Here is a 662676-nt window from a genome sequence, read left to right as displayed (position 1 = left end):
GCCCAGCCCCGTGCGCGACTCAACGCAGCACAGCTAAGCCGCGACGCTCTACTAGTCCATTCGGGTGAAACTGGGCTGCCGTTCGGCTCTCGCGCGCCCGCACGAGGCCCCCTAGCGTGCGGGCGTGGCTACTCACGACAAAGGCTCGGCGAGTTCGAGCGCTTTCTCCGACGACTCGTTCTACTCGAGCAGCGGAGGGGGAGTGCACCACTTCGACGACGGCACCACCAGAGCCGGGTCGGACGTCCTGTCGCCGTACGACTCCACCACGAAGTCGTTCGACACGACGGCCTACACGCCGCTGGAGACGTCCACAGAGGACTCGCGGGACGCGGACCCGTTCGACGACGACCGCAGGAAGTTCGGCTGGACCGCCGGCCCGGACATCGGCCTGCTCGGGCTGCGCGCGGTGCTCGGCGGCATCTTCGTGCTGCACGGCCTGCAGAAGGTCTTCGGGCTCTTCGGCGGCCCCGGCATCAACGGCTTCGCGCAGTCGCTCGAGAAGATGGGCTACCGCGAGTCGGTCGTCCTCGCGTGGGTCACCGGCATCACCGAACTCGCCGGCGGCGGTCTGCTCGTGCTGGGCCTCTTCACGCCGCTCGCGGCGGCGGGCCTGCTCGCCGTGATGGCCAACGTCATCGCGCTGCAGTACAGGGGCGGCTTCTTCGGCCCCAACGGCGTGGAGCTGGAGCTCGCGCTCGCCGGTATGGCGTTCGCGGCGCTGTTCGCCGGGCCCGGCCGGGCCGCCCTGGACTACAACCGCAGCTGGTTCCGCCACCCGCTGGCGGCCGGGTTCATCGCACTGCTGATCGGTGCCGGTGGCGCGGCGGTCACCTACTTCGTGTTCCGGTAAGAATCCCGCATGCGGAAGAACCTGACGGGAGCGGTGCTCCAGCTCGCCCTGCTGGTGATCGGGATCCCGGTCGTCTACCTGGTGGCGTTCCCGTTCGGGCTCACCGCGAAGTCCCTGCTGCCGCCGCTCGGCCTGCTCGCGGGCCTGATCGTCGCCGGCGTCATGGTCAAGAAGACGGAGCAGCCCGTCAGCGGACCGCTGACGGGCTGGCTCGTGTTCGGCGCCGCCATGGCGCTCGCTTTCGCTCTTTAACGGCTCGGGTCGCGCACCGCGCCCGTGGACGCGTCCGTCGCCATCCGCGCGTACGCCCGCAACGCCGCCGTCACCGGACGAATCCGGTCCACCGGCTGCCACGGCCGCTCCGACGCCTCCATCTTGGCGCGACGCTCGGCCAGCACGTCGGCGTCGACCAGCAGCTCCAGCCGCCGCTCGTGCACGTCGATCAGGATCCGGTCGCCGTTCTCGACGAGGCCGATCGTGCCGCCGCCCGCCGCCTCCGGCGAGATGTGGCCGATCGACAGGCCCGACGAACCGCCGGAGAACCGGCCGTCCGTGATCAGCGCGCACTTCTTGCCGAGGCCGGAGCCTTTGAGGAACGCCGTCGGGTGCAGCATCTCCTGCATGCCGGGGCCACCGGACGGGCCCTCGTAGCGCACGACCAGCACCTCGCCCGCCTGGATCTCCTTGTTCAGGATCGCCGAGACGGCCTGCTCCTGGGACTCGACGACGCGCGCCGGGCCCTCGAAGTGCCACAGCTCCTCGTCGATGCCCGCGGCCTTGATGATCGCGCCGCGCTCGGCCAGGTTGCCGCGCAGCACGGCCAGGCCGCCGTCCTTGGTGTAGGCGTGCTCGATGTCGCGGATGCAGCCGCCGGCCGCGTCGGTGTCCAAAGAGGACCAGCGGTTCGACGTCGAGAACGCCTCGGTCGTCCGCACACCGCCGGGAGCGGCGTGGAACAGCTCGATCGCCTCCGGCGACGGGTTCTCCGCGCGGATGTCCCACTTGCCGAGCCACTCCGCCATCGTCGGCGTGTGCACCGACGTGACGTCGTCGTGCAGCAGGCCACCGCGGTAGAGCTCGCCCAGCAGGGCGGGGATTCCGCCGGCCCGGTGGACGTCCTCCATGTGGTAGTCGGAGTTCGGCGACACCTTGGACAGGCACGGCACGCGGCGGGACAGGTCGTCGATGTCCTGCAGCGTGAAGTCGATCTCGCCCTCCTGCGCGGCGGCGAGGATGTGCAGCACGGTGTTCGTCGAGCCGCCCATGGCCATGTCGAGCGCCATCGCGTTCTCGAACGCCTTGCGGTTCGCGATCGACCGCGGCAGCACCGACTCGTCGTCCTCGCCGTACCAGCGCCTGCACAGCTCCACGACCACACGGCCTGCCTCGGAGAACAGCTCGCGGCGCGCGGCGTGCGTGGCCAGCGTCGAGCCGTTGCCCGGCAGCGAGAGCCCGAGGGCCTCGGTGAGGCAGTTCATGGAGTTCGCGGTGAACATGCCGGAACAGGACCCGCACGTCGGGCACGCGGAGCGCTCGACCTCGGAGAGCCCGTCCTCGCTCACGGCGGGGGAGGCCGAGGCGGAGATCGCGGTGATCAGGTCGGTCGGCGCGACGGCGACACCCTCGACGACGACGGCCTTGCCGGCCTCCATCGGGCCGCCGGACACGAACACGACGGGGATGTTGAGCCGCATCGCCGCGTTCAGCATGCCGGGCGTGATCTTGTCGCAGTTCGAGATGCACACGATCGCGTCGGCCTGGTGCGCGTTGACCATGTACTCGACGGAGTCGGCGATGATCTCGCGGCTGGGCAGCGAGTAGAGCATTCCGCTGTGGCCCATGGCGATGCCGTCGTCGACCGCGATGGTGTGGAACTCGCGTGCGACACCGCCCGCCTCGCGCACCGCCTCGGCCACGATGTCCCCGAGATCGCGCAGGTGCACGTGGCCGGGCACGAACTGCGTGTAGGAGTTGGCGATCGCGATGATGGGCTTGCCGAAGTCGCTGTCGGTCATGCCGGTCGCGCGCCAGAGGGCGCGGGCACCCGCTGCGTTGCGGCCGTGAGTGGTGGTGCGAGAGCGGAGCTGAGGCACTGCTCCTCCAGATTCAGTTCAAGAAAAAAGCGCGCGGGACGCGGGGGTGCGGCGTCCACCAGTCTGGGAGCGGTGACTCAAAGGTTACTTGTGCGCAGACTCGCTCGGACCAGCAGACAGGCCAGTGCGAGCGTGATCACGTGCACGACGGTGCACCACAGGCAGATCTTGCCGATGATCAGGAACTCGGCCGCCACCAGGTAGACGACCATCAGGACGCCGACGCCGACGGCCGCGAGACGCACCCACTTCAGGGCGTCGATCCGCCACGCGAACGGGAGGCAGATCACGGTCAGGAACGCGAAGAAGGCCAGTCCGAGGAACGCGACGGGGATGCCCAGCAACTCCGACTGCTCGCTCGTGGTCACCGTCTCGCAGTCGATGACGGCGTCCGCCGAGCACAGCAGCGCACTCGCGTTGAAGTGCGTGTACGTCAGATAAGCCGAGGTCAGCAGGCCTGCGATGGACAGCAGCAGGCTCAGCAGCGGAACTCGTTCGATCACTTCTCCGACTCTACGACCTCTTCCGCGGCGTCCTTCGCGGGCTCCTCCGCGACAGGTTCTTCCTCGACCGTCGGGTCGGGCACGCGGCCGCCGCTGACCAACGACAACGCCGGCAGGTGCATGAACCGCACCGCGGGCAGCGTCACCTCGGAGTCGTCGTCCTTCACGGCCTTGAGCCAGCCCTTGTGGGCCAGCCGGATCGACTTCACCTCGGACCACTTGAGCGTGGTCGTGCCGAACACGCCGCGGGCGACGAGCTCGTCCTCGGTGACGGTCGTGCGGTTGCGGATCACCCAGTACGCGTAGCCGAGCGGGAGGACGTAGAGCGCTTGCAGTCCCGGAGCGAGCCACGCCACAGGGGTGACGCAGATGGCGATCAAACCCGCTGCGAGCAGGGCTGTTGCCGGGATGCGAAAGACCAGCTTCTTCACTCGAAGGATTGTTCCACGTCCACGATCCGGGAATTCCATCCCGCAGAGTTGACGCACTCTTGCGCGAGGCGATAACGTCCGCTTCATGCAGCGCACGCTCGTTCTCGTACTTCTCAGGCGCGTCGACGCCTGAGCCGAACAGCCTGCGTCGACGCGCGACCCTCGCACGACCCAACTTCGGGTTGTCGAGGGTTTTTTCGTGTCCGGACCCCGATACCCACGAGGCAAACCAATGACCAGCGCACCATCGCGACAGGCTTCCGAGCCCTCGTCGCCACGTCCAGGTCCGCGGCCCAAACCGGCTCCGCCCACTGGCGCGCCGATCCGAGTGACCGGGGCGCAGTCCCTCGTCCGCTCGCTTGAGGCGGTCGGGTGTGAAGTGGTGTTCGGCATTCCGGGCGGGACGATCCTTCCCGCGTACGACCCGCTGCTGGACTCCACGAAGGTCCGGCACATCCTCGTCCGCCACGAGCAGGGCGCGGGACACGCGGCGACCGGTTACGCGCAGGCCACCGGCAAGGTCGGGGTCTGCATGGCGACCTCGGGACCGGGTGCGACCAACCTCGTCACCCCGATCGCGGACGCGAACATGGACTCCGTGCCCATCGTCGCGATCACCGGCCAGCAGTCGCGGCCGCTGATCGGCACGGACGCCTTCCAGGAGGCGGACATCTGCGGCATCACGATGCCGATCACCAAGCACAACGTGCTCGTGACCGACCCGGCGGACATCCCGCGGGCGATCGCGGAGGCGTTCCACATCGCGTCGACCGGCCGACCCGGCCCGGTCCTCGTCGACATCCCCAAGGACGTGCTGCAGGAGCAGACCAGCTTCTCGTGGCCGCCCGAGATGCGCCTGCCCGGTTACCGGCCGACGACCCGGCCGCACGGCAAACAGGTGCGCGAGGCCGCCAAGCTGATCGTGGCCGCGAGCAAGCCCGTCCTGTACGTCGGTGGCGGCGTCATCAAGGCCGACGCGCACGCCGAACTGCTGCGCCTGGCGGAGGACACCGGCATCCCGGTCGTCACCACGCTGATGGCGCGCGGCGCGTTCCCCGACTCGCACGAGCAGCACATGGGCATGCCCGGCATGCACGGCACCGTCGCCGCTGTCGCGGCGATGCAGAAGTCGGACCTGCTGATCGCCCTGGGTGCACGGTTCGACGACCGCGTGACCGGTCAGCTGAACTCGTTCGCGCCGGACGCGCAGATCATCCACGCGGACATCGACCCGGCCGAGATCTCCAAGAACCGCCGCGCGGACGTCCCGATCGTGGGCGACTGCAAGGAGATCATCACCGAGCTGATCGACGCCGTGCGCTCCGAGCGCGAGACGGCCAAGGCCGTCGACCTCGCGCCGTGGTGGGAGACGCTGAACTCGATCCGCGAGACGTTCCCGCTGGGCTACGACTGGCCCGAGGACGGCACGCTGTCCCCGCAGTACGTCATTGAACGGATCGGCGTGCTGTCGCCGGCCGACACGATCTACACGGCGGGCGTCGGCCAGCACCAGATGTGGGCAGCGCAGTTCGTCAAGTACGAGCACCCGCGCACGTGGATCAACTCCGGCGGCCTCGGCACGATGGGCTTCGCCGTTCCCGCCGCGATGGGCATCAAGGCCGGTGAGCCCGGCCGCACGGTGTGGGCCATCGACGGCGACGGCTGCTTCCAGATGACCAACCAGGAGCTCGCCACCTGCGCCATCGAGGGCCTGCCGGTGAAGATCGCCGTGATCAACAACGGCAACCTGGGCATGGTCCGCCAGTGGCAGACGCTGTTCTACGGCGAGCGGTACTCCAACACGGATCTGGGGACGCACAAGCACCGCATCCCAGACTTCAAGCTCCTGGCGGAAGCCCTCGGATGCGCGGGCCTGCGGGCCGAGTCGCGCGAGGAGGTGGACGAGGTGATCGGAAAGGCGTTGGAGATCAACGACCGCCCGGTCGTCGTCGACTTCGTCGTCGGCAAGGACGCCCAGGTGTGGCCCATGGTCGCCGCGGGCACCGGCAACTCCGAGATCATGGCCGCCCGCGGCATCCGCCCCCTGTTCGATGAGGACCTGTGATGACCAGGCACACGCTGAGCGTTTTGGTCGAGGACAAGCCCGGTGTGCTCGCACGCGTCGCCGGCCTGTTCTCCCGCCGCGGCTTCAACATCGAGTCGCTCGCGGTCGGCCGCACCGAGTACCCCGACATCTCGCGCATGACCATCGTGGTGTCGGTCGACGAGCTGCCGCTGGAGCAGGTGACCAAGCAGCTCAACAAGCTCATCAACGTCATCAAGATCGTGGAGCTGGAGCCGAGTGCTTCCGTTCAGCGGCAACTGGTGCTGATCAAGGTTCGTGCGGACGCGACGGTGCGGTCGCAGGTCCTCGAAACCGTCCAGCTCTTCCGCGCGAAGGTCGTCGACGTGTCACCGGAAGCGGTCACGATCGAGGCCACCGGCACGTCTGAAAAACTCGACGCGTTGCTGCGCATGCTGGAGCCCTACGGGCTTCGCGAAATCGTCCAGTCCGGCATGGTCGCCATCGGCCGTGGCGCTCGTTCCATCACCGCCACCGCGGTCCGCTAGAAACGACAGGCTTCCCGACGACCTCGCCGCCGTCTGCGGAGCAGCGGCAATCAAACACAGAAGGAAATACAGTGAGCGTTGAGATCTTCTACGACGACGATGCCGACCTGAGCATCATCCAGGGCCGCAAGGTGGCCGTGATCGGCTACGGCAGCCAGGGCCACGCCCACGCGCTGTCCCTGCGCGACTCGGGCGTCGAGGTCCGCATCGGCCTGCAGGAGGGCTCCAAGTCCCGCGCCAAGGCCGAGGAAGAGGGCCTGGAGGTCGGCACGCCGGCTGAGGTCTCCGCGTGGGCCGACGTGATCATGATCCTGGCGCCGGACACCGCGCAGCGCCACATCTACGCGAACGAGATCGCCGCGAACCTCAACGAGGGTGACGCGATCTTCTTCGGCCACGGCTTCAACATCCGCTACGGCCTCATCACGGTCCCGTCCGGCGTGGACGTCGCCATGGTCGCGCCGAAGGGCCCGGGCCACCTCGTGCGCCGCCAGTTCGTCGACGGCAAGGGCGTCCCGGCGCTCATCGCGGTCGAGCAGGACGCATCGGGCAACGCGCAGGCCCTCGCCCTGTCGTACGCGAAGGGCATCGGCGGCACGCGCGCCGGCGTCATCAAGACGACGTTCAAGGAAGAGACCGAGACCGACCTCTTCGGCGAGCAGGCCGTCCTGTGCGGTGGCGCCTCGGCTCTCGTCCAGGCGGGCTTCGAGGTCCTCACCGAGGCGGGCTACGCCCCCGAGGTCGCGTACTTCGAGTGCCTGCACGAGCTCAAGCTGATCGTCGACCTCATGTACGAGGGCGGCATCGCCCGCATGCGCTACTCGATCTCCGACACCGCCGAGTTCGGTGACCTGACCCGCGGCCCGCGCGTCATCACCCCCGCGGTCAAGGAGGAGATGAAGAAGATCCTGGGCGAGATCCAGGACGGCACCTTCGCGAACGAGTGGGTGGCCGAGGACGACAACGGCCGCGCGAACTACAAGAAGCTGCAGCAGGAGGGTGAGAACCACCCGATCGAGGCAACCGGCAAGAAGCTCCGCGACATGATGTCGTGGGTGGACCGGCCGATCACCGAGACCGCCTGAGGCTTTTCCCAAGGGAGGCCCGTGGAGCGTGTGTGACGCTCCGCGGGCCTTTCCGCTTTTCGTTCGCGTCCATCCGCTAGCGTCTTTCGCATGACCGAGAGCGCGCCGATCTACGACGACAAGGCCCACGTGCGCGGCAAGCTGGACCTCCGCAACGCGCAGTGGAAGCGCCCGCCGGAGCCGGAACCGGAAGACGGCCACGTCGAGATCGCCTTCATCGAGCACACCGACGGCGCCACGTACGTCGCCATGCGCAACTCCAAGCAGCTCGAACCCGTCCTGACCTTCACGATGGCCGAGTGGGACGCGTTCGTGCTGGGTGCGAAGGACGGCGAGTTCGACGAGCCGTGGTGAGGCCTAAGGCTGGGCCGACCAGATCCCGTGGCCGCGGTCCTCGATGACGGGGAACTCCTGCTCCGCCGCCTCGATCCAGGCGTCGATCCGGTCGTGGGAGGTCCTGACGGCCTCGATCAGAGCTTCGACGGCGGCGAGCTTCTCCGCTCCGACGTGAGCCCGCAGTTCCTCCACGCAGACCTCGCGGTACGACATGCGCAGCTGCCATGCGAACCTGATCAGATACCGGCATTCTTCCTGCTCGCGGTCATCAGCCAGCCGGTCCACGACCACGTCCCGCGCACGCGAGAGCTGCTCGTCGTCGCGGAAGCCACCGTGCAGGTCCGTCAGACACCCCCATCGGGGCAAGCTAACAAGAGTGCTACCCCGGAGCCCGGCCATTTCCCAGCACGTGGGCGGCACGAAGCCAGATGAACCGGTGTACAGGCGGGATTCGTCCCATACCGCAGGACGCAACCAGTGACCTGAGCCACCCGCTCGAAAGCTTCGCGAGTCCCCCTGTCTATGCTCGTTAACAGTCCGGACACATTGCGGTGCTCCGGTCGGCGCGGGCCAGCCGCCCCCGACCACGCCCGCGCCCCACGATCCGACCCTTCCTGGGAGCGATGTCCGTGAGCAACACGAGCCGACCTGTTGTCCTCATCGCCGAGAAGCTCGCGCCGTCCGTCCTGGACGCTCTCGGCGACGGCGTCGAAGTGCGCCACGTAGACGGCACCGACCGAGAAGCCCTCCTCAGCGCGGTCGCCGACGCGGACGCCCTGCTCGTCCGCTCCGCCACCCAGGTGAACGCCGAGGTCTTCGCGGCCACGCGCAAGCTGAAGGTCGTGGCCCGCGCGGGTGTCGGCCTGGACAACGTCGAGGTGCCGGCCGCCACGCAGAACGGCGTGATGGTCGTCAACGCGCCGACGTCCAACATCGTCAGTGCCGCCGAGCACGCCGTCGCGCTGCTGCTCTCCGTCGCGCGCCAGATCCCGGCCGCGCACGAGACGCTGCAGAACCACGAGTGGAAGCGCTCCAAGTTCAACGGCGTCGAGCTCAACGGCAAGACGGTCGGCGTGGTCGGCCTCGGCAAGATCGGCCAGCTGTTCGCGCAGCGCATCGCCGCGTTCGGTGTCGAGCTCATCGCCTACGACCCGTACGTGTCCGCGGCCCGCGCCGCCCAGCTCGGAATCGAGCTCGTCAGCCTCGAAGAGCTGCTCGAGCGCGCCGACGCGATCTCCATCCACCTGCCCAAGACGCCGGAGACCAAGGGTCTCATCGGCGCGGAGCAGCTGGCGAAGGCCAAGCGCGGCGTCATCATCGTCAACGCGGCCCGCGGTGGCCTCATCGACGAGGAGGCCCTCGCGGAGGCCGTGAAGGAAGGCCAGGTCGGCGGCGCCGGCATCGACGTCTTCTCCACCGAGCCCACGACCGAGAGCCCGCTGTTCAACGTGCCGGGCATCGTCGTCACCCCGCACCTCGGCGCGTCCACGGCCGAGGCGCAGGACCGGGCGGGCACCGACGTCGCGAAGAGCACCATCCTCGCGCTCGCCGGCGAGTTCGTGCCGGACGCCGTCAACGTCCAGGGCGGTGCGGTCGGCGAGGAGGTCCGCCCGTACCTGCCGCTGGTCCAGAAGCTGGGCACCGTCCTCAGTGCACTGTCGCCCAAGGCCCCGACCAGCGTCACCGTCGAGGTCCGCGGCGAACTGTCCAATGAGGACGTCGACATCCTGCCGCTCGCCGCGCTGCGCGGGGTGTTCTCCAAGGTCGTCGAGTCGCAGGTGACGTTCGTGAACGCGCCGAGCCTCGCGGCCGACCTGGGTGTGAGCGTCGAGCTCGTCAAGGAGACCGAGAGCCCGAACCACCGCAGCCTCGTCACGGTGAAGTCCGTGCACGCGGACGGCAGCACCTTCAGCGTCTCCGGCACGGTCAGCGGCATCGCGCAGGTCGAGAAGCTGGTGAACATCAACGGCCGCAACTTCGACCTGAGGGCCGAAGGCACCGTACTGCTGCTGGAGTACCCGGATCGTCCGGGCGTCATGGGCACGGTCGGCACGCTGCTCGGCGAGGCCGGCGTGAACATCGAGGCCGCGCAGATCAGCCAGACCGGCAGCGACGCCGTCATGGTGCTGCGCGTCGACCGCCCGGTCGACACCCAGGTGCTCGACCCGATCGGTGCCGCCGTCGGCGCGCGCACCGTTCGCTCTGTCGACTTCGGATAGTCACGACAAACCGGGAAGGGGACGGCAAAGTCCCCTTCCCGTGTCCATCTTCGTTCACAACGAAGTCGTAACAGGCAACTATCCGTAGACCACATTCATACTTTCGGGGCAGTCGCAGAGACACGATCAGCGATTAGCGTCCCCACGAGGTTGACCCGGTGCCGTAGAGGGCACGGCACTGTTACTTCGGGTCGAAGGCACACACCTCGGTTGGGGCAACGTTGTGAAGAGACGATCGAGTCTGGTGGTGTTCTCTGCCATCACCACACTGCTGATCGCACCTGCCACGGCACAGGCGCAGAGCGAACCGCTCGCGCAGCCGGTGAAGGGTGCGCACGGGTTGGACGCGAAAGCGTTGCACCTCAAGGTTTCCCCCAGGCTGAACGCCGCGGGCTCGGTCACCGCGTTCGTCGCGCTGGACCGCAAGCCGGCCGTCGACGCGTTCGACGAGAAGAAGAGCCAGGGCAAGGAGGTCGCGAAGCAGGCCGCGAAGCAGGCCAAGAGCGACGTGTCCGCCACCGCGGACCAGGTCGTCGGCCAGCTCAAGAGCGCTGACACGCAGACCAAGGAGCTCTACCGCACCTCCAACGGCGTCCCCGGCGTCGTCGTGAAGGCCGACGCGCAGAAGGTCCGCGAACTCGCGCAGCGCGCGGACGTCCTCGCGGTCTACCCGGTCGTGCCGAAGAAGCGCCAGAACTCGAACGCCGTCCAGCTCACCAGGACGCTCAACGTCTGGCAGCAGTACGGCAAGCTCGGCGACGACATCCGCGTCGGCATCATCGACACCGGCGTGGACTACACGCACGCGAACTTCGGCGGTCCCGGCACGGTCGAGGCGTTCAAGGCCGTCGACCCGCGCGCGAAGGACCCGAACTTCCCGACCGCGAAGGTCGTCGGCGGTTACGACTTCGTCGGTGAGGACTACGACGGGGAGAGCGCCGACCCGGCGATCAACACGCCGAAGCCGGACCCGAACCCCATCGACTGCAACGGTCACGGCTCGCACGTCGCGGGCACCACGGCCGGCTTCGGCGAGAACGCCGACGGCAGCACGTTCAAGGGTGACTACACGAAGCTCGACGCGGCGAAGCTCAACGAGATGAAGATCGGCCCCGGCACCGCGCCGAAGGCCCAGATCTTCGCGCTCAAGGTCTTCGGCTGCGAGGGCTCGACCAACGTCACCTCGCAGGCGCTCGACTGGTCGCTCGACCCCGACGGCGACGGCGACTTCTCCGACCACCTCGACGTGGTCAACCTGTCGCTCGGCTCCGACTACGGCGCCCCGGACGACCCCGACAGCCTCTTCGTGAAGAAGCTGTACAAGGCCGGCGTCATGCCGGTGTTCTCCGCGGGCAACGGCGGCGACCTCTACGACATCGGCGGCTCGCCGGGCAACACGCCCGAGGCGCTGACCGTCGCCTCCACGCGCGACTCGTTCGTGCTGCGGGATGGCGCCGAGGCGAACGGCCAGGCGAAGCCCGGCCAGTACAGCCAGAACTTCACCGGCTACCTGGGCTACGACAAGACCCTGCCGGTCGTGAAGCTGACCCAGGCCGGCAACCTCGACGGCTGCCAGCCGATCACCGAGGCCCTCGCGGGCAAGTTCGTGTGGCTCGAGTGGGACGACAACGACGCGACGCGCCGTTGTGGTTCCGGTGGCCGCACCAACAACGCGCAGGCCGCCGGTGCCGCGGGTGTGGTGCTTTCGTCCACCTTGAACAACTTCAACGCGGGCATCGCGGGCAACGCGACCATCCCGGTCTTCCAGTTCACGGGTGACACCACCAACCAGGTGCGCCCACTGTTGGACGCGGGCACGCTGACCGTTCGCCTGGCAGGCGTCCTGCGCACCACGGTGGCGACGTACGACCAGTCCATTTCGGACACTCCGAGCGCGTTCACCAGCCGTGGCACCCGCGGTCAGTCCATCAAGCCGGACGTCGCGGCCCCCGGTGACACGATCTCGTCGGCCGCCGTCGGTTCCGGTGACGACCGCATGGTCATCTCCGGCACGTCGATGGCGTCGCCGCACGTCGCGGGTATCGCCGCCCTGGTCCGCCAGGCGCACCCGGACTGGACGCTCGAGGAGGTCAAGGCCTCGATCATGAACACCGCCGGTGCGGACGTGAAGGAGAACGGCAAGACCTTCGCCCCCAACCGGGTCGGCACCGGCCGCGTGGACGGCAAGTCCGCGATCGACAACCAGGTCCTCGCCTACGTCGAGGAGGACAACGGTTACGTCAGCGCGAACTTCGGCGTCGTCGAGGTCTCCAAGCCGGTCTCGAAGTCCAAGACCATCAAGCTGGTCAACAAGTCCACGAAGCCCGTGGAGTACCAGGTCGGCTACACCGCGGCCACGACGATCCCCGGCGTGAGCTACGTGCTCTCGCAGGACAAGGTGAAGCTGAGCCCGCGCGGCATCGCGAAGGTCAGGGTCACCCTGAAGATCGACGACCCGAAGGCGCTGCGCAAGACGGTCGACCCGACGGTCGAGCCCAACCAGCTCGACGTGCCGCGCCAGTTCCTCGCGGACGCCTCCGGTCGCGTGACCTTCACGCCGACCTCCGGTGCCACGGTGCCGCTGCGCCTGTCGGTCTACTCGGCGCCGAAGCCGGTCGCGGACATCAAGACCGCGTCCAGCCTCAAGTTCCGCGGCAACGACAAGCAGGCCGTGCTGAACGTGTCCGGCAAGGGCATCGACCAGGGCACCGGTTCGCAGGCCTACCGCTCGCTGATCAGCGTCCTCGAGCTGCAGGCCCAGTCGCCGAAGCTGCGCGACTGCAAGCGCAACGTCACCGAGAACTGCGCGCTCAACGACACCGCCAAGGGCGGCGACCTCCGCTACGTCGGCGCTGCCTCCACGGCCCCGCTGGCCAAGGCGCAGGGCAAGCCCGAGGAGGCGCTGCTCGCGTTCGGTGTCGCGACCTGGGGCAACTGGTACAACCTGGGCAAGAACACCATTCCGTTCGTCGACATCGACACCAACGGTGACGGCACGGCGGACTTCGAGGTGTTCGCGACCCGCCTGACCGACACCGACCTGCTGGTCGCGTCCACCGTGGACCTGAAGACGGGCGAGACCGTCGACATCCAGGGCGTGAACGGCCTGTTCGGCGACGTCGACGCGAACGTCCAGGACACCAACGTCGTCGTCCTGCCGGTGCTGCTGAGCGCGCTGGGCATCGACGCGTCGAAGGACACGGCCCGCATCTCGTACGTCGTGGGCACCGGCGGCTACTACCCGGCGCCGGGCAACGCGAACAAGCTGATCGACGTGATCGACCGCAACCTGTCCTACGACCCGCTCAAGCCGGGCCTGTGGGTGCAGGGTGGCGGCGACGCGGCGCTCTCGTACCTCGCGAAGCCGGGCACCGCGCTCGTCGTCAACAAGGACGAGGCCTCGCTGAAGGCCGACAAGTCCGACGGCCTGCTGGTGCTCAACCACCACAACGCCAACGGTGACCGCGCGTCGGTCGTCCTGGTGAAGTCGGGTGGACGCGGCGCCTACTAGCGCCAGATCGGATGTTTCACGGGAGGCCCGGTTCCGTTGGGAACCGGGCCTCCCGGCACGTCACGGCCTGGAACTGCCTGCCGTCACCCCTTGACGCGACCCCGTTCCTGCGGTCGAGTGACACTCGAAAGTGGGATATGGGCCGTGTGGGTGTCCCGCAGTACGGGAGATAACACCCCGATGGGGTGTCCGGCATGCGGCGAGCACCCGCGATGCCGGTAGCCTTTCGCGAAGGAAAGTAGTCCCACCAATTGGGGACTGACACCTGGGAGGTGTGTGGATGCGGCTCGCAGTGATCCCAGGAGACGGGATCGGGCCCGAGGTCATCGCTGAGGCCCTGAAGGTCCTCGGTGAGGTCGTTCCGGCGGCCGAGATCACTCGCTACGACCTCGGCGCGGCGCGCTGGCACGCCACGGGAGAGTTGTTGCCCGAGTCGGTGCTGGGAGAGCTTCGCCAGCACGACGCGATCCTGCTCGGCGCGGTGGGCGACCCGTCGGTGCCGAGCGGAATTCTGGAGCGGGGCCTGCTTCTGAGGCTGCGCTTCGAACTCGACCACCACGTGAACCTCCGCCCGGCTCGTCTCTACCCCGGTGTCCGCAGCCCGCTCGCGGACCCGCCGGAGATCGACATGGTGGTGGTGCGCGAGGGCACCGAGGGCCCGTACGCGGGCAACGGCGGCCTGCTCCGCAAGGACACGCCGCACGAGATCGCCACCGAGGTCTCGCTGAACACCTCGTTCGGCGTCGAGCGCGTGGTCAGGGACGCCTTCGCGCGTGCCTCGAACCGGCAGCGCCGGCACCTGACCTTGGTGCACAAGACGAACGTCCTCACGCACGCCGGCTCGTTGTGGTCGCGCGTCGTGGAGGAGGTCTCGCTGCAGCACCCGGACGTCACCGTGGCCTACCAGCACGTGGACGCGGCGACCATTCACATGGTCACCGACCCGGGCCGTTACGACGTGATCGTCACCGACAACCTGTTCGGCGACATCCTGACCGACCTCGCCGCCGCCGTCACGGGTGGCATCGGCCTGGCCGCGTCGGGGAACATGGACGTGACCCGTCGCAACCCGTCGATGTTCGAGCCGGTGCACGGTTCGGCGCCGGACATCGCGGGCCAGGGCATCGCCGACCCGACGGCCGCCGTGCTGTCGGTCGCGTTGCTGCTCGATCACCTCGGCGAGCACGAGTCGGCGCGCCGGATCGAGGCCTCCGTGGCGTTCGATCTGGCCACGCGTGATCACCAGTCGCCGGGTCAGACCTACGCGATCGGTGACAGGCTCGCGGCTCTCGTGTCGTCGAACGTGCGCACGGGCTGAGTTCTGCCAGACGTTTTGAAGCCCCGGCCGGAATCCTCCGGCCGGGGCTTCGGCGTTCCGCGCGCTGCTCAGAGCTGGCCGTTGGCCTCACGCCACGCGCGTTCCTTCTGGATCCACTCGTTGTCCTGCGGGAACTCGTCGATGGACGGCACCCGGCGGATCTCGGTCTTGAACCCGGCACCCGTCATCGGCATGCGCTTGGCCCACTCGACCGCCTCCTCCTTCGAGGAGACGTTGAGCAGGTAGAAGCCGTTGAACAGCTCCTTGGTCTCGCCGTACGGGCCGTCCGTGACGACCGGGGGTTCGGCGGAGTAGTCGACGACGACGCCCTCGGACGCCTCGGAGAGGCCTTCCGCGGCCAGCAGGACACCGGCGCGGATCAGCTCCTCGTTGAACGCGCCGACCGTCTCCAGCATCTTGTCGAAGTCGAACTCGCCCATGTTCGCGTAGGCCTCGTCGGTGGCGCGCATGATCAGCATGTACTTCACGGTGTGGCTCCTCGCTCGGTGTCTTCCTCGCTGACGTCCACAGGTCGAACGGGCCCCGCACTGGATCGACATCACACCCGCAAAATTTCCGAACTTCCTGTTTCCGCAGGTAGGGTCGCCTCAGTCGTGCGTGGGGGAAGTCCGGTCGAAGTCCGGCGCTGACCCGCAACGGTAGGCCTCCTCGTGAGGACGAGCCCGAATACCCGCACACGGCCGGCCTGTGTTTCCGATTCCGCCGTGGACTGCGGGAAGGACCAAGTGATCTCCAAGATCAGCGCGCTCGTCGGCGTGCTCGCCGTCAGCCTCGTCGCGGGCGTCGCGCTCGGCCCCGTCTCCGTTCCGTTCGACCTCACGATCGACCTCCTGTGGGCGGCGCTGACCGGCGGCACGATCCCCGCCGACCTCGCCGGGCAGTACCACATCGTCTGGAACATCCGGCTTCCCCGCGTCCTGCTGGCCGCGGTCGTGGGCGCGGGTCTGAGCACGGTCGGCGTGGCGATCCAGGCGATGGTCCGCAACGCGCTCGCCGACCCTTACGTGCTCGGCATCTCGTCGGGCGCGAGCGTGGGCGCGACGGCCGTGGCGACCCTCGGCGTCCTGTCCGGTCTCGGCGTCTACGCGCTGTCGGTGGGGGCGTTCCTGACCGGCCTCGGCGCCACCGCACTGGTCTACATCACCGCACGCACGAGCCGAGGGCTCACACCGTTGCGGCTGGTGCTGACTGGAACGGCGCTGGCGTACGGGTTCTCCGCCGTGGCGATGCTGCTGGTGTTCCAGGCACCGCGCGGTGAGGCGGCGCGGGCCGCGATGTTCTGGCTGCTCGGCAGCCTCGGCGGGGCGAACTGGCAGTCGCTGCCCGTCGCCGCCGTGGTGACCGCGGCCGGCATCGTCTACCTGGCGACCAAGGCGCGGCAGCTCAACGCGATGGCGATGGGCGACGAGACCGCGACCACGCTCGGCGTGGCGGTGAACCGGTTCCGCACGCACCTGTTCATCGTCACCGCCGCTATGACCGGAGTGCTGGTGGCGGTCAGCGGGGCCGTCGGGTTCGTCGGGCTGATGCTGCCGCACCTGACGCGCATGGTCGTGGGCGCCGACCACCGCAAGGTGCTCGCCCTCGCACCGCTGGCCGGAGCCTCGTTCCTGGTCTGGGTCGACGTGGCCGCGCGGATGCTCGCGGCGCCCGAGGAACTGCCGCTCGGCGTCATCACCGCCGCACTCGGCGTGCCGTGCTTCATCTTCCTGATGCGCCGCAGGTCCTACGTCTTCGGAGGCCGCTGATGCGGGTCGAGCTCACCGGCGTCACCGTCCGGGACATCGTCTCCGGCATCACGCTGCAGGCCTCCGGTGAGGTCGTCGGCATCGTCGGCCCCAACGGCAGTGGCAAGTCCACGACGTTGCGCTGCGTGTACCGGGCGTTGAAGCCGGACGCGGGCACCGTCCTGCTCGACGGCGAGAACGTCCACAAGCGACACGGCGTCGCCCGCGACCTGGCCGCGCTCACGCAGGAGTCGCAGGTCGAGTTCGACTTCACGGTCGCCGAGGTCGTGGAGATGGGCCGCCTGCCGCACGACCGCGATCCCGCCCGTGACGCACGGGTCGTTTCCGAAGCGCTGGCGACGGTGGACGTCTCGCATCTCGCCTCGCGGAGCTTCCTCAGCCTCTCCGGCGGCGAACGCCAGCGCGTGCTCATCGCCCGCGCGCTGGCCCAGGAACCGCGCGTCCTCGTGCTGGACGAGCCGACGAACCACCTCGACATCCGCCACCAGCTCGACGTCCTGGGGCTCGCGCGCGGGCTGGGCGTCACCGTGCTGACGGTCCTGCACGACCTGAACCTCGCCGCCTCCTACTGCGACCGCCTGTACGTCCTCGACGAGGGCCGCGTGGTCGCGTCCGGCACACCGGCCGAAGTGCTGGTCCCCGAACTGATCGCCAAGGTCTTCCACGTCACCGCGCACGTCGTCACCCACCCCACATCGGGAGTTCCCCAGCTCCTGTTCGACCAGGAGGTCACCCCTTGAGAACCGTCGTCTGCGCCGTCCTGCTGCTGGTCTCCGGCTGCGGTGCCACGGTGGCCCAGGACACCTCCGCGTCCGACCCCGTGACGATCACGAACTGCGGCGAGCAGGTCACGTTCGACAAGATCCCGTCCAAAGTGGTCACGAACGACACCGGCATCACCGAGCTGATGTTCGCGCTGGGCCTGAAGGACCGGATGGCGGGCTACGTCGTGTCCGGTACCGACACCGTCGACGTGCGCACCTCGCCCTGGAAGGCCGACTTCGAGAGCGTGAAGCACCTGTCCGACAAGGTCTCCAAGGAGGTCGTGCAGGGCGCGAACGCGGACCTGGTCTTCGCCGGCTGGAACTACGGGTTCAGCGAGAGCACCGGCTTCACCCCGGACGCGTTGAAGGCGCTGGGGATCGGGACGTACCAGCTGACCGAGGCCTGCCGCAACGGTGTCGGGCAGCAGCGGGGGATCATGCCCGCGTTGGACGCGTTGTACACGGACCTGCGCAACCTCGGGAAGATCTTCCGGGTCGAGGCCAAGGCCGAGGAGCTCGTGAAGACCTATCAGGAGCAGATCGCGAACGCGGGCCGGCTGATGGCCGGGAAGCCGCGGCCGAAGGTGTTCCTCTACGACAGCGGGCAGGACCAGCCGTTCACGTCCGGCAAGAACGCGGCGCCGCAGGACATCATCTCGAAGGCCGGTGGCGACAACATCTTCGGCGACCTGAACGACAGCTGGACCACGGTCAACTGGGAGACCGTGGTCCAGCGCAATCCCGAGGTCGTGCTCATCGTGGACTACGCGGACGGGCAGGCGAACACCCCGGAGCAGAAGCAGGCGTTTCTGGAGGGGTTCGCGCCTTTGTCCAACTCGCCCGCGGTCAAGGGGAAGCGGTTCTTCTCGCTGCCGTACGCGGCGTTGGTCGAGTCTCCGCGCAACGCGGCTTCGATCGAGGCGTTCGCGAAGTTCCTGGCCGGGGTCTGAGTCGCGGGCCGGGCTGGTGGTCGAGTTGCTGGAGAGTGGTCGCGTTCCAGCTGTCGCGTTGCGAGAGTGGTCCGTCAGGTCGTGACGAAGTGCGGGGGTGCACCGCTACCCAGCGCCCTAGGTTCGAACGGCTCGCTCCGCATCGCCACGCCAGGACTCGTACGTGCTTGCCTTGAGTTGGGGGGCGGCGGTTGGCACCGCGCGGGTTGACTTGCGGTGGCGGGCACCGGTTCCAGCCGAAGGGGCCGCCTGCCGTGCGTGCCGTCACCTTGCGAAGGTGGCGTCACAGGGGTGAACCCGTGACCAGATAGTGGGAGATTTCCTCCCGTCGCTTGGTACGCCGTGCCGAGCTGTGGCAGCATCCGGGACATGGCTCAGCACACCGCCATCATTATCGACGAGCGCGTCGGGTAGTTGCCGCCCCTGGCACCCGACGCGCAGACCTCTCGCATCCGCGGGGGGTCTTTTTGTTTGCCCGGATGAGGAGATGACCCCGATGGCCGGCCCGACCGACGCATTCCACGTCTACGACACGACGCTGCGCGATGGCGCACAACGTGAGGGCATTTCGTACTCCGTCACGGACAAGCTCGCGGTCGCGCGGCTGCTGGACGGGCTCGGCGTCGGGTTCATCGAGGGCGGCTGGCCCGGCGCCATGCCCAAGGACACGGAGTTCTTCGCTCGTGCGGCGGCCGGTGATCTGGAGTTGAAGCACGCCAAGCTGGTCGCGTTCGGGGCGACGCGCAAGGCCGGGGTCAAGGTCGAGGAAGACCCGCAGGTCAAGGCACTCCTCGATTCCCAGGCGCCGGTGGTGACGCTGGTGGCCAAGTCGGACCTGCGGCACATTGAACGGGCGCTGCGCACGGACTCCGGAGAGAACCTGAAGATGGTGCGCGACACCGTCCGGTTCCTGAAGGACCACGGAAGGCGCGTTTTTCTCGACGCCGAGCACTTCTTCGACGGCTACGCGTTCTCGCCGGACACGAGTCTGCGCGTGCTGGAGTCCGCTGTGGAGGGTGGCGCGGACGTCGTCGTGCTGTGCGACACGAACGGCGGGCAGTTGCCGCTGGGGCTTGCGGAGACGGTCGCGGAGGTCGTCGCGAAGACCGGTTTCCGAGTAGGAATCCACTGCCAGGACGACACGTCCTGCGCGGTGGCGAACACCCTCGCGGCCGTTCAGGCGGGCGCGACGCACGTTCAGTGCACCGCCAATGGTTATGGCGAGCGAGCAGGCAATGCGGACCTGTTCGCCGTCGTGGGAAACCTCGTGACCAAGCTCGGCATGGAGGTGCTCCCGATCGGGGCACTGGCCGAGCTCACCCGTGTCTCCCATGCGTTGGCCGAGATCGCGAACATCGCACCCGACACCCACCAGGCCTATGTCGGGTCGTCAGCATTCGCTCACAAGGCGGGTCTGCACGCGAGCGCGATCAAGGTGGATCCGGAGCTGTACAACCACATCGATCCGGACACCGTCGGCAACGACATGCGGGTGCTGGTCACCGAGATGGCCGGTCGGGCGAGCATCGAACTCAAGGGACGTGAGTTCGGGCTCGACCTGGCCGGCCGGGGGACCGAGGTCGGCAGCGCGTTGAAGCGCGTCAAGGAACTGGAGGCGAAGGGCTGGTCGTTCGAGGCCGCCGACGCCTCCATGGAGCTCCTGCTGCGCTCCGAGCTGTCCGAACTGGACACTCCTCCGTTCACGCTGGAGTCCTACCGGGTCGTGCTCGATCACCGGTCGGACGGCGAGATCGTGTCCGAAGCCACGGTCAAGGTGCACGTGGCGGGGGAGCGGGTCATCGCGACCGCCGAGGGCATCGGGCCCGTGCACGCCCTGGACGCGGCGCTGCGCAAGGCGTTGTTGCCGCACCTGTCCTGGTTGGACACAGTGGAACTGGCCGACTACAAGGTGCGCATCCTCACCGAGCATCCCGGTACGGACGCCGTGACACGCGTGCTGGTGGAGTCCACGGACGGCGAGCGCGAGTGGACGACAGTGGGTGTGCACGGGAACATCGTCGAGGCCTCCTGGCTGGCGCTGTGCGACGCGCTGGTGCACAAGTCCATGAGGTCAGGCTGACCTCGTAAACTGGGGCTGTGCGCATCGCCCGAATTGCTCATCCCGCAGGCGTGGCCTTCGTCGCCGTCCAAGGCGACGAGGCCGCGGAAATCGCCGAACACCCCTTCGGCACGCCCACGTTCACCGGCCGGAAGTGGCCGTTGGCGGACGTGAGGCTGCTCGCCCCCATCCTGCCCACCAAGATCATTGGTGTGGGCCGGAACTACGCCGACCACGCGAAGGAACTCGGCAACGAGGTTCCCGCGGAGCCGTTGCTGTTCTTCAAGCCCAACACCTCGGTGGTCGGCCCGAACGTCGAGATCAAGTTGCCGGCCGTGTCCGAGCGCGTCGACTTCGAGGGCGAGCTGGCGGTCATCATCGGCCAGCCGTGCCGCGACGTGCCGAAGGCCAAGGCCGCCGGTGTGATCATGGGCTACACGATCGCCAACGACGTCACGGCTCGCGACCTGCAGAAGAAGGACGTGCAGTTCACGCGTGCCAAGGGTTTTGACACGTTCTGCCCGTTGGGTCCGTTCATCGAGACCGAGTTCGACCCCTCCGACGTCCGCGTCGTCACCGAAGTTGACGGGGAAGTCAAACAAGACGGACGTACTTCGTTGATGGTGCACGACATTCCGTCACTCGTGGAGTACGTCTCCGGCATCATGACGCTGCTGCCGGGCGACCTGATCCTGACCGGCACCCCGGCCGGCGTCGGGCCGATCAGGGCCGGACAGACGGTCTCCGTGACTGTGGACGGCCTTGGCACGCTCACCAATCCGGTCGCAAATAGGTAGCCGTACGGAGCAATCCGGCGTCCGGCAGGTTACGCATCGCGGTACCCGCGAGTAACTTCCCGGTGTCATGACGGACCAGGCGTCCACCCGAGTGTTGCTGGTCGACGGATCGCAGCTCATCACCGAAGGGCTGCGGCTCTCGCTGCATCGCACGCACTGCTTCCGCGTTGTGGGCATCGCCCACACCGTGGCCGAGGCTGCGCGCAGCCTGCGCGGCACGCTGGTGGACCTGGTCGTCACGGACTTCGACGTACCGGGCGCCGGACCGCTGCGCACCGTGCGGGACACCGCGCAGTACCGGCCGAGCGCCCGCGTCGTCGTTCTGTCCAATGCGGACAGTCCGAGCTGGGCCCGCGCGGCGCTCGACGCCGGCGCGGTGGCCTACCTGCTGAAGACCTCGCCCGTGGCCGAGCTGTTGCCGCTGATCGCGGCCGCGGTGCGGGGCGCTCCCGCCACGATCGACGCGCGGGTGGGATCGCTCGCGCGCCTACCGGCGCGGATGCCGCCCCCCGCGTCGCTCGGCCGGCTGTCGGCGCGGGAGTTCGACGTGCTGGCCGAGATGGCGAAGGGCATGGACAACGCCCGCATCGCCCAGCGGCTCTTCATCAGCAACGACACCGTGAAGACCCACGTGAAGGCGATCCTGCGCAAGCTGGGCGCCCGTGACCGCGCCCACGCCGTGGCGATGGTGCTCGGCGAGAGCTCCGAGGCGTTCGTCACGACCTGACGATGGTCTGCGGATCCCTCCTCGCGAAGTCGGGCGCGTGCTCGGGACGTGGGCCGATCGCGACCACGTAGGCCGGGACCACCTGGAGGAACGGCAGCTTCTGCACGATCTTGAGCGGCAACGGCATGCCCGTGCGGGAGACCGTCGCGGTGCTGTTGAGCTTGCGGCCGAGGAACACCCGGTGGATCACCCGCTGCATGGTCTGGATCACCACGGTCGGGAAGAGCCTGCGCCCGCGCACCTTCGCGAGCGTCGCGCTCGTGACCCGGCCCTCCCGCAACGGCTTGGCGAGCAGGGTCGCCGCCGCCACCGCGTCCTGCACGGCCAGGTTGATGCCCACGCCGCCGACCGGCGACATCGCGTGCGCAGCGTCACCGATGCACAGCAGTCCGTCGACGTGCCACTGGCGCAACCGGTCCAGCTTCACGTCCAGCAGCTTGACCTCGTCGACGCCGGTGATGTGGTCCACCCGGTCCGCGAGCCACGGGACCAGCGTGACGACGCGTTCGCGGAACTTCTCGACGCCCTCGGCGCGCACCGCCTGGTCCGTTCCCTTGCGGATCAGGAAAGCGCACTGGAAGTACTCGCCGCGTGGAATGAGGACGAGGCCGCTGCCGGCGCTGAACCTCCCGGCGCCACCCTTGACGGAGTCGCTTTCGTTGCGGGGCAAACGGAACCACCACACGTCCATCGGCGCGCCGAAGCTGTAGACCGGGAGCTCCACGGCCGCGCGCAGGATCGAGCTCCGTCCATCGGCCGCGACCACGAGGTCGGCGGCGTACTCGCCCTCGTGCCCGTCGACGCGATCCCGGTACTTCACGCCCGTGACCTTGTTGCCGCTCTTGGTGATCGCGGTGACCTCGGTGTTCATCCGCAGCGTGAACGTCGGTTCGAGCCTGCCCGCGTCCGCCAGCAGGTCCAGGAAGTCCCACTGCGGCACCATCGCGATGCGCTTGTTCGGGCCGGGCAGCCGGGACAGGTCGGCGATCGTGGCCTTGACGCCGCCGTCGAGCAGCGCCTCCATCTTGTCGACGTCCTGGTGCGGCACCTGCTCGAACGCGGGACCGAGCCCCAGCTCGTCCAGCAGCGTGAGCGTCGACGCGTGCACCGTGTCGCCGCGGAAGTCGCGCAGGAAGTCGCCGTGCTTCTCGAGCACCGTGACCTCGACGCCACCGCGGGCCAGGAGCAGTCCCAGCACCATTCCGGCAGGCCCGCCGCCGACGACGAGGCAGGTTGTCCTCTCCATGTCGATCCCCTCTTTTCAACCAGCGTTGAATAAACTCAGCATGCTCGCGATCGCGGTGCGCGTCAAGCCGGTTCCGGGTGGCGCGGCTCTCGTCCAGGCAAGTCCACTGTGGACTGTCTGGTGGGTCAGGCCTCGAAAAGGTTGCGACTGGTGCGGAATGTCGTTGCGGGAGCTATGGTGTCGCGCTCGCCGGACGGCCGGCTCGGCTGGGGATCGTCATGTCGCCGAACAACACTCGACCGGGCGATTGCTTTCGGCGCTCGGAGGAGTGTGACTAGTTCGTTCGGGGCCTCAAGGTCCGCTTGATCGTGCAAGGACCTAGAGGAATCACCTCGTTAGCCGAATCGGACGAGGCCCCCTCGCACCTAACCTTCCGGAGTGACAACTGCGTCCCCGACTTTCACGCGTAAGAGAACCGGCGAGATCCGCGCTGTGTGCCTGGACGTCGACGACACACTTGTCGACTACAGCGCTTCTTCGCGAGCCGCGTTGGCCTCGATGGTCGGTAACGCCGACGCCTGGTCGTTGTGGCAGAGGATCACCGACGACCACGTCTCCCGCCAGCTCGCCGGTGAACTCCAGTACGAGCAGATGCGCAACATCCGCACGCAGGCCTTCTTCGCCGCACTCGGCGAGGAGCTGACACTGGAGGAAGCGACCCGCCGCGAACTCGGCCGCCAGGAGGTCCTCTCCGCCGGCTGGTGCCTGTTCCCGGACGCGATCCCGATGCTCGACTGGCTCCGCGCGACAGGCCTCCCGATCGCCGCGATCAGCAACGCCTCGGGCCGCCACCAGCGCGTGAAGATCGCCCAGCTCGGTCTCGCCGAGTACTTCGACGCCGTCCTGATCGCGGGCGAGGTGGGCTGTGCCAAGCCGGACCGCGTGATCTTCCACACCGCGTGCCTGGCCCTGGGCGTCCCGCCCGGCGACACCGTCCACGTGGGAGACCGCCTGCACGCCGACGCCATCGGCGCACGGGACGCCGGAATGCACGGCGTCTGGATCAACCGCATCGGCCCGACCGGCGGCACACTGCCCGCGGGCCTGTCGTCCATCACGACCCTCGCGGAACTGCCGGAGCTCCTCGTGTGCGAGCTCTCCGCCGCCAGCGCCTGAGTTCACCTTCGAGACCGGCCCTCACCTGCGCGGATGCGTTCAGGTGGGGGCCGATTTCACTTCTGCCGGGGGCGTGGTCTAGTATTTCTCTCGGCAGCAACGAGGACCTCGGAACTCCCGCGGGACAACGAAGTCGATCGTCAAAGCCAATGGGGTATGGTGTAATTGGCAGCACGACTGATTCTGGTTCAGTTAGTCTAGGTTCGAGTCCTGGTACCCCAGCTGCGAAGGAAGAACTGCCCTCGGGTAAGCTTCTGGAGCTGCTGAAAATGTAAGACCCAAAGCAAGACCCAGCAGTAAGAAGAACTGAATAGCCGGATTTGGACCGGACAGAATGATCTGATAAGGTTCAAACCAGCAAGAAGTTCTAGGGCCCCGTCGTCTAGCGGCCTAGGACGCCGCCCTCTCAAGGCGGTAGCGAGGGTTCGAATCCCTTCGGGGCTACAGAGGTGTCAGAGGCCTGTCTGCGGAGTGCGCAGACAGGCCTCTTTCGCATGTGTCCTCCGGGGGCCGAGCCCCCAGACCCCCAGCCGGCGGGCTCCGCCCCCGGACCCCCGGCGTGAGTGTTGCCATGACCTTTCGGTTAGCGCTTCGCTTCGCTCGCGAATGGGTGGGGGCCTCGCTTCGCATCGGGGGGGTGGGTGCGTGATGGCGATCACCTGATTAGCTGGGTGTGCATTCTTCGCTGGCATGCGGGCTCTTATCCCGCTGATGCCAAGCAATCTCGCGTCGCTTGCGACATAGCCATCTAGCCAGCAGGCTGCCGCATTCGCGTCTGCCTGCTGGCTCTCCGGTCTTCCTTCCTGTCGGGTTGCGCTCTTCGTGTGCGTTGGGCCGTCTGGGGCTGTGCCTGTTGAGACGGCTTGTTCCGCGTGTCGTTTGGGATGGGCGGCGTGTCGGGGCGGGGAAAGCAGCGGCCGCCCTCCCTGGGGAGAGCGGCCGGGGGTGTGCGTTGGTGCTTTAGAGGCGGCTTTGGAGGGCTTCGGCTGCTGCCAGTAGGTCTGCTGCCCAGCGGGCTCCTGGGCGGCGGCCCATGCGGTCGATGGGGCCTGAGACTGAGACTGCTGCCACTACGGCGCCTGCGGAGTCTCGTACTGGCGCTGAGACCGAGGCCACGCCTGGTTCTCGTTCTGCCACGCTTTGGGCCCAGCCTCGGCGGCGGACTTCCAGGAGGGTGCGTTCGCCGTAGACGGCGTCGGCCAGGACGGCGCGTTGGGTGCCCGGGTCCGACCACGCCGCCAGGACCTTGGCGCCTGAGCCCGCTGTCATCGGGAGCCTGGCGCCGATCGGGACTGTGTCTCGCAAGCCCGATGGAGGCTCTGCCGAGGAGACGCAGACCCGTTGCATGCCGTCGCGGCGGTAGAGCTGCACGCTTTCGCCTGTGATGTCGCGCAGGCGTGGCAGTACTGAGGAAGCGGCGTCCAGCAACGGGTCCGTTGCGCCGCCTGCCAGTTCGGCCAGAGCCGCGCCTGGGCGCCAGCGGCCGTCGGAGCCTCGGCGCAGCAACCGGTGCACCTCGAGGCCCACGGCCAGGCGGTGTGCGGTCGCTCGCGGGAGGCCGGTGCGGTTGCACAACTCGGCCAGGCCACAAGGATCTTTTGCTACGGCGTTCAACACGGCCACTGCCTTGTCCAGCACGCCGATCCCGCTATGCTGTCCCACAAGCCGATACTAACTTCCCAGACAGTGAGAAGTCCAGATCTGTCGGCGCGTCCATGATGTGGGAGATGTCGCGATGAGCCGCACGCTCGCGGAGAAGGTGTGGGAGGCACACGTTGTGCGCCACGGAAGTGGCGCGGAGCCGGACCTGCTTTACATCGACCTCCACCTGCTGCACGAAGTCACCAGCCCCCAGGCGTTCGACGGGCTTCGCCTTGCCAACCGCAAGCTGCGCAGGGCCGATCTCACGATCGCCACCGAGGATCACAACGTTCCGACCGTCGACATCGACAAGCCGATCGCGGATCTCGTGTCGCGCACGCAGGTTGAGACGCTCCGGCGCAACTGCGCGGAGTTCGGGGTGCGGCTGCACCCGATGGGGGACTTCGAGCAGGGCATCGTCCACGTGGTCGGGCCGCAGCTCGGTCTCACGCAGCCGGGCATGACGGTGGTGTGCGGCGACAGTCACACGAGCACCCACGGTGCGTTCGGTGCGCTCGCGTTCGGCATCGGCACGTCCGAGGTGGAGCACGTGATGGCGACGCAGACGTTGCCGCTGCGTCCGTTCAAGACGATGGCCATCAACGTCAACGGCGCGCTCGGCGAGGGCGTCACGGCGAAGGACATCATCCTCGCCGTCATCGCGAAGATCGGAACCGGTGGCGGACAGGGCTATGTGCTCGAGTACCGCGGTGACGCCATCGAGGCGCTGTCGATGGAAGCGCGCATGACGGTCTGCAACATGTCGATCGAGGCGGGCGCCCGCGCCGGCATGATCGCACCGGACGACACGACTTTCGACTACATCAAGGGGCGTCCGCACGCGCCGTCCGGCGCGGACTGGGACGCGGCCGTCGAGTACTGGAAGACGCTGCGCACCGACGACGACGCGACTTTCGACGCGGAGGTGCACCTCGACGCGGCGGACCTCACCCCGTTCGTCACGTGGGGCACGAACCCCGGCCAGGGCCTGCCTCTGAGCGCGAACATCCCCGACCCCGAGAAGATCGCGGACGAGAACGAGCGCGTGGCCGCCGAGAAGGCGCTGACGTACATGGGCCTCGAGCCCGGCACGCCGCTGCGCGACATCCGCGTGGACACGGTGTTCCTCGGCTCCTGCACCAACGGGCGCATCGAGGACCTGCGCGCCGCGGCGGACGTCATCAAGGGGAAGCACGTCGCTTCAGGAGTACGGATGCTGGTCGTCCCCGGTTCGATGCGGGTGCGCAAGCAGGCGGAGGACGAGGGCCTGGACAAGGTGTTCCTCGACGCGGGCGCCGAGTGGCGGCAGGCCGGCTGCTCGATGTGCCTTGGCATGAACCCGGATCAGCTCGCGCCCGGCGAGCGCAGCGCCTCGACCTCCAACCGCAACTTCGAGGGCAGGCAGGGCAAGGGCGGCCGGACGCACCTCGTCTCACCGCTCGTCGCCGCCGCCACGGCCGTGCGCGGCACCCTGTCGGCCCCCGCAGACCTGGAGAACTGACCATGGATGCCTTCACCACCCACACGGGCGTCGGTGTGCCGCTGCGCAGGTCCAACGTGGACACCGACCAGATCATCCCGGCCGTCTACCTCAAGCGCGTGACCCGCACCGGGTTCGAGGACGGGCTCTTCGCCGCCTGGCGCGGTGACGAGAACTTCATCCTCAACCAGGAGCCCTTCAAGGCGGGCAGCGTCCTCGTCGCGGGCCCCGACTTCGGCACCGGGTCCTCTCGGGAACACGCCGTCTGGGCGTTGATGGACTACGGCTTCCGCGTCGTCGTCTCCTCCCGGTTCGCGGACATCTTCCGGGGCAACTCCGGCAAGCAGGGTCTCGTGGCGGCGCAGTGCAGCCAGTCCGATGTCGAGCTGCTGTGGAAGTTGCTGGAGTCCGAACCCGGCACGCCGGTCACGGTGGACCTCACCGACAAGACCGTTCGCGCCAAGGACTTGGTAGCCCCCTTCGAGATCGACGACTACACCCGCTGGCGCCTTCTCGAAGGCCTCGACGACATCGCTTTGACGCTGCGCCACGAGCCCGAGATCAGCGCATTCGAGGGCAATCGCCAGACTTGGCTGCCCACAACGGATCCGCTTCCGGCGGTCTGAGAGGGGGCCGGATTCCCCCTTCTCCAGGGGTGAATCCGGCACCTCCTGTCCCTCGAAGGGGCGCAATTAGCCACGCCACAACGAAAAATCTGGCGTGGCGATTGGTATTTCTCGCGTTTTGGGCCTACCGTTGCGTTCTAGTCGGCCCGTCTCTTAGGGCCGTGAGCGTCCTGGGAGGGACTGACGGTGAATAAGGCCCAGCTCATCGAGGCGCTCGCCGAGCGCCTTGGAGACAAGAAGACCGCCGGTGCTGCTGTTGACGGCCTCGTGGACGTGATCGTCCGCAGCGTCAACAAGGGCGAGAAGGTCAACATCACGGGCTTCGGCGTCTTCGAGAAGCGCGCCCGTGCGGCTCGCACCGCGCGCAACCCGCGCACGGGCGAGACCGTGAAGGTCAAGAAGACCAACGTGCCCGCGTTCCGCCCCGGTTCGACGTTCAAGGACGTCATCAGCGGTGCGAAGAAGCTGCCGAAGGCCGTTGCTGCCAAGGCCGCCGCGAAGCCCGCCGCCGCTGCTGCCGCGAAGCCCGCGGCTGCCAAGGCTCCGGCGACCAAGGCCGCGACGACCCGCGCGACGACCACGACGCGTACCCGCACGGCCGCGGCCGCCACCAAGGCGCCCGCGACCCGTCGCACCACCACGGCTGCGGCGAAGCCCGCTGCTGCCGCCAAGGCGCCCGCGAAGGCGACCGCCACGAAGGCCGCCGCCACCAAGACGGCCGCTGCCAAGGCTCCGGCCAAGCGCGCCACGGCCGCTGCCAAGCCGGCTGCTGCCAAGACGACCGCCGCTGCCAAGCCCGCCGCGAAGACCGCGGCTGCGAAGCCGGCTGCTCGCAAGACGGCTGCCAAGAAGAAGTGAGACGGGCCTCCTCCGGGAGGCTGCGTCACTTCGGTGATACACGCGGAAGGGCCCGGTGTGCGCACACCGGGCCCTTCGTGTTTTTTGGCCGCTGCTCCGCAGACGGCGGCGAGTTCGCCGGGAAGCTGGCCATCCGCCCGCCGCTTCGCCGTGATTGGGCTTCGCCGAATCACGACGAAGAGGCGAACGGACGACCAGCGCGAACTCGCGGATCCGACGCGGGCTGAGAACGCCTGACGCTCCAATAGAAATAACGCTTCACGCCTGCGAGTTCGCGTCGGTCGTCCAGTCGCCTCTTCGGGTCAACCGCCGAAGGCGATTCGGGCCGAAGCGGCGGCTGGACGGCCGACTTCCCGGCGAACTCGCCGCCGTCTGCGGAGCAGCGGCCGATAAACACAGCGGCCAAAATTAGGGTCGGGCCAGCGCGGAGGCCAGGTAGTGCGCCGACACCAGGGTTGGCCAGCGCGAAGGCGAGTCCGAAGTGGACCAGGTGCCGAACGGCCTGGTGAAGGCCAGCACCCACGTGCTGCCCTTCTTGCAGGGGATCTCCTCGAGCCGCAGCCCGCCCAGTTCGGCCAGCGACTGCACGACGGACGGGATCACACCGCCCTGCGAGGAGAGGACGGCGCGGCCCTCGTCAGCGGCGACCTCCAGCAGTCGCACGAGGCCGGCGTCCGGATCGGGCCAGTAGCCCTCCTCGGACAGGCGCGCCTCCTCGACCATCTCCACGTCCAGGTCCTCGGCCACGCCTCGCACGGTGTCCACGCAACGCACCCTGGGCGCCGTGTGGACGCGCACCGGTGCCCACAGGGGCAACAAGGTGCGCAGTGCCGCCGCCTGGCGCCAGCCCGCGTCTGAGAGCGGGCGGAGGTCGTCGTCGCCGTTCCACTCCGACCGCTTCCCGGCCTTCGCGTGCCGCACCAGCAGAACGACCAGCAGGTCCGCGGGCAGGCGGGCGAACTCGGCCAGCACGTCCCGGTCCGGTTCGTAGGTCAGCAGTTCCGACGCCTCGGCGATCGGCAGCCACCGCAGCAGATCGACCTCTTCATTGGAGACGAACGAACCGGAAACGGTCTGAGCGGCGTAGTAGTCGACCGTCTTCGGCACGCCCTTCACCGAATACGACACCTGCCGGAGATGGCGGCCGAGGACACAGGAGAAACCCGTCTCCTCCTCTATCTCCCGCACCGCGCAGGCCGGAATCGTCTCTCCGTGGTCGAGTTTGCCTTTCGGCAGCGACCAGTCGTCATAACGCTGGCGGTGCACCACCGCGACTTCGACGTCACCGTCGGCATCGCGCCAGAGCACCGCCCCAGCAGCTTTGATCACCCAAGAGCTCCGTGCCTGTGCAGCAGTTCCATCTGGTGGTCCCGCACGGACGAGCCGTCCGAAGGCGAGGCGTCCCATTCTCCGTCAGGGCGCAGCACCCAGCAGCGCGTGTGGGGGTCGAGCGCGGACTCGAACATGTCGGCCAGCTGCTTGGTCAGGCGCGGGTCGGCCACGCGCAGGGCCACCTCGACGCGGCGGTCCAGGTTGCGGTGCATCATGTCCGCGCTGCCGATCCAGTACTCGTCGCAGGCGACGAAGTGGAAGACGCGCGAGTGCTCCAGGAACCGGCCCAGGATCGACCGCACCTGGATGTTCTCCGACAGTCCCTTGATGCCCGGCTTCAGGCCGCAGATGCCGCGCACCACCACGTCGACGGGCACGCCGGCCTGCGACGCCCGGTACAGCGCGTCGATGACCTGCTCGTCCACGAGCGAGTTCACCTTGATGCGCACACCGGAAGGCTCACCGGCCTGCGCGCGCTCGATCTCCAGGTTGATCCGGTCGACGATGCCCTTGCGGACGCCGTAGGGCGCGACGAGGAGCGAGCGGTACTCGTCCTGGCGGGCGTAGCCGGTCAGCACGTTGAAGAGGTCGGTGAGGTCGGCGCCGATCGTCGGTTCGGCGGTCAGGATGCCGACGTCCTCGTACAACCGCGCGGTCTTCGGGTTGTAGTTGCCGGTGCCGATGTGGCAGTAGCGGCGGATCGTCGAGCCCTCCTGGCGCACCACGAGCGACGTCTTGCAGTGCGTCTTCAGGCCCACCAGGCCGTAGACGACGTGCACGCCCGCCTTCTCCAGCGCCCGCGCCCACTTGATGTTCGCCTGCTCGTCGAAGCGCGCCTTCAGCTCCACCAGCGCCACGACCTGCTTGCCCGCCTCGGCCGCGTCGATCAGCGCGTCCACGATGGGCGAGTCGCCGGAGGTGCGGTACAGCGTCTGCTTGATGGCGAGCACGTGCGGGTCGGCCGCGGCCTGCTCGATGAAGCGTTGCACCGACGTGGAGAACGAGTCGTACGGGTGGTGCACGAGGACGTCGCCCTCGCGCAGGGTCGCGAAAACGCTCTTGGGCGTCTCGCGCTCACCGAACGCCGGGTGCGTCGCCGGCACGAACGCCGGGTCCTTCAAGGTCTTGCGGTCGATGCCGTAGAGCTGCCACAGGCACGACAGGTCGAGCAGGCCGGGCACGGTCACGACGTCGTGCGGGTCGACCTCCATCTCGCGCAACAACAGCTCGAGCATGTGCTCGGTCATGTCGTCGGCGACCTCCAGGCGCACCGGCGGACCGAACCGGCGCCGCGCGAGCTCGCGTTCCAGCGCCTGCAACAGGTCCTCGTCGCGGTCTTCCTCGACCTCGAGGTCCGCGTTGCGCGTCACGCGGAAAGCGTGGCACTCGATGACCTCCATGCCGGTGAACAGCTCGCCCAGATGCGCGGCGATGAGTTCCTCCAGCGGCAGGAAGGTCGCGGAAGACGACGACCGGTCCCCTTCCACCCGAACCAGGCGCGGCACGTTGTCCGGCACCTTCACGCGGGCGAACCGCTCACCGCCGCCCTCGGGATCGCGGACGGTCACGGCGAGGTTCAGCGACAGCCCCGAGATGTAGGGGAACGGGTGCGCCGGGTCGACCGCGAGCGGAGTCAGGACCGGGAACACCTGCTCGCTGAAGTAGTTGGAGAGCCTCAACCGGTCGTAGTCCGTGAGGTCGCCCCACGTCACGATGCTGATCCGGTGCTCTTCCAGGCCTGGCCGGATGTGGTCGAGGAACGTGCGGGCGTGCTGCTCCACGAGTTCCTGGGTGCGCTTGGAGATCGACACGAGCTGCTCTTGCGGCGTGAGCCCGTCCGCGCTGCGCACCGACAGACCGGTCTCCGCGCGCCGCTTCAGGCCCGCGACCCGGACCATGTAGAACTCGTCCAGGTTCGAGGCGAAGATCGCGAGGAACTTCGCGCGCTCCAGCAACGGCTGCGAGGAGTCCTCGGCCAGTGCGAGCACGCGGGCGTTGAAGTCCAACCAGGACAGTTCACGGTTGAAGTACCGGTCGTCCGGGAGGTCGGTCGGTATGGCGCTGGACGTCACCGCGGGCGGTGCGGAAGGCACGCCGCGCAACGGAGCGGCGGCCGTGGGACCGCGTTCGACCTTCGCCCGGGTCGTCGAAACTCGCCGGGTCGCCGCGCGCGGCTGTTTGCGCGGGGTCGCCGCTTCCGCTTTCGCACGCGGGGTGCGGCGTCGGGAGGGTGTCGCCTTACCGTCGTTGTCGTCCTTGCTCACGTCACGCATTGTGGCGCACTATCGCCGTGAGCGCCCCTAACCAGAACGTCCGTTCGGTGAACTCCTCGTCACAGAACAGGCATGCGAAGAGCGGTGACGGCCCCGTCGGGGCTACGTTCGAGGGTCACCCGCTGCCCCGGACGCAGCATTCGCCAGCCACCCGCCGTGACGGCTTCGGCGCTCACGTCGACGAGAACGCCGTCATCTCGCAGAACGACGGCAGAGCCGTCACTGTTAAAAGTAGACACGGTCGCCTGCACGGACCAGAACCCTAGTGCTGTGCCCGCAATCCTCACCGGCCGCATCCGGCGCCCAGCAGGGCACGGGATGCACCCGTCTGGACGTCGAATGCGGACGGCAAGGGTTAGCGGGCACAGCACCAGACGTTCGTCGGTACACGGCTCATTCGCGCCGCTGCCAGGGTCGATGCATGAAGGTTATTGCCACGATCACCGCGGCGACCCTGTTGGCCTTCACCACGGCAGGCCTGGCTTCGGCGGCTTCCGCCGAACCGAAGACCCCCGAGGTGGACAAACCACGACTGCAGGCGGCGGCCAAGAACGTCCGCCTGAAAGCCTCACTTCCCGGCACCGAACGAGCCATCTCGATCGCGTTCGCCCAGTACGGCAAGCGCGACGTGGCGTTCGTGAGCATGGAGACCGGGCTCAAGACGTTCGACGTCACCGACCTCGGCAAGCCCAAGCTCCTCGACCACCTCACGAAGGAGGAGATGGCGCTGCCGGGCGACGACCCGGCGAAGCGCTTCTGGGAGAACGAGGACATCAACGTCGATCCCAAGCGCAAGCTCGCGTTCCTGGCGCGTGAGGTCAACTCGTTCGGGCGCGCGCTGCCCGGCGACCGCCCGACCGGCAACTACATCGTGTCCGCAGTGGACCCGGCCGACCTCAAGATCCTCAGCTTTCACCGGCAGAACACCGGTCACACGAGCACCTGCATCAACGACTGCTCCTTCCTCTGGACGGCCGGGCTGGACAGGTCGGACGCCAAGACCGGGCGGATCTTCGTCACGGACATCCGCGATCCGAAGACGCCGAAGGAACTTCCGGTCTCCGTCGACGTCCGCGGCAAGGCGGGCGAAGGGAAGATCACGCACGACGTGCAGGTCGACGCCCAGGGCATCGCGTGGGTGGCGGGCGACGACGGCACCCGCGGCTACTACACGCAGGGCTGGCACCGCGACCCGCTGACCGGCAGGTACCGCGAGGCGAAGGCGTGGGATCCCGTTCCGTACGCGGGTGGCGCCGTGCCGAAGGCGGACATGCCGACCTCGTTCACGCACAACTCGTTCCGCCCGGCCGGCCGGACGCTCCTCGACGGTCCGCTGCCCACGCGGGAGAACCCGCCGGGCTCGCTGCTGCTGCACACCGAGGAGGCGTTCGGTTCGCCCACCTGCAAGACCGAGGGCCGGTTCGTCATCTCCTCCCTGCAAGGCACGCACAACGGGGAGGGCTGGGGCGAGGCGCCGAAGGAGATGAAGACCGTCGGCATCTGGAGCCCGGACGACCAGGAGGGCACGATCCCCGGCAACGTCACGTGCTCCGCGCACTACTTCGACGTGCAGAAGAGGATCGTGGCCTACTCCTGGTACAACCAGGGCACCCGGTTCCTGGACATCTCCAACCCGGCCAGGCCGATCCAGATCGGGTACTGGCGGCCGGACACCGCGACGTCCTGGGCGCCGTACTGGCACCGCGGCACCGTGTTCGTGGCGGACATCTCGCGCGGCGTCGAGATCCTGCAGCTGGAGAAGGGCGCCTACGAGGCGCAGGCGAGCGGCACTCCCGTGACGCTGACCGCGCACCACGCCAGGGAACTGGCCAGGGAGAGCGACAGGAAACCCGTGCCGCTCGCCCCGAACCCGTTCTACGGCTGGGCCTGCCCGATGGTCGCCAGCCGCGACGACTCGGCGGACTGCGGCGCGGGAGCCTGCGGCGCGCCCTGCTGAGCCACCCCGGACCTGACAGCGGCCTTCGCGCGCTGGCGGGTGATCACACGCCGGCCGAGGTTGATCATCGGGATCTCCACGGTCGCGTAGAGGACACTCGCCAGCGCCAACCCCAGCGCCGTGACCACGACGGCCTGCCCGAGACCGGACAGAGCGGGCCAGAAGAACGCGATGACGGTCGCGGCGATCGTCTGCACCAGATAAAGGGAGTACGAGCGCTCGCCGACGAACTGCATCGGTTTCACGGACAGGAACGTCGTGGCCGGTCCGGGCGCGATCATCGCGGTCAGCAGCACCGCCGTCGCGAGCGCGTACACCGGAATGACCAGCACGTGACCAGGGATTCCGTTGATCCCGTCGAGGAATCCGGCGATCGGTTTCACGCTCAGGTGCACCGCGACGAATCCGATCGAGACGATGACCTGTGCGACGCGGTTCGTGAGGGGGCGCAGCAGGGCGAATCCGCGCGGGCTGTGCAGGGCGACCGCGAGCAGCACGCCCGTCAGGATCGAGAAGTAGTGCAACGGCCAGCCGGGGTTGCTGTGCGACGCGGTGAAGTTCACGACCACGAGCGCGAGCAGCATGCCGAGGGCGGCGGCACCGGCGCGGCGGCGCAGCACGACGGTGCCCAGTGCGATCGCCACCAGCGGCCAGACCAGGTAGAACTTCTGCTCGATGCCCAGCGACCAGGACTGCCCGTACGGGCTGGCGGCGGCGAACTCGTTGGTGAACGAGAGGAAGTACGGCAGCGCGGGGCCGATGCCGTTGCTCAGGAACGTGCCGGCCAGCGCGGACGCCACGACTGTCACGAGCAGGATCACGAAGTAGACGGGGAGGATCCGGAACCCTCGCCGCAGGTAGAACTCACTGAGCGAGATCCGGCCGGTCCGCCGCTCTTCGCGCAGCATCAGCGTGGTGATCAGGAATCCGCTGAGTACGAAGAACATCTGGACACCGGCCCAGCCCTGGAGCCGATCCGGTCCGCCGTAGTGGAAGAAGACGACCAGCACCGCGGCAATCGCACGCAGGCCGTCCAGAGCGGGAAAGCGGCGCAACGCCAGGTAGTCGGCGTGCGTCAGTGAACTCATGCAGGAAACACCTCAGGGCAATGCGTCGGGGAGACGACGGGGGGAACGTCGCCGGCACAGGGGGATACGGATGTAAAGGTGCCGGGGTTCCCTGTTGCGTTGCCCAAACCAACATTTTCGTGTTGTTCGTCACGGAGTCGGCGGGCAGGCAGGGGGAACGCCCGCTCGTATCAGCAGCGGGAGAGCGGTGAAAGCTTCTCCAACGGGGCGGCGGCCGCGACACGCCACCCCTGCTGTGTCAGCGCTCCGCCGTGGACTTCGAGCCAGTACCCGCCCTCGGTCGTGTGCACGGTCGCCCCGCTGCGGATGTCCGTGACGTACGACGACTCCGACTGCCACGACACGAAGTCGCCGCTGACCCGCGGGAACACGATGCCCTCGGTCTTCGGCGCCGACCTGATCCCGGCCAGCTCCCGCGGCTCGGCCCAGCCCTCGCGCCAGCCGATCAGCTTCTCGTCCCGCGTCCACACCACCGTGCGGCCGTCGGATACCACGCTGCCACCGGGTTCGGCGTTCTTCAGCTGTTCGGGCAACGCACCCTCGGCGCGGAACTTCCCGTCCTGCAGCCAGATGACCGCGTCACCGAGGAAAGCGGGCAGCTTACCGGGGCCGACGACCCTGTCCTTCTTCTTGGCCAGGTCGTAGAGGTGCACGCCTGAACTGTCGGACCAGGCGGCTTTGCCGTTGTGCACCACAGCGCCGTTGCTGCCTATGCGCACGGGCGCGCCGTCGTTGCGCGAGTCCCACGCGTAGGTCGTGGTCGCGTGGTTCTCCGGGTTCGGTGTCGTGGAGAACGTCACCCAGCGGCCGTCGAACTCGACGCCGAAGAGCTGCCCGTCGTCCTGCACCGCCATCACCTGCTGGCGCTTGCCGTGGTCGTGCAGCACGAGCTCGGTCGTCCTGTTGCGCGTGGTCTTCACCAGTGTCGTGCCGGCGTCCTCGTTCGCCGCGACGACGATGACCTTCTCGTGCGGGCCCGCTTCCGTCCTGTCGAGGGACAGCAGGTCCTTCCAGCTCTGGGGCAGGTCCACCCGGCAGGTGCTGAGCTTGCTCTCCGCCGTGTAGTCGGACGGCCGGTCGATCGGATAGGCGGCGACACAGCCCGCGATGGCCGTGACACCCGCCAGCGCGATGAGCGCTCGCATCAGTCTCCCAAATCGTGATCACCCCAGTGACCCGGAAGACGTGTGGCGGGTGTTCAGGTTGTCCAGGCGGGCAAGGCGTTCGCGGTGCGCGTCCCGAGGCCGAGTGCGAGCGCGAGCCGCAGATCTTCTTCGGTGTCCACGTCACAGCGCAGCGACGGCCACGCCCCGATCAGCGCGACCGCGCCGGAAAGCCGGTGGAGCCCGGCCGATCCGATGCCGAACCGGGGGTCGAGCTCTCCGCCGGGCGCGGCGAGGAGCAACGTCGTGCCGGTGCCCTGGCGGTCGGGTACGAACGCGCGGCGGCCGCGAGCCGCTTCGAGCGCGGCCTGCAGCTCGTCGGGCTTGAGTGCCGGCAGGTCTGCTTGGAGCGCGCCGATGCGGGACGAGCGCAGCGTGCGGGCCCCGTGTTCCAACGCCGCGTTGAGTCCGGGCTGCGCCGGCTCCGGTAGCGACTCGACACCCAGCGCGGCCATTTCGGCCGCGACCGCCGGGTCCGATGTGATGGTGACCACGCGCCGGACGCCCGGAGTGGCCACGGCCGCACTCACCGTGTCCAGGGCGAGCGCGAGCGCCAGCGCCGCGTGTGACACCGGATCTCCGCCGGTCGCGCTGGTCAGCCTGGTCTTGGCCCGGTCCAGCGTCTTCACCGGAACCACGAGGTCAACTTCATCCCGCACCTCGCCATAGTCCACGATTCGCGGGCCTGCCCGTCGACCACCAACCCTCGTCGTTCGATTTCGCCGTCCAGACGGGTGCATCGTGGTGCCGACCCCCGCCCCTCATATTGGACATATGGGGGGCGGGGGTCGGTGCCGCGAGGCGCCCTGCTGGGCGCCGGAAGCGAGCGATGAGGATTGTGGTCGACGGGCTAGTGTGCTCTCGGGCGCAGATCTACGCAGGTTAGGAGAGGCCTCGTGGCCAAAAGGGAGAAGGGCGGCTTCTGGGTCGGGGTCGCCGCGGCGATCGTGTACCCCATGTCGTTCGTGCTGGGCAGGCACCGGATCCTGCACAAGGAGCGCATCCCGCGCCAGGGGGCGGCACTGCTCGTCATGAACCACATCTCGCACCTCGACCCGTGCTACGACGCCGTGTTCGTGCACCGCAGCTACCGCGTGCCGCACTTCCTCGCGAAGCACAGCCTGTGGAACGTGCCGATCATGGGCAGCATCCTGAAGGGCGCGAAGCAGATCCCCGTCTACCGGGGCACCACGGACGCCCAGCAGAGCCTGCGCGAGGCGCACAACGCGCTGGAGACCGGTCAGGTCGTGGTGATCTACCCGGAGGGCACTATCACCAGGGACCCCGACGGCTGGCCCGCGAACTCGCGCACCGGCGTGGCCCGGCTGGCGCTGCAGCACGACGGTCCGGTCATCCCCGTCGCCCGCTGGGGCACGCTCGACCTCTACAACCACTACCAGAAGAAGTTCCGGCCGTTCCCGCGCAAGACGATCACGCACTTCGTCGGTGAACCGGTCGACCTCTCCGCGTACCGCGGCAAGGAGGAGACGCTCCCGTTGCTGCGCGAGGTCACGGACCTGCTGATGGGCGCGGTCAAGGAGCACCTGGCCGAGGTGCGCCAGGAGCAGGCGCCCGAAGGTTTCTACGGACCGAGGAAGGCCTGAACACATGGCGATCGAACGTGTTGCGGTGCTCGGCTCCGGTTCGTGGGGCACGGCCTTCGCGAAGGTCATCGCGGACTCCGGTCCCGAGGTCGTGCTGTGGGCGCGGCGTCAGGGGGTCGCCTCCGAGATCACCGAGACCCGCGTGAACTCCGGCTACCTGCCCGGCATCTCGCTGCCCGCCAACCTCACGGCCACCTCCGACCCGGCGAAGGCGCTGGACGGGGCGGACGCGGTGGTGCTGGCCGTGCCGTCGCAGACGTTGCGGGTGAACCTGTCGGCGTGGAGGGAACTGCTGCCGCCGGACGCGACGCTGGTGTCGCTGTCCAAGGGCGTCGAGCTCGGCACGCTGAAGCGGATGAGCGAGGTGATCCGCGAGGTCGCCGGAGTCGACGAGTCGCAGGTGGCCGTGGTGTCCGGGCCCAACCTGGCCAAGGAGATCGCGGTAGAGCAGCCGACCGCCACCGTCATCGCGTGCACGGACCACGACCGGGCGGTCGACCTGCAGCACGCGTGCTCGAACTCGTACTTCCGCCCGTACACCAACACCGACGTGGTCGGCTGCGAGCTGGGCGGGGCGTGCAAGAACGTCATCGCGCTGGCGTGCGGCATGGCGGCGGGCATGGGCTACGGCGACAACACGATGGCGTCGATCATCACCCGCGGCCTGGCCGAGACGGCGCGGCTGGGTGCGGCGCTGGGCGCCGACCCGCTGACGTTCGCGGGCCTCGCCGGGCTGGGCGACCTGGTGGCGACCTGCGCGTCGCCGTTGTCGCGCAACCGGTCCTTCGGCGAACGGCTCGGGCGTGGCGACACCCTCGCGCAGGCGCAGGAGGCCGCGCACGGGCAGGTCGCCGAAGGCGTGAAGTCCTGCTCGTCGATCCGCGAGCTCGCCCACGCGCACGGGGTCGACATGCCGATCACCGAAGGCGTCCACCAGGTCTGCCACGACGGGCTGAGCGTGCGTGAGCTCGGTGCCGCGCTGCTGGGCCGCGACCGGAAGCACGAGCGCCAGTGAACCCCGAACTCGGAGACGGCACGCGGGTCGTGCACGTGGTTTCAGGTGAGCCGGGCGAGCCGTTCGGCGCGCAGCCGGTGTTCGCGTCGGCGTACCACCTGGGCGGCCAGGACTACTACGGCCGCGCGAGCAACCCGACCTGGCGTGTTCTCGAAACGGCGCTGGGCTCGCTCGAAGGCGGGGAGTGCGTCGTCTTCCCGTCCGGGATGGCGGCGATCTCGACGTTGCTGCGGACGGTTCTGTCCACTGGGGACACCCTCGTCGTCCCGTCGGACGGCTACTTCCTGACCAGGAAGTTCGTGTCCGAAATGGACGTGAACGTGGTCGAGGTGCCCACTGCCGGGCCGTACCCGTCGTTCGAGGGCGTGCGGCTGGTGTTGCTGGAGACGCCGTCGAACCCCGGTCTGGACGTCTGCGACATCGCCGCGCTGGCGGACCAGGCGCACGCCGCGGGCGCGTTGCTGGCCGTGGACAACACGACCGCGACGCCGCTCGGGCAGCGGCCGCTGGAGCTGGGCGCGGACATCGTGGTCGCCTCGGACACCAAGGCGGTCGCCGGGCACAGCGATGTCCTCTTCGGACACGTCACGGTGGCGAGCGCCGAGCTGGCGGTTCGGATCCGCGACGCGCGGACGTTGAACGGCGCGATCCCCGGGCCGTTCGAGACGTGGCTCGCGTTGCGCGGCCTCGGGACCCTGGACCTGCGGCTCGCGCGGCAGGCGGAGAACGCGGCGGCGATCCACGCGTTGCTGAAGGGCCGCGTGGCGAACCTGCGGTGGCCGGGAGCGTCGGACGACCCCTCGTTCCTCGTGGCGGCACAGCAGATGCGGCGCTTCAACGGTGTGCTGACGTTCGAGCTCGAGTCGGTCGAAGCGGTGAACGAGTTCCTGGCGCGCTCGAAGCTGGTGTCGGCGGCGACGTCGTTCGGCGGCCTGCACTCGACCGCCGACCGGCGCGCGCAGTTCGGCGACCCGGTGCCGGAAGGCCTGGTGCGCTTCTCGGCCGGCTGTGAGGACACTCGCGACCTGGTCGCGGACGTGTCCCACGCTTTGGGACTGGATTGACGGAGGGTCCCGGTTCCGGGACCCTCTGCTCCATGTCCTTCAACGCATGTTGCTGTTGTACCTGGCGATAGTCCCGCGTCCTCTTTTCGCGCATTCGCCTGGTTAGGACCTTTTCTCCGATGTTCGCCGTTCCTGAGAACAGCGTCGTGCTGTCTGAGAACTCCGCGTTGCTGCACCCCGTTCGAGTGGCTCTGTCGTGGGCTGCCGACCGCGACCGCTGGAAGCATCTGCTCCGGTACGACCCGGAGGAGCGCTTCTCGGCGTTGGTCGACAAGACCGCCGACCAGGAGATCTGGCTGATGAGCTGGCTCCCCGGTCAGACCGCGTCGCTGCACGACCACGACCACACCTCGGGTGCGTTCACCGTGGTCAGCGGCCTGCTGACCGAGGTCGTCACCACCAAGATCCAGGTCGTGCACTCACTGCACGCCGGTCAGTCGCGCGTGTGGGGGCCCGGTTACGTGCACCAGGTGCGCAACGACGGTGTGGATCCGGCCGTGTCGATCCACGTCTACCGCCACGGCACCCGCGCGATGACCTCGTACCGCTACGACCCGGTCAACGGCCCCGTTCGGTGACGTGCGGCGGGATGGCCTTGTCCGTCTCGTGCGGCACAGGCGCACCCCACGTCGTGACGAGCGGCATGTGCCCGGCCCACACGAGGTTCGCTTCGAGGTCCGACGGCTCCTCGCCCGGCCCGCCCTCGCGCACCTTCACACTCGCCTCGGTCAGGTCGATCTCCAGCGCGGCCGTCTGCGCGAGCTCCTTCTTGGACGGCTGGCGCGCGTAGTCCCAGCTGCCCGGCGTGACGTGCTCGACGATCGTGCGCAGGGCGTGCGCGGGGTCCTCGGCGATCTTCGCGGTGCCGTGGACGATCGCGGACCGGTAGTTCATCGAGTGGTGGAACACCGACCGCGAGTAGACGACGCCGTCCACGAGCGTGACCGCGACGCAAACCTGCTTGCCCTCCAGCATGCTCCTGATGGACCGTGAGCCCGTCGAGCCGTGCAGGAAGATGCGGTTGCCGTCCCGTCCGTACGCGGTGGGGATGAGGAACGGCGCCCCGTCGACCTCCACCGCGAGGTGGCACACGAGGCCCGCGTCGAGGATGTCGTAGAGCACCTGACGGTCCTCGACGGCTCGCTTCTTGCCGCGGACTACGGTGCTGCGCGGGGTGGGGGAGAGCTGCACGTCAGTGGTCATGGTTTCCACTGTGCGCCGGGAAGTGGCATCATTGAAGCGCCATTTTCCGTCGATTTGAGAAGGCCACTTTGGCAGAGACCGCGCTTCCCGTGGCGCTGGACCGCGAGTCCGCCGAACCGCTCGCCGTCCAGCTGGCCGACGCACTGCGTTCCGCCGCGTCGGAGGGCCGTCTGCGTGCGGGTGACCGGTTGCCGTCCACACGCGCGTTGGCCGACTCGCTCGGAGTGTCCCGCACGGTCACCGCCGCCGCCTACGAACAGCTGCACGCGGAGGGCTGGATCGCCGGTCGGCACGGCTCCGGCACCTACGTCACCACGACGCCGCCCGGCCCGTTGCGCAAACGTTCGCGCAAGCCCGTCGCGCCCGTCATCACCGACTTCGTGGACCTCGGCACCGGCGCGCCCTGGGCCGGTGGCCTCGACCGCGCGGCCTGGCGCCGGGCCTGGCGTGCGGGTGCGGACGCGCCGCCGCTGTCCCGCCCCGAACGCGCGGGCCTGCCCGAGTACCGCGAGGCCATCGCCGAACACCTGCTGCGCCACCGAGGCCTGGCCGTCAACGCCGACCCCGTGCTCGCGACCGGCGGCACCACCGCCGTGCTGACCGAGATCGCCGTCGCGGTGCTGAAGCGCGGCGACGCGGTGGCCGTCGAGGAACCCGGCTACCAACGGGCGGTGGGCGTCTTCCGCGCCAACGGTCTGAAGGTCGTCCAGGCCGCCGTCGACGCCGAGGGCCTGCTCCCGGAGGCAGTACCGGCGGGCGTGAAGGCCGTCTACTGCTCGCCCGCCCACCAGTACCCGCTGGGCGGCCGCATGTCGGCGGCACGGAGGGTCGCGCTGGTCGAAAGGGCCCGGCGCGACGGCTGGCTCGTCATCGAGGACGACTACGACGGCGAACTCAGGTACGACGTGGCGCCGCTGCCGTCGCTGGCCGCGCTGGCCCCCGACGTCGTGGTCCACCTCGGCACCACGAGCAAGATCCTCACGCCGACCTTGGGCGCGGGCTGGATGGTCGCCCCCGAGCACATCGCCACGACCGTCCTCGAACACCGCGACCTGACCGGCACCAGCCCGGCGGCCGCGGGACAGCGGGTCGTCGTCGAACTGGCGCGCATGGGCGACCTCGGCCGGCACCTGCGCAAGCTCCGCCGAGAGCTGTCCGAACGACGTGCGCTCATCACCGACACGTTCGCCGACGCCGGCATCGACGTGCTCGGCGACGACGCGGGCGCGCACGTCGTGGTACTGCTGTCCAGCGCCGAGCAGGAGCGCGAGCTGATGCGGCAGGCACTCGAACGCGGCCTGCGGGTCGACGGCCTGGCCAGGCACTACGTGAACCGGCCCAAGCTGCACGGGCTCGTCATCGGGTACAGCGCGTGCTCACGGGAGCAGCTGGTGAGCGCTCTGCCGGTGCTGACGGAGCTGCTCAGAAGGACCGGCTGACCACGACCACCTCGCGGTCGGTGACGAAGCCGAGCTGCTCGTTCACCCTGATCATGTGGGAGTTCGACGCGTCCGTGCCGGTGTCGACGCGTTCGAGCGCGGGCCGGTCCGCGACCAGCCACCGCAGCATGTGCGCCTTGACCACGCGGCTCAACATCCGGTCGCGCGGCGATGGGCCCGTGGCCCCGGTGCGCGGGCGTGACCATCGTGCTTCCCCAGCGCGTGTGGGCCGAGTCGCCGGGGTGCAGCGGCACGTCGGTCAGCGCGATCACGAGACCGGTGGCTTCCTCGACCGCGACGACGACGCGTTGCTCGACACCGTCGGCGCGTGCCTCGGCCTCCTCGGCCCGCACCACCTCCGGCGTCCACTCCGGTGCCCGCACCGCGGATTCCGTGGCCGGCGCGTCGTGGATCGACTGCCGGGTCGCGGCCACCGACGCCAGCAGGTGCTCCGGCGTTGCACCGATCCACTGCTCCAGCCGGTATCCGCGTGGTGCGTCCAGCTCCCAGGAAGCCGGATCGGCGACGGCGACCGTCAGCAGCTGGATCACCCTGGACGCGGCCACGTGGAACCCGCGTGCCACCGCCCAGTGCTCGCCCGCGCTGCCCTTGACCACACCCCAGCTCTCGAACGTGTCCCGGCCACGATCGCGCAACTCCGGCAGCAACCGCTCCAGCAGCGCGGTGCCGATGCCCTGCCTGCGGTGATCCGGGCGCACCGTGATCGGGCCGATCGCCAGCCGTGCGTTCACGCCACCGAGCAGACCCACGGAGGTGATGCCGACGCCCTCGCCGTCGCGGCGGGCGATCAGGCGGATCACCTCACCGAAGTCCGGGTTCGCCTCCCGCAGTGACGCGATGATCCGCTCCCTGCTCGACCCGGGATGAGCCGCGATCCGCACGTCGGCGTAGGCGCGGAGTTCGGCGGCGTCCTCCAGGTCGAGCGGTTTGATCTCCAGCACGCGGCCGAGGCTAACTGGCGGGTAGGCACAATCGCCCAAACGGGTAGGGTCGCCCGCATGACGCAGCGCAAGACAAGGGTGGCCGTGGTCTTCGGTGGCCGCAGCTCCGAGCACGAGGTCTCCTGCCAGTCCGCCAAGAGCGTCCTGCCCCACCTGGACGCGGACCGGTTCGAGGTGGTGCCGATCGGCATCACGCCGCAGGGACAGTGGGCACTCGGCACGGACCCGAGCGCGCTGGAGCCGGGCGCAGGCAACCTCCCGACGCTGCGCAACCAGACCGTGGTCGCGATCGAGCCCGGCCACGCCCTGAAGGACGTCGACGTCGTCTTCCCGCTGCTGCACGGTGCGTGGGGTGAGGACGGCACGATCCAGGGCCTGCTCGAACTCGGCGGCCTTCCTTACGTCGGGCCCGGTGTGTTCGCGAGCGCCGCCATCATGGACAAGGTCTTCGCCAAGAAGATCCTCCAGGCCGAGGGCATCAACGTCGGCAAGTTCGTCGCCCTCGACCGCGCCGCCACGACGCTGACGCTCGACGAGCGCGAGCACCTCGGTCTGCCGGTGTTCGTGAAGCCGTCACGCGCGGGGTCGTCCGTCGGCATCTCCAAGGTGAGCGACTGGGACGACCTCGACGCCGCCATCTTCGAGGCGCGCCAGCACGACCCCAAGGTCATCATCGAGGCCGCCGTGGTGAACCCCCGCGAGATCGAGCTCGCGGTGCTGGAGTTCCCGGACGGCCGGATCGAGGCCTCGCTGCCCGCCGAGCTGCGCCCGGTCGGTGACGGCGCCGACTGGTACGACTTCGAGGCCAAGTACGTCAACGACTCCTACGAGGCCGACATCCCGGCGAAGCTCGACGACGACATCACCGCGCAGCTGCGCGAGCTGGCCGTCACCGCGTTCAAGGCGCTCGACTGCCAGGGTCTGTCCAGGGTGGACTTCTTCCTCACCGAGCAGAACGAGCTGATCGTCAACGAGCTCAACACCATGCCCGGCTTCACGCCGATCTCCATGTACCCCAAGGCGTGGGACGCGACGGGCATCGACTTCACGACGCTGCTGACCACGCTGATCGAGACGGCGATCGCCCGCGGAAGCGGCCTGCGCTAGTTAGGGCGAGGTCTTGACCGGCTGCTTCGGCAGGAGGTCGCGCACGGTGGTGGAGATGTCCTGCAACGGTCCGGTGCCCGCGTCGGCGGGCACCGTCAGCGCCACGTACACGCCGCGGTCCACGATCACCCAGGTGGAGCTGTCCGAGCCGGGCAGCTCCAGCCACTGCACGTCGGAGATCACCCGCAGCTGCGAGGTCGCCGACAGCTCGGTCGGCCGCGGCAGGCCGCACCGCAGCACCACCGGATCGTGTTTGGCGTCACCCCACGCGACCGTGGCGGGGGGAGCGGGCGCGGCGATCTCCCGGCGCGACAGCATGTCCTTCCCGGACGGCAGCCCCACCGGCAGCTTCTCGACCAGGGAAGCGCATTCCGGACTGCCGGCGGACGGAGCGTCGATCGAGACCAGCGCGAGGGGGCCCGTGCGACCGGGCACGTCCTCCGTCTGGTTTCCCGTGCCCAGCACTAGACCGAGCCCGGCGACACCGATGGCGAGCAGCACAGCGAGCCCGACCGCCGCGAGCAGCGGCCGGGACAGCGCCGACGTGGATTCCTGCTGAGTCACCCGGTTATGACAACACGGGCTAGAGATGCACCACCGGGCAGGTCAACGTCCGGGTGATGCCTTCGACGTTCTGGATGCGCGCGACCACGAGCTGGCCGAGCTGGTCGACGGTCTCCGCTTCGGCGCGCACGATGACGTCGTAAGGACCGGTGACGTCTTCTGCGGTGGCTACCCCGGCGATCCCGGAGATCTCGGAGGCGACTGCGGCGGCCTTGCCGACCTCGGTCTGGATGAGGATGTATGCATGCACCACGGCGTGCCCCTTCGTCGCGACAGGTTGGGTCGAGGTAGGAACGTGTCACGCAACGTACCCCAGTTGGGGTTCCGAATGCTCAGATTGGGAGGCAACTTTGCGTCCGGAGCCGCCGCGCGACGCGGAGACGGTCGCCGATGTGGGTGAGTTCAACCTCATCCACCGGGTGACGACCGGTCGGGCGCAGCCGGAGACGACCATCCTCGGTCCGGGTGACGACGCGGCCGTCGTCGCCGTCCCGGACGGACGGGTCGTGGCCTCGATGGACGTCCTCGTCGAGGGTGTCCACTTCAGACTGGACTGGTCCAGTCCCGAGCAGGTGGGCCGAAAAGCGGCCGCCGTGAACCTCGCCGACGTCGTCGCGATGGGAGCACTGCCGTCCGCTCTGCTCGTCGGTTTCGCCTGTCCCGCGGACACGCCCGCGTCGGTCGTCGAGGGGATCATGGCGGGGCTGTGGGACGAGGCGGCGAAGGCCGGGGCGGGCATCGTCGGAGGCGACATGGTCAGCTCCGCCACGCTCGTGATCTCGATCACCGCCATGGGCGACATGAACGGACTCGAGCCGATCACGAGGTCTGGAGCACTCGTGGGGGACGTGGTGGCGGTCACCGGAAGGCTCGGCTGGGCCGCCGCGGGACTCGCCGTGCTCGGCCGCGGATTCCGTTCCCCGGTCGGCATCGTGAACGCCCAGCGCACCCCGGAGCCGCCGTACGAGGAGGGACCCAGGGCCGCCGAGGCCGGCGCCACGTCGATGATCGACGTCTCGGACGGACTGCTGCAGGACCTGGGGCACATCGCGGACTCCTCGGGCGTGGCGATCGACATCCGCACCGAACTGCTGCCGTTGCACCCGCGCCTGCTCGACGTCGCGTCGGCGCTCGGCGGGGACGCGCGGCACTGGGCGCTGACCGGAGGCGAGGACCACGCCCTCGCGGCGACGTTCCCCGGCCCCAAGGCGGTGCCGCCCGGCTGGACGACCATCGGCACGGTCCGCGCCGGCGAAGGTGTGACGGTCGACGGCAGGAACTACGAAAAACCTCCTGGCTGGGAGCATTGGCGTGCGTAGAATTCAATCCGTGGAACTATGCACGCGGCCGTATGACCATCCGGACTCGGTCAAGATGATCGCCGACCTCCAGCAGGTCTACGTCGAGCGCTACGGCGACGTCGACGTCACGCCCGTCGATCCGGCGCAGTTCGCCGCGCCGCTCGGCTACTTCGTCATCGGCTACCTGGACGACGTGCCCGTCGCCTGCGGCGGCTGGCGCGTGAACGACGAGCTGGAGGGCGCCGCCGAGATCAAGCGGATGTACGTCGTCGACTCCGCACGTGGCCAGGGCTTCTCACGGCTCGTGCTCGCCAATCTGGAAGTCACCGCGCGCGAGGCGGGCCTGCGCCGCATGGTGCTGGAGACCGGGTTGCGCCAGCCCGAGGCGATCGCCCTGTACACGTCCAGCGGATACGAGCGGATCGACAACTTCGGCGTGTACCGCGACCACCCGGAGAGCCGCTGCTTCGGGAAGTCGTTGTAGGTTCGGGCGCATGGCCATCTATGCACTGGGGGACTACACGCCGCAGATCCACCCGGAGGCGTACGTGCACCCGGACGCGACGGTGATCGGCGACGTGCGCATCGGCGCGTTCTCCTCGGTGTGGCCACAAGCCGTGCTGCGCGGCGACTACGGGCGCATCGTCGTGGACGAGCGCACCTCGATCCAGGACGGCACGGTCATCCACTGCACCGAGGTCCACCCGGTGCACATCGGATCATCGTGCGTCATCGGCCACAACGTGCACATCGAGGGCGCGACGGTCGCGGACGACTGCCTGATCGCCTCGGGTTCGGTGGTGCTCAACGGCTCCATCGTGGAGAAGGGCGCGATCGTCGGCGCCGGCGCGGTGGTCTCGTTCGACGGCCACGTCCGCGAACGCACGATGGTGCTGGGAGTTCCTGCTCGCGAACGTGCCGGACACGTTGTGCCGGAACAGGCCTGGGCGTTCATCGTCGAGAAGTACGTGCAGAACATCGCTTTGTACCGGGAGAAGCTCCGTCGGCTCGATTGAGTGAGATAGGGTTCACAGCCGTGGCTCGTCCCCTCAACGAAGTTGTCGAAGCCGGTTGGGCTGAAGCTCTCGCCCCCGTTGCTGACCAGATCGCCGCCATGGGTGAGTTCCTGCGCGAGGAGGTCGCCGCCGGTCGCACCTACCTGCCCGCGGGCGAGAACGTGCTGCGTGCTTTCCAGCAGCCGTTCCACCAGGTGAAGGTGCTGATCGTCGGCCAGGACCCGTACCCGACGCCCGGCCACGCGGTCGGCCTGTCGTTCTCGGTGGCCCCCGACGTGCGGCCCATCCCCAAGTCGCTCATCAACATCTACAAGGAGTACGCCGAGGACCTCGGGTACCCGCTGCCGTCCAACGGCGACCTGACGCCGTGGTCCGAGCGCGGTGTCCTGCTGCTCAACAGGGCGCTGACCGTGCAGCCCGGCAAGGCGAACTCCCACCAGGGCAAGGGCTGGGAGAAGGTGACGGAGCAGGCGATCAAGGCGCTCGCCGCCCGTGACGCACCTCTTGTCTCGATCCTGTGGGGCCGCAACGCGCGCAACCTGCGCCCGTTGCTCGAACCGTTGCCCGCCATCGAGTCCGCGCACCCGTCGCCGTTGTCGGCGCACTCCGGGTTCTTCGGGTCGAAGCCGTTCAGCCGCGCCAACGAACTGCTCGAGAAGCAGGGCGCCGACCCGATCGACTGGAAGCTCCCGTAGTTCCGCAGGCAAGACGTGATCTGAGGTTGACGGCCGCGGGAGCGGCCGTCTCCGAATTCGGCAACTCGTTGTCGTTGCTCGTGTTGCTGTTCTGGGCGACACCGATCAGCCCGTTGCTGGTCGCCGCCGTCCTGGTCGCCGAACTGCTTCCGCTCGTCCTGGGTGCGCCGCTGGCCGGCGCGCTCGTCGACCGGCTGCCCAACCGCCGTCTGCTGATCGCAGCACTGCTCGTCCAGGGTGCCGCGATCGCCGCCATCGCACCGTTGATGAGCGACCCGGTGCTCGTGGTTGCGCTGGTGTTCGCGTCCGGCTGCGGCCGGGGGATCGCCCAGCCCGCGATCTCCGCTCTCGTGCCTCACATCGCGGGCGAGGAGCAGGCCACCCGTGGCTACGCGCTGCTCGGCACCGCCCGCAGTGTCGGCAACATCGCCGGGCTCACCGGTGGCGCGCTGCTGGCCGGCTTCTTCGGTCATCCCGCCGCGATGCTGATCGACGGCATGACCTTCCTGCTCTACGCGGCACTGCTGGTGTTCGTGCGGTCGGAACGCAGGCCCTCCGGTGAGCGCAGCACGCGTCCCAGCGCGTCCGCCGGCATCCGGCACGTCCGGCGTGATCCCGTCCTGTTCGCGGCGATCATCGGGCTGGCGTTCGTCGCCGGCACGGTCGTGGTGATCAACGTGGCCGATCCCGCGTTCGTGCGTTACGTGCTGCACGGCGACGAGTTCGTGCTGGGCGCGATGCACGCGTGCTGGATGGCCGGGATCCTGCTCGGAAACCGGCTGACGGCGCGGCTTCGGACCGTGTCCGAGGTCGCCTACGCGCTCGCGGCCTCCGGGATCGTCACCGGCGTCGCGGTGCTGATCCCGGCGACGTTCCCGGTCGTCGCGGCCGCCGGCGTCGGCTGGCTCATCGGCGGTGTCATGAACGGCGTCGGCAACGTGACGATGAACGCCATCGTGCGGTTGCGCACTCCTGAGGAGATCCGTGGGCGTGCGTTCGCCGCGGTCTTGTCGATGGTGATCGGGGCGAACCTGCTCGGGACGGCCGCCGCAGGCGGGTTGTTGCTGTTCATCGGGCCTCGGGCGGTGTTCGCGCTAGGCGGCATCGGGGCGTTGCTCAGTGGCGTCGCCTGCCTGGTGTTCGTGCGCCGTGCCCTGAAACGCGAAGAGAGCCCGGCCGTGGCCGAGCTCTCTTCGAACTGAAAACGATCTGTGGCGGTGATCAGCCGCGCACGACCTTGCCGGCCTTCAGGCAAGACGTGCACACGTTGATCCGCTGGCGCTGCGAGGCCGAGACCTTCGCGCGCACAGACTGGATGTTCGGGTTCCAGCGGCGGTTCGTCTTCCGCTGGGAGTGCGAAACCGAATGGCCGAAGCCCGGCCCCTTGCCACAGACGTCGCACACGGCAGCCACGTCAGCCACTCCTTCAGGTTCCTCAAGCGGTAAGTCTCGCGTCCCGGTGGGCGCGCAAGCGTGCACAAGCCTCAACCGGGCACGGCAACTCAATGAGGGTAGCCGGTGGCCTCACCCGCGACCAAACCGGGTGGATACTCTCGCCGCCATGCAGGTCATGGATGCGGTCGCGGTGCGCAGATGGGCAGACGCCTGCGTGCGGTCGTTGGACGCCAATCGGGAGTCGATCGACCAGATCAACGTCTTCCCCGTCCCGGATGGTGACACAGGCACGAACCTGCTGCACACGATGCAGTCGGCGCTCGACGCGCTGCTGCGCTCGCCCATGTCGACGGTGGGGGACGCGCTGTCGGCGCTCGCCCGCGGCGCGCTGGCCGGGGCGCGCGGGAACTCCGGCGTGATCCTGTCCCAGGTGCTCAGGGGACTGGCGGAGACCGTGCAGGAGGTGTCGCTGGTCACCGGCACCGCCCTGCGCAAGGGGCTGCATCGGGCCGATGAGCTGGCCACCGCCGCTGTGTCCAAGCCAGTCGCCGGCACCGTTCTGACGGTGCTGCACGCGGCGTCCGAGGCCGCCCGTGACTGCGAGTCGGACGAACTGGACGACGTGGTGATGGCGGCGTCGCGCGCGGGTGCCGTCGCACTGGCCGACACGCCCCGTCAGCTCGCCGTGCTGGCCAAGGCCGGGGTGGTCGACGCGGGCGGGCGAGGGCTCGTTGTGTTGTTGGACACACTGGCTGCGGTGATCACCGGCCAGACCGTGGAAACACCGGTGGACGCGCCCTTGCTGCCGCGCACGCCGGAGTCGCTGACGACCGAACGCGAGAGCGGGTCGTCGGAGTTCGAGTACGAGGTCATGTACCTGCTCGACGGCACCTCGGAGGAGTCGGTCGCCGAGCTGCGCGCCACGTTGAACGGGCTGGGCGACTGCGTGTCGGTGGTGGGCGACGGCGTCTCGCTGTGGACCGTGCACGTGCACTGCAACGACATCGGTGCTGCGGTCGAGGCAGGTGTGCGCGCGGGGCGTCCGCACCGCATCACCGTGGCGCGGTTCGCCGATCAGATCGCCGCGCAGGCTTCACGGTTCGTGCGTGACCGGGCCATCGTGGTGGTGGTGAGCGGTGCCGTGGACCTGTTCCGCGCGGAGGGTGCCACGGTGTTCGACCTCGCTTCTTCCTCGGCGACGCCCACGGACCTGTTGTCGGCCATCGTGTCGACGCGCGCGCGTCACGTCGCGGTGCTGCCGGGTGATCCGGACCTCCGCGAGGCCTTGGACGAGGCCGTGGCGTACGCACAAGCCGCAGGGCAGGACGTAGTGGTGGTGCCGACGTTCTCGCCCGTGCAGGCACTCGCGGCGCTGGCAGTGCACGACTCTTCTAGGCGCGCGGGTGACGACGTTGTCGCCATGGCCGAGGCCGCCGCCGCCACGCGTCGAGGCGAACTCTCGATCGCCGCCGACGAGGCCCTCACGTGGGTGGGCCGCTGCCAGCCGGGCGATCTGCTGGGCATGCTGGACGGCGAGGTCGTGCTGATCGAACCGGGCCCCGCGGCCCCGGAGTCGTTGATGGACCTGTCCTGCCGGCTGGTCGACCGCATGCTGGCGGGCGGCGGCGAGCTCGTGACGGTGATCCTGGGCGCGGACGCACCCGAAGGCCTGGCCGAAGTGCTGGAGGACCACGTGCGGGTCACCCATCCGGAGGTCGAGGTGATGGCGTATCCGGGCGGACAGCCGGACGCGGTCATTTTTGTCGGTGTCGAGTAGTTCAATAGGGCGCGATGATCTCCTTCGACGACAAGCTGCAGCCGTTGCTCGGCAAGAAGTCCGCCGACGCACTGGAGACCGGCCTCGGCCTCACGACGGTCGGCGACCTGCTGCGCCACTACCCGCGCCGGTACGACGAGCGCGGGAAGCTGACCGACATCAGGTCGCTCGAAATCGACGAGCACGTCACGGTGCAGGCCGAGGTCCGCAAGTGCCAGAAGCGCCAGATGAAGGCGCGTCGCGGCCAGATGACGGAGGCCGTGATCACCGACGGCACCTCCGAACTGCACCTGGTGTTCTTCGGCAAGCCGGCGTTCGTCGCCGAGCAGGAACTGCTGCCGGGCACGCGCGCGCTGTTCGCCGGCAAGGTGGGCCGCTACCGGCAGAACCTGCAGCTGGTGCACCCGGCGTTCGAGGTCCTCACCGCGGAGCAGGACGGGTCGTCGTTCCTGCAGGCGTTCCTGCCCGTCTACCCGGCGTCGCAGCACATCAACACGTGGAACATCGCGAACTGCGTGAAACAGCTCCTGGAGATCTGGGACGGCGTGCCGGAGGACCCGCTGCCCGCCGACTTCCGCTCCGAGCAGGGCCTGATCGGCCTGGAGGACGCGCTGCGGGCGATCCACCGGCCGGACAGCTGGGCGCAGATCGCGGTGGCGCAGCAACGCCTGAAGTGGGACGAGGCGCTGGCGGTGCAGCTCGCCCTCGCCCAGCGCCGCAAGGCTTCCACCGCCCGCCCGGCGCCTGCCTGCGCGCGCCGGTCCGGCGGCATTCTCGACGCGTTCGACGCCCGGCTGCCGTTCACGCTGACGGCGGGCCAGGTGGAGGTCGGCGAGCAGGTCGCGTCCGACCTGGAGTCCACCGTGCCGATGAACCGGCTCCTGCAGGGAGAGGTCGGTAGCGGTAAGGCACAACCGCTCGACTCGCTCGTCCTCACGCCGACCGGCTTCATCAAGATGGGCGACGTTCGGGTCGATGACGAGGTGATCGCGCCCAGCGGCGAGATCACCGTTGTGACCGGGGTCTTTCCCCAAGGCGAGCGAGATGTCTACCGCGTAACGCTTTCTGATGGGCGCAGCGTGGAGTCTGATCTCGAGCACTTGTGGGCAGTGAACACGACTGTGCGCCGGCACCGGGGAAACCCGCTCAAGGTGTTGACGTTGCGTGAGATCCGCGACGACCTGACAACGGCCAACGGGGCGTCGAAGTGGCACCTGCCCGTGGTGGAAGCACCTGAGCTGGACTGTCTGACTGAACGGCCGCTGGACCCGTACGCGCTGGGACTCCTGATCGGAGACGGTTCTCTGCTCAACGGCAGGGTCATGTTCACCAGCGCTGATCCAGAACTGCTCGTGGAGCTGATGGCGGCACTTCCGAAGGGCGCACACCTCGTCAAGCCTGATTGGGCGAACAAGTACGACTGGTTCGTGAACGGATGTCGCAAGGGTACGAACCCGGTTCTCAACGCGCTGCGGACTCTCGGGGTCTACGGCCACCGCGCCAGGGACAAGTTCCTGCCGGAGAACTATCTGGTCGCACCGGTGAAGGTCCGGCATGCGCTGTTGCAGGGGCTGCTGGACACCGATGGCACGCTCGATCACGCCAATGGTTCCAACGTGACCTTCCTGTCGGCGTCGCCACGGCTCGCTGATCAGGTGTCCTGGCTGGCGGAGTCACTGGGTGGCACAGGCAGAGTCCGCCCTGTCGAGAAGATGGGAAACACCTATCACCTGGTCAGCCTTCGTCTTCCCAACGAGTTCCCGCCGTTCCGGCTCACTCGAAAAGCGGAACTCGTCAAGGAGCGCATCAAGTACGAGAAGCCGGTGCGGGCGATTCGTGCGGTCGAGTTCGTCGGCCGTAAGCCCGTGCAGTGCATTTCTGTTGCACACCCTGATCAGCTCTACGTCACCGACCACTTCGTCGTCACTCACAACACGATGGTCGCGTTGCGAGCGATGCTCCAGACCGTCGACGCGGGCCGTCAGGCGGCGATGCTCGCGCCCACGGAAGTCCTTGCGGCACAACACGCTCGCTCGCTGACCGAGATGCTCGGCGACCTCGCCCAGGCGGGCCAGCTGGGCGGTGCGGAGGACGCGACCCGCGTGACGCTGCTGACGGGTTCGATGAACACGGCCCAGCGGCGTCAGGCGTTGCTCGACATCGTGACCGGCGAGGCGGGCATCGTCGTCGGCACGCACGCGATCATCCAGGAGAAGGTGGAGTTCCACTCCCTGGGCCTCGTCGTGGTCGACGAACAGCACCGCTTCGGCGTCGAGCAACGAGCCGCCCTCTCGGCGCGCGGCGAACGCGAGAACCCGCACGTGCTGGTCATGACCGCGACCCCGATCCCGCGCACGGTGGCCATGACGGTCTACGGCGACCTGGAGGTCTCGGCCCTGCGCGAGCTGCCAGGAGGCCGCTCGCCGATCAAGACCTCGGTCGTGCCCGTCCGCGAGAAGCCCGCCTGGCTCGACCGGGCGTTCGCCCGCGTGCGCGAGGAGGTGGCGAAGGGCCACCAGGCGTACTTCGTCTGCCCGCGCATCGGCGACGAGGAGCCGGCGAAGTCCGAGGACGAGGACAAGCGCCCGGCCCTGTCCGTGATCGACGTGGCGACCATGCTCGCGGCAGGCCCGTTGCGCGGCCTGCGAATCGAGATCCTGCACGGCCGCATGCCCCCGGACGAGAAGGACGCGGTGATGCGGGCCTTCTCGGCCAACGAGGTCCACGTCCTGGTGGCCACCACCGTCATCGAGGTGGGCGTCAACGTCCCGAACGCCACCGTCATGGCCATCATGGACGCGGACCGCTTCGGCGTCTCCCAGCTCCACCAGCTCCGCGGCCGAGTGGGCCGAGGCAGCGCGCCGGGCCTCTGCCTGCTCGTCACCGAGATGCCGGAGATGACCGCGACGATGGAGCGCCTCCGCGCCGTCGAGTCCACTCTGGACGGCTTCGAACTGGCCCAGCTCGACCTCGAACTGCGCCGCGAGGGCGACATCCTCGGCGCCGCCCAGTCAGGCCGCCGCTCGGGCCTGAAGATGCTGTCCCTGCTGCGCGACGAGGACATCATCGCGGACGCCCGCACGGCCGCGCAGCAGGTCGTGGACGCGGACCCGGACCTGGAGGAGCACCCCGGCCTCGCGGCGATGGTGGCGACGTTGCTGACGGAGGAGCGCGCCGAGTTCCTGGAGAAGACCTAGCCGGGCCTGCGCGCTTCGGGTTGGCGCCTGGGGTTGGTGGCGTGAGTGGGTGCGGTGGGCTTCGCGACTTGAGTGGGCAGGGCGGGCCCGAGGGCGCGCGGGGTGAGGTGACCTCGGAGGCGAGGCTGAGTGGCCGACGGCGCCCGGTGGTTGCCTGCTCAGCTGCTGCGTTGCCGGCTCACGGTTCTTGCCGGGTGACGCCGCTGTTCGCGCGCCGTGGCGGGCCGATCGGTTGGTTGGTCGACAGACGAGGGGGCCGACTGCGATAGCTGAGCGGGGAGTGGCTGGCCAAGGCGCCAGGCCACGCGAGCAGCGCCAGCGACGCGGCCCGCCAGCCCGCAGGTCTGCCGGCCCGCGCCCCACTGGCCCGCCACTCCACTGGTCTGCCAACCCGCAGGTCTGCAGGCCTGCGGCCCCACTGGCCCACCACTCCACTGGTCTGCCAACCCGCAGGTCTGCAGGCCTGCGGCCCCACTGGGCCGCCACCCCACCGGTTTGCCAAGCCGCCGGTCTGCCGAGCCGCCGGTCTGCTGGTCCACGGCCCGCCAACCACCGGTCTGCTGGTCCCCGACCCCATGCCCCCAGCCCGCCACCCCGCCGGCCCGCTCGCCGCCCCCGTCCACCGGCGCCGCAGCGGCCTGAGCACTTCCACGCCCATTTCGCCACCGGCGTCACCTGAACGTGTGCGCGTGCCAGCACCGTATCTGCCCAAACGTCTAGGTACGTTCCCACGCGTGCGTCGCCTGATCATCACCGCGCTGGTAGCCACCCTCACCGTTCTCACCACTCCGAGCCCAGCCCTGGCCGCCCAGGTCCTGCTCACCGGCGTGGAGTCCCGCCACCCGCACGCCATCCGGCTGGAGCACGGGACGCACCGCGGCTCGATCCTCGTCGCGCTGCACGGGTTTCACGTCGTCAACGTCCTGCGCGCCACCAGGGCCGGCAAGAAGTTCCGGCAGATCGGCACCTTCACCGACGAGGTGAGCGCCCACGCGACGTGCTGCGGTCACCTCTACGAGCTGCCGCGCCAGGTCGGCGAGATGCCTGCCGGGACGGTGCTGTGGGCGGGGTCGGTGGGGCTGCGGCACGAGGGGCTGAAGGCGCGGATCTGGCGCAGCGACAACGCCGGCGAGACGTGGCAGCACCTGTCCGAGTGCGCGCGGGCGATGCCTGGTGGCGGGCTCTGGGAGCCGGACCTGTCCGTTGATGCTCGGGGGCGGCTGAACTGCTACTTCGCCGACGAGACGCACGAGCAGCACAGCCAGTACATCGGGCGGTCGGTGTCGGCCGACGGCGTGCTCTGGTCGGGCAAGGAGAAGGTCGTCGCCCTGTCGGCGGGCTGGCTGCGGCCGGGGATGCCGCAGGTCAAGAGGCTGCCGACCGGCGATTTCTACATGATGTACGAGATCTGCTCGCAGCCGGACCAGTACTTCTGCGAGGCGTACCACCGAAGTTCGCCCGATGGCGTCAACTGGGGTGACCCGACGTGGCACGGCACCAGGCCGACGACGAAGGACGGCAGGTACTTCGCACACACGCCGTCGATCACTCTCGCGCCCAATGGCACATCACGGGGCCGTGTGATCCTCATGGGACAGATGTTGATGTCCGCCGACGGCAAGGTCGACCCCGGCAACGGCAGGACGGTCTTCGTCTCCGAGAACGGCGGCAGGGACGGCTGGTACGCGGTTCCCGCGCCGGTCGCGGTGCCGGGTGCGCGGGACGACAACTGCCCGAACTACCACCCCAGCGGGGTCGCGTCGCTCGACGGCGGCGAGCTCATCGGGTTCGCGAGCGACTTCGCGGCGAACGGCGGCTGCCACACGAGCTGGGCCACGAGCAGCCTGCCGCCGTTCCCCGGATAGAACTCAGTCCTTCTGCCTCGGTTTCGGCAGCTGCTCGGTCTTCTGCTCACCAGCAGGCGCCGCGGGTTCCTCGTCGCCGTTGCCCTCCTCCAGCGGCTTGAGCACCGACATCGCCGCCTCCACCGCTGCCTGCGCGGCGTGGAACTGCGTCGCGAGGTTGTCGTGCGCCGACCGCAGCGACGACTCCTTCTCGGCCGCGGCGGCCGCGCGCTGGTCCGCCTCGGCGACGGCCGCTGCCGTCTTCTCCTCGGCTTCGCGCACCAGCGCCGACGTGCGGGTCTCTGCGTCGCGGACGAGCGTGACGGCCTTCTCGTTGGCCTCGCGCACGGTGGTCTCAGCCTTGTCCTCGGACTCGCGCAGGGTCGTCGCCGCCTTCTCCTCCGCGGCACTGACCAGGGCGACGGCCTTCGCGGACGCGTCGGCGGTCGTCTTCTCGGCGCGAGCGATCGTCTCGGCCTCGAGCTCGGAGAGGACCTTCGCGGCCTCCTCCTGCTTGGCCTGGAGTTCGGCTTCGAGCTTCTGCAGCGCCGCGGTCCGCTTGGCCTCCGCGTCGGCGGTGATCCGCTCGGCCTCGGCCCGCGCGTCCGCCATCAGCTTCTGGTGCTCCGCGGTCAGCTTCGCCTTGAGGCCGTCGTACTCCTTGTCCAGCTCGTCGTGGTACGCCTTGTACTTCGCGTCCAGTTCGACGCGGTGGGCGTCCAGGTCGGCCGACTTCTTCTCGAACTCGGCGGCGAGCTGCGCCTGCAACGCCGCGTGCTCCGACTCCAGCTCCGACCTGCGGCCGGCGGTCTGCTGGTCGAGCTCGGCGTGGCGCTGCTGGTAGTTCATCTCGAGCTGCTTGCGGCGCGCCTCGGTCTCGGCGAGCAGGCGCTGGTGGGCCTCGCGCTGGCCGGCCGCCCACTTCTCGGCCTCACCCCGCGTCGCGGCGGCCTTGTCGAGGGCGTCCTTGCGGATGTCCGCGATCTCTTCCTCGGCCAGGCTCATCATCACGCGCACACGCTCGGTGACGTTCGACGCGCTGACGGGAGCGTTGGCGAGGTTCTGGAGCTGGATCTTGGTCTTGTCGAGGTCGGCGCGCATCGAGTTGAGGAGTTTGGTGAGCTCGCCCACCTGCGCGGCGGCCGCGTCACGGGAGCGGTTCGAGTTCTTGAGGTCGAACTCCAAGCGGGTGACTCGTTCGTTCACCTGTCGCTGGTTGTAACCACGAAGGACAACGTCGAAATGCGGTGTGCGGGCAGTAGGCTGCCCGGCTCCATCAGCCCCGGCCATATGGCTCACCCTACCGAGATAGTCGCGAAGATCGTCACTCGATCTGGTTAAACCCACTACCGGCCGCAGTCTGACCGGGTGGTGGGTATCCACTTTGCTCTCACCACGCGAGAATCCGTGTGAACAAGACCGATCAGGATGACACCCATCACGTGGGACGGTGCTCCCAACAGGCAAGAGTCGCACGGTAACGTGCCACGACTGATGACTGCCGAGTAACACCGGGAGGGCACGGATGTTCCGCAAGGTTCTTGTCGCCAACCGCGGCGAGATCGCGATTCGCGCGTTCCGCGCCGCCTACGAACTAGGCGCGGGAACGGTCGCCGTCTTCCCTCACGAGGACCGAAACTCGCTGCACCGGTTGAAGGCGGACGAGTCCTACGAGATCGGCGATCCCGGACATCCCGTCCGCGCCTACCTCTCCGTCGAGGAGATCATCAAGGCCGCCCGCAAGGCCGGTGCCGATGCGATCTACCCCGGGTACGGCTTCCTGTCCGAGAACCCGGAACTCGCCATGGCGTGCCGTGAGGCAGGTCTCACCTTCATCGGCCCTGTCGCCGAGGTGCTGGAGCTGACGGGCAACAAGGCGCGCGCCATCGCCGCCGCCCGCGAGGCCGGGCTGCCGGTGCTGGAGTCGAGCGAGCCGTCGTCCGACATCGACGAGCTGCTCGAAGCGTCGAAGACCATGCGCTTCCCCGTCTTCGTGAAGGCCGTCGCCGGTGGTGGTGGCCGCGGTATGCGCAAGGTCGACGACCCTGCCGCGCTGCGCGAGGCGCTGGAAGCGGCCTCACGAGAGGCGGAGTCGGCGTTCGGCGACCCGACCGTGTTCCTCGAACAGGCCGTGGTCGAACCGCGTCACATCGAGGTGCAGATCCTCGCCGACGGCCAGGGCAACGTGATCCACCTCTTCGAGCGCGACTGCTCCGTGCAGCGGCGCCACCAGAAGGTCATCGAGATCGCGCCCGCGCCGAACCTCGCGCCCGAGCTGCGCGACCGCATCTGCGCCGACGCGGTGAAGTTCGCGCGGCACATCGGCTACCGCAACGCCGGCACCGTGGAGTTCCTGCTCGACCCGCAGGGCCACTACGTCTTCATCGAGATGAACCCGCGCATCCAGGTCGAGCACACGGTCACGGAAGAGGTGACCGACGTCGACCTGGTGCAGTCGCAGATGCGCATCGCGTCCGGCGAGACGCTGGAGGACCTGGGCCTGTCCCAGGAGACCGTCCAGCTGCGCGGCGCGGCACTGCAGTGCCGCATCACCACGGAGGACCCCGCCAACGGGTTCCGCCCGGACACCGGCACGATCAGCGCCTACCGCTCGCCCGGTGGTTCCGGCATCCGCCTCGACGGCGGCACGGCGGGCGCCGGCATGGCCATCAGCCCGCACTTCGACTCGATGCTCGTGAAGCTCACCTGCCGCGGCCGCACCTTCGAACTCGCCGTCGCCCGTGCGCGCCGTGCGATCGCGGAGTTCCGCATCCGCGGTGTGTCCACGAACATCCCGTTCATCCAGGCCGTGCTGGACGACCCGGACTTCTACGAGGGCCGCGTCACCACGTCGTTCATCGAGAAGCGCCCGCACCTGCTGACGGCGCGCCACTCGGCCGACCGCGGCACGCGCCTGCTGACCTACCTCGCCGACGTCACGGTCAACCACCCGAACGGCACCCGCCCGACCGCGGTCGACCCGCGCGAGAAGCTGCCGGTCATCGACCTCAACGCGGAACCGCTCGCCGGGTCCAAGCAGAAGCTGGTCGAGCTCGGCCCCGAGGGCTTCGCGCGCTGGATGCGGGAGAGCAAGGCCGTCGGCGTCACGGACACGACGTTCCGCGACGCCCACCAGTCGCTGCTCGCGACCCGAGTGCGCACCAAGGACCTGCTCGCCGTCGCGCCGCACGTCGCGCGCATGACGCCGCAGCTGCTGTCCCTGGAGTGCTGGGGCGGCGCGACCTACGACGTGGCGCTGCGGTTCCTCGCGGAGGACCCGTGGGAGCGGCTCGCCGCGCTGCGCGAGGCCGTGCCGAACATCAACCTGCAGATGCTGCTGCGCGGCCGCAACACGGTCGGCTACACGCCGTACCCCGAGGCGGTCACCAAGGCGTTCGTGCAGGAGGCGACGAACACCGGCATCGACATCTTCCGGATCTTCGACGCGCTGAACGACGTCGAGCAGATGCGCCCGGCGATCGAGGCCGTGCGCGAGACCGGAACGGCGGTCGCCGAGGTCGCCCTGTGCTACACGAGCGACCTGTCCGACCCGGACGAGCGTCTGTACACACTGGACTACTACCTCAAGCTGGCGGAGCAGATCGTCGGCGCCGGCGCGCACGTGCTGTGCGTCAAGGACATGGCCGGCCTCCTGCGGGCTCCGGCCGCGTCGCGCCTGATCACCGCGCTGCGCAAGGAGTTCGACCTCCCGGTCCACCTCCACACGCACGACACCGCGGGTGGCCAGCTGGCGACGTACCTCGCGGCGATCCAGGCGGGCGTGGACGCGATCGACGGCGCGACCGCGTCGATGGCGGGCACGACGTCGCAGCCGCCGCTGTCGTCGATCGTCGCGCTGACCGACCACACCGAGCACTCCACCGGCCTCGACCTGCAGAACGTCTGCGACCTGGAGCCGTACTGGGAGTCGGTGCGCAAGATCTACGCGCCGTTCGAGTCCGGCATCCCCGGCCCGACCGGCCGCGTCTACCACCACGAGATCCCCGGTGGTCAGCTCTCGAATCTGCGCACGCAGGCCGTCGCCCTCGGCCTCGGTGAGAAGTTCGAGGAGATCGAGTCGATGTACGCGGCCGCCGACCGGATGCTCGGCCACCTCGTGAAGGTGACGCCGTCGTCCAAGGTCGTCGGCGACCTCGCGCTGCACCTCGTGGGCGCGGGCGTCTCGCCGAAGGACTTCGAGGCGGACCCCGGCAAGTTCGACATCCCGGCGTCGGTGATCGGCTTCTTGCACGGCGAACTGGGCGACCCGCCCGGTGGCTGGCCGGAGCCGTTCCGCAGCAAGGCGCTGGCCGGCCGTCCCGCGCCGAAGCCGGTCGAGGAGCTCTCCGCCGAGGACGAGGCGGGCCTCGTCGACGACCGGCGGGCGACCTTGAACAGGCTGCTGTTCCCCGGGCCCACCAAGGAGTTCCGCACGCACCGCGACGCCTACGGTGACACGTCGGTGTTGCGCTCCAAGGACTTCTTCTACGGCCTGCGTCCGGGCGAGGAGTACTCCGTCGACCTGGAGCCGGGTGTCCGGCTGCTGATCGGCCTGGAGGCGATCTCCGAGGCCGACGCGCGAGGCATCCGCACGGTCATGGCGACCCTGAACGGCCAGCTGCGCCCGATCCAGGTCCGCGACCGTTCGGTGGCCGCCGACATCCCGGCCGCCGAGAAGGCCGACCGCACGAACCCGAACCACGTGGCGGCACCGTTCGCCGGCGTGGTGACGGCCACGGTGGCCGAGGGCGACCAGGTCGACGCCGGCCAGACCGTCGCGACGATCGAGGCCATGAAGATGGAGGCCGCGATCACCGCCCCGAAGGCCGGTGTCGTCGGACGCCTGGCGTTGCGCGGCGCCCAGCAGGTCGAAGGCGGCGACCTCCTGATCGTCCTGGAGTAGTCAGTCCCGCAGCGGAGGGCCCGGTCTCGTCGAGGCCGGGCCCTTTCGCTGTGCGCTCCGCGTGGAACTCCACGACGATTCCCTGCGTTGCACCGGTCACGGGGACAGGGAAGAGGGAAGCGCATCATGAAGAAGGCGTTGGCCGGCCTGCTCGGCCTGGCAGGGGTGGCGTGGGCGCTGAAGGACGTGCCGAAGCAGTTGGGCGGCAAGCCGGATCCGGTCCACATGTCGCGTTCACCGCGTTACCGCGACGGCAAGTTCCACAACGACAAGGAAGTGCGCACGGTCCCGGACCGCGACTCCTTCTCCATCCGCGACCTCATCTTCGGCAGCGAGGACCGCAAGCCGTCCGTCGCGGTCCCTCTCGTGGGACCCTCCACGCCGGTGTCCGACGGCCTGCACATCACCTGGTATGGCCATGCTTCCGCGCTGATCGAGATCGACGGCGCCGCGGTGCTCATCGATCCTGTGTGGAGCGATCGGGTCTCACCCTCCGTGCGTGTCGGCCCCAAGCGGTTGCACCCGGTTCCTCACCAGTTGTCTGATTTGCCCTCTGTCAGTGCTGTGGTGATCTCGCACGACCACTACGACCACCTCGACATGCAGACCGTGCAGGCGTTGACGTCCAGCACTTCCGCTGTGTTCGTGGTGCCGTTGGGGCTTGGTGCTCACTTGGCTCGGTGGGACGTGCCCGCTTCACGGATCGTTGAGCTGGACTGGGACGAGTCGCACTCCGTGGACGGGTTCACCCTCACCTGTACTGCTGCGCAGCACTTCTCCGGGCGGTCTGTGCAGCGCAACGTGACTTTGTGGGCGTCTTGGGTGATCAAGCGCGGTGAGCGGTCGGTGTTCTACAGCGGGGACACCGGGTATTTCGAGGGGTACAAGGCCATCGGCGCCACGCACGGGCCGTTCGACGCGGTGCTGATGCAGGTCGGTGCGTACGACAACGCCTGGCCTGACATCCACATGACGCCGGAGGAAGGCGTTCGGGCGTTCGACGATCTCGGTGGCGGGCTGCTGATCCCGGTGCATTGGGCGACGTTCAACCTCGGGTTTCACCCTTGGGGGGAGCCCATTGACCGGATTTGGCAGGAGGCCAAGGCGAGTGGGGCGAAGCTCGCCGTGCCCAGGCCCGGGGAGCGGGTTGATGTTGATTCGCCGGGTGAGGTTGATGGGTGGTGGCAGGCGCTCGCCTGACGCGGTTGTTGTGGGTGGTCGCCTTGCGGGCGGCGACCTTGTGTTGCGTGCTTCCCTTGGGGCTCTGCCCCAGACCCCGGCAATCTGATCAGGGGCCCCCACCGTCCTTGCCGTTTGGCAAGGACGGCTCGCCTTCGGCTTCGCGTGTGATCAGGCCGCGCTTGCCTCGGCCTTGGTGCGTAGGCGGCGGATTGCCCGCAGGACCTCGTCGCGGTGCTTCGCCGACTTCAGCCATGCCGGAAGCTTCGCGAGGATCGTCATCCGCCGCACCGACGACGGGTGGGGGTCCTCGCGCAGTGTCGCGCCGACGTACGACTCCAGCAGGTCGAGATGCTGCGCGTTCAGCGCCCACAGCGTGTGTCCGGCGCATGGCGTCGTCAGCCAGAGGTCCGCGACGAAGCGTGAGGTCTCCCAACACCACACACGCTTATAAGGGCGGGCGTGCGCGCACGTGGTGCACACGAGGCGGTCAGAGGTCACCACGGCCCTGGACCCGCACGACGGGCACGTCACCATGACCGGGGTGGTGGCCAGGTCGCAGAGGCAGGCGCCCGAGTCGCGGTGGCGGGTCATGCGGACAGGATGCACCTGGGACGATGGGGTCGTGACACGAATTGTTGCCGGGACCGCGGGAGGTCGCAGGCTCAAGGTTCCGCCCAAGGGCACGCGGCCCACGTCCGAGCGGGTCCGGGAGGCGCTGTTCAGCTCCCTGGAGTCGTTGGTCGACCTCGACGGGGCGCAGGTGCTCGACCTGTATGCCGGGTCTGGGGCGCTTGGTTTTGAGGCGTTGAGTCGGGGAGCGGCGCACGCCACGTTCGTCGAGTCGGACAAAAGGGCCGCTGACGTGCTCAAAGGCAACGCCAAGGAGCTCGGGTTCGCTCACACGACGATCGTCAACCGCGCGGCCGAGGCGTTCGTGCTGGGCGAAGGGGAGAAGTTCGACGTCGTGTTCGCCGATCCGCCGTACGCGGTGGGGGACGACGAGCTCGCCAAGGTGCTTCGGGGGATCGTGCCGAGGCTCACTGCGGACGCCGTCTTGATCGTGGAACGTGCTTCGCGAAGTGGCGAACCAGCGTGGCCTGAAGAGGTGGAATCCTTGCGTGCCAAGCGTTATGGGGACACTGCCGTCTATTGGGCCCAGGTGCGTGCTGGTGGGTGACGAGAACCACGGACACGCCTGGAGGCGTCCGATCGGGTGCTAACGTCCGGCTCATGACGCGTGCCGTGTACCCCGGCTCCTACGACCCGGTAACCAACGGTCACCTGGACATCATCGGGAGAGCCGCGCACCTCTTCGAAGAGGTCGTCGTCGCTGTGCTCATCAACAAGAACAAGCGCACCTTGTTCGACGTCGAGGAGCGGCAGGAGATGCTGCGCGAGGTCACATCGCAGTGGGACAACGTGCGCGTGGACTCCTGGCACGGCCTGTTGGTCGACTACTGCCGCGAGAACAACATCAAGGCCATCGTGAAGGGCCTGCGCGCGGTCAGCGACTACGACTACGAGCTGCAGATGGCGCAGATGAACCACCAGCTCACCGGCGTCGACACGCTGTTCATGCAGGCCAGCCCGCAGTACTCCTACCTGGCGTCCTCGCTGGTCAAGGAGGTTGCGACGTACGGTGGCGACGTCTCGACGCTGCTGCCCGCGTCCATCGAGCAGCGCCTGCAGCAGCGCCTCGCCGAGACCCGCTAGTCCAGGACGAGCTTCATCCCCACGTGCGATGCGGTGAATCCGAGCCGCTCGTAGAACCGGTGCGCGTCCGCGCGTGACGCGTCCGTCGTCAGCTGCACCATGCCGCAACCACGTGCGCGCGCCTCGTCGATCGCCCACCTGACCAGGCGCTCGCCCAGGCCGTTGCCGCGCTGGTCGGAACGCACCCGCACGGCCTCCACGGTCGCGCGGGTCGTGCCCAGGCGCGACAGGCCCGCCGTGAACGTCAGCTGCAGCGTGCCCACGACCTCGCCGCCGGCGTCGGCCACGGCCAGGTGCTGGTGCGGGTCGGCGTCGATCACCTCGAACGCCTTCAGGTAGGCCGGATCGCCCGGCTTCTCCCGCTGCGCGCCGAGGGGGTCGTCGGCCAGCATTGCCACGATCGGGTGGACATCGGCGGCCACCGCCCGCCTGATTGTGATCTTCACGTTTCTCCCCGGCTGGATGTGGGCAAATCCTGACACGCCCTGCCGATCTCCCTCTCCCGAAGAGATCGGCAGGGCACACTTGTGGGTGGGAGTCACAGGGGTTAGGGAGTGAGACGTGTACCGGGTGTTCGAGGCACTCGACGAGCTCGTCACGATCGTCGAGGAAGCGCGCGGAGTTCCGATGACCTCGGGTTGCGTCGTGCCGCGCGGCGATGTGCTCGAACTGCTCGACGACGTGCGCGACGCGATCCCCGCGGAGCTCGACGACGCGCAGGACGTGCTGGACCACCGTGACGAGGTCGTCGGCAAGGCCAAGCACGAGGCCGAGGCCGGCGTGTCCAAGGCACGCGCCGACGCGGACCGCATGCTCGCCGAGGCGCAGGCCGAGGCCGAGGCGATGCTGTCCGACGCGCGCGCCCGTGCCGAGCGGATGATCGCCGAGGCGGAAGACCAGGCCGAACGGACCGTGGCCGCCGGCCGCCAGGAGTACGACGACCTGGTGGGTCGCTCGCACGCCGAGGCCGAGCGCATGATCCAGGCGGGCCGCGCCAACTACGAGCGCGCCACCGAGGACGGCCGCGCCGAGCAGGCCAGGCTCATCAACGAGCAGGAGGTCGTCCGGGCTGCGCACGCCGAGGCGGCGCGCCTGCTCGACGCCGCCCAGAACGAGTCCATCCGGCTGCGGTCGGAGTGCGACGCGTACGTGGACGGCAAGCTCGCGGACTTCGAGGACCTCCTCGCGCACACGCTCAGGTCGGTCGGCAAGGGCCGTTCGCACCTGCGCGGGCCGGCCGTCGCGGGTGCCGCGGCGCCGTTCGACTACGGTTCCTGACGAACCAGCCCGGTCCGGGGTCGACTGAACGTGTGATTCACACTACGTCGGACAGGTGCGACCACCTGCGGATTTCACGCGCGGGGGCGTCGTCCCGTACCCTGGACCGGCTGGACGTGGTAGGTCCCCGCCGGCAAAACCCGAAATCATGACTGAGCATCGTCACGCGTCCACGCGTCCCACAGCATCCGGTCCCTGGGTCATCGACACCAGGGACATCGGCCGTCGCGCCGGACTGAGCCGACCCCTCGTGAGGTCGGTTCCCGGCGAAGGTGTGGGGCTGCTCGGGGTGATCGCGGTGCCCGAGGGCGGGGAAGTTGAGCTGGACCTCCTGATCGAATCGGTCGTGGAGGGCCTGCTCGTGTCGGGGACAGCGTTCGCCAAGGTCGAGGGTGAGTGCTCGAGGTGCCTCGAGCCGCTCACCGATGAGGTTGAAGTCCGGATCACGGAGCTCTACGCGTGGCCGGACAGCACCACGGACGAGACCACTGATGAAGACGAGGTCAGCCGGATCGTCAACGATCTGATCGACCTCGAGCCTGTGGTGCGGGACGCCATCGTTCTCGCGCTGCCGCAGGCACCGCTCTGCGAGCCGGACTGCAAGGGGCTTTGCTCCGAGTGTGGTGGCAGGTGGGCGGAGCTCGGGCCCGACCACGGGCATGAGACGATTGACCCTCGTTGGGCCGCGTTGCAAGAGCGGTTCAGCGATGACAACTCGGAGGAGAAGTAGTCGTGGCCGTCCCGAAGCGGAAGATGTCGCGTTCGAACACCCGTGCGCGCCGTTCCCAGTGGAAGACGTCTGCCGTGCACCTGGTGGCGTGCTCCAACAAGGCTTGCCGCCAGCCGAAGCCGCAGCACGTCGCCTGCCCGGCCTGTGGTCAGTACGCTGGCCGCCAGGTCGCTCAGCCGGCCTGATCTCCTCGGCGACGTAGTGGGGGGAAAGCCGCCGCGCGCACCGCAAGCGGACCGCGCGGACCTGCTCGAAGCGCTCGGCGTCCACCTGGACGCCGAGCTGCTCGTGCTGTCGCTCACCCACCGGTCTTACGCGTACGAGAACGGCGGCTTGCCGCCGAACGAGCGTCTCGAGTTCTTGGGAGACGCGGTGTTGGGGCTGGTCGTCACCGACCACCTCTACCGCACCCATCCCGACCTTCCCGAAGGTCAGCTCGCGAAGCTCCGTGCCAGCGTGGTCAACATGCACGCACTGGCCGGCGTGGCGCGTGATCTCGGTGACGGTGGGCTCGGTGCACACCTGTTGCTCGGTCGTGGCGAGGAGCTGACCGGCGGCAGGGACAAGGCAAGCATTCTCGCTGACGGCCTCGAAGCCGTCATCGGTGCGGTGTACCTGCAGTTCGGTATCGATACCGCACGAACGTTCGTTCACCGGCTGTTCGATCCGCTCTTGGCCAAAGCTCCGCTTTTGGGTGCTGGACTGGACTGGAAGACAAGCCTGCAGGAGCTCACCGCTCAAGCCAGCCTCGGCGTCCCGGAGTACCGCGTGGACGACCAGGGGCCGGACCACCGCAAGGAGTTCACCGCAACGGTGCTCGTCGGTGGCCAGCCTTACGGCAAGGGTGATGGGCGCACCAAGAAGGAAGCCGAGCAGAAAGCCGCCGAAGCGGCTTATCATGTTCTGTCGGAACGGGCCAAGGCCGAGCAGGAGTCGGCCAAGGCCAAGAACGGACAGAATGGCGCCTCGGTGACGCCAGGGATCTCCCCAACCGAGGAAGACTGAGACCGCAATGTATGCGACCAGGAACCGCACGAACCGCCGCACGCGCACCGCTCGCGGCCCGGTGAACACCTCCCGCAGCGGAGGAATCCAGGGACTTGTGCTGGTCAGGGACACGAGCCGCGCGGGGGTATGGGTGCTCAAGCCCACCAAGCCGCAGGCCGCCGTGATCGACGCACAGCCCGTCGACGAGGGCAAGTCCGAAGCCTGACGTGCCCGAGCTCCCAGAGGTCGAGGTAGTACGCCTCGGCCTTGAAGCCCACGTCGCCGGCCGGGTCATCTCCTCGGTAGAGGTGTTGCACCCACGCGCCATCCGCCGGCACGACATGGGCTCCGCGGACTTCTGCGCGCGCCTGGCAGGCCAGCCAATGGCCGCTGCCAGGCGCCGCGGCAAGTACCTCTGGGTGGAACTGGCTGACAAGGCCGCCATGCTCGCTCACCTGGGCATGAGCGGCCAAATGCTCGTCCAGCCCTCGTCGGCCCCCGACGAGAAGCATCTGCGCGTCCGTTTTCAGTTCGACGACGGCGGACCAGAGCTTCGTTTCGTCGACCAACGCACCTTCGGCGGCCTCGCGCTGGCCGAGCTGGTCGAGGTCGACGGCACCCTGGTTCCCGACTCGGTCGCGCACATCGCTCGCGACCCCATGGACCCTTTGTTCTCCCGTGATGCTGCCGTGCGCGCGTTGCGCCTGCGTCACACGGAGATCAAGCGTGCCCTGCTGGACCAGACCCTCGTGTCCGGCATCGGCAACATCTACGCCGACGAGGCCCTGTGGCGCGCGAAGCTGCACGGCACCCGCATGACGGACAAGCTCACGAAACCCAAGGCCGCCGAGCTGCTGGACCACGCCACCGACGTGATGCGTGAAGCGCTCGGGCAGGGCGGGACGTCGTTCGACGCTCTCTACGTCAACGTCAACGGGCAGTCCGGGTACTTCGACAGATCGCTGAGCGCGTACGGCCAGGAGAACAGGCCGTGCAAGCGGTGCGGTGCCGCGATCGTGCGTGAGCCGTTCATGAACAGGTCCTCGTACTCCTGCCCGCGTTGCCAGCCGCGCCCCAGGTTCTGACCGCACCGCGCGAGCGTTAGGCCGTCCTGTGCACGATGCGCTGCATTTTGCTGCGCGCGCAGGGATTTCAGGCCACGGTGGAGAACCGATGAGCGGAGGCCACCGCATGAAGATCGCCATCGCCCTTCTCACCGTCGTCCTCGCCGGTTGCACCGGTGGTGAACCGGGCGGTCCCACCGGTGCGCGAGCAACGACCACCGCCACCTCCGCGTCCTCTGCACAGAACGGGCAGAAGATGCCGAAGGTCGTGGAGATGCGGCTCGCCGAGGCGCGGGAGTTGCTGGAGCAGCAGGGATACCGAGTGGCGGAGGAGGATGAGACGGGCCGGCGCCGGGAGATCCTGGAGCCGATGAACTGGGTGGTCGTCTCCCAGTCGCCCGAGGCGGAGGCGGACGCGCCGAGCGGGACGCAGGTGTTGCTGAAGGTGCGCAAGCCGACCGACTCCTCCGCCGGGCAGGACCCTCCGGCCAAGGGGGTCGTGCCGAACGTGGTGTGCCTCGACCTGCAGAAGGCGCAGGACACCTTGCAGGCGGCGGGTTTCCCCCTGCTCGGCTCCGAGGACGCGACCGGGCAGGGCAGGCAGCAGTTGGCCGACCGGAACTGGGTCGTGGTGAGCCAGTCGGCGCCGGCGGGCAGCAGGCCCGACGTCAAGGTCAAGATCACGCTGGGCGCGGTGAAGTTCGGCGAGCCGACCGGTGGGTCCGGCTGCAAGAGCTGATTTCTGCCTGACAGCGGCCTCCCAGGTTCTGGCCTGGGAGGCCGTCTCATTAGCGGAATAGACAGTACTGCGCACTGCGTAGTACTGTCCACGGCGCAACAGTGACACTCCTTAAAGGCGGAGTTCGTTTGGTGATCAAAATGGGCTTCGCCGATTTCGACCACCAAGCCGAGGTGGGAGGGGCCATGGACACCAGTCAACTGCTCAAAGGGGTGCTGGACCTGGCCGTGCTTGCGGTTCTGCGCAAGGACGACGGGTACGGGTACGACGTGGTGCGCAGACTGCGCGCCGGGGGATTGGACGAAGTGGGCGACGCGTCGGTGTACGGCACGCTTCGGCGGCTCTACAACGCGGGGATGCTGACCTCGTACGTGGTGCCCAGTGAAGAGGGGCCGCACCGCAAGTACTACAGCATCAACGAGACCGGGCGGGCGCGCCTGGCTGAGTCGAGGGAGACGTGGAGGTCGTTCGCCAGCACGCTGGACGGCCTGCTCGAGGAGGTCGCAGCATGAACACGCAAGCGCTTGGTGTCGAGTACTACCTGACCGGGATGCGCGCCGCCCTCGACGACCTGCCGCCCAACGAGGTCGCCGAGATCATGGAGGACGTCGAGGCGCACATCGCCGAGCTGTCGTCCGAGATCGGTGAGAACGAGACCTTGGAGCAGCGCCTCGGGCCGCCCGAGCAGTACGCGCAGGAGCTCCGGCAGGCCGCCGGGTACCCGGCGCGGACCGAGCGGTTGCCGGTCACGACCAAGAACCAGCTGCTGACCCGGCCTCGGGTCGCGGCGTGGGGATTGGTGGCGGCCACCGGCATCACGTTGCTCGCGGGGGCGGCTGCGTTGCGGGAACCCGCGGTTCTGCTCCTGCCCGCGGTGATCCTCGTGTTGAGCCTGGCTCTCGTGAACGACCGCGGGCCCGTGCAGCAGCAGATCATGAACCTGCCGGAGACGGTCCGGCTCAAGAAGTGGCTGACGCCTGAGGCGGGCACGCCGGCCGAGCGGGCGATCACCTATCTCAAGTCGTTGCAGCCCGCCTGGTGGCTGGTGCGGGCCGGGTTGCTCGGTCTTGGTGCCGTGCTGCTCGCCGGTCGCGACATCCTCGGGTTCCTCGCGATCGCCGCCGTCGCGGTGGTGTCGGTGTTCGCCGGACCGCGCGCCAAGGTCGACCGGCGCTGGCTGTGGTTCAGCCTGCCGGCCTCGGCGCTGGCGGTGGGGCTGCTGTTCCAGGTGATCGACGTGACGGCGGGGCAGCTCGGGTACAACGCGTCGCGGTCTTCGTACTCGGGGCCTGTCCTCGAGACGTACGAGAACATCTACGCGTACGACGAGAACGGCAAGCTGCTCACGAACGTGCTGCTGTACGACCAGGACGGCAGGCCGATCAACGCGCGAGAGGGCTACACCGGCTGCTATGCGCCCGACAACGGTCCTGAGCCGGTCATTCCCGCTAACCGTTATCCGCGGCCGAAGGTCGGCTACGAAAACGGTCGCTGTTACACAGTGGAACCGAGCGTGACCGCTCCGTCATCAACGTCGAGCACGGCACCGCCGAGTTCTGGAAGCGCGACTCCGAGCTCGGTGTCACCTACTTCCGTGTCACCCAGCAAGTAATCGAAGGAGCGGGACCCGTCGGGGGGTCCCGCTCCTACTTGTTCTGCTGTGGCTCAGCCAGGTGGCGCAAAACCGGCATGGCCGAGCGCAGGTGTTCTCTGTCTTCTGGCGAAAGTTCGGACATTCTTTCACTCAATAGTTCGGCTTCGCCGTGAGCGAGCGACAGGATCGTCTCGCGGCCGACTTCGGTGAGCACGACTATCGTCGCTCTGCCGTCGGCCGCGTCAGGCTCTCTTCGGACGAGGCCGGTGGACTCCAAGCTGGTCACGACGGTTGTAGCGGTCGGCTGAGAACACAGCGCGCGCACGGCGATCTCGCCGATCCGCATCGGGCCGTGGGCGCTCAGTTCTGACAGCACCAATAACTGGGTGGGTTGCAAACGACGGGCCGGAGCGGCCTGCCGAAGACTTCGCACCAGCCGGTGCACGGCCACCACGAGTTGAAGTGCCTCGTGGTTGGTGACGGTGGTGGGCATCGTTTCTCCGCGCGCATGTGATTGTCCGAATTCGGACACGAACCCTGGCACTTTCCCTCATTCACGCTCCGCGCGCTATCCGCCAACTGCCGATAACCCATTCGGCCGTTGTGGTGACGCGGGGTGTCACGGCACGCGTCCGACACACTTAAATGTGCTGGTAAACGGCGTAAAAAGCGCAGCGAAGCTCACTCGAACGGGCGCCGGGCTGAAGCATGATTCAACGAGACAGATCTGCTGTCAGAACTGTGGGAAGGCGCACTCGTGTGACCGTGTGGCGCAGTGCGTACCCCCGAACGGTCCACCTCCGGCCAGGGCAGACTGGTCCGGTGAGTCCGAAATCCAGACGTGGCGAGCTCCGCATCCACCTCGGCGCCGCTCCCGGTGTCGGCAAGACGTTCGCCATGCTCGGTGAGGCGCACCGCCGGCGGGAACGCGGCACGGACGTGGTCATCGGATTCGTCGAGACCCATGGTCGTGCGAAGACCGCTGAGCTGGCCGAAGGCCTGGAAATCGTCGCGCGCAGGCACTCCGCGCACCGGGGCGCCGAACTCACCGAGATGGACGTCGACGCCGTGCTGGCCCGTGCGCCGCAGGTCGCCGTCGTCGACGAGTTGGCGCACACGAACGCACCTGGATCTCGTAACGCAAAACGGTGGCAGGACGTCGAGGAACTCCTCGAAGCCGGGATTGATGTGCTGTCCACGGTCAACATCCAGCACCTGGAATCGCTGAACGACGTCGTCCACCGCATAACGGGCGTACCGCAGAAGGAAACGGTGCCGGACGAGGTCGTGCGCAAAGCGAACCAGATTCAGCTCGTCGACCTCACTCCGGAGGCTCTGCGCCGCAGGCTCGCCCACGGTGACGTCTACGCGGCGAACAAGATCGACGCCGCGCTCGGCAACTACTTCCGCGTCGGAAACCTCACGGCGTTGCGCGAGCTCGCGTTGCTCTGGGTGGCCGATCAGGTCGACGTCGCGTTGCTGCGCTACCGGACCGAACAACAGATCACCGACACGTGGGAGACACGCGAACGGGTCGTCGTCGCCATCACTGGTGGCACGGAGAGCGAGACGCTCATCCGTCGCGCGCGTCGCATCGCCACGCGCGCGGGTGGCGACTTCCTCGTCGTGCACGTGCTTCGCGGCGATGGCCTCGCGGGCGCTGATCCGCACTCACTGCAGAAGTACCGCAAGCTCGCCGAAGACGTCGGTGCCACGTTCCACACCGTTGTCGGTGATGACGTGCCAACGGCGTTGCTGGAGTTCTCACGTGGCGTCAACGCCACACAGCTCGTGGTCGGCACCTCGCGCCGTTCGCGGTTCGCGCGCGTGTTCTCGGCGGGTATCGGCTCCACGGTGGTGCAGGAGTCCGGCCCGATCGACGTCCACATGGTCACGCATCCGGCGACGACCAGCGGCTGGCGGGCCCGGCTCACCGGTAGTCCGCTGAAGCCGAGCCGGCTCGCGTGGGGATGGGTCCTCGCAGCGGCCGGTCCCGCGCTGGTCACCGCGGCCGGGGCGTCATTGCGCGGCGGCCTGAACTTCTCCACGAACGTCATCGGCTACCTGCTGGTCACGCTCGTCGTGGCGATCGTCGGCGGGCTCGGTCCCGCGATCACCGCCGCGCTGATCAGCGCGTTACTGCTGAACTTCTTCTTCACCGAGCCCTTCTACACGTTCACCATCGACGCGCAGCAGAACGTGCTCACCTTCTTCGCGATGATCATCGTGGGCGTCTCCACGGCGTTGGTGGTGGACCACGCCGCGCGCCGTGCGACCCAGGCAGCACGCGCTCGCACCGAGGCCACGCTCCTCGCCTCGTACGCGCGCACCGTGCTGACGAACCCGCAACCACTCGCACGGCTGTTGGAGAAGGTGAAGGAGAACTTCGGCCTCACGTCCGTCGCGCTGCTGGAACGCGTCGACGGTTCCTGGGAACGCGTCGCGTGCGTCGGCATCGGCCCGTGCGATGAGCCCGACGACGCGGATGTCGACATTGCCGTGACCCCGGACGTGCACCTCGCACTGCGCGGCCGTTCGCTGCCCGCGTCCGACCGTCGAGTCCTGGAAGCGGCCGCGGGCCAGGCGTTGCTCGCGCTCAGGCAGCAGCGCATGGCCGAGCAGACCCTCGAAGCCCAGCGCCAGGCCTCCCGCACCGAACTGCGGACCGCGCTGCTCTCGGCCGTCGGCCACGACCTCCGCACGCCGCTGACCTCGATCAAGGCGTCCGTCGGCTCGTTGCGCGACCCGGAACTGACGCTGTCGGACACCGACACCGCCGAGCTGCTGGAGGCGGTCGAGGAGTCGGCGGACCGCCTGACCGGCCTCGTCGACAACCTGCTCGACTCCTCCCGCCTCGCCACCGGCGCCGTGGAGCCGCAGTTCCGCGCCGTCGACTACTACGAGGCCGTCGCACGAGCACTCGTCGGCCAGACCGGCGACATCGAGGTCGACGTCCCGGAGTCGCTGCCACCCGTGCGCGCCGACGTGGGCCTGCTCGAACGCGTGATCGCGAACGTCGTCGGCAACGCCCTGCGCTACGCCGGTGCCGTGGCGTTGCGCGCCTCCGCTCACGGCTCCGAGGTGGAGCTGCGCGTCGTCGACCACGGCCGCGGCCTGCCCAGCGGCACCGCGGACCAGGTCTTCGCGCCGTTCCAGCGCCTCGGCGACCGGACGCCGGGTGGCGTTGGTCTCGGTCTGAGCGTGGCGAAGGGCTTCACCGAGGCCATGGGAGGCACGATCACCATGGAGGACACACCCGGTGGCGGCCTCACCGTGGTGATCTCACTCCCCACCGAGGAGAGGGTCGCGTGACAAAAGTACTGGTGGTCGACGACGAGCCGCAGATCGTGCGCGCCCTGCGGATCAACCTCTCGGCCAGGGGCTACGAGGTCCTCACGGCCCCCGACGGCGCCACGGCCCTCCGCCTGGCGGCGGACGGCAAGCCGGACGTCGTGGTCCTCGACCTCGGCCTGCCCGACATGGACGGCACCGACGTCATCGCGGGCCTGCGCGGCTGGACCACCCTGCCGATCATCGTCCTGTCCGCCCGCACCGACTCGTCCGACAAGGTGGACGCCCTGGACGCCGGCGCCGACGACTACGTGACGAAGCCGTTCGGCATGGACGAGCTGCTGGCCCGGCTCAGGGCCGCCGTCCGCCGCTCGGCCGCAGCAGGCCCCGAGGACGAGCCGATCGTGCAGACCGCGTCGTTCACCGTCGACCTGGCGGCGAAGCGCGTGCTCAAGGACGGCGCCGAGGTGCACCTCACGCCGACCGAGTGGGGCCTGCTGGAGGTGCTGGCGCGCAACGCGGGCAAGCTCGTCGCGCAGAAGCAGCTGCTGCGGGACGTGTGGGGGCCCGCGTACGAGAAGGAGACGCATTACCTGCGGGTGTACCTGGCCCAGTTGCGGCGGAAGCTGGAGCCGGAGCCCGCTCGGCCGCGGCACCTGCTGACCGAGCCGGGCATGGGGTACCGGTTCGAGCTGTGACCGACGAACAAGCTCTCGCGGCTGGTTTCGCATGACCGGGTGCGCCGCTGCTCTCGCGTCCGAACGCGGCTGCCGTATGGGCCGCGTTCGGACGCGTCGGACTCCTGTGCGCGCGGCGTTGGCACACGAACCGGCCGCGGCGTTGCCCAGGGCGGTGCTGCTGACTTCTGGCCGTGTCTGTGCGAACGGACGAGGCCCTAACGCACGTGCTGTCTGCCGATGCCGCGAGCGTCGCGGTGGGTCTGCTGGTCAGGATCGTGAGTTGTCCACAGATCGCCCAGCGGTGGGTTGACAGGCGGTTTTCGCAGATAGGGTGGCTCTAGTTGGCCGGTCTGCCCCTTGGGAGGGCGGGGCCTTGCCACAGCGCGATTTCGAACGTCGGCTACCTGAGCCCGCTCGGGGGAGTCAGGGCTTCGGGTCCGGCGTGCCGGTGCTCGACGACGAGGACGACGGCGGTGCGGTGGGCGACTCCGAAGAAGGAGGAGTCGACGACGGCGGCTCCGTCTCGGACGGCGGCGTGCTCTGCGTCTCGGTCTGCGTCGGCTGGGCCGGGTCGGTCGTCAGCTGCGGCTGGTCCGGCGTGCCCGGCTTCGGCTGGTCCTGCGGGCGCGCGGCCTGCTTGCGGTCCGGTGCGGACGCCGGCTTCGGCGCGCCGGAGGACACGGTGACCACGACGGTGCTGGTGCTGCCGTCCGGCGCGACGCTCGTGATGGTCTGCACGACGTCTGCCGACGTGCGTTCCGGAGCCGCCTCGCGGCCGGAGGCGGCCAGCATGGACGCCACGGTGGCGAACAGCGTCGCCACGACCACGCCGCCCGCAGCCAGCATCACTGCCGTTCCCATGCGCTTCTTGGGCTGGGCCTGCTCGGTCGGTGACTGCGGATGATCTTCCTCGAACACCACTCGCTCCTCGGGGGAAACCCGGTCGGATGGACTTGTGTTCGAGTTATCGGCGGAAACACACCAAAGCCTCAGCAGAGCCACACCTTCGTGTAGCTCTGCGTTACGGAGCGGTGACTGGCGTAACCCTAAGGGGCCGTCGTCGTTGTCGTCGCACCCGTTGTGGTGGTGGTCGTCTTGTCCGGCGGCGTCGTCGTCGTGACCTCGGGGGGCGTGGTCGTCGTGGGGTTCGACGTGACCACCGGTGGCGGGTCGTCCGTCGTGACCGTCGTCGTGGTGCCGTCGGCGCGCGTGATGGTCGTGACCCGCGTCTGCTTCTTCGTCGTCGTGGTGGTCGCCGAGGTGGTGGTCACGGCTGCCGACGACGTCTGCTCGACGGTCGAGGTCGGTGCGGAGGTCGGCACGATGCTCAGGGCGTCGCGCACGGCCTCCTTGCGCGGCGGCTGGGTCGCCGGGGACTCGTTCGCGGTGTCGGAGCCCGCGGCGAGGGAGGCGACGGCGGCGAAGACGGTCGCCAGCACGACGCCTGAGGCGGCTAGGACGATCTGCGGTGCACCTCGGAAGAAGCGCGAGCGCGAGTCCGGTTCCGGGCTCTCGTACACGAAGTTTCCCCTGCTCGAAACGGTCAGCGGCCGAAGTTCTGGGTCCAGTAGTTGCCGCGGGTGTCCAGGCCCACGCCCATCGTGGTGAAGCTGCAGTTCTCGATGTTCTCGCGGTGGCCGGTGGACTTCATCCAGCCGTCGACGACGGCGGCGGCGTTGGGATAGCCCATCGCGATGTTCTCGCCGCCCGGCTTCGGGTAGCCGGCCTCGCGCATGCGGACGTCGAACGTCCTGCCGTCCTGCGAGGTGTGCGAGAAGTACTTCTTGGTCGCCATGTCCGTGCTGTGGGCCTGCGCGGCGGTCGTGATGCGGTCGTCGATCACGAGGGCCTTGCAACCTGCTGCGGCACGGGCGTCGTTCACGAGCGCGAGCACGGCCTGCTCCGGCGTCTGGCCGGTGGGCTGCTGCGTCTGGGCGGGCGGCTTCGGCGCCTCGGGGGGTGGCGTCGTGGTGGACGGGGCCGCCGGCGTCGAAGGTGTGGAAGAAGGCGTCTCGGTCGTCGCCGAGGTGGCGGGCACCGAGGAGGACGTCTGGGGTGCCGGGGCGCCGGTGTCGGCGTTACCGCCGTCGGACGGCTGTCTGTTGCCGTTGGGTGCGGCGGCGTTGCCCGTTCCGAACTGGTTCGCTGCGTCGGTGGTCTCCTGCTGTGCGGCGTTGGTGAAGCTGATGCCGAGAGGAGAAGTGCCGGTGACGGCGAGGCCGCCGATACCGGTTGCACCGATCAGCAGGCCGAGTAAGAGGCTGCGGGCACTCACGGGTCGGGACCGTACCACTAATGGGTGACAACCTCAGGGTGCGTCTTCAGTCACCTGGCGTGACTACGCAACCATTCGGCGGTGGACGTGCGACTAAACGCGTGGGTGCGTGGACGGGTTCAGGGCGTTGGTTTCCGCTGGTGGACGCGAGCCAGGGCGCTAGAACTGGGCCTGGTCGGAAGTGCTTCGAACAGGCCGGACGGCCGGGTCGAGGTCGTTGCCGAGGGTTCGCGCGAGAAGTGTGAACAACTGCTGAAAGCTCTCCGTTCGGGTGAAACCCCCGGACACGTCGAATCTGTGGGTGAGCAGTGGTCTGATGCCAGGGGCGACCTGACCGGGTTCGTCGAGCGCTGAACCGTTCCCCGAGAGCCGGCGTAGTAGGAGATCGTGGACTCCTCAGAAGACGTCCTCATCCAGCTGTACGACCGCTGGAGAGGCCCGCTGCTGCACTACGTGCTGCGGCTGGTCGACGGCGACTACCAGCAGGCAGAGGACGTCGTGCAGGAGACCCTGCTCCGCGCGTGGCGCAACCACGAGGACCTGAAACCGGACGACGCGGCACCGTGGCTCTACACGGTCGCCAAGAACCTGGTGATCTCCGGTTACCGCCGCCGCAACGCACGCGCGACCGAGGTGCCGCTCGAACCGGTGGACCTCCCGCCGGTCAGCGACCAGGTCGAACACGTGCTGCAGACGTGGCAGATCGCGTCGGCGCTGCGGGCGCTCACGCCCGAGCACCGGACGGTCGTCATAGAGCTGTACTACCGCCGCCGCACCGTCGCGGAGGCAGCCAAGACGCTCGGCATCCCGCCGGGCACCGTCAAGTCGCGCTGTTTCTACGCACTGCGGGCGCTGCGCGACGCACTGGAGGAGAGAGGGGTGACCGAGGCGTGAGCTGCCAGCACACCGTCGACGTCGGCGCCTACCTCTTCGGCTCGCTCGACCTCAAGGAACGAGCCGCGTTCGAACGTCATCTCGGCGACTGCGACTGCTGTCAGGCCGAGATGCTGCGGCTGGCCCCGTTGCCGGGGCTGCTCGGCCGCCTGACCCTGGAGGACGTCGAGAATCTCGACGAGATCCCCGTCTGCCCGCCCGAGCCGAAGCACGACCAGCGCCGCGTGCTGATCGCGTGCGCGGCCGTGCTGGTTCTGCTCGCGCTGGCCGGGGGCAGTTTCCTCCTGCGGCAGACACCGGCGCGGCCCTCCGCGGCGCCGACCTCGTCGAGCAGTCAACCGCCGACGCCGGTCTGGGCGGCCAAGGACGCTGCCACCGGCGTGAACGGCGAGGTCTCGATGGTGTCGAAGACCTGGGGCACCGAGATGTGGTTCAAGCTCGGCGAGGTCAGGCCGGGTGCGCGCTGCAAGGTCATCGTGTTCGACCGGCAGGGCCAGCGCGAGGTCGGCGGCTGGTGGGGTTCCGATCATGCGCCTGACGAGCGGATTCCCGGTTCCACGTCGTTCCGGGTCGACCAGATCGAACGCATGGAGGTCTCGGACGAGAAAGGGCTGCTGGTCACTCTGCGTCCCTAGCGCTGTGATCGCCGACCTCCGCCGCACCTTCCACTGCTCAGCCCGGCACCGCGAGGCGCCCGTCCGAACAGCGGAATGCGGGGCGAAGGCCGACGATCACAGCGCGTGGACGCGCAGGTCAACCCACGCCTCCCGCACCACCCGCAAGCGCTTGGGTACTCTGCCCCGCGTGCATCTCAAGAGCCTGACGCTGAAGGGCTTCAAGTCCTTCGCCTCGGCTACCACGCTGCGCTTCGAGCCCGGCATCACCTGCGTGGTCGGCCCCAACGGGTCCGGCAAGTCCAACGTGCTCGACGCGCTGCGCTGGGTGATGGGCACGCAGGGCGCCAAGGACCTGCGCGGCGGCAAGATGGAGGACGTCATCTTCGCCGGCACGTCCGGCCGCGCGCCGCTCGGCCGCGCCGAGGTGACGCTGACGATCGACAACGCCGACGGCATGCTGCCGATCGAGTACACCGAGGTGTCGATCACCCGCCGCATGTTCCGCGAGGGCGCCACCGAGTACGAGATCAACGGCAACTCGTGCCGCCTGATGGACATCCAGGAGTTGCTTTCGGACTCCGGCATCGGCCGCGAGATGCACGTGATCGTCGGTCAGGGTCAGCTCGCCGCGATCCTCGAGTCCAAACCGGAGGAACGGCGCGCGTTCATCGAAGAGGCCGCCGGCGTTCTGAAGCACCGCAAGCGCAAGGAAAAGGCGCTGCGCAAGCTGGAGGCGATGCAGGCGAACCTGACGCGCCTCACCGACCTCACAGCGGAACTGCGCCGCCAGCTCAAGCCGCTCGGCAAGCAGGCCGAGATCGCCCGCCGCGCGCAGGTCGTCCAGTCCGAGCTGCGGGACAGCAAGCTCCGCCTGCTCGCCGACGACCTGGTGACGCAGCGCGAGGCCATCGCGCAGGAGGAGCACGACGAGGCGAAGGCCCGCGCGCGCCGCGCCGAGGTCGAGAAGTCGTTGCAGGCGGCGCAGTACCAGCAGAACGAGCTGGAGGAGCGGGTCGCCGCCGACTCGCCGAAGCTGCAGGCCGCGCAGGACACCTGGTACCGGCTGTCCGCTTTGGAGGAACGCCTCCGCGGCACGGTCAGGCTCGCCGCCGAACGCGCCCGCCACCTGTCCGCCGACGTGGACGCGCCGTCGCGCGGACGTGACCCGGACGACCTCGACCGCGAGGCCGAGGAGACCGCCGAGATGGAGCTGGAGCTCCAGGAAGGCGTGACCGAGGCCCGCATCGCGCTGGCCGAGGCCGTCGAGACGCGCGCCGAGTTGGAGCGCATGGTCTCGCAGGCGGAGAAGGCGCACATCGCCGCCGTCCGCGCGATCGCCGACCGCCGCGAAGGCCTCGCCCGCCTGTCCGGTCAGGTGGAAGCGTTGCGCAGCAAGACGAGCGCGACCGCCGAAGAGATCGAACGTCTGTCCATCACGCTGTCCGAGGCGTCCGAACGCGTCGAGTACGCGTCGATGGAACTGGCCGAGGCACGCGAGATCACCGGCACCGAGGACGAGGACGACCACGGCCTCGACGAACGCCACCGCCAGGCCGCGCAGGCCAACGACGCGGCCAGGCAGCGCGTCGAGGAGCTGGTCAAGGCCGAACGCACCGCGGAACGCGACATCGCGTCGTGGCGCGCCCGCGTCGACGCTCTCTCGCTGGGCCTCACGCGCAAGGACGGTGCGGGCGCGCTGCTCGCGTCGGACGTGCCGGGCCTGCTGGGTTCCGTCGCCGCGTTGCTGACCGTCGAACCCGGCTACGAGGTCGCGCTGGCCGCCGCGCTCGGCCCGATCGCCGACGCCGTCGCGGTGTCGTCCGGTGCCGGCGCGCTCGCGGCCCTGAAGCTGTTGAAGGAGAAGGACGGCGGCCGCGCCGGCGTCCTGATCGGCTCCCACGGGTCCGCTGTGGACACCAGTCAGTGGGGCCACCTGCCGCACGGCGCGCGGTGGGCGATCGACGTCGTGCACGCGCCCGAGGCGTTGCGCCCGGCGCTGGCTCGCGCGCTGGATCGTCTTGCCGTGGTGGAAGACCTGGACACCGCGGCCGGGTTCCACGGCCGTGCGGTGACCCGCGAGGGCGACCTCTTCGGCACGGACTGGGCCGTCGGTGGCTCGGGCGCCCAGGGCCAGAGCGTCATCGAGGTGCAGGCCGCCGTCGACGAGGCGCAGGAGCAGCTCGCGACCGCGGAACGGGCGCTGGAGCACGCAACGGCTGCACTCGAAGGCGCTCGTGCCGAGCAGCAGGCCCGCCGCAAGGTGCTCGACGCGGTGAAGGAGGCCGTGCAGGAGGCCAAGGTCCGGCAGGCCCGCTCCGGCGAGCGGCTGAACCGGATGGCCACGGCCGTGCGGTCCGCGGAGGCCGAGGTCAGCCGCATCTCCGAGCAGCGCGCCAAGGTCGAGCGGTCGCGCGAGGAAGCCCTGATGAAGCTCGCCGAGCTCGAAGAGCGGCTGCTGATGGCCGAGGAGGAGCAGACCCTCGACGACGAGCCGGACACCGACCAGCGCGACGCGCTGGCCGCGGAGCTCGCTCAGGCCCGCCAGGCCGAGATGGACGCCCGCCTGGTGCAGCGCACCGCGGAAGAGCGCGCACGGGCGTTGCAGGGCAAAGCAGAGGGCCTGCGCCGTGCCGCCCGCGCCGAGCGCGAGGCCCGCGAACGCCACGCCCGCGCCACCCAGCACCGCGCCCGTGGCGCCGTGGTCGCGAAGGCCGTCGTCCGCGCCGGCGAGCAGGCGCTGGAACGCATCGAGATCTCGCTGGCCCGTGCCGCCCGTGAGCGCGACCAGGCCCAGGAGCGCCGTTCGCAGCACGAGCTCCTGCTGACCCAGGTGCGCAACCTGGTGCGCGAGATGTCCGGTGAGCTGGAGAAGCTCGTCGACGCCGTGCACCGCGACGAGGTGCTGCGCGCCGAGCAGCGCATGCGCATCGAGCAGCTGGAGACCAAGATCGCCGAGGACTTCGGCATCGGTCTCGAAGACCTGACCAACGAGTACGGCCCCGACGTCATGGTGCCCGCGTCGGCCGCCGAGATGGCCGAGTACCAGGCAGCCAAGGAACGCGGCGAGCAGGTCTCCGAGCCGCAGCCGATGCCGTACGACCGCGACACCCAGGTCCGCCGCGCCAAGCGCGCCGAGCGCGACATGTCGTTGCTGGGCAAGGTGAACCCGCTCGCGCTGGAGGAGTTCGCCGCGCTGGAGGAGCGCTACAAGTTCCTCTCCACGCAGCTCGAGGACATCAAGGACACCCGCCGCGACCTGCTCACGGTCGTGAAGGAGGTCGACGACAAGATCCTCGAGGTCTTCTCGCTGGCCTACGAGGACGTGGCGCGCGAGTTCGAGATCGTCTTCAAGGTCCTGTTCCCCGGCGGCGAGGGCCGCCTGGTGCTGACCGAGCCCGGCGACATGCTGACGACCGGCATCGAGCTGGAGGCCCGCCCGCCCGGCAAGAAGGTCAAGCGCCTGTCGCTGCTCTCCGGTGGCGAGAAGTCGCTGGCCGCGGTCGCGATGCTGGTCGCGATCTTCCGCGCCCGCCCCTCACCGTTCTACGTGATGGACGAGGTCGAGGCCGCGCTGGACGACACGAACCTGCACCGGCTGATCGGCCTGTTCGAGCAGCTGCGGGAACGGTCGCAGCTGCTGATCATCACGCACCAGAAGCCGACCATGGAGATCGCGGACGCGCTGTACGGCGTCTCGATGCGCGGTGACGGCATCTCGCAGGTGATCTCGCAGCGGCTGCGCACGACCGGCGACGAGCCCGCGCGTGCGGCGGCGCCCGCCGCGCAGCCCGTGGAGCCCGCTGAGGCCGTGGAACCGTCGCCCGAACCTGCGGAGGCAGAGGCCTGAGAGGGCGGCCGGAGCGGTGCCTGGGGGGCTTGAACCAGCCCCGGCCGCGGCCTCTGCGCGAGCTGCGCCAGCGCGGCGACCTTCCTCTGGACGAGGAGAGGTCCCCCTAGCGCCGTGCGGACGCAGCCCGGCGCCTGAAGGGGTGAGATCCCCCGGTTCCCACCTCACCACTCCAGGTGCGCAGCGCAACTCTGCCCGACGAACCTTGTGGAAACCTTGTATCGCCAGGTCAGGCACTCGTTTCGGCAGCGTTCGCCTGGGTCCGGGCGGTAGTCGCTCAGGCGCCGCGGGAGTCCAGCCTGGCGGCCTGTTCCGGAGTGGGCGCGGTGCCGCCGAGGTGCGCCGGCGTCCACCAGGTACCGGGCTCGTTCGGGTAGGAGGCCTGCGCGGTGTCCAGCAGGTCCTGCATCCGCTTGCGCAGCACGTCGTCGCCCGAGTCGCCGGGGGAGGGCTCGAACGGCTCGCCGATGAGGATGGTGACGGGGATGTGCCGCTGGGTCAGGTCCTTGGGACGGCCCTTGGTCCACAGGCGCTGGGTGCCCCACAGCGCGACGGGGATGATCGGAACGCCGGCCTCGTGCGCCAGGCGGTTCGCGCCGGACTTGATGTCCTTGACCGTGAACGAACGGCTGATCGTGGCCTCGGGGAAGATCCCGACGACCTCGCCGGTGCGGAGCGCGGACAGGGCCTGCTGGTAGGAGGCCTGGCCCGCGCTCCGGTCGACGGGGATGTGGTGCATGCCGCGCATGAGCGGGCCTGCGATCTTGTTGGCGAAGATCTCGTGCTTCGCCATGAATCGCGTGAGGCGCCCCGAGGGATGCGCGCCATAGCCCGCGAAGATGAAGTCGAGGTAGCTGACGTGGTTCGACGCCAGCACCGCCCCACCCGTGCGGGGAACGTGGTGCGCCCCCTCGACGGTGAGCCGCAGATCGAGCACCTTGAACATGAGCTTCGCTGCGGCGATCACCGGGGGATATACGCGATCCGACATACTTCCGAACGGTAGCCGTTAAGAGCTACTGACCGGTAGCGGCCCCTTCGTGTTCTCGCATGATCTTTGGCACGCCCGCCAGATCCTCGTCGTTGCACAGCAGCTTGAGGTCGTAGTACGGGTTGCCGTGGGTGTCGTCGTAGTCGAGATGCACTGCGATCACGTCCACGGGTTCGCCCAGCCAGTCCTGGGTCTGCCGCAACCAGGCGGCAGCGCGTTCCAGAGCTGACGGAAGATCATCGTCTCGGAATTCGACCGGCCGATACGGAACACCCTGGACACCGTCCCGGTTGTTCGGCGGCAAGGGCAGGTCGACGGCCACCCCGGATTCGTTGAGATCGAGTTGGATCGTTTCCTCACTCACTGTAGAAGAGTCCCCCACCCTCACCTGCCCTGCAAGCCCGAATCTGCGTGTCGCGCCTACGACGTGGGTGTTCGTGACACGGCATACCAGCGCCGCGGAGCCCACCGGTGTGAGTGATGTCTCGTGCTTCATGTACCGCGCTTCAAGAACGCGATGTCGCGCTTGACCTTGGTGATCCGGTCGTGCGTGGGCATGAGCACCCGCGACAGCGCCGTCAGCAGCTGCTCCAGGTCCTCGGCCGCTCCCGCGGCGTCACCGGCCGAATAGCGCAGGCCGGCCAGCAGCTGCCGGGTCTCCAGGACGTCGTCGTGCTCGGGACCCAGCACCCGGACCTGGTCGCGCAGCAGGGGCTCGCAGACCTCGACGGCCTTGCCGAACTGCTTCGCCGTGCCCAGCACCCGCGCCAGGTTCAGCCGGACGGTGAGGGTCCGGGGGTCGTCCGCACCCGCCGTCCGGGTGTAGTCCCGCGCGAGCGCCCTGAACTCGGCGGCCGCTCCCCTGAAGTCGCCCGCGTGGGCCCTGGCCTGCGCCTGAGCGTCCCTGGCGGTCAGCTCTCCGAGTTCTCCGACGGACGACATCCGCGCGATTTTACAGAGCAACGCGTTCGTGACCTGGCACCGGTGAAAACTCCCTCGCTTCGAACGGCCGTGCGAGTGACCATTCCTCCTATGTACGACATCCGTTTCGCCGAACCTGGCGACCTCGGCGCCACGATGGCGCTGCTGGTCCGGCTCCAGGCCGACAAGGCGCACCACATCGGGTACCTCGGTGAGACAGTCGAAGAGCTCCGCGCGGAGCTCGGCGAGTTCGAGCCCAGCTGGGCGGACTGCACGGTGGTGGCCGTCGACGCCGACGACAACATCACCGGCATGCTCAGCGTGGAGATCGATGCCGAGCTCGGCCGCGCGTGGCTGCACGGCCCGTTCGTCGACGTACCGGTCAACCACCCCGCGGGCAGCCGCATCTGGGACCAGACCGCCGACGCGATGTTCCGGCGCGCCACCGAGCTCCTCACCGGCATCACCGACCTCGAGCTCTACGGGCACACCGCCCACCGGCGATTGGCGGCGTTCGCCGAACGGCACGCCTTCAGCGCCGGCAAGGCGAGTGCCATCCACGTCCTCGACAACGGGGATCTGCGCACGTTGCTGCTCAGGGACGCCAAGTGTCCCAGCGAACGTGAGATGCGCGTCCTCCCGACAGACCGGTTCGTGCACGAGGCCGTCGCGGTCCTGCACGAACGATGTTTTCCGCACACGTACCTGTCCGGCAAACAACTCGTCGAGTCCGATCCGGCCAAACGCACGGTCGTCGTCGCCATGGACGGTCAACGCGTGCTCGGCTACGCCGCGGGCAAAGCCCAGCCCGAGGAGTACTACGTCGACTTCGTGGCCGTCGAGCCCGACGTCCGCGGTCAGGGCGTGGGCGCCGCCCTCGTCACCGAACTGCTGTGGAAGCTCGCGGCGGAACACGGCGCCAGGCCGCAGGCCGCCGCGTCCATCTACGCGGGCAACGAGTCGTCGCAGAACATGTTCGCCCGCCTAGGATTCCGCCTTCACATCGAGCTCGTCTCGTACCGCCACCCGGCGTGATTTGCCCCAAGAAGAATGACGGAGTGACAGCAACCCACCCACGAGCAAGGTGACCGCCACCCCCAGGGGCGTGTTCCACCAGCCGGTCAGGGACTTCAGGTCGGCCGTCGCCTTCCCGAAGTTGATCGTCGGCGTGCTGCCGGCGAACTTGACCCCGAGAATCACGAAACCGACGACCAGCACCGTCGACACGAACGCGATGATCGCGTCCGCCTGCGTGACGCGCTTGAAGATCAGGCCGAGGAGGAAGGCCCCGAGCAGCGCGCCGTAGGTGTAGCCGGCGATGCCGAGCGCCTGCACCACGATCGGATCCGCCGTGGTCTTGTTCGAGGAGGCGAACATGCCCGCGCAGACGATCAGCAGACCCGCCCACGCGAGGGTCCAGATCCGGCCGTGGCGCAGGCGTTCCTCGTCGGTCATCGGGGTCTTGCGGATGCGTTCGTAGACGTCGGTGACCGTGCTGGAGGCCAGGGCGCCCAGCGACGAGGACAGCGCGGCGGCGAGGATGCCGGCGATCACGAAGCCGGACAGGCCCGACGGCAGCGAGTTGACGATGAAGTACCCGAAGAGCTCGTCCTTGTTGCCGAGCTTCAGGTCCTTCACCGGGTCCACGCCGTTGTAGAACGCCCACAGCATCACGCCGATGAACAAGAAGAACGCGAACTGCAGGAACACCACGAAACCGGAGGCGATCAACGCCTTCTGCGCGGACTTCACGTCCTTGGTGGACATGAGCCGCTGCACGATCAGCTGGTCCGCGCCGTGCGAGGCCATCGACAGCAGCGCACCGCCGAAGAACGCGGCGATGAACGGGTACGCGCCCGTCAGCGGGGACGACGTGAAGTCGAAGATCTGGAACTTGTTGACGTCGACGGCCTTGGAGAACCAGCCGTCGGGCAGCTGACCGGACAGCCACCAGATCACCACGAGGCCGCCGAGGACGTACCAGAGCATCTGGATGGCGTCGACCCAGACGACCGCCCGCACGCCGCCGAAGAAGCTGTAGAACACCATCGCGATGCCGAGCGCCAGGATGATCGCCCAGTAGTTCGCGTTGATGCCGTACTGGCTGAGCACCAGCTTGATCGGGATGGCCGTCGCGAAGAGCCGGATGCCGTCCGCGAGCAGGCGGGTGAACAGGAACGTCACGGACGCCGTGGCGCGCATGCCGTTGCCGTAGCGCTTGCCCAGGAACGCGTACGCCGTCACGAGGTCACCGGCGATGTAGCGCGGCAGCAGCACGAAGCTGACGATGATGCGGCCGACGATGTAGCCGAGCGCGAGCGTCAGGTACGTCATGCCGCCCTGTGCGGGCGTCGCCATGTACGCGATCACCGGCACGCTCAGCACCGTGAGCGTCGACGTCTCCGCGGACACGACCGAGAGGCAGACGACCCACCACGAGATGCGTTTCTCGCTGACGAAGTAGTCGGTGGACGACTTCTGCCTGCCGCCGATCCACATGCCGAGCAACGGCATTCCGACGAGGAACAGGACGATGATCGCGAGATCTAGTCCACGCACTTCGGGTCCCCCACATTCAGCTTGGTCACTGGACCGGTGACGGGTTCTGGCAGTCGCAGCGGCCCGTCTCCGGGCGTGATGCTGCCGAGCAGCCGCGGCCCGGACGCGCCGGTCGCGGACGGCGTGTTGCCCGCGACCCCGTGCCACGTCAGGAATCCGAGCAGCGCGGCGAGGTAGGCCTCCTTGCCGTCGCGCGGCAGGCCCAGCGAGTCGCTGATCTTCAACGGGATGGGGTCGAGCGCCTTGGTCAGGGCTTCGACCAGCACCGGGTTGCGCATCCCGCCGCCGGACGCGACGACGGTGCTCGCGTCGTGCGCGCGGCAGGCGTCCGCGATGGTGCGGGCGGTGAGTTCGGCGAGCGTGCGGAGCATGTCCTCGGCCTGGACCGTCGGGAAGCCCTGGAGGTACTCGGCGTTGAAGTGCTCCTTGCCGGTCGACTTCGGCCACGGCTTGGCGTAGTACGGGTCGGTGAGGAGCTTCTTGAGCACGTCCTCGCGGACGGTGCCCCGCCTGGCGAACTCGCCGTTGGTGTCCTGGCGCCGTTCGCCGTTGGAGAGCACCTCCATGACGGCGTCCATCAGCGCGTTGCCGGGCCCGGTGTCGTAGGCGATGGGCTGGCTTCCGGGTCGCACGACGGTGATGTTCGCGATGCCGCCGATGTTCAGCGCGATCGCGGGCGCGTTCTCGACCATGCCGGCGAGCCACAGCGCGTCGAGCGTCGACGCCAGAGGTGCGCCCTGGCCTCCCGCGGCCACGTCGCGGACCCTGAGGTCGGCCACGACGGGGACACCGGTCCGTTCGGCGATCCAGGCGGGCTGGCCGAGCTGCAGGGTGCCGAGGCAGTCGCCGTCCTGCACCTCGTGGTGCACGGTCTGCCCGAGCGAGGAGATCAGGTCCGCCGGCAGATATCCGGCGGCGACTTCGCCGAAAGCCTGCCCGAGCGACGTGTCGAAGGCGCACACTTCAGCGAGGTCCCGTGGTTTCTCCAGCAGGTCCTTCGGGAACGGGTGCTCGGCGCACTGCACCGGCACGAGCTCGACGGCGTCACCGTTGATCGACAGGTCGGCGACGGCGACGTCGATGCCGTCCATCGACGTGCCGGAAATCAGTCCGATCACCCTCACGACGTGTGGTCTATTCCACAGTGTGGCGGGACGCAAGAGCTTTGGTGAAATCTTCGCCTAATTGAGCAACACATGGTTGACAGGTCACATGAGGGTCTGTGAAACCATGAGCTCGTGTCGACGTCCTCCCTTGTCCTGATCCTCGTCGTCGTTGCGGTCGTGCTGATCGCCGCGCTGGTGACCGGTGTGGTGCTGACGCGTCGCCGTCGCATCAGCCTGACGCAGAAGGAGGAGACGCCGAGGCCTGGCGGATACCAGGCGTCGTCCGGGATCTCGCTGACCCCGGCGGCCCCCGAAGCCACCACCGCCGAGGCGGTGGCCGTGCCTCAGGTCCCGGTGCCCGTCGAGCACCCGGTGGCCGACCGGACCGAGGTCGACGGCCAGCCGGGCGTCGGCGACGACGCCTCCGTGCCGCGCGACTCCGCGAAGCGCGGCTTCGTCGAGGTCGACCTGCCGGAAGAGGCGTCCGAGGTCGAGGAGATCGAGCCCACGGCCGGTCGCCTGGAACGTCTGCGCGGCAAGCTCTCCAAGTCGCGCAACGCGTTCGGCACCTCGCTGCTGGGGCTTCTGGGTGCTGGAGACCTCGACGAGGACTCGTGGCAGGACGTCGAGGACACGCTGCTGATCGCCGACCTGGGCGCGGCCACGACCAACGAGATCGTGGGGACCCTGCGTTCGAAGATCGCCGGATCCGCTGTGCGGACCGAGGCCGAAGCGCAGGCACTGCTGCGCGGGGTCCTGATCGACGCCCTCGGGCCGAAGATGGACCGTTCGCTGAAGGCGCTGCCGCACGCCGGCAAGCCCGCTGTGCTGCTCGTCGTCGGGGTCAACGGCGTTGGCAAGACCACCACCACCGGCAAGCTGGCGCGCGTTCTTGTGGCTGACGGTCGCACTGTGCTGCTGGGTGCCGCTGACACGTTCCGCGCTGCCGCTGCCGACCAGCTGGAGACCTGGGGCAAGCGGGTCGGGGCCGAGACCGTGCGCGGGCCTGAGGGTGGGGACCCCGCCTCCGTGGCGTTCGAGTCCGTGAAGCGCGGTATGGACACCGGGGTCGACACGGTGCTGATCGACACCGCTGGGCGGCTGCACACCAAGAAGGGCCTGATGGACGAGCTTGGCAAGGTCAAGCGCGTGGTCGAGAAGCAGGCCGTGGTGGATGAGGTTCTGCTGGTCCTGGATGCGACCACTGGGCAGAACGGGCTGACGCAGGCTCGGGTGTTCGCGGAGCAGGTGGACATCACCGGCATCGTGCTGACCAAGCTGGACGGCACGGCCAAGGGCGGCATCGTGTTCCAGGTGCAGCGTGAGCTCGGCGTGCCGGTCAAGCTCGTCGGCCTCGGCGAGGGTGCCGATCACCTGGCGCCGTTCGAGCCGGGCGCCTTCGTGGACGCCCTGCTCGGCTGACGTTCAGGCTGTCGCGGCCTGGTCCGCCAGCCTCTTCGCCACTGCCAGCACCTCCGGAAGGATGCGGTTCACCGCGTCCTTCGTCAGCCTGCCTTCCGGTCCCGACACCGACACGGCGGCCAGTGTTGGTCCGCCCACAACCGGCACCGCGATGCACCGCACACCGAGTTCCTGCTCGGACTCGTCCAACGCGAACCCGCGCTCTGAGATCTCGTCCAGCGAGTCGAGGAGCTCGGACGCGTCGGTGATCGTGTTCGACGTGTACGCGGGCAGGCCCGTGCGTTCCAGCAGTGCCTTCACGTCCGCGCGGGGGAGCTGCGAGAGCATCGCCTTGCCCACGCCGGTGCCGTGCGGCAGCAGCCGTCGGCCCACCTCCGTGAACATGCGCATCGAGTGCTTCGACGGCACCTGCGCCACGTAGACGACCTCGTCGCCGTCCAGGACGGCGAGGTTCGCCGTCTCCTCCACCGAGTCGACCAGCTGGGAGAGCAGCGGCCTTGCCCACGTGCCGTACTGGCGGGAGGCGGTCTCGCCCAGGCGGATCAGGCGGGAGCCGAGGGTGTAGCGCCGGTTGCTGTTCTGGCGCACATAGCCCAGCGTGACAAGGGTGCGGATCAGGCGGTGGATCGTGGGCAGGGGTAGGCCCGACGTTGCCGCAAGCTCGGAGAGCGAGGCTTCGCCGCCTGCGTCCGCTAGGCGTTCTAGCAGGTCGAAGGCTCTTTGCAGGGACTGCACGCCACCTGTGGACACGGTGCGGCTCCTCTCGTTGCAGTTCCGCAATGCAAAAACTATAGTCCACACAGCAAAACCGAGAGAGGTGGATCCAGGTGCAGGTCCTGACCGAAGAGGCTCTTGAGTTCGTCGCGAAGCTGCATGAGGCGCACGCCGCCCGCAGGGACGAGTTGCTCGCCCTTCGCAAGGAGCGCCGGCCCCTCGGGTTCCTCCCCGAGACGCAGCACGTGCGTGACGGGGAGTGGCAGGTCGCCGAAGCGCCTGAGGCGCTGCGCGATCGGCGCGTCGAGATCACCGGGCCCACCGAGCGCAAGATGACGATCAACGCGCTCAACTCCGGTGCCAAGGTGTGGCTCGCGGACCTGGAGGACGCGAACACGCCGCATTGGGACAACGTCGTGCAGGGACAGGTGAACCTGTACGAGGCGGCGCGGGAGACGATCGAGTTCACCTCGCCGGAGGGCAAGGAGTACAAGCTCAAGGGCGGGCCGTACCCGACGATCGTCGTGCGGCCGCGCGGGTGGCACCTCGACGAGCGGAACCTGCAGTTCGGCGGGAAGAACGCTGTCGGCGCGCTCGTGGACTTCGGGCTGCACTTCTTCCACAACGCCGAACTCGGCAAGCCGTACTACTACCTGCCGAAGATGGAGTCGCACCTCGAGGCGCGGCTGTGGAACGACGTCTTCACGACGGCGCAGAAGCTCAAGGGCGTTCCGCACGGCACCATCAGGGCGACGGTGCTCATCGAGACGATTCCCGCCGCGTTCCAGATGGAGGAGATCCTCTACGAACTGCGGGACCACGCGTCGGGCCTCAACGCCGGTCGGTGGGACTACCTCTTCAGCGTCATCAAGTACTTCCGTGACGCGGGTGCGGACTACGTGCTGCCGGACCGCAACAGCGTCACGATGACGGCGCCGTTCATGCGCGCGTACACCGAGCTTCTGGTGAAGACGTGCCACAAGCGCGGGGCGTTCGCCATGGGTGGCATGGCCGCGTTCATCCCGAACCGGCGTGATCCCGAGGTCACCGAGAACGCGCTGCGCAAGGTTCGCGAGGACAAGACGCGCGAGGCGAACGATGGTTTCGACGGGTCTTGGGTGGCGCATCCTGACCTCGTGCCGATTTGCCGCGAGATCTTCGACGGGGTGCTGGGCGACCGGCCGAACCAGATCGACAAGCAGCGTCCGGAGGTCAGCGTCACGGCGGAGCAGTTGCTCGACTTCAAGTCGGCCGGTGGTTCGGCGACGCGTGCGGGACTTGAGGCCGCCGTCGACGTCGGCGTGCGGTACATCGCGTCCTGGCTGGGCGGCAACGGCGCCGCGGCGATCCACAACCTGATGGAGGACGCGGCCACCGCGGAGATCAGCAGGTCGCAGATCTGGCAGTGGATCAACAACAAGGTCGTGCTCGACGACGGCACGGAGGTCACGGCCGACGCCGTGCGCGAAGTGCTGGCGCGCGTGGGCGACGAGTTGGAAGGGCCGCACGTCGCGGCGGCCGTCGAGCTGTTCGAGCAGGTCGCGTTGTCCGAGGACTTCGTGGACTTCCTGACGCTGCCGGCGTACGAGCGCATCTGATGTACGAGACATCGCTGTCTCCCGAGGACGTCGCGCGGGTGACCGCGCGGCTGTCCACTGTGGAACGCAGCTGGCCGGTGGGGCGTCAGCCCGTGCACACGTGCTACGTGCCCGCCGGTCGCATCATCGGGACCACGGTCGCCGACTGGGGCCGCGAGGCGCTGGAGTCGATCGAACCGGAACTGCTCCCGGAACTGCCCGAGGGCGTGCTGGAACGCGTCGAGGCCAAGCTCCGCCGCGAGCCGATCGAGGACCTGCGGATCGACTTCGAGGACGGCTACGGCGCGCCCGAAGACGATGTCGAGGACATGGACGCCGAGAGCACGGCGATCCTGTTGTCGCGCTGGGTCGCCGACGGCACCGCGCCGCCCTCGTTCGGGCTGCGCATCAAGTCGTTCGACACGGCCGAACTGCGCGAACGCGGCCTGCGCACGCTGGACATCTTCCTGACAGCGCTGGGAGAGGTCCCGCCGGGCTTCGTCATCACCTTCCCGAAGGTGACCTCGGCCGACCAGGTCGAGGTCTTCGGCGAGGTGCTCGACCTCTTCGGCAAGGACCTGAAGTTCGAGATCCAGGTCGAGACCACGCAGTCCGTCGTGGACGGTGAGGGCCGTCTCGCGATACCCCGGTTCATCGCGGCCGGTCGTGGCCGGGTGACCGGTCTGCACTTCGGCACCTACGACTACACGGCGGGCTGCGGGCTGTCCGCCGCGCAGCAGCACCTGGCCCACGGCGCGTGCGACTTCGCCCGCCATGTGATGCAGGTTTCCGCCGCTGGCACCGGTGTCCGGCTGTCGGACGGCTCGACCAACGTGCTTCCCGTCGGTGATCAGAAGAAGCACGGCTGGGACACCCACTACCGGCTGACGCGACGGTCGCTGGAGCACGGTTTCTACCAGGGCTGGGACCTGCACCCGGCACAACTGGTGACACGATATGCGGCTGTTTACGGTTTCTACCGCGAAGGTCTGGAGGCGGACGCGGCACGGCTGAAGGCGTACGTGCAGAACGTCTCCGGAGGCGTTCTGGACGAGCCGGCGACCGCTCAGGCGTTGTCGTCGTTCTTCCTCCGAGCGGTGGACTGCGGTGCGCTCGATCCGGTGGAGGTGCAGGTCGCGACAGGCCTGGACGAGTCAGCACTGCGGGGGCTCGCCACCCGTTCGAGCTGATCGGGCCATCACCCGTTCGTGTGGTTCTGTCAATGGGTGTCGAATAGTGCGGGTAATGGGTGCAGGGTGGCTCGCATGAGCATGCGTGCGGGCCTCTGGACCGGCCTACCCGACCTCGAGACGGCCGAACACAAGTACCAGGTCGTCGCGTGTGAGGCGGATGTGGACACGCTGATCCGGCTGCTCGACAGGCCCGAGTGCAACGACGGATCGCTCGACCACTTCGGCCGCGACCTCACCGCCGACGGCGAACCGGACCACAACGTGGTGCTCGCCGTGCGCGGCGAGTGGGGCTACATGTACTACGTCGACAACGCCTTCATGGGCTGGCCGAAAGGGTCACCGGAAGCGCCGTACGTCAACGAGAAGTACACGGACTTCCCACCCGGCGTCGGTGTACCGCTCGACCAGTTCCGGCAGTTGCTGATCGAGTTCATGGTCTCCGGCGAACGGCCGACCGGCGTCGACTGGTACTGCGAGGCCGACCTGTTCCACTCGTGGCGTGATCAGCAGATGTCGTTGCGCACGAGCGAGAACCGCTGACTCCCAGCTGATCGCTGGTTGAATGGCCGCATGAGGGCCGTGGTGACGGGTGGGGGAATCGCCGGCTTGCTCGCTGCTCGGGTGCTGACCGAGACGTGCGACGAGGTGGTGGTCCTGGAGCGGGACGAGCTGTCGGAGGAGCCCGAGTACCGGGCCGGAGTGCCGCAGGGCAGACACACGCACGGACTGCTGGTGCGGGGCGGCGAACTCCTGGAGGAGCTGTTCCCCGGACTGCGCGACGAACTCGTGGCGGAGGGGGCGGTGCTCGCCGACGCGGGGGACATGCGGATCCTCAACCCGCTCGGCTGGCTCGCCAAGACGCCCCTCGGCCTGCCGCTGCTGTCGTTGAGCCGCCCGTTGCTGGAGACCTGCATCAGGCGGCGGGTCACCGCCGAGATCGTGGAGGGCGTGCACGTCACCGGCCTGTCGTTCCGCGACGGCGTCGTCGACGGCGTGCTCACCCGCGACGGCAGGGTCGATGCCGATCTCGTCGTGGACGCGACGGGCAGGTCGTCGAAGCTGCCGGTCTGGCTCGCGGCCGCGGGGATCACCACGCCGGAACCCGAGGTGGTCGACTCCGGCACGGGGTACGCGACCCGGATCTACACCGCGCCGGAGGACTTTCCGGTGGTGTACGCGGAAAGCCTGTCCGCGCCGGACCTCCCGCGGGGCGTCGCGGCGATGCGCGTCGAGGGCGACCGGCTCATGGTCACCGCGCAGGGTGCCATCGGTGACCACCCGCCGCGTGACCTCGACGGCTACCAGGAGTTCCTGGACTCGTTGCGAGTGCCGATCTCGAAGATGCTCGCCGACGCCGAACCGCTCACGCCGGTCTACCTGTTCGCCCGCACGGCCAGTCGCCGCAACGCTTTCGAGGACGTGGCGAACTGGCCGGGCGGGCTGGTGGCAGTGGGAGACGCGGTGTGCGCGTTCAACCCCGTGTACGGGCAGGGGATCACCGTGGCGGCGATGGAGGCGCTGTTGTTCCGGCAGCACGGGGACTTCAGCGCCAAGGGGTGCCGGGCGTTCCAGCGGAAGATCGCGAAGACCTCGAAGGGGTCGTGGGCGATGTCCAGCAACGCCGACCGCAGCTGGGTGGGGCCCAGGCGCGGTGGCCTGCTCGGCTGGTACCTCAAGAAGTGGCAGGCCGGGATCGTGCACGACCCCGACCTGTTCAGCCGCTTCGTCCGGGTCGTGCACATGGTCGCCTCGCCGGCGAGCCTGCTCAACCCGGTCGTGTTCAGAAGGCTGGCAAAGTACTCCAGGCAAGACCAGCCTCGGGGGCGTCGTCCCGCAGGATCGAGCCCTCGATGAGCCCGTACGGGCGGTCCGCGGCGTAGAAGACCTCGTTGTCGTTCTCCAGGCCGAACGCGCTCAGGTCCACCAGGAAGTGGTGCTTGTTCGGCATGGAGAGCCGTACCTCGGCGACCTCGGAGCGGGCGTTCAGCACGGCCTCGCCCATCGCGTACAGCGTCTGCTGCAACGACAGGGAATGCTTGTCCGCGAACGTCTTCAGCATGATCGACCGGATCTCCGCGAACGACTTCGCCCAGTCGGCGTCGGTGCCGATGTAGCGCCACCGGGCCGTCACCGACGTCGCCAGGATGCGGTCGTCGGTCTCCTTCAGCGTCGTGTACGGGTCCTTCGGGTAGCCGTGGAACTCCGACCCCGTCGACTTCAGCACCACCATGTCGCGCACGCCCGACACGACCCATGCCTGGGAGCCGTCGACCGTCACGGCGGTGGTGCGCTTCTCGTTCGAGCCCTGGACGAACGAGTGGTCGTGACCGTCGATGCGGTCCCACGAGTGCTCGTCGATCAGGATGCGGGCGCCCGTGATCGGCTCCTGCGAGCCGACGAAGTGCCGGCCCAGCCGCAGCGCGAAGTCCTCGATCTCACCTACCGGGGCCTGCTTGGCGAAGGCGTAGACGGTGTTCTTCTGCGTGTCGGTCGCGAGCACCTTGGCGTTGTCGCCGGTCAGGTGCGTGTCCGCGAGGTCTCCGCGCAGCGAGGTGCTGACGGTCAGGTCTTTGACGGTGTGCACGGAACCGTTGCGCGACACCGTGACGAGGCGGTTCTCCGCCTTCCCGTACTGGTTGGGGCCCAGGACGATGGCCATGTTCAGCTCCCGATCAGCTTCTGCAGCCGCAACGCGGCGATCTTCGCGAGTTCGTCGTTGACGACGCGGAGCTCGACATCCGGCGGGTTGTCCATCCGCGAGGACAGGTTGTCGAGCATCTCCGCACCGCTCAGGCCGGTCGCGCACACCAGGTAGATGTGCCCGAACCGATCCTCGTACGCGGCGTTGGCGGCCGCCAGGCGATCAGCCTGTGAGGCGTCCACACCGGACTGTTCGGACCGCGACCACCTCGCCGACACCCCACCTGTCTTCTGCCGTTCGCCGATGCGCGGGTGCCCGGCGATGGCGCCGAGCACCTCCTCGTCGGAAAGTCCAAGTGCTGCAACCGAAGAAGCCGCGAGGAGTGCATCCACCGACGCGTAGGGCCTGCCCGCCACCATCGCGTCGATCCAGCGGGGTACCGCGAGGCACTCGGTGAGCAGGGGGCGCAGTTCGGCCTCCGGGGCGCTGTTGAAGCTGTCCACGGCTCTCCAAGTTTCTGTATCGCGGAATCTAACTTCCACATTCTTGACCTGGGTCGAGCGAGATGTCTAGTGTCTCCATAGAGCGAAATCCAACTTCCGCAGAGTGGAATCTTCTCTGGGTGGGAAGGAACGACCCAAGATGTTCGACGCAAACCTGTCCATGCTCTTCACCGAGCTGTCGCTGCTGGAACGCCCCCAGGCGGCGCGGGCCGCCGGGTTCGACGCGGTCGAGATCTGGTGGCCGTTCGCGGACGCCGTACCCGAGACGCGGGAGATCGAGGCGTTCGAAGGCGCCATCGTCGACGCGCAGGTGCGTCTCGTGGGCCTCAACCTCTACGCGGGCGACATGCCGGCGGGAGACCGCGGCCTCGCGAGCTGGCCCGGCCGCGAGACGGAGTTCCGCGCGAACGTCGAGATCACCGCGGCCATCGCGGCCCGCCTCGGCTGCCGCACGCTCAACGCGCTGCACGGCAACTTCGAGACCACCGCGCAGACCGTCTCCAACTACCGCTTCGCCGCCGACGTCGCGGCGCAGGCAGGCGCCCAGCTCGTGATCGAACCGCTGAGCGGCGCGCCGAAGTACCCGATCAAGACCGCCCACCAGGCGTTCGAGCTCATGGACGAGATCGACCGCGGCAACGTGAAGCTGCTCGCGGACCTCTACCACCTCGCCACGAACGGCGACGACCTCGACCTCCTCGCCGACCACGTCGACCGCATCGGTCACGTGCAGATCGCCGACGCTCCCGGACGTGGTGAGCCCGGCACCGGCGAGCTCGACCTCTTCGGGCATCTCGCGAAGCTCCGCGCCAACGGCTACACGGGCTTCGTCGGCGCCGAGTACAAGCCCGTCACCCACTCCTTCGCTTGGAGGGATCAAGCATGACCCGCATCGGTTTCATCGGCCTCGGCATCATGGGCAGCCCGATGGCGGCCCACCTCGTAGCCGCCGGGCACGACGTGACGGGCTTCGACCTCAGCCCGGCCTCGCTCGACAAGCTCGTCGCCGACGGTGGCAAGGCCGCTTCGAGCGCGCAGGACGCCGTGAGCGGCGCCGAGGTCGTCATCACGATGCTGCCGAACCACCCGCAGGTCGAGGCCGTGATCGACGAGGTCGCGTTCGACGACGGCACGTTGCTGATCGACATGAGCACGATCCGGCCGTCCACGTCGATCGAGATCGCGAAGAAGCTGGCGAACGTCCGCGTGCTCGACGCGCCGGTGAGCGGCGGCCAGACCGGTGCGGTCCAGGCGTCGCTGAGCATCATGGTCGGTGGCGACGAGGCCGACTTCGCCGCCGCCAGGCCGTTCCTGGAGGTCGTCGGCAAGACGATCGTCCACGTCGGACCGCACGGCGCGGGTCAGGTCGTGAAGGCCGCGAACCAGCTGATGGTGGGCGGCATCTACGCCCTCGTTGCGGAGTCGATCGTGCTGCTGGAGGCGTCCGGCGTCGACCCGAAGGCGGGCCTGGACGTGCTCGCGGGTGGTCTCGCCGCGAACCGGATCCTCGACCTCAAGCGCGAGTCCATGATCGCGCGCGAGTTCCAGCCGGGCTTCCGGATCGACCTGCACCACAAGGACATGGGCATCGCACTGGACGCGGCACGCGCCGCCGACGTCGCGCTGCCGGTCACCAACCAGATCGCCGCTCTCGTCGCGGCGGCACGCGCGCAGGGTTACGGGTCGCTCGACCACTCCGCGCTGCTCAAGGTCATCGAGAACTTCGCGGGAAGGTCGTAGAACATGCCGAAGATCCCAGTCATGCAGGCGGTCGTCGAGGTCCTGAAGTCCGAGGGCATCGACACCGTGTTCGGCTGCCCCGGCGCCGCGATCCTCCCGCTGTACAAGGCGATGGAGCAGGACGGCTCGATCGAGCACCTCATCGTCCGGCACGAGGAGGGCGCCACGCACATGGCCGACGGCTGGTCGCGCACGACCGGCAACGTCGGCGTCGCGATCGGCACCTCGGGACCGGCCGGCACGAACATGATCACCGGTCTCTACACCGCGCAGGCCGATTCCGTGCCGATCCTGTGCATCACCGGCCAGGCCGCGGTGTCGAAGCTGCACCAGGAGGCGTTCCAGGCCGTCGACATCGTCTCGATCGCCGCTCCCGTCACGAAGTGGGCGGTGCAGGTCAAGGAAGCCGCGCAGATGCCGTGGATCTTCCGCGAGGCGTTCCGGATCGCCCGCTCCGGCCGTCCCGGCCCGGTCCTGATCGACCTGCCGATCGACGTGCAGAAGCAGGAGATCGAGTGGGACTCCACGATCGACGAACCGTTGCCGGTGCCGAAAAGCGTGCCGTCCGACGCACGGGTCGAGCGCGCGCTGGAGATGCTGCTGGCCGCCGAACGCCCACTGCTGCTCGCCGGTGGCGGTGTCATCCTCGGCGAGGCGTCCGCCGAGCTGCTGGACCTGGCTGAGTTCCTGCAGATCCCGATCCAGGCCACGCTGATGGGCAAGGGCGCGATCGACGAGGACCACCCGCTCTACGCGGGCATGACCGGCATCCAGACCTCGCAGCGCTACGGCAACGCGTCGTTCCTGGAGTCGGACCTGGTGCTGGCGCTGGGCGCGCGGTTCGGCGACCGGCACACCGGCGACCTCGCGACCTACCGCGGCGACCGGAAGTTCATCCACGTCGACGTCGAGCCGACGCAGATCGGCAAGGTCTTCGGGCCCGACCTCGGGATCGTGGCCGACACCAAGCTGTTCCTGCAGGCGTTGCTGGAGAAGGCGAAAGCGCGTGGTCCACGTGCGGCCGGCGAGTGGGTCGACCGCTGCCAGGAGCTCAAGCGGACGTTGCTGCGGCGCGAGGACTTCGACACCGTGCCGGTCAAGGCACCGCGGGTCTTCAAGGAGATCAACGAGTTCTACGGCCCCGACACGTACTTCGTCACGGCCATCGGGCTCTACCAGATCTGGTCCGGCCAGCACCAGAAGGCGCACAAGCCGCGGCACTACCAGGTCTGCGGCCAGGCAGGCCCGCTCGGCTGGGAGATCCCGGCGGCGATCGGTGTGAAGAAGGCGCTGAAAAATTCCCTTGGGCGTGACGCCGAGGTCGTCGGCATCGTCGGCGACTACTCGTTCCAGTTCCTGGTGGAGGAACTCGCGGTCGGCGCCCAGTACGACGTGCCGTTCGTGCTGATCATGCTGAACAACGAGTACCTCGGCCTGATCCGGATGGCCGAGGACCACGGTGGCTACGACATGAAGTACGAGGTCGACATCCACTACGACACGAGCGGCTCGGACAACGTGAAGATCATGGAGGCCTACGGCTGCTCCGGCGTCCGGGTCGCCGATCCGAGCGAGATCCGCGCCTCGCTGGAGTGGGCGCGCAAGGAGGCCGACAGGACGTCGCGGCCGGTGCTCGTGGAGATCATGATCGAGCGCGAGGGCAACACCGCGAACGGCACGTCGATCGCCGCGATGAAGGAATTCGAGCCGCTGCCGTGACACGAGTGATCGTCGCGCCGGACAAGTTCAAGGGATCGCTCACCGCCCCGCAGGTCGCTGCCGCCGTCGCGCGCGGCCTGCGGGAGGCGGTCCCGGACGTGGACGTGCGCCTCCTCCCGGTGGCCGACGGCGGCGACGGCACCGTCGACGCCGCTGTCGCCGCCGGGTTCGTGAAGGTCGGGCGCTGGGTCACCGGGCCGGTGGGCAAGCCGGTGCCCGCGTCGTTCGCGGTCAGGGGCACGACCGCCGTGGTCGAGGTGGCTTCGGCGGCCGGACTGACGTTGCTGGAGCGGCCCGCGCCGCTCGACGCCACCAGCTACGGCGTCGGTGAGCTGCTGAAAGCCGCGCTGGACGTCGGCTGCACCACGATCGTGCTCGGGCTGGGCGGCAGCGCGTGCACGGACGGCGGCGCGGGGATGCTGGAGGCGTTGGGCAAGACGTCGTTCGAAGGCGTCGACCTGGTGCTGGCCTCGGACGTGGACAACCCGCTCCTCGGTCCTTCCGGCGCGGCGGCGGTCTACGGGCCGCAGAAGGGAGCTTCACCCGAGCAGGTGGAGATCCTCGAAGCGCGGCTCGCCGAGTTCGCCCGGCGCATCGGACCGGAGCACGCCTCACTGCCCGGCGCGGGTGCGGCGGGCGGGATCGGGTTCGCCGCTCTCGCGGTGCTGGGTGCGCGGTTCCGGCCGGGCATCGAGGTCGTGCTGGAACTGGCCGGGTTCGCCGAGGCCGTCGCCGGCGCGTCGCTGGTGATCACGGGCGAGGGGTCGCTCGACGAGCAGACCCGGCACGGCAAGGCGCCGTACGGGGTGGTCAGGGCCTCGGGTGCCGTGCCGGTGGTCGCGGTGGCGGGCCAGTGCTCGGTCGAGCCAGGCGACCTGGGGCTGAAGGCCGCCTACGCGCTGCTGGACGTCGAACCGGACGTCACGCGGTGCATGGCCCAGGCCGATTCACTGCTGGGCGTTCTCGGCGGTCGCATCGCCCGCGAGTGGGTGTCAGAGTGAGTGCCATGGACCTGGTCTTCCGCGCCCGCAGGGTCGTGACCCCGCAGGGCGAGATCGCGTGCGACGTCGGTGTCGTCGACGGCCGGATCGTCGCGGTCGAGCCCCGGATCGACTCGCCCAACGTGGTGCACCTCGCGGACGACGAGGTGCTGCTGCCGGGGCTGGTAGACACCCACGTGCACGTCAACGATCCCGGCCGCAGCGAGTGGGAGGGCTTCGAGACCGCCACGCGGGCCGCCGCCGCAGGCGGTGTCACGACGATCATCGACATGCCGCTCAACAGCATCCCGCCCACGGTCGAGGTGGCGGCGCTGGAGATCAAGCGCAAGGCCGCGGCGAACGTCTCGGTGGACGTCGGGTTCTGGGGCGGCATCGTCCCCGGCAACCTCGCGGACCTGAAGCCGTTGCACGAGGCCGGTGTCTTCGGTTTCAAGTGCTTCCTGCTGCACTCGGGCGTGGACGAGTTCCCGGCCGTCACGACCGACGAACTCGAAGTGGCACTCAGGCAGTTGGCCACGCTCGACGCGTTGACGATCGTGCACGCCGAAGACGCGCACACGGTTCGTGACTCCGAGCCGGACTACGCGGGCTTCCTGGCGTCTCGGCCCCGCGAGGCCGAGAACAAGGCGATCAGGGACGTCGTGGCGCTGACCCGCAGGACCGGCGCGCGGACGCACATCCTGCACCTCTCGTCGTCGGACGCGCTCTCGATCCTGGAGGCCGCCAAGCGCGAGAGTCTGCGGATCACCGCCGAAACGTGCCCGCACTACCTGACCTTCACCGCCGAGGAGATCCACGACGGGCAGACGGAGTTCAAGTGCTGCCCGCCGATCCGTGAGGCGGAGAACCGCGAGGCGTTGTGGCAGGGCCTGCGCGACGGCGTGATCGACCTGGTCGTCAGCGACCACTCGCCGAGCACGGTGGAGCTGAAGGAAGGCGACTTCGCGACGGCGTGGGGCGGCATCGCGTCGCTGCAACTCGGTCTGCCCGCGGTGTGGACGGGCGCACGGGAGCGCGGTTTCCACCTCACCGACGTCGTCCGCTGGATGGCGACGCACCCGGCACGCCAGGTCGGGCTGGAGACCAAGGGCGCCATCGAAGCAGGCAAGGACGCGGACCTCGTGGTGTTCGCGCCGGACGAGACCTTCGTGGTGGACAGGAACAAGCTCCACCACCGCAACCCCGTCACGCCGTACCACGGCCGTGAGCTGCACGGGGTCGTGCGTCAGACCTGGTTGCGCGGCAAGGAGATCAGCCAGGCACAGGGCAAGTTGCTACGCAGAGGAGAAGCATGACCGAGTGGACCCGGCTGCCCGATCTCGCCTCGCGCGCGGTCGGTGGTGGTGTGGTGTGGGCGAACGACGAGCTGTTCGCCGAGCGGGAGAACCTGATCAAGCCCGCCGAGCCGGTCTACCAGACCTACACCTTCGGTCACAAAGGCCAGGTGTACGACGGCTGGGAGACCCGCCGCCGTCGTGAGGCCGGCGTGGACCAGGCGGTGGTCCGGCTGGGCATGCCCGGCGTCGTGCGCGGGATCGTCGTGGACACGGCGTTCTTCAAGGGCAACTACCCGCCGTTCTGCTGGGTCGAGGGTGCGCAGGTCGACGGCTACCCGTCGGCCGACGAGATCACCGAGTGGTTCCCGCTCGTCGAGCGCACCGCGCTGAAGGGCGACGAGAAGCACTTCTTCGACGTCACCGAAGGACACCGCGTCACGCACGTACGGCTGACCATCGACCCGGACGGCGGTGTGGCCCGGTTGCGCGTGCACGGCGAACCGCTCGCCGACCCACGTCTGCTCGTGGGCGGCATCGACCTCGCCGCGCTGGAGAACGGCGCTGTCGTCACCGGCTGCAGCAACATGTTCTACAGCTCGCCCAACAACCTCATCGCCCCTGGTCAGGCCACGGTCATGGGTGAGGGCTGGGAGACCGCGCGCCGCCGTGACGACGGCAACGACTGGGTGTCGCTCCGGCTCGCCGCTCCCGGCGTCGTGCAGCTCGTCGAGCTCGACACCAGCCACTTCAAGGGCAACGCGCCGGGCTGGGCGTCCGTCCGCGGCTGCGACGAGCGCAAGGACCCCGACGCGTGGTTCGACCTGCTCCCGCGCACCCGGCTTCAGCCCGACACGCGGCACCGGTTCGTCGTGGACGCGACCGAGGCGACGGCCGTCCGTCTGGACATCTATCCGGACGGCGGCATGGCACGCCTCCGAATCCTCGGCACCCTTACGAGCGATGGCGTATCACACCTTCAGACGATGTGGGCCAAAACGACTAACTGACTGTGGTTGTACGACCACGGTCTGATTCGTGTCCCTACCTAGGATGGTTGTCTGCGTCACACGATCGGTGGAAGCGTTCCTCTCGCAAGATCGGGGATCTAGGGAGGACATCCATGCAACCGATGGTGCGCGCCTTTGGCGCCGCGATCGCCAGTTCTGCATTGGTTCTAGGTGCGAGTCAGGTCGCGGTCGCGGCTCCGGAAGGGCAGCCGGAGTACCAGGTCGGCGCGATCGACTGGAAGCCGTGCGAGGAGAAGCCGACGGTCGACTGCGGCTTCCTCGAGTTGCCGATCGACTACTCCAAGCCGAACGGTGAGAAGTTCAAGCTGGCCGTGTCGCGCCTCAAGGCGGCCGACCCGTCCCAGCGCATCGGCGCGATGGTGATCAACCCGGGCGGACCGGGCGGGTCGGGCGTGAACTTCTCGTTCGGCGCCGACGGGTACTTCAGCAAGGAGATCATCGACAAGTTCGACGTCATCGGGTTCGACCCGCGTGGTGTCGCGCGCAGCGCGCCGATCAAGTGCTCGGCGGAGATGCTGCAGAAGCAGCCGTCGGTCTACCCGAAGACGAGGGCCGAGTTCGACGCGCTGGTCACGTACAACAAGGCGCTGCGCGAGGACTGCCGCACGCAGTCCGGCGCGATCTTCGACAACGCCTCCACCGCGGAGGTGGCGCAGGACATCGACTCCATCCGGCGCGCGCTGGGTGAGAAGAAGATCAACTACTACGGCATCTCGTACGGCACGATCATGGGCCAGCACTACGCGGAGAAGTTCGGCCGCAACATCCGCGCCATGATCATCGACTCCAACATGGACCACAGCCTCGGCACGAAGCAGTTCCTCGACTCCGAGGCGCGCACCGCCGAGGACTCGTTCAACGAGTGGGTCAAGTGGAACGACCGCACGCCGACCTCGCCGTTCTACGGCCAGGACCTCCGCAAGATCTGGAAGGACCTGCTGGCGAAGGCGGAGCGCGGTGAGGTGCCCGCACCGTGGGACCCGAACGCCAAGCTGACGCCGGAGGACCTCGGCGGCGGAGTGGTCAGCATGGCCTACGGGCCGGCCTGGAAGGGCTTCGCCGACCAGATCAAGCAGATCATCGACGGCACGCAGGCTCCGAAGTCGGCCTTCTCGGCCTTCGCGGCCGAGGAGACGTTCCCGAACCCGTTCCCGGGCATCTTCTGCAACGACTACAACCTCCGCGTCAGCTCGTGGGGCGAGTACCAGTCGCTGGTGAAGTCGGAGAACAGGATCGCGCCGAACACGCGTGGTTCCTCGCTCGGCCACGGCGCCATGATGGGCTGCGTCGGGTTCCCGAAGGCCACGAACCCGCAGCGCACGCTGAAGATCAAGAACGCGCCGAAGATCCTGCTCACCAACGCCAAGCACGACCCGGCGACGGCGTACGAGTGGGCGGTCAACGCGCACCGTCAGTCCCGTGACACCACCGTCTTCCTGACCTACGAAGGCTGGGGCCACGGTGTCTACGACCGCAGCGAGTGCACGCTGAAGATCAACAACGAGTACCTGGTCTCGCTGAAGCTGCCGCGCAACGGCACCTCGTGTGCCGCTGTCGAGCCGCCGGCCGAGGCGTCGATCATGTCCGCGAAGCCGCGGATCCCGGCGGGCCCGTTCTCGGTCCGCTAGCACTTGTCGGTCGCGATGCCCCCGGTGTTCGTGCCGGGGGCATCGTGGTGTCACGAGCGACCTCCATCGACGTGGCCCGCATCCCCGGAAAGAAGGAGCCGAGCGCTACTTCTCGTGACCACATCGCCGCCGTGAGGTGGCCGAATCGAGTCCGTGAACGGCGCGAAACGCGGACGTAACAACGTCGGCCCCACAGTTCACCTCCGCGAAACGTTGCGCGTAAGTGCGTGAAACAGGACATCTCGATGCTCCCTGCAACCGACGTGCAGTGGAGGTCGAAGTGGATACAGGGGACACCGCCTGGGTGCTCACCAGCGCCGCATTGGTGCTGCTGATGACGCCGGGCCTTGCCTTCTTCTACGGAGGCATGGTCCGTTCGAAGAGCGTGCTCAACATGATGATGATGAGCCTGGGCGCCATGGCCGTGGTCGGTGTCCTCTGGGTGCTGTTCGGCTACTCGGCGGCATTCGGAGCGGACGTCGGCGGAGGCCTGCTGGGCAAGCCGTTCGAGTTCTTCGGCCTCGACGGGCTGCTCGCCGCCGACTCGCTGGTCGGCAAGCTCCCGAGCACCGTGTTCGTCGCGTTCCAGGCGATGTTCGCGATCATCACGGTCGCGCTGATCTCCGGTGCGATCGCCGACCGCGCCCGCTTCGGCCCGTGGCTGCTGTTCGCGGGCCTGTGGGCCACGATCGTCTACTTCCCGGTCGCGCACTGGGTGTTCGACTTCGACGGCAAGGACGAGGCCGGCAACGTCGTCGACCCCGGCGGCTGGATCGCCAACAAGCTCCTCGCGATCGACTTCGCCGGTGGTACGGCGGTGCACATCAACGCCGGTGCCGCGGGTCTGGCTCTCGCGATCGTGCTCGGCAAGCGCGTCGGCTGGCCCAAGGAGCCGATGAAGCCGCACAGCCTGCCGCTGGTCGTGCTCGGCGCCGGTCTGCTGTGGTTCGGCTGGTTCGGGTTCAACGCCGGTTCGGCCCTGGGCGCGAACGGCACCGCCGGTGTCACCTTCATCAACACCCTCGTCGCCACCTGCGCCGCGATGCTCGGCTGGATGCTGACCGAGCGCATCCGCGACGGCAAGGCCACCACGCTCGGTGCCGCGTCGGGTGTCATCGCCGGTCTGGTCGCCATCACCCCCGCCTGTTCCGCGGTCACCCCGGTCGGCGCCATCGCGATCGGCGCGATCACCGGTGTCCTCTGCGCCCTGGCGGTGTCGCTCAAGTACCGCTTCGGCTTCGACGACTCGCTCGACGTCGTCGGCGTGCACCTCGTCGGTGGTCTGTCCGGCACGATCCTGATCGGTCTGTTCGCCAGCGAGGCGGCCCCGGCCAAGATCAACGGTCTGTTCTACGGCGGTGGCGTCGACCAGCTCTGGCGTCAGGCAGTCGGTGCGTTCGCGGTGCTCGGGTACTCGTTCGTGCTGAGCCTCGCGCTCGGTTACCTGGTGAAGTTCACCGTCGGGTTCCGCGCGTCGGAGGAGGCCGAGGTCGCCAGCATCGACGAGGCTGAGCACGCTGAGCGCGCCTACGAGTACGGCAGCCTCACCAGTGCGCGTGGTACCGGCAAGCCGAGCGTGGCCGCGGGCGCGACCGCGGTTCTCGAGGGGAGCAACAAGAAATGAAGCTGGTCACCGCGATCATCAAGCCGTTCACCCTGGACGACGTGAAGGGCGCCCTCGAACAGCTCGGGGTGCTGGGCATGACGGTCAGTGAAGTGCAGGGCTACGGGCGCCAGAAGGGCCACACCGAGGTCTACCGCGGTGCGGAGTACTCGGTGGACTTCGTGCCCAAGATCAAGATTGAGGTCGTCATCGACGACACGGCCGTCGAGAAGGTGCTGGAAGCGGTGGTCGAGGCCGCCCGCACCGGCAAGATCGGTGACGGCAAGGTGTGGGTGACTCCGGTCGAAACCGTCGTCCGTGTGCGCACGGGCGAACGTGGATCGGACGCGCTCTAACAACATAGGAGACGGCCCGTGGAGAACAACGAAACGGCCGTCGTCACGGCTGACGACCTGGTGCGAGCCCGCGAAAGGCTGCTCGCACCAGGTCGTCGTCGCTTGGCCGCAGAACCGCTGCGCGAGGCACTCGTGGACCTGCACGAGTTCTGGCTGACCAAACATGCGGGGGGAGCGGGGGTATCCGGACCGGGTATCGCGCTCGTGGCGGTCGGCGGGCTGGGGCGGCGTGAGCTCGTGCCCTATTCCGACCTGGATCTGGTCCTGGTGCACAACGGCGTCAAGAACGTCGACGAGATCGCCGAGAAGCTCTGGTATCCACTGTGGAACTCCGGCATCGGGCTCGACCACTCGGTGCGCACCGTGGGGGAAGCTCTGAGGGTCGCCGCCGGTGACCTGAGAACCGCGTTGGGACTGCTGGACATCCGGCACATCGCGGGTGATCCCGAGATCACCCAGAAGCTCGCCGAAGGCGCGAAGCAGGCGTGGCGCGGCAACGTCCGCAACCGGCTGGACGAGATGGCCGAGTCGTCGCAGAAGCGCTGGGCGCGCGGCGGCGAGATCGCGCACCGCGTCGAACCCAACCTGAAGCACGGCCGCGGGGGACTGCGGGACCTCACGCTCCTGGACGCGCTGTCGCTCGCGCAGCTGGTCGACCGGCCGTCCGCCGACGTCGACGAGGCACGCCGGTTGCTGCTGGACGTGCGCACCGAACTTCGCCGGGTGGCGCGGAAACCTCGTGACGTGCTGCGGGCGCAGGACGGTGACGAGGTGGCCTCGGCCCTGGGGCTGGCGGACCGGTTCGCTTTGGCCCGTTCCCTTTCTTCTGCCGCACGCACGGTCGTCTACGCGTTCGACGTGGCCATGCGGGCCGCTCGTGCCGCCGCGCCGAAACGCGGGCTCGGAGCGTTCCTCCGCGGGCAACCGCCGCGCAGGCCGCTGGACGAAGGCGTTGTGCTGCACGGTTCTGAGGTCTCGCTCGCTCGTGACGCGATTCCCAGCCGTGATCCGGCGTTGTTGTTGCGAGTCGCGACGGCGGCGGCTCGCAGCAAGCACCCGATCGCGGCTGGAACGCTGACGCGGCTCGCGGACACGGCGCCGGAGTTGCGCCAGCCGTGGCCGCGCGAGGCCCGCGAGGAACTGCTGGCGTTGCTGGGCAGCGGAAGCGGGCTCGTCGACGTCGTGGAGGCGTTGGACCGCACGGGGTTGTGGGGGCGGCTGTTCCCCGAGTGGGGTGCGGTGCGGGACCTGCCACCGCGCGACGCAGCGCACATGTGGACGGTCGACCGGCATCTCGTGCAGACGGTCGCCCACGCGGCCCGGCTGGCGACGACGGTGGCGAGGCCCGACCTGTTGTTGCTGGGTGCGTTGATCCACGACATCGGGAAGGGCCGGCAGCAGGACCACTCCGAGGTCGGGGCCGCGCTGGCGACCCAGATCGGGGAGCGCATCGGGCTGTGGCCGCAGGACGTCGAGACGTTGTCCGCGATGGTCCGGCACCACCTGTTGCTGCCGCACACCGCGACCCGCCGTGACGTCGAGGACGAGGCGACCGTGCACCGGGTGGTGGAAACCCTCGGCGGCGACGCGATCCTGCTGGAACTGCTGCACGCGCTGGCGGAGTCGGACTCCATCGCGACCGGTCCGGGCGTCTGGACGGACTGGAAGGCCGCGCTGATGGCCGACCTGGTCTCCCGCTGCCGCAAGGCGATGGCGGGGGAGGCGCTGCCCAAGCCGGAACCGCTCGACCCCGTGCACGTGGCGATGGCGGAACGCGTTGCGGCGTCGGGAAAACCGGACGTGCTGCTGGAGAAGCAGGACCACGTGGCGGTCGTGACGGTGATCGCGCCGGACCGGCCGGGTCTGCTGTCCAAAGCCGCCGGTGTGCTCGCGTTGAACTCGCTGGAGGTTCACGCGGCGACGTTGCGCGCGCACGGCGGTGCGACGGTGGACGCGTTCACGGTGTCGCCGCGGTTCGGCTCGCTGCCCGACGCCACCCTGTTGCGCGAACAGCTCTCCAGGGCGATCGAGGGTTCGTTGTCGCTGGCCGACAAGCTCACCGCGAAGGAACGCGACTACGGTGGCCCGCCGCTCGACCCGCCGCCCGCGAAGGTGCTGTGGTTCGACGACGAGGCGACCGGCGCGGTGGTGCTGGAACTGCGCGCCGCCGACCGGATCGGGCTGCTGCACCACGTGGCCGGGGCGCTGGAGCAGTGCGGCGCCGACGTGCAGTGGGCGCGTGTGTCCACGCTGGGAGCGACGGTCGTCGACTCGTTCAGCATCGCGGGTGCGGACCTCGACCGGCGCCGGATCGAACGGGCGGTGCTCGACGCCGCCAGGTAGAGGTTGAGTAGCTCTACGCACAACCTCTCCGGGTGCTCACGCTCCTGCGGGCAGCCGAAACCGGGCAGTGTTCGTGGTGTCCGGAAAGCGTCCTCGAGGGGTGGATCGCTTCCCGGACAGGTAGAGGCGGTGGTGCGCGGTGACGGCGCCGGGGGAGGTACCGGGCACCCGCACCACCGCCGATTCCCTTGTCTGACAACGAGACAGGTTCCTGGACAACCTCCGTCCGGCCTGGGCATGGTCGAGTTCTCGTTGTTCTGACTGGGGAGGAAGAACTTGAGAATCGCCATGGTGGCCGCCGTCGTCGCGGCCCTGACCGTTCCCGCCACCGCACACGCTGCTCCACTTGCCGTGGAGGACCTCGGCACGTTGCCGGGTGATCTGCGCAGCGCCGCGGCCGACATCAACGACTCCGGCACGATCGCCGGTGTCTCCTACGGCGCCGGCACCGCGCAGCACGCCGTGCGGTGGGACCGGTGGGACGGCATCAAGGAGCTCGCCGACCTCGGGTCCGACTCGTGGGCGGCGGCCGTCAACCGGGACAACGTCGTCGTCGGCTACGCGGTGAACGCCGCCGGTCAGGCGCAGGCCGTGAAGTGGCTGCCCTCCGGTTCGCTCGTGCAGCTCGCGGTGGCGGGGGCGACGAGTTCCGTCGCGTACGACGTCAACGACTCGGGCACCGTCACGGGTGCCGCGACGATCAACGGCGTGAGCCAGGCGGTGCTGTGGACCTCGTTCGGCGAGGTGACGGTCCTCGGCGCGGGCAGCGGACTCCACGTCACCAACGGCAACTGGGTGGTCGGGAAGACCGGCGGCGACGTGGTCCGGTGGAATGCTTCGGGCGTGCGGACCGTGCTGGACGCGGGCACGTTCGCCGGCGGCAACCAGCTCGGCGACGCGGTCGGCACCGCGAGCACCGGCGGCGTGCTGTGGCTGCGCGGCGGCAAGACCCAGCTGGGTGCGAGCGCACGGCCGTCCGACATCAACGACAACGGCTTCGCCGTCGGGGACCTCTCGTCGCAGGCGACCCGGTGGGACTACTTCACCGGCGGAGCCGAGACGCTGGCGCCCGCACCGTCGAGCGCTGCCGAGGTGAACAACTCCGGCGTCGTCGCGGGCACGGTCGGCCCTTCGGCCGCCACCTGGGACATGGGCGGCACGCGAACGGTGCTGCCGTCGCTGTCCGGTGCCGCACGTCACTCCGTGACAGGGTTGAGCGAGGTCGGGCAGGTCATCGGCGTCGCGACGTTCGCCGACGGCACCTACCGCGCCGTGGTCTGGCGGTAGAACCCCGTGCATTTCGGCGGAAACGGGACCAAACTGAACGAGAGGGATGGTCGGAACGTCTTCTAGGACATGACCGCCGTGTTGAACACGCAGACCGCAGTCGTCCGAGTGCAGCCGCGCTCGCTCGTAGTCCTCGCCGGAATCCCCGGCGCGGGCAAGACGACCCTGCTCACCCGTCTCGACGCGGACGAGCCGGTCACCGTGCTCGACTCCGACCAAGTGCGCTCGTGGCTGGAGCCGCGCGTACCGCTGCCGTACAAGTACTGGCGCGTGTTCGTGCACCTCACACACCGGATGCGCGTCTTCTGGGCGGCACTGTTCTGCACGGGCCTGCTGGTGGTGCACGAGCCGTCCACCCGGCCCGGCACGCGGTTCATGCTCGTGCTCGCCGGCGTGCTGTCGGGGCGTTCCCGTCACTTCCTGTGGCTGGACGCCTCGGCGGCCCAGGCCCTCGACGGCCAGATCGCCCGCAAGCGCGTCGTGCGCACCCACGCGTTCGAACGCCACGTCCGCCGCGGCTCGTCGATGCGCGCGCAGTTCGAGGCGGGCTGGGTGCCGTTCGGATTCAGCAGCGTGACGCTCCTCACCCGTGCGGGGACCTCAGGTGGTCTGCGCATCATGGTGTCGTGATCAAGGCTGTCCTCTTCGACTTCGCGGGCACCCTCTTCGGGCGTCCTGCCTACCGATGGCTCTCGCCGCCGCACCTCTCGGTGCTGCGCGCACCGGCGCCGTACGTGGCGCGGATGAACGCCGCCGAGCGCGCGGTGTGGGACGCACGCGACCTGACCGCGCTGGCGAACCGGTCGGCCCACTGGATCCTGTTCCGGCTGGCCGGGCTGAGTTTCGACGACCAGCTGTTCCAGCGCCTGCACAACCCGGCGTTCTGGCTGCCCTACGCCGACACGGCCGCCGCACTGGAGGCCGCGCGGCCGCTGAAGGTCGGGGTGCTGAGCAACATCTCGTGGGACATCCGGCGGGTGTTCGCGCGCGAGTCGCTGTCCGTGGACGCCTTCGCGTTGTCCTACGAGCTCGGCGTCTCGAAGCCGTCCGCCCGAGCGTTCGACGCCGCCTGCGTCCGCCTGGACGTGGAGCCGTCCGAGTGCCTGTACGTCGGTGACGACCCGGTCGCGGATGGAGCAGCGGTGGCGGCGGGCCTGCGGTTCGCGCAGATCTCCACTGCTCCGGTCGGCCGCCGCGAGCCGGTGCTCCTGCGGGCCCTGGCGAGCCACGGGATCGGGTGAACGTTCGGTTAGCTAGTCTGGACGACGTGTTCTCCACGCTTTCCGACCGGCTGACCACGGTTCTCCAGGGCCTTCGCGGCAAGGGCCGGCTCAGCGACGCCGACATCGACGCGACCGCCCGCGAGATCAGGGTCGCCCTGCTCGAGGCCGACGTCGCGCTGCCCGTTGTGCGCAACTTCATCGCGAAGGTGAAGGAGCGCGCCAAGGGCGCCGAGGTCCACCAGGCGCTGAACCCGGCGCAGCAGGTCGTGAAGATCGTCAACGAGGAGCTCGTCAACGTCCTCGGTGGCGAGACCCGCAGGCTGAACCTCGCCAAGAACCCGCCCTCGGTGATCATGCTGGCGGGTCTGCAGGGTGCCGGTAAGACGACGCTCGCGGGCAAGCTGGCCAAGTGGCTCAAGGGCCAGGGCCACACGCCGCTGCTCGTCGCCGCCGACCTGCAGCGCCCGAACGCGGTGACGCAGCTCCAGGTCGTCGGTGAGCGCGCGGGCGTGCCCGTCTTCGCTCCCGAGCCCGGCAACGGCGTGGGCAACCCCGTCGAGGTCTCGCGCCGCGGCATCGAGGAGGCCAAGGCCAAGCAGCACGACATCGTCCTCGTCGACACGGCCGGCCGGCTCGGTGTCGACGAAGAGATGATGCAGCAGGCCATCGACATCCGGGCCGCGGTGAACCCGGACGAGATCCTGTTCGTGGTCGACGCGATGGTCGGTCAGGACGCGATCAACACCGCCACGGCGTTCCGCGACGGCGTCGGTTTCACCGGTGTCGTGCTCACCAAGCTCGACGGCGACGCCCGCGGTGGTGCCGCGCTGTCGGTCCGCGAGGTCACCGGCCAGCCGATCCTCTTCGCGTCCAACGGTGAGAAGCTCGAGGACTTCGACGTCTTCCACCCGGACCGGATGGCGTCGCGCATCCTCGGCATGGGTGACGTCCTCACCCTGATCGAGCAGGCCGAGCAGCACTTCGACCAGGACCAGGCCGAGAAGGCCGCGGCGAAGCTGCACTCCGGCCAGTTGACGCTGGAGGACTTCCTCGAGCAGATGCTCGCGATCCGCAAGATGGGCCCGATCGCGAACCTGCTCGGCATGCTGCCCGGCGCCGGGCAGATGAAGGACCAGCTCGGCATGCTGGACGAGAAGCACCTCGACCGCATCCAGGCGATCATCCGCGGCATGACCCCGGCCGAGCGCGACGACCCCAAGATCATCAACGGGTCCCGCCGGCTGCGCATCGCGAACGGCTCCGGCGTCAAGGTCAGCGACGTCAACGACCTGGTCAACCGCTTCTTCGAGGCCCGCAAGATGATGGCGTCGATGGCCGGCCGGATGGGCTTCGGCGGCGGTGGCGGCAGCAAGACCCGCAAGGGCAAGAAGGGGAAGAAGGGCAAGGGCGGACGCGGCCCGACGCCTCCCAAGGTCAAGGGCGGCTTCCCGCCCGGGATGTTCCCCGGTGGCATGCCCGGCATGCCTCCCGGCGGGATCCCCGGCATGCCGCCCGGCGGCCTGCCGAACCTGGGCGGCCTGAACGAGCTTCCTCCCGGCTTCGACCCGTCGAAGTTCAAGTTCGACGGGGACGACAAGAAGAAGTGACCATGCACCTGCGCGGTGTCGTCCTGCCGGACGGAGAGCCGCGAGACCTGTGGGTCGTCAACGGCCGGGTCCGCACCCGGCCGGTGCCGGGCGCGCAGACCGTCGTCGACGGCGGGTTCCTCGTGCCGGGCCTGGTCGACGCGCACTGCCACGTCGGCCTGGGCCCGCAGGGCGGTGTCGAGCTGCCCGAGGCCGTCGAGCAGGCGATCACCGACCGCGACGCGGGCACGTTGCTGATCCGCGACTGCGGCTCACCGATCGACACGACGCCGTTGCAGGAGCGCCTGGACCTGCCGCGGATCATCCGCGCGGGCAAGCACATCTCCCGGCCGAAGCGCTACATCCCGCACATCAGCGTGGAGGTCGAGTCCGACCTGGCGACGGCGGTCGCCGAGCAGGCCGCGTACGGCGACGGCTGGGTCAAGCTCGTCGGCGACTGGATCGACCGCGGCGAGGGCGACCTCGCTCCACTGTGGACGGACGACGAGCTGGCCCAGGCCATCAAGGTCGCCCACGACGCCGGTGCGAAGGTCACGGCCCACGTCTTCGGCGAGGACGCGCTGCCGGGCCTGATCAACGCGGGCATCGACTGCATCGAGCACGGCACCGGCCTGACCGACGACACGATCTCGCTGATGGCCGCGCGCGGCACCGCGCTGGTGCCCACGCTGATCAACATCGAGACGTTCCCCGGCATCGCGGAGAAGGCCGGCAAGTACCCGAAGTACGCGAACCACATGCGTGACCTGCACGCCCGCGTCTCCACCACGGTGGCGTCCGCGATCGAGGCGGGCGTCCCGGTCTACGCGGGCACCGACGCGGGCGGTGGCATCCGGCACGGCCGCATCGTCGACGAGATCGTCGCGCTGCACGGCGTGGGGATGAGCGCTGTGGACGCCATCGGCGCCGCGTCGTGGGGTGCCCGCGAGTGGCTCGGCTTCCCGTCGCTGACCGAGGGCGCGGCCGCGGACATCGTCGTCTACGACGAGGACCCGCGGGAGAACCTGGAGACCCTCCGGTCGCCGCGCATGGTCATGCTCCGGGGCCGCATCCACTAGGCGTGCTGGGCCAGCGCGCCCACCTGGTACGAGCCGCCCTTCTGGCGCGTGATGACGGCCATCCGGTTGGCGGCGTTGATCAGCCCGAGCAGGCAGACCAGCGCCGCGACCTGCTCGTCGTCGAAGTGCTTGCGCACGTTGTCCCAGGTCTCGTCGCTCACGCCCTCCCGGGTGAGCACGGTGCCCTCCTCGGTGAACGCCAGCGCGGCCTGCTCGGCCTCGGTGAACACCGTGGTCTCGCGCCAGCCGGCCACCAGGTGCAGCCGCAGCGGGTCCTCGCCGGCCGCGATGGCCTCCTTGACGTGCATGTCGAGGCAGAAGCCGCAGCCGTTCAGCTGGCTCGCCCGCAGGCTGACCAGTTCCGCGGTGGTGGCGGGCAGCGACGTCTGGTGCACGGCCTGCCCGAGGCCCGCGAACCGCTTCGCGATCTTGCTGCCGGTCTCGGTGCCGAAGAGGTTGAAGCGCGGTTCCATGATCTTTCCTCCCTCGTGGACTTGCTTGACGACCACGAGATGCCGACCACTCGCTCCGTGTGACTGTGATCCAGCCCACTGTCACAAAGTCCGGCGGGCTGGTGTCTTGTGACCATGGATGCCGCCACCGACGCGTTCGTCAGCCACCGCAACCTGCTCTTCACGATCGCCTACGAGATGCTCGGGTCCGCCGCCGACGCGGAGGACGTGCTGCAGGAGACGTGGCTGCGGTGGGCGGGCGTCGACCACGGCACCGTCGAGAACCACCGCGCGTACCTGGTCCGGATCGTCACCCGCCAGGCCCTCGGCCGCCTGCGCACCCTGGGCCGCCGCAAGGAGTCCTACGTGGGTTCCTGGCTCCCGGAGCCGTTGCTCACCACCCCGGACGTCGCCGAGGACGTCGAACTCGCCGACAGCGTCTCGATGGCGATGATGCTGGTCCTCGAAACCCTCACCCCGACCGAACGGGCGGTCTTCGTCCTGCGCGAGGTCTTCGACGTGGACTACGACGAGATCGCGACGGCGCTCGACAAGAACCCGGCCGCGGTCCGCCAGATCGCCCACCGCGCCCGTTCCCACGTCGCCGCCCGCCGCCCGCGCGAGGTCGTGACGCAGGCGGCGTCCCGCGAGGCCCTGGCCGCGTTCCGGCGCGCCACCGAGACGGGAGACCTCCAGGCCCTGCTCGACCTCCTCGCGCCGGACGTCGTGTTCCTCGGCGACGGCGGCGGCGTGAAGCAGGCCGTCCCGCGTCCCGTCGTGGGCTCCTCGAAGGTCGCGCGCATGCTGCTCGGCGGCATGCTGAAGGTGACCGGCTGGACGATGGAGCCGGCCCAGGTCAACGGCTACCCGGCGTTGATCGTGCGGTTCGGCGGCGAACTCGACACGGTGCTCGCGGTGCGGGTGGAGGACGGGCTGATCAGCGGCCTGTACGCGGTGCGCAACCCGGCCAAGCTCTCGCACATGACCGAGGAGACGACCCTGCGCCGGTGATCGGCGGGTCAGGTCAGCCGCGCGGGGTTTAGTCGCAGCGTTCGTGCGCCGATCCAACCACCAGGAGTAGGACACCCGGCGGGGACCCGATCTGACCATTTTTTGACCACGCGCTCGACCGGGTTTCCGTCGGTGCCGCACAGTAGCCTCGGCTTCTGGGCCGGCGTCGATCGCGAGGTGGGCTGATCATGAGGGTGGCATTGCCTGCTGTTCCACCGCTGGTAGCCGCGGTGTGACTAAATTGCAGAGCGTGAGTGAGCCGGAATCCCTGAAGCCGAAGCGCGGCTTCATCGAGAGCGTGCGGGACATCAGCCGCAACCCGGAGCCCGAGCGGGTCGGCCAGCGTTGGGGATTCGGCGCGTTCCTGCTGGTGGAAGCGGTTTTCATCCTGAGCGCCGTGTTCATCACGGCCGTGGGCGCGAGCTTCGGCGCGACGCTGGAGACCTCGACCTCGCTCGTGCTGGTCGGCTCGCTGGTGCCGATCATGCTCGCGGCCGCGGTGGCCATCCTGATCACGTACGTGCGCGGCAACGGTCCCGTCATCGACCTGCGGCTGAGCCTGACCAAGGCGGACGTCGTCTTCGGTCTCAAGATCGGCGTCATCGGCCTGGTGTTCACCTACGTCGCCGCGACCGTGTGGGCGAAGATCGTCGGCAAGGACAACGCCACGAGCGCCATCGGCGAGCTCTTCAGCAACGCGAACCTGCCGCTCGCCGCCGCCATCACGATGTTCCTCTACATGAGCTTCATCGGCCCGATCTGCGAGGAGATCATCTTCCGCGGGCTGCTCTGGGGCGCGGTCGAGCGGCAGGGCTGGAGCAGGTGGGCCGCGTTCGTGCTGACCACGGTGATCTTCGCGCTCAGCCACCTCGAACCGCAGCGCACCTGGCTGCTCCTCGTGATCGCCATCCCCATCGGCGTCGCCCGCCTGATCACCCGCAGCCTCGGGGCGAGCATGGTGGCGCACGTGCTGAACAACTTCCTGCCCGGACTGTCCCTCCTGCTCCTGTCGGTCGGTGTCATCTGATGGACCTGAACAGCGACCTCGGCGAGGGCTTCGGCATCTGGAAGCTCGGCGACGACACCGCGCTGCTGGGCGTCATCACCAGCGCGAACGTCGCGTGCGGCTTCCACGCCGGTGATCCGTCCACGATGCGCAAGGTCTGCGAGGAAGCCGCGAAGAACGGCGTGAAGATCGGCGCCCAGGTGAGCTACCGCGACCTGGCCGGGTTCGGCCGGCGGTTCATCGACGCCGACCCGATCGAGCTCGCGGACGAGGTGCTCTACCAGATCGGTGCGCTCGATGCGTGCGCACGAGCAGCAGGCACCGAGGTCGTGTACGTGAAGCCGCACGGCGCGCTCTACAACGCCACGGTGCAGCACGAGAAGCAGGCCGAGGCGGTCGTGAACGGCACCAAGGCGTTCAAGGACCTGCCGATCCTCGGCCTGCCCGGCTCCCAGTTGCTGGAGAAGGCCTCGCGAGCGGGCTTGAGGCCCGTCCAGGAGGCGTTCGCCGACCGCGGCTACACGCCGGAGGGCACGCTGGTCCCGCGCAGCCGGCCGGACGCACTGCTCACCGGCACCGCGCAGATCGTCGAACGGGCCACCCGGCTGCTCGAGGGCGAACTCGTCGCGGTCGACGGCACCGTCATCAAGACGCAGGCGGAGTCGTTGTGCGTGCACGGCGACACGCCAGGAGCGGTCGCGCACGCGCGTGCGGTTCGGGAAGCGCTCGGCACCGTGACACCGTTCGCGTAGGACCCGATTCGGATCCGCCGGTCCCCATCTGGCACAATTGCCCGCTGTCCGTCGTGGTCGGCCCCTCTGCCCGGGCCACGGCTGTGCGAACCACCAACACAGAGTTCGAGGAGTACAAGGCCAATGGCCGTCAAGATCAAGCTTCAGCGTCTCGGCAAGATCCGCCAGCCGTACTACCGCATCGTGGTCGCCGACGCGCGCACCCGTCGCGACGGCAAGGCCATCGAGACGATCGGCAAGTACCACCCGAAGGACGAGCCGTCGTTCATCGCGGTCGACTCCGAGCGTGCGCAGTACTGGCTGGGTGTCGGCGCGCAGCCGACCGAGTCGGTCCAGCGGATCCTCGAGATCACCGGTGACTGGCAGAAGTTCAAGGGCCTGCCGGGCGCCGAGGGCACCCTGAAGGTCAAGGAGCCGAAGACGTCGAAGGCCGACCTGTTCGCCGCCGCTCTGGCCGCCGCGAACTCGGAGCCGATGACCGACGCCACCACGCCGAAGGCGAAGAAGGCCAAGAAGGCCGACGACGCCCCCAAGGCTGAGGCCGAGGCGCCCAAGGACGAGGCGTGAGTTTGTTGGCTGACGCCCTCGAACACCTCGTTCGCGGCATCGTCGACCACCCGGACGAAGTCCGGGTGAACCTCGTCACGACCCGCCGCGGCCGCACCCTCGAGGTCCACGTCCACCCGGACGACCTCGGCAAGGTGATCGGTCGTGGCGGTCGCACCGCGACGGCTCTGCGTACCGTGATGGCCGGTATCGGCGGTCGTGGTGTGCGGGTCGACGTCGTCGACACCGACCGCTGAACGAAGCTGCAAAGGGCAAATGGACGTCGTCGTCGGCCGCGTGGCCAAGGCGCACGGGATCACCGGTGAACTTTCCGTTGACGTGCGCACTGATTCACCCGAAATGCGGTTCGCGCTAGGAGCCACGCTCCAGGCGAAGCTGCGTGACGGCACGTCCCGAAGCCTCACCGTGTCAGCCGCCCGGCCTCATGCCGGGCGGCTGCTCGTGCGTTTCGAGGAAGTCGTGACACGGGACGTCGCGGAGTCGTTGCGCGGCACGTTGCTGCTGGGCAGCACCGACGACCTGCCGGCGATCGACGACCCGGACGAGTTCTACGACCACGAGCTCGAAGGGCTCGCGGCCGAACTCGTCGACGGCACGAAGATCGGCACGGTCAAGGAGATCCTGCACGGTCCCGGTGGCGAGCTGCTCGTGGTCATCCGTGACCAGGGCGAGGCGCTCATCCCGTTCGTGCGCGAGATCGTGCCCACCGTGGACGTGCGCGGCGGCCGTGTCGTGATCGACCCGCCAGAGGGCCTGCTCGATGCAGATTGACGTCGTCACGATCTTTCCCGAGTACCTCGCGCCGCTGCGCGCGGCGCTGCTCGGGAAGGCGATCGACAAGGGCCTGATCAGCGTCGGCGTGCACGACCTCCGCGACTGGACCCAGGACGTGCACAAGGCTGTCGACGACAGTCCGTACGGCGGTGGGCCCGGCATGGTCATGAAGGCCGACATCTGGGGTCCCGCCCTGGACGACGTGTGCACGGACGAGACGCGTCTCATCGTGCCGACGCCGGCCGGACGTCCGTTCACGCAGGCGGTCGCACACGAGTACGCGAACGAGTCGCACCTCGTGTTCGCGTGCGGTCGCTACGAGGGCATTGACCAGCGTGTGGTCGATGACGCCGCACGGCGCGTCCGCGTCGATGAGGTGTCCATCGGCGACTACGTGCTGGTCGGCGGTGAGGTGGCGGTGCTCGCGATCGTGGAAGCGGTCGCGCGGTTGCTGCCCGGGGTGCTCGGCAACCCGAAGTCGCACGCCGAGGACTCGTTCCAGGACGGGCTGCTCGAAGGGCCGAGCTACACGCGGCCCGAGGTGTGGCGCGACCTGGCGGTGCCGGACGTGCTGCGTTCCGGCAACCACAGGCTGATCAACCGCTGGCGTCGTGACCAGTCACTCGTCAGAACCTTCGAAAGGCGCCCTGACCTGCTGGAATCGCTGCCGGCGGACGCGTTCGACAAGCACGACCGAGCCCTGCTCGCGCGCCTGCGCGAGTGTGGGGACTAGCCCGATTTCATTCCGGAGTGCCTGGTCTGGCACACTGGAACAGTTGCCGAAGCCGGTGTGATACCGGCGTGCGCACACAAGCCGACCCCCATCATGTCGTGCACAGCCATGGAGCATGCTCTGGGGAGTTCAAAACACGTGAGGAACCACCGATGAACATCCTGGACGCGCTTGACGCCCAGTCGCTGCGCACTGACATCCCGGCCTTCCGCGCCGGTGACACGCTGAAGGTTCACGTCCGCGTCATCGAGGGCTCGCGCGAGCGCGTCCAGGTGTTCCAGGGCGTCGTGATCCGTCGTCAGAACGGCGGCATCCGCGAGACCTTCACCGTCCGCAAGGTCTCGTTCGGTGTCGGTGTCGAGCGCACCTTCCCGCTGCACTCCCCGAACATCGCCGAGATCGAGGTCGTCACCCGCGGTGACGTGCGTCGCGCCAAGCTGTACTACCTGCGCGACCTGCGCGGCAAGGCTGCCAAGATCAAGGAGAAGCGCGAGGCCCGTCCGGTCTCCTGATCGGTGGCTTCGAGCCCAGAAGACTTCGAGGACGCCTCCGCACCGGATGAACCGGAGCGGGGGCGTACTCCTGTCTGGAGAGAAGTCCTCTACGTCGTCGTGACCGCCGTCGTGCTGACGGTGCTGATCCAGGCGTTCGTGGCGCGGGTCTACGTGATCCCCTCGGCGTCGATGGAGAACACGCTGCACGGCTGCACCGGCTGCGAGAACGACCGCGTCCTGGTCGACAAGCTCACCTACGGCTTCAGCGACATCGAGCCCGGCGAGGTGGTCGTGTTCCGCGGCCCCGAGGCGTGGACGTCGACGGACTTCCGCAACACCCGGTCCACCAACCCCGTCGCGGGTTTCGTGCAGAACATCGGTTCGCTGCTGGGCATCGCCCCGGCGAACGAGCGCGACTTCGTGAAGCGCGTGATCGCGTTGCCCGGCCAGACGGTGATGTGCTGCGACGAGCAGCACCGTGTCGTTGTGGACGGCAAACCGCTCGATGAGCCGTACGTGCACTGGCAGGCCGGCACTTCGCCCGCCGACCACGAGCCGTTCGCGCCGATCCGCGTACCGGATGGACGGTTGTTCGTGATGGGGGACAACCGGATGAACTCCACCGACTCGCGCAAACAGGGCGGCGGGGGCGTAGCGGGCACCGTGCCGGTCGAGAACGTCATCGGGAAGGCCCGGTACGTCGTTTTCCCGAAAGATCGGTGGAGTGTTGTGTCGGATCACAACCCCCAGCCCCTAGGCTGATCTCGTGGTCGACGACGCTCCAGAGCAGAACCCTCCCGCCGACGAGCCCGGTTCGGACGCTTCGGACAAGCCCGCGAAGCAGAAGAAAAAGGGCAACTTCTGGAAGGAACTGCCTGTCCTCATCCTGGTCGCGTTCGGCCTCGCGATCGGCATCCAGATCTTCCTCGGCCGCGTCTACATGATCCCGTCCGAGTCGATGGAGACGACGTTGCACGGGTGCACCGACTGCTACGGCGACCGGGTGCTCGTCGACAAGGTCACCTACCGCTTCACCGATCCGGCGCCGGGCGACGTGATCGTGTTCCGCGGGCCGCCGTCGTGGCAGAACGACTTCGTCTCCGCCGAGCCGGGCAACCCGGTCTCGGAGGGCTTGTCGTGGCTCGGCTCGCTGGTCGGACTGCCCTCGGCGAACGAGGAGGACTTCGTCAAGCGCGTGATCGCCGTCGGCGGCCAGACCGTGAAGTGCTGCGACGAGCAGAACCGCGTGACGGTGGACGGCAAGCCGCTCGACGAGCCGTACAAGCACTTCGACGAGGGCACGCCGGCCGAGCAGGAGTCGTTCGAGGAGCTCAAGATCCCGGACGGGATGCTGTTCGTGCTCGGCGACAACCGCAACCACTCGTGCGACTCGCGCTGCCAGGGCCAGGGCGGTGTCAACGGGCTCGTGCCGGTGGACGACGTGATCGGCAAGGCGCGCGTGATCGTGCTGCCTCCGTCGAGGTGGGGCGGGGTGTCCGACCACAACCCGCAGGTCGTCTCGATGGGCGCGCCGGGCTGGCAGGAGAACGTGCCGCTGGGGCTCGGTATCGTCGGCGCGTGGCCGCTTCTGCTGCTCGGGCGTCGAGTGCGAGACCGATTCCGCCGATGACCATGCTGATGCCGCCCCGCGCGGTGGTGCGGGGCTCCGCGGGGAACTGGGCGCTGCAGAGCACGCTGGAGCGCCGGGGCCTCGGCCCTGTCGCCGGCGTGGACGAGGCGGGCCGTGGGCCGTGCGCAGGACCGTTGGTGATCGCCGCGTGTGTCCTTCGACCGGGTGATGCTTCGCGGTTCGAAGGGCTGACCGACTCGAAGCTGATGACGGCGGCGGCTCGCGATCGGATGTACGACCTGGTGCTCAAGCGTGCGCTCGATCACTCGGTGGTGGTGGTTCCGCCCGCCGACATCGACTGGCTCGGCATCCACGTCATGAACATCGAGGGCATGCGGCGTGCTGTGGCGCAGATGGAGACGCATCCCGGGTACGTGCTGACGGACGGCTTCAAGGTGCCGGGGATGCCCGCGCCGAGCGTCGCGGTGCTCAAGGGGGACCAGGCCGCGGCGTGCGTAGCCGCGGCATCGGTGCTGGCCAAGGTCACGCGGGACCGGATCATGGCGGATCTGCATGATCGTCATCCCGAGTACGGTTTCAACGTGCACAAGGGCTACTGCACACCCGACCACACGGCGGCGTTGATGGAACACGGGCCGTGTGCGGAGCATCGCTGGTCGTATGTAAATGTGGCAGCGGCAGCTGCCAAGCACGGTCTCGCCGCGCCGCACAGGGTGGCGCGCGGCACAACCGCGCAGGCCGTGGTCCAGAATGATGCAACCCCGGCTGACGCCGGGGAGCTCGCGACGAGTGAGGGCGCGGAGCAGATGACCCGCGCGGAGGCGTAATGAGTGCAGAGGATCTCGAGAAGTACGAGACCGAGATGGAGCTGTCGCTGTACAAGGAGTACCGCGACATAGTCAGCCAGTTCTCGTTCGTCGTGGAGACCGAACGGCGTTTCTACCTGGCCAACTCGGTGGACGTGCAGGTGCGCAACGCCGACGGCGAGGTGTACTTCGAGGTGCGCATGTCGGATGCATGGGTGTGGGACATGTACCGCCCTGCAAGGTTCGTCAAGAACGTTCGTGTCATCACGTTCAAGGACGTGAACGTGGAGGAGCTGGACAAGCCGGATCTCCGGCTGCCGGAAAGCGGCCCTTTCCCCAGCTGAACGAGGAGTGACCCGAAACGTTGGCGGTGCCGTCCGCGGTGCCGCGATGGGCCCGTGCGGCCGCGATTTCTCACGGCGGCGTTTCGGGCCACGCTCCTAGCACACCCCACCGACGATTCCGTCGGTTCAAGATCCACAACGGCTGACTTGTCCACAGCCACCGAGTTGTCCACAGATTCCCCGCGGCCCGGTCGCCCACCCCGTCCCGCCCTGCAAGGTCGTGTCCAACGACCCGCAGGGAGGCGAGGGCAGTGGTGGCACAGGCACTGGTCGAGACCAGGCAGCAGGAGATGGGGCGCCAGGGCGAGGATCTGGCGTGCAGGTACCTGGAGGGGCAGGGCCTGGTCGTCCTGTCGCGGAACTGGACGTGCCGCGACGGTGAGCTCGACGTCGTGGCCGTGGAGGGCGACCGCCTGGTCGTCTGCGAGGTCAAGACGAGGTCCGGTCCGGCCTGGGGCCGCCCGGACGAGGCCGTCGACCAACGCAAGCTCTCCCGCCTGCGCCGCACAGCGTTGCGCTGGCTCGCGTCGCACGGCGTCGGCTGGTGCAACGTCCGCGTCGACCTGATCTCGGTCACCTGGCCTTCCTCCGGCGAGCCGCGCCTGCAGCACCTGCGGGGAGCCTGAGATGGGCTTGGCGCAGGCCTGGTCCGTCGCCCTCCACGGCGTCGACGGCATCGCGGTCGAGATCGAGGCCGACGTGGGCGTGGGCCAGCCCCGCACGCACCTCCTCGGGCTGCCCGACGCGTCCTTGCACGAGTCGAAGGAGCGGGTGAAGGCCGCCGTCCGCAACAGCGAGGAGGAGTGGCCGAAGCAGCGCATCGTCCTGGGCCTGTCCCCGGCGAACCTGCCCAAGGGCGGCAGCAGCTACGACCTCGCCATCGCCTGCGCCACCCTCGCCGCCGCCGGCTCGATCCCGTGCGAGCGCCTGGCCACCACCGTCCTGCTGGGCGAACTGGCACTGGACGGCCGGGTCCGCGCGGTCCGCGGCGCGTTGCCCGCCCTGCTCGCAGCCCGCCGCGCAGGCCTCACGACAGCGATCGTCCCGGTGGACGTCCTGCAGGAGGCGGCCCTGGTCGACGGCATCGACCTCCACGGCGCCCAGACCCTCGCCGAGGTCCTGGCGTGGCTCCGCAGCGAGCCCGCACCACTGCACCCGCCACCACAGCCGGCCGACCCACCGCTCCTGGCCGTCCCGGACCTGGCCGACGTCGTGGGCCAGCCAGAGGCCCGCTGGGCCCTGGAGGTGGCCGCGGCAGGCGCCCACCACCTCCTCCTGACGGGCCCGCCGGGCACCGGCAAGACGATGCTGGCCGAACGCCTCCCAGGCCTCCTCCCACCGCTGACGCGCGAGGAGTCGCTGGCGGTGACAGCCGTCCACTCGGTAGCGGGCGTCCTGTCCTCCGACTACCCCCTCGTAGCCAGCCCGCCGTTCGTCAACGTCCACCACACGACGTCGATAGCGGCCCTGATGGGCGGCGGCAGCGGCATGGCGAAGCCAGGCGCCGCCTCCCGCGCCCACAAGGGCGTCCTGTTCCTGGACGAGGCCTGCGAGTTCGGCCAGAAGACCATCGACGCCCTCCGCACCGCACTGGAAGAGGGCGAGGTCCGCATCCCCCGCCGAGACGGCATAGCCCGCTACCCGGCCCGCTTCCAGCTGATCCTCGCCACCAACCCGTGCCCCTGCGCCCCACCGAAGGAAACGGACTGCATCTGCACCTCGACAGTCCGCCGCCGCTACCAGTCCCGCCTCTCCGGCCCACTGCTCGACCGCGTGGACCTGAGGGTCCGGATGAGGGCGACAACGGCCATGGCGAACGCAGACGCCACCCCACCAGAACCAACAGCGGTGGTAAGAGCCAGAGTCCTGAAAGCCAGAACAAGGGCCGCCACCCGCTGGTCGGCCCACGGCCACACCTGGTCGGCAAACGCCCTGGTACCAGGCCCAGCCCTGCGAAAAGAGTTCGCACTCCCGAGGCCAACAACGGCCCTCCTGGACCGAGCCCTGGCCCTAGGGGCTCTGACGGGCCGAGGAGCCGACCGCTGCCTACGCGTCGCCTGGACCCTCGCCGACCTGGCAGAGGCCGACCGCCCAACCCAGGACCACGTAGCCGCAGCCCTCCACTTCCGAGAACGCCGAGCCCCCTAACCCGGCCCAGCCCCAACCCCGGTGCCGGTCCCGGCCGCAGCCCCAACCCCGATCCAGCCCCGGCCCCAGCCCCAGTCCCGGCCCCAGCCCTTGTCCCGGCCCCAGTCCCGGCCGCAGCCCCGGTCCCAGGCCCAACCCCCGCCCCGGCCCCCGCCCCGGCCCCCGCCCCAGCCCCGGCCCCAGCCCCGGCCCCGGTCCCAGCCCTGGGCCCAGCGCGGTCTGGCCCCGGTCTCCGGCCAGCCAAGGCCGAGGCCCTTCCCGAACAGCTCCTTGACTTCCAGAACCCCTCAGCCCGCGTCCTGCAAGCCTTCCTCGAAAGCTCTGCCCTCCAGCGCCCGGCAGCCCTCGCTCCCCGGCTCTGCTGCCTGGAGCGCTTGGCCTCCGAAGCCCAAACGCCAGGCCCAAAACCCGGCCCCAAACCCAAGTCTCACCCCACAGCTCCGGACCCCAGAGGTCCTTGCAGCCGCACACCAGCACAAGACGCGGAGCTCAGCTCCCCACCCCAATACGCCGGTCGCGGAGCTTCAACGCCCCGACTCCGCGACCGGCCCCAGCCGAGCGGGCGCTCGCCCCCTGCGGGCGCCCGCTCACCTGACCTGCCCGCTCACCTGACCTGCCGCGCCCCAGCCGTCCCCACTACCTGCGTCTCCGTTCTCGTCGCCGTCTTCACCCCCGCCTCTCTCACCTCTCTGCCGCTTCGACCCCCGCTCCGCTTCGACCCCGCGGTCTCCCACCCCAGCGGCGCCGTCTCCACCCCGCCGCCGTCTCCACCCAGCGTCTCCATTCCCGTCATCTCAGACCTGCCGCGCTTCCGCTCTCTCCATCCCAGGCCGCCCCGCCGGCGTGAGCCACCCGAGCTCGGTCTGCCCTCAATGCCGCCGGGCGCGGAGCCCCACTCCCGCTCCACGCCCGGCACCCACCTCACCGAAACGTTCGGGCGCCTGTCCCAACCCAGGCGCCCGAACCCACCGGACACGAGCCCCGAGCCTCGCCTCGTGTCCGGTTCGGGCGGGTCGCCCGCCCTTCCCCAGCGGGCGACCCGCTCACCCTCGATCCCCTTCTCATCCCTCCCGAACCTCATGAACTCCGCCGAACAAGGAGCCCGACCATGACCCCACGCCTCGTTCCCGCCGCGACCTCCATCACCACTGCGGCCGCCGTGGTGCCGGCCCTGCTGCTGCAGCTGCAATGCACAGTCCGGAGACGCGCATCAGGTGCCAGCCCGCCGAATCCGTGGCGCCCTGAGCCCTGGCAGCGCTGGCTGCCCTGGTGGTGGTTCCGGTGACCACACCGCAGACCGCACCGGCCACCGATGCCGTTCGCCTGGCCAGGGCCTACCTGTCTCGCGTTGCGGAGCCCTATCCGGCGGCGCTCGCCACGCTGGTCGCCGAGGTCGGGCCCGTCGAGGCCGCGGAGCGGGTGAGGGCCGGCGAAGTGTCGCCGTCGGTGGCCAGCCAGACGTCGGCGCGGCGGGCTGAGGAACACGCCCGTGCCGACCTCGATCTCATCGCCCGGCGTGGTGGGCGGCTGGTCATTCCCGAGGACGAGGAGTGGCCTCGGTGGCCGTTGCTCGCGCTCGCCAACGTGGCTGCCCGGCGGTGCGGCGGTGAGCCGCTCGCGTTGTGGGTGCGGGGGCCGCACTTCCTGGCTGACGTGGTGGACAGGGCCGTTGCCGTGGTCGGGTCCCGGGCCGCCAGCGGGTACGGCGAGCACGTTGCCGGTGAGTTCGCCTACGGGCTGGCGTTGGCGGGGATGACCGTTGTCTCCGGGGCTGCGTACGGGATCGACGGTGCTGCTCATCGCGGTTCGCTCGGGGCCGGTGGGGTGACGATCGCGGTGCTGGCGTGCGGTGCGGACATCGCCTATCCCGGCGGCCATCAGGGATTGCTCGGCAGGGTTGCGCGCGAAGGACTGATCGTCAGCGAGTACCCGCCTGGTGTGACGCCTGCGCGGCATCGGTTCCTCACGCGCAACCGGCTCATCGCCGCGTTGGGTGGTGGCACCGTGGTCGTGGAGGCCGGGCGGCGCAGCGGGGCCAAGAACACGGCGGCGATCACGCTTGCGTTGGGGCGGCCGTTGATGGTGGTGCCGGGGCCCGTGACGTCGGTGAGTTCGGTCGGTTGTCACGAGTTGTTGCGGGACGGGCACGCGGAGTCAGTGAGTTCGGTGGCGGAGATCGTGGAATCGGTGGGGCGGTTCGGCGACGACCTCGCCACTCGGCCCGCCGAGAAGGAGAGCGACCTCGGTGCACCTCAGGGGGAGGCGATGAGGGTGTACGAGGCCCTGGGGAAGCGCAGCGGCGTCAGCGACGAGGCCGTGTCCGTCGAGTCCGGAGTGCCGTTGGACCGGGTGCGGGCGTTGCTGCCCGAACTGGAACTCGCCGGGCTCGCATTGCACGTGGATCAGGGCTGGCAGAAGCTGGAGGTGGGGTGACGTTCGTCCACTGTGGATAGTCAGCGGCGGCTGACCTGCGGCTTTGTCTCCGCTGGAGGGAGTTGCCGACGGCTTGGTGACTCGTCGCCAGGCTGGCGCAGGCGGTGTTTGGCCTGTTCGGGGCCTCTCCGGGTTCAGGGCGGCGGCGGTGTCGGGCGGTGGCGACCGCTCGGGCGCGATCTTGCGTGCTGCGCGGCGAGCGAATTCGTCGGCTGCTCGGGTGGTGTGGGCCGTTGTCGCTACTCCGAAAGGTGATCTGCAAGTGCCGCCGCACGCCTGCTCGTTACAGGGAGTTGGAACGTTATCGTCACGCTGATCATGAGAGCGCTCCCAAATGGCGCGGGGGTGTGGCGATACTTGACCAAACGCCCCGACTGGCGCAGCGTCTTGGCCTATGTTCCCGCCGCCGCATGGTCGGACACGTCGTGTCGACCTCGTTCGCCTGCGCGAAAAACTGCCGGCGAACGTGGAAGGCGTGTTGCGGCAGTACGAACGGCACCTGATGTTGGAGCGTGACCTGTCGCCGCACACGGTGCGCGCTTACGTCGGTGATGCGGTGGCACTGCTTGGTCACGTCGCGGGGAATATCCCGGAAAACGCTGATCTCGGGCGCATTGACCTGACGAATCTGCGGTCGTGGCTTGCCGCGCAACACGCCGCAGGTGCGAGTCGCACGACGCTTGCTAGGCGCGCCGCTGCTTCGCGCGCGTTCACCGCGTGGGCGCATCGAGCAGGGCATATGGCCTCGGATCCGGGGCCTCGGCTCGCTGCTCCGCGGCCGCACCGGACGCTGCCGTCGGTGCTGCGCGAAGACCAGGCCAAGGACGCGATGAGGGCCGTATCCTCTGGCGCGTCCCAAGGTGATCCGGTTGCGCTGCGTGATCAGGCCGTGGTGGAGTTGCTGTACGCCACAGGTATCCGCGTGGCCGAACTCTGTGGTCTTGATCTCGACGACGTGGACTACTCCCTAAGGGTGATTCGAGTTCTGGGCAAAGGTGGTCGCGAGCGCAGCGTTCCGTTCGGCGTGCCTGCCGAGCGTGCGGTGCGGCGATGGGTGGACGAGGGGCGAAACGCCCTGGTAGCACCGGATTCGCCGCCGGCGTTGTTCCTCGGCGCCCGCGGGGGCCGGCTGAACCAGCGGGCCGTCAGAACCCTGGTGCACGAGGTCGTCGCCGTGGTACCGGATGCACCGGACATCGGGCCGCACGGGTTGCGCCACTCCGCTGCGACCCATTTGCTGGAAGGAGGAGCGGACCTGCGCACCGTCCAAGAACTGCTTGGTCACGCTACGCTCGCAACGACTCAGCTTTACACACACGTCACTGTCGAACGGCTGAAGGCGATCCATGACCGAACCCACCCCCGTTCCTGACGCCGCAGGGGGAGGATCGCGTACGGCGACCGTGCCCCCTGAACCCGTCCTGCCCGCACCAGCGTCGAAGCAGGCGAGCAACGGGCACCGTCAGAACGGCGCGCCACGCACCGAGGCGACCCCTGAGCCCGGTGCCGACACGCATGTCAACGGCACGCCTGCGGCCGTTCCGACTGCGGTGACGCGCACGGACGTGCGTTCCGGTGACGACGTCGAAGCCGGCATCGTCGCCCTGTGGCGCAGCTACGGCGAGTCCCGCGAGCAGAGCCAGCGCGACCGCCTGGTGCTGCACTACGCGCCGCTGGTCAAGTACGTCGCCGGCCGCGTCGGCACAGGCCTGCCCGCCCACGTGGACGTGGCCGACCTGATCCAGTCCGGCATCTTCGGCCTGGTCGACGCGATCGAGAAGTTCGAGCCGGAACGCGGCCTCAAGTTCGAGACCTACGCCATGCAGCGCATCCGCGGTGCGATCCTCGACGACCTGCGCTCGCAGGACTGGGTGCCGCGCTCGGTCCGCAGCCGGGCCCGCGACGTCGAACGAGCCCTCGAACGCCTCGGCGCCAAGCTGCAGCGCACGCCCACCGACCGCGAGCTCGCCGCAGAGCTCAAGATCGGCCTGGCCGAACTCCGCGAGCTCTACGGCCAGCTGCAACTCACCAGCGTCGTCGCCCTCGACGAGCTGATCGCCCCGAACAAGGGCGGCTCCTCCCTGGCGGAGTCGCTGCCCGACGACGCCGCGGAAGACCCGGTGGCGAGCCTCGTCGACCAGGACGGCCGTCGTCAGCTGGCCGACGCGATCGCCCAGCTGGCAGAACGCGACCGCGTGGTCGTGACCCTCTACTACTTCGAGAACCTGACCCTCGCCGAGATCGGCAAGGTGCTCGGCGTGACCGAGTCCAGGGTCTGCCAGCTGCACACCCGCGCAGTCCTGCGCCTGCGCACGAAGCTCAACGAGCAGTCCGAGGCCTGACTGCACCTCGATCACCCAGCAGCCTGGCGAGCGCCGGGCTGCCGAACGCCCGTACCGGGAAGCTTCACAAGCCTCAAAAAGCCGCTTCAAACCTCCTTTTTGCCCGCCGCCAGGCCTAATTCACTCGAACGGGTGGCCTTGGACCTGCTCCAAGCACGCCCCGTGCCCACTCGGGCATCGCCGAACGCCCGAGCCGCGAATCGGGCGAGCGCCGCACCAGCCCACCGAGCGCCGCGCCGACACCGAACCCGGTGGGGTCGCCGTCGCGCGGTCGGCGACGGCCTGCATCGCAAGGTGCGGCAGTTCGCGAGCGGCCGGTCCGCAGGCGCCGAGTAGGCCAACGGCCACACCGGCAACCGGGCAGTCGGCGGACACGAGCGCAGGGAGTCGGGCGGCAGGTAGCCACATGGACCGGTGAGCGCTCCGTAGCCACGAACTTCGGGCATGCCTGGTTGGTGCCGTGGTGACCGCTGCGGACGGCATGGCGAGGTGTTGGCGACCGGGGTGGCGGACCGCGTCGGTGTGCAGTGTCAGGCGGATGGTTGCCGTGGCGATCACGTGGAGTCGTGCTTGCGGATGGCCTGGCCGCCAACGCTGACGGTTCGGTGCGGCGGTGCGGTCGGTGGCGAATGTGCCCTGAGCAGTGCCGGGACGATGAGCCGCGCTGCGGTCTGGGCTTGCGCGACGTCGTCCCGGACTGCTGTAGGCGGGCTTGGCGAGGCGTTGCCAGCTGCGGTTGTGGTCGGGGCGCGGGCTGTGGTGGGACCGATCCGGAGAGCCTGGCTGCGCAGGGTGCAGTGACCTTTGTAGCTGCTCGCGGCGGCCGCTGCGAGCGGGTTGACGTGAGCGGGTTGACGTGAGGCAGGCGGGCCGGGAGGCGGCCTGGGTCAGCGGGTGGCCGCCTCCCGGCGCCTGACGGGCGCTGCGGCGGGTGTCGGGGTGCGCCGCTGTCCTGCCGCCTGGGAAGTGGCGGGGAGCGCCCGTTGGAGGCGCCGCGCTGCGTGACGCGCGGCGCGGGCTGAACAGCCGGCTAGGGGGGAGCCGCCAGCGGTAGCAGGCGTACGCGACCTGAGCTGACCAGGCGGAGCGGGTCCAAGTAGGCGTCACCCCGGCGAGCGCCCCAGTGCAGGCACGGGGACGGGCAGTGGCCTGCTTGCAGGTGGCCGATGACCTCTCCTCGGCGGATGAGGCGACCTGCGGTGACGACGGGGGCGACCGGTTCGTAGGTGGTGCGCAGGCCGTTGCGGTGCTGGAGCGACACCAGGGTCCTGGCGGCCACCGCGCCTGCGAAGACGACGGTGGCGTCGCCTGCGGCGAGGACCGGCGTGCCGGCCGGCGCGGAGAGGTCGGCACCCCGGTGACCTGGGCCGAACGGTGAGACGGGGGCCTCGAAGGCGCGCACCACCGGGTGCGGTGGGGGCAGGGGCCAGGAGAAGCGGTCGGCCGGCGGGCTCAGGAGGGTGGTGAGCAGCAGGGCGGTGGGGAGGAGGGGCATGGGTCAACGGTCGGCCAGAGAGACCCTCGGGGACCAGCGGGTATGCGGAAACTGTGGACAACTCGCCGGTTGTGGACAACTACGCCGAGCGAGGTGGGGGCGATTCGAAGTTTGTCGGGGATGGGGAGTAGACTTTTGGGCGCGTCCCGTCTGTGCGCGGGACGACTTCGCGTGCCAACGCAGATCCGACCGGCTGATCCCAGCAGGGTCGAGTCACGACGTTCGACGGTCCTGACGGTGCAGAGATGCTCCGCGGGTGCGAACGGCGGCAATGGCACCAGGGCTGAAGGCCTACCGGCCGGAAGCGTCAACCGAACCGACGCGCAAAGGCGAGACCTCGCGCGTCCGACAGATGAGGTGCGAACCGGCCATGGCCGTCGTAACCATGAGGCAGCTGCTTGACAGCGGCGTGCACTTCGGGCATCAGACCCGGCGCTGGAACCCGAAGATGAAGCGTTACATCTTCACCGAGCGCAACGGCATCTACATCATCGACCTGCAGCAGACGCTGACCTACATCGACCGGGCTTTCGAGTTCGTCAAGGAGACGGTCGCGCACGGCGGGTCGATCCTGTTCATCGGCACGAAGAAGCAGGCGCAGGAGGCCATCGCCAACGAGGCGCTCCGCGTCGGCATGCCCTACGTGAACCAGCGCTGGCTGGGCGGCATGCTCACCAACTTCTCGACGGTCCACAAGAGGCTTCAGCGCCTCAAGGAGCTCGAGTCGATGGAGCAGACCGGCGGTTTCCAGGGTTTCACCAAGAAGGAAATCCTGATGATGAACCGCGAGAAGGACAAGCTGGAGCGCACGCTCGGCGGTATCCGCGACATGTCCAAGGTGCCCAGCGCCGTGTGGATCGTGGACACCAAGAAGGAGCACATCGCGGTCGGTGAGGCTCGCAAGCTGAACATCCCGATCGTCGCGATCCTCGACACCAACTGCGACCCGGACGAGGTCGACTACCCGATTCCGGGTAACGACGACGCGATCCGTTCCGCCGCACTGCTGACCAAGGTCGTGGCCGAGGCCGCCGCCGCCGGTCTCATGCAGCGTTCCGGCGCCCGTCGCGACGCCGCCGACGGCCAGGACAAGCCCGAGGTCGCAGGCGACGAGCCGCTGGCGGAGTGGGAGCAGGAGCTCCTCACCACCAACGCCGCCGTCGCGACTGAGGCCCCGGCCGAGGCTCCGGCCGAGCAGCCCGTCCAGTCCTGATTTCCCCCACGAGGTGCCCGCGACAAGCGGGCACCTCGTGACCTAAGCGCGTACATCGCAGAAGGAAAACGATGGCGAACTACACCACCGCGGACGTCAAGAAGCTCCGCGAGCTGACCGCCGCCGGCATGATGGACTGCAAGAAGGCGCTGGACGAGGCTGACGGCGACTTCGACAAGGCCGTCGAGATCCTGCGCATCAAGGGCGCCAAGGACGTCGGCAAGCGCGCCGAGCGCACCACGTCCAACGGCCTCGTCGCCGTCAAGGACGGCGCGATGGTCGAGCTGCGCTGCGAGACCGACTTCGTGGCCAAGAACGCCGACTTCATCGCCCTGGCCGACGACATCGTCGCGCTCGCCAAGGCGAACAAGGTCGCCGACGTCGAGGCCCTCAAGGCCGTCGAGGTCGACGGCAAGACCGTGGACGCGCTGGTCCAGGAGTTCTCCGCCAAGATCGGCGAGAAGCTCGAGCTGGCCAAGGCCGTCGACTTCGACGGCACCGTCTCGGTCTACCTGCACAAGCGCGCTGCCGACCTGCCGCCCGCCGTGGGCGTCCTGGTCGAGTACACCGGTGACAACGCCGAGGTCGCGAAGGGTGCGGCGATGCAGATCGCCGCGATGCGCCCGAAGTTCGTCACCCGTGACGAGGTCCCCGAGGAGCTCGTCGCCAACGAGCGTCGCATCGCCGAGGAGACCGCTCGCGAGGAGGGCAAGCCCGAGGGCGCGCTCCCCAAGATCGTCGAGGGTCGCGTCAACGGCTTCTTCAAGGACGTCGTGCTCACCGAGCAGGCTTCCGTGACGGACAGCAAGAAGACGGTCAAGGCTCTTCTGGACGAGGCCGGCGTGACGGTTACCCGTTTCGCTCGGTTCGAGGTCGGCCAGAGCTGATTCGCACGAGGGCGGGGTTGCGGGTACCAGCGACCCCGCCCTTGGCGTGTCTACAGAAGTTTCCCGGGGCCAAAGGAGAGGACCTGTGAGCGAAGAAGGTAGCCACGGCTACAGCCGGGTGATGCTCAAGCTCGGTGGCGAGATGTTCGGCGGTGGTGGCGTCGGTGTTGATCCCGACGTGGTCCAGACAGTCGCCCGGCAGATCGCGGCCATCCACAAGTCCGGCGTGCAGGTGGCCGTCGTGATCGGTGGCGGCAACTTCTTCCGGGGGTCCGAGCTCCAGCAGCGCGGCATGGACCGGTCGCGCGCCGACTACATGGGCATGCTCGGCACGGTCATGAACTGCCTGGCGCTGCAGGACTTCCTCGAGCGCGAGCACGGCATCGACACGCGCGTGCAGACCTCCATCCAGATGACGCAGGTCGCCGAGTCCTACATCCCGCGCCGCGCGATGCGCCACCTCGAGAAGAAGCGCGTCGTGATCTTCGGCGGTGGCGCCGGCCTGCCGTACTTCTCCACGGACACCACGGCCGCCCAGCGCGCGCTGGAGATCGGCTGCGAGATCGTCCTGATGGCCAAGGCCGTCGACGGCGTCTACACGGCCGACCCCAAGATCGACCCGGACGCGCTGATGTTCGACAACATCACCCATCGCGAGGTGCTGGAGCGCGGCCTCAACGTCGCCGACGCCACGGCGTTCAGCCTCTGCATGGACAACAACATGCCGATCCTCGTCTTCAACCTCCTCACCGAGGGGAACATCGCGCGAGCGGTGCGTGGTGAGAAGATCGGAACTCTGGTCAGCACCCCCGGTGGCCGCCCGGCCTTCTAGACCTGGTGGGATCTCTCCAGGACCGGGAATTGGGCACGAACACGCAGAGCAAGGAGCAGTCGTGATCGACGAGACCCTCCTCGACGCCGAGGAGAAGATGGAAAAGGCGGTTTCGGTCGCGAAGGAGAACCTCTCCTCCGTCCGAACCGGTCGTGCGACTCCCTCGATGTTCAACCGCATCCACATCGACTACTACGGCTCCATGACGCCGCTGAACCAGATGGCCAGCATCACGGTCCCCGAGGCGCGGATGGCTGTCGTGAAGCCGTACGACGCGGGCCAGCTGAACGCCATCGAGAAGGCGATCCGGGACTCCGATCTGGGCGTCAACCCGAGCAACGACGGTGCGATCATCCGCATCGTCATCCCGCAGCTCTCCGAGGAGCGCCGCCGGGACATGGTGAAGGTCGCCAAGCAGAAGGGCGAGGACGCCAAGGTCTCCCTCCGCGGTGTCCGTCGCAAGGCGAAGGAAGAGATCGACCGGCTCGTCAAGGACGGCGAGATCGGCGAGGACGACGGCGCCCGTGGTGAGAAGGAGCTCGAAGCTCTGACCCACCGCTACGTGACGCAGGTCGAAGAGCTCGTGAAGCACAAGGAAGCCGAGCTTCTCGAAGTCTGATTTCCCTGATGGTTCGCCCGGCCGAGTCGCGGCAGGCGTGATGGCCCTGGCCGGGCGGAGGTTGTGATGGGAGCACAGGTGGCAGGCGGTCCCGCGGACGTGCCCGCGTCGAAGCCGTCGCGCGCGGGACGTGACCTGCGGGCGGCGATCCTGGTCGGCGCGGGGCTCGGCGCCATGATCATCGTGTCGCTGCTGACCGTCAAGGAGACCTTCATCGGCATCGTCGCGGCCGCCGCGGCGGTGTCGACGTGGGAGATCGCGAACGCGTTCAAGAAGGCCGGCATCAACGTCGCCCTGTGGCCGGCGTTGATCGGCGGCCAGGCGATCATCTGGCTGTCGTGGCCGCTGGAACGCTCCGGCATGATGACCGCGTTCGTGGTCACCGCGCTGGTGTGCATGATCTGGCGGTTCCGCGGCGGTTCCGACGGCTACCTGCGCGATCTGAGCGCCTCGGTGTTCACCATCGCGTACATCCCGTTGTTCGCGGCGTTCGCGGCCATGCTCGTCGTTCCCGAGGACGGCGCGGGTCGTGCATTCGCGTTCATCATCGGTGTCGTGCTGTCGGACGTCGGCGGCTACGCGGCCGGTGTCTTCCTCGGCAAGCACCCGATGGCGCCGACGATCAGCCCGAAGAAGTCCTGGGAGGGCTTCGCCGGTTCGCTGACCGCGGGGGCGGTCGGTGGCGCGATCACGGTGACGACGCTGCTCGACGGCCAGTGGTGGCAGGGCGCGCTGTTCGGCATCGCGCTCGTCGTCACGGCCACGGCGGGCGACCTGGTCGAGTCGCTGATCAAGCGCGACCTCGGCATCAAGGACATGGGCACGCTGCTGCCCGGCCACGGCGGCCTGATGGACCGGATGGACTCGCTCCTCCCGTCCGCCGTCGCCTCCTGGCTGCTGCTGCACCTCTTCGTGCCACCGCCCCTGTGACGTTTTCCGCGCAACGCCGCAAGTAGTGGTTGTGAGAGACCACGAGGTACTGGCGGCGTTCGAGCGGATCTACCGCGCCGACGTCGGCGCGATCACCCGGTTCTTCGCGCGCAGATGCACCGAACCGCAGTTGGTCGCGGACCTGACCGCGGACACGTTCGTCCGCGCGATGACGTCGTTCGCCACCTTCGACGCCAGCAAGGGCACGGCGACCAGCTGGCTCTACGGCATCGCCCGCCGCACGTTCGCGGCTCACCTCGAACGCTCCGCGCGCACCCGCGACCTGGTGCGCAAAGCGGGCGGCCGACGTGAGCTCGACACCGATGAACTGGCCGAGCTCGAAGCCCGCATCGACGCCGAACGGCCGGGCCGCGCGCTGCTGGAACGGCTCGCGGAACTCCCCGCGCTGGAGCGGGAAGCCGTCGAACTCGTGCACCTCTGTGGCCTCGCACCCAAGGAGGCGGCCGATGCGCTCGGCGTGCCCAGGGGAGCGATGCGCACCAGGTTGTATCGCGCCATGGCACGCCTCCGCAGGGTCGTCGAGGACGAAGTGGAGGCACGATGAGCAAGTTCGAGGACAACCTCTGGGCCGAGTTGGAACGCGACCACGGCGCCGAACTGGTGAAGAACGCCAAGTCGCCACGCTTCAGGTCGGGCTGGTGGCTGGTCGCGGCAGCGGCAGCCGCAGTGGCGGTTCTGGGCACTGGCGCGCTGATGGCGCCCGCCTACTTCAGCGGCACCCCATCCACGTCCGCCGTGCTCGACAACCCGGACGACGACGCGGTGCCGCTCACCGCCCGGGATCTCGGCCGGTTCGAGGAGGCCACCGAGAAGCTGCGCGCGCACGGCATCCCGGCCGTGGTCGTGCCCGTGACGGAGGGCTGCACGGACATTCGGGTCCAGGTCGAACAGGGTTCGGTGTCGAAGATCCCGTTCAGGGACGTGAAGACGGGGAACGGCGAACGCGCGATCGCGATCGTTCCCGACGCCATCATGCCGAACGCCGTGCTGGCGATCGGCATGATCGGCGGAGGCGACGGCCTGATGGGCGGCCTCGCCATGGGCCAGTATCCCGTCGGCCAGGTGCCGACGTGTCTGCAGTACACCCCGCCGCCACCGGGACTGGTGCCCCCCACGTTCCCGAGCTAGTCGTCGAACGGGTCGTCCACCTCGGTGCGCGGCTCGGCCTCGATCACGCGGGACTGGTCGATCACGGAGAAGGCCATTCCCGCGTGGTCCTCGACCACGGTGATGCGTCCGAACGGGGTGTCGTAGGGCTCGACGGTCACCCGGCCGCCGAGCTCCAGCACCCGGTACGCCACCGAGTCGGTGCCGATCTCGGGCGCGGCGTTGAAGTACACCATCCAGTGCGAGCGCTCCCCGTACGGGAACTCGCGCCCCATCTTCTGGCGGCCGATCACCTCGGTGCCCTCGACGGACCAGGACGCGTAGTCCAGCCGGTGCCCGTCGCCGATCTGCGTGATGTCGTAGTGGCACAGCTCGCCGAAGAACTCGTCGGCCGCCGCACCGTCACGGGTGTTCAGCTCGGCCCACGCGTAGGCGCCGTGCCCGCCCGTGCCGAACCGCCAGTCCGGCGGCACGTGCCGGAACCCGACGACGGCGCCGGTCGGGTCGGCGATCACCGTGCTCTGCGTGTGGTCGGCGGCGTCCTCGGGGTTGCGCAGCACCGATCCGCCGAGGTGGAAAGCCTTCTCCGCGGTAGCCCGCGCATGGGGTGTGACCAGGTATAACCGCCACTCGTCCGGATCACCCTGCGGCAGCCCGGCGACGGGGACGCCGTCCACCATCGCCACCGTGTAGCCGGCGTCGTCGGCGTAGTGCCAGCCGAACAGGCCGGTGTAGAACTCGATCGCGCCCTTGAGGTCGTCGACGGTTCTCTCGACCCAGCACGGACTTCCGGACAGCAACGGCGCGAGCTGGGGCGTGTTGGGCGCGATCGACACTGCCGCCTCCTGCAGGGAAAGAGATGCCAACACGCTACGCCGTGATTGGACGAATTCGTACGGTCACAGGCAAATGGAGGTCCTACAGTGTCTGCGTGAGGGGATTCGTGCGGGCGGCGTTGAACGCGGTGCGTCCAGCAGACGTCGTGCCCAGTCCGAACATCTGGCACTGGCCCGACGTGTACGAGGTCGAGAACCGCGCGCAGGACGTCCACGGTGCGATTTGGACGGCGTTGAGCGAGGAATGTCCGTTTGCCGATCGGGACGTCGTGGACATCGGCTGCGGCGACGGATTCCACCTGCCGCTGTTCGCGCAGGCGGCGAAGTCCGTCACGGGCGTCGAACCCCACCCGCCCTTGGTCGTGCGCGCCAAGCACCGCGTGGCCTCACTGCCGAATGCCCGCGTGGTTTCCGGTCCCGCACAACGGCTCCCGCTCGACGACGCCTCCGCGGACCTGGTGCACGCCCGAACGGCGTACTTCTTCGGACCGGGCTGCGAACCGGGACTGCGCGAGGCGGACCGCGTGCTCCGGCCGGGCGGCGCGATCGCGATCGTCGACCTGGACGGCTCGGCTGATCCGTACGGACCATGGCTGCGCGCCGACGAACCGCGCTACGACCCGGCCCTGGTCGAGAAGTTCTTCGCGGACAACGGGTTCTCACTTCGGCGGGTCACCGCGGAGTGGCGTTTCGAGAAGCGCGAGGACCTGGAAGCCGTGCTGCGCATCGAGTTTTCCGCGAAAGTGGCCGAACGGGCGATCGCGTCCGTGAACGGACTGAGTTTCCCGGTCGGCTACCGGCTGCACGTCCGGCACAAGCCGAAAGGCCTGATCCTCTGAGAGAGCAGGGGAGTCTCGCTGGAGACTCCCCTACTACTGGTTCAGCGCTTTGGCTTTGGTGAGGGGCCGCCGACGAATCCGGTCCCGCTGTCCGGCGAGGCCGACCTGGCGGCCGTACCCGCGGCGGCAGAAGCCGTCTCGAACGAGAAGGTGACTTCGTCGGCCGTGCGGTACATCACCACAATCTTGCCGGTGCTCAGTGCCACCATCGACGGCTCGGTGTCCGACATCCACGCGTTTCCGGTGCGGGAGTCGGTGAGCTTCGTCCAGCCGGTGAACGGACCATCCACGACGGATTGGCCGTTGACGTAGATGAAGCCGTCCACACCGCGGACTGCAAGCTTGATCTTGCCTCCGCTAATGACCGCGGCCGGGGCGCCATTGGCGTTCACGCCGTCCACCGCGGTCCACGAGCTGCCGAAGCCGGTACCGGTGTCGCTGATCGTGTGGATCTTGCCGTCCGCGCGTCGGGCGAAGATCTGGACCTTGCCGTCGGCCTTGATGACGGCAGCGGGGCGACCGGTGATGCGGCCGGCGGTGTTGCTCACCGAGCGGACGCGGTCGTAGGTGCCGTTGCGGAACAGGAGACTGGTCAAGTTGCCTTGAGCATCGGTCACCAGCAGTTCGACGTCGTTGCCCGCAGGCATCGCGACGACCTCACCGGTCAGCGTGTTGAAGCCGATCGGCGTCCAGGGCGTCATCGGGCCGTCGACGAACGTCTGGCCACGGGTGAGCAGACGGCCGAGGCCGTCGGCGGCGAAGAGGCGCTTGCGGCTGTCGGAGTACGTGATGGCCTTGGCGGGGCCGACCGTCCAACCGCCGAACTGGTTCAGCGCAGGCCAGCTGACGCCGTTCTCGCCCCGCGAGCCCTCGTAGGTGTCTGTGCTGGTGCCGAGCGCGAACACGTTCGGCCGGTCTTTGTACATCACCGCGCTTGGCGTCGTGCTGACCGCGCCGGGTGTCTCGATCGGCTCGACAGCGAGGAAGTCGACGGCCGAACCCGCTGCCTGGGTGGCGACTTTGAGCGTGCCGTACGAGTCCACGTAGTAGCCCTGGATCAAGCCGTTCTGGGTCTCGATCAACTCGCTGCGCGCGAGGTCCTGAACCGGGCGCGGTTCCGGCCGCTGTCGGGTCGGAAGACCACTCAACGAGCATGCGTCCGTCATCGCGCCGACCTGCCAGTCCGAAGACCAGCCAATGCCGATGCTGGTCGGTGTGGCGAACGTGTTGGCGGAATACGACCAGCGGTACCACCACAACGTGCCATTCGGCTCGATCGCGTACAGCACGTCGCCGCCGGGAGAGAAGATCCTGCGGTGCATGTTCCAGCCGGCGTCGCCCACGAGTTTCAGCGCCTGCAGCCAAGACTGGGAGTCCGCGTGGTACTGGAATCGGTAGAGCGAGCCGTTGTTGCGCGATTTGTCCCGGACGTAGAACACGCCATTACCGGCGGCGACGATGTGGTCGAACCTGCCCCACTGGCTCGTCAGCGGCCTCTTGGTCCAGGTGCGCGCCTGCTCGTCGTACCGCGACCAGGTCAGCGTGCCGGTGCTGTCGATGGTGTAGAAGTCGCCGTTCGAGTCGACGGCGATGCGGTTCTGCTGAGCCGTGTCCCGGTACTGACCCCAACCCGTGTCGATGGTCGTGTACCAACCACCGCCTGGGCGTTCCCATTCGGTTCCGGTGTGCCGGAAGCGACGCAGCTCGCCATTGTTCGGAATCTGGTAGACGCGACCATCAGCGCCGGTCACGACGGTCATCTGTGACCATTCTTGACCGATTGAGCGCTGTGGCTTCCAATCGTAGCTGCCGGATTCTGGCGTGTTGTGGAAGTATTCCACCAATGTTCCGTCGCTGGTTGCCGCGTAAATCGATACGGACTCCCGGCAGCTGATCTGTTCAGCCGCTGCAGCCTGCTGAACAGGCATGATGAGCGAAGTCACAGTCGCGGCAACGGTCAAGACGACGCTGTTGCGCAGGCCGGGTCTACCGGATCTCTTCGGCCTCTGGTACACGGTGTTCCCCCCAAGTGATGGTTGTGCCTCGGCTTCGATCGCGCGAGGTGCGGCGAACGTTACCTCGTTCCCAGGTACTTGCGGAGAGGTCGCTGATGAAGCATTCTTTGGTCGCCGTGCGCCGGACGGGAGGCTGGTGTGCGGATCGGTAGGTCTTTCTTGGGGGGAAGCTGTGCCTAAAAGCAAGAGGATTGGTCTGTCGCGCACAAGAGCGGGCAGGCGCGCATCAGTCCTGTTGGCCGCAATTCTGGTGGCGATCGGCTTCTTCGGGCCGCACGCATCTCAATTGATGCCGCAGATGGCCGGCCTGCGCGAGCTCGCCGAGGCCAGGGCGCTGGCCCCGAAGCAGCAGTGGGGCTCGGCGGAGGGCCAGCCGCACGAGGTCAGCGACGGTCCCCCGAACCAGGACCAGCCTGTCTCCCTGCAGAGCAAGTACCCGCCCATCAAGGGCCAGAGCGCCGACGCCGTGCGCAACGACGTCGAGGTCAAACCCACTTCCTCCTCCGACGCGCGCGGCTTCGACAGCACGACCAGCAAGGAGTTGCCGGACCAGCGCGGCGAGCGGGAGCGCACGTACCGCAACGCCGACGGCACGCTGACCACCGAGTTCAGCCAGAGCGCCGTCAACTACCGCAAGCCCGACGGCACCTGGGCGCCGATCGACACCACGTTCGTGAGCACCGGTGACGGCTGGCGCAACGCCGCCGACCGCGTCGATCTGCGGCTTGCGAGCCGTGCGTCAGCGGACTCGTTGGTGCGCATGCGCTTCGACGACCAGCACGAGGTCGAGTTCGGTCTGCGCGGCACGGAGGCATCGGCTGGTGTCGCCGACGGCAGCACGGTCACCTACCCGCAGGTCATGCCCGGCGTCGACCTGAAGTTCGAGGCGCAGTCCGGCGGCGTCAAGGAAGTCATGGTGCTCGCGTCGGCCGACGCGCCGCACTCATGGACGTTCCCGTTGCGGCTCAAGGGCTTGACCGCGAAGGTCGTGGACGACCAGGTCGTGCTGCACGACCGCGACGGCAACGAGCGCGGCCGCTTCCCCCGCGGCTTCATGACCGACTCGAGCTTCGACCCGAACACCGGTGACCCCGCGCTGTCCTACGGCGTGAAGTACCAGATCGCCGATGGCGCGCTGAAGGTCGAGGTCGACTCCGCCTGGCTGCGCGACCCGGCGCGCAAGTTCCCGGTCCTGGTCGACCCGACCATCGAGACCCGCGAGCCCACGCGCGCTCGCTTCTACCAGGGCACCTGGAACACCGAGAGCACCGAGCTGAAGGTCGGCAACAGCGGTGGTCTGAACTCCGCCGCCTACCTGGAGTTCGGCGGCGTCGAGAACACCCTCGCCAACCACAAGATCCACGGTGCGGCGCTCGCCCTCACCAACTACTGGGCGTGGTCCTGCAGCCCGCGGCCCGTCACCGTGCACGCCGTCACCGCGCCGTGGGGAGCAGGAGGGTTTCCCGGCCCCGCCTACGGTGAAGAGCTCAGCTCGGCAAACTTCGCGCACGGCTACATCGCGCCCATGCAGACGCGGTCCAACTGCCCCACCGCGGTCGAGCAGATCAACCTCGGCGTCAAGGGCCGCGACCTGATCCAGCGATGGGTCACCGGCGCACAGGCGAACCACGGCCTGACCGTGCGCGCGTCCGAGTCCGATGTCTACGGCTGGAAGAAGTTCACCAGCAAGGGGACCGCGAACCCTCCGCGGCTCTACATCACGCACTCCCCGTACGACGCCGAGTACCGCATCGACCGCGGCGTTCCCGAGCCCGCTGTGCTCGCCAACCGGGGCGGCAAGGTCAAACTCACGGCGACCAACCGCGGCGCGCAGACCTGGACACCGTCGACCTTCGCCTTCGGCTACCGCGCGTTCACCGACGCGGGCAGCCCGGTCAGGACCGTCGAGACCGCCCTCCCGCACGACGTCCCGCGCGGCGGCTCGGCGACGATCGAGGTCCAGATCGACGCGCTCGACCACGGCACCTATCTGCTCGACTTCTCCATGTTGCGCAAGGGCGGGCCCTGGTTCACCGACGAGCACGTCCCGCCGGCGCGGTTGTCGTTCCGCGTGCCCAACATCCCGCCGCTGGTCAAGGCCCAGTACCCGCCGAACGGCTACTCCGCGGCGACCCTGACGCCCCAGCTGTGGGTCGACGCCGTCGACATCGACTCCCCGCCGAACCGCGCGCTCAAGTACCGCTTCCAGGTCTGCGAGGACTCGGGCGGCGGAACTCCTGTCGGCTGTTTCGACTCCGGCGACATCGGCGATCGCATGTGGACAGTTCCCAGGGACAAGATGTACTGGGGCAGGGTCTACATGTGGCGCGCTACCGCCATCGACGACAAGGGGCAGGAGAGCGAGGCGCTGCCGTGGAGCACACTGCTGACCTCGGTGCCGCAGCCCAGCATCACCACGCACCTGGCCAACGCCCCGTACAACGGCGCGAACAAGGCGTTCGACCCGAACAACGGCAACTACTTCTCCAGTGCGATCGACGCGTCGATCACCGGGTCCGGCCCGGAGCTCTCCGTCGCCCGCACGTACAACAGCCTCGATCCGCGCCGTGATCTCCTGTTCGGCGCCGGGTGGTCGACGCGCTGGGACATGAAGGTCGTGCCGGACGACGACGGTTCCGGCAACGTCGTCGTCACGCTGCCCGACGGCCAGCAGGTGCGGTTCGGCCGCAACCCCGGTGGAGGCTTCGCGCCCGCACCCGGCCGGCAGGCGGACCTGCACGCGGAACCCGCCGAGTTCAACGGCGGCTGGACCATGGTCGACACCTCGTCGACGTCGTACCGGTTCGGCGCGGACGGCAAGCTGACCAAGATCACCGATCAGACCGGTCAGCAGCTCGACGTCCGTTACGAGGCCGGCAAGCTGTCACAGGTCGTGAACCCGCGCAGCGGCCGCAAGCTGACCTTCGCGTGGTCTGGTGCACACGTGCAGTCGGTGACGACGGACGTCGTCAACGGCAAGGCGCTCGCCTGGACCTACAAGTACACGGGCGACAAGCTGACCGAGGTGTGCGACCCGGCGAACGGGTGCACCAAGTACGACTACGCCCAGGGATCGCACTACCGCAGTGCGGTGATCGACTCGATTCCCGGTTCCTACTGGCGTCTCGGCGACCCCGAGGGCACCCGGATCGAGAGCCAGGTCCGCACGAACCTGGGCAAGGACGACGGCACCGCCAAGGACACCTCCTGGACGTCCGGCGCGATCGCGGGATCCCCGGACGGCGCACGGACGTTCAACGGCAGCTCGTCGTTCGTGAAGCTGCCACCCGGCCTGATCAAGAAGAACCGCGACCTCGCCGTCGAGATGTGGTTCAAGACCACCGCCGGTGGCCCGCTGCTCGGCATGCAGCACTTCGAGCTCGGTTCGGCCACGGCGCCGTCCTCACCGCAACTGCCGGTGCTGTGGGTCGGCACGGACGGCAAGCTGCGCGGCAACTTCTGGAACGGCAAGACCGAGCCGATCACCACGAGCGGCGCGGTCAACGACAACAGCTGGCACCACGTCGTGCTGTCCGGCTCGCTGGGCACGCAGTCGCTGTTCCTGGACGGCAAGTTCGTCGCGTCGGCCCTCGGTGAGATCGACCACCTCACCATGACCCAGAACCAGATCGGCGCCGCGAGCTCCGACGGCTGGCCCGGCCTGCCCGCCGGAGTCCGGTACTTCTCCGGCGCCATCGACGAGGTCGCGTTCTACGAGCACCCCATCGGCACCACCGCCGCCAAGCAGCACTTCGAGTCGGCCGCGCCGTCCGACCAGCTGAGCAAGATCACGCTGCCCAGCGGCCGGGTCGCCGCGACGATGAGCTATGACGTCGTGAACGACCGCCTGCGCGAGTACGTCGACCGCAACGGCGGCCTGTGGCAGCTGGCGGCGCCGGCGGTGACCGGTACCGAACAGAACCTGGTGCGCACCACCATGGTTCGCGATCCGGGCAATCGGTTCCACTACGCCGACTACGACCCCGCCCGCGGCCGCGTCCTGCGCTCGCTCACCCCGCTCGGCCAAGGGGTGCGCCCGGAGGACCTGACTCCCGGTGCGTCGTTGCCACCCGGTGGCGACCAGGGCGGTCCCAACCAGGGCCAGGGTGTGCGCACGTTCGACTACGACGCGCGCGGCTTCCTGAGCAAGATCGTCGACGAGAACGGCAACAAGGTCGAGCTGACCAACGACTCGCGCGGTAACCCGATCTCGCGCAAGACGTGCCGAACCTCGGACACCGACTGCCAGACCTCGTACTCCAGCTACTACAACAACCCGAGCGACCTCACCGATCCCCGCAACGGCAAGCTGCTGACCGCGTCGGACGGCCGGTCGTCCGGTCCGGACGACACCAGATACCGCACGACCAACACCTACACCGGTGTCGGCGTGCGCGGCCTGATCGAGTCACAGGTCGCACCCGACGGCTCGACGGTGCGGCATACGTACACGACGTCGTCCTCGGTCGGCCCGGCCGGCCCGGCCGGCCTGGTGGAGACGACGATCGACGGCCGTGGTGCCAAGACGTCCTACTCGTACTACGCCTCAGGTGACCTGGAGAAGGTGACGAACGCGGCCGGCCTGGTCACGAAGTTCACCTACGACGCGCTCGGCCGCAAGATCACCCAGACGGAGATCTCGCAGGCGCATCCGCAGGGCCTTACGTCGACGTACACCTACGACGAGCTCTCGCGGCTGAAGACGGTCACCCGGCCGGCGACGACGAACAAGACCACCGGCGTCAAGCACACGCTGCAGACCACGTACGAGTACGACGCGGACGGCAACACCACCGCCACCCAGTCCGCCGACCTCACCGGAGGCGACCAGACCCGCCGCGTGGTGACCGAGTACGACGGCCACGGCCGGGCGGCAAGGGTCACCGATCCCGAAGGGAACGTCACCACCAGCGGTTACGACACCTTCGGCAACCTCGCGTGGACCGTCGACGCGGTCGGCACCAAGCAGGAGTTCGCCTACACCGCTCGCCAGAAGATCGCCGAGGTGCGCCTGCGGGCGTGGCACGGCGACCCGGTCGGGCCCGGTGGCCCTGGTGGTGACGGTGAAGGTCAAGGCGACACGACCGTGCGCGAGACGTTGGTCGTGCAGTCCTTCGCCTACGACCTCGCAGGCAGGCTCACGCGTGAGACCGACGCGATGGGACGCGCCAAGCGTTACGAGTACTACCGGGACGACTCGGTCCGCCGCGTAGTCGCTTCCAAGATCCGCGACCCGTTCGACCCGGTCGTCGCGCCCCGTGATCTGGTGCTGAAGGAGTACACCTACGACGGGGCAGGCAACGTCGTCCGTGAGGCGAGTGCCGGCGGGCTGGTCGTGGAGAACACCTACGACGCCCTCAACCGGGTCAAGAGCTCCAAGGCGGACCCGGCGGGCATCGGCCGTCTCACCACCTACGACTACGACGCCGGCGGCAACGTCACCAAGGTCGCCGTCACGGGCAAGCCGTCCAACAGCGTGCGCCAGGACGTCCAGCGCACCACGGTCGCCGAGTTCGGCTACGACGCCGCGGGCCGCCGCACCAGTGAGACCGCGTTCAACGGCACCGAGCGCTTGACCACGTCGAGCGTCGTGGACGACCGGGGCCTGCTGCGCTCGGTCACCGACCCGCGAGGCACGGCCGACGGTGCCGACAGGGCGGCGTTCACCACCGACTACGGCTACGACGAGGGCGGTAATCCCGTCTCCGTCACGGCGCCGCCCGTCCAGGTGGAGGCCAATGGCACGGTCGTCACCTCGCGGCCGTCCGTCCACACCGGACTCGATGCGTTCGGTGGCGCCGTCGAGTTCAAGGACGCCAACGGGAACATCAGCAAGCAGGCGTTCGACAAGCTCGGCCGCGTGGTGCGCACCGAGTCCGCCGAGTACACCAAGCCCGGGGCGAGCACCAGCGCGCGCTCGGTCACGCTGACCGAGTACACGCCGCTGGGCGACGTGCGCAAGGTGACCGATCCGCGCGGGGCCGTCACCGAGTACAGCTACGACCAGCTGCGGCGAGTGGTCGCCGCGTACCAGGCGGACGCCACCGTTCCGGGACGCACCAACGGGTCCTGGCTCTACAGCTACACCCGTGCCGGCGAACGCCTGTCGATCACCGACCCGACCGGTGCGCGGGTGGAAGCGACCTACGACGACCTCGGCCGTCAGGTCACCGCCACGCGCCTGGAACGGCGGCCCGCTGTCGCCGCACTGGTCACGAAGTCGGTCTACGACGACGCGAGCAACCTCAAGACGGTGACCTCACCGTCCAACGAGGTCACCACGTTCACGTACGACGCCCTGGGGCAGCGGATCTCTGCGAAGGACCCCGCCGGTGTCGTGACGAAGTACGGCTACGACAGCGCGGGCCGCCAGTCCCGCGTGTCCGACGGCTTGAACCGCACGTCGTTCCAGAGCTACGACACGGCCGGTCGCCCGTCGACCCGCTACGACCTCGACGCGAACGAGTCGCTGTTGCGGATGTCGCGCAACTTCTACGACCGCGCGAGCAACGTCGTGAAGACGACCGACCCGCTGAACCGGGCGACCACCTTCGCCTACGACGCGCTCGGGCGCATGGTGAGCCAGGTCGAGCCGGTGGCGGACGGCAAGTCGATCACCACGTCGTTCGGCTACGACGCCGCGGGCAACCGCAGCCGTTTCACCGACGGCCGCGGCAACGCGACGACCTACCGGACGAACAGCCTCGGCTTGCCCGAGTCGGTGGTCGAGCCCGCGACCGAGGCGCACCCGAACGCGGCCGACCGCACCTGGACGAGGTCGTACGACCTCGCCGGCAACCTGGAGCGCGTGGTCGAGCCGGGTGGGGTCACCCGCACGATGACGTACGACTACCTCAACCGCCTCACCGGGGAAACGGGTGAGGGTGCGGAGGCCTCGACGGCGTCGCGCTCCCTCGGCTACGACGCCGCGGGTCGCCTGACGAGCTTCAACGCTCCAGGAGGCACCAACACCCTTGAGTACAACGACCGCGGTGCGCTTCTCTCGGCCACCGGCCCGTCCGGCGACTCGCAGTTCACCTATGACGACTCGGGTCGCCTGACGCAGCAGGTCGACGCTTCGGGCACCGCTCGTTACACGTACCACCAGGGCAGGCTCTCCACCGTCCAGGACGGACTGACGGGCGCCGCGCAGGCGTTCGGCTACAACGAGGCCGGTCAGGTCAAGTCGGTCACGTTCGCCGGCAAGGTGCGGTCGTACGACTACGACGTCTACGGCAGGCAGATCTCCGACGTTCTGCGCGACGGCACCACCACGTTGTCGTCCATCGAGTACGGCTACGAGCTCAACGACCTGGTCAAGTCCAAGAAGACCTCGGGCCTCGCCGGTTCAGGTGAACACACCTACGGCTACGACTACGCGGGCCGGATGACCTCCTGGTCGTACGGCGGCAAGACGACGTCGTACGAGTGGGACGACGCGGGCAACCGCGTGAAGGCCGACGGAAAGACGTCCACCTACGACGCCCGCAACCGCCTGATGTCGGACGGCGACAAGTCGTACACCTGGTCCGCACGGGGAACTCTGCGGAGCTCCGGTTCCGACACCTACGAGTTCGACGCGTTCGGTCGCTCGGTGAAGCGTGGCGCGACCACGTTCGGCTATGACGCGTTGGACCGCATGGTCACCCGTGGCGCGAAGAAGTTCTCGTACGTCGGCGCGAGTCTTGGCCTGGCGTCGGACGGAACCGCGAAGTTCAGCCGGGGTCCTGACGGAGGGCTGCTCGCCACCGACCGCGGTCTTGCCATGACCGACATGCGCGGCGACGTGCTCGCGGAGTTCTCGACTTCGGGCCAGAACACCGGTGCCACCACGACCTACGACCCGTTCGGCAAGGTGGTGTCGGGGGCGCGGACCGGGCTCGGTTACCAGGGCGACTGGACGGATCCGGACTCCGGTGAAGTCGACATGGGTGCGCGGTGGTACTCGCCGTCGACCGGTGGGTTCACTGCACGGGACAGCATCTCGTTGCCGGCGAGCCCGTCGGGCCTCGCCAACCGCTACGCCTACGGCCGGGGCGCTCCCGCGACCTTCGTCGACCCGGACGGCCACCAGACGGACACGATCATCGCGCCGGGGTACGACGACTACGTCAAGTGGAAGCAAAAAGAGCACGAGGCTTACGCGACGAGACGCGGCATCACCACCGGAATGCAGGCGTCTGGCCGGGCCATTCCAATCATTGGCGTCCTAGGCACAGTTCTGAGCTTCTTGGGTGGCCCCCCGCCGAACCCAGCGCATTCCAACCAGTCATCGACGACGACGTCGAAGACCATCAACACGCCTACCACCATGTCTGGTTCATCGTCCTGGTTCACGAACCTGCTCCGCGGGTTGTACGGCCAACTCGTGAACCTCGGGCGATACCTGAAGGATCTGCTCGCCGGAATCAGGTGGCCCGGTGGGTACGGGAGCGTCAACGTCCCGCAGCCGGTGTGGGACCCGTCGGTGGCGGCAAGGGCTGAGGCGGAGAAGAGCGCCAAGGAGGTCGCGCTCGCGCCACCGGCCGCAGCGACGCAGCCGATCATCGAGGGCGGGGTCGTCTCCAGCAATCCGCTGACGCCCGCGTCGCGGGTCGCCGTGGAGATGGGCGACGTCCAGGACGCGAACGAGGTTGTGCGGCAGGTGCGGGAGGCGGTGCTGGGCACCGACAACCCGGTGATCCAGAACGCCATCGAAGACGACCCGTCCGAGCTGTCCGACTTCGACTGGGACGACGCCCGCTACTACACCGAGGACGGGATCTTCCACGTCGTTCGCAACGAGGATGGCACGACGTCGCACCACCAGACGGCGTGGAACGGCGCACACCCTGGCACCGCTTCTGGCTCCGACGATACGGAGCCCAAAGCCATCGCGTTGGGATTGACGAAGCTCGATGAATGGGATAAAGAGTTTCTCCTGCAGGACTTCGCCAAAAAGCACAACGCTCAGTTTTGGAAGCAGTGGCCAAACTTCGAAACTGTTGTCAGGGCTGCGTTGAAGCCTGAAAGTAAAACAATTATCTATTTCAATCTCGAAGGGATCAGGGATCCCGCTGAGTGGGCCGCTGAGGTGACGGATCTGTCTAGTCCGATCGGGTGGGATCTCACGGCTTGGGAGTTGGCTATGATCAAGGCTGCTCCGCCAGAAGTGCAGGCGCGCGTCCGGTGGAAGAACGGGCCGAACCCGTTCAAGTAACGATGGCAGAATGGAAGGTGCTCTGGAGATGCTGGACGGCAATGAGTCGCTACCGCTGCACCTAGAACATCCTTTTCAGGTGTGGTCGTACAGCCACTCTCACCGTACGCTCGTCCTGCGTGGCCGCCCAGGTGAGAATTATGATCACTATGTGGACGTCGTATTTGCCGATGTGCTCGGAATGAAGCTTGCATCCGCTTACCGCAGGCTTTCGGTGGAGGTCGCTGCCGACGCGTCGGAGATGGATGAGTTCATGCGATCGCCTGGGCGCTATGAACGCGGGTTCATGAACCTCGTGGTTTCGGACGGCGATCGCACAGGATTCGTCGTGTGTGGACGGGTTGACGTGCGTCGTGGGATCGGCTGGCAGAACCCGAGGCCGTAGGCCCCTGTCCGCCCAGCGGATTAGGCTCGGGTTCGTGGAGAAGCGAAACGCAGGCAGGTTGAACCGCCAGGTCGGCGTCGTGGGGCTGGGTTGCTGGCAGCTCGGCGCCGACTGGGGCGAGGTGGACGAGAGCGACGCTCTCGCGTTGCTGCACGCCGCGGCCGACACGGGTGTCGACTTCTTCGACACCGCGGACGTGTACGGCGACGGTCGCAGTGAGACGCTCGTCGGGCGGTTTTTGAAGGAGCGCAAGGACGACGGGATCTTCGTCGCCACGAAGATGGGGCGGCGGCTGCCGGCGCAGGTCGCTGAGGGGTACTCGCGGGAGAACTTCCTCGCGTGGAACGACCGGAGCCGCCGCAATCTGGGTGTCGACACGTTGGACCTCGTGCAGCTGCACTGTCCGCCTACCGCGGTCTACAGCCGTGACGAGGTGTACGACACCTTGGATGAGATGGTTGAGCAGCAACGGATTGCCGCTTATGGCGTGTCCGTGGAGAAGGTCGAGGAGGCGTTGGAGGCGATCCGGCGTCCGCACGTGGCCAGCGTGCAGATCATCCTGAACGCGTTCCGGCTCAAGCCTCTCGAAGAGGTGCTGCCCAAGGCGGCCGAGGCCGGGGTCGCGATCATCGCGCGGGTGCCGCTCGCTTCCGGGTTGTTGACCGGGAAGTACGACAAGGCGACGACCTTCGGTGCGGATGATCACCGCAACTACAACCGCAACGGTGAGGCCTTCGACGTTGGCGAGACCTTCTCCGGGGTGCCTTACGAGGTTGGCCTGGAGGCTGTCGAGCGGCTCCGGCCGTTGGTGCCGGAGGGTGCCACGATGGCGCAGTTCGCGCTCCGGTGGATCGTGGACCAGTCCGGCGTCACGGTGGTGATTCCCGGTGCTCGCAACGTGGAGCAGGCACGGGCCAACGCGCAGGCGGCGCAGCTTGAACCGGTGGACGGCAAGGCCGTTGCCGCGGTGTACGACGAGCTGATCCGGCCGCACGTGCACGAGCGGTGGTAGGTCACTCCTCGGCGAGGATGGCGTACAGCTTGCGCCGCAGTTCGTTGTAGAGCTCGGCCGCGCGGGTCTTCTGCTCGGGCGTGCCCGCGTGGGAGATCTGCTCCATCGCGGCGCCCAGCAGCCGGACCGACGTGCGCAGTTCGCCGTCTACCGGGTCGAGCTGGATCTCGATGTCGCGCCAGGGCGGGGCCGTGTGCTCCGTCCTGCCGTGTTCGGTGAGGGTGAACAGCTTCTTGCCTCCTTCTTCCAGTGCGGAGACGAGGCCTTCGTCGGCGAGCATCTGCAGCGTCGGGTAGACCGAGCCGGGGCTCGGGCTCCACGCGCCGCCGGTGCGCCTGGCGATCTCCTGGATGATCTCGTAGCCGTGCATCGGCCGTTCTGCCAGCAAGGACAGAACCGCCGCCCGGACGTTGCCGCGCCTCTGGCGGCCGCCCCTGCCGCCGCCCCCGAAGGGTCCGTGGCGGTGCCTGTGGTGGTGATCTCTGTGGTGTGGTTTCATCATCATGTCGTTAACGATATATCGGAACCTATCGCGATGCAACGGTCTTGTGTTGGTGAAGTTCGTGGGACACTAGATGTGCTATGACCTCGCTTCCCCTTGTCTTCGACGCGCCCAAGCGCGGCCTGCCGCCGCGCCACCTGGTCGACCTCTCGCCCGCCCAACGTGCGGAAGCCGTTGCGGCGCTTGGTGAGAAGCCGTTCCGGGCCAAGCAGCTGTCGAACCACTACTTCAGCCGCCTGACCGTCGACCCGGCCGAGATGACGGACATCCCGGCGACCACGCGCGACAAGCTGGTGGCCGACCTGATGCCGCCGTTGTTCACGGTCGTGCGCAAGGTCACTGCCGACGAAGGCACCACGTCGAAGACGCTGCTGCGCGCGCACGACGGCACGCTCATCGAGTCCGTCCTCATGCGCTACCCGGACCGCGCGACGCTGTGCATCTCGTCGCAGGCCGGCTGCGGCATGGCGTGCCCGTTCTGCGCGACCGGCCAGGGTGGCCTGCAGCGCAACCTGTCGACCGCGGAGATCGTGGACCAGGTGCGCCTCGGTGCCGCCGCCATGCGTGACGGCGACCTGCCCGGCGGTCCCGGCCGGCTGTCGAACATCGTCTTCATGGGCATGGGCGAGCCGCTCGCGAACTACAAGCGCATCCTCGAGGCCGTCCACCGCATCTGCGACCCGGCGCCGGACGGCCTGGGCATCTCGCAGCGCCACGTGACGGTGTCGACGGTCGGTCTCGTGCCCGCGATCAAGAAGCTGACCGAGGAGGACCTCCAGGTCCGCCTCGCGGTGTCGCTGCACACGCCGGACGACGAGCTGCGCGACACGCTGGTGCCGGTCAACACGAAGTGGAACGTCGCCGAGGTGCTGGAGGCGGCGCGCGGTTACGCGGACAAGACCGGCCGCCGCGTCAGCATCGAGTACGCGCTGATCCGCGACATCAACGACCAGGGCTGGCGCGCCGACCTGCTCGGCAAGAAGCTGCGCAAGCACCTCGGGCAGCTCGTGCACGTGAACCTGATCCCGCTGAACCCGACGCCGGGCAGCAAGTGGGACGCCTCGCCGAAGCCGGTGGAGCGGGAGTTCGTGCGGCGGGTTCGCGAGCAGGGTGTCGAGTGCACCGTGCGCGACACGCGCGGCCAGGAGATCGCCGCCGCCTGCGGTCAGCTCGCCGCCGAGGGCTGAATTCGGTAGCTCGAACCGTTGACCAGGCTTTACCGTCCCCCACGATGAAACTCGAGGGGGAACGCTGGCGCACGATCGTCAGCACGGTGCGGCTGGGGCGGGACGAGTACCGAGTGGTGCAGCCGTCCCGGCCGTTGCGTCATGCGCCGTTGTACGAGGGGTACATGGGCGTTGAGGCGTGCGTGACCAAGTCGTCGGCGCTAGACATCACCATGGCCTGGGCGTTCGCGATGCGGTCGCCGCGCACGTTGGTGTACCTGCCGCTGCGGCAGAGCGACTGCGAGTGCCGTAGCGCCGACGGGCCTGCGCTGGACCTGGTGCTGCTGCACCACAGTCTCGCGTTCCGGCTGTCGAAGTGGACGGACGTGCGCGCCAAGCTCCGGGGTGGCCGGCCGCACACCGTTGTCTGCCGGGGGGTGCCGGAGGAACGGCCCGCGCCCCGCTGGGACCGGGAGATGCTGCGCGGCGAGGTCGTGGGCAGCACCGTGTTCGTCGTTGGCAGCAGGTCGACGTTCCAGGCCGGCGGGCAGGCGTTCCGGCAGCTCGTCGAAGACTGCCCCAGGCACATGCACGAGGCTCCCGGTACGCATTGCTGCGCTGAGGTCACCGCCAAGGACCGGCACTGGAACTGGCTGCACGTCGTGTACTGCGACGAGCACCAGGTGAGCACGCGCCGATGAAGCTCGGAGGGGCACGGTGGCGGACGCTCATCAGCACGGTCCGGCTGGGGCGGGACGAGTACCGGGTGGTGCGGCCGGCCAAACCGTTGAAACACGCGCCGATGTACGACACGTACGACGCTTATCGCGGTGTGCAGGTGATCGTGGACAAAGCGGCGGCTCTTGAACTGGCGGTGGCCTGGGAGTTCGCCATGCGGTCGCCCAGGACGTTGGTGTACTTGCCGTTGCGCGAGACCGAGTGGGACTGCAGAGGGGTCGGGGACGGCGAGGAGCCGTTGCTGGATCTCGTCTTGATGCACCACAGCCTTGGTTTTCCGCCGTCACGGTGGAAAGAGGTGCGGGCTCGGCTCGGGCCCGGCAGACCGCACACCGTCCACAGCAGAGGGTTCCCTCCGCTCGACGACCTGCTGACGCCGGACCACCAGCCGCTGCGCCGCGCATACCGCGAAGTGGTGCGCCATCACTTCGCGGCGGACACGTTGTTCCTCACCGGGAGCTGGAAAGCGTTCGCGCTCAACGGGGACGAGTGGCGCCGGCTGGTCGAGGACGGGCCCCGGCACATGCACGAGAACCCCGGTGACCACTGCTGTGCGGAGATCAAGGTCGAGCGTGACTGGGACTGGCTGCACGTCGTCTACTGCGACGAGCACCGGGTCAGCGCGAACACTGACCGCTGGGTGTGCGTCTAGGGCTTCACCTCGGTCAGCACGCCGGTCGCCACGCCGAACAGCGCCCGAAAGGTGAGAATGGCCCCCGCTCAGACACATAAGCGAGGGCCGATGCGATCAGAGCGGCTACCATGCGGCCTCGTGGGGGAGAACGCGAGGCTTGTCGCGGGCAGATACGCGATGCTCAAAGAGCTTGGCCGGGGCGGCATGGGGGTCGTCTGGCTCGCCGAGGACAGGGTCATCGGACGGCAGGTCGCGCTCAAGGAGCTGCGGACCACCGAGACCGAGCGGGTGCTGCGGGAAGCCCGCACGGCAGGCCGCCTGAACAGTCCGAACGTCGTCGGCATCTACGACGTCATCGTCGAGCACGGTGTGACGTACCTGGTCATGGAACTCGTCGAGGCGCCCACGCTCTCCGAGGTCATGACGCGCAGAAGCCTCACCGAGGACGAGGTCGCGAACATCGGCCTGCAGACGCTCAACGCGCTGGAGGCGGCGCACACGGCGGGCATCGTGCATCGGGACGTCAAGCCCAGCAACATCATGGTGTTGCCCGACGGACGCGTGAAGCTCGCCGACTTCGGCATCGCCCGCGCGATGGACGACCCGGGACTGACCGCGACCGGCGGCATCATGGGCTCGCCTGGGTACATGGCGCCGGAGCTGTTCGCGGGTAAGCAGCCGTCACCGGCGAGCGACCTGTGGGCGTTGGGCGCCACCATGTTCCACGCCGTCGAGGGCCGTTCGCCGTTCCAGCGCGACACGACCGCGGCCACGATGCACGCGATCATGTACGAGGAGCCGGTCCTCCAGCGCACCAGGGGGCCGCTCACCGACACGATCATGGCGCTGCTCAGCCAGGACGACGCGCGCCGGCTCACGGCGGCGCAGCTGCGGGAGCGGCTCAGCGGCGCCACCACGGTGGTCAAGCCGCTGTCGCCGTCCGAGCAGACCGTCGTGATCGAACCCGTCACCGGTTACGTCACTCCGAACACCCCGACGCACGCGGACTGGGACGACGAACCCCGGTCCCGCAAGAAGATCGGGCTGTTCGCCGGGGCCGCGGCCGTGCTCGTGGTGATCGCGCTCGCCGCGGTGTTCGTCCTCAAACCCCAGGCCCGCCAAGGGGTTGCCGTCGCGCAGCAGAACATCGGCGCGGTGACGACCACGGTCCCGCCGTCCAGCGAGGAGCCGAGCAGCAGTTCCGCCGCGCCGAGCAGCAGCCAGGCGTCCAGTTCGGCGCCGTCGAGCACGCCGAAGTCGAGCCAGGCGCAGGCTCAGCCCCCGCAGCCGACGACGCAGCCGAAGCCGCCGCGGCAGACGGTCGCGCTCGTCCGGCACATCAAGCAGGGCACGCCCTTCCACTTCACCGGCACGTCGGCCTTCGGGCCTCCCGCCGGCTTCACCGCCGAGAACACCGGAGGGCTCGGAAAGCTCCTGGTGAACCAGGAACCGGGCACGAAACTGCTGGTCTCCTGCCGCGTGAAGAACTCGGGGGACCACATGACGTCGCCGTGGCCGGACTGCGAGGGGCAGGACAAGCTCGGGAACCTCGGCTACGTCTTCAACGACAGGCCGGCCGACGTCCCCGCCATGCAGCTCTACCGCTGCATCTACCAGGGCACCCACTTCGACTCGCTCGACCCCAAGTGCGAGGGCTACCAGCCGGAGTGGTCGTACGGCTGGGTCGTCACCGGGTGACGGCGGGCTCCAGGCCGACGGGTGCGGCGCTGTCGAACGTCTCACGGGCCTCGGCCACGGTCTCGTAGTTCTTCTGCGCCCACAACCGCAGCGCGGCCAGCGGCTCGGTGACGCTGCGCCCGAGTTCGGTCAGTTCGTACTCGACGCGCAACGGCACCGAGGGGTAGACCGTGCGCGTGATGAGCCCGTCGCGCTCCAACGTGCGCAACGTCTGTGTGAGCATCTTCTGGCTGACGCCCTCCAGCCGGCGTTTGAGCTCACCGAACCGCTTGGGCCCGTCCTCCAGGTCGCCGATCACCAGCGCCGTCCACTTCGACGCGACCATGTCCAGCAGGTCGCGGCACGGACACATCTTGAGGTAAACGTCCCTGATCACGGCTAGTTTCTACCAGGTACCTAGTGCACAAGATAGTGCCTGGTTGCCAGCGGAGACCTGCTCTCCCATGCTTGACGGCATGCGAGCGATCATCCAGAACGAGTTCGGCGGCCCCCTCACCCTCACCGATGTCCCCAAGCCGGCACCACTTCCGACGGAGGTGCTGGTCAGGGTGTACGCGGCCGGCGTCAACCCGGTCGACTGGAAGACCAGCGCGGGCAGCGGCATGGCGGGGATGCAGACGTTCCCGTTCATCAACGGCTGGGACGTCTCCGGTGTGGTCGAGGAGGTCGGCTTCGGCGTCACGACCCTCAAGCCCGGTGACGAGGTCTACGGCATGCCGTGGTTCCCGCGCGCCGCGGGCGCGTACGCCGAGCACGTCACGGCCCCGTCCCGTCACTTCGCGAAGAAGCCGAAGAGCCTCACCCACGTGGAGGCGGCCGCGCTGCCGCTCGCCGCGCTCACCGCCCACCAGATCCTGATCGACACCGCGGACCTGCGGAAAGGCCAGAAGGTGCTGATCACGGCCGCGGCGGGCGGCGTCGGCCACCTCGCGGTCCAGATCGCGAAGGCCCACGGCGCGTACGTCATCGGCACCGCGCGCGAGCCCAAGCACGCGTTCCTGAAGGACCTCGGCGCCGATGAGGTGATCGACTACACCAAGGGCGACTACGAAGGCACCGACGTCGACCTGTTCGTCGACCTGGTGGGTGGCGCGTCACCGGCGGCGGTGCGGCCCGGCGGGTTGTTCGTCGGCGTGCCGTCCGGAGTGGACAGGCCGCTGCGCGACGACATCAGGACCAGCCCGATCCTGGTCGAACCCGACCGCGCGGGCCTGGAGGCGATCGCGGCGCTGGTCGAGTCGGGCGAACTCAGGGTGCACGTCGACGCGACGTTCCCCCTGGAAGAGGCCGGAAAAGCACATGCCCTGGGCGGGACGGGCCGCACCCAGGGCAAGATCGTGCTGGAGACCTTCTAGCGGCGCCAGGGCTTCTTGCTGCGCGCGGCGTCCCACAGCAGGAAGGCGATGATCGAGACCCCGGTGGCGACGAGGAAGATGTCCTCGGTCTTGCCGTGGTGGTTGCCGATCAGCATCAGGAAGCAGAAGATCGCCGAGAGCCAGCCCGCGATGCGGGTGCCCTTGGGGAACGTGCCGTGCCAGCCCCACTCGTGCGACGGCTCCTCGTGAGGGTCGACGGCAGGACGCTTGTCCAGTTCCGAGGACGTAGCCACGGTTTCCTCCACTGCTCATCCGGATTACGAGGCCATCGTCGCACATGACGGTGAGCACGGAGGTGTGAGGTCGCGCGCGCACGACTGACGAGCGAGGTCGCACGGGTTTAGGCTCTTCGAGGCCTACCCGTTCGATCTTGCGAAGGCGCCGCGACTTGACCGGCTTCTCTCCCGCCGAGGGCTCCACCCCGGACACGTTCGCCCCCGTCGAGATCGGTCTCCACGGTGTGCGCAAGCGCTTCTCCGACCAGGTGGCGGTCGACGGCATCTCGCTCGACGTCCACGAGGGCGAGTTCTTCTCGGTGCTCGGCCCGTCCGGCTGCGGCAAGACCACGGTCCTGCGCATGATCGCCGGGTTCGTCGACCCCGACGAGGGCCGCATCGAGCTCGACGGCAACGACATGGTGGGCGTCCCTCCCCACCGGAGGGACGTCAACACCGTCTTCCAGTCGTACGCGTTGTTCCCGCACATGTCGGTGTGGGACAACGTCGCGTACGGCCTCAAGCGCAAGAAGATCCGCGGCGACGAGCTGAAGAAGCGCGTCGGCGAGCACCTCGAACTGGTGAGGCTGTCGCAGTTCGCCAAGCGCAGGCCCACGCAACTCTCCGGCGGCCAGCAGCAGCGCGTCGCCATCGCCCGTGCGCTCGCCGCCGGCCCGCAGTTGCTGCTGCTCGACGAACCGCTCGGCGCGCTCGACGCCAAGCTCCGCAAGGAACTGCAGATCGAGCTGATGCGCATCCAGCGCGAGGTCGGCACGACGTTCCTCTACGTCACGCACGACCAGGAAGAGGCGCTGGTCCTCTCGCACCGCATCGCCGTGATGAACGCGGGCAGGATCGAGCAGGTCGGCTACCCTGAGGACGTCTACGAACGGCCCGCGACCCGGTTCGTCGCCGGGTTCATCGGCACGTCCAACATCCTCGACGCCGAGGTGTCCGGTGTGGACGGTGGCCTGGTGTCGCTGACGGCTCCCGGCGCCACGAACCTGCGCGCCAAGTTCTCCGGCAGCGTCAGCCACGGCCGCGAGGTCGCCGCGACCGTGCGCCCGGAGAAGGTGCACCTGTTCAACGAGTCCGCCGAGCCGCCCGCCGGCTGGTGCGTGCTCCAGGGCGTCGTTCAGGACGTCGTCTACACGGGCGTGTCCACGCAGTTCGTGGTCGGCACGCCCGCGGGCGTGCTCACGGCGTTCGTGCAGAACGCCCAGCGCATCGACGACGCCGGCGCGCCCGGCCAGTCCGTGCGGATGGCCTGGGACCCCGAGCTCACCGTGCTGCTGGAGCCGGGCGATGGCTGAGCAGGTCCGGATCGCCCGGCTGTGGGACGTCGACAGCCCGCGGGTGACCCGGCGCACGATGCTGGGCTCGATGGCTTTCTTCGCTCTCGCCGCCTGCGCGGTCGGCCCGGCGCCCACTGACTCCGGCGGCACGAGCGCGGGCAAGGCCGCGAACCTGGCCGACGAGCCGAAGCTCAACTTCTACAACTGGACCGACTACATCGCTCCGGAGACGTTGCCGGGCTTCACGTCCGTGAGCGGCATCGAGGTCACGTACGACAACTTCTCGACCAACGACGAGATGGAAGCCAAGATCGCGTCCGGTCAGGCCGGCTACGACCTGGTGGTGCCGTCGGACAACTTCCTGCGCCGGTTCCTGCGGTCCGGCCTGCTCCAGCCGCTGGACCACGACGCCATCCCGAACCTGCGCAACCTGGAACAGCGGTTCGTGGAGGCCGAGTACGACCCCGGCAACCGGTACTCCGTGCCGTGGGCCTGGGGCACCACGGGGCTGGCGTACTCGAAGTCGCAGATCGGCGGCGAGGTCACCGGGTTCGACGCCTACGACCTGCCGGACGCCCTGGGCCGCAGCTCGATCCTCGACGAGGCCCGCGACGGCCTGGCCATCGGGCTGCTGAAGCTCGGCCACGACCCGAACACCACCGACGCGGGGCAGATCGACGACGCGGCGAACTTCCTGCTGTCGTTGAAGAAGAAGCTCGGCCAGATCACCTCCGACGTGATCGAGCCGCTGACCTCGGGCCAGGTGCGGCTCGCGCAGTCGTACTCCGGCGACGCGTTCCAGGCGCGCGCCACCAACGACGACATCGGGTACGCCATCCCCGTGGAGGGCGGACTGTCCTACGTGGACCTGCTCGTCATCCCGAAGGACGCGCCGCACGCCGCCAACGCGCACCGGTTCATCGACCACGTCCTGGGCGCGGAGGTGGGCGCGGCGCTGTCCAACGCCGTCCGGTACGGCAGCCCCAACGCCGCCGCGAAGCCGTTGATCGACGAGGAGCTGCTGAACGACCCGGTGGTCTACCCGCCCGACGACCAGCTGGCGAAGCTCCCGTTCACCAAGGACCTCGGCGGCGACGCCGAAGCGCTCTACGCGGACGCCTGGACGAAGGTCAAGACCGGCTGACCGGGAACGACCTCATCCCGCGGATCACCACCGAGTCGCGGAACGTCACCGGGCCGGCCTGCTTCAGCTCGGGCATCCGGCGGGCCAGCGCGCGGAACGCCACGTCGCCCTCCATGCGCGCGAGCGTCGCGCCCAGGCAGTAGTGGATGCCGCTGGAGAACGCCAGGTGCTCCGGCCTGTGCACGCGCATCACGTCGAACTTGTGCGCCTCCGGGTAGACCTCCGGATCGCGGTTCGCGGCGCCGATCAGCAGCGTCACCATCTCGTCCTTGCCGATCCGGTCGACCTGCTCGTGCGCGATCCGGCTGGTCAGCTGCACCGGTGGCGCCCACCGCAGCGTCTCCTCGACCACGGACGGCGCGAGGTCCGGATTGGCCTTGAAGAGCTTCCACTGCGAGGGGTGGCCGAGCAGGGCGCGGGTGCCGTTGCCGATCAGGTTCACCGTGGTCTCGAAGCCCGCGACCAGCAGCAACACCAGCGTGCCGAGCATCTCCTGTGCCGTCAGCTTCTGCTCGGCCTCGGCGGCGACCAGCGAGCTGATCACGTCGTCGCCGGGCGTCCGGCGGCGTTGTGCGATGAGCCGGTCGAACAGCGCGAGCACCTTGTCGTTGGCGTTGGCCATCTCCTGGGTCACCCCGGAGTCGAACGACGCCGCGACGAGCGCGCCGTAGTCGGCGAACTCCGCGGTGTCGGAGTCGGGGATGCCCAGCAGGTCGCTGATCACCGAGATCGGCAGCGGCGCCGCGAAGTCCGCGATCAGGTCGAACTCGTCGCGGTCCAGCAGCGAGTCGGCGACCTTCTCCACGCGCGCCCGGTACTCGTCGATCTTCTTCGGGCTGAACGCGGGCGTGGCGATCCGGCGCAGCCGCGTGTGGTCCGGCGGGTCGAGCTCCAGGAACGACTCCGGCAGGAGGCTCGCGTTGGTCGGATAGCTGCCATCGGCGAACCTGACGCCGAACCGCCGGTCGCGCAGGATCTTGCCGGCCAGCGGGTGGCTCGTCGTCAGCCACATGCCGCCGTCGTGCGTCAACGGCCCTTGCGCGCGTAGCCGTTCGTAGATCGGATGCGGGTCTTCATGTCCGGTCAGCTGTTCCAACATTCGCTACCCCCTCGAACACCGTGGTGAGCACGAACCGGGGAGCGTCCAACGGCGCGAGACGGCCGTAGTTGATCGCTTCCCAGGCGTTGAAGAGCCCGGCGTAGAGGGTGTGCAGGATCCACCACGCGGGCAGGTCACGGCGCAGCTTGGTGCCCTGCAGCCGGGTGATCAGGTCGAGCACGGGCTGGTCCATCGCCTCGATCCGCGTCCGCAGTTCCTCGTCGCGCTCCAGGCCGGGGAAGCGGAGCAGGAACTCCACCCGCGGGCCGAGCGCGACCAGGCGCGTGATGAGGTCCTCGATCGCGTCGTCGCTGCCGAAGTCCACCTGGCAGGACACCGAGTCGATCAGGTCCAGCGCGTCGTTCGCGACCGCGCGGACCAGCGCCGCACGGGTCGGAAAGCGCTTGTGGAGTGTGGTCCTGCCGACACCGGCCGCCCGCGCGACGTCGCCCAGGGACGCGGTCGGGTCCTTGAGCAGCACGGACGTCGCCGTCTGCAGCAGGTGAACACTCATGTTCACAACGGTACACCTATGTTCAGCTGGCAAGATGTGCTTCCGTGCTCCGACGCTGGCTGAAGGCCAACGCCCTCCTCGCCCCGACCGGCCTCTGGCTGGGGTTCTTCCTGATCGCGCCCCTGGTCGTGGTCGTCGAGTTCAGCTTCGCGACGCGGCACACGGGTGTCGCCCGCGCGGTGCTGCCGTGGACGGTCCAGGCCTACCGGACGGCGCTGGACCCGGCGTTCCTGCCGATCTTCGGCCGGACCCTGCTGTACGCCGGCGCGACCACCGCCGCGTGCCTGCTGCTCGGGTTCCCGCTGGCGTGGTTCATCGCGCGGTACGGCGGGCGCTACCGGACGGCGCTGCTCGCGGCGGTGCTGATCCCGTTCTGGTCGAGCTACCTCGCGCGGATCTACGCGTGGAAGGCGCTGCTGGACGGCGAAGGGCTCGTGAACACCGTGCTCGGGTGGGTCGGGCTGGACCGGGACGGCGGGTTCCTGCTGACCCACGGCGCGGTCGTGCTCGGTCTGACGTACGGTTTTCTGCCGTTCATGGTGTTGCCGTTGTACGTGGCGTGCGAGCGGTTCGACGTGCGGTTGATGGAGGCGTCGTACGACCTCGGGCACGGGCGGGTGTCGACGTTCTTCCGCGTGGTGCTGCCGGGTGTCATGAGCGGTGTGCTGGCCGGGTCGTTGCTGGTGCTGGTGCCCGCGGCCGGTGACTTCGTGACGCCGAAACTGCTCGGCGGGGTGGAGCAGTCGACGTTCGGGTCGGTGATCGACGACCAGTTCCGCGGCGGCAACAACTGGCCGCTGGGTTCGGCGATGGCGGTGTTGCTGCTCGTGCTGGTGGTGTTCGTGCTCGTGGTGCGCGGGCGGCGTGGGGAGGACGTGCTGTGAACCGTCGTCCGTGGGCGCTCGGCGCTGTGGTGGCGCTGGTCTTCCTGTTCTTGTACGCACCGATCGCGTGGCTCGCCATCGCGTCGTTCAACTCGTCTCGGTCGTTGTCGCGGATCAGCGGGTTCTCGCTGCAGTGGTACGCGGAACTGGCCGATGACACGCGCGTGTTCGCTTCGCTTCAGCTGACGTTGCAGCTGGCGTTGGCATCGGCGGCGATCTCCACGGTGATCGGGACGTTGGCGGCGTTCGGGCTGCGGCGCGCGTTTCCCGGTCGGGGGCTGTGGACCGTGTTGCTGTCGCTGCCTCTCGTGGTGCCCGAGGTCGTCATGGGTGTCGCGATGCTGGGGTTCTTCGTAAAGCTCGCCGGTGTGCCCCTGGGGTTCGGGGCCCTGCTGTTCGCGCACGTGGCGTTCTCGCTGAGCTTCGTGGTCGTGGTGGTGCGGTCGCGGGTGTCCGGAATGGACGCACGGATGGAGGAGGCCGCGGCCGATCTCGGGGCGTCGCCCTTCGTCGCGTTCCGGACCGTGACGCTGCCGTTGGTGGCGCCCGCTGTGGTGGCCGGCGCGGCGTTCGCGTTCCTGCTGTCGTTCGACGACGTGGTGATCTCGTCGTACCTGACCGGCGTCGGGTCGACGACGCTGCCGGTGTTCGTCTACGCGCAGGCGTCGAAGCGCGGTATCTCGCCGGAGATCGTGGCGTTGTCGACGCTGATGGTGGCGGCGACCGCGCTGTTGTTGATCATCGGCGTGGTGGTCGCGTCGTGGCGGGCGCGCAGGGCGGGATCCGTCACGCGGCTGGCCTAACTTCAAGCCGGGGTTGTATCTCCGCCCGTGTGCGGTCGACTTCTCCGGTGAAGGCCAACGCATTCCTTGGGGGAGGAAGACGTGCCGCAGCTGCGCATCCACTTCACTGATCGGGACATCGCGAACACGGGGTTGAAACTCGAAACCGATCTGATGTGGGAGACCGTCAGCAGCGCCCAGGTCCTGCGACAGGGGGAGGGGGACCTGTCCTTCGGTCCATGGCGCCGCCACGTGCGCCAGCTCGCCGCACACGACCCGGATCTGCGGATGGCGCTGCACATCGTGATGACTGCGGCGCCGCGCTGGCCGGACGACCTCGCCACCGCCGCGCTGCGCCAGGCTTTGCGCGTCTACCACCGGTGCGTGATCGAGCCCCACCTGCCGGTCATCGAGGACGGCCTGTGCACCGATGCGGCAGCGAGGATCCACCAGTACCTGCACGGCGGCCCGGAAGGACTGCTGAGCACGCTCGGGGCCGCGACCCGGTGGCATCCGCCCGTGCTGTCCGTCGACCATCCGGACGACCGGGACCTGCACCTCGGCGGGCGGGGTCTCACGGTGATCCCCTGTTACTTCGCCCCGCGCCACCTGGTCGCTCCGGCGGGCCCGGTGCTGGTGTGTCCGATCCGGACCGAGTCGCGCCTCCTGGCCGGCGGGCGCGCGGGCGGTGACCAGGTGACCGCACTGCTGGGTGCCACGAGGGCGTCGATCCTGCGGTCGGTGGTCGGCGGGAACACCACCACCAGGCTGGCGAAACTGGTGGGCGTCGCCCCCGCGACCGTGAGCCACCACACCGGCGTCCTGCGCGAGGCGGGCCTCATCGCCACCGAGCGCGAGGACAACTTCGCCCGGCACCTGATCACCCCGCTCGGACTGCGGGTGCTCGCCGCGGGGCGGTGAACGCGGCTGAGGGCCACCGCGACGGTGTCCACTGCGGACACTGCCGGGCGGCCCTCAGTCGTCAGCTGGTCACCAGCAGGTGTTTCCGGTGACCCACTTGTGGGAGCGGATCAGCACGTTCGGGAAGTTCGGTGCTTCCACGCCTCGCGGGATGTAGTAGGCGATGCTCCCGGAGTAGTTCGCGCCGGGGTACAGGCACACCCTGGTGTAGGACGTGCTGGCACCGGCGTTCTCGACCGCCCGCACCGCACGGCTGCCCGACCACGAGCACCTGACGTCCCCGCCCTGCCAGTCGGGGTCGGCGCTGCCCCAGCTGCAACGGCTGCTGCTGCCGTCGCTGACCGGCCACGCGCACATGTTGCCGCTGCCGCACGACAGGGCCTGGGCCGACACGTCCGGCTGCGCCGGCGCGCCCACCTCGGCAGGACCGCCCAGGTTGATCTCGACCGGCGTCGCCGCTGTCGCCGTCCCCAGCAACGACATCAGCGCCAAAGCGGCGGCGAACAGCACACACAACGCTTTTCTCATGTTTCCCCCTGAGATTGATGTGCAGGAGGCGGAGTATGCCGAGACGATCATGAGCGGAACGGGTCCTTCGAACCTCGTCGAAGGGGTTCCAAGCGACCTGGGTCAGCCTCGGCGTCAACTTTCGTCGCGGGGATTCGATACTCCAGCGTGCCGCGCGGACATGGGACGTCTCGTAGGTTGAAAACGTGATTACTGCTGTGCGGACCAGGGCCGAGGCGTTCCGCGCCGACACCCTGGCCCGGCTTCGGGCGCTGACCCCGGTGCGGCTCGTCGGCGACCTGCTCGTCATGGTCGGCGTGCTGCTGCTGGACCTGTGGCCGGGGCCGTGGGCGGAGACGAAGGCGTCGGGCTGGACGCTCGCCGCCTACTTCGCCGTCTACGTGGTGATGCTGCCCCTGCGGCACCTGCTGCCGGCGACGGTCATGATCGCGGGCGCGGCGATCCCGTTCTTCGGTCCCGCCATGATGGTCGTGCTGAGCTACACGGCGGGCCGCCGGATCGAGTCGTGGGTCAAGGCCGTCGTGTCGACCGCGATGACGTTCGTCGTCGTGGTGCTGCTGTGGGACTGGGACCAGCGGCCCCTCGACATCGAACCCGTCTACGGCATGCTGATCCTGGTCACGATCTTCGGCGTGGGCGTGGCGCTGCCGTTCCTCGTCGGCCGCTACCTGGCGCAACGCGAGGCGCTGGTGCAGGCCATGCAGGACCGCGAGGCGCGCATGCGCGGCGAGCACAAGATGCTGTCGCGGCAGGTCCGCCTCCGCGAACGCAGCCGCATCGCCCAGGACATGCACGACAGCCTCGGCCACCGCCTGTCGCTGATCTCGGTGCACGCCGGCGCGCTGGCGCTGGACCCGTCGCTGGGGGACAAGCAGCGCGAGGCCATCGGGGTGCTGCGCTCGGCGGCGTTGACCGGCATGGGGGAGCTGCGGGCGATCATCGGCGTGCTGCGCGCGGAGGACGGTCCCGACGACGACCCCGCGACACGGACCGCGGAGTCCATCGACTCGTTGGTGAGCGACGCGCGCAAGGCCGGTGTTCTGGTCAGTCTGGTGCGCGGCGGGCAAGCACACCCGTTGCCGTCGCGTGTCTCTCACGCGGCCTATCGGGTCGCTCAGGAAGGCCTGACCAACGCCGCTAAGCACGCACCGGGCGCCGCTGTGCAGGTGACGGTGAAGTACGAGCCGGACGCGCTGGTCGTCGAGGTGCGCAACAACCCGTCGCGCAACGGTTCGCCGGTCCAGGCGCCGGGCGTGGGCCTGATCGGGCTCACCGAACGCGTGCGCGTGGCCGGCGGCATCCTGCACGTCGGCGCGTTGCCCTCCGGAGGCTTCCGCATCGCCGCCGTGCTGCCGTACGAGGAGACGCCGCTCCCGGACGAGCCGGAGGACGAGCAGGACGAGACCGAATCCCCGCGCGGCATCCGCAAGTGGGCGGGCGTCGGCTCGATAGCGGGAGCCTCGCTCGTGCTGACGATCATCATCGGCGGCTTCACCTACCTCGGCGCGCAGCCCGTGACCGACGTCGTGTCGCAGGAGAGCCTCGACAGGATCCAGGAGGGGCAGGCGGAGGCCGACGTGCTCGCGTTGCTCCCGGCCGGTGACGAACCCCTGGTCGCCGACGGTGAACGCAAGTCCCAGGCCGACCCCGAACCGCCGGGCGCACGCTGCGTCTACCACATCACCGACGAGCAGTCGTACCTCGCGAAAGGCACCCGGGTGGTGCGTTTCTGCTTCCGGGACGGCAAGCTGGTCGAGAAGAAGATCCACGTGCAGAGGACAGGTCAATGATCCGGGTGCTCATCGCCGACGACGAGCCGCTGATGCGCGCCGGCATCAAGGCCATTCTCGGCACCGCCGACGACATCGAGCTCGTGGCGGAGGCAGGCGACGGCCGCGAGGCCCTGCAGATCGTGCGCGAGCGCCGGGTGGACGTGGCCGTGCTCGACATCCGCATGCCGCGCATGGACGGCCTGGCGTGCGCGAAGGAACTGCGGGTGGTGGCGCCGTCGGTCCGGGTCGTCATGCTGACGACGTTCGGCGAGGACGACAACATCGTGCGCGCGCTGTCCGACGGCGCGGCCGGCTTCCTGCTGAAGGACTCCGCGCCGGAGGAGCTGCTGAGGGCCGTGCGGGCGGTGAACAACGGCGAGGCGTACCTGTCGCCGATGGTCACGTCCCGCGTGGTCGGCATGGTGGCGACGTCGGGCCAGCCGAAGCGCCAGGAGGCGCAGAAGGCCGTCGAGGGCCTGACCGACCGCGAGGTGGAGGTCCTGGCGCTGCTGGGGCAGGGCATGTCGAACGCCGACGTAGGCGCCAAACTGCACATGTCCGAGGCGACGGTGAAGACCTACGTGTCGCGCTTGCTGGCCAAGCTGGGCCTGACGAACCGAGTGCAGGCAGCCCTGCTGGCCCGAGACGCAGGCATCGCAACCTGACCTGGTGCGCGAGTCGGCCCGGAGTCTGCGAGTCGGCCCTCGTCCGCGAGTCCGCCCGGAGTCTGCGAGCCCGCGCGGAGTCTGCGAGTCGGCCCTGGTCCGCGAGTCCGCCCGGAGTCCGCGAGTCCGCCCAGAGTCCGCGAGTCGGCCCGGGTTCTGCGAGTCGGCCCGGGGTCTGCGAGTCGGCCCGGAGTCTGCGAGTCCACTCTGGTTTTGCGAGTTCGCGCTGGTCGTCCGGTCGCCCCTTCGTCGCGATTCGGCGAAGCCCAATCGGGGCGAAGCGGCGGCCGGACGACCAGCTTCCCGGCGAACTCGCCCGGAGCCTGCGAAGCAGCGACCAAAAAGCACAAACCCCGCGCCTCCTGTGAGGAAGCGCGGGGCCCCTGCATGCCGTGCGGCGAACCCAATGGGCGTCACCCGAACGGCCTCAAACGTCTGTTGCGGCTAAGCGTGACTGCGCTTACCCGTTACCAGGCGGTAGATGCCCAGCAGGATCAGCGATCCGACGATGGCCAGCAGCCAGGTCCGAAGATCGAAGAACGAGCCCAGGTCGGTCGCGAACAGCGCGGACCCGATGAATCCACCGAGAATCGCACCCACGATGCCGAGCAGCATCGTGATGATGAAACCGCCGGGGTCGTTACCAGGCATGATTGCCTTGGCGATGGCCCCAGCCAGCAGACCGAGCACGATCCATCCGAGGATGCCCACGGAGAGTCTCCTTCCAACGACTTGACGCGGAAGGAATGCCCTCGATCTGGCGACTTCACACCTTCAAGACCACTCCGTTATCAAAGTAACGGGCTGTGCCGTGCTCTCAGGCACTCTCCGGAACAATGAGGGGCGATGAGTACTCCACGCACTGTCCTGATCCTGGGCTCGACCGGCTCCGTCGGCACCCAGGCGCTCGACGTCATCCGGCGCAACCGCGACCGCTTCCAGGTCGTCGGTCTCGGCGCGGGTGGACGTCAGCTCGACCTGCTGGCAGCACAGGCAGCGGAGTTCGACGTGAAGACGGTCGCCGTCGCCAACGGCGCCGAGGTGCCGGGCGTCCGGACGCTGACCAGCATGGTCGACCTGATCGAGGCGGCTCCTGCGGACGTCGTCCTCAACGGCATGGACGGGTCCAGGGGGCTGGAGCCGTCGCTCAAGGCGCTCGAGACGGGGGCGACGCTCGCCCTCGCGAACAAGGAGTCGCTCATCGCGGGCGGGCCGCTCGTGCTGAAGGCGGCGAAGCCCGACCAGATCGTGCCGGTCGACTCCGAGCACTCGGCACTCGCGCAGTGCCTCCGCGGTGGCACCGCGAACGAGGTGCACAAGCTGGTGCTCACGGCGTCCGGCGGGCCGTTCCGGGGCAAGACCCGGAAGGAGCTCGAGGCCGTCACCGTGGCGCAGGCGATGGCGCACCCGACGTGGTCGATGGGCCAGGTCGTCACGATCAACTCGGCGAACCTGGTCAACAAGGGCCTGGAGCTGATCGAGGCGCACCTGCTCTTCGGGGTCCCCTACGACCGCGTCGACGTCGTGGTGCACCCTCAGTCCATCATCCACTCCATGGTCACCTTCACGGACGGCTCGACGCTCGCGCAGGCGTCGCCTCCGGACATGCGGCTGCCGATCTCGTTGGGGCTGTCCTGGCCCGAGCGCGTCGCGGGTGCGGCGTCCGCCTGTACCTTTGACACCGCCACCTCGTGGACGTTCGAACCCCTGGACAGCGTCACCTTCCCGGCGGTCGAGCTCGCGCGGCAGGCAGGCACCGCCGGCGGTTGCCTACCTGCGATCTACAACGCCGCGAACGAGGAGGCACTCGCCTCCTTCGTCGCCGGCCACACGTCGTTCCTGTCGATCGTGGACACCATCGGCCAGGTTCTCGGCGAGGCGAACGACTGGCAGAAGGACCCCGCAGACGTCGCGGAGGTCCTGGCCGCCGAGGACTGGGCACGCGCACGTGCCCGCGAGCTGGTTGGAAGGAACTGAACTTTCCGTGAACACATTCATCAACATCCTCGGGGTGCTGCTGTTCGCGTTCGGCATCGCGGTGTCCATCGCGCTGCACGAGTTCGGGCACCTGCTGACCGCGAAGTACTACGGCATGAAGGTCACCCGCTACTTCATCGGCTTCGGCCCGAAGCTCTTCTCGTTCCGCAAGGGCGAGACCGAGTACGGCCTGAAGGCGATCCCGGCCGGCGGCTTCTGCGAGATCACGGGCATGACCGCGCTGGAGGAGGTGCACCCGGACGACCGCAAGCGCGCCTTCTACAACCAGAAGGTGTGGAAGCGCGTCGTGGTGCTGTCCGCCGGCTCGATCACGCACTTCATCCTCGGCTTCGTCATCCTGCTGATCCTCGCGATGTCGCTGGGCCTGCCGAACAACAAGGACCTGCCGGTTCTCGCCGAGATCACGCCGTGCGTGCAGGACCACACCGTCGGCCTCACCGCGCCGTGCCAGCCCGGTGCCCCGGCTCCGGCCAAGGACGCGGGCCTGCAGCCCGGCGACGAGGTCACCGCCATCGCCGGCAAGCCGATCTCGACGTGGTCCGACATGCTCAAGGTCACCCGCGACCTCAGCGGGCCGACCGAGTTCAAGGTGCTGCGCGACGGCAAGGAACTCGCTCTCACGGTGAACGTGCCGAAGGTCACCCGCGAGGTGGTCGACGGCAAGGGCAACCGCGAGGTCAAGGAGGTCGGCGCCATCGGCGTCACCTGGCAGCAGAACTTCGAGTACAGCCCGCTCGCGGCGGTCCCGGCCTCGATCGCGTTCACCGGCGACATGTTCGTGAACACCTGGAAGGGCCTCATGCGCTTTCCGGAGCGCATCCCGGCGGTCGTGAAGGCCATCGGCGGCGGCGAGCGCGACCTCGACACCCCGATCTCCGTCGTCGGTGCGTCCCGCCTCGGTGGCGACGCCGCGGAACGGGGCCTGTGGGCGTTCTTCATCCTCATGCTGGCGGGCCTGAACTTCTTCGTCGGTGTGTTCAACCTCCTGCCCCTGCTCCCGCTTGACGGTGGTCACATCGCCGTCAACCTCTACCAACGGGTGCGAGACTGGGTGAGGAAGCTGCGCGGGAAGCCCGCCGGCGCACCGGTCGACTACATGCGCCTGCTGCCCCTCACCTACGTGGTCATCTTCATCGGCGGCGCCATCACGCTGCTGACCGTGACCGCCGACATCGTCAACCCGATCAGGTTGCAATAAGTGAATTACGGAAAGGTGCACAACCCATGAGTGACGGCGTGATGCTCGGAATGCCGGCACTGCCGCCGCCGGTGCTGTCGGAACGCCGCAAGACCCGGCAGCTGATGGTCGGCAACGTCGGTGTCGGCAGCGAGTTCCCCGTCTCCGTCCAGTCGATGACGACCACGTTGACGTCCGACGTCAACGCGACTCTGCAGCAGATCGCGGAGCTGACGGCGTCCGGCTGTGACATCGTGCGCGTCGCCTGCCCGTCGCAGGACGACGCCGACGCTCTGCCCGCGATCGCCAAGAAGTCCCAGATCCCGGTGATCGCCGACATCCACTTCCAGCCGAAGTACGTCTTCGCCGCCATCGAGGCTGGTTGTGCCGCGGTCCGGGTCAACCCGGGCAACATCCGCAAGTTCGACGACCAGGTCAAGGAGATCGCGGCCGCCGCCAAGGACCACGGCACCCCGATCCGGATCGGCGTCAACGCCGGTTCGCTCGACCCCCGCCTGCTCAAGAAGTACGGCAAGGCCACGCCCGAGGCGCTGGCCGAGTCGGCGATGTGGGAGGCGTCCCTCTTCGCGGAGCACGACTTCCACGACATCAAGATCTCCGTCAAGCACAACGACCCCGTCGTCATGGTGCGCGCGTACGAACTGCTGGCCGAGCAGTGCGACTACCCGCTGCACCTGGGCGTCACGGAGGCCGGCCCCGCCTTCCAGGGCACCATCAAGTCGGCCGTGGCGTTCGGCGCGCTCCTGCGCCAGGGCATCGGCGACACCATCCGGGTGTCGTTGTCCGCCCCGCCGGTCGAGGAGATCAAGGTCGGCCACCAGATCCTCCAGTCGCTCAACCTGCGCCCGCGCAAGCTGGAGATCGTCTCCTGCCCGTCGTGCGGTCGCGCCCAGGTCGACGTGTACACGCTCGCCGAGCAGGTCACGGCCGGTCTGGAGGGCATGGAGGTGCCGCTGCGCGTCGCGGTCATGGGCTGCGTCGTGAACGGCCCCGGCGAGGCCCGCGAGGCCGACCTGGGCGTCGCCTCCGGCAACGGCAAGGGCCAGATCTTCGTCAAGGGCAAGGTCATCAAGACCGTGCCCGAGCACGCGATCGTGGAGACCCTCATCGAAGAGGCCATGCGCCTCGCCGAGGAGATGGAACCGGTCGAGGGCGAGTCCCCGGCCGTCACGGTCGGCTGACGTTCTTCGGCATCTGCAAGTACCGCCAACTCCGAGTTGGCGGTACTTGCAGATGCGTACCGTCACAGTCGGAGCGCACTGTTGGCTGATGCCACACACACGGTCCATCTGGCACGCTAGGTGACGTGCTGAGGCTTGCCGGAGCGCGCGTTCTCGACGAGCGCGACCTCATCGACGTGCGCGGGGTCTTCGACAACGACCCCGTGGCGGCGTGCATGGTCGCGGCACGGGTGGAAGTCGCGGGCCTGGACCCGTGGCGCCTGGGCGGCGAGATGTGGGGCTCCGACTCCAAGCCGATCAGGGGCAAGGTGGAGGGGCTCTGCTTCTCCGGCCCGAACCTGATCCCGCTCAAGGGCGGCGCGACGGCCATGCGCATGTTCGCCGACCGCGCCCGGCGCCGGGGCCGCATGTGCTCCAGCCTCGTCGGCCCCGCCGAGCAGGTCCTGACCCTCTGGGACGAGCTCCAGCCCGACTGGGGCCCGGCGAGGGAGGTCCGCGGGGACCAGCCGCTGATGGCCATCTCGACGGCTCCGAAGATCACCCCGGACCCGCAGGTCCGGCAGGTCCGCCCGAGCGAGCTGAACCGCTACCTGCCCGCCGCCATCTCGATGTTCATCGAAGAGGTGGGCATCGACCCGTGTGCCGAGGACGGTGGCGCCGGCTACCGGGCACGGGTGTCCGAGCTGATCGCCGCGGGCAGGGCCTTCGCGAGGTTCGAACACGGCGAGGTCGTCTTCAAGGCCGAGATCGGCGCCATGTCCAGCAAGGTCGGCCAGATCCAGGGCGTCTGGGTCCGCCCGGACCGCCGGGGCGAGGGCATCGGCACCGCGGGCACGGCGGCGGTGGCCGACCGGCTGACCAGGGTTCTCAACAGGACCGCGAGCCTCTACGTCAACGGCTACAACCACGTGGCGCAGGCCGCCTACCGGCGAATCGGATTCGAACAAGTCGGGCAGTACGCCACTGTCCTCTTCTGAACGGGCATACTCGCGCGAGTGCGCCTTCTCGCGACGATCACGGTGGTCCTGCTGACGGTGAGCGGCTGTGGGCTGTTCGAATCCGAACCAGGGGCCCCGGAGATCACCAACGACTTCCTGGCGAAGCTCGCGTCCGGTGACGTGCAGGGTGCCGCCGGGATGACAGACGACCCGAACGACGCCAAGGACACCCTCGAGAAGTTCCGGGGAGCGCTCAAGCCGGAGGGCCTGAGCAGCAAGGTCGACCAGATCCGCAAGAACGGCGAGCTGGCGTCCGAAGCGTCCGTCACGCTCGACTGGAACCTCGGCAAGAACCGCCACTGGACGTACCCGACCAAGTTCGAGGTGCGCCAGGACGGCGACACCTGGAAGGTGCACTGGGCGTCGTCGGTGGCGCATCCGAAGCTCGCACCGCAGCAGACGATCAAGCTCACCGAGCTCACGCCGGACCCGGCGCCGGTGCTCGACCGCGACGGCACGCCGTTGCTCGCCCCCGAACGCGTCGTCTCGGTGCTGCTCGTCGGCAAGGAGGCCGGTGACGTCGCGGCCGTCTCGAAGTCCCTCGCCGACGCGCTGAACCCGCTCGACAAGGCCATCACCCAGCAGACGATCACCGACGGCGTGGGCAAGACCCCGGAGGGCCAGGCCTACCAGGTCGCGGCGCTGCGGGACGCGGACTACCAGTCGGTGAAGCCGAAGATCTACGAACTGCCCGGCGTGCGGTTCAGCTCGCAGACGTCGTTGCTGGCGCCGAGCCGCAACTTCGGCTCCCAGGTGCTGCCGGCGGTGCGCAAACTCGTCGAGAACGACATCGCCGGCAACGCGGGGTTCCGCGTCAGCACGGTCGACGCGCAGGGCACCGAGGTCGAGGAACTGCACTCGAAGGCCCCCGAGCCCGCCAAGGCCGTGAACATCGCGTTGTCGCGGGCCGTCCAGGCCGCCGCGGAGGATGCCGTCGAGCCGCTCACGCAGCCCACGATCCTGGTGGCCATCCAGCCGTCCACCGGCGACATCCTGGCCGTCGCGCAGAACGACCCGGCCGATGCCCAGGGCGCGCTCGCGCTGACCGGCCGCTTCCCGCCCGGCTCCACGATGAAGGCGGTCTCGGCGCTGGCCGCGATCCAGTCCGGCAAGGTCACCGCCGACACCCCGGTGCCGTGCCCCGGCAAGACCACCATCGACGGGCGGCGGATCGTGCCGAACTCCAACGAGTTCGACAAGGGCACGATCCCGCTGCACTCGGCGTTCGCGTTCTCCTGCAACACGTCGTTCGCGCAGCTCGCCGTCGACATGCCGCCGGATCTGCTGCCGAGTGCCGCGCTGTCGCTGGGGCTCGGCGTCGACTTCGACATCGCGGGCCTCACCACGATCACCGGGTCCGTGCCGCCCGCGACCGACGTCGTGGAACGGGCCGAGGACGCGTTCGGCCAGGGCAAGGTGCTGGCCTCGCCGTTCGGCATGGCGCTCGTCTCGGCGTCGATCGTGAAGGGCTCGGTGCCGGTGCCGCAACTGGTGCGGGGCAAGGAGACCAAAGCGGACAAACAACCCGCCGCACCGCCCGTGGCCGCGCTGGACCCGGTGCGCGCCATGATGCGCGAGGTCGTCGAGTCGGGCACTGCACCGCAACTCAAGCCGTACGGAGACGTGCGGGGCAAGACTGGCACGGCGCAGTTCGGTGACGGCGTGCACTCACACGGGTGGTTCATGGGCTACCGGGGCGATCTCGCGTTCGCGACCCTGGTGCTCAGCGGGGAAACATCGACACCAGCCGTGGAGGTGGCGGCGAGTTTCCTCAAGGCGGTGCCGTGATGAGCAAGACCAAGGACCTGACCACGCGTGAACGCCTGATCCGGGCTGGCATCCTGCTGCCGGTGCCCGGGCTGCCCGAGCCGAGGGCGGAGGACCAGGTTCAGGGCGTGCGACGCGCACAAGGCTAATCTGGAGAGCATGTCTGTTCGTGCTCCGCTGCAACCCGGTGTGCAATCTCCGCGGCGTCAGGTCCCCTCGCGCATCGTGCGTCCCGAGTACGTGGGCAAGCCCGCGCCGACGCGCGGCACCGACCCGTGGGTGCAGACGCCGGAGATCATCGAAGCCATGCGGATCGCCGGGCGCCTCGCCGCCCAGGCGCTGCAGGAGGCCGGCAAGGTCGTCGTGCCCGGCGTGACGACGGACGAGATCGACGCCGTGGCGCACGAGTTCCTGTGCGACAACGGCGCGTACCCGTCGACGCTGGGCTACCGCGGCTTCCCGAAGTCGTGCTGCACCTCGCTCAACGAGGTCATCTGCCACGGCATCCCGGACAGCACCGTCGTCGAGGACGGCGACATCGTGAACATCGACGTCACCGCGTTCATCGGTGGCGTGCACGGCGACACGAACGCCACCTTCCTCGCGGGCAACGTGTCCGAGGAGGCCAAGCTCCTCGTCGAGCGCACGCACGAGGCGACGATGCGCGCCATCAAGGCCGTGAAGCCCGGCCGCGAGCTCAACGTCGTCGGCCGCGTCATCGAGGCGTACGCGAACCGGTTCGGCTACGGCGTCGTGCGCGACTTCACCGGCCACGGCATCGGCCGCACGTTCCACAGCGGGCTCGTGGTCCTGCACTACGACGAGCCGTCGGTGAAGACGGTGCTGGAGCCCGGCATGACGTTCACGATCGAGCCGATGATCACGCTCGGGAACTACGAGGGCGAGATGTGGGACGACGGCTGGACCGTCACCACGAAGGACAAGAGCTGGACCGCTCAGTTCGAGCACACGATCGTCGTGACCGAGACGGGCTCGGAGATCCTCACAATTTGCTGATCACGGCCTTCAGCGCGGCCGCGACAGCCGACGGCGACGTCGCGGCCGCCAGGTGGTGCGACTCCAGGCGTTCCACGGGCCAGCCGAGTTCGGCGGCGCGCGCTGCCGCGTCCTCGTAGAACGACGACAGCAGCACGTACCCGCACGCGCCGGACCACTCGACGGTCGGGCGCTGCTCCTTCAGGAACTCCCACGGCACCTCGGGTGCCTCGTCGCGCATCTCCTCGCTCAGGCCGGCGGGCACGAGCTTCAGCGGGTCCGAATCGAACCAGCGGTCCCAGCGCGGCAGCCTGCCGTCCCGCACGGACGCCTTGAGCTGGCTCACGAGGGCCGGATCGACGGTCTCGCGCCACGCCCTGCCCGGCGTCGGCAGGTCGGAGTCGAGGAACACCAGCCCGGCCACGTCCAGTTCGAGGGCGTCGGCGAAGGCCGGCAGCAACGGGCCCGCGCCGCTGTGGCCCACCAGCACCAGCGGGCCGCCGACGCCGGCGTCCTCCAGGGCGTCGGCGAATGCGCCGATCAGCCGCTGGTGCACGGGCGCCTCGTTGATCCTCATCTGCAGGTCGACCAGCAGGACGGCCACCCCGTCGGAGGCCAGTTCGTCGGCGAGCGGGCGCATGCTCGACGGGCCGAGGAACGGGCTGTGCATGAGCACGACGGTGAGCATGGGGGTGATGATGGCAGCATTGGCGTCCATGCGGGGCGCGATGTTGATCTGTGGGACGACCTCCGACGCGGGCAAGAGCGTCCTGGTGGCCGGTCTGTGCCGCTTTCTGGCACGCCAGGGCGTCGACGTCGTGCCGTTCAAGGCGCAGAACATGTCGAACAACTCGTTCGTCACACTCGACGGCGGGGAGATCGGGCGCGCCCAGGCGGTGCAGGCGCGGGCGGCGTTCAAGGAGCCCAGCGTCAGGTTCAACCCGGTGCTGCTCAAGCCCGGCAGCGACCGCACGTCCCAGGTCGTCGTGCTCGGCCAGGCTGTCGGCGAGGTCTCCGCGCTGAGCTACCGCGACCGGAAGCAACAGCTGCTCGGCACCGTGCTGTCCACTTTGGACGACCTGAGGCGGGACCACGAGGTCGTGATCTGCGAGGGCGCGGGCTCGCCGGCCGAGATCAACCTGCGTGCCAACGACATCGCGAACATGGGCCTGGCCGTCAACGCGAACCTGCCGGTGCTCGTCGTCGGCGACATCGACCGCGGTGGCGTGTTCGCGCACCTCTTCGGCACGGTCGCGGTGCTGGACGCCGCGGACCAGGCGTTGGTCTCCGGCTTCGTCGTCAACAAGTTCCGCGGCGACCCGCGCCTGCTCGAACCGGGCCTGAGGCAGCTGAAGCAGCTCACCGGCCGGCCGGTGCTCGGTGTGCTGCCGTGGAGCGAGGAGCTCTGGCTCGACGCCGAGGACTCGTTGTCCTACAACGCGGACGGCGTGATCGGCAGGCCGCGGCCGCCGAAGCACGACTGGCTGCGGGTCGCCGTGATCCGGTTGCCGCGCGTGTCGAACGCCACCGACGTCGAGGCGCTGGCCTGCGAGCCCGGCGTCTCGGTGCGGTTCGTGACGGAGCCGTCCCGGCTGGCCGACGCGGACCTGGTCGTGCTGCCCGGCTCGAAGGCGACCGTCTCCGACCTCGCCTGGCTGCGGGAAACCGGCCTGGCGCAGGCGATCCAGCGCTTCGAAGGCCCGGTGCTCGGCATCTGCGGCGGGTTCCAGATGTTGTCCAGGCGCATCGAGGACGACGTCGAGTCGGGACGCGGCACGGTCGACGGCCTCGGCCTGCTCGACGTCGACATCCGCTTCCAGCCGCGCAAGACGCTCGCCACGCCGTCGGGCACCGCGTGGGACGAGCCCGTCACCGGCTACGAGATCCACCACGGCCAGGTCGTCCGCAGCGGTGAGACCCCGCTCATCGGTGACGAAGGTGCCCAGACCGACCGCGTGCTCGGCACCCACTGGCACGGCCTGCTGGAGAACGACGCGTTCCGCCGCCGGTTCCTGCGCTGGGCGGCCGACCGCGCGGGCCGCGACTTCGAACCGGGCGAGGTGAGCTTCCAGGCCGCCCGCGAGGCCCAGCTGGACCTGCTGGGCGACCTGGTCGCCGACCACCTCGACACGAAGGCCGTCATCGACCTGCTGGAACGAGGGGCTCCGGCAGGACTGCCGTTCGTGCCGCCCGGCGCCCCATCAGCTGCGGAATAGCCAGCCCGACCAGCACCAGGCCACCGGCGACGGCCTGCAGCCCGCTCAGGTTCTCGCCGAGGAACGCCCACGCCGAGAACATCCCGAACACCGGCACCAGCAACGAGAACGGCGCCACGACGGACGACTCGTACTGGCGCAGCAGGAATCCCCAGATGCCGAACCCGAGCAACGTCGAGATCCACGCGACGTACCCGACCGCGCCCACGCCGGCCCAGTCGAGGCGGCCGAGCGCGCTCATGTCCTCCGTCAGCGCCGACAGGGCGAACAGCGGAAGCACCGCGACGGCACTCACCCACACCATGAACCGCAACGTGTCCGCCGGCCGTGCGTACCGCATCAGCACGTTCGACACCCCCCAGCAGACCGCCGCCGCGACGATCAGCACGAACCCGAGCAGCGGTGACGAGAGGCCGTAGTCCCACGCGATCACCCCGATCCCCGCGAGCGCCAGCGCGATGCCGGTGATCTGCACGGGCTTCGGCCGTTCGCGCAGCACGACCGCCGCGAACACCGCAGTGAAGATGACCTGGCTCTGCAGCACCAGGCTCGACAGCCCCGCCGGCATGCCCGCCTTGAGGCCGATGAACAGGAAGCTGAACTTCGCGACGCCCAGCACCAGCCCGACCGAGATGACCCAGCGCCACGCCACCGACGGCCGGCCGATGAAGAAGATCGCGGGCACCGCCGCCGCGAGGAACCGCAGCGCGGAGAACAGGATCGGCGGGAACTCGTCCAGGCCGACCTTGAGCACGACGAAGTTGAAGCCCCAGATGGCGGCAACCAGCACAGCGAGCAGGACGTGGCGGGGACTCATGCCCTCAAGCTTGCGCCCGCTAACTATTTAGCACTAGTTCCGATTTCTAAGGTGCTGAGTTTAGTATCGCTACATGCTCGATTTGGGAAGGCTGAAGGCACTGCACGCCATCGCCGTGCACGGCACGGTCGGCGCCGCCGCGGACGTGCTCGGCTACACGCCGTCCGCCGTCTCGCAGCAGATCGCGAAACTCGAACGCGAAACCCGCACCACGCTGCTGGAACGCAGCGGCCGCGGCGTCCGCCTCACCGACGCCGCCCGCCTGCTCGCCGACACCGCCGCCCAGGTCCTCAAGCTGGTCGAGGAGGCGGAGGTGGCGCTGGAGGAACAGCGCGGCGCCGCGATCGGCCGCCTGTGCATCGGCGCCTTCGCCACGGCCTCGCGCGGCCTGCTGCCCGACGTCCTGGTGAGCCTGGCCGAGCAGCACCCGGCCCTGGACGTGCGGCTCACGGAGATCGACCCGCCCTACGCCACCGAGGCCGTCGCACGCGGCGAGCTCGACCTCGCGATCGTGCACGACTGGGCGAACACGCCACTCCCGGTGCCGGAGTCGCTGTCCCGCGTCTTCATCGGCGACGACGTCGCCGAGGTGCTGATCCCGGACGCGAATCCGTTGTCGCGCAAGGAGTTCCTCGAACCCGTCGACCTCGCCGGCGAGCGGTGGATCTGCCAGACCGAGGGGTCGATCTGCTTCGACTGGCTGGAGCGGACGTTCCACGGCGCGGGCATCGAACCCGTGGTGGCGTACCGGATCAGCGAGTACCGGACGCAGATGGCGTTGCTGGCCAAGGGGATCGGCGTCGCACTGATCCCGCGGCTCGGCAGGGAGGAGGTGCCGGACGGCGTCAGGGCCGTGCCGTTGCGGCCCACGCCCACCCGGCGGCTGTACGCGGTGTGGCGGACGCAGGCCTCGCGCCGGCCCGCCATCACCGCGACTCTCGACGTGATCAAGCAGATGGCGCTCTAAGGGGCGACGATCACGTGCGGCTTCTTGGGCGCCATCACCTTCAGCACCGCCTTGGCCTCGCGGATCACGCCGGCCATGTCCTTCTTGGTGGTCTTGAAGTACGGCTCGATCGTCAGCGTCGCCGCGTCCTTGTTCTCCACCACGTTCCAGGTGCCGCGCAGAAAACCGTCCACCAGGAACGTCGGCGGGAACACGCCGTTGCGCACCGCGCCCCAGCGCGACCGCGCGTCCTCGCTCATGATCCGCTTGCGGTCCGCGTGCCCCAGCAACACGTTGTCGAAAGCGGGCAGCAGCCGTGCGGGTGCCGGCACGTCCTCGGAGACGATCACGCCGTCCGGCACGTCCAGCAGCACCTTGCCCTCCTCGTTCTCGTACTCCACCAGTTCGAGGTCCGCCGCGTGCGCCTTGAGCCCGATCAACCGCGACCAGGCCTGCATGTCCGCGAGCGTGGCCGGCCCGAACGCCCGCAGGTAGCGCTTGATCAGCTCCGGTACCGCCGCCCGCTCGGGAAGCTCGCGCCCGAGCCACGTCGCCATCGCGACGTTCTGCGGAACGCCGCCCACGCCCCAGATCCCGCGCGGCGGCACCTGGATCATCGGCACCAGCATCTGCGCCTGCGTGGACATCTCGCGGGCCTTGGCCTCGGGGAAGTGCTCCTCCAGGTGCGCGCCGATCTCCGCGACCGTGCGCGGCTCGGCGTCGATGTACTCGCGGGTGATCCGCGCCAGCTTCTCCAGGTCGATCTCGACGCGGGTGGCGGGCGGCATCACGATCTTCGCCCACTTGTTGAGCTCCGGCTGCAACGCGGTGCGCATCAGGTACACGTCGTCGGCCGAGATCAGGTGCAAAGTGCCGCGCCACAACGTCATCCGCACCAGCGACCGGTCGATGATGAGCTTGCTGAGCGCGTCGACCTTGTACGGCTTGAGCCGCGTCCACAGCGCGAGGTACGGCGGGATCGGTGCCTGGGCCTGAAGGCCGCCGAGGTGCTCGACGGCCTCGACGATCGGCATGGACGTCCGCTCCAGGAGCAGCTGCCGCGCCAGGAGGGTCCGGTTGAGGGTGCGGTTCGAGAGTGTTGTGCTCACAGCGATTCGAAGAACTTCCTGATGTCTTGGACCAGCAGGTCCGGCTCCTCCATCGCGGCGAAGTGACCGCCGCGGTCGAACTCGGTCCAGTGCACGATCGACGGGATCATCTTCTCCGCCAGCGACCGCACCGGCAGGCTCAGGTCGTGCGGGAAGATCGCGACGCCCGTCGGCACCGTCGAAGGCTGTTGCTGACCCCAGGACGCCGACTGCTCCTTGTACAGCGCCGCCGAGGAGCCCGCCGTGGCGGTGAACCAGTAGATGGACACGTTGGTCAGCATCTGGTCGCGGTCCACCGCGTCCTCGGGCACGCCCTCGTTGTCCGTCCAGTCGTGGAACTTCTCCGCGATCCACGCGAGCTGTCCGACGGCCGAGTCCGTCAGCGCGTACGACAGCGTGCGCGGCCGGCTGCGCTGCAGGTGCATGTAGCCGGAGAGTTCCTTCTGGTAGTGGTCGAGCGATTCCAGCGCGCGCAGCTCCTCGTCCGACAGGTCGTTGACGCCCTGCGGCCGGAAGGTCTGCAGCATGTTCACGTGCACGCCGATGACCTGCTCGGGGAACACCCGGCCGATCTCCTGCGCGATGCCCGAACCCCAGTCGCCGCCCTGCGTGCCGTAGCGGTCGTAGCCCAGGCCCTCCATCAGCTTCGCGAACGCCCACGAGACGCGCAGGACGTTCCAGCCGGGCTTGCGGACCGGGCCGGAGAAGCCGAAGCCGGGGATCGACGGGATGACGAGGTGGAAGTCCTCCGACAGCGGCTCGATCACGTTGAGGAACTCGACGAACGAGCCGGGCCAGCCGTGGACGAGCAGCAGCGGTGTCGCGTCCGGGTTCTGCGAGCGGACGTGCAGGAAGTGGATGCGCTGCCCGCTGATCTCGGTCGTGAACTGGGGGTACGAGTTGAGCCGCTCCTCCTGCGCGCGCCAGTCGAACCCGTCGCGCCAGTACTCGGCCAGCGGGCGCAGGTAGCTCAGCGGGATGCCGTAGGACCAGCCGACGCCCGGCAGGTCGTCCTCCGGCCAGCGCGTGCCGGCCAGGCGGGAGCGGAGGTCGTCGATCTCCGCCTGCGGGATCTCGATGCGGAACGGCGTGATCTCCATGGCCCCCACGCTATGAGCTCATGCGGACAGCCCTTGTCCGCGTTTCAGCAGAACTTCTCGATCAGCTCCTCGAAGAACCCGCCCGCCTCGATCGCCGCCTTCTCCTGGTCGCCGTCCCGGACCGCGTGCAGCAGCCCGGTGTGCGACACCTGGTCCTGGCCGGGCTGGCTGGTGTCGACAGAGGCCGCCACCGAAGCTTTGACCGCCTCGGTCAAGCCCTGGTAGAGCTCGGCTAGAAGCGTGTTGTGCGAGCACTGCACGAGCAGCACGTGGAACGCGGTGTCGTGCTCGATCACCTCGGCCCACTGCTCGCTCTCCATCGCCGCGTCGCGCTTGTGCAGCAACTCGGTGAGGCGCGCCAGTTCGGCGTCCGTGCGGTGCTTCGCGGCCAGGCGTGCGCCCTCCATCTCGAGGGTGCGGCGGACCTGGAGCACTTCTTTCAGCTCGGTCCCGCACATGCGGCGGACCGCGCCGGAGATCTCGCTGGTCGCGCGGACGAACGTGCCGTCGCCCTGCCGCACCTCCAGCAGTCCGGCGTGGGAGAGCGCGCGCACGGCCTCTCTGACCGTGTTCCGCCCCACCCCGAGCGCGGTGACCAGCTCGGGTTCGGGCGGGATGCGCTGCCCGACGGGCCATTCACCAGTCGTGATCGCGCCGCGCATCTGCTCGATCACCTGGTCGACGAGGCCCGCCCGTCGGGTAGTGGCCAACGGCACAGCGTCATCCTTTCATCCGAACATCCTACGTCTGCGATAGTGGCTCGCGTGACGATGAAGCAGACGACTCTTGCCGCACAGACTGCCACCGATCCAGGTCGCAGGGTGACGGTCGTCAAGAATCGTCACGTTCCGCTGGTCGGGTCCACGTTGCTCGCGATCGGGGTCGCCCTCGCTGCCGCGAATCTCCGCCCTGCGGTGACCAGTCTGGCCTCGGTCCTCGGTGATGTCCGCGCCGCCCTTGGGGTTTCGGCCGCATGGACCAGTGCGCTGACGGCCGTTCCGGCGCTTTGTTTCGGCTTCGCGGCCTTCGCGGCCCCTTGGCTGGGTCGCCGCCTCGGCATGGCTCGCGCGATCGGACTTTCACTGGGGGTGCTCACGCTCGGCCTGGTGCTGCGCGTGATCGACGGTCCGTGGGTCGTGCTGGGCGGCACCTTCATCGCGTGCGGGGGCATCGCGGTGTCCAACGTGCTGATCCCGGTGGTGGTGAAGTCGTCCTTCCCGGACAAGGTCGGCCTGCTCACCGGTGTGTACACGGGAACGCTCGCCGCGGGTGCGGCCCTGGCCGCCGCGTTGACGCCTCGGCTGGAGGACTGGCTCGGCTCGTGGCGCCTGGCCGTCGGCGCGTGGGCGCTGCTGTCGGCCGGTGCTCTGGTCGTGTGGTTCGCCGGTGCGCGGCACGGGGCCGCGTCGACCTTGGTGCGCTCGGTCGCGCCGGTGGAGAAGCGGTCGTTGTTGCGCAGCCCGCTGGCGTGGGTGATCACCGTGTTCTTCGGGCTGCAGTCGTTGTTCGCCTACACCGTCATGGGCTGGCTGCCCGCGATGCTCGTCGACTCCGGCGTCGACCGGAACACCGCCGGCATGCTGCTCGCGGTCTCGATGCTGCTGAGCGTTCCGGTGAGCCTGTTCGTGCCGCCGATCGCCGCCCGGTTCTCCAGTCAGGCGCCGATGGTCCTGGCGTTGGGCGTGCTGTCGTTCGCCGGGATCCTGGGCGTGCTGGTGGCGCCCGCGGCCGCACCCGGTCTCTGGGTGGTGCTGATCGGGTTCGGCATGGGCATGTTCCCGCTGGCGCTGCTGATGATGTCGCTGCGGACCAAGTCCACTTCGGACACCGCTCGGCTGTCGGCGATGGCGCAGAGCATCGGCTACCTGATCGCGGCTTCCGGGCCGTTCGCGTTCGGCGTGCTGCGCGAGGCCACCGGGACGTGGACCACGTCGTTGACGCTGCAGCTGGTGCTGCTGGCCGCACTGACCGTGCTCGGCATGATCGCCGGGCGTCCCCGCTACGTCTAGCCAGTCGGTCAGGAATCAAGAAGCTTCGCGTTCGCGCTGGTCCTAGCGTTGCCGGCATGGACATCACCATTCACGCCACGTTCCTCCCGCACACCGACCCAGAGGCCTCGCTCGCGTTCTACCGCGACCTGCTCGGCTGGGAGGTCCGGGCCGACGTCGGACAGGGCGCGATGCGCTGGATCACCGTCGCGCCTGCCGGTGGAGGCTCTGCCGTGGTCCTGGAACCGCCTGCCATGGCCGACGGGCTCACGGACGGTCAGCGCACTGCTATCGCCGAGATGATCGAGAACGGGTCGTACGCGTTCATCAACCTGGCCACGACGGATCTCGAAGGGGCGTTCGAGAAGCTTCAGACCGGTGGCGCGGACGTCGTGCAGGAGCCGGCCGATCAGCCGTGGGGAGTGCGGGACTGCGTGTTCCGCGATCCCGCCGGCAACACCGTCCGCATCCAGCAGGCCTAGCTAGTTGGAGACGAAACCGCGGTGCAGCACCGCGAGCTGGTCGGCGAGGTAGCGGGCCCAGGCCTGGGCGCGTTCCCAGTCCGGTGCCCCACCGCCGAAGCTGATCGGTCCGCCGGCACCCAGCCTGCGGACCATGCGCATGACGTCGTTCGGCACGGGAGCCGTGCCGCGGTGGAACAACCAGATCGGCGTGTGCTTGAGGGAAACCCTGTGCCGCTTCACGAACCGGTGCGCGTCACGGGTCGCCGCGTCACCCATGATCACGGCACCGAACCCGTAGAGCGACTCGGCCGCGGCGACCGGGAGCACGGTGACTCTCAGCCCGCAGCCCGCGAGTTCGGTGCCGATGATCTCGGCTATTTCGTCCGTGGCGGCGATTTTCGACGTGTGGGCGACGAGGACTTTGTCTGTCATCGCTGCATCGTCGTTGGCGCCGCTGCTTTTGGGCAGCGGCGGAAGTCCCTGTCTTTCAGGGCTTTTCAGTCCAAAGGCAGGTTGAGGAGCGCGTTCTCGACCAGTTCCGGCATCGCCGGATGGATCCAGTACTGGCCACGCGCCATGGACTTCGCGTCCAGACCGAAGCTCATCGCCTGGATCAGCGGCTGGATCACCGACGAGGCCTGCGGGCCGATGATGTGCGCGCCGAGGAGCTGGCCGGTGGCCGGGTCCGCGATCAGCTTCGCGAAGCCGGTCGTGTCCTCCATGGCCCAGCCGTACGCGATGGAGGCGTAGGCCTGGCTGGCGGTGACGTAGCGGATGCCCTTCTCCTTGGCCTGTTCCTCGGTCAGGCCGACGCTCGCGATCTGCGGGCTGGAGAAGACCGCGGCCGGCACGAACCGGTGGTCGCTCTTGATCTGGTCGTCGGGGTTCACCAGGTTGTGCTGGACGACCTTGGCCTCGTGGTTGGCCACGTGCTTGAGCTGGTAGTCGGAGCTGATGTCGCCCAGGGCGTAGATGTGCGGCTGGCTCGTGCGCTGGTGCTCGTCGACCTTGACGCGACCGTCCCGGTGCTGGTCGAGGCCGGCGTTCTGGACCTGCAGCAGATCGCTGTTGGGCTGCCTGCCGACCGCGACGAGGAGCTGTTGCGCCTCAACGGTTTCCTCGCCGTTGGGACCTTCGAGGTGGAGCTTCACACCGGTCGCGGTCTTCTCGGCGCGGGTGGTCTTGCGGTTGAGCAGGACGTTCCACTTGCCCTTGGCGACCTCGGTGAAGCGCTGGGCGATCTCCAGGTCCTCGTGCCGGAGCAGGAGGTTCGACCGGGCGATCAGCGTGACCTCGACGCCGAAGCTGCTGAAGACGTGCGCGAACTCCGAGGCGATGAAGCCGCTGCCGACGATGATCATGCTCTCGGGGAGTTCGTCGAGGCGCATGACGGTGTCGCTGGTGTGGAAGCCCGTGGTGTCCAGGTCCGCGATGTCCGGGATGGTCGGACGGCTGCCCGCGGCCACGACGATCCGGTCCGCGGTGATGGTCTCGCCGGTGCCGGTGTCGATCGTGTGCGCGTCGATGAAGTGCGCGGTGCCCTCGTAGACCGTCACGTTCGCGTTCTCGTTGGCGCGCCAGTTGCGGCCGCCCTCGGCGATCGGGTCGATCCTGTTGAAGATCCGGTCCCGGATCTCTGGCCAGTGGACTGCGTCCAGGGTGGCGTCCACGCCCAGTTTTTTGGCGTTGGCCGGGGCTGCGGCCTGGTCTGCGGTGTGGACGAACATTTTGGTGGGGATGCAGCCCACGTTGAGGCAGGTGCCGCCGAAGGTGCCCTTTTCCAGGATGGCGATCTGCCAGCCTGCCATGGCTTCCGTCGGGATGCTGTTGCCGGAGCCGGTGCCGATGATGACCAGGTCGAAGTGCCTCACGTGTGGATCCAACCATTTTTGGGTTTGGGGTGTTCCCTGGTTGGGGGTTACGGGGGGCTTACGCGGGGGTGGGCAGGGTTGATGGGTGGCTGGCGGGCGGCGGGCTGGCGGGTGGTCACCTTTGCTTGCCGCGGCCTGGCGGGTGGTCACCTTGCGGGCGGCGAGCTTGCGGTTGCGTGCTTTCCCCTGGGGGCTCTGCCCCCAGACCCCCGGCAATCTGATCGGGGGTGGCGCCGTGGGCGGGTTGATGGCTCTCTGTTGCGTTGGGCGGCTGCCGGTTGCGTAGCTGGGTTGCGTTGGCGGTGGGGTCCCGTCACGAGCCGCACCAAGAGCGGGACACCCCTTCTCTCATGCAGCAAGTGCTATGGCGCGACTCGTGACGGGACCCCACCGCCCGGCCCTTATGGAAAGACGGCTCGCCTTCGGCATCGCGTGGGAGGGCGGCTCGCCTTCGGCTTCGCGGTGGGTGGGGTGGGTGAGTGGTGTTAGTGCTGGTAGGTGGGGGTGATGATGGCCCTTGCCAGGGTGTGGAAGGCCAGGTTGAAGCTCACCACCGCTGGGGAGGCGTTCTCGTCCACGTCCAGCTTGTCCACGTCTACCGCGTGCACCACGAAGTAGTAGCGGTGCGGGTGGTCGCCCTTGGGTGGGGCCGCGCCGCCGAAGGCTCGGGTGCTGTAGTCGGAGCGGACGTGGAAGGCGTCACCCGGAAGTGTGGCGTCTTCGGCGCCTGCGCCGGTGTCCAGGTGGGTTGTCGTTGCCGGGATGTTCACGGCCACCCAGTGCCAGAAGCCCGACGGGGTCGGGGCGTCCGGGTCGAAGCAGGTGACCACGAAGCTGCGGGTCTCCTCGGGGAAGCCCGACCAGGCCAGGTGAGGGGAGGTGTTGCCGCCCTCGAAGACCTGGGCGTCGGGGAGTTGCTCGCCGTCGCGCACGTCCGTCGAGGTGACGGTGAAGGTGCCGACCTGCGGTAGCAGCTCGTAGGGGTCGGGAGCGACTGGGCGCTCGAGGCTCATGAGGGTCCTCCTTTTGTGATCACTTCGACCCTAGTCCCGTGCAACCATGAGGGCCTGCGCGACGTCTTTCGCGTGGAGGGGGATTTTGATGTCCGTGTTGCGGCTTTTCGCTGCCTTTTTGCTGGTTGTTGGGGTTGTGGCGTGTGGGGACGCGCCTGGGTCCCAGTCTGGTGGTCCGGTGTTGACGACGTCTTTGGCGCCTGTGACGACCAGTTCGTCGGAGCGGCCCAAGCGGATGTTCGAGCCGCCCTATCCGTACGGGACGGTGCAGGCGAAGGCGCCTGCTGTTGCGGACGGGATGGTGCCTGTCGTGACGCGGATTGAGACGGACAAGCCGTACGTGTTCATCACGATCGACGACGGGGCTGTGCAGCATCCGAAGGCTCGTGAGCTGATGATCGAGGCCGGGGTGTGGCCGTCGGTGTTTCTGAACACGAAGTACGCCGAGGGGCACAAGGACTACTTCAAGCAGTTGCCCGTGACGGTGCACAGTCACACGTCGAACCATCCGAACCTGCTGGGGAAGGGGTTCGAGTTCCAGAAGAACGAGATCTGCGGCAACGCGGACTTCCTCGCCGGGGACTACGGGAAGCGGCCCACGTTGTTCCGGCCGCCGTTCGGGAACTACGACGCGACTACTCGCCAGGCGGCGGCCAGTTGTGGGTTCAAGGCGTTGGTGAACTGGACCGCTGCGGTCAACGACGGACGGGTGCAGTTCCAGCAGGGGGACAAGCTCGTCCGTGGCGACATCGTGCTCATGCACTTCCGCACGACGTTCGTCGAGGACTTCACGGCCTTCCTGAACCGGGCGAAGCAGGACGGGCTGACGCCGGTGCCGCTGGAGGACTTCCTGGCGTAGCGGGCAACCCCGAGGGTTCGTTCGGCGTGTGAACGAGAGGACTTTCGGGAGGGGGAGAGATGAAGCGCATTGTTGTCGCGCTCGTCGCCTTGGGGATGGCGATGAGCGTGGTGCCGGCCGCGTCGGCGGCCGAGGGGACCGAGCTCACGAACATCCGGACCGGGCGGCACGCCGGGTTCGACCGGGTCGTGTTCGACTTCACCGGACCACGGCCCGAGGTGACGGCGGGGCGGTCGGCCGAGCCGTACCACTGCGGGTCCGGCAAACCGATCACGGCCAAGGGTGACGAGTTCCTGGACGTCACCATGCAGCCCGCCAACGCCCACCGCTACACCGGGCCGCGCTCGTTCGACACGCCTGGGCTCCTGAACGTCCGGAGCGTCACGAACACGTGCGACTTCGAGGCGCACCTGGGCTTCTCCATCGGGTACGCGGGTGCGGGACGGGCCTACCGGATCTCGTTCCTGGACAACCCGACCCGTGTCGTCGTCGACATCGACCACTGACGCCCGGAGGGGGAGACGGATGAAGAAGCGACTGGGTGCGGTGCTGCTCGCGGTGGCCGCGGTGTTCACGATCGTCCCGATGGCGTCGGCCAGTAGCCACGCCGAGCTGACGAACATCAGGACCGGCAAGCACGACGGGTTCGAGCGGGTCGTGCTGGACATGAACGGCCTGCCGGGCAACTACATCTCCAAGGAGACCGTGCCCGCCGAGATCTCCAACTGCAACACGGGTGACCTGGTGCCGTTGCAGGGCGCGGAGGTCCTCCACTCGACGATCCACGGCGCCGCGACGTACGACGAGAACTTCGACCCGACGTACTTCGGGCCGCGCAACTTCGTGCCGCAGGGGCTGACCAACGTGAAGGGCGTCGCCATCACGTGCGACTTCGAGGGGACGCTCGGCATCGCGGTCAGCTACGACGACCCGCAGTCGTGGCACAAGGTGTTCACGCTGGCCAACCCGGACCGGCTCGTCGTCGACGTCTATTCGTTCTGACGCAACTGTGGTCTGAGTCACACGTCCTGATAGACATCTAGTGAGCCCTGAGAGGGGGCCGAAGATGAACAGACGTCTTGTCGCGCTGATGGTGGCGGTACTGGCGGTCTTCACGTTCGTCCCGATGGCGTCGGCGCAGAGCACGCCCACGCTGTCGAACATCCGGACCGGGCAGCACGCCGGGTTCAGTCGCGTGGTGCTGGACCTGTCCGGGCTGCCGACGGAGCACCGGGTCAGTGAGGTCACCAGCGTGTCGCACTGCGCGTCCGGAAACCCGATCACCGTTGCGGGGCCTGGGATCAACGAGATCCTGTCGGTCACGTTGATCGGTGCGGCCGCGCACGACGACAACGGGAACCTGACGTACACGGGGTCGCAGAACTTCGCGACGCCTGGCCTGAGCCACATCCGCGGAGTCGCGCTCACGTGCGACTTCGAGGCCACGCTCGGGATCGCTGTCGGCTACAGCAATCCCTACTCGTGGCACCGGGTCTTCACGCTGACGAGCCCGAACCGGCTCGTCATCGACGTCGGCCTGTAGGCAGGAAAGGCAGAGCAAAGCCTCGTGGGGCAGCAGTCGCCGCTGCTGCCCCACGAGGGGTCTGTTCCGTTACGCCGCTGCGGTTGCGACGGTCTCATTCGAGAGTGCGTGCTCCAGCACCTGGGTCACGTCCGAGACGAAGTGCACCGTCAGCTGCTCACGCACCGACTCCGGCACGTCGTCCAGGTCCGGCTCGTTGCGCTGTGGCAGCAGCACGGTCGTGATGCCCGCACGGTGAGCGGCCAGCAGCTTCTGCTTCACGCCACCGATCGGCAACACCCGGCCGGTCAACGAGATCTCGCCCGTCATCGCCACGTCGGAGCGCACCGGGCGGCCCGAGAGCAGCGATGCCAGTGCCGTCGTCATCGTGACGCCCGCGGACGGACCGTCCTTCGGCACCGCACCCGCCGGGACGTGGATGTGCACTCCCCGGTCGGCCAGCGCCGCGGCCTTCTGGTCGTGCGAACGCAGGTACGACAACGCGATCTGCGCGGACTCCTTCATCACGTCGCCCAGCTGGCCGGTCAGCGTCACGCCGGACGCGCCGGTGTCCTTCGGGGCCAGCGAGGCCTCGATGAACAGCACGTCGCCACCGACACCCGTCACGGCCAGACCCGTTGCCACGCCGGGGACGGACGTGCGTTCCGCCGACTCGGGCGTGTTCTTCGGGCTGCCCAGGTACGACTTCAGCGACGGCTGGTCGACCGTGATCGGCAGTTCCTCCTCGCCCAGGGCGACCTTCGCGGTCACCTTGCGCAGGATGCGCGAGAGGGCCCGTTCCAGTTGCCGCACACCGGCTTCCCGCGTGTACTCGCTCGCGAGCTGGTGCAGCGCGGGCTTTTCGAACGTGACGTCCTCAGGCGTGAGGCCGGCGCGTTCGATCTGGCGCGGCAGCAGGTGACCGCTGGCGATCGTGACCTTCTCGTCCTCGGTGTAGCCGTCGAGCTGCACGAGTTCCATGCGGTCGAGCAACGGCGCCGGGATCGACTCCAGCACGTTCGCGGTCGCGAGGAACACCACGTCCGAGAGGTCGAGCTCGACCTCCAGGTAGTGGTCGCGGAACGTGTGGTTCTGCGCCGGGTCCAGCACCTCCAGCAACGCCGCCGTCGGGTCGCCGCGGTAGTCGGAGCCCACCTTGTCGATCTCGTCGAGCAGCACGACCGGGTTCATCGAACCGGCCTCGCTGATCGCGCGGACGATCCGGCCCGGCAACGCGCCGACGTACGTGCGGCGGTGGCCGCGGATCTCGGCCTCGTCGCGCACGCCGCCCAGGGCGACACGCACGAACTTGCGGCCCATCGCCCGTGCCACGGACTCACCGAGCGACGTCTTGCCGACGCCGGGAGGGCCCGTCAGCGCGAGCACGGCGCCCGACCGACGGCCGCCCACGACGCCCATGCCGCGGTCGGCACGGCGCTTGCGCACGGCGAGGTACTCGGTGATGCGCTGCTTCACGTCGTCGAGGCCCGCGTGATCGGCGTCGAGGATCTCGCGCGCCGCCTTGATGTCGTAGGAGTCCTCGGTCCGGGAGTTCCACGGCATTTCGAGGACGGTGTCGAGCCACGTCCGGATCCAGCCCACCTCGGGCGACTGCTCGGAGGTCCGCTCCAGCTTGTCGACCTCGGCCAGCGCGGCCTTCGCGACCTTCTCCGGCAGGTCCGCCGCCTCGACGCGGGCGCGGTAGTCCTCCTGCTCGGTCGCCGGCTTGCCGTCGAGCTCGGCCAGTTCCTTGCGGATCGCGGCCATCTGCTGGCGCAGCAGGAACTCCCGCTGCTGCTTCTCGACGCCTTCCTTGACGTCCTTCGCGATCGTCTCGTTGACGTCGAGCTCGGTCAGGTGCGCCTGACCCCACTCCACCAGCTTCTCCAGCCGGGTGGTGACATCGCTCGTCTCCAGCAGCCAGATCTTCTGCTGGTCGTCGAGGTAGGAGGCGTAGCCCGCGAGATCTGCCAGCGCGGACGGGTCGCTGATCTGCTGCACCGAGTCGACCATCTGCCACGCGCCACGCGTCTGCAGGATGTTCGTCACGAGAGCGCGGTACTGCTTCGCGAGCTCCCTGGTCCGGTCGGTGATCGGGGAGTCGTCCGCGATCGTCGCGTTGACCCACAGCGCCGCACCCGGCCCCGTGGTGCCCGTGCCGATGCGCACGCGCTTGGTGCCGCGCACGACGGCGGCGCGTTCGCCACCGGGCAGGCGGCCGACCTGTTCGATCTCGGCCAACGTGCCCACGGCTGCGTACTTCCCGTCCAGCCGGGGGACGAGGAGCACTTGATGATTTGCCGCGGTCGTAGCCGCGTCCACGGCCGCACGGGCCTCGGCGCTCGCGTCCGCACCGGAGATGCGGATCGGCACCACCATGCCGGGCAGCACCACGACGTCGTCCAGCGGCAGAACCGGCAGGGCCAGAGTCTCGCCCATCTCGTCACCCTCCAAAGTTGAGTCTGTACCGCTCAACCAAATGGAGTGGGTCGGTGTTCCCCTGCCGTGTTCGCTGTCAGCGAGCACCTGCCCGTAGGCGTCTGACCAGCGCGATCTCGCCGGTCACGCGGGCGAGCGCGGTGCTCGTGGGGCACGCGGCCAGCACGCCGACGGGCCTGCGGCGCAGGTCGAGGCGGTCGCCACCCGGAAATCTCACCGAACACCGGTTGGCCGCCGCGACGACCGGCACGAGCACCTCGCCTGCTTCGACCGTACGCCCGCTCAGCACGACCGGGCCGGGCGTCCGGCGGGCGGGAGCGACGGGGATCGGGGTGTCGAACCGCAGCAGCTCCTCGGCGGCGTCCCTGGCGAGTTCCGGGGTGGTCCTGAGTAGTTCGGCCTGATCAGGGTGGTCGCGCAGTGCGCGCAACGCGTTGACGAGAAACGTCTGGGTGGTGGCCAGGGTGCCGGCCGCGAACGCCTCCGCCCCGTGCGCGAGCGTGAACGCCTCCGCCGCCGTCGCCGCAACCGATTGCGCGAACTGGGTGTCGTCGGCGTCGAGCATTTCGAGGGCGCTCAGGGTGATCACCGGCCGGGCGAGCTTCACCGCGTGCGCGATCACCCGTTTGGGTAGCGGTTCCGGATCACCGGAATCGATGCCGAGCACTGTGAGCACGTCGTCGTAACGGGTGATGCACCACCCACCGATATCGGCGTCGAAGTGCACCGGCGAGCGTTCCCTGAGAAGGCGGAACCTCGCGTGGCGTTCAGCAGTGCTCGAGTGCATGGTTCTCCACACGTGACCGAAACCATCTCGGTTCGGAGGTGTGGCGGTGGACACCCGTGCGGAGACAACGGAGGATGCGCACGTGATGGAAGAGCTGAAGTGGGTCCCGTCCACGGTCGACGTCACGCGTCCGAGCGTGGCTCGGATGTACGACTACTACCTGGGCGGCTCGCACAACTTCGAAGCCGACCGCGCCGCCGCCAAGCAGGTGGAGCAGATCTTCCCCGGCGTCGCCCAGAGCGCGCAGGCGAACCGCTCGTTCCTGCGCCGGGTCGTCCGCCACCTGATGACGGAGGGCGTCGACCAGTTCCTCGACCTGGGTTCCGGCATCCCGACCGTGGGCAACGTCCACGAGATCGCCCAGCACGACAACCCGGACGCCCGCGTCGTCTACGTCGACTTCGAGCCGGTCGCCGTCTCGCACAGCAACGCCCTGCTGGCCGACAACCACAACGCCACCGCGATCCTCGCCGACCTCCGCGCGACCTCCACGGTCCTCGCCGCCGCCCGCGAGACGCTCGACTTCTCCCGCCCGGTCGGTGTGCTGGTCATCGCCGCGCTGCACTTCGTCCCGGACACCGACAGCCCGTACGAGGCCATCGCCCAGTACATGGCCGACCTGCCGTCCGGCTCGTACCTCGCCATCACCCACGCCACGTGGGACACCCTCAGCGACGAGGAGCTCGCCGAGGCCCGTGAGGTCGCCAAGATCTACAGCAACTCGGACAACAAGCTCACGATGCGCACGCACGCCGAGGTGATGCGGTTCTTCGAGGGCATGGAGATGCTGGAGCCGGGCGTGGTCGCGGTCAACGACTGGCGCCCGGACTCCTTCGACGAGGCCCACGTGGGCATCTACGGAGCTGTCGCCCGCAAGCCCTGAAGCAGCCTGTCCCTGATCTCGTTCGTTTCGCGGTCGGTGAGGGTGCGTTCCGGCGCCCTCATCGTCACGCGGATGAGCACGTTCTTCTGGCCCGGCCTCGCGTCCAGCCTCTGCTGAACGTGCTCCGGCAGTTGTTCCGACGGCGTCTCGCTGAGGATCTCGATCTCCTCGACGACGTCCTCGGGCACCAGCGCGCGGATCCGGTCGCCCAGCGTCTCGGCGTCGTCCTCGTTGCCCGCCATGATCGAGACGTCCCTGATCGCGGCCGGGTGCCGGGAGATCGGCCGGTACTCGGTGAGGTCCAGCATCTGCGCGCTGATGCGCGGGTCGGGGTTGCGCAGCAGGCGGATGTCCGGGATTCCCTTGCGCAGCATCAGGATCCGGTCCAGGCCGAGGCCCATCGCCAGGCCGTGCGGGTGGTGTTTCAGCACATGTCGCGCGGCTCGTCCGCATTCACCGACTTCGACCCACTGGCCGTCGTGCTCGACGTCGATCTGCTTGCCGTGCGTGGTGTACGGGTGTTCGGCGTCGATCGTGCGATAACGCCTTCCGGGCAACAGGGTGGTGACGACCGTGTGGATCAGGTCGTCGAGCGGTTCCGGGGCGGTGCTGATCCGCCAGACGTCGAGCTGGTGCGGTGTGCCGGTGTGCAGGCGGTCGACTGTGTCGCGGCGGTAGACGAGGCCGGGGCAGAGCAACGTCACGTCCGGGGACGCGGTCCTGAGCGCGGGCGGGATCATCGCCGTGGTGTGGCTGCGCAGCATGCAGGTCTCGCTGACGTACCTGGTGTACCGGGCGTCGCGGGTGATCGCGTCGCGCGGGTAGCCGAGGTGCTCGTAGTTGTGCTCGACCGGGACGAGCGGGTGGTGGCGGACCTCCCGCGGGTGGTCCAGCACGGCTTCGAGGCCGGCGATCAGGAGCTGCACGGCGTGCGGGCCCTGCGCGGGATCGGTGAGATCGCGGACGTTCAGGGCGTGCACGAGTTCTTCGGTGCGGTACATGGGTTTCCCGTTTCTTCTGGCCGAGTGGGTGCGGAGTCCCCCGACCGACGGGAATTTCAGGCGCGCGCCACCCACGCGGGTCGGGGGTGGCTAAATCGCGTCACGGGACCAGGCTAGCGCGCCTACTCGGGAGGCGTCAGCCGCAAATCCGGATCGACCGGCGGCACCCCGTCGAACGGCCCGTCGTCCTTGAGCCGCCCGACGTGGTCCAGCGCGACCTCGATCCCGGCCCGGAACGGATCACCGTCGGCCGGGGGAGTGCGGAACCAGTCGTGCAGTTCCTCGGGGATCTCGAACCGCTGCAACAGCTCCTCGTACTGCGCGTCGCGGTCGGCTGCCTGAGCACCGAGGTCCTGGTACTCGCGCAGCGCGATGCGCAGCCGGATCCAGCGGTAGCGGTCGGTGTTCTGCTGCTGCTGGAAGCGTTCGCGCAACAGGTCGCCGGCCCGCCGGCCGCGCAGCGCGAGCTTCCGGATCGTGGCCGGCGGCATGAACAGGTTCGAGCCGCCCTCGTCGGCCGACTGGCGCACGTGCGCGATGCGGCCCCGGTAGCCGGGCAGCGCCGACTGCATGGTGTCGCGCCAGTCCAGGAACGTGTTCAGGATGGACACGAGGAACCGCGGCACGGAACCGATCGACGAGTAGGGCGTGCCCGAGGCCGACGCGTCCTGTTCCGGCAGCCACACCTCGGTCGTGTCGCCGTTCGGGTAGGGCTGCAGGCTCAGGCCGAACGTGGGCCAGCGCGGCAGCAGCGCGTCGAAGAAGTGGATCGGGAAGTTGCTGGTGATGCCGCCGTCGGAGAACCAGTGCACGCGCCCGTCCCGGCACAGCGGCACGGCGGCGATCAGGCCGGGGAACGACAGCGACATCCGCACGGCGAGCACGACCGGCAGCTGGTCCCTGGAGGGCAGGTCCCGCAACGGCATGTGCTCGTGCAGCGGGCACCTGGTGGCCGTCTCGCGCCCGTTCAGCTGCTCGACCACCCGGCGCGGCAGCACGTAGCCGAGACACTCCTCGCAGTACTGCCACTCTTCCTTGAACGGCAACCGGTACGGCCGTCCCTCGGACAGGTCGGTCGTCATCAGGACGAGGTTGATGTCCTCGAGGTCGCCGAACGTCAACGCTTCGGACGTGCCCGCGATGTCGTCGAGCTGGTCGGCGATCCAGTCGGCCAGCGGCGGCACACCCGTCGACTTCGGCACGCCCGCCAGGCGGTCGAGCCACGAAGGCCTGAAGTCACCCGTGCCGGGCACGAGTCCGAAGTGGATGGACCGCGCGTTGTTCGCCAGGAACCGCTGCATCGCGTACCCGTACGTGACGATCAGCGCGCTGACGGCCGCCAGCGACAGCACCAGCCACACCAGCAGCACGATCGCCGCCGTCGCGTGGTGGCGGGAGAACGCCAGCCCCAGAACGAGTGGCACCACCACGAACACCCAGGCAGGCCAGGGCAGACTCGACCGCAACGGCCACAGCACGATCACCAGGCACGCCAACGCCACCACGACGACCACCGCTGCGAGCCAACCCGGATACACCGACGGCGCGAGCCACGCCGAGAACAGCACGGGCCCGCCCAGCCACAGCAACGCCATCAGCGCCAGCACGGACTTCGCCCGCAGCCCCACCGCACCGAGCAACGCGAAGAACAGGCACGAGATCGCGCTACGCCCCGTCGTCTCCCGCTTCTGCATGGACGCGACGACGATCCGGTACAGCGCACGGGTCTTCTCGCCGGGCTGGAACAACTGCGCCATCCGCCACCGCTCAGCGCCCGACCCGGACGTGAACCAGTCGATCAGCCCGGCCAGCTTCTCGAAGCCACCCGAGGCGCGCCCGCGTTCGGCGGCGGCCGTGAACCCCGCGGCGATCGCTCCGGCGGACGCGCCACCGATCTGCCTGAACTCGTAGTGGCGGGCCAGCGAGGCGACCGCGAGGGGGTACACGACTCCGCTGGTCGTGCCGCCCCGCATGGTCAGGTCGCAGTAGCGGTCGTACTCCATGTGCCGATGATCGCGCGATCAGCGTGATCTGGCGGAAAAATTCACTCGGACGCCACGGTCTGGCGATAGAGAAGCTCGTAGCGATGCGCGCCCTTGATGAGAACGGACGCCTCGACGGGGCGTCCCCCGTCGCTGTGGATGACCCGAAGCTGGCGGATCACCGGAGTTCCGTCCGGAAGGTCGAGAGCCTCGGTCTCCTCCACGGTCGGCGGGCGTGCCGAGATCCGGTCCACGAAGGACCTCTGTGGAAAGCCGAGTTCGGCGAGCACCTGAGGAGCACCACCGCGGATCTTCGCGGGTCTGGCGAGAGTGGTGCCGGCCGCGATCTCGGCCGGGTAGTACGACGAGGACAACTCCACTGGCTGGTCGTCGTGGAAGAGGATCCTGTTGCGGACGACGGTCGCCGTACCCGGATCGAGTCGCAGTCCGTCAACGACGTCGGCGGGCGGGACCGCGGTTGTGACGGCGAGCAGCTGATAACGGAAACTGCCTGGGGCGGGCGCGATGTATGCGGCGGCGTCGACCACAAGAGGCTGCCGGTCACGCACGTAGACACCCTTGCCGACACGGCTGTCGAGGAAGCCTTCGTCCTTCAAGGACTTCAGTGCGTGCTGGATGGTCGCGTTCGCCGCGCCGTACCGCGCGACGAGTTGGGAGGTCGACGGCAGCTGCGTACCCGGACCCAGGTCGCCACGCATGATGAGATCGCGCAAATCTGCCGCGATCTGCTGGTGTCGGGGCCGGAGGTCACGTGCGCGGGGCAAACCGGCTCCTCTTTGGTGCGATCGTCATGGCGGTCACGGTGTCAGCTCGTAGCGGAGCCGTCGCCCGTCTGCGGTCATCGTCATGACGCTGGCTTCGACGGGGAGATCATTCTCTGTGAACAAAGTGCGTGCGAGCAGCAACACGCAGGACTGGGCGTCGAGTCGCAGCGCGGCTTGTTCATCGAGGGTGGCCAGACGTGCGCTGACGTCCTCGCGGACATGACGAGGCGGGTGGCCGAGTTCGGTCAGGAGGGCGACTGCGCCGCCGGGGATCTTGCGCGCCTCTGCCAGCCGGGTGCCCTGGGCGATGGTCGCGGGGTAGTACGAGTCGGTGATTTCGACGGGATGATCGTCGAAGAGCATGAGACGGCGTCTCACGACCACCGGATCGTTCGAGGTCAAGCCGAGCATGCTGGCGATTTCCGCCGAAGCGGGCACGCGGTCCACGCTGATCAGCTTCTGGGTCCCGATGCCGCCTTGTGCTGTGGCTTCCGCAACCCAGACATCGCCAGGCCGACCGCTCACGTAAGGCATCGACACGCTGGTCCACGGGCCGGTGTTCGTCATCGTCCGACTCCCTCAGTCCGGTAGCTGGCTGTGGTCCCACCATTGACTTTAGTCGTAAGGCGGCAAGGTTCACTGCGGCTGTATGTTGCTGCCTTTCGAATATCGCAGTAAGGTTGCCCGAGGAAGGGGGCCGATCATGGCGAGCGTTGACGATGTGGTTCCCGTTGTCGTGCATCTGACTCGTTCGCAAGTCGTGGTGCTGGCCAGAGCTGTTGTGGTGGTCACGTCGGCGCTGGACTGCGAAGAGGCGAACGCTGCGGTGGAAGGTCTGCTCGTGTTCCGCCAAGCGGTTGCAAGGGCTCGATGAGATCGGGGAACTGGTCATGCCGAGGAGAGTCTCGACGGCGCGTGGTCGGGAGTTCGGTGCAGGACTGAGAGAAGCGCTCGCTTCAGCCGGCCTGACATCGCGCGAGGCCGCCGAAATCCTCGACTGGGACGAGGCCAAGATATCGAACCTCATGAACGGCAGAGGCGGTGCCGATCAACGCGAGGTCGCTCTGCTGCTCGGCGTTTGCCGGGCGAAGCCGGACGAGGTCACGCACCTGCTTTCGCTCTACCCCGAGAAGGATGTTCGGGGATGGTGGCAGCAGCACGGCGCGTGCTAGCCGATCAGACTTCGCACGGTCGTCGAGCATTTGAATGCGGCAGCGACGATGACTTGCTGGCACACCCACATGGTGCCGCTCTTCCTGCAGACGAGCGACTACATGCGAGCGGTCTTGCATGCGTCGTCCACCGCTTCGGGGGACGAACTGGAGGCGCGAGTGCAGGCACGGCTTGCGATGCAGGAGCTGCTTCAGAACGTCGTGAAAAGCACGTTCGTCATCCACGAGCTGGCACTGCGTCTCATGGTCGGCGGTGCTGAGGTGCAATCGGCGCAGGTGCTGCACCTGATGTTCATGGCCAACCGTCAGAACATCACTGTCCGGATCGTGCCTGCGGCTAACGGCGCTCATGCCGGGTTGGCTGGGCCTTTCACGCGGTTGACGTTCGCCAAGTATGAGCCGCTGATCTGGGTGGAAACCGAGAACTCCAGTCTCTTCGCTGAGGCAGACGCCGCGATCGAGGGCTACGAGAGGGTCATTCGTGCACTCGACGACGATGCCTTGGACGTGGACGCCTCCAAGGAATTGATGGTCCGCCTGTACGAGAACCTCTGTGTGAACTACTGAGGTTGAAACGCCAGGGTCCGGCTCGATACCGATTGGATCGTGGAGCGTGCGCCGCAGTTCGGACGTCCGCAGTTGGCGGTAGTCCAGGACAAACGCAAACGTTTGCTGATCACCCTACATGCAACCAACTCCGCCGCAATCAGGCATAACAGCGCTCTCACGCGCCCTGACCGGCTTCGGCGAACCGTCGCCGATGTTCGACCAACTGTGGATCAGGCCGAGACGACGAGCGAGACAGGTCTCGTCCCGGCCACCGGTTCGTCGCGACACCCTGATCCTTCAACCTCAGTAGCCGAACCGAGTCACGACCGTTCTGCGGCCAGCCACCACGAGATCACGTCCTGCGCCACCTCGGCCACCGGCTGGTCCGCGGAGACCACGAAGTCCTCGATCCAGGTGGCGCTGAAGAGCATCTCCAGCTCCTCGGCCCGGTTCAGGTGCCACCGCAGCCCGGTCTCGTCGTGGTGCCGCGCCGCCAGCCGCCGGTGGATGACGGACAGGTCCGCCTTCAGCCGGCAGACGTTGAGCTTCGCGCCGACGACCTCGGCGTACCGTTCGCGGTCGGCCCGGCTCTCCACCACTCCCGCGAGCACGATGCGGTGCACGCCTGCGTCGACGTAGTTGCGCACCACGGCTTGAAGGTTCCGCAGCTGCAGTTCGAGGTGGAACGGGTCGTCGGCCGGTGCGGGCCAGCACGCCGACAGCCGGTCGAGGTCGATGACGGCGTGCGGGACCTTCGCTTCGACGAGTCGTGCGCCGACGGCCCCCGCCACCGTCGTCTTGCCGACCCCGACCGGGCCCGTGATCAGCAGTGCCTTCACGGAGCGACCGCGGCGAGTTCGGCGGGCGTGCCGGCCATGATCACGCGAACGTGTTCCGTCACCTTCTCCACCGGCCAGTCCCACCACGCGATGCGTTCCAGCAGTGCGACGTCGGAGTCGCTGTAGCGCGTCTTCAGCAGCTTCGCGGGGTTGCCGCCGACGATGCCGTACGCGGGAACGTCCGACACCACCACGGAACCGGCGGCGACGATCGCGCCGTTGCCGATCCGCACGCCCGGCATGATCACCGCGTTGTAGCCGATCCAGACGTCGTTGCCCACCACAGTGTCGCCACGGCTCGGTGCTCCCAGCGCGATGTCCAGTGTCTTCTCGCCCCAGACGCCGCCGAAGATCGTGAACGGGAACGTCGACACGCCCGCCATGCTGTGGTTGGCGCCGGACATGATGAACCGGACGCCTTCCGCCAGCGCGCAGTAGCGCCCGATGACCAGCTTCTCCGCGCCGTAGTTGTAGAGCACGTTGCGCTGCTCGAACTCCGTGGCGTGGTGCGGATCGTCGTAGTAGGTGTACTCGCCGATCTCGATCTGCGGGTTCTTCACCAACGGCTTGAGCAGCACCGTGCGCGCGTAGTCCGGCAACGGGTAGAGGTTGTCGGGCGAGGGGATGGTCACGGTGCTCCGATCGGCTCTTCACTGAACTGAGTGCGGTACAGCTTGGCGTAGTGGCCTTCCAGGGCCAGCAACGCTTCATGCGTACCACGTTCGACGATCTGCCCCTTGTCCACGACCAGGATCTGGTTCGCCGCCCGGATGGTCGAGAGCCGGTGCGCGATCACCAGTGACGTCCGGCCGGCGAGCGCCTCGACCAGCGCCTCCTGCACGGCGGCCTCCGATCGCGAGTCCAGGTGCGCGGTCGCCTCGTCCAGGATCACCACGCGGGGCTTGGCCAGCAGCAACCGCGCGATGGTCAGCCGTTGCCGTTCGCCACCCGACAGACGGTAGCCGCGTTCGCCGACGACGGTGTCCAACTGATCCGGCAGCGACGACACCAGGTCCGCGAGCCGGGCACGGGTCAGCGCGTCCCAGATCTCCTCGTCCGTGGCCGTGGGGGCGGCGAGCCGCAGGTTCGCGCCGATCGACTCGTGGAACAGGTGCCCGTCCTGCGTCACCATGCCCACGGTCTCGCGGATCGAGTCGAACGACAGGTCGCGAACGTCCACACCGGACAGCCGCACGGCGCCGGAGTCCGCGTCGTAGAGACGGGGCACCAGCGAGGCGATCGTCGACTTGCCCGCACCCGACGCACCGACCAGCGCGATCAGCGAACCGGGCTCGGCGACGAACGACACCCCGCCCAGGATCTCCTCACCGCCGCGGGTGTCGAGCGACGCCACCTCCTCCAGCGACGCCAGCGACACCTTGTCCGCGGACGGGTAGGCGAACTTCACGTCCGAGAACTCGACGGACACCGGTCCCTCGGGCACGGCGACGGGCGAGGGCTTCTCCTTGATCAGCGGCGGCAGGTCCAGCACCTCGAAGACGCGCTCGAACGACACCAGCGCCGTCATCACGTCCACCCGTGCGCCGGCCAACGCCGTCAACGGCGCGTACAGCCTCGTCAGCAGCAGCGCGAGCGTCACGATCGTGCCCGGTGCCATCTCCCCGGCGAACACGAAGTACCCGCCCAGGCCGTAGACCAGCGCCAGCGCCAGTGACGACACCAGGGTCAACGCCACCAGGAACAGCCACTGCGCCACCGCGGTCCGCACACCGATGTCGCGCACCCGCCGTGCCCGCGACCCGAACTCGGCGCTCTCGATGGAAGGCCGGCCGAACAGCTTGATCAGCGTCGCGCCCGGCGCGGAGAACCGCTCGGTCATCTGGGTCGTCATCGCCGAGTCGAGGTTCGCGGCCTCTCGGTGCATGGACGCCAAGCGCTTGCCCATCCGGCGCGCCGGGATCAGGAAGATCGGCAGCAGCGCCATCGCGAGCACCGTGACCTGCCAGGACAGCGTCAGCATCACGATCAGGGTGAGAACGAGGGCGATGACGTTCGTGACGACGCCGGAGATCGTCTCGGAGAACGCCCGCTGCGCCGCGATCACGTCGTTGTTCAGCCGCGACACCAGCGCACCGGTGCGCGTGCGGGTGAAGAACGCGATCGGCATCCGTTGCACGTGGTCGAAGACGGCTTGGCGCAGCCGCAGGATCAGGTCCTCGCCCACCCGCGACGACTGCCACCGCTCGGCCAGCGAGAACCCGGCCTCCAGCACCGCCACGCCGGCGATCGCCAGCGCGAGCCACACGACCAGACCGAAGTCGCGGCCGCCGATGATGGTGTCGACGACCCGTCCGGCCAGCACCGGGGAGGCCACCGCGAGCACGGCCGCGACCGCGCTGGTGGCGAGCAACGCGTACACGGCACGGCGTTGCGGGTGGGCGAACCGGGCGACACGCTTCAACGTCGCCCGGCTCACGCGACGGTTCTTCTCGTCCTGCATCGCGCTTTCGAGCGCGTACCAGGCGTTGAAGTCGATGTTCATGACGACCAGTCTCGAACCTCGACCTACAACGAGGTCAAGCTGTTTTCAGGAACTCGTCGACCTCGGCGAGAGCCGCCGCACGCACTGGCTCAGGCGACAGGAAGAGGTCGTGCATGCCGGCCTTGATCTCCACGACCTTGACCGATGATCCGATCTTCGGGCCCCATTTGCGCATTCCCTCGACGTCGAGCACGGCGTCCGCCTTCGAGACGTCCTCGCTCCACTCGCGAGCGTTCAACATGCTCTTGTCGGAGTGCAGCACCAGCACCGGCACCCGCACGTCCAGTCCCTTGTGGACCTTCTCCTGCGCCACCAGCACCGCGCGGATCCACCCGGCCAGCACGGGGAAGCCCGCGAGCGGCTTCCACTTCAGGTCGAAGTCCCACTCGCCGTTGCGCGAGTTGTGGATCGCGGCCCCGTACGCCTCACCGAGGTTCGCGCGGATCTTCATCTTCGGCGCGATGCCGCCGATCAGCTTCACGACCTGCCGCATGAGCGGTGGCTCGACGACGTCCAGCCATGGACTGTTGAGCACCAACGCGTCGATGAGGTCGCTGGAGCGTCGTTCGTGTGCCCACAACGATGTGGTGAGGCCACCGGTCGAGTGACCCATGAGGACCACACGCGAGTGCTCTTCACGAATGACGGCGATCGCCGCGTCGATCTCCTCGAAGTACACGGCCATGTCGGTCGTGTAGTTCGGCACCTCGCCGTCCCGCAGCGACCGGCCGTATCCGCGCAGGTCGACGGCGTAGAAGTCGTAACCCTGGGCCGTGTAGTGCTCGGCCACGTGCTCCTGGAAGAAGTAGTCCGCGAAACCGTGCACGTAGAGGATCGCGCCGCGGTCGTTGGCCGCGGCCCGCCTGCGGACCAGGGTCGCTGAGGCTCCGCCGCGCAACGGCAGAACTGTGGTGTCTTCGTCGCTGCTCACCGGGCAAGTCTGCAACGGTCCAGCACCGATTCCGTGCAGCCTTGTCCGGATCGTGTCTAACCTGGGGGAGTGACGGGGGATATTGAGCAATCATCGAGGGTGCGGTTCCCGGGCATCAGCCCACGCGCCTATGAGCATCCTGCCGACCGAGGCGCCCTCGCGGTGCTGAGGGCGGTGCCCGCCGTGGCACCGATCCTCAAGGCGGTCGCCGGAGCCTTCACCGAGCGGGGTGAGCGCCTGCTTCAGGTGGCGTCCTCCGTCCGGGTGGGTCCGAAGCAGTACCCGCAGCTCGACCGCATCCGCAACGAGGTGGCGGCGACGTTCGACCTCGCCGAGGTGCCCGAGCTCTTCGTCGAGCGCAACGCCCAGGCGTACGGCTACACCTACGGCATCGACAAGCCGTTCATCGTGATCAGCACCGGCTCGGTCGACCTGCTCGACAACGAGTCGCTGCGCTTCCTGATCGGTCACGAGATGGGCCACGCGATGTCGGGCCACGCGCTGTACAACACGCTGCTGCGCCGGCTGATCGACCTGACCACGTCCTTCGCGTGGGTGCCCGCGGGCGCGATCGCGATGCGCGCGGTCATCGCGGCGTTGCGCGAGTGGCAGCGCAAGACCGAACTCTCCTGCGACCGGGCCGGCCTGCTCGCCTGCCAGGACCCGCAGGCCGCGCTGCGCACGCACCTCGCGCTGGCGGGCGACCTGGGTGGTCAGGTCGACATCGCGTCGTTCCTCGCCCAGGCCAGGGAGTACGAGGAGGTCGAGGACATCCGCGACAGCCTCCTGAAGCTCCTGCACACCGAGCACCGCACGCACCCGCTGGTCGTGGTGCGGGCCGCCGAGCTGCAGCGCTGGTCCGCGAGCGAGGACTACCGCGAGATCCTGACCGGCACGTACGCGCGCCGCGAGGACGATCGGCCGACGACCAACCTCACCGACGACATCAAGGGCGCCGCCCGGTCGTACAAGGAGTCCATGAACAACTCCGCCGACCCGCTGATCAAGACGATCAACGACATCGGCGAGTCGGTCATGGGCGCGGCCGGAAAGCTCTGGAGCAAGGTTGCTCCGAACGGCTCAGCGGAGTAGCTACCATCTGGAGTCATGAGACGACTCCTGGTGTTGGTTCTCTCCGCAATGCTCGCCGCAACGGGCACCGCCGCCGCCAACGAACAGGTCGTTGGCGGCGAGCGGGCTTCCATCCAGGCCAATCCGTGGGCCGTCTACCTGGTCGACGACCGCGGTGCCCAGTTCTGCGGCGGCACGATCGTCGCACCGTCGAAGGTGCTCACCGCCGCCCACTGCGCGCTCGGCCGTTCGCCGAAGGACCTGCAGGTCGTCGCCGGTCGCGAGGACAAGCAGGACCGCAGGGCCGGGGTGACGGCCACCGTCACGAAGATCTGGATCCACCAGCAGTACGTCTCCGCGGACGAGGGCGAGGACATCGCCGTCCTCACCCTGAAGGGCGCGCTGCCGTACGAGCCGCTGCCCTTCGCCGAACTGTCCGATCGGGCGCTTTACCAGCCCGGCACGATGCTGCGCGCGCTCGGCTGGGGGCGCACGTCCGAGAACGGCAAGACGTCCCGCTTCCTCATGCAGGCCAGCGTGCCGGTGCTGCCGGACGAGTTCTGCGTGGACACCTACCCGCAGTTCGTGAAGGCGGACATGTTCTGCGCCGGGTACGAGGGCGGCAAGGTCGACACCTGCCAGGGCGACTCGGGCGGCCCGATCGTGGTGGACGGCAAGCTCGTCGGCGTCACGTCGTGGGGCGAGGGCTGCGCGCGCAGGAACAAGCCGGGCGTGTACGTCCGGATCTCCCGCTACGCCAAGGAGCTTCACTCGGTCGTGGATGCTTCGGCGCCTGGGGTTGTCGACCCGTAGACCACCTGGGTTCAGTGGTGACATGCGACTGCCGGCGGCGGTTCTGGCCCTGCTCGTGCTCACGGTGATCCCGGCTCACGGTGCTCCCAGGATCGTCGGCGGCGTCGTGGTCGACGACCCGGACGAGGCGCCGTGGATGGTGGCCCTGACCACGTCGTCGGGCCGGCAGTTCTGCGGCGGGGCGCTCCTCGGCTCCCGGTGGGTCGTCACGGCGGCGCACTGCGTCCAAGGCCGCACGCCCGGCTCGATCACCGTCGTCGGTGGCCGGCTCGACCTGCTCACCGACGGCGGTTCCACCTCGGTCGCCGCGTCGTACCGGCTGGTCGACGGCTACTCGGCGCCCTCGCGCGGCAAGGACATCGCGGTGCTGACGCTCGTCGAGCCGATGCCGTACCGGTCGTTGCCGGTCGCCGCGCCCGGTGTGCACATGAGCGGCAGCGTCGGCACCGTGTACGGCTGGGGCAGGCAGGCGGAGAACGACACGAACAAGAGTCCGTTGCTGCACAAGGCGTACATCCCGATCGTGCCGGACGAGCAGTGCGCCGCGACGTATGCGCAGTTCGACGCCAGGGCCATGTTCTGCGCGGGATATCCCGACGGCGGCATCGGCTCGTGCATCGACGACTCCGGTGGCCCGTTCGTGATCGACGGCCGGTTGGCGGGCATCGTGTCGTGGGGCCTCGGCTGCGCTCGCCCGAACGCACCAGGCGTCTACACGCGCGTCACGACGTACTTGAGTTAGAGCACGAGCCCGACGGACATCGTCAGGAAGACGGCCGCGCACACGGCGTCCAGCGCCGTCGTCACGCCGGGTCGCTTGAGCTTCCCGGCCACCCGCGATGCCGCCAGCACGATCATCAGCTCCCACACCGCCGCGAGTCCGAGGAACACGACCGCGAGCATCGCGAGCTGCGGTGCCGGTTCACCCGATCCGATGAACTGTGGCAGGAACGCCAGCGAGAACAGGATCATCTTCGGGTTCGTGATGTTGGTCAGGAAGCCCTGCCGGAACGGCCGCGCGCTCATGACCTCCTCCGGGGTGTCCCCGGTGCGCTTGATGAGCCCGCGCGTGATGGAGATCGCCAGGTAGAGCAGGTAGCCGGCACCGATCCAGCGCAGTGCCGCGAGCACCATCGGGTACTGCGCGAGCACCACCCCGAGGCCCGAGATGACGAGTGCGACCTGGACCGCCGCGGCCGTGTGGATGCCGCCCAGCGCGAGCAGGCCGGCGCGGGTGCCGGACCGCAGTGACGTGCGCAGGAGCAGGAACGCGTCCACGCCGGGGGTCACGATGACGACCGCGCACGCGATGAGAAAGGCCGGAACCTGGCCGAAGTCGAACAACACCGTACATACCCCCGTGATCTACGCCACTGACCGCAAAATCTCCGGCCTAACGCGACACTAACACGAGAATCTCCGGTTTTGACGCCGTCCTAGCGCGATCGCTACCGTTGGTGACCGATCGTCCACCTGGCGCAACGAGGAGTGGTCCGTGAGGGGTAAGCGTTTTGCCGTGCTGGTGGCGGTGATCGCCCTGGTCAGCGGTGCGACGTCGGCCGATGCGATCGTTGGGGGGACACCCGCGCGGGTGGCCGACACCCCGTGGGTTGTGGCGATCACCACCACGGACGGTCAGCTGGTCTGCGGCGGCGCGCTCGTCGCGCCGGACAAGGTCATGACCGCCGCGCACTGCGTGACGCTCAAGGGCGTGCTCGGCAAGAACCAGCGTCCCGCCGAGCAGTTGCGCGTGGTCGCCGGCCGCACGGATCTCCGGAGCAAGGGCGAGGGCGTCGAGGCGGTGGTCGCGAGCGTGTGGCGGCACCCCGAGTACGTCGAGGTCACCAAGGGCGACGACGTGGCGGTCCTGACGCTGGCCCAGGCCCTGCCGTACCGGACGATCGCGCTCGGCGAGGTCGGTGACGACGGCGTGGTGCTCGGCTGGGGCCGCACCGCCGAGAACAGCCCGCCCGCCATGTCGCTGCGCAAGGTGACGGTGCCGATCCTGTCCGACTCCGAGTGCCTGCTGAAGGAACCGGACTACCGGCCGGGCGCGATGCTGTGCGCCGGGCGCGGTGGCCGGGACGCCTGCACCGGCGACTCGGGCGGGCCGCTCGTGGTGCGCGGCAGGCTCGCGGGCGTCGTGTCGTTCGGTCGCGGCTGCGCCCGGCCCGATGAACCTGGTGTCTACACCCGGCTCGCGAACTACCGGCAGACGCTGGGCTTCTGATATCCACGACCAGGTGCGAACCACACAGTTTCCCGCCACCCTGCGCCGGCAGTGGGGGCTCGACCTGAGCCCGGCCCAGCTCTACGCGATCCTGCGGCTGCGCCAGGACGTCTTCGTCGTGGAGCAGAACTGCGTCTACGCCGACGTGGACGGCCGTGATCTCGAACAGGGCACACGGCACTTCTGGCTGGAGACGGAGGGAACGCTCGAACCGCTCGCCTACCTGCGGCTGCTCGAAGAACCCGACGGCACGTTCCGAGTCGGACGTGTCGCCACGGCGCGCATGGCCCGCGGCCGCGGTTACAGCCGCCGGCTCATGCAGGCCGCGCTCGTGGACATCGGCACCACGCCGTCAGTGCTCGACGCGCAGACGTACGTCGCCGACTTCTACGCGTCGTTCGGGTTCGTCGCCGAGGGCACCGAGTTCATCGAGGACGGGATTCCACACCTGCGGATGCGGCGCTCTCCCTGATCACGCGCACCGCGCGCTCGATGTCGGCCTCGGTCAGATCGGCGCGCGCGGTGAGCCGCAGCCTGCTGATCTGGTCCGGCACCGACGGCGGCCGGAAGCAGCCGACGACGACACCGCTCGTGCGGCACGTCTCGGCCCACTGGAACGCCTGCTCCGGCGAGGGCGCCCGGACGCTCACGACGGCCGCGGTCGGCGTGCTGACCTGGAAACCGGCCTCCTTCAGGCGGTTGCTCAGGTCGTGCGCCACGGTCAGCGCCCGCTCGGGACGGTCCGGCTCCTCGCGCAGGATCTTGATCGCCGTCAGGGCCGCCGCCACGCTGCTCGGCGCGAGACCGGTGTCGAAGATGAACGGCCGCGCGGTGTCGATCAGGTGCCTGATCACCCGGCTCGGGCCGAGGATCGCACCGCCCTGCGCGCCCAGCGACTTGCTCAGCGTCAGCGTGGTGATCACGTCCGGCGCCTTGATGATGCCCGCCTCGGCGACCGCGCCCCGGCCACCCGGCCCGACGACACCGAGGCCGTGCGCGTCGTCGACGACCAGCGCGGCACCAGTCGCGCGGCACACCTCGTGCAGTTCGTTCAGCGGGGCGATGTCGCCGTCGACGCTGAACACCGAGTCCGTGACGACGATGGCGCGCCGCTTGCCGCGGGTCTCCAGCGCGTGCCGGACCTTGCCGACGTCGCAGTGGTCCGCGACCACGACATCGGCCTTGGACAGGCGCGTGCCGTCGATCAGGGAGGCGTGGATGTGCTGGTCGGCGACGATCGCCGTGCCGGGGCCCGTCAGTGCCGTGACCGCGGCGAGGTTCGCCATGTACCCGCTGCTGAACACCAGCGCCGACTGCGAGCCGCAGAAGTTCGCGAGCTCGAACTCCAGCTCGGCGTGCAGCTCCGTCGAGCCCGTGACCAGTCGCGATCCCGTCGAGCCTGAGCCCCACTTCAGCGTGGCGGCGGCTGCCGCACCCGCGACCCGCTTGTCCTTGGCGAGGCCCAGGTAGTCGTTGCTCGCGAGGTCGAGGTCCGTCGAGTCCGACGTGCGCGGCCGCAGCCGCCGGCTCAGACCGGCCTTGGCCCGCGCTTCAGAGCGGACGTCGATCCAGTCGAGCGTCGACTCACCACCGCTGGAAATCACCTCAGTTGTGCTCACGGTCACCGACCGAGTCTCCCATCCGCCCGCTAGCGTGCCGCTCGTGGACCTGTTCACCTTCACGCGCGCCGAACTCACCTCGCCGGTGCAGTTCATCGGCGGACGCTGGGTGGTGTCGGCCTACGACGACGTGCGCGCCGTGCTGGCCGATCCGGTCACCTTCCTGCCCGACAACGCGCTGACCGCCGTCACCCCGGTGGCTCCGGCCGCCCTGCGCGCCCTGGTGAGGGCCCGCTTCTCGTTGCCGCCGACGCTCGCGAACAACGGGTCCTCGTCGCACGCCGGCCTGCGGCGGCTCGTGGCCTCGTTCTTCACGCCGGCTCGTGTCGCCGCTGCGGAGCCTCGCATCCGGTCCCTGGTTTCGGAACGCCTGGGTGGCACGGATCTCGTGCGGTCGCTCGCGTGGGACCTGCCCGCGATCGTGCTGATGGATCTGCTGGGGCTGCCGAACGTCGACATCCCGACGCTGAAGCGCTGGAGCACCGGCTCGCTGGAGTTCTTCTGGGGCGACATCACCCGCGAACGGCAGATGGAACTGGTCGACGACGTCGGCGACTTCCACCAGTGGCTGATCAAGCGGTACCACGCGCGCGACGGCGAGCTGTTCTGCGCGCTGGCCGATGCCGGGGTGTCCGCCGAGGACTCCGCCGGCCTCTGCTACTTCCTGCTGATCGCGGGCCAGGAGACGACGACCCAGTTGCTGTCCACGGCGTTGCGCCGCGCGTTGCAGGACCGCTCGCTGTGGGCGCGACTGCCCGAACCCGGCGTGGCCGAGTCGTTCGTCGAGGACGTGCTGCGCACCGACACGCCCGTGGTGACGTGGCGGCGGCTGACCGCGCGTGAGGTCGTGCTGTCCGGTGTGCGCGTGCCAGCCGGTGCGGAGCTCGTGTTGTTGTTGAGCGGTAAGGAAACCGACCCTCGGCACCTCGCGTTCGGCTACGGCCGCCACTTCTGCCTCGGGGCGGGGCTGGCCCGGCTGGAGGCCGCCGTGACGTTGCGGACCGTCGCCGAGCGCGAGCCGTCGTTGCACCTGGTGGGTCCGGAGCCGGAGTGGCTCAACCTGCTGTCGTTCCGCGCGCCGAAGTCGGTCACGGTCGCGCGATGAGCTTGCCCGTCGTGGTGCGGGCTTCGAGTGCGCGGTGCGCCTCGGCGATCTCGTCGAACCGGTAGACGTCGCCGAGCACGGGCTTGAGGCCCGAACCGAGCGCCTCTTCGGGCGTGGTGCCCTGAGGAAGGCCCATGACCGCGACGCCCTTGCGGAAGATGTCGCTCGCGGTGACGTCCAGCGGCTCGCCACTGGCGTACCCGAACACGACCATCCGCCCGGCACCGTCCCTGAGCAGCTCGAACGCGCGTTTCCCGACAGCGCCGCCGATCGACTCGAACACGACGTCGACCGGCTCGAGGCCGTGCCAGTCGTAGCCGATGCCGCCCTTGCTGGACGCGGCGAGGACGGTCGCCCCCGCCCGTTCCGCGAGCTGGACCAGCAGGCTGCCGACACCCCCGGACGCCGCCTCGACCAGCACCCGGTCGCCGGGCTGGATCCGCGCTGCCCCGGCCGCCGCGACCGCGGTGGTTCCTTGCAGCAGGAGGGCGAGCGCCTCGTGGTCGCTCACGCCGTCGGGCACGTCGACCGGGTTCTCGATGACGGCCTTCGTGGCGTACGCGCCGTCGCGCGGGACGCCCATGACCCGGCGGCCGTCCTCGGTGGTGCCGACGACCTCCGACCCCAGCACGGACGGCAGGCTCGGTCCCGGGTACCACGGGAACAGCTCCCTGCCCTTGCCCCTGCGGATGACCGTCTCGCCGTAGTTGAGGCCGATCGCGGTGACGTCGACGAGCGTGTCTCCGACCGGGTCCGGCACCTCCTCGACCCTCAGCACCTCGGGCCCGCCGAACTCGTGGAACCGCACTGCCTTCATCGTCTTCCTCCCCGGATAAGCGGACCGTCGGTCCGCTTGTTAATATACGGACCGTCAGTCCGCTTGTGTCAAGGGAGAGTTCGTGGAACGTGCCGACGCCGCCCGCAACCGAGCCGCGATCCTGGCCGCGGCCACCCGGCTGATCAGCGAGCGCGGCATCGAGGCCGTGTCGGTGGAGGACGTGGCCACGGCGGCGGGGGTGGGCAAGGGCACGGTGTTCCGGCGGTTCGGCGACAAGGCGGGGCTGGTCCGGGCGGTGGTCGACGAGACGGCCGCCTCGTGGATCCAGGTCGCGTCGCTGGAGTGCCGCTCCGCCGGAGAGTTCGCCGGCACCCTGTTCGACCACGTGCTGGCGTCCTTGCCGCTGGTCATCGCCGTGGAGCGGACGACGGTGCGCAGCTGCGAGGGCAACTTCCGGATCACCGTCGAGCGGCTCGCGAAGCTGGTCGGCTCGACCTTCAAGGCGCACACCGTGCTGGCCGTGCTGCGCGGTGAGCACATCGAGTTCCTGCTGGCCCAGGGCATGACAGCCGGTGAGATCCGGGCAGGTGTCATTTCACTCGCCGACACGCTCGCGGCTGAGGTTTGATGCCCGGGTGATGAACCGTCAGCTCTCCGGAATCCGCAAGAAGACGCTCCTGGAGAGGCTCGGCCCGGTGCCGGACGTCGACCCCGACCGCTACGGCGACGGGGGCCCGGTGGGTGCACTGGAGACGCGGGTCGCGCAGCTCCTGGGCACCGAGGCCGCGCTGTTCGTGCCGACCGGGACCATGGCGCAGCAGATCGCCCTCAGGTGCTGGGCGGACCGCACGCACAACCCGATCGTGGCGATGCATCCGCAGGCCCACCCGCTCAACCACGAGGACGACGCGCTCACCGTGCTGTCCGGCCTGCGCCCGATCAAGGTGCCGAACTCACGGGTCGCGACCTGCCCGGAGCCGTACGGGACGCTGCTGCTGGAAGTGCCGGACCGCGAGGCCGGGTTCGTCCTGCCGGCCTGGGACGAGCTGACCTCGCTGGTCGACGCCGCTCGTGAGCGGGACGCGGTCGTGCACCTCGACGGCGCGCGGCTGTGGGAGAGCACCTTCGGCCTGGGCAAGCCGCTGCCGGAGATCGCGGGCCTGTTCGACTCGGTCTACGTGTCGTTCTACAAGTCCCTCGAAGGCATCTCCGGCGCGGCGCTCGCCGGCACCCAGGACTTCGTCGACCAGGCACGGGTGTGGCGGCACCGGTACGGCGGCATGCTGTTCCAGCAGTGGCCGGCGGCGTTGTCCGCGTTGCACGGCCTGGACACCGTGCTGCCGAGGCTCGGCACGTACGTCGAGCACGCCAAGGTCGTGGCCGCGGCCATGGGTCTGCCCGAGCCGCACACCCACCAGTTCGCGCTGCACCTGCCCGGCGATCCGCAGCGGCTGACCGAGGTGAGCGGCACGTTCCTCGGCGGCTTCTGGCGGGACGGGACGCTCGCGAAGACCGAGATCACAGTCGCCGAGCCCGCGCTGGAGTGGACGGCGGACGAGGTGCGACAGGCCTGGGAGGAGTTCCAGAGCCTGATCTAGGGCGACGTCGCTCACCTGGCTGTTGGACCTGGGGGTGCGAAATGCGACGATGCCGGGGCTGTGAGGGGAGTGCGAGGAAGCCGGTGCGAATCCGGCGCCGTCCCGCGACTGTGACCGGTAGTGAGAGAACCGGGAGTCAGGAACTCGTTCCCCTCTTGATCACCGACCGCGGGCGTGGACACCCGAGGAAGGACTTCGCCGAGCATGTTCCCCTTTTCGGCTGTCGTCGGACATGACGACCTCCGCCTGGCCCTGCTGCTGAACGCCGTGCACCCCGGCATCGGCGGCGTTCTCGTCCGAGGCGAGAAGGGGACCGCGAAGTCGACCATCGTGCGTGCCCTCGCCGCGCTGCTGCCCGACCTCGACGTCTCCCGGGGTTGCCGCTTCGGCTGCGCGCCCGGCACCACCGACTGCCCCGACGCGCCGCACGAGGGCGTCGAACGGCGGCCGGCCCGGCTCGTGGAACTGCCCGTCGGCGCCACCGAGGACCGGCTCGTCGGGTCGCTCGACCTGGAGAAGGCGCTGACCGAGGGCGTGCGGGCGTTCCAGCCCGGCCTGCTGGCCGCGGCGCACCGGGGCGTCCTCTACGTCGACGAGGTCAACCTGCTGCACGACCACCTGGTCGACCTGCTGCTGGACGCCGCCGCGATGGGCCGCGCGCACGTCGAGCGCGAGGGCGTCTCGGTCTCGCACCCGTCCCAGTTCCTGCTGGTCGGCACCATGAACCCCGAGGAGGGCGAGCTGCGGCCGCAGCTGCTCGACCGGTTCGGGCTGACCGTGGCGGTGAAGGCCGCGCGGGACGTCTCCGTGCGCACCGAGGTGATCCGGCGGCGGCTCGCCTACGAGGCAGACCCCGTCGCGTTCGCGGCGAAGTGGGCCGGGCAGGACGCCGAGCTCAAGCAGCAGATCACCGACGCCCGCGACAACCTGAAGCGGGTGTCCCTTCCGGACAGCGAGCTGCGCCGGATCGCCGCTGTCTGCGCCGCTTTCGAGGTCGACGGGATGCGCGCGGACCTCGTCGTGGCCCGTGCCGCCACCGCCCACGCGGCGTGGCGGGGCGTGACCGAGGTCGAGGAGACGGACGTCGAGACCGCGGTCCGGCTCGCGTTGCCGCACCGGCGCCGCCGCGACCCGTTCGACGAGCCCGGCATCGAGGAGCAGCAGCTCGAAGACGCGATGCGGCAGGCAGCCGAGCACGCGGAGGAGCCACCGGAGGGCCCGGACGACGACGGCCCCGGCGGCGGTGAGCTGCCCGAGCCGCAGGAAGGTCCCAAGGGCAACGGGAACGCGCCTCAGGACCGTCCGGCACCGGAGCCCGCGCCCGCGTTCAAGGCGCGGCTGCTGGAGGTCCCCGGAGTCGGCGAAGGCGCGCCCGGCAAGCGTTCCCGGGCCCGCGCCAGCACCGGCCGGATCGTCCGTTCGTCCAAAGTGGACGGCAGCGGCCTGCACCTGGTCGACACGCTCACGAACGCGGCACCGCACCAGGCGGCGCGGGGCCGCAGTGGTCCCGGGCTGCTGCTCACCGCGTCCGACCTGCGCAAGGCGGTACGGGAGGGCAAGGAGTCGAACCTCGTCCTCTTCGTCGTCGACGCCTCGGGCTCGATGGCCGCGCAGAAGCGGATGTCGGCCGTCAGCGGCGCGGTGATCTCGTTGCTGCGCGACGCCTACCAGCGCCGGGACAAGGTCGGCGTGGTGACGTTCCGCGGCAGCCAGGCCGAGCTCGCGCTGCCCCCGACGACGTCCGTCGACGCGGCGGCCACGCGCCTGAAGAAGATGCGCACCGGTGGCCGGACGCCGCTCGCCGACGGCCTGCTGAAGGCCCACCGCGTCCTGGAGATCGAACGGATGCGCGACCCGCGCAAGCGCCCGCTCGTGGTGCTGCTGACGGACGGCCGCGCCACGTCGTCCGGCCTGGGCGGCGACCCGACGAAGGACGCGTTGAAGGCCGCCGGACTACTCGAGAAGACCGCCGTGGTCGTCGTGGACTGCGAACAGGGCCACGTCCGCCTCGGCCTCGCCCAGAAGATCGCCGAAGCGCTGCAGGGCACCTGCGTCAAGCTCGACCAGCTCAGCGCCGACCACCTCGCCGGCGTCGTCCGGGCCGCGTGAGTTCGCGCTGGTCGTCCGGCCGCCCCTTCGTCGGGATTCGGCGAAGCCCAATCACGGCGAAGCGGCGGACGGACTACCAGCTTCCCGGCGAACTCACCGGAGTCTGCGGAGCAGCGACCAACGAGCAAGGAGAACCCAGTGCCTCAAGGACAACCCACCGAGGTGCCGAAGGACGGCCTGACCACGCGCCAGCGCCGGAACAGGCCGTTGCTGATGCTGCACACCGGTGAGATGAAGGGGAAGTCGACGTCGGCCTTCGGCATGGCGTTGCGCGGCTGGAACCAGGGCTGGGACATCGGCGTGTTCCAGTTCGTGAAGTCCGCCAAGTGGAAGGTGGGCGAGGAGTCCGCGTTCAAGGCGCTCGGCCGGCTGCACGACGAGACCGGCGAGGGCGGCGCCGTCGAGTGGCACAAGATGGGCGAGGGCTGGTCCTGGACCCGCAAGCAGGGCACCGAGGACGACCACGCCACGGCCGCGCTCGAAGGCTGGCACGAGATCCAGCGCAGGATCAACGCCGAACGCCACGGCTTCTACGTGCTCGACGAGTTCACCTACCCGCTGCACTGGGGCTGGATCGACGTCGACGAGGTGGTGGAGACGCTGACGAACCGGCCGGGCCACCAGCACGTCGTCATCACCGGCCGGTACGCGCCGCAGAAGCTGGTCGACGCCGCCGACCTCGTGGTGGAGATGACCAAGGTCAAGCACCCGATGGACGCCGGGCAGAAGGGCCAGCGGGGGATCGAGTGGTGAACAGGCTGGTCGTCGCGGCCCCGGCCTCGGGCAGCGGCAAGACCACCGTCGCGACGGGCCTGATGGCCGCGTTGCGCACGGCCGGGTCGAGGGTCGCGCCGTTCAAGGTGGGGCCCGACTACATCGACCCCGGCTACCACTCGCTGGCGACCGGCAGACCGGGCCGCAACCTCGACCCGGTCATGGTCGGCGAGCACCGGATCCCCGGTCTGTTCGCGCACGGCTCCAAGGGCTGCGACATCGCCGTGGTCGAGGGCGTGATGGGGCTGTTCGACGGCCGCATCGACACCGCGGGCATCGGCTCCACCGCGCACGTCGCCAAGCTGATCAACGCACCGGTGCTGTTCGTCGTGGACGCCCGCGGGCAGAGCCGGTCGCTCGCCGCGCTGCTGCACGGGTTCCGCGGCTACGACCCGACGGTCCGGCTCGGCGGCGTGATCCTCAACCAGGTCGGGTCGGAACGGCACGAGCAGGTGCTCCGGTCCGCGTGCGACGAGGTCGGCCTCGACGTGCTCGGCGTGCTGCCGCGCGATCCGCAGTTCTCCTTGCCCTCACGGCATCTCGGGCTCGTGACGGCGGCCGAGCACGGCCCGGAGGCAGTGGCGGCGGTGGACGCGATCGCCGCCGCGGTGGCCAAGCACGTCGATCTCGACGCGGTGCGCAGGCTGGCGTCGTCGGTGCCCACGATGGCGGTCTCCGCGTGGGAACCCCAGGTCGAGCGCGTCGCGGGCGAGCCGGTGATCGCGGTCGCCGGGGGAGCGGCCTTCACCTTCGGCTACGCCGAGCACGTGGAGGTGCTCAAGGCTGCGGGCGCGGCCGTGGCCGTGCTCGACCCGCTGCACGACGAGGACCTTCCGGAAGGCACGGCGGGACTCGTCCTCCCCGGCGGATTCCCCGAGCAGCACGCGGAAGCGCTGTCGGCCAACGTGAAGTTGCGGGACGCGGTGGCGCGGTTCGCTCGATCGGGTGCGCCGGTCCACGCCGAGTGCGGAGGGTTGCTCTACCTCGCGAGATCACTCGACGGGCACCCGATGTGCGGCGTGCTCGACGCCGAGGGGTTCATGACCCCGAAGCTGACGCTGGGGTATCGCGACGCGGTGGCGTCCACGGGTTCGCCGCTGCATCCGGCGGGCAGCCGCGTGACCGGCCACGAGTTCCACCGGACCCAGCTGTCCACACCGCACTCGGTCCCGCCCGCGTGGCACTGGCGCGGCGTCGACTCGCGGCCGGTCGCCGAGGGCTTCGTGGCGGGTGGCGTGCACGCGTCGTACCTCCACACGCACCCGGCCGGTGATCCGGAGGCCGTAGCCCGTTTCGTGCGGGCCTGCCACCCGTTCGTGGCCGGAGTGGCAGACGGTACGGTCATCGCCTAAGTCTCTCCCCAAACCCCCTGTGGAGCTGTCGTGACGACGACCGGTCGGGTCTCCTTCGTCGGCGCCGGTCCCGGTGCCGCCGACCTCATCACTCTCCGAGGCGCGCGCCGCATCGCGGAAGCCGACGTGGTCGTCTGGGCCCCCAGCGCGGTGGACGCCGAGTGCGTCCGCGAGCACGCCCGCGCCGGCGCCGAGCTGGTCGACTTCTCGCGCGTCACGCCCGAGGAGATCACCGACGTGTACCGCCGCGCCGCCGCCGCGCGCCAGGTCGTCGTGCGCCTGCACCCCGGTGACGCCGCGACCGGTGGTGGCGTTCAGGAGCAGCACGACCTGTGCGTGCGTCTCGGCCTCGAGGTCGAGGTCGTGCCGGGCGTGTCCGTCGTCGCCGCCGCGGCCGCCAAGATCGGCCGCGAGCTCACGCAGACCGAGGCGTCCTCCACGGTGCTGATCTCGCCGGAGAGCAGCGAGCTCGTGAGCGAGTTCGCCGCGCTGCAGACCACGATGGCCGCCACGGTCTCGGGCGCGCGCACCGGCCAGTTCGTGGAGAAGCTGCTGCAGGGCGGGTACTCCGAGGCCACGCCGGTCGTCGTCGCGTACAAGGTGAGCCAGGCCGACGAGCTGGTCGTGCACACCACGATCGGCGAGCTGGAGTCGGTGGTGAAGCAGCACAAGCTCTACCGCCCGACGTTGTTCCTCGTCGGTGCCGCGGTGAAGGCGTCCACGCGTCGTGTCTCGGCCACGACCTCGGTGGACGAGCCGCTACGCGCCGCCCGCCCGACCCGCTGGTCGCGCCGTGCCGCCTCGCGCATCGCGACGCGCACGGACGAGCCGATCCCCGCTCCCGCTCCCGCCGTTCCCACCGCCCCCGCGGCCGAGCCGAACCCGGCGTGGACGGCGGTGGAGGAAATACAGCAGTCCGTGCGCAAGCCCGCCGAGGAGCCCGCGCCGAAGCCCAAGCTGACGGTCGTCGCGGCGGAGATGCCGAAGCCGCCGACGGTCAACGCCTCGACGTCCACGCCGAGGAAGAAGCCGGTCCGCAAGCCCAAGCGGTCTGCTAACTGATGTCGCTGGAGAAGCTGCGGGAGGCAGCGGGCCGTCCCGTCGAGATCGTCGACGTCGAGGACGGCCTGCGCCCCGCGCTGAACGTGTGCCGCGCCCACTCCGCCGTGATCGTCAGGCTCGCCGAGGGCATCGGCCCCGCCGAGATCGGCGCGGGTCTCGCGGGCTGGCGCCGCACGCTGACGGTGCAGGACGCCGGCGAGCTGATCGCCGTCGACCCGCGCGACGCGGTGACGCGCCGCTGGACCGCCCCGGACGCCGTGTTGTGCCTGGCGGACAACGAGTTCCTCCGTTCGAACGACGGCTGGGCACTCCCGGACGACGCCTTCGCGAGCCGCGCCCACGTGCTCGGCGCCGAGGTGCGCGCGTTCGTGCTGGCCCGCCTCGCCCCGCGCCCCGGCGTGCTGGTGTGGGACGTGCTCGCGGGTTCCGGCGCGGTCGGCGTGGAGTGCGCCCGGCTGGGTGCCGCGGTGATCGCGGTCGAGCCGGACCCCGTCCAGTGCGTGCGGATCATCGCGAACGCCTCCGCGCACGGCGTCGACGTCCGGGTCGAGGAGGCCGAGCTGGACGCGCCTTCGTTGCCGCGCCCGGATTCGGTGTTCGTCGGCCGGGGAGAGCTGAGCGCGGTCAAGGCCTCGGCGGCGGTGTCGGCCCGCCGAGTCGTGGTCGTGACGGAGAGCGTCGACGAGATCGTGCCCGCGCGGGACGCGTTGCAGGCCGCCGGTTACGAGGTGGAGGGCGTGCACTGGACGGCCTCGCGCCTGCTGGACTCGGGATTCGCTCCGGCGGTCCCGGTGACCGTGTTGTGGGGAAGCAAGAAGTGATCGGAGTGTTCGCCGGCCCGGCGCAGCGCGGTGACGCCGCTGACCTCGCCGGGCTGCTCGGTGCCGACGCCGTCGTCCCCGACGGCCCGGTCAAGCCCGCCGTCCGCAGCCTCTGGCCCCGCCTGGGCGCCGTCGTGCTGTTCCTGGACGCGGGGTCCGCCGTGCGGCTGGTCGCGCCCCTGTTGCGGGACAGGCGATCCGATCCCGCCGTGGTGTGCGTGGACGAGCACTTCGTCGTCGCGCTGGCCGGTGACGCGGACGTGTTCACCCGCCACGTCGCCGACGTGCTGAACCGCACCGCCGTGGTGACGAGCGGTCCGCTGGTCGACTCGATGCTGGACGAGCTGGTCGAGCAGCTCGACGCCACCGCGGTCGGCGACGTCGAGGCCTGCACCGCCGCCATCGACGCGGGCGAGAAGGTCGTGCTGCGCAACCCGCTGAACTTCCCGCTGCCCGCGTTGCCGCCCAACGTCGTGGCGGGTGGTGAGGACGCGACGTGGGTGATCGTCGTGGACGACCGGGCCGCCGCGGCGAAGGAGAACGTGTTGCGGATCGTGCCGCGCACGCTCGTCGTCGGAGTGGGGTCGACGCGCGGTGCGTCGGCCACGAGTGTGGGTGCCGCACTGTCCGAGCTGGACGTTCAGGGTGGCCTGGACCTTCGTGCCATCAAGGCGTTCGCGACAGCGGACGTCAAGGCGGACGAACCCGGCATCGTGGACGCCGTGGAGGACTGGGGTTTCTGGCACGGTGACACGGCCGAGCTGCTGACGTTCCCGACCGGCGAGCTCGCCGAGATCGGGGTGCCGAACCCGAGTTCGGTGGTGCGCAACTCGATGGGCACCGCGAGCGTCGCGGAGGCGGCCGCGTTGCGTGGCGCGCGGAGCGTCGGGCACGGTGGCCCGATCGAGCTGGCGGCGGAGAAGTTCAAGCGCGACAACGTGACAGTGGCCGCGGCACGGGTGCTGCCGCGTGGCCGGCTCGCGTTGGTCGGACTCGGGCCGGGTCCTGCCGAGCAGCGCACGCCCCGTGCGGAGGCGGAGATCCGGCGCGCGGCGTTCGTGATCGGGTCGCCCGAGGCGATCGACTCCGTGCGCCCGCTTCTGCGCTCCGGCACCGAAGTCGGTCACGAGGGCGCGTTCGACTTGGCCGCTCGTGGTGCGGCGGTCGCGTTCGTCGCTTTCGGAACCGGACCAACGCTGGACATTCCGGTCGAAGCCGACGTGATTGTTGTTCCCGGAGTCTGGGAACGCTGATGTTCTTCCTTCTTTCGTAGGGTTTCCATCGAAGTTTTGCCGATTAGCGTCGCCATGCACACGGCCCACCCTGCTCGGGCCCGGAAGCACTGGAGACCGGCATGAGAGCCCGTCGTCTCGTCGCTGTCGCCTGCACCGCCGGCGTCGCCCTGTCCCTGCTGACGATCAGCGCCCAGGCCGCCGCGCCCGAGGAGGGCCTGCGGCTGCTGGCCGTGCGCGACTCGCTGACCGCCACGCACACCTGGTACGAACAGACCTACGACGGCAAACCGGTGCTGGGCGCGTACTACGTCGAGCACGTGGACAAGTCGACCGGCGTGAAGACCGTGGACGACGGCCGGCTGACCGTCGGCTCGGTCGACGTCACGCCCGCGGTGTCCGCCGAGGACGCCAAGGCGAAGTCCGCCGGTGCTCCCGAAGGCGCGAGCCTGAAGGTGCTGCCCGGCACCGGGCTCGTCTACGAGGTGATCTCCGACAACGGCAAGGGATCCGAGCGCACGCTGGTGCACGCGGAGTCCGGTGCCGTCGTCAGGACCGAGAGCCTGGTCAAGCACGCGGACGGCACCGGCAAGGTGTTCAGCCCGAACCCCGTGTCGTCGCAGCAGAACCAGAACCTGGTGGACGGCGACGACGCCGACTCGGCCGTGCCCGCCGCCGCGTACCGGTCGGTGACGTTGTCCGACTTGGACGGTTCCGGCTACCTCAAGGGCAACTACGCCCAGCTGACCGGCTCGAAGAGCAAGCTCGCGTACAGCAAGAGCAACAAGTTCGAGTACACGCGTGCCAACGACCTCTTCGAGCAGGTCAACGCCTACTGGGGCGTGACGGAGTCGCAGAAGTACATCCAGAGCCTCGGCTTCAAGAACGTCAACAACGAGTCGCAGAAGATCACCACGCTCGGCCTGAAAGAGGACAACTCGTTCTACGACCCGAACAAGGACCAGATCACGTTCGGCACGGGCGGCGTGGACGACGCCGAGGACGTCGAGGTGGTGTGGCACGAGCTCGGCCATGCCATCCAGGACGCCCAGGTTCCCGGTTTCGGCTCCACCGTCGAGGGCGGCTCGATCGGCGAGGGCTTCGGCGACTGGTGGGCGTTGATCATGTCCTCCGCGGATGCCAAGGACACCGCCACGGTGCCGTTGGCGTGCATCATGGACTGGGACGCCACGGCCTACACGACCGAGACGCCACACTGCCTGCGTCGCACCGACACCGACCTGAAGTACGCCGATCGCAAGGGCCAGGTGCACTTCGACGGTCAGATCTGGTCCCGGGCTCTGTGGGACATCTACCAGAAGTTCGGCCGGGACAAGTCCGCGAAGATCGTGCTGGAGGCTCAGTTCTCCTACTCGCCCTCGACGAACTTCGCACAGGCCGCCACCGCGACCGTGGAGACCGCCAGGAAACTTTACGGTGACACGGACGCAGCATTCGTCCGATCTGTTTTCGACGCCCGCGGAATCGAAAAGAACTAAGTCAAAAGTCAAACCGCCCGGAACAGACAAGTGGCGGTTGTGCTGCTGAATCTCCGCCCGTGACGCTGTGTGTGCTGTCGCTGTACACCCTGCACACACAGTGTCATCGGGAAGGACTGGCAACATGGCGAAAACCCTGCATCGCCTGATCGTGTCCGTCGTGGTGTCCGCTCTCGCGAGCATCTTCTTCAGCGCTCCCGCGGCCAACGCGGAGGACGTGTCGCCGATGATCGTCGGCGGTACGCGAGCGAGCACCTCGACCTATCCGTGGGTGGTCTACCTGGCCTCGACCTCCGGTTCGCAGTTCTGCGGTGGCACGCTGGTGAAGGCCAACAAGGTCGTCACCGCCGCACACTGCGTGAAGGGCCGTACTGCTGCCAGCACGCGCGTCGTGCACGGCCGTGACGACAAGCAGAGCACCGCGGGCACCGTCGCGAGCGTGACCAGGATCTGGGTGCACCCCAGCTACACCACCGCGACCGCCGGCTACGACGTCGCCGTGCTGACGCTGGACCGCAGCCTCAACTCGGCCACGCTGCCGCTGGCCACGCCGCAGGACACGGCGCTCTACGCGGCCGGCAACTCGGCGCTGATCCTCGGCTGGGGCACCACCTCCTCCGGTGGTTCCGCCTCGCGCTACCTGCTCAAGGCCAACGTGCCGCTGACCTCGGACGCGACCTGCAAGACCGCGTACTCGCAGTACAGCAACACCTCGATGGTGTGCGCGGGCTACCCGCAGGGTGGCACCGACACCTGCCAGGGCGACTCCGGTGGCCCGCTGGTGTTCGGCGGCAAGCTCATCGGTGACACCTCCTGGGGCCGCGGCTGTGCCAGCGCCGGCTACCCCGGCGTGTACGGCCGCATCGCGTCGTACTACTCCGTGATCACCGCTCAGCTCTGATCCGTCGCCTGTCTGTTGCAGGGTGCGTGCTCCGGCGCGCACCCTGCACGCATGGCTGATCTGGAAGCTGTGCCGGAAGACTGGTCGAGCGCGCTGGTCGTCGTCGCCCACCCTGATGACATGGAGTACGGCGGTGCGGGCGCCATCGCGCGTTGGACCGCGCAAGGCAAGAACATCAGGTACCTGCTCGCGTGCCGTGGTGAGAACGGCATCGACACAATGGAACCGGCTGTCTGCGCGCCGTTGCGGGTCGAGGAGCAGATCGCGTCCTGTGCGGCCGTCGGCGTGACCGAGGTCGAGTTCCTGGACCACCCGGACGGCACCATCGAGTACGGCCTTCCGCTGCGGCGCGACATCGCGGCCGCCATCCGCCGTCACCGGCCGGAGTTCGTGATCACCGGCAACTACCGCGAGACCTGGCCCGGCGGCGGCCTGAACATGGCGGACCACATCGCCGTCGGACGCGCTGCCGTCGATGCGGTGCGGGACGCGGGCAACCGGTGGATCTTCCCGGAGCTCGGGCTGGAGAAGTGGGAAGGCGTGAAGTACGTGGCGGCGGCGTCCTCGCCGTTGGCGACGCACGCCGTGGACATCACCGACTCGTTCGACGCCTCGGTGGCCTCTCTGCGCGCGCACAAGGCGTACCTGGAGGCGTTGAGCGGCGACATGGCGGACCCGGAGCCGTTCCTCCGTTCGATGGCAGAAGCGGTGGGCGAGCGCTTCGGAGGGGTGCTGGCCACTTCTTTCGAGCTGCTGTCCGTGTGACCATGTTCCCTTCGGCTGGACACGGCGTGTCCCGTGTGGATGCTTCTACGCATGCCCTTTGAACAGCACTACCTGGCCGGCCTCGACCTCCGGGGCCGGCGCGTCCTCGTGGTCGGCGGAGGCACGGTCGCGCAGCGCCGTCTACCTCGCCTGATCGCGTCCGGCGCCGTCGTCGAGCTCGTGTCGCCGTCCGTCACCCCCGCCGTGCAGGGCATGGTCGACGCGGGAGAGCTGACGTGGCACCAGAGGCACTACGAGACCGGTGACGTCGAGGGCGCGTGGTACGTGGTGGCGTGCACGTCCGACATCGAGGTGAACACGCAGATCGGTGAAGAAGCGCTCTCGCAGCGTGTGTTCTGCGTGCGCGCGGACATCGCCGTCGAGGGCACGGCCGTCACCCCGGCCACGGGCATGCACGACGGTATGTTGATCGGTGTGCTGGCGGGTGGCGAGCACCGCAGGTCGGCCTCGGTGCGGGACGGCCTCGTGGCGGCGTTGCGCGACGGTCGCATCGCGGACCAGTCCGCGCCACCCGTCGGTGTGGCCCTGGTCGGTGGCGGTCCCGGCGACCCCGAGCTGATCACCGTGCAGGGCAAGCGCTTGCTGGCTCACGCGGACGTGGTGGTCGCGGATCGGCTGGCGCCGCGCGAGCTGCTGGAGGAACTGCCCGCGCACGTCGAGGTCGTGGACGCGGCGAAGATCCCCTACGGCCGTGCGGCGACGCAGGAGTTCATCAACCAGACGCTGATCGACCGCGCCAAGGAGGGCAAGTTCGTCGTCCGGCTCAAGGGTGGCGACCCGTACGTCTTCGGGCGTGGTTTCGAGGAGCTGCTGGCGTGCGCGGAGGCCGGGATCCCGGTGACCGTGGTGCCAGGCGTGACGTCGGCGTTCGGTGTGCCCGCATTGGCCGGTGTGCCGGTGACGCACCGAGGCGTGGCGCACGAGGTCGTCGTCGTCTCCGGTCACGTTGCGCCGGACGACCCGCGCTCCCTCGTCGACTGGTCAGCGATCGCACGCCTTCGTGGCACCGTCGTGCTGATGATGGCGGTCGAACGGGCCGGTGCGTTCGCTACGGCGTTGATGGAGGGCCGTCCCGGCTCGACGCCCGTCGCCGTGATCCAGGAAGGCAGCACGGCGTCCCAGCGCGTTTACAGGTCTACTTTGGACACTTTGGGCGCGGACGTGAAGACCTGGGAAGTTCGTCCTCCGGCGATCATCGTGGTGGGCCCGGTCGCGGACATTGCTCCCGCAAATAGTTAGATAAGTTTCTTTACAAAAGCCGCGTCACCGGTGGACTCTGCATTCACGCCGCCTGAGTCCACCGGTTTGCGGAGGCCTGCATGAAACGCGTCCTGACTTCGGCGGCGGGCATTGTGCTCGCGATGTCCGGTTCCGTCGTTCCGGCAACAGCGAACGCCGCGCCCCAGCAGGTCTTCTGGACCTTCTACGGCTGGTACGACAACACGCCACCCGGCGGTGACATCGCCTACCCGCAGATCCACGACACGGCCGGCGGCAAGGGCACGTGGTCGGACCCGATCACGTTCGCGACGTCCAGCAAAGAGGCCAAGCCGGGAACGAAGATCTACTTCCCGCGCGTCAAGAAGTACTTCATCATGGAGGACTCCTGTTCCTCCTGCGAGCAGGACTGGAACGGCAACGGCCCCAACGGCGGCCCGAAGCTGTGGCACTTCGACGCGTGGGTCGGCGGCAGGGGCGGCAACGCCATGAACGTGATCGACTGCGAGGACGCGCTGACGAACTACCACGACGACGGCAAGCCGGTGCTGGAGGAGACCGTCATCAACCCGCCGTCGAACCTGCAGGTGGACCCGACGCCGATCTTCAACACCTCGACCGGCGAGTGCTACGGCGGCGCGAAGCCCAAGACCACCAACGGCGAGTACAAGAACGTCTCGACCGGCAAGTGCCTCCAGGGCGGCTCGGCGGGTGCCCAGCTGACCACGGCGACCTGCAACGGTTCCACGAAGCAGCAGTTCAAGTTCCACGGCGCGTTCATGGAGCAGGGTTCGCCCCAGCAGTGCACCACGCTGTCCTCGGGCAAGGTGCTGCTGAAGAAGTGCGACGGCGGACCGGCCCAGCAGTGGTCGATCAACCCGAACAAGACGATCTCGGACATGCAGCACAACACCAAGTGCTACCGGGACGCGTCCGGCAAGGTGACCGCGGCGTCCTGTTCCGGCTCCGCCGCCCAGTGGACGTTCAAGGCAGCAGCGCCGGCAGTGTGAAGTGCGTGCGCAGTGACTTCAGGCTGAGGAGTCCGACCGCGGTGCGGAGCGTCACCGCGACGTACCAGGGCGCCAGCAACCCGAAGTAGTCCGCAGTCAGCCCGCCCAGCAGCGCGCCGACCGGCTGAACACCCCACGTGATCAGCGTCTGCGCGCTGCTGACGCGGCCCAGCAGTTCCGTTGGCACCACACGCTGCCTGAAACTCGACGTGGCCACACCCCACACGGCCGTGCAGAACGAACTCACCACCGCGAACGCCGCGACCGTCACGAGGTTGTGGGCGACCGCGGCAATTCCCAGCCACATCAACGGAATCAGCACCACCGTGGCCGTGACCGCGTTGCGAAACCTCGCGAGCAAACGTTCGGCGAGCAGCCCGCCCGCGACACCCCCACACGCAAGCGTGGCCAGAAAGACGCCGAACCCGGCGCCGGTCACCCCGAGCCGTTGCTGAGCGAACAACACCAACGTCGCCATGGTCATCGCAATGCACAGGTTCGTAGTCGCCGACACGACCGTGATGGTCCTCAACGCCTTGTGCTGCACCAACCATCGCAAGCCCTCCCTGACCCTGGGCCTGGCCGTCGGCACCTTCCGTTCCGTACGCATCCTGCTGACCAACAACGCCGCGACGGCGAACGTCAGCGCGTTGACCCAGAACGGCGCAGGCACAGCGATCGCGAACAGCAGCCCACCCAACGGCGGCCCCACGAACTGCAGCGCCACAGCCTGCGACGCGAACAACCTGCCGTTCGCACGCTCCAGCAGATGGTTCTCCACAGTGGCCTTGATGAGTGGCTGCCCAACGGCCCGTGGCACGTTCTCGGCCGTGCCGATCAAAAAGGCCATGCCGTACAGAAACGCGATGTGCGCGCTGTGGAACGCAGCGAGCAGGCCCATGAGCAAGCACTGAACCCACAACGCCGCCAGGAGAAGGCGCCGGCCGTCGTACCGGTCCGCTGCCGCTCCGGCTGGAAGTGCGGCCAACAGCCAGGGGAGTGCGCCGAAGAAGCTCACACCGGCGATCAGCTTCGGATCCTGGGTGATGGTCGCGGCGAGCAACGGCAGCGCCGCCAGGAAGATGCCGTCCCCCAACGCCGAGATGGCGCTGCCGCTCCACAGCAGGTACCAGTTCCGCCCCATGGGGCACCTTACGTGCCGCAAGCAGAACCAACCGCCGCGCAGGCCCCGCCCACCCAAGGGGCTGAACCGGCGCGGAGGGCGATCTCAACCATCGAACAAAGAGGCACCGCTCACCTGTCCGCGGACAACTCGGCCTCAAACACGGCAAAGGCCGCCTCCCACAAGGGGAAGCGGCCTCCACCGTCGATCAGATCAAGCTCAGTGCTGCGGCGCTGCCCGGCGCGGACGACCCGCGCCGCGCTCGGTCCGCCCGAACGCGCGACCACCCTCGGACCGCTCCGAACGGCGCGGTCCACCGCGGAACTCGCCACCCTCGGTGCGACGACCGGAGCCACCGCGGGCGGCACCGGCGGCGGCCGGGGCACCGAAGCGACGGCCGGAGCCACCGCTGCGGCGGGCCGGCTTCTCGCGTTCGATGATCGGCTCGCCGGACGGCATGCGGGCGCCGGTGATGCGGGCCAGGTCTTCGTCGCCGGGGCGCACCTTCGTGCTCTCCGGACGGATGCCCGCTCGCGCGGCCATGCCCTGGACTGCGCGGCGCTGGTCGTGCGTGACCAGCGTGACGACCGTGCCGGACTGACCTGCGCGGGCCGTGCGGCCGGCGCGGTGCAGGTAGTCCTTCGGGTCGGCAGGCGGGTCGACGTGGACGACCAGCGAGACGTCGTCGACGTGGATGCCGCGAGCGGCGACGTCGGTGGCGATCAGGACCGGCATGGTGCCCTCGCGGAACTCGCCGAGCACGCGGGTGCGCGCGCTCTGCGCCTTGCCGCCGTGCAGCGCTCCGGCGTTGACGCCCATGGAACGCAGCTTCTTGGCCAGGCGGTCCACGTGGTGCTTGGTGCGCACGAACATGATCGTGCGGCCCTCGCGCGCGGCCACTTCGTTCACCACGTTCTGCTTGTCCTCTGCGGACACGAGCAGCAGGTGGTGCTCCATGGTCGTGACGCTCGCGGTGGCCGGGGCCACCGAATGCGTCACCGGGGAGTGCAGGTACTGGCGGACCAGCTTGTCCACGTCGCCGTCGAGCGTCGCGGAGAACAGCAGGCGCTGCCCGTCCTGCGGGGTCAGGTCGAGGATCGCGCGGACCTGGGGCATGAAGCCCATGTCGGCCATCTGGTCGGCCTCGTCCAGCGCGGTGATCTCGACGGAGCCGAGGTCGCACGTGCCCTGGCGGACGTGGTCGGACAGGCGGCCCGGCGTGGCGATCAGCAGGTCGACGCCGCGGCGCAGGTGCTCGATCTGGCGCGGGAACGACGTGCCGCCGACGACGACGCGGCACCACAGGCCCAGCGAGCGGGCGTGCGGCATGAGCGCCGTCTCCACCTGCATCGCGAGCTCGCGGGTCGGGACGAGGATCAGGCCACGCGGCTTGTGAGGCACGGAGCGGCCCTTTGCGAGGCGGGTCAGCATCGCGAGACCGAACGCCAGCGTCTTGCCGGAGCCGGTCTGGCCACGGCCGAGGATGTCGCGGCCGGCCATGGCGTCGGGAAGGGTGGCCGCCTGGATCGGGAACGGCTCGGTGATTTCGTTGGCGACGAGCGAGCGGATCAGCGCGTCGGCAAGGCCGAGTTCAGCGAACGAGGGCAGCGGGCCTTCCGGCAACGTGCTCTCGAACGGCTCGGCGACGATCGGTTCCTCGACCCGCTGCTGCGGACGCGAGGAATTGCCCTGGCGACCCGAGCGGCGCCGCGGTGACCTGCGGCTTTGCCCACGCTCGGAACGGCCTTCGGACATTGATGGCAAAACAAACCTCCGGGACATGGCACGTCTCGAGGCTGCCCCGCGAGCTACCGCGGTGCCGATCACAAGGACGGGCCCGGCGTGATGGTCACGCCGCTGATGAGTGGGTGGAAACACCGGTCAACGGCCGTCAAGCCTTCATCGGTGTACAGCACAGTCTAGCTGATCAATGGCGAAGCCTCGCGCGCCCGGCAGTGTCGTTGGACACGGCCGGGCGCGCGACGCCGGGTCAACCCATGCCCGCCACGTCCAGCAGCGTCGCCACCAGCGCGGACGGGTCGCCGATCTCCGACGGCAGGCCGCGCGAGGCGAACCAGCCGCAGATGTTGCGGACGTCCCGGTCGAGGAACTCCACGCCGCGCGGGTTCGCGACGAGGTCGACCACCTGCGGCAGGTCGATCACGACCAGCCTGCCGTCGTGCACCATCAGGTTGTACGCCGAGAGGTCGCCGTGCGTGATGCCCGCCTCGGCGAGCGTCATCAGCGTCGCGACCAGCTGACGCCACAGGTCGAGCAGCTCGTCCTCGTCGGGACGGGTCTGCGCGAGCCGCGGTGCCGCGTTGCCCTCGGCGTCCCCGATGAACTCCAGCAGCAGCTCGGTGCCGCTGCGCTGCACCGGGTACGGCACCGGAGCGCCGATCTGCCACAGCTTCGAGAGCGCGGCGAACTCCGCGACCGTCCACTGTTCCGCGATCAGGTTGCGCCCGAACGCGGTGCGGTTCGCGATCGCCCGGTTCTCACGGGACTTCTTCATGCGACGACCCTCGAGGTACCCCGCGTCGCGGTGGAACATCCGGTGGTCGTTGCTGCGGTAGCGCTTGGCGGCGAGCAGGCACGACCTGTCGCCCATCGCGCGTTCCAGCAGGAAGACGTCCGCCTCCTTGCCGGTCTTCACGATGCCGAGTTCGCGGTCGACCGCGGCCAGTTCGGTGATGAGCCAGTCCGGGTGCGGTTTCGGACCCTGATCGGCGTCGCCCCACGTGGACCAGCGGTCGCCGTCCTCGGGAGTGTCCGCCGAGCTGAGCTGGTCCTCGCGCACTCGTGCGACGCGCAGCTTCTCTTCTTCGGTCATGCGGCCGCGACGCGTGGGTTCCGCGTCGTCAGCGCTGCGGTTGGTGCGCTTTCCCTTGCGCCGCATGGTGTCGTCGGCGCCGTCGAAAGCAGATTCGTAACGTTCGAAAAGATCGTGCTCGCGCACGGTGGGGTCTCCCAAAAGATGAAGGTGACCGCCCCACTGGCGCTCTGCGATCAAACGGTGCTGATCAGGCGCGAGGGGCGGCTGGACGGGTCGCGAGTGCGGTGCCACGCCCAAAGACAGGCTCTGACATGTCGCACCTCCTCGATCCAGCTCCGTTGTCACGCTTCGGGGAGAAGCTTGCCGCGCGCTTTTCGTGCGCGCAACCGAATTAACCGGTGATCAGGTCCGCGGTCTTCGTGCCGGTCGGCACCATCGTGAGCCCGGCCTTCCGCGCGAGCTTGACCAGGCCTTTCAGGTCCGCGGGCTCCGCACTGGACTTCGCGATGGCCCGCGCGAGCAGACCCTTGTGGGCCTTGTTGAAGTGGCTGACGACCTTGCCCTCGCTCGTGACCACCCGGACGACGACGGCGTGCGGGATCCGAGCGAGGCTCGAATACGCGCCGGAACGCAGGTCGACGACGAACTCGTCGGCCTCCGCGAGCACCGGCTCCAGCGCGGGCTTCCACACCGTGCGCAGGCTGCCGTGGGACGGGAGCGTGCTGCCGCCGGACAACCGGTACGCGGGCACCGGGTCACCGCCGCGGAGCACCCCGAACAGCGCCGAAGCGACCGCGAGCCGCTCGTAGGCGCGTTCCTTCTCGGCCTTCTTGAGCGACGGGAAGTCCAGGTTGTCGTAGAGAACGCCGGTGTAGCGCAGCAGCGCGGGTGCGGTCTCCGACGTGCGCAGCGACGCGTTGCGGTGCACCTCGTCGACCTGGCGCTCGGAGATGTCGAGGGCCTTGAGGCTCGCCGGGACGTCCTTCGCGAGATCGGCCAGCGCGGACACCAGCTTGTCGCGCACCGGGTTGAGCTCGGGGAACGACAGCGCGTCGAGGTCGAGCGGCGCGCCCTCGCCGCCGATCGCCTTGGTCTCCGACGGGGGAAGCAGCACCAGCACGGTTGAAAAGCGTAGGGCAAAGCCGGAAAACAGCTGGACACGGCGTGGTGATCTGGAAGGCGTGGACGTACTCGACCGCCTGTACCGCTCGCTCGACGCCCGGATGCGCCCGGAGGACGTCGCCGCCCTCGTGCTGGAAGCGCTCCCCTCGCTCACGAGGCGCGAACGCAAGGTGATCAACGAGGTCGCGGCGCACGGATCGCGCTGGCACGGCTTCTCCGGGATGAGCGACGACTACGCCCGCCCGGTCGGAGCCGCGCGGCAGGTCGCCGCCACCCGCCGCATGTTCGAGGTGGACGACGTGGTCGACGCCGACGACCCGCTCTCGGTGCTGGAGTTCGCGGCACTGGCCGGTGCGGGCATCGGGTTCGACCCGTCGCACACGGACTTCCTGGCGGACAGGCTGAACCGCGACGCCCGCGCCGCGGCCGGCATCGAGCTGTCGAAGCGGCAGTACAACCGCCGCTTCCGCGTGCTGCGCAGGCTGTCCGCGAAGGCCGGGCGGCTCGGCCGCGCCCAGGAACTGCGCGGCGCGACGCTGCTCGCGGCGGCGGGTTTCGTGAGCGTGATCGACCGCGACCGCTTCCGCGCGGACCCCGCCGCGGCCTGCTTCGTCGCGTATTTCACGGCACGCCGCAAGCTGCGCCGCGAGTTCAGCCTGGCGGGTCGCGAGAACCCGTACGACCAGGTCGCCGACGTGCTCTTCGCACGCTGCCGGTCCGCGTCCGGCACCGACTGGGCGATGATCGCGCTCGCGCACCCGGCGTGGGAGGTCCTGCGGCACCTGTCCGCCGAGCAGCTCGGCGAGCTGCTCGGCAGGTGGTCCGCGGCGACGAGGTCGATCGCCTCCGTGCTGGGCGGCCTGTGGCGCACGTCCGACGTGGACCGCGCGACCATGATCGTGCACACCGGCGTCGACTCGTCCACCTGGAACGCCTTCGCCGGTGCCTACAACGCCGCCAGGACGGCGTGGATCGCCTGCCTGCACGCGGCGGGCCTCACGTCGTTGCTCGACGACACCTGGCCGGGCAAGGCGATGCGTGTGATGGCCGCTGACCTCGCCTGGTGGCACCAGGCGAGCGGCGGCGGTCTGCACCCGGACACCGCGGTGTGGGCGAGCCTGCCGTTGCCGTGGGAGGTGCTCGACGGCACTGCGACGTGCACGCGCCAGGACGTCGAGGCCGCGTGCCGCTCCGGCGGCGTCGACCCGGAACGCGCCGGATGGACCGCGCCGCGTCAGCACCCCCTGATCGCGCGCTTCCGGCCGACGCCGGAGCTCGTGCACGGGGTGGCCGTGTCGGATCCGTTGTGGGCCATGGCTTTGCGACGTGCACACGCGTTCAGCGGCAAGCCACTGCGCGCCGAAGTATTCGGTGGACAGGACCTTCCCGGCTGAGCAGGATGTAGCGCGTTCGGTGGTAGCTCAGTGGTGGAGCGCCCGGCTCTGGACCGGGTGGACGCCGGTTCGAGCCCGGCCCGCCGGACGCACTTGGAACACGTAGCTCAGTGGTAGAGCTCCGGCTCTTCTCCGGAGGGACGCCGGTTCGAGCCCGGCCGTGTTCCCCGACGGGGTGCGGCGCGCGCCGGCCTAGGGCGCCTGGAGAATCAGGTAGGCCAGGCCGAGCGTGCCGCGCCACCCCCGCAGCCGCCAGCCACGCTGGGTGTCCGCCTTCGCCCTGATCTCCGCGGCGTGCTCGGAGTCCGGGTTGTCGAGCAACCAGCGTTCCCAGGCGAGGCCGTGACCGTTCTCGAACACGTCCCACTCGTCGAGGCTCGCCTGTTCCGCGGCGAGCATGCGATAGCCGTGGTCGTGCGCCAGGTCCACGAGGTCGGCCAGCGAGAGGTACTGGTCCCGCGGGACCGGCATGGCGGCCAGCTGGGCCTCGGTGGGTTCGCGTTCCCAGAAGCCCTCGCCGAGCAGGAACCGGCCGCGCGGAGCGAGCAGTTTCCTGGCCTCGGTGAGTGCGTTCACCGTGTGCTGCAACGGGTCTCCGCCCCAGACCTGGGTCGCGCCGTTGACGATGACCACGTCGGCCGGCCTGGCCGGGCGCCATTCGGCGACGTCGGCCACCTGGAGGCTGACGCGACCGCTCAGGCCTCGGGCGTCGGCGTTGGCCTGGGCACGCGCGATGTCCGTCGCGTTGCGGTCCACGCCGGTGCCGCTGGCCGTGGGGGCGGCCTCCAGGGTGCGCAGGAGGAACTCCGCCCAGCCGCAGCCGAGGTCGAGCACGTGGGCGCCGTCCAGCGGCATGAGCGAACGGATGAGGCGGGCTGCTCGTTCCTCGGACAGGGGTCCGTGGAACGTCACGTCCTCGTACAGCGGTGTGATCTCTGGAGATGTCATCGCTCGCAGGATGGTGCTGGTGGCACGTCCCGGGCAACCCGTTATTCGGTTGTTCGGGCCATCTCCCTTCCGTAGCGTCGATCGACGTGGAACTCGTGTGGCGCCCGCTCACGACGGCGGACATCCCGGCGGTGGCCGCGCTCTACAACGCGGCCGAGGCGGCCGACGACACCGGCGAACTGTTGTCCGAAGAGGACTTCGCCCAGTCGTTCGGCGACACCGACCTGCCCGGTGGATCGCTCGCCGTGCTCGCGGACGGACGGCTCGCGGCTTACGGGCTGGTCGCCTTGCGCGACAACCCCGTGGGCACGCACCGCGTCCGGCTCGACGGGATGGTGCACCCCGAGCACCGGCGTGCGGGCATCGGGCTGCAGCTCCTGCCCCGCCTCGCCGCACTCGCGCGCGACCTGCACGTCGCACGGCACCCGGCTCTGCCGCTCGCGGTGTGCACCATGGTCGAGAGCCGGTCCGAGGGGCACGTCGCACTGGTCGAGAAGCTCGGGTTCCGCGCGGACCGCCACTTCTACGAGCTGGAGGTGGCACTGGGCGAGTCACTCGCCCAGGTCCCGATCCCGTCCGGCTACGAGATCGTGCCGTTCTCCGCGGCCCGTGACGAAGAGGTCCGCCTGGTCTGCAACGCGGCGTTCGCGCAGCACTGGGGTTCGGTCGAACGCAGCCCCGAGGAATGGGCGGCGTCGTTCACCGACAGCGTGCGGTTCGTTCCGGAATCCTCCTTCCTGGCGCTGTCGAAGGACAACGCGGTGGCCGGCTTCGTGCTCGCGCGGCACTACCCGGTCGTCGAGGAGATGACCGGCGTGCGCGAGCTGTGGATCGGTGACATCGGCACCCTGGAGGAGCACCGCGGGCGTGGCGTGGCCTCCGCCCTGCTGAGCTGGACGCTGGCCCAGGCCAGGGCGAAGGGCTACCACCGCGCGGGACTCTCCGTGGACTCGGCCAACTCGACCCGTGCGCTCGGCGTGTACGAGCGCGCCGGGTTCGAGGTGGCGCGGACCTGGATCGACTACGGGCGGCCGGAAGAGCTTTAGAGCTCCTCGCCCGCCTGGCCGACGCAGAACTGGTTGCCGTCCGGGTCGGCGAGCACCGACCACACGAGGCCGGGAACGCTGTGCACCGCGACCTCCGTGGCGCCCAGATCGACCAGGCGGGCGACCTCCGCCAGGCGGTCCGGCACGTGCGAGTCGAAGTGGATCCTGTTCTTGCCCGGCGTCGCGTCCGGAACCTGCTGGATGCCGAGCGCCGGACCGGACTCGGTCGACGGCGCGAGCACGATGAACTCACCCCAGTCGTTCTGGATCGTGGTGCCCAGGGCGGCCGTCCAGAACTCCGCGAGCTTGCGGGCGTCGCCCGTGTCGATGGTGATCATTTCAATGGTCAGCGGCATGGAACGGACGCTACTCAGGGGGTCTGACAATTCTGGTCACCGCAGGTCAGAGGCAGACCGGAGCACCGCGCGCGATTTCGGGAAACGTCCAACCAGTACGCTGCTACAACTGCCCGTGAACGAGGAGTACCCACCGTGATCACCAGGATGTCGTCGCTGTTCCTGCGCACCCTTCGCGAGGATCCGGCGGACGCCGAAGTGCCCAGCCACAAGCTGCTGGTGCGCGCCGGCTACGTCCGCCGCGTCGCGCCGGGCGGGTACACCTGGCTGCCGCTGGGCCTCAAGGTCCTGCGCAACATCGAGGCCGTCGTCCGCGAGGAGATGGACGCCTTCGGCGCGCAGGAGATCCAGTTCCCCGCGCTGCTGCCCAAGGAGCCCTACGAGGCGACGAACCGGTGGGAGGAGTACGGCCCCAACCTGTTCCGCCTCAAGGACCGCAAGGGCGCCGACTACCTCCTCGGCCCCACTCACGAGGAGATGTTCACCCTCACCGTGAAGGGTGAGTACAGCTCGTACAAGGACTACCCGGTCACGCTGTACCAGATCCAGACCAAGTACCGCGACGAGGCGCGTCCCCGCGCGGGCATCCTGCGCGGCCGCGAGTTCCTGATGAAGGACTCGTACTCGTTCGACCTCACCGACGAGGGCCTGAGCCAGTCGTACAAGGACCACCGCGACGCCTACATCCGCATCTTCGACCGGCTCGGCCTGGAGTACGTGATCGTCTCCGCCACGTCCGGCGCGATGGGCGGCTCGGCGTCCGAGGAGTTCCTCGCCGTCGCCGAGACGGGCGAGGACACGTTCGTGCGCAGCACCGAGTCGGGTTACGCGGCGAACGTCGAGGCCGTCGCGACGCCCGTGCCCCCCGCGCAGTCGATCGAGGACAAGCCCGCGGCTCAGGTGCACCACACGCCGAACACGCCCACCATCGAGACGCTGGTGGACTTCCTCAACGCGAACACCGACCGCAAGTTCACCGCGGCGGACACGCTGAAGAACGTCCTCGTGAAGGTCAAGCACCCCGGCAAGGACTGGGAGCTGCTCGCGATCGCCGTCCCCGGTGACCGCGAGGTCGACTTCAAGCGCCTCGAGGCAGCGCTCGAACCGGCTGAGGTCGCGATGCTGGAAGCGGCGGACTTCGCCAAGAACTCGTTCCTGGTCAAGGGTTACATCGGCCCGGGAGCGATCCAGGCCAACGGTGTCCGCTTCCTCGCCGACCCCCGCATCGTCACGGGCACCGCGTGGGTCACCGGCGCCGACAAGGCCGACCACCACGTCGTCGACCTGGTGGTGGGCCGCGACTTCACGCCCGACGGCGTCATCGACGTCGCCGAGGTCCGCGAGGGCGACGCCTCCCCGGACGGCAAGGGCGTGCTGGTCGCCGCGCGCGGCATCGAGATCGGCCACATCTTCCAGCTCGGCCGCAAGTACGCGGACGCGTTCTCGCTCGACGCCCTCGGGCCGGACTCCAAGCCCGTCCGCATCACCATGGGCTCGTACGGCGTCGGCGTCTCGCGTCTCGTGGCGGTCATCGCGGAGCAGTCGCACGACGACCGCGGCCTGATCTGGCCCCGCAACGTCGCGCCCGCCGACGTCCACGTCGTGGTCGCCGGCAAGGACGAGACGCTCATGGGCGCCGGTGAGGACTTCGCGAAGCAGCTCAGCGCCAAGGGCCTCAAGGTCCTGCTGGACGACCGCAAGGCGAGCCCCGGCGTGAAGTTCGCGGACGCCGAGCTCGTCGGCATCCCGACGATCCTGGTGATCGGCCGCGGCCTGAAGGACGGCACTGTCGAGGTCAAGGACCGTCGCTCCGGCGAGCGCGTCGAGGTGCCGGTCGCCGAGGCCGTCGAGCACCTGGTGCAGGTCGTCACCGGCTAGAACGAGGAGCTGAACGCCGGGCGGTGCGCTGGAAGTGGGCGCGCGGCCCGGCGTTCGGCGTTTCGCCGGGGAGAGGCCGGGACAGCGTTTTCGGCGAGGCGGAGCGCCTGCTGCGCCTCGTGATCCGCAGGTGCGAGGGAAACCTCGACCTGGTGGTGGCCGCGCAGATCCGGCTCGACATCACGCAGCCGGCGTCGCAGAGCGGGAAGCGTCCCACGCGATCACGTTGCCGCATCAGCCGTGCCGCAGGCTCGCCCGCCGCCGTCCACATCGGACGGCGGCGCGCGGCAGGTCCTACGAGGTCGGCACCAGCGACTCGACCATCTTCTGCAGGTCGGACTCCTTGGGCAGCGGAGGAGTGGCGCCGCCACCGCCACCCTCCAGGTCGCCGTTCACGGCGAACACGTGCAGCTTGTTGCTGCCGTTGAGCACCACGACCTTGACCATGCCCTTGCTCGCCAGGCACTTGTTGCCGGTCTGCGTGACGGTGGCGTCCACCTGCACGCCGTCGATGGTGACCTTCTTGCCGTCCTTCTGGGTGTGCTGGATCTTCACCGGCTTCGGCTGCGTCGTCGTGACCTTCGGGTCGCCGCCCGACGAGTAGTACTGCGTGGCGAGGGCTTTGGTGAAGTCGGTGGCCGTGGTGTTGATGTCGCTCTTCGGAAGCAGCGTGCCGCCGTTGGTGCCCTTGGTGAACGACTTGCCCTCGCAGGTGTAGTCGCCGTAGGTGGTGACGCCCGACAGCGAGATGCCCGCGAAGCCCTCCACCGGGATCTTGGCGTCGGCGATGATGTCCCAGTTCTTCGGGACCTCGTAGTTGAAGCCGAGCGCCGTCTCGACGCACTGCTGGCCCTCGTTCTTCGGGCAGGCGGCGTCGGTCGGCTGCGCGGAGGTGCTGGGCGACGGGGACGGGTCGTTCGTCGCCGTCGTGTTGTCCGAGCGCGAGAGCAGGAACCAGGTGAGGCCGCCGCCGACGAGCAGCACGAGGACCACGGTGCCGAGCACCAGCCAGAGCGTCTTCTTGCCCTTCTTCGGCGGCTCGTCGTCGAAGCCGCCGTACACGCCCAGGCCGCCGTACCCGCCGTAGCCCTGCTGCGGGAACTGGCCCTGGTCCGGGAAACCGCCCTGCTGCGGGAAACCGCCGGTCTGCGGGTACCCGCCGGTCTGGTAGCCGCCCGTCTGGTACCCGCCGCTCTGGTCACCCTGTTGCTGCTGGCCCCAGCCCTGCTGGTCGTTCCAGCCGCCCTGTCCGCCGCCACCTGGGTAAGTCACGGGGGAACGGTACCTGGTGGGTCTGACAGCGGGTTAATTCACCGTGCGTTGACTTCTGCGACGAGCGAGGCGTAGCGTGCCGACTAAATTCAACACTTGATGAACTAAGGGGCTCGATGATGCGCACCGTGCTGGTCACCGCCGTCGCAGGTGCTGTGGTGGCGTTCCTCCTGGGATTGCTGACGTTCGGCGTGCAGGCGACCGTGCACCCGCACGACGTCCCGCTCGCAGTGGTGGCGCCTCCGCCGATCGCGGAACGCGTCGCGAGAGCCGACTCCGCCGAGATCGACATCAGGGTCGTGTCCGCGGACGAGGCCCGGAACCTCCTGCGGGACAAGGAGGTCTACGGGGTGCTGGAGATCGCGCCCGGCCAGGCGACGATCCGGCTGAACCCGGCGGTCAACCCGTCCGGCACGCAGGTCGCCCAGCAGGTGCTGACCGGCGTCGCACAGGGTGCCGGGCTGCCGGTCGAGGTCGAGGCCACCACCCCCACCGCCGCCGAACGCACCGCGCCGCTCGCCGCGTCCGCGCTGCTGTGGGTCGGCGGGATGATCGCCGGACTGCTGTTCGTGGTGCTGAAGGGCGGAAAGCTGAGGTGGCTGTCGGCGGTGACCGCCGCCGTCCTCGTCACGGGCTCGACCGCGGGGCTGCTGGCGTGGTGGGGCGTCACGTTCACCGCGCAGGCGCTCGCGTTCATGCTCGCCGTCGCGGTGTCGTTCGCGCTGCTGCAGGCCGGACTGTTCAAGCACCTCGGCGTCCGCGCGATGGGCGTCCTCGGCATCCTCTACCTGATGGCGCCGGCGGTCGCGGGCCAGGTGCCCGAGCTGCTCAACCCGGCCTACAAGGCGGTCCTGTGGTCGTGGACGCCGTTCCGGTTCTCGGCGGAAGGCCTGCGCAGCCTCATGTACGAGGGCTCCATCAGCACCGAGTGGTGGGTGTTCGGCGGGATCGCGCTCGTCGGGCTGGTGCTGCTGCTAGCCGGCAAGAAAGCTCAGACGGACCGTGCGGACGGGATTGTCGACGTTGGTGTCGACCAGGCAGACGGACTGCCAAGTGCCGAGCGTCAGCACACCGCCTAGAACCGGGATCGTCGCGTAGGGCGGCACCAGTGCGGGCATCACGTGGTCACGGCCGTGGCCAGGGGTGCCGTGCCGGTGCCGCCACTTCACGTCGCGGGGCAGGATGCGCTCCAGGGCGGTCAGCAGGTCGTCGTCGCTGCCCGCGCCCGTCTCGATGATGGCGATGCCCGCCGTCGCGTGCGGCACCCACACGTGCAACAGGCCGTCGCCGTTCTCCTCGGAGAGGAACCGTTGGCACTCGGACGTCAGGTCGTGCACGACCTCGTCGGAACCGGTGCGGATCTGGATCTCCTCGCTGCGCATGACCTCAGATCTTACGAACCACCCGTGCCGGGTTGCCGACCGCAAGCACGTGAGCAGGCAGATCGCGCGTCACGACACTGCCCGCGCCGACCACCGTGTTGTTGCCGATGGTGACGCCGGGGCACACGATCACGCCGCCGCCGAACCACACCTTGTCCCCGATGACGATCGGCGCGGTCGTCTCCCAGCCCTCGATGCGCGCGTCGTGGTCCTCGACGGGGTGCAACGCCGTCAGCAGCTGCACGCGCGGGCCCATCATCACGTGATCGCCGATGGTCACCGGGCCGCAGTCGAGGATGATCCCGTCGTAGTTCATGAAGCTGTTCGCGCCGATGCGGGTGTTGTAGCCGTACTCGATCTGCAGGCGCTGCATGAACGTCGAGTTCTCGCCGATCTCCGCCACGAACCCCTTGAGGATGCCGTACATCCCGTCGAGGTCCTCGGGGTCGTGCGCGTTGAACCGGGCCATCTCGCGCCAGCCGCGACGCCGGTCCGCGTCCAGTTCGGGGTCCGCCGGGAGGTAGGGCTCGCCGTTGATCATCTTCTCGCGGTTGGTTCCCATGAGGACTCAGTATCGTCACGGCATGCGCGTGCTCTTCGCCAGCATGGCCACGGTCGGCCACACGTATCCGTTGATCCCGTTGGCGCAGGCACTGCGCAAAGCCGGGCACGAGGTGCACTACGCGGTCGGCGAGGAGATGCACCCGGTGCTCGGGAAGCTCGGGCTGCGGCCGTTCCGGCCGGGGCTGGTGTTCGGCGAGATCTACGCCGAGGACATCGCGCAGGAACTGGAACGGTTGCTGCCCGATCTCGTGATCGGCGAGTGGGCGGTGCCCGAGGTCGTCTCCGAGGCCCGCCGCCGCGGGTTTCCCGCGCTGTGGCACGGGTTCGGGCGGATGTTCCCCGACGGGATCGGCCTCGTGCGGCCCACCGGCGGCCGGCACCTCGACATCTGCCCACCGTCGTTGCAGGACGCGGGCTTCCTGAGGGAGGAGCGGATCCCGTTGCGGCCGGTGCCGTTCTCGCCGCCCGGTGACGTGCCGGTGCGCACCGCCGGGAAGCTGATCTACCTCACGCTCGGCACCGCGTTCGGCACGCGGGAGCTGCTCGCCGAGGCGGTCGTGGGACTCGGCAAGATCCGCGAGGCGCAGGTGGTCGTGGCCGCGCCGCACGTCGCGCTCGACCACCTGCCGCCGAACGTGACGGTCCACCCGTGGCTGCCGCAGGCGGAGGTGCTCCGGTACGCGGACGTCGCCGTGCACCACGGCGGCAGCGGCACGATGCTGGGCGCTCTCGCCGCCGGCGTGCCCCAGGTCGTCCTGCCGCAGGGGGCGGACCAGTTCGGCAACGCGGACGCGCTCGTCGCGGCCGGTGCGGCGCTGCGCCCGGCCGCGTTCAGTGCCGGGCCGATCGCGGACTGTGTGCGACGGCTGTTCGCCGACTCGTCCTACCGGGAAGCCGCTGGTCAGATAGCTCGGGAGATACGTCACACGCCCTCACCGGAGGAAGTTGCGGACAGTCTGGCGGGTGTTGTGTAACACTGTTTTTTATGAAGGCAAGCCGCCTGCGCTTCGGGATGAACCTGTGGCCGCCGTTCCTGTTCGCCGGCATCCGCGTCGTGGAGATCTCGCCGGACTACCGGTACGCGCGGGTGCGGATGCGCCTGCGCCCGTGGAACCGCAACTTCTTCGGCACCCACTTCGGCGGATCGCTCTTCGCGATGACCGACCCGTTCTGGGTGTTGCTGCTGTTCAACCAGCTCAAGGGCGAGCACGTCGTGTGGGACCGGGCCGGTGAGATCGAGTTCGTCGCGCCCGGCCGCGGCACGGTGTACGCCGAGTTCCGGCTGACCGACGAGCACGTCGCCGAGGTCCTGGACCTGACCAGGGACGGCGAGAAGGCTTTGATCTGGTTCGAGACGGACGTCGTCGGGCAGGATGGGGCCGTGATCGCACGGGTGAAGAAGCAGGTCTACGCGCGCCGCAAGCGCGACAAGCAGCTCGCACATGCGTGAGGCCTTCGGAGCGGTCTTCGACGTCGAGCCCGGTTACCTGAACACGGCGTCCATCGGTGTGCCGCCCCGGCACGTCGCCGACGCGGTGGCGGCCTCGCACGAACGGTGGCGGCGCGGCCAGGACACGTCGTCCACGTTCAACGAGGTCGTCGAGACCTCGCGCGAGGCGTTCGGGCGGCTGGTCGGGGTGCCCGCGACCTCGGTCGCCTGCGGTGCAACGGTTTCGCAGTTCGCGTCCCTGGTCGCGCAGTCCCTGCCGGCCGGCTCGAAGGTCTTCACCGACCCTGGCGAGTTCACCAGCGTCACGCTGCCGTTCGTCGCCGCCGGCCACCAGATCGTGTCCACAGTGGAGGACGCCGATCTCGTCGCCGTGAGCGTGGTCCAGTCGGCGGACGGGACGATCGCGGACCTCGAAGCGTTGCGCGCTTCAGGCAAACCCGTGCTGCTCGACGTGTCGCAGGCCGCCGGGTGGAGGCCGTTGTCGTTGGAGTGGGCCGATTTCGTCGTCGGCGTGGCCTACAAGTGGCTGATGGCACCGCGCGGCGCGGCCTGGATGGCGGTGCGCCCGGACCGGCTGGCGTCCCTCAAGCCGTTGGCGGCCAACTGGTACAGCACCGGCGAGAACTACGGCACCGAGCTCGTGCTCCGTTCGGACGCACGGCGATTCGACCTCTCGCCGACGTGGTTCTCACACGTCGGTGCGGCGGTGGCGCTGCCGTGGGTGGCTTCTTTGGACCTCGAAGCCGTGCGCGCGCACTGCGTGAGCCTGACGGATCGCCTTCTGGCCGGTCTGGGGCTGCCGTCCAGCGGCTCGGCGATCGTCTCAGTCGGCGGGCCACCCGTTCAGGGGGTCGTGTCTTCGGTTCGTGCAGGTCGCGCGCGGTATGCGTGTCACATGTACAACACGATCGAGGACGTTGACCGGGTGCTCGAAGCGCTCGCGTGACTGCCGTCCGTTACCGTGGGTCCTTGTGTCGGAACCACGCCAGTCACCTGAAGAGGTGACCCAGAACCTGCCTCGCTTCCCACCGAGGCCTACCGACACCGCGCCGTTGTACCCGGCCGACGAGCTCATGAAGCTGCAGTCGATCATGGACAACCGCCAGGGGCAGCTGCCCCCGCCACCGCCTCCGCCCCAGCGCAAGTCGACGTGGGTGGGCAAGGCGCTGGCGCTCGTCGGCGTCGCGGTGGTGTCAGGGTTCGTGTGGTGGGTGTTGCAGCCGTCGAACCCGGTCGACAAGCCGGTCGCTCAACCGCAGAAGACCGCGGGGGAGTACGAGTTCACCACCGTGCCGGAGTTGCCGGAACCGGTGAAGGACAGCGACTGCGCCGCCCATGCGACGAGCCAGACGCAGGCGTTCTTCAAGACCACGCCATGCCTGCAGCTGACGCGTGCCTTCTACACGGCCAAGCTGCCGGACGGCCGCACCGTGTACTCGTCGGTGTCGGTCGTGAAGATGAAGACGGCGGACGAGGCGCGGCAGCTGCGGGAGCTCACCCAGAAGGACGGCACCGGCAACGTCAAGGACCTGGTGCTGGACAAGGCCATCAGCGTGCCGCCGCTGACCACGCTGGCCAACGGCGGGTACGCCTCCGAGCAACGCGACCAGCTGGTCGTGATCGTCGAGTCCGACTCGCCGACCAGGGGAGCCGACGCGCTCGCGCACAACAAGGACATGAAGAAGGTCTCCAACGACGCGATCAGGCTCGCGTCGTCGTTCGGCAACTAGCTTTCCGGCATCTGCAAGTACCACCAACTCCGAGTTGGTGGTACTTGCAGATGCCGTCAGCCCGAGGCGACACCCGGCATCGTGATCGATGCCGGGGCCGACCCCGCGGCCTTGCGCCAGCGGGTCGCCCGCACCGCCGCCGTCGTCAGCGCCTCCAGCGCCGACGTCCGCAGCCCGGGATCGTCGGTCCGCTCCAGCACACCCCGCCACGCGGCACAGGTGTCCTGCTCGACCGCCACGAGCGCGGCCAGCGCGGAAGGCCCGTCCGACACCGGTGAGGGCGGCAGGTAGGCCGCGGCGGGCGGGTTCGGGGTCGCGCCGTGGTCGCGCAGCCACCGCTCGGTCGTGTCCCGGCGCGCGCGGTGCAGGTTCGAGCCCTCCGCGACGGCGGCGGCCTGGTCGTTCAGGAACGCCGACACCATGCCGTAGGTCCACAACGCCGCGTGCTCGGTCCCGAGGGCGGTCTGCACCGACTCCACGCTCATGCGAGCACCTCCCGCAGCGAGGCGCAGCCGGCGGCCACCGAACCGACGAGACCGGCGCGGTAGGAGGGCAGCGAGGCGACGGTGGCCGAGGCCTCGCGGACGGCCTCGTCGAGCGCGGTGCGCAACGCGGCCAGCGGGTCCGGCGGCGTGGGCGGCGCGGTGGGGGCGGGCGGCGCGGTGGACGACAGCGGCGGGCGTTCGCGGTCGACCTCGGCCTGCAGCAGCGAGGCGTGCGTCTCACGGGCCTTCGCGATCTCCGCGGCCGCGGGCACCGTCGTCAGCGACTGGGCCAGCTTGGCGTCCGCGCGGGCCTGCGCCGCGAGGGCCGAGAGCGGGTCCGGCGGCGGTGGCGGCGGCGGTTCTGCGGTGCACGCGACGGCGAGCGGCGCGGCGGCCACCGCGAACAGCACCCGGCGGCGGCTGACCGTTTCGGAGATCACACGACCCATGTTGCCAGCAGCCCTGCGGCGCGGTGGGAGCCGGGCGAACGAGATAGTCTGGTCGTCCACGGCCGCCGAAACACCGTCGGCCGGGGTTTTCATGCGTTCGAACTGAAGGAGACACCACGTGTCCAGCCCGCCGCGCGGAGAGCTTTCCGCGCAGCTAGCACCCGTTGTGCGGGAAGCTCTCGAAGCCGCCGGCTTCGACCTCGACGCGCTCGACGTGAATCAGGCTGGGCGCCGCCGTCTGGTCAAAGTGGTCGTGGACGGCGAGGACGGGATCGGGCTCGACGAGGTCGCCGAGGCGAGCCGCGTGGTCTCCGCCGCACTCGACGAGCACGACCACATCATCAACGGGCCGTACACCCTCGAGGTCACCTCGCCGGGTGTCGACCGTCCCCTGACGCGCCCGCGCCACTGGAAGCGCGCTCACCTGCGTCTCGTGAAGATCAAGCAGCCCGATCGGCCCGAGTGGTTCGGCCGCGTCGGCGAGTGCGACGAGACCGGGGTCGAGCTGCTGCACAAGGACGAGCTGCGACGCGTGGAGTACCGACACATCGAACGCGCGGTCATGGAGATCGAGTTCAAGCAGCCGCCGGTCGAGGAACTGGCTCGGCTCACTCGGAAAGCACCGAAGGAGGAGCCGAGGTGAACGTCGACATCGCCGCCCTGAGGGCGATCGAACGTGAAAAGGACATCCCCTTCGAGACGGTCCTGGAGGCGATCGAGTCAGCACTGCTGACCGCCTACAAGCACACCGAAGGGCATGCCACGCATTCGAAGGTGGAGATCGACCGCAAGACCGGTGTCGTGCGCGTGATCGCGCAGGACCTGGCGCCGGACGGTGCGGTTCGTGAGGAGTGGGACGACACTCCGGAAGGCTTCGGCCGCATCGCGGCCACGACGGCGCGTCAGGTCATCCTGCAGCGCCTGCGCGACGCCGAGCACGAGCGCACGTTCGGTGAGTTCGCCGCCAAGGAGGGCGAGATCATCGCGGGAGTCGTCCAGCGCGACGCCCGTGCGAACGCCCGCGGCATGGTCGTCGTGCAGGTGGGCGACACCGAGGGTGTGCTCCCGCCGGCCGAGCAGGTGCCGGGCGAGCAGTACAACCACGGCGAGCGCATCAAGTGCTACGTCGTGAGCGTGTCGCGCGGTGCCCGCGGGCCGCAGATCGCTCTCTCGCGCACCCACCCGAACCTCGTGCGGCGGCTGTTCGCCCTCGAGGTCCCGGAGATCGCGGACGGCACCGTGGAGATCCCCGCGGTGGCACGTGAGGCAGGTCACCGTTCGAAGATCGCGGTGAAATCAACCGTTGCCGGAGTGAACGCCAAGGGCGCCTGCATCGGCCCGATGGGTGCCCGTGTGCGCAACGTCATGCACGAGCTCGGTGGCGAGAAGATCGACATCATCGACCACTCGGACGACCCGGCAACGTTCGTCGGGAATGCCTTGTCCCCGGCCAAGGTTGTGTCCGTGCGGGTGCTCGACGAGCGTGCCAAGACGGCGCGCGTCGTGGTGCCGGACTTCCAGCTCTCGCTGGCGATCGGCAAGGAGGGCCAGAACGCCCGCCTGGCCGCCCGTCTGACGGGCTGGCGCATCGACATCCGCAGTGACGCCGAGGCTCCGGCCACCGATGCGGTCACATCCGGTTCGGCTGAATGAGCTCCAGGGGATAGAATTATCAACGGTTCAACGTCGGGAGTGGCTTCCCAGCACATCGGCCCTGTTCGTACGTGTATTGGGTGCCGCACACGGACGTTGCCCTCTGAGCTGCTGCGAGTGGTCGCGGTGGACGGTTCGGTGGTTCCGGACGTCCATCGGCGGCTTCCGGGTCGGGGTGCTTGGTTGCATTTCGATCTCGAATGTCTCCGCAACGCCGAGCGGCGACGGGCGTTCTCACGGGCCCTCAGGGTCCAGGGAGCACTCGACGTCGCTTCGCTGCGCGAGCACGTCGAGCAGCAAGGGAAACAGGTCTCGGGACAGCCCCGCGGCCAGCAGGAAACAAGGAAGCAGGTCGACCCGTCATGAGTCAGCCGTGAAGCTGAAGACATGAACGCGCGACGTTAAGACGAGGTCGATGGGACTTGCCCGCCGGCCTCACGACCTAGGAGACCAGTGGCAGGCAAGGCCCGCGTGCACGAGCTCGCAAAAGAGCTCGGTGTCACGAGCAAGGAAGTTCTCAACAAGCTCGCCGAACAAGGCGAATACGTGAAGTCCGCGTCCTCGACCGTCGAGGCCCCCGTGGCCCGGCGGCTTCGTGACGCCTACGAAGCCAAGTCCTCGAAGCCGGCTCCCAAGCCGTCCGCTCCGAAGCCGAAGGCACCCGCACCCGCTGCCGCCGCAGCACCCGCCGCACCGGCGGACGCCAAGCCGGCGGCCGACAACAGCAAGCCCGCTGCGCCCAAGGGCATGCCCGGACCTCGTCCGGCCGCCCCGCGCCCGCCGGCCCCGAAGCCCGCTCCGGCAGCTCCTGCCGCGCAGGCTCCGGCTCCCGCGGCGCCCGCACCGGCACCCGTGCAGTCCGAGGCTCCGGCCGCCGCTCCGGCACCCGCCGCGCAGGCTCCGGCCGCGCCCAAGGCTGCCCCGGCTCCCGGCTCCAAGCCTGGCAGCGGCCCGCGTCCGGGTCCGCGCCCGGCTCCGCAGCAGCAGCCCCAGCAGCCCGAGGCCCCGGCCGCGTCCGCTGGTGCACAGCCCCAGTCCGTGGTGCCGCCGCGCACGCAGGCTCCCAAGCCTGCGGGCCCGCGTGCCCCGCGTCCGGGCAACAACCCCTTCGGCGTCGGTGGCGGCAACGCTCCGTCGCCGCGTCCCGGACCTCGTCCCGGCCCGCGGCCCGAGCAGGGCGGCGACCGCCCCGCAGGTGGTGGCGCGAAGCCCGGCGACCCGCGTCCGGCGAACCCCCGTCCGAGCGGTGCGCCCGGTCAGGGTGGTCAGCGTCCGGCTGCCGCGCAGGGTGGCGGTCGTCCCGGCCCCGGCCAGGGCGGTCCTCGTCCCGGTGGCCCCGGTCAGGGCGGTCCTCGTCCGAACCCGGGCAACATGCCCCCGAGGCCGAACCCCGGCATGATGCCGGGCAACCGTCCGGCCGGTAACCGTCCTGGTCCCGGCGGTGGCGGCGGTGGCCGTCCCGGTGGTGGCGGCGGTGGCGGCGGTCGTCCCGGTGGTGGCGGCGGCGGTGGCGGCGGCGGCTTCCGCGGAGGCGGCGGTGGCGCTGGTGGCGGCGGCGGTGGCTTCCGTCCCGGCGGTGGCGGCGGCGGTGGCGGTGGCTTCCGTCCCGGTGGCGGCGGTGGCGGTGGCGGTGGCTTCCGTCCCGGCGGTGGCGGCGGCGCAGGTGGCGGTGCCCCTGCCGGCGGCGGCGGTTTCCGCGGTCGTCCCGGTGGTGGCGGCGGCGCTGGTCGCGGCGGTACCGCTGGTGCCTTCGGTCGTCCGGGTGGTCCGGCGCGCCGTGGACGCAAGTCCAAGCGGCAGAAGCGCCAGGAGTACATGGACAACATGCAGGCGCCTTCGGTCGGTGGCGTCCGCCTGCCCAAGGGCAGTGGCGAGACGATCCGCCTGCCGCGCGGTGCCTCGCTGACCGACTTCGCCGACAAGATCAACGCCAACCCGGCGTCGCTCGTGCAGGTGCTCTTCCACCTGGGCGAGATGGTCACGGCGACCCAGTCGGTGTCCGACGAGATCTTGGAGCTGCTCGGCACCGAGATGAACTACGTCGTGCAGGTCGTGTCCCCCGAGGAGGAGGACCGCGAGCTGCTCGAGACGTTCGACATCACCTACGGCGAGGACGCCGGTGACGAGGACGACCTGCAGGTTCGCCCGCCGGTCGTGACCGTCATGGGTCACGTCGACCACGGTAAGACGCGACTCCTCGACACCATCCGCAAGGCGAAGGTGGCCGAGGGCGAGGCCGGTGGCATCACGCAGCACATCGGTGCGTACCAGGTGCAGACCGAGCTCGAGGGCAACCCGCGGCTCATCACCTTCATCGACACCCCGGGTCACGAGGCGTTCACCGCCATGCGTGCTCGTGGTGCGAACGCGACCGACATCGCGGTCATCGTCGTCGCCGCTGACGACGGCGTGATGCCGCAGACCGTGGAAGCGATCAACCACGCGCAGGCCGCTCAGGCGCCGATCGTGGTCGCGGTCAACAAGATCGACAAGGAGGGTGCGAACCCCTCCAAGATCCGTCAGCAGCTGACCGAGTACGGACTGGTCGCCGAGGAGTACGGCGGCGACACGATGTTCGTCGACATCTCGGCGAAGCAGGGCATCAACATCGACAGCCTGCTCGATGCCATCCTGCTCACCGCCGACGCCTCGCTGGACCTCCGGGCCAACCCGGACATGGAGGCCCAGGGTGTCGCGATCGAGGCGCACCTCGACCGCGGTCGTGGTCCGGTCGCCACCGTGCTCGTCCAGCGCGGATCGCTCCGCGTCGGCTCCTCGATCGTCGCGGGTGACGCGTACGGTCGCGTCCGCCGCATGGTCGACGAGCACGGCGATGACGTCACCGTCGCGACCCCGTCGCGTCCGGTGCAGGTCATCGGTCTGACCTCGGTGCCGCGCGCCGGTGACTCGTTCCTCGTCGTCGACGAGGACCGCGTCGCCCGCCAGATCGCCGAGCGTCGTCAGGCCCGCACCCGCAACGCCGCCAACGCGGCGAAGCGCAAGCGCGTCAGCCTGGAAGACCTGGATGCGGCGCTCAAGGAAACCAGCGCTCTCACCTTGATCATCAAGGGTGACAACTCGGGTACCGTCGAGGCCCTCGAGGACGCGCTCATGAAGATCGAGGTCGGCGACGACGTCGAGCTGCGCGTGATCCACCGCGGTGTCGGTGGCATCACCGAAGGCGACATCAACCTCGCCGTGGCCGGTTCCGCCATCGTCCTGGGCTTCAACGTCCGGGCCGAGGGCAAGGCGACCGAGCTCGCGAACCGCGAAGGTGTGGACGTCCGGTACTACACGGTCATCTACCAGGCGATCGACGAGATCGAGGCGGCCCTCAAGGGTCTCCTCAAGCCGGAGTACGAAGAGGTCCAGCTCGGCCGCGCCGAGGTCCGCGACGTCTTCAAGTCCTCCAAGGTCGGCACGATCGCGGGTTGCATGGTCCTGTCGGGCGAGATCCGTCGCAACGCCAGGGCTCGCCTGCTCCGTGACGGCAAGGTGATCGCGGAGAACCTCCCGATCAGCTCGCTCAAGCGGTTCAAGGACGACGCCACCGAGGTCCGCGAAGGTTTCGAGTGTGGTCTCACGCTCGGCAACTACAGCGACCTCAAGCTGGAAGACATCATCGAGACCTTCGAGATGCGCGAGAAGCCGCGCGCCTAGTCGGTAGGTGAAGGGGTGCGGAGCCGTTTAACCGGTGGCTCCGCACCCTTTTCTTCTGGAGGATCTTGCCCATGTACGTGGGTGCTCTGGAATTGGACGTGCTTCTGGGCGACGTCCACTCGTTGAAGGAGAAGCGCTCGGTCGTCCGGCCCGTCGTGGCCGAACTGCGCAAGCGCTTCGAGGTCGCTGTCTCCGAGGCCGGTCACCTGGACCTGCATCGGCGCAGCTTGATCGGAGTCGCGGCCGTCGCCGCCGACTTGGAGCACGTCAGGGACGTTCTCGCCGGCTGTGAAAGGCTGGTCGCGGGACGGCCCGAACTGGAATTGCTCTCCGCCCGGACTCGATTCGTCGGGCCGGAGGACGACTAGGAAGGGGAGGCTCGTGGCCGACACGGCACGTGCCCGCAAGCTCGCCAAGCGGATCTCGCAGATCGTCGCTTCGGCTTTGGAGCACGAGGTAAAGGATCCGCGGCTGGCCCGGGTCACGATCACCGACACCAAGGTGACCGGGGACCTGCACGACGCGACTGTGTACTACACCGTTCTCGGTGAGCGGCTGGACGTCGAACCCGACTTCGCCGGGGCCGCACTGGCCCTGGAGAAGGCCAAGGGTGTCCTGCGGTCGATGGTCGGAGCTCAGACGGGGGTTCGTTTCACGCCCACGCTGACGTTCATGACCGACACCGTGCCGGACGAGGCACGGAAGATGGAAGAGCTGCTGGCCAAGGCTCAGGCTGCCGATGCCGAAGTGGCTCGGCGGTCCGTGGGGGCGACTCCCGCTGGGGAGGCCGACCCGTACAAGGCGCCTCGTGAGGACGACGACGAGGACTGAGTCCTCAACAGACTTCACTCATGACCAGGGCGGACACGGTGATCGTGTCCGCCCTTTGGTCTTCGCCGCCGAAACTGGATGGAAACTGTCTTGTCTGAGGGTGCCGCACAGCACATCGAGACGGTTAGCAGCTAACGTCTCCCTGTGGCAGACGACCTGAGCACGACCATTGCCGAGGCCGCGCGGTTACTGGCCGGCGCCCGCGATGTGACCTTGCTGAGTCACATCAACCCCGACGCTGACACGCTCGGGAGTGCCTTGGCGGTGGGGCTCGCGCTGCACCGGCGCGGTGTGGTGGTGCGCGTGGCGTTCGGTGACCCGGAGTCCGTGCCCGAGAGCCTGAAGGCGTTGGACACGGCCGGGCTGCTCGTGCATCGCGACGAGGTGCCCGAAGCGCCGGAGCTGCTGGTCGTCATGGACACGGGCAGCCTGGAACGGCTCGGGCCGCTGAAGAACCGCGTCGCGAACTGCCGTGGACCCGTCATCGTCGTCGACCACCACGTGTCGAACACGCGGTACGGGACGTTGCACTGCATCGATGATCGTGCGGAGGCCACGGCGCTCATCGCACTCAAACTGCTCGACGAGATGGACGTCGAGGTCGACGAGCCGATCGCGCGCTGCATCTACGCCGGGCTCGTGACCGACACCGGTGGTTTCCGGAAGGCGGGGCCGGAGGCGCACCACACGGCCGCACGGCTGCTGGAGACCGGAGTGGACGCGTATGCCGTTACGCGGCCGTTGATGGACGCACATCCGTTCGCGTACCTCGGCATGTTGTCGCGCGTGCTGGCCAAGGCGGAGCTTGACCAGAAGGCGGCGCACGGCATGGGGCTCGCGCACGCGATCGTGAGCATCGAGGACGCTCAAGGGGTGCGTAGCGAAGAGGTGGAGAGCGTGATCGACGTGGTGCGCTCCGCCGCCGAGGCCGAGGTCGCGGCCGTTTTGAAGGAACTCAGGCCCGGGTTCTGGTCCGTGTCGCTGCGGGCCGTGAGCAAGGTCGATGTTCGTGAGGTGGCGCAGGTCCTCGGAGGCGGCGGGCACCGGCTGGCGGCCGGGTTCACCTTCGAGGGGCCCGCGGAGCAGGTCGTTGCCGCGCTGAAGGGCGCGTTGGAACGGGTGGGGTCATGACACGGACAGGAAGCCCGCGGCTGCTGCGGGAGATCAACGACCGGGCCGCGATCGAGACGTTGCTGGCCAGCGGGGCGATGACGCGCGCCGAACTGGAAGAGGTCATCGGGCTGTCCAAGCCCGCCACGGCTCAGTTGCTGGCGCGGCTCGAAGAGGACGGCATGGTCGTCCGCACCGGGTTGCGTGGCGGTGGGCGCGGGCCTCGGGCGCAGATGTGGGCCGTCAACGGCGGTGTCGGGTACGTCGCGGCGGTGGCGCTGACGGCCGAGCTGATCGACGTGGCCATCGCGGACATCACCGGGTCGTTGCTGGCCGAGCACAGCGCGCCCATGCCGAAGGAGAACTCGCTCCAGGTCTTCCGGGAGACGGTGCAGAAGACGGCGGCGCTGGCAGGGTTGACGCTCGACGCGTTGTCGCACGTCGTCGTCGGCACGCCGGGCGCGGTCGACCCGGCCACCGGCCACCTCGGGTTCGCACCGCACCTGCCCGGCCTTTCCGCCGTCGACCTGCCGTCGACGCTGCGCGAGCTGCTCGGCACGTCGGTGTCGATCGAGAACGACATCAACCTCGCCGCCCTGGAGGAGATGAGCTCCGGCAAGGCGGTCGGCGTGCGGAACTTCGTGCTGTTCTGGCCCGCGGACGAGATCGGCTCGGCGGTCGTGGTCAACGGCGTGCTGCTGCGCGGCGTCACGGGCGGTGCGGGCGAGATCGACTCGATGCAGGTGCCCGGCGGGCGCTACGGCGACCAGGTCGACAGCGAGGCCATCGTGGCGCTGGCGGCCGAGCACGGCATCAACGAGTCGTCCGGGCTGGAAGCCGTGGCGCACGCGCTGAACGCCGGGACAGAGGGGCGTGCGTTCCTCACGGCACTGGCGCATCGGATAGCACTCGGGCTGGCGAACGTCGTGTGCGTGCTCGACCCCGAACTGGTGCTGCTGTCCGGTGGGGTGGCGCACGCGGGCGGCGAGACGTTGTGCGATCTGGTGGCGGCGGAGCTGCTGAAGCTCGTCGTGCCGAGGACGCCGGTGCACCTCGCGCAGATCACCGCGAACCCGGTGCGGGCGGGCGCGTTGCACTCGGCCCTGGCCGTGGCGCGCGAGCAGGTGTTCGGGCTGCCCCAACGGTCGTGAGTGGCCGCGATCACCGCACGGCGGCACCTGTGGGCGCATAAGTTCGTCTGGTGGAGGATCGGGTTCCCGCACGGCGGGTGATCGGGCTGGCGGTGCCCGCCCTGGGGGTGCTGGCGGCCGAGCCGTTGTACGTGCTCGTCGACACGGCGGTCGTGGGGCACCTGGGGGCGTTACCGCTCGCGGGGCTGGCTCTCGGCGGTGTGCTGCTCACGCAGGTGTCGACGCAGCTGACGTTCCTCTCGTACGGCACGACGGCGCGCACGGCGCGGTTGCACGGGGCTGGGCGGCGTCAGGAGGCCGTCGAGGAGGGTGTGCAGGCGACGTGGCTGGCGCTGGCCGCCGGCGTGCTCGTGGTGGTCCTGGGGCAGCTGTTCGCGCGGCCTCTGGCGGAGCTGCTCGCCGGACCCGGCGCGGTGGCGGACGCGGCGGTGGAGTGGGTGCGCATCGCGTTGCTCGGTGCGCCGTTCATCCTCGTCACGATGGCCGGCAACGGGTGGATGCGCGGTGTTCAGGACACCAAGCGGCCTCTGAAGTACATCCTGATCGGCAACGGCATCAGCGCGGTGCTGTGTCCCGCGCTCGTCTACGGCGCGGGCTGGGGGCTTGAGGGCTCGGCCATCGCGAACGTCGTGGCGCAGGTGCTCTCGGCCGGGCTCTTCTTCAAGGCGTTGTTCGCGGAGCAGGTGTCGTTGAAGCCGCATTGGGCGGCCATGCGCGCGCAGCTCGGTATGGGGCGCGATCTGGTGTTGCGGAGCTTGGCGTTCCAGGCTTGCTTCATCAGCGCGGCCTCTGTGGCGGCACGGACGTCCGTCGGGGCGTTGGGTGCGCATCAGGTCGTGTTGCAGCTGTGGACGTTCCTCGCGCTCGTGCTCGACTCGCTGGCGATCGCGGCGCAGTCGCTCGTCGGTTCGGCCTTGGGGGCGTCGAGGCGTCGGCAGGCGGAGAAGCTCGCCTGGCAGATCACGCGGTACGGGCTGGTGTTCGGCATCGGGCTCGGGCTCGTGTTCGCGGCGCTGTTCACCGTGCTGCCGCGGGCGTTCACGACGGACGCGGGCGTGCTGGCCGAGATCCCGAACGCGTGGTGGTTCTTCGTTGCGCTGCAACCGATCGCGGGTGTGGTGTTCGCGTTGGACGGCGTGCTGCTCGGCGCGGGCGACGTGAAGTTCATGAGGACGGCGACGCTCGGTTCCGCGGTGATCGGGTTCCTGCCGCTCGTGTGGGCCTCGTACGCGTTCGGGTGGGGGCTCGCCGGCATCTGGACGGGGTTGTCGGCGTTCATGGTGCTGCGGCTGCTGGCCGTGGTGTGGCGCACACGGTCGGGGGAGTGGGCGGTCGAGGGCGCGGTCCGTTAGGCCCTGTGTCGGACCTCACGGCATGAAATCGTTACCAAGAAGGTTGTTTAGGCGATGTAACTAATGTCTGCCTACCTCCAGCTTGGGAGAGTGCGCCTTGCCGCCGGTCGATCGCGCCACCCGAACCTCGTGGCTGATCTGGACCACCGCCGTCTTCGTCTACTTCGCCGCCCTCTTCCACCGCACCACGCTCGGCGTGGCCGGCTTGGAGGCGAGCGAACGCTTCGGGCTCGGACCCGCTCAGCTCGGTGTGTTCACCGTGCTGCAGATCGGTGTCTACGCCCTCATGCAGATCCCCACCGGCCTGCTCGTCGACCGCTACGGGCCACGCCGGGTGCTCACCGTCGCCGCCCTGCTCATGGGTACGGGGCAGGTGCTTTTCGCCATCGCCGACTCCTACGGGCTCGGGCTCGCCGCACGGGCCGTGCTGGGCATGGGCGACGCGATGACGTTCATCAGCGTGATCCGCCTCGTCGCGACGCACTTCCCGCCGCGCCAGTACTCGCTCGTCGTCGCGGTCACGGCCGCGATCGGCGGTGTCGGCAACCTCGTCGCCACGGTGCCGTTGACGCTCATGCTCGGCTCGATCGGGTGGACCTGGGCGTTCCTCATCGCGGGCGGCGTCACCGCGCTCTACTCGGTCGTGGCGTTCCTGCGGGTGCGCGACGTGCCGGCGGGATTCGTCGCGCCGAAGCCGGAAGCCGTGCCGTTGCGCAAGATCTGGCCGAAGGTGCGGCAGGCGTGGAGCGTGCCCGGCACCCGGCTCGGGTTCTGGGCGCACTTCAGCACCATGTCGACGCCCGCCGTCATCGGTCTGCTGTGGGGGTACCCGTACCTCGTGCAGGCGCAGGGGATGTCGCCGCGTGCCGCGTCCTCCACGCTCGGGCTGCTCGTCATCGGCGCGATCGTGGCGAGCCCGATCATCGGCGGGTTGTTCTCGCGCAACCCCGAGTGGCGCATGCCGATCTCGGTCGGGTTCCTGGCGTTCGCGTTCGCCGGCTGGGGCGTGCTGCTGCTGTGGCCGGGCGGACACGTGCCGGGGCCGGTCATCGCCGTGGTGTTCCTCGTGCTCACCGTGGGCGGGCCGATCTCGGGCGTGGCGTTCGCTCTGGCCCGTGACTACAACCCGTCGCATCGGCAGTCCACGGCCAGCGGCCTGGTCAACGTCGGCGGCTTCCTAGCGGTGACCGTGACCGCGCTGGGCGTCGGTGTGCTTCTAGACCTCCTCGAGGGCGTGCTCAGCCCGCAGACGGCGTTCCGCGTGGCGTTGAGCTTCTGCGTGCTGGTGCTGGTCCTGGGTGGCTGGCGGATGCTCGTGTGGTGGCGTCGCGCACGTGCCGCCGTGTTCGAGGCGGAGGAGCGCGGGGAGACGGTGCCGGTGCAGATCCGGCGTCGTCGTTGGGACGCTCTGCACGTCGCTTAGTGCGTTGACCGCATACGTTGTCGCGCGCGTTCGGTTCTCAGACGGGCGCATCACGGTGCCTGCCCCGCGCCCCCATATCGGGCATATGGGGGCGCGGGGCCGGTGCCGTGAGGTGTCCTGCTGAGAACCGAAGGCGACCGGCAACGGCTGTGGTCAGCGCACTAAGCTCTGTCGCCGTGAAACCCTCTGTTGCACCGGGCCTGGTCGTCGTCGACAAGCCGGACGGCATGACCTCGCACGACGTGGTGGCGCGTGTGCGCAGGATTCTCGGCACCCGCAAGGTCGGGCACGCCGGCACGCTGGACCCGATGGCGACCGGCGTGCTCGTGCTCGGCATCGAGCGGGCGACGAAGCTCCTCGGCCACCTCGCCCTCGACAGCAAGGCCTACCTCGCGACGATCGTGCTCGGCGCGTCCACGACCACGGACGACGCCGAGGGCGAGGTGCTGTCCACTGAGGACGCCTCCGGAGTCGCCGACGACGCCATCGCCGCCGAGATCGCGAAGCTGACCGGCCCGATCCAGCAGGTGCCGTCGTCCGTGTCCGCCGTGAAGATCGACGGCAAGCGCGCCTACGCCCGCGTGCGCGCCGGTGAGGCCGTCGAGATCCCCGCACGGCCGGTGACCGTGCATCGGTTCGACGTGCTGTTCTCGCGCCGTGAGGACAAGACGGTGATGCTCGACGTGATGGTCGAGTGCTCGTCCGGCACCTACGTGCGCGCGCTGGCCCGCGACCTGGGCGCCGCACTGGGCGTCGGCGGGCACCTGGGCGCGTTGCGGCGCACCAGGGTCGGACCGTTCGACCTCCGGGTGGCCAAGACCCTGGCGCAGCTGGAGGAGACGCCCGGCCTGTCGCTCGACCTGGACGCCGCGGTCGCCACGGCGTTCCCCCGCCGCGAGATCGACCCGAACGAGGCTTCGGCGTTGTCGCACGGGCAGCGGCTGCGCGCCGGTGGGATCGAGGGCACCTACGGGGTGTTCGGGCCGGACGGGCACGTCATCGCGCTCGTCAAGGACGAGGGTGCCGCCTGCAAACCGGTGGTGGTGCTGAGTCCCGCGGACTAGCTCGCGGTCCATGCCCGAACTCGGCCCCCGGCCAGCTGTGCCGGAAGGCTGCCGGCCACCGCTCCCGTGCGGGCTCCGGAGGGACGACGAGGAGGAGGACGGGGTCGTGGAAGTTCTCGATCTCCTCACCGGGTGGCGCTCCGGTGGCCAGGCGGTGTGGCGGCCCGTGCGGCCCGTCGTAGGCTGATCACGTGCAACGCTGGCGCGGACTAGACCACCTTCCCGGCGGCTGGGGCCGCTGCGTCGTGACCATCGGCGTGTTCGACGGTGTCCACAAAGGCCACCAGGCCCTGATCGGGCGCGCCGTCGGACTCGCGGAGCAGCGCGGCCTGCCGAGCGTGCTGATGACCTTCGACCCCCACCCGTCCGAGGTGGTGCGGCCCGGCAGCCACCCCGCGCAGCTCACCACGCTGCGGCGCAGGGCCGAGCTGGTCGAGGAGCTCGGCATCGACCACTTCGTGGTGGTGCCGTTCAGCCTCGAGACCAGCAGGATGCCCGCGGACGAGTTCGTCCACGAGGTGCTCGTCGAGAAGTTGCACGCCGCCGCCGTCGTGGTGGGTGAGAACTTCACCTTCGGGCACAAGGCGGCCGGTAACGTCGCGATGCTGCGTCAGCTGGGGCAGCGGTTCGGATTCGTGACCGAGGGGGCTGATCTGGTGTCCGCAGACGACTTGACGTACTCGTCCACCTACATCCGGGCGTGCATCGACGCCGGCGACGTGAAGGCGGCGGCCGAGGCGCTGGGCCGGCCGCACCGGCTCGAGGGGATCGTCGTCAAGGGCGACGGGCGGGGCAAGGACCTCGGGTTCCCGACCGCCAACCTGTCCACGCCCAAGTTCGCGGCGGTGCCGGCGGACGGCATCTACGCGTGCTGGTTCACCGACGCCAAGGGCAAGACGCTCAAGGCCGCCGTGTCGGTGGGGACCAACCCGACGTTCTCCGGCCGGGAGCGCCGCGTCGAGGCGTTCGTGCTCGACGTGGACGAGGACTACTACGGCCAGCGCGTCGCCGTGGACTTCGTCGAGAGGCTGCGCGAGATGGAGAAGTACGACTCCGTCGAAGCCCTGCTCGAACAAATGCATCGAGATGTAGACCGAACGAGGGAACTGCTGACGGAGTCGTGACCGTCAGATTGGGCGAAGCGGGCGTCCGTGCGTCCGCGGCCTGGCAGGATGCGGGTCGGAGTGAGGGCTACCGGAGAGGCCAAGGTGGAGGACCACAAGATCGTTCAGCGCAACCTCGCCCTGCAACGGGAGTGGTACGGGGAGCCGCTGGGTGACCGCGTGCGACGGTTGGTCGTGGCCTTCAACGTCTCCCAGGCGCAGCTCGCGGACGTGCTCGGGATCAGCGCGCCGATGCTCAGCCAGGTGATGAGCGGCCGTCGCGCCAAGATCGGCAACCCGTCCGTGCTCGCTCGGATGATCATGCTGGAGCGCAAGGTCCTCACGCCGGACGTCGCGACCGGCGCACCGGAGGCGTTGCAGCGCGCGCTCGACGACGTGCGCGAGTCCAAGCCGACGGTGTCGCGCGACTCGTTGCCGGTCAACGGGGACGAGAGCGTCGCGTACCCGGTGCTGCGCCGGGTCGCCGACCGGGTCGAGCTCCAGCAGGCCGCCGACCTCCTGCACGAGGACTTCCCGGCGATCGCCGAACTGTTCCGCCGGGCCATCCGGGCCGCGGGTTACCCGGTGAAGTGAAGTTCTTCACCGCGCTGTACCCGCCCCGGCACGTGGTCGACGAGCTCGACGCGGTGCTGGACCGAGGTCTCGACCTGGAGTGGACCAAGCCGGAGAAGTGGCACATCACGTTGTGCTTCCACGGCGGAACCGCAGATGAGGAACGCTTCAAAGCTCTTGAGGGCCACGAGGTGCCCGAACTGCGGCTGAGGAACTTCGGCGACTTCCGGGGCAAGGTGCTGTGGGCCGGAATAGACGGGGACTTAAATCGGTTGGCAAGAGCAGCGGGTGCGAACGACAATTGGTTCGCGCACCTGACGGTGGCGTACGGGTACAAGGGGCAGGCGATGCCGGAGTTCCTGAGCAGCCCGTGGCAGCCGTCCGAAGCAGTGCTCGTGAGCAGTGCAGACGGCGCGCACACACCCGTTGATCGGGTGGGGTTGCGCACGTCAGCGCGCCGCTGAGCAGTGTGCCTGATAGCCTTCGCAGTTGGGTCTGGCTGCGGTCCGTGGCGGCCAGTACCGGCTACCCCGGCCAGCAATTCGGCGGACGGGGCCGCACGGACCTGAACAAGTAGGAGAAGTACCTAGTGGCACTGTCCACGGATCAGAAGAAGTCCATCCTCGGTGAGTACGGTCTGCACGACTCGGACACGGGCTCGACCGAGGCGCAGGTCGCCCTGCTGAGCAAGCGCATCGCTGACCTCACGGAGCACCTGAAGCAGCACAAGCACGACCACCACTCCCGCCGTGGTCTCCTGCTGATGGTCGGCCGTCGCCGCCGTCTGCTGAACTACTTGACCAAGGTGGACATCAACCGCTACCGCGCGCTGATCCAGCGCCTCGGTCTGCGCAGGTGATACTTGCCGAGGGGGAGTGACCGGCCGGTCACTCCCCCTCGGCGTACAACCGGGTGTATACAGACCCCTGGTTGTAAAGAGGAACGAAACACAGGACCCGCGTCGCGCGAAGCAGTTTCCGCGCCGGTCCTCGGTAGTGGCCTCCTGGTGGAAACGCCCCAGGGGACTTCGATCGAAGACCGGCCTCGTCAAAATCGCGTGAGCGGCGTCCAAAAGACGAGGAGTAACAAGTAAATGACGGACATCGAGGTCCACGAGGCGACTGCCGTTATCGACAACGGCAAGTTCGGCTCGCGCTCCATCCGCTTCGAGACCGGGCGCCTCGCGCGTCAGGCCGCCGGCAGCGTGGTGGCGTACCTGGACGACGAGACCATGCTTCTGAGCGCCACGACGGCGTCGAAGCACCCCAAGGAGCACTTCGACTTCTTCCCCCTCACGGTGGACGTCGAGGAGCGCATGTACGCCGCGGGCCGCATCCCCGGTTCGTTCTTCCGGCGTGAGGGCCGTCCCAGCACGGACGCCATCCTCACCTGCCGCCTGATCGACCGTCCGCTGCGCCCGTCCTTCGTGGACGGCCTGCGCAACGAGATCCAGGTCGTCATCACGGTGATGAGCCTGAACCCGAAGGACCTGTACGACGTCGTGGCGATCAACGCCGCGTCCGCGTCGACGCAGCTCGCGGGTCTGCCGTTCTCCGGCCCGATCGGTGGCGTCCGCGTCGCTCTGATCGAGGGCCAGTGGGTGGCGTTCCCGACCTACGAGCAGCTCGAGAAGGCCGTGTTCGACATGGTCGTCGCGGGCCGCGTGGTCGACTCCGGTGACGTCGCGATCATGATGGTCGAGGCCGAGGCCACCGACAACGTGATCGACATGATCGCCGAGGGTGCCACCGCCCCGACCGAAGAGGTCGTGGCCGCGGGCCTCGAGGCCGCCAAGCCGTTCATCAAGGTCCTCTGCGAGGCCCAGGCGCAGCTCGCCCAGGTCGCCGCGAAGGCCACCGGCGAGTACCCGACGTACCCGGCCTACCAGGCCGACGCGTTCGAGTCCGTCGAGCAGTCCGCTTCGGCCGAGCTGGCCCAGGCGCTGACCATCGCGGGCAAGGCCGAGCGCGAGAACAAGCTCGACGAGATCAAGGCGGCGACGCTGGAGAAGCTCGCCGAGCAGTTCGAGGGCCGCGAGAAGGAGATCGGCGCGGCGTTCCGCTCGCTGACCAAGAAGCTCGTGCGCCAGCGCATCCTGCGCGACAAGGTCCGCATCGACGGCCGTGGCCTCACGGACATCCGTGACCTCGGTGCCGAGGTGGCCGTGATCCCGAGGACGCACGGTTCGGCGCTGTTCGAGCGCGGCGAGACCCAGATCCTGGGTGTCACCACGCTGAACATGCTGCGCATGGAGCAGCAGATCGACTCGCTCGCTCCCGAGACGCACAAGCGCTACCTGCACCACTACAACTTCCCGCCCTACTCGACCGGTGAGACCGGCCGCGTGGGTTCGCCGAAGCGCCGCGAGATCGGCCACGGCGCGCTGGCCGAGCGGGCGATCATGCCCGTGCTGCCCAAGCGCGAGGAGTTCCCCTACGCGATCCGCCAGGTGTCCGAGGCGCTGAGCTCCAACGGCTCGACGTCCATGGGCTCCGTCTGCGCCTCGACGCTGTCGCTGCTCAACGCGGGTGTCCCGCTGAAGGCGCCGGTCTCCGGCATCGCGATGGGTCTCGTCTCCGACGAGGTCGACGGTGAGACCCGCTACGTGGCGCTGACCGACATCCTCGGTGCCGAGGACGCGTTCGGCGACATGGACTTCAAGGTCGCGGGCACCAAGGAGTTCGTGACGGCGCTGCAGCTCGACACGAAGCTCGACGGCATCCCGTCCGAGGTGCTGGCGGCGGCGCTGGGCCAGGCCCGCGACGCGCGCTACACCATCCTGGAGGTCATGGCCGAGGCCATCTCCGACCCGGACGAGATGAGCGCCTTCGCTCCGCGCGTGACGTCGGTCAAGATCCCGACCGACAAGATCGGCGAGGTCATCGGCCCGAAGGGCAAGATGATCAACTCGATCACCGAGCAGACCGGTGCCGACATCTCCATCGAGGACGACGGCACGATCTACGTCGGCGCGGCGGACGGCCCCTCGGCCGAGGCCGCGATCGGCATGATCAACGCGATCGCGAACCCGCAGCTGCCGAAGGTCGGCGAGCGCTTCCTGGGCACCGTGGTGAAGACGGCCGCGTTCGGCGCGTTCGTCTCGCTGCTGCCCGGCAAGGACGGCCTCGTCCACATCTCGAAGCTGGGCAACGGCAAGCGCATCGCGAAGGTCGAGGACGTCGTCAAGGTCGGCGACAAGCTCCGCGTCGAGATCGCCGACATCGACCAGCGCGGCAAGATCAGCCTCGTCGTCGTGAACGAGGACGAGGCCGCGAAGCCGGCTGACGCCCCGGAGGCCGTCGAGGCCACCGAGGCCACTGAGGCGGCTCCCGCGCAGTGAGCACGACAGACAACAACGTGACGGCCGCGGGTGCATCCACCCGCGGCCGTCCGCGTACCGGAACTCCTGGGCACCTCCAGCGGCCGGGCAGCACGCGGGTGCTCGAGATGTCCACGGGGTCCGAGGTGCGGCGCAGCATGCTGCCCTCGGGCCTGCGGGTCATCACCGAGCGCATCCCCGGCGTGCGGTCCGCCTCGGTCGGGCTGTGGGTGCAGGTCGGGTCCCGTGACGAACGGCCCGAGGTCGCGGGTGCCGCGCACTACCTGGAACACCTGCTGTTCAAGGGAACCGCGCGGCGCACGGCGGCGGCCATCGCGGAGGAGATCGACGCGGTCGGCGGCGAGCTGAACGCGTTCACCGCGAAGGAGCACACCTGCTACTACGCGCACGTCCTGGACGAGGACCTGCCGCTGGCGGTGGACCTGGTGGCGGACGTGGTGTTCGAGGCCATCTGCGGTCCGCGTGACTTCGAGACCGAACGCGGTGTCGTGCTCGAAGAGATCGCGATGCGCGACGACGACCCCGAGGACCTGCTGCACGACGCGTTCATCGAGGCGTTGTTCGGCGGGCATGCGTTGGGGCGTCCCGTTCTCGGCACCGAGAAGTCCATTCAGGACATGGACCGGGACGCGCTCTACTCGTTCTACAAGAAGCGCTACACGCTGCCGCGCATGGTGTTCTCCGTCGCGGGCAACATCGAGCACACGCAGGTGATGCGCCTGGTGCGCAAGGCCGTCGGCGACCGGCTGTCGCGGGAGGGCAGCGCGGTGGCGCCACGAGCGGGTCGCGCGCGCATCGCCGACGCCCGCAAGCTGGTGCTGCACACCGACGACACCGAGCAGGCGCACATGATGCTCGGCATGCGCGGTCTCGACCGCCACGACGAGCGCCGCTTCGCGCTGAACGTGCTGAACGCGGCCATCGGTGGTGGCATGAGCTCCCGGCTGTTCCAGGAGGTGCGCGAGCGGCGAGGCCTGGCGTACCAGGTGTACTCGTCGGTCGGCCTCTACGCGGACACCGGCACGTTCGCCGTCTACGCGGGCTGCCAGCCGGACCGGCTGGGAGAGACCGCCGGCGTCATCCGCGAGGTGCTCGTGGACGTCGCCCGTGGTGGCCTGTCGGACGCGGAGGTGGCCCGCGGCAAGGGCCAGCTGCGCGGCGCGCTCGTCCTGGGCCTGGAGGACACCAGTTCCCGGATGTCGCGCATCGGCAAGTCCGAACTGAACTACGGCGACCACCTGAGCGTCGAGGCGACTCTGGCGCGCATCGACGCCGTCACGTCCGACGAAGTGGCGCTGCTCGCACGTGAGCTGCTGCGCAGGCCCGTCGCCGCTGCGGTGGTGGGCCCTTACGATCACGCCGACGATCTGCCGGACCAGGTACACGAGGTGATTGCATGATTCGCGTCGGAGTTCTCGGCGCGCGGGGCCGCATGGGTTCCGAGGTGGTCCGCGCGGTCGAGGCCGCGAAGGACATGGAGGTCGTGGCGGCGATCGACGCCGACGACCCGTTGTCCGCGCTCGTCGACGCCGGTGTCCAGGTCGTCGTCGACTTCACGCACCCCGACGTGGTGATGGGGAACCTGGAGTTCTGCATCGCCAACGGAATCCACTGCGTGGTCGGCACCTCCGGCTTCGACCAGCCCAAGCTGGACGCGGTCGCGGCGCTGCTCGCGGACCGTCCGGAGGTCGGTGTGCTGGTGGCGCCGAACTTCGGCATCGGTGCCGTCCTGCTGATGCGCTTCTCGGAGATCGCCGCCCGCTACTACGAGTCGGCCGAGATCATCGAGCTGCACCACCCGCGCAAGGCCGACGCCCCCTCGGGTACGGCCGCCCACACCGCGCGCCTGATCGCCGCCGCGCGTGAGGGCATGGACCCGATGCCCGACGCGACCACGCAGGAAGAGCCCGGTGCCCGTGGCGCCGTCGTCGACGGTGTGCGGGTCCACTCGCTGCGGATCTCCGGGATGATCGCGCACCAGGAGGTCGTGTTCGGTGGTGAGAGCGAGACCCTGACCATCCGTCAGGACTCGTTGCACCGCACCTCCTTCATGCCCGGCGTGGTTCTGGGTGTGCGGGAGATCGTCGGTCGCCCCGGTCTCGCCGTCGGCCTCGACAAGTACCTCGACCTGTGAAGGTCCGCATCACCGTCGGGCTGCTGATCGCGGCTCTCGCGGTCTACTTCGTCCTGCTCACCGGTCGTGCTCTCGCGCTGCTGCGGACCGGTGAGCCGGTCGGTGTGCTGCTCGGCGTCGGTGTGCTGATCCTGCCGGTGATCGGGGTCTGGCTCGTGTACTCCAACCTGCGGTTCGGCTGGGAGACCGAGAAGATGGCCCGCGAGCTCGACGCGGACGGCCTGCTGCCGGACGTCTCGCACCTGCCGCGCCGGCCGTCCGGCCGGGTGGACCGGGACGCCGCGGACTCGTGGTTCGAGGAGCGGCGGGCCGAGGTCGAGGCGTCGCCAGAGGACTGGCGGGCCTGGTTCCGGCTCGCTTACGCCTACGACGTCGCGGGGGACCGCGGGCGGGCGCGCGAGACGATGCGCAAGGCCATCGAGCTGCACGCGTGAACAAAACCCCGGGGCACTGCCCCGGGGTTTTCGCTATCCGTTGAGCACGGCCGCGATCAGCTCCGCCGCCAGATCGCCCTTCTGCACCACCAGCACGTCCTCCAGCCCGAGCCAGTCGGCCATGTGCCGCAGCTCCGCGGCGAGCTCGACCGCCACCCGAGGCCGGTCCACACCCTCCTCGGCCCACGCCGACTGCACCCGCAGCACCCCGGCGGCGCGATCGGCCTTGATGTCCACACGCGCCACGAGCGCACCGTCCAGCAGGAACGGGAACACGTAGTACCCGTGCACCCGGCGAGGCTCCGGAACGTAGATCTCGATGCGGTACCGGAAGCCGAAGATGCGCTCGGTTCGCGCCCGCTCCCAGATCAACGGGTCGAACGGGCACAGCAACGCGCGCCCGACCACCCGGCGCGGGGCCTTCGCCTCGACGTGCCGGTAGCCGACGGCCTTCCAGCCCTCGACCGCCACCGGCTCCAGGACACCGTCCTCCACCAGTGATGCCACTGCGGCCTGGGAGCGGCGCGGGTCGAGCCGGTAGTAGTCGCGCAGATCGGGCTCGGTCGCCACACCGAGAGCCACCGCGGAACGCAGGACCAGCTCGCGCGCGCCGGAGTCAGCGGTCCACCTCTGGGCCAGGACGTCGGGCGGGATGACCCGCTCGGTCAGGTCGTAGAGGCGCTCGAACGAACGGCGGGTGCCGGTCGTCAGGACGCCCACGCCGAAGAGGACCTCGCAGATGCGCTTGACCTCGGACCAGTCCCACCACGGGCCCTTCGCACGGCCCCGGTCGCCCATGAGGGCCTTCTCCAGGGCTCCGGCACCGATCGGGCCCAGCTCCTTCACGGCGGCGAGCACGTCGTCGACCAGCTGCGGCGAGCGTTCGAGGATCGTCTGGTAGTTCTGCCACCAGCCGCGCTTCTTGGCACCGGAGTGGAACAGCGGCCAGTCCGCCACCGGCACCAGGGAGGCCTCGTGCGCCCACGTCTCCACGAGCATGCGGGGCTTGCGCGCGGAGTGGGTCCAGGCCGCCTCGTCCAGCAGGGAGGGCTCGTAGGAGCCGAGGCGGGAGAACAGCGGCATGTAGTGCGCGCGCACGGCCACGTTCACCGAGTCGATCTGCAGCAGCTGCACGCGGGACAGGACGCGCTGCAGGTGCCTGCGGGTGGCCGCGGCCGGCCGCAGGTCGGTGAAGCCCTGGGCGCCCAGCGCGATTCGACGGGCCACGTCCGCACTCATCCTCTGCACGTCGCCGATGGTGCCACGCACCCCTGACAATTCCGCGACGCGGCGTCGATAAGCTGCGTTTATGGCCGACGCCGGCGTGCACACCGCCACCGCTGCTGATCTTTCGGAGATCGTCCGCATCCACCGGGAGACGTGGCGGCTCGCTTACGCCGAACTGCTGCCGCCCGAGGTCCTCGACGCGCTCGACACCGACGAGGCCTGGGCTCTGGCCGTCCGGAGCGGTGCGGTCCTCAAGGCGACCGAGGGCGAGTGGGTCGTGGGTTTCGTCGTCGCGAGCAAGGCCCCGGACGAGGAAGTCGCCAAAGCGGACGGCTCGCTGCCGGAGGACGCCGCCACCACCGCGCTGCTCAGCGTCCTCGTGGAGCCGCGCTGGGGCCGTCGCGGGCACGGCACGCGGCTCGTCGCGGAAGCGGTGAGGCGGCTCCGCGAGACGGGCGCCACGCGGGGGATCGCGTGGGTGCCCGAGGCCGACAAGGCGTCGCGGAACTTCTACGAGCGACTGGGCTGGACGGGTGACGGCACGGTGCGCACGCTGGACGCCGGTGGGCGTCCGTTGCGCGAGGTCCGGGTGTCCGGTCCGCTCGAGATCCGACTCGCCGACTGAGATCTGTGTAACCTCGGCCGGGTGCTCGCCCTGGTTGGCCTCACCTTCGGGGTCGCGTTCGGCTCAGCCATCGTTCCCCTGATCAGCATCGAGATGTTCGTCCTGGGACTTTGTGCGCGCTGGCCCGACACGTCGTTCTGGATCGTCGGCCTCTCGGTCGCCGTGGGCCAGGTGCTGGGCAAGCTGCTGTACTTCTACGCGGCGCGCGGCGACATCCGCCTGCCGAAGTTCCTGCACCGCAAGCCGAGCGACAAGCCGTCGAAGCTCAGGCGCTGGTTCGGTCCGGGTACGCGAATGCACCGCTGGGGCGACTGGATCCACGTGAAGTGCAAGGCGCACCCGAACTGGATGGCCGGAACGCATGGGGTGAGCGCGCTGGTCGGTGTGCCGCCGTTCATGGCGACGAGCGTGCTCGCCGGGCTCGCGGGCATGTCCACGCTGATGTTCGTCGCGACCGGCATGGTGGGGCGTTTCGCCAGGTTCAGCTTCCTCGCGGCGTCACCGGCCATGGTCATGGCGTGGCTCTAGTAATTGAACAAGATCGACGCCGTCACGGAGAAGGCGATCAGGACTGCGGCGACGGTGATTCGCGCTGACTCGAGCACGACCCCGAAGATATCGATCTTCCGCCGACGAAAACCAGGCGCAAACGGGTGAGAGCCGAATGATCTGGCTCTCACCTGTCTGTTTCACACCCGATCATTCGAGGACGAGAACTCCGTCGGGCACACCGGGGATGTCGTACGAGTGCCACATCGGGCGCCAGCCGGGCAGCTCCAGCATGCGCCGCAGGTCCGCGAACCCGCTGAGCCAGCCCATCCACGGCCCGTAGGGCGGCTTCGACGTGTCGAAGCCGCTCTGCACGAACGTCAGCCGCGTCTTGCCCTCCGAACCCTTGAGCTCCCAGGACGTCACCATCCCGCCGGGGAACTCCAGCGCGAGGTTCGACTCGTCGAGCGCGACGACCTTCGCGGGGTTCTCCTCCTCCGCAAGGCTTCCCATCGCCCACCGGCCGCCGACGTGCGGCTCGATCTCCATGCGGGCTCCGAACCACCGCGCGAACACGGCGGGATCGGTCAGCGCGTCGATGATGGCCGCCGGTGACGCCGCGATGTCGAACTCGAACCGCTGCTCAGGTGACGTGAAGTCGCAGAAACCCAGCACCGGCCGGCCCTCGACGTGCTCGACCAGGTTGCCCAGCACCAGCGGCCAGAACGTCAGCAGGATCTCCGACTCCTCCTTGCCGTCGCCCCACTCCGGGTAAGGGGACTGCGTCGCCGCGATGACCGTCTCGCCGTCGCGTTCCTCGACGCCGAGCTCGACCGAGTACTCGGTGCCGTACAGGAACCACGAGTAGCGCACCGACTTCTCGTCGAAGCCCAGCAGCTTCTGCCGGCCGCGTTCGCCCTCCGGAGTGTGGCGCCCCCAGAACTCGTACTCGCCGCGCTCCAGGTCCACGTGCGCGTGCTCGGCCAGCCACACGCGCAGGTCGTCGGCCGTCGTCAAAGCCCGGTAGATCCTCTCGGCGGGCGCGGACGTGCGGACGCGGACGGTTCCGGTGCTCATCGGTCTTCTCCTTTTGGGTAGCAGGCGAGCGCGATGCGGAACGCATCCCCTTCCGCGCCGCCATAACGGGTGAAGAGCTCTTGCAACGTCGTCTGCAGCTCGGCCAGGAACTGCTGGCGTTCCTCCGGCGGCACCCGGATCTCGCCGGACACGCCGACGGACGGCAGTTCGCTCGACCGGTCCAGTGCCGCCACGTCGACCTGGATCTGCTCGGCGAGGTCGACGAGATGGCCGAGCGCCAGCTCGTCACGCGATCCGATCCGGCCGACCAGGCGCGGTGACAGCCAGTACGACCGCGCCGCGGCCTGGTAGAGGCCTTCCTGGACGCCACGCACCCTGCGTTCGGACACCTGGGTCGCCAGACCGGCCTTGACCAGCTGTTTGACGTGGTAGTGCACGCGTTGCGGCGTCTGGTCGAGCACCTCGGCGACCTCGGTGCACGACCGCGGCGCGGCGAGCTGCCGCAGCACCTCCACGCGCTGCGGCTTGAGCAGGGTCTCGGCCTGCTCCATCCGGTCCAGATAGATCACGTCTCTCATCGCAAAAAAGACTTTGAACGTTCAAAACATTTTTGTCAATCGTGCGGACAACAATGGACTGACAGATATTGAAATCTGTCAGCTTGTCGGGCAGGCTGGAAGTCACCGAAGAGACGAAGGGGTTCGAAATGCAGAAGCGTCAGCTCGGAGCCACCGGCCCGGTCGTGTCCGCCATCGGTCTGGGCTGCATGGGCATGTCCGACGCCTACGGCCCGGCCGACCGGGACGAGAGCATCGCGACCGTCCACACCGCCCTCGACGCGGGCGTCACGCTGCTCGACACCGGTGACTTCTACGGCCAGGGCCACAACGAGATGCTCATCGCCGAGGCGATCAAGGGCCGTCGCGACGAGGTGCAGCTCAGCGTCAAGTTCGGTGGGATGCGGGACGCCGACGGCGTGTTCCTCGGGTTCGACACGAGGCCGATCGCGGTCGCCAACTCCCTCGCGTACTCGCTGCAACGCCTCGACACCGACCACGTCGACATCTACCGGCCGGCCCGGCTCGACCCGAACGTGCCGATCGAGGACACCGTCGGCGCCATCGCCGAGCAGATCGACAAGGGCCGCGTCCGGCACATCGGCCTGAGCGAGGTCGGGCCCGAGACCATCCGCCGCGCCCACGCCGTGCACCCGATCGCGGACCTGCAGATCGAGTACGGCCTGCTGGAGCGCGGTGTGGAGCGGGAGATCCTGCAGGTCACGCGTGAGCTCGGCATCGGCATCACCGCGTACGGCGTGCTGTCGCGCGGCCTGATCTCCTCCACTCCGCTCACCCTCGACGCCGGTGACTGGCGTGGCCACGCGCCCCGGTTCCAGGGCGACAACCTGGCCCGCAACGCCGCCCTCGTCGAGAAGCTCGGCGAGATCGCCGCGGACAAGGGCGTCACGGTCGCGCAGCTCGCGATCGCCTGGGTCGCGGCACGCGGTGAGGACGTGGTGCCTCTCGTCGGCACGACGAAGCGTGCGAGGCTGAACGAGGCGATCGGTGCCGTCGGCGTGACGTTCACCGAGCGGGAACTGCAGGAGATCGACGCTGTCGTTCCCGTCGGGGCCGCCGCGGGCACGCGCTACGCGGCCGCGCAGATGGCGATGCTGGACAGCGAGAGGTGAGATGACGTGGCGGAGGCGTTGACCGGCGAGGCGATCCTCGTGGCGACCGAAGAGGTGCTGCGCAGGTACGGCCCGGCCAAGGCGACGGTCGTCGACGTCGCCAAGGCGCTCGGGGTCAGCCACGGCAGCGTCTACCGCCACTTCCCGACGAAGGCCGCGTTGCGCGAGGCCGTGACGCGGCGCTGGCTCGACGCGATCCACGTCGAGATGGAGTCGGTCCTCGACACCGACGCGAGCGCGGCGGACAACCTGAGGGCCTGGCTGCAGCACCTGTTCGACCGCAAGCGGCTCTCGCACGTCGACGAACCCGAGCTGTTCGCGACGTTCAAGGTGCTGGTGAGCGAGAGTCGCGCCATCCCCGAGTACCACATCGGCCACCTCGTGGGGCAGATCGCGCGCATCATCTCGACCGGCGTGGAAACCCACGAGTTCGTGACCGACGACATCCAGAGGACGGCGCAGGCGGTCTGGGACGCGACGCAGGTGTTCCACCACCCGGCTCACGCCCAGGAGTGGGGGAATCCTCACATTCAGGACGCGTTCGACGCCGTCGTCTCACTTGTCGTCGCCGGACTGCGGTACAACCGAATCCCTAGTGCCACAGGCGATGCTTGAGGGTCACGGAGGTGAACGGTGCCGCCTGACGAGTGGATCGACCTGCTGGGAGCGCCCGAACGGCGTCCTGACCCCGTCGACTGGGACGCGGTCAAGGGACGGGTGGGCACAGCGCTGCCCAGCGATTTCGTGCATCTCGCCGAGGCTTATCCACCACTCATAGTCGGCGGTTACGTCCGCATCCTGCACCCGACGGCACGTGCCGGTTTCATGAACTGGATGTCGACGGCGCCCAAGATGCTGCGGGCACTGCGGCGCCAGCCGGGCCTGCGCGTGCACCCGGACTCGCCCGGCCTGCTGCCCTGGGGCATGACGGTGAACGGCGACCACTGCCTCTGGTACACCGGGGGCGAGCCGGACCGGTGGACCGTGATGATCACGGACCTGCGGCAGAAGTGGTCCTACGACGGCAGCTTCTCCAGTTTCATCAGGAAGTTCCTGACCGGCGAGCTGCGCTGCCCGCTCTTCCCGGACGACGTCCCCGGCGGCTCCAAACCGTTCCAGGAGCCCTGACCGGAGACGTCTCCTCCCGACCCCCCGGTCAGTTCGAAGCGGCGGTCACCAGTGCGTTGCCGCTGCCCGTGCGGCCCGTGACCGTCAGGGTGGCGTCACCCAGCGGCTCGGACGAGACGTCGAAGTCGCTGCGCGCGGTGCCGGACGTGGACACCAGGTCGACCCGCGCGAGCGTGCCCTGCCGGATGCCGACGCGGATGTGACCCGAGCCGGTACCGAGCTGGATCTCGCCGGAGGCCGCGTCGGCCACGGTCAGATCGCCGCTGCCGGTGCGGACCTGGACGTTGCCCTGCACCGCGCCCAGCCACACGTCGCCGGTCCCGGTGATCAGCGTGCTCGTGCCGCCGACCGACGACACCTCGACGTCGCCGCTGCCCGTCTTGGCCTTCAGCGACGAGAGCATCGTGCCCAGGCGCACGGTGCCGGCGCCGGAGTTCACCTTGGCCTCGCCGGTCGCGCGGTCCGCGGACACGCTGCCCGTGCCGGTGCTCAGGTCCAGACGGCCCGCACCGCCCGTCACGACGACGTCAGCCGCGCCGGTCCGTGACGACACGTGCGACCCCACGGGAGCCGTCACCACCACGGACAGCGGCATGGCGCGCAACGGCAGCGCCTTCGACGACTCGATGCGCAAACGGTTGCCCAGCAGTTCGACGCGTGCGTCGCGCACGGCCTCCTCCGGACCTGCCGGCGTCGCCGTCTTGTCCGGGCCGAACTGGCCGCTGACCCAGCTCAGCACGCTGGACAGGCCCTCGGTCCACGAGTTGCCCGCGTTCGGGTCGTGCCGCACCTCGACGTGCACGCCGGGGTCGTCGGCCAGCTGCACCTGCACCCGGCCGCTGAGCAGGGAGATGTCGATCTCGGCGATGCCCGCGAACTCGAAGCTCTGCTGACGCACCACGCCGGTCGGTTCGGAAGTCGGTTCGCTCATGCCGCTCACCCCTGCACCCATCCGCGGACGCGCGAGCCCGAGCCGGCGTTTCCGCTCCACCCCTTGTGCTGATGCTTGTGCTTGCCGTGCACCGCGCCACCCACGGCCTGCTGGATGAACGAGTTCAGCGACACGCCCTGAGCCGCCGCGGCGGCCTCGGCCTTCGACTTGAGCTCGTTGATCATGCGCAGCGTGATGCGGCTGATGTCACCCGTGGCGTCACCCGCGCCGAAGTTCGGCATCTCGTGACGCGGAGCGGGCTCCGGCTCCGGTTCCGCCGATCCCGTGACGACCACCTGGACGTCACGACCGGACAGGCGAACGTCCACGACCTGGCCGTCCAGGGAGGCGGTGACCTCCGCGGCCAGGTCGGACAGTGCGTTCATGATCGCCAGTCGCGCGGCTGGCTCGAGCGCTGCGGACAGTGCGGCGGCCGTTCGACGGGTGTTGTCGTCCCCCGCGGATGCGGCCGTCGCCAGGTCCTCGCGCAGTGACGCGATGTACGGCGACAGATCCATGACACCACTATGACGTCACTTGCGACATCGTGCAACCACCGCATGATGTCAGGGCTAATGTCGGCTCCATGCCGAGAGTGCGTTTGGTGGCTAAGACCGAGTTCATCGCGCCGGACGACGTGCCGTGGACGACCGACGCGGACGGCGGCGCGGCGCTCGTCGAGTTCGCCGGCCGGGCCTGCTACCAGTCGTGGGACCGCTCGAACCCCATGACGAACACCAACGCGACGTTCCTGCACCACCTGCTCGACGTCGGGCACCTCGCCGCGTTCGAGCACGGCAGCGCCTCGCTCTACCTGACCGAGCTGCCGCGCTCGCTCACCCACGAGCTGATCCGGCACCGGCACTTCTCGTACTCGCAGCTCTCCCAGCGCACCGACCCGACCGACGTCGTGGAACCGGACCTGATCGCGCAGGACCCCGAGCTGCACGCGCGGTTCGTCGCCGCGACCGAGGCGAGCCTCAAGGCCTATGAGGACCTGGTGCAGAGCCTGGAGAAGACCGTGAACGGCCGGCGCGCGCGGCAGATCGCACGGTCCGTGCTGCCCAACGCCACCGGCACCGAGATCGTCGTGACGGGCAACTACCGCTCGTGGCGCCACTTCATCGCGATGCGCGCGACCGAACACATCAACGTCGAACTGCGCGAGCTCGCCGTCGCGTGCCTGCGCGAGCTGACGAAGGCGGCGCCCAACGCGTTCGCGGACTTCGTCATCTCGACACTCCCGGACGGCACAGAAGTTGCCTCCAGCCCACTGGTGGTTGAAGGCTGACGCCATGAAGCGGCTCATCGTGGACGTCCGGCCCGGCGAATACGCGGTCACGCGCCTGGCGCCGGACGCTCCGGTTCCCAGCGGGCTGCTCGACCTCACCGACGTCCTGGTCTCCGTGACCAGGACCCCGGCCGAGCTGTCGATCATCGCGCCCGCATCGTTCGCAGTGGACGCTGACACGGCCGAGAAGGGCTGGCGGTTGCTGACCGTGCGCGGGCCCCTGGAGTTCACGCTCACCGGCATCATGGCTGCTCTGGCGGGCGAACTGGCGGCGGCGGGCGTCTCGTTGTTCGCGTTGTCCACATACGACACGGACCACCTGTTGGTGAAGCACACGGATCTCGAGCGCGCGGTGCGCGCCCTGCGTGCCGCAGGTCACGAACTGGTTGTAGCACCGGAAGCTTAGGAACCGATCCTCCAGTTGGCGGGTCTCAAGTACCGTCAACGCCCCCCGGTTCCGAGGTTCGTAGGAGCGCACGTTGCACGGACAGGCTGTCGAACCACGCATCATCGCGGGCAGGTACGCCCTGATCGCGGAGCTCGGTCGTGGCGGCATGGGCATCGTCTGGCGCGCCCAGGACCGTCACATCGGACGCTTCGTGGCGATCAAGGAACTGCACCTGCCGGACGGCATCGCGCACGAGGAACGCCGTGTGCTCGAAGAGCGCGCTCTGCGTGAGGCGCGCACCGCCGGCAAGCTCAACGACCCCGCCGTCGTGACGGTCTACGACGCGATCAACGAGAACGGCCTGACCTACATCATCATGGAGCTGGTCGACGCGGCGACGCTGTCGACGTTGATCAGCACGCACGGCCCGATGCCGCAGAACCAGGTCGTGTCGATCGCGCTGCAGGCGTTGTCGGCGCTCGAGACCGCGCACCAGGCCGGGATCGTGCACCGCGACGTGAAGCCCGGCAACCTGATGGTGCGCCCGGACGGCAAGCTCAAGCTCACCGACTTCGGCATCGCCCAGGCCGTCGACGACCCGCGCCTGACGACCAGCGGCAGCCTCATCGGCTCGCCCGCCTACATGGCGCCGGAACGCATCCACGGCCACGAGGCCGGTCCCGCGTCCGACCTGTGGGCGCTGGGCGCGACCCTCTGCTACGCCGTCGAGGGCTGGAGCCCGTTCGAGCGCGCTTCCACGGCCTCGACGCTGCACGCGATCATGAGCGAGACCCCGCGCCTGACCCGTGCCACGGGCGTGCTGGGTGCCGTCATCACCGGTCTGCTGATCGCCGACCCGAACGCCCGGCTGTCCGGCCCGCAGGCCCGCGCGATGCTCGCCAGCATCGGTAACCAGCCGACGCCGCCCACCGGGGTCGCGCCCGCGCAGACCCAGCAGTACCGGCAGGCTCCCGCCGCCGACCCGGCGAAGAAGAAGCGCAACCGCATCCTCGCGTTGGTCGGCGCCGTGGCCATCGCGGCGGCGGCGTTCACCGGCGGCATCTTCGCGCACAAGGCGTTCACGACGCCCGGAGCCAGCACCGGCAGCCAGGCGCTCACCTACGGCGAGGGTGCCGAGATCCCGGTGTTCGGCCTCTACGAGAACACGTGCGGCATCGGCGAGGTCGCACCGACCAAGCTCCTCAACTCGGACACCCGCGAGGAGTGCGACAAGCCGCACGACTTCGAGGTGTTCGACGCGATCGACACGTTGCCGCTCCAGTCGAACCTCCCCGACTCCGCGTACCCGGGCGTCGACTCGCTGAAGAGCCTCGGCGTCTCCCGCTGCGAGATGACGCTGAACTCGGGGTGGGTCAAGGACGGTGAGAAGCTCAAGCTGACGACCCTGATCCCGAGCGAGAGCGCGTGGGCCAAGGACAAGGACGGCAACGCGGAGCGCAAGATCTGGTGCCTCGCCGGCGCCAAGGACGGCAGCAAACTCGACGGCACCATCAGCGCGAAGAAGGACAACTGAACGTGAAGAGTCGGATCGTCCCCGCCCTCCTGGCACTCGGCTGCGCGGCGGCCCTGACGGCGTGCGGCAACAACGAGGACAAGTTCGTCTCCGAGCTCAAGGCCGCCGGGTTCAGCAACCCCGGCGAGCCCAGCACGGAGAAGGAGAAGAAGTCCAAGAAGATCGGCAAGCGCACGGTCAAGTCCTCGGAGAAGACCATCGAGGTCGTGGTGCGGGTGAAGGGCTGTGACCTGGAGTTCGCCAAGATCTCGGGACAGTCCGGCTACTGGCTCGACGAGCTGCACGTCAACGGGCAGGAACCGGACTGGCCCGGCTACCCGGAGAACCTGAACCGCGAGCAGGTGGTCAAGCTCCTCGCCGACAACTCGGCCAAGCCGGACGGCTTCAAGAGCTGTTACAAGCCGAACGAGGCCTGAGTTCCGGTTGTGGTGCAATGGGGGTGTGAGCCTCGCCCGTGACGAGCGCAAAGCGCTGGTCGAACTGATGACCGAGCTCGGCCCCGACGCGCCGACGTTGTGCGGCACCTGGCGGACCTTGGACCTGGCCGCGCACCTCGCGATCCGCGAGCGCCGCCCCGACACCGCGCCCGGCATCGTGCTGCCGGTCTTCGCGAAGTGGACGGAGAAGGTCCAGGAGGACTACACGCACAAGGCGTGGAGCGAACTCCTGGACCTGGTGCGCACGCCGCCGTTCTGGATCCAGCCGATCGACGAGCTCATGAACACCGGCGAGTACTTCGTGCACCACGAGGACGTGCGGCGCGCACAGGCCGGCTGGGAGCCACGCCCGTACGACGCCCGGCGCGAGGCGACGCTGTGGAAGTTGCTGCCGTTCACCGCGCGCATGACGTACAAGTCGTCGCCCGTGGGCGTGACGCTGGTGCGCCCCGACGGTGAGCACGTCGTCGCCAAGCAGAGCGCGAACGGAGTGGTGATCACCGGCGAGGTGGCCGAGCTCGTGATGCTGGCGTTCGGGCGCGACGAGGCCCGCGTGGAATACAGCGGTGACGCCGACGCGGTGCAACGGGTGCGGTCGTTGAACCGAAGCGTGTGAACTCGGGTAGTTTCTGCCCATGCCAGGAAGCCCCTACGCAGGGACGGACCGCCCGTTCGGCCGCGTACTCACCGCCATGGTCACGCCTTTCGACTCGCGCGGCGAGGTCGATCTCCCCAAGGCGCAGGAACTGGCGAAACACCTGGTGGACCTGGGCAACGACGGTCTGGTCGTGAACGGCACGACCGGCGAGAGCCCGACGACGACCGATCGCGAGAAGGCCGCGCTGATCACGGCCGTCGTCGAAGCCGTGGGCGACCGCGCGAGCGTGGTCGCCGGCGCGGGCACGTACGACACCGCGCACAGCATCCACCTGGTGGAGCAGGCTGCCAAGGCCGGTGCGCACGGCGTGCTGGTCGTGACGCCGTACTACTCGCGGCCGCCCCAGGAAGGCCTGCTCGCACACTTCACCGCCATCGCCGACGCCTCCGAACTGCCGGTGATGCTCTACGACATCCCGCCGCGCGCGGTCGTGCCGATCGAGGTCGACACGCTCCTGCGCCTGGCGGAACACCCGCGGATCCTGGCCGTGAAGGACGCCAAGGGCGACCTGCACGCGGGCAGCAGGGTGATAGCGAGCACCGACCTCGCCTACTACTCGGGTGACGACCCGCTGAACCTGCCGTGGCTGTCCGTGGGCGCCGTCGGGTTCGTGAGCGTCATCGGCCACCTCGCCGCGGACCGCCTCCGCGACATGGCCGACGCCTACGAGTCCGGTGACGTGGTGCGCGCGAAGGAGATCCACGAGTCGCTGCTGCCGCTGCTGCGACCCTTCCGCCGGGTTCCCGGCGTGACGTACACGAAGGCGGCGCTGCGCCTGCGCGGACTGGACGTGGGGGAACCCCGTCTGCCGCTGGTGCCTGCCGCCGCCGAGGACATCGAGGCCATCGCGGCCGAACTGGGAGTCAACGCGTGACCCAATCGACCGAATTGCCGCCCGCACTGCCGGAAGGCGGCCTCCGCGTCGTCGCTCTCGGCGGAATTGGCGAGATCGGCCGCAACATGACCGTCTTCGAGCACGCCGGCCGGCTGCTCGTGGTCGACTGCGGCGTTCTGTTCCCCGAAGACGACCAGCCGGGCGTCGACCTGATCCTGCCGGACTTCCGGGCCATCGAGGACCGGCTCGACGACATCGATGCCATCGTCCTGACGCACGGCCACGAGGACCACATCGGTGCGGTCCCGTTCCTGCTGAAGCTGCGCCCCGACGTGCAGGTCGTGGGCTCCCGCTTCACGCTGGCGCTGCTCGCCGCCAAGTGCCGCGAACACCGCCAGACCCCGCGCCTGGTGGAGGTGAAGGAGGGGGAGCGGCGCTCGTACGGGCCGTTCGAGCTCGAGTTCTTCGCCGTCAACCACTCCATCCCGGACGCGCTGGCCGTGGCCATCCGCACGTCCGCGGGGCTCGTCCTGCACACCGGCGACATCAAGCTCGACCAGCTGCCCCTCGACGGCCGGCTGACCGACCTGGCGGGCTTCTCGCGCCTCGGCGACGAGGGCGTCGACCTCTTCCTGGTCGACTCGACCAACGCCGAGGTGCCCGGCTTCGTGGTGCCCGAGCGCGAGATCGGCCCCGTGCTGGAGAACGTGATCCGCAAGGCCGACCAGCGCGTGATCGTCGCGTGCTTCGCCTCGCACGTGCACCGCGTCCAGCAGGTCCTCGACGTCGCCGTGCAGTACAAGCGCAAGATCGCGTTCGTCGGCCGGTCGATGGTCCGCAACATGGGCATCGCGTCCGACCTGGGCTTCCTGAACGTGCCCGACGGCCTGTTCGTCGACCTCGACGTCGCGATGCGCATGGAGGAGGACGAGGTCATCTTCGTCTCCACCGGGTCGCAGGGCGAACCGCTGTCGGCGCTGTCCCGCATGGCCCGCGGCGACCACCGCCAGATCTCGATCCGCGAGGGCGACACGGTGATCCTCGCGTCGTCGCTGATCCCCGGCAACGAGAACGCGGTCTTCAACGTCGTCAACGGCCTCGCCAAGCTCGGCGCGACCGTCGTGCACCAGGGCAACGCCAAGGTGCACGTCTCCGGCCACTCACCGGCCGGCGAGCTCCTGTTCCTCTACAACGCCGTGCGGCCGTCCAACGTGATGCCGGTGCACGGCGAGTGGAGGCACCTCCGTGCGAACGCGGCCCTCGCGGTCGCCACCGGTGTCGCCGAGGACCACGTCGTGATCGCCGAGGACGGCGTCGTCGTGGACCTCATCGACGGCAAGGCAGCAGTCTCCGGCCGCGTCGTCGTCGGCCACGTGTACGTCGACGGCCTGTCCGTGGGCGACGTGGGCGAGTCGACGCTGTCCGACCGCCTCGTGCTGGGCGAGGGCGGCTTCATCTCGATCTCGGTCGCCATCGACAGGGCGAGCGGACGCGCCGTGACGGCGCCGACGATCTCCGGCCGCGGCTTCTCCGACGACCCGAAGGCGCTGGAGGCCGTCGTTCCGCTCGTGGAGATGGAGCTGGCGCGCACCGAGGCCGAGGGCATCACCGACACGCACCGGGTCGCACAGGCCGTGCGGCGCGTTGTGGGGCGCTGGGTGGCGGAGACCTACCGCCGTCGGCCGATGATCGTCCCCACTGTCATCCCGGTGTGACCGTGACCCTGCTGTGATCTGCGTCCCTCTCGTCCGATAAGGTCTAGTCCCAGACCATGGACGAGGGGGTTCGCCCAATGGCCGGTAATGACGTTTTCAGCCCACCGGGCAAAGACGACATTCTTCTCCCACCGATTTTCACCTGGCACGAGCCGCTGGGCGTGCCGTTCGACTTCTCGGTGACCAAACCGCAGGCCCTGCTGGTGCTGTCGGTGGCGATCATCCTGACGTTCTTCCTGGTCACGACCAGGAGCATGAAGATCGTCCCGACCCGCTGGCAGTTCGCCGCCGAATCGGTCTACGACTTCGGCCGCAACACCATCGCGCGTGAGCAGATCGGCGCCAAGGAATTCGCGCCGTACGTGCCGCTGATCGTCAGCATCTTCTGCTTCGTGCTCGTGAACAACGTCTACGGACTGATTCCGTTCATCCAGTTCCCGACGTTCACGCACAGCGGGTTCCCGGCGGCCGTAGCGCTGCTGATCATCTTTCCGCTCTACCACTACGTGGGCATCCGCAAGTTCGGCCTTCGGGGCTACCTGCGCAACCAGTTCATCATCAAGGACGTGCCGAAGCCCGTGCTGTGGGGGCTGCTGATCCCGACCGAGGTCATCCTCAAGTTCTTCTTCGACCCGGTGAACCTCGCGATCCGGGTGTTCGCGGCGATGTTCGCCGGGCACCTGCTGATCCTGGTGTTCACGCTCGGCAGCGAGTTCCTGCTCTTCAACGCGCCGATCTACCTCAAGCCGGTGTCGCTGCTGGGCTTCGCGCTCGCCATCGCGCTGTTCTTCCTGGAGGCGTTGGTGCAGGTGCTGCAGGCGTACATCTTCGCCTTGCTGTCGGCGCACTTCATCGGCCGCGCACTGGCTGAGCAGCACTGATCGGTTGGGCCGCGGGCCACAACCGTTCGAGAGCGGAGGCCTGCGCTGCCCCAGGTCCGTTGCACCGCACCGAGAACTGGCCAGGTGGTCGACCGGCGAGCCGCGGCAAAGGTCGTCGACCACCTCGGACGCCGCGAGCAGAGCCTGGTTCGGCCACCTCTGGCCGCGGCTGGGCACGTCCGCGCGCTCGGTTCGGCGGGTGATGTCCGGCGTGATGGGCAGACTCGGAGCGCGCAGCCGCTTCCAGGTGACGCAGCAGCTGGCCGCGCGCCGGGGCCGGTTGCAGGACGCGACTCAGGGGCGCTGGCACACCAGGTGCAGCGACTCCTCGGGCATGGCGCCGGGGTAGGACGGGGTGAAGACCGGCCGGCTCCGGCGCACGACCCGCAGGCCGACCTCGGCCAGATGCGCCTCGAAGTTGTCCTCGGAGAACGACGACACCTCGATCTCCTGGCCCATCCACGGCAGGGTGACCTGTTCGACGTCGACGGCCACGGTGGCGAGGAAGAAGTGACCGCCGGGCCGCAGCCAGGTCGAGATCTGGCCGAGGGTCCGGATGATCTCGGCCTGGGTCATCTGCAACAGCGAGAACACGGCGCAGATGACGTCCCACGAGCCAGGGGGTGACTCGAAGTCGCGGATGTCGATCTTGTGGAAGTTGGCTTCGGGGACCTGGGCCGACGCGATGTCGACCATGACCGGGGAGACGTCGAGGCCGGTGACCTTCATGCCCGCCTTGGCCAGGGTGCGTGCCACGGGAACACCCGTGCCGCAGCCGATGTCCAGCACGCGAGAGCCCGAGGGCTGCGTCGCGGCGAACCAGGCGAGGGTCCCGTGCAGTGCCGGCTGGTGCGACCAAGCGCGTTGGTATTCCAGCCCGAGCGTGTCGAATACCTCGGCCGCGTTCATTTCCCCGCCCCTCATTTCGACCCAATCCACCTGAGTGAAGTGTGGAGAAGCTCTCTGCATGCCTTCTGGATGGCTTCTGGACGAAAACTGACGGTAGGTTGCTAGGTGAACGCGGACAGCGACGAAGTGAGAACACGGGTGCAGAACGAGTTGCGCGTCAGCTTGCTGGGCGCGCTCGCGGCCACGGTGGACGGCGAGGAGCTCACGCTCGGTCCGCCGCGGCAGAGAGCTGTGCTCGCGGTGCTCGCGTTGCGCGCCAACCACGTCGTGTCGCGCAGTGAACTCATCGACGCCGTGTGGGGCGATGATCCGCCCGCGAGTGCCGACAACGGCATCCACACCTACGTCGCCGGGCTGCGCAGGCTGTTCGAGCCGGACAGGGCGTCGCGCGCGCCGAGTTCCGTGCTGCTCTCCACGGACGCTGGATATCTGCTGAGGCTCCCGTCCGGCAGCTCCGACGCCGCCGTGTTCCGGTCCCATCTGGACGAGGCCGGACGGCTGCGGGACAAGCCGGTCGAGGCCGTCGCCGCCTTCGACGCCGCGCTGGGGCTGTGGCGGGGGATCGCCCTGGAGGGTGTGCCGGGCCCGTTCGCGGCGGTGGAGCGCGCGCGTCTGGCCGAGCTGCGGCTCACGGCCGTGGAGCAGCGTGCGGCGCTGATGCTGACGGTCGGGCGTGAGACCGAGGTGGCGGCGGAGCTGACGACGCTGGTCACCGCGCACCCGTTGCGCGAGAGGCTGCACGGTCTGCTGATGTCCGCGCTGTACCGCAGCGGCAGGCAGGCCGAGGCGCTGGCCGTCTACGCGGACCTGCGCCGGCTGCTGATCGAGGAGCTCGGCATCGAGCCCGGCCCCGAACTGCGCCAGCTGCACGAACAGCTGCTCGTCGGCCGGCCCGACCCGCAGCCGGAACCGGTGGCGCCCGCGCTGGTGCCCGTTCAGCTGCCGCACGAGATCCGCGACTTCACCGGCCGCGAGAAGGAACTGGCGAAGCTCGCCGAGGTCGTCCCGCACGACCACTCGCCGGTGCTCGTCGCGATCACCGGCACCGGCGGCGTCGGCAAGACGGCCCTGGCCGTGCGGTTCGCGCACCAGGTGGTCTCGCGGTTCCCGGACGGTCAGCTGCACGTCGACCTGCGCGGGTTCGACTCGTCGGCGCCGCCCGTGCAGCCCGGTGCCGCGTTGCACCAGCTGTTGCAGAGCCTCGGTGTGCCGTCCGAACGCATCCCGGAGGACCTGCCCGCGAAGTCCGCGCTGTACCGCAGCGTCCTCGCGGGCAAACGGGTTCTGGTGCTGCTCGACAACGCGAGGCTGGCCGAGCAGGTCCGTCCGCTGCTGCCGGGCCGGTCGACGTCGATGGTGCTCGTGACGTCCCGCAACCACCTCGGCGGGCTCGTCGCCCGCGACGGCGCGCACTCGATGACGTTGTCGACCCTCACACGGGACGAAGGCCTGGCGCTGCTGACGGCCGCGGTGGGCGCGGACCGGGTCGCCGCCGAACCCGACGCCGCCGCGAAGCTCGTCGAACTGTGCGGGCACCTGCCGCTGGCGGTGCGGATCGCGGCCGAACGCGTGGTGACGCGGCCGCACCTCACGCTGGCCGACCTCGCGAGCGACCTCGCCGACGAGCACGACCGGTTGAACGTGCTGGCCACGGGCGACGACGAGGACACGGCCGTGCGTGCCGCCTTCTCGTGGTCGTACCTGGCGCTGAAACCCGACGCCGCCAGGACGTTCCGGCTGATCGGCCTGCACCCCGGCGCCGAGATCAGCCTGAACGCCGTGGCCGCGCTCGCGGGCGTGCCGGTGTCGCGGGCCCGGACGTTGGTGGACGTGCTGGCGGGCGGGCACATGCTGGAGGAGGTCGCGCGCGGCCGGTTCCGGATGCACGACCTGCTTCGCCTGTACGCCACCGAACTCAGCGCCACCGAGGAGTCGTCGGACGGCCGCGCCGAGGCCGTGGCACGCCTGCTGGGCTGGTACTTCGACACCGCGAACGCCGCCGGCACCGTCATCGCGCCCCCGGACCACCCGGCGTTCCTGCTGCCGCCGCTGTCCACTCAGGACTTCACCTCGCACGACGACGCCTTCACCTGGTGCCGCACGGAGTCCTCGAACCTGCTGGCCGTGGCGAGACTCGCCGAGGAACAGCATTCGCCGGCGGCGTGGCAGATCCCGGTGGCGCTGTGGAACTACTTCATCGTGTCGAGCGCGCTGGACGAGTGGACGCGCACGTACCGCGTCGCCGAACGTGCCGCGACCCGTGACGGCAACCAGGCGGCCCGCGCGTGGGCGGTGCACGGCCAGGGTTTGTCGGCGTTCCGCGGGCAGCGTTTCGCGGACGCGCTGGAACTCTTCGACCGCGCGCTCGCCATCCGGCACGAGATCGGTGACGCCGTCGGTGCCGCGTGGAGCCTCACGGGCCTGGGCATGGCGTACGGCGGCCTGCGCCAGTTCGACCTCGCCGTCGACAGGTTCGGCGAGGCGCTGAGAAGGCACGCCGAGGCCGGTTCGTGGTTCGGCGAGGGCGGCACGAGGCTGTTCCTGAGCGACATCCTGCGTTCAGCGGGCCAGTTCGAGGCGTCGCTGGCGTCGGCGCGCACGGCGTTCGAGCTGATGGACTCGCACGACGCGGTGCACGGCAAGGCGATGGCGCTGGTCAGCATCGGCTGGGCGCAGTCGAAGCTCGGCAGCCGGGTCGAGGCGCGGGAGTCGTTCCGGCACGCGCTCGAGTTCCTGCGGGTGCTCGGTGACCGCAAGAGTCTCGCGGAGGCGTTGCACGGCCTGGGGGAGACGAGCGCGGGGCAGCCGGACGTGGCGCGGACGCACCTGCTGGAAGCGCTGACGATCTACGAGGACTACGACCACCCGCTGACTCCAGAAGTGCGCGCACGGCTGCACGAGCTGGGATAGAACGGCGTTGTGCATTTCGTAGAACTCGGCGCCGGCATCCCGGTGCTCGCCCTTCACGGCTGGACTCCCGACCACCGCCTGATGCTCGGCTGCCTGGAGCCGCTCTTCGCGACCAGGCCCGGCTACCGGCGCCTGTACCCCGACCTGCCGGCGATGGGGAAGTCGGCGGCGGACGGTGTGACTTCCAGCGACGACGTGCTTGCCGCTGTCGAGGAACTCGTCGACGCGGAGATCGGTGACGAACCGTTCCTGTTGGTAGGCGAGTCGTACGGCGGCTACCTCTCCCGCGCTCTCGCTCACCGCCGTCCGGACCAGGTGCACGGGCTCGCCCTGATCTGCCCGACCGGCACGAAGGTGCGCGCGGCCGATCGGACGGTGCCGCCGTTCGAGGTGCGCCGGTCGGACGGCGCTGAACTCGATCCCGTTCTGGCCGCGCGGTTCGACGGCATGGCCGTGGTGCGGACCGCCGAGACGGCGCGGCGGTTCGCGGACGAGATCCTTCCCGGTCTGGAGATCGCGGACCGCGACGCGATGGCGCGGATCGAGGTGAGGTGGGAACTGTCTGCGGTTCCGGAGCGTGGGAGGTATGAACGGCCGGCGCTGTTCCTGACCGGCCGTCAGGACAACATCACCGGGTACGAGGACGTGTACGCGTTGCTCCCGCACTACCCGTACGCGTCGTTCGTCGTTCTCGACACCGCCGGGCACAACCTGCAGATCGAGCAGCCGGTGTTGTTCGACGCGCTCATGGGGGAGTGGCTGGACCGGGTAGCTCAGTAGGGGAGATCCCTGATGTGCTCGCGCTGATGCGTAGGCAAGCTACATGTCATGCAGAAGCGCGCTCGGACCCTGTTGGTGTGGCTGCACGTCGTCACGTCCGTGGGCTGGCTCAGCCAGGCCGTGGCGTTGCTCGCCCTCGTGCTCTACGGCATGAAGACGGGCGACCTCAACGCGTTCAGGATGGCGCGCTACCTCGACCACGAGGTGCTGGCGATCATGGCCAACACCAGTGCGTTCAGCGGGTTCATGCTCAGCGCCACGACGCCGTGGGGTTACTTCCGGCACTGGTGGGTGCTCGCGAAGTTCGTGATCACGGTCAGCCAGCTCTACATCGGCGTCTTCATCCTGAGTGGCAACCTCCAGGAGGCCGTGAACGGGCACGTGACCGCGTGGATGCCCGTCGGCACGGGGCTCATGATCGGCGCGATCGCGTTCCAGGCGTGGCTCAGCGTCGCGAAGCCGTGGGGTCGCACACCGTGGGCGGACCCGAAGGTCAAGCTGCCCACGGCGAGCACGGCCACGTTCGTCGCGGCGCTGGTCATCCCGATGATCGACTTCGCGATCAGCCTGTGGCAGGGCAACCCGATGCCCCTGCTCATGCTGATCACGGTGATCGGCTACTCGATCAGGCGGGCCGCCAGGGCGAGACGCCGGTCGTCGGCCGCGTCGGGTCGTGGAAGCGCGGCAGGTCCGGCTCGTCGAGACGCAACGGCGCCAAGCCCTCGGTGATCGCGATCATGATCCGCTCGTGCGCGCGCCGGGCGTCGCCCATCGTCTCGGCCTTCAGGTCGGACAGCTCGACCGGCTTGCCGAAGTGGACCTTGAACGTCGGCCGCTTGCGCACCGCGCGCAGCCACGACGTCAGGTACGGCAGGAAGTCCTTCCAGCCGCTGACGTGCAGGTTGCCCCAGTACACGGCCTCATGCGCACCCCACTGACTGATGGGGATCACCGGAATACCGCCGCCCAAAGCCATGCGGGCGACACCGGTCTTGCCGCGCTCCGGCCACAGCCCGGGGTCGAGGCTGATCTTGCCCTCGGGGTAGACGGCGATCGGGTCGCCGCCCTTCTGCAACGCCGCGACGGCGCGGTGCATGGCCTCGCCCGCGTTCGCCGACCGCCGGTCGACGCGCAGGTGACCGCAGGCCTTCAGGGCCGGGCCCATGATCGGGGCGTCGAGCAGGCCGCCCGCGAGCATGAAGCGCGGGTTGACGCCGATCTTCCGGCAGGCCGCGATGAGCACCATCGGGTCGAGGTTGCCGATGTGGTTGGAGGCGAGCAGCAACGGCTTGCCGAGCAGCTCCGGCGGGATGTCGCCCGATACCTCGAGCTTGCCAGTCAGCGCGATCAGGCCCCGGTCGACCACCATGAGCATGCGCCAGAAAAGCGGTGTGGACACGCGGGGCAGCGTACGGCGTGTCGGAACGACTCCGTGCCCGATCGGGTGAACCATGAGGTTTCGCACGCGTCCTAGTTGCCAACGTGGCTGGTGAGGCGCGAGGGACTACCTTGTAGAAATGGCCGGGCGCACAGGGACTTCGAGAAAGACCACGTCACGCGGCAAAGCACCAGCCAAGCCGCGGGCGCGATCCAGCGCGTCCAGAAAACCCGCACCACGCAAGAAGAGCGGCGGCGCCATCAGTGCCGTGTGGGGCGCTTTGGGCCGTGGCGTCGGCAGTCTCGTGCGCACCGTCAGCCGTACCAAGGACCTTGATCCCGAACACCGCCGTGACGGCCTCGGACTGCTGTTGATCGCTCTCGCGGTCATCACCGGCGCCGGCGTGTGGTGGCAGGCCGGTGGACCGGTCGGGCAGTGGGTCGACGTCGCCGTGCGCAGCTCCGTCGGGTTCCCCGCGGTGATCGTGCCGGTCGTGCTGCTCGGCATCGGCGTCACGCTGATGCGCACCGACCCGAAGCCCGACGCGCGCCCGCGGCTGATCATCGGCTCGTTGCTGATGATGATCGGCGTGCTCGGCATGTTCCACCTCATCGGCGGCCTGCCGATGGACCCGCTGGAACGCCGCAGCGCCGGTGGTGCGCTGGGGTACCTGGCCGGAGGGTTCCTCGCCCAGGGCCTGACGCCGTGGGTCGCCGGGCCGTTGCTGTTCCTGATCTTCGGCTACGGCCTGCTGGTCGTGACGCACACGCCGATCCGCCAGGCACCCGAACGCATCCGCTCGTTGCTGCACCCCGGCACGTCGGCGACCGATGAGTCGCCGGAGGAAGAGCCGGTCGAGGAGCCGAAGCCGGTTCGCCTGCGCCGCCCGTCCCGCCGTCGCCAGGCCGTCGAACCCGTCGAGGACGAGCCGCAGGCCGAACTCCCGCTGGAGGAGCCCGCGGAGCCCGCCCCGAAGCCCGCGAAGGAGAAGAAGGCCCCCGCTCCCGCGATGGCCGTGCGCGCGGTCGAGGGCGAGTACCAGCTGCCGCCGCCGGACGTGCTCAAGGACGGCGACGCGCCGAAGACCCGCAGCAAGGCGAACGACCTCATGATCGAGGCGATCTCCGGCGTGCTGGACCAGTTCTCGATCGACGCCCAGGTCACCGGCTTCACCCGCGGCCCGACGGTGACGCGCTACGAGGTCGAGCTCGGCCCCGGCGTGAAGGTCGAGAAGATCACCGCGCTGACCAAGAACATCGCGTACGCCGTGGCGACCGACAACGTCCGCCTGCTGGCGCCGATCCCCGGCAAGTCCGCGGTCGGCATCGAGGTCCCGAACAGCGACCGCGAGATGGTGCGGCTGGGCGACGTGCTGCGCGCGCCGTCCACGGTCAAGGACACGCACCCGATGGTGATCGGCCTCGGCAAGGACATCGAGGGCCACATGGTCACCGCGAACCTGACGAAGATGCCGCACCTCCTGGTGGCGGGCTCCACGGGTTCCGGCAAGTCGTCGTTCGTGAACTCGATGCTGGTGTCGCTGCTGGCCCGCGCGACGCCCGACGAGGTCCGGATGATCCTCATCGACCCGAAGATGGTCGAGCTGACGCCGTACGAGGGCATCCCGCACCTGATCACGCCGATCATCACGCAGCCCAAGAAGGCGGCGGCGGCGCTGGCGTGGCTCGTCGAGGAGATGGAGCAGCGCTACCAGGACATGCAGGTCAACCGGGTGCGCCACGTCGACGACTTCAACCGCAAGGTGAAGTCCGGCGAGATCACCGCGCCGCCCGGTTCCGAGCGCGTCTACCGGCCCTACCCGTACATCATGGCGATCGTCGACGAGCTCGCCGACCTGATGATGACCGCACCACGCGACGTCGAGGACGCCATCGTCCGCATCACGCAGAAGGCCCGTGCGGCAGGCATCCACCTCGTGCTGGCGACGCAGCGCCCGTCCGTCGACGTCGTCACCGGCCTGATCAAGACGAACGTGCCGTCCCGCCTGGCGTTCGCGACGTCGTCCCTGACGGACTCGCGGGTCATCCTGGACCAGCCCGGCGCCGAGAAGCTGATCGGCATGGGCGACGCCCTGTACCTGCCGATGGGCGCCTCGAAGCCGGTGCGCATCCAGGGCGCGTTCGTGGGCGACGAGGAGATCTCGTCGATCGTCGAGTTCACCAAGAACCAGGCGCAGCCGGAGTACACCGACGGCGTCACGGCGCAGAAGGCCGGCGAGAAGAAGGAGATCGACGCCGACATCGGCGACGACCTGGAGCTGCTGGTGCAGGCGACCGAGCTGATCGTGACGTCGCAGTTCGGCTCGACGTCGATGCTGCAGCGCAAGCTGCGCGTCGGGTTCGCGAAGGCGGGGCGCCTCATGGACCTGCTGGAGACCCGCGGTGTGGTCGGGCCGTCCGAGGGCTCGAAGGCACGTGAGGTGCTGATCAAGCCGGACGAGCTGGAGTCCGTGATCTACCTGATGCGCGGAGGCGGCCCCGCCGACGAGGACTAGTCGGTACCGTCCGGGAACGGCTTGCTCACTCCAGCAGCAGCTGCACGGGATGATGAACGTCGTTCGGGCACGCCAGGAAGTTCAGCGCGCCGCCTCCCCCGAGGAGCTGCCAGCCCATGTGTGCGCTCTCCGGTCGGTCGCATTCGGTGCACTCGACCTCGTGCTCTGACAGCGCGAGAAGCTGGACGCGGAGGGTCCCGCACTCCGGGCACTCCGAGTCACCAGGACCCGCGGCGAACCACCGGGTCCAGCCGCCGATCTTGCTGGCGTCGCCGAAGGTCGGCCAACTGCGGTTGCCCGCGGGATCGACGCCGTCGTTGTTGAGAAATTCCAGCTCGTCCAACAGCTCGTGCGGCAGCTCGCACGTCCTCGGGTATTGGGTGGCACGGCACGGGTTGAACACGCACGGCCGGAACACGTACCTCGGGTCCACCAGGACCGGGGCGGGCTGGTCGTCCAGCGGATCGGTGACCTGGCTGGCCGCGCGCCACACGAGGCGGGCGTCCGGGCCGAAGATGTCCTCGTGCTCGATCGTGCACAGGAACACCTGCAGCAGGTCGGTGCCGTCCGGGAAGGGCAGTTCCGGGAAATCGGCCTGGTACAGCTGCGCACAGCCGGCGAACGGTGTGCGCAGGCCGCGGACCTGGTCGTCGGTGAGGTCGTAGTTGCCGACGTGGTCCGCGCCGTCGCAGTGCGGCCAGGGTTCGTCGTGCGGCCACAGCATCGGGCCGCCGAGGTGGCTCTCCGAGCGCTCGGCCTTGCCCGGTGAGGGGTGGAGGCGGACGACAGGGCGGGCCCAGGCGTCGATCCACGGTATTTCACGGCCGTTGTCAGTCGGTTTGATGCTCATTTATCTCGCTCCCCCAAGCTGACGCAGGGGTCCCCCTTGAGCGGGAACCCCTGCGTTTCAACGTACTCGGGAGGTCTGACAATCAGCGGCGCTCTACTTCAGGCCGGCGTTCTGGATGCTGGTCGCCGTGGAGCTCGCGGTGTTGCCGAACTCGCGCACCGCCGCGTAGTACAGGTCGGCGGTCCGCTTGCAGGCCCAGTTGGAGCCGCACTGCTGGTACATGTCGGACTTGAAGTTGTTGTCGATGCGCAGGCGGTTCGTCTCGTTCCACCGGCCCTGCCGCTTGTAGTTGCGGTAGCCGAAGTCGTGCCGGTGGCAGGTCGGCAGGAACTTGAAACCGAAGGGGTTGTCCGGCGAGTACGAACAGCCGTCGGACGACCAGTCGAGCTGACCGGCGTAGGGCTGTTGCGCGCGCAGTGTTGTGAACTGGCTGATGGTCTTCGAGTAGAGGTAGTCGTCGGTCACCGCGACGATGTCCACGGCGTGAGCCGGGGCGCCCGTGAAGATCAGGGCGATGGAGGCGGCGGCACCCACGAATGCCGAGCGCAGGGTCTTCGTCGACATGGCGAGCTCCTCGGAGTGTGAGCAGGGTCTCGCCAGTTGTAGCGGGTGATCGACTGTCCTCGGTAGACACGATCTGATGAACGTCAGGTGATCATGTGCCCGCACGCGATCGCGGTGGCCACGCGGAGTTCGCGGGGCAGGCCCAGCGCGTGCAGCATTTCGTTGTCCGCTACTCCGCCGAGCAGGTAGCCGCCGAGTTTCTGCTCCGCCAAACGGAGGCAGATGCTCTGCGCGGCGGCTCCTGCTTCGATCAGGCCGAAGCGGCCCGCGCGTTCGCCGTACTTCTCGAACGACTCCTTGTCCGTCAACACCAGGACGATCGTCAGCGGTGGCACCTCCGGCGTGCCGAGGATCTCGGCGAGGTTCGCCGGCGGCGGGCCGATGTCCTGCAGCGCGTGGCGGCGGATGTCGTAGCGGACCGCTCGGCCGTGCACGAACGCATAGCAGCGCAACGGGTTGAGGCCGCCCGCGGACGGACAGCTGTTGTCGGACAAGGCGCCCAGCACCGTGCCGAGTTGCTTGTCGGTCAGCGGCTTGTCCGAGAACTCCCGCGTGCTCCTGCGTGCCTGGAACAGCTTCTGCAGGCGGTCGTGCGGGCGGGGGAGGAGGACCGGTGCCGCGGGCAGCTCCAGCGGGTCGATCAGCTCCGGCTGAGGCCGGAAGTCCCGCAACCGGTCGCCGAGCCTGCGCTGGTGCAGTGGCGAGTACCGGCTCGCGGCCCAGAAGTCGTCGAACATCGGTGTCACCCCAGCGGATGCGGTGCGGGATTGGGGAACACGCCCGGTGAGGCGTGCGGGTAGCGCCGGCCGAGCTCGCGGGCGCGGCCGGCGAGGTGCGGCCAGCGGTGGTCCGAGTGCAGCGGCGCGAGGTCGGGGGACAGGACGCGGACGCAGTGCAGTCCGACGGCCGACAGTTCCGGCGTGGTGAGCTCGCGGTAGGCGAGCCGGACGTCCGCGCGGTCGAGGGCGTGCACGAGCTCGGTCAGTTCCGCTGCTGTGCCAAGGGATTCGGCGTCGCGCGGCGGGTCGGTCTCGAAGCCCGCGAACCACGGCAGCGCGTCCCACTCGTCCGGGTGTGTGGCGTAGTAGACGGCGTGCTCGTCGAAGTCGGTGACGTCCTCGACGGGCTGATCGCCGTTGCGCGCGAGCCACACCTCGATGAAGACGGTGCCCTGGACCCACTCCTCGTAGGCCTTCCGCACGGCCTCGGCGACCGTGGCGCGGCACGCCAGGCCGAGTGTGGGCCTCGGCTTGCCGGCGATCGGCAGCGAACCCGCGACGGCGACCACGGGGTGCGGGCTGTAGGCGGGCGTGAGGTCGAACGCCTGGGCGCCGTGCGGCAGGCCGGCGGCGAACCGCTGCGGTGCGATGGAGTGCAGCCACGTCGTGGTGAACGCGTCGCGCTCGACCAGTTCCTGGACGGCGCGCAGCAACGCGCTGGTCGTCGACGGACCGGCCGCCAGCCCCGACGAGGTCGCGGGCAGCCCGTGCGCGGCATCCAGCCCCACCAAACCGGCCGGCACGCGGATCGGTTCGTTGCCCGGCAAGGTCCACGCCCGCGTGTACGGGGTGTCGACGTATCCCTTGCGGTAGCGGTAACCCGGCGCCACCCGCTGCTCGACTGTGTGCAGGCTGAAGTGCTCCAACGGCCAGCACTCGCCGTCGGTGACGATCTCCAGCGATGCCCGTGCGGCGGCGTGCCGCTCCAGGGCCTCGGCGATCGCGGCGACCTTGCTGGTGCCGCCGGACGTACCGCCGGTGGCGAACGGCTCCGGCACCGCGGCCCAGCCCTCGACGTCCACATCGGACAGGCTGTGCGGCACGGGATGCAGCTGCGACACCACGCCCTGCCGCCAGCCGACCGCGCGCTCGATCAGCGCCTCCGCGACGGTCTTCACCGCTTGGCCCGGTAGTGCCGGAAGAGCCAGTACCCGAGCGCCAGCGCCCCGCCGACGTACAACACACCGACGACCCACGCGGCTGCCTCGCCGATGGTGGCGATCGGCCCCAGCGCGAACAGGACGACGAACGGCTCCAGGCACCACAGCACGGCCCAGCCGAGCAACCGGACCACGCTTCCCACCGGGTTCGGCGACTGGGCGATGAACCCCGCGGCGACGGCCCAGGCGAGCGCCGCCGCGAAGCCGCCGAGCCACCAGCCCCAGTGGACGTCGAAGACCGCGCCCATCGTGGCGAACGGCAGCACGACGACCAGCAACGGGAAGATCGCGGCGGGCAGGACGAGCAGGCTGCGAGGCCGGGAGAGCTCTTTCGTCTCCTCGTACAGCGCCGCCGGGATCTGCACGGCCGCGCCGACCGAGGAAACCGCACAGCAGCAACAACAACAGCAACAGGTGGGCGTCGCAGCGTTCGCGGCGGCCGCACCGGGTGAGAACTGGTCAGGTAACCGTACTGCCGTCGCGTTCAAGGTTCCCCCAAGGAAGTGACACGCGCCCGAACTCGACCGTCGGGCAGATCTCGCAGCCGGCCGCGGGCAGCACGCTCTCGCGCGTCGTCGTGAAGTCGTCGAGGTTGACGGTCACGACCGTGTCCAGCAGGGCGAGCGAACCGCTCTGGATGTTCTGAACCGCTTGCAGGGCAAGGGAGATCGGGAACTCGTGGGACATCGCCGCCGGTTGCGGAGGAGGCGGCGGATCCCCCCACCGCCTCCCCGCCCGCACCGCGAGGCACGCCAGGCACGCGCCGGCACCGGGCACCACGAAGGGCCCGACGGCGGCGGTGTGGTGGTACGCGAGGTCCAGCAACAGGTGCGGGACCGTCGTCTCGCGCGCCACCTCGATCAGGTCGACCAACGTGCCGGTCGTCCGCACGACGAGCAGGAGGTCCGGATCCTCGTTGTGCGGCAACAGCTCTACCAGCCCGGCGGGCGCATCCCCGACGACGCGCGTGCCGACCCCCATCGGCTTGACGTCCTCGGCGGGCAACCCTGCCGGGCGGAGAGCGCCCAGGGTCCTCAGCTGGGCCACGTGCCGGCGAACCGGTTCCCCCAACCGGCTCTCGTCGACCGTTCGAGCCACTCCCCTCGACACCGGCTCGAACAGGCCGGCCAGCGCCACGGCCACCGCCCTGGGCAGGTCTGGAATCAGGTACGCGAGATCGGCTCCCGCGTAGACGACAAGGCCTTCGTCACGAACTTGGGCGTGCCAGGCGGGATCAGCGACCAGGCTCATCCTCGTCCCCCCGTTTCAGGAAGTTCTCGATCTCCTGCTCGCTCGGCAGATCCCCCGCCGGGTCCATGAGGTTCTCGGCGATCGGCGGCAACGGCTGCTCGGCCCACGCGGGCTGGTAGTCGTCGCTGGGCAGCAACCCGTGCCGTGACGCGAACTCCTCGGCCGCGTCCCGGATCGACTCCCGCAGCGTCCCCACCACCGCGGTCTCCGCCGTGTACGTCAGCTCGACGAGCAACGCCCGCACGTTCTCCAGCTGGTTCTCGTCACCGGCCTTGCGTGCGAGCTCCGGCCAGAACTGCCGTTCGAACAACCGCACGAAGTCCGCCGCCACCGCGTCGGTCGCCGTGCGCAGGCGCGTGAAGCTGTCCATCACGTCATCGCTGGGCACCCTGAGGCCGGCAAGCCTGCCGCCCGCTTCGAGTGCCCAGCGACGCGTGTGCGGCCAGCCGTACTTCCACCGCACCAAGCCCAACCGCATAGCCCGGAGGAGGAGTCGCGGTTGGACGTCTCCCGTCGGAATCAGGTGCTTGATGTCGCGCACCTTGATCCGAACCCAGTCGTCGGGCCCCTCGGCCTCGCTGAAGCCGAGAACCGCGGCGACCGACTCGCCCTTTTCCCGTGCCGAGATCAGTTCCGCGATCGCGGGCAGCGAGAACCCCCGCTGCTGCAACCGCTGCACCAACGTCAACCGCTCGACGTGCGAGGCGTCGTAGTACGCCACGCGCCCCTGCCGTCTCGGCGCGTGCAGCACACCCTTCGTCTGGTACATGCGAATGGTGCTGCTGGGCAGGCCGGTCCGGGCGGCGAGCTCGTCGATGGTGAGCGATTCGGGCACGGTCAGAGCTTGGCCGCTCACAGTTAGTCGAGTCAAGACTCTTCGAGTGATTACTCGAAGAGTTACAACTCCAGGAGCATCCGGCTGTTGCCGAGCGTGTTCGGCTTCACGTAGCTCAGGTCGAGGAACTCGGCGACGCCCTCGTCCACCGACCGCATGATCTCCTCGTAGACCTCGGGGCTCACCGGTGTGCCCTCGATCTCGACGAAGCCGTGCTTGCTGAAGAACTTGGTCTCGAACGTCAGCACGAAGATCCGCCCGAGCTGCAGCTCCCTGGCGGTGGCGATGAGCTGCGCCACGATCCGGTGCCCCACGCCGCGGCCGAGCGCCATCGGCGACACGGCGACCGACCTGATCTCGGCCAGGTCCTCCCACATCACGTGCAGGGCGCCGCAGCCCAGCAGCTCGCCGTCCTGCTCGGCCACCCAGAACTCCTGGACCGCCTCGTACAGCGTGACCAGCGGTTTGGTCAGCAGAACCTTGCCGGCATACCCGTCGATCAGCGCCTTCATGGCGCGCACATCACTGGTGCGGGCACGCCGCACGACTACCCCACTGGTCACAACCGTCAAGTATGAGGTGGGCACGATTCCGGTCTGACAGCCCGACCCGGTTACTCTGAGCGCCGTGTCTTCTCCCACCACTCCGCGACGCGTGTCGCTGCTGACCCTGGGCTGTGCCCGCAACGAGGTCGACTCCGAAGAACTCGCCGGGCGCCTCGGCGAGGGCGGCTGGGAGCTGGTGGACGAGGGCGCGGACGTCGTCGTCGTCAACACGTGCGGCTTCGTCGAGCAGGCGAAGAAGGACTCGGTCGACACGCTGCTCGCCGCCTCCGACACCGGCGCCAAGGTCGTCGCGGTCGGGTGCATGGCGGAGCGCTACGGCAAGGAGCTCGCGGACAGCCTTCCCGAGGCGGCCGCGGTCCTGGGCTTCGACCAGTACAACGACCTGGCCGAGCGCCTGCAGGACGTGCTGCACGGCAAGCCGGTCGAGTCGCACGTGCCGGTGGACCGCCGCACGCTGCTGCCGATCACGCCGGTCAAGCGCCAGGAGGCCAAGGACGGCGTCCAGGTCCCCGGCCACGGCTGGGGGCCGACCAAGGTCCAGCGCAAGCGGCTCGACGACGCTCCCGTGGCGCCGTTGAAGATCGCGTCGGGCTGTGACCGGCGGTGCAGCTTCTGCGCCATCCCGAGCTTCCGCGGCGCGTTCGTGTCGCGGCTCCCGGACGAGATCGTCTCCGAGGCCATGTGGCTCGCCGAGAACGGCGTCAAGGAGCTGTTCCTCGTCAGCGAGAACTCCACGAGCTACGGCAAGGACCTGCCCCGCGACCAGGGCGCCCTCGAACAGCTCCTCCCGCGGCTGGCGTCCATCCCCGGCGTCGAGCGGGTGCGGGTCAGCTACCTGCAGCCGGCCGAGACGAAGCCGAGCCTCGTGGCCGCGATCGCGAAGACCGAGAAGGTCGCGAACTACTTCGACATGTCGTTCCAGCACTCCAGCGAGAACGTGCTGCGGCGCATGCGCCGGTTCGGCGACACGGACAGCTTCCTCAAGCTCGTGTGGCAGATCCGCGAGCACGCGCCCGAGGCCGGCATCCGCAGCAACTTCATCGTCGGCTTCCCCGGCGAGACCGAGGCCGACCTGCAGGAACTGGAGCGCTTCCTCACCGAGGCGCGCCTGGACGCGGTCGGCATCTTCGGGTACTCCGACGAGGACGGCACGGAGGCCGAGAACCTCGACGGCAAGCTCGACGCGGACACCATCGCGGAGCGCGTGCAGCGGATCGGCAACCTCGTCGAGGAGCTGACGAGCCAGCGCGCCGAGGACCGGGTCGGCACCGAGGTCGTCGTGCTGATCGAGCACGAGGAGGACGAGGAGAGCGACTGCGTCGGCCGGGCCGAGCACCAGGCGCCCGAGGTCGACGGCGAGTGCATCGTGCTCGAAGCCGAGGGCCTCAAGCGCGGCGACTTCGTGCGTTGCCGCGTGGTCGACTCCGAGGGCGTGGACCTGATCGTCGAGGTAGTCCCGACATGACGGAAGCCCGGAAGGTCCCGCTGCTCAACGTCGCGAACATCCTCACGATGGCGCGGCTGGCGCTCGTTCCGGTCTTCCTGTTCTCCCTGTTCGAAGCGGGCGGCTTCGACACGACGTGGCGCCTCATCGCGTTCGGGATCTTCGCCGTCGCGAGCTTCACCGACCACATCGACGGCACGCTCGCGCGCAAGCACGGGCTGATCACCGACTTCGGCAAGATCGCCGACCCGATCGCGGACAAGGCCCTGACCGGGTCCGCTCTGGTCGGCCTGAGCATCCTCGACGTGCTGCCGTGGTGGATCACGATCACCATCGCCGTGCGCGAGGTCGGCATCACGCTGCTGAGGTTCTGGGTGATCCGCTACGGCGTCATCCCGGCCAGTCGCGGCGGCAAGGCCAAGACGCTGGCGCAGGTCATCGCGATCGGGCTGTTCGTGCTCCCGCAGAACGACGTGCTGGAGGTCATCGCGTGGGCGATCATGGCCGTCGCGCTCGTGCTCACCATCGTCACGGGAATCGATTACGTCATCCGGGCGTTCAAGATGAAGGCAAGAGCAGGCCGGGCCGTGCTGTGACAGACGTCGTCGGACTGCTCAAAGCGAGGAACCAGACCGTCGCCACGGCCGAGTCGCTCACCGCGGGTCTGCTGTGCGCGACGATCGTCGACACACCGGGGGCGAGTGCCGTGGTCCGCGGTGGGTTGATCGTCTACGCCACCGAGCTCAAGCACGAGCTCGCGGGCGTGGATCAGCAGTTGCTCGACGAGCACGGTGCCGTGCACCCCGACGTCGCGGTCCAACTGGCCGAGGGTGCCCGGAAGCGGTGCCGTTCGGACTGGGGGATCGGGCTCACCGGAGTCGCCGGCCCCGATCCGCAGGACGGTGTCGCTCCGGGGACGGTCCACATCGGCTTGAGCGGGCCTGGAGTGTCCACAGTGCGGACAATCACGGTGAGTGGCGACCGCAGAGCGGTCCGTTCCGGTGCCGTGGAAAAAGCCCTGGTCCTGCTGTCGGATCACCTGCTGATGACCGAGGACGGGAACTAATGATGACTCCGCGTTCGTTCGCCCTTGGCGGACGTGTTCGGAAGTCAGTGCCCGTTGTCGGTGTCGATCGGTAACGTAGGGACACGGCCGGCCGGAAGGAGGCGCGCGATGACCGTGCTGCTACGCGAGGCGATCGGTGATCGACTTCGCCATGCCCGCACCAACCAACGCCGCACGCTGCGCGAGGTCTCTCGGACCGCCCGCGTGAGCCTGGGGTACCTGTCCGAGGTGGAGCGCGGCCGCAAAGAGGCGTCCAGCGAACTCCTCGCGGCCATCTGTGACGCGTTGGAACTGCCCCTGTCCGAGTTGCTGCACCACGTCGCCTCCGACATCGGCGCCGTCCAGCAGACGCCGGACACGGTGCCCGACACCGTCCCGGACGGGCGAACGGAGCGGGGCAAGCTGGAGGGTGGCCGTGTGCTGCCGTCCACGCTGTCGGACGACCTGTCCGACCTGCGGCTGCAGCCCATGCTCAGTCACAGGCTCACGAGCAAGATCGGCGAGACTCCCAAAGCAGTCGTCGCGGCATAACCCCGTGTACTCAGCCGACCCCGCTCGCCCGATGGCGAGCGGGGTCGCCTGCATTCGGGTGATCCCAGCCGTCTGTGGCCCCCGCCACGTGACGGTGTGCAACAAGATTGCGTCCTCGGACGTTCAACTGACAACGACGGCAGCGTGCTGGACGGCAGGCAACGGCTTGGCATCGGCACGCTGGGTCACCGCGTCTCCGGGCGCGGGTGCGGGCAGGATTGGCACGTCGTCAGGCGTGTACTCCTAAGTCCCGGGGTGGGTCAGGGTGTTCCCGGATATCTCCCCATGTCGGTGGATACGCCGACGAACAATTGAGACGATGGATCCAACACCGGCACCGAGAAGGCAGGCGTAGGAGATGGCCAGTCCGTTCGTTAAGTTCTGGAAGTACCTGATGGCGTCGTTCTCGTCGAAGATCGACGAGCACGCTGACCCGAAGGTGCAGATCCAGCAGGCCATCGAGGAGGCGCAGCGGCAGCACCAGGCCCTCTCGCAGCAGGCTGCGGCCGTCATCGGCAACCAGCGTCAGCTGGAGATGAAGCTGAACCGCCAGCTGGGCGATGTGGAGAAGCTGCAGGCCTCCGCGCGTCAGGCGCTCGTGCTCGCCGACGAGGCGCGCTCGAAGGGCGATGAGCAGAAGGCGACTCAGTTCGAGAACGCCGCGCAGGGTTTCGCCACCCAGCTCGTCACCGCCGAGCAGGGCATCGAGGACCTCAAGACGCTGCACGACCAGTCGTTGCAGGCCGCCGCGCAGGCCAAGCAGGCGGTCGAGCGCAACGCGATGATGCTGCAGCAGAGGCTGGCCGAGCGCACCAAGCTCCTCAGCCAGCTGGAGCAGGCCAAGATGCAGGAGCAGGTCTCCGCGTCGCTGAACCAGATGAGCGAACTCGCCGCGCCGGGCAACGTACCGTCGCTGGAAGAGGTTCGCGACAAGATCGAGAAGCGCTACTCGACGGCCCTCGGGTCCGCCGAGCTCGCCCAGAACTCCGTGCAGGGCCGGATGCTCGAGGTGCAGGCCTCGACCACCCAGCTGGCCGGCTCGTCGCGTCTGGAGCAGATCCGCGCCTCGATGCACGGCGGTCAGGCGAACACGCCGCAGCAGGTGACCGCGGGCAACAGCGCCGCCGCGCAGATCCAGGCCGAGATCGCGCAGCGCGTCCAGTCAGAGCAGAAGACCACGCAGCAGCAGGTCCCGCCCGCCCAGAACTGATGGGCGCAGGGGCAGGAGGAGTCAGCAGGTGATCATGGAGCCCTGGAGAAACCGTCCCAACAACGAGATCGTCCGCAAGGTCGTCAACGAGTTGGGTGCGTCGCTCCAGGGCCACCCGCTGGCCGAGCAGGCGCGCTACCGGATGCAGAAGTGGAACGACCCACGCGCGAAGCTCGAACGCAAGCGCAAGCGCACGAACGCCGTCCTCACGTTCTGGCTCATCGTGATCTCGATCCTCGGCACGCTCGCCGTGCTGGGCTTCACCGGTGTGCTCGGCACGTGGGCCGCCGTCACCGGGGCGATCGGCGCGGCGGTGCCTTCCGTCCTCGCCGTGCGCAGCGGCTTCAAGCTGCGTGAGCTCAAGGCGGACAAGGTGCGGCTGGAGCTCTCTCCGCCGCCACCGCCCAGGCCGCCGCTGCCCGCGCACGTGTCGTCCGCGCGCGTGCCGATGGAGAAGCTCCACGGTGCCGAGGACACGATGAACCAGCTGCTCGTGCAGCTCGACTCGCCCGCGCTCACGTCGATGCCGACCGAGTCCGTCCAGCACGCCCGGCAGACCGCCCAGGAGGCCTCGGCGGCCATCCGCGCGGTGTCGGCACAGCTCCAGGCCGTCGAACGGGCTCGCGACACCGCACCGCACCTGGAGCGCGCGGCGTTGGTCGAGGGCGTGCGGGTGCTCAGGATCCAACTGGCCGACGGCGTGGACCGCTACTGTGCGTTGGTGGCGGCCGCGGGCCATGCGCTGGCGGCGAGCACGCAGTTCCAGGACCCGCGCGAGGTGTTGGACGACGCCACGGACCACATGGCCGGTCTCGCGTCCGCGATGCGCGACGTCTCAGGCTATTCAGCGCACTAAAAAGTAACTTTCTGTAGTTGCCTGCGCCTATTCGGCGGTTCTCTCTGGAGATCCTTAGGGCAATCGTGTGATTATCGGACCGTTATCTAGCCGTAGCCGCTACATGGCGTGGCAGGATTCCGGGGCCGGTCTGCGGGAAGTCCGGCTGAATTGCCGGGAGGCAGTGCGTTGGCGTTGTGGACCGTGCACGGGGACGGTCGGATCACCGACAGTGAAACCGTCGCACCCCAGGAGAGGGTGAGCTGGCCGCTCACCATCGGGTTCGGAGTGCAGCACCTGGTCGCCATGTTCGGCGCGACGGTGATCGTTCCCACCGCCACCGGTCTTCCCGTCGCCACCACCCTGCTGTTCTCCGGCCTCGGCACACTGCTCTTCCTCGTCATCACCAAGAACCGCGTGCCGAGCTACCTCGGTTCGTCCTTCGCCTTCGTGGCCCCGCTGGTGGCCGCACGCGAACAGGGCATCGCGGCGCAGCTCGGCGGTGTCGTCGCCGCGGGCCTGCTGGTGATCGTCGTCGGCATCGCGGTCAAGGCGCTCGGTGTGCGGCTGCTGGAGTCGGTCATGCCGCCGGTCGTCACCGGTGCCGTCGTGATCCTCATCGGCCTGAACCTCTCGCGCCAGGCCACCTCGAACTTCAGCGAGCAGCCCCTGCTCGCCGGTCTGACCACGCTGGTGATCCTGCTGGCCGGCGTGCTGGGTCGCGGCCTGGTGTTCCGGTTCTCGATCCTGATCGGCTTCGTCGCGATCTGGATGGGCGGCCTGGCGTTCGGCGCCGTGTCGTCGGAACGGCTCGCCGCGCTGCGAGACGCGGCGTGGGTGGGCCTGCCGAAGCTCTACCAGCCCGAGCTGCGGCCGTCCGTGGTGCTGCTGATGCTGCCCGTCGTGATCGTGCTGGTGGCCGAGGTCGTCGGACACGTGAAGGCGGTCGCGGCCCTGACCGGCCGCAACCTCGACGGCAGCGCGGGCGACGCGATCATCGCGAACGGCCTGTCGACCGCGTTGTCCGGCCTCGGCGGAGGCGCCGGGACCACGACGTACTCCGAGAACATCGGCGTCATGGCCGTGACCCGCGTCTACACGACGGCGGCGTTCGCGTTCGCCGGTGTGTTCGCCACGCTGCTGGCGTTCTCCCCGAAGGCCATCGCGCTGTTCGGCACCATCCCGCCGGGCGTGCTCGGGGGCTGCACGCTCGTCCTCTACGGCCTGATCGTGCTGGTCGGCGTGCGGATCTGGATGGACCGCGGCGTCGACCTGGCGAACCCGGCGAACGCGATGGTCGGCGGTGCGGCGCTGGTGGCCGGCGTCGGCGACCTCACCATCGAGATCGGCGACCTGGAGATGGGCGGCATGGTGTGGGGTTCGCTGCTCGTCGTGATCCTGCACCCCGTGATGCGCTGGCTCAGGGCCGCGCGCCACACCTGAGTCACTTCAGCGCCCGGTTGATCCTCGACACGAGTCCAGGGCCTTCGTAGATGAACCCGGTGTAGATCTGCACGAGGCTCGCGCCGGCGTCGATCATGCGCTTGGCGTCGTCGGCGGACGCGATGCCGCCGACACCGATGACCGGCAGGTCGCTGTTCTTCGTGATGAACCGGACCACGTTGTTCGCGCGCTGGGTGAGCGGCTTGCCGCTGAGCCCGCCGGTCTCGCTCCTGTGCGCACTCGTGAGGCCCTCACGGCTGAGGGTGGTGTTCGTGGCGATGAGGCCCTTGATGCCGTTGTCGACGCACACCTGGATGACCTCGGCGATGGCGTCCTCGGTGAGGTCCGGCGCGATCTTGACCAGCATCGGCTTGTCCGTCGCCGCGGTCAGGGCCGCGACGAGTTCGGTGAGCGCGCCCTTGTCCTGCAGGCTGCGCAGACCGGGCGTGTTGGGCGAGCTCACGTTGATCGCGTAGTAGTCGCCATGGTTCTTCAGCGCGTTCAGCGAGTTCAGGTAGTCCTGCACGGCGTCCTCGACCGGCGTGATCTTGGACTTGCCGAGGCTGATGCCCAGCGGTGCCTTGAGCGGCGTCCTGTCGAGCTTCGCGGCAAGCGCTTGCGCACCCGCGTTGTTGAAGCCCATCCGGTTGATGATCGCCTCGTCCTCGCGGAGCCGGAACAGCCGGGGCTTGGGGTTGCCCGGCTGCGCGTGCCACGTGACGGTGCCGACCTCGACGAACCCGAAGCCGAGCGCACCCCACGCCGGCAGCGCCCGCCCGTCCTTGTCGAGGCCCGCCGCGAGCCCCACGGGGTTCGGGAAGCGGACGCCGAACACGGTGCGGGGGTTGTTCTGGTTGCGGGCGAACCTCGCCAGCGGGCTCAGCCGCGCCATGACGTCGAGCGTGGTCTCGTGGACCCGCTCCGCGTCGCCGCCGTGCATCCCGAACAACGCCCTGCGAACCACCTGCTTGTAAACCACGTGCTCACCCTATAACGCCAGCTCAGGGCGGGCGCACGCCCCTCTGGTACCTAGAGCGGCTTCGGCACCTTGATCGTCGCCTGCTCGTCCAGCGGCATCGTGGGCTTGGTCAGGAACGTCACCGGCAGTCCTCGCAGGCCGCGGCTCCCCAGCGACACGCGCCAGGACAGCGGCTGCGAGGTGTCCAGGGCCAGCCCGGCGCACCGCCCCAGCAGCGTCCGGAACGCCACCTCGCCCTCCAGCCGGGCCAGCGGCGCGCCCAGGCAGAAGTGGATGCCGTGCCCGAACGCGAGGTGCTGGCGGTCCGCCCGCTCGATGTTGAGCTGGTCGGCCCGCGGGTACCGGTTGCCGTCGTGCTCGGCGGAGGCCAGCGACAGCAGCACGACGTCGCCCGCCTGGATCTGCGCGCCGCCGATCGTCAGCGGCTGCGTCGCGAACCGCAGCAGGTGCGAGGTCGGCCCGTCGAACCGCAGGAACTCCTCGATGGCGCCCGGCAGCAGTGACGACGAGCGCTGCAGCAGTTCGAGCTGTTCGGGGTGGCGCAGCAACGCCAGCGCACCGTTGCCCACGAGGTCCACAGCGGTGGTGTAACCGGCCACGAGCAGCAGGAACGCCAGCGAGGCCAGTTCGCTGTCGGACAGCGCGGCCTCGCCGGTCGCGCGGGCCAGGCCGCCGATCAGGTCGTCGTCGCCGGAGGTCCGCTTGTGCGTGACGAGGTCGCGCAGGTAGCCGGAGGTCTCCTCGCGGGCCGAGGTCGCGTCACCGTCGGCGAGCCCGGTGACGACGTCCGCCCAGTAGCGGAAGTTCTCCTGGTCGACGGCGGGGACACCGAGCAGTTCCATGATCACGGTGATGGGCAGCGGCGCGGCGAAGTCCGCGATCAGGTCGCAGCGGCCGGAGTCCGCGAACCGCTCGGCCAGGGAGGCGGCGACCTGTTCGATCCGGGGACGCAGCGCGGCGATGCGGCGCGGCGTGAGCTGGCTCGACACCGCGCGGCGCAGCCTGGTGTGGTCGGGGCCGTCGCTGTTCATCATGTGGTCCGACAGGTCGCCGAACCACCACGACGCGAAGTGCGGATGGCCGCGCAGGGGTTCGGCGAGCGCGGAGCCGTGCGAGGACAGCAGCGGGTTGTCCAGCGCGGCGCGGACGTCGGGGTAGCGGGTCACGAGCCACATCGGCACGCCGAAGGTCTCGACCCGGTGCACGGGACCTGCGTCGCGCAGGCTCTTCAGCACCGCGTACGGGTCGTCGGTGAAGCCGGGGCGCAACGCATCCAGATTGACCGCCATATTGGGGCACACGGCTGGAAGAGCGTCTCGGTTCAATCTGATTGGCATTTTGGGCAGAAGTACACAAATCTGCCGTCGATCTCGTCCGATCGGACTCTTGTGCCGCAACGCAAACAGGGTTTGCCGGTCCGCTCGAAAACGTAGTGCTGCACGCGCAGGTCGCCGGTGGTGCTCTGTTCGGGCCGCCACTGGTTGGCCTGCAGCAGCTTGCGTGACAACGCAACCGCACGTGAGGCGTCCACAGATGACACCGGGGCGGTCGGCAGAGCGCGCAACAGGAAACAGACTTCCGCGCGGTAGAGATTGCCGACGCCGGCCATGACCCGCTGATCCAACAATGCGAGCCCGATCGCCCGGGAAGGATCGGCGGTCAACCGCTGAACGGCCTCAGCGGCGTCGAACTCGGCTGACAGAAGATCAGGTCCGAGGTGGGAGATGAGCCGATCCTCCTCGGTGGTCGGCAGGAACTCCAGGTCGTGCAAGGCGAATCCGATGGCCTGCCGGTCGTCCACCTCGAACACCGCGCGGGCCTGGTGCGCGGGACGGCGCCAGCGCTCGCCGGGCCGGTAGAGGTGCCACGAGCCGTCCATGCGGAAGTGGCTGCGCAGGCTGTTGCCGTCGGAGAACCGGGTGAACATGTGCTTGCCGTACGTGCGCACGCCGAGCACGTCCAGACCGGTCAGGTCCAGCGCGGCCAGCCGGGGATGACGCAGTTCCCCGCGTCGCAGCGTCTTCCCGGCCAGCGCCTCGTGCATGCGATGACCGGCCAGGAAGACCGTGTCCCCTTCAGGCATCCACCGCTTCCTGGATCTCGTCGTCGTCGAAGTCGTGGTGCACGGCCCGGCGCCGGCTCCGCGAGATGCGCTGGATGCGGGCGAGCAGCAGGTTGAACGCCAGCGCGACCTCACGTGCGCCGGGAGTACCCCACTCGTGGATCGGCATGCACGCGCCCTGTGCCTGCTGCACGGCGAGACGGTCCGGCAACGCCACCGGCATCACCAACGGGCCGAAGATGTCCCTCAGCTCTTCGATGCGGAACTGGTGCTCGTGCGAACGCGGCCGCACGCGGTTCACGACGACACCCAGCGGCTGCAGGTCGGCGTTGTTGCTCTCCCGCTCGTTCTGCACCGCCTCGAACGCCCGCTGCACACCCGCCACCGCGAACATCGTCGGCTCCGTGACCAGCAACGCGCGGTCGGCCGCCACCAGCGCCGAGCGGGTCAGCTGGCCCAGCGACGGCGGGCAGTCGAGCAGCACGAGGTGGTACGGGAACTCGTCGTACATGTCCCGCAACGTGCGCAGCGCGTCTTTCAGGCGGTGCAGCCGCGACTCGTTCGGATCGGGGTGGTTGAGCAGCTCGGCGTCCTCGGACCCGGACAGCACGTCGATGCCGTCACCCCACCTGCTCGGGCGGATGGCCTCTTCCAGGTTCTCCTCGGACGGGTCCTGCAGGACGTCGTAGATGCTGGCCTTGGACTCCTCTGGCTCGAGCGTCGACGTGGCGTTGCACTGGGGATCAAGATCGATCACCAGAGTGCGGACACCACGGCGGAGAGCGGCAGAGGCCAGGCCGAGCACCACCGTCGTCTTGCCGACGCCTCCCTTGAGGCTGAGCACGGACACCGTATGCACAGACCTACTCTAGGGTCTCCTACTCTGTTGGACATGCGACCGGACGCCGTACAGAGGGTGCTCGACGCCGAATTGGCCGCCGCACGCGAGCGCAGGGGTGGAGAACACCCCCGTGTGCTCGACGTTGGTGGTGGCAGCGGTGTCTGGGCCGTTCCCCTAGCCGCAGCGGGATGCGCGGTCACGGTCGTGGAGCCTTCGCCGAACGCACTGGCCACGCTGAACACCCGTGCGCGCGAAGCCGGTGTGACCATCAACGCAGTCCAGGGCGACACGGACTCGTTGGGCGTCCCCGCCGGTGAGGCCGATCTGGTGCTGGCGCACGGGCTGCTGGAGGTCGTGGACGACGCGCCCGCCGCGCTCGCCTCGCTGGCCGCCGCGGTGGCGCCCGGCGGCGCGGTGTCGGTGCTGGTCGCGAACCGGTTCGCGGCGATCCTGCACCGCGCGATCGCGGGTCGCATCGTCGACGCGCGGAGACTGCTGGACGACGACGCGGGGCAGCTCGCGGGCACGCGCGACCCGTTGCAGCGCCGGTTCGACGTCGCCGGACTCGAGAAACTCGTCCTCGAAGCCGGTCTGTCCGTGGAGATCCTGCAAGGCCACGGGGTAGTTTCTGATCTCGTGCCCGGCGTGGTGCTGGACGCGAATCCGGGTGCCGCCGACGCGCTCGCCGAGCTGGAACTGGCCGCCGCCACGCGGTCCCCGCTCCGGGACGTCGCCGCCCGCCTGCACGTGCTCGCCCGCCGCACGTCTTGAAACCCTTTGCAATCGGGACTTTTATGACACTGATGAGTGGTCCCAAACAACTCGGCGGCGAAAGATAATGTCTTCGCTGCCGACGTAGGGACCAACGCGATGGAAAGTTCCGACCTGCTGGCCTCATTGGTCAACGAGGCCGTTGCGGGTGACCGGCACGCCGTCGAACGGCTGCTGGCCTCCGTGCGCCCGCTCGTGGCGCGGTACTGCCGTGCGCGCGTCGGTCGCAACGAAAGGGCGTACGCGTCGGCGGACGACGTGGCGCAGGAGGTCTGCCTGGCGGTGCTCACGGCGCTGCCCACCTATCGCGAACAGGGGAGACCGTTCCTGGCGTTCGTCTACGGCATCGCCGCGCACAAGGTCGCGGACGCGCACCGGGTCTCGGCGCGCAACCGGTCCGAGCCCGTCGCCGAGGTGCCGGACGGTCCGTCGCCGGCCGTCGACCCCGAGGAGAACGCGCTGCTCGGTTCGCTCTCGGCGCGGCTCGGTCAGTTGCTGCGAGGCCTGCCGCACAAGCAGCGCGAGATCCTGCTGCTGCGCGTGGTGGTCGGGCTGACGGCGGAGGAGACGGCCGAAGCGATCGGTTCGACGCCTGGAGCCGTGAGGGTGGCTCAGCACCGTGCGCTGGCCAAGCTCCGCACGTCCGTGGGGGTCGAGGAGTTGATTTGACCGGTGCCTTCTACGACGACCTGTCCGGGACGTACGACCTGATGTTCCCGGACTGGGACGCGTCGATGGCCCGGCAGGCGTCGCAGCTCGCGGAGTTCATCCCGGCGGGCGCGCGCGTTCTCGACTGTGCGTGCGGCATCGGCACGCAGGCGATCGGTCTGGCTCTGCGCGGTTATGAGGTCGTGGGCGCCGATCTGAGTCCCAAGGCGGCTTCTCGGGCCGTTGTGGAGGCCTCTGCACGTGGGGTCACGTTGCCCGTGTTCGCTGCTGACATGCGTTCGCTGCCGTTCGCGGATGCCTCATTCGACGTCGTGCTCGCGGCGGACAACGCGTTACCCCATTTGCTGACTGCTCACGAAGTCCTGGCGGCGCTGCGGGAGATGCGGCGTGTGCTCCGTCCCGGAGGCCGGCTCATCCTCTCGACGCGCGACTACGACGCGATCCGGAACGAGCGGCCGTTGTCGACTCCTCCGTCCGTCGGGCCAGGCCGCGTCGTGTGGTTCCAGCTCTGGCATTGGGACGGCGATCGGTACGAACTGGAGATGTTCCGGCTCCACGAAACCGACTCGTGGCGCGTCGTGGTGGGCAAGGCACGGTATTGGGCGGTTACTCGTCATGAAATCACCGAATTGGCGGAACGCGCGGGTTTCGGTTACGTGGAGTGGTCGCTCCACGCCTATTACCAACCGCTGTTCGTTGCTGCAAACGGGTGACGTTTGAAGTTTCTCCCTACTTTCCGCATAAGGAGTGACGCGTCGCACGTCTCCTCCACGGGACGTCGACGAGGGGACGCTTCGAATGGAGAGTTCGGCTTTATCCGCAGAACTGGTCAGCCTGGCCGTGCAAGGCGAGCGCAGGGCCACTGACCAGCTACTTCGCTACCTGCGACCGCTGGTGGTGAAGTACTGTCGCGCGCGTGTCGGTCGCTCCGCGACAACTGCGGACGACGTCGCGCAGGAGGTCTGCCTGGCCGTGCTGACGGCCCTTCCGAAGTATCGGGAGCAAGGTAGACCGTTCCTCGCGTTCGTCTACGGCATCGCCGCGCACAAGGTCGCCGACGCTCATCGCGCGCTGGCTCGTAACCGAGCGGAGCCGGTGGCCGAGGTGCCGGATCAAGCCGTGCGGGGTGTCGGACCGGAGGAGTTCGTCCTCCAGGACGAGCTGAACGGCACACTCGGCCGGCTGCTGCACGTCCTGCCGGCCAAGCAGCGCGAGATTCTCGTGCTGCGCGTCGTGGTGGGTCTGTCCGCGGAGGAAACGGCGGAAGCCGTGGGGTCGACGCCGGGTGCGGTTCGTGTCGCACAGCACCGGGCGATCGGTCGCCTTCGCAAGGAGATCGCGTCATTGGCTGTCCCGATCGGGTGACAATCGTTTGCGTTTGTTACGAGTCGTGGCGAGTGCGTGGGGTGGACGCACCCAAACGACATACCTAGAGGGCAGGAAGACGCCGACATAGGGACCAGGGGGCATGGGAAGTTCGGACTCAGCGCTTGCCGCCGACCGGCTGCGCATCGACGGGGTGCTGGTCCAGCACTTTCGCGAGTCAGGGCTGTCCGGGCCTCGCTGGGACCAGTTCCACCGTCAGCTTCTCGGGCACGGACTCACGATCGTTACGAAGCTCGTGTGGTCCGGCGCCATCTTCTCCCGCTGCGGGCGGCAAGGCCGCTACCTGCGCCAGCAGGAAATCTCGCGGCAGGAGGCCGAGGAAATGGCGAGCGACGCGGTGTACGAGGGGTTCGTCTACTTCCGGGAGCGGGGTCTGCTCGGCCGGGAGTGGTCGGTCGAGCACGGGCAGCCGTTGAACGAGTACTTCGTCAACGCCTGCGTGCTCGCGTTCCCGAACGTGTACCGCCGCTGGCAGACGCATGCACACGGCTGGCAGGACGTACGGCTCGTGGAGACGCTGGCTTCGCTCGAAAATGTCGTGGCCGAGGGGACACCCGAGGACGCGGTCATCGAGCAGGCGGCGGCGAACGCCGCGTTCGCCACGCTGAGCGAGGACAGCAAGCGGTTGCTCTTCCTTCATGACCAGGGCTATTCGCATGCGGAGATCGGTGAGTTGATGCGACTCACCCCGCGCGCGGTCGAAGGACGGATCCGGCGGGCGCGACTCGCGGTGCGCCGGCGTCCAGAAGAGGAACGGTGATCTGCGTGGAGTTCACACCCGGCCTGCACCGCAAGGTGCCCGCGGAAGCCGTTCAGGGCTCGTCCGTGGGTGGGCCGGTCTCCGCTTCCAGGGGGACCCTCGACGCGTTGGTCGAGCGGACCGCCGGTGGCGCTCAGGAGCCGGTCGACCCGCCGGCGCCCTCCTACTACTCGAGCCGCCCGCAGACCGCGGACGAGCATGTCGCGCGCGCTGTCACCGGTGACCGTGCCGCCATCGAACGGCTGCTCGGCACCATCCGGCCGTTGATCGTGCGGTACTGCCGTGCGCGCGTTGGATCGTTCGCGTCGGCGGACGACGTGGCGCAGGACGTGTGCCTGGCCGTGCTGACCTCGTTGCCGTCGTATCGCGACCAGGGGCGTCCGTTCCTGGCGTTCGTCTACGGGATCGCGGCGCACAAGGTGGCGGACTCGTTCCGCAGCTTCTCGCGCAACCGCGCCGAGGCCGTGCCCGAACTCCCGGAGTCGATGGACACCGCGGCCGGGCCTGAGCAGCGCGCGATGCAAGGAGAGCTCTCGGATCAGATGGCGACGCTTCTGCGCGTGCTGCCCGAGAAGCAGCGCGAGATCGTCGTGCTGCGCGTGATGGTGGGGTTGTCGGCGGAGGAGACGGCCGAGGCGGTCGGATCGACGCCGGGTGCGGTCCGGGTGGCCCAGCACCGGGCGCTGTCGCGGTTGCGCAAGGAGCTCAATAGCGCCAGCGAGTGACGTTGGCGATGCCCTGCGGGCTCGCGTCCTTGTACCGCTCCATCTCGCCGCGCCGCACGTCGGCGATCGTGCCGGCGAGCTCCTGCCCGAACGCCGCGGTGAGCACGGCGTCCTTCTCGAACTCGTCGACGGCTTCCCGGAGCGACGTGGGCAGGCGCGGGACGTCGGCGAGCAGTGCCGGGTCGACGTTGAGACCTTCGGGCAGCGCGGCCTGCGTGGCGATGCCGTCCAGGCCGGCCGCGACCACACCCGCGACGACGAGGTACGGGTTCGCGGTCAGGTCGAAGCACTTGATCTCCAGGTTGTCCCGGATCAGGCGTAGCGCCGTTTCGCGGTTCTCCTCGCCCCACGCCACGAACGGTGCGGCCCACGTGTTCGGCACGAGCCTGAGGTAGCTCGCGAGAGAAGGTGCGCCGATCGCGCACAACGCGCGGAGGTGGTTGAGGATGCCCGCGCTGAACTGCTTCGCCTCGTCCTGGAAGCCGTCGAAGAGGTTCGTGCCGTCGCGCCAGAGGCTGAGGTGCAGGTGGCCGCCGTTGCCGACGCCGCCGTTGACGACCTTGGGGGAGAACGACGGGCGCATTCCGTGCCGGATCGTGACGGCGCGGATGGTCTCCTTGACGAGCACCGCGGTGTCCGCCGCGGCCACGAGGTCCTCCGGCGCGGTGGAGACCTCGAACTGGCCGGCGGCGTACTCGGGGTGGAACTGGAGGACCTCGACGTCCTGCTGGTCCAGGGCGTCGAGGAGGTCGACGCAGTAGTCGGACAGCTCGACCTGGCGGGCGTGGCCGTACGCGGATCCACTGGTCGCGGGGACCCAGTCGTCGGTCCCGGTCTTGCCCAGGCACCACTCGATCTCGAAGCCCGCCTGGGCGGTGAGGCCCGCGTCGGCGAGGTTCTGGACGGCCTTGCGGGCCTGCAGGCGCTGGTCCATCGGGTAGGGGACACCGCTCTGGAAGTGGCGGTCGGCGGGGGCCCAGGCCCAGCCCGGCTGGCCCGCGAGCACGGTGAGGCGATCGAGGTCTGGGTGCAGGCGCAGGTCACCGACCGGGCCGCCGGCGAACCGGCCCTGGATGATGAAGTCGTCGAACAGGAAGACGTCGAACACCGGTGACGCGCCCACGCCGTGCGCCGCCGCGTGGGCCAGTCTGCGCAGGGGAACGGACTTGGTGCGGAGGATGCCGCTGTTGTCGACCCAGGTGAGCGCCACGACGCTGACGTCTCGCGCGTTGAGCCCGTCGAAGAGTTCCGTCGCCCGATCGAACCGCTGGTCCCGTTCCGCAGAGTCCACGATCCTAAGGTTATGGGCATCTTGCCGTTCGTCGCCGAACTCGGGCTGATAGATCACCACTGCCATGGTGTGCTGCGCACCGACAGCGCTCGCCCGGAGTTCGAGTCGTTGTTGTTGGAGGCCGATGCGGTCTCCCCGCTGGGCGGGTCGTTCTTCGACTCGGCCCTCGGGTTCGCGGTGCGGCGCTGGTGTGCGCCGTTGCTGGACCTGCCTCGGCACGCGTCCGCCGACGAGTACCTCGAACGGCGGAACTCGTTGCACATCGCCGAGGTGTCGCGCACGTTCCTGATGGCGTCCGGGATCCACACGTTCCTGGTGGACGGCGGGTTCCAGCCCGACCGGCTGTTGTCGGCCGCCGAGCTGGCCGGGCTGGGCGGGGGTGTGGCGCACGAGATCGTGCGGCTGGAGGTGCTGGCGGAGACTTTGAGGCCTTCGGTTTCGCCCTCCGAGTTCGTTGATCTTGTTCGCTCGGGGCTCGCCTCGTCGTCGGCGGTGGGGGCGAAGTCCGTTGCGGCGTACCGGATCGGGCTCGGTCTTCCTGGCGTGCGGCCTGCTGACGCGGAGGTGGAGCGCGCGGTGGCGGCGTGGTCCGGCGGGCGGCTGGAGGACCCCGTGGTGATCACCTGGCTGGCTTGGGAGGCGTTGGACGCCGGGCTGCCGTTGCAGTTCCACGTGGGGTACGGCGACTCGGACCTCGATCTGCACCAGTGCGATCCGTCGTTGCTGACGCCGTTCCTGAGGGCGACCGCTGCTCTTGGTGTTCCGGTGCTGCTGCTGCACAGCTACCCGTTCCACCGGCAGGCCGGGTACCTCGCGCAGGTGTTCCCGCACGTGTTCTGCGACCTCGGGCTGGCGACGCACGGGCTGGGGCATCAGGCGTCGCGGGTGTTCGCTGAGGCGTTGGAGATCGTGCCGTACGGGAAGTTCCTGTTCTCCTCTGATGCCTTCGCTCTGCCCGAGTTGTACTACCTCGGCGCGTTGATGTTCCGGCGCGCGTTGTCGGACTTCCTGGCTGATGGGTTGCGCAGTGATGCGTTCGCGGACGACGACGCGCATCGCATCGCACGGCTCATCGCGTCGGAGAACGCCTCGCGAATCTACAAACTGTAGGATTTGCGTCGAACTGACGTTCGAAAGGGGTGTTCATGGGTCGCAGTGCGAACCTGCCACGCGGCCTGGTCGATCGGTTCCGTGCGCGTGATGGCGTCTGGCCTGACGACACGGGCTGCCGGATGCTGCACGTCGACATGGACGCCTTCTACGCGTCGGTGGAGATCCGCGAACGCCCTGAGCTCGAATCCGTGCCTGTCGTTGTCGGTGGCGTCGGCGGGCGGGGCGTCGTGAGTTCCGCGAACTACCTCGCGCGTGAGTACGGCGTGCGTTCCGCGATGCCCACCGCGCATGCCCGCCGTCTGGCGCCTCACGCCGTGTACCTGCCGCCGCAGTTCGATCTCTACCAGGAGGTCTCGCGCGGGGTCATGGCGATCTTCCGCGACATCACCCCGCTGGTGGAGCCCCTCTCGCTGGACGAGGCGTTTCTCGACGTCGGTGGCGCGCTCCGCCGGCTCGGCCTGACGCCCGGTGGCATCGGTGAGTTGATCAGGTCCCGCGTGCTGGCCGACCAGGGCGTGTCCTGTTCGGTCGGGGTGGCGTCGACGAAGTTCCTCGCGAAGCTCGCCTCGGGCATGTGCAAGCCCGACGGCATGATGGTCGTTCCTGCTGCTGCTTCTCTCGAGTTCCTGCACCCGCTGCCGGTCTCCGCTTTGTGGGGCGTGGGCGCGAAAACCGCGGCGAGGCTCGAGGGACTGGGGCTGGAGACCGTCGCCGACGTGGCCGCCATGCCTCTTCCCCGCCTGCGTCGCAAGATCGGCGTCGCCCTGGCGGAGCACCTGTACGCGCTGGCCTCCGGCGTGGACGACCGCGCGGTGGTTCCGGAGTCGCGGGAGAAGTCGATCGGCGCCGAGGAGACCTTCGAGGTCGACGTCGCCGACCGCGCGCTGCTGCGCCGCGAGTTGCTGCGGCTGTCGGAGCGCTCGACGGGTTCGTTGCGCGCCAAGGGTTTGCGCGGTCGGACGGTGTCGATCAAAGTCCGCTTCTCGGACTTCACGACGATCACCCGCTCCCGCACCCTGCCGGTGTCGACCGACGTGACCCAGGAGGTCTACCGGGTGGCCGCCGAGCTCCTGGACACCCAGGTCCCGCCCGGCGACGTCCGCCTGATCGGCGTCCGAATAGAGGGTCTTGACAACGCCGACTCCGCCCAGCAGCTGATCTTCGACGCCCCAGAACGAGGCTGGCGCGAAGCCGAACAAGCCGCCGACCAGGCCCGTTCCCGCTTCGGCTCGCTAGCCGTCCGCCCCGCCTCACTGCTCCGCGACAGTCCAGAAAGGACAGCGGACTTCGAACCGAAGCCCGAGTGATCGCGACTTGTCCACACCCCCCGACCTGTCCACAGATCCCGCCGCCCCCGGACTTCCCCGCCGCCCCCAGCCCCACCATTGACCCATGCGCCACCCCATCGACCTGGAAGCCCTGGGCACCCTCTTCGTCCACCGAGTGGCCCCAGTGGCAGCCCTGATCCACATCGGACTGTCCTCGTCCCTGATCGACCAGCGCTCCCGCCCGGGCGGCCCCTGGCAACGCCTGTTCCCGAGCATCTTCCTGCTGTCCAGAGCAGGCCCGTCCCGCGAACAGCTGGTGCAGGCGGCCCTCCTCTACGCAGGCGAGGGCGCGATGCTCACCGCGTTCGACGCCCTCTACCTGCACGGCATGAGATCAGTCCTGCCGACGGCGGACGCCATCCACGTCCTGGCCCCACGCCACTCCAGCGCCTGGGGCCACGGCACCCTGCGCCTGGAACGAACAGACCGCCTGCCCAAACCAGCCCTGCGCCGAGGCTTCCACGTGGCCCCTTTGGAACGCGCGGCGGTGGACGCGATCCGCCGAACCCGCTCGATCCCGGACACCAAGGCCATCCTCGACGAGGTGTCGCACTACGTGGGCATCCAGGCCCTCAGAGCCGAACTGGCAATGGCCCCGCGCAAGGGCACCACCCTGGCCCGCAAACTGCTCGGCGACTCCCCGGCCCGCCAGCTGGAACTGGCCGTGATGGACCACCGTCCACCGTCAGTCCCACAAGCCCGAACCCCACAACCAGTCGGCTGACCGCCCCCGCCCACAAGGCACCAGGCACAGCCGAACACCGCCTCGCACTCCCGGCGGGGCGAGTCCATCCCCGGCGAGGTTGCCGCACGCCAGCTCGTCGCCCACCCAACAGCCGCGCGGCGTCCGCGCCCTGGCAGCCTCGCCGCGCCCGGCCTACGGCATTGCCGCACACCAGTTCGGCAGCCGAGCCAACAATCTTGCTCAGCAGTCTTGTCCAACAGCGCTGCCGCTCACGGTCCGAGCCGAAGGCCTTGGCCTGCAACGCCCGACCCCGTGGCAGCGCCGCGCAGGAGTTCAGCAGCTTGGCCAACGCCTCAGCGGCTCGCCACGCCGGGTCTGCGGTGTTGCCGCACACCAGTACGGCAGCGTGGCCAGCGGCTCTGCCCAACAACCGTCTTTGGCAGAGCCGCCGCTCATGGGGCCGAGCTGCCGGATCGACGGCCTCGGCCTGCAACGCCTGACCCTGCGGCAGCGCCGCACAGGAGTTCAGCAGGGGGCCAAGACCCCAGCCACTCGCCGCGCCGGGCCTGCGGTGTTGCCGCACACCAGTACGGCAGCCGGGCCGACAGATCTGCCGAACAACCTTGCCCAGCAACCGTTTTCGGCATCGCCGCCGCTCACGGGCCGAGCCACCGACGGCCTCGGCCTGCAACGCCCCGATCCTGCGGTAGCGCTGCACAGGAGTTCAGCAGTTTGGCCAACGCCTCAGCGGCTCGCCGCGCCGGGCCTGCGGTGTTGCCGCACACCAGTACGGCAGCCCGGCCGACAGCTCGTCCCAACTACCTTGCCCAGCAACCGTGTTCGGCAGCGCCGCCGCTCGTAAGCCGAGCCGCCGGGCCGACGGCCTCAACCTGCAACGCCCGCCCCTGCGGCAGCGCCGCACCGAGTTCAGCGGCTGGGCCAATGCCCCAGCCCAGTGACCTCACCTGCCAACCGGCGCGCCCCGGCCGAACCCGCCCACCCCTAGCGGGAGCCAGCCAATCCCACCTGGCACCGCACCCGAACCACACCTGGCACCGCACCCGAACCCAGCGCGTGCGGCACCCGAACCCCAGCCACCACACCGAAAGGAGCCACTACCGAGCCGGAGCCTTGACCCCCTTGCCCTTGGCCGCAGCCTTGACCGCGATCCCTCGCAGGCTCAAGAACTTCAGCCGAGGCTCCTCGAAGTAGTCCCAAGGCCCAGCGTCCGCCAACGCCCCCAGAGCCCGGAACTGCCCCACAGCCTCCTCAAACCGTTGCAGCTCAACCAAAGCGTAGATCGCATACCCGCGGTCGTTCCGAAGCGCATAGGTGTCGGCACCCTCGTCCGCCAGCCGATCCAGCAGCGCGTCCAGGGCCCCGACAACCGCGGGCGACTTCCACACGTCAGGCGAGGTGCTCTCAGCCTCGTAGGCAGCCTGCAGCGGCAGGGACAGCAGCTTGGGCGACTTGGCGGCCGCTTCGACCGCGAACGCCAAGGCAAGCTCATCCGACCCGTGCCACTTGCGGCACCAGTACTGCAGGGCCTGCGCGTGTCCGTTGTGGTGCAAGGGATCGCGCGACATCAGCTCTGCCCAGATCGCGCGGAACTCGTCGTGCTCCACCTGCAGGCCGCGGGCGAGAGTCAGCATCGTGTTCCACGGCGTCGGGTCGTCCGGCAGCACGGCGGCGGCGACACCCGCTGCCTCGCGGGCCTCGAACAGGACGCGGTGGAAGCCCTCGAACTGTTCGCGGGTGGTCTGGGACGCGGTGGCGCTGCCGCGGATGTCCCAGGCCAGGGCGACCAGCGACATCGCGTGCACGACGATCCAGTGCGGGTCGCGCGGGCGGGCGGTCTGCCAGGCGTCCATCCAGGCGTCGTCCTTGGCGGCGAGGGCGGCCAGGGCCCCGACGACGCGCTGGCGGCGGTCCCAGTCGCCGTGGGTCGACGTGACGAGATCGGCCGCGTTCTCCCAGTTGCCGGCTCGGACGTCGTCCTTCACGGCGGCGAGGGCCAGGTCCTCGATCGGTGAGGTGGTGGTCACCTCGGCGTCGGGAACGAGGCCGTAGCGCTCCGGGTGGGTTTTCGGCAGGACGTACGACGCCACCACGTCCGAAGGGAGTTCGTCGATCTCCACGCCCAGCCGCTTCGCCTCGCGCATCAGGCGGATGACGGTGATGAGTTCCTTGGGCTTGAACAGAAGTGAGAGCACCACGGGGTTCCTCCTGAACGCTCAGCGCGCGGGGCGGTAGTCGGGGGCCACACCGGCGGTGGCGAGCGCGGCGCGCAGGCCTTCGGTGCTGCCGTGGTCGGCGACCGCGGCGTCCAGGTGTTCGGCCATGTCGAAGTCGTGAGAGGAGGTGACGAACGTGGTTCGTCCCAGCCAGTCCAGTTCCCAGTGGGCGAGGCCCGCGTCGGAGAACGCGAGTGCCACCAACGCGGACAGCTCGGGCAGCACCTCGCCGCGGGCCATCTCGCGGCGGGCTCGGGCACCGGCGTTCCTGTTGCCGGGCACGTGAGAGGCGAGATCCGCCAGGTGTCCCGCGTCCAAGGCGTCGAGCACGGTGGTCAGTGACGGCGGTTGGTTCATCGCCGCGGCGGACGCCTGCAGCAGGCGTTCGGTGCCGCGCACGACGCGGGCTCGGGCGCCGATGTGGCCGAGCGTGGCCCAGTCGACGCGTTCCTTCGAGGCGGCGTCGGAGACGAGCGTGTTGAGCACGGCGGCGTCGAGCAACGGCATCGGGTCGGTGAGCAGTTCCAGTGCCGGACGGTCGCCCCAGCCCGACTCGGGTTCGAGGGCCATGGCCTCGATCGCGGCGATGCGGTCCTGCAGCGGCGGGTGGGAGTCGTACGGGCCGCGGTCCGGGTCGTGCGGGTTCTGGCGGATCTCCTCCAGCTCCTCGTGAAGTTCGGGGGAGGTGCGCAGGCGGGCGAAGCCGTCGAAGAACGCCGTGGGGAGGTAGCCGAGTTCCCACGCGACGGTCAGGTGGCGGTTGGTGAAGAGGTCCCACGCGGCGTCGATCACCGGCAGCTCGCGCCAGGCGGACGCGGCGGCGGACGAGCCGGCCAGCGTGGCGGCGACGCGGTCGGCGGCGAACTCCTGCCGGCGGCTGATCGCCTGGGAGACGCAGAGGTACAGCTTGGCGTAGCCGCGGAACAGCTTGGCGATCATGCGCTGGAACCAGTGCTCGGCGTTCATGTGGGAACCGGCGCGCAGCATGGCCTCACGGCCGGAGACCACGACGCCGGCGAGGCGCGTGTCCTTGTTGGCGTAGTGCCCGAGTTCGTGGGCGAGCACGGCGATGAGTTGCTTCTCGGTCAAGGAGGTGAGCAGAGGTGCGCCGATGAACATCCTGCGCCTGAGGACGCGCAGCCCCAGCAAGCGGGTGTCCTCGGCGACTCCGGCGTTCACCGCGGCGAGGATCCGGATCTCGTCCGGCGGGCGGGTACCGACGTCGGCTGCCAGGCGGCGGACTAGGTCCCAGAGCGCGGGCTGCTGCTCGGGCGTGACGAGGCTGCCCGGCACCTCGTCACGCGTGCGGCGTTCCAGCGAGATCAGGCCCTTGACCAGCGCGTACACCACCGGCACGACGAACAGCGCCAGCTTCACGCCGACGAACGGGCGCTCGATCAGGGCGTAGGTCTCCAGCGCGAGCAGGCCAGCGATCAACCCGAAGGCGAGGACGTAGAAACCGACGAGCATCGACACCGAAATGGCAGCACGCAACGAAACACGCATGAGTAGAGCGACCTTCCCCCAAAGCCCCCAGCGCCGCCCCCAGATGACGACAGCACGAAGTGTGCACGAGAACCCGGTCCCGACTCAATCCCGAAAGACGGCCGGCCCGAGCAGGCCGGGGCGTGTCAACCAGCCGATCGGCCAGTGCGAGTACCTCTGCGGGATGACATCCACCTGCGCAGCTCCGGCCTTCAGGCGGAGGTGAGGTGACGCTCGGTGTCCCTACGGTCACTGACGCAACACCTCATCGAGCACTGGAGGTAAACCAGTGAGAGCAGGACAGCGAGGTGCCCGTCGGGGGATCACCGCGCTCGCGCTGTCGGCAGGCCTCGTCACCACAGGAACGATCACGGTGACGGCGGCTGTCGCGCATGCCGAGGAGCAGGCATCGGGACAGGGGGACCGGAGCGTCACGCTGATCACCGGTGACCGGGTGGAGCTGGCCGGCAACCGCGTCGTGCGGGTCGTGCCGGGACCGGGACGGGGCAGGATCCCGGTGCGCACCTTCACGCGGGACGGACATCAGCACGTGGTGCCCGCGGATGCGATCGCGTTGGTGGACAACGGAAAGTTCGACCCGCGGTTGTTCGACGTGACGTCGTTGGCCGAGTTCGGCTACGACGATTCGCGGCGCAGCACCGTTCCTGTGATCGTGCGGCCGGCGGCGGGCGCACGATCGGGCATCACGGCGTTGGCGGTGAAGGGGTCGGTCGACGACCTGGTGACCGGCGCGGTCGAGAAGTCGGGCAGCGCCTGGGAGTCGCTGCGCGGTGGTGCGGTGGAGAAGGTGTGGCTCGACGGCATTCGCAAGGTGTCGCTCGACCGCAGCACCAAGCAGATCGGTGCGCCGCAGGCGTGGCAGGCAGGTGTCACGGGCAAGGGCGTGAAGGTCGCGGTGCTCGACACGGGTGTCGACGAGAAGCACCCGGATCTGCAGGGCAGGCAGATCGCCGAGAAGAACTTCACCGACTCGCCGGACAACACCGACGAGGTCGGGCACGGCACGCACGTCGCGTCGACCATCGCGAGCAAGGGCGAGCAGTACCGCGGTGTCGCGCCGGACGCCGAGATCCTCGACGGCAAGGTCTGCCAGCCGGGCGGCTGCAGCGAGTCGGCGATCCTCGGCGGCATGCAGTGGGCGGCCGAACAGGGCGCGAGCGTCATCAACATGAGCCTGGGCGGCGGTGACACACCGGAGATCGACCCGCTCGAGGAGGCCGTCAACCGGATCTCCCAGGAGACCGGCGCGCTGTTCGTGATCGCGGCGGGCAACTCCGGGCGGCCGGAGACGATCGGCTCGCCCGGTAGCGCCGAGTCCGCCCTGACGGTCGGGGCGGTGGACCGCAACGACGGCATCGCGCCGTTCTCCAGCCGTGGCCCGGCCGCGGACGGCGCGGTGAAGCCGGACGTGACCGCGCCCGGCGTCGGCATCGTGGCGGCCGAGGCCGGCACGCAGGGCCACGTCGCGATGGACGGCACGTCGATGGCGACGCCGCACGTCGCGGGCGTTGTCGCGCTGCTCAAGCAGCAGCACCCGGACTGGACCGGCACACGGCTCAAGGCGACCATCATGGCGTCGGCCAAGGCGAACCCGGCCCTGACCGCGTTCGACCAGGGCGCAGGCCGGGTCGACGTGCCGAAGATGTTGGCGCAGCAGGTGATCGCGGAACCCGCGAACATCAACTTCGGGCTGCGGCAGTGGCCGCACGACGACGACCAGAAGGTCGTTCGCGAGGTCACCTACCGCAACCCCGGCAAGGAACCCGTCACGCTCGACCTGAGTGCGGACGTCAAGGGACCGGACGGCAGGCCCTCGCCCGCCGGTCTGTTCACCGTGTCCCCGGCGAAGATCACCGTCCCCGCCGGCGGCGAGGCGAAGGCCACGATCACCGCTGACACCAAGGTGAACGCGCCGGACGGCGCCTACAGCGGCGCGATCGTCGCGTCGAACGGCCTGCGCACGCTCGTCAGCGTCAACCGCGAGGTCGAGAGCTACGACACCGCCGTCGCGGTGCTCGGTGCCGATGGCAACCCGGCCGAGTCCCACAGCACGTCGTTCGTCAACACGACGACCGGCAAGTCCTATCCGGGCATGGCGAAGAACGTCCGGCTGCCCAAGGGCGAGTACCTCGTGGACAGCGGCGTCATCAGCCCGGACTTCAAGGTCGCGTTCCAGGTGCAGCCGAAGTTCCAGGTGACGGGCAAGGGGTCGATCACGATCGACGCGCGCAACGCCGGACCGGTCGCGCTCAAGACCCCCGACGCCGCGGCGAAGGGCGTCATCGGCACGGTCGGCTACTCCACCCAGGTCGCCGGAAGGAGTTTCGGCCACGGCTGGGCGTTCTTCGACGGACTGGCGGGACAGGTGTCCACCGCGCAGATCGGGCCGGACGTGCCAGGCTTCCTGACGACGATCGCCGAGCAGTTCCAGGGCACTCCACGCGACGAGAAGACACCGGTCAGCTACCGCCTGATGTACACCGAGAAGGGCATGCCGACCGGCTACGAGCGCACCGCCAAGGCGAACGAGCTCGCCGAGATGACGACGAGCTTCCGCAACGCCGGTGAGGGCCGCCAGCACGGCATCGCCGTCATGCCGAACCCGATCGACGGCAGCGGTGGCTTCGGCTGGTTCACGCAGGTGCCGGAAGGCGGCCGCGCGATCGACCACGTCTCGACCGTCACCGGCAAGTGGAGCTGGGTCTACGACCGAGTCGGCCCGGACAACAAGAACGAGTACACGACCGAGACGCCCACGCGTTCCTTCAAGGGCGGCAAGAAGTACTCGCAGACGTTCGGCGCCGCGATCCTCGGCCCGTCCGTCCCGTCGGCGCCCGGCTTCGGCCTCGCCAGGCTCGAAGACCAGATCGCCGTCAGGGTGCCGCTCTTCACCGACAGCAACGGCGGCGAGGGCAGGGTCAACGCCGGAACGGCGAAGACCTCGTTGTCCCACAACGGCACCAAGCTCGGCGAGTCGGACCGCCCCAGCGCGATCTTCGACGTCCCGGCCGGGGAAGGCACCTACCGGGCCGAGATGGAACACAGCCGCGACGCGGAGCTGTCGAAGAAGGTGAGCGGCGCCTGGACCTTCAAGGCCAAGCACACCACCGAGATCACGCACCTCCCGCTCACGGTCGTCCGCTTCCTGCCGAAGCTCGACGACAAGGACACCGCGCACGGCCGGGTGCAACTGGTCCCGCTGAAGGTCGAGCAGGCCCAGAACACGCCGAAGGTCAAGCGCCTCACCGTCGAGGTGTCCTACGACGACGGCGCGACCTGGAAGCAGGCGCAGGTCGCCGGCGACAGGGTGGTGCTGCACCACCCGAAGGGCGCGAAGTCCGCTTCGCTGCGCGCCAAGACGACGGACGCGGCGGGCAACACCGGCGAGGTCACGATCATCGGCGCCTACAAGATCGCAAGCTGAAGGCCGGAGGGCGCTGACCGGACCTGACCGTCAGAACTGACCGCCAGGTCCGGCCACGGCCAGGACGGCTGATCGGCTGGCACCGACGGCCAGTCTGGCGCTCAGACCTAGCGCTCAGAACTGGCGCTCAGCCTGTCGGTCAGCACTGACCGCCAAGCTGACCGGCCGGACCTGATGTCCACACCTGATGGCCAGAGCGGTGCGAGCGGAACTCAAGGGCAAGCCGATCGGCCAGAACTGACGGCCGGAACCGACCGGCCAGAAACTGTCAGACCCGCTGACTAGCATCGGATTCGGGGGCTCCACCCTCCGGCTCGCAGAGGCCCAGGACCCCCGAATCCGAGCGTACTCAGCGGGTCTGACAAGTTCAGGGACGCCGGTACTGCGCAGGCGACCCGGCCGTAGCCGGATCCTCGTAACTCCCGGCCTTCCCCCGATCGACGTGGAACGTGGTCAGCGTCGACACCGGCGAAGAGGCGTCCCGCCGGTCCCCGATCACCCTCATGTGCGTGGTGAACCGCCGGGACGTCACCTCGTACACGTCGTACCCGTACCTGTTGCCCTCGAAGTACTTCAGGTGCGGGTTCGCCGCTCCCATCACCGGCCCGTTCACCGCGTTCCACTCCGGCGAGTACGCGCCCGAGGTGACCGAGTGCGCGGTGAACTCCGTGCCGATGACCGGCGACGAGACGTCGTCGAAGTCCGGCCGGATGTCGTCCACGAACGCCGAGTGCCAGTCGCCGGTCAGCACGACGAGGTCCTTCATGCCCTCAGTGGCTACGTGGCCGAGCACCTCGCGGCGTTCGGCCAGGAAGCCGTCCCACTGGTCGGTGAAGTAGTAGCCGCCGCCGGTGCGGGCGAGCTGCGACAGCATGATCGAGTTGATCCACACCTGCCACGCCTCGCGGGCGCCGGAGATGCCGTCCAGGAGCCACTTCTTCTGCTCTGCGCCCAGGATCGTGCCGCCTGCCAGGTTCTGCGCGGACCGGTACTGGCGCAGGTCCAGCACGGTCAGGTCGACGAGGGAACCCCACTGGCGGCGTCGGTGGATCTGCGGTTCGAGAGCGCTCCCAGAGCGGATCGGCAGGTGCTCGTACCAGGCCTGGTAGGCGGCGGCTCGGCGCTTGACGAACGGTGCTGCGCCTTCGGTGCCGCTGTAGTCGTTGACGACCTCGTGGTCGTCCCAGGTGAGGTAGAAGGGGTGAGCCGCGTGGGCGTCGCGCAGTGACGGGTCGCCCTTGTACAGGGCGTGGCGGCGCCGGTAGTCCGCAAGGGACAGCACGGCGGGGCCTTCGTGATCGCGTACGTGTGCGCCGCCGACCTGGCCGTGTTCGTAGATGTAGTCGCCGAGGTGCACGACGAAGTCCAGGTTCTCGGCGGCGATGCCGCGGTGTGCGGCGTAGAAGCCGTCGTGGAACGCCTGGCAGTTCGCCGTCGCGAACCTGACGCGAGACACCGGGCCGACAGGGGCCGTGCGCGTGCGGCCGACCCGAGAACGCTTGCCCAGAGCCGAGAACTGGTAGTAGTAGGTGGAACCGGGGCGGAGACCTTGCACGGGCACGTGCACGCTGTGCCCCAACAGGTTCGAAGCAGAAACACTCCCGCTCGCGACCCGTGAACGCATGGTGCGGTCCAGTGCGATCGTCCACTCGACCTCGACGATCTCGGGCAGCGGCTGCTCGAACGCGAGCGGTTCGGGGGCCAGGCGCGTCCACAGGACCACGCTGTCCGGCAACGGGTCCCCTGATCCGACGCCCAGCGTGAACGGCGCGGGGTCCCACGACGCGCCGAGGTCGAGGGCGGCCGCATGAGCCTCGGCGGGGGACAGGCCTGCCGACAGCGGCCACACGGTGCCGAGAGCGCCGGCGGCGGCCGCGGCGCGCAGGAGATCACGTCGGTTCAGCATCAGCGGCCTCCGACCGTGAACGAGATGTTGTCCGCGTAGCCGTCGTTCGACGTACCACCACCGGATCGGGTCATCTGCAGCGTCACCACGGCGGTGCGGCTGCCCGGCGGCACGGTGCCGCGTGCCGACCGCTCCACCAGGCCGGTGCGGCCGGAGCGTTCCTCCGCCGTCACCGGGCCGAGCACCACCAGGCCGCGCGGAGTGCCGCCGGCGTCGAGGAACTCCACCGACAGCCGGGCGCCGTCCTGCTGCGAGGCGTAGCCGCCGAGCCACGCCGACACCGCGAACTGAGACGATCGGCGCGGCAGTGTCACGCTCTGTCGCAGCGTGCTCAGTGGCGTGTCGCCGCCGCCGAAGAACGACGCGCCGCGCTGCGCCGGACCGGGATCACCGGGCCCCGGATAGCCCTGGCCCGTGTCGTACCGCAGCGCGACGGGGGCGCCCGCGACGACGAGCCAGCCGGTCAGGCCCTGCTCGGCGGCGCCGTTGACGATGAGTTCGGTCATGCGACTGATCCGAGCAAGCGGGGCTGTCGCGGACGGGGCGCACGGCCGAACGAGGTGTGAACGGAAGGCCACAAGGGGCTGGAACGAGCCTCACGAAGGCCTCACCACTGCCCCAGGAGGATGATGGTGACAGAACAGACCGTATGAGAATGCCGACTGGCTAGTCGCCGGGGCGCGCGGATCGTATCCTGGAAGGTGACGTCCCCAGGGTGGGTCGTCCGCCGGGTTCGGCGGAAACCGAAAACACCCGGCGCCCGCGACCGCTGTGCCGGAGGAGGAACGATGCCACTCTCCGAGCACGAGCAGCGACTGCTCGACCAGATCGAGCGCGCGCTCTACGCCGAGGACCCGAAGTTCGCATCTACCGTACGGGGCGCCAAGTTGCGGCGGCCGTCCAAGCGACGCCGCGTGCAGGGCATCGTGTTGTTCGTGGTCGGCGTGGCCGCGCTCATCACCGGCGTGATGCTCCCGCAGCTCTCGATCGCCAGCATCCCCGTGGTGAGTGTCTTCGGCTTCCTGCTCATGTTCTTCGGTGCTCTCATCACCCTGACGACACTGCGTCGCGGTGACCAGGTCGCCGAAGGAGCGCAGGAGGACGGCAAGCCAGCGCGCAGCCGCAGCTCGTTCTCCGAACGGATGGAAGAGCGCTTCCGCCGTCGCTTCGACGAAGAGCAGTAACCCGACCAGAGCCTTGAAGCGAAAGGGCCCGCCACCCAATGGGAGCGGGCCCTTCGCCTTTGTCTCAGACCTACACCCCGACGGGCTCCCGCTCCGGCGTGCCGGCCACCGGCGCGGGCGACGGCTTGAGCACCGACTTCGGGAACAGCTTCGCCTTCACCGACAGCGGCGCGTTCTGTCGCAACGACTGTCGCACCGCGGCCACCGCCCCGGGCAACGACGGGTCGGCGGCCGGGTTCGGGCTGTACCAGGACCGCTCGATCGCCCCGATCACCGTCCGCAGGCCGTCCTTGCCCGCGTCGTCCAGGTTGTGCTCGCGCGCCAACCGGCGGGCGGCGATCCGGATCGTCTCGGCGGCCGGTACGGGCGCACCGCGGTCGATCGACTCGGCCACGAGCTCGTTCCAGGCGGCCGAGGCCGCGCCGGGACCGAGCGCCGTCACCGCGTGCAGGTTGTTGCGCCGTCGCACGGCACGGACCAGCATCGGCGTGAGCACCACCCCGGCGATCACCAGCAGCGCCGCGAGCCACCACGACAGCAACGCCGCCGCGAGCCCGACGCCCATCAGCCACAGCCCGGCCGCGGCCGGTATCAGCAGCTTGCGCGCCCACGACACGCCCAGCAGGCCCGCGCTGATCACCCCGAGCAACGCCAGCACCAGCAGGATCGACAGCAGCGCGGCGAGCAGCAGCACGATGCCCAACGCCCACAGGTGCCACGACGGAGGCCCTTGGGAACTCGCCGCCGGCAGCCCCTGGTCGCCGTCCGTGCCGTCGGCCGAGGTGGAGGCCTGGGCCGACCCGGTCGTGGAGGGTGAGGTCGACTCGGTCTGCGTGTTCGCGGTCGGCACCTCCTCCTGGCCCGGCGCGGTCTCGCGCAGGTACGGCGGCACGATCCCGCGGCCGTCGTTGACCGGCGTCGGGTCGAACGTCATCCAGCCGTAGTTCGGGAAGAAGATCTCGACCCACGCGTGGGCGTCCTCGGTGCTGATCACGCGGTAGGAGCCGTCCCCGGACGGAACGCCGGCGGTGAAGCCGATCGCGACGCGCGACGGCAGGCCCACCACGCGGGCCATCACGGCCATCGCGGACGCGAACTGCTCGCAGTAGCCGACCTTGCCCCGCAGCACGAAGTCCGTCAGCGCGTCCGTGGTGACGTCGCCGCCGGTCTTGAGGTCGTAGGTGAACCCGCTGGTGGGGCCGTTGAAGAAGGCCGTGAGCGCGGCCGCCTTGTCGAAGTCGTTCGTGGCGCCCTCGACGGCCTTCCTCGCGAGGTCCACGATCGGCTGCTCGACCCCGTCGAACTTGTAGTACTCACGGTCGACCGCGTTCGCCTGGGTGGGTGCCAGCCGCAGCGCCTGCTTCGACGGCGTCGCCATCACCGTGTCGATCTCGTAGGCCTCCGGCTCGCGCTCCCGCTGGGTGTAGATCACGCCCTTCTTCGGGTCGAACTGGTAGTCGTCGTCCGGGGTGTCGATGCGGCGGACGGCACCGTAGGTCGGCAGCCAGAAGCTCCGCCAGTCGCGCGGCTCGATGTTGATCCGGGTCGTCTTGCCCTCGCCGCGGTCGCCCGGCTGCGGCGGAAGCTCACCGCGCGCGGGCTGGCCGCCGGGAGGAGTGCCGCGTTCCCAGCCCTTGTTCGGCACGTACTGCGCGAGCGTGGACGCCCGCATGTACATCGGATCGGTCATGCCGCGCACGTAGAACACCTCGGCGCTGCGGCCGCGGTTCAGCATGCCGCGCAACGACGTCATCTCGCTCAGGCCGATGCCGCCCTTGCCACCGCCACCGCCGCCGCTGCCGGGCAGCCTGCCGACCGTGCCGACGAGCGTGAAGCCCGCGCCGACGACCAGCGCGATCACCATCGCGATCGCCGCCACCGAGGTCGCGGACCCGCCTGACCCGCTGGCCGATCCGGAACCGAGCCGGCCGCGCCACGCCTCGTGCCGGTGCTGGCCGTCGACCGCGAGCAGCATCGCGAACGCCGCCGCGCCCAGGACGAACGTCCAGAACGGCAGCATCTCGTCGGCCAGCGACGCGGGCACCGCGAACACGCACAGCAGCACCAGGCCGGACGCAGCCGGAGCCGCCGCGGCCACGGCCAGCGTGTCGACCAGCACCGCGACGAGGCCGATCGCCAGCACCACGAGCGCCTGGATCGCCGGTGACGCGTGCACCGGCGGCACCCCGGTCTGCACCTGCGTCACGGAGTCCGCGAGCACGTCGCCGAGTTCGCTCAGCGCGTCGGGACCGGGGATGAACAGGAAGATGCCCGACCGCGTGTGCAAGGCCGTGAGCAGGCACAACAGCACGAAGACCTGGGCGATCGCGACCAGCGGCGGGGTCAGCCGGGTCGCCCGCAGGAACGCGCCGGTCACGGTGATCGCGACGATCACCACGCCGATGCGCACCAGCCACAGGTCGCCCTCGATCACGCCGGACAGCGCGGTGGACGCGCAGAGCACGGCCAGCGCGGCGATCCACGGCGTCGCCGAGGTGAACCACTCGGGCTCAGTGCCCTTGGAAGAAGCGGAACGGGACCCCATCAGCCCACCTCCGAGCGAAACGACGGGCCCCGGGTTCCGGCCGAGGCGCACAGCTCCTGCCACACCTGCTGCATCGAGGCGGACGGCTTCGCGATCGCCACGCCCCAGCCCGCGCCGCTCAGCAACCGCCGGGCGTCCTCGGGTTCCGGAGCGGCGGCGTCGGTGCCGCCCGACCACGCGTTCACGTCCAGCAGCACGGCCAGGCTGCGGGTGCCGCGCGGCCGGTACCGGACCAGTTCCTCCGCCGACGCCGGCGAGAGACCGCCGAGCACCGCGATGACCTCCTGGCCCGCGCCGGGGTCCACGCCGCCGCTGAGCTCACGGCGGTGCGAGCCCTGCAGGGCCGCGAGCGAGTCCAGCACCACGTGGTCGCTGTGCCCGCCGTCGGACGACCCGCCCGCGAGCACCCGCCCGTCCTCGGAGACCAGGCGCACCTGGTGGCCGAAGTGGTGCAGGTGCAGGCAGATGGACGCCGCGAACGAGATGGCCCACTCCAGTGACGCCGTGGGCCCACTACCGCGGTGCGCGTACACCCGGTGGTCCAGCAACACCGTCGTGCCACCGCGCCACGGGCGTTCCTCGACGCGCACCATCAGCTCGTCGCGCCGGGCGGTGGACCGCCAGTGGACTTTCCGCAGGTCGTCGCCCTGGCGGTACGGCCGCACCACCGCGTCGTCCTCGCCCTGACCGGCCCGCAGCCGCACCGAGCCGTCGTCGCCCGCGCCCATGCCGGACCCGCCGGGCAGACCCGACAGCCGCACCACCCGCGGCACCACGACGAGCCGGGAACGGCCCGCGAGCTCGCGGTCGAACTCGGCGAGGCCGAACGGGTCGGTGATCCGCGCCATCAGCGGGCCGACCTGCTGGATGCCGCGCATCACCGGCTTGAGCGGGTAGCGCAACGACGTCGGCGTGTTGCGGGGCAACCGCTCCACGAGGAACCGCGGCCGCGCGCCCAGGGCGTACGGCACGGTGTCCTCCAGCATCAGCCCGCCCGTGGGCAGCCGGCCGGTGCTGCGCAGGTCGAGCTTCACCTCGGACGCAGCCCCCACCGGCACCCGGCTCGGGGCGAGGAACCGGGCGGCGTGCAACCCCACCCGAGCCCTCGTCGCGAGCCACGCGGCCAGCAGGGGCAGCGCGATCACGAACGCGGCGACCCGCAGCAGGTCGCGTTCGTTCAGCACCGCGGCGCACACTCCGGCGGCGAACCCCGCGGCCAGCAAGCATCTTCCGCGTGTGGTCAGACCGGAGAGTGCGGTGCGCATCGTTAGCGTGGCGTCCCTGCGTTGTTGTTGTTCATGCTGCGGACGAACGCCGCGCTCGGGTCGAGTGCCGCGGTCGGCACCGGCACCCGCTGCAGCAGCGCCCTGATCAGCTCGGCGGGGGACCGGCGAGCGGCCTGCGCCTCGGCGGTCATCACCAGCCGGTGGGCCAGCACCGGGATCGCCACCGCGTGGATGTCGTCCGGCACCACGAAGTCACGGCCGGCCAGCGCGGCCTGCGCGCGTGCGGCGCGGACGAGGTGCAGCGTGGAACGGGGCGAGGCACCGAGCCGCAGCTCCGGCAGGCGGCGCGTCGCCGAGACCAGCTCGACGGCGTACCTGCGGACCTCGGGGGACAGGTGCACCCGGCGCACGGCCTCGACCAGCCGCAGGATCTGCGCGGCGTCCGAGACGGGCCGCAGGTCGTCGAGCGGGTTGTGGCCCGCGTGCTCGTCGACCATCGCCAGCTCGGCCTGCGGGTCCGGGTACCCGATCGACACGCGCGCGGTGAACCTGTCGCGCTGTGCCTCCGGAAGGGCGTAGGTGCCCTCCATCTCGATCGGGTTCTGCGTCGCGATCACCATGAACGGCGAACCCAGCGGGTACGTGTTGCCGTCGACCGTGACCTGGTGCTCCTCCATGCACTCCAGCAGCGCGGACTGCGTCTTGGGGGAGGCGCGGTTGATCTCGTCGCCGACGACGATGTTCGCGAAGATCGGCCCAGGCCTGAACTCGAAGTCGTTCTCCTGCCGGTTGTAGATCGACGAGCCGGTGATGTCGCTCGGCAACAGGTCCGGCGTGAACTGCACGCGGCTCACGGTGCAGTCGATCGAGCGGGCAAGCGCTTTCGCCAGCGAGGTCTTGCCGACACCCGGCACGTCCTCGACCAGCAGGTGCCCTTCGGCGAGCAGCGTCACGAGGGCGAGGCGGACCACGTCGGGTTTGCCGACGAGCACGCGCTCGACGTTCGCGGCGATCCGCTGGACGGCGCCGTGCAACTCACCCAGAACCTGATCGACCGGCGCGTGACTGTTCGCGCTTGGGCTTCCCGGCGTCACTAAACCTCCAGCAGCCGTGTCCGGAACACGGACGTGTGAGCGTTTCACGCAGTGTGTCAAACCACGGCTAAGTGCCCTACACCTGCGGGCTACATCGGGTTCGCTCCATCAGTTTCCACCTTCCCCCACCATCTCGCCGTCACGCGCTGTTTCCGCCGAATTTTCTAGGCCGTTCGAGTGCTTATCCGGGGCTGAACACTCACCCGCGAAGGTGGTGACGCACCGGCTCCCCCACCGTCCCCCCACGCCGTCACACGGCGTCTACCTGCGCAAACAGGTCACGACATGCTGTGCGGACACCTGTTTCAACGTTGACTGTGGTGAAAAGTGGGGTACTGTGGCGGCCGGTGGGGCAGACGGGGGCTCCGCTGCCGGTCGCGTCGTCCGGCAAGGGAGGTGGTTGCCGTGTTCCTGGGCACTCACTACCCGCGCCTCGACGACAAAGGCCGGCTGACACTGCCTGCGAAGTTCCGGGACGAACTGGCGGGAGGTCTCATGGTCACCAAGGGCCAGGACCACTGCCTGTACGTGTTCCCCCGGGCGGAGTTCGAGCAGATGGCGAAGAAGGTCGCCGAGGCGCCGTTCACCAACGACGCCGTACGCGCCTATCAGCGCTATCTGTTCGCAGGAACGGACGAGCAGCGTCCGGACGGTCAGGGCCGTGTCCTGATCGCACCGGAACTGCGCCGGTATGCCGGGCTGACCAAGGAGTGCGTGGTCGTCGGCGCGTTCACCAGGATGGAGATCTGGGACGCGGCGGCCTGGCAGACCTATCTCGACGAGCACGAGGACGGCTACGCCACCGCTCGCGAGGAGGTCATTCCGGGCGTCTTCTGATGGCGGTCAGCCGAGCAACAGGCCGGATGTTCCACACGCGATTCGGGTGCCGTGAGGCCTCGGTCCGCTCGACTATCGGCCCTGGCGCACCTTCCCCGGCGCCAGGTTCGACGGGCGGGCGGGGACCTGACGTCACCCGAAACGCGCATCAGGGGAGTAGAGGGACGATGGATCAGCCGCGGCACGTTCCGGTGCTGCTGGACCGCGTCCTGGAACTCTTCGCTCCAGCGCTCTCCGGCAAGCCCGCCGTCGTCGTCGACACGACGCTCGGCATGGGCGGCCATTCCGACGCGCTGTTGAGCGCCCACCCCGAGCTCACGCTCATCGGGCTCGACCGCGACCCGCAGGCCATCGAGATGGCCGGCAAGCGGCTCGCGCACCACGGCGACCGCGTTCATCTCGTCAACGTCACCTACGACCACATCGACGAAGCCGTGGAAGACCTCGGCTACTCGCACGTCGACGGTGTGCTGATGGACCTCGGCGTGTCCTCGTTGCAGCTCGACGAGGCGGAGCGCGGGTTCGCGTACTCGAAGGACGCGCCGCTCGACATGCGGATGTCCAAGGGCACCGGCATGACGGCGGCGGACGTGCTGAACACGTACTCGCACGGCGACCTCGCGCGGGTCCTCTCCACCTACGGCGAGGAGCGGTTCGCGGGCAAGATCGCCTCCGCGGTGCTGCGGGAGCGCGAGAAGGAGCCGTTCACCAACAGCGGCCGTCTCGTCGAGCTGCTCTACGCCGTCGTGCCCGCGGCTTCGCGGCGCACCGGCGGACACCCGGCGAAGCGCACGTTCCAGGCGTTGCGGATCGAGGTCAACGGCGAGCTGGAGTCGTTGCGGCTCGCGCTGCCGGCCGCCCTGGGCGTGCTGGCCGTCGGCGGGCGGATCGTCGTGGAGTCGTACCAGTCCCTGGAGGACCGGATGGTGAAGCAGGCGCTCGCGGAGCTGGCGAAGTCCAAGACGCCGCCGGGACTGCCGGTCGAGCTGCCGGGCCACGGGCCTGAGATCAAGTTGCTCACGAGGGGCGCGGAAGTCGCGAACGAGCAGGAGATCGAGGACAACCCGCGTGCGGCGCCGGTGCGCCTGCGCGCGGCGGAGCGGATCGGAGCACCGAGGTGACGGCACCCGCACGGGTCGGTGGGCCGTCGCCCCGCGATCCCTCGAAGGACAAGACCGCGCAGAAGGACAAGGCCCGGCGGCGGACCGCCGGCGCCGAGCGCGCCTACGCGCGGCGGGCCCAGCGCGCGTCGAACCTGCGGGGCGGCTCCGCGAACCCGCAGCAGAAGGCCGCCTCCAAGGCGCCGTTCGTCGTGCTCGTGATGCTCGTGCTGGGCGCGGGCGTCGCCGCGATCATGTACTTCTCCACCCAGGCCGCCGCCGACACCTACCGGCTGCAGGAGGCGCGGGCGGAGGCCGAGAAGCTGACGTTGCAGATGGAGCAGCTGCGCCGTGAGGTGGCGCTGCTCGAGTCGCCGACCGACCTCGCGCGCCGCGCTGCCGAGATGGGCCTGGTCCAGCCGTCGAACCCGGCACGGCTGCGGCAGAACCCGGACGGTTCGATCGAGGAGTTCGGCAAGCCGAGCGCACCGACCAAGTCGACGCCTCCGCCACCGCCGTCGTCCGAGCCGCCCGCGTCCGGCCAGCCTCCCGCCGGTACGACCCCTCCGGCGGGTGGCTGATGCCTGGTCCGCAGCAGAGGGGGCCGCGCCGCCCGCTGTCGGTGCGCGGCTCCCGCCCGGCCGCGCGTCTGGGCGGCAACAGCAGGCTGCGGATCGGAATCGGCCGCGTCCTGCTGATCGGCGCACTGGTGATCGCGGGCGTCAAGCTCGTGCAGGTGCAGGGCCTGCAGGCGCAGGAGCTCTCGCTGCAGGCGCAGAAGCAGCGCACGACGCCCATCGACATCCCCGCCGAGCGCGGTTCGATCCTCGACCGCAACGGCAACCAGCTCGCGTTCTCGATCGAGGTGCGCGCGCTCTACATCCTTCCGCAGCGCGCGCGGAAGAACTGGGACGACGCCCACAAGAAGGACGAAAAGAAGTACCCGGGCACCTATGAGGACCGTGCGCGCGAGATGGCGAAGTTCATCTCGTCGACGCTGGGACCCGAGGTCAACGGGGAGAAGACCGACGAGGAGACCGTCTACCAGCAGCTGGTGAAGGACATCTCCTACGAGGTCCTGGTCAGCGAGGCCGAGCCGGCCAAGGCCGCGAAGATCGTCGCCAAGTACCCGGCGGAGATCGGTTCGGAGTACCGCTCCAAGCGCATCTACCCCAACGGCGACCTGGCGTCGAACATCATCGGCGCGGCGAACTGGCGCCAGGAGGAGAAGCCCCCGACTGTCCAGGGCATCCTCGGCCTGGAGAACGCCCAGGACAACGTGCTCGCGGGCCGGACGGGCCGCCGCGTGGTCGACACGATGTCGGGTGACGACACCCTCGTCATCCCGAACACCGAGCGCGAGCTCGTGAAGCCGCAGCCCGGCAAGAGTCTCGAGCTGACGATCGACATCGACACGCAGTACGCGGTCCAGAAGATGGTCAGCGACTACACCAAGAAGTCCGGCGCCAAGAACGGCTCCGCCGTCGTGCTGGACAGCCGCACCGGCGAGATCGTCGCGATGGCCAACGACAAGACGTACGACCCGACGGACTTCGGTCAGGCCTCCGAGGACCAGAAGCGCAACACCGCGGTCGCCTACAGCTTCGAGCCCGGCTCCGTGAACAAGATCGTCACGGCCGCCTCGGCCGTCGAGTACGGCCTGTTCAAGCCGGACGACGTCCTGTCGGTGCCGGGTTCGATCAAGGTCGCCGACCGGACGATCAAGGACGCGTGGAACCACGGGACCGTGCCGATGTCGTTCACCGGCGTCTTCGCGAAGTCCTCCAACGTCGGCACGCTGATCGCCGCCCAGGAGGTCGGCAAGGAGCGCTACGCCGAGATGCTCCAGAAGTTCGGTCTCGGCCGCCGCACCAACTCCGGCGTCCCCGCCGAGGAGGCGGGCCAGGTCCCGCCGCTCAACCAGTGGTCCGGCTCGACCTTCGGCAACCTGCCGATCGGCCAGGGCCTCTCGATGACGCTGCTGCAGATGACCGGCATGTACCAGGCCATCGCCAACGACGGCGTGCGCATCCCGCCGCGGCTGATCCGAGCCGAGATCGGTGAGGAGGGCGCGCGGTCGGAGAAGCAGCGTCCCGACGGCGTGCGCGTGGTGTCGCCGGAGACCGCGAAGACCGTCCGCGACATGTTCCGCTCGGTCACGCAGTCCGACCCGCGCGACGCGAACCAGAACGGCACCGGCAAGCAGGCCGCCCTGCCCGGCTACCAGATCGCGGGCAAGACCGGCACCGCGCAGCAGATCGACCAGAACTGCAAGTGCTACTCCCAGTCGCAGTACTGGATCACGTTCGCGGGCATCCTCCCCGCCGACAACCCGCGCTACGTCGTCGGCATCATGCTCGACGCGCCGACGGGCACCCCGTTCAGCGGGTCGGCCGCGCCGCTGTTCCACGACATCGCGACCTACCTGACCCAGCGGTTCCAGGTGCCGATGTCGGCCGAGCAGACGCCGTTCGTCCAGCTGCAGATGTAGCTCGGCGCGGCGGGCGCGCATTCTTATTCGGGCGCGCCCGTCGTGCAAGTGACCTGAACCACGCCCAGGCGTGACAGCACGACATTTCTTTTTGACAGTGAAAAACTCTTCGTAATGAGACGCAATCCATCACGTCTAATGCTCCGAAACCGGAGTGGCAAGGCGAGATGGGGTTCGGCGTGCGTTCATTCAGTATTTCGATCTTGGCGGGCGTCCTGGCGGTGACCATGGTTCCCGCAGGTCAAGCAAGTAAGAGTGAATCGACAACCGAGTCGTTTTGGCTCCACATGAACAGCACTCCCATCAATGATCAAATGATCGAATCCGAGGCGCGGCGCCGTTCGCACGTGGTGCTCAACGCCTGGGAAAGCGATCTTGCCGCGAAGTTCAAGAAGGCGAATCCGAAGATCCAGACCTTCGTCTACAAGGATCTCTCGTCGACGCGCAGCTATGCGTGTTCGAACGGTGTCGACGATTCCGATCTGCCCACCGGCGTCGGTTACTGCGAGGCCGACCCGTCGTGGTTCCTGCGCGACTCCGCCGGCAACCGCTTCGAGTACGACGGCTACGAGGGCCACTGGCAGATGGACGTCGGCAACACCGCCTACCAGAACGCCTGGGCCGACAACGTGATCGCGTCCTCGGCCAAGGTCTTCGACGGCGTCTTCATGGACAACGCGCTGTTCGCCTGCGACACCTACCACGACGGCGTCTGCCCGGCCGCCTACCCGACCGACGAGTCGATGCGCGAGGCCTACCGCTCGATGCTCGCCGGCACCAGGCAGAAGTTCGTGGACGCGGGCCTCAAGACCGTCGCGAACATGTCCAACGCCCGCCTGCACGACGGCGCCTGGGACTCCTACGTCGAGCACCTCGACGGCGGCTTCGACGAGTGGTGGCTGACCTTCGGCGACAAGGACCTGCTCTCCGAGTACCCGGAGGGCTGGAGCCGGCAGATCGCCGAGATCACCGCCAACGAGGCCAAGGGCAAGATCACCTGGGTCCAGCCGCACCACAGCGGCGCCGAGCAGCCGTTCCGCTACGCCTTCGCGAGCTACCTGCTGGCCAAGGGCGAGCACGCGGCGATCTCGGAGATCGAGGAGACCGACCGCTACGACAACCCCTCGCAGTGGCGCACCGAGTACGACTGGGACCTCGGCACCCCGCTCGGCGCCCACCACGAGATCGCGAAGAACGTGCACCAGCGCGACTTCGAGTGCGGCACGGTGATCGTCAACGCGAACAGGACCGGCAGCGCGCCCGTCACGGTCAGGCTCGGCGAGACCCAGACCAATGAGACGGGCGCCCCGATCACCTTCGTGGCCCTGCCGGGCACGACGGGAACGGTGCTGCGCAAAGCAGCTTGCTAAAGCGTCGCGCGGTCGTCCTGCAACGGCTCCGGCCGGGCCACCAGCACGGGACAGGACGAGTGGTAGAGCGCCGCCCGGGTGATCAGCCCGACGCCGTCGTTCTGTCCGCCGCGTCCCACGACCACCAGGTCGGAGTCCAGTTCGGCCAAGGCCTCGTGCGGATGCCGTGACTCCACGAGCACCTCGGGCGTCAGCTCGGGGGCGGTGGTGCGCAAGAACAACACGGCCCGGCGGACCGCTGCCTCGTTACGCGGCACGGTCGCGCCGTGCTGGGCCGGCGGGTGGATGTGCAGCAGACGCAACCGTGCTCGGCGGGTGCGACAGAGCTCGACCGCGCGCCGCAGCACGACCGGGTCCTCGCACCCGCCGACGGCAGCGGTGATCCAGCCGTGTTCGCCGCGGATCGCCTTGGGACGGCCGCGCACCACCACGACTCCGCACCGCGCGCGGCGCAACACCGGGAGGACGAGGGAACCCAGCCCCAGGCTGCGGTGCTGTTCGCCTTTGCACCCCAAGACCAAGGTCGCGCTGGAGTCCGACGCCCTCACCAGTGCGGCCACCGGGTCGTCTCCGCTCGGGCGGAAGTGGGCGGTGAGCATGGGGAGCCGTTCCAGGACTCGCTGGACCGTCGTGTCGCCGGGGTCCGCGAGGAACACCTGCAGATCCGTCCTGAGCGACCACGCGTGTCGCGCGGCCCACTCGAACGCGTGATAAGCGGTTTCGGAAGTGTCCACTCCGACCGTCACGGAACGACTGAAATCCGGTGCCCAGAACGAAAATCTCCTGGGTTCCACCGCCGAGCTGGTTCTCATCGCCGCCTCCTGCCGCTCTCTACCTCACCGCAGCCGCACCAGCGCTCACAGGGCACTAAGTCACGAAGCGGGCAGGAACTTGTTCGGCCGGACGGGCTCGCCCGCGAAGACCAGCGCGGCGGGCCACCCGAACGGCCCAGATCCGCCGATCATCACCCGAACGCCAACGCGCCGCTCGGCCACTCCGTGCACGCCGGTAGCCTCTTGCCCGTGCCTGCCAAGCTCGAGGGCAAGGTCGCGACCGCCCCGCCCCGCCCCAACGCCATCCGCCCTGCTTCCGTGGCTGCTCTCGCCGCGGTGGCCGACGTGCACCTGACCAGGCCAGCACATGCCGACGTCCAGGTGACGGGGGTGACTCTGCGTGCACAGCACGCGGTCCCCGGAGACCTGTACGCAGCGCTGCCGGGTGCCCACGTCCACGGTGCCGACTTCGCCGAGACGGCGATCGCGAACGGTGCCGTCGCCGTGCTGACGGACGAGGCCGGAGCCGCGCGCGACTCCCTCAAAGACGTGCCCGTGCTGATCCACCCGCGCCCCCGTGAGGTCGTGGGCCTGCTCGCCGCGCACGTCTACGGACGGCCGTCGACGAAGATCAAGCTGTGGGGGGTCACCGGCACGTCCGGCAAGACCACCACCACGTACATGATCGAGTCGGTGCTGCGCGCAGCCGGGAAGAACACCGGCCTGATCGGCACGGTCGGCACCCGCATCGGCACCGAGCAGCTCGGCAGTTCCCACACCACGCCCGAGGCGCCGGACCTGCAGGCGTTGTTCGCGGTCATGGCCGAGCGCGGTGTCACCGACGTGGCAATGGAGGTGTCGAGCCACGCGCTGCACATGGGCCGCGTCGCCGCCACCGAGTTCGAGATCGGCGCGTTCACGAACCTGAGCCAGGACCACCTCGACTTCCACGCCGACATGGAGGAGTACTTCCAGGTCAAGGCGCAGCTGTTCGACGGCCGCGCGCGCAAGGAGGTCGTCTGCGTCGACGGTGACTGGGGTGAGCGGCTGGTCAAGCCGGGCACCACCACCGTCGCCACGACCAAGCCCGCCACGTGGACCGCGAGCGACGTCGAGGTGAGCCCGACCGGTGAGCAGACGTTCACCGCGCACGGCCCCGACGGCGACATCCGCATCCACCTCCCGCTCGCGGGCAGCTTCAACATCGCGAACGCCCTGCTGGCCATCGCCTGCCTGCACCTGGAGGGCATCGGCCCGGAGGCGATCGCCGAGGGCCTGAAGACCGTCCAGGTGCCCGGCCGCATGCAGCGCGTCGACGAGGGCCAGGCCTTCACGGCCGTCGTCGACTACTCGCACAAGCCGGCCGCCGTCGCGCTCGCGCTCGACGCCGTGCGCGCCAAGACCGACGGCCGGGTGATCGTCGTGCTCGGCTGCGGCGGCGACCGCGACCGGGCCAAGCGGCCGCTGATGGGCGAGGCCGCCGCCGAACGCGCCGAGGTGTTGATCATCACCGATGACAACCCCAGGACCGAAGACGCGTCCTCCATTCGGGCCGCCATGCTCGAAGGGGCCCTCGCCACCGCGAACCGGGGCGAGGTGCTCGAGATCGGCGACCGGAAGCTCGCGATCGAAAAGGCCGTGGAGCTGGCCCGTCCGGGCGACGTCGTCGTCGTGGCGGGCAAGGGACACGAGACGGGACAGGAGATCGCCGGCGTGATCCATCCGTTCTCGGACGTCGAGACGCTGACCGCCGCGATCAGAGAGGCGCACCGTTGATCGCACTCACGCTCGCCGAGATCGCTGAGATCGTCGGCGGACGCCTGCACGCGACCGATGGCAGTCCGGTGGTCACCGGCACCATCGAGTTCGACACCCGCAAGGTCACCGAGGGGGGTCTCTTCCTGGCGCTGCCCGGCGAACGCGTGGACGGCCACGACTTCGCCGCGCAGGCCGTGGCGTCGGGCGCGGCCGGTGTGCTGGCGGGCCGCGAGGTCGACGCGCCCGCGGTCATCGCGCCGCCGGTGGAGACCAAGCACGCCAACGCCTACGTGCTCGCGGGAGACCGCGGCGGCGAGGGCGCGGCGGTGCTCGCGGCGCTGGCCAAGCTCGCCCGCCACGTCACGGACCGCCTGAAGGACCTGACGATCGTCGGGATCACCGGCTCGGCGGGCAAGACGTCCACCAAGGACCTGATCGCGCAGGTGCTGGCGCCGGCCGGCGAGACCATCGCGCCACCCGGCTCGTTCAACAACGAGCTGGGGCACCCGTGGACCGCGCTCCGGGCCACCGAGGACACGAAGTTCCTGGTGCTGGAACTGTCCGCACGCGGCGTCGGCCACATCGCACACCTCTGCGAGATCGCGCCGCCGCGCTTCGGTGCCGTGCTGAACGTCGGCACCGCGCACCTCAGCGAGTTCGGCTCGCGTGAGGGCATCGCACAGGGCAAGGGCGAGCTCGTCGAGTCGCTGCCGGAAGACGGCGTCGCGATCCTCAACGCCGACGACCCGCTGGTCGCGGGCATGGCGAGCCGCACGAAGGCCAAGGTCGTCCTGGTCGGCGAGAACCCGAACGCCGACGTCCGCGCCGAGAACATCGAGCTGGACGAGCAGGCCCGTGCGAGCTTCACGCTGAAGACCGCGCAGGGCGACGCACACGTCAAGCTCGCGCTCAACGGCACGCACCAGGTGGGCAACGCGCTGGTCGCCGCGGCGATCGCCCTCGAACTGGGCGCCACGCCCGCCGAGGTCGCGCAGCGACTGGGCGCGGCGGAACGGGTTTCCGCACACCGCATGGTCATCACCGACCGCGCGGACGGCGTGACGGTCATCGACGACGCCTACAACGCGAACCCCGACTCGGTGCGGGCGGCCTTGAAGGCGCTCGCGTCGATCTCGCGCGCCACCACGCCCGCGCGCCGCAGCTGGGCCGTCCTCGGCCCGATGGCGGAACTGGGCGACGACGCGGTGCGCGAGCACGACGAGATCGGCCGCCTGGTGGTGCGCCTCGACATCAGCAAGCTGGTCGTCGTGGGTGAGGCGGCCCGCGCGATGCACCAGGGCGCGCACCTGGAAGGATCTTGGGGAGACGAATCCGTCAGGGTGCCGGACGCGGACGCGGCGATCGAGTTGCTGCAGGGGGAAGTCCGGCCCGGTGACGTAGTGCTGGTCAAGGCATCCAACGCCTATCGCCTGTGGCGCATTGCCGAGGCCCTGCTGGAGGCAGGAACCAAGTGAAGAGCATCCTGATCGCCGCAGCGATCGCACTGGCAGTGTCGATCCTGCTGACGCCCTACCTGATCAAGATCTTCTCTCGCCAGGGCTTCGGCCAGGAGATCCGCGAGGACGGTCCGCAGCACCACAAGACCAAGCGCGGTACGCCGACCATGGGTGGCCTCGCCATCCTGGTCGCGATGTGGGCCGGTTACCTCGGCACGCACCTCGTGAACTCGATGTCGGCATCGGCGTCGGGGCAGACCCCGTCGGCGTCCGGCCTGCTCGTGCTGATGCTGACGACGTCGCTCGGCGTCGTCGGCTTCCTCGACGACTTCATCAAGATCCGCAAGGCCCGCAACCTGGGCCTGAACAAGACGGCGAAGCTGGTCGGCCAGTTCATCGCGACCATCACGTTCGCGATCCTGGTGCTGCAGTTCCCGAACAAGGACGGCCTGACGCCCGCGTCGGTCAACCTGTCGTTCGTCCGCGACATCACCGTGGTCTCGTTCGGCGTCGTCGGGTTCATCGTCTTCTGCTACGGCATGGTCGCCGCGTGGTCGAACGCCGTGAACCTCACCGACGGCCTCGACGGCCTGGCCGGTGGCTCGTCGGCGATGGTGTTCGGCACCTACGTGGTGATCTCGTTCTGGCAGTTCCGCTACAACTGCTCCAGCTATGCCGTCGCGGGCTGCTACGACGTGCGCGACCCGCTGGACCTGGCGGTGATCGCCGCGGCCGCGATGGCGGGCTGCATCGGCTTCCTCTGGTGGAACGCGGCTCCGGCCAAGATCTTCATGGGTGACACCGGCTCGCTCGCGCTCGGCGGCCTCGTCGCCGGTCTCGCGATCGCGACCCGCACCGAGCTGCTGATGATCGTCATCGGTGGTCTGTTCGTCGTCGAGGCCCTGTCGGTGGCGTTGCAGGTCGCGGTCTTCCGCACCTCACGACGGCGCCTGTTCCGCATGGCCCCGTTCCACCACCACTTCGAGCTCGCGGGCTGGGCGGAGACCACTGTCATCATCCGGTTCTGGTTGATGGCGGGCATCTGCTGCATGTTCGGGCTCGGCGTGTTCTACAGCGAGTGGCTGACGGGCGGTTTCTAGAGTTATGACCAAGCTGGCCGGAACACCGGTGGGGGCGGGCGAAGCTCTGGGGGTCGGCTGGGGCACCGTGCTGGTGGCCGGTGCTGGAGTGACCGGCCGGTCCGCCGCGGAGGCGTTGCTCGCGGCAGGCGCCGAGGTCGTGGTGACGGACTCGTCGCCGGAACGACTCGCGGCGTTGGAGACCCTGCTCGAAGGCGTGGAACTGGTGCCCGGCCTGACGGAACCGCCGGCCGGCACCTCCCTCGTGGTCACGAGCCCCGGTTGGCAGCCGTCGAGCCCGCTGCTCGCGGCCGCCGCCGCGGCCGGCATCGAGGTGATCGGCGAGGTCGAACTGGCCTGGCGGATGGGCACCGAGCTGGCCGACCCGCCGGTGTGGCTCGCGGTGACGGGCACGAACGGCAAGACCACGACGGTCGGCATGCTGGAGTCGATCCTGCACGCCGCCGGCGCGGACGCCGTGGCCTGCGGGAACGTCGGCCTGCCGGTCGTGGACGCGCTGCTGGCCGGGCGCCGGGTGCTCGCGGTGGAGCTGTCGAGCTTCCAGCTGTACTGGGCGCCTTCGGTGCGTCCTCAGGCAGGCGCGCTGCTCAACCTCGCCGAGGACCACCTCGACTGGCACGGCGGCATGGACGCCTACGCCCAGGCCAAGGCCCGGATCCTCACCGGCGACGTGGCGATCGGCTGGCTCGACGACGACCTCGTCGGCGACCTGCTGGAGGCGTCGCCCGCACGGGACCGGATCGGCTTCACCCTCGACGAACCCGAGGACGGCCAGCTCGGCGTGCGCGACGGCTGGCTGGTCGACCGCGCGTTCGCCGACGACGAGGCGCTGGTCGAGGTCGCGAAGATCCGTCCGGCAGGCCCTCCCGGCATCGCGGACGCACTGGCCGCCACAGCACTGGCGCGCGCGTACGGCGTGCCGTCCGAGGCCGTGCGCGAGGGCCTGGAGGCGTTCGAGCCGGCCGCGCACCGCGCCGTGCTCGTCACCGTCGACGCCACCGACATCAAGTACGTCAACGACTCGAAGGCGACGAACCCGCACGCGGCCGTGGCCTCCTTGCGGGCGTTCGACAACGTCGTCTGGATCGCCGGTGGGCTGCTCAAGGGCGCGTCGGTCGAGGAGATGGTGCGAACCGAGGCCCGCCGGCTGCGGGGCGCGGTGCTGATCGGCGCGGACCGGCAGGTCATCGCGGACGCGCTCGCGAAGCACGCGCCGGACGTGCCGGTGCGCTCGCTCGACCTCGCCGACGCCGACGATCCGATGCTCGACGTCGTTCGCGCCGCGCAGGAGCTCGCGCAGGCCGGTGACACGGTGCTGCTCGCCCCCGCGGCGGCGTCGATGGACATGTTCAACGACTACGCGCACCGGGGGCAGGCGTTCACGGACGCCGTCAAGCGCCTCACGGGTGGCCGGTAGGGTGATGGTGTCGTGACCGCCGGCCTTCACCGCGTCTTCCGGCGCTCAGCAGGGCGCCTCGCGGTACCGGCCCCGCGCCCCCGTACCACCAGTACGAGGACGCGGGGCCGGTACCACGATGCACCCGTCTGACCGTCGAAACACGGGGCAAAGGCCGGCGGTCACGACACCAAGGGCGGCCCGCTCCAGCGAAAGGGGCGACACGCCCCAGGAATCCCCGTTCGAGCGCTTGACACAGGAGACGATGACCCGGTGACCGTCGTCGCCGACAAGCCGAGGAGCAAGCGGAAGGTTCGTCCCGCGGGCCGTGTTGCCTCGTTGCGCAGCGGTATGACCTCGTGGCTCAGCCGCCCGCTCGCCGACTTCCACCTGTTGCTCGCGATCTTCGGCATGCTCACCGTGCTCGGCCTGGTGATGGTGCTGTCGGCTTCGGCACCGGGACAGGTCGCGTCGGGCGTGTCGGCGTACAGCGTGTTCCAGAAGCAGCTGATCTACGTCTGCATCGGCGCGGTGCTGTTCTGGGTGATGCTGCGGTTCCCGTTGCGCAAGCTGCGGCACTTCTCGACGGCCGCCATGGGCATCGGCGTGGTGTTGCTGGCGCTCGTGCTGACGCCGCTCGGTGACGTCCGCGGTGGCGCGCGCTCGTGGTTCACGCTCGGGCCCATCTCCTTCCAGCCGATCGAGGCCGTGAAGCTCGCGCTGGCGCTGTGGGGCGCGCACGTCCTGGTCACCAAGCGGGCGCTGCTGTCGCAGTACCGGCACCTGCTGGTGCCCGTCGTGCCGGTCGCGATGCTGGTGTTCGCGCTGGTCATGCTGCAGCCCGACCTCGGCGGCACGATCACGCTCGGCGTCGTGCTGATCAGCCTGCTGTGGTTCGTGGGCGCGCCGATGCGGTTGTTCGGCGTGATCGCCGGCGGCGCGGTGGCGGGTGCCGTCGTGCTCGCGATCGGTGCCACGTACCGCCTGCAGCGCGTGACGTCGTTCCTCAACCCCGACGCAGACCCCGACGGCGCCGGTCACCAGGCGAGGCAGGCGATGTTCGCGCTCGCCGACGGTGGCCTGTTCGGCAAGGGACTCGCGCGGGGCAGCTCGCAGTGGCGGTACCTGCCCAACGTCGAGTCGGACTTCATCTTCGCCGTCATCGGCGAGGAGCTCGGGTTCGTCGGGTGCGGGCTGGTGCTGGTGCTGTTCGGCGGGCTCGCGTGGGTCGGCCTGCGGATCGCGTCGCGCAACACCGACCCGTGGATCCGGATCGTGTCCGCGACGCTGACCGTGTGGCTCGTCGCGCAGGCCGCGATCAACATCGGCTACGTCGTGCAGCTGCTGCCCGTCACGGGCCTCACGCTGCCGATGATCTCCTCCGGCGGCACCTCGATCGTGACCACCATGATCGTGTTCGGCATCCTGGCGAACTGCGCCCGGCACGAGCCCGAGGCCGTGTCGGCGCTGCGGTCGCTCGGTCCCGGCCGCGTCGGCGGACTGCTCAGGCTGCCCGCTCCCGAGGCGTACCGGCCACCGGCCAAGCGCAAGCCGGTCCGTCCGTCCACGCCTCCCCGCGCACCAGGCCGTTCACGCACGCAGCAACTTCCGGTCATGGACGAACGTCGTATGGCTGGACGCTCCGCTCCGCCTTCGGAGTACCGTCGCCGCGACTCGCGGCGCACACAGGGCCGTTCCGAGCAAGGCCGGTCGACTCGCGGTCGCGGGCGATCCAACTGAATTGATCTTCAGCCAACACTATCTTCGGGAGAAGTCTTGACCGGGCACCCTGCCCCCAGTGGTCCGTGCATCGTGGTCGCCGGCGGTGGTACCGCCGGACACATCGAGCCGGCACTGGCGCTGGCCGACGCGGTCATGCGGCTGCGGCCGGACGCGCGTGTCGTCGCGCTCGGCACCGAACGCGGCCTGGAGAACAAGATCGTGCCGGCCCGCGGGTACCCGCTGGAGCTGATCCCGCCGGTGCCGATGCCGCGCAAGCCCACCCTGGACCTGCTGAAGCTGCCGCTGAACGTGCGCAGCGCCGTGAAGCAGACCCGCGAGGTGCTGGAGCGCGTCGGCGCGGACGTCGTCGTCGGGTTCGGCGGTTACGTGGCGCTGCCCGCCTACCTGGCCGCGCGTGGCCGCATCCCGATCGTGGTGCACGAGGCGAACGCCAAGGCCGGTCTCGCGAACAAGGTCGGCGCCAAGTTCGCAGCGCACGTCGCGGCGGCGGTGCCGGACTCCGGGCTGGTGGACGCGCAGATCATCGGCATCCCGCTGCGCCAGTCGATCACGTCGCTGGACCGCGCCGCGTTGCGTGAGGAGGCCCGCCGGTTCTTCGGCCTCGACCCGCACGCGCCGGTGCTGCTGGTGTTCGGCGGTTCGCAGGGCGCACGTTCGATCAACGAGGCCGTGGCGCCGGTCGCGGCGGAGTTCGCCCGTGCCGGCGTGGGCGTGCTGCACGCGTACGGGCCGAAGAACTCCGTTCAGGTGCCACAGTTTCCGGGGGCCCCGGCGTACGTGCCGGTGCCGTACCTGGAGCGGATGGACCTGGCGTACGCCGCCGCGGACGCCGTGCTGTGCCGTTCGGGTGCGATGACCGTCGCCGAGGTGTCGGCCGTCGGTCTGCCCGCGGTGTTCGTGCCGCTGCCCATCGGCAACGGTGAGCAGGCGCTGAACGCCGGCCCGGTCGTCTCCGCGGGTGGCGGCCTGCTGGTGCCGGACGCCGAGCTCACGCCGGAGAAGGTCGCCTCGCTGGTGGTGCCGCTCATGGCGGACCGCAACCGGCTCGCGCAGATGTCCCGCGCGACGCTCGGCACCGGCCGTCGTGAGGCGGACGAGATCCTGGCCCGCTCCGTTCTGGATGTGATCAAGAAATGACCCTCGAACGCGTTCACCTCGTCGGCATCGGTGGTGCCGGCATGAGCGGTATCGCCCGCATCCTGCTGGCGCGCGGTGTGCAGGTGTCCGGATCGGACGCCAAGGACTCGCGGACCGTGCTGGCCCTGCGCGCCCAGGGCGCGCGGATCGCCGTCGGTCACGCCGCCTCGAACCTGGACCAGCTCGTGGGCGGTCCTACCGAGGTCGTGGTGTCGACCGCGATCAAGGACACGAACCCCGAGTACGCGTCGGCCCGTGAGCGCGGCATCACCGTGCTGCGCCGTGCCGAGGCGCTCGCGGCGTTGATGGAAGACCACCGCGTCGTGTGCGTTGCCGGTACGCACGGCAAGACGTCGACCACGTCGATGCTCACCGTCGCGTTGCAGCACTGCCGGGTCGACCCGTCGTTCGCGATCGGTGGTGACCTGAACGAGTCCGGCGCCAACGCCCACCAGGGCACCGGTGGCGTGTTCGTGGCCGAGGCGGACGAGTCCGACGGCTCGTTCCTGTTCTTCTCGCCGTCCGTCGCCGTCGTGACGAACGTGGAGGCCGACCACCTCGACCACCACGGCACCGTCGAGGCCTACACGGCCGTGTTCGACTCGTTCCTGGAGCGGATCGTGCCGGGCGGCGTGCTGGTGTCCTGTGTGGACGATCCCGGCGCCGCGCGCCTGATCACGGAGGCTCGTGCGCGGGGCATCCGGGTGCGCGAATACGGACGTTCCGCGTCCGACGCGCGCCTCGTCGACTACAAGCCGCTGGAGTCCGGTGGCCTGGCGTCCGTCGAGATCGACGGCGTGGCCGTCGAGGTCCGGGTCGCGGTGCCGGGCGAGCACATGGCGTTGAACGCGATCGCCGCTCTGCTGGCCGGTCTGGAGCTCGGCGCGGACCAGGCCGGGTTGCTCGAAGGCCTCGCGGCGTTCGGTGGCGTGCGGCGGCGGTTCGAGTTCAAGGGCCGTGGCAAGGGTGTGTCGGTGTACGACGACTACGCGCACCACCCGACCGAGGTCGACGCACAGCTGCGTGCCGCGCGTCCGGTCGCCGGTGCGGGTCGTGTGATCGTGGTGTTCCAGCCGCACCTGTATTCGAGGACCCGTACGTTCGCCACGGAGTTCGCCGCCGCGTTGTCACTGGCGGACGAGGTCGTCGTGCTGGACGTCTACGGTGCCCGCGAGGAGCCGGAACCCGGCGTGACCGGCGGCCTGATCGCCGAGCAGGTCACGGCCTCCGTGCACTACGAGCCGTCGTTCGACCGCGTGCCCCGGCTGGTGGCCTCGCTGGCGCGGGAGGGCGACCTGGTGGTGACCATGGGCGCCGGTGACGTGACGATGCTCGGCCCCGAGATCGTCAGCGCGCTGTCATGAGCGCACCGGTTCGTGGCAGGTCCACGCGAGCTCGCTCCGCGAACCGGAGACCGAAGAGCGCCGAGTACCGGGCGCGGCGCAGGGTGATCCTGCGCCGCCGCCTGGTGGCGTTGCTGACAGTGCTTTCCGTGCTGGCCCTGGCCTACTGCGTCTTCTTCACCCCGTTGCTCGGCGTCCGCCAGGTCGACGTCCGCGGCAACGGCGTGCTGACCGAGGACGAGGTCCGCGCCGTCGCGGCGATCGAGGCCGGCTCCCCGCTGATCCGCCTGGACCTCAAGGAGATCCACGACCGCGTGGCCGGCATCCCGCGCGTCGCCGCAGTGGAGGTGGAACGCCAGCTCCCGGGCACGGTCCGGCTGCTGATCACCGAACGAGCCCCGATCGGCTCGGTGAAGCTGCCCGACGGCTTCCACCTCGTCGACGCGACCGGCAAGGACTACGCGGTCCTCCCGGCCGCCGCGCCGGGTGTGCCCGAACTGGTGCTGACGCTGCCGTCGTCCTCGGACCCGGCCACTCGCGCCGTGGTCGGGGTCGTGAACGGGCTGCCGGAGAAGCTGCGGCCCGACGTGGTGTCGGTGGCGGCGACGACCGGTGCCGACGTGAAGCTGACGCTGTCGGGCAACCGCGTGGTGAAGTGGGGCAACTCCGACGACACGGCACGCAAGGCGGCCGTGCTGCTCGTGCTGCTCTCGCGGCCAGGCACGACCTACGACGTGTCGTCGCCGGACCTGGCCACGGTGTCCTAGCGCTCAGCTTCTCGGCGCTCAGCCGAGCGTCAGGTGGAAGCCCTGGTGCTTCGCGTCCTGCTCGGAGTGCCAGATGACGCCGCGGTTCGCGTTGCCGATCTTCGCGCCGTAGAGCCGTTGCCCTTCGGGGATGCCGCTGATGGTGAACCTGAAGGAGCACGAGCCGGTACCGCCCTGCAGCGTGCCGACGCCGAGCACCTTGTTGTCCTGGTTCACGATCTCGACCTGCCCGCCGAGAGTGACGTCGGTGTAGCCACCCGCACCGCACCGGCCGTTGACGGTCATCGACCCGCTGATCGTGAACACGTTCGGCGAGGACGAGGCGGACGGCGATGCCGGGCTCGTGCCCGCGGAGCGCAGCAGGTCGGGGCCGGTGGCCCTGCCCAGTCCGAAGCCGAGCCCGCCCGCTGTCAGCGCCACCAGGGTGAAACCGATCGCGAGCCACGGCGGCCGGCGCTTCGGCGGTAACTCCGGTCCGATGGTCACTACTGGTGGAAGAGTTTCCACTGAGGTCCTTCAGTTCGAGGTCGTGCTCGTCATCGCCGTGGTGCCGGTGGCCGTGACGGCGTCGGGAACCGGCGGGACCGCCGGTGCGGGGACCGATGAATCGGTTGGGAGCACAAAGGATTCTCCTGCGTTTCGCGTTAGCCGTTCGGCCTCAGCCGCGCCATCGCGACCCGTACGACGAGGCTGCCCAGCCTGCTCGTGACGAGTTCCAGGACGATCGCTTCGACGACGAGCGAACGCACGGACGCGGGTGCGGGTGCCAAGACATGCCTCCTGGTGATGAACGACTACCGTGCTCATCGGACAGCCACTCGCGGTATTAGCCGGATCGGTCGTTGTCACCCGAAGGAAGTACTGCAGGTTCGCCTGACCATCCACAAGGGACGATCGGTGTCGGATAAATGCGGTGCGGTGACCTCACGCTCTCATGCAGGCTGCGCCGCATGACACGAGTTGTACCGCCCTTTGTCGCCGATGAGCGTGCGACGTACACGGCCCTGTTGGACTACTTGCGCGCCACGATCGAGCTGAAGGTCGAGGGCCTCTCGGACGCCGACGCGACGCGGGCGGTGCTGCCCTCGAAGCTGACGACCGCGGCCGGCGTGGTGAAGCACGTGCGGTGGACCGAACACCACTGGTTCGAGGTGGTGCTCGCCGGACGTGACTCGCGGGCCCCGTACACGATGGAGGACCCCGACGCGGACTGGCGCGTCGAGGAGGGCGAGACGCTCGCCGGGTTCCTGGCGGACTACCGCGCGCAGTGCGACATCAGCCGGGAGGTCCTCGCCGGCCTGGCGCTCGACGCCGAGGTGCCGTTCCGGGGCGACCGGACGGTCTCGGCTCGGTGGGTGCTCGCGCACCTCGTCGACGAGACCGCCCGGCACGCCGGCCATCTCGACGTGGTCCGGGAACTGCTGGACGGAACCGTCGGCGACTAGGCCGCCGGTGACTCCCACTTCTGCGCGAGCGTGAAGCCCCAGTACGGATGGGTCGCCAGCACGCCGGTGCTCGTGACCATGAGCACGCGGCCGGTCGCCGCGTTCGTGATCTTGAAGTGGCCGAGGTCGTCGGTCTCGGCCTTCCAGCGCTGGGCACGGGCGGTGGCCACGCACGGCACCGCTGTGACCTCGTCAAACCTCGGGTTGGCCACGCACCTCCCGCTGCCCGCGTTCTTCAGCCGGACGACGTTCGTGAGCACGGGTGGCGGCACGACACCGACCTCGCGGATCTCCCACTTCGCGAAGTCGCCCAGGTCCTCGTCGAGGAACAGCACTCCCATGTCGGTGTAGAGCACCCCGGCGGACCTGTCCTGGAGTCCGCAGGGGTGAAGTGGCCGGTCCCGTCCGGCAGCAGTTCGGCGCGCTGCGTGGCGGTCTCGACGTCGCAGGCCGCCGGCTGCAGCGAGATCGACTGGCCGTCCTCGACGCTGCGCAGGAACACCCCGCCGGCCGTCGCCGGGACGACCTCGTACCGCTGCGCGGCGCTTCCCGTGCAGGTGGCGACGTTGGGCCGGTACCTGTTCAGCGGCGTGTTGCCGACGCAGAGGTCGTGACCCGCGTTTGCGGATCTCGACGTCCTCGTTGGCCTCAGACGCCGCACTCGCCGGCGCCACCGTCACTGCCCCCAGCGCGATCGCCACGAGGGCGACGCACAGCTGTTTCATCCCCATGAGGGCAAGCTGGCGAGCAGCACCGACAGAAAATCGTCGATAGGACGGGCGAGACGATCTCCGATTCGAGGTCCGACTAGGCTTGGGGTGCGTCGTACTCAGGACCGTACGCGCTACTTGACGGCACGACCGGGGAGTAGTAGCGCACAGTGTTGGGACCCTACGGCGTGGCTGCTGGACCGACGCACCGCTGGTGCTTACCGTCCAGCAGGAACATATGGGGTTGACATAACTCTGGGCCTCGATGAGAGGTCGAGAGTTTCAATCCGGGTGCATCACACCCAGCACCACAGCGCGGACCACGATCAGGAAGGCGGATCCGATGACGCCCCCGCACAACTACCTCGCGGTGATCAAGGTCGTCGGCATCGGTGGTGGCGGTGTCAACGCCGTCAACCGCATGATCGAGGTCGGGCTGAAGGGCGTCGAGTTCATCGCGGTGAACACCGACGCCCAGGCCTTGCTGATGTCTGATGCCGACGTGAAGCTCGACATCGGGCGCGAGTTGACCCGCGGCCTCGGTGCCGGCGCGAACCCCGAGGTCGGGCACAGGGCCGCCGAAGACCACCGCGAGGAGATCGAGGAGGTCCTCAAGGGGGCCGACATGGTCTTCGTCACCGCGGGTGAGGGCGGTGGCACGGGCACCGGCGGTGCGCCGGTGGTGGCCTCGATCGCCCGCAAGCTCGGCGCACTGACCATCGGTGTCGTGACGCGCCCGTTCTCCTTCGAGGGCAAGCGCCGCGCCAAGCAGGCCGAAGACGGCATCCAGGCGCTGCGCAACGAGTGCGACACGCTCATCGTCATCCCGAACGACCGGCTGCTGCAGCTCGGCGACATCGGCGTGAGCCTGATGGACGCCTTCCGCTCCGCGGACGAGGTGCTCCTGTCCGGTGTCCAGGGCATCACCGACCTGATCACGACCCCCGGTCTGATCAACCTGGACTTCGCCGACGTCAAGTCGGTCATGTCCGGCGCGGGCTCGGCGTTGATGGGCATCGGCTCGGCACGAGGAGAGGGCCGAGCGGTGCAAGCCGCGCAGAAGGCCATCAACTCGCCCCTGCTGGAGGCCTCGATGGAGGGCGCGCACGGCGTCCTGCTGTCCATCGCCGGCGGCTCCGACCTGGGGTTGTTCGAGATCAACGAGTCGGCCTCGCTGGTCCAGGAGGCAGCGCACCCCGACGCGAACATCATCTTCGGTACGGTCATCGACGACTCCCTGGGCGACGAGGTCCGGGTCACGGTGATCGCGGCCGGCTTCGACAGCGGAGGCCCGACCCACAAGAAGCTGGAGCCGACGGCGTTGTCCTCGCCGCCTCGGACGGCCACCGGGCCGATCGCTTCCGCCACGGCCACGCCTACCCACGTGCAGCAGCCGGTGGCTCAGACTCCGCCGCCCGTGCAGGCTCCTGTCGTGCAGGCTCCGCCTCCGGTCCAGCCTCAGGTTCAGGCCGAGGTTCGGCAGGCTCCGCCTGTGCAGCAGCCTCCTACCACGGTGCCGCCTCAGCCTTCGCCGGCTCAGGGCAACGGGTACGCGTCGTCGGTGCCTCGGTCCTTGTCTCCCAACGGGTCGCTGCCTTCTCGGCCGGTGCCTGTTACTGAGGACCCTGACGATGAGGTGGATGTGCCGCCGTTCATGCGGCGGTGAGTTGCTGATCTTGTCGGACCCCCTGAGTAGCGTTTGGGCTCAGGGGGTCCTTCTTTTGGGGGGACGCCTGCGTCAGCTTGGGTGGGTGTGGGGCGTTGCCTCGCGGGTGGTGGGTTGCGGGTGGTGAGCGGGCGGGTGGTCGGCTTGTGGGCGGCGGGCTTGCGTGCCGCGGCCTGGCGGGTGGTCGGCTTGCGGGTGGCGACCTTGCGGGTGAGCGCCTTGCGGGCGTCGGCCTGGCGGGTGGTCGGCCTTGCGGTGGCGGCATTGCGGGTGGTCGGCTTGAGTGCCACGACCTCGCGGGTGGTCGGCTTGCGTACCGCGACCTGGCGGGTGGTCACCTTGCGGGCGGCGACCTTGCGTTGCGTGCTTCCCCTGGGGCTCTGCCCCAGACCCCGGCAATCTGATCAGGGGGCCCGCGCCGTGCGTGGGTAGATGGCACGCCTGTTGCGCTGGGCGGCCGCCGGTTGCTTAGAGAGTTGCGTTGGCGGTGGGGTCCCATCACGAGCCGCACCAAGAGCGGGCCACACCTGAGGGGTGAGGTCAAGTCGACGAAAAGCGTGTCGACTTGACCTCACCCCTCAGGTGCAGCAAGAGCTGTGGCGCGACTCGTGATGGGACCCCACCGCCCGGCCCGTATGGAAGGACGGCTCGCCTTCGGCATCGCGTGGGGGACGAGGCTCGCCTTTGGCATCGCGTGGGTGGGGGCTCGCCTTGGCTTGCGTTGTGCGCGGGGGAGGGCTGGGGTGCGTGTTCGTGCGAACTAGGGTGTAGGCGTGCGCATTCGTCGTGTTGTCACCACCCGTGCCGGTGGCGTGTCCAAGGCGCCCTACGAGTCGTTCAACCTCGGCGATCACGTTGGGGACGACCCTCAGGCGGTCGAGGCGAACCGGGGGAGGCTGGCCGAAGGGATCGGGCTTGCGGCCGATCGGTTGGTCTGGATGGAGCAGGTGCACGGGCGGACTGTTGCCACCGTTGACGGGCCGCAGGGGGAGCCGCTTGAGGCTACCGATGCTGTTGTGACGAAACGGGCTGGTCTCGGGCTTGTCGTGTTGACTGCCGACTGCGTGCCGGTGTTGCTCGGTGATCAAGAGGCCGGGGTTGTCGGGGCTGTGCACGCTGGGCGTGTCGGGGCTCGGGTCGGTGTGGTCGTCGAGGCTCTCAAGGCGATGATGGCGCTGGGGGCCGAGCTTGAGCGCGTTGAGGTGTTGCTGGGGCCTTCGGTGTGCGGTGACTGTTACGAGGTGCCTGCTGAGATGCAGAAGGACGTCGAGAAGCACTTGCCCGGTAGTGCTGCCAAGTCGCGGAAGGGTACGCCTGCCTTGGATTTGCGGGCCGGGTTGTGGAACCAGCTGGCCAGTGCCGGGGTCGGGAAGATCGGGGTCGATCCTCGGTGCACGTTCGAGGAGAAGGATCTGTTCAGCCATCGGCGGCAGGCGCCTACCGGGCGGCTTGCGTCGGTGATCTGGATTGAGCCGTGAACCGCGCCGAGGAGTTGAAGGAGAACCTCGCGGAGGTCGAGGAACGCATCGCCAAAGCGTGTGAGGTGGCGGGGCGTGGCCGGGACGAGGTTACCTTGCTCGCGGTGACGAAAACCTGGCCCGCCAGCGATGTGGAGATCCTTTACGGGCTCGGGCTCCGCAACTTCGCGGAGAACCGCGATCAGGAGGCCGGTGCGAAGGTCGACCAGTTGAGACACCTCAGCGAGGCGCGGTGGCACATGGTCGGGCGGTTGCAGCGGAACAAGGCGAAGTCCGTCGTCGAGTGGGCCGATCAGGTCGACTCGGTGGACAGCGTCCGGCTGGCCGAGGCGCTGGCGAAGGCTGCGCGGGCGAAAGAGCGGACGCTCGACGTGTTGCTGCAGGTCAGCATCGACGGGGACACGTCGCGCGGTGGGGTTGCTGTTGCGGATGTGGCGGAACTGGCTGGCGTGATCACTCGTTCGGGTGATCTTATTCTCCGAGGTGCGATGACTGTCGCGCCTCGGACGATGGAGCCGTCGCAGGCGTTTCAGGCGTTGGCTTCGGTGGTATCACGCCTACGTGATGATCATCCCACTGCCATCCAGGTGTCAGCGGGAATGAGTGGTGACCTGGAAGATGCCATCTCGCACGGATCGACCTGTGTGCGTGTCGGAACGGCGTTGCTCGGCAGCCGGCGACTAACCTCGCCGTAGGTTGTCGGGAACCTCGGGACCGTCCGCACCGTCCCTAAGAGTGGGGAACCGCCGAGGAGGGGCTGGAATGAGCGCTTTGCACAAGCTGAAGGCCTACTTCGGGATGGTCCCCGCCGAGTACGCAGACGACCCCGGCTACGACGACGACCGCGGCCGCTACGGCGACTACCGGTCCGAGTACGCGGCCGAGGCCGACGACTACGACCCGTACCCGCGGCGCAGCCGCGTGTTCACGCCGGGCCGGTCGGAGCTCCAGGGCTCCGGGTACCGGGCCGACATCGACGAGTCGGACGACTACGAGCCGGAGACGCGGCGCGGGGGCAACCCTCCGGGCACGCGACGCTGGAGCGCCGATGCACCCGTGCACGGCGCACTCGCTGTCGAGCCGCAGCGCGAGCCCGTGAGCAGGCTGCGTCCGGTTGCCGAGCCGGCAGGCAACCCGTTGGCGCGCATCACCACGCTTCACCCCCGTACCTACAGCGAGGCGCGCACGATCGGGGAGCACTACCGCGACGGCACCCCTGTGATCTTGAACCTGACCGACATGGACGACGCGGACGCGAAGCGTCTCGTCGACTTCTCGGCCGGACTGGCGTTCGCTCTGCGCGGGTCCATGGACAAGATCACGAGCAGGGTGTTCCTTCTCTCACCGCCGAACGTTGACGTCACGGCGGAGGATCGCAGGAAGCTGGCCGAGGGCGGGTTCGGGAACCACGGTTAGAGTTGAGCCGTGGACCCCATCCGTCTCGTCATCTTCTACGTCCTGTTCGCGTTCTCCCTGTTCCTGACCGCGCGTGTCGTGGTCGAGATGGTGCGGACGTTCGCGAGGGAATGGCGCCCAGCTGGCGGCGTAGCCGTGACGCTTGAGACCGTCTACACGGTCACCGACCCACCGGTCCGTTGGCTCCGCCGGGTGATCCCGACGGTGCGGATCGGGGGTGTCGGGCTGGACCTATCGATTATTGTGCTGTGGCTAGTCGTTATCATTCTGATGCGATTCGCAGATCCCAGGCCATGACGGGGAAGCCGGGGATGACCGCAGCCCAGGAGTGCGAGAGGTGATCCGATGCCGTTGACCCCCGCTGATGTGCACAACGTTGCATTCAGCAAGCCGCCGATTGGCAAGCGGGGCTACAACGAGGACGAGGTGGACGCGTTCCTCGACCTGGTTGAGGGCGAGCTCGCCCGCTTGATCGAGGAGAACAACGACCTCCGTCAGCAGGTCGAGCAGCTCGACCAGCAGCTCGAGACGTCGCGTGCCGACCTCGACGACGCGCGTGCGAAGGCTTCTTCCAGCCCCATGACGACCCGTATGCCGGTGGAGGAGCCGCGCCGCCTGGCGCCGGTCCCGCCGCCCTCGGTCATGGAGCAGACGTCCCCCGGTGGTGGCGGAGACCACCACGTGCAGGCCGCGAAGGTCCTGGGCCTTGCCCAGGAGATGGCGGACCGGCTGACGGGCGAGGCGAAGGCCGAAGCGGACGGCATGCTGTCCGAGGCGCGCACGAAGTCCGAGCAGCTGTTGTCCGAGGCCCGTGCCAAGGCCGACACGATGGTCAACGAGGCGCGCACGCGTGCCGAGACCATGCTCAACGACGCGCGGACGCGTTCCGAGACGCTGGAGCGGCAGGCCCGTGAGAAGGCCACCGCGCTGGACCGTGACGCGCAGCGCAAGCACGCTGAGGTGATGGGCAACATCACCCAGGAGAAGAACACGCTCGAGAAGCAGATCGACAAGCTGCAGACGTTCGAGCGCGAGTACCGCACGCGACTGAAGACGATGCTCGAGTCGTCCCTGCGCGACCTCCAGGACCGCGGCCCGGCCGCTCCGTCCGAGGGCCGTTCCCAGGGCTACTCCTTCGGCGCACGCGCCGAAGCGGGCTGAACTACTGTTCGCTAGGTGCTCTTCGTAGTTCTACTTCTGGTGCTGGCAGCCCTCGGGTTGCTCGTCCCTGCGCTGGCCACGTCCAACACGATCTGGGCGTGGTCGTCCGTGGGAGCGAGCGTGCTCGCCGCCCTGGTCCTTGCTTGGGACTGGTGGCGGAGACGGCCGGGGGACCCCGTTGCCGACACGCAGAGTGTAGATCAACTAGCTGCAGCAGATGATCAACGGGTGGTGGAGTCGGCGGTAGCCGACACGCCGTCCGCTGACGAGGAACCACCGGAAGAGGACACCGACGCGGCAGACCTGCTCGTCGTGGCCGATCTGGTGGACGAGGTGCGGGTGCTGGACGAACGGCCCCGGTACCACCTGAGTTCGTGCTCCTGGCTTGCCGGGAGGCCCACGCTGGGCCTCCCGGTGCAGGAGGCACGGCAGTTGCAGTTCACGCCGTGCGCGCTGTGCACCCCTGACGCGGTGCTCGTGCGCAGGAGTCGTTCCGCACAGTCCGGCTGATCGGTGAGCCCACACGCCAAGAGCTCGCGCGCAGGTAGCTGATCTTTGCCGGGCGTGATCGGGTGTGTTTCGTCGTGCCGCGAGAGGCCGACGACGTAGTAGGTCTTGGCCTGTGGGTTGTCGACGTCCACGTGCTTCTGCTCAGAGCACGATCGGACGCGCCCCGTGGGCGGTGACGAGGCCGGGCAGGCGTTCGCGGCTCGTCACGACGACACGACATCGCGGTGTGCCCGGTAGCAGCGGCACGACCTGTGCGGTGTCCGCGGCGTTGTCGAGCACGATCAGCATTCGCCGGTCGGCCAGCAACGTGCGGTAGAGCGCCGTCTGCGCGTGCGGCTCCGGCGGGATGCCGTCCGGACTGGTGCCCAAAGCCGTGATGAACTCGCGGACGACGTCGGCCGGGTCGGAGCCGTCGAGGTCCACGAACAGCTGGCCGTCGGGGTAGTCGGCGGCGTGCTCGTGCGCCCAGTGCAACGCGAGCCGCGTCTTGCCCGCGCCGGCCGGGCCGGTGATCGTGACGATCGGCCCGCCCAGGTCGAGGGCCGCGAGTTCGGCCGTCATGCCGGTGAAACCCGCGGGGCCGGGCGGAAGTTGCCGCGGGCTCCACTGTGGACGCTGGACCAGCGACGCGTGCAGGTCGCGCAACGCGGGACCGGGGTCGAGGCCCAGTTCGTCCGCGAGCCGATCTCGGAGCCGCGAGTAGTAGGCGACCGCATCGGCGCGTTGGCCGGCACCGATCAACGCACGCATCAGTTGCCCCGCTAGCCGTTCATCGAGTGGACGTTCGGACGTGCGCGCGGTCAGTTCGGCAACAAGCGACATGTGCTCGCCGCCGGCCAGACGTGCGTCGGTGTGGTCCAGTTCGGCCGCGGCGATCTCACCCGCCAGCGTTTCGCGCAGACCGTCGAACCACGCGCCGTGCAGCCCTTCGAACGGTTCGCCGCGCACGAGCGCCATGGCCTCGGCCGGCCGTCCGAGCGCCACGAGAGAGCGGAAGTGATGCAGGTCGATCGACGCGGGGTCGGCCTCCAGCACGTACCCGCCGGAGCGGCGCACGATCGGGATGCCGCCCAACGCCGCGCGCAACCGCGACACGTAGCTGTAGAGCGCGGCCTTCGCCTGCCGCGGCGGCGCATCGCCCCACACCCGTGCCAGCAGCTTGCCGACACCGACGACCTGGTTGACGTCCACCAGCAACACCGCGAGCACGCTCAGCTGACGTGCGTGACCCACGTCGACGAGGGCGGTGCCCCGCCGGACCTCGGGCGGGCCGAAGAGGTGGAACCTCACCGGTCCAGGAACAGGAGCATGATCAGCAACGCGAGCAGCGCGAGGTCCACGACGACACCCGTGGGCTTCGAGTCGTACCGCAACCGCGTGATCGTGGCGCCGACCATCAGCAACCCGAGGCCGACGGTGGCCGCGTGCGCCACCCATTCCCACGTGACCAGACCGACGACGAGACCCGCCGCGCCCGCCCACTCCAGCGCGCCGATGGTGCGCCACAGCGCCGGGTTCATCCGGAAGTGGTCGCGTGCCTCGAGTGACGCCTTCGCACCGAACAGCTTGCCCGCGCCTGTCGCCACGAACAGCAGGGCCAGCACGATCGACACCGCGATGGTCAACGTCATCGGCCGAGCATACGGTTTGCGCCTCCGGTTACCCTGTAACTCACAGGCACCGATCCGGCCATCACCGGGGAGCCTCCGGAAGAACGGATGCGCGAGCATCTCAGTAGAACCGGACGGGACCGGCCCGTCACAGCCGAAGAACGAGAGGCTCGCCGTCAGGCGGGCAAGCGGGGTGGTACCGCGGCGGGCCGAGCCACATCGGCGTGTCGTCCTCGCGTGTCGCATCTGACCGCGAGGAGCAGTGAAGATGGCCTACCCCAGGGCCGGAGCGAACGAGGTCCCGGCGCAGCCGTCCTTTCCGAACCTCGAGCAGGACGTGCTCGGGTACTGGAAGGACGACGAGACCTTCCAGGCGAGCATCGACCGCAACCCGGCCGGTGAGCACGGCGAGAACGAGTTCGTCTTCTACGACGGCCCGCCGTTCGCCAACGGCCTGCCGCACTACGGGCACCTGCTGACCGGCTACGTCAAGGACGTCGTGCCGCGCTACCAGACGATGCGCGGCAAGCACGTCGAGCGCCGGTTCGGCTGGGACACGCACGGCATGCCCGCCGAGTACGAGGCCGAGAAGCAGCTCGGGATCACGCAGAAGCACGAGATCGACGAGCTCGGCATCGAGAAGTTCAACGAGGCGTGCCGCACGTCCGTGCTGCAGTACACGGACCAGTGGCGCGACTACGTGACGCGGCAGGCGCGCTGGGTCGACTTCGACAACGACTACAAGACGCTCGACCTCGACTACATGGAAAGCGTCATGTGGGCGTTCAAGGCCTTGTGGGACAAGGGCTTGATCTACGAGGGCTTCCGGGTGCTCTGGTACTGCTGGCGTTGCCAGACGCCGTTGTCCAACACCGAGACCAAGATGGACGACGCCTACCGGGACCGGCAGGACCCCGCCGTCACGGTGGCGCTGCGCCTGGAGTCCGGCGAGAAGGCCCTGGTCTGGACGACGACGCCGTGGACGCTGCCGAGCAACCTCGCCGCCGCGGTGCACCCGGACGTCGACTACGTGACGGTCGTGGGCTCCGACGGTGACAAGTACCTGCTCGCCGAGGCCCGTGTCGCGGCGTACGCGCGTGAGCTGGGCGAGGAGCCCGAGGTCGTCGCGCGCTACAAGGGGTCGGACCTGGTCGGCAAGAAGTACCTGCCGCCGTTCGACTTCTTCGTGGGCCGCGAGAACGCGCACCAGGTCCTGACGGCCGACTACGTGACCACCGACGACGGCACGGGCATCGTCCACATCGCACCGGCGTTCGGTGAGGACGACAAGGTCGTGACGGACGCGGCGGGCATCGAGGTCGTCGTGCCGGTCGGGCCGGACGGCAAGTTCACCGCCGAGGTGGCGCCGTACCAGGGCGTGCACGTCTTCGAGGCGAACAAGCTGATCATCCGCGACCTCAAGGAAGCGGGTCTGCTGCTGCGGCACGAGACCTACGACCACCCGTACCCGCACTGCTGGCGGTGTGCGAACCCGCTGATCCAGCGAGCGCTGTCGGCGTGGTTCGTCGCGGTCACGCAGTTCAAGGACCGGATGGTCGAGCTCAACCAGCAGATCAACTGGGTGCCCGGCCACATCAAGGACGGCCAGTTCGGCAAGTGGCTCGAGAACGCGCGCGACTGGAACATCTCGCGCAACCGGTACTGGGGCTCGCCGCTGCCCGTGTGGACCTCGGACAACCCCGAGTTCCCGCGCACGGACGTGTACGGGTCGCTGGACGAGCTGGAGCGCGACTTCGGTGTGCGCCCGGACAACCTGCACCGGCCGTTCATCGACGAGCTGACGCGGCCGAACCCGGACGACCCGAGCGGTCAGTCGACGATGCGGCGCATCCCGGACGTGCTCGACTGCTGGTTCGAGTCGGGCTCGATGTCGTTCGCGCAGGTGCACTACCCGTTCGAGAACGCGGACTGGTTCGAGAACCACTACCCGGGCAACTTCATCGTCGAGTACAACGGGCAGACGCGTGGCTGGTTCTACACGCTGCACGTGCTCGCGACGGCGTTGTTCGACCGGCCCGCGTTCCGCGACTGCGTGGCGCACGGCATCGTGCTCGGTGACGACGGCCAGAAGATGTCCAAGTCGCTGAAGAACTACCCGGACGTCAACGAGGTCTTCGACCGCGACGGCTCCGACGCCATGCGCTGGTTCCTCATGGCGTCGCCGATCCTTCGTGGTGGCGACCTCGTGGTGACCGAGCGCGGCATCCGGGACGCGGTGCGCCAGGCGGTGCTGCCGTTGTGGAACTCCTGGTACTTCCTCGCGTTGTACTCCAACGCTTCCGGGAAGGAGGGCACGTGGCGCGTCGACTCGAAGAACGTGCTCGACCGGTACGCGCTGGCGAAGACGCACGACCTGGTGCGCGACGTCCAGGCGGCGATGGACGTCTACGACATCTCCGGTGCGTGCCAGCTGGTGCGTGAGTACCTGGAGGTGCTGACGAACTGGTACGTGCGCCGGTCGCGGCAGCGGTTCTGGGACGGCGAGCAGGACGCGATCGACACCCTGCACACCGTGCTGGAGGTCGTCACGCGCGTCACCGCGCCGTTGCTGCCCTACACCTCCGAGGTCGTGTGGCGCGGGCTGACCGGTGGCCGTTCGGTGCACCTGACGGACTTCCCGTCGGTGTCGGACCTGCCGGCGGACGACTCGCTGGTCGCGGCGATGGACGAGGTGCGCGACGTCTGCTCGACGGCGTTGTCGCTGCGCAAGGCGAACAAGCTGCGCGTGCGGCTTCCGCTGGCGCGCTTGACGGTGGCGTCGCCGGTGGCGGGCTCGCTGGAGGACTTCGCCGGGATCGTGCGCGACGAGGTCAACGTCAAGGAGGTGTCGCTGTCCACGGACGTCGACGCCTACGGGCAGTTCCAGCTGGTCGTGAACGCACGGGCGGCCGGGCCGCGGCTCGGGCCGAACGTGCAGAAGGTCATCAAGGCCGTCAAGGCCGGTGACTGGTCCGAGGTGGACGGCAGGATCGTCGCCGCCGGTGTCGAGCTGTTCGAGGGTGAGTACGAACAGCGCCTGGTGGCAACGGATCCCGCCGCCACGGCCGCGCTGCCGGGCGGCGCCGGTGTCGTCGTGCTCGACACGGTGGTGTCGCCGGAGCTGGAGGCCGAGGGTGTCGCGCGCGACCTGGTGCGCGTGGTGCAGCAGGCCCGCAAGGACGCCCAGCTCGACGTGTCCGACCGGATCACGCTGACGCTGGAGCTTCCGGACGCGGTGCGTGCCGCGGTGGAGCCGCACCTGGAGTTCGTCCAGGCGGAGACGCTGACGACGTCGGTGGTGTTCGGCGAGGGCACGTCCGAGGGCACCGTCGGTGACGGCGCCAAGGTGAAGGTCGCTGTCGCGAAGGCGTGATCGATATGTGAGCACTCGTCCCTAGCGTCGCCGTCGCCTGAGAGGGGGCGATGGTGAAGGTCAGAGGACTGGTGTTGGGCACGGCGTTCCTGGCGGCGTGTGTGGTGGGTTCGCCTGCCGCACACGCCGCCGTCGTGTGTGAATGGGAGACGACGGATCTGCCGGTGCCGGCCGGGGTCGCGTTCTACAGCGTGTACGCCGCGTCGGACAGCGGCGAATGGGTGCTCGGATACGGTGAGAACGCCTCGTACGAAAAGGGCACGTTCGTCTGGCGCAACGGAATGCCGACCGGTGAGTTCATCCCGCAGCTGGGAACGGTCGGCGATGTCAACGACTCCGGTGTCCTGTTGAGCAACGTCGGTGACGCCGGCTACCGGATCGAGAACGGTGTCCGGGAGCGCTTGGAACCGGCTCCCGGCACCTCCTGGTCGTGGGGCGAGCACATCAACAACGGGGGCGACGTCGCCGGTGTGTCTGGCTCTCGCGGCCCGCTCGTGGTGTGGCCGGCCGGATCCACGACACCCCGGGAGTTGCCGAACACCCGCAACGGGCCTGATCGCGTTGTGAAGGGCATCGACGACGACGGCAACGTGGTCGCGATGGAGTACGGACCGCCGGAGAAGTGGTCCAGCCACGTCTGGGACCGCGACGGGAACCGGACGACGCTGGAGCCGCTGGCGGGGGACCACCGGGCGGAGGTGGGGTTCATCCGCAACGGCCGGATCTTCGGCAGGTCGGCGCCCCACGACGGGCAGCAGCCCAGCACCGTCGTCGAGTGGGGGCTGGACGGCGAGATCGTGCGCACCTTCCCCGAGTTCTCCGGCCCGGTGGACGCGAACGCCTCCGGGCACGTTCTCGGCAAGGTCTCAGGAGCGAACGAGCACAACGCGGTGTGGCGGGCGCCGGGTCAGCTCGACACCCCGCCCAGCGTGTACGGATCCGTGCTGGCCGACAACGGTGACGTCTACGGCGCCGCGCGCAAGGACGGTGTCCTCCTGCCGCGTCACGCGCGCTGTGGCTGACGCTTCGGGGTGAACAGGCGCCGCACCTGGCGCACGTACCACGACCAGCGGGCCGGGGACTTCGGTTCCCGGCCCGCTGCTCGTTCGCAGGCGTCGAACAGGTCCTCCAGGCACGCGTCGTGCAGCCACCTGATCGCGAGCGCCCAGCGCAGCCGGTCCACGAGGCCGAACCGGCCGATCAGCTCGTGCCGCAGGACCGTGCCCGACGCCGAGAGCGTGTGGCTGCCCGACATGTCGGTGAACTCGAAGGTGATCGACTCGCCGGGGACGTACTCCGTGCAGCGGTAGCGGATCGGGCCGTGCCCGCCGTCCGCGCCGACGCCCAGCGGGCGGTCGAACTCCTGCTTGCCCCAGGCCGGCGGCCAGAGCTCCTGGACGCGCTCGACGAACGGGCCTGCGGGCACGCCGAGGTCGCGGGTGTGCACGTTCTTGATCATGCGAATCCCCTCCATACGCTTCCGTATGTTCCTGGAACGTACGCTAGCGTATGGAACCGTGGTGCGGCGAAATCGTGACGACTGGACTGAGATAGCGCTGAGAGCGCTGGCCGAAGGCGGGCTCCAGGCCGTCGCGATCGAGCCCCTGGCGGCGCGGGCCGGAGCCACGAAGGGGAGCGTCTACCACCACTTCCCGAACCGGGAGGCGTTGCTGAAGGCGACGGTCGAGCGGTGGGAGCGGGAGCACACCGAGAAGGTCATCGAGCTGGCCGAGTCCGGGAGGACCCCGCACGAGAAGCTCAGGACGCTGTTCACCGTGGTGCTCGACCAGACCCGCAAGGGGTCGGTGGAGATGGCACTGCAGGCGGGCGCCGGCCACGAGGTGATCGCTCCGGTCCTCCAGCGCGTCACCGTGAAGCGGATCGGCTACCTGACCGAGCTGTTCGAGCAACTCGGGTTCGACCACGAGCACGCGAAGAAGCGCGCGCTCATCGCGTTCAGCCTCTACCTGGGGCAGGTGCAGATGTGGGCGACCCTGCCCGGCCTCGTCGAACCGGTGCTCGACGAGGCCGTGCAGGTGCTCACGCAGAAATCAGATCAGGACGCGACGGCCCACAACGTGTGAGCGATGACGTCCGCGTTGCGGTCGAGCGCCGTGGCGTTGACGTTGGACGTGGTGTCGCAGGAGCGGTGGTAGCAGCGGTCGTAGGCCTGGCCGGCCGTACCGCCCCACTTCTGCGCCTGGGCCGAGGTCTTGATGCCCTCGGCGCCGGTGAAGGTGCCGCCGACCGGGATGCCCGAGCGGGCGAACGCCGCGTGGTCGGAGCGGCCGCCGACGCTGGTCAGCTCGGTCGCGACGCCCTTCGACTGGAAGCCCGCCTGCAACGACTGCTGCAGCGCCAGCGAACCGGAGGGCTGACCGGAGGCGCTGTAGACGAAGTAGCCGGGGTTCGGCGAGCCGGTCATGTCGAAGTTCAGGTACGACTTGATCTTCGACCGCTCGGTCGTGGACAGGGAGTTCACGTAGAACGTCGAGCCGCGCAGCCCGAGTTCCTCCGCGCCCCACCAGCCGAACCGCACGTGCTTGGTCGGCCGGAAGCCGGTGGCCGTCATCTGGAGGGCGACCTCCAGGATCGACGCGGAGCCCGTGCCGTTGTCGTTGATGCCGGGGCCCGCCGTGACGCTGTCGAGGTGGCCGCCCAGCATGACGACGTTGTTCAGGTCGCCGCCGGGGTAGTCCGCGATCAGGTTGTAGCCGGTGGCGCCGTTGTAGGTGAACGACTGCACGCGCGTCGCGAAGCCGGCCGCGTCGAGCTTGCTCTTCACCCAGTTGATCGAGGCCAGGTACCCCGGTCGTCCGTGTGCGCGGTTGCCGCCGTTGGCGTTGGAGATCGACTGGAACTGGTTGAGGTGTGCTTGGACGTTCGCGACGTTGATGTTCGGTGCGGCGAGAGCCGCGGGTGCCGCCGCTTGCGCAGTGGTCGCTCCGGTCACCATCAAGGCGGCCGCCAGCGCGATCAGGATCCTCATGGTTCAACTCCGTGCAGGGTTAGGGATTGAGCCACTGATCAACATGCTCCTCCGTGCATGAGCCCGGTAGAGGCGATAGTCGGATTCGTCGGAATCGGTGGTGATCAACCAGAATGGTCCAGGTGGGTGACGTCACGGTCGTTCTGGGCATCGGCGCTGCCGTACTGCTGATCTCCGTGATCGCGGTGCGGGTGTCGACTCGCCTCGGCCTGCCCTCACTCCTGCTGTACCTGGGCATCGGCGTGGTCCTCGGCGAGTCCGTCGTCGGCATCAGGTTCGACGACGCCGACCTCACCCAGTCCCTCGGCATCGCGGCGCTGGTGCTGATCCTGACCGAGGGCGGCATCACCACCCGCTGGAGCGCGGTGAGGTCCTCCCTGCGGCTGGGCGTCGCACTGTCCACAGTGGCCGTCGCGGTGAGCGTGGCGGTGACCGGAACGGCGTTGCACTTCCTGCTGGGCCTCGACTGGCGGATGGCGTTGCTGTGGGGCGCGGTCCTGTCGTCCACCGACGCCGCCGCCGTCTTCAGCGTCCTGCGCTCATTAGGCGTCGGCGCACGGCTCACGGGCGCACTAGAACTGGAGTCCGGCCTCAACGACGCGCCGGTCTACATCGCCGTGGTGCTGCTGGCCTCCTCGGACCAGATCTCCTGGACCGCGCCACTGCTGGTGATCTACGAACTGGGCGCGGGGGCGCTCATCGGCGTGGCCCTCGGGTACCTCGGCGGGGCCGGGCTCAGACGCGCGGCGCTGCCCTCCACCGGTCTGTACCCGCTCGCCACGGTGGCGGTGTGCGTCATGGCCTACACGGCCGGCGACCTCCTGCACGCCTCCGGATTCCTCGCCACGTACGTCGCCGCGCTGGTCCTCGGCAACGCCCGCCTGCCGCACCGCGCCGACACCCTCTCGTTCGCCGAGGGCCTCGGCTGGCTCGCCCAGATCGGGCTCTTCGTGCTGCTCGGCCTCTACGCCTCGCCGTCGCGCCTGCTCGACGTGCTGTTCCCCGCGCTGGTCGCGGGCGTGGTGCTGACGTTCGTGGCCCGGCCGCTGTCGGTGGTCCTCGCCTCGCTGCCGTTCAAGGTGCCCTGGCGGGAACAGGCGTTCCTCTCCTGGTCGGGGCTGCGCGGCGCGGTGCCGATCGTGTTCGCGCTGATCCCGCTGATCCAGGGCGTCGAGGGTGCCCGCGAGCTGGTCGACGTGGTGTTCCTGCTGGTCATCGTGCTGACGGTGGTGCAGGGCACGACGCTGCCGTTCCTCGCGCGGCGGCTCGGGCTGGTGAAGGCGGGGGAGGCGCAGGAGGTCCAGGTCGACGCCTCGCCGCTCGACGAGCTCGGGGCCGAACTGCTGCAGGTGCACATCCAGCGCGGGTCGAAGCTGCACGGCGTCTACATGTCCGAACTGCGGCTGCCGACCGGAGCCACGGTCAGCCTCGTGGTGCGCTCGGGGAAGAGTTTCACGCCACAACCGACGACCAGGCTGCAGACGGACGACCAGTTGCTCATCGTCACCACCGAAGAGGTGCGTGACGCTGCTGAGCGGCGCGTACGTGCCGTCGACAGGGCCGGCCGCTACGCCAGGTGGAAGGGCGAGACCGGCGACTAGTAGAGCGTCGCGGCTATCTCTTGGGATAGCGATGGCGGCAGGTTGCTGATTTTCGATCATGAAGATCGCGCTCTCATGGCTGTCACCTGCGCGGTTGGCGGTAGTTGGGGTGATCAGCAAACGTTTGCGCCGGCAGTTTTCTGCCGCCAACTCGGCGGCGACGTGCGTGAGCGCGCGACCATCCGGGCTTCGGTAACGACCGACCAGGCCGCCCAGCCCCGTGCGCGACTCAACGCAGCACAGCTAAGCCGCGACGCTCTACTAGTCGGTCTCCGAGGCTTCTCAGCATGTGAATCGGGTGTCGACGGGAGTGTCACCCTCCGCTAACGTCGTCGGCAGGTCATGAGAGCCAGCGTCAAGCCCAAGCTTGCTGGCCGGCAACCCTCCAACCGCGGTGGGGTGCCCTTGGTGAGGACCTGGTCCGGCGCGTGGGGCGCCGGTCAAGCGCGGGCCTTCGCTGGGCGGGGCCCCTGGCCTCGGAGGCAGCTCGATGACGCTCGCGATCACCCCTGGAACCACCACTTCCGTTCCGGCTGTCGTCGGCGCCGACCTGCGTGTTCCCCTGGTCACCGGAGAGCGCGTCACCTACGCCAACCTCGATCACGCGGCATCGGCGCCCTGTCTGCAGGAGGTCCGCGACGCCGTCGACGAGCTGCTGCCCTGGTACGCCAGCGTGCACCGCGGCGCCGGGTTCGCCTCGCAGGTCTCGACCCGCGTCTACGAGCAGGCCCGCGACCGCATCCGCAGGTTCGTCGGGGCGCACTCCTCCGACGCCGTCGTCTTCACGCGCAACACCACGGATTCGCTGAACCTGTTGGCGCGCAGCGTTCCCAAGAACACCGCCGTCGTGCTGTTCGACAGCGAGCACCACGCGGCGCTGCTGCCGTGGCGCGGTCCGAACGTTCAGCGTGTTCCCGCTCCGTCTTCGTCCGGTGCTGCAGTGGTTGCACTGGACCGGGCTTTGGCCGCCGCCCCGGTCGGCCCTCGGCTCGTGATCGTCACCGGGGCGTCCAACGTCACGGGGGAGCTGTGGCCGGTCGCCGAGCTCGCGAAGGTCGCCCGCCGCCACGGCGCGCGCATCGCGCTCGACGCCGCGCAGCTCGCCCCGCACCGTCCGATCAACGCCCGTGAGCTGGGCGTCGACTACATCGCGTTCTCCGGACACAAGATCTACGCGCCGTTCGGCGCGGGTGTGCTGGTCGGCCGCGCGGACTGGCTGCAGCAGGCCCAGCCGTACCTGGTCGGTGGCGGTGCCACGTCGAAGGTGACCGACCACGGCGACCGCCTCGGCGTGGCCTGGTCCGCGGTGCCCGAGCGGCACGAGGCCGGCAGCCCGAACGTCGTCGGCGTGCACGCGCTGGCCGCGGCCTGCGAGATCCTGTCGCGGCACTGGGAGCAGACCGTCGCGCACGAGCAGGAACTGCTGACCCGCCTGCAGAACGGCCTGCGCACCATCCCCGGCTTCCGCGAGCTGGCGATCCTGGCCGACGCGGACAAGGTCGGCGTCGTGAGCTTCACGATCTCGGGCTTCGACGCGGGCTTCCTCGCGGCGGCGCTGTCCGCCGAGTACGGCATCGGTGTGCGCGACGGAGCGTTCTGCGCGCACGTGATCGTGGGGCGTCTGGTCAAGCAGGCCGGATCGCACGAGGAACGTGCCGTGCGCGCGTCGATCGGACTCGGCACGACGGCCGAGCACGTCGATCGTCTGATCGCCGCGCTGCGCACCCTGGTCACCGAGGGTCCGAAGTGGACCTACGAGCAGCGCGACGGCCGCTGGGTGCCGCAGGACGACAACCGAACCCTGCCGCCGTTCCTCGCGTAGTCCCTGTAGTGGACAATGACCTGGTGAGTGACGAGTCCAAGGCCGAGGAGAAAGCCTCCGGGGAGGTCGCTGACAAGCCGGCGGAAGCGCAGGTCAGCGACCCGGAGACGGTCGCGACGCCCGCGATCGTGGTCGAGGAGCCGGACGCGGGGGAGAAACCCGCGGAGTCCCCCGCGAAGGCGGAGGACGACGACGAGTTCTCCATCGCCGGTTCGATCTCCGGTTCGCTGCCGGAACCGAGGACGAAGATCCTCGCGATCCTGGCGGCCGGCGTGCTGGCCCTCGACGTGCTCACCAAGGTCGTGTCCGTCGCGTTCCTCGAGGGCGCCGATCCGATCAAGCTGTTCGGTGGCGTGCTCTACCTGACGTTCGTCCGCAACCCCGGCGCCGCGTTCGGCATGGCGGAGAGCATGACGTGGATCCTCGCGCTGATCGCGTTCGGCGTCGCCGGGTTCATCGTCTGGATCTCGCGCAACCTCCGCTCGCAGGGCTGGGCCGTCGGCCTCGGCCTGGTGCTGGGTGGTGCCGTCGGCAACCTCGCCGACCGGCTCTTCCGCGAGCCGGGCCCGATGCGCGGCCACGTGGTCGACTTCCTGTCGCTGTTCGACCCGTACGGCCAGGTGTGGCCGGTGTTCAACGTCGCCGACATGGCGATCGTCGGCGGTGGTGTGACGATCATCGTTCTGGCGCTGCTGCAGCACGACTACGACGGCACCGTCCACAAGAACGCCGAGCCGCTCGTGGAGCAGGACGGTCTGCAGGAGTCGAAGTAGCCGCTCCTGGTAGTTTCAGCAGGTTCTGCAAGAAGAAGAAGGTCGAGGCCCCGCGTGAGCGGATACCGAACGCTGCCCATTCCCGACGGTCTGGACGGCATGCGCGTCGACGCCGGTCTCGCGAAGCTGCTCGGCTTGTCCCGCACCGTCATCGCGTCCATCGCCGACGCCGACGACGTGCTGGTCGACGGCCGGGTCGTCGGCAAGTCCGACCGGCTCACCGCCGGGTCGATGCTGGAGATCACGCTGCCGGCGCCGCCGCAGCCGATCACCGTCCAGGCGATCCCCGTCGAGGGTCTGAAGATCATCCACGAGGACGACGACATCATCGTCGTCGACAAGCCCGTCGGGGTCGCCGTACACCCGTCGCCGGGCTGGACCGGGCCGACCGTCGTCGGCGGGCTCCTCGCCGGTGGCCACCGCGTCGCCACGTCCGGAGCCGCCGAGCGCCAGGGCGTCGTGCACCGGCTCGACGTCGGCACGACCGGCGTGATGGTGGTCGCGAAGTCCGAGTCCGCGTACTCGGCTCTGAAGCACGCCTTCAAAGAGCGGACCGTCGACAAGGTCTACCACGCGATCGTGCAGGGCCACCCGGACCCGATCAAGGGCACCATCGACGCTCCGATCGACCGCCACCCCAAGCACGACTACAAGTTCGCCGTGATGCAGGACGGCAAGCCGTCCATCACCCACTACGAGGTGATCGAGGCGTTCCGCGCGGCGTCGTTCGTCGAGGTGCACCTGGAGACCGGGCGCACGCATCAGATCCGTGTGCACTTCTCGGCGCTGCACCACCCGTGCGTGGGCGACCTGACGTACGGGGCCGACCCGACGCTGGCCAAGCGGCTCGGCGTGACGAGGCAGTGGTTGCACGCGCGTCAGCTCGGGTTCCACCACCCGGCGGACGGGCAGTGGGTGTCGTACACGTCGGAGTACCCGGACGACCTGGCCATCTCGCTGGAGAAGCTGCGCGAAGAAGGCTGATTGCGTCTGGGTAAATCACCGGTTGACGAGGTTGCACTTGATGTTAACCGGTGTGCTCAATAGCGTTTTCTGCATGCACCTGACAATTCTCGCGGCCTCAGGCCGGACCGGTCACGCCCTCACCCGCCAGGCGGTGGAGCGCGGCCACACCGTCACCGCGATCGCCCGCGACCCGCGACGGATCGCCCTCGACCACCCGAACCTGCGCAAGGTCGCGGGCGACGTGAGCGATCCGGCCTCGATCGTCGTCGACCCGGACACCGTCGTCCTGTCCGGCCTGGGCACGGACCGCCCCGGTGTGCTCACGGACGGGGCCAAGGCGGTGATCGCCGCCGGGCCGCGCCGGATCATCTGGCTCGGCACCTACGGAACGGGCGCGTCGGCCGAGGCGGCGGGCGAGGGCGCCGCCGTGCTGTGGAAGTTCCTCGGCGACCGCATCCCGGACAAGGTCGAGGCCGACAACGCCGTCCTCGCCGCCGGTGGCACGGTCTTCCACGCCGGGGTGCTCACCGACGAACCGGCAGGCCCCGGCCGCACCGTCGGCCTGGACGCCGCGCCGCCGTTCGACCTCGGGGCCGAGGTCAGCCGGGAGACCGTCGCCGCCGCGATGCTCGACGAGGCCGAGGCCCCGCGCTTTTCCGGCGCGGTCGCCCTGCCACTAGCGGGCTAGAACGTCGGGAACGATCGTCCGCACCTGGTCGCGCAGCCACGCGTGGGCGAGGTCGGAGTCGTAGCGCTGGTGCCAGTTGCAGTTGATCGGCGCTTCCGGCGACTCGGTGGGCAGCGGCCGGGTGACCAGCCCGAACGCCTCGATCAACGGCCGGCACAAGATCGCCGTGGTGGTGACCAGGGCATCGCTCGCGGCCGCGATCTGCACCGCCGAGTGCACCGTCGCCACGGTCGCGATCACCTTGCGCCGCAACCCTTCCGCGGCCAGCAGGTCATCGATCGGAGCGGTCAGCCGGCCGCGTCGTGAGACCACCACGTGCGGATAGGCGGCGTACGCGCGCAGATCCAGTTCGGCACACGGATGTCCGGACCGCATGACCACCGCAAGCGCGTCGGTGCCGAGCGTCTCCGAGCGGAACTCGGGGAGTTCGGGTGTGCCCCCGCCGAGTTCCAGGTCGACCCGCCCGTGCCGCAGGTCGTCGGTGTCGGCGGAGTGCTCGGCGAGCACCCGCAGCCGCACGCCCGGTGCCTGCTCCGCGATCCGCCCGATCAGCGCGGGCACCACCGACGAGGCGAGGGCGTCGTGGCACTGGATCGTGAACGTGCGCTCCAGTTCGGCGAGGTCCAGCTCACGGCTCGGCGCCAGCACGGCGTTGGCCTGCCGCACCAGCCGATGCACCTCGTCGGCGATCCCGAGCGCGTACGGCGTGGGCGTCATGGAGTGGCCGGTCCGCACCAGGATGTCGTCGCCGGTCACCTTTCTGATCCGCCCGAGCGTCCGGCTGACCGCGGGGGACGACAGGTGCAGCCGTTCGGCCGCCCCCATCACGCTGCCCTCTTCGAGGAGGGCGTCCAGCACCGTCAGCAGGTTCAGGTCCGCTTGCATAACAGCCAATCTTGGAGGAAACCGTGCTCGCCGCCACCACCGCCGCCGTCCGCCGTGCCGGAGAGCGGATGCTGAAGCGCTACTCGAGCGAATCCCGCACGTCCTCTCTCACGGAACTCGTTGCAGCCGTCCAAGCCAACGACGCCGCCGTCGTCGACCTGCTGAGGGCGGAACTGGCCGAGATCCGCCCACAGGCGCGCTGGCTCGACGACGAACACGGCTCCGGCCCCCTGGACTCCGGGGAGTGGTGGCTCGTCGACCCGGTCGGCGGCAACATGAACGCGGTCCAGGGCATGACCGACTGGAACATCGGGGTGAGCCTGGTCCGCGACGGCCGCCCGGTGCTCGCGATCGTGTACTTCCCGCTGTTCGACGAGATGTTCACGGCCACCGAAGGCGGCGGCGCGTTCCTGAACGGCGTGCGGTTGACGGTCTCGGACAAGACGTCGCTGGACGGCGCACTGGCGGGCACCGGCCAGGCCCAGCCCGGTCAGGGACCGGAGATGGCCGACCGGGTCGGTGCCTCCTACAGCGCGATGGCGAAGCAGGCCCTCTACGTCCGGATCTCGGTGCCGGTCACGCACCAGCTCGCCCAGGTCGCCGCCGGACGGATGGACCTGCACTGGCAGTACGACAACGTGCGCGCGCACGCGTCAGGTGTGTTGCTCGTGCAGGAGGCGGGCGGTGTCGTCACCGATCTGGACGGCAAGCCGTGGGAGCTGACCAGCCGTGAGTACCTGGCGGCCGCGCCGGGCGTGCACGCGGCGGCCCTGGAGGTGCTCTAGTGGTGTGTCGCAGCTAACTCTTGGATTAGTGACGAGCGGGAGGGACGTCGGCAGGTGGCCGAGCTTCGATCATGAAGATCGCGCGCTCATGGCCGTCACCTGCACGGTTGGCGGTACTTAAGGTGATCAGCAAACGATTGCGCCGACAGTTTTCTACCGCCAACTCGGCGGCAAATGTGCGTGAGAGCGCGACCATACGAGGCTGTCGGTAACGAGCGACCACACCGCCCAGCCCTCTGCCCTGCTCAACGGAGCACAACTTAGCCGCGACGCTCTACTAGTCCTCGACGGTCCAGACCAAGGTGTTCAGGTCGACCTCGGGACGCACGCTCCAGCGGACCTGGATCACCTGGGTCTCGTCCGGCAGCACGAACACGCTGTGCCCGCCCGCCGTCTCGCCCGGTTGCACGCCGAGCTTGTGCGCGGGCCGGGAGGACAGCGAGACCGGCGCCTTCGTCACGGTCTCACCGGTCTTGGTCACGAGGACCAGGTACATGTCCGGCAGCGAGGTGTAGGGGACCTGCGAGGTGTTCGTCACCTCGGTGTGCACGACCACGGACCGTTCGCCCTCGGCGAGCTTGTAACCGGCCGCCGTGAACAGGAAGTCGGCCGGGTCGACGACCTCGACCAGCTGGATGGTGAGGCGGGCGCCTTCGAGGCTGTCCGCCTCCAGCACCGAGCCGATCTTGCCGGTCCGCGAGACGACGGGCTTGGGCTGCGGCTGGTCCGCGCGCACCCAGCCCGCGGACTGGGGCGGGCCCCACGTCGCCTGCGGCGGCTGCTGGGCGGGGAACGGCTGGCTGACCGGAGCCTGCGGGCCGTAGGGCTGCTGCTGGACCGGGTGGGGGCCGCTCTGGTGCACCGCGTACGGGCCGGACGGCGGGCCGCCCATGTAGTTGCCGTAGGCGGCGGCGTTCGCGAGGGCCCTGCGCACGCCGTTCGGGTCGCACTCCACCCCGACCAGCAACGGCAGTCCGCTGCCGGAGAGGGTGATCAGGCGCATGGCGGCCTCGCGCGGGTCCATGCCCAGGCGCTGGGCGATCTCGTGCACGGCGGCGCGACCTGACTCGGCGAGAACGGCGAGCAGGCGGGCGTCTACGGGATCGGGGGGCACCACGAAAGAAACGCTACCCGTCGCTCTGGATCTCCGTGTCACCGCGTACCCGATCGAGATCAAGACAACGTGCGCTGTCGTGCGCCATCCAGGGCCGCCGAAGGGCGTATGATGCGCCCTTTTTCGCTGTGGCGGGAGAACTTCGGTTCCCTGGCGGGTCGGCTTCTTGAGCCGGAACAAGTCGGCTAGTCTCGACGAGCGCCAGGGGCCTTCCCATTCCCCTCATTCGCGCTAAAACGCTTGCCATACAAGGGGGTTGCCGGTGGCGGACTCGTTTGTGCACCTGCACGTGCACACCGAGTACTCGATGCTCGACGGCGCGGCCAAGGTGGCCCCGCTGTTCGAGGAAGCCGAGCGGCTCGGCATGACGGCTGTGGGTATGAGTGACCACGGCAACATGTACGGGTCGGACGAGTTCTACCAAACGGCGATGAAGACCGGCATCAAGCCGATCATCGGCATCGAGGCCTACCTCGCCCCGCACAACCGCCTGCACAAGAAGCCGGTCGCCTGGGGCGATCCCGGTCAGCGCAGCGACGACATCTCCGGTGGTGGCGCCTACACCCACATGACGATGTGGGCGCGCAACGCGGACGGCCTGCGGAACCTCTTCCGGCTGCACACCGAGGCGAGCAAGACGGGCTACTACTACAAGCCCCGCATGGACCGCGAGCTCGTCTCGCAGCACGCCGACGGCATCATCGCGACGACCGGCTGCCCGTCCGGCGAGGTGCAGACCCGGCTGCGGCTCGGCCAGGTGAACGAGGCGTTCCAGGCCGCGTCCGACTACCGCGACATCTTCGGCAAGGAGAACTTCTTCCTGGAGTTGATGGACCACGGCCTGGAGATCGAGCGCCGTGTCCGCGACGGCCTGCTGGAGATCAGCAAGAAGCTCGGCATCCCGCCGCTCGCCACCAACGACAGCCACTACGTCACCAAGGACCAGGCGGACACGCACTCCGCGTTGCTCTGCGTGCAGTCCGGCAAGATGCTGACCGACCCGAACCGGTTCAAGTTCGACGGTGACGGCTACTACCTGAAGTCGTCCGAGGAGATGCGGGAGATCTGGAAGGACCTCCCGGAGGCGTGCGACAACACGCTGCTGGTCGCGTCGATGGTCGAGTCCTACGAGGACATCTGGACCGTCAAGGACCGCATCCCGAACTTCGAGGTCCCCGAGGGCGAGGACCAGGCCTCCTGGTTCCGCAAGGAGATCCGGCGCGGCCTCGAGTGGCGGTTCGCCGGCAAGGAAGTTCCCGAGGAGTACATCAAGCGCTGCGACTTCGAGGCCCAGGTCATCATCGACAAGGGCTTCCCGGCGTACTTCCTGATCGTCGCCGACCTGATCAGCTACGCCCGCAGCGTGGGCATCCGGGTCGGTCCCGGCCGTGGTTCGGCCGCGGGCGCCGCCGTGTCGTGGGCGATGGGCATCACGAACATCGACCCGATCCCGCACGGCCTGCTGTTCGAGCGGTTCCTGAACCCCGAGCGCACCGCCATGCCCGACATCGACATCGACTTCGACGACCGCCGTCGTGGCGAGATGATCCGCTACGCCAGCGAGAAGTACGGCGCGGACAAGGTCGCCCAGGTGATCACGTTCGGCACCATCAAAACGAAGGCCGCGCTGAAGGACTCGGCGCGCGTGCACCACGGCCAGCCGGGCTTCGCGATCGCCGACAAGATCTCGAAGGCGCTGCCGCCGCCGATCATGGCGAAGGACATCCCGCTCAACGGCATCGTCAACAAGAGCCACCCCCGCTACGGCGAGGCCGCCGAGGTCCGGTCGCTGCTGGAGACCGACGCGCAGGTGAAGGAGATCTTCGACACCGCGCTCGGTCTCGAGGGCCTGATCCGCAACGCCGGCGTGCACGCCTGCGCGGTGATCATGTCGAAGGACCCGCTCACGGAGTCCATCCCGCTCTGGTACCGCGACGACGGCTCGTTCATCACCGGCTGGGACTACCCGTCGTGCGAGAACATCGGCCTGCTGAAGATGGACTTCCTCGGGCTGCGCAACCTCACGGTGATGGGCGACGCGATCGAGAACATCGAGGCCAACCGCGGCAAGGACGCGGTCCCGGACTTCGACAAGCTCACGCTCGACGACCCGGAGACCTACGCGCTGCTCGGCCGCGGTGACACGCTCGGCGTGTTCCAGCTGGACGGCGGGCCGATGCGCGACCTGCTGCGCCGCATGCAGCCGACCACCTTCGAGGACATCGTCGCGGTCGGCGCGCTGTACCGCCCCGGTCCGATGGGTGTGAACGCGCACAACGACTACGCGGACCGCAAGAACGGCCGCCAGGAAGTCAAGCCGATCCACCCGCAGCTCGAGGAACCGCTCAAGGTGATCCTCGGCGAGACGCACGGTCTGATCGTCTACCAAGAGCAGATCATGTTCATCGCCCAGGAGGTCGCGGGCTACTCGATGGGTCGCGCGGACGTGCTCCGCAAGGCCATGGGCAAGAAGAAGGCCGAGGTTCTGGCCAAGGAGTTCGAGGGCTTCCGGGAGGGCATGCGCAACGACCCGCGCGGGTTCTCCGACGAGGCCATCCAGGCGCTGTGGGACACGATCCTCCCGTTCGCCGGCTACGCGTTCAACAAGTCGCACGCGGCCGCGTACGGCCTGATCTCGTACTGGACGGCGTACCTCAAGGCGAACTTCCGCGCCGAGTACATGGCCGCCCTGCTCACGTCGGTCGGCGACAACAAGGACAAGTCCGCGGTCTACCTCGCCGAGTGCCGCCGCCTGGGCATCAAGGTCCTCCCGCCGGACGTCAACGAGTCGGCGCTGCGCTTCAGCGCGGTCGGCACGGACATCCGCTTCGGCCTGGGCGCGATCCGCAACGTCGGCGCGAACGTCGTCGAGTCGATCATCAAGACCCGCCGGGAGAAGGGCGCCTACACGTCCTTCACGGACTTCATGGACAAGTCCGAGCTCGTCGCCTGCAACAAGCGCGTGATCGAGTCGCTGATCAAGGCCGGCGCGTTCGACGCGTTCGGCCACCCCAGGCTCTCGCTGATCCAGGTGCACGAGGACGCGGTCGACGCCGTCGTCCCGATCAAGCGCAAGGAGGCGGAGGGGCAGTTCGACCTGTTCGGTGGCGACAGCGCCGACGACCAGGACGACAGCACCTCACCGCTCGCGCACCTCAAGTTCGGCACCGACGAGTACCCGCGCAAGCAGATGCTCAGCCTCGAGAAGGAGATGCTGGGGCTGTACGTGTCCTCGCACCCCCTCGACGGCGCCGAGCGGATCCTGCGCAAGTACGCGCCGCGGCCGATCGCGGTCGTGCTCGACGATCCGCCCAAGGAGGGCGAGCTGATCGTCTCGGGCATGATCTCGTCGATCGAGCGGCGGGTGAACAAGAACGGCCTGCCGTGGGCGATCACGGTCATCGAGGACCTGGACGCGTCCATCGAGGTCCTGTTCTTCCCGAAGTCCTACGAGGTGCTGCGCGACGACCTGGAGCTCGACTCCGCCGTGTGCGTGAAGGGCCGGGTGAACTGGCGCGACGACAAGATGGCGATCTTCGGCGACGGGGTCGTCCCGCTCGACATCAGCGACGCGGAGGCGAACCCCGGCGCGGATCCGCCCCTCGTCCTCGGGCTGCAGACCAAGACGCTGACGCCGGAGCTGATCGAAGAGCTGAAGAGCGTCTTCAAGTCGCACGAGGGTCAGGTCGCCGTGCACCTGGAGGTGCAGAAGCGCGACAAGTCGAAGGAGATGATGGTGGTGGGCAACTTCCGGGTCAACACGACGCCGTCGCTCTTCGGTGACCTCAAGACCATCCGCGGCATCACCATCCACCGCTAGAGGCCCAGGACCGAAATAGTGGCGAGCAATGAGTGAACGGGGTTAACTGGGTGAGGTGACGACACTCACGCAGTTGCCCGACGACTACGTCCAGAACCCGCACGAAGCGCACGACATGTTGCGTTCCGAGGGGCCCGTGCAGGAAGTCCGCATGCCGCGTGGGCTCAAGGTCTGGCTCGTGACTCGGTACGACGAGGCGAAGATCGCCCTCACGGACCCCAGGGTCAGCAAGAACATCGCTGAGGGCGGCCACCTGATGGCCGTGCACTCTCCGGACACCGACCAGCGCCGCGAGATCGAACCCTCGCTGTCCGTGCACATGCTCAACATGGACCCGCCCGGCCACACCCGGCTGCGCAAGCTCGTGACCAAGGCGTTCACCGCCCGCCGCGTCGAGCTGATGCGCCCGCGCGTGCAGGAGATCACGGCCGAGCTGCTCGCCAAGCTGAACGACGGCGACGAGGTCGACCTGCTGGAGGCGTTGGCGTTCCCGCTGCCGATCACCGTCATCTGCGAGCTGCTCGGCATCCCGATCGACAACCGCGACGACTTCCGCGAGTGGTCGAACCAGCTGCTGGCCTTCGGCACGCCGGAGCAGGTCCAGGCCGCCGCGTCCGCGATGGCCGGCTTCCTGTTCCAGCACGTCACGGCCATCGCCCAGGCCGAGCCCGACGACACGTTCTTCTCCGCTCTCGTGCACGCCGACGACTCTGGTGACCGGCTGAACACCGAAGAGCTGATCTCGATGGCGTTCCTGCTGCTCGTGGCGGGCCACGAGACGACGGTGAACCTCATCGGCAACGCGGTGCTGTCGTTGCTGAGGAACCCGGACCAGCTGCAGATCCTCAAGGACCGTCCCGAGCTGATCCCGGCGAGCACCGAGGAGTTCCTGCGGCTGGAGGGCCCGATCAACGTCGCGACCTTCCGCTACACCAAGGAGGACATCGAGCTCGGCGGCGTCACGGTGCCCGCCGGCGAGATCCTGATGGTGTCGCTGATCGCGGCGAACCGGGACCCCGCGAAGTACGAGAACCCCGACCAGCTCGACGTGACGCGGTCCGCGCAGGGGCACGTGGCGTTCGGTCACGGCATCCACTTCTGCCTCGGCGCGCCGCTGGCCCGGCTGGAGTTCGACGTGGCGCTGACGCAGCTGCTCGACCGGTTCCCGAACCTGACGCTGGCCGCGGAGCCGGAGACGTTGGTGTGGCGCGACAGCACGCTGATCCGCGGTCTGCACACCCTGCCGGTGCGCCTCGCCTAATGTGCTGCGGGTGGACGACCTGCTGAAGCTCGACCAGGCGCACGTCTGGCACCCGTACGGCCCGATGCCGGGCACCCAGGAGCCGTTGCTCGTGTCAGGGGCCTCGGGTGTCCGGCTCGAGCTCGCGGACGGCCGTGAGCTCGTCGACGGCATGTCTTCGTGGTGGGCGGCCATCCACGGCTACCGCCACCCCGTGCTGGACGCGGCCGTCACCGAGCAGCTCGGCAGGATGAGCCACGTGATGTTCGGCGGGCTCACGCACGAGCCCGCCATCAGGCTCAGCGCGAAGCTCGTCGAGATCACCCCCGAGCCGTTGCAGCACGTGTTCCTCTGCGACTCCGGCTCGGTGTCGGTCGAGGTCGCGGTGAAGATGTGCCTGCAGTACTGGCGCTCGCAGAACCGGCCTGAGAAGCGCCGCCTGCTGACGTGGCGCGGCGGCTACCACGGCGACACGTTCAACCCGATGTCCGTCTGCGACCCCGAGGGCGGGATGCATTCGCTGTGGCGTGGAATCCTGCCGCAGCAGGTGTTCGCGGACGCGCCGCCGGCCGAGATGGACACCGCGTACGTCCAGCACCTCGCCGACCTGATCGAGGAACACGCCGGGGAGCTCGCCGCGATCATCGTCGAGCCGGTCGTGCAGGGCGCCGGGGGCATGCGCTTCCACGACCCGCGCTACCTGCACGTGCTGCGCGAGCTGGCGTACACGCACGACGTGCTGCTGGTGTTCGACGAGATCGCCACGGGCTTCGGCCGCACGGGCGAGCTGTTCGGTGCCGGCCACGCCGACGTCAGCCCGGACGTCATGTGCCTGGGCAAGTCGCTGACCGGCGGGTACCTGACGATGGCCGCCACCCTGTGCACCACGAGGGTGGCGGACGGGATCAGCAAGGGCGAGGTGCCGGTGCTCGCGCACGGGCCGACGTTCATGGGCAACCCGTTGGCCGCGGCGGTGTCGCTGGCGTCCATCGACCTGCTGCTGTCGCAGGACTGGAAGCGCGAGGTCGCCCGCATCTCCGCCGGCCTCGCCGAAGGACTCGCGCCCGCACGCGCGTTGCCCGGCGTTCGAGACGTGCGCGTGCTGGGCGCCATCGGCGTCGTGCAACTGCATGAGCCCGTCGACATGGCCCGAGCCACTCGCGCCGCCGTGGACGCGGGCGTCTGGCTGCGGCCTTTCCGCGACCTGATCTACACGATGCCGCCGTTCGTCAGCACGGACGCCGATGTTGCACAGATCGCGGCGGCCGTGGTCGCCGCTGCCCGCTAATGTGCCACGCCATGGGGAAATTCTCGGCTGCGCTGGGCGTGGCCATCCTGGGGGTAACGGGTCTCGCGGTGCCGGCACAGGCGGCGGACGAGCCCATCACGTTTCCCAAGATGTACGGCTCCGGGCGGGGCGGGACGATCAACCTGCCGGGAACGGGCGGCAAGTGCCTCGACGCGGCGCTGGAGGAGATCGACCGCGACGGCGGCAAGGTGCAGATGTGGACGTGCGGCCTCGGCGGCGCCGAACAGCGGTGGCGGTACGAGTACGTGGGTGATTCCAGCGGGCAGGCCTATGTCATCAACGAGGCGAACGGCAAGTGCCTCGACATCGCCTTGGAGGAGATCGACCAGGAGGGTGGCCGGGTGCAGATGTACCAGTGCACCGGCAGCGTCGAGCAGCGCTTCACGGTCGTCTACCACCAGGGCGACCTGTTCATCACGCCCGTCGCGACCAAGGGCTTCCTCGGCGCGCCCGGTATCTACGAGGGCGCGCCGATCGGCATCTACGCCAAGGGCTGAACGCTGATCGCGGCCGACAGCTGCGTGTCGGTCGGCTCGACCAGGACGTCCCCGTCCGGCAGCACCAGGACGGGGATGTTCTTGCGTCCGGAGAGTTCGATCGCCCGATCGCGTGCCTCGTCGTCGTGCTCCACGTCGACGTAGGTGAACGGCACGTTGTTGCGGGTCAGCCACGACTTGGCCCGGCGGCAGTCGCCACACCACTCGGCGCCGTACATCACGATCGGTTGCTCAATCATGCCGCGTATTTTGCCGCTCCTGCGGAGACGGCGCCGCGGTCGCCCGGCGCGACCGCGGGGTAGGTCACGCTCTAAGGTGAGGATTCGTGAGCGTGCTGGTGATCACCGGAACCGGGACAGAGGTCGGCAAGACCGCCGTCACCGCGGGCATCGCGGCGCTGGCCAGGGCAGAAGGCAGACGGGTCGCGGTGCTCAAGCCCGCGCAGACCGGCCTGCTGCCCGGCGAGCCGGGCGACGTGGCGGAGGTGGCGCGGCTGGCGGGCGACGTGACGACCCGTGAGCTGGCCAGATACCCAGACCCGCTGGCCCCCGCCACCGCGGCCAGACGCGCGGGCATGGCCACCATCCACCCCAAGGACGTCGCCGCCGAGGTCACCGCGCTCGACGAGACCCACGACCTGGTGCTGGTCGAGGGCGCGGGCGGGCTGCTGGTGCGGTTCGACGAGGGCGGTTCGACGCTGGCCGACATCGCGTGGGCGGTGAACGCGCCCGTCCTGATCGTGGCCCAGGCCGGGCTCGGCACGCTGAACACGACCGCGCTGACGGCCGAGGCGTTGCAGCGGCGCGGACTCGAGTCGATCGGTGTCGTGGTGGGCAGCTGGCCGCTGCACCCCGACCTCGCCTCGCTCACGAACCTGGCCGACCTGCCGGAGGCGGCGGGCGCCCCGCTGCTCGGCGCGCTGCCGCAGGGTGTGACGAAGCTCGGTCCCGTGGACTTCCTGGCCGTCGCCAAGAGATCGTTCTCACCCTGGTTCGGCGGGGAGTTCGACCCGGAGACGTTCGCGGCTCAATTCGCGGTCCAGTGACCTACATCGCTGCACGAGGAAGGATTCAGTGAGGCACACTGGCTCGCCAGGCCACAGAGGAGGAGAGACCGTGACCGCAGCACCAGAACAGATCGACGTGCTCGACGAAGCTCGTGAGCAGGTGCTCGAACGAGGCGTCGGGCTCACCGAGGCTCAGGTGCTGAAGGTGCTGGAGCTGCCCGAGGACCGGATCCCCGAGTTGCTGGCGCTGGCGCACGAGGTTCGTGAGCGCTGGTGCGGCCCCGAGGTCGAGGTCGAGGGCATCGTCTCGCTCAAGACCGGCGGCTGCCCCGAGGACTGCCACTTCTGCTCCCAGTCGGGCCAGTTCCCCTCGCCCGTGCGCTCGGCGTGGCTGGACATCCCCGGCCTGGTCCGCGCGGCGCGGCAGACCCGTGACACCGGCGCGACCGAGTTCTGCATCGTCGCGGCCGTGCGCGGCCCGGACAAGCGGCTGCTCTCGCAGGTGCGCGACGGCATCAAGGCCATCCGCGAGGACGGCAACGACATCCAGATCGCCTGCTCCCTCGGCATGCTCACGCAGGAGCAGGTCGACGAGCTCGTGGCGATGGGCGTGCACCGCTACAACCACAACCTCGAGACCGCCCGCTCGCACTTCCCCGAGGTCGTGACCACGCACTCCTGGGAGGAGCGCTGGGACACGCTGCGGATGATCCGCGACGCCGGCATGGAGGTCTGCTGCGGCGGCATCATCGGCATGGGGGAGACGCTGGCGCAGCGCGCGGAGTTCGCCGTGCAGCTCGCGGAGCTGGAGCCGGACGAGGTCCCGCTGAACTTCCTGATCCCGAACCCCGGCACGCCGTACGAGAACTACCCGGTCGTCGAGGGCGCCGAGGCGCTGCGCACGGTCGGCGCGTTCCGGCTCGCGCTGCCGCGCACGATCCTGCGCTTCGCCGGCGGCCGTGAGCTGACGTTCGGCGACCTGGGTGCGAAGCAGGGCATGCTCGGCGGCATCAACGCGATCATCGTCGGCAACTACCTGACGAACCTCGGCCGTCCCGCGCAGCAGGACCTCGACATGCTCGAAGAGCTGTCGATGCCCATCAAGGCGCTGAGCCAGACCCTGTGACGACGACTCAGATGACGTACTGCTCGTTCTGCGGCAAAGAGGAAGCTGACGGCGACCACGGGTTCTGCCGTCAGCGGCTGTCGATGATCGACCCGCCGCGGTACTGCTCGGAGTGCGCGCGCCGCATGGTCGTCCAGGTGACCCCGGACGGCTGGGCGGCGCGCTGCAGCCGCCACGGCGAGATCACCTCGGCTCGGTAGTAACCTCTCGCGAATGGACGACAAAGCAGCGCCGGTGCGCATCGAACCCGTGCCGGAGCCGCCGTACGTCTACCACTACTACCCCCGGCCACGGCCGAAGGTGGTGGTGAAGCGGGATCTGCTGCCGAGCCTCGTGGTGGCGCTGACGACGTTCATCGGTGCCTTCCCCGCCGGGTTCCTCTGGTCGCGGCTGGCGCCGGCGCAGCTCAAGATCGTGTCGCCGCAGGACAACAAGCTCTACCCGATCGGCCTGGAGAGCTACCACCGGCTCGACGCGCTGATGGTGTTCGTGCTGATCGGCCTCGGAGCGGGTGTGATCACGGGCATCGCGGTGTGGCTCATGCGGCAGCGGCGCGGTCCTGTGGTGATGCTGGCGATGACGGCGGGCTCGTTCGCCGCGGCGTGGTTCGCGCAGGACTTCGGCGGGGGCCTCGCCCGCGGCCTGTACCCGAGCCCGGCGGAGATCAAGCCTAACGACACGTTGCTCGTGGCGCCGGCTTTGGAGACGTGGTGGGGAGTTCTGGCGTGGCCGCTCGCCGCCGCGCTGGCCTACGGTTGCTGCGCGGCGTGGAACGGCCTCGACGACCTGGGGCGGCGCCTCGGCTGAGGCACCGCCCTCGTGGGCGCCTACCCGACCCGGTAGGCGAAGTCGGGCATGTCCGTCACGAACATCTGACCGGGTGCGTGGGTGATCGCGAACGGCGGCCTGGACTTCATCAGCACGGCCTGAGGAGTCACCCCGCACGCCCAGAACACCGGCACGTCACCAGGTTCGTGCTCGACGGCGTCCCCGAAGTCCGGTGCGTCGACGTCCTCGATCCCGAGCATCCGCGGGTCGCCCGCACCGACCGGGGCACCGTGCCCCGACGGCATGAGCGCGGTGACCTTGTGCGCCATGTCCACGAGGGACTCCGGAATCCAGCGCATCGACACGACCATCGGCCCGTGCAGCCGTCCGGCGGGCCTGCACTGGATGTCCGTGACGAACATCGAGACGTTCTTGCCCTGCTCCACGTGCCGCAGCGGCACCCCGGCGCTCTCCAGCGCCGTCTCGAACGTGAAGCTGCAGCCGATCAGGAACGTCACCAGGTCGTCGCGCCAGTACTCGGTCGCGTTCTCGGGTTCCGCTGTGAGCTCGCCGTTCTCCCAGATCCGGTAGCGCGGCGCGTGGGTGCGCACGTCGGCGTCCCGCTTGAGCGCGCTGACCGTCTCGCCCGCGTCCAGCACGTCGAGCACCGGGCACGGCTTGGGGTTGCGGTGGGTGAAGAGCAGGAAGTCGTACGCCCAGTCCCTGGGGATGGCGATCAGGTTGGCCTGCGCCTGTCCCGGCGCCTGTCCCGCGGTCGTCATTCGAGCTCCTTGTTGACCGTCTCCGGCAGCCAGATGAGTGCGATGACGGCGATTCCGTACGCGGCCGCCCCGAACAGCATCGCACCGCCGATGCCGAGCCGGTCCGCCATGAACCCGACCAGGCCGGGGAACACGGCACCGAACGCGCGCCCGAAGTTGTACGTGAAGCCCTGGCCCGTTCCGCGCAGCTGGGTGGGGTAGAGCTCCGACAGGTAGCTGCCGAACCCGCTGAAGATCGCGGACATGCAGAACCCGAGCGGGAAGCCGAGGAACATGACCAACGTGTTGGCGCCGTTGGGAATCTGCGTGTACGCGACGATCAGCAACGCGCTGGCGACCGCGAAGACCACGAAGGTCTTCTTACGCCCCAGGTAGTCCGTGAGGTAGCCGCCGCAGACGTACCCGATCCACGCGCCGGTGATGAGGAACGCGAGGTACCCGCCCGTGCCGATGATCGTGAGGCCGCGCCCGGTCTGCAGGAACGCCGGCAACCACGTCGCGAGCGTGTAGTACCCGCCCTGCACACCGGTTGCGAGCAGCGCGGCGAACAGCGTGGTCTTGAGGATCGGCCCCCGGAAGATCTTCGGGAACGTGCCGCGTTCCTTGGGCAGCGCCTTGGCCTCGGGCGCGTCGTCGACGTTGCGGCGCACGTAGAAGATGAGGATCGCGGGCAGCGCGCCCGTCCAGAACATGATCCGCCACGAGATCGCCGGGTCCGCCAGCGACGCGACCAGCGTGTTGACGATGACCGCGAGCCCCCAGCCCACGGCCCACGCGCTCTGGATGAACGCCACGGTCCGCCCGCGGTACTTGGGCTTGCAGTACTCGGCCACGAGGATCGCCCCGGCGGCCCACTCGCCACCGAAGCCCAGCCCCTGCAGCGCGCGGAAGACCAGCAGCGTCTCGTAGTTCGTGGCGAAGCCGCACAGCACCGTGAAGAACGCGTACGCCGCCACCGTGATGATCAGCGTCCTGGACCGGCCGAACCGGTCCGCCATGATGCCCGCCACCGCGCCGCCGATGGCGCTCATCAGCAGCGTGCTGGTGCCCAGCAGGCCGGCTTCCGCCTTCGTGAGGCCGAAGTAGCCGGTGATCGCGACCAGGCTCAGGGGGAGAACCCAGTAGTCGTAGGAGTCCAGCCCGTAACCGCCGAAGGCGCCGACGAACGCGCGCCTGCCCTTCTGGCCGAGACTGCGGAACCAGGCGAAACGGCCTGTGTCCTCGGTCGTGGACGTGCTCATGGGACACCTCGCAGCGTGGTGGAGGAGTGGTCGAGTGTGATGTGGGACTCAGGGTAAGGATTGTTCAACAATCCCACAAGGCCACAATTCAACGATCCGACGATCGGCGGGCGGGAGTGGGCTGGGTGGCGTCGGCGGGTGCGGCTCAACGGTCCGCGCTCGCGGCTCAACAACCCGCGAGACCCAGGCGTTCAGGTGGCACAGATCAGGGCGCCACGCCACGAGCATCGGGAGCAGGCATCGTCACCTCGGCCGACGGCACCACCATCACCCACACCACCACCGGCAGCGGACCTGGCCTCCTGGTCGTCCCCGGTCCGATGGAACAAGCCGCGGAACTCCAGGACCTGGCGAACGCGCTGGCGGCCAAGTCCACCGTGCACGTCCTCGACCGCCGGGGCAGCGGTGGCGGTGGTCCGCCTGCGCCTGGCCACGGCCTTGGCGTCGAGGTCGAAGACGCCCAGGCGGTCCTGGCGGCCACCGGCGCGGAACGAGTCCTGGGTCTCAGCTCAGGAGCCGTGATCGCGCTGCAGACGGCTCTCCGCACGCCTGGCATCACCCATGTCATCGCCTACGAGCCCCCGATCACCGTGGCCAGACGCAAAGCCGCGGTCGTCGCGAGGTTCGAGAAGGAGCTGAAGGCGGGCCAGAACGTGGAAGCCTTGATCACGTTGGTCAAGGGCCTGGAGTTCGGCCCACGCGCGCTGCGTTTCGTGCCGACCCGTTTCCTCGCGGCGGTTCTGCGCAAGGGCGAGGACGAGGAACGGGACCTGCTGGACCGCCTGCCGACCGTCTTGCAGGACATTCGGATCGCGGAGGAGGGCGCAAAAGACCTGCGGCGCTTCCAGGCTCTCGAAGCCCGGGTGTTGCTGGTCGGCGGCACCAGGTCACCGGACTACCTCACCGAAGGCTTGCACGCGCTCGCGGACCTGCTCCCGCACGCCGGAAAGGTCCTCGTGGCAGATGCCGACCACTTCACCCCGAGCGAGCACCCGGACCAGGTGTTGCCCGCGTTCCAGGGTTTTCTCGGCTAGTTCGGGCTCGGCACGTGCCCGAACTCGGTCAACGGCACCGGAACGGCCTTCAACGCCGAAAGAATCCCGGTCTCCCGATGCAGCATCCGCCGCACCAACCGCAACCGCCGAGCCGGCGACCTCTCCTCCAGCAACCGCTGCCGATCCTCGACCGGCAGCAGGCAGTCAGCGGCCAGCAGGTACGACAGGTCTCCCAGCGAGACGTCGTCCCCGGGCGCCGACCAGTCCTCGCGGTGCCAAGCGGCGCCGCAGTACCGCTCGTGGGCCGCACGGGCCCCGCGCTCCAGGATCGGCACGACCTCCTGCGCCGCCTCGGGCACGGGAGCGTCGTCCAGGTAGTCGACGTGGGCCAGCAGGTACGGCGCGGTCGTCGTGTCGACGTCCAGCAGCCGGAAACGGCGCACCCCGCGCGTCACGATGTCGAAGCGGCCCTCCGGCAGCGGGCGGGCGTCCAGCAGGTCGGCAGAACAGCCGATGTCCTGCAGTGAGTGGACGTTGTCGGCGCCCACCTCCCAGCCCTGCTTGATGCACACGACGCCGAACGTCCGGCCGAACAGGGAGCCGGTCATGAGGTCGACGACGAGCTGCCGGTAGCGCGGTTCGAAGATGTGCAACGGCAAGGACGCCCCAGGCAGCAGCACGGTGCCCAGCGGGAACAACGGAAGCGTCTCTGCCACGCGCCCAACGTTACGTGGTGCCACTCCCGCTCGCCGGACGGCCGGATCCGGGAGGCCTGAGCACGGCGAACGGATCGGTCACCTTGATTCCCTTGGCGCTGAACCGGAACAAAGCCGCCGGGCGGCCACCGGACGGGCCGGGGGGAGCGGTACCGCCCGTGGGCTCCAGCAACAACCGCCGTGACAGCACGCGTTGCAGGTTCGTCGCGGACACGCGGTAGCCCAGGGCCGCGGAGTAGTGGTCGCGCAGCAGGGAGATCGTGAACTCCGGTGGCGCCAGTGCGAAGCCGACGTTCGTGTACGACAGCTTCGAGCCGAGCCTGTGCCGCGCTCGATGCACGATCGAGGCGTGGTCGAACGCCATCGCGGGCAGCTTCTCCACGCAGTGCCACTCCGTGTCGGCCGGCCGCTCGGGATCGACGTCCGAGGGCACCAGTCCGAGGAACGCCGTCGCCACGACGCGGGGGCCGGGAACGCGGTCGGGCGCGCTGAACACGGCGAGCTGTTCGACGTGTGACAACTGTCGCACGTCGACTTTTTCCGCCAGCTGACGGCGGATGGAGGACTCGACGTCCTCGTCCACCCGCAGCTCCCCACCCGGCAACGACCAGCGGTGAGCGTGTGGTTCCCGAGCGCGCTCCCACAGCATGACCTGGAGTGACGCACCTCTCACCCGCAACACAGCGGCCAGAACTTCGTGCCCCACACCTGCCACCCGGCTGATACTATCGGCCACGTTTTCGACCAGTAGGCGAAAACCCCGGATCGAGGAGGCAGTGATGGTCGCTACCGCAACCGTGGAGCGAACCGCGTCGGGTGTGTACGGCGGAGTCGAGCCGAACGCCGCGTGGCGAGACGAGGTGCTGCGCCTCGCGAAGGAGCGCGACGCCGTCATCCTGGCGCACAACTACCAGCTGCCCGAGATCCAGGACATCGCCCACCACACCGGCGACTCCCTCGCGCTGAGCCGGATCGCCGCGCAGTCCGACGCGCAGACCATCATCTTCTGCGGCGTGCACTTCATGGCCGAGACCGCGAAGATCCTCGCTCCGCAGAAGACCGTGCTGATCCCGGACGAGCGCGCGGGCTGCTCGCTCGCCGACTCGATCACGGGCGCGCAGCTGCGCGAGTGGAAGGCGGAGCACCCCGGTGCGGTCGTCGTGTCGTACGTGAACACGACCGCCGAGGTGAAGGCCGAGACGGACATCTGCTGCACGTCCTCGAACGCCGTCGACGTCGTCAGGTCCATCCAGGCGGACCGCGAGGTGCTGTTCTGCCCGGACCAGTTCCTGGGCGCGCACGTCAAGCGCGAGACCGGCCGCGAGAACATGCACATCTGGGCGGGCGAGTGCCACGTCCACGCGGGCATCAACGGCCCCGAACTGGCTGAGCGCGCCGCCGCGAACCCGGAGGCGGACCTCTTCATCCACCCGGAGTGCGGCTGCGCGACGAGCGCGCTGTACCTGAGCGGCGAGGGCATCGTCCCGGCGGAGAAGGTCAAGATCCTCTCGACCGGCGACATGATCACCGCGGCCCGCTCGACGAAGGCGACCAAGGTGCTGGTCGCGACCGAGATCGGCATGCTGCACCAGCTGCGCAAGGCCGCCCCGGAGATCGACTTCCGCGCCGTGAACGACCGCGCGTCCTGCACGTACATGAAGATGATCACGCCGGCCGCGCTGCTGCGCTGCGTGCGTGAGGGCCTGGACGAGGTGCACGTCGACCTGGCGACCGCCCAGCGCGCCCAGGGTGCCGTGCAGCGGATGATCGAGATCGGCCAGCCCGGCGGCGGTGAGTGATGGCCGCGCGCTGGGAGGCGCGAGCCGACCTGATCGTGGTCGGCACCGGCGTGGCGGGTCTGACCGCCGCGCTGCGGGCTCGTGAGCTGGGACTGCGCGTCCTGGTCGTCACGAAGGCCGCGGGGGACGACGGCAACACCCGCTGGGCACAGGGTGGCGTCGCCGTCGTCATGGAAGACCAGCACGACGTCGGCGACTCGGTCGCGCGGCACATCGAGGACACGCTGACGGCGGGCGCGGGCCTCTGCGACGACGCGGCCGTCGCGGCGATCATCACCGACGGCCCCGCGGCCGTCGCCCGGCTGCGCGAGCGCGGTGCCGTGTTCGACGCGAAGCCGGACGGCCTGCTCGAACGCACCCGCGAAGGCGGCCACAGCGCGTTCCGCGTCGTGCACGCCGGTGGCGACGCGACCGGCGCCGAGGTCGAGCGCGCCCTGCTCAAGGCCACTGTGGACGGACGGGTTCCCCTGCTGGAGAACCACGTCGCGGTCGACGCGGTGAAGACGCCGCTCGGCGCCGTGGCCGGACTGCTCGTGCTCGACGGCAACGGCGTGCCCGGTGTGCTCACCGCGCCCGCCGTGCTGCTGGCGACCGGTGGCCTCGGTCAGATGTACCAGGCGACCTCGAACCCCTCGGTGGCGACGGGGGACGGGCTGGCGCTGGCGCTCAGGGCCGGTGCGCTGGCCGCGGACGTCGAGTTCATCCAGTTCCACCCGACCGTCCTCTACACGGGCCGTGGCGCCCGTGGCCGGTGCCCGCTCGTCACGGAGGCCGTGCGCGGCGAGGGTGCCGTGCTGGTCGACGCGACCGGCGCCCGCGTGATGAAGGGCGTGCACCCGCTCGAAGACCTGGCGCCGCGCGACGTCGTGGCGGCAGCGATCACCCGGCACATGGCGGCCGGTCCCGGCGGCGTCGACGACCACGTCTTCCTGGACGCGACGGCGCTGCACGACATGGCGACCCGCTTCCCGACCGTGTTCTCGGCCTGCGTCTCGGTCGGCATCGACCCGGCCGTGGACCCGATCCCGGTGGCCCCGGCGGCGCACTTCGCCTGTGGTGGCGTGGTGTCCACCGTCGACGGCCGCACCGGCGTGACGGGTCTCTACGCGGTCGGCGAGGTCGCCCGCACGGGCCTGCACGGCGCGAACCGCCTGGCCTCCAACAGCTTGCTCGAAGGCCTGGTCTGCGGCACCCGTGCCGCCGAGACCGTCGCCGCCGACCTCGCCATCGGCCTGATCGCGCCCGCGCGGTCGGTCGAGCCCTCGCTGCCCACGGCGCCGGTCGCGGACCGGGACCTGTTGCAGCGCGTGATGTCCCGCTACGCCGCGATCGGCCGCGACGCCGAGGGCCTGGCCGTCGTCGGCTCGGTGCTCGACGTGTCCACTGTGGACAAGCAGCTGGAGTCGCGCGAACTGGTCGAGGACGCGGCGCTGACCACGGCCGCCCGCGCCCTGATCGCGGCGGCGCAGCAACGCACCGAGTCACGCGGCTGCCACGTGCGCACGGACTTCACCGAGCGTTCCGAGGCCTGGCGGCGCAGCCAGCTCGTCCGGCTCACCCCGACCGGTCAGCCCGTGCTGGCCGATCCTGTTCTCGCAGAGGGTGTCGCATGACCATCGACGGCAGCATCGACTGGGACGACGCGAACCGGGTCATCCAGCTCGCGCTGGAAGAGGACCTCCGCTACGGCCTCGACGCCACGACGCTGGCGACCGTGCCCGAGAAGGCCGTCGCCACCGCCGAGATCACCCCTCGCGCGGCGGGCGTGCTGTGCGGCGTTTCCGTCGCCCGCACGGCTTTCCAGCGCTACCTGCCCGAGATCGAGGTGGTCTCCGAGGCCTCCGACGGCGACAAGGCCGTCCCCGGCGAGCCGGCGCTGGTGCTGACCGGCCCGACCCGCGGCCTGCTCACCGTCGAACGCACCGCGCTGAACCTGATCTGCCACCTGTCGGGCATCGCCACGCAGACCGCCCGCTGGGTGAGCGCGATCGAGGGCACCGGCGCGGCCGTCCGCGACTCGCGCAAGACGTTGCCCGGCCTGCGTTTGCTGCAGAAGTACGCGGTGCGGGCCGGCGGCGGCGTGAACCACCGCATGGGCCTCGGTGACGCGATCCTCATCAAGGACAACCACGTCGCCGCGGCCGGTTCGGTCGGCGCCGCGATCCGCGCGGCGCGTGCGCACGCGCCCGACCTGCTGATGGAGGTCGAGGTCGACAGCCTCGACCAGCTCGACGAGGCGCTGGCCGAAGGCGCGGAACTGGTGCTGCTGGACAACTTCACGCCCGAGCAGTGCGCTCAGGCGGTGCGGCGGCGTCCGGACGGTGTGAAGCTGGAGGCGTCCGGCGGGCTCACGCTCGACGTGGCCCGCCGGTACGCCGAGACCGGGGTGGACTACCTCGCGGTCGGCGGCCTCACGCACTCCAGCCCGTCACTCGACCTGGGCCTGGACCTGCGCTAGCGGCGGCTGGTACCGCTCGACCCCGACCCCGCGGGCGCCGGGGAAGTTCTGCACCCGGCGCCAGTCGGCGGTCTTCGAGCCGACCCCGTTGCCGTCGGACAGTGCGTCGATGTGGTCCTGCGCGCTGGCCCACTCCGCGTAGTTGATCACTTGCCTGCCGTCCTCCCGGATGTGGAAGGCGGCGGAGATGCCGCCGGGGTGCGGGTTCGGCTCGCTGGCGAGCGCCACGAACACCGAGTCGACCCACGCCCGTGCGGTGGCCTCGTCGTCGGTGTCGACCGTCACCAGGACGACGCACCCCACGGGCCTGCTCCCGGACGCCGTTCCCCCGGTGCGGTAGAGCTTGAAGCCGTCGAGTTCCTTGCGGTTGCGGACAAAAGCGGGCAGCTCGGGAAGTGTCATGTCCCCGATCCTGTGGTCTCGACCTAACTGGAGGTCAAGCGCCGGTTCGCCAGCACCGGCAGCACTTCGCGAGCCCGCGCCACCGCGTCGACGTCCAGGTCCACGATCGTGTCCGAGGGCTGGTCCGACAGCTGCACGACGATGTTCCCGAACGGATCGGCGACGGTCGAGTACCCGATCCCGGTGGGTGCCGACGACCCCAGATCTCCTGGATAAGCCTGCCCACAGGCCACGACGAACGACGTGCAGTCCAGCGCACGCGCCCGCACCAGCAGCTCCCACTGCTCCTTCTTCCCCGGCCCGGCACCCCACGAGGCGCCGACCAGCACGGCGGACGCACCCTTGTCGGCGAGAGCGCGGAAGAGCTCGGGAAAGCGGATGTCGTAGCAGGTGGCGACGCCCAGCGTGACGCCGTCGACCTCGAACGTCACCACGTCGGAGCCCGGCGCGACCGTCCGCGACTCCTGGAACCCGAACGCGTCGAACAGGTGGATCTTGTCGTAGCCGACGTGGATCTCCGGCCCGGTGACGAGAAGCGTGTTCGTCACCCGGTCACCGGACGGCGTGAACATGCCCGCCACCACCACGACGTCGTGCTGGACCGCGATCTCGTGGACCGCTGAAGCCCACGGCCCGTCCAGCGGCTCCGCGACCGGCCCGAGAGGCACGCCGAAGCGGCACATCGTCGCCTCGGGCAGCAGAACGACCCGTGCGCCCTCGGCCCTGCGCACCGCGTCGCGGACGAGCTCCAGGTTGGAGCGGGGATCGGTGGTCGAGCTGATCTGACTCACGGCGACGCGCATGGGGATCACTGTAGGGTCCGAACGTGCGTTCCCCACTGCTCCTAGTCGTGTTGCTGGCCGTCGCGGGCTGCACCGAGACCGCCCCGCCCCGCCCCGACGGTGGGTCCAACGGCACGTCGATCGTGCTGGCCGACCGCGACGAGCCGACGACGCTGAACCCGCTGCTCGGCTACGGCGCGCAGGGTGTGTCGAAGATCTACGACGGGCTCGTCGAGCACCGCCAGGACGGGTCCCTGACCCCGCAGCTCGCGGCCGATCTGCCGCAGCCGGCGGCGGACGGCCTGAGCTGGACGGTCAAGCTGCGCGGCGACGTGAAGTTCACCGACGGCAGCACGTTCGGCGCCGAGGACGTGGTCGCCACCTACACCGCGGCGCTGCAGAACCCGATCAAGGACAGGTTCAGCACGCTCAAGAGCGTCGAGCAGGTCGACCCGTCGACGGTCCGCTTCACCCTCACGCAGACGCAGGCGGCGTTCCCGCACCTGCTCGTGCTCGGCGTCCTGCCCAGCGAGCAGGCGAACCCGGACGGTCAGCCCGTCGGCACCGGCCCGTACAAGGTCGTCGAGTGGAAGAAGGGCGACCGGCTGCTGCTGGAGTCCAACGAGGGCTACTTCGACGGCGCGCCGAAGGTCAAGAAGGTGACGATCGTCTTCGTCGCCGACGACAACCAGCGCGCCGGCCGCATGCAGGAGGGCGAGTTCGACGGCACGGTGCTGCCGCCCAAGATCGCCACGCAGTTCGCCGCCAGGTCGGGCCTGCAGGTGAACTACCACCGCAGCGCCGACTACCGCGCCGTGCGGCTGCCCGCGGCCAACCCGGTCACCGGCAACGCCTCCGTCCGGCTCGCGCTGAACTTCGCCGCGAACCGCCAGGGCATGATCGACAGCCTGCTCGACGGCAAGGGCACCATCGCGTACACCCCGGTGCCGGACGCGCTGGCCGAGGAGTTCGACCCCACCGCGAAGTTCCGTTTCGACAAGACCGAGGCGACGCGGCTGCTCGACGTCGGCGGCTGGGTGCCCGGTGCGGACGGCATCCGGGTCCGCGAGGGCGTCGCGGCCCGCTTCACGCTGATGTACCCGCTGGGCGACGACCTGCGCGCGGACCTGGCCACGGCCTTCGCGGCCGACGCCAAGGCCGTGGGCGTCGACGTGCAGCTCGCCGGCCTGTCCTGGGAGGCGATCCGCCCGCGGATGGCCCAGGACGCGCTGCTGTACGGCGAGGGCTCGCCGTTCGACCCCGACCTGATGCTCTACGACCTGCGCGGCCAGGGCAGTCCCGCCGCCGACGCCGCGCTCGAGAACGGCCGCAGGCTGATCGACCCGGCGCAGCGCGCGGTGGCGTACAAGCTCTTCCAGCAGGCGTTCGTCGCGGCACCGTCGATGGCGGTGCTGGTCTTCCCCGAGCACGCGTACGTGATGCGCGACTCGTGGAACGGCTACCAGCCGGTGGTCGACCCGAACTCCTACGGCGCGCTGGCCTGGGGCCCGTGGTGGAACCTGGAGAAGTGGGAACCTAAGTAGTCCGGGCGTTGATCTCGCGGACGGCGTGTTCCGGGTCGTCCGCCCAGAACTCCACGCGCTCGACCGGCCGCACGCCCGTCTTGCCGAGGTCCACGAGCTGCGGCTCGTGGAACGGCACGGACACGTTCGTCCTGGTCAGCGACTGGATGACGAGCGCGTCGCCGATCACCTCGACGCTGCGCTGCCCCTTGTGGGTGCGCTCGGCGATCTGGGCGGAACCGAGGTCCGCGGTCGGGATGCGCCAGTCGAAGAACCCCAGCTGGCGCAGCCGCAGCTCATCGTCGGAGACGGTGTGCGGCTGCTTGGTCAGCACGTAGAGAGCACCCACGCAGACGACCGTGTTCAGCACGCCCAGGACGATCAGCGTGATGAGCAGCCACGGGATGTCCAGGGCGAACGCGACCAGCGCCACCCCGACCACCGTGATGATCAGGAACCGCACGTACCGCGGCTTCATGCGCTTGCCGTAGGGGATCTCCACCATGCGGGTGAGCCTATTTTCGCAGCGCGCGAACCATGCCGCCGGGGTCGTCGGTCCAGAACTCGACCTTCGTCACCTCGTGCGCGCCACGCCGGCCCAGGTCGATCTCCTGCGGTTCGCTCAGCCGCAGGGAGACGTTGGTGGAGCCGGAGATCTCGAGCACGAGCGTTCCGTCCACAACGGACCGGGTCCTGTGCAGCGTCCGGCTCGTCGTGCCCTGCGTCACGTTCTCGATGGCCGCCAACGGAATCCGGTACTCGAACTCACGCGCGTACCGCAGCCACAGGTACTCGTCGTCCACCGAGTGCTCGAACTTGGAGAGCATCCAGATCTGCCACCCCAGCAACAACGCGCCCAGCACACCGAACACGAGCAGCACGGCCCGCAGCCAGAACCACGGCACGATCAGTTCCACGAGCAGGATCTCCAGCGGTGTCACCACGATGAACACCCACAGGAACGGCTTCACCTGTGCGCTGTAACCGAAAGTCCGAGCCCCCATGACCCGATGGTGGCACAGTTGTGCGGGTGAGCGACCTGATCTTCCTGGACAGCGCCGGTTCCTCGATCCCGCCCGCCGAGGTGGTGGACGAGGTGATCGGGCACCTCCGCCGGGAGACCGAGATCGGCGGCTACCGGGCCGCCGCGGAACGGCGGGACGACGTCGAGGCGGGGTACGGCGTGCTGGCCGGGTTCTTCGGCTGTGAGCCGTCCGAGGTCGCGTTCACCGACAGCGCGACCCGGTCGTGGCTCACGGCCTTCGACGCCGTCCCGCTGGGGAGGGGCGACCGCGTCCTCGTCACCGAGGTCGAGTACGGCGGCAACGCGGTGCCGATGCTGCGCCGGGCCGAGGAGACCGGCGCGACGATCGAGGTCATGCCGTCCGACTCGCACGGGCGACTGGACGTCGGCGCCCTTGACCTGGACGAACGGGTCAAGCTGATCTCGCTCGTGCACGTGCCCACGAACGGCGGCCTGGTCAACCCGGTCAGCGAGGTCACGGCGAAGGCGCACGAGGTCGGCGCGCTCGTGCTGCTCGACGCCTGCCAGTCGACCGGCCAGATCGACCTGCGCGGCCTCGACTACGACATGCTCGTGTGCACCGGCCGCAAGTGGCTGCGCGGGCCACGGGGCACGGGCGCGCTGGTGGTGCGGGACGAGGTGCGCCGCAGGCTGAAGCCGCGGCTGATGGACCACAGCGCCGCCGAGTGGGTCGCGCCCGACCGCTACCAGCCGCGCGACGACGCGCGGGTGTTCGAGCTGTGGGAGTACAGCGTCGCGGACCGGCTGGGCCTCATCGCCGCCGTGAAGTACGCGCTGGCCAAGGGCCTGGACGTGATCGAGGCCGAGGTCCAGGACCGTGCCAAGCGTTTGCGTGAAGGCTTGGCGAACATCCCCGGCATCACCGTTCAGGACCTCGGCGAACGGCGGTCCGGCATCGTCACGTTCACGAGCGACCGGGTGCCGGCGATGGAGCTCAAAGATCGGCTGTGGCAGGAGAACGTCGCCGTCACGGTCTCCCAGAAGGGCTCGACGCTGATCGACATGACCCGGCGGGGCCTGGACGAAGTAGTGCGGGCCTCCCCGCACTACTTCGTCACGCCGGAGGAGATCGATCAGGCGCTGGAGAGGATCAGCAGGTCTGGTTGATGACCCGCTTCACGCAGTCCGAGTAGCTCATGAACAGGTCGACGGCGCGGTCGTTGCGCGACGTCTGCGCCGCGATGACCGTGTCGCGCGGGTAGAAGCCGTCGAGGCCGCCGCTGCTCGGGTACATCTCGAAGGTGTAGGCCCAGATCTTGTGCTGGCCCCACATCCAGTCGTCGCTGCTGCCGTCGGTGATGTACAGGTCGCTCGCCTGCTCCGGCGTGTAACCGTTGGTGGCGGCCATCTGCCGGCCGAGCGTCTGGAACGCGCGTGCCTCGTCCGCGTTGAGACCGGTGTCGGTGTCGGCGCGGGTGTAGCCGTACGGCCAGAGCACGAGCTCCGAGAACGAGTGGAAGTCGATGAACGTCTTGATCTGCTGGGTGCCACCGACCACGCGGGAGTTCACGAAGTCGCGGATGCGGGCGGTCTCCGGTGCGGAGAACGCCGACGTGCCGCGGTAGGTGTCCGACGTGCTGCTGCCGCTGGAACCGCCGCAGCAGCCCCACTTGTAGCCCCAGTTGCGGTTGAGGTCGGTGCCGTTGCCCTGGCGGTTCTTGCGCCAGCCGCGGAACGAGCCGGTGGCGATGTCGTACTCGGCACCGTCCGGGTTCATCATCGGGACGATCCAGACCTCGCGGCTGTCGACGAGGTTCTTGATCGCCGAGTTGGCGTAGTTGTCGGTGTAGCGCTTGATGATCTGCAGGCACTGCTCGACGGTCAGGTGCTCGCGGGCGTGCTGGCCGCAGACGAGCAGCACCTCCGGCTCGTTCTCGTCCGAGGCCACGTTGTCACTGACCTTGAGCGCCCAGATGTCCCGGTTCTGGTAGCTCTTGCCGATGCTGCGCAGGCTTGCGAGGCCTGGGTGGTCGCGGACCGTCTGCTGCAGCTCCGCGGTCGTCTCCGCGAAGTTGTGGTAGCCGGCGTAGCCGGACGGGAAGTCCTGCGTGCCGACCTGGCCGGGCACCGGGTCGGAGAAGTCGACCTTCCCCAGGCTCTTGAGCTGCTGCTCGAAGTCGCCCAGGTACTTGATCGGAAGTCCCGTCGCCTGCAGGGCGCGGTACTGGGACTTGTCCGCCACGACCGAAATCGTGGTGAGCTTCGTCGCGCCGAGCACGTCGACGCCGATCTGGGCGACCTGGGTGCGTTCGGCGGACGTGTTCGCCGTGACCTCCAGCAGATAGCGGCCGGAATCGGCCGTGCTGGGTGTCGCCATGCCCGCGACCAGCACGGGCAGGCAGATGGCGAGCACTGCGGCGATCTTGCCGCGGCTCTTGCTGAACATCGTTCCTCCATCATCAGCAGGGGTTTGCGACGGAGTGGTGCTCGACCGAGCGTGGCCGGGCCGTCACAGGCTGAGTAGCGCCGATAGCGGGCTGACCGTTGACAGATTTCTGCAGGAACTAGGCTGTAGGTCATGCTGAACCGCATCGACCTGCGAGGTCGCACCACGACCCCCGCTCAGTTGCGCGCCATCGTGCCGCGCGCCGAAGTGGACGTGGACGCGGTTCTGCATCACGTGCGGCCCATGGTGGACGCGATCGCCGAGCGCGGCGTCGAAGCGGCGCTGGAGTACACGGAGAAGTTCGACGGGGTTCGTCCCGGTTCCGTCCGCGTGCCCGCCGCTGAGATCTCGTCTGCTTTGTCCTCCCTGGACCCGGCCGTGCGCGAGGCGTTGGAAGAGGTCATCGACCGCACCCGCCGGGTGCACGCCGACCAGCGCCGCACGGACACGACCACCCAGGTCGTGCCCGGCGGCACCGTGACGGAGAAGTGGGTGCCGGTCGAGCGCGTCGGCCTGTACGCACCCGGCGGCCTCGCGGTCTACCCGTCCACGGTCGTGATGAACGTCGTGCCCGCGCAGATCGCCGGCGTGGCGTCCCTGGTGGTGTGCTCCCCGCCGCAGGCCGAGTTCGGTGGCCTGCCGCACCCGGCCATCCTGGCCGCCGCCGCGCTGCTCGGCGTCGACGAGGTGTGGGCCGTGGGCGGCGCCCAGGCCGTGGCGCTGCTGGCGCACGGCGGCGTGGACACCGACGGAGCCGAACTGGCCCCGGTCGACGTCGTCACCGGCCCCGGCAACATCTACGTGACGGCGGCCAAGCGGTTGCTGCGCGGCCTGATCGGCATCGACTCCGAGGCGGGACCGACGGAGATCGCGATCCTCGCCGACTCGTCCGCCGACCCCGTGCACGTCGCCGCGGACCTGATCAGCCAGGCCGAGCACGACCCGCTCGCGGCGTCGGTGCTGGTGACGGACTCCGCCGAGCTGGCGGACGCGGTGGACGCCGAGCTGGACCGCCAGATCGGTGCCACCAAGCACGTCGAGCGGATCCGCACGGCACTGGCCGGCAAGCAGTCCGGCACCGTCCTGGTGTCCTCTGTGGACGAAGGCGTGCGGGTCGTCAACGCCTACGCCGCCGAGCACCTGGAGATCCAGACGCGCGACTCGCGCGAGGTGGCGCAGCGCATCACGGCCGCCGGCGCGATCTTCGTCGGCGCGCACTCGCCGGTGTCGCTGGGCGACTACTGCGCGGGCTCCAACCACGTGCTGCCGACCGGTGGCTGCGCGCGGCACTCGTCCGGGCTGTCCGTGCAGACGTTCCTGCGCGGCATCCACGTGATCGACTACTCCGAGGAAGCACTGCGGGAGGTCGCCGGCAAGGTCGTCGCGCTGGCCAACGCGGAAGACCTGCCCGCGCACGGGCAGGCCGTCACAGCGAGGTTCACCCGATGAAGCCGGTGATCGGCGCGAGGGTGGAGCTGACCGACCTGCCCCTGCGCGAGGACCTGCGCGGCCGCACGCCCTACGGCGCGCCGCAGCTCGACGTCCCGTACCGCCTGAACACCAACGAGAACCCGTACGCGCCGACCGACGCCCTCGCGGCCGACGTCGTCGCCGCGGTCGCGGAGATCGCCGGTGAGCTGCACCGCTACCCGGACCGCGACGCGGTGGCGTTGCGCGAGGACCTGGCGGCGTACCTGTCGGACTCGACCTCGATCCCGCTGACGTCGGAGAACCTCTGGGCCGCCAACGGTTCCAACGAGATCCTCCAGCAGATCCTGCAGGCGTTCGGCGGTCCGGGCCGCGTCGCGCTGGGCTTCGAGCCGTCGTACTCGATGCACCCGATCATCGCGGCCGGCACCCGCACCGAGTGGTCGCCGACCCCGCGCCGTTCCGACTTCTCGCTCGACGTGGAGAAGGCCGCCGCGCTCATCGCCGAGACACGGCCCGACATCGTCTTCGTGACGTCGCCGAACAACCCGACCGGCCAGTCGATCCCGCTGTCCGACCTCCGCCTGCTGATCGCGTCCTCGACGGGGATGATCGTGGTGGACGAGGCGTACGCGGAGTTCTCCCCGCAGGAGAGCGCGATCAAGCTGCTGGACGAGTTCGGCTCGCGCCTGATCGTCTCGCGCACGATGTCGAAGGCCTTCGCGTTCGCCGGTGGCCGTCTGGGCTACCTGGCGGCCGCACCGGCCGTGGTCGACGCCCTGCAGCTGGTGCGCCTGCCGTACCACCTGTCGTCGTTGACGCAGGCAGCCGCGCGGGCGTCGTTGCGCCACGCTCCGGAGACGCTGGGCTCGGTGGCCCTGCTGGCCGCGGAACGCGACCGCGTCTCGGCCGAGCTGGCGGCGATGGGCTTCCAGGTGGTGCCCTCGGACGCGAACTTCGTGCTGTTCGGCTGGTTCGAGAACGCACGTGAGGTCTGGAAGTCCTATTTGGACCACGGCGTGCTCATCAGGGACGTCGGAATCGCGGGTCACCTGCGGGTGACCATCGGAACGCCCGAGGAGAACGACGCTTTCCTCGCGGCCAGCAAGGAGGTCAGCCGGTGAGTCGTGTCGGCAAGGTGGAGCGCACCACCAGGGAGTCGTCGGTCTACGTGGAGATCGACCTGGACGGCACCGGCCAGGTGGAGATCAACACGGGCGTGCCGTTCTACGACCACATGCTCACCGCGTTCGGTGTGCACGGCAGCTTCGACCTGATCGTCCGCGCCACGGGCGACACCCACATCGATGCCCACCACTCGGTCGAGGACATCGCGATCGTCCTGGGCCAGGCGCTGCGAGAAGCGCTGGGCGACAAGAAGGGCATCCGCCGCTTCGGCGACTGCTGGATCCCGATGGACGAGACCCTCGCGCACGCCGCGGTCGACGTCTCGGGCCGCCCGTACACCGTGCACAAGGGCGAGCCGGAGCAGTTCAACAGCTTCGTGATCGGCGGCAACTACCCGTTCGTGCTGAACCGGCACGTCTTCGAGTCGCTGGCCTTCCACGCCCAGATCGCACTGCACGTGCGCGTCGAATACGGCCGCGACCCGCACCACATCGCGGAGGCCGAGTACAAGGCCATCGCCCGCGCCCTGCGGGTGGCGACCGAGCCCGACCCGCGCGTCGGCGGCGTCCCGTCGACCAAGGGCGTCCTCTGATGCCGAAGGAAGTCGTCGTCATCGGCCTGCTGGCCCTCGCGGGCTTCCTGGCCGGTGGCGTCTACACCACCTGGAAGACCGCCAAGGTCCTGGCGATCATCCTGCTGGTGCTGACCGCGGTGGCGGTCGGCGGCGCCGTTCTCTGGCTGCTCTAGTAGAGCGTCGCGGCTAAGTTGTGCTCCGTTGAGCAGGGCAGAGGGCTGGGCGGTGTGGTCGCTCGTTACCGAAAGCCCCGGGTGGTCGCGCTCTCACGCACATTCGCCGCCGAGTTGGCGGTAGAAAACTGCCGGCGCAATCGCTTGCTGATCACCTCAAGTACCGCCAACCGTGCAGGTGACAGCCACGAGAGCGCGATCTTCATGATCGAAACTCGGACACACCTAGCCCTTGCGGGCGAGGACCCACTGGAACGTCGCCGGGTCCGGCTCGTGCATGGTCACCAGGTCGTCGACGACGATCTCCAGGTGTTGTGCGACGAGGGCGCGGTTCTCGGCGGGAGTGTTGCTGGCGAAGAACATCTCCACGCCGAGCCACTGCTCGGTGATGTCCGGCGTGCCGATGCCGAGCGAGGCCAGGAACAGGCCGCCGGGCTTCAGCCAGTGTGCGACCTCGGCGAAGAGTGCCGGCTGTTCGGCGCGCGGCACGTGCAGGATCGAGTAGAACGCGACGATGCCGTCGAACGTGCCTTCCGGGAAGTCGAGCGCCGTCATGTCGGCCTTCTCGAAGCGCGCCCGCGGCACGTTCGCCCGGGCCAGTTCGATCTGCTCACGAGACAGGTCGACGCCGAGCAGACCATGCCGTTCAGCGAGCTTCCGGCTGCACGGAACACCCGCGCCGCAACCGAGTTCGAGCACTTCCGCCCCATCGGGCAACCGCCCGTCGAGCTCGGCGAGGTAGTGCAGCCGCGGGTCGTCGGCGATCCGCGAGGACCAGTCGAGATACCGCTGCGCGATGGCGTCGCAGCCGTACTCGACCGTCCGCTTCACGCGGTGCTCAGGTAGCGCGCCGGCACGTGCTGCGCGAGCCACACCCCGTTCGCGCTGAGCCGGAACTCGTGCCCGTCCGCGTGCATCGCCCCGGCGTCGACGGTCAGGATCAGCGGCCGTCCACGCCGAGCCCCGACGCGCCGTGCGGTCTCGCGGTCGGGCGAGAGGTGCACGTCGTGCCGTGACATGGGACGCAAACCGTCACGCATGATGTCGTCGAGGTACTGCGCGACGGTGCCGTGGAACAGCTGGTCCGGCGGTACCGCGGTCGGCAGCCCGAGTTCGACCTCGACGCTGTGCCCCTGGTTCGCGCGGATGCGGTCGCCGTCGATCGTGAAGCGCTTCTTGTCGTTGCGGTCGACGACCTCGCGCAGGTCGGCCTCGGAGATGCCGAGCGCGTTCAGGAGGTCGGCCACCGGCACCCAGCCCGCGGGGTCGAGGGTGAGGCCGACGCGCTCGGGCTTGTGCCGGAGCGCCTTGGACATCCGCTTCGAGAGGCGGATCATTCTTTCGTCTTCCATTTCCTCAACAGGAAACCACAGCGCGTCCACCGGTTTTGCGGTTTCATGGGCCGGGTGTGGCGTGAGCGGCGGGTTCCTGGTGAGACCGAGATCTTCGTGGCCTGGCAGGAGTGGCCGGAGGACCGGGCGTTGCTCGTGGTCCACGGCGGCCCCGACTGGGACCACAGCTACCTGCGCGATCCGCTCGCACAGCTCGACTGCCAGCTCCTGCTGCCCGACCTGCGCGGCTGCGGCCGTTCGGGACGCGTGCCCGAGTACCACCCGGACGGCGTGATGGGCGACCTGGTGCGCGTGCTCGACGCGTTCGACGTCGAGCGCGCGGACGTGCTCGGGCATTCGTACGGCGGCATGGTCGCGCAGCGGTTCGCCATCACCCGTCCGGAGCGGGTGCGCAGCCTGATCGTGTCGGGCAGCAGCGTGTTGCCGGTGCCGCCGGACGCCTTCGAGGGATGGGCCGAGCGCGACGAGATCATGGCGCGCCAGGACGAACCGTGGCAGCGCGTCGGCCTGTCGCCGGAGGACGTGCGGGCCGAGGCGTTCGCCGCGGCACCCGCCAACATCTGGCGTGCCGAGGCGATGCCGGGCTACCTGCGGCGGCTGGAGGAAGTCCGGTTCGGCACCGAGTGGCTGCGCCAACTCCAGGCGGGAATCCTGGTCACCCCGAGGCTTCCCGATGCGGCCCAGCGCATCGCCGCACTAGACATCCCGGTGCTCCTGCTGCACGGCCGCTACGACATGACGTTCCCCGTCAGCCTGGTCCAGCCCACGCTCGACCTGATTCCGCGAGCGCGAGCCGTGGTGCTGGAGGACGCGGGCCACATGCTGCACGTCGACGATCCCGACGGCTACCTGCGCGCGGTGCGGGAGTTCCTAGACGGTGCCGCCCTCGACGGCGGGCTTGAGCTTGGGCGCGCCCGGCCCGTGTGAGGCCTGCTCGTCGTCGATGTTCTGCAGGGCGCAGCTGCGCAGTGACAGGCAGCCGCAGCCGATGCAGCCGGTGAGGCGGTCGCGCAGGCGGTACAGGGCGTCGATGCGGGCGTCGAGTTCCGACTTCCACGAGCGCGAGAGGCGTTCCCAGTCGGACTTCGTCGGCGTGCGGTTGTCCGGGAGTTGGGCGAGGGCGTCGCGGACGTCCTCCAGGGTGAGGCCCACGCGTTGCGCGGTGCGGATGAACGCCAGCCGGCGCAGCACCGAGCGCAGGTAGCGGCGCTGGTTGCCCGCGGTGCGGACCGAGGTGATCAGACCCCTGTCCTCGTAGAAGCGCAGGGCCGTGTGGGGGACGCCGCTGCGCTCGGCGACCTGGCCGATGGTCAGCATTTCCGGCAACTTGCTCACCAGATCATGGTAACCCGCTTGACCTCCAGTTTGGTCGAGGTTGAACAGTGGTTGCCATGCAACGGATACCAGAGCTCTTCGCGAGGATGACCGGGGACGAGAAGCACGAGTGGGCTGCGGCTTCCACGATCGACGTGCTCTGGGTCCTCTACGACAAGGTCCTCAACGTCACCCCCGCGACGGCCGACGACCCCGACCGCGACCGGTTCCTGCTGTCCAAGGGGCACGGGCCGATGGCGTACTACGCCGTGCTCGCGGAGAAGGGGTTCATCGACGAGTCCATTTTGGACGACTGGACGTCGTGGGACAGCCCGCTCGGCCAGCACCCCGACCGGGTGCTCGTGCGGGGCGCGGAGATCAGCAGCGGCTCGCTCGGCCACGGGCTGCCGATCGCGGTGGGCACGGCGATCGGGCAGCGGATCGCCGGCAGTCGCGGCCGCACGTTCGTGCTGGTCGGGGACGGTGAGCTGGACGAGGGCAGCAACCACGAGGCGATCGCGGTGGCGGCGCGGCTGAACGTCGCGAACCTCACCACGATCGTGATCGACAACCAGTCCGCGATGCACGGCTGGCCCGGTGGCATCGCGCGGCGGTTCGCCGTCGAGGGGTGGCAGACGGCCGAGATCGACGGCCGCGACCACGAGGCCGTCTTCACCGCACTGACCGCGCCGCACGACCGCCCTTACGCGGTGGTCGCCAAGATCGAGAAGAGCTGATGATGACCACCATGCGCCAGGCATTCGTCGAGACCGTCAACGACGAGATCGCCGCCGACCCGCGGATCACCGTGGTGACCGCGGTGATCTCCAGCAACGAGTTCCCGCAGGAGAACGAACGCGTCGTGGACGTGGGGATCCGCGAGCAGACCATGGTGGGCGTCGCGAGCGGCCTCGCGTTGGCGGGCCTGCGGCCGGTCGTGCACAGCTACGCGCCGTTCCTGGTCGAACGGCCGTACGAGCAGATCAAGCTCGACATCGGACATCAGGACGTCGGCGCGGTGTTCGTGAGCATCGGAGCGTCCTATGACGACCCGGTGTGGGGCCGCACGCACCAGTCACCGGGTGACGTCGCGTTGTTCGACACGCTTCCCGGCTGGACTGTGCACGTACCCGGACATCCGGACGAGGTCACGCCTTTGCTCCAGCAGGCGCTGAAGGACGACAACCGCGTCTACATGAGGCTTTCGCTGCACGAGAACACCCAGGCGCATCCGGTGGGCGAAGGATTCACGACGGTCCGCCACGGAAAACGCGGCGTCGTGCTCGCCGTCGGACCGATGCTCGACCGCGTGCTCAAGGCCGTCGACTCCGAGAACGCCGACGTCACGGTCCTGTACGCGGCCACGGTACGGCCGTTCGACGCGGACGGACTGCGCACGGCCGTGCAGAACACCGACCACGCCGACGTGATGGTGGTGGAGCCCTACTTGGAGGGAACCTCGTCTCATCTTGTGTCCGAGACACTGCAACAAATCCCGCACCGCGTGCGTTCAGCAGGTGTCAAACGACACGCAGAGCTCCGCAACTACGGCACGGCTGAAGATCATGACGCGGCACATGATCTCGACGTGGTGGGGCTGGGGAGTGCTGTGCGGAGTTTCTTCAGGGGGTGAAGAAATGTTCGCAGTCATGGGGGATGACTGGACCGGCGCGCCTTCTCGCGCCGTTTAGAGGTGAGGCGGTGTGCACGGTCAGGCAAGATCCTGATCGTGCACACCCCACGAGTGGTCATCTGGACCACCTCAGATCTGGAGACGACGCGAGCGGAGCTGGTCCGGCGCCCGACCCGCCCGCGGTTGCTGGTGCCCGTTGCGCACGGCACGTTCGTGCTCGGCCCCCACCCGTACACGTCCGAGTCGCTGATCGACGGCCTGCGCGTGGTGAAGGGCCGACGGATCGGTCTGGTGTGGACGGAGACGACGGCGTGGCTCGTCTACTTCGACGGGGTGATCCGCGGCTGGCGGTTCGGACCGGACGACTACTTCGAGCCGGAGCCGCCGAAGCGACTGCCGGAAGGGCTCAGCTGGCTCAACGAGGCCGTTGAGGCTGTACGGGAACGCGGCGTGCTCGACGGCGTGAGCGCGTTGCGAACCGCATTGGAGGCAGCTGGATTCTTCCTGGACGCCGCCGCGTTGGTCAGGATCGACGGCGGTGAGGTCGACGAAGCCGTGCCGCACCACGAGAAGAAGTGGTGGGAAGGGCTGGCCGGTGAACGTCAGGGGATGTCCGACCAGCCGTGGGTCAACCCGCTCCTGCCACTCGGCAGCACGGTCCTGCTGACCGCTTTCGTCTCCTTTCTCCTGACGGTGGTGGGAGTCCCGGTTCTGATCACGGCTCCGCTGTACCTCCTGATGGCGGCGGCACTGGTGATGCAGACGTGGATCAACGTGGTGGCGTGGAGCCGTAGCCGGCGCGTCGACGCGTTCCCGGTTCGCGACGTTCTTGGCATGTCCGCATGGGCGCGCGAGGCGGACCAGGAATGATGTTGAACGTGAGAATGCTGATCTGGACCCCGTTGAACGCCGCCGAGCTGCAGAAGTCCATGCACAGCGGCAACGCGGGCCCCGCGGCGCTGGTCCCGGTGCAGTCCGGCACGGTGCTGCTGCCTCCGCCCGGCACCAAGCTCAGCGAGGCCGCGTACATGACGAACAGGGTGCGCAAGCTGGGGCGCGGCGCCGCCCTGGCCGTGTGGAACGACGAGGCCGCGTTGCTCTACATGTTCACCACGTCGCTCGGCCGCGCCTCGATGTGGGGATCGCGCGAGGCGGTGCTGCGGCTGTCGGCGCAGGCCAAGCAGTCGGGGCCGGTCGGCCAGTCGTTCGACCGGGCCACCGCGGGCATGGTCGACCTGCGCGAGAAGGAGAAGTGGCAGCTCGACGCCATCGACAAGCTCACCGCGCTGTACCCGGCGGCCAGCCGCAAGGGCACGCTCGAACGCATCCGCGACTTCAGGAACGGCCGTGCGGCCATCCCGGACTTCTTCCGCGAGGCGGGGCTGCACGAGGTCGCGCAGGTCGCCGAACTCACCGAGCAGGGCAGGGCGGACGGCGTGCTGCGGACGCTCGAACCGCCGCGCGCGCAGTTGTGGCCGCTCTGGCTGATCTTCCCGCTGATCGTGTTGTCGGCGGCGGTGACGGTGATGTTCGACATCCCGGCGGTCGTGTACTACCTCGTCGTCGTGCTGCTCCTCGCGGTGCTCGCCGGGCTGCTGGTCGTGCTCAGGCGCCGGCTCGTGCGCACGAAACCGATCAACACCGTGTTGCCGGTCATACCGGTCACGCAGGGTGCGATCCCGACCGACTAACCTGGTGGGCGTGGCACGTGTCGTCGTACTTGACTATGGATCCGGCAACCTGCGCTCCGCCGAGCGCGCGCTCCAGCGGGTCGGCGCCCATGTCGAGGTGACGTCGGACCCCCGAGCCGCCCGTGAGGCGGACGGTCTGGTCGTGCCCGGCGTCGGTGCTTACGCGGCGTGCATGGAGGGCCTCAACTCTGTTCGGGGCGCCCGGCTCATCGGCGAGCGCCTCGCCGGAGGCCGTCCGGTGCTCGGCATCTGCGTGGGCATGCAGATCCTCTTCGAGCGCGGGATCGAGCACGGCGTGCTGACCGAGGGCTGCGGCGAGTGGCCCGGCACCGTCGAGCGGCTGGAAGCGCCGATCGTGCCGCACATGGGCTGGAACACCGTGCGCGCGCCCGAGGGTTCGAAGCTCTTCGCGGGCCTCGACAAGGACACGCGGTTCTACTTCGTGCACTCCTACGGCGTGCGCCGCTGGGAGCTGGAGCCGGCCGAGCACCTCAAGCCGCCGCTGGTGACGTGGGCGGACCACGCGGGCGACGAGTTCGTCGCGGCGGTCGAGAACGGCCCGCTGTGGGCGACCCAGTTCCACCCGGAGAAGTCCGGTGACGCCGGAGCGCACCTGCTGCGGAACTGGTTGACTACCTTGTCGTGATCACACGACTGCTGACGGTGGCCGCGCTCGTGGCCGCCGCCGTCGCCGTGCCTGGGGGCGCCCAAGCCGCACCGGCACCGTTCCACGACGACTTCGACGGCGCCGTGGCCGCGGATCCCACCTACGGCCTGAACGACAACCTCAAGCAGCGCCAGGGAACCGGCGCCGTCACGTACAGCCGGGTGTCCGGCAGGTGGAACACCGGTGACGTGCCACGTCCGTGGTACGCGCAGGTCAACCACCCGAACCACCGCGGCAAGCTGTCGATGCACCTCGGCACGACGGCCGTGCGGCTCGACGCGCCGTCCACCGGCTCCTGGATCTCGGCGACGCTGACGCCGGTGGCGGGCGACCGCACGTCCGGCGACTGGTCCTCGATCGCGCTGGGACGTTCGGCGAACAGCCGGGGTTATGTGTCCAATCAGGACATCGACCTCGGCTTCCTGTTGCGCGCCAACGGAGGCGTGCAGGTCTTCCAGGCCGGCAAGTCCGTCGCGGACCTGCCGTCGTTCGCCCCGGCCAAGGACGACGGCTCGTTCGACGTGACGCTGACGCCCGTTGGATCCAAACTCGACCTCTCGGTCAACGGCACGCGCAGGACTATCGACCTGAGCACGGCGGTGCCGACCGACCGGCTGTGGATCTACCTCGGCCGCTACTCCGACAACGACAGGACCGTCAGCCTCGTCGACGACCTGCGCGTGGAGCGGATGAACTCCGACGACCTGCGCAAGCTGCCCGGGTCCCGGCTGCGCTACTACGGCTACTTCGGCGCGCGGCTGAACGCCGCCGGTGGCAACCACCTGGCCGAGGTGCGCGGCCGCAGCAACCTGAACTGGGTGCAGATCAGCGACGTCGACGCCTACCGTCCCGAGGTGCTGCGGGACTGCGCTCCCGCGGGATGCGTCGTCCACACGGGCAACGAGTTCTTCGACTGCGACGCGGCCGGGTGCCCGCTGCACCCGAACGCCGCCGAGCGCTGGCAGGTCCTCGCCTCGAAGGTGCGGCCGCACCTCGACCGCGTGGCCGGGTTCGTGCTGCAGGACGAACCGTTCCACCACGGCGCGAGCTCCGCCGACGTCGAGTTCTCGGCTCAGCGGATCAAGAACACGTTCCCGGACAAGAAGGTCATGCTGATCGAGGCGGGCGTCCGGGTCGACGACACCTTCACCGTGCCCGCCGCCGTCGACTGGGTCGGCTTCGACGAGTACTGCTCCGGGTACGAGGCGCTGGACGCCCGCATGACCAAGCTGGCGGAGCGCGCGCCGGGCAAGGAGCTGTTCCTGCTGCCCGAGGCCGCGCCGCAGTCGTGGTGCGCGGACAAGACCGACGCGGACCTCGAAAGCACCCAGTACCTGTACATGGCGCTGGCGCGGCAACACCCCGCGTTCGCCGGGGTCATGGTCTTCGGGCCGTGGACGGGCGTCGGACCTGCCGCGACGGGCCCGGGCACGCCGGTCCCGTCGAAGTTCCCGCGGGCCACCGAAGCCCAGGAGCGCGTGGCCGCCCTCGTGCTGGGGGACGCTAGGCTGCTCGGGTGACGTTCACACTCCTCCCCGCTGTTGACGTGGCCGACGGTCGTGCCGTCCGGCTCGTGCAGGGCGAAGCCGGTACCGAGACGAACTACGGCGAGCCGCTCGACGCGGCCCTGCAGTGGCAGCGCGACGGGGCGGAGTGGATCCATCTCGTCGACCTCGACGCGGCGTTCGGCCGCGGCTCCAACCGCGAGCTGATCGCCCGCGTCGTCGGTGAGCTGGACGTGAAGGTGGAGCTGTCCGGCGGCATCCGCGACGACGCGTCGCTGGAGGCAGCCCTGGCCACCGGCTGCGCCCGCGTGAACCTGGGCACGGCCGCGCTGGAGGACCCGGCGTGGTGCGCGAAGGCGCTGGCGGCGTACGGCGAGAAGATCGCGGTGGGCCTCGACGTCCGCATCACCGAGCAGGGCCACCGGGTCAAGGGCCGCGGCTGGACGTCGGACGGTGGCGACCTCTGGGAGGTCCTCGACCGGCTCGACCGCGACGGCTGCACGCGTTACGTGGTCACCGACGTGTCGAAGGACGGCACGCTGACGGGCCCGAACCTGGAGCTGCTGAGCGAGGTCTGCGCCCGCACCGACGCCCCGGTGATCGCGTCCGGCGGCGTGTCCACTGTGGACGACCTGGTCGCGCTCTCGAAGCTGTCGCGCGACGGCGTGGAGGGCTCGATCATCGGCAAGGCCCTGTACGCCGGCGCCTTCACGCTCCCGGAAGCACTCGCTGCGGTCCGTTGACCACGGCTTCCACGTGAGCGGCCGCGGCCGCGTGCGTCACACCTGTGGTGTGCAGCACGTCGGCCGCGGTCCCCTCGGCCTCCAGCAGCACGCCGAGCAGGATGTGCTCGGTGCCGATGAACATGTGACCCATCCGGAGCGCCTCGCGCACGGCCAGTTCCAGCGCCTTCTTGCAGTGCGTCGTGTACGGCTGCTTCTCCGGCCGCTGCTTGGCCTCTGAGTCGAGCCGGTTGAGGGTCGCGATGCGCGTGCTGCCGTCGCCCGACTCCAGCTTCGCGATGGTCTTGGCCGCGAGCCCGGCCGACTCGTCGAGCAGCCCGAGCAGCAGGTGTTCGGTGCCGATCCGCTCGCTGAACCGCGCGTGGTGCCTCGCCAGCGCGATGACCCTTCTCGATCGCTGGGTGTAGCGCTCCGTGCTCGGCTTGCTGAGCTCCGGCGACTCCCTGGGCACGAACCGCTTCTGCGCGGCCTGCTTCGTGACGCCCAGGCTCTCGCCGATCTCGGCCCAGCTCGCCCCGCCCCGCCGCGCCTCGTCGACGAAGTGGCCGATCAGGTGGTCGCCGAGTTCGCTGAGCTGACCACTCATCTCGACGGCCTTGGCCAGGCGCACGAGAGCGTCGTCGGCCTCTTGAGCGACCGTGACGATGAGGTCGGTCAACTGGATCATGCGTCAACTCTAGGTTGACGCCGAGTCGCGGGTCAACCTCGGGTTGACGCCCAACCTGGGCTCAATCTTGACGGGTTCCGTCCATGTCGAGTCAAGATTGACGTGCGGAAACGACGTTGATCCGTCCCGTCAACATGCACAAAAGACAACGTTGTCATCGATGTGGACGACGTCAACTGTGCATTGATTTCGAGCTTGGTCGATGTTGATCCGGCGGCGATCAATGTTGAGTCAACGTGGATCGGCCGGTGTTGGGCGCCGGGTGTCGACCGTCAGCTCGCCGCCGTGATCCGGATGCCCACCGACCCGGTCCGCCCGCGCCGCAGCTTGCTGCCGAACACCGTGACCCACCCGAACAGCCCGTACTTCTTCGTGATCCGCGACCGCACGACGTCACTCGCGTCGTCGTCCAGCAACGTCGCGTGCGCCTTGACCGACTCGCCCTTCGGGTTGCCGCGGACGTCGCACGGCCCGATCTCCACATCACCGCTGCGGCGGATCCGCTTGACCTTGCCGGTGTCCCGCGCGCTCCAGGCGTAGACGACGTCGTCGCTCTCGCCCGTCACGACCCAGACCGGAGTGGGCACCGGGGTGCCGTCCTTGCGGAACGTCGTCAGCAGCAGGTACTTGCCCTCGCCCAACTCGGTGATCATGGCGCCGCAGCGTAGTCCTCATGGCTGCCTTGTAGGCTTTCCCGCATGTCAGTCGCGGTCCGTGTCATCCCCTGTCTCGACGTCGACCGGGGCCGGGTGGTGAAGGGCGTCAACTTCACGAACCTCGTCGACGCGGGCGATCCCGTCGAGCTCGCGAGGGCGTACGACGCCGAGGGCGCGGACGAGCTGACGTTCCTCGACGTGACGGCCAGCAGCGGCGACCGGGAGACGACGTTCGACGTGGTCCGCCGCACGGCCGAGCAGGTGTTCATCCCCCTCACGGTCGGTGGCGGCGTGCGCAGCCCCGAGGACGTCAACAAGCTGCTGCGCGCGGGCGCGGACAAGGTCAGCCTCAACACCGCCGCCATCGCGCGCCCGGAGCTGCTCAAGGAGTGCTCGGAGCGGTACGGCGCGCAGTGCATCGTGCTGTCGGTCGACGCGCGGCGAGTGCCCGGCGGCACCGGCTTCGAGGTCACCACGCACGGCGGCCGCAACGGCACCGGCATCGACGCGATCGCCTGGGCCGCGAAGGGCCAGGAGCTGGGCGTCGGCGAGATCCTGCTGAACTCGATGGACGCCGACGGCACCAAGGCCGGGTTCGACCTGGAGCTCCTCGAACTGGTGCGCCGCGAGGTCGACGTCCCGCTGATCGCGAGCGGTGGCGCGGGTGCGATCGAGCACTTCCCGCCGGCCGTCGCCGCGGGCGCCGACGCCGTGCTCGCCGCGAGCGTCTTCCACTTCGGCCAGCTCCGCATCAGCGAGGTCAAGGACGGCCTGCGCCAGGCGGGCGTCGTGGTGCGATGAAACCCGTCGAGGTGCGGGTCGCCTCGGCGGTCGCTTTCGGTGGCGCACTGGTGTTCTTCGTGATCGGCCTGGTCCTGTGGCGCTCGACCGGCGACGCGGACGTGCTGAAGCTCCCGTCGTTCATCGCGATCCTCGAACTGCCCGTCGCGGCGGCGCTGCTCCTGAGGCTCCGGTTCATGCACTACCCGGCGATGATCGTGTTCATCCTCGTCGCCCTGCTGCACCTCGTCATCGTGCTGGCCGAGGGACCGGCGTGGGCCCGCGTCGCGTCCGGAGTGCTGTCCGCTGTGCACATCTACGGAGTGGTCCTGCTCAACACCGGACCGGCTCGTGAACACCTGGGAGGTCCCCGTTGAGCAGCCCGCTCGATCCCGCCGTGTCCCAACGGCTCAAGCGCACCCCGGACGGCCTGGTGTGCGCGGTCGCCCAGCAGCGCGGCACCGGTGAGGTGCTCATGGTGGCGTGGATGGACGACGAGGCACTGCACCGCACCCTCACCACCCGCCGCGCGACGTACTACTCGCGCAGCCGCCAGCAGCTGTGGGTGAAGGGCGAGACCTCCGGTCACACCCAGTACGTGCACGAGGTCAGGCTCGACTGCGACGGCGACACGCTGCTGCTGACCGTCGACCAGGTCGGCGCCGCCTGCCACACGGGCGACCGCACGTGCTTCGACGCCACGGTGCTGCTCGCCGACGCGTGAGCGGTCAGTCCAGGTCGCCGGTCAGGTAGCGCTGGAGGTTCGGGCCGACCGTCCTGACCACGGTCTCCGCGTCGGTCGACGCCAGCGGCTCGAACTGCACGACGTACCGGACGATGCCGAGCCCGACCATCTGGGTCGCGCAGAGCGTGGCCCGCAGTTCGTGTTGTTCGGCGCCGATCTCCGCGAGCACGTTCTTGAAGATCGCGTTGATGAGGAAGGACTTCAGCGCGCCCGCCACCTCCGGCTGGCTGGTGACGCTGCGGATCAGGGCCGCGAACGTGCCGCCGCCGGTCGCGTCCCACACCGTCACGAAGGTGCGGACGATGCGTTCGCCCGCCTCTTCGACCGGGCCGTCGAGGACGCGCTTGAGGATCTCGGCCGGGTCGAACGGGAGCTGCAGCACCGACTGCGCGAACAGGCCTTCCTTGCCGCCGAACCAGTGGTTGACCATCGCGGCGTCCACGCCCGCCTTGGCGGCGATCGCGCGCACCGTGGCGCCGTCGTAGCCCTTCTCGACGAAGACCTCGCGGGCCGCGGCGACGAGCGCGGCCTTGGTGTCCTCGCCCGCGGCGCGGCGGCCTCGGCGTTTCTGGTTGACTTGCTCCACGTGGGCCATAGTTCAACAGATGTTGAATTTATGCAACAATTGTCGGCATGGTGAGCGTCATCGGGGCTGTGGCCGCCGCTGGTCTGGGGACCGTGAGTCCTACGCGTGAGGAGTTCCGCGAGCTCGCGGTGAACCGCCGGGTCATCCCGGTGGTCCGCAAGCTGCTCGCGGACGCGGAGACCCCGGTCGGCCTGTACCGCAAGCTCGGGGCCAATCAGGCCGGCACGTTCCTCTTCGAGTCGGCGGAGAACGGGCGCTCCTGGTCGCGCTGGTCGTTCATCGGCGTGCGGTCGACGGCGGCGCTCACGGCGACGGGCGGTGAGGCGTTCTGGACGGGCACGCGGCCCGTCGGCCTGCCCGACGGCGGCGACCCGCTGCAGGCGCTGCGCGAGACCATCGAGGTGCTGCGCACGGACCCCTTGCCCGGCATGCCCCCGCTGACCGGCGGCATGGTGGGCTACATCGGCTACGACGCGGTGCGGCGGCTGGAGCGGTTGCCCGTCATCGCCGAGGACGACCTGAAGATCCCCGAGCTGGTCATGCTGCTGGCGACCGACCTCGCCGCGCTCGACCACCACGAGGGCACCGTCACGTTGATCGCGAACGCGATCAACTGGGACGACTCGGCCGAGCGGGTCGACGCCGCGTACGACGACGCGGTGCGCCGCCTCGACGAGATGACGACGGCGCTGCACACGCCCGCGCCGCCGACGGCCGCCGTGTTCTCGCGGCCCAAGCCGGAGTTCCGGCGCCGGCGCTCGCAGGCCGAGCACTTCGCGGCCGTCGAGAAGGCCAAGGAGGCCATCCGCGCGGGCGAGGCGTTCCAGATCGTCGTGTCCCAGCGGTTCGAGATCGACACGGACGCCGACGCGCTCGACATCTACCGGGTGCTGCGCGCGACGAATCCCAGCCCGTACATGTACCTGCTGCGCCTCGACGGGTTCGACATCGTCGGGTCCAGCCCGGAGTCGCTGGTCACGGTGCGCGACGGCAAGGCGACCACGCACCCCATCGCGGGCACCCGCTGGCGCAGCGAGGACCCCGAGGAAGACGCCCTGCTGGAGAAGGACCTCCTCGCGGACCACAAGGAACGCGCCGAGCACCTGATGCTCGTCGACCTCGGCCGCAACGACCTGGGGCGCGTCTGCAAGCCGGGTTCGGTGCACGTCGTCGACTTCTTCAAGGTCGAGCGGTACAGCCACGTCATGCACATCGTGTCGACCGTGACCGGTGAGCTGGCCGAGGGCAAGACGGCCTACGACGCCGTCGCCGCCTGCTTCCCGGCGGGCACGCTGTCCGGTGCGCCCAAGCCGCGCGCGATGGAGCTCATCGAGGAACTGGAGCCCACGCGCCGCGGCCTCTACGGCGGCGTCGTCGGCTACTTCGACTTCGCCGGGGACGCGGACACCGCCATCGCCATCCGCACCGCCCTGGTGCGCGACGGGGTGGCGTACGTGCAGGCCGGTGGCGGCATCGTGGCCGACTCGGACCCGCTGGCCGAGGACAACGAGTGCCTGAACAAGGCGGGCGCGGTGCTGGCCGCGATCGCCACCGCGCAGACGATGGCGCCGGCAGTTGAAAGCTAGCTCGCCGCTGTGGATCGCCGCGCTCCTGCTCGTGGGCGCGGCGGGTGCCTTCTGGGGTGCCGGTTCGGTGCCGGTCGCGTTGCTGTGCCTCGCGGCCGTCGCGGCGGTCGTCGCGCTGAGCGGGGTGACGCGCAGGGTCCTGGGCGCGTTGCTGATCGTCGTCGGCATCGCCGGGGCGTTCTCCGGCCACTGGCTGGCGATCGCCGGGGGCGTGCTCGTGGTGGCCTCCGGCGCGCTTCAGGTGGCGCTCGGCGCCCGGATGCCGAAGGTCGGGGTGGGCGGGCAGAAGACCCGCGCGCACGACCCCGAGACGGACATGTGGCGCGCGCTGGAGCGCGGGGACGATCCGACTGACGACAGGACCCCTGGCGGGACGACCTCGAACGAGTGAAGATCATTCATCCACGTTCGTGCATGTGACACGTGTACGGCCTCGGTTAGCTGCGGGGACACTTGAACCCCGGTGGCTGGGGCGTTACTCCGGCGGGGTTAGCATCCCCATAGCGGGAAGGGGAACAACACTGTGACGGTTCTCGAGTCGATCCTCGAAGGTGTGCGTGAGGATCTCGCCGCTCGCGAGGCCAAGTTGCCCTTCGACGTCGTGAAGGAGCGGGCGACCAAGGCCGCCCCGCCGCTCGACGTGCTGTCGGTGCTGCGCGGGCCGAACGTGGGTGTCATCGCCGAGGTCAAGCGCCGCAGCCCCTCCAAGGGCGCGCTGGCGGAGATCCCGGAACCGGCCGAGCTCGCGTCCGCGTACGAGGCGGGCGGCGCGTCGGTGATCAGCGTGCTGACCGAGCAGCGCCGCTTCGGCGGGTCGCTGGCGGACTTCGACGCGGTGCGCCGGGCGGTGAAGATCCCGCTGCTGCGCAAGGACTTCATCGTGTCGCCGTACCAGGTGCACGAGGCGCGCATGCACGGCGCGGACGTGGTGCTGCTGATCGTGGCCGCGCTGGAGCAGAACGCGCTCGTGTCGCTGCTCGACCGCGTCGAGTCGCTCGGCATGACGGCGCTCGTCGAGGTGCACACGGCCGAGGAGGCCGACCGCGCGCTGGAGGCGGGTTCGTCGGTCATCGGAGTGAACGCGCGCAACCTCCACACGTTGGAGGTCGACAAAGACGTTTTCGGCAGGATCGCTCCGGGGCTACCCTCGGAGACGATCAAGATCGCCGAGTCGGGTGTGACCGGGCCCGGCGACCTGATGTCGTACGCCGGCGCGGGTGCCGACGCGGTGCTCGTCGGCGAAAGCCTGGTGACCAGCGGAGACCCCAAGGCCGCCGTGAACAAGCTCGTGACCGCGGGCTCACACCCCGCGTGCCCCCGGCCCAGCCGGTAGGGCACGGTTGATCCAAGCGCCAGAGGAGCTACCCGATGGGCCAGTTCACGCCCACACCGCATGATCCCGACGCACGCGGCCACTTCGGCCCGTGGGGCGGCCGGTTCGTCCCGGAGGCCCTGATCGCCGCGGTGGACGAGTTGGCCGCCGAGTACGACAAGGCGCGGCTCGACCCGGAGTTCGTGAACGAGTTCAAGCGCCTCCTGCGGGACTTCGCGGGCCGTCCGTCGCTGCTGACCGAGGCCCCGAAGTTCGCGGAGCACGCCGGTACGCGGGTGTGGCTCAAGCGCGAGGACCTCAACCACACGGGTTCCCACAAGATCAACAACGTGCTCGGCCAGGCGTTGCTGACCAAGCGCATGGGCAAGCAGCGCGTGATCGCGGAGACCGGCGCCGGCCAGCACGGCGTGGCGACGGCGACCGCGTGCGCGCTCCTCGGCCTCGACTGCGTCGTCTACATGGGCGAGGTCGACACCGAGCGCCAGGCGCTGAACGTCGCGCGCATGCGCCTGCTGGGCGCCGAGGTCATCCCGGTGAAGTCCGGGTCGCGCACCCTGAAGGACGCGATCAACGAGGCGTTGCGCGACTGGGTCACCAACGTCGACGACACGCACTACCTGCTCGGCACCGCCGCCGGCCCGCACCCGTTCCCGCTGCTGGTCCGCGACTTCCACCGGATCATCGGCATCGAGGCGCGCGAGCAGATCCTCGAGAAGGCCGGGCGACTGCCCGACGCCGTCGTCGCCTGCGTCGGTGGCGGCTCGAACGCGATCGGCATCTTCCACGGCTTCATCGACGACGCGGACGTCCGCCTGGTCGGTGTCGAGCCCGGTGGTTCCGGCCTCGACAGCGGCAGCCACGGCGCCACGCTGACGGCGGGCACGCCCGGTTCGCTGCACGGCGCGATGTCGTACGTCATGCAGGACGCGGACGGCCAGATCACCGAGGCGCACTCGATCTCCGCTGGTCTCGACTACCCCGGCGTGGGTCCCGAGCACTCGCACCTGAAGGACATCGGCCGCGCCGAGTACTTCCCGGTCACCGACGCCGAGGCCATGGAGGCGTTCGCCCTGCTCTCGCGCACCGAGGGCATCATCCCGGCGATCGAGTCCTCGCACGCGCTCGCGGGCGCGCTGAAGCTCGGGCCGTCGCTCGGGCCGGACGGACTCCTGGTCGTGAACCTCTCCGGCCGCGGTGACAAGGACATGGACACGGCCGTGAAGTACTTCGGCCTCGCTGACGGGGGACAGGCCTGATGTCGTTGACCGACGTGTTTTCCGCCGCGCGGGCCGAGTCGCGTGCCGCGCTGATCGGCTACCTGCCCGCGGGCTTCCCCACGATCGAGGGTTCCAAGGCCCACCTCCGTTCGATGATCGAGTCCGGGTGCGATCTGGTCGAGGTCGGCCTGCCGTTCTCCGACCCGGTGATGGACGGCCCGACGATCCAGGCCGCCGCCGAGCAGGCGCTGTCCGCGGGTTTCCGCGTGCGGGACCTGTTCGACGTGGTGGCTGCCGTGTCCGACGCCGGTGGGCGTGCGGTCGTGATGACGTACTGGAACCCGGTGCTGCGGTACGGCGTCGACGCGTTCGCGCGCGACCTCGCCGCAACCGGTGGCCTCGGCATCATCACGCCCGACCTCGTGCCGGACGAGGCCGAGGACTGGATGGCCGCATCCGAGGCACATGGCCTCGACCGCACGTTCCTGGTGGCGCCGTCGTCGACCGAGGAGCGCATCGCGATGACCGCGCGTGCCTCGTCCGGCTTCCTCTACGCCACCGCGGTCATGGGCGTCACTGGCGCCCGTGACGTCGTGTCGTCCGCCGCTCCCGCACTCGTCGCGCGGGTGCGCGAGCACACCACGCTGCCCATCGGTGTCGGGCTGGGTGTGCGCTCCGGTGCGCAGGCCGCCGAGATCGCCGGGTTCGCGGACGGCGTCATCGTCGGGTCGGCGTTCGTGTCGGCCGCGGGCGAGAGCGACGCCGCGGTGCGCGCGCTGGCCGCTGACCTCGCCAAGGGTGTGCGATCGGCTGTCGCTCCGGTCTGAACCTCCTTCGCTCCGTGAGACCGCTCGGCCTGCCGGCCGGGCGGTTTTGCTTTGTGTCGCTGGAGAAGCCGCCTCTGCAGCGACGGCCTCGCCTCTTGGTTGTCGGGTGGCGCGGAATTGCTTGAACGGGTTGGACACTGTGCTCGCCATCGAGTGGTTGTCGGGATGGCGGCTATGAAGTTGTCGGGAGCCCTGCCTCCTTTCGGAGCCTTTGACGTTCCTCCAAGAGCATGACACACATTCGAACACCTGATCGAGTGAATCCACGTCGGTTGGGGCCAAAACGCCGTTCGACTGTCGGCCTGAGCTGCGATCGTGGGCTCATGCACAGGCCAGCCATCCGCAGGGCGTGCCACACTGGTGGTGCGCAGGCGGTCAACGGAGGTGATGCCCAGTGGCGGCGCCAGCCGAAGTTCAGCCCGATTTCCTGCTGCCCAAGCACGAAGGGCCTTGGACGCTCAAAGACGTCCTCGCATTGCCGGAAGAGCACAGTCAGCGCATTGAACTCGTCGACGGGATGCTTCTCGTGAGCCCGCTGGGGAGTTACCGGCACCAGCGGCTGGTGGGCAAGGTATTCGTTGCGCTGGATCGCGCATGTCCGGCGCAGTACGAGGCAACTGTCGAACTCAACGTCGCGCTGTCGACCGGCCGCTTGTTGATCCCGGACTTCACAGTGGTGAAGCCGTGTGACGCGGACATCACGTTCCCGGTGTCGAACCTTCTGCTCGCAGGAGAGGTGCTCTCCAAGAGCACGCGAATGAACGACCTCGTGCTCAAACGCCACGTGTATGCGGAAGCCTCAGTTCCTTACTACTTGATCATCGATCCTTCGAAGAAGGTCGTCGAGGCGACGCTGCTCGAACTCGACGACGAGGGCGAGTACGTCGAGATCGCGCGTAGCAAGGCCGGCGTGCTGACGTTCGAGCGGCCGTTCCCGGTCACGATCGAACTGCCCTCCTAGACGTAGAGCCACTCCAGCCGTTCGTGCAGTTCGGCGACGGTCCACGAGGCGAACATCGCGTCACGGGCGTCCGCTGCCTCACCGGCTGGGTGGTAGACCTCCCGACCCATCCATCGTGAGGCGTGGTGGACGCGCGCGGCCCGTTCCGAGCGGAGCGCCACGTACCGCGCAAAAGAGCCGGCCACGTCCTGGGGGTCGAACACGGAGGAGAGGCAGACGGCGTCCTCCAACGCCTGACAGGCGCCCTGCGCGGCGTACTGCAGCACGGGATGGGCGGCGTCCCCGAGCAGCACGACGCGTGAGTCCTGCCAGTTCGTGATCGGCGTGCGGTCGCACAGCACCCACGCACGCCACTCGTCGGCGAGTTCCATGATCCGAGTCGCGTCGTCGCACAACGGCGTGAAGTGCTTCATCACCTCGGCGTGCTCGGCGGGCTTGCCGTTCATGGGCTCCGTGGCACCGTTGTCCGTGGTGGCCACGAGGTTCACGTACCGTCCACCGGCGATCACGTACCAGACGACGTGGTAGCGCGGCCCCGCCCACAGCGTGACCACGTTCTCCTTCAACGAATGCGGCACGTTCTGCGAGGGGATGACCGCGCGGAACGTCGTGTGCCCGGACACCTGCGGATCCCCGTCGCCCACGAGTTGCCGCCGCACCGCCGACCGCAGCCCGTCCGCGCCCACCAGCGCCTCCCCGTGCACGAGATCGCCCGACCGCAGCACCACCGCGACCCCGTCCGCGTCCTGCGTGTAGCCCTCGACACCGCTGCTCACCCGGAGGTCGATCCGCTCGTCGTGCTGGCAGGCGTCGAGCAACGGCGCGAGCACGTCGTTGCGGTGCACCACCGCATAGGTCCCGAACCGCGCCTGAAAACCCGCGTCGATCGGCAACCCGGCGATCTGCCGCCCGGACACCCCGCACCGCAATCGCAACTCGTCCACGTGCACGGCCCGAGCCCGCACCGCGGCACCCACGCCCAGCGAGTCGAGCATGCGGAACCCGTTGGGCCCGACCTGGATGCCGGCGCCGATCTCCTCGAACGCCGCCGCGGCCTCGAGCACCGTCACCCGCACACCGGCCCGCGCGAGCCCGAGCGCCGTCGCCAGCCCGCCGATACCGCCGCCGACCACCAGGACCGTCATGTCCGACCTTTCGCGAGTCCGCCCAGAACCGCGTCCGAGTATTTCGGTTCGTGCCCGGCGGTGGCGTGGCAGGAGGGACTCGCCTTGGGAAGGGGCCACGACTCGCGGACTGCCCGGCTCAGGTCTCCGCGATCATGAACCCCTGAGATCGCACGTTCGGCCCTCAGGCGGGCAGCGCTCCGCAGACGGGCAACGCTTCGCGGGCAGGGAGCGCTCCGCAGACAGACAGTCAGTGGATGAACAGGCACCGTTACGCCGTCCGGCGAGCGGATCACAGGCCTACGACCCGGCGTCCCGGAGTGCGAGCTCAACGCGCCTATGCGCAGCTACCACACACACGCGCCAGGCCGGGTACCCCCAATTTCTATTCTAGTGATCGGCACCGACAGGGTTCGGGCTCGATAACGATCGTGCGCCCCCACGAGACGCTCACAGGCCGACCGGTACGGTGGGCGCCGTGTTGGACGCCCTTCTGGCCACGATCCCGAGTCCCGACCGAGGTGTTTGGTACCTCGGTCCGCTCCCCATCAGGGCCTATGCGCTGTGCATCATCGCCGGCATCATCGTCGCGATCTGGTGGGGTGAGCGCCGCTGGATCGCACGCGGCGGCATCAAGGGCGAGGTCACGGACATCGCCGTGTGGGCGGTGCCGTTCGGCCTCGTCGGCGGGCGGCTCTACCACGTCATCACCGACAACCAGAAGTACTTCGGGCCGGGCAAGGACCCGCTCGCGGCGCTGGAGATCTGGAACGGTGGTCTCGGCATCTGGGGCGCCATCGCGCTCGGTGCCGTCGGTGCGTGGATCGCGTGCCGCCGCAGGGGCATCCCGCTGCCGGCGATGGCGGACGCGCTCGCGCCCGGCATCGTGGTCGCGCAGGCCATCGGGCGGCTCGGCAACTACTTCAACCAGGAGCTCTACGGCGGCGACACGACGTTGCCGTGGGGTCTGGAGATCTACCGTCGCGTCACGCCCGAGGGGCGTGAGGACGCGCTGGCGGGCATCGCCATCGACCACACGCCGATCCAGGTCGTGCACCCGACGTTCCTCTACGAACTGCTGTGGAACCTCGGTGTCGCGCTGCTGATCGTGTGGGCGGACCGGAAGTTCCGGCTGGGCCACGGCCGGGTCTTCGCGCTTTACGTCGCGGGCTACACGGCCGGCCGGTTCTGGATCGAGCTCATGCGCACCGACGAGGCGACGCTGGTCTTCGGCACGCGCGTGAACGTGTTCGTGTCGGCGCTCGTGTTCTTCGGAGCGGTCGCGTACTTCATCATCGCCAAGTCCCGCGGTGAGCGTGAGGACGTCGCCGCGCTGCGCGGCACCGGAGGAGATCCCGCCGAACCCGCGGCAGAAGCGGGGGATGCGGCGGACGTGACCGAAGCAGAAGCCGCGGAGGACAAGAGCGTCGTCGCCGAGGACAGCGACGACGACGCCGCCGAGAAGGACAAGAAGAACTCCCCGGAGTCCGTCAAACCGGAGTGATCTGTGCGCGTGCTCGTCGTCGAGGATGACGACCGGGTGGCCCGAGGCCTGCTGACCGCGCTGCGGCACGCGGGTTACGAGGTGCATCGGGTGGCCACGGCCGCCGACGCGCTGCGTGCCGCACCCGCCGACGTGGTGCTGCTCGACCTCGGCCTGCCCGACGGCGACGGCCTCGACGTGCTGCGCGAGTTGCGGCACCGGCCGGGCACCGCCGTCATCACGGTGACCGCGCGCGGCGAGGAGCGGGAACGCGTGCTCGGCCTGCGTGCCGGGGCCGACGACTACGTGGTGAAGCCGTTCGGGACGTCCGAGCTCCTCGCCCGGATCGAGGCCGTCCTCAGGAGGACGCGTACGCACCGCGCGGAGCCGGAGGCCGAGGGGCCGATCCAGATCGGTCCGCTGCGGATCATCGCTTCGACGCGGGTCGCCACATTGGACGGTGAGCCGCTCTCGCTGACCCGCAAGGAGTTCGACCTCCTCGCGCTCCTCGCGACCCGCAAGGGTGAGGTGGTGAGCCGCGACTTCATCGTGGACCAGGTGTGGCAGGCGCACTGGGAGGCGCCGTCGCGGACGCTCGACACGCACATCGCGGCGTTGCGCGGCAAGCTCGGCGGCCACGTCAAGATCGAGACGGTCAGGGGAGTGGGCTACCGGCTCGCCACGTGACGAGTGTCCGAGAGACATCCACAAGGTGTTGCGGAACAATCACAACCGATGCTCCGCCGACTGCTCGTCATCACCGTTCCGCTGCTCGTCGCCCTGGTCGCGGCGCTCGGCATCCCCTTGGCGTCCGCAGTCGTGCAGCGAGAGACCCAGACGACCTACCTCGACCGTCTCAGCGACGCGAGCAGGTTCGCGGCGCTCGGCGAGAGCGCGTTGCAGTCGGACCGGCTGGAGGCGCTGAGCCAGGAGATCCAGCGCTACGACACCCTCTACGACATCCCGGTCGCACTGGTCAGCGCCGACAAGCGGATCCTGCTGGCGTCACGGCAGGGGTTCGACCCCAGCAACGACCCCGAGGTCACGAAGTCGCTCAACACGGCGCTGAACGGCGGTGTGCGGCCCGAGCCCGAGTACACGGGCTGGCCGTGGCGCACCGGGCCGATGGTCGTCGTCGAGCCGGTGGGGCGCGACAGCGAGGTGGTGGCCGCGGTCGTCACGATCTCGCAGACGCGGGGCCTGCGGACCGAGGTGCTGCGGCAGTGGGGGCTGATGGCGCTGGCCGGGCTCGCGCCGATGCTGGCCGTGGTCGCCGCCGCCTGGCCCATGTCGCGGTGGGTGCTCAGGCCGGTCGGCAGGCTCGACGAGGCGACCGCCGCCGTGGCCGCGGGCAACCTGGACGTGCGGGCGGACGAGGTCGGCGGGCCGCAGGAGCTCCGCAGGCTCGCACGCAGTTTCAACACCATGGTCGACGTCGTCGGCAAGGCCCTGAACAGGCAGAAGGCGTTCGTGGCCGACGCGTCGCACCAGCTGCGGAACCCGCTCGCGAGTCTCCGGCTGGCCGTGGACAACCTCGAACCGCACGTGGACGGCGAGCTCGCGAGGGAAGCGCACCAGATCGCGGTCGAGGAGGCCGAGGAGATGGGGCGCGTGCTCGACACGCTGCTCGCCGCGACCCGGCTCGACAGCGCGCGGCAGACCGAGCCCGTCGAGATCGACCAGCTGCTCGCGACGCACCGGGCGGCCTGGCAGGCGCTCGCGAGCCGGTCCGGTGTCACGCTGAAGATCGACGTGCCGGCGGGCCTCACCATGCAGGAACCGCCCGGTGGCCTCGGCAGCGTGCTCGACGAGCTCGTCAGCAACGCCATCCGGCTCGCCAACGCCACCGAGGTCACGATCACCGGCGAGCACGGTGAGCTGCACGTCGTCGACAACGGTGACGGCCTGAGCGCCGAGGAGCGCGAGCTCGCGCTGCAGCGGTTCTGGCGAGCCACCAAGCACCAGAACATCGCGGGCACCGGGATGGGGCTCGCGATCTGCGCCGAGCTGATCGAGTCGGCCGGCGGCACGCTCACCCTGCACGACGCGGACCCTGGACTGGACGTGAAGGTCGCCCTCAGCGCTTCACGGAACGGAACCAGCGCATAGCGCCGTCGTGCAGCGGCACGAGTCCGGTCGCGATGCCGGTGCGGACGTTTATCCGCGACGCCTCCGGGTGGCCCTCGACGATCCGCGCGGTCTCGGTGAACACCGTGCGCGTCACGACCTCGACGACGTCCGCGCTCAGCGACTCGCGCGCCAGCAGCAGGTTCGGCACCGCGAACGTCTGGTTCGCCGCCACGTCCTCGTAGGTGGTGCTGGGGATCGTCGCCGGGATGTAGGGGCCCTTGTACTTCTCGGCGAGCCTGACCGCTTCCAGCGGGATGTTGACCAGCCGCACGTCGCCCTGCAGAGCGGTGATCGCGGGCGTCGGGATGCCGGTCAGCGCCAGCATCGCGTCCAGTGATCCGTCCGCGACGCGGCGGGACGCCTCGGCGTGCGCCATGCGTTCGTCCATTGCGGACAGGCCGAAGAACTCCAGCATCCGCTTGGCGGTGAACTCCGTGCCGGAACCGATGGGCCCCAACGAGATCCGCTTGCCCGCGAGATCACCGAAGGTGCGGATCGGCGACCCCGCCGGGACCGCGATCTGCATGAAGCTGTCGTAGAGCCGGCCGACCGCGCGGACGCTCTGCGGGTCGTCGATGGGGTCCAAAGAGGACAGCGCGAGCTGGGCTTCACCTGATCGCAACAACTGCAGATTCTCGACCGATGCGGCCGTCGGGATGGCGGTGACCTTCGTGCCGGGCAGCTGCTCGGCCAGCGCCGCCGCCAGGGCCCCTCCGACCTCGCGGAACACCGCGCCTTCCGGCCCGGTCGCGAGCACCAGTTCAGCGGGTGCCTCGACCCTGCGCGGGGTGCACCCGGCAAGAGCCAGTCCGGCCCCTAGCAGAAGCGTGCGACGGCTGAGCGACACCGGCGAAGCCTAGCTGTTACGTCAGGGCTGTCTGAAGTTTCCTCAGGTCGGCTTGTCGGGCCTGGTGGCGCGGCTCACTCTCTCTCCCAACACGTAGTTCAAGGAGGAACAAGTGGCGACCACCACAACAGGCCGCAAACCGATCTACAAGCACCTCTACTTCTGGGTCCTTGTCTCCATCGTGCTGGGCGCGGCCGTCGGCTTCCTGTTCCCCAAACAGGCGTCCGAGATGAAGTGGCTCGCCGACCTGTTCGTGAACCTCGTGAAGGTCGTCATCGCGCCGACCATCTTCGCGACGATCATCGTCGGCATCGCGGGCCTCGGGAACCTCGCCAAGGCGGGCGGGCTCGCGCTCAAGACGATCCTCTACTTCACCGCGATGACCACGGTGGCGCTTGCCATCGGCCTCATCGTCGTGAACATCGTGCAGCCGGGCCACCACGGCGGCGACATCGCGCTCAACGCGAGCCAGGCCGACGCGACGCTGAAGTCCGCCTCGACGGCGGAGACGGGCATCACCGGCTTCATCCTGAGCCTGGTGCCGAAGTCGTTCGTCAGCGCGTTCACCGACGGCCAGCTGATCCAGGTGCTCGTGGTCGCCATCCTCGTGGCCGTCGCGGTCGCCGGCATGGGTGAGCGCGGCGCCAAGGTCGTCTCCGCGATGGAGACGCTCTCCAAGGTGATGTTCGGCATCATCAAGATCGTCATGTACGTCGCGCCGATCGGTGCCTTCGGCGGCATCGCCTACACCGTCGGCAAGTTCGGCGGCAGCGTGCTCGGCAAGCTGCTGTGGCTGATGGGCTCGTTCTACGCCACCTGCATCCTGTTCGTCATCGTGGTGCTCGGCCTGGTCGCGAAGTTCGCGGGCTTCAGCCTCTTCAAGTTCCTGCGCTACATCAAGGACGAGCTCCTGATCGTGCTCGGCACCTCGTCGTCCGAGTCCGTGCTGCCGCGCATGATGGTCAAGCTGGAGGCGGCGGGCGCCCAGAAGTCGGTCGTCGGCCTCACCATCCCGACCGGGTACTCGTTCAACCTCGACGGCACCTGCATCTACCTGACCATGGGCGCGATCTTCATCGCCCAGGCGACCGGCAACGACGTGTCGATCGGCGTCCAGATCGGCCTGCTGCTGTTCATGCTGATCGCGTCGAAGGGCGCGGCGGGCGTCACCGGCGCCGGCCTCGTCACCCTGGCCGCGTCGCTGCAGGCCTTCGAGGCCCACTCGGCCATCCCCGCGGTCGGCATCGCGCTGATCGTCGGCATCGACCGCTTCATGTCCGAGGCCCGCGCCATCACGAACGTGATCGGCAACGGCGTCGGGTCGCTCGTGGTCGCCGCCTGGCAGAAGGGCCTCGACAAGGAGCGCCTGACCGAGGTGCTGAACAACCCCGACAGCGTCGACGTCGACGACCTGCTGGCTCAGCAGACCGGCGCCGAGGGCGACGACAGGAAGGAGCCGGTCGCGGCTCACTGACGACGTCCGTGGCTGGAGGCGACTCTTCCCGCCTCCAGCCACGAGACCCGGCCTCCATGTATGCCGAGGTCCCGCTCTCCCCGCATGCGGCGCGGGGTGAACGGGGCCTAGGTCTCGTTTGGTGGGGAACAATCCTGATCCGCCCGAAAGGACGGAGCCCGCTCGACTTCCGCTGGAGCAGGTGAGCGTCCGCTAACTGGGACGGCAAGCGGCTGAACAGCCAAAACGTCTGAGTACCCAGCTCATCCACTGGCAAATCGGGAATGTCGCGCAACTCTCATCGGACTGGCCGAAGTTGAACGTTCGGTTACGCTTACCCGGCTGTAACGAACGCCGACGTTGGCCGCAATGTCGTTCCGCAGCCGGGAATCGTTACAGTTTGATGACCTAGATCACCCATTGGAGGGTGTCCCTGGGTTTCGCGGCTGTTAAAGTCGCGTCAACACGCGGGCCATCGTCGTCCCGTGCTCCCACCTGTTGGTACGAGGTCTGAGCACGAGGACATTGTTCTTTAGCGAGGACGACGAAGGAGGTCTGCGCAGTGATCTTCTCCGCCATCCCCGGCCCCCAGGGTCTCTACGACCCGGCTGATGAGCGCGACGCGTGCGGCGTCGCCATGGTGGCCGACATCCAGGGCAGGCGTTCCCACGGCATCGTGAGCGATGCCTTGACAGCGCTGGCGAACCTGGAGCACCGAGGCGCCGCCGGCGCCGAGCCCACGTCGGGTGACGGTGCTGGCATCCTCTTGCAGCTGCCGGACGAGTTCCTGCGTGCTGTGGTCGAGTTCGAGCTCCCGGAACGCGACCGGTACGCGGCGGGAATCGCCTTCCTGCCGTTTGAACCCGAAGAACGCGCCGACGCGATGCAGGAGATCGAGCGCATCGCCGAGCAGGAGAACCTCGTCGTTCTCGGCTGGCGCGACGTCCCGGTCGACCCGGAGGGGGCGAACGTCGGCCCGACCGCGATGTCGGTGGCGCCGCACTTCGCGCAGCTGTTCGTGAAGGGCACGCGCGACGAGGCCGGCATCGCCCTCGACCGCCTCGCCTTCTGCCTGCGCAAGCGGGTCGAGCACGAGGGCAGCGTCTACTTCCCGTCGCTGTCGGCGCGCACGATCGTCTACAAGGGAATGCTGACGACCGAGCAGTTGCCGGCGTTCTTCCCCGACCTGCACGACGAGCGCCTCTGCTCGGCGATCGCGTTGGTGCACAGTCGTTTCTCCACGAACACCTTCCCCTCGTGGCCGCTCGCGCACCCGTTCCGGTTCGTCGCGCACAACGGTGAGATCAACACTGTCCGCGGCAACCGCAACCGCATGCGCGCCCGTGAGGCGTTGCTGGACAGCGACCTCATCCCGGGCGACCTCGCCCGGCTGTTCCCGATCTGCAACCCGGACGGCTCGGACTCGGCGTCGTTCGACGAGGTGCTGGAGCTGCTGCACCTCGGTGGCCGCAGCCTTCCGCACGCGGTGCTGATGATGATTCCCGAGGCGTGGGAGAACCACGCCACGATGGACCCGAAGCGCCGTGCGTTCTACCAGTTCCACGCGTCGCTGATGGAGCCGTGGGACGGTCCGGCCTGTGTCACCTTCACCGACGGTGAGCTCGTCGGCGCGGTGCTCGACCGCAACGGCCTGCGCCCGGCCCGCTGGTGGCAGACCGCCGACGGCCGCGTCGTGCTGGCGTCCGAGACCGGTGTGCTCGACGTGCCGTCCGACCAGGTCGTCGCGAAGGGCCGCCTGCAGCCCGGCCGCATGTTCCTCGTGGACACCACCCAGGGCCGCATCATCGACGACGAGGAGTTCAAGTCGTCGCTGGCCTCGGAGTCGCCCTACGACGAGTGGCTGCACGCCGGCCTGCTCGACCTGGCCGACCTGCAGGACCGCGAGCACGTGGTGCAGAGCCACGAGTCCGTCGTGCGCCGCCAGCTCACCTTCGGCTACACCGAGGAAGAGCTGCGGATCCTGCTCACGCCCATGTCGATCATGGGCATGGAGCCGCTGGCCTCGATGGGCACCGACACCCCGGTCGCCGCGCTCAGCCAGCGCTCCCGGCTGCTCTACGACTACTTCGTGCAGAACTTCGCGCAGGTCACGAACCCGCCGCTGGACGCGATCCGCGAAGAGATCGTCACGTCCGTCAAGCGCGTGATGGGCCCCGAGCAGAACCTGCTCGACCCCGGCCCCGTCTCGTGCCGCCACGTGACGCTCGACTACCCGGTCATCGACAACGACGAGCTCGCCAAGCTCATCCACATCAACGACGACGGCGACCTGCCGGGCTTCGCGTGCACGGTCCTTTCCGGACTGTACGAGGTCGACGGCGGGGGCGAGGCTCTCGCCGCCGCGATCGAGCGCGTGCGTCGCGAGGCGTCGGAGGCCATCGCGAACGGCGCTCGGACGCTGGTGCTGTCCGACCGCGACTCGGACCACCGCATGGCGCCGATCCCGTCGCTGCTGCTCGTCTCCTCGGTGCACCACCACCTGGTGCGCACCAAGGAACGCCTGCGCGTCGCGCTCGTCGTCGAGTCCGGTGACTGCCGCGAGGTCCACCACGTCGCCGCGCTGCTGAGCTACGGCGCCGCCGCGGTGAACCCGTACCTCGCGTTCGAGACCATCGAGGACCTGATCAGCCAGGGCGCCATCACCGGCGTGCCCGCGCACAAGGCCGTGCGCAACTACGTCAAGGCGCTCGTCAAGGGCGTCCTGAAGATCATGTCGAAGATGGGCATCTCGACCGTCGGCGCCTACACCGCGGCGCAGATCTTCGAGGCGGTCGGCCTGTCGAACGACCTGCTGGACGAGTACTTCACCGGCACGCAGTCGAAGCTCGGCGGCGCCGGTCTGGAGGTGCTCGCCGAGGAGGTCGCGCTGCGCCACCGCCGCGCGTACCCGGACAACCCGACCGACCGAGCGCACCGCAGGCTCGAGGTCGGCGGCGAGTACTCGTACCGCCGCGAGGGCGAGCTGCACCTGTTCACGCCGGAGACGGTGTTCCTGCTGCAGCACGCCACGAAGACGCGCAAGGAAGAGGTCTTCCGCCAGTACACGGCGGAGGTCGAGCGCATCTCCCGGCAGGGCGGCACGTTGCGCGGGCTGTTCAAGTTCCGCAACGAGGGCCGCACGCCGATCCCGATCGACGAGGTCGAGCCCGTCAGCTCGATCGTCAAGCGCTTCAACACCGGCGCCATGTCGTACGGCTCGATCTCGGCCGAGGCGCACGAGACCCTCGCCATCGCGATGAACCGCCTCGGCGGCCGGTCGAACAGCGGTGAGGGCGGCGAGGACCGCGAGCGCCTGTACGACCCGGAGCGGCGTTCCGCGGTCAAGCAGGTCGCGAGTGGACGGTTCGGTGTCACGAGCGAGTACCTCGTGAACGCCACGGACATCCAGATCAAGATGGCGCAGGGCGCGAAGCCCGGCGAGGGCGGGCAGCTGCCCGGCTTCAAGGTCTACCCGTGGGTCGCGCGCACCCGGCACTCCACGCCGGGTGTCGGCCTGATCTCGCCGCCGCCGCACCACGACATCTACTCGATCGAGGATCTGGCGCAACTCATCCACGATCTTAAAAACGCGAACGAGCAGGCACGGGTTCACGTGAAGCTCGTCTCGTCGATCGGCGTGGGCACGGTCGCGGCGGGTGTCGCCAAGGCGCACGCGGACGTCGTGCTGATCTCCGGCTACGACGGCGGCACCGGCGCCTCGCCGATGAACTCGCTGAAGCACGCCGGAACGCCGTGGGAGATCGGCCTCGCCGAGACCCAGCAGACGTTGCTGCTCAACGGCCTGCGCGACCGCATCACCGTCCAGGTCGACGGCGCGATGCGCACCGGTCGTGACGTCGTGGTCGCCGCGCTCCTCGGCGCCGAGGAGTTCGGCTTCGCCACCGCACCGCTGATCGTCGCGGGCTGCGTGATGATGCGCGTCTGCCACCTGGACACGTGCCCGGTCGGCGTCGCCACGCAGAACCCCGACCTGCGCGCCCGCTACACCGGCCAGGCCGACCACGTCGTGAACTTCTTCGAGTTCATCGCGCAGGAGGCCCGCGAGATCCTCGCCGAGCTGGGCTTCCGCACGATCGACGAGGCCGTCGGTCACGCGGAGCTGCTCGACAAGGACGAGGCGATCGAGCACTGGAAGACCGCGGGCCTGAACCTGGACCCGGTCTTCGAGGTGCCGGAGACCCCGTACCCGACGGCGAAGCGCAAGATCCGCGACCAGGACCACGGCCTCGACAAGGCCCTGGACCGCACGCTGATCCAGCTCGCCGAGGCGGCGCTGGAGGACGCGCACCAGGTCACCCTGGAACTGCCCGTCCGCAACGTCAACCGCACGGTCGGCACGCTGCTCGGCGCCGAGGTCACCCGCCGCTACGGCGGCGAGGGCCTGGAGGACGACACGATCCGGGTCAAGCTGACCGGGTCGGCCGGGCAGTCGCTCGGCGCGTTCCTGCCGCGCGGCATCACGCTGGAGATGGTCGGCGACGCGAACGACTACGTCGGCAAGGGCCTGTCCGGCGGGCGGATCATCGTCCGGCCGCACGACGACGCGCCGTTCCGCGCCGAGGACCAGGTGATCGCGGGCAACGTGATCGGCTACGGCGCCACGTCCGGTGAGATCTTCCTGCGCGGCCGGGTCGGCGAACGCTTCTGCGTCCGCAACTCCGGCGCGTTGCTGGTGGCGGAGGGCGTGGGCGACCACGCGTTCGAATACATGACCGGTGGCCGGGCCGTGGTGCTCGGGCCGACCGGGCGCAACGTCGCGGCCGGCATGTCCGGTGGCATCGCGTACGTGCTCGACCTGGATCCCCTGTCGGTGAACCAGGAGATGGTGAATCTGCAGCGCCTCAGCGCCGAGGACCTGCGTTGGCTCAAGGACGCCGTCACCAAGCACCACAACGCGACGGGCTCTGCCGTCGCCGCGTCGCTGCTCGGTGACTGGACCCGTCGGGCCGGTGCGTTCACGAAGGTCATGCCCGGTGACTACCAGCGCGTTCTCGAGGCCATGCGCCTCGCCCGCGCCGAGGGCCGGGACGTTGACGCGGCTGTCATGGAGGCGTCTCGTGGCTGATCCACAGGGATTCATGAAGTACACCCGCTCGGACGCGCCGAAGCGTCCGAAGCCGGAACGACTGCAGGACTGGAACGAGGTCTACCTCCACGAGGACCCCGTCGAGCGCAACAACGCCGTGCGCACGCAGGCCACGCGGTGCATGGACTGCGGCATTCCCTTCTGCCACAGCGGAACGGCGGGTTGTCCACTCGGGAACCTGATCCCCGAGTGGAACGACCTGGTGCGCCGCGGCGACTGGGAGCTCGCCTCGGACCGGTTGCACGCCACCAACAACTTCCCGGAGTTCACGGGTCGTCTGTGCCCGGCACCGTGTGAGGCCGCCTGCGTGCTGTCGATCTCGCACGACGCCGGTGGTGCCGTCGCGATCAAGCGGGTCGAGGAGACCATCGCGGACGTGTCGTGGGAGAACGGCTACGTGCAGCCGGCCCAGGCGACGGTGTCCTCCGGCAAGCGCGTCGCGATCGTCGGTTCCGGCCCCGCCGGACTCGCCGCCGCGCAGCAGCTGACCCGCGCGGGCCACGAGGTCGTGGTGTACGAACGGGACGACCGGCTCGGTGGCCTGCTGCGGTACGGCATCCCCGAGTTCAAGATGGAGAAGAAGGTCCTCGACCGGCGCCTGGCGCAGCTTCGCCGCGAGGGCACCAAGTTCGTCACCGGCTGCGAGGTCGGCGTCGACATCACCGTCGAGGAGCTGCGGGCCGAGTTCGACTCGGTCGTGCTCGCCGTCGGCGCGCTGCGGGGCCGTGACGACAAGACGACTCCGGGTCGCGAGCTCAAGGGCGTGCACCTCGCGATGGACCACCTGGTCCCCGCGAACCGCGCCGTCGAGGGCGACGGCCCGTCCGCGATCTCGGCCGAGGGCAAGCACGTCATCGTCATCGGCGGTGGCGACACGGGCGCCGACTGCTACGGCACCGCGACCCGCCAGGGCGCGCTGTCCGTGACGCAGCTCGACCAGTACCCGATGCCGCCGTCGGTCCGCGACGACGACCGTTCGCCGTGGCCGGTGTGGCCGCACATCCTGCGCACGTACCCCGCGCACGAGGAGGCGGGCGAGCGCCGCTTCACCGTGGCGGTCAAGCGTTTCGTGGGTGACGACGACGGTCACGTGCGCTTCATCGAGCTGCAGCAGGTGCGCGTCGAGAAGGACTCGTCCGGCCGCCGCAGGGTGGTGCCGTTGACCGACGAGATCGAGGTCCTGCCCGCGGACATGGTGCTGCTGGCGATCGGCTTCGAAGGCGTCGAGCACATGCGGCTGCTCGACGACCTGGGCATCTCCCTCACGCAACGCGGCACGATCTCGTGCGGCTCCGACTGGCAGACGACCGCGCCCGGCGTGTTCGTCTGCGGGGACGCCCACCGCGGCGCCTCCCTCGTGGTGTGGGCCATCGCGGAGGGGCGGTCCGTGGCGAACGCCGTGGACAGCTTCCTCACGGGTTCCTCGAACCTGCCTTCGCCGGTGATCCCGAACCAGCTTCCGCTCGCTGTGGTCTGACAACGGCGTCCGACCACCGGAGAGCAGCATGACGCCCCGCGCGACAACGACGTCGCGTGGGGCGTTCGCCTTTCTGACGGATGTCGGGGAGAAGATCGCCGACCCGCCGGCGCGGTAGCCCGCTACCGTGCGCTCGTGCGAGAAACCGGTGGGATGGGCTGTACCGCAACACCGGCGGATCGTCCCGGACCTGGACGTGGGACGAGGTCGGCACGACGTGGCGTACCGGCTTCTCGTGCTCACGGCCATGGACGACCTCGCGGTCGCTCCCGAGGCCGCGAAGCCCGGAGAGCGCGAGACGATCACGGTGATCTCGCCGGTGAGCTTCCCGGTGGTACCTGGGCACATGGGGCTTTCCTTCTGCAGTCCCCGCGGCCGGCGCCGCGAGTTCCGCCAGTACCTGGTCGAGGACGCCGTCGACGCGTTCTGGGACCTCGTGGAGGAGAAGTTCGGCATCACCCGCTAGTAGAGCGTCGCGGCTAAGTTGTGCTCCGTTGAGCAGGGCAGAGGGCTGGGCGGTGTGGTCGCTCGTTACCGAAAGCCCCGAATGGTCGCGCTCTCACGCACATTTGCCGCCGAGTTGGCGGCAGAAAACTGCCGGCGCAATCGTTTGCTGATCACCTCAAGTACCGCCAACCGTGCAGGTGACAGCCATGAGAGCGCGATCTTCATGATCGAAGCCCGGCCACCTGCCGGCGTCCCTCCCGCTCGTCACTAATCCAAGAGTTAGCCGCGACGCTCTACTAGCACCGCAGGTGTCGCGGTAGGCCAGTTCCGGCAGGTGCTTCCGCCACTCGAGCGGGCTGAGGCCGCCGTCCGCGACCTCGCAGGCACGGGCGAACAGGCCGCCGGACGACGCCTCCCCGAACGAACTGAGCAACGTGGTGGCCAGTTCGGCGTTCGTGTCCGGGCTCGGCGCCACCGCGTGCGCCGCCAAGCCGAGGCGCAGTGCCAGCCGCGGTGAGGAGGGGCGCGCGACCTGTGCCTGCGCGACGAGTGCGCGTGCTGTCGCCTTGTCGCGGTCGACGCCCGCGTTGTGCCACTGGACTGCCGCGAGTCCCGCCGCGCCGACCGCGGCCACGAGGAACACCGCCAGCCAGCTGACCGTGCGCCTGCGGTCGCGCCGGCGTTCGTGCCGCAGCGTGTGGATCCGGTCGCGGCTCATGGCGAGGAACCCCAGGGCGTCGGGGGAGAGGTCGTCGTCGGCCACCAGCGGCGAGATGGCGGCGAACGTGTCCTCGTTCAGCAGCAGGTGGTCGGCGCACTCGCCCTCGATCCACTGCGACGCGTCCAGCTCGACGGACTGGGCCGCGCGCAGGCCGATCTGGCGCTCGTCGATCGCGCTGCGCAGCGGCAGCCACTCGGTGAACAACGCCTCGTGCGCGACACCGATCCAGCGGCCCTGCTGGTCGCCGCTCGCGGTGAGCAGGCGGTGCCGGACGAACACCTCGAACGCGTCGCGGGTGTGGAAGTCCAGCTGGGCCAGGCTGACGCGCTTGCGGGTCGGACTGCCGGTGTGGTCGAGCGTGGCGAGGGACGCGAGCCGGGCGAGCAGTTCCTCCTTGCCCGTCCCGGTTTCCGCCACGGCGCTGTCGAGCACGTCGTCGGCGTGACGGGCGAGTGCGCCGTGCACGCCGCCGAGGTGCTCGTACCGTTCGCTGGACAGCGTGCCGCCGCGGGGCACGCCCATCGCCAGTTGCTGCAACGTGAACGCGAGCAACGGCAGCGCCTCTCCGTTCGCCGTGTCCTCGACCAGCCGCGCGACGAGTTCGGGGTGCACCTTGAGCCCGGCCACGCGGGCGGGGCCGGTGATCACGACGTTGAGCACTTCCCGCGCCAGCGGCGCCAGCACGTAACCGCCGAGGTGGACACCGCTCAGTTCGGGCAACGCCCGCAGATCGTCCAGGAACTCCGACCGCAGCGTGACGATCACCCGCACGTTGTCCGCGAGCGCCTCCCTGAGCAGGCTCGCGACGATCTGGCGGTCCTTCTCGCCGGCACGGGTGAAGAGCTCCTCGGCCTGGTCGATGGTGATCAGCAGCCTGCGGTCCTCGTCCACGAGCTCCTGGGCCACACCGCGCAGCCCGTCGAGGACGAGCCGGTCCTTGGCCTCCGTCAGCGTCCAGCGCAGGCCGACGCGTTCGGCGGTCTTGCGCACCGCTCGGGCGAGCGCGTCGAGCGGGTCGTTGCCCGGTAGCCACGGCGGCATGACGAGCCAGCGCGGGTCGTCCGCCAGCTGGGCCAGCAGGCCGGCCCTGACCAGTGACGACTTGCCGCAGCCGGACGGGCCGACGACGGCGAGCAGGCCGGGCGCACGGCGCACCCTGCGGGCGAGCGCGCGGGTCTCGGCGTCACGGCCGAAGAACACCGCGCTCAACGCCGTGGTGAACGCGTCCAGGCCGGGGAACGGCTCCTGGTCCTTCGCGAGCTTGCGGCCACCGGCGTCGAACTGCCGCAGCGCCTTCTCCAGGTGCTCGCGGGCGGTGGCGTGCGGGATGTGGTTGAGGTGCCTGATCAACGGGTGGATGACGCCGCCCAGCTGGACCGGCAGCAGGAGGCATCCCAGCGCGTCCGCGATGGCGACCTCGGCGGTGCACCAGCTCGACACGACCGATGCCTCGCTGACGACGCACACGACGGCGTCGGCCTTGCGCAGTTCGAGGTGCAAACGCTCGCGCCAGGCCTCACCCACCTGAATCCCGTCGTCGGGGTGAACTTCCAGGAAAGTTTCGTGGTCGTGGTCGAGCCAGTCCCGGATCTGTGTCGCGATCGCCACATTCTGCGTCGCGTGGCTGATGAAAACCCTCGCCACGACGGCCTCCTTTGGCATTCGGTCACCGATTGTGCAGATCTGGCAGGGATCGGTGGCCGGTTGTCCACTAAATGGCACATCTACAACGCACGAGGATCACTCTGTGCATACATACGTTTCCGTGAAACCGGAAACACTTTCGGGTGAAACTTCTGTGTGATGCGGGCGAAGTCAGTCTCGTATATCGCGAAGGTTGTCCAGTTCGGGCGAAACTGATAGCTGTAGATCAACTCGGTCGGGGGGTGAAGCATGCGCAGTGTTCTTCTCGCTGTCGTCGTCGCCCTGTGCGCCGTGCTCACCCCGGCCGTCTCGACCGTGTCGATCGGCGCGCCGCCGCCGAAGTCGAAGACCTCTGCCCCCAAGGAGGAAGCGCCCCGCGAGGAGCGCGAGCCGAGCCGCCTGCGCCTGCTGGTCGCGTCCGTCGACCGCACGTCCAAAGAGGCCGGTCCGACCTTCTTCAGGGTGTTCACCCCGCGCGCCGTTCCCGGTGTTCTCGTACTCGTGTCCAACGCCGAACCAATGGTGGTCTGGCGCACACCTCCTGCGCTGCAGGTGTTCCGCAACTGATCGGTCCCCACTACCCGATCACAAACCGAACACTTCCACTTGTGCAGTGAGGGACTCCATGGACTTCCATCGCTTTGTTCAGCATGCCCGCGCACACGCCGCATCGCGTTCCCGCGCGCTCGGCCGCAAGCTCGCCGCAGGTCAGCAACCCACCACGATGTTCATCACGTGTGCTGATTCGCGCATCGTGACGGCCGCGATCACGGGCGCCGAGCCCGGTTCGTTGTTCGAACTCCGGACCGCGGGCAACGTGATCCCGCCCTATTCGCTGACCGCGCCCACCAGTGAGATGGCCACGATCGAGTTCGCCGTGCTGCAACTCGGCGTCAGCGAGATCGTCGTCTGCGGCCACTCGCACTGCGGTGCGGTCGGCGCGTTGCACGGCGGCGGCATCGACCACCTGCCCGCCATGCGCGGCTGGCTGCGTCCCGGACGGCCGCGCAAGTCGTCGGACCCCGCGATGCGCGCGGAGGGGCAGGACCACGTGCGCGCCCAGCTGGAGGTCCTGCTGGCCTACCCGTTCGTGGCCGACAAGGTCGCCTCGGGTGAGCTGCGCGTCCACGGCTGGTTCTACGACATCGAGACCGGCCAGGTCTCCGCGTGTGCCGAGCACGCTTTCCTTCCGCTGTAGGGGTCTGACGTGATGAAGAAGAACTGGACCGATCTCGGCGCGTCGGTTGTCGTGTTCCTCGTGGCGCTGCCGCTGTGCGTGGGCGTGGCGGTGGCGTCCGGGGTGCCGGCCGAACTCGGCATCGTGACCGGCGTGGTCGGCGGCATCGTCGTCGGCCTGCTGCCCGGCAGCACGATGCAGGTGAGCGGGCCGGCCGCCGGTCTGACGGTGTTGGTGGCGGATGCCGTCTCCCGGCACGGGATCGCTGCGCTGGGCGTGATCGTGCTCGGCGCAGGCCTGTTGCAGGTGGTGCTGGGCTTAGCGAGGTGCGGACGCTGGTTCCGCGCGATCTCCCCGTCCGTGGTGCAGGGCATGCTCGCGGGCATCGGGCTGGTGCTGATCTTCGGTCAGCTCCGGCACCTGACCGTGTCCCCGGTCGCGCTGGCGCTCGGCCTGCTCACGGTGCTGATCATGCTGCTGTGGCAGCGGACTCCGTTGCGCGTCGTACCGGGAATCCTGGTCGGCGTGGTCGTCTGCACCGGGCTGGCGGCGGTCTTCGGGTCGCCGGTGGACCGGATCACCGTCGGTGAGTTGTCGACTGACGTGCACCTGCCCGACTTCTCGTTGCTGAACACCGGGGTCATCGGCACGGCGGTGGTCTTCGCCCTCGTCGCGTCCGCCGAGTCGATGTTCAGCGCCGCCGCCGTCGACCGCATGCACGACGGCCCGCGCACGCAGTACAACAAGGAGCTGGTCGCGCAGGGCGTGGGCAACACGGTCTGCGGCCTGCTCGGTGCGTTGCCCATGACGGCCGTGATCGTGCGCAGCGCGGCCAACGTGTCGGCCGGGGCCCGGACGAAGGCGTCCAGGGTGCTGCACGGCTTCTGGCTGCTGCTGTTCGTGGTGCTGCTGCCGGGGTTGCTGACGCTGATCCCGGTCGCCGTGCTGGCGGCGGTGCTGGTGCACGCCGGGTGGAAGCTGCTCGGGCTGCGCGAGGTGGTCGCGTCGTGGCGCACGGACAAGGCCGAGAGCTTCGTCTTCGTCCTGACCGCTGGTCTCATCGTGGGCACCGATCTGCTCACCGGCACCGTGGCGGGCCTGCTGGCCGCGGTGATCAAGACGGCGTGGGACGTGTCCAGGCTGTCGGTGGTCGTGACGCCGGAGGGGGTGGCGTTGCGCGGCAACGCGACGTTCCTGCGGCTGCCCGTGCTGCTGGACGAGCTCGACCGCGTGGACCGGGAGCACGTCCGGATGGACCTGAGCGGGGTCCGGCACCTCGACCAGGCCTGCGGGCAGGCGATCGACCAGTGGGTGGACCAGTCCCGGCGGGCGGGCAGGACCGTCGAACTGGTCGGCAGGTAGCGGAAGGCGCCGCGACCACGTGGTCGCGGCGCCTCCCGTTCAGCCGGTCACTTGTGGCTGGTGAACTGCCCGCGCACCGCACCACCGGGGAACGCCGCCGTGTGGATGTTGGAGTAGAAGCCCTGGGGCGACTGGCGAAGCGCGTCCAGCGTGGCCTTGTCGGCGGTGGCCGTGCCCGAGACCGCGAAGATGCCGTTCGGGACGGCGGTGCCGAAGAACGTGATCTTCACGGCGCCGTTCACGCCCTTCGCGCCCTGGTGGACGTGGCCGAGCGTCGCCGCGTCCACGTTCACCCAGGCCAGCGAGAAGTCGACGCCGGTGGCGGTGGGCCGCACGAGCGTGACGGCCTGACCGTCCGGGTCGCCGACCTTCGGGCCGCCCTGCACCGGGACCTCGTTGCGGCCGTTGGAGAACGCGCGGAGCTTGCCGCCCTTGAGGATGTCGAGCGGGTTGATCTGCCTGGCCAGCGGCGTGAGCTGGCCGCGGACGGCGCCGCCGGGCTTCTCGGTGCTGTGCAGGTTCACGTAGAAGCCTGCCGGGTTCTTCCGGATGTCCTCGGCGAGCTTCGGGTCGACGACGGTCTGGCCGGCGGCCGAGGACAGCGTCTCGGGCATCGCGGTGGTGAAGAGGTTGACCTTCACCGCGCCGTTCTGGCCCGCCGCGCCCTGGTGGATGTGGCCGAGGCTGAGCTGGGACGTCTTCTTCCACTCCAGCGCGAACGTCACACGGTCGCCGCGCACCTCGACCAGCGCCTTCGCCGAGGCGTCCTCGTCACCCACGGCCGGACCGCCGGGGGTGGGGACCTCCTGGCGGCCGTCCAGTTCGGCCGTGAAGAACACGGGCTTGCCGGTGGCGGGCTTCGTCGGCTGGTCCGGGGTCTGGCCGGGCGCAGGAGAGGGCGTGCCGTGCCCGTTGCCGTGGTCCTGCGCACCGGCCTTCGTGGCGGTCGGCTGCTGCGCGGAACCGCCCGCGTCGATGGTCAGTGCGGGGCCGTCGGCGGCGAAGGTCTCCAGTGCCGAGCCGCCGTTCTTCACGACCACGCGGACCTCGATCCGGCCGCGGCCGGGCTTCACCGTGAAGGTGCGCGTCTCGCCCTTCTTCGCGCTGTCGAGGCAACGGCCTTCCAGCTGGTCCGCGGCGCAGAGGCTGGCCTCGTACCCGGCGGTGTTCGTGATCTTCACGGTCACGGCGTCCTGGGCGGCGGACGCCGGCGTCACCACGGCGAGTCCGAGCGTGGCGCCCAGAAGGCATGCGGCGGCGACGGTTTTGTTGACAGACATGGGATTTGCTCCAAGGCTCCGCAGTGGGAGTCGGGGGGTCTGGCGGACCCGACATGACCAACACGGACGTCGATCGGATTCGGTTCAAGGATCTTTCCGATGAACCGAACGACGTCTCACCACGTGTCATCGTCGGAACAGGACACACCCGCTAGGAGACGAAGATGCGTGCACGTATGGGAATTCTGCTGGTGCTGGCCCTTCTCGCCGTGCTGGCCGCCTGCGGAAACGAGGCGCCACAACGAGGTGCGCCGCAGGAGGTTCCCGCGAAGGCCGAGGTGAAGATCGCGCAGTCCGAGCTGGGGCCGATCCTGGTCGACCAAATGGGACGCACGCTCTACGGCTTCACCAAGGACAAGGACAAGTCCAGCGCGTGCGACACCGACTGCGTGGCCGTCTGGCCGGCACTGACCGCGGAGTCCACAGTGGATGCGAAGGACGGCGCTGACAGCAAGCTCGTCGCCCTGATCGTCGAGAGCTCGCAGGCCGTGTACGGGGAGTGGCCGCTCTATTACTACGTGGGAGACCAGGTCGCGGGCGACGTGAACGGCCAGGGCGTCGACGACGAGTGGTTCGCGATCGCCGCGGACGGGAAACTCGTCAAGAAGAGCTGATGAACACTGGGCCGTTCGGGTGTATCCGGCTAACGGCCGTGTGGGAGATGTCGACCCTGCAGATGAACCAGTAGGGGGCGACACATGACCAGCGCAGGCTTCGACGCGAAGTTCCTCGGCACCGCTGCCGGGATCCCCGTCCTCACCGACTCGGGAGCGGCCGACGCGGTCGAGCTCGACGGTTCGACCACGATCGACTACACGCACTTCTCGCTCGCGATGAGCAAGTCCCGCAAGTTCGCGAGCTGGGTCGCGTGGAACATCGACGGTGGCGAGATGAAGGCGCTGAGCCGCAACAACATCCCGTTCGTCAAGGATCCGCGCATCCCGGCCGCGTTCCAGACCGGCGACGAGCTCTACCGCGACAACCGGCTCGACCGCGGCCACCTCGCCCGTCGCGCCGACCTGTGCTGGGGCCCGAAGGCCGAGGCGCAGAAGGCGAACAGGGACTCGTTCTTCTTCACGAACATCACGCCGCAGATGGACGACTTCAACCAGAGCACCAAGGAAGGGCTCTGGGGCAGGCTCGAGGACGCGGTGCTCGCGGACGTCGACGTCGACAACCTCAAGGTCAGCGTCTACGGCGGCCCGGTCTTCAACGCCGACGACAGGGTGTTCCGCGGCGTCGCGATCCCGCGCGAGTTCTACAAGGCGATCGCGTTCGTCGTGGACGGCGAGCTGCGCTGCAGCGCGTTCCTGCTCACCCAGAACATCGTGCTGGCCGAGGCCCTCGACCTGGACGAGTTCCGGGTGTTCCAGGTGTCGCTGACCGAGCTGGAGAAGCGCGTGAGCCTCACCTTCCCGGCCGAGCTGCACGCCGCCGACACCGCGTCCGTGCAGCTGCTGGACGAGACCGAGCGCAAGCCGCTGGACAGCCTCGCCGACATCAGGTGGTGATGATCAGACCGGGCAGGGCCTGACGCAGTTCTGCCAGGCGCGCGGGCGACTCCGCCTGGTGCACCACCAGGCGTTCCAACGCCGGCAGCGCACGCAGGTCGTCCACCGCCGGTGATCCGAACACCTCCAGCGTCGTGATGGTCGGCCACCGCTCCAGCCCCGCCAGCGGGTAGGGCGGGCGGTGGTCGATCGCCAGCTCCCGCAACGCGGGCAACGCCGGCAACGCGCCCAGCCCCTCGTCGGTGCCCGAGTCGCGGATCTGCAGCCGCCGCAGCGAACCGCCGTCCAGCGATGCGAGGTCGACGCGGCTGAAGTGCAGGTGCAGCTCGTCCAGGTCCTTCACCGGCGCCAGGTCGATCCGGCCGAGCGGACGGCACCGGCTCAGGTGCAGCTCCTTCAGCGACGCCGACGGGCCCAGCGGCGAGAGGTCGCGCATGACCTCGTTCTGCCACAACTCCAGCCGGTGCAGCGAGGGCATGGCGCCCAGCGGGTCGAGCGGGTTGATGTTGCCGATGCACCGCACGTACCGCAGCTTCTCCAGGTGCATGATGAACTGGATCCGGTGCCAGCCGCGGACGTCCACCCGCCGGTCGCCGAAGTCCACTTTGGACAGCACGGACCTGGCGTACTTCTCCGCGTCCGGTGTGTTCCGCCACGCCCGCAGCAGCTCGTCGATGACCATCGCGTGGTCCACGGCGACGAACTCCGCGATCCGCTCCCACGCGCCCTCGCCACCGATGTTGGCCAGCGTCCGCACGATGTACGCGGCCTCTTCGGACGCCTCGGGGCCCGGCAGGAGGTCGACCACGAACGACCCCGCCTCGGACAACGCGTCGGCGTGCGCGAAGCTCTTCGGCGGGATCAGCGAGGAGGCCGCGGCCGTCACCTGTGCCCGCGCGGTCTCCGGTTCGATCACGTCGGCCTGGTCGAGGCACGCCAGCGCGAGCAGCCGCAGCTTGTCCCGCCCGCGCTCGTCCTTGCGGGTGTCGTCGTTGCCCGCCAGCAGGTCCATCAGCACGCGGGCCCGTTCCCGCGGACGGGCGTGCGCGACCGCCATCACCACGACGTCGTGCCACTCGTCCAGATGTGCCCTGTCCACCAACAGGTTCAGGTCACCGGCGTCCACGACCTCCTTGGCCGCCAGGTAGTCCCGGAACGTCCGGTGCACGAACTGCACGCGCTCCGGGGACACCTCCCGCAGCAGCCCGGCCCGTTCGAGCAACCGCTGCATCGCCTCGTCCGGGTCGATGTCGTGCGACCGCAGCCCGCGCATCGCGTTCCCGAGCCGGTGCACGGCCTCCTCGCGCGGCACCATCAACTCCCGGTTGCGCACCAGCGAGTACGCGAAGCGTTGCAGCAGAACGAGTTGCTCCTCCTTGGAGAACGACGGCAGCGCGAGCCCGCGGTCCTCGTCCCACCGCACCAGCAGCAGGTCCAGCGCGGCCTCGTACAGCGACCGCCGATCGCGTGGCAGGTGCATGTTCCGGTCCTGGTGCAACGCGCACAACAGCCCCGCCAGCAACGGACTCGACGCGAGCCGGCGCAGGTCGGGCCGTTTCACGAGTGTCGCCACCAGCCGTGCCTCGCACTCGGTCAGCCACACCCGCGCGTCACGGGAGAGCCCCGGCTCGTCGCGGGCGGCGGTGTGCCAGGCCTCCACGAAGTCGCGCACACCCTTGTCGCTCAACGGCAACAGGTCGAACGCGGCGAAGTCCAGGTCCTCCAGCCAGTCCTCCGGCACCGCGGCCGGGCGGGTCGTGATCGCGTACCGGGCCTGCGGATAGGCGTTGACCAGCTTCTCCAGCCACAGCCGGGCCTCGGCCCGGCGTTCCCACACCAGCTCGTCCACGCCGTCGACCAGGACGAGCGCGCGTCCTTCCCTGAGCCGCGCGGTGACCCAGCCGGACGGCTTCTCCTCCTCGATCATCGAGGCCGTCGACGAGATGAACTCCTCCGGCTTCGGCAACGTCGTGTACTGCCGCAGCGGCACGAAGAACGGCACCAGTCCGAGCCACTCGTTGCCCGAGGTCCGCGTCTCGCCCAGGGCGTTCATCGCGAGCCAGCGCAGGAACGTCGTCTTGCCCGCGCCCGCACCGCCCCTGATCAGCACCCGAGGCGTGTCCGCGAGCGCCGCCGCCACCGGCAGCCCGGCCCCGGTCAGTTCGTCGGTGTCGCCGACCCGCGCGACCGCCAGCGACACGTACGAGGTGTCGAACGACTGCCTGCGCGGTGCCCGGCCACGCGACACCGCGAACAGCTCCAGCCCGCCCAGAGCGTGCGCGACCTGCTCGGCGTAGCGGTCCTCGAAGTCGCGGTGCGACGACGTGAGCGCCAGTTGCTGCTGGTCCGCGAGCCGCGCCACGGCATCCGCGGTCGCCCTGCCCATCCGGAACATCTCGACCGCGAGCCGCCGCGCGTACTCCGGCTGCGACCACACCAGCTCCACGATCGCGACGCACACCCGCAGCAGCAACGCGTCGTAGACCGCCGTCGCCTGGTCGGACAGCCCCGCCGCCCGCCGGATCGCCGCCGACCTCGCCATCACGTGGGCGCGCAGCGACTCGGGCGTCAGCATGATCCGCAGCGCCTCTTCCGGACGCAACGGCAGCGACGCCTCGATGGACTCCCGCACCGCGTCCACCGCGGCCCGCCACTCGTGTTCCTCGACCGTGCTCAGCTCACCGCGCGCGAGCTCCGCGCTGACCCGTTCGACCAACGGTCCCGGCCTGGTCAGCTCGCGCCGGCGCTTCTTGTCCTTGGCGCCCTTGTGCACGACTTCGAAGAGACCGAGCAGCACTCGCTCCAGCACGGTCTCGAGCACCATCAGCAGTCCGGCGGAGAACGGGTCGGCCACATTTCCAGTATCAGCACGTGATCACCGGAGCCGAGCGGACTTCACCAGCTGTTCACTCCGGCAGCGCGACCTTGCGGACGTGCCCGATGGCGAACTCCCGGCTCGTGCCGTCGTCGCAGTCCGCGGTCAGCACACCTTCGAGGTGCTTGGCCGGCACGATCACGTGCGTCTCGGTCCGGCGCGGCCCGCTCGCGTACTTGATCTCGACGCGGCTCCCGTCGACCAGCGCCGACGACAGCAGCACGACCTCCTCGTCGCGCAGGAAGACGTTCTGGTCGCGCAGCATCCGCGCGGCGTTGGCCCGCGGCGTGCCCCGGCCCGCGCTCGGCCGTTCCTGCTCGACCAGCCTGACCGCGAGCTGGGTCAGCTCCAGGTCGTCCATCTCGGTGCGCCACGACCGCTCCGGGCGGCGCTCGCCCCTGGCCGGCGCCCGCAGCCGTTCGACGGTCTCCACCACGGACCTCTCGCCCGCGTCCAGCCCCGTCGGCGCGTACCCGCACCGGCGTAACGCCGCGAGCGTCTGCGTCATCGGCCGGTCCGACGCCAGCACCGTCGGCGCGAGGAACCGCAGCTTCAGCGACCCGAGCCGCTTCGACTTCACGATCTCCTGCAGCAGCAGGGGATCCGAGGCCCGCACGCAGCTCGCCACGTCCGTCACGGTGAGCTGCCCGTGCCGTCGCGCCACGTCCCGCACCTGGTACTCGATCACCTGCGGCAGCGCGGCCTCCGACACGGCTTTCAGCCGTGCGAGCACCTCGTCGGCCGACAGACCCGAATCCAGCGCGCGCCGCACCGAACCGGCGGACAGCCGCCACACCCGTGCCGCGTCGTTGTCCTCCAGGTCCGCCACCAGGTTCAGCGTCGCGCTCAGCTCCGGCGACGGCAGTCCGTTCACGACCGCGGTCATGTCCGTCTGGAACGCGGCCTTCTCCGTCGCCGGTGGCATCAACGCGTCCGCGGCGGCGTCGACGTCACCGTCGTGCAGCACCGCCGCCCCCAGCGGCGTGAGCGCGCCACCGGCCACCAGGCCCAGCGACTCCATCTCGCCGATCACCGCCGCCGTCGCCCTGGGGTCGTGCACGGCAGGGCGTTCCCAGGCCAGGTCCTCGACCAGTTCGCCGATGTTCGTGAAGGCCTCCTGCGCCGAGAACCGCTCCAGCGCACCGCGGCGCAGCACCAGTCCGGCGGCACCGGTGTAGTCCCGCAACGCCGCCCGCGCCAGGTCCGGCTCCGGCCGCCAGTCCATCCGCCGCCAGGCCGCGACCAGCGCCGAGAGCCGTGCTCCCGGGTGCGAGCCGAGCCACGCGTCGCCCTGCTTGGTCGGCAGCAGCCGGGACCGTTCCACCCCGACCAGCTGGGCCTCGGTCGCGAGCTCCAGCCACAGCCGCAGCACGCCGTCCGCGACCCGCAGGGCTCTGGCGACCCGGCGGATCTCCACGGTCGCGACGCCACCGGTGTAGCGAGCGTCGAACGTGTCCTGCTCGCAGTGCGCCAGCAGCCGCGCGACTCCGTCCACAGTGGACATAGCGGCGACGATCGGTGAGATCTCGGACGCCCTGCGCCTGCCGGGAGTCCTCGGCCGCAACGTCAGCTGCCCCTGCGCCGCGCCGTTCGCCCGCACGGAGTTCACCGCGACGAGCCGCGGCCCCTCCGGCCAGGCCAGCGCCCGTTGCTTCAGCTCACCGAACGCCCGCTCGAAGTCGCCGGCCGAGCACCGCAGCTCGGCGCACACCGTGTCGACCGTTCCGGTGTTGTTCTGCGCCACGATCGCGCCGAGCACGTCGAGCGCGCCCTGGTCCAGCGTGTCCTCGGCCGCGTGCACCGACTCGGAGTCGGTCAGCTGCGTCGCCAGGTCCTTCAACGTCCGGATGTAGCGGTCGGCGATGTCACGACGGTGCACGAGTATCGCGGCCACCTCGTCCGGCCCGAGTTGGAGGAGCCAGGTCGCGAGCGCGTTGATACGGCGGGGCATTCACCGGATTATGGCCTGATTGTGTGTCCTCAAACGAATTTTCACGCTCATGGGCGATCCGCCTAGGCTGACTCGGTGACGTTCGACGGTTTCGGCGAGTACGCCATTGACTTCTACGACGGCCTGGTCCTCGACAACTCGAAGGCGTACTGGGACGACAACAAGGAGACCTACCTGCGCGACGTGCGCGCCCCGATGGAGGCGCTGATGCTCGCGCTCGAGAAGGAGTTCGGCGAGGGCAAGATCTTCCGCCCGTACCGCGACGTGCGGTTCGCCAAGGACAAGACGCCGTACAAGGACCACTGCGGCGCCGTGATCGAGAAGGGCCGCGGCGGTGGCGCGTACTACGTGCAGCTCAGCCCCGAGGGCCTGATGACCGGCGGTGGCTCGTTCCACATGCAGTCCGACCAGCTCGCCCGCTACCGCGCCTCAGTGGACGCGCACGGCGTCCTGCTGCGCAAGATCGTCGACAAGCTGCTCGAGCAGGACTGGCAGCTCGCCGGTGACGTGATGAAGTCGAAGCCGCGCGGGTTCGCCGACGACCACCCGCACCTCGACCTGCTCCGGCACCGGTCGATCTACGTGCGCAAGGTGTGGGAGCCGGACGACGTGCTGCACGAGCCTGGCTGCCTCGACCGGGTGCGCAAGTCGTGGAGGCAGCTCAAGGAGTTCAACGCGTGGTGCGAGGACCACGTCGGCGTGAGCGAACAGCCGAGGCGATAGCCCAGCCGAGACCGATCCCGAGCACGTCCACCAGGGCGTCCAGCACGTCGCCGCTGCGGTGCAGTGGCGTGATGACCTGCTGGAGCACTTCCGAAACGCCTGCGTAGGCCACTAGAGCGAGCAGAATGTGAGGAACCTTCGCGTACAGGCCGGTGAACGCGAGCAGGGCGAACAGCAGCGTGTGGACCACCTTGTCCGTACCGGGCGGAGAGCTCGGCACACCTGACTCGGGGGTGAACAACACGACGACGCTGAGCGACACCGCGATCACGAACGGAAGTACTCGACCCATTGTCAGAACATTACCGAGGAGTAGTTCGGGATCGGTCCAGGAACGGGGTCTACTCTCTCTACACGTGAGTCGACGCGCAAAGATCGTCTGTACCCTCGGTCCCGCCACTGGCACGCCGGAAAAGGTCCGTGACCTGGTAGCGGCCGGTATGGACGTGGCCAGGATGAACTTCAGCCACGGCAGCCATGCCGACCACAAGCAGGTTTACGACATGGTCCGCGCGGCAGCCGACGAGTCCGGCCGCGCCGTGGGCATCCTCGCCGACCTCCAGGGCCCCAAGATCCGCCTCGGCCGCTTCGCCGCGGGTCCGGTGGACTGGAACAACGGCGACGTCGTCCGCATCACCGTCGAGGACGTCGAGGGCACGCACGACCGCGTGTCGACGACGTACAAGGAGCTCGCGAAGGACGCCAAGGTCGGCGACCGCATGCTCGTGGACGACGGCAAGGTCGCACTCGTGGTCGTCGACGTCGAAGGTTCCGACGTCGTCTGCGAGGTGACCGAGGGCGGACCCGTCAGCAACAACAAGGGCCTCTCGCTGCCCGGCATGGACGTCTCCGTGCCGGCGCTGTCGGAGAAGGACATCGAGGACCTCGAGTTCGCGCTCTCGCTGGGCGTGGACTTCATCGCGCTGTCCTTCGTGCGCTCGCCCGCGGACATCGACCTGGTCCACCAGATCATGGACCGCTCGGGCAGCAAGCGCCTCCCGGTGATCGCGAAGATCGAGAAGCCGGAGGCCGTGGACAACCTCGAGGCCATCGTCCTCGCCTTCGACGGCGTCATGGTCGCCCGCGGTGACCTGGGCGTCGAGCTGCCGCTGGAGCACGTCCCGCTGGTGCAGAAGCGCGCGATCCAGATCGCCCGCGAGAACGCCAAGCCGGTCATCGTCGCGACCCAGATGCTCGACTCGATGATCACCAACTCCCGCCCGACCCGCGCCGAGACGTCCGACGTCGCGAACGCGGTGCTCGACGGCGCGGACGCCCTGATGCTGTCCGGCGAGACCTCGGTCGGCCGCTACGCCATCGAGTCCGTGCAGACCATGGGCCGCATCATCGAGGCCGTCGAGACCGAGTCGGTCGTCGTGCCGCCGCTGACCCACGTCCCGCGCACCAAGCGCGGCGTGATCTCGTACGCGGCCCGCGACATCGGCGAGCGCCTCAACGCGAAGGCCCTGGTCGCGTTCACGCAGTCCGGCGACACGGTCCGCCGTCTGGCCCGCCTGCACACGCACCTGCCGCTGCTGGCGTTCACGCCGGAGCCGGCCGTGCGCTCGCAGCTGTCGCTGACGTGGGGCACCGAGACGTTCCTGGTGCCGCGCGTCGAGTCCACCGACGAGATGGTCCGCCAGGTCGACGTCGCCATGATCGAGATCGGCCGCTACCAGGCCGGTGACCTCATGGTCGTCGTCGCCGGATCGCCTCCCGGCACCATCGGTTCGACCAACCTCATCCGGGTGCACCGCCTGGGCGAGGACGACCACGCCTGACGAGTGTTCCGGCTCTCAGCCGGGTACGTCGTGATGCCGGCCCCGCGCCCTCATACTGGTTGTGAGGGAGCGGGGCCGGTGCCTTGCTGAGACGCTAGGAGTTCTGCTGTGACTGAGGCCGCCCGTGCCGCTGCTACGAGCCCGTCGGGCCTGAGCGGACAATCCGCAGTGGACGACCTGGTCGCGTTGCTCGACCTGGAACGCATCGAGGAGAACATCTTCCGCGGTGTCTCTCCCGCGGAGTCACCCGTGCGCGTCTTCGGCGGCCAGGTGGCGGGCCAGGCCCTGGTGGCCGCCGGCCGCACCGTCCCGGTGGAACGCCGGGTGCACTCGCTGCACTCGTACTTCATCAGGCCAGGCGACCCGCGCGTGCCGATCGTGTACGAGGTGGACCGCATCCGCGACGGCCGCTCGTTCACCACCCGCCGCGTCGTGGCGGTGCAGCACGGCAAGGCGATCTTCGCCCTGTCCGCCTCGTTCCAGGTCGAGGAACAGGGCGTCGAGCACACCTCCGAGATGCCCGAGGTACCGGACCCCGAGTCGCTGCCGACGTGGACCGAGTCCGCCAAGAGCTACCCGCTGGTGAACCTGAAGTTCCCGCGCCCCATCGACGTCCGGTACGTGACCGAGCCGCCGTGGGAGTCCCGAGAGGACGGTCCGGGCGAGGCGGCGTCGCGGGTGTGGATGAAGGCGGACGGCAAGCTGCCGGACGACCCGATGCTGCAGCTCTGCATCATGACCTACGCCTCGGACATGACGCTTCTGGACGGCGTCCTGGCCAAGCACGGCGTTTATTGGGGACTGGACAAGGTGCTGGGGGCCTCTTTGGACCACGCCATGTGGTTCCACCGGCCTTTCCGGGCCGACGAATGGCTGTTGTACGACACGTCTTCGCCTTCCGCGTCCGGGAACCGAGGGCTGGCCACCGGGCGGTTCTTCACGCGGGACGGGCAGCTGGTGGCGACCGTGGTGCAGGAAGGGCTGATCCGGGTGATCAAGTCTTCACCCGACGGTGAGTGAGTTCGCACCCCTGGTCGAGGGATCAAGGACGACTCGCGGCGCGTCGATGATCCAGTGGTGATCACGACGCTGGCCGGTTACGACGCCCTGTCCGAGGACGACTGCAGGCGGCACGAGCTGGTTGACGGCGAACTGGTGGAGATGCCGCCGCGCACTCCAAAGCATCAGCGAGCACTGATGATGCTCACGAATCAGCTGTACGAGCAGCTACCGGCCGGGCTGGACGTCGTGCACTCGTTCGACGTTCTGCTCAAGGACGGCAGTTGGCCGTTGATGCGCAAGCCGGACGTTGTGGTGGCGTCGGTCCAGGCTTTCCGGGATGAGGTCACCCGGTTCGGCGCTGCGGACGTGACGCTCGTGGTCGAGATCATGTCGGAGGAGTCTGAGGACGTCGATCTCCGGATCAAGCTGCGCGAGTACGCGGCAGCCGGAATTCCGCACTACTGGATCGTCGCTCTCGACGGTTCGGCGACCATGGCCGCGTACTCCCTCGCGGATGGCCGGTACGAACTCGCGGAGGGTGGCACTGGAACGCTCGACGTCGCGAACCCGTCGCCTATGACGCTGAACCTGGACGAGTTGATCCGCTAAGCCTTGCGGCGCCTGTGCGTGGGCCGCAGGTTCGCCGGCGGCGTCAGCGCACGGGTCTCCACCCGCTCCAGCACCACCGAACTGGTCAGGTTCCGCACCTCCGTCCGCGAAGCGATCTTGTCCATCAGGAACGCCTGCAGGTGCGTGGAATCGGCGACGGCGATGTGGATCAGGAAATCGGCCTGCCCGGACACGTGGAAGATCGACCGCGTCTCCGGCTGAGCCATGACGAACGCCCGGAACCCGGCCACCACGGTCCGGGTGTGCGGCCGCACGTTCACCGAGATGACGGCTTCCAAAGGCAGTCCGGTGGTCGCGGGGTCGACCACGGCGTGGCACCCCGTGATCACACCCAGATCGCGCAGCCGCCGCACCCGTTGCAGACACGACGAAGGCGCCAGTCCGACGATCTCCGCCAGCGCGCGGTTCGGCAGGGTCGCGTCGTTCTGCAACTCCTCCAGGATGTGCCAGTCGACCGAATCGAGTTCGGCTTGTTCGCGCATAACCGAACATCGTACTGACCTGCTGGAACTCACACGAACGAACCGTCGACGATCTGCGCCATGCACATCGCGTGGACGTCGTTCCTGCTGGCACTCGTGGTGATCACGGTCGTGCCCGGTCCCGACTTCGTACTGGTCATGGGGAACGCGGTCCGGAGCTTCAAAAAGGGCGTCGAGGCGGCGCTCGGTGTGCTCACCGGGCTGCTGATCCACGGGACGCTCGCGACGGTCGGGTTGTCCGCGCTCGTGGCGGCGGCGCCGACGGCGTTGTTCGTCGTGAAGGCGGTCGGCGCGGTGTACCTCGCCTACGTCGGTTTCATGACGCTGAGGTCCGCGAGCAAGCCGATCGAGAGTCAGCCGCGGCAGAAGAACGTGTTCCTGCGCGGCATGTTGTGCGATCTGTTGAACCCCAAGGTGATGCTCACGTTCCTGAGCCTCATCCCGCAGGCGATGGACCCGAACGCCGCGCCCCTCCCGCAGGCGGCGATGCTGAGCGCGGTCACGGTCGGCGTGTTCGCGGTGTTCTGGGTCATCGTGGTGCCTTCCGCGCGTCAGCTGGGCAGGCTGCTGAGCCGGCCCAGGTCCCGCGCGGTGTTCGAGCGGGTCTGTGGGACCGCTCTCATCGGGTTGGCGGCGTCAGTTCTCGCTACCTGAGTCCCACGTGACGGACAGTTCGTCACGCGTTCCGAAGCGGACCAGGTGCCGTTCGACGACGTCGCGCAGGCGTGCCACGTCCTCCTCCGACGTGCACACCACGCGCATGATCAGCGCGTCGTCCGAGGCCTCGAACTCCGCGAGGCCGGCGGAGAAGCGGACGAAGCCGCGGGTGTCCTCCCAGGACCCTTCGAGGTCCTTGGCCGTGAAGTGCTTCACCAGCTGCGATCCGTACCTGGGGGCACGGTCGGTCGCCGAGCGTCCCACGCTCGTGAATTCCGTCATGAAGCCAACTTACGCCTAGCAATACGTACCGGCACGTGACGCGGTTCACCTGCCAAAACGAAGTCTGAGAACACCCTGTGACGTCTCGCGAAACCGGGGAGAACACGGCAGGCTGTCCGCTATGACGGAAGGCAAAGCACGTATCGCGGTCACCGGTCTCGCCACCATGGGAAGCAACCTCGCGCGCAACCTCGCGCGCCACGGCTTCAAGGTGGCCGTGCACAACCGGACGCCCGCGAAGATGAAGGCCCTGCTCGACGAGCACGGCCACGAGGGCGACTTCGTCGGCGCCGAGACGTTGCAGGACCTGGTGGACAGCCTGCAGACGCCGCGCCAGATCATCATCATGGTCAAGGCGGGTGGCCCGACCGACGCCGTCATCGACGAGCTGAGCGGGCTCCTGGAGCCCGGCGACATGGTCATCGACGGCGGCAACGCCCACTTCAACGACACGCGCCGCCGTGAGGCCGCCCTGAAGGAGAAGGGGCTGCTCTTCGTTGGCGCCGGCATCTCCGGTGGCGAGGAGGGCGCGCTCAACGGCCCCAGCATCATGCCGGGCGGTCCGGCCGAGTCGTACAAGCACGTCGGCCCGGTCTTCGAGGAGATCGCGGCCAAGGTGGACGGTCAGCCGTGCTGCGTGCACGTCGGGCCGGACGGCGCCGGGCACTTCGTGAAGATGGTCCACAACGGCATCGAGTACGCCGACATGCAGTTGATCGCCGAGGCGTACGACCTGCTGAGCCGCATCGGCGGGCAGACGCCGGCGGAGATCTCCGAGGTCTTCACGCAGTGGAACTCGGGCGACCTGGAGTCGTACCTGGTCGAGATCACCGCCGAGGTCCTCAAGCACGTCGACGCGAACGGCACGCCGCTCGTCCAGGTCATCGAGGACGCGGCGGAGCAGAAGGGCACCGGCCGCTGGACCGTGCAGGAGGCGCTGGAACTGGGCGTCCCGGTCACCGGCATCGCCGAGGCCGTCTTCGCCCGCAGCCTGAGCGGCCACACCGACCAGCGCAAGGCCGTGCGGGACGCGTTCGGTGCCAGCGAGGTCGTCGCGAAGCCGGACGCCGAACTGGTCGACGACGTGCGCCAGGCGCTCTACGCGTCGAAGGTCGTCGCGTACGCGCAGGGCTTCGACATGATGCGCGAGGCGTCGAAGAACTTCGACTGGAACATCGACCTCGGTGCGATGGCGACGATCTGGCGTGGCGGCTGCATCATCCGCGCGCAGTTCCTCAACCGCATCCGCGAGGCGTACGACGCGAACGCGAACATCGCGTCTCTTCTGGTGGACGAGTACTTCCGCGACGCGGTGCAGAACGCCGAGGCCGCCTGGCGCAGGGTCGTGGTCCGTGCGGTCGAATCCGGCGTGCCGACGCCGGGCTTCGTGTCCGCTTTGGCCTACTACGACGGACTTCGCTCCGAGCGACTGCCCGCCGCGCTCGTGCAGGGACAGAGGGACTTCTTCGGAGCGCACACGTACAGGCGCACCGACAGGCCCGGTAGCTTCCACACGTTGTGGTCGGGTGATCGATCAGAGGTGGAAGCGTGAGATTTCGAGTTCTGGGGGCGGTCGTCGCTGTGGCGGCAGGGGTGTCCCTGACGTCCAGCGGCGGCGCCGTGGCGGTCGGCAACGAGGCCCTCACGGCTGATCTCGACACGATCCTGGCCGACAACGCGCTCAAGGGCGCGGACGTCGGCCTGGTCGTGCGGGACGCCAACTCCGGCGAAGTGATCTACACCAGGCAGAGCGGCAGGCGTTCCCAGGTGGCGTCGAACATGAAGCTGCTCACCACGGCGACGGCGCTGGACCTGCTGGGCCCGGACTTCCGCTGGAAGACCGAGCTCGTGTCGAGCGGCACGAAGTCCGGGGCGGTGCTCAACGGCGACCTGGCGCTGCGCGGCGGTGGCGACCCGACGATGTCCCGGCTGCGCTACCAGCAGCTCGCGGACACGTTGAAGGCCAGTGGCGTCACCACCGTGAACGGCGCGCTGGTCATCGACGACACGAAGTTCGACGCGCAGCCGTACGGCACGGGCTGGGCGTGGGACGACGAGCCGTTCTCCTACAGCGCGGAGACGTCGGCACTCACGCTCTCGCCGGACGCGAAGTTCAGCGCGGGCACGGTGGTCGTGCGCGTCAAGCCGGGCGCCGCGGCGGGCGCCCCGGCCGTCGTCACGACCGAACCGGCGAACGACCACGTGCAGGTCGTGTCCACGGCGACGACCGGCAACGCCGGCCTCTTCGTGGAACGCGAGCACGGCACGAACCGGATCATCGTCAGCGGGTCGACCTCCGTCGAGACCACCAGGCTCTCGTCGGTCAAGGACCCGACCGGTCTCGTCACGTCGGTGTTCCAGAAGGCGTTGCAGGCCAGCGGGATCACCGTCACCGGCGGTGTGAAGCGGCAGAAGGCGCCGGCCGGTGCCACCGTCCTCGCGACCGACACGTCGATGACGCTTCGCGAGCTCAACGTGCCGTTGCTCAAGGACAGCAACAACATGCTGGCCGAGGTGCTGGTCAAGACCGCGGGTGGCTCGTTCACCAACGGCGTCAACCAGCTCAGCACCAAGTGGTCCGGCCTGGGCGTCGACCCGAACGCGGTCGAGGTCTTCGACGGCTCCGGCATGTCCCGGCTCGGCCAGTTCTCGCCGGACGACCTCACGTCGGTGCTGATCAAGGCGAAGACCAAGCCGTGGTTCTCCGCGTGGCAGGCCTCGCTGCCCGTCGCCGGTGTCGACGGCACGCTGGTCAACCGCATGAAGAACACCCCGGCCGCGGGCAACGTGAAGGCCAAGACCGGATCGCTCTCGGGCGTCTCCGGCCTGGCGGGCTACGTGAAGACCGCGGCGGGCCGTGACCTCGTGTTCTCGGTGGTGCAGAACAACGTCCTGCTCTTCAACAACCCGAAGAACATCGAGGACAGGATCGCCGTGCGCCTGGCCTCGGAGGGCGGCTCGGTGTCGCCGCAGATCCAGTCGGTGCCGCAGCAGCGCAAGGCCCCGGCGCAGGACCGCGCGAAGGTTCCCGCCCAGGAGCGCTTCGACGTGGAGTGCTCCTGGATCGGCACCTGCTAGCGGAACGTCCCAGGTGGAGCCGCCCCGAGCGTTTTCGGGGCGGCTCCTCGTTCTTCTACGCCGGCGCCGTGACGGGTTCGAGCCCGTTGCGGTCCGGGTCCACCAGGTACACGCGGGCGTTCGAGATGTCGAAGTACAGGCCCTTCAACGTGAGCGTGCCCGCCACGATCGCCTCCCGCACGCTCGGGTAGCCGAGCAGGTTGTCCAGCTGCTGGGCGACGTTCGCGACGGAGAGCCGGTCCGCCACCGGCAGTTCCGCGCAGCCGGGCGCCGTTGGCGCGTGGAACCTGATCAGCGACGGTTCGGCGTTGCGCAGCCACGAGTGCAGGTGCGATCCGCGTGGCGCGGACCCGTTGACCAACGCCTTCATCGCACCGCAGTCGGAGTGTCCACACACGACGATCGTGCTGACGTTGAGGATCTCCACGGCGTACTCGACCGCCGCCCCGACCGACTTGTCGCCGGAGGACGACATGGGCACCAGGTTGCCGATGTTGCGCACGCAGAAGAGGTCGCCCGGCCCGGACGTGGTGATCAGGTTCGGCACCACGCGGGAGTCCGCACACGTGATGAACAGCTGCTGGGGACGCTGTCCGCGCAACGCCAGTTCGTGCAGGAACGGTCGCACCAACGGCGCGGAACGGCGTTCGAACTCGTGCATCCCGCGCAGCATCGGGTCGCTTTCGACCAGAATCGACGTGGAGGAAGCCCGCTGGGCCGGCAACGTGACGGCGTCCGGTGTGCCCTGCCAGTGCGACCACGGCGCGAACCAGCGCGGCAACGGGCCGGGCAACGTCTTGAGCCGCCCCGGTTTGCCCTGGTTGGCCCGGTCGAACCAGGTGTCGTGCACCTCGTCGACCCGCACCCGTCCACCGAGCCGTTCGTAGCCCTCGCGCCAGTCGTTGATCGCCTCGTAGGACGCGTGGTCCAGGTAGTCGATGTGCAGTTCCAGCACGACGGTCTGGCCCTGCGGCATCCCGCGCAGCTCGCGCACGAGCCGTCCGACTCCCAGGAACACCAGCGATCCCCGCACGCAGACCCGGTTGCCCTCGACGCGCACCGAGCAGTGCGTCAACCGGTACAGCGCGCGCAGCAACGCTATGACGAGCCCGGCGACCACGCCTTCCAGCAGTCCGAAGAGGACGACGCCGAGGACGGTCGCGGCGTAGACCGCGAACTCCCCGTGCTGCAACAGGTTCCGCATCCTCTTGAGCGACACGAGCTTGAGCCCGACGACGAACAGCACACCCGCGAGCGCGGACAACGGGATCAGCTCCAGGGCGGGGGTGAACGCCAGCACCGCCACCGCGATCCACAGGCCCTGGAAGATCGCGGCGTACCGGGTCTTGGCGCCCGCCGCGACGTTCGTCGAGCTGCGTGCCAGGCCGCCGCTGATCGGGAACCCGCCCAGCGCGCCCGCCAGCACGTTGCCGGTGCCCTGCGCGACGAGTTCCTTGTCCAGCCGGGCGCGCGGCCCGTCGTGCAGCCGGTCCGTGGCGACGGCGGACAGCAACGACTCCATGCTCGCCACCAGCGCGACCGTGACGACGGCCATGACCACCGTGCCGGCGCTGCCCTGCGGCAGCTCCGGGAACGTCAGCGCGTGGCTGTCCGGCAGGTCGACGTGGGCGACGTCGAGGCGCAGCACGATCGCCAGCGAGGTCGCCAGAACCACGGCCACCAGCGGCGCGGGAACCAGCGAGGCACGCGGAACGCGCGGCCACAGCAGCAGGACGGCGATCGCCACCGCACCGGCGATCACCGAGCCCGAGGAGGCGCCGGCCAGTTCACCCGGCAGCAGGGCGAGGTTCGCGGGCACGGACGACGCCGCCGTGCCGCCCAGCACCACCACGAACTGCCCGGCGGCGATCGAGATGCCGATGCCCGCGAGCATGCCGTGCACGATGGCGGGGGACAGCGACATCACCACGCGGCTGATCCCGGTGAGCCCCAGCGCCACCTGCAGCACGCCCGCGGCCAGCGTGATCGCCGCGGTGGCCGCCCACCCGAACTGCGTCACCAGCCCGGCGACGATGACCACGAGCCCGGTGCCGGGCCCGCTGATCTGCAACGGGGCTCCGCTGATCGCGCCGACGACCACGCCGCCGATGACCGCGGAGATGATGCCCGCCATCAGCGGCGCGCCCGTGGCGTGCGCGATGCCGAGCGACAACGGGATCGAGATGAGGAACAGCACGAAGCTCGCGGGCAGGTCGTGCTTCAGGATCAGCGGAGGACCGTGCGGGGTGTGCTCGCCGGCGTTGGACCTGGTCAGATGGTTCACGGGTTTCCCTTTGCTGGACAACGGCACAGCCCTGTGCGACGGATGCACAGGGCCGGGGGGAGGGGAGCTGCGAAGGGTGCGCTCTAGAGGCGCTCTAAGGGCAGCAAGCGGCGCGGCCGGACGGCATCGAGCTCGTCGGCGCGGTCATGCGGGGTCGGCACGGGAACACCTCCGTGTCGGCACAGGCATCGAGGGCCGGATCAGGCTGCGTCGACGTCCATGATGAGGCCGGAATCGCTGTGGTGGCAGATCTTTCAGCCAACCGTGTTGATCTTGACCGGCATCGTCACGCGAGGTGATGACGTAGAAGGGCCGGCTCCGGTCGGGGGGTGCGGAGCCGGCCCAGGTCGGGACGGAACTGAAGAACTATCGAGTTCCGAAATTCAGCCTACCGAGCGCAGGTGCTTGCCGTGTGAAGTCTCCTGGCCGACGACGGTCAGGATCAGCTGCGCCGACAGATAAGCACGGCACGGTGCGGGCATCCGCCGTGAGAACCAGCCACGCTTGCAGGTCGCGCACCGGCCGTGCTCGTCGGGCTGGTGCTCGTCGAGCAACGCCTTCACCACCGCGACCACCCTCGGCAACTCAACCCTGGCGAGTACGAGAGCGGTCTGGTCGTCGCCGCGTTCGGCGAGATCGGTGAGTGTGGCCAGGTGGGAGTGCAGCGACTTGTCCAGTTGGCTGAACACCGTGACGGCCATCAGGCTCAGAGCTCCAGTCCTTACGTAAGCAGCCCATGCAGACTGTCGCGCCGAACCTGCGATCTGCAAGTTGCAGTACACGAATGGATGACGTCTCTTTGCGACGCGCTGGTTTGCTCTCAAACTGAGAGCGACCAGAAGGTGGATGGCACCCAGGAGGAGTCATGCGGGGCAGCAGCCCGACCCTGCGCAAGCGCCGGCTCGTGACAGAGCTCAGGCGACTGCGTGAAGTGGCCGGGCTGACGATCGAGGAGGTGGGCGAGCGCCTGGAGTGCTCGGCCTCCAAGATCAGCCGCATCGAGACGGGTCGTGTGGGGGTGAGCCCGCGTGACGTGCGGGACATGCTCAGCGCCTACGGTGCGGACGCCGCCACCCTCGATGAACTGGTCCAGCTGGCGAGGGAAGCCCGTCGCAAGGCGTGGTGGGACGAGTTCGGCGACATCGTGCCCGGTCGTTACGTGGGGTACGAGGCCGACGCGGACTCGATCAGGACCTACCAGGGGCTGATGATCCCGGGCCTGCTGCAGTGTGAGGCGTACACGAGGGCGTTGATCTCCCAGGTGCTGCCGGACGCGCGCGCCGCCGAGATCGACCGCCGCGTCCGGTTGCGCAAGGCCAGGCAGGCCCTGCTGAGTGAGGACGACCCGTTGCGCCTGCACGTCGTGATCGACGAGGCCGCCCTGCGCCGGCTCGTCGGCGGCGCCGAGGTGATGCGCGTGCAGATGGCGCGTCTTCTCGAAGTCGGTGCATTGCCGAACGTCACGATGCAGGTCGTGCCGTTCAGCGCCGGTGGTCATGCTGCGATGGACGGCCCGTTCGTCATCCTGAGCTTTCCCGAGCAGCTCGACTCCGACGTCGTGTACATCGAAAGCACCAGAAGCGGCGTCTACCTGGAACAACAGTCGGACGTCCATTCCTACGCCGAGATGTTCGAGCGTCTCGTGAGTTCCGCCCAGACCCCGCGGGAATCGGCAACCCTGATCACGGAGATCGCTCGCACTCTCGCGTGACTGCGATCGGGAGTGAACAGAGTGGAAAGCTTGCGTTGGCGCAAGAGCAGCCGATCCTCGGCCGGTGGGCCTGATTGCGTGGAGATCGCGCTCGTCTCCTCCGGCACTGCCATCCGTGACAGCAAGAACGCGGACGGAGCGCGGCTGGAGTTCGGTGGCGCGGGATGGGACACCTTCCTCACCGCCGCGAAGACCGGCTCTTTTGTCAGCTGATTGACAGACACAGCACAAGGCCCTGGCTGGATCATCCAGCCAGGGCCTTGTCGCGTAAGGGGACGTGGGTCGGCCGGCGTTCCGCCGCCGCGGGCTGGATGCCCCTTGCACGCCGGCCGACCCACGTCGATCATGGGGAGCAGCGGGTGTTCCGCTGTCCGGTCCAACCTGCTCCGACTCCGAGATCTCCGGTTTCCGTTGATCTCGCCGTCTGTGGTTGGTTGGACACGCTAAGCGTAAGAATGCCTTCTACAGCACGACTGGAGCCCGACTGAAGTGATCTTCAAGCTCCAGGTGGCCCACAGGCGAAGGACAGATCGGTGACGCACGGCGAGGAACCCCTTCGGTTCGAGGTTCTCGGCCTTCTCCGGGTCGTTCGCGCAGGTCAAGAGGTTGATCTCGGTGCGGCGAAGCAGCGTGCCGTCCTCGCGGTCCTGCTGCTGGCGCGCAACACGCCGGTCAGCCGCGGGCACATCATCGAGGCGGTCTGGGGTGACAACGTGCCCTCGAGCGCGGTCAACCTGGTCCAGACCTATGTCGCCGGGCTGCGCAGGGCACTCGAACCGACCCGTGCCCGGAGGGCTCCCGCCGAGCTGCTGACCTCGGTCGGCGACGGCTACCTGATGCGCGTCGAGCCCGGTGCCCTGGACCTCGACGTCTTCGAACGTCAAGTGCTGCTCGCGAACCGCATGCGCGCCGCCGGTGACCTGGCCGGAGCCGCGGTCGAGCTCGACGACGCGCTGGCGTTGTTCCGCGCCGAGCCGCTGGGCGGTGTGTCCGGTCTCTTCGCCGACGTCGAACGCGGCCGTCTCGTCGAACGCCGGCTGGCGGTGCTGGAAGAACGCGCCGAGCTCGGGCTCGCGATCGGGCAGGGCCCGGAACTGGTCTCCCAGCTGAGCTCGGTGGTCGTCGAGCACCCGTTGCGCGAACGCGGCCACGGGCTGCTGATGCGGGCACTGGTCCAGGCGGGCCGGCAGGCCGAGGCGCTGGCCGCCTACCGGGAGGCCCGCGCCGTGCTCATCGAGGAACTCGGCGTCGAGCCGGGTCCCGAACTGCGCCGCGTGCACCAGGCCGTGCTGGCGGGGGACAGCCCCGAGCCGGAACGCGCGCCGGTCCGCGTGCCGCAGCACGTGTCCACCCCCGAACCGGCGCCGGTGACGGTTCCCGCCCAGCTGCCCCGCGCGCCCGTCGCGTTGATCGGCCGGGACGCCGAGCTCGGCTACCTGGACGCGCTGCTGCGCGACCACGACGGCCCGGTGATGCTGGTGACGGGACCGGCGGGCGTGGGCAAGACCGCGCTGGCCCTGCACTGGGCGCATCGCGTGCGGGAGGAGTTCCCGGACGGCCAGCTCTACGTCGACGTGCACGGGTACGACCCGAACCGGGAGCCGCTGGAGATCGGCGAGGTGCTCAACCGGTTCCTGCGCGCCCTGGGCGTGCCGGCCGGTGACACCCCCGTCTCGGTCGACGAACGCTCCGCGTTGCTGCGCACGTTGCTGGCCGACCGGCGGATGCTCGTGATGCTCGACAACGTCCGCAGCTCGGCCGACCTGTTACCGCTGCTGCCGGGCGCGCCGTCGTGCGTCGTCGTGACGTCGCGGCGCCGGTTGGTGGGGCTCGTCGCGCAGGTCGAGGCGAAGCTGGTCGAGCTGGACATGCTCGACCCGGACGCCGCCGTCGACGTGCTGGGCCGCATCGCCGGCCGGTCCGACATCGAGGCCGATGCCCTGCGCGAACTGGCCGAGCTGTGCGACGGCCTGCCGCTGGCGCTGCGGATCGCCGCGGCCCGTCTCGCCGTGTCCCCCCGCCTGCGCGTCGCCGAACTGGTCGAGGAACTGCAGGACGAGCAGGGCCGTCTGGCCGCGCTCGGCCTGGAGGACGGTGAGGGCACCGTACGAGCGGCTCTGGACGCCTCGCGCCGTGCGTTGCCCGCGGAGCCGTCCCGGCTCCTGGCGATCGTCGGCCTGCACCCCGGCGCGGACCTCACCCCGCACGTGGTCGCGGCGATGGGCGACGTGCCGTTGCTGGAGGCCCAGCGCGCGCTGGACGCGTTGACGGCCGCGAACCTGCTGTCCGTCAGCGAACCCGGCCGGCACTTCGCGCACGACATCGTCCGCGTCTACACCAAGACGCTGGCCGGTGAGCTGTCCGAGCCGGAACGCCGTGCCGCGACGGGCCGGATGCTCGACTACTACCTGCACTGCGCGGACCTCGCGGACGGCCTGCTGCCGATCAACCGCGGCAGCGTCCTGGTCGCGCCGGAGCACCGGCCCGTGCACGTGCCCGCGATCTCCGGTGCCGCGGACGCGACGGCGTGGTTCGACGCCGAGCGCGCGAACCTGATCGCCGCCGCCGAGCTCGCGTCGGGCTCCGGCTGGCACGTGCACGCGTGGCAGCTGCCGTACACGTTGTCGCGGTACCTGTGGCTGCGGACCGAGCGCGAGACCTCGTTGCGCCTCACCGAGGCCGCGCTGCAGGCCGCCATCGCCCTGAACGACGACGACGCCCGGTTCGTCATGCAGTTCAACCTGGGCGTCGCGTTGCTGCAGTTCGAACGCTTCGAAGAGGCGTTGCAGGCCCAGCAGGGGGCACTGGAGGTGGCGCGCCGCAAGGAGGACGTGCACCAGCAGGCGCGGGCCCTGACGACGGTCGCCGGCACGTTGCACGACCTGGGCCGGCACGCCGAGGCCGAGGCGCACTACCGCGAGGCCATGGAGATCTCGCGGATCGCGGGCTCGAAGTGGGCCGAGGCCAACGCCCACCACCACCTCGGTCTGCTCTACCTGAGCACGCAGCGCTTCGACGACGCGATGCCGTGGCTGCGCGTGGCGTTGCGGATGTACCACGAGGTCGGCGAGCAGTGCGGGGAAGCGGCCTGCCACGTCGACATCTCCACGGCTCTGCTGGAGACCGGTGACACGGACGGCGCGCTGTCCGCGGCCCGTACCGCGTTGGCGGTGGCGTGCGATGCCGTGTCGCCGTACCACCAGGCGCTGGCGCACGACCGGCTCGCGGCGGTGTTCGAGCAGCTGGGCGCGGCCGGTGCGGCGGCGCACTGGCAGCGGGCGCTGGCGTTGTTCACCGAGCTCGGCGCGCCTGAGGCCGACGGCGTCCGCGCCCGTCTCGCCCGGACCCGCGCGGTGACGGTCGGGTAAGGGGTTCGGCGGGCAGGACTGCGCGTTCGCCCGATGCCTGAGGTGAGGCCTCAGGACGAACCTCAGGACCATGAACGAATGGACCCCTGAGGCGATCAAGGCAGAAATCGACTACCGGCGCGGTAACGCGGTGTGCAACTGGCGGCGGTCGAACGGCCGCGGGCCGTCGTGGCTGAGCCGGGTGATCCACCGCACCTCTGCAAAACACAGCAGCACCCGCTCATGACGTGTGACAGCATGCCACTTGTGGCGCGCCTTGGTTCCGGAATCCCGTTGGTCGCGCGCGATCGGGAGCTGGACCGGTTGCGTGCCGCGTTGGCGAAGGCCGGGGAGGGCACCGCGGGGGCGGTGCTGCTCGCGGGTGACGCCGGTGTCGGCAAGACGCGGCTGATCGACGAGCTGGCCGCCGGCGCCGACGACACCCTCGTCCTCATGGGACGGTGCCTCGACGCGGGCGAGACCGGTCTGCCGTACCTGCCGTTCGCGGAGGCGCTGGGCACGTTGAAGAGCGACGTGTCGCACCGGCCCGCGCTCGCGATGTTGCTGCCGCAGCTGACGTTGCCGGCCGCACGCGAGCCCGGCACCGAGGGCATGATCGCGCCGAGCCTGATCCCGGGACGCAGGCCGGAGCAGGACGTCGGCCAGCTTCAGCTGTTCGACGCCGTGCTCGGGCTCCTCGGTGATCTCTCCGAACAGCAGCGCGTGCTGCTCGTCGTCGAGGACCTGCACTGGGCCGACGCGTCCACCCGGTACCTGCTGTCGTTCCTGTTGTCCCGCCTGCGTTCCCAGCGCCTGCTGGTCGTCGGCACCTATCGCGCCGACGACCTGCACCGCAGCCATCCGTTGCGCCCCTTGCTGTCCGAGCTGGTCCGGCTGCCCGCCGTCGACCGCCTGGATCTCGCGCCGTTCAACGCCGCGGACGCCCGCCGGTTCGTCGAGGCCCTGTCCGACGACCTGCCGCAGGACGTCCTCCGGCAAGTGGCGGAACGCTCCGAGGGCAACGCCTTCTTCGCCGAGGAACTCATCGCGGTGGCCACCTGTGACGACGCCAGGTCGTTGCCGTCCGCGCTCGCCGACGTCCTGCTCAGCCGGGTCGAGAGCCTCAGCCCTGAGGCGCAGCACGTCGTCCGCGTCGCGTCCGTGCGGGGCCGCCGGGTCCGGCACTACCGGCTGCACGAGGTCTCGGGCATGTCCGACCTCGCGTTCGACGCGGCGCTGCGCGAGCTGGTCCAGCACCACCTGCTCGTCGTGCACGACGACGAGGTCTACGCCTTCCGCCACGCGCTGGTCAGGGAAGCCGTCTACGGTGACCTGCTGCCCGGTGAACGGGTCCGGCTGCACGCCGCCTACGCCCGCCACCTGGCCCAGCACCTGGAGGAGCGCGGTGCCGCGGCGGCGCTGGCCCACCACGCCTTCGAGAGCCACGACCTGCCGACGGCCCTGAACGCCTCGATCATGGCGTCCAAGGAGGCCGAACGCGCGGGTGCGCCCGCGGAGTCGTTGCGGTACCTGGAAAAAGCCCTCAACCTGTGGAACGCCGTCGCCGAGGCGGATCGTCCGTCCGATGTGGACGAGTCCGTGCTGCTGCGGCGCGCGTCCTGGGTCGCGGGCACGGCCGGGCAGCCGGAACGCGCGGTCGCGTTCGCCCGCAGCGCCACCAAGGCGATCAGCGCCGAGCAGACGCCGGAGGAGGCCGCCGAGATCTGGTTGCGGCTCTCGCAGGCGCTGTCGATCCTCGACGGCAACGAGGAAGAGCACTTCCTGGTCCTCGCGAAAGCGCTCCAGCTCGTGCGCGACCGCGAGCCCAGCCCCACGCGCGCCCGTGTGTTCGCGGGCAAGGCGTCTTCCCTGCGCCAGCAACGCAAGGACGACGAAGCGCGCGAAGCGGCCGAGCTGGCGATCGCGAACGGCGAGACGGCGAACGCGCCGGGTGCGATCGCGGACGGCCTGGGCACCCTGGCGATCCTCGACGACCACGCGAACCGGCCGGAGGAGGCCAAGGCCAGCTTCGAGCGCGCGATCCAGCACGCGCGCGAGGTCGGAGCGTTCAACAACGAGCTGAGGGCTTGGTACTACTACGGGATGATGCACTACGACCGCGGCGAACTGGCCGAGGCGGCGCGCGTCTACAACCTCGCGGGGGACAGGGCCAAGGAGACCGGCCTGACCTGGAGCATGTTCGGGCTGGAGATCCGCATCCTGCAGGTGCTGGTGCACTACTACATCGGCGACTGGGACTACGCGGCGTGGGCCAGCGAACCGCCCGGCATGTCGGTGTCGTCGACGGTGCTGGCGCGGCTCGCGTCGGCGAGCACGCACCTCACGGTCTCGCGCGGTGACCTGGCCGAGTCCGAGCGGATGATCACGAAGCTGCGCAGCGACTGGCACCGCGACATCCAGATCGCGCTGATCAACGGTGGTACGGGCGCGGAGCTCGCGTTGTGGCGCGGCCGTCCGGAGCTGGCCGTCGAACGCGTCACGGACGCGCTGGAGTGGGCGCGCAAGCTCGGCGGTCCGTGGATGCTCGCGGGCATCAGGATCGGCGCGATCGGCATCGCCGCGCACGCGGAGATCGCCGCGAAGGCACGCCGCAAGCGCGACGCCGAGGCCGAGAGGAACGCGGTCGCCGCCGGGCACGAGCTCGCCGAGCACGTGCGGCTGACCGCGCAGAACGGCAAGCCGCGCGCGGGCGTTCTCGGGCCGGAGGGACGTGCCTGGCTGGCCCGTGCCAACGCCGAGGAGTCACGGCTGGAGGGCTCGGGGGATCCCGAGCAGTGGCGCAGGGCCGTCGACGAGTTCGGCTACGGGGTCGCGTTCGAGCAGGCGCTGTGCCGGTGGCGGCTCGCGGAGGCGTTGCTCGGGGCGGAACGCCGCGACGAGGCCGCCGAGCAGCTGCGGCAGGCCGACGAGGTGGCGACGAGACTCAAGGCCGTGCCGCTCGCCGAGGCCGTCGCGTCGTGCGCCAAGCGGGCCCGCATCAGTCTCAGGGCCGACGAACCGGTGCGCGACCACGTCGACCTCTTCACCCCGCGGGAACGCGACGTGCTCGGCCTGGTGGCCGCGGGACGGACGAACCGCGAGGTCGGCGAGGAGCTCTACATCAGCGAGAAGACCGTTTCCGTGCACCTCTCCCGGATCATGGCCAAGCTGGGGGCGTCGCGGCGCGCGGAGGCCGTGGCCATCGCGTACGACCGGGGTCTGCTGGAATAGCGCCGGTTGTCATACCTCAGGCTGATGCGCAACGCGTCGCGGAGTTGATGTCCGCGTACTCAGCTTCCTCATAGCTTCTTCCTCAGCAAGGAACATCCCCTGTGAGGAAGGCGAGCCACATGTCTGCACTGGTGTCCGAGGTCGGCACCCGGACCGCCGCGGCGGCCCACAACCTGGTGAAGGTCTACGGCAAGGGTGACACCGCGGTGCGGGCGCTCGACGGCATCAACGTCGCCTTCCAGGCCGGGCGTTTCACCGCGATCATGGGTCCGTCGGGTTCCGGCAAGTCCACGCTGATGCACTGCCTCGCGGGACTGGACACGGTGGACAGCGGCGAGATCCACATCGGACAGACCGAGATCACCAAGCTGAACGACAAGGACCTGACCAAGCTGCGCCGCGACCGCGTCGGCTTCGTGTTCCAGGCCTTCAACCTGCTGCCGACGCTGACCGCCGAGCAGAACATCCTGCTGGGCCTGGAGCTCGCCGGCCGCAAGCCCGACCGGGAGTGGTTCGACACGATCGTCAACGTGCTCGGCCTGCGCGACCGCCTGACGCACCGCCCGACCGAGCTGTCCGGTGGCCAGCAGCAGCGCGTGGCCTGCGCCCGTGCGCTCGTCGCCCGTCCCGAGGTCATCTTCGCCGACGAGCCGACCGGCAACCTGGACTCCCGCAGCGGCGCCGAGGTACTCGACTTCCTGCGCATGTCGGTCCGCAAGCTGGGCCAGACCGTGATCATGGTGACGCACGACCCGGTGGCCGCGAGCTACGCGGACCGCGTGGTGCTGCTCGCCGACGGCCGGCTCGCGGGCGAGATCCACCAGCCCACCACCGAGTCCGTCGTCAACGCCCTCACGCACCTGGGGGCGTGAGCTACCGATGCTGAAGACGATCCTTGCGGGCCTTCGCGCCCGCACGGCGAGGCTGGTGCTGTCCAGCATCGCCATCGCGCTCGGCGTCGCGTTCGTGACGGGCACGCTCGTGCTCGGCGACGCGGTCGGGGAACAGACGAGGGACAACTTCGCCCGCAGCGCCCGCAACGTCGACGCGGCCGTGCACATGGGGGAGAACAGCCCCAACCGGGAGGACGGCATCCCGGCCGACTTCCTGCAGAAGATCCGCAACACGCCCGGTGTCGAGGGCGCGGACTCGCGTGAGTTCGGCAGCGCCGCGTTGCTCAGCGGGGAGGGCAAGGCGCGCAGTGCGCTGGTGCAGCCGCTGCCGACGACGGAGAAGCTGCGCGACTTCAACCTCAAGGACGGCAAGTTCCCGGTCAAGGCCGACGAGGCCGCGATCGACACCAAGACCGCCCAGGTCGCGAAGCTCAAGGTCGGCGACAAGCTCAAGCTGCTCGACGAGGAGAACGCGGAGCACGCGTTCACCATCGTCGGCACCTACCAGCAGGGCGCCAGCAGCATCTCGATGTCCGGCAGCGACCACGTCCTGGTCTCGCCGGAAGGCCTGCGCACGGTGATCCCGGACCAGCGGATCTACGAGATCGTCGCGGTCGCCAAGTCCGGTGTCTCGCAGCAGCAACTGGTCGCCGACATCACCAAGGCGATCGGCGCCGGCTACGAGGTGCAGACCGGCGAGCAGCTGACCCAGGCCACGCTGGCGCAGGTCGGTGACGCCGCGAGCGAGATCAAGACGTTCCTGCTCGCGTTCGCCGCGATCTCGCTCGTCGTCGCGGGCATGGTCATCTACAACACCTTCACGATCCTCGTCGCCCAGCGCACGAAGGAACTCGCGCTGCTGCGCTGCGTCGGAGCGAACCGCTCGCAGGTGTTCCGCAGCGTGCTCGCCGAAGCGCTCTTCATGGGTCTCGCGGCGTCCGTGCTCGGCCTCCTCGGCGGACTCGGCGTCTCGGCCGGCCTGCAGGCGTTCATCAGCACGGTGGGCGGCGGCGGCCCCGGTGGCGAGGACGCCCCGATCCGCCTGCCGATCTCGTGGGTGACCATCGCCGCCGGCTTCGGTGTCGGCGTGGTCGTGACCGTGCTGTCGGCCGTGCTGCCGGCCCGCCGTGCCACGAAGGTCGCCCCGGTGGCCGCCCTGCGATCGCAGCCGGACAGCTCCGACGACGTCGCCCGCACCGGCAAGGTCCGGATCGTCGTCGCGACGCTGATCGCGCTGATCGGTGGCGCCGCCGTCTACTTCGGACTGCAGCAGGAGAAGGAAGAGCCGGCGATGTTCATCACCGGTGGCGCCACGATGGTGCTCCTGCTCGCGGTGCTGCTGCTCGGCCCGCTGTACGTGCCGCTGGTGAACCGCCTGTTCGGCAAGGCGCTGCGCGGTGTCCCGGCGAAGCTGGCCTCGGCCAACGCGGGCCGCAACCCCAAGCGCACGGCCGCGACCACGGCGGCGCTGATGATCGGCGTGACCATCGTCGCCATGGTGACGGTCGTGGCCGGCAGTGGCCGCGCGACCATGAACGAGCAGGTGGACAAGCGGTTCCCGGCCGACTACGCGGTCAAGTCCAACGTGTACAGCCAGCCGCTCACGCAGAAGTTCGCCGACGAGCTCGCGAAGGTGCGCAACGTCGCGCAGGTCGCGCCCGAGCTCAGGGCGTACGGCGAGTCGCCCAAGCTGCAGTACGCCGACGTCACCGGATACCCGGCCGACGCGATCGGTTCCCTGGTGCGCCCGGACCTCGCCGGCGGCACGTTGACGGGGATCAAGGACGGCGAGCTCGCCATGCGGGAGAAGGAGGCGAAGGACGCCGGTGTCACCGTCGGCTCCACCGTCCCGATCAGCGGCAAGGACCTCAAGGTCGTCGCGCTGATCAAGGACAACAGCTACGGCACCGGCATCGTGACGCTCAAGACCGCCGAGTCCCTGCTCAAGGAGCCCGTGAAGGGCTACCAGAACGTGCTGGTCAAGCTCGCGCCCGGCACCGACATCACGGTGGCGCGCGCCGACCTGGAACGGTTCATCGCGACCTCGCCGGTGGCGGTGCTGGACTCCGCGGCCGAGACCAAGGCGGAGCTGAACGGCCAGATCGACCAGATCCTGATGTTCATCTGGGCCCTCGTCGGCCTGGCGCTGATCATCGCCCTGTTCGGCATCGCGAACACGCTGACGCTCTCGGTGCTGGAACGGACCCGCGAGTCCGCCCTGCTGCGGGCGCTGGGCCTGACCAGGGGCCAGCTGCGGCAGATGCTGGTGGTCGAGTCGATCCTGATGGCGCTGATCGGCGCGGTCGTGGGCGTGCTGCTCGGCGCCGGGTTCGGGTGGCTGCTGGTCGAGGCGATCTCGAACTCGGAGTTCCGGATCAGCTTCTCCATCCCGTTCGGCCAGATCGGCATCATGCTCGGCCTGGCCGTGGTCGCGGCGGTCATCGCGGCAGCCCTGCCGGCCCGCCGCGCGGCCAGGAACTCCGTGGTCGCGGGCATGGCGGAGGCGTAGGAGACACCCCGCCCGGCCTCGCTGTCGGGGGCCACGGCCGGGCGGGTTCGGGAGTGCGGAAACAGGGGCCGCACTACCGGGGGATCGGTGGAGGTCCGGTGCTGTCGGGGCACCGGGCCTCCGCTGCGTTCAGAGGCGCGAACGCGTTCGTCACCCGCCGAATCGGCAGGTGGACCGCCGCTTCGGAAAAAATCTTGGGGACCGCGCGTCACTTTTGGCCCGCGACCCCCTCTACCTGGGGTGAGGGACGACCGGAGCGAGGGCCCGGTCGTCCCTCTTCGTCGTTTCCGGGGTCCGTCCGCCGCTCAGCGCGAGACGCTCGGCGTTCCGGCAAATGTTTTTGTTGCCTGCCTCCACAAAGTTACGGAACGATGTCGACCGCTTGACACCCGCGCGTCTCCGGTTGAGTGTGAGAGCGCTCTCATCACAGTTAAGCGCCGCTCACGGCGTCGTCGAGGAGGACGGATGAGCACAAGACTGGTCGGCAGCGTTGCTGCGACCCTCGCGATGGTTCTGGTCGCTGGATGCGGCGGGAGTTCCGGGGCCGACGGCAAGATCGAGCTGTCGCTGGGTCTGTTCTCCGACTTCGGGTACGACAAGCTCATCGAGGAGTACCAGGCCTCGCACCCGAACATCAAGATCGAGCAGCGCAAGGTCAAGATGGAGCAGCACAACACGCAGCTCGCGACGCAGCTCGCGGGTGGCCGTGGTGCCGCGGACATCGTCGCTCTCGAGGAGGGCGTGGTCTCGCAGTTCCGCGCCTCCAAGGACAAGTTCGTGAACCTGGCGGAGTACGGCGCCAAGGATCTGAAGGACCAGTGGGCCGGGTGGAAGTGGAACCAGGGCACCGCCGACGGCGGTGAGTTCGTGCTGGGGCTGGGCACGGACATGGGCAGCCTCGGGCTCTGCTACCGCGCCGACCTGTTCGCGGCGGCGGGCCTGCCCACCGACCGCGCCGAGGTCGCCAAGCTGTGGCCGACCTGGGCCGACTACGCGAAGGTCGCCGACCAGTTCACGGCCAAGACGCCGAACGTGAAGTTCGTCGACACCGGCCGCAACGTCTACAAGGCGATCCTCGACCAGACCGAGGAGGGCTACTTCGCGAAGGACGACTCGTACATCGCGGAGAAGAACGACAAGGTCAAGACGGCGTTCGAGACGGCGGCGGCGCTCGGCACCAAGCAGCAGACCGGTGCCCTGGAGCCGTTCAGCCAGGACTGGAACGTCGCGCTGAAGCAGGGTTCGTTCGCCACGACCACGTGCCCGGCCTGGGCGCTCGCGCTGATCAAGGCGGGTGCCGGTGACGCGGCTGCCGGGAAGTGGGACGTGACGACGGCGCCCGGCGGTGGCGGCAACTGGGGCGGCTCGTTCCTCGCCGTCCCGAAGCAGGGCAAGCACCCGAAGGAGGCCTACGAGCTCGCCAAGTGGCTCACGGCCCCCGAGCAGCAGAAGCGGATCTTCAAGGAGACCGGCAACCTGCCGAGCCAGCCGAAGGTCTACCAGGACGCCGAGGTGCAGGCGACCGTCAACGAGTACTTCAACAAGGCACCGGTGGGCCAGATCTTCGCGACCTCGGCGGAGTCGCTGAAGCCGACCTACCGCGGCACGAAGGACTCGAAGGTCGGACCGGTGTTCGCCACCGCGCTGACCCGCGTGGAGCAGGGCAAGCAGTCCGCGGCTGAAGCGTGGACGCAGGCCCTGAAGGAAGCGACGGACGCCGCCAAGTGACGGTGACGCGTCAAGAGACCGAGGCGGCTCCGGCCGTCTCGGTTTCGCCTTCCAAGGAACCGAAGCGCTTCGGGCTGAGCAACTGGGACGCCAGGTACACGCCGTACCTGATCATTGCGCCGTTCTTCCTGGTGTTCGGCATCTTCGGGCTGTACCCGCTGGTGTACACGGCGTGGGTGTCGCTGCACGACTGGCAGCTGATCGACGGCAACCAGGGATTCGTCGGTCTCGCCAACTACGTCGAGCTCTTCGGCGACTCCAAGTTCTGGAACGCGCTGTTCAACACGCTGAGCCTGTTCGTGCTCTCGACGGTGCCGCAGCTGCTGGCCGCGCTCGGCCTCGCCGCGCTGCTGGACCGGGGTCTGCGCGGCAGCGCGTTCTGGCGGGCGGGCGTGCTGCTGCCCAACGTCATCTCGGTCGCCGCGGTGGCGCTGGTGTTCGCACAGTTCTTCGGCCGCGACTTCGGCATCGTGAACTTCCTGCTCGGCTTCGTCGGCATCGACCCGATCGACTGGCGCGCCGAGACGTGGGCGTCGCACCTCGCGGTGTCCACCATGGTCATGTGGCGCTGGACCGGGTACAACGCGCTGCTGTACCTGGCGGCGATGCAGTCCGTGCCCAAGGACATGTACGAGTCGGCCACGCTGGACGGCGCCGGTCGCTGGCGGATGTTCTGGTCGATCACCGTGCCGTCGATCCGTCCCACGATCCTGTTCACCGTCGTCACCTCGACGATCGGCGGTCTGCAGCTGTTCGCGGAACCGGCGCTGTTCGACCCGGGCTTCGCCGCCAACAACTCCACCGGCGGCTCCGACCGGCAGTTCCAGACGCTGGTGCTCTACATGTACGAGAAGGGCTTCCGGTTGTTCGACGCCGGCTACGCGGCCACCGTCGCGTGGATGTTGTTCGTGGTCGTCCTGGTGGTCGCGATGATCAACTTCACGCTGACCCGGCGCATCGCGGGCAAGGGGTGATCGAGTGAAGAACGCCAAGGCAGGGCCGCTGCTCTACGGGTTCCTGGTCGCCGTGCTCGCCGCGTCGATCTTCCCGCTGTACTACTCGTTCATCGTCGCGTCGAAGGACAACTCGGTCCTCGGCGAGAAGGTCCCGCCGCTGGTTCCGGGCGGCAACCTGGTCGAGAACATCACCCGCGTCTTCGACACCGTCGACTTCTGGCTCGCCATGCAGAACTCGTTCATCGTGGCGTCGAGCGTGGCGATCTCGAACGTCGTGCTGGGCACGCTGGCCGGGTTCGCGTTCTCGCGGCTGCGGTTCAGGGGCCGCGACTCGCTGTTCCTCGTCGTGCTCGGCACCGCGATGGTGCCGACGCAGCTCGGCGTGATCCCGCTGTACATGCTGATGTCCGACCTCGACTGGTACGGCACGCTGCAGGCGGTCATCGTGCCGGTGCTGATCGGCTCGTTCGCGGTGTTCTGGATGCGCCAGGCGTGCGAGGAGACCGTGCCGTACGAGCTGATCGAGGCCGCGCGCATGGACGGCTGCTCGGTGCTGCGGACGTTCTGGCACGTCGGGTTCCCGGCGGTGCGGCCCCAGGCCGCGGTGCTGGGCATGTTCACGTTCATGACGGCGTGGAACGACTTCTTCTGGCCGTTGATCGTGCTTGACCCCAACGACAGCCCGACGGTCCAGGTCGCCCTGTCGACGCTGGCCAGCGGGTACTACACCGACTACTCCCTGATGCTCGCCGGCGCCTCCATCGCGGTGCTGCCGGTGATCGCGATCTTCGTCCTGCTGTCGCGCCAGATCGTGGGCGGCATCATGCAGGGCGCGCTAAAGGGATGAACCTCAGCAGGGATCAAGCCACAAGGATGTGAATGTATGACGACCGACTCGGACGTCGAGGTCGGGCGGGAGGTGCTGACCTTCCCGCCGGACTTCCTCTGGGGAGCGGCGACCGCGGCGTTCCAGATCGAAGGCGCGACCACGGTGGACGGCCGTGGCGCCTCGATCTGGGACACGTTCGCCGCGACGCCCGGCAAGGTGCTGGCCGGTGACACGGGCGACCCCGCCTGCGATCACTACCACCGGTACCAGTCCGATGTGGACCTGATGAAGTCCCTCGGGCTGGCCTCGTACCGGTTCTCCGTCGCGTGGCCCCGGATCCAGCCCAGCGGCAGCGGCCAGGTCGAGGAGCGCGGGCTCGCGTTCTACGACCGGCTGGTGGACTCGTTGCTGGAGAAGGACATCCAGCCGCTCGCCACGCTGTACCACTGGGACCTGCCGCAGGTCCTGGAGGACTTCGGCGGCTGGCGCAACCGCGACACCGCCTACCGCTTCGCCGAGTACGCGGCCATCGTGCACGAACGGCTCGGTGACCGGGTGCAGGCCTGGACCACGCTGAACGAGCCGTGGGTCTCGGCGTTCCTGGGTTACGGCAACGGGATCCACGCGCCGGGCATCACCGACGCGGTGGCGTCCCTGGAGGCGGCGCACCACCTGCTGCTGGCCCACGGGCTCGCCACGCAGGCGTTGCGCGCGCAGGCACCGGAGTCGCACCGGCTGTCGATCGTGCTCAACTTCAGCACGATCTGGGGCGACGACGCGGAGGCCGTCCGCAAGGTCGACGGCCTGCAGAACCGCATCCTGCTCGACCCGGTCCTCGGCCGCGGCTACCCGCTCGACGTCCTGCAGGACACGACGTGGCTGGGCGACTGGACGAACGTGGTCCGCGACGGGGACATGGAGACCATCGCGACCCCGATCGACTGGATCGGCGTGAACTACTACAACCCGACCCGCGTCGCGCCGGCCGACCCGGACTTCGTGCCGGCCGGTCCGCACGCGGGCCTGCGCGGTGTGACCATCGAGCCGCCGCAGGGCGAGCTCACCGGGTTCGGGTGGGAGCAGAACGCCGACGCGTTCACCGAGCTGCTGGTGCGCCTGTCTCGCGACACCGCCGGGGTGCCGCTGGTGGTCACGGAGAACGGGTCCGCGTTCCCGGACGCCGTCGACCCGGCGGGTCGCGTGCACGACGTCAAGCGGACGAAGTACCTGGTGGACCACGTGCGCGCGGTGCACAGGGCGATCTCCGAGGGCGCCGACATCCGCGGCTACCTGGCGTGGTCGCTGCTCGACAACTTCGAGTGGGCGGCCGGGTACTCGCAGCGGTTCGGGATCGTGCACGTCGACTTCGAGACGCAGCAGCGCACGGTCAAGGAGAGCGCGGCCACGCTGGCCCGGATCATCGGGCAGAACGGGCTCCCCGCGCACGGTTACACCGTTTAGCCGACAGGACGGGCCGAGGGGGCCTTGGCGCTCTCACCTGCGGATACTTCTGTCCACAGGTGAGAGCGCTCTCTCGTTCAGCGCCTGCGCAGGACCCTCGGGTCGGCGTGCAGGTTGTCTCCGAGTTTGATGGTGATGAACTCGTTGTCGTCCGGCTTGCCCGGCGTGCGGCCCGACGACGACGGGAAGTTGTTGTCGTTGAGCACCGCGATCGTGCGGTCGTCGAGGATCGTGACGTCCTCGATCGTGACGAACGGGAACCTGAACGGATCCGCCTGCCCGCCGACGTGCTTCGGGTTGGCGAGGTTCAGCAGGTCGGCGACCAGCGTCTTGTCGAGCTTGCCGTCTTCGTTCCTGTCGCGCTTGTCGGCCAGGTAGACGCGCTTGACGATCGCGTCGGCGCCCTGGGCGCTGTCCCGCTCGATGATCAGCAGCCGGTTGTCGTCGACCGCGACGGCGTCGCCGATGGCGAAGTTCGGGTCTTCCAGCTGGTAGCGCCAGGTCCTGCCGGTGAAGCTGTTGCTCGCGATGTCGAACTCGTTGAGCCGCAGCGTGCCCGGTGCGTCACCGGCGACGGTGCCCTCCAGCAGCGCGTTGATCCTCTTGCCGTCCGGCGAGAGCGTGATGCCCTCGAAGCCCTTGCTGCCACCCAGGTTCGGGTTGCCGGCCGGATTCTCCGGGGCACGCACGCCCGGCAGCGGCGCCGGAGGTGCCATCAGGCGACCGGCCCGGTCGAAGTGCAGCAGGTACGGGCCGAACTCGTCGCCCATCCAGTACGTGCCGTCGGCGCCGCGCGTGACCGACTCGACGTCGATGTCGGCGCCGGTGATCACCCGGTCCTGCCTGGTCAGCGGGAACGGGATGTGGCCGTTCGGGTCGGTCAGCGTGACGCCGCCGAGCACGTCGACGGTGTTCCTCGCGAAGTCGGGCGCGATGCGGTGGATGCGCAGCAGGAAGTCCGCGCTGTTGGCCTTGGTGCCGTAGCCGTTGTCGGAGATGGCGTCGAACGTGCCGTCGCTGTTGCGGACGAGACCGCTGAAGCCCTGGATCGGCTGGTCCGCGAACGGCGGCGTGACCCCGTTGATCGGGGCCGTCCCCAGTGCCGCGCCGCTCGGTTCGCTGCCGGGCAGGTAGGTCTCCGCCGGGAGGGAGGCGAAGTTCGTCAGCGTGGCCTGCCTGGGAGCCTTCTGGCCGGGAGCGGCGGTGGTGGGCGTGGCCAGTGCCGTGACGGTGAGCAAAGTGAGGCCTACGGCCAGTGTTCTCCTCATGCGGCGACCCTATGACGAGCGTTTTACCCGTGGTTCGCCTCGCGGCAACAACTTCCATGAACTCTTGACGTCATGACGACGACCTGGCGCCTGCGCTTCGAACTCAGCGACAGCCCCGGCGCGCTCGCGCGCGTCACCGTCCGGCTGGCCTCGGCCGACTGCAACGTCCTCGCGCTGCACGTGATTCCCGTGCCCGGAGGGGTGCTGGACGAGATCGTCGTGCGGGCGGCTCCGGGCGTGCTGCCCGCGGACCTCGTCGAAGCGGTGCGCAGCGAGGGCGGCAAACGCGTCGGGATCACCCGCGCCGACCTGCGCGACCTCGTGGACCAGCCGACCGCCGTGCTGCGCGCCGCGCGGATGGCGCTCACCGACCCGGAACAGACCGCCGACGCACTCCGCCAGGTGCTGGCCGCCGACTCCGTGACGGTCGGCGAGGCAGCCGACGGCCAGGTCCAACTGGGGGAGTGGGCGGCCCGGCGCGGCTGGGCTCCCTTCACCCAGGTCGAACTCACGCGCGCCCAGGCGTTGCTCGACCTCGTGGACGCGCCGGCGCCGTCGATGCGGGCGGTGATCAGCGACGACGGCGCGGCGCTGGTCCTGCGCCCAGGGGCCGACGCGGACGAGGACGCCGTCGCCGCCCTGCACTCCCGCTGTTCCATGAGGACGATGTTCAACCGCTACCACTCGGGCATGCGCACCGTGCCCCGCCGCTGGCTGCACCGCCTGCTCAACCCGCCGCGCGGCACCACGGTCCTCGGTCAGTGCGGCGACCAGGTCGTGGCCCTGGGACAACTCATCCACACCGGCACACCGGACTGCGCCGAGGTCTCGTTGTTGGTCGAGGACGCCTGGCAACGCCGAGGCGTGGGCGCGGCACTGCTCGGTGCCCTCGCGTCGGACGCCCGCGCGGCCGGGTTCACGGAGCTCGTCGCGTGGTGCCTGCCCTCCGAAACCGCCCTGGTTCGCACGGCCGCGCGAGCTGGCCTCGCCACCACGACACGCCGTGAAGACGGACTGCTCCGTGTTTCGATCACGCCTCGCGGGCGTGCCCTGAAGACGCCGGAAGCCGTCGAGGTCGCCGAAAAAACACGATGAACAGCGCGGAAACCCTCCTCGGAGATCCTTTGGGGCTAAGCTGCTTAGCGGATCAAAGGTTTTCATCGAGGAGTGGTGGTGCTCGTGTCCAACCACGCGCGTCCGACGTTGGAAGACGTTGCCGCGAGGGCAGGGGTTTCCCGCGCGACAGCGTCAAGAGTGCTGAACGCGTCGCCGCGCGTCAGCCCGGAGGCGCTGGAAGCGGTCAACGCCGCAGTAACGGCGCTGGGCTACCAGCCGAACCGCGCCGCCCGCGCGTTGGTCACCCGTCGCACAGGCGCCGTGGCCGTGCTGTTCTCCGAGCCGGAGCCCAAGATCTTCGACGACCCGCACTTCGCGCGCCTGATCCGTGCGGGGGCACGGGCACTGGCCGACGTCGACGTGCAGATGGTCCTCATGCTGGTGCACTCGCTGGACGACCAGGCGCGTGCACACCGGTTCCTGGCCGGCGGTCACGTCGACGGTGCCCTGGTGTTCGCACCGCACCGCAACGACGAGCTGGTCTCGATCGTGAAGAAGCTGCCGCTGCCCGTGGTGTACGCAGGCAAGCCGTGGGGGTCGTTGCGGGGGATGCACCTCGTGGACAACGACAACGAGGGCGGCGCCGTGCTCGCCACCGAGCACCTCAAGTCGCTCGGCCGCAAGAAGATCGTCCACGTCTCCGGGCCTTTGGACGAACTGTCCGCCATAGACCGGTTGAACGGGTTCAAGTCGGCCATGTCGTTGGACGACAAGGGAGTCGCCCGCCTCACCGAGGACGGTGGGTTCACCCGGGAGGGTGGGCGCAAGGCCATGTCCGCGTTGCTGGCTCGGGTGCCTTCGCTTGATGCCGTCTTCGTGGCTTCCGACCTGATGGCGGCTGGGGCGCTGGAGACGTTGAACGAGGCTGGGCGGCGGGTTCCCGAGGATGTCGCCGTGGTCGGGTTCGACGATCATGTGGCCATTGCCGAGCACACTTCTCCGCCGTTGACTTCTGTGCGGCAGGATTCCGATGAGCAGGTCAAGGTGATGGTCGAGCACCTGGTGAAGCTGCTTCGGGATGAGACTGTGAAGAAGAAGCAGCAGATGTTGCCGACTGTGTTGGTTCGGCGCGAGTCTGCCTGACGCACGCTTAGGCGCGTCGGTTTCGTAGGTGGTCGCCTTGCGGGCGGCGGCTTGCGTTGCGTGCGTTTGCTGAGGGCTCTGCCCTCAGGCTCCCGGCACTCCCAAAGGAGCCGTCCCACGCCGCGCGCGGGTAGATGGCACGCCTGTTGCTTTGGGCGGCGTGCTGTTGCGTAGGTGGTTGCGTTGGGTGGTGGCTCCCCCGTCCAGCGCACCGGAGTCGGCGCGGCAAAAGCTCAGGAGCGCTAGACGAGGGAGCCACCACCGCTCCCTTGAGGATTGACTGCTCGCCTGCGGCAGCGCTTGGATCGGACTGCTCGCCTGCGGCATCGCGCGATTGTGTGTCCGTGCCAGCCCTGGCGGTCCGAGTCCCATCCAGCCTCATCGCTGCCGGCATCCGCCCGCGGTCTCAGCCTCGTCATCGCGGGACTGTCAGACCTCGCCGCTACCTTGGGACGCGGGGGAGCCGAAACGCGAGGGGACCCCTGCGCGAGCCTGCGCTCCGGCGGCTAGTTGCCCATGTTCTTGCAGGTGGGCGGCGGGAGTGGGTTCAGCGGGCTGCACGGCCAGCCCGACGACGAAGTCGGTGGCGTCGTCGTTTGCGCCGGAGGGGGTGGGGGCTGCGCCGGGTTCGTCGCCGCTGGGGGTGGCGTGGTGGTCTTTTGTGGTTGCTGCGTGTTCGGGGCCGAGCTGGTGGAGCTCGATGGTGCGCTGCTGCTCGGGGTCGAGCTCTCCGTCGAGCTCTGCGGGGTGCTGGGGGTGGACGAGATCCACGTGGATGCCGGGGTTCTGCTCAGCGGGTCTTCGCCGGCCGCTCCGTGGAGCGCCATGCCTACCAGCACGCCGAGCAACGCTGACCCGAGCACGGCGGAGCCGCCTGCGGCCCACAGTGCGCGCACAGCAGTCCTCCTCTAAATGCTCACGGTGTGAAGTCGGGCGGTCACTCTCTTCGGCAGATTACCGGCTGGGCCGGTCGCAGGAGAACGCTCACCTGGATGCCTTATCGGCTCCTTGACGGCCCCGGTTGAGTGATCGCTGTCACTGAACTGTGATGCGGGCGAGTACCAAACTGGCACCGGAAAGGCCTGCCACCAGCACGGTTCCGGTCAAATGCCACGTCGGAGCGTCACCCGTGCAGGTGAACACCTCGGTGAAGCGTTCCGTGGAGCAGGTGACGAACGGGACCGACGAGAGGGCGATCGAGGAGGCTGCCACGCCGCCCAGCAGTGCGGAGCCGAACGTGCGCATGACGGGGAACGCGGCGTTGGCCGTGCCCATCGCCGCGATGGCGAAGAGCAGTGGCACCGGTCTGGGGAACAGGCCTGTCAGCGCGCAGCCGATCATCAGGACGCCGAGCACGGCCTGGCCGATCCTCGCCTGTGTCGCCACGGCTTGGCACCCTAACAACTCCGTAAGCTCTTTTCGGTCCGGTTTGCGCCAGTATTTTCGGTATGCGCCATCGTCGATTCCTGATCCCTGTCTCAGTTTTCCTGGTCGTCGCTCTCGGGGTCGGGCTGTACCTGTTCCAGCCGTGGCGGCTGCTCACGGTTCGCGAAACGCGCGACGCGTTGCTCGTGCCCCCGGCAACTGTTCAGTCGACCGCTCCGTCCACGCCGCAGTCGACCGCTTCCAGTGCGCCCGCGCCCGTTGCGAAAACGCCCAAGGAGGTCGCGGCCGGCGAGTGGCGCTCACTTGAGCACGCGACCACCGGTAAGGCAAGCCTCATCGCACTGCCTGGTGGCGGGCATTCGGTCCAGTTCGCTTCGTTGGACACGAGCGATGGTCCTGACCTGTACGTTTACCTCTCGCCGCACGCGTCGAGCTCGTCGGAGAAGACGTTCGGTCAGGGATTCACGAGCCTGGGCAAGTTGAAGGGAAACCGCGGCGATCAGGTCTACGAAATTCCGTCGAGCGTCGACGTGTCCGCGATTCGGAGTGTCGTGATCTGGTGTCAGAGGTTCAGCGCGGGGTTCGCGGTAGCGCCGCTGGAACAAGCCTGAAACATCAAGACCGGACGGCTCTTTCACCATTGACTTTCCTGGTCTAGACCACATAGCGTCTGCGGACACCACATCGTCCCTTGCCGGCGGACGTGCGCAAGCCCCGTTGGCGAGGAGCACGGCTCACTGGTGGGCCCACTGCGGCGGTGACGCGGCTCGAACTCTCCCGGAGCCGCGCCACCGCCGGTGGCGTTTACTGTGGGTCGTGCACACCAGGACCGTGGCGATCCACTACGTGCGTGCGGCGCTCCGCGCGTGCCCGGAGCCGTCCGCCGTCCTGCTCGGTGCGGGCATCCCCCAGAGTCTTCTCGCGGACGACCGTGCGCGCGTCACGCCCGCGCAGTACACGAAGTTCATCCAGACGCTCTGGGAAGTCCTCGACGACGAGTTCATGGGCTTCGGGCCGCGGCCGTCCAAGCGCGGCACGTTCGCGATGATGTGCCTGCTCGCCGTGCACTGCCCGGACCTCGAATCGGCGCTCAAGCGCGGCCTGGCCTTCTACGCGCTCTTCGACGAGCCGCTGGAGCTGTCGCTCGACGGCGGCCGCTTCACGCTGCACGTTCCCGGCGACCCCGACCACTTCCTCACCGAGTCGCTTCTCGTGCTGTGGCACCGCTTCTCGTCGTGGCTCATCGGCCGCCGCATCCCGTTGCAGGGCGCGGAGTTCGGCTATCCGGAACCGGCGCACGCCGCCGAGTACCACCTGATCTTCGGGTGCCCGCTGCGGTTCGGCGCGCGCGTCACCACGATCGCCTTCGACCCGAAGTTCCTGCGCATGCCCGTGGTGCAGGACGAGGCGGCGCTGAAGCGGTTCCTGCGGCACTCGCCGGCGGATCTGCTGTCGCGGCGCGACCACGGCGCGGACACGTCGGGGCACGTGCGGCGGCTGCTCGGGCGCGGGGTGACCGGGCTGGAGGCCGTGGCGGCCCAGCTCGGGGTGTCGGCGCCCACGTTGCGCCGGAGGCTGGCGGCCGAGGGGACGTCGTTCCGCGAGGTGCGCGAGCAGCTGCTGCGCGACCAGGCGGTGGCCTCGCTGGTGCGGGGCGGGGAGTCGGTCGAGGAACTGGCGCTGCGCCTCGGGTTCTCCGAGGCGAGCGCCTTCCACCGGGCCTTCAAGCGCTGGACCGGGTCCTCGCCCGGCTCCTACCGCGCCTAGAACTTGTCGCGCTCCCGCAGTGAAGCCGGCGGGCGGAACCGCTCCCCGTACGTGTCGGCGAGGTAGTCCGCGCGTTCCACGAACGCCTGCACGCCGTAGGAGTTGATGAACTGCAGCGTGCCGCCGCTCCACGGCGCGAAACCGAACCCGAAGATCGAGCCGATGTTCGCGTCCGCCACCGACGTCAGCACGCCCTCGTCGAGGCACCGCACGGTTTCCAGCGACTGCACGAACAGCAACCGGTCACGCACGTCCTGTTCGGACACTCCGGCGTCGGCCTTCGCGTACCGGGTCGTCAGCTCGGGCCACAGGAACTTCCTGCCGCCCTCGGGGTACTCGTAGAAGCCGGCACCGGTCGACTTCCCGCTGCGGCCCAGCGACACCATCTCGCGGATCAGGTCGTAGGCCGGGCTCTCCGAGACCAGCGACGGGTCGTCGGCGAGCGTCTGGTCGTGGATCTTCAGCTGCAGCGACAGCGTCACCTCGTCCGACACCGCCAGCGGGCCGACGGCCATGCCGGACTTCTTCGCCACGTTCTCGATCAACGCCGGCGCCACGCCCTCGGCCAGCATCGTGATCGCCTCGATCACGTACGTGCCGAACGTCCGCGAGGTGTAGAAGCCGCGCGAGTCGTTGACCACGATCGGCGTCTTCCCGATCTGCCGCACGTAGTCGAGCGCGCGCTGCAGCGTCTCCTCGGACGTCTTCTCGCCGCGGATGATCTCCACGAGCCGCATCTTCGGCACGGGCGAGAAGAAGTGCAGGCCGATGAACCGCTCCGGCGCCGTCACCGCCGACGCGAGGCCGGTGATCGGCAGCGTCGAGGTGTTGGACGCGATCACCGCGTCCGGCAACGCCTTCTCCTCGGCCGCGGGCAGCACCTTGTTCTTCAGCTCGCGGTTCTCGAAGACGGCCTCGATGATCAGGTCGCAGCCCGCGAGGTCGTCGTCGGAGTCGGTCGGCGTGATCCCTTCCAGGCCCTGAGCGCCCTTCTGGGCACCTTCGAGGCTGACGTCCTTCAGGACCACCTCGATGCCCGCCTTCGCGGACACCTCGGCGATTCCGGCGCCCATCATGCCCGCGCCCAGCACACCGAGCTTGGCCACGCGACGACCCGTGGCGGACGCGCGGCCGTTGACCTCGTTGAGGTTGAACCAGAACGCCGTGATCATGTTCTTGGAGACCTGGCCGGAAGCCAGTTCCACGAAGTAGCGGCCCTCGATCTTCAGCGCCGTGTCGAAGTCGACGTAGGCACCTTCGACGGCCGTCGCCATGATCTTCTCCGGCGCCGGGTACACGCCGTGCGACTTCTTGCTCAGCACGGCCGGAGCCGCTGCGAGCAGGCCGTAGCTGTTGGGGTCGCCGAACTTCAGGTCCGGCACGCCCGCGCCCTGCACGTCCCACGGCTGCGTCGGCGCCGGGTTCGCCTTGATCCACGCGCGGGCCTCGGAGATCAGCTCCTCGCGCGTGTCCACGACCTGGTGCACGATTCCGGCCTGCAGCGCGCGTTCCGGCCGCAGCTGCTTGCCCTCCATGAGCAACGGCAACGCCTTCTGCACGCCCAGCAGGCGCACCATGCGCGTGACGCCACCGCCGCCGGGCAGCAGGCCCAGCGTCGCCTCGGGCAGGCCGACGCGGATGCTGTTGTCGTTCAGCAGGATCCGGCGGTGCGAGGCCAGCGCGATCTCGAAACCGCCGCCGAGCGCGGTCCCGTTGATCGCCGCCACGACCGGCTTGCCGAGCGTCTCCAGCCGTCGCAGCTGCGACTTGAGCTCCTCGACGCCTTCGAGCGCCTGCGAGGCGTTCTCCGGCGTGATCGCGATCAGGACGTTCAGGTCGCCGCCGGCGAAGAACGTCTTCTTGGCGGACGTGATGATCACACCGGTGATGTCGTCGCCTTCAAGACGGGAGACCGCGTCGCCCATCAGGCCCCGGTACTCGTCGTTCATCACGTTGGCGGAGCCGGACATGTCCATCGTCAGGGTGACGATGCCGTCGGCGTCCTTGTCGTAGTGGAACGGCATGCCTCAGACCCTCTCGATGATCGTCGCGATACCCATGCCGCCGCCCACGCACAGCGTGGCCAGGCCGCGGCGCAGGTCCCGGCGCTCCAGCTCGTCCAGCAGCGTGCCCAGGATCATGCAGCCGGTGGCGCCGAGCGGGTGGCCCAGCGCGATCGCGCCGCCGTTGACGTTGACCTTGTCCTCGGGGATGTCCATGTCGCGCAGGAACTTCAGCACCACCGACGAGAACGCCTCGTTGACCTCGAACAGGTCGATGTCCTCGACCGAGAGTCCCGCCTTGTCCAGCGCCTTGCGCGCGGACGGCGCCGGTCCGGTGAGCATGATCGTCGGCTCGGTGCCCACGACGGCGACGGACACGATCCGGGCGCGCGGCGTCAGGCCGAGGGCCTTGCCCGTCGCCGCCGAACCGATCAGCATCGCCGCGGCGCCGTCGACGATCTGCGACGAGTTGCCGGGCGTGTGCACGTGGCTGATGCGTTCGACGGTGGGGTAGCGGTCGATCGCGACGGTGTCGTAACCGAGGTCGCCGTGGAACTGGAAGCTCGGCTTCAACCGGCCCAGGGACTCCACAGTGGACTCGGGGCGGATCGTCTCGTCCTCCTTGAGCACCACCGTGCCGTTCTGGTCGACGACCGGCACGACGGACCGCTCGAACCGGCCGTCCTTCTGCGCCTCGAACGCGCGGGCGTGCGACCGGGCGGCCCACGCGTCGACGTCCGTGCGGGAGAAGCCCTCCAGCGTCGCGATCAGGTCGGCGGACACGCCCTGCGGGACGAACGACAGGTCGAAGTTCGTCTGCGGGTCGATCGCCCACGCGCCGCCGTCGGACCCCATCGGCACGCGCGACATCGACTCGACGCCGCCCGCCACCACCAGGTCCTCGAACCCGGACGCGACCTTGGCCGCGGCGAGGTTCACCGACTCGAGGCCCGACGCGCAGAACCGGTTGAGCTGCACACCGGCCGGGCGCTGGTCCCAGCCGGCGGCCAGCACCGCGGTCCGGGCGATGTCGCCGCCCTGCTCACCGAGCGGGGACACCACGCCGAACACGACGTCGTCCACCGCGGAGGTGTCGAGGGAGTTGCGTTCGGACAGCGCGCGCAGCACACCGGCAGCCAGATCGACGGGCTTCACGCTGTGCAGCGACCCGCGCTTTCCCTTGCCGCGCGGCGTGCGCACCGCGTCGAAGATCAAGGCTTCGCTCATGACACCACGCTAGGCCCGGCCTCGCGACCTGGCCATGACCGTGGAGGGTGACCGATTAGCTCAACAGGAACTCCATGTGCTCGGGTTCCTCGGCGTCCACGAACCCGAGCCGCTTGTACAGGCGTCGCGCCGGCAGGTTGTCGTCCCACACGCGCAGCCGCACCACCTTCCAGCCCTCCTCGGCCGCCCACGTCAGCACCGTCCTGACCAGGGCTTCCCCAACTCCTCGGCCGCGATGGCAGTCACGCACCCACATCGAGTAGAGGTAGAGGCCCTCGGGTTCCGCGGTGGCGGCGACCAGGGCGGCCGGACGGGGGTCGAGCACGACGAGCTTCAGGCCTTCCGCCGCGCGGGCACGCCACTCGGCCTCGCTGTACGTCTGCTCGCGGGCCAGCGTGGAGCCGAACTCCCCGGGGTCGCTGGCCAGTGCTTCCAGGCGGATATCGCGCCAGAGCTCCCAGTCGTCCGGCGTGACCTGGTGGATGTGCATACCCGGCAGTCTGTACGACCGGGGTGGGAATTTCGCTCAGTTTTTCCGGGCTGTGCAGGCGCGCCGGTCATGGCGTGGATCACCGCCCGGTGGTTTCGTGGACCTCATGGCAGAGCGTCGATCGCGGTGGATGGACAGTGACCTGGACCAGTTGCGCCAGCTCGCACGCACGTTCTTCGAAAAGGAGGTCACACCGCACGTCGAGCGCTTCGCCGAGCAGAAGCAGGTCGACCGCGAACTGTGGCGCAAGGCCGGTGAGCTCGGCCTGCTGTGCCTGAGCATCCCCGAGGAGTACGGGGGCGGTGGCGGCACCTTCGCGCACGAGGCCGTGTTGCTGGAGGAGCAGGCGCGCGCCGGCGACAGCGCGTGGGGCAACAGCGTCCACAGCGGCATCGTCGCCCACTACCTCAACTCCTACGGCTCCGAGGAGCAGAAGCAGCGCTGGCTGCCCAAGCTCGCGTCCGGCGAGTACGTCGGCGCGATCGCGATGACCGAACCCGGCGCGGGATCCGACCTGCAGGGCATCCGGACCAAGGCGATCAGGGACGGGGACGAGTACGTCATCAACGGCTCGAAGACGTTCATCACCAACGGCGTGCACGCCGACCTGGTGATCGTCGTGGCCAAGACCGACCCGGCGCAGGGTGCCCAGGGCATCTCACTGCTCGTCGTGGAGAACGACATCCGGCGCGGCCGTGTGCTCGACAAGGTCGGCATGAAGGGCCAGGACACCGCCGAGCTGTTCTTCGACGACGTCCGCGTGCCGGTCACGAACCTCCTCGGCGACCAGGAGGGCCTCGGGTTCATCCAGCTCATGCAGCAGCTGCCGCAGGAACGCCTGATCATCGGCGTCTGCTGCATCGCGGGCATCGAGGCGGCCGTCGACGTGACGCTGAAGTACGTGAAGGAGCGCACGGCGTTCGGCAAGGAGCTGATGAGGTTCCAGAACACCCGGTTCAAGCTCGCCGAGTGCGCCACCGAGGCGGCTGTGACCAGGGCCTTCATCGACGAGTGCGTCGAGAAGCACCTGAAGGGTGAGCTGGACGTCCCGGCCGCCGCGATGGCGAAGTGGTGGGCCAGCGACCGGTTGGGCAAGGTCGTCGACGAGTGCGTGCAGCTCTTCGGCGGCTACGGCTACATGAACGAGTACCCGATCGCGCGTGCCTGGTCCGACGCCCGCGTCCAGCGGATCTACGGCGGCACGAACGAGATCATGAAGGAAATCATCGCGAGGTCCCTGTGACCGGTCCCCTCGCAGGTCTTCGCGTCGTCGAACTCGCGGGCCTCGCGCCCGCGCCGTTCGGTGCCATGGTGCTCGCCGACCTCGGCGCGGACGTGATCCAGGTGCACAAGCCGGGGAGCGTGCCGACGATCCCCGGCGACTTCCTCGGCCGCAACCGGCGCTCGATCGCGATCGACACCCGCAGGCCCGAAGGCGCCGAGCTGGTGTTGCAGCTGGTCGAACGCTCGGACGTGCTGATCGAGGGCTTCCGGCCGGGCGTCACCGAACGGCTGGGCATCGGCCCGGCGCAGTGCCTCGCCCGCAATTCGCGCCTCGTATACGGACGTATGACCGGCTGGGGCCAGGACGGGCCCCTGGCCGACCGCGCCGGTCACGACATCAACTACATCGCCGTCGCGGGTGCCCTGGAGCCCCTCGGCCGGGCCGGCGGGCCGCCGTCGTTCCCGATCAACCTGCTCGGCGACTTCGGTGGGGGAGGGCTGCTGCTGGCCCTCGGCGTGCTCGCCGCGCTGTACGAACGCGAGCGCTCCGGACGTGGCCAGGTGGTGGACGCCGCCATGGTCGACGGGGCGGCGTTGCTGACCACGTTCCTGCACGGGATGCGGTCCGCGGGCATGTGGTCGGGCGGGCGCGGCGAGAACATGCTCGACGGTGGAGTGCCGTTCTACGACGTGTACGAGGCCGCGGACGGGAAGTACGTGGCGATCGGTGCGCTGGAGGAGAAGTTCTACGCGGATCTCGTGCGCGTGCTGGGGCTGGAGGACGCACCGTCGCGCAACGATCCGGCGAACTGGCCTGAGCTGCGAGAACGCATCGCGGCGGCGGTGAAGACCCGGCCGAGGGACGAGTGGGCCGACCTCGCGCGGGACACGGACGCGTGCCTGGCTCCGGTGCTGACCCCTGCCGAGGCGGCTCGGCATCCGTACAACGAGGCGCGCTCCACTTTCGTGGACGTGTCCGGTTCGCCGCATCCGGCGCCGGCGCCTCGCTTCGACCGCACTCCTGCGGCCGTTCCCACGGCCCCGGTTTCCGCCGGGGTGAACACCGGGGAAGTGCTTGCCGACATGGGTGTGGCGGACGCGCGCATTATGGAACTGCGGCGGTCTGGAGTAATTGGATGAATGTGCGGGTGTGCATTAATAACGCCACGAGGGCGTGACGGTGCGTGATGGGGGACGTTCGGCATCCGGGTGAGGGCCGGTGCAACAGTCTCTCTTCCAAGCTGTGGGATGCGAGGGGCTGCGTGTTCACCTCGTGCCCAGGACATCGGCGCTGCTGGCGCCCGTCTTTAGCCGCCATTCGGGTGACGTTGGCCGCTGTGCAGGCGTGCGCCGCTGGCAGAACCTCGGGGGAGTTTGGCGTGGTCGTTGTTCATCGCAAGGGTGAATGAGGGACCATGACGGGTGACACGGGCGGTCCGCCGCCCGACCTGTGAACCACACGGACGGAGAGGTACCTGTGAACCTCAAGAAGGTGCTAGTGCTGGCGGGCGTCGCGCTGGTGCTGTTCCTCCTGATCACCCAGCCCGAGCAGTCCGCCTCGGCGGTGCAGCAGGTGCTCGGCTGGCTGCGTCAGGGCGCGGAGTCGATCATCACCTTCATCAGGAGCCTCTTCGGCACGGCCACCCCGCTCAGCTAGTGACGGTCGGTGATCCTCGGCCGTCCGCGTTGAGCCGGATGGGTGGAATGAGGCCAATCACGCACTGGTAACGGGTGTTCTGGGGATTCAGGGTCTGGCGATTGTCAGACCTACCGAATACCTTCCGCTGCAATGGCCGATCCCCGACCGACGAGGAGGCACATATGGTCGAGGACTCCGGGGTCCACGAGCTGTTGCAGCAGTGGGCGGCTGAACGGTCTGATGACGCAGAGATGCAGGAGGTGAACCGGATCAAGAACGCATGGCTCGCGGAGGCTCCCCCCTCGGCGCCAGGCATCCCCGTGCAGCGGGGAGGCAGGAGCGGGTCGCGTGGCTTGGTCAAGGTCGACTCGGCGGATCCGGCCTACGTGGCCGCGATGCGCAAGCGGGCGCCGGAGGCACCCGAGGCACTGCTCGCCGCCGCGGCGAGCTACTGGCAGCTGGTGGGCGACGTCGCCGAGGCCGAGCAGTGGTGGGACGCGGGCATCAGCCCGTTGGACCAGCGCGCGCTCGACTACCGCGCGGCGGGCCTGTCTCCTGCCGACCTCGGTCGGCGCCTGGGACCGATGACGGTTCTCCAGCACCTTCGCCGCGGTTCTGCCGCAGCCTGGTGCGTCGCACGTCTGCAGAGGCAGCGCCGGGACGGCGTGGCGTAGTGGGGAACGGGGCTCCACGATTGGGGCCCCTATGTTCGCGGAACGCGCTCACGGAAATCGTTTCGCGTGTTCTATGGGGGCCAAGCCCCCACGCCCCAGCCGGGGGCGAGCCCCCGGACCCCCACAGGGTGGCCTCCGTGAGGAGGCCTCACCCAAGTAGTGTGGAAGTCGTGCGCGGCCTCCTTACTCCCCAGCGTGTGCTGATCGCGTTCGCCTGTCTGGCGGCGCTGGTCGCCTGTTGCGGGCTCGCGTGGTGGCAGTGGCAGCGCTTCGAGTCCGCCAGCGGCACGTTCCAGAACCTCGGTTACGTGCTCCAGTGGCCGCTCTTCGGCCTCTTCCCCCTCTTCATGGTGTGGCGTTTCCGCCGTTTGTCGCGCCAGAACCGTGACGCGGATCTCGCACCGGAGCCGGTTGCGCCCGCTCCCCGCCCGGTGGCTACCGTTGACGCCGTCAAACCCGCGCCTGTCGAGCACTTCGACGACGAAGAAGACGCGGAGCTCGCGGCCTACAACCGCATGCTCGCGGACCTCAACGCGCGGGACGGTCGTTGAGCGAAGGCGGGCAGATGAAGGGTGCGTTGACCCGGTTCAGGGTCATGGCTTACGTGGTCGGAGTCTTCCTGTTGCTCCTGGTCGTGGCCATGGTGCTCAAGTACGCCGCGGACATGGACGGCGCGATGAAGGTCGTCGGCCCGATCCACGGCTTCCTCTACGCCATCTACCTGGTGATTTCGGTCGACCTGGCGCTGAAGCTGCGCTGGTCGATCAAGGGCACCGCGCTGGTGCTGGTCGCCGGCACGATCCCGTTCCTGTCCTTCTGGGCGGAGCGCAAGGTGGTCGAGAAGACTGCGCAGGGCGTCCCGCTGTGACGTTTGGCCTGCTAGCGTCTGGGGCTGACAACTGAACACGGCCGTCGATGTCGCGCGGAAGAGACCCCTTTCGAAGGGGCGCCGAAGGAGCAATCCCTCCCCGGAATCTCTCAGGCACAGATACCGCACGACGAAGGCAACTCTGGAAAGCAGGCTCATCAGCAGCCTCGCCCACGGTGCAAGTCGCGCTCCGCGCGGCGAAGCTCTCAGGCTCATGACAGAGGGGGAGGCTCGCTCTAGTGAGGAGTCTCCGATGGACCGTGTCATTCTTCTGATGCCTCAGCCGGCCGCGTCCGGCTCTTCGGCGCACCCTGGAGGAGCGTTCTGATGTCCCGCCTCACGCCTCTGAACGCCGAGCACGAGCAGCTCGGCGCGATGTTCACCGACTTCGCGGGCTGGCGGATGCCGCTGCGCTACTCGTCCGAGCTCGCGGAGCACCACGCGGTGCGCACGACCGCGGGCCTGTTCGACCTCACGCACATGGGTGAGATCGTCCTGACCGGACCGCAGGCCGGTGAGGCCCTCGACTACGCGCTGGTCGGCCACATCTCGGCACTGGCCGTCGGCAAGGCGCGCTACACGATGATCACCCAGGCCGACGGCGGCGTGATCGACGACCTGATCGTGTACCGCCTGGGCGACCAGGAGTTCATGGTCGTCGCGAACGCCTCGAACGCTCTGGTCGTCGCCGAGGCCCTGGTCGAGCGTGCCGCCGGGTTCGACACCGTCGTCACGGACGCCTCGACCGACTACGCGCTGATCGCGATCCAGGGCCCGAAGTCGGTCGAGATCCTCTCCGGCCTGACCGAGACCGACCTGTCGACGGTCAAGTACTACGCCTCGTACCCGTCCACCGTGGCCGGTGTCGACGCGCTGCTCGCCCGCACCGGGTACACCGGTGAGGAGGGCTTCGAGCTCTTCGTCGCGCCCGCCGACGCGCCCGCGGTCTGGGCGGCGTTGCTGGCCGCGGGCGAGGCGCACGAGCTCAAGCCGTGCGGTCTCGGCTGCCGCGACACGTTGCGTCTCGAAGCCGGGATGCCCTTGTACGGCAACGAACTCACGACGTCGCTGACGCCCTACAACGCGAACCTGGGCCGCGTGGTGAAGCTCGACAAGCCCGGCGACTTCGTGGGCCGCGAGGCGCTGACCAAGGTCGCCGAGTCCGGGGTGGACTCGGTCCTCGTCGGACTGAAGACGCCCGAGCGCCGCGCCCCGCGCCACGGCTACGCGGTGCTCGACGGCGACGAGGTCGTGGGCGAGGTGACGTCGGGCGCGCTGTCCCCGACCCTCGGCTACTCCGTCGCCATGGCCTACGTGTCGAAGGCCAGTGCCGAGCCCGGCACCTCACTGCTGGTGGACGTCCGCGGCAAGAAGCAGCCGGTCGAGGTCGTCGCACTTCCGTTCTACAAGCGCGCCAAGTAGGGAGATCCTCCAGATGTCCGACCAGTTCAACGCCTCCCTCGCGGAGTACGACCCCGAGGTGGCCGAGGCCGTTGCGGCCGAGCTGGCACGCCAGCAGGGCACGCTCGAGATGATCGCCTCGGAGAACTTCACGCCCGTCTCGGTGCTGCAGGCCCAGGGCTCCGTCCTCACCAACAAGTACGCGGAGGGCTACCCCGGCCGCCGCTACTACGGCGGCTGCGAGCACGTGGACGTCGTCGAGCGTCTCGCCATCGAGCGCATCAAGTCGCTCTTCGGCGCCGGTTTCGCGAACGTCCAGCCGCACTCGGGTGCGCAGGCCAACGCGGCCGCGATGTTCGCTCTGCTCCAGCCCGGCGACACGATCCTGGGCCTGGACCTCGCGCACGGCGGCCACCTGACGCACGGCATGCGCATCAACTTCTCCGGCAAGCTCTACAACGTCGTGCCGTACCACGTCGCGGACTCCGACGGCCGCGTCGACATGGCCGAGGTCGAGCGCCTGGCGCAGGAGCACCGGCCGAAGCTGATCGTCGCCGGCTGGTCCGCCTACCCGCGCCAGCTGGACTTCGCCGAGTTCCGCCGCATCGCGGACTCGGTCGAGGCGTACCTGATGGTCGACATGGCGCACTTCGCCGGCCTCGTGGCCGCCGACCTGCACCCGTCGCCCGTGCCGCACGCGCACGTCACGACGACCACGACCCACAAGACCCTCGGCGGTCCCCGTGGCGGCGTGATCCTGTCGAACGACGCCGACATCGCCAAGAAGATCAACTCGGCGGTGTTCCCCGGCCAGCAGGGCGGCCCGCTGGAGCACGTGATCGCGGCCAAGGCGGTGGCGTTCAAGCACGCCGCCTCGCCGGAGTTCGCGGACCGCCAGCGCCGCACGCTCGAGGGCGCGCGGATCCTGGCCGAGCGCCTGTCGCAGGCGGACGTCGCGGCGGCCGGCGTGAAGGTGCTGACCGGGGGCACGGACGTGCACCTGGTCCTCGTCGACCTGGTCAACTCCGAGCTGGACGGCAAGCAGGCCGAGGACGTGCTGCACCAGATCGGCATCACGGTCAACCGCAACGCCGTGCCGAACGACCCGCGCCCGCCGATGGTGACGTCCGGCCTGCGGATCGGTACGCCGGCGCTCGCGACCCGCGGGTTCGGCGAGGTGGACTTCACCGAGGTCGCCGACGTGATCGCGGAGGCCCTGAAGCCGGGCGCGGCGATCGACGAGCTGCGTGCGCGCGTCGAGGTGCTGGCGGCGAAGCACCCGCTGTACTCCACGCTCTGACGCTGAACCACGAGGGGCGCCACCGGAAGATCCGGTGGCGCCCCTCGCGTTTGTGATCCGAGAGCGAAACGACGGGAACCCCGGCCCCTTCCCCAGGGCCGGGGTTTCACCATGTCAGGGTGATGTGTGTTTCAGGTGGACCGTCCTAATGGGATGCTGTGGGGTTAGGCGGCGGGTGCCGTGACGCCAGGGGGCAGGCATTCCACGTTGCGCTTGCCGTCAGGCTGGATCACGAACCAGGTACCGCCGACGCCCTGACCCTTCCAGGCACCCGGCTTCGGGTCCTGGGAGTAGGCGTACAGCGCCCAGCCGTCGATCGCGACCTGCTTCTTGCCGTCAGCGCGCGTGATCAGCGAGACCAGCTTCGAGTCGATGCCCTCGACCTGCGGGATCGTGTCCGCGAGGAGCGGAGGCCACGTCACTGCACACTGGTTGTTGCAGTTGGACTTGCCTTCCGGCTTCGGGGTGTCCTTGTCGAAGCGGTACATCGTGCGGCCGTCGCCGTCCTGGACCACGAGGCCCATCTTGTCGACGGGCTTGCCGACCAGCTTCAAGGAACTCACCGGAGCGGCGGCCGGGGGCTGCGCGGCGGGAGGCTGCGCGGCCGGGGTTTCCGGGGCCTGCTGCTGTACGGGGGCTTCGGGTGCCTGCGCGGGTTCCTGGAGTACCGGGGGCTGACCCACGTCGCCGTAGTCACCGAGGACGCCCAGGTCGGTTTCGGTTTGTGCCACCGGCTTGGAGTTCGTGCCACTGCCAGTGGCGCTCCAGACACCCAGACCCAGCACAACTGCCAGTCCCGCGGCGAGCCCGATGGCAATGCGGTTACGTCGGATCACACTCATGTCCTCCTCGTCCATCCGTTCGCTCTATCCAGGCCATACGGCCCGGGTTGCGTCTCGGTTCAGAAACGAACCGAACCTCGTCCCGTCTCGAACGTCTGGCGGAGCCAGGTCACGCAGGAGGTGCAGGGTGGTCGTCGCAGGTCAGCTGGCAGGAATGGCCGAACGAGTGCTGGGTGCACCGTTGCCGATCGGATTTCGGGCTTGGGACGGAAGTGTGGCCGGGCCGCAGGACGGCACGGTGCTCGTGATCCGCTCGCGTGACGCGTTGCGGCGGCTCGTCTGGAGTCCGAACGAACTGGGGCTCGCCCGCGCGTACGTGAGCGGGGAGCTCGACGTCGAGGGTGATCTCGCCACCGGTCTCTCGCAGATCTGGGGTCTCGTGCGGCGGGGTGTCACCCGGCGGCCGCGGCTCTCGGAGGTCGCGAAGCTCGCGTGGCGGTTGAAGGTGCTGGGACCCAACCCGGACGCGCCGAAGGAGGAAGCCCGGCTGCGAGGGGCGCTGCACACGAAGAGCCGTGACCGCGACGCCATTTCGCACCACTACGACCTGAGCAACGACTTCTACCGGCTCGTGCTCGATCCGAGCATGGCCTACTCGTGCGCGTACTTCACGTCCGAGGACGAGCCGCTCGCGCAGGCGCAGCACAACAAGCTGGACCTCGTGTGCCGCAAGCTCGGCCTGGAGCCGGGCATGCGCCTGCTCGACGTCGGCTGCGGGTGGGGTTCGATGATCATCCACGCCGCGAAGCACTACGGCGTGCGGGCGACCGGGGTGACGATCTCCGCCCAACAGCGCGCGCACGTCCTCGGGCGGATCGAGGCCGAAGGACTGACCGGCCGGGTCGAGGTGCGGCTGCAGGACTACCGCGAGGTGCGCGACGAGCCGTTCGACGCGATCTCCACGATCGAGATGGGCGAGCACGTCGGCGAGAGCAACTACCCCGAGTACGCCTCGACGCTGCACCGGCTGCTCAAGCCGGAGGGCCGCCTGCTGCTGCAGCAGATGTCGCGCGGACGCAACGCGCCGGGCGGTGGGGCGTTCATCGAGTCGTACGTCGCGCCGGACATGCACATGCGGCCGGTCAGTGCCACGACTGGTTTTCTCGAAGACGCCGGTCTGGAGATCCGTGACGTGCATGCGTTGCGCGAGCACTACGTGTGGACCGTACGGGCGTGGGCGGAGACTCTCGAAGAGCGCTGGGACGAGGTCGTCGCCCTGGTCGGCGAGGGCCAGGCGCGCGTGTGGCGGCTGTACCTCGCGGGCGGCGCGCTGACGTTCGAGGAGGGCCGGATGGGCGTCGACCAGATCCTGGCGGTGCGCAGGAGCGAGAGCGGCCGCAGCGGCATGCCACGCGTGCGTCGTGAGCTGGTGGCCCGATGAGCTTCCTGATCAGCTTCGTCGTGGTGCTGGCACTGCTCAGCGGCCTGTTCCTGTACGCGGACTCCCGCAAGCGCTACGACCTGATCGACTCGGTGTGGGGCCCTGGCTTCGCCGTGATCGCGGTGCTCACGTTGCTGTTCGCGGAAGGCGAACCAACTCGGCAGTGGGTGGTCACCGCTCTCACCGTGATGTGGGGCGTACGCCTGGGCGTGCACATCCACTCGCGCAACAGGGGCAAGGACGAAGATCCGCGCTACCAGGACATTTTGAGGCGTGCCAAGGGAAATCCGCGCCTGCGGATGTACCGCGTCTACCTGCTGCAGGCCGTGCTGATGTGGATCGTGTCGCTGCCGGTCCAGGCCGCGCAGCACCTTTCGGCCCCGTTCGGAGTGCTAGATTGGCTGGGCACTGGCGTGTGGATGGTCGGCTTCGTCTTCGAGGCCGTGGGTGACTGGCAGCTCTCCCGGTTCCGGGCGGACCCGGCGAACAAGGGCGCCGTGATGGACCGCGGATTGTGGCGCTACACAAGGCATCCGAACTACTTCGGTGACTCCGTCGTGTGGTGGGGCCTGTACCTGTTCGCGTTGCACTCGTGGCTCGCCGCGCTCACGATCATCGGTCCGGTGGTCATGACGTGGCTGCTCGCGAAGGGCAGTGGAAAGCCGTTGCTGGAGAAGGACATCGTGTCGCGTCGTCCCGGCTACGCCGAGTACGTGCGGCGCACCAGTGGCTTCTTCCCGCTGCCTCCGAAGAGCAAGGTGAGCTAGGCGGCAATCCGGGCGCGGCGTCCTTCCGTGCCGAACTTGGCATTCCGTTCAGCGCGGTCGGCGTCAGGTTCGCCGCCCGCTGCCGGCTCGCGGCGCACGCGACTCGTGTGCGCCGTGCCGCTGGTACGCCGCGCCTGCCCACGCCCCGCGTCTCGGACCACCCGTCCGCGACCTCACCACCGTGGCGCGAGCAGGAGGCCGCAGCGCACGCCCAGCCTTGCCGCCGACAACCCCCTGCCGGTCTGTATCGCGCCAGGCAGTGCACGTCACAGCGCCCGTGCGGCACGCGTGCGCGGGTTAATGTTGGAGCGTGGGCAACGACATCTCCTTCCCGCGCCAACAGGCGCGCACCCAGCGGTTCACCGTCGGCGCACCGAGGACCTTCGCGGTGTCGGCGGACGGCGCACGTGTCTTCTTCCTGCGCCCGGCCACGGCCACAAGCCGTGCGAACGGGCTCTGGGAGCTGAACACGACCACCGGCGTCGAACGGCTGCTCGTCGATCCGGCGACGCTGCTGTCCGATCCGGAGGACCTGCCGGCGGAGGAGAAGGCGCGCCGTGAGCGCACGCGTGAGTCCGGTGCGGGCATCGTCGGTTACGCACTCTCCCGCGACGCCTCGGTGGCCTCGTTCGCGCTGTCCGGCCGCCTGTTCGTGGCCGACCTGGTGAGCGGTACCGCTCGTGAGCTGCCGACCCGGGGTGGCGTGGTCGACCCGCGCGTCGACCCGACCGGGCGGCGGGTGGCGTACGTCACGAACGGCACCCTGCGCGTGGTCGAGCTGAGCTCCGGTGAGGACTACGCCGTCGCCGAGCCGGACGGCGAGGACGTGACGTTCGGTCTCGCCGAGTTCATCGCGGCCGAGGAGATGTCGCGCTACCGCGGCTACTGGTGGGAGCCGAACGGCAACCGCCTCATCGCCGCGCGCGTGAACAACGCTCCGGTGCAACGCTGGTACATCGCCGACCCGGCGAACCCCGGCACCGCCGCCACCGAGATCGCCTACCCGGCGGCGGGTACGGCCAACGCCACGGTGTCGCTGCACGTGGTGTCGCTCGACACCACCTTCGTCCCGGTGCTGCTGGAGTTCGACTACCTCAACGACGTGCACTGGTCGTCCGGCGGCGCCCCGCTGATCACGACGCAGACCCGCGACCAGCGCACCCGCCGGATCTACACGCTGTCCCCCGAGACCGGCGCCGTCACCGAGCTCGCGGTCGAGACCGATCCGACGTGGCTCGAGGTCAGCGACGGCGCTCCGGCGTGGACTCCGGACGGCCGTCTCGTGCGGATCGTGGGGGAGGGTGACGAGTACGCGCTCCGCGTGGGCGACGAGGTCCTGACCTCGGGCCTGCAGGTGCGCCGGGTGCTCGACATCGCCGACGACTCAATTCTCGTGGCCGCCTCCGAAGCCGACGACCCCACGCAGGTGCACGTCTACTCGGTCGGCGGCAGCATCGAGCGACTGTCCTCCGAGGATGGTGTGCACTCCGCGATTCGTGGCGGTGACACGGTTGTCCTCGTATCGGCCACTTTGGACTGGTTCGGCGCGCGGGTGCGGGTCGGTGACCACGTCATCGAGTCGTGGGCGGACACGCCGGTCCTCAAGGCGTCCCCGCGGATGCTGACCCTCGGCGAACGTTCCATCCGCGCCGCGCTCCTGCTGCCCACCGATCACGTCCCGGGCACCAAGCTCCCGGTGCTGATGGACCCGTACGGCGGCCCGCACGCCCAGCGCGTCGTGTCGGCCCAGAACGCCTTCCTGGCCTCGCAGTGGCTGGCGGACCAGGGCTTCGCGGTCCTCGTCGCCGACGGCCGCGGCACGCCGGGCCGGGGCCTCGCCTGGGAGCGCGCGATCGCGTTCGACTTCGCCGGCGCCACCCTGGAGGACCAGGTCGACGCCCTCCACGCGGCCGCCGCGCTCGAACCGGACCTCGACCTCACCCGAGTGGCGATCCGGGGCTGGTCCTACGGCGGCTACCTGAGCGCCCTGGCCGTCCTGCGCCGCCCGGACGTCTTCCACGCGGGCATCGCCGGCGCCCCGGTGACCGACTGGCGCCTCTACGACACCCACTACACCGAGCGCTACCTGGGCCACCCGGACGACAGGCCCGAGGTCTACGACTCGAACTCCCTCATCGCCGACGCGGACAAGCTCTCCCGCCCGCTGATGATCATCCACGGCCTGGCCGACGACAACGTGGTGGCCGCCCACACCCTGCGGCTGTCCAACGCCCTGCTCGCCGCCGGCCGCCCGCACACCGTGCTGCCGCTCTCGGGCGTCACGCACATGACGCCGCAGGAACAGGTGGCGGAGAACCTTCTCCTGCTGCAGGTCGAGTTCCTCAAGCAGTCACTCGTCTGAGTCAGGTCGGAACAGCGAAAGGGGCGCTTCCCGCAACGGGAAGCGCCCCTTTCTCCAAGCCTGCGATCAGGCCAGCGACTGCCGCACCCGGTAGGGCGGGATGCTGTTGCCCAGCAGCGCCAGGTCGTCGATCGACTCCGGCTGGTACCCGGCCGTCTTCAGCCGCTCGACCATGAGCGCGGTCGGGTCCTCGACGACGTCCGCGCGGCCGAACAGGTATGCCCACTCGTGCTCGTCCGAGCCGTAGTAGGCGACGGTCTCGAACACCTCGTTGAACCGCTGCCAGGAGCGGATCAGCGTGGTGTTGCGCCACATCGTCTGGCAACCGGACTGGTTGACGACGACGCCGCCGGGACGCAGCAGGGCCTTGCACATGCGCAGGAAGTCCGCGCCGTACAGGCGGTTGTGCTGCGCCTCCTCCTCGCGCTCGTCGGGCAGGTCCACCAGCACGATGTCGTACTTCTCCGACGTCGTGCGGATGTACTCGAACCCGTCGATGTACTGCACGCGGATGGGGCCGGAACCCTTCTCCGCCTCGGCCAGCTCCTCGGGCGTGTAGCCGTACGGCAGGTGCTCCGCGCACAGCTTGACGGCCTGCTCGTCGATGTCGATGTGGTCGACGACGGTCGCACCGTGCTGGACGGCCATCTGGCACACGACGCCCTCGGAGGAGCCGATGACCAGCACGCGCTCGACGGTGTCGGCCAGCAGCAGCGCCGGCACCATCAGGGCCTCGTGGTAGGTCAGCTGGCTGAACTCCGTCGACTGCCGGTCGTTGTCGCAGAACAGCGACACGCCCTGCGCCGTACGGGCGATCACCAGGTGCTGGAAGTCGGTCTTGGTGTCGACCAGCACCTCGTCCACCTGCCAGTGGCGGGTCATGCCATCGGCGAGCGGCTCGTTGATCGTGTTCACGCGACATGCTCCTTGACGCCACGAGTGACGAGGTCCGTGCTCACGTGAGCAGCGCCCAGAGCGTCAGCGAGTAGCTGGACGGCCAGCGCGGGTTTCGCACGAGTACCGCAGGTGAAGACGTCGACGAACACCGAACCCACCTCGGGGTAGGTGTGGATCGACGCATGGGACTCCGACAGCAGGGCGAGCACGGTGACTCCTTGAGGATCGAACTTCTTGGAGATCACCTCCAGAACGGTTGCGTCGGCCTGCGTGAGAACCTCACCGAGGGCGTGCTTGAGGAACTGCTCGTCGTCGAGCAGATCGGCACTCACGCCCGAAAGCTCTGCAAGTACGTGCTGTCCCGCGAACAAACCGACGGTCTCCTCGGTCTGACAGGGCGCTTCGGACATCAATCACTCCAAACTATGTGAATTGCAGACGGGCTTAGATGCAGTACGTGGCCAGCGGCGGGAAGCCGTTGAAGCACACGGACGAATAGGAGGAGGTGTAGGCGCCCGCGTGCAGGATGTCCACGTGGTCGCCCGCCTGCAGGTCGAGCGGCAGGTCGTAGCGGGTGTGCTGGTAGATGACGTCGTCCGCGTCGCACGTCGGGCCCGCCAGCACGACGGGGCCCACCGGACCACCGTCGCGCGAGGTCCGCAGCCGGTACGCGATCGCCTCGCCCTCGGTCTCGGCGAGGCCCTGGTAGCGGCCGATGTCGACGTACACCCAGCGGCGTTCGTCCGAATAGGACTTCCGTGAGACCAGCACGACGGAGGAGCGGATCATCCCCGCCTCGGCGGAGATCGCCCGGCCCGGCTCGATCATCACCCTCGGGCGTGCGGCGCCGAAGTGCCGCGCGACCGAAGCCTCGATGGCGGTGGCGAAGGCCTCCAGGGACGGCGTGGCCTCCTGGTAGACGGCCGGAAGCCCGCCGCCGAGGTTCACCGTCGACGTCTCGATGCCTTCCGCGCGCAGCTTCGCGGCGATCAGAGCCGCGTCGGCGATGCCGGAGTCCCAGCCCTCGACGGAGAGCTGCTGCGAGCCCGCGTGGAACGCGACGCCGAGAGGAACGAGTCCCAGTTCGTGCGCCAGCCGCAAGAGATCCGTCGCCATCTCCGGATCGCAACCGAACTTGTTGCCGAACGGGTAGGTGGAACCCTTGCTGTGGACGAGGATCCGCACCAGCACGGACGAACCGGGCGCGTGGGAAGCGACGAAACGGACGTCCTGCTCGCTGTCCGACACGAACATCCGCACGCCACGCGAGTACGCGTACGCGATGTCGGCGGCCTTCTTGATGGGGTTGCTGTAGGAGATCGACGACGGCTCGGCGCCGCGCGCCAGGCACAGGTCGATCTCCGCGGGCGACGCCACGTCGAAGTGCGAACCCTCCGCGACCAGCGTGCCGACCACGTCGGACTCCGGGTTCGACTTCACCGCGTAGAAGATGTCGATGGACGGCAGTGCCGCGCGAATCGCCTGGTAGCGCGCGCGAATCGTCTCGAGGTCGATCACCAGACATGGTGTCGACGGGTTCTCCTGGTCCAGGAAACGCCGAATACGAGCCTCTGCCTCGTTGCGCCGATCAACGGCGAAGCTCTCGGTCATTTCCCCAGGGGTCCCCCTTCATCCGCCTCGCGTTCCGTACGCGGGCACGGCCGTCCACTCTACGGCCTGGACACCGGAAGTGCGCAAGCCAGTCCAGGCGAGTGTGATTTACCCAGCAGAACGCAGCTCGATCATCGTGATGTCCGGAGGCGCGCCCACGCGCACCGGCGGACCCCAGAAACCCGCGCCACGACTGGTGTAGAGCCAGGTGCCGTCCACCTTCGACAGCCCGGCGGTGCTGGGTTGCTGCAGCGGCACGAGGAAGTTGAACGGGACCATCTGTCCGCCGTGTGTATGTCCGGACAACTGGAGGTCGACGCCGCGTGAAGACGCGTCGGCCACCTGCACGGGCTGGTGTGACAGCAGGACTACGGGGTTGTTGCGATCTCGTCCGGAGAGGGCGCGGTCGAAGTCCGGTCCGTCGTTGTAAGACTTGCCGGTGACGTCGTTCACACCCACGACCTCGATGCCGCCGGCGACCGTCAAACCCTCGTTGCGCAACGGGTTCACGCCGAGCCTGTCGAGCTCCGCGATCCACTGTTCGTGACCGGAGAAGTACTCGTGGTTGCCCGTGACGAAGAAGCTGCCGTGTTCGGACACCAGGTCCCGCAACGGTGCCGCGGCCTCGCCCAGCTCGGCCACGGTGCCGTCCACCAGGTCGCCGACGATCGCGACGACGTCCGCTTCCTGCTCGTTGATCATCCGTACGATCCGCTCGGTGTGCGAACGACCGAGCAGCGGTCCGAGGTGGATGTCGCTCACGACCGCGATCCGGAAGCCCGACAACGACGGCCGCAGCTTGTCCAGCGTCACCGGCACGTTCAGCAGCTGCGGGGCGCCCAGCGCCTGCGTCATGCCGTAGCCGACGACTCCGCCCGCCGCGATGCCGGACCCGATCGCCACCGAACGCGAGATGAACAGCCGCCGCGACGGGTCCGGCACGATCTCGACCGGCTCGGCGGGCGCGGGACCGGCGGCGACGGGCACCGGCGCGAGCGTGGCGCGCTTGAGCAGGATCCGCCGCGGCACCTCCGCGATGCCGAGCGCGATGGCCAGGTAGAACAGCACCGCGAGCCAGATGAACCCGGGCCAGGCGAAGAACTTCCCGTACTCCGGTGGCACCCTGCGCGTCACGACCAGCGCGCTCATCAGCATCAGGAACGCACCGACGACCGCGACCGCGCCGATGCGGCGCCCGAGCGTGCGGGGCCGCGTCGTGTCCACGACCAGCCGCCGCCACAGGTACAGATGGCCCAAGGCGACCGGGACGCCGAGGAGCAAAAGGAAAATCACCACATCAGTATGCGTTTCGAGAACTCGTGCAACCCGCCAGGCCCCACGTGGCGTGACTAACCCGGCACCGCAGACAGGGGGAGACCTGATGAGTGATCGGGACGCCGCGTTCCAGGAGTACTTCGCGGCCCGTTCCGACGCCATGCGCGGCACGGCATACCTGCTGTGCGGCGACTGGCATCGCGCGGAAGACCTCGTGCAGCAGGCCTTCACCAAGCTGTATTTGGCTTGGAGACGGATCGAGCGGCACGAGGCGCTGGACGCCTACACCAGGCAGATCCTGGTGCGGACGTTCCTGTCCGAGCGACGGCGCGGGTGGTTCCGGTTCGAGTCGGCGACGGACGACGTGGCGGACTCGGCCGCTCCGCCCGGCGTCCACCCCGAGGAACGGATGGTGCTGCTGGAGGCGCTGGCGAAGGTGCCTCCGAAGCAGCGTGCGTGCCTCGTCCTGCGGTACTGGGAGGACATGTCCGTCGAACAGACGGCCGTCGTCCTCAAGTGTTCGGAAGGAACCGTGAAGAGCCAGGCCGCGCGGGGGCTGCAGACGCTGCGCGGCCTGCTCTCGGAGCAGGAGAGGGTTCGATGAACGAACAGGACCTGAAGAGAGCTTTCCAGGACGTGGTGGTGGCGAGCAGCCCGCCGCCCTCGATGGATCCGGGCATCGCGCTCGACCGGGCGCACAAGGCCCGTTCCAAACGGCGTGCGTCCATCACGGGGGCCGCGGTCGCGGTGCTCGTGGTCGGTGTCGGGCTCGGGTCGGCGTTCGCGCTGAACCCGCAGGGCACGAAGGACCACATGATGGGGGCGGGGCAGAGCAGCAGCTCCAACCCCGGCCTGCCGGACACGCAGTGGGGCGAGAAGTGGCCGGTCGGGCAGTCCGACCGGACGGCCACCAACGGGCCGCAGGCCGACCGCGGCACGCAGTTGCTGGAGCTGGCCAAGGCGTCCGTGCCGGCCGGGTACGAGGCGCCCGATCTCAAGTACACGGATCCCGCCATGCACGGCGGCATGCTCCGCGCCCAGGCGCAGATCTCGAGCAACAAGGGCGAGTCGCCCGAGATCTGGCAGTACACGGCCTACGTGCCGGTGCGCAAGGACGGCAAGGTCGGCAGGCTGACCGTCACCGTGACCACGCCGAACCCGAAGGACCCGGTCGAACCGTGCGCGCTCGTCACGCGGTCCAAGGGCGGCGCCGACGCCGGCTGCAAGGTCCACGACGTCGGCGGGAAGCAGGTCGGGGTCGTTTCTTCCACGACCCCCGGCCAGAACGACGCCACCTGGGCGTCCTACCGGGCGGCCAACGGCTGGACGGTGACGGTCGCGCAGGAGGAGGAGTACCCCTACGCCGGGTACCCGGTGCTGGACAGGCAGCCGTTCTTCTCGCCGGAACTGGCGGCGCTCGCGGCTGACCCGAAGTTCCTGCTCGGCAGCTGAGTTCGCATCGCGGGTCGAGGGCGGTCACGATTTGTGGCCGCCCTCTCTCGTTGCTCTTTTCGGGTGTTTTGCCAGGTAGAGTGCCGTCCTGCAATGCGGACTCTGCTCATCGACAACTACGACTCGTTCACGTTCAACCTCTTCCAGCACCTGGCTGAGGTGAACGGCGCCGAGCCCGTGGTCGTCCACAACGACGACCCGCGCTTCCGGCTGGCCTCACTGCGGTCGTTCGACCACGTGGTGATCTCGCCCGGCCCCGGCCGGCCCGGCAATCCCGCCGACTTCGGCCTCTGCCGCGCGGTGATCGACCACGCCGAGATCCCGTTGCTGGGCGTGTGCCTCGGGCACCAGGGGCTGTGCCTGTCGTACGGCGCTGTCGTGGGGCCCGCGCCCGTGCCACGCCACGGGATCGTCTCTCCGGTCACGCACACGGGCGTCGACGTGTTCGCGGGCCTGCCCTCGCCTTTCGACGTCGTGCGCTACCACTCGCTGGCGGTCACGGATCTGCCTTCCTCGCTGGAGGCGATCGCGTGGAGCGACGACTCGGTGCTGATGGGTGTCCGCGCCCTCGACCGGCCGGCGTGGGGCGTGCAGTTCCACCCCGAGTCGATCTGCACGGACTTCGGCCGCGAGATGCTCGCGAACTTCGCCGCGCTCACCCCGACGAGGACCGCCGCCGTGCCGGAACCGGTGCTGGTTCGCCCGACGCCTCAGAAGCGCCCTGTGCACGTCCGGAAGCTCGCTGTGGCCGTGAACGCGGAGGAGGCCTTCGCGGCGCTCCACGGGGCCTCTGGGACCGCGTTCTGGCTGGACAGCGGGGTCGGCGGGCGGTTCTCCTTCATGGGAGACGCCTCGGGGCCTCTCGCGCGCGTCGCGCAGTACTCGGTGCAGGACCAGGTGCTCACGCTCGACGGCACACCGCGTCCCTGTCCTTCTTTCTTCTCCTGGCTGGACGACGATCTCGCGTCGTGGGGCGTCGAGCAGCCGGACGTCCCGTTCGATTTCGCCCTGGGCTGGGTCGGATACCTCGGCTACGAGCTGAAGGCGGAGTGCGGCGGCGACTTCGCCCACCGCGCGGAACAACCGGACGCGTCGTTCGTCTTCGCGGACCGCGCCGTGGTCATCGATCACGCCGACGATTGCGTCTATTTGCTGTCGCTGTCCGATGACGGCTGGTTCGGCGAGGTTTCGGCGGTTCTGACCCGGTCGACACCATTGGCCGAACCTTCACGGCCGGTCGTCTCCGACGTCACGTTGCGCCATCCGCGCGCGCACTACCTGAAGCTGATCAGCGCCTGCCAGGAAGCGATCACGGCCGGGGAGACGTACGAGGTGTGCCTGACGAACATGATGTCGTGGCGCGCGTCGCTCGACCCGTGGGACACATATCGGCTGCTTCGTGCCGATAATCCCGTTCCGTTCGGGGCGTTGCTGCGTTTCGGTGACCTCTCCGTGCTCAGCACGTCACCCGAACGATTTATCAAGGTGGACCGAGATGGCGTCGTGGAGTCATCGCCGATCAAGGGGACGCGGCCCAGAGGTGTTGATGCGCTCGACGACGAGATGTTGCGCACAACGTTGGCGCGATCTGTCAAGGACCGCGCGGAGAACCTGATGATCGTGGACCTCGTCCGCAACGATCTCGGCACGTGCGCGGAAGTGGGTTCCGTCGAGGTGACGCGGTTGTTCGAGGTCGAGACCTACGCGACCGTACACCAATTGGTGAGCACCGTGAGGGCTCGACTTCGGCCGGACAGTTCTGCCGTCCGATGTGTTCGAGCCGCGTTTCCCGGAGGTTCGATGACCGGTGCGCCGAAGATCCGGACCATGCAGATCCTTGATGGGTTGGAAGCCGGTCCACGTGGGGTGTACTCGGGAGCGCTCGGTTACTTCTCGCTCAACGGAGCAGCAGACTTCAGCATCGTCATCCGAACGCTGGTCGGCAACGGCGACCGGGTGAGTTTCGGTGTGGGTGGAGCGGTGATCTCGCTGTCCGACCCTGACGAGGAATTCGAGGAGACAGCGGTCAAGGCCACTGCCGTGTCACGGCTGTTCGGAGCGCACTTTCCAGGCCGTTGATCCCGCGTTCCGGGGATGGTGTGAACGAACCGGTATGTGCTGGGTCTTTCGGGTTAACACGTCGGCCGGCGAACCGGCCGACGTGTGGAAACCTCGCGTGTTCGCGCAGGTCAGGAGGCGTGCGCTTCCTGGAACTGCACGACCAGGTTCTGCGGAATGCGACCGCGGTCCGAGATCTGGTGCCCCTGCGCGCGAGCCCAGTCACGAATGCGCTGTGCCTCAGCCTTGTCGGTGGCCTTGACCGTGGACTTGCCGGTGCCCTTGCGCTGCTTGCGGCCACCCGCACGACGAGCCTTGCCGACGAAGTCCGCCAGCGACTCGCGAAGCCGCTCCGCATTTCCCTTCGACAGGTCGATGGCGTACTCGACACCGTCAAGTGCGAAGGTCACGGTCTCGTCGGCTTCTCCGCCGTCGAGGTCGTCGATGAGTTGGACGACGGTCTGCTGTGCCACTGTTCCTCCGTTGGGTACTCACATAGCACGCGGATCCTCGACGTAACCACGTGCTTCGACAACACCGTAGTACACACGACGAAAAACGGCGAACCTTTCGCCGCTAAAATGTGACCCCAACCCCCCGGTCGGGGCATTTACCCGGTAAACCACACGGGTGTTATGGGTCCAAAATGTGCTGCTAGTCGTCTCACTTCGACCCGTTGCTGGGCTTGCCGGACGCTTCGCCATTCCCGCTGACGGAGCAGCGCCGGACATAACGCACCCCCATCCGGTGCAGGTATCCTCGACATACCCGCCAGGGGTAGGGAAGGTCAGGGGCCGATGCACGGGTACACCGCGGACAAGGACGCATACCTCAAGCGACTGCGCCGCATCGAGGGACAGATCCGCGGTCTCCAGCGCATGGTCGAGAACGACGAATACTGCATCGACGTCCTCACCCAGATCTCCGCGGCCACGAAGGCGCTGCAAGCGGTGTCGCTGGGCCTGCTCGACGAGCACCTCAAGCATTGTGTCGCGCAGGCCGCGGCGGAAGGCGGTGCCGTGGCCGAGGAGAAGCTGGCAGAGGCCTCGGCGGCGATCGGCAGGCTCGTCAAGTCGTAGGGGTCCCCACAAGAAACTCGCTGGGGTGATCCGCTACAGTTCACCCTGCTACGCCCCCGTAGCCCAATCGGCAGAGGCAGCGGACTCAAAATCCGTCCAGTGTGCGTTCGAGTCGCACCGGGGGCACGACCTTCGGGCGAGGTATGTCTGCGGAAAGCGCGGACCGTACCTCGCCCGTGGTGTTTTCTGGGGGCCGAGCCCCCAGACCCCAGCCGGGGCGCTGCGCCCCCGGACCCCCGCTGGGTCTTCGCTTCGCTCGACCCATTCCAATGTGGAATGTTGTGGGGTTGACTAACGCAATGGGGAATTCGGCGGCTTCTGTGGCCTGGGCTTCCACTTGAGGTGATCAAGGCCGAACGGTGGATGTCAGTGGGGGTTCGGGGGGCTACGGTCGTGCTGGTTGCGTGAGCGTGTGCGGGAGTCCTTGGTGTTGCGGAAGTCCTTGTTCATTGTCTTGGTCTTTTTGACGTGCGCTTGCACGGTCGCTAGTCCGTCGCGTTCTGTGTCTGCTCCTGCTCAGGTGCGGCAGCCGACGTTGGTCAACGAGTCGCGCGGCGATGTGTCGGCCGTGGTGCGTGCGGTGGTCGACGGGCGGACGGTCGAGCTCGATACGGGTGAGCGCGTTGAGGTTTCGTTGTTGGCTCAGCCTGCGGAGTGCTGGGCTGGGGGTGCGCGTGCGTTCGCTGAGAAGTGGTTGCTGGGCAAGACTGTTCGCGTCACCGCGCTCACGCCTGGTGAGGTGAACCTTCGGCTTGAGGATGGCACCGACTACGCGTCGCTCGCTGTGCGGGAGGGTGTGTTGAGGGCCCAGACCGCGGCTGGGTCGCTCGCGGAGGCGGAACTCGGTGCCGCGCGTGAGGACCGTGGTCTGTGGGGAGCGCCGTGCAACGGCATGGACGCCACGCCGACTACGACCACCACCACTGCTACTACGGCCGCGCCTTCCGTCCAGCGCGTCGAGTCGGCGGGGCCCACGCCCACGAGCACGGTGCCGCCTCCCGTGGTCACCACCACTCCGCCTGCGCTGACCTGTGTGGTCGCCTATCGGATCGACGGTCAGTGGCAGGACGGGTTCCAGGGCAGGATCACGATCAGGAACGCCGGCGGGTCGGTGATCAACGGCTGGACGTTGCGGTGGTCGTTCGCCGACGGGCAGAGCGTGCGGCAGATGTGGAACGCCTCCGTGTCGCAGCGCGGTTCGGCCGTTGCCGCGACCGGTGTCGAGCACGCCCGGTCGATCTCGCCGCGCGGTGAGGTGGAGATCGGGTTCCTAGGGACGTTCCGCGACAGGAACACGGTGCCCGCGTCGTTCAGCCTCAACGGGACGGCCTGCGCGACCGGCTGACTGTTGGTCCTGGCGCCCGCGACAAGATAAATTAGTAATTAATTGATTTGATCTTGTCGAGGGTCGGGCCGTGCAGGTCACCAGGGTTGTGCCGCTGCACGCCGAGGTCGACCTCGGTCTCGGTGGTCGCTGGACCTCGCTGCGCACAGCCGACCGCGAGTGGCTGTGGCACCGGGCCGATCCCGCGCGTGCCGGGGTGACGCCGGGCTCGTCGTTCGTCGACGCGGGCGGCTGGAGGAGTGCGTCCCGACGATGCGCGGCCTGCCCGATCACGGCGACGCCTGGAGCAGGCCGTGGCACGAGACCGGTGTGGACTGTCCTGACTCCACGCTCGCGTCACCGTCGCCGACACCACCAGCGCGGGCGACGAGTTCGTGGCGGGTCATCTCTCCGGCCACCTCGATGGGCTGGACGAACGACGCGGTGGCCGATCCCGCCGGCCGTTTCTGGGTGACGACCATGGCCTATACGACACCGAGCCCGGCACCGGCGCCCTGCACCGCATGGGATGTCCTCAAAGGACTGACGATCCCGAACGGCCCGGCGTTCTCGCCGGACGGCACGCTCCTGTACTTCGCCGACAGCGGGCGGGGAGTGGTCCACCGCTTCGAGGTCGACCGCGACGGCGACCCGGCCGCCCGCCGCGTCTTCCTGCACACTCCGCACCACACGCCGGACGGCATGACCACCGACGTGGCGGGCAACCTCTGGATCGCGTTCTGGGGAGCGTCGGTCGTGCGCCGCTACCGCCCGGACGGCCGTCTGGGCCGGAGCAATCACGCTCCCCGCCCGCCAGCCGACGAGTTCGTGCCTGCTGTGAGCTGATCTGCCCTCAGCAGAGAAAGCAGCGGACGCGTTGTGGCGGCGGGCATCGTCGGTGCCATGACGAACAGCGAGAAGCTCTTCAGCCCAGGGCTGCGAGAACGGTTCTTCGGTCAGCGGGTGCTGATTCTCGACGGCGCGCTCGACGACGACAACGGCACGGTGCTGGCGACCCAGATGCTGTCGCTGGCGAGCGAGGACCCGCGGCAGGACATCGCGTTGTGGATCAACTCGCCGGGTGGTTCGGTGCCCTCGATGCTGGCCATCCGCGACGTGATGCGGCTCGTGCCGTGCGACGTGGCGACGCTCGCGCTCGGCCTCGCCTGCAGCGCCGGGCAGTTCCTGCTGTCGGCGGGAACGCCGGGCAAGCGGTTCGCGTTGCCGCACGCGCGAATCCTGATGCACCAGGGGAGTGCGGGCATCGGCGGTTCGGCCGTCGAGGTGGAGGTGCAGGCCGACGACCTGCGGCACACCAGGGACACCGTGCTCGGCCTGATCGCGCAGGACACCGGGCAGCCGTTCGACCGGATCTTCACCGACTCGTTGCACGACAGGTGGTTCACGACGGAGCAGGCCCGCGAGTACGGGTTCATCGACCACGTCGTGAGCGACCTCGGGCAGGTGGTCCCCGTCCGCATGCACAAGCTGGGACTGCACTCGGGAGCCGTGGCATGAGCACCTACACCATTCCCAACGTCATCACGCGGGACGCGCGCGGCGAGCGGGTCATGGACGTCTACTCGCACCTGCTGTCCGAGCGGATCGTCTACCTGGGCACCGGGATCGACTCCGGCGTCGCCAACGCGTTGATCGCGCAGCTCTTCCACCTCGAAGCGGACAACCCGGACCTGGAGATCAACCTCTACATCAACTGCGAGGGCGGCGACCCGTCGGCGATGCTCGCGCTGTACGACACCATGCGCTACATCAAGGCACCCGTCGCGACGACGTGCGTGGGGCAGGCGGTCGCGGCGGGAGCGGTGCTGCTGGCCGCGGGCGCGGAAGGATGCCGGTCCGTCCTGCCGCACTCCAGGGTCGTGCTGCACCAGCCCGCGGCGCAGGGACGCGGCACGATCCCGGACCTCATCCTCGCGGCGGACGAGGTGGTGCGGGTGCGCACGCAGCTGGAGGCGATCCTGGCCAGGCACACCGGCCGGACCGTGGCCGAACTGCGCCACGACACCGACCGGGACCGCGTGTTCGACGCGGCGGGCGCCGTCGAGTACGGGCTCGTGGACCAGGTGCTGGACCAGCGAGCGTGAGCTGGTGGAGCGCGCTCGTGAGTGGAAGGGCGCGGCGGCGGCCCTAGGCGGCCATCAACGCGCCCACCATCGCGACCGGGCCCGAGGGGCGGCCCGTCGGCCGTGAGGTGTGGAACTGGCTGCCCGTGCGCAGGTAGCCGGACGCGCGGAGATTCCGGACCTGGCCGGCGATGCCGATCAGCAGATCGGCCAGGTCGATGCCCAGGGCGCCGGCGACCGCCGCGATCATCTCGCTCGACGGCTCCTTGCGGCCGCGCTCGATCTCGGACAGGTACTGCACCGAGATGCCCGCGCGGTCGGCCACGTCGACCAGGCGGTCGCCGCGCTCCTCCCGCGTCTCGCGAAGCTTGCGGCCCAGGGCTTCACGCCACAGGGGTTCCGGGGTGCGCTTGAAGTCCAGGATCTCCGCCATGTCGTCATGGTGACAGCACGCCGACGACCGCAAAGGGCCGTTCTGCTAGCAGCAGAAAGCCGGCCGCCCCAGCCGCGTCAGATAGCGACAGATTGGCAGTGACTGTCGGGCTGGCGTACGGTGTCGGCATGGGAGTCGACTTCAGGAAGCAGACGGTGCTGGTCACCGGGGCGAGTTCGGGCATCGGCGCGGAGTTCGCGCGGCAACTGGCGGCGCGTGGATCGAGCCTCGTGCTCGTCGCACGCCGCAAGGGCAGGCTGGAGGAGCTGGCCGAGGAGTTGCGGGCGGCGCACCCCGTGACGGTGCACGTCGTGGCGGCGGACCTCGCCCAGCCGGGCATCGGCGAGCGACTGGCGGCGGAGGTCGACGGGTTCGGTGTCACCAGCCTCGTCAACAACGCCGGCTTCGCGAACTTCGGAGCGTTCCACGAGGAGGAGCCCGAGCGGTTGCGGCAGGAGGTCGCGGTCGACGTCAACGCCGTGGTCGAGATCAGCAGGGCGTTCATCGAGTCGTTGCGCGCCAACGGTCACGGCTTCCTCGTCAACGTGGCGAGCATGGCGGCGTACCAGGGGACGCCCTGGTCGTCGGTCTACGGCGCGACGAAGGCGTTCGTGGTGAGCTTCACCGAGGGCCTGTGGGTCGAGTCGCGCGGCACGGGCCTGCGCGTCATGGTGCTGTCGCCCGGTGCGACGCGCACCGAGTTCTTCGAGGTCTCCGGCAGCGAGGACATGGCGGCAGGGCTGCGGATGCAGACCGCCGGCGAGGTGGTCGCGACGGCGATGCGCGCGCTGGACCGCCGCGTCACGCCGGTGGGCGTCATCTCGGGCCGGATGAACCGGGTGCTGGCGTTCGCCGGACGGCATCTCACCTCGCGTGCCATGGGCGCCAGGATGATCGGGCGGATGGTGCGGCAGAGCTAGTGGCGCGACCGCAACGTTGGCGAGTAACCCACGCTCAGCAGGGCACCTCGCGGTGCCGCCCCCACGCCCCCGTACAACCAGTACGAGGACGTGGAGGCGACACCACGATGCACCCGTCTGACCGCGAATTCCCCCGGCAACGTTCCGGGCCACACCACTAGAGTGGGGTTCATGGAGAAGCCGTCGACGCTGTGGGACCGGTCGCGTCAGGCCGTGGTCGCCGAGATCGTCGACACGGCGCTGAAGTTGTTCGCGGAGCAGGGGTACGAGGCGACCACGATGGCTCAGGTCGCGTCGAGCGCGGGAGTGTCGCAGCGCTCGTTGTTCCGCTACTTCGGCACCAAGGAGGACCTGGTCTGCGGTGATCAGGAGGCGCTGGGCGACCTGCTGGTCGCCACCGTCGAGGCGCAGGCGCCCGAGGTGTCCACCTGGGACGCTCTGCGAGCCGGGTTCACCGCGATCCTCACGGCGTCGAACCACACCCCGCAACGGGTGCTGGAGATCTCCACGCTGATCTTCGAGAACCCGCCGCTGCGCTCGCGGTACTTCGAGAAGCGGCTGAGGTGGCAGCGGGCGCTGGCACCCGTCATCGAGAAGCGGATGGGCATCGAGTCCGGTGAGATCCCGGACGCCCGCGCGATGGGCGTCATCGCCACGGTGTTCGCGTGCGTCGACACCGCCTCGGAACTGTGGGTCCGCCACGGCGGCAAGGCTGATGCGTTCGAGCTGTACGAACAGGCGCTTGCCGCCGTGCGCGGTTAGACCGTCACCTCGGACTTCTTGCGGCGCAACCGAAGCGCGACCGCCACCACCAGCAGCACGACGAGAATGCCGTAGGCGACCGCCCCGAACGGACTGGTCACCAACGCGCTGAGGTCGCCCTCGCTGATCTGCAGGGTGCGCCGGACCTGCTCCTCCGCCATCGGCCCGAGGATCAGGCCGACGACCAGCGGCGCGACCGGATAACCGTGGCGTCGCATGAAGAAGCCGATCACACCGATCACCAGCAGCACGATCAGGTCGTCCACGACGAAGTTCACCGCGTAGGTGCCCAGCGCCGCGAACAGCAGGATGCCCGCGTAGAGGTACGGCCGCGGGATCTGCAGCACCTTCACCCAGATCTTCACCAGCGGCAGGTTCAGCACGAGCAGCATCACGTTGCCGATGTAGAGCGACGCGATCAGCGCCCACACCATCGGGCCGTTGTTGGTGAACAGCAACGGTCCCGGCTGGATGCCGTAGCTCTGGAACGCGGCCACGATCACCGCCGCCGTGGCGGTGGTGGGCAGCCCGAGCGTCAGCAACGGCACCAGAACGCCTGCCGCGGCGGCGTTGTTGGCCGCCTCCGGCCCAGCCACGCCCTCGATCGCGCCCTTGCCGAACTCCTCGGGCCGTTTCGAGAGCTTCTTCTCCGCCGCGTACGACAGGAACGTCGACACGTCCGCGCCACCGGCCGGCACGGTGCCGATCGGGAAGCCGATGAACGTGCCGCGCAGCCACGGCTTCCACGAGCGCGCCCAGAAACCGCGCGTCATCCACTTGCCGCCCACGGGGATGACGTCGATCGGCCCGTGCCGCAGCCGCGACGCCACGTACAGCGCCTCGCCGACCGCGAACACGCCGACCGCCACCACGACCACGTCGATGCCGTCGGACATCGTCGCCACCCCGAGGGTGAAGCGCTGCTGACCAGTCAGCGTGTCGGTGCCGACGAGCCCGATGAACAGGCCGAGCCCCAGCGACGCCAGACCGCGCACGGGAGAGGAGCCGAGCAGCGCGGCCACGGTCGTGAACGCCACGACCATCAGCGCCACGTAGTCGGCCGGACCCAGCTGCACCGCGAGGTCCGCGATGGTCGGTGCCAGCAACGTGAGCAGCACCGTGGCGATCGTGCCCGCCACGAACGAGCCGATGGCGGCCGTCGCGAGCGCGGCGGCACCGCGTCCGGCCTTGGCCATCTTGTTGCCCTCCAGGGCGGTCACGATGGACGCCGACTCGCCCGGTGTGTTGAGCAGGATCGACGTCGTCGAGCCGCCGTACATGCCGCCGTAGTAGATGCCGGCGAAGATGATCAGCGCCGCCGTCGGTTCCAGCGTGTACGTCAGCGGCAGCAGCAACGCCACCGTCATCGCCGGCCCGATGCCCGGCAGGACGCCGACGGCCGTGCCGAGCGTGACGCCCAGCAGCGCGTACAGCAGGTACTCGGGTTGCGCGGCGGTCGCGAAACCCTCCAGCAGCATGGTGATGCTATCCATCGAGGAACGGCACCCCTTCGAAGATCCCGGCGGGCAGCGACAGGCCCAGGCCGTACGCGAACACCACCTGCACGAGCAGCGCCAGCACCACCGCGATCGGCAGTGCCCGCCACCAGGTCGCGCCCAGCGTCCAGGCCGCGCCGAAGAACAGCAGTGCGGCCGCGACCGGCCAGCCGATCACGTCGATGAGCACCAGGTGCACGACCAGCACGGCCACCAGCTTGGCCACGGTGAGCCAGTCGGTGCGGACGTTCTCGTCGACGTCCTCGGCCTCCTCGGCCTGGCCGAGCTTCCCGCGGGCGGTCGCGATGATCGCCGCGATGCCCGTCACGACGAGCAGAATCCCCACGGCGTAAGGGAACGCGCGTGGTCCTACGACGTTGTCGTCGCGCCCGGCGATCGTGGTCGCGTCGACCAGGGTGAAGACCCCGACCGCCGCGACCAGACCGCCGAACGCGTACTCCTCGACTTTTGCAGCAATCACTTGACGAGCCCGATGTCCTGCAGCGCCGGCTTCACACGGCCGATCTCCTTGGCCAGGAACGTGGAGAACTCGCTGCCGGTCAGGAACGTGTCCGTCCAGCCCTTCTTGGTGAGCTCGTCCTTCCACTGCTGGCTCGCGTGCATGTCGGTGACCAGCTTGGTCAGCCGGGCCTTGGCGTCCGCGGAGATCGACGCGGGCGCCACGACGCCACGCCAGTTGATCAGCTCGACGCCCAGGTCCTTGAACGTGGGCACGTTGAGGTCGGGCACCGGGTTCGGGCCGGACGTGCCGAGCGCGCGCAGCTTGCCCGCCTTGATCTGCTCCTTGTACTCGCCGACGCCGGAGATGCCCGCGTCGACCTTCTTGCCCAGCAGCGCCGCCAGCGACTCACCGCCGCCGGAGTACGGCACGTAGTTCAGCTTCGTCGGCTCGATGTTCTTGGCCTTGAGCAGCATCCCGGCGAGGATGTGGTCGGTGCCGCCGGCCGAACCGCCGGTGATCGAGACGCCCTTGCCCTTCTCGGCGACCGCGGCCAGCAGGTCGTCGATCGTCTTGTGCGGCGAGTCGGCGGGCACCACGACGACCTCGTCCTCGGCCGTCAGCCGGGCGATCGGCGTGGTCTCCTCCAGCCGGGCCGGCGACGCGTTGGTCTCCACCGCGCCGACCATGACCAGGCCGGTGATCATCAGGAACGACTCGGAGCGTTCGTTGAGGAGCTTCTGCAGGCCGACCGTCCCGCCCGCGCCGCCGACGTTGGTGACCTGCACCGAGTTGGCGAGCTTGGCGCCGCTCACCGCCGACTGCATCGACCGCGCCGTCTGGTCCCAGCCACCACCGGGGTCCGCGGGCGCCATGATCTCCAGCTTCGCGATGGAGTCACCGCTGCTCGCGCTCTTGGCCCCCTGACCGCATCCGGCGAGCACCAGTCCGGCGGCGGCGACCGCCACCACTCGTCTCCATGCCGTACCCATCGAGTACTCCTCGCTTCGTTGCGAACGTTGGGCGGGGACGCTAGGTAACGGCCGAGTGGCCCGTAAGGGTTAGGTCGTAAGTTCCGTATTGGTCGTTTAGTTCGTGACCTGTTTCACAGCTGATGCGTCAGAATTCCATCCATGTTCCGTCGGTCTGTTTCGTTTGGAGCCCTGCTGCTCGCGTTGCAGGTGGTCATCGTGCTGATGACGACCTGTGCCGCCGGGCTGTTCGCCGCCAAACTGCAGAGCGACCGGATCCGCGACTCCTACAAGGACCGGATGTTGTCCGTCGCGGAAAGCGTGGCGCGGCTACCGACGGTGATCGAGGCGTTCGAATCCGTTGACCCGTCCGCGACGATCCAGCCGCTGGCCGAGCTGATCCGCAAGGCGTCCAACGTGACGTACGTGGTGGTCACCGACCACAACGGAGTCCGCTACGCCCACCCGGACCCGAAGCGCATCGGCGAGCGCGTGTCGACCGACCCGACCAGCGCGTTGTCCGGCGAGGTCTTCGTCGGCACGGAGACGGGCACGCTCGGCACGTCGCTCCGCGCGAAGGTGCCGGTGCGGACGGAGAACGGGCGCGTCATCGGCATGGCGTCGGTCGGCATCCTGGAGAGCCAGCTCTCGGCCGACCTCGCCGAGGACCTGCCGGAGCTGATCGGCTGGCTGGCGGCGGCCGCGCTGGTCGGCGTGCTCGGTGCCGCGCTGATCACGCAGCACGTGCGGCGGCGGACGTTCCGGCTCGAACCGGCTGAGATCGCGCAGTTGCTCGAGACCAGGGACGCGATGCTGCACGGCATCCGCGAAGGCGTGGTCGCCGTGGACGACCAGGAGCGGCTGGCGCTGGTCAACGACGAGGCGCTGCGGTTGCTGGGCCTGGCGGAGAACCCGAGTGGACGCCCGGCGGCGGAGGTGCTCGACGACGGCCTGCTGGACCTCGCCCGCGGTGACGACGACGTCGCGGACCGGCTCGTCCTCGCCGGGGAACGGGTTCTGGTCGCGAACCGGATGACGGCCAAGACGAACGAACGCGCGGTCGGCGTCGTGCTGACGTTGCGCGATCGGACGGAGCTGCACGACGCGTTGCGCGAGCTCGACGGCCAGCGCACCGTCACGGAAGCGTTGCGCGCGCAGGCCCACGAGTTCTCGAACCACCTGCACGTCATCGGCGGTCTGCTGGATCTGGACCGCGGCCCGGACGCCGTCGCCTACATCGAACGGGTCGGCGGCGCCGGCTCCGTCACGGCCGACATCATCGACGGAGCGAACGCCGACCCTGCCCTGGCGGCGTTGTTGCTGGCAAAATCCTCCACCGCGCACGAACGAGGTGTGGAGCTCCGGCTCGATCCCGGCAGCTCCGTCGACATTCGTGCGGGCGACGACGCGTTGACCGTGCTGGGAAACCTGGTCGACAACGCGGTCGACGCCGTGCAGACCGGTGGAACCGTGCGGGTGCTCGTGCGCTCGTCGGTCACCGGAGTGCGGGTGGTCGTGGACGACGACGGGCCGGGAGTGGCGGAGTCGCAACGCGGCCGCATCTTCGACCTGGGCGTGAGCTCCAAGGACGCCCAGGGCGCGCACGGCAGAGGAATAGGTCTTGCATTGGTGTCGAGGGTGGTGACCCGGCGCAGCGGCCGGGTCGCGATCACCGACTCGGAACTCGGCGGCGCGTCGTTCGACGTGTGGCTGCCGGAAACGGGGAACCGATGAGCGTGCGAACGCTCGTGGTCGACGACGACTTCGCCGTGGCGGCGATCCACCGCGGGTTCCTGGAGGCGATGCCCGAGTTCGAGGTCGTCGGTGAGGCGCACCGCGGCGGTGAGGCGTTGCGGGCCGTGGAGGCGCTGCGGCCCGACCTGGTGCTGCTCGACATCCACCTGCCGGACATGTCCGGGCTGGAGGTGCTGTCGCGGCTGCGCGCTCGCGGTGGGCCGCCCGTGGACGTGATCGCGGTGACGGCGGCACGCGAACGGGAGACCGTGCGGCAGGCCATGTCCCGCGGGGTCGACAACTACCTCGTCAAGCCGTTCACGCGCACGGCGTTCCTCGACCGGATGCGGGAGTACCTCGCGCAGCGGATCGAGGTGCAGCGGCTGGGCCAGGTGCTGGACCAGGACCAGGTCGACTCGCTGATGCACCACCGGCCGCGGACCCCGGCCATGCCCAAGGGACTGTCCGCCGTGACGTTGCGGCTGGTGACCGAGGCGTTGCGGGACAGCGAGAACGACCTGTCGGCCCAGGAGGTCGGGGACCGGGCGGGCCTGTCCCGCGTGAGTGCCCGCCGCTACCTGGAGCACCTGGTGACGATCGGCAAGGCGGAGGTGCAGCCGCGGTACGGCATGGCGAACCGCCCGGCGCACGGTTACCGGCTGACCTGAGCGTCCCAGTCGATGCGGTAGTTCTGGTCGTGCCGGGTCGATGATCGTGCGGACCGTCGAACGGATTCCGTCGGCGCCCAGGAGCAGGTCTGCCGATTCGGTGCTGCCGTCCGCGGACGTCGCTCCGCTTGTGAAGGTTTCGGCGGAAGATCCACGACCCGTGGCAGTATCGAGTGCATGAGATCTGGGGGCAGAATTCTCGTCATGATCGCCGTGCTCGCCGGCTTGGTCGCGGGCACAACGGTGTCGCAGGCGGAAGAACCGTCGTGCGAGACAGGTCTGCGGTTCACCGCGAACGGCACCGGCGCGGCGATGGGCCTGCGCATGATGTCGGTCGAGGTGACGAACTGCGGCAGCGAACCGTTGGAGCTCAACGGTTATCCGCAGGTGAAGGTGCTGGACGCGCAGCACGAGCAGTTGGACGTCGCGATCCTCGAAGGTTCCGGTGGCATCGCGGCGATCGAAGGCTTCGACGACGCGCCACAGCCGATCACGGTGGCGCCGGGGGAGAGCGCGAAGAGTGCGTTCCTGTGGCGGAACACCCACGCGTCGGTGGACCCGCCGCTGGTCGGCAAGCACGTCGACATCGCGGCGGCAGCGGGTGACACGTGGCAGCCGCTGGTGCCGACGTCGCAGCAGGGTTCCATTCTGATCGACCTGGGCAGCACCGGGCGGATCGGCGTCCAGGCCTGGCACCGCGAGTGATCGAGCTCCGGCGCGCGACCCCGGACGACGCCGCCGCGGTGGCCCGGATCTGGTATCCGGGCTGGTGCGACGCGCACCTCGGCAACGTGCCGCGGCGGCTCGTCGACGCACGGCCGGAGGAGTCCTTCGAGCCACGCGCGCTGGAGCACGCCGGCGAGACCACGGTCGCTACCGTGAACGGCGAGGTCGCCGGGTTCGTGATGGTCGTCGGTGACGAGGTCGAACAGGTCTACGTCTCGGCCGACCACCGCGGATCCGGTGTCGCGCAGGCACTTCTGGCCGCCGCCGAACAGGCGGTGGCGGCGAACGGGCATGCCCGTGCATGGCTCGCGGTGGTCGCGGGGAACGCCCGTGCCCGCCGTTTCCACGAGCGGCAGGGCTGGGCCGACGAGGGCCTGTTCGACCACCGGGCGCAGCACCCGGACGGGCTGATCCCGGTCCACCGCTACACCAAGCCCGTGCGGGAAAACCTGGTCTCCTGACCGGACGCCATCGTGTCAGGTGTGTTAATTCTTGTCGTGGCGCTGTTCTTCCGTGTTCTCATGGCGTCATGTCGACCACCGCCCTCCTGAGCTTCACGTTCGTCGCGCTGCTGACCGTCATCACGCCGGGCCTCGAGACGCTGCTCGTGCTGCGCACGGCCCTGCTGGTCGGCCGCCGCACGGCCATGGGCGTCGTGGTGGGCAGCACGCTGGGCTGCCTGGTGTGGGCGGTCGCGGGCCTGGTCGGCCTGACGGCGCTGCTGCAGGCGTCCGAACTGGCCTACGACGTCGTGCGCTGGCTGGGCGCGGGGTACCTGGTCTACCTCGGCGTCAAGGCGCTGTGGCAGTCGAGGCGTCCCGTCGAGGCCGACGAACCCGCGCCCGTGCCGTCGGCGCGCGCGGCCGTGCGGGTCGGCCTGCTGACGAACCTGCTCAACCCGAAGCCGGGCGTCTTCTACATCTCGCTGCTGCCCCAGTTCCTGCCGGTCGGTCAGCCCGCGTGGGGCGCGGTGCTCGTGGCCATCCACCTCGGCATCGGGCTGGTGTGGTTCCCGATCCTGATCACGGCGGCCGGCCGCGCACGTGCTTTCCTGCTGCGGCAACGGCTTCTGCTGGACCGGTTGTCCGCTTCAGCGCTGATCGCGTTCGGCTTGAAAACGGCGGCGGACGCGCGCTGACGTGTGATGTGATGTCCGCATGTCGACCGCCGCACTCCTGAGCTTCTCGCTCGTCGCGCTGCTGACCGTCCTGACGCCCGGTCTGGACACGGTGATGGTGTTGCGCACGGCGTTGCTGAACGGCAAGCGCGCGGCGATGGGCGTGGTCGTCGGCATCACACTCGGATGTCTGGTCTGGGCGGTGGCGAGCCTCGCGGGCCTCACCGCACTGCTGCAGGCGTCCGAACTGGCCTACGACGTCGTCCGCTGGCTCGGTGCCGCCTATCTGATCTACCTGGGCGCCAAGGCACTGTGGAACTCCCGGAAGTCCGTGTCGCTCGACGACTCCCGTCCGGTGCCGGGTGCGGGGGCGTCGTTGCGCGTCGGACTGCTGACGAACCTGCTCAACCCCAAGGTCGGCGTCTTCTACCTGTCGCTGCTGCCGCAGTTCATGCCCGCCGGTGAGCCCGCGTGGGGTGCCGTCCTCGTCGCCGTCCACCTCGGACTGGGCCTGGTGTGGCTGCCGATCCTGATCGTGGTGGCCGGTCGCGCTCGTGCGTTCCTGTTGCGCCAGCAGGCTTTGCTGGACCGCCTGACGGCGTCCGTGTTCGTCGCGCTGGGACTGAAGCTGGCGTTCGAGGCGCGCTAACGCTCTCCGGTGACCGAGCGGTGCCAGGCCGCGAGCGCGACCCTGCTCGGCAGGCCGAGCTTCGCCCGGATGTTGACCACGTGCCGGTCCGCGGTGCGCGGTGAGATGAACAGCCGTGTCCCGATCTGCTTCGACGTGAACCCGTCCGCGACCAGCCCGGCGATGGTGAACTCCTGCCGGGTCAGGCCACCCGGCAGCAGCGGCTTCGCCCGCCGGCGTTCGGAGTCCGGCACCGGTTCGAGCGCGAAGGCCATCGCCTGCTCCGGTCGCAGGTCGGCACCGAGCGTCGAGATCACCTGGTAGTCGTCGCCCAGCGAGCGGCGGACGGTCCGGTCGGCGCGGTCCAGCAGCCGGTGGAACGGGCTCATGCCACCGAACGAGATCCGCGAGACCCGTTCCTGCGACCGCAGTGCGCCGAGCAACCGTGCCGCGCGGTCGAAGGCCCCGAGTTCGGCGCACGTGCAGGCGAGCAGCCACAGACTGAACGGCGCACCCCACGTGTCGCCGAGCGTCAGCTGGATCCGCAACGCCTCGATCACCAGCGGATGCACCTGCGCCGGGTCGCCGTGCAGCAGTTCGTAGAGGCCGCGATGCCACAGGCCCCAGGCGTGCGACCAGTTCACGCCGTTGCTCTCGGCCTGCCTGGCTAGCGCTGTCGTGGCCTTGTCCGCGGCTTCGGCGTCCAGCAGGAAGCACACCGCCATCGCGTGCATCAGCTCGGTGACGTAGATGTCGCCCGGCGACGCGTACTGACGGCACAGTTCGACGACGTGCGCGTACAACGGCACGCAGTCCGGTGAACCCTCCACGAAGAAGAGATGCGTGGCCTCAGCGAGAACCAGATGCACGTCGGTGACCGGCTGCCGCGGCAACGCACGTGCCTCGGTCATCAACGGGAACGCCACCGCCGAATCGCCGCGCACCTGCGCCATGTACGCGCTGTGCGCCAGCAACGACGTCCGCAGCGGTGCCTCGGTGATCACCTCGCGGGCGGCCGCGAGCATGTCCCACGCCTGCCCGAGGATCCCCGCGAACGACGTGAAGCGCATCCGCTGCACGTTCATCGCCACAACCGCGCCGGCCGAGGCCAGGCCGGGTGTCCGGAGCGCGTGTCCGACGGCCGCGCGGATGTTCGGCCACTCCTCCCACATCCGGCCCGTCCACAACGCTTCGCCGGGCGAGAACCACGAGCGGGCGGCCTCGTCCACGAACTCGCTGTAGTGCAACGCATGGCGGCGCAACGGCCCGTCCGCATCCGTCAGCAGACGGGCACCGAACTGCGACACGGTGTTCGGTAATCGATAGCGGGTCTCACCGGTGACGGGGCTCGTCGTCGTCGCCACGACCGACCGGCGAACCAACGCGGACAACGGTTTCAGCACGTCCGCGCCCGCCACCGCCTCGGCGGCGGCGAGGTCGAAGTCCGCGGGGAACACCGACAACTGCGCCCACAACAGCCGTTCCTCGTCCGTGCACTGCCGCGCCACCCACTCGAGCACCCGCTCCAGAGTGGCAGGCTGGTGGGAGAGCACCGCTTCGGCCGGTGACGCGGCCAGGAGTTCGATCGCGAGCGGCAACCCTTCGACCGCCTGGCACAGCGTCGCGACGTCAGCTGAGCCGGGCGGCACCTCCGCCCGGTTCAGGTACAGCTCCACCGCGTCGTCCAGGCCCAGCGGCGGAACCCGCAGCAGCTGCTCGCCGTAGACGCCGAGCGGCTCCCGCGAGGTCGCGAGGACCGTCACCCCTTCGCAGTCGCGCAACAGGTGGTGCGCCAGGTGCCGGACCGCCTCCAGCAGGTGCTCGCAGCCGTCCAGGACCAACAACAAGTGCTTGTCGTACAGCGCCTCCACGAGCCTGCCGAGCCCGGCCTCCGGTGAGTTGTCGACGATCCGGAGCTCGGCCGCGACAGCGCGGGACAGCACCGCCGGGTCGTGGACGTCGGCGAGCCGCACCCGCCACACCCCGTGCTGGAACGCCCCCGCCCGAGCCAGCGCACGTCCCGTCTCCACGGCGATCCGGGTCTTGCCCGCACCACCCGCACCTGCCAGCGTGACCAGCCGGGACCGGCGCAGGAGTGCCTCGGTTTCGGCGAGCACCGCCCGGCGGCCGATGAACGTCGTCGTCTGGGGAGGGAGATCGCCCCGCACGGTCATCGGCGCATCTTCGCCTAGTGGCGCGCGAGTGTGATGACGAGCATCACCTCTCCACCCTTTTGGACTAGCGAGTTCGACCGGGCGTGGTCACGCGCTCCCGCGTACGAATGATCATCTTGGTCGCGAGCCGAAGTCCCTGCCGCGCGTTGAGGTGCGGGAGGTACGCCCGGCTCACGGCGTTCGCGATGCGCGGCAGTGCCGCCGAGTCCGGGTACGCCATGAACATCGGCTGGTAGGTCGGCTGGAACTTCGCCTTGAACGCGAACAGCGAGCGGAACCCGTACACCGGCTCCAGCACCTGCCCGGTGAAGTCCAGGACGCGCTGCAACGCCCGCGGCCGCTCACCGCGGTCCAGCCGCGCGAGCGGTGCCCCGGACAGGCTCAGGAACCGCGCTCCCTCGGCCTGGAGTTGTTGTGCCGCCGAGGCGATCAGGAACTCCATCGAGCCGCGGAAGCCGTGCGAGCGGCGGCGCATGAAGTCGAGCGTCCACCCGACGACCTCGCCGTCGGAGTACACCGGCAACCAGCTCGTGATGCCGTGCACCGTCCGGTCGCCGTCCACCGCCAGCAGGCAGCGGACCCCGTCACCGGCCAGCTCCTCCAGGCCTCCCAGCGTGAAGCCCATCTCCGGCAGGCCCTTGTCCGCCACCCACTCCGCCGAGATGGAGCGGATCTGGTCCGTGATCGCGTACGGCGCCTCGGCGTACGTGCACCACTCGGCGGTGATGCCCGCCTTGGCGGCCTTGTTCAGCGCCGTGCGCACGTCCTGCCACTTCTTGCCGGTGAAGCTCAGCTCGTCGAGCTCGATCATCGTGTCCTCGGCGACCTGCACCGTCGACCAGCCGAGCTCCTCCACCGCGGCCCGCGTCTCCGCGCCCACGCTGTAGAGGCACGGCGTCCAGCCGTTGCGCGCGCAGAACTCCGCGAACCCGCGCACGGCGTCCAACCGCGCCGGCCCGATCGGATCACCGACCGTCAGCGCGATGGTCGCCACCACGCGGTACGCGATGGCCGTCTCCCCATCGGGCGTGAACCAGTACTGGTTGCCGCGCCACGTCGTCATGTACGACAACGACGAGCCGCCGTGGCGCCGCATCAGCTGACGGGCGTGCGCCGCCGATTTCTCGCACGACGACGGCCACGTCCGCCACGACGCCATCAGCAGACCGGCCAGCACGATCAGCCAGAACACCACGCCGGTGTACTCGAACAGCAGCGTGCCGACGAACCCCTCGGCGGAGAACTGCAGCGGCACCAGGTCGAGGTAGCCGGGCGGCAGGAACCGCGTCGGCAGGTCCGCGAGCAGCGCACCGAACCCGGGCTCCGGCGTGAACTGGTCGCGGACCAGGTACCCGCCGAAGACGTACATCGCCGACAGCAACGCGACGCTGATCGCCGTGAACCGCCAGAACCGCACGACGGCATGCCGAGGAAGACGCACGTCGAAATGCCTGCGCGTCAACAACAACACCACGGTGATCGCGAGCGGTGCCAGCATCGGCACACCGAACGAGACCGCCAGCTCCAGCACGCTCGCGTCCGGGAACTGCGCGACGTGCACGACGTACGAACCGATGAACGCCGCGAACGCCACGTTGAACACGAGCGCCGTCCGCCATGCGAACCGCCGTCCGCGTCGCAGCCCTTCCGCCAGCACGAGCAGCAGCAACGCCGGCAGCAACGACATCACGAGCGCGGGGAACCGCCCGTACGACAGCTGGACCACCATCGTCCGGCACAGCTCGACCGCGTCCGAGGAGCACATCGCGTCGACGTCGTCCTGCGACGGCTGCGCGACCGCGACGACGTCCGCGAACCACCACAGCGGTCCGTTCGGGTACGGCGACATCATCGACACCACCGGCCCGAGCGCCGACGCCGCGAGCAGCAACGCCACCAGCACCCGTGTCTCCTGCAGCGAGCGCGCCTTGTGCACCGGCCCGCTCTTCAGGAACAACGCCCCGACCAGCAGCCCGGCCACGCCACCGGACAGTCGGAGCAGATCCTCGAGCCAACCTGAGTACAGCGTAAGGACCAGCACCGACAAGATCATCATTAGTCGGACGCGACGCCTCCACAGCGGTGGCAGCCGGAACGTCAGCGCGAGCGCGAGCCCGACCCCGCCGATCGACGGCCCCGCCGCCGACTCGCCCACGAGCGACTCGAGCCAGCCCCAGTGCAGGTCGCCGCCGACCAGCACCAGCCAGAGCCCCAGGAACGAGCCGAGCACGTGCGTGGCCAGGAAGATCGCCGCGGTCCGCAGCGCACCGAACTCGCGCTCCGCCAGCGGTCCGGTGACGGCCAGCAGCACGGTGGTCGCGACGTAGCCCAGCAGGTCCATCGACCACAGCGCCGAGGTGAGCACCGTCCACCACGGGCTCCCGGTGCCGAACCCGGTCCGCGTGAGCAGCTCTTCACTCGCGCCGCCGATCGCCCCGGTCAACGCCCCGACCGTCCAGAAGACGATGAGGAACGCGCACGTCAGGGGTGCGGTGCGGAACAGCCGGGCGATCATCTGACCAGCCCTGTCCGCTGCGCGAGCCACGGCAGTGACCCGAAGAGGCCCTCGCGGGCCATGTTCCAGTCGTGGTTGTTCGGCAGTTCTTTCCACTGCACGTCCATTCCGGCCTTCCGGCACGCCTCGAAGACCTCGGCGTCCGCCTTGCGGTACGTGACGTCGTCGCGTCCGGCGACGACCATGCCCGCGGTCTGCGGGAATCGCTGGCGCGCGAGGACGTCCATCGGGTTGACCCGGACGAACGCGGCCTCGTCGCCGCCGAACGCCGCCTTGACCGTCTCCTGCCGCGTGCCCAGGGAGGGCTCGGGCTGGGGAGCAAGGGCGACGAAGTTGCCGTACACGTCCGGCGCGCGCACGGCCAGCTGCACCGAACACGTCGCGCCTTGGGAGAAGCCCGCGACGGTCCACGACTCACGGCGCTCGTCGACCGTCAGCCGTTGCTTGATCCACGCGGGCACGTCACGCGCCAGGTACGTCTCCGACTGGCCCAGCTTGGAGTCCAGGCACAGCGGGTTCGCGGTCGACGTGCCGAGCTGGTCGACCACCACGACGATCGGCGCGAGCCCGTCGTGCTGACGCGCGTACGCGTCGAGGTTGTCGAGGATCCGGCCGCCGTCGAACCAGTCGCGGGGACTGCCCGGCTGGCCCGCCATCAGGACGATGACGGGCAGCCGCGGGCGCGGGGTCGTGTTGTAGGCGGGAGGCAGGTAGATCCACGCCGGCCGCGCCTTGAACGCGCCGGGGATCTCCGCCTCGGTGACGACGCCCTTGCCCGGCAGGTTCGCCGGCCGCTTCCAGACGTCGGCGAGCTTCTGGCCCGCGGGCACCTCGACGACACCCGTGGGCGGGGGAGCGGCGTCGTCCAGGTCGACCGTGTCGTTCCTGAAGACGTCCAGCACCGCGCGCGTGGTGGGGTACTGCCCGAAATGGGCGTTCGTCGCGACCACCGCGCTCGCCGTCACGCCCAGCGCCAGGAGGACGCCGAAGACCCGCCCGTACCATCGGCCGGAGCGCAGCCGCACCACTGCCAGCGTCAACGCGACGAGTGCCGCGCCCAGCCACACCGCCAGAACGGTCGGGAGCGGCTCCGGCCACGGTTTCCACACGTGGTCGACGACGAGGACCAGCCCGGTCACCACGAGTGCGCACGTCAGCACGACGATCGGCAGCACTCGGGCCCACCACGTCCGGTTCCTCCGGATCGCCAGGTACGTGAGGGCGAGCACGGCGGCGGCCGTGGCGAGCTTGGGGATCGGTCCGTTTATCAGAGACAGATCCAACGGGCTGAGCATGCCTTCGATGCTTCAGGAAGTCTTCAGGAAGCACATCGGGTATTGGTCTCGGTTCAGAGCTGTGAACATCAGCCTGAAGAATGACAACCGCTCAGCCCTTCGACGCGTCGCGCCAGGCGTTCGTCAGCACCCGCAGGGCGTCCGGATGCTCGGCGATCTCCGCGGCACGGGACAAATCGGACTCCGGCATTCCCAACTCCCGCAACGAGGTAGCGGCACCGAACCGCGTGGCCGTGTCGTGGACACGGGTGGCCAGATCGGACGGTGCCGTGTGGGGGAGCAGTGCCGTGTGGGTGGCGGCGTGCGGCAATCCGAACGTACCGCCCAGAACGTGCGCGAGCTTGTGGTGCAGTCCCATGGGGACGGACGCGAGGCACGTGCCCGCGAGCCACGCCGAGGACAGCAGCTCCGTCCGCGCATCCACAGTGGACGGATTTCCGCTCAAAGCGTGCAAAACGCCCTCGATCGCCCTGGTCGCGATGGCTTCGATCAGCGGGTTCTCGTTGCCTCGGGCGGCGACGGCGTGCGCGAGCGCGTTGAGCGCGCTCGTCACCGTGACGTCGAGCGGCAGATCCAGCGTGAGGTCGACGTCGTAGATCACCGTGCCCGGCTGGATCGCCGGATCGCGCCGTGTCTTCTTCAGCCCCGACGCCGTCTCGCCGAGCACTTGTGTGACCTCGGAGCCCGCGTAGGTCGTCGGGATGATGATCTGCGGTACGCCCGCACGCACCGAGAGCGCCTTCGACAGCCCGGTGCTCGACCCGCCGCCGACCGACACGACGCAGTCCGCGCGGTGTTCGCGCAACGACGCGAGCGCGCGCTCCGTGACCTCGACCGGCGTGTGCATGGCCGCACCGGTGAACCGGGTGACCAGCAGCGGGCCGAGTTCGGCGGCCACCTTGTCGCCACCGTGCCGGGCGATCAGCAGCACCCGCTGCGCGCCTAAGCGCTCGGCCTCGGCGCGCACGGAGGACACGGTGCCGCGGCCGAAGACGACGCGGGTGCGGCCGGGTTCGAAGGTGAAGCTCACGAGTGACGAATATTCGTGAGCGGAGTTCCCGGCGCAACAGCACAGGGTCAAGCCTTTCGGCTCTGACGAGGTGACTTCGTCACTCCTTAGCGTGAATCTTCATGAAGCGTGTTCGTGTTGTAGTGGCGTTAGCAGGGGCCATGGCCCTGACGCCAATCCCTGCCACAGCGGCGACACCAGCGTTCAGCCTGTCCGGAGGCGTGACCGCGCCGATCCACTCGATGGCCGACGCGGTCCGCGAGACGGTCTACGTCGACTCCGGGCTCGACCTCGACGGCAACGGCACCCGCGACCGGGTGGCGGCCGACATCATCAGGCCGTCCACGACCGGGCGCGTGCCCGTGATCATGGACGCCAGCCCCTACTACCAGAGCGCCGGGCGCGGCAACGAGAGCGAGGTCAAGACCTACGACTCCGCCGGGGTGCCGGTCAAGTTCCCGCTCTTCTACGACAACTACTTCGTGCCGCGCGGCTACGCCGTCGTGCTGGTCGACTTCCTCGGCACGAACCGGTCGCGCGGCTGCGTCGACGTCGGCGGTCAGTCGGAGATCGCCTCCGGCACGGCCGTCATCGACTGGCTGAACGGCCGGCGCACCGGCTACTCGTCCCTGACCGGCGCCACCACGAAGACCGCGTCCTGGTCGACCGGTGCCGTCGGCATGATCGGCAAGTCGTGGGACGGCTCGATCGCGAACGGCGTCGCGGCGACCGGCATCGACGGGCTGAAGACCATCGTGCCGATCGCGGCCATCAGCTCCTGGTACGACTGGTTCCGCTCGGACGGCGTCGCGTACCCCGGCTACAGCTCGCCGACCGGACTGGGCTCGCAGTTCGAGAACACCAACGCACGCTCACGGTGTGGTGCGGTGCGCACGCAGATGACGAACGGTTCCCCCGCCAACGGCGACTACACGGCGATGTGGCAGACGCGTGACTTCGTGCGCAAGGCGTCGAACGTGAAGGCGTCGATCTTCGCGATCCACGGGCTGAACGACCTCAACGTGAAGACGTTGCAGTACGGCCAGTTCTGGGACGCGGTGCCCGCCTCGGTGCCGAAGAAGCTGTGGTTCTCGCAGACGGCGCACGTCGACCCGTTCGACTTCCGGCGCAGCGAGTGGGTCCCGACGCTGCACCGGTGGTTCGACCGCTGGCTGCTGAACGTGCAGAACGGCATCGAGAACGAACCGCAGGTGTCGGCAGAACGTGCGCCCAACCAGTGGGCGGACGACCAGACGTGGCCTCCTGCGGGCACCGTCAGCACCGTGTTGCGTCCTTCTTCTTCGGGACTCGGCACGACGCCCGGCACGGGCACGTCGGCGTTCACCGACAACGGCAGCGGTACGCCGGCGAACTGGCTTTCCGGCTCGAACACCGGGAGGGCGATCTACTCGACGGCGCCGCTGACCTCTGACCTGCGCATCGCGGGCACCTCCTCGATCACGGTGGGGGTGTCGTCCTCGACACCGACCGCGCACCTCACGGCGTACCTCGTCGACTACGGGCCGGCGACGGTGCGGACCGGCGAGGGCATCCGGACCCTGACCACGGAGTCGTGCTGGGGAGAGAGCCGCACGGGCGATGACGCCTGTTATCGCGACACGGAGGCGACGACGGGCAACGTCGACGCGCAGATCATCGCGCGTGGCTGGGCGGACCTCGCGAACTACCAGTCTCTCTCGACTCCGAGCACGATCACGCCGGGAACCAAGTACCGCATGACGTTCCGACTGTCCACAACGGACCACCTGATCAAGGCGGGACACCGTCTGGGCCTGGTCGTCGGCGGTACCGACTCGACCGCGATCGTGCGGCCGAGCCAGCTGCCGAGGCTGACCGTCGACCTGGCGGACACGTCGGTGCGGATCCCGCTGAAGGGCTCGGTGCCGGCCGCCTCGTCCGCTCCGCTGGTCGCCGGCAGCGTTTCCGCTGGTACGAAGGGCGCATTGGGCTAGCGAATCGGACTGTCGGTGCTGCTCGCTAGCATCGGCGGCATGGTGTCAACCGACGGTGTCGTTCTCGGAGACGCGCTGCAGGTCCTGCAGCGCGTCTTCGGGTACCCCGAGTTCCGCGGCGACCAGGCCGCCATCGTCGAGCACGTGATCGCGGGTGGCGACGCGCTCGTGCTCATGCCGACCGGCGGCGGCAAGTCCCTGTGCTATCAGGTGCCCTCGCTGGTGCGGCCCGGCACGGGGGTGGTGATCTCGCCGCTCATCGCTCTGATGCAGGACCAGGTGGACGCGCTGCGTGCCCTCGGCGTGCGCGCGGGCTTCCTGAACTCGTCGCTGTCCTGGGACGAACGCCGGATGGTCGAGGCCGAGTTCGTCAAGGGCGAGCTCGACCTGCTCTACCTGGCGCCGGAGCGGCTGACGTCCGAGGCGACGCTGCGCCTGCTGGAGCAGGGTGAGATCGCGCTGTTCGCGATCGACGAGGCGCACTGCGTCTCCCAGTGGGGCCACGACTTCCGGCCCGACTACCTCTCGCTCACGCACCTGCACGAGCGCTGGCCGAAGGTGCCGCGGATCGCGCTCACCGCCACGGCCACGGAGGCGACGCGCAAGGAGATCCTCACGCGCCTGGAGCTGAACGAGGGGCGGCAGTTCGTCTCCAGCTTCGACCGGCCGAACATCCAGTACCGCATCGTCCCCAAGAAGGAGCCGAAGAAGCAGCTGCTGGACCTGCTGCGCGGCGAGCACCCAGGCGACGCGGGCATCGTCTACTGCCTGTCCCGCGCGTCGGTGGAGAAGACGGCGGAGTTCCTGGTGGCCAACGGGATTCCCGCACTGCCCTACCACGCGGGGCTCGACTCGTCGGTCCGCCAGCGCAACCAGGCCCGCTTCCTGCGGGAGGACGGCCTGGTCATGGTCGCCACCATCGCGTTCGGCATGGGCATCGACAAGCCGGACGTCCGCTTCGTCGCCCACCTCGACCTGCCGAAGTCGGTCGAGGGCTACTACCAGGAGACGGGCCGCGCCGGTCGCGACGGTCTCCCGTCCACCGCGTGGCTCGCCTACGGCCTGCAGGACGTGGTGCAGCAGCGCAAGATGATCGAGTCGTCGGAAGGCGATCTGGCGTTCCGCCGCCGCTCGCAGGCGCACCTCGACGCGATGCTCGCCCTCTGCGAGACGGTCACGTGCCGCCGCACCAGGCTCCTGGAGTACTTCAACGAGTCCGGTGTCCCGTGCGGCAACTGCGACACCTGCCTGATCCCGCCGGAGGCGTGGGACGGCACGGTCGCCGCGCAGAAGGTCCTGTCCACGGTCTACCGGCTGCGCAAGGAGCGCAACCAGAAGTTCGGCGCCGGTCAGGCCATCGACATCCTGCTGGGCCGCAAGACCGCCAAGGTCATCCAGTTCGACCACGACCAGCTCAGCACCTTCGGCATCGGCGAGGACCTGAGCGAGGGCGAGTGGCGCGGCGTGGTCCGCCAGCTCCTCGCGCAGGGGCTGCTGGCCGTCGAGGGCGAGTACTCGACGCTCGTCCTCACGGAGGGGAGCTCCGAGGTTCTCAGCCGCAAGCGCGAAGTCAAGATGCGCAAGGACCCGACGCCCACTCGCTCGACGACGCGCACGGCGTCCTCCTCGTCCGGCGCGGCCAAGGTGAAGATCGACCTCCCGGCCGACGCGGGCCCGCTCTTCGAGGCACTGCGCGAGTGGCGGGCCGGCCAGGCCCGCGAACAGGGCGTCCCGGCGTACGTGATCTTCCACGACGCCACGCTGAAGTCCATCGCGGCGTCGCGCCCCGGCTCCCTCACCGCCCTGGGCGCGGTGAGCGGCGTCGGCCAGGCGAAGCTCACGAAGTACGGCGAGCAGATCCTGGAGGTGGTGGCGGCCGGCGGTGCCGCACCGGAAGCCGCCGCACCTGCCGCGGTCCAAGCCCCCAAGTCCAAGCCGAAGACCACGAGCCCCGGCGGTGCAGCGTGGGGCTCGGGCGACGCCGTCGACGAGTGGCCGGAGCCGGAGGAGCCGGACGAGCCGATGGACTGGTGACCGGGTCAGGTCACCTTCTCGATCTGAACCCGCTTGATCACGCTCTTCCCCGACTCACCGACGAGGTCGAAGGCAGCGCTGTTCAGCACGACGCAGGCCGACCCGACGCCGATGACGCGGACGGTCGTCTGCTTTCCGTTGTCGAGATTGGTGACCCGCACCGAGGTTCCGACCGGAAGCTGAGCCGAGAACGCGCCAGGCGCCCCGCCGACGGCCGACAACCCGACGGTCGCGCCGTCGCAGACGACCGGCCCGACTGTTCCTGAAGCCCGCACCCGCGAGACGGGGGTGCGGGTGGTGGGGACCGGCGCCGGCGCGTTTCCGACGATCTCCACTCGAATGCGCCGGAGAACGCTTTCCCTTTCGCCGGTCTCGGCGGACGAGAGCGAATCGAATGCCGCTGTGTTCAACACAGCGCAGCCGGTCGACGGCCCGGTGACCGAGACGGTGATCACCCGCCCGTTGGCGGGATTCGTGACTCGCAACAAAGTGCCGACGGGGAACTTGTCCGACAGCACGGTCGCCGGCCCTTTGGCGCTCGTCGTCCTCACCGTCTGCCCGCCGCAGACCTCTTTGCCCGCCACGCCCGGCTGCGACGAGGAGGCACCGGATCCGGCGAGAGCGAAGGCCGTACCCCCGATGGCCGCGACGACCGAGAAGACCCCGGCTCCCACGATCCAGCCCTTCGACCAGTGCATGCACAACACCCGACCTTTCTTTCAGGCCGTACGGCCCGCAGATCGGGAAGGTTCAACGGCGCGTGGCTCGAACCAGCGCCGTCGGGTCGCACGACGCCAGGTGGTCGCGCAGGGCCACGTGCACGAAGCGGTACTCGCCATCGACGCGGGTGAGCAGTAGCCGGTCCTGTGCGAGGTGGAGCAAAGCCTTGCGGCGGAACGACAACTCGCCCAGCGACAGCGGTCGTGTGATGCCCTCGGCGGCGACTTCGGCGAGCGCGTCGAACGGCCAGACGTAGTCGCGGGCGGCGGTCGGGGTGACCAGCAACCCGAGTGCTACTCCCAGTGCGGTTCCCCAGGACCCCAGCGCGCCGATCCCGCCCAGCAGACCGACCGTGCCGAGCACTGGCACAGCCGGCTGAACCCACCACGGCCGCCCTTGCCGCATGCGTTGTTGTTGCACCGGGCGCACCGTGCGCCACACACGCCCCACGGCGGCAGCAAAAATCCCGCCCGCCACGCCTGCGGAGAAGCCGACCCCCATGCCCGCCAGCACCGCGTAGGGACCGGTCCAGAACATCGAGACACCCGGTGCGGCGGCGATCAGCAATGCCCACGGCACAGGTGCGTCACCCGGGATGAAACCCAACGCCAAGAAGAATGACGCCACCACCACGAACACGTACGCCACGAAGTAGGGCCACGGCGTTCCGACTGCCCCCAGCCAGAAACCGGCCAGGCCGACCAGCAATCCCCCGATCACACCGGCGAGAAATCCCAGCGCGGCAGTCACAATGCCGTGCGCGCGTCCGGGTGGGTGGAAGACGCGCGGCACTTTGTTCACGAGTACGAGCAACGAAGAAGCGGCGACAACGAAAACCAAGGCGGGCCACAATCCGAGGCGCAGCGCCGTCATGAACGACACGGCACACACACCACCGGCATAGACCGCAGGCACAGCGCGCACGAACAGCAACCACAACGGACGAGTGGGCAGCAGCGGAAGCCACGCACGGCGGTGAGGCATGTGCACCGGTGCGCCGAGGTCGGGCCGACCCAACCGCGCGAGGAACTTCAACGCCCGAATGGTGGGTCCCGCGCCCCGTTGGCCGGAAAGCCTTTCCACGACGAAGGACCCCACGAAGTCGTTGCCGATCGTGTCGACCTGCTTGTCCAGGTGCGTCAGCGCCAGCAGGTTCAACGCCAGTGGCGAGTCCAGCCGCTCCCAGATCTCCGGCGTCAGGGCCGACTCCAGGCTGTCGAGCCGGGGACTCACCGAAGCGATGTACTCGAGCACCTGACCGCGGGTCAACGGCTCGACGAACACCGAAGGCAGGTTGTCGATCGGACTCGTCGAGCTCACGACGGAGGCGAACGGAGCGAGTTCGGACTCGCAGAGCGCGCGGTCGACGCGCGGCACCTCGTCCAGTCCGTCGATGAGCACGGCGACCCGCTCGCGGCGCAGCCAGATCGTGCCGGCCGAGCGGCTGATGCCGTAACGGCGGTTCATCTCGCGCAACAGCCATGCGGTGAACTCGGTCGGCTTGCGCGCGCCGTACGCCCGCCACGTCGCCAGGTCCACGACGACCGGAATCGGCGCTTGTGGGTCGTTGCGCGCTCGTTCGACCAGAGTCAGGCACAGTTCACGCAGCAACGTCGACCGGCCGCTGCCCACCGGGCCGACCAGGACCATGGTGTGGCCGAGGCGGTCGTAAACGGCCTCCAGGTCTCGTGAGGAGACCTCTTCGCCGTCGACCCGCACGGAGATCGCGGGCTGCTTCAGGACACCGAGCTTGATCTGCGTCTGGGCGGCCAGCGAGGCGGCGAGCAGCGCTTTCACCCGTGACTCGACCCGTGCGAGGGCGGCGGTGCGGTTGCTGGTCTCGTGGCCGCGGCCGCGTTCCCAGAGAGCGAGGCCGACGGAGACGAGGATCATCACGCCGACCGCGGGCCACAACCACCGGCCGAACTCGCCGATGAACCCCGGGACGGCCCCACCGGTGCTCACGCTGATGGCCGCCGGTAACAGCAAAACGACGGTGACCAGGCACAATGCGGCCAACGCCGTCAGTCGTGCAGCTCTCGTCACCCCGCTTGGATCCACCTTCACCTCCGCGATCCCGGCGAACGACGGTAACCGGGCCGCCGGGATCGCGGAAGTGAATCCGATCAGGCTTAACTCACACGCGAACCAATCGCCTGCGCCGCCTCAGGGACCCACTCTGAGTGGGTCCCTTCACTGCTGTTGCTGGCCGCCGAAGTTCCGAAGGCCTTCCTTGAGCTTGTCCTCGCCCTTGTCGATGTGCTCGCTGTGCTTGCCGCCGGTCTTGTCGTCGGCGAACTGGCCCGCGCGCTCGACACCGTCGTCGACCTTGTCACCGTGCTGGCCGATGAGGTCCTTGGCCTTGTTCTTCAACTCGTCGAATCCCATGACTGCATTACCTCCCTATGCAGTTCGGGTACCCCGTCTCGGATCCGGCACACGTCACTGGATCGAGTGAAGCGCCGCAACCGGGCTCACCCGCGCGGCCCGGCGGGCAGGCAGCAGCCCCGCGCCCGCGGTGAGTGCGGCCAGGGCGAGCACCACCACGCCGACGGGCACGACGGGCACCTGCAAGGGCCACTCGATGCCGAGCGAGATGATCGCGAGCCACGCGTAGGGGATGCCGACGGCGAGTCCGATCACCGCACCGACGACCCCGTACAGGCAGGCCTCGGTCGTGACCATGCGGCCGAGTTCCCCGCGGGTCAGGCCGATCGCCCGCAGCAGACCGGATTCACGGGTCCGTTCGAGCACCGACAGCGCCGTGGTCGAACCCACTCCCACGACCGCGATCAGCACCGTGAGGAACAGCAGTCCGACCGCGATCGCCACCAACGAGGTGAACCAGTCCTCCTGGGCCAGCCGATGGTCGGCGAGCGACTCGACCTCCAGCCCCGCTGGCACCCGTTCCTCGGCGCCGTTGGCGAGGACGCCGACCGGCTCACCCTCCACATCGGACGAGTGCAGCAACGCGCTGCCGAGCGGGACTCCACCGAACAACGTCGCAGCCACGGTCATCTGCACGCCGTTCACCTCGGCGCGTGATCCCGCGGTCAAGCCGAGCCGGCTCGCGGTGGAGGTCGACAGGATGATCTTGCGCGGACCCATGTCCCCGAGAGCACCGGAGTCGACGCGGAAGTCCGCGAGATCGCGGAGCTTGGTCATGTCGAGGTCGGTGGCACGCATCGTGAGCGTGCCGTTGATGGTGATCTCGGTGCGGCGGTAGGGGAGCACGTCCGTGAGCCCGGCGGCTCTCAACGCCCCGGCGTCGACCGGACCGACGATCTCCAGGTCGGCCGGACAGGCACTCGCCATCTCCGCCTTCCCCAGACCCTGCAACGTGTTTGCACCAGTCAGCGTCGCGATGACGAGACTGACCCCCAGCGCCACCACCGCCGTGACCGAGGCGGCCCTCCGGGGCGCGCCACCGACACCGCTCACCGCGAGCGACGCGACGGTGCTGCGCCGCAACGGAAGCCCGATCAGCCTCAGCACCGGTGAGATCAACACGGGCCCGAGCGTGATCAACGCGCCGAACGCCAGCCCACCGCTGATGGTGGTGCGCAGCAGCAGGTCCTCGGTCATCCCGCTCAGCCGTTGTTCGGTGGCAAGGCCGTCGATCGCGACGTTGACCAACAGTGCGACCGCGCCTGCGGCCATCAGGAGTCCGAGCACCCAGCGCGGCCGGCCGATCCGGCTCTTCGCGTCCTGCACGGCCGAGGTGCGCAGTGCCTCCAGCGGTGAAACCTTGGCCGCGGACCACGCGGGGGCCAGCACGGCGAGCGTCGTCAGCACGAACGACCCGAACACCACGACCAACGCGGGTGTGAGCGGGAAGCCCGGCGCCACCAGGCCTGCCAGCGGCACGAGCTGCCCGGCGCCCGCCGCCAGCGCGACACCGGTGACCGAGGCGAGCAACCCGGTCAGCGCCCCTTCGGTGATCAGGCCACGAGCCAGCCGTGCGCGCGAAGCGCCGACCGCCCGCAAGAGCGCGAGCTCCCGCATCCGGTGCGCGAACACGATCCGGAACGTCGACGTGGAGACCAGGGCGGCCACGATCATGGCGACCGTGACGAACGCGCCGAGCAGCGCGAACACCTCGACCAGGCGGGCCGCCCTGACCGTCAGGGAACGTTCGGTGATGTCCTTGGCGAGCGCGGTCGAGTAGGCGAAGAACGCCGCGATCGTGATCGACAGGACGGGCAGGAACCTCCTCATGCGGCGACCGCCTGAACGACCCGTCCGTCGGCCATGTGCACCACCGCGTCGGCGTAAGAGGCGGCCCTGTCGTCGTGCGTGACGATCACGATCGTCTGACCGAACTCGCGCACGGCCTGACGGAGCAGGTTCAGCACGTCCGCGGACGACTGCGAGTCGAGGTTGCCGGTCGGTTCATCAGCGAAGACGACCTCGGGCCGGGTGACCAGCGCCCGAGCCAGCGCCACGCGCTGCTGCTGGCCGCCGGACATCTCCGAGGGCCGGTGCGACAGCCGTGACGACAGCCCGAGGGCCTCCACGAGCTGCGCGAACCAGGCCTTGTCGGCCTGCCGCCCGGCCAGGCTCAACGGCAGCAGGACGTTCTGCCGGGCGGTGAGCGTGGGCAGCAGGTTGAACGCCTGGAACACGAACCCGACGCGATCCCGGCGCACCTTGGTCAGCGCGTTGTCCGACAGCCGGGTCAGGTCCTTGCCGCCGAGCAGGGCCGCGCCGGACGTGGCCGTGTCGAGGCCCGCCAGGCAGTGCATGAGCGTCGACTTGCCGGAGCCGGACGGCCCCATGATCGCGCTGAAGGCAGCGGGCCGGAACCCGACGGTCACCCCGTCGAGTGCTCGAACCGCGGTGTCACCGGAGCCGTACACCTTCACGAGGTCGACCGCGGCGGAAGCGAAGTTGTTCACATGGTCAGCAAAGTCCGGAGTGGAGGCGAAGACCTCGGTCCCGAGCAGGGTTCGCCTCTGTCTTTCGGCCGATCTGCGGACAGGGCACAAGTGCATAAGGTCATGGCCATGCTCTGGAGGTTCGGCGCGATCGCCGTGCTGCTCGCCGCGGCGTTCGTGGACTTCTACTACGGCCTGTTCAGGTCGCCGGGCCTCTACCCGTGGACAGGCTGGGCCGCGCTCGGCTGCATCGTGCTGGCCGTGTCGGCCTGGCTGCGCCCCCATCGAGCCCTGGCCGCCGTCGCCGCCACCGCGAGCATCGCGTTCACCCTGGTCAACCCGCTCGACAAGGAGTTCGGCCTGGCCGAGACGCTGGCGCTGACCGGTGTCCTGGCCGTCACCGCCCATCGGGCCAGGTCGCGCCGGGACGCGCCGCTGATCGGCTGGATCGTGATCGCGCTGGTCACCCAGCCGCTGCGGTTCCCGCTCGGCCCCACCGAGCTGACCCTGGCGATGGCCCTGGTGGTCGTCGCCACGGGCGTGGTCGCGTGCGTCGGCTACCTGCGGCTGCTGGCCAATGCCAGGGAGAAGCAGGTGGCGGCCGTCAAAGCCGAGCAGAAGGCCGAGTTCGCACGCGACCTGCACGACTTCGTGGGTCACCACATCACCGGCATGGTCGTGCTCGCGCAGGGCGCCGGCCGGATCGTCGAACGCGACCCGGCGCAGGCCAGGCAGGCCCTCGACCGCATCGAGGAGGCCGGCGGTGAGGCCATGGCCGCCCTGCGCCGCATGATCGGCATGCTCCGCGACGACGCCCCCGTGGCACCGGTCGCGGGCATCGCCGACATCGAGCCGCTGGTCGCGGCCGAACCGCGGGCCACCCTCGAAATCCACGGCGACACCGCGGCGCTGCCGCTCGAAGTGGCCAGCTCGGTCCACCGCGTCGTCATGGAGTCGTTGACCAACATCAGGAAACACGCGCAGGAGGCGACCACAGTGGACGTCCAGATCCAGACCACACCGGACTGGGTGATGGTCAAGGTCTCCAACAACGGCAAGCCCGCGAGGCAGGGCAACGGTTTCGGGCTCGTCGGACTCACCGAACGCGTTCAGGCGCTCGGTGGCAGGATCAAGGCGGGGCCGGGCATCGACGGCGGATGGGTCGTCGACGCCGCGCTCCCGACAGGAAGGGCGACCGCGTGATCAGGGTTCTCGTCGCGGACGACCAGGCGATGGTGCGCACGGGGTTCGGCATGATTCTGGGGGCCGAGTCCGACATCGAGGTCGTGGCCGAAGCGCGGGACGGTGTGGAGGCCGTCGCCGAGGCACGGCGCACCAAGCCGGACGTCGCGTTGATGGACATCCGGATGCCGCGAATGGACGGACTCGAAGCGCTCAAACAGATCGCGAACGACGTCCACGTGGTGGTGTGCACGACGTTCGACCACGACGAGTACGTACACACAGCGCTGAAGAACGGTGCGTGCGGGTTCCTGCTGAAGGACGCCGGTCCGAACCTGTTGATCGAGGCGGTGCGTGCGGCCGTCACGGGCGATGCGCTCATCAGCCCGTCGATCACGGTCAGGCTGTTGCAGCACATGAACTCGCCGCCACAACAACAACCTCACACTCTCTCCGCGCGCGAGCTGGACGTGGTGAAGCTCGCCGCGATCGGCCGCACGAACGCCGAGATCGCGCAGGAGCTGTTCATCTCGATCGGCACGGTCAAGACGCACCTGGCGAGCGTTCAGACCAAACTGGACGCTCGCAACCGCGTCGAGATCGCCGCCTGGGCCTGGGAATCCCGGCTGGTCGGCCAGAAGTAGGACCCACAACCGGTCTGCGGACAGAAGCCGCGTGCCGCGTCCATCACCAGAATTCGAGTCATGAAGAAACTCCTCCTGCTGATTCCCGTGCTGGCGCTCACCGCGTGCGGCCCGAAGAGCTACACCTACGAGGCGTTCTACGACGTCGAGGGCACCGGCAAGGCGGAGCTGACGCTCACCGTCCCCGGTGGCGCGTCCCAGTCCGAGACCGTGGATCTGCCGGTGAAGAACCGCGCCGTGCTCGCCAACGCGCTCGGCAGGGTCACGCTGACGGTCAAGCCGCAGACCGGCCAGGCGACGTGCAAACTCCGCGTGGAGAAGGAGAAGGAGATCACGAACGCCGGCGCGGAAGCGAAGTGCGAGTATGAGATCACCGAGTCCACGGACAACTGAGTGATCCGTTAAACCTTGCCCGTTCACTCCGGCTCCACTAGGAAACGCGCATGAGGCGAATCGCAGCTGGACTGGCAGTGGCGGCGCTGGCCGTGGGTTTCATCACGACCGGCACCGCGTCCGCCGAGGTCCAGACGGCCCGGCCCGACTGCGGCTACACCGCGACCCCGGAGGAACCGGCCGCGCGTCCGGTGTCGATCCCGCACGACCCGTGGTTCACCAAGGGCAAGGTCCTGGTCAAGGTGAAGACGAACCAGGGCGACATCCCGTTGGTGCTCGACCGCTCCAAGGCCCCGTGCACCACGCACAGCTTCATTCACCTGGCGCACCGCGGGTTCTACAACCAGACCGAGTGCCACCGGCTCACCGCGTACCCGACGCTGAAGGTGCTGCAGTGCGGCGACCCGTCCAACACGGGTGAGGGTGGCCCGGGCTACAAGTACAAGGACGAGCTGCCGACCGACCTGCAGCCCGCGCCGAACGACCCGACCGGTCAGCGCCGCATCTACCCGCGCGGCACGCTCGCCATGGCGAACGCCGGCCCGGACACGAACGGCTCGCAGTTCTTCCTCGTGCAGTCGGACTCGATCCTGCGTCCCAACTACACCGTGTTCGGTCAGATCCTGCCCGAGGGCCTGAAGACCCTGGACAAGATCGCGGCCGGCGGCATCGCCGGGGAGAACCCGCTCGACGGCCGCCCGAACGTCAAGTCCGAGCTGAAGTGGGTGCTCCCGCTCGGCATCTAGTGCCCGGGAGCTAGTGCGAAGCCCAGCCCTTCAACGCGCCGTAGAACGCGTCCGAGAGCCGCCGGACCACCTGTTCGTCAGGTAGTCCGGCGGTTTTCGTCAGGTCGAGGATCTCCCGCGGGTCGAACAACGCGTGGTGCAGGAACCGCGCCACGTTCAGCATTCCGTCCGGCAGTGCCAGGTCGATCAGGACGCCGCGCAACGCCGGGTCCCACGCGCTGCACGTCAACGCCGCCACCTCCTCGGCGTTGTGCATCCGCTCCAGAATCCCGCGCTGCGACGAGAACCGCACTATCACCGGGCCGTGCAGGTTCTGCAGCTTCACCCACCGCGTTGCTTGGTGCTCGAACAGTTCTTTGCCTGTCTTGCGAGACCGTTCGCCGTGTTCGACCAACGACGCTATGACGTCTTCGTGATAGGCCACCACGAGCGCTTCCACGGACGGAAAGTGCCGATACGCCGTCGCTTGCGAAAGCGCGGCCTTGCGCGCGATCGACTGCATCGTCGCCGTTGCTGGTTCAGCCCGCAGGACGTGCGTCGCGGCGTCCAGCAATCGCTTGCGGTTGCGACGCGCGTCACTGCGGCTGTTTGTCTCCTCCGGCAGAACGTCCTCCCACCCGCGAACCCCGTTGCGGAGTGCAGGATAGGGCGAACGATCAACGGAATGCGGCGATTCCGGTCAACGCGTGGCCGATGGATAGCAGGTGGATGTCGGAAGTGCCCTCATAAGTCAGTACGGATTCCAGGTTGTTGGCGTGACGCAAGGGCGAGTACTCGAGCGAGATGCCGTTCGCGCCGAGGATGGTCCGGCTTTCCCGTGCGATCGCGATGGCCGACTCGACGTTGTTGTACTTGCCGACGCTGATCTGCTCGGGCTTGAGCGTGCCGGCCTCCTTGAGCCGCGCGAGGTGCAACGCCAGCAGCATCGCGTTGCTGACCTGGACCGTCATGCTCGCGAGCTTGCGCTGGGTGAGCTGGAACGAGGCGATCGGCTGGTCGAACTGGATGCGCGTGCCGGAGTAGTCGAGCGCCGCCTGCAACGAATCCCGCGCGGCACCGACAGCGCCGAACACGATCCCGAACCGCGCCTCGTTCAGACACGTCAGCGGTGCGCGCAAGGAAGTCGCGAGCGGCAGCCGGGCGCTTTCCGGCAGCCGCACGTCCTCCAGGACCAACTCGGAGGTGACGGATGCTCGCATCGACAGCTTCTGTTTGACGTCCCGCGTCGAGAATCCGGGCGTGCCACGGGGGACGAGGAATCCTCGAATTCCGTCCTCGGTTCGCGCCCACACCGTCGCCACGTCCGCGAGACCACCGTTGGTGATCCACATCTTGGTGCCGTTGAGCACCCAGTCCGCGCCGTCGCGCACGGCGCGCGTGCGCATGCCGGACGGGTTCGAGCCGAAGTCCGGCTCGGTCAGCCCGAAGCACCCGATCGCCTCACCGGCGGCCAGCCGCGGCAGCCACTCCTGCTTCTGCTCCTCCGACCCGTACTTCCAGATCGAGTACATCGACAGCGAGCCCTGCACGGACACGAAGCTGCGGATGCCGCTGTCGACGGCCTCCAACTCCAGGCACGCGAGCCCGTACGCGAGCGCGGACGTCCCCGCGCACCCGTACCCCTCCAGGTGCATGCCCAGCACGCCGAGCTTGCCCAGTTCCCGCGCCAGCTCGCGCGGCAGGATGCCCGCCTCGAACCACGACGCGATGTGCGGCCGGACGTGGTCGGACAGGTAGGCCGCGACGGTGGCCTGGATGTCGCGCTCCTCGTCGCCCAGCAACGACGGGATGTCCAGCAACTCCAACGGGTCCTGCACGTCACTGCTCCAGTTTCGGCGGGCGCAGCCGGTAGGTCACCGGCGTGCGCGACAGGCGGATGGGATTTGCGACGAGCGTCATGCCGTCGATCGTCGCGGTGGGGCCGAGATCCAGCGACTCCGCCAGCGCGAACGCACGCGCGACATCGTTGACGGGACCACACGGGACACCCAGCGGCGTCAGCGTCTCGAACCAGTGCTGCGCCGGGCGCGTCCGCAGCCTCGCCGCGAGCACCTCGAACAGCTCGTCCACGTTCTCCACCCGATCGGAGTTCGTGACGAACCGGGGATCCGTGGCCAGCTCGGGCACGTCCAGCACCGAGCACAACCGGCGGAACTGCCGGTCGTTGCCCACCGCGAGCACGATCGGCTGGTCGGCCGTCGGGAACACCTCGTACGGCGCGATCGACGGATGCCGGTTGCCCATCGGCTTCGGCACCGACCCGGCCAGCGTGAAGCCCGCGCTCTGGTTCACCATGCTCGACAACAACACCGTCAGCAGGTCGAGCTCGACGAGCTGGCCCAGCCCCGTCGCCTCCCGGTGCCGCAACGCAGCCAGGATGCCGACGCACGCGTGCAACCCGGTCAGCACGTCGACCAGCGCCACACCGGTCTTCACCGGCTGGTGCGGACCGGGCCCGGTCACGCTCATCAACCCGCCCACGGCCTGCACGAGCAGGTCGTAGCCGGGCAGGTCGGCGCCCTTGCCCGAACCGAACCCCGAGATCGAGCAGTAGACCAGATCGTCCCGCCCGAGCGACTCGTAGTCGAGCCCGAACTTCTTCATCGTGCCCGGCTTGAAGTTCTCGACCACGACGTCCGCCCGCGCGATCAGCTCGCGCGCCTGTTCCCGGCCGGCCTCGGTCGACAGGTCGATCTGCACCGACGTCTTGTTCCTGTTGACGGACAGGAAGTACGTCGCCTCGTCCTCGTAGTGCGGCGGACCCCAAGCGCGGGTCTCGTCGCCCCTGCCGGGCTGCTCGACCTTGACCACCTCGGCACCGAGGTCGCCCAGCACCATCGTCGCGTACGGCGCCGCCAGCACCCGGCTGAAGTCCGCGATCACCACGCCTTCGAGCGAGCTCATGCGACCCGCCCCCGCAGCTTCATCGCGGCCAGCACCCGTTCCTGCGCCAGATCGCGCGCCGCCACATGTGTCGTGGTGCCACGACTTCGCGCCTCGGCGATGATGTTCGCCGCGTTCGCCCTCAGCTTCGAGGACACGGCCTCCAGCACCGTCGCGGGATTCACCGGGAAGGGCGAGTACCGCGCGTCCATCCCGAACGCCGCCGCGACCACGCCGCCGGCGTTCGCGATGAAGTCCGGCACGACAGTGATCCCGCGTGCCGCGAGAACCTCCTGCGCCGCAGCGGAAGTCGGCAGGTTCGCGCCCTCGACCACCAGGGCGGTGTCGAGCTCACCCGCGAGTTCCGCGTCGATCACGTCCTGCAGGGCGGCCGGTACCAGCACGTCGCACGGCACCCGGAGCTCGGCTCCGAGCGTGCGGACGGCGCCGTACTCCTTCACCGCGAGGTCACCGAATTCGGCCCGCAGCTTCAGCAGTCGCGCGACGTCGAGGCCACTGGGATCCACCAGCGCCCCGTGCACCGACGACACGGCGACGACGACAGCGCCGAGTTCGGCGAACCGCTTCGCCGCCGCGGCACCCACCGCGCCGAAACCCTGAATCGCCACGCGTTTGCCGCGCAGCACCACCAACTCGTCCGCCACCTCGGCCACGCCGTACCCGGTGACGCCCAGCTCGTCGTACGGAAGACCGCCGAGTTGAGCCGGTGCGCCCATCATAGCGCCGCGGTCCGACAGTTCGTCCTGGACGATCGCGGCGTCCCGTTCCGTGAGGCCCATGTCGAGCCCGAGCACGTACTCGCGCGGCACCTCGTTGGAGAGCTTGCGCGCGAACGCCCGCAACGCCGATTCCTTGTCAGGAGAAGAAGGATCGAACACGATCCCCGCCTTCGCACCGCCGAAGAACAGGTCGACGCCGGCCCACTTCCACGTCATCACGCGCGCGAGGCGGGCGATCTCCGCGACCGTCACGTGCGGGCTCATCCGCGTGCCGCCCTTGCCCATGCCGCGTGCGGTGTTGTCGATGACGAGCACACCTTTCATGCCGGTGCGCCGGTCGGACACGCAGACGACCTTCTCCGGCCCCCACTCGTCCATGAGCTCGAGAACGTCCATCACATTCCTCACACGCAGTTGAGTTCCGGCCGTGCCTGGTCGGCGGCGAACCTGGAGGCGTCCAGACTGGACACGTCGACGAAGGGCTCGCGGCCGAGCACGAGGTCGCGCACGACCTCGCCGACCGCGGGCCCCTGCAGGAACCCGTGTCCCGAAAAGCCCGTGGCGTAGAAGAACCTGCCCACCGAGCCGATCAGCGCGTTGTGGTCCGGCGTCACCTCGTACAGCCCGGCCCACCCGTCGCGCACGCCCACGTCCAGCAGTCGCGGCGCCCGCCTGCCGATCGCCTCGGTGAGGCGGGGCAGCCACGCATCCGACATGTCCAGCTTGAAACCCGGTGTCTCGTCGGGATCGGACATGCCGAACAGCAACCCCCGGCCCTCGCGGTGGAAGTAGAAGGTGCTGCCGAAGTCGATGGTGAAGGGAGTCACCCGATCGTGTAGCTCTGGCATGGGTTCGGTGAACATGATCTGCCGTCGCAATGGAGAAACGGGCAGGTCAACGCCCACCATCTCGCCGATCTCCCGCGACCAGGCGCCCGCCGCGCAGACCAGAGTCCCCGCCGAAACCGTCCCGCGGTCGGTTTCGACGCGAAAACTGTCGGACCCCGTCCCTACGATCGATCTCACGGTTGTTCTGGTGTGGAAGCGGACACCGGATCGGCGGGCCGCGGTGGCGTAGCCCAGTACGACGGACTCAGGCGTGCAGTGTCCGTCGTCGGGCGAGAAGGTCGCCGCGAGCAGGCCGTCCGTTTCGATCAGCGGCGAGATCCGCCGGGCCTCCTCGACAGTCAGCATGCGACTGCGCACGCCGAGGGAGTTCTGGAGATCGACGTTGCGCTCGAACGCCGTGACGTGTTCCCGAGAGGAAAGGAGGAACAGGTAGCCGACCTGGTGCAGATCGATCTCCTGCCCGGGGCGCTGCGGAAAGCGCTGGAACAGTTCGATGGATCGAGCTCCGAGCCTGATGTTCAGTTCGTCGGAGAACTGGGCGCGCACTCCACCCGCTGCCTTGCAGGTGGAGCCGGACCCCAGGTCATCCCTCTCCACGACCACGACGTCCCGGACTCCTGCCTCGGCGAGGTGGAAGGCGATGGATGTGCCCATCACCCCGCCGCCGATGACGACGACCTCTGCTTGAGCGGGCAGCTCAGGCGAGGCGGAAGTCAAGGTTCGCCTCGATCGCGAGAGTGTCCATCTGCGCCTTCTGCAGCTTCCCGGAGTAGTCCCAGTTCATGGACTGCCAGCGGGTGAACTGGTCGAGCACCCACACGCCCGACTGCCGGGAGCCGTTGCCGCTCTTGCCGTTGCCGCCGAACGGCAGGTGCGCCTCGGCCCCGGACGTCGAGTTGTTGACGCTGACCATTCCGGCGGAGATGCCGGCGCGGAACCGGAAGGCCTTGTTCGGGTCCGTGGTGTAGATCGAGCAGGAGAGGCCGTAGCCCGGCTTGTTGCCGAGCTCGATCGCCTCGTCCAGGTCCGAGTACCTCATGACGCCGACGAGCGGGCCGAACGTCTCCTGCAGGAACAGTTCGTCGTCGTCGCGCACACCGGAAACGATTGCGGGGTGGTAGAAGAAGCCGTTCTCACCGGTGAACCCGTTGCGGGGACTGGTGGCCGAGATGCGGCCGGTCGGGCCGTGCACCGCGTGGTGCTCGCCGATCCAGCCGAGGTACTTCTCGTATGCCAGAGCGAACTTCTCGTCCAGCAACGGTCCATAGAGGACGTCGCCGGTCGGGTCGCCCACGGTGGCACCGGCGACGGCCTCGACGAACCGGGTCAGGAACTCGTCGTACACCGACTCGTGCACGATCGCCGTGCCGAGCGAGGTGCAGCGCTGGCCCGCGGAACCGAAGCCGGCGAACAACGCGCCCTGCACGGCCAGGTCGAGGTCCGCGTCCTCGGTGACGACCATCGGGTTCTTGCCGCCCAGCTCCAGGCACGGTGTCTGGAGGTGGCGTCCGCACAGTTCGCCGATGCGCACACCGACCTCGCTGGACCCGGTGAAGCCGACCTTGTCGACGAGACCTCGCCGCAGCGACTGTTCGAGTCCGTCGTACGTCTCCGAGCCCTCGGCGAAGACGATCTCGAACACGCCGTCCGGGATGCCGGCGGCCTGGAACACGTCGTAGAAGGCCTGGGCCGACGCGGCGGAGTACTCGGCGGGCTTCCAGACGACGGAGTTGCCGCACAGCAACGCCGGGATGATGTACCAGGACGGCACGGCGACCGGGAAGTTGCCGGCGGTGATGATCGCCGCGACGCCGACCGGGTTGCGGAACGTGAAGAGCTGCTTGTCCGCCATCTCCGAAGGCACCGTCTGCCCGTAGAGGCGCCTGCCTTCGCCGACGAAGAAGTTCGCGGTGTCGACGATCTCCTGGACCTCGCCGCGGGCCTCCGCTATCGGCTTGCCGATCTCGCGGGTCACGAGCTGGGAGAGGGGCTCGAAGTTCGCCTCGACCAGGCGGCCGATGTTGCCGATGACCTGGCCGCGCACGGGCGCGGGTACGCGTGCCCAGGCGCGCTGGGCGGCCTTGGCCCGCTGAGCGGCGTCGACGAAGTCGCGGCTGGTCCCGAGCTCGATCTCGGCGACCACGTCGGAGGTGTTCGACGGGTTCGTGGAGATGTAGGGCATGCATCCACCCTGGTAGGTGCGCCGTGGATGCGCCAGAGGTTGCAGAATGAAACCTCGCGACGTCGAGCATAAGCTGGCCTGGTGCTCAACCCGGTTCATCTCCGCACGCTCGTCGAGGTCGTGAAGACGGGTTCCTTCGCCGAGGCCGCCCGCCGTCTCGGCTACACGTCGTCGGCCGTGTCGCAGCAGATCTCGGCGTTCGAGCGGGCGGTCGGCGTGACGCTCTTCGAACGTGAGGCGCACTCGATCAGGCCGGCCGCCGCCGCCCTGCTGATCGCCGACCGCGGCGGCGAGTTGCTCGCGGCGTTCGACGGGTTCGAGCACGAGGTGAAGGCGATGGTGCAGGGCCTGCGCGGGCGCCTGCGGATCGGCACGTTCCCCACAGCGAGCGCGCGCGTCGTGCCGAAGGCGCTGGCGAAGCTGCAGGCGGAGCTGCCGGGCGCCGAGATCCGCCTGGACGAGGCGGAGCCGGACGACGTGCTGCCGCTCGTGCTGTCCGGCGAGCTCGACCTCGCGCTGGTCTACGCGTACGACCTCGTCCCGCGCACATGGCCGGAAGAACTGACCGTGCTGCCGTTGCTGGACGAATCCCTGCTGGTCATGGTTCCGTCCGCGCACCAGGCCGCGAAGAACAACGTCAGACTCGAAGATCTCAAGGACGAACGCTGGATCGCGTCACGCGACGGCACCTCCGGTGCCACCTGCCTCACGCGCCTGTGCGCGGCGGCGGGGTTCGCTCCCAAGATCGCTTTCAGGAGCAACGACTACGAGGTCGTGCAGTCGCTCGTGGCGGCCGGTGTCGGTGTCGCACTCGTGCCCGCGCTCGGGTACAGGGAGCTGCCCGGCACGCACGCGATGCCGTTGCGCCACAAGCCTTTGCGCAGGCACGTGCACGTCGTCCACCGCACGGCGAACACCAACCCGCTGCTGCGCGACGCGGTGAACGCACTCCAGGAGGTGTGCCGGAACGCTGTGGCGGGCCACCTGTACCAGCCGTGAAGGAGAAGATGCGGCCCGGCTCGCCCGCGGCCGGACTGGGGGATGTGATGAGTGCTGTCGAACGCTTCAAGAAGTTCTTCATGGAGCGTGTGCTGGTGTTCGTGATCTTGATGGCTTTCTGGTTGTTGTCGAGCCTGGTGCTGTGGTTGCGGACCACCTTCTGGCTGGCGTTCGCGTGGTTCGTGGGGCAGTTCGTGCTGTTGCTCATCGGCATCGCGTTCAGCGAACTGCGTGACTGGTGGCGGGCCCGCCGGGCCCGCCACCGGCTGATCTCTACTCGCCGGTCTGCCCGTCCGCGAGTTCCCGGAGAAGGTCCAGATGGCCCACGTGGCGCGCGGTTTCCTGTGCCACGTGGGACAGGATCCACCGCACGGTGCGTTCACCGTCCGCGGCCGTCGCGTCGGGGGCCAGCTTCTTCAGCGCCTCGGCGTTCGCCCATTCCTCGTAGTAGGCCTGGATGAGCGACGCCGGGGTGTCGTCGTCTTCGAGGTCCCAGGACGGGTCCGGGTCGCCCTTCCACAGCGACGGCAGGTCGAGGCCCGCGCCCGCGATGCACAGCCAGTACCGCTCGACGGCCGTCAGGTGCTTGAGCACGCCGAGCGCCGTCAGCTTCGGGGACGTGACGATCGGGGCCGCCGCGGCCTGGTCGCGGGTCAGGCCGTCGACCTTGAGCACGGCGGTCTTGCGGAGGAAGTCGAGGAACTCCCAGGCGAGCGCGCTTTCGTCGGTGGCGCGCTTCTCGGGCCAGGTCCGGGTCACCGGGCGAGTTTGTCAGCCTTCGCCGCCGCGAGGAACGCGGACCAGGCGTCCGTTCCGAGCGCGATGTGGGCAGCCGGAGCCTTGCTGTCCCGCAGCCCAATGCCGTGACCGACCTCCACGCAGTCCGTGCCGTTGACGCTGTAGGTGCTCTTTCGCCACTCGGTCATCTGATCTGCCCCTCATGAGGTCATGCGTTCGATCAACTCCTTCGATTGTTCCGCATCCAACGCGGCTTGGTCGAGCGAGCGCACGATGTTCTTGTACGCCTTGGCTGAGTCCTTGTCGTCCAAGAAGACGGCGTGGTTCTCGGCGTCGATGAACACGACCGGCTCCAGCTTGTCGAACGTCATGAGGGTGAAGGACCCCGCCAGACCCGCATGCGCTCCCAGCGACGTGGGCAAAACCCGATAGGTGATGTACGGGCGGATTCCCATGGTCATGATGTGGTGCAACTGGTCGGACATCACCTCGGGGCCGCCGACAGGTAGACGCAGCGCCTGTTCGTGTATGTAGAACGTCATGTCACAGCGGCGCCTGAACAGTTGCTGCTGACGATCGGCGCGAGCTGCGACGCGTTCGTCCGCCTCCGTCTGCAGTGTGTTCGGATTGCTATCGATCAGTGCACGGAAGTAGTCCGGTAGCTGGAGCGGGCCGGGAACGAGGTTCATGCTCCAGCAGATGATCTCGGTGGCCACCGCTTCGTGCTCGTTGAGCGTGCGAGGCAGGACTGGTTGCCTTTCGCCGTGCACTTGGAGCCAGCCTGAGCGATCAGCCTCGCGGAACATCGTCAGCAGGTGGTCGGACTCCTCGAGCGGAGTGCGGCACACGCCGAGCAGACGGATGAGGTCGTGCTCGCTGATGCCGCCCTTGCCGTTCATCAGGTCGGACAGCTTGGCGGGATCCCAGCCGGCGAGTTGGGAGGCGCCGCGTCCAGTTAGGCCTGCTTTGTCGATGGCCGCGCGTATGCCCGCGCCGAACTCGCGTCCCCGTACCGTGGAGTCTCTCTTTGGCATGAAATGAAGCTAGAGCCACACATCGTGTGATTCCAACAGGTTCGGCCGAATTCAGCCGAAGAGGGGTTCGTGTTGGAAGTTCTCCAACGTCCTAAGTGGTCGGTGTTGCTTCAGTAGTATTGGCGGAGCTTTGGCCAGAGCGTTTCCCATGGCTCCGTTGGTGCCGTGCACAGCTTTATCTCCGTGCCGTCTTCTTCGTTCTCCACAGGGTTGTGGTGCCGGGCGACGACCTTGCAGTCGTTGAACGGCGGCTCGCGGAACCCGACCAGCAGCACCTTCCCGCGGCCGGGCGGGGGAGGTCCCCAGTCGTAGAAGGACATGTGCCCGGACCAGACGTGCACCTCGGTGTAGGCCTCGATCGCGCCGGCCTGGCCGTAGTTGCGGGTGATGACGGTCGGGTAGTCGTTCGCGAAGAACGCTTCCTGGACGGTCAGGGCCAGCTCGCGCCAGCCGACCTGCTCGCCCTGTTCGGGGTTGATGGCGATGACCGGGGCCAGTGCGCTGGGCGGCAGGATCGGCAACGAGCCCAGCAAAGCCGGCACGACGCTCAGGGCGACCAGGACGCTGCCGGTGGTCTTGCGGCGCGACAGCCATTCTTGGGCCTGGCGTGCTCCTGCCGCCATCAGCACCAGGAGCAGCGGGACGGCGTAGTAGGGCTTGCCGCCGGTGATCAGGCAGAGGGCGCAGAGGATCGGGTAGGCGAGTGCGATCGAGCGGAAGGTCCTGTCGCGCCACAGGTTCCGGAAGCCGATCAGCCACACCGGGACCAGGAGTGGCGACAGCAGCACGATCTGCATGGGGACGAACATGATGCGGTTCTCGGTGCCGTCGTCCTCGCTGATGCCCTGGGCGACGGTGAGCAACGGGAAGTCGTGCAGCGCCTGCCAGATGACGGCAGGGGCGGCGAGGACCGCGCATGCCGCGAGGCCGCCGAGGAGCCACCAGGTGCGCAGGACGCTGCGCGGGCCCGCGGCGAGCAGGGCTATCATCATGGCCGCCAGCAACAGGAGCAGCAACCACTTGTTGGCCAGGCCCACGCCGGCCGTTGTGCCGAGGGCGAGCCACCAGCGGCCGTCGCCGGTCTTCAGGAGCTTGATCGCGAAGTAGCCGATGAGGACCCAGATCAGCAGGTCGACGGTGGCGGTGGAGAGCATGTGGCTCACCGCCAGGACGAACGTCGACGTCGCCGAGGCGGCCGCCGCGAAGACCGAGCCGCCGCCCAGTTCCTGTGCGATCAGGGCGACCACGGCCGTGATGGCCAGCGCCAGGAGGGTGGCCATCACGCGGAGGCCGACCGGGGTCTCGCCGAACACCTCCGTCGTGAGGCGGGTGAGGACCGGGGTGATCGGAGGCTGGTCCACGTAGCCCCAGTCGAGGCGCTTGCCCGCCGCGATGAAGTAGAGCTCGTCGCGGTGGAAGCCGTAGCGGCCCGACAACGCGGTCAGCACCACCGCCTGCACGGCGAGCACGATCCCCAGCCCACGTCCCATGGACGGACGGTACCCAGCGCGTTCCTGATCAGGAGGCGGTTTTGCGGTACCAGCGCGGGGAGGTGTTGATCGGGGGCTTGAGGCTCGCGTTCACCACGATCATGGTGGGGCCTTCGGCGTCGGCGAGGGTGGACTTGAGGTCGTCGAAGCCGTCGAGGGTGACGGCGGGGATGCCGAAGCTCTGAGCGAGCTTGGCGAAGTCCGGGCGGGTCAGGTCGACGCCGCTGATGGCGTGGTTCGCGATCTGCTGGTCGTAGCGGAGCATGCCGTAGCCGCCGTCGTCGACGAGCACGATGGTGAGCGGCAGGCCTTCTTGCTTCAGCGTCGCGAGGTCGCCGCACGCGAAGAGGAAGCCTCCGTCGCCGACGACCGCGATGGTGCGGTGTTCGACGGACGCGCCGATGGCCGCCGGGAAACCGAAGCCGAGCGTGCCCCAGCCGACCGGGTAGGCGAGGCCACGCGGCCTGGTGACGTGGTGGAAGCCGCCGATCCAGTAGCCGGGGATGCACATGTCGGCGACGATCGTGGCGTCGGTGTCTTCCAACGCCCGCAACAGTTTCATGGCTTCGGGGGAGTCGGCTTCGGCCAGTGCGCGCACCTCCGCGTTGACGGCTTCGACGTCGACGGAGGCCGGCTTGGCGGTCACTTGCGTGGCGAGAGCGGAGGTGACGGTGGCCGCGTCGCCTTCGAGCGTGACGTCGGCCGGGTAGTTCTTGGTCGCCTCGGCCTTGTCGATGTTGACGGCGAGCAGCGTGCGCGGCTTCGGCTGCAACCAGTTCTGGGTCATCATGCCGTCGAAGTCGGTGCCGATCGCGATCACGAGGTCGGCGTCGTCCCACAGCTTCCCGACGGGCGGTGCGTGTACCGGACCTCGCACGACGTAAGGGCTGTCCGTCAGGCCGCGGGCCCCGTACGTCGTGATGATCGGTGCCTGGAGCTTGGCGGCCAACGCACCGATCGCTGGTCCTGCGCCGGACCGTGCCGCACCGCCGCCGGCCCAGATCAGGGGCATCGAAGACCCGGCGATGAGTTTCTCGGCCTCGGTCAGGTCGACGACCGCGTGGGCGGGCTCGACCTTCGTCACGGTGTGGTGCGGGACGTCGGCGGCCAGGAAGTCCGTCGGGACGCCCAGGTACACCGGGCCGTGCGGGCTCAGCGTGGCCTGCTGGACGGCCTTGTCGGCGTACGCGCCGAGTTCCTGGGCGGACGGCACGTCGAACGACGCCTTGGTGACCGGCGCGAACATGGCCTTCTGATCGCGGGTCTCGTGCAGCACGCCGCGGTACACGCCGGGCCGCCGGAGCGTCGAGGGGATGTCCGTGGCGATCACGAGCACCGGGCTCCCGGACGCCCATGCCTCACCCGTGGCGCCCAGGGTGTTGGCCGCGCCGGGACCGGTGGTCACGACCGCCACACCGAGCTTGCCGGTGGCGCGCGCGTAGCCGTCTGCCGCGTAGACCGCAGTCTGCTCGTGGCGCACGCCGATCATGCGGATGCCAGGGTGCTTCCGCAGTGCCTCCCAGATGGCGAGGTTGTGCACACCGGGCAGTCCGAACACCACCTCGACGTCGTGCGCGGCCAGCACTGCCAGCAAGCTCTCGGCACCGTTCGGCATGGGCCCGACGCTAAGGCTCGCTTACTGCTGCGGCAACGGGTGCGCAGCAGGTCTGGTGCTCAGCGTCAGCTCCCCTCACGAACTCCAGTCCAGCCGGGACGGTGTGAACGTTCCGGTCCGCGAAACCTCGTTCGATTACGGTGAAACGCAATTCGGGCCTGTGCGGCGACGTGTCGATTTCGACTGCGCCGCCGCGCCTTTTCGTCCTGAAGGGCGATTTGGCTGGGCGGCTCGGCCGTCAGTGCCGGTGGACCTGACGGCCGAACGGCACGTGGTGCGCGCGAGGTTCGGTCTGGTACGGCCCTCGCGCCGCCGGACGGCATTTCCGGCCTTCCCGCGGCTTTTGTTTCGGCGGATTCACGGCTTCGTGAATTGGCCTCGAGATGATTGACAACTGAACTGTGTTCAGGGAGTGGCCCCTTGTGCCACCATGTGCGGCGACCGCGCGACCTGGGGGTGGAGATGCTGTACTTCGGTGGGCTGTTCGGAGTGCTGATGATAGGGCTGTTGATCTTCGCTGTCGTGGATGTGATCACGACCGACGAGGGCTCGGTTCGCAATCTGCCGAAGATGATGTGGCTTCTCCTGGTCCTGCTGTTCCCGTTGGTGGGTTCGATCGCGTGGCTCGTTGCGGGCCGACCGGTGGTGGGGACCGGACGCGCGCGATTCGGAACGCACGAACGAGGTACTCCCGCTTTTCCCGAGTACGACCGGCCGGGACGGTTCGCGGCCACCGATGCTGACGACGATCAGGAGTTCCTGCGCCGCTGCCGTGAGCGCGCGGAGGAACAACGACGCAAGGGACGCGAGAACCAGTGAGGATTGTCCTGCTGTTCTTGGTTTTACTGCTCGCCGGCTGTGGCGGAAACGCGCAAATGGCGGCACAACCCCCCACCTCTCCCTCGTCCACTTCGGACAAGCTGGCGCCGGCCGACTTCCAGGCGCGCTGGTGGACCTGGGCCTCCCAGCCCTCGGGCACGAATCCGGTGTCCGACACCTCCGGGCGTTTCTGCATGCGGGACCAGCCCGTCGAGGTCTGGCTGCTCGCCGGGACGCTCGATGAAGAGCCGGTCGAGCGGCAGTGCCGGGTCCCCGCCGACAAGCCGTTGCTCGCGCCGGTCGTGAACCTCGCGAGCGATGTCGCCTCCTGCGAGACGTTCATGAAGGGCGCGCAGGGCGAGGTGCTGCTGGACGGCTCGACGCAGGCGCTCACGAAGGTGTCCGCCACGCCGTTCACCTACGAAGCGCGCGCGGGCAACCCGTACGGCACCTCGGCCGGGCGGATCAACTCCGTCGGCTGTGGTCTCTACGCGTGGATCCCCGCGCCCGCGTCCGGTGAGCACGAGCTCGTGATCCGCGGCTCGTCGGGCGGCAACAACGTCGACGTGAGGTACAAGCTCATCGTGGGCGCCGACTAGAGCGGAAAACGGGATGCGCCGGTCCGGTACCGTGGTGGACGGCGTCCGAGCAGACGTGAGGCTGGAGCCGCTCCCCGGCAGTGAGCGGCACTCTCCGCCGCAGTGTTCAGCAACTCCTGCTCGCCGAAGCGAACTGACCACGTAGACGCGTGACACATGCGTCCTTGTCGGCCGAGCCGGGCGGCGGAAACGAGGACTGCTGTCATGGCACGTCTGTCCACCACGGACCAGCTCGCCGATCTGCGGCGCACCTACACGGGCGAGAACCTGTCCCAGGCGGTCCCGGCCGTCCGCGACGGGGATTCGGTGCTGTCCGACGCCACCACCGAGGCCCAGCGCCGGCTGGAGGCCGAGGTCCTGCTCGCGGGGTGCGCCGCCGCCGGCATGCTCCAGCTGATGCCGCCCGCGAGCATCATCAGGCCCGCCCACGCGTTCCGGACGGTGGAACCGGGGGAGACCCTGCGGTTGCACCTGAGCGACAGGGCTCTCGGCCCGCTGCTGTTCGAACTCCTGCCGCGCACCGAGGGCGGCTTCGGCATGGGCGTCGCCGGCCTCGAGCACCGGCAGTACCGCAGGTCGTCCGAGCTGACCACCGGTGACGCCGGCGTCGTGCTGGCCGGGGTCGACGAGCACGCGTGGGACCTCGGCATGCGCTACGTGCGCTGGATGCACGAGCACCGCGGCGTCGAGTACACCGACGGCGGCGGCAACGACGACGAGATCGCGGAATCGGCCACTGGGAGCGCTCTACTGCGCCGGGTACACCTGTGGCATGACGCCAGCTGGTTGCGAGCACTCCCGATGGGCGGGGCCTGGTTCGTCGAGTGGGCCGGTGGTCCGGCCGAGGACGAGATCCGGCAGAAGCTCGGCCACCCGGACTTCGGGACCACCCGCGTCGTCACGTTGCGCCGCATCGACGCACCGGCCGAGGACGTCGAGGAGGGCATGCGGTCCTATCCGTGGCCTGAGGAGTTCGTGTCTGCCGTCACGGCTGGTCAGCCCGATCAGCGGCCCGGCCGCCGGTAGACTGCGCTTTCGCCCGCAGGAACGATCGTCAGGAGGACCCCGGTGACCCAGCAGGCTGCCGAGGCCCAGTCCGATGCCACGCGCAAGGCCCCCCGCGTGCTCGTCGCCGAGGACGAGGCGTTGATCCGCCTCGACCTCGTGGAGATGTTGCGCGAAGAGGGCTACGACGTGGCGGGCGAGGCCGCAGATGGTGAAGAGGCCATCAAGCTCGCGACCGAACTCGACCCCGACCTGGTGATCCTGGACGTCAAGATGCCCAAGGTCGACGGGATCGAGGCGGCGCAGCACATCGCGGGCAATCGGATCGCGCCGGTCGTGATCCTCACCGCGTTCAGCCAGCGCGACCTGGTCGAGCGCGCCCGCGACGCGGGCGCGATGGCCTACCTGGTCAAGCCGTTCGCCAAGCGGGACCTCGTGCCCGCGATCGAGCTGGCGATGAGCCGGTTCAACGAACTGGCCGCGCTGGAGCAGGAGGTCGCCGGGCTCACCGAGCGCCTGGAGACCCGCAAGGTCGTGGAGCGGGCCAAGGGCATTCTCATGACCAAGCAGGGTCTGAGCGAGCCGGAGGCGTTCCGCTGGGTGCAGCGCACCGCCATGGACCGCCGCACGACGATGAAGGCCGTCGCAGAGGCCGTCATCGAGAACTTCGGCTGATCAGCGTCTGAGTTCGAGCAGCACGGAGTCCGTCTGCCGTCCCGGATCCTCGGGGCGCAGGCGGACTTCGACGTTGTGGCTGCCTTTCAGCGAGAACAGCAGCTCGTGTCTCCCACCTATGCCGCCGGGCATCGGCACGGTCGCCGCGAGAGAGCTGTCCACGTACACCTCGAAGCCCGCTATCGGCGCCACAGAGCGTGCGGACGAGGCGTCGAGGGTGATCACCAGTGTCGCGTCGTTCGGGTCCGTAGCGGCGAACTCAGCGGTCATGACGGGCAAAACGGGCGCCGGCTCGTCCGGGGCGTTCTCCAGCTTCACCGGCGACCGGCCCGGCACCTCCAGGTAGCTCTCCAGCACCTGGGCCTGCGACGCGCCGGGCATCCGCAGCACGAAGGGCGTCAGCGCGTCCGTCCCGGCCTCGCCGAGCAGCTCGGCGGGCACGTCGCCGACCAGCGTCAACTCGCTGTCCTGCGCGGCCGACCAGCCGCTCACCGCCGGCCGCAACGGCAGCTTCGCCGGCCCGAGCTGTGCGACCAGGCCGCTCGGGTCGCCGCCGTCGCCGAACCGCACCGTCGTCCGCAATCGCGCTGCAGGGGCCGCACGCAACGGTGCGCGCGCTATGCCTATGCCCGGCGCCTCTTCCTCGGGTTCGAGCACGCGCAGCGTCCCCGGCACCAGCGGTGTCTCGATCATCTCGTCCGCCGGGCCACGCGAGCCGGTGATGCCCACGGCGTCGATCTCCACACGTCCGGGATAGCCGGGCGGCGGGGTCACGCTGACCAGCACGCTCGCCTCACGCCACTTCGGCACGACCGGCACCGTCGCGATCTGGGCGCCATCTTGCACAACGCGCACATCGTTATCTGTCAGCACCGCTTCGAATCGATGCAGAACGCCCGCGCCGCGCGTTCCGGGGGCCACGAGGTCGTCCACGACCACGCGGATCGCATCGGCAGGAGGAATGGGTCCGAGGCGATCGGGGGTGCCAGGGACCAGGTCGAGCACTAGCTTCCCGCGCGGGCCGGCCGCGTCCGTCACCACGGCCACACGGCCCAGTTCGCCCGACTCGTTCAACCCCAGGAGCGTCCGTGCGCGCAACACGGCCGTGTCGTTCCCGCACGGAATGTCGAGCACCAGACGGCCGCCCGAGCCCGAGCCGGGGTTCACGCACCCCCGCCGCCCGCTCAGGTGGTAGCGGCGTTCCAGGAACGTGTCGTCGAAGTCGTCGATCCAGCCGTTGATCTTCTGGCGCCAGCTGTCGTCGCTCGGGCGTTCTTCGGCCCTGGCCGGTGGAGATCGCTGGCCGAAGGCGTCCACGGCGCGCACCTCGGGCCGCCCGGAGCCCGCGACCTCGGGCGACGTGACGAGCTTCCCGGAGACCTCGTAGCCGGCCGCGCCCTCCACGGGAGTCCATTGGACCCGTCCGTCGCTGCTCCAAACGGTGGACGGAGCGCCAGGCCTCGCGGGCGGCGACGAAACCTCGACGAAATCTGCTGTGTACTTAGTTAAGCGAATGGCCTCTGAACTGCGCTTCTTCGAGGCATCATCGGTAGCGCGCAGAACCAGCACCGAAGCCACCAGAACCGCGGCGACGCCGATCGCGGTGATCACCCGACGACGCGGAGTCATACGTCCACGTTATGGCAGCCGTCCAAAGAGTGAACGAAGGCTACGGTCTGTGACATTGCTTAAGTAAAACATAACGCCGCGTTGCGTTATGGTCACGAGCCCATTGGCTTTGATGACTGCGGTCACAGTCATCGCCTAGGTTCCGGCCATCCCTCAGGAGAGGGTGATGGAGCGGTGCGCGGAGATCTCGCGTAGCCGGGAGCAGGGATATAGGAGGGACATCACGTGCGTAAGCACTCTGTGAAGTCCGCAGCGATCGTCGGCGCCTCGCTGCTTGTTCTTGCAGCCTGTGGCTCGAACAAGACCGAGGGCGGCGGCACCACCGGGGGCAGCTGCGACACGTCGAAGGGCACTCTGACCGTCGGTGTTGTCGCCCCGTTGTCCGGGAACCTGTCCGCTCTCGGCGTCGGCATCAAGCAGTCCGCCGAGCTCGCCGTGGACGAGGCGAACAAGAAGTGCACGGTCCCGGGCTTCAAGCTGACCGTGTCCGCCCAGGACGACGAGGCCAACCCCGCCAAGGGTGCCCAGGCCGCCACGAAGCTGTCGACCGACCCGAACGTCGTGGGTGTCGTCGGCACGCTGAACTCGTCGGTCGCCCAGACCGTGCAGCCGATCCTGCGGGACAAGAAGATCCCCCAGGTGTCGCCCGCCAACACGAACCCGTCGCTGACCAGGGGCAATGACTTCCTGACGGCCCCGAAGCGTCAGTTCGACAACTACTTCCGCGTCTGCACCACCGACGACCTGCAGGGCCCGTACGCGGCCAACTACCTCGTCGAGAAGGCCGGCAAGAAGAAGATCGCCATCATCACCGACGGCAAGACCTACGGTGAGGGCCTCGCGGCGGAGCTGCAGAAGCAGGTCACCAAGAAGGGTGGCACGATCGTCGGCTCCGAGAAGGTCGGCGAGAAGGACACCGACTTCTCCGGCGTCATCGCCAAGATCAAGGCCCTCAGCCCGGAGGCCGTCTACTACGGCGGTGAGTACCCGGTCGCCGGCCCGCTGTCCAAGCAGATGAAGGACGCCGGTCTCGACGTTCCGCTGATGGGCGGCGACGGCATCTTCGACGGCAAGTACATCGAGCTCGGCGGCAAGGAGGGCGACCTCGCCACCTCCGTCGGTGCCCCGACCGAGTCCCTGGCCACGGCCAAGGCCTTCGTCGACGCGTACAAGGCGAAGTTCGGCAAGGAGGACTACGCCGCCTACGGTGCGTTCTCCTACGACGCCGCGAACGCGATCATCGGTGCCCTCGGCAAGACCCTCGAGGGTGGCGCTGCGTGGGACGAGTCGAAGCGTGACGCCATGCTGACCAACGTCGGTGCCTACTCCGGTTCCGGTGCCACTGGTGAGGTCAAGTTCGACCAGTACGGCGACAGCACGAACAAGGTGCTGACCGTCTACCAGGTCACCTCGGCCAAGTGGAAGGACGTTCAGACCGGCACCTTCACCGGCTGACGACTACCGAAAAACTGATTGAGCCACGGCGGGGGCGGGCGTTCTTTGCTCGCCCCCGCCGTCTACGGAGGTAGTCGTGTCAGTCCTGCTCCAACAGCTGGCCAACGGGGTCATTCAGGGTGCGTTGATCGCCCTGATCGCCCTCGGGTACACGATGGTGTACGGCATCATCCAGCTGATCAACTTCGCCCACGGCGAGGTTTTCATGGTGGCCTCGTACGGAGGCCTTGCCACGTTCACGCTTCTTCCTGACGACCTCAAGAAGTCGCCTGCCGTGGCCCTGCCGCTCATGTTCGTCGGCGGCATCGTGGTGGCGGTCGTCGTCGCCGTGATCATGGAACGGTTCGCCTACCGGCCGCTGCGCAACGCGCCCCGGCTGGCGCCGCTCATCACAGCGCTCGGCGTGTCCGTGTTCCTGCAGGAGGCCGTGCGCGTCTTCTACCCGAACGCCAAGTCCAACCTGCCCTACCCGAAGGTCTTCCCCGAGGGCAACCTCACGATCGGCTCGGTCAACATCTCGTGGACCGGTGTGCTGCTCGTCGTGCTCTCGGTCGGCCTCGCCGTCATCCTGCAGACCTACATCAACCGCTCCCGCATGGGACGCGCGATGCGGGCGACCGCGCAGGACCCCGACACCGCGAAGCTCATGGGTGTCAACCCCGACCGCGTGATCGTGCTGACGTTCATCATCGGCGCCGTCCTCGCCGGTGTCGCGGGCATCATGTTCGGCGGCTACCTGAACAACATCAACATCGACATGGGCTTCCAGAACGGCATCTTCGCCTTCACGGCGGCCGTCCTGGGCGGCGTCGGCAGCATCCGCGGCGCGGTCATCGGCGCGTTCATCATCGGTCTGATCAAGACCGTTGCCGGTCAGTACATGCCGGGCGGCACCCAGTACGACTACGTGTGGATCTTCGTTGTGCTGATCCTCGTGCTCGTCTTCCGCCCGCAGGGTCTGTTCGGTGAGCCGGAAAGGGTGCGCGCATGAGTACGGTCGACACTTCTGCGAAGCGTTCCGCGCTCGCACCCCTCGGCAAGCCGTTCGCGGCCGCCGGCGGCGTCCTCGGCATCGTCGCGGCGTTGCTGCCGTGGGTCACGTTCGGTCTCAACGACGGCAACTGGCCGGACAAGTCGACGCTGCAGTTCTTCGACGCCCCGTTCCTCGTCACCGGGTTCCGCTGGCACGTCCTGCTGCTGGGCGTCCTCATCCTGGTCGCCGCGTTCGCACCGGTTCCGTCCAAGGGCCGCGTCGTCCGGGCGCTCGGCTGGGGCCTCACCCTCGTGTCGTTCATCAACGCCGCGTACATCACGGTCAAGGGCGGTGGCCTCGGTGCCATCACGGCCCTCGACGGTGCCACCGCGTTCGGTGGCGTCGTCGGCCTCGTCGCCGGTGTGCTGACGATCCTCGCGGGCTACGGCATCGGCATCGAGCCGGTGGGCGAGTGGAAGTTCAAGGTCTCCACCCCGGTCGCGTACCTGGTGCTGCTGCTGTCGTTCGGTGCGGTGCTCTACGCCGTCGCCGCGATGCTGACCACCGGTGGCGTCGGTTCCGCCAACCCGTACGCGGGCGCGATCTTCCTGTCGTTCCTCGGGTTCGCCGCCGGTGTGCTCGGCGCGCTCAGCGGTATCGGTTACATCCGCTGGCTCTCGGCGCTGTCCGAGAAGCACCGCGTGTTCAGCGTGATCGTGCTGGCGGCGTGCGCGCTGCTGCTGCCGTTCACCGAGGCGGGCAACGAGTACTGGATGACCGTCGCGGCGAACATCGGCATCTACGCCGCCACCGCGATCGGCCTGAACATCGTCGTCGGCCTCGCGGGTCTGCTCGACCTCGGGTACGTGGCGTTCATGGGTATCGGTGCCCTCGTGGCAGCGAACTTCTCCGGTGCCGCCACCGCGTACTTCGGCTTCGACCTGCCGTTCCCCGTCGCCGCCGTGATCGCGGCCGTCGTGGCCGGCATCTTCGGCGCGATCGTCGGTTCGCCGACGCTGCGGGTCCGCGGTGACTACCTGGCGATCGTGACGCTGGCGTTCGGTGAGATCTTCACCCGCTCCGCGCAGAACGACATCGGTGGCTTCACCAACGGCTCCAACGCCATCCCGGGCATCCCGGCGCTGTCGTTGTTCGGGGCGGAGTTCAACAAGTCGTTCACGATCGGCGCGGTGAAGCTGCCCGCCGGTGTCCTCTACTACATCCTCATCGTGCTGCTCGTCGCGGCGACGATGGCGGTGTTCGCGAACCTCAAGTTCAGCCGCATCGGCCGTGCGTGGATCGCGATCCGCGAGGACGAGGACGCTGCCCGCGCGATGGGCATCCGCACCGGCAAGATGAAGATCCTCGCGTTCCTCATCGGTGCCATGCTCGCGGGTCTCGCGGGCGCGGTGTTCGCGCACAAGAACGGCACCGTCTCGTACGAGTCGTTCAAGTTCCTCGAGTCGGTCACGCTGCTCGCGGCGGTCATCCTCGGCGGCATGGGCTCGATCCCCGGTGCCGTTCTCGGTGCCGCGCTGCTGTTCGTGCTGCCCGAGAAGCTCCGCGACTTCGAGGACTACCGCCTCATGATCTTCGGCCTCGCGCTGATCCTGATCATGCGGTTCCGCCCGGTGGGGCTGATCCCCGATGCGCACAGGCGCGCTGAGATGGTCGAGCGCGCTGATGAGAACGCCGAAGAGGCGCATGTGGAGGCGAAGAAGGCATGAGCACGCCTGTACTGGAAGCGCGTGACGTCTCGATGGTCTTCGGTGGCCTCAAGGCGTTGAAGGGCGTCACACTGACGCTCGAAGAAGGCAAGATCGTCGGCCTGATCGGTCCGAACGGCGCGGGGAAGACGACGTTCTTCAACTGCCTGACGGGCCTGTACACGCCGACCACGGGTGAGGTGCTGCTCAAGGGCAACGTCCTGCCCGGCGACCCGGCGAAGGTGACGGACGCGGGCGTGGCCCGCACGTTCCAGAACATCCGCCTGTTCCCCAGCATGACCGTGCTGGAGAACGTCATGGTCGGCCGCCACGTGCGGATGAAGCAGGGCCCCCTGGCCTCGCTGTTCCACGGCCCGGCCTACCAGCGCGGCGAGAAGGCGGCCCGCGAGCGGTCGCGGGAGCTGCTCGCGTTCGTCGGCCTGAACGGCGTCGAGGACGAGCTCTCGCGCAACCTGCCGTACGGCGACCAGCGCCGTCTGGAGATCGCGCGCGCGTTGGCGACGGACCCGGCGGTGCTGCTGCTGGACGAGCCCACCGCGGGTATGAACCCGCAGGAGACGGAAGCGACGCAGCAGCTGATCTTCCGCATCCGCGACACGGGTGTGTCCGTCGTGGTCATCGAGCACGACATCAAGTTCATCTTCGGGCTGTGCGACTCGGTCTCCGTGCTCGTGCAGGGCGAACTGCTCGTCGAGGGCAGCCCCGAGGTCGTGCGGGCGGATCCGCGGGTGGTCGAGGCCTACCTCGGCAAGCCGCCGGAGGAAGTCCAGCACGACGTCGAGGCCGCTGCTGCAGCTGAGGAGGAGCAGGCATGACCGCGCTGCTCGAAGTCCGCAACCTCTCGGTCGCCTACGGCGCCATCGAGGCCGTCCGCGACATCTCGTTCACCGTCGAGGCCGGCCAGATCGTGTCGCTGATCGGCTCGAACGGTGCGGGCAAGACCACCACCCTGCGCACCATCTCGGGTCTGCTGCGGCCGAAGTCCGGCGAGATCCTGTTCCAGGGCAAGCCGATCCACAGCGAGCCGGCGCACGCGATCCTGGGCATGGGCATCTCGCACTCGCCGGAAGGCCGGCGTCTCTTCCCGCGGATGACCGTGGAGGAGAACCTGCAGCTCGGTGCCTACGTCCGCAAGGACGACGGCGTGCAGGCCGACATGCAGCGCGTGTACGACCTCTTCCCCGTGCTGGGGGAGCGGCGGCACAACAAGGCCGGGCTCTTCTCCGGTGGTGAGCAGCAGATGCTGGCCATCGGCCGCGCGATGATGTCCAAGCCCCGCCTGCTGATGCTCGACGAGCCCTCGATGGGTCTCTCGCCGATCATGACGCAGCGGATCTTCGACACCATCAAGGAGCTGCAGTCGCTGGGCACCACCATCCTTCTGGTGGAGCAGAACGCTCTGGCTGCGCTGGCGTTGTCGGACCACGGTTACGTGATCGACCTCGGCAAGACCACTTTGGACGGTCCGGGGCACTCGCTCCTGGCCGACCAGCGGGTGCGCGACGCGTACCTGGGTGAGGCTCACTGAGGTTCGGCTTGTGGAGCGGGGCGGAGGGACTTTCCCTCCGCCCCGCTTTCGTTCTACGAGCGGTCGAAGCCGGCCAGGATCCGGGGTAAGGCCAGCTTGGCGGCCCTGCCGTGGTTCACGTCCGCGCCCAGGTCGACGAGCGTGCTGCGGGCGTGGTGCCGCTTCAGGCGCTGGTCGCAGTAGGCGGAGGTCTCGAGCAGCGTGTCGCGGTCGCCCGCCGAGGAGTAGATCGTCACCGGGACCGCGGGACGCCAGTCGCAGTAGCCGTCGGCCTCGCGGAGCTTCGCGCGCAGGACGCCCGTGGGGTGCTTGACGCGCTCCAGGTAGGACTCGGTCAGCAGTTCGGCCATGGTCGCCGGCAGGTGCCGGAAGATGTCCTCGTTGCGGTGGTCGCCGTCGAAGAGCGCCTCGACCGAGGGGTCGCGGAAGGCCTCGGCGGGGTCGTCGTAGAGGTGGTGCAGGCGGTTCCAGGCCACGGTCCAGTACGCCATGTACGCCACGCCGTTGGAGATCTCGTCGTTCGTCGCCCTGGCCACGAGGAGGCTCGGCTTGAACGGGCCGCCGATGGGGGCGAGGGCGCCCACCTCCAGGCGCGGGTCGGCGCCGCGGTGCAGGGCCTGGCCCAGCGCCATGGCCGCGTGGCCGCCCTGCGAGTGACCGGTGATCATGACGCGCGGGTCGGGACGGAGACCTCGGCGGGCGGCGAACTCACGAGCCGCGCGCAAGGCGTCCACCGAGGCGGTGACGGTCGACGGGGCGTCGACGTACGGGTGGTGGCCGGGGCCGGTGCCCAGGCCCAGGTAGTCCGGAGCCGTGGTGAGGTAGCTGGCCGCGGCGAACAGGTAGGTGGCGGCTCTGTCGTTGCCGTCCGCCACCGAGGCCGCGGAGCCCCGGTAGCCGGTGGTGCCGTGCAGCCAGGTGGCCTGCCGGGGCGTTCGGTCCCCGTTGCGCGGCAAGGCGATCAGCGCGCTCGCCGTCGTCGGTTTCCCGAAGGCGTCGACGGTGCGGTAGGTGATGCGCTTCGCGTCCACGGCGAAGCGGACGCGCGAGGCGTCCAAGGCGTGGTCCCCCAGGTATGTGACCAGCTGGTTGGTGTCCATGGTGGACACCGGGACGACGTCGAGGAGGCTGCCGCGGGCCGGGCGGGCGGAGGCGGCGGCCGGGACCGAGGCCGCGACCACCGCGCCGCACAGGACTGCTGCTGTCAGTCGAGTCGTGAGGGTCATGCGGCCAACGATGTCGTGCTGATCTTGGTCGCACACTGGGGCTGACCGCAGAACAGGGGTGTGGTTCACCCCGGTACTAGGCGCCGGGAGGCTTCGGGCGGATGAGGCACGTGAGGCGGGCGGTGCAGGTGCGCTTGCCCTCGTCGTCGGTCACGACGATCTCGTACGTCGTCGTGCTGCGGCCCAGGTGGATCGGGCGCGCCACGCCGGTGACGGTGCCCTCGCGCGCCGCTCGATGATGGGTGCAGGACAGCTCGAGCCCGACGGCGATGCAGTCGAACTGGGAGGCGTGCATCGCGGACGCGACGGAGCCGAGCTGTTCGGCGAGGACCGCGTTCGCGCCGCCGTGCAGCAGGCCGAACGGCTGCCGGTTGCCCTTGACCGGCATCGTGCCGATCATCTCCTGCACATCCCATTGGGTGATTTCGATGCCCATGCGGACGTGCAGTTGCTCGTCGGCGAACTCGATAGGCAGGTCGGGGGTCACACGTGCTCCAAGGGCTCAAGCAAAACTGTCAGACCCCCACCCTAGACTCGGGCCCGTGACTACCTCAGACGTGAAGCGGCTCCTGCTCATCGACGGTCACTCGATGGCCTACCGAGCGTTCTACGCCCTGCCCGCCGAGAACTTCGTGACGAAGACGGGCCAGGTCACGAACGCCGTGTACGGGTTCACGTCCATGTTGATCAACATCCTGCGGGACGAGAAGCCGACGCACGTCGCGGTGGCGTTCGACGTGTCGCGCAAGACGTTCCGCTCCGAGCAGTACCCCGAGTACAAGGCCGGTCGCTCCAAGACGCCGGACGAGTTCCGCAGCCAGGTCTCCCTGATCCAGGACGTGCTGGCCACGCTCCGCATCCCCACCATGGAGAAGGAGAACTACGAGGCGGACGACATCATCGCGACGCTGACCACGCAGGCCGTGGCGCAGGGCGTCGAGGTGGAGATCGTCACCGGCGACCGGGACGCGTTCCAGCTGGTCAACGACAAGGTCACGGTGCTGTACCCGGTCAAGGGCGTCTCGGAGATGGGCCGCTTCACCCCGGCCTACGTCGAGGAGAAGCACGGCGTGCGCCCGGAGCAGTACGCGGACTACGCGGCGGTGCGCGGCGACTCCTCGGACAACCTGCCGAACACCCCCGGCGTCGGCCCGAAGACGATCATCAAGCTGCTCAACCAGTTCGGCGGCCTCAACGAGCTCGTCGACCGCATCGACGAGGTGCCGGGCAAGGTCGGCGAGGCGCTGCGCGGCAACCTGGCGAACATCATCATGAACCGCCAGCTCACCGAGCTGATCAAGGACGTCGAGCTGCCGTACACGATCGACGGCCTCGAGGTGCAGCAGTGGGACCGCGACGCGGTGCACCGCCTGTTCGACGAGCTGGAGTTCCGCGTCCTGCGCGACCGTCTGTTCCAGACGCTGACGACCGCCGAGCCCGAGGCCGAGGAGGGCTTCGAGGTCTCCGGCGGCGCGATCCCCGCGGGCACGCTCGCGAAGTGGCTCGACCAGAACGCGCGCAAGACGCGGGTCGGCGTCGCGCTGCGCATCACCACCGACCTGGAGGGCGTCGCGCTGTGCACCGCCACCGGTGAGGGCGGGTACGTCGCCGTCGAGGAGCTGAACGAGGCCGACGAGCAGGCGCTCGCCGCGTGGCTGGCCGACGAGTCGGTGTCCAAGGCCGGCCACGACCTGAAGCTGCCGTTGCGGCGCGTGCGCGCCCGCGGGTGGAAGCTGCGCGGCCTGTCCTCCGACACGGCGCTGGCCGCCTACCTGGTGCGTCCCGGCCAGCGTTCGTTCGCCCTCGACGACCTGGCGCTGCGCTACCTCAAGCGCGAGCTGCGGGCCGAGGAGTCCGGGGACGGTCAGCTGTCGCTGCTGTCCGACGAGTCCGAGGAGGCGCAGAAGGTCGCCACCAGCACGATCCTGCGCGCGCGTGCCGTCGCCGAGCTCGCCGACCGCCTGGACGAGGAGCTCGTGACCATCGGCGGCGCCGACCTGCTCGCGAACCTCGAACTGCCGCTGATGAACGTGCTCGACGAGGTGGAGGCGGTCGGCATCGCGATCGACGTCGACCACCTCTCTGAGCTGGAGGCGCACTTCGCGGCCGGTGTGAAGCAGGCGGCGCAGGACGCGTACTCGGTCATCGGCAAGGAGATCAACCTCGGCAGCCCGAAGCAGCTGCAGACGGTCCTCTTCGACGAGCTGAACATGCCGAAGACGAAGAAGACCAAGACCGGCTACACCACGGACGCGGACGCGCTGCAGAACCTGTTCGAGCAGACCGAGCACCCGTTCCTGCAGCATCTGCTCTCGCACCGCGACGTCACCCGCCTGAAGTCCACTGTGGACGGATTGCTGAAGTCGGTGGCCGACGACGGCCGCATCCACACGACGTTCCACCAGACGATCGCCGCCACCGGCCGGCTGTCCTCGACGGACCCGAACCTGCAGAACATCCCGATCCGCACGGACGAGGGCCGCCGCATCCGCCAGGCGTTCGTCGTCGGCCAGGGCTACGCGGAGCTGATGACCGCGGACTACAGCCAGATCGAGATGCGGATCATGGCGACGTTGTCTGGCGACGAGGGCCTGATCGCGGCGTTCAACAGCGGCGAGGACCTGCACACCTACGTGGCCTCGCAGGCGTTCTCGATCCCCACCGCCGAGGTGACGGGGGAGATGCGCCGCCGCATCAAGGCGATGTCGTACGGCCTCGCGTACGGCCTGTCGGTGTTCGGTCTGTCGCAGCAGCTGCGCATCCCGACCGAAGAGGCCCGCGAGCAGATGGAGGCGTACTTCTCCCGTTTCGGCGGCGTGCGCGACTACCTCAACGAGATCGTGGAGAAGGCCCGCAAGGACGGCTACACCGAGACGGTGCTCGGCCGCCGCCGCTACCTGCCGGACCTGACGTCGGACAACCGCCAGCGTCGCGAGATGGCCGAGCGCATGGCCCTCAACGCGCCGATCCAGGGCAGCGCCGCGGACATCATCAAGGTGGCCATGCTGGGCGTCTACCGCGCCCTGGAGTCGTCCGGCCTGCGCTCGCGGATGCTGCTGCAGGTCCACGACGAACTGGTGCTGGAGGTCGCCGAGGGCGAGCGCGAGGCCGTCGAGGCCCTCGTGCGCGACCAGATGGGCAACGCCTACCAGCTCGAGGTGCCGCTGGAGGTCTCGGTCGGCGTGGGTCATTCCTGGGACGACGCCGCCCACTAGGCCCACAACGCGAATCAGCCCGTCCGAGCCGAGTGCTCGGGCGGGCTGTTGCGGTGAAGACCGAAATCATCTCCCCCATGTGGTTTCTGCTGTCCACGATCGGGTCGTGAGGAGAAGCGCAGCCGATCACGGCGCTGGCCGTGCAGCTGAAAGCACTGGGCAACGACGTCGAGGTCGTCGCGCCGCCGGACTTCGAAGAACTCGTCACCGGCAACGACATCGCCTTCACACCGGTCGGTCCGATCCTGCGCAATGCCACGGCCATCAGCACCACACCCGACGACCTGCGCAGGCTGGCCGAGGAGTCGGTCAGGGAACAGTTCCGGGTCGTCACGAAGGCAGCCGCCGAGCCGAACGTCCTGGTGGCGGGCGGAGCGCTGCAGCACGCGACCCGTTCCGTGGCAGAGAGCGTCGGCGCGCACTACGTGTACGCGAGCTTCTGCGCGAACACACTGCCCTCACCGCACCACGCGCCGCCCGCGATGCTGGGCCGGGTTCCGGTGAACGGAACACCCGAGGAGAACCTCGTGCAGTGGGACCAGCACCGCCACTACTTCACGAGTTCGCGCGACGCCCTCAACGCCGAGCTGGGCCTCGACCCGGTCGACGCGGCAAACGCGTTGTCCTGCAACAAGGCTGGGCAAACCTGAAGCTCACCGACGCCCAGGACCGCATCGTGATCGACGAGGTGAACCAGCAGGCGCTGTTCCGCCGCACAGCCGCGATCGTGCACCACGGAGACGCGGGCACCACCACGACGGCCGCGGCGGCGGGCAGGCCGCAGACCCCAACTCTCCGAGCAGGCAGCCAAGATCGCGGAGCAGGTGCGTACGGACGGTGCGAGAGCTGCGGCGGAACGGCTGATGGCGCTCTAATTCGCCAGATGCAGGCGGTGGCCGCGTGGTATGTCAACGGCATGAAGATCCTCGCCGTGGTGCTGCTGCTGCTCCTCGCCGTCTCCGCCTGCACGGCCACCCAGCAGGGCGAGCCGAAGAAGGAAGCGTGGCTCACGGGCAAGCTGACCTTCCGCAAGGTCGAGAGCGTCACGCCGATGTCCGCCCCGTCGTCCGCCCTGTCGTCCGGTCGCCCCACGCCCCAGAACGAGGCCGGCGACCAGGCCGTCCAGACGGCGCGGGCCACCCGGCAGAGCAAGGACGCCACCATCCGCAAGCAGGTGCTCAGCACGTTGGACTGCGCCGCCCCGGACCCGCTCGTCGGCAACGACGACGAGGCCGCGCCGCTGGTGACCTGCGACTCCGGCGAGGCCAAGTACGACCTCGGCCCGGTCTTCCTCGACGGCGACCGCGTGGTCAAGGCCAAGGCCAGTCCCAGCGAGTACGGCAACGGGCACGTGGTGACGGTCGAGTTCGACGACCAGGGCGCACGCACCTGGAGCGACTTCACGACCGCCAACGTGGGGAACCAGGTCGCGATGCTGATCAACGGACGGGTGCTCAGCGCCCCCAGCATCGAGTCGCCGATCACCGGTGGCACCACGCAGATCACCGGCCAGTTCACCGCGGACCAGGCCGATCAGCTCGCGAGGCAACTGGTCGGCCGATGATCCAGGACTACGACTAGCGCAGACTCCGCCGAACGCCGTGCGGTGCCTTCACCGAACGGGACGGCCCACTCGTTCGTCACCGTCACGGCACGTACGTGACGATCCACCACGCCGACGCCATCACGGGTGATTTGAAGGCGTTGGTCGCACGCCAGACAACCATTGCGGCGGAACGGATCGAGCCCGCCGAGTGGCGGATCCACCAGCACCTCGCCGAGCACCTGACCGACGCGGGGTTCACCGAGGACGAGCCCACCCACGTCATGATCGCCGAACGCGATCGCGCGCTGTCGACGCACGAACTGCCGGAAAGCACTCGGCATGACCGGCGCGCACGCCGACTTCGGCCCGTTGCCGCAGGTCATGGCGCCGAATCGGACGCGAGCCCAGCTGTACCTGCTCGCCGAGGGAACCGGCGAGGTGCGTGATCTGCTGGCACGGAACGGGTTCAGCGAGCTGACGGCGATCCGCACGTTCCGCTGGGCTCCGGAGGCAGAGCCGCGCACGACGCGGCCGATCCGGCCGATCGGTGCCGTCGAGTACCAGGATCTGCTGGACCGTTTCCAGCAGAAGTTCGACGTCGAACCAGAGGACTCGTTGTGCGCCGGCCTCCTCGCCGAGGTGAGCGAGCAACTGGACGCGCTGATACCCCGCCTTCGCACCGGCGGCGAGAAAAACTGAACCGGGCGAGCTGAGACGACGTGTGGTGGGTGTCCGCAGTGAGGGGTGACCCGCAATGTCGTACCAGGTTGGGCTCGATCTCGGATCCGCAGGCACCACCGTCGCCACCAGCAGTGGCGTCACGACCAGCAGCCGCCGTCAGCAGGCGCAGGCCAGGGAAATCGCGTACGTACTCGACGATCTCGCGCATCGGCACGGGGAGCCGCCGAGCCGCGTTGCGATGACGCATCCGCTGTGCTGGCCGCACGAGCATCTCGAGCAGCTGCGCCAGGACCTCATCAACGAAGGGCGCGCGGACGTGTTGTTCGTGCCCGCGCCGCATGCCGCCGCCATCGCGTTCGACGCCGACGCGCAGATGCCCGAGCACAGCACGGTGGCGGTGTTCGACTTCGGTGCCACCGGATGCGATGTCACGGTGCTGCGCAAGCAGGGCGTGCTGTTGCTGGCCGGGCAGCCGGAACGGGTCGAGGTCGGCGGCTTCGACCTGGACGAGCTGGTGGCGGAGCACGTGATCGCGAAGATCGGCACGCACAGCCGGGAGCTCGTGCGGAGCTGCGTCGAGGCGAAGGAACTGCTCGGCAGCTATCCGGAGGTGCGGATTCCTTATGTCGCAACGAATGGCGAGGTGCGCGAGGTCAGGTTGAGCAGGCTGGAGTTCGAGGCGGTCATCCGGCCGTCGGTCGAGATGGCGATCGACGCGCTGGAACGCGGGGCGGGCGGTGCGGGGTTGTGCCTGCCCGACGTCATCCTGCTCGTGGGCGGGTCGTCGCGGATTCCCCTGGTGGCAAGGGAGATCACGGAACGGCTGCACATTCCGGTGATGAGGGCTCCGGACGGTGCGGCCGCGACGGGTGCCTACCTCGAAGCCAGGCAGCTGGAACCCGAACCCGCCGAGCAGGCCACCGTCGAGGTGCCCCTGCCGCGTCAGGAAGACCAGGAGAAGCGGATCCCGACCACGCCGTTCATCGCGGCGGGGCTGCTCGTGCTCGTTCTCGGAGGAGGGTGGTTCGCGCACGACGCGATGAACCAGCCACAGGTGAGGATGGAGAACACCAGCGTGCAGCTCGAACCGCCGGGAACGGCCGAGTTGCCCCGCATCAGCGAGCCAGGGCGCTGATCTCCCGCACCGTCCGGTCGATCTCCTCCGGTGTGTTGAGGATCGACGTGCCGACTCGCGCGTACGGGATCCGGTAGGACGCCGTGGTGATCTGGATCTGCTTGCGCGCCAGCAGTTCCACGACCTCGGGGCCGGTGTGGCCGGTGACGTCGAAGCACACCATGCCCGCGGACGTCGCCGGGTCGCGTGGTGTGTGCACGACGACGCCGGGGATCTCGGCCAGCCCGTCGGAGAACCGCCCGGACAGCTCGGCGATGCGGGACGCCACGCGGTCGCGGCCGAGGCGTTGGTGGAACCGCACCGCCGCCTGCACTCCGAAGTACTGCTCGAAGGCGTGGAAGCCGCCGGGGCCGAGCAACGCGGTCTCGCTGCGGTCGCTCAGGCTCGGCAGCATCGGCACGATCTCGCCGCGCACCTCGGGATTCACCCACACCATGCCGGTGCCACGCGGCCCGAACAGCCACTTGTGGGTGCCGGCGACGAACACGTCCGCACCCATGCGCGCCGCATCGTCGTGCACGGCCGCCAGTCCGTGCACGCCGTCTACGACGAGGAGACAGCGGTCTTCCTGTTTGCGGCCTTTGTTCGCCTCGGCCACGACCTGCGCGCAGGCTCGCACCGGCATGCGCAGGCCCGTGCTCGACTGCACCCACGTGATGCCGACGGCACGGGTCTGCGGCGTGATCGAGTTCCGCAGCCGGGTCGCGATCTCGTCCTCGGTGGCCTTCGCCGGGTTCTCGTAGAGCGTGCCGATCCTGACCCTCGCGCCCATCCGCCCCGCCGCGAGCCTGGCCGCCTGCTGGTGCCACGCGTGGTCCTGGTCGCTGAGCAGCACCTCCTGGTCCTGGCGCAGTTTCAGGCCGCCGTAGACGATCGAGAGCCCCATGGTCGTGTTGGGCACGAACGCGATGTCGTCCGCGGCGCCACCGACGTACTGCCCGAGCGCGATGGCGACCTCCTGCGCCTGCTCGGGCATCAGGTCGTGCGAGTTGGCGTCGAGTCTGCGCTTGAACTCCTCGACCGCGTCCCGCACCTCGCGCGGGTTCGACGCGAGGTAGAACAGCCCCAGGTTGGTCAGGCCCTGGTCCAGCCGGAACTCGCGGCGCACGGCGCCCCAGTCCACTCCCTGCGCGGCTGACGACGCGGTCGGTGCGACGGCGAGCAGCCCTGCCCCCACGAGGAAGTCACGACGTTCCATGCCTGCCATTGGACACCCGTTCCGGCGCGAACGGCAGGCCGGTGTGCAACGCCTTCGCGCCCACAGCGCACAGCTCGCCCAGCATGCTCACGCCGATGGAGAGTTGTGTCGGCGCGTGGTGGTCGAGCAGCATCGCGAAGCCGAAGCCGAAGCTCACGCCGATCGACGTCACCCACACGAGCAAGGTCCACGGCGTGTACCGCTGCCACAGGTGGCCGTCGCGCTCGAACAGCGTGATCGTCATCCCGCGGAACGCGCCGAACGCGAAACCCGCGGCGAGCGGGAGCAGGTAGACCAGGTGGAACTCGTCGACCGCGCGGATGCCGAAGAACAGCAGGAACGCGGGCGGCGCCAACAGGTCCCTGGCGTTGAGCGGTTCTCCTCTGAACCGGCGCACGAGCACGTACAGCACACCGGCCGTGATCAGCAGATATGTCATCGCTTCCCCCTAAGTAGCATGACCTTGCTACTTAAACTAGCAGGGCCATGCTACAAAAGGGAGGTGTCACCGAGAGTCGTGGATCCCGCCGCCCGCCGCCAAGCCGTCGCCGAGGCGGTGTTCCGCGTGGTCGTGCGTGACGGTGTCGAACAGGCCTCGCTGCGCAACGTGGCGGAGGAGGCGGGCCTCGCGATCGGTTCGATCCGCCACTACTTCGACAGCCACGACGACATGATCATCTTCGCCGTCGAGGCCCTCATCCACTCGACGGACCAGCGGGTCATCGCCCACGTGCAGGTCTTGCGGGACCGCACTGACCCGCGCCGGCCGGCCGAACGCGTGCTCTCCGAGGTGCTCCCGCTCGACGAGCGCCGCCGCGACGAAGCCGTGCTGTGGCTGGCCTTCGTCACCGCCGCGCGCACCCGGCCGTCGCTCGTGCCGCACGCCGAACGGCTCTACGACGGCCTTCGGATGCTCTGCCGCCGCGTGCTGACCGTGATGACCGAGGCCGGCACCGTCGCGGCCACGCACGACCTCGGCCTGGAGTCCGAACGGCTGGCGTCGTTGCTCAACGGCCTCACCGTCGACGGGGTGCTGCACCCGGACCGGATGACGCCGGAGCTCACGGTGTCGTTGCTGCGCAGGCACCTCGACTCGCTGCGGTAGCCTCCACGACCCACACCGGCAGCTCGGGCACGCCGTCGACGCCGGTCAGGATGATCACGTCCTGCTCGAACCGGGTGATCTCCCACCCGGCGCCGGTCAGCGCCGACCGCAGCTCCGCCTCGGTGACCGCGAACGGCCCGCCCTCGACCGCTAGCGACGTCAGGTTCAGCAACGCACCATCGGCCGCCACGTCCCGCAACGCCACCATGAGGCCGGGACGTTCGCCCGGCGGCAGGCAGTGGAACAACGCACTCGCCAGCACCGTGCCGAACTCACCCGTGAACGTGGAGCCGACGACCCACTCGACGCCTCCGCCTCGGCTGCGGGCGATCTCGATCGCGGTCGGCGCGATGTCGACACCTGTGACCTGATGCCCTTGCGAGGCAAGGAAGAGCGCGTTGTCGCCGGTGCCGCAGCCGGCGTCCAGCACGTGCCCGCGGAACCGGCCGGCGGCCTCCCACGCCACGACGACCGGTTGCGGCGCCCCGATGTCCCACGGCACCCCGTTGTTCGGCACGCCCTCGACCAGTTGCCCGCCGCGGTAGAAGCCTTCGAAATCAACCATGGGGTCAGCGTGGACAGCACGCCGAGAATCCGTCGCTCGTGGTTCACAATGTGGCGGAATCCGGCTCCAACTATCGTCGGCTCGGTGGAATCCATCGATCGGAAACTGGTCCACGCGCTGCAGATCGACGGGCGCGCGTCGTTCGCGAAGATCGCCGGTGTCCTCGGCGTCTCCGAATACACCGCCGCCCGCCGCTACCAACGGCTCAGGGAGCGCGGCATCAGGGTGCGGGGCGCGCTCAACCGGTTCCGCCTCGGCCACCACGCCTGGACGTTGCGACTGCGCTGCACCCCGGACGCCGGACCGGTGCTGGCCCAGGCCCTCGCCAAGCGCACCGACACGTTCTGGGTGCACCTGATGTCCGGCGGCACCGAGATCTCCTGCCTGCAACAGGTGGAGAGCGCCGACGAGTTGCTGCTCGACCGCCTTCCCAGGCGACTGGTCGACGTGAGCGCGCACAACATCCTGCGCGGCTTCGCATCGCCGGGAACGTGGCGTGGCATCGCGTGCCTCACCGAAGAAGAAGAGGCGGCGCTACGGCCGGAGTTCGCGTTGGAACCACCGACCGAACTCACACCTCTTGACGAGCAACTCCTCACCACTCTCGAAGCCGACGGCCGCGCGGGTTTCGCCGAACTCGCCGCCCGCGCCGGCACCTCCGAGTCGACCGCCCGCAGGCGTGTCGAGCACCTCAGGCGAACCGCGGTGCTGGAGCTGCAACTGGACGCCGATCCGGCCCAGTTCGGCTTCGCCATGCAGGCCAGGCTGTGGATGCGCGTCCAGCCGCGGCACCTCGCCGCGGCCGGAGCCGCCCTGGCCACCCACCCCGAGGTGTACTTCGCCGCCGCCACGACAGGTCCGGCGAACCTGGTCGCCAGCGTGACCTGTCGCGGCAGCGGCGATCTCTACCGGTACCAGACCGAGTGCGTCGGAGTCCTCGACGGAGTGGTGGAGCTGGAGACGGCTCCGGTCCTCCGCACCGTGAAACGTTCCTGACTAGGAGACGCGCGGGGCGTCGACGGCCCAGTACCAGTTGTTGCCGGCGTCGAAGAGGCGCCAGGAGACGCGCGCCGTGCGGGCGCCCGACGGGACGGTCACGGTCAGCGAGACCTGCTGGGCGAGGCCGTCCGAGTCGTGGGTGCGGACGACCTGCTCCGGGCCGCCGTCGAACGACACGCTGACCGTGCCGCGCTGCGTGCCCTCCTGAAGGTAGTGCGAGAAGTAGTCGAGCTTCACGCTCGGCTTGCCCGTCACGTCGTAGGCGGGCGAGGTCAGCGTCGAGTCGAACTTGCCACGCGCGGACGGCGAACCCTTGTCGTCCCACTCGTCGGGGTCGGCGACCGCGAAGACGCCACGTGCGCGCACGTTCGCCTCACGCGACTGAGAGGGTGCGGTGCGGGTCCAGAAGTCGTCGGTGGTGAACGACCAGCCCTGCCACTCCGCGACGCCCTGCGGCATCGACGAGGCGGTGGTCACGCTCCAGCCCGCCGGACCCTGGTGCGTCCAGCCGAGAACCGAGGCGGGCACACCGGTCTCGTCCTGCCGCGGCTTCAGCGTCACCGAGTCGAACGGGTCGACCGGCGCGGTGCCGAGCGCGTGGCCGTCGAGCGACGCCGGGACGTTGAGGTGCTGCAACGCGGACGCCGCCACGTCGACCAGCTTCGGTGCCACGGCGGGACGCGCCGGGCCCGTGGAGATCACGAACGTCATCCGCTCCTCGGGCGAGTCACCGCCGTGGCCTCCCGACGGCGTGTGGCCGTGGTCGGTGGTGATCATGATCAGCCAGTCCTCGGACGCGTACGACGGCCGCGACTCGATCGCCTTGACCAGACGGCCGATCTGCGCGTCGTTGGTGCGCATCGCCGTGGCGTACTGGGAGGAGTCGGCACCGCTGTTGTGGCCCGCGATGTCGATCTGGCCGAGGTAGACGAACGACGCGTCGGCGGCGTTGGTCCTCAGGTGCTGCTCGGCGTCGACGGTGATCTTCTCGTCCGAGCCGGTGTAGCCCGCCACGTCGCCGTCGAGCACGTACTTGCGGTCCTGGCCGCCGCGCAGGACCTGGTCGCTGATCGGCTTCCAGTCCACCGCCGCGTAGGTCGACAGGGCCGGGTTCGCGGTGTTCGCGCGCTCCAGCCAGCTCGGGTACGACGTGAGGGCGTTGCCGGCGAAGGAGTTGTCCTTGACCTTGTGCCTGTCCGGCCAGACACCGGTGAGAATCGTCGACCAACCTGGGCCGCTGGAGGTCTGGGCCATGCCCGACCCGTACAGCGCGCTGCGGGCGCCGTAGCCGCGGCTCAGCAGCGCCTTGACGTTGGGGTTGTCACCGCTGACCAGCTTGTCGTAGCGGGCTCCGTCGAGCCCGATCACGAGCACCTTCGGCGTCTTCGCCGGTGCCGCGACAGCGGCCGGGGTCACCAGCAGGAGGGGCAGCAGTACCGCAAGAGCAGCTCTTGTCGTGACAGGCAGACTCGCGGCCTGCAATCGTCTTCAGCAACGGTTGCGGTCCTGAGTTCACCTGAGCTTCGGCAGTTGTCAGTACAAGTTCACTGCTTGGCCACCTGCACGTCGCGCGCGGTCAGTTCGGCGGCGCACTCGGTGCACTCGACCTTCGCCCGCACGCCTCCGCCGCAGTCGCGGTGGTGCAGGTGGAACGACTCCTCTTCGTCCGGAGCCATCCACTTCTCGCCCCACGTCCGCAGTGCCATCAGCACGGGGTAGAGGTCGCGCCCCTTCTCCGTGAGGCGGTACTCGTGCCGTGTGCGGCCATCCTCGTGATAGGGCACGCGCTTGAGCACGTTCTCCTGCAGCAGCACGTTCAGGCGATCGGTCAGGACGCTTCGCGAGATGTCCATCGTCGCCTGGAAGTCCTCGAAGCGGCGGGTGCCCAGGAAGATCTGGCGGAGCAGCAGCAGCGTCCAGCGCTCGCCCAGCAACGCCGCGGGGCGGCTCAGCGTGCAGGGCATGCTCGCGAAACTCGAGTACGGCATGGACCAAGGATATCCCTTGCGTTCGATTTTCGAACTCAGCTACAGTTCGGATTCCGAACTCAGAGGGGTCGATCCTCATGCGCGTCACCGAGCTCAACCGCGACACCGCGCCGGAAGCTGTCGACGCGGTGTTCGAAGGACTGTCCGCGCGAAGCCGCTACCTGCGGTTCCACTCGCCAACGCCCCGGCTGACCGCGTCCGCGCGCCGGGTGCTGACCGACGTGGACGGCGAACGGCACGGGGCCGTGTGCGCGACGGTCGGCGGCGATCCGATCGGCATCGCGAGGGTCATCAAGACCGGCGAGTGCGGCGCGGAGATCGCGGTCGCCGTGATCGACCTGTGGCAGCGCCGCGGCGTCGGCCGTCTCCTGCTGGAGGAGCTGACGTCGATCGCAGCCCGGATGGGCGTCGCCGAACTGCACGGCAACGTCCTGCCCGACAACCGCGCGATGCTCGCCCTGGTGCGCAAGGTGCTCCCCGGCGTACGGCTGACCAGGGAGGTCGACACGATCGAACTGAGCTACCCGCTCGCCTGGGTCACCGCCGAGATCAGCGACGCCGACCTTGTAGAGAGTTTGCAGGGAATTTAGAGATCCGGTCCCGACCATGGCCGCGTGACCACCGCACGTGTCGCCGGCCGTCTGATCCGTCGTTCCGAGATCGTGGAGCGCGCGTGCTCGTGGCTGCGTGACTCGGTCCCGTACAGCCAGAAGAGATTCCACCAGAACGAGCACGGCATCTACCGCGCCGACTGCTCGGGCTTCGTGTCGATGGCGTGGGGGCTGCCCGGCAGACCGGAGGACCGGCACGGCGGGTACGACACCCCGGGCCTCGCCTTGGTGAGCGGCCTGATCCCCGCGCACGAACTGCGGGCGGGCGACGTCGTCATCCGCGCGGACGGCACGAACCTGACCCGGCACGTGGTGATCTTCGCGGCGTGGGCGGAGCCGGGACGGTACTGGGCCTACGAGCAGGCCGGTGGGTACAGCACGCGTCTGCGCGTTCTCGCCTATCCCTACGAGACCGCGGCAGAGCTCTACGTGCCGCGTCGGTATCTGAGCGTGCACGACGAAACGTGACGATCGTCCACACGGGTCACGTTCGGCCACCACTCGTTCACCGTTGACCGTCAAACGGCACCGACAAGCCATGAACGGCCGGAAGACAGGACGTTCGACCGGACCAAAACTTCACATCGTCTTGCTACGGTGACCGGCATGAGATCGTGGGGGATGTTGGCGGTCGCCGCGGCGGCCATCACGTTCGGTTCGACGCTGGCCATGCCCGACGTCGCGGTCGCCGCTGCCGAGGGCGGGGTGGTCTGCGGAACGTACGAGGCCAACTCCAAGATCACGCGCAGCGAGGTCCTGGCCCGCTCCCGGACGTGGATCAGCGCCCGTGTGCCCTACAGCCAGAGCGACTGCTTCGGCAACAAGTACGGCGCCTACCGCACCGACTGCTCCGGCTTCGTCTCGATGGCCTGGGGCCTGCGCATCTCCTACACCACGCACATCCTCGAGCAGGTCGCGCACCGCATCGACTGGGAGGACCTCCGTCCCGGCGACGCGCTCAACGACCGCGAGAACCACGTCGCGCTGTTCATCGGCTGGGCGGACGCGGCCAAGACGCGGCCCATCGTGCGCGAGCAGGCAGGGCCGGACGGCAGCAGGCCCGTGCAGCGCGTGTGGAGCGCCAGCACGGCTCGCAGGTACGTGCCCCTGCGCTACAACAACATCCTCGAAGCCGGTAGCGGTGGCAGCACAGCAGGCGAGACGCCGGTGACGGACAAGGTCGTCGCCAGCGCCGGCCCGCAGATCTCGAACACCGCCCAGCAGCAGCTCGAGATCTTCGCGCGCGCCACCGACGGCACGATCGTCACGAACTTCCACAAGACGAGCCGCTGGAACGGCTGGCAGCAGCTCGGTCCCGAGCTCTTCGCCGGCGACCCGGTCGCGCTGATGAACCCGCAGACGAAGATCGTCGAGGTGTTCGCGCGCGGCACGGACGACAAGATCTACCGCCGCGTCGACGGCAAGTGGCTCGCGCTCGGCGACACGGCCGTCGCGGGTGAGCCGACGCTGTTCTGGAACGACAAGACCAAGGCCGTCGAGGTCCTCGCCCGCGGCGCGGACGGCCTCCTGCTCCGCTTCACCGACAAGTGGGCGCCGGTCGGCGACCGCAAGATCGAGGGCAACCCGGCCGTCGCCGATAAGGACGTCTACGCGCGTTCCGCCGACGGCAAGCTCGTGAAGTGGGATGGCAGCGCCTGGGCGGACCAGGGCGACAAGAAGATCGTCAGCGACCCCAGCGTCGCCGTCGACCAGGTCTTCGTGCGCACCGAGTCCGGCAGTGTCGAGCAGTACGCGGCGGGCGTCTGGAAGTCGATGGGCGGCAAGGGCACCGGCGCGCCGTCGGCGGTCTTCAACTCCACGACCGGGTCCATCGACGTCGTGCAGCTCGGTGAGGGCGGCATCGTCGAGCACTCCCGCGCGACCGACAGCGGCTGGACCCCGTGGGCCAAGCTCGGCACCACCAAGGTCTCCGGGACGCCGACCGCGATGTACCACGCGCGGACGAAGACCGTCGAGGTCTTCGCCCGCACCGACGACGGCAAGCTGATCCGCCGCTTCTACAAGGAGAAGGCGGGCTGGAGCCAGTGGGCCCAGCTCAGCGACAAGTCCGTGTCCTGATCTGAACGAACGAACGGGGCGGCGACTCGGATGAGTCGCCGCCCCGTTTCGTCTCAACTCAGATCAGCACTCGACGAGCAGGCTCTTGATCGCCGCCTCGCCCTTCGTGTCGTCGTTGGCGACGAGCGCCGACTTGATCTCCTTCGCCGCGTCCTTGCACTTCTGCGAGCTCACCGCGTCGGCCTCGGCCTTCTTCTGCGCGGCCACCGCCCGGTCGGTGTCCTCCGCGCTGTTCTTGGCCTTCTTGGTGAGGTCCTCGATCTCGCGGTCCTTGCCCTCGACCTGCTTCGACAGGCCGGCGGAGCGGTCCTTCTCCTGGAAGAAGAGCACGCCGAACGCGGCGCCCGCGCCGAAGAGCAGCACGACGAACAACGACAACACGACGATGCCGGTCTTCTTCGGCTTCGGCGGCACGGGTGCCGGCGCGACGGGCTGCTGCTGCAGCGGCGGCGCGAACGCGGGAGGCGTGTACACCTCGAACTCCGGCCCGGCAGGCGCACTGTCCTGCTGCTGCACGGTGGTGTCCGCAGACTGCTGCGGATCGAAAACAGGATTGGTCATGATTTCCCCCAAGGAAGTCCCCCTGGGCCTATCATCGCCGGACCGTCAACGTTGTTACGTGAGCTGGGACACGGCATCGACGACCAGGCCGAAGAACCGGTCCACGTCCAGCCCGACGGCCACCCGCGCGTTCGGCTCCCGGCCGAGCCTGCCGTGCAGGTCCACGACCGTCGCACCGCGGGTGAACGTCCCCGTGGTCTCGATCCCCACGAACGCCTCGACGCAGGTCACCACCGTCGGATCGATCACCCGCGCCACCGCCACCGGGTCGTGCAGCGGCGGTGCCGCGAACCCGAACACGTCGCGGTAGGTCGCCGCGAAGAACGTCATCAGCTCCCCGCAGGTCCGCCCGAGCGGCCCGAGGGCGTTCAACTGAGTCACGATTTCCGGCGTCACCAACGCCTGGTGCGTCACGTTCAAGCCGATCATCGTGATCGGCACGCCGCTGCCGAAGACGATCGCGGCCGCCTCCGGGTCGACGTAGATGTTGAACTCCGCGTACGGCGTGGTGTTGCCGCGCTCGGTCGACCCGCCCATGAGCACGATCTCGCGCACCGCGGCAGGCCCGTACCGCCGCAGGTACATCGCCACGTTCGTCAACGCGCCGGTGGCCACCAGCGTCGCCGGCATGTGGGCGTGCATCACGTCGATCGCGTGCTCCTCGACCACGCCGACGGTCACCGGGCCGAACGCCGGACCGTCCATTCCGGACTCTCCGTGGATGTCCTCCGCCACGTGCAGCGGCCGCACCAACGGTTGGGTGCACCCGCGCGCGATCGGCACGGAGATGCCGGCGGCGGAGCAGATCCGCTGGGCGTTCGCGGTGACCTTGTCCAGCGTCTGGTTCGCGGCCACGGTGGTGATCGCGCGCAGGTCGATCTCGGGTGAGCCGGCCGCGAGCAGGATCGCGATCGCGTCGTCGTGGCCGGGGTCGCAGTCGAGCACCACAGGAGTCGGCATGACCTCATCTTGACGACGTCAGGGCCGGTGCGGCTAGCGTGGGGAGAACGTTTGCAGAGGAGGCCGGGGATGGCGCGCAGGCGGTACGCGGTGGTCGGCACGGGCTCGCGGGCGGAGCGGCACGTCCACGCCATCGCGGTCGAGCACGCCGGCACCTGCGAACTCGTGGCGTTCGCCGACGTGAACCGGACCAGGATGAACGTCCACAACGACCGCCTCGCGGAACTGGGGGTCGAGCCGGTCCCCACGTACGACGCCGAAGACTTCCTGAAGATGCTCGACGAGCAGCGGGTCGACGTGGTGGTGGTGACCACCGTCGACCGTTTTCACGACACGTACATCGTCGAGGCGTTGGACGCCGGTCGTGACGTCGTGACGGAGAAGCCGATGACGACGGACGTCCCGTCGGCCGGCAAGATCCTGGACGCGGTGCACCGCAACGAAGGCAGCGTCACGGTCACCTTCAACTACCGCTACAACCCGATCCACGAGAAGGTGCGCGCGCTGCTCGCGGACGGTGCTGTCGGCGAGATCGGGTCCGTCCACTTCGAATGGTTGCTGGACACCCGGCACGGCGCCGACTACTTCCGCCGCTGGCACCGGGACAAGGCCAACTCCGGCGGTCTCATGGTCCACAAGGCGACCCATCACTTCGACCTGCTCAACTGGTGGGTCGGCTCGGTTCCCGAAACCGTGTACGCACAAGGCCGGTTGTTCTTCTACGGCAACGAGAACGGCGAGCGCCACAATTACGCGCACGACGACAGGTTCGACATCGAGCTGGAGAAGAACGCCTGGCTCAAGAAGCTCTACGTCGACGCACGGCACGAGGACGGCTATCGCCGCGACCAAAGCCCGTTCGAGCCCGGTGTGTCCATTGAGGACGACATGTCGGTGCTCGTCCGCTACGCCAGCGGTGCGAACCTGACCTACCACCTCACGGCCTACTCGCCGTGGGAGGGCTACCGGCTGATGGTCAACGGCAGCAAGGGCCGTCTCGAACTGGAGGTCGTCGAGAACTCCTGGGTCTCGGGTCAGGACCCGTCGGTGCACGGCGTCAGCGCCAACCCGGAACAGGGATGGGCGAAGCTGTCGGTGCAACGGCTGTTCGCCGAACGCGAGGACATCCCGCTGGAGTACGACCGGGACGGGCACGGTGGCGCCGACCAGCGCATGGTGGACGCGCTGTACGGACCCCCTGGGCAAGAGGATCCGCTCGGACGCAAGGCGACGCACCACGACGGCGTGCTCTCCCTGCTGACCGGGTTCGCCGCGAACCGCAGCTTCGAGACGGGGCAGGCGGTCCACGTCGCCGACGTCATCGACCTCCGATAGCGGTCATCGTGCTCCCGGCGCCATTGCCCGTTCGGGTGGCTGTGTTGACGCTTTGGCGCCGCTTGGTGCCGGGATGCTGTCGCAAACGAGTCTTGGTTGGCGCGGCGCATTGAAATTACCGGCACCTCGGCTGATGCTGGTGGCCGCGTTGGTGGCGGAGTCCGCCCGAGAAGGGTGAGAGCGATGCGTGTTGCGCTGGTCGGTGCTCGGGGACATGGGGCGCGGCACGTGGAGAACCTGGTCCGGCTCGGCCACGACGGGCTCGCCACGTTCGTCGGGGTGGTCGACGTCGCGGACGTCGCGGACGTGCCGGTGCCGTCCTACCCCGACCTGCCGTCGCTGGCGGCCGAGCTCCACCCCGAGGTCGTCGTGGTCTCCTCGCCGCCCTCGACGCACCGCGATCTCGTGCTGACGGCGTTCGAGCTGGGCTGCGACGTGCTCGTCGAGAAGCCGGCCGTGCTGTCGGTGACCGACTTCGACGAGATCTCCGCGATGGCGCTGGACCGCGGCCTGGTGTGCCAGGTCGGTTTCCAGACGCAGGGCACGGGCTCGTACCGGCGGCTCTGCTCGTTGATCGGCTCCGGCGCGCTCGGCGACATCACGGGCATCGGCGCCGCCGGGCGCTGGGTGCGCTCCGACTCCTACTACGAGCGCTCCGAGTGGGCGGGACGGCAGGGTGAGGACGGGACGCTCGTCAACCCGTTCGCGCACGCGCTGCAGAACGCACTGCTGCTCGCCGATGTCGAGGAACGAGCCGACATCGCCGTCGAACTGGAGCTGTACCGGTGCCGCGACACGATCAGTGCGGACGACACGGCCTGTGTGCGTGTCACGGCTGATGGTGCGCCGCCGGTCGTGGTCGCCACCACGCTCTGTGCGACGACATCGTTGCCACCGGTCGTCCTGGTGCACGGAACCCTCGGGCAAGCAGTCTGGTGGTACGACGACGACAGGCTGACGGTCAACGACCACCGCATGGCCGTGGCACGGTCGGCCGATCTGCTGGAGAACCTCATCCGGCACCGGCAGACCGGCGAGCCCCTGGTCGCCCCACTGGCCGCCGCGCGGGCGTTCACGTCGATCGCCGAGCAGTGCGGCAAGGCCGACGTGCCGCTGCTGCCCGCCCGCCGCGTCGGGGAACGGGTGGTGCTCGACGGCATCGACGAGATCGTCGTGCGGGCCGCCGAGAAGATCGCGACCTTCACGGAGCTGGGCTGCGGATTCGGACGGTAGTCTGCCGCGCAGTTCGCCGCGTTCGGGGAGAGTTGCGTTGGACACCTACATCGACCTGAAGGACGTCCGGGTCACCGGTTACGTCACCATGGGCCTGATCGCGCTGGTCGTCGCCGAGTCGATCTGGGGCACGATCAACGACTGGCAGGGCGGCTCGTCGTCGTGGAGCTTCCTCGCCATCATGCTGGTGGTGCCCGCGGGCGTGGCGTCCGTCGTGTGGTTCCGCGGTGTGACCCACAACGCCGAGGCGATCGCGCTGCACGGCGTGCGGACGGTCTCGCAGGTGTGGAAGGCGAGCGACCCGGCGCAGCGCGAGGTGCCGTTCGCCCAGCGCGTGGCGAGCCCGTTGATCAAGCCCTGGCAGTACGCGTTCCTCGCCATGGTGCTGGGTGACGTGTTCGAGTCGCTGCTGCTCGACACCCCCTTCTACGTGGTGTTCTCCACACTGTCGACGTTGTGCGCGATCGGCGCGGGCGGGCTCGCGTGCTTCCTCGTCCTGCGCATCTCGCTCATGCAGCAACGGTTCGCGGTACCTCAGCGCAGACGCGGCTGAGTTGGGGTATAGTTCTTCGTTGGTTGCAGTTTCGTGTTCGTGTCTTTCACGCTCGCCAAACTTCAGTTGCGAGTGCTTCTCCTTCTTCACGGTTGGGGCAAGGCTCATGACCAACCACGGAGCGGCTGCACAGTGCGGCTCGCTCTTCAGTAATCAAGGAGAAGCAGTACATGGCAAACGGCACCGTCAAGTGGTTCAACGCTGAAAAGGGCTTCGGCTTCATCGCCCCCGAGGACGGCGGCGCTGACGTCTTCGTCCACTACTCGGCCCTCAACGGCGGCGGCTACCGCAGCCTCGAGGAGAACCAGAAGGTCTCGTTCGACATCACGCAGGGCCAGAAGGGCCCGCAGGCGACGAACGTCACCGCTCTCTGACGTTGTTTCACCCCGAAGGGCCTCCGGAGTTCCGGGGGCCCTTCGGGCTTTTCCGGGGCCGTTCCGCGCACGTGTTGTGATCATCGGGTTTTCGCTAGCCTGACCCGATGCCGTTGCTCGGACCAGCTGATCCGCTGCCGCACGTGCCCCGGCGCATCCTCGTCGCCGGCAACGCCGGATCCGGCAAGTCGACGCTGTGCCGGCGCATCGCCGAGCAGCACGAACTGCGCCGGGTCGAGCTGGACAGCCTCTACTGGGGTCCACAGTGGACGCCGCGGCCGGAGTTCTTCGCGGAGGTCGCCGCGTTCGCGCAGGAGGACCACTGGGTCACCGAGTACCAGTACAAGGCGGCGCGGCCCGCGTTGCTCGCGAGGGCGGACACGGTGGTGTGGCTCGACCACCGGTTCCCGGTCGTGATGGGACGGCTGGTGAGTCGCACGATCAGACGTCGCGCGACAGGCGTGGAGTTGTGGAACGGTAATCGGGAGTCGTCGCTGTGGTCGGCGTTCACCGACCCCGGGCACATCCTGCGATGGGGCTGGAAGAGCTTCCGGCGCAACCGGGCCAGGGTGCTCGCCCTGGTCGACGACGTGGTGGTCGTGCGGCTGCGCGGGCAGGGGCAGGTCGAGCGGTGGCTCTCGGGACCGCTCGCCTCGGTCGGGGAGGAGCGTGCTCGGTGAGAACGGCGCTGGTGCTCGGAGGCACAGGCATGCTGGCCGGCTGCGCGGGCCAACTCGTGGCACGCGGATGGCGGGTGGTACTGCCTTCGCGCACACAGCCGCTGATGGCCGACGACGGTCCCGGACGGGCGGCGCGGGCGTCGATCTCGCGCGGGCACCGGCCGACGTGGGTGAGGGCCGACTGGGCGGAGCCCTCCAAGCTCGCGGAAGAGGTCGAGTACGAGCTCGACGGCCACCTGGTGAACCTGCTGGTGGCGTGGGTGCACGACAGTTATCGCGTAAGCGTCCTCAACGCCGTGCGGCACCTTCTCGCAGAGGGAGCGCCTGTGGTGGAGGTGCACACGTCCGCGCCAGTGCCGGACCCAGTGCTCTCGCACCCGACACAGCAGGTGTTGCTCGGTCACTTCGCTCACGACGCCACACTGCGCACGAACCGTGCGGTGCTGCAGGCCGTCGAACGAGGGCTGGAGGGACGGGCGCCCTCGCTGCACCACGAGGACGCCCTCTGACGCTTACCGGACCTCGGTCTTCACGATCTTGGCCCGGCCGATCTCCGCCTGCACCTTCACGCCGACAGCCACGTTCACGAGCTGGCGGACGACCACGTCCTCGTTGCGGATGTCCGCGATCTTCTGCTTGGTCACCGTGACGAACTCGAACGCGCTGACCTCCGCCGCCTCGATCTCGGCCACCTCGTGGAAGTCCTTGCTGAAGTCCAGCACCACCTCCGCGCCGTCGAGGACCACCAGCTGGTAGTCCGACGGCAGGTCGGAGGCGAAGCCCTTCTTGAACTCGCCGGCGACCTTGATGCCGTCGGCTGTCTCCTCGAAATCGAGGACACCGGCGACAGGGGTGAACAGCGCTTCCTGGAAGTCGGCGGTGGCCTTCACCGGCTCGGCCTCGGCCAGCGCCGGGGAGGCCGTGAGGGCGATGGTCGCGAGCAGGGCGATGGCGATGTTCAGCAGTTTCGGCATGTCTTCGTTCGTACCGGCGGGCTTGTGGCCCTGCTCGGTCAAACGCGTCGCTCGATCGTGCATCGGAGCTGTACGGTCAGCGCCGACGTCGGGGGACGCGTCTTTCTGGGGGAAGTCAATGAGCGCTCACATCGATCTGAAGGACGTCCGGATCACCGGGCACGTGACTCAGGGCCTGATCGTGCTGGTCGCCGTGGCGAGCGTGCTCGGCACGGCGGTCGACCTGAGCACGGGCGAGGTGAGGTGGGACGCGATCGCGTCGCTGCTGGTGCTGCCGGCCGCGGTCGCGTTCGTGATCTGGGTCCGGCACGCCTCGGTCAACGCCACGGCCATCGGGCTGCGCGACGCCAGGCAGATGGCGGACGTGTGGCGGGCGTCCGACGTGGCGCAGCACGACAGGCCGTTCGAGGAACGGGTGCCCAGCCCGTGGATCAAGCCCTGGCAGTACGCGTTCCTCGCGATGATGCTCGCGAACGCGGCCGAGGGGCTCGTCGACGAAGGGCCCGCCTACCGGGCGGCGACGGTGCTGTCCGCGGTGCTCACCGTCGTGGCCGCCGCGCTGGCCGTCGTGGTGATCGCCCAGGTCTCCGCGCTGCAACGGCCGGAGCGGATCGCCCAGCTCTAACGCGCCGAGCGCATCCCGCGCACCAGCAGCATGACGGAGTCACGCACCTCCGCCCGTGACCGCTCCGGCTGGAACACCTGCCAGTCCAGGGCGATCACGAGCAACGTGCCGAACAACGCCGCCGACGCGGTGCCGACCTCGACCCCTGCGGGCAGGCGGCCCGCGTCGGCCAGGCGCTTCATCTGACCGCGCACGATCGAGACGATGTCGTCGCGCAGCAAGGAGAGAGTGCCGTGCCATTGGCCTGGCGTGCGCCACAGCTCCGAGACGAGGAGCTGGCCGAACGCCGGATACTCGGCCCAGAAGCCGAGCATCTCGTCGACCAGCGCCTCCAGCGAGTCCTCGGACCCCTCCGCGGACCGCAGCCGGCCCGCGAGGATCTCCACCCCGTGGTGCAGCAGCGCTTCGACCAGGGCGTCCTTCGAGGCGAAGTTGTAGTAGATCGTGCCCTTGGCGACGCCCGCCTCCGCGGCTATCTCGTCGACCGTCACCGAGGCCGCGCCCCGTTCGCCGACCAGCTTCAACGCCGCGTCGAAGAGCTTCTGCTTCGTCGCCGTCGTCCGCGCGCTCACAGCACGAGCTCCGGCTTCAGCTTGGACGCTGTCCACACGCGCTGCTTGTAGGCCGCCACGGACGTCAAGGCTAGGGCTCCGACCAGCCAGGCGAGAAGGATCAGCGCGTCCTTTCCGACGCTGCCCAGGTCACCGCCGTACATCAGGTGCCGCAGGCCGTCGACCGCGTACCCCATCGGCAGGCCGTAGTGCAGCGGGTACAGCGGCACCGGGATCGTCTGCCACGGGAACGTGCCACCCGCGCTGACCAGCTGGAGGATCAGCAGGATCAGGCCGAGGAACTTGCCGACGGCGCCGAACGCCGCGTTCAGCGCGTGCAGGATCGCCACGAACGTCAGCGACATCAGCGCGAGGAACCCGAACGTGCCGATGGGGTTCGACGGCTCGATGTCCACCACGAACCGCACGACCGTGAACATCACGAGCACCTGCACGATGCCGAGCAACGCACCCGGCAGCCAACCGCCCACCGCGACCCTCAGCGCTGACTGACCGGCCGCGAGCGCACGGCGTGAGAGTGGGCGCAGCAGCAGGAACAGCACGAACGCGCCGATCCACGTCGCCAGGCCCAGGAAGAACGGGGCCAGGCCGGCGCCGTACGTGGCGGCCTTCGTCTGGGACAGGCCGCGCACCGCCACCGGGTCGCCGATCGCCTGCGCGATGGCCGCCCGCGTCGGGTCGTCCTGGTTCGGGATCTTGTTCACGCCACCGGTCAGGCCGTCACGCAGCTGCGCCGATCCGTCGGCGAGCTTCGCGGCGCCGTCCTTGAGCTGCGGCGTGCCGGTGGCCGCCTTCTGCAGGCCGTCGCGGAGCTGGGCGTTGCCGTCGGCGAGCTTCGTCGCGCCGTCGTCGAGCCTGACGACGCCGGCGACCAGCCCTGGCATCTTGGACGAGAGCTGCTCGGCGCCGTCGGCCACCTGGTCCGCGCCGGTCGCGAGCTTGCGGAGATCACCCGCGGCGCCCTGGACCTTGCCGTTGGCGTCGTCGACCGGCTGGCGCACCTGACCGATCGTGGTCAGCACGCGCTGCACCTGTTCCTCGGTGAAACCCAAGGCGCGCAAGCGGTTCGCGATGTCGCCGTTGGCCTGGTCGAGCACGCCGACGAGTGCCTGCGCCTTCTTCGCGTACTCCTCGGCCTGCGTCGCGGCGGTCTCGTTGCCGGTGGCGACCTGGCGCGCGCCGTCGGCGATCTTCTTGGCACCGTCGGGCAGTTGTGCGGTCTGCGAGCGGAGCTCGTGCGTGCCGTCGCGGAGCTGCGCGGCGCCGCCGGCCGCCGTCACCGCACCCGTGGAGAGCTGCTGGACACCGCTGTCGAGCTCGCCGAGCTTGTCGCGCAGCGTCGTGCTGCCGTCCGCGAGCTGCGTGGCACCGTCGACGGCCTTGGTGGTCTCCTGGCGGATCGTGGAGAAGCCGAGCAGCAGCTTGTCGGCGGCTTCGGTGGAGACCTTCGCCGTGACGGCCCGGCGCACCTCGCTGACGACCTGGTTCGCGATCGTGCTGCCCAGGTAGTTGTTGGCGTCGTTGGTCGTCAAGGTCAGCACGCCCTGGCGCGGCTTGTTCTGCTCCGCGGACGTGAGTGCCTCGGAGAAGTCCTCCGGCAACGTGAGCGCGAAGATGTACTCGCCCTTGCGCACACCCTCGTCGGCGTCGTCGACGACCTTCCAGTTGAACTTCTTGCCGGTGAGCAGCTCGTCCGCGACGTCCTTGCCGGCGTTGAGTTCCTTGGCGCCCTTGTCCTTCACGACCAGCGCGGCGGGGACGTGGTTGAGGTTCGCGTACGGGTCCTTGTTGGCGTACAGGTAGAGCGACGCGTACAGCAGGGGCACGAGCGCCAGAGCCAGGACGGCGAGCTTGGGGAGCTTGCCGGACGTGACCCGGCGAAGCTCGTTGAAGGCCATGCGAAGGGCGCTCATGCGGTGATCTCCATCTTGGTGTCGTTGTCCTCACCAAGGCGCGCGTGCGGGATGTCGAGGATGTGGGCGGAGGAGTTCGAGCACAGGACGACGACGGACCGTTCGGGGGTCACGTGGTCGTTGGCCAGTGCGAGCCACTCGCGCGGGTCGGGGTGGTAGCGGTCGGGGCAGTCGAGGACGAGCGCCGTCACGCCGGGGCGTGACGCGGCCAGTTCGAGCAGCACCGCGCACCGCGTCCGCGCCGGCACGTGCTCGAAGCGCTTGTCCGCGTGCTCATCGGCGGCGTGCTCCACCAACCAGTCGTGCACCGCCTTCTTGCCGGACGGCATGCCGTTCATCGCGAGCTCCTCGCCGACGACGGCGGACAGGCTCAGCGCCTCCTCCGGTTCGTTCACCTCGGGGGCGTCGATCAGGACGACGCGCTTGCGCAACGTCTTCGCGTCCGGGGACACGGTGCCCGTCGAGGGCTTCATGCGGCCGGAGAGCAGCAGGCCGAACGCCGTGTGACCGGTGCCGGGCTCGCCCGCGACCAGGGTCAGCTCGCCGGGCTTCACGGTCAGCGAAGTCGGCCGGAGCAGGGGACCATGGCCCCCGTTGACGCCTGCACGACTTGCGTGGATCTCCACGGCTTTACCTTCCGTTTAAACTGACCGGTCAGTACAAATTCTCCCGCAGACGTCGGCGCCCTGCAACTCGGACATTGGTCACCTAAGGGCTGCGGCGGGGCGTACTTCCCAGACGGTCCACAGCGGCCGGTAGCCCTGACGAGGCCAGAAGACGCTGCTCAGCGGGTTCGGCGGGTTGTAGTAGAGGTACGTGCCGACCGTGCCCATCCGGTGAAGTTCCTGGTGGGCGTAGGCGAGGAGCTGCTGGCCGATGCCGGCGCCGCGGGCACCCGGCAGGACCGAGACGCAGTTCACATAGCCCCAGCGGCCGCGGGGGAGCCTCGCCGCCGCGGGCGTACCGGGCTCGGACGGCACGATCGCGCACTCGGCGAGCGCGACCGCGATGCCGTCGCGTTCGGCGAGCCAGATGGGGCTCGCGTTCTTGAGGCGCTCGATCAGCGCATGGCGTTTCACGTGGGCGGCGTTCGGGCGCACGATCGTCGAGCCGACGTAGGAGGAGTACTCCAGTTCGGCGAGCGACAGCTCCAGCACGGTCTCCAGGTCGTGCGGGGTCGCACGGCGCATCGTGAGCGTGCGGGAGATGTGCTGTGCCGGAGTCCGCAGGCGCACGGCGAGCACGGACAGCGGGACGAGCCCGTGGTCGAGGAACGCCCGTGCGGCCTTGGTGTCGCGGCTCGGCCAGTGCACGACGCACGCCGTGTCGTCGTGCACTTCCTGCGTGTCGAGGTACCGGCGGAACCGGGTGAGCAGCGCGTCCATGCCCTGGGACTCGCCGACGAGCGGCAGCATCTCCCACACCTCGGCGGCCGACCACAGCCGCGTGGTCGTGTGCGGCTCGAAGCTCTGGTGGCTGATGACCCCGGCCACGCGCGTGCCGTCCGCCAACGCCGCCGTGACGACGTGGCCGTCCGTGGGCGGTTCGGTGGCGGGCGGGAGCAACGGGTCCAGTGAGGCGAAACGGGCTGACTGGGCCGCCACTAGTCCGCGTGCCGAGGTCATGGCACGTGAGATTACGACGTCAGGCGGGTCCGGAAGATCGCGGTGCCGGGGAAGAGCTTGCCGCGCAGCGGGCTCCACTGGCCCCAGTTGCGGGTGTGGCCCTTCGGCCACTCGGGCTCGACCAGGTCTTCGAGCACGAAACCGGTGTTCGTGAGCGCACGGACGTAGTCGCCGAGCGTGCGGTGGTGCTCGACGTAGGTCGCCTTGCCCTCCTCGTCCACCTCTACATAGGGCGTGCGGTCGAAGTACGACTGCGTGACGGTGAGACCGAGCGGGCCGGGGTCGTCGGGGAAGATCCACCTCATCGGGTGGTTGACCGCGAACACCCAGGGCGCGCCGGGCCTGAGCACGCGGGCGACCTCGCTGAAGACCTCCTGCACGTCCGCCACGAACGGCACGGCGCCGAACGCGCTGCAGGCGGCGTCGAAGGAGTCGTCGCGGAACGGCAGCTGGTCGGCGCTGGCCTGGACGAGCGGCACGTCGATGCCGGTCTCGGCGTTGTTCCTGCGGGCGTGGCGGAGCATGCCCGCGGAGATGTCGAAGGCGGTGACGTCGGCCTTGTTGTCCTTGAGCCAGCGGGCGCACATCGCACTGCCGCAACCCACCTCCAGGATGCGCTGACCAGCGACTTCACCCAGGAACCCGGCGTCGGACTCGCGCAGGCCCTCCGGGCACCACACGAAGTCCGCCGCACCGAGGAACTCGCCGTGCGTCTCGTGGTAGTCGTCGGCGTCCGCGTCCCACCAGATCCGGTTCGCCACGCGCGACTCGGCGGCGTCCGCCCCGCGCTTGACGATGCCTGTGGTGCCGAGCGCTTGCTCCGCGCTCGCGTGCTGGTTGGACACACTGCTCCTTCACGTGGGGGCTGGTTTGCTTGCGCGTCTCGCGGCCGCGTACGATATCGCGTGCGTAGTGGGTTAGTGCTGCCCATGATCCAGACCCGCCGGATTCCAGGTCGCTGCGACGCTGCGCGCGCACCACTACCAGCCAATCAATGCCAATCCGTACCGGAGCCACCTACCTAATGTCCACCGACACCACCACCGCCCCCGTTGCCGCTGCTCCCAAGCAGGTCGCGATCAACGACATCGGGACGGAGGAGGACTTCCTCGCAGCTATCGACAAGACGATCAAGTACTTCAACGATGGCGACATCGTTGAGGGCACGATCGTCAAGGTCGACCGGGACGAGGTCCTGCTCGACATCGGCTACAAGACCGAGGGCGTCATCCCCTCGCGTGAACTGTCGATCAAGCACGACGTCGACCCCAACGAGGTCGTCAAGGTCGGTGACGAGGTCGAGGCGCTTGTTCTCCAGAAGGAGGACAAGGAAGGCCGTCTGATCCTCTCCAAGAAGCGCGCCCAGTACGAGCGCGCGTGGGGCACCATCGAGGCCCTCAAGGAGAAGGACGAGCCCGTCAAGGGCACGGTCATCGAGGTCGTCAAGGGTGGTCTCATCCTCGACATCGGCCTCCGCGGCTTCCTCCCCGCCTCGCTCGTCGAGATGCGTCGCGTCCGCGACCTCCAGCCGTACGTCGGCCGTGAGCTCGAGGCGAAGATCATCGAGCTGGACAAGAACCGCAACAACGTGGTCCTGTCCCGCCGCGCGTGGCTTGAGCAGACCCAGTCCGAGGTCCGCAGCGAGTTCCTCAACCAGCTGCAGAAGGGCCAGGTCCGCAAGGGCGTCGTGTCCTCGATCGTCAACTTCGGTGCCTTCGTGGACCTGGGTGGCGTCGACGGTCTCGTCCACGTCTCGGAGCTGTCCTGGAAGCACATCGACCACCCGTCCGAGGTTGTCGAGGTCGGCCAGGAAGTCACCGTCGAGGTCCTCGACGTCGACATGGAGCGCGAGCGCGTGTCGCTGTCGCTCAAGGCGACGCAGGAAGACCCGTGGCGTCAGTTCGCCCGCACCCACGCGATCGGTCAGATCGTGCCGGGCAAGGTCACGAAGCTGGTTCCGTTCGGTGCGTTCGTCCGCGTGGACGAGGGCATCGAGGGCCTGGTCCACATCTCCGAGCTGGCCGAGCGCCACGTGGAGATCCCGGAGCAGGTCGTCCAGGTCGGCGACGACGTCATGGTCAAGGTCATCGACATCGACCTCGACCGTCGCCGCATCTCGCTGTCGCTCAAGCAGGCCAACGAGGGCTTCACGGTCGACACCGAGTTCGACCCGACCCAGTACGGCATGGCCGCCGAGTACGACGACCAGGGCAACTACATCTACCCCGAGGGCTTCGACCCGGAGACCCAGGAGTGGCAGGACGGCTTCGACAAGCAGCGTGAGGAGTGGGAGCGCCAGTACGCCGAGGCGCACACTCGTTACGAGGCCCACATGAAGCAGATCCGCAAGGCCGCCGAGGCCGAGGAAGAGGCTTCGGCCGAGGGTGCGGGCAACTACACCTCCGGTGGCGACGCTCCTTCCACGTCCGTGGGTGCGCCGGCTCAGTCCGGTGGCACGCTCGCCTCCGACGAGCAGCTCGCGGCGCTCCGCGAGAAGCTGTCGGGCGGCATGTGAGTCGCTAGCTAGACCTTCGAAGGCCCCCGCACCCTTTGGGTGTGGGGGCCTTCGTCGTCGTACAGGTACCTGCAAGTACTACCAACTCAAGATCAAGCAGCAGTTTTCTGCTACCAACTGGTCGAGTTATCCACAGCTTGAAAACGTGTGACCGTGTCAGCTGGCTACATTGGCTCACTCTGAGTGCATGGACGAGTGGATTGATGAAGTCATCGAGTACGACGGCTTGATCCTGCGCGATCGTGCGCTGGGCCGAGGAGTCGATCCCGACCAGATCATGAAGGCTCTGCGGACTGGGCGAATCCGCCGTGTACAGCGTTGTGTGTACGTACGACGCGGGTTGGAACCAGCCCCGCTGGCCCTGGCGAGAGCTGCCGTGTTGAGTTCAGGAGTGACGGATGCCGTTGCCAGTCATCAGACCGCTGCACGTGTGCACGGCATGGTCGTACCTGGTGGGCTGCAGCCTGAGCACATAACGGTCGCCCGCGACATGCGGCGTATCCGGAGACGTGAGCTGGTCTGCCACGGACGTGCCCTCGCGCGCGGTGACGTCGAGGTTCGTGACGGAGTGCCCATCACCACGGCAGTGCGTTCGTTGCTGGACATGGTTGCCGAGGTTCCGCGACTGGACGGCGTGTGGGCGATCGACGACGCTGTACGTCGTGAGATCGTTTCTGAAGCTCAGATCACGGCGTCGTTGATCACTCGCCCTGGCGGAAGAGGCGACGGCGTGATCAAGCTGCGTGCGGCGGAGGCGGACGGACGAGCCGAGTCCATTTTGGAGACTGCCGGCAGACTCGCGCTGAAAGATGCCGGTGTCATGTTGCCGATCGCTCAGCATGAGGTCTTCGATGGCGGCGACCTCGTGGCTCGACTCGATGCGGCCTATCCAGAGCGCCGATTGGGCATCGAGTTCGACGGCGCCGCGGTGCACAACGCGCCGCGGGCGCTGTACCGCGACCGGCAACGCCAGAACCGTTTGCTGCATCTCGGCTGGTCGTTGCTTCGATTCACGTGGTGGGACGTCGTGCACGATCCGGTCGGGTACGTGGCTGCTGTGCGACGTGAGCTTGAGCGCCAGCGGAGTTGGTCGTAGTTACAGGCGATTTGATCATGAGTTGGTGGTACTTGCAGACGGCTTGACCGCAGCCCAGACACGGACAGCCGTTCACTCTGTGGTGGAGGCTCAACCTCGTTGTGTAGGTTGGCAAACCTATGCGTGGGAACAAATTCTTCGTGGCACTGGGCGTGGGTGTGCTGGCGGTCTGCGCCGCCTGCTCGACCCCCGCGCCGCAGACTCAGGCGCCGCCACCTCAGATTCCGAGGATCACGCCGTCCACGACTCCCTCGCGGGTGCCGTTGATGGTGGACCGGGCTTTGCCCGACGACTGTGAGCTCGTGGTGCCCGTCGACGTCATGAACGCGACGCTCGGGCAGGAGCTTCCCGGGGAGCCGCGGATCATCGTCGGCATCAAGGAGCCGGGGATCGGGCGGACCGGGAAGATCGATTGCTACTACGGGATTCCCGAGAAGAAGAACCTGCCGGACGCCAAGATCGTCATCGGGCTGTCCACCTACACCGACGACCTGACTGCTCGCACTCGCGTCAACGAGAGCATCGAGGCGGAGCGGGCCGAGGGGGCGAAGATCACCGAGGTCGACGTCGGCAAGCAGAAGGGGACGTTGGTCGAGGGCAAGGACGAGCAGTTGCTGATCGGGTCGCTCGGGAAGTCGACGTTCGTGGTGCGCAACCGTCACAACTTCATCCCGAAGGAGAAGCTCATCGCGATCCTGCCGGTGCTGGCCGTGCAGTCGATGACGCCGCCGGTGTGACTGTGCGGCTAACCTGGCCCGCATGCTCAGGGTGGGGTTGACCGGGGGAATCGGGTCCGGCAAGTCGACGGTCGCGCGGCTGCTGGCGGAGAACGGTGCCGTCGTCATCGACGCGGACAAGCTTGCGCGGGAGGTGCTCGAGCCGGGCACCGACGGGCTTGCCGAGGTCGTCAAGGCGTTCGGTGAGGACGTGCTGAATGCGGACGGCACGCTCGACCGGGCGGCGCTGGCGGCCAAGGCGTTCGCCACCGAGGAGGCTCGGCAGACGCTCAACGGGATCACGCATCCGCGCATCGGCGCGCTCACCGGGCAGCGGATGTCCGAGGCCGCCGAGGACGCCATCGTGGTGCACGACATCCCGTTGCTGGTGGAGCGGGACATGGCGGCCGTCTACCACCTGGTGATCGTTGTCTTCGCTGACTCGGCCACGCGGCTGGAGCGGCTGGTCACGAGCCGCGGGATGGACCGGCGGGACGCCGAGAACCGGATCGCCGCGCAGGCCACCGACGAGCAGCGCCGGGCCGTTGCGGACGTGTGGCTGGACAACAGCGGCGAGGTTCCGGACGTCACGGCGTTGTGGGATCGGCTGGTGGGCTTCGAGAAGAACGTGCGCACTGGCTCGTACGCGTCCGGGTCGCCGATCGTCGTGCCCTACGACGAGCGGTGGCCCGCGCAGGCCCGGCGGATCGCGCGCCGGATCAGCGTGGCGGCCGGTGGCCGGCGCGTCGAGCACATCGGGTCCACGGCGGTGCCGGGGCTCGCGGCCAAGGACGTGCTCGACTTCCAGCTCGCCGTCGAGGACATGGAGACCGCCGACGAGCTGCGGGAAACGCTGGCTCAGGCCGGTTTTCCGTACGTCGGGCCGTACGTGGACACCCCGCGTGGCGAGGGTGACTGGAGCAAGCGGCTGCACGCCGGGGCTGACCCCGGGCGGCGCGTGAACCTGCACCTGCGCGTCGAAGGTGCTCCGAACTGGCGGTGGGCGGTCGACTTCCGGGACTGGTTGCGGCACGACACCGCGGCGCGCGAGGAGTACGCGAATCTCAAGCTCGAGCTGTCACAACGGTTCGCGGCCGACGGCAACGGGTTCGCCTACGGTGAGGCCAAGGAACCGTGGATGGAGGCGGCCGTGGGGCGCGTCGAGGCCTACAGGGGCGGCCAGGAGTCGTAGATGCCGTGCCACGTCAACCACGACGTCAGGTTGTGGTTGACGTTGCTGAGCTCTTCGAGGGTGCGGTGGACCGTGCGCAGCGCCTGGTCGGCGTCGCCCGGTCGCAGCACGCGGCCCGCGACTGCGGCGGCGAAGTCCTCGCTGCGCACGATGCGGGCCGTGGTGCCGCCGGGGACGGCCAGGCCCAGCAGCAGGTCGGTGGTCTGCCAGTGGCGGTGGTCGCGTTCGACCCGCACAGCGGACAGCACGCTCGGGCTGGTGCGCGCGTGCCGCGAACGCGGGCGGTAGGTGGTCAGGCGCAGGCCCAGTTCGGGCATCAGCCAGGTGACCTCGGAGTCCGAGAACGGGTCCTCCGGAGTGGGATGCTCGATTCGCAGACCCCACCGTTCGGGATAGCACGAACTGAGAGTCCGCGAGCCGCCCGACGAATACGAGCGCACGCCCGAAATGGTGTCGACGACATCGACCAACTGAGGTGTAGTGACCGCTCCCACGCCGCCGAGGGTAGTCAAATATGTGCTCCCAGTTACACGCCGGGTCGATTTGTTACGTCACGGTCAGGTGACGAACACGCTCTGTGTATCAACGCCAGGTCGTGGGACAACCCGAATAGGTGAGCCACCTGACCACATCGTGACCGTGCGCTGAAATACCGGACACCGCCGAGTAGGTGGTTTCCAATGCCCATTGCGCGCGTTCCGCGGAGAGCAGGTTGTGCTGGACCGCGGAGATCAACTCGTCCGTGTCCAGAACAGTCACGCTGCGGCCCGTTCGGACTATCAGGTCGAGGTACAGGTCGGTCGTTTTCCAGACGCTGCCGATCGCGTTGATCTCCACGACGTCGACGTAGAAGTCGAAGTCGAGCTGGTGACCGGGGTGCCAGGACTGGCGCGTCACGCGGATGTTGAGCTTCGGCAGGAACCAGCTCTCGAAGTGGCTGATCTTCGGATGCCCCGCGAGCGGCCGGAACATGTAGAGGCCGGTCGGTGTGAGCCGGAACTCGTCGACCCTCCTCAGCTGCCCCTTGGGATCGGTGTTGCTCTTGGCGTCCAGGTCGAAGTACTCGATCTTCGGCGGATGGATGTGTGCCACGTCCGCGATACTGCCATCGTCGGGCGCCGCGGCCACTTAGGATGCCGCGCATGTTCGGGATCATCCGCCCCTGTCGCAACAGAATGGGCGCTGAGCTGCGGTCCGCGTGGCTCTCACACCTTTGTGGAATGTGCCTGTCGTTGCGCGACGAGCACGGTCATCTCTCGCGTCTCGTCACCAACTACGACGGGCTGATGATCTCGGCCGCGGTGGAGGCGCAGTCCAGCGTCTCGCGGCGGACCGCCGGGCCGTGTGCGTTGCGCGGCATGAAGTCCGCGGACGTGGCCATCGGCGACGGTGCGCGGCTGGCGGCCTCGGTGTCGCTCGTGCTCGCGTCGTTGAAGATCCAGGACCACGTGGACGACGGCGACGGCCTCGCGGGCCGCCTCGGGTGGGCGGGGCGCGTGGTCGCGCAGCGCTGGGCCTCCAAGGGCCTCGGAACGGCGTCCGACCTCGGGTTCGACGCGTCGGTGATGGTGGACGCGGTGCGGCGGCAGCCCGAGGTGGAGGCCGGGGCGGGGCTCGGCAGCTCGGTGCTCGTGGTCACCGAACCCACGGAGACCGCGACCGCGTTCGCCGTCGGGCAGACCGCGATCATCGCCGGCAGGCCCGGCAACGTGGAGCCGTTGCGCGAGGTGGGGCGGCTGTTCGGGCGGGTGGCGCACCTGATCGACGCCGTGGAGGACCTGGAGGAGGACCGCGCTTCCGGCGCGTGGAACCCGCTGCTCGCCACCGGGACGTCCGTCGAGGAGGCGCACCGGCTGTGCCTGGACGCGGTCGCGGGGATCAGGCTGGCGCTCGGCGACGTGGAGTTCACCGACGCGCGGCTCGTGCACAAGCTGCTGGTGCACGAGCTGGAAGAGTCGATCATCCGGGTGTTCGGCAAGCGCAAGAGGCACCAGTACCCACCGGGCAAGCCCCGCTGGTCGGATCCCGGCAGCGGGTTGTGGTCGTACCCCAGGCTCAACTGGCAGCGGCAGCCGCGCGGGTGCTTCGAGGGCTGCGGCGCGTTCCTCTACATGTGCGGGACCTGCCAGTTCTGCTGCCGCGACCCGTTCCCCGGGCCGTGGAGCGACAAGCGGCGTGACGGCTGCGACCCCGGCCCCGACTGCGGCCCGAACTGTGACTGCGACTGCAACTGCTGCCCCTGCGACTGAGGTCTTCGAGGGGGTCTGACCAGGCACAATCGGAAATTGTCAGACCCCCGGCGTAACGTGCTTCCCGTGGCTTTCGCAACCGAGCTCCCGCCAGAGGAAAGCACCGTCAAGGCGCACTCCGAACACCGTCCCGTCGGCGACATCGAACGGACCGACGGGAAGTTCCGCGTGGTCAGCGAGTACCAGCCGGCGGGCGACCAGCCGGCGGCCATCGCCGACCTGGAACGCCGCGTCCGCGCCGGTGAGCGCGACGTGGTGCTGCTCGGCGCCACTGGTACCGGCAAGTCGGCGACCACGGCGTGGCTGGTCGAGAAGCTGCAGCGCCCCACCCTGGTGATGGCGCCGAACAAGACCCTGGCCGCCCAGCTGGCGAACGAGCTGAAGGAGCTCTTCCCGCACAACGCGGTGGAGTACTTCGTCAGCTACTACGACTACTACCAGCCCGAGGCGTACATCCCGCAGACGGACACGTACATCGAGAAGGACTCCTCGATCAACGAGGACGTCGAGCGCCTGCGCCACTCGGCCACGATGTCGCTGCTGACCCGGCGCGACGTCATCGTGGTCGCGTCGGTGTCGTGCATCTACGGCCTGGGCACGCCCCAGTCGTACCTCGACCGCTCGATCCCGCTGGAGACGGGTGTGGAGGTCGACCGCGACGCGTTCCTGCGCCTGCTGGTCGACGTCCAGTACACCCGCAACGACATGTCGTTCACCCGCGGCTCGTTCCGCGTGCGGGGCGACACGGTCGAGATCATCCCGTCCTACGAGGAGCTCGCCGTCCGCGTCGAGTTCTTCGGCGACGAGATCGACAAGCTCTACTACCTCCACCCGCTCACCGGCGACGTGGTGAAGGAGGTCTCCGAGCTCCGGATCTTCCCCGCGACGCACTACGTGGCGGGCCCGGAGCGCATGGAGCGCGCGATCCGCGACATCGAGGCCGAACTGGAGACGACGCTCGCGCAGATGGAGCGCCAGGGCAAGCTGCTCGAGGCCCAGCGCCTGCGCATGCGCACCCAGTACGACCTGGAGATGATGAAGCAGGTCGGCTTCTGCAACGGCATCGAGAACTACTCGCGCCACATCGACGGTCGCGGGCCGGGAACGGCGCCGGCGACGCTGCTCGACTACTTCCCGGACGACTTCCTGATGGTCATCGACGAGTCGCACGTGACGGTGCCGCAGATCGGCGGCATGTACGAGGGCGACGCGTCCCGCAAGCGCAACCTCGTGGAGCACGGCTTCCGGCTGCCCTCTGCGCTGGACAACCGCCCGCTGACCTGGGAGGAGTTCGCCGACCGGATCGGCCAGGTCGTGTACCTGTCGGCCACCCCGGGCCCGTACGAGATGGGGCAGACCGGCGGCGAGTTCGTCGAACAGGTCATCCGGCCCACCGGCCTGATCGACCCCGAGGTCGTCGTCAAGCCGACCGAGGGCCAGATCGACGACCTGGTGCACTCGATCCGCGAGCGGGCCGAACGCGACGAGCGGGTCCTGGTCACGACGCTGACCAAGAAGATGGCCGAGGACCTGACGGACTACCTGCTGGAACTGGGGATCCGGGTCCGGTACCTGCACTCCGAGGTCGACACCCTGCGCCGGGTGGAGTTGCTGCGTCAGCTCCGCCTCGGCGAGTACGACGTGCTGATCGGCATCAACCTGCTGCGGGAGGGACTCGACCTTCCCGAGGTGTCGCTGGTGGCGATCCTCGACGCCGACAAGGAGGGGTTCCTGCGTTCCGGGACCTCTCTGGTGCAGACGATCGGCCGTGCCGCTCGAAACGTGTCGGGTGAGGTCCACATGTACGCGGACCGGATCACCGACTCGATGCGGCACGCGATCGAGGAGACCAACCGGCGGCGTGAGAAGCAGGTCGCCTACAACACTGAACGTGGGATCGACCCGCAGCCGCTGCGGAAGAAGATCACCGACATCCTGGAGGCGGTGTACTCCGAGATCGAGGACGAGGTTCCGGTTGGTGGGTCCGGGCGGAACCAGTCCCGGGGGAAGCGGGCCGCCGGGGAGAGTGGTCGGTCTTCCGGGGTGGTGGCTTCGGCTGAGCGGGCCGGGATGGCTCGGTCCGAGTTGGCTGATCTGGTGCAGTCTTTGAGCGATCAGATGATGAACGCTGCCCGGGATCTGCAGTTCGAGTTGGCTGCTCGGTTGCGGGATGAGATTCAGGACTTGAAGAAGGAGCTGCGGGGGATGGACGCGGCTGGGGTCAAGTGATCCTGGACGCTCCGGTTTCGTAGGTGGTCTCCCTGGTTCGTTGGCGGCTGCCTGTTTGTTGTTCGTAGGTGGTCGGGCTGCGGGCGTCGTGTTGCTGTTGCGTGCGTTTGCTGAGAGCTCTGCCCTCAGGCTCCCGGCACTCCCAAAGGAGCCGTCCCACGCCGCGCGCGGGTAGATGGCACGCCTGTTGCTTTGGGCGGCGTGCCGTTGCGTTGGTGGTTGCGTTGGGTGGTGGCTCCCCCGTCCAGCGCACCGGAGTCGGCGCGGCAAAAGCTCAGGAGCGCTAGACGGGGGAGCCACCACCGCTCCCTTGAGGAATGACTGCTCGCCTGCGGCATCGCTTGGGCTGGGTGGCTCGCCTTCGGCATTGCGTGTCCAATGTGGATGCGTGTTGCGTGCGGTGGGTTAGATCGCCGTGTCGGTGCGTAATCCTGTGCGCTTGTAACGATTTGCGTGCTTCCCGTAAATCGCCCTCTGGGGTGAGATGTTGGCGGACTGCTTTCGTCAGGGCCGTGGGCCGCCATGATCTCGGGGTGGATGTGGACTCCCACCTTGCCGCGGTGGAGCAGGCGCTGATCGCTGTGCGGCGTAGTCAGTCTCGTCGGGCCTTGGCCGAGTTGGCTGTGCCTGCCTTCGACGTGCTCGATGTTGTGGAGACGGCTGAGCGGACTGGGGCTCAGGCCACGGTTTCCAGTGTTGCCTTGGCTTTGCACGTTGATCAGCCTCGGGCCAGCAAGCTCGTCACCAGTGCCGTTGAGGCCGGGTTGGTGGCCCGTGTCGCCGACAAGGCCGATGGGCGGCGGGTGTTGCTCGTGCGGACGCCTCGGGGGCGGGCCACGTCCGCTGAGCTGCATCGGGCCCGGCAGAGTGCTTGTGCTGTCGCCATGGCCGACTGGAGTGAGGAGGAGCGGGTGGTGTTCGCCCGGTTGCTCACTCGTTTCGTTGCTGTGTTCGGCGCGCGATAATTCTGTTGTGACACTGGATGAGTTGATCGTCTACTGCGCCGGCAAGCCTGGCGCCGAGGAGACGTATCCGTGGGGCGAGGCCGAGTTGGTGTGCAAGGTCGGTGGTAAGGCGTTCGCCTTCATCGGGCTTGACGCGCACACCGTCGGGTTGAAGTGCGGTGCCGACGCCGAGGCTGCCTCGGTGTGGCGAGAGCGCTTTCCCGGTGACGTCACGGTGAGCGGGTACGTCGGCCGGTACGGGTGGAACACCATCGCGCTCAAGGGGTCTGTGCCCGACGACGACCTGTTGGAGCTGGTCGACGGCTCCTACGAGGCCGTCGTCGCGCGGTTGCCCAAGGGGAGGCGGCCTGCCGTCTAGCGTTCTTCCGGCTGGAGGATGCCGAAGATGTTGTTCTCGGTGTCCTTGTAGTACGCGAGCAGGCCGACGCCGGGCATCTTGTCCTTGGGCAGGGCCACGGTGCCGCCGTTGACCTCGATGGCGGCGATGGTGACGTCGATGTCGGGCACGCTGATCGTCATGACGTAGCCGTGGACCGGTGCGTCCGGGGCCGGGTCCGGGCCCCGGCGGGGAAGCAGGCCGCCGTTCACGCCGGGCTGGTCGTCGTCGCCGGTCACGATGGTCCAGTAGGGGATGTCGCCCCACTGTTCGATCTTCCAGCCGAAGACCGAGGAGTAGAAGTTCCGCGCTCGCTCGGGATCTGCGGCGTGGATCTCGAAGTGCACAGGACGTGACATGAGAGGGCACGCTACTCCGGACAGTGGTTGTCCGCATTGGTCTCTACGGTGGCCGCATGGCAACGGAAATGCAGATCTCGTTCGACGCCGGCGACCCGCCCAAGCTCGCCGACTTCTGGGCGCAGGCGCTCGGTTACGTCCAGCAGCCGCCGCCTCCCGGCTTCGCCACGTGGGAGGAGTTCGCGGTGAAGAACAACATCCCGTTCGACTCGGCGGACGACTACGCGGCGATCATCGACCCGGACGGCAAGGGGCCGCGGTTCCTGTTCCAGCGGGTGCCCGAGGGCAAGACCGCGAAGAACCGCGTCCACCTCGACATCCGGCCGGGTCTCGACGCAGTGGCCCGCCTGGTTTCGCTGGGCGCCACGCGGGTGCGTGAGCACAACGACCAGACGGGCCACTGGGTCGTGATGCTCGACCCGGAAGGCAACGAGTTCTGCGTGAGCTAGCTCGTGATGTCCTTCGTCTTGAACTGCCGTGCCGCGAGCAGCGTGAAGATGCCGCCGTAGGCGAGCGCGGAGAACGTGCCGCGTGCCATCTCCGACCAGTCGATGTCGGTCGAGAGCAGGTCGGCCCACGCCATCGCGTAGTGCGTCGGCAGGTAGTTGCGCAGGTCCCCGAGCGGCTCGATCTGGTCGAGGATCTGCGACACGATCGAGACGAGCACCGTGCCGCCGACGGCGCCGAGAGGCGCGTCGGTGGACACGGACAGGAACATCGCGAGGCCCGCGACCCAGAACAGGTTGATCGAGATGTAGATGACGGCAAACGCCATGGCGAGCACGCCGTCGCCGAACGGGGCCGCCTCGCCGGTCGGGCTCACCACCTCGCCCGTGCCGTACCAGGCGACGCCGACTCCCAGTGCCACCGCGGGGAGCAGGGCGAGGGCGAAGACGCTGAGGATGCCGCTGCTGATCGCCTTCTGTCGCAGCAGGCGGTGCCTCGGGATCGGTGCGGCGAGCAGGTACTTGAGGCTCGACCACGACGCTTCGGACGCGATCGTGTCACCGAAGAACAGCGCCACGATCATCGGCAGCAGGAAGCTGCTGCTCACGAACAGCGTGAGCACCACGAAGTTGATGCCGCTGGCGGTCGCGAGGTCCACGAAGCCGCCGGAGCGGCGGTTCGGGTCGGACTGCCCGATCTCGAAGCTCGCCGCGAGGATGAACGGCAGCAGCACCAGGAACCCCAGCACGAGCTGGGTCCTGCGGCGGCGGATCTGCCGTTGCAGCTCCACGTGGATGCGGAGGGTGCGGCGCGCCTTGTAGCCGACCGAGGAGCCGTCCGGAGCCACCTTGGTGTGCTGCTGGGCGGCTGCGTCGGTGAGGTCTTTGAGCGCGCCCGGATCGGTGTGGACGCTGTTCTCGTTCATCGGTCCACCTCCTGCGGGACTGGTGCCTTCGTGCGGTTCGGGTTCGCGGTCCGCACGGGGGCGAACGCGGGCGTCGCCGCGATCTCGTCCGCCACGTCGAGGCCGGCCTCGGCCAGCACCTCGACGGCGGCGGGGTTCGGGGCGTCCGCCGTGGCGGACGCCGCTGCCATCAGGAAGTCATTCACCGACCAGCTCCAAGAACGCGTCTTCCAGCCTGCGTCGCGGGCCCGCCTGGTCCACCGCCACGCCGGCTGCCACGAGGGCAGACAGGGCGGCGGCGCGCGGGACGCCGTTCATCGACGCGTGCACGGCACCCTCGTCCTCGTGCACGTCGTGCACGCCTTCGAGGCTCCGCAGGACATCGGCTGCCTTCGAGGGGGAGTCGACGCGGAACGTCGCCTCGCCGCCTCCCGCCGCGATGTCGGCCACTTCGCCGGCGGCGACGAGCTGGCCCTTGTGCATCACGACCACGTGCGAACAGGTCTGCTCGACCTCGGCCAGCAGGTGCGAGGACACGACCACCGTGCGGCCCGCCGCCGCGTACCGGCGCAGGACCTCGCGCATCTGGTGGATCTGGGGCGGGTCGAGCCCGTTGGCCGGCTCGTCCAGGATCAGCAGGTCCGGGAGGCCGAGCATCGCCTGGGCGATCGCCAGCCGCTGGCGCATGCCCTGGCTGTACGTGCGCACGCGGCGGTGCACCGCCTTGCCGAGGCCCGCGATCTCCAGCGCCTCCTCGACGTGCGCCTCGTCCAGCGGCCTGCCCGTCGCCGCCCAGTACAGGCGCAGGTTCGCGGCGCCGGAGAGGTGCGGCAGGAAGCCGGAGCCCTCGACGAACGAACCGATGCGCGACAGCACCGGAGCGCCCGGCGTGACCTTGTGGCCGAAGACCCGGATGTGGCCCTCGGACGGGTGAATCAGGCCCATCACCATGCGCAGCGTCGTGGTCTTGCCGGCGCCGTTGGGACCGAGCAGGCCGAGGACCATGCCGTGCTCGACCCGGAACGACAGGTCCTTCACGGCGGTCACGCCGCCGGGGTAGGCCTTCGTCAGGTTCGAGATGACCAGCGGCACCTCGGCGAGGTCGGGATCGGAGTCCTGCGCCATGCGGCGGCGGAACATCGCGACGATGCCGGAGCCGATCAGCACGAGCAGCGCGATCGCGATGCCCCACAGTGCTCCCGTGGGGAAGCCCTCGGTGACGTTGCGGCCGGGCACCACGGGCACGGAGATCTCGTCGGAGGCCAGCGAGATCCGGTACGCGGCGGGCTGCTCGGCGTTCGCGAACGCCTGGTCCGTCGTCGACACCACGAGAGCCAGCTTGTGCTCGCTCTCGACGGGGCGGACGGTGCCGGGCAGCGTCACGGTCACCTCGGCGGCGGAACCGTCCGGCGGCAGCGCCACGCGGAACGGCGCGACGATCGAGCCGGGCAGCGTGCGGGTGCCGTCCGCGGAGACGTCGTAGAGCTTCGCGAACAGGATCGCTTCGCCGGAGCTCTGGTCACCGCGCGCGACGCGCAGCTTCACCGTGGACGAACCGGTCAGCAGCACCTGCGAGTCCAGGGCGTCCGAGGTGAACACCGCGGCCTGGCCCGGCATGTCGAGCGACAGCCGCGACGAGATCGCCGACGACCGCGAGAGCGCCGAACCCAGGCCCGGCAGGTTGCTGATCGACGCCGGGTTGCCGCCCGCCGGGTTCACCACGACCTGCTCGCGTCCGCTGAGCTTCAGCGTCTTGCGCTCGGTCGAGGAGCCCTGGGCGAGACCGGGGTAAGACGGCGCCACGACCGTGCGCAGCGACGGCTGGCCGGACGAGCGGAACGCGCCCTGCACCGTGTACTCGAAGCCCGTGCCGGGATCGGCGCCCTTGCCGCGCAGGTGGAAGTCCATCCAGTCGGCGATCTCGCCGCGCAGCGCGGTACCGGGGTTGCCGCCGTCGTGGCCGCCCGCGTACCAGACCATCTTGACCTGGGCGCCGGCCGCGGCGATCTGACGCGCGGTGGCGTCGGACTGGTCGAGACCGAACAGGGTGTCCTGCTCGCCCTGCACCAGCATCGTCGGCTGCTTGATCTGGTCGGTCACGGCGACGGGGGACGACTTGCGCAGCAGGTCGAGCGTCTGCTGTGAGGCACGGCCCTTCGTCGCGACCTCGGTGTAGGCGGCGCAGACCTCGGGCGTGAAGCGGCCGCACGCGCCCAGTGACGGCGTGGGCGGCTGCTGGCCCTGGGCGCCTGAGCTGCCCCCGGGCTGCTGCTGAGGTGCCTGCACGGAGTTCTGGCTCGGCTCCCGCTGGCCCTGCTCGGGCGCGTCACCCGTGGGCGACGAGAGGTCGATCGACGTCATGCCCGCGGAGAAGAAGATGCCCGCCCACGAACGCTTGAAGACGCCGTCCTCACCGAACGCCGTGGCGGACGGGGTGGCGTCCGCGCGCGGAGTCGCCAGCGCCGAGTTCGGCAGCAGCGCCTGCGCGAGGTCGTTGTAGGTGATGACGGGGACGAGTGTGTCGACGCGCTTGTCGACGCCCGCGAGCAGCAGTGACAGCGCACCGCCGTACGACGCGCCTGTCACGCCCACGCGGGGGTCGCCGCCGCTGTCCTTCTCCACCTCGTCACGTGTGCCGAGGAAGTCGAGGAGCTTCTGCGCGTCGCGGACCTCGCGGTCGATGGAGTTCAGCGCGATCTGGCCCGTGCTGCGGCCGAAACCACGTGCGGACCACGTCAGAACGACGAATCCGCGTCGCGCGAACTCCTCGGCCTGCGTGTGCACGCTGCGCAAACTGCCGCCGAAGCCGTGCGCGAGCATGATCGCGGGCGCGGGCGTCTGCTGGGGGAGGTAGAGGCGCGTCTCGATCGTCACCGTCTGAGCGCTGTCAGCGCTCTCAGGTGCGTCGATGTTCGCTTCTTTGAAGGAAACGGCTACGGGGTCGTCTCCGGATCGAGTGAAGTACACGCCACCTGCGACGAGGGCCAGTACCACGATCAATGCGGGGATCGTCCACCTGCCGCGAAGGCGGGAGAGGCGGGACACGTCGATGACGATATGCGAGTTTTGCTGAGAACGTCCTGTCGGGATCCGCCCGCGGTCTCAGCATCAGTGGATCTTCAGCAGGCCTTCAGGTAGTGGTCGGTTCAACCCGAACGACACGCTGCGTATTCCCATCGCACCTGGTTGCGTGGGTCTGCTCACCCTGTGTGGCGCTAACCGCTCTTCGTAGAGCACAATATTGACGCAGCATGGAGGGGAGTACTCCCTAAGCAGCGGTGTCGTCAGTACGGAGCTCGGCGTGGAGCTCCCGGTGCCGTTGGTCGTTCGAGAGCTCGTCTCGGCGGCGGAGGAGACCTCCGGGTTTATCTGGCATGCGCTGAGAATCCCGGAGGTTGGGTTGTGAACGTCCCCGCATGGATGTGGATCGCGACGATCGGTGGTCTGCTCGTTCTGCTGGCCGTGGACCTGGTGATCGTCGATCGAAAGCCCCATGAGGTGACGATCGGTGAGGCCGCCCGCTGGGTGATCTTCTACGTGGCGATGGCCGCCGTCTTCGGTCTCGGCATCTGGTACTTCTCGGGTGGTCAGTACGCCACGGAGTTCTTCGCCGGGTACATCACCGAGTACTCGCTGAGCGTCGACAACCTCTTCATCTTCTTGATCATCATGACGACGTTCAAGGTGCCCGCGATCCACCAGCACAAGGTGCTGCTGATCGGCATCCTGCTCGCCCTCGTCATGCGCGGCATCTTCATCGCGGCCGGCGCGGCGCTCATCGCCAAGTTCAGCTGGGTCTTCTTCATCTTCGGCGCGTTCCTCATCTACACCGGCTGGCAGCTGGCACGGGAGAACCACGACGAGGAAGAGGAGTACAAGGAGAACCTGATGCTGCGCATGGTGCGCAAGGTTTTCCCGGTGACCAACGACTTCCACGGCTCCAAGTCGTTCATCAAGATCGACGGCAAGCGCTTCGTGACCCCGATGTTCATCGTGATGGTCGCGATCGGCTCCACCGACCTGCTCTTCGCGCTCGACTCGATCCCCGCGATCTTCGGCCTCACCAAGGAGCCGTTCCTGGTGTTCACGGCCAACGCGTTCGCGCTGATGGGCCTGCGCCAGCTGTACTTCCTGCTCGGCGGCCTGCTCGCGAAGCTCGTCTACCTGTCGATCGGCCTGTCGGTGATCCTCGGCTTCATCGGCGTCAAGCTGATCCTGGAAGCCCTGCACACCAACACCCTGCCGTTCCTCAACGGCGGCGAGCCCTTCCACGTGCCGACGATCGGCATCGAGGTCTCCCTGTCGGTGATCATCGGCGTGCTGGCGATCACGACGATCGCCAGCCTGCTGAAGGTGCGCCGCGACCCGGACTCCGCGAAGCACATCGGCGCCGACGCAAACCACTAGTCAGATCAGGGAAACGCCGTTCTGGTAGACGGCGCGGATGGCCTGCTTCAGGGTTCCGGCCTTCACGTGCTGTTCGGCGTCACCCTCCACGAGAACGAGATCGGCGAGCTTGCCCGGGGCGAGCTCGCCGAGTTCGTTTCCGAGGCGCATGAGCTCTGCGGCGGACGTGGTGGTCGCGTAGAGCGCCTCGGCCGGGGTCATGCCGTACTCGACCATCAGCGTCAGCTCGTTGAGGTTGTCGCCGTGCGGCCCGACGCCGGAGTCGGTGCCCATCGCGATCTTCACGCCCGCCTGGTACGCCTTCTGGAACGACTGGAAGTGTTGCGAGACAACGGCGTTGGCCTTGTCGAGGATGACGTCCGAGATCGCCATGCCGGCGGCGGCCTGGTCGAGCACCATGCGCGGTGCCATCAGCGTCGGCACGAGCCACGTGCCGTTCTTGAGCATCTCCTCGACGCCCTCGTCGGTGAGGAACACGCCGTGCTCGATGGAGCGGACGCCGTTGCGCACGGCCGTGAGGATGCCGTCGCCGCTCATGGCGTGCGACATCACCGCGATGCCCGCGGCGTTGGCCTCCTGCACGATCATCGCGATCTCCTCGTCGCGGAAGTGCGCGTGCCTGGGGTTGCTGCGCGGCGACATCACGCCGCCGCTCGACGCGATCTTGATGATGTCGGCGCCGTGGCGGACCAGCGTGCGGATGACCTTGCGCAGCTCCTCGGGACCGTCGGCGACGGTGTCCGGCAGGCCGGGGTGCAGCGGCGGGGAGATGTGGGCGCCGCACTGCATCCAGTCGTCGTTGTGGCCGCCGGTCTGCGAGACCATGTTGACCGCGATCTGCATGCGCGGGCCCTGGATCAGGCCGCGCCGGACCGCCTCCGCGACACCGAGGTCGGCACCGAGCGCGTCGCGGACCGTCGTGATGCCGCACTGCAGCGTCGCTTTCATGTTGCCGATCGCCTCGTAGAACGGCAGGGAGAACGGCGTGTTCAGCGACCGCACCAGGTCGGCGCCGCTGAACATGAAGTGCACGTGGCAGTCGAACAGTCCCGGCAGGATCGTGTGGCCGGTCGCGTCGACCAAGGTGTCGCCGTCGAGCCCGATGCCCACGTCGACGATGCGGTCGTTCTCGACCACCACGTCGCCGGGCTCGGTCGCCCGGCCGGTGAAGACCCTGCCCCCAGAGAACACGATGCGCGTCATACGCGGGAATCTATGCGCTGAGTCAATTTTTGTGATCGGTCAACAAATAACTCTGAGCGTTGCTAACAAGTTCTGTTAGCGTCCACGCCGTGCGCCCTGAAGACCTGCAGCTGCTCACCACGCCCGGCACCGTCGCCGTGTCCGGAGACCTGGTGCTGGTCAGCATCACCACGCCCGACCTCGACAAGAACACCTACCGGGGCGGTCTGCACCGGGTGTTCCCGGATGGCACGACAACACCGTGGACGCACGGTGATCGTGACAATGCGCAGCGCATTTCTCCCGACGGCAAGCTGGTCGCGTTCTTGCGCGTCAGCGGAAAGTCGAAGCCGCAGCTCTACGTCGTTCCGGTGGACGGCGGCGAGCCGCGCCGGCTGACAGATCTGCCGCTGGGCGCCGGTGCCCCGGTGTGGTCACCGGACTCGTCGCGACTCGTCTTCGTGGCCCGCGTGCCCGAAGCCGGCCGCTACGGGACCACGGACGACGGCCCCGAGTCCGAGCCGCCGCGCCGCATCACGCGCCTGGACTACCGCGTCGACGACGTCGGCTTCCTCGCCGACCGCCGCCCGCGCCTGCACGTCGTCGACCTGGACGGAGCCGTCTCCGAGGTCACCGACGGTGCGCACGACGTCTCCGACCCGGCCTGGCTCGACGACTCGACGCTGGTGTTCGTCGCCCCGCGCGACCTGGGCGTCTCCGAGACCCTGCACTCCGACCTGTACACGGTCCCCGCCGCAGGCGGCGAGGTCTCGCTGCTGGTGCGCGGCGCCGGTGAGGTCTCGATGCCGTTCGTGGCCAACGGGTCGCTCTACTGGCTGGGCACCGAGTTCACCGGGATCGACGCCGTGGCGCGCAACCACGGCCTGTGGAAGTCGCCGGTGGACGGTTCCGCTCCCGTCCGGCTCACCGACGTCGAAACCGTCGACGTGGAACGGTTTTCGGGCCAGCCCGTGGCCGACTCGTCGGGCGTGCTCCTGGTCGTGCGCAACCGCGGCGCGTTGGAGCTGCAGCGAATCCCCTTCGAGGGCGGGCCCGGCGAGGTGCTCGCGGGTTCCTCGGCAGCCGTCCGTTCGTTCGCGACCGACGGGTCCACTGTGGTCGCGGTCGTGTCCACTCCGGACGATGTCGGTCAGGTCGAGTTCGTCGGAACCGGTGTGCGCACGGCGTTCTCGTCGGTCTCCGCGCGCCGGGTCGTGGAGCTCTCCGGCTCCGCCTCCGACGGCTACCCGGTGCACGGCTGGCTCGTGCTGCCCGAAGGCGACGGTCCGCACCCGGTCGTCATGGCCGTGCACGGCGGCCCGTTCATGTACCACAGCTGGGGTTTCTTCGACGAGGCCCAGGTCTACGCGACCGCGGGCTACGCCGTCGTGCTGCCGAACCCGCGCGGCTCGGCGGGCTACGGCCAGGCCCACGGCCAGGCGGTGGTCGGCAGGTTCGGCACGGTAGACGTGGACGACGTCCTGTCCCTTTTGGACGTAGCGCTCGCGCGCGAGGACTGCGACGCCGACCGCGTCGGCGTGATGGGCGGCTCCTACGGCGGCTTCATGACGTCGTGGCTGTCCGCACACCACGGCGAACGCTTCAAGGCGGCCTGGAGCGAGCGGGCCGTGAACGCCTGGGACTCGTTCGGCGGTTCCTCGGACATCGGCTACTTCTTCGCCGACGCCTACTGCGGCACCGATCCCGAGGCGCAGCGCGCGATGTCGCCGCTGACCTACGCCGAGAAGATCAACCTGCCGTTCGCCGTCGTCCACTCCGAGCACGACTGGCGCTGCCCGCTGGAACAGGCGCAGCGCATGTTCGTGGCGTTGAAGCGGCGCGGTGTCGAGACGGAGATGCTGATCTTCCCAGGTGAGGGGCACGAGCTGACCCGGTCCGGGCAGCCGAGGCACCGCAAGCAGCGGTTCGACGCGGTGCTGGAGTGGTGGGACCGCTACCTCAAGGCCTGACGCGTTCGGAACAGCCAGCCGACCGGTGATTCCCGCACCGCGTCCGCCTTCAGCCACACGCGGACGCGGCGCGGGATCAGCTTGATCGAGCGAAGCTTGTCCTCCAGTTCGGTGAACCGGTCGCCGACGTGGGCGCGGAAGCGGTGGAACTCTTCGGGGAACGTCTCGCGCAGTTCGAGGATCTTCTCAACCGGCACGTCCGCGAGGACTTCCGGCACGACTGTCTGCACCGCTGCGGTGACGAACGCCTGGGCGTGTCTCGCGGCCGTGCTGGAGTGGTGGGGACCGCTACCTCAAGGCCTGAAGGCCTTGAACGGGGCCAGAAGTTCCTGCGCGGGCGGGGAATCGGCGTCGAACGCCACGAGGTGTTGCCGCCTCCCCCGCCTCCCGCGCGTCCACCCAGAAGCACCCGAATCAGAACTTCGGATCGAACAGCACCTCGCCTGCGGCGGCGTGCGCCCAGACCGTGTAGCCGGGGTTGAAGCACCGCATCGGTTCGCCGGTTGCAGCGGCTGCAGCAGAGCCGGTCGACCGCTCAGCCAGGCTCCCCCCGCGCGCTTCCTCCTGTCGCAACGCGCGAACCCCCGATCTGGTTCCCGCTCTGTCCACAGGCTAGTCCAGAACGGATCGCCGCAGGTCAGTGAGCTGCCTGCCTGTGGATAACTCGCGATCACCCCAGCAGCGTGTAGTTGAGTTCCTCGCACACGCGCGCCAACGGCAGGTCCAGTCCCGGATGGTCCAGCGGCAGCAACACGTCCGGCGCCGCCGGCAGCCCGGAAGCCCCGGGCGGGTCCCAAAGGCAGATCGCCGGGTCACCGGAGTCCATCGACGACCGGTACCAGAGCCCGTCCAGTTCCGGATAGGCCGCCCGGATCGCCCGCGACCACGCCTGCGTCACCAGCTTCGGCCCGGTGGAGATCTCCTGCGAGGCGCCGACGCGCGTGGGCCACAGCCCGCCCAGGTCCAGCAGCCTCAAGGTGCGACGAGGCCGGAGCACCACCAGGAACGGCGAGCGGGTGCGGCGGTCCACGATCGACGTGGCCTGGAAGACCTCGGCGATCGACGTGCGGACGGACAGGCCGAAGTACAGGACGCCGTTCTCGTGGTCCTGGACCGGGCTGCCGTCGTCTGCCGGTTGTTGCGCGTCGAAGCGTGCGTGGGGGAGTGGGCCCGTGTAGCGGAACGTGTTCCAGCGCTGGGGGTGGGAGCCCTTCGCGGTGAAGACGCGGACCAGGCGGGTCGCCCGGTGCACCGCCACCACGTCCTCGGTGCGGCGCAGGTGCGCTTGGAGCACGGCAGGGGCAGGCGGCTGCGGAAGCCGTGACATTCGGGTCCTGTCGGGTGTTCGGGAACGCTCAGGCAGGTGTGCCGAGCGTGGAGGCCAGGGTGGCGACTCGGCGCGGGTCCCCTCCGGCGAGGAGCCAGTCGCGCGGGGTCGCGGGCTTGCCGTCCACGAGCAGGTCCTCCTGGAGAGTGGTCATGAACGCGGCGACGACGAGTGCCGGTTGGTCCGGCGGGATGTCCGCCAGGACGGTTTCGAGGCCCGGCAGCACGCCGGTGCCCGCGAACTGCCACGCGGGCAGGCGCCAGCTGCCCCTGTCCTTCCAGCCCACCAGCCTGCCGACGCCGAGGCGGTGCCGGATGCGGCTGGTGTCCACCTGGAGCTGGCGCGCGGCCTCGTTCACGGTCAGCGCCGAGTCGCGCAGCACCGCGTGGGCCACGACCGTGCGGGTGCGTGGCTTGGCGTCGGCAGGACCGGCGGGCGAGAGGTCGAGGCCCACGTCGGTCAGCGCCGCCTGCTGGTCTGGCGTGAAGTAGGTGGCCGGTTCCGGGTGCGGTGGGGCGAGCCTCCGTGCCGCGTCGGCCACCAGGGCCAGGAACTCGTCGGGGCTCACCTGCAGGCCGGCCTTGGCCAGCACCGTCTCCAAGGCTGGACTCATGCGCACAGAATAGCCCGTGCGTGCGCATCTGTGCGCCCTACGAACGGTCTAAGCAGGAACGATCGACGTTGTGCGCTCACGCGACGACGCTACGTGAGAATTCCCGGTCCGGACCGGTGACGTGGGCCTCATGTGGCACATCGATACCATTCCCCGATGCAGCTCGACCGCACCGCCAAGCGGGTCGTGGTGGCGTGGTCCGCCGTCATGGTCGCCACAGTCACCTACGTCATGCTCCGCCCACCGGGGTGGTCGCTCGACCTGCGCGTCTACCGCAACGGCGGCGCGGCGTTCCTCAAGGACATCCCCCTCTACGCCGAGGGCTTCGCCAAACCGCTCGGCGGGCCCGACCTGCCGTTCACGTACCCGCCGATCGCCGCCGTGCTGTTCAGCCTGCTGGCGCTCGTGCCGCTCGGCGTCGCGATCTTCGCGGTGGCGGTGGCGAACCTCGCGATGCTCACGGGACTGTGCCTGATCGCGGCGGGACGAGTGGTCGGCTGGGGCCCGGACGCGGTGAAGTGGGGGCTGGGCGCGGCGGCGGTGTCGTCGATCTTCGACCCGCTGCGCGAGACGCTGTGGTTCGGGCAGATCAACCTGCTGCTGGGCCTGCTGGTGATGGCCGACTGCCTGCTCGAACGCACGCGCTGGTGGCCTCGGGGCGCGTTGATCGGGCTGGCCGCCGCGATCAAGCTGACGCCGGCGTTCTTCGCGTTGTTCTTCGTGGCGCGCAGGCAGTGGAAGCCCGTGTTCGTGTCCATCGGGTCGTTCTTCTTCTTCGTCCTGGTGGGGTTCCTCGTCTCGTTCGGCGACGCCAAGGAGTACTGGACGCACGCGCTGCTCGATCCAGGCCGCGTCGGTCGCCTCACCTACGCGTCGAACCAGGCCGTCCGCGGCACGCTCGCGCGCTTCGGCCTGGAGAACGGTGCTCAGGTCGGCGTGTGGCTCGTGCTGGCGCTGCTGGTCGTGGCCGCGGTGTGGTGGCTGGCCTCGCAGCTCGGGGAGATCGAGGCGTTCTTCGTCGTGGCGATCGGCGGCCTGCTGATCTCGCCCGTGTCGTGGGGCCACCACTGGGTGTGGATCGCGCCCGCGCTCGTGCTGCTCTCACGGCCTGCGCTGCGCCGTCACTGGGCGTCGTGGGCGATCGTGGCGGTGTTCGCCATCGGGCCGCACTGGCTGTTCCCGCGCGACAACGACGTCGAGCGGGACTGGTCGTGGTGGCAGCAGGTGATCGGCAACCTTTACGTGTTCGTCGGGGTCGCCGTGCTGGTCACGCTCGCGGTACGCGTGGTGCGAGACCGCCGTCGAGCTGCTTCAACCGCAGGCTGAACAGCACCAGCACCACACCCCACAGGATCGCGAACACGCCGATGGTGATCACGAACGCCAGCGCGCCCGCGGCCGGGTTCACGAGCAGGATGACGCCGAGCAGCACCGTCAGCGCGCCGGTGACGACGTAGAACCACTCGTTCGTCATCACCTTGCGCAGGCGGATCTCTAGAGTTTGACAACGCGTGCAGATGGCTGACCAGGAAGGACTACAGCCGTGGTGAGAGCCATCGTCGGATCTCGCGTCTCAGTCATGACGCTAGGCAAGACATCACCGCAGGAGCAGCAGGCCACAGGGCAACGGTACGTCCAGCAGCAAGACTGGGACCTGGTCGGGAGCTTTGAGGACCTTGACGTCTCTGCCATCACGTTCGGGCCGTGGCAGCGGCCTGACCTGGCTCCGTGGCTCACTGACAAGGTTCACGAGTGGGACGCAATCGTCTTCACCAAGATTGACCGTGCGTTCCGTTCCATCAAGGACTCAGTGATGTTCGCAGAGTGGATTAAGGAACAGCGGAAGATCCTGGTTTTTGTTGATGACGGGATCAAGCTTGACTATAGCCGGGTCAACAACACCAACATGTATGACCAAATGATGGGCGAGCTGTTCCTGTTCCTCGGTTCGTTCTTCGCGGCACTGGAGGGTCAGAGGTTCAAAAAGCGCGCTCTAGATGGTCATAGCGGAATCAAGTACACCAACCGATGGGCGGGAGGTCAGCCTCCTTACGGGTACAGGGTGATCCCGAATCCGACGGGCGGCAAGCTTCTTGCTATCGATCCGCAGTCAGCAGAGGGAGTTAAACAGGCTGGCAAGTGGGCACTTGACGGAAAGAGTCTGTGGGAAATCGCTGACATGATGACCCAGGCTGGGTTCCCGACTCCTGCCCGTCATGTTGCCAACAACCAAGGACCTGACTCCAGAAGTCGGCGAAAGACCGAGATTTCCGATGTGTGGAATCAGACGGCTATCTCGAAGATCCTGAGGTCTCCTGCCAGTATGGGACTTAAGGTAGAAGGTCGTAATCAGGGCACACCTCGACTTGTTCGAGGGCTTGACGGTCTCCCGATCCAAATGGCAAAAGAACTTTTCAGTCAGGAAGACTGGGATGCAATCCAGGTCAGGCTAGAAGGACGAACCCGTACTAGAGAACGTTCGCACGGTGCGGCACCATTGCTGGGTATCGCCTACTGCGGGGGTTGTCAGGATCGTCTATACCGATTGGTCAATGTAGCCAAGGGGCGAACCTACTCGTATTACCGTTGCTTGGCTAAGCCGGGTAAGCCTAGGTGTGAGGGATATTCGTTCAAAGAGTCCGACGTCATGACCAACTTTGAGCAGGCCGTGACCATTCACCTCAGGGACATCCCGGTCATGCGCCGTACGTTTGTTCCGGGTGAGGATCACACGGCAGAGCTTGAAGTAGTGGTCAAGGCAATGAACGAGGTTCGTCAGGAGAAAGACCAGGGTTTCTATGACTACCCCGGTGGTGATGACGAGTACAAAGAACGTATTGCCGCACTTGTGTCACAGCGCCAGATCCTTGCCGCACTTCCCCAAAGGGCAGCAACCTGGATTGAGGAAACAACCGGCGAGACGTACACGCAGGCTTACTTTCGGATGACCCCCGAGGAACGCCGGACACTGCTCATGGGTGCCGATGTCAGGTTCTATGTCAAACCCGAGTCCGATGACGACTGGACGTACGCCCTTATCACTACCGAGGAGTTCTCAGGCAAAATCCAGAAGACCGGACGGGTGATCGAGCCATCCGGAACGCAACAGGAAGTGCCAAACCCTAAGTACATCGTCGTCAACGCATCAGACTTCAAGAACAACCAACAACACAGAAAGGAGGGATCATCATGAATAAGACACTGTTTTGGATTGCCGTAGCGGCAGTCATCGTAGTTGCCGTGGTTGCTGGTGTTGTGTCTTACGACCACCTGCACACGGTCGCCGTTGCCGCCGGAGAGCAAAACTGGATTGCCAAGCTTGTGCCGCTCAGCGCCGATGGACTTCTGGTTTCCGCCAGTCTCTCCGCCTTCGTGGCCAAGTGGCAGGGCCGGAAAGTTCACGCAATGACCAAGTTGAGTCTTGCCGTTGGCCTTACCGCATCGATTGCCGCGAACATCGCATCACCGTTCGTCGGAAGCCTGACCGGAACTAGTCAAGACATCCTTGCCGCAATCGTTGGTGCGTGGCCTGCCATTGCCCTAGCCCTGTCGTTCGAGGAAGTACTCAGGCTCAGTTCCATGTGGAAAGCGGAAGCGAGCAACGAAGTTGCCACGGAAGTAGCAGCATTGCCGGAAGTCACTGCGGAAGTCTTGCCGGAAACGGTGGCAGTGGAAGTCATTGCCGAACCGGTGGTAGTACCGGAAGTCCCTGAGACTGCGGCAACGCCGGAAGCACTCCCATTGCCGATGGCAACCCCACCAGTACGGAAGTCGGCCATTGCCACGGCACCTAAGACCGGAAGCGTTAAGGCGGAAGCACTGAGGTACTTGGCAGACAAGCCGGAAACAACAGCCGCTCAGTTGGCACTCAGGTTCGACAGGTCCGACCGATGGGCACGGATGATCCGTAAGGACTTCCAAGAGGCTCAGCAGTCCACTCAGACGCGTGAACTAGTCGCTGTGTAGGCGGCACCCAGACGGGGCCTAGCCGCCTGGGTACCAACGGCACCATAAGCCACACCCCAGAACCCCCGGCCTCACCGCCGGGGGTTCCTCTATGCCTTGGGCTCGTCATCGTTCTGCCCAACCTTCTGATCATCCGCAGGCGGCAGCTCGGGCGCAGAGGCCTCGTCAGGAACCACCGGCTCAGGGTCTCTTTCTGGGCCACCGACGGTGATCTCGTAGCTAGCCCCAAGCCGACGCTGAACCTTGAGCGTGACCCGTCGATCGGGATGCTTGGCAGCGGCAGCAAACGTAAGGCGCGCAAGGAGATGCCGGGACACCCGGCTCATCAGCGGCAACAACAGAGGCACAAACCACGGTGCCGTCTGAGCAACAGCAGACCACGACACAAGCACACACCTGTCCGGCAACTAGCCCCGAAGTCCTAGCCACCCGACGTAGGTGGGTCTTGCTGCGCACTAAGGCGTCCTAGGTCAAACAAGCGCCCCAACTTCGGGTGACTGCCCGTCGCATGGACTTCCCTTTCCATGGACAGCCATTGGAGCACCGCAAGCAACGTAATCAGACGCGCCTCGCGGCCCGTCTCGCCCTCCCAGGACTTTGCTTGCAGTCGGCATCCTAGCACAACAAGCCCTCAGATCGCTTCTAAGCCCCCGATCAGGCTGGACCACCCGAGGACACCAGGCTCACCCCACAGAGACGTCTCCGTGGCTCTCAGGTGCCAAAATGGGGGGTTGTGCTCTGGTCTGGTCGAGGTGTACCGGCCTGAGACGACTCTGGCAGGTGTTCGGAAGGTCTCCGGTGACCAGCTCTGACCTGTGCGGACCACGCAAAACCGTTGGCACGCAACAACTTTCGATGACATCCCAAGTCCAAGTGCTCCAAGATCACTCAACCCGACCATCGATGACCAGTTCGAGTGATGCCGGTGCGTGGACCGACCCTGAGGGAGGTCTCTCCCCAGTTCGCGTGTCTCACGCGCTACTCAACTACCACTTACCTACTCAACTCACTTAATTGAGATCCCTTTAGGGGATCTCTTACTAGTACCTACATGTACTCAGTTGAGTAGTAGTTAAGTGAGTAGGTATGTGTGTGTCTCCCTGACGGGAGACACACACGCGTACGTGTGTAGGCGCGAGGCAGTTTGATCGGTCTGAGCTGCAAAAACATCACGCTTAGCGGGTGGTCGAGGCACGTGACGCTGCCAGCCGGACCAAGCTGGACCAATCACTCAGTTCACGAATGTCCGCAAATGTTGCAAAAACCCTCTTAGCTGCTTCAATATCCACGCCGGCGGTGCGACCGCAGAAGTACCAATCACTGACAGGCGACAACCTTGCAAATCACGAGCCACGGCGCAGATGCACTCAAATTAGCAGAAACTCTTAGGCGCTTTTCAGGCATTTCTGAGGGTATTCTCAGGAATGACGAGTAAACTTGACAGTACGCGGTCCGATCCCGCCAAAAAATACATATGCAACATAGCGCACGCGGGCCATGTGAACCACGACGAAGGAGACACAGGCACATGCCCCAGGAGTGACCCAGGCCCGTTGCATAACTGAATAGATCGCACGCCGGTGGAGCAGGTCCACACAGGACCCCGGCCTCAGATCCCAATGACTACCCGGATGGCACCACGCCATGCCGGGATTTTGCGCACTCAAATCAAGACGAAAGGACGTGACTATGAACAAGCGAGAGGAACTCGACTACCTACGACGGTACCGCAGCAAGCAAGAGTTTGGGTGGGACTTCCACACGTGGGAGACCAAGCAGGGATGCGTGTTGCAGCTAGGACAGATGAGGGTCTACTACGGCAGGTGTGTCGATTGCTCGTGCCTGGTGACCACGCGTCGCAGTATCGAGCACGGAACACGCGTAGGGCTGACCAGTGGCGCTAGGTGGCCCGATAGGTGCGATTTGTGCAGGCAGGCTAAGAAGCAAGCTCACGACGCCAAGGCAAAGGAACGGATGCAAGAGCTACGAGCCAAGCGAAAGGCATTCAGGGATGAGCAGTTTCGAAAGGTAGGCCTGCTGTGATTCGCGCCACTTTCACGGCATCAAAGCGACTAGAATCGTGTTCCGAACATCTACATCATCTATGCCACCACAGTTACACGGCACATCAACTTCCCCTAGTCCCCTCCTGGACTCAGGGGTTGCTTTATTTGTACCCAAGTATCACCACCACTACCACCACACGCGAGGAGAAACCATGAACGAAACGGAGCTTCTTGAGTACGAAGCACGACAGACGATGGCCCAAGGAATCCAGGCGGCAATTGCTCGCATCCCTGGAGGTAGCCGACTGGCTAAGTGCTCCCGTATCGGGGTAACGCCGTATGCCCTAGACAAGTGGATCACCGGTGTGTCGGTCCCGACTGAGTCCAATCTCGCTCGACTAGCGAGGCTAGCCAATGTAGAGCAGCAGTGGATTCGAGACGGCGGCAAGGACATTGCGGCTGAGGGGTAAGTACCCCTGGGCCAGAGATCGACACCACCACTACAACCACATACGCACGAACCTTTAGGCCAGGCACTTCGTCTGGTCTTTTTTGGTGTCCAAATATCGAGAGGAACCACTAATGACTATCGGCTCACCCGAAGCGCAGGCAGTACTAACCAGGGGCATTGTTCAGATGCTCCGAAACGCAGGAATCACCGTCCCTGCTGAGCTTGCCAACGAAGTAAAGCTAATCAACTCACTACAGATTCTCCGCGACAAGCGACAGACCAAGAAGCAAAACACCTTGGACAGCCTGCTGAGCATCAGTGCCTCTGACTTTGAGTCTGGCCTAGAGAAGGCATACGAGGTATGGACTGAGGAAAGCCCGGAGAGTGAGTTTGAGGGCAAGGTCAATACGGTCCTAAATCAGAGGATTGTCGGAGCCCTGTACTCGGCTCACGGCCGAATCCTTGGAGACATCACAGACAAGATGAACCAGGTTGTGACTGACTTCCAACTCAATGAGGTTCAGCTTCCGTCGTCATTGCTGGGCGATTTCAACTACATGCGAGCATCTAGGGCTGAGGTAGAAGCAATCAGCGCATTCAGGGATGCAGCCCCAGTTCTTGATTCTCTATGGCGTCCATACAAGGCGGTGGCAACCCCACTGGGACACGACTTGGCAGGTATCGAGTACAGCTCTGCTCTTGATCTCGTATTCATGCTGTCCGACGTTGACAACTTCTATGACGCTCAGGTTCTTGCGCAGGGATTCAACACGCTTCGTATGAATATGGATTCAATGAAGCACATTCAGGGATTGGGCCTGTGGGGTGTCATCCACCTGTCAGGGCACCGCATTGAGATCAGGTCCATTGCTGAGGCTCAGTTCCGCAGGGGAGAAATTCAGAACGCACCCGCACCTCAGCCTGTGGCAACTCACCGCGCAGCCGGTTTCATGCTGGCCTAACAACACAAATGTGAGAGATCCCCGATCTCAAGTCGGGGACCTTACCCCTACCAATGCAAGGGGAAGAGATGAGTACGAACAACATGGAAAGCCTAGAACAGACTGCGGTTCGAGAGTTAGACCGCATTAAACGCCCTCAGAAGCCCTGAAAGGTTCTGATCAGTGTCACCACCCTACAAACGAGAGAAAGTGGCTTAGCAGGCCACTCAGGGCCAGTAATCGGCATGTCAAATCAGAAGGAGAGATCTGATGTTCCAGACCACGGCTATTCGCCAGTGTGACCCAATCAACGAAAAGGAGGTGTTCTCTATGTCAGCACCAAAGCCGACGCCTGATAAGTGGGGTGGTTGGCAAACCCAGGTTGTCAGGGGGACCAAGGGAAAGAAGCTAGTCCCTCTAACCAGTAACGCACGTATCAGCAAGCAACTCCGCGCAGAAGAGGTATCAACAGATGAATGCAACCCAGACCGCTCCGACTGAACCGCACACCTTTGACGACCTACTAGAGATTCTTGACGGCAAGCCGCTAGGCGTCAGTATTGAAGATATCTACCGAGGACTATCCGGAGATACTGGGTATGAGCCTCCTGAGTTCGATCCATTCGGAGACAACCCAGTTGACCCGAAGCTAGACACGGTGCGGGAGCTGGTGGACGACGCGGTCAAGGCCCGGAAGGTAGAACGCAACGGCGCAAACCGCTATCTCCGAGTGCGTAGTCCCTTTGCCCCTGAGAAGCCTGCTGAGCCTCGAAAGGCTCAGGTACCTAGTCCTAGGACCCCCCGAGAGGTTTCGCAGCCTCAGGGGCAGTCACAGACGGATGTGAAGCCCGTCCGGTCAGAGAAGCAAACTCGCAAGGGTCAGAAGCATCCTGGTTCAGCGACCAAGAACAGGCCTACCCGAGATGTCTTCACTCAGAACGATCATCTAATGGCCATTCTCAGGATGGATATCCCCGCGCCTACAGCGCTGGTGGCGGTTCGCTTGGCGACTCTCTACTACGGCTCTGACAGTTATGGCGGTCGTGGGGCATTCAAGGCACCTTTGCCGACTGTCGCTGACATGTGCAACATGGGTCGTTCCACATTCAGCCGTCACCTAGCGGTTCTCCAAGAGGCTGGATTGTTCGTACGCCTGGACAACGCCAAGGGCGGTAGGGGACACAGGAACCCCCTCGTTCTCAAGACCTCCCTGCCCGCGTGGCACGGTAAGGATGAGGAACTATAAAGGTTCTCAGTTCTGAGAAGGTTTATCACCCAAACTGTCCGTTGACCTGCGAGAACCCGCTAAAGGTTCTCACTAAAGGTTCTCAGTATTGGGATACGATAATCTAATGATAGATCTAAAGATCCTTAGACCTAAGAGAAGACCGGTTTAGGCCGGTCTTACTCACTGACCTGTCAACGCAAGCAACCGCAGGTTGCGGCACGCGAAGCGTGATCATCCACTGGTCAACGGAACCAAGCTAAAGGGGTACAAAGGTTCTCACTTTTGAGAACCTTTATGGAGCCGTCCCCTCGTAAACCCTGTCAGATCTGACAGGGTTTCTCACCCAACCTGTAAGGAGCACCGTGCATAAGGACCCTTCCAACCCGAACCCACACATGACCATCTCAATGAAGGAGCTTGCCGAACTCAACGGCACCTCTGTTGAGGAAGCCACTCAGTCGATGACCAAGCTTGTAGAGGTCGGGCTATTCGCAATCACCGACTGCCATCCGGACGACTGGACTATTTGGGCCACGTTCATTCCGACTGTTCCTGTGGATGTCTCGTGAAGGCAATCAACATCGAGGTATTCACCCATCACCGCAAGGGTGACATGAAGGTTCACCCCGTCCTGATCGGCTCGTGTCCGTGGTGTTGTCGTCTACACAAGTTCTCTGTGTCCCTCAAGAGCCGCTCAGAGGCTCTGAGCCTTACGGGCAGGGTGATGACACCAGAACCACATCGTCTCCGCTGTGAGGCGTTCTCAGACGGCGTGAGCCTGGTGGTTCGAGACGAACCCATGAGTGAGTTCCGACGCTCCCTGACTGCTGAGACTCCAGACGACTGGAACAGGTGGATTCGCGTCACCTTTAAGACCGACGAACCCCCGTTCTAAACCAGGGCTCTCATTGGAGTTACTAAAGTTACTAAGCGAGGGTCGTTTCCCTAAACTTTTTCCTAGAGCACCCACACGAGGAGACTTTAGGAAATTGGGGTTCGTTCAGTAACTTGAGTAACTCTGCCTCTGGCAGCTCCCCCAACTCGACTAACAGGGGACCCTTCCGCGGAATGACTAAAGGGTCCTGGCCGGCATGGACGTTTCCGCAGGTCAGAGCATGTATGAGCCTCTGTTCTGTCGTGACGTAACCGTGCCGTCCGCAAGACGGCACTGAGTGGCTCAGCTTTGCTGAGATCACGTAACCCCCGACATACCTTGCTGGCAACCAGCCTTCCCCTCATCAACCGCTCTAAGGAGACCTATTGACCCCTACAGACATGCCGCAAACACGACCGCAATGGATGCTCGACTCATTCTCGTTCGGTGAACCCAAGACGGTTCGTCAAGCCCTTGAGCTAATCCACGATGTAAAGGTGCTCGACAAGGATGCACACCTCATCCGTATGAGCCTCAGGAAGGAGGCCTCATGTTCGATCTAGTGTCCACCCAAGAACTCGTAGAGCGAGAGGTGACAGACGCTCGAAAGCAAGTGACCCGATATCAGCACCGTATCGACAACGCAGAGGCTCTAGCCCGCGAGGAACAAACCCAGACTTACGGACCCCAGATTGAGAGCCTCAGGGCAGACGTAGAAGCCGTAAGGGACGAACGTGACAGGGCTCTAACCCGAATCGAAAAGCTAGCCGTAGCCATGGACGTAGGCGTGCCTCTGAAGAACGCATTTACCTTCGGGGACCTTCTCCAGGGAACAAACCCAGACGAGTACCGAGACCATGCACACAAGCTACTGACCCTATTCGAAAGGATCTCGAAGTGAAGCCAACAAAGAGCAAGAATTGCAAGCGGGGTGGATGCCCTCGTGAGGCAAGGGGTATGAGCCTGTACTGCTCTGCAATCTGCCACTCCTACCACAGGTCCCTAACTACAGGGCTGAGTGAGCCTTCGTTGATGCAGACGGAAAGTACGTACGTGCCCGTTGAGGGCCAGCGTTTTCCCATGCCCAATCCAAGGAGGAATGCCGAATGAACTCAAAGCCCTGTGCCCGTAAGACCTGCCCCGACACGACGGTTAACGGACACACGCACTGTTCTGCACTATGCAGGCAGGTGGACTTTCAATCCGAGAACGCCTTAGACAAGGGAGACACGGCCTCTATGGCTGAGCTATCCGCACTGCTGGGAGTGGTGGACTCTGTAAACCTGTGGAGGACTGCGCTTATGGCTAAGAGTGGAAAGGTGCGCACTAGCAATAGCACGTAGGCGCATTAGTAGCATTGGCCCCTGAGAGCCCTGCTGTGAGGCTGTGTGCGTGCGGGGTAAGCAGGGAGTAGGGAGAGGGCAGAACGTGGGTGTACGTGGCTTACAGAGGGCATTAGAGCGTGCCTCTGCATTAAGGCGTGGGGAGGTTACCCCTCCCCGCCTACTCTGCCTCGGTGCGTATAGCGGCTGCTCATTCGCGAGAAGTTTAAAGGCATTTCAAATTAACGAGAACAGTTAGGAGGCAAGGCGCGTGTACGCGAACGTAGAGGTGCCCGAAGCACCCGAGGGAATCAATGACAAGTCCGCGGAGTTTTGGAATCACGTCCACGAGGTGACTCCTGTCAGCGATCACGAGAGGACCATTCTCGTTCAGATCTGCAAGGCACTCACACGGATTGATGAGATGGAAGCAGAACTCAAGGCTGATGGTCGCTACACCATCAAGGGCGTTCAGGGCTCGACTGTGATTCATCCGCTGTTCACAGAAATCCGGATGCAGCAAAGCATGGTCAACACGCTGTATCGAACGCTCAAGCTTCACGACATCATCGGCGAGATGCCAACAGGCAAGGATTCATCTTCTGATGACCCTAACGTCATCGATATGATTGCTCGTGCTCAGAGCCGCAAGGCGAGTGGTGCGTAATGCCTAAGGAAAAGGGTCGTCTAGGTCATGCGGCAACCAGGGTTGACTCAGATATCGGGCAGAAGTATCAGAAGATTGCCAGTCTTGTCCCGGTGATTGAACATCTACGTCATGGGCTCGACTCACAGCCTGACTACGCCGGTATGAGCGGTGCACTCGATGAGGCTCAGGACGAGCTGGTTCTAGACATCTGGGAGTCACCCACTGAATCGCCGATCAGGCTATCTCTGTTGTTCTCAACAACCCTGGGTGCACCGGTTGAGGTTCATGAAATGTCTGTGCACCGCTACATGCCGTGGATTCCACCTGAGGTAGTAAAGATCAGGGTCTGCTCAATCTCGCTAAGTCGTGGCCTTGTGGCTTTGGTTGATGAGGATGACTACGCGGTTGTAGCTCAATTCAACTGGCAGGCATCCCTAGATCAATCACCAATGGCTAGTAGGCGCATCTACGGCGACGGCAGGAGCTACACGACTGAACTCATGCACAACGTAATCATGAATCCGCCCGCAGGGACTCGTGTTGAGCACGTCGACGGAGACCGCCTGAACAACACCAGGGCCAATCTACGGCTAGTCCAAATCGAGGTCCCGGTTACCCAAGAATTCGAGAGCACACCGTAAAGGCCTCTGAAATGAACGTAGACATGAGAAATCCCCTAGGGCATAGAAACCCTAGGGGACAGGACTTGAATGGCTTAGAATCGATCTGAGAGCCTCATCGGTTACAGGTTGCCACTCCCCCGGCAAACAGGGCATGTGCCTTCAACGGTCTCCCCGTCATCCTCGTAGGTCTTTCCTTCACCATTGCAGATCATGCACTGCGTCATTCGAGCCTGCCGCTAGTTAGAGCAATTCCCGTTGAAGCAAGTAGAACAGACGTCCTCTTGGTCGTTCATCGCGTCATTGTCACACCCACAAAGACAGACGCACTTGTCCGTCTTTCTGGCCATCCAACTGCCCACTATTGCCTACGCTTCCACATCCATACCCATAGTTGGTAGGCAAGACGGCTTTCTCTCACAACCGGCCACAGGACGTACCCGACCACGAACACCGCAGTGGTTCCGAGAATCCAGAACACAATGTCTTCGCCGCTCACGTGTCACCTCTAACGGTGACACTCACTCGTTCAACTCCGTTGAATGAGGTCATGACGTCATCAGCTCAAGATGAAAGAGCCAACAGCGGTAGGCGTCCGCACGTGCCTGGTGTCGTGCAGCATTCTCGGGGTACCGGGTTGCCCTTGCCTGATCCTCAAGTCGAGACACTCTGAACCGAACGATCCGGGTTATGCGCTCTACGTCTCTGACCTCTTGAGCAAGGTTCCGCATGGCATCAATGACCAGCATCGGGTTGACGCCCGGTTCTACTTCCGGCGTGAGCCGTACTGGATCAGTTCCGGCCTGCCTGAGCACCACGACCACCGACACGTGTCACCTCCCGCTATCGCTCACGTTGGGAGGCAGTCCGACACCGGTCGGGGGAGAACCTGACCTGTCGTCCGATCAGGTATCAGCAGTGCCGGACCGCCCTGCGGGTATGTCTATCCCGTGACCAGGTCGTTTATGCTGATCAAAGCGTTTACAAAGGTTGACAACGGGAGTCCGCGTGACGGAGCTGAGCGACGCTCTCAAGGCCGCTCGCACGGCGGCCGGACTCAGCCTGTCCCGGATGTCTCAGCTCACCCACTACAGCAAGCCGTACCTGAGCCTGATCGAGAACGGGAAGCGTCCGGCCCTGCCTGAGGTCATCACGGCCTATGAACAGGCCCTGTCGGTCCCCATCGGCAGTGACCCCGTACGCCGTGCCCATGAGTGGCTCGTTTCGGACTCTCCTGCGGCCATACAGAGCCGTTCGGGTCGCAGGGTGGGCGAGGACCTAGCCGAGAAGCTTGAAGCCCGTGTGATCGAGCTGAGGCACCTAGACGACGTTGTGGGTAGTTCTGACCTACTGCCAGCCATTCAGAAGGAACTGAGCGAGTCAGAGTCCTTGCTACACAACGGTTCCTACCCTGAGCACGTAGGCAGGCGACTGTTCACCACCAACGGAGAGCTAGCTCAACTCGCCGGGTGGGTGGCCAGTGATGCCGGTAGGTACGCAGAAGCACAGCGGGTCTACCTCTCTGGTGTGTCCGCAGCGCAGCAGGCAGCCAACGAACCCCTTGCAGCACAACTGTTCTCGACTCTGAGTTACCAGATCTCGAATGTCGGCAATCCTCGTGATGCCGCTCTGCTGGCACGTACCGCAGTCAAGGGGGCTCATGGTGCAACGCCCGTGGTTCGTGCGCTGCTCTTGGAACGTGTGGCTTGGGCTAGCGCTAAGGCCGGAGACACTGAGGGGACCAGGAGAGCGCTGGACCAGGTAGACGACGCCTACGAGCAACGGTCACCCGGCATCGACGAGCCTGAGTGGGTTTATTGGCTCAACAGAGCCGAAATCGACGTCATGGCGGGTAGGTGCCTGATCGAGATCGGCGACCCCGGCAAGGCAGAACCCTTGCTGTCTAAGGCAGTTGCGTCATACCCGGTGGAGCACTCGCGTGAAGTGGCGCTCTACCTCTCGTGGCTCGCAGAGAGCTACGCGCGGACCGGAAACGTAGATGCAGCAAGGCAAACCCTGAGCCGGGTAAAGGATTACGCGTCACGGATGCCCTCGACTCGAACCAACGATCGTCTACGCCTGGTTGAGGCCCTGGTCTAGTCAGCCTTGAGCGCTTTCTTAGGCAGCACAACAGGTTCAGCGGCCAGACGCGCCAACTCGGCCCGGTAAACCGTACGTAGGTTGTCGATGTCCAAAACGTGTACTGAGGCATCAATGCCTGCTTCGTTGTCGTCCCAGGCACGGTCGATGTTGTAAGACATCAACAACAACGAGGACACCGCGAGATCGGCCGCTCGGATCGCATCATCCGAACACAGAAGCTTCACTGAGGCCACTGCACTCATGGCCGCTTCTTCAAGTTCGGGAAGCAGTTGAGGACGACCCTTGCGTTCGTGCGGGTCGCTCATGTGCTCATTGGTCGTATGGAGCTGGTCAAACCACCGAGTGATCGCAGTCAGCGACTCAGCCAAGAGCGCTGTCTGTTGATCCAAGACACGCTGCTGACGCTCTTGCGCCCACTTGAGCTGATCACGCTGGAACTCACGCCGGTTGGTGAGGATCTGAGTCAGAACAGCCGCAGCCAACGTGCCAACGATGCCGAGGACAGCGACCCACACAGGAACCATGTCGGCAGGCTAGGGCTTGGGTCAGTCGAGCGTGTACGTCACGGGCGCATGATCACCATCGTTGCTGGTAGAAGCCTGTGTGCCCCACCTGCTACTGACCTGATCATCTGTGGGGTACGCTCGGTTGTGAAAACCGTAAACATCTGTAGGCGGATGGCGTCGACGATCTGCAGCACGCCGGCGACGAGCGCCCACACCGCGATGAGCAGCAGCAGCGCCGTCGCGGTGATCCCCGGCCAGAACAACGCGATCAAGCCCGTGACCAGGCCGAGCACGCCGATCAGACCGAGTGCCCAGCGTGCGGGCCACTCCTTGTGGGTCAGCGTCAGGTACAGCATCATCGCGCCGTCGAAGAGCGCGTAGGCGCCCCACAGGATGATCAGCGCGAGCAGGGTGAGGCCGGGCCAGACGAGGGCGGCCAGCCCGAACAGGACAGCGAACACTCCGCGCACCGTGAAGAGCCACCAGCGTTGCATGGTCTGAGATCGTCTCGGCTGTCGCCGGGGTCGGCAACCTGAGACCCTCGTCCGGTGCTGATCCGAGCGGCTGACTGGGAACGGATCCGGTCCGGCGAGATCACGCTGCAGTTCCGGCGGTGGAAACGGCCCACTGTGCGCGCCGGCGGGACGCTGCGGACGTCGCGGGGTGTCCTGGCGATCGACGCGGTGGACGTCGTGTCGCGGGTGTCGCGGGCTGAGGCGGTGGCTGCCGGGTTCCCGACCGTGACCGCGCTGAAGTCCTCAGTGGAGGGACGGGAAGGCTCGCTTTACCGGATCCGCCTGCGTTTCGTGGGCGAGGACCCGCGCATCGAGCTGCGTTCCTCGTCCGATGTGGACGGACTGGAGCTGAAGGCGGACGCTGTCGCGTTGCTGCGGCTGATCGCGGCCAACCCCGGCGTGAGGGCCGCGGACCTGGCCGCCTCGGCCGGCCGCGAGAAGCTGCCGTTCAAGGCGGACGTCCGCAAGCTCAAGGCCAAGGGGCTCACCGAGTCCCTCGAAGTGGGGTATCGCCTCTCCCCGCGGGGAGAGGCGTACCTGCGAACCCTCGACTAGCTCTGACCCGTGATGATCGAGACCGCCCGGTCCTGCGCCTGCTCGTTCACCTCGGCGACCTGGAAGCCGCGCGCCACCGCGTGCGCCACCAGCTCCGGCTCCGGCGGCAGGCCGTACTTGCGCAGGTAGTGCGGCACGGCGCCGGCCCAGATCCACGTGCCGTCGGTGCGGAAGTTGAGCGGCACGTCCTGCTCGCCGTTCTGCGAGAACTCGTCGAGGTCGTAGCTGCGCGCGGCCAGCACGACCGGCGCCGACTCGAGGTAGTTCAGCAGACCGTCGAGCAGCTGCGGGTCGACCGGCGGACGGTTCACAACGATGCGACCGTCGTCGTTCTTGCCGTCGTACACGCGTGCCGTGCGCAGCTCGCCCGGACCGGCCTGCGGCTGGGCCGCGGGGACCTGGTACTCCTGCTGCGGCTGCGGCGGCTGCTGGGGTTCCGGCTCGGGCGCCGGCAGCGGCGGCAGGCCGATGCGCTGACGCCACCAGTCCGGGATCTGCCGGTCCGGCCGCGGGAACGTCTGCAGCTCGTCGCGGAAACCGATCGGCGGCGGCGCGTTGCGCCAGCGCGGCTCGTCCTCGGCGTTGAAGTCCACCGTGAACGCCGCGGGCGCCTCGATCTCGTACGTCGCGCTCAGCCACGTGCCGCGCTCGGGGTGGTACATGCCCCCGCGCAGGTGCCCGAACATCTGCACGACGTCCATCGGTGGCCGCACCGGTCGCAGCTGGCCATCGGGCCCGGCGAACGCCAGGTCGACCTCGATGTGCCTGCCCGCCGCGCGGTACTCGGCCCGGATGCGCTGCCAGCCCTGCGGTACGGCCGGCAGCATGGCACGGCCGATCTGCCGCACCAACTGCTGCTGGTCCTGCTCGCTCAGCGGTGTAGCCGGCTGGCTCATGTGGTTCTCGCCCCTCTCCCCGTGAAAGCCCGCTGATCTTATCGGGCCACCGCGACGCGCGCGGGCCGGTCACTCACGCCGCGTCGTTCACCACACTCTGAGTGGGCGTCCGGGCCGGTGGTTCCAGTCGATGTCTCACTTGGTCCGGCACGGCAACTCGTCGAGGTCGGTGCTCACAGCTGCGACGAACGGAGGATCACGTGGGGAACTCGCCGACCCAGTTGCCGTCGAGCAGGGTCTTCGGCAGGTACTCCGACTCGACGTCGATCGTCATGCCCGCGTCCTTGGCGAGTGAGGCGATCGCCAGGAGCGGGAGCGAGACGAACCCGTTCGGGTCACCCCTGCGGTCCTCGTCCTTCGTCCAGAACCGCTTGTGCAGCTCGAGTGCGCGGACGAGGGAGTCGTTGAACTTCGTCTCGTCCCGTTGGGTGAAGAGGTAGAACAGCTCGATCGGCGGGTACAGCAGCTCCAGCACCAGCTCGGGAGCCGCCACCCGCAGCGTGTCGGGTTCGGTTCCCTGCATGGCGGCCAGGAGGGCGTCGACGAGACCGTCCTCGCCTCGCCAGTAGAGCTGCAGCGCCTTCACCCAGTCGTAGATGTAGTCGTCGTAGTCGGCGCTGGATCCGCGGAGCACCTCTTCCGGCACCGAGGCCAGGACGTCGACGCGCGGCTTCTCCCGGCAGATCATGGCCAGCCACAACGCCCTCAGCCAGTTGCCCGCGTCGGTGTCGATGGTCGGGCCGGTGCCCGGGATGCGCCAGTCCTTGTCGCGCAACCGGAACTGCGCCTCGCCGCCGTCCGCGAGCGCGGTGACGAAGATGGCCGAATTCGCCTGCATCGCCAGCACGACGCTTTCCCAGGTCGGCAACCACGTCGCCGTCGGGTCTCCCGCGGTGTGGTACTCGAACTCCATCACCGCGCGGTTGGTCACGCTGTCCAGCGCTCGCGGGTTCTTCGCGACCAGGTCGATGAAGACCTGCGTCCTCTTCGCCAGGCCGGCGGCCTGCTGGTCCGCCCATTGCTGGTCGATGTCGTGACGAGCGACGACTCGCACCGGAGGACTCCCTTATGCGCCGTAGTCGGAAAGGTCGAAGTGCCTGCGATCGTACCCACCGTACTTCGGCACCTTGGTCTTCTCCGGGGTGCCGTCGGCCCCCGGTACCTCGATCGTGTCGTGCGAGACCTTCGCCTTGACCACCAGGTAGTCGAGGTCGCCTCCGAGAGCGGCGGCGTCCAGTTCGTCGGCGAGGTCGCCGTCACCACGCCGGCGCATGTTCTCCAGAACGCTCTGGACGTACTTCGGGTGTCCCTGCTCGTAGTTCTTGCCGTCGAGACCTTGCCGGACACCGAGGTCGGCGTTCGGACCCTTCGCCTCGACGATGACGTACTTGACGGTGTTCCCGTCCGCGTCCTTGATCTCGTAGACCTGGTCGAAGCTGCCGGCACCGTCGTAGGCGGTCTGACGCGGTACGGGCGTGAGGTCCGTGTTCCGGTACATGTCCTCGATCGCATCGCTGGCCGCGTGCTCGCCGAGGTCCTCACCACGGTCCGTGCGGTCGCGGTGCGCATCGGTGCGCTCCTGCTTGAGCTCGTCGGTGAGCGTGCCGTCTTCCTTCGCCTTCTGGTACCTCGCCTCGACCTCGTTCGCGGTGCGGTTGGCCTCGGCGCGGCGCTCGATCAGATCCCGCGCGCGCTCGGCCTGCTCGGGCGTGGCCTTCCTGACACCGTCGTCCGGGATGTCCTTGCGGTAGTCCGATCCCGTGTAGTCGGTCGGCTTCGGCTCGATGTCACCGTTCTCGTTGCGGCGCAGAATCGGCACGTCCGCACCGTCGGCGTCCTGCTGGGTCGCGTTCTTGCGGCGGTAGCTGCCGTCGTCCAACGGACCGTCGTAGTACTTGTTCCGGTACTGCTCGCTCTGGACCTTGTCCTTCATCGGCATGACGGGGTCCTGCTTCTCCACACCCGGCACCGGTTCGCTGGAGATCGGCCTGCCTTCGCGCTCCTTCGCTTCGGTCGGGTCGAGGTCCTTGTCCTTGTCGTGTGTGCCGGGAGCGAAGCCGTCGTCGCCGGTCCTGGACCTGGAGCCGTCCGGGTGGTGGGTCTCCCACTCGCCGTTGGGCGGGATCTTGGGCTGGCGGGTGCCGTCGGGCCGGATCTCGGCGTCGCTGGTGAAGACGCGGCCGTGGCTGTCGGTCCAGGCCGGCTTGGTGGGGGCGAGGACCGGCGCGTCGAGGTGCCGGGAGAGTTGCTGCGCGAAGTCGTTGCTGCCGGCGTCGCAGCCGATCAGGCGGACGGGCCTGCTGCCGTCGTAGCCGGAGCGGCGGAGCATGTCGGCGTACTCGGCGGGCGTGTAGTCGTGGCCGCCGATGCGGGCCCTGCCGTCCGGGGTGATGTGGACGTCCGCGGTGAAGTAGCGCGGGTCGTTGGGCACGCGGTGCGGCAGGTCGCCCATGTCGCGGTCGCCGCCGTGGTGGGAGACACCGGCCGGGGTGCTTTCCGCGTGCCGGGCGTGCGCTTCCGCCGGGCTCGGGCGGTCTGCGGGCGGTGCGTCCGGGTCGCGGCTGTCGGGGTTGTTCGGGTCGCTGTCGTGCGGCTTGTTCGGGTCGTTGTCGCGCGGCTTGTCCGGGGTGTTGTCGCGCGGCTTGTCGGCGTCCGGGCCGTGGCCGGGTGCGTCCGGCTTGCGCGGGGCGTCGGCGTCGGGGCGGTGCGGGGGTGCTGCCGTGTCGGCGCCGCGGGAGCGGGGGGTGTCCGGGCTGTGCGGACGCGAGCCGTCTGGACGGGAGCCGTCTGGACGGGAGCCGTCCGGGCGGTTGCCAGGGCCGCTGCCGTCCGGGCGCGACGGGGCGTCGGGGCGGTGGGGAGCGTCCGGGCGCGATGGCGAGTTGGGGCCGCTGTGTGGTGCGTCCGGGCGTGACGGGGTGTTGGGGCCGTGCGGGGTGTTCGGGCCGTGGGGCGGGTTCGGGCCGCTGTGGGGAGCGTTCGGGCTGTGCGGCGCATTTGGTGCGTCAGGGCGCGACGGTGCGTGTGGCGCGTCGGGTCGCGACGACGGCGCCGTGGTGCCGCTGTGGGGAGCGTCGGGGCGCGAGGGGCCACCGTGTGGTGCGTCCGGACGGGATGGCGTGTTCGGGCCGTGGGGTGCGTCGGGGCGCGACGGCGAGTTGGGGCCGCCGTGCGGTGCGTTGGGGCTGTGCGGCGCATTCGGGCTGTGCGGTGCGCCGGGACCGCCATGCGGTGCGTTGGGGCTGTGCGGTGCGCCGGGACTGCTGTGCGGTGCGCCGGGACTGCTGTGCGGTGCGTTGGGGCTGTGCGGCGCGTTGGGGCCGCCGTGAGGGCCGGACGGGCCGGTTGGGCGGCCCTGCGGGGCGTCCGGGCGAGACGAAGGCGTGTTCGGGCTGTGGTGTGGCGCGTCCGGGCGGAACGGGGCGTTGGGGCCGCCGTGAGGACCGGACGGGCTGGTCGGGCGGGCCTGAGGTGCGTCCGGGCGCGCTGGAGGTGCCGACGGGGAGTGCGGTGCGTTCGGGGCCCCTGCCGAGGGAGCGTGCGGGGCGGCTGCGGACGGCGTGTGGGTCGGCGTGGACGGTCCCGCCGCCGAGGGTGAGGTGGCGCGGCTCGGAGGAGTCGCGTCGGGGCGGCCTGCGTTCGGGGCGCCGGTCGACGGGGCGTGCGGGGCGCCTGGGGAAGGTGCGTGCGGCATGCCGCCGGACGGGGCGCCGCTCGAAGGCATCGACGGCGACGAAGACCCGTGAGGCATCGAGGGCGACGACGGCATCGAGGGTGACGACGGGGTCGAGGGCATCGACGGGCGGGCCGGGGCGTCTGCGCGGGCCGCCGACGTCGACGCGTCGGGGGTGCGCGGGGCCGGGGCTCCCGAGCCCAGGTCGCCGCGGCTGCCCGGGGTGCCGGTCCAGCCCTGGCCACCGGCCGGGGGACGGCCCGCCGCCGGGGACGACGGGGCGTTGCCGCCCGCGTTCGGGGCGCCGCCCATCGGGCCCGCCTGGGACGGGGCCGATGGGGAGCTGTCCGGGGTGCGCGGTGCGGACGGGGCCTGCGGGACGTCCGCACGCGGCGGGGCCTCGGGCGGTGCCACGGACGACTGGACGGTCTGGCCCGTGTTGCGGGGCGGGGCGTCCGGCGTGGACGAGGGGGACGCGGCGTGCGGCGGTGCGCTGGGACCTGACGGCGCGGATGTGGAGCCGTGCGGCGGTGCGCTGGGACCCGACGGCGCGGACGAGGAACCGTCCGGCGTGCGCGGGGCCGACGGCGCGGCGGCGTTGTCGGGCGTCCGCGACGGTGAGGGCGAGTCGGGAGCGGAACCGTCCGGGGTGCGCGACGGCGACGGGGCGTCCGGCGCCGACGGACTGTCGGGCGTGCGGGACGGCGAAGGTGCGGAAGGGGGCGCCGCGGACGACGGCGACGAGCTGTCCGGAGCCCGCGAAGGCGCATCCGGCGTCGAGGAAGGAGACGAAGGTGAGGAGGGCGACGACGGCGAGGAGGGCGACGACGGCGAACTGTCCGGAGAGGACGGCGAGGACGGCGAGTTCGAAGAGGGCGAACTGTCCGGAGTGGACGAAGGAGAGCCGTCGGGGGACGAGGGCGTGCCGCGGCCACCGGAAGGGAGGTCCGGAGCGTCGGTGCGGTGGAACAGCCCACCGGGCTTGATGGACTTCGTGGAGATCACGTCCAGGCCGGTGACCTTGCCGACCAGCTTGCCGACGACCTTCATGATCTTCGTGAAGATCTCGACGATCTTGCCGAGCAGCGGCGAGACCTTCTTGATGGTCTTGATGAGCTTCTGGATGAGCTCGCCGATGCGGGTGGCCCACTTCGAGATCGCGGTCACGGCCTGCGCCACGATCACCGGCGTGCCGAAGCCCAGCGTGAACACGGCCTCGAGCACCCACGTGATCAGCTTGGCGACGAGGTCGGCGATCAGGTCGCGCACCATCTCGCGCACGAAGCCGACGACCATGCCCATCACGCCGACGACGGTGCCGACCGAACCCGCGGTGGAAGCCGCGCCGGACAACGCGTCCAGCTGCTCGGCCGCGGACTTGCGGTAGGCGTCGGCCGCGGCACCCGTCCACTCGCCGGTGCCGTCGACGGCGGCCTTGTAGTCGCCCGCGATCTTGCCGAGCTCCTGCGAGACGTTGCCCCACGTCGTCGAGTACGACTGGATCACCGGCGGGTCGCCCGCCAGCCAGTCCAGCGCCTCCTTCAGCGGCTGCATGTGTTCCATCAGGAACGAGGCCGCGGACGACAGCAGCGTGCCGAACGGATCGATCGCCATCGAGGCGGCGTCGGCGACCAGGCCGACGACGCCGAGGCCGCCCTCGATCCAGTTGCCCTCGGAGATGCCCTTGTACGCGTCCACCGCCGAGTCGGCGATGTGGAAACCGGTCGCCCAGCCGTTGTCACCGGTGCCGGCGTTGAAGAACCCGGACGGCTCGGCCGGAGCCTTCGCCACCAACGGGTTCGGCGACGACATCAGGCGCCGCCCTTGAGCGCGCGCGTGATCTGGTCCTCGACCTCCTGGTAGTGCTTGGCGGTCTCGGTGACCTTCCTGGCGGTGGCGTCCATGGCCTCCGCCGCGCCCTTCAGCGCGTCCAGGCCCCACTGTTCGACGGGGTCGAGCAGCATCCGGAACGGCTGGCAGATGATCCCGTACGCGTCAGTCGGCATCGACACGGTGTTCGCCGCGTCCACTGCCCCCTGCAAACGCCCCTGCAGACCCTGCAGGGCCTTGGCGTGCGCTTCCAGCACGTCCGAGGTGACGTTGAAACCACCGGCGGTCATCGAACCCCCTCAAGTTCGAGCAACGGACAGGAAGATCAGGAGAGCACGGACTGGCCGCCGAAGTCGTCGTCGTCATCCGACGGCGGGCGGCGGCGCGGGGGAGGTGGCGGCGGCGCCGGCCGCGACGGCGGCGGTGCGTCCTCCTCGACCCGGAAGTTGATCTCGTTGCGGTCGTACGGCGTGCGCGTCGGCTCCTCGGCGGGCGGCGCGGGGAAGTTCTTCTTGGCCTCGTTGAACAACACGTTGGCCGTCTCGTCCTGCGTGCCGATGGTCTCCGCCATGGCTTCCTGCAGCAGTTCGGGAATCCGGGACTGCGCGCGCTGCAGCAGCTTCATGATCTCGCCGCTCACCTCGGACATCCGCTTGCCGGAGGCGGACTCCTGGATCACCAGGTTCTGCAGGATCCCGTTGGACCCGACCAGGATCTCGATGGAACCGTCCGAGGACCGCTCGGAGACCGACATCCCCTGCACGCGCGTCGCCATCTCCTGATAGCGCGCGGCGCGTTCCTGGATCTTCTGGTTCCAGTTCGCGAGCATCTGCTCGGATCCGGCGATGTCCTCGGGCACCTGTGTTTCCCTCCTGAGGCGGCGGCGGACTCAAAGGATGACGCAGCCCGATCCGGTCCAGTTCCGCCCTGGGGCCAAATCGGCCGCGAAGACCAGCGGCGTTCCACCGAACGGACCAGTGGAACGCCGCTGGGTATCGAGCTAGTTCACGCCCAGCAGGTCGACGACGAAGATCAGCGTCTCGCCGGGCTTGATCACGCCACCGGCGCCGCGGTCGCCGTAGCCCAGGTGCGGCGGGATGACCAGCTTGCGGCGGCCACCGACCTTCATGCCCTGGACGCCCTTGTCCCAGCCGGCGATGACACGGCCGCCACCGAGCGGGAACTGGAACGCCTCGCCGCGGTCCCAGGACGCGTCGAACTGCTCACCGGACGAGTGCGACACACCGACGTAGTGCACGGAGACGAACTGACCGGCCGTGGCCTCCGCACCGTCGCCAACGGTGATGTCCTCGATCAGCAGGTCGGCGGGCGCCGGGCCGTCGTGCGGGTCGACCTCAGGCTTCGTGGGGGCCATCACAACTTCCTCTCGGAACGGGGTTGTTCGCGGTCGATCCAATCACGCGCGGGCGCGCGCGGCCGAATGGCCTACGCGGACCAGCCCTACCCGGTCCGGACGGAGTCATGTCTTTCTTGAATGACCACCGGCCCTGCAGCCGGGGGCACAACAGAAGAAGGAGACGATCATGGCGGCAACCCTGCACCGCCTCCGGTCACTGCTCGGCGCGGCACTGGCGGCGGCAACGCTGTCCATGGCCTGCGTCAGCGTGGCCGAAGCAGCTCCGACTCCCACGGCCGACGGCGAGGTCGGCACCCAGATCGTCGGTGGCACGCGCGCGAGCACGTCCACCTACCCCTGGGTCGTCTACCTGGCCACGAGCAGTGGTTTCCAGTACTGCGGCGGCACTCTCGTCGCCCCCAACAAGGTCGTCACCGCCGCGCACTGCACCGAGGGCGACTCCGCGTCCGCGGTCCGGGTCGTGGCGGGCCGCGACGACAAGAACTCCACCGCCGGCACCGTCGCCCGCGTCACGAGGATCTGGATCCACCCGAGCTACCGCGACGTGACCCTCGGCTACGACGTCTCGGTGCTCACGCTCGACCGCAACCTGTCGCAGACGCCGATCCCGTTCGCCACCTCGGCGGACAGCGCGCTCTACACCGCGGGCACCAGCTCGACGATCCTCGGCTGGGGCACCACGTCCTCCGGTGGCTCGGCGTCGCGCTACCTGCTGCGGGCCACCGTGCCGCTGACCAGCAACTCCAGCTGCGCCGGCTCGTACGGCAGCGACTTCAACGCCACGCACATGGTGTGCGCCGGCTACGCCCAGGGCGGCACCGACACGTGCCAGGGCGACTCCGGCGGCCCGCTCGTGGCCGGCGGCAAGCTGATCGGCATCACGTCGTGGGGCGAGGGGTGTGCGGCCGCCGGTTACCCCGGCGTCTACTCCCGCGTCTCCACCTACGCGGCGCAGATCCAGGCCCAGCTGTAGAGAAAGGCCGGGAAGGGCGGCAACCCTTCCCGGCCTCGCTTACGTCCTGAAGACATGAACGGCAAGAAGCTGTTGGCCGGTGCCGCCGTGCTGGCCGTCGCCGGAGTGTGCGTGAGCTCCGCGGTGCGGGACGAAACCCTCGCGCCACCACCGATCGTGGACTACGGGCCGGTGCGTCTCGTCGCGTTCGACTCGTGCGACAACGCGGTGGCCGAACTGCGCCGTGCCATGGCCCCGTACGTCAGCGCGTACGGCCTCGGAGGCCGCAACATCATGTTCGCCGAGGGCATGGCGGTGGACAACAACGCGGGGGCCGTGCAGAAGAGCACGCCCGACGCACCCACGGCCGCCACGCCGCCCGCGCAGCAGCAGGGCCACTCGACGACGAACGTCCACGAGCAGGGCGTCGACGAGCCGGACATCGTGAAGACGGACGGAAAACGCGTCGTCTCCATCGCCGACGGCAAGCTGCGCGTGATCGACGTCGCGAACCGGGCCGTCACCGGCACCGTCGACCTCGGCGAGCGCCGCGCGAGCCAGTTGCTGGTCTCCGGCGACCGCGCACTGGTCGTCACCGACAACCCCGTGCCGATCATGGAACCGACGTCGCCGCCGGACCGCCCGTCGTTCGCTCCTCAGCAGGGCACCGAGCTGGTCCTCGTGGACCTCAAGGGGCTCAAGGAGATCAGCAGCCTCAAGACCGACGGCTTCTACCTCGACGCCCGCCAGATCGGCGGCACCGCCCGCGTCGTCGTCCGCTCGCAGCCGCGCATGCCGTGGGTGTACCCGGACCAGACGACGAACGAAGCAGGGTCGTTGCGCCGCAACAAGGAGATCCTGCAGAGCGAGCCCATCACGTCGTGGCTGCCGCGCTACGAGCTCGACGAGAGCGGCGCCAAGTCCAGCGGAACCCTGGTCGACTGCGCGAACGTCAGCCACCCCGTAGCGCACTCGGGGACGTCGATGCTGACCGTGCTGACGTTCGAGCTCTCCGGCAAGCTCGGCACCGGTCAGCCGGTCTCGATCGTGGCCGACGGCGACACCGTCTACGGCACCGACCGCAGCCTCTACATCGCCGACGACCACCGCCTGCTGCCCGAACTCCCTTCCAGGCCACCGGTTCAGCGCCCGATCACGACGGCGATCCACCAGTTCGACATCAGCGCGCCCGGACCGCCGAAGCACGTCGCCTCCGGCGACGTCAACGGCACGCTGCTCAACCAGTACTCGTTGTCCGAGCACGAGGGCGTGCTGCGCGTCGCCACCACCACGGGCACCGAAACCCGGTGCTGCTGGCGGATGCCGACGGATCTCCGGCCGCAGCAGCAACCCGCCCCACCGCCGTCGGAGAGCTTCGTCACCACGCTTCGCCGTGACGGCAACCAGCTCACGAAGCTCGGCCAGGCAGGTGGACTGGGCAAGGGCGAGCGGATCTACAGCGTGCGGTTCATCGGCAAGATGGGCTACGTCGTCACGTTCCGCCAGACCGATCCGCTCTACACGCTCGACCTGAGCGATCCCCGGCAGCCCAGGGTGATGGGCGAGCTGAAGATCAACGGGTTCTCGGCCTACCTGCACCCGGCGGGGGACGGCAAGCTCATCGGCGTCGGCCAGGAGGCGACCGACCAGGGCCGGACGACGGGCACGCAGGTGTCGCTGTTCGACGTGGCCAACCCCGCGTCACCGCAGCGCATCGCGCAGTACCACCTGCCGGACACCAACTCCGAGGCCCAGTTCGACCCGCACGCGTTCCTCTTCTGGCCGCAGGACGGCACCCTGGTGATCCCCGTGGCGTCGTACAAGACGCACTACGAGGTCTCCTCGCTGGTGCTGCGCGTCGACGGCAACCAGTTGCGTGAAGGCGGGAAGATCGTCGAACCGTCCAGTCCGGACCACGTCGGCGGGCAGCGGCGCACGATCGTGATCGGCGACCAGCTGTGGTCGATCTCCCACGCGGGCGTGCAGGTCAACGCGCGCAACGGCCTGGCCCAGCAGGCCTGGCTGCCGTTCACGCGGTAGCGCGGTTCCCGTTGAGCAGGCGGTGCGACAACACCGTGCCGCCTGCCATCGCCGCCGGGATGACGACCAGCGCGGCGAGCGGGATCAGGCACAGCAGGTAGGTGGGCACGGCGAGCCCGAGCACCAGCCCGCGCCGCGTCGCGAGGATCTGCCTGCGCTGCTTGAACGTCCGGCCGCGGCGCGTGAACGGGATGCCGGTGAGCTCGATGCCGAGCAGGTAGCCGTTGATGCACACGGCCAGCACGGGCACGACCGTCTGCCCGATGACGGGGATGAACCCGCAGAGGAACAGCGGGATCGCGAACAGGATCGACGTGCCGACGAGCAGGATCGTGCTGCGCAGCCCCACCAGGAAGCCGCGCCACCAGCCGATCTGCTCCGCCTCCGGCACACCGCCGAGCTCGTCCTCGACCTCTTCGGAGATGTACTCGTAGAACGGGCCGCCGATCATGATCGTGATCGCGGTGAACAGCAGCACGCTCAGACCGAGCCCGGCCGCGATCACCGAAATTCCGACGGCGACCTCGGCGACGCCCTTCCAGGTGTCGCTCCAGGAGTCCGCGAAGCCCGTCAGCCAGCCGGCGATCGAGTCGATGTTCGTGAACAGGAACACCCACCCGGTGATCATGAGCACGGCCGTGATGACCGCGGGCAACGCGCCGACCAGCACGCGCTTGGGTGAGCTGAACACCAGGCTGAACCCACGCAGCAGCAGACCGACACCGGCACCGAAGTCCTTGATCACGCGCGCAGGATAGTCGGTTTCGTCCCCGTCGAGACGAGGTGGAGCGATTTCGCCGCGAGCGGCATGATGGCGGACCCGACTGTGGGAGGCGTTGAGGTTGGTCAACCCCGCTGTGAACGGTGTCGTCGTCCCGGACGGGCCGCTGCCGATGCTGCCGCCGTCCACCTGGGAGTCGCAGGCCGTGCGGGACGCGGTCGCCGCGGAGTCCCCCGGCGCCGTGATCGCGATCGCGCGCAAGGCCCACGGTCTGCGCCAGGACGAGCTGGGCACGCTGGCCGGGTTCTCCCAGTCGGCGATCTCGCGGCTCGAGTCCGGCAGCAACATCGCCTACGACCTGCGCGTCCTGCGCACGTTGCAACGGCTGCTCGGCGTCCCCGCCCACCTGCTCGGGCTGACCGACCGCACGGTGCCGGTGCGGTCGGGCGACCTGGTCGTCGGCATGGAGGGCAAGGCGCTCATGACGTTGTGCGCCTCCGCTGTCTTCAACGCGGACAACGACGACGACGCGGTGAGCCAGCTGCTCGTGCTGCGCCGGATCGTCAACGACGCGCACAACTGGCGTGCGACCGGCGCTCTCATGCCCGCCGTCCGCAGCATGTACGACGTCATCGACGCGTTGCGCCGCAACGCGCGTGGCGAGGTCCGCCGCCGGTTGCTCGGCACGGGCGCGATGTACGCGGAGTTCTACGGCTGGCTCCACGAAGAGGTCGGCGACATGCGCAACGCGACCGCGTGGACGTCGCGGGCGTTGGAGCAGGGGCAGGCCGCGGACGACAGGGACGTCGTCGCGTACTGCTACGTGCGGCTGAGCCAGCTCGCGGAGGCGGACGGCGACGACGACCGCGTCATCGGCCTGGCGCGCGCCGCCCAGCGCGAGACCGGTGTGAGCCCGGTCGTGCGCGCGATGGCGTTGCGGCAGGAGGCGCGCGGTCTCGCACGGGCGGGCCAGGACGCGTGCCTGGCGCGGTTCGACCTCGCGCAGGCGTTGGTGCTGGAGGTGCGTCCGCCGCAGTCCGACGAGTACTCGATCGGCTACTGCTTCACCGATCTGCACGTCCAACTGCAACGCGCCGCGAGCCTCGTCGACCTCGCCGACCACCGCCGCGCCATCGACGTCTACACGCAGCTCATGCCGCGGTGGGGCAGCGCCTGCCAGTGGGAACAGGGCGTGCACACGGCCACCCTGGCCTACGCGCACGCCGCCGGTGGTGACGTGGAGCGGGCCGTCGAGCTGGGGTTCGTCGCGCTGGACCTGGCCCGTGTGACGGGGTCGCAGCTGATCGTGAACGAGCTGGCCAGGCTCGGGCCGTGGGCCGCGACGCCGGCGATCGCCGAGCTCACGGCCCAGCTCCGGTAGCCGCCGTATGCGGGTTCCGCATACGGCACCCGCAAATCGTATAGAACCCTCCCCATTTCACCGGGCAACCCGCACGATCCAGGGGTGATCGACCTAGCAGAGCGAGCGCCGCGCTCGGACGAGGTCAGCTCCGAACTGTTCTGCGCGGCAGTGGCAGAGAAGAACTCGGGCCCTTACCGGCTGAAGTTCTACGCCACCACGCACGCCGTCGTGTGTGTGGTGGACGACGCCGAGGTGAAGACATGAGCATGCCTGTGTTGCTGGTCCGCAAGCGTGCGGGTGTCGTAGGAGAGACACAACGCACGTGTCACCTCGTACCGGTGCCCGACGACGACACACAGGTGGCGTTGACCGCGTACTGCGGCGAACTCATCCACCAGGGCGAGGCCGAACTGCTCGCCCAGCCCTCCGGGATGCCGTGCGTCGGCTGCCTGTTCCGCGTGCCCATGCCCCGGGCCTAGCCCACCGCCTGGACGAACAGCACGAGCTCGCCGTGTTTCCTCAACACGAGATCCCGGTCGGGGCACAGAGTCGTAAAGCTCTTCCAGAACACTCCGCACAGAAGATCACGCTAGCTACCTTTGGCGGTATGAAGCACGGCAATTCCCGCAGCGAACCGTCATGAGGGCCCTGGCGGCGCTCGTCGCCCTGCTCCTGGTCCTCACCGCCTGCGGCGGCGACGGCGAGGACCGGTTCGCGAGACCCGGCGCGCCCAAGCAGTCGCCGAGCGGGAAGTTCGTCGCGCACGCCGAGAGTTCGAGCGAGGTGCGGGTGACCGACCGCAACGGCGGCGAGGTGTTCCGCAAGTCCTACGAGTACGCGACGAGCTCGCGGGCGGACGGCATCGGCGTCGTGTGGCTGTCCCAGAAGGACCAGCTGTGGGTGCTGGTCCCCGGTGACACGAGCGAGCGCATCGAGGCCGGGCCCGACGGGGTGTGGACCGCGGTCGAGGCCGAGCTACCCGGGGAGATCACGCGGCTCGGGTGAGGGGTCCCTCTCGCCCTGCGCGAGCCTCCTGCCGCGCTCCAGCTCCGCGTCGAACTCGGCACCGAGCAGCACGGCGATGTTCGAGATCCACAGCCACACCAGGAAGACGATCACGCCACCGAGCGAGCCGTAGGTCTTGTTGTAGGACGCGAAGTTCGCCACGTAGATCGCGAAACCGATGGTCGCGAGCGCCCACAGCACGATCGCGAGCAGGCTGCCGGGGCTGACCCAGCGGAAGCCGGGCTGCCGCACGTTCGGCGCCGCCCAGTACAGGATGGCGAACGCCAGGCTCACGAGCAGCAGGATGACCGGCCACTTCGCGAGGTCCCAGACCGTGACCACGGTGTCGCCGAGCCCGATCGCGTTGCCGACCGCGTCCGCGACGCCACCGGTCAGCACGAGCGCGCCGAGCGTGAGCGACACCAGCACCACCGAGCCCAGCGTCAGCGCGAGCCGCAGCGGCACGGTCTTCCAGATCGGCCGGCCCTCCTCGACGTCGTAGACGGCGTTGCAGGCGCGCATGAACGCACCGAGGTAGCCCGACGCGGTCCAGAGCGCGGTCAGCAGAGCGATGATGCCCAGCAGGCTGGCGGCGTTCTGGCTCTTCTGCAGTTCCTCGATGGACGACTTGACCACGTCACCGGCCTGACCGGGCGCGACCTGGTCGACGTACTTCATCAGCTCCTGCGTCGTCGAGTCGCCCAGCAGCGCGAGCACGGACGTCAGGACGATGATGCCGGGGAACAACGACAGCACCGCGTAGTAGGTGAGCGCGGCCGCCCAGTCCGTGAGGTTGTCGTCGTTGAACTCTTTGACAGTCCGCTTGAGAACGCCCCACCAGGCGCCTTTCGGCAACCTGGTGGGGCTCTTGACGGTCTTACCTGCGGGCACGGCGCCATCCAAAGGAACGAGTGCCGGTGCCGACACCGGCGAGGTGCAACGCGAGCAGCAACAGTCCGAGCACGACCAGGGTGTTGACCGTGATCACTTCACCGAGCGCTGCTTTCGCCAGGTCCAGGATCAGGGCGAGGCCGAACGAGACTGCGGCGATGATGGCCAGCATGTGTTCACCTCCGTGTTGGTTGAGGTGCGGATACCCACTTCGTTGCGGGGGAACCGCGCCGTTCGGAGCAATGGACGTGCCATGATCGGTCCCGTGGACGTCCAGCGCTGGCAAGCAGCCGCGGTTCCGTGGTGGGTGACCAAGGTCGGGCTCGTCGGTGGGTGGATCGTCGCCTTCTACTTCGCCGTGAGCGCGAACGAGGCGCCGTGCACGGCCGCGGAGCCGTGTCTGCCGGACCCGCTGTTCTCTCTCGCGGTGGTGCCGTTGCTGGCGACGCCGTTGCTGTTGTTGTTCAACCGCGTGCTCACGGGCTGCGCGATGGGCGTCCTGTTCGGCACGCTGGACATCGTTCTCGACGGCAGTGCGGTGGCGAACCTGGCGTTCGGGCTGCACGCCGGTGCGTGTGCGTTGGTCGCGGTGTGGACGGTCAGGGCGCGTGCGGATCAGCACGACGCGGCCGGCACGACGATCGTCTCCCTGCCGGACTTCCCGCCGCCACGCGGAGTTCTGCGCGTGGTCGCCGTGCTGCTGGTCGTGTTCGGGTTCCTGACCTTCGTGCAGTACGGCCTCACCAACGACGCGATCGAGCAGCACATCGCGAACGCCAGCCGCGTCGACGCCGAGGTCGTCGAGATCAAGAACGCCCACGAGGTGTGGGTGGAGCTGCCGGACGGGCAGCGCGCCGCGTTCCAGCCGCTCGCGCCGGAGTCCTACCAGGTCGGCGACGAGGTGCCGGTGCTCGCGGACGGCACGTGGGTGCGGATGGAGAACGAGCCCGAGGACGTCACGTGGTGGCTGACCATCGGGGGCGCCGCCGTGTTCTTCGCGATCATGCTGGCCGCGCGGGAACGCCGCCGCCGCGCGTTGTGGTCGGGCCCGGTGAAGGCGGTCCGGGTGCAGGCGCGTCCGCTCGGGCCGCGCCGGGTCCTGCTGCGGTACGGCGAGGAGGACATCGCCACGGTCACCACGCTCGCCGACCTCGGGCTGGAGGAGCCGCTCTACCACGACACCGAGCAGTTCGGCCGGGTGTGGCGCGGCGAGGAGGACCCGCCGCCGCGGCTCGACCCGGCCGAGGTCCTCGTCGCGGGGGAGTGGCACCACGGCGGCCAGGTGGCGTTGCTGGTCGAGGGCGAGGTCGTGGCGACGAGCACGCTGAACCGCGTCCGCCCGCGCCACACCGTCCACAGTGCACACCTGCCGGGCGTGCCGGTCACCGCGGGCACGCCGGTCGACCTGCCGCACGCGATCTGGCCGGGCGACCGGCGGCGGATCGAGGGCGTGGCGCTGCTGCTCGGCGCCGCCGGCGCGTTGATCGCGCTGAAGTACTACCCGGAGCTGATCGTGCTCGGGCTGATCGGCGTGCAGTGCGTGCTGTCGGCGGTGACGCGGTTCCAGCCGATGCTGCGTCTCGACCACAACTCGGTCGTCCTCTACACCGGCATCTTCACCTACCGCGTGCCGTGGGCGCAGCTGCACGGCGTGCGGCGGTCCGGCCCTCAGCTCATGCTCGCGTTCGGCCCGCACGGCGACGTTCTCACGACACCGCACCTGCCGGACGAGAAAGCGGGCGAGAAGCTGATGTGGGCGCGCGCCCGGTCGCTGATCGCCGAGCACCCCGGCGAACGCGTGACGCGCAAGCTCAACGTCAGCGTGCTCGTCGGCGCGGCCTACGCGGCGCTGGTCCTGTTCATCTGAGCCTGGCCACGGCCTGGAGCAGACGATCCACATCGGACTCGTCGGTGTACGGCCCGATGCCCGCCCGCACCGCACCCTTGTCGCCCAGGCCGAGCCACCGCGAGCACTCGAGCGCGTAGAAGTGGCCGGCGGGCGCGTTCACGCCCTCAGCGCCGAGCCGGCGGTAGACCTCGGCCGGGTCCAGCCCGTCGACGGAGAACAGCACGGTCGGCGTGCGCGACGAGGCCTTGCTGTAGATGCGCACGCCGAGCTCCTGCAGCCCGGTCTCCAGCCGCTGGCGGAGATCGAGCTCGTACTCCTCCAGGCCTTCCAGCGACCGCATGAACTCCACCGCCGCGGTCGTCCCGGCGAGCAGCTCGTAGGGCAGCGTGCCCAGCTCGAACCGTTCCGGCACGGCGTTGGTCGACGGCAGCAGCTTGTCCGGCCGCAACGTCTCCAGCAGCTCCGGCGCCGCCGCCAGCACGCCGAGGTGCGGGCCGAGGAACTTGTACGGCGAGCACACGAAGAAGTCGGCGTCCAACGCCTCGACGTCGACCGGCACGTGCGGTGTGTAGTGCACGCCGTCCACGTAGACGAACGCCGCCGCCTCGTGCGCCGCCCGCGCGATCTCCGCGATGTCCGGACGCGTGCCGAGCAGGTTCGACGCCGCCGTGATCGCGACGACGCGGGTGCGGTCGGACAGCAGCTTCGTCACGGACTCGACGGGCAGCTCACCGGTCGTGCGGTCGAACGGCGCCCAGCGCACCGTGGCCCGTGCGGCCTCGGCGGCCTGCACCCACGGCCTGATGTTCGCGTCGTGGTCGATCCTGGTCACGATGATCTCGTCGCCCGGCCGCCAGTTCTTCGACAGCGTGCGGGCGAAGTCGTAGGTCAGCTGGGTCATGCTGCGCCCGAACACGATGCTGCCGGCGTTGAGGAACTCCGCCATCGTGTGCCGTGCGGTCCGCACGATCTCCTCGGCCCGGCGCTCGGCTGCCGTGACGCTGCCCCGGTTGGAGACGGCCGAGGTCAGGGTGTTCCTGACCGCCTCGGCCACGACGTCGGGCACCTGCGCGCCGCCGGGTCCGTCGAAGTGCGCGGCACCCTCGCGCAACGCGGGGAAGTGGGCGCGGACCGCAGCGACGTCATAAGCCATGCCCTCATGGTGCTTGAGCACCCACGAATCGGGAAAGGATCAACCGGAGGGTGCTCACCTGTTCGTTCGCGTCGAAGTCGGGGTCGATCAGCCTGCCGAACAGGCCGTCGACCAGACCCTGGGCCCAGCTCGCGGCCGTCAGCGCGCTCACCGGGAGGGCGATCTGGCCCGCGTCGTGCGCCTGTTGCAGCAGGGCGGCCAGCTCGTCGCGCACGACCTGCTCGTTGCGGCCGGCCAGCTCCCACAGCTCCGGATCGCGGCTGGCCTGCGTCACGACCTCCAGCACCAGCCCGGCGACGGACCGGTCCAGCGCGGGTGCGCACAGATGATCGACCATCAGCTGCACGCCGTCCCACGGGCTCAGCTCGCGGGCTCTGGCGACCATGGCCGCGTTGTCCTCGGCGTCCTGCACGAAGATCTCGCGGAAGATCGCCCGCTTGGTGGGGAAGTAGTGGAAGAGGCTGCCGGTGCTGATGTCCGCGGCCCTGCAGATCTCCGCGACGGTCGTGCGTTCGAAACCCTTCTGGGCGAACAACCCCGCCGCGGTGTCGGTGATGTGCCGCTTCTTCTCCGCGTGCTTGACCGGATCTACCGTTCGCACCTGTAGTACTGCCTCTTCTTCTCGTCCCGCACGGAGACGCCGCGTTTGCGGATCTCCCGCGCCAATTCTGCGGCCTCCGCGCTCTCGTACTTCGCGATGGCCTTCCTGCGGGCCGTGAACAGCGCGTTCACGTCCGCGGACAGTTCGGGCGCGTGCTCGACCCACATCCGGAACTCGCCCGCGAACGGGTCCGCGGCGCGCCACCGGTAGCCCTGCTCGGTGAAGGCCCGTTCGAGCCTCGCCGTGCTCAGGTCGGACTTCTCGCGGGCCAGTTCGGTGCCGCTCGGGGACAGCAGCACGAGCTGCTTGCCGTCCGCGAACACCGACTCGACCTCGTCACGGCCGAAGTCGAACGTCTTGTCGTCCTTGCGCAGCGTGATCCGGGTGTGCGAGACCTCGACCGACATCATCTCGCTCGCCCAGAACAGCGCGAACACGAAGCCCGCGACCGCGCCGACGGCGAGCCCCCCGATCGTCCGCCACGGCTGCTGGATGTCCGTGACCAGCTCGAACACGCCTTGGAACGGAAACCAGCCCAGGGTCGTGATCCACCCGGCTGCCAGCGTGAGCCCCCACGCCGCGGCGGCGCCGACGGCCGGGCACGCGACCCAGATGCCGTACCGGACCGCCGCGGTCTCCTGCACAGTCGTCATGCGCCCAATACTAGACCGAGCACTCGGTTTATTCTGCGTTACGGCAGGTAGAAGGTCAGCAAATCGCTCGTGACCGGCGGAAAAAGCCTGGTCATCAGGTCCTCCTTCGGGCCGGGGTAGACGTCGGAGAACCGGCGGCGCAGCCCGTCCATGCCGTGCGGGCCGAACAGCAACGGCGCCAGGAGGTCCGGGGCGATGCCGGCGCCGCCCTGCGAACCGGGGCCGAGCAGCGTGCCGCCCCACTCGTACGGGCCGATCTCCTCGCCGTCCCAGCGGAAGCGGACGTGCGTGCGGTAGAAGCCGAGCACCACCTCATCGGGACCATGGCCCCGCAGGCGTTGCGCGAAGACCGGCCGCAGGTGCTCCAGCAGCCTCGGGATGCTCGGGATGCGCACCATGTACTGGTCGAGGTCCGCTCGCCTGGCTCCCAGATGGTCCTCCAGCGCGGGATGTCGTTCTCCGACCTCAGCTGGATTCACCAGTGCCACCAAGGCTTTCACGGCGTCGTCGTCCATGCCGGCCACCTCGCCGAGGACGACGTCGCCCTCTTCCTCCGGCGTGCTGCGGCCCGTGGCGACCGGGATGCCGTCGCGCTCCACGATCCACGTGGTCGAGCCGGTGCGGTCGATGAGCCAGCGCCAGCACGGCGTGCTGTGGCCCAGGCACAGGTCCACGCCCCGCTGAGCTTCGTCCTGGAGCTGGTTCAGCACCGGGATGTCGGCTTCGGTCGCACGCCGGACGGTGTGTCCCGCAACGGCTTCGGGCTTCCTGACGAGCGGGCGGGTCTGCTTGATCGGGATCGAGTAGGTGTAGCCGAACTGGCGGTAGAAGTACGGGACGCCCATCACGAACTGGAGCAGGTGGCCGCGTTCGGCCGACCTGTCGTGCGCCCAGCTCATGAGCTGTCGCACCAGCCCTCTGCCCTCGTACTCGGTGTCGGTGGCGACCTGTTCGATCTGACCCGCCGGGATGTCCACGCCGGCGAGCGTCACCGTCTCGTCCATCAGGGTGACGGTCGAGACGATCCGGCCGTCGTCGTCGGCGACGCCGACCCAGTCGCAGCCCGCGTCCGGATCGGTCATCAGCAGGCGGGCGTCGACGCCGTCGCTGGGATCCATGCGCGAGACGAGGAGCTTCTCGATCTGAGGCAGGTCTTCCGGGCGCGAGGTGCGGATTTCCACGGGCGGAGTGTTTCCAGGGCGGTGGTTGTCCGCAAACGGTTTTACGGTCGGGGCATGGACTGGAACAAGCAGTTGACGGACCAGCTCGAGTTCCACTGGACCGTGCAGGCGCGGCCGCGGCTCGAAGGGCTGACCGACGAGGAGTACTTCTGGGAGCCCGTGCCCGGCGCGTGGAACGTCCGCGAGAACAACGTGATCGACTGGCAGTATCCGACACCCGAACCGGCGCCGGTCACCACGATCGCGTGGCGGATGGCGCACATCATCGTGGGAGTGCTCAACATGCGCACGGCCTCGCACTTCGGTGGCCCGCCGGCCGACTACACGACCTGGCAGTTCGCTCAGAGTGCCGACGAGGCGTTGAAGCAGCTGGACGACGCGTACGAAGCGTGGATGGCCGGCGCGCGCACGGCCGATCTGTCGAAGGCCGTCGGTCCGGCGGAAGGACCGTTCGCGGCGGAGCCCATGGCGACGCTGGTGCTGCACATCAACCGCGAGGTGATCCACCACCTCGCGGAGATCGCGCTGCTCCGCGACCTGTACCTGAGGGAGAGCTAGTCACCCGCAAGTGCCTACTTTCTACAAGTTGGCGCTAACTGCAAGATGGTGCTCATCGAGAACATCGAAGAGGGGACCATCATGCGAGTCATCACGCAGAAGACCGTGGGCGACGCGTCCGTGCTGGAGGTCGCAGAGGTGGCGACACCCGTGGCCGGACCGGGTGAGGTGCTGGTCAAGGTGGGGGTCGCAGGCGTGAACCCGGTCGACACCTACATCCGCGGCGGCGGGTTCCCAGCGCTCGGCGAGCCGCCGTTCACGCTGGGCTGGGACGTCGCGGGCACCGTCGAGCACGCCGGTGAGGGGTTCGCGGCCGGTGACGAGGTCTACGGGATGCTCGACTTCCCCGGCACGGGCGGCGGTTACGCCGAGTACGCCGTGGTGAAGGCCTCCAGCCTGGCGAAGCGTCCGTCGTGGCTGACCGTCGAGCAGGCGGGCGCGGTGCCGGTGGTGGCGCTGACGGCCTGGCAGGCCCTCGTTGGGCGGGGTGGCCTTTCCGCCGGCCAGCGGGTGCTGATCCACGCTGCCGCCGGAGGCGTCGGGCACGTCGCGGTGCAGATCGCCAAGGCGCGGGGTGCGTACGTGATCGGCACGGCGTCGGCGGCCAAGCACGACTTCCTGCGCTCGCTCGGCGTGGACGAGGTCGTCGACTACCGCCACCAGGACTTCACCGAGATCGAGCCGGTCGACGTCGTGCTGGACACGATCGGAGGCGAGTACGCCGAGCGGTCCGCGAAAGTGACCAAGCCGGGCGGCGTGCTCGTGTCGATCATCCCGAGCAACCCGGGTTTTGACGTTGACCGAGCTTCGGAGCTCGGCATCCGGTTCGAGCTGTTGCTGAGCGTCACCGCGTCCGGTGCCGATCTCGACGCGTTGCCGCAGCTCAAGGTGCAGATCGACCACGCGGTGCCGCTTGCCGACGTCACGAAGGCCCACGAACTGGTCGAGTCCGGCCGGACCACGGGCAAGATCATCCTGGTGCTGTGACCCCTCGTTAACCATTCGTTGACCATGTACACCGATCGTGTGCAAAACATCCACACGATCGGGGAGTGCACATGGCGCGGTGGAGTCCGCTTGTTCTAGTCGTCGGTTTGCTGGCGGCGGTCGGCCTGTACGGGTCGACCGCCGCTGTCGCAGCAGCCCCGCTCACTGTCGCGCAGGCGATCGCGACCCAGAACGGGTCGTCGGCGACTGTCCGCGGTTATGTCGTCGGTCAACCCACGGCCACGACGACCGTGATCCGTTCGGGTTATCCGAACGACTACGCGCTGGCGCTGGCCGACTCCGCGTCCACGACCAGCACCTCGAACATGGTCTACGTGCAGATCCCGTCGGCTTTCCGCACGTCCTGGGGCCTGCGCACGAACCCGTCGCTGCTGGGCAAGCAGATCGACGTGACGGGCTCCCTGAGCGCGTACTTCTCGCACGCCGGGCTGACCTCGCCCACGGCCTTCGCGCTCGCCGGCACGACCCCGACCACCAGCACGACCGCTCCGCCGACCACCAGCGCTCCGCCTGCGAACTGCATCGCCTACTACGCGACGGCCTGCGACAAGCAAGGTGCGGCGTTGAAGTCGGCGTTGAACTCGATCATCCGCAACCAGACCAAGCTCAGCTACGACCAGGTCTGGGAAGCGCTGAAGGCCACCGACCAGGATCCGGCGAACTCGAACAACGTGATCCTGCTGTACAGCGGCCGTTCGCAGGCGAAGTCGACCAACGGCGGCGGCGCCAACGACTGGAACCGCGAACACGTCTGGGCCAAGTCGCACGGTGACTTCGGCACGGCCACCGGCCCCGGCACCGACATCCACCACCTGCGTCCCGAGGACGTGTCCGTGAACGCCGCCCGCGGCAACCTGGACTTCGACAACGGCGGTTCCCCGGTCAGCGAAGCGCCGGGCAGCCTCGCTGACGGCGACTCGTTCGAGCCGCGCGCCTCCGTCAAGGGCGACGTCGCGCGGATGATCTTCTACATGGCCGTGCGCTACGAGGGCAACGACGGCTACGTGAACCTGGAGATGAACAACTCGGTGTCCAACGGCTCAGCGCCGTACATGGGCAAGCTGTCGGTCCTCAAGCAGTGGAGCGCAGGAGACCCGCCGGACGCGTTCGAGAAGCGCCGCAACGACGTGATCTTCAACAACTACCAGAAGAACCGCAACCCGTTCATCGACCACCCCGAGTGGGTCGACTTCATCTGGCCGTAAGACGTTCGAGGAAGGGGCGTTGCGCGGAGACGATCTTCGCGCTCGCCTCTTCCACGCTGAACCACTGGACGCGGTCGACCTCGGGGAACGTTTTCTTCTGACCCGACTTGGGCGGCCACTCCATCTCGAACGTGCCCGGCGTGACCGTCCCGGGGTCCAGGTCGCCTTCGAGCGCCCAGACCGTGATGACCTTGCCGGAGCCCTTGGCCTCGCCGAGCGCGATCAGCTCGCCGTCCGGCACCGGCAGCCCGAGTTCCTCCTCGAACTCCCTGCGCGCGGCGGCCTCGGGCGTCTCGTCCTCGGTGTACTCGCCCTTCGGCACGGACCACGCGCCGGCGTCCTTGCGGGCCCAGAACGGGCCGCCCATGTGCCCGAGGAGCACCTCCAGCTGCTCGTGCCGTCTGAAGAGCAGGATTCCGGCCGACCGTTTCATACTGTCCAGCATGGCGGACTGGGTCCTGCACGTGGACCTCGACCAGTTCATCGCGGCGGTCGAGGTGCTGCGCGATCCGTCGTTGCGCGGCAGGCCCGTGGTGGTGGGCGGCAACGGCGACCCGACCGAACGCGCTGTCGTGGCCACCGCGTCCTACGAGGCGCGCGAGTTCGGGGTGCGCTCGGGACTGCCGCTGCGGACCGCGTTCAAGAAGCTGCCCGACGCCGTCTACCTGCCTGTCGACCACGCTCTGTACGAGGCCGCGTCGGCGGACGTGATGGCCGTGCTGCGCTCGTTCCCCGTGGTCGTCGAGGTGCTGGGGTGGGACGAGGCGTTCGTCGGGACCTCGGTGGACGACCCGGCGGCGTTCGCGCGGTCGGTGCAGGCGGCGGTGCTGGAGAAGACCGGTCTGCACTGCTCGGTGGGCATCGGTGACAACAAGCTGCGGGCCAAGATCGCGACCGAGTTCGGCAAGCCCGCCGGCGTCTTCCAGCTCACGCGGGAGAACTGGGCCGAGGTGATGGGGCACCGGCCGACGTCCGCGCTGTGGGGGATCGGCGCGAAGACCGAGCGCAAGCTCGCCGAACTCGGCCTCGTGACCCAGGGCGCGGGCGACACGGTCGTGAGCGCGACGCCGTGGGTGGTGAAGTCCCGGTCCCACGAGAAGACCTTCCAGCAGGACCTCGCCTCGCTGGAGGACATCCGCCGTGAGGTCGTGGCGCTGGCGCACCAGGTGGCTGCGGACGTGGTCGCCGAGGGGCGCCCTGCCGTGCGCGTGGGCGTGAAGGTGCGGTTCGTGCCGTTCTTCACGAAGGTGCGGCTGATGAAGCTGCCTGCGCCGACGTCCTCCGCAGACGAGCTCGCGGCGGCCGCTCTAGTCGTGCTGGACCGCTTCGAACACGGCCGTGCCGTTCGTCTTCTCGGAGTACGCGCGGAATTCTCTGACGATGATGTCGAACCGAAGCCTTCCCCTTCGACGTATCAGTAAGTAGAGGATTCACCGCTAGGAGAAGAAGATGACCGAATCATCGCTCACACACCGCGATCGAGCCGTTCTCAGAGCAGTCGCCGACGGCCGTTGCGAGATCGCCGGAAGTGCTCTGCTCGTCGACGGCCTGTGCTGCGCCGACCAGTTCGCCGGACTGCGCCTGAGGACTGCGGGCCTGATCAGCACCCGTCCCGGCCCCGCGGCACTGACCTCGGCGGGTTACGAGATGCTCGCCGCCTGATCTTTGCGGAAGACCGACATCAGGTACTTGTTCGAAAACCGATAGCCGCCGTCCGGGGTTCGGAACGGTTCAACCGCCGCCCTGATTTTTTCTGCGACTTTCTCCTCGCCCTCGCTCTCGATGATGCGCTGGTAGCTGCCCACGCTCAGGAAGCTGCGCAGCATCGTGGCCTCGTCGGGATGCACCTGGGGAATGTCGATCGTGAGTTCTTCCTGCGGCTCGGGCAGCTTCGCGCCCCTGCGCCCGCTCGTCCCGCGCACGGCCCTGCCGACGACCAGCAGATCGCTCGGGAGCTCCGGGTGCCACTGGCACACGACCACGTAGTCCCTGCTGACCCTCACCGCCTCCGCGAACGCCTCGTCGGGGTCCTGTGCGAAGAACAGCGCGTTGAACGCCGTCACGACGTCGAACGTGCCGTCCTGCCAAGGCAACCGTCCCAGCGGGAGCTCGTGGAACTCGGCCGTGCTCGCCTGCCGCGCCAGCGCGATCATCGCCGGCGAGATGTCGATGCCGGTCGCCTCGGCGCCCGCTTCCGTTGCGGCGGCGCAGAACTCGCCGCTGCCGCACGCCAGGTCGAGCACCTTGGTGCCCGCCGTGATGCCCGTGCGTTCGATCGCGGTCTTCCAGGCGGGCATGGACATCTTCGCGCCGAGTGCCGCTCGCTGCGCGGCCGCGCGGCCCCACAGTTCGCCCTCCTGGACTGTCTGGCTGTCGGTCATGGCTCCGACCCTAGACCGCACTCCGAACTGACCCGTCTCAGTCGACCAAGCTCTGATTCCAAGTGATGTCAACGAGTTCGCGTGCGCGGTGTCCTTAATATGTCCTCTTTCCCTTGCTACGGCGTACCTCTGGCGGTGTTGATGACCGTCCAAGTTGATTTACCCTGAGTTGTGGCCTCGTCGGGTTGGAGGCGTTCCCTCCGCCGCTCTCCCGGGGTGCGCGCGGGTGGGCCGGGCCGAGGACGGTGGGTTCGGTCGGGGACCCGTGCGATGGGAGCGGCGAATGGCTTCAGAGCTCAGGTGGATCCGTAGCTCGTACAGCGGCACTGGCGGCAACGAGTGCTTGGAGTGCGCGAGCACCGGTACGACCGTGTGGATCAGGGACTCCAAGGACGTCGGCCGACGACTCGAAGTGTCTCTCACAAGCTGGCTCGCGTTCGTCTCCACGGCAATCCGGACCTGAGTCAATCGCCTGATCGTGTGGTCAATTCTTGATCACTTCTCGGTGCGCCTGCTGCGGTAGGCGCACTTTCTTGATATTTCTCCTTCTGCTTTCTGCCAAATGGTGGACAGCACTACGAGTATGCGCTGAAAGCGCGCTACCATTCTGCTACCTAGCAGAATGAGGGGAGACGTGTTACCGCCGTGAACAGTCCCGTTGTTCTGCAGAAACGCCTGCTTGACGAGCTCAAGCAGATGCGGGACGAGCTAGAACTCACCCAGCAGGCCGTCGCGGAGGCCCTCGACTGGTCGGTGTCAAAGCTGATCAGGGTCGAGAAGGGTGAGAACAAGGTCTCGGTCACCGACGTCCAGGCCCTGCTGTTCCACTACGGGGTGACGGACAAGGAGCGAGTCGACGAGCTCGTCGGGATGGCCAGGGCGATCAAGCGCTCGCGTTCCGCCTGGATGGACAAGTACAAGGGCTTCTTCAGCGAGCAGTTCGCGAGGTTCCTGGAACTGGAGACGTCCGCCATCCGGTTTCGGCAGTGCCAGCTGAACGTCGTTCCCGGGCTGCTGCAGATCTCGGACTACGCGCGCGTCCTGGTCGCCGCCAGCGCCCCCAACGAGGACAGCATCGCGCGGGGTGTCGAGATCCGCCTGCACCGCCAGTCGGTGCTGGAACCCGGCGGGCCGGAGATCTTCATCATCCTCGACGAGGCGGTGCTGCACCGGGTCATCGGCAGCGAGGACGTGTTGCGGCGTCAGCTCGTGAGGATCAAGGAGATCGCCGCCTTGCCGCACGTGACGATCCAGGTCCTGCCGTTCGCCAAGGGCATCCACCCGGCGATGAAGAACTCGTTCTCCATCCTCGACTTCTCCGAGAACGAGGACGACTTCGCGTTGCTGATCGAGCAGCCGTACAAGGACAACCTGCTCACCGCGGGGCCGGAGCTGAAGGAGTACCTGAACTACTTCTACCAGCTGGAGAAGTTCGCCCTGCCCGCGAGCGAGACCCCGAACGTGATCGACCGACGACTGGAAGAGCTGGGAGGCGTTTGATCGATCTGGCCGGGCGGGTGGCTGCTGGAACAGCCACCTGCCCGATGGCAACCAAAACCGACCCCAAGTCCCATGAGGCGAGGCAATGTCGCCGTCCGTCAGCGTATGACGTTCGACCCCTGATGAGTTCCGCCATCCAGGTCCCCTTCAGGTGATTGGCCCTCGCCGCACTGATCCAGCCCGGATCTGTTCGTCGACCCAGTCCCCAGGAGGCGCACGATGTGCAGCAGCACCAGAAATCCCATCCTTCCCCTCACCCCCTGCGCGCGAGACGGGGGAGGTCGCCGAGATGGGCATATTCGCTAGCTACAGCTGTAGCGACGGAGGCCGGATCGCGGCCCCTCTGGTCGAAGTGTTGCGGGGCCACGGTTTGGACGTGCTCTGGGACGCCGATCTCAGCTCCACTCATCCGATGTCCATCCAGGCCTGGATGGAGAACGCCGTCCGGGACCGGATCGTCGTGGTCGTCGTGTCGGAGTCGTACCTGAAAGCGTTGCTGTCCAACGACTTCATGGAACGCCTGGGCGTCCGGTACGAGCTGGGACTGATCCGGCAGAAGCTCTACCACCACGTCGGGGCGGACAGATGTCCGGTGGTGGTGGTCGTGCCGCCGGGGATCGAGGTGAACTCGCTGCCGGCCGTGCTGCAACAGCTCGTGGTCCATCGGTTCGATCCGAGCACTCGCGACGGGGAGGAGGAACTGGTGCGGAGTCTCAAAGCGCTTGAAGAGGGCGACTGCGGCCGTCCGTCGCCCGCGGTGCAGGACAGCGACGAGGTGTACCGCACCCGTGCGGCGTTGAGCGGTCTGCAGGCCGAGCCGCTGTCGTCGGAGAAGGCGTACCTGCTGGCCCGGGAGCTGGTGGAGCGCGGCTCCGGTGACTTCGAACTGGTCAGGGGGTTCGAGTCGGTCGCGGCCGTGGCCAAGGCGCGCGGTGACGTCCGGCTGGTCCGGCGCCTGTCCGAGGTGTGCCTGCGGACGCTGGCGTCCGGGCCGCAGCTCAGGGGAGAGGAAGAGCTGAAGGCGAAGGTGCTCGTCGCGGGGCATGCGTGGCATCTGTTGCGGGAGCACCGTTTCAGCGAGGCGACCCTGATGGCCCAGGACGGGACGCAGATCGCGGAGAAGGTTCGTGACCTGAAGACGGCCGCACGGGGGAAGCGGGCCGAGGCAAGGGTTTTCCTGCACCTCGCCGCCGAGGCGGTCGGGTACGACCGCGCGTACTACCTCGGCAAGGGCGAGCACCTGTTGATGATCGCGAAGGACCTGTTCCGCTCGATCGGCGGTCCGACCAGCGAGGAGCTCGGGGTGTGCGCCTCGCTGCACGCGGAACTGCAACTGCTGCGACACGAGTCGACGGGGTGTCCCGACGAGCTCGCGGCAGCGGTGCAAAGGGCTCAGGCGGCCGAGACGGTGCTGACACCGGGAACGGAGCCCTATCACTGGCTCGCGGTGCTGCAGGCCCGGCTGTGCCTCGCCGACAAGAAGTACAACGAGGGCAAGGAGCTGGTCACGGCCGTCATCGCCACTGCGGACTTCCCCGAGGTGGTGGCCAAGTCCCGGCAGGTACGAGCCGACCTCCTGTTCGCCACCAGGGAGAGAGCCGCGGCGCTGCGCGACCTGCTCGCCGCCGAGGAGTCGTACCGGAGACTCGGCTGCGAGCGCGCCGCGGACACCTGCTGGTGGACGATCGCGAGGTACGACGCCTCCAAGGTGACCGACGTCCGTCTCACCGCGGCCGACCTCGACCGGCTCGAGGAACTCGCGCCCAACCCGGGAGATCGGCGGCGCGCGGTGCTGGAACACGAGTTGAGGACACCGAGACGGCTGGTCCGGCGGAGTGCGCCGGACTGGGTCTGTCTCGTTGACCGCGTGCAGCACGACTGACGTCCTCAGCGCGGCCGGACCCCGGTTCGGGAACGGCCGCGCTCGTGATGTCCGGTCAGCGCCCGGCGTAGCGCCGGACCAGTTCCTCCTCCCGGTCCGCGGGCCACGGGCAGCGGATCTCGCCCTGGGTGGCCGCGAAGAACAGTTCCAGGTGCACGTGCCAGGCCGCGAGCGCTTCGGGGCCGTGGGCGTTCTCCTGGACGAGCGTGACCGTGGTGCCCTGCAACGGCACGTGCTCGAACTCCCAGCGCACCTTGCCTCTCGGTTCGCCGTCCTGCAGCCACTCGTACTCCAGCAGGCGCGGTGCCTCGGACCTCGTGACCTCGCCCGGCGTGATCCCGGGATGCGCGGCGCGCGTCGGCACACCGCTCTCGGTGTCCTCGGTGAGGAGCTTCCAGACGTCGTCCAGCGGCGCCCACGCCAGATCGCGTTCGAAGCGCACGCCTTCCGGTTCGTCGGTGCCCTCGTCGAGGCCGAAGTGCCGGACGTAGTGCTCGATGCGCGACAGCCACTCCGCGGGCGGCGCGAACTCCGTGCCGTCGGCGCGGGCGACCAGGGCGTCGAGGCAGGTGGCCCAGCCGGGGGCGTCGCGGCCCACCGCCAGCCTGTTCGTGACGACGGCCGTGAAGACCAGCAGGCAGCCGTCCTCGCGCGGCAGGATCTCGAAGCGCAGCACGTCGTTGAGCCAGCGGAAGGCGAAGACCTTCGGCGGGTCGGACTCCAGCAGTTCGCCCTCACCGCCGTCGGAGTCCACCGGCGCCTCGTCCGGGAACGTGAAGCGCATCTTCGTGCCGTCGAGTTCGACCTCGGCCGGGAACCAGTGCTTCATCTCGGCCGGATCGGTGACGACCCGCCAGACCTTCTCCGGCGAGTGCCGCAGGGTGCGCTCGAAGCGCAGCACGGGCTTGCCCTCGATCATCCGCAGTTCGGCGTCCACGGTCAGTCCCCTTCGATCTCGTCGAGCCGGCGCTCCAGTGCGTCGAGGCTCTTCTCCCACATCCGCCGGTACGGCGCGAGCCAGGCGTCGATCTCCGCCAGCGGCCCCGGCGAGACCCGGTACCAGCGCTTCTGGGCGTCGGTGCGCACCTCGACGAGACCGGCTTCGCGCAACACCTTCAGGTGTTTCGAGACGGTCGGCTGGGTGAGTGTCAGCCGGTCGACGAGGTCGCCGACCGGCCGCTCGCGTTCACGCAGCAGGTCGAGGATCTCCCGGCGACTCGGATCCGCCAGCACGGCGAATGTAGATGCCATGGCAGCAATATAGCTCGATTGGCATATAGGCGCCACTCAGCCCGCGAGGCGGATCGCCACCTCCGCGTTCCTGCGCTGCTCACGCGTGACCGCCAGGGAGTTCGAGGTGGAGGCCGGGATCCCGACCGTCGCCGAGGTGCCCGGCGAAAGCGAGGTGTTCACGGCCACGCTGCCCGCCGGTCAGTACCTGGTCGCGCTGCACGAGGGCGGCCCGGGGCCGCTGATCACGCCCACCGACAGAAAATGGGCGTCCGGACCGAGAGCGCGCCGATTAACGTGAAGTTCATGCACCGCACCCTCTCCGTGGCCAGTTCCCCGGTGCGCGACCTGCTCGCGCTGACCTCCCGCCCCGAGGTCATCTCGTTCGCCGGCGGGCTTCCCGCCCCCGAACTGTTCGACCTGGACGGTGTGCGCGCCGCCTACGACGTGGCCCTGCGGGACCGCTCCGTCCTGCAATACGCGCCCACAGAAGGAAATGCGGCGCTGCGTGACCTGGTCTCGGAGCGCCTGACCGCCCGCGGACTGCCCACTTCGGACGTCCTGATCACCACCGGCTCCCAGCAGGCGCTCGCACTCGTGGCCACCGCGATGCTCGGGCCGGGCGCCGTCGTGGCGGTCGAGGAACCGACGTACCTGGCGGCGCTGCAGTGCTTCCGGATGACCGGCGCCCGAATCGTGCCCGTCGAGAGCGACGCCGACGGCCTGGTGCCCTCGTCACTGCGGTCCGTCGTCGCCGCCGAGAAGCCGGACCTGCTCTACCTGGTGCCGACGTTCGCGAACCCGACCGGCCGCACCCTCTCCGCGGCGCGCCGTGTGGAGATCGCGGAGATCGCCGCGGCTCATGACCTGTGGATCGTGGAGGACGACCCGTACGGCGAACTCCGCTACCGCGGCTCCGCCGTGCCCCCGCTCGCATCGATCAGCGACAGAACCGTCTACCTGGGCAGCTTCTCGAAGATCGGCGCCCCCGGCATGCGCCTCGGCTGGCTGAGGGCCCCCGCCGACCTGCTGCGCACCCTGACGATCGTGAAGCAGGCAGCCGACCTCCACACGTCCACAGTGGACCAGGCCGCAGCCGCGGTGTACCTGGCGGACAACGACCTCGACGCCCACGTCACCCGCCTGTGCGCCGAGTACGGAGCGCGCCGCGACGCGATGCTCACCGCACTGCCCACCACCACGCCCGCCGGCACGACGTGGAGCGACCCGGACGGCGGCATGTTCGTGTGGCTGCGGCTACCGGGCGACGTGGACAGCGCCGTGCTGCTGAAGGACGCTCTGCTGCACGACGTCGCTTTCGTGCCCGGTGCGGCCTTCTTCGCGACGACGCCGGACCACGCGACGTTGCGGCTGTCGTTCACGACCAACACGGTGCAGGAGATCGGGGAGGGCATGGCGCGCCTGGCGAAGGTGCTGCGGTGAACCTGCTGGACGACGAGGCGCTGTGGAGTTCGCCGGTCGTCGCGAACTGCGAGATGAACCGCGAACGAGGCTTGGCGAGCTACCGCCGCGAACTGAGAAGCGATCTTGAGTTGAGACCGGGTGCCCAGTGGGTGGACCTGTGCTGCGGTTCGGGAAAAGCGCTGGCCGAGGCCGCGAGGGACGACGTGACCATCACCGGCGTGGACCTGGTCGACCACCACGTGCGGGCGCGTCGCGGACTGAGCTTCGTCGTCGCGCCGGTCGATCAGTGGGAGCCCACCGGGCCCGTCGACCTGGTGACGTGCGTCCACGGCCTGCACTATGTGGGCGACAAGCTCGGCCTGCTGGCACGGGCCGCCTCCTGGCTCACGCCTACCGGCCGGTTCGTGGCGAACTTCGACGTGGGCGGTGTGCGTCGCGCCGACGGCACGCCGTTCGGTCGCGTGCTGACCAAAGCTCTGCGGGACAACGGATTCCTGTACGACGGCCGCAAGCATCTGGTCAGCTTCGAAGGGCGGGGCAGGCCGAGCCTGCCGTTCGCCTACCTGGGCGCTGACGACAGGGCCGGCCCGAACTACACGGGTCAGCCCGCTGTCGATTCCCGCTACGAGCCGTTATGAGGCCCAGGGGCCGACGCCCGCCACGCGGTCGACCTTGATGCGCGTGACGAACCCCGGCGGCGGGTTGTCCATCGGCGGGAACTTCACCTCCGGGCCGAGGTAGGTGTGCGCGAGGCGCTGGAGCAGTTCCGGCGCCCCGCCCTCGGTGATGCGCGCCGTGCCGTAGACGACGAGGTACTCCTGCAGGCCGTGGTCGTTGATGTTGGGCGTCTCGACGGAGAGCACCACGCGGCCGTCGTTGCGGATGTTGCGCACCTTCTGGTGCTGCGCCAGGTGGCCGGAGACGATCTCGTCGCCGTCGAGCCCCACCCAGACGATGGTGACCTGCGGGGAGCCGTCCGTGCCGAGCGTCACGAGGTGGCCGAGTGCCTTGGACTCCAGCACCGACCGGGCTGATTCGGGGAGCATGACGGCGACGCTACGCCGGTCGGCTCATCCGAACAGTTCGAGCGCGTTCTGGTGGTGGTCGCACCGGCCGCCGCCGGTCGCGATGGTGCAGGGCGTGCCCTTCTTCGTGATGGCACCGCACTGCAACGCCGGGTCGTGGACGTGGCACAGGCCGTTCGAGCCCGCCGTGATCGGGCAGGGCGTGCCCTTCTTCGTGGGCGCGCCGCACGGTTCGCCGCTCAGTTCGCGCGCCTGCTTGGGCGTCGCGGCCTTCTTCGGCTTCGCCTGGGGCTGTGTGACTTCGCGGCCCGTCACCTCTTCGACGCCACGCACGGCGAGGCGGTCGGCGCGCTCGTTCTCCGGGTGACCCGCGTGGCCCTTGACCCAGTGCCACTCGACCTCGTGCCGGTCGGCGGCTTCCTCCAGGCGGCGCCACAGGTCGGAGTTCTTGACCGGCTCGCGGGCCTTCGTGAGCCAGCCGTTCGTCTTCCAGCCGTGCACCCACGACGTGATGCCGTTCCGGACATAAGTGCTGTCCGTGTACAGGTTCACGGTGGACGGGCGCGTGAGGCTTTCCAACGCCATGATGGGCGCCATCAGTTCCATGCGGTTGTTCGTCGTCGGGCCGATGTCACCGCCGTACATGTCCTTCTCGTGCGCGCCGTAACGCAGCACGGCACCCCAGCCACCCGGCCCGGGGTTGGGGCTGCACGCACCGTCGGTGTAGATCTCGACCTCCATGCGGCATGAGGCTACCGACGCGGTCCCGCACCCTTGCGCTGACGGTTGTTGGCGATGATGTGGCGGAACATCTCGACGAGCGCCGGGCCGTTGATCGGCTGGTCGCGGTACACGGAGATCATGCGCGCGGTCTTGTTGCCGTGGCCGCTCGTGATGATGTTGTGCGGGTCCGGCACGATCGCCTTGTCGTAGAGCATCACGTTCACGTGGTCCTTGGTGCCGAGCAACGCGCACACGTTGCCGTCCAGCACGAAGTACGGCCGGTTCGTGAACTTGATCGTCTCCTCGACGTCCGGGTCGGCCTCGTGCACGAGCCTGCGCACCTCGCGGCAGATGTCCTGCTGCCAGTCCGGCAGCCCGGCGATGTAGTCGTCAACACGTGTGTCCATGACCCTGTGTCGCAGCCCTTCGCCGGTTCTCGACATCGTGCCCGAGCCGGGCCGGTCTAGCGCGGCAGCCAGCTCGCCATGTCCGCCAAGGCGTCCAGCTTCTCGCGGCTCACCTGCCCGGACGCGGACTCGGTCTCCGCGATCACGACCGTGGTGCCGTCCGGCCGGGAGTGGTAGTTCAGCCCGGTGAAGCGGATGTCCGCCAGGCCGAGCAGCGGGGTGGCGAGCGGGCTGATGTCACCGGTGCCGTGCACGTCGATCAGCTTCTTGAACTCTCCCGCGTCGCGCCGGTTCCGGAAGCCGACCCACGCCACGGACACCACCGCGACGTTGCCCCGGTCGTCTGCGACCGCGAAGAGCGTCCGGTCGAGCGACTTGCACGGGTTGCGGACGAAGTGGTCCCGCACCTGGCCGAACGAATGCGACACGCATTCCAGCGCAGGTTTGGCCGTGCGCTTGAGCGTGCGCATGTTCAGCTGACGCCACGCGCCGTCCGCGTCACCGTTGCGCGCGGACTTCCTGCCCTCCGACTTCGCCCTGGTGAGGTTCACCCCGGCCGAGTCGGCGACGGTCGTGGACGCGCCACCACCGAGCGACAGCCCGCCGCCGGCGGTGAGCGACACCGCCAGCACCCCGGCCGCCACCACCGCTCCTGCCTTGCCCGCTCCCGGATCCGAACCGCCTCCGGCCCCGCCGATTCTTCGCCCCATCCGTGGCCTCCTTCGGGTGACGAGGACACCGCAGGGACCGTGATCAGCGAGGTGGATTGGGGCCAAAGCACTCGAACGGGTGATTCTGCAGGACGGCGCGGGCGGCGGCGACCAGGTCCGCCTCCCGGCCGTGCCGCGCCACGGCCTGCAGCCCGACCGGCAGGCCGCACGAGTCGAACCCGGCCGGGATGCTGATCGCCGGGTGCCCGCTGAGGTTGAACGCCCACGTCAGCGCCGTGTTGATGCGCGACCCCGGCCCGTCGTGGCCGTGCGGCGGACCGGGCGTGGTCGGGGTGAGCAGCAGGTCGGCGGTCTTGAACACCGCGTCCAAAGCCGGATTCGGGCCGCAACGCCCCGCGAACCAGTCGGGGGCGGGGTCCCGCAGGGACAACGAGACGGGACGTGGGCGCAGGGCGGTAGCCGCCTGCCAGGCGATCGACGCCTGCTCGTCGTCGACCTGGGCGAAGCCCAGGTCCGTGGACCAGACCGCGGTTGGCGAGCTGACCTCTGCGATGCCCAGGTAGGTCGCGAGCAGGGACGGTTCACGGGTGAAGACGCCGACCGCGGCACGGTCGGTCGAGGTCGTCTTCAGACCGAGGACGCCGCACCACGCGGCCGGGATGCGGATCGAGCCCGCGCCGTCCACGCCCGTGGCCAGCGGCACGACGCCGGACGCCACCGCGACGGCCGAACCCGCTGACGAACCGCCCGGTGTGCGGTCCAGGTTCCACGGGTTGCGTGTGAGGCCGCGAGAGTTGCGGCCCCACGTCTGCCACGGGGTGCTGCCATCGGGCGTGGTGGTCAGTCCGATGGGCACGCAACCCATGGCCACCAACGCTTCTCGGTGGCTTCGGCGTTCGCCTCGCTTCACCGCGATGGGCATGCCCGCGAACGGCAGCGAAGGGTCCACCTCAAGAGAGGGTGTGCGGAAGACCTCGTGGAACGCACACAGCGTGGGTTCTACGAGAGCCAGCCGTGCCAGCGCCTCGGCCACGCGGTCAGGCATGATCCACCCCGTGAAGTGGACTCGCGCTGTGCACCACCTGGCCGAACTCGCCGAGAAATGCGGCGACCTGCCGGCCTCGTTCTTCCGATTCCAGGTGGTCGAGGTGTGGGTCTTCGGCGAGCTGCTCGACGTCCCCCGGGACGTCGACACCATCGAGGTCGCACTGGTCACGGACCTGCCGGTCGACGAGGTGCCGTGGCTGAGCGAACCGGCCGGGGCCGAGCACTGGGCGAACTCGACGCGGCTGTCGCGCAACCCGTTCGAGGCGCGGTGGCGGTCCAAGGACGCTCCGGTGTGGAACCACCGCATCGAACGGCCCGCGCTGGTCTGGAGCGCGGCGGACGGCATGAACGAGGAAACGCTCGTGGCAATCAGCGACGGCACGGGTGAGCTGGTGCGCCAGGCGGCGCCGTCGCCGGAGGAACTGCGCAAGCGCGTCGAGGACGAGTTCGACGTGAGCCTGAGGGCGTTGCGGCGCGTGAACCAGGCCTACACCGACCACCGCTGGAGCCCAGGCAAGCTCACGCCGTACTCCGACGCCCTGTGGCGCACGACCACCGGATATCTGGACCTGCTCGACGTGGTCAACTGACGCCGGAACCACCACGGGCGAGCGGTCCGCCGCGCTAGCTTGCGTGCCGTGCAGAACGTTCGCCACGAGCCGGTACGGCTTTGGGGCCCGGTGGCGCTGGCGCTCCTCGCTCTTTTCAACGTCAGCGACCACGCCCTGCTGTCGACGCACGGCGCGCATTTCGGCGTCAGCAAGTACTCCGTCGCGACGCTGGGCATCCCGGCGCTGGCGGTGATCGTCGGCGTGTGGCTCACGAGGCACTGGCAGTGGCTGCTCGTGGCAGGCACCTCCGGTGCGCTGGTCGCGTCGGTCGAGTCGCAGGTGCACTTGTTCAGTCTGAGGCCGGGCACCTCGGGCATCATCGACTCGCTGGGCGCCGCCGGTGCGGTGCTGATCGTCATCGGCGTGCTGGCCGTCACCCGCGACGCCGCGATGGCCGTGACCTTGGTCGGCGTCCAGGTGCTGGCCACGCTGTTCCGCGGCATGGACTGGCTGGACAGCACGATCTTCCCGGCGCCCGTCGTGTTCGCACTGGCAGGCCTCGGTGTGCTCGGCGCCGTCCTCGCGGTCCACGCCGTGCGCACGGGCAAGGCGCCACGGTCCGAACCCGTCAGCCGACGCGCCGCGATCTCGGGAACCGCGGCGGCGCTGTTGCCGCTCGTGTTCCTCGGAGCCGGGATCCTGCTGCGGCAGGTACTGGTGCTGCCGCTGGCACGAGCGGGCGCGGGCGTGGCGCTGCTGCTCTGCACCGCCGGCCTGACGCTCGCCCTGGGCAGGGGAGCGTTCCTCAAGACCGTGACCGCGGGCTTCGTCCTGCTCGCCGTCGCCGCGCCCCTCAACTTCGGGCTCTACTTCTCCGTGAGCCAGCTCGGCACGTACGCGCCGGCCGCCGTGGTCGGCCTGGGCGCCGGGATCCTCGCCGCGCAGTTCGGCCGGTCGACCGTGGCCGGCGCCGCTGCGTGCGCCGCGCTCGCCGCCGTCATGGGGCTGGTCGTCGAGGTCACCGGCACGCACGCCGACATGACCCACAGCGCGCTCGGCTCGCTGATCGTCGCGCTGGGTGTGCTGGCCGTGACCTCCGCCGTCGCCGCGGCCACGCCCGCACTCGTGGACCTCCGCGCGCTGCCCGTCGCGCTCGGGCCGTTGCTGATCGGCTTCGCACTGGCGTTCCGGCAGCTGATCCAGCCGTGGCTCGCCTACGAGAAGAGCACGACCCAGTTCCCGGAGCAGTACTACATCTCCGTGTGGGTCGTGCTGCTCGTGCTCGCCGCGTTGGCCCTGCTCGGGGGCCTCTACCAGCCCTGGGAACGCCAACCGCCGAGCGGGTTCAGAGACCGCGGGCGACCTTCCCCAGCGCCGACCGCAGTTCGACCGCGAAGGACCGGTCCACGCCGACCCTGGTCGAGAACTCCCAGTCCTGCACGGCTTCGAGGGTCTCGTTGACGCAGTTGGCCAGGGTGTAGAACTCCTCCTTGGTCAACGACAGCGTGATGCCCTCGTCCTCGGAACGGAGCACGTCCACGCGCTTCTCCTTCGCTAGTGCAGGTTCTGGAAGTAACCGTATCCGTCGCGCGGCGCGAACGCTGTGCCACCGTCGCCCGCGCGCGGATTGCGGATCACGACCATTCCGTTGTGCCAGTACGCAAGGCGGTTGCCGGACAGCGGGCGCATCTCGCCCTGCACGATGGTGTTCTCCACCAAAGAGGCGAACTCGGAGCGGGTGCGCACGCCGGGGAACTCGCCCTGCTCCACCACGTGCTTCTGGTACGCGTGGCCGCCGGCGATCTCCTGGCCGGCGAGGCGGGCCTTCAGGCGCACGCCGTCCACGACGTTGCCGCGCGTGGCGTCGTGCAGGCGCTCGGCGGAGTTGACCGAGTCGGCGCCGTTCATCAGCTGCTTGACCGGGCGCAGCATCGGCAGCACGTTCATCGCGCGGTCAAGGCCGCTCAGCTGTTCGCCGGTCAGCACGTCACGGCCGTTGATCGCGTCCGCGACGCCCTTGCCGGTGCCGACGAACGGGATGAAGCCGACCAGCGTGGAGACCTTGCGGTCGGTCACCTCCCGCTGCTCGGGGGTCGTGCCGACGGGGAAGACCCGGTCGAAGTCGAACTTCAGGCCCTTCAACGAGAAGCCACCGGCGGGCGGCCACCACGGCGTGCCGGAGTTGAACTGCTTCATCGCCGTGTTGAACTCGGTCATCGAGCGGTCGAACTCGGCCATGCCGCTGTTGAAGTTGTCCATGGAGCGGTTGAACGACGCCATGGACGCGTCGAGCTGGGCCATGGACGCGGTGATCGACTCGTTCATCCGGGTGAGGTTGACGTTCATCTGGTCCCAGCCGCGGCCCATCGCTTCGAGGGCTGCGACGTCCACGTCGACCTTGAAGTCGGCGGGCAGCGTGAACGGCGGGATCTCGCGGAACGCCTGTGCGGTGTCGCGCAGCGCCGCGACCACCTTGCGGCCCTCGTCGACGAAGACCTCCACGAAGCCGCGGTACTGGTCGATCGTCTGGAGGATCTTCGGTGCCTCGGCGCGTGCCTTCCGCAGCAGTGCGTCGAGCTCGCGATACTGCGGCAGCTCCAGACCTTGTGCGGCGGCGAGCTTGGTGCGAGCGGCCGCGACGAGCGCCTGTTCCGGGTTCGGGGAGGCGAGGAGCGCGTCCAGTTCGGACTTCGCCTGCTCGACGGCGGGCCAGTTGGCCTGGGCGTAGGCGGCGACCTCACCCGCCAGCACGCGCAGCCGGGCGCGGTCGGCACCGCTCTCGGCCAGCGCGCTCTTGAGCACGGTGACGACCTCGCCCGCGGCGATCGAGCCGAGGCCGAGCTGCATGAGCTGGTGCACGGGCTTGAGCGGGTTGCGCAGCGAACAGGCGTCCGGCGCGACGGCCAGCTCGCGCACGGCCCAGCCGGTGCCGACGGTCGTGCCGTCGGCCCGGTCGGTCGAGACCCACTCGCCCTTGGCCGGAACGAACCGCTGCCACACCAGGTCACCGGTGGCGCTCTGACGGTAGAGGGTGTCCGCTCCCGCCGAGAACAGGCGGCCGGCGCCCAGATCACGGCCGGTCTTCAGGTGTCGCTGCACCCACGTGCGGGACGCGGTCTCGAGGTGATGGCGGTACACGGCGCCATCGGCCGTGCGGGTGTAGAGCACGCCGGAGCCCGCGGCGACGACGGACGTGTACGAACCCCAGCCGTCGTCGACGACCTCGCCGTCAGACCACCGGGTGCCGTCGAACCGGTGCGTCCAGAGCAGGTCGCCGTCGAGGCGGAACAGCACGCCGTCGGAATCGACGGTGATGCGGTCGCGGCCGGTACCCGTCGCGTAGGCACCCCAGCCGGAACCGGTGACGGTGCCCAGGCCGTTGTCCCAGCCGGTGCCGTTCCAGCGGAACCGCTTGACCGTGCCGTCCAGCTCGATGGCGTGCAGCACGCCGTCCGGCGCGGCGAGCACCCGGCCGAACCAGCCGGTCCCGATCTGCTTGGCGGTGCCCCAGGTGTTGCGGCCGGAACGAGCGCCGGTGTGGCTGGTGAGCCACAGGTCTCCGTTGTCCTTCACCGAGTACACCGGGGCCAGGTCGGCGCACGAGGCGTAGAGGGCCGCTCGCAGGTAGCTGATGTCGGCCGCGGCGGGCCGGACGAACGTCAGCAGCGAGAGCGCGACCAGAACGGGCGCGATGATCGAACGCATGACTTTGCGCATGAGCGTCTTTCAGTGAGAATCCCCAGAAACGGTACTGATGAGTACCGGAAATGTGATCGCAGCTGACCTGGGGCTTCGTTACGCCGTTCGAGTGTGAGGTGTCGCACCGGGTCGTCTTGAGGACAGCGGTGGCCCCGTTCGGTCGAGCTCACCGGCCCCCGGAACGCCACTCCGAGAGCGAGGGACGCTCCTTGCCGAGCGTCGAGTCGTCGCCGTGACGGGGTAGAACTGCGTAGCCTCATGTGCTACAGGGGGCTACACTTGGCGCGTGAAGGTCATCAGCCAGCGGGAGTTCCGCAACCACTCCGCCGCGGTCATGGACGCGGTGGAGGCGGGCGAGACGTACCACGTGACGCGGAACGGTGTTGAGGTCGCCGAACTTCGGCCCTTGCCTCGTCGCCGTCGGCTGACGGCCGAGGAGCTCGTCGAACGACACAGGACCCTGCCTCAGGTCGACCACGTCCGCATGCGCCAGGAAGCCGATGAGTTCTTCGGCGACGAGGACCGCGTTGGCGACTTCGATCCGTGGGAGCGCAGCCGTGGCTGAACGTCCCGAATCCGGGGTGCTCGACACGTGCGTCTACATCGACCTCGGTCTTCTGGATCCGGCCAGGCTGCCGGAGATACCTGAACTCACCGCGGTCACGATGGCCGAATTGCATCAGGGTGTGGTGATGGCCAAGGACGCGGCGTCCAGGGCCGCGCGCACCGAGAAGCTCGGAGCGGCGATAGTGGACTTCGAGCCACTGCCCTTCGACGGTCAGGCAGCCTCCCGATACGGCACGTTGGTCGCGCTCACAATGGCGGCGAACCGGAATCCGAAGCCTCGGCGGATGGATCTGATGATCGCCGCTGTCGCGTCATCGCGTGGATTGCCGCTTTACACGCGAAATGCCGAGGACTTCAAAGGGCTCGACGGCATGGTCACGATCATCGAGGTCTGATCGAGGCTGTCGGGGAGCCCGCGTTGGCAGGCTCCCCGTCCGGCCATGGTCACCAGCCCCGGGAACGCCACTCCGAGAGCGAGGGACGCTCCTTGCCGAGCGTCGAGTCGTCGCCGTGACCGGGGTAGAACCACGTGTCGTCGGGCAGCACCGCGAACAGCCGGTCCTCGACGTCGTTGATCAGCGACGCGAAGTTGTCGGCGGACGTGGTCTTCCCCACACCCCCCGGAAAGAGTGAATCTCCGGTGAAGAGGTGCGGGTGGCCGTCCGGGTCGTCGTAGACGACCGCGATGGAGCCCGGGGTGTGGCCGCGCAGGTGGATGATCGACAGCGGGACTTCTCCCACGTTGACGGTGTCGCCGTGCTCCACGACGACGTCCGGCTGGACGGGGAGGACGGCGGCGTCGAGTTCATGGGCGACGGTCTTCGAGCCGTGGGCGCCGGCGAGGGCTTCGAGTGCCTGCCAGTGATCGGCGTGCTGGTGCGTCGTCACGATCGTGCGCAGCCGCGGGCGCTCCGGGAGGGAGTCCAGGAGGTCCGACAGGCGCTCGTGGTCGTTGGCCGCGTCGATGAGCAACGCTTCATTCGTGGACCGGCAAACCAGCAGGTAGGCGTTGTTGTCCATCGGACCGACGGAGATCTTCGTGATGGTCAGCGCGTCCAGGGTGCGGCGGGCTGCGGGACCCTCTGGATCGACGTGACCGGTGTAGTTCTCGTGTACGTCCACGGTGGCAGACGGTAGTCGGTCGAAGCGGTGCAGCGCACACCTTCAGGTTGCATACAGGTTGCACTCATAGGGTAAGTAAAGGTCAACACCTAGTCGCCGCTTACCCCGAAAGCACCAACGAACAGGTCCCCGCCTCTCGTGATTCCAGAGCAACGACAGAAGCCCCGGACGGCCCGCAGGGTCAGCTGGGACGTCCTCCGCGTCGTCGCCATCGGGTGCGTGTTGCTC

The 662676-nt window shown here is 68.8% G+C and carries 642 protein-coding genes, 5 tRNA genes, 6 pseudogenes and 5 riboswitches (1 of these 658 running past the window's edge); of the genes and pseudogenes, 424 read left to right on the top strand and 229 right to left on the bottom strand.

All coding sequences use genetic code 11. The annotated features are described in order from the left end of the window. Nucleotides 1–124: 124 nt before the first annotated feature. Both SK571_RS03535 and SK571_RS03530 read left to right on the top strand, forming a co-directional pair. Nucleotides 125–853 (top strand): DoxX family protein, encoded by a 729-nt coding sequence (locus tag SK571_RS03535; RefSeq protein ID WP_319982530.1) that lies wholly within the window; start codon nucleotides 125–127, stop codon nucleotides 851–853. 9 nt (nucleotides 854–862) lie between these two features. Further along, the gene (locus tag SK571_RS03530) at nucleotides 863–1105 is read left to right on the top strand and encodes a hypothetical protein (RefSeq protein ID WP_319982529.1); all 243 of its coding nucleotides are present in this window, start codon (nucleotides 863–865) and stop codon (nucleotides 1103–1105) included. On the opposite strand, the gene ilvD is transcribed toward SK571_RS03530, so the two are convergent. From ilvD to SK571_RS03515, 3 genes are all read right to left on the bottom strand, one after another. Beyond that, a complete protein-coding gene (ilvD, locus tag SK571_RS03525) occupies nucleotides 1102–2946 on the bottom strand; it encodes a dihydroxy-acid dehydratase (protein ID WP_319982528.1) in 1845 nt (614 codons plus the stop codon). The genes SK571_RS03530 and ilvD overlap by 4 nt on opposite strands. A gap of 77 nt (nucleotides 2947–3023) precedes the next feature. After that, a complete protein-coding gene (locus tag SK571_RS03520) occupies nucleotides 3024–3449 on the bottom strand; it encodes a vitamin K epoxide reductase family protein (protein ID WP_319982527.1) in 426 nt (141 codons plus the stop codon). Beyond that, nucleotides 3446–3880 (bottom strand): PH domain-containing protein, encoded by a 435-nt coding sequence (locus SK571_RS03515; RefSeq protein WP_319982526.1) that lies wholly within the window; start codon nucleotides 3878–3880, stop codon nucleotides 3446–3448. Before SK571_RS03515 ends, SK571_RS03520 begins: the two co-directional genes overlap by 4 nt. Before the next feature lie 232 nt (nucleotides 3881–4112). Here SK571_RS03515 and SK571_RS03510 point away from each other — a divergent pair, with 232 nt between their 5' ends. The 4 genes from SK571_RS03510 to SK571_RS03495 all read left to right on the top strand — a co-directional run bounded on the left by SK571_RS03510 (nucleotide 4113) and on the right by SK571_RS03495 (nucleotide 7890). Further along, a complete protein-coding gene (locus SK571_RS03510; RefSeq protein ID WP_319982525.1) occupies nucleotides 4113–5945 on the top strand; it encodes an acetolactate synthase large subunit in 1833 nt (610 codons plus the stop codon). Further along, nucleotides 5945–6451 (top strand): acetolactate synthase small subunit, encoded by a 507-nt coding sequence (gene ilvN / locus SK571_RS03505; RefSeq protein WP_030479767.1) that lies wholly within the window; start codon nucleotides 5945–5947, stop codon nucleotides 6449–6451. The genes SK571_RS03510 and ilvN overlap by 1 nt, the downstream gene beginning before the upstream one ends. Before the next feature lie 71 nt (nucleotides 6452–6522). After that, nucleotides 6523–7536 (top strand): ketol-acid reductoisomerase, encoded by a 1014-nt coding sequence (gene ilvC / locus SK571_RS03500; protein WP_319982524.1) that lies wholly within the window; start codon nucleotides 6523–6525, stop codon nucleotides 7534–7536. Nucleotides 7537–7626: 90 nt separating this feature from the next. Further along, nucleotides 7627–7890 (top strand): DUF397 domain-containing protein, encoded by a 264-nt coding sequence (locus SK571_RS03495; RefSeq protein WP_090051086.1) that lies wholly within the window; start codon nucleotides 7627–7629, stop codon nucleotides 7888–7890. A 3-nt stretch (nucleotides 7891–7893) separates the two neighbouring features. Here the strand turns inward: SK571_RS03495 and SK571_RS03490 are convergent, their stop codons facing one another. Further along, nucleotides 7894–8238 carry a hypothetical protein gene (locus SK571_RS03490; RefSeq protein ID WP_319982523.1) on the bottom strand — a complete coding sequence of 115 codons (345 nt, stop codon included), beginning with the start codon at nucleotides 8236–8238 and terminating at the stop codon, nucleotides 7894–7896. A gap of 263 nt (nucleotides 8239–8501) precedes the next feature. On the opposite strand from SK571_RS03490, the gene serA reads away from it, so the two are divergent. The 3 genes from serA (at nucleotide 8502) to SK571_RS03475 (ending at nucleotide 14920) form a co-directional block, all read left to right on the top strand. Beyond that, nucleotides 8502–10091 (top strand): phosphoglycerate dehydrogenase, encoded by a 1590-nt coding sequence (gene serA / locus SK571_RS03485; protein ID WP_319982522.1) that lies wholly within the window; start codon nucleotides 8502–8504, stop codon nucleotides 10089–10091. 241 nt (nucleotides 10092–10332) lie between these two features. Then, the gene (locus SK571_RS03480; RefSeq protein WP_406601934.1) at nucleotides 10333–13602 is read left to right on the top strand and encodes a S8 family serine peptidase; all 3270 of its coding nucleotides are present in this window, start codon (nucleotides 10333–10335) and stop codon (nucleotides 13600–13602) included. Nucleotides 13603–13882: 280 nt separating this feature from the next. Continuing rightward, nucleotides 13883–14920 (top strand): 3-isopropylmalate dehydrogenase, encoded by a 1038-nt coding sequence (locus SK571_RS03475; RefSeq protein WP_266042245.1) that lies wholly within the window; start codon nucleotides 13883–13885, stop codon nucleotides 14918–14920. A 68-nt stretch (nucleotides 14921–14988) separates the two neighbouring features. Here the strand turns inward: SK571_RS03475 and SK571_RS03470 are convergent, their stop codons facing one another. Further along, nucleotides 14989–15408, bottom strand: a complete 420-nt coding sequence (locus SK571_RS03470) for a YciI family protein (RefSeq protein WP_319982520.1) — start codon at nucleotides 15406–15408, stop codon at nucleotides 14989–14991. Nucleotides 15409–15503: 95 nt separating this feature from the next. Further along, nucleotides 15504–15632, top strand: a riboswitch (cobalamin riboswitch). A 34-nt stretch (nucleotides 15633–15666) separates the two neighbouring features. Here SK571_RS03470 and SK571_RS03465 point away from each other — a divergent pair. From SK571_RS03465 to SK571_RS03440, 6 genes are all read left to right on the top strand, one after another. Further along, nucleotides 15667–16689: a FecCD family ABC transporter permease gene (locus SK571_RS03465; protein WP_319982519.1), complete on the top strand. Its 1023-nt coding sequence runs from the start codon at nucleotides 15667–15669 to the stop codon at nucleotides 16687–16689. Then, nucleotides 16689–17429 carry an ABC transporter ATP-binding protein gene (locus SK571_RS03460; RefSeq protein WP_319982518.1) on the top strand — a complete coding sequence of 247 codons (741 nt, stop codon included), beginning with the start codon at nucleotides 16689–16691 and terminating at the stop codon, nucleotides 17427–17429. Before SK571_RS03465 ends, SK571_RS03460 begins: the two co-directional genes overlap by 1 nt. Further along, complete coding sequence (locus tag SK571_RS03455; protein WP_319982517.1) at nucleotides 17426–18403, top strand: ABC transporter substrate-binding protein; 978 nt, start codon at nucleotides 17426–17428, stop codon at nucleotides 18401–18403. The genes SK571_RS03460 and SK571_RS03455 overlap by 4 nt, the downstream gene beginning before the upstream one ends. 496 nt (nucleotides 18404–18899) lie before the next feature. After that, complete coding sequence (gene cimA, locus SK571_RS03450; RefSeq protein ID WP_319982516.1) at nucleotides 18900–20483, top strand: citramalate synthase; 1584 nt, start codon at nucleotides 18900–18902, stop codon at nucleotides 20481–20483. 17 nt (nucleotides 20484–20500) lie between these two features. Next, the gene (locus SK571_RS03445) at nucleotides 20501–21259 is read left to right on the top strand and encodes a fumarylacetoacetate hydrolase family protein (RefSeq protein WP_319982515.1); all 759 of its coding nucleotides are present in this window, start codon (nucleotides 20501–20503) and stop codon (nucleotides 21257–21259) included. A 67-nt stretch (nucleotides 21260–21326) separates the two neighbouring features. Further along, the gene (locus SK571_RS03440) at nucleotides 21327–21986 is read left to right on the top strand and encodes a response regulator transcription factor (protein WP_319982514.1); all 660 of its coding nucleotides are present in this window, start codon (nucleotides 21327–21329) and stop codon (nucleotides 21984–21986) included. Here SK571_RS03440 and SK571_RS03435 read toward each other — a convergent pair. After that, nucleotides 21976–23232 (bottom strand): FAD-dependent oxidoreductase, encoded by a 1257-nt coding sequence (locus SK571_RS03435; RefSeq protein WP_319982513.1) that lies wholly within the window; start codon nucleotides 23230–23232, stop codon nucleotides 21976–21978. The genes SK571_RS03440 and SK571_RS03435 overlap by 11 nt on opposite strands. Nucleotides 23233–23610: 378 nt before the next feature. On the opposite strand from SK571_RS03435, the gene SK571_RS03430 reads away from it, so the two are divergent. The 3 genes from SK571_RS03430 (at nucleotide 23611) to SK571_RS03420 (ending at nucleotide 24792) form a co-directional block, all read left to right on the top strand. Next, nucleotides 23611–24348 carry an HAD family hydrolase gene (locus tag SK571_RS03430; protein WP_319982512.1) on the top strand — a complete coding sequence of 246 codons (738 nt, stop codon included), beginning with the start codon at nucleotides 23611–23613 and terminating at the stop codon, nucleotides 24346–24348. Nucleotides 24349–24498: 150 nt separating this feature from the next. Next, nucleotides 24499–24570 (top strand) — tRNA-Gln (locus SK571_RS03425). Nucleotides 24571–24719: 149 nt separating this feature from the next. Continuing rightward, nucleotides 24720–24792: transfer RNA gene (locus SK571_RS03420), tRNA-Glu, on the top strand. Between the two features lie 516 nt (nucleotides 24793–25308). Here the strand turns inward: SK571_RS03420 and SK571_RS03415 are convergent. Continuing rightward, on the bottom strand, nucleotides 25309–26010 hold the full coding sequence (locus SK571_RS03415) for an IclR family transcriptional regulator (RefSeq protein ID WP_176929766.1): 702 nt from the start codon (nucleotides 26008–26010) through the stop codon (nucleotides 25309–25311). A 73-nt stretch (nucleotides 26011–26083) separates the two neighbouring features. On the opposite strand from SK571_RS03415, the gene leuC reads away from it, so the two are divergent. The 3 genes from leuC to SK571_RS03400 all read left to right on the top strand — a co-directional run bounded on the left by leuC (nucleotide 26084) and on the right by SK571_RS03400 (nucleotide 28953). Next, nucleotides 26084–27490: a 3-isopropylmalate dehydratase large subunit gene (gene leuC, locus SK571_RS03410; RefSeq protein ID WP_319982511.1), complete on the top strand. Its 1407-nt coding sequence runs from the start codon at nucleotides 26084–26086 to the stop codon at nucleotides 27488–27490. Between the two features lie 2 nt (nucleotides 27491–27492). After that, entirely contained in the window at nucleotides 27493–28095 is a 603-nt protein-coding gene (gene leuD / locus SK571_RS03405) for a 3-isopropylmalate dehydratase small subunit (RefSeq protein ID WP_266042235.1), read from the top strand. A 186-nt stretch (nucleotides 28096–28281) separates the two neighbouring features. After that, nucleotides 28282–28953: an HU family DNA-binding protein gene (locus SK571_RS03400; RefSeq protein ID WP_319982510.1), complete on the top strand. Its 672-nt coding sequence runs from the start codon at nucleotides 28282–28284 to the stop codon at nucleotides 28951–28953. A 408-nt stretch (nucleotides 28954–29361) separates the two neighbouring features. Here SK571_RS03400 and SK571_RS03395 read toward each other — a convergent pair whose 3' ends face one another. Both SK571_RS03395 and SK571_RS03390 read right to left on the bottom strand, forming a co-directional pair. Next, nucleotides 29362–30279 (bottom strand): NUDIX hydrolase, encoded by a 918-nt coding sequence (locus SK571_RS03395; RefSeq protein WP_319982565.1) that lies wholly within the window; start codon nucleotides 30277–30279, stop codon nucleotides 29362–29364. Continuing rightward, a complete protein-coding gene (locus tag SK571_RS03390; RefSeq protein WP_319982509.1) occupies nucleotides 30279–32558 on the bottom strand; it encodes an RNA degradosome polyphosphate kinase in 2280 nt (759 codons plus the stop codon). Before SK571_RS03390 ends, SK571_RS03395 begins: the two co-directional genes overlap by 1 nt. A gap of 421 nt (nucleotides 32559–32979) precedes the next feature. Between SK571_RS03390 and SK571_RS03385 the strand changes: the two genes are divergently transcribed. Further along, a complete protein-coding gene (locus SK571_RS03385) occupies nucleotides 32980–34515 on the top strand; it encodes an LVIVD repeat-containing protein (RefSeq protein ID WP_319982508.1) in 1536 nt (511 codons plus the stop codon). On the opposite strand, the gene SK571_RS03380 is transcribed toward SK571_RS03385, so the two are convergent. The 3 genes from SK571_RS03380 to cofC form a co-directional block, all read right to left on the bottom strand. Beyond that, nucleotides 34434–35603 carry an acyltransferase family protein gene (locus tag SK571_RS03380; RefSeq protein ID WP_319982507.1) on the bottom strand — a complete coding sequence of 390 codons (1170 nt, stop codon included), beginning with the start codon at nucleotides 35601–35603 and terminating at the stop codon, nucleotides 34434–34436. The two genes, SK571_RS03385 and SK571_RS03380, sit on opposite strands and share 82 nt — an antisense overlap. Before the next feature lie 170 nt (nucleotides 35604–35773). Continuing rightward, nucleotides 35774–36748: a hypothetical protein gene (locus SK571_RS03375; protein ID WP_319982506.1), complete on the bottom strand. Its 975-nt coding sequence runs from the start codon at nucleotides 36746–36748 to the stop codon at nucleotides 35774–35776. Nucleotides 36749–36801: 53 nt separating this feature from the next. After that, complete coding sequence (cofC, locus tag SK571_RS03370; RefSeq protein WP_319982505.1) at nucleotides 36802–37425, bottom strand: 2-phospho-L-lactate guanylyltransferase; 624 nt, start codon at nucleotides 37423–37425, stop codon at nucleotides 36802–36804. 237 nt (nucleotides 37426–37662) lie between these two features. Between cofC and SK571_RS03365 the strand changes: the two genes are divergently transcribed. From SK571_RS03365 to SK571_RS03350, 4 genes are all read left to right on the top strand, one after another. Further along, nucleotides 37663–38370, top strand: a complete 708-nt coding sequence (locus tag SK571_RS03365; protein WP_319982504.1) for a lysophospholipid acyltransferase family protein — start codon at nucleotides 37663–37665, stop codon at nucleotides 38368–38370. Between the two features lie 4 nt (nucleotides 38371–38374). Further along, entirely contained in the window at nucleotides 38375–39385 is a 1011-nt protein-coding gene (locus SK571_RS03360) for an NAD(P)H-dependent glycerol-3-phosphate dehydrogenase (protein WP_319982503.1), read from the top strand. Next, nucleotides 39382–40449, top strand: coding sequence for a cystathionine gamma-lyase (locus SK571_RS03355; protein ID WP_319982502.1), 1068 nt, complete (start codon nucleotides 39382–39384; stop codon nucleotides 40447–40449). Before SK571_RS03360 ends, SK571_RS03355 begins: the two co-directional genes overlap by 4 nt. Nucleotides 40450–40568: 119 nt before the next feature. Further along, entirely contained in the window at nucleotides 40569–41027 is a 459-nt protein-coding gene (locus SK571_RS03350) for a cysteine dioxygenase (protein WP_319982501.1), read from the top strand. Here SK571_RS03350 and SK571_RS03345 read toward each other — a convergent pair. Continuing rightward, on the bottom strand, nucleotides 41008–41652 hold the full coding sequence (locus SK571_RS03345; RefSeq protein ID WP_319982500.1) for a pyridoxamine 5'-phosphate oxidase family protein: 645 nt from the start codon (nucleotides 41650–41652) through the stop codon (nucleotides 41008–41010). The two genes, SK571_RS03350 and SK571_RS03345, sit on opposite strands and share 20 nt — an antisense overlap. A 68-nt stretch (nucleotides 41653–41720) precedes the next feature. Here SK571_RS03345 and pdxR point away from each other — a divergent pair, with 68 nt between their 5' ends. Next, nucleotides 41721–43091, top strand: coding sequence for a MocR-like pyridoxine biosynthesis transcription factor PdxR (pdxR, locus tag SK571_RS03340; RefSeq protein ID WP_319982499.1), 1371 nt, complete (start codon nucleotides 41721–41723; stop codon nucleotides 43089–43091). Here the strand turns inward: pdxR and SK571_RS03335 are convergent. Next, a complete protein-coding gene (locus SK571_RS03335; protein ID WP_319982498.1) occupies nucleotides 42977–44053 on the bottom strand; it encodes a GNAT family N-acetyltransferase in 1077 nt (358 codons plus the stop codon). The two genes, pdxR and SK571_RS03335, sit on opposite strands and share 115 nt — an antisense overlap. Before the next feature lie 57 nt (nucleotides 44054–44110). Between SK571_RS03335 and SK571_RS03330 the strand changes: the two genes are divergently transcribed. After that, nucleotides 44111–45160, top strand: coding sequence for a D-alanine--D-alanine ligase family protein (locus tag SK571_RS03330; RefSeq protein WP_319982497.1), 1050 nt, complete (start codon nucleotides 44111–44113; stop codon nucleotides 45158–45160). Here SK571_RS03330 and SK571_RS03325 read toward each other — a convergent pair whose 3' ends face one another. Both SK571_RS03325 and SK571_RS03320 read right to left on the bottom strand, forming a co-directional pair. After that, nucleotides 45161–45724 carry a DUF3515 domain-containing protein gene (locus SK571_RS03325; protein ID WP_319982496.1) on the bottom strand — a complete coding sequence of 188 codons (564 nt, stop codon included), beginning with the start codon at nucleotides 45722–45724 and terminating at the stop codon, nucleotides 45161–45163. Nucleotides 45725–45743: 19 nt separating this feature from the next. Continuing rightward, a complete protein-coding gene (locus tag SK571_RS03320) occupies nucleotides 45744–45977 on the bottom strand; it encodes an Lrp/AsnC ligand binding domain-containing protein (RefSeq protein WP_030467939.1) in 234 nt (77 codons plus the stop codon). A gap of 97 nt (nucleotides 45978–46074) precedes the next feature. On the opposite strand from SK571_RS03320, the gene SK571_RS03315 reads away from it, so the two are divergent. From SK571_RS03315 to SK571_RS03295, 5 genes are read left to right on the top strand one after another with little or no spacing between them, the layout of a single operon-like run. Next, entirely contained in the window at nucleotides 46075–47043 is a 969-nt protein-coding gene (locus tag SK571_RS03315) for a thiamine-phosphate kinase (protein WP_319982495.1), read from the top strand. Nucleotides 47044–47053: 10 nt separating this feature from the next. Continuing rightward, nucleotides 47054–47509: a GNAT family N-acetyltransferase gene (locus SK571_RS03310; protein WP_406601928.1), complete on the top strand. Its 456-nt coding sequence runs from the start codon at nucleotides 47054–47056 to the stop codon at nucleotides 47507–47509. 10 nt (nucleotides 47510–47519) lie between these two features. Next, entirely contained in the window at nucleotides 47520–48041 is a 522-nt protein-coding gene (locus SK571_RS03305; protein WP_189153847.1) for a gamma carbonic anhydrase family protein, read from the top strand. 20 nt (nucleotides 48042–48061) lie between these two features. Then, nucleotides 48062–48736 carry a uracil-DNA glycosylase gene (locus SK571_RS03300; RefSeq protein ID WP_319982494.1) on the top strand — a complete coding sequence of 225 codons (675 nt, stop codon included), beginning with the start codon at nucleotides 48062–48064 and terminating at the stop codon, nucleotides 48734–48736. A 26-nt stretch (nucleotides 48737–48762) separates the two neighbouring features. Further along, the gene (locus SK571_RS03295; protein WP_319982493.1) at nucleotides 48763–49938 is read left to right on the top strand and encodes an MFS transporter; all 1176 of its coding nucleotides are present in this window, start codon (nucleotides 48763–48765) and stop codon (nucleotides 49936–49938) included. A gap of 19 nt (nucleotides 49939–49957) precedes the next feature. Here SK571_RS03295 and rpmB read toward each other — a convergent pair whose 3' ends face one another. Next, the gene (gene rpmB / locus SK571_RS03290) at nucleotides 49958–50149 is read right to left on the bottom strand and encodes a 50S ribosomal protein L28 (RefSeq protein ID WP_030467945.1); all 192 of its coding nucleotides are present in this window, start codon (nucleotides 50147–50149) and stop codon (nucleotides 49958–49960) included. 148 nt (nucleotides 50150–50297) lie between these two features. Between rpmB and SK571_RS03285 the strand changes: the two genes are divergently transcribed. From SK571_RS03285 to SK571_RS03270, 4 genes and pseudogenes are all read left to right on the top strand, one after another. Beyond that, on the top strand, nucleotides 50298–51908 hold the full coding sequence (locus SK571_RS03285; RefSeq protein ID WP_319982492.1) for a DAK2 domain-containing protein: 1611 nt from the start codon (nucleotides 50298–50300) through the stop codon (nucleotides 51906–51908). 14 nt (nucleotides 51909–51922) lie between these two features. Then, nucleotides 51923–52420 (top strand): annotated as a pseudogene (locus SK571_RS03280) (OB-fold nucleic acid binding domain-containing protein); the annotation flags it as partial. A gap of 1023 nt (nucleotides 52421–53443) precedes the next feature. Next, nucleotides 53444–55105 (top strand): annotated as a pseudogene (locus tag SK571_RS03275) (helicase-related protein); the annotation flags it as partial. 734 nt (nucleotides 55106–55839) lie between these two features. Continuing rightward, nucleotides 55840–56970, top strand: coding sequence for an exo-alpha-sialidase (locus SK571_RS03270; protein WP_319982491.1), 1131 nt, complete (start codon nucleotides 55840–55842; stop codon nucleotides 56968–56970). Nucleotides 56971–56973: 3 nt separating this feature from the next. On the opposite strand, the gene SK571_RS03265 is transcribed toward SK571_RS03270, so the two are convergent. Next, nucleotides 56974–58155, bottom strand: coding sequence for a coiled-coil domain-containing protein (locus tag SK571_RS03265; protein ID WP_319982490.1), 1182 nt, complete (start codon nucleotides 58153–58155; stop codon nucleotides 56974–56976). 319 nt (nucleotides 58156–58474) lie between these two features. Here SK571_RS03265 and SK571_RS03260 point away from each other — a divergent pair, with 319 nt between their 5' ends. Next, nucleotides 58475–61852 carry a pyruvate carboxylase gene (locus SK571_RS03260; protein ID WP_319982489.1) on the top strand — a complete coding sequence of 1126 codons (3378 nt, stop codon included), beginning with the start codon at nucleotides 58475–58477 and terminating at the stop codon, nucleotides 61850–61852. A gap of 126 nt (nucleotides 61853–61978) precedes the next feature. After that, nucleotides 61979–63052, top strand: coding sequence for an MBL fold metallo-hydrolase (locus SK571_RS03255; protein WP_319982488.1), 1074 nt, complete (start codon nucleotides 61979–61981; stop codon nucleotides 63050–63052). Nucleotides 63053–63202: 150 nt separating this feature from the next. Here SK571_RS03255 and SK571_RS03250 read toward each other — a convergent pair whose 3' ends face one another. Continuing rightward, a complete protein-coding gene (locus SK571_RS03250) occupies nucleotides 63203–63625 on the bottom strand; it encodes a TFIIB-type zinc ribbon-containing protein (RefSeq protein WP_319982487.1) in 423 nt (140 codons plus the stop codon). 31 nt (nucleotides 63626–63656) lie between these two features. Here SK571_RS03250 and rsmD point away from each other — a divergent pair, with 31 nt between their 5' ends. Continuing rightward, a complete protein-coding gene (gene rsmD, locus SK571_RS03245) occupies nucleotides 63657–64211 on the top strand; it encodes a 16S rRNA (guanine(966)-N(2))-methyltransferase RsmD (protein ID WP_319982486.1) in 555 nt (184 codons plus the stop codon). A gap of 53 nt (nucleotides 64212–64264) precedes the next feature. Beyond that, complete coding sequence (gene coaD, locus SK571_RS03240; RefSeq protein WP_090066444.1) at nucleotides 64265–64747, top strand: pantetheine-phosphate adenylyltransferase; 483 nt, start codon at nucleotides 64265–64267, stop codon at nucleotides 64745–64747. Here coaD and SK571_RS03235 read toward each other — a convergent pair. Next, on the bottom strand, nucleotides 64744–65187 hold the full coding sequence (locus SK571_RS03235) for a GNAT family N-acetyltransferase (protein ID WP_319982563.1): 444 nt from the start codon (nucleotides 65185–65187) through the stop codon (nucleotides 64744–64746). The two genes, coaD and SK571_RS03235, sit on opposite strands and share 4 nt — an antisense overlap. Nucleotides 65188–65308: 121 nt before the next feature. On the opposite strand from SK571_RS03235, the gene SK571_RS03230 reads away from it, so the two are divergent. The 9 genes from SK571_RS03230 to SK571_RS03190 all read left to right on the top strand — a co-directional run bounded on the left by SK571_RS03230 (nucleotide 65309) and on the right by SK571_RS03190 (nucleotide 71157). After that, on the top strand, nucleotides 65309–66025 hold the full coding sequence (locus SK571_RS03230) for a DivIVA domain-containing protein (protein WP_319982485.1): 717 nt from the start codon (nucleotides 65309–65311) through the stop codon (nucleotides 66023–66025). A 148-nt stretch (nucleotides 66026–66173) separates the two neighbouring features. Continuing rightward, a complete protein-coding gene (locus SK571_RS03225) occupies nucleotides 66174–66755 on the top strand; it encodes a YceD family protein (protein ID WP_319982484.1) in 582 nt (193 codons plus the stop codon). A 2-nt stretch (nucleotides 66756–66757) separates the two neighbouring features. Further along, the gene (rpmF, locus tag SK571_RS03220; RefSeq protein ID WP_030467958.1) at nucleotides 66758–66940 is read left to right on the top strand and encodes a 50S ribosomal protein L32; all 183 of its coding nucleotides are present in this window, start codon (nucleotides 66758–66760) and stop codon (nucleotides 66938–66940) included. A 16-nt stretch (nucleotides 66941–66956) separates the two neighbouring features. Next, entirely contained in the window at nucleotides 66957–67760 is an 804-nt protein-coding gene (rnc, locus tag SK571_RS03215; RefSeq protein WP_319982562.1) for a ribonuclease III, read from the top strand. Between the two features lie 7 nt (nucleotides 67761–67767). Then, nucleotides 67768–67968 carry a hypothetical protein gene (locus SK571_RS03210; RefSeq protein ID WP_030479711.1) on the top strand — a complete coding sequence of 67 codons (201 nt, stop codon included), beginning with the start codon at nucleotides 67768–67770 and terminating at the stop codon, nucleotides 67966–67968. Nucleotide 67969: 1 nt separating this feature from the next. Beyond that, nucleotides 67970–68827, top strand: coding sequence for a bifunctional DNA-formamidopyrimidine glycosylase/DNA-(apurinic or apyrimidinic site) lyase (gene mutM, locus SK571_RS03205; protein WP_319982483.1), 858 nt, complete (start codon nucleotides 67970–67972; stop codon nucleotides 68825–68827). Nucleotides 68828–68915: 88 nt separating this feature from the next. Then, the gene (locus SK571_RS03200) at nucleotides 68916–69545 is read left to right on the top strand and encodes a PASTA domain-containing protein (protein WP_319982482.1); all 630 of its coding nucleotides are present in this window, start codon (nucleotides 68916–68918) and stop codon (nucleotides 69543–69545) included. A 185-nt stretch (nucleotides 69546–69730) separates the two neighbouring features. Continuing rightward, nucleotides 69731–70057 (top strand): PadR family transcriptional regulator, encoded by a 327-nt coding sequence (locus SK571_RS03195; RefSeq protein WP_090066438.1) that lies wholly within the window; start codon nucleotides 69731–69733, stop codon nucleotides 70055–70057. Further along, nucleotides 70054–71157 carry a DUF1700 domain-containing protein gene (locus SK571_RS03190; protein WP_319982481.1) on the top strand — a complete coding sequence of 368 codons (1104 nt, stop codon included), beginning with the start codon at nucleotides 70054–70056 and terminating at the stop codon, nucleotides 71155–71157. The genes SK571_RS03195 and SK571_RS03190 overlap by 4 nt, the downstream gene beginning before the upstream one ends. Nucleotides 71158–71191: 34 nt before the next feature. On the opposite strand, the gene SK571_RS03185 is transcribed toward SK571_RS03190, so the two are convergent. After that, nucleotides 71192–71632 (bottom strand): MarR family winged helix-turn-helix transcriptional regulator, encoded by a 441-nt coding sequence (locus tag SK571_RS03185; protein ID WP_319982480.1) that lies wholly within the window; start codon nucleotides 71630–71632, stop codon nucleotides 71192–71194. A gap of 329 nt (nucleotides 71633–71961) precedes the next feature. Between SK571_RS03185 and SK571_RS03180 the strand changes: the two genes are divergently transcribed. Together SK571_RS03180 and SK571_RS03175 are read left to right on the top strand one after the other, a co-directional pair. Further along, complete coding sequence (locus SK571_RS03180) at nucleotides 71962–74451, top strand: sensor histidine kinase KdpD (protein WP_319982479.1); 2490 nt, start codon at nucleotides 71962–71964, stop codon at nucleotides 74449–74451. After that, entirely contained in the window at nucleotides 74448–75128 is a 681-nt protein-coding gene (locus SK571_RS03175) for a response regulator (protein ID WP_319982478.1), read from the top strand. The genes SK571_RS03180 and SK571_RS03175 overlap by 4 nt, the downstream gene beginning before the upstream one ends. Nucleotides 75129–75533: 405 nt before the next feature. On the opposite strand, the gene SK571_RS03170 is transcribed toward SK571_RS03175, so the two are convergent. From SK571_RS03170 to SK571_RS03160, 3 genes are all read right to left on the bottom strand, one after another. Beyond that, nucleotides 75534–76028, bottom strand: a complete 495-nt coding sequence (locus SK571_RS03170) for a hypothetical protein (RefSeq protein ID WP_319982477.1) — start codon at nucleotides 76026–76028, stop codon at nucleotides 75534–75536. Nucleotides 76029–76156: 128 nt separating this feature from the next. Then, nucleotides 76157–76630 carry a hypothetical protein gene (locus SK571_RS03165; RefSeq protein ID WP_319982476.1) on the bottom strand — a complete coding sequence of 158 codons (474 nt, stop codon included), beginning with the start codon at nucleotides 76628–76630 and terminating at the stop codon, nucleotides 76157–76159. A gap of 23 nt (nucleotides 76631–76653) precedes the next feature. Beyond that, a complete protein-coding gene (locus SK571_RS03160; RefSeq protein WP_319982475.1) occupies nucleotides 76654–77385 on the bottom strand; it encodes a CAP domain-containing protein in 732 nt (243 codons plus the stop codon). 81 nt (nucleotides 77386–77466) lie between these two features. On the opposite strand from SK571_RS03160, the gene SK571_RS03155 reads away from it, so the two are divergent. The 4 genes from SK571_RS03155 (at nucleotide 77467) to smc (ending at nucleotide 82743) form a co-directional block, all read left to right on the top strand. Further along, the gene (locus SK571_RS03155; RefSeq protein WP_090066431.1) at nucleotides 77467–77739 is read left to right on the top strand and encodes an acylphosphatase; all 273 of its coding nucleotides are present in this window, start codon (nucleotides 77467–77469) and stop codon (nucleotides 77737–77739) included. Between the two features lie 33 nt (nucleotides 77740–77772). After that, nucleotides 77773–78279, top strand: a complete 507-nt coding sequence (locus tag SK571_RS03150) for a sigma-70 family RNA polymerase sigma factor (RefSeq protein WP_090066430.1) — start codon at nucleotides 77773–77775, stop codon at nucleotides 78277–78279. Then, the gene (locus SK571_RS03145) at nucleotides 78276–78914 is read left to right on the top strand and encodes an anti-sigma factor family protein (RefSeq protein ID WP_319982474.1); all 639 of its coding nucleotides are present in this window, start codon (nucleotides 78276–78278) and stop codon (nucleotides 78912–78914) included. The genes SK571_RS03150 and SK571_RS03145 overlap by 4 nt, the downstream gene beginning before the upstream one ends. A 169-nt stretch (nucleotides 78915–79083) precedes the next feature. Then, nucleotides 79084–82743: a chromosome segregation protein SMC gene (smc, locus tag SK571_RS03140; protein ID WP_319982473.1), complete on the top strand. Its 3660-nt coding sequence runs from the start codon at nucleotides 79084–79086 to the stop codon at nucleotides 82741–82743. 277 nt (nucleotides 82744–83020) lie between these two features. Here the strand turns inward: smc and SK571_RS03135 are convergent, their stop codons facing one another. From SK571_RS03135 to SK571_RS03125, 3 genes are all read right to left on the bottom strand, one after another. Then, entirely contained in the window at nucleotides 83021–83734 is a 714-nt protein-coding gene (locus SK571_RS03135; RefSeq protein WP_319982472.1) for a lysophospholipid acyltransferase family protein, read from the bottom strand. A 25-nt stretch (nucleotides 83735–83759) separates the two neighbouring features. Continuing rightward, a complete protein-coding gene (locus tag SK571_RS03130; protein WP_030479697.1) occupies nucleotides 83760–84098 on the bottom strand; it encodes a hypothetical protein in 339 nt (112 codons plus the stop codon). A gap of 128 nt (nucleotides 84099–84226) precedes the next feature. Then, a complete protein-coding gene (locus SK571_RS03125; RefSeq protein WP_319982471.1) occupies nucleotides 84227–84676 on the bottom strand; it encodes a tetratricopeptide repeat protein in 450 nt (149 codons plus the stop codon). A gap of 90 nt (nucleotides 84677–84766) precedes the next feature. Between SK571_RS03125 and SK571_RS03120 the strand changes: the two genes are divergently transcribed. Next, entirely contained in the window at nucleotides 84767–85690 is a 924-nt protein-coding gene (locus SK571_RS03120) for a GNAT family N-acetyltransferase (protein ID WP_319982470.1), read from the top strand. On the opposite strand, the gene SK571_RS03115 is transcribed toward SK571_RS03120, so the two are convergent. After that, a complete protein-coding gene (locus SK571_RS03115; protein ID WP_319982469.1) occupies nucleotides 85640–87214 on the bottom strand; it encodes a sodium:solute symporter in 1575 nt (524 codons plus the stop codon). The genes SK571_RS03120 and SK571_RS03115 overlap by 51 nt on opposite strands. Further along, complete coding sequence (locus SK571_RS03110) at nucleotides 87202–88332, bottom strand: anhydro-N-acetylmuramic acid kinase (protein WP_319982561.1); 1131 nt, start codon at nucleotides 88330–88332, stop codon at nucleotides 87202–87204. The genes SK571_RS03115 and SK571_RS03110 overlap by 13 nt, the downstream gene beginning before the upstream one ends. Before the next feature lie 120 nt (nucleotides 88333–88452). On the opposite strand from SK571_RS03110, the gene ftsY reads away from it, so the two are divergent. Next, nucleotides 88453–89742: a signal recognition particle-docking protein FtsY gene (gene ftsY / locus SK571_RS03105; RefSeq protein ID WP_319982468.1), complete on the top strand. Its 1290-nt coding sequence runs from the start codon at nucleotides 88453–88455 to the stop codon at nucleotides 89740–89742. Between the two features lie 3 nt (nucleotides 89743–89745). On the opposite strand, the gene SK571_RS03100 is transcribed toward ftsY, so the two are convergent. After that, nucleotides 89746–90492, bottom strand: a complete 747-nt coding sequence (locus tag SK571_RS03100; protein ID WP_319982467.1) for an IclR family transcriptional regulator — start codon at nucleotides 90490–90492, stop codon at nucleotides 89746–89748. A gap of 77 nt (nucleotides 90493–90569) precedes the next feature. On the opposite strand from SK571_RS03100, the gene aceB reads away from it, so the two are divergent. The 4 genes from aceB to SK571_RS03080 all read left to right on the top strand — a co-directional run bounded on the left by aceB (nucleotide 90570) and on the right by SK571_RS03080 (nucleotide 95080). Further along, nucleotides 90570–92054, top strand: a complete 1485-nt coding sequence (gene aceB, locus SK571_RS03095) for a malate synthase A (RefSeq protein ID WP_319982466.1) — start codon at nucleotides 90570–90572, stop codon at nucleotides 92052–92054. Then, nucleotides 92054–93223, top strand: a complete 1170-nt coding sequence (locus SK571_RS03090) for a DUF6986 family protein (RefSeq protein ID WP_319982465.1) — start codon at nucleotides 92054–92056, stop codon at nucleotides 93221–93223. Before aceB ends, SK571_RS03090 begins: the two co-directional genes overlap by 1 nt. 75 nt (nucleotides 93224–93298) lie before the next feature. Next, nucleotides 93299–93766 (top strand): Imm1 family immunity protein, encoded by a 468-nt coding sequence (locus tag SK571_RS03085; RefSeq protein WP_319982464.1) that lies wholly within the window; start codon nucleotides 93299–93301, stop codon nucleotides 93764–93766. A gap of 30 nt (nucleotides 93767–93796) precedes the next feature. Next, nucleotides 93797–95080, top strand: a complete 1284-nt coding sequence (locus SK571_RS03080; protein ID WP_319982463.1) for an NAD(P)/FAD-dependent oxidoreductase — start codon at nucleotides 93797–93799, stop codon at nucleotides 95078–95080. Here SK571_RS03080 and pucL read toward each other — a convergent pair. Beyond that, entirely contained in the window at nucleotides 95007–95885 is an 879-nt protein-coding gene (gene pucL / locus SK571_RS03075) for a factor-independent urate hydroxylase (RefSeq protein WP_319982462.1), read from the bottom strand. The two genes, SK571_RS03080 and pucL, sit on opposite strands and share 74 nt — an antisense overlap. Nucleotides 95886–95887: 2 nt before the next feature. Next, nucleotides 95888–96409 carry a 2-oxo-4-hydroxy-4-carboxy-5-ureidoimidazoline decarboxylase gene (gene uraD / locus SK571_RS03070; RefSeq protein WP_319982461.1) on the bottom strand — a complete coding sequence of 174 codons (522 nt, stop codon included), beginning with the start codon at nucleotides 96407–96409 and terminating at the stop codon, nucleotides 95888–95890. A 100-nt stretch (nucleotides 96410–96509) separates the two neighbouring features. On the opposite strand from uraD, the gene SK571_RS03065 reads away from it, so the two are divergent. The 15 genes from SK571_RS03065 to SK571_RS02995 all read left to right on the top strand — a co-directional run bounded on the left by SK571_RS03065 (nucleotide 96510) and on the right by SK571_RS02995 (nucleotide 114240). Continuing rightward, a complete protein-coding gene (locus tag SK571_RS03065; RefSeq protein WP_319982460.1) occupies nucleotides 96510–97256 on the top strand; it encodes a hydroxypyruvate isomerase family protein in 747 nt (248 codons plus the stop codon). Beyond that, entirely contained in the window at nucleotides 97253–98110 is an 858-nt protein-coding gene (locus tag SK571_RS03060) for an NAD(P)-dependent oxidoreductase (protein WP_319982459.1), read from the top strand. The genes SK571_RS03065 and SK571_RS03060 overlap by 4 nt, the downstream gene beginning before the upstream one ends. 3 nt (nucleotides 98111–98113) lie before the next feature. After that, nucleotides 98114–99829 (top strand): glyoxylate carboligase, encoded by a 1716-nt coding sequence (gcl, locus tag SK571_RS03055; RefSeq protein WP_319982458.1) that lies wholly within the window; start codon nucleotides 98114–98116, stop codon nucleotides 99827–99829. Then, a complete protein-coding gene (locus SK571_RS03050; RefSeq protein WP_319982457.1) occupies nucleotides 99826–100830 on the top strand; it encodes a glycerate kinase family protein in 1005 nt (334 codons plus the stop codon). Before gcl ends, SK571_RS03050 begins: the two co-directional genes overlap by 4 nt. A gap of 5 nt (nucleotides 100831–100835) precedes the next feature. Next, nucleotides 100836–102125, top strand: a complete 1290-nt coding sequence (gene allB, locus SK571_RS03045) for an allantoinase AllB (protein WP_319982456.1) — start codon at nucleotides 100836–100838, stop codon at nucleotides 102123–102125. Beyond that, complete coding sequence (gene alc / locus SK571_RS03040; protein ID WP_319982455.1) at nucleotides 102122–103114, top strand: allantoicase; 993 nt, start codon at nucleotides 102122–102124, stop codon at nucleotides 103112–103114. The genes allB and alc overlap by 4 nt, the downstream gene beginning before the upstream one ends. A 113-nt stretch (nucleotides 103115–103227) precedes the next feature. Further along, a complete protein-coding gene (locus tag SK571_RS03035; protein WP_319982454.1) occupies nucleotides 103228–104763 on the top strand; it encodes an alpha/beta fold hydrolase in 1536 nt (511 codons plus the stop codon). Nucleotides 104764–105043: 280 nt separating this feature from the next. Next, a complete protein-coding gene (locus SK571_RS03030) occupies nucleotides 105044–106387 on the top strand; it encodes an ammonium transporter (protein WP_319982453.1) in 1344 nt (447 codons plus the stop codon). Then, on the top strand, nucleotides 106384–106722 hold the full coding sequence (locus SK571_RS03025) for a P-II family nitrogen regulator (protein ID WP_030479675.1): 339 nt from the start codon (nucleotides 106384–106386) through the stop codon (nucleotides 106720–106722). Before SK571_RS03030 ends, SK571_RS03025 begins: the two co-directional genes overlap by 4 nt. 18 nt (nucleotides 106723–106740) lie before the next feature. Then, entirely contained in the window at nucleotides 106741–109065 is a 2325-nt protein-coding gene (locus tag SK571_RS03020; RefSeq protein WP_319982452.1) for a [protein-PII] uridylyltransferase, read from the top strand. Nucleotides 109066–109341: 276 nt separating this feature from the next. Further along, on the top strand, nucleotides 109342–110352 hold the full coding sequence (locus SK571_RS03015; RefSeq protein WP_319982451.1) for a hypothetical protein: 1011 nt from the start codon (nucleotides 109342–109344) through the stop codon (nucleotides 110350–110352). Nucleotides 110353–110421: 69 nt separating this feature from the next. Beyond that, nucleotides 110422–110982: an AAA family ATPase gene (locus SK571_RS03010; RefSeq protein WP_319982450.1), complete on the top strand. Its 561-nt coding sequence runs from the start codon at nucleotides 110422–110424 to the stop codon at nucleotides 110980–110982. Then, nucleotides 110979–111593, top strand: coding sequence for an HAD family hydrolase (locus tag SK571_RS03005; RefSeq protein WP_319982449.1), 615 nt, complete (start codon nucleotides 110979–110981; stop codon nucleotides 111591–111593). Before SK571_RS03010 ends, SK571_RS03005 begins: the two co-directional genes overlap by 4 nt. 26 nt (nucleotides 111594–111619) lie before the next feature. Beyond that, entirely contained in the window at nucleotides 111620–113182 is a 1563-nt protein-coding gene (ffh, locus tag SK571_RS03000; RefSeq protein WP_319982448.1) for a signal recognition particle protein, read from the top strand. Nucleotides 113183–113184: 2 nt separating this feature from the next. Continuing rightward, entirely contained in the window at nucleotides 113185–114240 is a 1056-nt protein-coding gene (locus tag SK571_RS02995) for an amidohydrolase family protein (RefSeq protein ID WP_319982447.1), read from the top strand. On the opposite strand, the gene SK571_RS02990 is transcribed toward SK571_RS02995, so the two are convergent. Continuing rightward, nucleotides 114237–114713, bottom strand: coding sequence for a carboxymuconolactone decarboxylase family protein (locus SK571_RS02990; RefSeq protein ID WP_090066755.1), 477 nt, complete (start codon nucleotides 114711–114713; stop codon nucleotides 114237–114239). The two genes, SK571_RS02995 and SK571_RS02990, sit on opposite strands and share 4 nt — an antisense overlap. A 114-nt stretch (nucleotides 114714–114827) precedes the next feature. On the opposite strand from SK571_RS02990, the gene SK571_RS02985 reads away from it, so the two are divergent. The 17 genes from SK571_RS02985 to SK571_RS02905 all read left to right on the top strand — a co-directional run bounded on the left by SK571_RS02985 (nucleotide 114828) and on the right by SK571_RS02905 (nucleotide 129693). Beyond that, on the top strand, nucleotides 114828–115703 hold the full coding sequence (locus SK571_RS02985; protein WP_319982446.1) for an RNA polymerase sigma-70 factor: 876 nt from the start codon (nucleotides 114828–114830) through the stop codon (nucleotides 115701–115703). A 250-nt stretch (nucleotides 115704–115953) separates the two neighbouring features. Then, nucleotides 115954–116730 carry a type II CAAX endopeptidase family protein gene (locus SK571_RS02980; RefSeq protein ID WP_319982445.1) on the top strand — a complete coding sequence of 259 codons (777 nt, stop codon included), beginning with the start codon at nucleotides 115954–115956 and terminating at the stop codon, nucleotides 116728–116730. Beyond that, nucleotides 116730–117461, top strand: a complete 732-nt coding sequence (locus SK571_RS02975) for a LamB/YcsF family protein (RefSeq protein ID WP_319982444.1) — start codon at nucleotides 116730–116732, stop codon at nucleotides 117459–117461. The genes SK571_RS02980 and SK571_RS02975 overlap by 1 nt, the downstream gene beginning before the upstream one ends. A gap of 123 nt (nucleotides 117462–117584) precedes the next feature. Beyond that, nucleotides 117585–118028: a 30S ribosomal protein S16 gene (rpsP, locus tag SK571_RS02970; protein ID WP_319982443.1), complete on the top strand. Its 444-nt coding sequence runs from the start codon at nucleotides 117585–117587 to the stop codon at nucleotides 118026–118028. Next, nucleotides 118025–118264: an RNA-binding protein gene (locus SK571_RS02965; protein WP_030479664.1), complete on the top strand. Its 240-nt coding sequence runs from the start codon at nucleotides 118025–118027 to the stop codon at nucleotides 118262–118264. The genes rpsP and SK571_RS02965 overlap by 4 nt, the downstream gene beginning before the upstream one ends. 19 nt (nucleotides 118265–118283) lie before the next feature. Then, entirely contained in the window at nucleotides 118284–118799 is a 516-nt protein-coding gene (rimM, locus tag SK571_RS02960; RefSeq protein ID WP_319982442.1) for a ribosome maturation factor RimM, read from the top strand. After that, nucleotides 118789–119535, top strand: coding sequence for a tRNA (guanosine(37)-N1)-methyltransferase TrmD (gene trmD / locus SK571_RS02955; RefSeq protein ID WP_319982441.1), 747 nt, complete (start codon nucleotides 118789–118791; stop codon nucleotides 119533–119535). The genes rimM and trmD overlap by 11 nt, the downstream gene beginning before the upstream one ends. A 152-nt stretch (nucleotides 119536–119687) precedes the next feature. Then, complete coding sequence (rplS, locus tag SK571_RS02950) at nucleotides 119688–120047, top strand: 50S ribosomal protein L19 (RefSeq protein ID WP_090013775.1); 360 nt, start codon at nucleotides 119688–119690, stop codon at nucleotides 120045–120047. Between the two features lie 3 nt (nucleotides 120048–120050). Continuing rightward, entirely contained in the window at nucleotides 120051–120791 is a 741-nt protein-coding gene (gene lepB / locus SK571_RS02945; protein ID WP_406601927.1) for a signal peptidase I, read from the top strand. 4 nt (nucleotides 120792–120795) lie between these two features. Then, nucleotides 120796–121659 (top strand): signal peptidase I, encoded by an 864-nt coding sequence (gene lepB / locus SK571_RS02940; protein ID WP_319982440.1) that lies wholly within the window; start codon nucleotides 120796–120798, stop codon nucleotides 121657–121659. Further along, nucleotides 121656–122447, top strand: coding sequence for a ribonuclease HII (locus SK571_RS02935; protein WP_319982439.1), 792 nt, complete (start codon nucleotides 121656–121658; stop codon nucleotides 122445–122447). The genes lepB (SK571_RS02940) and SK571_RS02935 overlap by 4 nt, the downstream gene beginning before the upstream one ends. Further along, nucleotides 122447–122770, top strand: a complete 324-nt coding sequence (locus SK571_RS02930) for a DUF2469 domain-containing protein (RefSeq protein ID WP_030479657.1) — start codon at nucleotides 122447–122449, stop codon at nucleotides 122768–122770. The genes SK571_RS02935 and SK571_RS02930 overlap by 1 nt, the downstream gene beginning before the upstream one ends. Nucleotides 122771–123024: 254 nt before the next feature. Beyond that, the gene (locus SK571_RS02925; RefSeq protein WP_319982438.1) at nucleotides 123025–123396 is read left to right on the top strand and encodes a YraN family protein; all 372 of its coding nucleotides are present in this window, start codon (nucleotides 123025–123027) and stop codon (nucleotides 123394–123396) included. Between the two features lies 1 nt (nucleotide 123397). Continuing rightward, nucleotides 123398–124918 (top strand): YifB family Mg chelatase-like AAA ATPase, encoded by a 1521-nt coding sequence (locus SK571_RS02920; protein ID WP_319982437.1) that lies wholly within the window; start codon nucleotides 123398–123400, stop codon nucleotides 124916–124918. A 1281-nt stretch (nucleotides 124919–126199) separates the two neighbouring features. Beyond that, complete coding sequence (dprA, locus tag SK571_RS02915; RefSeq protein ID WP_319982436.1) at nucleotides 126200–127351, top strand: DNA-processing protein DprA; 1152 nt, start codon at nucleotides 126200–126202, stop codon at nucleotides 127349–127351. Between the two features lie 394 nt (nucleotides 127352–127745). Next, the gene (locus SK571_RS02910; protein ID WP_319982435.1) at nucleotides 127746–128723 is read left to right on the top strand and encodes a tyrosine recombinase XerC; all 978 of its coding nucleotides are present in this window, start codon (nucleotides 127746–127748) and stop codon (nucleotides 128721–128723) included. Further along, nucleotides 128698–129693 (top strand): FliA/WhiG family RNA polymerase sigma factor, encoded by a 996-nt coding sequence (locus SK571_RS02905; RefSeq protein WP_319982434.1) that lies wholly within the window; start codon nucleotides 128698–128700, stop codon nucleotides 129691–129693. Before SK571_RS02910 ends, SK571_RS02905 begins: the two co-directional genes overlap by 26 nt. A 1030-nt stretch (nucleotides 129694–130723) precedes the next feature. Here the strand turns inward: SK571_RS02905 and SK571_RS02900 are convergent. Further along, nucleotides 130724–131188, bottom strand: a complete 465-nt coding sequence (locus SK571_RS02900; RefSeq protein WP_319982433.1) for a M23 family metallopeptidase — start codon at nucleotides 131186–131188, stop codon at nucleotides 130724–130726. A gap of 370 nt (nucleotides 131189–131558) precedes the next feature. Here SK571_RS02900 and rpsB point away from each other — a divergent pair, with 370 nt between their 5' ends. The 7 genes from rpsB to SK571_RS02865 all read left to right on the top strand — a co-directional run bounded on the left by rpsB (nucleotide 131559) and on the right by SK571_RS02865 (nucleotide 136818). Further along, nucleotides 131559–132401, top strand: coding sequence for a 30S ribosomal protein S2 (gene rpsB / locus SK571_RS02895; RefSeq protein WP_319982432.1), 843 nt, complete (start codon nucleotides 131559–131561; stop codon nucleotides 132399–132401). 71 nt (nucleotides 132402–132472) lie between these two features. Next, a complete protein-coding gene (gene tsf / locus SK571_RS02890; RefSeq protein ID WP_319982431.1) occupies nucleotides 132473–133288 on the top strand; it encodes a translation elongation factor Ts in 816 nt (271 codons plus the stop codon). Between the two features lie 121 nt (nucleotides 133289–133409). Continuing rightward, nucleotides 133410–134120 (top strand): UMP kinase, encoded by a 711-nt coding sequence (gene pyrH, locus SK571_RS02885; RefSeq protein WP_406601933.1) that lies wholly within the window; start codon nucleotides 133410–133412, stop codon nucleotides 134118–134120. A 61-nt stretch (nucleotides 134121–134181) separates the two neighbouring features. Then, nucleotides 134182–134739 carry a ribosome recycling factor gene (gene frr, locus SK571_RS02880; protein ID WP_319982430.1) on the top strand — a complete coding sequence of 186 codons (558 nt, stop codon included), beginning with the start codon at nucleotides 134182–134184 and terminating at the stop codon, nucleotides 134737–134739. Between the two features lie 66 nt (nucleotides 134740–134805). Next, on the top strand, nucleotides 134806–135669 hold the full coding sequence (locus SK571_RS02875) for a phosphatidate cytidylyltransferase (RefSeq protein ID WP_319982429.1): 864 nt from the start codon (nucleotides 134806–134808) through the stop codon (nucleotides 135667–135669). A gap of 31 nt (nucleotides 135670–135700) precedes the next feature. Continuing rightward, nucleotides 135701–136234, top strand: a complete 534-nt coding sequence (locus SK571_RS02870; RefSeq protein WP_319982428.1) for an RNA polymerase sigma factor — start codon at nucleotides 135701–135703, stop codon at nucleotides 136232–136234. Then, nucleotides 136231–136818: a hypothetical protein gene (locus SK571_RS02865; protein WP_319982427.1), complete on the top strand. Its 588-nt coding sequence runs from the start codon at nucleotides 136231–136233 to the stop codon at nucleotides 136816–136818. The genes SK571_RS02870 and SK571_RS02865 overlap by 4 nt, the downstream gene beginning before the upstream one ends. On the opposite strand, the gene SK571_RS02860 is transcribed toward SK571_RS02865, so the two are convergent. Next, nucleotides 136815–137633, bottom strand: a complete 819-nt coding sequence (locus SK571_RS02860; protein WP_319982426.1) for a VOC family protein — start codon at nucleotides 137631–137633, stop codon at nucleotides 136815–136817. The genes SK571_RS02865 and SK571_RS02860 overlap by 4 nt on opposite strands. Nucleotides 137634–137728: 95 nt before the next feature. On the opposite strand from SK571_RS02860, the gene SK571_RS02855 reads away from it, so the two are divergent. After that, nucleotides 137729–138472, top strand: coding sequence for a class I SAM-dependent methyltransferase (locus SK571_RS02855; RefSeq protein WP_319982425.1), 744 nt, complete (start codon nucleotides 137729–137731; stop codon nucleotides 138470–138472). Nucleotides 138473–138513: 41 nt separating this feature from the next. Here the strand turns inward: SK571_RS02855 and SK571_RS02850 are convergent, their stop codons facing one another. Then, the gene (locus SK571_RS02850; protein ID WP_319982424.1) at nucleotides 138514–140415 is read right to left on the bottom strand and encodes a tachylectin-related carbohydrate-binding protein; all 1902 of its coding nucleotides are present in this window, start codon (nucleotides 140413–140415) and stop codon (nucleotides 138514–138516) included. 307 nt (nucleotides 140416–140722) lie between these two features. Here SK571_RS02850 and SK571_RS02845 point away from each other — a divergent pair, with 307 nt between their 5' ends. Genes SK571_RS02845 through SK571_RS02835 form a run of 3 tightly spaced genes read left to right on the top strand, consistent with a single transcriptional unit; the run spans nucleotide 140723 to nucleotide 151083 of the window. Next, complete coding sequence (locus tag SK571_RS02845) at nucleotides 140723–149686, top strand: RHS repeat-associated core domain-containing protein (RefSeq protein WP_319982423.1); 8964 nt, start codon at nucleotides 140723–140725, stop codon at nucleotides 149684–149686. Between the two features lie 10 nt (nucleotides 149687–149696). Continuing rightward, entirely contained in the window at nucleotides 149697–150071 is a 375-nt protein-coding gene (locus SK571_RS02840) for a hypothetical protein (RefSeq protein ID WP_319982422.1), read from the top strand. Nucleotides 150072–150105: 34 nt separating this feature from the next. Beyond that, complete coding sequence (locus SK571_RS02835) at nucleotides 150106–151083, top strand: aldo/keto reductase (protein WP_319982421.1); 978 nt, start codon at nucleotides 150106–150108, stop codon at nucleotides 151081–151083. A gap of 1 nt (nucleotide 151084) precedes the next feature. Here SK571_RS02835 and SK571_RS02830 read toward each other — a convergent pair whose 3' ends face one another. Beyond that, nucleotides 151085–151471, bottom strand: coding sequence for a PadR family transcriptional regulator (locus SK571_RS02830; RefSeq protein ID WP_319982420.1), 387 nt, complete (start codon nucleotides 151469–151471; stop codon nucleotides 151085–151087). A 194-nt stretch (nucleotides 151472–151665) separates the two neighbouring features. Between SK571_RS02830 and rlmN the strand changes: the two genes are divergently transcribed. The 4 genes from rlmN to SK571_RS02810 all read left to right on the top strand — a co-directional run bounded on the left by rlmN (nucleotide 151666) and on the right by SK571_RS02810 (nucleotide 155821). Next, nucleotides 151666–152772: a 23S rRNA (adenine(2503)-C(2))-methyltransferase RlmN gene (gene rlmN / locus SK571_RS02825; RefSeq protein WP_319982419.1), complete on the top strand. Its 1107-nt coding sequence runs from the start codon at nucleotides 151666–151668 to the stop codon at nucleotides 152770–152772. 44 nt (nucleotides 152773–152816) lie between these two features. After that, entirely contained in the window at nucleotides 152817–153452 is a 636-nt protein-coding gene (locus SK571_RS02820; RefSeq protein ID WP_319982418.1) for a hypothetical protein, read from the top strand. Beyond that, nucleotides 153449–154141, top strand: a complete 693-nt coding sequence (locus tag SK571_RS02815) for a hypothetical protein (RefSeq protein ID WP_319982417.1) — start codon at nucleotides 153449–153451, stop codon at nucleotides 154139–154141. Before SK571_RS02820 ends, SK571_RS02815 begins: the two co-directional genes overlap by 4 nt. A gap of 120 nt (nucleotides 154142–154261) precedes the next feature. Beyond that, entirely contained in the window at nucleotides 154262–155821 is a 1560-nt protein-coding gene (locus SK571_RS02810; RefSeq protein WP_319982416.1) for a serine/threonine-protein kinase, read from the top strand. Here the strand turns inward: SK571_RS02810 and SK571_RS02805 are convergent. Beyond that, on the bottom strand, nucleotides 155811–156173 hold the full coding sequence (locus SK571_RS02805) for a winged helix-turn-helix transcriptional regulator (RefSeq protein ID WP_319982560.1): 363 nt from the start codon (nucleotides 156171–156173) through the stop codon (nucleotides 155811–155813). The genes SK571_RS02810 and SK571_RS02805 overlap by 11 nt on opposite strands. Nucleotides 156174–156276: 103 nt before the next feature. Here SK571_RS02805 and SK571_RS02800 point away from each other — a divergent pair, with 103 nt between their 5' ends. Next, nucleotides 156277–157176, top strand: coding sequence for an NADP-dependent oxidoreductase (locus SK571_RS02800; RefSeq protein WP_319982415.1), 900 nt, complete (start codon nucleotides 156277–156279; stop codon nucleotides 157174–157176). Here SK571_RS02800 and SK571_RS02795 read toward each other — a convergent pair. After that, complete coding sequence (locus SK571_RS02795; RefSeq protein ID WP_090066749.1) at nucleotides 157173–157430, bottom strand: DUF2631 domain-containing protein; 258 nt, start codon at nucleotides 157428–157430, stop codon at nucleotides 157173–157175. The two genes, SK571_RS02800 and SK571_RS02795, sit on opposite strands and share 4 nt — an antisense overlap. 155 nt (nucleotides 157431–157585) lie before the next feature. On the opposite strand from SK571_RS02795, the gene SK571_RS02790 reads away from it, so the two are divergent. Beyond that, entirely contained in the window at nucleotides 157586–158725 is a 1140-nt protein-coding gene (locus tag SK571_RS02790; RefSeq protein ID WP_319982414.1) for an ABC transporter ATP-binding protein, read from the top strand. Next, complete coding sequence (locus SK571_RS02785) at nucleotides 158718–159851, top strand: polyamine ABC transporter substrate-binding protein (RefSeq protein ID WP_319982413.1); 1134 nt, start codon at nucleotides 158718–158720, stop codon at nucleotides 159849–159851. The genes SK571_RS02790 and SK571_RS02785 overlap by 8 nt, the downstream gene beginning before the upstream one ends. Here the strand turns inward: SK571_RS02785 and SK571_RS02780 are convergent. Next, nucleotides 159838–160950, bottom strand: a complete 1113-nt coding sequence (locus SK571_RS02780; RefSeq protein WP_319982412.1) for a cytochrome P450 — start codon at nucleotides 160948–160950, stop codon at nucleotides 159838–159840. The genes SK571_RS02785 and SK571_RS02780 overlap by 14 nt on opposite strands. Next, nucleotides 160925–161464 carry a TetR/AcrR family transcriptional regulator gene (locus SK571_RS02775; protein ID WP_319982411.1) on the bottom strand — a complete coding sequence of 180 codons (540 nt, stop codon included), beginning with the start codon at nucleotides 161462–161464 and terminating at the stop codon, nucleotides 160925–160927. The genes SK571_RS02780 and SK571_RS02775 overlap by 26 nt, the downstream gene beginning before the upstream one ends. 44 nt (nucleotides 161465–161508) lie before the next feature. On the opposite strand from SK571_RS02775, the gene SK571_RS02770 reads away from it, so the two are divergent. From SK571_RS02770 to SK571_RS02760, 3 genes are all read left to right on the top strand, one after another. Beyond that, nucleotides 161509–162348 (top strand): ABC transporter permease, encoded by an 840-nt coding sequence (locus SK571_RS02770; RefSeq protein WP_319982410.1) that lies wholly within the window; start codon nucleotides 161509–161511, stop codon nucleotides 162346–162348. Next, nucleotides 162345–163151, top strand: a complete 807-nt coding sequence (locus SK571_RS02765) for an ABC transporter permease (RefSeq protein WP_319982409.1) — start codon at nucleotides 162345–162347, stop codon at nucleotides 163149–163151. The genes SK571_RS02770 and SK571_RS02765 overlap by 4 nt, the downstream gene beginning before the upstream one ends. Nucleotides 163152–163232: 81 nt before the next feature. Next, nucleotides 163233–164051, top strand: coding sequence for an ArsR/SmtB family transcription factor (locus tag SK571_RS02760; protein ID WP_319982408.1), 819 nt, complete (start codon nucleotides 163233–163235; stop codon nucleotides 164049–164051). 69 nt (nucleotides 164052–164120) lie between these two features. On the opposite strand, the gene SK571_RS02755 is transcribed toward SK571_RS02760, so the two are convergent. Further along, nucleotides 164121–164579, bottom strand: a complete 459-nt coding sequence (locus SK571_RS02755; protein WP_319982407.1) for a peptidase inhibitor family I36 protein — start codon at nucleotides 164577–164579, stop codon at nucleotides 164121–164123. Nucleotides 164580–164764: 185 nt separating this feature from the next. Here SK571_RS02755 and SK571_RS02750 point away from each other — a divergent pair, with 185 nt between their 5' ends. Together SK571_RS02750 and SK571_RS02745 are read left to right on the top strand one after the other, a co-directional pair. Beyond that, nucleotides 164765–166369, top strand: a complete 1605-nt coding sequence (locus tag SK571_RS02750; RefSeq protein WP_319982406.1) for a histidine kinase — start codon at nucleotides 164765–164767, stop codon at nucleotides 166367–166369. After that, entirely contained in the window at nucleotides 166366–167016 is a 651-nt protein-coding gene (locus SK571_RS02745; protein WP_030479625.1) for a response regulator, read from the top strand. Before SK571_RS02750 ends, SK571_RS02745 begins: the two co-directional genes overlap by 4 nt. Nucleotides 167017–167460: 444 nt before the next feature. On the opposite strand, the gene SK571_RS02740 is transcribed toward SK571_RS02745, so the two are convergent. After that, nucleotides 167461–167727: a GlsB/YeaQ/YmgE family stress response membrane protein gene (locus SK571_RS02740; RefSeq protein WP_319982405.1), complete on the bottom strand. Its 267-nt coding sequence runs from the start codon at nucleotides 167725–167727 to the stop codon at nucleotides 167461–167463. Nucleotides 167728–167862: 135 nt separating this feature from the next. Here SK571_RS02740 and dxr point away from each other — a divergent pair, with 135 nt between their 5' ends. The 7 genes from dxr (at nucleotide 167863) to map (ending at nucleotide 175175) form a co-directional block, all read left to right on the top strand. Further along, on the top strand, nucleotides 167863–168993 hold the full coding sequence (gene dxr / locus SK571_RS02735; RefSeq protein WP_319982404.1) for a 1-deoxy-D-xylulose-5-phosphate reductoisomerase: 1131 nt from the start codon (nucleotides 167863–167865) through the stop codon (nucleotides 168991–168993). Nucleotides 168994–169000: 7 nt separating this feature from the next. Continuing rightward, nucleotides 169001–170212: a M50 family metallopeptidase gene (locus SK571_RS02730; protein ID WP_319982403.1), complete on the top strand. Its 1212-nt coding sequence runs from the start codon at nucleotides 169001–169003 to the stop codon at nucleotides 170210–170212. A 50-nt stretch (nucleotides 170213–170262) separates the two neighbouring features. After that, entirely contained in the window at nucleotides 170263–171393 is a 1131-nt protein-coding gene (gene ispG, locus SK571_RS02725) for a flavodoxin-dependent (E)-4-hydroxy-3-methylbut-2-enyl-diphosphate synthase (RefSeq protein WP_319982559.1), read from the top strand. 125 nt (nucleotides 171394–171518) lie between these two features. Beyond that, the gene (locus SK571_RS02720) at nucleotides 171519–172370 is read left to right on the top strand and encodes a GNAT family N-acetyltransferase (protein WP_319982402.1); all 852 of its coding nucleotides are present in this window, start codon (nucleotides 171519–171521) and stop codon (nucleotides 172368–172370) included. A gap of 18 nt (nucleotides 172371–172388) precedes the next feature. Then, complete coding sequence (locus tag SK571_RS02715) at nucleotides 172389–174179, top strand: penicillin-binding transpeptidase domain-containing protein (RefSeq protein ID WP_319982401.1); 1791 nt, start codon at nucleotides 172389–172391, stop codon at nucleotides 174177–174179. Continuing rightward, complete coding sequence (locus SK571_RS02710) at nucleotides 174179–174307, top strand: hypothetical protein (protein ID WP_319982400.1); 129 nt, start codon at nucleotides 174179–174181, stop codon at nucleotides 174305–174307. Before SK571_RS02715 ends, SK571_RS02710 begins: the two co-directional genes overlap by 1 nt. A 10-nt stretch (nucleotides 174308–174317) precedes the next feature. Beyond that, entirely contained in the window at nucleotides 174318–175175 is an 858-nt protein-coding gene (gene map / locus SK571_RS02705; protein ID WP_319982399.1) for a type I methionyl aminopeptidase, read from the top strand. Here the strand turns inward: map and SK571_RS02700 are convergent. Continuing rightward, complete coding sequence (locus SK571_RS02700) at nucleotides 175162–175842, bottom strand: alpha/beta fold hydrolase (RefSeq protein WP_319982398.1); 681 nt, start codon at nucleotides 175840–175842, stop codon at nucleotides 175162–175164. The genes map and SK571_RS02700 overlap by 14 nt on opposite strands. A 28-nt stretch (nucleotides 175843–175870) precedes the next feature. On the opposite strand from SK571_RS02700, the gene SK571_RS02695 reads away from it, so the two are divergent. Next, nucleotides 175871–177370 carry a cobyric acid synthase gene (locus SK571_RS02695; protein ID WP_319982558.1) on the top strand — a complete coding sequence of 500 codons (1500 nt, stop codon included), beginning with the start codon at nucleotides 175871–175873 and terminating at the stop codon, nucleotides 177368–177370. Here the strand turns inward: SK571_RS02695 and SK571_RS02690 are convergent. Continuing rightward, entirely contained in the window at nucleotides 177294–178187 is an 894-nt protein-coding gene (locus SK571_RS02690; protein ID WP_319982397.1) for an EamA family transporter, read from the bottom strand. The two genes, SK571_RS02695 and SK571_RS02690, sit on opposite strands and share 77 nt — an antisense overlap. Nucleotides 178188–178260: 73 nt before the next feature. Here SK571_RS02690 and SK571_RS02685 point away from each other — a divergent pair, with 73 nt between their 5' ends. Beyond that, on the top strand, nucleotides 178261–179154 hold the full coding sequence (locus SK571_RS02685) for a LysR family transcriptional regulator (protein ID WP_319982396.1): 894 nt from the start codon (nucleotides 178261–178263) through the stop codon (nucleotides 179152–179154). Here SK571_RS02685 and SK571_RS02680 read toward each other — a convergent pair. From SK571_RS02680 to SK571_RS02670, 3 genes are read right to left on the bottom strand one after another with little or no spacing between them, the layout of a single operon-like run. Continuing rightward, nucleotides 179151–180242, bottom strand: coding sequence for a winged helix DNA-binding domain-containing protein (locus SK571_RS02680; RefSeq protein ID WP_319982395.1), 1092 nt, complete (start codon nucleotides 180240–180242; stop codon nucleotides 179151–179153). The two genes, SK571_RS02685 and SK571_RS02680, sit on opposite strands and share 4 nt — an antisense overlap. Beyond that, complete coding sequence (locus SK571_RS02675; protein WP_319982394.1) at nucleotides 180239–181342, bottom strand: epoxide hydrolase family protein; 1104 nt, start codon at nucleotides 181340–181342, stop codon at nucleotides 180239–180241. Before SK571_RS02675 ends, SK571_RS02680 begins: the two co-directional genes overlap by 4 nt. Nucleotides 181343–181386: 44 nt before the next feature. Further along, nucleotides 181387–182058: a FadR/GntR family transcriptional regulator gene (locus SK571_RS02670; RefSeq protein WP_319982393.1), complete on the bottom strand. Its 672-nt coding sequence runs from the start codon at nucleotides 182056–182058 to the stop codon at nucleotides 181387–181389. 105 nt (nucleotides 182059–182163) lie between these two features. Between SK571_RS02670 and SK571_RS02665 the strand changes: the two genes are divergently transcribed. Both SK571_RS02665 and SK571_RS02660 read left to right on the top strand, forming a co-directional pair. Continuing rightward, nucleotides 182164–183351 carry an MFS transporter gene (locus SK571_RS02665; RefSeq protein ID WP_319982392.1) on the top strand — a complete coding sequence of 396 codons (1188 nt, stop codon included), beginning with the start codon at nucleotides 182164–182166 and terminating at the stop codon, nucleotides 183349–183351. A gap of 56 nt (nucleotides 183352–183407) precedes the next feature. After that, nucleotides 183408–183812: a VOC family protein gene (locus SK571_RS02660; RefSeq protein ID WP_319982391.1), complete on the top strand. Its 405-nt coding sequence runs from the start codon at nucleotides 183408–183410 to the stop codon at nucleotides 183810–183812. On the opposite strand, the gene SK571_RS02655 is transcribed toward SK571_RS02660, so the two are convergent. From SK571_RS02655 to SK571_RS02645, 3 genes are all read right to left on the bottom strand, one after another. After that, on the bottom strand, nucleotides 183813–184226 hold the full coding sequence (locus SK571_RS02655) for a hypothetical protein (RefSeq protein WP_319982390.1): 414 nt from the start codon (nucleotides 184224–184226) through the stop codon (nucleotides 183813–183815). It lies immediately after the preceding gene. A 65-nt stretch (nucleotides 184227–184291) separates the two neighbouring features. Beyond that, a complete protein-coding gene (locus SK571_RS02650; RefSeq protein WP_319982389.1) occupies nucleotides 184292–185665 on the bottom strand; it encodes a mycothione reductase in 1374 nt (457 codons plus the stop codon). 485 nt (nucleotides 185666–186150) lie between these two features. Next, the gene (locus SK571_RS02645; protein WP_319982388.1) at nucleotides 186151–186678 is read right to left on the bottom strand and encodes a YbhB/YbcL family Raf kinase inhibitor-like protein; all 528 of its coding nucleotides are present in this window, start codon (nucleotides 186676–186678) and stop codon (nucleotides 186151–186153) included. A 310-nt stretch (nucleotides 186679–186988) separates the two neighbouring features. On the opposite strand from SK571_RS02645, the gene SK571_RS02640 reads away from it, so the two are divergent. From SK571_RS02640 to SK571_RS02625, 4 genes are all read left to right on the top strand, one after another. Then, nucleotides 186989–187537 carry a polysaccharide deacetylase family protein gene (locus SK571_RS02640; protein ID WP_319982387.1) on the top strand — a complete coding sequence of 183 codons (549 nt, stop codon included), beginning with the start codon at nucleotides 186989–186991 and terminating at the stop codon, nucleotides 187535–187537. A 59-nt stretch (nucleotides 187538–187596) separates the two neighbouring features. Continuing rightward, the gene (locus tag SK571_RS02635) at nucleotides 187597–188043 is read left to right on the top strand and encodes an AMIN-like domain-containing (lipo)protein (RefSeq protein WP_319982386.1); all 447 of its coding nucleotides are present in this window, start codon (nucleotides 187597–187599) and stop codon (nucleotides 188041–188043) included. Between the two features lie 19 nt (nucleotides 188044–188062). After that, nucleotides 188063–188539: an AMIN-like domain-containing (lipo)protein gene (locus SK571_RS02630; RefSeq protein WP_319982385.1), complete on the top strand. Its 477-nt coding sequence runs from the start codon at nucleotides 188063–188065 to the stop codon at nucleotides 188537–188539. A gap of 64 nt (nucleotides 188540–188603) precedes the next feature. Beyond that, entirely contained in the window at nucleotides 188604–189080 is a 477-nt protein-coding gene (locus SK571_RS02625) for an AMIN-like domain-containing (lipo)protein (protein ID WP_319982384.1), read from the top strand. Between the two features lie 69 nt (nucleotides 189081–189149). Here the strand turns inward: SK571_RS02625 and lon are convergent, their stop codons facing one another. Further along, nucleotides 189150–191498 carry an endopeptidase La gene (gene lon / locus SK571_RS02620; protein WP_319982383.1) on the bottom strand — a complete coding sequence of 783 codons (2349 nt, stop codon included), beginning with the start codon at nucleotides 191496–191498 and terminating at the stop codon, nucleotides 189150–189152. Nucleotides 191499–191574: 76 nt separating this feature from the next. Continuing rightward, nucleotides 191575–192285, bottom strand: coding sequence for a cytochrome P450 family protein (locus SK571_RS02615; RefSeq protein ID WP_319982382.1), 711 nt, complete (start codon nucleotides 192283–192285; stop codon nucleotides 191575–191577). 46 nt (nucleotides 192286–192331) lie between these two features. Here SK571_RS02615 and SK571_RS02610 point away from each other — a divergent pair, with 46 nt between their 5' ends. Further along, nucleotides 192332–193168 (top strand): SAM-dependent methyltransferase, encoded by an 837-nt coding sequence (locus tag SK571_RS02610; RefSeq protein ID WP_319982381.1) that lies wholly within the window; start codon nucleotides 192332–192334, stop codon nucleotides 193166–193168. On the opposite strand, the gene srmL is transcribed toward SK571_RS02610, so the two are convergent. The 4 genes from srmL to SK571_RS02590 form a co-directional block, all read right to left on the bottom strand. Beyond that, on the bottom strand, nucleotides 193141–194169 hold the full coding sequence (srmL, locus tag SK571_RS02605; RefSeq protein ID WP_319982380.1) for a PheS-related mystery ligase SrmL: 1029 nt from the start codon (nucleotides 194167–194169) through the stop codon (nucleotides 193141–193143). The genes SK571_RS02610 and srmL overlap by 28 nt on opposite strands. Nucleotides 194170–194291: 122 nt before the next feature. Then, nucleotides 194292–196172 carry a patatin-like phospholipase domain-containing protein gene (locus SK571_RS02600; RefSeq protein ID WP_319982379.1) on the bottom strand — a complete coding sequence of 627 codons (1881 nt, stop codon included), beginning with the start codon at nucleotides 196170–196172 and terminating at the stop codon, nucleotides 194292–194294. Nucleotides 196173–196213: 41 nt separating this feature from the next. Further along, the gene (locus SK571_RS02595) at nucleotides 196214–196936 is read right to left on the bottom strand and encodes a GntR family transcriptional regulator (protein WP_319982378.1); all 723 of its coding nucleotides are present in this window, start codon (nucleotides 196934–196936) and stop codon (nucleotides 196214–196216) included. A gap of 33 nt (nucleotides 196937–196969) precedes the next feature. Then, on the bottom strand, nucleotides 196970–197503 hold the full coding sequence (locus SK571_RS02590) for a GntR family transcriptional regulator (protein ID WP_319982377.1): 534 nt from the start codon (nucleotides 197501–197503) through the stop codon (nucleotides 196970–196972). Between the two features lie 136 nt (nucleotides 197504–197639). Between SK571_RS02590 and SK571_RS02585 the strand changes: the two genes are divergently transcribed. The 3 genes from SK571_RS02585 to SK571_RS02575 are packed head-to-tail and all read left to right on the top strand — an operon-like array spanning nucleotide 197640 to nucleotide 198675. After that, the gene (locus SK571_RS02585) at nucleotides 197640–197810 is read left to right on the top strand and encodes a hypothetical protein (RefSeq protein ID WP_319982376.1); all 171 of its coding nucleotides are present in this window, start codon (nucleotides 197640–197642) and stop codon (nucleotides 197808–197810) included. Between the two features lie 16 nt (nucleotides 197811–197826). Continuing rightward, nucleotides 197827–198108: a helix-turn-helix transcriptional regulator gene (locus tag SK571_RS02580; RefSeq protein ID WP_319982375.1), complete on the top strand. Its 282-nt coding sequence runs from the start codon at nucleotides 197827–197829 to the stop codon at nucleotides 198106–198108. Nucleotides 198109–198111: 3 nt separating this feature from the next. Beyond that, nucleotides 198112–198675, top strand: a complete 564-nt coding sequence (locus SK571_RS02575; RefSeq protein ID WP_319982557.1) for a DUF5753 domain-containing protein — start codon at nucleotides 198112–198114, stop codon at nucleotides 198673–198675. A gap of 302 nt (nucleotides 198676–198977) precedes the next feature. Here the strand turns inward: SK571_RS02575 and SK571_RS02570 are convergent, their stop codons facing one another. From SK571_RS02570 to SK571_RS02555, 4 genes are read right to left on the bottom strand one after another with little or no spacing between them, the layout of a single operon-like run. Continuing rightward, complete coding sequence (locus SK571_RS02570) at nucleotides 198978–199496, bottom strand: AAA family ATPase (protein WP_319982374.1); 519 nt, start codon at nucleotides 199494–199496, stop codon at nucleotides 198978–198980. After that, a complete protein-coding gene (locus tag SK571_RS02565; protein WP_319982373.1) occupies nucleotides 199493–200128 on the bottom strand; it encodes a CatB-related O-acetyltransferase in 636 nt (211 codons plus the stop codon). The genes SK571_RS02570 and SK571_RS02565 overlap by 4 nt, the downstream gene beginning before the upstream one ends. Next, entirely contained in the window at nucleotides 200125–201999 is a 1875-nt protein-coding gene (locus tag SK571_RS02560; RefSeq protein WP_319982372.1) for an ABC transporter ATP-binding protein, read from the bottom strand. The genes SK571_RS02565 and SK571_RS02560 overlap by 4 nt, the downstream gene beginning before the upstream one ends. 34 nt (nucleotides 202000–202033) lie before the next feature. Then, nucleotides 202034–202930, bottom strand: a complete 897-nt coding sequence (locus SK571_RS02555) for an alpha/beta hydrolase (protein WP_319982371.1) — start codon at nucleotides 202928–202930, stop codon at nucleotides 202034–202036. A gap of 69 nt (nucleotides 202931–202999) precedes the next feature. Between SK571_RS02555 and SK571_RS02550 the strand changes: the two genes are divergently transcribed. Genes SK571_RS02550 through SK571_RS02540 form a run of 3 tightly spaced genes read left to right on the top strand, consistent with a single transcriptional unit; the run spans nucleotide 203000 to nucleotide 205556 of the window. Then, a complete protein-coding gene (locus tag SK571_RS02550; RefSeq protein ID WP_319982370.1) occupies nucleotides 203000–204022 on the top strand; it encodes a M48 family metallopeptidase in 1023 nt (340 codons plus the stop codon). Nucleotides 204023–204037: 15 nt separating this feature from the next. Beyond that, nucleotides 204038–204814, top strand: a complete 777-nt coding sequence (locus SK571_RS02545) for a S1 family peptidase (protein WP_319982369.1) — start codon at nucleotides 204038–204040, stop codon at nucleotides 204812–204814. A gap of 22 nt (nucleotides 204815–204836) precedes the next feature. Further along, complete coding sequence (locus SK571_RS02540) at nucleotides 204837–205556, top strand: S1 family peptidase (RefSeq protein ID WP_319982368.1); 720 nt, start codon at nucleotides 204837–204839, stop codon at nucleotides 205554–205556. Here the strand turns inward: SK571_RS02540 and SK571_RS02535 are convergent. Then, nucleotides 205553–206161 (bottom strand): LysE family translocator, encoded by a 609-nt coding sequence (locus tag SK571_RS02535; protein ID WP_319982367.1) that lies wholly within the window; start codon nucleotides 206159–206161, stop codon nucleotides 205553–205555. The genes SK571_RS02540 and SK571_RS02535 overlap by 4 nt on opposite strands. A 148-nt stretch (nucleotides 206162–206309) precedes the next feature. Between SK571_RS02535 and SK571_RS02530 the strand changes: the two genes are divergently transcribed. Further along, entirely contained in the window at nucleotides 206310–207044 is a 735-nt protein-coding gene (locus SK571_RS02530; RefSeq protein ID WP_319982366.1) for a serine protease, read from the top strand. A 13-nt stretch (nucleotides 207045–207057) separates the two neighbouring features. Next, on the top strand, nucleotides 207058–207516 hold the full coding sequence (locus tag SK571_RS02525) for a GNAT family N-acetyltransferase (RefSeq protein ID WP_319982365.1): 459 nt from the start codon (nucleotides 207058–207060) through the stop codon (nucleotides 207514–207516). Here SK571_RS02525 and SK571_RS02520 read toward each other — a convergent pair. Then, the gene (locus SK571_RS02520) at nucleotides 207470–208663 is read right to left on the bottom strand and encodes an 8-amino-7-oxononanoate synthase (RefSeq protein WP_319982364.1); all 1194 of its coding nucleotides are present in this window, start codon (nucleotides 208661–208663) and stop codon (nucleotides 207470–207472) included. The genes SK571_RS02525 and SK571_RS02520 overlap by 47 nt on opposite strands. A 43-nt stretch (nucleotides 208664–208706) precedes the next feature. Here SK571_RS02520 and SK571_RS02515 point away from each other — a divergent pair, with 43 nt between their 5' ends. After that, nucleotides 208707–209768: a cytochrome P450 family protein gene (locus tag SK571_RS02515; protein WP_319982363.1), complete on the top strand. Its 1062-nt coding sequence runs from the start codon at nucleotides 208707–208709 to the stop codon at nucleotides 209766–209768. Here the strand turns inward: SK571_RS02515 and SK571_RS02510 are convergent. Continuing rightward, on the bottom strand, nucleotides 209752–210585 hold the full coding sequence (locus SK571_RS02510) for a quinone oxidoreductase family protein (protein ID WP_319982362.1): 834 nt from the start codon (nucleotides 210583–210585) through the stop codon (nucleotides 209752–209754). The two genes, SK571_RS02515 and SK571_RS02510, sit on opposite strands and share 17 nt — an antisense overlap. A gap of 82 nt (nucleotides 210586–210667) precedes the next feature. Here SK571_RS02510 and SK571_RS02505 point away from each other — a divergent pair, with 82 nt between their 5' ends. The 13 genes from SK571_RS02505 to SK571_RS02445 all read left to right on the top strand — a co-directional run bounded on the left by SK571_RS02505 (nucleotide 210668) and on the right by SK571_RS02445 (nucleotide 224908). After that, nucleotides 210668–211174 carry a helix-turn-helix domain-containing protein gene (locus SK571_RS02505; protein WP_319982361.1) on the top strand — a complete coding sequence of 169 codons (507 nt, stop codon included), beginning with the start codon at nucleotides 210668–210670 and terminating at the stop codon, nucleotides 211172–211174. A gap of 10 nt (nucleotides 211175–211184) precedes the next feature. Continuing rightward, nucleotides 211185–212144 (top strand): threonine aldolase family protein, encoded by a 960-nt coding sequence (locus SK571_RS02500; protein WP_319982556.1) that lies wholly within the window; start codon nucleotides 211185–211187, stop codon nucleotides 212142–212144. 50 nt (nucleotides 212145–212194) lie between these two features. After that, a riboswitch (cobalamin riboswitch) is annotated at nucleotides 212195–212310 on the top strand. Nucleotides 212311–212348: 38 nt separating this feature from the next. Beyond that, on the top strand, nucleotides 212349–214253 hold the full coding sequence (locus tag SK571_RS02495) for a putative cobaltochelatase (protein ID WP_319982360.1): 1905 nt from the start codon (nucleotides 212349–212351) through the stop codon (nucleotides 214251–214253). A gap of 138 nt (nucleotides 214254–214391) precedes the next feature. Then, a complete protein-coding gene (gene cobO / locus SK571_RS02490) occupies nucleotides 214392–215006 on the top strand; it encodes a cob(I)yrinic acid a,c-diamide adenosyltransferase (RefSeq protein ID WP_266042844.1) in 615 nt (204 codons plus the stop codon). After that, nucleotides 215003–216379, top strand: a complete 1377-nt coding sequence (locus SK571_RS02485) for a cobyrinate a,c-diamide synthase (protein WP_319982359.1) — start codon at nucleotides 215003–215005, stop codon at nucleotides 216377–216379. Before cobO ends, SK571_RS02485 begins: the two co-directional genes overlap by 4 nt. Before the next feature lie 30 nt (nucleotides 216380–216409). After that, nucleotides 216410–217441, top strand: a complete 1032-nt coding sequence (locus tag SK571_RS02480; RefSeq protein ID WP_319982358.1) for a cobalt-precorrin-4/precorrin-4 C(11)-methyltransferase — start codon at nucleotides 216410–216412, stop codon at nucleotides 217439–217441. Beyond that, a complete protein-coding gene (locus SK571_RS02475) occupies nucleotides 217441–218262 on the top strand; it encodes a hypothetical protein (RefSeq protein ID WP_319982357.1) in 822 nt (273 codons plus the stop codon). Before SK571_RS02480 ends, SK571_RS02475 begins: the two co-directional genes overlap by 1 nt. Continuing rightward, nucleotides 218259–219515, top strand: coding sequence for a cobalamin biosynthesis protein (locus SK571_RS02470; protein ID WP_319982356.1), 1257 nt, complete (start codon nucleotides 218259–218261; stop codon nucleotides 219513–219515). Before SK571_RS02475 ends, SK571_RS02470 begins: the two co-directional genes overlap by 4 nt. A 101-nt stretch (nucleotides 219516–219616) precedes the next feature. Next, nucleotides 219617–220993: a M36 family metallopeptidase gene (locus SK571_RS02465; RefSeq protein WP_319982355.1), complete on the top strand. Its 1377-nt coding sequence runs from the start codon at nucleotides 219617–219619 to the stop codon at nucleotides 220991–220993. Between the two features lie 124 nt (nucleotides 220994–221117). Further along, nucleotides 221118–221894 carry a S1 family peptidase gene (locus SK571_RS02460; RefSeq protein WP_319982354.1) on the top strand — a complete coding sequence of 259 codons (777 nt, stop codon included), beginning with the start codon at nucleotides 221118–221120 and terminating at the stop codon, nucleotides 221892–221894. Between the two features lie 51 nt (nucleotides 221895–221945). Beyond that, a complete protein-coding gene (locus SK571_RS02455) occupies nucleotides 221946–222659 on the top strand; it encodes a PIG-L deacetylase family protein (RefSeq protein ID WP_319982353.1) in 714 nt (237 codons plus the stop codon). Between the two features lie 51 nt (nucleotides 222660–222710). Further along, nucleotides 222711–223919, top strand: a complete 1209-nt coding sequence (gene cobA / locus SK571_RS02450) for a uroporphyrinogen-III C-methyltransferase (protein ID WP_319982352.1) — start codon at nucleotides 222711–222713, stop codon at nucleotides 223917–223919. Between the two features lie 80 nt (nucleotides 223920–223999). Next, complete coding sequence (locus SK571_RS02445; protein ID WP_319982351.1) at nucleotides 224000–224908, top strand: RICIN domain-containing protein; 909 nt, start codon at nucleotides 224000–224002, stop codon at nucleotides 224906–224908. Here SK571_RS02445 and SK571_RS02440 read toward each other — a convergent pair. From SK571_RS02440 to yaaA, 4 genes are all read right to left on the bottom strand, one after another. After that, entirely contained in the window at nucleotides 224883–226052 is a 1170-nt protein-coding gene (locus tag SK571_RS02440; RefSeq protein ID WP_319982350.1) for an MFS transporter, read from the bottom strand. The two genes, SK571_RS02445 and SK571_RS02440, sit on opposite strands and share 26 nt — an antisense overlap. Nucleotides 226053–226250: 198 nt before the next feature. Next, nucleotides 226251–227786, bottom strand: a complete 1536-nt coding sequence (locus SK571_RS02435) for a DEAD/DEAH box helicase (protein ID WP_319982349.1) — start codon at nucleotides 227784–227786, stop codon at nucleotides 226251–226253. A 235-nt stretch (nucleotides 227787–228021) separates the two neighbouring features. Next, complete coding sequence (locus tag SK571_RS02430) at nucleotides 228022–228990, bottom strand: serine protein kinase RIO (protein ID WP_406601926.1); 969 nt, start codon at nucleotides 228988–228990, stop codon at nucleotides 228022–228024. Between the two features lie 208 nt (nucleotides 228991–229198). Next, a complete protein-coding gene (gene yaaA, locus SK571_RS02425) occupies nucleotides 229199–229927 on the bottom strand; it encodes a peroxide stress protein YaaA (protein ID WP_319982348.1) in 729 nt (242 codons plus the stop codon). Nucleotides 229928–229988: 61 nt separating this feature from the next. On the opposite strand from yaaA, the gene SK571_RS02420 reads away from it, so the two are divergent. The 3 genes from SK571_RS02420 to SK571_RS02410 all read left to right on the top strand — a co-directional run bounded on the left by SK571_RS02420 (nucleotide 229989) and on the right by SK571_RS02410 (nucleotide 231490). Beyond that, entirely contained in the window at nucleotides 229989–231323 is a 1335-nt protein-coding gene (locus SK571_RS02420) for a hypothetical protein (RefSeq protein ID WP_319982347.1), read from the top strand. 16 nt (nucleotides 231324–231339) lie between these two features. After that, nucleotides 231340–231411, top strand: a tRNA-Gln gene (locus tag SK571_RS02415). Nucleotides 231412–231419: 8 nt separating this feature from the next. Next, nucleotides 231420–231490: transfer RNA gene (locus SK571_RS02410), tRNA-Lys, on the top strand. A 25-nt stretch (nucleotides 231491–231515) separates the two neighbouring features. Here SK571_RS02410 and SK571_RS02405 read toward each other — a convergent pair. Then, complete coding sequence (locus SK571_RS02405; RefSeq protein ID WP_319982346.1) at nucleotides 231516–232271, bottom strand: SAM-dependent methyltransferase; 756 nt, start codon at nucleotides 232269–232271, stop codon at nucleotides 231516–231518. An 86-nt stretch (nucleotides 232272–232357) separates the two neighbouring features. Here SK571_RS02405 and SK571_RS02400 point away from each other — a divergent pair, with 86 nt between their 5' ends. Continuing rightward, nucleotides 232358–233317, top strand: a complete 960-nt coding sequence (locus tag SK571_RS02400) for a GNAT family N-acetyltransferase (RefSeq protein ID WP_319982345.1) — start codon at nucleotides 232358–232360, stop codon at nucleotides 233315–233317. Here the strand turns inward: SK571_RS02400 and SK571_RS02395 are convergent. Continuing rightward, nucleotides 233314–233673: a VOC family protein gene (locus SK571_RS02395; protein ID WP_319982344.1), complete on the bottom strand. Its 360-nt coding sequence runs from the start codon at nucleotides 233671–233673 to the stop codon at nucleotides 233314–233316. The two genes, SK571_RS02400 and SK571_RS02395, sit on opposite strands and share 4 nt — an antisense overlap. Before the next feature lie 135 nt (nucleotides 233674–233808). Between SK571_RS02395 and SK571_RS02390 the strand changes: the two genes are divergently transcribed. Further along, nucleotides 233809–235551: a proline--tRNA ligase gene (locus tag SK571_RS02390; RefSeq protein ID WP_319982343.1), complete on the top strand. Its 1743-nt coding sequence runs from the start codon at nucleotides 233809–233811 to the stop codon at nucleotides 235549–235551. 294 nt (nucleotides 235552–235845) lie between these two features. Here SK571_RS02390 and SK571_RS02385 read toward each other — a convergent pair whose 3' ends face one another. Next, entirely contained in the window at nucleotides 235846–236823 is a 978-nt protein-coding gene (locus tag SK571_RS02385) for a hypothetical protein (protein WP_319982342.1), read from the bottom strand. Between the two features lie 119 nt (nucleotides 236824–236942). Here SK571_RS02385 and SK571_RS02380 point away from each other — a divergent pair, with 119 nt between their 5' ends. Then, complete coding sequence (locus SK571_RS02380; protein WP_319982341.1) at nucleotides 236943–237902, top strand: YhgE/Pip domain-containing protein; 960 nt, start codon at nucleotides 236943–236945, stop codon at nucleotides 237900–237902. Here the strand turns inward: SK571_RS02380 and SK571_RS02375 are convergent. Next, the gene (locus SK571_RS02375) at nucleotides 237798–238205 is read right to left on the bottom strand and encodes a secondary thiamine-phosphate synthase enzyme YjbQ (protein ID WP_319982340.1); all 408 of its coding nucleotides are present in this window, start codon (nucleotides 238203–238205) and stop codon (nucleotides 237798–237800) included. The two genes, SK571_RS02380 and SK571_RS02375, sit on opposite strands and share 105 nt — an antisense overlap. A 4-nt stretch (nucleotides 238206–238209) precedes the next feature. Then, the gene (locus tag SK571_RS02370) at nucleotides 238210–238767 is read right to left on the bottom strand and encodes a sugar O-acetyltransferase (protein ID WP_319982339.1); all 558 of its coding nucleotides are present in this window, start codon (nucleotides 238765–238767) and stop codon (nucleotides 238210–238212) included. A 22-nt stretch (nucleotides 238768–238789) separates the two neighbouring features. Between SK571_RS02370 and SK571_RS02365 the strand changes: the two genes are divergently transcribed. From SK571_RS02365 to SK571_RS02350, 4 genes are read left to right on the top strand one after another with little or no spacing between them, the layout of a single operon-like run. Next, complete coding sequence (locus SK571_RS02365) at nucleotides 238790–239743, top strand: glycosyltransferase (protein WP_319982338.1); 954 nt, start codon at nucleotides 238790–238792, stop codon at nucleotides 239741–239743. Nucleotides 239744–239754: 11 nt separating this feature from the next. Next, nucleotides 239755–240219, top strand: coding sequence for a DUF4442 domain-containing protein (locus SK571_RS02360; protein ID WP_319982337.1), 465 nt, complete (start codon nucleotides 239755–239757; stop codon nucleotides 240217–240219). After that, nucleotides 240212–241165, top strand: a complete 954-nt coding sequence (locus SK571_RS02355) for an aminotransferase class V-fold PLP-dependent enzyme (protein WP_319982336.1) — start codon at nucleotides 240212–240214, stop codon at nucleotides 241163–241165. The genes SK571_RS02360 and SK571_RS02355 overlap by 8 nt, the downstream gene beginning before the upstream one ends. A 55-nt stretch (nucleotides 241166–241220) precedes the next feature. Beyond that, complete coding sequence (locus SK571_RS02350) at nucleotides 241221–241949, top strand: hypothetical protein (protein ID WP_319982335.1); 729 nt, start codon at nucleotides 241221–241223, stop codon at nucleotides 241947–241949. Between the two features lie 56 nt (nucleotides 241950–242005). Here the strand turns inward: SK571_RS02350 and SK571_RS02345 are convergent, their stop codons facing one another. Both SK571_RS02345 and SK571_RS02340 read right to left on the bottom strand, forming a co-directional pair. Then, nucleotides 242006–242434 carry a ferritin-like domain-containing protein gene (locus tag SK571_RS02345; protein WP_319982334.1) on the bottom strand — a complete coding sequence of 143 codons (429 nt, stop codon included), beginning with the start codon at nucleotides 242432–242434 and terminating at the stop codon, nucleotides 242006–242008. Continuing rightward, nucleotides 242431–242874: a hypothetical protein gene (locus SK571_RS02340; protein ID WP_266043275.1), complete on the bottom strand. Its 444-nt coding sequence runs from the start codon at nucleotides 242872–242874 to the stop codon at nucleotides 242431–242433. Before SK571_RS02340 ends, SK571_RS02345 begins: the two co-directional genes overlap by 4 nt. A gap of 127 nt (nucleotides 242875–243001) precedes the next feature. Between SK571_RS02340 and rimP the strand changes: the two genes are divergently transcribed. The 19 genes from rimP to SK571_RS02245 all read left to right on the top strand — a co-directional run bounded on the left by rimP (nucleotide 243002) and on the right by SK571_RS02245 (nucleotide 262711). Beyond that, on the top strand, nucleotides 243002–243526 hold the full coding sequence (gene rimP / locus SK571_RS02335; protein WP_319982333.1) for a ribosome maturation factor RimP: 525 nt from the start codon (nucleotides 243002–243004) through the stop codon (nucleotides 243524–243526). After that, nucleotides 243523–244536 carry a transcription termination factor NusA gene (gene nusA, locus SK571_RS02330; protein WP_319982332.1) on the top strand — a complete coding sequence of 338 codons (1014 nt, stop codon included), beginning with the start codon at nucleotides 243523–243525 and terminating at the stop codon, nucleotides 244534–244536. Before rimP ends, nusA begins: the two co-directional genes overlap by 4 nt. Nucleotides 244537–244575: 39 nt before the next feature. Beyond that, nucleotides 244576–244902: a YlxR family protein gene (locus tag SK571_RS02325; RefSeq protein WP_319982331.1), complete on the top strand. Its 327-nt coding sequence runs from the start codon at nucleotides 244576–244578 to the stop codon at nucleotides 244900–244902. Nucleotides 244903–244989: 87 nt separating this feature from the next. Then, entirely contained in the window at nucleotides 244990–248196 is a 3207-nt protein-coding gene (infB, locus tag SK571_RS02320; protein ID WP_319982330.1) for a translation initiation factor IF-2, read from the top strand. A 71-nt stretch (nucleotides 248197–248267) separates the two neighbouring features. Beyond that, nucleotides 248268–248564: a DUF503 domain-containing protein gene (locus tag SK571_RS02315; RefSeq protein ID WP_258947864.1), complete on the top strand. Its 297-nt coding sequence runs from the start codon at nucleotides 248268–248270 to the stop codon at nucleotides 248562–248564. 13 nt (nucleotides 248565–248577) lie between these two features. After that, entirely contained in the window at nucleotides 248578–249027 is a 450-nt protein-coding gene (gene rbfA / locus SK571_RS02310) for a 30S ribosome-binding factor RbfA (RefSeq protein ID WP_266043279.1), read from the top strand. Between the two features lie 144 nt (nucleotides 249028–249171). Next, on the top strand, nucleotides 249172–250158 hold the full coding sequence (locus SK571_RS02305) for a DHH family phosphoesterase (protein ID WP_319982329.1): 987 nt from the start codon (nucleotides 249172–249174) through the stop codon (nucleotides 250156–250158). Further along, nucleotides 250155–251288 (top strand): ROK family transcriptional regulator, encoded by a 1134-nt coding sequence (locus tag SK571_RS02300; protein WP_319982328.1) that lies wholly within the window; start codon nucleotides 250155–250157, stop codon nucleotides 251286–251288. The genes SK571_RS02305 and SK571_RS02300 overlap by 4 nt, the downstream gene beginning before the upstream one ends. Nucleotides 251289–251335: 47 nt before the next feature. Continuing rightward, nucleotides 251336–252640 (top strand): MATE family efflux transporter, encoded by a 1305-nt coding sequence (locus tag SK571_RS02295; RefSeq protein WP_319982554.1) that lies wholly within the window; start codon nucleotides 251336–251338, stop codon nucleotides 252638–252640. Between the two features lie 97 nt (nucleotides 252641–252737). Continuing rightward, on the top strand, nucleotides 252738–254063 hold the full coding sequence (locus tag SK571_RS02290; protein ID WP_319982327.1) for an MFS transporter: 1326 nt from the start codon (nucleotides 252738–252740) through the stop codon (nucleotides 254061–254063). Nucleotides 254064–254239: 176 nt separating this feature from the next. Further along, nucleotides 254240–255127, top strand: a complete 888-nt coding sequence (gene truB, locus SK571_RS02285) for a tRNA pseudouridine(55) synthase TruB (RefSeq protein ID WP_319982326.1) — start codon at nucleotides 254240–254242, stop codon at nucleotides 255125–255127. A 191-nt stretch (nucleotides 255128–255318) separates the two neighbouring features. Further along, nucleotides 255319–256251, top strand: a complete 933-nt coding sequence (locus tag SK571_RS02280) for a bifunctional riboflavin kinase/FAD synthetase (protein ID WP_319982325.1) — start codon at nucleotides 255319–255321, stop codon at nucleotides 256249–256251. Nucleotides 256252–256335: 84 nt separating this feature from the next. Further along, complete coding sequence (locus SK571_RS02275) at nucleotides 256336–256824, top strand: helix-turn-helix domain-containing protein (RefSeq protein WP_319982553.1); 489 nt, start codon at nucleotides 256336–256338, stop codon at nucleotides 256822–256824. Continuing rightward, nucleotides 256821–257267: a 2'-5' RNA ligase family protein gene (locus SK571_RS02270; protein WP_319982324.1), complete on the top strand. Its 447-nt coding sequence runs from the start codon at nucleotides 256821–256823 to the stop codon at nucleotides 257265–257267. Before SK571_RS02275 ends, SK571_RS02270 begins: the two co-directional genes overlap by 4 nt. 125 nt (nucleotides 257268–257392) lie before the next feature. Then, entirely contained in the window at nucleotides 257393–257662 is a 270-nt protein-coding gene (gene rpsO / locus SK571_RS02265; RefSeq protein WP_045318466.1) for a 30S ribosomal protein S15, read from the top strand. A gap of 234 nt (nucleotides 257663–257896) precedes the next feature. Further along, a complete protein-coding gene (locus SK571_RS02260; RefSeq protein ID WP_319982323.1) occupies nucleotides 257897–260143 on the top strand; it encodes a polyribonucleotide nucleotidyltransferase in 2247 nt (748 codons plus the stop codon). 107 nt (nucleotides 260144–260250) lie between these two features. Further along, nucleotides 260251–261543 carry a M16 family metallopeptidase gene (locus SK571_RS02255; protein WP_319982322.1) on the top strand — a complete coding sequence of 431 codons (1293 nt, stop codon included), beginning with the start codon at nucleotides 260251–260253 and terminating at the stop codon, nucleotides 261541–261543. Further along, nucleotides 261540–262277 (top strand): 4-hydroxy-tetrahydrodipicolinate reductase, encoded by a 738-nt coding sequence (gene dapB, locus SK571_RS02250; RefSeq protein ID WP_319982321.1) that lies wholly within the window; start codon nucleotides 261540–261542, stop codon nucleotides 262275–262277. The genes SK571_RS02255 and dapB overlap by 4 nt, the downstream gene beginning before the upstream one ends. Next, complete coding sequence (locus tag SK571_RS02245; RefSeq protein WP_319982320.1) at nucleotides 262274–262711, top strand: tetratricopeptide repeat protein; 438 nt, start codon at nucleotides 262274–262276, stop codon at nucleotides 262709–262711. The genes dapB and SK571_RS02245 overlap by 4 nt, the downstream gene beginning before the upstream one ends. A 33-nt stretch (nucleotides 262712–262744) precedes the next feature. On the opposite strand, the gene SK571_RS02240 is transcribed toward SK571_RS02245, so the two are convergent. Further along, a complete protein-coding gene (locus SK571_RS02240) occupies nucleotides 262745–263950 on the bottom strand; it encodes a winged helix-turn-helix domain-containing protein (RefSeq protein ID WP_319982552.1) in 1206 nt (401 codons plus the stop codon). 70 nt (nucleotides 263951–264020) lie between these two features. Between SK571_RS02240 and SK571_RS02235 the strand changes: the two genes are divergently transcribed. Together SK571_RS02235 and SK571_RS02230 are read left to right on the top strand one after the other, a co-directional pair. Continuing rightward, nucleotides 264021–264563, top strand: coding sequence for a GNAT family N-acetyltransferase (locus SK571_RS02235; RefSeq protein WP_319982319.1), 543 nt, complete (start codon nucleotides 264021–264023; stop codon nucleotides 264561–264563). Nucleotides 264564–264584: 21 nt separating this feature from the next. Next, nucleotides 264585–265091 (top strand): hypothetical protein, encoded by a 507-nt coding sequence (locus tag SK571_RS02230; protein WP_454780177.1) that lies wholly within the window; start codon nucleotides 264585–264587, stop codon nucleotides 265089–265091. Nucleotides 265092–265262: 171 nt separating this feature from the next. Here SK571_RS02230 and SK571_RS02225 read toward each other — a convergent pair whose 3' ends face one another. Both SK571_RS02225 and SK571_RS02220 read right to left on the bottom strand, forming a co-directional pair. Further along, nucleotides 265263–266129, bottom strand: a complete 867-nt coding sequence (locus SK571_RS02225; protein WP_319982318.1) for an SRPBCC family protein — start codon at nucleotides 266127–266129, stop codon at nucleotides 265263–265265. Continuing rightward, nucleotides 266126–266668 (bottom strand): helix-turn-helix domain-containing protein, encoded by a 543-nt coding sequence (locus SK571_RS02220; RefSeq protein WP_319982317.1) that lies wholly within the window; start codon nucleotides 266666–266668, stop codon nucleotides 266126–266128. Before SK571_RS02220 ends, SK571_RS02225 begins: the two co-directional genes overlap by 4 nt. 128 nt (nucleotides 266669–266796) lie before the next feature. Here SK571_RS02220 and SK571_RS02215 point away from each other — a divergent pair, with 128 nt between their 5' ends. From SK571_RS02215 to SK571_RS02205, 3 genes are read left to right on the top strand one after another with little or no spacing between them, the layout of a single operon-like run. After that, entirely contained in the window at nucleotides 266797–267780 is a 984-nt protein-coding gene (locus SK571_RS02215) for an aldo/keto reductase (RefSeq protein ID WP_319982316.1), read from the top strand. A gap of 6 nt (nucleotides 267781–267786) precedes the next feature. Continuing rightward, nucleotides 267787–268395, top strand: a complete 609-nt coding sequence (locus tag SK571_RS02210) for a TetR family transcriptional regulator (RefSeq protein WP_319982315.1) — start codon at nucleotides 267787–267789, stop codon at nucleotides 268393–268395. Between the two features lie 18 nt (nucleotides 268396–268413). Further along, nucleotides 268414–268908, top strand: coding sequence for a hypothetical protein (locus SK571_RS02205; RefSeq protein ID WP_319982314.1), 495 nt, complete (start codon nucleotides 268414–268416; stop codon nucleotides 268906–268908). Between the two features lie 28 nt (nucleotides 268909–268936). On the opposite strand, the gene SK571_RS02200 is transcribed toward SK571_RS02205, so the two are convergent. Together SK571_RS02200 and SK571_RS02195 are read right to left on the bottom strand one after the other, a co-directional pair. Further along, nucleotides 268937–269839 carry a DUF4097 family beta strand repeat-containing protein gene (locus tag SK571_RS02200; protein WP_319982313.1) on the bottom strand — a complete coding sequence of 301 codons (903 nt, stop codon included), beginning with the start codon at nucleotides 269837–269839 and terminating at the stop codon, nucleotides 268937–268939. A 5-nt stretch (nucleotides 269840–269844) separates the two neighbouring features. After that, on the bottom strand, nucleotides 269845–270357 hold the full coding sequence (locus SK571_RS02195; protein WP_090009555.1) for a toxin-antitoxin system HicB family antitoxin: 513 nt from the start codon (nucleotides 270355–270357) through the stop codon (nucleotides 269845–269847). 68 nt (nucleotides 270358–270425) lie between these two features. Here SK571_RS02195 and thyX point away from each other — a divergent pair, with 68 nt between their 5' ends. The 8 genes from thyX to atpB all read left to right on the top strand — a co-directional run bounded on the left by thyX (nucleotide 270426) and on the right by atpB (nucleotide 277578). After that, the gene (thyX, locus tag SK571_RS02190; RefSeq protein ID WP_319982312.1) at nucleotides 270426–271130 is read left to right on the top strand and encodes an FAD-dependent thymidylate synthase; all 705 of its coding nucleotides are present in this window, start codon (nucleotides 270426–270428) and stop codon (nucleotides 271128–271130) included. 4 nt (nucleotides 271131–271134) lie between these two features. Further along, nucleotides 271135–271536: an ACT domain-containing protein gene (locus tag SK571_RS02185; protein ID WP_319982311.1), complete on the top strand. Its 402-nt coding sequence runs from the start codon at nucleotides 271135–271137 to the stop codon at nucleotides 271534–271536. Between the two features lie 73 nt (nucleotides 271537–271609). Then, nucleotides 271610–273052 (top strand): serine/threonine-protein kinase, encoded by a 1443-nt coding sequence (locus tag SK571_RS02180; RefSeq protein WP_319982310.1) that lies wholly within the window; start codon nucleotides 271610–271612, stop codon nucleotides 273050–273052. Between the two features lie 2 nt (nucleotides 273053–273054). Further along, the gene (locus SK571_RS02175) at nucleotides 273055–273468 is read left to right on the top strand and encodes a hypothetical protein (protein WP_319982309.1); all 414 of its coding nucleotides are present in this window, start codon (nucleotides 273055–273057) and stop codon (nucleotides 273466–273468) included. 25 nt (nucleotides 273469–273493) lie between these two features. After that, on the top strand, nucleotides 273494–274105 hold the full coding sequence (locus tag SK571_RS02170) for a TIGR03085 family metal-binding protein (protein WP_319982308.1): 612 nt from the start codon (nucleotides 273494–273496) through the stop codon (nucleotides 274103–274105). A 19-nt stretch (nucleotides 274106–274124) separates the two neighbouring features. Continuing rightward, nucleotides 274125–275021, top strand: coding sequence for a 4-hydroxy-tetrahydrodipicolinate synthase (gene dapA, locus SK571_RS02165; protein WP_319982307.1), 897 nt, complete (start codon nucleotides 274125–274127; stop codon nucleotides 275019–275021). After that, on the top strand, nucleotides 275018–276697 hold the full coding sequence (locus SK571_RS02160; RefSeq protein WP_406601925.1) for a ribonuclease J: 1680 nt from the start codon (nucleotides 275018–275020) through the stop codon (nucleotides 276695–276697). The genes dapA and SK571_RS02160 overlap by 4 nt, the downstream gene beginning before the upstream one ends. Before the next feature lie 77 nt (nucleotides 276698–276774). Further along, nucleotides 276775–277578, top strand: a complete 804-nt coding sequence (atpB, locus tag SK571_RS02155) for a F0F1 ATP synthase subunit A (protein ID WP_319982306.1) — start codon at nucleotides 276775–276777, stop codon at nucleotides 277576–277578. Between the two features lie 294 nt (nucleotides 277579–277872). Here the strand turns inward: atpB and SK571_RS02150 are convergent, their stop codons facing one another. Beyond that, nucleotides 277873–278487, bottom strand: coding sequence for a class I SAM-dependent methyltransferase (locus SK571_RS02150; protein ID WP_319982305.1), 615 nt, complete (start codon nucleotides 278485–278487; stop codon nucleotides 277873–277875). A gap of 105 nt (nucleotides 278488–278592) precedes the next feature. Between SK571_RS02150 and SK571_RS02145 the strand changes: the two genes are divergently transcribed. The 3 genes from SK571_RS02145 to SK571_RS02135 are packed head-to-tail and all read left to right on the top strand — an operon-like array spanning nucleotide 278593 to nucleotide 282906. Further along, the gene (locus SK571_RS02145; protein ID WP_319982304.1) at nucleotides 278593–281397 is read left to right on the top strand and encodes an AfsR/SARP family transcriptional regulator; all 2805 of its coding nucleotides are present in this window, start codon (nucleotides 278593–278595) and stop codon (nucleotides 281395–281397) included. Nucleotides 281398–281406: 9 nt separating this feature from the next. Further along, nucleotides 281407–282177, top strand: coding sequence for an alpha/beta fold hydrolase (locus SK571_RS02140; protein ID WP_319982303.1), 771 nt, complete (start codon nucleotides 281407–281409; stop codon nucleotides 282175–282177). Between the two features lie 48 nt (nucleotides 282178–282225). Further along, nucleotides 282226–282906 (top strand): hypothetical protein, encoded by a 681-nt coding sequence (locus SK571_RS02135; RefSeq protein WP_319982302.1) that lies wholly within the window; start codon nucleotides 282226–282228, stop codon nucleotides 282904–282906. Here the strand turns inward: SK571_RS02135 and SK571_RS02130 are convergent. Continuing rightward, nucleotides 282803–283552, bottom strand: a complete 750-nt coding sequence (locus SK571_RS02130; RefSeq protein ID WP_319982549.1) for a lysophospholipid acyltransferase family protein — start codon at nucleotides 283550–283552, stop codon at nucleotides 282803–282805. The two genes, SK571_RS02135 and SK571_RS02130, sit on opposite strands and share 104 nt — an antisense overlap. A gap of 142 nt (nucleotides 283553–283694) precedes the next feature. Between SK571_RS02130 and SK571_RS02125 the strand changes: the two genes are divergently transcribed. After that, nucleotides 283695–286070, top strand: a complete 2376-nt coding sequence (locus SK571_RS02125; protein ID WP_319982301.1) for an FtsK/SpoIIIE family DNA translocase — start codon at nucleotides 283695–283697, stop codon at nucleotides 286068–286070. Between the two features lie 25 nt (nucleotides 286071–286095). Here the strand turns inward: SK571_RS02125 and SK571_RS02120 are convergent, their stop codons facing one another. From SK571_RS02120 to SK571_RS02085, 8 genes are all read right to left on the bottom strand, one after another. Next, on the bottom strand, nucleotides 286096–286920 hold the full coding sequence (locus SK571_RS02120; RefSeq protein ID WP_319982300.1) for a YwqG family protein: 825 nt from the start codon (nucleotides 286918–286920) through the stop codon (nucleotides 286096–286098). Between the two features lie 93 nt (nucleotides 286921–287013). Then, nucleotides 287014–287484, bottom strand: coding sequence for a phospholipase (locus tag SK571_RS02115; protein ID WP_319982299.1), 471 nt, complete (start codon nucleotides 287482–287484; stop codon nucleotides 287014–287016). 83 nt (nucleotides 287485–287567) lie between these two features. After that, nucleotides 287568–288221 (bottom strand): nitroreductase family protein, encoded by a 654-nt coding sequence (locus tag SK571_RS02110; protein WP_319982298.1) that lies wholly within the window; start codon nucleotides 288219–288221, stop codon nucleotides 287568–287570. Nucleotides 288222–288226: 5 nt separating this feature from the next. Next, nucleotides 288227–289381, bottom strand: coding sequence for a YcaO-like family protein (locus SK571_RS02105; protein WP_319982297.1), 1155 nt, complete (start codon nucleotides 289379–289381; stop codon nucleotides 288227–288229). Beyond that, nucleotides 289378–289788: a hypothetical protein gene (locus tag SK571_RS02100; RefSeq protein ID WP_319982296.1), complete on the bottom strand. Its 411-nt coding sequence runs from the start codon at nucleotides 289786–289788 to the stop codon at nucleotides 289378–289380. The genes SK571_RS02105 and SK571_RS02100 overlap by 4 nt, the downstream gene beginning before the upstream one ends. 94 nt (nucleotides 289789–289882) lie before the next feature. Next, complete coding sequence (locus tag SK571_RS02095) at nucleotides 289883–290674, bottom strand: hypothetical protein (RefSeq protein WP_319982295.1); 792 nt, start codon at nucleotides 290672–290674, stop codon at nucleotides 289883–289885. Then, nucleotides 290658–291509 carry a MerR family transcriptional regulator gene (locus SK571_RS02090; RefSeq protein ID WP_319982294.1) on the bottom strand — a complete coding sequence of 284 codons (852 nt, stop codon included), beginning with the start codon at nucleotides 291507–291509 and terminating at the stop codon, nucleotides 290658–290660. The genes SK571_RS02095 and SK571_RS02090 overlap by 17 nt, the downstream gene beginning before the upstream one ends. A gap of 62 nt (nucleotides 291510–291571) precedes the next feature. After that, complete coding sequence (locus SK571_RS02085; RefSeq protein WP_266043317.1) at nucleotides 291572–292072, bottom strand: amino-acid N-acetyltransferase; 501 nt, start codon at nucleotides 292070–292072, stop codon at nucleotides 291572–291574. Between the two features lie 64 nt (nucleotides 292073–292136). On the opposite strand from SK571_RS02085, the gene rimO reads away from it, so the two are divergent. The 7 genes from rimO to SK571_RS02050 all read left to right on the top strand — a co-directional run bounded on the left by rimO (nucleotide 292137) and on the right by SK571_RS02050 (nucleotide 298604). Beyond that, complete coding sequence (rimO, locus tag SK571_RS02080) at nucleotides 292137–293540, top strand: 30S ribosomal protein S12 methylthiotransferase RimO (protein ID WP_319982293.1); 1404 nt, start codon at nucleotides 292137–292139, stop codon at nucleotides 293538–293540. Beyond that, entirely contained in the window at nucleotides 293537–294115 is a 579-nt protein-coding gene (gene pgsA / locus SK571_RS02075; protein WP_319982292.1) for a CDP-diacylglycerol--glycerol-3-phosphate 3-phosphatidyltransferase, read from the top strand. Before rimO ends, pgsA begins: the two co-directional genes overlap by 4 nt. Next, a complete protein-coding gene (locus SK571_RS02070) occupies nucleotides 294112–294585 on the top strand; it encodes a CinA family protein (RefSeq protein ID WP_319982291.1) in 474 nt (157 codons plus the stop codon). The genes pgsA and SK571_RS02070 overlap by 4 nt, the downstream gene beginning before the upstream one ends. Before the next feature lie 108 nt (nucleotides 294586–294693). Next, complete coding sequence (locus tag SK571_RS02065) at nucleotides 294694–295116, top strand: helix-turn-helix domain-containing protein (protein WP_266043321.1); 423 nt, start codon at nucleotides 294694–294696, stop codon at nucleotides 295114–295116. Nucleotides 295117–295474: 358 nt separating this feature from the next. Then, a complete protein-coding gene (locus tag SK571_RS02060) occupies nucleotides 295475–296326 on the top strand; it encodes a PspA/IM30 family protein (RefSeq protein ID WP_030479505.1) in 852 nt (283 codons plus the stop codon). Nucleotides 296327–296360: 34 nt separating this feature from the next. Beyond that, the gene (gene pspM, locus SK571_RS02055; protein ID WP_319982290.1) at nucleotides 296361–297182 is read left to right on the top strand and encodes a phage shock envelope stress response protein PspM; all 822 of its coding nucleotides are present in this window, start codon (nucleotides 296361–296363) and stop codon (nucleotides 297180–297182) included. Nucleotides 297183–297419: 237 nt separating this feature from the next. Continuing rightward, on the top strand, nucleotides 297420–298604 hold the full coding sequence (locus tag SK571_RS02050; protein WP_319982289.1) for a uracil-xanthine permease family protein: 1185 nt from the start codon (nucleotides 297420–297422) through the stop codon (nucleotides 298602–298604). A gap of 1 nt (nucleotide 298605) precedes the next feature. Here the strand turns inward: SK571_RS02050 and SK571_RS02045 are convergent, their stop codons facing one another. From SK571_RS02045 to SK571_RS02030, 4 genes are read right to left on the bottom strand one after another with little or no spacing between them, the layout of a single operon-like run. Then, on the bottom strand, nucleotides 298606–299583 hold the full coding sequence (locus SK571_RS02045; protein WP_319982288.1) for a quinone-dependent dihydroorotate dehydrogenase: 978 nt from the start codon (nucleotides 299581–299583) through the stop codon (nucleotides 298606–298608). 50 nt (nucleotides 299584–299633) lie between these two features. Next, nucleotides 299634–300872: a cytochrome P450 family protein gene (locus tag SK571_RS02040; protein WP_319982287.1), complete on the bottom strand. Its 1239-nt coding sequence runs from the start codon at nucleotides 300870–300872 to the stop codon at nucleotides 299634–299636. Nucleotides 300873–300904: 32 nt separating this feature from the next. After that, nucleotides 300905–301666, bottom strand: coding sequence for an Fpg/Nei family DNA glycosylase (locus SK571_RS02035; protein WP_319982286.1), 762 nt, complete (start codon nucleotides 301664–301666; stop codon nucleotides 300905–300907). Beyond that, the gene (locus tag SK571_RS02030; RefSeq protein WP_090073930.1) at nucleotides 301659–302504 is read right to left on the bottom strand and encodes a ParA family protein; all 846 of its coding nucleotides are present in this window, start codon (nucleotides 302502–302504) and stop codon (nucleotides 301659–301661) included. The genes SK571_RS02035 and SK571_RS02030 overlap by 8 nt, the downstream gene beginning before the upstream one ends. Before the next feature lie 33 nt (nucleotides 302505–302537). Between SK571_RS02030 and SK571_RS02025 the strand changes: the two genes are divergently transcribed. The 6 genes from SK571_RS02025 (at nucleotide 302538) to shbA (ending at nucleotide 306797) form a co-directional block, all read left to right on the top strand. Further along, the gene (locus SK571_RS02025; RefSeq protein ID WP_319982285.1) at nucleotides 302538–303257 is read left to right on the top strand and encodes a class I SAM-dependent methyltransferase; all 720 of its coding nucleotides are present in this window, start codon (nucleotides 302538–302540) and stop codon (nucleotides 303255–303257) included. Nucleotides 303258–303356: 99 nt separating this feature from the next. Continuing rightward, entirely contained in the window at nucleotides 303357–303926 is a 570-nt protein-coding gene (locus tag SK571_RS02020; RefSeq protein ID WP_319982284.1) for a sigma-70 family RNA polymerase sigma factor, read from the top strand. Continuing rightward, nucleotides 303923–304639 (top strand): class I SAM-dependent methyltransferase, encoded by a 717-nt coding sequence (locus tag SK571_RS02015; protein WP_319982283.1) that lies wholly within the window; start codon nucleotides 303923–303925, stop codon nucleotides 304637–304639. Before SK571_RS02020 ends, SK571_RS02015 begins: the two co-directional genes overlap by 4 nt. A gap of 85 nt (nucleotides 304640–304724) precedes the next feature. Continuing rightward, nucleotides 304725–305291, top strand: coding sequence for a sigma-70 family RNA polymerase sigma factor (locus SK571_RS02010; protein WP_319982548.1), 567 nt, complete (start codon nucleotides 304725–304727; stop codon nucleotides 305289–305291). A 103-nt stretch (nucleotides 305292–305394) separates the two neighbouring features. Next, nucleotides 305395–306072, top strand: a complete 678-nt coding sequence (locus tag SK571_RS02005; RefSeq protein WP_319982282.1) for a sigma factor-like helix-turn-helix DNA-binding protein — start codon at nucleotides 305395–305397, stop codon at nucleotides 306070–306072. A gap of 233 nt (nucleotides 306073–306305) precedes the next feature. Further along, complete coding sequence (gene shbA / locus SK571_RS02000) at nucleotides 306306–306797, top strand: RNA polymerase sigma factor ShbA (RefSeq protein WP_319982547.1); 492 nt, start codon at nucleotides 306306–306308, stop codon at nucleotides 306795–306797. On the opposite strand, the gene SK571_RS01995 is transcribed toward shbA, so the two are convergent. Beyond that, the gene (locus SK571_RS01995) at nucleotides 306778–308088 is read right to left on the bottom strand and encodes a type I glutamate--ammonia ligase (RefSeq protein ID WP_319982281.1); all 1311 of its coding nucleotides are present in this window, start codon (nucleotides 308086–308088) and stop codon (nucleotides 306778–306780) included. The genes shbA and SK571_RS01995 overlap by 20 nt on opposite strands. 12 nt (nucleotides 308089–308100) lie before the next feature. On the opposite strand from SK571_RS01995, the gene SK571_RS01990 reads away from it, so the two are divergent. From SK571_RS01990 to SK571_RS01980, 3 genes are all read left to right on the top strand, one after another. Beyond that, nucleotides 308101–309198 carry an amidohydrolase family protein gene (locus SK571_RS01990; protein WP_319982280.1) on the top strand — a complete coding sequence of 366 codons (1098 nt, stop codon included), beginning with the start codon at nucleotides 308101–308103 and terminating at the stop codon, nucleotides 309196–309198. 35 nt (nucleotides 309199–309233) lie between these two features. Beyond that, on the top strand, nucleotides 309234–310508 hold the full coding sequence (locus tag SK571_RS01985) for a DNA polymerase IV (protein ID WP_319982279.1): 1275 nt from the start codon (nucleotides 309234–309236) through the stop codon (nucleotides 310506–310508). Nucleotides 310509–310593: 85 nt separating this feature from the next. Then, nucleotides 310594–311253, top strand: a complete 660-nt coding sequence (locus SK571_RS01980; RefSeq protein ID WP_319982278.1) for a hypothetical protein — start codon at nucleotides 310594–310596, stop codon at nucleotides 311251–311253. 1076 nt (nucleotides 311254–312329) lie between these two features. On the opposite strand, the gene SK571_RS01975 is transcribed toward SK571_RS01980, so the two are convergent. Further along, nucleotides 312330–313430: a DUF4034 domain-containing protein gene (locus SK571_RS01975; protein WP_319982277.1), complete on the bottom strand. Its 1101-nt coding sequence runs from the start codon at nucleotides 313428–313430 to the stop codon at nucleotides 312330–312332. A gap of 18 nt (nucleotides 313431–313448) precedes the next feature. After that, nucleotides 313449–314954, bottom strand: coding sequence for a M48 family metalloprotease (locus tag SK571_RS01970; protein ID WP_319982276.1), 1506 nt, complete (start codon nucleotides 314952–314954; stop codon nucleotides 313449–313451). 268 nt (nucleotides 314955–315222) lie between these two features. Between SK571_RS01970 and SK571_RS01965 the strand changes: the two genes are divergently transcribed. Then, nucleotides 315223–318378 (top strand): S8 family serine peptidase, encoded by a 3156-nt coding sequence (locus tag SK571_RS01965; RefSeq protein WP_319982275.1) that lies wholly within the window; start codon nucleotides 315223–315225, stop codon nucleotides 318376–318378. Between the two features lie 367 nt (nucleotides 318379–318745). On the opposite strand, the gene SK571_RS01960 is transcribed toward SK571_RS01965, so the two are convergent. Further along, the gene (locus tag SK571_RS01960) at nucleotides 318746–320284 is read right to left on the bottom strand and encodes an alkaline phosphatase D family protein (RefSeq protein ID WP_319982274.1); all 1539 of its coding nucleotides are present in this window, start codon (nucleotides 320282–320284) and stop codon (nucleotides 318746–318748) included. Further along, nucleotides 320284–320790 carry a hypothetical protein gene (locus SK571_RS01955; RefSeq protein ID WP_319982273.1) on the bottom strand — a complete coding sequence of 169 codons (507 nt, stop codon included), beginning with the start codon at nucleotides 320788–320790 and terminating at the stop codon, nucleotides 320284–320286. Before SK571_RS01955 ends, SK571_RS01960 begins: the two co-directional genes overlap by 1 nt. 282 nt (nucleotides 320791–321072) lie before the next feature. Here SK571_RS01955 and SK571_RS01950 point away from each other — a divergent pair, with 282 nt between their 5' ends. Beyond that, on the top strand, nucleotides 321073–321468 hold the full coding sequence (locus SK571_RS01950) for a DUF3040 domain-containing protein (RefSeq protein WP_090073948.1): 396 nt from the start codon (nucleotides 321073–321075) through the stop codon (nucleotides 321466–321468). A 70-nt stretch (nucleotides 321469–321538) separates the two neighbouring features. Here SK571_RS01950 and SK571_RS01945 read toward each other — a convergent pair whose 3' ends face one another. From SK571_RS01945 to SK571_RS01935, 3 genes are read right to left on the bottom strand one after another with little or no spacing between them, the layout of a single operon-like run. Further along, nucleotides 321539–324013, bottom strand: coding sequence for a transglutaminase TgpA family protein (locus SK571_RS01945; protein ID WP_319982272.1), 2475 nt, complete (start codon nucleotides 324011–324013; stop codon nucleotides 321539–321541). Further along, the gene (locus SK571_RS01940; protein ID WP_319982271.1) at nucleotides 324013–325278 is read right to left on the bottom strand and encodes a DUF58 domain-containing protein; all 1266 of its coding nucleotides are present in this window, start codon (nucleotides 325276–325278) and stop codon (nucleotides 324013–324015) included. The genes SK571_RS01945 and SK571_RS01940 overlap by 1 nt, the downstream gene beginning before the upstream one ends. A 2-nt stretch (nucleotides 325279–325280) precedes the next feature. Continuing rightward, entirely contained in the window at nucleotides 325281–326333 is a 1053-nt protein-coding gene (locus SK571_RS01935; RefSeq protein ID WP_406601924.1) for an AAA family ATPase, read from the bottom strand. 405 nt (nucleotides 326334–326738) lie between these two features. On the opposite strand from SK571_RS01935, the gene mraZ reads away from it, so the two are divergent. From mraZ to SK571_RS01910, 5 genes are all read left to right on the top strand, one after another. Continuing rightward, on the top strand, nucleotides 326739–327170 hold the full coding sequence (gene mraZ, locus SK571_RS01930) for a division/cell wall cluster transcriptional repressor MraZ (RefSeq protein WP_030479478.1): 432 nt from the start codon (nucleotides 326739–326741) through the stop codon (nucleotides 327168–327170). Nucleotides 327171–327337: 167 nt separating this feature from the next. Continuing rightward, nucleotides 327338–328291 (top strand): 16S rRNA (cytosine(1402)-N(4))-methyltransferase RsmH, encoded by a 954-nt coding sequence (gene rsmH / locus SK571_RS01925; RefSeq protein WP_319982270.1) that lies wholly within the window; start codon nucleotides 327338–327340, stop codon nucleotides 328289–328291. Next, the gene (locus SK571_RS01920) at nucleotides 328288–328851 is read left to right on the top strand and encodes a hypothetical protein (RefSeq protein ID WP_319982269.1); all 564 of its coding nucleotides are present in this window, start codon (nucleotides 328288–328290) and stop codon (nucleotides 328849–328851) included. The genes rsmH and SK571_RS01920 overlap by 4 nt, the downstream gene beginning before the upstream one ends. Next, nucleotides 328851–330761, top strand: a complete 1911-nt coding sequence (locus tag SK571_RS01915) for a peptidoglycan D,D-transpeptidase FtsI family protein (RefSeq protein WP_319982268.1) — start codon at nucleotides 328851–328853, stop codon at nucleotides 330759–330761. The genes SK571_RS01920 and SK571_RS01915 overlap by 1 nt, the downstream gene beginning before the upstream one ends. Nucleotides 330762–331075: 314 nt before the next feature. Continuing rightward, entirely contained in the window at nucleotides 331076–332131 is a 1056-nt protein-coding gene (locus tag SK571_RS01910; protein ID WP_319982267.1) for a putative glycoside hydrolase, read from the top strand. On the opposite strand, the gene SK571_RS01905 is transcribed toward SK571_RS01910, so the two are convergent. Then, a complete protein-coding gene (locus SK571_RS01905) occupies nucleotides 332128–332877 on the bottom strand; it encodes a universal stress protein (protein WP_319982266.1) in 750 nt (249 codons plus the stop codon). The two genes, SK571_RS01910 and SK571_RS01905, sit on opposite strands and share 4 nt — an antisense overlap. Before the next feature lie 276 nt (nucleotides 332878–333153). Here SK571_RS01905 and SK571_RS01900 point away from each other — a divergent pair, with 276 nt between their 5' ends. The 8 genes from SK571_RS01900 to SK571_RS01865 all read left to right on the top strand — a co-directional run bounded on the left by SK571_RS01900 (nucleotide 333154) and on the right by SK571_RS01865 (nucleotide 343605). After that, a complete protein-coding gene (locus SK571_RS01900; RefSeq protein ID WP_319982265.1) occupies nucleotides 333154–334680 on the top strand; it encodes a UDP-N-acetylmuramoyl-L-alanyl-D-glutamate--2,6-diaminopimelate ligase in 1527 nt (508 codons plus the stop codon). Then, a complete protein-coding gene (locus tag SK571_RS01895; RefSeq protein WP_319982263.1) occupies nucleotides 334677–336137 on the top strand; it encodes a UDP-N-acetylmuramoyl-tripeptide--D-alanyl-D-alanine ligase in 1461 nt (486 codons plus the stop codon). The genes SK571_RS01900 and SK571_RS01895 overlap by 4 nt, the downstream gene beginning before the upstream one ends. Then, nucleotides 336134–337219: a phospho-N-acetylmuramoyl-pentapeptide-transferase gene (gene mraY / locus SK571_RS01890; RefSeq protein WP_266043350.1), complete on the top strand. Its 1086-nt coding sequence runs from the start codon at nucleotides 336134–336136 to the stop codon at nucleotides 337217–337219. The genes SK571_RS01895 and mraY overlap by 4 nt, the downstream gene beginning before the upstream one ends. A gap of 4 nt (nucleotides 337220–337223) precedes the next feature. Continuing rightward, nucleotides 337224–338636 carry a UDP-N-acetylmuramoyl-L-alanine--D-glutamate ligase gene (gene murD / locus SK571_RS01885; RefSeq protein ID WP_319982262.1) on the top strand — a complete coding sequence of 471 codons (1413 nt, stop codon included), beginning with the start codon at nucleotides 337224–337226 and terminating at the stop codon, nucleotides 338634–338636. A 252-nt stretch (nucleotides 338637–338888) separates the two neighbouring features. Beyond that, nucleotides 338889–340355: a putative lipid II flippase FtsW gene (gene ftsW, locus SK571_RS01880; protein WP_406601923.1), complete on the top strand. Its 1467-nt coding sequence runs from the start codon at nucleotides 338889–338891 to the stop codon at nucleotides 340353–340355. A gap of 36 nt (nucleotides 340356–340391) precedes the next feature. After that, nucleotides 340392–341495: an undecaprenyldiphospho-muramoylpentapeptide beta-N-acetylglucosaminyltransferase gene (gene murG, locus SK571_RS01875; protein WP_406601922.1), complete on the top strand. Its 1104-nt coding sequence runs from the start codon at nucleotides 340392–340394 to the stop codon at nucleotides 341493–341495. Further along, nucleotides 341492–342859: a UDP-N-acetylmuramate--L-alanine ligase gene (murC, locus tag SK571_RS01870; protein WP_319982261.1), complete on the top strand. Its 1368-nt coding sequence runs from the start codon at nucleotides 341492–341494 to the stop codon at nucleotides 342857–342859. Before murG ends, murC begins: the two co-directional genes overlap by 4 nt. Continuing rightward, nucleotides 342856–343605, top strand: coding sequence for a cell division protein FtsQ/DivIB (locus tag SK571_RS01865; protein WP_319982260.1), 750 nt, complete (start codon nucleotides 342856–342858; stop codon nucleotides 343603–343605). Before murC ends, SK571_RS01865 begins: the two co-directional genes overlap by 4 nt. A gap of 18 nt (nucleotides 343606–343623) precedes the next feature. On the opposite strand, the gene SK571_RS01860 is transcribed toward SK571_RS01865, so the two are convergent. Both SK571_RS01860 and SK571_RS01855 read right to left on the bottom strand, forming a co-directional pair. Continuing rightward, entirely contained in the window at nucleotides 343624–344091 is a 468-nt protein-coding gene (locus tag SK571_RS01860) for a hypothetical protein (RefSeq protein WP_319982259.1), read from the bottom strand. Between the two features lie 158 nt (nucleotides 344092–344249). Then, a complete protein-coding gene (locus tag SK571_RS01855) occupies nucleotides 344250–344375 on the bottom strand; it encodes a hypothetical protein (protein ID WP_266043356.1) in 126 nt (41 codons plus the stop codon). 180 nt (nucleotides 344376–344555) lie between these two features. Between SK571_RS01855 and SK571_RS01850 the strand changes: the two genes are divergently transcribed. After that, nucleotides 344556–345050, top strand: a complete 495-nt coding sequence (locus SK571_RS01850) for a DinB family protein (protein ID WP_319982258.1) — start codon at nucleotides 344556–344558, stop codon at nucleotides 345048–345050. Here SK571_RS01850 and SK571_RS01845 read toward each other — a convergent pair. Continuing rightward, the gene (locus SK571_RS01845) at nucleotides 345047–345406 is read right to left on the bottom strand and encodes an RICIN domain-containing protein (protein ID WP_319982257.1); all 360 of its coding nucleotides are present in this window, start codon (nucleotides 345404–345406) and stop codon (nucleotides 345047–345049) included. The genes SK571_RS01850 and SK571_RS01845 overlap by 4 nt on opposite strands. A gap of 30 nt (nucleotides 345407–345436) precedes the next feature. Between SK571_RS01845 and SK571_RS01840 the strand changes: the two genes are divergently transcribed. The 8 genes from SK571_RS01840 (at nucleotide 345437) to SK571_RS01805 (ending at nucleotide 351991) form a co-directional block, all read left to right on the top strand. Further along, a complete protein-coding gene (locus tag SK571_RS01840; RefSeq protein ID WP_319982256.1) occupies nucleotides 345437–345664 on the top strand; it encodes a hypothetical protein in 228 nt (75 codons plus the stop codon). A 439-nt stretch (nucleotides 345665–346103) separates the two neighbouring features. After that, nucleotides 346104–347426, top strand: a complete 1323-nt coding sequence (gene ftsZ / locus SK571_RS01835) for a cell division protein FtsZ (RefSeq protein WP_319982255.1) — start codon at nucleotides 346104–346106, stop codon at nucleotides 347424–347426. Nucleotides 347427–348199: 773 nt separating this feature from the next. Next, nucleotides 348200–348904 (top strand): peptidoglycan editing factor PgeF, encoded by a 705-nt coding sequence (gene pgeF, locus SK571_RS01830; protein WP_319982254.1) that lies wholly within the window; start codon nucleotides 348200–348202, stop codon nucleotides 348902–348904. Next, nucleotides 348901–349599, top strand: a complete 699-nt coding sequence (locus SK571_RS01825) for a YggS family pyridoxal phosphate-dependent enzyme (protein ID WP_319982253.1) — start codon at nucleotides 348901–348903, stop codon at nucleotides 349597–349599. Before pgeF ends, SK571_RS01825 begins: the two co-directional genes overlap by 4 nt. Before the next feature lie 67 nt (nucleotides 349600–349666). Further along, entirely contained in the window at nucleotides 349667–350320 is a 654-nt protein-coding gene (locus SK571_RS01820) for a cell division protein SepF (protein WP_319982252.1), read from the top strand. An 18-nt stretch (nucleotides 350321–350338) separates the two neighbouring features. Then, nucleotides 350339–350617 (top strand): YggT family protein, encoded by a 279-nt coding sequence (locus tag SK571_RS01815; protein ID WP_319982543.1) that lies wholly within the window; start codon nucleotides 350339–350341, stop codon nucleotides 350615–350617. Between the two features lie 48 nt (nucleotides 350618–350665). Next, nucleotides 350666–351481 carry a DivIVA-like cell division protein Wag31 gene (gene wag31, locus SK571_RS01810; RefSeq protein WP_093597422.1) on the top strand — a complete coding sequence of 272 codons (816 nt, stop codon included), beginning with the start codon at nucleotides 350666–350668 and terminating at the stop codon, nucleotides 351479–351481. A 15-nt stretch (nucleotides 351482–351496) separates the two neighbouring features. Further along, a complete protein-coding gene (locus tag SK571_RS01805; RefSeq protein WP_319982251.1) occupies nucleotides 351497–351991 on the top strand; it encodes a hypothetical protein in 495 nt (164 codons plus the stop codon). Nucleotides 351992–352132: 141 nt separating this feature from the next. Here the strand turns inward: SK571_RS01805 and SK571_RS01800 are convergent, their stop codons facing one another. Together SK571_RS01800 and SK571_RS01795 are read right to left on the bottom strand one after the other, a co-directional pair. Then, a complete protein-coding gene (locus tag SK571_RS01800) occupies nucleotides 352133–353281 on the bottom strand; it encodes an AfsR/SARP family transcriptional regulator (RefSeq protein ID WP_319982250.1) in 1149 nt (382 codons plus the stop codon). Then, a complete protein-coding gene (locus tag SK571_RS01795; RefSeq protein WP_319982249.1) occupies nucleotides 353278–353622 on the bottom strand; it encodes a DoxX family protein in 345 nt (114 codons plus the stop codon). Before SK571_RS01795 ends, SK571_RS01800 begins: the two co-directional genes overlap by 4 nt. A gap of 247 nt (nucleotides 353623–353869) precedes the next feature. On the opposite strand from SK571_RS01795, the gene ileS reads away from it, so the two are divergent. Further along, nucleotides 353870–356974 (top strand): isoleucine--tRNA ligase, encoded by a 3105-nt coding sequence (gene ileS, locus SK571_RS01790; RefSeq protein ID WP_319982248.1) that lies wholly within the window; start codon nucleotides 353870–353872, stop codon nucleotides 356972–356974. A 53-nt stretch (nucleotides 356975–357027) separates the two neighbouring features. After that, nucleotides 357028–357996 carry a hypothetical protein gene (locus SK571_RS01785; RefSeq protein WP_319982247.1) on the top strand — a complete coding sequence of 323 codons (969 nt, stop codon included), beginning with the start codon at nucleotides 357028–357030 and terminating at the stop codon, nucleotides 357994–357996. Here the strand turns inward: SK571_RS01785 and SK571_RS01780 are convergent. Further along, nucleotides 357978–358433, bottom strand: coding sequence for an SRPBCC family protein (locus SK571_RS01780; protein WP_319982246.1), 456 nt, complete (start codon nucleotides 358431–358433; stop codon nucleotides 357978–357980). The genes SK571_RS01785 and SK571_RS01780 overlap by 19 nt on opposite strands. A 58-nt stretch (nucleotides 358434–358491) precedes the next feature. On the opposite strand from SK571_RS01780, the gene SK571_RS01775 reads away from it, so the two are divergent. Further along, nucleotides 358492–359058, top strand: coding sequence for a TetR/AcrR family transcriptional regulator (locus tag SK571_RS01775; protein ID WP_319982245.1), 567 nt, complete (start codon nucleotides 358492–358494; stop codon nucleotides 359056–359058). Here the strand turns inward: SK571_RS01775 and SK571_RS01770 are convergent. Then, nucleotides 359031–359963: a M28 family metallopeptidase gene (locus SK571_RS01770; protein WP_319982244.1), complete on the bottom strand. Its 933-nt coding sequence runs from the start codon at nucleotides 359961–359963 to the stop codon at nucleotides 359031–359033. The two genes, SK571_RS01775 and SK571_RS01770, sit on opposite strands and share 28 nt — an antisense overlap. 122 nt (nucleotides 359964–360085) lie before the next feature. Between SK571_RS01770 and SK571_RS01765 the strand changes: the two genes are divergently transcribed. The 5 genes from SK571_RS01765 to SK571_RS01745 all read left to right on the top strand — a co-directional run bounded on the left by SK571_RS01765 (nucleotide 360086) and on the right by SK571_RS01745 (nucleotide 365813). Continuing rightward, a complete protein-coding gene (locus SK571_RS01765) occupies nucleotides 360086–361564 on the top strand; it encodes a potassium/proton antiporter (protein ID WP_319982243.1) in 1479 nt (492 codons plus the stop codon). 338 nt (nucleotides 361565–361902) lie between these two features. Continuing rightward, nucleotides 361903–362017: riboswitch (SAM riboswitch) on the top strand. A gap of 37 nt (nucleotides 362018–362054) precedes the next feature. Beyond that, nucleotides 362055–363386, top strand: coding sequence for an aminotransferase class V-fold PLP-dependent enzyme (locus SK571_RS01760; protein ID WP_319982242.1), 1332 nt, complete (start codon nucleotides 362055–362057; stop codon nucleotides 363384–363386). Between the two features lie 23 nt (nucleotides 363387–363409). After that, a complete protein-coding gene (lspA, locus tag SK571_RS01755; RefSeq protein ID WP_319982241.1) occupies nucleotides 363410–364159 on the top strand; it encodes a signal peptidase II in 750 nt (249 codons plus the stop codon). Between the two features lie 99 nt (nucleotides 364160–364258). Further along, nucleotides 364259–365143 carry an RluA family pseudouridine synthase gene (locus SK571_RS01750; RefSeq protein ID WP_319982542.1) on the top strand — a complete coding sequence of 295 codons (885 nt, stop codon included), beginning with the start codon at nucleotides 364259–364261 and terminating at the stop codon, nucleotides 365141–365143. A gap of 73 nt (nucleotides 365144–365216) precedes the next feature. Beyond that, nucleotides 365217–365813, top strand: coding sequence for an NAD(P)-dependent oxidoreductase (locus SK571_RS01745; RefSeq protein ID WP_319982240.1), 597 nt, complete (start codon nucleotides 365217–365219; stop codon nucleotides 365811–365813). On the opposite strand, the gene SK571_RS01740 is transcribed toward SK571_RS01745, so the two are convergent. Next, entirely contained in the window at nucleotides 365802–366698 is an 897-nt protein-coding gene (locus SK571_RS01740; RefSeq protein WP_319982239.1) for a LysR family transcriptional regulator, read from the bottom strand. The genes SK571_RS01745 and SK571_RS01740 overlap by 12 nt on opposite strands. Before the next feature lie 23 nt (nucleotides 366699–366721). On the opposite strand from SK571_RS01740, the gene SK571_RS01735 reads away from it, so the two are divergent. Further along, the gene (locus SK571_RS01735) at nucleotides 366722–367483 is read left to right on the top strand and encodes an inositol monophosphatase family protein (protein ID WP_319982238.1); all 762 of its coding nucleotides are present in this window, start codon (nucleotides 366722–366724) and stop codon (nucleotides 367481–367483) included. A 277-nt stretch (nucleotides 367484–367760) separates the two neighbouring features. On the opposite strand, the gene SK571_RS01730 is transcribed toward SK571_RS01735, so the two are convergent. Further along, entirely contained in the window at nucleotides 367761–368600 is an 840-nt protein-coding gene (locus SK571_RS01730; RefSeq protein ID WP_319982237.1) for an AsnC family protein, read from the bottom strand. 304 nt (nucleotides 368601–368904) lie between these two features. Here SK571_RS01730 and dnaE point away from each other — a divergent pair, with 304 nt between their 5' ends. The 4 genes from dnaE to SK571_RS01710 are packed head-to-tail and all read left to right on the top strand — an operon-like array spanning nucleotide 368905 to nucleotide 375463. Beyond that, complete coding sequence (gene dnaE, locus SK571_RS01725) at nucleotides 368905–372417, top strand: DNA polymerase III subunit alpha (RefSeq protein ID WP_406601932.1); 3513 nt, start codon at nucleotides 368905–368907, stop codon at nucleotides 372415–372417. A gap of 46 nt (nucleotides 372418–372463) precedes the next feature. Further along, nucleotides 372464–373678, top strand: coding sequence for a cytochrome P450 family protein (locus SK571_RS01720; protein WP_406601931.1), 1215 nt, complete (start codon nucleotides 372464–372466; stop codon nucleotides 373676–373678). Between the two features lie 4 nt (nucleotides 373679–373682). Further along, nucleotides 373683–374945 (top strand): adenosylmethionine--8-amino-7-oxononanoate transaminase, encoded by a 1263-nt coding sequence (locus SK571_RS01715; protein ID WP_319982541.1) that lies wholly within the window; start codon nucleotides 373683–373685, stop codon nucleotides 374943–374945. Nucleotides 374946–374956: 11 nt separating this feature from the next. Continuing rightward, on the top strand, nucleotides 374957–375463 hold the full coding sequence (locus SK571_RS01710) for an RICIN domain-containing protein (protein WP_319982234.1): 507 nt from the start codon (nucleotides 374957–374959) through the stop codon (nucleotides 375461–375463). On the opposite strand, the gene SK571_RS01705 is transcribed toward SK571_RS01710, so the two are convergent. Next, nucleotides 375448–375702 carry a glutaredoxin family protein gene (locus SK571_RS01705; RefSeq protein ID WP_319982233.1) on the bottom strand — a complete coding sequence of 85 codons (255 nt, stop codon included), beginning with the start codon at nucleotides 375700–375702 and terminating at the stop codon, nucleotides 375448–375450. The two genes, SK571_RS01710 and SK571_RS01705, sit on opposite strands and share 16 nt — an antisense overlap. 86 nt (nucleotides 375703–375788) lie before the next feature. Between SK571_RS01705 and bioD the strand changes: the two genes are divergently transcribed. The 4 genes from bioD (at nucleotide 375789) to SK571_RS01685 (ending at nucleotide 378402) form a co-directional block, all read left to right on the top strand. Continuing rightward, complete coding sequence (bioD, locus tag SK571_RS01700; protein WP_319982232.1) at nucleotides 375789–376508, top strand: dethiobiotin synthase; 720 nt, start codon at nucleotides 375789–375791, stop codon at nucleotides 376506–376508. A 70-nt stretch (nucleotides 376509–376578) separates the two neighbouring features. Then, entirely contained in the window at nucleotides 376579–377595 is a 1017-nt protein-coding gene (gene bioB, locus SK571_RS01695) for a biotin synthase BioB (RefSeq protein ID WP_191302858.1), read from the top strand. Between the two features lie 11 nt (nucleotides 377596–377606). Then, nucleotides 377607–377795 (top strand): biotin synthase auxiliary protein BsaP, encoded by a 189-nt coding sequence (gene bsaP / locus SK571_RS01690; RefSeq protein ID WP_266043698.1) that lies wholly within the window; start codon nucleotides 377607–377609, stop codon nucleotides 377793–377795. 13 nt (nucleotides 377796–377808) lie between these two features. Continuing rightward, nucleotides 377809–378402: a DUF2567 domain-containing protein gene (locus tag SK571_RS01685; protein WP_319982231.1), complete on the top strand. Its 594-nt coding sequence runs from the start codon at nucleotides 377809–377811 to the stop codon at nucleotides 378400–378402. Between the two features lie 20 nt (nucleotides 378403–378422). On the opposite strand, the gene SK571_RS01680 is transcribed toward SK571_RS01685, so the two are convergent. Together SK571_RS01680 and SK571_RS01675 are read right to left on the bottom strand one after the other, a co-directional pair. Beyond that, nucleotides 378423–379145, bottom strand: a complete 723-nt coding sequence (locus tag SK571_RS01680; protein ID WP_319982230.1) for a putative hydro-lyase — start codon at nucleotides 379143–379145, stop codon at nucleotides 378423–378425. Further along, nucleotides 379142–380386 carry an MFS transporter gene (locus SK571_RS01675; RefSeq protein ID WP_319982229.1) on the bottom strand — a complete coding sequence of 415 codons (1245 nt, stop codon included), beginning with the start codon at nucleotides 380384–380386 and terminating at the stop codon, nucleotides 379142–379144. The genes SK571_RS01680 and SK571_RS01675 overlap by 4 nt, the downstream gene beginning before the upstream one ends. 26 nt (nucleotides 380387–380412) lie before the next feature. Here SK571_RS01675 and SK571_RS01670 point away from each other — a divergent pair, with 26 nt between their 5' ends. Continuing rightward, nucleotides 380413–381420, top strand: a complete 1008-nt coding sequence (locus SK571_RS01670; RefSeq protein ID WP_406601921.1) for an alpha/beta fold hydrolase — start codon at nucleotides 380413–380415, stop codon at nucleotides 381418–381420. On the opposite strand, the gene SK571_RS01665 is transcribed toward SK571_RS01670, so the two are convergent. Both SK571_RS01665 and SK571_RS01660 read right to left on the bottom strand, forming a co-directional pair. Then, a complete protein-coding gene (locus SK571_RS01665) occupies nucleotides 381417–382097 on the bottom strand; it encodes an LON peptidase substrate-binding domain-containing protein (RefSeq protein ID WP_319982227.1) in 681 nt (226 codons plus the stop codon). The two genes, SK571_RS01670 and SK571_RS01665, sit on opposite strands and share 4 nt — an antisense overlap. Nucleotides 382098–382107: 10 nt before the next feature. Continuing rightward, complete coding sequence (locus tag SK571_RS01660) at nucleotides 382108–382803, bottom strand: NUDIX hydrolase (RefSeq protein ID WP_406601920.1); 696 nt, start codon at nucleotides 382801–382803, stop codon at nucleotides 382108–382110. Nucleotides 382804–382876: 73 nt separating this feature from the next. Between SK571_RS01660 and nadA the strand changes: the two genes are divergently transcribed. The 3 genes from nadA to nadC are packed head-to-tail and all read left to right on the top strand — an operon-like array spanning nucleotide 382877 to nucleotide 386354. Further along, nucleotides 382877–383896: a quinolinate synthase NadA gene (gene nadA, locus SK571_RS01655; RefSeq protein WP_319982226.1), complete on the top strand. Its 1020-nt coding sequence runs from the start codon at nucleotides 382877–382879 to the stop codon at nucleotides 383894–383896. Further along, nucleotides 383896–385509, top strand: coding sequence for an L-aspartate oxidase (locus tag SK571_RS01650; protein WP_319982225.1), 1614 nt, complete (start codon nucleotides 383896–383898; stop codon nucleotides 385507–385509). The genes nadA and SK571_RS01650 overlap by 1 nt, the downstream gene beginning before the upstream one ends. After that, nucleotides 385506–386354 (top strand): carboxylating nicotinate-nucleotide diphosphorylase, encoded by an 849-nt coding sequence (gene nadC, locus SK571_RS01645; RefSeq protein ID WP_319982224.1) that lies wholly within the window; start codon nucleotides 385506–385508, stop codon nucleotides 386352–386354. The genes SK571_RS01650 and nadC overlap by 4 nt, the downstream gene beginning before the upstream one ends. Here the strand turns inward: nadC and SK571_RS01640 are convergent. Further along, nucleotides 386325–386756 carry an antibiotic biosynthesis monooxygenase gene (locus tag SK571_RS01640; RefSeq protein WP_319982223.1) on the bottom strand — a complete coding sequence of 144 codons (432 nt, stop codon included), beginning with the start codon at nucleotides 386754–386756 and terminating at the stop codon, nucleotides 386325–386327. The two genes, nadC and SK571_RS01640, sit on opposite strands and share 30 nt — an antisense overlap. A gap of 23 nt (nucleotides 386757–386779) precedes the next feature. After that, a complete protein-coding gene (locus tag SK571_RS01635) occupies nucleotides 386780–387559 on the bottom strand; it encodes a carbon-nitrogen hydrolase family protein (RefSeq protein ID WP_319982222.1) in 780 nt (259 codons plus the stop codon). Between the two features lie 23 nt (nucleotides 387560–387582). On the opposite strand from SK571_RS01635, the gene SK571_RS01630 reads away from it, so the two are divergent. Further along, entirely contained in the window at nucleotides 387583–389082 is a 1500-nt protein-coding gene (locus SK571_RS01630; RefSeq protein WP_319982221.1) for an ABC transporter substrate-binding protein, read from the top strand. On the opposite strand, the gene SK571_RS01625 is transcribed toward SK571_RS01630, so the two are convergent. Beyond that, a complete protein-coding gene (locus SK571_RS01625) occupies nucleotides 389075–389566 on the bottom strand; it encodes a hypothetical protein (RefSeq protein ID WP_319982220.1) in 492 nt (163 codons plus the stop codon). The genes SK571_RS01630 and SK571_RS01625 overlap by 8 nt on opposite strands. A 10-nt stretch (nucleotides 389567–389576) precedes the next feature. Then, nucleotides 389577–390065 (bottom strand): hypothetical protein, encoded by a 489-nt coding sequence (locus SK571_RS01620; protein WP_319982219.1) that lies wholly within the window; start codon nucleotides 390063–390065, stop codon nucleotides 389577–389579. A 26-nt stretch (nucleotides 390066–390091) separates the two neighbouring features. Here SK571_RS01620 and SK571_RS01615 point away from each other — a divergent pair, with 26 nt between their 5' ends. Then, complete coding sequence (locus tag SK571_RS01615) at nucleotides 390092–391213, top strand: aminotransferase class V-fold PLP-dependent enzyme (RefSeq protein WP_319982218.1); 1122 nt, start codon at nucleotides 390092–390094, stop codon at nucleotides 391211–391213. Here the strand turns inward: SK571_RS01615 and SK571_RS01610 are convergent. Then, a complete protein-coding gene (locus SK571_RS01610) occupies nucleotides 391197–392492 on the bottom strand; it encodes a M14 family metallopeptidase (protein ID WP_319982217.1) in 1296 nt (431 codons plus the stop codon). The two genes, SK571_RS01615 and SK571_RS01610, sit on opposite strands and share 17 nt — an antisense overlap. Before the next feature lie 132 nt (nucleotides 392493–392624). Between SK571_RS01610 and hisD the strand changes: the two genes are divergently transcribed. Genes hisD through SK571_RS01590 form a run of 4 tightly spaced genes read left to right on the top strand, consistent with a single transcriptional unit; the run spans nucleotide 392625 to nucleotide 395795 of the window. Beyond that, nucleotides 392625–393941 carry a histidinol dehydrogenase gene (gene hisD / locus SK571_RS01605; RefSeq protein WP_319982216.1) on the top strand — a complete coding sequence of 439 codons (1317 nt, stop codon included), beginning with the start codon at nucleotides 392625–392627 and terminating at the stop codon, nucleotides 393939–393941. Further along, the gene (locus SK571_RS01600; RefSeq protein WP_319982215.1) at nucleotides 393938–395044 is read left to right on the top strand and encodes a histidinol-phosphate transaminase; all 1107 of its coding nucleotides are present in this window, start codon (nucleotides 393938–393940) and stop codon (nucleotides 395042–395044) included. Before hisD ends, SK571_RS01600 begins: the two co-directional genes overlap by 4 nt. Further along, nucleotides 395041–395640: an imidazoleglycerol-phosphate dehydratase HisB gene (gene hisB, locus SK571_RS01595; RefSeq protein WP_266043659.1), complete on the top strand. Its 600-nt coding sequence runs from the start codon at nucleotides 395041–395043 to the stop codon at nucleotides 395638–395640. The genes SK571_RS01600 and hisB overlap by 4 nt, the downstream gene beginning before the upstream one ends. Then, nucleotides 395640–395795, top strand: a complete 156-nt coding sequence (locus SK571_RS01590) for a hypothetical protein (RefSeq protein WP_319982214.1) — start codon at nucleotides 395640–395642, stop codon at nucleotides 395793–395795. Before hisB ends, SK571_RS01590 begins: the two co-directional genes overlap by 1 nt. A 225-nt stretch (nucleotides 395796–396020) precedes the next feature. Here SK571_RS01590 and SK571_RS01585 read toward each other — a convergent pair whose 3' ends face one another. Together SK571_RS01585 and SK571_RS01580 are read right to left on the bottom strand one after the other, a co-directional pair. Then, nucleotides 396021–396626, bottom strand: coding sequence for a class I SAM-dependent methyltransferase (locus SK571_RS01585; protein ID WP_319982213.1), 606 nt, complete (start codon nucleotides 396624–396626; stop codon nucleotides 396021–396023). Further along, the gene (locus SK571_RS01580) at nucleotides 396623–397147 is read right to left on the bottom strand and encodes an RNA 2'-phosphotransferase (RefSeq protein ID WP_319982212.1); all 525 of its coding nucleotides are present in this window, start codon (nucleotides 397145–397147) and stop codon (nucleotides 396623–396625) included. The genes SK571_RS01585 and SK571_RS01580 overlap by 4 nt, the downstream gene beginning before the upstream one ends. A 54-nt stretch (nucleotides 397148–397201) precedes the next feature. Between SK571_RS01580 and SK571_RS01575 the strand changes: the two genes are divergently transcribed. Beyond that, a complete protein-coding gene (locus tag SK571_RS01575; RefSeq protein WP_319982211.1) occupies nucleotides 397202–398074 on the top strand; it encodes an alpha/beta fold hydrolase in 873 nt (290 codons plus the stop codon). Here the strand turns inward: SK571_RS01575 and soxR are convergent. Continuing rightward, nucleotides 398018–398464, bottom strand: a complete 447-nt coding sequence (gene soxR, locus SK571_RS01570) for a redox-sensitive transcriptional activator SoxR (RefSeq protein ID WP_256334968.1) — start codon at nucleotides 398462–398464, stop codon at nucleotides 398018–398020. The genes SK571_RS01575 and soxR overlap by 57 nt on opposite strands. Nucleotides 398465–398538: 74 nt before the next feature. On the opposite strand from soxR, the gene SK571_RS01565 reads away from it, so the two are divergent. From SK571_RS01565 to priA, 7 genes are all read left to right on the top strand, one after another. Beyond that, the gene (locus SK571_RS01565; protein WP_319982210.1) at nucleotides 398539–399198 is read left to right on the top strand and encodes a thiamine pyrophosphate-dependent enzyme; all 660 of its coding nucleotides are present in this window, start codon (nucleotides 398539–398541) and stop codon (nucleotides 399196–399198) included. A gap of 2 nt (nucleotides 399199–399200) precedes the next feature. After that, the gene (locus SK571_RS01560; RefSeq protein ID WP_319982209.1) at nucleotides 399201–400094 is read left to right on the top strand and encodes a transketolase family protein; all 894 of its coding nucleotides are present in this window, start codon (nucleotides 399201–399203) and stop codon (nucleotides 400092–400094) included. Nucleotides 400095–400190: 96 nt separating this feature from the next. Next, entirely contained in the window at nucleotides 400191–400964 is a 774-nt protein-coding gene (locus tag SK571_RS01555) for a hypothetical protein (protein ID WP_319982208.1), read from the top strand. An 8-nt stretch (nucleotides 400965–400972) separates the two neighbouring features. Continuing rightward, entirely contained in the window at nucleotides 400973–401785 is an 813-nt protein-coding gene (locus SK571_RS01550; protein ID WP_319982207.1) for a hypothetical protein, read from the top strand. Nucleotides 401786–401795: 10 nt separating this feature from the next. After that, complete coding sequence (gene hisH, locus SK571_RS01545) at nucleotides 401796–402431, top strand: imidazole glycerol phosphate synthase subunit HisH (RefSeq protein ID WP_266043668.1); 636 nt, start codon at nucleotides 401796–401798, stop codon at nucleotides 402429–402431. Next, entirely contained in the window at nucleotides 402428–403972 is a 1545-nt protein-coding gene (locus SK571_RS01540) for a hypothetical protein (protein ID WP_319982206.1), read from the top strand. The genes hisH and SK571_RS01540 overlap by 4 nt, the downstream gene beginning before the upstream one ends. Continuing rightward, nucleotides 403969–404700 (top strand): bifunctional 1-(5-phosphoribosyl)-5-((5-phosphoribosylamino)methylideneamino)imidazole-4-carboxamide isomerase/phosphoribosylanthranilate isomerase PriA, encoded by a 732-nt coding sequence (gene priA, locus SK571_RS01535; protein ID WP_266043669.1) that lies wholly within the window; start codon nucleotides 403969–403971, stop codon nucleotides 404698–404700. Before SK571_RS01540 ends, priA begins: the two co-directional genes overlap by 4 nt. Here priA and SK571_RS01530 read toward each other — a convergent pair. Next, nucleotides 404666–405367: a Clp protease N-terminal domain-containing protein gene (locus SK571_RS01530; RefSeq protein ID WP_319982205.1), complete on the bottom strand. Its 702-nt coding sequence runs from the start codon at nucleotides 405365–405367 to the stop codon at nucleotides 404666–404668. The two genes, priA and SK571_RS01530, sit on opposite strands and share 35 nt — an antisense overlap. A 272-nt stretch (nucleotides 405368–405639) precedes the next feature. Continuing rightward, the gene (locus tag SK571_RS01525) at nucleotides 405640–406020 is read right to left on the bottom strand and encodes a PPOX class F420-dependent oxidoreductase (protein ID WP_319982204.1); all 381 of its coding nucleotides are present in this window, start codon (nucleotides 406018–406020) and stop codon (nucleotides 405640–405642) included. 45 nt (nucleotides 406021–406065) lie between these two features. Here SK571_RS01525 and hisF point away from each other — a divergent pair, with 45 nt between their 5' ends. From hisF to hisI, 3 genes are read left to right on the top strand one after another with little or no spacing between them, the layout of a single operon-like run. Beyond that, entirely contained in the window at nucleotides 406066–406824 is a 759-nt protein-coding gene (hisF, locus tag SK571_RS01520) for an imidazole glycerol phosphate synthase subunit HisF (RefSeq protein WP_319982203.1), read from the top strand. Further along, complete coding sequence (locus SK571_RS01515; RefSeq protein ID WP_319982202.1) at nucleotides 406821–407180, top strand: hypothetical protein; 360 nt, start codon at nucleotides 406821–406823, stop codon at nucleotides 407178–407180. Before hisF ends, SK571_RS01515 begins: the two co-directional genes overlap by 4 nt. After that, nucleotides 407177–407527, top strand: coding sequence for a phosphoribosyl-AMP cyclohydrolase (gene hisI, locus SK571_RS01510; RefSeq protein ID WP_266043674.1), 351 nt, complete (start codon nucleotides 407177–407179; stop codon nucleotides 407525–407527). Before SK571_RS01515 ends, hisI begins: the two co-directional genes overlap by 4 nt. 4 nt (nucleotides 407528–407531) lie before the next feature. Here the strand turns inward: hisI and SK571_RS01505 are convergent, their stop codons facing one another. Beyond that, on the bottom strand, nucleotides 407532–408143 hold the full coding sequence (locus SK571_RS01505; protein WP_319982201.1) for a TetR/AcrR family transcriptional regulator: 612 nt from the start codon (nucleotides 408141–408143) through the stop codon (nucleotides 407532–407534). 38 nt (nucleotides 408144–408181) lie between these two features. Here SK571_RS01505 and SK571_RS01500 point away from each other — a divergent pair, with 38 nt between their 5' ends. The 6 genes from SK571_RS01500 (at nucleotide 408182) to SK571_RS01475 (ending at nucleotide 414058) form a co-directional block, all read left to right on the top strand. Then, on the top strand, nucleotides 408182–409720 hold the full coding sequence (locus SK571_RS01500) for an anthranilate synthase component I (protein ID WP_319982200.1): 1539 nt from the start codon (nucleotides 408182–408184) through the stop codon (nucleotides 409718–409720). Further along, nucleotides 409710–410111: a hypothetical protein gene (locus tag SK571_RS01495; RefSeq protein WP_319982199.1), complete on the top strand. Its 402-nt coding sequence runs from the start codon at nucleotides 409710–409712 to the stop codon at nucleotides 410109–410111. Before SK571_RS01500 ends, SK571_RS01495 begins: the two co-directional genes overlap by 11 nt. A gap of 132 nt (nucleotides 410112–410243) precedes the next feature. Then, on the top strand, nucleotides 410244–411053 hold the full coding sequence (gene trpC, locus SK571_RS01490; protein ID WP_319982198.1) for an indole-3-glycerol phosphate synthase TrpC: 810 nt from the start codon (nucleotides 410244–410246) through the stop codon (nucleotides 411051–411053). Nucleotides 411054–411088: 35 nt separating this feature from the next. Continuing rightward, nucleotides 411089–412309 (top strand): tryptophan synthase subunit beta, encoded by a 1221-nt coding sequence (trpB, locus tag SK571_RS01485; RefSeq protein WP_319982197.1) that lies wholly within the window; start codon nucleotides 411089–411091, stop codon nucleotides 412307–412309. Next, nucleotides 412306–413097: a tryptophan synthase subunit alpha gene (gene trpA / locus SK571_RS01480; protein ID WP_319982539.1), complete on the top strand. Its 792-nt coding sequence runs from the start codon at nucleotides 412306–412308 to the stop codon at nucleotides 413095–413097. The genes trpB and trpA overlap by 4 nt, the downstream gene beginning before the upstream one ends. A 394-nt stretch (nucleotides 413098–413491) precedes the next feature. Next, a complete protein-coding gene (locus SK571_RS01475; protein ID WP_319982196.1) occupies nucleotides 413492–414058 on the top strand; it encodes a Uma2 family endonuclease in 567 nt (188 codons plus the stop codon). Here SK571_RS01475 and SK571_RS01470 read toward each other — a convergent pair. Continuing rightward, entirely contained in the window at nucleotides 414055–415203 is a 1149-nt protein-coding gene (locus SK571_RS01470; protein ID WP_319982195.1) for an FAD-dependent monooxygenase, read from the bottom strand. The two genes, SK571_RS01475 and SK571_RS01470, sit on opposite strands and share 4 nt — an antisense overlap. A gap of 460 nt (nucleotides 415204–415663) precedes the next feature. Between SK571_RS01470 and lgt the strand changes: the two genes are divergently transcribed. The 3 genes from lgt to SK571_RS01455 are packed head-to-tail and all read left to right on the top strand — an operon-like array spanning nucleotide 415664 to nucleotide 418774. Further along, nucleotides 415664–416686 (top strand): prolipoprotein diacylglyceryl transferase, encoded by a 1023-nt coding sequence (gene lgt, locus SK571_RS01465; RefSeq protein ID WP_319982538.1) that lies wholly within the window; start codon nucleotides 415664–415666, stop codon nucleotides 416684–416686. A gap of 3 nt (nucleotides 416687–416689) precedes the next feature. Then, entirely contained in the window at nucleotides 416690–417352 is a 663-nt protein-coding gene (locus SK571_RS01460) for a response regulator transcription factor (protein WP_319982194.1), read from the top strand. A gap of 48 nt (nucleotides 417353–417400) precedes the next feature. Continuing rightward, on the top strand, nucleotides 417401–418774 hold the full coding sequence (locus tag SK571_RS01455) for a sensor histidine kinase (protein WP_319982193.1): 1374 nt from the start codon (nucleotides 417401–417403) through the stop codon (nucleotides 418772–418774). On the opposite strand, the gene SK571_RS01450 is transcribed toward SK571_RS01455, so the two are convergent. Beyond that, nucleotides 418743–419642 (bottom strand): TAXI family TRAP transporter solute-binding subunit, encoded by a 900-nt coding sequence (locus SK571_RS01450; RefSeq protein ID WP_319982192.1) that lies wholly within the window; start codon nucleotides 419640–419642, stop codon nucleotides 418743–418745. The genes SK571_RS01455 and SK571_RS01450 overlap by 32 nt on opposite strands. Nucleotides 419643–419754: 112 nt before the next feature. On the opposite strand from SK571_RS01450, the gene dctA reads away from it, so the two are divergent. The 4 genes from dctA to SK571_RS01430 all read left to right on the top strand — a co-directional run bounded on the left by dctA (nucleotide 419755) and on the right by SK571_RS01430 (nucleotide 428145). Beyond that, entirely contained in the window at nucleotides 419755–421116 is a 1362-nt protein-coding gene (dctA, locus tag SK571_RS01445) for a C4-dicarboxylate transporter DctA (RefSeq protein ID WP_319982191.1), read from the top strand. Between the two features lie 541 nt (nucleotides 421117–421657). Beyond that, nucleotides 421658–426181 carry a glutamate synthase large subunit gene (gene gltB, locus SK571_RS01440; RefSeq protein WP_319982190.1) on the top strand — a complete coding sequence of 1508 codons (4524 nt, stop codon included), beginning with the start codon at nucleotides 421658–421660 and terminating at the stop codon, nucleotides 426179–426181. Continuing rightward, nucleotides 426174–427679: a glutamate synthase subunit beta gene (locus tag SK571_RS01435; protein WP_319982189.1), complete on the top strand. Its 1506-nt coding sequence runs from the start codon at nucleotides 426174–426176 to the stop codon at nucleotides 427677–427679. The genes gltB and SK571_RS01435 overlap by 8 nt, the downstream gene beginning before the upstream one ends. A 217-nt stretch (nucleotides 427680–427896) precedes the next feature. Further along, entirely contained in the window at nucleotides 427897–428145 is a 249-nt protein-coding gene (locus tag SK571_RS01430; RefSeq protein ID WP_319982188.1) for a hypothetical protein, read from the top strand. A 156-nt stretch (nucleotides 428146–428301) separates the two neighbouring features. Here SK571_RS01430 and SK571_RS01425 read toward each other — a convergent pair whose 3' ends face one another. Then, complete coding sequence (locus SK571_RS01425; RefSeq protein WP_319982187.1) at nucleotides 428302–430491, bottom strand: toll/interleukin-1 receptor domain-containing protein; 2190 nt, start codon at nucleotides 430489–430491, stop codon at nucleotides 428302–428304. 249 nt (nucleotides 430492–430740) lie between these two features. On the opposite strand from SK571_RS01425, the gene SK571_RS01420 reads away from it, so the two are divergent. The 3 genes from SK571_RS01420 to SK571_RS01410 are packed head-to-tail and all read left to right on the top strand — an operon-like array spanning nucleotide 430741 to nucleotide 433030. Next, a complete protein-coding gene (locus SK571_RS01420; RefSeq protein WP_319982186.1) occupies nucleotides 430741–431058 on the top strand; it encodes a hypothetical protein in 318 nt (105 codons plus the stop codon). Nucleotides 431059–431116: 58 nt separating this feature from the next. Further along, nucleotides 431117–431689: a carbonic anhydrase gene (locus tag SK571_RS01415; protein ID WP_319982185.1), complete on the top strand. Its 573-nt coding sequence runs from the start codon at nucleotides 431117–431119 to the stop codon at nucleotides 431687–431689. 12 nt (nucleotides 431690–431701) lie between these two features. After that, nucleotides 431702–433030 (top strand): SulP family inorganic anion transporter, encoded by a 1329-nt coding sequence (locus SK571_RS01410; RefSeq protein ID WP_319982184.1) that lies wholly within the window; start codon nucleotides 431702–431704, stop codon nucleotides 433028–433030. 47 nt (nucleotides 433031–433077) lie between these two features. Here the strand turns inward: SK571_RS01410 and SK571_RS01405 are convergent, their stop codons facing one another. Further along, complete coding sequence (locus SK571_RS01405; RefSeq protein ID WP_319982183.1) at nucleotides 433078–434310, bottom strand: CHRD domain-containing protein; 1233 nt, start codon at nucleotides 434308–434310, stop codon at nucleotides 433078–433080. A 164-nt stretch (nucleotides 434311–434474) separates the two neighbouring features. On the opposite strand from SK571_RS01405, the gene SK571_RS01400 reads away from it, so the two are divergent. After that, complete coding sequence (locus SK571_RS01400; RefSeq protein WP_319982182.1) at nucleotides 434475–434924, top strand: COG4315 family predicted lipoprotein; 450 nt, start codon at nucleotides 434475–434477, stop codon at nucleotides 434922–434924. A gap of 84 nt (nucleotides 434925–435008) precedes the next feature. Beyond that, the gene (locus tag SK571_RS01395; RefSeq protein ID WP_319982181.1) at nucleotides 435009–435821 is read left to right on the top strand and encodes a DNA/RNA non-specific endonuclease; all 813 of its coding nucleotides are present in this window, start codon (nucleotides 435009–435011) and stop codon (nucleotides 435819–435821) included. Here SK571_RS01395 and SK571_RS01390 read toward each other — a convergent pair. Together SK571_RS01390 and SK571_RS01385 are read right to left on the bottom strand one after the other, a co-directional pair. Continuing rightward, entirely contained in the window at nucleotides 435811–438675 is a 2865-nt protein-coding gene (locus SK571_RS01390; RefSeq protein WP_319982180.1) for an NACHT domain-containing protein, read from the bottom strand. The genes SK571_RS01395 and SK571_RS01390 overlap by 11 nt on opposite strands. A gap of 52 nt (nucleotides 438676–438727) precedes the next feature. Beyond that, nucleotides 438728–440647: a helicase-associated domain-containing protein gene (locus tag SK571_RS01385; RefSeq protein ID WP_319982179.1), complete on the bottom strand. Its 1920-nt coding sequence runs from the start codon at nucleotides 440645–440647 to the stop codon at nucleotides 438728–438730. Nucleotides 440648–440722: 75 nt separating this feature from the next. On the opposite strand from SK571_RS01385, the gene SK571_RS01380 reads away from it, so the two are divergent. Then, nucleotides 440723–441370, top strand: a complete 648-nt coding sequence (locus SK571_RS01380) for a DUF2461 domain-containing protein (protein WP_319982178.1) — start codon at nucleotides 440723–440725, stop codon at nucleotides 441368–441370. On the opposite strand, the gene SK571_RS01375 is transcribed toward SK571_RS01380, so the two are convergent. After that, complete coding sequence (locus tag SK571_RS01375) at nucleotides 441318–441662, bottom strand: VanZ family protein (protein ID WP_319982177.1); 345 nt, start codon at nucleotides 441660–441662, stop codon at nucleotides 441318–441320. The genes SK571_RS01380 and SK571_RS01375 overlap by 53 nt on opposite strands. A 64-nt stretch (nucleotides 441663–441726) precedes the next feature. Here SK571_RS01375 and pyk point away from each other — a divergent pair, with 64 nt between their 5' ends. From pyk to SK571_RS01360, 3 genes are all read left to right on the top strand, one after another. Continuing rightward, the gene (gene pyk / locus SK571_RS01370) at nucleotides 441727–443151 is read left to right on the top strand and encodes a pyruvate kinase (RefSeq protein WP_319982176.1); all 1425 of its coding nucleotides are present in this window, start codon (nucleotides 441727–441729) and stop codon (nucleotides 443149–443151) included. 108 nt (nucleotides 443152–443259) lie between these two features. Further along, on the top strand, nucleotides 443260–444171 hold the full coding sequence (tesB, locus tag SK571_RS01365; RefSeq protein ID WP_319982175.1) for an acyl-CoA thioesterase II: 912 nt from the start codon (nucleotides 443260–443262) through the stop codon (nucleotides 444169–444171). Between the two features lie 57 nt (nucleotides 444172–444228). After that, on the top strand, nucleotides 444229–444762 hold the full coding sequence (locus SK571_RS01360) for a Uma2 family endonuclease (protein ID WP_319982174.1): 534 nt from the start codon (nucleotides 444229–444231) through the stop codon (nucleotides 444760–444762). Here the strand turns inward: SK571_RS01360 and SK571_RS01355 are convergent. Beyond that, entirely contained in the window at nucleotides 444759–445265 is a 507-nt protein-coding gene (locus tag SK571_RS01355; RefSeq protein WP_319982173.1) for an Lrp/AsnC family transcriptional regulator, read from the bottom strand. The two genes, SK571_RS01360 and SK571_RS01355, sit on opposite strands and share 4 nt — an antisense overlap. A 60-nt stretch (nucleotides 445266–445325) precedes the next feature. Between SK571_RS01355 and SK571_RS01350 the strand changes: the two genes are divergently transcribed. Continuing rightward, nucleotides 445326–445919, top strand: coding sequence for a LysE family translocator (locus tag SK571_RS01350; protein ID WP_319982172.1), 594 nt, complete (start codon nucleotides 445326–445328; stop codon nucleotides 445917–445919). On the opposite strand, the gene SK571_RS01345 is transcribed toward SK571_RS01350, so the two are convergent. Then, the gene (locus tag SK571_RS01345) at nucleotides 445902–446204 is read right to left on the bottom strand and encodes a DUF2218 domain-containing protein (protein ID WP_093597188.1); all 303 of its coding nucleotides are present in this window, start codon (nucleotides 446202–446204) and stop codon (nucleotides 445902–445904) included. The two genes, SK571_RS01350 and SK571_RS01345, sit on opposite strands and share 18 nt — an antisense overlap. Nucleotides 446205–446325: 121 nt before the next feature. On the opposite strand from SK571_RS01345, the gene gndA reads away from it, so the two are divergent. Continuing rightward, nucleotides 446326–447756: an NADP-dependent phosphogluconate dehydrogenase gene (gndA, locus tag SK571_RS01340; RefSeq protein ID WP_319982171.1), complete on the top strand. Its 1431-nt coding sequence runs from the start codon at nucleotides 446326–446328 to the stop codon at nucleotides 447754–447756. Continuing rightward, nucleotides 447753–449282 carry a D-alanyl-D-alanine carboxypeptidase/D-alanyl-D-alanine endopeptidase gene (gene dacB / locus SK571_RS01335; protein WP_319982170.1) on the top strand — a complete coding sequence of 510 codons (1530 nt, stop codon included), beginning with the start codon at nucleotides 447753–447755 and terminating at the stop codon, nucleotides 449280–449282. Before gndA ends, dacB begins: the two co-directional genes overlap by 4 nt. Nucleotides 449283–449337: 55 nt before the next feature. Here the strand turns inward: dacB and SK571_RS01330 are convergent, their stop codons facing one another. Next, complete coding sequence (locus tag SK571_RS01330) at nucleotides 449338–451566, bottom strand: SulP family inorganic anion transporter (protein WP_319982169.1); 2229 nt, start codon at nucleotides 451564–451566, stop codon at nucleotides 449338–449340. Nucleotides 451567–451949: 383 nt separating this feature from the next. Then, the gene (locus SK571_RS01325; RefSeq protein ID WP_089917134.1) at nucleotides 451950–452267 is read right to left on the bottom strand and encodes a hypothetical protein; all 318 of its coding nucleotides are present in this window, start codon (nucleotides 452265–452267) and stop codon (nucleotides 451950–451952) included. Between the two features lie 164 nt (nucleotides 452268–452431). Between SK571_RS01325 and SK571_RS01320 the strand changes: the two genes are divergently transcribed. The 11 genes from SK571_RS01320 (at nucleotide 452432) to SK571_RS01270 (ending at nucleotide 468231) form a co-directional block, all read left to right on the top strand. Next, complete coding sequence (locus tag SK571_RS01320; RefSeq protein WP_319982168.1) at nucleotides 452432–453277, top strand: helix-turn-helix domain-containing protein; 846 nt, start codon at nucleotides 452432–452434, stop codon at nucleotides 453275–453277. A 12-nt stretch (nucleotides 453278–453289) separates the two neighbouring features. Beyond that, nucleotides 453290–453490 carry a DUF397 domain-containing protein gene (locus SK571_RS01315; protein WP_319982167.1) on the top strand — a complete coding sequence of 67 codons (201 nt, stop codon included), beginning with the start codon at nucleotides 453290–453292 and terminating at the stop codon, nucleotides 453488–453490. 320 nt (nucleotides 453491–453810) lie between these two features. After that, the gene (locus SK571_RS01310) at nucleotides 453811–456645 is read left to right on the top strand and encodes an AfsR/SARP family transcriptional regulator (RefSeq protein ID WP_319982166.1); all 2835 of its coding nucleotides are present in this window, start codon (nucleotides 453811–453813) and stop codon (nucleotides 456643–456645) included. 70 nt (nucleotides 456646–456715) lie between these two features. Continuing rightward, complete coding sequence (locus tag SK571_RS01305; protein ID WP_319982165.1) at nucleotides 456716–456871, top strand: hypothetical protein; 156 nt, start codon at nucleotides 456716–456718, stop codon at nucleotides 456869–456871. 11 nt (nucleotides 456872–456882) lie between these two features. Continuing rightward, nucleotides 456883–459855, top strand: coding sequence for a helix-turn-helix transcriptional regulator (locus SK571_RS01300; protein WP_319982164.1), 2973 nt, complete (start codon nucleotides 456883–456885; stop codon nucleotides 459853–459855). A gap of 119 nt (nucleotides 459856–459974) precedes the next feature. Next, nucleotides 459975–460727: an ABC transporter ATP-binding protein gene (locus SK571_RS01295; protein WP_319982163.1), complete on the top strand. Its 753-nt coding sequence runs from the start codon at nucleotides 459975–459977 to the stop codon at nucleotides 460725–460727. A 7-nt stretch (nucleotides 460728–460734) separates the two neighbouring features. Then, on the top strand, nucleotides 460735–463257 hold the full coding sequence (locus tag SK571_RS01290; RefSeq protein WP_319982162.1) for an ABC transporter permease: 2523 nt from the start codon (nucleotides 460735–460737) through the stop codon (nucleotides 463255–463257). 465 nt (nucleotides 463258–463722) lie between these two features. After that, nucleotides 463723–464985 carry an ABC transporter substrate-binding protein gene (locus SK571_RS01285; protein WP_319982161.1) on the top strand — a complete coding sequence of 421 codons (1263 nt, stop codon included), beginning with the start codon at nucleotides 463723–463725 and terminating at the stop codon, nucleotides 464983–464985. A 74-nt stretch (nucleotides 464986–465059) separates the two neighbouring features. Further along, nucleotides 465060–465959, top strand: a complete 900-nt coding sequence (locus tag SK571_RS01280; protein ID WP_319982537.1) for a carbohydrate ABC transporter permease — start codon at nucleotides 465060–465062, stop codon at nucleotides 465957–465959. A gap of 4 nt (nucleotides 465960–465963) precedes the next feature. Beyond that, nucleotides 465964–466788 (top strand): carbohydrate ABC transporter permease, encoded by an 825-nt coding sequence (locus SK571_RS01275; protein WP_258948025.1) that lies wholly within the window; start codon nucleotides 465964–465966, stop codon nucleotides 466786–466788. A gap of 36 nt (nucleotides 466789–466824) precedes the next feature. Next, complete coding sequence (locus SK571_RS01270; RefSeq protein ID WP_319982160.1) at nucleotides 466825–468231, top strand: GH1 family beta-glucosidase; 1407 nt, start codon at nucleotides 466825–466827, stop codon at nucleotides 468229–468231. 77 nt (nucleotides 468232–468308) lie between these two features. On the opposite strand, the gene SK571_RS01265 is transcribed toward SK571_RS01270, so the two are convergent. After that, nucleotides 468309–469499, bottom strand: a complete 1191-nt coding sequence (locus SK571_RS01265) for an esterase-like activity of phytase family protein (protein WP_319982159.1) — start codon at nucleotides 469497–469499, stop codon at nucleotides 468309–468311. Nucleotides 469500–469571: 72 nt separating this feature from the next. On the opposite strand from SK571_RS01265, the gene SK571_RS01260 reads away from it, so the two are divergent. The 3 genes from SK571_RS01260 to SK571_RS01250 all read left to right on the top strand — a co-directional run bounded on the left by SK571_RS01260 (nucleotide 469572) and on the right by SK571_RS01250 (nucleotide 472610). Beyond that, nucleotides 469572–470594 (top strand): GNAT family N-acetyltransferase, encoded by a 1023-nt coding sequence (locus SK571_RS01260; RefSeq protein WP_319982158.1) that lies wholly within the window; start codon nucleotides 469572–469574, stop codon nucleotides 470592–470594. A gap of 75 nt (nucleotides 470595–470669) precedes the next feature. Beyond that, nucleotides 470670–471698, top strand: a complete 1029-nt coding sequence (locus SK571_RS01255; protein ID WP_406601930.1) for a LacI family DNA-binding transcriptional regulator — start codon at nucleotides 470670–470672, stop codon at nucleotides 471696–471698. Between the two features lie 672 nt (nucleotides 471699–472370). Continuing rightward, nucleotides 472371–472610, top strand: a complete 240-nt coding sequence (locus SK571_RS01250) for a hypothetical protein (RefSeq protein WP_319982156.1) — start codon at nucleotides 472371–472373, stop codon at nucleotides 472608–472610. A 123-nt stretch (nucleotides 472611–472733) separates the two neighbouring features. On the opposite strand, the gene SK571_RS01245 is transcribed toward SK571_RS01250, so the two are convergent. After that, nucleotides 472734–473084, bottom strand: coding sequence for a hypothetical protein (locus SK571_RS01245; RefSeq protein ID WP_319982155.1), 351 nt, complete (start codon nucleotides 473082–473084; stop codon nucleotides 472734–472736). A gap of 62 nt (nucleotides 473085–473146) precedes the next feature. Between SK571_RS01245 and SK571_RS01240 the strand changes: the two genes are divergently transcribed. Together SK571_RS01240 and SK571_RS01235 are read left to right on the top strand one after the other, a co-directional pair. Next, nucleotides 473147–473695, top strand: a complete 549-nt coding sequence (locus tag SK571_RS01240) for a DM13 domain-containing protein (RefSeq protein ID WP_319982154.1) — start codon at nucleotides 473147–473149, stop codon at nucleotides 473693–473695. Between the two features lie 205 nt (nucleotides 473696–473900). Continuing rightward, nucleotides 473901–474851 carry an AraC family transcriptional regulator gene (locus SK571_RS01235; protein WP_319982153.1) on the top strand — a complete coding sequence of 317 codons (951 nt, stop codon included), beginning with the start codon at nucleotides 473901–473903 and terminating at the stop codon, nucleotides 474849–474851. Here the strand turns inward: SK571_RS01235 and SK571_RS01230 are convergent. Genes SK571_RS01230 through SK571_RS01220 form a run of 3 tightly spaced genes read right to left on the bottom strand, consistent with a single transcriptional unit; the run spans nucleotide 474848 to nucleotide 478571 of the window. Then, complete coding sequence (locus SK571_RS01230) at nucleotides 474848–476875, bottom strand: 3-hydroxyacyl-CoA dehydrogenase NAD-binding domain-containing protein (protein ID WP_319982152.1); 2028 nt, start codon at nucleotides 476873–476875, stop codon at nucleotides 474848–474850. The genes SK571_RS01235 and SK571_RS01230 overlap by 4 nt on opposite strands. 3 nt (nucleotides 476876–476878) lie before the next feature. After that, nucleotides 476879–478081, bottom strand: a complete 1203-nt coding sequence (locus SK571_RS01225) for an acetyl-CoA C-acetyltransferase (protein ID WP_093597132.1) — start codon at nucleotides 478079–478081, stop codon at nucleotides 476879–476881. Nucleotides 478082–478136: 55 nt separating this feature from the next. After that, complete coding sequence (locus SK571_RS01220; protein WP_319982151.1) at nucleotides 478137–478571, bottom strand: GNAT family N-acetyltransferase; 435 nt, start codon at nucleotides 478569–478571, stop codon at nucleotides 478137–478139. Between the two features lie 106 nt (nucleotides 478572–478677). Between SK571_RS01220 and SK571_RS01215 the strand changes: the two genes are divergently transcribed. The 8 genes from SK571_RS01215 to glyA all read left to right on the top strand — a co-directional run bounded on the left by SK571_RS01215 (nucleotide 478678) and on the right by glyA (nucleotide 485677). Continuing rightward, nucleotides 478678–479814, top strand: coding sequence for an acyl-CoA dehydrogenase family protein (locus SK571_RS01215; RefSeq protein ID WP_319982150.1), 1137 nt, complete (start codon nucleotides 478678–478680; stop codon nucleotides 479812–479814). After that, the gene (locus tag SK571_RS01210; RefSeq protein WP_319982149.1) at nucleotides 479811–480935 is read left to right on the top strand and encodes a CaiB/BaiF CoA transferase family protein; all 1125 of its coding nucleotides are present in this window, start codon (nucleotides 479811–479813) and stop codon (nucleotides 480933–480935) included. The genes SK571_RS01215 and SK571_RS01210 overlap by 4 nt, the downstream gene beginning before the upstream one ends. Nucleotides 480936–481272: 337 nt before the next feature. Next, on the top strand, nucleotides 481273–481452 hold the full coding sequence (locus tag SK571_RS01205) for a hypothetical protein (RefSeq protein ID WP_030476968.1): 180 nt from the start codon (nucleotides 481273–481275) through the stop codon (nucleotides 481450–481452). 164 nt (nucleotides 481453–481616) lie between these two features. Then, entirely contained in the window at nucleotides 481617–482108 is a 492-nt protein-coding gene (locus SK571_RS01200; protein WP_090012227.1) for a transcriptional regulator, read from the top strand. A gap of 197 nt (nucleotides 482109–482305) precedes the next feature. Next, entirely contained in the window at nucleotides 482306–482659 is a 354-nt protein-coding gene (locus SK571_RS01195) for a hypothetical protein (RefSeq protein WP_319982148.1), read from the top strand. Between the two features lie 14 nt (nucleotides 482660–482673). Next, nucleotides 482674–482976 carry a DUF3817 domain-containing protein gene (locus SK571_RS01190; RefSeq protein ID WP_090067618.1) on the top strand — a complete coding sequence of 101 codons (303 nt, stop codon included), beginning with the start codon at nucleotides 482674–482676 and terminating at the stop codon, nucleotides 482974–482976. Nucleotides 482977–483021: 45 nt separating this feature from the next. Beyond that, a riboswitch (glycine riboswitch) is annotated at nucleotides 483022–483112 on the top strand. Between the two features lies 1 nt (nucleotide 483113). Next, a riboswitch (glycine riboswitch) is annotated at nucleotides 483114–483204 on the top strand. Between the two features lie 99 nt (nucleotides 483205–483303). Further along, entirely contained in the window at nucleotides 483304–484398 is a 1095-nt protein-coding gene (gene gcvT, locus SK571_RS01185) for a glycine cleavage system aminomethyltransferase GcvT (protein WP_319982147.1), read from the top strand. 13 nt (nucleotides 484399–484411) lie between these two features. Continuing rightward, the gene (glyA, locus tag SK571_RS01180) at nucleotides 484412–485677 is read left to right on the top strand and encodes a serine hydroxymethyltransferase (RefSeq protein ID WP_319982146.1); all 1266 of its coding nucleotides are present in this window, start codon (nucleotides 484412–484414) and stop codon (nucleotides 485675–485677) included. 164 nt (nucleotides 485678–485841) lie between these two features. Here the strand turns inward: glyA and SK571_RS01175 are convergent, their stop codons facing one another. After that, nucleotides 485842–486519, bottom strand: a complete 678-nt coding sequence (locus SK571_RS01175; RefSeq protein ID WP_319982145.1) for a COG4315 family predicted lipoprotein — start codon at nucleotides 486517–486519, stop codon at nucleotides 485842–485844. Nucleotides 486520–486673: 154 nt separating this feature from the next. Between SK571_RS01175 and SK571_RS01170 the strand changes: the two genes are divergently transcribed. The 3 genes from SK571_RS01170 to SK571_RS01160 all read left to right on the top strand — a co-directional run bounded on the left by SK571_RS01170 (nucleotide 486674) and on the right by SK571_RS01160 (nucleotide 491029). Then, on the top strand, nucleotides 486674–487900 hold the full coding sequence (locus SK571_RS01170) for a cyclopropane-fatty-acyl-phospholipid synthase family protein (RefSeq protein WP_319982536.1): 1227 nt from the start codon (nucleotides 486674–486676) through the stop codon (nucleotides 487898–487900). Next, complete coding sequence (locus tag SK571_RS01165) at nucleotides 487897–488667, top strand: DUF1295 domain-containing protein (protein WP_319982144.1); 771 nt, start codon at nucleotides 487897–487899, stop codon at nucleotides 488665–488667. Before SK571_RS01170 ends, SK571_RS01165 begins: the two co-directional genes overlap by 4 nt. Before the next feature lie 310 nt (nucleotides 488668–488977). Beyond that, nucleotides 488978–491029 carry a S9 family peptidase gene (locus tag SK571_RS01160; RefSeq protein ID WP_319982143.1) on the top strand — a complete coding sequence of 684 codons (2052 nt, stop codon included), beginning with the start codon at nucleotides 488978–488980 and terminating at the stop codon, nucleotides 491027–491029. A gap of 66 nt (nucleotides 491030–491095) precedes the next feature. On the opposite strand, the gene SK571_RS01155 is transcribed toward SK571_RS01160, so the two are convergent. The 4 genes from SK571_RS01155 to SK571_RS01140 form a co-directional block, all read right to left on the bottom strand. Continuing rightward, nucleotides 491096–491911, bottom strand: a complete 816-nt coding sequence (locus SK571_RS01155) for a spermidine synthase (RefSeq protein ID WP_319982535.1) — start codon at nucleotides 491909–491911, stop codon at nucleotides 491096–491098. A 29-nt stretch (nucleotides 491912–491940) separates the two neighbouring features. Next, complete coding sequence (gene speD, locus SK571_RS01150; protein ID WP_030476957.1) at nucleotides 491941–492336, bottom strand: adenosylmethionine decarboxylase; 396 nt, start codon at nucleotides 492334–492336, stop codon at nucleotides 491941–491943. Between the two features lie 34 nt (nucleotides 492337–492370). Next, nucleotides 492371–493537, bottom strand: a complete 1167-nt coding sequence (locus tag SK571_RS01145) for a type III PLP-dependent enzyme (protein ID WP_319982142.1) — start codon at nucleotides 493535–493537, stop codon at nucleotides 492371–492373. A 108-nt stretch (nucleotides 493538–493645) separates the two neighbouring features. Continuing rightward, nucleotides 493646–494830, bottom strand: a complete 1185-nt coding sequence (locus SK571_RS01140) for a metallophosphoesterase (RefSeq protein WP_319982141.1) — start codon at nucleotides 494828–494830, stop codon at nucleotides 493646–493648. 88 nt (nucleotides 494831–494918) lie between these two features. On the opposite strand from SK571_RS01140, the gene SK571_RS01135 reads away from it, so the two are divergent. The 3 genes from SK571_RS01135 (at nucleotide 494919) to pabB (ending at nucleotide 498343) form a co-directional block, all read left to right on the top strand. Continuing rightward, nucleotides 494919–495416 (top strand): SigE family RNA polymerase sigma factor, encoded by a 498-nt coding sequence (locus SK571_RS01135; protein WP_319982140.1) that lies wholly within the window; start codon nucleotides 494919–494921, stop codon nucleotides 495414–495416. Next, complete coding sequence (locus tag SK571_RS01130; RefSeq protein WP_319982139.1) at nucleotides 495413–496264, top strand: hypothetical protein; 852 nt, start codon at nucleotides 495413–495415, stop codon at nucleotides 496262–496264. Before SK571_RS01135 ends, SK571_RS01130 begins: the two co-directional genes overlap by 4 nt. A gap of 93 nt (nucleotides 496265–496357) precedes the next feature. Continuing rightward, the gene (gene pabB / locus SK571_RS01125; protein ID WP_319982138.1) at nucleotides 496358–498343 is read left to right on the top strand and encodes an aminodeoxychorismate synthase component I; all 1986 of its coding nucleotides are present in this window, start codon (nucleotides 496358–496360) and stop codon (nucleotides 498341–498343) included. 110 nt (nucleotides 498344–498453) lie between these two features. Here the strand turns inward: pabB and SK571_RS01120 are convergent, their stop codons facing one another. Further along, nucleotides 498454–498795, bottom strand: a complete 342-nt coding sequence (locus tag SK571_RS01120) for a histone-like nucleoid-structuring protein Lsr2 (protein WP_030476951.1) — start codon at nucleotides 498793–498795, stop codon at nucleotides 498454–498456. A gap of 324 nt (nucleotides 498796–499119) precedes the next feature. Between SK571_RS01120 and SK571_RS01115 the strand changes: the two genes are divergently transcribed. The 6 genes from SK571_RS01115 to SK571_RS01090 all read left to right on the top strand — a co-directional run bounded on the left by SK571_RS01115 (nucleotide 499120) and on the right by SK571_RS01090 (nucleotide 502830). Then, nucleotides 499120–499401 carry a metal-sensitive transcriptional regulator gene (locus SK571_RS01115; protein WP_090067635.1) on the top strand — a complete coding sequence of 94 codons (282 nt, stop codon included), beginning with the start codon at nucleotides 499120–499122 and terminating at the stop codon, nucleotides 499399–499401. 52 nt (nucleotides 499402–499453) lie between these two features. After that, nucleotides 499454–499527 (top strand) — tRNA-Leu (locus tag SK571_RS01110). 376 nt (nucleotides 499528–499903) lie between these two features. After that, nucleotides 499904–500746 (top strand): cellulose binding domain-containing protein, encoded by an 843-nt coding sequence (locus SK571_RS01105; protein WP_319982137.1) that lies wholly within the window; start codon nucleotides 499904–499906, stop codon nucleotides 500744–500746. 165 nt (nucleotides 500747–500911) lie between these two features. Continuing rightward, nucleotides 500912–501571 (top strand): SMP-30/gluconolactonase/LRE family protein, encoded by a 660-nt coding sequence (locus tag SK571_RS01100; RefSeq protein ID WP_319982136.1) that lies wholly within the window; start codon nucleotides 500912–500914, stop codon nucleotides 501569–501571. 57 nt (nucleotides 501572–501628) lie between these two features. After that, on the top strand, nucleotides 501629–502243 hold the full coding sequence (locus SK571_RS01095; RefSeq protein ID WP_090012159.1) for a ClpP family protease: 615 nt from the start codon (nucleotides 501629–501631) through the stop codon (nucleotides 502241–502243). Continuing rightward, complete coding sequence (locus tag SK571_RS01090) at nucleotides 502240–502830, top strand: ClpP family protease (protein WP_319982135.1); 591 nt, start codon at nucleotides 502240–502242, stop codon at nucleotides 502828–502830. The genes SK571_RS01095 and SK571_RS01090 overlap by 4 nt, the downstream gene beginning before the upstream one ends. A 43-nt stretch (nucleotides 502831–502873) precedes the next feature. Here the strand turns inward: SK571_RS01090 and SK571_RS01085 are convergent, their stop codons facing one another. After that, nucleotides 502874–503242, bottom strand: a complete 369-nt coding sequence (locus tag SK571_RS01085; RefSeq protein WP_319982134.1) for a helix-turn-helix domain-containing protein — start codon at nucleotides 503240–503242, stop codon at nucleotides 502874–502876. Between the two features lie 128 nt (nucleotides 503243–503370). Between SK571_RS01085 and SK571_RS01080 the strand changes: the two genes are divergently transcribed. Further along, nucleotides 503371–504162 carry an SDR family NAD(P)-dependent oxidoreductase gene (locus SK571_RS01080; RefSeq protein WP_319982133.1) on the top strand — a complete coding sequence of 264 codons (792 nt, stop codon included), beginning with the start codon at nucleotides 503371–503373 and terminating at the stop codon, nucleotides 504160–504162. 171 nt (nucleotides 504163–504333) lie between these two features. Then, nucleotides 504334–504924 carry a TetR/AcrR family transcriptional regulator gene (locus tag SK571_RS01075; protein WP_319982132.1) on the top strand — a complete coding sequence of 197 codons (591 nt, stop codon included), beginning with the start codon at nucleotides 504334–504336 and terminating at the stop codon, nucleotides 504922–504924. Here the strand turns inward: SK571_RS01075 and SK571_RS01070 are convergent. Genes SK571_RS01070 through SK571_RS01060 form a run of 3 tightly spaced genes read right to left on the bottom strand, consistent with a single transcriptional unit; the run spans nucleotide 504921 to nucleotide 507872 of the window. Then, entirely contained in the window at nucleotides 504921–506417 is a 1497-nt protein-coding gene (locus tag SK571_RS01070) for a tripartite tricarboxylate transporter permease (protein WP_319982131.1), read from the bottom strand. The two genes, SK571_RS01075 and SK571_RS01070, sit on opposite strands and share 4 nt — an antisense overlap. Beyond that, entirely contained in the window at nucleotides 506410–506901 is a 492-nt protein-coding gene (locus tag SK571_RS01065) for a tripartite tricarboxylate transporter TctB family protein (protein ID WP_319982130.1), read from the bottom strand. Before SK571_RS01065 ends, SK571_RS01070 begins: the two co-directional genes overlap by 8 nt. Then, nucleotides 506898–507872, bottom strand: coding sequence for a Bug family tripartite tricarboxylate transporter substrate binding protein (locus SK571_RS01060; RefSeq protein ID WP_319982129.1), 975 nt, complete (start codon nucleotides 507870–507872; stop codon nucleotides 506898–506900). Before SK571_RS01060 ends, SK571_RS01065 begins: the two co-directional genes overlap by 4 nt. 141 nt (nucleotides 507873–508013) lie before the next feature. On the opposite strand from SK571_RS01060, the gene SK571_RS01055 reads away from it, so the two are divergent. From SK571_RS01055 to SK571_RS01030, 6 genes are all read left to right on the top strand, one after another. After that, nucleotides 508014–509585, top strand: a complete 1572-nt coding sequence (locus SK571_RS01055) for a sensor histidine kinase (RefSeq protein WP_319982128.1) — start codon at nucleotides 508014–508016, stop codon at nucleotides 509583–509585. Then, complete coding sequence (locus SK571_RS01050; protein WP_319982127.1) at nucleotides 509582–510253, top strand: response regulator; 672 nt, start codon at nucleotides 509582–509584, stop codon at nucleotides 510251–510253. Before SK571_RS01055 ends, SK571_RS01050 begins: the two co-directional genes overlap by 4 nt. Before the next feature lie 204 nt (nucleotides 510254–510457). Next, nucleotides 510458–510958, top strand: coding sequence for a DUF4232 domain-containing protein (locus SK571_RS01045; RefSeq protein WP_319982126.1), 501 nt, complete (start codon nucleotides 510458–510460; stop codon nucleotides 510956–510958). Next, nucleotides 510955–511440: a GNAT family N-acetyltransferase gene (locus SK571_RS01040; RefSeq protein ID WP_319982125.1), complete on the top strand. Its 486-nt coding sequence runs from the start codon at nucleotides 510955–510957 to the stop codon at nucleotides 511438–511440. The genes SK571_RS01045 and SK571_RS01040 overlap by 4 nt, the downstream gene beginning before the upstream one ends. Nucleotides 511441–511508: 68 nt before the next feature. Further along, on the top strand, nucleotides 511509–512117 hold the full coding sequence (locus tag SK571_RS01035) for a LysE family translocator (RefSeq protein ID WP_319982124.1): 609 nt from the start codon (nucleotides 511509–511511) through the stop codon (nucleotides 512115–512117). 19 nt (nucleotides 512118–512136) lie between these two features. Beyond that, a complete protein-coding gene (locus SK571_RS01030; RefSeq protein ID WP_319982123.1) occupies nucleotides 512137–512745 on the top strand; it encodes a LysE family translocator in 609 nt (202 codons plus the stop codon). Here SK571_RS01030 and SK571_RS01025 read toward each other — a convergent pair. The 4 genes from SK571_RS01025 to SK571_RS01010 form a co-directional block, all read right to left on the bottom strand. Further along, nucleotides 512742–514898, bottom strand: a complete 2157-nt coding sequence (locus SK571_RS01025) for an ATP-binding protein (RefSeq protein ID WP_319982122.1) — start codon at nucleotides 514896–514898, stop codon at nucleotides 512742–512744. The two genes, SK571_RS01030 and SK571_RS01025, sit on opposite strands and share 4 nt — an antisense overlap. 64 nt (nucleotides 514899–514962) lie before the next feature. After that, a complete protein-coding gene (locus SK571_RS01020) occupies nucleotides 514963–517443 on the bottom strand; it encodes a DUF2156 domain-containing protein (RefSeq protein ID WP_319982121.1) in 2481 nt (826 codons plus the stop codon). Next, nucleotides 517410–518708, bottom strand: coding sequence for an alpha/beta hydrolase (locus SK571_RS01015; RefSeq protein WP_319982120.1), 1299 nt, complete (start codon nucleotides 518706–518708; stop codon nucleotides 517410–517412). Before SK571_RS01015 ends, SK571_RS01020 begins: the two co-directional genes overlap by 34 nt. A 91-nt stretch (nucleotides 518709–518799) precedes the next feature. After that, nucleotides 518800–519738, bottom strand: coding sequence for a maleylacetate reductase (locus SK571_RS01010; protein WP_319982119.1), 939 nt, complete (start codon nucleotides 519736–519738; stop codon nucleotides 518800–518802). A gap of 101 nt (nucleotides 519739–519839) precedes the next feature. Here SK571_RS01010 and SK571_RS01005 point away from each other — a divergent pair, with 101 nt between their 5' ends. Continuing rightward, the gene (locus SK571_RS01005) at nucleotides 519840–521690 is read left to right on the top strand and encodes a Xaa-Pro dipeptidyl-peptidase (protein ID WP_319982118.1); all 1851 of its coding nucleotides are present in this window, start codon (nucleotides 519840–519842) and stop codon (nucleotides 521688–521690) included. Nucleotides 521691–521729: 39 nt separating this feature from the next. Beyond that, entirely contained in the window at nucleotides 521730–523724 is a 1995-nt protein-coding gene (gene recQ / locus SK571_RS01000) for a DNA helicase RecQ (protein ID WP_319982117.1), read from the top strand. A 5-nt stretch (nucleotides 523725–523729) separates the two neighbouring features. Here recQ and SK571_RS00995 read toward each other — a convergent pair whose 3' ends face one another. The 5 genes from SK571_RS00995 to SK571_RS00975 form a co-directional block, all read right to left on the bottom strand. Continuing rightward, the gene (locus SK571_RS00995) at nucleotides 523730–524422 is read right to left on the bottom strand and encodes a hypothetical protein (RefSeq protein ID WP_319982116.1); all 693 of its coding nucleotides are present in this window, start codon (nucleotides 524420–524422) and stop codon (nucleotides 523730–523732) included. A 52-nt stretch (nucleotides 524423–524474) separates the two neighbouring features. Then, nucleotides 524475–526490 (bottom strand): NACHT domain-containing protein, encoded by a 2016-nt coding sequence (locus tag SK571_RS00990; RefSeq protein ID WP_319982115.1) that lies wholly within the window; start codon nucleotides 526488–526490, stop codon nucleotides 524475–524477. A 147-nt stretch (nucleotides 526491–526637) separates the two neighbouring features. Continuing rightward, nucleotides 526638–526832, bottom strand: a complete 195-nt coding sequence (locus SK571_RS00985) for an antitoxin (RefSeq protein WP_191302704.1) — start codon at nucleotides 526830–526832, stop codon at nucleotides 526638–526640. A gap of 54 nt (nucleotides 526833–526886) precedes the next feature. Beyond that, nucleotides 526887–528662 carry an FtsX-like permease family protein gene (locus tag SK571_RS00980; RefSeq protein WP_319982114.1) on the bottom strand — a complete coding sequence of 592 codons (1776 nt, stop codon included), beginning with the start codon at nucleotides 528660–528662 and terminating at the stop codon, nucleotides 526887–526889. Then, nucleotides 528659–529342: an ABC transporter ATP-binding protein gene (locus SK571_RS00975; RefSeq protein ID WP_319982113.1), complete on the bottom strand. Its 684-nt coding sequence runs from the start codon at nucleotides 529340–529342 to the stop codon at nucleotides 528659–528661. The genes SK571_RS00980 and SK571_RS00975 overlap by 4 nt, the downstream gene beginning before the upstream one ends. Nucleotides 529343–529450: 108 nt before the next feature. Between SK571_RS00975 and SK571_RS00970 the strand changes: the two genes are divergently transcribed. From SK571_RS00970 to SK571_RS00955, 4 genes are read left to right on the top strand one after another with little or no spacing between them, the layout of a single operon-like run. Next, entirely contained in the window at nucleotides 529451–530524 is a 1074-nt protein-coding gene (locus tag SK571_RS00970; protein WP_319982112.1) for a sensor histidine kinase, read from the top strand. Further along, nucleotides 530521–531147 carry a response regulator transcription factor gene (locus SK571_RS00965; RefSeq protein WP_319982111.1) on the top strand — a complete coding sequence of 209 codons (627 nt, stop codon included), beginning with the start codon at nucleotides 530521–530523 and terminating at the stop codon, nucleotides 531145–531147. The genes SK571_RS00970 and SK571_RS00965 overlap by 4 nt, the downstream gene beginning before the upstream one ends. 60 nt (nucleotides 531148–531207) lie before the next feature. Further along, nucleotides 531208–531540, top strand: a complete 333-nt coding sequence (locus SK571_RS00960; protein WP_319982110.1) for a hypothetical protein — start codon at nucleotides 531208–531210, stop codon at nucleotides 531538–531540. A 50-nt stretch (nucleotides 531541–531590) separates the two neighbouring features. Then, entirely contained in the window at nucleotides 531591–532286 is a 696-nt protein-coding gene (locus tag SK571_RS00955; protein WP_319982109.1) for a peptidylprolyl isomerase, read from the top strand. A gap of 10 nt (nucleotides 532287–532296) precedes the next feature. On the opposite strand, the gene SK571_RS00950 is transcribed toward SK571_RS00955, so the two are convergent. The 7 genes and pseudogenes from SK571_RS00950 to SK571_RS00925 form a co-directional block, all read right to left on the bottom strand. After that, nucleotides 532297–532611, bottom strand: coding sequence for a hypothetical protein (locus SK571_RS00950; protein ID WP_319982108.1), 315 nt, complete (start codon nucleotides 532609–532611; stop codon nucleotides 532297–532299). Between the two features lie 105 nt (nucleotides 532612–532716). Next, a pseudogene (locus SK571_RS46295) lies at nucleotides 532717–532839 on the bottom strand (TetR family transcriptional regulator); the annotation flags it as partial. A 103-nt stretch (nucleotides 532840–532942) separates the two neighbouring features. Further along, on the bottom strand, nucleotides 532943–534103 hold the full coding sequence (locus SK571_RS00945) for an acyl-CoA dehydrogenase family protein (protein WP_319982107.1): 1161 nt from the start codon (nucleotides 534101–534103) through the stop codon (nucleotides 532943–532945). 1 nt (nucleotide 534104) lies between these two features. Next, the gene (locus SK571_RS00940; protein WP_319982106.1) at nucleotides 534105–535190 is read right to left on the bottom strand and encodes a CaiB/BaiF CoA transferase family protein; all 1086 of its coding nucleotides are present in this window, start codon (nucleotides 535188–535190) and stop codon (nucleotides 534105–534107) included. Next, on the bottom strand, nucleotides 535187–536305 hold the full coding sequence (locus SK571_RS00935) for a Glu/Leu/Phe/Val family dehydrogenase (RefSeq protein ID WP_319982105.1): 1119 nt from the start codon (nucleotides 536303–536305) through the stop codon (nucleotides 535187–535189). The genes SK571_RS00940 and SK571_RS00935 overlap by 4 nt, the downstream gene beginning before the upstream one ends. Nucleotides 536306–536313: 8 nt before the next feature. Continuing rightward, the gene (locus SK571_RS00930) at nucleotides 536314–537411 is read right to left on the bottom strand and encodes an NAD(P)/FAD-dependent oxidoreductase (protein WP_406601929.1); all 1098 of its coding nucleotides are present in this window, start codon (nucleotides 537409–537411) and stop codon (nucleotides 536314–536316) included. 43 nt (nucleotides 537412–537454) lie between these two features. Then, entirely contained in the window at nucleotides 537455–538939 is a 1485-nt protein-coding gene (locus SK571_RS00925) for an aldehyde dehydrogenase family protein (protein ID WP_319982104.1), read from the bottom strand. Between the two features lie 81 nt (nucleotides 538940–539020). Between SK571_RS00925 and SK571_RS00920 the strand changes: the two genes are divergently transcribed. Further along, on the top strand, nucleotides 539021–539938 hold the full coding sequence (locus SK571_RS00920) for a LysR family transcriptional regulator (RefSeq protein ID WP_319982103.1): 918 nt from the start codon (nucleotides 539021–539023) through the stop codon (nucleotides 539936–539938). 273 nt (nucleotides 539939–540211) lie between these two features. On the opposite strand, the gene SK571_RS00915 is transcribed toward SK571_RS00920, so the two are convergent. From SK571_RS00915 to SK571_RS00895, 5 genes are all read right to left on the bottom strand, one after another. Next, a complete protein-coding gene (locus tag SK571_RS00915) occupies nucleotides 540212–540697 on the bottom strand; it encodes a DinB family protein (protein WP_319982102.1) in 486 nt (161 codons plus the stop codon). Beyond that, nucleotides 540694–540864: a DUF397 domain-containing protein gene (locus SK571_RS00910; protein WP_319982101.1), complete on the bottom strand. Its 171-nt coding sequence runs from the start codon at nucleotides 540862–540864 to the stop codon at nucleotides 540694–540696. Before SK571_RS00910 ends, SK571_RS00915 begins: the two co-directional genes overlap by 4 nt. 12 nt (nucleotides 540865–540876) lie before the next feature. After that, complete coding sequence (locus SK571_RS00905; RefSeq protein ID WP_319982100.1) at nucleotides 540877–541710, bottom strand: helix-turn-helix domain-containing protein; 834 nt, start codon at nucleotides 541708–541710, stop codon at nucleotides 540877–540879. Between the two features lie 110 nt (nucleotides 541711–541820). Then, nucleotides 541821–543200, bottom strand: a complete 1380-nt coding sequence (locus SK571_RS00900) for an ArnT family glycosyltransferase (RefSeq protein WP_319982099.1) — start codon at nucleotides 543198–543200, stop codon at nucleotides 541821–541823. Nucleotides 543201–543228: 28 nt separating this feature from the next. After that, nucleotides 543229–544815 carry a thiamine pyrophosphate-binding protein gene (locus SK571_RS00895; protein ID WP_319982098.1) on the bottom strand — a complete coding sequence of 529 codons (1587 nt, stop codon included), beginning with the start codon at nucleotides 544813–544815 and terminating at the stop codon, nucleotides 543229–543231. A gap of 462 nt (nucleotides 544816–545277) precedes the next feature. Between SK571_RS00895 and SK571_RS00890 the strand changes: the two genes are divergently transcribed. From SK571_RS00890 to SK571_RS00875, 4 genes are all read left to right on the top strand, one after another. Beyond that, nucleotides 545278–545634, top strand: coding sequence for a PLDc N-terminal domain-containing protein (locus SK571_RS00890; protein WP_319982533.1), 357 nt, complete (start codon nucleotides 545278–545280; stop codon nucleotides 545632–545634). A 56-nt stretch (nucleotides 545635–545690) separates the two neighbouring features. Further along, on the top strand, nucleotides 545691–546233 hold the full coding sequence (locus tag SK571_RS00885) for a hypothetical protein (protein WP_319982097.1): 543 nt from the start codon (nucleotides 545691–545693) through the stop codon (nucleotides 546231–546233). A gap of 204 nt (nucleotides 546234–546437) precedes the next feature. Next, the gene (locus tag SK571_RS00880; RefSeq protein WP_319982096.1) at nucleotides 546438–547259 is read left to right on the top strand and encodes a hypothetical protein; all 822 of its coding nucleotides are present in this window, start codon (nucleotides 546438–546440) and stop codon (nucleotides 547257–547259) included. Nucleotides 547260–547301: 42 nt separating this feature from the next. After that, on the top strand, nucleotides 547302–547913 hold the full coding sequence (locus tag SK571_RS00875) for an ANTAR domain-containing response regulator (RefSeq protein ID WP_266041729.1): 612 nt from the start codon (nucleotides 547302–547304) through the stop codon (nucleotides 547911–547913). Here SK571_RS00875 and SK571_RS00870 read toward each other — a convergent pair whose 3' ends face one another. Continuing rightward, a complete protein-coding gene (locus SK571_RS00870) occupies nucleotides 547914–549524 on the bottom strand; it encodes a hypothetical protein (RefSeq protein WP_319982095.1) in 1611 nt (536 codons plus the stop codon). 243 nt (nucleotides 549525–549767) lie between these two features. On the opposite strand from SK571_RS00870, the gene SK571_RS00865 reads away from it, so the two are divergent. The 5 genes from SK571_RS00865 to SK571_RS00845 all read left to right on the top strand — a co-directional run bounded on the left by SK571_RS00865 (nucleotide 549768) and on the right by SK571_RS00845 (nucleotide 555225). Then, nucleotides 549768–550997 (top strand): branched-chain amino acid ABC transporter substrate-binding protein, encoded by a 1230-nt coding sequence (locus SK571_RS00865; RefSeq protein ID WP_319982094.1) that lies wholly within the window; start codon nucleotides 549768–549770, stop codon nucleotides 550995–550997. 76 nt (nucleotides 550998–551073) lie between these two features. Continuing rightward, nucleotides 551074–551988 (top strand): branched-chain amino acid ABC transporter permease, encoded by a 915-nt coding sequence (locus tag SK571_RS00860; protein WP_319982093.1) that lies wholly within the window; start codon nucleotides 551074–551076, stop codon nucleotides 551986–551988. Continuing rightward, complete coding sequence (locus tag SK571_RS00855) at nucleotides 551985–553697, top strand: branched-chain amino acid ABC transporter permease (protein WP_319982092.1); 1713 nt, start codon at nucleotides 551985–551987, stop codon at nucleotides 553695–553697. The genes SK571_RS00860 and SK571_RS00855 overlap by 4 nt, the downstream gene beginning before the upstream one ends. Continuing rightward, the gene (locus SK571_RS00850; protein WP_266041734.1) at nucleotides 553694–554512 is read left to right on the top strand and encodes an ABC transporter ATP-binding protein; all 819 of its coding nucleotides are present in this window, start codon (nucleotides 553694–553696) and stop codon (nucleotides 554510–554512) included. The genes SK571_RS00855 and SK571_RS00850 overlap by 4 nt, the downstream gene beginning before the upstream one ends. After that, entirely contained in the window at nucleotides 554509–555225 is a 717-nt protein-coding gene (locus SK571_RS00845; RefSeq protein WP_266041735.1) for an ABC transporter ATP-binding protein, read from the top strand. Before SK571_RS00850 ends, SK571_RS00845 begins: the two co-directional genes overlap by 4 nt. A gap of 53 nt (nucleotides 555226–555278) precedes the next feature. Here SK571_RS00845 and SK571_RS00840 read toward each other — a convergent pair whose 3' ends face one another. Further along, the gene (locus SK571_RS00840; RefSeq protein ID WP_319982091.1) at nucleotides 555279–556451 is read right to left on the bottom strand and encodes a lipase family protein; all 1173 of its coding nucleotides are present in this window, start codon (nucleotides 556449–556451) and stop codon (nucleotides 555279–555281) included. Between the two features lie 76 nt (nucleotides 556452–556527). Further along, on the bottom strand, nucleotides 556528–556887 hold the full coding sequence (locus SK571_RS00835) for a hotdog fold thioesterase (protein WP_266041867.1): 360 nt from the start codon (nucleotides 556885–556887) through the stop codon (nucleotides 556528–556530). Nucleotides 556888–556993: 106 nt separating this feature from the next. Between SK571_RS00835 and polA the strand changes: the two genes are divergently transcribed. The 5 genes from polA (at nucleotide 556994) to SK571_RS00810 (ending at nucleotide 563028) form a co-directional block, all read left to right on the top strand. Beyond that, complete coding sequence (polA, locus tag SK571_RS00830; protein ID WP_319982090.1) at nucleotides 556994–559666, top strand: DNA polymerase I; 2673 nt, start codon at nucleotides 556994–556996, stop codon at nucleotides 559664–559666. Nucleotides 559667–559806: 140 nt separating this feature from the next. Next, nucleotides 559807–560316, top strand: a complete 510-nt coding sequence (locus SK571_RS00825; protein ID WP_319982089.1) for a hypothetical protein — start codon at nucleotides 559807–559809, stop codon at nucleotides 560314–560316. 26 nt (nucleotides 560317–560342) lie between these two features. Next, complete coding sequence (locus SK571_RS00820) at nucleotides 560343–561230, top strand: SecDF P1 head subdomain-containing protein (RefSeq protein ID WP_319982088.1); 888 nt, start codon at nucleotides 560343–560345, stop codon at nucleotides 561228–561230. 321 nt (nucleotides 561231–561551) lie between these two features. After that, nucleotides 561552–561911: a cyclin family protein gene (locus SK571_RS00815; protein ID WP_319982087.1), complete on the top strand. Its 360-nt coding sequence runs from the start codon at nucleotides 561552–561554 to the stop codon at nucleotides 561909–561911. Nucleotides 561912–561966: 55 nt separating this feature from the next. Beyond that, nucleotides 561967–563028: an Hsp70 family protein gene (locus SK571_RS00810; RefSeq protein WP_319982086.1), complete on the top strand. Its 1062-nt coding sequence runs from the start codon at nucleotides 561967–561969 to the stop codon at nucleotides 563026–563028. Here the strand turns inward: SK571_RS00810 and SK571_RS00805 are convergent. Both SK571_RS00805 and SK571_RS00800 read right to left on the bottom strand, forming a co-directional pair. Beyond that, on the bottom strand, nucleotides 563009–564226 hold the full coding sequence (locus SK571_RS00805; RefSeq protein ID WP_319982085.1) for an aminotransferase class V-fold PLP-dependent enzyme: 1218 nt from the start codon (nucleotides 564224–564226) through the stop codon (nucleotides 563009–563011). The genes SK571_RS00810 and SK571_RS00805 overlap by 20 nt on opposite strands. Then, nucleotides 564213–564665, bottom strand: coding sequence for a DUF1453 domain-containing protein (locus SK571_RS00800; RefSeq protein WP_319982084.1), 453 nt, complete (start codon nucleotides 564663–564665; stop codon nucleotides 564213–564215). Before SK571_RS00800 ends, SK571_RS00805 begins: the two co-directional genes overlap by 14 nt. 63 nt (nucleotides 564666–564728) lie before the next feature. Between SK571_RS00800 and SK571_RS00795 the strand changes: the two genes are divergently transcribed. Further along, nucleotides 564729–565331 carry a TetR/AcrR family transcriptional regulator gene (locus SK571_RS00795; protein ID WP_319982083.1) on the top strand — a complete coding sequence of 201 codons (603 nt, stop codon included), beginning with the start codon at nucleotides 564729–564731 and terminating at the stop codon, nucleotides 565329–565331. Here the strand turns inward: SK571_RS00795 and SK571_RS00790 are convergent. Then, the gene (locus tag SK571_RS00790; protein WP_319982082.1) at nucleotides 565288–565896 is read right to left on the bottom strand and encodes a class I SAM-dependent DNA methyltransferase; all 609 of its coding nucleotides are present in this window, start codon (nucleotides 565894–565896) and stop codon (nucleotides 565288–565290) included. The genes SK571_RS00795 and SK571_RS00790 overlap by 44 nt on opposite strands. Before the next feature lie 84 nt (nucleotides 565897–565980). On the opposite strand from SK571_RS00790, the gene SK571_RS00785 reads away from it, so the two are divergent. Further along, nucleotides 565981–566892: an Lrp/AsnC family transcriptional regulator gene (locus SK571_RS00785; protein ID WP_319982081.1), complete on the top strand. Its 912-nt coding sequence runs from the start codon at nucleotides 565981–565983 to the stop codon at nucleotides 566890–566892. Here SK571_RS00785 and SK571_RS00780 read toward each other — a convergent pair whose 3' ends face one another. Both SK571_RS00780 and SK571_RS00775 read right to left on the bottom strand, forming a co-directional pair. Continuing rightward, nucleotides 566893–568311, bottom strand: a complete 1419-nt coding sequence (locus SK571_RS00780) for an alkaline phosphatase family protein (RefSeq protein ID WP_319982080.1) — start codon at nucleotides 568309–568311, stop codon at nucleotides 566893–566895. A gap of 128 nt (nucleotides 568312–568439) precedes the next feature. Further along, nucleotides 568440–568883, bottom strand: coding sequence for a winged helix-turn-helix transcriptional regulator (locus SK571_RS00775; protein ID WP_319982079.1), 444 nt, complete (start codon nucleotides 568881–568883; stop codon nucleotides 568440–568442). A 77-nt stretch (nucleotides 568884–568960) separates the two neighbouring features. Here SK571_RS00775 and SK571_RS00770 point away from each other — a divergent pair, with 77 nt between their 5' ends. From SK571_RS00770 to SK571_RS00760, 3 genes are all read left to right on the top strand, one after another. Then, a complete protein-coding gene (locus SK571_RS00770; protein ID WP_319982078.1) occupies nucleotides 568961–569473 on the top strand; it encodes a GNAT family N-acetyltransferase in 513 nt (170 codons plus the stop codon). 24 nt (nucleotides 569474–569497) lie between these two features. After that, a complete protein-coding gene (locus tag SK571_RS00765) occupies nucleotides 569498–569962 on the top strand; it encodes an NlpC/P60 family protein (RefSeq protein WP_319982077.1) in 465 nt (154 codons plus the stop codon). Between the two features lie 138 nt (nucleotides 569963–570100). Beyond that, nucleotides 570101–571573: a hypothetical protein gene (locus SK571_RS00760; RefSeq protein WP_319982076.1), complete on the top strand. Its 1473-nt coding sequence runs from the start codon at nucleotides 570101–570103 to the stop codon at nucleotides 571571–571573. A gap of 63 nt (nucleotides 571574–571636) precedes the next feature. Here SK571_RS00760 and SK571_RS00755 read toward each other — a convergent pair whose 3' ends face one another. Continuing rightward, nucleotides 571637–572134 carry a hypothetical protein gene (locus SK571_RS00755; RefSeq protein WP_319982075.1) on the bottom strand — a complete coding sequence of 166 codons (498 nt, stop codon included), beginning with the start codon at nucleotides 572132–572134 and terminating at the stop codon, nucleotides 571637–571639. A 54-nt stretch (nucleotides 572135–572188) separates the two neighbouring features. After that, nucleotides 572189–573094, bottom strand: a complete 906-nt coding sequence (locus SK571_RS00750) for a nucleoside hydrolase (protein ID WP_319982074.1) — start codon at nucleotides 573092–573094, stop codon at nucleotides 572189–572191. Nucleotides 573095–573163: 69 nt separating this feature from the next. Here SK571_RS00750 and SK571_RS00745 point away from each other — a divergent pair, with 69 nt between their 5' ends. From SK571_RS00745 to SK571_RS00720, 6 genes are all read left to right on the top strand, one after another. After that, nucleotides 573164–574429, top strand: coding sequence for a Gfo/Idh/MocA family protein (locus tag SK571_RS00745; protein WP_319982073.1), 1266 nt, complete (start codon nucleotides 573164–573166; stop codon nucleotides 574427–574429). Between the two features lie 183 nt (nucleotides 574430–574612). Next, entirely contained in the window at nucleotides 574613–575662 is a 1050-nt protein-coding gene (locus tag SK571_RS00740; protein ID WP_319982072.1) for a Gfo/Idh/MocA family protein, read from the top strand. Between the two features lie 37 nt (nucleotides 575663–575699). Then, nucleotides 575700–576215, top strand: coding sequence for a hypothetical protein (locus SK571_RS00735; RefSeq protein WP_319982071.1), 516 nt, complete (start codon nucleotides 575700–575702; stop codon nucleotides 576213–576215). A 170-nt stretch (nucleotides 576216–576385) separates the two neighbouring features. Next, the gene (locus tag SK571_RS00730; RefSeq protein ID WP_030476842.1) at nucleotides 576386–576589 is read left to right on the top strand and encodes a cold-shock protein; all 204 of its coding nucleotides are present in this window, start codon (nucleotides 576386–576388) and stop codon (nucleotides 576587–576589) included. Nucleotides 576590–576696: 107 nt separating this feature from the next. Continuing rightward, a complete protein-coding gene (locus SK571_RS00725; protein WP_319982070.1) occupies nucleotides 576697–577269 on the top strand; it encodes a P-loop NTPase family protein in 573 nt (190 codons plus the stop codon). Then, nucleotides 577266–577778, top strand: coding sequence for a Rossmann-fold NAD(P)-binding domain-containing protein (locus tag SK571_RS00720; protein WP_319982069.1), 513 nt, complete (start codon nucleotides 577266–577268; stop codon nucleotides 577776–577778). Before SK571_RS00725 ends, SK571_RS00720 begins: the two co-directional genes overlap by 4 nt. A 3-nt stretch (nucleotides 577779–577781) precedes the next feature. Here the strand turns inward: SK571_RS00720 and SK571_RS00715 are convergent, their stop codons facing one another. Beyond that, nucleotides 577782–578243, bottom strand: a complete 462-nt coding sequence (locus SK571_RS00715; RefSeq protein ID WP_319982068.1) for a hypothetical protein — start codon at nucleotides 578241–578243, stop codon at nucleotides 577782–577784. Between the two features lie 118 nt (nucleotides 578244–578361). Between SK571_RS00715 and SK571_RS00710 the strand changes: the two genes are divergently transcribed. After that, a complete protein-coding gene (locus tag SK571_RS00710; RefSeq protein ID WP_319982067.1) occupies nucleotides 578362–578868 on the top strand; it encodes a hypothetical protein in 507 nt (168 codons plus the stop codon). On the opposite strand, the gene SK571_RS00705 is transcribed toward SK571_RS00710, so the two are convergent. The 5 genes from SK571_RS00705 to SK571_RS00685 all read right to left on the bottom strand — a co-directional run bounded on the left by SK571_RS00705 (nucleotide 578865) and on the right by SK571_RS00685 (nucleotide 583823). Continuing rightward, nucleotides 578865–579440, bottom strand: a complete 576-nt coding sequence (locus SK571_RS00705) for a TetR/AcrR family transcriptional regulator (RefSeq protein ID WP_319982066.1) — start codon at nucleotides 579438–579440, stop codon at nucleotides 578865–578867. The genes SK571_RS00710 and SK571_RS00705 overlap by 4 nt on opposite strands. Next, nucleotides 579437–581353, bottom strand: coding sequence for a YhgE/Pip domain-containing protein (locus tag SK571_RS00700; RefSeq protein WP_319982065.1), 1917 nt, complete (start codon nucleotides 581351–581353; stop codon nucleotides 579437–579439). Before SK571_RS00700 ends, SK571_RS00705 begins: the two co-directional genes overlap by 4 nt. Then, on the bottom strand, nucleotides 581350–581979 hold the full coding sequence (locus SK571_RS00695) for a hypothetical protein (RefSeq protein ID WP_319982064.1): 630 nt from the start codon (nucleotides 581977–581979) through the stop codon (nucleotides 581350–581352). Before SK571_RS00695 ends, SK571_RS00700 begins: the two co-directional genes overlap by 4 nt. 78 nt (nucleotides 581980–582057) lie before the next feature. Then, nucleotides 582058–582978 (bottom strand): GNAT family N-acetyltransferase, encoded by a 921-nt coding sequence (locus SK571_RS00690; protein ID WP_319982063.1) that lies wholly within the window; start codon nucleotides 582976–582978, stop codon nucleotides 582058–582060. An 11-nt stretch (nucleotides 582979–582989) separates the two neighbouring features. Continuing rightward, nucleotides 582990–583823 (bottom strand): class I SAM-dependent methyltransferase, encoded by an 834-nt coding sequence (locus SK571_RS00685; RefSeq protein ID WP_319982062.1) that lies wholly within the window; start codon nucleotides 583821–583823, stop codon nucleotides 582990–582992. A gap of 179 nt (nucleotides 583824–584002) precedes the next feature. On the opposite strand from SK571_RS00685, the gene rpsA reads away from it, so the two are divergent. The 4 genes from rpsA (at nucleotide 584003) to coaE (ending at nucleotide 588497) form a co-directional block, all read left to right on the top strand. After that, nucleotides 584003–585493 (top strand): 30S ribosomal protein S1, encoded by a 1491-nt coding sequence (gene rpsA / locus SK571_RS00680; RefSeq protein ID WP_053737214.1) that lies wholly within the window; start codon nucleotides 584003–584005, stop codon nucleotides 585491–585493. A 187-nt stretch (nucleotides 585494–585680) separates the two neighbouring features. Further along, nucleotides 585681–586589, top strand: a complete 909-nt coding sequence (locus SK571_RS00675) for a hypothetical protein (RefSeq protein ID WP_319982061.1) — start codon at nucleotides 585681–585683, stop codon at nucleotides 586587–586589. A gap of 119 nt (nucleotides 586590–586708) precedes the next feature. Beyond that, entirely contained in the window at nucleotides 586709–587326 is a 618-nt protein-coding gene (locus tag SK571_RS00670; RefSeq protein ID WP_319982060.1) for a hypothetical protein, read from the top strand. Nucleotides 587327–587348: 22 nt separating this feature from the next. After that, the gene (gene coaE, locus SK571_RS00665) at nucleotides 587349–588497 is read left to right on the top strand and encodes a dephospho-CoA kinase (RefSeq protein ID WP_319982059.1); all 1149 of its coding nucleotides are present in this window, start codon (nucleotides 587349–587351) and stop codon (nucleotides 588495–588497) included. On the opposite strand, the gene SK571_RS00660 is transcribed toward coaE, so the two are convergent. After that, nucleotides 588473–588937 (bottom strand): DUF402 domain-containing protein, encoded by a 465-nt coding sequence (locus SK571_RS00660; RefSeq protein ID WP_319982058.1) that lies wholly within the window; start codon nucleotides 588935–588937, stop codon nucleotides 588473–588475. The two genes, coaE and SK571_RS00660, sit on opposite strands and share 25 nt — an antisense overlap. 142 nt (nucleotides 588938–589079) lie before the next feature. Beyond that, nucleotides 589080–589589, bottom strand: coding sequence for a DUF402 domain-containing protein (locus SK571_RS00655; RefSeq protein ID WP_319982057.1), 510 nt, complete (start codon nucleotides 589587–589589; stop codon nucleotides 589080–589082). Between the two features lie 50 nt (nucleotides 589590–589639). Between SK571_RS00655 and SK571_RS00650 the strand changes: the two genes are divergently transcribed. The 4 genes from SK571_RS00650 (at nucleotide 589640) to SK571_RS00635 (ending at nucleotide 594298) form a co-directional block, all read left to right on the top strand. After that, nucleotides 589640–590746 carry a DUF5685 family protein gene (locus SK571_RS00650; protein WP_319982056.1) on the top strand — a complete coding sequence of 369 codons (1107 nt, stop codon included), beginning with the start codon at nucleotides 589640–589642 and terminating at the stop codon, nucleotides 590744–590746. A 66-nt stretch (nucleotides 590747–590812) separates the two neighbouring features. Then, entirely contained in the window at nucleotides 590813–592975 is a 2163-nt protein-coding gene (gene uvrB, locus SK571_RS00645) for an excinuclease ABC subunit UvrB (protein ID WP_319982055.1), read from the top strand. 533 nt (nucleotides 592976–593508) lie between these two features. After that, on the top strand, nucleotides 593509–593940 hold the full coding sequence (locus tag SK571_RS00640) for a MarR family winged helix-turn-helix transcriptional regulator (protein ID WP_319982054.1): 432 nt from the start codon (nucleotides 593509–593511) through the stop codon (nucleotides 593938–593940). Between the two features lie 7 nt (nucleotides 593941–593947). Further along, nucleotides 593948–594298 (top strand): MmcQ/YjbR family DNA-binding protein, encoded by a 351-nt coding sequence (locus SK571_RS00635; RefSeq protein WP_319982053.1) that lies wholly within the window; start codon nucleotides 593948–593950, stop codon nucleotides 594296–594298. Here SK571_RS00635 and SK571_RS00630 read toward each other — a convergent pair. After that, nucleotides 594295–594675, bottom strand: coding sequence for a VOC family protein (locus SK571_RS00630; protein ID WP_266041770.1), 381 nt, complete (start codon nucleotides 594673–594675; stop codon nucleotides 594295–594297). The genes SK571_RS00635 and SK571_RS00630 overlap by 4 nt on opposite strands. Before the next feature lie 56 nt (nucleotides 594676–594731). Between SK571_RS00630 and SK571_RS00625 the strand changes: the two genes are divergently transcribed. After that, nucleotides 594732–595124 (top strand): VOC family protein, encoded by a 393-nt coding sequence (locus SK571_RS00625; RefSeq protein WP_319982052.1) that lies wholly within the window; start codon nucleotides 594732–594734, stop codon nucleotides 595122–595124. On the opposite strand, the gene SK571_RS00620 is transcribed toward SK571_RS00625, so the two are convergent. From SK571_RS00620 to SK571_RS00610, 3 genes are read right to left on the bottom strand one after another with little or no spacing between them, the layout of a single operon-like run. Continuing rightward, the gene (locus SK571_RS00620; RefSeq protein WP_319982051.1) at nucleotides 595121–596047 is read right to left on the bottom strand and encodes an ABC transporter permease; all 927 of its coding nucleotides are present in this window, start codon (nucleotides 596045–596047) and stop codon (nucleotides 595121–595123) included. The genes SK571_RS00625 and SK571_RS00620 overlap by 4 nt on opposite strands. Further along, nucleotides 596044–596232 carry a hypothetical protein gene (locus tag SK571_RS00615; RefSeq protein WP_319982050.1) on the bottom strand — a complete coding sequence of 63 codons (189 nt, stop codon included), beginning with the start codon at nucleotides 596230–596232 and terminating at the stop codon, nucleotides 596044–596046. The genes SK571_RS00620 and SK571_RS00615 overlap by 4 nt, the downstream gene beginning before the upstream one ends. Further along, on the bottom strand, nucleotides 596225–599071 hold the full coding sequence (locus SK571_RS00610) for an alpha/beta fold hydrolase (protein WP_319982049.1): 2847 nt from the start codon (nucleotides 599069–599071) through the stop codon (nucleotides 596225–596227). Before SK571_RS00610 ends, SK571_RS00615 begins: the two co-directional genes overlap by 8 nt. 357 nt (nucleotides 599072–599428) lie before the next feature. Between SK571_RS00610 and SK571_RS00605 the strand changes: the two genes are divergently transcribed. After that, nucleotides 599429–600433: a TerC family protein gene (locus SK571_RS00605; RefSeq protein ID WP_319982048.1), complete on the top strand. Its 1005-nt coding sequence runs from the start codon at nucleotides 599429–599431 to the stop codon at nucleotides 600431–600433. Here SK571_RS00605 and SK571_RS00600 read toward each other — a convergent pair whose 3' ends face one another. Further along, the gene (locus SK571_RS00600; protein ID WP_319982047.1) at nucleotides 600434–601636 is read right to left on the bottom strand and encodes a metal-dependent hydrolase family protein; all 1203 of its coding nucleotides are present in this window, start codon (nucleotides 601634–601636) and stop codon (nucleotides 600434–600436) included. It lies immediately after the preceding gene. Nucleotides 601637–601725: 89 nt separating this feature from the next. On the opposite strand from SK571_RS00600, the gene SK571_RS00595 reads away from it, so the two are divergent. Continuing rightward, nucleotides 601726–603585, top strand: coding sequence for a S9 family peptidase (locus SK571_RS00595; RefSeq protein ID WP_319982046.1), 1860 nt, complete (start codon nucleotides 601726–601728; stop codon nucleotides 603583–603585). Here SK571_RS00595 and SK571_RS00590 read toward each other — a convergent pair. From SK571_RS00590 to SK571_RS00580, 3 genes and pseudogenes are all read right to left on the bottom strand, one after another. Further along, nucleotides 603570–603830: pseudogene (locus SK571_RS00590) on the bottom strand (DUF6236 family protein); the annotation flags it as partial. The gene SK571_RS00595 and the pseudogene SK571_RS00590 sit on opposite strands and share 16 nt — an antisense overlap. Before the next feature lie 425 nt (nucleotides 603831–604255). Then, nucleotides 604256–604912, bottom strand: a complete 657-nt coding sequence (locus SK571_RS00585) for an RES family NAD+ phosphorylase (RefSeq protein ID WP_030466547.1) — start codon at nucleotides 604910–604912, stop codon at nucleotides 604256–604258. Between the two features lie 28 nt (nucleotides 604913–604940). Next, on the bottom strand, nucleotides 604941–605525 hold the full coding sequence (locus SK571_RS00580) for a DNA-binding protein (protein ID WP_319982045.1): 585 nt from the start codon (nucleotides 605523–605525) through the stop codon (nucleotides 604941–604943). A 156-nt stretch (nucleotides 605526–605681) separates the two neighbouring features. Between SK571_RS00580 and SK571_RS00575 the strand changes: the two genes are divergently transcribed. Beyond that, a complete protein-coding gene (locus SK571_RS00575; RefSeq protein WP_319982044.1) occupies nucleotides 605682–606851 on the top strand; it encodes a glycosyltransferase 87 family protein in 1170 nt (389 codons plus the stop codon). Here the strand turns inward: SK571_RS00575 and SK571_RS00570 are convergent. Then, complete coding sequence (locus SK571_RS00570; RefSeq protein WP_319982043.1) at nucleotides 606793–606999, bottom strand: DUF308 domain-containing protein; 207 nt, start codon at nucleotides 606997–606999, stop codon at nucleotides 606793–606795. The two genes, SK571_RS00575 and SK571_RS00570, sit on opposite strands and share 59 nt — an antisense overlap. A gap of 69 nt (nucleotides 607000–607068) precedes the next feature. Here SK571_RS00570 and SK571_RS00565 point away from each other — a divergent pair, with 69 nt between their 5' ends. From SK571_RS00565 to SK571_RS00530, 8 genes are all read left to right on the top strand, one after another. After that, nucleotides 607069–608718: a recombinase family protein gene (locus SK571_RS00565; RefSeq protein WP_319982042.1), complete on the top strand. Its 1650-nt coding sequence runs from the start codon at nucleotides 607069–607071 to the stop codon at nucleotides 608716–608718. After that, nucleotides 608715–609491 (top strand): DUF2637 domain-containing protein, encoded by a 777-nt coding sequence (locus SK571_RS00560; RefSeq protein ID WP_319982041.1) that lies wholly within the window; start codon nucleotides 608715–608717, stop codon nucleotides 609489–609491. Before SK571_RS00565 ends, SK571_RS00560 begins: the two co-directional genes overlap by 4 nt. Before the next feature lie 2588 nt (nucleotides 609492–612079). Continuing rightward, nucleotides 612080–612910, top strand: a complete 831-nt coding sequence (locus SK571_RS00555; protein WP_319982040.1) for a hypothetical protein — start codon at nucleotides 612080–612082, stop codon at nucleotides 612908–612910. Between the two features lie 1569 nt (nucleotides 612911–614479). Beyond that, a complete protein-coding gene (locus SK571_RS00550; protein WP_319982039.1) occupies nucleotides 614480–614686 on the top strand; it encodes a hypothetical protein in 207 nt (68 codons plus the stop codon). 855 nt (nucleotides 614687–615541) lie between these two features. After that, nucleotides 615542–615892, top strand: a complete 351-nt coding sequence (locus SK571_RS00545; RefSeq protein ID WP_319982038.1) for a hypothetical protein — start codon at nucleotides 615542–615544, stop codon at nucleotides 615890–615892. A 692-nt stretch (nucleotides 615893–616584) separates the two neighbouring features. After that, nucleotides 616585–616980 (top strand): hypothetical protein, encoded by a 396-nt coding sequence (locus SK571_RS00540; RefSeq protein WP_319982037.1) that lies wholly within the window; start codon nucleotides 616585–616587, stop codon nucleotides 616978–616980. After that, nucleotides 616980–617603 carry an HNH endonuclease family protein gene (locus SK571_RS00535; RefSeq protein ID WP_319982036.1) on the top strand — a complete coding sequence of 208 codons (624 nt, stop codon included), beginning with the start codon at nucleotides 616980–616982 and terminating at the stop codon, nucleotides 617601–617603. Before SK571_RS00540 ends, SK571_RS00535 begins: the two co-directional genes overlap by 1 nt. Nucleotides 617604–618590: 987 nt before the next feature. After that, entirely contained in the window at nucleotides 618591–619682 is a 1092-nt protein-coding gene (locus SK571_RS00530) for a helix-turn-helix transcriptional regulator (RefSeq protein ID WP_319982035.1), read from the top strand. On the opposite strand, the gene SK571_RS00525 is transcribed toward SK571_RS00530, so the two are convergent. Together SK571_RS00525 and SK571_RS00520 are read right to left on the bottom strand one after the other, a co-directional pair. Next, complete coding sequence (locus tag SK571_RS00525) at nucleotides 619679–620209, bottom strand: hypothetical protein (RefSeq protein WP_319982034.1); 531 nt, start codon at nucleotides 620207–620209, stop codon at nucleotides 619679–619681. The genes SK571_RS00530 and SK571_RS00525 overlap by 4 nt on opposite strands. A 38-nt stretch (nucleotides 620210–620247) precedes the next feature. Next, nucleotides 620248–620685 carry an HdeD family acid-resistance protein gene (locus tag SK571_RS00520; RefSeq protein ID WP_319982033.1) on the bottom strand — a complete coding sequence of 146 codons (438 nt, stop codon included), beginning with the start codon at nucleotides 620683–620685 and terminating at the stop codon, nucleotides 620248–620250. Between the two features lie 54 nt (nucleotides 620686–620739). On the opposite strand from SK571_RS00520, the gene SK571_RS00515 reads away from it, so the two are divergent. Further along, nucleotides 620740–621261: a hypothetical protein gene (locus SK571_RS00515; RefSeq protein ID WP_319982032.1), complete on the top strand. Its 522-nt coding sequence runs from the start codon at nucleotides 620740–620742 to the stop codon at nucleotides 621259–621261. Here the strand turns inward: SK571_RS00515 and SK571_RS00510 are convergent. The 6 genes from SK571_RS00510 to SK571_RS00485 all read right to left on the bottom strand — a co-directional run bounded on the left by SK571_RS00510 (nucleotide 621258) and on the right by SK571_RS00485 (nucleotide 629035). After that, the gene (locus tag SK571_RS00510) at nucleotides 621258–622157 is read right to left on the bottom strand and encodes a hypothetical protein (protein ID WP_319982031.1); all 900 of its coding nucleotides are present in this window, start codon (nucleotides 622155–622157) and stop codon (nucleotides 621258–621260) included. The two genes, SK571_RS00515 and SK571_RS00510, sit on opposite strands and share 4 nt — an antisense overlap. A 196-nt stretch (nucleotides 622158–622353) precedes the next feature. Beyond that, on the bottom strand, nucleotides 622354–623211 hold the full coding sequence (locus SK571_RS00505; RefSeq protein WP_319982030.1) for an immunity 49 family protein: 858 nt from the start codon (nucleotides 623209–623211) through the stop codon (nucleotides 622354–622356). A gap of 12 nt (nucleotides 623212–623223) precedes the next feature. Continuing rightward, complete coding sequence (locus tag SK571_RS00500; RefSeq protein ID WP_319982029.1) at nucleotides 623224–627642, bottom strand: hypothetical protein; 4419 nt, start codon at nucleotides 627640–627642, stop codon at nucleotides 623224–623226. Then, a complete protein-coding gene (locus tag SK571_RS00495; protein WP_319982028.1) occupies nucleotides 627642–627950 on the bottom strand; it encodes a type VII secretion target in 309 nt (102 codons plus the stop codon). Before SK571_RS00495 ends, SK571_RS00500 begins: the two co-directional genes overlap by 1 nt. 35 nt (nucleotides 627951–627985) lie before the next feature. Beyond that, nucleotides 627986–628519, bottom strand: a complete 534-nt coding sequence (locus SK571_RS00490; protein ID WP_319982027.1) for a YbaB/EbfC family nucleoid-associated protein — start codon at nucleotides 628517–628519, stop codon at nucleotides 627986–627988. Between the two features lie 141 nt (nucleotides 628520–628660). Continuing rightward, a complete protein-coding gene (locus tag SK571_RS00485) occupies nucleotides 628661–629035 on the bottom strand; it encodes an FKBP-type peptidyl-prolyl cis-trans isomerase (protein WP_266041787.1) in 375 nt (124 codons plus the stop codon). Between the two features lie 169 nt (nucleotides 629036–629204). Between SK571_RS00485 and SK571_RS00480 the strand changes: the two genes are divergently transcribed. Together SK571_RS00480 and SK571_RS00475 are read left to right on the top strand one after the other, a co-directional pair. Beyond that, nucleotides 629205–630011, top strand: coding sequence for a S1 family peptidase (locus SK571_RS00480; RefSeq protein ID WP_319982026.1), 807 nt, complete (start codon nucleotides 629205–629207; stop codon nucleotides 630009–630011). A gap of 54 nt (nucleotides 630012–630065) precedes the next feature. Then, on the top strand, nucleotides 630066–632030 hold the full coding sequence (locus tag SK571_RS00475; RefSeq protein ID WP_319982025.1) for a beta-propeller domain-containing protein: 1965 nt from the start codon (nucleotides 630066–630068) through the stop codon (nucleotides 632028–632030). Here SK571_RS00475 and SK571_RS00470 read toward each other — a convergent pair. After that, nucleotides 632020–632775 (bottom strand): EI24 domain-containing protein, encoded by a 756-nt coding sequence (locus tag SK571_RS00470; protein WP_319982024.1) that lies wholly within the window; start codon nucleotides 632773–632775, stop codon nucleotides 632020–632022. The genes SK571_RS00475 and SK571_RS00470 overlap by 11 nt on opposite strands. A 91-nt stretch (nucleotides 632776–632866) precedes the next feature. Between SK571_RS00470 and SK571_RS00465 the strand changes: the two genes are divergently transcribed. From SK571_RS00465 to SK571_RS00450, 4 genes are all read left to right on the top strand, one after another. Beyond that, a complete protein-coding gene (locus SK571_RS00465; protein WP_319982023.1) occupies nucleotides 632867–634132 on the top strand; it encodes a helix-turn-helix domain-containing protein in 1266 nt (421 codons plus the stop codon). Between the two features lie 84 nt (nucleotides 634133–634216). Further along, on the top strand, nucleotides 634217–634378 hold the full coding sequence (locus tag SK571_RS00460; RefSeq protein WP_319982022.1) for a hypothetical protein: 162 nt from the start codon (nucleotides 634217–634219) through the stop codon (nucleotides 634376–634378). Then, nucleotides 634375–634593 carry a hypothetical protein gene (locus tag SK571_RS00455; RefSeq protein ID WP_319982021.1) on the top strand — a complete coding sequence of 73 codons (219 nt, stop codon included), beginning with the start codon at nucleotides 634375–634377 and terminating at the stop codon, nucleotides 634591–634593. The genes SK571_RS00460 and SK571_RS00455 overlap by 4 nt, the downstream gene beginning before the upstream one ends. Nucleotides 634594–634753: 160 nt before the next feature. Further along, nucleotides 634754–635119 (top strand): hypothetical protein, encoded by a 366-nt coding sequence (locus SK571_RS00450; RefSeq protein ID WP_319982020.1) that lies wholly within the window; start codon nucleotides 634754–634756, stop codon nucleotides 635117–635119. Here the strand turns inward: SK571_RS00450 and SK571_RS00445 are convergent. Together SK571_RS00445 and SK571_RS00440 are read right to left on the bottom strand one after the other, a co-directional pair. Next, nucleotides 635090–636010 carry a YihY/virulence factor BrkB family protein gene (locus SK571_RS00445; RefSeq protein ID WP_319982019.1) on the bottom strand — a complete coding sequence of 307 codons (921 nt, stop codon included), beginning with the start codon at nucleotides 636008–636010 and terminating at the stop codon, nucleotides 635090–635092. The two genes, SK571_RS00450 and SK571_RS00445, sit on opposite strands and share 30 nt — an antisense overlap. Next, complete coding sequence (locus SK571_RS00440; RefSeq protein ID WP_030476799.1) at nucleotides 635997–636182, bottom strand: hypothetical protein; 186 nt, start codon at nucleotides 636180–636182, stop codon at nucleotides 635997–635999. Before SK571_RS00440 ends, SK571_RS00445 begins: the two co-directional genes overlap by 14 nt. An 81-nt stretch (nucleotides 636183–636263) precedes the next feature. Between SK571_RS00440 and SK571_RS00435 the strand changes: the two genes are divergently transcribed. Continuing rightward, nucleotides 636264–637877 carry a hypothetical protein gene (locus SK571_RS00435; protein ID WP_319982018.1) on the top strand — a complete coding sequence of 538 codons (1614 nt, stop codon included), beginning with the start codon at nucleotides 636264–636266 and terminating at the stop codon, nucleotides 637875–637877. On the opposite strand, the gene SK571_RS00430 is transcribed toward SK571_RS00435, so the two are convergent. Genes SK571_RS00430 through SK571_RS00415 form a run of 4 tightly spaced genes read right to left on the bottom strand, consistent with a single transcriptional unit; the run spans nucleotide 637870 to nucleotide 641447 of the window. Further along, on the bottom strand, nucleotides 637870–639012 hold the full coding sequence (locus tag SK571_RS00430) for a cysteine desulfurase-like protein (RefSeq protein ID WP_319982017.1): 1143 nt from the start codon (nucleotides 639010–639012) through the stop codon (nucleotides 637870–637872). The two genes, SK571_RS00435 and SK571_RS00430, sit on opposite strands and share 8 nt — an antisense overlap. A gap of 4 nt (nucleotides 639013–639016) precedes the next feature. After that, entirely contained in the window at nucleotides 639017–639613 is a 597-nt protein-coding gene (locus tag SK571_RS00425) for a TetR/AcrR family transcriptional regulator (RefSeq protein ID WP_319982016.1), read from the bottom strand. Continuing rightward, nucleotides 639601–640266: a YqeB family protein gene (locus tag SK571_RS00420; protein WP_319982015.1), complete on the bottom strand. Its 666-nt coding sequence runs from the start codon at nucleotides 640264–640266 to the stop codon at nucleotides 639601–639603. Before SK571_RS00420 ends, SK571_RS00425 begins: the two co-directional genes overlap by 13 nt. Before the next feature lie 38 nt (nucleotides 640267–640304). Continuing rightward, nucleotides 640305–641447, bottom strand: coding sequence for a GNAT family N-acetyltransferase (locus SK571_RS00415; RefSeq protein ID WP_319982014.1), 1143 nt, complete (start codon nucleotides 641445–641447; stop codon nucleotides 640305–640307). A 54-nt stretch (nucleotides 641448–641501) separates the two neighbouring features. Between SK571_RS00415 and SK571_RS00410 the strand changes: the two genes are divergently transcribed. The 3 genes from SK571_RS00410 to SK571_RS00400 all read left to right on the top strand — a co-directional run bounded on the left by SK571_RS00410 (nucleotide 641502) and on the right by SK571_RS00400 (nucleotide 644218). Further along, nucleotides 641502–642005, top strand: coding sequence for a DinB family protein (locus SK571_RS00410; protein WP_319982013.1), 504 nt, complete (start codon nucleotides 641502–641504; stop codon nucleotides 642003–642005). An 81-nt stretch (nucleotides 642006–642086) separates the two neighbouring features. Beyond that, entirely contained in the window at nucleotides 642087–642992 is a 906-nt protein-coding gene (locus SK571_RS00405) for an NADP-dependent oxidoreductase (protein ID WP_319982012.1), read from the top strand. A gap of 71 nt (nucleotides 642993–643063) precedes the next feature. After that, the gene (locus SK571_RS00400) at nucleotides 643064–644218 is read left to right on the top strand and encodes an endonuclease (RefSeq protein WP_319982011.1); all 1155 of its coding nucleotides are present in this window, start codon (nucleotides 643064–643066) and stop codon (nucleotides 644216–644218) included. Here the strand turns inward: SK571_RS00400 and SK571_RS00395 are convergent. Then, a complete protein-coding gene (locus tag SK571_RS00395; RefSeq protein WP_319982010.1) occupies nucleotides 644205–644651 on the bottom strand; it encodes an NUDIX domain-containing protein in 447 nt (148 codons plus the stop codon). The genes SK571_RS00400 and SK571_RS00395 overlap by 14 nt on opposite strands. Nucleotides 644652–644661: 10 nt before the next feature. On the opposite strand from SK571_RS00395, the gene SK571_RS00390 reads away from it, so the two are divergent. Beyond that, nucleotides 644662–645639, top strand: coding sequence for a DNA polymerase IV (locus SK571_RS00390; RefSeq protein WP_319982009.1), 978 nt, complete (start codon nucleotides 644662–644664; stop codon nucleotides 645637–645639). 28 nt (nucleotides 645640–645667) lie between these two features. Continuing rightward, nucleotides 645668–645880, top strand: a complete 213-nt coding sequence (locus SK571_RS00385; RefSeq protein ID WP_319982008.1) for a hypothetical protein — start codon at nucleotides 645668–645670, stop codon at nucleotides 645878–645880. Here SK571_RS00385 and SK571_RS00380 read toward each other — a convergent pair. Further along, on the bottom strand, nucleotides 645859–646599 hold the full coding sequence (locus SK571_RS00380; RefSeq protein ID WP_319982007.1) for a class I SAM-dependent methyltransferase: 741 nt from the start codon (nucleotides 646597–646599) through the stop codon (nucleotides 645859–645861). The genes SK571_RS00385 and SK571_RS00380 overlap by 22 nt on opposite strands. Before the next feature lie 283 nt (nucleotides 646600–646882). On the opposite strand from SK571_RS00380, the gene SK571_RS00375 reads away from it, so the two are divergent. The 3 genes from SK571_RS00375 to SK571_RS00365 all read left to right on the top strand — a co-directional run bounded on the left by SK571_RS00375 (nucleotide 646883) and on the right by SK571_RS00365 (nucleotide 649981). Next, complete coding sequence (locus SK571_RS00375) at nucleotides 646883–647062, top strand: DUF397 domain-containing protein (protein WP_319982006.1); 180 nt, start codon at nucleotides 646883–646885, stop codon at nucleotides 647060–647062. Between the two features lie 182 nt (nucleotides 647063–647244). Then, complete coding sequence (locus SK571_RS00370; protein ID WP_319982005.1) at nucleotides 647245–648099, top strand: helix-turn-helix domain-containing protein; 855 nt, start codon at nucleotides 647245–647247, stop codon at nucleotides 648097–648099. Nucleotides 648100–648511: 412 nt separating this feature from the next. Further along, complete coding sequence (locus tag SK571_RS00365) at nucleotides 648512–649981, top strand: hypothetical protein (protein WP_319982004.1); 1470 nt, start codon at nucleotides 648512–648514, stop codon at nucleotides 649979–649981. A gap of 55 nt (nucleotides 649982–650036) precedes the next feature. Here the strand turns inward: SK571_RS00365 and SK571_RS00360 are convergent, their stop codons facing one another. The 3 genes from SK571_RS00360 to SK571_RS00350 are packed head-to-tail and all read right to left on the bottom strand — an operon-like array spanning nucleotide 650037 to nucleotide 651394. Further along, complete coding sequence (locus tag SK571_RS00360) at nucleotides 650037–650918, bottom strand: SRPBCC domain-containing protein (protein ID WP_319982003.1); 882 nt, start codon at nucleotides 650916–650918, stop codon at nucleotides 650037–650039. Nucleotides 650919–650920: 2 nt separating this feature from the next. Continuing rightward, a complete protein-coding gene (locus SK571_RS00355; protein ID WP_089923684.1) occupies nucleotides 650921–651232 on the bottom strand; it encodes an ArsR/SmtB family transcription factor in 312 nt (103 codons plus the stop codon). A 36-nt stretch (nucleotides 651233–651268) separates the two neighbouring features. After that, nucleotides 651269–651394: a hypothetical protein gene (locus SK571_RS00350; protein WP_319982002.1), complete on the bottom strand. Its 126-nt coding sequence runs from the start codon at nucleotides 651392–651394 to the stop codon at nucleotides 651269–651271. Between the two features lie 123 nt (nucleotides 651395–651517). Between SK571_RS00350 and SK571_RS00345 the strand changes: the two genes are divergently transcribed. Continuing rightward, entirely contained in the window at nucleotides 651518–652654 is a 1137-nt protein-coding gene (locus SK571_RS00345; protein WP_319982001.1) for an aminotransferase-like domain-containing protein, read from the top strand. Beyond that, on the top strand, nucleotides 652651–653274 hold the full coding sequence (locus SK571_RS00340) for a class I SAM-dependent methyltransferase (protein ID WP_319982000.1): 624 nt from the start codon (nucleotides 652651–652653) through the stop codon (nucleotides 653272–653274). Before SK571_RS00345 ends, SK571_RS00340 begins: the two co-directional genes overlap by 4 nt. On the opposite strand, the gene SK571_RS00335 is transcribed toward SK571_RS00340, so the two are convergent. The 5 genes and pseudogenes from SK571_RS00335 to SK571_RS00315 form a co-directional block, all read right to left on the bottom strand. Beyond that, nucleotides 653269–653682 carry a PPOX class F420-dependent oxidoreductase gene (locus tag SK571_RS00335; protein ID WP_319981999.1) on the bottom strand — a complete coding sequence of 138 codons (414 nt, stop codon included), beginning with the start codon at nucleotides 653680–653682 and terminating at the stop codon, nucleotides 653269–653271. The genes SK571_RS00340 and SK571_RS00335 overlap by 6 nt on opposite strands. A gap of 276 nt (nucleotides 653683–653958) precedes the next feature. Further along, nucleotides 653959–654402 (bottom strand): annotated as a pseudogene (gene rnhA, locus SK571_RS00330) (ribonuclease HI); the annotation flags it as partial. An 11-nt stretch (nucleotides 654403–654413) separates the two neighbouring features. After that, the gene (locus SK571_RS00325) at nucleotides 654414–654791 is read right to left on the bottom strand and encodes a DUF1801 domain-containing protein (protein ID WP_319981998.1); all 378 of its coding nucleotides are present in this window, start codon (nucleotides 654789–654791) and stop codon (nucleotides 654414–654416) included. Between the two features lie 56 nt (nucleotides 654792–654847). Next, nucleotides 654848–655501: a hypothetical protein gene (locus tag SK571_RS00320; protein WP_319981997.1), complete on the bottom strand. Its 654-nt coding sequence runs from the start codon at nucleotides 655499–655501 to the stop codon at nucleotides 654848–654850. Between the two features lie 43 nt (nucleotides 655502–655544). Then, entirely contained in the window at nucleotides 655545–656507 is a 963-nt protein-coding gene (locus SK571_RS00315) for an amidase (RefSeq protein WP_319981996.1), read from the bottom strand. 10 nt (nucleotides 656508–656517) lie between these two features. Between SK571_RS00315 and SK571_RS00310 the strand changes: the two genes are divergently transcribed. Beyond that, nucleotides 656518–657099 carry a DUF7711 family protein gene (locus SK571_RS00310; protein ID WP_319981995.1) on the top strand — a complete coding sequence of 194 codons (582 nt, stop codon included), beginning with the start codon at nucleotides 656518–656520 and terminating at the stop codon, nucleotides 657097–657099. A 48-nt stretch (nucleotides 657100–657147) separates the two neighbouring features. Next, entirely contained in the window at nucleotides 657148–658521 is a 1374-nt protein-coding gene (locus tag SK571_RS00305) for a hypothetical protein (RefSeq protein WP_319981994.1), read from the top strand. 93 nt (nucleotides 658522–658614) lie between these two features. On the opposite strand, the gene SK571_RS00300 is transcribed toward SK571_RS00305, so the two are convergent. Further along, complete coding sequence (locus SK571_RS00300; RefSeq protein WP_319981993.1) at nucleotides 658615–660777, bottom strand: tachylectin-related carbohydrate-binding protein; 2163 nt, start codon at nucleotides 660775–660777, stop codon at nucleotides 658615–658617. 268 nt (nucleotides 660778–661045) lie between these two features. Here SK571_RS00300 and SK571_RS00295 point away from each other — a divergent pair, with 268 nt between their 5' ends. Both SK571_RS00295 and SK571_RS00290 read left to right on the top strand, forming a co-directional pair. After that, on the top strand, nucleotides 661046–661324 hold the full coding sequence (locus SK571_RS00295) for a type II toxin-antitoxin system Phd/YefM family antitoxin (protein ID WP_089950354.1): 279 nt from the start codon (nucleotides 661046–661048) through the stop codon (nucleotides 661322–661324). Then, nucleotides 661317–661721: a type II toxin-antitoxin system VapC family toxin gene (locus tag SK571_RS00290; protein WP_319981992.1), complete on the top strand. Its 405-nt coding sequence runs from the start codon at nucleotides 661317–661319 to the stop codon at nucleotides 661719–661721. The genes SK571_RS00295 and SK571_RS00290 overlap by 8 nt, the downstream gene beginning before the upstream one ends. A 49-nt stretch (nucleotides 661722–661770) precedes the next feature. On the opposite strand, the gene SK571_RS00285 is transcribed toward SK571_RS00290, so the two are convergent. Continuing rightward, nucleotides 661771–662448 carry an MBL fold metallo-hydrolase gene (locus SK571_RS00285; RefSeq protein WP_319981991.1) on the bottom strand — a complete coding sequence of 226 codons (678 nt, stop codon included), beginning with the start codon at nucleotides 662446–662448 and terminating at the stop codon, nucleotides 661771–661773. 138 nt (nucleotides 662449–662586) lie between these two features. Between SK571_RS00285 and SK571_RS00280 the strand changes: the two are divergent. Next, nucleotides 662587–662676, top strand: a pseudogene (locus SK571_RS00280) (acyltransferase family protein); its annotated part runs 870 nt beyond the window's last position; the annotation flags it as partial.

This window comes from Lentzea kristufekii (assembly GCF_033949925.1).
Lineage (GTDB): Bacteria > Actinomycetota > Actinomycetes > Mycobacteriales > Pseudonocardiaceae > Lentzea > Lentzea kristufekii.
The sequence above is the reverse complement of the archived record's forward strand: the minus strand, read 5'-3'. Positions and strand labels throughout refer to the sequence as shown.

Coding starts and splice junctions, on each gene's coding strand:
- SK571_RS02990 (WP_090066755.1), bottom strand. CDS start 114,713: ATGGAACCGCGCTTCAACCTCTTCGGCACCGAGACCGGCAGCAAGATC.
- SK571_RS01400 (WP_319982182.1), top strand. CDS start 434,475: ATGCGTGCACGTATGGGAATTCTGCTGGTGCTGGCCCTTCTCGCCGTG.
- SK571_RS01075 (WP_319982132.1), top strand. CDS start 504,334: ATGGAGAAGCCGTCGACGCTGTGGGACCGGTCGCGTCAGGCCGTGGTC.
- SK571_RS02365 (WP_319982338.1), top strand. CDS start 238,790: ATGCGCGTGCTCTTCGCCAGCATGGCCACGGTCGGCCACACGTATCCG.
- SK571_RS02260 (WP_319982323.1), top strand. CDS start 257,897: ATGACGGACATCGAGGTCCACGAGGCGACTGCCGTTATCGACAACGGC.
- SK571_RS01625 (WP_319982220.1), bottom strand. CDS start 389,566: ATGGTGGAGATCCCCTACGGCAAGCGCATGAAGCCGCGGTACGTGCGG.
- SK571_RS02935 (WP_319982439.1), top strand. CDS start 121,656: ATGACCATGCTGATGCCGCCCCGCGCGGTGGTGCGGGGCTCCGCGGGG.
- SK571_RS02345 (WP_319982334.1), bottom strand. CDS start 242,434: ATGAGCGTGGAGTCGGTGCAGACCGCCCTCGGGACCGAGCACGCGGCG.
- ftsZ (WP_319982255.1), top strand. CDS start 346,104: ATGACGCCCCCGCACAACTACCTCGCGGTGATCAAGGTCGTCGGCATC.
- SK571_RS00520 (WP_319982033.1), bottom strand. CDS start 620,685: ATGCAACGCTGGTGGCTCTTCACGGTGCGCGGAGTGTTCGCTGTCCTG.
- SK571_RS00805 (WP_319982085.1), bottom strand. CDS start 564,226: ATGGAACGTCGTGACTTCCTCGTGGGGGCAGGGCTGCTCGCCGTCGCA.
- SK571_RS00925 (WP_319982104.1), bottom strand. CDS start 538,939: ATGCCCTACATCTCCACGAACCCGTCGAACACCTCCGACGTGGTCGCC.
- SK571_RS02110 (WP_319982298.1), bottom strand. CDS start 288,221: ATGTTCGACGACTTCTGGGCCGCGAGCCGGTACTCGCCACTGCACCAG.
- SK571_RS00995 (WP_319982116.1), bottom strand. CDS start 524,422: ATGCACTGGTCGAAGGGCTGGATCGTGGGAGCCGGGGTCTTCTCGGTC.
- SK571_RS01295 (WP_319982163.1), top strand. CDS start 459,975: ATGTCTGCACTGGTGTCCGAGGTCGGCACCCGGACCGCCGCGGCGGCC.
- trpB (WP_319982197.1), top strand. CDS start 411,089: ATGGGCCAGTTCACGCCCACACCGCATGATCCCGACGCACGCGGCCAC.
- SK571_RS03060 (WP_319982459.1), top strand. CDS start 97,253: ATGACCCGCATCGGTTTCATCGGCCTCGGCATCATGGGCAGCCCGATG.
- SK571_RS00435 (WP_319982018.1), top strand. CDS start 636,264: ATGATCGGTCCCGTGGACGTCCAGCGCTGGCAAGCAGCCGCGGTTCCG.
- SK571_RS02435 (WP_319982349.1), bottom strand. CDS start 227,786: ATGTCCGAAGGCCGTTCCGAGCGTGGGCAAAGCCGCAGGTCACCGCGG.
- SK571_RS03120 (WP_319982470.1), top strand. CDS start 84,767: ATGTACGACATCCGTTTCGCCGAACCTGGCGACCTCGGCGCCACGATG.
- SK571_RS01175 (WP_319982145.1), bottom strand. CDS start 486,519: ATGAGTGTGATCCGACGTAACCGCATTGCCATCGGGCTCGCCGCGGGA.
- SK571_RS01780 (WP_319982246.1), bottom strand. CDS start 358,433: ATGATCAAGAACGTGCACACCCGCGACCTCGGCGTGCCCGCAGGCCCG.
- SK571_RS02785 (WP_319982413.1), top strand. CDS start 158,718: ATGGCTGAGCAGGTCCGGATCGCCCGGCTGTGGGACGTCGACAGCCCG.
- SK571_RS00375 (WP_319982006.1), top strand. CDS start 646,883: ATGGCTTCAGAGCTCAGGTGGATCCGTAGCTCGTACAGCGGCACTGGC.
- SK571_RS00400 (WP_319982011.1), top strand. CDS start 643,064: ATGGCGCGGTGGAGTCCGCTTGTTCTAGTCGTCGGTTTGCTGGCGGCG.
- SK571_RS02235 (WP_319982319.1), top strand. CDS start 264,021: ATGGCCGACGCCGGCGTGCACACCGCCACCGCTGCTGATCTTTCGGAG.
- SK571_RS01865 (WP_319982260.1), top strand. CDS start 342,856: ATGAGCGCACCGGTTCGTGGCAGGTCCACGCGAGCTCGCTCCGCGAAC.
- SK571_RS00580 (WP_319982045.1), bottom strand. CDS start 605,525: ATGAGTCCAGCCTTGGAGACGGTGCTGGCCAAGGCCGGCCTGCAGGTG.
- SK571_RS03435 (WP_319982513.1), bottom strand. CDS start 23,232: ATGGAGAGGACAACCTGCCTCGTCGTCGGCGGCGGGCCTGCCGGAATG.
- SK571_RS00725 (WP_319982070.1), top strand. CDS start 576,697: ATGCCGTTGCTCGGACCAGCTGATCCGCTGCCGCACGTGCCCCGGCGC.
- wag31 (WP_093597422.1), top strand. CDS start 350,666: ATGCCGTTGACCCCCGCTGATGTGCACAACGTTGCATTCAGCAAGCCG.
- SK571_RS02200 (WP_319982313.1), bottom strand. CDS start 269,839: ATGAGCGAACCGACTTCCGAACCGACCGGCGTGGTGCGTCAGCAGAGC.
- SK571_RS01940 (WP_319982271.1), bottom strand. CDS start 325,278: ATGCGCACCGCACTCTCCGGTCTGACCACACGCGGAAGATGCTTGCTG.
- SK571_RS03065 (WP_319982460.1), top strand. CDS start 96,510: ATGTTCGACGCAAACCTGTCCATGCTCTTCACCGAGCTGTCGCTGCTG.
- SK571_RS03080 (WP_319982463.1), top strand. CDS start 93,797: ATGAGGGCCGTGGTGACGGGTGGGGGAATCGCCGGCTTGCTCGCTGCT.
- SK571_RS01115 (WP_090067635.1), top strand. CDS start 499,120: ATGCACGGGTACACCGCGGACAAGGACGCATACCTCAAGCGACTGCGC.
- SK571_RS01355 (WP_319982173.1), bottom strand. CDS start 445,265: ATGCGCGAACAAGCCGAACTCGATTCGGTCGACTGGCACATCCTGGAG.
- SK571_RS00315 (WP_319981996.1), bottom strand. CDS start 656,507: ATGCCTGACCGCGTGGCCGAGGCGCTGGCACGGCTGGCTCTCGTAGAA.
- SK571_RS02695 (WP_319982558.1), top strand. CDS start 175,871: ATGCGGGGCGCGATGTTGATCTGTGGGACGACCTCCGACGCGGGCAAG.
- SK571_RS03260 (WP_319982489.1), top strand. CDS start 58,475: ATGTTCCGCAAGGTTCTTGTCGCCAACCGCGGCGAGATCGCGATTCGC.
- thyX (WP_319982312.1), top strand. CDS start 270,426: ATGCCGAGAGTGCGTTTGGTGGCTAAGACCGAGTTCATCGCGCCGGAC.
- SK571_RS03390 (WP_319982509.1), bottom strand. CDS start 32,558: ATGCGTGACGTGAGCAAGGACGACAACGACGGTAAGGCGACACCCTCC.
- SK571_RS02600 (WP_319982379.1), bottom strand. CDS start 196,172: ATGGAGTACGACCGCTACTGCGACCTGACCATGCGGGGCGGCACGACC.
- SK571_RS02135 (WP_319982302.1), top strand. CDS start 282,226: ATGCAGAAGCGCGCTCGGACCCTGTTGGTGTGGCTGCACGTCGTCACG.
- SK571_RS02455 (WP_319982353.1), top strand. CDS start 221,946: ATGGCTGATCTGGAAGCTGTGCCGGAAGACTGGTCGAGCGCGCTGGTC.
- SK571_RS00450 (WP_319982020.1), top strand. CDS start 634,754: ATGAGGGCCCTGGCGGCGCTCGTCGCCCTGCTCCTGGTCCTCACCGCC.
- SK571_RS01740 (WP_319982239.1), bottom strand. CDS start 366,698: ATGCAAGCGGACCTGAACCTGCTGACGGTGCTGGACGCCCTCCTCGAA.
- SK571_RS01085 (WP_319982134.1), bottom strand. CDS start 503,242: ATGGCGGAGATCCTGGACTTCAAGCGCACCCCGGAACCCCTGTGGCGT.
- trmD (WP_319982441.1), top strand. CDS start 118,789: ATGCAGATTGACGTCGTCACGATCTTTCCCGAGTACCTCGCGCCGCTG.
- glyA (WP_319982146.1), top strand. CDS start 484,412: ATGTCCGACCAGTTCAACGCCTCCCTCGCGGAGTACGACCCCGAGGTG.
- SK571_RS00985 (WP_191302704.1), bottom strand. CDS start 526,832: ATGGGATTCGACGAGTTGAAGAACAAGGCCAAGGACCTCATCGGCCAG.
- SK571_RS01680 (WP_319982230.1), bottom strand. CDS start 379,145: ATGACGACCGCGGGACAGGCGCCGGGACAGGCGCAGGCCAACCTGATC.
- SK571_RS01155 (WP_319982535.1), bottom strand. CDS start 491,911: ATGACCCGCCACTGGCAGGTGGACGAGGTGCTGGTCGACACCAAGACC.
- SK571_RS01165 (WP_319982144.1), top strand. CDS start 487,897: ATGAGCTTCCTGATCAGCTTCGTCGTGGTGCTGGCACTGCTCAGCGGC.
- SK571_RS02540 (WP_319982368.1), top strand. CDS start 204,837: ATGCGACTGCCGGCGGCGGTTCTGGCCCTGCTCGTGCTCACGGTGATC.
- SK571_RS00510 (WP_319982031.1), bottom strand. CDS start 622,157: ATGAGCCAGCCGGCTACACCGCTGAGCGAGCAGGACCAGCAGCAGTTG.
- SK571_RS01950 (WP_090073948.1), top strand. CDS start 321,073: ATGCCACTCTCCGAGCACGAGCAGCGACTGCTCGACCAGATCGAGCGC.
- SK571_RS03250 (WP_319982487.1), bottom strand. CDS start 63,625: ATGACCCGCCACCGCGACTCGGGCGCCTGCCTCTGCGACCTGGCCACC.
- SK571_RS02300 (WP_319982328.1), top strand. CDS start 250,155: ATGACACGGACAGGAAGCCCGCGGCTGCTGCGGGAGATCAACGACCGG.
- SK571_RS03085 (WP_319982464.1), top strand. CDS start 93,299: ATGAGCATGCGTGCGGGCCTCTGGACCGGCCTACCCGACCTCGAGACG.
- SK571_RS01395 (WP_319982181.1), top strand. CDS start 435,009: ATGACCAGCGCAGGCTTCGACGCGAAGTTCCTCGGCACCGCTGCCGGG.
- SK571_RS02315 (WP_258947864.1), top strand. CDS start 248,268: ATGTACGTGGGTGCTCTGGAATTGGACGTGCTTCTGGGCGACGTCCAC.
- SK571_RS02475 (WP_319982357.1), top strand. CDS start 217,441: ATGTCGCTGGAGAAGCTGCGGGAGGCAGCGGGCCGTCCCGTCGAGATC.
- SK571_RS01385 (WP_319982179.1), bottom strand. CDS start 440,647: ATGCCCCGCCGTATCAACGCGCTCGCGACCTGGCTCCTCCAACTCGGG.
- SK571_RS01910 (WP_319982267.1), top strand. CDS start 331,076: ATGATCGAATCCGAGGCGCGGCGCCGTTCGCACGTGGTGCTCAACGCC.
- SK571_RS00700 (WP_319982065.1), bottom strand. CDS start 581,353: ATGAGCGCCCTTCGCATGGCCTTCAACGAGCTTCGCCGGGTCACGTCC.
- SK571_RS00420 (WP_319982015.1), bottom strand. CDS start 640,266: ATGACGACTGTGCAGGAGACCGCGGCGGTCCGGTACGGCATCTGGGTC.
- SK571_RS01685 (WP_319982231.1), top strand. CDS start 377,809: ATGGACGACAAAGCAGCGCCGGTGCGCATCGAACCCGTGCCGGAGCCG.
- SK571_RS01070 (WP_319982131.1), bottom strand. CDS start 506,417: ATGGATAGCATCACCATGCTGCTGGAGGGTTTCGCGACCGCCGCGCAA.
- SK571_RS01225 (WP_093597132.1), bottom strand. CDS start 478,081: ATGAGCGAAGCCTTGATCTTCGACGCGGTGCGCACGCCGCGCGGCAAG.
- SK571_RS03135 (WP_319982472.1), bottom strand. CDS start 83,734: ATGTCGGATCGCGTATATCCCCCGGTGATCGCCGCAGCGAAGCTCATG.
- SK571_RS00455 (WP_319982021.1), top strand. CDS start 634,375: ATGAGCATGCCTGTGTTGCTGGTCCGCAAGCGTGCGGGTGTCGTAGGA.
- lon (WP_319982383.1), bottom strand. CDS start 191,498: ATGGGCGAGACTCTGGCCCTGCCGGTTCTGCCGCTGGACGACGTCGTG.
- SK571_RS00395 (WP_319982010.1), bottom strand. CDS start 644,651: ATGAAACGGTCGGCCGGAATCCTGCTCTTCAGACGGCACGAGCAGCTG.
- SK571_RS00840 (WP_319982091.1), bottom strand. CDS start 556,451: ATGACCCTCACGACTCGACTGACAGCAGCAGTCCTGTGCGGCGCGGTG.
- SK571_RS00480 (WP_319982026.1), top strand. CDS start 629,205: ATGGCGGCAACCCTGCACCGCCTCCGGTCACTGCTCGGCGCGGCACTG.
- SK571_RS02065 (WP_266043321.1), top strand. CDS start 294,694: ATGACCGTGCTGCTACGCGAGGCGATCGGTGATCGACTTCGCCATGCC.
- SK571_RS01915 (WP_319982268.1), top strand. CDS start 328,851: ATGCCTGGTCCGCAGCAGAGGGGGCCGCGCCGCCCGCTGTCGGTGCGC.
- SK571_RS02645 (WP_319982388.1), bottom strand. CDS start 186,678: ATGAGCCTCGAGCGCCCAGTCGCTCCCGACCCCTACGAGCTGCTACCG.
- SK571_RS00835 (WP_266041867.1), bottom strand. CDS start 556,887: ATGGGCATCGAAATCACCCAATGGGATGTGCAGGAGATGATCGGCACG.
- SK571_RS02130 (WP_319982549.1), bottom strand. CDS start 283,552: ATGCTCATGGTGGTCGACCGGGGCCTGATCGCGCTGACTGGCAAGCTC.
- SK571_RS01770 (WP_319982244.1), bottom strand. CDS start 359,963: ATGAGGATCCTGATCGCGCTGGCGGCCGCCTTGATGGTGACCGGAGCG.
- rsmH (WP_319982270.1), top strand. CDS start 327,338: ATGGATCAGCCGCGGCACGTTCCGGTGCTGCTGGACCGCGTCCTGGAA.
- SK571_RS01405 (WP_319982183.1), bottom strand. CDS start 434,310: ATGTCTGTCAACAAAACCGTCGCCGCCGCATGCCTTCTGGGCGCCACG.
- SK571_RS00405 (WP_319982012.1), top strand. CDS start 642,087: ATGCGAGTCATCACGCAGAAGACCGTGGGCGACGCGTCCGTGCTGGAG.
- nadC (WP_319982224.1), top strand. CDS start 385,506: ATGACCATCGACGGCAGCATCGACTGGGACGACGCGAACCGGGTCATC.
- SK571_RS02040 (WP_319982287.1), bottom strand. CDS start 300,872: ATGGCGGTCAATCTGGATGCGTTGCGCCCCGGCTTCACCGACGACCCG.
- cimA (WP_319982516.1), top strand. CDS start 18,900: ATGGCCGGCCCGACCGACGCATTCCACGTCTACGACACGACGCTGCGC.
- SK571_RS00885 (WP_319982097.1), top strand. CDS start 545,691: ATGGCGGCACAACCCCCCACCTCTCCCTCGTCCACTTCGGACAAGCTG.
- SK571_RS01635 (WP_319982222.1), bottom strand. CDS start 387,559: ATGCGCGTCGCCGTGAGTCAGATCAGCTCGACCACCGATCCCCGCTCC.
- cobA (WP_319982352.1), top strand. CDS start 222,711: ATGCCCTTTGAACAGCACTACCTGGCCGGCCTCGACCTCCGGGGCCGG.
- SK571_RS02380 (WP_319982341.1), top strand. CDS start 236,943: ATGCGCACCGTGCTGGTCACCGCCGTCGCAGGTGCTGTGGTGGCGTTC.
- dapA (WP_319982307.1), top strand. CDS start 274,125: ATGCCAGGAAGCCCCTACGCAGGGACGGACCGCCCGTTCGGCCGCGTA.
- SK571_RS02195 (WP_090009555.1), bottom strand. CDS start 270,357: ATGGATCTGTCGCCGTACATCGCGTCACTGCGCGAGGACCTGGCGACG.
- gndA (WP_319982171.1), top strand. CDS start 446,326: ATGACGGAAGGCAAAGCACGTATCGCGGTCACCGGTCTCGCCACCATG.
- SK571_RS00940 (WP_319982106.1), bottom strand. CDS start 535,190: ATGAGCTCGCTCGAAGGCGTGGTGATCGCGGACTTCAGCCGGGTGCTG.
- bsaP (WP_266043698.1), top strand. CDS start 377,607: ATGACGTACTGCTCGTTCTGCGGCAAAGAGGAAGCTGACGGCGACCAC.
- SK571_RS01170 (WP_319982536.1), top strand. CDS start 486,674: ATGGCCGAACGAGTGCTGGGTGCACCGTTGCCGATCGGATTTCGGGCT.
- SK571_RS00880 (WP_319982096.1), top strand. CDS start 546,438: ATGGCACGTCTGTCCACCACGGACCAGCTCGCCGATCTGCGGCGCACC.
- SK571_RS01215 (WP_319982150.1), top strand. CDS start 478,678: ATGGCAGAGCGTCGATCGCGGTGGATGGACAGTGACCTGGACCAGTTG.
- SK571_RS01650 (WP_319982225.1), top strand. CDS start 383,896: ATGGCCGCGCGCTGGGAGGCGCGAGCCGACCTGATCGTGGTCGGCACC.
- SK571_RS00855 (WP_319982092.1), top strand. CDS start 551,985: ATGAGTACGGTCGACACTTCTGCGAAGCGTTCCGCGCTCGCACCCCTC.
- coaD (WP_090066444.1), top strand. CDS start 64,265: ATGACGCGTGCCGTGTACCCCGGCTCCTACGACCCGGTAACCAACGGT.
- alc (WP_319982455.1), top strand. CDS start 102,122: ATGACCGAGTGGACCCGGCTGCCCGATCTCGCCTCGCGCGCGGTCGGT.
- SK571_RS02465 (WP_319982355.1), top strand. CDS start 219,617: ATGAGAGCCCGTCGTCTCGTCGCTGTCGCCTGCACCGCCGGCGTCGCC.
- SK571_RS00585 (WP_030466547.1), bottom strand. CDS start 604,912: ATGTCACGGCTTCCGCAGCCGCCTGCCCCTGCCGTGCTCCAAGCGCAC.
- SK571_RS03530 (WP_319982529.1), top strand. CDS start 863: ATGCGGAAGAACCTGACGGGAGCGGTGCTCCAGCTCGCCCTGCTGGTG.
- SK571_RS00390 (WP_319982009.1), top strand. CDS start 644,662: ATGGCGGACTGGGTCCTGCACGTGGACCTCGACCAGTTCATCGCGGCG.
- SK571_RS02580 (WP_319982375.1), top strand. CDS start 197,827: ATGCCGAGGAGAGTCTCGACGGCGCGTGGTCGGGAGTTCGGTGCAGGA.
- SK571_RS02115 (WP_319982299.1), bottom strand. CDS start 287,484: ATGTCGACGAAGACCCTGCGCTCGGCATTCGTGGGTGCCGCCGCCTCC.
- SK571_RS01850 (WP_319982258.1), top strand. CDS start 344,556: ATGACACGAGTTGTACCGCCCTTTGTCGCCGATGAGCGTGCGACGTAC.
- SK571_RS01980 (WP_319982278.1), top strand. CDS start 310,594: ATGCGCCACCCCATCGACCTGGAAGCCCTGGGCACCCTCTTCGTCCAC.
- SK571_RS00815 (WP_319982087.1), top strand. CDS start 561,552: ATGACCGGCGCGCACGCCGACTTCGGCCCGTTGCCGCAGGTCATGGCG.
- SK571_RS01675 (WP_319982229.1), bottom strand. CDS start 380,386: ATGAGCACGTCCACGACCGAGGACACAGGCCGTTTCGCCTGGTTCCGC.
- SK571_RS00670 (WP_319982060.1), top strand. CDS start 586,709: ATGCGTGGGAACAAATTCTTCGTGGCACTGGGCGTGGGTGTGCTGGCG.
- SK571_RS02660 (WP_319982391.1), top strand. CDS start 183,408: ATGGACATCACCATTCACGCCACGTTCCTCCCGCACACCGACCCAGAG.
- SK571_RS01350 (WP_319982172.1), top strand. CDS start 445,326: ATGCACATCGCGTGGACGTCGTTCCTGCTGGCACTCGTGGTGATCACG.
- SK571_RS03385 (WP_319982508.1), top strand. CDS start 32,980: ATGAAGGTTATTGCCACGATCACCGCGGCGACCCTGTTGGCCTTCACC.
- SK571_RS00755 (WP_319982075.1), bottom strand. CDS start 572,134: ATGACCAATCCTGTTTTCGATCCGCAGCAGTCTGCGGACACCACCGTG.
- SK571_RS00535 (WP_319982036.1), top strand. CDS start 616,980: ATGCCTAAGGAAAAGGGTCGTCTAGGTCATGCGGCAACCAGGGTTGAC.
- SK571_RS01820 (WP_319982252.1), top strand. CDS start 349,667: ATGAGCGCTTTGCACAAGCTGAAGGCCTACTTCGGGATGGTCCCCGCC.
- SK571_RS02710 (WP_319982400.1), top strand. CDS start 174,179: ATGAGCAAGACCAAGGACCTGACCACGCGTGAACGCCTGATCCGGGCT.
- gcl (WP_319982458.1), top strand. CDS start 98,114: ATGCCGAAGATCCCAGTCATGCAGGCGGTCGTCGAGGTCCTGAAGTCC.
- SK571_RS02255 (WP_319982322.1), top strand. CDS start 260,251: ATGTCCACGGGGTCCGAGGTGCGGCGCAGCATGCTGCCCTCGGGCCTG.
- SK571_RS02910 (WP_319982435.1), top strand. CDS start 127,746: ATGTTCCCGCCGCCGCATGGTCGGACACGTCGTGTCGACCTCGTTCGC.
- SK571_RS01060 (WP_319982129.1), bottom strand. CDS start 507,872: ATGGGTACGGCATGGAGACGAGTGGTGGCGGTCGCCGCCGCCGGACTG.
- SK571_RS00600 (WP_319982047.1), bottom strand. CDS start 601,636: ATGACGCGCATCGTGTTCTCTGGGGGCAGGGTCTTCACCGGCCGGGCG.
- SK571_RS01240 (WP_319982154.1), top strand. CDS start 473,147: ATGCGCCATCGTCGATTCCTGATCCCTGTCTCAGTTTTCCTGGTCGTC.
- SK571_RS02985 (WP_319982446.1), top strand. CDS start 114,828: ATGGATGCCGCCACCGACGCGTTCGTCAGCCACCGCAACCTGCTCTTC.
- SK571_RS00630 (WP_266041770.1), bottom strand. CDS start 594,675: ATGTCACGTCCTGTGCACTTCGAGATCCACGCCGCAGATCCCGAGCGA.
- SK571_RS02510 (WP_319982362.1), bottom strand. CDS start 210,585: ATGAAGGCAGTGCGGTTCCACGAGTTCGGCGGGCCCGAGGTGCTGAGG.
- SK571_RS02840 (WP_319982422.1), top strand. CDS start 149,697: ATGGAAGGTGCTCTGGAGATGCTGGACGGCAATGAGTCGCTACCGCTG.
- SK571_RS01500 (WP_319982200.1), top strand. CDS start 408,182: ATGGTGAGCGTCATCGGGGCTGTGGCCGCCGCTGGTCTGGGGACCGTG.
- SK571_RS00740 (WP_319982072.1), top strand. CDS start 574,613: ATGCGTGTTGCGCTGGTCGGTGCTCGGGGACATGGGGCGCGGCACGTG.
- SK571_RS02920 (WP_319982437.1), top strand. CDS start 123,398: ATGGGCTTGGCGCAGGCCTGGTCCGTCGCCCTCCACGGCGTCGACGGC.
- SK571_RS00545 (WP_319982038.1), top strand. CDS start 615,542: ATGTTCGATCTAGTGTCCACCCAAGAACTCGTAGAGCGAGAGGTGACA.
- SK571_RS00320 (WP_319981997.1), bottom strand. CDS start 655,501: ATGGGGCGAAGAATCGGCGGGGCCGGAGGCGGTTCGGATCCGGGAGCG.
- rimM (WP_319982442.1), top strand. CDS start 118,284: ATGGACGTCGTCGTCGGCCGCGTGGCCAAGGCGCACGGGATCACCGGT.
- SK571_RS00570 (WP_319982043.1), bottom strand. CDS start 606,999: ATGACGAACGAGTGGTTCTACGTCGTCACCGGCGCGCTGACGGTGCTG.
- SK571_RS02370 (WP_319982339.1), bottom strand. CDS start 238,767: ATGGGAACCAACCGCGAGAAGATGATCAACGGCGAGCCCTACCTCCCG.
- SK571_RS01190 (WP_090067618.1), top strand. CDS start 482,674: ATGAAGGGTGCGTTGACCCGGTTCAGGGTCATGGCTTACGTGGTCGGA.
- SK571_RS00745 (WP_319982073.1), top strand. CDS start 573,164: ATGGCGCGCAGGCGGTACGCGGTGGTCGGCACGGGCTCGCGGGCGGAG.
- SK571_RS01025 (WP_319982122.1), bottom strand. CDS start 514,898: ATGACCGTGCGGGGCGATCTCCCTCCCCAGACGACGACGTTCATCGGC.
- SK571_RS00675 (WP_319982061.1), top strand. CDS start 585,681: ATGGACGAGTGGATTGATGAAGTCATCGAGTACGACGGCTTGATCCTG.
- SK571_RS01955 (WP_319982273.1), bottom strand. CDS start 320,790: ATGACCGAACTCATCGTCAACGGCGCCGCCGAGCAGGGCCTGACCGGC.
- ilvN (WP_030479767.1), top strand. CDS start 5,945: ATGACCAGGCACACGCTGAGCGTTTTGGTCGAGGACAAGCCCGGTGTG.
- SK571_RS01080 (WP_319982133.1), top strand. CDS start 503,371: ATGGGAGTCGACTTCAGGAAGCAGACGGTGCTGGTCACCGGGGCGAGT.
- SK571_RS01050 (WP_319982127.1), top strand. CDS start 509,582: ATGAGCGTGCGAACGCTCGTGGTCGACGACGACTTCGCCGTGGCGGCG.
- SK571_RS02215 (WP_319982316.1), top strand. CDS start 266,797: ATGCAGAAGCGTCAGCTCGGAGCCACCGGCCCGGTCGTGTCCGCCATC.
- SK571_RS02865 (WP_319982427.1), top strand. CDS start 136,231: ATGAGCAAGTTCGAGGACAACCTCTGGGCCGAGTTGGAACGCGACCAC.
- SK571_RS01470 (WP_319982195.1), bottom strand. CDS start 415,203: ATGACGGTCCTGGTGGTCGGCGGCGGTATCGGCGGGCTGGCGACGGCG.
- map (WP_319982399.1), top strand. CDS start 174,318: ATGTCTGTTCGTGCTCCGCTGCAACCCGGTGTGCAATCTCCGCGGCGT.
- SK571_RS00845 (WP_266041735.1), top strand. CDS start 554,509: ATGACCGCGCTGCTCGAAGTCCGCAACCTCTCGGTCGCCTACGGCGCC.
- SK571_RS00960 (WP_319982110.1), top strand. CDS start 531,208: ATGAAGAAACTCCTCCTGCTGATTCCCGTGCTGGCGCTCACCGCGTGC.
- SK571_RS00800 (WP_319982084.1), bottom strand. CDS start 564,665: ATGACATATCTGCTGATCACGGCCGGTGTGCTGTACGTGCTCGTGCGC.
- rplS (WP_090013775.1), top strand. CDS start 119,688: ATGAACATCCTGGACGCGCTTGACGCCCAGTCGCTGCGCACTGACATC.
- SK571_RS01230 (WP_319982152.1), bottom strand. CDS start 476,875: ATGCCGTTCCACTACGACAAGGACGCCGACGGCATCGTCACCCTGACG.
- SK571_RS02500 (WP_319982556.1), top strand. CDS start 211,185: ATGAACCGTCAGCTCTCCGGAATCCGCAAGAAGACGCTCCTGGAGAGG.
- SK571_RS00710 (WP_319982067.1), top strand. CDS start 578,362: ATGAGCGCTCACATCGATCTGAAGGACGTCCGGATCACCGGGCACGTG.
- hisF (WP_319982203.1), top strand. CDS start 406,066: ATGTCAGTCGCGGTCCGTGTCATCCCCTGTCTCGACGTCGACCGGGGC.
- SK571_RS02035 (WP_319982286.1), bottom strand. CDS start 301,666: ATGCCTGAAGGGGACACGGTCTTCCTGGCCGGTCATCGCATGCACGAG.
- SK571_RS02355 (WP_319982336.1), top strand. CDS start 240,212: ATGCGTGAGGCCTTCGGAGCGGTCTTCGACGTCGAGCCCGGTTACCTG.
- SK571_RS00890 (WP_319982533.1), top strand. CDS start 545,278: ATGCTGTACTTCGGTGGGCTGTTCGGAGTGCTGATGATAGGGCTGTTG.
- SK571_RS03475 (WP_266042245.1), top strand. CDS start 13,883: ATGCGGCTCGCAGTGATCCCAGGAGACGGGATCGGGCCCGAGGTCATC.
- SK571_RS02405 (WP_319982346.1), bottom strand. CDS start 232,271: ATGACATCTCCAGAGATCACACCGCTGTACGAGGACGTGACGTTCCAC.
- SK571_RS02005 (WP_319982282.1), top strand. CDS start 305,395: ATGGGAAGTTCGGACTCAGCGCTTGCCGCCGACCGGCTGCGCATCGAC.
- SK571_RS00850 (WP_266041734.1), top strand. CDS start 553,694: ATGAGCACGCCTGTACTGGAAGCGCGTGACGTCTCGATGGTCTTCGGT.
- SK571_RS02995 (WP_319982447.1), top strand. CDS start 113,185: ATGCACCTGCGCGGTGTCGTCCTGCCGGACGGAGAGCCGCGAGACCTG.
- leuC (WP_319982511.1), top strand. CDS start 26,084: ATGAGCCGCACGCTCGCGGAGAAGGTGTGGGAGGCACACGTTGTGCGC.
- SK571_RS02150 (WP_319982305.1), bottom strand. CDS start 278,487: ATGAACGCGGCCGAGGTATTCGACACGCTCGGGCTGGAATACCAACGC.
- SK571_RS02905 (WP_319982434.1), top strand. CDS start 128,698: ATGACCGAACCCACCCCCGTTCCTGACGCCGCAGGGGGAGGATCGCGT.
- SK571_RS01985 (WP_319982279.1), top strand. CDS start 309,234: ATGGGTCGCAGTGCGAACCTGCCACGCGGCCTGGTCGATCGGTTCCGT.
- allB (WP_319982456.1), top strand. CDS start 100,836: ATGGACCTGGTCTTCCGCGCCCGCAGGGTCGTGACCCCGCAGGGCGAG.
- SK571_RS01610 (WP_319982217.1), bottom strand. CDS start 392,492: ATGTTCAGCAAGAGCCGCGGCAAGATCGCCGCAGTGCTCGCCATCTGC.
- SK571_RS01200 (WP_090012227.1), top strand. CDS start 481,617: ATGGTCGAGGACTCCGGGGTCCACGAGCTGTTGCAGCAGTGGGCGGCT.
- SK571_RS03495 (WP_090051086.1), top strand. CDS start 7,627: ATGACCGAGAGCGCGCCGATCTACGACGACAAGGCCCACGTGCGCGGC.
- SK571_RS02780 (WP_319982412.1), bottom strand. CDS start 160,950: ATGTTGGAACAGCTGACCGGACATGAAGACCCGCATCCGATCTACGAA.
- SK571_RS00775 (WP_319982079.1), bottom strand. CDS start 568,883: ATGCCGTACTCGAGTTTCGCGAGCATGCCCTGCACGCTGAGCCGCCCC.
- SK571_RS01055 (WP_319982128.1), top strand. CDS start 508,014: ATGTTCCGTCGGTCTGTTTCGTTTGGAGCCCTGCTGCTCGCGTTGCAG.
- SK571_RS00365 (WP_319982004.1), top strand. CDS start 648,512: ATGTCCATCCAGGCCTGGATGGAGAACGCCGTCCGGGACCGGATCGTC.
- SK571_RS01045 (WP_319982126.1), top strand. CDS start 510,458: ATGATCGCCGTGCTCGCCGGCTTGGTCGCGGGCACAACGGTGTCGCAG.
- SK571_RS02225 (WP_319982318.1), bottom strand. CDS start 266,129: ATGAGCACCGGAACCGTCCGCGTCCGCACGTCCGCGCCCGCCGAGAGG.
- SK571_RS01090 (WP_319982135.1), top strand. CDS start 502,240: ATGAGCACCTACACCATTCCCAACGTCATCACGCGGGACGCGCGCGGC.
- SK571_RS01795 (WP_319982249.1), bottom strand. CDS start 353,622: ATGACGTTGACCATCGCGGTGTCGATCGTGCTGGCCCTGCTGTTCGTG.
- SK571_RS01515 (WP_319982202.1), top strand. CDS start 406,821: ATGAAACCCGTCGAGGTGCGGGTCGCCTCGGCGGTCGCTTTCGGTGGC.
- SK571_RS01420 (WP_319982186.1), top strand. CDS start 430,741: ATGCGCAGTGTTCTTCTCGCTGTCGTCGTCGCCCTGTGCGCCGTGCTC.
- SK571_RS02685 (WP_319982396.1), top strand. CDS start 178,261: ATGCTCGATTTGGGAAGGCTGAAGGCACTGCACGCCATCGCCGTGCAC.
- SK571_RS00810 (WP_319982086.1), top strand. CDS start 561,967: ATGTCGTACCAGGTTGGGCTCGATCTCGGATCCGCAGGCACCACCGTC.
- SK571_RS02745 (WP_030479625.1), top strand. CDS start 166,366: ATGATCCGGGTGCTCATCGCCGACGACGAGCCGCTGATGCGCGCCGGC.
- SK571_RS01745 (WP_319982240.1), top strand. CDS start 365,217: ATGCACCTGACAATTCTCGCGGCCTCAGGCCGGACCGGTCACGCCCTC.
- SK571_RS03035 (WP_319982454.1), top strand. CDS start 103,228: ATGCAACCGATGGTGCGCGCCTTTGGCGCCGCGATCGCCAGTTCTGCA.
- SK571_RS03255 (WP_319982488.1), top strand. CDS start 61,979: ATGAAGAAGGCGTTGGCCGGCCTGCTCGGCCTGGCAGGGGTGGCGTGG.
- SK571_RS01560 (WP_319982209.1), top strand. CDS start 399,201: ATGACCACCATGCGCCAGGCATTCGTCGAGACCGTCAACGACGAGATC.
- SK571_RS00715 (WP_319982068.1), bottom strand. CDS start 578,243: ATGCCGAAACTGCTGAACATCGCCATCGCCCTGCTCGCGACCATCGCC.
- SK571_RS00690 (WP_319982063.1), bottom strand. CDS start 582,978: ATGACCTCGGCACGCGGACTAGTGGCGGCCCAGTCAGCCCGTTTCGCC.
- gcvT (WP_319982147.1), top strand. CDS start 483,304: ATGTCCCGCCTCACGCCTCTGAACGCCGAGCACGAGCAGCTCGGCGCG.
- SK571_RS03375 (WP_319982506.1), bottom strand. CDS start 36,748: ATGCGAGCGCTCATCGCGCTGGCGGGTGTCACGGCCATCGCGGGCTGT.
- SK571_RS02655 (WP_319982390.1), bottom strand. CDS start 184,226: ATGACAGACAAAGTCCTCGTCGCCCACACGTCGAAAATCGCCGCCACG.
- SK571_RS02900 (WP_319982433.1), bottom strand. CDS start 131,188: ATGCCCCTCCTCCCCACCGCCCTGCTGCTCACCACCCTCCTGAGCCCG.
- SK571_RS02815 (WP_319982417.1), top strand. CDS start 153,449: ATGAAGCTCGGAGGGGCACGGTGGCGGACGCTCATCAGCACGGTCCGG.
- SK571_RS02445 (WP_319982351.1), top strand. CDS start 224,000: ATGAAACGCGTCCTGACTTCGGCGGCGGGCATTGTGCTCGCGATGTCC.
- SK571_RS01285 (WP_319982161.1), top strand. CDS start 463,723: ATGAGCACAAGACTGGTCGGCAGCGTTGCTGCGACCCTCGCGATGGTT.
- SK571_RS02615 (WP_319982382.1), bottom strand. CDS start 192,285: ATGCACTCGAGCACTGCTGAACGCCACGCGAGGTTCCGCCTTCTCAGG.
- SK571_RS00905 (WP_319982100.1), bottom strand. CDS start 541,710: ATGCCAAAGAGAGACTCCACGGTACGGGGACGCGAGTTCGGCGCGGGC.
- SK571_RS00345 (WP_319982001.1), top strand. CDS start 651,518: ATGCACCGCACCCTCTCCGTGGCCAGTTCCCCGGTGCGCGACCTGCTC.
- SK571_RS01505 (WP_319982201.1), bottom strand. CDS start 408,143: ATGGCCCACGTGGAGCAAGTCAACCAGAAACGCCGAGGCCGCCGCGCC.
- soxR (WP_256334968.1), bottom strand. CDS start 398,464: ATGCTGACCATCGGCCAGGTCGCCGAGCGCAGCGGCGTCCCCCACACG.
- rpsB (WP_319982432.1), top strand. CDS start 131,559: ATGGCCGTCGTAACCATGAGGCAGCTGCTTGACAGCGGCGTGCACTTC.
- SK571_RS00895 (WP_319982098.1), bottom strand. CDS start 544,815: ATGCCGAACGGTGCCGAGAGCTTGCTGGCAGTGCTGGCCGCGCACGAC.
- SK571_RS00790 (WP_319982082.1), bottom strand. CDS start 565,896: ATGGTTGATTTCGAAGGCTTCTACCGCGGCGGGCAACTGGTCGAGGGC.
- SK571_RS01970 (WP_319982276.1), bottom strand. CDS start 314,954: ATGCGTGTTTCGTTGCGTGCTGCCATTTCGGTGTCGATGCTCGTCGGT.
- ispG (WP_319982559.1), top strand. CDS start 170,263: ATGCCGGCACTGCCGCCGCCGGTGCTGTCGGAACGCCGCAAGACCCGG.
- SK571_RS03460 (WP_319982518.1), top strand. CDS start 16,689: ATGCGGGTCGAGCTCACCGGCGTCACCGTCCGGGACATCGTCTCCGGC.
- SK571_RS00385 (WP_319982008.1), top strand. CDS start 645,668: ATGACCGAATCATCGCTCACACACCGCGATCGAGCCGTTCTCAGAGCA.
- SK571_RS00485 (WP_266041787.1), bottom strand. CDS start 629,035: ATGGCCCCCACGAAGCCTGAGGTCGACCCGCACGACGGCCCGGCGCCC.
- SK571_RS00410 (WP_319982013.1), top strand. CDS start 641,502: ATGGACTGGAACAAGCAGTTGACGGACCAGCTCGAGTTCCACTGGACC.
- SK571_RS00380 (WP_319982007.1), bottom strand. CDS start 646,599: ATGACCGACAGCCAGACAGTCCAGGAGGGCGAACTGTGGGGCCGCGCG.
- SK571_RS03190 (WP_319982481.1), top strand. CDS start 70,054: ATGAACACGCAAGCGCTTGGTGTCGAGTACTACCTGACCGGGATGCGC.
- SK571_RS02975 (WP_319982444.1), top strand. CDS start 116,730: ATGGACCTGAACAGCGACCTCGGCGAGGGCTTCGGCATCTGGAAGCTC.
- murD (WP_319982262.1), top strand. CDS start 337,224: ATGACCAAGCTGGCCGGAACACCGGTGGGGGCGGGCGAAGCTCTGGGG.
- SK571_RS02495 (WP_319982360.1), top strand. CDS start 212,349: ATGTTCCCCTTTTCGGCTGTCGTCGGACATGACGACCTCCGCCTGGCC.
- SK571_RS03225 (WP_319982484.1), top strand. CDS start 66,174: ATGACTGAGCATCGTCACGCGTCCACGCGTCCCACAGCATCCGGTCCC.
- SK571_RS00525 (WP_319982034.1), bottom strand. CDS start 620,209: ATGGTTCCTGTGTGGGTCGCTGTCCTCGGCATCGTTGGCACGTTGGCT.
- SK571_RS02240 (WP_319982552.1), bottom strand. CDS start 263,950: ATGAGTGCGGACGTGGCCCGTCGAATCGCGCTGGGCGCCCAGGGCTTC.
- SK571_RS03305 (WP_189153847.1), top strand. CDS start 47,520: ATGGCCATCTATGCACTGGGGGACTACACGCCGCAGATCCACCCGGAG.
- SK571_RS00355 (WP_089923684.1), bottom strand. CDS start 651,232: ATGGCATCTACATTCGCCGTGCTGGCGGATCCGAGTCGCCGGGAGATC.
- hisD (WP_319982216.1), top strand. CDS start 392,625: ATGCTGAACCGCATCGACCTGCGAGGTCGCACCACGACCCCCGCTCAG.
- SK571_RS01705 (WP_319982233.1), bottom strand. CDS start 375,702: ATGATTGAGCAACCGATCGTGATGTACGGCGCCGAGTGGTGTGGCGAC.
- SK571_RS00970 (WP_319982112.1), top strand. CDS start 529,451: ATGCTCTGGAGGTTCGGCGCGATCGCCGTGCTGCTCGCCGCGGCGTTC.
- SK571_RS02125 (WP_319982301.1), top strand. CDS start 283,695: ATGGCCGGGCGCACAGGGACTTCGAGAAAGACCACGTCACGCGGCAAA.
- speD (WP_030476957.1), bottom strand. CDS start 492,336: ATGTCCGAAGCGCCCTGTCAGACCGAGGAGACCGTCGGTTTGTTCGCG.
- tsf (WP_319982431.1), top strand. CDS start 132,473: ATGGCGAACTACACCACCGCGGACGTCAAGAAGCTCCGCGAGCTGACC.
- SK571_RS01990 (WP_319982280.1), top strand. CDS start 308,101: ATGGGCATCTTGCCGTTCGTCGCCGAACTCGGGCTGATAGATCACCAC.
- SK571_RS02700 (WP_319982398.1), bottom strand. CDS start 175,842: ATGCTCACCGTCGTGCTCATGCACAGCCCGTTCCTCGGCCCGTCGAGC.
- SK571_RS01130 (WP_319982139.1), top strand. CDS start 495,413: ATGAACGAACAGGACCTGAAGAGAGCTTTCCAGGACGTGGTGGTGGCG.
- pspM (WP_319982290.1), top strand. CDS start 296,361: ATGGAGCCCTGGAGAAACCGTCCCAACAACGAGATCGTCCGCAAGGTC.
- SK571_RS03345 (WP_319982500.1), bottom strand. CDS start 41,652: ATGACCACTGACGTGCAGCTCTCCCCCACCCCGCGCAGCACCGTAGTC.
- SK571_RS00955 (WP_319982109.1), top strand. CDS start 531,591: ATGAGGCGAATCGCAGCTGGACTGGCAGTGGCGGCGCTGGCCGTGGGT.
- SK571_RS00440 (WP_030476799.1), bottom strand. CDS start 636,182: ATGCTGGCCATCATCGCCGCAGTCTCGTTCGGCCTCGCCCTGATCCTG.
- SK571_RS00625 (WP_319982052.1), top strand. CDS start 594,732: ATGGCAACGGAAATGCAGATCTCGTTCGACGCCGGCGACCCGCCCAAG.
- SK571_RS03440 (WP_319982514.1), top strand. CDS start 21,327: ATGACGGACCAGGCGTCCACCCGAGTGTTGCTGGTCGACGGATCGCAG.
- SK571_RS03360 (WP_319982503.1), top strand. CDS start 38,375: ATGGCGATCGAACGTGTTGCGGTGCTCGGCTCCGGTTCGTGGGGCACG.
- dxr (WP_319982404.1), top strand. CDS start 167,863: ATGAGTACTCCACGCACTGTCCTGATCCTGGGCTCGACCGGCTCCGTC.
- SK571_RS02460 (WP_319982354.1), top strand. CDS start 221,118: ATGGCGAAAACCCTGCATCGCCTGATCGTGTCCGTCGTGGTGTCCGCT.
- recQ (WP_319982117.1), top strand. CDS start 521,730: ATGGTGTCAACCGACGGTGTCGTTCTCGGAGACGCGCTGCAGGTCCTG.
- SK571_RS01590 (WP_319982214.1), top strand. CDS start 395,640: ATGCCGAAGGAAGTCGTCGTCATCGGCCTGCTGGCCCTCGCGGGCTTC.
- SK571_RS00495 (WP_319982028.1), bottom strand. CDS start 627,950: ATGACCGCCGGTGGTTTCAACGTCACCTCGGACGTGCTGGAAGCGCAC.
- SK571_RS01530 (WP_319982205.1), bottom strand. CDS start 405,367: ATGATCCAGTTGACCGACCTCATCGTCACGGTCGCTCAAGAGGCCGAC.
- SK571_RS00620 (WP_319982051.1), bottom strand. CDS start 596,047: ATGAACGAGAACAGCGTCCACACCGATCCGGGCGCGCTCAAAGACCTC.
- SK571_RS02025 (WP_319982285.1), top strand. CDS start 302,538: ATGCGACCGGACGCCGTACAGAGGGTGCTCGACGCCGAATTGGCCGCC.
- SK571_RS02095 (WP_319982295.1), bottom strand. CDS start 290,674: ATGAGCCTGGTCGCTGATCCCGCCTGGCACGCCCAAGTTCGTGACGAA.
- atpB (WP_319982306.1), top strand. CDS start 276,775: ATGGCCGGTAATGACGTTTTCAGCCCACCGGGCAAAGACGACATTCTT.
- SK571_RS01265 (WP_319982159.1), bottom strand. CDS start 469,499: ATGAGGAGAACACTGGCCGTAGGCCTCACTTTGCTCACCGTCACGGCA.
- SK571_RS02805 (WP_319982560.1), bottom strand. CDS start 156,173: ATGTGTCCGTGCCGCGACCTGCTGGACATGGTCGCGTCGAAGTGGACG.
- SK571_RS01035 (WP_319982124.1), top strand. CDS start 511,509: ATGTCGACCACCGCCCTCCTGAGCTTCACGTTCGTCGCGCTGCTGACC.
- SK571_RS01640 (WP_319982223.1), bottom strand. CDS start 386,756: ATGACACTTCCCGAGCTGCCCGCTTTTGTCCGCAACCGCAAGGAACTC.
- SK571_RS01260 (WP_319982158.1), top strand. CDS start 469,572: ATGACGACGACCTGGCGCCTGCGCTTCGAACTCAGCGACAGCCCCGGC.
- SK571_RS01145 (WP_319982142.1), bottom strand. CDS start 493,537: ATGACCGAGAGCTTCGCCGTTGATCGGCGCAACGAGGCAGAGGCTCGT.
- SK571_RS01750 (WP_319982542.1), top strand. CDS start 364,259: ATGCGCGTCGACGCCGGTCTCGCGAAGCTGCTCGGCTTGTCCCGCACC.
- pucL (WP_319982462.1), bottom strand. CDS start 95,885: ATGGCCATCGTCCTGGGCCCCAACCAGTACGGGAAGGCGGAGAACCGC.
- SK571_RS02585 (WP_319982376.1), top strand. CDS start 197,640: ATGGCGAGCGTTGACGATGTGGTTCCCGTTGTCGTGCATCTGACTCGT.
- SK571_RS02930 (WP_030479657.1), top strand. CDS start 122,447: ATGAGTGCAGAGGATCTCGAGAAGTACGAGACCGAGATGGAGCTGTCG.
- SK571_RS03090 (WP_319982465.1), top strand. CDS start 92,054: ATGTACGAGACATCGCTGTCTCCCGAGGACGTCGCGCGGGTGACCGCG.
- SK571_RS00900 (WP_319982099.1), bottom strand. CDS start 543,200: ATGGGACGTGGGCTGGGGATCGTGCTCGCCGTGCAGGCGGTGGTGCTG.
- rpsP (WP_319982443.1), top strand. CDS start 117,585: ATGGCCGTCAAGATCAAGCTTCAGCGTCTCGGCAAGATCCGCCAGCCG.
- SK571_RS00935 (WP_319982105.1), bottom strand. CDS start 536,305: ATGGACGTTCTCGAGCTCATGGACGAGTGGGGGCCGGAGAAGGTCGTC.
- SK571_RS01600 (WP_319982215.1), top strand. CDS start 393,938: ATGAAGCCGGTGATCGGCGCGAGGGTGGAGCTGACCGACCTGCCCCTG.
- SK571_RS02820 (WP_319982418.1), top strand. CDS start 152,817: ATGAAACTCGAGGGGGAACGCTGGCGCACGATCGTCAGCACGGTGCGG.
- SK571_RS03185 (WP_319982480.1), bottom strand. CDS start 71,632: ATGCCCACCACCGTCACCAACCACGAGGCACTTCAACTCGTGGTGGCC.
- ileS (WP_319982248.1), top strand. CDS start 353,870: ATGGCCTACCCCAGGGCCGGAGCGAACGAGGTCCCGGCGCAGCCGTCC.
- SK571_RS03200 (WP_319982482.1), top strand. CDS start 68,916: ATGAGCGGAGGCCACCGCATGAAGATCGCCATCGCCCTTCTCACCGTC.
- SK571_RS02625 (WP_319982384.1), top strand. CDS start 188,604: ATGAACAGACGTCTTGTCGCGCTGATGGTGGCGGTACTGGCGGTCTTC.
- SK571_RS01455 (WP_319982193.1), top strand. CDS start 417,401: ATGCTCCGCCGACTGCTCGTCATCACCGTTCCGCTGCTCGTCGCCCTG.
- SK571_RS00560 (WP_319982041.1), top strand. CDS start 608,715: ATGAATAAGACACTGTTTTGGATTGCCGTAGCGGCAGTCATCGTAGTT.
- leuD (WP_266042235.1), top strand. CDS start 27,493: ATGGATGCCTTCACCACCCACACGGGCGTCGGTGTGCCGCTGCGCAGG.
- SK571_RS02775 (WP_319982411.1), bottom strand. CDS start 161,464: ATGAGTGTTCACCTGCTGCAGACGGCGACGTCCGTGCTGCTCAAGGAC.
- SK571_RS01345 (WP_093597188.1), bottom strand. CDS start 446,204: ATGACGGAATTCACGAGCGTGGGACGCTCGGCGACCGACCGTGCCCCC.
- SK571_RS03010 (WP_319982450.1), top strand. CDS start 110,422: ATGACCGCCGTGTTGAACACGCAGACCGCAGTCGTCCGAGTGCAGCCG.
- SK571_RS01015 (WP_319982120.1), bottom strand. CDS start 518,708: ATGCTCAGCCCGTTGGATCTGTCTCTGATAAACGGACCGATCCCCAAG.
- rpsA (WP_053737214.1), top strand. CDS start 584,003: ATGTCCACCGACACCACCACCGCCCCCGTTGCCGCTGCTCCCAAGCAG.
- SK571_RS02630 (WP_319982385.1), top strand. CDS start 188,063: ATGAAGAAGCGACTGGGTGCGGTGCTGCTCGCGGTGGCCGCGGTGTTC.
- murC (WP_319982261.1), top strand. CDS start 341,492: ATGACCCTCGAACGCGTTCACCTCGTCGGCATCGGTGGTGCCGGCATG.
- dnaE (WP_406601932.1), top strand. CDS start 368,905: ATGCTCGACGGCGCGGCCAAGGTGGCCCCGCTGTTCGAGGAAGCCGAG.
- SK571_RS01710 (WP_319982234.1), top strand. CDS start 374,957: ATGGGGAAATTCTCGGCTGCGCTGGGCGTGGCCATCCTGGGGGTAACG.
- SK571_RS03125 (WP_319982471.1), bottom strand. CDS start 84,676: ATGTCGTCCGTCGGAGAACTCGGAGAGCTGACCGCCAGGGACGCTCAG.
- SK571_RS00730 (WP_030476842.1), top strand. CDS start 576,386: ATGGCAAACGGCACCGTCAAGTGGTTCAACGCTGAAAAGGGCTTCGGC.
- SK571_RS01410 (WP_319982184.1), top strand. CDS start 431,702: ATGAAGAAGAACTGGACCGATCTCGGCGCGTCGGTTGTCGTGTTCCTC.
- SK571_RS01270 (WP_319982160.1), top strand. CDS start 466,825: ATGACGACCGACTCGGACGTCGAGGTCGGGCGGGAGGTGCTGACCTTC.
- SK571_RS01305 (WP_319982165.1), top strand. CDS start 456,716: ATGAACGAATGGACCCCTGAGGCGATCAAGGCAGAAATCGACTACCGG.
- coaE (WP_319982059.1), top strand. CDS start 587,349: ATGCTCAGGGTGGGGTTGACCGGGGGAATCGGGTCCGGCAAGTCGACG.
- SK571_RS02120 (WP_319982300.1), bottom strand. CDS start 286,920: ATGAGCATCAAACCGACTGACAACGGCCGTGAAATACCGTGGATCGAC.
- SK571_RS02545 (WP_319982369.1), top strand. CDS start 204,038: ATGAGACGACTCCTGGTGTTGGTTCTCTCCGCAATGCTCGCCGCAACG.
- dapB (WP_319982321.1), top strand. CDS start 261,540: ATGATTCGCGTCGGAGTTCTCGGCGCGCGGGGCCGCATGGGTTCCGAG.
- SK571_RS01415 (WP_319982185.1), top strand. CDS start 431,117: ATGGACTTCCATCGCTTTGTTCAGCATGCCCGCGCACACGCCGCATCG.
- SK571_RS03330 (WP_319982497.1), top strand. CDS start 44,111: ATGACGCAGCGCAAGACAAGGGTGGCCGTGGTCTTCGGTGGCCGCAGC.
- SK571_RS02675 (WP_319982394.1), bottom strand. CDS start 181,342: ATGGAGATCACGCCGTTCCGCATCGAGATCCCGCAGGCGGAGATCGAC.
- SK571_RS02440 (WP_319982350.1), bottom strand. CDS start 226,052: ATGGGGCGGAACTGGTACCTGCTGTGGAGCGGCAGCGCCATCTCGGCG.
- SK571_RS02755 (WP_319982407.1), bottom strand. CDS start 164,579: ATGAGAAAAGCGTTGTGTGTGCTGTTCGCCGCCGCTTTGGCGCTGATG.
- SK571_RS00325 (WP_319981998.1), bottom strand. CDS start 654,791: ATGGACACACGTGTTGACGACTACATCGCCGGGCTGCCGGACTGGCAG.
- SK571_RS01095 (WP_090012159.1), top strand. CDS start 501,629: ATGACGAACAGCGAGAAGCTCTTCAGCCCAGGGCTGCGAGAACGGTTC.
- SK571_RS00555 (WP_319982040.1), top strand. CDS start 612,080: ATGACTATCGGCTCACCCGAAGCGCAGGCAGTACTAACCAGGGGCATT.
- SK571_RS01565 (WP_319982210.1), top strand. CDS start 398,539: ATGCAACGGATACCAGAGCTCTTCGCGAGGATGACCGGGGACGAGAAG.
- SK571_RS02020 (WP_319982284.1), top strand. CDS start 303,357: ATGGAAAGTTCCGACCTGCTGGCCTCATTGGTCAACGAGGCCGTTGCG.
- SK571_RS02560 (WP_319982372.1), bottom strand. CDS start 201,999: ATGAACATCGACTTCAACGCCTGGTACGCGCTCGAAAGCGCGATGCAG.
- SK571_RS00650 (WP_319982056.1), top strand. CDS start 589,640: ATGTTCGGGATCATCCGCCCCTGTCGCAACAGAATGGGCGCTGAGCTG.
- SK571_RS01290 (WP_319982162.1), top strand. CDS start 460,735: ATGCTGAAGACGATCCTTGCGGGCCTTCGCGCCCGCACGGCGAGGCTG.
- SK571_RS02185 (WP_319982311.1), top strand. CDS start 271,135: ATGAAGCGGCTCATCGTGGACGTCCGGCCCGGCGAATACGCGGTCACG.
- SK571_RS01220 (WP_319982151.1), bottom strand. CDS start 478,571: ATGCACATCCACCAGGTCACGCCGGACGACTGGGAGCTCTGGCGCGAT.
- SK571_RS01375 (WP_319982177.1), bottom strand. CDS start 441,662: ATGGGTCGAGTACTTCCGTTCGTGATCGCGGTGTCGCTCAGCGTCGTC.
- SK571_RS00770 (WP_319982078.1), top strand. CDS start 568,961: ATGCGCGTCACCGAGCTCAACCGCGACACCGCGCCGGAAGCTGTCGAC.
- pabB (WP_319982138.1), top strand. CDS start 496,358: ATGCGGACTCTGCTCATCGACAACTACGACTCGTTCACGTTCAACCTC.
- SK571_RS02590 (WP_319982377.1), bottom strand. CDS start 197,503: ATGACGAACACCGGCCCGTGGACCAGCGTGTCGATGCCTTACGTGAGC.
- SK571_RS02220 (WP_319982317.1), bottom strand. CDS start 266,668: ATGAGAGACGTGATCTATCTGGACCGGATGGAGCAGGCCGAGACCCTG.
- SK571_RS01945 (WP_319982272.1), bottom strand. CDS start 324,013: ATGGGGTCCCGTTCCGCTTCTTCCAAGGGCACTGAGCCCGAGTGGTTC.
- SK571_RS02060 (WP_030479505.1), top strand. CDS start 295,475: ATGGCCAGTCCGTTCGTTAAGTTCTGGAAGTACCTGATGGCGTCGTTC.
- pyrH (WP_406601933.1), top strand. CDS start 133,410: ATGCTCAAGCTCGGTGGCGAGATGTTCGGCGGTGGTGGCGTCGGTGTT.
- SK571_RS00300 (WP_319981993.1), bottom strand. CDS start 660,777: ATGCGCAAAGTCATGCGTTCGATCATCGCGCCCGTTCTGGTCGCGCTC.
- SK571_RS01960 (WP_319982274.1), bottom strand. CDS start 320,284: ATGCTGAACCGACGTGATCTCCTGCGCGCCGCGGCCGCCGCCGGCGCT.
- SK571_RS00430 (WP_319982017.1), bottom strand. CDS start 639,012: ATGGCTTATGACGTCGCTGCGGTCCGCGCCCACTTCCCCGCGTTGCGC.
- SK571_RS01525 (WP_319982204.1), bottom strand. CDS start 406,020: ATGATCACCGAGTTGGGCGAGGGCAAGTACCTGCTGCTGACGACGTTC.
- SK571_RS02635 (WP_319982386.1), top strand. CDS start 187,597: ATGAAGCGCATTGTTGTCGCGCTCGTCGCCTTGGGGATGGCGATGAGC.
- SK571_RS03025 (WP_030479675.1), top strand. CDS start 106,384: ATGAAGCTGGTCACCGCGATCATCAAGCCGTTCACCCTGGACGACGTG.
- SK571_RS01320 (WP_319982168.1), top strand. CDS start 452,432: ATGCGGGGCAGCAGCCCGACCCTGCGCAAGCGCCGGCTCGTGACAGAG.
- SK571_RS03510 (WP_319982525.1), top strand. CDS start 4,113: ATGACCAGCGCACCATCGCGACAGGCTTCCGAGCCCTCGTCGCCACGT.
- SK571_RS02875 (WP_319982429.1), top strand. CDS start 134,806: ATGGGAGCACAGGTGGCAGGCGGTCCCGCGGACGTGCCCGCGTCGAAG.
- SK571_RS03195 (WP_090066438.1), top strand. CDS start 69,731: ATGGACACCAGTCAACTGCTCAAAGGGGTGCTGGACCTGGCCGTGCTT.
- SK571_RS03350 (WP_319982501.1), top strand. CDS start 40,569: ATGTTCGCCGTTCCTGAGAACAGCGTCGTGCTGTCTGAGAACTCCGCG.
- SK571_RS03285 (WP_319982492.1), top strand. CDS start 50,298: ATGCAGGTCATGGATGCGGTCGCGGTGCGCAGATGGGCAGACGCCTGC.
- nadA (WP_319982226.1), top strand. CDS start 382,877: ATGGTCGCTACCGCAACCGTGGAGCGAACCGCGTCGGGTGTGTACGGC.
- SK571_RS00335 (WP_319981999.1), bottom strand. CDS start 653,682: ATGCTCCCCGAATCAGCCCGGTCGGTGCTGGAGTCCAAGGCACTCGGC.
- pgsA (WP_319982292.1), top strand. CDS start 293,537: ATGACGGAAGCCCGGAAGGTCCCGCTGCTCAACGTCGCGAACATCCTC.
- SK571_RS00910 (WP_319982101.1), bottom strand. CDS start 540,864: ATGACCGAGTGGCGAAAGAGCACCTACAGCGTCAACGGCACGGACTGC.
- SK571_RS01325 (WP_089917134.1), bottom strand. CDS start 452,267: ATGGCCGTCACGGTGTTCAGCCAACTGGACAAGTCGCTGCACTCCCAC.
- SK571_RS02360 (WP_319982337.1), top strand. CDS start 239,755: ATGAAGGCAAGCCGCCTGCGCTTCGGGATGAACCTGTGGCCGCCGTTC.
- SK571_RS01620 (WP_319982219.1), bottom strand. CDS start 390,065: ATGGGGGCTCGGACTTTCGGTTACAGCGCACAGGTGAAGCCGTTCCTG.
- SK571_RS00930 (WP_406601929.1), bottom strand. CDS start 537,411: ATGGGCACATCCATCGCCTTCCACCTCGCCGAGGCAGGAGTCCGGGAC.
- SK571_RS00760 (WP_319982076.1), top strand. CDS start 570,101: ATGAGATCGTGGGGGATGTTGGCGGTCGCCGCGGCGGCCATCACGTTC.
- SK571_RS03210 (WP_030479711.1), top strand. CDS start 67,768: ATGTATGCGACCAGGAACCGCACGAACCGCCGCACGCGCACCGCTCGC.
- SK571_RS02395 (WP_319982344.1), bottom strand. CDS start 233,673: ATGCCGCTGACCATTGAAATGATCACCATCGACACGGGCGACGCCCGC.
- SK571_RS01760 (WP_319982242.1), top strand. CDS start 362,055: ATGACGCTCGCGATCACCCCTGGAACCACCACTTCCGTTCCGGCTGTC.
- SK571_RS01030 (WP_319982123.1), top strand. CDS start 512,137: ATGTCGACCGCCGCACTCCTGAGCTTCTCGCTCGTCGCGCTGCTGACC.
- SK571_RS01300 (WP_319982164.1), top strand. CDS start 456,883: ATGCCACTTGTGGCGCGCCTTGGTTCCGGAATCCCGTTGGTCGCGCGC.
- SK571_RS00575 (WP_319982044.1), top strand. CDS start 605,682: ATGCAGCTCGACCGCACCGCCAAGCGGGTCGTGGTGGCGTGGTCCGCC.
- SK571_RS01135 (WP_319982140.1), top strand. CDS start 494,919: ATGAGTGATCGGGACGCCGCGTTCCAGGAGTACTTCGCGGCCCGTTCC.
- srmL (WP_319982380.1), bottom strand. CDS start 194,169: ATGTACCGCACCGAAGAACTCGTGCACGCCCTGAACGTCCGCGATCTC.
- SK571_RS02690 (WP_319982397.1), bottom strand. CDS start 178,187: ATGAGTCCCCGCCACGTCCTGCTCGCTGTGCTGGTTGCCGCCATCTGG.
- SK571_RS01580 (WP_319982212.1), bottom strand. CDS start 397,147: ATGGAAGACGAAAGAATGATCCGCCTCTCGAAGCGGATGTCCAAGGCG.
- SK571_RS00750 (WP_319982074.1), bottom strand. CDS start 573,094: ATGCCGACTCCTGTGGTGCTCGACTGCGACCCCGGCCACGACGACGCG.
- SK571_RS00500 (WP_319982029.1), bottom strand. CDS start 627,642: ATGTCGTCGCCGAACCCGTTGGTGGCGAAGGCTCCGGCCGAGCCGTCC.
- SK571_RS01005 (WP_319982118.1), top strand. CDS start 519,840: ATGAAGCGTGTTCGTGTTGTAGTGGCGTTAGCAGGGGCCATGGCCCTG.
- SK571_RS03380 (WP_319982507.1), bottom strand. CDS start 35,603: ATGAGTTCACTGACGCACGCCGACTACCTGGCGTTGCGCCGCTTTCCC.
- SK571_RS02010 (WP_319982548.1), top strand. CDS start 304,725: ATGGAGAGTTCGGCTTTATCCGCAGAACTGGTCAGCCTGGCCGTGCAA.
- rlmN (WP_319982419.1), top strand. CDS start 151,666: ATGACCTCGCTTCCCCTTGTCTTCGACGCGCCCAAGCGCGGCCTGCCG.
- SK571_RS00980 (WP_319982114.1), bottom strand. CDS start 528,662: ATGAGGAGGTTCCTGCCCGTCCTGTCGATCACGATCGCGGCGTTCTTC.
- SK571_RS02375 (WP_319982340.1), bottom strand. CDS start 238,205: ATGCGCAGCGAGGAGATCCAGATCCGCACCGGTTCCGACGAGGTCGTG.
- SK571_RS00475 (WP_319982025.1), top strand. CDS start 630,066: ATGAACGGCAAGAAGCTGTTGGCCGGTGCCGCCGTGCTGGCCGTCGCC.
- SK571_RS02800 (WP_319982415.1), top strand. CDS start 156,277: ATGCGAGCGATCATCCAGAACGAGTTCGGCGGCCCCCTCACCCTCACC.